Source organism: Rudanella paleaurantiibacter, from assembly GCF_009184635.1.
Taxonomy (GTDB): domain Bacteria; phylum Bacteroidota; class Bacteroidia; order Cytophagales; family Spirosomataceae; genus Rudanella; species Rudanella paleaurantiibacter.
In genome coordinates, this window is the sequence record NZ_WELI01000002.1 from 173,015 (window position 1) to 961,787 (window position 788,773).

Sequence of the window (788,773 nt, forward strand, 5' to 3'; positions counted from 1 at the left end):
CCAGCTGAATGCCCGCCACACTACCCTGCGCGGCCATAAAATCGACAATCCGTTTGAGACCGGCTATGTGATCGTCGGTCCAGAGGCCCATGTCGTGCGGGGTAATCCGCCCTTCGGGCGAGACAGCCGCAGCTTCGGTAATAACCAGCCCGGCCCCGCCCACGGCGCGGCTACCCAGGTGTACCAGATGCCAGTCGTTCACAAAGCCGTCGAGGCTCGAATACTGGCACATGGGCGAAACAACAATGCGGTTTTTCAGGGTCAGGCCCCGGAGTGTAAGCGGAGAAAACAGGAATGACATAAAGCCGGTTGAGTCGTGCGTTTGTAGGTGGCAACACACCCAACCGGCCTCTTTGTTCAACTTTTTCGTAAATGCAGGGTATCGATCACCAGATGATGCTGCGCATCTTGCCGCATAAGTAGGTACACCGAAAATCGTTGACCACCAGTCTGATACACCCCCGTGATGTAGCGCGACCGGGCCGAACCGCCCTGGTACACGTACTGAAAATCTTTAGGTGGGTGTTTTCGAAAAAAGGTAGCCAGAATCAGCTCAGCGTGTTTGGCCCGCAACTCGTGAAAATCAACCGCTTCGGTATCAATCACCAACTCAATCTGCTTGTTGAAATAAAGGGCCAAACTTTGGGCGCTACCCGTCCGAAACGACGACAGAATCGCGTCGCCGGCCGTTGGGGTCAGCGTTTTCAGGTAAGTCGAGGAAATCCGTATTGGCAAGGCACCAATAGGGGTGTCACCGGTAGGGGCCACCCCAACGGGGGCCGCCTGACTAACGGCTAACCAGCAACAACAAAAACTTAACAATATAGCTCGGGTGGCTTTCATGTGGAGAGGACAATTTGCTCAGCCTTGGGCGAAAATTGTGCCAAAAGGCGTGCCATTCCTCTTAAAAAGTAGCGACTTTTGCGTTTTGGCTCAATATTCTCCAGCATGTCATCGCAGCCTATTTTGTCCGCCGAGCAGCTTCGGCAAAAGATTCGGCGGATTGCCTTTCAGATTTACGAAAACAACTTCGACGAACCAGCTGTCGTATTGGCCGGTGTTGCGGGCGAGGGGTACGTGTTTGCCGAGCGGCTTCTGGGCGAATTACGCCAGATAGCCCCGTTCTCGGTTACGCTGCTCAAAGTGAACCTCGACAAATCGCAGACCACCCAACCCGCCATTAGCCTGACCGGGGCGGATGTTGACCTGACCGATAAAGTCGTGATTTTGCTCGACGATGTGCTCTACACGGGCCGCACGCTGGCGTTCTGTTTGCAGCCTTTTTTGAGCGTGCTGGTGCGAAAATTGCAGGTGGCCGTGCTCGTTGACCGCAACCACCCGCGCTACCCTGTAGCCGCCGACTACAAAGGATACGAACTCTCCACCACCCTCACCGAACACGTAGAAGTGGTGCTCAGCCAACCCGACCGCGAAGGCGTGTGGTTGAAATAACTTTTTTATTCCAACAACGCCATTACATCTTCCTTGGTCAGCGACTTCACGAAGCTTTCTTCGGTGGTAATCAGCTCGCTTGCCAGTTTTTGCTTGGAGCGTTGTAGGGCCAGAATCTTCTCCTCGACCGTGTTTTTGGTGATGAACTTGTAGGTAAACACCGTTTTTTGTTGCCCAATCCGGTGCGCCCGGTCTACGGCCTGCGCTTCGCTCGCGGGGTTCCACCAGGGGTCCAGAATAAACACATAGTCGGCCGCGGTCAGGTTATGGCCCTGCCCGCCCGCCTTGAGCGAGATGAGGAAAAGCTTCACCTGATCGTCGGTCTGAAACAAGTGCACCTGCTCCTGCCGGTCAGTTGTCGATCCGTCGAGGTACGCAAACCGAATCTGCTTCTCTTTCAGGTACTGCCGAATCACGCTCAGGTGCTTTATAAACTGGCTGAATACCAAAATCTTGTGTCCCTCAGCCATGGCAATTTCCATGCGCATGAGTACGTCTTCCATCTTGCCGGAGTCGCCCTCGTAGCTCTCGTCAATCATGCGCGGGTGGTTGGCAATCTGCCGGAGTTTGGTCAGACCCTGTAACACCACCATTTGCGAGCGGGCCATGCCATCTTCTTCGATACGCTCCAGAATCAGGTTCCGGTAATACGATTTAGCCTCTTCGTATTGTTGCTCCTGCTCAGTGGTCATATCGCAATAGAGTACACTCTCCACCTTTTCGGGGAGGTCAGTGGCTACCTGCGACTTGTTACGCCGGAGCATAAACGGCTTGATTAACCCGTACAGCCTGTGGGTTTTCTGCTCGTCGTTCCGCTTCTCAATCGGAATCTGAAACTCGTTTCGGAAAAACGTTTGGCTACCCAACAGGCCGGGGTTAATAAACGTCATCTGACTCCACAAATCCATCGTGCTGTTTTCGAGCGGAGTGCCCGTCAGAATCAGCCGGTGGGCCGAACTGAGATTCATCACGGCTTTCGTAATGTGCGACGACGGGTTCTTGATGGCCTGCGATTCGTCGAGGATTACGTAATTGAACCGGTACGTCCGTAGCAAGTCAATGTCGATCCGAACAATGCCGTACGAGGTCAGAATCAGGTCATAATTATTGAACTGAGCCGTATTTTTTTCGCGGTACGTACCCGTGTACAGCATCACGCGTAAGTTGGGCGTAAACTTGCGGGCCTCCAGCTCCCAGTTGTACAGCAGCGAGGTAGGCATTACCAGCAGCGAGGGGCTTGGGGGCTCATCGCGGGCATCTTTGCCGCCGGTCGCCATTTCTTTCTGCGCCTGCAACATAGCTAAGGTCATCACGGTTTTGCCCAGACCCATGTCGTCGGCAAGGCACCCCCCAAACCGAAACTGCCGCAAAAAACTCATCCAATCATAGCCCGCTTTCTGGTAGGGCCGCAATATGCCGTTGAAATGCTGCGGCAAAGGCGAACTCTCAATTCCTTCAAAACTCTGAAGTTCTTCCAGCCGCCGACTGATGACCGTTTCGGCCAGGCTATCCTGATCCAGTTGCTGCACCAGTGCCAAATGGTGCTTTTGCAGAATTAGCCGTTCGGAGCGAGTCAGCGGGTCGATACCGTGCGCGGCTGGTTCTTCCACAAACGAGAGCAGCTCGGAGTAGCGCGTAAACCAGGCTTCGGGAATCACGGCCGTTTCGCCGTTGGGTAGCAAAAACTCCCGCTTGCCCGCCATAATCAGCGACCGGAGCTTGATAAACGGAATCTCATACGGCCCAAATTGCACATTGGCGTGAATATCGAACCAGTCGTTGCTTTCCCGAATGGTAATCTGAATAGACGAACGCCCCAGAAAATACCGCTTTCGGTCGGCTACATCCTGCCGCAACACAAACCCAGCCTCCTGCACGCTTGCACTCTGCTCGGCCAGCCAATCGAAGGCTTCGGCTTTGGGCAACGACAATCGACCCTGCCGCAGATCGAGACCATGCTCACGCAGAAACGTGAATTTCTGCCGCTCAAACCGCAGGTCGCGCCGGATTTTGTGAAAAATATAGTCGTCGTCCTTTTTTTCCAGACTTACGTTCGACTGACTCGAGAAGCTATCGAACCGAAACGTGAACGTGCCGTACTGAAACGACAGGTCGAACGCCAGACGAGTATCTTCATCATCGGCGGCCTCAACGGTAGTTTGGGCTTGATACCGAGCCTGATTCCCCACCACCGACGATACTGGTGAGGGCGTGGTGCGGTGCTCGGCCACGGTCAGGATCGGCTGCGGATCGAGCACCTCGGCCCGAATCTCAAACCCCTTGGCAAACACCTCGTAATTGGCAATCAGGGGCACCACAAACCGCCGGTAGTACTCATCTTCAACCTTGCGGGGCACCACAATATGGTTTTTGTTCAAAAAGGGACGGAGTTTTTTACCGTCCACATTCTGCGCAAAATGGTACAAACACTGCCCCACAAGCATCCAGGCAGGCTCGTCGCAGAGAATCATAGCGTTTTTGAACTGAAAATCGACCCGCTGATGGTTCTGCCGGATAATGGGGAAATAATGCGTTGAATCCTCGTTTCGTACAAAATGAAAATGTACCCGGGCCGGTTCGGTCAGCCACTCAATAGGCATCCAGGCGGGGTTGCCGTCTTTACCCATGATGTAGAAGGGCTTTCCGTGCAAGCGTTCCAGAATCTGCGGCTTTATGTTTTCAAGATAACCAGCAATGGCCTCCTGCAACAGTTTATCCCCTTTCTGGCTATCGTACACTTTCAGGAAAAAGTCGATGGCGGGCAGCTTGCGGCTGTTAAACTTTTTCACCACCATATCCTGCTGAATGGCATCGATCAGGCGGATGAGTTCAAAGTCGCGCTCGTCGAGCCCATCGGCAAACTCACTCGCGTTTTGGGTCGAGAGGGTTTGATTTTGAAGCGTGAGCTCGCCTTTGGCATTGCGTTGCACCACAAAAGCCTCAATCAGATAGCCCAGAAACTCATGCTCCAGTAACGAGTAAACAAGCTGGAATGGCTCGGTTGGCGAGACTTTCATGCGACGGTCAAGAGGATTCTCAAAACGGAGCCCAAGCCGAGGCCGCGCTCCGTTCAGCGATTGAACATAAGCAGGATCGTACGTACGGCGGGGGGTTATCAGGCTGAAGAATAAAGGTAGCCTGTATGGTATTTATGCCGTATTTTCTACGGGTAACGATTCCAAATATACGAATGATAACGCCAATACCAAATGATGGTTTAATTAAGTCTTAATTTTGTCTATTATCTGAATAATAGGCCACCTTTTGGTCAGTAGAATGCTTTTTGACGACACTTTTTTAACGCTTTCCGAACACGCCGAGGGGCAGTTTCGTGACCGGGGTAGCCGCTTTCTGGCCTACGCCTACCCGATCCGGTCGGAAACCGACGCCAAACAACGGCTCGAAGCCCTCCGCCAGCAACACCCCAAGGCGGCTCACCATTGCTATGCCTACCGGCTGGGGTTGGGTAAAGACCACTACCGGGTCAACGACGATGGCGAACCGAGCGGTACCGCCGGACGGCCTATTCTGAACACGATTTACAGCCACGACAAACCGGGCCAACCGTTCACCAATATACTGGTGGTGGTGGTGCGCTATTTTGGCGGCACGCTGCTGGGCGTACCGGGGCTCATCAACGCCTACAAAAGCGCCACAGTCGAGGCCCTCGCCAACGCCCGATTCGAAACCCGGACGGTGGATGAGCAATACCGTATCCGGTTTAGCTTTGAGCAGATGAACAACGTAATGCGGCTCGTGAAAGAGCAACAACTGACGGTGCTGAGCCAGGCCTTCGATACCGAACCCACGCTGGAAGTGTCTATGCGCAAAACGCAGGTCAACAGCGTGCTCGACCGGCTGAGTCAGCTACCCGGCGTGCAGACCGAGTGGGTGCCGAATGGGTAATCGGCTCCGTGCTCGACAAACCATTCCCCCGGCCACGGTGTTGGGCGAGTACCATCTGGTTTTGGATTTGATGAACGCTGTATGCCGCTACAACTGCAACTAAACACCCCCGTTACCGACGACCGGCCGGTTTTTGTATCGGGCAATTTTTGCGGCTGGCACCCCGATCTCGACGTGTTTCGACTGCAACAGTCGGCCCCCGGAACTTACACCCTGACGTTCCCGACTGATCTGCGCCTGCCCGATGTTGTCGAGTACAAGTACACGCGGGGCGGCTGGGATAGCGTGGAACTAACGGGTGCGGGCGAAAGCCGCCCCAATCGGGTTCTGAGTCCAGGCACCGAGTTTCAGCAGGATTTTGCGCCCCACTGGCGCTTGTCGGGGCAAGCGTTCAACCCGGCGCTGGTGCCACATCTGAAGGTGTTGAGTTCCGATTTTTACGCCCCTCAGCTGGGGGCTTCGCGCCGGGTGCGGGTGCTCCTCCCCCACGACTATCATCAGAATCCCAACAAACGATACCCGGTTTTGTACCTCCACGATGGCCAGAACCTGATTGGCGAGGGAGAAGGGTACGGCTCGTGGGGCGTAGAGCAAAAAATGGCGATTCTGGCCGCACGGCGACACCATGAAGTCATTCTGGTGACCATCGACCACGGCTACCAACAGCGCATCGAAGAGTTTACGGTTCACAAAAGCCGGATGGCACAAGGGCGCGGGCGGGCATACCTGGCCTTTATTGCCCAAACGCTTAAACCCGCCATCGACGCCCAATACCGAACCCTCCCCGATGCCCCGAACACCGGCCTCGGCGGCAGCTCGTTGGGTGGGCTCATCAGCATTTACGGGGGGCTACTGCACCCCCATGTGTTTGGCCGGCTCATGGTGTTCTCACCTTCGCTCTGGATCTCGCCCAAAATCTACTTCGACGCCATTCGGTTCCAGACACCCTCGCCCATGCGCATTTACGTGTACGGGGGCGAAACCGAGTCGAAATACATGGTTCCCAACCTGCAACGGTTTCAGGATTCCCTGCTGAAACAGTGCTACAACGGGCAACCCATCGACATTTACCTCTCCGTCGACCCCGACGGGACCCATCAGGAAGTACACTGGGGTCGCGAATTTCCGGCGGCTCTGGAGTGGTTATTTTATGCGCAACCGGCTGTCTGAAGCCCCCGTTTTATCCATCTGTTCTCATGCACCTATCACTTTCGCAGTCGGCCACGTCCGACACCCTTCTTATCCCAGTTATCCAGAACGACCACCTCGTCAATACCTTGTCCAACCTGGCCCCAACCGTAGGTTTACCGGCATCAACCCTCGAAGCCGATTTCAAGGCCGACGCCAAAGAAGTTTTGCCTATTTACCAACCCAACGGCCGCAAAACATACCTGATTGGGTTGGGCAAGACACCGGGCATTAATGAGTGGTTTCGCACCTTCCGCAAGTTTTTTTACGATCAGAAAAACCGTCTCCCGCAGCACGTAGGCGTTGATTTGCGCCTTCATGGGCCCGATGCAATTGAAGGGGTCGTATTGGGGGCGTACGGGGGCGGGTACGACCTCAAACTGTACCAGACCGATAAACCGGAAAGCCCTATTTTTTACAGCGAAAACGGCCAGTTGAGCCTGCTCGTCGACGATCCGACCACCCAGGCCGACGCCCTTCGTCGGGCCGAAGCCATTGCTCTCACCCAGCGGCAAATCATGGACCTGATGAACGCGCCTTCTAACTACAAAACACCCCAAACCCTCGCCGATTGGGCCGTGGCATCGGGCCGGCAGCATGGGTATTCGGTGCGGGTACTGAACAAGGCTCAGATCGAACAGGAGGGGCTACAGGCGCTGTTGGCTGTAAATCGGGGTAGTGATCACGAGCCGGTGTTTATCATTGCCGAATACAAGCCTGAGCACGCGCCAAACGCCAAAAAAGTAGGTCTGGTGGGCAAAGGCATCACGTTCGATACGGGCGGTATCTCAATCAAGCCATCGGCCAACATGCATATGATGAAATCGGACATGGGCGGGGCTGCGGCCGTGTTGGGCACGCTCGAAGTAGCTGCTAAACTCAAACTGCCGGTGCACCTGATCGGGATTGTGCCCTCAACCGAAAACATGGTCGATGGCAGCGCAACCAAGCCGGGCGATGTGATTGGCTCATACCTGGGCAAAACCATTGAGGTGATCGATACCGACGCCGAAGGCCGCATTATTCTGGCCGATGGCCTGGGCTACATGGTACGCAATTACGGCCCCGATGTGCTCATTGACCTGGCCACGCTCACTGGCAGCGTGATTGCTACGCTGGGGTACCATGCCGCCGGGCTGTTTACCAACAACGACGAACTGGCCGAGGCCCTGAGCCGGGCCGCCACCCAAACCGGCGAACGAGTCTGGCGACTGCCGCTCTGGGACGTGTACGCCGAAGACATCCGCTCCGACGTGGCCGACCTCAAAAATTTCAGTGGCAAACCCATGGCCGGGGCCATATCGGCGGGTAAGTTTCTGGAAGTATTCACCGAAAATCACCCCGCCTGGGTCCACCTCGACATTGCCGGCACCGCCTTTGGCGATACCGAGTTTGGCAGTCAGAAAAACGGCACGGGCTTCGGAATTCGGTTGTTGATCGACTGGTTACGAACGCTCTAAAATAAACCTCCGTGTAAGGCCCATTGGCAAATTCAACCGGCATGTTGTAGTTTAGGGTGAACATCGACCTTACATCCTATGCGTCCACTCTCGTTTCTCTGTATTGCTACGTTTTTCAAAGGTGAGGCTTTCATGCGGGCTTGCAAAGAGCTTGGCCACACGGTGTACCTGCTCACGGTTGAAAAGCTGGCCGATAAACCCTGGCCGTTCGAGGCCATCGACGAGGTGTTTTATCTGCCTACCGAAAGCAATGACAGCGAGAATCTGGACCGGATGATCCTGGGCCTATCGCATACGATGCGCTCCCGCCGAATCGACCGGGTGGTAGCGCTGGACGATTTCGATGTGGAAAAAGGGGCGCTTATCCGCGAAACGTTCCGGATCGACGGCATGGGCCAAACCACCGCCCGCTACTTCCGCGACAAACTCGCCATGCGAATGCGGGCGCAGGCAGCGGGTATTCGGGTGCCGGGGTTCAGTCCGCTTTTCCACGACGAAACCATTACGCAGTTTCTGCAAACCACCGAGGGGCCGTGGCTCATCAAACCCCGCGCCGAAGCCTCCACAACCGGCATTCGGCGGGTCGACTCGCTCGATGAAGCCTGGGAGGTTATTCACGGCCTGGGCGATAACCGCCATAACTACCTGATTGAGCAGTTCAAGCCGGGCAAGGTGTTCCACGTTGACTCGTTATCGGTGGATAGCCACCCGGTGTTTACGCGGGCGAGTGGCTACCTTGCTACCCCGATGGAGGTAGCGCACGGGGGTGGGGTGTTTCGCACGGGGATTTTGCCGTTCGACTCACCCGATACGGCCGCTCTGCACAACCTCAACAGTCTGGTGTTGCAGGCTTTCGGGATGCGGTACAGTGCCTCGCATTCGGAATTTATCAAAGGCGATCACGACGGTGAGTTTTACTTTCTCGAAACAGCCTCGCGGGTGGGAGGTGCCCACATTGCCGAACTGGTCGAGGCTTCATCGGGCATTAACCTCTGGGCAGAGTGGGCCCGGCTCGAAACCGCCGTGGCTTTGGGGCAACCATACACGGTTCCGGCCGAGCAACAAAACTACGCGGGTCTGATTGTGTCGCTCGCCCGGCAACAATGGCCCGACCTAGGCATTTTTACGGAACCCGAAATCTGGTGGCGTCTCGACAAGGAGTACCACGTGGGGCTCATTGTTCAGTCCGAAAGCCGGGAGCGGATTCTGGCCCTGCTCGATACGTACATGGCGCGCATCTACGCCGAGTTTCACGCGTCGGCCCCGGTACCCGATAAGCCTACGAGTTAATCGCCAATAAATCGAAGAAGCCAAATCTTACGGGGCCTTATCCTACGTCACAAGCACCCGCTTATTTGCTTGTACACTTCGGAAACCAACCCCCGCCTGTTTTGCGTTGTTGTTTAGAATAAGCCTACCGCTCCGGGGGCATAACACAACGTGACAGACAACAACGTACTAACGGCGCAAACAAGTCCGGTTTCCGGGCCTTCTGGCGCCCTCAACGACATTGCCCTCACGGGGTATGAGCAAATTGAAGTGCTCGGAGCCCGCGAACATAACCTCAAAAATATCGACGTGACCATTCCGCGCAACAAGCTGGTGGTGGTCACGGGGATTAGCGGCAGCGGCAAATCGTCGCTTGCGTTCGATACGATTTATGCCGAGGGGCAGCGCCGGTATATGGAGAGCTTTTCGGCATACGCCCGCTCGTTTATCGGGGATATGGAACGCCCCGATGTCGACAAGATTGATGGGCTGAGTCCGGTTATCTCCATTGAGCAGAAAACCACCTCCAAAAACCCCCGCTCAACCGTAGGCACCACGACCGAGATTTACGACTTCCTGCGGCTCCTGTACGCCCGCGCTGGTGATGCGTACTCGTACGTGACGGGCCGCAAAATGGAGCGACAATCGCAGGATCAGATCATCGACACCATCATTGAGCAGTACGAAGGGCAGAAACTCACCCTCCTGGCACCGGTGGTGCGCGGCCGCAAAGGCCACTACCGCGAGCTGTTTGTGCAGATTGCCAAACTCGGCTACACCAAAGTGCGGGTCGATGGGGTGGTGCAGGAAATTGTGCCGAAAATGCAGCTCGACCGGTACAAAATCCACGATATTGAGATCGTGATTGACCGGCTGGTGCCCAAACGCGACACAGCCGATGAATCGAATACGCGGTTTCGGCTGAGCCAATCGGTTCAAACGGCGCTCAAGCAAGGCAAAGGAGCCATGCAGGTGCTGGTAGGTACCGGCGACGACCGCACCGGCGGACCGACCCAACTGGTGTATTTCTCGCAGAACCTGATGGACCCGGAATCGGGCATCAGCTACGACGAACCTTCGCCCAACTCGTTTTCGTTCAACTCGCCTTATGGCTGGTGCCCTACCTGTCAGGGTATTGGCAATGTGGAAGAAATCACCGAGGAATCAATTATTCCCGATAAAAAGCTGAGCGTGAGCCGTGGGGCTATTGCCCCGCTTGGGGAGTACCGGGAACTCTGGTTTTTCAAAGAGATTGAGGTCATCCTGAAAAAATACAAACTCAGCCTGACCACGCCCCTTGAAAAATACCCCGACGATCTGCTACAGGCATTGCTCTACGGTACGGAGGAGGAGGCAACCATGCCTTCGAAAAAGCTGCCCGGCACCGACTATTATCAGTTTAAGTTTGAGGGCATTATTAAATTCCTGAAACGGCAGCAGGAGAACGGCTCCGAAAAAATTCAGGAGTGGCTTAAAGACTTCATGGTCATTAAGCCTTGCCCCGACTGCAACGGTGCCCGGCTGAAGAAAGAGTCGCTGTATTTCAAGATTGCCGACAAGAATATCTCAGAGCTGGCGCAGATGGACATTTCGGAGCTGTCGGTCTGGATCACCGACCTCGAAAGCCGCCTGAGCGACCGGCAGAACGTAATTGGTAAAGAAGTGCTGAAAGAAATTCGGAAACGGATCGGCTTTCTGCTCGATATTGGCCTTGACTACCTCACCCTCGACCGCCCACTCCGAACCCTGTCGGGGGGCGAAGCCCAACGTATCAGACTGGCCACCCAAATCGGGACACAGCTCGTAGGTGTGTTGTACATCATGGACGAGCCAAGTATCGGCTTGCATCAGCGTGACAACGTCAAGCTCATCGACTCGCTTAAGAACCTGCGCGACCTGGGCAACACGGTGCTCGTTGTTGAACACGACAAAGACATGATGCTCGAGTCGGACTATATTCTCGACATTGGGCCGGGGGCTGGTCGGCACGGAGGGCAGGTGGTAGGCCGGGGTACACCCGATGAGTTTATCCGCAACGGCAGTACCACCGCCGATTACCTGAGTGGCCGACGCGCCATTGAAGTTCCCAAAGAACGACGTAAAGGCAACGGTAAGTTTCTGGTCATCAAGGGCGCTACGGGCCATAATCTCAAAAACGTAACGCTTAAACTGCCGCTGGGCCGAATGATCTCGATCACGGGCGTGTCGGGGTCGGGCAAGTCATCGCTTATTCACGAGACGCTGTTTCCGGTGCTCAACAAGCACTTTTACAAGTCGAAACGGGAGGCTCTGCCGCACAAGTCAGTAGAGGGGCTTGAGCATCTGGACAAGGTTATCGAGGTCGATCAATCGCCCATTGGGCGTACTCCGCGTTCTAACCCGGCTACGTACACCGGTATGTTCTCGGAGATTCGGGCGCTCTTTGCCGAGTTGCCCGAAGCTAAAATACGCGGTTACAAACCGGGTCGTTTCTCGTTCAACGTGAAAGGTGGTCGCTGCGAAGACTGCGAAGGCGCGGGTATGAAGAAAATCGAAATGGAGTTTCTGCCCGACGTGCACGTGATGTGCGAAACCTGCAAGGGCAAGCGCTTCAACCGCGAAACCCTGGAAGTGCGTTTCAAGGGTAAGTCTATTGCCGATGTACTCGACATGACTGTAGAGCAGGCGCTTGAGTTTTTCGAGGCTCAACCCAAAATTCTGCGAAAGGTACAAACCCTCAACGACGTGGGCCTGGGGTACATCACCCTGGGGCAACACGCCACTACCCTCTCAGGGGGCGAAGCACAACGGGTAAAACTGGCCGAGGAGCTTTCCAAAAAAGATACCGGCCAGACCATGTACATCCTTGACGAACCGACCACGGGCCTGCATTTTCAGGACATTGCGCACCTGCTCGATGTGCTGAACAAACTGGCCGATAAAGGCAATACGGTTCTAATTATTGAGCATAATCTGGACGTGATCAAAGTGTCGGATCACATCATCGACCTGGGGCCGGAAGGCGGCAACAAAGGCGGTCAGATCATTGCCGAGGGAGTGCCCGAAAAAGTAGCCAAAGTGCAAGGCAGCTACACCGGTAAGTTTCTGGCGATGGAGTTGAAATAAAGTAGGCAGTGACAGTAAGCAGTGGGCAGTGGCAGTAAGCAGTACTCTTGAGTCAGCTACTGCCTACTGCACACTGCTACTTAATACCGTTCACGCTGCATCTCCCGCGAAACGTCGCGCTCCTTGATGCTATCGCGCTTGTCGTACAGTTTTTTACCCTTTGCCAGTGCAATGTCGATTTTGGCAAAGCCCCGATCAGTGGTGTACATCCGCACGGGCACAATGGTCAGCCCCTGATCCTTCAGCTTCTCGGTCAGCCGCCGAATTTCACGTTTAGTCAGCAGCAGCTTCCGGTCGCGCAGGGGTTCGTGGTTGTTGTAGGTGCCCTCGGTGTACGGCGAGATATTCATGCTGCGGATAAACAGCTCGTTGTTTAGAAACAGACAATACGCATCGGTCAGGTTTACTTTCCCCTGCCGAATGGATTTGATTTCGGTCCCCGTCAGTACAATACCAGCGGAGTATGTTTCCAGAAAATGATATTCGAAGGAGGCACGCCGGTTTCGGACGTCCACCTGCTTTACAATGGATGATGATGCCATTTCAGATTGGGCCTCTGTGCTGCTTCATGGCTTCGAGCCGGTCAATAAACACAGAATTTGGGGCGTGAAGATAGGCAGAATAGATAGTATCCTGAACCTTAGAAAGCTAAACGAAAAACAGACGGGAGTGGTTTCGCCTAAAAATACAATTTAGGCTACAGAAGAGTGACGTATAGACGACATCACCATCTAAATAATACATTCCCTTTTCAGGAAGGGGTCGCCCGGCAGGTCGGTGTCTGTTTCGTGTCACAGCCTCAGGACCCAATTCAGTACACCGACCATGCCAAAGCGATGTTGTTCGCTACACGAAAGTAAGTAGCTTACTGGTACATCAATGTACGAAAATTAGGGCAAAAAAGATGCCTGTTTCGATGAAAATCGAAAAAAAACAGTTGAAAACCTCATTTTTTACCACGGGTTGGGTTAGATGCCGCACAAAAACTAAAATCCGTATATATCTCTCTAATACGTCAAAAATCGAGCCAATAAAAAGGCCCCGTCGCCCAAAACTGACGGGGCCTTTCTATATTTATTAAGCGTGCTTTTATTTCTTTGGAGCCGCTTGTTTTTCCTTGTATTCCTGGTTCAGGCCGTTCAGCACTTTCGATGTCACATCGTTGCTGGTATCGGCAAACAGGATTCCGCCCCCTTTTGTGTAGCCAAGTACAAACTGATACTTATTCTGGGCGTTGTACTTCTTCAGATAATCGTAAATCTTATTGTACAGCTCTTCGTTTTTCGACTGCTCTTCAACGGCCAGGTTTTGGGCAGCCCGCTCCCGGTATTGCAACAGTTCCTGCTGCTCTTTCTGCAACGAAGCCTCGGTAGCCCGGCCCTGCTCCATCGTCATGGTAGCGGCCCGCTGCTGGAAGAAAGCGGCTTTGTTTTGCAGGTTGCGGCTCCGCGAAGCCAGGTCGTTTTCGAGTTGGAAACGCTTACTTTCCAGTACTTTCTGGGTGTCTTTAAAGAAGTCGTACTTTGTCAGCAGTGAGTCAACATTTACGTACACGATTTCTTTGCCTTTGGCGGCCTCAGGAACCTTTACAGCAGATTCGGCAGGCTGGCGGTCTTTAAAGTGCAGGTAGTACAGTACGGCTACAGCAATGGCTAAAACAACGTTCAGCGCTAATGAGGCATTCTTCACGAGTCGGTAATTAAGTGTTTGTTACAGATTTAAAAACAAAGCTAAGGATTTTAAGTCGATAGTTCTTATTCCAACAGATTGACCTTAGCAGACGAATAGACGCCGGGTCGTAGGCTGGCTTTACTACAGAGAGGCAGACCTACAACCGGGCGCGGTGATCTAACGTCGGACCGGTTGCCACAACTGGCGGACATAGAAACCGGCTAAACCCGACAGGCCGCCCACCAGCCCACCAATCAGCGGAGCCAGCGTTACCAGAATAGCGGGTGAGTTGGGGACCTTAAACAGCAGTTCGCCCAGCCGGGAAGCCAATACGCCCCCATTCTGAATATTCAGGAAAACAATGTAGGCTGTCCACACCAGCGTTACACTGGCCGTGCCTTGTAAAAAAGCGTTACCGGCGGTGGTACTTTGCCAGAAACAAACGCCAAAAGCTATTGGCGCAATAATCCACCACGGGAAAATAAGTTGAGCCAGGGCGCTCAGTAAGGCAATAATCAGCGTTGGTGCCATAATTAAAAAGGTAATGCTCAAGACGCCCTTCGGAGGCTATGTCTGAGCCGGAGGTTTACTTAAGCGTCAGGGTTTGTTTTACTTTCGGGTGTTGTTCTGTAGCCGTTTGCAGATAAACCAGTTCATTGAGTTTACCCTCTCGCCAGGTCTCAATCAGGTTCTGATAAGCCGGACTACCGGGGTTCCCCGACTGACCACCCGGATACACCCCGTAGCCTTGTGGCTTAGGCCCGAGGGCCACCACCATGCGCCACGAGGGGCCGGTGCGGGCGGTGGTCGCATTCACTACGGTACCGCCCCCGCCATTAAGCACGTCCATTGCACTGAAGGCATCAACGCCCGGCAGCAGGTGACGGACATCGGTGCTTTTGTGCTTTGCCCAGGCCCAGGCAGGGCTTAGCGGCCCATGCGCCCGCGTGAGCGAATCGCAGGCGGCTTTGAAACTGGCCGTCACGACATCGTTAATGGTTTCGCGGGCAGGCGTAGCCGTGTTATCGAACCAGCGGGCGGTTGGCTCACGCTGTAGCATCAGCAACGTCCGGTCGAAGCTCGGGTAGCGCATTGGCAGGGTATCCCCCCCGTCGAGTTCGTCTTTCCAGATCGTCTCCAGCAGTTTTTCCGTCCAGAGGGTGAAAACCGACGGACCAATTTCGTCCGGGTCGTTCCGGCGCGACCATTTGCTCACCGCATCGTACGCCAGCCGGGCATCGCCCTGTAGTGATTGAGCCTGCACCAGTGGCAGCAGCGTTGGTAGGGCATCGGTAGCGCGGAGGTTGAGGTTATCGTTTTGCAGCATCCGCAGGCTGTCGGCGGTGGCGTTGGTCATAGCCGTCAATCGCTCGTTGATCCGGCGGCCGCGCTCGGCCGAAGCAAACTGCCAGTTCAGGTAATACGGATACGTCCGGTCGGTAGAGAACTGGTTGGCCGAACTCACAAAATTCCGGGGTGGGTTTTTTACCAGCGGATTTTGGTCGGTCGGAATCCAGCCCTGCCAGTCGTGGGCCGGGTTGCTGCCGTCGAGAATGAATTTACCCTGATTTTTCCACTTAAGGGGGTACTTACCATTGGGCGAAATGGCGATGTCTTTGTCGACACTGGCAAACACAAAGTTTTGAGCCGGGGCCGCGTAGTATGTCAGTGCCTTGCGGTAATCATCGTAGTTGTTCGCCCGGTTGAGCAGGTAAAAACAGCGCAGATCGTTGGCGGCTTCGTGGGCAATCCAGCGGGCAGCATGGCCCGTCGGAATGTTCGGCCGGAGGGCTTTCTCGCCCGTAGCATACACCACCGGACCATGATGCGTGTACCGAACGGTATCGAGCACATCGGGCTTACCCTTTACCTTGTACCGCTCAATGCGCATGGTGGTCGGCTTCCATTGGTTATCGTGCCAATACGCCGACTGCGTGGTGTCTTTAAACTTGATGGTGTAAAAGTCGAGAACGTCAGCCCCGACGTTGGTTACGCCCCAGGCCACTTTCTGATTAAAACCGATAATCACGCCCGGCGATCCCGGCAGCGACACCCCGCACACGTTCATCGTGGGCGTTACGAGCTGAACCTGGTACCAGATCGAGGGCAGGCTGAGCGTCAGGTGGGGATCATTGGCCAGAATGGGATAGCCCGTTGCTGACTTTTGTGCACCCACCGCCCAGTTGTTACTCCCAATAGCGGGATTGTTCTGCACCAGCCCGGCTTCAAACGAGCGGGCCGTGAGCGTGAGCAACTGTCGTTGCATAGCCGCGTCGGTTGGGGTGGCAGGTACAGGTAGCGGCTTGAAGTCCCACTTGGTACCTTCGGGTATAATGGGGCTTTCGAGGGTTGGGTAATCGGGGAAGAGGTCGGCCACCACGTCGGGGCCGTACTTGCGCAGTATGTTGGTCATGCGCAGGTCGTCGGCTCCCATAGCCAGGGTACTCGTCATGAGTTTGAGCAGGTAGGCACACTTGATGGGTGTCCAGGGTTCAGGCGCATACCCCAGCATCTTGTATTCGATGGGGTAATTGGCGGGCTTGAGTCCGGCAATGTATACATTGATACCGGCCGTGTAAGCCTCCACCACAGCCCGCGACGTGGGGTCTTCGAGCATCATTTTTACGGCTCGTTCGGCCCCGAAACCCATACCCATACGCCGGTTGAAGCGGTCGAGTTCGAGGGCGCGCTCGCCCACAATCTCGGTCAGCCGCCCGGCAGCCGCGTGGGTCTGAAACTCCATTTGCCAGAGCCGGTCGCGGGCGGTCACAAAGCCCTGCGCGAAGTACGCGTCGGCATCGTTCTGGGCAAAAATGTGCGGTACGCCGTATTCATCGTACCGAACGGTAACGGGCTGGGTGGTTCCTTCCACGTCCACTTCCCGTTCCGACTCAGCCACAGAAGCGGGCTCGGCATTTTGCCAGAAGCCCGTAAATGGGCTCAAAAAAGGGCCAAATGCCGGCGCTGGCCCCCACGGCCGATTCAGCGCCCACACCAGCCCAACCGCCAACAGGCAGGTAAGGATAGCACGAAATACTCGCATTAGATGGGATTAGTACAGTTTCGTCAAAATGGGTGGCAAATTGCCCATTGTCGTTGGATTCAGCAACTATTAAGTAGGCATTTTTTGAGATTTCCTGCCCGACACGTTTACGTTTAAGATAGTAAGTGAGTATCTTTTCACGACTTTCGGATATACAACCTGTAGAGTCCTGTTTTTGTGTATATGCCTTTTTACCTGTTTATCTGTATGCTCGCTGTGCACACACTTGCCGCCCAAACCCCTACTCTCGATGTGCAGGGGCACCGGGGTTGCCGGGGTCTGATGCCCGAAAACACCATCCCGGCGTTTCTGAAGGCACTCGAACTGGGTGTGACCACGCTGGAACTCGACGTGGTCATCAGTGCTGACAATCAGGTGGTGGTATCGCACGAGCCGTATTTCAACGCAGCCATTACCCTCACCCCTGGCGGGCAACCGATTAATAAAAAAGAGCAGAAGCAACTGAACCTGTACCGGATGGCCTACGCCGACATCAAACAGTACGATGTAGGTAGCCTGGGCAACCCCGCCTACCCCGAACAGCAACCTGTTAAAACCCACAAACCCCTGCTCTCCGACGTGATTCGGGAAGCCGAAGCCTACCAGAAAAAACTCGGCCGACCGGCCTGTGCGTACAATATCGAGATCAAGAGCGTGCCCTCCGAATACGGTGTTTATCAGCCCGAACCGGGCCCGTTCTCCGACCTGGTGTATGCTCAGATCATGGAACAACTCCCCCCCGAACGGGTTATTATTCAGAGCTTCGATTTTGCGGTGCTCAGGCACTGGAAAACCCGCATGGCTGAAGGCAAATACCGTCCTGTGCGCCTGGCCGCACTCGTCGAAAACACGCGGAGTATCGAAAAGAACTTGGCGGAGTTGGGATTTTTGCCCGACATTTACAGCCCATATTTTCGCCTATTGAGCGGGCGCAAGATAAATCGACTACACCAACAGGGAATCCGGGTAATTCCCTGGACGGTAAACCGGGCAGAAGACATGAACCGACTGATTGCCTGGGGTGTCGACGGTCTGATAACCGACTACCCGAACCGATATAGCGACATGATGCATGATAAACGATGAGTGCGGAATTCTGGCTGACTGAATAGTTTACTTCATCCATCATCTCCCAACCATTCATCCTTCAAACTATGGCACTGCTCAATACGACCCTGAAATGGCTTTTAAGAAGACGTCTGCCGCGTCTGGAAGCTATGATGGCGCACCCGGGTGCGGTGCAGCAACGTGTATTTACGCAGCTATTGGCGCGGGCCCGCCGAACCGAGTGGGGCAAAACCTACGAGTATAGCAGTATCCGTTCGGTGCGGGAGTTTCAGGAGCGGGTGCCGGTTTCGAGTTACGAAGACCTGTTTCCGTACATTGAACGCATGATGCGGGGCGAAACCAATGTGCTGTGGTCATCGCCCATTCACTGGTTCTCTAAATCGTCGGGGACCACCAACGCCCGGAGCAAGTTTATTCCGGTTTCGCAGGAATCGCTCGACGAGTGCCATTTTCGGGGTGGTAAGGATATGATGGCACTCTACATTGCCAACAACCCCGACAGTCAGACGTTTACCGGCAAGGGGCTTTCCATTGGCGGAAGCCTGCACGAGAACCCATACAGCAAGCAGGGCGCGGCCGGCGATGTGTCGGCGGTGATTATGAAAAACCTCCCAGCCTGGGGTCAGTTTATCCGAACTCCGCCCCTTGAGGTTGCCCTCATGAGCGAGTGGGAAGCCAAAATGGAGCGCATGGCCGAGATTACGTCGCAGGAAAACGTGACGAGTATTCTGGGCGTGCCGACGTGGACCCTCGTGCTGCTCGAAAAAATTCTGGCCCGCACCGGTAAGCAGAACATTCTGGAGGTTTGGCCCAATTTCGAGGTGTTTATTCACGGGGCCGTGGCTTTCCAGCCCTACCGCGAACTGTTTCAGAAACAGGTGTTTCCGTCGTCGAATGTTCGGTATCTGGAGGTGTTCAACGCATCGGAAGGCTTTTTTGCCATTCAGGACGACATCCGGCGTATCGGCGAGATGATGGTGATGCTCGACTACGGCATTTTCTACGAGTTTGTGCCGATGGATGAGGTCGACAGCCCGCACCCCCGCGCCCTGACCATTGAAGAAGTTGAAGTCGATAAAAACTACGCCCTTGTGATCTCGACAAATGGCGGGCTTTGGCGCTACAAAGTAGGCGACACCGTCCGGTTTACGTCGCTGTACCCGCACCGGCTGAAGGTAAGCGGCCGCACCAAGCATTTTATCAACGCGTTTGGTGAGGAGGTCATTGTTGAAAATGCCGAAGCGGCTATCACCAAAGCCTGCGAAGCCACCGGGGCCATTATTGCCGACTACACGGCCGGCCCCGTATACATGGGCGAGGGGCAGCACGGGCGACACGAGTGGGTCATTGAGTTTTCGACGCCCCCCGACAGTCAGGCCCGGTTCAATCAGTTGCTCGACGAAACCCTGCGGCATGTCAACTCCGACTACGACGCCAAGCGGTACAACAACATGGTGCTCATTGAGCCGCTTATTCATGCTGTACCACGCGGTACATTCTACCGCTGGATGACCCAACGCGGCAAAGTAGGCGGGCAACACAAAGTGCCCCGGCTGGCTAATTCACGCGAGTATCTGGACGATATTCTGGGGCGGGAGTTGCTGTCTTATTAGGCAAATACGAAGCCTGAACAAAGTAACCCTGATCAGAAACCACATCGGCGGTCCGACTTACATTCCGCTACAATCAAGTCAGCGAGAAGAGCCTGAAGAACATCAAAAGCCCATTGGACCGGCTATAAGGTTTTTTCGCATTCTATATTATTGCGTAGGAGTGAGAATCATCAACACTACAAAATACACAGTTCGCATTTTGTAGTGTTGATTGCGAATAAAAACCCAAAAAGAAACACATCTTTCTCTTTTTCAAGCATTTATAGATAAGTTTTATAAAGATTGGAATGTTCAAAGCAACTACATAGTTTTATCCCGAATAAGCGGTAGTTGCGTCTGTTTATGAGTTGAGAGCCATGCTAAAAGGAAAAATTTTAAAAAAGGAAAAAGAGCCTCCGTTTGACACTTTGGCGGGCTGACACTTGCTTGCCACAACCGGGGCGGAAGGAATAGAAGATTAGGCTTTAGGAATTTTATTAGGCTTTAGTACCTTGAACAACTTTAGAAATACTATTTCCCCGGCTGCGGCAAGCCAGGCGTTAGCAGCAATAATAGAACGACACATAACAGAAATAAAGAATGGTAAATTTCCTACGACAGCTTGAAAATCCGCAAATGAACTATGAGATGTTCTATGAAGTTTTACGTGACTTTCGAAAGGGCGGCCTAAAACCTGAAATTTATGACGAATTTGTATTAGCTATTAAATCACTACCGCCAATTTCTAAGAGAAAATTATCAGACTATTCTGTTTTTGAAAAATTTGGCTTGACGGACATTTCAGAAGAAGACTTCTCAGCTATAATGAGAGAAGTAATGAAAAGGGGAATTGATAAAAGTAAATTCTGTTGGCATCGAGAAGCAAGCCCGACTAATTGCAATGTTGATAGCAAAGGACGAATAATTATCTCAGCAGCTCATTCAATACAAAACAATGGTGTTCTGAGCAAAATTGTAGAGAATGGACACGTAATGAGTTATGCTTTAGATAAAGGAGAGTTTGACGGTAAAGAACTTGGCAAAAACCACGCATCAATTTTTTGGGGATTTTGTAACAAACACGATGCTATATTTAGACCAATTGAAATTCAACCATACACACAAACACTTGAGCAAAATTTTTTATTTGCCTACAGGGGCTTTGTAGTTTCAAGTCACAAAAAAATAGAAGTTTCAACTTGGATGAATTTTGGAGAGCAATCGGACAACGATATAAAAGAGAACAAACAAATCTTTGATAATGCAATATTAGCAAAGGACTATTCAGTTATAGAAACAGAAGTTTTCGAATTGTCAGCATTTTATCCCATTGCTGTATCATCAGCTTTTTATTTGGACTATGATTTCCAAGGGAATTCGATTCTGCATTCAGACGACAGAATGGAAGATATTTTTGTTACACTTTATCCATCGGAAGATAAGACATACTTCTTGTTAAGCTACTTTACGCAAGACAAACATTTATATGGTAACTTAGGTAATCAACTAAGAGAAAGAAATAACCTAAAATCTGACATAACGATGCTTATTGCTGCTCATGCAGAAAATGTCTATTTTAATCCAGTTTACTATAAGACATTCATTGAAAAATATGAAAAAACGCTTGAACTAATTATGTTTCATACTCAATTTGACCACGCTACAATTGGGGACGACAACGAAATGAAGATCAATTTCTCATTCACGCCAAGCAAATATCTTGACAATCCTTATGACATTAACTTTTTTGGATACTGAAAGAATTACTGCTGCTAACAGGCGTTTGGCAAAAAGCGGGTTCAGTGGTTAATTGAACATTCTACCTCGCATCAGCTTTTGTGGTGTATTGACAGTTTTGTGCTCCGAATCCCGCCCGAACGCAAAGCCCGAAAACGTCAGCAATCAAGCTTTACGAATGGGAGTCATTGAACTCATATTTTTTGTCAGTCATCGAATTTGACTCAGCCTCGCACTAGCTTCTTTTCTTTGATAAACTGGTTGGTCATCACCCGCTTGTCGGGGTTGAGCACCACCTGTTTTTCAACGGCGCACACAAACAGTTCGTGGTCGCCGGCCGGTATCCGGTCAATCACCCGGCACTGGGCATACCCGATAGCTTCGGTCAGGTACGGGCAACCGCGTTCGTCGAGGGCGTAGGGCAGGTTTTTGAACTTGTCTTTATCCCGGCCGCTCTGCTGCCCCAGCTTCCGAATTAGCCCCGTCTGCTCTTCGGCCAGCAGGTTTACGTTCAGAATACCGCTTTCACGGACCAGCTCAATCGTCAGATCGGGTTCGTAGAGGGCCACCACCAAATGCGTGCCCCCCATAGCGGTTTGCATCACCCAGGTGGCAATGTTCGCATTTCGTCGGCTGGGGCGGTCGGGTGTTTCGGGGGTGCAGGTGGTTATCGAATGAACGTCGTAATTCTTGTATTTCAGTAATTTACGGGGCATAGCGCGTTTGGCCTGTTTGGTTTGATGGGTCCCGACAGCGGCAGGCCGCTTTGGGTTTACTATACGAACAAACAACGGGGGCACAACGTTAGCAAAACAGACGCCTGTATCTTTGTGCCTAACTGACGAAACAGAGCCGCCCGCCCGGCATAAGGCTCTCGACTACCGATGAAATCATTCAACATCCCCGATTACTACCGCAGTACCATTATTACCCCCCTGAAAGAGTTTCGGCGGAAGCGCGACAAACTGAAGCGCGATTTTACGCCTACCCTGCTCGATTTTGGGCCGGTACGGTTTTATCTGGCCCGGCATTTCGGATTCTGTTACGGGGTTGAAAACGCAGTCGAAATTGCCTACAAGGCTATTGACGAAAACCCCGGTCGTCGGATTTTTTTGTTGAGTGAAATGATTCACAACCCCGACGTTAATGCCGATTTGCTGAGCCGGGGTGTGCAGTTTCTGATGAGTACGAGCGGAGAGCAACTGATTCCGTTCAGTGAGCTTACCCCGGCCGACGTGGTCATTATCCCGGCCTTTGGTACCACGCTCGAAACCTATCAGCAGTTGGCGGCCATTGGCGTCGACATTGAAAAGTACGATACTACCTGCCCCTTTGTGGAAAAAGTGTGGAATAAGGCTACCCAGATTGGCCAGAAAAACTACACGGTGGTGGTGCATGGCAAACCTTCCCACGAAGAAACCCGCGCTACGTTCTCGCACAGCAAAGAGGCTGCTCCCACGGTGGTAGTCAAAAATATGGCGCAGGCCGAGCGGTTGGCCCGCTACATCACGGGCGAAGCAAATGCGGAGGAATTTTTCACCGAGTTTGCCGGGCAGTATTCGGAGGGCTTCGACCCAACCCGCGATCTGCAACGGATTGGCGTAGTGAACCAGACAACCATGCTCGCGTCGGATACGCAGGGCATTGCCGATTACCTGAAGCGGGTGATGATGACCCACTATAACCTGACCGATGCCGCCGACCGGGTCGAAACGATTGAAGATCGGTTTGCCAATACCCGCGACACGCTCTGCTACGCCACCAACGATAATCAGGACGCTACCTACGCCCTGCTCGACTACCCGGCCGATTTGGCGGTTGTAGCCGGTGGGTACAATTCGTCGAACACCTCGCACATTGTGGATCTGTGCGCCGAAAAACTGCCGACTTACTTCATTGAATCAGATCAGAAAATTCTGTCGCCAGAGCTGATTCGGCATTTCGACCTGAGCAGCAAGCAGGAAATTGTCACCGAAGGCTACCTGCCTCAGCAGCGGCCCGTTACAATTTTGCTTACCTGCGGAGCCTCCTGCCCCGATGCCGTGGTGGAGGGGATTCTGAACCGGCTTGTGGGCTTCTTCCCCGACGCTAAACCCGTCAGCGCCGTCATGGAAGACTTTCAGTAGAAAGCTGCGGACTAAGCATGAGTCATTCCGAATTTTAGGTTAGGGAGAGGTTCCTTACTCGAACGCCCCGTTAGGGGCCCAATATGGGTAGAAAAGACGTTTCCTCGGAACACCAGAGCCCCGAAGGGGCGTAACTTGTTTAGGGTTACGCCCCTTCGGGGCTCTGGTGTTCGGTCTATTTTTCGGGTTAACTACCAATATTAGGCCCCTGACGGGGCAACCAAGGAGGAACTTGGTTTAAAATCAGCAAGAACTCGAAAATTCGGGATGACTCATGTTTGTCTGGTTCAGTCCGTGTTCCGGCTGATCGATTATTTACCTGACCGGGCGGCCTCCTGCGCCACCGGATTTACCAATAAAGCAGCCTCACGGCTCTCGTTGTGCAGTTTATCGAACGCCGTTACCACGTAGGTGTACCGCTTGTTCGGGTTGGCCGTTTTGTCCAGAAAACGCGTGTTGGATTCACCCTGACAGATGGTCAGAATATACTGCGGATTATCGGTACGAAACTGACGCTGACGCCCTTCAAACCGGTACACAACGTAATACCGGGCACGGTCGCCATCGGCAGCCGGGGCGGGTTCGTGCCAGAATAACTCCACGCCCGATGGCGTCGCGGTAGCTTTCAGGTCACGCACCGGTTCGGGCGCGAGGCTATCTTTCCAGGTCATGGGCGGAATCAGAGCCGGGTATTTGTACAGGTTGTTCTGCAACGAATCGCGGATACCGAGCGGGTTGTCGCGTAGCGATTTAGCGCTGAAATACACGCTGCCCAGCGTTGGCTTCATCGACCGGGCGTACCGTACCTGATTAGGCATCTGCGTAGGGTTGTTCCACGAGGGTTCGCGTTGGCCCCCTTTACCTACCCGGTACGCTCCGTGCCCGATGTAGAGGTGCCGCTCGCCAGCGTTGCGCGTCCACCAGTCCACCAGTTCGCGGTAAGGTGCCCGGGGGTGGTCGTGCGTGAAGTAAATCTGCGGCACCATATAATCGACCCAGCCTTCGAGGGCCCATTTGCGCGTGTCGGCGTAGAGGTCGTAGTATGCCTGCCCACCCGACGTTGCTGAGCCCTCGGGGTCCGAAGCCGCATTTTTCCAGATCCCGAACGGACTTACCCCAAATTTAACGTGGGGTTTGACGGCATAAATCGAGTCGCGGATTTCGAGAATGAGCTTGTCGATATTCGACCGACGCCAGTCGTTTTTACTCATCCCGTTGTAGTTGGCCCGGTAGGCTTCGTCGTCGCGCAGGGTTTGCCCGGCCACGGCGTAGGGGTAGAAATAATCGTCGAAATGAATGCCATCGACGTCGTAATTCCGGACAATATTGGCCACGAGCGAAGCCACGTAGGTACGCACCACCGGCATACCGAGGTTAAACAGCTTGCGCTCGCCATAACTCAGAAACCACTCCGGCTTACGGGTGGTGATATGACCGGGCGCAATGGTAGCCCGGCGGCTAAACGTACCCCGATCGAGATTGAGCCACGCGTGAAACTCCATACCCCGGTTGTGCGACTCCTCCAGCATAAACTCCAGCGGGTCGTAAAAAGGCGAGGGGGCCAGCCCCTGCTGCCCGGTCAGCCACTCCGACCAGGGTTCCATGCTTTTCGCATAAAAGGCATCGGCTGCGGCCCGTATTTGCACCACTACGGCGTTGAAACCGGCCTGCCGTTGTCCGTCGAGCAGAGCCCGGTATTCGGCTTGCTGCTGTTCGGCGGGTAAGCCTTTTTTACTGGGCCAGTCGATGTTATCGATCGTAGCAATCCAGACGGCCCGAAACTCGCGTTTGGGCGAAGGGGCCACGCTCTGATCGAGCGGTTCAAACGCAACAGTATCGGCGGGTTTGGGCTTTACAGCCACCGGGGGCGCCTGTTTTTTGGGGGCTGGTTTGGGCACTGGGGCCGGGGGCGTCCGGGTGGGCGCAACAGGGCGTTTGGGACGACAACCCGCCCAAAAACAAACGATCGAAAGTAGAAAAAGATAACGGAATAACCGGGGCATTGCAACGCTGATTTGTTCCAAAGTTAGCACATTTACCCCGACCGGTCTTGCCGGGGAGACATTAGCGTGGTTATTCTTTGGACAAATACACCCCGTGGACGTTTAACCTGAAGCCCAATTTCAACCGGTATAATCTGGATGTTAGACGCTTCCGGTCAGCGGCCTTCCCGTCGGCAACGGTCGCTGCAATACACCACATTGTCCCAGTCGCGCTCCCATTTCTTACGCCATGTAAAAGGACGCCCACAAACCGGGCAGATTTTGGTCGGCAAATCCGACTTTTTCCGCATTTTCATCTGATATGGCCGTGCTTTCGCCCGGTGATTTTTACCGGGATACTTAACTTCCGGGGCCGTAGAATAGTTTATACAAAAAGCGGTGGTCAACTACCAACCGCCCAGATTACCCTATGCTTACCCCCGAAGATATTGATCGTGTTATCGAAATGGCCTGGGAAGACCGTACCCCCTTCGATGCCATTGAAGCCCAGTTTGGTCTTTCCGAACAGGAGGTTATCAAGCTCATGCGGCAGGAAATGAAGCCCTCGTCGTGGCGCATGTGGCGGGCACGGGTGCAGGGCCGCGCCACCAAACACGCTGCTCGTTCGGCGGCTGACGATCATCCGTTTAAGGCCAATCGCCAACGGCAAATTAGTCACAATCGGGTGAGTAAGCGGTAAAGCCTACCGTTTGGTATATGACGATTTAGCTGTAATTTTGTGCGGCAATTTCAGGTTTTGGCTACACTTTGTTTTATCAATTTGTAAGATTTCCGTATTTTTTTAGAATAATTTATGGAAAAGCACGTAGCTTTGCGCCAGCCTGAGCAACAATACTTACTCCTGCAACAGTATGAATATGTCGAGTTCCAAATTAGATCAGATCGACCGCAAAGTCTTAGATATTCTTCAAGATAACGCCAAGATTACCAACGCTCAACTATCCAAAGAGATTGGTCTGTCTCCCGCTCCTACCCTCGAACGAGTCAAGAAACTAGAAACGTCTGGCATCATTCAAAGTTATCACGCCAAACTCGACCCCGAACGGGTGGGGCTGGGCGTTACGACGTTTGTGATGGTTACCCTTGTAGGTCACAAAAAACAAGTGACCGACTCGTTTGTTGCGAAGGTCAATACAATCCCCGAAATCATTGAATGCCACCACATTACGGGTGATGGCGATTTCCTGCTCAAAGTGATTTCGAAAGACATCAACTCGTACCAGAAGCTGATGCTGGAAGTAATCAACGAAATTGAAGAAGTAGCCAACACCAAGACAATGGTGATCCTGAGCACCTTCAAAGAAAGCAAGGCGCTGCCCATTCCGTAATAGAAGACATTTCCCTGAAAAGAGCGATATGTTGGGTAGAACCGCATATCGCTCTTTTTTTATGTATAAACCACCCTTTTCCAACACGATATGCTTCGTCGTTCGTTTCTGCTTCTCTTTGTTATTTCGGGCCGCTTACTGGCCCAATCGCCCAAGGCCGAACTCAGCCGCGAGTTTGTGTACGAACAAGCTCCGTTCCCTTCGTGCCATGCCTCTACTCTGGCCGAAACCCCCAAAGGGCTGGTGGCGGCCTGGTTTGGCGGTACCCACGAAAAACACCCCGACGTGGGTATCTGGGTAAGCCGACGCACCGGGCAAGGCTGGACGCCCCCCGTTGAAGTGGCCAATGGCGTGCAGCCCGATGGCAAACGGCACCCAACCTGGAACCCCGTGCTGTTTCAGTACCCCAAAGGCCCGTTGATGTTGTTTTACAAAGTTGGCCCCAGCCCAAGCACGTGGTGGGGTATGCAAATGCAGTCGAACGACGGAGGCCTTACCTGGTCGAAGCCGGTGCGCCTGCCCGACGACATTCCCGGTCCTATCAAAAACAAGCCGGTGCTGCTGGCTTCGGGTACATTGCTGAGTCCGTCAAGTTCCGAAGACAACGGCTGGCGTTTGCACATGGAAACCACCAGCGACATGGGTAAAACCTGGAAACGGACCCCTGCCCTGAACGATGGCAAAACCGTGGGAGCCATTCAGCCTTCGGTGCTATTCTACCCCAAAGGCAAGCTTCAATTGGTAGCTCGTGGCACCAACGGGTTTGTGCAGTCGGCCTGGTCGGAGGATAACGGCACCACCTGGACACCCCTCGAAAACCTCGATCTACCCAACCCCAACTCAGGCATCGATGCCGTGACACTGAAAGATGGCCGGCAGCTAATGGTGTACAACCACGTACCTACTGAGGCTCAGAAATGGGGCAAGCGGTCGCCCCTTAACATCGCCCTTTCTACCAACGGTAAAGACTGGAAACCCGTGCTGGAACTCGAAAACGAGCGGGGTGAGGAGTTTTCGTACCCGGCCGTTATTCAAACGAGCGATAACAAAGTGCACGTGATGTACACCTGGAAACGCAAGAAAATCCGGCACATCGTTCTGGACCCGGCGAAGTTGTAGCCTCCTACCTTGCTATTTCCATACGAAGAAGGCCCCACGCAGGTGGGGCCTTCTTCGTATAATCACTCCAAGCTGGGTAATGGCGGCATCCGTCAGCTCGGTGGTCAATCGTCCCGACGCTTCCGGCGCTCTTCCCGGCGCGATTTTTTGCTGTCTTTGAGTGCTTTCTCCGCTTCTTTGTACTGGCTCGATTTACGCTCGGCCGCATCGATCACCTGTTTGTAGTAGTTACGGGCCAGGTCGTAGTTTTTCTCCGTGTCGGCAATTTTGCCCATGTTGAGCAACGACGCCCAGTAGTAGCCCGCGTTGGTAGCGTTGGTTTGCTGGGCAAAGTCGATGGCCTTCTGGTAATACGTCTTGGCTTCAGGCAGATTGTGGTAGAAGTTCTGGTTCACATAAGCCAGTATGTACGCAGCCGTGCGCCCGCTGACAGGCTCATACCCGGCTTTTCCCTGCGCTAATTTGTCCAGAATCCGCTTCGATACGGTTTCGGCCTCGTTCAGATACCCCCGCACAAACGCCGACCGGGCGTAATACCGCTCAAAAAACGGATTATCGGGGTACTGCTCATTCATGTACTTGGCCAACTCGTACGCTTTATCGTAACGGTTTTCCATGCTATAAATCTGTAGCAGGAAGTAGCGGGCCTCAGTACGGGTGTAAAACGCGTTGTTGGCATTGCGCTCCAGTTGCTTGATCCCGTTTTCTTTGTTGCCCTTCGGGAAAAAGGCCAGAATCGGTTTCAGCAAAGGGTAATTCTGCGGAATCCACTGCGCATAGTAATTGTACAACCCGTCGCCAAATAGCAGTTCGGGGTTAAAGTCCCCATTGCCTTTGCACTTTTCGAAATACTTCAGCGCGTTCTTTCCCGCAAAGGTCGCCTTGGTCCACTTTTTCCGTTCGGCATAAATACGCCCTTTGAAGGCATAGGCAGCCGCCAGAAAAAACGAGGGCTCAATCTTGTTATCGCTGTCTTCGTAAAGTTGCTCAGCCAGTGTAATGGTCGTGTCCATAAGGGCCAGACAACGGTCGTCGTAGTCGGTTACCTCAATGTCGGGAACCATCTTCCACCACTCAGCCAGGCCCATCAGAAAGTACGGCATCGGATGTTTGGGGTACCGCACCCGCAACCACCGAAACTCCTTATCGGCCTCGTAGAATTTGTAGTTGTACAGCTGGTTAATAGCCTCCGCCGACTCCAGCTGCACCCCAGGGTGCTTGAGCAACCCATCGTACTTTTTATCAAAGGCCGATGGGTCATACAATTGAGCCTTGGCAAAGGTGGCCAGACACAGGCAGAACACGGTCAGCCAGCTAATTTTTCCGTTCACTCGTTCACAGATGGTTTATTCGTACTATCAACGTTTTCGTAGTCGAGTCCGTTTACTTTGGGTCTATTTTTTAGTGCATCCGGTTAGTATGCGGGTGTTTTGAGGTGTTCAGGGGCGGTATGGTAAGAACCGGTCGGTAAGGAGCCGGTACGGGTGTCTTTTACCGCTGTATCTTGTTGCCTGAACCCCATGAACAAACGTACCTTTTTGAAAACCTCATCGACCCTGCTCGCAGGCAGCCTCTTGTCGCCACTTGTTTCCTGCCAAAACCAAACCGGCAACCAACCCCTGACCAATTGGGCCGGTAATCTTACGTACAGCACCGGCAACGTAAACTCGCCAACTACAGCCGCCGAGGTTCAGGAGAGCATCCGAAACACCAAACAGATACGGGCATTGGGTAGCCGACATTCGTTCAACGCCATTGCCGACAGCACTGTGGCGCAGGTATCGCTCAAGGGTATGGGCCGTATTGTGTCACTCGACCGTAGCGCCCAGACCGTCACGGTTGAGAGCGGGGCTACCTACGGGCAACTGTGCGAGTATCTGCACAAAGAAGGCTTTGCCCTGCACAATCTGGCTTCGTTACCGCACATATCGGTAGCGGGTGCCTGCGCCACCGCCACGCATGGTTCGGGCATCAAAAACGGGAACCTCGCAACGGCCGTTACCGCCCTCGAACTGATCGACGCGAACGGCCAAACCGTCACCCTCTCACGGGCGCAGAACCCCGACCTGTTCGATGGAGCCGTGGTGGGCCTTGGCAGCCTTGGTGTGATTACCAAACTCACCCTCGCCCTGCAACCTACGTTTATGATGCAGCAGGCCGTGTACCGTAACCTGCCGATGGCGGTCCTAGAAACCCAGTTCGAAACCATCATGTCGAGCGGATACAGCGTGAGTCTGTTTACCGACTGGCGCAACTCCAACATCAATCAGGTCTGGATTAAGAGCCGGGTAGAGGGTAACAGTCAGGCGCCGGTTTCGCTCGCGCCTGAGTTTTACGGGGCCAAACTGGCTACGCAGAATATGCACCCTCTCGACGACCATTCGGCCGAAAACTGCACCGAGCAGATGGGCGTTCCGGGGCCGTGGTACGAGCGACTGCCGCACTTCCGTATGGGGTTCACGCCCAGCAGTGGCAAGGAGCTACAGTCTGAATATTTCGTACCGATTGAACACGCATACGACGCCATAACGGCCGTAGCCAGTTTAGGGGCAAAAATCAGCACGCACCTGTTTATCACCGAAATTCGGACTATTGCCGCCGATACCCTCTGGCTGAGTCCGCAGTACAACCAGACAACCGTAGCCATTCACTTTACCTGGAAACCTGAGTGGGAGGCTGTGCGGCAGATACTCCCGCTCATCGAAGAAAAACTGGCCCCGTTCAATGGGCGGCCGCATTGGGGTAAGCTGTTTACGATGGCCCCCGCTACCTTGCAGAGCCGAATACCCAAACTGGCCGAGTTTAAAGCGTTGATGCAGCAATACGACCCGAGTGGTAAGTTTCGAAACGCGTTTATCGACACAAACCTGTTCAGTAGCTAAAGTTGGTTGTATCTTTGGCTTTTGCCAGCCAATTCATGTTGACGATTCACGACAAAACGTTTGTCCCGTTTATTGCGGCCAACGACATTCAGCAGCGCATTACCGACCTTGCCGCGCAGATCAATCAGGAGTATCACGACAAAAAACCGCTGATGGTGGTCGTTCTCAATGGAGCGGTGCTCTTTGCCGCCGATTTGTTCCGACAACTGACCATGCCCTGCGAAATCACGTTCATCCGGGTTTCGTCGTACACCCAAACCAGCTCTACGGGCCATCTGAAGCAGATTCTGGGTCTGGGCGAGTCGATTACCGACCGCGACCTAATTGTGGTAGAAGATATTGTCGATACGGGCCTGACCCTCGGCGATGTGTGCGACCAATTGCGCGAACACAAACCGGCTTCGCTGGCGGTAGCCACCCTGCTGTTCAAACCCGAGGCTCTGAAACGTCCCCTGAAGCTCGATTACGTCGGGTTCGAAATCGAAAACCGGTTTGTACTCGGCTATGGCCTCGACTACGACGGACTGGGCCGCAACACAAAGGACATTTTTGTGCTGAGTGAGTAGGCTCCCAACAGCATGAAACAACATATTGCCCACATAGCGCTGGTCGTCGATGATTACGACGAAGCCATCGCGTTCTATACGCAAAAGCTCCATTTCGATTTACTGGAGGATACCGCTCTGAGCGAAACGAAACGGTGGGTTCTGGTAGCGCCCAAAGGGGCAACTGAGTGTCGATTGCTTCTGGCTAAAGCTGCTAACGACGAGCAGCAGAGTCGCGTGGGGAATCAGACCGGAGGGCGCGTTTTTCTGTTTCTGTACACCGACAATTTCGCCCGCGACTACCAGAACCTACTTGATCAGAATATACAGATTGTTCGCCCGCCCGTTGTAGAGCCGTACGGCACAGTCGCTGTTTTCGCCGATTTGTACGGCAACCTGTGGGATTTAATTGAGCCGCGCGGGTAGCCCTCAGAACCTCACTACCCCCCAATTGTCGACATCGACTCGGTGACTGGGGCCCGCTGTTGCTCAGCTTCGAAGCCGTTGGCGGGGCGGTGTGCAAAGGCTTTCAGGAACGCAGCCCGTAACTCGTCGTCAGAGGCACCGGCCCGCAAAAGCGCGCGCACATCGAGCACACCATTGTCGTACAGACAGGTTTTGAGCGTACCCTGCGCCGTCAGTCGAATTCGGTTGCAGGTGCCGCAGAACGTCCGGCTAAAAGCTGCAATCACGCCCAACGTACCGGCATAGCCCGGAATCTGATAGTCGTAGGAGGTTGAGAACGGACCGTCGGGCACTTTTTGGAGGCCGGGGTAGAGCTGCTGTAGCTCGTTCAGAATCCGGCGATAGGTCCAGTTCAGCACGGGGTAGTGCGTTCCCTCACCATTGAACGGCATTTCTTCGATAAACCGCACCGACACGCCCGGCTGCCGCGATAGTTCGGCCAGTGGCCCCAGATCCTGGGTGTTCTGGCCCTCCATCACGACGGCGTTGATTTTTACCTGCACGCCAGCGGCCAGCAGCGCATCGAGCGTGTTGAGCACCGCCGGCAACTCGTCGCGCCGGGTAATCTGCCGGAACCGCTCCCGGTCGAGGGAATCGAGGCTCAGGTTCACCGACCGCACGCCCAGTTCCACCAGCTCGTTTACGTGCGGGGCCGTCAGCACACCGTTGGTGGTCATAGCCAGCTCGTTCAGGCCGGGAATACCGCTCAACGTCCGCATGAAATCCATGAGTCCGTTGCGTACGAAGGGTTCTCCGCCCGTGATTCTGACCTTCGAAACACCCATACCCGCCAGCACACGCACAATCCGCTCCATCTCTTCGTAGGTCAGGAGCTGATGCTTGGGCAGGTACTTGATACCCTCTTCCGGCATGCAGTAAAAGCACCGGAGGTTGCAGCGGTCGGTTACGGCCAGTCGGAGATACTGGATAGGGCGGTTATGATTGTCGTACAGCATGAGAATACGCAAGTTAAGGAACAGACGCTACCTTTGCGACATGATTCAGCTTACTGCGAGTGATGTTGGTAAAAAATATCGGCGTGAATGGGTGTTCCGGCACGTCGACCTTCAGCTGACGAGCCACTCCTCGCCCACCGGCCCGGCCAACAGTTTTACCTTTGTGGGGCCCAACGGCAGCGGCAAATCGACCCTGCTGCAACTGCTATCGGGGGCACTGCCTACCACCGAAGGCCGCCTGACTTACACCTTCCAGGGAACAACAATCCCTACCGATACCTGGTTTCAGCACGTAACCATTGCTGCCCCCTATCTCGAATTAATCGAGGAACTGACCCTGCGCGAAATGATGGCGTTTCACCAGACGTTTAAACCGTTTAAAACGGGGCTGAGCCTCGACGAAGCCGCCGACCGGATGCGTCTGAGCCACGCCATCGACAAGGAAATCAAGTTTTATTCGTCGGGGATGAAACAGCGCGTCAAGCTGGGGCTGGCCTTTTTTTCGCAGGCCCCCGTCGTGATTCTCGACGAGCCCACCAGCAACCTCGACCGGCAGGGAGCCGCCTGGTACCACGAGCAGGTGCAAACCCTCCAGCCCGACCAGCTGCTGCTGATTGGCTCCAACGACCCCGCCGAGTACGAGTTCTGCGCTAATGTGCTGGATGTCATGCAGTGGAAAAAATAGTATATTTGACAGGCTGATGCGAAAGTATAGTTCAATGATCCTGCATCGGCTATTCAATATCCAACGAACAATAGTATGAAATACGCACTCATCTTCGCTTTGTCAGTAGGCCTTACGGTCGGCGCCAACGCACAGAGCTTTCACGGCAAGAAAATTACGGAAGACGGCGCCATCCCGGCCCCCGAACTGGTAGCCAAACTGGGCGACAAGTCGGAGTTTAATACCAAAGTACAGGGTACGGTCGAGTCGGTCTGCAAAATGAAAGGCTGCTGGATGAAGGTAAAAACCGCTGATGGCCAAACCATGCGCGTGACCTTCCGGGATTATGGTTTTTTTGTTCCGAAAGACATTGTGGGGAAGCAGGTTGTTTTTGAAGGCACCGCCCAGCAAACCACAACCTCGGTTGCCGACCTGAAGCACTACGCCGAAGATGCCGGCAAGAGCAAAGCCGAAATCGCCAAGATTACTCAGCCCGAAAAAGCCGTTACGTTCGTTGCCGACGGCGTAATTGTGAAGTAACCATACGCTTACCCTGTCAGCGCGGGCACACCGTACCGCGCTGACAGGTACATTCACACCTGAACCATACCGATTGTACACCATGAAGCGCTATGTCCTGCTACACGGGCCAGCTCGTTTTTGTGCTTTTGCCCTACTGCTGATTTGCATAGGCTACGCCTGCCGATCCCGAAAAGCCGAGGAGATTGCTCCAGTCCTGCCAGCCAGCGAGTATGTGCTGACACCCGGACAACGCATCACGCTCCAAACGGGCTTCACGATTATCCCCGACACAGTCAATATCTTTATCTGCCCACCCGAAGCGGCCTGTTTCGGGCCCGACAATGTATTTGCTTCCCTGCGGGTTACTACGGCCCAGGAGAGCCGCCGGGTCCGGCTGTTTGCACTCATGGGCGATAACCGGGTCAAGGTTCCGTACACCTTCGATTCCACGGGTGTGGTGCATCGTAACCGGACATATTCGCTTGTGCTGCGTGGTCAGTACACCAACAGCAATACAGGCCGACCGGGTGGCCGGGCCATTTTGCGTGTAACCCCGTTGTAGCACTGGGTCAGGTACGCCGGTGATCCTGTTTCGTTCATTGCCCGATTCGCTGTATCTTGCTGACGGCCATAAAACGGACTCTACCGCCTGTTGTGGCCGTAAAACCGTACCTGAATGAAAAAGCACTACTTGTACCTATTGACCGCACTCGCACTGGGCGTGACACCAGCATTGGCCCAACAGCGCACCCTACTCCACTGCGGTAACCTCTTCGACGGGGTACGTAATGATCTTCAGCGTGAAATGACCGTGGTGGTCGAAGGCAACAAAATCACAGCCGTTCAGAAAGGCTACACCGCCGGATCGGGGCAGGACCAGGTAATTGACCTGCGGAGTAAAACCGTACTGCCGGGTCTTATTGATATGCACGTACACCTCGAAAGCGAAACCCGGCGGGGTGGTGCCTACGAGCGGTTTACCCAAAATGTACCCGATATAGCCTATCAGGCGGCTCGCTACGCCAAAGTTACCCTGATGGCGGGTTTTACTACTGTGCGCGATCTGGGCGGTTCGGGCGTCAACATTGCCCTGCGTAATGCAGTAAACCGGGGGCTCGCCGAGGGCCCGCGCATTTTTACCTGTGGCAAAAGTATTGCCACTACCGGCGGCCATGCCGACCCAACCAACGGCTACCGGCGCGAACTGGCGGGTGATCCGGGGCCGCTCGAAGGGGTAATCAACGGGCCCGACGACGCTCGTAAGGCCGTTCGGCAACGGTACAAAGAGGGCTCCGACGTAATCAAGATTACCGCAACAGGTGGGGTGCTGAGCAATGCCAAAGACGGACAGGGGCCGCAGTTTTCCGACGAAGAGCTGAAAGCCATTGTCGAAACGGCCAAAGACTACGGCTTCACGGTAGCTGCCCACGCCCACGGTGCCGAAGGCATGAAACGCGCCATTCGGGCCGGTGTGACCACCATCGAACACGGCACCCTCATGGACGACGAAGCCATTACCCTCTTTAAGCAGTACGGTACGTACTACGTCCCCACGATTATTGCCGGGCGCACGGCTGCCGACTCGGCCCGTATTTTTGGCTATTACCCCGCCCTCGTGACGCCCAAGGCGCTGGCTATCGGCCCCAAAGTGCAATCGACCTTCGCGAAGGCGTACAAGGCGGGCGTTAAAATCGCCTTCGGTACCGATGCCGGTGTTTATCCGCACGGCTACAACGCCAAAGAATTTGAATACATGGTTGAAGGCGGAATGCCCCCGCTCGAAGCCATCCGGTCGGCTACGCTCGTCAATGCCGAACTGCTGGGCATGAAAAACCAGCTGGGCTCGGTCGAAACGGGTAAATTAGCCGATCTGATTGCGGTAGACGGTAATCCACTGCAAGACGTCAAGACGTTACAAACGGTACGGTTTGTGATGAAAGACGGGAAAGTCTACAAACAATAACCAACCGCTACGGCCGGGCGCGCACCAATTTGGCCGTGGCATCGTTCCCTATACACGATTCTTTGTCCGCAATACACGTTACCTAATGAACAACCAAGCTCAGGAAAATACCATCGACGTAGAACTGTCGGATGATATTGCAGAAGGCACGTACGCCAATCTGGCGATGATTGCCCATTCGAACAGCGAGTTTATTCTGGACTTTATCCGGCTGATGCCCGGTGTGCCCAAAGCGAAGGTAAAAGCCCGGATTATTCTGACGCCCGAACACGCCAAGCGGCTACTCTCGGCCCTGAAAGAAAACATTGGCCGCTACGAAGAAAGCTTCGGCAGTATCGATCAGCCCGACGACAATTTCCGGTTTCCATCGGGCTTTGGCGGCCCCGTCGGGATGGCGTAAGATCTCCTCTAAACTGGTCTCCAAACCTGTAAGGTCTCAAAGACCTTGCAGGTTTTTTTAACGCAATCCCCAAACCTGTAAGCCGGGCGGCTGGTGCCGTCTCCAAGACCTTGCAGGTTTTTTCGTCAGAACGGATAACCGATCGCTACGTTCAGAACCAGATTTTGCCGACGCCAGACCGGGTCGCGGAAGTTGATCTCGTTGAATACCCACCGTTGCCCGTCGGGCCGGTCGGGTCGGCGGAAGGGAATCCCCAAATCAAGCCGGAAAAGGAAATACGACAAATCGACCCGCAGACCAATCCCCCCGTTTACGGCGATTTCCTTGTAAAAGTTACGGCCGAAAATGGTGCTTGCGCTATCGTAGAGCACGGCGTTCGATGGATCTTTCAACCACACATTGCCCGCATCAATAAACAAAGCCCCCTGCAGGTACTGGTTGAATTTGGGTCGAAGCTCGGTACTGGCTTCCAGCTTAATATCGCCCCCGCCGTCCTGAAAGATAAAGCCGGTGCCATCGGTTACCCGCGTAAAGGTACCCGGCCCAAGCGTACGGGGCCGAAACCCGCGCAGGCTGTTGCTCCCCCCCGAAAAGTACTGCTTAATGAGCGGCAGCCGACTGCTGTTACCATACGGCAAACCAACCCCCGCCAAAAACCGGCTGGCCCAGGTCATGCCCGACGACAATCGCCAATAATAACGCGTATCCAAATCCAGTTTCAGGTACTGCGCGATAGGTGCGCCCAGGAGCTCATTGCTGCCTTCACTGTTTCGGTTGTTGATCACGAGCGAAGCCAGATTTCCTGCTGGCTCAATACCGAACTGCACCCGGTACGTGCGGGGGGTAGCCGTGCGGGGCGATGAGCTATAACTGACCGTGTAGAGACTGTTCAGGATGATTTGTTCGCCGGTGATGATGTTGTACCAGATGGGCGATGTTTGTGGGTCGAGCGCCAGTGAATCGAGGAACGGCCCTTCGTTGGCCAACTGCACATAGTTGATGCTGAACGGCGTAAAATTCTGCTCAACCCGCTGATTAGTTCGGAACGCATAGCCAAACGACGCATTGAACGAATTGAGCGTGTAATATTTCGACCGGTTGAGGGCCTCAAACCCGGCACTGATGATTGTTTTAGGCAACGACTGCCGCTGATCGTACCGAATTCGGAACGGCACCATCAGGCGCGGCACGTTTAGGCTGGCCGTAACCCCGTACCGATACGTGGTGGTAACGCGGCCCAGCGCGGCTACCGGAATTTCAAAACCACCACTGGCGTTGAGCGTGAGCAGTTCGGCCCGCCGGAGCAGGTTCCGGTTGAGCAAACTGAGGGTCAGCTCCGACCCCACCAGCCCGTTGGAGCGCGACGTACCGGCAATCTCGCCCCGAATGGATTTTTTAGGGTAGGGCGTCAGGTAGTAATGCACATCGAGCAAGGCCGAATCGCCCTGCTGAATTGGCTCGAACCGGTTTCGGACAAACTTAAACGTGCCCACGTTGATAAACCGGCTCAGGGTCAGATCCTGCGCCCGGCTACTGAACCGGCGGCCGGGTTTCAAACTCAGAATATCGTTGAACAACCGGGGTTTGTAGAGCCGTGCCGAATCGACGATAAACACCCGCCTGAGGGTCGTGTCACTTGGGGTGTAGGCTTGCGTCCGGTTGGTGTCGTTGCCGGTTTGGTTGTTAATCGTGTAGTTCGGGTACACGTACACGTTTCGGATAAAGTACGGCTGACCGGCTGCTTCGGGCATTTCGGGCTTAAGGGCCACGTAGAGCCGTACCTTGTGGTTGCCAACGGCACTATCGGCCAGAATAGCCACGTAGTCGGGCAGAAAATAGATAAAGCCGCGGTTTTTGAGCGTGGTACTGATTCGCTCCTGCTCGGCCTTGATCACATCAAACTGGTACGGATCGCCGGGTTTGAGCAGCGTACGGGGCGAAATAGCAAACATGGCATCGTCGGCCCGTCGGATAGTCGGTTGCTGCCGGTCGGCGCGGGGGGTGTCGCGAGCATCGTTTTCGTTGAGCGTATCGGGGCGTTGCGGCAGGTCGGAATTGGTCAGAAACAGCACCGAGTCGATGGTGTACCGGGCCGGTACGCGCACATCGTACACCCCGCGCGCTTTGTAGCCCTGCTCGGTCAGCCGCCCGGTCACGCTCGACCGGAAATAGCCTTCATTTTCCATCAACCCGGCAAAAATGGTGGCATTAGACGAGATAGCCTTGGCGCTTGCCAACACCGGAGCCTCCCCAAATTTACGCCGAAACCACGCCCGAAAGCCCTTCTCCGTTTTGGGCTCGCCAAACAGGTAATACATGGCCACCTTGTACGGATACCCAAGCAGGGTTTTGTTGGGTCGGGGCCGGGCAAGCTCTTTTAGTTGCACCTGCAATTCGTCGCGGGCCTCTTTCGTCACCGTCGAGTCGGCCGACAGGTTCACGTCGGTTCCTACGTACAGGCGCTCATTGGCGGGCAGCCGCTTGGCGAGGTTACACGCTTGCAGGCAAACAGCCAGTAAAATAAAATAGCGAACGTTCATGAACAGAACACGACAGTTTTGGGGAAACTTCACAGCGTTTCCTCCTTTCTCCGTCGCCGTAAATCAGCAAATGTGTTGTAGTCGACCGTAATCACAAAGCCGACGCCCGTCTCAACTACATAGCCCTCCAGTACGGTTTGTTGCTCGTTGCGCCGGTAGCCTCGCACCACATAACGACCGTCAGGGGTCAGATTGTAGTTGATTGAGAAGTTGTCGAAAATTTCGTTTTGATTACGTTCTATAGACTCTCTCGGGCGTTCGAGCACAAAGTTGCGCCCCACAGATACCGAAAGCCGCCCCGACAGAAAGCTTTTCGATAGGCCCACATTAAGGTCGGTTCGGCTGCCGGTGGGGCCTTTGGCGGTGGCTGCCTGATTGGTCGAGTTGAGGTTGAAGTTCACATCAACGCCTTTTATCAGGCTCGAAGCAAACCGCTCTAATTGCTCAGACAGAATCTTGCTCACGCTGTTTCGGGCAATGTTTTCAGCACCCGCGCCCACGCCCCCACCGCTTCCGGTTGAGAAGAAGTCAGCCGTGTTTTCGGAGATAAAATTGCCCAGCACCAGCAAGGCAAACACCTGCTTGTTGATCTGCGACTGATCGCGCCGGAGCAACGCCAGTTTGTTGTCGACGGTCTGCGTAACGCCCCCGGCTACAATGGCGTTGCTGTTGCCGTTGGTGGGCCGCACAATATCGAAGTTCAGGCTTGGCTTAGCCAGATTATTGCCAATCTGAAGTAGTACGTTGAACGGCATTTTGTTCTGGTACAAGGCGTTATTTTGCCCGGCAATCTCGTTGGCCACCAAGTTGGCAGGGGCCGCCCGGGTTTCGTACACGGCCGTAATATCGACCTGGGCACTCAGCGGGTCGCCGGTCCAGGTGATGGAGCTACCTCGCTGAATTTTGAACTGCCGTTTCAGCACCTCGTAGGTAAGCGAGTACTCACCCTCGGTCACCTCGTAGCGGCCCAGAATGCCAATATTGCCCGCCGGATCGATCGTCACGTTCAGGTCGGCATTACCCCGCGCCCGCAGGTAGTCGCCGTTCAGTTCATCGACCACAATCGTAAACTCCGACTTCTCATCGACCTCAATATTGAGCGAAATGGTCGCATTATTCAGTTCCTCAAACGCAATCTTGGTGTTTACGGTATCACGCTTGGGCTTCACCAGATACTTGCTCAGGGCGAGCGTATCGTTATGATTGATAAACGTGACCGTTTGCCGGGCGTCGTTCAATTCGGGCGTATCGTCGGGCAATACAAACGACACCTTGGTATCGTCCTCAACCCGTACTGTACCCACCACCGACGCGTTGGTGCCTGTTCCCCGGATGCGCAGATTGGCCGTTACCGACGCCTGTCCGTACACGTAGTCATTGTCTTTGCGGGCCGCATTGAGGGCCAGAAAATCGTTGGCCCGCACGTTCAGGTTATACCCCACGTCGGGGATGTTGGCCAGTGTCAAGGTGCCCGATGTGTTGAGGGTGCGGCCCAGGGTATCGGTCAGGGTGAAGTTGTTAAGGCTCACGGTTGAACCACTAAACTGAAGCCGTTCCTGATCGATTCGGTAGGTTGCGTTAAGCTGTTTGATGTTAAACGCCACCGAATCGAACCGAACCTCTCCGTTTATTTTGGGATTCGATGTGGTACCGGCCACGGTGAACTGCCCCGTCAGGTCGCCCCGGGCCTGCCGGAGTTCGCCAAAGCTAAAGGCTTCAATAGTTCGGGCGGCCAGTTTTTGCAGATCGACCACCAGATCGAGGCCGGAGTTAGCTCCGTTGTATGTACCGTTGAGGGTGGCCTGATTGTCGGGGCCACTCAGTGCTACGTTGATACCCACTTTTCCGTCAGTGCTGTTGGTAAACCGGCCGGTCATATTACCAATGGGCTTATCCATCACCCGCAGGCTATCCACGTTTACCGAACCCACAAACGACAGATCCGAGTCCTCGCCCAGGTAATCGCGCAGTACCACGGTGCCGTCGAGCTGCCCACTCGCAAGGGTTGTATCCTGATTAGCGATTTTGGCCGCGTCGGTCAGGTTAAAATTCCGAATCGTAACCCGCAGGGGTGCATTGGCGTAGGGCTCCGTACTGGCCAGTTCGATGTACTCATCGCGGTGCCGCAACCGTAGCGTATTGACAAACAAGCCGGCCGGGCCGTACTGCACGTAGCCGGTCGTGTCGGACGACCAATTCTGATAATTGAGCAACAACCCGTTTTGGGCCAGCTGCACCCGGTAGTCTTGCCCCAGCGCAGCCACCTGCCCGCGCAGGCCGTACACATCCCGACGCGACGAGTCTTTGCTCATCACTTCAAAAGTAAGCTTGTTGTTAGCCGCCGTCCCGACTAGGTTAGCCAGGCCAATTTCGAGCCCCGACGCGTTGGCCGAACTGATCTGGCCACGCACAAACAGCTCGCCATTACGGGTTGCTGGCAGCTGCTCCGAAACAGGTGCCAGCAACCGGTTGACCGATGTGTTCAGGCTGTTACGAGCCGCAATTCCAACGGGCAACGGCTGTACATACCCGCTCGCCGTACCCCGCAGCAACAAGTTGGCACTCCGCACCAGACTGGAGTCGTACTCAATGACACCCGTACGGAGCGAGGCCGCAAAGGTGGTGTCGTTGCGGTTGTCCAGATAAGCCGCCAATCGTACCGTATCGAGCCGGGTGAGCTTGGGCACAAACGCTTTCAGCAACGGGTGCTGGTAGGCCTTGGCGTCGATTTTAAAGTCATACGGCGGAGGGGTGTTTCGGTACGTCAGCCCCGGAATAGCAAAATACCGGCTCACTTCCGACACAATGATGTCGTACAGGCGGTCATAGGCAAACTGCCCGTCGAGCTTGAGTTGCGCAAACGGCACCCGGGCGGCAATCTGCTTGCGTCCTCCGTCGGCGGTGGCTTTGAGGAATACCTCATCGAGCGGGTACGACTGTCCCCCGTACCGAATCACGGCCCCATCTGTAGACAGGGTCCCGACGGGTTTGGCGGGGTCCGTCGACGTCATATTCAGAACGAGTTTCCCCCGCAGGTCGAGGGGTTCGCTGTAAAGTTTCAGTCGGTTCAGGTCGAGTTGGGCAATGTCAACCGTGCCGGTAATGCTGGGGTAATCGCTCAAAAGTCCCACGCGGGTATCGAGTTGCAGGCGGGCATTGGGGTCATCGCTCACCCCTTTGATGTTGAGCACACCCCGCGCCAGCTGTCCCGAAGCAGCTACATTTTGGTAACGATACCCATTCAACGTAGCCTCATCAACGGTTACCCGAAACGAGGTATTCATTGATTTTACGTCGAGCCCGGTACCGTTGACCGTGGCAATAGCCGTAACAGGGCCATACTGTTTAGGGTCTTTCAGCCATTTGCCAGCCTGAAAATCAGCCAGGGCCAGTGTACCCGAATAGCCCTGATTACGACCCTCCACAAAGCCCCGGAGTTGCCCGTCGAACGTGGCATTACCCCAACTGGTATTGAGTCGGGTTTGCAGGTCGAGGTCGTTGAGCCGTCCCCGAATGCGGCCAGATAACCGCAACTGGGGCGGAATATCGACCGCGTCAGGTAAGGTGTTTTTAGGAACTACCCGTTGAATATCGGCCAGCCGGGTGGTGGCTTCGGTAATGGTCAGGTCGAGACCCAACCGGTCGGTGTCGGTCAGGTTAGTGAGTCGACCCCGGGCGCGGATGCGCGTTCCCGACAGAGCCGCCAAATCGAGCACGGGCAGGTTGAGCGCAGCCAGCGTACCTGTGGCGCGGGCGTTCATACGAATGGTAGCCGCTTCGTTATTTTTGAACGTGCCTGCCAGTTGCGGAGCCAGTAACAGCACATCCGACAAAGCCATGACGCTCTGCCGCAGGTTTACATCGACCCGCACCCGGTTGGCCTGCCCCGGCCGGGCGAGTTGCCCGATGGAGTCGTACCGCAACACGACCTGATCGCGCAAGAGGGTTTTGGGCGTCTGAATCCAGAGGTTGGTCAGGGCAGTTGTTTTGTCGGTGTAGAGCAAGTCGCCGTCGAGCCGTTGCAACACCAGACCACTTTTGTCGCGCATGCGGCCTTGCCGCAATTGCCCCGAAATCTGCTGGGGATTATACCGCAGCTGTTCGCCCCGGAAGGCCACGTCGCGCAGGTCGAGGTGAGCGTAGTCAACGCCGGTGCGCTGCCGGGGCTGAGTGAGGTCGTCGTAACGGACGTTAGCCCCCGTCAGCACCAGCGACTTTACACCCAACCGTTCGCTGTTGAGAAAGAAATAATCGGTTTCCATCGCCAGCGTCTGCAACTGCCCGGCGGTGGTCAGTTTCTGCTCGACCAGATTTACATCCCAGCGGGCGCGGTTAATCTGCCATTTTCCCAGTGCAATATCCAGTGTATCGGGCGAGGGGGGCGAATCGGGCACGGGTAAGCCTTTGTAGATCCGGGCGCGGGTGTTTAGTCCATCCACGGTGAGGTCTTGCAGGCGGTACACGTTATTGGCTACGTCAGTCCGTTCAAAGTTAGCCCGCAGGGTATCCACGTACGCATCCACATCAGCGCCGGTCACATCGTCGAGGTATTTGACCCGCACATCTTTGAGCGTAACGGCTTTGAGATTAATGTCGAGCGGGGCCGTAGTGGTATCAAGCGGGGTTGGGGCGGGTTGCGGCTTTCCGGGCGTCACAAACGCATCGAGCAGGTAGCCGAAGTTAAACGTCGTATCGGGCAGGGTACGGCTGATGTTCAGGCGCACCTTTTCCAGATCAATCTGATTGATAGCCACCCGGTTGTCGAGCAGGCCCAGCATATCCAGATCCACAAACAACCGTTGTCCAATCAGGAGCGTATCACCTTTGGGAGTTTGGAAGAATACATCATTCAGCTCGATATAGTCGGGAATTTTGTAGCTGATCCGGCCCACCCGAAACGGCGACTTGATTTTCTTGGCTAAATACCGATTCACCTGTGCCGTCACGATACGCTCACCCCAGGAGGTAGTCGCAATCAGGGTCGCAAAGCCGAGCACAAGAAGCACGACCGCCAGCAAGACGAGCAGTATGGTTGAAATGGCTTTTCTCACGGGTATTGAGTACGGAATGGTATCCGGCTATCACTGCCGGGCTTCTCTTTAACTGGTGATTAAACGTAGAGCCCCCAAGTTAGCATACAACACAAAACGCGCGAGTGTGGCATTGTGTTGAGAATACGACTTAGCGGCCCTTTTCTGATGTTGTAAGACGCTTTCGCACCGATAAAGTTTCAGCAGGTGACTCCCGGTGGTTATAAGGCTCGTACAGGCCTACAAATTATCCGAATGAGCCGCGTTGGTCAAGGCTTTCTGTTGTGATTCTAACCTGATTTCCCTATCTTTGCACCTCAATTTTCGCGACGACTGTACAAAAAACATTTTTCAGCGTAATGCCAACCATACAACAATTAGTACGTAAAGGCCGTGAGAAGCTGGTTTTCAAGTCGAAATCACCAGCTTTGGATGCCTGCCCTCAGCGTCGGGGCGTGTGTACGCGTGTGTACACCACGACGCCTAAGAAGCCAAACTCGGCGCTGCGTAAAGTAGCTCGTGTTCGCTTGTCGAACGGCAAAGAAGTCAATGCTTACATTCCGGGCGAAGGCCACAACCTGCAGGAGCACTCAATCGTGCTGATCCGCGGTGGCCGGGTTAAAGACCTTCCGGGTGTTCGTTACCACATTGTTCGGGGTGCTCTGGATACGGCTGGTGTAAACGGCCGTCTGCAAAGCCGCTCGAAATACGGCGCCAAGCGTCCGAAACCAGGTCAGGCTCCAGCCGCTGGCAAAGGTGCGCCCGCTAAAGGCAAGAAGAAATAAAACGAATAATGGGTAATGCATAATGCATAGTGCCTATTCGGGCAACGCTCATTATCCATTCCTCATTATTCATTGTACACTAAAATATGGACTGCCCGTTGATCAGCAGCGGCAGAGTAAGATCCAGAATCTGAAGACACAATGAGAAAGTCGAAACCGCCAAAACGGTACGTGTTACCCGATCCGAAATTTAAGGAAGTACTGGTAACCAAATTTGTTAATAACCTCATGTACGAGGGCAAGAAGAGCATCGCGTACACTATTTTCTACGACGCACTGGAGATTGTTGGTAAGCGTACCAGCGAAAACGGTCTCGACGTATGGAAAAAGGCGTTGAACAACGTAATGCCTTCGGTCGAAGTAAAAAGCCGTCGGGTTGGTGGTGCTACCTTCCAGGTTCCCACCGAAGTACGGGCTGACCGCAAAGTATCGGTAGGCATGAAATGGCTGATTAAATACGCTCGTTCACGTGGCGAAAAAACCATGACCGACCGCCTGGCTGCTGAAATCGTAGCTGCTGCGAAAGGTGAAGGAGCGGCCGTGAAGAAGAAAGACGATACGCACCGCATGGCCGAAGCCAACAAGGCGTTCTCACACTTCCGGTTCTAAAAACAAATTCAGTCGAAGCGAAATTGAAAGGTCCCGCCGTTTGGCGGGACCTTTTTTGTTAGCATACATAAAGGGACTTACGCCGTACCGACTTGGTGCAAACCGCTCCGTAACCGCCCTGAAACTGCCCGGGCCTGCTTCCTGTTATAGCTGTAAGCCGGTGTATATGCACAGGCCATACCCGGAACAACAAAACACAGACCTCAATGAAAACGTCTTTTAGCGAACTGGTCAAAGGCGACACGCCCGTACTGGTTGATTTTTACGCCGACTGGTGCGGCCCCTGCAAACAGCAGGCTCCTACCCTCAAACAACTGGCCGACCGCATGGGCGATAAACTGAAAGTGATCAAAGTAGATATTGACCGGAGCCGGGCCGCGGCTACACAGTATCAGATTCAGAGCGTGCCCACGCTTATTTTGTTTCATAAAGGCAAGATTGTCTGGCGTAAGTCGGGTGTGCAGCCGTTGCATACGCTCGAAAACCTCGTTCGGCAGGTGATGTAATCTTGTTTACCGTTTCATGCAGCCCATTCTCCGATCTGTCCGTTATTTTTTATCGAGCCATTATTTCTCCGATGGGCTGCGGACTACGGTAGCCGTGCTGTTACCGGCGCTGTTCTTTTTTCAGGTTCAGAAACAACCCGACATAGGCTTACTCATTGGCCTAGGAGCGCTCTCGGCCAGTATTACCGACATGCCGGGGCCGCTCGTTCACAAGCGCAACGGGTTGCTGGCCTGCTGCCTGACCATTTTCCTGACGGCTATTCTGACCGGTTTTGCCCGGCTCAACGGCTGGACCCTCGGCCTCGAAATCGGTCTGCTCAGCTTTTTCTTCGCCTTGTTCAATGTGTATGGCAACCGCGCGGCCGCCGTCGGCTCGGCGGGGATGCTTACCCTCATTTTGACCATGGCCCGGGGGGCCAACACCGGAGCCACGGGTAGCCAAACCATTGCTCTTTCTGAGATTCTGACGCAGGCCACCCTTATTTTGCTCGGCGGCTTGTGGTACACCGGCATCAGCCTGGTATTTCGGCAGTTCCGCCCCTATCGGCAGGCGCAACAAGCTCTGGCTGAGTGCATCCATGAAATTGCCCGGTTTCTGCGCATCAAAGCCGATTTTTACGACGGACGCACCGACCTTGACGACGATTACCGCCGACTGGTAGCGCAGCATGTGGTAGTGAGCGAAAAACAGGATGTTGTGCGCGAACTGCTTTTCAAAAGCAGGCAGGTAGTGGCCGAAACCACCTCTACGGGCCGGGTGCTGGTGTTGACCTTTGCCGAAGTGGTCGATTTATACGAGCAGATTTCGGCCATGTACTACGATTACCAATCGTTGCGCGACCGGTTTGGGGCTACGGGCATCCTGAATCTGATTGCCACCCAGATTCACCGGCTTGTCAACGAACTCGACGCCATCGGGCTGGCCATTCTGGAGGGCAGTGCGCACCGGCCGCGCCTGGACATGCACGCGGCTTTAGAACAGATTCAGGCGGCTATCAACGCCCTGCCACCCAACACCGACATGGGCAACCCGCTGGTGCTCCGGCGGGTGCTGGTGAGTATCAGGCAGCTGGCTGAGCGCATCAACGGGTTACTGCAAATTGCCCCCGAAACCGGCACCACCCCCGCCGACCCGTCGACACTCGATTACTCGCGCTTTGTGTCGCACCAACCCATTGACGTGGCCCGTTTGCGCGATAACCTCTCGCTGCGGTCGTCGGTGTTTCGGTATTCGCTCCGAATGGCCATTGCCTGCGTGGTGGGGTATATCGTGGCCACATTCTGGCCCAATGGGCACCACAGCTACTGGATTTTGCTCACCATCACGGTAATTCTTAAGCCGGCTTACTCCCTCACTCGCCAACGCAATAGTGATCGTCTGCTGGGTACCCTGGCGGGCGGGTTGCTGGGAGTAGTTATTCTGGCCTTTGTACCCAATCCGATTGCCCAGTTTGTATTCATGGTGTTGTTTATGCTTGGCACCTACAGTTTCCAACGCCGGAACTACATCACCATGGTCATTTGCGTGACGCCCTTTGTGCTGATCTTGTTCAACTTTATGGGAATCGGGTTCCGTGAAGTGGTAGGCGAACGGATGCTCGACACACTCATTGGCGGGGTTATTGCCGTTATTGCCAGCTATGGGCTGCTGCCGCGCTGGGAGTCGGAACAGGTGCTGCCGGTGCTGCGTGATGTACTCAACGCCGACATCAAATACCTTCAGAAACTGGAAGAAAGCCTGTGCGGCCGGGTGGTTACCGAAACCGACTACAAACTGGCCCGGAAAAGCGTGTATGTACAGTCGGCCAATCTATCGGCGGCTTTTGAACGGATGTTGTCAGAGCCGAAAAGCAAACGGCGGCATCAACAGGATTTGCTTCAGTTTGCGGTACTCAACCATATCTTTTCGTCTAACGTAGCCACTATTGTGCTTACTACCGTCGACCGGGAGCATACCCCTGCGACCGACACCCTGCTGCGGCCCGTGCGTCGGTCGCTCGATCATTTGGCTGAGGCCCTGAACCGGCTCGACCGAACCGATAAAAACCCCGAACTCGTCACCACACCCGCCCTGCCGTCAACAAGCCCAGCCACTGATTCCCCCGACGATCAGCTTCTGGCCGAACAACTGGCTTTTGTGCAAAAACTCACCGCCGACATGGCCAAAGTGGCGGCTACCATTCAGGGTTAACAAAAAACCCCGGCGATAATCATCACCGGGATTTCCTTCGACATATTCTCTCTAAAAAAAGGTCTTTGGTTTATGATTTTGGGTCCATTGTTATTTTGAGGAGATGACTTCGACTCTAAACGTGCCCAACCCAAAAACCATAAACGCTAAACTATTCCCTTAATTCCCCGCCGGGCGGTCCGGGCGAATGCGTGTCACCGTGATCGGAATGCACTTTTGCGGGGGGCAGGTATTAAAACCGAAATCAATCGAAAAGTCATTTTGCCCGTAACTTCCTGTTGTAAAGGAAACTACAGCGTTTCCATTAGCCACAGTGGCGTCGGCATCAATCCAGTCATCGCCCACGATATTCGCTACCGACACCGACCGGCCGGCCAATACCGGAGCCGACAAACCGATCCGAATTTCGTAGGCCGTGTAGAATTGTACCCCACCCGGCACGTTGGTCGGGCCAAAGTAATACTCCCCCTCGGCATCGGTTTGGGTCGAAGCCACCAGAAAGCCATTCTGGTACAAACTCAGGGTAACACTCGCAATTCCGGTTTCGTCGGCATCCTGCCGACCGTTGCCGTTCGTATCGTTCCATACCCTATTACCAATCTGAAGGGGGGCAGCGTTGCAATTCAGTTCAACATCGCCCAGGCCATTGGCTTTCCCGAACGTACTGGCGTTGTCGGAGCGATAGATTTGGGTACCCGTCCGGCGGTACTCCACTGCCCGACGCTGCACACCCGTGACATTATCAAAATACCGAAAACCGGCCGAAATAAGGTCGAGCGGCTCCACCGACACGTTGACCACCTCGCCCCGGCCCGGCAACAAAGCCAGCCCGCCATAGCTGCTTTCGCCGTGGCAGCAGAACACATTATCGTCGTAAAATTCACCCCCACCGGGTCCTTCGCCGTTTGTTCCAGCTGTGGTTGGTGCGGCACCACATACCGAACCGCCACTCTCGAGCACATACGTACCGGCAGGGCCGCAAGGGCCGGCACGGAGCAAGTCGCCCGTAGCGGCACTCGAATACAAAGCAGCATCGGCTGGGTTAGTGCCTAGATTTTGATAGCCCGTCTGGTCGCCAAACCGGTCCCGGATACCCAGAATCAGGGCACCGTCGACGTCAAATTCCAGGTCGGTGAGCCAGGGCTGTGGATAGGCCAGATCATCGGCCGGGCGGCCAGGCACACCCAGGGGTGCGTTGTAGAAATTACTCCCCCAGGCATACCATTGCCGAAGCGACGGGCGACCGTCGACGGTGGCGCCTTTGGGGTAGGTAAGCGGAAAACTGAGCACCTGCGTAGCCGCTGGGTTCAAGGTATTGGTAGCAGGGGCCACATCAAAGGCATACACAAACGCGTTGCCGGGCGCGGGCAGGACATACGGACTTTGCTGGACCGGTAGGTTCTCGTTGCTACATACCATGCCCACGTAGAGTTTGCCCCGCCAGAATTTAAGTGCAAACGGGCGGTACGTGCCATTGCCACAGCCGGGGTCGGGTACGGGTACCGACGTAATGGTGCCGGGCGCGATAAAATCGCGGGGGTCGGCACCGGCGGGTGGGTCGCTCACCAGCGGTATTAGATAAATCCGGCGGTCGAACAGGTTCACGACATAGAGCATCCGGTTATCGTCCGACAGCTCAATATCGCCCAATCCTACTTTGCCTACCGCGTCGAAAGCGCCCTCGTCCCGATTGGCCGCGTTGGGGTCGGTGGGAAGGTTCGTGTGTGGGTCAGGTCCGGCATTGAGCGTGGTAAACAGGCTTGAGGTGTTGGTAATCAGGTTGGTGAGGTAAATACCTCCCGGACCGCCCGGACCAAAACCCACATGCCGTTTGGTGAAAGCCGCCGAAAACAGCTTGTTGGCCGACCGCAGTACCGCGAGTCCGTACACCGACCCGATTTCGGCTCCTTTGGCCACCATCGTTTCGGGCGGGGTCAGGCCAGAGGCACTGTACGGCACCGACACCAGCACGTCGCGCAGGCCCGCAGCCGACACCCCCGACGCACTCACCGGGTTGCCGTTCACGTAACACGGAACCAGCAGAGCCGGGTCGGGCACGCCACAGTAATGCGCCGGGTAGTTCAGGGCCAGATCAACCGGGGCACTCCCCGCCGTCACAAACTGAACATCAGTCCGGTTTTGAGTACCCCGCAGGCTGACATAATCGCCCATTTGGAAGCCCGCAAACATCACCCTGAACCGGCCGGAACCCGTATTGAGCGTGTACGTTCCGGCGGCCGACGTGGTGGTACTGGCCACAACGGCATTGGCCGCATTGAACGCTGTTACCTCAACGCCAGCAATACCCGGCTCCGAATAGCCGCCGGGGCCGTTCTGTGTGCGTTCGCCATTGCTATCAAAATCACGGTAAACGGTCCCGCTTATGCTCTGCGCCCGGCCCGAAAGCCCACTCACTATGCATAGCCCAAAACAGAGCCATACCCAAACAAATAAATACTGTTTCATACAGTAAACTGACTGATTATGAGAGAAAATGCTTTGTAAATATAGTAGGGAATTGGTGCAATGAATGCCGGCCTCTAATCGACGGCCCGTATACTTCTTTTGCGGTAGCAAAGAGGCTGATTTTGCCTTATTTTACAGGTTGCTACTCTTTAGACTTCGAAGCGCCAGCCATGGCACACCTGATGAACCGGGCCTACTACCGAACGCAAGTACATGTTTCCACCCATTCACCTACATAAATCCGGCGTTGACGTACAAAGAACTCGTACTCACCCGAATGGCCTTGTTCGGCGATCTTTTTAGCTACTATTTGAATTCGTATTTTTTTTGTTTGATTTTGAGCCAATGGTCTGTGTCACATCAAAAAAAAACACTTACCTTTCGCTTCATACGTTCCTTTCTCTTATATCAACTTCTTCTTTTTAACCATGAATCCACTCCTACCTCTTTCCAACCACACATCACCCCGAACCAACCAAGTAGCTACAATCCGCGTCAACGACCCTCTGTACGGCTGGCGCACCCGTTCCATCCATGAACTGGTTATGATTCGAGGGGCCAAAGGCTATAGCTGGCTGCACTGGCGCGACGGAAGTCGGCATATTATGGCCTACACCCTCAAACACTACGAACTCCAGCTACCCAACGCAGCCTACATCCGAATTCACCAGAACTGCCTCGTCAATCGGGCCTTTGTTCAGAAAGTACAGCTTACCCACAAAGGGCCAATGCTCCACCTTTCTTCGGGCGAAAAGGTAGCTGTATCGCGCCGTCGGTGGGTATCGGTCAAGCGAGCCCTCAATCCCAACCCCTGGACCGGCGTTGTCGAAGACCACGTGCCGAGTGCCAGCTTTGCCGCATCTGATTTGGATTAGACAGGTACACAACATGGTCGCCCGGCGGCTTTTCTGCATTACCTTTCTCGCGGGGTGTCTGCTCCTGGCAGGCACTCCGTTTTCGTTCGGTCAGGTTCAGACCCTGCCTCAGGCCGACTCACTGCTGATTGAAGCCTGGTATGCCCATTGGCAAGACCTGCGCCCCATTCGGCCCGATTCGTCGCTGGTGTATGCGCAGCGCATTCACGACTGGGGTAAGCAGCACAAACAGCCGGTGGTTTGGGCCCGTGGCCTGGCGTACCTGAGCGCCGAAGCCCGCGACAAAAGCGACTTCAACCGGTCGGTAGCCCTCATGCAACAGGCCCTACCCGTTTTTGAGCGTCATCGTTATCTGCCCGGCATCGCGTTTGTGAATCAAGGTCTGGCGCTCACGTACAAACGCATGGCCGATGCCCAAAAAATGGAGGGGTTTACCCGGCTGGCACTCCAATACGCCAAACAGGCGCTCGTGCTGAACGAGCAACTGGGCTTAGTAACGGCTATTGCGAACACTTACAACACCATCGGCATTATTCAGCGCGACCTGAAAGCCTACGAAGAAGCCCGGCAAGCTTACCGGTCAGGTATTAGTCTGCTCGAAAAAGAAGGTATCAGCAACAACACCCTGGCTATCCTGTACGGCAATATGGGGCAGCTGGCTATCGAACCCGACCGGCAGTTCGAACAGGCAGTCGACTATCTGGAGCGGGCGCTGACCCTTAACGAAGCGGCCCGGCGGCTTACCAACCTGGAACATAACCACCGCAACCTGAGCGACTTGTATCAACGCTTGCAGAAGCGTCAGAAAGCGGTTTTTCACGGCGAACAGTCGGTGCGGCTGGCTAACCGGCTGGGCGACCCGCACCGACTGTTCAACTCGCTGGGTGTCGCTTACAAAGCCCACCGCGATGCGGGTCATTTTGAACAGGCCCTGCGCTACCTCGAACAGGCTAAAGTCATTGAAGATTCGCTCGGGCGGGCCGACAAAACCGCGCAGATTGCCCGCTTACAGGCTGCTTTTGACAACGAGCGGGCCCTGCAACTGGCCGAGGTGGAGGCCGGGAAACAAAAACAGATTGCGAGCCTGAAAACAAACCTGCTGTTACAGCACGACCGATTGGTAACGCAGATACAGGCCGACCGTGACCGCGACCTGCTCCTCATCAAAAAGCGCACCGACCTGGCCGAGGCCCGAAACCTGGCTGAGGTTAACGCCCGCTTTGTTTCGCGGCAGAAAGAGGCCAGTATTCAGCAATTGCAAACTCAGAACGAGTTGCAGCAACGGCAACTGACGTGGTTGGGCTGGGGGGCCGGGTTATTCTTTGTCTTGTCAGGCCTGTTGTTCTGGCAGTATCAGCGTCTGGGGCAAAGTCAGGCGCAAATCAAGCAGCAATCGGCGCAGTTGCGCTTATTAATGCGAGAGCTTCATCACCGGGTCAAAAACAACCTGGCTATTGTATCAGGTTTGCTGGAGTTACAATCGAACCGCTTGGCCGACGAGAACGCCAAGCGGGCTTTTCGGGAAGGGCAACAACGGGTGCAGGCCATGTCGCTCCTTCATCAGCGGCTTTACCAAACCGATTCGCTGACCACCATCGATATGGGCGAGTACGTAGCCAGCCTGATTGAATCACTGATGGGGGCTTATGGGTACACGCATCAGACCGTAGATACCCGCGTGCAGGTGAGCAAGCAGGAGGTCGACGTGGATTTGGCCATTCCAATCGGGCTGATTCTAAACGAAATTCTGACAAACACGTTCAAGTACGCCCTACCCTACACCGCTGCCCCGAGGCTGTCGGTTGATCTGCACCGGCAGGGCGACAGCCTGCTTATGCACGTGGCCGACAATGGCCCCGGCCTCGACCTGTCGCGCTGGCAACGGCCGGGTGGGTCGTTTGGTAAACGGCTGATTGCGGGCCTATCGGATCAGATTGGGGGCACCGTATCGGTCGAAAGTGGCCACGGAACACAGTTTTTTATTCGGGTACCGATCAACGAGCCCTCGCCCATTCGGACCGCCTAATACCCTTTGACGCCTTTATGGACCATTCGATTAACATTCTGATTGTAGAAGATGAGGCTATTCTGGCTATGGCGCTCTGCGACAGCCTCGAAGCTGAAGGATACTGTGTGGTGGGGATGGCGTCGAACGGTGCCAAAGCGGTTGATCTATTTCGGCGAAATCGGGTCGATCTGCTCCTGTGTGACATTAACATCCGGGGCGAACTGGATGGTATCGAAACAGCCCACCAACTGTTGCGCATCCGACCCGTACCGATCATCTACCTGACAGCTTTCTCTGACCCCGACACCGTAGAACGAGCCAAACAAACGGCCCCGGCGGCCTACATGACCAAGCCGCATAACCTACTCAACCTGCGCATCGCCATCGACGTGGCTATTCATAACTTTGCGCGGCAAACCCAGCTCCTGCCGGGATCGGCCTCACCAGAAGCGGCTCTCACGGCCGAAAAGAAACCCGATGCGCCCGAACGCGACCCACCCGGCCGGGATACCATCCTGAAAATAGACGACTACGTGTTTGTGAAACAAGGCTTTCAGTTCGTCAAAATCAGTTTGGCCGATATTCTGGTCCTCGAAGCTGAGGACACATACACCGTATTTGTAACGACCGTCAAAAAATACGCACTCCGCCAGTCATTGTCGGCCGTACTGGAGCGGCTCAATCATCCCCGTTTTGTGCGGGTTCACCGCTCATACGCGATCAATGTCAACCGGGTCGATACGTTCGACGACCACGGCATAACGCTGGGGAGCCAATCGGTTCCGCTGGGCAAAAACTACAAAGACGAGTTTATGCGCCGGTTACAGGTGCGGTAACATACCTTACCAAAAGCCGATGCCGAACCGCCGTTAGCTCCTAGAGCCAGTCGGGGTTCGGCATCGGTAGCGGTGGCATGGGTGGCCCGCATATTACCGGCTTACGATGATTTGCTCCGTAAACTGCTTGAAATCGGGGCCAACCACAAACGTGTACCCGCCAATCGGCAACCGGTTCAGGTCAAACTTAGGCACCTCGCCTTTTTCGTAGGATTGACTGAATACCAGCGCATTGACCTGGTCATAAATGGCCACGTTGACTTTCTCGGAGCCATCTACATTCAATTTGAATTTGTTTTTGCCCACCGTCACAAGCGTTGGCTTCACGAGGCTGCTCTTGTTTTGCGGGTCAATGCTAACCTGATTGTTGTGGATCGTTAGCCCCTGCGACATCCAGAATTCATTGTTCGCAGCCGTCAGAAAATAGTGTCCGTCGGGCAGGTTAGTCAGATTGACCGACGTAGCCTTGCCATCCTTGGTCCGAATTTCGCCTTTGTACAACACCGTTCCGTTATCGTCAACAAGGACCATTTCAACGTTACCCGGCGTTTGCAGTTTCACCTTTTTAGCGTCTGACTTAATCACGTTTACCTGGGCTAACCGGTCGTTTGGCCCGCCAAAAGCCAGGCCTGTGCTGGTTAAACTACCGGCCACGAGCAGGGCCGCTACAGTCATTTTGATACGTTTCATTTTGCGTTTTGATTTTGCGTTGAACTGCGACAAAGGTGAACGACCGACGCCATTCGACGCAACACAAAACCCCTTGGTTAACAATTGCTTAACGAAAGTTCTTATTTCCGTGCAAGCGTTTATCAATATCGTATAGTGAAAATCGGGAAAGTACAACAAGTCCCTCTAAATGAACCAATTGCCCTTTTTTAGCCATCCCGTGAAAGAATTGTATCCCGTTTCGGTCGGGCCATACGTTTTTTCGAGAATAATCCAATTTGCCTATTTTTCACGGTTTGGGCGCTCCCCCCAAACAAGCCCCCAAATAAGCCCCAAATAAGCCCTCAACCAGCTCCCCAACACACCCCACCCAAGCCCTGTTTAGGAACCGACCAGCACACCGGGCTCGCCCGAGGTATCCGGGCAAGTCAGTTAGCCAAGCCGGGGCTGCCGAGTTATTTCGGAGGGTGGGGCATTAATTTGGCCTATTTGTTGTTGATACGTTATTGGCGGTCTGGTTTAGTCAGTTTTATGATTTGCAACCTGCCGCATCCACAGCCCGAACCCGCTTTTATTGTATCGGGGTCGGCTCTTAAAGCGATTGCATGACATTTTCTGATTTGAACCTCATCGAGCCTATTTTGAAGGCGCTCGATGCTGAAGGTTACACCACTCCTACCCCCATCCAGCAACAAGCTATTCCGTATCTGCTCGAAGAGCGGGATCTTTTGGGCATCGCCCAAACGGGGACCGGAAAAACGGCCGCATTTGCCATCCCGATTCTTCAACTTCTCGATCAAAATAAGCTGTCGACCAAAGGCCCCCGCGCTATTCGGGCGTTGATTCTGACCCCAACCCGCGAGCTTGCCATTCAGATCGACGAGAGCATTGCCGCCTATGGCCGGCACATGAACCTGCGCCATACCGTTATTTTTGGTGGGGTTTCGCAACACGCCCAGGTAAACGCCCTGCGCGCGGGCATCGATATTCTGGTGGCCACGCCCGGCCGTTTGCTCGACCTGATGGGTCAGGGTTATATCAACCTCCGCAGCCTCGAACGGTTTGTGCTCGACGAAGCCGACCGGATGCTCGATATGGGCTTTATCCACGATGTGCGTAAGGTAATTGCCCAATTGCCCACCCGCCGGCAGTCGTTGTTTTTCTCGGCGACCATGCCGCCTGAGGTGGCTAAACTGGCGGATACGATTCTGAACAAACCCGCCAAAGTAGAAGTCACCCCGGTATCGACTACCGCCGACACGGTTGATCAGGTGGTGTATTTTGTTGATAAGCCCAACAAGAAAAAGCTGTTGGTCGATGTGCTTCAGGAACGGGCTATCCGCTCGGCGCTGGTGTTTACCCGTACCAAGCACGGGGCCGACCATGTGGTGAAAGACCTCCGCAAAGCCGGTATTGAAGCCGAAGCTATCCACGGCAACAAGTCGCAGAATGCGCGTCAGCGGGCGTTGAGCCGTTTTAAAAGCGGTGAATTACGCGTGCTAATTGCCACCGACATTGCCGCGCGGGGTATCGACGTCGATGAGCTGTCGTGCGTGATCAACTACGAAATTCCGAACATTCCCGAAACGTACGTACACCGCATTGGTCGTACCGGGCGTGCCGGTCATGAGGGCCGTGCCATGTCGTTCTGCGATGAAGAAGAGCAGGCGTACCTGCGCGACATTCAGAAGCTGATCGGGAAGCAGATTCCCGTGGTATCGGATCATGAATACGCGATGGCGGGCGTTAGTGTCCCCCTCACGCGGCCCAACCAGTCCCGGCAACAGGCACCCGCCAACGGAGCCTCGGCTAATGGTCGGCCCAACGGCCCACGCCCCAACGGGCAACCGGGTGGCGGTGGCAACCGGAACCGGAATCGCAACCGTCGATTTGGCCAACCCCGTCGGGAGGAGCCTAAGGTGTAGAACTTAGCCGTTTTACGGTATAATTCACGCGTACGCAATAAGGTCGCGGCTTTCGAAAGCCGCGACCTTATCTTTTTGGGCATGGTTCCAAAAGAGTTTACCAGACACCCTGACGACTTACCGAACGGCCCAAACAATCGCCCACATAGTCTGTTTCTTTAGAAGGTTAACTACTACCAACCCTCATAAATACAAAACGTTATGATTAAGGACGAAGAAATCGTTGAGTCGCTCAACGATCTGGTAAAAATCAACAATGACCGGATTCAGGGATACGAAAAAGCCGTTGAGGACAACGAAGACTCGCAGCTCGACCCGCTGTTTCGGAACATGATTGTGCAAAGTCAGAATTTCCGCAGCCAACTGGCCGATCATATTGTTCGGATTGATGGCACCGCTGTTTCGGACGCTACCTCGACCGACGTGAGCAGCAAAATTCACCGGGCCTGGATCGATATTAAATCAGCCTTGACGGGCAAAGACCGCGACACCGTTCTAAGCTCGGTGGAGTTTGGCGAAAGTGCTGCCGTTGAAGCGTACGAAGACGCCATCGAAGACGACCATCTGCCTGCCTACATCAAGGAGCAGCTTCAAAATCAGCTTACCGAACTACGGGCTGCTTTAGACAAAATCAAAGCCCTGCGGAAGTAAGACCTCAACCATTATAAAGTGGCTCACGCCTTTGAGCGGGGCACTTTGTGTATAGCCCAAAGAAACCAAGGCAACGTCATCGGGTCCGATGGATTGTCAGCGGCATTCAGGGCACGGAACCCCTACAATCATCGAGCACCATAGCGAGTTGGTTGGAGGGTCACCTGACCCCTGAATCCTAACCTTTTGCCCCATACTTTCCCGCAGTGAGTATGGGTATGGCAGGCCACCCCGGGGTGGCCTGTTTTTGTTTGTTACGAACTAAAAAAGGCAACCCAGGTAATGCGGGTTGCCTTTTTTAGGTTTTGATGTTCTCCCTCGATAAGCTCAAACGACCACCGTGCACGCTGGTTCGTATTAGCCTATCTTACCTCAGAGCGGCAGGGGCATATCGTTAAAATCTTCGTCGGTCAGCTTAATTTGGGCAGCGGCCGTGTTCTCTTCGAGGTGCTTTACCGACGAGGTACCGGGAATCAGCAACATCACCGGCGACGCTGCCAGCAACCAGGCCAAAGCAATCTGGTATTCGGTAGCACCATGCCGCTCGGCAACGCGCTTCACGGCGGCTTCGGCACCCAAGTTACCTCCACCCAATGGGTACCACGGAATAAAGGCAATGTTGTTTTCCTCGCAATACTTGAGGGTCGAGTTCCACTTCTGCTGCCCGAAGCTGTACATGTTCTGCACCGAGACAACCTCGAAGTATTGCTGGGCCTCTTTGATCTGCTCGACCGTCACCTCCGAAAGACCAATATGTTTGATTTTCCCCTGCTGCTGAGCTTCTTTCAGAAAACCGAGATACTCTTCCGAGGGCACCTTATCGTCGAAACGGTGCAACTGGTAGAGGTCTATTTGCTCCAGTTTCAGGCGTTTCAGGCTTCCGTTGAGGGCTTCTTCAAGATGTTTGCGGCTCCCGTCTATCGGCCACTGATTGGGGCCGGTCCGCAGCAACGCTCCTTTGGTACCAATCACCAGATCGTCGGCGTAAGGGTGCAGAGCCTCGGCAATGAGTTCTTCTGAAACATACGGGCCGTACGAGTCGGCGGTATCGATGAAGTTGATACCCAGATCCAGGCAGCGTTTCAGCACCCGGATAGCCTCGTCGTGGTCGCGGGGTGGGCCCCAGATACCGTCGCCGGTAATACGCATGGCCCCGTAGCCCATTCGGTTCACGGTAAGGTCGCCACCGAGGGTGATAGTGCCCGAAGCAAGGGCGGTTTTTTCAGTTTGTGGTTGCATTAGATATTGGTTGTTAAAAAACCATGATGTTCCAACCATCGGCCGGACTGTATTCTTTACAATCTGAACCCGCAAACTGTTTCTGTGCAATGCGATATTTTATGCTCAGGCTCCGGGTTTAATCAACGTATTCGAACACCCGAATCGGCGGGGGAGCTATGTATGCAATCTGCTGTATCTTATCGTCCAGAGAACGAACAACGGGCTCTTCCCGAATCAGGCGGCCGCGCCGGTCATACCACATACGGCTCGTGGTATTGGGCGTTTGATTGTCAAATTGCATAGACACTGTTCCCGTTTGCCCCTTGTAGCTATAAAGCGTAGCAAGATTAATGGCATTTTGAGTAAAAAGCCAGTTTTCCCGGATCAGCCGTCCGTCCCTATCATACACATACGTAATGATGCGCTCGGGGTTTACCCGCAGGCTGTCGTCCCGGAACACTCTGGCCTGAACAGGACGGCCACCGGGGCCAAGTGTTATTTCGTTGGCCTCATATAACTGGAGAGCCTTACCCGGCGATTGCAGATAGTACGAAAGCTTAACAACCCGATTAGTCGCCGGATACTGATACTCAATCACAGCGGTCTGGCTAAAATCGTTAGGCCCCGTGCCTTGGTAATACGTGCGGTGATATATAAGCTGCCCCTGTGCATCATAGGTGTACGTTTCGTACCCCGTTCGGGTAGTAGCCTTTTCGGAGGAGAACCAATTGATCTGCTCCAGTTGCCCGGCTGGGTTATACTGATACTTACCCACGCGGGTTACGGTTTTACCATCAAAACTGCTGATTTGTGTTTGCCGGGCTATACGGGCCTGCGTGTCGGGAACAATATCGCCCCCCTGAGGAGTAAGCCAGTCAACTTCACAACTGGTCAACAAAAAAACTATCCAGATAAACGAAAGAAGCTGTTTCATCACGGATTCAAGTTCACAAGTTCAACCCCAAATTAACGCTGTTTGCTTTTCAATGGCATACGCTATGGTAAGGAATCAACGCTCAATCTAAATATTCGTGCACGGTGACCCCGACAAACATACCAAAACACAGCAACGGGTTGGTTCGGACTACTTCTTCCTGCACCAGTCGGCCGCGGGCGTCGTACGTCCGTTTCTGTTCCGAAATACTTTCTTTCGATTGCGGGATAAACTCATCAACACGCGCCGTACGTCCTTTGTAGGTGTACACCATCGACCGAAAAGCGGTACCGGTACCACTGCGGGTTTCTTCTTTTATCAGACGCCCATTCTCGTACTGGTACGTGGTTATCTGGCTCGGCTCGTTGGGTGAGGTACCGTATAAACTAAAAAACGCTGACGTAACGGGCAGGTTATTCTGCCGAACCGTCTCAGTCCGGGCCTGGGGTTTCAGGGCACCCGTCTGGTAATCGGCATAGAGCATCGTTTCTACCGTTTTATCAGGACTGGGGTAGGTGTACTGCCGTGTCGTGTTTGGCTTGAAATCGCCGGTCTGCGACGTGCGGCTATACTCGACCCGGCTCTGTACTTGCCGGTTGTCGGTATAGGTATACATTTCGTAGGCGTACCGGTCCAGGCTTCCGTTTGCATTGCGGCTAAAACGGTCTACACGCTCAAGCAGGCCGTTCGCACCGTACACGTACCGGATTTCCGACAAAACGGTTTTGTTATCGGGGCCACCCAACGAGTAAGTCCGGGCAATTCGCGCCGACCCATCGGGCACCACGGCCGGGCCATTGTCGGAGGTCTGAAGCAAGTTAAGTTCGCAACTGCTGAGCGTCAGCAGCAGGGCGGTCAGAAAAAGTAGCATTTTCATCATTACAAGAGGTTTAAGTAGTCAGACTGAATTGAATGTATAATGAACAGTGTAAAATGTACAATAAAAGGGCTGATTATCAGCAGGTACTACAATTGTTAATTATGCATTTTACATTGTTCATTCACTTAACATACAGAGACTGGACAAATCGGAAGTAGGCTTAACGTGTTGTTTTGTTGGATGGTTAGGTGATTCAATTACCACCCCCTAACCCCCTCCTGAAAGAGCAGGAGGGGGAAGTAAAATTTCCACCTCGCTTAAATCAAGAGACCCCACACCCACATAAGCTTGTCTGGTAAGCCCTCCCCCTCCTTTTTTTAGGAGGGGGCCGGGGGGTGGTCCACACCCCTACCGACTCCGAAACGGGCGAAACGGTTGGAACCGGGCCTATTTTTTTTCAGGCCCCGGCCTTAGGGCAAAAGTTAGGTAGGCTTTTCAGCTTCAGGCTGGTATTTTTGCACGACACTTCACCCGCAAACGGTTTTAATTGCCGGACCACCGGGGTGCCGGACCACCGGACCGCCGGCCTGTAACTGTTTATTGCCTGCTCATGATTATTCCCCTCGCTCACCGCGCTGGTCAGACACAAGAGTACTACTTTTCGGTGAAACTGGCCGAAGTTCGCCAACTGATTGCCGCTGGCCACGACGTCATCAATATGGGTATTGGTAACCCGGACATGATGCCCTCTGCCGAGACCATCGATACACTCGCTCAGGTGGCACAACGCCCCGATGCCCACGGGTATCAGCCCTATAAAGGTACACCCGCATTCCGGCAGGCAGTGGCCGGTTTTTACAAGCATACCTACGGTGTTTCGCTCGACCCCGACACCGAAATTCTGCCCCTGATCGGCTCGAAAGAAGGCATCACGCATATTTCGCTGACGTTTCTGAACGAGGGCGACGGCGTGCTGGTGCCCGAACTGGGTTACCCGGCCTACCGCGCCGTGAGCAAGCTGGTTGGTGCCAATGTACGCGAGTACCCGCTTGGGGAAAACAACGGCTGGCAACCCGACTGGGCAGCGCTGAGCGAGTTGGTACAGCAGGCCCCGGCCAAAATCATGTGGCTCAATTACCCCCACATGCCCACGGGAGCACCGGCAACCAAAGCACTCTTTGAACAGGCCGTGCGGTTTGCCCACGATCACAAGGTGCTGCTTTGCCACGACAACCCCTATAGTCTGGTGCTCAACAAGCAGGCCCCTATCAGTTTGTTATCAATCGACGGAGCGAAAGAGGTAGCCATGGAACTGAACTCCATGAGCAAGTCGCACAACATGGCCGGCTGGCGGGTCGGCTGGCTCTCGGCCGCCAAACCGTATATCGACGCTGTGCTGACGATCAAAAGCAACGTGGATTCGGGTATGTTCCGACCGCTACTCGATGCGGCTACCGTAGCCCTCAACAACCCCGACTCCTGGCATGCCGAACGGAATGCCGTATACGCCGGGCGGCTCTCGGCCGTGTACGCTTTTCTCGACACCCTCGGCTGCACCTACGCCACCAATCAGGAGGGTATGTTTATCTGGGCCAAACTCCCTGATTCGGTGCCCTCGGCCGAAGAACTGGTTAACCGACTCCTAATCGAGAAGCATGTGTTCATCGCCCCCGGCTTTATTTTCGGCCCTAAAGGCCAACGGTACATCCGGGTATCGCTCTGCGTCGACGAAAGCCGGATTCGGGAGGCCGTTGCCCGGTTGAGCCCTACAGAAACCCCAGCCTAACTGCACCTAATCAAATGAATATCACTATAATCGGTATCGGTTTACTGGGCGGCTCAATGGCTCTGGCCGTGAAGGACAAATACCCCAAAGCCCGGTTTTTCGGGGTCGATGCGTCGGTTGTGCACGGGCAATTGGCCGTAGCCAAGGGGCTCGTCGACGAGGTATTGCCCTTTGAGCAGGCCGTACCTCAGTCGGATCTGGTGGTGCTGGCCACACCGGTCAACACCATCATTAACCTGTTGCCTACCGTGCTCGATGCCCTGCCGTGGCATGGCACCGTCGTCGATTTGGGCTCCACCAAAGAGACTATCTGTGCCGTAGCCGACAAGCACCCGCGCCGGGCGCAGTTTGTGGCCGCGCACCCCATGGCCGGTACCGAAAATTCGGGGCCGGGAGCCGCTTTTCGGGAGTTGCTGCCGGGTAAAAACCTTATCATCTGCGACCGCGAAAAAAGTAACCCCGACAGCCTGACACTCGTTGAATCGGTATTTCGCGACATCGGGATGAAGCTGTTTTACATGACCCCCAGCGAGCACGACCTGCACTTGGCCTACGTGTCGCACCTGAGCCACATCAGCAGCTTTGCCCTGGGGCTGACCGTACTGGAAAAAGAAAAAGACGAGCAGGCCATTTTCGATATGGCCAGTACGGGTTTCAGTAGCACCGTGCGACTCGCCAAAAGCTCACCGGCCATGTGGGCTCCTATTTTCGACCAAAACCGGCAAAACGTGTCGCGGGCCCTGGCCGATTATATCCAGTTTTTAGAGCAGTTCAAAGCCGCCATTGATGAGCAGGACCTGGGCCAATCGTACGATTTCATGAATCGCGCCAATGTAATCCGGCGCGTGCTCGACGGCATCGAAAAACGCTAAACGGTGGCCCTGCAAACGGTCTATATACTACACACAACCGACCTGAACCGGTCTACTTTTGATGCCGTCCGGGCTATTGTGGCCAGTCAGTTGCCCGCGTGCCGGTGCGTTGAGCAGCCGGTAGGGGGCAATACACAGGCCGAGTGGGAAGCCGTGTTGCGGCCCCTGATTCGGCCCGGCGAGGGAACGCTGTTGCTCACCCTGAGCGATTGCGGCCCCACCGACCCGGTGCCCGATGCCACCACGGCTTTTTGCACCCGGTTTTTGCCCGGTTTCAGTACATTGTTGCGTACCCACACCCGCGAAGCCCTCCTCTGGCGTAATACCGCCGGGCTTTGCGGGCAAACGTTACTGATTAACCTGCCCACGTCTGCCGAAGCGGTTGAGCAGGGGTTTCCCCGGCTGTTTCCGGCCATTCCGAACGCCATCCTGCTCGCCAGTCGGTAGTTCTGGTGAAGCAACGTGAGCTTACTTCACGGGTGGTACTTTCAACTGCCCCTCAATCCACTCCATGCCACGCTCCATGAGTGCATAGGCGTACCGCACCCGGTTATCGAAGTGCTCGTCGCCCGTCACTTTCTGGGCCACAAACTTGCGGATCAGGGCGGCATTGTCGGCGGCAGTAGGGTTGGGCACATCGGGGTCTTCATCAGTCCGAAACGACGTAAACTCCGGCCGGTCGGCTTCGAAGTTCTGGAAAAACAGGTGGCCCTGCGCTGTCCGAACGGCACACAGCACCCCACTCGCCCGGCTGGTGGCAGGCGCCAGCGTCCCTTCCAGCCCCCGTTTCATCACAATAGCCGCGTCGAAACCGGCCATCAGGGCCAATTCGGCCATTTTCATCTGGTAAGTGATGTGAAATACCGACGTCACCAGAATCCGCGCTCCGCAGGGGTTCAGTACTTTTTCGAGCGTAGCCAGAAACGGGCGCTTAAGCAGCACCTGCCGCCGATCGACCCACCGGTTGAGCGCGGGCGAGAGGGCTTTCTGATCCAGCACCCACCCGTAAGGCATGAGTGGCTCGGTCAGTTCGTGGCGGCTCTGCATGTACTGGCAACCCAGGTGCATGTACAGATCGTGGGCGTTGAGCGTGAGCTTAGGCCCCCCCGACCGGCCCACCATCGACAAGGCACCGTAGCCCCGCCGTTCGAACCAGTTGGCCAGCAAAGGCGTGATCATGTAACTATGCTCCACCCCATCGAATGGCTCGGCGAGCTGCACAAGCGGGCGCTCGCTCACGGTTTGGTTGAGCCGAAAACCGGGCGTAAACGTGCGCTCGGCGGCCCGCATCAGGCCTAAGTACTCGTCGTTGGTTTCGTGCCGCACCCGCATAATACTGGCCGCAAACCCCCGAAAAGCCTCGCAGGGCTCATTCCCAAACAGGTAGTCGCCCAGTTGCTCGGCTTCACTCACCGATAACGTATGCCCCCGCACCAGCCTGACGGCAATAGGCAACAAACCAGCATGGAGGTCGGTACATAATTTCTGGATCAGAAAGGTTGGGTGCCGAAATGCGTCTTTCCCGATGGCCGATTCGAGCGTCAGCTCGGCTTCGGTGGGACCCTTTGCCAGTAACGCCCCAATAAAAGCCCCCCGTTGGAGCGGGTGCGTGTTAGGGTCGGTGAGGGCTTGCCGGCAGGCTTCGAGCAGATCGGCTGGTAAAGGTTTACTACCATGTTTACCAATCCCGATATGTTTGATTGCCTGGCCAAGTACCGTATTGCCGGGTGCCACGTGAGTCGGGTCGAGATTAATCACAGACGCCAATGCTTAATAGGGTGTAACAACAGATTAGCGGTTTTCTGCTTTCGTTTTTGCGTGAATGAAGTGCGAATGGCCGGTAGAATCAGCTAAAAATTACGATCAAAATGCATGCAACAGGCTATTTCGGAGCAACTATTCACGAAAAAACAACTTGGCTCCTGCCCGCATAAAACGATCAGCATTAAAAATGGAATTATTCCGGGAAACTACTTCTATCCCAATACATTCTGACGCAGTGGAACGGCGCAGAGATTGGAGTCAGGTCTACCAATCGGTCAGCACCGTGTTCAGATCCTGCGCTCTCCCGAATAAGGTATTAGCGGCCCAATAACGCCTTATACCGGTATATTGCACGACTGATGCAATAACCAACCCCTCCAACTATGTCACGACAAAACATTCTGACCGGCTCACCCTGGGAAGACAAAATGGGCTACTGCCGGGCCGTTCGGATCGGCAACATCATTGAAGTATCGGGCACGGTGGCTATTGTGGATGGCGAAACCGTTAAAAAAGACGACATCTACGCCCAAACCCACAATATTCTGACGCGCGTAGCCGACGTGCTAACGCAGGCCGGAGCCTCTATGAACGACGTAATTCGGACCCGTATGTTCACCACACAAATTAGCCGTTGGGAAGAAATAGCCCGGGCGCACGGGGCCTTTTTCGGCGAAATAAAACCCACAACGGGCATCTACGAAGTGAGTGCGCTCATCAGCCCCGATTACCTGATTGAGATTGAGTTTACGGCGGTTGTGAGCGAGTAAACCGCCTTTTCGATAGGATGATTTAGACGATTGGTGAATTTTTCGATGCATCTCGCGTTATGTACCTAAGTCTAAATCGTCCTTTTCTCCGTTTCAATGGCTGAACGCATTAGCTACGGCAAAACCTGGTGGGGGCAGCAATGGCTGGGCGCCCTAAGCCAGATTGATGAAGCCAACCGACTGCCCCGTGGCAAAACCTACGCCAACAAGGGAGCTGTGCAGGGTCTGAAAATCGATAACAACCAGATCAGTGCCTCGGTAAAGGGCTCTAAGCCCCGACCTTACAAAATCAAACTGCTGGTTCCTCTGTTTTCGGACGCCGAAAAGAAATCGCTTTTGACCGAGATTGAGGAAAACCCGGTTATTCTGGCGCAACTCCTGAACCGGCAGCTACCACCCGAACTGGTCGAGTTTGCCGAGCAGCGAGCCATTGCTTTATTCCCTCAGTCGTTCGACGACCTGGGCATGGGTTGTTCCTGCCCCGATCATGCCATTCCCTGCAAACACCTCGCGGCTGTGGTTTACGTGATTGCCAACGAAATAGACCGGAATCCGTTTCTGGTGTTTCAGTTGAAGGGGCTGGATATTCTGGAAGAGCTCAAAAACGTTCAGGCCGATGTGGTGAGCGGCACTCTGAACGAGGTACTCTCGCTGCACGACCTGGGCACGGAGGATTTGCCCGACGACGAGGACTGGAAACCCGACGATGAGGCCCGTGCTCAACTCGACTACGCGACCATTCCGCCCCTCGCCGATCAGCTGCTCGACCTGTTGCAACCCACCACTACGTTTACCAAAAGCGATTTTTTAAAATCGCTGGCCCGGTCGTATACCCTGTTCAGCAAGCCCCTCGACGAGCAACCCAAAACCAAAGCCATTCTGGCTAAGCGCCGGGCGAGTGGCCTGTCGAACGACGCGCGCAGTCAGGCCACCGGCACCTCGCCCGACCTGAGCGATAGCATCGAGCTGCAGCTTGATGAGTTCATGGACATCAAAAAAATCGGGGTTTATAGCGAACACGGCGAACCCCGGTCCTTTACCGATTACACCCTCGGCGACCTCACCGGCTGGCTCCAAAGCCTGAACGAGGCCGACTTTGCCGAAATGAGCGATTCGGTGCGGGGTTTGTATTTAGCCACACAGTTTTCGGCAGCGCTGCTTCGGCGCGGAGCCGTGGTGCCGCAACTCCTGCGCGTAGGTCCAACCGAAGAATACTACCGGGTACGCTGGATGCCCGCTACCCTCAACGAGGCCGTGCGGCAGCAAACCGACCTGCTGGCGGCTCAGTTGCCTCCCTTGCTGCTTACGCTTCGCTGGCAGAAAGAGTGGCTGGCTCTACCCGGCCGCGAGCAGGTGCTCACACTTTGCTCGCTGCTAATGCGCCCTGCCATTCACGACACCACCGTGGAACTGTGGGAGCGTTGGCCCCTCGAAGACGCCGACCGGCTCTTTTTCGGGGTTGAAACCATCCGGTTTGAGGGTTTCGGGAAACGCGAAATGCCCCTGGCCATGCAACTGTGGCTCAACGATTTTTTCCTGAGCCACAAACGCTTTGTCCCGGTATTAGCCGTAGAAGACTCCGAAACCGGCGCGTCCACACCGGGCGCATCCACGCCGGGCGAGGAGTTTCGAATCAGCCTGCTCGTACGCGATAGCGAGGCCAGCCCTATAGCCCCGCCCACCCCAGCCAAAACCGGTCGGGGGGCGCGCAAGGCTCCGGCAACTCCGCTAACGGCTCCGCCCATACCCTTGGCCGACATTCTGCGCGAAAAAGCCCACGCGAGTATCCGAATGGCTGTTTTGCAGGATCTGATTGTGCTCTCTCGCCATTTTCCCGACCTCGCTCAGCTCACCCGTACCGACAGCCCCGCCTACCTCTACTACAAATCCGACGATTTTGTGAAGGTACTGCTGGATATTCTGCCCCGGATGCAGCTGCTCGGTATTACGCTGCTCTTGCCCAAATCACTTCGGCATTGGGTACGGCCGTCGGCGGGGGGGCGGCTCCGGGCCAAAAGCAAGAGTGCGGTCGTTGGCGATTCGTTTATGCGGCTCGACGATATGCTGGCCTTCGATTGGCAGGTGGCTATCGGAAACGAGATGGTGAGCGTAAAAGAGTTTCAGCGGCTGGTGAACAACACAACCGGCCTGGTCAAAATCAAGGATCAATACGTGTTGGTCGACCCGTCGGAGTTGAACAAACTGTACAAACAACTCGAAAACCCACCCGAACTAACCGGGGCCGAAATGCTCAGAGCGGCACTCTCGGAGGAGTACAAAGGCGGGCGCGTGGGTCTGACAGACGATGTACGCGCCATTATCCGGCAGTTTACCGATGCTCAGGCGCAACCCCTACCCGATTCGCTACGGGCCAGTTTGCGGCCGTATCAGCACCGGGGCTACGACTGGCTGATCAAAAACACAGCCCTCGGCATGGGTAGTTTACTGGCCGACGATATGGGTCTGGGCAAAACCTTACAGGTGATTGCTTTACTGCTCAAATTCAAGCAGGAAGGTCGGTTCGACAAGCAAAAAGGGCTGGTGGTACTCCCCACAACCCTGCTCACCAACTGGCAGAAAGAGATTACCAAATTTGCCCCCGACCTGAAACCGTACATTTACCACGGCCCCGGCCGCAAACTCCCCACTACCGACACAACCGGCGCGGACACGACCGATACCAAAGCTACCCCGAAGAAAAAGGAAAAAGGCAAGCAGTCGGCCTCGTACGACCTGCTCCTGACCACCTACGGCGTGGTTCGGTCGGATCTGGAGAAGCTGAAGAAAACCACCTGGGCAACGGTCATCATCGACGAAGCGCAGAACATAAAAAACGCCGATACTGAACAAACCAAAGCCGTGAAAGCGCTCAAAGCCCCGATTCGGATTGCCCTGAGCGGTACGCCGGTCGAAAACCGGCTGTCGGAGTTCTGGAGCATTATGGATTTTGTGAATAAAGGGTATCTGGGTGGCATTGGTAAGTTCAACGAGGAGTTTGCCCGGCCTATTCAGCAGGAGCGCGACCACCAGAAACTTGATCAGTTCCGGCGCGTCACGAGCCCTTTCTTGCTCCGGCGCGTAAAAACCGACAAAACCATCATCAGCGACCTGCCCGACAAGATCGAAAATAACCAGTATTGTTCACTCACGCCCGAGCAGGCATCGCTATACGAAAATGTGGTGCAGGAAAGTATCCGGGCAATTGAGGACAAAGACGGTATTGCCCGGCGCGGGTTGGTGCTGAAACTCATGACGGCCCTCAAACAGATTGGCAATCACCCGTACCAATACCTCAAAGAAGGAAACCGCACCGGCGGGCCGGCCGCTCCCAGCCTTTCGGGCAAGGCCACATTATTGCTCAATCTGCTCGAAACCATCTACGCCAACCACGAGAAGGTACTGATTTTTACGCAATACCACGAGATGGGTGTGTTGCTCCAGCAGTTTATCAGCGATCAGTTTGGGCAGGAGCCGCTGTTTTTGCACGGTGGTACGAGCCGCCCCGAACGCGACCGCATGGTGGAGCAGTTTCAGAAGAACCGTTCCGATCACACGTTTATTCTGTCGCTCAAGGCGGGCGGCACCGGCCTAAACCTGACGCAGGCTAACCACGTCATTCACTACGACCTGTGGTGGAATCCGGCCGTGGAAGCACAAGCCACCGACCGGGCGTTTCGGATTGGCCAAACCAAAAATGTGCTGGTGTACCGGCTCATGAATCAGGGCACGCTCGAAGAAAAAATCGACGCGATGATCCGCAGTAAAAAAGAACTGGCCGACCTCAGCGTAAAGACTGGCGAAACCTGGCTCGGCGACCTCAGCGACGAGGATTTGAAGGAACTGGTGAGTTTGGGGTAAAGAATCTCTGTATATTAGTCGCCTATTGCTGTTCTAAATTACACTCATGCCGTATTCAGCCGAAATCAGCCGCGAAGCGCCCAGTTGCTTCGTATTCGTCATCGATCAATCCGGGTCTATGTCCGACAAGTTCGTTAGCATCGGCACACCAATGTCTCAGGCCGTCGCCGATACCGTCAACCGGTTTCTGCAACAGTTAGTCATCATGTGCGCCAAAGCCGACGGTGTCCGGGACTACTACTACATCAGCGTCATCGGTTATGGTGCTGGTGGCGTCCGGCCTGCCTTTACGGGTGGCCTTGCCAATGTAGAGCTGGCCCCGCTTTCACAGATCGCCAACAACCCCGCCCGTATTGAGGAGCGGACCAAAAAAGTATCGGACGGAGCTGGAGGACTTGTCCAAACCACCATCAAATTTCCCATCTGGTTCGACGCCACGGCCGCCGGTGGCACCCCAATGCGTGAAGCTTTCAGCAAAGCCAACCAAATCATTGAGCGCTGGCTAACCGAACACCCAAACTGTTTCCCCCCCGTTGTCATCCACATTACCGACGGTGAGTCCACCGATGGTGACCCCTCGGCAGAGATGCAGCACTTGCAAAGCCAGGCCTCGTCTGATGGCAATATCATCCTGTTCAACGTTCACACGTCAGCCCGCAGCACAAACCCCATTTCGTTCACCGCATCAGCCGCCCAGTTACCCGACCAGTATGCGTTGATGCTATATAATGGCGCATCCGTTTTACCTGATTTTATGCGGAAAACTGCGATGGAAGTGTTAGGTTATGAATTGAATGAGGGGGCCAAGGCATTCGTTTTAAACGGTGATATTGACCTTGTCGTCACCGCCATTGAAATAGGTACTCGTCCTAAACTCCTGCGGTAATGTTACAATGCCATTATTGGGTAGCCACAGTTCCGAAGAAGGGAAGTACTGAAGAAGAGAACGAAGACTTCTATTTCGCTGACCATTCAGCCGAGTCCGAGGGCATACCTTCTGTGAAGTTCGCACTCTCCGATGGCGCGACGGAGAGTGCATTTTCTGGCATCTGGGCTGAATATCTGGTCATAAACTTTGAAAAACACTCGTTTGACAAAACTCTTGAATTAGCTATCGCTGACTGGAATCGCGAAACGCAGAAGCAGGAACTACCTTGGTATTTGCATAACAAAATCTTAGACGGTGCCCATGCTACTTTTTTGGGCGTCGAACTCAACTTAGTAGAACACCAAGCAAACGTAGTAGCCGTTGGTGATACTAACTTTTTTCAAATTAGGGATAACTTTCTCATCAAAGCCTTTCCAGTTGATGAACCATCAGGCTTCAACAACCAGCCAAACTTATTAGCCAGTGTTACAACCCAGCAGACGCCACTGGACGAAATCAAGTACGAATCAAAGAACTTAGCCCTCAATGCTGGCGATACGCTTATTTTAGCGACCGATGCCCTAGCGCACTGGCTTTTAATTCGTTGCACTAAAGACAACAAGCCTTGGTCGACACTGATTGAGATGACGCAGTCCGACGACTTCGAGCAGCAATTCGTTAATTGGTTAATGCAAACGCGTCAGGATAAAGCAATCAAAAATGACGACACGACCCTGATTATAATCAAACTGACCGATGGCCTTTCCAAGGGGTGATGAGTACAACCAAGCAGTACAAAACCCGAACATTAGCTTTACAGACGTTGCCCTTCAGCGTAGTCAGGTCGAAACTCAACTATTCGGCCTGCCTAAACCCTATTCGGGTGGTTTCACTGTCACCTACAAACTACAAAGCCCCAACGGTAATTGGGCAGTGCGCTGCTTTACCCGTCAAGTACGTGACCTTGAAAAACGCTACAAGGCGCTATCTGCACTAGTTCAGTCTAACCCTAGTTTGGCTCCTTATTTTGTTGAGGCAAACTATCTGCCATCCGGTATTCGCATAAATGGACAACTGCATGGGATTATAAAAATGAGATGGGTTGAAGGAGATCCACTCAATCTTTATATCGGAAAAATTTATCAACAAAGTCATGTTGTAGAAGGCATTTTGACAACCTTTGTTGGCCTTGTTCAGAAAATGGAGGCTGCTGGCATTGCGCACGGTGACCTACAACACGGCAACATCATCATTAGTGAAGGCAAGATGTTGCTTATTGATTACGACGATATATACTTACCTGGCATACCAGGCCTTAAAGCTAATAGCGAAGGACAGCCTAACTACCAGCACCCCAAACGAACCCAACAGAATTATGGCAAAACCATCGACCGATTCTCAGCTATAGTTATCTATCTTGGTTTAAAAGCAGTTAAACTCAAGCCAGCTCTATGGGCTAAGTATGACAACGGCGAAAACATCCTGATTAAAAACACCGACATTGCCAATTTGAGTGTGTCCCCGCTTATGCAGGAATTGTCGGCTATTACAGAGTTAAAGCCGTTGGTCGACCGTTTTAAGGGTATATGTTATTTGTCGTTTGACCAAGTTCCTACACTCAATGAGTTTCTAGAAGGTGCTTTTACTTACAGCACAACCAACACTGGCACTATTACCGTCAGAAGTTCGCAGTACGCTGTCCTTGATGGACGAAAAAAAGGCTCAATTCTGGAACACTTTGGTGAACGCGTCGAGGTAATCGGCCGTATTGACGCCCTTCGAGAAAGCAAGACCCGCTACGGTGCCCCCTACGTATTTTTGAACTTTGGCGTTTATCCGAATCAAACATTTACGGTGGTGATTTGGTCTGACGGCTTGGAGCAGCTTTCTGCTAAAGGCCTAAGCATTAACAGTTTCAAAGGCAAGTGGGTTAGCGTAACCGGCGTTGTTGGTAGCTATAAAGAAGTACCTCAGATCGCCGTCGAAACAATCTCCCAAATACAAATACTTGATAATGAAAAGGTAGCTACGGACAAGCTTAACCCTAAGTCAATTCCACAACCTGCTCCACAGCCAGTTCCTCAGCCTAGACCGGTTACTCCGGTAAGCAGCGTTCCCAAGAACCCGCCCGCGCCGAAAGTACCTACACCTAAGCAGGGAGAAGAAGTATTCAACACATTGTATGGTAATCGTCCGGTAACACCAGCACCAACGCTCCAACCATCTCCGCGTCATCCCCCCCAATCCCAACCTATCTCCCCCAAACAAACGCGTCAACCCGTTAAACCCACGGCGCCGACTGTAACCTCAACTCCTCCAAACTCTTCAACCAATAAGCAACCCTCCCCACCCAAAAAAGGCTTTTGGAGAATATTAGCGGACTTCTTCAGCTAACTTCTAACCCAAAAAAGAACTCGCCGACCTCAGCGTAAAGACTGGCGAAACCTGGCTCGGCGACCTCAGCGACGAGGATTTGAAGGAACTGGTCAGTCTGGGGTAAATATGCCCCCCAATAAGCAACAGGCGTCTGCTCTCCAAATTGGGCAGACGCCTGTTGCTTAATCTACTTGAGAGAATATGCCGCGTGTGGCAACTTACCGACTGATAACCAACCGCAATGAGGCCTTGCGGCCATCGGCCGGGTTAACCGAAATAAGATATACCCCATCACTGTACGTTGTAGTGGATAGGGTGTACTGCGTTTCGATCTCCGTCAGAACAGTTTTCTGGTATAAGATTCGGCCGGTCAGATCCGTCAGTCTCAAGTTGGTGGGTTGACCATTGGCCGCTCTGAGGTCAATACTGACGCTATTTTGGGCCGGGTTAGGATACAGTTTAAAGCCCTCATCAGTCGGCTCAGCGAACGAGTCGAATACCGGGATCACCAGTCCGTCCCCCGCCATTCGGGCACCCGCAACCGCGCACTTAACGGTCTGCACAACCCACTGCTGAGCTATAGTCCCATTGACCGTGTATTGAACAATCTCCACGTTTTGAGCCGAACTGGCCCCTCGCTGATCCATGGCGCTGCCGGAGTGTCGGGCTGTCAGCAAATAATACCCCTGCGTATCGCGCGTGATTCGCCATTGCTGACTGTAGCCGGTATTATTGGTCCATTGAATCAGGTTGGTATAATCGGCTGTGGAACCGCCACTCACGTCGATCGATTTACCGCTATTCACGTTCTGTAAACGGTAGTACCCTTCCGGGTTCAGCAGAATTTTCCACTGCTGAGAAGCCCGCCCTGAATAGGCCTGCTGCCGAATAATGGCCCCATCGTCTTTCGATTCGTTGGATACACTAACGGCTTTACCTCCATTGCGGGCCGAAATACGGTAACAACCTGCTGACGAGAAGTTCAGTTGGGTATTGGTGTTGATACAGGTGCGCTGCTCAATGCTCCACTGTTGCGCCTGCGTGCCGTTGGCGGTGAACTGAATAATTTCGCCACCTTCGTCCACATTGCTACCGCGCACATCCAGCCTTTTTCCTGAATGCCGGGCCACGAGTTGGTAATAGCCCTGGGCGTCGTACTGGAGTTTCCATTGCTGGTTATTTCCTCCCCCGTACGTCCATTGCTGGATAGCGGCATAATCAGCCGTCGAACTACCGGCTACATCCAATACTTTACCACTATGATTGGCTACTACCTGATAGTAGCCGTTGGACGTTGCTACAAATTTCCATTGCTGCCAGGCCGCATTAGCGTCGGTTCGCTGCCGGACGGTTGCCCCATCGGCTAACGAGCCATTTTCCACGCCCAGCACCTTACCGCTGACCCGAGCCACCAGCCGATAACAGGCATTGGCCACGGGAGTCAGTGAGACAGAGACAGGAGTTGCCGGGGTGGCGCTCGTTTCGACGCCCCCTGTCCAGGCGGTCCCCCGGCGGGTGTACACCCGGAAAAAGTATTTCTGTCCGGCGGTCAGGTTTGTGACCACCAGGCTGGTTGCCACGCCCTGATAAACCACCTTGCCCCCTTCAAACGCAGCTCCAGTACCGGTAAAGCTGGCATCCTGCGCGTAAACGAGATCAACCGGCCGGGTTGTGAAGCCACTCCCCGCTTTCGCAACTACCAGAACGTTATCATAAGCAACCGAGGGCGGAGTCCAGTTTAGCCGAACCGCGTTGGTTAAAGTAGTTGCCTGCAAATTACTGATTGCCAGGCTGGGTGAATTACAGTCTGGGTAAATCTTCACCGAGTCACGGGCAGTCAGCCCACCCCGGTCGGTAACCGTCAATTGAATGAGATAGTAGTACGTTTCGCCATCGCACCCCACAGGCGAAACATTCACCGTGGGCGAGGCCGTGGTCAGTACCGGTTCGCGGTGTTCATGGTTATTGTGCCGGAGCGTCACCTGCCACGCATACGTCAGGCTCGGAACGTCATCGTCGGTAACGGTTGCGGTAAGGGTGTACTGACTTTCGCGGTCGAGGGGGTACAGGGCGTTATTGACCGGATTGGTGATTTTCGCCGTAGGGGCCGGATTATTGACGGAGACTTGTACGGTTTTTGCGTCGCTCAATCCACGCCCATCGCTCACGGTCAGGCGCACCGTAAAGCCCTGGCTACTGGTACTGGTAAACACCTTAGTGGGGCTGGCGAGCGTTGAGGTGGTACCATCGCCAAAGTCCCAGGCGTAGGTAAGAGGGTCCCCATCGGGGTCGGAAGAGGCATCACCCCGAAAGGCGACCGTCAGCGGAGATGGGCCTGTCAGCGCGGATGCGGTAATGGCGGCCACCGGTGGCTGATTGCCCCCGTAGCTGATTTTCAGAAGCTCACCCGTGTTGATATTGACGTAGTACAGCGCCCCATCGAGCGCGTTATATTCCAGATCAACAATCCCGTTACCTCCGCCGTTGGGCAGAAACTCCCGCACCTGAGTCACGGCCCCGTTGGCGTCGAGCGTGGCCGCCCGAATCCAATTCGCTCCGTAATCGGCAAAGTAGTAGGTATTCCGCCAGTTTGCGGGGAACGCGGTGCCTGCATAATAAGCACCACCTGTTGAGCAGTTGCCCCGGAAAGGTGTGCCGGGTACGCCACTCGCTGTGCCTAAAGTAGAGGTCGTCGCTACCGATCCGTTGAACATTGGTGTACGGGCCACATCGGCCCCGTGTTGCCAGTCGAGGGCGGGCCGGGCATGAATGTACCGACGCTGTAAGCCGGGCAGTGCCTGCCCACTACACGGGTTGTTCACCGCCTGAACGGGATTGGTAGGTTGCTTCAGTAAATCAGCAAACGTCAGATACGGTTTATTACAGGTATTCGTAGGGTTGGGTTCGTCTCTATTCTCAAGAGTTTGGGCGGCTGTGGCGTAGCTACTATGCGTTTCGAGCCCTTCGAAAATAGGCCAGCCCGCGTTTTCGCCCCCTTGCCGAATTACGTGCATATCTTCCCACACGTTCCAGCCAACATCGCCCACCAGCAAGGTGCCCGGGTTGCCATCGGCCGGGTTAGTGCTGCCGGTATTGGGCCAAATCGTCATACGGTAGGGGTTCCGCAAGCCCAATGCCCACACGCGCGATTTAGCCGAGCGGGGGCTGGTTCCATCGTAGAACGGGTTGCTGGGCAAACCATCGCCCGTGTTGGGGTCCATTCGCAAAACTTTACCACAAAACGAGTTCACCATCTGCGACCGGAAAGCGCCCACATTTTCATTGGCCCGCATGATACCGTCGTTGATCGCCTGCTGGAAATACGTTTCTGGGGCACTGCCTTTGTCGGTACTGCTGTAACTGGCATTATCGCCCGTGGTGAGGAGTAAAGTGCCATCCCGCCCAAACAGCAGGGTTCCGCCCGCGTGCGACTCATGGGTCAGTGGCACGCCGGTCGATTTGGTTTCGCCCAGTAACACTTTGCGGCTGCTTACGCTGGCCGCGAGGGTACCGTTGTTAGTAAGCAATTGATAACTGCTCACCCGGCTGATGGTGGCCTGGTAGTACGTGTCTGTGGTAACACTGTAGTTGGTTGTCCCGAAATTCAGCAAGTGGTGCCGGTCCACTACATAAAACAGATAAATTTTGCCGTTGGTGCCGAAGTTAGGGTCGAGGCAAACGCTTAACAGGCCAAAATCACGCCAGTTACCCACCTCCTCACTGATGTCGAGCACCGGCGTAGTTTGCTTCACGTACTGACTGCCGTTCCAGTTCGACACCCAGATTTTACCGCTTTTCTCCCAGACAAACTGTCGTTGCCCGTCGGCGGTAAAAATGACGCCCATCGGGGCTGTATAACCCGTTTGCGTTTTTGATTGAAGGAAGCCGCTGGGGAGCTGAGCGAGAGCCATCGGGCTCGAAAACAGGCCACCCATCAGAAGGGCGACCACGCAGATGAATAGCCGGATGGTAGCCAACCGGCAGGAGCAGATAAACATTGGGGTGATATCGTATGGGTTACGTTAAAAAGGAGTTACCCAAAACCGAGGCTGGAGGCAAGAGCAAACATCTTTTGTATTAAGTATGACTACAAGACGATAGGTAAGTAACACTCTTTCAGCGCAATAGAGTATTCAGGTATTATATGCTTAACCTGTATCAGCGGCTCTGACCTGTAGGTCTGGGAGATGTTGGCAGTATGGTCTCTATCCAGACTTTGTCTGGTGGGGCCGTCAACCAACAGACCATTTGATGTGTACTGACCGAATGGGTTGAGCAATCCAGAAATTGGAGAAGAACGGTTTGGCAGAGCCAAAACCGCCAAAACTTACTTTTACATAAGCGCTTGCAGATTGAAACCCTCACAGGTATCGGAGCGGAGTCGCTTTGCCCGCAACCCGGATCGCCTACCTTTGAAACTCGGCCCCAAAAGTCGTACCTTTGGGTATGGAAAATTTTGTGGTCTCGGCCCGGAAATATCGCCCCGCAACGTTCGACACCGTCGTTGGTCAGGAGCATATAACCACCACCCTGCGTAACGCCATTCGTACCAATCATTTAGCTTCGGCGTTTCTGTTTTGTGGGCCGCGCGGTGTGGGCAAAACCACCTGCGCCCGCATTTTAGCCAAGACAATCAATTGCCAGAACCTCACGGCCGAAACCGAAGCCTGCGACACCTGTGAGTCGTGCGTGAGTTTCCGGCAGAATACCTCGTTCAACGTTCACGAGCTGGATGCGGCTTCAAACAACTCTGTCGATGATATTCGGATGCTCATCGACCAGGTCAGGATTCCGCCCCAGGCCGGTGCCAAATACAAAGTGTACATCATCGACGAAGTGCACATGCTTTCGTCGGCGGCCTTCAACGCGTTTCTGAAAACCCTCGAAGAGCCACCCAGCTACGCTATTTTTATTCTGGCCACCACCGAGAAGCATAAGATTCTGCCCACGATCCTGTCGCGGTGCCAGATTTTCGACTTCAACCGGATTCAGCCGGGTCATATTGCCGCCCATTTGGCCAATATTGCCACCCAGGAGGGCATCACCACCGAGGCCGACGCCCTCGACCTTATCGCACAGAAAGCCGACGGTGGCCTGCGCGATGCCCTGTCGATGTTCGACCTGAACGTGACGTTCTCCACCGACCGAACGCTGCGGTACAAGGAAGTTCTCGACAACCTGCACATTCTCGATTACGATTATTACTTCCGGCTCACCGACCTGCTGCTGAGTGCCAACCTGCCCCAAAGCCTGTTGACGCTCGACGAGATTCTGCGCAAGGGGTTCGATGGACACCAGTTTATTCTGGGCCTGACGCGCCACTTCCGCGACCTGCTCGTAAGCCGCGATGCCGCTACCGTGCAGCTTTTGCAGGTGACCGAAAATGTTCGGACTAAATACCTCGATCAGGCCGCGCGGGCGCCGTTGTCCTTTCTGTTGTCGGCCCTGAGCATTGGCGGGCAGTGCGACCTCAATTTCAAGCAAGCGAAAGATCAGCGCCTGCATCTGGAGTTGTGCCTGATGAAACTAGCCGCGCTCAGGCATACCCTTAACTGGGAAGCCATGCCCGACCTGGCCCCGCCGACCCCGGCTTCGCACCCGACCATCAACGCCAATACAGCCCCGGCCGGTGTAGAAGTATCCACGCCAAGCGTTCCCGTACCGGACGTTCCCACGCCGGGAGCCGAAAAAAAAAACGGCAGTCCGTTAGCCCATAATCCGGCACCGGCGAGTACGCCCGTCCTGACGCACCCGATTACAAGCGAGCCGGTCAATGGTTACCATACGAACGGCAACGGTGCGAGCTATCCAACTCCGAACGGAAATGGTACCCATGGGCAGTCGGCTACAGCAAACCACCCGGCCGAAACCGCTCCGCTGACGCACGCCAACGGTAAGCCGGTGATGTCGGTGCCCAAAATCCCGGCGGGTAGCAAGCTTCGCAGCACCATCAGCCTGCAACCCAAAGCGGCCACCAACACGGACAATGATGCCGATGTAGCCGTTGTCGACAACCGGCCTGACCTGCCTTTTACCGAGGCCGAGCTACAAGCTGCCTGGAACCGGTTTAAGGTCTTACGCAACGCCCAAACCGGCATGGTGAGCGAACAGCTCATACTCGGTCGTGACTTTAAGCTCGACGGAACCACTATTCATCTGGCGCTGGACAACAACCTGATGGCCGGCCTTATGGTCGACCTGAAGCCCGATTTGCTGGGCTACCTGCGCGAGCAACTTCAGAACCGGCAGATTCAGCTGGAGTACCGGGTCGAGGCTGTCGAAACCAAGAAGCTTATCTATTCGCCACAGGACAAATTCAACTTCATGGCCGAGAAAAACCCAGCCCTCCACGAGTTACGCAAGGCGCTGGGTTTGGAAGTTGATTATTGAGAGCGTTGGTGGTGCTGTTGGCTCGATGGTCAGACAGTGCCCCAAACGAGCCATTTACTTGAACGCTTTGGCCTCGCGCTGAAGCGATTTGTATTCGCTAATTCCAAGCGCTTTGCTGTAGTACGTCTTTGCCAGCGACGAATTGTTGGCGCGGGCGGCTATGCGCGCCAGCCCCGCATAGGCCATGGCATGGTACTCTTTGGTGTACGGCATCACAAACGTATGCCGGAGCGCGGCCTGATAATGTGTACCCGCATCCCGGTCGTTTCTGGCCTCTTTTTCGGCCAGTAATCCCTCAAACAACTGGATAGGCACGTTCAGAAAAGCGCGGGGCATGGCCTTGAGCCGGGGCATCAGCCGGGCCGCTTCGTCATACTGCCCGTTGAGCAGCAGACTTTCGGTGTAGCGCATCAGAAACACCGGATTGTCTGGAAAACGCTCCGTGAGTGGTTTCAGCCAGGCACTCGCGCGGGTCGGCGCACTTTCGTGTTGCAGGTAGATATTGGCCAGATAATAGGCCGTCTCGTGCCGGGTAAACGTAGCCCGCCGGGTGGCAGCTTCCATCTGACGCAGCCCCAGTGGCATATTTCCACTCTTGAAAAACCACATCATCGGCTTCACAATCGGGTTCTCCATCGGATAACGCTCCACATAATAATTATACAGACCGGTGGTGAAGTAAAACTCCGGGTTCTTCTCGGTCAGCTCGAAACCCTGCTTCATGTAACTGTAAGCCCGGCGTGCTTCATTAACCGCCTTCATCAACTCATCGTCGTTATGATACTTCAGGGCCAGATACGAGTGGGCCGTCAGCGCAAAAAACACGCCTTCGGGGTCATCGGCATCTTTGTCCAGCCGTTTTTTAGCCAAGGTCAATGCCTGCTCACATGCCTGACCATATTGGGCCGTAGCCACTTTGTTGTCTTTCAACGGAATGTGTTGCCAGTAGAGCTGCATAGCCCGCAACATGGGGCCCGCCGGATGCTGCGGATACCGGCTCCGCAACTGCCGGATATACACGTCGGCTTCGGCAAAATCGCTGTTGTAGATATTGTCGAGGGCTTTCAGGATCGTCTGATGCAGCACAGTATCGGTCAGTACCTGAGCCTGTACCGGGCGGGCGGGCAGGCTCGATACCACACCCGCCAAAAAGGCAAATAAGAAGAGATACGTACGGTATTTGGTTCGTGTCATGGATGGCATTCCCGCTAAGGGGTTCAAAAGAGGGTGGGTTAGGTTTGAACGGAGGTGTGCCGTATTTTTGTGTAAACCGGCCTTCTGCCGATTCTCCGCATGATTCATTACGAACAGTTCACGCTGGACAACGGCCTTCGGGTGTATGTTCACGAAGACGCCAGCACCCCCATTGCCGCCGTCAATATACTCTATAATGTTGGCTCACGCGACGAAGACCCACAACGCACGGGCTTCGCCCACCTGTTTGAACACCTGATGTTTGGGGGCTCCAAACATATTCCGAGCTACGACGAACCGCTGCAACGCGTTGGGGGCGAAAACAACGCCTTCACCAGCCCCGATATTACGAACTATTACATCACTCTGCCCGCGGCCAACATCGAAACGGCATTCTGGCTCGAATCGGACCGGATGCTCAGCCTGTCGTTTGACCCGCAGGTGTTGGAAGTGCAACAAAAGGTGGTGATTGAAGAGTTCAACCAACGCTACCTCAACCAACCCTACGGCGATGCCTGGCTGAAGCTCCGCCCGCTGGCTTACCAGCAACACCCCTACCGCTGGGCTACCATCGGTAAAGACATCAGCCACATTGCCGAAGCTACCCTCGACGATGTAAAAAGCTTCTTTTTTCGCTACTACCTACCCAACAACGCCATTCTGGTGGTGGCTGGCAACGTGACCGTAGAGCAGGTAAAGCAACTCTGTGCGAAGTGGTTTGCCCCGATTCCGGCCGGTAAGCCGTACCTCCGCAGCCTGCCCAAAGAGCCCGTCCAAACCGAAGCCCGACGTCTGGAGACCTCAGCCGCCGTGCCGCTCAACGCGCTCTACAAAGCCTATCACATGCCCGGCCGCTACGAACCCGGTTTTCAGGCCGCCGATTTGCTGAGCGATATGCTCGGCCGGAGCAAATCATCGCGGTTGTACCAGACCCTCGTCCGCGATACTCCGCTGTTCAACAACCTGTCGGCCTATATTACGGCCTCGCTCGACCCTGGCTTGCTGGTGATTCAGGGCACCCTCAACGAAGGTGTCACGCTCGAAGAAGCCAATGCAGCCGTGGAGGCCGTGGTGAACGAACTGATCGACCAACCCGTACCCGACGATGAACTGGCAAAAGTGAAAAATCAGGCTGAGTCGACGCTGGCGTTCTCGGAGGTTGAGCTACTCAACCGGGCCATGAACCTCGCTTTTGCCGCCAACGCGGGCGATGCCGAACTGGTCAATACAGAAGCCGAAAAGATTCAGGCCGTCACGCCCGATACGATTCAGGCGATGGCCCGGCAGGTGCTCCGCCCCGAAAACTGCTCAACCCTGTTTTACCGGGCGGAAACCACCACCGCTTAAGCTCGAAACGAGATTCTAACGACTGACCCCTATTCACTGTGAAAATACGTGTAGGACAAGGCTACGATGTCCATAAACTGGTAGAAGGACACCCGTTCTGGCTGGGTGGCATTCAGATTCCGCATACCCACGGTGCGTTTGGGCACTCCGACGCCGATGTCGTGTGCCATGTACTTTGCGACGCTCTGCTGGGAGCCGCTAACATGCGCAACATTGGCTACCATTTTTCGGATAAAGACCCGCGCTGGAAAGGCGTCGACAGCAAGGTATTGCTGGCCGAAGTGCTACGCATGGTGCGCGCGGCCGGGTACGAAGTCTCGAACGTAGATGTGACCGTTGTGTTGCAGGAGCCTAAGCTGAACCCCCACATTCCGGCCATGAAAACCTGTCTCGCCGGGGTAATGAATATCCCCGAAGACGACATTTCGATAAAAGCCACTACCTCCGAACACCTCGGCTTTGTAGGACGTAAAGAGGGTATCGCGGCCCATTGCGTGGCTTTGATTTATAAACCCTGAACCACGTATCTTGCAGTCTGTTACTGTTTCGACAACCCACCCAAACGGGTAACCGTTGGGCTTTCCGCGTTTCTATGAAAATCTCCCGTTCTGTTCTGTTGCTGCTGCTGTCGGGCACATGTATGGCCCAAAGCCCCAAAACTGCCGATATGCCCCTCGGCTTTGAAGAATACGACCCCGTATCGACCCTGAAAGTGCCGGAGCATAAGCTCACGCGGTCCAAGTTTCCGTTTATTGATGTGCACAACCATCAGTTTCAGATGGATAAGGCCGACTTACGCCCTCTGGTGGCCCAAATGGACAGCCTGAACATGCAGGTGATGATTAACCTGAGCGGACGCGGCTGGGGCAACGTTGACGAGAGCACCCGGTTTTTCAAAGCTGCGGCCGATAATATTCAGAAAACAGACCCCAAACGGCTCATTCTGTTTTCAAACATCAATTTTGAGGGCATCGGCGAACCCGGCTGGACCGACCGGGCCGTGAAACTGCTGGCTGAAGACGTGAAAAACGGGGCCAAGGGGCTAAAAATTTACAAAAGCCTCGGTTTCAGCGTTAAAGACAATACCGGCAAGCGGGTGCAGGTCGATGATTCGCGGCTCGATCCCATCTGGGCCAAATGCGGTGAACTCGGTATTCCGGTTCTGATTCACACCGCCGACCCGAAGTCGTTCTGGGACCCGATGGACCGCTACAATGAGCGTTGGCTCGAACTGAAACTGCACGCGGGCCGCAAGCGCGACGCCAACAATCCCGTGCCTTGGGCCGACCTGCTCAAAGAACAGCACAACGTGTTTCGGAAGCACCCCAAAACCACGTTTATCAACGCGCACATGGGCTGGTATCCCAACGACCTGAACAAGCTCGACAGCCTGATGCAGGTATTCCCGAATACGCTGGTCGAAATTGGGGCTGTTATCGCCGAACTGGGTCGGCAACCAAGAGCCTCGCGCCGATTTTTCGAGAAATACCAGGACCGGATTCTTTTCGGAAAAGATTCGTGGGTACCGAGCGAATACAGCACCTATTTCCGCGTTCTGGAAACAGAAGACGAGTACTTCCCGTACCACAAAAAGTACCACGCATTCTGGCGCATGTATGGGATAGGTCTGCCCGACGACATTCTGAAAAAAGTGTATTACAAAAACGCGCTGCGCATCATTCCCGGTATCGACAAGAGTCAGTTTCCGAACTAGGGATTTGCCAACGCTCAAAACGAAATGAAACAGACAATCGCTCTTATTCTGCTTCTGGTAGCTACCCTGACTACGCAGGCGCAAACGCTGGCCCCCGACGCCTTTGAGCAGCAGCTAAAGCAAACACCGGCGGGTCAGCTGGTCGATGTACGTACCCCCGGCGAGTTTGGCGGAGGGCACCTGGTAGGAGCCAAAAACCTCGACTACCGCAATCCGGCCTTCGCCCAAACGCTCGCCCAGTTAGACAAAGCAAAACCGGTATTTGTGTACTGCCTGTCGGGCGGGCGCTCGTCCGATGCCGCCAAACTCATGCGCGAGCAGGGCTTTAAGAACGTCTACGAGCTGGAAGGCGGTTACCTGAAATGGACCACCAAGATGAAGCCCGTAGAAGGCGTTGTAGCTGACAGTAAAGCCAATAGCATCAGCCAAGAACAACTGACCGCTATTTTGAAAAGCAACGACCTCGTTTTGCTCGACTTCTACGCCCCCTGGTGTGCCCCCTGCGTGAAAATGATGCCCACCATCGATCAGCTGGAGAAAACCTACGGAGCCCGCCTTCAGGTGGTTAAAGTCAATGCGGATGCCAACAAACATCTGCTACAGGCGTATCAGATCGACGAAATTCCGACCCTGCTCCTCATGAAAAAGAGCCAGCCCAAACAGCGGATGATTGGTTTACAAACGGCCGCCGTTCTGAACGAACTAATCGAGCAAAACTTGTCGAAATAAGAGTCATGTCAGTAGACCCAGCGATGACCGCCGGGCGGCCCCGATCTCGTTTTCATCGCTGAAACCGCCCAAGCGGACATTACTCTAAGAGATGACATCTCTGGCAATTGACTTCCCAAAACGGAGACATCTTGCAGAGATGTCATCTCTAAAACACGCCCAAGTAGACATTACTCTGAGCGATGACATCTCTGCCCAAAACAGAGACATCTCTGCAAGATGTCATCGCTATAGCACGAAACGGAGCCATCATTGGCTCCATTCTTTTTTTACCGCATGAAAATCACTGCTATATCCGTATACCGCTTTGATATTCCGCTCAAAGCACCCATTGCTATTTCGCTGGGTACGATCGAACATGCGCGCAACATACTGGTGCAAATCGATACCGATACCGGGCTCACGGGCTGGGGCGAGGGTTCGCCGTTCTGGATGATTGCGGGCGAAACGCAGGCATCGGGGTTGGCGGCTGCCCCCGATATGGCCCGGCTGCTGCTCGGCCGCGAGGCTACCGATGTGGGCGGATGCGTGGACACCCTGGCGCGATACCTGCCCAACCACCCCACTACCCGCTCGGCCTTCGATATGGCCCTGTACGATGTAGCCGCTCAGGGGGCCAACCTGCCCCTGTACGCCTATCTGGGGGGCAGCAAACGCCCGCTCATCACCGACGAAACCATCTACCTCGACACGCCCGAGCGCATGGCTGAGATCGCCCGGACAATGCTGGCTAAAGGCCCCGAAGCCATCAAACTGAAACTGGGTACCGATGCTCCAACCGACATTGCCCGGGTACGGGCCGTGCGGCAGGCTATTGGAGATGCCGTGCCCATTCGGACCGACGCCAATCAGGGGTGGGATGTTCCCACGGCCGTGGCTGTGCTGCGGGCCATTGGCGACCTGAATGTACAGTATTGCGAACAGCCCCTGCGCCGGGCCGACCTGGCCGGACTGCGGCACTTGCGAAGCCTCTCGCCCGTACCGATCATGGCCGACGAAAGCCTTTTCGATGCCGCCGACGCCCTGCGGCTGGCCCGCGAAGAAGCCGTCGATTACTTCAACATCAAGCTCTCCAAAAGCGGAGGTATCTGGGAAGCGCTCAAAATCAACGCCGTTGCCGAGGCAGCTTACACCCGGTGCATGATTGGCTGTATGTCAGAGTCGCGGCTGGGGCTCACGGCCAACGCCCATTTTGCGTCGGCACGACCCAATGTGGCCTTTTGCGACCTCGACGGCTGTTTTGAACATGCCCACGACCCCATTCAGGGTGGCCTTAGCTACCACCCTTACCGCATCGAACTCCCCGACGCACCCGGTATCGGAGCCACGGTTGACCCGGCGTTTCTGGCCGACTGCGAAAAGTGGGTTTTTGACTGAGGGCCGGGCAAGTTTAGGCTTTAAGGGACAAATCGCACAAAAACATGAGTCATCTCGAATTTTCGAATTTTTGATGATTTTAAGCCCAAGTTCCTCCCTGGATGCCCCGTCAGGGGCCTAATATTGGTAGCTAACCGGGAACATAGACCCAATACCAGAGCCCCGAAGGGGCGTAACCCTAAACAAGTTACGCCCCTTCGGGGCTCTGGTATTGGCGGGAGACATCTTTTCTACCAATATTCGGCCCCTAACGGGGCGTCGAGTCGAGGCCACTGCTACCCTAAAATTCGGGATGACTCATTTCTGTTCCGTTCAGGGCCGTACCGTGGGCCGGTCGTTCGGCTTTACCGCAACACCGAATCAATCGGTTGTTCGGCGGGCTGCGATTGGGGTTGGGCTGGCTGGGTCGGATACTGCTGTGGTTGCTGGTAGCCCGGCATTGCCGAACCATCGCCGTACGGGCGTACCGGAGGCCCGATAAACTCCACCGCCGTGATGTAATATTTGGTATCTCCATTCCACGGGAGCCGCAGAATTTTCTCTTCGTAATGCAAGGTTACCCGCTGCCCGGTTTTCACGGCTTCGGTGATTTTGGCACCTACGGCTTCGTCTTTCACCGAAAAATCGAAGTACTGCGGGGTCAGTGAGCCCGTTTCGCCCGAAAAGCCACCCACATTGAGCACCCCCTCGTAGGTTTTGAATACATAACCCCGCCGGCTGAATTTCGAAACGGTACCGGCCCGCTCGCCATCACTGTAACTCCAGCCCGTGAGAATGTACAGAATGCCGAAAACGACCAGTATAAACACTAAAAAATAAAGCAAAGCACGCATAGACAAATGGTTTAAAGGTATGTGACAGCTTCTTGGCTGTTACCTATCTGGCGTTCTGACGATGTACCAGAGCTCAGGTAACGTATATGGACAGAGCGCCAAATTCGTTGGCGGCAGCCGGGAGCACAAATGAACAAAATCCAAACGCATTTCCCCATAAATCGTTTGAAAAAGTGGTTTACTGCCCTATGGCTGAGCCACTTTTTGCACCATTCGGTCGCCAAATTCGGTAAAATAAGCCCCCATTTGTGGGCCAAACCAGTTCATGTCGCGGGTTTCGTACCGGGTTTCGTGGTAGTATGCGTCGGGCGTCACGTAACCAATGTACCCTCCGTTGAAACTGGTCACCATCAGATTCAGGCCCCGGCCCGCCACGGTCTTACCCAGTTGCATGGCCAGTTCGCCCGAAAAGTCGGCGGGCATACCCAGTAGCACGGTATTACCGATACGGAGTGCTTTCATTTCGGCCGGATAATCACCGTAAAGTTTCAGAAAAAGCCACGGCCGTAACCGCCAGCCATCGGACACGCGCACGTGTGCATCGCGCAGGGTGAGCGGGAGGGTGAGCAAAGCCAGCGCCGAATCGGGCCGGGCAGGTGCCTGAGTCAGAGCCGTACTGATTTTGGTCGTCAGGCTGTCGGCAATAAAATGAAGCTGGGCATCTTCGGTTTCGCCTTGCTCGGTAGGCCCCATGCTGCCCACAGCCCCGGCCATGTACATGGCAAAGCCTCCCGTCCGTTTCTCCAGATTATCGACCAGCACGCCCGGCCAATCGCGGCTGAGCCACTGCGGCACATCGGAGTTAATAATGGTAGAATGAGCCGCAAAGCTCGCCAGCGTGGCCGTTTTACCCGCTGCCTGCCGCAGTTGCAGCACCCGCACCCGGTCGTCTTCGGGCCCCTCGTTATGCAATCGGTTATAGACCATTTCGGGCGCGGCCGTCTCGGTGTAGGCTACCGAAACCGGTTGCAGGTCGCCGTTGGCCACCCGAATCGCGTTTAGCACCGAATTGGTTATGAGCGCCACAATACGCTCCTCGTACGAGCCGGCAATGAGCGTCCCGACAAGGCCCGGTGCCCACCCGCCCAGACTATTGTGCGAGTGAATAGCCCCCATATATACCTGCTCCCACGTAAAGCCCACTTCGGGCAACCGACGTTTGAGGGCCTCGACCACGGTAGGCGGCACAATGAGCAGATCAAGGGCCACCAGAGCCACCCGAACGCTACCATTATCAACCACGGTAGCGCGGGCATAAATCGAATCGTGAACGGTACTCCAGTGCTTACCCCGCCGAACGCCATAGCCACCCGTAGGCGTGGTGAAATCGGGCGTCATGTTTACTTTGGCCCAACCCGCCCGCAAGCCCTGTTTGGCTGGTGTGGGAGTGGGCAAACGCGCCAGACGGTCCATCGTTTGGCGGTAAAAATCGGTTTGGGCGTAGGGCGTATCGTCGACCGGAATCAGATTGGCCGCGATAAACAGGGCGAGCAGGCCAACCACGGCCAAAATGACAAACACAAAACGGCGAAGGAGTTTCATACAGCAAAGGTAATTTTTGCCACCAAACTCCCACCGTTTCAACACGACACAGTCGACACTTGCCCACCTTGGCGGCTCTGACTGACAAACCGTACCTTTGCACCATGACGCAACCCATCGGCATTTTTGATTCAGGGTACGGTGGTCTGACCATCATGCGCGAGATTGTCAACGCCCTGCCGCAGTACGATTACGTGTACTTGGGCGACAATGCCCGCACGCCCTACGGCACCCGCTCCTTCGAAACGGTGTATCAATACACGCTTCAGTGTGTTCGGCATTTGTTTGAGCAGGGTTGTCAACTGGTGGTACTGGCTTGCAATACAGCCTCGGCCAAAGCCCTCCGCAATATCCAGCAACTCGACCTGCCTACGCTGGCACCCGGTCCCAACGGCCCTTCACGGCGGGTACTGGGCGTGATTCGTCCCACTACCGAGGTTATTGGCCGTTACTCCCAAACGGGTCAGGTCGGGATTCTGGCTACGCGCGGTACCGTGCTGTCGGAGTCGTACGTAGTAGAGATTGAGAAGTTTTTTCCCGGCATGGGCGTCTTCCAGGAAGCCTGCCCTATGTGGGTGCCTTTGGTCGAGAACGACGAGTTCGACAAACCCGGTGCCGACTACTTCGTGAAACAGCACATCGATCGGCTGCTGGCGCAATCGCCCAATATCGACACCCTCTTGCTGGCCTGTACGCACTACCCACTGCTGTTGCCCAAGATTAAGCAGTACACGCCCCCCCACGTAACTATTTTGAGCCAGGGCGAGATTGTCGCGCGGAGTCTGGCCGACTACCTGAAGCGCCACCCCGACCTGGCCACCCGGTGCAGTCAGTCGGGTGAACGTAGGTTTCTGACTACCGACTCAGCGGCCGATTTTAGCCGGCAGGCTACTATCTTCTGGGGCGATACCGTAACCGCCCGGCAGGTAGTTTTATAACCCCCACCCAACTGGGCAAATCGAGCGTCAACGGTAATCGGTTGCCGCCAAATGGCTATCTTTGCAGCCTCTGGCTGAATGAATAATGGAAAAATGTACAATGAATAATGGGGATTTGGCCCAGTTTCTGTACCAAGGCTTACCATTATTCATTGCGCACTGGTCATTATTCATTACCGTTCATGAATGTCTTAAAGTTTGGCGGCACGTCCGTAGGCTCCGTTGAGAGCATAAAGCAGGTTATCCAGATCATTGAAGATGCATCGCGCGGTACTGAGTCGACCGAAGGCCGCAACATTGCCGTGGTCTTCTCGGCCATGGGGGGCGTCACGAATCAACTGATCGAAATTGGCCGCATGGCCGCCAACGGCAGTCTGGACTACCTCGATCTGGTACGCCGGATCGAAGACCGGCACTTCAACGTCGTCAAAGCGTTTATTCCGGTCAAGGAACAGAGCAAGGTGTTTGCCAACATCCGGGGCGTCATCAACGAGCTGGAAGACCTGCTGCGGGGCGTTTCGCTCATCCGGGAGCTGTCGGCCCGTACGCACGACCTCATCACGAGCTTCGGCGAACGTTTATCCACATTGGTTATGTCGGAGTGCATCCGGTCACGGGGCTTGTCGGCCCGGTTCTGCGATGCCCGCAACCTGATCAAAACCGATGCCCAGTTCGGGCAGGCCGAAGTGAATTACCCTCTTACCAATCGGCTCATCCGCGACTATTTTGCCAATTCCAACAGCATTGAGCTGATTACGGGCTTCATTGGCTCCACCGAAAAAGGCGAAACCACCACCCTCGGGCGCGGTGGCTCCGACTACACGGCCAGCATTATCGGGGCCGCACTCGACGCCGACCTGATCGAAATCTGGACCGACGTCGACGGCATGATGACCGCCGACCCACGCAAGGTATCCAACGCCTTCAACATCCCTACCATCACCTACGCCGAGGCCATGGAGTTGAGCCACTTTGGTGCCAAGGTGATCTATCCGCCCAGCCTGCAACCTGCGTTTGCGCGCAACATCCCGATTCGGGTGCTGAACACGTTCAACCCGGCGCATCCGGGCACGGTGGTCAGCCGCAATGCCGACCGCCGTCAGTACACCATCACGGGTATTTCGAGCATCGACGACGTGGCTCTGGTCAACGTGCAGGGTTCCGGCATGATTGGCGTAGCCGGCGTTTCGGCCAAGCTGTTTGGCGTATTGGCCGAGCACCGCATCAGCGTGATTCTCATTTCGCAGGCCTCATCGGAACATTCCATCTGTTTCGCCATCGACCCGCGCGCAGCCGACCGGGTAAAGACGATTCTGGACGAAGAGTTTGCCGCCGACATCGCCAGCGGGCACGTAGACAACATCACCATCGAGCGCGACCTGTCGATTATTGCCACCGTGGGCGAAGGCATGCGCAAATCGTCGGGTATTGCGGGCAAACTATTTTCGGTACTGGGTAAAAACGGGGTCAATATTGTGGCCGTCGCGCAGGGCTCGTCGGAGATCAATATCTCCATTGTCATTGCCAAGACGAACATTTCGAAGGCGCTCAACGCCCTGCACAACGTCTTTTTCCAGTCCGAAGCCCGGATTCTGAACGTGTTTCTGGTGGGTACGGGTCTTATTGGCCGAACGTTGCTGAGCCAGATTCGGAGTCAGTTCGAGTACCTCCGCAACGAGAAAATGCTCAAGGTGTGCGTGGTGGGTATTTCGAACACTAAAAAGATGCTGCTCGACCCGAAGGGCATCGACCTCGACGATTGGCGCGAGCGGCAACTGACCGAGGGCGTCACTACTTCGTTGCCGGCTTTTGTGGAGAAAATAAAGTCATATAACCTCCCCAACTCGGTTTTTATCGACTGTACGTCGGACAAAGACATTGTGCAGTTTTACGACTCCCTGCTCGACGCCAACGTGTCGGTCGTGACGCCAAATAAAGTAGCCAATTCGGGTTCGTATGCCGAGTACCGCCGGTTGCAGCGCACGGCCCTGAACCGGGGCGTCAAATTCCTGTACGAAACAAACGTGGGAGCAGGTTTGCCCATTATCAACACGATTCAGGGCCTGATGACCGCCGGCGACCGGTTCATCAAAATCGAGGCTATCCTGTCGGGTACGCTGTCGTACATTTTCAACACCTTCCAATCGGGGAAAAAGTTTGTGGACGTGGTGCGCGAGGCTAAAGAGAAAGGCTATACCGAACCCGATCCGCGCGAAGACCTGAGTGGGCAGGATGTAGGCCGTAAGATTCTGATTCTGGCCCGCGAAGCTGGTTTTGCCCTGGAGCCAACCGACGTAACCATCACGAACCTGTTGCCCCAACCTTGCCTCGACGCCCCCACCATCGACGCGTTCTTTGAGCAGCTCGACGCCAACAACGCGTATTTTGAGAGCCTGCTCACCGAGGCCGAGGCCAAGGGCGAAAAGCTGCGGTACGTGGCCACCTTCGAAAACGGTAAGGTAACCATAGAACTACGCTCGGTCGGGGCCGACCATCCGTTTTATACCCTTTCCGGTGCCGATAACATCATCTCGTTTATCACGGAGCGGTACAAAGACCGGCCGCTGGTGATCAAAGGCCCCGGTGCCGGTGCCGAAGTGACGGCCTCAGGTGTATTTGCCGATATGGTGAGTATTGGTAGTTATCTGGGGTAGAAACAATCGGGGTCTTGCCAACTGTTATAGGTAGCAAGACCCCGATTGTTTTTATGTCCCTCACAAAACTGTCCCTCTCGTTTTATCAGGATCATGACACCCTCACGCTGGCGCAGCGGCTGCTGGGCTGCGAACTGGTACATACAACCCCTGAAGGCCGTACAGCAGGTATCATCGTTGAAACAGAAGGGTATATCACCGGCGACCCGGCTTGCCACGCTTACCGGCGCGAAACCAAACGCAATGCCGCCATGTTTGGCCCGGCAGGTACGTTGTATGTGTACCAGATTTACAACCATTATCACTGCATCAATGTGGTAACTGGCCCGGCGGGCGTGGGTGAGGCTGTCCTGATCCGCGCCCTCGAACCCACCGACGGTATTGACCTGATGGCGTACCGACGTAACGAAGCCTTCAAAACGGGATTTGCCCGCTACCGCAACAATACGATCGACGGCACAACACCCGAAGGGTTCCGTAACCTCTGTAATGGGCCGGGCAAGCTCGTGATCGCCCTCGGTATCAGCCGGCCGGAGCACAACTTTAGCTCGCTCGTGACGGGGCCGGTGAGCATTACCCCACCCGTACTGGATACCTTCGACATGGTTACGACCACCCGAATTGGCATCACCCACGGTGCCGATCTCCCCTACCGGTACTACATCAAGGGCAACCGATTTGTAAGCAAGAAGTAGGATAATGAATAATGCGTAATGAATACTGTATGATGGGCTGACACGTCAACCGTCTTCCAGCGTCTATTCATTATTCATTACGCATTATTCATTGTACATTATACATTGTTTACTGTTCACCGTTCCAGTCCCACACTACCACAACCCACTCTTCGGCAGCGGCTGGCTCATGGAACGAATGCACAGCCCGAAATCCAACTCGCTCATGAGCCCGTAGCGAACGCGTGTTTCGCGCCGATATATCGGTGATAAACAACCGAAACCGGTCGCTGTAAACGGCCCGGTGTTTCTGGTACATACGGTCGAACAGACCCTGCCCCCGGTAGTCTTTATCAACACAAACCTGACCAACCAGATAGTAAGGGTACGTACTCAGCATTCGTCCCTCGTAAGGCACCGCATCGAGCAACGCAAACAGACTTTCCAACTCCGGCACGAAGGCCCGCGCACCGGGCATGGCCGTAATGGCATACCCTACCACCCGGTCACCATCTTTAGCAATGACGCTGGGGCCTAACTCATGCATTTGCTGCATCTGGCCGAGGGTATATTGAAGCGTGACAAAGCCCTGTTGCTGCTGTATTTCGAGTGGCAGGTTACGCGATAAATTCTCGGCCTGCAAGGCTAAAATACCCGCCAGATCGGCCTCCGTGCGAGCAGTGTCTATTTGTACCATTTTATTACTTTTTAATCTATACGTATACGTATCAAAACAGGCCAATAACCGTCCTAAACAGGCCAAAAACGGGCTTTTCAGGTAGGGTTGACCCACTGCAAATATCTTCGGAAATCATTTGGTAAACCGAATAAAAAAACGTAATTTTATAAGCTTAATCAAATACAACAAATGGCTAAAACAGACATGGCGCAAGCCACAGCCAGTGCGACAGAGAACAAGCTGAAAGCACTGCAAACAACCATCGAGAAGCTTGACAAAGCCTTTGGCAAAGGAACGGTAATGCGGCTGAGCGAAAGCAAGGTTGTGGATGTTCCGGTTATCTCGACAGGTTCGCTGGGTCTTGATCTGGCGCTCGGAATTGGCGGTATGCCGCGCGGGCGTGTCGTTGAAATTTACGGCCCTGAATCATCGGGTAAAACCACGCTGACGATGCACTGCATCGCTGAGGCTCAGAAAAACGGTGGCCTTGCTGCCTTTATTGATGCCGAACACGCTTTCGACCGCGTGTACGCCGAGAAGCTGGGTATCGACACTAAAAACCTCCTGATTGCTCAGCCCGACAATGGCGAGCAAGCTCTCGAAATTGCCGAGCACCTCATCAGTTCGGGTGCTATTGATATTCTCGTGATCGACTCGGTTGCGGCCCTCGTTCCCAAGGCTGAAATTGAAGGCGAAATGGGCGAGAGCAAGATGGGTCTTCAGGCCCGTTTGATGTCACAAGCCCTGCGGAAACTGACGGGCGTGATCAACAAAACGGGATGCTGCTGCATCTTTATCAACCAGCTGCGCGAAAAAATCGGGGTGATGTTTGGTAACCCAGAAACCACAACCGGTGGTAACGCCCTTAAATTCTACGCATCGGTTCGTCTGGATATCCGCCGGATTGGTCAGATCAAAGAAGGTGCCGACAATGTAGTGGGCAACCGGGCGAAGGTGAAGGTGGTGAAAAACAAACTCGCTGCGCCCTTCAAAGTAGTTGAGTTCGACATTATGTACGGACAGGGTATCTCGAAGGTTGGCGAAGTTCTCGACCTGGCTGTAGAGATGGAAATCGTGAAGAAATCCGGCTCGTGGTTCTCGTACGATGGCAACCGCCTGGCACAAGGCCGCGACGCCGTGAAGGAACTTCTGCTCGATAACCCTGAACTGATGGGTGAAATCGAAGCGAAGATTCGGGCTAAAATCAACGAAGACGAAAACGCCCTTCTCGATCCGATTGGTGGCGCTGAAGACGACGGCGAGGGCGACGAGTAAGCCGAACGCCTATCATAACCAAAAAGGCCGGAAACGAACGTTTCCGGCCTTTTTGGTTATCCGAGTTAGCCTCCATTAGCGATACGTACCGCCCGCCCCTCGTAGTTTCGTTACAAACTCCCCCTGCTCAATTCGAATGCTATCGGGCGAGTGACCCGACAGTCGGCTGTCAACCACCAGAGAAAGCCTAAAACGGCCCTTTATTTCACCCTTGAGTGAATCGTACGAGACGATAGTAAGCCCGTTTCCCCAACGCCCCGGTTTATACGTGCTGCTGAAGCCAACCGACATTTTGGCGGTAAGTGTTGAGCCAACCGTATCGGTCGCACAGAACAAGTTGGCGTAGTCTGTTTTGAACCGACTGAGCGTACAGGCCCGTTTGGGGATGTTAGCGAGCGTAAACGTCAGCAACTCGTCGCCCTGGTCATTGAACTCAGTAATAAACACATCGAAAGCATGGTCGTTGCAGGGGGTTCGGCTGGTGGCCCAAATGCGCGGATTTTGCAGGGCCCGCCCATTACGCATTCCCGATACATTCCCCCAATACTGCGCCGAATACGCCGATGGTGGCCTGGGCTTTACCTGTTTGACCAGACAGCCAGATAAAATAAAAAGGCAAACAAAAGGCAGGGCGCGCACAGAGAATTGCATGAATAATGGGTTGGCGATACGCGTATTGAGACGGCCAATCTGCCCCTGAAGCACATTTTTTTCGATAAACGGTAGCTATAGCGTGTTCAAGCCCTGCAGTCTGGGCAAATCAGAAAGCCGAAAAAATTTTAAACTTTTTCGGCTTTCTGCAATCCATCCCCTCACATACCCCGTATATACCTTCAAGCCTCATTGAAACCGGTTATAAAAAACGCCCAGATCGGCGGTACGAATGTTGGGTTATTTGCTCCCTCTGCAAATCAGTTTCGGTACGTTCTCTGTGAAATATTCAGACTTTATATGACATACAATTTACCTGGCAACAGGCCGAATCAGGGGTGATACAGGCTTGTTGTTAACCAGCAAAAAACCCCGGCACTTTAGCCGGGGTTTTTTCTTATTACTAAAAAGCGACTTCTTACCGCTCGGTGATGGGTACAAACGACCGCAGGGGCGAGCCGGTGTACACCTGACGCGGCCGACCAATTGGGTCTTTAGTCTCCCGCATCTCTTTCCACTGAGCAATCCAGCCCGGCAAACGACCGATAGCGAACATAACCGTAAACATATTGGTCGGGATGCCCAACGCGCGGTAGATGATACCCGAATAAAAGTCAACGTTCGGGTACAGTTTACGCTGAATGAAGTATTCGTCGTTCAGAGCGGCTTCTTCCAGACCTTTGGCAATCTCAAGAACCGGATCGTTTACGCCCAGTTTGTTCAGCACGTCGTCGGCCGCTTTTTTGATGATCTTAGCCCGTGGGTCAAAGTTTTTGTACACCCGGTGACCGAAACCGAACAGACGGAAGCCCGTTTGCTTGGCATTCTTCGCCATCTCGATATACTTGGCTACGTCACCACCATCGTTGCGGATGTCTTCGAGCATTTCGATTACTTCCTGGTTGGCACCACCGTGCAACGGCCCCCATAAGGCATTGATACCCGCCGAAATAGACGAGTACAGGTTTGCCCGCGACGAACCAACCAGACGAACCGTTGAGGTTGAGCAGTTCTGCTCGTGGTCGGCGTGCAGAATCAGCAGAACGTTCAGCGCTTCAGCGACTACCGGGTCAACGGTGTATTCTTCAACTGGCAGCGCAAACATCATGTGCAGGAAGTTTGAGCAGTAGTCGAGCGAATTTTTAGGGTAGTTGACCGGGTGCCCCTGCGACTTTTTGTACGACCAGGTAGCAATGGTTGGCAGTTTGGCCAGCAAACGAACAATGTGCAGATCGGTCTGATCGGGCAGCTTGTCGTTGTACGAATCGGGGTAGAAAGCACTCATAGCACTCACCAGCGACGACAGCACGCCCATAGGGTGCGCGTTGACCGGGAAGCCTTCAAAAATCTTGCGCATATCTTCGTTCACCATCGTGTGGCGACGAATCGACGCTTCAAACTTCGTTAACTGGTCCTGGGTTGGGAGTTCACCGTAGATGAGCAGGTAAGCCACTTCGAGAAAACTTGCCTTCTCCGCTAATTCTTCGATGGCATAGCCCCGGTACCGGAGAATTCCTTCTTCTCCGTCCAGGAACGTGATCCCACTTTGCGTGGCTCCTGTATTTTTATACCCTTTATCTAACGTGATGAAACCCGTTTGGTCACGGAGGTTAGAGATGTCGATTGCTTTTTCGTGCTCGCTTCCCTCCAAAGTGGGAAACTGATACGATTGGCCATCAACGTGTAATTCAGCGACGTTTGCCATAAAATTCAGTTCGGTAAGCTATTCAGGTTTAACGGATTAATGCACTGATCAATGCGAGAGCAGACCTCTGTAGGTCATCCCACAGCTCGACCGGCGAAATTAAGGCAAAAACAAACCCGAAGGCTTTTTGTATCCGTAAAATCTCCGTTTTAGGTCTACTCTATTCTGAAGAAACACAAAAACCGGAGGCTAAGTTTACGGCTTATGGCGTAGTTACGAGCTTACCACCCTTCATTACCAGCTTTACCCGCCGAACGGCCCCCATTTCCTGCACGGGGTTACCAGTCACCGCCACCAGATCGGCCAGCAACCCGGCTTTCACACGGCCCCGGTCGGTAAGGCCAAACACATCCGCATTGACCGACGTAGCCGAACGGAGTACCGCAAGGGGTGCCATGCCGTAATCGACCATCATCTCCAGCTCGCGGGCGTTATCGCCATGGGCAAACACCCCCACATCGCCCCCAAAGCAAATGGTAACGCCGACATCGAGCGCCTGCCGAAACGTGGTGCGTTTGTTACGAATTCGCTCCGGCTCAGGCTCCTGCCCTTTTCGCCAGCCCCGGTACTGACTCACGGCATCGCCAGCGGCCAGGGTGGGGCATAGCGCCACTCCGCGTTCTTTCATTAAGGCAAAAATTTCGGGTGTACCGGCATCGCCATGTTCCAGCGTGCGGCAACCAGCCAGAATAGCCCGGCGCATGCCTTCGGCCGTACCGGCGTGTGCCACCACCGCCCGGCCACTGCTCGCGGCTACTTCGACCATCAGCTTCAGCTCGTCGAGAGTGAACGTAGGGCGGGCGTCGGCCATCAGGCCCCAGCGGTAGTCGGCATAGACTTTCACCACGTCGGCCCCTTTGCCAATCTGCCGCCGAACAGCCTGTATCAACTGATCGTGTCCGTTGGCCTCTTCGGCCCCCTGCGGCACCTCAATATCGGGGCTGAAACTTTTGGGACCGTAACTGCCCGTGGCAATCAGTGCCCGCGTGGCTACCACCATGCGCGGCCCCGGAATAATACCTTTATCGATGGCCTGTTTGAGCCCCACATCGTCGTAATCGGCCCCCTCGGTACCCAGATCCCGAACCGTCGTGAAGCCAGCCAACAGGGTTTTGCGGGCGTGTACGGTGGCCCGGGCAACGCGTTCGCTGCGGGCTTCGCGCAGTACCTGATCGTCCCAGGGCGTTTCGTTGTACGGGTGCAGCAACAGATGCGAGTGTCCTTCAATCAGACCGGGCATGAGCGTCGTGCCACGCAGATCGATCAGTTGGGCACCCTCGGCCCGGATTTCGGCCGCAGGGCCTACGGCTTCAATCCGGTCATTGCTGACCCGTACGGCCCAACCCTCGCGCATTACTTCCCCATCAAATACCCGATCGGGCCGAAGTACGACCGACTGTGCCTTCGCTACCCCAATCAGCAGCGACAACGCCAGTATCAAATAGGATTTCAACGGATTCCGCGGTTTTGGGTGAGGGCGTCGTAAAACGTTTTCCCAAATACAAGCACGACCAGCCCCGGCAGCAACATGGCACCGGCCTTGAAGCCCGCACCTGTCAGCTTATACACACCGGTGGTAAACTGCCCCACGCTCTGCACCAGCCAGATCAGCCCGGCAATGGTCAGCATGGCCAGAATAATGATGGCGATGGGTCGCTTGAAAAACCGACGGGCTGCTCCGCCCAGCAACAGGGCAACGGCCGTCACACCGGCTACCGTACCCAACGCCCGTGGAAACGTGCTGATGTAATCGTATTCAAACAAAAACACGCCTACCCGGCCAATGAGGTTGGGGTTGGCCAGGAGCCAGGCATCCAGCACGACCAGCACCAGAAGCAGCACGTAAAAAAAGGGATTGCGCATGGAGTTTAGCAACGTCGGACACCACCCGACCGTTGAGGGTTTTAGTTTCGGGTAAAGAACTGAATCAACACAATACTAACCGACGTGAGTACGGCGCTGGCTGCCGTACGGATAAGCGTCGGGATGATGAGCGTCAGGCTACTGGCTTCGATGAAAAACAAAGCCGCGTGATGAATGAAGGCCATAGTGAGCACATACCGGAAAAACGTGCCCGTGCCTAACTCTCCCAAACTGAGGCCCAATCGAAACTCCTGCCCCGGCTGATCAATCTGCACCCGCGTCACCAACGGCCGAAAATAGGCCATCAACACAGTGGCAGCCGCGTGCATACCGAGCGTATTGTAAAACGTGTCGATGATGATACCGGTACCAAACGCAATGAGCAGACAAGCGGTCATGCTCAGCTCGTAGGGCAACAGCACAATGGCGGCAATGTAGACAAAACAAAACGCATAGTCGAACAGAACGAGGTTGCGCACAATCAGAATCTGTAGCACTACGTACAGCACAAACAGAAACGTATAATTCAGGATCTCGCGAATGGTCATTTCAGTGGGCAATTAACAACGAACAGTGAACAGCAAATGATACTTAATATCCGTTCGTTGTTCGTTGTTACTTATTTCTCATTTTCAACTTGCTTTTCCAGCTGCTCCTGCTCGTTTTGAAGCCGGTTTTCTACGACATACACAAACGACAGGTTGCTGAAGTTGGTGGCCAGATCAAGCGTAATATCGTGGAAGGTCTGGTTGGGCTGAACGCCCACGCCCCGCACCCGCCCAACCAGAATACCCGGCGGGAATGTGGAGTTAAACTCCGACGATACAACCGAGTCGCCTTTGTTGACGGGCTTGTACCGCGAAATATCCAGCAGTTTCATGCGGTGTGGGTCTACCCCATCCCATTTGGCTGACCCAATTTCGTCGGCCTTCACGAGCTTCGACGAAACCAGAAACTCAGAGTGCAGAATTGATGTCACCACCGAAAAATGGCGGTTACAGAGTTTCACCTTCCCTACAACACCAGTCGGCGAAATAACACCCATACCCGGCCGGATTCCATCGTCGGTGCCTTTGTCGATGGTAATGTAGTTGTTGGCAAACTGCGTGGTGTTGTTGATCACCTTAGCCACCGTGTAGGTAAACCGATTGGCAAAGATCGAATCGGCCTTGTAAGCAGCCGGGGCAGCCGGGGCCCCTTGTTGCAGGCGCGTCAGCTGGGCGTGCAACTGTTCGTTTTCGAGGGCAAGGTCGGCGTTTACGCGGTGCAGTTCGGTGTACTCACGGGCCGCGTTGGACCACGCCAACATGCGGGCGGCATACGCGTTGGAGGTGTTGAAAAAGCTCGCACTCCAGTAATTATTCGTGTTGATGATGAAGTAGAAGCACAAGACTTCGAGCAACACAAACAAGATGAAATTTCGGCTACGGAGAATAAAATATCCTAACTGCTCCATATGGTTCGGGCGGGTAGTCGGTCCGGTTTGGCTTTGCTATGTATGCAAAAATAGGTTTGAGCCGTTGCCCAAACCTATTTTTCTAATGATGAGTGATGAACGATGAGTAATCATGCGTCAGCAAATTCATCACTCATCGTTCATCACTAAGAAATCAGTACCGACTTGTAGAGGTCGAGGTTTTTGATCACCTCGCCTGTTCCTTTCACCACGGCCTTGAGCGGGTCGTCGGCTACATGGATCGGCAGTTTGGTTTTGGCCGCCAAACGCTTGTCGAGGCCATGCAGCAAGGCTCCGCCACCCGTCAGGTGAATACCGTTGGTGTAAATATCGGCCGACAGCTCCGGGGGCGACACCTCCAGGGCTTTCATCACCGCTTCTTCAATCTTCGAGATAGACTTGTCGAGCGCGTAGGCAATTTCGCTATAGGTAACCTTAATTTCTTTCGGGATACCCGTCATCAGGTCACGACCCCGGATTTCGTAATCCGACGGTGGGTTGTCGAGTTCGGGCAGTGCCGACCCCACTTCCATCTTGATTTGCTCGGCCGACCGCTCACCGATGAGCAGGTTGTGCTCCCGGCGCATATAATCGACAATATCACGGGTAAACACGTCGCCCGCAATTCGGATCGACTGTTCGCAGACGATACCCGAGAGGGCAATCACGGCGATTTCGGTGGTTCCCCCGCCGATATCCACAATCATGGTACCGTTGGGCTGCGTAATATCGATACCGATACCAATAGCGGCCGCAATGGGCTCATGCACCATGTACACCTCTTTTGCACCGGCGTGTTCGGCGGAGTCCTTCACGGCCCGCTTCTCTACCTCTGTAATACCCGAGGGAATGCAGATAACCATCCGGTGTGAGGGCGAAAAGAGCTTGCTCCCGGTGTCGATCATCTTGATCAATCCCCGAATCATCAATTCGGCGGCTGTAAAGTCGGCAATTACACCATCTTTCAGCGGCCGGATGGTCTTGATGTTTTCGTTGGTCTTTTCGTGCATCTGCATGGCCTTATGACCAATTGCAAGCACTTTACCACTGGCCTTATCCATTGCGATAATTGAAGGCTCATCCACCACAATCCGATCCTTGTGAATAATCAAGGTATTCGCCGTGCCCAGGTCAATCGCAATGTCGCTGGTTAGAAAATTAAAAAGTCCCATTTCAGGCGTTTTACAAAGGCGCTTTAAGTACGTTCGGTTTTCGTAAGAAAGTGCAAAAGTATAGATAATTCCAGAGAATTCCCGAAGCTTAGTCCAGTCAATTAATGGTTTTTAAATGAAAGCGGTAAATGGCGTTGTATGAGCCCGGTAAGTAGTCCCGGCAAGTAATTTAAATTAAGTATTAAACCGGTCTGCACAATATTTCGTCAACGGGCAGTTGCCAAAAACAGAGAGGGATGTCCAATTCTGGCGGGCAACAAAAAACTCCCGGCTGTGCCCTGTGCACAGCCGGGAGTCGGTTCTTGATATAATCCTTAAAAACGGATTTTATTAAGCAAACACTCTGACATCAATCAGAATTACGACATTCTCTTCCTCAATGTATTTATATACTATTAGGAGAGCCGGAATGTCACTTACTGGTAGCTCCTCTGTACGCCAAATACAATAACCATTTGCGTAATCCTGAAAGGCCTTAGGGTTGCGCTGAAGTGCCCAATCAATTGCATCGTCGAGTTCTCCAACACGACTGTATTCTTTCTCTAGTCGGCGAATCTTTTCAGTGAAAACATTCTCTCTAATTATTTGACATAAGTTCAAATTTAGAGATACTATCTTCTGCCCATCGGATATCATCTTCTGATATGGGTTTTGAAGTTAATAAACATGTGAAGAACGGTAGCTCTTCGTTGATGCGCGCAAATTTCCAAGCAATCAATTGATGTGTCATATTACTGATGTCTGCTGCACTTTTAGTACAAAAACTGTTGATCACTTTGTTTATAAGGACCAGCTCATCACTATCAAATTGACTCAACACAGGTTGACGCATAGGAATATGTCGTGTTTGAGTTTTACCAAATCTTTCAGTAACTCCCTCCGTGATATCCCCAGATCTTACTAAAGCATTCATAAGACAAAGAAACTGTGTAGGTTTAGGTGCTGGCCCAGAAGCCAGCTTAACATAGGTGAAGTTAGTCACCGGTTTACCAGTTCTCAGGTATGATTCACAGTCAATAAAGTAAAGTACTTTATTGAGAACTGTTGCTCCGTAAGTTGGCCTACTATGCAGCTTACTAGCTACATAGATCAGTAGCTCTTTTGTCTTGTGATCGACTAAAGACGGATTCTCGAAGAACGACATGACTCCAGGGTATTATATTTTTTGTCAAATTTTACGCATATCTCCTTACAAACAAAACTTTTAAGTAGCTTTTCGTAACCAACTCAAAATCAGCACTTGACAAAAAAAATGTTACCCTGTTCAGTACTAGACAACAAGAACATTGGAGCTATGGTCAATTAAGCCATAAGACAAAAAATGGTTCGCCTGCTCATCAATGCACCGTTGTATAAATAACTAATACTGAGATTAGCCCAAACCTTTTGCACTATTTCAGTTTATTAGCTCCCGCACATTTCGCAGCCTTCGGGGTCGTCGAGCGAGCACTGCATAGCTGCATAGGCCATATCCGTGTCCGACACCACCGGCACCGGTTGAGCCGCAGCCTGTACTTTGGCGTAGCCAACGTAGTCGAGCGGCTTCTCAACGGGGGCGGTTTCGGCCATAGCAGGCTCAATCTGCACCTCGGCCTGCGGCTGTACCACCGTGAACTTCACGGCATCGGTAGCGGCCTTGGTACGGAGGTAATACATACCTGTTTTCAGACCGGCTTTCCAGGCGTAGAAGTGCATCGACGTCAGTTTACCGAAGTTGGGGTCCTGAATGTGAATATTCAGCGACTGCGACTGACAGATGTACGCGCCCCGGTCGGCAGCCATATCGATGATATGCTTCTGCTTGATCTCCCAAACCGTTTTGTACAGGTCTTTGATGTTCTGCGGAATGCCCGGAATCTGCTGAATTGAGCCGTTGGCCAACACGAGGTTGTTCTTCATGGTCTCGTTCCAGAGGCCCAGCTTCACAAGGTCGCGGAGCAGGTGCTTGTTGACCACGATAAACTCGCCCGACAATACGCGCCGGGTGTAGATGTTGCTCGTGTAGGGTTCGAAGCACTCGTTGTTACCCAGAATCTGACTGGTTGAAGCAGTCGGCATCGGAGCCAGCAGGAGCGAGTTACGCACGCCATGCTCTACAACGTCTTTCCGCAGCGATTCCCAATCCCAACGGCCCGACTTAGGCGATGTGCCCCACATATCGAACTGGAACTGACCTTCCGAAATGGGTGAGCCTTTCCAGGTTTCGTAGGGGCCGTCTACTTTCGCCAGCTCCATCGAAGCCATCATCGACCCGAAGTAGATGGTTTCAAAAATATCTTCGTTCAGTCGGCGGGCTTCATCCGACTCAAACGGCATCCGCAACATAATGAACGCATCGGCCAGTCCCTGCACACCCAACCCGATGGGGCGGTGCCGCATGTTCGACCGGCGGGCCTCCTCTACGGGGTAGTAGTTGAGGTCGATAATCTTGTTGAGGTTGCGGGTTACTACCTTCGTTACCTCATACAGTTTCTGGTGATCGAAGCGCAGGATACCATCTTCGCCCCGGTTGATGAACTTCGGCAGGGCTATCGAGGCCAGGTTACACACCGCCACTTCGTCGGGCGAGGTGTACTCCATAATCTCGGTACACAGGTTCGACGACTTAATCGTACCGAGGTTTTTCTGGTTCGATTTCCGGTTGGCCGAATCCTTAAACAGCATATAGGGCGTGCCGGTCTCGGTCTGCGATTGCAGAATCTCGAACCACAGGTCCTGCGCCTTAATGGTTTTACGGGCCCGGCCTTCGCGCTCGTACCGGGTGTACAGTTCTTCAAACTCCTCGCCGTAGCAGTCGCTCAGGCCGGGGCACTCGTGCGGGCAAAACAGCGACCAAACGTCGTCGTCTTCTACCCGCTTCATAAACAGATCGGGCGTCCAGAGGGCGTAGAACAAGTCGCGGGCGCGGACTTCTTCTTTCCCGTTGTTTTTCTTCAGTTGCAGAAAATCGAAGATGTCGGCATGCCAGGGCTCCAGATACACGGCAAACGAACCTTTGCGCTTACCGCCCCCCTGATCCACGTAACGGGCCGTGTCGTTGAACACGCGCAACATGGGCACAATCCCGTTGGAGGTTCCGTTAGTGCCTTTGATATAGGTACCCGTAGCCCGGACGTTGTGAATGCTTAGACCAATGCCCCCAGCCGACTGCGAGATTTTGGCGGTCTGCTTCAGGGTGTCGTAAATGCCCTCGATGCTGTCGTCTTTCATCGTCAGCAGGAAGCAACTCGACATTTGCGGCTTGGGCGTACCCGCGTTGAACAGAGTCGGGGTAGCGTGGGTAAACCACTTTTCCGACAGCAGGTTGTAGGTCTCAACGGCCGCTTCAATATCGTCCATATGAATACCGACGGCTACGCGCATGAGCATATGCTGCGGGCGCTCAGCGATGCGACCATCCAGTTTGAGCAGGTACGATTTTTCGAGCGTCTTGTAGCCGAAATAATCATAGCCATAGTCCCGGTCGTAGATGATGGTCGAGTCGAGAAAAGCCGCGTGTTTCCGCACCACGTCATACACCTCTTTCGAGATCAGAGCCGCGTTTTCGCCGGTCTTCGGATCTACATATTGGTAGAGTTTTTTGATGGTACCCGAAAACGACTTATTGGTTTCCTTGTGCAGGTTCGAAATGGCGATCCGGGCGGCAAGGATGGCGTAATCGGGGTGCCGGGTGGTCATCGAAGCCGCCGTTTCGGCAGCGAGGTTGTCGAGTTCGGTGGTTTTTACGCCATCGTACAATCCATTGACAACTTTCATGGCGACTTCGACCGGCTGTACGTACGCGGCATCGAGGCCGTAGCACAGCTTTTCAATGCGGGCGGTGATCTTGTCGAACTTCACCGACTCTCGTCGGCCATCGCGTTTAATTACAAACATGAGCGTGGTATTTTGTTCGGTTTATATCAACTTTAATGGTAAAAGCACTTATTTAATGGTAAAAGCACTTAAGACTGCTTTTCCAAAATTGAATTCGTGTTAACGGAATGTTAAAGGTACGCAAAAGCAGAGTGGCAGCTTGGGCCAGACAAGAAGTCCTTTGAAAAGTCAAAGTCTTCTTTGCCCACGAACAAAAGGGTAAGCTCTAACTATTAGTCAGTTACAAAACCCTATCGTGTATTTGGCCTAAAAAAGATACCAGTGCTATGAGATCGAGAGGAAGGTGGTGCCGAGCGAAGAGGCTGCGAGGTCGTTCGGTAGTGGAAAAATAGTGAACAAACCCTAAAAAAGCCAATCGTAACTTGCTCATGTTTAGCGTATGGCTATGTTTTAGAATTATACTTTCAAAAGCTTGGCGATCAAGCCAAAACTCTCTAATTTTGCACTCCTTTTCGGTCGGAAACCGAGAAGCAGCACGAAAAACTGGCATAACAGCATGAAAAAGGGCATTCACCCAGAATACCGCGATGTGGTATTCCACGACCTGTCGAGCGATTACAAATTTATTACCCGCTCAACGGTTCAAACCAAAGACAGCATCGAGTTCGAAGGCGCGACTTACCCGCTCGTGAAAATCGAAGTTAGCTCGCAGTCGCACCCATTCTACACCGGCAAGAACGTACTGCTCGACACGACCGGCCGCGTGGACAAGTTCCGCAAGCGTTACGGTACGAAGTAAGTATTACGCTTTCCGATACAACCGGCCCCCAAACACATCTGATGTATTTGGGGGCCGGTTTGTTTTACAACCAGCCTGTCGAAAGCTCACTTCTCTCGATAAAGCCCTTCAATACCGTATCCAAATAATTCAATAAATACCCGAACTTATCCCTACTTACCTACGAAAAATAGTATTTAGGCCCTGCCGTAGCCGCATCGCAAAATCTTAGCCTTACTTTTGCGTTAAAGTTTTGGGCATGTAATGACCCATGTCGGGTGTACACAGATCAGGTCAATCAGTCTACGTACATCGGGCGTTCGTCATTATACACTAATAGACATGATTCTATCCGCTGGACGTTTCTTCTTTCTTTCGATTAGTTTATTACTGGCAATCCGGGCTGTTGGGCAAGACGGCAAGCCCCTGCAACTGGTGCTGCCCACGTCGGGCAACTGGAACGAGGTGGCTGAAGGCAGCACCCTGCGGTTTACGCTGAAAGCCACCGGTGGCAAAAGCGACAGCCTGTACTATTCGCTCGCGCAGGGTCGGCTGGATGGCATGCAGTTTGACTCAACGGGGCGCTTCGCGTGGAAACCCGATTTCGACCTGGCCGACCGGATTCAGACCACCCGCACCGTACCGCTGTTGTTTGAGGTTCGCAACCGGGCGGGTGAGTCGGCTACGCAAACCGTCGAACTGAAAGTACAGCATGTGAACCGGCCGCCGGTAATTAACGAACTCCGCCCGTTCTATGTGCGCTACCGTACGCAGAACGTGTACAAGCTCGACAGCGAGCAGGTACGCGACGAAGACGGCGACCCACTCGTGTTTATCCCGATTGCCGATCAGATGCCCGAAGGAGCCAAGCTGACGGCACAGGGCGAATGGAGCTGGACCCTCTCGCAGAATCAGTTTAACCGCCTGAAAGAAAAACCGCTGTACATTGAATTCTGGGTGGAAGACCAGCCCGCCAAAAGCCGCACTAAGGGCCGGCTAAAAGTGGAACCTACCCTCATGGATTTGCCGCCCGATATTCAGGTAGTACCGGGCGAAGCCCGCTACCGGCTCCGCGAAAACGCGTCGGTCAACCTCAAGTTTTACCTGTCAGACCCCAACGGCGACGAAGACATTGCCACGTTCGATTTTCTGAGCGACAACCAGTCGATCCCGAAAAGTGCGCTGGTACGGAATACGCCCAATCAGTACGAGTTTATCTGGAAACCCGGCTACGATTTTGTGAAAGACCCGTATGATACGCTGCAAACCACCCTGACGTTTTACGTGCTCGACAAGGCGCAGAACCGCGACGAGCGCCGAATTACGTTTACCGTAGTCAATGCCATCAATGAGGAAGCCAAAGACCGGTACCTGTACGCCCAATACCGGCAACAGATGGTAACGGCCTGGAACCTGATTGAGCAGATGGCCGAGAAGGAGGAAGAACTAAAGCACAGCTACCGCAAGGCCAAAAAAGGCAAGCGTAATCGCTCGGTTGCCAATGCCTCGCTGGGTGCCGTAACCGGTGTGACCCCGGCCATTACGGGCGCCAGTACAAGCCCCAACGCCCAGAAAAACGGACGTTTAGTGTCGGCCGTGGGTGGTACGGCCGTACTTACCATGGGTACGCTCGAAGCAACCGAAGTGGTGGGTAAGTCGATGAAAGACTTGCTCGACCGGTACAACTACGTACTGGGCAAGAAAAGCGAGATTCAGAACAAGGGCGATGTATTTGCGCGGGAGTTTGCGCTCAAATCGTCGCGTCGGACGAATGAGTTTGTCAAGCGTCTCGACGATTTCCGGGCGTCGATGAACATCAGCGGGCTGGTTGCGCTCGAACTTGACGCGGGCTGGCAGAACAAAAAAGAAGCCACCGACCGGGCCATAAAGCGGGTATTCAAGGATTTTGCTCCGCTCGAAGGCGAAGAACAGTAAACCAATGGCCTTGCCCAACCGCACTACCCTTATTGGGTGAGTTGCCGGTCGAGCAAGGCCATCGTTATTTCGTTGGGCGGCCCTTCCTGCCGCCATCGTTCGGTGCCCTGTTGCACCAGCACCAGTGTCGGAAACTGCCGAATATCAAAGCTCTGCACCACCTCGGGGTGATTGGCCTGTTCTACTTTCAGCACCCGCAGCGCCCCGGCCGACCGTTGTTTGATGGCTTCGGCCCAATCGGTCAGGTGCGAACGCTGCCAGTCGGTGCGGTCGGGCGGCATAAAAATCAACAACACGGTCGATTTGGCCGGCACCCGTATGGGTTGTATCTCGCTATTACCGGGATGCATGAATGGTTCCGTCTGACGCCACCGCGTTTTGCGCAGCGCATAATATCCTCAGTACGAAATTACTCACCGGCTTTTGAGCAAACCCTGATCTTTATCAGGCCCGAAACTGATTTTTGTTACCCTGTAGCTCGGTTAGCCAGCGGTCATGCCGCCATCCATCTGAAGGGCCTGCCCGGTACAGAAAGCGTTTTCGTCGGCGCAGAGCCACAAAATAGCCTGAGCAATATCGGTCGGCTCCCCAAACCGCCCCATCGGAATTACCCGGCGCATCCGGTCTTCCATGCCCGGCGCTATATCAATCAGCGACTGCACCATGGCCGAATGCGTGTAGACTGGGCAAATAGCGTTGACCCGAATTTTCTGGCGAGCATACTCCAGCGCGGCCGTCTTCGTGAGCCCAACAACGGCATGTTTGGAGGCACTGTAAGGCGCGCCCATGGGCATACCACGCACCCCGGCAATACTGGCCACGTTGACAATCCGGCCTCCTTCGGGCTGGGTGAGCATCTGCCGAATCTGAGCCTGCATGCCGTAAAACACACTGCCCACGTTGACGGCCATCATCTGATCGAAGTCGGCGGGGGTTTGGTCAAGTAATTTGGCAAAGCGCCCACCAATACCGGCGTTGTTGATCCCAATATCCAGCCGCCCGTAGCGGGCCACGGTTTGGTCGACAAGGGCTTGCACCTGCTCAGGCTGGGCCACGTCGCACCGGATATAAACGACCTCGCCCCCGGCCTGGGTAATCTGCTCGACGGTATCGCGGCCTCCTTCGTCATTAATGTCGGATACCACGACACGGGCACCCGCCTGCGCAAAGGCCAAGGCCGTGGCCCGGCCAATACCCGATCCGGCCCCGGTTACGAGCGCTATTTGATTCGTAAAAGAAGTCATTGGAGCTTAGTTTGTTTAAGCGCAAAGATGTCAAAAGATGGGTTAAATCCGTGTTGCCATTCCCCCGCTTCGGCAATCTTCACCCCAGATTACGCAACACCCGCTCAATACCGCTCAGATAACCCGACCCAAACAGGTTCAGGTGTACCAGCAGCGGGTAGAGGTTGTAAATCGGGACACGCTCGTCGAATCCGTCGCAGAGTGGAAAAGCCTCGTGGTAGGCTTCATAAAACCGGCTCTCGAACCCGCCAAATAAGCGGGTGAAAGCCAGTTCGGCCTCGCGGAAACCGTAATACACCGCCGGGTCGATGAGAGCGGGCGAACCGGCCTCCGTAACCAGCACATTGCCCGACCAAAAATCGCCGTGCAACAGGGCCGGCCGCTCATTGGGCAACAGGTCAGGGAGCCGGTCACGTAGCCGCAATAGCTTATCGTATAGCGTCTTATCTAGTAATCCCCGGTACAAGGCCATACCAGCCTGCGGGAGTAATCGCTGGTCGAAAAAGAACTCGAATCCGTTGACGGTAGGTGTATTGGCCTGTGGCAGACTACCAATGTAGTTATCGAACGACAACCCAAAACGGGCCTGGGTGTGGCTGTGCATCAGCGCCAGCGAGTGGCCGAGTTCATCCCAATAGGGCGTGTCGGGCGGCCCCGTATCGAGGTATTCGAGAATCAGGTACGCTTTGCCCTGTTGCTCCCCGTAGCCCACTACGGCCGGGATGCGGAAGGTTTCGGTATGTCGGAGGATTTCGAGACCGCGAGCTTCGGCTTCGAACAGATCGTGCCGGCCATCGACGTGTTGACTCAGCTCGTTCCACTTCACAAAGAAAACCCCTTCGGACGTAAAGACCTGCGCGGCCGTGTTAATGTCGCCCCCCGACAGAAACTGCGTTTCGATGACCTGTACCTCCTGCCCAAGCGCCAGAAATAGAATAGTTTCGAAAAAGGCGAATTGCTCATCTCCCCAAAAGGTCATGCCGATGTGGTTTGGAGTTTCAGACCGGGCTTCACGGGGCCAACACCTTACCGGAATCAGCACCACTCCGGGGCAATGCCGAAATAGCCCGCCTGAAACGGTTTAGTATCGTATTTTTGCGCTGATGAACCAGCAGATTCAGCAATTATACCAAATTGCCCAGAAACCCGAGCGTCGGATTGTCGGTCTGATGTCGGGCACCTCGCTCGACGGGCTCGATGTGGCCCTGTGTCGGATTGCGGGGAGCGGTCCCGATACGCAGGTGGTGATTGAGCATTTTACCACCATTCCGTATACCGACGACCTGAAAGCACGGATTCGGGCGGTATTCGCTAAAAGACAAATCGATTTCGAGCATCTTTGTTTGTTAAATCCATACCTCGGGCGGCTGCATGGTCAACTGGTGCGCGACTGCCTGCGTAGCTGGGGGGTGCCCCCGACTGAGGTCGATTTGGTCGCCAGTCATGGGCAAACGGTGTTTCACGCCCCCAAAACCCAGCATGGCCACCCCGATTACCCCAACGCAACGTTACAGATTGGCGATGGCGACCACGTAGCCGCCGAAACGGGTATTATCACCCTGAGCGATTTCCGGCAAAAGCACGTAGCGCACGGGGGCGAGGGGGCTCCGCTGGCCGTTTATGGCGACTATTTTGTCTTCTCTCAGCCAGGCGAAAACCGGCTGTTGCTCAACATGGGCGGCATTGCCAATTTTACGTACCTCCCGGCCGATGCCGACCCCAACGTGGTATTTACGACCGATACCGGCCCCGGCAACACCTTACTGGATGCCTACGCCCGGCAGTTTCTGAACCAGCCGTACGATGCCGATGGTCAGTTGGCCACCCAGGGGCAAATAAATCAGGCGTTGTTGAATGCGCTGAAACAAAATCCGTTTTTTGCGGCCCCATTCCCCAAAACCACAGGCCCCGAGGTATTCAACAAAGCCTACGTGGAAGCCGCCCAAACGGGCAGTGGCACGCAAGACCTGCCCCCGGCCGACCTGATGGCTACGCTCACCCGGTTCAGTACCGAAACCATTGCAGAGGCTATCAGTCGTGTACTGCAACCGGGTCAGGCTTACGCCGTATACATGAGCGGGGGCGGTATGCACAACCCGGTACTGACGGCCCACCTGCGCCAACTTCTGCCCCAATCCTGTACATTTGGGCAGACAGACGCACTCGGTATTGCGGGCGATGCCAAAGAGGCTATGTTATTTGCCGTACTGGCCAACGAAGCCGTGGCCGGTGGCCATACCCACTTCGGTAACCGCACAGGCAACCTGCGCTCCGGTATTCCGGGCGTGACAATGGGAAAAGTGTCGTTTCCAACTTAAAAAGTTTTCAGTTTAGTGTTTTCAGTTTAGAGTTAGCTGACGCAAGAACAGCTGTCACAGCCAGCAACCCTGAACTGAAAACCGAAAACCGAAAACTCTAAACTGAAAAAGGTGCAAGACGTACTCATTATCGGTGGCGGCATTGTGGGCTTAGCCACCGCTCTCCGAATTAAACAACAGCGGCCCCACCTGAGCGTGACGGTGCTGGAAAAAGAAAACCGGGTAGCTGCCCACCAAACGGGGCACAACTCAGGCGTGATTCACTCGGGCCTGTACTATAAACCCGGTAGCCTGAAAGCCACCAACTGTATTCGGGGCTACGATATGTTGCTTCAGTTTTGCCGCGAAGAGGGGGTTCCGTTTGACCTCTGTGGCAAAATTGTGGTGGCTACCAAACCCGAAGAACTCCCTCAGCTCGAAACGCTGTACCAACGCGGTTTGCAAAACGGCCTGACGCAGATTTCGAAAATATCGCCCGCCGAGATGCGCGAAATTGAGCCGCATGTCAACGGCGTGGCCGGTATTCGGGTGCCCTACACAGGTATTATCGACTACACGGCCGTGTGCGAAAAATACGCCGAAAAACTCCGGGCTCTGGGGGGCGAAATCCGGCTGGATGAGCGCGTAGAGCAAATTACTCCCGGCACCTCACTCACGGTGGTGGTCACGAACCGGGCCACCTACGAAGCCAAACTCGTGGTCAATTGCGCGGGCCTGTACTCCGACAAAGTGGCGCAGATGACCCAACGCGCTCCTATTGATTTGCGGATTGTGCCGTTTCGGGGCGAGTATTTCAAGTTGAAACCGCACCGGCAGCACCTGGTAAAACACCTGATTTACCCCGTACCCGACCCTAACTTCCCGTTTCTGGGTGTCCACTTCACACGCATGATTGGCGGGGGCGTTGAGGCTGGCCCCAACGCGGTGCTGGCGTTCCGGCGCGAAGGCTACCACAAAACCGATGTGAACCTGACCGAGTTATTCGAAACGCTCAGTTGGCCAGGGTTCCAGAAAGTAGCGGCCAAATACTGGCAAACGGGCCTGGGCGAAATGTACCGTTCGTTCTCAAAATCGGCCTTTACCAAAGCTTTGCAGGAACTGATTCCGGAAATTCGGGAGGAAGACCTCGAAGATGGGGGCGCGGGCGTACGTGCACAGGCCTGCGACCGCACCGGGGGCCTGCTCGACGACTTTGCCATTCTGGAAACCGACCGGGCCATCAATGTCTGCAATGCACCTTCGCCGGCAGCCACCTCGTCGCTCTCTATCGGACAAACGGTATCGGAAAAGGTGCTGGCACGGTTTTGAGGAAAAATAGCTATCTTTAGTTTTAGAGCCAGACAACGCTATGATACTGACCGAATCACCAGTTAAGCCCTTGCCTACCCACCTCAAAACGGTGGCTGAGTTTGAGCAGTGGGAGCGCGAATATGGCCACGATGGTAGCTATGAGTTTGTTCGCGGGCGGATTATTGAAAAAAAAGATGTGAAGCAGAATGAGTTCTTTTTGATTCGCTTTCTGACACGCCTTTTTGCGAAAACAGCCGCTTATGAACGGGGTGATGAGTTGACACCAGAGATGGATTCATACGTTGACAGTGTCCGCAAAAGACGCCCAGACCTTGCTTACTTTACGCTGGAACAGATTGAAGATACCCGAACGGGCAATCGGCAGAAGACCCGATTTGCTATTGAAATTCTTTCGGATTCAGAATCGTACCAGGATGTTCTTGAAAAGGTGCAGGACTATTTCGATGCCGGTGCCGAATTGGTGTGGTACGTTATTCCCGAACACAAAAAGATTACCGTCTATACTTCACCCGATTTTTCACAGGCCTACAAAGGCAGCGAGCTAATTTCGGCCGCCCCTGTTTTGCCTGATTTTCAATTTCGGGTCGATGAATTATTTGCATGAAAGTACGACCATCGGCCCTGATTTGGCGCCACCGTGACACACAGCCCGAAGTTTTATTGATGCACTACCGCTACGGCGAGGTCGATGTGCTGGCCTTACCCGGCGGCAACCCCGACCGGGGCGAAACCCTGCCGCAAACCGTAGCCCGCGAAGTACAGGAGGAACTGGGTCTGACCGTAAGCGTCGGCGAGATGGTTATGGCGGGCGAAATGTTGCTCATGGAACGTGCCGACGATGTGCTCCACATTGTATTTGCTACCCGCGACGTGCAGGGCGAACCCCTGCTAAACCCCGCCGAAACGTCGGCGCTGGCTATCCGTTGGGTGGCTGTTTCGGACTTGCACACCCTGAACCTATATCCTAATGTGGGCGAAGCGGTTCAACGCTGGTTCGCGTCGGGGGGTGATTTAGGGTACATTGGACGCATTGAACAGCGGTATTTTGGGTAATATTTTGTCTTCAGACCAAAGATTTGAAGATGTACGGCTCCTCATAATCTATTCCAAACGCGTCCAGAAAACGACGATATTCTTCCAGAAAGGTACGTTTACGGTGATGCTCTTCCTGATTTTCAATATATCGAATCACGTCAGGTACTTGACTTTTACCATAAGAAAAGGCTCCGTATCCCTCTTGCCAGCTAAAGTGGGAGGTTGTTAGGTTGTTGTCGTTAATCCATTTTGAGGAGTCTTGTTTTAGGTGTTTCATGAGGTCTGATAGAGATTGCGTGGGCCGCATACCAATCAGTACATGAACATGGTCGGGCATCCCATTGATGGACAATAGTTTGTGGTCGTAGTGGCGGATAATACCCGTCATGTATTTGTATAGGTCATCTTTCCATTCAGGGGCGATTTGGGCTTGTCGGTATTTGCGCAAAGAAGAGCTGCAAATGGATTTGGGTGTAGGTGTTGGGCATGGAAAAACGGTTTGCGTTGATTACCAATATTGTGTCCCTACGGGACGTATCGAGGTTACGGGTGTTTCGAGTGCTACCGATGTTGTGTCCCTACGGGACGTTAACGAACCAAATCGCGTCCCGTAGGGACACAACATTGGTAGAGAAGCGGATGCCTTCCCCCACCCCCTCCCGTCCCGTAGGGACACAATATCGGTAGAGAAGCGGATACCTTCTCCCACCCCCTCCCGTCCCGTAGGGACACAACATTGGTAGCCAACAACGGCCAATTTTAGCGTCTAACGTCCCGTAGGGACATAACATTGGTAACCAAACTCCCTACCAGCATGGCGGTTATACTGGCCAGCAAGCCCCAGATCATGGGCGGCAGGGTCTGGGTGTCGAGCAGGAGGCAAACCACCCAAACCAGCAGCCCACCCGCCATACTCGCCAGGCAGCCCATGAGGGTGGCCCGACGCCAGTAAATACCCGCCAACAAGGGTACAAACAACGACACCAGACTGAATGCCGACGACTCGCCGACCAGGTCGAAAATACTGACGTCGCGGGCAAGGCTCATCCAGACGCAGCTGGCCGTAATTACAACCACGGCCAGCCGGATAGTCAACAGCAGGGACTTGTCGCTCAGGTCGGGTTTCAAAAACTTCACTACGTTTTCGCCAAAAACGGCCGCCGGGGCCAGAATTGCTCCGCTGGATACGCTCAAAATGGCCGAGGTAACAGCTCCAAAGAACAGAATCTGAAGCGCCAGATTACCGTGCTGCAACACCATGTTCGGAATCAGCAACTGCCGGTCCTGATCGGTAGCCATCGGTAAGTCGGGGTGCAGAAACTGCGCGGCCAGTCCAATAAACAGCGGAATCATGGCCACCGTGAGGTACAAACCCGACGCAATAAACGACGAGCGTACCGCCACCGACTCCGACTTGGCCGACATCACGCGCTGAAACACATCCTGCTGCGGCATCGAGCCCAGCCCGATGGTTATCCAGGCTGCTACGTATTCAACCACGCCGTGAAACGACCATTCGGGAGCAAAGCGCCAGAATTGGGGTTTACCAGCTGTCCGTTGCTGAATGGCTTCCCAGCCCCCCAACTCCTGCCAGAGTGGTACGGCTACAATCACCAGCGCCACCACAATCACGGCATTGTGCAGAAAATCAGTCACCGAGATCGACCACATACCGCCCAGCAGTGTGTATACCATCACGATAGCCGCGCTGATGATAACACCATAGGCCTGATCGATACCCGTAACTACTTTCAGGACGATTCCGATCGCAATAAACTGCGCGGCTATCCAGCTGAAGTACGACGGAATAACCAACAGAGCCGACAGTAACTCAGCCGACCGGCCAAACCGAATGCGGAAGTAATCCGAAAACGTGGTCAGATTGAGCCGATACAACGGTCGGGCCACCAGCAATCCCACCAGAAACAGGCAAAGCGCGGCCCCAAAGGGCTCTTCGATAACGGCCGGTATTCCGCCCTCCACAAACTTGGCCGGAGCACCCATAATGGTTTCGGAACCAAACCAGGTAGCAAACGTGACGGAGGCCGCCAACGCCAGCGGCAACCGCCGGCCGGCCAGCACAAAATCTTGCGCCGAATGGACGCGCCGGGCCGCCCAGGCCCCTACGGCAATGTTGAGAAGGAGGTAGAGGGAAATGAAAAAGAGGAGCATAGCGGGACGAATATAGACGGCTTTTATTATTCTTCCACTGACGCTGACCGCATTAATAAGTAATGATAAATGGTAGAATAAGTAGGCTTTCTGACTGGTTGGGCTTATTTTTACCGAAACCAAACTTGTACAATCAATCTACATCCTCTTTATGAATGCTAATGTTCGCACGAATCTGGCCTATGTAGTAGCTGCTCTGGCCGGTTTGGCCCTCCTCACTTACTGTTTCTTTTCGCAGGCCAAAAGTCAACACATTGACTCACTCACCACCGCAGTAGGTGGGGGCATGATGGCACTGGTGATTCATTACCGTAACAACCGCAAGCAACGGCAGTCCTGACGGGATGCCTTTTATCAAAATAGCACTACCCCGATTGAAGTCCAGCCGTATAAAATGGCAGCTATTCAATCGGGGTAGTGCTGTTTTGTGTATGCCCGAAGACTACAAGTCAATATTGTAATGTAGCCCCGTGTTTTCGCGCCGGGCCATTGCCATTTTGATCACCAGATAGCTTACCTCAATCATGTTCCGAAGCTCACAAATCGGCACCGATACTTTCGATTGCCGGTAGAGCTCTTCGTGTTCGAGGTAGATCAGTTCCAATCGGTCCATAGCCCGTTTCAAACGACGATTTGAGCGCACAATCCCTACATAGTTGGACATGATCGACTCCAGCTCGCGCTTCATTTCGGTGACAAGTACGAGTTCTTCGGGGTGTGTGGTGCCCGCATCGTTCCAGTCGGGAATGGTATCGGGGATCTCGGCCTGTTCCAGGTGTGCTACCGTGTCCAGATACGCCCGGTGGCCAAACACCACCGCTTCGAGCAGGGAGTTACTGGCCAATCGGTTGGCTCCGTGCAGGCCCGTACACGAGCACTCGCCCACCGCGTACAGAAACTGAATATTGGTACGCCCGTGCTCGTCTACCCGAACTCCTCCGCAGAGATAATGCTGAGCAGGTACTACCGGGATAAAGTCTTTCCGAATGTCGATACCCAGTTTGTCGCGGCAATAGGCCGTGATATTGGGAAAGTGCTCCACAAACTTGTCGTAATCGCAGTGGGTCACGTCGAGATACATGTGTTGTGCACCGGCCTTCTTCATCTCGGAGTCGATAGCACGGGCCACAATATCGCGCGGAGCCAACGACAGGCGCGGGTCATAATGCTCCATGAAGGTCTCGCCTTTCAGGTTCCGCAACACACCCCCGAATCCGCGCACCGCTTCCGAAATGAGGAAGTTGGGTTTCTTGCCCGGTTCGTACAGGGCCGTGGGGTGGAACTGAATAAACTCCATGTCTTTGGCAATCGCTTTGGCGCGGTAGGCCATCGCAATGCCATCACCGGTGGCAATGGTGGGGTTAGTGGTATTCTGGTAAATATTGCCAATACCGCCCGTTGCCAGGAGTGTGGTGCGGGCCAGAAACTTCTCCACCCCGCCTGTCTGCGTGTTCAGCACATACGCCCCGAAGCACCGATTGTCGGTGTCGTACCGATGCACCGTTTCGCCCAGGGAGTGGCGGGTAATGAGTTCGACGGCGTAGTAATGCGTGAAAATCTCAATCGACTTCATCGACTGCGCTTTTTCGAGCAGGGCCCGCTCAATTTCCGCGCCGGTAATGTCTTTGAAATGCAGGATTCGGTGGTCGGAGTGGCCGCCTTCGCGGGCGAGGTCGTAATCGCCGTCGGCTTCCTTGTCGAAGCGGGTACCGTATTCGATTAACTCCTGAATGCGTCCGGGGGCTTCACGAACCACGATTTCCACAATCTTGCGGTCGCTCAGGAAGTCACCCGCAATCATGGTATCCTCGATGTGCTTCTCGAACGAATCGTCTTCATCCCACACGGCCGCAATACCACCTTGGGCATATTTGGTATTGGTTTCGTCGGCCTGCACCTTGGTGATGACCGCGATCCGAACGGGGGTATTTACCTGTTCGAAATGGATAGCGAGTTTGGTGGCGTAACTCAGCCCGGCAATGCCTGAGCCGATTACGAGGAAATCATATTGATGGGGCATTTTGGCTACAAGTTCTTACTCAACTCCAGCATCCGCAATACCGAAGCCTCTGCTTTCACGCGCACGTCCTCGGGCACAATAATCTCCGGCTGCTCGTACAACATGCAGTTATACAGCTTTTCGAGGGTGTTCATCTTCATGTACGGACACTCCGAACACGCACAAGTGTTGTTGGCCGATGCCGGCGCCGGAATAATGTTTTTGTGGGGAGCCGCCTGCCGCATCTTGTGCAGGATACCCGCTTCTGTACCCACAATAAACGTTTGTTCGGGGCTATCGACCACGTATTTAAGCAGGGCCGTGGTGGAGCCAATATAGTCGGCGTGCATCAGGATATGCTCCTGACACTCAGGGTGAGCTACAAACTTGGCATCGGGGTGTTCGGCACGGAGCTTCTGGAGCTTTTCGAGCGAGATGTCGATGTGGACAATGCAGGCACCGTCCCAAAGCACCATGTCGCGACCGGTTTTCTTGGAGATATACCGGCCCAGATTGGCGTCCGGTGCAAAGATAATTTTTTGATCCTGGGGCAGGCTTTCGACAATCTTCAGCGCGTTGGACGAGGTCACGATGATGTCGGACAGCGCCTTGATTTCGGCCGAGCAGTTGATGTACGACAGCACAATGTGATCAGGGTACTGCGCTTTAAAGGCCGCGAACTTATCGGCCGGAGCCGAATCGGCAAGCGAACAACCCGCGTTCAGGTCGGGAATCACCACTTTCTTATGGGGCGAGAGCACCTTAGCGGTTTCGCCCATGAAGTGCACCCCGCAGAACACAATCATGTCGGCGGGCGTAGCAGCCGCCTGCTGACTCAGGCCCAGGCTGTCGCCGATATAGTCGGCCAAATCCTGAATACTGCCATCCACGTAGTAGTGCGCCAGAATCACCGCGTTCTTCTCTTTTTTGAGTCGCTTGATTTCGGCTACCAGATCTATATTATCGGCAACGGGTTTGTTTACGTAACCTACGCGTTGAACTTCTTCGAGTAATGCTTCCACTTTAGTCTACAGTTTGTGGTGTATGATTTTAGGCTAACGGCTCAGTTGGTATAACATAAACGAGCGCAAAATCGTCTATAAAGTAACCCGAAACTATGAATCCGAAACCATAAACAGTCTTTAATACGCTTTCAGACTCAGGTCCAGGCTCCGCACATGGTGGGTCAAAGCCCCCGACGAGATAAAGTTAACGCCTGTTTCGGCATAGGCCCGCAGGTTTGCTTCCGTAATACCGCCCGAGGCTTCGGTGGTGATCCGGTTGTCGATCAGACGAACCAGATCGCGGATTTCGTCAGGCTTGAAGTTATCCAACAGCAATACATCCACCCGAACCTCGCCCGACTCGGTTAGCTTCAGCACTTCCTCCACTTCGGCGCGCGTGCGCATTTCCACTTCAATTTCTAACTGACGGCCAGTTCGTTTGAGGTACTGGTTGGCCTGCGTAATGGCCTGCGTGACCCCCCCCGCATAGTCGATATGATTATCCTTAATCAGAATCATGTCGTACAGCCCGAACCGGTGATTTACCCCACCGCCGATCTTCACGGCCATTTTCTCGCATATACGGAAGTTGGGCGTGGTTTTGCGGGTGTCGAGCAGTTGAGCACGGGTACCCTCGATCAGGTTCACCATCCGGCGCGTTTGGGTGGCAATACCACTCATACGCTGCATACAGTTCAGCACCAACCGCTCGGCAGTAAGGATGTTGCGGGCGTTGCCCGAGACGGTCAGCACAATGTCGCCGGGTTTCATCGAAACGCCATCCTCCATCAATACTTCTACCTCGAAGTTGGGGTCAACTTCGTCAAAAATGGCTAAAGCCACCTCAACCCCCGCCAGAATACCCGTGTCTTTTACCAGCAATCGGGCGCGTCGCTGGGCATTGGCAGGAATAGTCGCCAGCGAGGTATGGTCACCGTCGCCAACGTCTTCGGCCAGGGCCGTTTTGATGAATTCGTGTAAAGTCATAACAAACGTCAAAAGACACCCATCGGGCATCTGAGGGGCAAATTAGAGTAGATAAATCAAAAAACGGTAGGAGTGACGCAATATCGTACTTTGTTGCGGTATGAACATCGCAATCATCGGGCCTGCCAAAGTGGCCCATCTTCACGCCAAAGCCGCCCAGTCGGTTGGTAATCTGGTGGCCGTTTATGGCCGTAATCAGGAACGCGCGCAGGCATTCGCCAATAAGTATGGCATTGCGGCTTATACCGACATTGCCGAGATGGTGACCCGCGAAAAGGTCGACGTTTGTATCGTTTGTACCCCTCACCCAGCCCACCGGGAGGTCGCCATTCCCGCGCTCGAAGCGGGGGCGCACGTACTGGTCGAAAAGCCATTGGCAGCGTCGGTGGAGGACTGCGACGCCATGATTGAGGCTGCCCAAAAGGCGAACCGGTTTCTGGGAACGGTAAGCCAACGCCGGTTCTACGCATCGAGCACCCGCGTGAAGCAGGCCATTCTGGACGGTAAAATTGGGAATCCGGCGCTGGGTGTCGCGCAACTGCTGGGCTGGCGGGGAGAAGCTTACTATGCCAGCGACCCCTGGCGCGGCAAGTGGGCTACCGAAGGCGGTGGCGTGTTGGTGAATCAGGCGCCCCACCAGCTCGATTTACTGCTCTGGTACATGGGCGAGCCCGAATCGGTATTTGGAGCGTGGGCTAATGTCAATCACCCGTACATCGAAGTAGAAGATACGGCTCTGGCCATTGTTCGCTTCAAAAATGGCGGTCTGGGCAATATTATGCTGAGTAATTCGCAGAAGCCGGGCCTGTACGGCAAAGTGCATGTTCACGGCACCAGTGGGGCATCGGTAGGTGTACAAACTGATGGCGGCTCTATGTTCGTAGCTGGCCAGTCGACCATTCAGGAGCCACCTGCCAACGACCTTTGGACGGTTCCGGGCGAGGAACACCTGCTGGCTGAGTGGGTCAAGGCCGATGCCGACCATTTCCACTCGGTCGATAACATGGTCTTTTTCTTTGCGGAGCAGCTCCGCGAATTCTGTGAATCTGTCGCTCAGAACCGCACGCCAGCCGTAACGGGCGAAGATGGCCGCCGGGTAGTGCAACTGTTCCAGGCCATTTATGAGTCGCAGCGAACAGGCGGGGTGGTAAAGTTATAGCTTCGAAACCTTGCCAGTGGGGTGCTAACCCCCTGACAGTGGTTGAGAAAATACCTTACTTTCAATGCTTTGAAAAGGGGGAGCGTTAACCACTGCCAGGGGGCTAGCACCCCACTGGCAGGGTTAACGCTCCCCTTTACGCAACGCATTAACCAGATTGTGCGCCCGGCGAGTAGGCTCAGGAATGCGATAACCACCATTGCAGGCGAGAGTCAGCTCAATAGCAGCGGGCAGATCGATCCGGTGGCCGGGCGATACGTACACCGGATTGACCCGATTTTTGGTACGCAGCGCAGCGCCGACCACCTCGCCGTGATGCCGCATGGGCGACCAGTTACCCCGTTCGGGAGCGGGTTCGTCGTACTTACCCACCAGCACTGACTTACCGCACCCAAACGAAGGCCGGTCGATAAACAGGCCGATATGGGCCGCGATACCGATCCGACGCGGGTGCGCCATGCCATGCCCGTCGAACATGACCGCGTCGGGGGCCGTTTGCAACTTCTCCCAGGCTTCGAGCAGGGCCGGAGCCTCCCGAAACGACAACAAACCCGGCACGTACGGAAACGTAGCCCGACTGATAACACCAACCTCTTCAACCACCGACAAATCGGCCAGATTCAGGACCACAATCCCGGCATACACCGTCTCCTCAAACTTATTGAACGAAATGTCACACCCCGCAATCGTCTGGACAGGCTGCGTCAGCGGCTCAATCCGAATCTGTTGGCGCATTTGTTGTTGCAGCGCAACGGCTTCGGCGGGGGTTACGTCCCAAGGGTGCAAGGGTGTGTAATTCATACGTCAGGCGTTTCGGTCGGAACGTCGGTTGGCTCACCGGTTTCATCGGAGGAAGCAACGGACCGCTCAGCTAACCGAGTGTAAACGGCGGCCGTTACCAGCCCACCCAGCAAATACCAGCCCACGGTCATCGCCTGCGTAGCCGTAGTTCGGTTGGTGGGGGCTTCACCCAAACCCCAAGGTCCGGGCAACACCACGGCACCCAAACCAGCTAGCAAACCGAGTGCTGCCCCCACCGGGTACGCGTGTTCGGGCCGTGCCGTGCCAATGAGGCTGTAATACGCCGTGTTGGACAGCAGATCGGCCACCATCGTCGGGCCGTACAGGTCTTCTTCGTCGGCGGGAGGGGTTTTCCCAACAGCCCGCATGATTTTTTGCAACGAGCGTTCGCCCAAAATATCGGCACGCGGGGCTTCGGGCACCACCCGCCGTACGGTCTCGTGCCACAGGTTGAGGGCAGCCGCTCCGGCCAACCCACTAACCACTGATTTGAGGAAGATATGCATACAAATAGGGTTTGTCTGACGGCGCAGGCCAGTAATCCAACCTAACCACAGCGCACAACAGCCTAACCCCGAGCCGGGGTTTACGGCTTTAAAATCTGCTTTTATGGGTCAACTCAAACAGGCAATGGGTAAAATCTACCCGAATCGCTCTATTGTAGGTTGTACATTACTTACGCACACACAATGTCTCTCCCATCCGTTTCGCGTCGTCAGGCATTAGCTACATTTGGAGCGAGTGCCGGAGCCACCCTCCTACCCGCCCTCAGCACGCCCGCCGAGGCCGCCAAACCAGCCGCTTCGTTTACCCCCTGCCTGAATATGAGCACCATTATGGGCCATAAACTGGGGTTTGCCAAAGAACTTGAAGTAGCCTCGAAAGCCGGGTTTCGGTCGGTAGAAATCTGGATGAACTCGTTGCAGGCCTTTCTGGATCAGGGTGGCACCTTGGCCGAAGCCCGCCAACGGCTCAACGACCTCGGCCTGAAAGCCGAAAATGCCATCGGGTTTGCTACCTGGATCGTCGACGACAACGCCCAACGGGCCAAAGCCCTCGATCAGCTCAAGCGCGAGATGGATCAGTTGGCTGCCGTGGGGTGTACCCGCACAGCCGCCCCCCCGATGGGCGCTACCACGCAGCCCGGCCTCGACCTGAAAAAAGCCGCCGAACGATTCCGCACGATTCTCGAACTCGGCGACCAAACAGGCGTGCACCCGCAGCTTGAGCTCTGGGGCTTTTCGAAAAACCTCAACCGTCTGAGCGACGTGCTATACGTAGCCGCCGAAGCGGGCCACCCCTCGGCACGGGTTCTGCTCGATGTGTACCACCTGTACAAAGGCGGCTCGGCCATTGAAAGTCTGGCGCTGGTAGGTAAACCGGCCGTTGAGATTTTCCATATCAACGACTACCCCAACATTGCCCGCGAGACCATCGTTGATGCCGACCGGGTGTACCCCGGCGACGGCATTGCGCCCATCAAACCGATTTTGTCGGCTATCCGCAACCCCGACCGGCCCATTGTGCTTTCGTTCGAGGTGTTCAACAAAGGCTACTACGCGCAAGACCCTCTCGTGGTGGCTAAAACTGCCCTCCAGAAAATGAACGCCATTCTGAAGAGCCTTTGAGCCACCCGGAAACCGTTGCGTTTTGTATTATTACGTCAAAGAAACCAGTATGTCTATTCCTACAACGCAAGCTCCTCCCCGTTCTAACACGGCCTCGTTATTTAGCCTGCCCGTTATTGTAGCCGCCCTTGGCTACTTTGTCGACATTTACGACCTGCTGCTGTTTGGCATTGTGCGGGTACCCAGTTTGAAAGAAATGGGTCTCAACGCCGAGCAGATCTCGACCGTAGGCACCACCATTCTGAACTGGCAAATGGGTGGCCTGCTACTGGGTGGAATCCTCTGGGGAGTTCTGGGCGACAAGCGCGGCCGACTGTCGGTTCTGTTTGGGAGCATCATCACCTATTCGCTGGCCAACATTGCGTGTGGCTTTGTCGATCAGGTCACGTTCATGGACCCGATCACCTACTACGCCCTCATGCGGTTTGTGGCGGGTATTGGTCTGGCGGGTGAACTGGGCGCAGGTATCACCCTTGTGAGCGAGGTACTGCCCAAAGAATTACGGGCCATTGGTACCTCGCTGGTGGCGGGCGTCGGGCTGTTTGGGGCGGTGGTGGCCTATTTCACCGTGCAGTGGTTTAGCTGGCAAATGGCCTTTTTTGTGGGGGGCGGCATGGGTATTGGCCTGCTGCTGCTGCGCGTAGGGGTTGTAGAATCGGGGATGTTTAAAAACGTAACCGAGCAGGAAGATGTGAAACGGGGCGATTTTCTCTCCTTTTTCACTAACACCGACCGCCTGACCCGCTACCTCAAGTGTATCGGCATTGGCCTGCCCACCTGGTTTGTCATCGGGATTCTGGCTACGCTATCCAACGAGTTTGGGATAGCACTCGGCCTCGACGAAGAAATCAAGCCGGGCCTGGCCATTATGTGGTGCTATGTGGGTCTGGCTACGGGCGACCTCATCAGTGGAGTGCTGAGCCAGTATCTGGAATCACGTAAAAAAGCCGTGGCCTTGCTTATGGGCTTTACGCTGCTCATTACGGGCATTTACCTGTATGGAGGGGTTAAATCGGGCACCACGTTCTACACCCTTTGCGGGCTCATGGGCTTCGGTATTGGGTACTGGGCCATGTTTGTTACTATCGGGGCCGAGCAGTTTGGCACCAACCTCCGGGCTACGGCAGCCACTACGGTACCCAACATGGTGCGCGGGCTCGTGATTCCGATGACCACCTCGTACCAACTTCTCAAACCGAGCGTCGATGTGATTCAGGCCGGGGCCATTGTAGGTCTGGTGGCCTTCGCCATCGGATTCTACTCCATCCTGACCGTCCCCGAAACCCACGGTAAAGACCTGGACTATTTAGAATAAAGGGAAAAAGGAGAAGGGAGAAAGGAAAAGCTGATGCCCAACCCTTTTCTCCCTTCTCCTTTCCTCCCCTTTTTCCCTTACAACTCCAGCTTCTGCCCGTCTTTCAACAGCACAGCGCGGAGTTTTTCGTACGGAAGCCGCTGGGGCGAAACCTTGTTGTCGATAGCCAGAACGGCGGCTGTTGCGGCCGATTGGCCCAGAATCATGAATACGGGCTCCATTCGAATGGAGCCGTAGGCGATGTGCGAAGCCGACACACAAACAGGCACCAGCAGATTGTTACACTCGTTTTCTTTCGGCAGAATAGAGCCATACGCAATCGAGTATGGCTTATCAGGATGCACGCCAATGTCGCCCTCATTCTGCACAAAGCCGTCGGGGCGGCCTTCCGCGGCTTTTACGTATCGTTGCGCGTTGTGCGAATCGAGCGCGTACGAGCCCATACCCACGGGGTTAGGCACGCTCGTTTTGCCGAGGGCGTCGGCCTCTTTCATTACAAACACGCCAATCATCCGGCGGGCTTCGCGAATATAAAGCTGATGCGGCCAACCGCCGTTATCGGTAAACTCATCTTTGGGTAAGCCCCACTGCTGCATTTTTTCGTGCACATCGGCCGGTACGCGCGGGTCATTTTGCAGAAAATACATCAGCCCTTTCTGGTACAATTCGTGGTCTTTGATAATCTCCCGACGGCGTTCGTAGCTGGCTTCGGGGTAATCGTAGTTTTTGCCGATGTAGTCGGTGCTGAACGGGCCGTGATTGTTTGTATCGGTTTTCCGGTTCGGAATGGGGTCGTATTTCTGGAACGTCTCAGTCCACCCATTGGCATACACCCGCGCCAAGAGTTCGTACCGGTTGGGGTCGTAGCCAGCGGGTTTGGCAAACGGAATACGGTTGTCGGGGTGGTTGCTCAGACACATTCGGAAGCAATACGCCTGAATCTTGTTATCGCCCGACCCTTTGGGGGCAATCGGTTCGGCCGATACCTCGGGCAACAAGCCACTTTTGGGGTCGCCCGGCACCACGTAGGGACTTACATTCGTTTTGAAATGATGCCCGTGGTGGAATACCCCCGGCTGTACCCCGTTGAACTGCTCGCCGTACACGCTGTTGGCTTCGCGGCCCACGTGGTATTTTACGCCAGCGGCCGCCATCAGGTCGCCCTCATACGTGGCGTCAATAAACATTTTGCCTTCGTACACGGTGCCGCCCAGCGTTCGGAACGACTGAATGGCCGTGCCTTTTTTCTGAACCCCTTTCGGGCCCCGGTCGAGCCATTCGTCGCGGTAAACCGTGATGTTGTTTTCGCGCACAAAGTCTTCAAACACGTTCTCAGCCGCGTGGGGCTCAAAAATCCACATGGTGCGGGCGGCCCCGTCGATAGCGGGTGTTCCCTGCCCTTTGTTACCGTATTCGCTGCGTTTCTGCCATTTCCAGGCTTCGTCGGTCTGATAATGGTTGTACAGACGCCCGTAAAACTGGCGCGACAGTCCACCAATCACCGATTTGTCACCCGTATCGGTAAAGCCCAGGCCACCCGACGACAAGCCGCCCAGGTGTTTATCGGGCGAAACAACAATGACCGATTTGCCCATTTTTCGGACCTGCACAGCCGCCGTGATTGCGGCCGACGTGCCTCCGTACACAATGACATCGGCACGCCGGACAGCGGCCGGTTTGGCCCCGGTTAGCAAGGCCATCCCTACAAGTAAAAAGGCGAAGGTGGCGGATAGAACTCGAATGCTCATGAAGGTTCTGGTTTACTGTGAATCGCGGATTGCTCCATTCGTTTTTTACTAAAAGCAAACAGGGCTCCAGGTTTAGGGTATTGGGCGGCCGGTTCTTCATTTATAGTTTCGTCAGGCAACGAATCAACCGGTAACCAAGTAAGTGAATGAACGATGTAGAATGGAGAATGTACAATGAATAATGTAAAATGAATGATGAACGATGTAGAATGAACAATTGGCTTATTCGCTAACAATCAGCCGATCCACTATACATTATTCATTATTCATTCCACATTATTCATTACACAGTTCATTCGGCTTACGTACGAACCATAAACCACTCAATACCCTTCGTTCTGCGTTAGCTGGGGATTGGCGTCGCGCTCGGTCTGCGGAATCGGGAACAGGTAATGCCGCTCCTCCACTTTGATCGTTGGGTTTTGCGCCCGCATGGCTGAAATAAGCCGTTTGGTGCGGGCCAAATCGTACCAGCGGTGCCCCTCAAACGCCAGCTCCAGCCGACGTTCCAACAGCAGGCTATCACGGAACTGAGCCTGACTCAGATTGGGCGTCAGGTTCGGGATGCCCGCCCGGTTGCGTACGCGATTGATGGCAGCATAAGCCTCGGCATCGTTCGGGGCCTGTTCGTTGCGCGATTCGGCATACATCAACAGCAAATCAGCATAGCGCAGAATCGGGAAGTTGTTGCCGCCTTCGCCATTGGCCGTGGCCGTAGGGTCGAGGTACTTGGCCACGTATCCCGGAAACAGGACACTCGCGGGGGCTGCGGGCGTGCTGGTGGCTGAGTACAGCCGGATGGTCACGTTGCGCCGACGGTCGTCGGAGCGGTAGGCTCGGTACAGGTTTTCGGTGGCGGGGTCGTCGCCGAAACCAGCTACGCCATTCACCCGGTCGAAGTTGGGCCGCATGTAACCCTGCATCCAGCTCCCTTCGCCAAACCCACCGCCAATAGCCTGAATCTCAAACATCGACTCTTTGCCGTTTTCATTGGCAATCGAGAACACGTCGGCAAAGTTGGCCCACAAGTCGTAGCCCGCGCCCAGGTCCATCACCTCTTTGGCCTTAGCCGACGCTTTGGCCCACTCCTGCCGGGTCAGATACACCTTAGCCAGAAACGCCTTGGCGGCTCCTTTGGTAGCCCGGCCCCGGTCGCCGGCGGTGTAGCTCACAGGCAGAACCGCTTCGGCATCGGTAAAGTCCTGAACGATTTGTTTGTAGACTTCCTCGGCCGGTGCCCGCGCCACATTCAGGTTGTTGAGCGAGGTGGTTTCCTGCAACTGCAAGGGTACGCCCCCAAACAGCCGCACGAGCGTGAAGTAGTAAAACGCCCGCATAAACTTAGCCTCGGCTACGTACCGGTTTTTCAGGTCGTCGGGCATTGGGATAGTGGGTACCCGGCTAATCACGGTGTTCGCCCGGTTGATACCCCGGTACGTGGTTGACCAGATGGACTGGAACGTGGACGTGGCGGGTGTAAAGGTGTACTTGTCCAGGTCGTTTTTGGCCTGATTGGCGGTTGAGCGACCGCCCCCCCACTCGGCATCGTCGGTGGCCTGGTCCTGCAAAATCCACATGACCTGATTGTACATATCGGCCGAATTGAGCGGGTCATACACGGCACTGACGGCCGCGCGGGCATCGTCGGCATTTTTGTAAAAATTCTCCGGGGTAAAGCTCGACTCCGGGGTTTGCTCAAGTACCTCGCAGCCCATCAGGCTACTCAGCACAAACAGAATGGCTATACTCTTTTTCATGTCGATCAGCGAAGACAGAAGGATGAATGTCGTTGGTTAAAAGCCCACGTTCAGGCCGAACAGGATGGTTTTGGCGGCTGGGTAACTCCCGTAATCGAAGCCCTGACTACGGCTATCCTGCCCGAATCGGTTTACCTCCGGGTCGTAACCAGAGTAGCGTGTCCAGGTAGCATAATTCTGGGCAGACACGTAGGCGCGCAGCCCCTGAATCCGAAGTTTAGTCAGCACCGCCGACGGGAAGTTGTAGGCCAGTTGCACGTTTTTGAGCCGCAGGTAGGAGCCATCTTCAATCTGCCGGGTCGAAATCCGGTTGGCCGGGCGCGTAGTCGACGCCCGCGGAATATCGGTGTTCGTGTTGGTGGGCGTCCAGCGGTTCAGCATATCCCGGTTCTGGTTGTTGGTTCCGTTGAGGTATTCCAGCTCGAAGCGGTTGGCGTTCAGGATCTGATTGCCGTACACGCCCTGCATAAACACCGTCAGCTCGAAGCCTTTGTAGCTGAACGTGTTATTGAGGCCACCCAGCAGTTTGGGTTGCGCCCGGCCAATGATGGTTCGGTCGAGGTCATCAATGCGCTTGTCGCCGTTCAGGTCAGCGTATTTCCGGTCACCGGGTCGGCGGGCCTGCGGATCGGCCAGGGCAGCCAGTTCGTCGGTGCTCTGGTAAAGGCCATCTGTGATATAGCCGAAAAACGACCCCAGCGGCTCACCCACCCGAATAATGCCCGAATTGACGTTCTGGGCAATGTTTGCCACCTGACCGGCAAAAAGTTGCGGAGCCCCGCCAATATCGAGTACCCGGTTACGGTTGGCCGCCAGGTTCAGGTCGGTATTCCATTTGAACGCCTTGTCGATATTGCGCGACGACAGACTGAACTCAACGCCCCGGTTTTCGACCCGGCCGAGGTTTTTGATGGCGCTCGTGTAGCCCGACGTACTCGGTATGGTCACGTTCAGGAGCAGATTTTTGGTTCGTTTCAGGTACACATCGGCCGTAAACGTAATCCGGTTATTGAGCAGCCCCACGTCGATACCAAGGTCGGCCTGTGTGGTCGATTCCCACGACAAATCGGGGTTGGCAATCTGCGACGGCCCGATCCCCGTAGCCACTACGCCCCCCAGCACATAGTTCTGCGTGCTCAGAAGTGAGTACGCCGGAAAGTTGCCGATACCATCCTGATTACCGGTTGTACCATACGTGGCCCGCAGTTTCAGGTCGGTGAGCACGGGTACATTTTTGAGGAAGTTTTCTTCCGACACCCGCCACGCTACAGCCGCTGAGGGAAAGTAACCGTACCGCTTGTTGGCCCCGAAGCGCGACGAGCCATCGGCCCGGAACGAGGCCGTAAGCAGGTATTTGTCGCGGTAGCCGTAGTTGATACGCGCCAGGTACGATTGCAGCCCCCAGGCCCCAATACCCGACGAAGGCACGAGCGGCACCGAGCCCGAACCGAGGTTGCCTGAGTTGAGGTTGTCATTGACAAAGTTGCGCGCAGCCGCCGAGCTGTTTTCGGTGCGGTTGGCCTGTTGGGTGTAGCCTACCAGCGCATTTACGTTGTGTACCGACCGAAACGTACGGGTGTACGTGAGCAGGTTTTCGTTCAGCCAGGTCACCGACTGCCCGTTGAAAATAGAAGCAGCTCCCCCCTGCGCCAGACCGCTCGATACGCTTCGGGGCAGGTACGAGTCCTGTTTTTGCAGAATGGCATCTACGCCCAGCAATACGCGCAGATTCAACCCCTCAATAATCTGGTAATCACCAAATACGTTGCCAAACGTGCGGTACGCCGTGTTGCGGTTTTTACTTTCGCGGGCCAGGGCGGCCGGGTTGTCGGCCGTGAAGGTCAGGGCCGGATTAGTCACCAGATACGACCCGTCGGGGTTGAAAACCGGCAGAATAGGCGGGAATTGCAGGGCCGCAATAGTAACCAGACCGGCACTGCCAAGGTCGCCATCTGTCCGCGACTGATTGGTTACGGTCCGGTTGACGGTGAGGCTGTTGCCCACTTTGATTTTGTCGGTCAGTTTCCGGTCGAGGTTCAGGCGGAGCGAGTACCGGTCGAAGTCGGAGTTGGTCACGATACCATCCTGCTTGAAATACCCGCCCGACAGCACGTACTGGGTTTTCTCGTCGCCCCCGCTCATCGACAGCTGGTAGTTCTGGATGGGTGCCGACCGGAAGATTTCGCGTTGCCAGTCGGTGCCCTGCCCAAACGCATCAACCTGAGCCGGGGTGTACACCGGGGCGCGGCCTTCGTTGGTGTTGGCATCGTTGACAAACTGAGCGTACTCGCGGGCGTTGAGCACGGGGTAAAATTTACGTACCTCCTGTACGCCGTAATAACTCTCAAAATTGACCACTGAGCGGCCCGCCTTACCCCGTTTGGTGGTAATAATAACCACGCCATTGGCCCCCCGCGAGCCGTAAATAGCCGTCGATGAGGCATCTTTGAGCACCGTCATGGTTTCAATATCGCTCGGGTTGAGGGTACTGAGCACGTTGAAGCTGGAACCACTGCCGGCCCCGTCGTTTTTAAACGGCACCCCGTCAATCACGTACAAAGGCTCATTATCGCCCTGAATCGAGTTACCACCCCGAATCCGAATGGTGGTGGTACCACCCGGCGAACCTGAGTTTTGGGTGATCTGCACCCCGGCGGCCCGGCCCTGCAGGGCCTGATCGAGCGAGGTAACCGCTACCTTTTTGATTTCCTCCACGGGCACGGTCACTACGGCCCCGGTCAGGTCGCTTTTTCGCACCTGCCCGTAGCCCACTACCACCACCTCGTTGAGCGATTTTTCGTCGGCTTTCAGGCTTACGTTGACCACCGACCGGCCTCCGGTAGCCACCTCCTGCGACCCATACCCCACAAACGAAAACACCAGCACCGCCGAGCGGTCGGGTACATTCAGGCGGTATTTGCCTTCGGCGTTGGTGGTGGTGCCGCGTGTAGTGCCTTTCAACACCACGCTTACGCCCGGTAGCCCTTGCCCGCTCTCGTCCGATACGGTACCCGTGATGGTTTCTTCAAGGGCTTCAGCGGGAGCCAGCTCCGATGTTTTCCGTGGTCCCGCTTCGTCGTTTCCCGAGGGAGCGGTTCGGGTTAGGGCCACCTGATTACCCGTTACCACGTAGCTCACGCGCATGGGCCGGAGCAGGCGTTCGAGCACGGTGCCCAGCCGTTCGTCGCTGGCAACGAGGGTCACGCGCTGATCGGTGCGTACCACCTCGCGGCTGTACACAAACTTGATGCGTGCCGTTTGTTCAATCGAGTTCAGCACCTGGCGCACGGTGCTGTTTTCCTGATGAATTGAGATGCGCTGTTCGAGCAGTTCCTGGGCCCGGGCGGCCAGCACCGAATTCATCAGCAAGGCTGTGAGCAGCAAGTGCAGAAACGAAACCTTCATACAAAAACGCAGGGTTTCCGGGGATAAAAATAGACGCATTGGGTTGGTGAAAAGAAGTGAAGACATTTACAAACAGCCCCGACCGCTGATAACAATCTGCGTATCGACAATCTGGTACGTAGCCCCAATAGAGGCACAGATAAGCCCGAGCTGATCGTGCAGGGACACGCCCGCCAGCGAGGCCGTAAGCGTACAGGGGCGCAACAGGGCGGCATCGTACTGAATGGTGACGCCGTAATTTTTCTGGAGCCGCTCAAACACCACCGACACGGGCGTATCCTGAAAGTCGAAGGTTTCAGGGGGTACATCGGGTCGAATCAGGCTTGGCTTCGGAACAAGTTCTTTCTGGTAGCTAATCCGTTCGGGGTCGTACACCACCTGCTGATTAGCCGTCAGAATCACACCGGGCAGCTGCCGACTCTGCTGTCGGCGCGCACTCGTGAGGTCGCGCTGATCGTAAACCGATACTTTGCCGCTCAGCACACTCACCGTAACCCGGGCCCCGTTGGTCGGCGCGTGTACCCGAAACCGGGTGCCCAGCACGCGCGTCACCAGCGACCCGTTGCGCACCAGAAACGGCCGAGCGGGGTCGTACACAACGGCAAACGTAGCGTCGCCGGTGAGCCACACCTCGCGGTGCGTTTGGCTAAACGCTTTCTGGTACCGGGCCTGACTGTTGGGTTGCAGCACCACCCGGCTTCCATCGGGCAGGGTAAGCGATACAGGCTGCGAGGTGCCGTTGGTTTGGCTTACCCAACCCGCCTGCCCTTTACCGAGCGATGTAGTAGCAATAGGATCGTTTTCCAGAATATGTAAGGCCCGCTGCCACTGCCACCCACTCCAGATACCCAGCCCTACCAGCAGTACCGAAGCGACCAACAGAACCGGATACCGCAGCACCCGCCGGTACAGCGGGTGCCCCAGCCCGGTAGCCTCGGCCCGGTCGGTCAGACGCATAATCTGGCCCACCTCGCGCTGCACCTGTGCATCAGACAGGGGGCGCGGCCGCCGGTACAGGGTTTCGGCAATGTCTTTGGCAAGCAGCAACTCCGACCGGCGGTGTGGGTGCTGCTCCATAAACGAGAGCCAGAACTGCCGGGCCTCGGGCTCATCGGATTTGATCCAGGCCAAAAACAGGTCGTCTGTCAGGAAATCATGGACCGAATAGGTTTCGTAGGGCTTCATGATTGGCGCGAAAAGAGGGCGTTTATACACAGTCCGATCAGAGGTAGCAACGAGGGCCACTCCTCGCGCAGGCGGGTAAGGCCCCGGTGCAGCAGGTTGGCTACCGACTGTTTGTTGACGTTGAGAACATCGGCGATCTGATCGTTGGTGAGCTCGCCGTAAAATTTAAGGTGAATGGCTTCGCGTTGCCGGGCCGACAACCGGCTCAGCAGGGCGTTCAGCCGGGAGGTTTGGTACGAAGCCAGTTCGGTCTGAATCAGTTGCTGCTCGGCCGTGGGGTGATCGTCGTCCAGCTCCAGAAACGGCAGCTCATCGTCGGTCAACTGGGCTCCGCCCCGCTTCAACTCCCGGAATATTTTCCGCCGAAGCGACTTGTACAGGTACGGCCGTATGTATTCAGTATCGACCACCTTACGCCGGTACACCCACAGGTCGACGAACAGATCCTGAAGGCAGTCTTTGAGCAGGTCAGTATCCTGCGTAAAGCGGTACCCGTAGAAGTAGAGGTCCCGGTAAAAAAAGCCGGTAAGCTGTTCGAAAGCCTCACGGCTCCCGGCCCGAAACTGCTGCCAGAGCCAGACTTCGGTTGCATGCAAAGCATACTGATTCTGGGAATTTCGGGCTTCCGGCGGAATCATACACAGCGTAGTTAAACAGGGAAAAAATAGGGGGCGGAGAGCGCGACCCCGACCATCTGACTGCCAATAGAGCGAATAGTGCAAACTATACTCAGGCCAGTACAATTTTTATCCAGAAATCTTTTTTCTGAACCTATTGCCTTGTTTTTCGGGCCGACCACCTTGTTATCGACCCCAAAACCTATCTTTGACCACTCTTCCTATTCTCGTATGCGCTTCCTTTTCGTTTTGTTTTTAAGCGTACTGGTGGGGGCCTGCACCCGGTCGGGGGCGCCCACGGCAGAAGCCAACCGGCTTCGGGTACTCTGCTACAATATCCACCACGCCAACCCACCCAGCCGGGCGGGAGTTATCGACATAGCGGCCATTGCGGCCGTTATCAACGCTCAAAAACCCGACGTGGTGATGGTGCAGGAGGTGGATGTACGTACCGGCCGGTCGGGCAAAGCCCTCGATCAGGCGGCCGAGCTGGGCCGTCAAACGGGACTGAACGCGTACTTTTTCAAAGGAATTGACTACGATGGTGGTGAGTACGGCATTGCCATTCTGTCGAAATACCCACTGACCAACCAGCGCCGGATTCCGCTCCCGCTCGACTCGGCTACCCGGGGTGAGCCACGGGTACTGGGGCTGGCCACCGTGACCTTGCCCGGCAAACGTACCGTGACGCTGGCCAACACCCACCTCGACGCCCAACGCGCCCCTACCAACCGGCAGTTGCAGGCGGCCCGCATTGTCGAGGTACTACGGCAGGAAAAACACCCGGTCATTCTGGCGGGCGATTTCAACGATTCGCCCGATAGCCAAACCCTGCAACTACTTAAGCGGGTGGTAGAGCCAAGCTGCCAGTCGTGCCCGCCCACCATTCCGGTTGAGAACCCAAATCGGGCTATCGACTTCGTGACGTTTACGCCCAAAGACCGGTTTCGGGTAATCGAGCACCGGGTCATTCCCGAACGCGTAGCCTCCGATCACCTGCCGGTGCTGGTCGAGCTGGCGTATTAGCCGCCCCAACGCCCGGCAGCAACCCGGCCCTTGCGTGAAGTTCGCCGGGATCTTCGTATCATTAATCCCTAAATATCCGGCGCATTGGCGTCGGCTTACCCCCTTATGCTCACCGCTACTCGTCCTAAACCCTCGCTACGTCCGTTATTGGCCCTGCCGGTCATCGTATCGGCCCTCGGCTTTTTTGTCGATGTGTACGACATGCTCATCTTCAACATTGTGCGTGTGCCCAGTCTCGAATCTATGGGCCTCACCAAAGAGCAGATCAAGCTCGACGGCACGTTTATTCTGAACTGCCAGCAGGCCGGGCTGTTGCTCGGCGGCATTTTGTGGGGGGTACTCGGCGACCGGCGCGGGCGTATGTCGGTGCTGTTTGGCAGTATTCTGACCTACTCGCTCGCCAACGTAGCCTGCGGGTTTGTGCAAACCGTAGACCAGTATGCCCTGCTGCGGTTCATTGCGGGCGTTGGGCTTTCGGGCGAAATTGGGGCCGCTATGGTGCTCGTAAGCGAAATTCTGCCCAAAGAAATCCGGTCGTATGGCTCGTCGCTGGTGGCGGGTATAGGCTATTTGGGGGCGGGCGTCGCCTACATGACTCAGGCCCTTTTCGACTGGCGCACGGCCTTTTTTGTGGGTGGAGGCATGGGCTTACTGCTGCTGTTACTGCGCGTGAGTGTGCTGGAATCAGGGCTGTATGTGACTATGAAAACGGAGAACCAACACGTAAGCCGGGGTAATTTTCTCCACCTGTTTCGCAGTTGGGCCAGTACCCGCAAATACCTCCGCTGTGTAGCCATTGGTTTGCCAACCTGGTTCATTGTGGGGATTCTGGCCACGTTTGCCAACGAATTTGGCGAAGCCTTAGGCATTGCCGAGCCCGTAAAACCGGGTCAGTGCGTGATGATGATTTACCTCGGTCTGGCTGCGGGCGACCTACTTTCGGGGCCGTTTAGCCACTGGTTACAGTCGCGCCGAAAAGCGGTGATTTATCTGCTCATTAGCAGTATGTTTTTGAGCGGAGTGTACCTGTTTACGGGCATTCAGTCGGCCCAAACGCTGTACGGCATCTGTCTGTTGCTTGGGTTCTGCACGGGCTACATTGCCATGTACCTCACCATGGTGGCCGAACAGTACGGCACCAACCTGCGGGCTACGGCCACCACCTCGGCCCCAAGTATTGTGCGGGGCTTACTGATTCCAATGTCGATTCTGTATCAGGGTGTCCAACGCGAGTTTTCGGTGAGCGCGCTGGTATCAGCCGGTTTGGTAGGGGCGCTGGTGTACGCCCTGGCGTTCTGGTCACTGGCCTATACCGAAGAGACCTTCGCCAAAGACCTCGATTTTGTGGAGGAGTAGGGTGTAGAGATGTCATCTCTGGGAGAACAGGCCGCCTGGGCGAATTTTAGAGATGACATCTCTGCAAAGGTCCTCTGTTTTGGGAAGTCAATTTGCAGAGATGTCATCTCTGGGGTTGGGTGCTCCGCTTGGGTAAGCTTTAGAGATGACATCTCTGGAAAGAGCCTCTGCTTTGGGAAATCAATTGCCAGAGATGTCATCTCTGGGAGAGTAAGCCGCCCGGCGGACATCTCTGAAAAACTCAAATCTGCGAATACGCCACCGGCTCCAGAAACACCCGAATAATGTTCGAGACGGTGTTGGCGTACTGGGGATCTTGCGAAACACGCTTCCAGTCGGCGTTAGCGCTAAACTGCTTCCAGTTAGCGTCGCGCTCGGCCATATCTTTGAACACCAGCATGTACGTAAGCGCAGGCATATGCTCGCCCGCTACGATTTCGCCAAAAAACACCGGGTTCAGCTTAACATTGTAAAAAATGGGCAACTCATCCACGTTGAACATCTTCACCTTCCGCCGAACGGCATCTTCCGAATAGCCCTCGTAAGTACGGAGTTCGAAAATACGGTCGCTTTTGCCGGGTACAATCATCTGCGGCAAGGCATCGAACGCACTCAGAATCGAACTGGAGTACCGCACCACCGGAAACTTGTCGGGTGCCATAGTCTGGTACTCGTTGCTGGCCTGCTGGTAGGCCGTGTCGGCCGCGAGTTTAGCCCCCGACGCCCCGAAGGCTTCGGCCGACGCGTGCGGAATCAGTACGTACACTTTGGGCGGCTCGGTTTTACCCATCTCCCGAAACACCCCTACCGTTTTGACGCCCTGCCGGTTCAGGGCCGGTATCAGGGCCTCACGGAGGTACTTATCAAAAACAGATACGGCCCCGCCACCCCGCAGTTGGTAGGTCCGAAATTCGTACATTTCTTTCTGGGCCGCCGGTTTGGCGGCCTGAGCCTCCGACAGGGCCGGCACTGCCAGCAGCGACGAGGCCACAAATTGTCTGCGTTTCATTAATTTCAATTCGGTTATATGCCTAAAGGGAGGCTTAATCCCTCTTTTTACTCAGCTCAGTTGGGTATTTTGAATCCATCTACCGGCTTTCGTCTTTCGGCGGCTTTGCCCGGTGGCAGGCCCCGGTTCTCAGCTCTTTACTGACACAACGGTTAAGATTGAGAATCGCGAGCCTGTGGCCCAATTTCACAAATTATTCACAACGGGTATTGCACAAAAAGCCGTAAGATTGACTTTCCAATTCCGACCCTATGCATTCCTCTACGCTCAATGCTCCCGCTACCTCGCTCCGGCCGCTATTTACCCTACCCGTTTGGGTGGCAGCCCTGGGCTATTTTGTCGACGTATACGACCTGCTGCTGTTCAATATTGTGCGGGTACCCAGCCTGAAAGACCTCGGCCTCGATGAGCGGGGCGTGTCGCTCATGGGGGGCAGTATCTACAATTATCAACAGGCGGGCTTGCTCATCGGGGGCATTTTGTGGGGCATTCTGGGCGACAAACGCGGCCGGTTGTCGGTACTGTTCGGTAGTATTCTGACGTACTCACTCGCCAATATTGCCTGCGGCTTTGTCGAAGACCCAGGCACCTACGCCTGGTTGCGGTTTGTGGCCGGACTGGGCCTGGCCGGTGAGCTGGGCGCGGGCATCACGCTCGTGAGCGAGATTCTGCCCAAAGAGCTGCGGGGCTACGGCTCGTCGATTGTGGCAAGTGTGGGACTCATGGGGGCCGTAGTCGCTTTTCTGACCGTGCAGTTGTTCGACTGGCGCACCACCTATTTCATCGGGGGCGGGCTGGGTTTAGGCTTGCTACTACTGCGGGTGAGCGTGCTCGAATCGGGCATGTACAAACGAATGGTGGAGGGCGCCACCCGCCGACGGGGCAGCTTCAGCGCGTTTTTTACCGACCGTAATCGGTTTACCCGTTACATGCTGTGCATGGGCATTTCCTTACCAACCTACTTTGTGATTGGGCTGCTGGCTACGTTTGGCAATGAGTTTGGTAAAGCACTGGGTATTACCGACGAAATTGCCCCCGGCCGGTGTGTCATGTACACCTACATCGGTATGGTTGTTGGTGATTTATTCAGCGGGTTTCTAAGTCAATGGCTCCGGTCGCGCAAGAAAGCCGTGGGTCTTATGATGGCCCTAACCCTGCTGTTCTGCCTCGTTTACCTCTACGGTGGCCTTCAGACCGCACAGACCTTCTACCTGGTTTGCCTGGGCATGGGCTTCGGTATTGGCTACATCGCCATGTTTCTGACCATCACGGCCGAGAGTTTCGGCACCAACCTACGGGCGACGGCCACCACCTCGGTTGCCAACAATGTGCGGGCCACTACCCTCTTGAGCATTCCGGCGTTTCAGATGCTTAAACCGCAAATCGGGGTAATCGGAGCCGGGGCCGTAGTGGGTGCCGTGGGTTTTATACTGGCTTTCTGGGCGTTGTCGGCGCTGGAAGAAACCTTCGGCAAAAACCTCGACTATACTGAATAGCCAATGGCTGGATGGTTGAATGGATAATGAAAAATGCATAATGGATAATGAGGTTTTTTGTTGATTCTCAACGCATTCATTATTCATCTACACTGTACATTATTCATTTTTCATTATCCATTCTACAATACACATTATCCATTTCAGTCTAACTCAGGATGCACCAGCATGAGCCACGAGATATTCGACACCTGCACCTTTACCAACGAAGACTTCAGCGGCCGCGCACTCGGCCCGGCAGAGTACATTGAATGCACATTTCGGGGCTGTCAGTTCGTCGAGACGGACCTCCGGCAGGTCGAGTTTGTCGATTGTACGTTTGTGGGCTGTACCTGGTCAGCGGTGAAGCTGAAAGAAGCGGCCCTGAAACCGGTTCGGTTTGAGCAATGCGCCCTTATGGGTGTGCATTTCAGCGAAGCGGGCGACTTTCTGTTTGAGGTGGCCTTTGTGAAATGCACCCTCGACTACTCCATTTTCTGGGGCAAAAAATTAAAGAAAACCGTTTTTACGGGCTGCTCGCTCAAGAACGTCGACTTTGAAGGAACAGACCTGAGCCTTGCTGTTTTTGACGATTGCGACCTGACCAACGCCCATTTTGAACGAACCAACCTCACCAAGGCCGACCTACGCACAGCCCGGCATTACACCATCGACCCGGAAAATAACACCCTGACCAAAGCGCAATTTAACCTGGTGGGCGTACCGGGACTGTTGCGAAAATACGGGATCGTAATTCAGGCCTGAGCGCCTGAGCTAGTCCACTGTATAAAAATAGGGGTAGATACTATATAAATTAGCCTATTTATTCAGAACAAGTTCATATTTTGGAGCGTTTAAGTCTCCCCATGCCCTATGTCGACCGCCAACTTCGTAGATGATGCTCTTTTGTGGCACCGCTTTCAGCGCGGAGACACCACGGCGTTGGGCCAGTTGATGTCGGCGCATTACTCCGCCCTGCTTCACTACGGGAGCCGGTTTACGCGCAACACCGATAACATTCGCGATTGTATTCAGGACACCTTCGTTGAGCTCTGGAACCGGCGCGATACCCTCCGGTCGCTCACGGGCGGGCAGGTGAAGCCCTACCTCATGACCGTGCTGCGTCGGCTTCTGCACCAGACCTACCTGCACGAAAGTCGATTTACGCTCCTGCTTTCTACCGACGAAGCCGCAACCGAGTCTTTTTCGCCCGAAGACCGGCTCATCGAACAGGAAACGGGCCAACTGAGCAACGCCCGCATCCGGCAATTGCTCGACGAATTGCCCCGGCGCTCACGCGAGGCTATCTACCTCCGGTTTTTCGATAATCTGGACCGGGCCGCCATTGCGCAAATCATGGGCATTTCGGAACAGTCAGTATCGAATCTGTTTCAGGAAGCGTTCCGGTTCATCCGGCGGCAGGCTACCTCCGATCAATTCTGGCTATTCTGGCTGCTGCTTCTATGTTATTGAGTGAATGGGCGAATGAGTGATTGAGTGAATGGATCGGGTGGAGCGTTCTTGAAAAACTACGTCCAATAATTTACGTTGTGAGATTCTATGCCAGCAACCTCCGTTGTGGGGTCTGCGACCACTGGCAGGGAATACGCAAACCAAACCCTGCCAGTGGTCGTAGACCCTGGCAGTGGTTAACGGTGACTATGGTTGAAAACCCTACACCGGAGGTCATCAAAACCAATTCTTCCTCCTCTCAAAAAAATTTCTTCAAAAAGGCAGTATCTGCATAGGCGTTTCCCCTAACGGGATATGAACGCCTATCCTATGCCCGATTATTCTACCTTCTCTGTTGATGATTTCACGTTCGACCCGGCTTTCCGGGAGTGGGTTACCGCGCCTACGCCCCGGCAGGACGCGTTCTGGCAGGAATGGCTCGCGGCTCATCCCGACCGGCGAGCCGATGTGCTGCTGGCCCGGCAAATTGTCCTCAGTCTCTCGGAACTACAACCGGCCGTCAGCCAAAGCCAGATCGAGCACGACGTAGCGCAGATGCTGGGGCGGATTGGCGGGCAAGCACAGCCGCAGGAAACTCCGGTTTACCGGTTCCGGCCGGTTCTGGCCTGGGCCAGTGCAGCCGCCGTAGTACTCCTGCTCGGGTTGGGATGGTGGTTTGGGCTGCGCACCCCGCAGCCAACGGCCCACCGGGCCTTACAAACCGGACAGACTGCCGAAGGCGATTCGTTTTTTACCAACAAAACCACCCGTGCCCTGCAAATCATCCTGCCCGACGGCAGCGAGGTGATGTTGTCGCCCCGGTCGACGCTGCGGTACACACCCGCGTTCGACGACACCACCCGCGACGTGACGCTGGAGGGCGAAGCGTTTTTTACGGTGGTCAAGAACCCCAAGCGCCCGTTCCGCGTCTACTCCGACGCCATTGTGACGCGCGTACTTGGCACGAGTTTCCGGGTGTCAGCCTACCCTGGCAAGCGCGACCTGACCGTGACCGTTCGTACCGGTAAAGTGTCGGTGTACACACGGCACGACCTGACATCGGGCAACAACAAGCGCATCGACCGGCGGGTGATTTCGCTGACGCCCAACCAGCAGGCTCAGTTCTCGCGGGAAACCACGTCGTTCCAGAAAAAACTCGCCGATCAGCCCGTGGTGATTGACCGGGAGATGACCGCCGACAATTTCGAGTTCGACGAAACCCCGGTGGAGCAGGTGCTTCAGCGCGTCGAGAAGGCGTACGGCATCGATATCATCTACGATTCGGATGTGTTGCAAAACTGCGCCCTCACAGCCTCACTGGCCGACGAGAGCCTGAATAACAAGCTGACTATCATTTGCAAAGGCATTGAAGCGCGCTACGAAGTGATCGACGGAAAGATCATTATCCAGTCGCGCGGATGCCGATAAAGAGCCTCTCCATCAACGCCCCTTTGATTCAGTACAACCAACCTAAAACGTTCCTTTTTTCCACTCTTTTCCGCGTATGAAACAGGTTTACACCTCCACCCGAATGACAGCCCTACGGGTTTTCATGGCCTTGCTGTTGATGGCCGGGAGTCATTTGGCCAGTAGCGCCGTGCAGGAGCTGCTCGAACAGCGCATCAGCATCAGCCTGGAACAGACCCCCATGAAGCGGGCGTTTGTCGAGATCAGCCAGGCCGCCGGCGTCAAGTTTGTGTTTAACTCGAAGGTGATTCGGGCCGACGAAAAAATTACGCTCGTAGCCCGCAACGAACGTCTGGAAGACGTACTGAACCGGCTGCTCAAACCGCGCAACATCCAGTTTGAGGTATCGGGTCGGCAAATTATTTTCTCCCGGCCGGAGCCCAAACTGCTGCCGAGCCTACCCCCTACCGGTCTCGAACAACCGCTTGCCGCTGCCGACATTACGGTGACCGGCAAGGTGTTCGACGAGAAAGGGGTGGGCCTGCCGGGGGTGAGCGTGGTGGTGAAAGGCACGACGCGTGGCACCAATACCGACGCGACCGGCAGCTACAAAATCGACGTGCCGAACGCCAGTACCATTCTGGTTTTCAGCTTTCTGGGCTACCAGAAACAAGAGGTGACGATTGGCTCGCAATCCAACCTGACCGTAACTCTGCAACCCGACAACCAGACCCTGAACGAAGTGGTGGTGGTTGGTTTTGGTACGCAACGCAAGGCCACCCTGACGGGTTCGCTGGCGACCATCTCGACCCGCGACCTGGAGCAAAGCCCCACGGCCAACCTCACCAATGCGCTGGCCGGGCGTTTGCCGGGCTTGTTTGCCAACCAGTTCAACGGGGGTGAGCCGGGCGTCGACCGGAGCAACGTATATATCCGGGGGTTGGGCACCTACGGCAATCAGGCCCCTATCGTGATTATCGACGGGCTGGAGCGCAGCATGGACTACCTGGCACCGTCGGAAATTGAAACGTTTACGATTCTGAAAGATGCTTCGTCGACGGCTCCGTTTGGAGTGCGGGGGGCCAACGGGGTTATCCTGATTACCACCAAACGCGGTAAAGTACAGGACCGGGCTCTGGTCAACTTCAAGACCTCGATGGGTGTGAACCAACCCGTTAAGTTCCCGAACTACCTCGGCTCGGCCGATTACGCCATGCTCTACAACGAGGCCATCGTGAACAACAATCCGGGTGTGAACCCCGCCACGCTCAACCTCTTTTCCGATCAGGCCATCCAAAAATTTCGGAATGCCGTGGGCGACAACTCCGACGGCAACGGCTACAACTGGGACTATTTCGATTACGCCTTTAAGCCCGGCAAACAGCAGGACCACAGCCTCAACATCAGCGGAGGCTCGGGCAAGGCCCGCTACTTTGTGCTGGCCAACTACTTCCGGCAAGACGGTAACTACCAGCATACCGACCTGAGCAACTACAACACCCAGGCCGTATTTAAGCGGTACAACTTCCGCTCGAATATAGACATTGACATTACAAAGGATTTTTACGCCCGGCTCGACCTCGCGGCCCGCATCACCGACCGCACCGCGCCCGGCACCACGGCCGCTCGTATTGTCGAGATTGCCAACACCCAGCCGCCGTACCTGCCTATTGTGTTGCCCGCCAACGACAACCCCGCCAATGGCCGGTCGGTGGTCAACAACCCGCTTGGGATGCTCTTTGGCGACCAGATTTACCGGTTCAACATGCTCGGCGAGTTGAGCCGCACGGGTTTCCTAAATGAGAAAAACACCTATCTCAACGGGTCGTTTGTGTTGGGTCGGCACCTCGATTTTATCACGCCGGGCCTTAAAGTCGAAGGTCTGTTTGGCTACGATGCCTCTGAAGGTATCTGGGTGTATCGGCAGGTAAACACCTACTCGGAAGGCTACCGCGTGTACCCCGGTTACGCCACGTTACAGCCCGACGCCGGTATTGATGTGTACCGCAACCCGGCCATCTACTCGGGCATTTATAAGCGGGGCAACAAGTACGACTCCGATCAGACGTTGAGCAACACCTCAAGCCGCAACCCAAGCGACGGCCGGTCGTACACGCAGCTCAAGCTGGAGTACCTGCGCAACTTTGGCAATCATAACGTGACAGGTCTGGTGCTGGCCAACCGGTCGAAGCGGGTGATCGACAACCAGGTTCCGTTTGTGTATCAGGGCCTCACGAGCCGGATCACCTACGGCTACGACGACCGGTATCTGTTTGAAATCAACGCGGCCTACAACGGCTCCGAAAACTTCGCCAAGGGCAAGCGGTACGGTTTTTTCCCGGCGGTATCGGCCGGGTGGGTCGTGTCGCGCGAGAAATTCATGAGCAACCTGCCGTGGGTGAACAACTTCAAGATCAGAGCTTCGCACGGGCTCGTGGGTAGCGACCGGATTCCGAACGACGCCCGGTTTGTGTACCTCCAATACTACAGCGGTGGCTCCGACTACAGCTTCGGGACGGACAACTTCGGCTCGGGCGCGGGGGGCGGCCTCCGCGAAGGCAACCTCGCCAATGCCAACCTGAGCTGGGAGAAAGCCCGCAAAACAAACATCGGTATCGATCTGGCCCTGTTCCGCAACCTGACCTTTACGGTCGACCTGTTCAAAGAACACCGCTACGACATCATCACCGACCTGGCCGACAATACTAAGCTGGGCTTCCCGACGATTGTGGGCAAAAGCGCACCGTACATCAACTCCGGAATTGTCGACAACAAAGGCATCGACCTCGAAGTGGGCTGGTCGGGCAATCTGGGCTCCGGGTTCTCGTACTTTATCCGGCCGAACCTGACCTACGCCCGCAACCAGATTGTGTTTATGAACGAGGTGCCCTACGCCATGCCCGACCGGGCCAATACCGGCCGCCGGATTGGGGAGCACTTCAACTACATTGTCGATCATTTTGTGCGCGATGCCGCCGAAGCCGCCGAGCTTAACGGTCGCAACAATGGAGCCGGGTTTCAGCCCTGGGGCAAACTGGTGCCGGGCGATGTGGTGTACAAAGACATCAACGGCGACGGGGTGATCAACGACCTCGGCGACCGCGTTGCCACGGGCAACCCCCGAAACCCCGAACTGATGTTTGGTTTGCCCGTAGGCGCACGCTACAAGGGCTTCGATTTCAGTATGCTTTTCCAGGGGGCTTCCCGCACCTCGGTGCAACTCAGCGGCCCGGCCGTGTACGACTTCCCGCTGTTCTCGCAGGATAAGTACGGCAAGGTAAAACCCATGCACCTCAACCGCTGGACACCCGCCACGGCCGCTACGGCTACCTACCCGGCCCTGCACTTTGGCGAGCATACCAACAACAAGAACCCGTTCAGCAACCTGTTTCTGTACGACGCTCAGTATCTGCGGCTGAAAACGGTTGAGCTGGGGTACAACATTCCTAAGCCGCTGTTGCAGCGCATTCACCTCCAAACGGCCCGCGTGTACGCACAGGGGCTCAACCTGCTTACCTGGGATAAACTGAAAGACGCCGACATCGACCCCGAAGTACGCGAGGGCGATGGCTCCTGGTACCCCGTACAGAAGGTGTTCAACTTTGGTCTCGACATTACTTTTTAATTGCCTCAACTCATGAAGCGTACCCTCGCATTCTCCACCCTTTTCCTGTTTTTCGCGCTGGTACTGGTTTCGTGCCAGGACGATTTCCTCGAACGGCGGCCCGACGATCAGATCGATGCCGAACAGGTGTTTACCCGCTACGTGAAAGCCAATCAGTTGGTGACTGACCTGTACGCCCAGGTAAAAGCCGCTAACCGCCCGCTGGTGTATTTTGTCCACTTCTCCACTGCACCCGCTACCGACGAGTGCGAAGGCTCGACCGTAGAAGGCGGCATTACGAACAAATTCAACTCGGGCGACTGGGGTCCCAACGCCATGCCCGACCGTAGCGACGGTGGCCAGTACTGGAACGGCCTGTACAGCAAAATCCGGCAAACCAACGTGTTTCTGGAAGGCGTTCGTACATACAAAACCCCCGACAACCCCTTGCAGGAAGGCGACCTCGACCGCCGAATTGGTGAGGTGTATTTCATGCGTGCTTACCTGCATTATCTGGCCGCCCGTATGTACGGCGAGATCGTGTACGTAGACCGCGTGGTACAGGCTACCGACCCGATGAACTTCAAGAAAGAGTCGTTTCACGCGATTGTCGGCAAAATTGCCCGCGACTGCGACTCGGCCTACGCCCGTGTGCCGGGTTTGTGGAGCGGTACCGATTTCGGCCGTATCGACAAAGGGGCTTGCTTAGGTTTGAAAGCCATGGCCCGCTGGATGGCAGCCACCCCACTCTGGAATGGCGGTACACTGGCTGGCGATACCCGACAGTTTAAATCGGAATACAGCTACAACCAGACCCGATGGGCGCAGGCCCGTGATGCCGCCAAGGCCGTGCTCGACTTCAAAGCCGACGGAATTCCCCGTTACAGCCTGTACGTAGGCCACGACGCCAGTGACTTTAAAGACGATGCCGGGGTGAACAACAACAACTCGAAGGTGTATGCCCGCCTTTGGGATCTGTACCACAGCATGGATGCCTACCAGAAAGAAGGGGTCTTTTTTGTGACCCGCGACAAAGACAACAACTGGCAGGGCGACGTGTATCCACCCAGTTCGGGCGGCAGTGCGCGCCAGATGCCCGTACAGGAGCAGGTTGATGAGTATGAATACATTGCGCCAAACGGCTACGGCTACCCGGTGTACGACAGCCGCGCCAAGGCCGACGGCTACGACGACGAAAACCCGTACGAGAGCGTGAAGCGCGACCCCCGTTTCTACCGCGACATTGTATACCACGGCTCTACGTTTAAAGGTAAGGTGATCAACACAGCCGAGGGCTCAGACCGCGTAGGCGCCACCAACTCGACCACAACGGGCTACTTCCTGCGGAAAATCCTGCGGGAGTCGTGGAACCGCGACAAGAGCTTTGCCATCAATGGCCCGCCCGTTTGGCGACTGCCCGAGTTCATGTACATCTACTGCGAAGGCGTGAACGAGACCACCGGCCCCAACGCCGAAATCGCCGATCTGCTTAATCAGGTACGTAAGCGGTCGTTTATGGCACCCATTGCGCCCGAGGCTGTTAGCAACAAGAAACTGATGAGTGAGTACATTCAGCGCGAGCGCCGGGTCGAGCTGTTTTACGAAAACAACCGCATCTGGACAACGCGCCTGTATCTGGAGCCCAGCGCCGAAACCGAACTGGCCAAAGAGCAAAACTGGCAGTCGGCCGGGAGTACCAACGATGAGCGTTCGCAAAAGGCGTGGCCTTACCCCAAAACCCAACGGATGGTTAACGGAATGCGGCCTGTCGAAGACCCTAATGGCAAAATTGTGATTGGCACGAAGAAGTATAAGATGCGCCGTTTCTTTATCGAAAACCGGGTGTTTCTGGCCCCGCGCCATTACCTCTTCCCGATTATGCAGAGCGAGCTACAGCGTACGCCTACCCTGCTTCAAAACCCCGGTTGGTAAAGCATTTATAATGAATAGTTTCCATACCTGACTCCGACCTGGCATTTCCTTTAGAGATGCCAGGTTTTGTCATTTTAAGGGGGGCGATGACATCTTGTTTAGAAAGATGTCATCGCTAGGAGCCAAATTTTGGATGATAGATGACGGGAATAGCGTCCCAGAGATGACATCTCTGGCAATTGATTCCCCAGAACAGAGGCCACTTTCAAAGATGTCATCTCTAAGGCTTACCCGAGCAAGCGTCCCAGAGATGACATCTCTGGCAATTGACTTCCCAAAACAGAGACCCCTTCCAGAGATGTCATCTCTATAGCTAAGTTAATCGCTTCATTGAGCGATACTACCTCTCCAGAGCCGCCCAGATTTTGTCGTACACTTCCACGGCCGATACCGGCGCTGTACCCACCGAGTTACCGATTAGCACCGGATGAAACTCGGGAGCCGTACCCACCCGCCCGTGCGAACCCCGGATAATCGTAGCGTCGAGGGGGATCACATCCATCAGGTAACGAAAACCCAGCTTTTTGCGCAGCAGCTTGTAACCCGCCCGGAGTTTGATGAGCGGATTGGCCGGGTCCATAAACATCTCGACCGGATCGTAGCCCGGTTTACGGTGAATATCCACGAGTCGCGCAAAATCAGGGGCTACGCGGTCGTCGAGCCAGTAGTAATAGGTAAACCAACTCTCGGCGTCGGCCATCAGCACAAGGTCACCGGCCCGCTCGTGGTCAATATGGTAAGCTTTCTGTCCTTCCCGGTCGAGCACCAGCTCCACACCGGGCGTTTGCTCGCACAGCGCCCTCACTTTAGGCAGCAGGGCCTGATCGTTGACGTACACGTGTGCCACCTGATGGTCCGACACGGCAAACGCCCGCGACGCACCCGCGTCGAGCAGTTCCAGACCGCGCTCCACGCGCACCTGAATTAAATTGGCCTCTCGCAGCACCCGGTTAATATGTACCGGGCGGCTCACGGGCGTAATGCCGTATTCTGACAACACCATAACCTCGGCACCGGCTTTTTCGTAGTGCGTAATTAGGTCACGGCAAACATCATCAATCTGCTTCAGCTCAGGCGCAATTTTAGCCAAATCCTGCCCACCAAACTTTTGCAGGCAGTAATCCAGATGCGGCAGGTAAATAAGCGTCAGTGTGGGGTTATGCCACTTGTCGACCAGCAGCGAAGCATCGGCAATCCAGCGCGTCGACACGATGTTGGCCCCCGGCCCCCAGAACTGAAACAGAGGAAACGTGCCGAGTTCGGCCTGCAACCGGTCGCGAAGGTCGGCGGGTTGGCTGTAGCAGTCGGGCATTTTGCGGCCATCGGCGAGGTACTGCGGCCGGGGCGTCACGGAGTAATCGGCCGAGCTGTACATGTTGTACCACCAGAACATCTTCGACACCGTGAAATTCGGGTCGACGTTCCGGGCGCGCTCCCAGATTTTCTCGGCCTTCACCAAATGGTTCGACTGCTTCCAGAACTTGATTTCGGCATCGGTATGATCGTACCAGCCGTTGCCCACAATACCGTGTTCGGCGGGCCATTTGCCCGTAATGTACGTGGACTGTACCGAAGTCGTCACGGCGGGCAACATGGGATTTATCGTGGCCCGATTTTTCGTGGCCATCCAGTTTTTGAGGAAGGGCGTGTGCTCGCCAATAAGCGAGTACGACAGACCGACCACATCAATAACAACAGTCTTTTTCATAATGAGTGATTGAGCGAATAAGCGATTGAGTGAATGGCTGATGCGAGAACGACTCCCCGAGCGCCATTCGCTCATTCACTCAATCGCTCCGCTTCGGCGGACCGATTCACTACTTGTCTTACCCAGTTCAGTTCGCGCTCGATAGAGTCAACAAGGTTTAGCTTGAGACCTTCGGGCAGCACCTCCCAGGTATAGGTTTCTACTTCCATCTGATCGGTAAACGGGGTTTCGGCCTGTAGCCGAAGTACCTCCCGAATATCGTCCTGCGTGGATTGGAGCAGGCCGTAATCTTCTACGAAAATAGGCACGTGAAAATGCGACCGCCATTCGGCATGAGCCTCGCTAAACTGAGCCAGCGCATCGGGCAAATCGTTGAACCGAACCAGCTCACCGGCTTGTGTACGGGCCACCACCTGATGCAGGTACGTGGGCTCGTTGAACCCGGCAAAAGCCTGCCGAATAGCCTCCCGCCCTTCGGTCTCGGCAGGGAACGTAGCCTTGAGGGCTGCACTAATCTGAATTTTCCCGACTCGTAAATCGGCCGCCTTAAGCTTGGTCAGCACATCGGCCGGGCGTTCGTAGCCTACGGCAAAATGGCACACATCGTAACACAGCTGCACGTGCCGACGCAGAGCCTCGCCCGCAGCCGCTGCGCTCATGCCAAACTCCCCGGCCAGATGCCGCTCGCCCATAGGCAGGAGGTAGTCGGTAAACCAGCGCACAAACTCATCGGCCGTTTCGAGCAGGCCATCGGGTTCGGGCTCTAAGTCGAGGTGCATAGCCAGTCCCGTTTCGGCTTCCAGCTTTACAAGGTGCGTAACTACCTCCAGCAGGTTCTGCGTGGTTTGGGTAAACACAGCATCGCGAGCGTCGGCATCGCCCCACCGGAACCAATGCCGGTACGACAGGGGGGAGGTTGAAATGCCGGGCTGCGTTGTTAACGGGCCTGTTTGCAGTTGTGCCAGCAGCGTAAACAGACGATTGGTGTAGGCCACACGCTCAGGCGTGGTCCAGTCGGGTTTGTGTACCGCATCTTTGACTCGCACGCCGTGAAAACCACCAAACGGAAACCCGTTCATGGTAAACACATAGCAGCCCGTTTCGGTCAGCCATTGGCGCAATTCAGCTACGCGTGTGCCAGCCGCCAGTTCGGTACTCGCCACGTCGGACAGGCGCAGACCGAGCCCTAGCGGAGCATCGGGTGTCAGGCGGTTCTTGAGGGGAGGAATGGCCCGTTGCAGAGCGGCAAAGTGCTCAACCCAGTGTTCCCCGGCGTGAATGTTGGTACAGTAGCCGAGGTGTCCGAGAGATGTATGCATGATGAAGGTCGTTGGGGTATGGGCGAGAGAGTGTTTATGGTTTTTGGTTTATCGTTTGTAGTGGTCGGGGCTGCGGTTTATAGCAACCGTCAAAAACTACAAACCAAAAACAATAAACCATAAACCACATTTAGTCGAGTGCCAGGGTCGGCTGCCGGTTGGCCAGCAAGTGAATAGCCTGCCGGAGGAGCGTTTCGTCCATTTCGTTGACCTCTTCGCCGTAGCCGATACCCCGCAGCAGCAGAATGGTCAGCCGACCGCCGAGGTGCTCGCGAAACTCGCCCAGGCCACGCAGCACACCCGCGCTGTCGTCCTGATCGAGAGCCGGGTCGTACAAGGCAAAACCGAGCGTTTCGAGAACGGCCAATACCCGGTTCAGGTCTTCATCCGACAGATAGCCGAGCAGGTGAGCGTACTGACAATCGAGGGCCATACCAATGGCTACAGCCTCGCCATGCCGCAACGAAAAACCGGTAAGCTGTTCTAACTTGTGCGCGCTCCAGTGACCAAAGTCGAGCGGACGCGACGAGCCTTGCTCAAACGGGTCGCCCCCGGCAATGTGGTTCATGTGCAGTTCAGCACAGCGGTACACCAGGTACTGCATGGCCGCTTCGTTGCGGTTGGCCAGTGCCAGAGCATTAGCCTCGATCCAGTCGAAGAAGGGCGCGTCTTTGATTAGCGCCACTTTCACGGCCTCAGCCATCCCCGAACGCCAGTCGCGCTCGTCGAGGGTCCGCAGAAACCGGTAATCGTTGAACACCGCAACGGGCGGGGCAAACGTGCCCAGGAAGTTTTTCTTCCCGCGATAGTTCACACCGTTTTTCACCCCGATCCCCGAATCGTTTTGCGAGAGCACCGTGGTCGGAATCCGAATGTGTCGGATGCCCCGGTGCGCAATAGCGGCCGCGTAGCCCACCAGATCGAGCACCGACCCGCCCCCGACACCCACCACGTACGAGTGCCGGTCGATTCCGTAGCGGTCTACCGCATCAATGATCCGCTCAACCAGAGCGGGGTCATTTTTGGCGGGTTCACCACCCGGCACCGTCACCAGATCATCGACCAGTTCGACGTTGGTTTGCCCGGCGAAATAATCCCGGATTTGGTCGCCCAGATCGGGGAAGTGCGCCAGTACGCCCGCATCAATCACAAAGAGCAGCTTTTTGCGTAAGGCTTCGGTGCTTTGCGCGGCCAGAAAATCGGCCAGCAAGGTATTGTGCGAATCAAACAGGCCGTCGGTGAAGCTGATGCTATAGGTAAAGCGGACGCTGAATGACTGATTAAGTTGATTCATGTTAGTTGACGCCAAGGCGCGCCGTGTTCACATCGAACAAGCACGGCCTACTTTTTTAACGGTTGTTGTACGCCTAAACAAGCTGTCTGTGTCTATCGTATTTACCTTAAAGGACCGACACAACCAGCTTCTGAATAACTACCAAAAACGGAAGCAATTCGTTTCTACTCTGAACAAAACGGGCCACCGGGTGACCTGTTTATCTTTCAAAGATACATTGCTACGTAACCGCAAACAACCGCGCCAGCAACCGCGACAACGGCAACAAACACATGACCAGCAGCGCAAACGGAAATGAAGCAAAGGAAGCTACCCAGGCCGCATTCATCACAATCAACGACAAAACCCCTGCTTTTACGGCCATACCGATGTTGCGGCCAACCGGCTCGCGCACGGCCTGCCAGAGCGGCACAAAAATGTAATAGCCGAAAATAACCAGAAAGGGCAGGGCCGTACCCAACTGCCCCCGCGACTGCGCAATGGCGGCAATAATGGCAATGACGGCCCCGTAGAGCAACCCCGCCACCCGTAGCGTGCGCGTGTTGCCCCCGTGTACTTCGCCCTGACTAATGGCCGTGATGGCCCCGATGTACAGCACCGGCACTGCCCCCAGCCAGGCCCACGGCTGCACCTGATCGGGCAACACGCTCACGCCCAGCAGCAGATTGAGCCCCCGGCACAGCCCCATATTGATGGGGCCAATCAGCGCGTGATGCTTACTGAACCGGTTATACACCAAAGCGGCCACGCCGGTAGCCACAGCCAGCCAGCCCGACAGCGGATTTACCATAAATGCGGCCACCACGCCCACCGCCAGCAGTATGGCACCGAGGGTGGTAGCGGCCATCAGGCTCACGCGCCCACTCGGAATGGGCCGTTCGGGGCGCTCCACGGCGTCGAGCTTGGCATCGAACACATCGTTGAACACCACCCCGCCCCCGTACAAGCCCACCGTAGCCAGACAGAGCCAACCCACAGGGGCCGGGGCCGCATCGGGGAGCGTCAGATAACCGGCAATCGCCATACCCGCCAGCACATCAGCTACGGCGGTAATCAAATTCGCCGGGCGAGTCAGGCGGAGAAGGGGAAAAAGCATAAAGAGTGATAAGCGATGAGTGATGAACTATGAATGATAAAAGTTGTTTGTCAGCCAGTTCATCACTCATCGTTCATCACTCATCACTATTTTATGATGGTCGAATCTTTGTCAATGCGGGGAGCCTGCCCACCGCGTAGTACCGACGAACCGTTGAAACGCTGACTTTGGTCGATGGTGAGCGGCTGGTCGAAATCGCTCAGGCTGATTTGGCCGCTGGGGGCAAAGGCGGTCACAGCGTTTTCGAGGGTCACAAGCCGGATAGCCTCGTCCGAAATACCGTTCTGTTTCATCAGCGCTGCCGTTTTCGGTACAGCCAGCGGGTCGCTGATGCCCCAGTCGGCGGCCGAGTTAATCATGATTCGGTCGGGGCCATACTGCCGGACCACCTCCACCATGCGCTCATTACCCATTTTGGTGAACGGATAAATGGTGAAGCCCGCCCAGAAACCCCGGTCGAGCACCTCGCGTACGGTTTCCTCGTTGTTGTGGTCGATGATAACCATGCCGGGGTCAATGCCGTGCTCAATAGCAATGTCCATACTGCGGGTAGTACCCCGTTTTTTGTCGCGGTGGGGCGTGTGTACCTGCACAGGCAGGTTGGCTTCCTTCGCCAGTTCAAGCTGGGCGCGGTAGTATTTTTCTTCGGCGGGGGTCTGGTCGTCGAAACCAATTTCGCCGATACCCACAACGCCCTCTTTGTAAATGAACAGCGGCAGAATCTCCATCACCTGCTCAGCCAAAGCCTCCTGATTGGCTTCTTTAGAGTTGAGGCCCATAGTGCAATAATGCCGGATACCAAACTGCGACGCCCGGAACCGCTCCCAGCCAACCAGACTGGCGTAGTAATCCCGGAACGAATCGACGCCGGTACGGGGCTGCCCCAGCCAGAACGCCGGTTCCAGTACGGCCACAATACCCGCATCGGCCATAGCCTGATAGTCGTCGGTAGTGCGGGAAATCATATGCACGTGCATGTCGAAAAACTTCATGCCCCGTATTGACTCTAAGAAAGAAGACATAAGCAGTCAAGCAGAATTAAATGTATAATGTACAGTGTAAGATGTACAATGAAAAAACTGACTGTCAACAGTTAACCCAATTATTCATTATGCATTGTACATTCACTTAGCTGTATGAATTGTAAAGAGCGATACCATTGAGTGAATGAGTGATTGAGCGGATGAGTGACTGGCTCTGTCTAAAACTTCACTCATTCACTCAATGGTATCGCTCATTAGTTTGGGCAAATGTTCGGGAACCTCGCGTCCGGCGGCCCGGCGCTCGGCGGCAAAATCGTGCAAAATAGCTTGCAAACGGGGGTTATTACGCGCCCACAAGCCCTGAATCTGCGTCACATCCTTGCCAATAAAAAAGGCTTTCATGACCAGTTGATTCCAGGCGGCTTCGTCGAGTTGCTCAGCCGGGTACGGGTTATGCAACATGATAGCCGCCTGCACATCGGCGATGTTGTTACGAACCCCCTCTGTGGCCTGAAAACGCCAGTCTTCGGGGTATTCAAGTACGGGAAGGGCGGAGTACAGCGCCACCAGTTCGTTCATTTCGGCCGCCCGAAACAGTTCGGTGATACCGCGCTGATACACCTCCCGGTCGGCCGATGGGTACTGAAGCAGCCACCACACACGGGCCAGCCGGTCCATAGTCCAGTCGACAAGCACAAAACCGGGCCGAGCCTCGGCCAAGGCCGTAGCCATCTCGTCAGAAACCACCACGGGGGCCTTACCGGTAAACCGGGGCATGGCCGTAAAGACCCGGTAAAATACGGCGTTGGTCGGTTGGTTACGGTATAAATCGAGTTGCTGCCGAAGCCAGGTGAGGGCGCGTTCGGCGTCGGGCTGCTGTTCGAGCAGGGCAAACAAAAGTGAGCTTACAGGTCGCATATCCATTAGACAAAAGTACGATGGGGGGGCTCAATACTCTTTTAAAAATAGCCTGATTTCTGTAGGCCCCCGGACTGATTTCGGTCACGTAGCGCCGGGGGACAAGAGGCCGAAAACCTTTCTTACCCATTTTTCGACCACTCATCCCAAACTCCCGCGCCCCCCTACGCCTATCAGCATCATTGAGGTGAAACAACAAATAAACTACTCCCATGAAACCGTTCGTAGCCTTCTCTGCCGCTCTGCTTTTGGGTGCCTCTGCCCTGTGCACCTCTGCCCTCTCAACGCCAGCCATGGCCCAGTCGAAACCTTCGGCTGAAGCCTACTACGAAGAAAAACCCCGCCTTGAAGCCGTTGTTTTCCCGGCGGCTACCCCGCTCAAACTCTGGATGAACGTGGAAAAGGAAGACCCGCGCGCCCGTATCAAAGTGGAGCTCTTCGACGCCAGCAACCGCTTACTGCACAGCCAGACTTACAATGCCCGGGTAAACCGGTTCAACCAGAAATTTGACCTCAGCAACATGCCCGACGGCCGGTACACGTTCCGCATCTCCGACGGGAATTCGGTCCGCGAACGGACGTTCAAACTGTCGTCGCCGGGATTACAGGAACAGCTACCCAACCGGTTGGTAACCCTGAACTAAACGAGCGGTGGAAAAGGGTTAAAAACCCGTTAAATGCCATCCTGATTTTCGACAGTTCAACGGTTTTTTTAAACCATTCAGCCGTTCCTTTTACCGCTTGACGCATTATCGTTTTTACGAATGGCACTGACTGTCACAACTTTGCAGTGTTCAAAGCGAACAACAACACAACAAAAACTTTTGAACCACTCCACGGAGTACAAATATGAAAACTGTCATTAAATCCATCCTTTTAGGCCTGTCCCTTTTCGTTGCTTTTTGTGCCCTTTTGTTTGTCTCGGCCAGCGCCGTTGAAGCCCGGCCCATCAAGCGCGACAACAACGCCATCACCACCGTACGCCATGCCGCCTTTGCCGTTAGCGCGGGTCGGGTCCTGAACGTAAACGTTGAAAAGCCAGCCGGCGAAGCCCTCCGGGTAGAGTTTACGAATAGCGAAGGCCGCGTAATGGCCGAGCAATTTGTGAGTAAGCAGGCCGGTGCCTACAGCATGAAATTCAACATCGAGCAACTGCCCGACGGTGTGTATCAGGTTCGGATTATGGGTAAAGAAAAAGTAGGTGAATACTCGTTCACGCTGAAGTCGCCCGAGCAGCAACCAACTCGTCAGCTAAGTATTCAATAACGAATTTGTGGAGGCCAGCCGCACCTTGCCTCCCAAACAACAGTGAGGTAAAACAATTAGGTGCCCTATTCCTATATTCCTTTCCTTTTAAACACCCCGGCCCGCCAACGCGAACCGGGGTGTTTTTTCAAGACGGCACCTTCTCAAACCAGGGCTGCGCCTTTTCGAGCTGCCCGGCCAGCCTGAACAGCGTAGCTTCATCGCCGAGCATGGCCGTAAACATGGTCCCGACCGGCAACCCATCCGCCGACCAGTGCAGGGGCACCGACATTGACGGTTGCCCGGTCATGTTGGCAATGCCCGTAAAACTGATGTAGCCAAGCGATTTCTCGGCCAGCTCGTCCATAATCTTGCTGCCTTTGAGCCGCTTGAGGCCGCCCAGGGTATCCACAAGCCGAATCATCCGGTTTTCGGCGGCTGTGTTCTGAAACAAACCAATTTCGATAGGGGGCCGGGGTAGCGTGGGCGTCAGAATAACGTCATATCGGTCGTGCAGCAGGCCCATACTCCGGGTCAGCTCGTTCCAGCGTCGTTTCTGAAAGGCGTAATCGACCGCCGAAAACCCTTCGGCCATGCGGGCAATGGCCCAGGTGTTCAGCTCAACGTCGTCGCGCCGGACCGACCGTCCGAGGTGGTTGGCCAGTTCGCGCAGGGTAGCGCCCGTCTCGCTTACCACCATCGTAAAAAAAGCCTCAGTCAGAATACTTTTGCTGTACGGCAGCTTAATTTCCTCTACCTGATGCCCCAGACTTTCGAGCAGTTTGGCGGCATCCTGAACCGCCCTGACGCATTCGGGGTGGGTGGGCTGCGCTGGAATCAGGGCCTCGGTCGAGAAGCCAATGCGCAGTTGGCCGGGCTCGCGGGTGACTTCCTCGGCAAAGGGGCGGTCGGGGTTGGGCAAAAAATAGGGGTCGCCCGTCATGGGACCGCTCAGGGCATCGAGCAGGGCCGCACTGTCGCGCACCGAACGGGTCACGGCATGGGTCACCACCGCCCCCGACCACATTTCGCCGTTGGCCGGACCGAGGGGTATCCGCCCACGGGAGGGCTTCATGCCAAACAGGCCACAGCTACTCGCCGGAATCCGGATAGAGCCGCCCCCATCGCTCGCCGACGCCATCGGGACAATACCCGCCGAGACTGCCACGGCCGAGCCCCCGCTGCTACCACCCGGCGAGTGGGCCGGGTTCCACGGGTTACGGGCCGGGCCGTAGAGTTTAGACTCGGTGTAGGGCGTAAGCCCAAACTCAGGCGTGTTGGTTTTCCCAAACAGCACCAGGCCGGCCTGCTTCATACGGGTTACGGCTTCGCTATCGGCTTGGGGCACGTAGTTCTGATAACCCACACAGCCCGACTTGAGCGGTACGCCCGCCCATTCGAGTTCGAGGTCTTTGAGCAGAAACGGCACCCCCCGAAACGGGCCAACACCCGGCAGTTGGGTAGTCATTTCGCGGCCCTTGTCGTACAGGGGCGTTACAATGGCATTCAGTTGGGGGTTTACCGCTTCGGCGCGGGCAATGGTCGTTTCGAGAAGTTCGGCCGGGGTTACTTCGTTGCGCCGAACCAGCTCGGCCAGGGCCATAGCATCGTATTGGCGGTATTCATCAAAGGCCATTGCAGGCCGGGCAGGAGCAGTCATGGTACAGTGTAGGTGGTTTTAGGTAGGCACTAAGGCCGCTCGGCCGTTACCGACCGGAGCCTGATTTTGTCGTTGGGGTTTTCCCCACCCGGTGTGGCTTCGAGCTGAATCTGGTAGATGAGCCCATCCCAGCCACTGCGGTTGGTCAGGTCAATTTCGTAGGTACGCATCTGCCCATCGCCGATAATCGGGAAGTCGACCACCCGGTCGGGGGTACCCACAAAATCGCCATCGCCCGGCTTGAGCCAGTTGAAACGAGCCGTGCGGGCAGCCGTTGTGAAGGCCGCCTGAACGTAGATTTTATTGAGGTCGGCGGCACGCCAGAACACGCGCGGGCTTTTCAGGCTAAACGCGCTTTTGTTCAGGTCGGCCCGGTTCCAGCGCACCACCAGCTCATTCTGAATAGGCCAGCCCGCGTCGGTGGTATTGTAGTAATGCCAGCCTTGCCGACTGTTGGTAAAGCGGAAATTCGGTTTGGTTTCGGGCCGGGGCTGCGCGTACACAAACGCCCGAATATCGGCCACGGTACCGATAATCAGGTTGTACTCATACTCGTACACGGTATTATGGTCCATGACCACCAGCGGGGTAGCCGCCTGATAGCTCGTGGGGTCGTCGAACTCAGTGCCGGTACTCGACGAACCCAGAAAGCCCGTTACAAACCGGAACTGATTCGGGACGTGCAAGCCCAAACCACGCCCGTTTTTATCGAGCAGGGCCGTCCAGTTTTCGGTGGCCTGCCGCACCGCCATATCTTTTTCGGCCGAGAGGTTAACGGTAGCCGCGTTGGTGAAGGGCTGCGCCCCCGTGTAGGTCACAATCTGATTGAACGGAGCGTTGAGATACGCACAAGGCACCTCCTGCGCACGGGCTTCGTACTGTGTGGTATCGCGCCGGTTCACCTGGGTACGGCTCCGCACGTTCACCACATTGTCGCGCAGAGTAAGCCAATGCTCCATAACACACTCAGCAGGTTCGTTGAACAGAGGCCATACTAACGGGATGGTCTTCACATAAATCCGGTTACTATCGAGTTGCTGATAGCCAATTACCTGAGCCGGATTGTTGTGCATATCGCCCGTTTGCACGGGGTTCCAGCCGAGGTTTCGCCAGACAAAAGCGGGCTGTTTGCCATTCTGCACGTACGGAATGGGGCCGGAGTACAGACTGGTCTGAAGTTGCCGACCCAGGTCAAAGTTATTGACCATGTTGATGCCGCGCGGGCCATCGGTCAGAAACGTAATGGCGCCCCCGGCCACCAGATCGACCCCTACCCGTACTTTGGCATTACTCAGGATTACCAGACGCGGCACACCCGGAGCCGCGGGCGGGGCGGGCAGGTTGGGATTAAACACCGAAGTCCAGCCGGTGCCTGAGTTGCCCCCTCCCCCACCGGGTACATTGATGGGTGGCTGCCCCGTTTGCGGAGGGGTCGTACCCGTGGAGGTCGAACCGCCACCGGGTTGTGTCACCGAGCCCCCACCGGTAGTACTGCCGGGCGGGGTGGTGCCAATGGGATAAAACGTTTCGACACTGGGCTTGCAGGAAGCCAGCCCGGCCAGTAACAACAACAGGTATGGATAGAAAAGGCGCATAGACAAAGATACAAAAAGGGTAGATTACTGACTCACGCTCCGTAACCGTAGCCGCCCGCTCCGCTCGTTGGCAGATGGCGCTTCGCCCGGCGTCGCTTCGAGCTGAATCTGGTAAATAATACCTTCCCAACCGGGCGCACGGCTCAAATCAATGGTATAGGTACGAAACTGCCCATCGCCAATGATCGGAAAGTCGACTCCACCGCTTCGGAGCACTTCAAATTCCTGATCGCCGGGTTTGCGCCAGTTGAGCCGGGCGGTTTTGGCCGAGGTAGTAAACGCGGCTTCGAGCACAATTCGCCGAACGTCGGCCGCCCGCCAGAATCCCTTGGGCGACTTAATAGCAAAGCTCGGCAGGGTCGGGTCGTTGCGGCCCCACTGTACCGACAGCTCGTTGCGAATAGGCCAGCCACTATCGCGGGTATTGTAGTAATGCCAGCCCTGCCGGTCGGTGGTGAAACGAAAATTAGGACCCGTATCGGGCCGGGGCTGGCTGTACACATACTGCCGAATCCGGTCCACCGAACCCACAATCAGGTCGTATTCAAACTCAAATACGCCGTTATGGTCCATCACCTGAAACGGAATAGCGGTCAGGTAGCCCGTATCGTCATCACGTTCACCCCCAACGCCGGTAGCCCCAAAAAAGCCCGAAATAAACCGGAACTCATTGCGCCGGTAAATGCCTACGCCCCAACCGTTCTTATCGACCAAAGCGGCCCAGTTTTCGGTGGCATACCGCTCAGTAATGGCGTGCGGAGCGTTGAACTCAAAGAGGCCGTCGTTGGTAAAGGGCTTGTCGCCGGTATAGGTGAGAACCCGGTAATAGGGTGCGTTGAGGTGCATACAGGGGGCCTCCTGGGTGCGGGCCTGATACTGCGTGGTGTCGGGGCGGGCGAGTTGAGTGCGGCTACGCACCCGAATCACATTACCCCGGAGTTCGAGCCAGTGTTCCATCACACACTCGGCGGGCCGGTTGCGCAGGGGCCAGATAAGCGGGGCCGTTTTAACGTACAGTCGGTTGGTACTGTCTTTACGGTACGCAAGCACCTGAGAGGGGTTGTTGTACATATCGCCCGTTTGCACGGGGTTCCAGCCGAGGCCAATCCACTGGGGTATAGGACGGTTACCGGTTTCTTCAAAGGGCACCGGGCCGGAGTAAAGGCTCGTTTGAAGCTGTCGGCCCAGATCGTAATTATTGACCATGTTAACGCCCGTGAGCGCATCGGCCAGGTAGGTGATGGCCCCGCCCGCGTTGAGGTCGACACCTACTTTTACCTGACTGTTTTCCAGAAAGATGCGCTGCGGGGCCGGAATAACAGGCGGAGGATTAAACCCACCACCGGGCAGAATGGGAGCCGGAAACACCGTTTCGATATCATCGCCACAACCGCCCAGCCCGAGCAACAAACTCAGCGCCAAACTAACCAGATATCCTTTTCGCGGGTGGATGTGCTGCATGAACAAACTTCGTTTACGACAAAAGTATCCGTTTGTCGAACGTGATGGTTTCTACAAGGTAGGTATTTGCGGGTTTTCTGACTCAGTGCGCTCCTGTCTTCTCCGAAGTAGTCGCACACTATTCACATTCACTTGGCACGCAGACGACACGGATGAAGCGGATGAACGCTGATCCGGGTACTAGCTATTTCCAGAGATACTGACCACTTTGGGACTATCAATCCGCGACGATTCGCCTAATCTGTGCCATCCGCGTGCCAATTCACATTCACCTGCTTTGTGCGCGTCATTCACGTGCTATTGGAATTCATTCCCACCGAGACCAAGCCCAACTATCTAATAAATAGGCGATTACACAGAGTATCCCTTCAAAAAATCATAAACTACAAACTATAAACTACGTAACTGCATTAAGGTATGCGGTTTAACCCCTAATTTTGCGGGATTTTTGGCCTTACGCTTCCCGGAGCCAACGGCCAAAAATATACTTTGCCCAGTTTGCTTTGCACATTCCGGAGCGCCGGATCGCCGGACCGCCGGACCGTTTTATTACCCCGCTCAGAAATGCCCAAAAACGCCAACATCCGCTCGGTACTTATCATCGGCTCTGGCCCCATCATCATCGGTCAGGCCTGTGAGTTTGACTACTCTGGCTCCCAAGCCGCCCGTTCTATCCGCGAGGAAGGCATCGAAGTGGCCCTGATCAACTCCAATCCGGCGACGATCATGACCGACCCGATCAACGCTGACTATGTGTACCTGAAGCCGCTGGAGAAAAAATCGATTGTCGAGATTCTGGAAAAGCACCGGCAGATGGGCAAGCCCATTGATGCGGTACTGCCTACCATGGGTGGCCAAACGGCTCTCAATCTCGCTATCGATTGCGACAAAGCGGGTGTCTGGGAAAAGTACGACGTAAAAATTATCGGGGTCGACATCAAAGCGATTGAGACGACCGAAGACCGCGAGAAATTCCGCCTGCTGATGCTTCAGCTCGACGCGGGCGTTTGCAAAGGCCGCACGGCCCGCTCGTTTCTGGAAGGAAAAGAAATTGCGCAGGAGATTGGCTTCCCGCTCGTAATCCGGCCTTCGTTTACGCTCGGCGGTACCGGCGGGGGCTTTGTTAACACGCCCGAAGAATTCGACAAGGCTCTGACCAACGGCTTGCACGCATCGCCCGTACACGAGGTGCTGGTGGAGCAAAGCGTGATGGGCTGGAAAGAGTACGAGTTAGAGCTGCTGCGCGACGGCAACGGTAACTTTATCATTGTCTGCTCGATCGAGAACTTCGACCCGATGGGCATTCACACCGGCGACTCGATCACGGTGGCCCCGGCCATGACCCTGCCTGATACGCTATACCAGAAAATGCGCGACCTCGCCATCAAGGTGATGAACGGCATTGGTCAGTTTGCGGGGGGCTGTAACATTCAGTTCTCGGTAAACCCCGAAACCGACGACATTATCGTAATCGAGGTGAACCCACGGGTGAGCCGGTCGTCGGCACTGGCCTCAAAAGCCACGGGCTACCCCATTGCCAAGATTGCCGCCAAAATGGCCATTGGCTACAACCTCGACGAGCTGATTAACCCAATTACGGGCACAACGTCGGCGTTTTTTGAGCCCGCTATCGACTACGTGATTGTGAAAGTGCCCCGCTGGAACTTCGACAAGTTTCCGGGCTCCGACCGCTCGCTCGGTCTGCAAATGAAGTCGGTAGGCGAGACAATGGGTATTGGTCGCAACTTCCAGGAAGCCTTGCAGAAAGCGTGTCAGTCGCTCGAAATCCGGCGGAATGGTCTGGGTGCCGATGGCCGCGAACTGACCGACATCAACGCCCTCAAGCAAAGCCTGGCGCACCCCAGCTGGAACCGGTTGTTCCATATCTACGATGCATTTAAGGCTGGGATGTCGTTCCGCACGATTCGGCAACTGACCAAAATTGACCCCTGGTTCCTGCATCAGATTGAAGAACTGATTGAGCTGGAGCGCGAGATTGAGCAGTACGACCTGGACGATGTACCGGCCGAACTTATCCGCACGGCCAAGCAGAAAGGGTACGCCGACCGGCAGCTGGCGCACCTGTTGCAGGTAAAAGAAAGCAAGATTTACCAGTACCGTCAGGACCACAACATCCGCCGGGTGTACAAGTGTGTGGATACCTGCGCGGCTGAGTTTGAGGCCAAAACGCCGTACTACTACTCGACGTTTAACAATCAGTTGCCCATCACGCAGGACCGCCCCGAGCCGGTATCCGACCTGCCCGGTAACGAGTCGGTTCGCTCAGACCGCAAGAAAGTGGTTATTCTGGGCTCAGGCCCCAACCGTATCGGGCAGGGTATTGAGTTCGATTACTCCTGCGTACACGGGGTGTTGGCCGCCAAAGAAGCGGGTTACGAAACGATCATGATCAACTGTAACCCCGAAACCGTTTCGACCGACCCCGACGTAGCCGATAAGCTGTACTTCGAGCCGGTGTTCTGGGAGCACGTACACGCCATCATTATGCACGAGCAGCCCGAGGGCGTTATTGTGCAGCTGGGTGGCCAGACGGCCCTCAAAATGGCCGAAAAACTGACCCGCTACGGCATCAAGATTATCGGTACAAGCTGGGAAGCCCTCGACCTCGCCGAAGACCGGGGCCTGTTCTCCGACATGCTCCGCAAACTCGACATTCCGTACCCTAAATTCGGTACGGTGCGCGAGTCAGAAGCCGCCATCGAGCTCTCGCGTGACCTTGGCTTCCCGTTGCTGGTGCGCCCCAGTTACGTACTCGGCGGGCAGTCGATGAAGATCGTGATTAACGAAACCGAGCTGGAGCAGCACGTGATGAAGATTCTGTCGGACATTCCAGACAACAACATCCTGCTCGACCACTTCCTCGAAAACGCGATTGAGGCCGAAGCCGACGCCATCTGCGACGGGGAGAACGTGTACATCATCGGGATTATGGAGCATATCGAACCGGCGGGTATTCACTCCGGCGACTCGTATGCCCTGCTGCCGCCGTTCGATCTGAGCGAGGCCGTAATAGGCCAAATTGAAGAGTACACCAAGAAAATCGCCGTGGCGCTGAAAACGGTTGGTCTGATCAACATTCAGTTTGCCATCAAAGACGAAAAAGTATACGTTATCGAAGCCAACCCGCGCGCGAGCCGGACGGTGCCGTTTATCTGCAAAGCCTACCAGGAGCCGTATGTGAATTACGCCACCAAGGTGATGCTGGGTGCCAACAAGGTGACTGACTTCACCTTCAAGCCGGTGAAGAAAGGCTACGCGATCAAGATTCCGGTATTCTCGTTCAACAAATTCCCGAACGTAAACAAGGAGCTTGGCCCCGAAATGAAATCGACGGGCGAAGGTATCTATTTCATCGACGACCTGCACGACGATTTCTTCCTGAAAGTGTACTCGGAGCGGAACCTGTACCTGAGCCGGTAAGCGTTACCCGGTAAAAATTACCCAGTAAGGCTTACCGATTACGAACGATTTTGTGCCACAGCCTGCTCAGGCTGTGGCACAACTGTTTTATGGCGTATAACAATGCCCTTAAACCGGTCGTTGTCACTAACACATACCCACCACCCCACTCAACCTGAAACAATTCACCAAAAACGTCTGACGACCTATGAACCGTGTTTTGGCAGTTGCTTCGTTCGCCCTGATTGGCCTTGCCGGCTGCAATGAGCCGACCAATAACGCCACCACAACCACCGCGCCGGTCTCCACCACAGCCACACCCGCTACCTCGGCCGGGGCCCCGAACCTGCAAATGCAGACGATCCTGACGGGCTACCAGATTATCTGGGGGATGGATTTTCTGCCCAACGGCGACCTGCTTTTCACCGAAAAACAAGGGCGTGTCTACCGGTACACCAACAATACCGCCACCGAGCTGACGGGCTTCCCCGCCGACGTGAACGCCCGCGGGCAGGGTGGTCTGCTCGATCTGCGCGTGCATCCCAACTACGCCAGCAATGGCTGGGTGTACGCCGTGTATTCAAGCGCCCCAACGGGCAACGGCCCAACCCAGCTAAACCTCGCCCGGTTCAAAGTGAGCGGAAACCAGATCACCGACCTAAGTACTATTTTCAAAACGTCGGCAACCAACACCTGGCAGGGCCACTACGGCGGTCGTATTGAGTTTGACCGCGACGGGCTGTTGTACCTGAGCGTGGGCGAGGGCGGCTCGGGCACCTACGGCGGCCCCAACGCACCGAACCAGAACGGCCAGAATCTGAACTCCGACTGGGGCAAGATTCACCGCCTAACCGACTCAGGGGGTATTCCGGCCAACAACCCGATTCTGCCGGGGCGAACCACCCCCAGCACGATTTTCTCATACGGCCACCGCAACCCGCAAGGGATGGCCCTGAACCCCACTACGGGCGACATTTGGGCCACCGAGCACGGCCCACGCGGGGGCGATGAGGTGAACATCATCCAGGCGGGCCGCAACTACGGCTGGCCCGTGGTGTCTAACGGCCTCAATTACGACGGCTCGGTGATTTCGAGCAGCCCCACCCGGCAGGGCGTACAAGCTCCCATTTTCACCTGGACCCCGTCGATGGGGCCATCGGGGCTGGCGTTTCTTACGAGTGAAACCTTCAAAGGCTGGAAAGGCGATCTGATGGTTGGCGGATTGGCCCTCACGTACCTGAGCCGTTGCGATGTGCGCGACAATACCATTACGGGAGAAGAAAAGCTTCTCGACCGGCAGGGCCGCGTGCGCTGTGTGCGGCAGGGGCCTGACGGAAACCTGTACATTTCGCTCGAAAACCCCGGCCGGATCATCCGGATTGTGCCGCAGTAAAACGATGTGGCCAGGGCAAGCTGGGTGCCAGCTTGCCCTGTTTCCTGACGACGATAAGTTATTTCACGCGCTCGAAGCGGCTCTCGTACCCATCCATAATGTTGTCGGTGAGAGTCAGATTCTTGCTGTCCAGCACAAGAATATCGTTGGTAAAGCCTATAAAGTAAGGTCCAATACCCCGGCCGGACACCGACGGCTTAACGGTCCGGTCCAGAACCCGTATGGTGGAGGTCTCCTGCCCATTGTACGTGTTCGCCGACTTTTCGATGATGTAACTACCTGACATTGTCAGGGTATCATTCCGAAACGATTCGAACGTACCCTGCCGATTAAATCGAAGTACAAACCGATCAGCAGGGTTAGGTTTCACGCTATGACCAGCAAACCCTCCTCTTGATTCTTTCCACAACCAATTCCCTACAATTAGTGGATCAGGGTCATTTGACTTGCACCCCCACGCGCCAAACAGGAGGGCTATCAGGATCAGCTTTTTCATGTGTAGTTTGGATAGATGATCTAAACTAAGATACGTATACAGCGCAAACAGTTGGAACACGATGTAACTTTTTATAAAACAAACCTTTACGCGGGTGGGGCCGTTTGGATGATAAACTCTCCCCTTTTCATCATGACCATTCAGACGACAACTACCCTCAACAACGGCGTTGAGATGCCGATGCTGGGCCTCGGTGTGTATGCCCCCTCGCAACAAAACGAAGTGCAACAGGCCGTTGAATGGGCGCTGGAGGCCGGTTGTCGGCTCATAGATACAGCCAGCATATACGGTAACGAGCGCGAAGTAGCCGCAGCCATTGCCGCCAGTGGAATTCCCCGCCGGGAGGTGTTTATCACCACCAAAGTCTGGAACACCGACATGGGCTACGAGGCTACGTTTCGGGCTTTCGACCAGAGCCTGGCCAAACTCGGCACCGACTACGCTGACCTGTACCTCATTCACTGGCCCATCCGTGAAAAACGGCTCGACACCTGGCGGGCCCTCGAAAAACTGTACGCCGACGAGCGGGTGCGGGCGATTGGCGTTTCCAATTATTACGTGCCTCATCTGGAGGAGCTGTTTACGGTGGCCAACATCACCCCGGCCGTCAATCAGTTTGAGCTAAGCCCGTATTGCCACCCCGCCGAAACCATGGCCTACTGTCGCCAGAAAGGGATTCAGATTGAAGGCTACGCTCCGCTCGTGCGGGGGCTCAAGGCCGATGACCCACGCTTACAGACCATTGCCCGGCAACACGGCAAAAGTACGTTTCAGGTGCTGGTGCGCTGGTCGTTGCAACACGGAGCCGTCACGATTCCGAAATCGGTGAAACGCGACCGCATCCGGGATAACTTCGACGTGTTTGATTTTGAACTTACCCCCGAAAACATGGCCGAAATGAATACCTGGCACGACAACACCCGCATTGCCGATGATCCGATGACGTTGCTGTAATCCTTCTCAGCGATACCCCTTCAACAAGCCCGAATTGCCTGTTCACAAGCCAGAAAACGGTCTACTATCGGGTTGTCCAACACCTAATTGTACAGGCAGAAGTTCATCGCTTTCTGATACATCTTATCTTCGTGGGTTCCAGACACTCTTGGTAACTCCATGAACAAACTTTTACTATCAGCCACGGCCCTGTTGCTCACCACAGGCGTCTACGCACAGAAGAAAGTCCGCCGGGCGGCACCCATCCCGGCGAGTCAGGCTATAGCGGCCACCCCTGCCGCCGACCGGCTGCGCCCCCGTACCACCACCTCACTCGTGCAGAACCTGCCGTTTAAATCGGTAGGGCCAACGGTCATGAGTGGGCGCGTGGTCGATTTGGCCGTGAACCCCGCCAACCCCAACGAATTTTATGTAGCCTACGCCAGCGGGGGTCTTTGGCATACCATCAATAACGGAATCTCGTTTGAGCCCTTGTTTCAGCACGAGGCCGTGATGACCATCGGGGCATTGGCCGTCGACTGGAAACCGGCCGTACCCACCATTTGGCTCGGCACGGGCGAGGCTAACTCAAGCCGATCGTCGTACTCGGGGGTGGGCTGCTACAAAAGCCTCGACGGGGGCAAAACCTGGCAACTACTGCCGGGCCTCGAAGAGTCGCACCATATCGGCAAAATTGAACTGCACCCCACCGACCCCAACGTAGCGTGGGTGGCCGTGGCAGGGCACCTGTACACCTCCAACAAGGAGCGCGGCCTGTACAAAACCTACGACGGCGGCAAAACCTGGCGGCAAACCCTGTACATTGACGATAAGACCGGGGCCATCGACGTGGACACCGACCCGGCCAATCCGCAGGTGCTGTACGCGGCCATGTGGCACAAAGAACGCCGGGCCTGGAATTTTGTAGAGGGCGGCAAAACATCGGGCCTGTACAAGAGCACCGACGGGGGCGAAACCTGGAAGCTCATCACGGGAGCCGCATCGGGTTTCCCGCAGGACGAGAACACGGGGCGCATTGGCCTGAGCATTTTCCCCAAAAATTCGCAGACCCTGTACGCGATTCTGGACAACCAGAACCCTCGCCCGGCCAAAGAGAAAAAAGCCGAGAGCCAAACCAAAAAGCTCACCAAAGACGCCCTGCGGGTTATCTCGAAAGAAGACTTCCTGAAAGCCGAAGATGCGTTTATTGCCGAATACCTGGAGGAACAAAGCTTTCCAACCCGGTACACGCCAAGCCTGCTCAAAGACCTGGTGCGGACCGACAAAATCAAGCCCATCGCGATTCTGGAATACACCGACGACGCCAACTCACGGCTGATCAATGCCGAGGTGATTGGGGCCGAGGTGTACCGCTCCGACGATGGCGGTGGTAGCTGGCGTAAAGTCAATGCCGACTATCTCGACGGTCTGTACAATACCTACGGCTACTACTTCGGCAACGTCTGGATTGCGCCCGATAATGCCGACAAAATTGTAATTGCCGGGGTACCCGTAATCCGGTCGGAAGATGGCGGCAAAACCTACCGGGGCATGGATCAGGCCAATGTGCACGCCGACCACCACGCGCTCTGGATCAACCCCCGCAACAACAACCACATGATTCTGGGCAACGACGGGGGTATCAACATCACCTACGACAACGGCAAAACCTGGTTTAAGGCCAATACGCCCGCTGTAGGGCAGTTTTACGCCGTGGCCGTTGATATGGCCAAGCCGTACAACATTTACGGGGGCTTACAGGACAACGGCGTCTGGACCGGCCCCAGCACCTACAAAGCCGACTACAACTGGTACGACGGCGGACAGTACCCCTACAAATCACTACTCGGGGGTGATGGTATGCAGGTACAGGTCGACTGGCGCGACAACAGCACCGTGTACACGGGTTTCCAGTTTGGCAACTATTTCCGCATCAACCGCAATACCGGCGAGATGAAGCGGCTCGTGGTACCTACCGAAGTAGGCGAGGCCCGGCTGCGCTGGAACTGGGAAGCCCCCATTCTGATCTCGCGCCATAATCAGGACGTGATCTACTTCGGCTCCAACCGATTCCACCGGAGCCTGAACCGGGGCGACGAGTTCAAAACCCTTTCGGGCGACCTCACCCACGGCCCCAAACCGGGCGATGTAACCTTCGGGACGCTGACGACCATCGACGAGTCGCCCCTGAAATTTGGGTTGCTCTACACCGGCAGCGACGACGGCCGGGTGCACGTTTCGCGCGATGGTGGCTATACCTGGACCGACGTTTCGGCGGGACTACCGCAGGGGCTGTGGGTAAGTCAGGTATCGGCCTCGGCGCATCAGGAAGGCACCGTGTACGTGTCGCTTAATGGCTACCGCGACGATCATTTCCGGCCGTATGTGTTTGTTTCGAAAGACTACGGTCAGACCTGGCAATCGCTTGCCGGCAGCCTGCCACAGGAGCCCGTCAACGTAGTGCGCGAAGACCCCAAAAACCCGAAACTGCTCTACGTTGGCACCGACCACGGGCTGTACATCAGCCTCGATGGGGGGCAGAACTTCGTCCGGGCCAGCTCCGCTACGTTGCCCGCCGTATCGGTTCATGACCTGGTGATTCACCCGCGCGACGGGGAGTTAGTGGTAGGCACCCACGGCCGGTCGATTTATACGGCCAACATCGAACCGCTGCAACAGATGGTCGATTCGTTGGTGACGAAGCCCCTGCACCTGTTTGCCCTGAAACCTATTACGGCTAACCCCGGCTGGGGCCGGATTTTCAACAAGTACGATGAGGCTCCGACCTACGCGTATCCCATGACGTATTACGCCAAACAGGCCGGGCAAACAGTAGTTAAAATTACAACCGACAAAGGGCTGGTGCTGAAAACGCTCACCGACACCACCGAAGCGGGACTTAACTACCTGACATACAATTACACCATTGATGCAGGCGCTCGTGAGGCTTATGAAAAGTACCTCAACGACACCCGCAAGAAAGACGATAAACCCGTGGAGCTGACCCCGGCCGACGACAAAAACCTGTACATCCGCCCCGGCAAGTACAAGTTGAGCCTGACGCAAAACGGCACCACCATAACGCACGATCTGGACATAAAAGCGCCCGAACGCCGGTCGCGCCGACCCGTCACCTTTGCCTCACCCGATGAGTTTGAGGCCTGGCGCGAAGAACAGGAAGAAGGCGGCAAATAAACGCCAACCCGTTACTCTTTGATTAGAAACGCCCCATCAAGGCGTTGCCGGAGCACCAAACCAACTCCGCGCGATGCCCTGACGGGGTTTACATTACCTCACATCATGTCGACACTTGTGCGGGCCACCCCGGCCCACCTCGAGCAACTTATGCCTTTGATCGAAGGCTTCTACACCCATTTTGGCTACCCCTACGAGGCAACTACCCACCGCGCCCTGGTAGAGCTTTTTCTGAACACCCCGCATCTGGGGTCGCTGTGGCTTATTCAGCACGAGGGCCACAACGCGGGGTACCTGGCCCTTACTTACGGGTTTACATTTGAGTTTCTCGGTCGCGACGCCTTTGTTGATGAACTGTACATCACCGAACCATACCGCAGCGGGGGACTGGGTCGGTCGGCACTGGCGCAGATTCAGCACCTGGCTCCCGAACTCGAACTGGTGGCTATTCACCTCCAAACCGAGTCGTACAACGGCCGCGCCAAACGCTTGTACGAGCAGTCGGGTTTTCGCGATCTGGGCCGCTCCACCCTCACCTGGCGGCCGGGTCAGGCGTGACCCGGTCAGGCGTGACCCGGTCAGGCGTGATCCCGATTACCGTTTGTCCGCGTACGGCACCACTCGCCGTTGACCGGGTTGAACACCCCGAAGGCTCGGCGTATCTTCATCCAAACAACTCGTTATGCGCCGTCGTCTGCTTCTTTTCCTTCTGATGTTGCCGGGCCTTTGCACCGCCCAAAACCGGTTTGCCCTCGATTCACTGGCTCAAAAGGCCCGGCTTTACCTCAACGCCCGGCAACCCGATTCGCTGTACGCACTCATGGGCGACGATTTCAGGCGGGAGATCTCACGCGAACAGTTTCGGACCATCTCAATGGGTCTGAGCGCACAACTGGGCGAATGGAAACGGAATACGTTCCGGCAGTTTAAGGGCGACGCCATTCGATACGCGGCCGTGTTTGCCAATGCGCCAATGGATTTTTACCTCAGCCAGGACAAAACGGGGCGTATCCAAACCTTTCTGTTTCGGGCCTACGAACCCGACCCTCCCACGGAGTTGCCGACGGTTACGAACAACAACCCGCTACAGAGCGGGCTCGATATACGCGTCGATTCACTGTGTCGGCTCTTTTTTGCCCAGAACAAAGGCGTGGGTCTGAGTATTGGCCTGCTCCGCAACGACAGCCTGTTTGTGTACGGCTACGGTGAAACCAGCAGGGGCAACCAAACGGTACCGACCGCCAGCCACCTGTTTGAGATTGGGTCGGTTAGCAAAACATTTACGGCTACCCTCCTGGCCGATCTGGTACAACGCGGTAAACTAAAACTCACCGACCCGGTCAACCGATACCTGCCCGACTCGATTCCGGCCTTGCAGAAAGACGGCAAACCCGTAACACTCCTGAGCCTGAGCAACCATACGTCGGGCCTGCCCCGACTACCGGCCAACCTGCTGCTGGCAAACCCTGTCAACCCCTACAAAGCCTACGACCGCCGGGCCTTGTTTGCAGCCCTGAAGCAAATGAGCCTGCTCACCGTTCCCGGCCAAACGCTCGCCTACTCCAATTTGGGCGTCGGGCTGCTGGGCACCCTGCTCGAACGACAAACGGGTCAATCGTACGAGACGCTGGTAAGCGAGCGCATTACCCGCCCGCTGGGCATGACAAGCACTGTACAAACCATTACTGAAACCCAAAAGCCCCTGTTTGTGCAGGGCCACGACCTCCGGCAAAATCCGGTATCGACGTGGGAGTTCGACGCACTGGCTGGGGCCGGGGCCCTCCGTTCCAACGTCACCGATCTGCTCCGCTACGTAAAAGCACAGCTGGGCGACGCACCAAAACCACTCAAGAAGGCTATTTCGCTCACCCACACCCCTACCTACACCGAGCCGAAGCGACGAATCGGCCTCGGCTGGTTCAGCGACCCGGAGGGCTGGTTTTATCACAACGGCGGCACGGGTGGCTTCAGTAGTTTTGTGGGCTTCGACCCGGCCGGTCGCACGGGGGTTGTGGTGTTGTCGAACAGCGCTATTCAGGTCGACCGACTCAGCGCTCAATTGGTCGAACTTATCGGAAAGAAATGAGTTGAACGGCTATACACCGGCTGGGTGAAGGCCCACCGGGTACATCTGACAAACACCACCATGCACCTTCACGTAGGCTGTACGCTTCAGTTCGAAGCGCAGGATAATACACCCGTTATTTTTATGCTCCGCCCCCGCTCGGGCAGTGGGCAGTGGATTATTTCGGAAGAGTACGAAATTATGCCCCATGTGCCCGTTACCGAGTTTACCGACCGGTACGGTAACCTGTGTCAGCGGCTGGTAGCCCCCGCCGGGCCGTTCAGCGTCCGAACAGCCGCTACCGTCCAAACCAACGATACCATCGACGTAGCACACGGGGCTCCGTTTGTCCCGATTGAGGACCTGCCCGACGATGTACTGCATTTTTTGTTGCCCAGCCGCTACTGCCAGTCCGATCAGTTAGGCGAGTTGGCCGCCGACATTACGGCCACCGTCGAAACGCCGGGCTACGATCAGGCCGAGGCTATCCGACGCTGGATTAACCAGAACATCCGCTACGAATACGGCACCAGCGACGCCAGCACCTCGGCTATCGATACGGCCGCGCACCGGGTGGGCGTTTGCCGCGACTTCACCCATTTGGGCATGGCCCTGTGCCGCAGCCTCAATATACCCGCCCGCATGGTTGTCGGGTATCTGCACGAGCTGAAGCCGATGGATCTGCACGCCTGGTTCGAAGCCTATATTGATGGGCGTTGGTACACCTTCGACGCCACCCAAACCGAACCAAAAGGCAACCGCGTAACGGTAGCCTACGGCCGCGATGCCGCCGATGTGGCCTTCACCACGCAGTTCGGCCCGATGCTGCTGAATACGATGGAAGTGTGGGTGAAAGCAGCCGAACAGTAAAAAAGGCATCCGGGTTTCCGGGTGCCTTTCTTAACTATCGAGAAAACAAAAGAGGCCACTAATACCAAATAGATTAAGTATTCACACTTAAACACCTAAGTCCCATTGTAAACAATAATAAAAATTCATTTATATTAAGGGCGAATTTGATCATACGTAGATTATCATTGATGTAAAATGATTTCCCAAACCATAAGTCAGCAACTTTTAGACCATTATAATATTTCAGGTTTCCATGCAAACGTCAAACAGGGAGGACAAAAAACAGTTTTTTTCCCGGTAAGAGACGGTAAAAAACAAGTTTTAAAATTGTTTCAAAATGGATATAATGATCGATTAGATAGAGAGTTAGAAATTTATGATAAGTTTAAGCATCTTGATAGCATACCTCAGATAATATCAGTTGAAAACTTTAACGGATGCTGTTTTATTTTTGAAGAGTTTATAGAAGGGGATACTTTGTGTGATATAGAAAATAGATTTATCGGTCAATCACCACTAATCACGCAGTTGCTCAAAGATATCTTTGAAGTCATGACTCCTATCTGGGAGCAAAAACTTGTTCACAGAGATATAAAGCCAGAAAATATAATAATTAGAGAAAACGGAAAACCTGTAATTATTGATTTTGGAATTGCACGGGATCTAGACGGAGCAACTTTGACAGGAACTGGCTTTCAGCCTATGAGTTGGCGCTTCGCTAGCCCCGAACAATACGCTGGTGATAAGTTTAAGATATCTTACAGAACAGATTTTTTTAGCTTAGGGACACTTGCATACTATTTGTATCATGGTCAACTACCATTTGGAAACTCGCACAATGAAATCAGTACCAAGTTCCAGAATAATGATGAAAGCTTTACATACAATTCCGCTTTTACACTGCATGAGTTTTGTAGGGAAGCAATGAAATTTAGTGTATCTGAGAGGCCGCGAGCAATTAATGACTTGATAAAATTACTTTAGTATGAAGATCCTACATTTACTAGGACATTGTTCCAATTGGAATGTTGATGCTCATTACAAAAATGGCATCGGCGAAGGGTTTGTATTTTGTGCTTACAGTTTTCCGCCAGAATACTTTACTCAAAAGAAGATCCACCATTACAGTACAAGTGAAATTTTAAGTAAGTCATTTATTGATTTACAGTACTTTGGCAAGAAAGAATCAGGGAGCATTGATAGAGGGAAGTTTTCACACTACTCTTTTCACCCTGCGAACAATCTCAATGATGATTCAATCACCAATGTGTACTTAATCGACTCAATTATTCGTGGAATAAATTTCCAGTTAGAATTGGGCTTGACCAATATAATAATACCTAACTATTATGAGAATGACGACATAAATAAATTATTAGTAATAATACGGCAAATAAATAAGTGGGTTGCCCAAAATAAACATGAAGGTATTAGATACTACATGAGTATTCCATTATCAAATCACACAATTATTGATAATGACAAAATAGAGAATATTCTCATTTCTTTGACCGACATAGATATAGCCTTTGATGGGTATTACATTGTATGCGAATCTAAACCAGAGAATAGGAGGAAACTAAGTGTTGATTACAAATATCTCAGGAATCTATCAAGGGTATTTGAAGTTTTGAAAAAACAGAATTTCACAACTATATATGCATATGCAAACTGGGACGCCATTATTTTTTTGGCTTCAACAGATATCGATTACATAACAATCGCATCTTTTGAAAACTTAAGGAACTTCAATATTAGAAGATTTACTCAAAATGAAGATGGAGGTCCATCGAAGGGGTGGTACTTTTCAGAAAAACTCTTGAATGTGGTAAGAGCGCAAGTTATAGACTTAATTAGAGCTCAGAAAGGTCTAGAAATAATAAAAAATGATAAGAATATTTTCTCTGATGCAATTTTGGAGCCTCTTTTTCAATGGAGTAATCAGAAGCCTGATGTACACAAAAATTACATGGTTGCTGTCACAAGGCTCTTACAAAATATATCTTCTATCAGCGATCTCGAAAACAGAAAAAATTATGTATTGTCAATAATTGAATCAGCCATTGCTAACTACGAAGCTCTTGAGGATAAAAAAGTTTTTTTGGAGGATGAAAATAAAAATTATCATTTGAGGACATGGCAATCACACCTCAGAACTAAGTAAGTGTTCTTTGATCTTTTCATTCAATAACATTGCCATTTTGTGATTGATAGGCCTTTCTTCATAAGGCCTGAAATGTGTTATGACCCTTCCACATGTATCTATTTCAGCTAAGCCAATGTTGAACTTTTCAAATTCGCTTATACTTTTGATCGCAGCATTTATATGCAAGCGATCCATCACTACATATGATTCGGATGCAAACCATCTGTAGCGATAAGCTTGTACTAAAGCTCGTCGCCAGTTCTTCAACTTAGCTTCAATTGCAATACTCTTCTTCGTGATTTGATTATAGTCTTTTTTTAAGTAAAAAATATCACCCACTTCGTAGACAATATCGTTTCCAATCAATTTAGTAACGGACTTTTGTAGATTTGATTTACTGATTTGCATGGCATTTTGCAACACATCAAATGATAATCCTTCACTATCTTTAATAGCATAATATAATGCTATATCAGTACTGTTAAGGATAATTCTATTAATATTTGTAGTATCGATTCTTGATATTACCAGATCTGCTACGCCAAATCCTAAATCGACCTCTTCTGATATGTAAGTCTCTGTTTTAGAGATACACCAATCACATATGGCACTACAATTTAGCTTTAGTACTTGAACTAAGTCTTTTTCAGTCTTAAAAAATTCATCGGATGAAAATATACGTTGAATCATCAAGATTATTTTTTATGCAAGAATTAATATTGATCTGGATCGACTTTAATGTTTTCCGATTGAAATAATCGAAAAATGTCATTCTGTCTCCTTCAAGAAAAGAGTAGAATCCATCTGAACACAAAAGAACAAACTGGTTTTCCCTTATAAAATAGTCTTGAGTGAAATCTTTACTGTCTAGATAATTCATCCCCAAGCATTTCATAATTGTATTACTATTGGGATGAATCGTATCATCTTTACTAACTTGATTTATATACTGATTTGTTATTATATACAATCTGGTATCTCCCATTGTAGAAAAGTAGGAATGCCCGCTCCCGTCTTTATAAATCACTGCAATACAGTAAGTAGTGTACACCGAAGGAATATTCGATGCTAACATATACTCGTTACATGAATACATTAATCTACACAAATCCACGGCATCTTCATTGACAAATTTTCTATAGTGAGACGTGATGTATTCCTTTGCTAAATCTGTTCCTTTCTTACTATTAACAGCACTGCTTACCCCATCAAAAACAGCGAATAGGTTGAAGTCGCGTTCCTCAATAATTAGAGAGTTATCTTGGTTCTCAGACTTCCCTACTCCTTTAACAGATTGATATATATATTCCTGGCTCTGCATAACCACCTATTGCCTGAAAATTAAACTACGTGTTCTTAAAATGCATGCATTAAAAGGAAAAGTAGCTCACTGCACATTACAATCTAAATGTGTTACGAAGCGAATTCCTTTTTGAATTTGGACATCATCTTGAGAGGACAACGTCAAAACAAAAACGCCTAACTTTCTTTCTGAAAAGAAGTTAGGCGTCTGCTTAGTAGCGGGAGCTGGACTCGAACCAGCGACCTTTGGGTTATGAGCCCAACGAGCTACCAACTGCTCCATCCCGCGCTGTTGGGAGTACAAAAGTAGTAGGTCTTTCGAGAAAATCAAACTACCTTTGTAAAAAAATAACGAAGCCCCTCCGCATATTGTTCTGCCGGAGGGGACTTTTTTTCTGTAGCCATTGGTTCTCAACACTATATGGGATCACCTAAAAACAAAAAAAATTTGGCGAGCAACGGCTCGCCCGACCCCGCACATGCCGACAATACGCCATCGGGCACGTCGGCCCCCACTTCTGAGTCGCTCGATTCTGCCGCTCCTGACGATACATTGTCTGATGATGCGCTTGCGCCAATCTCCACTACCCCCGCTACCGAGTACCCCGGCCGCGCCGGTTTTGTGAGTATTGTGGGCAAACCCAACGTGGGCAAATCGACGCTCATGAATCAGCTTGTGGGCGAACGGCTCTCGATTATCACCTCGAAAGCCCAAACCACCCGCCACCGGATCATGGGAATTCTGAACGGAACCCACAACGACGAACCGTTTCAGCTGGTGTATTCCGATACGCCCGGCATCATTAAGCCGCTGTATAAACTGCATGAGTCCATGATGGGCTTCGTGCGCGGTTCGCTCGAAGATGCCGATGTGATTTTATTCGTGACGGATATTTTCGAGAAGCACGACGAAGACGACGTACTACGCCGGTTGCAACATGCCGAAGCTCCGGTTATTCTGCTGGTCAACAAAATTGACCTGGCTACCCCTGAGCAGGTCGAAGAAAAACTTGCCTACTGGCAGGAGCATTTTCAGGCAGCCGAGGTGCTACCGATCTCGGCCCTCAACGCCGTCAACATTGATAAACTCTTCGACGGGATCATCAGCCGGTTGCCGCACCACCCGCCCTATTTCCCGCAGGACGAACTAACCGACAAGCCCGAGCGTTTTTTCGCTTCGGAGATCATCCGGGAAAAGATTTTCCTCAATTACAAGAAAGAAGTGCCGTACAGCTCGGAAGTGGTCATTACCGGTTTCAAAGAGCGCGACGACATGATTGTGATTTCTGCCGAAATTCTGGTTGAGCGGCCCACCCAACGGGCTATTCTGCTGGGCGAAGGCGGTAAGATGATCAAGAAAACGGGCATTATGGCCCGCGAAGAACTCGAACAGTTTTTCAACAAAAAGGTATTTCTCGAAACATTCATCAAGGTAGAACCCGACTGGCGCAACAAAGAGCGTATGCTCAAGCGGTTTGGGTATGATGAATAAAAAGGAGAAAGGAGAAAGGCAAAAGGAAGAAAGGTGGTTTAGGCTTCACATTGTTCCTTTTTCCTTTTTCCCTTCTCCCTTCCTTTACTAAAATGGCAAACATTGTTGCAATAGTTGGTCGCCCAAACGTGGGTAAATCAACGTTTTTTAACCGCCTGACCGAGCAGCGGCAGGCTATTATGGACAATCAGCCGGGCGTAACCCGCGACCGGCATTACGGCTACGCCGAGTGGACCGACAAACGGTTTACCGTGATCGATACGGGCGGCTACGTGGTGGGCTCCGAAGATGTGTTCGAAGGTGCAATCCGGGAGCAGGTCGAAATTGCGATTGAAGAGGCTACGGTTGTTCTGTTCATGGTGGATTCGATGACGGGCCTGACCGGGCTCGATCAGGATTTTGCCAACATTCTCCGGCGCTCCAAGAAGCCCGTATTTGTGGTGGCCAACAAGGCTGAAACCGCCGACCGGATGCAGGCTTCGGCCGAGTTTTACGCCCTGGGCCTCGGCGACCCTTACCCGATCTCGTCGCAAACCGGCACCGGTACCGGCGACCTGCTCGACGAGGTGATTAAACATTTCCAGACCGAAGATCCCGAAGATCCCAACGCGGGTGTTCCCCGGATCGCCATCATTGGTCGGCCCAACGTAGGTAAGTCGTCGTTTCTGAATGTACTGCTGGGCAAGGAGCGTAGTATCGTGACTGATATTGCCGGCACCACCCGTGATGCCATCGACACCCGCTACAAAGCCTTCGGCAAAGATTTTATTCTGACCGATACGGCCGGTCTGCGCCGGAAAGCGCGCGTCAACGACAACATCGAGTTTTATTCGATTTTGCGGACGCTCAAAGCCATGGAGGCCTCCGATATCTGTATTGCCATGCTCGACGCTACACGTGGCCTCGAAGCGCAGGACCTGAACATTATTGGGCAGGCCGTGAAAGCCAAAAAAGGCGTGGTGCTGATGGTGAACAAATGGGATGCGGTCGAAAAAGACCACAAAACAGCCGACATCTGGCGTAAGGAGATGGTTCGGCGGCTGGCTCCGATTGACTACCTGCCAATTCTGTTTGCGTCGGTACACGAGAAGCAACGCATTTTTCAGGTCATGGAAAAAGCGATGGAGGTGTACGAAAACAAGCACAAGAAAATCACCACTTCGAAACTGAACGAGGTGATGCAGCCTGAGATTGAAAAGTACCCTCCTCCGGCTACAAAGGGTAAGCACATTAAGATCAAGTACATGATTCAGTTGCCTACCCCTTCGCCTACGTTTGTCTTTTTCTGTAACCTGCCTCAGTACATCAAAGAACCGTACGAACGCTATCTGGAAAACAAACTCCGCGAGCATTTCGGGTTCGATGGGGTCCCGATCACGATTTTCTTCCGGCAGAAGTAAGCCTCAGAAGTTAGTTGAGTTAATCCTTTTAGCCTCTCTCCGCTCTAAGCACGGAGAGGGGCTTTTTTGTGCATATTCAGCCGTAAAACCTTTAGTAGGTGTGATATAATCGGAAAGCCAGTTGGCAACGCCAAAGGTCGCCCGGAGAACTAAGGGACACAATCCCCCGAAAAGGGTATTTTTCATACCTACCCGGCATCTTTTCTTTGCAGAACTTTCTTTTTGCAAAGGCTCATTTCTCACAAACGAGTACGCAACTAATTGGCAATTTTTACGGTCAGCCGGGCGGTTTTATATTTTAGCTACCTATTAACAGATAGCATAGGAACAATTGTTAATATTTTCTATTCCGTTATGTTACTTCGTGAACATATTTCCGTCCAACAAATAACCGGAACAGTTATGGTATCATTACGTGTTCTAAAGCAAAGAGTCTTGGTAAACGGTTTATTTACAAAATTTACAGATGTTACCATTGAGTAACATGCTTAGAATTTTAACTTACCGCAAAATTACTTAGACCAAACAATAAAAATCCTTTATGATCAGTTGCTTATAAGTTGTTTAGTAACTGATCTTTGCTTAATTTTAGTGGCATTAGTGCAGTACTTTTTAATAACCCCATATGATAACCACGAATAACATGGAAGATGAAAAGCGTGTAGAGCGAGCAGCCTACGTGCTGAAGGCGGTCGCGCACCCCTTGCGAATTAAGATCATCCAAATGCTGGATGAGCACCGTGAGTTGAACGTTTCAACTATCTACAAAAACCTGAACGCTGAGCAGTCTCTGATCTCACACCACCTGATCAACATGCGCGACAAAGGAATCCTGGATATCCGGCGCAGTGGCAAAAACATCTACTACTTTCTGGTAGACAACGCCATGTCAGAAGTAATTACCTGCATCTACAAAAGCAAAGTATTGAGCTAATACGTTAGCTACGCAAAAAGCCCTTCCAGAGTCTTCTGGAAGGGCTTTTTCGTTTCAGAAAGTGTCCAGCGGCTTACCCAAATAACTCACCTGTTTTATACGTCGGTACTACCCCAAGGTGGATGTACGCTTTCTCGGTGGCTTCGCGCCCGCGGGAAGTCCGCTTCAGATACCCCTCCTGAATCAGGAATGGCTCGTACACCTCCTCGATCGTTTCTGACTCTTCGCCACAGGCGGTGGCAATCGTGGTGAGCCCAACGGGGCCGCCCTTGAACTTATCGATAATAGTCGACAGAATACGGTTATCCATATCGTCGAGACCGTTGTGGTCCACGTCGAGCGCACTCAGGGCCATCTCGGCAATATCGACCGTAATAGTACCATTGCCTTTCACCTGCGCAAAATCGCGGGTACGACGCAGCAGGTTGTTGGCAATCCGTGGGGTACCCCGGCTCCGGCGGGCAATCTCAAATGCCCCCTGCTCGTTGATGGGCGTCCCTAAAATAGCCGACGAGCGCTGTACAATAGAGGTCAGCAGCTTGGCGTCGTAATACTCCAGGCGGCAGCTAATTCCGAAGCGAGCCCGCAGGGGCGACGTCAGCATACCGGCCCGGGTGGTGGCTCCGATAAGCGTAAACGGGTTGAGCTTGATCTGCACGGTACGGGCATTCGGGCCCGAGTCGAGCATGATGTCAATTTTGTAATCTTCCATCGCCGAGTACAGATACTCTTCCACAATGGGATTGAGTCGGTGAATCTCGTCGATGAAGAGTACGTCGTTGGGCTGTAAATTGGTGAGCAGGCCCGCCAGGTCGCTCGGCTTGTCGAGTACGGGGCCCGACGTCATTTTAATATTGGCCTCCAACTCATTGGCCACAATGTGCGACAGGGTGGTTTTGCCCAAGCCCGGAGGGCCGTGGAGCAGCACATGGTCGAGGGCATCGCCCCGTTGCTTAGCCGCCTGCACAAACACCGAGAGATTGGCCAGCACCTTGGCCTGCCCCGTAAAATCACCAAAAGACAACGGCCGGAGTGCCCGTTCGATCTCTTTATCAGTGGCGGTCATTCCGTCGGTTGTTCCGCTTAAAAAGTCTTTCCGCATAGCAAAAAAAGAAGAGGCAACCGTTGAGGCTACCTCTTCAAATTTACGAAATTTTCGGGAGAAACGGGCGTGTTAATGGCCCGAATACAGCCGACAACAACGGTTTTTTTACCGAATCAGCAGCACGGACCCGCGCCGGACTACACGCGGCAATTGGGGGTCGTACTGGCTGCCGTACGTAATCACATAGGCGTACATCATGGGCGGATACACCTCACCCCGATAGGTACCGTCCCACCTGATTTCAGGATTATCGCTGGCAAAGACTACCTCCCCCCACCGGTTGAATATTTTGATTTCAAACCCGGTGGTGTAGGCACTGTACACGTCAAATTGGTCATTTAAACCGTCGCCATTGGGCGTAAACGCTTCGGGCGTGAAAACCCTAGGCTCACAGTAATCGACGACCTGCGTCGACGCTACGGCCGTACAACCCGATGGATCGGTAGCCTGTACGGTGTACCGGCCTACTGCACTTACGCGCAATAGGCGGCCCGGCCCACCGCCACCGCCCCACACAAACGAAGCACTCGCGGGACCACCGGCCACCAGCGTAGTCGATCCGCCGTCGCCCACACAGAACCGGTACTGCGGAGCCAGCTGAATGGCAGGCGCGGGCCGGTCGGTGATCTGTACACTTGCCGTACCGGTACACCCGTTGGGGTTACTCACCCGGACCGAGTACGTGCCGGGTGCCGTAACGCTGATGGTTGGCGTAGTGAGGCCATTGCTCCACTGATATTGGTTGTTGGCCAGAGTTGCGCTGACGGGTTGCAACAGAGCCAGGTCACCGGCACATTTGTCTTGCGGGGGACCCAGGTCAGCAAAGCCCGTAGGGTCGAGGCCAACCCGCGTGGAGGCTGTAGCACTACACCCGTTTACGTCGCTCACCTGCACCGTGTACGTACCGCTGTTGATACCGGTCAGCACGGAGGCATTGCCCACAATGGCGTTGGCTCCATCGCGCCAAACGTACAAAGCGGGAGTACCGCCCGTTGCATTCAGGCTCACAGTACCACTGCCCGGCCTTGAACAAAGCTGATCGCGCGGAACGGGGGTTATGGCCAGCGTATTAACTGGCGACCGCAACGTGTAATTGGAAAGCGAGGAACATGATAACTGATCGGTAACCCGAACGGTGTACGTACCCTCGCCCAGCGCCGACAATGAGTTGCCGGTGGTTAGCAGCGGCTGGTTGTTCCCTGTCCAGGCATACGTAAACGTACCCGAGCTTTGGGGCGATACCAGAATGCTGCCGTTCAGAATGGTACAGCTGCTGGGGTTAACGGTTGAGGCTGTCAGCCGTGGATTTTGGCGCTCAGTAACCGTCACCGATGCCGTATTGGTACACAAATCAGCCGCATTCGGCAGTGAGTTGGGATTTCGGTAGGTAGCCGTTACCGAGTATACACCGGCCGCATTAACCGTTGCCGCTTTGGTAGTTTGACCATTGCTCCAATTAAACGAATTGTACGAGGGGGCAATAGCGGCAAAGCCTACAGTAGTACTGCTACCCTGACAGAGCACAGGATCAGATGCCAGCGTAAACGGTTCGTTGGGCCGGGTGAAGAGTACATTGGCGTCATCGCGGACAAAGCATTCAGGGTTTTCATTAAACGCAAAAGCTATGTACGTACCGTTTCGGGTGGCTTCAAACGTTTTTCCCCGGCCAATAATCTTATTAGCATACACCCAGGCGTAATTCTGGGCCTGCACATCAATCGACAGGGTTGTCGACATCGGCATCCGACACACAAACTGATCATTCAGGGTAATACTCTGCGGAACAGAGGCAATATTGACCACATCGGTAGCCGTAACTACGGTACAACTGGGACCGAAGGAATTATTGGGACCTTTCTGAAACGTTTCAACGGTTAGCGTGGCCGTGTAACTACCCGGTCGGGTGTAGCGGTGCGAGGCCTGGGTGGCCGTACCGGAGTAAGGTGCCGACCCATCGCCAAAATTAATCGTGTATCGTTCTTTCAGGTCGGGGCAGTATGGCCCAATGGTAAACTGGGTTGTGTCGCCGATACACTCGCCTTCGTGGCTCAGACCTGCCCCGTTCGACGGTGGCTGATTAAAGTTGGCAATCTGGTTGGGAAGCCCCAGCTGACCGGTTTTACTACCCAGCGACTGTCCCCGTGGGTTGAACCGGAGGGTATCGAGCAGGCTGGCGTTGGGGTTTTCGATAACGCCCAACTCCGACTGGCCGGGTATCGACATATAAATCCGACCATCGGGGCCAATCTGTAAGGCCCCAAACTGCTGGGTGGTACTCGTAGCGACTTCGGATCGGGCGGCCGTGAGCTGATCGGGGTCGGTAATGGTCAGATCGTAACGGAGCAGGTACGACGATACCGCTGTGCCACTCGTGGGATCGCCTTTCAGGGTCACGTACAGACTTCTTCCATCGGGCGAAAACTCCACCCCGTACGCACTGGGTGGGGCCGGCCCCAGGTCTATTGTTCGGTCGTATTCGAGCGTACCTGTTTCATCATTGAATTTATACAGCTCCACAATGTTGTTGGCAATGGCCGTGTTGGAGCCGGGTACGCCCGGTACAATCATGGCCACCGGACGCACGACCCCATCGGTCGTATTACTGCCGGGGTTAGTGGCCGTGCCCGACGTCCCCGTGGCCGAGGTTGCCGTGGTGCTCTGCGGAGCCGGGCCTATTTTGATGTAACCTTCGCCCTGAGCAGCCAGTGTCTGCGACCGGCTTTGGGTGATTACCACCGTTTTCTGCTCAGGAACCGCATTCCGGGTGATGTGCGTAATTCGGAACGTATTACCACCAAAATCGCGGGTAATTACCCAATAGGTTGAGTCTTGCTCATTTTTTACCCCAGCCGAGCGTTCGGTACTGAGCGCGGTGGTCGATGAGCCTGCTACGGGCAGATTGGTTTCAACAATGGCCCCTTTGCCATCGTTTTTCCGCATATCGACAATGCTGTACGTAAGCTGCCGGGTACCGTTGATCTCGGCGGTGGTGTACACATAATACTGGTACTCGCAGCCTCGGCACGTACCCTTCGGCACAATCAGAGCCGATTGGGTCGAAATCTGGCTACCACCCAGCGATGCCACCGCGGTGGTGATAACCGGCTTCGAGGTCGTGGGGTCAACCACCAGTTTACCGTTGGCATCGTATTGCACCGCGCCCATCACGTTGCCATCCGCATCATACACTTTCACGCCATCGGTATAGAACAAAACGTTGCCTTTGTCATCTGAAATAGACGAGGCCCCCTCGATGGTACTGAGCTTACCGTCGTCGATGGGTGAAGGCGAGCCGCCCCCGGCAAAATCAAGACCGGCGTTGTTACCAAAATACCACTTGGCACCGGGCGAACCAGCCTGCTCAGGGCAAACCTGCACCTGAATCCGGTTTTCGGTTGTACAACCAAATGCATTGGTTACTTCAACCGAGTAGCAACCAGAGCCCGTCACACTAATGGTTTGGGTAATTTCGCCTTTAGGGGCCCACTCATACGTTACACCCGAAGGGGCTCCGCTGGGGTATGGGTCTAAGGTTAGCACCTGCCCTTTGCAAATGGTCGTATCGGTACGCCAGTTCTGAAATTCACGTGGGGCAGTTCCAACATTAATCTGAAACGTTTCTGTCTGGGCGGGCAGGGCACTGTTCGAAAAGGTACGCGTGACGGTAACCGTTTTTAAGCCTTGCGATGAATACCCGTATTGCACCACACTGTACGACGTAGTCGAGGTCGACGCGCCGGGTGTGGCCGTGCCGCTGATGGGAGCACTATCAAACTCCCATTTCCACGAAGCCACGCCCGGCGTAGCATCCCGAAAGGTGGTAGGTTCGCCCTTGCACTGGCTATCTCCCGACCCAATTTCGGTTTGCACGCACGGACGCCGAATGCTGATGCCCGACGGTAATCCGTTGCCGGTTCCCGTCGACGATGTGGGTGGGGCTATCTGCCCCAACACAGGCCACAAACTGCTCAGTCCCAGCAAACAGAGCAAGACGCCAAAAAACCGAAAATATGTAAACGCGTAGCGCATAAATAACCTGTCATCCTCTAAACCTATACTACCACCTCTCCCATAACTAATGCAGCGGCCGTTCGTTAAATTTAACGAAAACCAGGCCGCAAAATTTTATCTCATCGTTGCCGCCACAGCGCGCCCAAAAAAGGCGTAATTTTATAAACATTCCCAAATTGGTGCGGGCAATTTGCGCTAATTAGTTAGCGTTTAATTGAAACGGCAAGCTTTTTGCGCTGACCATGACCATTATGACCAAACGTTTCCTTTTGTTGGGGTTTATCCTGCTTCTGAGCCAGCTCGGTTCGGCGCAAGATCCCCAATTCACGCAGTTCTACGCGGCCCCGCTGTACTTAAACCCCGCTTTTGCCGGTTCGGCTCTGGCTCCCCGTGTAACGGCTAATTACCGCAATCAGTGGCCATCCGTTGCAAACTACGTAACATCGATGGTTGGCGTTGATCATTACATCGATCGGTTTAACAGCGGTGTGGGGCTAATGCTGATCAGCGATAATCAGGGACAGGGACAGATTCGCTCAACCGAGATTGCCGGGCAATACGCGTATCAGGTTCAAATCAACGAGGTTTCGGCTGTGCGATTGGGCTTACAGGCATCGTACGTCAACCGCAATGTAGGGTATTTTGGTCTTACCTTCGGCGACCAATTCAGTAACCGTGGGTTCATTGATGGCAGTACCAGCGCCGATGCCGGCCTGATTGCTTCGGCCCGGCCCAACAAGTACGTCGATTTCTCGACCGGGGCCTTATACTACTCCGACTGGGTTTGGCTCGGCGTGTCGGCTCACCACATCAACCGCCCGAGTCAGGGATTCTTTGCGGGCGACAATAGCCGTCTCCCCATTAAAGGCAGCATTCATACCGGGTTGCGGATTCCGCTGATGGGCTTCACAGGTCTGGGCGACGAGGCCGAGCGCGAAATCAGCTTCTCACCGGTAGTTCACTATAAGTTTCAGGGTAAGTACGATCAGCTGGATATAGGCGCTTACTTCACCTACTCCCCGCTTACGGTGGGCGCTTACTACCGGGGGTTACCCTTCAAGAAATACGATCAGCGAATTAATAACCACGACGCCATGGCGTTTCTGGTAGGATTCCGACAGGATAAATTCTCGGTGGGGTACAGCTACGATGCTACCATCTCGACCCTCGGTTTTGCGAGTGGCGGCTCCCACGAAATCTCGATCTCCTATCTTTTCGACCCCATTGAGAGCAATCGGAAAGCCCGCAACCGACGCCGAAACCCGCAGTTGGCCTGCCCGAAGTTCTGACACAAAAAAGCCCCTGCCGCGCGGCAGGGGCTTTTTTGTTATTTCACCACCAACTGCACGGTGTAGCGGCTTTTTTGTTCGAGCAACAATTTTTTATCGACCAGCACCCGGTCGATAGTGGCCTGATCGTAATAGCGAATGGTAATCAGTTCCAGGCCTTCGTTGTAGCTAACCCGGAAATTCTGCCGGAGCAGATCGAGCAGGGCCGGTAGCCGGTCGGGGTTTGTATCGACCACGACCGAGAAGCTGATGGCCGTGTTTTGCATCAGGTTTATCTTGATTCCGGCGGCCGCAAACTGCCCAAAAATCTGGCTCAGGTTATCCTCGGCGATAAACGAGAAGTCTTTCGGGTGCAGCGAAATGAGCGTCTGATTCACCTTGAAGATAAACGAGGGGGTAGTCAGTTGCCCTTCCGATGCGTTAATGACGGTGCCGGGCGCTTCGGGTTGCAAAAACGACCGTACGTACAACGGAATCCCCTTGTTCTGCAGCGGCTTAATGGTTTTGGGGTGAATCACCGTAGCGCCATAATACGCCAGTTCAATGGCATCCTGATACGTCAGTTGGGTAAGCAAAACGGTTTGGTCGAAATACTTCGGGTCGGCATTGAGCACGCCCGGTACATCTTTCCAGATCGTAACACTCTCTGCATCGGTGCAATAGGCAAAAATAGCCGCCGTGTAGTCCGACCCCTCACGGCCCAGCGTGGTTGTCAAGCCTGTACCGGCGGCCTGCCCCACAAATCCCTGGGTCACAATCAGGCTTCCGTCACCACAGCTGTTCACAAACCCCCGGATAGCGCGCTGTGTCTGCTCCCAGTCAACTTTACCTTCCCGGAAGGTATCGTCGGTGCAAACCAGTTGGCGAGCATCGGCCCAAATGGCTCCGCAATAAGCCGCCACAATCTGGGTCGAGATGATTTCACCCACCGAAACAATCTGATCATAAATCTGATCGAACGGGCCGGTAGGTTTTTGCCGCAGCACGGTATCAACCCACAAAAAGGTGCCGTAAGCCCCCCGGAATGTCTGTGCCCAGTCGGCACCGGCGAGGTCACGCATAATGGCTTCGTGGTAGCTCTGCACCGTTGCCCAGCGCGCTAGGGCTTCGTCCGTTTTATGATCGGCATAGGCGCGGGTAACTTCTTCGAGCGCGTTGGTGGTTTTACCCATCGCCGAAACCACCACAATAGCCCCCTGTTGGGCCTGAGTACGCAGAATATGGGCCAGATTCCGAACACCGGCCGCGTCTTTAACGGATGCCCCGCCAAACTTAAAAACCTTCATTCGGGTCATAAATGGACAGGATTACAGGATTAAACAGGATTTTCGCGTGAATGGAAATCCTGTTTAATCCTGTAATCCTGTCAAAAGAACTTTTCTAAATGACAATCTTGCTCCCCGCATACAGAAGTTCTTTCACGGCCGAAGCAATGCCTTCGGGATCGAAGCCACACTCGCGGTGCAATTCAATCTGTTCGCCATGCTCGATAATGGCGTCGGGGATACCGAGCCGTTTTACGTGGGCTGAGTACCCGTGCTCGGCCATAAACTCCAGCACCGCCGAGCCGAAGCCGCCCATCAAACAGCCATCTTCAACAGTCAACACCCGGTCGAAACGAGTAAAGATCTGGTGGAGCAAAGCCTCGTCGAGCGGCTTCACATAACGCATATCGAAGTGCGCTGGGTGAATACCTTCTTTCGCCAGGTTAGCAGAAGCCTCTACAGCATAATTGCCAATGTGACCCAACGTCAGGATAGCAACGCCTTCACCGTCCTGAATCAGGCGGCCTTTACCAATTTCCTGCTTTTCGAGTGGAGTACGCCAGGCGGGCATCACACCCTCGCCCCGTGGGTATCGGATCGTAAACGCCCGCTTGCCCTGCTGCACCTCGTCAGAAGTGGCCGTAAACATCATGTTCCGTAGCTCCTGCTCGTTCATCGGGGCTGCCACAATCATGTTGGGTACGCAACGCATGTAGGCAATGTCGTAAGCGCCGTGATGCGTAGGGCCGTCGGCCCCGGCAAAGCCTGCCCGGTCGAGGCAGAAAATAACCGGCAACTCCTGAATACACACATCGTGCACCACCTGATCGTAGGCACGCTGCATAAACGTGGAGTAAATATTACAGAACACCACCTGCCCCCGCGTGGCCATACCAGCCGAGAACGTAACGGCGTGTTGTTCGGCAATGCCCACATCGAAGGCCCGGTCGGGCATGGCCTTCATCATGATATTCATCGATGAACCAGAAGGCATGGCCGGGGTTACACCCACAACTTTGGCGTTCTGCTCGGCCAGTTCAACGAGCGTATGCCCAAACACATCCTGATACTTAGGCGGCTGCGGGCTATCGTACACTTTTTTCTTGATCTCGCCCGTCACCTTGTCGAACAAACCGGGTGCGTGCCACTTGGTCTGATCTTTTTCGGCGGGGCCATACCCTTTGCCTTTTACTGTCAGCACGTGCAACAGCTTGGGGCCGGGAATTTGCTTGAGGTCCTCGAGAACGCTGGTCAGGTGGTCAATGTCGTGTCCATCAATCGGACCGAAATACCGCAGGTTGAGCGACTCAAACAGGTTGCTTTGTTCGAGCAGCGAGCCCTTGATACCCGTCTGAATCTGCGACACCAGTTCCTGAGCCGTTTTGCCCAGCTTGTCCATTTTGCCAAGCAGGTTCCAGATCTCGCCCTTCACCTTGTTGTAGGTCTGCGAGGTGGTAATGTCGGTCAGGTATTCGCGCAGGGCCCCTACATTGGGGTCGATGCTCATGTTGTTGTCGTTCAACACGATGAGCAGGTTGGCATCGGTAGCCCCCGCGTGGTTCATTCCCTCAAAGGCTTCGCCGGCAGTCATCGATCCATCGCCGATTACAGCGATATGCTGCCGCAGGGGATTACCCTCCAGCTTCGACGCGACGGCCATGCCCAAAGCGGCCGAGATCGACGTCGACGAGTGGCCTACGCCAAAGGTGTCGTACTCGCTCTCTTTGCGCTTAGGAAAACCCGAGATGCCTTTGTAGAATCGGTTGGTATGAAAAACATCACGCCGACCGGTCAGAATTTTGTGGCCATACGCCTGATGGCCTACATCCCAAACCAGCTGATCGTCAGGCGTATTGAAGACATAATGCAGTGCTACAGTTAATTCAACCACGCCAAGGCTGGCCCCGAAGTGCCCTCCATAAACCGATACATTATCGATAATAAACTGACGAAGTTGGTCGCAAACCTTAGGAAGTTCTGTCTTATCGAACCGACGGAGATCGGCGGGCGTGTTGATGGTAGCGAGTAAGTTGCCGGGGGTAATCAGCATGGTTGATCGTCAAAATCGTTGTGTTACAACAACAAACGGGCCTGAATAATGTTCACGCCTGTTTGTCCGTAGCGATTAAAACACAATGCGAAGGTAGGACGAAAATAGGACAAAACGAATAGTCGCACCGACACGCGGAGACATACGGGCAATTGAGTTTGTTTGCCTGCGCAACCCAACCGGCCGTCTGATGCGCTAACTCCGCTGACTGGCGCGGAATAGTTTCTGTTTCTCTTCCCGCGACAGGCTTTCGTAGCCCGAACGCGAAATTTTGTCCAGAATCGCGTCAATTTCGTCCTGATCGGGCATCGATACCGACGCGTTTCCGGGGCTTGCCCCAGCCGCAGCGTAGGTATTAGCGTTGGCGTTGGCATTGCTCCGTTGCCGGTACGACACCTTTATGGCAGGCTTGGGGCGGGTCAGCGTCTGCCAGCCATCCATGAGCCAGTAAATTGGACGACCGAGGTCAGTACCGTTCTGAAGCAGTTTGATAAAGAAAAAGCCCATTACAGCTCCGCCAAGGTGCGCCAGTTCACCACCCGAGTTGGGACCGAGTGAGTTGGCCAACGACAGCACAATCAGGAAAAATACAATGTACTTGATCCGAACAGGGCCGAAGAAAAGCAGGTGAAACGAGTAATTAGGCAGCAACGTAGCCGCGCCAACAGCTACCGAGAAAAAGGCCCCCGATGAGCCCAGCATGTACACACCACCTGATCGCTGCACAAAGTAGGGCACCAGATTAAACATGGCCAGGTAGAGTAAACCACCGGCAATACCGCCCAGCACATACAACCCCAGCAACCGGCGCGCCCCCAGATATTCATCCACCAAACGCCCGAACCAGTACAGGCCCAGCATATTGAACAGAATATGAAACGGCTTCTCGTGGGTAAAGAAGTAGGTAATCAGCGTCCAGGGACGGCGTATAAAATCGGCGGCATTGGCCGGAATCGTCAGCTGCTCTACTACTTTGCTGTAGTAAGCAGGCGATTCTGAAACCGTAAACACAAGGTACAGAATCAGCAACGTCAGAAACACCACGACGTTGACCAATATCAGTTGCGCCAACGTATTGTTGGGCTTCGAAAATTCAGACCGGAAATCGTCAAGTAACCCGCTCATCACTCAAAAAAACATTTTTCGTTGAGAACCCCAGTATTTCACCAATATGAACGCAAACAACATGCCGCCGATATGCGCAAAGTGGGCCACGTTGTCGGACTGGGCCTGATACAAACCCGAGTACACCTCATAGGCTCCGTAGAACAGAACGAGATACTTTGCCTTGACCGGTATAGGTGGAAACAACAAAAGCAACTCAGTGTTTGGAAACAACAGGCCAAACGCCATAATGACCCCAAAAATAGCACCCGAAGCCCCCACCATGGGCGAATCAATCAGGCGCTCCCAGCGCCCATTGACAAAGCTAAGACTCTGTCGTTGAAAGGATTGATTATCCGGATTTTTTGTGTACGCATCAATAAATCCTTCCAACTGATCGTAAGCCGCACTGGCCTGACTCTCCACAAATCCCCAGAATGCGTCGGGTGTTGGGTTGGCCCGGTACTCTTCGACCAGCGCATACACCCGGCTCATTTCGTAATAATTAACACCGAGATACAGCAACGCTGCTCCCAGACCGCAGAACATATAAAAAAACAAAAACCGCCGGGAGCCCCAGACGCGCTCCAGCATGGGCCCAAACACAAACAACCCGATCATGTTGCTGAATATGTGCCCGAAGCCCGCGTGCAGAAACATGTGCGTCAGGAATTGCAACGGCTGAAACTTATCCGACAGAAACGAGTGTAGCCCGAATTGTTCAATCACTGGCTGTGAGGTAAACACAAACGCCAATACATTCAGCAGAATAAGGGTACGGACTACCGGTGTCAGCATATCGAAGTATTCAATTTACGGTGTTTAACCCGATTATAGTTTAAAAAGTCCCTGAATTTTATCCAACGTCAACACGGTCGTAATCGGTTCGCCCGTGGGCGTGTAACCGGGCGTACTCGATGCGAATAGTTGATCGATCAGGGCTTTACTTTCCAGATCGCTCAGCCGGTTCTGATGCCGCAACGCCGACCGCCGGGCCAACGACCGCGCCAGAGCTTCCGACCGTTCGAGTTTAAGACGACCGGTATCGGCCCGGAGTTGCGCCAGCAGGTTTGAAAAAAGTTCTTCTTCGTTCTCGCCGGGCGTCAGAGCAGGTATGCCCCGGAGCACGAACGTATTGGCACCCAGCTCATCAAATTGAAATCCCACGCCCGTCAGCTCATCGCGAAGGTCGATAGCCAGTTGGTAATCGACCGCCGAAACGCTCACCGTTTTGGGAAACAGCAATTGCTGCGACGCGCCGTTGCGCTTGGTCAGAGCCGCGTGAAACTGATCGTACAGAATACGCTCATAGGCCCGGCGCTGATCGACCACCAGCACGCCCGATTTCACCGGCGCGAGTAAATACCGACCCTGCACCTGCATGATGTGTCCACCCGCGTTGGGGCTTTCGAGCGTCGGCATGGGCTCAAATGGGATCTGGTTGGCCTTGCTACCCAGCGTGAGGGCATCAATGGCCTCGTGGGTTTCGCCACCCCCACCAGCTGGAGCGGCTACCGCTGGTGGTAGCCACTCGGCTGGCTCGTTCTGGCCTACCGAAGCACTCCCGGCTTCGTCACGATTCAACGCCCGAGCCCGCTCAATAATCAGGTTAGCATTGGCCGAAAGCGGTTTGGCCACGTCGGCCTTAGCCCCACCCGCGGATGGGCCGCCCGTTCGTGGGCCGCCCTCTCGTGGGCCGCCCGCTTCAAACTGACTCGCATTTGGCGGAAACTGATCGAACCGGGGAGCCGACAGGGGCTTCTCAGGGGTGTTGGACTCACGTGCACTCGTATGCCCCAGCCCTCCGCTCGCCCAGGCGGGCATCACAGGACGCGGCAGGTCAGAACCCGGTTTGTCGGTCGCATCGGGACTCCGACGGTCGCGGGCGCTGTTCTGACTGCTCAGGAAATTGACGTTGGAGTCGAAATCGAGCGAGGGCGAGAGGTTGTACACCCCCATTGCCTTCCGAACGGCGGCCATCATAATGGCGTACACCGACCGCTCGTCGTCGAACTTGATCTCAGTTTTGGTGGGGTGGATATTGATGTCGATATGCGAAGGGTCGATATCGATGAATAAGACGTAAAACGGGTGGTAATTGTCGGGCAGGGTGCCTTCATAAGCCCCCAGCACGGCATGGTGCAGGTAATTGTGCTTAATGAACCGGTTGTTTACGAAGAAGTACTGCTCGTTGCGGGTTTTCTTGGCCGATTCGGGCTTGCCAATGTAGCCGCGCACGGTTACGTAGGGGGTTTGCTCTTCGCAATACGCCATTTGGTCGCGGTAGCCCTTGCCAAACATGTCGACAATTCGGCGGCTGAGCTTACCCGAGGGCAGGTTAAACACTTCGCGGTCGTCCTGGAACAGCGAAAAAGCAACCTCCGGGTGGGCCAGCGCCACGCGCTGAAACTCATCCAGAATATGCCGCATCTCCACCGAGTTCGACTTGAGGAAGTTGCGCCGGGCGGGCACGTTGAAAAATAAATTTTTCACCAACAGATTGGTCCCCGGCAAACACGAAATCTGCTCCTGCGCTTTAATCTCCGAGCCTTCAATCCGAACGAGTGTACCCAGTTCTTCGGCGGCCCGGCGGGTGCGCATTTCAACCTGAGCTACGGCCGCAATCGACGCCAGGGCTTCGCCCCGAAACCCCATCGTTTTGATCCGAAACAGATCGTCAGACGAGCGGATCTTCGACGTTGCGTGCCGCTCAAAACTCATGCGCGCGTCGGTCTCGGTCATACCCGCCCCGTCGTCGATCACCTGCACCAGCGTTCGGCCGGCATCCCGCACGACCAGCTGCACTGATTTAGCACCGGCATCTACCGAGTTTTCGAGCAACTCTTTCACCACCGACGCGGGCCGCTGTACCACCTCACCAGCGGCAATCTGGTTGGCAATCGAGTCGGGTAGAAGCTGTATGACGTTATGCATAGTTAGGAATGCGTAATGATGAATGCGTAATGATGAATTTAGTACCGCATTACGCATTCATCATTACACATTAGAATCGCAGTGGCACCACAACCTTAATGCTGGCGTTCCGACCCATGTTGTACACGCCAAGCCGCCCGGTCGCCGGGTTCTCCCCGAAATATTTCAACCGGTTCTGATGGCTTTGGTACGCACGGTCGAGCAGGTTATTGATCGAAACATACACCGAAAATCGGGTTTGGCCATCTTTTCCCACCACATCGGCACCAGCTCCTATATTCCATAACGTAAAAGCAGGCGTTGGCGTTTCGGTTCCGAACGCTAATAATGCCTGATTCTGTGCCTGATTATACTCGACTTCGGTTTGGGCATACGCATTTCGCAAGGCGCGGCCCAGCTCGGTTCGGGTTAGCTTAGCCTGTACAATAGTGCGCGGGGGCGGCAAAAACGGCAGATACCGTGCCGAATCGCCCTGAGCCGACAAATTTCGCGAACGCACCAACGAGTACGTTCCCGACAAATGAAGCCATTTGGCCCCGGCCGGGTTGTACACAAGCTGAGCCTCGGCCCCGTACAAAACGGCATTGCCCTGCACGTAGCGGTAGGTCAGAATCGGCCGGGCCGGGTCTACGATGGAGTCTTGCCCCAACCGGTTCAGGACTTTTTCGGAGTACGTATAATTCTGGATTCCGTTACGGAACAAACTCGCCGTGATCGAAAGCTCCGGCGTTTCGTAAACCACACCCAAATCGCTCTGGAATGAGGTTTCGGACTTCAGATTAGGGTTACCAATTTCGTACCGAAACGTACCGGCATGCTCACCATTGGCCGACAGTTCGGGCGTTGAGGGCGCCCGGAAGCCCCGTGCCAGGTTGGCCTTCACGGTCAGTTTGGGCGTCACAGCGTACGAAGCCCCCAGGCTCGCTGTCGGGTTGGCGTAGGTTTTGTCCAGACCAGCAAACCGCACCGCCCGGTTGGTACCATTGGTCTCGGTAAACGCACCTGACTCATCCACATAGAGCGGGTTTATCTGCATCCGGCGCACATCGACCCGCACTCCGCCATTAACCGTGAGCCGGTCGGTTTTTTTCTGGAAAAATGCCACCGCTCCGTTATCAAGCGACCCATAACCAGGGTACAGGACTTCGAGACCCCAGTTCTGGTTCTTTTGCCACAATCCGCTTGTGCCCACCGTAAACTCCCAGCCATTGCGGGCTTCCATAAAGTACTTCAGATCGTAGTACACGTTTTGCAGGAAGAAATACAGCGCCGGCTGGCCGGGCGTGAGCGTACTGGCAAACTCCTGCCGCCGGTTTTGGCTGTAGCTCACCACCGCCGACAGGTTGCCCCGACCAATACGGGCAAAGGTATTCCACGACAACTTAGTGTGGTTCAGATTCTGGTAATTGGCCGGATTAATGGCGCGGCTCCGCAACTCGGCATCCGACACGGGTGCTACGTCTTCGGTGGTTTCATTGACCCGCACCAGTTTCACAAACCGGCCCGTACGGTCGCGCTCACCCGTTACAATGTTGATGTCCTGATGCCAGTTGGAGAAATTGAGCTGCGAATACCCCCATTTCCGGCTAATGCCAACGGCCCCGTTCACGTCCATCTCGCGGTATGCTGAGCCGTACACCCGCCCGTCGAAGCGGTTGCGGTAGTTGCCCGCACTTTTGCCACTTACGCGCAACCGGGCGTACACCCCTTTCTGACCGGTTGTTTCCATCATGGCCGAGAGTCCCAGCATCCCGTTGTTGCTCTGATAGTTGGTCATAATCTGCCCCTGCGTGACGCCCGGCTGCGGAGGGCGTGCCGAGATCAGGCTCATTACTCCGCCCAGTCCGTCGGAGCCGTACAGCAAGCTACCAGCTCCTTTGATAATCTCGTAACGGTCAATCGAGTACTCGTCAATTTGCAAGGCGTGTTCTTCGCCCCACTGATTATCTTCCTGCCGCACCCCATCGTGCACGGTGATGACCCGGTTAAAACCCAGCCCCCGAATCACGGGTTTCGACAGGCCCACCCCCGTTGAAATCTGCGACATACCGGGCAATTTCACCACCGCATCGACCAGGTTGGTCGAGGCCGTTTGGAGCCACTGCATTTTCGAGTATGTCATGATCGGGATAGGGCTCTCTTTCACGGTAGAGCCCGTTGTCAGGCCCGTAACGACTACTTCGTTCAGTTGGGTGGCCTCCGTAGCCAGCATAAAATCGAACCGAGTGCTATCAGCCGAGAGCTGCACCCGGCGGGTAAGAGTTTTGTAGCCCACCAACCGCACCTCAACCGAGAGCGGGCCCATAGGCAAGCCCGGCAGCCGAAACCGGCCGAGCGTGTCGGTTGCGGCTCCTTTCTGGAGAGATGGTACAAAGATGGTAGCGCCAATGAGTGGCTCGCGGGTTTTCTGATCGGTCACCAGACCGTTCAGCACCGCATTACCGGCTAACGTAGTCGATTGAGCAATAACGTATTGGGGCAAGGTAAGGCCAAGCCAAAGAAGGCCCGCCGTCAGACAAAGCCGAAGAAGTGAATTCATGAAGAGTATGTTGCATGGTAAACAGTAAGAAACAGTTTATGGCATAGGTTCTCTGGCGCGCGACGTGGGAGTGCGCAGCCACAAGCCGTGCACCCATACGGGCCGTATGATCCATTACAATTCCATAAACAGAGGTGTGTACCTACGCAACGGGCGGCCCCCGGAGCAGAAAAACGGCCAGCGTGGCTGGCTTGAACACAGAAGCCCGAAACAGCGGGGGCACGCTCAACAGGCTCAGCACAACCGGCAACAGCAACACAAAAAGTGAAGGTTGCCAGTCGGTGTAAAGCAAATGGCTCAGCGAGTCGAGCCAGATGATTTCCTGCTGGGTGTGATTGTTCGGCTGGTACGGATCGTCGCCAACCGGGATGTAGGGGTGCGCGTGACTAACAACGGTACCGTCGGCCAGCCGGTGCGAGTGCTGGAAAACCACGCCGTTGATCAACATCAACAGGTGGAGCCCCAGCAACAGGCGGGCAATCGTCAGACGATATGGGAAGGCGGATAGCACGTTTGGCTTGTCACAAAAGCTTATTACGCAAATGTAGTTAAGAAGCTGCTTGAATTAATCGCTTTGGTCTGCAAGGGCGTCTTTTGGCCCTTGGCGTCTCCATTTTTTAGGCCGTAGCACTGCTACGACCTAAAAAAGCGGATTGCCAATGACACAAAATCCAATCCTTACAGCCTCAGATCGCTAATTCAAACAACTTCTAATAAACTGCGTTGTGGCCTTGTCGGTTTTGGCTTACCAGCATCACGAATTAAGTGGGCAAAAAAAGATGCCACACTCGATTGAGCGTGGCATCGGCATTTACCTCAAGTATTTTTATCGGCGGCCCCGACCTCCGCGCCGGTTTTCGCCTTTGGGCGCGGCTTTATCGCGGCCCCGCTGCCGGCTAGCTTCGCGCAGGCCGGGCGCTTTGGGCTTCTTATCGGCTTTGTCACCCCGCCGGCCTGAATCCCGACGTGAACTACCTCCCCGGCGCGAGTCGCTCGTGAAGTCGAGGTCAGCGTCGGTGGCTCGTTTGCCGGTATCGCCTACTAAGGCAAAATCCATGCTCCGCCGGGCCAGGTTCGTTTCTTTCACCCGTACCTGAACGGCATCGCCGAAGGTAAACATCTTCTTCGAACGCCGACCAATGATTCGGTAGTTGTCTTTATCAAACTCGAAAAAGTCGCTCGTGAGGTCGCTCATTCTGACCAGTCCTTCGCAGCTATTTTCGGGAATCTCGACAAAAATACCGAACTCAGTAACCCCCGAAATAACCCCGTCGAACACCCGGTTGGGGTCCATGCGGCTCATAAACTCCACCTGCTTGTACTTGATACTCGCCCGCTCGGCTTCGGCAGCCGCCCGTTCGCGCTCCGACGCATGCCGACATTGATCTTCGACCGGTTCGGAATCAACCGAAGCCCCTTTGTCGAGGTAATGCTGCAACAGCCGGTGGGCCATCATGTCGGGGTACCGACGAATAGGCGATGTAAAGTGCGAATACCGCGTGAAACCCAACCCAAAGTGGCCCAGATCCTGGGTGCTGTAACGGGCTTTCGACATGGTCCGAACGGCAAGCTGTTGAAGCATATTCTGCTCCGGCCGCCCTTCAATAGCGTCCATAAACTGGTTCATCGACCGCGACAACTGATCGGGATCATCAACCGTCAGCTTAAAACCAAGCCGTTTGGCAAAATCCGACAGTACGCGCAGCTTCTCTTCGTCGGGGCCTTCGTGCACCCGGTACACCATTGTATTGGGTTTCCCCTTGGTCGACAGGCGATGCACAAACTCGGCTACCCGCTTGTTGGCCAACAGCATAAACTCTTCAATGAGCTTGTGTGCATCTTTGCGAATTTTGGGCCGCACGGCAATCGGAACCCCGTTTTCGTCGAGTTCAAACTTTACCTCAGGCGTTTCGAAGTTGATGGCTCCGTTCCGGAATCGTTCGGCGCGTAGCTTGTGCGCGAGGGTGTTGAGCAACCGCAGTTCTTCCACGTAATCGCCCGCGCCGGTATCCATAATGTCCTGCGCTTCTTCGTAAGCAAATCGGCGGTCGGAGTGAATCACCGTCCGACCAAACCACTCCTTCACGATCTTGGCCTCGGGCGAGAGCTCAAACACCGCCGAAAATGTCAGTTTATCCTCGTTGGGCCGGAGCGAACACAGGCCGTTCGACAGTTTTTCGGGCAGCATGGGTACCACCCGGTCTACCAGATAAACCGATGTGGCCCGATCAAATGCTTCGGCCTCGAGAGCCGTGCCGGGCGTGACGTAGTGCGTAACATCGGCAATGTGAACCCCAATTTCGTAGTTACCATTTTCGAGGTAATTGACCGACAGGGCATCGTCGAAGTCCTTGGCATCGACGGGGTCGATGGTAAAGGTCGTGACGGGGCGAAAATCGCGCCGTTTGGCAATTTCGGCGGCTGTAATCTGGGTCGGGATTTTCTCGGCATCGGCCTCTACCCCATCTGGAAAATCAAGCGGCAACCCAAATTCGGCCAAAATAGCGTGCATTTCGGTGTTGTGCTGACCAGCCGCCCCCAGTACCGTAATCACCTCACCTTCGAGCCGATGGCGTCCGGTGGCATCTTCGGGGTACTTGGTGAGCCGGACAATTACCTTCTCGCCTTGCTTTGCCCCGCCAATTTTGTCGCCTGAAACATACACTTCATCGTACAAACGCCGGTTGTCGGGCTGCACGTAAGCGTATTTGCCCCACACGTCGATGGTGCCAACCAATTCGGTCCGGCCCCGCTCCACGATCTGCACAATACGGCCTTCCTGCCGCCGACCCGACCGCCGGGCTCCGCGCCGACTACCGTCGCTAAACGCCACCACGCGCACTTTGTCGCCATCAATAGCACCGCCCATATCATCGGCCGATACCCAGATGTCGGCGTCACGGTCGCGAGCCCCCGTACCGTTGTCGGTTAGCACCACAAACGCAAACTGTTCGTTCACGTGTTCTACAGTGCCCAGCAAGGTCTTTTGCTCGTCGCTTGCCCGGTACGCGCCTGTTTCGTCGAGGAGCAGCCGCCCCTCATCGATCAGTTCGCCAATAAGACCGTGCACCATCAGCTTCATCTTGCGGTCGCCAATCCCGAAATGATCCAGAACCTGCTGTTGCGAGAATGAAGACTCATTATTTATCTCGAAGAAAGCCGCGATATCAGCTTTTAATTCATCCAGAAACGAGTCGGGGTTGCTCAACCGGGTTGATTTACCCCGTCGGTCGGCACCCTGTTCGCGAGCCCTGCCGCCCGATGCGCGGGCGATACTCGGCCGAACCGACCCATCTGCCTGCCCCGACTGCGGCCGGGCGTATTCATTTTGTTTAGGTTTTTTACTTCTCATTATCTTAAAAAATGTAGCATGAGTATAGCTACGCGCACCTCAGGCGGTTCCGCTACCAGGCGGGTATGCCGACGTGCATTCATGCCTACTCATCGTTTACTCGTGCAGGATTCCCTCAAGCCCACCAAGGGCCGGAACCGGCACCAGATTATCCTCCACAATACTATCAGGAACAAAGATGAATTTTTTATCAAAAATTTGATTATCAATAAAATAACTCACCCAATATTCATTATTCAGATGAAACACATTGGGCATAATGGTTTCAATTAACTGATGTTCGCCCGGCTCAATTTGCGGGAAAAAGTGCCGAAGTGTAGAGGTCTTCAGCTTTTCATCATTTTGTTCGCCGTACCCCTGCGAGGTCACAAACACCGTATGGATGGGCACTTCGTTCTGGTTGATGAGGAAAACCTGCCAATCGTACTCGTTTACCTCATTCAATTTCCGCGCCACAACAACCTGTATCTTCTCAACTGGCAAAAAAGGAATGTCTTTTTTCATGCTACCTCACCCTTCTCTCTCTCCATTGTCGGAAGAAAGATCAGGGAAATTCTGTTTCATTAAACAAGTTCCATCTCAAAGAGGGTGGCCAAATGCCGTTGCAGGGCCCCCGCTACTTGGGCCATATCAACCGGGCGGCCCAACTCAGCCGATAGCGAGGTCACGGCTTTGTCGGTGATACCACAGGGGACAATATGCCCAAAATAGCTCAAATCTGTATTCACATTCAGGGCAAAACCGTGCATCGTTACCCAACGGCTCGCTTTTACACCCATTGCGCAAATCTTGCGGGCGGGCCCCGTGGTGGCCAACCCACCGGCTTGTACACCCTCACCGAGCCACACGCCTGTCAACCGTTCGCTGCCCGTCCCTTCAATACGCCCGGCTACCAGCCCATAATCGGCAAGGGTACGAATAACCGCTTCTTCGAGCAAACGCATGTAGCGGTGAATGTCGGTGAAAAAGTTATCCAAATCCAGAATCGGGTAGCCCACCAACTGACCGGGGCCGTGATAGGTAATATCGCCCCCCCGGTTAATGCGATGATACGTAGCCCCGATGGTTTTCAGAAAGTCGTCATTCGCCAGCAGGTTGGTTTCATGACCACTTTTACCGAGGGTGTACACGTGCGGGTGCTCACAAAAAATCAGATAGTTCGAGGTTGGTAACTGCTCCTCGGCCGAACGGCCCCGGTTGGCTACTTTTTGTGCAAGCGTGTCGGCAAAAATACCCTCCTGCCTATCCCAGGCCTCCTGATAATCAATCAGTCCCCAATGCTGCACCTGTACTTTTTTATTCACGCGGGTAGTGTTTTAACCAGACCTTTACACGCAACATGCAGCGATCAGAGTAGCTTTACCAACCCCCTACCGATACAATTTTCACGATTCAACGTCTTAATACACAACACCAAAACCCCGGCAGACGTTCGGTGCCTCAGCCGGGGCCAACAGCTCACTAACCATTTACCGGCATGGCCGCACACAATGAGTTTGGCAAACAAGGCGAAGAAGAGGCCATTCGGTACCTACAGGCCGCAGGGTATCAGGTACTGGAGTGCAACTATCGCTACCAGCATGCCGAGATTGATTTGATTGCCCAGAAAGGGAAATTGCTCGTTTTTGTGGAGGTGAAAGCCCGCAGCAGCACGGCCTACGGCAACCCCGAAGAGTTTGTGTCGTACACCAAAGTGAGGCTGCTTAAACGGGTGGCCGAGCACTACATTTTTGCCAGCAACTGGCACCATGATGTCCGGTTCGACATTGTGGCTATTGTGCGAACAGGCAACGAAATGAAGATAAAGCACATCGAAGATGCGTTTTATTAAACTGGCTGACGCGTGGGCCTTCGACAGGCTCAGGCTGACCTTAACTTGTGAGTTTCCAGTCAGCCTGAGCCTGTCGAAGGCCCACGCGTCAGCAAAGTGGTCAGGCAACCAACGCTACCTCGGTAATTTCCTGAGGTAGTTTGATCTTCTCCAGCAGCTGATCTTCAAGCAAGTCGGCCCAGGTGGTCATATACAGTACCACATCATTGCGCACATTGTGGCGCAGATGCCTTTGCTCAAGCGGAAACCGGTGCAATACCGCCCGGTCGTCAAGTTTTTCAAGGTGTTTAAGGTCTTCGAGCGTCAGACCTGCATTGAGCATTTCATTGATAACCAGATCAATGGGCATGGCGCTGGTAGGGCAATAATCATCGACCTGTTCGTTCCAGTCGCCGTAGCGCTCCATAGCGTAGCGATGAATCTGATCTTTGCTCAACTTGGTCAACTCCTGAGCCAGATTGCCGCAGTTGCAGCCTCCCATATGGCCCCACTGATAATGCGCTCCCTGCTGTAAGTTACGGGCCGTTCGGCGAAGGGCCTCAATAAGTTCGAGGTTCGGTCGTGCCATTGTTTTGATGGATAATGTACGTGAATGTATAATGACTAATGTATAGTGAACAATGATTTACTCTGTTGTATATCAGTCTATTCACTATTCATTCTACACTAAACACTATACATTTGATTTTGACAGGGTACTATAATGGGTGATAATATACAATGGGTAGCGAGTAATGTAAAACAGCTCTTGCGTGAAAGCCATTTTACATTATCCACTACCCATTATACATTTTGTAGAAGATAAATGTTTTTACCGAACCAGCTCCATCAAATCTTTGTCGTTCACCTCTTTACGAATATCGGCCATATCGAGGAATTGCTTGTAGATGGTATCGAGCGTCGGTTTGTCGTACCGGAAACCCAGCAGCTCGAGCCGGTGCTTGAGCGCGTGCCGCCCTGAGCGGGCCGTCAGTACGATGAGCGATTTATCCACGCCTACATCAAGGGGATTCATGATCTCGTAGTTTTCAGAATGCTTCAGGAAGCCATCCTGATGGATACCCGACGAGTGCGCAAAGGCATTGCGGCCCACAATTGCTTTATTGGCCTGTACCGGCATCCGCATCATCTCGGATACCAGCCGACTTACCGGAAACAGGCGTGTGGTGTCGATGCCCGTTTCAAAACCTAATTCTTTGTGCACTTTGAGCGCCATCACTACCTCTTCGAGTGAGGTGTTACCGGCCCGCTCGCCAATACCGTTCATGGTTACCTCTACCTGCCGGGCGCCGTTGGCAATACCCGCCAGGGTGTTGGCCGTTGCCAGACCCAGGTCATTGTGGCAGTGAATAGAAATGGTAGCCTTATCAACGTTCGGGACGTTGTTGTAGATGTACCGGATTTTGTCGCCGTACTCGTTGGGCAGGCAGTAACCCGTTGTATCGGGGATATTGACCACCGTAGCCCCGGCTGAAATAACAGCCTCGGTCAGGCGGCACAGGAAATCCAGATCGGCCCGGCCGGCATCTTCGGCGTAGAACTCCACATCGTCGACGTACGAACGGGCGTGTTTCACGGCCGATATAGCCTGTTCCAGAATGGCCTCGCGGGTGCTCCCGAACTTATTGCGAATATGGATATCCGAAGCCCCGATACCCGTATGGATACGCCCTTGCCGCGCGTGTTTCAGGGCCTGCCCGGCCGCGTCGATATCGCCTTTAACCGCCCGCGACAAGGCGCAAACCGTTGGGCGGGTTACGGCCTTGGCAATTTCTTCGACCGACCGAAAATCGCCGGGGCTGGAAATCGGGAAACCGGCCTCGATGATGTCAACGCCTAATCGTTCCAGTTCCTTGGCTACCACTACTTTTTCTTCAGTTGTTAACTGACAACCGGGTACCTGCTCGCCGTCGCGAAGAGTTGTGTCGAAGATGAAAATGCGCTGACTCATTACGTTTAGATCTTGTTATCGGATTGATAGCGTAAAAAAGGCCCTTTTCCAGTCGGAGAAGGGCCTTGGCAATATGAACACTGTGTTCCTTCTCAGGCCCTTATCGAGTTGATAGCATTAGCTGAAGGCGAAGAAGAATTCCAGATAAAGTCATTGCGAAATTTCGCTGTTTGCGTAATTACACCACAAAAATAAGGAGTCAGATCAAAGTTCCAAACGTGTTCCTCAATTTTTATCAGGCTAACTGCGCCAGAACCTGCTCGCCCATTTGGTTCGTTCCCAACACCTTATCGGCCGGCGTATCGGCATCGGCAATATCGCGGGTACGATAACCACCTTTTAGTACAGCGTCAACGGCACTAATAACGGCTTCTGCTTCTGCTTTCAGACCAAACGAGATTTCTAGGAGCAACGCAACCGATAATACGGATGCCAGCGGATTGGCTACCCCTTTGCCGGTAATATCGTGTGCCGATCCGTGAATTGGTTCGTACACCCCGGTGCTATCACCCACCGAAGCCGAGGCCAGCATCCCCATTGAGCCCGCAATCTGCGACGCTTCGTCGGTCAGAATGTCGCCGAAGAGGTTGCCCGTCACCACCACATCAAACCGCTTAGGGTCTTTGATTAGCAACATCGCAGCGGCATCGATAAACTGATGTTCTACGGTTACGTCGGGGTATTCGGGCGCAATAGCCTGCACCACTTCACGCCAGAGTCGGCTGCTTTCGAGTACATTCGCCTTATCGACCGAGCAAAGACGCTTACTCCGGGTCCGGGCAGCTTCGAACGCCTTGCGCACAATCCGTTCTACCTCGTACTTGCTGTAAATCATGGTATCGTACGCCGTGTTGCCCTCTTCGAGCCGCTCCCGCTTGCCAAAATACACGTCGCCCGTAAGCTCCCGGAAAAACAGAATGTCGGCCCCCCGCAGAATTTCGGGCTTAATACTCGATGCCTCCAGCAGTTCGTCGAACAACTTAATAGGCCGCAGGTTGGCGTAGAGCCCCAGCTCTTTGCGCATTTGCAACAGTCCCTGCTCCGGGCGCACCTTCGCTGAGGGGTCGTTGTCGTACTTGGGGTGCCCTACGGCTCCGAACAGTACGGCATCGGCCGATTTCATTTTGGTGAGCGTTTCTTCGGGCAGGGGCGAACCGGTTGCCTCAATGGCTACGTGCCCAATCAGGGCTTCGTCGTAGGTAAACTCATGCCCAAATTTCTGAGCAATCACTTCCAGAACCTGCTTGCCAACGGCGGTCACTTCGGCACCGATACCATCACCGGGCACTACGAGGATGTGTTTTTTCATGGGGAAAAAGGAAAAAGGAAAAAAGGAGAAGGGAAAACACCGGATTCAACTTCCTTTTCCGTTCTCCTTTTTCCCTTTTCCGTCTATTCAAGTGTATTTAACATTTTCTGGGTAGCCTTGATGGCCGACACGGTTTGGTCGGAGTCGAGCCCCCGGGTTTTGAATTCGTGGTTTTTAACCTTCCAGGTGATGATTGTCTCACACAAAGCATCGGTACGCCCCCCGGTCGGAATCCGAACGGCGTAATCGGTAAGCATGGGCAAGGTCATCTTTTTACGACTGTACACCTTTTTGAGCGCGTTCATGAAAGCATCGTACTGGCCGTCGCCCTGCGCGTTTTCTTCAAATAACTCCTGGTCGATCCGCACCCGCAGCGTAGCCGAGGGCTTGAGGTCTTTGGAGTGGGTAAGCACGTAATTGAGCACCTCCACCCGCGACGCAATCGCGTTGGTATTCAGTACGTCGGCAATCACGTAGGGCAAGTCTTCGCGGGTAACAACCTCTTTCAGATCACCCAGTTCGATCACGCGCTGGGTGACTTTCTTGAGGTCTTCGTCGGATAATTGGATACCCAGCTCGCGGAGGTTGTTGTCGATATTGGCCTTACCCGACATTTTTCCCAGCGCATAGCTACGTTTCCGACCGAATCGTTCGGGAAGCAACGCGTTGAAATACAAGTTGTTTTTCTTGTCACCATCGGCATGAATACCGGCCGTTTGGGTAAAGACATTGTCGCCCACAACGGGTTTGTTATCGGGAATCCGAAGGCCCGAAAACGTTTCGACAATCTTGCTGACCTGGTACAGCGATTTTTCGACTACGCCCAGTTTGAGCTGGGGCATAAAATCGCGCAAAACGGCAATGGTACTGGCCAACGGGGCATTGCCGGCCCGCTCGCCCAACCCGTTTACGGTCAGGTGAATCCCATGCGCCCCAGCCCGCAGAGCTTCCATCACGTTGGCTACGCCAAGATCATAGTCATTATGGGCGTGAAAATCGAAGTGCATTCCCGGGTACCGCGTCACCAACTGATCGATAAACGTGTAGCTTTCGGCGGGCGTCAGTACCCCAAGTGTATCGGGGAGTAACACCCGACGGATAGGCTGCGTCTGGAGGAAATCCAGGAACTGAAGCACATAGTCGGGCGAATTGCGCATCCCGTTGCTCCAGTCTTCCAGGTACACATTGACCTGAATACCCAGTGTTTGCGCGTCGGCAATGGTCTGGGCAATATCAGCAAAATGTATATCTGGTGTTTTCTTGAGCTGATGCGTCAGGTGGTTGAGCGAGCCCTTGGTGAGCAAGTTCATGACCCGTGCGCCCGAAGCCTGCATCCACTCGAGCGATGCCCCACCATCCACAAAGGTGAGCACCTCCACCCGGTCGAGCAGGCCCACGCCGGCTGCCCAGCGCGTAATCTGCTGCACAGCTTCGAGTTCACCCGCCGACACCCGCGCCGATGCCACCTCCACCCGGTCGACCTTTACCTCGGTCAGCAGCAATTGCGCCAGGGCCAGCTTTTCAGAAGCAGAAAACGACACTCCGCTGGTTTGCTCACCATCGCGGAGGGTCGTGTCCATAATTTCAATGTAACGGTGGTTCATTGGAGAAATGAGTGATTGAGTGATTGAGTGATTGAGCGAATTCGTAAAACCAGAGTTGATTACCTTTTTTATTCGCTCACTCACTCATTCACTCATTCGCCAATTAAAATGGTCTCGTTGCGGCAAACTGCTCAATCTCCCCTTTCATCGACAACAGATAATCGATATCGTCGAAACCGTTGGTGAGGTTGTGCTTCTTGTAACCGTTAATGCCGAAGCTCTCGCTCTCTCCCGTTGCCAGAATCGTAATGGCTTGTTTGGGCAGGTTCACCTCCAGCTCAGTGTTGGGGTCGGCCTCAATGGCGGCAAAGATTTTCTCCAGAAACTCGGGGCTCACCTGCACCGGCAGGATACCAATATTCAGGGCGTTCCCCCGGAAAATGTCGGCAAAAAAGCTCGATACCACGCACCGGAAGCCGTAATCGTAAATAGCCCAGGCAGCGTGCTCGCGGCTCGATCCACTCCCGAAGTTTTTGCCACCAACCAGAATCTTACCCTTGTAGGTCGGGTTGTTCAGCACAAAATCGGCCTTGGGGGTATCGTCGTTGTTGTACCGCCAATCGCGGAAAAGGTTATCGCCAAACCCCTTGCGCTCGGTGGCTTTGAGGAAGCGGGCGGGTATGATTTGGTCTGTATCGACGTTCTCGATGGGCATCGGAACGGCCGTAGACCGGAGAACCGTAAATTTATCGTAAGCCATTTTTGGAGTGATGAGTTATGAGTTATGAACGATGAGTGATAAGTCGTGAAATGGGTCTGTAGCTATCGACCGCTCATAACTCATCACTCATCGTTCATCGCTATATAAATTCCCGTGGGTCAGTAACCTTGCCGGTTACGGCGGCTGCGGCTGCTACGAGGGGACTGGCCAACAGGGTACGGGCACCGGGGCCCTGCCGCCCTTCGAAGTTGCGGTTCGAGGTCGATACCGCGTACTTACCGGCCGGAATTTTGTCTTCGTTCATGGCCAGGCAAGCCGAACAACCGGGCTGACGAAGCTGGAAACCGGCTTCCGACAGAATGTCGAGAATACCTTCTTCTTTGATCTGGGCCTCTACGATGTGCGAACCCGGCACGAGCCAGGCCGTCACGTTGTCGGCTTTCTTACGACCTTTCACAATCGACGCAAACGCCCGGAAGTCTTCGATACGGCCGTTGGTGCAGCTGCCGAGGAATACAAAATCGACGGGTTTACCCAGCATCGAATCGTTTTCGGCAAAACCCATGTATTGCAGTGATTTTTTGTAGCTGGCCGCGCCATCTTTAACGGCTTCGGCCAGCGGAATCTGGCGGGTTACGCCCGTACCGAGGCCGGGGTTGGTGCCATATGTAATCTGGGGCTCAATATCGGCCGCGTCGAACGTGAGGTCCACATCGAATTCGGCCCCTTCGTCGGTTTTAAGCGACTCGAAATACGGAACGAGCTTGTCCCAAGCTTCGCCCTGCGGGGCCAGTTCGCGGCCTTTGAGGTAGTTCAGCGTGGTTTGGTCGGGGGCTACCATGCCGCCCCGCGCGCCCATCTCGATGCTCATATTGCAGACCGTCATACGGCCCTCCATGGTCATGTTACGGAACACATCACCCGCATATTCTACAAAGTACCCCGTAGCGCCACTGGCCGAAATCTGCGAAATAATGTACAGGATAACGTCTTTGGGCAGAACGCCCTTGCCCACCGTACCATTGACCGAAATCCGCATTTTCTTCGGCTTCGGCTGCATGATACACTGCGTAGCCAGTACCATTTCCACCTCCGAGGTGCCGATACCGAACGCAATGGCCCCGAAAGCCCCGTGCGTGCTGGTGTGTGAGTCGCCACAAACGATGGTCATACCGGGTAGGGTAATGCCGTTTTCGGGACCTACTACGTGCACAATTCCGTTTTTCTGGTGGCCCAGACCCCAGTGCGAGATGTTGTATTTTTTAGCGTTACGCTCCAGAGCCGCCAACTGATTGGCCGACAGCGGGTCGGCAACGGGCAGGTGCTGGTTCAGGGTGGGCGTATTGTGGTCGGCCGTGGCAAAGGTGCGGCCCGAAAACAGGACACCCGCGCCCCGTCCTTCGAGGCCCAGGAAAGCAACCGGGCTGGTTACTTCGTGAATAAAATGACGGTCGATGAACAACACATCGGGCCCATCTTCGACATGCCGGATGACGTGGGCATCCCAGACTTTATCGAACAAGGTTTTGGGGGTACTCATAACAGAGAGGACATTAAGTGTTCGTTACGCGATGCGGGCGTACGTCGGCTTTAGCGATCCTGTGTATTCATTGAGCACCCAGGAGCCGACGCCCGCAAACTCTGCAACAAATGTGCAGGTTTCGGTACGATCTGGCATCCCGTTGTTCGTCCAGTAAATAGCGATTTTAGTTCAAACGGTAGTTTTGTGCGTAAAACAACATAAAGGCTAATAAGATATTTGTCAGCCATTTTCCATATCACACCTATTTCTATTTCAACCCTTTACTCAGACGCTCCCACTCAAAAGCGGGGCCAATGTCGAGTTTGTCAGCGCGGAAATTGGCATGGGTCAGAATACCACTGAACCCATTGATGCGGTTCTCGGTAAGCAAATTGTAGCGTTCGGATTCGGGCAACAAAGCCCGTTTGATATTGTACTTGCGCGTCAGGTAGCGCAGTAGCACAATTAAACTATCGTACTGCTTCGAGGTAAACGTAGCAAAGTAACTTTTGCCCCGGAAAGGCGTTTTGAGGGCCTTGAAATGGGCCGTGTCGGTCAGGCTACAGTAGATATCGTCGGAGTTGTTATCGGAGCAGAGGTTGTTGCCAATCTTGTTCAGAAAACCAATGTTCGAGATTTCGATGGCGATTGTCCGCTTACTCATGGCGGTATTACCACCAACCGCCCCCGGCCCGAGGTGATACGCCCATTTTTTCGACGACCAAAGGTTCAGGATACTCCCGTCGCGGGCAACCACAAAGGGCACCGATATTTCCTGCGATGGCGCCGTCAGCGAAGCTACATCACCTTTTAGATAGCCCGCTGTGTAATGCAGCACAATGTGCGTTTTCGCTACTTCCTCATCAAAAAAGAACGATGTATCGCCATTCTCGCGACCGCACCGGATATACGTCAGCTTACCCGACTCGCCCGGAATGGGCACGGTTGTCGGCGTCAGAATATGTTTACGGCCCATGCTGTCGAGGCCGTTATCGAAGAAAGATTGTTCGTAGGTAATGAGGCTTGCGGGTTTCATGCCTGCAAGTTAGGTTGATTCGGTACATTCCGGATGGTGCCCACTTTACAGGCTCACGATGTAATCGAGCAGTTGGTCTATTTCGGTTTGCGGACGGTTTCGGAGCAGGTTTTCGTACATAAGCGACTTGGTTTCGTCGGTTGTTTTAGCAATCTCACTCCGGGGAATTTTGACAATCTGATTACCCACCAGCATGAGCGAAACCTGCTTCTCATCGGCATAAACCACCCGGCCCAACAGCACCTGACCATCTTTTTTGGTGATTCGGGAGCCCGCCATGCCCGGTTTGATTACCCGCGAGGGATTCAGAATTTCACCCAGAATCTCCTCACGCGACAACTGCTTACCGATGCCTTTCAGATTCGGGCCGAGCAATTCGGTCGTACCGTCAACCTGATGACAGGCCAGACAAGCATACTCGGCAAAAAGCTGCCGCCCTGCTTCGCGCGAACTGACCGACGCCAACGGCCGGTTGCCGTTGCGGACTTTAGCCGGTTGGCCCGCCAGGGCCGGGTCGTATTCGAGCTTGTAAAAACTTCCCGATCGGGGCTGGGTTGAGTTGTACCAGTAATCGGCTACGCCATGATTGGCCAGATATAAGGCCCCGTTTTGGCCAAAAGCGAGGGCCGAGAGTTTGGGAACATCGGCAATAGCCTGCTCGCGGAAGCTGTACCGGCCATCGGGTGCGCGGGTAATCGACACCCGGCTCACGGCCCCCCGCGTCCAACGTTCGCCGGGACCGTAGAATGCCACAAACAAATCCCCGGCAGTACCACCAAACGGGTTGTCGGGGCGGTTGAACACAATGCCTGATGGAGCCACTTCGGTTTCGAGCGAATAGGCCGGTTCCTGCACCGTTTCGGCCGTTTTATACTTGGGTTTGTTGTGGCCGTAAAAACCACCTTTCACTAACAGATTCAGCTCTTCGGTGGGGTTGCCACCACCCGCGTTATCGGTAAAAAACAGGTCGCCATGCTCGTTGAACGCCATTCCGTACACCGACCGAATGCCGGTTGCTACTTTAGACACCTGCTTGCCATCGGGCGAAATCCGCAGAATAGCCCCCCGATAGAGGTTAGGGTCGGGGGAGGCTCCCGCATTCCACGAGTCGGTAGTGAGGGCGCAGTATAGCCAGCCATCGGGGCCAATGAGCATACCCGCCGTCCATTCGTACGGGTGCCGACTGTAGGGAATATCCTTGAAAACGGTCCAGTTTTTGTCGGCTTTACCGTCGTTGTTTGTATCCAGAAATGCCCGAATTTCCTGGCTCGTCCCGATAAAAACGGTATCGCCTTTGTGGGTAAACCCTCCCGGCGATTGTAGCCCCAGCGCCGTAACATTGCAGTACAGAGCGGCCTCATCTTCGAGCCCGTCGCCGTCGGAGTCGCGCAGGCGGTACACCTCACCACTTTTGTTAGCCGCAAACAATTGGCCGCGCGGCCCCAGCGCCAACTGGACTGGGTTCAGAATCCGGACGCCCTTCGTGATGGGCAGTTTGGTCAGGCGGTACGGGCCATACACGGCCACGGTTGTGTCGGCAGTTGCGTGGGAGTCGGGCTGGAGACCGGCCCAGCGGTAGGCCGACAGGCCGAAAGCGGTCAGGCACACGCCCAGAACAAGCCATAACGGAGTAATTTTCGTCTTCATAAAAGGTGGTAAAGCGGTCGATTTTTATCAATAGTTCAGGCCAATCAGGTTTCCCACAAAACCCAGAACGCGGACAGCGGCATCGGGCGGGTTGCGGGCAATGATGTCATTTCGATACCGATTCATCAGCACGCCCATGTACAGCATTGTTTTGGGGTTCATCGAAAACTCGGTTTGCCGGTTGTTCGTCACCTTATCCAGAACTTTGCTCACGTCTTCGAAGTACTCTTCCATCCGCAGGGCGGGCTGATGCGCGTTCAGCACGGTCACCGTTTGGTTAGTCGGATTCCGAAACGTGTGGGAAACACCGGCGGGCACCATCAGCTTATCGCCTTCGCGGGCAACGACCCATTTGTCTTTAACAAAAAACTCCATCTCGCCTTTGAGCACCTCGTACGTTTCAATCGCATTGGGGTGAATATGCAGCAGGGGGTCTTTCATGTTGCAACCGGGCAATAGTTCCCAGTGCAGGTCGAGCGACTTTCCGTTGGTATCGGCCCTCGTTTGCAGCACCGTAAATAGCATACCCAGCGGAGTGAGGTCCAGGATTTGGTTGGCCGTTGCCATAGCTTTTACCTGTTACATGTTGGTGATTAGGTTTACGAGAGTCTGCCCGGCCTATACAGATTGTACGGGACAGCATCATGGCAAACAAATTGCAAAAACACACGTAACTATAAAAGAACTATTTATTAATCAGACGCTTACCGAACAATAAATATACACTTAGGTTACTTACTGTTAACAAAAGCGAGGAGGCTACTGCAAGCATAGTATCAACTGGCTCGGCTCGCCAGTACTTCTCGGATAGTTGTCCAGCGAATTCCTGCATACCGATTGTTGTCGAGTGGGTTCAGTTTAGGAAGCCCACTGAACATATCGTGCAAATACTGCATCCCTTGCCAGGGCGGGAATACTTCCTGTTCGCTGGGGGCAATGGTTTTTGTGATACGGATCAACGTCCTGAAAGCCCGCAGACTTCCAATCCGGAATAGTCTAAATGTCTTTCCCGTAACCTGCGTAGCGGCCTGTTTCAAATCCATCACATCAGCAATTTCTCCGGCAATACGCAGGTAGCGGGGTGTCGTATCGCCCAGAGCAGCTAAAGCCGTAAAATGGGTGGTGTTATCAAGCGTCGTGAAGTCGAGCAGTTTGCCAGCATCGCCCCAATAAGCAATCCGCCGGAGGCCGAAAAGAACCACCGGGGCCTGTCCCGTCAGGAGGTCGGTGAACATGCCGTTCAGCACAGACGTAGCCGCAATCGGTGCTTTATCCAGCCGCTGGGCAAACTCCCTGCGTAAATCCAGGTTCCGGTTGGAACCGGGTGGTAACCGGGTGTAGTCGATGCAGTAGTCCGACGGGATAAATCGAGGGACGTGGGCGGCCACGGCAGCCTGAAGCAGGTTCGTTTGGGCGTCTATAATCACCTCGCGCAGCCCCGACAATGCCGAAACCACACAATCGCCGTCGGCACAAGCCTGCGCTAATTGATTTAAGTCTTTGTAATCAACCTCGACAATTTCAACGCCCTGTTGCTTCAGAGCTACCACTGCGTCACCGGCGCTTCCTCGGCGAACCAATGCGCGAACCGTGGCCCCCGACTGAATGAGGTAATGGGCGATTTTAAGGCCAAGTGCGCCTGTGGCACCGGCGAGGATGATCCGTTTTTGTTGCATGGGAGTACTACCATCTGTGCAGCCAAAAGGTTATTGACGCATTACCCTATGTGACCCGCTTCCGTAACCACTCTCCATGCTCACGCCTGATACCTTCCCATAGAGGTTGAAGGCATTCCCATCAGGCTCATCCAATACCATCCCCTACTTCGAGCAAAACAGGCTACTGGTCGACCACGGTCTCAAAACGACCTGGACAATCTACAGCGTGTGAACGGGTAACCGTCAGCTAGTCCACTTTGGGCGACATCCACCTACTGCTTATGCGCCCTTGCAGAATGTAACACGATTTTCAAGTCGATTGACCAACCTGTTTCAACTGCCCACCCCGCCAGCCGGCAGCCGAAATTCCAAACAGCAGCAGGGTATCGTCGCCTTCGCGCGTCAGCTCGGTTTCGAGCGTGAAGCCCAGCCGGTTCAGCAACCCCACCGAAGGCGCATTGGTCGGCAATGTGATTGCCTGTAGTTTGGGAAGCCCCAGCTCAGTAAACCCAACAACAAGAGCTTGTCGGGCTACCTCATAGGCATACCCCTGCCCCACAAAGCCCGGCAACAGAGCATAGCCAATATCGGGGTGTTCGAGGTAATCGCGTTGCATGAAGCCACATAGGCCAATGGGGACGCCGGCTTGTTTGAGCGTAACCCGACCCAGCCCAAAACCGAAGCATTCGTAGTTTTTCAACGGCCCCTGCCGCAGATACTCTTCCGCCTGCTGTTCGGTGTGTACGTTGCAGTCACCGATGTACTGGAGCCAACCGGGCGTATTGAGCAATTCGACAATAAACGGGCTATCGGCGAGGGTCAGCGACTCAAGTCGTAAGCGCTCCGTTTCGAAAACCAGACGATTCATAAGTGAATGAACAATGCAAAATGTATAATGAACAATTATATTACCTTCTGACAATCAGTCATTTCATTCTGCATTTTACATTGTTCATTCTACATTTCATTCTGTCTGACTACTTAGAATCTGGGCGCTATTGCTTTACCCGTACGTATTCTTCCGTGTTCAACCGGTCGATGCCAGCACTTTCGATCTTTTCGACGCCCCGCTGCACCAGCGTATCGTTTTTGATCCGAATAGTGAACGCAAAATCGTGTCCCTCCCAGTTGCGGTCGTTGCAGTACTCCAGATGCTCGGTGTAGAGGCTGTCGCGCAGCTCATAGCGGCCTCCGCCAGCAGCAAACGCAACAGAGGTGTCTTTGTCGCGGCCATGCTGCAAAAAGGCAAAATGCGAGCCGTTGATCACCTTGATAAACGAGGTTTTGCCGGTATAGTCGGTCACGGTGGTGTCGCCTTTTTCAACGAGCGTAGCCCGGTAAAGTTGCCACGTACCTTCGAGCGCCGGGTTGGCGGTCTGGGCTCCATCGGGCTCACGGCCGCAGGATAGCAGCAGAATCGATAAAGAGGCCAGTTGAAACAGTGCTTTCATAATCGGTAGCCGATAGATGGTTTTGGCGGTGCGTTGTTACGACACCACCCGCCCCATAAACCGCCCGGATTAAAGTACTTACTCATCGGGGCCGACGAAACGTGTGGGGGGCTGCGTTTCTTACCCAACATCAATGCACGGGCCCGGCGGCTGACCCAACTTTGCCACCAGCTTTTGTTGTTACTCCAAAACCACCATGCTCCGTATCAGTCCCCGCTCCCTGGCCTTGCTGGCCGGATGGTCTATCGTGCTAATGGCTCTTCTGGCCGGATTTGCCCACGGCTACGTATTCAGTACTCTGTTTGTACCGGACAACGCGCCCGCTACCGTTGAGCAACTACACCTGTCCGAAACGCTATTCCGGGCCGGTATCCTCGCTTTTTGGGTTGTTTTGCTCTGCGATGTGGCCGTATCGGGAGCGCTGTATCTGTTTCTTAAACCGGTCGGTCAGCGGCTTTCGCTATGGAGTGCTGGACTACGGCTGGTGTACACCGCCATGCTGGGGGCCGCGCTCATGCACCTGAACGCCATTGTACCCCTTCTCCATACCCAAACGCCGACGGTTGCCGGGCCGGGTGAGCCCATGCTTCGGTTATTTGAGCAATTCAGCCGAGGCTGGTCGGCCGGGCTGATTGTGTTCGGGGCGCACCTGTTGGCGTTGGGTGTGCTGGTTTACCGGGCTCGGTTTGTGCCACCAGTCTGGGGTTGGTTGCTGGGGCTGGCGGGAATCTGCTACCTTGGCACAAACCTGGCCAATCTGCTTTGGGATGCCTACCCCAGATACAAGCCAACTGTTGAAGGCATTTTGAGCCTCCCCATGATTGTGGGCGAACTGGGCTTTGGTATCTGGTTGCTCGCACGAGGAGGTAAACCAACGCAGGTGTAGCCAACCGATTCGGCCGCTGGCACCTCTACGTTTTGGTCGATAACCGTTTGCGGATTCGGCTCAGCGACTCGGGGGTGACACCCAGATAACTCGCAATCTGATGCTGAGGCACACGCTGCAACAGAACCGGCCGATGGCGTTGCAGATGCTTATACCGTTCTTCGGGTGAGAGGGTCGTAAAGGTGGCAAGCTCATCCTGCATCTGCCCGAGGTTTTGCTCCATCATATCCCGCGTAATGGCCACCAGTTTCGGAAACTGGTGGTACATGGCCTGTTCGTGATTCAAATTACCCTCGATCAGCAGGCAGTCTTCGGTACAAACCATGTAGAACCTCGACGGAACCTGATTGGCGTAACTGTTAAAATCGACAACGGCCTGCTCCTCGGTGAAGAACGCGGTGGTTTTTTCGACACCGTCCAGCAACCGGTACTGCCGAACGCACCCCGTCAGCACAAAGTAGCATGCCTGGGCTATCTCGCCTTCGCGCAGCAGATAAGTTCCTTTTTTGAACAGACGTACGGGTATGTTCCGGGCAATTTCGGTCGCTTCGGCCGGGGTGAGTAGGCCAAACTTTGACACAAAATCCAGCAGTTCAGTTTGCATACGTTTTGCAGTTTGCCCCAACCGTTACCCTACCCGCTTGGGCGTGGCTCCGTACTGTTGCTTGTAGGCTTTGATAAAGTGAGACACGCTTTCGTACCCGATTTCCATACTAACCTCCGACACGTTTTTGGCCGTGTTGCGCAGGAGAAAATGGGCGTGTTCGAGCCGTTTCTGGCGCATCCATTGACCCGGCGATGTGTGAAAATGGCTTTCGAAATCGCGCTTGAATGCCGACAAACTCCGCCCCGACAATCGGGCCAACTCACTCATTGACAATGGCTTGAGCAGGTACGCGTTCATCAGGTAATCGAGGTCGGTTTTCTGGCCCTGATAAATATCGAGCAGGATACCGCGCAGTTGGCCGGTGGTGTCGAGTTCGAGCAGATGAATGAGTAACTCCTGGTATTTGAGCCGCAGCAACTCGTTCAGGTACGGCGTATCGGCCCCGAAATACGGCAACAGCGATTGAATAAACGTGGTAAACGCCGGCGACGACGTGAGCGACAAAATGGCCTCACCCGGCAAGGGGCGCTCGGTCGAGGGCGCAAACGAGGCTTGAAATACCGGGAGGTGCTGACTCACAAACTCCTTGAGCAGCTTCTCGTTGACGAAAAACACCAGGCTTTTGTAGTTGGTGTCGATGGATTCGTTCATGGAGTAGCACCCCCGCTGAAAAAACAGAATCTGCCCTTTGTGTACGTGTAACTCCTGCGTGGGCGAGCTGAATTTTTTTTCGCCCTCCAGCACCACAATCACGGCATGTTCTTCAAAAAAAACTTCATTCCGTTCGGGGTACACGTCGCTCCGGTAGGCCACAAACGTCATCTCGGTGGCATCGGGCCGCCGGATACGCAAGGTCTCAAACTGACTCGGCTGAATGGAAGAGGGAACACGGAGCATATGGTTCGACAGGATTTTACGAGATGGGCAGGATTTTGTCTTGCGTGAAGGTTTCGACAGGATTACAGGATAGACAGGATTTTTTTGCGTGAAGGTTTCGACAGGATTTACAGGATGGACAGGATTTAGTATGCTATGTGGATGAACGGACGCGGTATTTGCGTTTTACGCTTACACTTGACCCGAAATTTATTAGTAGGCCAATGTCAATACCTGTAGCGGTGAGGTAGTTTACGAGTTGGGCTTCGTGTTTTGGATGAATCTGCTCCACAGCTTTCAACTCAATCAGAAGGCAAGATTCAACAAACAGGTCAGCCACAAAATCGCCCACAGGAACGCCCTTATAGGTAACCGGAATAGGCACTTGGGCTTCTACGAACAGTCCGAGTTGTTGCAATTCGACCACTAACGCGTTTTCATACACCTTTTCCAAAAAGCCCGGACCCAATGTATTATGAACGGTGAAAGCAGCCCCTATAACCAATTCAGTAAGCTCTTTATGGACCATGTAGAATAAAATGAAGCAGTAATAGCCCAAAAGTAACCCCTGATATACAAAACAATCCTGTTTATCCTGTAATCCTGTCTAAACCTTCACACAAGACAAATCCTGTCTAAAAATTTAAATCAGAAACTGGAACAGATCGGGCTGATCATTTAGGTATTCAAACACGATGTTCTGCGCCTGCATCCGCTGGAGCAACGGCTCAAAATCATCGCGGTGTTTCAGTTCGATACCCACTACGGCGGGTCCCATTTCGCGGTTGGTCTTTTTGGCGTACTCGAACCGCGAAATATCGTCGGTGGGGCCAAGCACATTCAGAAAATCGCGGAAGGCCCCGGCCCGCTGCGGAAACCGGATAATGAAGTAGTGCTTCAATCCTTCGTATAGAAGTGACCGTTCTTTAATTTCTTCGGTGCGGGTGATGTCGTTGTTGCCGCCCCCCACCAGACACACCACGTTTTTGCCCCGGATTTCGTCTTTCACCAAATCGAGCGCGGCAATAGACAGCGCCCCGGCTGGCTCGGCCACAATGGCTTCTTCGTTGTAGAGTTGCAGAATGGTGGTGCACACTTTGCCCTCGGGCACCAGCACCACCCGGTCGAGATTCTGGCGGCAAATCTGGAACGTAATATCGCCCACACGCTTCACGGCCGCCCCGTCGACAAACTTGTCGATATGGTCGAGGGCGACGACATGGCCCTGCTCCAGCGAGACCTTCATGGAAGGCGACCCCAGCGGCTCCACACCAATGAGCTTGGTTTTGGGGCTCAACTGCCGAAACACCGTCGACACGCCGGCGGCCAACCCGCCCCCGCCAATGGCCATGAGGACGTAATCGATTTTGAAGTTGGCGTCTTTAAAGATTTCGAGCCCCACGGTGCCCTGCCCTTCCATTACGAGCACATCGTCGAACGGGTGCACAAACGTACTATCGTGGGTTTGCACGTACTGGTTAGCGGCCGCGTAGGCATCGTCGTAGGTATCGCCAATCAGCTCCACATCCACAAACTCCTTTCCGAATAGCTTCACCTGTTTTACCTTCTGGTTGGGCGTGGTAGTAGGCATAAAAATAATGCCCTTGACACCCATTTTCCGGCACGCGTACGCCACGCCCTGCGCGTGGTTGCCCGCACTGGCGCACACAACCCCCTTGGCGAGCGACTCTTTAGGGAGGGCCGCCATTTTGTTGTACGCACCCCGGATTTTGTACGACCGAACTACCTGAAGGTCTTCGCGCTTGAGAAAGATATTGGCCCCATACCGGTCCGACAGGTTCAGGTTTTCCTGCAACAGCGTATGGGTAGCCACGCCCCGGAGCCGGTCGGCCGCGAGGTAGATATTGTCCAGATCAGGAAGCGGTTGATTATTGGAATCGATCACAGCGAGAAGTCAGCGCGGAGCCTTCGTTGAATGAAGTGCTAATTTCTCAATTTCTGGTTAGAATATGAATGGGGGGGTAACGTTCAACGGCTTTGCGATGTATCGGGATTTGTAATTCGTCAGCTTAAATTAATTACTAAAGTTCAATAGAATTACTTTGTTCAGCACTTACACGTCAGCCGGTATATTGGCAAACCCCTGTTAACGGTAGGCTTGTTTGTCCAGCCGATATAACACTTGTCTGAAATATTTATTCAAAGCACCAGTCCCATTAAATGTCTCTAAAACTTTTGGTGCTGCGTCAATTTCTGCTTGTCTGTATTGTTGTGGGTCAACATTTGAAATGCTGCCTAAATAAACCAGTCTGTATATAAGATTTTCGGGCTGAAGTTGCTCAGCCTTTAGAAGCATCTGTTTTCCTTCTTTCTCCAAGTCGTCATAGTTTCCATACTCGTAAGGAAATACAGAAACCGTATAACCTGCAATAAAATTGAAATCTGCATTGTCAGCAAAGGTTTTCTTCCCTTCGTCAAACATAATTTGCAGCAAGTCTCGCAGGTTTATTTTGTCGTGAAAACTGCTTGGAGCATCTTCAATTGCTGTCCACAAGAAAAAGTAAAAATGCTTCCAAACCTCATAGTCGATTTTGTTTTGGTTGTAAAGCTCACTGTAAGCTTCAAAAGCTTCCTCAAACTTTTCGTCGTCCTCTAATTTAAAAATGTCTTGGAGTAATTGTGTCATTTTGAAGACTGTGTCAGCTTACCGCTAACTCGTAAATAGACGAATGTTTTACCTATTTGAACAAATGTAGTCAAGGGGTTTTATTCTGCAAGTTCCCACCAAAACCATACTGTAAACTACTAAAAATGAATTTGTTATGAATTTTTAGCAGAATTCCAGCAATACAAAATACGCATCTCCTTTAAAGTCGGGCCAGGGGGCTTTTGATGTTCTTGAGACTCTTCTCGCTCCCCTACATATATCCCATTTTTGATGATGTTACTACCCAGCACCCTAACCGATTAGATTACGCACGAAACCCCTCCCTAAAACACCACACCCAAAAACACAAAAATCGGGTAGCAAACTTACCCGAAGGAAGCTCACTACCCAATCAACGATACGTTATAAACGTCTTAGTTCCGCTCGGGGCGCAGGTTGCGCACGGCGGCACCGGCCTGCCACATTTCAGATTCGCGCAGTTCGGCCAGTTCTACCTCCAGCTTCTCGCGGTAGTCGGGCTGCGAGTTGCGGGTGATGCTGATTTGTGCTTCGTTCTGAGTTTTTACCGAATTGTAGAGTTGCTCAAATACAGGCTTGGTCGCGTCGCGGAATGGCTTCCACCAGTCGAGGGCACCGCGCTGAGCCGTGGTCGAGCAGTTAGCGTACATCCAGTCCATACCGTTTTCAGCCACGAGCGGCATGAGCGACTGCGTCAGCTCTTCCACCGTTTCGTTAAAGGCCTCCGATGGGCTGTGGCCATTGGCCCGCAACACCTCGTACTGAGCAGCAAAAATGCCCTGAATAGCGCCCATCAGGGTGCCCCGCTCGCCGGTCAGGTCCGACGTTACTTCGCGGTAGAAATCCGTTTCGAACAGGTAGCCTGATCCAACGCCGATACCCATAGCGATGCACTTTTCGCGGGCTTTGCCGCTTGCATCCTGGTAGATGGCGAAGCTTGAGTTCAGGCCTTTACCTTCTACAAACAACCGGCGCAGCGACGTACCCGATCCTTTGGGAGCCACGAGGAACACGTCGACATCGGCCGGTGGCACAATGCCCGTTTTCTCTTTGTACGTCACCCCGAATCCGTGCGAGAAGTACAGCGACTTGCCGGGTTTGAGGGCCGCTTTTACCGTAGGCCACAATTCAATCTGAGCGGCATCTGACAGCAGGAAGCAAATGATGGTGCCCCGCTCCAGCGCTTCGTCAATTTCAAACAGCGTTTCGCCCGGTACCCAGCCATCAGCCACGGCTTTGTCGTACGTTTTGCCCTTCCGCTGACCAACGATCACGTTGAAGCCATTGTCGCGCATGTTGAGCGACTGACCGGGACCCTGTACCCCATAACCGATTACGGCAATGGTTTCATCTTTCAGGGTTTCGAGGGCTTTCTCGAGCGGAAATTCTTCACGGGTAACAACGTTCTCAACGACTCCGCCAAAATTAATCTGTGCCATTCTGGTAATTGTATGTAAGTAAAAGGTAAAAAACAGGGGTTATTCGGGGCTTCAGGCCATGTAGTACGCCCACTCAGCCTCGGGCAGGTACTCCACGAGGCCTTTCTCGGTTTTGCCAACGGCCACTCGGCCCGAGCGAACAAATTCCAAAATTTCGTGCTGCTGCCGCAGGTATTCGAAGAAGGCAAAAATCTCCTGCTCGCTACCGGTTTTCTCAATCACCACGTAATCGAGGCCCCAGTACACCACCCACGCTTTGTGCTGCTTATTGACCGTCTCTACATCAAGGGGCTTGGCACCGAGGGGCGTTGCCACCTTAAAGAGGGCAATTTCGTTGTACACGATCTCGTCGTTGAGGTACCCGAACACGGCCAGTACCTCCACAATTTTGCGAATCTGGCGAACCAGCTTCTCGACTTCCTCCCGCGATTCGTGTTTGATCACAATCGTGAACCGCGATACGCCCATCCGCTCGGTTTCCGATACGGTCAGGCTTTCGATATTAATGCGCCGACGGGTGAAGATGATCGTGATGCGGTTCAGCAACCCAATCGTGTTCGACGTGAAGACGCATATGGTGTATGTAGTCATATTTTGTCATTCCGACGAAGGAGGAATCTCTATCAATGGCAATCCGTACGTTCCCTCCTTCGTCGGGATGACAAACAGCGGCTCACCAGTCACCAGGAACTATTCTAACCGGATCTGCGAAACACTGGCACCGGCCGGCACCATCGGAAACACGTTTTCTTCTTTCTCTACGATTACTTCGAGCAGGTACGGCCCCTCGTGCGCGAGCATCTGATCGAGCGAGTCAGACAGCGCAGCCCGGTCCGAACAGGTGTGCCCATCCATACCAAACCCACGGGCAATGGTGATAAAATCGGGATTCTGCAACTCCACAAACGAGTACCGGCGCTGGTGAAACAGCTGTTGCCACTGCCGTACCATTCCGAGGAAGTTGTTGTTCAGAATGATGGCTTTGACCGGCTGTTTGTTCTGCACAATGGTGCCCAACTCCTGGAGAGTCATCTGGAAACAACCATCGCCGATAATGGCCACCACCTGCCGGTCGGGGGCGCCAACCTGCGCGCCAAAAGCTGCGGGCAACGCAAAGCCCATTGTACCCATACCACCCGACGTAACCAGGCTGTTGGGCCGCCGGAACTGGTAGTACCGCGAGGCCATCATCTGGTGCTGCCCCACATCGGTCACGAGTACGGCCTCACCATTAGTTTTCTTCGAGAGCAGATCAATCACCTCGCCCATCTGGATTTTTTCGCTTGCTCCCGACAGGCTGGGTACCGTAATTTTCTCGTTCTCAATCGTATCGTACTTCCGAAACTCATTCCGCCACACGGTATGGTCGTTCGGGTCAACGAGCGGCATCAGGGCGTTCAGAACCTCTTTGGCATCGCCCACAACAGGGGCGTGTGCTTTAATAATCTTGTCGATTTCGGCCGGGTCGATTTCGATGTGTATCACCTTCGCCTGCTTGATAAACTTGCTGGCATCGCCCGTGACCCGGTCGTCGAACCGCATGCCGATGGCGATAATCACATCGGCCTGATCGGTCAGCACGTTGGAGCCGTAGTTACCGTGCATACCGAGCCAGCCCACGTACAGCGGGTGGTCGGTCGAGATGGTCGACTGGCCCAGGAGCGTAGTCGCTACCGGAATACCGGTTTTCTCGGCAAAGGCTTTCAGTTCTTCTTCGGCCTTGGCGAGTTGCACGCCATGCCCTGCCAGAATATACGGGCGTTTGGCCTCGTTGATCAGCTTGGCAGCCGCTTCGACCTGATCGGGCTTGGGCACCAACCGCGGCCGATAGCTGATGATGCTCTGGCAACGCTCGTAGGTAAACGGCCGGGTCATCAGCTCCAACTGAGCACTTTTGGTAATATCAATCAGTACCGGACCGGGCCGCCCCGACTGGGCAATATAAAACGCCTTGGCCATCACCTCAGGCACCTCGTCGGCACTCGTGATCTGGTAGTTCCACTTGGTAATGGGCATGGTCACGCCCATCACGTCGGCTTCCTGAAAGGCATCGGTTCCAAGCAGCTTCTTCCCAACCTGCCCCACAATGCACACCAGCGGGGTTGAGTCGATGAGGGCGTCGGCAATAGCCGTGACGAGGTTGGTAGCCCCCGGCCCCGACGTAACCAGACAAACACCTGCCCGGCCCTGCATACGGGCATAGCCCTGTGCCGCGTGACCAGCGCCCTGCTCGTGCCGGACCAGAATATGGTTGATCTGATCCTGAAAATCATACAGGGCATCGTACACCGGCATAATGGCCCCGCCCGGATACCCGAAAATCGTGTCGACGTTTTCGGCCAGCAAAGCACGCATGAGAGCTTCTGAGCCAGACATCAGTTTCATGGCTACCGGCTCGGTTTCTATTTCAGGTAAGACGCTGACCGTTTCCATAGGGAGGTGCGTTTGTTATGTTCAATTCAGTTTTGTTGTACTCGGGGCCGTTCCTTTTCGGGTCGCCACCAATAGGCCGGTCGACCAGGTTAGTTTTACCGTATGCAGGTCAGGGCGGCTTTCCAGGTCAGCCACCAGCCTGTCTACGTTTTGATCGTGTCCTTCGGGCCAGTTGGGCTGCGGCAACATGTCGTCAATCACATACATGCCCCCCTCAGCTAATAGCCCCAGCGCAGCATCCAGATGACTGTATTTACCGGGCCAGGCATCCGCAAAAATCAAGTCGAATGTCTGGTCTTTATTTGCGTCAAGCCAGTTTCCGGCATCGGCACAGACCAGAGTCAGCCGCGTATCGTTGCCCAGAAATTGCCCCGCAATGGTCTGGTATTCCTGCTCATTATCAATCGAAACCAGAGTCGACTGTGCATCCATACCGGCCAACAGCCAGGCGGTTGCCAGCCCCGTTCCCGTACCGATTTCGAGCACTGCGCCCCCCGGTTTAGCGCCCACCATGGCTTTCAGAAAAGCGCCCGTTTGCAGATCGGACGGCATCGAAAACCCAATGGCATGGCTCGCCTGAGCAATGGGATCAAATCCCGGAGGTATGGCCGTTACAGAGTCGGTGAACATGAGAACCCGTTTTTCTAGTTACGCTTCGTCAGTCACGCAACCTTCACTCGCCGACTTCACATTGCGGATGTACTTGCCCAATGTCCCTTTGGTAAAACGGGGCTGGGGCTGCACCCAATGGCTCCGGCGCTCGGCCAGTTCCTCGTCCGATACGTGCAGGGTTAGCTCGCGGCCAACGGCGTCGAGCGTAATCAGGTCGCCGTCTTTAACCAGAGCAATGGGGCCACCCTCGAATGCTTCGGGAGTTACGTGACCGACCACAAACCCGTGCGTACCACCCGAGAACCGACCGTCGGTAATCAAGGCAACCTTGTCGCCAAGGCCCGCGCCCATGATTGCCGAGGTAGGCTTCAGCATCTCGCTCATGCCGGGGCCACCTTTGGGGCCCGCATTGCGGATCACGAGAACCTGACCCGGCAGAATTTCGCCTTTCGACAGGGCTACGATAATATCACCTTCCTGCTCAAATACTTTGGCGGTTCCCTCAAAACGCTCGCCTTCCTTGCCCGTGATCTTGGCTACTGAGCCGGTTGGGGCAAGGTTACCGCGCAGAATCTGGATATGACCCGTTTTCTTAATGGGCTGACTCAGCGGGAATACAATTTTCTGGGCCTCGAAATCGAGGTCTGGAGCTTCTGCGAGGTTTTCGGCTACGGTTTTACCCGTCACGGTCATACACTCGCCATGAATCATTCCCTGCTGGTACAGATACTTCATGACGGCCGGCACACCCCCAATAGCGAGCATGTCTTCCATATAGTATTTACCGCTGGGCTTCAGGTCGGCCAAAAGTGGGGTCCGGTCGCTGATGGCCTGAATCTCGTCGAGCGAAAGGGTCAGACCGGCCGCCCGGGCAATAGCCAAATAATGGAGTACGGCATTGGTAGAGCCACCGAGTGCCATCACAATGGTGAGCGCGTTTTCAAGCGACTGCTTCGTGATAATGTCGGCCGGGGTAATGTTCAGCTCCAGCAACCGACGCATAGCCGCACCAATTTTCTTACACTCTTCCTGCTTGCCCTCGTGTGTAGCGGGGTAGCTGCTGCTAAAGGGCAAACTCAAACCCATAGCCTCAATGCTGCTGGCCATCGTGTTGGCCGTGTACATACCCCCGCAGGCACCCGCCCCCGGAATGGAGTTTTTAATAACGCCCTCGTAATCTTCGTCGGAGATGTTACCGGCGTACTTTTTACCAAGGGCCTCAAACGCCGATACAATGTCGAGTTTTTGCCCTTTATAATGTCCCGACCGGATGGTGCCACCGTACACCATGATACCGGGGCGGTCGAGCCGGGCCATAGCCATCACGGCACCGGGCATATTTTTATCGCAACCCACTACGGTCACGACGCCATCGTACCACTGAGCCGCTACCACCGATTCGATAGAGTCAGCAATGAGGTCGCGGCTGGGCAGCGAGTAACGCATTCCGTCGTTGCCGTTGGTCATTCCGTCTGATACGCCGATGGTGTTGAAAATCAGTCCCACCAGTCCATTCGCCTGAATCCCCTGCTTCACGTAAACCGACAGACCATTGAGGTGCATATTACAAGTATTGCCCTCGTAGCCGGTACTGGCAATGCCAATCTGGGGCTTCTGCATATCTTCCGACGTCAGGCCAACCCCATACAGCATGGCTTTGGCGGCTGGGTTGTCCATTTGTTGCGTCAGAATGCGACTGAATCGATTAAGTTCGGTTTGTGGCGAGTCAGATGTCATGATATTTAGCGAAATTTCGCTCTTTGCGTAATCACGCTGTAAATTAACACTCTATTTTTTTTCGGCGCAACAACCGGTCCTTTTTATCATGAAATTTCTGTTCTCTCCAAATGGTCGTAAATTTGATACTTGCTACCAGGCATTTGGGTAACCCGTTGACGCATTCACACCCGGCTATTCATGGATCATCTTCCAGACAAGCATTTTGATAACCAATCGATTCAACACCGATTACGGCAAGTATTTGACCAGTTGGGGCTGACGATCTACCAGATTGCCAAAGACACATCGGAGAATCCATCTAAGTTTTACAACATTCTGAACGGTCGGGCCAAGCCCTCGTACGACACGATTCTGAACCTGCTGGTGCAGTACCCGCAAATTCGGGCCGATTATATCTTCCGGGGCGTAGAGCCTGTTCTGGATACAAACGGGCCTCCACCCGTTGTACGGGTGCCGGTGCCGCCCGCCGAACCCGATCAGATCGAGATTCCGTTTGTACCAACCCGATTTTACGCCAGCTTCGTCGAATCCATCAGCGAGGGCATTCGGGAAGCCGATCTGGAAAGCTATCCGGTCAGCGTGGCTATGGCCCGCAAATACCCGCAGGCTATCGTGCTGGAAATTGAAGGCAACAGCATGAGCCCGCAGCTGGTGAGCGGGGCCCGCGTGATGGCTACGCCGGTTGCCGAAGGCGACTGGGTGTATCAGTCGGGCGGAGTGTACGCCGTGATGTACCGCGATTATCTGGTGGTAAAACGGATTCGGGAAAACAACCTGCTCACGCATCAGCAACTCACGCTTTACTCCGACCACCCCAATGGCGGCAGTGTCACCATCAGTGCCGACGACCTGCGGGGCCTCTGGAAAGTTGTACGGATTGTAGAAGCCCCGGTTGAATGAATGGTTTACGGTCTACCGTTTTTAGTTATGACCTACGTACATAAGCCCTACTGTGAGCACTATCCCTGTAAACCGTAACGCATAAACTCTATACGAACTGAGTGAATGAACCATGTAAAATGCATAACGAATAATTGTATTACCTGCTGACAAACAACTATTTAATCATGCATTCTACATTGTTCTTTATACATTTAATTCAGTCTGATTACTTATGTCATTAAGCCCCCGAATTATTGCCTTTCTGCTGGCGGTTCTGATTTCGGGCTTGACCGTTGCATTTCTGAGCGTAGTAGACGGCGTCACCATCAACATGCTTTTTGTGGTGGCCGTATCGTCGTTTATCGTTTCGTTTTTTCTGATTCTGTACGCCGTTGAGCTGCTGGTGTATCGGGAAGTGAACAAAATGTATAAAACGATTCGGCGGCTTAAGCTTCGCGATTTCAACCTCTCCAACAAGACCATCATCAAAAACAATAACCCGTTTAAGAAGCTCAACGATGAGATCTTCGTGTACGTGGCCAAAAAGCAGAAAGAGATTGATGAACTGAAGCGGCTCGAACAGTTTCGGCGGGAGTTTCTGGCTGATGTGTCGCACGAACTGAAAACGCCCATTTTTGCCGCTCAAGGATTTATTCACACCCTGATCGATGGGGCCGTGGACGACGAGTTTGTTCGCGACAAGTTTCTGGCCAAAGCCGCCCGCAGCCTCGACGGCCTCGATGCGCTGGTGAAAGACCTTGTAGCCCTATCGCAGCTCGAAACGGGCGAAATCCGAATGCATCTCGAACGAGTCGATATTTACCAGATCACGCTCGAAATTTTTGAGCAGCTCGAAAATATAGCCGAGGCCAAAGGCATAACTCTCCGCATTAAATCGAGCCTGCAACGCTCTGACGTAATCCGGGCTGACGTGGCGCGGCTTGGCGCGGCCCGGCCGGACGCAGCCCGGACCGATTTACAGGGGCCTGTGTGGGTCATGGCCGACCCCCAACGCATTACTCAGGTGATGACCAACCTGATCGAAAACGGTATCAAGTACGGGAATGATGCCGGTAAGGTGGTAGTGAGTTTTGCCGACGACAAAAAGCACATCTCAATTTCGGTGCGCGACGACGGGCCGGGTATTGCTCCCGAACACCTGAGCCGAATCTTCGAACGTTTCTACCGGGTCGAAAAAAGCCGGTCGAAAGAACGCGGAGGCACTGGTTTGGGTTTAGCCATTGTGAAGCACATTCTGAATGCCCACAAATCCAAGATTACGGTCATGAGCAAACCCGATAAAGGGACCATGTTCCGGTTTAAATTAGAGAAAGCGGTTGAAACTGAACTTTGAATCCCTCATCGTTTTTGAAAACGATGACTACATTCTGATCAATAAACCCCCTCATGTGGCCTCGCTCGACGAACGGACGCAGGACCGGGGTGGGGTTAGTATTTTGCGTCTGGCTAAAGAGTACCATGCCGATGCACAACTGGGCCACCGGCTCGACAAGGAAACGTCGGGGGTTCTGGCCATTGCCAAAAACCCCGAAGCGTACCGGCATCTGGCTATGCAGTTTGAGCACCGCGAAGTGGCCAAGCGGTATCATGCCGTTGTTAATGGTATCCATGATTTCGACGGCGTATCGGTGTACCTGCCCATTGCCCCCATTAAAGATGGTACCGCCGTACGGATTGACCGGGAGAAGGGCAAAATCGCCGAAACCATTTTCAATACGCTGCGGGCGTACAGTCATCATACCCTGGTGGAGTGTATGCCGATTACCGGGCGTATGCACCAGATTCGGGTGCACCTGATGTGCCTCAAAGCCCCCATCGTTAACGACCCAACCTACGGTGGCGACCCGATTTACCTGTCCAAAATCAAGCGGAAGTTTAATCTCAAGAAAGACACTGAAGAGCAACCCCTGATTCAGCGGGTGGCCCTGCACGCCCATTCGCTCACGTTTGATCTGCTCGACGGAGAAACCGCAACCTTTGTGGCCCCATATCCTAAAGACTTCGATACGGTGGTGAAGCAATTGGAGAAAAATGCGTAATTCGGCGGCCGATTGGCTTCCGGGCGGGTGTTTACAAGCTCAGACCCTTGCTTATTGAGTACATTGTTGGTTATAGAATACCCTACTTTTATGTTCGTACACTCTGTTTACTTCTGGCTCCAGAACCCCGAAAATGAGGCTGACCGCGATGCCCTCAACGCCGGTTTGCAAACCCTCAAAACGATTGATGCCGTTTCGACGGTGTATGTTGGTCGGCCGGCCGAAACCCGCCGTCCAGTGATCGATCACAGCTACGATTTCGCCCTGACGCTTGTGTTCACCGACAAAGCCGCTCACGATGTGTATCAGGAGCACCCGACGCATTTGCAGTTTGTGGCCGATTGTAGCCACCTTTGGAGTCGGGTCCAGATTTACGACTCGGTTGAATAACCTAAACGCCCTATGATTGATACACATTTCATAGGGCGTTTTTTATTGTCCACCTGATTGTCATCCAACATCCAGATCAGGGTAGATTTACCCCTTCCTTATTATGCGTATAGTCTCCACGGGCTACGGCTTCTGATACGCACTACCGTCGCCACTTATACATTTTAATACTTTACCTAGCAACTAACTATATAACGTTCTAGTATTTAGCAATCAGTTTATTAATCAGGTAGTCTGCTAAGCTATTGTAGGCAAATGGTAAGCAATTGATTATCATTTCATTCCTAATCGGCTACTTACAAATATACAGACAGCCTGGTGCGTTGTCTTTCTTCGAACAACCGTTCCATTAATTACGGCTTAAAGAATATTACTTATTCAGTAGATGGGCATTAGCGTGCACTTTATGGGAAAATGGCAAAAATTTATATTCTTAATACCATCTCCTATGAAGTTAATGTTTACGCCAGTTAAGACCCACTGGCTTACCTCTGCCTGCCTTTTGGCATTACTGGCAGGTGAGCCTGCCTGGGCTGTTACGGGTACTCCACCCAGAAACCTTACCGAACAAGCCAGCCGCCAGGAGCGGACCGTTTCGGGACGTATCACCTCGGGAGACGACAATCAGGGGTTACCTGGTGTGAACGTAGCCGTGAAAGGAACTACACGCGGTACAACGACCGATGCCGAGGGACGCTACCGTTTGTCGATTCCCAACAATCAGGCCGTACTGGTCTTTTCATCGGTAGGCTTCATTGGTCAGGAATTAGCCGTTGGTAATCAGAGCACCATTGACGTTAAAATGGAGGCCGATGACCGTACGCTCAACGAAGTTGTCGTTGTCGGTTATGGTACGCAGAAAAAGAGCCAATTGACGGGTGCTATTTCGTCAGTAGGCGCGAAGGAAATTCAGGAAATGCCCATCACGAACCTCGGTCAGGCCCTTCAGGGCCGGGTAGCCGGGGTCGATGTAACCCAGACTGGCTCGCGGCCGGGTGCGGCACCCACTATTCGGATTCGGGGTCGCCGGTCGTTCAGTGCCAGTAATGATCCGCTGTACGTAGTCGACGGGATTCCCCTCTCGGCCGGTTATGAGGACATGAACCCGAACGACGTGGCTTCAATGGAAGTCTTGAAAGACGCTACCGCAACAGCCATTTACGGAGCGCGGGGTGCCAACGGGGTCGTTCTGATCACGACGAAGCGAGGTGCCCAAAAAGGGAAAACAACGGTGTCGTACGATGGTTACGCCGGTGTATCAAGACCGTTGGACAAACTTGAACTTTTTAGCGGCTCAGAATTTGCCGAGTTTGTTCGGGAATCTTACCGGGCTACAGGTGGCTACAAAGACGCGAATGGCAATCCCGTTCCGACCGGCGTTGCCGATCCAGTTGCCGATGCCAAAGTAGCGGTATTGGGTGGTGACCCCGCCGTTGCGAAAGGCATTGCCAATGGCACCAATACCGATTGGCAGGACCTGATTCTGCGCAACGGTTCCATGCAAAACCACTCTATTGGTATTCAGGGAGGCAGCGAACGCACTCAGTTCTACGTATCAGCGGGCTATTTTCAGGACAAAGGTGTATCAGCCGGCCTCGACTTTACTCGCTATTCGCTGCGGGCCAACATCGACCATCAGATCAACAAGGTGTTGAAAGTAGGGCTTTCGTCGTACTTCATGTACAGCCAACGGAATGGCGAGGGACTTAACCCGTATCAGTTCACGATTCAGCAAAACCCGCTGGCCGTTCCGTACGACGATAATGGGAACCTCATTTTCTCGCCTACCAACGACGCCCTGCTGACTAATCCGCTGGCTGAGATTATTCCCGGTAACCAAGTTGATGAAACCAAAAAGTACCGGGTATTTAACAGCATTTTTGCGGAAGCCAACATCATAGAAGGCCTGAAGTACCGGGTCAACTTTGGACCTGACTTCACACTGGCACGCCGGGGTGTTTTCATTGGTTCACAAACCAATGCCCGTAAACTGGGGGATGCACAAGCCTGGAACGAAAACCGCTTTGGCTTTAACTACACGCTGGAGAATATCGTGAACTACACGAAATCGTTTGGCGGTAAGCACAACCTGAATGTGACACTGCTCCACTCGATTCAGCGCGACAATTTCGAACGGTACCGCACGGATGTACAGGGGGTTCCGGCCGAAACGCAGCAGTTCTATAATTTGGGAGCCGCCAGCTCGGTGCAGGCAACGGCCAGCGAACTGGTTCAGTGGACGATTAACTCGTACATGGCGCGTGTGAACTACGATTTCAACGATAAGTACCTGCTTACAGCCACGATTCGTAGGGACGGTTCGAGCCGGTTCGGTGAAAACACAAAATATGGTAACTTCCCCGGTATCGCTCTCGGCTGGAATATCAACAATGAGCCCTTCCTAAAATCAGTAGCCTGGATTGACCTGTTGAAATTGCGGGCAGGCTATGGTTCGGTAGGTAACCAGGCCGTGGCGCCTTACCAAACGCAGGGACTTCTGGGACGGACAGCGTATGCCTGGGGATCAACCGCGGCATTTGGTTATCGGCCAAGCACCATTGGCAACCCTGACCTCCGCTGGGAATCGTCGGCAACGGTCAACTTTGGTCTTGACTTCAGCTTATGGCGCGGTCGTCTGCAGGGCTCACTCGAACTTTACCAGACGAACACCACCGCCCTCCTGCTGGCCGACCAGCTTCCAGGTTCAACCGGTTTCAACGCTGTGACACGTAACGTAGGCGAAACCCGCAACCGGGGTATCGAACTCGGCTTCACAACGTACAACATTAACTCGCCTTCAGGCTTTAAGTGGTCGACTGATTTTCAGTTCATGAAAAATACCGAGGCTATTGTATCGCTGTACAATGGCAAAGTCGACGACGTGGGTAACGGCTGGTTTATTGGCCGTCCGCTGAGCACCGTGTTTGATTACAAGAAACTGGGGATTTGGCAGACAAGCGAAGCGGATGTAGCCAAATCATTTGCCAGCGAAGCCGGACAAATCAAAATTCAGGATACGAACGGCGATGGCCGCATCAATGCTGACGACCGGGTGATTATCGGTTCAGACGTACCGAAGTTCAGCGCGGGTATTACTAACCGGCTCTCTTACAAAGGCTTTGACCTCTCGTTCTTCTTCTTTGGTCGATTTGGTAACTTGCTGCGGAGCGATTTCCACCGTAACCGGAACGCTCTGGCTGGCCGGTATCAGCAAATTAAGGTCGACTACTGGACACCTAACAATCCGACTAACGAATTCCCCCGTCCGAAAAGCAACCAGGAGTTTCCGGTGTACAACTCTACCATTTCGTACTTCGACGGAACCTTCGTAAAACTCCGGAATATCAACTTTGGCTACACGTTCAGCCCGACAATTGCCCGGAAACTGAAGATGGAGTCGTTGCGCTTGTACGCGAGCATTCAGCAGCCGTTCATCTGGTCAGAATACCGGAACAAGTATAACGGTATCGATCCCGAAACAACCGGTTTGGCATTGAGCGAAACTGGCGTTGTTCCTGCAACCTCAGTTACGACCTTCGGTCTGAACGTCCGGTTCTAAGAACCTTTAGCTCTAATCAGAAAACGAAGTTGAAAAGACACGTTTTTAAGCGACTAAACAATGAAAATCAAGAATATAAAGAATTCAATCCGCATTACTGGCCTGGCAACACTGCTGCTGTTTAGCCAGTCGTGTAAAGATGTGCTGGACGAGACGGTCATTTCGGGTATTGGAAATGATTATGTCAATACGGCTAAAGGTTTCCAGGATGCTGTAAAGGCGGCTTACTCGACGCTCCGCTACTACTACGGTACGCAACAGGGCCTAACCATGACCGAGTACGGCACCGATATTTATGCGACCGGAGCCGACGGCGGTTATAAAGGCTTCCACTTTTATGATGGTCAGCTCAACCCGACTGTTGATTATCTGGGCAACACGTGGGATGAGCTGTATCGGGGGATTAACACGTGCAACGCCATTATTGAGCGTGCTGCCAACGTAAGTGGTGTACCCGACGCCGTTAAGAAGATGCGGGTGGCTGAAGCCAAGTTTCTGCGTGCCCACTACTACTACATTCTGCTAATGCAATGGGGTAGCGTCGACCTGCGCCTTACCGAAACGTTGGCTCCCACCAAAGAAACGAAGCGGGCCCCAGAGTCGGAGATTTACGCGGCTATCATCAAAGACCTGAATGAGGCTATCGTTGATCTGGAAGCAAAGGCGCAGTCGGCCGAATACGGCCGGGCAACTCGCCCTGCCGCCGAAACCTTACTGGCAAAGGTGTACCTGGCCAAAGGCTATTCGACCTCGAAAGCAGCGGATGATTTTAGCAAAGCAGCGGCTCTCTGCAAAACCGTAACGACGGCTTACGGCTTTAAACTGCTCGATGATTTTGCCAGCGTGTTCGACGAGAACAATCAGGTGAATAGCGAGATCGTTTTTGCCGTTCAGTACACGAGTGACCCGCTTTCCAACCTGACAAATGGCGTTGGTGCTGCCAACGGCGGTAACAACCTGCACCTGTTCTTTGGGATGCAGTACGACGTACAGCCCGGTATGAAGCGCGATGTATTCTACGGTCGTCCGTTTAAGCGGCTCCGCCCAACCTCGTACCTGCTGAACACGGTTTTCGCCGATCGCACCAACGATTCACGGTATAAGAAAACGTTCCGCGATACATGGCTCAGCAACAACCCAGGTAACAACCTGAACGCAGCCTCATTCGACGATTCGAAAACCAAAGTTTCGTTTGCTGCTGGCGACACGGCTATCTTTATTCCGGGTGTTGAGTGGACCAAGGCACAGCGGGCCGCTAAGAAGTATCAGGTTCTGGTACCCAGTGCGTATAACGAAGCGCTCTTCCCAACGCTCCAGAAATTCTTCGATACAAAGCGTCCTGATTTGACTTACGAACCTGGTAGCCGCGATTATTTCGTGTTCCGTTTGGCCGATGTGTATCTGATGTTGGCTGAGGCTTCGCTGCAATCGAATAATATTGCCGATGCCGTAACCGCTATCAATATGGTCCGTACGCGGGCTGCCTGGCCGGGTAAAAAAGACGCCATGACTATTGCCGCTAAAGACATGACCTTTGAATTGGTTATCGAAGAGCGTGCTCGTGAGCTGGCTGGCGAACAAACCCGCTGGATTGACCTCAAGCGTTGGGGCCTTCTGGTCGACCGGGTGAAGAAGTATAACCCACAAGCGGCCGTTAACATCAAAGACTTCCACGTGGTACGCCCGATTCCACAAACGCAGATTGACCGGAGCACTAAAGGAACCGATGGCAAATCGGTGTTTGCCCAAAACACTGGGTACTAAGTTCCGTTTATCTGAGTAAAGCGAAGAGCCGCCGGGAGTTTCCCGGCGGCTCTCGTATTTTGTACCTTACCGCATTTGCTGCCGATACCGAAGGCTCTCTGCCATGGGAGCTCCACGCAGTATAAACCAGGCCAAACGGCCAAACTCTCGGTTGCGGAATACTTTCCGCGCATTCTTGAGCGTATAGAATATTCGCAAGGCCGCCCGTTCAAAGGGGCCGTGATACTTTCGGAAATAGTGAAACAACGAGATGTAAAACTCCCGGCGCACCATCCAACTTTGTGAACCGCTTCCCCCCGCGAAATGAACAAACTGGGCAGCTGGTACAAGGGCTGATTGCCACCCCGCCCGTTTTATCCGTAAGCAGAAATCCTCTTCTTCACAATACAAAAAATGGGTAGTATCTAAACCACCCAACTGCCGTAAAACAGGCCCTCTAATAAACATGGCGCTTCCTGTCACTACAGGTACAGTAATCGGCTCTGTATAGTGTTTTTTCTTATAAGGGTAAGCATCAGGTTCTATAAGCCGCATACATGCACTCCCTAAGACATTGATACCTAAAGAGGGAAAATACGAAAATGAGTGATCCATTGAACCATCCCCTTTGTAAGTTTGTGGTGTGCATACCCCTACCCGTGTGTTTAGCTCCAGGTAAGCGCTGAGAAGTCCACACACATCGTTCCGAAACAACGTGTCGTTATTGAGTAAAAAATAGTACTCCGAATCTGGCCGGGCCTGTTGTACACCCAGCATATTTCCTCCAGCAAAGCCCAGATTTATACGACTGAAGACAAGCTTTACTTTATCAGTCCCTGAAATGGACAACAGTTTGTCCCGATCGGCTGGCCCTGAATTATTATCCACTACAATGATTTCGTATGAGTCAGCCTTTGTCTCTTTCTTAATCGATTGGATACAGTCTATCGTGTAACTGGCTGAGTTATAGTTCACCAGTATAATCGACACAAAGGGGGGGCTCTTCTCTATCATTCAGGTTATTTCTAACAAAAACGCCAGTAACCTACAATCTGGTCACTGGCGTCACAAAAAAATTAAAAAGAGACTTCTCTTGTATGCTGGGTTGGATTAAAAATGGCGATCACCAGCTTCACGTTTACCCAGCATCACGGCCCCTACCATGGCTACCAGAAACAGAACCGATGCCAGTTCAAACGGTAGTAAGTAGTCACCGTAAAGAACCATACCCAGATTTTCGACAAGGCCGGTCTTCGCATCAAAAGCGATCGCGTTGTATGACCCGACCTGAGCGGCTTTGAAAATACCGAGCATAAGCACCATCAGGGTTCCCCCAACAATGACCGCAGCAATTTTGGCCAGGCTTGTTTTCGACTCTTCATCCTCTTTGCGGAGGTTCAGGAACATGATTGTGAAGAGGAAAAGAACCATGATAGCTCCTGCATACACGATAATGTTGACAGCCGCCAGAAACTGAGCATTCAACAATACGTAATGACCCGATAAACAAAAAAACGTGGCAATCAGAGCCAGTACACTATGGATCGGATTTCGCGCGGTAACCACCACAATGGCACTTAGTACGGTAACAAACGCCAGTATCCAGAACAGGTACCCTGTGGGAGTCAGTTGCTTAAAATGCGCTAAAAGTTCGTTCATTTCTAAAAGTTTCAGGTTTGAGGTTTAAGCGGTGACCCAGGGCAAAACCCAGCGACCCATACTTGCACCCCGAAACGATTTTTATCCCACTGATCGCGACAGACTTGGCTCGGTCGGTGTAGCCTGAACATTCGGGTTGTTGCGCACGTACCGATCATCCATTTTTTCCACCAGCTGGTCTTTCCCGTAAACTACGTTATCGCGCTCGGTAAATACCGGTACAAAACGGTCATGCCGGAGATAGATCGCCTGTTTGGGGCAGGCTTCTTCGCATAAGCCACAGAAAATACACCGCAGCATATTGATCTCGTACACAGCCGCGTATTTCTCCTCACGGTACAGACCCTCGTCGCCTTTCCGGCGTTCGGCCGCTACCATGGAGATAGCCTCAGCCGGGCAGGCCACTGCGCACAAACCACAGGCTGTGCACCGCTCGCGGCCCTGCTCATCGCGTTTGAGCACGTGATGCCCCCGGAAAATTGGCCCCAGATAGCGCTTCACCTCGGGGTATTGAATGGTTGGCTTTTTCTGAAAAAAGTGCCGTATCGTGATGCCCAGCCCCTGGAGGATAGCCGGAAGGTACATCTTCTCGGCCAACGTCATCTCCTTGTTGCTGACTTGTTTAGATCGGTTTGTTAACTGCATAGTAAACCCGTTTTATGGTCTGAAATTGCTTGCTCATGGTTTATCGAAGACGGACGCTTCGATCACAAGCACAACAATCAGACTCTTTTACGCTTTCTGCATCGCTACAGCGCCTTTGGGCGCTTTGGCTGCCGACATGACCGCCAATACAACCATCACAGCCACAATAGCCCAGGTCGCGTAGTTAAAATTAAAAAGTAGGCCAGCACCCGTCACAATTACGTTCAGGATCGACAGCGGAATCAGCGACTTCCACCCCAGATTCATCAGCTGATCGTACCGGAACCGAGGCAGGGTCCAGCGTACCCACATGAAGAAGAAAATGAAGAAGAAGATTTTACCAAAGAATAGCACCGTACCAATAGCTGTAGCCACGTTATGGCCCGTATTTGCACCGAGTGCATTGGTCAGGGCCTCGTGTGCCTGAGCCGCAAATGGATAGTGATACCCACCAAAATACAGCGACGCAATGACCGCCGATGACACAAACATGTTGATATACTCGGCAAACAGATAAAAGCCCAGCTTCATGGAGCTGTACTCGGTGTGGTAACCACCAACCAGTTCGGTTTCGCACTCGGGAAGGTCAAACGGGGTCCGGTTACACTCTGCAAACGCACACACCAGGAAAATGACAAAACCCAACGGCTGCGTAAACACCCCCCAGCCAAAGAAACCAACCTCGGCCTGCTGCTCCACAATAGCCCGCACCGACAGCGAGCCGGTCATCATCAGAATAGCGATGATCGACATACCCAGCGCAATTTCGTAGCTAATGTTCTGCGAAGCCGCCCGGATAGCGCCCAACAGGGAGAATTTGTTGTTGGAAGCCCAGCCTCCAACCATAATTCCGTACACCCCGAGCGAAACCACGCCGAAGATGTACAGCATCCCGATGTTAATTTCAATACCCTGCACCGGGATTTCATACTGCCCGAACCGGATGCTATCGCCAAACGGAATAACGGCACTCGACATCAGGGCGGTTAGCATGGCCAGACACGGCCCCAGAATAAAGAGCCATTTGCTTGCCTGCGCCGGAATAAAGTCTTCTTTGAAGAACATCTTTCCTGCATCAGCAATCGGCTGCAGCAGACCCCACGGGCCCGCCCGGTTGGGACCCAGACGATCCTGCAAGAAGCCCGCAACTTTACGCTCGGCGTAGGTTGAGTAGGTAGCAATCAGCAGCGTAATCCCGAAGATTACGAGAATGATAATTGCTTTGGTTATTAGAACGGTTAAATCCATTGTCTTAAGTTTCCATTCTCAGCTTACCATTTCCGGCTATTTGCTACAGCCTGAAACCGAAAAACCGAAAACACTAAACTGTACACTAATTATTCAGTAGCAGATGGCAACGACTTGTTGAACCGCTCGGGGGGTAACTGCTGAATACCCAGCTGACTCGTATCACGGGTATCATCCACAGTTTTGTACTGTGCGGCTGCCAAACGCTGTCCAAAAGCAGGCTTCTGCAAGTCGGCGCGGTACTTGTTAGCCGAAATAACCGAACCACGAGCAATTTTGGTGGGTCCTTCGATCACCCAATCGCTGGTGTTTTTGGTTTCAAAGCGGCAAGTATTGCAAATGAACTCCGTCACCTCATTCCACTCATTCCGGCGGGCCGTCACCCGAATCACCTCTTCACCCCGGTACCACAGTGTTACCTTACCCGAGCAGGTTGGGCAATCGCGGTGTGCATCAACGGGCTTCGTAAACCACACCCGGTTTTTGAAGCGGTAGGTTTTATCGGTCAGAGCACCAACCGGGCAAACGTCGATCACGTTTCCGGAGAAATCATTGTCAATAGCCTTTTCGATGTACGTACCGATCTCAGCCGCATCGCCCCGGTTCAGTACCCCGTGTACGCGCTTATTGGTGATCTGGTCGGCCGTAAACACACACCGATAGCACAGAATGCAACGGGTCATGTGCAGTTGCACATACGGGCCCAGGTCGTGCTTGTCGAACGTCCGGCGTTCTTCCTCGTAGCGTGTATTGGCCGCACCGTGGTCAAACGCGAAGTTTTGCAGATCACACTCACCCGCTTGGTCACAAACCGGGCAGTCGAGTGGGTGGTTAATCAGCAGAAACTCCACCACGCCTTTGCGGGCATCGAGTACCTGCGGATTCGTGGTGTTTTCGACCACCATACCGTCTTGTACGGGCGTGATGCAAGAAGCTACCAGCTTAGGCATCGGACGAGGGTCTTTTGCCGAACCAGCTGCTACGCGCACCAGACAGGCCCGACATTTACCACCGCTTCCTTTAAGGGGCTGGTAGTAACACATGGCCGGAGGGGCTACCTCAGGGCCAATTTTGCGAGCCGCCTGCAATATGGTTGTACCGGGTTCTACTTCGACCTCGATACCATCTACAGTGACTTTAAATAATTGCGGTTTTACGTCTTCCATCTTAATCTGTACAGTGGAGCGGTGCTCCGCTGGGCCGTTAGGCCAATAAGTTGACGGTTATTGGCCTAACGGCCTAGCGGAGCACCGCTCCACTATACTTTATTATACCAGCGCCATATCCCCTTTGAACACGGCACCCGGCTGGGTGGCTTCGTGCGGGTTGGTGATATGCCACTCAAACTCATCCCGGAAATGGCGGATTGCACTGGCAACAGGCCAGGCAGCGGCATCGCCTAATGGGCAAATCGTGTTTCCTTCGATCCGACGAGCTACATCAACCAGCAGGTCAATATCATGCTGGTTGCCATGACCGTATTCAATCCGGTGAAGTACTTTCTCCATCCAGCCGGTTCCTTCACGGCAAGGGCTACACTGCCCGCACGATTCATGGTGGTAGAAGCGGGAGAAATTCCAGGTATTCCGAACGATACAGGCCGTTTCGTCGAATACGATGAAACCACCCGAACCCAGCATGGTGCCGGTCTGGAAACCACCTTCCGACAAAGACTCGTACGACATCAGTCGTTTGTCGCCGTTACCCAGTTTCAGAATCAGGTTAGCGGGCAAAATGGGCACTGAAGAACCACCCGCTACCACCGCCTTAAGCTTATGACCGGGACGGATACCACCGCACCATTCGTCGGCATAAATGAAATCTTCGACCGGTAAGCCCAGCTCAATTTCATAAACGCCCGGCTTATTGATATGCCCCGAGGCCGAAATCAACTTGGTACCCGTTGAGCGGCCAATACCGATAGCGGCATAGGCGTCGCCCCCGTGGTTGACAATCCAGGACGTAGTCGCAATCGACTCTACGTTGTTCACCACCGTTGGGCACTGATATAGGCCCTTCACAGCGGGGAATGGCGGCTTGTTCCGTGGGTTACCGCGCTTGCCTTCGAGCGATTCGAGCAAGGCCGTTTCTTCACCACAGATGTAAGCACCACCTCCGGGCTGCACAACCAGCTCAAGATCGTAACCGCTACCCAGAATATTTTTCCCGAGAAAACCGGCCGCTTTAGCTTCGGCAATGGCTTTTTCGAGAATATGAATTACGTACATCAGCTCACCCCGTACGTAGATAAACGACTTGTTTGCACCCAGCGCAAAGCTCGATACAATCATCCCCTCAATAAGCAGGTGGGGAATCGTTTTCATCAGGTAGTGATCCTTAAACGTTCCTGGCTCCGACTCGTCGGCGTTGCAAACCAAATACCTCGGTACACCCTCGGGTTTGGCCAGAAAACTCCATTTCATACCCATGGGGAAGCCTGCGCCCCCCCGGCCACGCACACCCGACTTCTTCACCTCTTCCACCACCTCGTCGGGAGTCATGGTTTTCAGGGCTTTCTCAACGGCGGTATAGCCACCTTGCTTCCGATATACATCGAATGTCTCGATGCCCGGAACGTTGATATGCTCAGTAAGTACTTTAATAGCCATCGTGTGGGTTATTTCGACAGTTCGTCAATGATCTCGTCAACTCGTTCGTTGGTCAGGTTGGTGTAGTACTTCTCCCGAACCTGAAATACAGGGCCCATCCCACAGGCAGCCAGACATTCCACTTCTTTGATGGTAAACTGACCGTCAACCGTGGTCTGACCGGCTTCGATTCCGAGTCGCTGCCGCAGATGTGCATACACTTCCTCGCCCCCCATCAGGCAGCAAGGGCCCGTTCGGCAGTACTCAATTACGTGCTTACCAACGGGGTTAATGTGAAACATGGTGTAGAACGTAGCTACCTCATATACTTCGATTGGCTCAATCTGAAGCAGGCCGGCCACGTAATCCATGCCTTCGGCAGGTGTCCAGCCTTCTTGCTCCTGCAACAAGTGCAACAGGGGCAACAAAGCCGACTTTTGCCGTCCTTCGGGGTAGCGGGCAATAATTTCTTTTGCCTTTTCCAGCCGGTCCGGCGTAAACTGTATAGTGGGTTTCGTTTCTGTCGTCATTGTTTAAGCATCCAATTCTCCAGCAATCACGTTCAGGCTACTCATAATCACGATGGCATCGGAGAGCGTGGTACCTTTACACATTTCCGGGAAGGCCTGGTAGTAGATAAAGCACGGACGCCGGAAGTGCAGACGATACGGAGCCCGGCCCCCATCGCTAATCAGATAAAAGCCCAATTCGCCATTACCACCCTCAACGGCGTGGTATACCTCGCCAGCCGGCGCATCAATTTCACCCATCACAATCTTGAAGTGATAGATCAGGGCTTCCATATTTTTGTACACCTCCTGCTTGGGCGGCAGGTAGTACTCGGGCGCATCGGCGAAGTAAGGGCCTTCGGGCAGGTTTTCGAGGGCTTGCTCTACAATGCGTAAGCTTTGCCAGATTTCTTCGTTGCGCACCATGAACCGGTCGTACGTATCCCCGCTCTTACCAACCGGAATATCAAACTCGAAGTCTTCGTACGATGAATATGGATTCATTACCCGCACGTCGTAGTCAACACCGGCAGCCCGGAGGTTAGGGCCTGTAAAGCCGTAATTCAGCGCCCGCTCTGCCGAAATGGGCCCTACATCAATCACCCGATCCATAAAGATCCGGTTCCGGTTGAAGAGGTTCTCAAACTCGCGCATGACGGGCGGGAAGTCTTTGATGAACTTCCGAATCTTGCGGATGGCCTCAGGCGATAGGTCGCGCTCCATGCCCCCAATCCGACCCATGTTGGTTGTCAGACGGGCACCGCACACTTCTTCGTAGATTTCGTAAATCTCTTCCCGCTGCTCAAACAGATACAGGAAGCCGGTAAACGCCCCCGTATCTACACCCAGGATACCGTTACAGATGAGGTGGTCGGCAATACGCGCCAGCTCCATCATGATAACCCGAATGTATTGTGCGCGCTTAGGCACCTGTACGCCGAGTAGTTTCTCGACAGTCATGTGCCAGCCAAAGTTGTTGATCGGCGACGAACAGTAGTTCATCCGGTCGGTCAACGTGGTGATCTGGTAGAAAGGCCGCCGTTCGGCTATTTTCTCGAATGCCCGGTGAATGTAACCCACCGTTTGTTCGCCCGACACGATTTTTTCGCCATCCATTTGCAGGATGTTCTGGAAAATTCCGTGGGTAGCCGGGTGCGTCGGGCCAAGGTTCAGCGTTGTCAGTTCATTGACGTACTGAATAGGTCCTTCTGGAGTGGCCGGGGTGTTACGTGCCCCAACGGCATCTATGCTAAGGTCTTCTGTAACCATGTTCAATTAGCGAATGAGTGAATTGGCGAATGAGTGAATGCAGGAAAATTAGCTTCTTTTTTATTCGCTAATTCGCTCATTCACTCATTCACTCATTACCTTCCAAAGAGCGCGTCAATTTTATCCCGACGGGTGCCGTCTTCGAGCGGATACTCTTTGCGCATGGGGTGATAATCCATTTCTTCCATGTTCAGAATCCGCTCCAGTTTGGGGTGCCCATCGAACAGAATACCGAAGTAGTCGAACGTTTCGCGCTCCATCCAGTTAGCCGACTCATACAGCACGGTGGCCGTTGGCACGTGCAGATCCTCGTTAGACAGATACACCTTGAGCCGGATCCGGTAGTTATTAATCAGGCTGTGCGCGTGGTACACCACACAAAACTCCCGACCGGGGCTATCCGGGTAGTGAACCGCCGTAATATCGGTCAGAAAGCTTATCTGAAACGTTTTATGGTCTTTCAGATACTGGAGAAGCGGAATGAGTTGCTCGCGCGTGACTGTCAGCGTAAGCAGATCAAACGGGTCGTCGAAATCTGACACCGCATCGCCAAACTGCTGAATGATGTCCTGAGCAACCGTTTCGTTAGTAAGCATAATGGTGGATTATTGGATGCCGTATGAATTCAGCAACAATTGGTATTCTTCGGTGTTCCGGCGACGCAACGACTCGTTACGGGCCAATTCCTGGATTTGCATAACGCCCTCGATCACCTGCTCGGGACGAGGTGGGCAACCCGGAATATACACATCAACCGGAATGATCCGGTCGATACCCTGCAATACGCTATACGTATCGAAAATACCACCGCTCGACGCGCAGGCGCCCATAGCAATAACCCAGCGGGGTTCGGCCATTTGCAGATAAACCTGCTTTACAATGGGGGCCATCTTTTTGGCGATGGTTCCCATCACCATGAGCATGTCGGCCTGCCGGGGCGAGAAACTCGGACGCTCCGAACCGAACCGGGCGATGTCGTAGTGCGAGCCCATGGTAGCCATAAACTCAATACCACAGCAGGAAGTAGCAAACGGCAATGGCCACAACGAATTAGCGCGGGCCATGCCAATGACTTTATCGAATGAGGTCGCGAAGAACCCGGAGCCTGTATGCCCTTCGGGAGCTTCGACCATTTTGACGCTTGTTGACATCAGTTTACTGGGTATGTCTTTGTTTAAATATAACGATTTTGTGTATCGTTATCGTTTCTTACGATGGGCTTATTCCCACTTCAAAACGCCCTTCCGTATCACGTAATAGAACCCCGACAGCAACAGCCCCATGAACAGAATCATCTCAAGGAAACCCGTTACTCCCAGCTGTTTAAAGTTAACCGCCCAGGGGTACATGAAAATTACTTCTACGTCGAACAGAACGAAGAGGATAGCGATCAGAAAGTACTTGATCGAGATTGGCGTGCGGGCATCACCAACAACCGGGATACCACACTCAAACGGATCATCTTTCTTCTGACTGTTTCGCTTTGGACCCACCATGTGCGTAACAATCATGGTTGTCACGATAAAGCCCAGGGCCAAAATTAATTGAATGAACACCGGCAAATAATCCGATGGTACGTAAGCAGCATTCATACAGAGAGCTCGACAAAATGTGTTGCAAGTTAAGCATAAAATAAACACGGGCGTTTGTGAGGCTGGAACATTGTACCACAACAAACTGCTACACAAACGCGCTGTTGACCTGAATAGTTATCCACAAAAAAGCCCTTGTCGCAACAAGGGCTTTCGAACTGAAAATCGGTGGAATATTAGTCAACCACAAATCGCTTGGAAACGTTGAAGCCCGCCGAGCGTACCCGAACTACGTACTGCCCTTTGGCCAGTGACGACATGGGTAATAACTGCCGCTGATTGAACGAGGCTACCGTAGTGGTGAAAACTAACTGACCCGTAAGCGAGTACACCGAAACCTCGGCATTGGGCAGATCTTCGAGTGTTTCTACATACACCACGCCATCTTTCGATGGGTTGGGGTACACACTCATTCCTTGATCCGCTTCGCTCAGGACGTACTCAAACGGGTTCGAAAAGCTTGAATAGCAGGTAATACTGCTGCCGTTGTTCAGCGTGTAAACCGTTTTGGCCCGCGCCGTGTAGGTTCCACTGCTACCCACCTTGGCTATCGAAGTGCTCTGGTTTTGTAATGTATTAGAGCCCCGACGCCAGTCGAAGAAATCGCCAAAGCCCGATGCAGCCGGAACAGTGGCTTTAAGCGAATACGTACCAGCCTGTGCGATCACCGGCACGACCAATCGGGGCCGGACCACCAGATTAACGGGTGCCGACTGAGCAGAGCGGCAACCGTACAGGTTGGTGGCTTGCACGGTGTATGCACCCGCAGCGCCTACCGTGAGCGTCCGACTAACGGCACCGGTATTCCAGGTGATGCGGTTGTTTGCCGGAGAATTGACCGATAAGGTTAAGACTGAATCCGAACAAACCTGTAGCTCGGTTGCAGCGGGAGAGCCCGGTTGCCGGGCCAATGTGATCGTAGGGGTTGCTGGCTGAATCGGGTCAGCTACTTCAACGGCTGGTGCCAGGAAGGTATTCCCTTTGGCGTCTTTCAGCGTAGCGCGGTACGTACCGGCGGCAGTTACACTCAGTGTTTGGGTCGTTTGGCCCGACTGCCAGCTGTAGCTCGCGGCATTGGGCAACCGAATCGAAACACCGTTGGGCGCACAGCTTACCGTAATAGCGGGTTGTGGTAAAGGCAATAGCGGGAGCGAACTGGTAAAGAAGATAGCATCCATGCTATTGTACCAGGCTTGCGCCAGTTGCCGGAGGCCATCACCCCCGAAGTGAACGTCATCGCCGGGACGAGGGCGCTGAATTGCATCCGTAAATGGCCCCGGCAGTACGTTGTTATTGTACACGTTGATTACGTCTGACTGCGCCTGAATAATGTTCTCACTTACTTTGCCCTGATTGTAGGAAGAACGGGCCAGGATCCAGGCCGGATACCGATCCGTATCTGCCCGGGTTTTGTTCACGAGGTACTGCATCAGCGTAGCGTACTCCTGCCGACCCAGGTTGAGGGGAACGTTATCGGTTTCACCCTGCTGCCAGAGTACGGCCCGCAGCCCAAACAGGGAGCTGTAGTAACGCAGGGCAATAATCAAATTGCCGTAGGGCATACCCACCGGGAAGTTTTCGTCGGGGGTACCCATTCGGAAAATATTCTTGGTGATTTTGCCATCAGCACTCTCAGTCCAGTTGCGGATGGTGGTACCCGCCCAGGCTGTATTGATGAACAAGACCGGGCAGTTGTACTGCTTGGCAATAAGGTCGCCGAGGATACCCCAGCACCATGCACTTTGCCCACGAGGCCCAATCAGTGCCGAGGCACTCAGTTGCTGAAACTTGGGAGCCGGTGGATCGGCCAGGGAGTTTCTGGCAAAATTGTCATAATCAACGCAGTTAACCCGATCATCGGTAGCACCAGCGGCACCGAGATCCTGAAAACCCTGTGCGTTAGACTGACCGGTCACGATGAACACCTCACCGATACCTACTTTCCGTACTACATCTTCGCCAATCACAGTACGACCCGAGAAAGCGCGTACTTCGAGCCGGTACCAGCCGGTGGTTCCCCGCACGGGCCCCTGAAATATGCCACCCTGTGGATTCCGCTGAATGGTTTGCCAGGCTGTAGTTAACCCTTGCCCTACATTTTCAAATACCAGTCGTGCCTGCACGCTATCGACCGGCTGGTAATAGCTACCCGACACAAAAATGGTTGATGTCTGATCGTTATTGCGCTGGAATACGGCCCTGCTCTCGGGATATGTGATTCGTACAACCTGCGCTTCAACCCGCCCCGCACATAGCCCAGCTAAAAGCAAAAATGCGTTTAAAATGCCCCGTATGCTCTGTTTCATAAAGATGTATGACAAGCCTGATTTTACCTACATTCAAAAATCAGCCCAAACTAAATGTGTCACTAAAAGTAAGTCCAAGTGTGCGCCAGCGTCACCCCTTCCAACTTATTATAACTTACCAGTAGCAAATTTAGTATATCCCGGTAAAATACAAATCAATATAGCCACTGGGCAGGTAGTTTATCCGTCTTAAACGACGAATCGCCGGGCAGTTTGACTACCCGACGATTCGTCGTCTGTTTTAGTAAGTATTCGTTTAAAAACCCACCAGAATACGTTTTGACTGATTAAATCCGGGAGCCCGAACCTGCAGAATATACTGACCAGGACTAACGTTTGTCAAACTCAACGTTTTGCGGTCATCGAATAGCGGAACCGGTACCGTCATAATTTCCTGGCCACTGAGCGAGTAAACCGCGATAACTGCATTCTGAATATTTTCCAATGTCTCGACTGTCACTTGGCGGGTCGGGGTCGGGTTTGGATACACGCTCAGACCGTTGAAACTGGCATCGAGTGTGTAGGCAAACGGCTGCGAAAACGGCGAGGCACACGTTAGGTCTGGGCTATACACAATGAAGGAACGTACCTGATACGAGCCCGATTGAGCGGCTTTGAGTGTGCTTGTCCGAACGGCCAACGAATCGGTATTCCGGCGCCAGCTGTACGAGGCCTCGGTAGTTGGTCCAAAAGCCTGCAAGGTAAACGTGCCTACCTGATTGATGGTCGGCGTAGCTGGCAGCGGCCGGGCATTCACGGCAATCGCGTTACTCTGCGGAGAAATACAGCCGTTGTTATCGCGGGTACGGGCCGTGTAGGTTCCTGACCGGCGTACAGTCAGAGCCTGGGTTGAATCGCCCGATGACCAGAACGTACTTATCGAATTGGTAGCGGTCAACGTCACCTGATCGCCCTCGCAAAACGTAGTCCGCCCCGAAGCCGCAATAGTGGGCGCATTTGGCAACGGGTTGACCCGCACATCCAGACGCGACGACTCAGCCGATACACAGTTGAACTGATTCCGTACACGTACCGTATAACTTCCGGCCTGATTGGTAGTGATACTCCGGGTAGTTTGCCCACTACTCCACTGATAGGAGGTATTTTCGGGAGCCGTGAGGGTTATGGACCGGTCAGCGCAGAACGTAGAAGGACCGTTGGTAGCAATGACGGGCGTTGCCGGGTTTGGGTTCACAACCACATTGATGGCATTGGACCGTGGAGATGAACACCCGTTTTGGTCGGTGATGGTTACCTGATACGCACCGCCCCGCCGAACATCAATCACCTGGCTCGTTTCACCCGTGCTCCAGTTATAGCGCACATTATCGGCATTAACACGTAAAATCGTGTTGTCGCCCTCACAAAACGTAGTCGGTCTTTCATTGGCAATTACAGGGGCCGCCGGATTGGGGTTGACTTGCACATTAACTGCCTGCGAGTTGAACTCGCAACCACTCACATCCCGATACCGAACAAAAAAGCTGCCCGACGTATTCGTTGTCAGCACCCGGTTACTGGTCACAACCTGGTTGGTTTGTCCGTTGATGAAGGATATGTTGTTCTCATAATTTGCAGTCAGGTTTACCGAACCACCCTCGCAAAAGGTTGTGGGGCCACTTGGAGCCACAAACGGTGCATCTGCCACACGTACAGCGGCCGTGTAGCTCACATTCCCAAAACCATCTTTAACCTTGGCCCGGTATCGGTTTCCGCCCCCACCACGAATGATGGTTGGCCCGCCGTCGGCGCCAACAACCTGCCCCTGATCATTCAATGTTTCCCAGACAATACTCGAAAACTGCCCGTTGACGGTGTACGATACCTGATTATTGCCAGGACAACCTGCCGAAATGGATGCTAACGAAGCCGGCGCTACGGGTTGCGCGCTGTTGAAAAAGGTTTCGTCGAGCGAACTATTCCACAAAGCAGCGACTTTTTCAAGCCCTGCATTATTAAAGTGCGCATTGTCAGCCCGATCCAGCACAACGTCGGTATTGGGCCCCCCAAATATTCCACCCGATGGGTTGATTGCTACGTTTTGGCCGTTAATCACTTTCGTGTCTATGCCGCCCATATCACTGTCGTACGAGGCACGGGCAATTACCCACGGGATTCGTTTGCCGGTATCCTGCTGCACGCGATTGATGAGCCACAGCAAATCGTTGGTGTACTGAGTAGCAGGGGTATCGCGAAAGTTATCGGCTTCTCCCTGATGCCAGAGTACCGCCCGTAACCCGTACTGGTTAGCATAAAACTGGGCAGCCTGTTTGAGGTTACCATAAGGCATTCCGGCAGGTAGCGGTACTTGTGAATAGACGTTGAATGTTTGACCAACCTCAACACTCTCACGCCAGTTACGCACGGTTGTCGCTCCCCAGCCTGCGTTGAAAAACATAACCGGCACCCCAAGGCGTTGCACCAGAAAGTCGCCAAGCCGACCCCAATAATATGGCCCAAAGCCACGTGGCGCCAACACCATATTGTTGTCTACTTTCGTAAAAGCAGGGTAACTCGGGTCAGCCAACGATTCGTTCTGCTGCCCCACAATGGCGGTATTAACCCGATCGTCGCCCGCAGCTAATCCATCGGGGCGTACGCCCTGGGCATTCGATTGGCCAGCCACAATAAAGACTTCACCAACACCAAACGGCTCAAGTGATGCGTAGCCGACTGTCTGATCATTATTCATCCCCCGGACTTCGAGCCGGTACCAACCTCCCGACACATTCGTCAGTTCACCTGAGAAACTGCCACCCGTGGGGCTATTCTGTAGGGTACGCCAATCAAAACTAGCCCCGCCATTAAGGGCGGTTAACTTCGCTTCGATTCGCGTTACTGAACTGGTGTAGAATCCCGCTACCCGCACAGTAGCCTGATTATTTAGTCCGCGTTGAAAAACTGCTCGGGTTGTGGGAAACGTAATCTGTACCTGGGCTATACTAATGGAAGACAATAGAAGTAAGCCGAAGCAAGCTACATAAAATGTAAAATTTTTCATGACGGGGCTCCCTACAGAAACGACCTCCTCTACCTGTGAGCGTTTCGAGTTTATGATTCGGTGTCGGATAAGGGTTGGGCAGCTGACAATGTTTGCCAGATAGCATCTTTCAACTCGGTCAATCCCTCTTGTTTGACCGCTGATATGAAGACGCACTTGACCCGATCAGGTAACGTTTGTTTAATTCTAGCCAGGTCTTCCTCGGTCGCCAAATCCGTTTTGGTCACCGCCAGTAATCGCTCCTTCTCTACCAACTCGGGGTTATACTGATGCAGTTCGTTGACCAGCGTGTTGTATTCGGCCCGAATATTCTCGGCAGTAACCGGTACGGTAAACAGCAACACAGAGTTGCGTTCAATATGGCGCAAGAACCGCAGACCGAGGCCTTTCCCCTGCGACGCTCCTTCGATAATACCCGGAATATCAGCCATGACAAACGACTTGTAGTCGCGGTAGGCTACCACACCCAGATTAGGTACCAGCGTTGTAAACGGGTAATCGGCAATTTCGGGCTTAGCCGCCGACATCACCGACAATAAGGTCGATTTACCAGCATTGGGGAAGCCCACCAGGCCCACGTCGGCCAGCAGCTTCAATTCCAGAATAATCCAGGCTTCCTGACCGGCCTCGCCTGGCTGGGCATAGTACGGTGTTTGCTGGGTGGCCGATTTGAAATGGTCATTACCTAAGCCACCACGGCCGCCGGGCAACAGAATAACCTCTTCACCATCTGTGGTGATTTCGGCCATTTGCTCACCAGTTTCGGCATGGCGGGCAATGGTACCCAGGGGCACATCAAGAATGATATCTTCGCCCTGATGCCCCGTCCGGCGACCACCTTCGCCTGCTTCCCCCGGCGAAGCTTTGATGTGCTTCCGATACTTCAGGTGCAACAGGGTCCAGTGCTGGGAGTTACCGCGCAGAATGATATGCCCGCCCCGGCCGCCATCGCCCCCATCAGGGCCACCCTTAGCCACATGTTTTTCACGCCGGAAGTGTACAGACCCTGCTCCACCGGCTCCCGAACGACAATTTATTTTTACGTAGTCAATAAAATTTGATGATGCCATGCTCAATTGGTTACCACCGGCCCGTTCTTACCTCGTCCCTTCACCCAGTGGTTCGTACGCATTAGTTGAGTTGGGCCTCAGTGATTTTATGACAGATAGCGTCGAAAATGCTATCAATATCGCCTACTCCATCAATTGCCGCGTACTTACCCTGATTGTCGTAGTACCCGGCAACAGGCGTTGTTTTATCGTTGTATTCCTTAACCCGCCGACGAATCAGTTCTTCGTTCTGATCATCAGGCCGCCCCGATGTTTGCCCCCGTTGTAAAAGCCGACGAGTCAGTTCTTCTTCCTCCACGATCAAAGCAACCATGGTCGTAATCCGCTCATTGTACTGAGCCAGCAACGCGTCGAGCGCTTCGGCTTGTGGCACCGTACGCGGAAATCCGTCGAAAATAAAGCCAGCTGCCGATTGGTTTTCGCGCAGTTTGCTATCAATCATTCCGATCACTACTTCGTCGGGAACCAGCAAGCCCTGATCCATCAACGACTTCGCTTTCAACCCCAGCTCCGTGCCTGCTGCAATCTGTGACCGGAGCAAATCACCCGTTGAAAGGTGCACCAACTGGTACTTGGCAATCAATTTTTCGCTTTGCGTGCCTTTGCCCGCACCCGGAGGGCCAAACAGTACAAGATTAAGCATGGGGTTTATGTAGTGGGCTTTTAAACATTTGTTAATTGCGGCCGCAAAGTTACGACTGACACGATAAAATAATAGGCACTCATCTCCAAAGAGGTTTGTTTTTATCCATTGGAAAAGAAAAGCGACTTCCCCCGTTGAGGAAGTCGCCTAAAAACTGACCTAAATCAGCGTGATTATTTTGCAGAGCCTTTCTTGGCAGGCGTCTTGGGAGCAGGCTTAGCGGCCGGTGCTGCTGGTGCAGCCTGAGCCGGTTTTGGGCCTTCCATAAACTCCTTCGCTTGCTTATCGTTCGGGTCAATGGCCAGAATCTTCGAGGCTAGCTCTTTCGCCTTGGCGTCATCCTTACGCGCTACAGCATCACCGGCAAGCAAACGGTACGACTGTACCAACAACCGGTTGAACTGCTGTGCTTTCGATGCGTCAGCGGCAATGTCCTGTGGCGCCAGCTCCGCGAATTTCTCTAAGTACGGCACAAAAGCCCGGTTCGACAATGCCTCCGCTGATGGGTAAGCATAGTAATTCGACGTACCCCGGTAGTAATAAGCCGGTGAGTAGTTCGGCGTAATTTCGGCCAGCTTTGCGTACGATGAGTCAGCACGCAGGAACCACTGCTTACGGAGCTGACGGGCTGCTGCCGTATCTTCTTTGGCTACATCGCGGCCGATCCGGAAGCCCATGTTGTAGGCAGCAAGGCCCATCAACAGATAGTCGTTGTTCAACGGCTTACCCTGAGCGATCGTTTTTACATAGTAATCATACGCCCGGTCGTACCGCTTGCCATCATTGTATTTCTTAGCAATTTCACGGTACAGGTTCTCGGTTGTATCTTCAGGAGCTGCTTTCTCGAGGTTGATAATCGAGAGTGAGTCTCCTTCGGGAGTACCCAACTGACCATAGGCACGGCCCAGATATTTGTAATCGTCATAAATTACTTTCTGAGGAGCCGTAGCAATAAACTTCTTCAGCGATTCAACCGCCTGATCATTCTTGCCCAGCGCGGTGTAAGCCCAACCGTACATACGGTCCAGAACGGGATCGTTTACTTTACCTTTCAGCTGATCCAGATAAGCAGTTGCTTTCAGGTAATCATTGGCCAGGAAGTAGTACTTGGCAACCGTTGTCAGGTAATCAGGATCGGTCGTACCACTTTTCTGTACATACTTCTCCATGTTAGAGGCAGCCCCTTTGTACGCACGTGAACCAGCCAATGCATCAGCCAACGAGCGGTACGTCAACGCAAACTCAGGGTCCGCTTCAATTGCTTTATTGAAAAACTCCTGCGCTTTCACGTAGTTCTTACCACGCAGATACAAGCGACCGATTTTGTAGTTTGCCTCGGCCAGATTTGGCGATACCGAAAGAGCATCTTCGTAGCGAGAGACAGCCATACCACCATCATTCTTGATGAAGTAGGCATCACCCAGCGCCATCTTGATGTCGGCGTTCGTGTTTTTCTTGTCCAGCTTGGCCGCTGCGTCTAACAGGGCAATTGCCGCTGCCGGATCATTATTTTTTTCGTTGAGCGTGTAGGCTTCACCAGCACGGAACAAAACGTCCATGTTTTTGCTCTTGGTGGCACTTACAGCCTGATCAATCTTTGTTTTGGCGGTAGCCCGATCCCCCTGGGCCAGCGCTACGGCGCCCAAACCAACGCTGTTCAACTGGTTTTTTGGGTCAGCAGCTGCTCCTTTTTCAAAAGCAGCTTTGGCCTTATCAAGTTGGTTGGTGCGGAGGTAATAATACCCCAGATAGAACTGATTGTCGGCCGATGGCGAGCTGCTTGCCAACTGCGTGAACGTTTGTTCAGCTTTTGCAAACCGCTCCGACTCCAGGTCCTTCAACCCCGTTTGAATATCCTGCGCAAACACCGGAGCCGTCAACATGGCACCCAGTGCCAGTGTTGTCATCAGCGATTTTTTCTGAATCTTCATCATGTACTTCAGGTTGGTAAGAAGTTAGTTTCTACTGTCCCAATAAAACAAGCGGCAAAACTAAAAAATTGCACTTAAACAGAAAAATTTACTCACTTCTGAATATAAACTTCTCGATTATATGGTCTTGTTGGCCAAAGACCCAATTTCTCAACAATGAGACTTCCGACATCCCGAGCCAGGTAATTAATGAGTCCACCACCCAGTCCAGAGTGGGCTTCCCGACTAATAATATACAGTGGCCGACGTAGCGGATAGTCCTGTAAACCAAGGCTTCGCTGGAATGGCTGAAAATATTCATCACGGCTAGCGGGGTTCGCTTTAGCTGACACGCCGAGCACCCGCAAATCGCGCGACAATTCAGCGGTCAGCGGCTCATCGCCGTCACTAATCCAGTTCACACCAATAAAACCGAGCGCCCGCGGATTCTGCCGCACGTACTCAATCACCTCCCGGTTCGACTTGGCGGTGAACAAACGTAGCTTCGAGACATCGGTCACTTTGAACGTTCGTAAGACAAAGTCAATATTGCTTCCGTTGCCATTGTCGAAAACGAGCGTAACCGGCCCACTTTGTGTACTGCCTTTTAACTGCCCCCAATCGGTAATCTGGCCACTAAACAGACCCCGCAACTCATCCATCGTGATGAGGCTATCCCGGTTCGCTTTTCCTGTAATCAGGGCGACGCCGTCGGTCGCAATCCGTTCGGTTTTACCTACTATTTTACGCCCATCCAGTACAGCCTGCTCGTTCTTAGTGAGTGGCCGCGTACAGAAAACCATCCGGGCACTATCCCGAAGCATCATGGCAATGGCTTCCTTCTCGGGGCGGAACACCACATTGAATTTGGCGTCCGGATAAATACCTGAGTACGTGCCTGTCAGTTGCTCAACCAAGGGGCGAAACGACTCATCGGACACCACCGTAATCGTACCTCGGGAGGGCGTATCCAGGTCCTGCTGTTTCTGAGACGAGTTACACCCCATCACAGCCACTACCAACGCTAAGGTTAAAAGCAATGATTTCATCGTGTCTAATGGATGCAACGAGTCGAATTATTCCACATCGCTGACAGTGTGATTATTGGATTTAAAAAAAATAGTATGGTTTAACAGGCTGGTGCTCGCTTGAGCCCCAATCCGTTGAACCATACTCACAGGCTCGGCTTAATCCCGATCTCTGTCTTTATACATGTAGTACGCCCGAAAGGCGCGTGAGCCGCCATACCAGATTAGCAAAGCCGCCATACCGTAGCGCAAGGGGCCCGGTGGAGGGAAGATGACAAAAGACTGAGAGGAGGCTATCAGTGCGATGCCTCCTCCCAGATATGCCACCGAAGCAACTGCTGCTAAAACAAGCGTCAGCTGTTCCGATAATCGATTACGCTGCGGCATTACTCCAACTGGAAGTTAATGGGCAGGTTATACTTTACACGTACCGGACGGCCCGACTGCTTACCTGGCTTCCACTTAGGCATGGCTTTAACTACGCGGGTGGCTTCCTCGTCCGTTCCGAAACCAAGGCCCTTCAGAACCTGAACGTCCTGAATACTACCATCGGTGTTTACAACGAAACTAACGAATACACGGCCCGATACGTTGGCCCGCTGAGCAGCAGCTGGGTAACGCAGGTTTTTGCTCAGGTAAGACGAGAGAGCAGCCATACCACCCGTAAATTCGGGTTGCTGTTCTACCACGGTGAAGACTTCATCTTCTTTCGGGGCAGGCGCTTCAACGGCTACTTCGACTTTCGTAGGACCAGCTGTTTCTTCAGGGGCTACAATCACCTCTTCGGCGTTGGGGTCACCTTCCTGCGTCTTTTCAGCGGCTACAGCCTCTTTCAGTTCTTCAACTGCCGGAGGGGGCGTCTCTTCAGGAACCTCTTCGTCCGGCTTAACTTCGGGCGGGAGGAACTTCACCGTGTTCACCTTTGGCAACTCAACCGGTGGTGGTGGCGGTGGCGGTGGTTCGTTCGGATCAATTGGCGGTGGTGGCAATTTCATCAGGTCCACTTCCACCATAGCCTGCTCATCGGCATTGTCAGAAGACAGTGCGTTGATGATTGTCGGCGAAAGGGTGGCCAAGGTGAAAATCACAGCGCCAATCAGAAGAGCCCGGGCTACCGTACGCGGATAGTCCTTCCGCAGCGTATAAGCACCATAGGCTTTGTTCCGGTTCGCAAACACTATATCATCCAGTGTTGCTTTTGCTGTCGTTTCTGCCATTGTGTATTATACGTCTAACTTAAGTTTGTCTTTAATGAGAGCCTTTTCATCGGCTGTCAGTTCGTCAACCAACGCGTATCGTTTGGTTTTCGTAATGGCCATCTCGTCCAGAATGTCTACCATGTTTCGGTAGGTTGATTCTTTGGTTGGCTTAATTACAATTACAAACTTGTCAGCAGGTACTTTACGAGCTTCTTCCTGAATAGCCTTGCGCAGGTCGTAACCGTAACCTACCGTTTTTACTTCCGGATCTTCGTTAGCCGCTTTACCGAAAATGTAGTGCGCCTTATTATCCTTACCCAGGAAGATGGTCATTACGTTTGAAGCCTTGATTGGCTCCGTTTCTTCCGTTTTGGTTTTATCCGGAACGTTAAGCGTCATTGAAGACGGCTTACTGAGGGTAGTAGCCAGGATGAAGAAGGTAATCAGGAGAAATCCCAGGTCAACCATGGGCGTCATGTCAATTCGGGTTGACGCCTTTTTGGACCGTACCTTACCATCGCCTTTACCACCACCCCCACCGGAGGTGTCTATTTCTGACATGGTATTACAGAATGTTTATGGCTTGTTGCCTGTAGTGTATGGGTAAACGTATGCTCAACCATACACTACAAACAACGAACCGTTTTAGTCAGCTGTCCAACCGGCGGGTGGCGCTTCCGTACCCGTGATCAGGTTAAACTTATTGATATTTTGCGCTTGTAATGTAGACAATACATTTTTGAAGTTCGGGAACTTCGCCAGATTGTCACCTTTGAGCGCGATCCGAAGATCGTTGTTTGCCTTGCGGGCATTAAACACCCAATCTTTCAGTTCGTTGGCAGCGCCTGCACCCGTTGAATCGGTTGGGATACCGGGTTGCTTATAGGCATTGCGTTTTTCAGGATCCAGATTCAAAAACGCCTTCAACTGGGTTTTAGGCATTCCGAAGCTCGACAGAAGGCTAAACGCTTTTTTCTCTTTGTCAGTAAACGACAAGCCATTGGCAGCAGCAAAATTGTCGAGCATATCCAGACGCTTCTGCTGATTGTCGATACCGAAATACACGTTCCCTTCCTTACTCAGGCTGATAGTCATGATGTCCTTATCGGGCACCTTGATGCCGGAGATCGACGAGGGGGTCTCGATGGCTGCCGCGTCCTGCGCCCGGAACTGGGCGGTCAGGATGAAGAAGGTTAGTAGCAGAAAGGCTACGTCCACCATCGCGGTCATGTCCATGCTGGCCCCATGTCGTTTGGGTTTTACTCGTGGCATGTGTCGTTCGAATTAAAGTGAAAAGCTGAGAACCGTACTAACTCTGCGCTTCTTAGTAGTGAGCGGCAAAGTTTTGCTGGATGCTCAGACCGATTTCGTCGATGTTGTACGTCAGCGCATCAATCCGGCTGGTGAAGTAAGCGTACATCATCGTTGCAATAGCTGCCGTACCGATACCAACGGCCGTGTTTACAAGGGCCTCAGAGATACCCGTTGACAGAGCGGCCGTGTCAGGCTGACCGGTAGCACCCATCGCCGAGAAGGCACGGATCATACCCAATACCGTTCCGAGGAGGGCGATCAGGGTAGATACAGACGCCAGGGTTGCGATGATAACGAGGTTCTTCTCCAACATCGGCAGTTCGAGCGTTGTCGCTTCTTCAACTTCTTTTGAGAGGGCAGCCAGTTTCTGCTCTTTCGTCAGTTCGTTGTCGGTAGCCAGTTGCTGATACTTCAGCAGGGCGGTCTTCACAACGTTACCGATTGAGCCTTTCTGCTTGTCGCACTCGCGGATGGCTGCTTCTACTTCGTTTTTGTCGAGCAGGCTTTTCACCTTCACAACGAAATCATCTACTGAACCTGAGCCATTAGCACGGCCGATCGTGATAAAACGCTCGATCGAGAACACCAATACGCACAAGAAGCAGGTGAAAAGGATCGGTACGATAAAACCACCTTTGTAGATAATGCCAAAGAAGTCACCAGCTAAAGGCTGCTTCGTGTTGTCGCCATCCTGGAAGTGGCTGCCATCACCGAAGATGAAGTAATAAACCAAGTGACCGATCACCAACAGAATCGGGATAACTAACACCGGATTCAAACCACCAGACTTTTTCTTGGGGGCGGCAACTTTAGCTGGAGCTGGAGCAGGATTCTGTGTTTTCATTGAACTTGTACTGTAGGGTTAAATTGAAAGTTTGATTTTCGCTCGTCAAAAAAAGTCAAAAATTTTACAATGGTTGCTTTTGCTGCAATAAAATTTTGATGAACACCTCTCAAGGCTTAGACAAAAGTAGGGCTTTGCGGGCAATTCGATGCAAGTCACGCAACCAAAAAATTTAACCCAAGTAGTAGTCCGGCTATAGGAATTATAACTTTTTCAGGAAAACCAATCTACGGACTCTATCTAGTTGCCGAACATAATCGCTTGTTAAACAACACATCAGCCTGTGCTCGTCCAAACACGCAAATTGTAATTTAGGAGGGGCCTTGTTCATTGGTCTTTCAATAGGTTTTAGTGTTACTTACTCACAGGCAGTAGGCCGTGATTTGACTGATAGATGCTTTTGGTAGGATCATTCCACAAAGACTATCACAAAATTTTATTTATTAGGAATGAATGAAGTCATAGCTGCAACCTCTCGCAGCTCGCTTTTTTGTCTGCTTTTTCACAAAATCACTCTGTAAATACTCCAGTAAATAACCAATACATTTAAAATACTTCTTGCACATTACCCCACCCCCTAAATCTGCCTCATATTACATGCACTAGTGAACAGGACGAAGCCTGATTACGCTGAGCCATAGACGTTATGGGTAAGATACCCATGTCGGGCAAGTATAACCCGACCTGAGCCGGTTCGCGATTAAGATCACGGCCGTCGTTTTACTTGTATACCAGGCGGCTTCTGCTCCCAGCCTTCCCCTGTCTGCGCCTGATTTATGAGCCAATCCTTTTTTTAAGATGCTCCCGTCACCTGAAAAATCATAAAACCAGATAATTTTACAGTTTGGACCTATACCAGCGCGTCCGAACCGATCTTTTCTTCTTTACAGATGGCCAGATTTTTGCTAATAGGTTCTCTTACACCAGCATTAAGACCTTTTCTTTATTTCGAACAAAACCTATCAGGTTTGAACCAGCACTTCTTGTACGTTCATTATGAAAATTAGATTGCTCTACCAGTATAGTTGGTTGACCGTGTTTGTGTTGTTGATAAGTGGAGTACGTATCATGGCGCAATCCATTACTGCTATCGGTCCACCCAACCCCAATCCCTGCGTTGCTCCGGGCGGTAGCGTCAGTGTTCCGTTCTCTACAACAGGTGTATTCAAAGTTTCCAACACCTTTACGGTTCAGCTCTCCGATAACACGGGCAACTTCCCGGCCAGCCCCGTTGTGCTGGCTACCCAAACCAATGGCCCCAGTACGCCAACTACCATCACCATGGCCGGTGTAATACCAGCCAACACGGTAGCCGGTAGTTACCGGATTCGGGTGGTGTCGAGCGACCCGGCACGGATCAGCTCTCTGATTACCATAAACGTGTCACCGTTAGCCCCCACAGCGGGCGTAGCGAGCCCTGCGGGACAAATTTGCGCGGGTACGCCCGTCTCCCTGACCGCTAGTGGCACCAATCTGAAGTGGTTCAATTCAAGCGGGCAACTAGTTGCTACTGGTAGTCCGTACACATTTAATGCAACGGGGTCTGGTAACCAAACCTTTACGGTTACGCAGTTGGTGGGGCTGTGCGAGAGCCCCGGCCGCGCGGTAACGATTACAGTGGTGGCAAAGTCGCCTAACCCAACTATACCGGCTCAGCCTAGTTATTGTCAGGGTGTTGCGGGGGCTCCACTGAACGCAACCGGCACGAATCTCCTTTGGTACGGCACCAATATTAACAATCCGTCGCCCAGCAGCTCGCCCACGGTACCACCCACCACAACTGCCGGTTCAGTCGGGCCTTTTTACGTCAGCCAGAACACAACAGGTTGTGAGAGTGACCGAGTGCCAATCACAGTCACTATTAATGCCACCCCATCGGCTCCAGCGGTACCATCTCCGCAGGCATTCTGCCAAAGTACGGCCCAGCAAACCTTGAGCCCAAACGGAACCGGTTTCCGCTGGTACACAAGTACAGGCGCCCTACTGCCAAACAACGGAACTGCCCCCACCGTATCGCTCAACACGCCCGGCACAACTACCTACCAGGTGAGTGCGATCAACAATGGTTGTGAAAGTGTGGCCCGAAGCACCGTACAATTTGTGGTAAACGCGTCGCCGGCCGCCATTGCACCGGTTTCGCTGGCGTACTGCGAAGCGGCCCGCCCAGCCTCACTGACAGTAAGCGGCTCAAATGTTCGCTGGTATTCTGATGCCGCTGGTAATAATCAGATTGGCACACCCGCTTCTCCTCAGTTCCCGAACACCTACACGTATTACGTTCGGCAATTCGACGCGAACAACTGCGCTAGTGCACCATCGGCCTATTCAGTTCGGGTGTTTAGCACCCCTAATGCGCCTACAGTTACTACCGATTTGAGCCGCTGTGTGGGCGATGCCCCACGTCCATTGTCGGCTACGGGTACTAACTTAACCTGGTTTGATAACACTGGAGCCCAATTGGGCGGAGCGCCGTCGCCAGCCACCACGGCACCTGCTTCGTTAAGCTACTCAGTGTCTCAAACCAGTAATGATGGGTGCCTAAGCCCACGTGCTACTGCCGTTGTGATTGTCAATGCCATCCCGGCACCGCCAACAGCTACCCCTCCTGCTCCACTTTGTGAAGGCTTCACGCCCCCCACACTTAATGCCAGTGGTCAATCGCTACGGTGGTACGGCCAAAGTGCAACCGGCGGTACGGCATCGGGCAGCCCGTCGGCCATCGACGTGAACCGGATTGGTCTGACCAATTACTATGTCAGCCAGGTTGTGAACGGTTGCGAAAGCCCCCGCGCAGCTATTCCGGTTACCGTTAAAGATACTCCCGACGCGCCGGGTGTCAGCAACTCCGTATTCTGCCAGAATGACCAACCGCCTGTTTTGTCGGCCTCTACAGTTCCTAACGCAACGGCGTTCTGGTATCCTACGGCACAAGATGGGACCGGCTCATCGACAGCACCAAGTGTTCCTAACGGCACGGCGCAGACCCTATTCTACTATGTCAGTCAGCGTCTCGATGGATGTGAAGGGCCTCGGGCGACACTCTCCGTTCGGGTGAAACCCCGGCCCGGTGCGCCTTTTGTAGCCCCTCTGGAGTTTTGCAATAACGCCCCCTCGCAGCCGATTCAGGCACAAGGAGTTAATCTACGCTATTACGATCCATCGGGTAACGTAAGCGGCACCGCGCCCAGCCCACCCACCGGCACGGTAACTACGCTGACGTATCAGATAACCCAGACTCTTGAAGAGTGCGAAGGTCCCCGAGCCACATTGAATGTTCGGATTAAGGCACTGCCTTCGGCGCCGGGTGTCTCCGATATTGCATACTGCCAGGTGCAGCAAGACCAACCCGCCCAATCGGTACCGCCGGTAACGGCCCAAGGCCAGAATTTACGGTGGTACAATACGGATGGTAATCAGTTTCCCAATGCCCCTACTCCCCAGATTGATCAGGTACGAACCTATTCATTTGGCGTTTCGCAAACGGTCGAAAACTGTGAGGGTCCCCGTGCCACTCTGAATGTTCGGATTCAGACAACCCCCGCTCCCGTGGTCAGTGCGACCTCGGTTACGTATTGCCGTAACGATGTGGCCACTCCACTCCGGGCAACGGCCGAGCAGGGCGCGCAGCTTCGCTGGATTGACCCCAATGGCAACCTGACCAACGACGCCCCAACGCCGTTTACCCTGAATCCAACTCCCCCGGGTGGCCGTTCGTTCTTTGTGTACCAGATTGGTTCTAACGGCTGTTACAGCCCCCGCTCAGGCATCCGGTTGTTTGTGAATACCAACCCAACGCTGGCTATTTTAGGAACAACTTCGGTCAATCTCGGCCGAACGGCTCCGCTTCAACTCCGTTTTACGGGTGTTCCTCCGTTCAACTACACCCTCTCTGACGGCACTACCGGAACAGCCACCGATACCCTGGCGACGGTCAACGTGATGCCCTCGCAAACAACCGTATATCAGGTTGCAAGCGTATCCAACGTTTGCGGAACAGGTTTACCCGGCAGCCCAGCCACGGCCACCGTGACGGTTCGTATACCAACCATTACGACCGACCAATTGAGTACATCGGTACTTTGCGCCGGCACCAACCTGACGGTGCCATTTACCACCACAGGCGAGTTCAATACAGGTAACGTATTCCGGGTTGAGGTTTCGACCGATAGCACAGGCCGCGCTTCGACTACGGTAGGGGTGGGCAATGCATCGGTTGGGCCTATTACAGCCACCATCCCAAGCAGTTTGAGCGGAGGGCTCTACTACGTGCGGGTTGTTGCTTCGAACCCCGGCATTGCAGTATTGGGTAGACCTAGTCCGGTGCTCCTGAATGTACGGCCGCTCCCCTCGGCCACTCTGACCGGTACGCAGGATATTTTCGAAGGCACAACGGCAAGATTGAGTATTAGCTTCACAGGCGATGGCCCCTGGACTTTCTCCTATGCCGATAGCCTCCGCAATGCCGAGGTGACCACCAATGCCAACCCGCATCCGCTCGAAGTTCGGCCCCTTAGCAACAACACGTACAGACTCGTGTCGGTGCGTAACAACTGCGGTCCCGGGGCTGTTTCCGGCACGGCAGTGGTTCGGGTACTACCGGTTCTGGGTCTGGAAGATGACCCTCTCGGATCAGCCGTGAAAGCGTACCCCGTTCCGACAACCACCACACTGACGATCGAAATCGACGTGCCGTTACCGCGTCAGGGCGCAACCGTAATTCTTACCGATGGCAATGGTCGGCAGGTACTTCAGCAGCTTACCCGCGACCGGCAGTCTACGCTGGATTTGAGCGATAAGCCCGCTGGCGTCTACCTCCTGAATGTTCGGGTAGGCGATAAACAGACAACTCGCCGGGTACTGAAACAGTAACCGGGTACATTTAGCAGTAGCCAGTCTTTAACAATCCGGACAGAGTTCGGCTCTACCGTTGTTAAAGGCTGGCTATTTGCGTAACCGGGTTTTGCCCAAAACCACACGCCTGTATGGGAAACCTATTTACCGACGAGTACTTTATGGCAATGGCCCTCGAGTTGGCCGAGCAGGCTGCCGAAGCCGGTGAGATTCCGGTGGGAGCCGTTGTCGTAAGCAACAACCGCGTCATTGGGAAGGGCTATAACCAGACCGAGCGGCTCCACGACGTGACGGCCCATGCCGAGATTCTGGCTATTTCAGCGGCATCCAACTACCTTAATGCCAAATACCTCACCAATTGTACCCTGTACGTGACGCTCGAACCGTGCGTGATGTGCGCGGGCGCTTTGTTCTGGAGTCAGATGAGCCGAATCGTGATCGGAGCTGAAGATGAAAAGCGGGGCTACAGTCAGATTCAGGGGAATTTACTTCACCCCAAAACTCGCCTGACTACGGGCGTATTGGCCGACGAAAGCCGTCAGCTACTTAAACAGTTCTTTGGCCGAATGCGGTAGCGCATCCTGTTCTGCACGGAAACGCACGCTTTTGTTCATTCCGTCTTTCACTATTCAGCCGCCGTGAACATAAACCAAAAGCTTCGTGTTAAACCGACGAAGTCTATTTATCATCATAATCCTTTTTGAGCAATGGCATTTGTATTAGATCCTCTGCCTTATCCGAGCGATTCGCTTGAGCCTAACATCGACAAACAGACGATGGAGATTCACCACGGCAAACACCACAACGCCTACGTGACGAACCTTAACAATGCCGTTTCGGGCACCGAAATGGAGAACAAGTCGATCGAGGATCTGCTGGCCAATGTGAGCCAATATCCGGTAGCCGTCCGCAACAATGGCGGTGGCCACTACAACCATACGCTGTTCTGGAACACCCTATCGGGCAACGGTGGTGGTCAGCCCGTGGGCGAACTGGCCGCGGCTATCGATCAGAAATTCGGCTCATTCGACGCCTTCAAAGAAGAATTTGCGAAAGCCGCTACTACCCGCTTTGGTTCAGGCTGGGCCTGGTTGATTGTTACGAGCGATGGACAGCTCGCGGTGACCTCTACGCCTAACCAGGACAACCCGCTGATGGACGTTGCCGAAACGAAAGGTTTCCCGATCATTGGTCTGGACGTGTGGGAGCACGCCTATTACCTGAAATACCAGAACCGTCGGCCCGACTACATCGGTGCCTACTGGAACGTGGTAGACTGGAACGCGGCCGAGAAGCGGTACCAGCAGGGTAAGAAATAACGCGTAATGTGTAATGCGTAATGATGACTGGATTAATCTCAACCCATCTCATTACGCATTACACATTTATTATCACGCCTTGAAAACATGGAAATTGTTAATCGAGTAGCCAATAGCGGACTTGTCACCCTCGACCTTGAGGAGCTTTACCACCCCGGTGAGCGGGTCGTGTATGACCTGAAAGACAACCTCTACATGGGGTTAATTCTGAAAGAGAAAGATTTCCGGGAGTTTCTGAAAACGCACGACTGGAGCCAGTACAACGGGAAAAATGTAGCCGTTACCTGCTCTGAAGACGCAATTGTGCCCACCTGGGCATATATGCTGCTGACCCTGCACTTGCAGCCTCACGCCCACATGGTGGTGTTTGGTAGCCTGCAAGACCTAGAAGAAAAACTTTACTTCGACGCTATCGCCCAAATCAACCCCGACGACTACCGCGACGCCCGGGTAGTGGTTAAAGGGTGTAGCAAAGTCCCTGTACCGACGGCTGCTTATGTAGAAGTAACCCGATTGCTTAAACCGGTAGTGCAATCGCTCATGTTCGGTGAGCCGTGCAGTACGGTGCCTCTGTTCAAGCGGCCCAAAGTAGCCCTGTCAAACTAACCGAAACGACATTCGGTGCCACCGGCAAGGGCCATGTTCCCGGATAGCCGCCCGATGAATGGGCGTTGGGTAACCGGCGTTCTGCCCCCATCCATAGTGAGGGTACTCCTGCCCTAACTGTTCCATCAGCTCATCGCGGTAGCACTTAGCCAGCACCGAGGCAGCCGCTATCGACAGAAATTTAGCATCGCCTTTGACAATACAGGTGTGCGGAATCATGGGGTAAGGCACAAACCTGTTTCCATCGACCAACAGGTGCTCGGGGCGCACCGTCAACGCATCGACGGCGCGGTGCATCGCCAGAAAACTGGCCTTCAGAATATTAATCCGGTCAATATCTTCGTTCGACACCTCGGCTACGGCCCAAGCTACGGCATCGCGCATGATGTCGAGCCGCACCTGTTCGCGTTGCCCCCGCGTAAGTTGCTTGGAGTCGTTCAGAATAGGGTGTCCATACGCCGACGGAAGTATCACAGCAGCAGCCACCACCGGCCCAGCCAGGCATCCCCGGCCTACTTCGTCGAGCCCGGCTTCGGTCAGGGTAGCGTTGTAATGAGATAAAAGCATTTTTCAACCAACAGTGAACAGTTAACAACCAGCAACTAACAGTGGGCAACTAACAGTGGGCGATTGCCGACTGGTAGTTGTTCGTTGTCAGTTATTCACTGTTCGTTGTTCACTGTCTTTAGTCTTCCAGTACATTTCCAAAAATAGTGCTCTTGAGTAGCAAAGCCCCCAGTAAAAACAGAATACCCCAGTTGAGGTAAACCCGGTAATACTCCTGCACATCCTGATAAATCCGAACGCGTACCGGCGCTTTTTCGAGCCGGTCGATGCGGGCAAATACCTGCTTCAGTTGGCGGGCATCGGTAGCCCGGTAATAGCTTCCATCGGCCGTACGGGCAATGGCTTTCAACACCCCCTCGTCAACAGCCGACACCTGCGCCAGTGTATCAACCGCTGAAGCAGCCGCCACCGGCCGCCCAACGGCAATGGTATAGATACGAATCCCGTACGCTTTGGAAAGCTTGGCCGCCAGCATAGGGTCAATGTTGCCCGCTGTATTTTCGCCATCACTGAGCAAAATCACTACCTTACTCCCGGTCGACGCAGTATCGGTTGTTGGAGCATCACGCATTCGATTAATACACCGCCCTAAGGCATCGCCAATGGCCGTTCCCGAAGCCGGAATCAGGCGTTGGTTAAGGTCGGTCAGGTACCGGCGCAGTAGTGTGTAATCGGTGGTGAGTGGGCATAACGAAAAAGCCTCGCCCGCAAAGGCAACCAGACCGATGCGGTCGTTTTTACGACCCTGCACAAAATCTTCGGCAACACGCCGGGCCGCGGCCAGCCGGTTGGGTTTCAGGTCGGTTTCGGCCATCGACGATGATACATCAATGGCCAGCATGATATCAATACCCGGCGATTGTTCTTCCCGGCGCTCCTGAATTACCTGCGGCCGGGCCAATGCGATCAAGATACAGCATACGCCCAGGAAAAATGCCCCTGGTAGCAGGTAGCGGCCCACCTGCCAGAGCGACCGGTTACCTACCCTCGGCCCCGACGAAAGAGCTAATTGCTGACGCGCCCGGCCATTGAGCGCACTTCGTACCAAAAACAGTAAGGCAAACCCCAGAATAGCATAAAGTACCAGCCGATTCTCGAAATGAAATTGCTGCCACTGTTGCGGGCTAAACCACGAAAGCGAATACCAAGGCTGATTCATACCGATTCGGGCAATTGAGGGTCGGGCACTGACGGGCGTGGTTGGGTTCGTACCACCCGCCGACGCTGGTAAGTTCGGATAGCCACCTCGCGTAGCAATTGTAAGGCCTGCCCCGACTCGTCGGTAAACGTACCGCCGTAAATAAGCCGGTCGGTGGTTTTCAGTGCGTTTTCAACCGCAGCCGGCGAAGCCAACTCCGATGTTTCCTGCGCCTGAATCTGACTCACGATTTCGGGGGTTGTCATGGTCAGATATGGCTGTTGCTCCAGCTTTTCTAAGTACCGTTTCCAGCGCACGACGGCCTGATTGGCCAGGTCAGAAGCGGTTTCTGGCTTAATCGCCCCAACCAACTTATCGTACCGGCGCAAGAACCGTAGATGGTTCCGGTGTAATTGCCATAACTTCCATTGCCGATTAAGTGCCTGACCGAACAACGCATAGATCAGGCCAACCACTATGCCGATCACGGTAAGCGTAACAAGCAACACGGGGTAGTTAAGCTCTTGCCGAAGGGGCACCACCTTCAGGCTGGGCCGGAGCTGCAAGGTATCGGGCCGAGCCGACATCAGTTTCGACCGAAAGAAAACGGTATCGACCGATGAATAGACCGTAGTACAGTCGGCCGAACCCACTATGTACAATGGCACACGCAGGATAAGCTGCGGCTCCGTACTGAACGAAACCAGCGTGTACACCGCACTGTCGACACTGATGCCGTCGGCCGTACGGGTGGGCAGCACAACGGTTTCGCGGAGTAAAAACGGGCTAAAATGGGTCGAATCAGGGAAAAGCACATCCTCGGTAACCGCATGCCGGAAACTCAGAGCGAACCGGAACGGCCGGCCAATTTCAAACGAATCGGTGAGAAAGTGGCCCTGCGGTATGGTCACGGGAGGCATGCTCTGGGCCTGTACTTGTGTGTACAGACACAGCCAGAAAATCACTCCCCAAAAGAATGCATACCGATTAATCACCTTTCAATTTCAACCTTCTGGGCTGTCAACACCCAACCTGTTTTGGAACGACAAAGATGGCAGATGTTCAGCAAAAAAAGACCCGCCAGTGGGTACCGGCGGGTCATAAATCGGTTTGGTGCACTTACCGAATAGGCGAAAACTGCACATTGGCCACCTTCCAGCCATTCCCCTGCTTTACGCATACCGCCGTAAAAAGCACGTCCGACTGCAAAGCCTGCCCCTGAAGCGACCCTTTAAACTTGGTTGTGCCGGTCACCACGGCGGCATCGTTGTTGTACGACCGAGCCCGCATCCCTGAGGGCGTTGCCGTATCTACGGTCAGATGCCCGCCACTCAGAGCCTGCACCAACAGATCGCGGTCGGCCGTGTTGCCATCGAAGTTGACAATACTGAAATCATCTGTCGTAATCGACTGCATTTTGTTGCTGTCTTCATCCTGCATGGCCTTGAAAAAAGCACCCGTCAAAGCAGAGGGGTCCTGAGCCGGATCGGCAGGTGCCGACTGCGCGTACGTTGTCAATGAAAAGAGGCCCAAAACGGCCAACACCAATAAGCGTTTCATGATAGATTTAGGGAAATTGATTTCCGAAAAGTGCCACAATTTCCCGGCAAAACAAAGCCACCATCCGGTTTAGACGACAGCTACTCACTTTTCACCGTAATTCGGATATCCGTATGCCGACCCCGGTCGTCGGCACACGATAGTTTGTACAGGCCCGGCCGTGGATTGATAAAAACGGCTTCGGTAGGATCTGCTTTGCGTAACAGTTTATCGTTCAGATACCAGTACACCGCTCGTACATCATTGGCCGCCTGACAGGCCAGCTGGATAGACGTCGGATGCTTGGGATCGATGAAATACTCGCTACCGTGATTGGGCGACGTAATGAGCGGGGCATTGCCTCCCTCATTGTCGAACAAGCGCTCACAGGCCGGGTTATGCGGGGGCGGAGCCTCGTACGGAATCCGCTTGACCACATAGTAAGCAATGAGTTCGGGGACCAGATTCGGGTACGTGCGCTGGATGGTCCCGCGCGGGGGCAAACAATGGGCGCAGTACGACACCCAGCCGGCCGAATCGGTAAAAAATACCTTTTGGTGCGTACATCGCGTACTACCCGAAACCCCCATGATGTAATAATCAACGGCCCGCGCCGTACACGAGTCGTTGGGAACCGCCCCCGATTCAGGGCAAATTTGCCGCAGGGCCAGCCGGGCGTCGGAGCGGGCCGTTGGTGGCCGAAACCACCCTTTGGGCGAGTTGTAGTCCAGCGCGTTAAAAAGTCCAAACAGCAGTGGTGTGGCCGTATTGGCTCCGCTTAGTTCGGGCACACCCACGCCCGAAAAATTCCCAACCCACACCCCGATCGTGTACCGCCGGTTGTAGCCAATACTCCAGGCATCGCGCCGACCATACGAGGTTCCCGTTTTCCAGGCAATTCGGGGCAGGTGGTAGCTGTTGTCGAAGTTATTGGGTAAGTCGGGGCGGGTAATCTGGGTCAGGGTATTCGTTACCAGATAAGCGGCCTCGGGTGAGAGAACCGCTTGCCCGGCCCGTGGCTCCCCTTCCGGTGTTTCGACCAGCCGCAGCGCCTGTACGCGCCCCTCGTTGGCAAACCCGGTAAAGAGCGTCACCAGCTCTTCGAGCGTGACTCCGCAACCGCCCAAGATCATGGAAAGCCCCAGATCGCGGGCCTGCTTGCTTACGGTCGAAAAGCCAGCCTTCTGCATGGCTTTCACAAATGTGGGCGTACCAATGTCCCGGAGTAGTTTCACGGCCGGTACATTGAGCGAGTTGGCCAACGCAAACTCGGCCGTAACCGGGCCGTTGAACCGACGGTCGTAGTTTTCGGGTTCGTAGCCGCCAAAATTGGTTGGCACATCGTTCAGTTTCGACTTGGGTGTAATCAGGCCCGCATCAAATGCCAGCCCGAACAGCAGGGGTTTCAGGGTACTCCCGGGCGAACGAACCGCCCGAACGCCATCTACCTGCCCCCCATCAAATACATTATAAAAATCGGCGGACCCAACATAGGCAACCACTTTTCGGGTCTGGTTATCCACAACCAGCACGGCCGCATTGTGGATATTGTAAGCCCGTACCCGGTTAATGTAGTTTTGTACGAGCCGCTCAACCCCGGACTGCATGGCGGGCCGAATGGCCGTCCGAATAATACCCGTTGGTTCCATACGCTTTTCGCTCAGTAATCGGCGGGCAAAATGGGGCATCTGTTGCGGAGCCGCCCGCCGTTGGGCGGTGAGTGGCTCGCTGAGGGCATCGGCAATGGCGGCTGACGAAAACAAACCCTGCGCACCAAACCGCCGAAGCCAGCGATTACGCTCCTGCCGGACCTGCTCATTACGCACGCCCAAGCGCAGGCTCGATGGCCGGTTGGGAATGATGGTGAGCGTGGTCACCTCGGCCAAACTGAGCAGCTGGGGCGGTTTTCCGAAATATAGCATCGAGGCTGACTTGATGCCCTCAATGTTGCTTCCGTAGGGTAGCAGGTTAAGGTACAATTGCAAAATCTCGGCTTTGGAATAGTGCAGCTCCAGTTGCAATGCCCGCACCAGCTCAATCAACTTGCTCAGGTAAGTACGCTCACGGGGCTCCAACAACCGAACCACCTGCATTGTGATGGTCGACGCCCCCGACGTCCGACGCCCCCGGAGCACGTTCCGGCCCAGCGCCCGCATGAGCGCCAGCGGATTTATACCGGGATGATAATAAAAATACTTGTCTTCTTTGAACAGAATAGCCTCGCGCAGTACGGGCGTAATCTCGGCGGTTTGGGCGTACAACCGCCATTTATCGTCGCGGCTCAAAAACGCGTGCAGCACAGACCCATCAGCCGCTGCCACCACGGGCGAATACGGCACGGCCGTTCGGATCGGGAAGGCCCAGTCGAGTAACAAAGCCATCAGCAACCCGGTTACTATAAGCTGTACCGGCCGCCGACGCCAAACAGGAACTTTAGCCCAGATAGCAACCCATTTTTGTACGCTGAACATAGCCAATCGGCTTTCGTTTTAACCTAATTTGATAATTTGCAAAGCTATCAGGCTCTATTGAACATTCTAAACCCGAATCGGGAAGTACTAACGTTTTTCGCTACAGGTTTGTGGGCGCATGTTGTACCAAATTACCTGTAGCCTACCCAACTTTTGGTCGTCTAACGTCCTAAATCCAAGATCCAGCTTTTCATGAAAATTCAATTTATGGGTGCCGCCCGCACCGTCACCGGCAGTAAACACCTCATCACTACCCAGAAAGGCACTAAAGTTCTTCTCGACTGTGGCCTGTTTCAGGGTATCGACACCGACGACCTGAATCAGAACTTCCATTTCAACCCGGCCGATGTCGACTACTTGTTGCTCTCACACGCACACATCGACCACACGGGTCTCGTCCCCCGGCTAGTACGGCAGGGGTTTACAGGGCCGATTTACTGCACCCACGCAACGGCCGATTTGTGCAATATTATGCTGCTCGACAGCGCCCATATTCAGGAAACGGATTTGAAGCGAGTCAACGAACGGCGTCAACGTCAGGGCCGCCCTTTGCTTGATATGCTGTATGATGTGGGCGACGTGGAGCAGGCCCTGAGTCAGATCCGCACCATACGGTACAACGAGTCATTCTGGCTCAACGAAGACATTCAGGTTCTCTACACCGACGCGGGCCACCTGCTCGGTAGTGCGGCTATCAGCCTCACCATACGAGAAGACGGACATACCAAGCGGCTTTTCTTCAGTGGAGATATCGGTCGGCCTAACGACAAAATTCTCCACAAGCCCGAACCATTTCCGCAGGCCGATTACATAATCTGCGAGTCAACGTACGGGGCTAGTCTGCATGAACCCGAAACCGATATGAAGGCGCATTTGCTGCGTATTGTGGAGCAAACCTGCGTCAAAAACCGGGGTAAACTGATTATACCCGCTTTTGCCGTCGACCGTACGCAGGAGGTTGTCTACGCCCTCGACCAGCTCGCCAGCGAAGGCCTCCTACCCGTGCTGCCCGTGTACGTCGACAGCCCGCTGGCGGTCAAAGCAACGCGGGTGATGCAGGACAACGAGGACTGTTTCAACCCCGAGATTTTGCGGTACATTCACAAAGATGGCGATGCCTTCGATTTCCCCAACCTGCATTATGTATCGGAAGTAGCTGATTCTAAAGCTATCAACGACCGTCCGGGGCCGTGTGTCATTATTTCAGCCTCGGGCATGGCCGAAGCGGGTCGTATCAAACACCACATCAAAAACAATATTGAAGATCCCCGCAACACGATTTTGCTGGTCGGTTACGCATCGCCAAGTAGCTTGGGTGGGGCCCTCAAACGGGGCGACAAGCAGGTGCGAATTTTTGGGGAAACATTTGATGTACGGGCTCGGGTGGCAGTAATGGATGCTCTGAGCGCCCACGCCGATTATGCCGAAATGCTTGACTACTTAAGTTGCCAGAATCCGGCCGAGGTGAAGAAGGTTTTTCTCGTTCACGGCGACTACGACGAACAGCAGATCTGGAAAGAGAAATTACAAGATGCTGGTTTTCAGCACGTCGAAATACCGGATATGTACGAGGCTGTAAATTTGTAAAAAAAATTAGGGCTGAAGGCTTGCAAAAGCTATAATCGAGCCTCTATATTTGCAGTCCCAACACGGGGGAATGTGCTGCCGAAGTGGTGAAATTGGTAGACACGCACGTTTCAGGGGCGTGTGCCTTCACGGGCATGCGAGTTCGAGTCTCGCCTTCGGCACATAGAAGACCGCAGCTAATTTAGCTGCGGTCTTTGTCTTTTCAGGCGGGGAGAAAAGAGGTCATAAATTCAGAGAAAACTATTACATAAAGCCTCTTGGTTGGTTCTCCGGAGTCATTCCGAATTTTGTTGATGCCCCAACTAGTCGTGATAAAGCAGCCTCCTTTCCGAGTCAAACATTATTCTGATTTTCAATAGTTTATATATTATCCAGCTCTTCAAAACCCAGCATAACCCATGTTTGGTATTGTATGTAGAGGAGCAGAATTAAATGTATAATGAACAATGTGAAATGCATAAGGACTGACTGTCAGTAGGCAGCCCAATTATGCATTTTACATTGTTCATTCCCTTATGTTAAACTCATCTGGTTATATCATTGAGTCTTCAGCACCCGCACTACTTGTGATTGGCTGGGAGTAGATACCTGAAGCAGATAGACCCCTGCCGTATGCCCCGACTTTATGCTAAGTCGCTGTGTAGCTAAGGCCTGATCAACACGTTCCTCACTTACCCGGCGCCCCTGTTGGTCTACCAAGGTAACCCACAGGGGCTGGCTACCAGCTCCATTTACCTCGATGTGTATTAGTTCGCTCACTACAGGATTACCCAATACGCTTACTCTCAATTGTCGATCAGGTTCGGCCGCACCAAGTCGTGCCCGGCCACAAGCCGCTTTCAAATCCCAGAGATACGTCACAGTGACTCCACTCTGAGTTGCCTGGAGTAGCAAGGGTTGTACATCGTTAGCCGTTCGTAGCTCGACATCTACAAACGCATTGGGATTGGTAGTCGGACCGGTGATCCCAATAGCAGAGAAGGTGATGGGACTGCCATCACCACCGCTGGTATTGAACCGAAAGGCACCAGTGGTACAATCATACGTAGGGGCTAATAGTGTCAAAGCTCCCCCTGATGGAATGACCGGGCATTGAGCTCGGATATTCCAAACATACGTAACAGTGACTCCACTCTGAGTAGCCCGGAGTAGTAAAGGTTGTGCATCGATCGCCGTACGCAGCTCAGTATCTACAAACGCATTAGGATTGGTAGTTGGCCCCGTGATGCCAATAGCGGAGAAGGTAATGGGGCTACCATCGCCCCCGCACGTATTGAACCGAAAGGCGCCAGTAGCACAGTCATAAGTAGGGGCCAACAGTGTCAGGGATGGTTGTGGAAGCTCCACAGTCACACTACCTGAACAAGTCCCCCCCTTGGCAATCATCACCTTGTATGTCCCGGCAGTCAGAAATACAAAGGTAGGCGTACCTCCAATGAGCGTACCGTTCTCTTGTAAGACTGGACTGCCACTAACATCCTTCACCAGCGTATATTGATAGGGGGCAGTGATGCCACCCACCTGTACATTGAAACTGCCATTATTAGCCCCGCAGGTAGGGGGATTTATGTTAGTCGGTGTCAGCGTCAGGGATGATTGTGGAAGCTCCACGGTCACACTCCCCGAACAAGTACCCCCTTTAGCAATCATCACCTTGTATGTCCCGGCAGTCAGAAATACAAACGTAGGCGTACCTCCAATGAGCGTACCGTTCTCCTGTAAGACTGGACTGCCACTAACGTCCTTCACCAGCGTATATTGATACGGAGCGGTAATGCCACCCACCTGTACATTGAAACTGCCATTGTTACCTCCACAGGTAGCTTGGGTTATGTTTATCGGCGTTAGCGTTAGGGCCGCTTGTGGAAGCTCCACGGTCACACTACCTGAACAAGTCCCCCCCTTGGCAATCATCACCTTGTATGTCCCGGCAGTCAGAAATACAAAGGTGAGCGTACCCGCAAGGAGCGTACCGTTCTCTTGTAAGACTGGACTGCCACTAACGTCCTTCACCAGCGTATATTGATAGGGGGCAGTGATGCCACCGACTTCTACCCTAAAACTGCCGTCTTTGCCCCCACAGGTAGCTTGGGTTATGTTTGTCGGTGTCAGCGTTAGGGCCGTTTGTGGAAGCTCTACGGTAACCTCGCCCGAACAGGTGCCCCCTTTAGCAATCATCACCTTGTATGTCCCGGCAGTCAGAAAATCAAAGGTGAGCGTACCCGCAAGGAGCGTACCGTTCTCCTGTAAAACAAAAGTACCGCCAACACTCTTAGTGAGCGTATACTGATAGGGAGCGGTAATACCGCCGACTTCTACCCTAAAACTACCGTCATTAGCTCCGCAGGTAGGTTGGTCTATGTTAGTCGGCGTCAGGGTTAAGTCACACTGAGCTACAGCATTAGCCAAAGATGCAAAGCAAAACACAACTGTAAACAGTAGAGCAATAAGCTGCCTCTGTTGTAGGCGGCTAAACCTGGAAAGGTCTTCCATGCACGTAGAATCAGCCATGAGATTATAAGTTGAGAGGTGATGATTACGGGATTTCATAGCTCCTTTTATCGGAAGCAGGAGTAAAAGAAATCCGTTGGATATGAAATCAGCGTGCGTAATAAAGGCAGAAAGTAGGTGCCTTGAAGTAAGCAGTCCACCGACACAAAAAGAGCAAGAGCCTTTGGGGAGTATCTATAAATAAATCGATAGACTAAAGTACTTTTTTAAGAATGCATAGTATAACAAACAATATACTTTTTAGTTATCGGTATATAGATAAATCACTAAAATTGAATGTATTATCAGCCTGCCATTAGCTATAAATGCTGTTAAAAGCTGGAAACAAACAAGGAAAGAACCTCCTTTTCAACTTTGGGCATTACTACAATGCTCAGCACAAAAAGGAGGTCGCTTTATTTAATGGTCAAGACTTAAATGAATGAACAATGTAAAATGCATAATGAATAATTCGATTACCTGTTAACGGTCGGCTCTTGCATTGTACATTCTACACTGTTCATTCCCTTATGTGAAGTCTCAACAAAGCCAAGTTTAACCCGTTTGCGTTTCGCTTTCGGTACATAAAAGACCGCAGCTAACCTAGTTGCGGTCTTTTTTTGGGGCAACAAGCAAAATGGGGAATTACAACACCGGGCTGGCTACTCAAATGAAATCTGTGACCAGTCTGTTTGCCGGTACATTCGAAACAAGTACCAAAAAATACCCACCGATACCGGTATAGATACCCCTACCGCGTAAGGCAACTGACTAAGACCATAATGAGCCCCCCCAACGAGCCCCATTACCAGTAAAATCACCAGATTCCGGGCCGTATTGTTCTGTCGAATCACATCCTGCGTGCTCGAAAAGGGTAGTCGGCGCTCATTGAGCATCGCGGCCGACATGATGATGATGAGCGAATTGCTGAAAGCTAGCAGAATATCGTCAAGGGTATGAAAGCCGTATCGCCAAAGGATATACACCGCCACCAGTCCGTAAAAAGGCACCATCAGTTTCGTAATCAGGGCCTTCAGAGCCCCCGACAGAATCTCACCGGGCCGACTGATGGGCGTACTTCCGTACACCCAGGCCGCTTTGTAATCGTCCGATGCGGCCAGTTGGTACTGCGCCGTCATCAAGAATAAACCGGTGTAATACAGGCCAAACAGATAGAAAATATTAGAGCGACCTGAGTAGCTTAGGGTTCCCGTCGACATGACGATGATGTACGCCAACCCAAAGCCCAGCTGTGGATAGGTTTTCAGCTTGAACTTGCGGTCGCGGGCGGTTATGGCCCATATTAGACCAAAAGCGGCTCGTTCGAGTGGTGTTCGGGTCAAGGCGCGGCTCAACCGTTGCATGAGTGCGCCCGGCGGCCGGGCGGCCCCGGTTGCGGTTGTTGGCTGTTGGTCCTGCTCCAAACCCGCCAGCCTGACATTAAACACCGGCCCCAGCACCCGGCTCATAAACCACAAGCCTCCAAACGGCATAACAACAGCCAGCACGGCAAGGAGGGCGTGGTTAGTATCAAAGGCAGGCTGAATGACCATATCGACGGCCCCGGCCATCCACATAGGCGGTACAGCATAAAACCAGGTTTGCCACTCGGCCGCCTGCCGAAACATTTCGGGGTCGATCAGCCGGGGCAGCACCTGATAACTGCCGTAAAACAGAACAGCCATCCCGATCTGAAAATAATTGATCACTTCCCGCAACCGCTCTTCACTCGTAAACTGCATCAGGAGCAGATAAAACACGTTGGTCAGAAACACCATCAACATCGACGCCAGCAAGGCCATCGCCAGAAAAACCAGCCCAGCTACCGGCCCGAACCGGTACATGACTACCACAAGGCTCACCAACGATAAAGCTAGTGTAATAGCAAACAGATAGCCCGCAATGTGTACAATCCGGGCCATCAGAAGCGTTCGTCCGCTCACGGGCCGGGGCAAAATGATCTGGTTGTCGGCAGAATCGAGAATTAACGATGAGAAGTCGGAGAGCAGGGTCATGGCGCAGAACAGCATGATATACCCAAACGAAACCGCCAATGGGATAAACATGGCCGTTTTGGGCGGAACAAGCAGTACAACCCCACCCACAAACAAGCCGAAAAGGGCATAAACACCCAGAATAGCCAAAAACTGATGGTTTTTGTCGCCTGTTTGCCCTTGCCCATACCGGCCCAGCGCTGTGTATGACCGACGGTTATCCATAGTTAGCTTAACCTCCACAATGGCCTGCAAAGCGACCGGATCGGCTCCCAGAATACGCCAAAGTGGAACCAGCGACCTCACCAATCCCATCACAATTGATTTCATGAGCGGCTATTTGTTCAGGGTATTGATAAACTCAGTAGCTACATCCTGTTGGCCTTCGTTGCCCGTCAGCTGTCCAAACAACTGCTCCAGCGAACCACTATGTTGCTGCTGTAACTGGGCAAACGCACCGTCGGCAATGACCTGCCCCTGATTGATGATAATAATCCGGTCCGAAATTTTCTCGACCACATCCATGATGTGCGAGCTGTAGAAGATGGTTTTACCGGCATCGGCCAACTGACGGATGATAGCCTTCACCAACACCACAGCGTTAGCATCGAGGCCCGACAGCGGTTCGTCCAGAAAGATAACTTCGGGGTTATGGAGCATACCCGCAATGAGCAGCACTTTCTGGCGCATCCCTTTCGAAAAGGTGGTCATTCGGGCGTCGGCATACCTACCCAGTTCAAACAGAGAGAGCAAATCATGCGCTTTGTACCGGATGGTATCTTCATCCATGCCATACAATTGCCCGATAAAGGCCAGATACTCCAGCGGGGTGAGAGTATCGTATAGAGCCGCGTTTTCGGGCACGTAGCCAATCCGGCTTTTCACAGCAATAGGGTCTTCTTTGACATCGTACCCCAGCACCGAAACCTGCCCCGAAAAGTTTGCCAGTAAACCAATCAAAATTTTGATGGTGGTCGATTTGCCGGCACCATTCGGGCCGATATACCCGACTACCTGCCCGGCTTCTACCGTCAGGTCTATACCTTTCAGAATATGCGTGGAGCCGTAGTAATTATGTAGCCCCTGAATCTGAATAACCGGATTGCTCATTTTGTGTGAATTAGTCGCGTCTGATTGTTTTAAGCGTTCCTCGCAACAGGTGGGCAGTATCAACCAGCCACTTACGTCACTGTTGTGCACAAAATAGCGAATAAACAGGTACGCTAACGCCCGTGTGGTTCATTGGTGACCATTCTATGGTAGGTGGTCGGTAAAGCGCGTGGCCGGAAACCCGCAGCCCCAACGCAAAAGCCCCGCTTCGGGAAGCGGGGCTTTGCAAAGATGCTCCAGGAACCTGCCATTAAGCAGCGGCTGCCTCGGCCGATACCAAATCGTGCTTCACCAGATACTCGGCAATTTGTACGGCATTGGTGGCCGCACCTTTGCGGAGGTTATCAGCTACACACCAGAAGTTAAGTGTACGGGGCTGGGTTTCGTCGCGCCGAATCCGGCCTACAAACACCTCGTCGCGCCCATGCGCCGTGAGGGGCATCGGGTACACTTTATTAGCGGGGTCGTCCTGAACCACCACCCCTTCGGCATTGCGCAGGAGTTCGGTCACTTCGGCCAGGTCAAATTCTTCTTCAAACTCCACGTTGACTGCTTCCGAGTGGCCACCAATGGTCGGAATCCGAACTGTAGTAGCCGTTACCCGAATCGTATCGTCGCCCATGATTTTTTTCGTCTCGTTCACCATCTTCATTTCCTCTTTGGTGTAGCCATTATCGAGGAACACGTCGATGTGGGGTAGTACATTCAGGTCAATAGGGTGCGGGTACACCTTATCCACGCTGCTGTCGCCTTTACGCTCGGCAAACAACTGATCTACAGCCGCTTTACCCGTACCCGTTACCGACTGATAGGTCGATACAACTACGCGCTTTACTTTATACCGCTCGTGCAGGGGCTTCAGAGCCACCACCATCTGAATGGTCGAGCAGTTGGGGTTGGCAATAATTTTATCGTTGGCGGTCAGCACATTAGCATTTACTTCGGGCACCACCAGCGGTTTGGTGGGGTCCATACGCCAGGCCGATGAGTTGTCGATAACGGTGATACCAGCCTCGGCAAACTTGGGGGCCAACGCCGTAGAGGTGCTCCCTCCCGCTGAGAAAATCGCAATGGCCGGGCGGGCCGCAATCGCATCTTCAAAGCTCACGACCGTGTAGGGTTTACCCTTAAACTCAACCTGTTTACCCACCGAACGCTCAGAAGCTACAGGAATGAGTTCGGTGACGGGGAAGTTACGCTCTTCCAACACCTTCAGGATTTCGCTACCGACCAGGCCGGTAGCCCCAACGACTGCGATTTTCATAAAAATATACTTGATTTTTTGTGAATTTGACCGTTTATGCGGCCAAACGCAAAAATACGCCCGGATTATCGAAGGATTGTTATTGAGGCATTAAAATCGGCGTATTCAGCTTCTAAACCGAGAGTTTAGCGAAACCTATAGAGCCGTTCGGGCGTCAGGCAGGCATGTAAAGGCACATCGGTTGGTTCAATGTGGGTGATTTGGGGCACCGGCTCGAACAGCGACAATCCGACCGTCAGGCAATCGGGGCGGCATTCGGCCAGAAAGCGGTCGTAGTAGCCACCGCCGTACCCAACCCGGTGCCCTCGCCCATCAAACGCCAGCAACGGCACAAAAACAAGGTCGAACAGCTCACTGGGTACGGCTTGTGCGTTACGCACCGGCTCCGGGATTCCCCAACGATTCTCGGTTAAGGGTGTATCGGGCATGAGTGGGTAGTGCGTAAGGGTATGACGTACCGGATCAGTGACAGACACATACACGCGCACCGCCGGGCACTCAGCCCAAATCCAACGAATAATCCACCAGGTGTCAACCTCGTTTTGGCGGACAATTGGCAGAAAGATATGGACGTTCCCCCCAGCGGCTGGTACCAGAGCCGCCTGCACAATTTGCGTACAGATTGTTTTGCTCCGACGCGATACTTCCTCCGCTGACAATGCCCGGCGTAGCCCCAGAAACTGCCTGCGAAGGTCTTGCTTCGTGGCCATCCTCCTTATTGTTCCAGGCAAACCTGCATCCGATAATCAAATGGATCGAAGCTACCCAGCAACTTTTCGATAAAGCCTTTGTCGTTGAGGTAAAACGTCAGGAAATTCTCGACCCGCTCCTGCAAACCGCCCCCCGGAAACAACTCTTGCTTAACCGCTAGCAACTGCCGTACGCCTACCTCCTGATTGCGTTCTTCGGCCCGGCGCATTTTTTTCTGCAACCGCTCCACCGCATTGGCAAACCGCTTGGTTTCGGCCAATACGGCCCGCTCCAGCGTCGGGTCGACCATCATAGCCTTGTGCAGCATGGCATCAAGTGTCTGATGCATAGCCTTATTTTCCTTGTCGAAACGCAAGGCATGCCGGGTGTGATGCTCTACATACCGGTGTTTGAGTTTAGTTTCGTCGAGGAACCACTCTTCCATGTTCATACCCAGTTTGAACAACCGCTTGGCGCTCACACGGGGCACGTAGAGCGCAAAGTTGCGGGGCATCAGCAACGGGAAGGGCGTCTGGTAATGGTCGAATACCCCTTTCAACTGCATCCAGTACGGGACTTCCGACGGGCCGCCGATGTAAGCCAGATTAGGCAGAATAGTCTCCTGATACAAGGGCCGCAGTACCACATTCGGGCTAAACCGTTCAGGGTGCTCAGCCACCTGCTGCAACAGATCAGCCTCCGAGAAGGCCCAGTTTGTGTTCACAACCGTGTATTTACCCGCATCGGCCGAATCGGACGGCGCGCGCTCGATACGCTCACGCAAGCCATCGGTCAAGTAAAACAGGTTAATATCGCGGGGAGTAATCACCGCTTCGTAGCCTTCTGCCACGAGCGATTCGGTAGTCTGTTGTACGAGTCGGGCCGACGTCTGACGGGTCAGTTCGTCGGTAATGACGGGCGCAAACAACTGTTTCAGCTCGGGATCATCGGCGTCGAGGCATACCAGCCCCTCGCTCCCAAACAGTTCGTTCATGTAATACCGAACGGCGTCGGCCAGCGTATCATGATTCAGGTACGCTTGTTCAAACAGGTGTAGCTTTTCGGGAATCTGCGCAAACATGGTTTGTAGCTCGCGAGGGTTCATCCGCCCAACAGCACCCCGTTGCTCGGTTTGCCAGGTGTAGGTACGGCCACAGATGCGGGCGTGGCTGATCTCATCGAAGTCATGGTCTTCCGAAGCCATCCAGTACACCGGCACAAATTTGTAATCGGGGTACGCCTGAGCCAGTCGTTTGGCTAGGTTGATGGTCGTAACCAGCTTGTAAATTACGTACAGCGGACCAGTAAAAATATTGAGCTGATGCCCCGTTGTAACCGTAAACGTGTTGGGGTCGGCCAGTACCGACACATCAGGCTTGTGCGCAAGGGTGGCATACTGCTTATCCAGTACCCGCACGAGCGTTTGCCGGTGTTCGGCCGAGAAGTTCTGCTTCTGTTTAATCTGGGCCCCAAACGCTTCGGGAACCGGGTATTGCCCATAAAAGGGCTGAAGTGGCTCTTTACGAGCTATATAGTCGAGAAAAAATGAAGAAAACTGGCCGGTGGCCGAAAGCGGCAGGTACTGACAGTCCATGCAGGAAGCGGGTTTACCGAGGGCAACAATCGAAAAACCCGCAAGGTTCAGCCAGCGGGATAGGAGAAGACAAACAACCGAATTGAGGAGAAAAGGGACAGTCGAACCTATCCGCTACAGGCACTATAAACGGACAGTGTTAGCCGTAAACCAGGCCCGGCATTCGTCGAGGGTAACTTGACCGGAGGCCAGATTAATGATAAAATTGAAAAGCTCATTGTGCGGTAAGCTAGGGTTTAACCGCATACTATTTAGCTTAAGAAAAGCAAGAGCGGCCTCAAGGCCTGTTCTCTTATTTCCGTCTGAAAAAATATGGTTGCAGATGATACTGTAACAGTAAACTGCAGATTTGTCAGCAACAGTTGGATAGAGCGGCTCGCCAAACATTTCGGCTTGCACAGCTTCGAGTACGTAATCCAGGCTTTCTTCGTGCAAAAAGTTACATGGCGGCATAAAATTACCGCCATGCTCACTAACCGTTCGTTTATTGATGAAAACGATATCTTCTTTATCGAGAAAAATCATGCTAAGGCTTTGAATACGTCACCGTATTCGTCGAAATCCTCCTGAATGATTTTTGCCAGACGCTGCTTCTTTGTCTCTTTCAATAAATCATTAACCTCACTCAACAAAGCACCTACAAAGTCGGGATCAGTGCTCACCAATTGGGTGAGTGATTTGCGAAGCATTTCTTTGTCTATTGTAGCTTCCATATCCGTTTTGTAAAAAGTGAACTCGAATCAACGCATCCTCTGAAGCACCCTTGTTCTAACACAAGTCACACCACTACGCCGTACAAATCAAATTCTTCGGCCCGCTCTATCCGGACGTTCGCAATAGACCTAAAAATCTTCGAGCAAACGAGTCAGACGTACTTTCAAATCAGGCAAATCATGTTGGATAATATCCCAAACCAAAGCGATATCAACGCCGAAATATTCATGTATGAGCAAGTGGCGCAAACCGATAATTTTACGCCATTCAACATCCGGGTATTTGGCTCTTGTCTCCTGCTCAACATGATTGCATGCTTCACCGATAATTTCGAGCTGCTTGATGCAGGCGAACCGCATCATCGAGTTTCCCAAGAACGTCTCAAACGTCACCAAACGCACATACTGCTCTATCTCGTCAATAGCCTCCAACACATGTAAAATGCGCTGCTTATCACCGAATCGGCCTTTCATAAATAAGCTGTTTGTCGGCGTCTATAAAAGGGCGGATATGAGCCGACAAACCGTTTACTGACACCAGGTCAACGGCTCTGTGTAGCCGCGTCTCCAGATCCAGTTTCATGCCGACAAATTGCAGACCAATAGGTTGTGCGTAGTCAAGCTCAACTAACAAATCCAGGTCGCTTTGCTCGGTAGCTTCGCCCCTGGCATAAGACCCAAACACATAGGCTTTTATCACAGGCTTACCCTGCAAATACTGCCGGATGGTTTGTATGTCATTGTTAGTCAGTTTCATTACCCCAATTTACACCACCACGCCGTACAAATCAAATTCCTCGGCCCGCTCTACCCGGACGTTCGCAAAGTCGCCTAATCTGACATACGTATCGGCTGAAACAATCACTTCGTTGTCTACCTCAGGCGAGTCAAACTGCGTACGACCGATAAAATGACCACCTTCTTTCCGGTCGAACAGCACCTTGTACGTTTGCCCGATTCGCTCCTGATTCAGCTCGTACGAAATGCCCTGCTGAAGCTCCATAATGGCGTCGGCACGCTCCTGTTTTACATCGGCTGGCACATCGTCGGGCATTGTAAACGAGTGCGTTTGGTCTTCGTGCGAGTACGTAAACACGCCCAACCGCTCAAAACGCATCCGCTCCACAAAGTCGTAGGTTTCCTCAAACATGGCGTCGGTTTCGCCGGGGTGGCCCACAATCAGGGTAGTACGCAGGGCAATACCCGGCACGCGCTCCCGTATGGTATGCACTAGCTCTTCGGTTTTCTCACGGGTGATACCCCGACGCATAGCCTTCAGCATGGCCGTTGAGCCTGTTTGGAGGGGCATATCAAGGTACTTACACACGTGCGGGTGCTCGCGCATCACGTCGAGCACATCGAGCGGAAAACCCGACGGATAGGCGTATTGCAGCCGTACCCATTCAATGCCCTCCACGTCGGCCAATTGACCAATCAGCTCCGACAGGTTCCGCTTTTTGTAAATATCCAGACCGTAATACGTCAGGTCCTGGGCAATCAGTATCAGCTCTTTAGTACCACGCCGGGCCAACGACCGGGCTTCGGTGAGCAGTTCGTCCATCGGGCGCGACACATGCCCGCCCCGCATGAGCGGAATGGCGCAAAACGAGCAGGGACGATCGCAGCCTTCGGCAATTTTGAGATACGCAAAATGCGCGGGGGTTGTGAGCAACCGCTCGCCTACGAGTTCTTTTTTGTAGTCGGCCCGAAGTGTTTTGAGCAGGCGCGGCATCTCGTTGGTGCCAAACCACGCATCGACGGTCGGAATCTCAACCTCCAGCTCGTCTTTGTAGCGGTGCGATAAACAACCCGTTACGTACACCTTGTCCACCATGCCGGCTTCTTTGGCGTCGGTATAGCGCAAAATGGTGTTAATCGACTCCTCCTTGGCATTATCGATAAAGCCGCAGGTATTGATCACCACAATGTTGGCGTCGTCCTTCTTCGACTCGTGCGTCACCTCCATGCCGTTGCCCTTGAGCTGCGTAAACAGCACCTCCGAATCAACCAGATTCTTGGAACAACCCAGTGTGACAATATTGATTTTATTGGTACGAACTCCTTTAGTTTTCAAGACAATCAGTTGAATTACCGTATGCTAAGCAACGGTTAGGTTTGGGGCAAAGTTCGTTAGGCCTCGGCAGATTCAGAAATCACTTCCCTATCGATCCAGGGAATTCGTTTACCCTCGTACCGAAACGGCACCTGCCCGAAATACACTTCCTGAATATGGGTTAGAAACGAACTGTTGTTATTTAGATAAACGATCAACCCGTCGGTCAGGTGAAACCGCCAGTACGTAAACCCACTGAAAAGCTTAGACCCTTTCGACCCCGTGCCTACCAGTTCAACTCGGGTTGCATCGGCGGCCGTAAATGAAACGGTATAGTCGGGGTATTGAAGGAAGACACGCTTGTCTGCCGGGTCGAGTGTTACCAGGACATCACGAGTTAATTGCCAGTATTGGTTGTTGAGCCGAAACCATATCCAGATATAATACAGAGCCCAGCCGCATACACCAACCAGGCCAATAGCAATCGCATAATGCCAGACTGTTTTAGCAGCTGGCAACCCATATGCAACTACCACATAAGGTAAATAGAGGCAAACAAAGCCCAGAAATACGGTCGAGAGCAGGTCGAACCGGGTGAAGTACTGCCATTCGGTAGTCTGGTAGGTCACCTGTTTTTCCAGGGGCGACCCATCACCGGTTGATTCACGGGAGAAGCGAATCAGCCGATACATAAGCCCTCCAAAAATGAGCAGCAGAATGACCCCTATACCCATACCACTCGTTCGCTGTTAAAGTCCGAATCAGAATGCCGCGCCGTGGGTAATTTCGAGCGTTGTGCGGGTCACTTTGCGGGGAGTTACCGTTTCGGGGTTGATGTGGTTCTGCCCGTCGAACTGATTACCAAACAGGCCCTTCGGCTCCCGAATCAGCACCGAGTATCGACCAGCAGGTAACTTGTAGGCGCAAAACTTACCTTGTTTGTCGGATTTCACCGTCCGCACCGGGGCTATGCCCGGCACCTCCGTAATGAACCCCTCCTCGTCACGGCGCACCTGCTCCAACGTCAGGGCCGGATAGATCACCACCTCCCGAACCACCGGTTTGCCTTTCGGCACGGGTTTATCGGGACCGGGCATAAAGTTACCCTGTTTCTCGACTACCGTTCCGCAAATACCCTGCGCGGGCGTGGGTTTCGGCTTGCGGGGCTTGGCCTGCTGTGCATACACAAGTAAGGAGGAGCAGGTTAATCCTACCAGTAGCCAGAACCGGGTATAACTGAATTTGCTCACAGGCCTAATTCTCGTTTTAGTTCATCAAGCGAGTACCACGAAGTAGTTTCGTTTCTAGTCTTTACCACAACATGTAGTCCACGAGGTCTTCAATCGTACCGCTTACTTCTTAAAAAACGAATCCACAAACTCCATCTTGTTGAACGTCTGCAAATCGTCGATTCGCTCACCCACACCAATATATTTGACCGGAATCTTAAACTGATCCGAAATACCGATTACAACGCCCCCTTTGGCCGTACCGTCGAGTTTGGTAATCGCCAGGGCCGTTACTTCGGTCGCTTTGGTAAATTCGGTAGCCTGAATAAACGCATTTTGCCCGGTTGAGCCATCCAGCACCAGCAAGACTTCATGAGGGGCTTCGGGCAGGAACTTCTGCATTACCCGCTTGATTTTGCTCAGCTCGTTCATCAGGTTCACCTTCGTGTGCAAGCGACCTGCCGTGTCGATAATGACCACATCGGCCTGCATATCCACGGCTTTCTTTACCGCGTCGAAGGCTACGGCCGAGGGGTCGGTATTCATACCGTGCTCAATCACGGGTACGCCCACCCGGCTACCCCACAGCTTGAGCTGATCCACGGCAGCCGCCCGGAAGGTATCGCCCGCGCCAAGTACCACTTTGTAGCCCCGCTTATGAAACTGAGCCGCCAACTTACCAATGGTCGTTGTTTTACCCACCCCGTTGACACCTACTACCATAATCACGTAGGGCCGTTTATCGGCGGGCAATTCAAAATCCTCGGCCGGGGTGTTGCCCCCTGCCTGGGTCTCCGAAAGCAGACCAGCAATTTCTTCGCGCAGAATCCGATCGAGCTCGTCAGTACCGAGGTATTTATCGCGAGCCACCCGCTCTTCAATGCGTCGGATAATCTTAACGGTGGTATCAACCCCCACATCCGACGTAATTAATACTTCCTCCAGATCGTCGAGCACCTCATCGTCGACCTTCGATTTGCCAACGACTGCGCGGCCCAGTTTGGAGAAGAAACTGTCTTTTGTTTTTTCGAGCCCCTTATCGAGCGTTTCTTTTTTTTCCTTCGAGAATAAACCGAATAAGGCCATAGTTTTTGTGCTTAGCGGTCGCCGGCCGGTGCAGGGTTTCGGATTGCCGACGTTTTCTGCCGAACACTCCATTTAACCGATTGAACACGGAACTGCTACTTTTTGAACAAAGCTAAAACAAAAAAAGTCCCTCTGGGGGACTTTCGTGAGTGTATGGATGCCGATGGCTAAAAAGCGACTAAGCTTTCAGCGCATTCTGCACCTCGTCCACCGGGACCATTTCTTCCTTAAAGGTGTAGGCGCCAGTCTTTGGCGACTTAACGGCTTTGATGATTTTGGCGAATGCCTTGCCGTTGTCCTTTGTTTTCAGGGTTGCAACTACCTTCTTTGCCATTTTGGTAAAGTTTATAGTTTACGGTTTGTGGTTTACAGTTTAGATGTCTCAACAGGGAGAGCTACAAACTATAAACTACAAGCCTTAAACACTTATTTAATTTCTTTGTGAAGCGTTACACGCTTCAGGAACGGGTTGTATTTCTTACGCTCGATACGGCTCGGCGTATTCTTGCGGTTTTTCGTAGTAATGTACCGCGACATGCCTGGAACACCAGAGTCTTTTTGCTCGGTGCACTCCAAAATAACCTGAATTCTATTGCCTTTCTTAGCCATCGCTATGATCTATTTTCTCAACAGGAGCGCAAAGGTAAGAAACTTTTAAGATTCAGACAAAGCACAAGCCGAAAATGTGATGACTTTTAATTAGTTATCCACAGTCTCTGAACATTTTACGTTGAAAAAGTCATTTCGCGCGCTATTGACACTGTTTTAGACCAACTCCTGTTACCCTGTTACAATTGACGACCACTACCTTTGTGCTGCCCATGACGACGACACAAACGCTTGATTATACACCCGGTGCAGGCCTGATTAAAACCGAATCGAGCCCATCAGATACCTATCTGCTCGACTCGGAGACCAACTTCTACCGGCCCGAAGACCTGGCCGAAGGACAGATGATTCTGAACATGGGGCCGCAACACCCCTCAACCCACGGGGTATTGCGGCTCGAAGTGGTCACGGATGGCGAAATTATTGTCGACACGGTGCCGCATATGGGCTATCTGCACCGCTGCTTTGAAAAGCATGCCCAGTCGCTCCCGTTTAATCAGACAATTCCGTTTGTTGACCGGCTCGATTACTTAGCTGCCATGAACTCCGAGCATGTGTTTGTGATGGGCGTGGAGAAAATGCTTGGCATTCAGGGCGATATTCCCAAACGAATCGAGTACATCCGTGTGCTGGTTGCCGAGCTAAACCGGATTGCCTCGCACTTTGTCGCTATCGGGACGTATGCTATCGATATAGGGGCTTACACGCCTTTCCTATACTACATGCGCGACCGCGAGCATATTCAGCGCATGCTCGAATGGGTGAGTGGGGCCCGCATGCTCTACAACTATATCTGGATCGGGGGCTTATTTTACGACCTGCCCGTAGGGTTTGAAGAACGCTGCCGTGAGCTGGTTACCTACCTGGCTCCCAAGCTTACCGAACTGGAGCAACTCGTGAGCGACAACGAGATCTTTATGAAGCGTACGGCCGGTGTGGGCGTGCTGCCCCTGGCGGTAGCGATCAACTACGGTTGTACCGGCCCGGTACTACGAGGGTCAGGCCTGCGGTACGACCTCCGCCGGGTTGATGGGTACTCGGTGTATCCTGAACTCGACTTTGAGATTCCGATTGGGACCGGACAAGTGGGCACCGTTGGCGACTGCTGGGACCGCAACTACGTTCGGATTCGGGAGTGCCGCGAGTCGCTCCGCATTATAAGCCAATGCCTCGATCAGCTCACGGGCCCCCACAAACGCACCCGCGATTTTGACCCGCATGCCATACTGCCCAAAAAGATTCGGCCGAAAGCGATGGATGTGTATGTACGGGGCGAAAGCTCAAAAGGTGAATTAGGCTTCTTTTTCCGAACCGACGGCCGCTCTGACATTCCGGTTCGGTGCAAGTGCCGGGCCTGCTCGTTTCACAATCTGTCGGTCCTTTCTGAAATCAGTAAAGGGGCTATGATTGCCGATTTGGTGGCTATTCTGGGGTCAATTGATATTGTGATGGGAGAACTGGACCGATAAGAATGAGTAATGTGTAATGATGAATGCGTAATGCATAAGTATGGTTAGTTTTGGACCTTGCTTATATTCAGCATTACTCATTACGCATTTCTGTATGTCTGACTTCTTCATCTACCTTGGGTTAGGTTTCGATCATATTACTGACCCAAGCGGTTACGATCACATTCTGTTTGTTATTGCCCTCTGCGCTATTTACACCCTGCGCGAATGGCGGCAGGTTCTGATTCTGGTCACGGCGTTCACGCTTGGGCACTCCATTACGCTGGCGTTGGCCACGTTGCGGCTGGTTGAATACCGTACCGATGTCATCGAACTACTTATCCCGATTACCATTCTGATTACGGCGATTGTCAACTTTTTTCAGGAAGATAAAACCAACCGGTTTCGGACCCGGAACCGCGCGAACCGCCCCTGGCCCCGGTACACCCTGGCGGCTATTTTTGGCTTAATTCATGGGCTGGGTTTCTCCAATTATCTCCGCAGCCTGCTCGGCCGGGAGTCCTCAATCTGGCAACCTTTGCTTGCCTTCAACATCGGCCTTGAACTGGGGCAACTTCTGATCGTGCTACTTATTCTGGCCGTTGCCTGGCTTGCTATCGAGCAATTAGGCGCGCGCCGACACTCCTGGACGCTCATTATATCAGGAATTGTAGCCGGAATGGCTCTTTCATTAATTTTGAATAACCCGCTGGTAGCCGGTGAATAGTCACTTTTTCGTATTTTTACGGAATATTCTTTGTTTAATCTTACCTTTCATGAGAAACTACTTCTGGCTATGGCTTTTGGCCGCCAGTATCTCCTTCGTCAACGCTCAAACGCCCCCCTCTACGTACAGCGCGAACACGCGGTTTGAGCAACTGGGGCCCGTGCTCCCAACCCCCAACACGTTCCGAAGCTCATCGGGGGCACCGGGTAAAGATTACTTCCAGAACCGCGCCGATTACGACATCAAGGCTGAACTCGACGACGCTAACCAGCGCATCACCGGCTCGGAAACCATCACTTATTTCAACAACTCACCCGACGCTCTCACCTACCTGTGGGTACAGCTCGACCAGAACCTGTTCCGGCCCGAGGCAATTGGCAACACGGCCCGTACCAACAGTATTAACGCTGAGCGCGGGGCTTCGGCTTCGCAACTTGACCCCAGCGCATCACTGCGCACCAAAAATTACGGGTACAACATCACGTCGGTGCGCGATGCGGCCGGCAAGCCGTTGAAGTACACCATCAACCAGACCATGATGCGCATCGACCTGCCCGCCCCTGTGGCACCCGGTAAATCGGTTCAGTTTGGTATTGACTGGAACTTCAATATTGTCGACGCAAAATCGACCGGCGCCCGGTCGGGTTACGAGTATTTCCCCAAAGACGGCAACTACGTTTATGAAATTGCTCAATGGTTCCCGCGTATGTGTGCCTACGACGACGCGAACGGCTGGCAGAACAAGCAGTTTTTGGGACAGGGCGAGTTTACCCTCATCTTCGGTAACTACAAAGTTGCCCTTACCGTACCCAACGACCACGTTGTAGGCGCTACGGGCGAGCTGCAAAACCCATCGCAAGTGCTCACGCCCACACAGTTGGCCCGCTGGAACAATGCTAAAGGCAAAGGCGATAAACCCGGCGAGAATCCGGTTCTGATCGTAACGCAGGCTGAAGCCGAAGCCGCTGAAAAAGGTAAGCCCACGGGCAAAAAGACCTGGATCTATAAAGCGAACAACGTACGCGATTTTGCCTTTGCCTCGTCGCGCAAGTTTGTTTGGGATGCCCTCAACCCTAACATCGAAGGCAAGCGGGTTTGGGCCATGTCGCTCTACCCAAAAGAAGCCAACCCACTTTGGGGCCAATACTCGACCCGGCTCGTGGCTCACACGCTGCGGTCGTACTCAAAACGTACGTTTGGCTACCCTTACCCAGTAGCGTATTCAGTACACGGCCCAGTGGGTGGTATGGAGTACCCCATGATCTGCTTTAACGGTGCCCGTCCCGAGCCCGATGGTACGTATTCGCAAGGCACCAAAAACTTCCTGATTCTGGTCGTTATCCACGAGGTAGGGCACAACTTCTTCCCGATGATTGTCAACTCCGACGAGCGTCAATGGTCGTGGATGGACGAAGGTTTGAACAGCTTTCTGGAGGGCTTGGCCTGTCTGGAATGGGACCCAGATTTCCCGGCCCACGGCATCGAGCCCCAATACATTACCGATTACATGCGCCTGAACCCGTCGCAGCAGGTGCCCATCATGGCCAGCTCTGACAATATTCCGCCGAATACGTTTGGGCCTAATGCGTACAGCAAACCAGCCACGGGCCTTAACATCCTGCGCGAAACCATCATGGGTCGTGAGCTGTTCGACTATGCGTTTAAAGAGTACTCGCGCCGGTGGATGTTCAAGTCGCCCACGCCCGCCGATTTCTTCCGGACGATGGAAGATGCTTCGGGTGTTGACCTCGACTGGTTCTGGAAAGGCTGGTTCTACAGTGTACAGCCCGTGGATCAGGCTCTGACTAAGGTCGACTGGTTTCAGCCAGCCAGCCAGAACCCGGAGATTACGAAAGGTGAAGCCCGCGCGGCAGCCCAACGGCGTAACAACACTGTCAGCAAGCAACGCGATGCGGCCGATAAAGGAAACACCGTGGTGGCGCAGGACAGCACCATGAAGGACTTCTACAACAGCTACGACCCCTACGCCGTAACCGAGCAGGACAAGAAACGCTACCAGGACTATCTGGCTACCCTCTCACCTGAAGAGCGTAAGCTGGCCGAGGGCAACACCAACTACTACACGCTCTCGCTGCAAAACAAGGGTGGATTACCAATGCCGGTGATTGTTCGGATGGAATTTGAGGACGGCACGGACTCAGTTGCCCGCTTCCCGGCCGAAATCTGGCGCTTCAACGATGTCCAGATCAAGAAGATCATCACTACCAACAAGAAGGTGAAGCAATGGACGCTGGACCCCTTCAGCGAAATTGCCGACATCAACACGGAAGACAACAGTTTTCCACCGGCACCGCAGCAGCCAACCCGGTTCCAACTGTTTAAGCAGCAGCGCGGAGCAGGCGCATCGGCTCCCAACCCGATGCAGCAGCAACGTCAGCAATCAAACCAAGCACCCGCCCCTGCCCGACAGGGAACCGGCCGCAACTAACGCCTGAATTTAACTAACCAACAAACCATGAAGAAAAAGCTTTTAAGTATCTGTCTGATGCTTTGGTCGGGTTCGCTGCTGGCCCAGCAGGCCCCGTCGAGCTTCAGCGCCAACGATCGCTTTGAACAGCTGGGACCCGCACTCCCAACGCCCAACACGTTCCGAACGTCGTCGGGGGCACCGGGGAAAGACTACTTCGAGAACCGCGCTGATTATGATATTAAGGTTACCCTCGACGATGCCAACCAGAAAATTACTGGCTCGGAGACGGTAACGTATTATAACAATTCACCGGATGTATTGACTTACATCTGGCTTCAGCTTGATCAGAACCTGTTTGCCAAGGGCTCTACAGCCAGCCTGACCCGTACGGGCGGCATCAGCGAGCAGGGTATGAGCATCAGCCAGTTGAGCAACCTCAACTCAGTGCGTGAGCGTAGCCAGAATCAGCCTTCTGATAAGTACGGTTATAATATCACGGCAGTGTACGATAAGGCGCACAAGCCCCTGAAGTACACGATCAACCAAACCATGATGCGGATCGAGCTGCCCACGCCTTTGGCACCCGGCAAGTCGGTGCAGTTTGGAGTGGACTGGAATTACTACGTGACGGAGTACTATGGCCGCTCAGGCTACGAGTTTTTCCCGAAAGATGGTAACTACAACTACAACATCGCCCACTGGTTTCCGCGCCTGTGTAAGTACGACGACATAAACGGCTGGCAGAATAAGCAGTTTCTGGGCGGCTCGGAGTTTACCCTCATATTTGGTAACTACAAAGTAGCCATCACCGTACCAGCCGACCATGTTGTGGCTGCTTCAGGCGAATGCCAGAACTACAATCAGGTACTCACGCCCACGCAGATGCAGCGGCTAAACCAGGCCAAAAATGCCAAGACGCCCGTGGTAATTGTGACCCAGGCCGAGGCCGAAGCCGCAGAGAAGAACAAGGCAACGGCAACAAAGACCTGGATCTACAAAGCTGATAACGTTCGCGACTTTGCCTTTGCGTCATCGCGCAAATATATCTGGGACGCTATGCAGACCGATGTATATGGTAACGGTCGTAAGATTTGGAGTATGTCGTACTACCCCAAAGAAGGCAATCCTCTTTGGGAAAAGTATTCGACACGCGCGGTTGAGCACACCCTGCGGTCGTACGGCAAGCGCACGTTTGAGTACCCCTACCCCGTGGCTATTTCGGTACACTCAGTGGCCGGGGGCGGTATGGAATACCCCATGATCTCGTTCAACGGCGGTCGGCCCGAAGCCGATGGTACGTATTCGGAGCAAACCAAATACGGCATGATCGGTGTGATTATCCACGAAGTAGGTCACAACTTTTTCCCCATGATCGTAAACTCCGATGAGCGGCAGTGGACTTGGATGGACGAGGGTCTGAACACGTTCTGCCAGTATCTGGCCGAGAAGGAATGGGACTACAACTGGCCAAGCCGCCGGGGCGAACCACGCGATATTGTCGATTACATGAAGATGGACAAGAACATGCTGGTGCCTATCATGACATCGGGCGAGAACGTGATTCTGCTCGGACCTAACGCGTACGCCAAACCCGCAACAGCGCTCAACATCCTGCGCGAAACGGTAATGGGCCGCGAGTTGTTCGACTATGCTTTCAAAGAGTATGCTAACCGCTGGAAGTTCAAGTCGCCAACCCCAGCCGATTTCTTCCGGACGATGGAAGATGCTTCGGGCGTTGACCTCGACTGGTTCTGGAAAGGCTGGTTCTATGGCGTACAGCCTGTGGATCAGGATTTGGTTGAAGTTGATTGGTTCCAGGCCGACAACCAGAACCCCGAAGTCAACAAGGCACTCGCCCGCGAAGCTGCGCAACGGCGTAACAACACCATCAGCAAGCAACGCGATGCGGCCGATAAAGGAAACACCGTGGTGGCGCAGGACAGCACCATGAAGGATTTCTACAACAGCTATGACCCCTACGCCGTAACCGAGCAGGACAAAAAACGCTATCAGGACTATCTGGCTACCCTCTCGCCCGAAGAGCGCAAAACGGTTGAGAATAGCAGTACGATGAACTACTACACGCTTTCGCTCAAAAATAAAGGTGGATTGCCAATGCCGGTGATTATCCGGATGCAGTTTGAGGACGGCACGGACTCAGTTGCCCGCTTCCCGGCCGAAATCTGGCGCTTCAACGATGTTCAGATCAAGAAAGTGATTGCTACCAACAAGAAAGTGACGCAGTGGACGCTCGACCCGTTCCAGGAGATTGCGGATATCGACGCTGAAAATAACTCGTTCCCACGGGTATCAACGCCTACCCGGTTCCAGTTATTCCGGCAGCGGCAGGGCGGCTTTACCCCGCAGCCTAACCCGATGCAGCAACAGCGTCAGCAATCAAACCAAGCACCGGCCCCAGCCCGACAGGGAACTGGTCGGAATTAAGGAATAATGCCCGATGGATAATGAATAATGTGCATTTGGGACGGTTTTTCGTCATTTACCATTGTACAGTATTCATTATCCATTTATCTTTGCAAAACAATTCGGGATGTAGCGCAGTCCGGTAGCGTGCTTGCATGGGGTGCAAGAGGTCGTGGGTTCGAATCCCGCCTTCCCGACACTGATTATCAGCCACTTACAATATTTGTGAGTGGCTTTATTTATTTTTACTAACACGTTTCCTAACACAGATACGTACTTACCCTGCGTTAACGTTTGGTTGATCACAGAGGTGATTTACTCTGCTATGACAGAAAAGGAATAAAAAAACGTAGTGCAGAGCCCTTATAAATAATACAAGAGTTAAAACGTGGGGTGTAGGTTTTTAATGGAAGTCGTAACATGGTTTACCACCATATAAATAATAAAAAATAAAGTTGTATGCTGATGTGCACCTCTTACACGATTTGTCCATACTAAGTAGTATTCTGAAAAAGTGTCCCGTCCCAGAAATGGGAAGAGGGACAAACCGAACAAGATGGATATTGATAATAGAAAATTCTAGCCCTATTTCGGCAAATATTGGCTATATAATCTTATGCTTAATAAATTGGCGGTAACTTATGGGTTAGATATTCGTGCTTATTAGTAAGTTAGTTATAATCACGCCCAAACAAGCTAGTTCTTGAGTTATGCACTAAACGATAGTTAATTGACCAACAACTAAATATCGCTTAGTGATTTTGCGTCCAATATCTTAGTGGGTGAAGGTTCAAGTAATCTCTGTCAACCGTCGGGCGTTCGGCAGTTGGCTTGGCATCGGTAGCGTTGGGCAGGCGCAGCGCCCTTAATTGTTTCTGACAGGGTGCTTATGCAGTTCAAGGTAAAGAGTGGGCTTGAAGCTGGCCGTAAATTAGTTCAGGGATAGGCAACCCCCTAATACCCAAAGTTCTTGTTTGTTGCAAGGAAAATATTCTTCTGACTCACTCCATTCAACATCTTCTTCCAGAAGGAATAGTTCAGCATAGAGTCCACTGGCGCCCCATCCACAAAAAGCAAAAATCCACGAGGCAACGGCTTTATTCTTAGCAAACCCATCACTTTTGTGGCTGACGGGAAAGCCATCTGCCGATTTTGTCACAATAGTGGTAGTAATCATGTGCGAATAACGTTATCGCACACACAACAAAAATGGCGGAAGGGTAAAACCTTCCGCCTAAAAAAAATTAGCTTAGGTCCTCTATAGGAGCCGTTGGGGCTTCGTTTTTCACTACGCCAATCGCATTTTCTCGATTCACTTTTGTGGTATAACCTTCACTGCTTCGGGCAATCACCTGATAATTGGTGCTTATCATATTGAAACGATAATCCAATGGATTATCAATTCTCAAATAAGCCGAATCATAAGGCGCACGCGATTTTACGGCGGCTATACCATTGTAGCAGTTTTGCTTCGTGGTGTACATCTCGCTGGACAAGATTTGCTCACCATTACTTGCGTTAAAGCGAAAGAAATACTGCTGGTTTACTGTGCTTTTAAACACCTTAAATTTTCCCATTTTGTTATATTTTTTATGGGGTGAAGCAGACCAGCACTTGACTTTTACAATCAAGTAGAGTAAATTTGTTAAGACAATAAGAGGCTGTGATGAGCTAATCAGGCCATCTTATTGGTATTGATCTCCTCCTACAGAAATCAATTTTATGAGGACGGATGCTTGGACTGGTCTGCTAAACCCTCCTTGCATCCGTTTTTTTATTCCTCTATTTCACTCTCGCCTTTCTTTCGCTCAAGCGTACGTCGTTTTAGTTTAAATATCTTTTGCCCGTTAAGCTCTATCTCGACAATGTCATAGATAACCTTAACGTTTTCGTAGTCCTCGCCAAGCAAATCAAATAGACTTCGGGTATTTGCATAAAAGTACGAACCCGACTTCATAACCGCAAATCCATCTACATCGTCCGTCTCAGTCGTAATTAAGAAAAGATTACGATCTTTCTCGTACTCCTTTGTTCGTCCAATCTTAACAGTCTTTACGCTCTCTAAGTTAAGTTTCTTTTCGGCGTTACGATTAAATCCTAGCTTGCCATTCGCATGAATGGTAGCTTTAATATTTCCGTCTAATTCGCTCGCTTTAAAGAACTCAATATCCATTTGTAACCGGCCAAGAACTACAATCGCAAATATAGCATAATTATCGAGTATTTCGCAAGTCAATTTCACGCCTTTATTCTCCCTTGCACTTTCGCAATGAATTTTCCTGTACTCTTGTCATATTCTGCAAAGAGAAAGGGCTACCATATCGGTAGCCAGTAGCCGTATTGCTAATATACAAAGTTTGCCTTATTTATCTAAATGTTAATCCAGCCCCTTTACTTCCTCTCAAAAATCCCTTACCTGTTCCGGATCCGGTAGCCCCGCCATAAAGTTCGCATACAAGTCCAAAAACCGCATGAACGGCCCTCCATCACAAAAGATATGGCTCAGAAAATCAATTCCATTCTGATCGATTTCAACGGTTAATAAGTCCACATCGGAAGTTTGGTATAAAGTAATAGTTTTAGGCTCCGTTTATTAAATTGCTCTTGGCAGTGTAGTTGGTGCAGGGCGTAAGGGGTGCACCCAACGACTCCAGGGGTCGGAAAGGCTCGCTTCGCCATCGACCCCCGGAGTCGTTGGGTGGAATGTCCATGTCGGGCTTCCATTTCCAGCGTCCGGGCGACAAGTTGCACGGCTCCTGAGGGCAGCGTTGGGCTTTCATTTCGGCGTTTCGGTCGACAGGCCAAACGTCCCAAAGGTTAGGATTGTGTTCGTTAGCCAGGTTTCGGTCGACAGCGCAAACGCCCCAGTTTTGATAGTGTATGATTCACGTTTAACCTTTTATATCAATGTTCTGGACGTTTTTAATTGTGGTTGTGGTTTTTGTTTTGTTCCGCTTTTTCATGTCTTTAAATCAAGACAATGAAGATTTGCAAGGTAAAACTCTCGCTGAGAAATTTGATGTGGTTGTCAATATGCTCAATCAAGCCGCATTTAACGGTGCAGGTTCAGTCACAACACTCGACAAGAGAGAATTTAATCTTTACGAAGATGGACAAAATCAAATCATTAAGTTTCACTATAGTAGCGGCCATTTAACACTTACTTGGAGGTACAAATACTTTCAGAAAGAGATTGTTCACGAGAGACAGTTTGACAATGTCAGAAATATAAGTTTGTTCGACCAGCAGAAGATAGGCCAACAGATGATTAACGAAATGGAAGTTGTTGTTCAAAGGCACAAAAATGATGTGCTTGGAGGTATTTAACAGATAATAATCACATGGGATTTTTTGACAAATTGTTCGGTAGTAAAATGACTCAGGAGGAGTTAGAAGCTTTGTCAGCACAACATCAAATGAATGCTATAGCTGTTCTAATGGAAGGAAAACCGAAGGAAGCACTTGTGCATATTGATAAAGCACTTTCGGTAAGCCCTAACAACAAGTCAGCCTTAGACTTTATGAAAAGCCTTTGTGAGCAATGGGGGTTAAAATAAGGACTGAGGCACTTAAAAGTAGTTCTGAATAGTGTCAGTGCCGTCCGCCCGGCGCTGTCACCAGAAGGGTGACAGGCAGCACGCCCCGAAGTGAGGCCGACAGCCCAACGTAGCCAAATGTGTAAAGGTTGCAAGTCCGTGTGTTCAGTCAGGTAGCGTCCTCAACCATCAACACTTGGGCGTTGGGTGTTGCCAAATAGCGAGTGCTCCAAAGTTGCGCTTCTGTGCGACAGTTTACACCCCTGAGTCGTCAAGCTTGAAAAGTTCAAAGGCGGCTCTGTGTGACAAGCTGCACGGTTTAAAAGGCAGATTTTTTGGCTCATTCGGCAGGTTCCGGTTAACACAAGAACCTTTTCGGCTATACCAGCTTTCAAGGCTTGTTGGAGCAAAATTTAATAACTAAGCCGCTCAGAATAAGCTTCAGTCATACTTTTTTTGATTTTTACAGATTGTTATAATTTCCTACGATGACCTTACCAGAAAGCGTAAAAAATTTTGTCAGGCAGGTTTTTAGAGATTGTAACCTGAAGGTTTCAAACAAACTATCTAAACATCCGGCAACTTGGGAGACATCTTTAGATTCAAGCCTTATTGAACATTTATCTAATTACTCTTCTCCTCTGAAGATTGAAAAAAGTTGGCTTGTGCGGTTTGACACCCATTATTTAGGGGGTATGCGTCATTGGAATGGATGGGAGATTGCCGACATAGGAGTACTAATTATTTTCAGAAAAAATGGGGAAACGGTCAAATCCAAAATATGCCTTTTGCAGTCAAAAAGACTTTATTCTAATGAAATAAATCCAGACGAAGATAATCAAATTGACTACATTATAGGTTTTGGGCGTTTACACGAAAGTGACGATTACTACAAGGGTATCGTCGCGCCGAGAACTTTAAGCTTTACTGAATCTTCAAAATACAGTGCAGTAAATGTGAAAGACAGACAATGGAAAGCCATTGGGGAATACATGAACAGAACGACAATACCAGTTCACTATTTGTTTTACAATCCATGCAGAATACCACATTATATTGATATGCCCTTGACGGCAGATATTAACTACACATCTTTCAGCGTTGGTGCGAGAGTTTTACCAGCTAAGGTTTTATTCAAGCGTTTTGAAACAGAAAATAAGGGTTACAAACCGACTTATGGGGAGCTGAAATATACTTTAGAAGCACCTTTCAATGAGCCTTCTAACGAAGGCGGATGGAGGCTTGAGGACTTTGTTGCTGATCAGTTGATTTCTTGTAAAGAAGGCTACGTTGTCAAAGGGCCTGAAGACACCAACTTATTTGAAGTGTTCAATAGACGGAGTGGACCGATAGCGAGCGCATTTTCAATAACCTTTGATTTAACAGAAGGATAGAAGTAGTATTTAAGGTTCTCAAATGGCAAGCTCTCGGGCGACAGGAAGCACGTCTCGTATGCTCCCGGACGCATGACCAAAACGGCCCGCCAGCTTGTGGAAGGGACAGTCAGTATCTCCGAAATCTCCAAGTAGTGAAACGGTGGACTGTAGAACAAGCACTTCTTCTATTTGTGTAGAATATCAGCATAGATTAAGCACCAGTAACAATTTCAAGCAATTGATATTATTTACTTGAAAAATCCTCTGGCTCTGCCGTAGGCTTACGCAAAAGCATTCAGTTGACCTGCCTGAAAGCATCTACAGACCCGATTAATTGTCATAATGAGTCTACTATAAAGAGGTTGTTTTGCATATACAGGCTGGGTGTTACTAGTTGATAATTAATAATTTAAATTTTTCGATGTGCTATTGTAGCAACAGTAGAGGTTTAGAACTCTGTGAGACCGATACACACTAGTTACCTGAATAAACTAAAAGCTACTTTTTGCTTCTAATAAAACCTTCAGCCAGATGAGGTAGATGGTAATATTTAATGTATTGCTCCATGTGGGACTATAGCCCCTCTTCCCCTGATAGCAAAGTGCATTTTTCACATCCCCCCAGTATCTGTTTCCTGAGTTGGTAAAGGAATCCATTATTAGTTAACTTACAGGACAAAGATTTTCGCTTGAAAAAGTAATCTGCGAAGAACTCCCTCAAACAGGTGCTAAACCCGTACTTGACCCAACATTATATAATCTAACTGACAAATCTACTGTCACAAATATTACACATCATGAAGGTTATAGCTGAGAAGAATTTGAACGAATGCTACGAGAGGATGTTGGACACGCGATCTCGGGACTGGGAGGAAAAACCAGAGGAGGAAGCGACCCCAAAGCCAGAGCAGAGCTCCGGGAGCAAATGGAACGGCGTCGGGCTGAACTGGGAGGAAGACTTTTAAGCCCTTCAAAGCTCTAATGATATAATATCAATGGTATGGGTTACTCCTAAGTGACGGTTGCAAACTACTAACTATGCAGGGGTAATCAAGCAATCCCAATGCAAAGTAAGAGCTACTAGATTTTCAGGATTGTGTACGATCAATTGATTTTAGAGCCGTCTCGCTGTGTCGTGGACTATAGCCTGGGGCTGGGCGGTACGAACGGTCTTTTTTTGTGCCCCCCTCCCTCGGTTATTGCCTGTTATGTAAGGAATCCCTTATTAACTCATTACATGCTTACTATTTATATCCTTTTTGCAAAATCGGTTAGTATTAACGGGCTTATACACTTAGACTAAGGCCATCATGTCTACTATTTATTGTCGATTGCAAAAGAGAAATTGACAGCCAAAACGAATAGTAAAGTTAAATTGCAACCCTCCTTTAGTGACACGTTTTACAACAGTATGAACACCACCGAACAACAGTTTTATAACGGCCTCGACAAAAAGCTCTGGAATGCCGCCGATCGGCTGCGGGCATCGATGGATGCCGCCAACTACAAACACATCGTACTGGGCCTGATCTTCCTCAAATACGTGTCTGACGCCTTCGATGAGCGCCAGCAGGAACTACGCGCCCGGTTTAAAAACGACACCGACGACTACTACCTGCCCCGCGAAGACTTCAGCTCCGACGAGGAATACCAACAGGCCATTCTGGACGAACTCGAACAGCGCGACTATTACATCGAAAAAAACGTGTTCTGGGTGCCGATGCAGGCTCGTTGGGACAACCTGAAACAGTGGGCCGTGTTGCCAACCGGTGCCGACCTGCCCTGGAATAAGCCCACCCCCGACGAAAATGGGAAATTTCAGCCCGAGAAAATGCGCTCGGTGAGCTGGCTTATCGATAACGCGCTTGACGCGATCGAATCGGCCAACGCGAAGCTGAAAGGCGTATTGAACCGCATCAGCAGCTATCAGGTAGGCAACGATACCCTCATTGGGCTGATCAACTCGTTCTCGGACACCAGCTTTCATAATCCGATCTACAACGGCGAACAGCTCAACTTGCGGGCCAAAGACATTCTGGGCCACGTGTACGAGTACTTTTTGGGCGAATTTGCGCTGGCCGAGGGCAAAAAAGGCGGGCAGTACTTCACCCCCAAATCCATTGTATCGTTGATTGTGGCCATGCTGGAGCCGTTCCGGGGGCGTATCTACGACCCGGCGATGGGCTCCGGGGGCTTCTTTGTGCAAAGCGAGAAGTTTATCGAAGAACATGGCGGCAAGGTGGGCGACGTGTCCGTATATGGGCAGGAGTACAACCCGACTACCTGGCGACTGGCGGCCATGAACATGGCCATCCGGGGTATCGACTTCGACTTTGGCAAGCGCAACGCCGACAGCTTCCTCGACGATCAGCACCCCGACCTGCGGGCCGACTACGTGATGGCCAACCCGCCTTTCAACATCCGCGAGTGGTGGAGCGCCAAACTCGAAAATGACCCGCGCTGGCAATACGGCACCCCACCCCAAGGCAACGCCAACTTTGGCTGGATGCAGCACATGCTTTACCACCTGGCCCCCACGGGCAGCATGGCCCTGCTGCTGAGCAACGGCTCCATGAGCAGTAGCACCAACAATGAGGGCGACATACGCCGGGCGCTGGTGGATGCCGACCTTGTGGAGTGCATGGTGGCCCTGCCCGGGCAGTTGTTTACCAACACGCAGATACCGGCTTGTATCTGGCTGCTGACCAAAAACAAGCAAGCAAGAGGAAACAAACGTACCCGTACGGGCGAGGTGCTGTTTATCGACGCCCGCCAGCTTGGCTACATGAAAGACCGCGTGCTCCGCGACTTTACCGAGGCCGACACCCAACGCGTAGCCGACACCTTTCATAACTGGCAAAAAGGCATTGACTATGAAGACCAACCCGGTTTTTGCTATAGCGCAACGCTCGCCGACATCCAGAAGCACGACTACGTGCTGACGCCCGGCCGCTACGTGGGTGCGACCGAAGCCGAAGACGACGGCATCCCGTTTGCCACCAAAATGACGGAGCTAACGGCCCAATTGGCCGAACAGTTTCGCCAAAGCGCCGAGTTGGAAATGCAGATTAAAACGAATTTGAAAGGGTTGGGGTATGAATGGTAGTTTTCCTTCACACTGGCAGTTGTTGCTTCTTGAGGAAGCAATGGAGGCTATTATTGACTATAGAGGTAAAACACCGATAAAGTCTGATTCTGGCGTACCCCTTATCACAGCTAAAATTGTCAAAAACGGGCGTATTGAACAGCCTACAGAGTTTATAGCTGATGAGCTTTACGATAGCTGGATGGTGCGTGGCTTACCCAAGCAAGGCGATATTGTAATTACAACTGAAGCTCCTCTTGGCGAAGTTGCTCAAATAGAGGATTCATACGTTGCTTTAGCACAACGAATAGTAACACTACGAGGTAAAAGTGACGTACTGGATAACGACTACTTACTCTTTCTGATGCAGTCTGAGTTTGTACAAAACCAACTTGTTGCAAGGGCATCCGGCTCAACTGTATTAGGGATTAAGCAAAGTGAGCTACGCAAAATATTGTTGGTAGCTCCTCCCATAGATGAGCAAATAAAGATTGGACAAACTTTAAAATCAATCACCACTAAAATCGCCCTGAACCGCCAAATCAACCAGACGTTGGAAGCGATGGCGCAGGCGTTGTTTAAGAGTTGGTTTGTCGATTTTGAGCCGGTGCGGGCCAGGATAGCTGCCCTCGAAACCGGCGAAGACCCCACCCGTGCGGCCATGCGGGCCATTTCCGGCAAAACCGACGCCGAGCTGGGTACGTTGCAAACCACCGATCCCGACGCCTACGCCCAACTCGAAACCACCGCCAGCCTCTTCCCCGACGCCCTCGTAGACTCCGAATTAGGTTTAGTGCCGGAGGGTTGGGAGGTTAGAGAATTGAGTCGAGTAACTACAGAAATACGAAGAGGCATTACTCCAAAATACGCCATTGAGGGAGGAGTATTAGTGATTAATCAGAAGTGCATTAGAAATCATGCCATTAATTTCTCCGAAGCACGTCGTCATGATGACAAAGAAAGAGGCATAATCGGTAGGGAAGTTGCGATTGGTGATGTATTGATAAATTCTACAGGTGTTGGAACATTAGGTCGATTAGCGCCCGTAAAATATTTGCCGGAGAGGACTGTAATTGATACTCATGTTACGGTTGTAAGGGCAAACCATGTGATTAACTATTGCTATTTAGCTTCATTCTTTTTGACAAAGGAATCCCAAATCGAATCTAGCGGAGCAGGCAGTACAGGTCAGACAGAATTAAGGAGGCAAGTTCTAGAAGACTTAAAACTAATTATCCCTTCGAAGGAGCTTTTGGAATTATATGAAACCCAATATAAACCTATTCTAAAGCTGATGGCTAAAAATGAACAAGAGCAAATTATCTCAGCTACGCTACGCGATACGTTATTGCCGAAGTTGTTGTCGGGGGAAATTGATTTATCGAAACTCGAAGGAATTTGCTAGTTAATCGCTATGGATAATCGAGACTTAAAAGGGCTGACTTCTACAGTTTTAAAATTCAAAGTGGCTCTTCTTGAAACCCTTGGAGCAAGTTATGCTGAATTTCAAAATGCAATTAATGGTGAAGAACCCCTAAAGTTCTACGGCTTAAAATCACAGGTAGACGAGCCAAATGAATATTTGATAGACATAAGCGACATCTTATTTTGGCATGATCCAATCGCATATACAGATGAGTTAGAACGGTGGCAGGGATCTATCATCACAGAGCAACATAAAGCAACACTAGAATTTCTAATCGAATCCGATCAAATGTCGGTTTTTGCTGACTTAGTAGAAGCAGTTAAAAAAAAGCGAATCGCCCCATTTGTAGGAGCAGGTTTCTCAAAGCCATGCCATTTCCCACTTTGGGGAGAAGCAATAAGCCAACTTATCAATAGATTAGAAGGGGTCTCTCGTTCAGAAGAACGAGCTTTACAGCCTGCTCTATCATATTTAGATCTGGTAAGAGGCTTCCTTAATAATTGGCAGTATTTAGAAGCCGCTCAACTTATTTATGAAAGAGATCAGACGCAAATTGAGTCGTTTGTGCGAAACAAGTTTCAGTTAACAGACAATATTAAACTAATAGGCCCTGTTACTCTCCTTCCAGAAATAGCAGATGGCTGCATTATTACAACAAATTTCGATTGTGTCATTGAAACTGTGTTTCAGGATAAACTCAAGCCGATTCGAGGTTATATGCATGGTATACAGTCGCAAAATCAGTTTGTACCGAAGCTAATTCAGGGAGAGCGTTGTATACTTAAGTTACATGGAGATGTAAGCGACCCCTCGACTTATATTTTCTCAGAAAATCAATATAAAGATGCTTATGGTGAAGATGGAATTGATTACACTAAGCCACTTTCAAAAGTTTTACGACAAATCTTTATTAGTCATTCTTTACTCTTTCTAGGCTGTAGCCTAAGCCAAGATATGACAATGACTCTATTTAAAGATATTGTAGACAAACGAGAGTTTAACATTCCTGATCATTATGCAATCCTACCAAAACATAAAAATCATGAAACTTTTTTAGCTAAAGAGACACAATTATTAAATACTAAAATTCGGCCTATTTGGTACAGTGTGGGCGAAGATGAAAACCATCAGCTTTTAGAGGCTCTAATGCAATTACTGGTAGATTGTGCGAAGGGGAAAGCAAGACTTCAATTATGATAAACGAAGACCAACTCGAACAGCTATGTCTCAAGTGGTTTACCGAAGCCGGCTGGACAGTGGAACACGGCCCCGACATTGCCCCCGATGGCCCCACGCCCCTGCGAGCCTCGTACAGTGACGTATTGCTGCGCGGCCTGTTGCAAGACGCTCTTGTGCGGCTCAACCCGCACCTCCCCCCCTCGGCCATTGAGCAGGCGATCGGCACCCTGGCCAAACCCGAAAGCCTCGATCTGCGGCAAAACAACCGGACCTTCCACCGGCTGCTGCTCGATGGTGTCCCTGTCGAATACCGCGTGGGCGACGACATCAAGCAGGATCATGCCCTGCTGGCCGATTTTCGCAACCCTGATCGCAACGATTTCCGGGTAGTTAATCAGTTCAGTGTACAGGGGCGACACAACCGGGTACGTCGGCCTGATCTGGTTTGTTTTCTCAACGGCTTGCCCATCGCCTTCATCGAACTAAAAAACCCCACCGACGAGAACACCGACATCTGGGATGCCTACAATCAGGTACAGACTTACAAAAAGGACATACCGGAGTTGTTTGCCTACAACGAAGCGCTGGTGGTGAGTGATGGCTTCAAGGCCCGCATGGGCTCACTGACGGCCAATCAGGAGCGGTTTCTACCCTGGCGAACCATCAAAGACGAAGATGACAAACCGCTGGTTGAGTGGCAACTCGACGTGCTGGTGCGCGGCTTCTTCGCCCCCGTCCGCCTGCTCGAATACCTGCGCTACTTCATTCTGTTTGAGAACAACGAGGGGCAGCTTATCAAGAAAATGGCCGCCTATCATCAGTTCCACGCAGTGCGCGAAGCTGTGCAGGCTACCATTCTGGCTTCCGAGGCTCCAACCCATGCGGGCGTGCAGGAGCGTCGGGCCCCCTACGGCCAACTGGTCGAGCCGGGGAGCCGCAAGGCCGGGGTCGTGTGGCATACACAGGGGTCGGGCAAGAGCATCAGCATGTGCTGCTACGCCGGTATGCTGCTGCAACAGCCCGAAATGAAAAACCCCACGCTGCTAATCGTCACCGACCGCAACGACCTCGACGGGCAGTTGTTCCAGACCTTCAGTGGCGCACAGGAACTACTGAAACAAACACCTGTTCAGGCCGACGACCGCGAGGCCCTGCGGCAGCTTCTGGCCGAGCGCGAAGCCGGTGGCATTCTGTTTACAACCATTCAGAAGTTTTCGCTGCTCGATGGCGAAGAAGGTCACCCGATTCTGAACGACCGCTACAACCTCGTCGTGATTTCCGACGAAGCCCACCGCAGTCAGTATGGCTTCGGTACCCGGCTCGACACCAAAACGGGCCGCTACAAAGTGGGGTACGCCAAGCTGTTGCGCGATGCCCTGCCCAATGCTACATTCATTGGCTTTACGGGTACGCCCATCGAAGCCGGCGACCGAGATACCCGCACCGTGTTCGGCGATTACGTGTCAATCTACGACATTCAGGATGCTGTAGACGACGGGGCTACTGTACCCATTTACTACGAATCGCGACTGGCCAAAATCGACATCAATCAGGCTGACATTGAAGCCCTGAGCGACAAGGTGGAAGAAGTAGTCGAAGATGAGGAGGATGTGGAGGCCCGCGAAAAGACCAGAAGCGAGTGGAGCCAACTGGAAAAGTTGGTAGGTGCAGCTCCCCGCATTGGGGAAGTCGCCAACGATCTGGTGAAGCACTTCGAGGCCCGACTGGCCACGATGGATGGAAAGGGCATGATCGTGTGCATGAGCCGCGAAATCTGCGTCCACATGTACAATGCCCTGATTGCCCTTCGCCCCGACTGGCACGATGACGACCCCGAAAAAGGGCAGCTCAAGATTGTGATGACCGGCTCGGCGGCCGACACAGAACTGTTGCACCCACACATCTATAGCAAGGCGGTGAAAAAGCGGCTCGAAAAACGCTTCAAAGACCCGACCGACCCGCTGCGGCTGGTGATCGTGCGCGATATGTGGCTGACGGGTTTTGATGCCCCCGCCTGCCACACCATGTATATCGACAAGCCCATGAAAGGGCACAACCTGATGCAGGCTATTGCCCGCGTGAACCGGGTGTTCCGCAACAAACCGGGTGGGCTGGTTGTCGACTACATAGGCATTGCCACCGAGCTGAAACAGGCGCTGAAACTCTATACCGATGCCAAAGGCAAGGGTGAACCCGCCCACCTCGCCGACGAAGCCTTGGCCAAACTGCTGGAAACGGTCGACGTGATCCGTGGGCAGTTTGCTACGCCGGTAAATGGTAACCCCTGTGACTTGCGCCACTTGGCCACCAATCCGCTGCCCTTGTTGGCCCCGGCCGCGAACCATATACTGGCGCTGGATAACGGCAAAAAGCGGTTCCTCGATCAGGTCTTAAAGGCAACCAAAGCCTTTGCCCTTTGCGGCACCCTCGATGAAGCCGAAGCCCTACGTACCGAGTTGGCCTTTTATTCGGCCATCAAAGCCATTATCAGCAAGCACACCACCGTCGATCAGAAGCGGACGCAGGCGGAAAAGCACTCGGCGCTGAAACTAATTCTCGACAATGCCATCCGGGCCGAAGGTGTCGACGACATTTTTGCGCTAGCCGGGCTGGAAAAACCCAACATCGGGCTGCTATCCGACGAGTTTCTGGAAGATGTTCGCAAGACGCCTTACCGAAATCTGGCCGTTGAGCTGCTGGAAAAGCTGTTGCAGGACAACATCCGGTCGAAGACGCGCAACAACGTTGTACAGGAACGCAAGTACGGCGAACGTTTGCAGGGTGCCCTACGCCGGTACAACAACCGGGCTATCGAGTCGGCGCAGGTCATTGAAGAGCTGATTCAGATGGCCAAAGACTTTCAGGCAGCTATCGCTCGGGAAGAGGCCCTCGGTCTGAAACCCGACGAAATTGCGTTCTACGATGCTCTGGCCAACGACGAAAGCGCCGTCCGGCAAATGACCGACGACACGCTGAAAGACCTGGCCCGCGAACTGACCGAGAAGTTACGAGCCTCTACCACCGTCGACTGGCAGGTACGGGAAAGCGTCCGGGCACGGCTCCGCATTCTGGTTCGTCGGCTCTTACAGAAGTATAAGTACCCGCCTGAGAAGTCAGATGCGGCCGTGAAGCTGGTGTTGGATCAGGCCGAGGCCCTCAGCGATCGTTGGAGTTCTATTTATTAATGATAAACCTATTCAGCATACATGCTCCCTACCACCCAAGCCTGGATTATTGATTGTAAGCCGGCCGATGATTGGAAAACATTCATCGAGTACTGGAAGGGCATGTATCATTACTCGTCAAAGAGTAAAGCTTATGACGTTTATGTAATTGACCGTAAAATGCCTTTTAAGTTCGACAGCGTCATCCTACGCGGTTTGTTCGAGTGGAAGAATAACACAGAGGATAAGTTATCGGAAAAGAAGGTTAGCAGTGTCAATCAAATTATTGATAAACTTGAGGTTGTTAACCAACTAGCAGATGACTGGGACGCCAAAACCTTTTCGGATTCATTTGGCAAGATTTCGGCTATTTGGCAAGTCTTTCTCATGCATGTCATTCAGCCAAGTCAGTTCCCCATCTTCGATCAGCATGTGTACCGAGCCTCCATCTACCTACAAACGGGAGACATCGGCGAATTAAAAGGTACAACGAAGCAAAAGTTAAACGCTTACAAAGAATATCAGGCCTTTTTTGGTGATGTTCGGCTTGCGTCAGCATGTGATTCGCGGAATATTGACAAAGCATTATGGGCCTTTGGCCGTTTTATAAAGCAGTATCCCAGACTATTTTCTAAGACCTCACTGTAAACGCTACTGGGTCGATCAACTTTAGCATTCATGTCATGGTCAAAAAGGTAGGTCATCGTTCTTCTGGGCTATATATTGGAGAGAAGCTGGGACACCCGGAACAGGTTCAGTAGGAACTGTTGGCAGGCGTCGCACCCCAACCAGCTCAGCCCCAAACGACTTCGCCAGTTGTGCCAGATGTTGGTTCTTACCAAACATATCGATCACTGCCTTCTGTATATCGCCTTGCGTTCTCGATGAGGGACGAACAGGTAAGGGTTCCGGCCTGTTTGTGAGCTTAAGCGGTGGCCTTGTCCAGTCTTTTGACCAGAATGCTTTTTCCATCGCGAACGCTTCAGCCTGTACGTTGGTAGCCCTGCGCCGCGTCCTTTCCGGTTCTTGATAAATTACAGGACTCTCTGGAAATTGTTGCGCTGGTTTCAAACGGTGAGGTGGCGTCGGCGAAATGGGAGCGGCTAACAGGTCTTTCCAGCGAATACCAAGCCGTTCGCAAAAGTGGAAGAAACTACCTAGTGTCGCCTTCGACTTCCCCTTCAGGCAGGCCGAAAACTGTTTGTCGGTCTCGTTTGCACTGTACTTTGGGTAATTCTGGCTGACATGGTGAAAATAGTTTCGCCCACCCTCTCCGTAGCTATTGGCAAAGGCACATCCAACCTCGTACCAGTCTCTGTAAGTTTCAATATACTGCCCACGTCGTAGTATTTCGGCGATACATATCTCGACTCGGTGGCGGTCTTTATCTGCGTCGACCGTGTGGTAAAACTTGCGTCGGGGCGATGGCTTGGGTATGTCAAACAGTTCAAACAGTTGCACCTTCTCCGGGAGGTATGCAGCGGGATCATGCGAATAGCAACGCGCCGAAGCTACATTTCTGGGCCTTGTATCAAGCTTGATCTTATAATGGGCGAACACGCGCACGAGGGCATCGAAGTGCTGAGCATGTCGTTTAGGACTGGCAATTGGAACCAAACCCCAATAGCCTTTGCCGGACGTCGATAGACCACAGTAGGCAACAAAAGGAAGCTTAGCGATCTGATTTTTCAAATCGACGTAGTTTCGTATATGCTTGTTGTCGGTCAGATCAATGTCGAACTGAAGTAGTCCGGTATGTCGGACTAACTTTGACTCCTCCCGGTACGTGAACACTCCGCTCGGGGTGATTATTGGTAACAGTCCCTTTTGCTCGTCACGTTGCTTCTTGTCTTCAATGGTTCTGATCTGTTCTACCCGATCCCGATACTTCACAGACCGGAGCCAAGTGAGTAGACGGATGGGTTTTGGGTTATCTGCCGTGTTGAGGTTTCTGAAGCTGGAAACCTCTGTTTCAAGCAACGATATTGTATGTAGCTGTTGAGGCATAACGGAAGGGTTGGGGGAATAGGGAATAAGTACTTCTTTATTAAGAGGTATATATAGAGATAGAACGAACTCTCACACACACTGTCTGATAAAGGAAACGTTATTCCCTATTCCTGAAGGAGTTAGGAAATTAGCGTAAAGGTTTGATTACGTTTGTCGGCTCCGCGCTCGAATTTCCAGCCGTTGCTTTTGGCGTAGGCTACGATATTGTTGCTGAATCCACGCGTACCATGTCCCGAATCCGTTAGGCCTGCAAACGCCTTATAATCGGCGAACAGCGTGTCCCGGTGATACTCAGTATTAGCTCGTAACCCTGTGTTTTCGTACGTAGTGACCCATTCGTAGAAGTCTTCCCCTGCGGTTTGGCGAAGTCGATTCTTCCCCGCGCTGCGCAGGGAGTAGGCGGTTAATCCATCTTGTAAGAACTGCTGAATACAGCCGATCATGTAGCGGTCGAATCGCTGCCATTCGTCCACGCTCCAATTGTCAGAGAATAGTACCCCGCCATGCTCAGACTCTATTGGCTTCTCGTTGCCTACCCGAATCTGTTTTTTGTAGTGGTCGCTAAATTCAAGAATAAATTGTCGGCGCACATTAGAAGAACCTTCGTTCGACATCACGACGTTAGAGGCTATCAATAATTTTGGTCCCTCTTTTGCCGGTATGCGAAACGTCTTTTCCCGCTTGTTCTCAATAGACCATCCCTCTGTAAGAATACTGAAGAATCTCTCAAGCGAAAATCGTCGCTCGGATTTGGCATGATTTACAACAGGGTCATCAATCCAGACAACCGCCGTACTTTGATCTACGTCTTGAAAACAAAATTTGTCGTTGGGGTCAAACTTCTTTCCGTCGATCAGGGCAAGGGGGCGGATTTGCCGGAGGGCATTCGCAAAAACCCCTTTTCCAGTACCGCCCTCGGGCTTACGAACATCAGTTATCTCCTCATCATATAGAATGACGGCCTGCCCCTCGGTCGGGTTATTGTAATGATGTAGGAGGTAGCCAATGGCAGTTCGGAACGCCATCATTCGGTCATGTTCTTGGCGGGTGACGTTACCGATAAAGCGAGCATACTGGCATTGTTCCCCATCAGCCCTGAGGTTAAACTCTCGCTCTATCACCTGTGATTTCCAGACGCAAGCACCGTCCAGAATGCTGTATGGATGTATCGTAATCTTCTCAGCCGTAATCTGAACAATGCCGTTCTTATAGGGAATATAGCAAATGCCTGGCGCATCCCGGAGCAAGGGACGGTCGTGTGTACGGAGCCCTTCTAAGCTGGTGGAATTGATGATGAGGTGATGCTGACGGTTGTACAACTCTAAACGGCCTTCAAAGGTAGCTGACAGCGGACCTTCTTTAATTAGGTCAGGATTGGCCTCGATATAGGCTTTAACTTCATCGCGCATTACGGTTGCAATTACCGGCTCAATAACGGTGTCCCCTCGCACGAGTATTGTATTTTTTCCATCGGGCCGGTAGCGTTTTGCAAAACCTTGTTCACCCAAAAAACTTAGTACACCGGTGTGATAGAGTCCGGCGATCCGCATTTCTTTCGTTCTCGGGTCTCGTTCCCATCGCCACAGGTCGTAGGCAATTTCCCCGTCTCGTATTTCAAGGACTGGAGATTGTGCTGCTGGCTGATTTTGTTCGAAGTCGTCGGGGTTAAATCCGTTAATCTCAACGTCGAACTGCTCTTCGGTCGGTTTTTTTTCTGCATCCGATACCGGGCTGGACACAAGAGCAGTATGACTTTCTGCCCTACCCCTTTCCGTTGGCACTGGAGCCGTTTGGAGGAGTATCAAGGGCTCAATGTCCACCCCGCCTGCTCCCCGTACTGTATCGAAGAAATCGGACTGTACCTCGGTACAACTACCATCTGGTGTTTCCCTAAACGTTTTGCCGTCCGGGTATTGAAGAATCATAATGTTTCCCAGCTTTCGACGTTTGATTATCAGCGTATTATTGGTAAATTCGGGTGTCATTTCAGGGTATGTTTTGGGCCGGTACCGTTGAGGGGTGCCGGTTCTTTTTTTTGTTCAAAGAATTAGTTGGAGAAGCCAATCGACCAGTAGCCAGACGACTACGAACTGGCGCGGTGTCAAGCGGGTCATGGGAGAATTACATTTGACAGAAAGCTTTGTGTCCACCATTGATAGAATCCCCCGAATGATCGAACAATGACGTAGTAACCGCCAGCACGTTCTACATCAGATTGCACGGCTTTCTGCGCCTGGCTTTGGCGGTCTTTGCCAATTTTCACCTCAACAGAGAGGTGCTTGCCATAGAAGACTGCATGAATATCAGCGGTACCTCGCCGTGTTGATCCGTACGTGAAGGTGCCCTTTTGCCCTCCAGCGCCGGGGCGATATTGCCCTTGGGATTGGATGTGAGTTGCCATCCCTCCACTTAGGTTGATAAAGTCAACGATGCACTTGGTTAGTCCGTTGGCTGTACGGTCATCATACTTGGCCTTTGGAATATAGGCAGGCTTGACATTCGGCCACTTCTCGCGCTTTTGAACATCAGCAAGCCGACAAAGATGTTCGATGGCTGAGTTTGAATTAGGCTGCTGTTGGCTCATGGTTACACGGCGGTTTTAATCCATTGCTCGAACTTATCCAAGTCAAATAGTAGCCGCTTACTACGCCCGCGAATGACTATGCCCGAAGGCATCTGCGCCACCTTTGCGTATATGGTTCCATCAGGCCAGCCCGTCACGGCCTGAATGTCCTTTTTGCTGCCAATTCGTGGCAGATGTGTTGATGATTGAGGGGAGGTTAGGCGGTTAATTAGCAACGCCCGTATTTCTTTTTGTCCGGCTTCAATTGCGGACAACCGCGTAAATAGTTCTTCAAAAGTATGTCCCATTGCGTTTGCGTTTGGTTTACGCTTGCAATGATCGGGCAGTCAAAATCTTCTATTTCTTCTAATTCTAAGTTGGAATATAAACAATAATCTTATTTTATAATCCCCTCAAGTTCAATGGAATACGAGGTTCTCCATTCTGTACTTTTTCCTAAAAAACTTGCTGTTTTGGTGTCAAGAATCAAACCGGGGATATAATCTTCTAAGAGTTTGCAGAACTTTATTTTTGATACGCTCTTAATCTTTCCTCGTTTCCTTATTGTGTCCCACCATGCCGCAATTGCGGCCATACCCCCACGGCTCTCTCCTATCCACGTTCTGGTATCACTTAATACAGGCGAGCTTATCAGTTGCAACGCATCAATACACTTATCAAACTCTTCAGGGTCATTGAATATATCTTTGAGAGTCAAATACTCGGCATCGCGTTTGTTGCGGTTACTAATAGTGCTAACCCGCCCTTGTCCCCCCTTTATTGAAGGAGTATGTAATTTCTGTGCCGGATCGACTTGAACCCTATTTTGTTCCGGCTCGGCTTTTGCTTCTTTTATTTTTTGTAGGTAATGGTTAAATAAAGGCCTGTAGAAATCCACCTGCTTCTTGATGGCAGGGTGGGGAAACGAGCGAGGGGGGGATAGCATTGTGAATAAGCTTTCGGACAGTTCTTGTAACTGCTTTGTTTTAAAAAACTCGACTTCGCAGTTTACAGCCTCCTGAAAGAACTTTGGCAAAGCCTCTGCCCAATTATCAATGAACTCAACATATTGCATGGGGTCCTGCTCCATCAAGCGAATGTTCGTCTGTTTAAGCGATTCCCGTTCGTCGGAGTAGTATTCTGCAAACAGGTCAGGGTTTGAGTAAATGCGCCTTGCAACCTCGTCGGCTGACAGGTCAGGCCAAAGGCTGAATAGACTATCTTCGTCTTCTGTTGCCATATTGCAGCTTTTGTTTTTAACCTGCCTACATGTATTCCAGACCTCGGCGGTTGTTATTTATTCAAACTGAGTAATGATTTAGGATTTAGCGATGGCTTACCAGTGTGCTATATGAGCACATCCAAGGCCGCATCAAGGGTCTGCCGGTCGAACTCATCCAAGTAAACAGCAGTTTGTTTGAAGTCTTGATGGCCCAACAATTGCCCTATCTGATTATCAGCCACGTTCGCTCTACGTAGACTGCTAGCAAAGGAATGTCTAGCCACATAAGTGGTGAGCTTGGTAGCTATACCGAGTTCCTCGCCCAGCCGCTTTAAGTCGCTGTTAACCTGCCCTAATATCTTCGTTAGCCGATATTTAATCTGATTGGGCTTTTGGTGTATATCCTTATCCAGTATCGAAAATATGTAACAATTGTGACTGTGGTGGGTTAGCGCCCGAAATGATTCAATAATAGCAAGGGCGGGAGCCGTTAGCTTCATTGAAAACTTCCCCCCTGTTTTCTGCCGGGTGTAATTGATTCGCTGGTTACCATCAGCATCGGTGACAAGGTCGTGCCAGCGAAGTTGGGCTAAATCCACGAAGTTTATACCACCTACATAGAAAGAGAATAGAAATACATCTTTCGCCCGTTGCATCCGTTCTACTCTATAGTAGTTTTTCAAGTTGGCATACGGTCCAGTAGCCGTGCCAGTGGGCTGGTAGGCTTCGATCCTGCGAACCTCATCGCGGGTAATAGCTCGCTTGCGGGTTTTGGTATCAAACTTGCCCACACTGAATTTATGCTTCTCAGCAACGTTGCGGACAAAAGGATAATTCTCAGCCTTGGCTACCCCTTCTGCAATAGCCCGGTTGTATAAGGTTCGTAGTGTTCGAAAGCGGACGGATAAGCTCGTCTCCGTATTTCCCCGCTCCCTAAAAAACATCTCGAAGCCGTTGCAAAACTTTACAGTGATTTCATCAAAGCGGAAGTCGGTTTTATTGTACTCCGTTTTAACAAACTCAGTAAGCTGGTTTTTGAGGTCTCTGTATACTCCGCAATAACCCACTTTACCAATGCGTTGCATTGTCTCGATCTGTTCGCTGAGGTATTCCAGAACAGTATAACGGCGAGACTGTTTGCGTCCCTCTATGGCCTTACTAGCTACGGCTTTAGCATCGTGCAGTTCATCGGCATCAACCAGGCTTTCGGCGGCTTTCTCGTACTTCTCGCGTATGTCCTGCAATGCCTTCTCTACCTTCTTTAACTTATCAGCGAGTAGCCTTTTCTCAACCGTCGTGCCCTTTACCGGCTTTATTCTTTCTTTATCTCCATCCCAATAATCAGGATGTAAGGTCAAGCCGGTAGCCACGTATTTACGCTTGCGCTGCTTAGTGATACAGACAAAGAAGGGGCAGGTTCCATCTTTCTGAACATCGGATTGTCGGTAAACAATGCGAACGGTAGCACGGGCTTCTTTTGCTTCAGTTGTATGGGCCATTTGGGACAGGTATATAAGTTAGGCAAGAGTTTGCCTTTACTAACACGTTTCCTAACACAAATATACCAGAACAATCAGAAGTACCAAGAACTAACAAGAAGATATTACCTTTATAACTTACTGTATTTCAGATACTATAAAAAATATTGAGAACCATCTAAAAATTACCTATTCTTGCATGGGGTGCAAGAGGTCGTGGGTTCGAATCCCGCCTTCCCGACTTAAAGCCAGTCAACTGACTGGCTTTTTTTATTACACCTACTAGACGGTAGCGTGTCCCGCCATGGCAGAACGTTCGTGGGGGGCGATGTCGCTCGACTCCAATAGCTTTATCTTTTCGCACTTTCCTTATAAGAGCCTACAAACAATAAGCCCCGGCAACAATCTGAACTGTGCCGGGGCTAAGATATATTTTCGTCAGTACCATGCTTATTCTATCGCGCTATAAATTACTTCGTGGATCTTCCGACGCAGTTTGGTCGTATTGATGGACGTATTAGCGGCTGTTGGGTGAATCCGGTTCGATAGAAACACAAAGACCAACTCCTCATTTGGATCAACCCACACCACGTTACCGGTGAATCCCGTGTGCCCAAACGAGCGCTCCGAAGCCTGCTCGGCTACATACACACTGCTGGTTTCTGGATTGGGGCGATCCCAACCAAGCGACCGATGGCTGCGTGGGCTTACTGTTTGCGAGAAGTAAGGGACCGTATTGGGTTGAAGCACCCGATAGCCACCGTACTCGCCCCGCTGCAAATTCATCTGCAACAAAGCAGCCACATCACGAGCATTGCCAAAGAGACCCGCATGTCCCGAAACACCACCCTGTACAGCGGCCATCTGGTCATGTACCGTGCCAATCAGCAAGGTATTGCGGTAATATGTATCGTTTTCGGTGGGCGCGCAACGCGGGTTGGCAAACCGTTGCAGGGGCGTAAAACCAATCGAAACGAGGCCCAATGGTTTGTAAATTTCCTGCTCTACAAACTGATCGAGCGGCAGTTTGGTGATACGCTCCACAATTTTTTGCAACATCAGGAAATTCAAATCACTGTACACATACGCCGGGCGTCCATCGTCAATCTTTTTGGACATAGGCGACTGCACCACCCACTTCCATACCGAATCTTTCAGCGCCGTACGGGCCCAGAGATTGGGCGCTACCTGCAACGTGTACGCACTATCGGGGGTAGCACTGTAGAGAGTAGGTTTCAGGCCCCCACCCGGCAGGCGAGTGCGATCCCAGGTCGTAGGATAATACGACACCATACCCGACTGATGCCAGAGCAGATCCTGAATAACAATGTTTTGCTTGTTGGTGCCCCGTAACTCAGGCAGATACACCGACGCCTTTTGGGTAATATCCAGCTGCTTCCGATCATGCAGGAGCATGGTTGCCTGTAGTGTGCTCAGCACCTTTGTCAGCGAGGCCAAGTCATACAGCGTTTCGCCAGTCACTTTCTCAGTACCCGCGTAAGTCAGCTTTCCAAAATACTTCTCGTACACAATCTTGCCTTTGCGGGCCACAATGACCTGGCTTCCGGGTACTACCTTACCCGCCAGCGCAGTTTGCATCAGCTGATCAATCTGTTTCAGCTTGGTGGCATTCATACCCACACTCTCGGGGGTACCGTACGCCAGCCGGCCAGCCGGAACAACCGTTTTGCCGTATCCTATCTTCCAGTTCCCTGTCGATACGGGCATCACACCCTCAGCACCAAGACCACCAAAAATCACCTGAGCCGTAGCCCGCTGCATTTCGTCAAAATCCTGATAACCACAAATGAGGGCATCGGCAGCCGTGAACTGATTTAGGCTGTAGGCCGACCCGAACGCCGTCACGACCACTTTGGTACCACACTGCTTCAGGCGGTTAATCAAGTCGAGCGAGGCCTTGGTCACACCAAACTTACGGTATGCCGATTCGCTCATGCGGTGAAAGCTCATGATCACCACGTTGGCATCGCCTACCGAAGCCACAATTTCATTAACTTCTGCATCCGTCGACACTTTGTCGGGATACGTAATTTTCTTGATTGGCGCGTACTGAGCCAGCGTTTTCTGGAACGTGTTGTTCCACTCGGCACCAATCGCAATGGAGGCAATGCGAGCTGTATCAAGGCGAGCAATCGGCAACAGATCATTATTGTTTTCCACTACCGTCACCGTTGCGTTGCAAAGCTCCTGTTTCAGAGCCTGAGCCTCGGGCGAGTTGAGGTCCTGCTCCAAATTGACCATCGAAATAGGCTTGTAGTTATTCAAACCAGCCCAATACTTGGCCCGCAGAATCTTACGTACTTTTTCATCGATCAATTCCTGCGAAATCTGCCCGGTTTGAACCGCATTCAGAATAGCTGCCGTTGCTTCCTTGATATTTTCAGGATAGAGCAGAATGTCGTTACCCGCAATCAGGGCTTTCAGGTTCACATCAACCGGACGCCCAGCCCGGCTGATACCGCCCATATTCATGGCGTCGGTGAAAACTAACCCCCGGAAACCCAGTTCTTTTTTGAGCAGTTCGGTCACTACCTTATCCGACAACGTAGCCGCAATGGCAGGCCGATTGTCGACAACCGGAACGTGCAAATGCCCCGTCACAACGCCCATCAAACTATCAGCAATGAGCCGGCGGAACGGGTATAGATCAATATTGTGTAGTTGTTCGGCCGAGCGGCTGATAACCGGCAGGGTATGGTGCGAATCGAGATTCGTATCGCCATGACCGGGGAAATGCTTGGCTGTGGCAATGATTCGGTTGCTTTGCAGCCCCCGCATGTAAGCCGAGGCCTTACGGGCTACGTTCTCTTTCGATTCACCAAACGACCGATTGCCGATGACGGGGTTTGCCGGGTTGCTATTGACGTCGGAAACGGGGGCAAAGTTGATATGAATGCCCAATCGGCGGCATTGGCGGCCAATTTCGTCACCCATCTGGTATACTAACCGATCATCGCGAAGAGCACCCAGCGCCATTTGCTTGGGAAAATCCATAGCACTGTCGAGCCGCATACCCAGCCCCCACTCACCGTCGATACCAACAAGCATCGGGATTTTTGAGAGCGACTGATACCGATTGGTCAGCAACGCCTGCCGGTGCGGGCCACCCTGGAAAAAGATCAGTCCACCGATATGGTAGTTCTGAATCAGGTGTTCAATGTACTGATAATGATTAGCGTGCCGGTTTGAGAACGTGGCTACCATAAAAAACTGCCCAACCTTCTGTTCGGGCGTCATGGTTGTAAACACGCTATCGATCCATTTTTCGGCACTGCTGTCTACAGGAGCCAGCACTTCAACCGGCCGACTCGCCGGAAACGTATGATCCTTAACCTTTGGTTTTAAGACAACGGGTTTCTTAACGACCGCCGAACGCCGTAGGGTTGATACGAGTCGTTTGGCTGGCGTTGTCAAAGCCGCAGCGCTCAGTAAACCAACAAGTAGCAGACAAACTACAGATAATCCAATTCGCACGTTCTTCCCCATCGTTCACTATCAGGTAGTAGGTTCAATCCATCAAAAATGCATTTCTCGTCATACGAATCCATAAAATTAGTCAATGTACCCGTCAGACACTACTGATTACCCGATCAGGGTATGTTTTTAACGTAAATTTTACGGGTTACTGATACCTCGTTCTTACTTTTGTACAAATCACCCCCTCCTAAACGTCTATAACATAAGCATAATCAGGCGGTTCCGATAATCAGGCACGTCGGCCCTGCGTTATACCAACAGTGTAATTAACTCCTTATGAAACTGGGTTTCCTTACGTTTTTATCCTGCTGTCTGTTCTCTTCGGCTATGGCTCAACCTGCCAGTCAGGCGTACCGGGCTTTGCTCCACACGCTGTATGGCAATAGCACCGTACCGACTGTTACCGTGACGGAGTTAAAAACCATGAAAGATGTGGTTTTGCTCGATACCCGCGAAAAAAAGGAGTACGATGTGAGTCATCTCCCCAACGCCCGTTGGGTTGGCTACGATGATTTCAGCTTCGAGCGGCTCAAAGGCATCCCCAAAACGGCCAACATCGTGACGTACTGCTCGGTGGGGTACCGGAGCGACAAAATCGGCGACAAACTAAAAGCCGCTGGCTACGAACGGGTTCATAACCTGTACGGTAGCCTGTTCGAATGGGTGAATCAGGGAAACCCGGTTGTTGACAACACGGGCAAGCCTACCAAGCTCGTCCATGCATTCTCGCGGCCGTGGGGGGTGTGGCTGAAGCGGGGCGAGAAGGTCTATTAAACCAGATACCGGCTATCGGACATTAAAGCCCTCAGGCTTTAATGTCCGATAGCCGGTACTGAATTCCTTAGAATTGCTCCGTGCGAGAGAAAAAGAAGTTACCCTCGATCTGCGCATTTTCGTCCGAGTCAGAGCCGTGAATGGCGTTTGCTTCGATCGACTTAGCGTACAGTTTCCGAATAGTACCTTCTTCGGCATTGGCCGGGTTTGTAGCACCAATCAGTTTCCGAAAGTCAGCTACGGCATTTTCTTTCTCCAGAATCATCGGTACAATTGCCCCTGACGACATGTACTCGCACAGCGACGCGTAGAAAGGCCGCTCACTGTGAACTTCATAGAATTGGCCTGCCCGCTCGCTGCTCATCTTCGTCTTTTTCATAGCGACGATGCGGAAACCGGCTTCTTCAATCATTTTGATGATGGCCCCTGTATGCCCAGCCTCAACGGCGTCGGGCTTAATCATGGTGAATGTACGATTCGTAATCATTGGGAAGTGTACCAAATAAAATTTTGCGCAAAGGTAGCGACGAATTTCCATTTCGGGTGCCAGTTACTCGATATTGCCCCTGAAACAGCGTGCTTTACCTACCTTGAAGGCCAGTGTATAAACACCGCCTGAAACCAATGCACAGTACCAGACCCGGGGCGGCCAATATCCGAAACCGGATGTTCAAATAATTTGTACCTTTGTGGCTTGATTTTTCGGCAAATGCTGCCGACCACTCATGCAAGATCTCGATGCCATTGGCGAGTTGCTTCAGCACCCGCAAACAATTCTGATTACGACGCACCAAAACCCCGACGCAGACGCCATGGGCTCTTCGCTCGGATTAGCGGCTTACCTCAAAAAACGAGGGCACCGCGTTACCGTTGTTACCCCTACCGATTACCCTCAAAGTTTGCATTGGTTAGCCGGCAATAGCGATGTGGTTGTTTTCGAGGAGCGCGTACGCACAGCCGTTACGCAATTGGTCGACGAAGCCGACCTGCTCTTTTGTCTCGACTTTTCCAGCCTCGACCGTATCCGCGAGTTGGGCGCCCTGATCCGTCAAGCCCGCGGTCGCAAAATCCTGATCGACCATCATTTAGAGCCTGAATCATTTGCCGATCTCAGCCTTTGGGACCCTACCGCAGCCGCTACGGCTCAGTTGATTTTCCGACTGATTGTGGGGCTGGGACACAAAGACATGATTGATGTGCCGATGGCTGAGTGCCTATATGCCGGTCTGATGACCGATACCGGCTCGTTTCGGCACGGCAGCACTACCGGCGATGTACACCGCATGGCCGCCGACCTACTCGACCTCCATATTGATGTGAGCAGCATCCACCGGCGTATCTACGACAATACATCGCTCGATAAGCTCCGTATGCTTGGCTACGTGCTCAATGAAAAGCTGGTGGTTGTTCCCGAATACAAGTTTGCCTACATCACCTTGAGTGCCGAGGAACTGAAGCGGTTCCGTTCCAAAACCGGCGACACTGAGGGACTGGTTAATTACGCGCTTTCGGTGGAAGGAGTCGTCATGGCGGCCATTCTGATTGACCGGGGCGAAGAAATTCGAATCTCATTCCGGTCGGTCGGTGAGTTTTCGGTACGCGAACTAGCGAGTGCCCATTTCAACGGGGGTGGTCATCGGAATGCCGCCGGCGGCCGGTCACGGTTGTCGCTGGCCGAAACCGAAGATTGGCTGCTGAGCGTGGTACCACGTTACCAACAGCAACTGGCCGAAACCGTTTAGTACCTCTGTTCTTCATAATCAGTATTCATTTTACATTAATTAACTCCAAAACATGCTTTTTAACCGTCTGGCAACAGCAGCGCTCCTCGTAGCCGCGATGGCCGCTTGCGGACGCAACCGCGTCGAGGTCAGCGAGACTGGCCTGAAATACCAGCTTCACGAAGACAACGAAGAAAGCCGCAAGGCGAAGGTGGGCGATATTATGACCATCCAGCTTCAGCTGAAAAACAGCAAAGACTCCGTTCTGCGCGATACGCACAAAGAACCCGCTCCGCTGAAACTGATGCTGCAAGTACCGCCGTTCAAAGGTTCGTTTGAAGAAGGACTGGCTATGCTCTCGAAAGGCGATAGTGCTACGTTCTACGTGAGTGCCGATTCGCTGTTTGGCCGGGCTATGCAGGCTATGCCTCCGGGCGTAACCAAGGGCTCCGATATTACCTTCAATGTGAAAGTACTGGAAGTACAGAGCGAAGAGGAATACCGCAAAGCCGAGACGACCGCAGCGAGCAAGCAAAAAGGCGTTGACGATAAAATTATTGCCGATTATCTCGCCAAAAACGGTTTAGCTGGTAAAGCCCAGAAAACGGAGCAGGGTGTGTACTACGTGATTACACAACCCGGCAGTGGCCCAGTACCTAACCGGGGCGACCTTATCAAGGTTGATTACACGGGTAAACTACTAGATGGCAAAACCTTCGATTCGTCGGTAGGCAAACAGCCTATCGAACTGCCCATCGGTGTAGGCCAGGTAATTCCGGGCTGGGACGATGCCATGCTCAAACTGCATAAAGGCGAAAAAGCAACCCTCATCATTCCGTCGACGATGGCCTATGGTGCGCAAGGTTCGCCCCCGGTTATTCCGGCCAATGCCGTGCTGGTTTTCGACGTGAACCTGATCGACATTCGCAAGAACACACAGCAACCCTAAATACTTCGTTGGTACAAACAGCACGCCCACAAATAGCTCGGCGTGCTGTTTGTTTCTACAGCCAAGCTATCTATTAAGCTTTTTTAACAGGCATTGGTACGGCCCAAATCGACACCAAAATCCGTTAAAACGCGTTATTCAAAGTGTTCCTGCGCGAACATTTATCCCTTGAAGTAGCATGAATCGAGTATCCTGGAAAAACTGGCTTATTGTCGGCTGCCTTGGCGTCGTAGGTCTGAGTAGTTGCACCGAACCCGGCGAGGCTCTGCGTGATCGGAAACGACGCGAAAACGAAGCAGAAATTGCGCAGTACGTAGCCCAAAACAATCTGACCGGGCAGGCTCGCACGACCGACGCTGGTACCACATACATCCTTACAACGACCAACCCAACCGGGCAAACAGCGGGCGTGGGTGACGAAATTCAGTACCATTACGTTGCCCGCCGATTTGATGGCCTTATTGTCGACAGTAGCGATGTGGCCGCCAATATACCGCGTGTAATAACCCGTGGCTATTTCAATCAGGCGCTCATTTCGGCCGGTTTATACGATGGCATTGTAAACAGCGGGCCTATTGTATCAGGTACCAACCGGTTAGGGTTACGCAAGGGTGAGTCGGCCATGCTGCTCGTTCCATTCAACCTGGACAACGGCCGGCCCAACACGCTGCTATTGCCGCAATATCTGCCCATCCGGTATGATGTGCGCATTGTGAATGTACGGACCGAAGAACAGCAGATTCAGGAGTATCTGACCGCCAACAAACTGACGCCTACATTCTCTGAAACAAACGGGTTACGGGTCGTTGTGACCCAGGCCCGCCCCGACTCGGTGCAGATCACTACGGGTAAAACAGTAGGTGTATCGTACCGGGGTTCTCTGTTGAACGGCGTTGTGTTTGACCCTGCTAACAATCCAACTGGCACAAACACGATTTCGGTACAGATTGGAGCCAATCAGGTAGTGCCGGGCTTCGATCAGGGTCTCGCCAAACTGCGCAAGGGCGAGAAAGCGCGTCTGATCTTCCCATCAGCTCTGGGCTACGGAATTACAGGCTCAGGGGCAACTATACGCCCTTACGCGCCACTCGTATTCGATGTGGAGATTACCAGTGTTCAATAGACTCTCTTAAAAATGGTAACGTATAGCCGTTCGCCTTTCCGTCGAACGGCTTTTTTTGTGCTATGAAATCACTTTGCTTCGCTACCAACAACGCCCATAAAATTGAGGAGGTGGCCCACGCGCTGGGCGGGGCTTTCCAGATTCTGACCCTGGCCGAAATAGGCTGTACCGACGAGCTTCCCGAAACGACGGGTACTATACCGGGTAACTCACGGCAGAAAGCCCGCTACGTAGCCGACCATTTCCAAATCGATTGCTTCGCCGACGATTCGGGCCTTGAAGTTGATGCCCTCAACGGTGAGCCTGGCGTCGATACGGCGTATTACTCCGGTACCCGCGATCACGCCAAAAACAATGCCTTTCTCTTACAGAAAATGGAGGGTATCGCAAACCGCCGAGCTCGCTTCCGGGCGGTAATTACCCTTATCAAAGGTGACAAGGAACACCAGTTTGAGGGCATTGTAGAGGGCCAAATTGCAACCGAGCCCCGCGGCACCGGAGGTTTTGGCTACGACCCCATTTTTATCCCTGAGGGGCATGAGCAAACGTTTGGCGAGTTGGGGCTGGACGTAAAAAATACTCTAAGCCACCGGGCCAAAGCCGTTCAGCAGTTGGTTCAGTTTCTGGGGAATCAGGGCTAAATTAACATGAGTTATGGATAATACGCACTTCGAAGGCCCTTGCGTCAGCCATTATGCATAGTTCGCGTTAAATTATTCCAGACATGACATCTCGTTTGTAGAGATGTCATGTCTAAAGTAGTCCCCCTAAAGCAAACAAAAACGCCCCAACGTCATTGCTGACGAGGGGCGCTTTCGCTTCTTGGTAGTGCGTACTCTTAAAAGAACTTAGCCCGACGGTCTTCTACTTTAGAAGCCTCTTTAATGGCCTCATTGATGTAGAAGCTCGTGCGTGAGGCTGAGTTCTGCTGAATCAGGTTTTTGTACTGTGCGTAGTCGGCAACTGTACCGGCTGGAGTCAACTTCGTGGTTTCCATGATCAGTACACCGGCCTCGCCCGCAAACGGCTTAGAGCGCTTACCCGGCTTAAGGCCAAAAGCTTTGCCCAATGCAACCGGATCAACACCGGCACTGCGGAGGAAACCAGTAGCTAAGTTAACGTCGGTGGCGGTTTCAACCAGCGCACCAGCACCGTACTTCTGAGCAATCGACTCCAGTGAACCGCTGGCGCTGCCCAGTTTCGCAATGATCTGCTCAGCTTTCAGTTCGTTCCGAACTTTGGCCGTCAGTTCCTGCTTGTAATCATCAGCCTTTACGTCGTCTTTCTCCGTTTTGCCGGTCAGCACAGCTACCACATACTGGTCACCTACTTCAAACGGCTCCGATACATCACCAACGTCATTCTTATCGTCGAATGCCCAACGCACCAGCTGACGTGCTTCGGTCAGGGCGTTTACGTTGTTGGCACCTTCTGGAATCCGCTCGGCAGTAGCCACCACCAGCGACTTGTCTTCTTTCACCTTAGCCTCAAACTCTTCGCGAGTGTTAGCTTCTGATGCAAACTGATCGGCTTTGCGCAGCGCTTCGTCGCGGGTGATCTGACTGGCTGTAATTGTTTTGCCAATACCAGCAATGCGGTACAGCAGGTTGGTTTTGGGTTCGGTGATTTTGATGATGTGGTACCCGAAGTCGGTTTTCACAACGCGGGGAATCAAACCTTCGCCGTTGAAGTCGAAAATAGCCTTCTCGAACGGCTTCACCATTTGACCGTTGTTTTTGAAGTAACCCAGGTCACCACCGTTCTGAGCCGAACCATCGGCACTATTGGCTTGCGCCAACGCTTCAAAGCTGGCACCACCCTGAATTTGCTTCAACAGGTCGTTTGCTTTCTGCTCAGCCTGCAGTGAATCGGCACCAGTCCGAATCAGAATGTGGCTGGCACGTACTGTGTAGCTCGTATCACGCTTGGTACCACCAAACTTATAAATGAAGTACGTGTTGCCTTCACGGAAGGGGCCGTAGATTCCACCCGGCGAGAACGTGCTCACCGCTTGCTGCAACTGCTCGGGCATTTCACCCAGCGTCATGTAGAGCGGAACCCGGATATCACTGTTGATCTGCGCAAACGACGAGTCACTTTTGGCTGCGCCCAAACCACGAGCGAGGCTCTTGATTTCGTTGTACAGCGTAGCACTGTCTTCTTTCGACGGAGCTACCGAGAACGTCACATACTGCAACGAACGCGTATCGGCGCCGGGATACTCATCTTTGTGTTTGTTCAGGTAATCGCTCAGTTGCGAGTCCGACACCTTCACAGTAGTATCGTTGATGGCGTAGTAAGGCACGAACAGGAACTTCACGTCGGCCTTGCTGTTTTGCGCCTGATATTCTTTCTGAGCCTCGGCCGTTGTGGCAAACGCCGACAAACGCATCAGGTTCTCGTACTTCTCCCGAAGCCGATCCTGGCTCAGGTTTTTCTCGAAGTTAGCCCAGGCAGCCTGCTGTTGGGGCGGCAGGTTACGCAGACCTTTCAGATAGTTGATAATCTGATTTTTGTCGAAAACACCCGTTTGTGGGTTGGTGAACGCCTGACGTACCTGCGGGCTGATGTTGGTACCCTGTACCATGTCAACAAGTTCTTCGGGCGATACTTTCAGCCCCAGCTTGTCGAATTCTTTCTGGTAAGCGATGTCAAAAATCAGCTGATTCCAGGCTTGCTCCCGAATCTGAGCCATATCGGCTTCGCCGGGTGCGCGGCCAGCCTGCTGCTCAAACTGAGCGCGGAGCTCGTCGACCTTTAAATTAAAATCTTGATAGTCAATATCTTCGCCGGCTATCTCGCCAACTTTCTGATTATTTCCGCCGAAGAGCGTGTTCTGTCCGCCCAGCAAATCTCCCCCCACAATGAACAGCAGCAAGCTGATGGCAATCACACCAACGGCAATTCCAGATCGTTCTCTGATTTTGTTAATTAACGACATGTCCGGTTTACACGAAATTTAGACCCGCAAAATAACAATTTTCCCCACTGGGAAACAAGAGCTTCGCTAAGGTCACTCCCAGACTTGAAATAATTTTTCTTTGATTAAGTCACACCTGAGGCACCTGTACGGTGTCTTTATCGGTCAGAGAAATCACGCATCCGCCTAACGCAAGCTCGCGTCTGTTATTCAAGGCTGGAGGTCAAGGTCGCCGATGCCGGTGGGTTATCCCAACCAACCACCGAGAACCGGGCAAATAGTTCTTCGCTGTACCAACGCCGGTCGCGGGTGCGCCTAACCACTTCCTTGTGGCCGCTTTGCCGGTACGCAAACTGCTCAACAGCCGCCCGGTTACGCCATACGCTGATGGTACATTGTTGCACAACAGGAGTTTCGCCCACGCCAATGGCAAAAAGCAGATTGTCTTTGTGGTCAAGTAGCCGCTGCCGGGCCGCGGGTACATGTCGCCAGAAATCGGGCAGAGCGCCCAGGCGGATAGTGGCCCGGGTCAGCACGGCTACGGGAGCGTCGGGGTTTGGCGGACGAGTAGCCCCCTGGGGCCGACCGTCGCCAAACGGATTGACCCCATCCCACAAGCCGTGTGCGTGATATGGAGCGAGGTAAAGCGTACTGACCGAATCGGTCCCGTCGGAGAGGGCTGCAAAGGACGATGAGTTCAGAAACTGCCCGGCCTGCTGCTCGGTGTCCCAAACTCCCATATATACGTAGGTGGACAGATTAGGAATAAGGCCAAAATTTTGCCCGCTGCCCATGAGTTTCCCGAACCGCAGTCCTTCGGCGGAAAACGGACGCATGAGGGCACGGCCCATATTGGCAAACGCCCGGAACCGGGCAGCCGGGCGATAATGAAGAACGGATACCGTTACGATGGACATAATGCTATAAACACTGACAATATTCAAACCCCCAAAGACTACCCAATTGTTCGAGCCGGGGCCATACAATCTGTGGTACGTATCAATAGGAGCCAACCGCCCGTTGACTATATAGAATGGGCAAAAAAATTTAAGTAAAAATTTTTAGGTGGCCCGTGTTGTTTATCTACGCCAGTTCGAAACGGATCATTAGGTAGGCGATACCTCTACAGGGATGGGGTATTGTTTCTACACCTGCTTGTCACCATCTTTTACAACAATTATTTCAAAGCGATGTGTATTGAGTACTCTGCTTGTCTTACTCTGTGCAATCATTGAATTAAACCTTGGGCAAGGGTTGCAGGTAGAGTTTACGCTTACCACCAGTTCAGAAAGGGTTATACACCAACTTCTTTTTTGGCAGAGAATTAGCCAAAAAAAACACCGGTTCGCATAGCAAACCGGCGTTTCAAAACCACCACTATTAAGGTAATATTAATCGTCTTTTCCGTCGGGGTCGACCTTATCTTCGGCTTTGTCGAACGCATTGCCAATGCTCCGACCTGCCTGCTTAAAGCCAGCCTTAATATCTTTCCAGGCCGCTGCGGTGGCGTTTTGCGCCTTATCGAGGTCAGCAGCCAAATTCTTGCGTTTCTGTTCCAGTTCGGCCAATTCTTCACGGGTTTCAGCTTTTACCTTGTTACCCTGTGCTTTGATGTCAGCCTGCACTTTATCAATGCGGGTATCCAGTTTAGCCTGCTCTTCTTTGATATCAGCAACGGCTTCCCGGCGTTCGCGTTCGAAATCGGCGGCTGCTTCGTCGGCAGTGGCTTCGACCTTATCGCCAGCCTCGTTTATATCCTGACGAGCCTCGGCCGTAGCATCTTTTGCATCGGCTTCCATGGCATCACCAGTGCGTTCCATGGCGTCTTCGGTGCGTGATTCGTTTTTGTTGTCAGAACCACAGGCCTGCAGCAGGGCAAGTGATGAGACCACCATCATGACACCGGCTACGGTTTTGATTTGCTTGATGACAAGAGCAATACGTTTCATGTTGTGTTAGTTGTGTAGTTTGTTACTGAGCAACCTAATGGCAAACGATGTGCCATTAGTTTTTCCACTTCACAGCACAACCAATGGGTCGGGTAGCCGGGGTCGGTACGGGACGGCCCGCTACAAGGCTCACGAGTGCCTCTTCCAAATACCGCTTCTGTACCCCGGCCGCATCCTGCGGATTATCGTCGATGGCCCCAATGTATTGCACCACAAACCCATTAGCCACCCGCTTAAGCAAAAACACCTGCGGGGTACGGGTGGCCCCAAAGCTCCGGGCTACCGATTGGGTCTCGTCCAGCGTGTACACAAACGAAAACGACCGCTCGCGCGCGCGGGTCTGCACCACTTCAAAGGCATCTTCGGGGTAGATGGCCGGGTCCGACGTTTGAATGGCCAACACCGGGTACCCCTGAGCGGCAAAACGCCCGTGGATAGCCATAAGTCGGTCTTCGTACGCTTTTGCAAATGGGCAATGGTTGGCCATAAACACGACCACCACCCCCGCCTGCGACCGGTAGTCGGCCAGGCTGATGAGCTTGTTGTCCATATTACGGACCTGAAAGTCGGTTACGGCATCGCCTACGGCATACCCTTTGCCAACCGAAGTCTGAGCCTGCGCAACCCCCAGGGCTGCTACGATACTCGCCAACAAGACCAGACCAACGATTTTTTTCATGAGTGAAAGCATGTATTTGTCAGTTGGACAACAACAAATCGGGAAAGATTAATTCGTTTCGCTCAGACGGCATAAAAAGCAATTGTACAGGCTTGCGGTCTCAGTTGTTACCTGACCACTACCGGAAGATGTAGTCAGAGGGCATCTACCGTAACCAGGTCATAGCCCTTTTCTTTCCACTGAGTCAGCAGGGCATCGAGGTGCGCATATAGCTTGTCGGAACGGGCGGGAGCAGTACCCACATGCATGAGCAGGATAAACCCGTTCAGGCCCGACCGCTGCCGACGTTCGTAGTCACGAATCGACTGAAGAATGACGTCGCTGCTCCGGTAATTGCGGGCGTCGGGAGTAGTGTAGTCGGCATGGCTGAGGGTGCCGGGGGTGTAGTTGATTAGTTGCCAGCCCTCGGCCCGGCTCCAGGCTGCAATAGTGTCGTTGTACCACTCGAAGGGCGGCATAAACAGGCGTGGTACACGGGGCGGCCAACCGACAGCGGCCAAAGCGGCCTCGTTGGCCCGCAAATCGGCCGCAAATTGCGACCGAGTCACGAGCAGACTGTCCCGGTTCTTCCAGTCGCAATAGAGCAGATGCGCGTCGGAGTGCGGCCCGAGGTAATGTCCCTCGCGCAGAAGCCGCCGAGCGAGGGCCGCAAAGGCCGGGTTGCGCAAAAACCGACCCGTCAGGAAAAAAGAAGCCCGGACGTTATGCTTCTGCAAGGTCCGGGCAATGTGTTCTCCACCGTCGGCGTATTCATCACCGGTAAACACCAGCGCGATACGCCGAGCACTGGTGTCGCCCCTGATTTTCGCCCCTTTGAAATACGTCGACTTGTCGCCCACCCGTTTTCGGGTCGGGCTTACGGTCGGCTTGGCTGCTTTTCGGGTCGAAGCGGGTTTTGCTTTGGCCGGGGGCAACGCCCGGTTTTCGGCTTGTTTGGCCGCCAGCAGGTACACAAGCGAGGCCGTGCCGTCCATAGTTGGCTCGTTGGTACTGTAATCGCCATAATCGTCGTGATACACCGCTACACGGCTCTGGAACGGGGCATATTCGTCGGGCTGATACAAGGTGATACCAATGAGCCGTCCGTAAATACTGCCCCGTACCGGTCCATCTACCAGGCCACCGTCGATAGGGTACTGTTTCAGATGCGTAAACGCCGAGTGCGGATCGGCGGGGGTATCGGCGTTGCCGGGCAGGCCATACACAAAGCTGGTGCCCCACGGATTGCAGCCAAACAGCCAGTCGAAATTGGCCTGTTCGAGGGCTGCGTACTGGGTATCGCCGGTGAGCTGCCGGTACCAGAAACACTGCGTGGCAAAGGAGGTTGTGTAATTATTGCTGCACCAGATAAACGGCACACCCCGATAAAACGCATTTTGCCGGGCGCGTTGCCAGATTATATCAATACCTTGTTTGTAGAATCCGGTTACGGTTTTACGCTCCCGACCGGGCAACCGCTTGGCCAGTTCGGCATGGCCGATATTCACAAACGGGTACCATTGATAGTGCCGGGCGGTATCGTTCAGAATCCAGGGCGTAACGGGCTCCTGCCGGGCAAAGTTGAGCGCGTGTTTTTGCCACTCGGCAGCTTTGGCCCCCGTAGCTTTGCTAGCGTTCCACTGCTCCACAGCCGCCAGCTCCATATCGTCGACGTAGTTATCTTCTTCGTAAAAATAGGGCGCTGTACCGGGGGCTGTCTGGCTGTTACCCGGCTTTTGCAGCCCCAGCCGGTACGCCGACTGCGACCGCTGCCAGAGTCGACCGGCATAATCGGGCTGACGGTCGCGCAGGAGCTGATACCCGAGGGCCAGGGCACTGCTTACCTTACCCGCCGTAGAGGCCACACCTGTTGCCCGATTTTTATACTTAAACATCCCTTGCGGTGTACCCGACGCAAAATACAGCGGCCGCTCAAAGCCTTTTCCGTACAACTTATCTTCTTTCGGAATGCGCATACCGGCATGGTCGCGGTCGTCGCCCAGCTGATTGAACAACCAATCGTCGGTTGGGTGCATTTTCAGCAGCCAGTCGAGACCCCAGCGGGCTTCGTCGAGCACATCGGGATAGCCGTTGGCCCCTTCAAGTCCATTGGCCGCATGCGCATCGCCAAAGGCCCCCGGAAAATCGCGGGCAGCAGCCAGCAAATGGTAAGTGGCATTGGCCGAGGTCGTTACGTACTGCAAATAATCAGACGCATCGTGCCATCCTCCCGACGCGTCGATGTGCGTACTGTCGGGCATGGGTCCATAGAGTGTGTAACCATCGTGCGTGTGGCACGAGTCTTTCAGAAACGGGTTGAAGCCACTGCGCTGCTGACGCATGTAGCGGAGGCAGAAATCGGCCGTCCCGTCGTACACATCTTCGCCAATCCGAAACTCAGGCGACCGGGCCCCGTCATCGGTGCGGAGGTAGTATCGGCCCGGCTTACGTACCGCCGAAAAGTCGAGCCGGTGCGTTTGCGCAAAGGGGCCGTATGCCCCAAAAGCCCGCCCGGCCTGTTGCCCCCAGACCACGCGGTCGGTTTGGGCATCCATCAGCTCAAAGCGGCCAATCGGTTTGTCGGTTAGGCTTGCCCACACAGCTACTTTGACACTGGCAGGCCGGTAGCCTAACAAGTTTATGCGGATTACACCCGGCTCGTCGGATGATTGGACAAAGGCAAACAAGCCAATAGCAAGTATGAATAGTAGTATACGAGTGGTCATGCGTTAAGAATGATGCAAGGGGTGAATAGGTAACTATTTCGCCGAAAACGATTAGCCCACAAATTATGGCTTCACGTGTCACGAAATAAGCCGGGGCTCGTTTTTTTACGAACTTAGAAGCCGGTGGCACCCGTTAATAATTAAAAAAAGCCGTTCAACCCGTTTTCTAATCAAAAAAACGTAAACAGCTATTGTTTACTGAACAGTGTTTAGTACGTTTGTAACACCAAGTTGACCTGATGGGAATTATAGAGCGAAAAGAGCGGGAACGGGAAGAAATGCGCCGGTTGATTGTCGATGGCGCCCGACATCTGTTCGTGCAGAATGGTTACGAAAAAGTAAGCATCCGCAACATTGCCGAAGCCATTGAATACAGTCCGGCTACGATTTATCTGTATTTCAAGGATAAAAACGAGATTCTGTACGCCGTTCATCAGCAGGCTTTTTCAAAGATGATGGAAGAGTTTCGGCCTATTTTCGCCCTCGAAGACCCCTTTGAGCGGCTGGTAGAAATGGGCAGACGGTACATCAACTTCGCTGTTGAAAACCCTGAACTGTTTGACATTATGTTTATCGTGACGGCGCCCATGGAAGCGTTGGAATGCCGCGAGGACATCTGGAGCGAAGGCCGAATTGCCTTCAATATGCTGGTTCAGGTAGTTCAGGATTGCATAAAAGCCGGGGTTTTACACGCCGACGATGCCGAAGTAGCGGCTATGATGATCTGGAGCAATATTCACGGCTATACGGCCCTGTTTCTGCGAAAGCGCCTGATGATGTTCTCGGAGGAACGCCGACAGGTACTCATGCGCGAAGCCTTCGATTTGTTTGTACATACGTTGAAAAAGGGGCTGCAATAAGCCGCTTTTTTTTATCCACACACTAAACACTGTTCAGCAAATAATAGTCGATTATGAAACTACAACTACGTTATCTTCTGGGGTTGGCGGCTCTGTGGCCGGGGCTTCTGATGGCCCAGCCTCAGCCCGCTTCGATTCTCGACGAGTACGTTCAGCTGGGTTTGCAGAACAACCTCGCTCTGCGGCAGGAAACACTCGATGTGAGCCGCGTAACCGAATCGCTCAATCAGGCCCGGGCCCTCTTTTATCCACGCCTGACATTCAACCCGACCTACTCGATGGCTGCGGGTGGGCGTCGGCTTCAGTTCCCAATTGGCGACTTACTCAACCCAATTTACGGTACCCTCAACCACCTGACCGGCTCCGACGCCTTTCCGACCAACCTCCAGAACGTAAACGAGCTGCTGGCCCCCAACAACTTTCACGATACCAAAGTGAGTGTGCAGTTTGCGCTCTACAACACCGATATTCACTACAACTACCTGATTCAGAAAAACCTCCTCAGCGCGCAGGAGGCCCGGCGACAGGTGATCGAAAACGAACTCCGGTACAACATCACAACGGCCTATTACCAATATCTGCAAACGCTGGATGCCATTCGGATTTTTGAGAACTCGCGTACCACTCTACGCGAACTGGTACGGCTCAACCAGAAACTGGTAGCCAACAATGTAGCCACGCGCGACGTGGTGTCGTCGGCCGAGTACGAGGTGAGCAAGCTGGACGGCCAACTGGCTTCGGCTCAGAAAAACCGCGAAACGGCCCGATCTTACCTTAATTTTCTGCTCAATCGGGATTTGCTCACGGCCGTTAACGTGGATAGCTCACTGCTCGACGCCCCACTACCCGCCCCTACCGAATCGGTGGTAAGCCTGGAAGAAACCGCCCTGGCCGGGCGTAAGGAACTCACGCAACTGCAAGGGTCGCTTCGGGCCGCCCAAACAGCCATCCGACTCAATGAGGCCAACGCCAAACTCCCGTCGGTCTACGTAGGTGGCAACGCCGGTTTTCAGGGGTTTGGCTACACATTTCGTAATCAGGCCTATACCGTCGGACAACTGGGCCTGAGCTGGGATCTCTTCAAAGGCTACGAAAAACGCTCAAAAATTCAGCAGGCCCGGATTCGGGCCGAACAGTTACAGACCAAACTAACCGAGGTGCAGCAACAAATCCGGTTGCAGGTGGTGCAGGCTTACTACGAGCTCGAAGCCGCCGAAGAAAACGGACGGGCTACCCGACAGGGCGTTACGGCAGCTAGCCAAACCTTGCGTGTGATTGACAGCAAGTACCGAAACGGGCAGGCCTTACTGATCGAGTTTTTGAAAGCCCAGAACGACTACCTCACGGCTCAGATTGGCGAATCGCTCGCCCGGATGGATGTGCGCGTAAAGCGGGCAGCTCTCGACCGGGTTACGGCAGTGCGGTAGCCCGTAGACAATGTTTGATGAAGAATGGCTAATCATCATTGACCATGCAAATTGCTGCCTTAACGAACACCTTCATTCTCCTGCTCCTTGGCTTTCTCCACGTCTATTGGGCATTTGGAGGCCGATGGGGATGGAACCAGGCCCTCCCCGAACGCAATGGCGTAAAAGTTCTGCAACCTCATGCGTCTGATTGTGCCGTGGTAGCTCTGGGTTTATTCGGAATGGCTGCCTTACACCTGCATCCGTTCGGCTGGATTCCGATAAGCCTGCCCCATTGGCTTACACAGTATGGTCTATGGGTGGTTGGCGGTGTGTTTCTGCTCCGCGCTCTGGGCGACTTCCGCTACGTGGGCCTTTTTAAGCGCGTCCGCAACAGCCAATTCGCGTACCTCGACACCCGATTTTACGTTCCGCTCTGCCTGCTCTTAGCCACAAACGCTTTTCTGACAATTTACTGACTCTGAACCGGTCTGCAACCCGCATACACTCTTTCACTTTTTATGAACTACCTCCTTACACTATCCCTCGCTCTGCTTATTTGGGCTTGTGGCAGCAAAGCCGAAGCTCCTAACCAAACGGCCGCTACCGATAATCTGAACGAAACCGTAGTACCCGTGCGGCTGGCACCTGTGCAGGTTGTGCAACGCGCTGAACCGATTAGGGTTTCAGGATTGCTGTCGTCGGCCGAAGAGGCCCGGCTATCGTTTAAAATTGGCGGAATTATCAACCGCACCTACGTCGAAGAAGGCCAAACCGTTCGTAAAGGGCAGCTGCTGGCTACCCTCGACCTGACCGAGATCAACGCGCAGGTGAATCAGGCCGAACTGGCCGCTGAGAAATCGGAGCGCGATCTGAGCCGGGTAAAAGCCCTCTATGCCGACACGGCCGCAACCCTCGAACAGATGCAGAACGCAACTACGGGCAGCCGACTGGCCCGGCAAAACCTGACCGTAGCGCAGTTTAACCGCTCCTATGCACAGATTCGCTCGTCGGTGGATGGCACCGTAACCCGTAAGCTGATGACCGACGGCGAACTGGCCGCGCCGGGTGCCCCGGTTTTTATGGTGTTGGGGAACCGACCTAATGACTGGGTAGTGCGCGTTGGGGTATCAGACAAGGACTGGGCCCGGCTCCGGCTCGGCAACCGGGCTACTGTAACCCTTGATGCGTATCTGGGGCAGGTGTTTCGGGGCGTAGTGACCGAACTGGCCGGGGCCGCCGACCCTATGAACAAACTGTACGAGGTTGAAATCCGAATTGATCCGGGCAAGGTACGGTTTGCACCGGGCCTGTTTGCCAAAGTGCAGCTCACCCCCGATCAGTCGCGTTCCTACGCATTGGTGCCTGTAGAGGCCATTGTGGAGGGTAACGGGCAGGAAGGCTTCGTGTACGTACTCACGCCCGACCGCCGGGGGGTTCGCAAGCAGCCGATACAAATTGGGTATCTGGATGGGAGTAACGTACTACTCACCAATGGATTAGCTAACACGCGGGAGGTAGTCACGGCAGGCTCCGCTTTCCTGACCGAAGAGTCGAAGGTTAAGGTGATGGGTACGAAGTAATGTATAATGAAAGATGTTAAATGAATAATGACGTATGGAGCCTTTTGACGAACCACATAGTTCATTTTGGGCAGAGGAGTCTGCCAGTGAATACATTAGTAAGCCCAATACCATTCTGGATAAATCCTTTGCTTTTGCCGTCCGAGTCATTAAGCTCTACCGATGGCTCTACAAGCAACATCCTGAGATTGCCCCATTAGCTAAACAAATTCTTCGCAGTGGGACATCTATTGGGGCTAATGCCGAAGAAGCGGACGCAGCTTTCACCAAAAAAGAATTTGCATCGAAGCTGGGTATCTCACTCAAAGAATCGCGTGAGACCAAATACTGGCTAAGGCTCTTTTACGCAACAGAATACATAGACGAGCAAATGTTTGTGTCCATGCGTGGAGACAACGACGAACTCATGCGCTTGCTAACGGCCATTCTGAAAACCACTCGCGAAAACCTAAAAAATGGCTAATGCGCTTTTCATTCTTCATTAGTCACTATCCATTATTCATTAGCCATGCTCTCCGAATTTTCTGTTAAAAACTGGCAGTTTATGCTGGTGTTGTTCGTCGCGGTGGTGGCACTGGGCGTTAACTCCCTGCTGAATATGCCCCGGGGCGAAGACCCTGAGTTTACAGCCCCCAGCTTTGCCGTGATTGTGGTGTACCCCGGTACCGATGCCCTCGACATGGAAAAACTCGTGGCGAACCCGGCCGAAGAACGATTCAACGCGCTGGATAATATCAATACCATTCGGACCAGTATCGACGATGGGTTGGCCGTGATGCGCATTGAATACGACTACAGCAGCGACCCCGACGAAAAATACCAGGAACTGGTTCGGGAAGTAAACGCACTCCGCACTGAGCTGCCAGCCGACATTTTCCGGATTCAGATCAACAAGTTCTCCCCGACCGACGTCAACATTGTACAGGTAGCGCTGCTGTCGGAAGTAGCCTCGACCCGCGAGCTGGGCGAGCAAGCCGACCGCCTGAAAGAGCAGCTCACCAAAGTAAAAAGCCTTAAAAACGCCGAAGACTGGGGCTACCCCGCCACCACCGTCCGAATTTCGCTCAACACTGACCGTATGGCGCAGGAAAACATTCCGGTAAACCGGGTGATTGGCGCGCTTCAGGCCGAAAACCTCAACATCCCGGGCGGCAGTATTCAGGCAGGTACGCGTAAATTCAACGTCAAAACATCGGGCGATTACAGCTCTCTCGATGATATTCGGAATACAATTGTTTCGACAAACCCACCCGGTGTAGCCGCGCAGAAGATCATTTACCTCCGCGACATTGCCGATGTATCGCTCAACTACGAGGACGAAACCCACATCACCCGGCTCAACGGGCACCGGGCGGTACTGGTAACAGCCGGGCAAAAAGTCGGCATGAACATCGACAAGGTAGGGCAACAGGTAAACCCCGTTATCGAGCAATTTGCCAAAACGCTACCCCCACACATCAAGCTGGTCAAAAACTTCGATCAAGCCGCCAGTGTCAGCAAGCGGCTCGGTCGGTTTGCTACAGACTTCCTGATTGCCATTTTGCTGGTATCGCTCACCCTGCTACCGCTCGGTTTCCGGGCTGCCGTGGTAGTTATGATTTCCATACCGCTATCGCTTGCCATTGGGTTGGCTGGACTCAATTTTCTCGGGTTCAGCATCAACCAGCTGAGTATTGTGGGGCTTATTGTGGCCCTCGGCATCTTGGTCGATGACTCGATTGTGGTGGTCGAAAACATTGAGCGGTACATCCGGGAAGGGCACAGCAAACGGGATGCTGCCATCCGGGCCACCAAACAGATTACGCTGGCCGTAATCGGCTGTACTACCACGCTTATTCTGGCGTTTCTGCCGCTGTTGTTTTTACCCGAAGCCTCCGGCGATTTTATCCGGTCGCTGCCGATGGCCGTCATCACCACCGTACTGGCTTCGTTGCTGGTATCGCTCACGATTGTCCCGTTTTTGTCGAGCCGACTGCTCAAGGAGTCGCACAACCAGGAGGGCAACCTGTTTATGCGCGCCCTGAAACGGATCATCAGTGGGTCGTACAGCCGGTTGCTGCATTGGGGGCTTCGGCACCCAGCTCTCACTCTGCTGGCCGCGTTAGCGCTGTTTATGGGCGCCCTGGCCCTGGTGCCCAAAGTAGGCTTTGCGTTGTTTCCGGCCTCCGAAAAACCGCAGTTTTTGATCAATATTGAAACCCCCGAAGGCAGCAGCCTCTCCGAAACCAACTCAGTGGCCCGGTACGTCGAATCGGTGCTCAAGAAAGAACCGGAAGTACAGTACTTTACCACCAACGTGGGCAAAGGCAATCCCCGGATTTACTACAACGTAATTCAGCGCAGCGAAGCCACCAATTTCTCGCAACTATTTGTGCAACTGCACGATATGCCGCCAACTCAGAAACGGGCACTTATCGACAAACTCCGCGAGCGGCTGCTCCTCTACCCCAACGCACGCATCGAAGTGAAAGACTTTGAGCAAGGCCCCGATCAGGAAGCCCCTATCGCGATTCGGGTGTTCGGCGAGAACCTTGACACGCTCCGCACGGTGGCTGCCCGCGTCGAAACGGCGCTCAAACAAACGCCGGGTCTGATCTACATCAACAACCCATTAGCCACCCGAAAAACGGATATCCGGGTTCGGATCAATAAAGAAAAAGCGGGCTTACTGGGCATCTCGATAGCCGACATTAACCGCACCATCCGGCTCGCCATTGCAGGGCTCAATGTAGGTACGTTCAAAGCGGCCAATGGCCCCAACGGCTCCGACGATTACACCATCAACGTGACCGTACCAGCAGGCAACGCGCCCAAAGGAGCCGTAGCCGATCAGCGCGTGTTCGATAACCTATATGTGAATACCCTCACAGGAGGTGCCGTGCCGCTCCGGCAAGTAGCCGACCTTACGTTCGAGACCAGTACGAACCAGATTCGGCATTACGACAAAGACCGTTTCACCACAATTACCGGCTTTGTCAAAACCGGCTATCTGGTCGATAATGTGTACGGAGACCTGTTGCAGAAGATCGACGCGATGAAATTCCCGGCCGGGTTTTCGTACAAGGCCGCCGGGGAGCTTGAAAGCCGCGAGAAATCATTCGGCGGGCTCGGCACCATTATCCTGATTACCATTTTTGGGTTCATTGCCGTGCTCGTGCTGGAGTTTGGCACCCTAAAAAGTACACTCATCGTACTGTCGGTAATCCCATTGGGTATCATCGGGGCCATCGGGGCTATGCTGCTCACAGGCGACCCTTTCTCGTTTGTGGCGGTGATTGGTCTGATTGCCCTGATCGGTATCGAGGTCAAAAACTCAATTTTGCTTGTCGATTTTACAAATCAGCTCCGGGCCGAGGGGGTTCCGCTGCTTGAAGCCATTCAGGAAGCGGGCGAAATTCGATTCGTACCCATCGTGCTTACGTCGCTCACGGCCATTGGCGGGCTTATTCCGCTGGCCATCGAAAATAACCCGCTCTACTCACCCCTGGCGTATGTGCTCATTGGTGGTCTTATTTCGAGCACCTTACTGTCGCGCATCGTGACGCCCGTTTTATACAAGCTGCTCCCCCCGCGTGTCGAGCTTCAGAAACAGCCAGAAGAACTGGAACTAGCCTGATTGGGTACCTATTGCCGTTCGAAAGGGCGTGCCAGCCGTCGGGTTGGTACGCCCTTTTTGGTAAAATTTACCGCACCCAAACCCGTTGCGTCAATCGCCAATCAGCCCCGTCGGCCCGAATCAGGTACACGCCCCCTCCGAATAAACCGGATAGCTCAGTACGGCCATCGGGACCGGAACGAGCCGTAACCGGTACCGGCACCCCCGCAGCAGACCACACCGACCACACAGCCCCGCCCAGATTCCGGCCTTTGAGGGCTATAATGCCCGGCCCGCCTGTATCGAGGACAACGAGCGAGGGCGTGCGGTCGTCGAGCACCACAGCCACTATCTCGGAGAGGTGCGCCGTACCGTTGCGGTCCACTTGCCGGAGCCGGTAGTAGGTCGTGCCCGCATCGGGCCAATCGTCGGTGAAGGTGTAGAATTGCCGGGCGTCGGTAGTGCCTCGTGCGGGCAGTTGCCCGACTGTACCAAACTCGGCCAATGTTCGGCTCCGCTGAATCTCGAATCGGTCGGCGTCGCGTTCCCAGGTGGTAGCCCAGCTAAGTTGCACGCGATTGTCGGGCAGGGCCTGCGCCCGAAAATACAGGAGTGACACCGGCAACGGCGTAACGGTTACAGTGCCCGAAATGGTCAGTTCATCGAGCCGGAGGGTTCCGGACCCCTGCGGTGGGCAACCATAAATCCGAAACGTAACCGGACCGCTCTGATTGGCATATGCTCCGCCCGAGAGCCCAACTACTGCCTGTTGAAACGATTCGGTAGCGGTGCCCGTATAGATGTCGTTCCCAAAATTATCGGCACTCGACCGAACACTTACCGTAACCGGCCCTGCCAACGAGCGCGAAAAGTAAAAAGAGAGTTGATTCAGTGTCATGGTTTGACCCTGGTTGGGCTGTAGCGTTATCGAGACGTACTCCGCCCGGTTGCACATAGATGGCGACCAGTTATCCACGTTGATTGCCTGCCCCGCCACCCCCGGTACATAGGGGCCAAAGTTTGCAGGAGCAACACCAACAAACCCGGCATTGCCCACAGATATGTATGGCGACGAACTACTGCCCGCCGTATTCCCGTCGAACGACCAACGGGCCGTAAAAGGCGTCTGGGCCAGCAGCCGACCCACCGTTAACAAACAGATTATGAGCAGATACAGTCGCATAAGGCGACAAATTACAAAAAAGGTAGACAATTCAATGGAGGGCACAAAAAAAGGCAGTAAGGCCAAACCGGCCCCACTGCCTTTCTACACTCTATGTAGTTTTTTACAAATCAGTACACAAATTCACCGGCCTCACTTCGGATGGTCACCCGCTTACCCGTGTGAGCCTCTACACGCCCAATCACCTGCGCTTCGATCCCAAACGACTGCGCTACGCTTATCACTTGCCCGGCAAACTCCTCGGGTAAGTACACTTCCAGCCTGTGCCCCATGTTGAAAACTTTGTACATCTCCTGCCAGCTGGTACCGCTTTCCTGCTGAATGAGCCGGAACAAAGGCGGCACCGGGAAGAGGTTATCTTTAATCACATGCAGATTATCAATGAAGTGCAGCACCTTGGTTTGTGCCCCACCTGAGCAATGCACCATGCCGTGAATATGGGGCCGCAACTCGTCGAGCAACTGCTTCACTACAGGCGCGTACGTCCGCGTAGGCGACAAAATCAGTTTCCCCACCGGCACCGACTCGTTACCAACCGGCTCTGCCGACTGTAACTCACGGCTACCGCTGTACACCAGACTCCGGTCTACGGCCGGGTCAAAACTTTCCGGGTATCGCTCGGCCAGATAATGCGCCAGTACGTCGTGCCGGGCCGAGGTCAGGCCGTTGCTACCCATGCCACCGTTGTACTCGGTTTCGTAGGTGGCCTGCCCAAACGAGGCCAGCCCCACCACCACGTCGCCGGGCTGAATACGGTCGTTGCTGATAACCTGATCCCGGCGCATCCGGGCAATCACAGTGCTGTCAACAATTACAGTTCGGACCAGATCACCCACATCGGCGGTTTCGCCACCCGTGCTGTAAATTTCAATACCATGCTCTCGTAGCATCGCCAGCACCTCTTCGGTGCCGTTGATGATTTCGGCAATCACCTCACCCGGAATCAGATTCTTATTCCGTCCGATGGTCGAAGAGAGCAGCATGGGGCCGGTAGCGCCCACACAAATGAGGTCGTCGGTATTCATCACAACGGCGTCCTGCGCAATACCGCGCCAAACACTCAGATCACCCGTTTCGCGCCAGTACAGGTACGCCAACGACGATTTGGTACCCGCCCCGTCGGCGTGCATGATAGTGCAATAATCCGGGTCGCCGGCCAGTGTATCGGGTACGATCTTACAAAAGGCCTTGGGAAACAACCCCTTATCGAGCTGGGCAATGGCGCGGTGAACGTCTTCCTTATCGGCAGAAACCCCACGCTGAGCATAACGATCAGTCATGGGGCAAAGATAGGGAGGAAAGGGAAGAAGGAGGAAAGGAGAAGGGAGGAAAGAAAAAGGGAGGAAGGTAAAACCACGCTTGCGTTCCTTTCCTCCTTTCCTCCCCTCCTTTCTTTTCCCTTTTCCCTAATAATTTATCCCGGCTTCGGTACGTACAGCATCAAGCAGGCTAATCAGATCGAGGCTGTTGTCGAGCGACCAGAGGGGGCTTTCGGTTCGGCCTTCGGTGAGGCACTGCATCACGTGCCGGGCCTCGTACTCGTACCCAAAGGTGGTTCGTGAAGCGGTGAATACCTCCGGTTCTTCACCCTCCCGTTCGAGCGATACGGTGGCACTTTCGTGGAAACGCCCCTCGATCCGAATGGTCCCCCGATCGCCGTAAATAATACCGACGGTATCAGTCTTCACCAGAATAGTGCTATCGAGGAGGGCCAGTGCGCCATCGGCATAGGTGAGCGCCATACCACACTGCTCATCCACACCTGTCGAGCCAAACGAAGCGGCTGCCCGGATATGCGCCGGTTTGCCCAGCATCAGGTACGACAAAAACAGGGGATAAATGCCAATGTCGAGCAGCGAGCCGCCCCCCAACGCCTTGTTGAACAACCGCCCTTCGGGGTCTTTGTTGGCCGCAAAACCAAAGTCGGCCCGCACCATACGAACCGGACCAATAGCCCCCGAATCGACCCATTCTTTGGCTTTCAGAATGGTCGGCATAAACCGGCTCCACAGGGCTTCCATCAGAAAAACACCGCGCTCGCGGGCGGTTTGCACCATCTCGGCAACCTGCCCGGCATTCATACCGAACGGTTTTTCGCAGAGCACCGGAATACCGGCGTTCAGCAACATCAGCGTATTGGCATGGTGGTACACATGGCGCGTGGCAATGTACACCACGTCGAGGTCGGGGCAGGAGAGCAACTCCTCGTACGACCCGTAGCAGTGCGTTGCGCCGTACTGAGCCCCGAAAGCCTCGGCCCGGGTCTGGTCAGAAGCAGCCACCGCATGCAGCTCAGCCCCTTCAATGGTCAGTAAGTCCTGTACAAATTTGTGAGCTATGCGGCCCAGCCCTAAAATACCCCAGCGGGTTACGGGTTTAGTGGTGTTCATGGTTTTGGTTGGGGACATCGAAATGCGAATGTAAACAATTCGGGGCGGGCCATGCGTTGACGTAGTAGTTTAGGGCCATTCTGCTCACTTGCTTATCACCCGGTTCATCGTATGTGGTTTCGTTTTCCCGCTATTCTCCTGTGCTTTCTTTTAGTTACCCGGCTGGGGTTTGCCCAAATCACCGAACAACCCGACCCTCTCCGACCCGCCCGGCCTGATACGGCCAAATCAGCCCCGCGCGACTCGGTCGAGGTTGCGGGCGACAGTTTACCGAAGGCTCAACCGGCCATCCCGACGCCCATCAGCCAGTTGCGGTATCGGCTCACAGCCGACGGCACCGCCACACGGGGCAATGTGAACCGGTTTTTGCTGCAACTCACGGCGGCCCTCGACCTGTCGGTGAGCAAGCAGTTTAAATTTTCGAGTAACCCCTCGTTTGTATACGGACGCCAGAATGCCCTGATCAACGAGCGCGAGTGGTTTGCCGACTTCCGAACCACGTACCGGCACGAAAAACAACTGTATTATCTGGCATTTGGCTCGTTGGAGAAAAGCAACCTGCGCAAAATTCAAAACCGGCAGATTGCGGCCGGGGGCGTCGGTCTAAAACTGCTCAACCGGCAGAAAGCCTACCTGTCGCTCACGAACGTGCTGCTTCTGGAACGTACCGATTTTATTGAAGGGCAGGATTTCAGCGTATTACGAAACTCAGCCCGATTGTTTGGTGAGTATCAACTGGGCGAAACAATCCGGTTTAGCCACACAACATTCTGGCAACCGGCACTGAACCAGACAGGGAATATGCGTTGGAACGGCACGGCCACGGTACAGGTCAAGATGACCGATGCCTTGAGCCTCCGTACCACACTCGCCAACTCGTACGAGAGCATTGTGGTGCCGGGGCGGCTCCGCAACGACCTGCGCTGGACCATCGGTCTCGCCTACGAACGCAAATAGCTTACTGTTTTTCGGGGTACGGAATCACGAGTCGTTCGCCCCGGGTGGCCATGTCTTTCGACTTGCCGTTGGCCCGCATGATCGCTTCTTTGCTAACCCCGTATTTTTGGGCCACTACCCGCAATACATCGCCGGGGCCAACCGTGTGTACAGCCATCACTTTCACTCTCAGCTTTGTCACCCCCGACTTTACCTGCTCCTCCGAAACATCCGGGTTCAGTTCTTTGAGGGTACTGATTTTCATGTTGTACCGATTGGCAATCCCGTAAAACGTTTCGCCCGATTGTACCGTGTGTGTCGACGACGACCCGCCCGGTTTCACGGCTACCTTTTCAACGGGCTTGGCCGCTTCGGGTTCAACTTTAGGCGACTCCGTGGCCGGTTCGGCCTTTTTCAGCTCTTCGGCTGATGGCTTCCCTTCGGTTTTTTCGCGGTTGTCGGCGGCTACATCTTCTACAGCGGCCGCATTGGCGGGTTCCTCAACGGGAGTCGGGGCCTGCGACAGGTCGACGGGCGTAGGCGTGGCCGTTGTGTCGGTCAGGGTATCGAGGGGCGTAATAAACTCGGGGTCGCCCTGCCCCGCCAGCGATTGGGTGGTGGTGTCGAGAGCCACATTGGTCAGTTCTTCGGCCCCGCCCGTATTGTCAGCTACATACTCGTAACCCACGTACAGCAAAGCCGCAATCATAGCCACCAGCACTGTCAGTGTGATGGTCGGCAGCGTGGAGCTTCCCTGACCGTTTCGTGTATTGTTAGCTTGCATTTTCTTAAAACGTTTGTGGTATATAGTCAACGAACGGAGTTAGCGAGTCACTCAGGAAATACCGTTGGCCAGCTCGCGGCTCATTTCGTCTACCTTACTCTTCAGTTCGTCCTTGAATTGATCGAGCCGGGTAGCCACGGCCGGATCGGTGAGGCTCACGATCTGAGCCGCCAGAATACCGGCATTGCGCGCCCCGTTGAGGGCTACTGTAGCCACGGGTACGCCCGATGGCATTTGCAGAATCGACAGAACCGAATCCCATCCATCAATCGAATTGCTTGATTTGACCGGCACCCCAATCACGGGCAACGTAGTGAGCGAGGCTACCATTCCTGGCAGGTGAGCCGCTCCGCCCGCACCCGCAATAATCACCTGAATTCCCCGGCTGCGGGCCGATTTACCATACTCGACCATTTTTTCGGGCGTCCGATGCGCCGATACAATGTCCATTTCCCACTGAACCCCGAGCGAATCGAGCGCATCGGCGGCCTCCTGCATCACCTTCCGGTCGGAGATGCTTCCCATTATTATTCCTACCATTCAATCAAGAAAGCCCTTGCATACAGGTACTCTATGCGAAATAACGGAGAATCAGCCAAAACAGGGTAATCATGAACGGTAATTTATCGCCGTACACGACAATTCGAGGGTAGAGGACCGGGGTCAACGCCGGGTCACGGGCCTATTGGGCTAAATCGTAGTCGCAGGCCGGTAGAAGCTACGTATTTTCCGAACCATGTACTGCACATTGTCGATACCCAAAGTCGGGTACAAAGGCAGGCAGAGCCCCCGCTCGAAACCGTAGTCGGCATGAGCGTAGGCTGTAGATGCCCCCGGCCGGGCGGGTAGCGTACGCGAATTTTCGGGCGTAAAACAGGGTTGCCGATGCAGTGGGTAGAAAAACGATCGGGTCTGTACGCCGTGCTCGGCCAGAAACGCCTGTAGTTCATCCGCCCGCTCGGCTATGAGTACGCATCGAAACGGCACGTGCGTACTATGCGGGGCAGCACCCACCACCCGAATCTCGGTTAAATCACTCAGCCCCTCTTCGTAAACACTCCAGAGCAATTGTTTCCAGCCAATAATATCGTCTAATTTCCGCAGCTGACTCACGCCAATAGCCGCCTGCATGTCAGTCATCCGAAAGTTGAAACCAACAGCCGGATGCACAAACGAGCCCCGCTCCATGCGCCCCTGATTGCGCAGCAAACACAACCGCTGATAGAGCGCTTCGTCGCGGCAGGCCACAAAGCCCCCCTCGCCCGTGGTGATGGTTTTGTCGGCAAAAAACGAGAAGCAACCCACGTCGCCAAAGCTGCCTACGTGTTTGCCCCGGTGCCGAACCCCAATGCCCTGAGCCGCATCTTCGATCACAAACAGGCCGTGCTGCCGGGCAAACCGGTCAACGGCCTCCATATCGCAGGCAGTGCCGTACAGGTGAACGGGCATGATGGCGCGGGTACGGGCCGACAACCCCTCGGCTGCCCGGTCCATATCAATTTGAAACGTATCTGGCTCGACCTCCACAAAGACCGGCATGGCCCCCACCATCAGTACCGCTGTGGCGGAGCCGGCAAAGGTGATGTCGGGCACGAGTACCTCATCGCCGGGGCCGATTCCGAGAGCCATCAAGCCCAGACTCAGGGCCATTGTCCCGTTGGGGGCAAGCACCCCGTAAGGAACGTCAATCAACTGCCGGAGTGCATCGACAAACAAAGCCGACTGCGGTCCCTCGGTAATCCAGTTGTTCTGAAGGGTTTGCAACACAGCAGCCGCGTCCTGTTCGTCCAGGTAAGGCACAATCTGAGGTATGGTACGGTGTACAAGTTCGTTGGGCATGGTGGGCGATTCGTAAAGCGTGCGACGTTTTCATTGTCGGCAGAACCACACCAAATAAAGCACCTTTTTTTGTACAAACAACCGCAATGCGCTATTCGGCTACACAATCGGCAGCCGATCAAACCGGCGGCCCAGAATAGCCTCGTCGTCGGCTTTGAGCCAATCGCGGAGTAGGGTTGCGTAGATGCTTCGGAAGTCGACAGTGTACTTCAAATCCCCTTCGTCGAGGTCGGTCAGGTTGGGTGCCGCGTTGATCACCCGCGACCCGGTTGCCGGCCCAGCTCCGTTCCCTCCAAACAACAGCACATTACTCGCCGTGCCGTGATCGGTGCCGTTACTGGCGTTTTGCTTGACCCGACGCCCGAACTCCGAAAACGTCATCAGTAACACGTCCTGCGTGCGCCCGGCCCGCTTCATATCGTCCATAAACGCCCGAACCGCTTCGGCGTACTGGCGTAGCAACCGCTCCTGCTGCCCCGGCTGGTTGATATGCGTATCGAAGCTCCCGATAGAAACGTAGTACACGCTGGTTTCAAGGCCCGACTGAATCAGCTCCGACACGGTTTTTAAACGGCTGCCCAGCTCACTGGCGGGATACAATTTTGGGGTCGACACGGTTTTGGCTTTATCGTACACGTGCTCGGCCGACGACACGGTCTCGGCCAGTGTTTTGTACAGGTACGCTACCTGATCGTGTTCGGGCGTGGAAGCTGGCGTGGCGGCACTCAACCCTTTCACGAGGCCACTCCGGGTTTGGTTGTACAGCTTTTTGGGGTCGAGTACGGCAAGGCCATTCACGGCATCACCCTTCATCGAGAGGCTCAGGGTATCGTCGACCTCCAGGGCCCGGTACGGCACACCAGCCCGGGCCGACGGGGCGCCCTTGCATTGCGCGTCCAGATACCGGCCCACCCAACCTGTGTTTACGTACTGGTTGGAGTCACTCGCAGTATGCCAGATGTCCATTGACCGAAAATGTGAACGGTCGGGGTTGGGATAGCCCACGTTGTTGATAATGGTCATCTGCCCGTCGTCGTACAAAGGCCGAATGGCTTCCAGGGCTGGGTTCAGGCCCAGCTCGTCGGTCAGGGTCAGTACTTTTTCGGGTCGAATGGCAATGGTAGGGCGCTCCCGGTAGTAAATATCGTTTCGGTACGGCACCACGGTGTTCAGACCGTCGTTACCACCCGATAGCTGAACCACCACCACAATTTTTTGACCCGTCGGGGGTAGCCCCATCCGGTCCAGTTCGTAGGCCTTCAGAAAGTTGGGGATCAGCAACGACCCGGCCGTGGTCAGTGCTGATTTTTGCAGAAAGTCGCGACGAGTAGGCATGGGAGAAAAAGATTGGGCGATTGAGCGAATGAGTGATTGGGTGTGGGCTGCGAACAGCAATGAGTGATTGTGTACAGCTCACAAACTCTCAATCCGGCATTATCCATTATTCATTCCACATTATCCATTATTCATTAACTAAGCTGATACTCAGGCAATGCCATAATGGCAGCCGTCAGAGTTTTGAGTTTCTCGGAGGTATCCTGTCCCGGCTTGAGTTGCTTAAGCAACAGATCACGTTGTTCGGGGCGGAGCGGCAGGGGAAGCAGGTAGGTGGCCAGAGCATCGGGCAGGTCAGCCTCGGCCACGCGGGCAAAGGGCTTTTCAAAACCAGCCCAGTCAACTTTGGTAGCAAACTGATTTGCTCCTTTACGGGCCAGTAGCGTTGCGTTCACGTCGGCTTCGTCTTTCGAACGAACATTGACCTCCGCGGCCCGCAACACGTAGTCGGGCAACTTCATGCGGAAAAGCAGGCTCGATGAATCGATCCAATTGCGGCCGCCGGGCCAGCCCGCTACGTTAGGTGGGTAAAAGAGAATCTGACCGAGGGTACGCTGCACAAATACCTGCGGCTGTGGCGCATCGAACGTAACCCCCAGCGTGTGCCGCATACCAGCCAGCAACTCAACCGGCGACTTGATTTGCGCACCCAGATTGGCTTTGTCGTAAAACCAGCTGGCCGAAAAAATCGTCTCCATCAGATTGGCAATCTGGTAGCCGCTGCGGTAGAACTGCTCGGCCAGGTCGGTCACACGCGCCGGGTCGGGGGTTTCATTGACAAAGTACCGGTACAATTTATCGACCACGAACCGGGCCGTTTCGCGTCGTTCGAGCAGCATTCCGATCACATCTTCGCCTTTGAACGCGCCTGTTTTTCCGAAAATAGTCTTCGGGCCGTCGTCGTGTACGCGCTCCCGAAACACAAACTGCCCTTCAAGCGTAAACTGCCAGCCCGTAAACGCCCGGGCAGCCTCTTTAATGTCGTGTTCGGTGTAATTAACCCCCGCCGACGACCCGCGTCCAAGCGTAAACAGCTCCATCAGCTCACGGGCAAAGTTTTCGTTGGGGGCATTTTTTCGGTTCTGCTGATTGTTCAGAAACTGAAGCATGGCGGGCGTTTTGGAAACGGCCATGAGTAGGTCGCCAAACGAACCGAGGGCGTGCTGCCGAATGACGTTGGCGTAATCCTGCATGACGAGCGCGTTGCGCCCCTGCGCCCGCACCGCAAAATGGCCGTGCCAGAACAAGGCCATTTTTTCGCGCAGGGCTCCTTTGTCGGCCACCATCCGGTCGAGCCACTGCACGTTAAGATCGCGCACCAGTTCGGCATTTTCGCGGATACGCGTCCGCAGGGCGTCGCGGTCGAGCATACCGTTACGCAGGAGTCCTTTTAGCTGCTTCTTGGAATCGTATTCTTCACGGGCTACCACCTCCAGAGGCTCCACCTTCTGGCTATCGTCGATGAGCTTTCTGACTACCCGTCGGAGCGGCATACGAGCGGCCGCATCCAGTTCGGCGGGGGTAGCACCAAAAGCAGCCCGGTTAAACAGGTGCCGCATCTGCGCCACGGCCTGGCGTTGGGGTGCGTGAATCTGTTCCATTAAAAAAGGGGGTTTACAGTTCTCTGTTTACAGTTTTCTGTTCGCTATGTAGCTGCATAATCTCCCCAGAATCGTTGAGAGCGACTTCTGCCTGATGCCCCAAAAAATGTAAACGATAAACCGTGTGTTCGGCTTTGATTCGGAAATAAAGTGCAGGTTTAATCGGAGTTATAAAATTTTCTTTCCGAAGCGCTGATCACTAAAAACAATAAACCAAAACCAGAAACCGTAGCGCCGACCGCCATAAACCAGAAACAATAAGCCGATCTACCGAACACCCAGGTCCTGCAAGGCGCTCTTGAGCATTTCGACGCGCTGCCGTTTGTGGAACAGAATCGGTGGTGCCGACCGCTCCTGGCAATCGAGCGCCCGGCACCGCTCGCACGATTCGTTGACCAGACGCCGGTTGATGGCCGGGTCGTTGAGAAAGTTTACCCGTTTCAGGCTGGTTTCGTTGAGCAAAATACCGAGCGAAACGCTGTGGTTGAGCCCCCGGATAGGTGTGAGCGGACGCGCCAGCCCAAACACAAAATAGCTATTGTGCGAATCGATGTAGGTCGAGATTTGCGCCCGCAACAGCGGCTTATCCACAGGGCCCTGCTGCTGGGCATCGGCCAGTTCGGTGAGCATCTTGAGCGAAATCCACCGGCGGCAGTAGTGTTCGCCCGTAATCCCGTGCGGATTGTGCAACCGCGACAGGTGCATTTCTTTGGTCAGGTTGAAGGTTTCGTCGCCCGGCGTTTCGTCGCCCGGCTCATGCTCGAAGCGGAGAAAAAACAACTGATCGATGCCAAAGTAGTGGGGCAGAAAATTACTGATCCGGTGCAGCAGGGTTTCGGGCGTGGCCTGTAGCTGATCGAGCATATGCTCCAACGCCACGGCGGCCTCGGCCCAGGTGGGCAGGCTAAGCCAGTTTTCGAGCAAGGGCAGCACCCGGTCCCGACGCATCAGAATGGCCCCGGCAAAGTACGAAGCCCGGAAGTTAGTCAGCACCTGATCGAACGACTGCACCTCCACCCACGACGAAGTAAGCGGGCGCTCCTTACTCTCGAGCTGCAGAAAGCCCACCTCCCGGCCGAGCGTAAAGGCACGCTGATCGGCCGTCAGAACCTGATTAAGGAGGAGTTTCTTTTCGGCCGGCAGTAGCACCGACCGCAAACTATTCAGGTGCGGGTGGCTCTCCTCGCTGAACAACTCAACGGTGTAGCCGTGGCACTCGTGCAGGTACTGACTCAAAAACGACTCGTTGAGCACAAAAGCCGGATCGGGGCTCACCTGCGCCAGAAACGCATCGGCCGCCTGCTCAATGTCGGCAAAATAGTTCTCGTGCATTTCAATGTACGTCCGAACGACGGCGAAGTAAAACTCCTCGACGCTCAGGTTGTACTGCCGCCCGATTTCCATGATCGTGCTGATAAACGCACTCAGTTTGGTTGGCGCGTTGGCCAGCAGTTCGAGCAGGTCGGCGGGTTCAATGCCGAACATGCTCAAGGGCAGGTCGCGTAGTACGTTGGAGCGCAGCAGATTGTAGATCGGCTCCATCCGCTTACTCAACTGCACCGACACAAGGGCATCGTACGTAACGCCCATAGCCCCCGCCAGAGCAATAATCTTGTCGGTTTTGGGGTACTTCTTGCCTTTTTCGATCTCGTTGATGTACGACACCGACACGCCCGACAAATCGGCCAGGTCGTACTGCGTTAAGCCTTTGTCGAGCCGGAGCTGCCGGAGCTTTAAACCAAAGAGGATACGAATACTATCCGAACTAAAATCCATACTGCATAGAGAAGACCCAAGGCCAAACTTACTATAATCCACGCGGTTTGCCCATTTTCAGTACATAATCTGGAGAATTTTTGGCCGTTTGCGAATATTCGCTTTTCTATTCAAAATTCGCTTTGTAAACTTGCTGGCACAATGACATCGCACGAATTTCAACTCATTACGGCTATGACACCAACCTCTTTTTCAACAGAACGGATTATGACGACCTATACGGATGTTGTGACCGAAAGCAGTCTGCGCGCTTTTATCGGGGCGGGGCTTCGGCAAGTGGCGAAGGCCATTGAACAAGGTCAGGAGAGTTTGTTGGCGCACGGACAAATTCCGGCGGGGTCGGCCTGTGAGCGCGTGGGCAACTGGCTTAAAAACCAGACCCCTACGTACGATGGTCGGGTGATCGAATTGTCGTGGTTCCGGCACCTGCTGGTTGAGGAAATGGACAATGTCCGGTACACGCTCGGTGAGCAGGCCTACTGGTCGGGTAACTACCCGGAAGCAGGTCGGCTGTTCAACGAGTTGGCCGCTTCCTGTGTCGACTAACCAAAGCAGGGGCACCATTAGGTAGCCCAGCTTACAGAACCAAGCTTACTTTATCAGCAAATTTGCACGAGCGGCCCCAATGGTCGCTCGTTTTACTTTCGGACAAGCTGGTAGTTTTTCTGAAAACACCGGAGACCCTTGTAGACCGTCACATTGAGGGTGTACGGGTTAGTGAGCTGAATCGCCACATCGTACTGGGTGCCGCTCGATGGGTGAATCAGCTTGCCGCCATTCCATTCTTTCCCATTGAAGGTGAGGTTGGTAAACAACAGCCGATTACCGGATAGCTTGTGCTGGTACGCGGCTCCTACCTCCACAAGACGGCCGAAATACTGGCCATTTTCCCGGTACACCTCAATAGTCGACTGGCGAGCCGGGAACAGCCAACTCCCCAGAATCAGGTCGGCATTACGACTCGATGTCCAGCCTCCGAGCAAAAGCAGAATGGCAATGCCGTGTACGATTCGGCGGGCGAAATAGGGCGCTTGTATCTTCATGGCACGTCAACGGTTGAGTAAGTAAAACGAAAATAGCCAACGTATCGGACTATACTAAACCGAACGACCTAAATACTTCTAAATTATTTCTTTATGTCTTTGCGGGAAATATTCGGTCGCTGCAACCCTACCTATTATTTAATCGTACAGGCGTATTATATTGGCTAGCTTTTTTTAAACGCATCCTACCCTATGAAGGGATGCCTTACTTAAACCGATGACGTACCGCTACTTTTGGATTGCCACAACTGCGCTGTTAGCTGTGGTCATTCGGCCTTCCTGGGCCCAACCGCTTCCCCAATATACGGCTTCACAACTCCGCCAGCAGACGGCCACCCAGCAGGCGGTTCGGGAGTTTCGGCAAACAAACTACAATCAGGCTGTCGAAAAGGCCCAGCTATTGGGGCGTCCGGTTCGAGTAACCCAACCCGACGGTACGGTCCAACAACTGTGGGGCCTCGATGAACGGGGCAACCTGCTCTACGAACACACGTACAACAACATCCGGGCGGCCAGTACCACACGCACCTCCGACCTGTACACGGGCGGGGGACTGGGCCTGTCACTCTCGGGCAGCAGCCCCAACGTGCGTGATCGACTGGCCATCTGGGACGGCGGCCGGGTTCGAAATTCACACCTTGAATTTGGGGGGCGCGTTACCCAAATGGATAACCCGGCCGGTACCGATAACCATGCCACGCACGTAGCCGGTACGCTGGTGGCTCAGGGCCGCAACCCGCTGGTGCGCGGTATGGCCTTCGGGGCAAACCTGAAAGCGTACGATTTTTCGAGTGGCGACACCGAAATTGCCGAAGCCGCCGGTACATACCTCGTCTCGAACCACTCGTATGGGTTTACGGGGGGCTGGTTTTTCAACAGCAGTCGCTCGGGGTCAATTAAATGGGAATGGTATGGTGATACCACCATCAGCGAGCGCGAAGACTACAAGTTTGGTTTTTACGACTCCAACACCCGCAACTGGGACCGTATCGCTTACAACGCGCCGTACTACCTGCTCGTGAAATCGGCCGGTAACAGCCACAGCAGCAATGGCCCCGGTGATGGGCAACCGTACGTTCTGATTAACCACCGCAACGCCACCAGCACTAAGCCTCGCAATGACCAAAACGGGTACGACCAGATTTCGACCAATAGCACGGCCAAGAATATCCTGACCGTAGCGGCCGTTTCGAATATTCTGGGTGATTACAACATTCCGTCAGACGTGCAGATTGCGAGTTTCAGCAGTTGGGGACCCACCGACGACGGGCGCATCAAACCCGACATTGCGGCCGTAGGGGTCGATATTCTGTCGAACAGTTCCCGTAACGACAGCGCCTATGCCGTACTGAGCGGCACCTCCATGTCGGCCCCCAATGCCACCGGGTCGCTGTTGCTGTTGCAGGAGTTATACGCCAGCCGCAACAAAGGAGAGTTTATGCGGGCCTCGACCCTCAAAGGACTGGTGCTGCATACCGCCAGCGAAGCGGGCGATGCCCCCGGCCCCGACTACCGCTTCGGCTGGGGGTTACTCAACACGGCGCGGGCCGCGCAGGTGCTACTCAATACCGACCAGAATCACCTGCTGAGCGAGCAAAGCCTGTTGCCCAACCAAACCTACAGCTTACCGGTGGTAGCCTCTGGGCGCGGGCCGCTCACAGTGACCATTGTCTGGCACGACCCCGAAGCGACGGCTACCACCCTCACGGCCGCTAATGTCAACAGCCGGACGCCCAAGCTCGTTAACGACCTCGATTTACGCATCACCACCGCCGACGGTCGGCAAACGTCGTTGCCGTGGGTGCTCAACCCCGACAGCCCGGCGCAAGCCGCCACCACGGGTGATAATATCCGCGATAATGTGGAGCAGGTGGTGGTGCAAAATACCGTGCCGGGGCAGTCGTACACCATCACGGTAACGCACAAAAGCTCGCTCGTCAATGGTAAGCAAGATTACGCCCTGCTGGCATCGGGCGTAGGCGGAACCGCCTACTGCGCATCGGGTTCAACTGACAACGGACTTCAGATTAAGGGCATTCAGCTAGGCACACTCAGCCGAACCGCATCGGGAAGCTGCGTGTCGTATTCGGATTTTACCCAAACCAGCCTCCCCGTTCAAGTAGGGCAAACGCTGCCGTTTTCAGTAACGGCTGGGACCTGCAATGGCACCGTTGCCCGCGTGGCAGCCGTACGGGTTTTTGCCGACTGGAATAACAACGGCCTGTTTACCGACCCCGGCGATACACTGACTACATCAGACATATTCAGCAACACGGGTACGTTTGCCACTACGCTACAAGTGCCTCCATCGGTCAGTCTCGACCAACTGGTACGGGTACGCGTTGTTATGAGTGAAATCGGCTCCTTCGGCACTATTGCTCCCTGCGGCAGCTACAGCCGGGGCGAAACGCAGGATTATCTGCTTCGGATTATTCGCTCGGTCAATGATGTAGGCGTGGCAGGTATTGTCACACCCGACGCCAGCTACTGCCCTTCTAATAGTACCCCATCGGTTACGGTACGGGTGCGCAACTTCGGGTCGCAAACCCAACGAAACGTACCTGTCGACGTCACCGTGACCGACCCGGCTACCGGCAGCAGCGTTACGGCACAGGCCACCTTACCCGTACTGTCCGGTTTCCGTGAGAGTCTGCTCAACATACCATTCCGGTCTTTTCCGGGCACAGGCAACTCGGCAAGCTACCGGATCACGGCTACCACCTCGCTCACTGTCGACCAGAATCCGATCAACAACCTCGTGACCGAAACTCGCACCATAACCACCGGTGCCCCCCTCTCGGTATCGGCGTTTACGGCTTCGGTCTGCGGCACCGATACCACCGTGGCCCTGCGTAACAACAGCGCGGGTACGGCATTCTGGTACAGTGCCCCAACGGGCGGTAACCTGTTAGCAGTAAACAACATTGCCCAGACCCGCCAGCGCCAAAATGTGTACTATGTGGATGTCAACAGCCTAAACGCACAACTTGGCCCGGTTGCCAAAACAGCCTTCAACGGGGGTAGCTACAGCGGTAACTTTGGCCCGGCACCCCTCATCAGTACCCGCGTACCTGTTCTGCTCGAAAGCGCCCGGATTTACACGGCGGCTCCTGGTCGGCTGACGTTTACCGTTCGGCGACTGTCCGACGATGTAGCCGTGTCGACTGTATCGCTCGACGTCACGGCTACCCGCAACCCGAGCCTAACCGCCCTCAACGCCAGCGGCCAATTGGTCGACGACCCAAACGATACCGGTGCCGAGTACCCGCTCAACCTGCGGATTCCGCAGGCAGGCGACTACCGAATCACAATTGGGTACGAAGGCGGGGTGTCCATATTTCGGAGTAATGTGGGCGTTGCGGGCTTCCCGTACCAGATTCGGACGGCCTCGGGCGAGCCCATCGTCAGCATCCGGGGGTCGTTGTTCGACAATGCCTCTACGGGCCAAACCGATACGCTCACCAATGCCTGGTATTACCTGTACAACCTCCGGGTGCGCTCGCTCGACTGCCCGGCCCCGGCGCGGGTAGCCGTGACCACGTCAACGGGGCAACTCCCCGTTGTGAACCTCACCGCCGATGGCTCCACCACTATTTGCCGGGGTGCCGGGGTTACGTTGCAGGCTACTGCAACCGGTGTGCTGACGTACCAGTGGCTGGTCAACGGACAACCCGTTAATGGAGCTACGAGCGCCACCTTCCGGGCCACGGGCGAGGGCGCTTACTCGGTGCGGGTAGCCAACAATTGCGTACCCACCAGTTCGAGCAGTATTCAGGTGAACCTCCGGGAGTCGCAGGCACCCACCGTTCAGCTCGACGGGCTTGTGCTCCGTTCCGACGCCACCATCAGCAACCAGTGGCTCCTCAACGGTATTCCGATTACAGGGGCTACCAGCCAAACGCTAACGGCTACCCAAACGGGCCGGTACGCGGTTCGGGGCAATGTGAACGGCTGTGGAGAGGTAGTTTCCAACGAGGTGCTCGTTACAATTCTGGCCACGGATGACCCGCTCGCTACGGGCATCGAAGCCTTCCCCAACCCCACTACGCAGCGGGTCACGGTTCGGCTTCCCATTCAGCCCCGGCAGCAGCTACCCACAGCCCGGCTCGTAACGGCTACCGGCCAGACAGTAGCCGAAAAAGTAATGCAACGAGAGGCCAATTTTTTTGCGGCCGATCTGGATTTAGGCAATCAGGCGGGCGGTACATTTTTTGTGGTGATATTGGGTAGCGACGGCGGAAAAACAGCCGTTGTCCGTATCACTAAACTGTGACCCCCAACCCATCTGATACAAAACTACGTCGCTCTACATACCGGCTTCCAGTGGCTAACCAACACACAATCAGTCTGTATGTGTGTTGGTTAGCCACTGGCTGGTGGGTATTGCTGAGCCTATGGGGGCAGGCTCAAGCGCCCTCTCCAACTGCCCCTGCAGTATCGCTCAACGAGCTATCGGAGCGGTACGCCCAACGCACCCAACGAGCGCATCGGCTGGCCCGGCAGTTGGGTTGGCCTATCCACAAAAATTATTCCAACGGACAGCGGTTTAGCCTACAGGACGTTGATTCTCTGGGGCATCCGATCTACTACCGAACCCACAACACCCACGCCAGCCTGCTCACCCAAACGGCAACTCTCTACAGCAAGGGGACCGCCGGGCTCGCTCTATCGGGAAGTAGCCCGCTGTTGACCGGCCGGATGGGTATGTGGGATGGCGGTCGGGCTCTTGCCCAGCACCGCGAATTTGGCGGCAACAACTCCCGGATTCAGTACATGAATCAGCAGGGCGAATTGAGCGACCATACCACCCATTTAGCGGGTACGCTCATTGCGCAGGGAATTAACCCAGCAGCCAAAGGCATGGCCTTCGGTGCTTCGCTCAAAATCTGGGATTACGACGACGATATCATCGAGATGGCTTCGGCCGCCAAAGACCTGTTGCTCTCCAACCACGCCTACGGCCCGGTTGTAGGCTGGGTGTACAACCCCGACCGACCCGGTAACGACGCTAGCCTCAAGTGGGAATGGTGGGGCAATACGGCCATGAGCGCGACCGAGGAGTATCTGTTTGGCTTCTACAACGCCAAAGCAGTCGATATTGACCGCATTGCGTACAGCAACCCTTATTATCTGGTGGTGCGGTCGGCCGACAACAAACGGGCCGAAACCGGTCCACCGGCCAATACCCCCTATTTCCTGCGCAATACCGACGAAAAAAGTACCCTACCTCGCCTGCGCAACGATAGCTACGACGTGATTGCGGCCGAAGCTACTGCAAAAAACGTCCTGACAGTAGGTGCGGCCGATGTTAGCGCCGACTTGAGTCGTATTACGGTTTCGTCGTACAGCGGCTGGGGGCCTACCGACGATGGCCGCATCAAACCCGATTTACTGGGTGTTGGCACACCCATTCTGTCCACCCTATCGTCGGGAACAGCTAGTTATGGAAGCCTGCTGGGTACCTCGATGGCCTCGGCCAACGTAACGGGGTCTTTGCTGTTGTTGCAGGAGTTATACTCCCAACTAAGACCCGGTCAGTTTATGCGGTCGGCCACGCTGCGCGCCCTCGCCCTGCACACAGCCACCCGCCCGAAGCCAAACGGCCAAACGGCCCTACCCCCACCCGACTACCGACAAGGCTGGGGATTGCTCAATGTGTACGAAGCGGCTCAGGTCATTCTGAACAACAACGGAGCCCATCAGCTACAGGAGGCCTCGCTCCGGCAGGGAACCACTTACCTACAATCAGTAGTGGCCCAGGGCAACGAACCGCTGGTGGTGACCATTGCCTGGACCGATCCCGAAAGCACCCCCACGCCGTTAAATCCGCGCTACGTAAACAGCCGGGTACCCAAGCTAATTAACGATCTGGATGCGCGTATTACCGACGACAAGGGCCTTATAGCCAACCCCTGGACACTGAACCCAAACCGCCCCGAGCAGGTAGCCGTGCCGGGCGACAATATTCGGGATAATGTGGAACAGGTGGTGATTCAGGACCCTGTGCCGGGCCGTACGTACACCATTCGGGTAAGCCACAAAGGCGAGCTCCGGTATGGGGCGCAACCTTTTTCGGTAGTTGTGAGCGGCCTCCGCCGACTTGAATGCCCGCTTCAGGTGTCGATGTCTCCCAACGCCGACACCACTCTTTGCCCCGGTCGACCACTGCTGCTTTCAGTTGGGCAGGCTCAGTTTGTCAATTCGAAAACCCTCGCTACAGCAACCCGCTACGAATGGCTCCGCAATGGCATCCCCGTGGCCGACGCTAACAGTGCATCGTATGTGGTAGCGACCCCCGGCTCGTACGCCGTTCGGGTTACGGATCATAACGGGTGTAGCGGTACCAGCCGCCCTATTCTGGTGCAGGCTCTGGCCGACCGAACCTTGCTCACGCCAACGTCCAGTCAACTCCTTTGCACAGCCCGCCCGAGTGTTCAGCTGACAGCCACAGGTGAGCCGGGGGCCACCTACGAGTGGTTCCGCGATGGCCAGATGATTAGCCGGGGAACAGCGATGCGCTATCAGGCAAGCGTACCGGGTAGCTACGCCGTAAAGATGAGCCTGAACGGCTGTTCGGTACAAAGCCCGGCCACGGTTGTTGAGTCGACCGCGAAACCGCAGACCGAAATACTGCCCACCGACAGCGACATTACTCTGCCCAGTGGGTCGTCGGTGCGGTTACAGGTCCCCGCTAATTCAGATTATACGTACCAATGGTTCCGCGACGATGTTCCCATTGCGCAGGCAACCGGCTCGTCGTGGCTGGTAAACCAGCCGGGACTGTATCGTCTGCGCATCAGCCAGCAAAATTGCACGGCCTTGCTCAACCCGCGTAAGGTACGGTCGTCGATGGCACAAGCTGATTCCCTGTTTAGTACGGTCCCCGCCGACAGCATGTTGCTGGTGATGCCCAACCCGGCATCGGAGCAGGTCACAGTGCAATACAACCGTAAAACGTCGGAGCGCCCCATTGCGTTGGTCTACAGCCTGAACGGCCTTTTGCTGCTGCCCGAAACACCGCTTACCTTCCGCGACGGGCTTTACGAAGCGACCATTCCGGTGCGGAACTTTCCGCCGGGGCATTACATGATTCAGGTTATCGACGGCCCACGGGTACGGGCCACCCGATTTGTGAAACGTTGAGGAATAAAAAAACGGTTAGATTCGGACGAAGAGCTTACGCCGGTAGAGCCAAACCATCAGATACCAGGCCGCCCAGAAAGCCAGGCCACCCACAATGGCATGTTGTACGCCCGCCGAAAGACCACCGATAACCGGGCCAACGTGCGTCCGGACGTTGTCGACCATCCAGCCGTGAATTGTCCAATGGGTCAGGTAGGCAGCCATCGAGTTGGCTCCGACCACCACAAACCAGAAATTGCCTTTTTTCCACTGTCGGCTTTCAATCAGCCACACAAAAAAGGCTAGCATGAGCAACACCAGCCCACCGCTGAACAGGGTCCAGGTGGGAGTCCAGATGCGCTTAACAATCGGGCAGACTGATGCGTAGTGCAACACCAATCCCAGCACCACAGCGCCCACGCCCCAGATCAGCAACGTCCGAATTTTGGTGTTTAAGTCCCGATTACTCTGAAGCAACTGCCCCGCCCGCAAGCCCATCAGCATCGTAGCCAGCGACGGAATAAAACTCAGGGTATGGTAACCACCCCGGTTGATGATAAACGGCTTGGCACGGGGAAAGAGGTTCAAAAACCACTGATCGAAATAATTGGCCGGGTTCACATGGATATTCCAGTGGGCCATAAAACCGGTCAGCGGCTCGTATTTGCTGCCCTCCACCACGCCGTATTCGGTCAGCAACTGGGCATTAGCCAGCGGATAGAAAGCAAATAAGGCCCAGTAGCCAACCAGAATCACGGTCAGGGCTACCCACTGCACCCGCTCCGACTGTAACGCGAGCCAGAACAGCAGCGGGTATCCGAGCCCAATCTGGGTAATGACATCTTCGAAGGTGAAATACGTCTGATCGCGGCCCATCGACCGCAGAAAAATTCCAAGCAGAATCAGAATGGCGGTACGTCGCCAGGTATGCGCCCACAGTTCGCTCATTGGAGCGCCTTTGGCCAACCGGGAGGCAATCGAAAACGGAACGGCTACACCCACCATAAACATAAACGAGGGCTGAATGAGGTCCCAGGCCCGGCACCCGATCCAGAGTTCGTGCGAGGTCTGGTAGCCGATAAATTGCCAGAACGCGCTATCGGGGTAAAATTGGGCCAGTTTGGGCAATTCGAGGGTGGCCTCGGTCATCAGAAACACCATCACCACGCCCCGAAATACATCCAGCGAGAGGAAGCGTTCGGTTTGCTTGACAGCAGGAGCAGCTTGTGCAATCATAGGGTACGGCAGATCAGGGGGTTTAGGAAGTTCGAATCTGAAGAATTTTCGGCTGACAGTCAAGCTAACGCCTTGCAGTCCAGAGCATCTTCAGGCTTACTGCTTGTAAAGGAGCATTTCGGATAGAGTTAATGCTTATTTTGTGCACAAACCCCCTAAATAGGTCGACCGCATGAAAAACAACCTTTGGCTAGCCGGACTAGCCGTGGCCACGTCTTTGTCAGGACACGCACAAACCGATAAAATTGATCAGGCCGCCATCCAGAAAATCCGGGACGAAGGCTTGCAGCGCTCGCAGGTGATGGAAACGGCCTTTTACCTGACCGACGTCAACGGCCCCCGCTTACAAGGCCCCGGTTTCATGAAAGCCGCCAACTGGACCAAAGACAAGCTGACCGGGTGGGGCCTCAAAAATGCCCGGCTCGAACCCTGGGGCGACTGGGGTAAAGGTTGGGGCGTAGAGCGGTGCTACCTGGCCATGACCGCTCCCTACTACAAGTCGATTATTGCGGTACCTCGTGCCTGGAGCGGTAGTACAGCCAAGCTACAAACCGCCGAAATCCTGTTTATCAGCGACTCCGACACCACCGCTCTGGAGAGTTACCGTAGTAAGCTCCGTAACAAGGTTATCCTGATCGACCAATCGTACAAAGTGACGCCATCGTTCCGACCCGACGCCGACCGGTTTACCGATGAGGCCCTGGCCAAAATGGCCGCCGAAAGCAGCCCGGCCCGCCAGCGTTCGGGGCAAGATTCGTCGTACCGCAGCCTGATTCAGAGCATGCGTACCCGCAACGCATTCAACCAGAAAATGCGCAAACTGGCCAAGCAGGAAGGAGCCGTCGGAATTCTGAACACTACCCAGACCAGCAAAGATGGAACCCTGTTTGTGAGTGGCGACTACGCCAACGCGGCCCTTGGCTCTACCCCCGACGACCTCGCCGATCTGTCTATTTCGGTGGAAGACTACCTGATGCTTTGTCGGCTCATGAAAGCCAACGTGCCGGTCAAACTTGAACTCGACGTAAAAACGAAGTTTTACACCGACGATATCAAGGGCTATAACGTACTGGCCGAAATCCCCGGCACTGACCCCAAACTAAAAGATGAAGTTGTGATGCTGGGTGCCCACCTCGACTCCTGGCATGCCGCCACCGGCGCTACCGACAATGCAGCAGGCAGCGCCGTGATGATGGAAGCCGTTCGGATTCTGAACACGGCCGGCCTAAAACCCCGCCGGACTATTCGGATTGCCCTCTGGAGTGGCGAAGAACAAGGGTTGCACGGCTCCAAAAACTACGTGACCAACAAACTGGTCAGCTCGGGAACGAACAAACTCACCCGCGAGGGCGAAAACCTGGTTGCGTACTACAACGTAGACAACGGTACCGGAAAAATCCGTGGCATTTACCTACAGGGTAACGACGCGGCCGGGCCTATCTTCGCCGAGTGGCTCAAGCCTTTTCATGATTTGGGCGCTACTACCGTTGCTCCCCGCAGCAGTGGCGGTACCGATCACGTTTCGTTTGATCGGGCCGGCCTGAACGGGTTCGGCTTTATTCAGGACCGGATTGAGTACGACACCCGCACGCACCACACCAACATGGATACGTACGACCACCTCCAGCCCGACGACCTGAAACAGGCCGCTACCGTAGTAGCCGCTTTTGTGTACAATACCGCCATGCGCGACGCCCGAATCCCGGCCAAAGCCCCGGCTATGCAGTCGGCGCGGTAACGGATATATACACAGGAGGGGGCCGCTGAAATACCAGTAGCCCCCTCCTGTTTTGGTTATGTGGCAACTCATTCGGCTCAGGCAAGTCTTGCCTGAGGTTTCTATTCACACCAGGTTTACCTCGGGGTTGATGGTTATGCCAAATTTTTCACCTACCGAACGCTGCACCTCATGCGCCAGGGCCAGAATTTCGTGGCCGGTGGCTTTGCCGTAGTTAACCAGCACCAGCGCCTGCCGCGCATGTACGCCCGCGTCGCCAGTGCGGTGCCCTTTCCAGCCGCACCGCTCAATAAGCCAGCCAGCGGGCACCTTTACCCGATTGGTATCGGCCAGAGGATAGCCCGGCATATCCGGCCACTCCACGCGCAATGCTTCAAACTGTTCTTTCGGGATTTCGGGATTTTTGAAAAAGCTGCCCGCATTGCCAATTTCGGCCGGGTCGGGCAGTTTGCTTCGCCGAATCCGAATTACCGCGTCAGACACCGCCTTGATTGACAGTGTCTCATCGGTAACGCCCATCTCGGCCAGCGTTTCGGCAATGGCACCGTAGGAGGTATGAAACGTGGGCGTTTTATCAAGCTGAAACGTAACGCTCGTAATAATGTATTGATCTTTCAAGTCGTGCTTGAACACGCTCTCACGATAACCAAACTGGCACTCGGCATGGGTAAACGTGCGGATCTCGCCCGTTTGCCGGTTCAGCGCTTCCAACGACTCAAACACCTGCTCAATCTCAACGCCATAGGCCCCAATATTTTGCATGGGTGCGGCTCCCACCGTGCCCGGAATCAACGACAGATTTTCGAGCCCCGCGTACCCGCGCTTCACGCAGTACATCACAAACTCGTGCCAGTTGACCCCCGCCCCGGCTTTGACCCAGTAGTGGCGCTCATCCTGACGCACCAGTTCAATGCCCTGAATATTCATCCGAATGACCATGCCCTCAAAGTCGCCCGTCAGCAGCAGGTTGCTCCCTCCGCCCAAAATCAACTTCGGCACGGCGACGTACTCGTTTAGGTGCAGCAGCGTTTGAAAATCGGCCGGGTCCTGAATTTCGGCCCAGTAACGGGCATTGGCATGAATACCAAATGTATTGTAGGGTTTCAGAGAAACGTTACTTTGAACGTTCAGCATACGCAATCAGTCGATACGATAGGTCGCAAAAGTAACGAAAAAGCGGATGGCTTGACCGTTTGGGCGGTTTCGGAGGCCGACAATCCTGACCATCAAAATATTCTGTAAGTTTGCAATCTGCTTAAAACACACACATGAAATCGTTTTCAGCCCTTTTGGTCAGCCTGATGGTGTTTTTGTTCACGGCCTGTGCTCCCAAAACGCTGCCCTCTTCGAACCGTACCGGCGATTATAACGCCTACAACGAAGATTTATCGGAGGCTCGGCCCGTGTACAACAACATGGGCACCCGGCCGGGGGCGACCACCAAAACCGGCTCGGCCAGCAGTACAGGGTCGGCATCAGCCGAATCCCGGAAAATTACTAATGTTGGTTCGGCGGAGGCTTTACACATCAATCGTAAAGTCGACGAGCAATTGACATCGATTGCGGATAAAAACCGTTCGTTACGCTACGCATCGGGCTACCGAATTCAAGTGTATGTAGGTAATGAGCGTCAACAGGCCGAGGCCGCCAAACTTCAGGTTTATCAGAGCTTTCCCGAGCTTACGGCCTACTTAAGTTACAATCAACCAACGTATAAACTTAAAATTGGTGACTTTATCCGACGGATGGATGCCGAACGGTATTTTGGCCAAATCAAACAGATGATGCCCTCGGCTATGCTTCAACCCGACAAAATTGATGTCCGACGAAGCCTATCGATAAAATAAATGTTAGAAATTTCATTTTTTAGCCTTACTTTCGTCCCGGCAATCTTGAATTAGTACCAAAAAGGATTTCAGCGTCCTATACACGTATGAAGAAAGCGTTAATTACAGGTATCACAGGGCAAGACGGCGCCTATCTGGCCGAACTGCTGCTGGAAAAAGGTTACGAAGTGCACGGTATTAAGCGCCGGAGCTCGATGTTCAATACGCAACGTATTGATCACATTTACGAAGACCCCCACGAGACCAACGTTCGGTTCCACCTGCATTACGGTGACCTGGCCGACTCTACGAATATCATCCGGATTATTCAGGAAGTACAACCCGACGAGATCTACAACCTCGGTGCCATGTCGCACGTGCGCGTGAGCTTCGACGAGCCCGAGTACACGGCTCAGGTCGACGGTATCGGTACGCTGCGGATTCTGGAGGCCGTTCGGCTGTTGGGTATGACGGACAAAACGCGCATTTATCAGGCTTCAACGTCGGAGCTGTATGGTGGGGTGCAGGGCCACGCTCAGTCGGAGCTGACGCCGTTCTACCCACGCTCGCCGTATGCCGTTGCCAAGCTGTATGGCTACTGGATCACGGTTAACTACCGCGAAGCGTACAACATGTACGCCTGCAACGGGATTCTGTTCAACCACGAGTCGCCACTGCGGGGTGAAACGTTTGTAACCCGGAAGATCACGCGCGCTGTAGCCCGTATCGGTCTGGGCCTGCAAGACAAGGTATTCCTTGGTAACCTCGACGCACAACGCGACTGGGGCCATGCCAAAGATTATGTAGAGGCTATGTGGCTTATTCTGCAACAGGAGAAGCCCGAAGATTTTGTGATTGCCACCGGCCAAACTACCCACATCCGCGATTTCGTGAAGATGGCGTTTGCCGAAATTGGCGTTGAGGTTGCATTTGAAGGCGAAGGCGTGAACGAGCGTGGTGTAGTAGTTAGCTCCAGCAACCCCGACTTCCCGGTAGCGGTAGGTCAGGAGGTTGTTGCTATCGACGAGCGCTATTTCCGCCCGACGGAAGTAGACCTGCTCCTGGGCGATCCCACCAAGGCGATGACCAAACTGAACTGGAAGCCTAAGTACGACCTGAAGGCGCTGGTACAGGACATGGTTCACGCTGACGTGGCCCTGTTCCGCAAAGATCAGCTGCTTGAGAAGAGCGGCCACCGCGTACTGAACTACTTCGAATAACAAACGGGTGAGCCTGTTGCTCACTCAGATGTTCTATAAAAAACGGTTGCTGCGTCGGGCAAAGCCCGATGCAGCAACCGTTTTTAGGTTTATGGCGGCCGGCGCTCCGGTTTTTGGTTGGGCCAGCATCAGACGCTACCTATCTCTATTTCAACGTGAATTATGAAAAGCAATCACGCTAATCTGTATTTTAAAGATGGTCGCTGACGCATGGGCCTTCGACAAGCTCAACCGCACGCGGTCCGGGCTGACTCTAAACTTGAGAGCCGCCAGTCAGCCTGAGCCTGTCGAAGGCCTATGCGTCAGCTATTATTCAAATGCACGTTACACTAAAAACTGGAGCGCCGGCCGCCATAAACGCTAAACCATAAAATCCCTCCGTGCAAGGCGGTCGGCTTCGGCGGCTACGATGAGCGAGTCGAGGCCGTTTTCGTTCGTGATTTTGCGGTGCGTATCGGGAAAGTAGACCGCGCTCACCTGATCGCGGAACATGAGCCGGAGCAATTCGCTGTACAGGTGCAGTTTATCATCGCCGAAACCATAGCGGAGTTCAATCTGCTGGTAGGCTTCAAATTCTTTGTGTCGCCCGCGCAATACCCGGTCTTTTCCGCCGAAGTTGGCCGTTACATTCAACTGTGCCCCCGGAAACAAGGTCATGAGCTCACGGGTCGTTTCTTCATCGACCACCGCCCGCAACACCAGCCGGGTTGGCACCCACTCATACAGCGTAATGTCGCCCCGTTCGAATAAAATACGCATTTCCTGCCGGTCCATGCGGCCGGTTTGGGTGAAGCCGTGGTAAAAATTGACCGTTTTCAACCCGGTCTGCTCGTCGCCATAAGCAACCGTACAACTCACCTGATCTTCAATATCTGCGCTATTCGGCCGTTTGGTCACCTGCGCTGATAGCACGTTGCCCTGGCCGAGCCACCCGCTGAACATATCGAAAAAGTGGACACCATGCTCCACGAAAATACCCCCACTTTTGCTGCGGTCCCAGAACCAGTGTTCGGGCGAGAGGCCTTCGTCGCCCGCGTAATTTTCGAAGTAACCATGCAGCACCTCGCCCAACAGATTCAGGTCAATCAGCCGTTTCACCCGTTCGAACATAGGGTTGTAACGCTGCATCAGGTTTGTTACCATCAGCAACCCTTTCTGAGCCGCTTTCTCGAGCATAAGCCGCCCTTGCTCCGGGTTCATGGCGAGGGGTTTCTCGCAAATGACGTGCTTACCCGCATCGAGTGCGCGCATAGCCTGCTCGAAATGCAGAAACGGGGGCGTAGCAATATAGATTAGGTTAATGTCGGGATGGCTGAGCAGCTCATCCAGCGAGTCGAGGTGTTCGGCCCCAAAGCGACGGGCTGCGGCTTTGGCTTCCTCGCGCTTGGAGCCCGCAATGGCCACCAGTTTAACGTTTGGGGTTTGCATAAACTGCTGGACGGCAAACAACCCGAAGCCCCCCATGCCAATAACACCCAGCCCAATATCGGGTAAAAGCTCTCCGGCGGGCGATAGCCCGGCTGTCGGATTTGTTTCCATAACGTGACGGTTGATTCAGCCATACAACTCGTCGGGCTGGGCAACTGTTGCCAAGGGCTTTTTGCCGGGTCAGAGCAGGGTAGCCGGACGCGGAATCAGGCTGTGCCGGTCGTTGGCCATGAGCCGTTCAAAAAGCTGCACGGTCGCGGCCGCATCGCCGTGAGCGCGGTGCCGGTTGTCGAGCGGAATTTCGAGTGAATTACACAGCTTGCCCAGGCTGTACGAAGGCAGGCCGGGGAATATTTTCCGACTGGTGCGAACGGTGCAGAGTGTCCGGCGGAAAAACGGGTGATCTAACCACTCCAGCTCTTTCTTGACAAAGTTGAAATCGAACGCGACGTTATGTGCCACAAAAATGGCCCCTTGCGACATCCGAATCACCTCGTGGGCCACCTCCTCGAAGCGCGGAGCCTCGGCAACCATCTGATGGTTTATACCCGTGAGGTGTTGAATAAACGGCGGAATGGGGCAGTCGGGGTTCAGTAAGGTATGAAAGGCATCAACAACCTCATGGCCGTTGTGGCGAAACATGGCGATTTCAGTAATCCGACTGGGCCCCTTCACGCCCCCGGTCGTTTCAACGTCTACGATACAATACACAGGATAAAAGTACGCAATCAACGCGAAGCTTGCAACGGCCGCACCACCATCGGCTTACGGGCCACAAAACCACGGCGAATCAATTCAAGCGTTTTGGTAAGCGTGTAATCGCGGTTATCCAGCAGGTCGTCGTAGGTGCGGCCAACCGTATAATCGGGTTCTACGGTAAAGCCGTTGGCCCGCTCCAGGTCGACGGCATGGGTCAGTTTCTTGAGCGGAATGCGCACCTGAATGCGCGAGTTGGGCAGGGTTACGGTTTTGAAATGACCCGCAAAATCGCCCCAGTACGCGCCCCCGCACGCTTCACCCACAAACGTGCCCACACCCGCATCCAACGACTTTGCTAACACCGACGTAGCTGCCGAAAACGAGGCCCCGTTCATCAGAAAATACAGATTGCCTTTGTAAGCCAGCGTGCGCCGGGGACGGAATTGCCGCTTGTGCGAACGGCTCGAAAAGCCCCCCCGCCCGTCGGATTTGTACTGCATCGAAAACTGGAGCGCCGAAAACGGATTCCAGCGAGTCACCAACTCGGCCCGGGCCGCTTTTTTAAGTTGCTCACGCTGCATGATCGTAAACTTTTCGGGCATCCAATATTGCAGCAACCGCGCCGAGTTGAGCACCATACCCCCACCATTATGCTGTAAGTCGACCACGAGGTTTTCTATATTCTGGTCCTGAATCTGACGGAATGCCTTTTTCAACCGACGTTTGTAAGCCAGCTGAAAGGGGTCGTGCCGTTTCGAGCCCATAAACGTAGAAACCCGCAGAACGGCCGTTCGCGACAAGGTGTCTACCACCCGCACCGACAGATTGCTATGATACTCGGTTTCGTGGCTGTACCGCTTCTGCATGGTAGCCCGAAATTGCTGAAGCGTCACGCACGGAATCCGGGTCTGCCGAATGAGCCTTAGTGGATCGTTGGCCAACCGATAGGTAATAGTGAGCGAATCGACGGCCGGAAACCAGGCCGCGTAGTAATCGGCAAACTGGTGCAAACTCCACTGCCGCCGACCGGTGAGATTATCGCCATCGGAACCAGACCGGTCGTTTTCCATCAATTCCTGGTGAATACTCGCCACCGTGCGTCCGTCAATAGTGAGCAGTTCGGTGCCGCGTCGGAGGGTCGTATCGGCCGAGACATTGTGGGTTACGAAATACCCAGCACCGGCATCGCGGATAAAAAACGGAAAATAGCGGGTATGTTTGTCGATATACGACCGTCGGTGATTCAGGTTGGTATGGCCGTCTTTGAGCGCACTCACAAGCGGGCTCACATGCCGAAAAAAGCGGAGGTAGTCGACCGACGTATTTAGCCCATTGTAGAGCGAGTCGTACAGGCGTTCGTAGCGGGCGCGGGGCGTATAGTGCCCTATAGCCGGATGCAGCTGATCGAGCCGACGCTTCAGAAACTCAATATCTTCCCGTGCTTCGGAGGGAGTGAGGGCCTGCCCCGACACTACCCCGGCTAACTGAACAAATAAAGTAATCAGGCAAACGGCAATAACCTGCTTCATGGAGTACGTTACGGTTACTAACCTATGTCGGTCGGGTTAGCATAAAATATTCTGTGAATATAAAAGCAGGCCCATTAATTACCAATCTACTTGCTTGATGGTATAGATAAAATTTGGTTAAAAAATTTTGGAACAAATAACTAAATAATTAGTTTTAAAACTAAGAACTACGTTATATATTCGTAACTCATTGACAATCGGCATGGAAGTACGTGAACTCACCAAAGCGGAAGAGGAGATTATGCGGGTGCTCTGGCAGCTGGACCGCGCGTTTGTAAAGGATGTGCTGGCGCAACTCCCCGAGCCCAAGCCTGCCTACAACACGGTTTCGACGATTATTCGGATTCTGGAAAAGAAAGGGCTAGTGGGCTACACTGCATACGGCAAAACGCACGAATACTACGCCCTCATCACCGAAGAGCAGTATCGGCGTTTCCAGACCGAACAGCTCATGAGCAACTACTTCGACAACTCGCTCAAAAAGCTGGTATCGTTTTTTGTGAAAGAGAAAAACCTGAGCCTGAACGAAGCCGATGAAATCATCCGGCTCCTAAACCAAAACAAAAACACACCATGACCCTCCTCGATTACCTCCTGCGGGCCAATCTGTACCTGTTCTTGCTGTACGGGTGCTACTACCTGCTTCTCCGGCGGCACACGTTCTTCGGTCTCAACCGGGCTTATCTGCTGGTTTCGGCCGGGCTTTCGCTCATTTTGCCGTTAGTAGAGCTACCCACCGAGACCGTGGCGGCACTGCCAGCTACACCAGTTCAACTACCCACCCTGACGCTCGTTCAGGCTGAGGCAACCTCCTCCGGTCCCGATTGGGCCCTACTGGGCTGGGGGGCTTACGGGCTGATAGCACTGGGGTTATTGATCCGGCTCATTTGGCGTACAACGCGGTTACTCGGCTACATCCGTCAGCAGCCGCAGCAGCCACTACATGGCTTTACGCTGGTGCATCCAGCAGATCCGCAAACACCTACGTTCTCGTTTTTCGGGTACATGATACTCAGTCCCGCCGACCGGCAGGCAGAGGCCGTTCGGACCCACGAACTGGTGCATATTCGGCAATGGCATAGTGTCGACGTGCTCTTTTTCGAGTTCCTGCAGGCCTTGTTCTGGTATAACCCGGTGTTGCTGGCGTATCGGGCGTCTATCCGGCAGGTACACGAGTTTTTGGCCGACGCGGGCGCTTCAGCTACTCACCGGGCCGATTATGCGCGGTATCTGGTAACCTACGCCCTCGGCGATGGCCCCGAAGTGCTTGCTAACTCGTTCTTCAAACCCTCATTGCTGGTACCCAGACTTCGGATGCTCCAACGACGGGCCACCAACCGCTGGGCGTTGGGCAAGTATGCGCTCGTACTGCCGGTTACATTGGTTACGCTGGCGCTGACAGCCGCTCGGCCAGAAGTGGAACACTTGATCGTGGAGCCATTTCAGACGCAAAAGCCGGCTCCGATAAAAGGGCGCGTGGTGGGGCCGGATAACAAACCGCTACCTGGTGCCAACGTAATTGTGCGCAATGCCACACACGGCACCACTACAGACCGGAGTGGTCAGTTTACACTTGATGTGAAGCCGGGCACCCGATTGGTGGTCAGTTTTGCTGGGTTCGCAACACAGGAAGTAGTGGCGCAAGCCGGGAGAGAGCTATTGATACGATTAGCTCCACAGAGTGGGCGGTCGGCCTCGCAAAAGTCAGCTTTGGCTCCAGGCAAAAAACAGCCGGTGTCTCGGCAAACTACGGACCAAATTTCTACACAGGGGCAGGCAGAAGATATTATTGCTGTTCAGGAGCATATGGTTGTGGGGCAACGTAGAATGGCAGTCGGTGATACCAACAATCGCCCTGTCCAGATTCGGATTCGTGGCAATTCGGCCGGGCTTGGCACGCCACCTCCCCTGTTTATTGTGGATGGCGTAGACCAAAAGTCGGAGGTAGGGCTGAGTGAGCTCAACCCCAAAGATATCGAGTCAATTAATGTATTGAAAGGTTCTTCGGCGTACGCCATATATGGCGAGAAAGGCACCCACGGCGTTGTCATTGTCACCACAAAAACCGGCAAGAAACATGAAACCAAACCAGCCGAACCGGGCAAGCACTAACGTACCCGGTTACGAACTCACCAACTCATTTTTTCATCTCTCCGAACTCAAACAACGCGTACAGATGCTCACCAAACCAAACTCCTCGCCCCACGCCCTCTGGCGTTACCCGTTTGTGGTGGTACTGGCCGGGCTACTGCTCATGTGTACGCAGGTCGAGAAAGAAATTGATCAGGCGGTTAACAATCGGGAGAAGGTGGACCAATCCCTGAAACTGACTCAGATAAAAGGCGAGATTTTCACGGTTGTCGAGCAACAGCCTGAATTCCCCGGCGGAGTAGATGGCCTCAACAAGTATATCCAGGAGAACCTGCGCTACCCGGCGGCAGCCCAACGAGCTAATGTTCAGGGCCGGGTGTTTATGAGCTTTGTGGTTACGCAAGACGGTGGCATTGCCGACGCGCAGGTTATCAAGGGAATCGGCTTTGGGTGCGATGAGGAAGCTATTCGTGTTACCAGCCGGATGCCCAAATGGAAACCGGGCAGTCAGGACGGTAAGCCGCTCAATGTGCGTTATGTTCTCCCGATTGCGTTTGAGCTGGAACCGGGGGCATTAAAGCAACAAGCGAAGTAATCTCGTTTTGGGAGTCATCGGCGCGATCTAAACCCCGCTGCGCCCACACTATTGGCCAAAAACACCGGGAGCGACACCCATGTAGTGCCGCCCCCGGTTTCGTTATTCCTTTACCAGCTTTCGACTCACAACGCCTTTCGCCGTTTCGAGAGTCAACAGGTAAACGCCTTTGGGCAAATGCGCCACCAAAAGCGTAGCCCGATGACTCCGCACGGGCTGCTCCATCAGTTGCGCACCGGTGAGGCTGCTGAGCGTGATCCGGTCGATGATTACGGTCGGGGGAGCCTCCACCATTACCTGCGCCGGGGCGGGGTTGGGGTACAGTTTTAGGGCAGTGGCCCAATCGGGTTCGAGACCGAGCACGGCCAGCACCGTAAACGTGCGGTCGACGGGGGTAGCGGCATAAAACTGATTGTTGCCGTCCTGATACGCCCGAATCACCACGGTGCCAGGTCCCGTAACGCGCACTTTGTTGCCATTGAGCTCGGCCGGCCCCGACCGCACCGAGTATTGCACTGCCAACCCAGCCGACGAGGTAGCCGCCAGCGTAAACTCAGGCTCACTGACATACCGGTCGGGCAAGCTGTTGAACGAGATCGTTTGGGCCGTTTTGGTCGGGATGGTACGCGTCGCCTGCGTGTACCAAACCGGCCATTTAGCCCGGTTGACTAGGGTCTGCACCGAACCCGAAGGGGTAATTTTATCAGCAGCCAGATTAATACCCGCTATATTTTCGACACCCGCGCTTGTTTCAACGGTAAATACCAGCCGGTTATCGAGCCGCGAGTAGCTCGGGAAGCCAAGGGTATTGTTTTCGTAAACGGCTTCGAGCTCGCCCTTATCTACGTCGGCGGCCACAATGTAGTACTCGTCATCGTCTTCATAGAAGTAATCGAAAGCAACGATGTTGGAAGAGTTTTTGGCGTACGACGGATTACCGATACTTTCTCCGTCTTCCAGGCTAGAAAACAGCTTTTCGATCTCGCCCGACGCAAAGTTTTTCGTCTTGTTATCCCAGACATTGATGAACCCGACATCCCAGTAACTGATATCGTCACCATCGGCGTTGGTCAGCTCGTTGTAGGCATCATAAATAAGGTTTTCGCCCGTCAGGTCCCACTCAAACGAGTCGGCATACTGCACGTCGCCGTTGGTGATGCCTTCGCTGTAGGTGGGGTTATACAGGGTGAATGTTTTCCAGGCCTTCCGGTCGAAACTATACACGTAGACCTTGGGTTCGGCCTCGGCCGAGAGGGCCGCCAGTTTGGTGCCATCCTTCGAAATAGCGACGTTATCCCAGCGAGTCTCGTTCGAAATAACCGCTTCGGTCGGCGTGCCAGTCAGGTTAACGGCCCGGATGCGTTTATCGGGCGATACAAAGTAGGCATACTTACCATCGTCGGTCACGCTGGGGCGATGCGTCATGCCCAGGCTACTTTTCAGATCAAACTTACCCGAACCCACCACCGTCGAGTATAGTTTTTGGTCGGTGCCGTAGAGCAGCATCAGATCCTGCCCTTGCGCCACGGGAATATCGGTTTTGGGGTCAGGGGTGGTTTGGGTGCTCTCCACAATTCCTACCCTATCGAACGCGGATTTGGCCGCGGCCACCTCGGCACTGTTGGCCCCGTGCAGGTCGGAGGCCGCTTTGATGACCGCCAAGCGCAGATCAAGGAACTTCGACGTGCGGGTAAGGTAGTTGGTCAGGGCGCGGTAATACACCTTTTCGGCCTTCTCTTTGCTCACGCTGGTTGCAAACAGGTAAAACGCGTAGTTAGGAATACCACTGTTGACGTGCACACCCCCGTTATCATCGTCGGCGGCCATATTCTGGTACTCGGCCATAGTTTTAGGCTGCCAGCCGTAGTCATTTTTGCCACCCTGATTGGGGTTGGCCAGGCTCCGCAGCGCACCCTGCGTGTACCGGGTCGATTTGATAATCTCCTCGCCTAAGGTCCAGTCGTCACGGTCGATCATCACGCCAAACACGTCGGCCATAGACTCGTTGATAGCGCCCGACTGGTTTTTATAAACCAGATTAGCCGAGTTTTCGATTACGCCATGTGTCATTTCATGCCCCGCGACATCAAGGCTTCCACCCAGCGGTTTAAAGAATGTTTTGCCGTTACCGTACGCAATAAACTCACCGTTCCAGTAGGCATTATCCATAGCCGTGCCGTCGTCTTCGTCAGCTACGTTGACCACCGAAATCATGGTCCCGCCCTTGCCATTGAGCGAATTGCGGGCGTGCGTATTGCGGAAGTAATCGTAGGCTAATCCCGCATTGTAGTGGGCCGACACCGCCGTGGGTGTCCAGTCGGTGTTGTTCGATGAGCTGATGTGCCAGAACGTTTGCTTGTCGCCATAGGTATTGCGCGAATCGACCGTGACCAGACCACCCACCGTTTTATCGGGAATGGTCGATGCCGAATTGTTAAACATCGGGCGCGACGCATCGATCAGGAAATGCTGATTAGCCGTTTTCTGGTACGTTGAGAACGTACGCGACATCCCATTGAGGTCGCGGGCGGTGGCTTTGATAGGTCCGGCAAAACTACAGGTGGTGTTGGCCTTGTCGAGTACCTCGCCTGTTTCGGCATCTACCCAGTACGCCCACCGCTGCACCATACTTGGTCGGATGGTCAGCTCGTAGGCCAGGCGGTGCGTAGCCCCAACCGGGTACAGGCAGAGATCGCCTTTAGCCTGCTCCAGATTTAGCAGGTTGCTGCCAAACGTACGAACCACACCCGTTTTACCCACATCCGTCAGCGCCCGCGCTACAGCCTGTTTCATAGAGAGTTTGGGGGTGGTATTGATGCCGTCGGCCACAGTTTGGTACTGCCCGTTGAGTAGCCCCACCACACCCTCGGTCAGGTGAGCTACCAGCTCAGCTCCAAATACCGGCACACCCTTATACGTCTGCGTCAGCCGAACGTGGGTTTGGCCCAGAGCATCGGTTTCGGTCTGCCGAATTTCAAACGACGACGCGGGTTTATCGATGTTGAGCAGTCCCCGCACCTGATCCAGAAACTGATACGTAACAGCTACCGCACTCGTACGGGCCTGCGCCCCCGACAACGGCGCGCCCACGCCGGGTTTGCGGGGTGTCAGCTTAGCTACAGCGCGGTTTTCAATGTAGATAGGCAAGCCCGTTGTCTCATCGCGAACTACCCGCAACCGGAGGGGTTGCAGGCCTTTCTGTGCCGCCAGATTACTCATCAATGCTTGCTTTCGGCCCCGCGATGCAGGGATCGGCACTTCGTCGGCCCCAATCCGCCGGGACAGGTTATCGACCGGGCGCTCGGTCTTGTACTTCATTCGGAACCCTCCGGTTGGCGGCTGTGCCGAGGGGGGTTGTGCCAGCACCGCGGTACCGGCAAGGCATAAAAAAGAGAGGTAAACAGGTTTCATAAAAGTTGGTGGTAGTGACGGGGTGGGTACTCAGGGGAATTCGCACCCGAAGCCGATGCCGGAACCGGGTGTACTCATTTACTTTTTCAGGCGCATATTGGCCGGAATCGTCGCCATGAACGCACTGTAGAATTTCTCGTAGCTGTCGGGCACACTGTCTTTGGGGCTACCCCAGGTTACGGTGTATTCTTCTTTGCCTTTTCGCCAACTCACAGCTTTGTACATATTACCGGGGTTATCAAACTGAGTGGTTTTGATTTTACACCGGTCTTCGAGCGACCAAAATACCCGCCGGGTATTCGGGGCCGATTGCTTGCCGAGTAACGCATACCCAGCGTCGGTGCTGCGCTTGCCGTAGAGCCGGCCATCGTCCTGCAAACTATACGATGTTGACCGACCGGTGAAGCCTCCTCCGCTGGTTACGGTAATCACCCGACCTTTGTAGGTGAGCGGAGAAGAGGCCGTTTTCGGTGTGCGTTTGACGGTGGCTTTTTGCCCAAAGCCAGCCAGACTGCTGCCTACCAGGCAGAGCCCTAAAAAACCTATTCGAAGCATAGTCAAGGGGTTATGAATTTGGTTACGGGGTTATTTTCTGTTCGTAAAGATGCGCCCGTTGCCCGAAAGGTGTACGACGCATCCGGATGAACAGGAGGTTTTGGTAGTCGGTGTGTTCGATTTTCTGGATAGACGGGGTAGTGCCCAGCCCACGGGCGATTTCCAGAATGGTATTGCTATGACCCACTACGAGCGCATTTTTACCCCGTAGCTGACGTAACCGACCGGTAATGGCCGTTACGGGCGAGGCCGGATAGCGGGTAAGAGAGAGGCCCAGTTGAGTGGCCAATGGTGCCGCCGTTTGCTCGGTACGGAGGTAGGGCGTGATGTAGATACTATCGATTTGCGTATTGGCCAGCAAACCGGCCAATGCCCGCGCCCGTTGCAGACCGGCGGCCGAGAGACTCGTGGTGTCGGAGTCGTTGAGCCGTTCAGCATGACGCACCACGTAAATAGAACTGGTTGAGCAGGCAGCACTCAGCAGTGTAACGACAAAAGCGATAACGAACGATAGCCTGTGGGGTATCTTCATGATACGGGAGTTTTTGATGACGAAAAGCGAAAGTATTATTTCCTACCCAGCTTTCATGCCCCTCCGCCCCTCTTTCGCTCGTTATCGCTTTCGGTAGGTCTGATTATTCGTTGCCCAGCTCCTCAACAGCCAGCCACGCCATGAGGCCGGGGCCAACTGTAAGAGCCGACTCGTCGATGTCGAACGTAGGCGTGTGTACACCCGACACAATTCCGCGCGACTCGTTGCGGGTACCCAGCCGGTAAAAGCACGAATCGACCACCTGTGAGTAAAACGCAAAGTCTTCGCCCGCCATCCAGAGGTCGAGGTCGACCACGTTTTCGGCACCCATGTACGCCACGGCCGACGCCCGCGTCCGGCGGGTTAGTTCGGGGTGATTCTGGAGAAACGGGTACCCTTTCACGCGGGTAAACTCGCAGGAGCCGCCCATAGCCTCGGCCATGCCCTCGGCCAGTTTCTGCATCCGGCGCAGGCCCTCTTCGCGCCATTCTTCGTTCATACAGCGGAAGGTCCCTTCAATTTTTACCTCATTGGGAATCACGTTGGTGACACCATCGGCAATGAATCGCCCAAACGACAGTACCGACGGGCTCGCCGGGGGCCGGTTGCGGCTGATAATCTGTTGCAACGCCACAATAATATGCGACGCGATCAGAACCGGATCAATCAGTTGGTCGGGCATGGCACCGTGTCCGCCTTTGCCCCGCACGGTCAGGTATAGCTCATCGGTACTGGCCATGTACATTCCCTCGCGGAACCCAATTTTACCCACCGGAATATTGGGGGCCACGTGTTGACCGAGCATACCAACCGGAGCCGGATTCTGGAGCACACCGTCGGCAATCATGAGCGACGCGCCACCGGGTGCTTTCTCTTCGGCAGGCTGAAACACCAGCTTCACCGTCCCCGAAAACTCATCGCGCAGGGTATTCAGAATCCGGGCCGTGGTAAGCAAACTGGCCGTATGCACATCGTGCCCACAGGCGTGCATGACACCCTCTACGGTCGATTTGTACGGCACATTGTTCGCTTCGTGAATCGGCAGGGCGTCCATATCGGCCCGGAGCCCCACCACCCGGTGACTGTTTGGTCCCGGCTTGCGGCCTTCAATCAGAGCCACCACGCCCGTATTGGCAACGCCCTCCTGCGGAGTCAGACCAATAGCCTTGAGTTGATCGGCTACATAGCGGGCTGTTTGGTACTCATGAAACGATAGTTCGGGGTGGGCGTGCAGGTGTCGACGGGTAGCCACGGCATCGTCGGTAAACTGCTGGGAGAGTGATTTTATGCTGTCTATCATAGCTAAATGTCTACTACGTAACAAAACATTTCAGTACTGGACATTCGAACTTCAGACATTAGACTTACCACCTTTCTGCATGGAGGTCTAACGTCCAGTGTCTGACATCTAATGTCCGGTACTAAGTATGCATTGTACATGCACGTACTTGATTCAGTATTGTACTCCGCGCGTGGTCATAAACTGATGGTCGGCCACAACGGTCTGCAAAAATAACTCGGCCGGCATTGGCGACGAAACGCCGGTCACGGATTTAACCCGGGCGGCCGCCCGCTCCAGCAGCACCGGGTGGCCTGTCCGAAGGGTGTCGCGGACAATATTCAGATCCCGGTCGGTCAGGATAATACTATCGGGAAACTGCACGTGGTAATCGTCGGGCAGCAGTGTATGGAGCACATCGTCGAACGTGATAGGCGGCTTAATTTTGACCACCGTCGTGCCAGCGGCCACATCGCCCAGCCGCTGCCCCCGGTCGTTGGCGGCTACGGCTACCATAGCCACCACGCCATTGAGTGCGCGTGTGTCCACCAGCCGGAATAGCCAACGGAGCAGGTAATCGCCCAGACCCGGCCGTGACCCATCCAGTTTTACTACCCGGATGTTCATGGCCAGTTTGCCCAGGCTCTGCCCGTTGAGCAGCCATTCGGTCAGCAGGTCATAGAACAGCATCGGAGCCAGCACCACAAAAAACCAATAGTAGTTACCCAGCATCCGACCGCCCTGCGAGGCTATGTAGGCCGTCAGAATCACCCAACCCAGAAAAATAAGGTAATCGATCAGGGTAGCCACAAACCGCTCACCAAGACTGGCGGGCTCGTACTCAAGCACAACGTTCTGGGAAGTTCGGATCGTGACGGGCATACGGGTGCTGTTTACCTCACGCAGCAGGGTGAGGTACAAACATAAAAAAAAGCCGCGAGCCAGGGGCGTTTCGCGGCTTTTTCGTTCTCACTGAAAAATGGAGACCGATATAACTAACGACGAACGGGCTATTGAACCGGTGCCTCGTCAGCCTCATTTGTTTCGGCGGCCGACTCGTCGGCTTGGGCCTCAAACACTTCGGGGGCATGCTGGCGTAAAATGCCGTACCAGCTGACCAATTTCTTAATATCAGAGGTCCGAACGCGCTCCCGGTCGTATTCGGGGAGTACCTCGCCCATAAAGTTGGCGAGTTCGGCATCACTGCTTTTGGGCGTTACGGGTACACTGTCGCCAAACTTATCGGCTACGGCCCGCAGCACCTCGCCGAGCGCCACCGACTGATCGGGGGTATCGACGTACATTGAAATATCATTCAGAACCGAGACACGGGCGGTTGGCCCCATCATGGTTTTCTCTTTCTTCTCATCGAGCGATTCGACAATGACGCCCGAACGGCTGGGTTTAAGAATGCGATAGAGTCCGCTGAATCCGCTGATATTGGCAATCTGACGTAATGCTTCCATATTCAACTAAACCGATAACGTCGGTGGAGCTAGGTGTATTGTCTCTGAATTGTTAAAATAAGTCGCGAAGATACGAAGCCGGGCGGAGTTTTTGGCGAAACCGAATCGGTTCCAGCCCGGAATCATTTGCGCCCCGCTCTGGGCGGCTGGCAGCTCACAAGCCCAGCTCTTTTTCGTCGAGCCCAGCCTCGCGGGCCGAGAACTTCATGATCTGAAGCACCTCGTGGTAGCTGAACAACCGCCCGCTGAGGTAGTCCTGCTCCTGCGGGTCGGCGTACACTTTCTTACCCTGTAAGTCGCGGATGTTTTCGTGCATCGAGATGAGCACATCGTGGAAAAACTCGGTGAGCTGGTCGGCGGTCATAGAAATACAGGGTTTGGTGCTCGTTTACCAGGGTTTTTTCTCGGCCGGAATCACAAAGTCGCGGTTGAGAGGCTCAATAAAATCGAGCAGTTCTTTTTGGCCAGCCCGGTTCACAGCCGATGTCAGAAACATTTGGGGTATTTCTTCCCAACCAATCTCCTGCAAAGCCGCTTTGTACCGGTCCTGCACGTTTTGCAACCCGCCCGACTTCAGTTTTTCGGTTTTGGTAAACACAATCACAAACGGAATACCCTGTTCGCCCAGCCGGGTCATGAAATCAAGGTCAATTTTCTGCGGGGCAATGCGCGAATCGACCAGCACAAAGGTGCAAATCAGGTTGGCGCGGGTAGTCAGGTACGTATCAATCATACGCACAAACCCCGCCCGGGTACCTTTGCCGACCTGCGCGAAGCCATAACCCGGCAAATCGACCAGATACCACTCTTTGTTGATAATAAAATGATTGATAAGTTGCGTTTTCCCCGGCGTTTGCGACGTTTTGGCCAGCCCGTGCCGGCTGACGAGCATATTGATCAACGACGACTTCCCCACGTTGGACCGCCCAATAAACGCGTACTCTGGTTTGTCGGGGTTAGGGCACTTGGCCGGGTCTGTATTGCTGATGAGGAATTCCGCGGATTTGACTTGCATGGCACTTTCAGAGTTGAATTGGCCACAAAGTTAGTCTAATCCCTTTTCCGAAAGGTAGTTCCGGGTAGGTTCGAGGTGGTGAAGTATGTGATAAGCCGTGAAATACAGCATCTCCCGGAGGGTCAACAACCCCATAGCCGGATGGGGAACCTGGTAGCTTTCCAGATCGTCGTCGGTCCAGTTTGCCAACACATCCACCACACGCTGATGAGCTGCCGCAAAATTATTTTCGACAGTCGCTCGCTCAGCGAGGTCTTCGGCCCGGGCGCTCATGCTGGCAGGGGCTTTAATGCCGTTGTCAACGAGGGCTTGCCGGTAGTCGGCCACGAGTTGCGCATACGGGCGCGAGGGGCCAACGGGCTTGCCAAATGAATGAAGTCCATCCCGGGGGCCAGCCAACAACCGAGCTACGGGCCGGGCACTGAGGTACAGATGCTGCAAGGTTTCAGCAACCGACCATTTGCCCTCGGCAGTCGGCGCATAAAACTGGGCATCGGTCAGCGGGGCGGTCAGGGACAAAAAAGCCCGGTAGCGATCGGTCAGGGTTTGTTGGATTTCGGGAATGGTCATGGGGTTGTGCTTCGATGGCTGCAACGAGAGCGGTCAAAAGTAGTAACTTTGCCCAAAACTAAATGAGTGAATGAGTGAGTTAGCGAATGGATGAATACGATCTGGACATTTAGATTCCGTGGTTCAAAATCATTCGCTAGTTCACTCATTCGCTAATTCACTCATTACATTATGTCACTGAAACAACAGATCGACGCCGACATCAAGCAGGCCATGCTGGCCAAAGAAGCCGATAAACTGCGGGCTCTCCGCGCTATTAAATCGCTTATTCTGCTCGAAGAAACCAAAGAAGGTGCGGGCGACGGCCTGAAGCCCGAAGACGAGCTGAAGTTGCTGACCAAAGCTGTGAAGCAGCGTAAAGACTCGGCAGACATTTTTCGGCAACAAGGCCGCGAGGATCTGCTCGCCACCGAAGAAGCCGAAATCGCGGTGATCGAAAAGTACCTGCCCAAGCAACTGACCGAAGACGAACTCCGGGCCAAGCTCCAGGACATCATCGGTCGCGTGGGGGCCTCGGCTCCCTCCGACATGGGTAAGGTGATGGGCGTAGCCACTAAAGAACTGGCAGGCGTGGCCGAAGGAAAGGCCATCTCGGCTATGGTGAAAGCACTGTTACAGTAAACAACGAACAGCCAACAACGAACAATGAACAACTGACCGCCCTTATGCTCTGTTCGTTGTTCGTTGTTCATTGCTATGAAGACCCTCGACATTCTGATTCTGATTCCGCTGATTTGGGGTGCCTGGAACGGGTACCGCAAGGGGCTACTGGTCGAGGTGGTGGCCGTTCTGGCTTTTGTGGTAGCGATGGTGGTCGGGCTTAAGTTTCTGAGCTTCGGTATCGACCTGCTGTCACCATACATCAGCCGCGAATTGGCCCGTAAATTTCTGCCGTGGCTCGGCTTCTCTATTATCTTTTTTCCGGTTGTTTTTATGGTCAACCGGATGGGATATTCCCTGCGTCAGTCGCTCCGGCAAACGCTGCTCGGTAGCTTCGACCGGTTGGCCGGGGCCGCTGTTGGCATCTTTACGTGGGTGTTTGGAATTAGTGTGATGCTCTGGTTGTTCAGTTATATGGGCGTGCAAATGCCTCCCCAACAAACCAAAGACACCTATTTGTACCCCCTTATTCGGCCGGTAGCCCCCAAAGTAATGGATGTGGCCGCCGTATGGGTTCCCAAAGGCCTCGAAGCAGGGAAAAAACTGAGAGACCCGTAGAGACCGGTCCGCCGGCGCGGCAAGATATTGCGTCTCCCCGCCGTCAGCAGCAAATAAACGCAATGTGGTGTTCGATAATGAGACGCAAGATGTTGCGTCTCTACACAAGCAATGAAACAAGACATCCGCAAACTCACCCCTACGCAGATCAAAGACTGGTTTGTGCAAAACGGCGAGCAGGGCTTTCGGGCCAAACAAGTGCACGAATGGCTCTGGAAAAAGTCGGCGCACTCGTTTGGGCAGATGAGCAACCTGTCGGTGCCTTTGCGCGAAAAACTCGAAACGGCGTTTGAGATTCGGCCACTGTCAATTGCCACCGAGCAACGGAGTAACGACGGCACCATCAAATCGTCGTTCCGGTTGTTCGACGGCAATCTGGTAGAAGGGGTGCTGATTCCGGCTTTGCGAACCGACGACAGTCTTCAGGACCGGGATAATACCAGCGGACCGCGCATGACTGCCTGTGTATCGAGTCAGGTAGGGTGCTCGCTCACGTGCAAGTTTTGCGCAACGGGCTACATGGACCGTAAACGAAACCTCGACGCGGCCGAGATTTACGATCAGGTGGTGGCCATTGACCGGCAGGCTAAGGCCAATTACGAGGCTCCGCTTACCAACATTGTGTACATGGGTATGGGTGAGCCCTTGCTGAACTACAAAAACGTGCTCGAATCGGTCGACCGGATCACCTCACCCGACGGACTGGGCATGTCGGCCAAGCGAATTACTGTGTCGACGGCCGGTATTGCGAAGATGATCAAACAACTGGGCGACGATGGGGTGAAGTTCAACCTGGCTCTGTCGTTGCACGCAGCCAACGACGTGAAGCGGAATCAGATTATGCCTATCAACGAGAGCAACTCGCTCAAGAACCTGGCCGAATCGCTCAATTACTTCTACCGCAAAACGGGTACGCGCGTTACGTTTGAGTACATCGTTTTTTACAACTTCAACGATACTCTGCAAGACGCCAAAGAGTTGTGGGAGTTTACGAAGCGGGTACCGGCCAAGATCAACATCATTGAATACAACCCGATTTCGGAAGCCAACTTCACCAATACCGACCCGCAAACGCTTGATAAATTTGCCGGTTTTCTCGACGCCAAAGGCGTAACGGTCAACATTCGCCGAAGCCGGGGTAAGGACATTGATGCCGCCTGCGGGCAGCTGGCGGGGAAGGAGAAGTAAAACCAACTCATTCGCGAGGGGCCACCCAATCGGGTACGTCCTGCTCGATAGCCGCCCGCACTTTAGCCACAATCTCATCCACTGAGTCGTTGGGGTCAATCTGAAGCGGGGGTTTGATCCGTACCGTCAGGAGGGTATTTCGCTTCTTGAACCGAAGTCCCTTTTTATCGAACGCCCGCCGGAACCCATTAATCACGATAGGCACTACAATGGGCTGGTTCTGCATAATCATGTGGGCCGTACCCTTGCGCACAGGGGCATACGGGCTGGTGGTCCCTTGCGGGAAACTTACCACCCAGCCATGAGCAAGCGCCTTGCCCACCTTCTCACCGGCTGAGGTATCTACTTCCCGTTTTACATCGCGCCCATCGGCCCGCCACGACCGCTCCACCGTGATAGCCCCGCCCATGCTGAACAGCCGGGCCAGAATCCCCTTTTTCATGGTTTCTGAAGCAGCCACGTAGTAGTTGCGGGCACGCGGCCCGAACAAATACATGGGCGGAAGCAGGGTGTTCTTAAAGCCCCATTTCACCGAACAGAAAATGTGGAAGAAAGCAATAACATCGGCAAAGTAAGTCTGGTGATTCGCCAGAAACAGCACGTTATTGATGGGTAAGTTCTCAATATTTTCCGTCCCCTCAATCTCAATTCGGTTCACCACCGTGTAGCGCGCGTAGGTAAACCAACCAATGGTTCCGATCAGGATTCGTTTCACCAACAACGAATTGCCAAACGGGTCGCACTCAAACAGGCCCAGCACATCGAGCAGGGCAAGCGGCTTGGGCAAATAACTGAATTTGGTTGGCTTAACGTATTTCATCATCAATGGGCTGTCGCGTAAAGTGTAAATATACAAGCCCTATACATTGTTTGTGAACGGGCTTGTATCGCACAAAGACAGAAAAAAAATTTCCTACCCGGTTAATCCTTTTCGCCTGGTGCTCGTCAAAGAACCAGAAACAGCCAGAAACACCCCATAAAACGGATTTCGCCTAACGGGGCTGGCACTAAAGAATCTGCTTCCCATGAAACGAATCGTACTCGCCTTTGCTGCGGCAATCGGCCTCTTCACCACCACTTCAACCTTTGCACAAGTACAGTTTGGCGTCCGGGGGGGCGCCCATTGGGGAACCGTCTCAAAACCCGCTCTTCTCGACAATTATTCGCCCAGCTTCCAGCTGTCGCCCGGCCCGCAGGGAGCCTTGTTTCTCGACATTCCGGTGAGCGAGCGCGTATCGTTCCGACCCGAACTGGGTTACTCACAAAAAGGATTGGTACTCCGCGAAAGCTTCTCGTTTGATGTATTAGGCGTACCTGTACCGCTGGGTGCCCGTATTGCCCTCCAAACCCGCAACATTGACCTGCCCCTGCTGGCCAAGATCAATCTGGCCAGTGCCGAAAGTTCGGTACAGCCGTATCTGATTGCTGGCCCAGCCGTGAGCTATGCCGCCGACAGCCGGGTGCGCGCCCGGGCTGAGGGTCTGTTCCGCACCCAACCGTTTGATTTGAATGTACCGCTCGGCGGGGTTATGAATCGCTGGGACGTAAGTGGCGTTGGTGGCCTGGGCCTGGCCTTTAATGCCGGTGCCGGACAATTTGTCCTCGAAGGTCGCTACGTGCATGGCCTCACCCGCCAGATCGAGGTACCTGTAGTGCAGCTGCCCGTTCGCAACCGCGGGGTTAGTGTATCACTCGGCTACTCGTTCCCGATTGGGCAGTAACCGCAAGTCTGAAATACAGCGTCGAAGTACGCTCTAAAGATTGTTTTTGTTGAACCTACGAACTGAATCAAAGAAGCCGGGCCACTTGGACCCGGCTTTCTTTTTTACCGAAATAGCTGTCTGATAAGTTACCCCTTTTCCGCAAACTTCGCTTTGCCCGCATCGAGGAACTTCGCGAAGTTATCCGCATTCAGATCGTAATTCTTCGGCCGAACCAGCAGGTTACCTTCGTGATCGACAAGGCAGTAGTGCGGCTGGGCGTTGTTGTTGTATTTCACAATCTGCAGATCGGCGTTTTGGGCACCAATTGTCTTTTTCTCTTTCTGATCGTAGGTTGAGGTGTACCACTCCGACGGTGGTAACTCGGTTTTATCGTCAACATACAGCGCTACCACCACGTAGTCGTTCTGAAGCCTCGACAGCACCGGGGCCTCTGACCATACGCGGGCTTCCATTTCTCGGCAATTAACACAGCCGTGCCCGGTGAAGTCGATAAATACCGGTTTGTTTACCGTTTTGGCGTAGGCCAAGGCTTCTTTATAATCGAAGAAACCATTCAGCCCGTGGGGTAGGCTAAATAATTGCCCATGCCGACGCGACGCACTCTGATTAGCCCCCAACTGCCCACTGCTACTGCCCGCTGCCCCTATTTTAAAGTCTTGGGAGGTTTCGGGGGGCAGGTAGCCCGCTAATGCTTTGAGCGGGGCGCCCCACAAACCCGGCACCATGTACACCACAAAGGCAAAGGTCAGAATAGCCAGCAATAGCCGGGGAACGCTTACCATCTTGGTTTCGCTGTCGTGCGGCAACCGAATTTTCCCGAGCAGGTAAAAGCCAATCAAGGCAAAAATCACGACCCAGAACGCCAGAAATACCTCCCGGTCGAGCAGGCCCCAGTGGTACACCTGATCGGCAATACTCAGGAATTTGAGGGCCAGGGCCAGCTCCAGAAAGCCCAGCACCACCTTAACCGAATTGAGCCAGCCACCCGATTTAGGCAGGCTCTTGAGCCACTGCGGAAACAAGGCGAACAGCGTGAACGGAATAGCAAACGCCGACGAGAAAGCTGCCATACCCACAATGGGTTTGATTACCTCGCCCCCCGCCGAAGCCACCAGCAGGCTACCCACAATAGGCCCCGTGCACGAAAACGAAACCAGCACCAGCGTGAAGGCCATAAACAGAATGCCCACTACCCCACCACGCTCAGCCTGTGCATCGGCCTTGTTGACCAGCGAACTGGGCAGCACAATCTCAAACAACCCCAGAAACGACAGACCGAACACAAAGAAGACGGCAAAAAACAAAACGTTGGGCAACCAGTGCGTACTCACAAAATTGGCAAAAGCCGGGCCGTTGATCCGCGACACGATGGTGCCAATGAGCACGTAAATGCCAATAATCGACAAACCATACAGCAGGGCTTTCCAGGCTCCCCCTTTCTGGTTGGTGAAAAAACTAACCGTCATCGGGATGATCGGGAATACGCAGGGGGTCAGCAAAGCTACCAAACCCGACAGGAAGGCCGTAAGCACAAACGCCCAGAGCGAGCCATCGGCGGCATCGGTTTCGGTGCCTTCTACCGCCGTAAGCGACTCAGTGGGGTCGGCCACAACAGGGGCCGCCGAGGGCCCCTCGGCATTGGGCACTGTAGCCGCCGTATCGGTTTCGGCTGAGGTAGGGGCTACGGCCGTAGCTGTTGTGATAGAAGCACTCAGTGGCTTGGTCGCCGTAGCACTGGCTGGGGCCGTAGCCGCTCCGGCCTGAACCGTCAGTTCGAACGGAGCATCGGCGGGGGGCAGGCAGGTTCCGTCTTTGGTTGAGCAGGTCGAGAAATTAATATTCCCGGCAATCACAGTTCCGGCCTTCTTGATCTTTACTTTTTGCAGAAACAGAGCCTCTTTGGTAAAGTATCGCACATTACCGGGCCATATTTCTTCGTATTTTTCTTTGGCACCTACGGGTGTAGCCTTACCCACTGCTTCACAATCGGCACTCGGGTTAATGGTAACAACGGCAATATTTGGCCCCAGATTTGGGTCAAAATCATTGGAGTACACGTACCAGCCATCGTCAATAACAGCTTTTATACGCACTGTCACAATGTCTCCCGCATTGGCGGTCGGCTTGTCGAGGCTAAACGACCAGGTGGCCGGATTTTTCTGAATTTGACCCAGCGATAAAAGAGGCAGTATCAAAAGCGCCCAGAGGGCTGGCAATGTCTTCATGGTTGGTGATTTGTAGGAGGTACAAGCCATACGCATTTCATAACACGTTCAATGCAAAATTATTTCCATTGAACGTGTAGCAAAAGTAAGACCATTGGGCACAGGTCCGGTTTTATCATAAAAAACACCGCCCGGAAAGCATTCCGGGCGGTGTATGCATTACCAACCTATGAAGTAACTGTTAATAGCTAAATAATACGGGATTCAGATAACTACTCGGTTTGCTACCTACCGGCGCGTTGTCGAGCCAGGCCGCCAAATCGGCCACTTGATAGCTGTTTCGAGGCTGCATAACCACCTGATCCTGATCCATGTAAATCATGGTCATTACTTTCCGGGGCCGGTCGGAGGTGTTAGGCCCCGCCCGGTGGAACGTCCAACCGGCATGATAGCTCACCTCGCCCAAGTCAAAGGGGGTGTCGTTCATCGGAAAATTTTGCCGTTGCAATTCGTCCGATAAAATCCGCTCGCTATCGTCACTGATTTCAATATCCCGCCCAATTTCAACATGCTGACTCCCTTCGGCAAAAGCCAAGGGTCCCATCTGCATGGGCGTTTCCTGCAACGGAATCCAGACCGTAATGGTCTTGGGCGAAGCCAAAGGCCAGTAAAACTGGTCGGCATGCCAGGGCGTAATCCCACCCGACGGCTCTTTGTACAAAGCCTGATCGTGGTAGAGCCGCACGCCGTTCACTTCCATCAGATCCGTAGCGATTTGGGCCAACCGGCGTGAAAACACAAACTCCTTTACCTCGTCGTCTTCGCGCCAGAGGTTCATGATCTGCAAAAAAGCCCGCTCATACGTAGTACGCTCCTCCATGGGCTTAGTGAGCGTATTGAGCCGAACAACCTGCTCACTGATAATAGACCCATAATACTCCAGCACGGCCGGACTCAACACCTGCTTGAGCTTTACATACCCTTTGGCACGATACGTCTCGATGGCTTCGGCTGGTACCGGATAGGGGGTGTTCAACTCCTCCAAAAGTGTCTGCTTATCAGTTTGAACAATCATACGTGTTTATTAGCCCGTCAAATTATACATTCTTCATTGATACGACAAATTTATTTGAACAATTCTAAGAAAATATTCCACCTATTTGCGCATTTATGTACGATCTTGACAAGCCCAAAAAAATATCCCTCTTTTGTACGTCAAAATGCTACAATCCATACCAGTTGGCTTCTGTGTGGCCATTCTGGTTGTTCCAACCCTGCCATGAAAGCACTTTTTGAAAAGGTTACGATTGGCGAGCAGAGCTCTCTGCTGGTAAAGCAGGTGCGCATGCCGCAGTTTGATGCACCCTGGCACTACCATCCGGAATACGAGCTGACCTGTATTATCCGAAGCAGCGGCAAACGGTTTGTGGGCGACCATATCGGGGCTTTTGATGCCGACGATCTGGTGCTGGTGGGGCCTAATTTGCCGCATTTCTGGCGCAACGATGACATGCTTCCGGCCGAGGCTCCGGCCGAAGCCGTTGTTGTTCAGTTTCCGGCTACGTTTGAAGATACCATCCTGAAACTATTGCCCGAGGCCGAAGCAATCTGCCAGATGCTCAAACGGGCACAGTACGGGCTGCGCTTTTCGGCGATAACGTCGGGGCGAGTCCGCCCACAGATGGAGCAGTTGCTTCACCGGCAGGGCATGGACCGGCTACTGGCTTTTCTGACGTTGCTCAACGAACTTAGCCGCGATACCGATTTTATGTTGCTGGCGAGCGATGGGTACCAACTCTCAGTCAGCGAGGCCGAAACCGAACGTATGAAACGGGTGCTCGACTATATGCTGAGTCATTTTAAGGGCGAAATCAGCATTGACCAGATTGCCTCGGTAGCAGGTATGGCACCTGCCGCCTTCTGCCGGTATTTCCGTCGGCGTACCAGCAAATCCTTTGTCGAATACCTCAACGAGCTCCGAATCAGCCACGCCCGCAAGCTACTGGCGCAGGCCGACCTGAGCGTGGGGCAGGTAGCCCTCGAATGCGGCTTCAACAATATTTCGCATTTCCACCGGCAGTTTCGGCTACATACCAATACCACCCCGCTCAAGTACCAGATTGCCGCCCGCAACCGGCTTCCCCGCCGTCAGCAGCCCGACAAGTGGCCAACATTGTGAGGTATTAGCCGGGTACCCAAACCAGACAGACCAAATTAACCATTAAATCTCCGGCCGATCTCGGATGCATCGTTCGCATACCTGCCCGAAAACCTTTATTTTTGTGGGCGATAGCCAGTTAATCGAGCAGACGTTTGGCTGCTCCTGCATCTTTTTCGCGTCCAACTATGATCACTGCAACGACCGCTAGCACCCGCGATGCGCAGGTATTTGACCTCATTGCCAAAGAACAGCACCGGCAAGAATCGGGTATTGAGCTGATTGCTTCCGAAAACTTCGTTTCGCCCGCCGTCATGGAAGCCGCCGGGAGCGTGCTTACCAACAAATACGCCGAGGGTTTGCCGGGCAAACGCTACTACGGTGGCTGTGAGGTAGTTGACCAGATCGAGCAACTGGCCATCGACCGGGTAAAAGAACTCTTCGGCGCTACCTGGGCCAACGTTCAACCCCACTCAGGTGCCAACGCCAACACGGCCGTTTTTCTGGCCTGCCTGCAACCGGGCGACACCATCCTGGGTTTCGACCTCTCGCACGGTGGTCACCTCACGCACGGCTCGCCCGTTAATATTTCGGGTAAGTATTTCCGGCCGACGTTCTACGGCGTGGAGCGTGAAACCGGCGTTATCAACTACGATAAAGTAGAAGAAACCGCCATGCGCGAGCGCCCCAAACTGATGATCTGTGGGGCCTCGGCCTACAGCCGCGATTGGGATTACGCCCGGCTCCGGGCTATTGCCGATCAGATTGGCGCCCTCCTGCTGGCGGATATCTCGCACCCATCGGGCCTGATTGCCAAGAAACTCCTCAATGACCCGTTTGATCATTGCCACATTGTTACCACCACCACGCACAAAACCCTCCGGGGGCCACGCGGTGGTCTGATCATGATGCGTAATGACTTCGAAAACCCGTTTGGCATCAAAACCCCCAAAGGCGAGCTGCGTCTGATGTCGTCGCTGCTCGATTCGGGTGTGTTCCCCGGTACGCAGGGCGGCCCGCTGGAGCACATCATTGCGGCCAAAGCCGTTGCGTTTGGCGAAGCGCTGAGCGACGAGTATGCTGAATACACCCAACAGGTGAAGGCCAACGCACAGGCCATGGCGCGGGCATTTGTAGACCGGGGTTACTCGATTATTTCAGGCGGTACCGATAACCACCTGATGCTCATCGACCTGCGCACGAAAGGAGGCAACGCCACCAACCTGACCGGGAAACTGGCCGAAAATACCCTGATTAAAGCCGATATCACGATCAATAAAAACATGGTTCCGTTCGACGACAAGTCGCCGATGGTTACCTCAGGGATGCGCGTTGGTACGGCCGCCATGACCACTCGGGGCATGAAAGAATCGGATATGGAGCAGATCGTCGTATATATCGACGAGGTGCTGATGAACCATGACAACGACAGCCGCCTTTCGTCCATTAAAGAGGAAATCAACGAATGGATGAAGGCCTTTCCGTTGTACCAAGGTTAATTAGCGAATGAGTGATTGAGTGAATGAGCGGGTTGGCGCACCAGCGAATGGCCCCCGAAGCCACTAATTTTCATTCACTCAATCACTCAATCACTCAATCACTCATTGTTAGATGCCACTCGACCAAGATTTCAACGAGTACCCGTACGACGAACCAACCCAGGAACCTCAGGAGGAGCCCCATGATGATGGGACCGAAATGTCGTTTCTGGAGCATCTGGAAGAACTCCGCTGGCACATAATTCGCGCACTGGCGGCCATTCTGGTATTCGGCCTGGTTGCGTTTATTTTTATCAAAGACATTTACCGGGTCGTGATTTTAGGACCCAGCCGACCCAACTTCTGGACATACCAGCAGATGTGTAAGCTGGCCGATTTTACGGGCTATGCCGACCTGTGCGTCAAGAAGCTGGATTTTAAATTGCAGGCCCTCGGCATGGCCGATCAGTTTACCATGAGCATCACCTCAGCGGTAATCATCGGGTTGTGCTTTGCCTTTCCGTACGCGTTCTGGGAGTTGTGGCGGTTTATTAAACCGGGCCTACGCTCCAGCGAACGGCGAGCCGCCCGGGGCGCTACGTTTTACGTGTCGATGCTGTTTTTGATGGGCCTTTTCTTCGGGTACTACATTGTATCGCCCCTGGCTATCAACTTTCTGGCCAATTACCAGCTCGACGAATCCATTCAGAACCAGTACGATATTACTTCGTACATCGGTACCCTGATTACGCTTTGCGTAGGTTGCGCCATTATGTTTCAAATGCCGGTGGTGGCCTTCGTACTCTCGAAAGTAGGCGTACTTACCCCATCGTTCATGCGGGCGTACCGGAAACACGCGTTCATCGTGATCCTGATTATTTCGGGTCTGATTACCCCTTCACCGGATATTTACAGTCAGGTGCTGGTTTCGTTGCCCTTAGCTATTTTGTATGAGGTAAGCATCTGGGTATCGGGTTCTATTGAGCGGGCTCGCTTGAAAGAGCTTGCCGAGAATACAAAGAACGACGTGCAGGATTCTGACTTTTCGTAGTATGTCAACATTCAATTTTCGCCAATACCATTACCGTTCCATCAACGCGGCTACCGACGAAGAACGGGCCGCTATTAATCAGGAACTGAAAGATTTGTACGCGTCACTGCCCGACGATCAGAAGGATGTTTTCAACACCGAGCTACAAAGCTTTCTGGCCAAGGAGATGGGGCGCCTGAAATCGAGTTACGAATCCATCAAAGGAACCGATACCGACAACTAGCCGGTTGGGGTTCGTCTTGTACGCCAACAAAAAACTCGAACGAGGTCTCGTTCGAGTTTTTTGTTTTTAATCACAGCAGAGTGCCTACCCTACTCATTACCCTCTTGCGTATTCTGGATGAGCGTTACGTAAAACCTGACCATATCGGCATAGTCTTTAACCGAAACCCGTTCGTTGGTACCGTGGGGTAGTTTCAGGGTCTCATCGGTCATCCGAATGGGCATAAACCGATACACATTAGGGCAAATACGCCGGTAAAAACGAGCATCGGTAGCGCCCAGCATCAGGTACGGAGCCACTACGGCTTCGGGAAACACCGCCCGGATGCTCCGGTGCAGCTGCCCAAACGCGGGGGCATCGGGGGCCGACAAGGGCGACGGGTTGTTAGGTTTTCCCAGCACCGTTACCGACACCCGCTCGTCGTCGATTACTTGTTTGACCCGCTCTGTAACAGTCTGCGCCGTTTCGCCGGGTAAAATCCGAAAATTGACGGTTACGGTAGCGTCAATCGGCAATACATTATCTTTTTGCCCGGCTCGCATAATGGTAGCCGCCGTTGTGGTGCGTTGGGTAGCATCGCCCGCGGTGGAGCCGCTCAAAATCTGTTTCACCACGGGCGCAAACAACCACACATTAGCAAACACCAGCCGGTTACCAAAACCCATTTCGGGGCCTACGTAACCAAAGAGTTGCTCAATACCAGCGTCGAGCCGGGCCGGAAACGGGTTTTGCTCCAGCTTAGCCACCGCAGCCGCTACAACCCCAATACTGGTTTGGCGGGGCGGCATCGACGAGTGCCCTCCCTCGCCCGTGGCGGTTAGCTCCAGACTGACGTAGCCTTTCTCGCCAATGCCCACCAAAGCCACGGGTTTTTCGAAGCCCGGAATCCCGTCCATTTTTACAGTGCCGCCTTCGTCAATGACCATAGCGGGCCGCACGCCCTGTTTTTCCAGCAAAGCCGCTATTGACTGGGCTCCGCGTTGCCCCAGCGTTTCTTCATCCTGCCCAAAGGCGAGCATCACGGTTCGGTCGGGTTGGTAGTTGATACCCAGCAGGTATTCCACCGCTTCGAGCAGGCCCATCACCGTTGTTTTATCATCAACCGTGCCGCGCCCGTACACGTAACCGCCCTCAATCTGCCCCGCAAAAGGCGGGCGTTTCCAGAGCCGTTCGGTACCCTGAATCACCGGCACCACATCGTAATGACCCAGTAGCAACACCGGAGGCAAGGCCGGGTTCTTGCCCGTCCAGGTGTAGAGCAACCCGTATTGATTGACCGTCTGGAGCGTGAGTCGGCTGTGGAGCCGGGGAAACTGCCGCCGAATAAGGGCAATAAACTTGTCGAACTGCGTGGTGTCGGTGAGCGAATAGTCGGTGTATGATACCGTGCGGTACCGGATAGCCTCGGCCAGCCGCGCAGCCGCCGAATCGGGCGAGAAACGGGTTAGCGCGGGGGCGGGGGGCACGTCGGTCAGTTGTTTCGACCCAAACCGGAACGTATTGACCAGCAACAGGGCCACCAGCACCAACAAGGCACCCGCCAGAATAGCGACTATTTTTTTCATGCATTCAGGGGTTTCAGCATCACGTAATCCTGCATCAGAAACCCGTTGCCAATGTCAATGTCCTCGGTTTTAGCGATGCCAAAGCCCAGACGTTCGTAAAATTGCACAGCCCGGTTCTGCCGATTCACGTTCAACACGAGGGCCGTATTACCCGCGGCCTGTGCCCGGCGGCCAACCTCCTCAATCAGCAACCGGCCAAGGCCCTGCCCCTGTGTTTGGGGCAGTAAATAGAGCTTATGAATCTTGGTGACTTTGGGCGAGAGGGCTGGCGTGGCCGTCTCCCCGAACGCATCGGCATGGCCGTAATCCAGCTCGTACGAAACGTAGCCCACCGGCTCGTCCGTGTCGGTTTCGGCGATTAGAAACACGTGGCCTTTCTGATTAACCTGCTCGGTTAGCGATGCCTGACTGTACATCCAGCCAAGCATGTATTCTATTTGATCGGCCGACAGAATCTCACCGAATGTGACGGGCCAGGTTTGGCGGGCAATATGTTCGATGGTCGGAAAATCGGAAGGTGTTGCAGCACGAATATGCGTCATTCTTCAAAAAGTTAGGAAACAACAAGGGGGTCAAATCATCCCCCGGGCTTTTAGTTCGAGGTACTTATTAACGGTGTTGGCGGTCAGGTTCTGCGGAGCCGTCAGGATGGTTTGAATGCCGTATTGCTGCAATTGCCGCACAATCTGCCGCTTTTCAAAGCTAAACTTCTCGCCAATGGTTTTCATGTACACCTCCTCGGTGGTCAGGGCGGGTTTGTCGAGCAGGCTCCGTAGTTCAGTATTCTCAAAAAAGACAACCAGCAGCAGGTGATCTTTGGCCATCCGGCGCAGATACGGCAACTGCCGGTTGAGGGCATTGGCGGTGTCGAAGTTAGTAAACAGCAGCAACAGGCTCCGTTGCCGAATGGTATGGCGCACCTTGAGGGTCAGCGATTCGTAATCGGTTTCCAGAAAGCCCGTTCGTTGCCGGTAGAGCAGTTCCAGAATTTTCTGAAGCTGCCCCGGCTTGCGTTCGGCGGGCAATACCTGATTCACCTCGTTGGCGAAGGTCAGAATACCGGCTCGGTCCTGTTTGAGCAGGGCAATGTTGCTCAACACCAAAGCCGCGTTGATGGCGTAGTCGAGCAGGGTGAGGCCCTCAAACGGAGCACGCATCACGCGGCCCTTGTCAATGAGGCAATACACCGGCTGTGAGCGTTCGTCCTGATAGGCATTCACCATCAGTTCGATACCGGCCGGGTTGGTTCGGCGGGCCGTAGCCCGGTGATTAACCGTTCGAATATCGTCGCCGGGTGTGTAGGGCCGCACCTGCTCAAACTCCATGCTGTGCCCAATTCGGCGGATTCGTTTGATGCCTACTTCGTTCAGGCGGTTGGTAGCGGCCAATAACTCGTACTGGCGCATCTGTAAAAACGATGGGTACACGGGCACCATCCGGTCGGCATCGAACCGAAACCGACGTTTGAGCAGTTGCAGGGGCGTCATTACAAACACGTTGAGCGCCCCAAACCGATACTCGCCCCGGCGGGTAGGCCGCAACTGATACCGAATCAATTGCGACTCTCGGGGACTCAGCGTAGCCCGAAACAAGACATCGCGCCGTTGGAACTGCACGGGTATTTCGTCGATTACCTCAACCGGTGTCCTGAACGGGTAGCGGCTTTCCAGAAAAATCGTCACCGGGTTCTCGTCGCCATTACTGAATCGGTCGGGGGCTTCGCGCCGGGCAAACAAAGCCTTTGCCGGGGTCGGCCGAAACAGCAGCAAAGCCTCAACAATCACCAACAACCCAAACACCACCAGGGCCACCTGCACTAACGGAAGCAACACGGGAAACGCATACGCCAACACAAACGCCACGGCAAACCCCAGCCAGGTAAGCCAGAACCGAATAGAGACGTACAAGGCACGGATAAAGGTCATAGAGCGGGCGGTAGCAGGTTTCGGGGCAGTAATCAGTTATTTAATTCGGCTTCAATATCTTCTTCCGTGACGGGGTTATTGGTGTCTTCGGGCTGGGTGATCCCTTTGACGCGGTTAGCCTGCCAGAAAAACTGCGCATCCTGTAAGGCCCGTCGGGCATCGGTCGGGCGACCCATCTGCCGGTACGCCCGAGCCTGATAAAAAAGCACCAATGGGCTTTCGGAGGTGGCGTTTTTGGCCGCCTGCTCCAAATCAGTCAACGCCTTATCGGGTTGTTGCAGAGCCAAATACGCAATGGCCCGGCTCACATACTGTTTGTAATTGACCCACTCGGCCCCGTGCTTTTTGGCGAGCGAGTCAATACCAATGCTGAACTCCCGGACCGCTTCGGCATGGTGCCCCAGGTTACGCTGGGCAAGACCTTTATGATAACTTACCGGATAAATACCGTCGGTATCGTCGAAGTCGGGCGTGAGCGCATCAAACGCATTGAGGTACCGGAGGGCCCGGTCGTAATCGTGGAGGGTGTAAAGGTACACACTGCCTGCGTTGCGGTACTGTTTCGGGTCGATTTGGGTACTTTTTTCGAGCAGTGCTACCCCGGTTTCGTAGTCGCCCTGGGCCACATACGCCATGGCTTTCCGGCTCAGGGTTTCGCCGGTAACGGCAGTTGTTGTATCGAGTCGGGCGAGCATTTTTTTAGGGCCAAATCCCCAATAAACGGCCTGCGTATTTCGGTTGAGGGTCAAAAGCAAGGCCAGTTCCACCGTCGAGTCACCCGGCCGAATCAGACCGGGTCGGCCACGCTGCGCGTATGCCAGTCCGGGCAAACACCCCAGCAAGACGAGTAGTATGGTTTTCATCAGAAGACGTCCGTAATCTGACCATTCGAAAGCCGAATGGTCAATGAAACATCGATATCGTATTGCCGATCGGGATCGCTAAACAGGCTACCCGGCAACTGACTATTGATCAGCGTTCGTAGCTGATCGGTTATTCGTTTATCAAACAGGCGCCGTTTGTAGTCGGCACTGTATTCCTGAAATTGCAATGGACCACGCTCGCCCTGGCAGTTTTGCACAAACGACACCCGAATCAGGCCCGTAGCATCGGGCGCATCGACAGGTTTGTACTGCTGCCGCAGCAGGGCGGTTGTTTTCCGCAGGGTTGCCGGTTTTACCGAAAACAAACCAAAGTTGGCCCGCATACAGTTGGCACAGGTCTGAAACCCCGTCGGGCCAAGGGGTTCGCCCGACCCTAAGGCCCGCACCCAACGGAGGGTTTCGTGGCAACTGTCGGGCCCCGAGCTGCCAACCAGCCGGATGGTACCCACCTCATTGCTCACCACCTGCCAGCACTCGCGCACATCGCCAGATTGCTGCCCAGCACTACCCCGAATGAGCAAAAACACCGACCCATCCAGTTCGAGCAACTGGGCATAATGAGCGGTTTGGGTCCGGGCTTGCCGATTCCGAAGGCCCACCCGCCCGTCGGCCGCAAACAGATACTCTACCCGGTCCGACTGCCATACCTGCCCTGCCAGCCGTTGCCACACCACCTGTTTATCCATTGGCACAGCCCGAAACCGCCGGAACGTTAGGGGTATCACCTGCCCAATACGTAGCTGATTACCCTGTAGTGTAACCAGCCCCGGTGCGTAGTGTGTGGTATCGAGCCGCAACACAGCCCCACTCAGCGACCACGTACCCGTTCGGGGTTCGTCGGCGTTATCAAGCCGACCTAGTTGCCAGGTGCTGTCGGCGCGCAGGTCCATATAGGCTACAAGCGGGCAAACACGATCCAGGTCGTACTCGATAGCCACCCCGATCCAGCGTCCGGTAAGAGCCTCACGCGTGAGGGGCTGGGCGGGCGCCAAAAAAGCCATCAACAGGCACCAGATAGCCCCCAAAACCGGTATTGGTTTTCTCCAGCTCGTCCGTAGCTCATCCGATTGTACCGTTTTCATTTGGTGTCACTGGGTATGCGTTCTCTTACCGGGGCACTTCAATACGCTCCACAATCTGCCCGATTACCTCGTCGGCGGTGCCGCCTTCCATCTCGCGTTCGGGCGTAAGCAGCACCCGGTGCCGGAGTACCGGGTAAGCTAGCTCCTGCACATCTTCGGGCGTCACAAAATCGCGGCCCCGCAGCGTTGCCAGGGCTTTGGCACTGTTGAGCAACGCCACCGACGCCCGGGGCGAGGCCCCCAGATATAACGATTTATTGGCTCGTGTGTCACGTACAATCTGCGCGATGTAGTGGAACAGATTGTCTTCCACGTGCACCCGTTGCACGCTGTCGCGCAACTGGGTCAATTGGTCGGCGGTGAGCACGGCCTGAACGGCAGCAATGGCATCGGTCAGGTGTCGGCGCTGATGGTGCCCGCGCAGAATAGCCACCTCATCGTCGGCTTCGGGGTAGTCGACCACGATTTTAAACAGAAATCGGTCGAGCTGAGCCTCGGGAAGCCGGTAAGTGCCCTCCTGCTCTACCGGGTTTTGGGTAGCCAGCACCATAAAAGGCGGGTCGAGCTGGTAGGTAGTGCCATCGTTGGTTACCTGCCGTTCTTCCATCACTTCAAACAGGGCGGCCTGCGTTTTGGCCGGGGCGCGGTTTATTTCGTCGATGAGTACGATGTTGGCGAACACGGGCCCCGGCCGAAACAGAAACTCCCCGGTTTTGGGCTGAAACACCGACGTGCCCAGCACATCGGAAGGCATCAGGTCGGGGGTGAACTGAATCCGGCTGAATTGCACCGAAATGGTTTTGGCCAGCAACTTGGCCGTGAGGGTTTTGGCCACACCGGGCACCCCTTCCAGCAGCACATGCCCATCGGCAAGGAGGGCCGTCAGGAGCAGGTCGAGCGTGTGCGATTGCCCAACGAGCACGTTGCCCACCTCGGCGCGGATGGTAGCGACCGTATCGGTCAGGCTTTGTAAATCAATGCGGGATTCGAACATATACGTAGTTAGTCGGAAGTCCAGACAAAAGGCAAGCAGAAAGGGCCATTAACCGGCTACCGCCTGCCGAAAGTTCTCAATTTTTCCGTTCAGAATCAGCACATCTTCTTCCGAAAGGGTTACGGTGCGCCGGGCCGCCTGCAACGCCTGTACAAGGTCTTGCGCGTCGGATACTTCAACGCCGGTCCGGCGGCTGAGGGCTTCGGCAAATTCAGCATCGAGCGTGGTAGTCACCAGCCCGTAGCGTTCGCGCAGATGAGCCAAAAAAAACTGAATCATCTTCTGCCCCAGGTGGTTATGGTCGCCCTGTTGGTAGTACACCCGCCCCACAGTCTGCACAAATTCAAGCGAGGTGTTGCGGGGCGGCTCCACCACCGGAATCACACGTTGGGTGCGCTTGCCCGCCAGCAAGGCGTACAGAATCAGCCCCACTACCAGCAGGTAATACGCCCACGTCAGGGCCGGCTGACTCAGTACATACCGGAAAACCGACTGCTCATCGTCGTCGAAGCGGCCCTGTTTCTGGTACTCGTCCCAATACGTCGGGCGGGCGGGCAGGTACGACAGCGCCTTGAACGCATAGTCGCTTGTTTTACGGTCCAGCACAAAGAAATTGGTCAGGGCCAACGGCAGGTTATGAATGTAAAAGAACCCTTTACCGTAGCGAATTCGGAGGTAGGTAGGCTCGTTGCGGCTGTTTCGGGCAAGCACTACTGTATTACGAGCATCTTTGGTAACGAGGTAGTTCCGCCCGTCGTCGTGAAAAAAATTGTACCCTCCGCGTTTTTGCAGGGCCGGATTGGTAAACTGATTGGTCAGCAGGGTGTCTTTGAGCCGGGGCGGCTTCACCAGAGCCCGGAAACCCAGTACCCGACCGAGGGTATCGGGGAAATAATAGGCCGACAAAAAGACCCCATTGCCCCGCGCCACATACCGGAGCAACTGCCGCACATCATTATCATCAAACCGGAGCGAGCGAGCCACAAATACGTAATTGCTGGGCGTTACCGGCTTCGACTCGGTCAGAAAATTGTACACGGGCAACCGCACGTTTTTTACTGAAGCCTGCCCCATGACCGAAGGCAGTAACTCGTACAAAGCCCGCGTACCGAACGGAATTTTGTCGGTGTTGCGGTACGAAGCCGACCAGTCGATGGGTTTAGGCCGGTAAAACTCAAACAGCCCGTAAGCCAGTACAAACGCCAGCAGAATAAAAAAGTAGCGGTTGAGTTTCATGAGCGGGCCGGATTTAAGGTGGGCAACTGGCGACCAAACAGGCCAAACTGCGCCTGAATCTGAGTAAACTGCTCGGTATCGACCGGGAAGTTGCCGTACCAGACGTACTCAAAATCGCGGGTGAGGTCGTTGAACGTAGGCGCAAACGGTTGCCCGGCCAGTTCATAAACGTACTGCTGATTGGTTTTGTCGGGCTTCCAGTCAATGAGTCGGCGGTCGGCCAGTTGTTTCAGGGCTTGCAGGTACAGCAGCCGTACGGCCAGCCGGTAGTTGCCTTTCTCGGTGGCAACTTCCAGCTCCTTCGCAAAGTCGATGCGGTGAATATCTTCGGTCAGGGTTTCGTAATCGAGCGTTGTTCCGCTGCCCCGGCCAGTCGACAAGAACCCCAAAAATTCGGCCTTCACGCCAAGGTACACCACCAGAGCCGCCACGGCCAGCAGAATAACATACCGCCAGAAATTCTGGTACGACGGACTGGCGAAAAACTCGCGCAGATTCCGGAAAAACCAGTTCAGCAGTTTACCGATGAAGCTTTCGGGCGGGGGTATATCCTCACCGTACTGGTAATCGCGGGCTTGCCGATATTCGTTGAGTTGCCCTTCGGTGGGATACCGTACGGCCGGAGCCGAGCGGTCGTCGGGGGCTTTTACCACTACCGTATCCGACGGGTTTTCGGGCACGCCATCCACAAAATACTCGTCCAGCTCGTCGGTTTCGGTGTCGCGTCGGCTGGTATCGGCTACCACCGTCGAGTCGGTCTCGGCCCGCTGCTGGGCAAACACAGGGTTACCCAGGCCCAACGCCAGGAGCGCACCATACAACACGAGTTTACGCATACCATTCATCGTCTGTGGGTGATGGAGCCGTTTCGGGCGCGGCCGTGCCGATGGTGTCAATGCGGGAAATGAGGCCGATGTGCTCCCGCTTTTCGACCAGATTCAGGTACTGAAAGCCTACTGCCAGCACTACCACCACCGAAAACAACAGCAGGGCCAGCACCAGCAAAGCCGCCAGAAATGCAAGAGCCAGCGGAGGCAGGGAGGGCAGTTGGAATACGCTGCGTACAATTTCCCAAAGGAAAGTGGGTACCACAATCAGGCTCAACAGAGACACGTACACCAGCCCCATCACCATCAGCAGCCCCAGCGTAGACCACCAGTTGTCCTGAATAAGCGTCATGCTCCGGCCCAGCGCATCGACCGCCCCCCGGTTTTCCAGAAACACAATGGGCAGCATGAGCGAGAGCGTAACGCCGAAATACACGCCCGGCACGAAGAAAAACACCGAGCCCAGCCCGTAAGCCAGTCCGTAGAGAGCAATGGCCACTACAGCCCGCCCAAATCCCCGGCGGACTTCGTACCAGACCGCCCCCACCCGCACCGGTGCCTCGCCCCGCCCGTACACGTTCATGTGCCCGTACGTGACCATCGGCACCAGCCAAAACGCCAGCAGGTAAGCCCCGAAACTGAGTAACGACGCCCGGTTGAATATCCCAAACAGACTGCCCCGCACCGATGATTCGCTCAGCCCATCCGCAATGCCTGCTACCAGCACCACCGGCCCGGCAATGTACAACAAGGCCAGCCCCAGACTGCGAAAATGCTGCACGAGGTAGCGAAATGTAGCGTTGATTTTCGCGCCAAAATCGCGCTGCTGATAAAGCTGCATCATAACAGTGAACAGTGGCAGTAAGCAGTGGCAGTGGGCAGTTTGGCTTGCGTCAGCCCCACTGCTTACTGCTCACTACCACTATTTAGTTTTATAGGGTACCAGACAAAATACCAGCCAATAAACCCGGCTGATACCGCGATGATGGCCGCACTGACTACCGGTGGCAGCGTGAGCCGGGTCACGTAGCTCTCGAGGAAACCCGCCACCACAAAAATCGGGATCAGGCCGATGGCGATTTTCAGGCCCTGTTTGGCCCCCCGTTTGAACGATTCGAGTCGGGAGTACGTCCCCGGAAACAGAATACTGTTGCCCACGGTCAGACCCGCGCACCCGGCAATGACAATGGCCGAAATTTCGAGGGTGCCGTGAATCCAGATTTTCAGTACCGACTCCAGCAAGAGGCCACGCTCGTAAAAGAAATACTGAAAAGCGCCCAGCATCACGCCGTTGTAAAACAGAATAACGATGGTACCGAACGACGCCATTACCCCTGCTACAAACGTTCGGAGCGATACCCCAATATTATTTGCCGTAATGGCCAGAAACATGGTGGCCCCGTCTTCGCGGCCGTACACACCCAGAGGATCGCCTTTTTTGATATTTTCGAGGGTCATGTTTACGTAGCCGTCGCCCAGAATAAGGCGTACAAACGTATTGTCATTGGCCGCCGACAGCCAGCCTACCGCACAAGCGAGCCCAAAAAACACCGCCGACACCAGCAGCAACCGGTGCGACTGCCGGAACAGCATAGGTAACTCACGCGTCCAGAACAGCACAAACCGGTTCTGATCTTCGCGTTTGTTCTGCATCAGGCCCCGGTGCATGCGGCCGGCTACACTGTTAAGGTACTTGGTGATGTTAGAATCGGGGTAGAACGTCCGCGCGTACGAAAGGTCGTCGGTCAGTTCAATGTACCGGTCGGTGAGTTCGTCGGGGTCGGTGGTTGGATTTTCTTCGTACGAGCGCCACTTTTCGGTGTTGCGCCGTATAAAAGCTGCTTCGCGCATGAGGCCACAGTTAAGCAGTCAAGATACAAAAAAACCTGCAAGCTCTTACGAACTGGCAGGTTTTGTATTCGGCTGAAAACCGTTAGTCAACTACGCTCAGCTTCACCGTATTGGTTTTGCTACGCTTAGCCAACGGCATACTCAGGGTATTGATAAAAATATCGCCGGTTTCGAGGGCTCCCTGCTCCATCAGCACATCCTTAATCTTATCCACGGTCTGATCAATCGTGCTGTCGGTGTCAGGTGCATACGGCAGTACCTGAACCCCCCAGTACAACCCAAGCTGATTCCGCAGACGCGCATCAGGCGAGAAAATGTACAGGTCGGCCTTGGGGCGGTGGTGCGACAACCGGTAGGCCGTGTACCCCGAGGTGGTAATCCCGATTACGGCTTTGGCTTTGGTATCGCGGGCCAGTCGGCAAGCGCTCATCACCACGTTGTCGTTCAGGAGATTTTCAGTCGGCTCCTCGTTGACGTGGGCGTGGTACCGGAAATAGATTTTGTCGGTCGATGCCTCTACCTGACGAATGGTGTTGGCCATGCTCTCAACGGCCAGAATCGGGTACTTGCCCGATGCTGTTTCGGCGCTGAGCATCACGGCATCGGCTCCGTCGAGTACCGAGTTGGCAATGTCATTGATTTCGGCGCGGGTGGGGCGGGGCGCATCAATCATGCTTTCGAGCATCTGCGTGGCCACAATCACCGGCTTAGCCGCCCGGTTACACTTTTCTACCAGCATTTTCTGGATCATAGGCACCTCTTCGGCCGGGAGTTCTACACCCAGGTCACCACGGGCTACCATCAGGCCGTCGGTAGCGGCTACAATCTCATCAATGTTGGCAATGGCTTCGGGCTTCTCGATTTTGGCAATCACGCGCGACTTTTTGCCTTTCGACCGAATGTATTCTTTGATTTCGAGAATCTCGGAGGCCTCGCGCACAAACGAGAGGGCAATCCACTCCACGTCGTTTTCGAGACCAAACTCCAGGTCGGCCCAGTCTTTTTCGGTCACCGCCGGCATCGACACCTTCGTGTTGGGCAGGTTTACGCCTTTCTTCGACTTCATGGGGCCTCCGTAAACCACCTCTGTGATCACGTCGGTACCCTGTGTTTCGATTACGCGCACTTCCAGCTTGCCGTCGTCCATCAGGATTCGCTCGCCGGGGTGAACGTCTTTGTACATATCCTTGTAGGGTGTACTCACGCGTTCGGTATTCCCGATAATATCATCGTTGGTAAACGTCAGCCGGCTTCCCGGCAGCAACATCACGCCATCTTTATTCTCGACGTTACCGATCCGGATTTTGGGTCCCTGCAAATCCTGCAAAATGCACAGGTTCAGGTTGTACTCCTCATTCAGTTCGCGAATACGTTTAACGCGTTCTAAGTGATCTTCGTGGGTTCCGTGGGAAAAATTCAGACGAAAAACATTTACTCCGGCTTTTGCCAGCGCCAGCAACTGATCTTTCGCTTCGGAAGCCGGGCCAACAGTGGCAACAATCTTGGTTTTCTTGGACATGAGGACGCTATGCTTGGGTCGATTTCACCAACAACGGGGACAAAAATAACCGTATAGCCGTAAATGAACGCGAAAATTTTGCAAAGAGCCGATTATAACGAAGCCCGAACGAGTTTAGCGCCCGCTACCATGTTGGTTAATTTCTGCTTTGCGGCCCAGCGCGCCGTCTGACTAAGGCCGCAATCGGGCGCTACAGCCAACTTATCGGCAGGTACGTACCGGAGGCACTGCCGGATACGCCCAGCCACATCGTCGGGGGTTTCGATGTAATAACTTTTTACGTCGATGACCCCCACGGCCACGTCGAACCGTTCGGCAAACCGCTCCAGCAGGTGTATTTCCGAGAAGTTCAGAATGGTCATCTCCGAGTGCAACTCATCGACGGTCATATCCAGAAAATCGGGCAGCATGGGCGCGATGGTCTTTTTCCCCACCGACCGGCCTTTGTAATTGCCAAAGCAGAGGTGCATAGACAGGCGGGTTTTGCCCACACCCGGCGCCACCGTCCGGTTGAAAATATCGACAAACCGTTTGGTGTCTTCGCGGTAAGCGTAACACGACATCGACGGCTCATCGACGCAGATTTCGGGAACACCCAGCGCCACAAGGTCTTCAATTTCTTTGCGTACCAGCGGCAGCAGAGCCTCGGTTACGTCCCAGCGGTCTTTATAATGATGCCCCGGCAGCAGCCGACCGCTGAGCGTGTATGGCCCCGGAATAGACACCTTAACGCCCTGCCCGGCAGGCGCGAGTCGTTTCAGGCGCTCATATTCTTCTACTACACCCAACCCGCGCGGGGCCGTAAGCGGCTCCACAATATTGTGCTTACCGCGCTGATCGTGGGCGGGCGGGCCAAACCGGCGCAACTCGGTATCGTTGTTCTGAATGCCCCGGATATAGCCGTAAAACGACAGGTTAAAGTCGAACCGGGTTTGTTCGCCATCCGTAATGACATCGAGTCCGGCCGATACCTGATCGTGAATCGACGCAATCACGGCATCTTCAATCATCTCCTGAATGTCGGCCGGGCCGAAGGCGTTCAGATTCTGACTCGCAAACTCGAGCCAGCCAGGAAACGGCATGGAGCCTACTACGGTTGTTTTGATGGGTACAAGTTGCAAGGTGTTTGGGGTTTAGGGATTGAAAACCATTTCAACTCGTCAAGCTCGTCAATGGCTTTGGTTAACGGATTACCCTGTTGATTATACACAAGAGCCCATTTGCTACCCAGATGCGTAAACAACAGCGTCAACGCATCGAAGGCTCTAAAGTGATTGTCAAGATTCAGTACTGGACATTAGATGTTGGACATTAGACGTTAGACTTATTACCATTCTGTAGGGAGGTCTAACGTCTAATGTCCAACATCTAATGTCCAGTACTGAGTTGTCAAGATACCATTTTGGTACAAAGACCACAAGGTCAACGTTGTTGGGATGCTCCGTTTTTGTTGCAAAGCTCCCACCAGAGTAGCTCCTCCGTTTTCTCTACAAACCGAAAACCGGCCTTCTGCAACACCCGTTGCGACGCCAGGTTGTCGGCATCGGTATCGGCCATCACGCGCAACACACGCGGTTGGGCAAATGCCCACTCCAGGAGGCCACGCACCATCTCGGTCATATAGCCCTGTCCCTGAAAAGCCGGGTACGTGCCATAGCCAATTTCGACGGTGCCGGTTTCGTCGGGCTCACCTTTAAATTTGGCATCGGCCACAATCTGCTGGCGGTCGCGGTCAACCGCAATCCAGATGGTGTGGAAAAGCGGATCGAGGGCGGGGTCTTTCAGGCGGGGCACCGTAAAATGCGTGATTACGGACAGCAGTGGCTCGGTCACTTCGCGGTGGCCGGGTTGCAATCCGAGCGACGCTTCGAGCCGGGTACTATCGGCTACGTGTAGTTGAAGCTGCTGGAGAGTGAGCGGCCGAATGGTCAGTCGTGGGGTTTGGATCATACTCAGTACACGAACCACACCCGCCGGATCAGTCCGTTTTTCACTTCGTAAATAGCCGTTGCCCGTACCTCGCGGTCGCCCCGGCCGGTCACTTTTTCCTGATCAATCACGGTATTCCCCTGCACAATCCGGCCCAATAAAGCCGCGTAATTATTCGGGTTGTTTTTGAACAGTTCGCCGTACGACTTTTCGAGGGCGGCCTTACCCTGCATCTGTAACTTGTTGGGGAATCGGTAAATCTCGATGCTATCGGCATAGGTAGCCACAAAAGCCGCCAGATTCTGCGCGTTATACGCTTCGAGCTGCCGTTGCACCACTTTTTCGGGAGCCTCCTGCTGAGCGTGGAGGGCAGGTGTCTGCCCCAGTAGGCAGACAATAAAGAATACGTATTTCATGGAGTAAAATTAAGAACCACTCACATAACTCGGCACACCCACCTGCGCGTAGAGTTTGGCCAGCCGGTGAGCATGTTCGTCGTAAGCGGCTTCGAACAGTTCAACGGCCCGGTCGGCCCCAACCACGGCACCGGCCGTAAGCACACGGGGCGGGTGCCCGGCTTCCGTAAGCAAACGGGCCACTTCGGCCTTAATGGCATTCACAATCACGGCACCACCTACCGTACTACCGGGCGCCACGGGGGTGTCGAGACCGGGCACCTGCACCATGGCATCGCCCACGGGCGCGCCCGTGTCGAGAATCAGGTCGGCAAAGTCGCTTAGTTTCTTCCCATCGGCCCGCTTGCTGGTACTTTGGGCAGCATGGTCTTTGGTGATGAGGGCCACTACTTTCACCCCCCGCTGCTGGAATAACTCGGCCATCTCAATGGGCACCACATTGCAGCCCGACGATGAAATAACCAGCGCGGTGTCTCTTTCCGAGAGGTCGAAGTTGCGCAGGATGCGGTCAGCGAGGCCGGGTACATTTTCGAGAAACATCGCCTGCCGTTGCCCGTTGGCCCCTACCACGAGGTTGTGAAACGTGAGCGACAACTCCACAATGGGGTTGAACCCCGGAAACGAGCCATACCGAGGCCACATTTCCTCGACCATAATCCGGCTGTGCCCCGACCCAAACACGTGTACCATGCGGCCGGCAAGTATGGTATCGGCAAAGAGCCGGGCAGCCTGCTCGATCTGGGATTGTTGAGCCTCAACGGTGTCGAGAATGGCTCTGCATTTTTGTAGATAACTGGTAATCATGGCGTTTAAAGGAAACACGAATTGAACGGATTGCACCGATCTAAACGGATTTGTTCAGAGAGATTGGTATCGATTTTCAAAAAGTTTGCGACGGATTTGGGGCTTCCTGCCGAAATTAAGCCGTGGTCTTATTACGAGATCAGCGAAATAAGAACCTACTCGTTCTGTTTTATAGAACACATTGATCGCCGGCTGGGTCTCACCTGTACAGTATGGAGTGTCAATTCGTTTGAATTAGCCAATAGAACGCGGATGACGCCGATCAGACAAATGTCCGCAGATCACGTTTATCAATCCGCGAAAATGAGCTTAATCCGTGTCATCCGCGTGCCAACCCCCTCGCTCTTCAAAACTCCATACCCTGAATAGCGAAGCTGGCGGCACCGATAGCCCCGGCCATATCGCCAAACTGCGCCAGCCGGATAGGCGTTGTGTGGCCACCCGGCCGCCATTCGTACTGCTCCATGAACGTGGCCAACGGAAGCAACAGGTTATCTTCGGCCTGCGTGATGCCTCCGCCCAACACCACCATATCGGGCGAGAAACAGTTAATAAGCGAACTCAGCCCAATAGCCAGTTTACGCACCGAACTGAGCCAAACCCACTGCGCCAGGTAATCGCCCTGTTTGTAGGCTTCGAGCAGCTGGTACGTACTATTGAACCGGCCCAACGACCGCAGTTCGACCGTGGCGTTGCCGATGGCATCTTCGAGGCTGCCGGGCACCCCCGTAATATCGCGCTCACCATCAGCGTCGACCGTAATGTGCCCCAAATGGCCCGCTTTCTGAAAATTACCCTGATACAATTTTCCATCGATCAGAATGCCCCCGCCTACCCCCGTACCGAGCGTGAGCATAATCACATTGGGCAACCCCTTGGCTACCCCAAAGCGACTTTCGGCCAGCAAAGCCGCGTGGGCATCGTTGACCACCCGCACCGACGTGTTCAGAAAATGACCCCAATGAAAGTTTTCGAGGCCCTGCAACCGGCCCGGCATGCAGGCAATGGCATCGTTGGTCGCGTTGGGTAGCCCCGGTGCCGATAAGCCAACGGCCCGCACCTGCGCGTGGGCGTGCAGTGCCGTAGCCTCCTGCCGCAACGCCCCCACCGAGTCGCGAACCGAGTCTTTCCAGTCTTTTTCACCGGTGGTAGGCTGGTAAAGCTGTTTCAGGATTTCGCCCGTTTCGAGGTTCATCAGCACACCTTTAATCCAGGTGCCACCCAAATCGATACCAATTGCTGTTTGCATGGGGGAGGTTTGTGGTTTTTCCGTGTAGGGTTCAATGGTTGGTAAGCACTTTCATTTGGGTACATACCCATCATTTAGGGCAATTGGGGCAAGTATCGGGGCTTTGGCCCACCCGGATTGTGTTTCGCTTCGGAAATTTTTAGCGCCGGTTTGGGGTTGTTACAAGACGGCAGAAGCCCAACGGGTAACGAATATTTCCCGAACCCGGCACGGTCGACCTGATTCTACAGAATGGAAGATTACGAACTACACACGCTGCCCAACGGCATCCGTATTGTCCATAAACAAATACTCCACACCCAGATTGCTCACTGCGGTATCATGCTCGACATTGGTAGCCGCGACGAAACGCCCGAACAGCAGGGATTGGCGCATTTTTGGGAACACATGGCGTTTAAGGGCACCGAAAAACGGCGGTCGCACCACATCATTAACCGGCTCGAAAACGTGGGTGGGGAACTGAATGCCTACACCACCAAGGAGAAAGTCTGTTTTCACGCGTCGGTGCTGGGGCTGCACTTCGAAAAAGCTACTGAACTGCTGGCCGATATTGCTTTCCACTCGGTATTTCCCGAAAAACAGATTGAGCGCGAGCGGGGTGTCATTCTGGAAGAGATGGCGATGTATTACGACTCGCCCGAAGACGCCCTGCAAGACGATTTTGACCAGCTTGTGTTCCAGAATCATGCCCTCGGCAGCAATATTCTGGGCACCCCCGACACCGTAAACTCCTTCACGCGCGATGCCCTGCAAGGGTTCATTGCCGATAATTTCGATACCGAACGGATTGTGTTTGCCTCGGTCAGCAACGACCCCTTCACGAAGGTGGTGCGGATGGCCAGCAAATACCTGGCCGATGTGCCCCACCGCAAAACCACCCGGCAACGGCAACCGCCCGGTAGCTACACGCCCCAACGGCAAACCGTGGAGCGGCCCATTACGCAGGCCCAGTGCGCCCTCGGCCGACCGGCTTTTTCGCTCTCCGACCCTAAGCGGCTCCCGTTTTTTATGCTCGTTAACCTGCTGGGTGGGCCGGGCATGAACTCGCGACTGAATATGAACCTGCGCGAAAAATTTGGGCTTGTGTACAGTATCGACGCCAGCTTTACGCCCTACATTGACACCGGTTTTCTGGGCATCTATTTCGGCACCGACCCGAAAAAAGTAGACCGGGCCCACGCGCTCATCCTGAAAGAGATGCAGCAACTGCGCGACAAACCCCTCACCACACTCCAGCTACACCAGACCAAAGAGCAGCTGATGGGTCAGTTGGCGATGGCCGAAGAGAGCAACCAGAGCTTTATGCTCATGATGGCCAAGAGTATTCTGGATATCGGCCGGGTGGAGTCGCTACCCGATATTTTTGCGGAAATCAAAGCCGTTACGGCCGATGAGTTGCAGGCCATTGCGCAGGAGACCCTCCTCCCTGAGCAAATGAGCTACCTCACGTTCATGCCCGAAAAATAGGTCATCTGACCGCTATTGACCGGGTCGGTATCCGACTTCGGTGCAGGACAAGTTTATTTTTTAGACCGCCCGGCGGCCCGGAGGATTACAGGATATATAGGATTTTCTTCTATAAAAATAATCCTGTATATCCTGTAATCCTGTCGAAGAAAGCTTTCATCGGGCTTATCACAAAGAACTTGTCCTACACCTGACCCGGTTTGTGTTTTTATCCTTTTCGGCTTTTATGCGTAATATGGGAGGCAATTTTGCTTTTGACTAAAATTTGGCCCAACCTACGTTCTACATGAGTCAACTGATTACGCTCGATTACGTCATTTTCCTGCTCTACTTCGTCGGGGTGTCTGCCTACGGATACTGGATCTACCGGCAGAAAGAACAAAAGAAAACCGACACCAAAGACTTCTTTCTGGCCGAGGGTGCCCTCACCTGGTGGGCCATCGGTGCATCGCTGATCGCGTCCAACATTTCAGCCGAACAGTTTATCGGTATGTCGGGCGATGGCTTCCGGTTTGGCGTTGCCATTGCTGTGTACGAATGGCTGGCTGCCATCAGCCTGATTATTGTGGCCGTGTGGTTTATTCCGATCTACCTGAAGAATAAAATCTACACCATGCCGCAGTTCCTGAGCACGCGCTACAATGAGACGGTGAGTCTGATTATGGCCGTTTTCTGGCTGTTTCTGTACGTTTTTGTGAACCTCACCTCTATTCTGTTTCTGGGGGCGCTGGCAATCAGTAACCTCGTCGGGGGCGACAGCTTCCATGTGATTGTGATTGGGTTGAGCCTGTTTGCCATCTTCATCACGCTGGGGGGTATGAAGGTGATTGGCTACACCGACGTGGTGCAGGTACTGGTACTAATCATAGGCGGCCTGGTAACAACCTATCTGGCTCTGACCAAAGTAAGCGAGACCTTCGGGCTGGGCAGCAGCGCCATTGCGGGGCTGGGAGCCATGATTAAGGATGCCGACGACCATTTCCACATGATTTTTGAGAAGCCCGGCCCCGGTGCGTCGCAGGCCGAGGTAAACCGCTACCTTACTCTGCCCGGCATTGCTATGTATCTGGGCGGGCAGTGGGTGGTAAACCTCAACTATTGGGGCTGTAACCAGTACATCACGCAGCGGGCTCTCGGGGCCGATTTGCAGACCGCCCGCACCGGGATTCTGTTTGCCGCCATTCTGAAAATTTTCATGCCGATTATTGTGATGTTACCGGGTATTGCGGCTTACGTAATTTACAAAAACGGCGGTTTGCAGACCGAAATGATGCGCGACGGTGTGGTGGTTGGCGACAATGCCTACTCGGCCGTGCTGACCTTCCTGCCCAGTGGTCTCAAAGGTATGTCGGTGGCAGCCCTGACGGCGGCTATCGTGGCCTCACTGGCGGGTAAAGCCAACTCCATCTCGACCATTTTCACGCTCGACATTTACCACAAGTACATCAATAAGGAGGCAAGCGAAGCCCGGCTGCTCTGGATTGGCCGCGCTACCATTCTGGTGGCCATGCTGGTGTCGATCGCCTTTGCCTGGAGCGATGCACTCGGTATTGGGGGCGAAGGTGGCTTCACCTACATTCAGAAATACACCGGCTATATCAGCCCCGGTATTTTTGCGGTCTTTATTCTGGGCTTCTTCTGGAAACGGACCACCGGCGCGGCTGCCATTGCGGGCGTGTTGGGTGGCTTTGCCCTTGTGGTGTTCTTTAACCACTTCGCTACCGACATTTTCGGCCCCGAAACCCTGCTTTACTCGGCCTTCCCCGATGGTCAGGGTGGGTATGTTATTCCGTTCCTCGTGGCTATGGGCCTGTCGTTTTTCATGACCGTAGCCCTGATGGTACTCATCAGCCTCGCCGGCCCGAAAGTGAACCCAAAAGGTCTGGAAATCGACGCGCAGATGTTCAAGCTCTCGCCCACGAGCCTGACGATGATCGTGATTATTCTGATGCTATTCTCGATGCTGTACGTCCGGTTCTGGTAATTCAAACCCGACTACACAAGCGCCCAAAACAGTGTTTGAATAAAGATTCCAAAAGTAGCTATGCCGTTGACCGTCAATCGTACAACAAGTTGCTTACTTTTGATACAGTCCAGTGTGCTATAGGCAAGTTACAGTTGAGATGAGCACGTCTCCGCAAGTCAATTATGGTAGCAACAGAAAGATTCGCTTTGATAGTGCCAATACATTTACTAGTAATTTTGTTTATAACTTTCTACTAGTTTTCGTAAGAGGGTGAGCATAGATTTTTGTAAATTGAGAATAGCTGTCAAGTAGAGCAAAATACCATTTTGGGCTGTTAGACATGCTGGAAATACACTAAAATTTTTGCTCACCCCTTTAAACCCCTCTAAAATAGACACCTTTTAGTATGAAGTCTTTATTTATTATTCTGTTTACTTTTTTGGTAACTCACTCATCAGCACAAGACTGGATATACGTAAGTACGGGCGTCAATCATGATAAATTCTATATTAAACTTGGAGGAGTTACTGAAAATGGGTATCTTAAAGTTTGGACTAAAACATTAAAAAAAAGCCTTAAATATACTAAAAGAGGAAAGAATTATAGTATACCGAATGGTTTCGTTATTGATCTCAATGAATGTGATTGCAAAAATAGACGGAGTAGATTTTTAAGCGGTGTCTACTATAGTTCAAAAAATATCGTCGTGCATTCGGAAGATGTTGATGAATATGATTTAAAATGGTTTTATGTCTCTCCTGATAGTATCGGGGAAAAAATTTTAGATATCGTTTGTCAAAATGATAGTGAGTTTAACTCTAGGTAGTTTTTTTATTAGGTTATGCAGCAAATGTAATTGATATTAAAATGGGTCTAGCATATAAGAATCCTTACCTGATAAACAATCGTTTAGCAGATGTCATTGCTGCTATCCAAGTCATGGGTACTTACAAGTTTTATAAATTACCCTTTGATAAATGGGCAGATAGAATTTCCGGGACTACTGACTCAGGTATATATTGGAAAGAGGTATTTGAAGAGCACCCTGAATTCTTTCGGCTTGACGGAAATCGAGAAAAAGCATCGCTCGTTTGGCGAAGGCAATATCCCAAAAGATATCATGTTGACCAAGAGAAAAAACTTTCTCAATCAGAATATGAAAAACTTTCTGAAAAGGATAAGCAGGAACGAATTTCTAGAGTACCGTTAACATCAGAGGATATTAAAGCACTTGTTTCAACCGCTATTAGCTTACATTCAAGAGCTTTAGAAGAAGAAAAAGAAAGCCGTTGGTGGATACCTTTGTTAGTTAGTGGAGGGGGCGGTTTGCTCGGTGCTTTACTCGGTGCTTTCTTTCGTAAATAGAACAAGAATACACTCCACACTACAATATCCTCAGCGACACGAAGTAGACCACCAGGTCAACCATAGCATTCCAACGGGCAGGCAACCCAATTACTCATTATGCATTTTACATTATTCATTCACGTATGCATGTCGCTCAGGCGTGCTCGCGCTCCCGAACTACTGTAGCTTGCTGCCGTCCAAGGCGACTAAAAATGGTCAGCAGAAGGAGCAGCAACCCAATTGGCACCAACGAGAAGTAAAACGCCGTTTGTCCGCCGTACGCATCAAACACCCGACCCGTGATAATTGAACCCGTGGTGCCGCCCAAAGCTGAGAACACCACAATCAGACCCGCCATAGGCCCGTGCTGGTGCAGAGGCAAACTACTCAGAATAGCCGAGTTGATGGCCGGGTAAATAGGGGCAATAAACAAGCCAATGAGCGGGAAGACAAAGGCCGCCAACGGGGCATCGGCCCAGCCCGTTACGACCTGGCCACCCGCCGAACTCGCCAGGGGCAAGGCCAGCAGCACCAGCCCGGCCGATACCACCAGACAAATCATCAGCAACCAATACCACGATACCTTGCGCAGAATGAACCCCGCCAGAAACCGCCCAATGGCCGTTGAGGCCGCCAGAATACTCGCCATCTGAATACTGAGCGAGGTGGGCAGGTTTAGAATTTTGCTGTTGAACGTGGGCAACCAGCTCATAATGCCCTGCTCCATGAGCACATACACAAACGCACAGGCCACAAACACGAGTACCACAGGCCGGGCTACCAGCCGGAGCATATCGCCCAGGTCGTCGGTTAGCGGGCGGGCCGCGCCCGAAGCCACCTTCGACTCATCGAGCGGGGTAGCCAGCAACAGCACAAACGCCAGCGCCGATACCCCCGCCAGCACATAATAGACCGAGAGCCAGGCCGTCGATTGCAGGTTCTGATCATCGACAAAGGCACTGAACAGAAAATACCCCGACAGCACCCCGATCATAAAAAACGACTCCAGAAAATTCATAAAACTCGCGTGTTCGTCGGTGGAGGGGCTGATCAGGCCAATGGTCGCAAACACCGATACCTTGATCAGCGCAAAACTGGCCCCGACGGCCGCAAACAGCAGTTTGGTGGTCCAGAACGCCGGTAACAACGGCATCAGCAAACAGGCCACCGTCACAATGCCCAGTGCTGTGAGCATGGCCCGCCGGTAGCCGATCCGAACACTGTACGAAGCCACCCCAAACGACACCACTGCAATGCTCAGGTCTTTGAAGGCTTCGAGCACACTGGCCGACGTGGCCGATACACCGTAATTGTTCTGAACCTGGAGAATCACCGTGCCAACGCTATTGAGCAGGATGGCAAACACGAAGTAATTGAGAATGAGCGAAAGTTTAACACGCCAGATAGCCATGAAGTAAGTGGGTAAAGTAACGGTACGTGGGTACTTCTACGGGCCTGTTTGGCCCTTCTTTAACCTGCGAATTAGCGAATAAATCTAAAATTGTGCGTTGTTTGTACCCGTAGAACCCGTTAAACTTGGATTAACCCATCCGAACGCTACAGCCACAGCGTTTTGTAGCTGTGACCCCACTTCTATTGTACCCATGATGCAAGTGCTTGCCCTCTCGCCCGATCAGTTGCTTGGCCGTCTTTTTGTGGATGTGCAGCTGGGTCGGGTCTTCTCCGATTCCAAAACATTTGTCGATTGTACGCCCAAACTCGACCCTGCCGAGATTGTAGCCCGGTACGAAGCCCAGAAAGATGCACCCGGCTTCGACCTGCACGCTTTCGTATTCGAGCATTTTAATACGCCCAAACCGGTAGCCGCCGATTTTATCAGCGACACGTCGCTGACAACCACCGAGCATATTAACCGGCTTTGGGACCGCCTGACACGCCCCGCCGACACGCCCGTGCCCCACAGTTCGCGGGTGCCCCTGCCCCACCCATATGTGGTGCCCGGTGGGCGATTTCGGGAGATTTTTTACTGGGATAGCTACTTTACCATGCTGGGGCTCCGCGAGGCCGGCCGCACCGACCTCATCCGCAGTATGGTCGACAACTTTGCCTACCTCATCGACCAGTTCGGCTTTATTCCGAACGGCAACCGGACCTACTTCCTCAGCCGGTCGCAGCCGCCCTATTTTGCCCTGATGGTGGGTCTGCTGGCCGACATGGAAGGAACGGATGCTCTGCTCCGCTACCTACCCCAGTTACAGAAAGAATACGATTTCTGGACCAAGGGCGAAGATGACCTCTCAGACGCTCATCCGCGCGCCCGGCGGGTGGTGCAACTCCCCGATGGCCTGCCCCTCAACCGATATTGGGATAACACACCCACGCCCCGGCCTGAGGCTTACCGACAGGAGATTGAACTCAACGAACAGGCCGAACAGACGGGCGTTGCATCGACAGTACTGTACAATCACATCCGGGCTGCTTGTGAGTCGGGCTGGGATTTCAGCAGCCGCTGGTGTACCGACGCGCATACTCTGGCTACCATCCACACCGCCGATCTGATTCCTGTAGACCTTAACTGCCTGCTTTATTCGCTGGAAGCCATCTTGTCGGAAGCCTACGCCCACAACGGCGACCATGCCCACGCGGCCCTGTTTGAGCAGTTAGCTGCCGACCGCCATGCCTTAATTGAGCGTACGTTCTGGAACGCCGAAACCGGTTTCTTCCACGATTACGATGCGGTGCAGGCCACCCAAACCCCCGCCCTGACGCTGGCGGGCGTGTTTCCGCTTTTCTTTAACCTGGCCACGCCCGAACAGGCCGCCCACGTGCATGACCGCCTGAAAGAAGATTTTTTGCAGACGGGTGGCTGGGTAACTACCCTTAACCACTCAGGGCAACAGTGGGACTGGCCCAACGGCTGGGCTCCGCTGCAGTGGATTGTGTATAAAGGCCTGATGAACTACGGCTTTACCGAAACCGCGCAGCTTGGCCGCAACCGCTGGCTGGCCCTCAACGATAAAGTGTTTAAGGCGACCGGCAAGATGATGGAAAAATACAATGTGGTTGATGCCGCCCTGACCACGGGCGGGGGCGAGTACCCCAATCAGGACGGCTTCGGGTGGACCAACGGCGTGTACCTGGCCATGGATGCCGAGCGCCGGACCGAACTACCTGAATCTTAGGCCGTCAGCTCAACCCAGACCTCACTGCCCAGCCGGGGTTTTACCGACAACAAACAGGGCTCCAGACGTACCGCACCAAAATTCGGCTCGAATAAGGTGCGGTACTCCGCCACCGAACCACCAAAGGGTGGCCCTTCAAACGGAAACGTGGTGGCAAACAGAACACCCGCTACCCGCCCACCCGGTTTCAACAAGGTACGCATGTGCTGGGCATAGGCTTCCCGCAAGGTTGGGTCGAGAGCGCAGAAAAACGTTTGCTCCAGAATGAGGTCATACTGCCCCTGATGGTCGAAAAAGTTACCAACAAGGGTCGTCAGGCCGGGGGCTGTACCCACGCGCTCACGCAGGCGGTCGATAGCGAGCGGGGCCAGATCAATCACGGTCACATCGGTAAAGCCCTGTTGCAGCAAGTAGTCGACCTCATACCCTGAGCCCGCCCCCGGAATCAGGATAGCCGCCTGCTTGTCGGTCACGGCATCGATAATGACTTTGAGTGGGGGCGAAAGCTGCCCCAGGTCCCAGCCCGTCCGGCCGTCGGCATACCGGGTATTCCAATACGTAGCATCCATTCGTTTACCCAAAAAAGCCGCACCGAGCCGCACAAAGGGTAGTCCTCAGCGCGGCTCGGTGCGTTATTGAATTAAGCTCGTCTATTTATTACACATCAAGCAGCAGGCGGGTCGGATCTTCGAGCAGTTGCTTGATCCGTACCAGGAAGCTCACCGACTCTTTTCCGTCGATAATGCGGTGATCGTAGCTTAGGGCCACATACATGATTGGCCGCACCACAATTTCGCCGTTCTGCACTACCGGGCGCTCCACAATGTTGTGCATACCCAAAATAGCCGACTGGGGCGCGTTGATAATCGGCGTCGACAGCATCGACCCGAAGATACCCCCGTTTGTGATCGTAAACGTACCACCCTGCATCTGCTCGATGGTCAGTTTGTTGTCGCGGGCCAGACCGGCTAACCGCACAATCTCTTTCTCGATCTCATGGAACGTCATTTGTTCAGCGTTCCGAATCACCGGAACCACCAAACCCCGCTCCGACGATACCGCGATTGAAATGTCGCAGAAGTCGTTGAACACAATCTGATCGCCGTCGATCATGGCGTTCACAGCCGGGAACTCTTTCAGGGCTACACAGACTGCTTTCGTGAAGAACGACATGAAGCCAAGGCCCACCCCGTGTTTCTCCTTGAACTTGTCTTTGTACTTGCCGCGCATGTCCATGATCGGCTTCATGTCAACCTCGTTGAAGGTTGTCAGCATAGCCGTTTCATTTTTCACGGCCACCAACCGGCGGGCAATGGTCCGGCGCAGCGACGTCATTTTTTCGCGACGCTGGTTGCGGCTACCCGGTGCAGCAACCGGTGCCGGTGCCGGGGCACTCGCGGCTGGCTTGGGCGCGGGAGCAGCTGGGGCTGGTTGAGCGGCAGGCTGAGCCTTTTGGGCGTTCATGGCGTCTTCTTTAGTAATACGGCCACCCACACCAGTACCGGTCACGGCGGTCGCTTCTACGCCTTTTTCAGCCAGAATTTTGGCCGCAGCCGGTGAGGCATGATGCGCGGCATATCCCGTTTGGCCGTTGGCGTCGGCGGGGGTAGCTGCGGGCTGAGCCGCGGGGGCCGGGGCACTAGGTGCCGGAGCCGCCGAAGCCGCAGCCGTACCGGTTTCGATCCGGGCAATGAGGCCACCAATGGGCAGTGTCTCGCCAGCCTGTGCCACAATCCGAAGGGTTCCGGCCGCTTCGGCGGGCAGTTCAAACGTAGCTTTGTCGGATTCGAGTTCGCAGAGCACCTCATCGAGCGCTACCACATCGCCGTCTTTCTTCGACCATGACGCAATGGTTACCTCCGTAATCGACTCACCTACGGCCGGTACTTTCATTTCAATCACCTGGCTACCGCTTGCCGCTGGTGCAGGTGCTTCAGGAGCCGGTGCAGCAGTAGGCTGCGGGGCAGGAGCCTGGGCCTTGGGGGCTTCAGGAGCCGGTGCAGGGGCCGGGGCCGATGCACCAACAGGCTCAATGGTACAGATAACAGCACCAATCGGCAGGGTGTCGCCAGCTTGGGCCAGAATATGGAGTACGCCTTCGGTTTCGGCCGGTAGTTCAAACGACGCTTTGTCTGAATCGAGCGTACAGAGCACGTCGTCCACCTTTACGGTATCGCCTTCTTTTTTCAACCATTCGCCCACCGTTACTTCGGTGATCGACTCGCCTACTGCGGGTACTTTTATTTCAACAGCCATTTTTGTGAGTTTTCAGTTTAGAGTTTTCAGTTTTCAGTTCAGAGCTGGAGCGAGTCAGATAAACGCACTCCCATCACCGTAAACTGAAAACTGAAAACTGAAAACTTTTTAAATTATTCAAATGCTTTTGCTACGATCGCAGCTTGTTCCTGCGTATGGTTTTTGGCGAAGCCGGTAGCGGGCGATGCAGCCGCCGGGCGCGACACGGGGCGTAACCGCACCTCGGGCATTTCGCGCAGCAGGTACGTATAGTAACCCATGTTGAGGGGTTCTTCCTGTACCCACACCAGATCCGCTTTCTTGTACTGTGCCAACACCGCGTCGATCTGCTTTTGTGGCAGCGGGTGCAGCTGCTCCAGCCGCACAATGGCGACGTCGGTACGGCCTTCGGCCTGCTGCTTCTCCAGCAGTTCGTAGTAAATCTTGCCGGTGCAAAGCAGCACGCGCTTCACCTTTTTCGGGTCAGCGTATGGGTCGCCCAGCACCTCCTGGAACCGACCTTTGGTCAGGTCTTCGAGGGGCGAGATTACCTGCGGATGGCGTAGCAATGACTTCGGCGACATCACCACCAGTGGCTTACGGAACGGCCATGCCAACTGACGACGCAGCATGTGGAACAGGTTGGCGGGCGTAGTTACGTTACAAACCACCATGTTGTACTGTGCCGAAAGTTGAAGGTAACGCTCAGGCCGGGCGTTTGAGTGCTCGGGGCCCTGACCTTCGTAGCCGTGCGGCAACAGCATCACCACGCCGTTCTGAATGCCCCACTTCGACTCACCAGCTGCAATAAACTGGTCGATCATGGTTTGGGCACCGTTGGCAAAATCGCCAAACTGAGCCTCCCAGATCACCAGCGCGTGCGGGGTGGCCATGGCGTATCCGTACTCAAAACCCAGTACGCCGTATTCCGACAGGAGCGAGTTGTAAATCTGCATTTTGGCCGTACCCTCGCCCGCAATATGGTCGAGTGAGTAGTACAGACCGTTGTTTTCCGAATCGTGCAGCACAGCATGACGGTGCGAGAACGTGCCCCGCTGTACATCCTGCCCACTCAAACGAACCACTTTGCCTTCGCTCAGGATAGAGCCATAAGCGAGCAATTCGGCCGTACCCCAGTTTACCTGCTTCGACTCGGTCAGCATCTGCTTGCGGTCGCGCAGGAGTTTGTCAATTTGCTTCAGCGGCTTGAAGTTGTCGGGCACCGTGTACAGAGCCTGACCCACACGTTCGAGCGTTTCGAGCGATACACCTGTTTCCGGCGACTGATCGAAATCTTCGGGCTGTGAAGTCCGCAGTTCGGCCCATTGCTGATCGAGCCGGAGGGGCTTGTATGGAATTTCGGCTTTCTGCTTCACGCGGTCGAGCCGTTCCTGCAACAGTTTCTTGAACTCGGCGTCCATGTTAGCCGCCAGCTGCGCATCTACCTCGCTCCGCTCTACCAACTGCTTGTTGTAGATGTCGCGGGGGTTGGCGTGCTTGTCGATTACGGCATACATGGTCGGCTGCGTAAACTTCGGCTCGTCCGACTCGTTGTGGCCGTAACGCCGGTAGCACACCATGTCGATAAACACGTCGCGCTTAAACATTTCGCGGAACTCAACGGCCAGTTTGGCGCAGAAGAACACCGCTTCGGGATCGTCGCCGTTCACGTGGAAGATCGGGGCGTCGATGATTTTGGCCACGTCGGAGCAATAGATCGACGAGCGGGCGTCGTCGAAGTCGGTGGTAAAGCCCACCTGGTTATTGATCACAAAATGCACCGTACCGCCGGTTTGGTAGCCGGGCAGTTTGGCCATTTGCGTCACCTCATACACAATACCCTGACCCGCTACGGCAGCATCGCCGTGAATCAGGATTGGCATGATCTTCGTAAAATCGCCTTTGTACTCTTCGTCGGCCTGCGCGCGGGTGAACCCCTCTACTACCGGGTTTACGGCTTCGAGGTGCGACGGGTTAGGAGCTAGTTTCACGTTGATGCGCTTACCCGCGGGCGTCTCGGTCAGGCTGGCATAGCCGAGGTGATACTTCACGTCTCCATCGCCATGAATACCGCTGGGCACGTTTCCTTCGAATCCGTCGAAAATACTTTCGTACGATTTACCCAGGATGTTAGCCAGCACATTGAGTCGGCCCCGGTGTGCCATCCCGATCATTACCTCCTCAACGCCCATGTCGGCCGCCTTGTTGATAATGGCATCGAGGGCCGGAATGGTGGTTTCCCCTCCTTCGAGCGAGAACCGCTTCTGACCCAAAAACTTGGTATGCAGGAAGTTTTCGAAAACGGTGGCTTCGTTGAGCTTTTCCAGAATCCGAGTTTTCTCCTGAATCGTCGGATCAAACACCAGCGCTTCTTTCTCAATCTTGTTGCGCAGCCAGTTTTTCACATCGATCTCGCGGATGTACATGTACTCGAAACCGATCCGGCCCGCGTAGATTTTCTCCAGCGAAGCCATAATGTCGCGCAGGGTAGCGGGGCCAATGCCCAGCAGGTTACCTGCTTCGAATACCGTATCGAGATCGGCGTCTGAGAGCGCGTAGTCCGAGAGTTCGAGCCGGGGGTTGCGGTCTTTGCGCGACCGGATGGGGTTGGTCTGTGCCAGCAGGTGCCCCCGTGAGCGGTAGGCTTTGATCAGGCTGGCAACCGATACTTCTTTTTCACTGTGCCGGGCATCAACGGGGGTCTTGGTCTGACCGTTGGTAGCTACCGGCGTAGTTTCCTTGTTTCCATTGGCGGCTTTTCCGCCATTTTCGCCATAGGTGAGCGAAAAATCAAAGCCTTCAAAGAACTTCTGCCAGCTTGCGTCAACCGAATTAGGATCTTGTTTGTACGCCTGGTACAACTGGTCAACGTAGGCTGCGTCTGAGTTGGCTATATACGAATAGTTATCCATGAATGCGACGCTTCTGTATTTAAGGGGCAAAGGTACAGCTTACGCCCGAAAGTAAGCCGCAAAATTTGGATTTTATAGATTTCTTCACTAAGCAAGCTAACGGGTCTATCTGGCCAACAAAAACAGTTTACAATTGGTTACTGTATCTACTCTTTCTTAAATACGTGACAATTAAGCCTTTTTTAATTAAATTCATAGCCCACGTACGCACCATGCAGTGGTTGCAAACGTTTTTTATGCAGGCACATCAACCGTGAATCTCACGAGCTTTATCAACGTACTTCTCTCGTATGACATTTAAACCAATGCGCTGGCGTCCGGCCCTGCTGTCGGTAGCCCTCGGGGCGACTCTGCTGAGCGCCTGTAAAGATCCGCAGGTAGATCCTACCACGCCGACAACCACGACCACCCCAACCAGCACCACGGGCGCCTTGACCGACCGGGAGGTGAACAACTGGGTGCTCGATTCGATGCGGATCTATTATTACTGGAACAACCGGATTCCGGCCACTCCGAATTTGAATCAGGCACCGGGTGACTTCTTCCAATCCATTCTCTACAGTTGGGACCGTACTCTCCGGCCCGATGGCGATCGGTTCTCGTGGATTCAGCAAAGTGTTGATGAGTTGAAGAACTCGTTGCAGGGTATCGAAAAAACCACCGGCATGGAGTTCCGACTTTACCGCTGGCCCTCGGGGACTAACAATGTGATTGGGCAAGTAATTTTTGTCCAACTCAACTCACCGGCAGCCCGGGCGGGTGTAAAGCGTGGGGATATTTTCTCGGGCATTAACGGGCAGGCATTGACAATAAGCAACTATCAGACACTGCTGTACACGGATGCCGCGAGCCAGGCATTTACGTTTGTGACCATTACGGGCAACACCACCACAGCCAACCCACAAACACGGATGCTCGATCGGGTACAGCTTGCAGCAGACCCCGTTCATAAAGATAGCATACTTACTATTGGCACACGGAAAATTGGCTACCTCGTTTACAACCAGTTTGTGACCGGCCCCAACGGTCCCTCCGACGCCACGTACGACAACAAAGTCGACAATGTGTTTGCCAAATTCAAAGCGCAGGGCGTCAACGAGTTGGTGCTCGACTTACGGTACAATCCGGGTGGTTATACCTCTTCGGCCCGCAACCTGGCGTCGTTGATTGGTAAAGGCATCAATACCAATGAGGTGTTTTACCGGCAGGAATACAATGCTGAACTGACGCGCGCTTTCGGAAGCACGCAGGTACGCTTCCTGAACAAACCACAGAACATTGGGGCCAACCTGACGCGTGTGTTTGTGTTGACAAGCGACCGCACAGCTTCAGCCAGCGAACTGATCATTAATGGCCTGAAGCCGTTTATGACCGTGCAGGTAGTGGGCGATACGACGTACGGGAAAAACGTGGCTTCTATTACGATTGAAGACCAACGCAAACCCCGCCGAATCAACTGGGGTATGCAGCCGATCATTGCCAAGTCGTATAACAAACTGGGGCAATCCGATTATACGGCTGGTTTCGTACCCGATCAGGTGGCGTTTGAGCCTTTGGTACTGGCTCAATTTGGCGACATCAACAACGACCCGCTGCTGCGGGCAGCCATAGCCCGGATTACCGGCAGCAACCCAGGTGGCCGTGTAGCCTCGCCGGTTCAGACCCTGTTCAGTATTGGCTCGTCGATTGACCGGAAAGCAGGCGGCAGCAATATGTTTATTGATAAACTACCCAGCCGCTTACAGTAAGTACGGGTTTATCGTTTTGGGTTTTGAGTTTTCGGTAACAATAAACCAAAAACGATAAACCAGAAACTCAAACCAGAAAAGGCAACTCCACGAACGGAGTTGCCTTTTCTGGTTTTGAAAAAGCCGTTGCTACAAGTTTCGCCAGTCGCCCGAGTGAATCGGCACCAGTTTTGCCGTTGATTCGTTGTATGTGTACATCCAGCAGGTCAGCCGTTGCTCGCCCACCCAAACGGACTGTTGCTGCCGAATATACAGACCGGTGCCGTCGGGGGCTACGTCTTCGTATTCGTCCAGAAACGAAAGGGTGTCGGTCGGGTTATGTAATTGGTACACCTCGCCCCAGATAGAGGTCGGAGCTGCCGGATCGGGCACTGCGCCTGGAAACCACGACACCCGAAACAGCCAACCGGGCAAACAACCTCGGCCCACCAGCTGACTCTGTGCGTGCAACCGCCGGGCGTAGGCATTATCGAAGCCCTGCATCAGTGTCCCGTACACAAATACGTACTCGGGAGTAGGCGGCTGATGCGGGTTTTGCATAAGGGTCTTAGTTTTGTGAGTAAATTTAAGCATCAACAACCTGACGGTATGTACGAGAAAAATATAGGAACCAAACAAAAGGCATTACGAATCAATCTTGATCGTAAGATATACGGCTCTTTCGCGGAGATCGGTGCAGGCCAGGAAACAGCGGCCATATTTTTCAAAGCGGGAGGGGCGTCGGGCACGATAGCCAAAACCATCTCGGCGTACGATATGACATTTAGCGACGCCATTTACGGCCCCGAAGCCAGTGGACGCTACGTGTGTGAGTCACGGTTGCTGAAAATGCTCAACCGCGAGTATAACCTGCTCAACGTACGCCTGGCCGATAAGCGGGGCTCCGACACCACCTTTTTCGCGTTTGCCAATACCGTGGTGGCCCTCAACTATCAGAAAACCAACGAAAGCCACGGTTGGCTGGGCTGCCGGTTTCAGGTGAACCCACAAGCGGCTTACAACGACGTGATTGTGCACGTACGGATGTTCGACAACGAAAACGTGTTGCAGCAGCAGGCCCTCGGTATTATTGGCACCAACCTGATTTACGGCTGTTTTTACTACCAGAAATCGCCAGAAACGCTGTTGCAGTCGCTTATGGACGACCTGACCCCCGAACGGATTCAGATCGATATGGTGCGGTTTGATGGGCCCGACTTTGCCGATGTGGACAACCGACTGATGAGCCTGCGGCTGGTTCGGAACGGATTTACAGACGCGGCCCTCTTCGGCCCCGACGGGCGGGTGCTGCAACCTTCCGAAGCGTTGTACAAGAAGAATATTCTGGTGATGCGCGGCCGTTTGCGCCCCGTTACCAACGTACACGTCGACATGATCGAAAACGGCCTGAAGCAATTCAAGGAAGAGCAGGACGTAGACCCCGGCAAAGTGGTGATGCTCTCGGAGCTGACCCTACAAAACCTGAAAGCGAGCGACGCGGGCATAGACGAGAAAGACTTTCTGGACCGGGTCGATATTTTGTGTTCGCTGGGGCAAACGGTAATGATCTCGAATTACCACGAGTACTACCGGCTGGTGGCGTATCTGGCCCGGCTTACCCGGCTCAAGATTGGCCTGATTATGGGTATCCCGAACCTCGAATACATTTTCGACGAGGCCCACTACGAATTTTTGCCGGGCGGTATTCTGGAGTCGTTTGCCAACCTGTTCAGCCGGAAAGTGAAGCTCTTTATTTACCCCACCCTCCGGCCCGACGGCAGCATATACGATTGCGAGGATTTCCACGTATCCGACCATTTGGCCCCGCTTTTCATGTACCTGACGCAAAACGACAAGATCGAGAGCATCACAGACTACAACGAAGAGAACCTGCACATCTCCACCGACCGGGTGCTTGAGCTGATTCAGAACGGCGAAGAAGGCTGGGAAGGATTCGTGCCTGAGAGCGTAGCTAAACGCATCAAGGAAAAGCATCTGTTTGGCTACCCCAGTGAGGTGCAGTATGTACCTATCGGCGAGCAGGTACGCCAGCAAGCTGTGCAGGCGTAGGGGTCACAGTTCGCCCCGAAACCAAAAACTATACACTAAAAGCCCCCAAACACCCCTCAGTACCGTTCGGCCTGCGCTTTAAGTTGGAACGACAGGGCTACGATAAGCGCGCCCAGAATAATCGGAAAAATGCCGACCATACCCAGTGAGTCGTCGAACCCACGCGGCCGCATCAGAATAGTAAAGGCAAGCCCACCCGATACCAGTACGTTGGCGAAGTGAATATATTTGGCCGGATAGTTGGTAACGGTAGCGCCCCGAGCCGACATGAATACGTACATAGCCTGCACCGACTGCAGAAAGGCGTACATCATGGCCCAAAAGCCCAGTACATCCACAAACCCTTTGATGGTGCCGCTGGAATACACAAATAGGGCAATGCCAAAGCCGATATCGGCTACCCCGTGCATAATGCCCCAGATGTTGTTACGGTCGGAGCGCTCGTTGGTGAAGGCAAAAATGAAACCCAGAATACCTGCTACGACGGCCAAAACCCCGATAATTGAGGCCGACTGTGCCGAGTAGTTGGCCGAAAACACAAACATGAATACACCAATCAGCACATAAATAACGCCCCGCGCTGATAAGAGCCACCAACGTTGAGCTGAGCGTGTCGTTTCCATAGTCGTTGAGTTTTATCTAAAAAGTCTACCTAACCTCTACTGAAAATAACCTTATTTTGTTTGCATAGCCAACGGTTAAGTTAGGGAGGTAACTAACCCGGCTCCGCTTCGTTTTTAGGTATGTGTGCGTAGGTCATTGCGATGATAGCATGCTGTACCGGAAACAAAAAACCCGAAACAATACGCCGAAACGAGGCCCTTATTAATCAACGAACTACTGTCAAACTGTATGAAATTCGGAACCAAAGCCATACACGCGGGGGTACAACCCGACCCCACCACGGGCGCCATCATGACGCCTATTTACCAGACATCGACCTACGTACAGGAGTCGCCCGGTAAGCACAAGGGGTACGAGTATGCCCGTACCCAAAACCCTACCCGCGACGCCCTTCAGGCCAACTTGGCCGCCCTCGAAAACGGGCAGCATGGCCTCTGCTTCGCGTCGGGCCTGGGTGCTACCGATGCCATTCTGAAACTCTTTAAGCCCGGCGACGAAATCATTGCCAGCAGCGACCTCTACGGCGGTACGTACCGGATCATGGTTCGGGTATTCAGCGAGTTTGGGTTGACATTCCGGTTTGTGTCGCTCGACGACCCGGCGAACCTTAAAGCGGCCCTGACCGACAAAACCCGCATGGTTTGGATCGAGACGCCCACCAACCCCCTGCTGCGCATTGTTGATATAGCGGCCATTGCTCAGATCACTAAAACCCGGAACATCCAGTTGGTGGTCGACAATACCTTTGCCTCGCCTTACCTGCAAAATCCGCTCGACCTTGGGGCCGATATTGTGGTACATTCCGTCACCAAATACATTGGAGGGCACTCCGACACGGTGATGGGCGCTATTATCACCAACGACGATGAAACGACCAACCGGCTTCGGTTTATTCAGAATGCCTGCGGGGCGGTTCCGGGGCCTCAGGATTGTTTTTTGGCCTTACGAGGTATCAAAACACTGCACGTTCGGATGGACCGGCACTGCCAGAATGCCCAACGCGTAGCTGAGTATTTGCAAAAGCATCCCAAAGTGAGCCAGGTATACTACCCCGGCCTGCCCAACCACCCCGGTCATGAACTGGCAAAAAAGCAAATGCGGGGCTTTGGCGGGATGGTCTCGTTTGAACTCGTGGGCGACTCACTGCCGGAAGCTGTGCGGGTAATGGAGAGTTTCGAGGTGTTTTCGTTGGGTGAGTCGTTGGGTGGGGTTGAGTCGTTGTGTACGCACCCGGCCAGCATGACCCACGCGAGCATTCCGAAAGCCGAGCGGGAGGCCAATGGCCTGAAAGATACCCTGATTCGACTCAGTGTGGGCATTGAAGACGCCGACGACCTGATTGCCGACCTGGAACGGGCTATTGGTTAATCAAAAAGAGACTCTAACGAAAGTGGGGTGGAGCTATGCTGAATTGTTAATATTCGGATTCTATCCCGACTAACAAGTTGGTATACGATTCGGTATTGTTTAAATAATAGCTCCCTCACTTTTGTACTGCCAATTTCGGGCACCATTCGGCCCATTTCAGGGAAGTTTTTGAGCAGCTCGACCTTCTCAAAAACCTTTTCTACAAAAGCATTAGCCAAAGGTTTTGAGTACTGAGCCAAATATTCGGCAATAGTATCAATGTCCTCAAAAACCTGATTCGACCAGTCTATTGCAACCATTTCGCCAATTTCCCTTTTAGCTCATCGGTTGTGTACGTTTCGCCATGTTCCCCTTGTTTGATACCGTTTTCTATTTTCTGAACAAACAACAACCGCTCAACGAGTTCATCGATAGAGAACTCGGTCGGAAAGTCCTTGATGCTATCTAACAATTTGTCTTTCGTCAGCATAATCCGAATCGTTTTTAGTAAAGATAACCATTATCACCGCCCAACGTCAAAAAACCGGACGTCGGCCCGAACGGATTCGAGCAACTGCCGGGTTCGTTCGGGCCGGGCATCGGTGATAAACAACTGCCCAAACGTATCGTGCTCCATCAAGTCAATTAGTTTGCCAATGCGCCGGTCGTCGAGCTTATCGAAAATATCATCAAGCAACAAAATCGGCTTGACGCCTTTCTCGGCCAGCAACTGATCAAACTGCGCCATTTTCAGCGCAATCACAAAGGTTTTCTGCTGCCCCTGCGACCCAAACTTTTTTAAGGGTACGGCCATCCGGGGTACGGCTCCCGGTTCGGCCTCAGCCTCTCCGCTCCCAATCGTGAACAGGTAATCATCTTTGTGGACGCCCATCGTGGTGCGTTGCAGCACCATGTCGCGCCGACGACTCAGCCGAAACTCATCCACAAAATCGGGTTTCCCGACCTCCGACTCGTACACGATCCCGACGGTTTCGCGATCGTCGCTCAGAAAAGCGTAGTGCTGGCAGAACGACGGCAGAAACTCCTCCACAAATCGCCGACGCCGGTCGTGAATACGGCCTGCCAACTGGAGCAGGGGCTCATCGTAGGTATCCAGCAAATCGTTATCCACCTGATTACGCTCGGCCAGAATTTTCAGCAGGCTATTTCGCTGCTTGAGCACCTGCTGGTACGCTAGATAGTCGCGGAGGTAGTCGGCATCGAGCTGCGACAGCACACCGTCGAAAAAGTGCCGCCGGTCTTCCGAATGCTCCCGCACCAGATCGGTATCATTAGGGGCCATGAGCACCACTGGAAACCGGCCAATGTGCTCGCTGACGCGTTCATAGGCTTTTTTGTCGGCCATGACCACCTTACGCTGGCCTTTTTGTAAGCTAATGGTAATCTGCGTATGCCGGGCCAATTGGGGTTCAGGATGAGAATCGGTCAACTCACCCGAAACGAACGTCCCGTCGATAATGAAAAAGTCGGCGTCGTGGTTAATATTTAGAATATCCTGACTGTGAAACGCGCTCTTGGTGAGTGACAGGAAGTAAACCGCATCGAGCAGGTTGGTTTTGCCACTGCCATTGGGCCCCACAATCACATTGACCTGTTGCCCAAACTGGAACCGAATATCTTCGTAGCTTTTAAATTGGGTCAGGCTGAGTTTTTCTAAATACATCAAATGGGCTGATACGAACGTAAGTAAAGCGGAAAGACGCCGACAACAGGACAATTTTAGAACAAATAGCGGCCTCGTACCAATGACAATTCTGAATGACGAACGACTAAATCGTTTTATGCGTAATTTCGCGCCACTGTCCGGCTACCGTTCCCTGCTCTAAGGAAACAAAGTTACCGGAAGCACTGTTCCGCATTGACTGTGTCACGAACGGTGTTTCTGGCAGCAATTCTTCAAAGCAGTACGGTTCAACTCTGGCCCGACTGACCTACGAAATAACCACTATGGCAAGCGTCAAAGAAAAGAAGCAGGCTCCCGCCAAAACGCAGCACCCGAAGGAGCGCTACATGTATTGGTACGAGTCGATGCAGTTGCAGCGGAAATTTGAGGAGAAGGCCGGCCAACTCTACGGCCAGCAAAAAATCCGGGGCTTTTGCCACCTATATATCGGACAGGAAGCGTGTTCGTCGGGGGCTTACTCAGCCCTTACTAAAGACGACAAGTGGATCACGGCTTACCGTGACCACGGCATTCCACTCGCTCTTGGTTCCGATCCCAAGGCCGTCATGGCCGAGCTGTTTGCCAAGCAAACCGGCTCCTCGAAGGGAAAAGGTGGCTCTATGCACATCTTCGACAAATCGGTCAACTTTATGGGTGGCCACGGCATTGTAGGGGCGCAGATTCCGCTCGGCGCGGGTATCGCCTTTGCCGAGAAGTACAATAAAACGCAGAATCTCTGCATCTGTTTCTTCGGCGACGGAGCTACCCGGCAGGGTGCCCTGCACGAGGCCTTCAACATGGCCATGACCTGGAAACTGCCCGTGATTTTTGTAGTCGAGAACAACGGCTACGCTATGGGTACTTCAGTAGCCCGGACCTCAAACGTAACTGAGTTGTACACCCTCGGCGAAGCCTACGACATGCCGTCGGAGCCCGTAGATGCAATGGACGTTGAGGCCGTTCACGAAGCAGTAAGCCGGGCCGCCGACCGTGCCCGCACTGGCGAAGGCCCCACGTTCCTGGAATTCCGTACGTACCGGTACCGCGGCCACTCTATGTCGGACCCGCAGAAATACCGGACCAAAGAAGAAGTAGAGCAATACAAGCAGCGCGACCCGATTGAGCAGGTGAAAGCCCGGATTCTGGAGCTGGGCCTGGCTACCGAAGCTGACCTTGAGGCTATCGACAAGAAAATCAAAGTGCAGGTGGATGAGTCGGTGAAGTTTGCCGAAGAATCGCCCTACCCACCGGCCGAAGAAGCGTTCAAAGACGTGTACATGCAGAAAGATTACCCCTACCTGGTGGAGTAATCCGGGCTTGAAACGTACCCCTGCAGAGGGTAGTGCAACAGGAAGAAACGGGTTCTGATAGGCCTGCTCTTCCGGTAGCATTACCCTTTGTTTGTTTAGATGCGTTACATTTTCTGCTAAAGATTTGACGCTATGCTTTTTCACATTGTCAAATCTTCCTAATTTTGCGATTCAAATTGCAAAAATATGAGCAAGAAGAACACGGCATTGGAGTTTCTGGAAGACCCGGACGCACTGGCGGGTCAGTTGGAGAGAGCCGAAGATTTCTTTGAAAAGAACCGTAACATCCTTTTTGGTGTCGTGGGTGGCATCGTACTGTTGATCGCTGGGTACTTCGGGTATCAATACTACCAGAGTACGCAGGACGAAACCGCACAGAACGAACTGTTCCCCGCCGTTTACAAGCTGGAGGCCGACTCACTCAAGCAAGCCCTCAACGGCACGGGTGCTAACCCCGGTCTGCTTTCAGTTGCCGACAACTACGGTTCGACCAATGCCGGTAATCTGGCTGATTTTTACGCGGGCCTGGCTCTGCTGAAGCAAGGCAAAAATGACGAAGCCATCGAGCACCTGAAGAGCTTTAGCTCGTCGGATCTGCTGGTGCAGGCACGGGCCTATGCGCTCATCGGCGACGCGTACATGGAGAAGAAGAGCTTCGACGAAGCGGCCGACTACTACCAGAAGGCTGCCGACTACAAGCCGAATAAGTTTTTCTCACCTGCTTATCTGACTAAGCTGGCGGTTGCTTACGAGCAGGCCAAGCAAAACGATAAGGCAATTGCTACGTATAACTCAATCATTGAGAAGTACCCGGAATCGGTTGATGCGATCAACGCGAAGAAATATAAATCCATGCTCGAAGCGATGACCGGTGAGTCGTAAGCGTAGGTGAAGCATGTACAACACCCTACAAAAGGACGAAGCCGGTCAGCGGGTTCGTCCTTTTTTCTTGTTTTTGCCATTCCGACGTCAGGAGAAATCTAACTCTCCTAACAGGCCAATACAAGATTTCTCCTGACGTCGAAATGACAAAAGATGTCTTCTGCCAATAAAAACCTGAGTGTTTTCTCCACCGATAACCTCCCTGACATCAGCACGCGTCGGTTTGCCCTGGTGGTAGCCGAGTGGAACGAGGAGGTTACCGAAGCCCTGTTTGAGGGGGCGTACCAAACCCTGCTCAACCACGGTGCCCAGCCCGACCATATCATCCGGGCCAACGTACCGGGTAGTTATGAGCTGACCACAGCCGCCAATTGGCTCGCTCAACGCGCCGACATCGACGCAGTGATTGCCATTGGCTGCGTGATTCAGGGCGAAACCAAGCACAACGACTACATCAACCACGCCGTAGCTCAGGGGCTCACCAACGTGTCTCTGAAAACAAACAAGCCGGTTATTTTCGGCGTGCTGACACCCAATACCCAGCAGCAGGCCCTTGACCGGGCGGGCGGCATTCACGGGAACAAAGGCGACGAAGCAGCCATTACAGCAATCAAAATGTTAAAATTGAGCGAATTAGTAAATGAGTGAATGAGCAAATAGGTTTCGGCCTACTGCGCAGTATTCACTCTTTCACTCTTTCACTCATTCACCAATTAACTCATGCACGTCTGGAAATTTGGCGGAACCTCGGTCGGTAAGCCCGAGCGGATGCACTCAATTCGGAATCTGGTCACTGGCGACCCCAACCGTAAAATCATTGTGCTGTCGGCCCTGTCGGGTACGACCAATGCCCTGTTGTCTATCGCTGAATCGCTCAAGAGCAATCAGGAAGAAGAAGCCATTGAAAAGGCCGAACACCTGAAAGCCCATTACGACTCGTTTGTGCGGGAACTGTACAAAACGAGCGAGGGCCTGGCCAAAGGGCAGCAGATTATTGAGAACGAATTTTCCATGATTCGGTCGCTCATCCGAATCCGGCCGTTTACGCTGAAGCAGGAAAAAGAACTTGTTGCCGAAGGTGAACTGCTCAGTACCCAGATGTTTGCGGCTTATCTCGATGAGCAGGGCGAAAGCGCCGTACTCTTGCCCGCTCTGGAATTTATGCGCATCGATGCCGACGGCGAACCCGAACTGGACGTGATCGAGCAAAAGCTACGCGATATTCTGAAGTCACACCAGGACAAGCAACTAATTGTTACGCAGGGCTTTATATGCCGTAACCCACGCGGAGAAGTCGACAACCTGAAGCGGGGTGGCTCGGACTACACGGCCTCGCTCATTGGCGGTGCTGTACGGGCCGACGAGATTCAGATCTGGACCGATATTGACGGTATGCACAATAACGATCCCCGGATCGTGAAAAACACATTCCCGATTCGGGAGCTGACCTTCGACGAAGCCGCTGAGCTGGCTTACTTTGGGGCCAAAATTCTGCACCCGTCGACGATCACACCGGCCAAAATGCGCGGTGTACCCGTTCGACTGAAAAACACAATGGACCCTGAGGCTCCCGGTACCCTTATTGCCGACAAAACCTCCAGCGATTCGGGTGTGGTTTTCAAAGCGATTGCCGCCAAAGACAATATCACGGCCCTGTACATTCACTCGACCCGGATGCTCAACGCGTACGGCTTCCTGCGTCGGATTTTCGACATTTTCGAGAAGTACAAGACCCCGGTCGATATGATTACCACCTCGGAAGTGTCGGTGTCGGTCACGATTGATAACACGGAGAACCTGGCCGCCATTCAGGCTGAGTTGAGCCAATTCTGCGAGCTGGAAGAACCCGACTACGATCAGACCATTATCTGTATTGTGGGCAATTTCTCGGCCGATAACTCAGGTATTGCTCTCCAGGTGCTTAAAGCAATGGAAGGCATCCCGATCCGCATGATTTCGTACGGCGGTACTGAGCACAATATTTCACTCTTGCTGCACGGCAAGCACAAGGCCGAAGCGCTGAATGCGCTGAACAACGGCCTGTTTAGCGTGTAGTTTTTCACTCATCGGAAGTCAGGAGAATGTTACAAATACCATTTATCCGCGAAAATAAAGAGGCTACTCTGGCCGCATTGCGCAAAAAACACGTTGCCAATGCCGAAGCTACGGTAGAGCAGTTGCTGAACCTCGACAGCCAACGCCGGGATACCCAAAAAGAACTCGACGACACCCTGGCCCGCTCCAACGCCATGGCGAAGGAGATTGGCGGCCTAATGAAGGCAGGCAAGAAAGAAGAGGCCGAAGCCGCTAAAGCCGAAACCGCCAACCTGAAAGTGCGGACCAAAGAGTTGGGCGATGCCCTCACTTCGCTCGAAGAACAGGTGTACACGTTGCTGGTCACCCTACCCAACCTGCCCCACAGCAGCGTGCCGGAAGGTCGCACCGCCGACGATAACGAAGTTGTGCTCGAACATGGCGACAAGCCCCAGCTGCCCGAAGGCGCCAAGCCCCACTGGGAACTAATTGGGCAGTTTGGCCCCAACGGTTCGGCCATTATTGACTTTGAACTGGGCAACAAAATCACGGGCGCGGGCTTTCCGGTGTACCGGGGAAAAGGTGCCCGGATACAGCGCGCCCTGATCAATTTCTTTCTCCAGCAGGCTTCTGAGGCCGGTTATCTGGAGATTCAGCCCCCAATCGTGATCAACGAAGCGTCGGGGTTTGGTACGGGTCAGCTCCCCGACAAAGAAGGGCAGATGTACTTCGCAACCGAAGACAAGCTGTACCTGATTCCGACGGCCGAGGTACCCATCACAAACCTGTACCGCGACGTGATTGTGGCCGAAACCGACCTGCCGATCAAGAATGCGGGCTACACTCCCTGTTTCCGGCGCGAAGCGGGGTCGTGGGGGGCGCACGTGCGCGGCCTCAACCGGCTCCACCAGTTTGATAAGGTAGAGATTGTGCGGGTTGAGAAGCCCGAAAACTCCTACGCGGCTCTCGAAGAAATGAGTCAGTATGTGCAGGGCTTGTTGCAGGCGCTCGAACTGCCGTACCGGGTATTGCGGCTCTGCGGGGGCGACATGGGCTTTGCCTCGGCCCTGACCTACGATATGGAAGTATGGTCGGCGGGGCAGGGACGCTGGCTCGAGGTGAGTTCGGTTTCCAATTTTGAAACCTTCCAGGCCAACCGCCTGAAGCTTCGTTACAAAGAAGACCGGGCCGGTAAAACCCAGTTATTGCATACCCTTAACGGCTCAGCACTGGCCCTGCCGCGTATTTTGGCGGCAATTCTGGAAAACAACCAGTTTATCACCGACGAGGGTAAGCTGGCCATCCGTATTCCGAACGTTCTGGTGCCTTACTGCGGCTTCGAGATTCTGGAATAACGCTTATTTCTACACACAAAGAGGTCGGGTAAATAGCCTAAAACGCTATTTACCCGACCTCTTGCTTTATTGATACTGGGGTTCTTCGCCAAAGAGATTACTCCATTAACAGTCGCAGGAGTAGCTTTCGTAGCCCGGAAATTTGGGAGAAATTACCCCCGCAATCCGCACAATTCGGTCAATAGGCACCGTATCGCCCGTGCCCAGTTCAATTGTATCAGAATTTACTTTTTTGACCAGCGCGTCGGTTTTTATAAACTCGCTCAGGTCGGTCATGTACTCGATCCGAACGAATTTGCCGGGTACAATGCCCGCCCGAAACGCTTCAAACTGGCTGTCGGTGGAGGGTTGCCTGGTGTTCATAGTCGCTTTCTGCCTTTTTTCTACCTAACAAAAAAACAGGCCATTGTATTCGTTTTGTTTCTGAATGGCCCGCCTGAGCCAGCGCATCCAGAAACAACGGGCCACATTGACCATGCCATTGACGGAAGGTCTGGTTCCGGCCAAAATCGTGATGGGGCAGGTAGTCAATCAGCGCCGAGAAATCGAGAGACGTAGCCGCTACCCCAACACCGGCCCGCTGCCCATCGAGCGCGTTGCAATGCTGTTCGTAGTGGTTCGGCTGAGGCATCATCAGCACGGGCTTGTTCAGATAAAACGCTTCGCAAACCGACTCAAACCCCGCCGTTGTAACCACCGCCCGGCACTGCCGCATGGCCTCGATAAAACGGGGGCCATCAATCCGGTAGCAGGTCAGTGTCTCGTCGATGATCTGGTCAGGCTCGGTAGTGGCCGGGTTAAAAAACCGCAGTGGTACCTCGGGGTGTTGCCGGTGTGCTTCGTACAGCCGGGTAGCCAGCCCCGGTTGGGTGAGGTAAGCCAGCCAATAGTTATTCAGGCCCGGTTCCTGATGAGTTACCTCCCGGCGCAGCAAAGGCGGCACTACACGCAACCGCCGGGCCGGCACGTGCGGCAACGCATCGAACGAAAGCGCCAGCCGGGTCACCGCTCCAATCGATGTGAGCCAAGAATTGAACAGGAAGGCTAACCGGGCGGGCCATTTACCCACCGGAAACACAAACTGCGGATGAAACGCCAGATACTGATGCGCCACACAAACCATAGGCACCTCGGGCCAGTAGCGGGCATACGTGAGCCCACCCAGGGGCTCGTAAAAATTAACGACCAGATCGGGTTTATAACGCTCAATGGCGTCGCGAATCTGCCGGGTACTTTGCCGCAACAACCGCAGTTGCCCCACAGTGGCAAGCATCGTTTTGAGCATGAGCAGTTCGTTAGTCCGGGGGCTATATACCAGCGCCGGGCTGGCTACAGATTCAATGGATGTCCCGAATGATTCAGCAAAAAAAGGCGGAACCGGCCGCCCCTCGGCCACGCCCACCAGGGCCGCCACTACCGTGTGCCCGGCCTCCTGCACAATCTGCGCCAGAGCAATTGCCTGTGTCAGGTGCCCACGCCCCTCGCCCTGAACCAAAAATAGCAGACGCATACCTTAGCGGGTTGGTTGGGTTATCGAATCAGGTGTCTGCCCAGTGGTTGCCGGGACCGGAGCAGGTGTGGCTCTTTTGGCGAAAACCGGCTCATCCTCATCATCACCTTCGAGGTCGGCAGTGTAATACAGTAGACTCCAGTGGCCATCGTAATCCTCAACCAGCGCACTCATCGACTCCACCCAATCGCCGGAGTTCATATACAGGATACCATCGTAATCACGAATGGCCGGATGGTGGATATGCCCGCAGATGATGCCATCACAATTACGGGCTCGGGCCAGCTCGGTTAGTTTGACTTCAAAATCAGAAATGTAGTTCACGGCCTGTTTGATGTGCCGCTTCACCTGTTGCGAGAGCGAATAGTAAGGCAACCCACGCCAGGCCCGATACTGGTTATACAGCTTATTACACCATAACAGAAAGGTGTAGCCGAGGTCGCCGAGGTAAGCCAGCCACTTCATCTGCGACGTAATCGAATCGAACACATCACCGTGGGTCACGTATAGTTTCCGGGTACCCGACTCCAGCACGTAATCGCGCCGGATCGAGAAGTTTTTGCCTACTTTCAGCGGCATAATCTGATCCAGAAAATCGTCGTGGTTGCCCCGCAGATAAACTACCTTTGTGTCGTGCCGGATAATGAGTTTCATCACCGTCCGGAAAAAAGCGGTGTGTTTCTTTTTCCAGGCCCCGTACTGCCTGAGTTGCCAGCCGTCGATAATATCGCCGTTGAGAATTAATTTCTGGCAGGAGTAGTTTTTCAAGAACTCGGTCGCTTCGCGGGCTTTGGAGCCAGCCGTACCCAAATGAATGTCGGACAAGACAATTGTACGGAAGTGCCGCTTCGTTTTCATGCACGAAACTATCGTTCACCCATGACGTAATGTTTACGAAGCCATTACGAAACCATTACTATTCAAGACCCTCATTTACAATTTATTAATCCACATACCCGCTTGCTCTCCGGCCCGGAGGGCCGCAAACCAGAGCGGGTCGTTTTGGCGTTATTACCTCTATGGAAAACCCAGTTCTTATTTTCGGGGCCGGTAGCCTCGGCCAAAGTGCCCTCGATATTTTTCAGCGCAACGGCGTTGTTGTGTACGGCCTTTTAGACGATAACAAAGACCTGCACGGGAAAGAATTCGGCGAAATATCGGTGTTGGGCGAAACCGACGATGACGGCTTTCTGAAACTCATTGGTCAGAAATGCGAGGCCTGTGTGGCTATTGCCGATGCCCGCGTGCGGAAACGGCTCGTCAAGATGCTCAACGAACGCCGGAAAGTACAGCCCGTTAATGCCGTTCATGATACCGCCATCATTGCTCAATCGGCGGGCATTGGGCACGGCAACCTCATTGGGGCCAGGGTCGTGGTTAACCCGGCCGCTGAAGTGGGGCAACATTGCGTGATTCAGTCGGGAGCGATTATCGATACGGGAGCCAAAGTTGGCGACTTTGTCCATATCGGTCCGGGGGCCATCATCAACAGCAACGTCACGATTGAGGCCGAAGCGTTCATCGGTACGGGCGTGACCATAGTGGCCGGTATCACCGTTGGGAAAGGGGCCCGCATTGGGGCCGGATCAGTGGTGGTAGAAAACGTAGCGGCTGGCGTTACGGTGTTTGGCAACCCCGCCAAAGCTCTGTAGCATCTCCTTTTACGTAATTAAGCAAAGTCTAAACTAGTTCTACCTGGCTACTTAAGTAGTTGAGCATAAATAGCTTAGACTTTGCTTTGCTTTGCCCCGATGGGGCAACTTATTTTGCCCCATCGGGGCTACCTGTTAGTAGCTCAGTGCATGCGTAACGGACCCGGCTTGACCCCGTAGGGGTTTTCCGACCACAGACGCTTTTGCCATTCCGACGAAGGAGGAATCTTTCTAACCCGTTGATTGTAAGATTCCTCCTTCGTCGGAATGACAAAAGCGTCTGTTTCAAATACTTCCCATTACTGCGTCGCTACTCAACGTATAATTCTTCGTTGGCCAGAAAATCCTGGTACGTCACTTCGAGGCCCTGACGCAAGTCGGTGGTGTGTTTCCAGCCGAGAGCGTGCAGCCGCGATACGTCCATTAATTTACGGGGTGTACCGTCGGGTTTGTCGGTATTCCAGCGGAGTTCCCCTTCGTACCCCACTACCTCCTGCACCAGTTCGGCCAGTTCGCGGATGGTGACGTCTTCGCCCGTACCGATGTTCACAAACAGCTCCTCGTTGTAGTTGTTCATCAGAAACACACAGGCATCGGCCAGGTCGTCGGCGTGCAGGAACTCCCGACGGGGCGATCCGGTTCCCCATACCTCAACGGTAGGTAGGTTGTTGATCTTGGCATCATGAAACTTACGGATCAGAGCTGGCAATACGTGCGAGCCCTGAAGGTCGTAGTTATCGTTAGGACCGTACAGGTTGGTGGGCATAGCCGAAATGAAATTGGCCCCGTACTGACTCCGATACGCTTCGCACAGTTTGATACCCGCAATTTTGGCAATGGCATACGGCTCATTGGTGGGTTCCAGCAAACCCGTCAGCAACGACTCCTCGCGCAGGGGTTGCGGAGCCATTTTAGGGTAAATGCACGACGAACCCAAAAACAGCAGCTTGGTTACCTTATTCTGATACGCGCTGTGAATGATGTTCGACTCGATCATCAAGTTGTCGTACAGGAATTCGGCACGGTATGTGTTGTTTGCCAGAATACCGCCCACCTTGGCCGCAGCCAGAAACACGTACGCCGGTTTTTCGGTCGCAAAAAAGTGGGCTACGGCCGCCTGATTACGCAGATCAAGCTCCGATGAGGTGCGGGTAATGATATTTTCGTAGCCCTTGGCCTGAAGATTCCGAACAATGGCCGACCCCACCATCCCCCGGTGACCGGCTACGTAAATCGTTGCTTGCTGCTCCATGTTTTGGAGTGATGAGTGATAAGCGATGAACGATGAGCACCTTCCATGAGTATCAGCTACTCATCGTTCATCGCTTATCACTCATCACTGTTTTGTATCTTTGAAATAAAACGTGTTTGAATCACGTTGCAAAGTTAAGAAAGTTCTGGCCTTTACCTGCTCTATCAGGTAGCTTGTCATATGTTTACTGTTCGATTTTTAGCTGTACTGATTACCGTTTGTTTAATGGGCCTCTCGCATACCGGTACGTTTGCTCAAAGCCGCACATCGACCCCCTCGGCCCTGACCACGGCGGGAGGTCCGCCTGTGAAGGCCAAAAAGCGAAGCTCGGTACTGTCGAAGGTGCCGTTGCCCACAGCGGCCTCGTCGGTGAGTTCGCTGGTTACCGACTCTACGGGCAAGCTCGCGGCTCCTTCCATGAACGAGCTCACGTCAGAAACCATGCCCGACCTCGGCCTGAAGGTTAAGCAACTCAAAAAACGGAAAGACGAATTTAAGGAAGCCCTGCGCGAGGCCAAAAAGAAGCGCATGGCCCGCACCGAATACGAAGGAATTCCGATTGTACGGATCACCAACAAGTTCGGTTCCGGCGATCGTACCGTGGTCGAAGAATTCTACGTCCTCAAACAGTACCAGAAACCAGCCGCCTACCTACGCGATTTTTACTGGTTCGACCAGAAAGGCAACCGGGTTACCAACGCCGTCCCGCGCGACCGCGAGCAGGCCGAAATCCAGATTATGCACGGCCCCTATAAACGGTTCGACAACGGCAACCTCACCGACGAAGGCTATTATTATGTGGGTGCCAAAGATGGCCGCTGGGAAAAATACGACCGCAACTTTATGCTGGTCGATAAGGTGCGCTGGCACCGGGGTTTTCCGGCCGAAGCCCGAATTACGTATTACGACTCGGCCCATACGCGGGTGAAAGAAGTGATACCGGTCGAGTTTGGTAAGATAAAAGGCACGTACATGGCCTTCCACGAAAATGGCCGCCTGGCCGAAGAGGGCCGCTACGACAATGGCGTGAAAGTAGGCCGCTGGACCGAATACTACCCCAATACAACCCGGCAGTTTCGGCGCAAACTGACCCAGCACGCCCGCGATCAGTGGGATACGGGTTTTGAACCCTACGTGATTAGTGAATGGGACGAAAAAGGCAAGATGACCTACGAACGACCGAAAGAGAACACCGTAGTCGAAGAGGCAGACGATAACTAACCGGGCACGGCCCATACTTCAATCCCAACAGTCGGCGGGTGCATCGAAGCGGTGCGCTCGCCGACTGTTGGATTTTACGGGTAAACCTTTCGGACAAAACACAGTTGTAAATACTGTGTAGCCTTTGGTAGATACCTATCGAACAAAGGCTATCTTATCTCAACGAACGTTATGGAAAACAGAGAAAAAGGTGTCGATCACGACAGCACGCAGATCAACGGGCGTACCGAAGGGCCGCAAGGCACCGACGGCATGGATGTAGATCAGGCGGTGCAGGACAACAAACGAACCGATTTGGTCGACGATTCGGCCAATGGTCTCGATAGCGTACAGGTCCGGGGCGGTCAGGACGGCCGCAACATCCGGGGCTTCGGTGGCATCGATATGGACGGCAAAAACGGGGTCATTCGTAAAGGTGACACCGACAACAGCACCATGGAGGTAACCGAAGAGGGCGCCAAAAACGCAGCAGCCAGTGTAGCCCAAACCAATACATCGACCGTTGATGTGACCTCGGCCGGCCCCGACGATTATGCATCGGCCGATACGGTTGGTGTACCCAACGCGCAGGAGGAGGCCCGCAAAGCTGTCGACTCGGCAGAAGATAACGATAGCGACGCGGACGTTTCTCAGGAGAAAGAGAACGACGACATTGCCCAAACTGGCACCTCAACAGATCATCAGCCAACGTATTGATTCTCAGTTTACGGTTTTCAGTTGGCTGGCGCGTCTGCTCCGGCGGGAAACCGTACACTGAAAACGCTAAACTATAGACTGCAAACTGTAAACTCTAAAACTCAACGATTATGAGCGTTTCAAGCAATTCACGAAAAGAAAGCACCGATTCGTACGCGTCGCAACAGATGCAAAACGGGGGCGATTTACCCGGCACGGATCAGCTCCACCGCTTCAACCAACCCGACAACCGGCAGGTGACAACGGAGCGTATTCAAAGCGATGACACCGACTTTTCGGATGATTTCGCCGAAATCGATGACTCAGTAACGGATGATGAAAGTAGCGTTCGGACACAAACTGACAGCTCAGTAACGGGCTATCAGACGGGTGCAACCTCGATGGGGGGCGATGGCTACAGCCAAACCCAACCAGCCGGTACGCACGTAGAAGATGCCGATACGCACGTAGAAGATGCCGACTGGAATACCACAACCGAAGACGACGGTATGGCTCCAACCCGCACAGACGAACCAGACCGTACCTACGGAAACAGCTAAGCTACGCCTGAGGTAGAGACGCAACATATTGCGTCTCAATCATGCGCCAGCAACCTGCTACGCTGAGACACATGATATTGCTGAGACTGAGACGCAATATCTTGCGTCTCTACTCCGGCACAAAATGCCGGAGCCATTTTATTTCCTGAGCAACCTTTCCACAGCTTGCACAGGTAACAACTCGCCCGTTTTTACAGCCGCTTCGGCTTGTTGTAATTGTTCGGCCATGCCGGGTTGCGCAAAGAAATGGTGCTCCAGCCGCTGACGCAGGTACGTTCTAAACCACGTAATCTGCTGCTCTTGACGCCGTTGCGCCCGGAACCCTTGCTGTTCGCCTTTCTGCTGGTGCGACTGAATCATGGTCCATACTTCGCCAATACCCTCGCCCGTAAGGGCCGAGCATGTCAGCACCGGCGGAAACCAGCCCGTACCTGTAGGCGGAAACAAGTGTAGGGCGTTTTGATACTCTGCCTGAGCCCGATTGGCAGCCTGCCGATTGTCGGCATCGGCTTTGGTAATGGCTAAGGCGTCGGCCAGTTCCATAATCCCCCGTTTCATGCCCTGTAGTTCATCACCCGCGCCGGCCAACATGAGCAGCAGAAAAAAATCGACCATGCCGTGCACGAGCGTTTCGGACTGCCCTACCCCGACGGTCTCGATCAGAATGACATCGAACCCGGCCGCTTCGCACAAAAGCATGGTTTCGCGGGTGCGGTGTGCCACTCCACCGAGCGAGTCGCCAGCCGGCGTTGGCCGGATGTACGCCTGCGGGTTCATGGAGAGTTGCTCCATCCGGGTTTTATCGCCCAGCAAACTCCCCCCCGACCGTTGGCTCGTGGGGTCAACGGCCAAAACCGCCAACCGGTGCCCCTCGCCAATCAGATGCAGCCCAAATGATTCGATGAAGGTGCTTTTACCCACGCCCGGTACACCCGTAATCCCCACCCGTACCGAACGACCTGTATGCGGAGCTACGGCCGCCAGCACATCCTGCGCCAGCACCTGATCGGTAGCCAACCGACTCTCGATGAGGGTAATGGCCCGGCTCAATAGCAGGCGATCACCCGACAAAACGCCATCGATGTACTGCTGAGAGGAAAAACGTGGGCGCATGGTTTCAGACGAACTTTCGGCAAAAGTAAGCGTTACGGCTTATGCCACGAATTTTGCCCCTTTGTGGTTATTCGTAAACATGAGCCCATTACTGACTTCTGCTTACTCGCCCGACACGTTTCGCCAGCAAGGCCACGCCCTTGTCGATTTACTGGCCGATTTTTTGAACAATGCCCAGTCGGGCGAACAGCCACCTCTGCACTACCGCGAACCCGACGATGAGCTGGCGTTCTGGCAACACGATTTTGAGCAACCTGCCAACCCCGACCCAACGGCGGTCTGGAAAAACCTACTCACGCATTCTATTCAGCTGCATAACCCCCGGTTTATGGGGCATCAGGTATCGGCCCCGCTCCCAGTGTCGGCGCTGACAAGTGCGCTTACCAGCCTACTCAACAACGGACAGGCGGTGTACGAAATGGGCATGGCCGGCAACGCGCTCGAACGTGTGCTCACCCGGTGGCTCAGCGAACGGCTTGGCCTCGGCCCTGAAGCAGGCGGACTCATGACATCGGGCGGTACCCTGGCTAACCTGACGGCTCTGCTCACAGCCCGCGCCCTGAAAGCCCCAACCGACGTTTGGGCCGAGGGCAGTACCGACCGACTCGCCATTATGGTGTCGGAAGAAGCCCACTATTGCGTCGACCGGGCGGCCCGGATTATGGGCCTTGGCTCGGCCGGCATTATTAAGGTTCCGACAAACGAACGCTTTCAGCTCCGCACCAATTTACTGGAACCGTACCTGAAACAGGCACAAGCAGACGGCCTGACCGTTTTTGCAGTAATTGGCTCGGCCTGCTCCACCTCGACGGGCTCATACGATAACCTCACCGCCATTGCCGATTTTTGTGAGCAACACAACCTCTGGTTCCATGCCGACGGTGCTCACGGCGGTGTGGCAGCCCTCTCCGATACCTACCGACCGCTGGTACGGGGAATAGAGCGGGCCGACTCGGTGGTGGTCGATTTTCACAAAATGATGATGATGCCCGCCTTAGTGACAGCGGTGCTTTACCGGCGCGATGCCGATGCGTTCCGCACGTTTCAGCAAAAAGCGCAGTACCTCTGGGCCGACGCCAATAGCCCCGACTGGTTCAATTCGGGCAAGCGGGCGTTTGAGTGTACCAAACTCATGATGAGCGCTAAAGTGTACACAGCCCTGAAAACCTATGGCGAAGCCCTTTTTACCGAACACGTAGAAGCACAGTACGGGTTGGCGCGTGCGTTTGCTGGCCATATTACCGAGCAACCTGATTTCGAGGTGGCAGTGTCGCCCGAGAGCAACATCGTCTGTTTTCGGTACATCGGGGCAGGCATTGCCGCTGACCGTGTCAGTGCGCTCAACAGTGCTATTCGGCAGGCTATGCTCACCGGCGGGCCATTCTACCTTGTCCAAACCAACTTGCGCGGGCAAACCTGGCTGCGGGTGTCCATCATGAACCCGCTCACCACGCTCGACCACCTTAAGGAGTTGCTCGATGCAGTACGGAAGTTGGGCCAATTCATTCAACCCATTTAAACTCAAGTCGCGCGTACCCGTCAACCACTATCTTTGCGCGGTCGAAATCTACTTGTATGCCCCGTATCTTCATCGACGCCGAACGTCTGCGCGACCCCTACAGTGGTCTGGGTCAATTTTGCCTGCATCTCGGCCACGAACTTACTCTTCAGAACCCTGACCCCCAGCAGTTTCAGCTCACCTTTGGCGTACCTAAAGCCGAAGTTGGTGTGTTTGGCGATACTGTCCGGTACCACCCGGTGTCGTGGCACGACCGGATCTGGCGTTCGGGTGAGTACGACCTCTGGCATAGCCTGCACCAGGACGTTTCGATGCTACCGGCCTCCGGTAAACGGCTCATTCTGACGATTCACGACCTCAACTTTCTGGAACGAACCGATTACTCGATTCAGAAAAAGGCGGGCAAGCTGATGGCCCTCCAACGGAAAATTGACCGGGCTACCGCCCTCACCACCATATCAGAGTACACAGCCTCCGTTGTGCGCGAGCATCTGAATGTACCCGACTCGAAACCGCTACGGGTCATCTACAACGGCGCAGCCGTGAACCCCGATGGAGCGGCTACCAAACCCGCTTTTTTACCAGCCGAGGTTCCGCCTTATTTCCTCTTTCTGGGCGTAATTCACCCGAAGAAAAACGTGCATGTGCTTCTACCCTTGTTGCAGGCCTTCCCGGACTACCGGCTTATTCTGGCCGGCGACAACACGCATGACTATGCCCTACACATTCGGCAGCAAGCCATAAAGCTGGGTGTTTCGGAGCAGCTACTCATGCCGGGACCAGTGAGCCAGGAAGAAAAAGCGTGGCTCTACAGTCATTGCGAAGCCTTTTTGTTTCCGTCGCTGGCCGAAGGCTTTGGCCTGCCCGCCGTAGAAGCGATGGCCTATGGCAAACCCGTTTTTCTGTCGAAGCTCACGAGCCTGCCCGAAATTGGAGGAATGGACGCGTTCTATTTTGAGTCGTTTGAGCCCGACGACCTGGTAAACACCTTCCGTGAGGGCATGATGCAGTATCACGAAGACCCCCTCCGCGCCGACCGCATACGCTGGCACGCCCGCCGGTTCAGCTGGAAAAAAGCAGCCAAGGCGTATTGGGAAGTGTATCAGGGGTTGTAGGGTTTAGCGATGTCATCTCTCCAAACGAGATGACATCGCTGAAAACAGAAGTGATTTTACACCAATCAATGACCTTCTACCGGAAATAAAATCCGCTGGGGGCAATCTCGACCCGTACTGAGTCGATCAGGCGGGCTGTGGTTGGGTTAAACCGCAACACAAACCCAGACTGCTTGTACGAAGGGGTGACACCGGCGTAGATGGTACCATCGCGGGGGTCAACGCCCAGACCCGAGAATAGCCGGTTGATGTACGGGGTAGTGGCCGGAATAGACGTATCGTTGATCGAGAAGCTGTACGTTTCGCCTTTTTGCTTGTATCCATCGGCCGCGTCGTAGAACGAGTACACAAACAGGATATTTTGTCGATTAGGGCCAAACGTGATGTGACTGGGGCTTTTGGCGGTGCTATTCCCAACGCGCATCCGGTTAACAACCGTCTTATTCTGGGCATTCATCCGAATCATCTCATTGGCCGAATACACCCAAAGCTGCCCGTTGGCATCGAGCCCGATAGGCCGCGGATTGTTACCTAGGGTGATTTTCTGCTTCACCTCGTCGGTGGTCACGTCAACCACGTACAGGTCTTTCTCGCCCCCGTCGGAGCCAACCAACACCTCAGAACCGTTGGCCACCAGCCGCTCGGCCCCTTTCGAAACCGTAATTTTCTTCACCACTTTCCGGCTCGCCAGATCGACAACGGCAATGTAGCCGGGGTTCGGGTAAAAGTTAGAGAAATCGCCGGTAGCACCCCAGCACGAGATGTACGCCTTGTTAGGAGCCACCTGCACCACATGACGTGGATTTTCAATGTCGGGAGCTGCCAGCGTTGCCAGCGACTTAAACGTACCTACCTCTACAATTTCAACTTTATCCTGCCCGGCCGTACTGTTATCGACCAGAATAACCCCCTTCCCGTCGATCTCGGTATAGCCCTGCATACCGCCAATGAGCGAGCGGTTGTTGGCTTGCTGAAAAATATTGGTACTGGCCGTAACGCTGTTGCGCGGCACAAACGACAGGGTGCCGTTATTGTCGGTGAAGTTGCCGGAGTTGAGCACGATAACCCCCTGCTCGTACGGCGACGGCTCCGGGTCGGTGGTTTGGCAGGCAGTTACGAAAAGAGCCGACGCCAGCGCCATAGCTACCGGGAAAGCAGCCGTACGTACTGGGCTGATCGGGCGAGAATTCCTGTTGAGGAAAGACTGATTCATGATTGTATTCGGATAAGTAAACTCGTTTAAAACGCTATTCATGGGGTAGTCAGGATCACATTCAGGGCGTAGTTACGGCCGGGCATGGCGTTCTGCTTCACGTTCAGGATCAAGGCATCGAACAGATTATTCACTTGCCCCTGCACCTGCAATCGAAGCCCACCCAGCCGCACCGGTGCCGACGCCATCAGGTCGGTCAGCACAATACCCGGCAGATACTGCGTGTTATCGAACGTACTGTACCGGCGCGATTGCAGTTGGGTCAGCAACGTGACCCGCCACTGACGGTACTGCGTGTAGGCCATAGCCGAGGTAGTATGCACCGGCACATAAGGCAGTTGTTTGCCCACAATATTCTGAGCGTACACGTCGTATGCCCGCAACTGCGACGACCGGGTGAGGCCGTAACTGAGCCGCCCACCCACACGCCAGTGTTTTTGGGTGTACGTGGCCGTTGTAGCCAGTTCTAACCCACGTGCCAAGACCTGTTGCAGGTTTTCGACCCGGTAGCCCCGGTCGGGGTTCCAGTACGTCCAGTCGTCGATTCGATTGCGGTAAGCCGTACCATCAACGGTCACGAGCCAGGATGCCGTTGGCTGTATGCGGGCCGACAGCCCCACTTCGGCGTTCAGTCCGTGTTCGGGCCGAAGGTCGGGGTTACCGAGGTTTTTCCAGTATCGTTCGTTGAGCGTTGGCACCCGGTAGCTCCGCCCTACCGACGCCCGGGCATTCAGACGGCTCCGGTCGCGCTGCACCAGTGTGTAGTCGATACCCAGCGAAGGGGTCGGGGGCGGGTTAAAGCCCATTACAAACCCTTGCCGGAAGTTGGCCGAAGCCGTTAGCCGTCCGGTTTGGTACCGCGCCAACGCGTACACATCGGCCCGGTTTTCGGTAATCAACTGGCCTCCGTAGCCATCCACGCGGGTCCGGTAATGTACCACCTCGGCTCCAACGCGCACCTGCCAGAGCGACTCCCCGCCCCAACTCCCGACCAACTCGCGTTCGAGCCGGGTGAGCAGACGGTCGGTGAGTGAGTGGCTCGGTTTTGAGAAATCGGCCTTAGCGTAGTCGAGCACATCGCGCAGCCAACCCGCACGCACCGTCCAGCGGTCGGCCTCGTACGACGCCAGGAGCCGGTAGCCCTGCGTGCGGGTTCGTTCGCGGCCGAGGGTGTCCGCTGGGGCAACGGTTACGGCATAGTCGGTGAGCCAGGCATTGAGCGACCACTGCCCATTCCGGCGGTTACGCCAGAAGAAATCCTGCATCAGTCCGCGTTGCCAGGCGTTGGAAGGCTCCATGAAATAGTAGCCCCGCTCCCGATACGGATACCGATTGTTAAACTGATGGTTGTACAAGGTGGTTTTTCCGGCCAGTTGCCCAGCCGGAGTCGGCCGACCGGCAAACTGTACCGAAGCCTGCATCTGCCTATTTTGAAAACTGGCCTCTCCATACCCTACCGACGCCCGCACTCCCTGCTGGGCATATGTTGGGAGCGAACGCAACAATAGGCTCCCCCCCACGGCATCGGAACCGACCGCACTGCCCCCCGATCCGTACTGCACCGACACCTGATCGAAGCCCAAAGCGGGTAAGCCCGAAAAGTCGGTTTGGCCGGTCATCGGCTGGTTTACGTTGACACCATTCCAGAGAACCGCTGTGTGGTTGGGCGACGTACCCCGAAACGAAACCGTCGAGATTTGGCCCCCGCCGTAGTTTTTGAAAACCAGCGGAGTCTGAAACGCCAGCAAATCGCTCAGGTTCTGAAACCGGAACTGCTGCAAAGCTGCCGAGTCGACCCGTTCGAGTTTCTGACCCGCCAGGAATCGTTCGGGCGCAGAAGCCCGCACGGTCACCATCGACAGCGATACGGGTTCCTGTTGGCCGAAAACCGACACCGAACCAAACACCAGATGGGCAAGCCAAAGCCTGCCTACACATTGCTTTTGCACAAGATTGTTTTTCCAAACCCTGGCCTAAGTCAGACCCGGCTTACCCCGCAGGTAGCCATACATCACTCAGAACAGGATCATGTACGAACGGCCGCGCACCCGCATACGGGTTTACAGCCAAACCGGCATCTTTCCTCCGAAAATGCGGCCAATAGTCGGCTTGCGGCAGGTCTCCTGGCTTGTTTCCAGATGGTTCGGGCCTTCCCATGCCGCCGAAGCGGCACAGTGGCAAAGCAGGTTAGAACCATCTGCTTCATGAAACTTACAGTTGCGGGGACAGCTCCGGCTCCTCACCGGTATTCCCTATTAAGCCTTGAAAGCCACCGTGAAATGGCATCAGGCACCGTAAACTGGGGGCAAAGATAGAAAAAGGATTCTGGTTTGGTGCCCCCCAACGTCTAAATCAAGCGAGCGGTCAACGCCCCATTTGTGAAGGGGGTACGCACCACATACCCGGCAAATGATGCGGGTGCAGGACAAGTTTATTTTTTTCGACAGGATTACAGGATATACAGGATTTTCTTCCATAAAAATAATCCTGTATATCCTGTAATCCTCCGGGCCGCCGGGCGGTCGAAGAAAGCTTTCATCGGGCTTATCACAAAGAACTTGTCCTACACCCAATGATGCACAAGCCCTATTTTTGACCCTAAAATCGCTATAACATGAACGCACTCTCCACCTTGTGGACACTTCAGCATACGCACGCCTTAGTGACGGGCGGCACCAAGGGCATTGGCGAGGCTGTGGTCCGGCAACTCCTTGACCTCGGCGCGGCCGTTTTCATTGTCGCCCGCGACGCCGACCGGCTGGCCGAAGGGCTAACTGAATACCGGCAGCAAGGCTATACGGTAGACGGGCTGGCGGCCGATGTGAGCGAGCCGGGTGTGGCCCAGACCGTGCTCGAAGCCGTTACCCAACGCTGGGGCAAGCTCGACATATTGGTCAACAATGCCGGTACCAACATCCGAAAAGCCACCGCCGAATACACCCCGACCGAATACGATCAGGTGATGAACACCAACCTCCGGTCGGCCTACGAAATGTGTCAGGCGGCTTACCCGCTGCTGAAAGCCTCGGGGCGCGGGGCCATTGTGAACATCTCGTCGGTATCAGGGCTTACCCACACGAGCAGCGGGTCGTTATACGGCATGAGCAAAGGCGCTATGAATCAACTCACGCGTAACCTCGCCGTAGAATGGGCACCCGACGGCATTCGGGTCAATGCCGTAGCGCCCTGGTACATTCGGACTCCACTGGCCGGACCTGTGCTGGACAACCCCGAAAAGCTGGGTCGGATTCTGCAACGCACGCCCATGAACCGGGTTGGCGAGCCACACGAAATAGCCTCAGCCGTGGCCTTCCTGTCTATGCCTGCCTCCAGCTACGTAACCGGGCAAACACTGGCCGTGGACGGGGGAATTTTGGCCTGGGGATTCTAACCGTTTCGGCAAACGGCAGGCTCTAAGTGAGATTCGCGCCGTAACGGCCTTACTAAAGGCATCACCCCACCTGAAGTTTACGTATGGAAACACCCTCGGTTTGCATCATCGGCGCTGGGTCATCAGGCATTGTAGCCGCTAAAACGCTCCATGAGCACGGCATTCGTTTCGATTGTTTCGAGAAGGGGTCGGCTGTTGGGGGCAACTGGCGGTACAATAACGACAACGGCATGTCGTCGGCGTACCGGTCACTGCATATCAATACGAACCGCGACATCATGGCCTACTCCGACTACCCGATGCCGCGCGATTACCCCATGTTTCCGCACCATAGCCAGATTATCCGGTACTTCGACAGCTACGTCGATCATTTCGGAATCCGGCCCTTTATCCAGTTTAAGACCTCGGTAGAGCGGGTATGGCCGGCCGACGGGGGCTATTGGGTACAAACCGAATCGGGTGGGGCTCGGCAAACCCGCTGGTACCCACACGTGATTGTGGCCAACGGGCACCACTGGCATCCGCGCTACCCAACCCCACCGTTTCCGGGTACGTTTACGGGCGAAACCCTGCACTCGCACGATTACAAAACACCGGATCAGATAGCGGGCCGTAAGCTGCTGATTGTGGGCATTGGGAATTCGGCGGTCGATATTGCCTGCGAAGCCGCCCGGCAATACAACGAACCCGTGACCATCTCGACCCGCAGCGGGGCCTACATTCTGCCCAACTGGCTGCTGGGCCGACCGTTCGACTCGCTGGCGAACCCGCTCACGTCGCGGTTGCCGCTGAGCCTGCAACGGTTACTGCTCCGGGCATCGTTGCTACTGGCACGGGGCCGTCAGTCGGCCTACGGAGTACCAGTACCCAATCGCCCGCTCCTGAGCGAGCACCCTACCATTTCGCAAGACTTACTGAACGTAAGTGGCCGGGGCCTTGTTCGATTTAAACCCGACATTCGGGCGTTTTCGGGGCATGAGGTAACCTTTACCGATGGCTCCCGCGACACCTTCGACATGCTCATTTACGCCACTGGGTATCAGGTTTCGTTTCCGTTTTTCGACTCGGACTTTATATCCGCCGGAGACACCAACAATTTGCAGCTTTACCACCGGGTTATTCACCCCGACCACCCCGGTCTGTATTTTCTGGGCCTGATTCAACCCTTAGGAGCTATCATGCCACTGGCCGAATTACAGGCCCAATGGATTGCCCGTTTGCTAACCGGCCACTGTAGTCTACCCAACCGGGCCGAGATGCTTCGTTCTATTCAGGAACAGGCTAACCGGAATAGCCGCCGGTACAAGCCGTCGGCACGGCACACGTTACAGGTTGACTTTTATCCGTACAAACGGCTACTTGAGCGCGCCATGCAAACCCGCTGAGCGCAGTCAGTGCACATCGGCCTGCATTAAAATATAGTAAAAGCAGGTTACTAAAACCCGTTTAAACGGAAAACAAAAGCGTGGTAACGAAAAACTTGGCCCGAATAGTATATGAAAAGTTGCCATAAACTAAACCACACGCTAACTTGCCCGATTGAAACGGTAAGTCAAGTTCAGTAATAGTTGCCGCTCAACTATAACTCTTAATCCACAAGTACCGTAACGCAATGATTTCTAAAAAAGCTAAGTATGCCATAAAGGCCTTGAAGGTCTTGACGGAGGAATACGGGAAAGGCCCCGTACTCATTTCTTACATCTCAGCCAAAGAGAATATTCCGAAGAAATTTCTGGAGGCCATTCTGCTCGAACTCCGTAACCACGGGATTCTTCAAAGCCAGAAAGGTAAAGGCGGAGGGTATCTGCTTCGGGTTGATCCCGCTCGCGTAAATCTGGCACAGGTACTACGCGTGATTGATGGCCCCATTGCCCCAACTCCCTGCGTATCGCTGAATTTCTATGTGAAGTGCGACGACTGCGAAGATGAAGTAACGTGTGCGCTCAAACCCATTATGGAGCGCGTTCGGGATGCTAATCTCGGCGTGTACGAAAACACAACGCTGCTCTCGTTCCAAAATCCGTCGATGCTCGAAACCAAGGAGATTCCTATCGGGGGAGCTGCCAACGACCTGACCAGTGAGGGTGAAGGAGCCGGCCGACTAACTGCTTAAACAGGCAGACAGTCTATACTGAACATTGACAACCGCCCTTTAGAAAGGCATCATTTCATATAAAAAAACCACGGTCTCGAGACCGTGGTTTTTTGTTTTACTCACCGTAGGGGGCTTACTGATGCTCTTCCCGCAGTAAATCGTTTACCGTTTTTACAGGATTGAACGTAATGAGCGGCACTTCCACGAAAATGGTGTTCCAGTCGGCCATAGCCCCATTCCAGAGGCCGGGCAACTCCTGCGCTTTAAGGTCTTTACCATCTTTCGACTTCTGCGTGATAAACCCGGTTTTCATGTCGCGGTAGCGCGGTAAATCATACTGTTTGCCGTGCCGGTTTTTCAGGCCGCATACCAGATCAACGGGGTTAAAGTGGGTAGCCGTGTCGAAAATGGCTTTCTGATCGGCATTGTCCATATCGAACTGCGCCGACTCGACAATCTGCAACGACGACGAACCGTCGGGGTTCATGGCCCAGAATGGCCCACCACCCGGCTCGCCCACGTTTTTCACCATGCCACACACCCGGATAGGCCGGTCGAGCTTGCCTTTCAGGTAGGCAATTTTCTCTTCTTTAGTGTACGTATCGTAGGCCTCGGGATGATTGGTAAACAGGGTCATTTGCAAAAACTCGTCGGCCTCGGCCACGTAGCCATCGCTCACCTCGTCGGCTTCGAGCAGTTCCTGCAGGCGGAACAGCTGCTGCTGCGCATCGATCAGAATCATAGCCAGCACCTTCTTGTAGGTAACGGTATCTTCCTTGATATCGTCGGGGACTACGTTATCAATGTTTTTGATGAACACAATCTCCGAGTCGATGTCGTTGAGATTTTCGATCAGGGCACCATGACCTGCCGGGCGGAACAGCAGCGAGCCGGGGTCGCCATCGGCATTGCGGAAAGGCTCGTTGTTCAGATCAACCGAGATGGTATCCGTCGATTTTTTCTGCTCCGAGAAGGTCACATCATAGGCAACCCCCAACCAGGCTTCGAAATCTGGCTTTTCTTCAATAATCAGCTGCTCAAACCGGTCGCGGTGCTCCGGCGACACCGTAAAGTGCAACCGTACCAGGCCGTTTGAGTTGGCATAAGCCGCGCCCTCTACCAGGTGCTCTTCAACCGGCGTGCGGGGGCCGTCGGGGTACTGATGGAATTTGAGCAGGCCTTTGGGCAGGTTGCCATAATTGAGCCCTTCTTCGGTGAGCAGGAAACGCAGAACGGTAGTCGGCTCGGCGGTTTCAATATCCTGATCCTTGGCAGCCATTGCAGCTTTGAGGTCGTCGTAGAAAGCAAAGTCTTTGATACGGGCAAAAAACTGCTCGACTGATTTGTCGGTCTTTCCGTCGAGAGCTGCAAAAAGCGACTTGAACATGCGGGTGGCGGCCCCCGAAGCCGGTACAAACTTCATGAGGGTATAGTCCCCGGCTACTTCATCGTACCGACGCGTGTAGGTTGGCAGTTGCTCTTCGTCAACCCGAACAATGCCGTCGCCGATGGTAGCGGCCCGGATTACATTCAGGAAGGGAAACCCATCAATAAAATGCTGTATCTGCTGCTTAATTTTTTCTTCACTAATGCCCTGACTGGCAATTTGTACCTTGTCTTGTTCGGTAAACATGGTTTTATAGTATGGTTTCAGGCTTTGCGGGTCTAAACTAAGCCATTTAGACGACTACACGCAAAAAAAAGAGCACAGGGCCCTCAATTACGGCAGTGTCTGACAGGAGGGGCAGTACAGGGTAGTGCGCCCACCCACCACCGAACGCTCGATCCGGGTCCGGCAACGCGGGCAAAACTTGTGCGCATCCGGGTCATCGTGGGGCGGGCGGTCGTCCCACTCGCGGGCATGAATCAGAAACGAACCGGGGAAGTGCCGGTACGTAGCCTCGTGCCGAATGGCGGTTTCGAGCACCAGCCGGATAGCCTCATGCAGCGCATCAACCTCAGTATCGGTCAGGGTATGGGTGGGTTTTTCGGGATGCAGCCGGGCCTGATACAGCACCTCGTCGACAATCCAGTTGCCCAACCCGGCCGTGGTGGCCTGATCCATCAGCACCGGCTTGAGCGGAGCCTTGCGCCGACGCACGCGCCCGCCAAGTTCTTCGGGTGTAATGTCGAGCCCATCGGGCCCAATTTTCTTTTCGCGCAGAAAGGCATCGACATCCGTAACCAGTCCCACCCGTTCGAACTTACGGGGGCACAAAAAACCCAGATTAAAGCCATTTTCGAACCCAAACACGATGCGCGCAAAGCGGGGCCGGTCGAGTGAGGAGTGGTAATACGCCAGGTCGCCGGTCATACCGAAGTGCATCCGTACAATAATTTCGGGGTCGTCGGTAAACACAAACAGGTTTTTACCGACCCGGCGGGTGCCAACAAACGAGCGGCCCATGAGCCCCTCGGTGAGGGTTCCGTAATCGGTAGTCAGGAGTTTTTTATCCTCAACATCGAAAGAAGCAATAGGCTGATGGAGCGACGATGCTTCCAGGTATTGTCGTCTAATTTCTACTTCGGGCAGTTCAGGCATATTGTTCGAAAGATTATCCCCTTCTATACAACAATAGTCCTGGGGGTTCGTTCTGAATAGGTCAATCCGACAGGCATAAATTAGCTCTTTGGGAACTAATGTTTACATATAACCCGTTAGCTAACAATACATTACTGATAGCCCGAAAAACGCGTTATCTTTCGTGATCTTATTAATCCACTTAACCCCTTTGAATGATACAGTATTTACAAGTATCCTGTTTAACTGTTAAATTCAACTGATTATGGAGAATAATCCTCAGCAAAAATCGCGGACAAACGGAGCCCTTTTGGCTGCTCTGATTCTGATGACTGGCCTGGCCGGTGTTTCCAGCTACCTCTACTTCAACACGAAAGAGAAATCGGACAATCAGGAAGTAACTATTGCAGAGCGCGTCGAAGAGTTGTCGAATACTCGTGTAAAACTGGACTCTATTTCAACGGCCCTCGACGCCAAGATTGCCGAAGTTCAGAAACTGGGTGGTAACGTAGAAGAACTGCTGAAAGTGAAAGCCGACCTTGAGCGCGACAAAGACGCTCTTCGCCGAGGCTACGCGTCCTCATCGCGGTCGTTGATTGCTAAATACGATGTTAAGATTAGGGAGTACGAAGCGTATCTGGTCGAGAAAGATACCCTGATTGCCAACCTCCAGCGCGAGAACGGCATTCTGGTGACCTCAAACCAGACTCTGGCGACCGAAAATACGCAGGTCAAAACGGAACGTCAGTTGGCCCGTGATTCGGTAGTGGCATTTGCTGCTCAAAATCAGGAACTGTCGACCAAAGTGACGCGTGCGGCTGCCCTGAAAGCACAAAACGTGAAAGTGTACGCCGTATCGTCGAAAGGCAAAGTGCGTGACGATGATGCCTACAAAGCCAAGCGGTTAGACAAAATCAAACTGGTTTACACCCTGCTCGACAACCCACTGACGCGTGAGGAGCCCAAAGACGTGTATGTACGCGTGCTTGATCCCGACGGCGCTATTGTGTCAGACATGGCCAATGGATCCGGCACGTTTACAGTAGATGGTAACGAGACGGTTTACACCACCAAGCAGACGGTAAACTACGATAGCAAAGGCCAAACGGTTGAGCTGTTGTACACCCGTGGTACCGCTTATAAGCCAGGCAAATACACCGTTGAGCTGTATTCAGAAGGCTTTAAGATCGGTGCGGGCGAGTTTGCTGTTCGTTAAGCATTCCTATTTGTATCAACAAAAAGCCCTGAGCCAATGGCTCAGGGCTTTTTGTTTTTGCCGTCTTTGAACACGGGCGGAACCGGAATTACTCTTCCTCCAGGTCATCGGCGCCAAACTGAGCAAACAACGTTCGCCAGTAGCGGGTCACGGTTGGGTTATTGACCCGGCGCGAGGCCGTGGGCTCAAAGGGCAGCACAATACGGACGCTTGGCGAACCTAAGGCAAGATCACCTAGCTGTTTAGCATCGGCTTTGGCCCATTCGTCGGCCTGTCCGTCATTAGCGGGTGGGGTTTTATGAAAGTCACGGGCAGTGGCCGAGCCTGCGCGTGTGGGCATGCTTTCGACCATATCGCTGAAATAGTACACGCTCAGCAGTTGGCCGTCGGCTGCGGCATCGGCAATTACCGACAAGCTCGCCAGAATATCGGTTCGCTGATTCGATACCGCTTCGTTGGTTTGGGCCAGTTTGTTGCCCAGTTGTTTCCGAAACCGAGCCTTCTCGCGTTGCAACGCCAAATCAAATGCGGCCTGAGCAGCCTCAACGTCGGTGGGGCTGGCATTGGTCACATCGTCCATCTCGGTCCGCACTGTGAGCGATAGGGCACGCGCTTTGGCCGTGTTTTCGTGAATGTAATAAACCGTAATCTGATCGCCGGTTGTCCGAACGTTGTTCTTTACAATATCATCGAGCAGCTGACCGTATTTCTGCGCAGCATATGCCTGATTCGTGTTCAGACTCAGGCTTTTGTCCATAAAAATGAGCGTGTGCATGGGCTCATCGGCCTTCGGTTTGTCGTTCTCCGACGAACAGGCGCTCAGCACACCCGCCAGCCCCCCGAAGAGCCAAAGCCCATGCCCCAACAACCAGCGTTTGGCGTAGGTAGGGACGGAAAAAAGAGAAGCGTTCATAACGTCAGTTCCTTGCGCAGCACGCTATCGGCGGGCGCATTGTGGTTCCAGTAATCCGACAGGATCGTTTTCTGTAAAACCGCCCGAGAAGTCAGGAGTTTATCTTTTGATTTGTAGGTTTCCTCCCAACCCACAATCCGGTGCGGAAAGGCGTCTTCAAACACAATTGTCAGTTTGCGGCCGTCGGCGGCATAGTCAACCGTATACGCTTTGAGCGAATCACCCGAGAAGGTGCTTCCAGTATAGGCTTCGAGCTGCGCTTTGGCGGCCAATGGGTCGAGTCGTTTGTGCCGCAACCGCCCCTGCACCGTGCCCGGAATGAGCGTCACATCACCGATAGGCAACTGACCCGGATTCAGGCGGATACGGTTCCAGAGTTCATCTTCGAGCAGCTGTTTCTTCACCGTGTACTCCTCGTTGGCTTCCTGCTCGAAATACGACCGGCCGTTTACCCGATACCCGTCGTTTTTCAGGTTCAGCTGCACGTAACTATGCCCGCACCACTCCTGCCCCGACGTGCTCACTTTCAGCGTATTCGGAAACTTGGGGTTTGATATTGGCGTGAATACCGACGTAAACAGCGAATAATCGTAAATGCCCGTTGTGAACTTACGAACAAGGTTAGTTTTGAGTACCGGAATAGCCCGGTCCTTGCTGGCGTCGGTCTCCGACTTTACCTGCGTATCGGTCCGAAAATCTTCGGTAACAAAAATCAAAACCGCCGTGCCCCGGTTAAGCTCTCCGTACTGAGCCTGCTCCAGCCGGTAGCTGTTCAGTTCGGCCTTGCCTGCAAACCAGTATTCGGAGAAACGGGTATCGACAGCCGCGGCTGGTTTGGCCGGAGGGGTTTGCTGAAAAATAGTGGCTTTCATGGCTACGGCCACCAGCACGGCCAGCCCAATGGTGATGAGCAGAAAATTATTGATAATACGCTGTCGCATAGCTACCCGGTTGGATCGATCTTTTGCCAAAAGTACCAACAATACCTAAATTGCCCAATGTAGGGGCCAGAACCCCCGCCCTCAAACTCCAACGTACTCACCCACGACACCTATGCGTTTTCTTTACTGCTGCATTACCCTCATCGGGCTGCTAATCACCTGTGTACTACCTGTGCAGGGGCAGGTTGAAAAAGCCCCTGCCCGTAAAACCGGCGAGGGCGATGGCCCGTACGACCGGCTCATTATCCGGGGCGTTACGCTCATCAACAGCACCGGGGCACCGCCCATGGGGCCGGTCGATATTGTAGTCGAAAAGAACCGGATTGCCCAGATTCGGCCGGTTGGCTACCCCGGCGTACCTATCGACCCGGCAAGCCGCCCATCTGCCAAACCCGGCGACAAAGAGTTGAACTGCGACGGGATGTACCTGATGCCGGGCTTCATTGACATGCACGGGCACATTGGCGGACAGGCGCAGGGAGCCAACGCCGAGTATGTGTTTAAACTTTGGCTGGGGCACGGTATCACCACCATCCGCGACCCATCGGCCGGCAACGGTCTCGACTGGGTACTCGAACACCGCGCCAAAAGCAACCGAAACGAGATTGTCGCTCCGCGGATTCTGGCCTATACCGTATTTGGGCAGGGGGCCAAAGAGCCCATCATCACCCCCGAACAGGCCCGCGCCTGGGTGCAACAAAACGCCAAACGAGGTGCCGACGGCATCAAGTTCTTCGGGGCCGAACCGGCTGTTTTTCGGGCCGCTCTCGACGAAAACCGGAAGTTAGGCCTTCGCTCAGCCTGCCATCATGCCCAGCTCGAAGTGGCCCGGATGAACGTACTGGCTACCGCCAAAGCGGGCCTGACCACCATGGAACACTGGTATGGACTGCCCGAAGCCCTCTTTGCCGACCGGACCGTGCAGGACTACCCGGCCGACTACAACTACAACAACGAACAACACCGGTTTGAGCAGGCCGGCCGCCTGTGGGAGCAAGCCGCCAAGCCTGGCACAGCCCGGTGGAATGCCGTGATGGACTCGCTTATCCGGCTCGACTTTACCCTCGACCCGACCTTCAACATCTACGAAGCCAACCGAGACCTGATGCTGGCCCGCCGGGCCGAATGGCACGATGAATACACGATGCCGAGTTTATGGCGCTTTTACGGCCCCAGCCGCATTTCGCACGGGTCGTACTGGCACAACTGGGGCACGGAACAGGAGGTAGCCTGGAAACGTAATTATCAGCTCTGGATGCAGTTCATCAATGAGTACAAGAACCGGGGTGGCCGGGTCACTACGGGCTCCGACTCCGGGTTCATTTATCAGCTATACGGGTTCGCCTATATCCGGGAGCTGGAACTGCTGCGGGAGGCAGGCTTTCATCCACTTGAGGTGATTCGGGCGGCTACCATTAAGGGCGCTGAAGCCCTGGGCATGGCCGGGCAAATTGGCTCGGTAGAGGTAGGTAAGCTGGCCGATTTCGTGATTGTTAAAGAAAATCCGTTGGCCAACCTCAAAACCTTATACGGCACCGGGGCCATTCACCTGAACGACAAAAACGAAGTGGAGCGCGTAGGTGGCGTAACCTACACGGTAAAAGATGGCGTGGTGTACGACGCCAAAAAGCTATTGGCTGATGTGCGGGCTATGGTAGCCGACGCCAAGAAGAAGGAGAATTTCGAGATCCGGCAACCGGGGAAATAAGGAGACAGGGAAGAAAGAGAGAAGGGAAGGCGCGCTTGCGTTCCTTTCTCCTTTTCTCCCTTCTCCTTTCTCCTTATTTCTATTGCTTATTACTATCGACTTTCAGGCGCTCTTCGCGATTGGCGACCTCCCAGGCGGTGTAGAATACCAGACGGGCGGTTTTTTCGGCCAGGTTAAAGTCCATTTTCTCGATATCGTCGGTTGGCCGGTGGTAGTCGGCGTGCAACCCGTTGAAATAGAAAATGATGGGTATTTTGTGCTTGGCGAAGTTATAGTGGTCAGAACGGTAATAGATGCGCTCCGGGTCTTTCGGATCGTTGTACTTATAGTCCAGCTCCATTTGGGTGTACTGACTATTGGCGTTCTCGCTGATCCGGTGCAGATCCGACGACAGTTTGTCGGACCCAATCACGTAAATGTAATTGTCTTTGGGCGACTTGTTTTCGTGCAGATTATCGACCCGACCCACCATATCGATGTTTAGATCGCAGACAGTGTTAGCCAGCGGCAACACGGGGCTGAAATCTGTATAGTACTCTGAACCCAGCAGGCCTTTCTCTTCGCCCACCACCGTCAGGAAGAGCATCGACCGGCGGGGGCCGTTGCCTTCTGCTTTGGCTTTGGCAAACGCCTGCGCCAGCTCAAGCACCGATACCGTACCCGACCCGTCGTCGTTAGCACCGTTGTTGATTTGCCCATCGGGGCTAATACCGATATGGTCGTAATGGCTCGACACGATGACCACCTCATCTTTCTTGTCAGTACCCTCTACAAAACCCATTACGTTTTCGGTCTGCACATTCTCGTCTTTACGCTCGGCCTTCACAGCTACGGTACCTGCCAGTTTACCAACGGTGCTCATGCCTTTGCTCTTGATTTGCTCAATCGCTTTGGTGAGCTGTGCCGCTTTCTTGCCCAGCAGGGCCGCTGCCATTTCGGTCGAAATCATGAAGGTTCCTACCGTGCCGACGTTTTCTTGCCCCGCTTTCAGGCTCAACCGGTTAAAACGCTGCTGTAAGGCCGCCCGTTCTGTGAGTAGCCGCTTAAACTCATCGGCATTGGCCGCCGAGATGATAAACACCTGAGCTGCGCCTTTATCTTTGGCCACCTGCGCGCGGTACCGCCAGCTGTCGGGCTTGCCCCAGCGCGAGGGCTCAGCTGAGTTGGTCACAGCCGAGGTACCGTCGGCATTTTTGGGTTCGCCATCGAGCATGACCACGGCTTTACCTTTTACGTCGAGGTTGACATAGTCGTTGAACTTATCGTCGACAATACCATAATTGACAAACACGGTTTCGTAATTTGTTTCCTGCGGCAGGGCAATCAGGCCATTGGTCAGAAAATCTTTGAGGTAAGTAAACTGCTTACCACCCGATTTGACGTAGAAATCGCCCCAGGTCTTTTTGTAGAGCGTAAACGGCTGCATATAGCTCGTTTTGCCATCGGCACCGGGAACAACGGCCTTGAGGCCAAGCGCTGAAAACTGCCCGGCAATGTACTCAGCCGCTTTTTTCTGGCCCCGCGTACCGGTTTCGCGGCCCTCCATATCGTCGGCGGCCAGAATAGTCAGGTGTTTGCGGAGGTCATCGGCCGTAACGGTTTGGGCGTATGTCTCTGGTTTGGCAGAGGGGGGTTGGGCAGCGGGCGTTTGCGCGAGAAGGGGAACAACCGAACTCGCAGTCAGGCAAATGGCTGTTTTAAAAAGCCAATGTTTCATGTATTTAGTTGATGGTTTAATTGATTTAAAAACGTTATAGAACAGAGGATATTGGCCTTACTCCAAACCCCTTTTACTCAGGTACGGTCATTTTTTCACGTTTCGCCTGGGCAATGAGAACAGGGACAATCAAAAAGCTCAAGCTGTTCAGAACCAGGTTGATAGCCAACCCCATGGTATGTAAAAAAGTAGCAACAACTGTTCCCTGTGCCGTACTCAACCCATATAGTACCAATATGCGGCCCACAAAAAAATGGAAAGTACCTACCCCGCCCTGCGTCGGAACGGCCAATCCACCGATGGACGCAACTGCCAGAACGGTAAGGGCCGCTGTTGGAGGCAGATCGCGGGTACTTTCTACAGACAGCATCAGCAAATAAAGGTGTAGCCACGACAACACCTGGGTCAGAATAGTCAGAGCAACAAAGAGCCACGGATTGGGGAGCTGCCGGATTGCGGCAAACCCACTCCAAAGGCCTTTAGCAAATCCCTCCAATTTAACAGAGAAAGGGTGCTTTCGGACAAAAGGACTGCGCCAAAGCCAGATCAGGCCAACTGATGTAACCAGAGAAAGGCCTAATAAAAGAAACAATTTAGATCCGGAAACAGACCAGGTCATACCGGAAAAGTAACGGATCATCCGGGCCGACTCCAGTACAAACGTCAGCAGCAGCACCAGTAAAAGCATCAGAAAATCCAACACCCGTTCGGCTACCACAGACCCAAGCCCGTGCGACACCGGCACCTGATCGGTTCGCTGTAGTGTAATACACCGGGTAAGCTCCCCCGAACCAACCACAAGCATACTAATGAAGGCACCCGTCTGATAGGCCACCATTGCCCTAAATACTGTAGGATGGTGATGTAGGGCCAGTAATGATTGTTGCCAGCGCATAGCGCGTACCCAGTAGATCAGTACAACTACCAAACCAGACGCAACCACCCAGCCATAGTGAGCCTGCCGGAACTGCCCAACAATTTCAGAAAACGAAATATCCTTCAGTGCGTAAACCAGCAAGGCAAGAGCAACTCCGATAAACAGCCCTCGAGTTAGCATCTGCTTCATTTATTCTTTGAAATGACTGTAAAGTACCGAAATTTTAACGTCCTAATCACTTTCATCTACTTTGATCAACCAGTAAGGGATACTAATTTTGACTTTATGCGATTTAGGCATATTTATTGCCTATGTTGTTCTAATTCGTAATCAGCCCCGACCAATTACTCATGTCTAAATCGTCGAAAAAACGATCTCAATCTGGAAAACCAACCGAAAACGAGACATCACCAACCCGGCAGGCAGCCTCAGCAGTACCGGTTCAACCAGTAAGCCCCGTTGTTGACCGTAGCCAGGTTTCACCTGCTACCTCTACTCAAGTTGCTGACTCGTCGGTGTTGATTCGGTTTGACAAGCGGGTCAAAATAACCTTAGGGGCGTTTATAGGCATTTTTCTTCTGTTTGTTCTTTTCAAGTGGCACTATGTGTCGCTTCCTATCTGGAACACCCTACTGCCCGACGGGAGTGCCCCCAACCGTGGGTTGGTTGCAGGCACACCCAAGCAGATTCGGATGGACGACTATGCGGTGGGGGCTCCCTGGATTCTGTCTAATGTCAGTAATGAATTTGGCCATGAGAACGAGGGTATTGGTGGCCTGAAAGCCGCTTTGCTCGTTTCACCCACTAACCACATTGTGACCGTATTCAAGTTTATGCACTGGGGCTTTATGCTTCTCGACGCCGAACGGGGATACTCGTGGATGTATAACAGCAACCCTTTTCTGGTGTTGATCGGGTCTTTTTTATTTTTCCTGCTTGTATGCCGTAACCATTACCTTTTGTCTTTGACCGGAGCCCTTACCCTTTTCCTGTCTTCAGGTACAGTCCGCTGGTCGTTCATACCGGCTCCCATGATAGGCTACTGCGGTCTGGCTTTTGTGGCCGCTATCTATGTTCTGAAAGCCCAGAAGCCCACTCACATTGCTCTGTGGGCTCTGCTGCTGATCTGGAGCGTTATTAGCTATGCTCTTTACCTGTATCCGCCGTATCAATTACCAATGGTTTACTTGTTTGCCTTTGTGCTGGTGGGATACCTAATCAATGAGCGTAAAAACCTTTTCCCAATCAACCGAGTGCCGATCCGATTGGGTGCCCTGGGCGGCATTGCCCTTATAGCTGGCTTTGTGTTATATGTGTTTTACAACGATGTGCAGGAAACCCTGAAGGCTCTCTCGAGTACGGTTTACCCGGGTCAGCGTAGCGAAACAGGCGGCACCGGGTTCATTGCCAACGCTTTCTCTGAGTACTACAGCTGGTTTTTCGATGATCAAAAATTCCCCAAAAGCTGGTTGAACATCTGCGAGCTTTCACACTATCTCAACTTTGCCCCAATCATCATTCCCTTGTCGGTTCTGCTTTTCGTCAAAACACGTCGGATCGATTGGATGATTGTTGGCGGTAGTGTTTTTGTCCTGCTCATGTGGATCTGGATGGAAGTAGGCTTTCCCAAAAGTTTGGCTAAACTATCGTTGATGAGCATGGTACCAACCCGCCGGGGTCAGGTACCTATGGGCATCGGCGCAGTTGTGCTTCTGTTTCTATACCTGGGCGCCCTTAGTACGGCCAATACCGCAAAAAATGAGGTTAAGCTTCCGGTTTGGACCAACGCTGTGGCTATAATCGGTATTGCTGCCTTCATGATTTACACAGCCTATGTGAACATCAATGATTCAGAGGGGCTGGTCAAGCCTTTTCAGACGTTTATCCCGGTTGTGTTTTTTACGATGATGGGGGTACTACTGGTGTCATCAATCGCCATCCCCTACCGCCTGACTATTTTCTGTACAGGGCTGATTCTGTTTCTACTACCCAACCTTAAAGCTAATCCATTATCAAAAGGCCTCAGCCCCATAACGGAGAATGCTTTTTTCAGAACCGTCAAATCACTGGTCGAACAGGACCCTAACGCCCGGTGGATTGTCAATGGGAATCAGTTTATTACGTACATGGTCACGGCAACGGGTGCCAAGCAGATTACGGGGGTTAAATACATTCCGAATCGGAAGACAATCATGAGTGTACTCGACCCCAAAATGAAGCGCGATTCGGCGTACAATCGGTACGCTCACGTTACCAACCAATCGTACATTGATGGTAAAGATTCCGTTGTGCTGGTCAATCAGTTTGAAGATGGCTACATTATCGTCATGGACCCCTGCTCGCCCAGGATGAAGCAACTGAACGTGAAGTATCAGGTATTCGATCATGCACCACAACCGGTTGAAGTGCGGTGCATGAAGCAGGTGGCTACATTGGGGTCGCTGACAATTTACCAGACCAATTTCTAACGCTTTCCGGGCATGATAGCTGCTGTCGATTCGCACATACTGATCATTGTGCCTTGTTATAATGAGCAGGACACCATTGAGTCAGTAGTGGCGGGAATCTATCAAACCCGCGATAAGCACCGGTTAAACCTCGACGTACTGGTTGTCAATGACTGTTCGACCGACCGCTCTGTTGAAGCCATTCGCCGGACTGGTTGCTTGTACCTCAATCTACCCACTAATCTTGGAATTGGCGGAGCAATGCATGCCGGCTATAAGTTTGCCTGGCGTAATGGGTACGATATTGCCGTTCAGATGGATGGCGATGGGCAACACCCCACCCATGAGCTGCCCAAGTTGCTGCAACCATTGTTCGACAATCAGGCAGATGTGGTTATTGGCTCAAGGTTCATTACACGCGAGGGCTTTCAGTCATCAGCAACCCGTCGTATGGGTATTGCCTATTTCCGATGGCTTAACCAGTTTCTGATCGGTCAGACTATCCATGACAGTACCTCTGGCTTCCGGGCATTCAACCGAAAAACACTCGCTCTGGTTGAGCGATATTACCCGGATGAATACCCGGAGCCAGAAGCTATCGTTCAATTTGGTCTTAACAAGCTTCGAATGCTTGAAGTACCCGTTGTGATGAGCGAACGACAGGGGGGAGTGTCGTCCATCAACACTAGCCGGGCCGTTTACTATATGATTAAGGTAACTCTGGGAATTTTATTCATCTTTTTGCGGCTCCGTAACCGCCCAGTTCTAACTCTCTGACGTATGGAATCGCTTCCGATAACCATTCAGTTCATCAGCATCGTGGGGGCGCTGATGTTCATGATTATGATTTTTCGGCTCATTATCAAAGGGCACCTCCGTGAGGAATATTCAGTTGTCTGGATTGTTTGCACCGGCTTCCTGCTGGTTTTCTCGTTTTGGCGTTCCGGGCTGGAGAAAATCTCCCTCCTGCTGGGTGTGTATTACCCACCTTCGCTTATTTTTCTGGTAGGTATTCTGGCAATTATCGTTTTTTTGGTCCACCTATCAGTGGTCATTTCGAGGCAACAGAACCAGATAAAGAACCTTACTCATGAGCTGGCCTACCTTCGTCAGGAGTTAGATCAGCGTCAGTCGGTCAACCTGAGCAAGCCCGAGCCTACCCAGCCAATGACTACCGTTAGCCCAATACCACCATCCTTATGAAGCCCCATACCGGGCCGACACTAACGATCCTGATCGTTTCTTACAAAAGCATCGACGACCTGAAGCGCTGCTTACCGAGTATCTACCGTCAGCCTAATAGCGCCAAATTTGAGGTACTGATTGTTGACAATTACCCATTTGATGGTGTAAAGAGCTGGCTAGCCCATACGTATCCTGATGCCCGGTATATTCCTAATCCGACCAATTCGGGCTACGCAGGCGGCAACAATCTGGGGCTCCAACAAGCTGCGGGCGAGTGGGTACTTTTTCTAAATCCGGATACTGAGTTGGGGCCAAACGCTATATCATGCCTGCTCGAAACCGCTCGTTTGTACCCCAAAGCCTTTTTAAACCCCAAACTTCTTAATCCCGACGGAACCATCAATGCCTGTGGCAATCAGATGCATTACACCGGTATTACCACGTGTCGGGCTATCAATGAGCCCGGCTCTACACACAACACTCTTGAGGAGGTTCCTTTACTTTCAGGAGCTGCCTTAATGGCTCCAACCGAAGCTGTAAGAGAATTGGGCGGCTTCAACGAAGCCCATTTTATGTACTTTGAAGATGCCGACTTATCGCTACGGGCTCGACTGGCTGGCTACGCTTTGCTGTGCGATGGACGATCTGTAATCACCCACTACTACCGTTTAGGGATGACACCAACCAAGTTTTACTACCTGGAGCGAAACCGTGTTTTAACCCTTCTTCGCACTCTATCGGCCACTACCCGGCAACGTATGCTGCCCGCGTTACTCTTAACCGAGTTACTGACCTGGCTATTTGCGTTCAGGGGAATTGCTTACCTTAAAAGCCGAGCACGTGCCTACCGCTGGTTATGGTCAAATCGTGAATGGATAGGAAAGCAAAACCGGCAAATTCAGGCCACCCGCCAAATTTCGGATGCAGATTTGCTGGCGAGTGCTTCAACCCGGTTGCCGGTCGACCAATTGGCTTCGGGAGCTGTTAGCAAACTGGCTAACCAGTTGCTAACAGCCATTTATAGTTGGCTAAGACCAACTCAGTTAACCACAAAGCCTTGATCTAAAGGCTTGTAAGCATGGATTCGGCCATCGGTCAGATGCAACCATAAGGTGTACTGGCCTTTTTTCAGGGCTGCCTTTGGCAATACCGATGAGAAACCTGCTTCTGCAAATTGCATCGACTGCATTTGGCTGGCGACATCGTAGCGCATATGCTTTCCGGTATCAAAGGCATAGGCCTGCCCCGGTGCCTGAGCAATAATCTCTGTACGGCCGGCATGGGCATCCATACCATCAGCCACTGCCCACGTATTCCAGAATACAATATGGTCTTTGGTCTCAAACGGCCGGGCCTCGGCCGTAATGGTGCCTTGCGGAATTACCTCGGCTGCATCCAGCTGACGGGGAGTACTGGCTAAATCGGCCAGCGTGACCTTCGGAATTTGGTACGTTTTTCGGCGAAAGGCTTCATTGAGAATACGCTGCCCTTCCTGCTGGGAGGTTCCCCAATAAACCAGTAAGTTCTGAGGGTTATCGTTGTAAAACGCTGCACACAGTTGCAGAAGGCGGGTTCTGTCAGCTACCTTAACTTCATTGAGCCCTTGTGTGGTAAAGAAAAGATACACCGCCACCGCAGCAAAACCAAGCCCCACCGAAAGGCGGGCCCATTGGTGTTTCATGGCTTCGACTAACAGCACGCCTATCCCCGCCACTAACACCACTGAAAGAATACCATATCGCGGGCTAGTGGCCTGTATAACGCCAAAGCCAGAGCGGGTGGCCGTCAACAACAGGCAGGTGACATACACAAAGGTTACCATGCCCAGCATAGGCAGGTAATCCGTCAATCGACGGGCACGAATCAGGTAGACCAGTAAGCCCAAATACAGTGCCAACAGGACTTTTCCGGCTCGCGAGGGCGCTTCGGGACTTGTGGCAAATACCGACCCTGTCAGGGTAAAGAAATAGTCGATAGCCCGTCCCGTATTTCCAATCAGTGAATCATAAACACTGGGCAGGTTCTCCGAACGCTCAAACCCCCAGAAATACAAAATAGCTGTAAGCACAGCTACCCCACCCCATATGGCGGCATACCGGCGCTGGCCCAATAGCCAAAGCATCAGTGCGCCAACCGGAAAGGCAAACAGACCATTTCCGCTTGTAAACGTAGCCAGTATCGCGAAGGCACAAGCCCCCCAGAACGCTCGCGGGCGGCTGGGCGTGCTATTGATCAGGTAAAAGCTCGCCATCACAAACACCAACACATACAGGTTCTGTAGGGAAGCCATGCCCCATACTGTTAGCTCCCAAAAATGCAGTGTAAACAACACGTATGCTACAGGAACAAAGTAAAGCAGACGAGCTGGCAACGATAGAGAGCGAAGCGAAGCAAAGTAAAATAACCCTGTAAGAAACAGAAGGGAGCTATTACCAATCAGAATGAGTGTTCGGATATTAACCTGACCGCCAGCATAGTATTGGAGCAGAAAGACAAGCCGGTCAAAAACAATACGATGTTCATTGTGCTGGGCTACCAGCAGACTCAATTTCTGCCCCGCTGTTGTCTCTGCTTTTGTAAACCCATTAATAAATCGGAGCAGGGAGTCAAAATCGTCTTCAAAGGGGTAGTTGAAGGCACTTCCCCAAACAGTTTGATAGTATGACAAGGCCGGAAAAACCAATAACAGGAGGCCAACTCCAATTAAAAGATACCGTAAACTGGGCGATAGCATACGCGATCCATCGGCCGTAGCTGATTGAGCAGAAAGCACCGGATTAGGCTCCGCAACCGGTGAGGGGGATTTGGAAGACACTACTGGTTTGGAGACAGAACGAGAACGGGCAGATTTAGCCATAAACGAAGCGGGAAATTTTACCAATAAAGCTACGGTCAGGATACGAACTGACCAACAAATCGTTATGTGACTTTTTCGGGAAGCTCATCAGCTTCTATATATCACAGTGATCGAACAGAATTACAGTATATTTCGAGCGCAATTGTACACGAATGAACCTTAAAACACTTATTCGGCAGCTCAAAACTTCGCCCTGGCTCGCGCCGTTTCTGGCTGCCATCGACACTGTGCTTTGGCTCTCCGATTGGGTTGCGACCCTGAGCACTCCTCACCGACCACGCCCAGAAACGTTGCTCATAATCAGGCTCGATGTTTTTGGCGATTACCTGATGTTTCGGGGGTTTCTGGAGCAAATACGCCAGTCGCCCACGTACAGAGGCCACCGAATTATTTATTGCGGTAACGCAGCTGTTCGGTCGGTTGCCGAAACGTTCGATTCGGCTTTTGTTGACGAGTTTATCTGGACCGATATCTATGCCCTCAGCACCAATCTGCAGTACCGGTTCCGGTTTGTGCAGCAGCTCCGTCGGCTAGGAGTCCAAACGGTCTTTTGCCCTACCTACAGCCGGGTATTGGTGCTCGATGACTTTCTGGCCTGGGCCAGCGGAGCGACACAACGCATTGGCTGCCGTACCGATTATGTCAATATCAAACGCTGGGAGGCTGCCCTTGGCGACCGGCTTTATACCCGCCTGATCGACTCAGGCCCCGGACTCCTGTTTGAGCACGAACGTAACCGGCGTATCGTGGAAGAGTTTCTGCAAAAACCCGTTCGTCAGTACGCCATTCAGCTCAATTCGGTTTTAGCGGCCGAAGTGCCCCTACCACAGCCTTACATTGTATTGTCCCTTGGAGCGGGCCAGGAATTTAGAGTTTGGTCAGCCGAACGATTTGCCAGCGTGGCCTATCAGCTTCAGCGCGAGTATCCAAACCATGCCGTTGTCCTGACAGGTTCACCCAGTGAGCAGGTTTACGCCGACCAGTTCAAACGAACTAACCCTCTACCCGAACCAACCATCGACCTGACCGGCCAATTATCGATTCCGCAGCTAGCCTATGTACTCAGCCGGGCCAGTTTACTCATCAGCAATGAAACCGGCACAGTGCATTTAGCTGCCGCCACCCAAACGCCCACGGTCGTCGTTTCGCAGGGAAAATCGCTTATCCGGTGGCACCCGTACCCACCCGAACTAGCTACTCATATAGTGCATGTGTACCCCCCTGAGGTAGAAACTAATCGGCATCGGTTAGCAGAAATAGCCCCAGACCTGAACCCAGAGTCACCGTATCAGATCGCGACCATCAGCACCGACCGCGTTTACCAGTCAGCCGCCAACATGCTACAGGCAACAGGGGTACGCTGACTACTGCACCAGATGTTCGGCTACCAGCCAGCCATGTTGCAGACTATGGGCAATAACCCGGAAATCGGGGCGGGTTTGTACATCAGCCAGGGACCTAAAATGTTTCAGGTGGTGAATATCGTCCAGAATAAGCCAGTATGGTCGATTACCCAGCGTATCCCGAACAGTCTGATACTCAAGCCAGCCGATACCACCGGCCGAGTCGAGCAAAACCAGAGGCCGATCATCCCGATGGCGCAAAACCAGCTGATGCAACAGATCCTGTGGCCGGTTGAGAAACGAATTGCCAAACCAGTCGACAGCCGAAATGATCAGATTCTTACCCAGCTTACCCTCTACTTCATTCGTGTAAAACTGAACAGGATTGTCGAGCGTATCTATAAACACATCGGGGTACTTTTCGTGATTCTTCAGTACCTCATCTTGCCGGATAAAGGCCAGGGCCTTGTCTTTCGCAACTGTATCTCCCCAGAGTGGCTTTACAAACGACCACTTCCGCAGGTTAAACCGCGCAATTGTATGGAATGTCAGATTCCCCTCAATGGTGTAATAGGCTTTGGGCGGTCGATTGGCCGGGAAAGCAGTTGCCAACGTTTGCGTAGAACCTGTGCCAAGCCAGGTCCCAGTTTCAATAACGTAGTCGATTGGGTTATTGGCAAATAAGTCCACCAATGTCTGCCGAAACAAGGTATCTTTCGACATTGACACGGATTGATGAGGATAATCCTGATAACTTTTCATAAATATTTAACGGTCAAGGAATTAAGGCGCCTTCCTTCGTACGGGTTTCCAGCAGGGCAGCATCAGAGAGAATTCGACTTTTCATCAGTAATCCAATCAGATGGCCCAACCCAAACCGGCCAGCCAACACTAAAAACGAGAAGGAGAAGGAGGGTATCTGCTTGCGAGTAAACAGGTGGTAATTGCGGACGTTATAATAATTCAGCCCAAACTGTTGGCCTAGAATCTTCAAGGTTCGGGGCCGATACAAAGCCACATGTTGACCGTGATGAGGAGCATAGTACCACCACTTATCAACAGCAGGTGCCGGATCAGGGCAAGGCTGAGTAGTAAAGAAAATCGTATCTGAATACGCCAATATCTTGGTCAGCTCCTCGGCAGGATTGACAAAATGCTCAAAGCATTCAAAGGCAGTAGCCATTTCGTATCGACCCGGTGCAGCATCAAAACCACGGGCAATGATATTTTGGGCGTACAGATCTGTGCTATAAAAGTCGAATCCGACATCGCGCATGTAGCGGGTCAGTGTACCGTACCCACCCGCATAATCAACAAACCGACCCGATCGATTACATAAAAAATAGGCAATGGCCGCTGCCGACCTACCCATAATCAGGCTCCTTTGCAGTGTACCTGTATCAGTAGTAGTGAATGCGCTACTGTATGCTTCGTCGAGCCAGTAAGGAGTTTCGGTTTGTACAAATCCGCACATAGCGCACTCTTCATACTGTATATCGTACTTCCCCAGCACTTTGGCAGAAAAGAGTGGGCGGGTTTGACTTCCACATACCCGGCAGGATGAACGGATTGACGACACGATCAAGATTGGGAAAAGTTAACAGCACATAGACCCATCTACTTCTGCACAGAGCCTCTTGTGTACTATGTAAAAGTAGTAAGTTCTATACTAACCAGCCATTCTATCAACAACTTTTATGCCGAAAGTTGAAATGGAGGAACACGATCTGTCTCCCTTTTACTGCCCCAACACATTTCACGCCCAACCAGCCCCGTTTTTATACCACCTTCGCACGTTTCTCCGTAATTTTGGGTTTGGTTTCTAAAGCATTGCGCTCATCTGCTAACTATGTCTCTTAATATCCGGTACCAGGAGTCATTCGAAGATCGCCATAACGGCGTACAGGATCAGGAATTTCGGCAAATGCTCGATACGGTGGGCGTTTCGTCTATCAGCGAACTGATCGATCAAACCGTGCCCGCCAGTATTCGACTGCCCCGGCCGCTCAATCTGCCCGAGCCTCAGTCGGAAGCCCAGTTCCTGGCAAATTTCAAGAAGATGGCCGGTCAGAACAAGGTGTTTACCTCGTACATCGGTCAGGGCTATTACGATACCATCACGCCAAACGTTATTCTACGGAATATCCTCGAAAATCCGGCCTGGTACACGGCTTACACGCCTTATCAGGCCGAAATTGCACAGGGGCGTCTCGAAGCACTGCTCAACTTCCAGACTATGGTCACGGAACTGACCGGGATGGAAATCGCTAACGCGTCGTTGCTCGACGAAGGCACGGCTGCGGCCGAGGCCATGAGCCTGCTGTACGCTACCCGCCCGGCAAGCCGCAAGACAGCCGAAACCCTGTTTGTGTCGGAGCTTTGCCACCCGCAAACCATTGATGTGATTCGGACGCGGGCCACGCCGGTTGGTATTGAGGTGCTGGTTGGTGACCACCGCACCGTTGACCTCACCCAGGGAAATATCTTCGGAATGCTGCTCCAGTACCCCGCTACCGACGGTGAGGTATTCGACTATACCGACCTCATTGCCGCAGCGCACGAACTGGGCATTACGGTAGCTGTTGCCGCCGACCTGCTGTCGCTTACCCTGCTTACCCCTCCGGGCGAAATGGGTGCCGACGTGGTGGTTGGGTCAGCACAACGGTTTGGTGTACCAATGGGCTACGGCGGCCCCCACGCCGGGTTCTTCGCCACGCGCGATGCGTTTAAGCGGCAAATTCCGGGCCGTATCATCGGTGTGTCGATTGATGCACAGGGCAAGCCTGCCCTCCGGATGGCCCTCCAGACTCGTGAGCAACACATCCGTCGCGAAAAAGCCACCTCGAACATCTGTACGGCTCAGGTGCTGCTCTCAGTAATGGCGAGTAGCTACGCCGTATATCACGGTCCTAATCGGCTCCGCCAGATTGCCGAACGCACCCACGGCCTGACCAAACTGTTTGCAACCGCCCTGAAGCGGTGCGGCCACACGGTGGTAACCGAAAACTATTTCGATACCGTGACCGTACGAGTAAGCGATGTTGATTCGCTGAAGAAATCGGCACGGGCGGCTCAGATTAACCTGCGCTACCACGCCGATGAACAGCACGTAGGTGTGTCGTTCGATGAAGTGAAGACTTACGACGACGTGGTGAGCCTGCTCAACGTGTTTGGTGTTGATACCGACCTCGAAGCCATTGCTCAGGAACTCCAGATTAGCTGGCCCGAGCGGCTCGTTCGGACGTCGGACTACCTGACCCACCCGGTCTTTAACACGCACCACACGGAGCACGAAATGCTCCGTTACCTGCGGTCGCTGGAAGAGAAAGACCTGTCGCTGGTGCACTCGATGATTTCGCTGGGAAGCTGCACCATGAAGCTCAACTCAACGGCCGAGATGATTCCCGTTACCTGGCCTGAGTTTGGCAAGATGCATCCCTTTGCCCCGAAAGACCAGGCAGCCGGCTACCAACAGTTGTTTACTGACCTCAATAACTGGCTGTGCGAGATTACGGGTTTTGCGGCTATGTCGCTGCAACCCAATTCAGGTGCACAGGGCGAGTACGCAGGTCTGATGGTGATTCGGGCGTACCACCAGAGCCGGGGCGATCATCACCGCAACGTGGCTCTCATTCCGCAGTCGGCGCACGGCACCAACCCCGCCAGTGCTGTAATGGCCGGCATGAAAGTGGTCATTGTGAAGTGCGACGAGCGCGGCAACATTGATGTTGAAGACCTCCGTGCCAAAGCCATTCAGCACAGCAATGAGCTGTCGTCGCTGATGGTTACTTACCCCTCTACCCACGGGGTATTTGAAGAGAGTATCAAGGAAATCTGCGCTATTGTGCACGAGCACGGTGGGCAGGTATACATGGATGGTGCCAACATGAACGCGCAGGTGGGCCTGACCTCACCCGCTACCATTGGTGCCGACGTTTGCCACCTGAACCTGCACAAAACGTTCTGCATTCCGCACGGTGGTGGCGGCCCCGGCATGGGCCCCATCGGCGTAGCGGCTCACCTCGTACCGTTCCTGCCGGGTCACGTTGCCGTTGCCAATGGCTCAGGCGCGGTGTCGGCAGCTCCGTATGGTTCGGCCAGCATCCTGACCATTTCGTACGCATACATTGCCATGATGGGCGGTGAAGGACTCACCCGCGCTACCGAACGGGCCATTCTGAACGCCAACTATATCAAAACACGGCTCGAAGGCCACTACTCGGTACTCTACACGGGTACGAGCGGCCGGGCGGCTCACGAGATGATTATCGACTGCCGTCCGTTTAAAACAGCGGCCGGTGTAGAAGTAGAAGACATGGCCAAGCGCCTGATGGACTACGGTTTCCACGCACCAACGGTGTCGTTCCCGGTAGCGGGCACGATGATGATCGAACCGACCGAGTCAGAGTCAAAAGGCGAACTGGACCGGTTCTGCGACGCCATGATTGCAATTCGGAACGAGATTCGTGAAATCGAAAACGGCCAGGTCGACAAGGGCGATAACGTGCTGAAACACGCTCCGCACACAGCTTCGGTTGTACTGGCCGACGACTGGAGCCGCCCGTACAGCCGTGAGAAAGCCGCCTTCCCGCTGCCTTATGTGCGTTCGCGCAAGTTCTGGCCAACGGTGAGCCGCATCGACAGTGCCTATGGCGACCGGAACCTCGTGTGCTCGTGCGTACCTACCGATGCCTATGCCGAGGAGGTAGACGAAGCAGTAGCTTAGACGTTGGGTACTCCAACCAAAAACCCTATATGCAAAACGCCCCGACCAGATTGGTCGGGGCGTTTTACTTGTTGAGCAAATCAGAAAGACTACTGCTTGTCCCACCAAACGCGTGAGTACTGCGTATCGGCTCCCTGACGGGCCACTACGTCCGCGTAGTTCTTCGCGTTGAGCGTAGTTTCGGTAACCGGATACGCCAGCCGCCGGGGAATATCCGTACCGCCGTTGAGCGTTGTCGGAGCTGGTTTCAGCACGGGGAAACCCGTCCGGCGCCATTCGTTCCAGGCTTCAGTACCCTGGAAAAACAGGGCAATCCAACGCTGGGTCGCAATACGCTCAATAGCGTTGGCTTCCGAGTAAGCCACGTTGGGCTGAGCAATGTACGCTGTGTAGGCCGCTTCAGTATAGGCTGCACCCATCCACTGTTGTAACGAAGCTTTCACCGCCGACTCGTACAGCGTTTTGGCGTTGCCCGTAGTCCAACCGAGCTTAGCTGCTTCGGCCTGAGCAAACAATACCTGCGCGTAAGTCATCACGTTAACGGGTGAGTCTTGCCGAGCCAGCGTACTACCTGCCAGTGAGAAATTCTGAGCCGGACCCGGCGACGGGAACACGCCATACGGCACCCCAACATACTCACCCCGCTGATTGGGGGCCGCCATAAACGGCAAACGCGGATCACTGACCTGCTTGAGGTAATTCACAAACGTGTTGCTCACCGCAAAGTCTTTCCGGTTAGTTGTCTGGTAATTGTTGTAGAGCGGATTCTCGTTGTTGGCATCAGTCAGATACTTGTACTGAACGTTGTCAGCGTTAGAGGTCAGCACGCCATCGGCCAGAGCAGCCATAAACTCAGCTTTTCCCTTGGCCGGGTCTACTTTCGACAGGCGCAGGGCCGCAATCAGGCGCAACGAGTTGGCAAACTTCTTCCAGCGGGCCGTGTCACCACCAAGCAGAATATCACCCTGCACGGTTGCTCCATCGTCGAACTGAGCCACAGCCTCTTTCCACTCCTTAAACAGGTCATTGTAAATATCCTGCTGCTTATCGAATGCGGGCGAGAAATTCTCGCTGCCTTTCAGCGCCTGCGTGTAGGGTACATCGCCCCAACGATCAGTGATGAACTGGAAGAAATATGCCTTCAGAATCCGGGCAATCGCAATCTGGTTGTTGTTCGAACCATAAGCGGCTACGGCAGCTTTGGTGGTCGGGTCGGTGTTCAGGTTGATTACCTGCTGTAGATTCACCAACGGCCCCGAGTACAACCCATTATAGCTGAAATTGACTGTTTTATAGCGCGAGTCTTCGATATACGTAACATCGCCAAACTGCTGCACATACAGCGCCGGTACAATATTGAACGAACCCGGCCCTACCTGCGCATTCACCGTACCAACGTTACGCACAGCGCCCGTCAGCAAGCTACCCGTGTTAGCCGTCAGCGGGCTATTGGGGTTGACGTTGATCTCGTCAAATTTGTTGCAGGCTGTGGTCGTTGCCAACAAGCCCGCCAAGAGTATGAATTTGTGCCCTTTCATGGGAGTTTCGACAGAATTAAAATTATAGACCTAACCGAACATTAACCCCGAACGAACGTACCGGTGGCAGCTGCCCACCTTCGTACCAGATGGTTTCTGACTCCGAAATGTCGATACCACCGCCAATAGCGCTGTAAATCAGCAGCGGGTTCCGGGCAATAAGCGATACGTTGGCCGACTTGATAAACCGACCCAGCACGCGGGTTGGCAGGTTGTAGCCAATCGACACCTCGCGGAGTTTCACGTAGGATTTGTCGTAAATCCAGCGCTCGTTGAGGGCAAACAGCCAGTTTTCGTACAGGTTTTGTGCTTCTACACGGGTTGTATTGGGGCGGCCCTCTTCGGTCACGCCTTCGAGCAGAATACCACCACCATCGGCCACAGGGTCACGCTTGGGGTTGCCCAACTCGTTCAGGCCAGCTGTTTCGGCCGCCAGACCCGAGTACGCGTTAAACATTTTTGTGGTCGAGAAGAATTTGCCACCCACCACAAAGTCGGTGTTCACGCGCATGGTTACGCCTTTGTACGCGAAGGTGTTCAACCAGCCGCCTTTAAACTTGGGCAGTACCGAACCGAGATATACGTTGTCTTCTTTCACGTACAAGCCCGCGTTGCTGCCCGAGCCGTAAACCACGGGTTGTCCGTTGGCGTCTTTCTTGATCCCCTGACCATACAGAGCGCCCCAGTCCTGCCCCACACGGGCATTCAGGGTCAGCGTACGCCACTGCGGGCCATCTACCTGATAGTTGGTCAGCCCTTCGGCCAGCTCTACAACTTTAGAACGGTTGCGGTCGAAGTTCAGGTCAAAGTCCCAGTTGAAGCCATTTGCCGAACGAATCGGGCTGGCAAACAGGTGCAGCTCCAGACCCGACGTTTGAATCAGACCGGCGTTGATAATCGCGTTGGTGTAACCGCTCGTGGGGGCCACCGGCAACGGGATAATCTGGTTCCGGTTGTTGTTCTGATAGGCCGTAAACTCCAGCCCGAACCGGTTGTTAAGGAAGCGCAAGTCGATACCCCCTTCGTACGACGACGACAGACCCGGCAACAGGCCCGCGTTGGGCAGCGTACCCGGCAGGAAGAACGTAGAGTTGTTGCCATACGATGTACCCACCGAATAGGCCAGCGCCGTTTGGTAAGGACCTACGTCGGTACCCACCTGCGCGTAACCCGCCCGGATTTTACCGTACGACAGCACGTTGTTGCGTGGAATCAGCTCGGTAAACACCAGACCCGCCGATACCGAGGGGTACAGGTACGAGTTGTTGCCAGCCGGCAGAGTCGACGACCAGTCGTTGCGCAACGAAGCTTCCACGAATACAAAATCGCGGAAACCAATGCTCACGTTACCAAATAAGCTATTTACCTGACGTTCAAACAGGTAATTGTTGGCCACAGGGCGGCTGATCGAACCAGCTATGTTGTAAAAGCCCGGTGCAGACAAGCCACCAACCGTGGCCTGAAACAAGCCGTCTGTCCGGTTATAGCGGATGTTACCGCCCGCATTGGCCACAATCGAGAGATCTTTGAAATCCTGGGCGTAGTTCACCAGCAATTCGTAGTTGTTCTCCCGCGAGCTCGAAGCCAGCGTTGAGAAACCACCCCGGCCCCCCTCGTTGAGCGTGCCGGTAGCAATACGGCCCTCCTGGTAATAGTTGTTCTGATCCCGGCGCACCGTGGCCGAAGCTTTCAGGTTTGGCGTGAACTGATACGTCAGGCCAAAGTCACCAAACAACCGGTCGCCCCGGTTCACGTTGGTGTTTTCGTAGGCCTGCGTAAAGGGGCTGTCCCAATACTTGGGCCGGGGGTCGGTTGGTCCGCCAATGTTCCAGCTCCGGAACGTTCCGTCGGGGTTTTTGTAGTTGCGGAGATCGTCCATACGCAACTGCCGCTGAAACCACTGGTTAAACGAGCCGATGGTTTGGTTGTAGCCGTTCAGAATGGCATTTGATACGCCAATGGGGCTACCACCGGGCGTAGTCCCTCCCGACGAGCCGTACCGGTCAGCGGGTTGGTTCACCGTACGCGTTGAGGTGTAGTTCAGGTTCAGGTTGGCCGTCAGGTTCTTACCAAACACAATCGAGTTTTTGGCACTGATGAAATCCCGCGACTGCGCTGAGTTGGGAATGATACCGTTGTTGGTGATGTGTGAGTACGAAATCCGGCTCTGAAACGCTTCGGTGCCGCGCGAAAATGCAATATTGGTGTTGTTGCTGATGGGCTTCTCGAAGAAGTCGCGTACGTTGTTGGGTTGCGGAGAGAACGGGGTCAACTGCCCGAACTCAGGCCCCTGCTGCCACGAGAACGCCGAGCGGTGAGGGCTTCCATCCAGGCGAGGGCCCCAGCTTTCGTCGGCTGAGTAGTCCAGAATTTTCTGCCCATTGAACGAGGCCCAGTTGGCCGGGTGAATTTTGGGGTCAAACTCAAACGTTTCCCAATCCTGCGAGTAACCACCGCCGTACTCGTTCTGGTACTTAGGCAACATGGCCACCATATCGAGCGTGGTGCTGTGGTTAATATCAAGCCGGGTTTCGCCAGCCTTAGCGCGCTTGGTCGTGATGACAATAACCCCGGCCGAGGCCCGGTTACCGTACAGAGCCGTTGCCGAAGGCCCTTTCAGTACCGACAGGTTTTCGACATCGTCCATGTTCACCTGGCTCACGTCGGTTGGTGTTCCGTCAACTACGTAGAGCGGGTCGTTACCGGTGAGCGAGTTCACCCCCCGAATCCGAATGGAGGGCGTACCAAACTTAGCTCCCGACTGCCCAAGCACCTGCACCCCGGCAATTTTACCGGCGAGGGCGTTGGCCACGTTCTGCTCGCGGGCAATGTTCAGTTTCTCCTGCTTGATTTCCTGAACCGCATAGTTGAGCGCTTTTTTATCGCGGGCAATGCCGAGCGCCGTTACCACTACTTCCTGCAACTGCGACGCGTCGGTAGCCAACGCGAGGTCAATTGTCGAACGGCTTCCTACTGCTACTTCCTGCCGGGCAAATCCGATAAAACTAAAAACAAGGGTTGCGCCTTCGGGTACGTTGAGTCGATACTGGCCATCTACGTCTGTACTGGTTCCCCGTGAGGTTCCTTTAACCGTAACGTTTACACCAGGTAGCGTGGAGCCATCCTCTGCTGATGTCACTTTGCCCGTCACCACCCGATCCTGGGCCAGCAAGGGCAAACTGAACATGCACAGCAAAAGCTGTACAATTAAAAGTTTACGCATGTTTGTTAAGATGATTGACTTTAGTTAGGAGACAAATATCTTAAAATTTGTTAACAGTTAAAGATTCTGTCAAATACCTACTTTGCAGAACATCATTACGATTATCAATAAAATAACGGTTAAAAATGATAAAAATATTATTTTTCCTACCTCATAAGTCTATTAAACCAAACCACCTGATGTTACGCAGATATTAAGTAATTTACTTATCACTTTTTTAAGATAACACCTGTTTACTAAGCGGAATAAAAGACTCATTTATAGGCCCCATTTAACGCTACGTTAATCTATATACGATGCTACTTAAACTTGTCTGCATACTAATTAGCAAAGCAACTAAAAACGGGCACTTGTAGTAATACTACTTAAGTATACGAATAGAACCATTATGAAAATAACGAGTGTAGGCCCGCTAAAGAAGGCACGCAGGCTTTAATCCTATTTTAATACTCTCCCGATTTAGTGGCCTTCACCCTGTATCTAACCTTCTGCTTAGGCTACCGCATCCGCTTGGCCCGCAGAAACCGTTTCCACTCGTATTCGTTGAAATGGGGCGCTTTGGGGTCGAGGCTGGCGACCCGAATATGACCCGACGCGTGAATAAACTCGCCGTTACCCAGCCACATACCTACGTGCACCACTCGCTCGGGCTTGTCGGGGGTAGCGGGCGTTCCGAAAAACAACAGATCGCCCGGCCGAAGCTGGGAGAAATCATGGTCGGGTGTGGGTACCAGAGTCCCCTGATGCACCTGCTGCGAGGCATCACGGGCGAGCATAGTCCCGTTGAGCGCGTACACCGTTTTGGTAAAACCGCTGCAATCCATCCCCTTAGTCGAGGTACCGCCCCAGAGGTACGGAATCCCCATCAGTCGGCGGGCGGCTTGGGTCAACGATGCTTCGGTAGCTGCGGCACTGGCCTTCCAGTCGGTGTACGGCTGGGCTTCTGCTCGCCCCACAAACCCCGTGCGGCCGTCGGGGTAGCGTACTTCGTAAAACTTTTTTGTGGTGCCTACCAGCGTCAGCAGGTTTCCGGCCACCAGATCCGAAACCGTTTGCGATTCCCGGTCGGGCTTGCTGTAGCAAAACCCAAACGGTTGGGTATATATAAGCTTGGACGTTTGCTCCCAGGCCTCAAACTGCGTTTTATTCATCCGCTCGAAACCGCCAAAATCGACCCAGGCAATGTACCCGTCGGGCGTTTGTACCTGATACCAGCCGCGGTCTTTGTCCCAAACCCGCAGGGGTGTACCCAGCAGAGCCTGTGTAGCCAGTTCGGCCGCGTCGCGGGGGTTTGAGCGCAGGTTAGCCACCGATACCGTCACGACGGCATAGGTTTTATCTTCGAGCGAGGGGGCAGGCAACACCTGAATCGCTTCCCGGACCGGCATCCTTCGGGCATTCAGCCGCGCGAGCAACGCTTGTTTGGCTTCGGGCAGGTTGGTTTTGCCGGTCAGCGTGCCGGCCGAATCGAGGGTTACCTGAAACAAAGCCACCCGGCCGTCGGGCGCGTACTGCTGCCGAACCGAGTCGATAACCGACGTGATCGATTGAGCCAGACCAACCGAATAAGCCAATACGGCAATACCTACCGAAAGAAGAAAGCGCATCATGGTACAAAATAAGCAAAAAGAGGCCAGCAACGGCCAAAACCGCTACCGACCCCGTAAACCGTTGGCTATGTTATTGCCGTTTGGCTTCGACCACTAACCGCTCGCCGTTTTCGGTAAAATCAAGTTTGATGGTGTTGCCATCGGTCGTACCGTAGGTAGCCCCGTTGAAATTCAGGTTCAGCGTTCGGCCGCTCTCGGCCAGGTCAAAATCCTGCAAATCAAGGTTCCGATCTTGCTCCCCCGTCGTTTTTATGGTAATCACAATGGTTACGGCATCATCGCGGTTATCGAATCGCTGCGCCACCAGTGTTCCCGACTGCGACACCCCATTGACCGACCGGGGCAGGGTCACATCGTAATCGTCGACCGTACCGGGCGCGTCGTAGGCAATCCGGCTCACTACGTATGTACCCGCTACACGCGCACTCGCTACGGGCATTGGTTCATCTTCTTTTTTGCAGGATGCAAAGGCCAGTAGGCCCACCAGCAATAGCAATAAGTGTTTCATGGCGTTTTTTCTACATGATACCGTATTGCCGAACCCTCAAACCAACATACTGAGTAAACGGGAATTATCTGTTTCAACGGCCGCCAAACGCTTGTACTACCTCGCCTAATCGCTCAATGTCGGCGGGTTCGTGAAACGCACTGATGACAATACGGGTATTGGCCTTATCGCGCGGGGTTGGGTAAGCAAAGGAGTAGATAAACAGGTCGTGCCGGAGCGCGTGGGCGTACAGCTCGTCGTGTTCGGTATAAAAAACGGGGTAATGCGGTGCCTGCCTGAACAAACCTGTTGGCAGCAACACCTCCTCAGCCAGCGTTACCAGCCGGGCCAGCCGGACCTGAGCCTCGGCATACAGTTCCTCAGCCCCGGCAAATGCGGCCAACGGAGCCGGTGCCATAGGCGACGCCCCTCCGAAAAATGAAGTGTGCCGGATGCCCTCTACCGTAACCGAATCGGCCAGCACCAGCCCGCCCGGCAAGCCCATGGCCTTAGCCAGCGAGGCTGTTACCACCAACCGAACCGAGGCCGGTAGTTGCGCGGACAACTCAGCCCAGATACCCCGGTTCCGTACCCCAATTCCGTGCGAATCGTCGACAACGAGCGTCAGGGCCGGGTGGTGGGGCAATTGTCGCACCCAATCGAAGGAGTATGCAACCGACCGCACGGCGTCGAGGGAGTTCATGGCCAATACCAGCGGGCGGGCCCTCTGCTGCTGTACCTGCGCGGGCAGGTCGGCCACCCAACTGTCGAACGATTGCTGAGGCAGCGGCACGGCCGTGCGGTGCCACAAGGCCGGGTGAGTGTGCGGACCGTACATAAACACCGTGTCGGGGTTGGTGGCCAGATACTGCATCACCACCTGCCCGGCCATCATGCCCGACGATACCGTGAGGGCCGCCGGGGCCGAAGTCCAGAGGGCCAGAGCCTGTTCGGCTTCTTCGTACACCCGAAGCCGCAAATTGCCGTTGCGCGAACTGCCAAATACAGTGCCGTATTGACTCATAGCCTGAATAACCCGTGCCTGAAATGCCGGATTCTGGCTCAGGCCGAGGTACGAAGTGCCCGAAAAAAACAGGCATTGCCGGCGGGCATAGGTTACGTACCGGCCGGGTAACTGATCGATGGTTAAGTGGGTGTCAGGGTTCAACGGGGCAGCATTTGGGCGTTTTGGGACAGCACAAAGGGTAAATCAGGCAGGCAGCATGGCACCGGTTCCATTTTCGGGGGCGTAAATCACCCGGCCGTAATCGAGCGTAACGCCCGAAGCCGGATCGTTGGTGATGAGCAAGGTGCCGTCCATATCGACGTAATCGAGCAGGGGCAACAACTGCGCAATGGCCGAAATTCCGACGCTACTTTCGGTCATACACCCCACCATGACCGACATACCCGCGCTTTTCGCCCGGTCGATCATGCGCCGGGCGGGGGTCAGGCCTCCGCACTTGGTCAGCTTGATATTGACACCGTGAAACCGGTTTATACACTTATCCACATCGTTTTCCACAATGCAGCTTTCATCGGCCAATATGGGCAGGGCACTTTCGGCAAACACCCGCGCCTGTCCAGTGTAGTCATCGGCTGGGAGGGGCTGCTCAATAAATTCCACGTTAAGGGCTTTCAGTTCGGGGGCAAACTGAATCGTTTGCCCGGCCGTCCAGCCACAGTTCGCGTCAACCCGAAACCGGGCGTCGGTATGTTTGCGCAGTTCGCGCACAATAGCCATATCGTCGGGCGTACCCAGCTTGATCTTGTACAGGGGCCACGGTAGCTCCTGCATCTTAGCCACCATTTTCTCCACGGTATCGATCCCGATGGTGTAGTTGGTAATGGGGTTGCGGGCCGGGTCGAGGTGCCAGTATTGGTACAGGGGCACGCCCGCCCGTTTGGCCACCAGATCGTGCATGGCTTCGTCGAGGGCACACTGAGCAAACGGATTATCGCGCAGGTAGGGATGCACAAGCGCCCAGAAGCTCTCGGCTGAGTGGGTCTCGGCTTCACGCTCAATCACGTCCCGAATGGCTTCCAGATCGGCCACCATCCGGTCGATGGTGATCCCGTAATATTTATTGGCTGTAGCTTCGCCGAAGCCGCGTCGGCCGTTGGCGTCGCGGAGTTCAATCACCAGCGTCTGTTGCACATCGCGCGAGTCGTGGGCAATGGTAAACGTATGTTTCAGGCGCAGGTCGAACCGGTGGAAAAAGAGTTTCATAGCCCGTAAAACTACAGAGATATGCGGTTGAATACCCGCCCAGGAAGCAACAATGTTAGGTAGACGAGCCAGACGGGCAATTTTTCTGAGCGGGTTTCTGCTTTGCGCCGGAAGCCGGATATTTGCAGTATGACAACGAATCTGATTCTATTCGATGATCCTGCCATCCGGGTGCATCTGTTGCCGTTTACGTTTACGCGCCCCGTGGCCGAACTTCGGGTAGGTATTCTGACCATTGCCGAAAAATGGGCTACCTGGCTTCAAACGAAGCCTTCGTATCTGACCCAACCGTATTTGCAAGCTAAGTTTCCGCATCAGACCAACGCACCTGAGCACCTGTACATCAACGGCAGCTTGTGCCCCACGGCCGCTTTGGTCGAGGCCGTACAGACGCTGACGGTGGGCGAATCGCTGGTAGCGCCCGACGGGCAACTGTTGGCCGTTCGGAGCCGCGACCCTCTGCGCCAGCCGCCCCAAACCGACGCGTGGGTGGCCCGCCCGTTTGCCGAGCCAATCACGCTTATCAGCCGAATCTGGCATATGCTGGCCGAGAACGGGGCGCAAATCCGGGTCGATTTGGCCAAAATCACCGAGGGGCGCACCTCACAACCTATCACCGACCCATTTACGCACTGCTACGCGCCCGAAAATATTTTTCTGGAACCCGGCGCGCAGGTGCGGGCGTCGGTTCTGAACGCCGAAAATGGCCCCATTTATCTCGGCAAAAACGCTGTGGTAAGCGAGGGTTCCGTAGTCATTGGACCATTTGCTTTGGGCGAAGACTCCACCGTGCAGTGGGGTAGTCGTATGCGGATGAACACCACCATTGGCCCTTTCAGCAAAGTGGGGGGCGAGGTAGGCAACTCCATTCTGATTGGCTATGGTGCCAAGCAGCACGACGGGTATCTGGGCAATTCGGTGATTGGCGAATGGTGCAACCTTGGGGCCAACACTAACAATTCGAACCTCAAAAACGACTACACCAACGTCAAGCTGCATAGCTACGCCACCGATCAGCTCGAAGATTCGGGGCAGATGTTTGCCGGGCTGTTTATGGGCGATTTCACGCGGGCGGGCATCAGCACCATGTTCAACACGGGTACGGTAGTGGGCGTTAACGTAAACGTGTACGGCGGTGGCTTTCAGCCCAAATACATTCCGTCGTTTTCGTGGGGTGGGGCCGATACGGGCTTTGCCACATACCGTTTCGAAAAGGCGTTGCAGGTGGCTCGTGAGGCCTACGTTCGGCGCGGCCGGGAGTTCGATGCCGTGGAGGAGGCTATTCTGCGCACTATTTTCGAGCAGGAAACCCGCCGGTACGAATCACCCGAAGCGCAGTAATCCCGGCCCTACCGACGTTTTTCGCCAGTCGATATTCTTCCCCCGTAACCCATGCTCTTCCGCGATATTATTGGTCACGACGACCTCAAGCAACACCTGGTTCGGGCGGTGCAGCAGAACCACCTCGCCCACGCCCAACTGTTCGACGGGCCTACCGGGAGTGCCAACCTCGCCCTCGCGCTGGCATTGGCCACGTACGTCAACTGCGAAGACCCGCAAGGCACGGGTACGCCCGAAGCCGATGCCTGCGGCCGGTGCGCGTCGTGCATCAAAATGAACAAACTGGTCCACCCCGACCTGCATCTGGTGTTTCCAGTGGCCAATATGGGCAGCAAGGCCAAAACGAGCGAGGCTTTTCTGGCCGACTGGCGGCAGATGGTGCTTCAGTCCCCCTACCGCACCCTGCCCGAGTGGCTCGAACAAACCGGAGCCGATAACAAGCAGGGTAACATTTCGGCCGAGGAAGCCCGCAGCATTATCCAGAAACTGGCTCTCAAAGCGTACGAAGGCCGGTACAAGATCATGTTGATCTGGCTACCCGAACTGATGAATGTGGCCTCGGCCAACGCCCTACTCAAAGTACTCGAAGAACCACCCGAGCGCACCTTGTTTCTGCTGGTGACCAATCAGCCCGACAAACTGCTGATTACCATTCTGTCGCGGACGCAGCGGGTAGCGGTTCGGGCCTTTACCGACGACGAGGTGGCTCTGTACTTACGGCAGGCGCATAACCTCGACGAAACCCGGGCCCGGCAGGCGGCTTTTCTGGCCAATGGCGATATGGCTGCGGCCCTGCAGCTGCTCCGTACTGAACCTGAGAGCGGCCCCGACCGGCACAGTTGGTTTGCCGACTGGATGAGGGCCTGCTACCGGCAGGATCTGATGGCCCTGGTAAAGCAGGCCGACCAGTTCGATGGGTTCAGCAAGGAAAAACAAAAGGGGCTTATGGAGTACAGCCTGCGGTTGTGCCGCGACCTGTTTTTGTGGCAGCAAGGGGCCCAATCGCTGCTCCGGTTGCCCGAGGATGAACTCACGTTTGTGAAAAACTTTGCGAAGGTGCTACAACCCGTACATATTGAACGGATTATCACCGACATTAACGAGGCCGCCTACCACATCGAACGAAATGCCCGCGCCAAAATGGTTTTGCTGGATCTGTCGCTGACGTTTAGCCGGTTGATACGATAAAAAGGAAAGGAGGAAGGAAAAAGGTTGCCCACGCTTGCGTTCCCTTCCTCCCCTCTTTTACTCAAACTCCTTTGGCAACCCAAGTTGCCGGGCGTAGTGGGCCGAACAGAAAGTATGCACACGCTGGAGGAGGCTATTCATGTCGTCGGCAAATTCTACAAAATAATCGGGGTCAAGTTTAAGCAGCTTTTTCAGGAGTTGATCGGTCCGCTTGGCAATGTACAACGCACATTTGTCCGTGCGACTATTATAAGTACGTAGCTGATCGGGGCGCTCTTCGAAAAACGAATTGAGCATGTAAATACCCAATTCGACCTCCCCGTACTTGTCTTTGGTTACCTTACCATGCCGGGTTATGTAGCCGCTGATGGTACGCATATCCATCATGATCCACCCGGCCGAATCCTGCTTGAGCCGCACCGTGCGGTCGATAAACTCACGAATCACCATCCGGCGCTCATCAACCGTTTGTCCGTGCTCAATCAGCTCAAACTGAAGCCGTTCGAGCAGTAACGCATCTTTGGTAATAAGCCGCAGTAGCAGTTTATCTTTTTCGTTTTCGGGAAGCCGAACAATGGCACGTTTGAGATCGGGATCGATGGCGGGCATAGGCACAGTGAACAGGTAACAGCGAACAGAGAGCAACAAACAGTTCTTCGCTGCAAAGAAACAGATAATTGGTATTAACCGTTACTTCATAGCTGACCAAACCATTTACGCCAGGTGGTGTTGGTTGTTCACTGTTGGCTGTTCACTGCATTATGACTATTCTGATTACGGGCGGTACCGGAAGTATTGGCCGCCGACTCACCCAACTTTTACAACAGCAAGGCCACACGGTTGCCTGGCTAAGCCGCTCTGAGCAATCTGTCCCGAATGTGCAGGTGTACCACTGGGATGTCCGAAAGAGCCAGATCGATGCGCAGGCCGTTGCCAACGCCGACGCCATTATTCACCTGGCCGGGGCTGGTATTGCCGATGAGCGCTGGAGCGACGCCCGCAAGCGCGAGATTCTGGAAAGCCGCACTCAATCGACGGCGTTGCTGGCCCAGGCGCTGCGCAACACACCCAACCGGGTACGAGTGTTTGTCTCGTCGTCGGCTATTGGCTACTACGGTGGCGATACCGGCGACCGCCCCATGAACGAGACCAGCCCAGCCGGCAACGATTTTCTGGCGCAGGTAACCCGTGCCTGGGAGCGGTCGGTTGACGATATAGACGCTATCCGAACCCCCGAGGGGCAGCCCATTCGCACGGTACGCATCCGTACGGGTGTCGTGCTCACCATGGCGGGCGGAGCCTTGCCAAAACTGGTACAACCCATTCGGCTGGGGGCCGGTGCCGCTATCGGATCGGGACAGCAGTATATTTCGTGGATTCACGTCGACGATATATGTCAGCTATTTATTCAGGCTGTCGAAACAGAGTCGTGGAAAGGCGCTTACAATGGCGTAGCCCCTGAGCCGGTCACTAACGAAGTTCTCACCCGCGAGATCGCCAGTGTACTCAAGCGACCACTTATTCTGCCCAAAGTACCGGCTTTTGCCATCAAGCTCGCTTTTGGCGAACTGGCCGTAACTGTGCTGGGCAGCAGTTTGGTACTCAACAAACGGATTGCCCACGAAACCACGTTTGCGTACAAATTCCCCAGATTGCGCGACGCCCTTGAGGATTTGCTGAAGTAGCGGATTAGCTACTCCTACATAAACGCACTTTTCGACCTGCCATATACCATTTGGTATTGTGTAAGGTACCCCTTCGGACAAAGATGGTATGCGTGCATACAAATCTGTATCTTTGGCCAAAGACTACAAACTAAAAACCTTACGCCCAATGGCAGACGCTTTCATCTACGACGCCGTGCGCACCCCTCGCGGACGGGGCAAGAGCGATGGGTCGCTCCACGATATTCAGCCCATTCAGTTATTAACCAGTGTACTGACCAACCTACGCGACCGCAATGGACTGGATACCAGCCTGATCGACGACGTGATTATGGGCTGCGTAACGCCCGTAGGCGAGCAGGGCGCCGATATTGCCCGTACGGCCGTGCTCGAAGCAGGCTATGCCGAATCGGTAGCCGGGGTGCAACTCAACCGGTTTTGCTCATCGGGGCTGGAGGCCATCAATATGGCTGCAGCCTACGTGATGTCGGGGCAGGTAGACGCCATTGTAGCCGGTGGTGTGGAGTCTATGTCAAGGGTACCAATGGGAACCGACGGGGGTGCTCTGTTTATGAATCCGCAGATTGTAGCCCGGCACAACATTGTTCCGCAGGGTATTTCGGCCGATCTGATCGCCACTAAATACGGCTACACGCGTGCGGCCGCTGATGCCTTCGCGGCCGAATCGTACCGCCGGGCTGAGGCCGCCCAGGCCGACAACCGGTTTGCCCGGACGCTCGTACCTCTCCGCGACGAAATTGGGCAGGTAGTGCTGGACCGCGACGAGGGCGTCCGCCCCGGCACAACGGCCGAGAGCTTAGGTAAGCTGAAACCGGCGTTTGAGATGATGGGACAAATGGGCCTCGACGCGCTGGCTCTGCTCAAATACGCCGAGTATAACAAGATCAACCACGTACACCATGCTGGTAACTCGTCGCAGATTGTCGACGGATCGGCGGGGGTGTTGATCGGGAGCAAAGAGTTCGGTGAGAAAGCCGGCCTCAAGCCCCGCGCCCGCATCAAGGCCTTTGCTATTGTTGGGTCGGAGCCCACCATTATGCTTACCGGCCCTATTCCGGCCACGCGGAAGGTGCTTAAAAAAGCTGGTATGGCTATCAGCGACATCGACCTGTTCGAGGTCAACGAGGCTTTTGCGGCCGTACCCATGCTGTTTATGGACGAGCTGGGCGTTGACCACAGCCAGCTCAATGTCAACGGGGGTTCTATTGCGCTGGGGCACCCACTGGGGGCCACCGGGGCCATCATCTCTGCCACCCTCATCGACGAGTTGGAGCGTTCCGACAAACAAATCGGCCTGTCGACCCTTTGTATCGGCGGGGGCATGGGCATTGCCACCATTTTTGAGCGAGTAAATTAAAAAGAGGGAGAAGAGAAGAAAGGAGAAAGGGAAGACTACGCTTGCGTTCCTTTTCTCCCTTCTCCTTTCTCCCCCCTTTTCTCTTATTTCCGACTACCGTTGCGTGAGCCGCTATGGCCCGAATGGCCATGCCCACCCCGCTCATCGGCCAATTGCTCTTTCGATTTGGCTTCGTGGTGATCCTCCTCGGGTTCCTGCTTCGATTTATGTTCATTGCCCATCACCTGTTCCATGTTCGGGCGTCGTCCGGTAGTATCGTAGCCGTGCTGATGATTGGGCTCCGAGCCGGGTTGCTGGGTTGTTTTGTTGTTAGCCATAACAATTGAGTGTTTGTTTAGGCTAATAACCTACCGAAAATATAGATTGTTATATGGCAGGGAAAGGAACAGAGGTAAGGAAGAAGGGAAAAGAGGGATACTGATAAGCAGGTCGGTCTTTTTCGATCATTTAAAAAGCAAAACGGCGACTCAGTTGTGAGCCGCCGTTTTTGGGGTTGCAAAACGTGTTTGCAAATTACTTAGCTGAATCAGCAGGCATAGCAGCGGCTGAAGAATCCGTAGCCATCGTGCTGTCAGTTGCTACAGTAGCTGATGAATCCATCGTCATTGACGTAGAGTCAGCAGTCGTAGTAGTTTCAGTGCTTTCAGCTTTCTTCTGGCAAGAAGTAGCCAGAGCGATCATTGCCAGGAAGAAGAATGAAGATTTTACAAGAGCTTTCATGATATTGGGGTAGTTTAACGTTAACGATTAATACCAACCTTAATACCCGACCGAGAAATAGGTAACCCACGTTTTTGAGAAAATTTTAAAACTTTTTTTTGGGTTACTATTTTGGTGAAACTGTATTAACTAATGAGCGCGATTAATGAGGGAGACGATTCGTTTGCACTGGACTGACGAAGCCCTGCTGGATGGCCTGGCGAGCGGATCGGATGCGGCTCTGAATCAGTTGTATCAACGGTACTTCCCGATGACACTGCACCTGATTCTGAGTAATAACGGAAGTGAAGACGACGCGAAGGACATCTTTCAGGAAGCGTTGGTTGTTTTGTACGAACGCGCTCAGGACGAGACGTTTGCACTAAGCGCCCAACTCAAAACGTACCTGTATTCGGTTTGCCGACGCCTTTGGCTCAAGCAGCTGTCCCGACGGGGGCGTTTCGGAAGCCTCGCGGCCGACGAGCTCAACGAGTCGGATGAACTTCTGTCTACCGACGAAGACCTCACCGAACACGAGCGCCGGAATGAGCAGTTCGATCTGATGGCAGCCTCGCTGGCGAAACTGGGCGAGCCCTGCCGTACGTTACTTGAAGATTTTTATATCCGTCAGTTGTCTATGCAGGACATCACGGAAAAGTTTGGGTACACCAATACCGACAATGCGAAGACGCAGAAGTACAAGTGCCTCATGCGATTGAAGCGATTGTTTTTTTCGGATTACCAAGAATAGTACATGTATGATGGCTAATGAATAATGTATAATGAATTAAGACGGGTTTGTTCGTAACGTCTAATCATTCATTCCACATTATCCATTTTACATTCCATAAAAGGATGAACGAGGAAAAGCAAATTACCGACGCCCTTGAGCAGTATGGTCGCCGGTTGGTTTTTAAGGAACGTTTGGCAAGGGCTCAGGCAAGCATCGATATGGATTCGATGCGGCAACGAGCCCAGATGCTGGCTACCGACGCCGAGCCACCCGTAAAACGGATTGGCCGCGTGCGCGAGCTGTGGCAAACCTACCGCTCTACCTTTGCGGTGGCCGCGGCTGTAGCCATCGTGACTACCTTCTCGACCCTGTTTCTGGTTCGTTATTACCGCAATACTACTCAGCAGCAGGAGCAGTACAGCATGTTGCGTCGGGATGTACAGGCTATTAAGCAATCGCAGAACCGGATTCTCGATGGCCTCAGCGTCCGCCGGAAATCGCTAATTACGGTAAACCCCGGTCAAATTGCCGGTACCAGCTTTCTGCTCAATTCCGACGGCTATCTGGTCACCAACAACCATATTGTACAGGGAGCCGACTCGGTATATGTACAGAGTCAGTCGGGCGATGTGTATAAGGCCCGGGTTGTGTACGCCGACAAAGGCTATGATTTGGCTATTTTGAGTGTGCGCGACGACAGTACGTTCCGGCCCGGTCAGGTGGTGCCCTACGGATTTGACCCGCGCCCGTCTGATTTGGGCGAGCGAGTGTTTACCCTCGGTTTTCCCCGCGACGAGATTGTGTACGGCGAAGGCTACGTAAGCAGTGGTACCGGCTACCGCAACGATTCATCGGCGTATCAGGTAGCCATCAGTGTAAACCCCGGCAACTCGGGTGGCCCGCTGCTCGACGGCAGTGGCAACGTGATCGGAATTATCAGCGGTAAGCAAGTTTCGAGCGAAGGCGCTTCGTTTGCGATCAAAACCGACTTTCTTTATCGCGCTATTAGTGCCATTCCGAATGATTCGCTCAAGGGACAACCCCTGAAGTTAAGCCGCCGGAGCGCCCTAAGCCGCCTACCTCGCACTCAGCAGATTAAGCGAGTACAGCAGAACGTGTATATGGTGAAGGTGTTCAAGCACAAGGAATAGTGAAGAGCACGGTTCCAAAAGAGCTTCATTTCATTCATAAAAAAAGCCCGCTTCAAGTTGAGCGGGCTTTTTGGTATCAGGTTGTTTAACAATTGAGTAAATCAGAAGCGCCATTCGCTAAAACCGGTGCGAAACCGTCAACATTCCACGAGCACCGGGGGCTTTGATGTAGTCGGCATCGCGGGCGGCCCATTGCGAAATAGCCGGGTAATAATCCGCATTGAGCAGATTTTCGATACCCAGCGTCAGGGTTGTTTTGGACGTCAGATTCAATGAACCATTCACGTTTACCAGCGTATAAGGGGTTACCGGCCCCTGCCCGTAGGTGTACAGGCCGCGCGCATTGGGAGCAAACCGGTTGCGCTCACCCGACCGCAGCGCGTTGACCGTCAGGCTCCAGCGTTGGCTTGGGGTCAGGCGTACATAGGCTGTTGTTTTGGGCGCCATAATCCGGTCGCTACCGAGGTAAGCCTCGTAGGTACCATCGTTGTTGGCATCGGTTTTTCCTTCCACGTAGGCATATCCGCCCCCAACGGCCAGAAAGCGCGTCGGGCGCAGCTCAACGGCCAGTTCGTAACCCCACACGTTCTCAGGCGAGCGCACAATCTCGAACACCCCCGAAGCACTTTGCCGAAACGATGCCCCCAGTGCCGACCGGCTACGGAATAAGGCCAGATCGTAATGGAGCAAGCGGCCTACGTCGCCCGCTACCCCGGCCTCGTAGTTATTCACAATAATGGGTTCGGTGGGCAGTTGCGACACAATGCTCCGTTGCGAGGTACGCAGAATCCGGCCCAGTTCGTTAATCGAGAACGCCTGCGAATAGCTCACAAAAGGCTGGAAGAACCGCAGCCCGGCATAGCGGAGGCCCACATTACCCACGAAAGCCTCGTACCGCAGGTTGCCCCCTTGCACGGCCACACCCCCGTCGTATTTCTGGGTGCTGGCGTTATAGGTTTTGAGCGTGGTGAAGTCAGATACCCGCACACGAATATTCTCGAAGCGGGCACCCGCTTTCAAAATCAGGTTATTCAGAATATCGAGTTTGAGTTGCGCGTATGGAGCCAGGTTTTGCATGGCCATGTCAGGCGTCCAGAAGCGACCATCCTCCAGTTTCTGGGCCGTATTATCGCCCAGCAGATCAAGGCCGTACAGGAGTTCGCCATCCAGTGCTTTACCCAGTCGGAACGGCGTGTTCAGGTTCAGGCGAACGCCCTGCTTGTTCGAGACGACATTGGATTGTCCCCCGTTTTCAAAAAACTGAGCCTCGTAGCCATATACCGTACGAAAACGTTGGCCATACAACACCACTTCGAGCCCGGTGCCACCCACCAGTCGGTCGTAGGTGTAGCGTAATGTGAGGTTATGGTTATACGGCGTTCCTTGCGGAGTACCAAGCATTTCGTTGGAGGTAGGCACGCCAATGGTAGGCGTCTTGCCATAGGTCCCAAGCTTTTCCACATAGCCCAGTTTCGACTGACTGGCGTAGTAGTTATACATCAACTCAACCCGCTGCCGGTCGGTAAGGGTGTGCCCTACTTTGGCCAGCAGGTTGTAATTGTTCATCTGGCCCGTGTTGTAAAACGGTGAGATAACAGCCCCGTTGGCATCTTTAAGCAGCCCCGACCGCTCGTAGGTGCCGTTCAATACGTAATCGGTCCGGCCGGTTTTGCCGGTAAACTGCTGACTGAGCCGGAACCCCTGCGTACCCGAACCATGACTCAGGCCACTGGTCAGCCCAGCCCAGGTTTGGCTCGAAAACGGCTTACCCGTTTCGGGGCGCTTGGTGATGTAGTTGATAATGCCCCCATCGGCCCCATTGCCGTAAATTGAGGTAGCCCCTTTGATAACTTCGATGCGTTCGAGGGCCGAGGGGTCGATAATGCGTAAATCGCGGCCACCATTGCGAAGTGGGGTCGACTGCGGCACCCCATCGACCAGTACCAGCACCTGCCGACCGCGCAGCGTTTGCCCGGTGTTGCTGGTACGACCGGTAGCTACAGCCAAGGCCGGTACCGTGTACTGCAACAGGTTGGTTACGTCGGCATTGATGGCGGTTTGTTCGGCAATCTGACGCTTACCCACAATGGTCACAGCCGAGGGCACCTCGTTGATGGTTTCGGCCCGGCGGCTCGCTGTTACTACCACCTCATCAAGGGCCGACTCGCGCTCCTGCGTGGTCAGGTTGAGCGTAGTGATGTCGGTATCGTTCACGTTGAGCGATTGGCGGACCGACTCGTAACCAATCATTGTGGCCGTCAGTGTGTACTGACCAGCAGGTACCGTGAGTGTAAACCGGCCTTGTTCATCGGTTTGGGTACCGTAACGCGTACCCGGCAAACTTACCGTAGCCGACGGAACCGGCTTACCCTGCCCGTCGAGCAGTACACCCGTCACCGTTTTTAAAGCCGACTGAGCAAAACTAAGTATGGAAAAACATAGGCTAAGCCCGATAATCAAGAAATAGTTTTTCATTCGTTTGAGCCATTCAGGCATACAATTCTGGGGCAAAGGTAGGCCCAGTTTAGAATCGTTCAAAATAAATAGTCTGATAATTTGGATTAAATCTAAAGAACAGGGAACTTTGAGGTACGACAACCAGACAAACGCCAGATCGTGAAGGGAAAGGGCTTTATCAAACCCGCATTAGGGAAACTGCATTTGTGGCTGGGTATGGCTACGGGGTTTATTGTGCTGATCGTAAGCCTGACGGGCTGTTTGTTTGTGTTTGAACAGGAGCTGCAACGGCTCATTTACCACGATCAACTGACCGTACCAGCGCAAAAAAGCCAACTGCTTACGCCGGGTACCATTGCCGAGCGGGTATCTGCGACCTTCCCGAAAACAGCTATTCAACGAATTTACCGCCGATTAGCCTCTACTGACCCTGCCCTCACCGATACGTATCAGGTAATCCTGAAAGATAAACGGCTGGTTTCCATCGATCCTTACCAGGGTCAGGTGCTGGGCATTCGGAATCTGAAAACCGACTTTTTTGCGATTGTCCGCGAGATTCATACCACCCTAATGATGGGCAAAACCGGGAGCCACGTTATCGGCTGGTCAGTGATTGTGTATTTGTTTCTGCTCATTTCGGGGCTAGTGCTGTGGTGGCCCCGGTACAAGGCAGCCATGAGCAAGGCGGCTCTGAAACAGAAGTTCACCATTCGCTGGTCGGCCCGGTGGCGCCGAGTCAACTACGACTGGCATAGCGTGGGTGGGTTTTACGCCCTCTGGCTTCTGGTGGTCATTGCCTGTACGGGCTTGATCTGGTCATTCGAATGGTGGGAAAATGGTCTTTACAAACTCACCGGCTCGCCCCCCCGCGACCGTGCCAAGGCCGTTTCGACCCTCCCGGCCACGCGACAAACGGCCCCAACCGGGCGCTCTACCCAAATCGACGCCATAGTAGCCCGCACCAACGCCCTCGAAACCGGTGCAACCGAGTTGTACGTTATTTTTCCGGCCGATTCGGTGGGGGCTTACCGGGTGCAGTTTCGCTACGACGAGGGCTCATTTTACCGGAAATACACGATTCAGTACTACGATCAATATTCGGGACAGCTTGTATCTGGCAAACGGCACAGCGACTTCTCAGCGGGCGACAAAGCGCGCGGAGCCGCCTACGACCTGCACACAGGCGGCTGGCTGGGATTGCCCGGCAAGATTCTGGCGTTTTTAGCCAGTTTGTTTTCGGCTTCGTTACCCGTTAGTGGATTTCTGGTTTGGTGGGGCCGCCGACGCAAAGCCTGTCAGGTGGTCGATGCCCCGGTGAAAACAGCAGCAGTTCGCCGGAAGCGCCACGCTGAACCGGTGGCCAATACTTAAAGGGGTAACCTGTAAGGTCTCAAAGACCTTACAGGTTTGGTAGCAACCGAGATTATTACCCCCCTTTACAAGCAAAAACCTGCAAGGTCTCAAAGACCTTACAGGTTTAGTAACAACCGAGATTATTGCGCCCCTCTGCAAACAAAAACCTGCAAGGTCTCAAAGACCTTACAGGTTTAGTAACAACCGAGATTATTGTGCCCCTCTGCAAACAAAAACCTGCAAGGTCTCAAAGACCTTACAGGTTTAGTAGCAACCGAGATTATTGCGCCCGACGGGCAAAGTAATAGTTGATACCTACTTTGGCCCGACCACCGCGGTTCCGACCAGCAAGTGGGTTACTACGGTCGTAGTAGTTGGTTTCGAGCGAGGCTTCGACGCCCAGATTCCGCCGTACGTAGAACATGGTGCCCACTTCAAGCGTGATGCTGTTGAAACGTGCCTTCTCATTATCGCCAATGTTGCTGGCCCGCTCACGCCCAAAGTTGTACCCTGCCCCTACGAAACCGCTGATGCGGGTGCGTATCGGGTAATACCGGGCAAACACACCTACCTCCTGCGACCGGAAACTGGTTGATAACCGACGGTCGTAACTCAGGCGAATACCGCCCATAAAACCGGGCTGAAAAAAGTAGCCGAGACGGGGGTTGAGCACCATATATGAGCCACTACTTTTCCCCAGACCCAGACCTACCGAGGCTCCCAGCATCACACTCCCTTTTTCGAACCAGGGCAAGCCATAACGGTCGTTCCGGTAGCGCGTGTTTTCTACCTGCTCGCGCACTTCTTCTTTGATCTCCTGACCTGCCTGTTGGGCCTCCTGCTTTATTTCCTGGCGGGTTTCGCGCGTGTTTTGTTCCAGCTCGCGGGCCCCTTCGCGGATGTCTTCCTTAACTTCCTGCGCTTTCTCGCGCACCTCCTGTTTTTGTTCCTCATTAATCAGCGGCCGGTTTTCCCGGTTCTGATTGGTTTCGGACTGGGCGAAAGTTGCCGCGGCCAAAGCCAGCAACAGGCCCATCGTTGTAAGAATCGTTTTCATCGTCGTTGAGTATGTAAAAATGCTATTGATTAAACTTGGTTGGCCGGAAAAGGTTTTTTCAGACCCAACCCCCACCTACAAAAGAGCCAATAAAAAAAGCCCCTGAACGACGCTCAGGGGCTTTTGTCTGTGTATTATGCTATTTCTGCATGACTTTAATTAGCTCACTCACCTGTTCTACCGACACCGCCGGAAAGTTGGCAATACGGATCTGGGTTTCTTTCAGCTTACCGTACCCACTGCCAATAATCATACCCTGTTGCTTGGCTGCTTCCATCACCCCTTTGGCGGGGCCGTCGGTGTTCAGTACCACAACGGTTTGTGAACGATGGCGCTCCTGCTGCACAAAGGGCGTGTAGCGGTCACTGCCTTCGGCAAACCGGTACAGCATCCGGGCTTTCTCCTCGGTTTCTTTACGCACTGTTTCAATCCCGATGCGGTTGAGGTCTTCCGCAATTTTGCCCAGCAGGTAAATGCCCAGCACGTTGGGTGTAGCGGGCGTTTCGAAGGTCTGGTAGTTTTTCCAGAGCGTCGGCAAATTGTGGTGCGCCCCAATCGTGAGCGAATCGTACCGCTGAAGCCGCTCGGCTTTTTCGAGACACGCCTGATTCGCAATCCAGACGCCCAAACCGGCGGGCATCCCGAAGGCTTTCTGCACCGAGAAATACGCCGAATCGATCAGGCTAAAATCCAGGTCCGGGTACGGAGCCGACGAGACCATATCGACACAAAACAGCTTTTGGGCGTACTTCCGCTTTAGCTTGTGCATATCGGTGGGGCGCATCTGCACACCCGCCGATGTTTCATTATGCGTCAGGCAAACCAGCTCGGCATATTCGGGGATTTCCACCTCGGCCGCATCGAACCCTTCGCCCAGGGGTTTTTCGTGCAGGTGGGCAAACTTATGCAGCGCCTGCGCGTAGTCGTAACACTTCCGCGAAAACGACCCGTTAACCAGGTGAAAACTCTCGTGCTCTACGCAGTTGAGCAACAGCCGCTCCCACACCTCCGAGGCCGAACCCGTGAAGAAAATACCGTGCGTAGCCGGAATGTTCATCAACGCCCGCAGTTGCTCATCGGTATGCCGGTAGATATCCCGGAACCGGGCGCTCCGGTGCGAAATAGAGCCTAACTGCTCATCCATTGCCGTTTGCAAATGAGCCGCAAACGTGGGGTATAGTTCGGCTGGGCCGGGAGTGAAGTAGGTGTATTTCATATCATTTTTGTAGAGCCGCAATATCTTGCGGCTCTCATGCGTCAGCGATTTTCCATCCGGCAGTGAGCCGCAACATATTGCGGCTCTCAGGCATCAGCGATTTCCCATCCGGCAGTGAGCCGCAATATCTTGCGGCTCTACACACGGCTAATATAATAGCCTAAACTTAATCGTGTTTTCCACATTCCGCAGTTCAGCTACCACATCCTCGTCGTACTCCTTGGCAATGTCGGTAATCACATAGCCAATGTGTTCGTCGGTTTTGAGGTACTGCCCTTTGATATTAATGTGGTGCTTAGCAAAAATCTGGTTCAGTTGCGACAGAATCCCCGGCACGTTACGGTGAATGTGCAGCAACCGGTGCGACTCTTTCAGGAGGGGTAGCTGGAGTTCGGGAAAGTTGACGCTCCCGTAGGTGCTGCCATTGTTGATGTACTCCAGCAATTTGCCCGGCACAAACGTGCCGATGTTCTCCTGGGCCTCCTCGGTGCTACCACCAATGTGCGGGGTCAGAATCACATTGGGCAGGCCCCGCAGCTCATTGATAAACTCTTCGCTGTTGGTCTTCGGCTCGTACGGGAACACGTCGATGCCGGCCCCCGCTACTTTGCCCGACTTGATGGCTTCGACCAGCGCCGGAATATCGACAATATGGCCGCGCGACAGATTCAGGAAAATAACGCCCTCTTTCATGAGCCCAAATTCGCGGGCACCAATCAGGTTTTTATTGTCTTTCCGACCATCGGTATGCAGGCTCACAATGTCCGACACGGCCAGCAGGTCCTCCAGCGTGCGGCACTTACGGGCATTGCCCAGGGCCAGTTTATCCACTACGTCGTAGAAGTAAACTTCCATACCGAGGGCCTCCGCCACAACCGACAGCTGCGTGCCGATGTTGCCGTAGCCAATCAGGCCGAGTTTTTTACCCCGCACCTCAAAGCTGTTGTTGGCCGACTTATCCCAGACGCCCTCGTGCATTTTGTTGCTCTTGCTCACCACGTTGCGAATCAACATGATGATCTCGCCAATGGCCAGCTCAACCACCGACCGGGTGTTGCTGTAGGGGGCGTTGAACACAGCAATTCCCCGCTCCGAACAGGCGGTCAGGTCAATCTGGTTGGTACCGATACAAAACGCCCCGATTGTAATAAGCCGGTCGGCGTGTTCGAGTACCCGCTGGGTGACGTTGGTTTTCGACCGGATGCCCAGAATATGAACCCCCCGAATGGCTTCGATCAGTTCGTCTTCGTCAAGGGCTCCTTTCCGGATTTCTACGCTAAAGCCTTCCTGCTCAAACAGGTGAACGGCTACCGGGTGTACGTTTTCCAGCAGCAGTACCTTAATCCGGCTTTTGGGGTACGAATGGCTGCGGCTCAATTTATTATCGAACAAAAAATCGTCGAGTGAAGGTGAAACATAATCGGCTTTCTCAACCACACTGGGCCGAAGCACGTTTTCGGTAAAGGCATAGAACCGATTGGCCAGACCCGACTCCCGGATTTCGTAATCCGTGTAGCCGTCGCCAATCACGTACACATCGCCATCGAGTTGCAGGCTACGCATGAGCTTCACCTTACCCCCGTCGGTAGCGAGCGGGTTTTCGCAGTCGCAACCCACAATATTGCCTTTTTCGTCGTATTCAAACGTATTGGCAAACACATGGTCTTCTTTGACACCCAGAGCCGTCACAATCGGCACAATAAACTCCTTGAAACCGCTTGAAACGATATAAATCTGATCGGCATGTTCGCTCAGGAACGAGCGGTTACGCTGAAACGAGTCCGACACTTTGGTCATAAGCGTCTCGATCAGCGCGGGCAGGTGATCGCGGTGGGCATTGAGTAAGCGGAGCCGCTGCTCCAGCGACTGAGCCAGCGACAGCTCGCCCGCCATACCCCGGTCGGTGATGGTCCGAATCTGGTCCAGCACATCGTCGCGGTCGGGCCGACCGATCAATGAAATTTCGCCCAGCACGTCGAGGGCCTCTACTTTGGTAAACGTACTATCAAAGTCGATAATGAAGTACGTTTGTTCAAGCGGTTTTGTTAGCATGAGAACAAGGTTCTGTTGTCACAGGTTGGTCGCAACGCCTGGCTGGTTGCGAAGTGTTCTTTAGCTTGTTGACGTACCACAAAGGTAGGCATTCCGTTGGGGTATCGGAAAGCAACAGCGGGGCCATTGGCGCTTCCTTGCTCAAAAAAGGCCGAAACGGGGCAAATTAGTTCAACCGAAGGGGCTTGCGGGCAAAAGATCGGTACTGCCGCACCACCGAAGCCACCCCCAAATGCCCCACAATGCTAGCGTACATGGCCGCGTCGGCCACGAAACCCTCTACGGGGCCACGTTTCTGAGTTTTGTAGGTGTTTTTGGCCGACCAGGGCACCCAGCAAACCCGCTTCTGGTGCTGCTGCATGTACTCGTTGATGGCTACTTCGAGTTGAAACCGCTCCACGGGACCACTTAACACGGCTTCCAGATCGGCCCGGCGGATAATTCGCTCCCCCGAAAGCAACACATCGGCCCGGCTCATGCGCACAAACCAGTCGGCCCGGAGCCGACGAAGAATGAGCATATCGGCCGGGCATCCTTGCCGCACCTGCCGCACAATTCGGCTCAGTTCAGCCCGGTTCATTTGCTGTAAATCGGCATCCATCAGCAACACATAATCGGCCCGAATCTGGCTCAGCCCATGCCGAATGGCGGCCGTTTTGCCTTTGTTCTCCGGCAGTTGAAGCAGTAGGATTTTGGGCCAACGCTGCCGGATGGTCTGAGCCAACGATGGGTCATTGGAGCCATCATCAACGCACACAATCTGCTCCAGCCCCGGTACGCGCGTCACCACATCGAGTACCGCCAACAAACGGTCGCCCTCGTTGTAAAACGGAATCAGGCAAGCTATGGAACAGGGTGTGTGCATACCATGAGCGACGGCGGTTAATCCGCATCCCTCTAAAAACAAACCCTGTAGATATAATAGTTTTATTTATTACCTACTGGCCACCCGCTACCTGCTCAATCCGCTCCGACGAAAACGCCAGGGGCTTATCGGCAAAGAGTTTTTTGGTAGCCGCCCAGGTAGACCGGAAAAGGTCGCTCTGTCGGTAAGCGTCGAGGGCTGCGGCCGACACCCAGTAACTGTACGTGATCCGAACGGCCGGATTATCGAGGTCGCGCAATAATTCGAGGTGCTGGCAACCCGGAAAAGCGCGAATCCGGTGTTTCGATAGGTCGAAAATTTGCTCAAACGCTTCCAGCTGGTCTTCCTGAAAGGTCATCCGAACGATACGAATCAGCATAATGGTCTTTTTGCCAAAATTGCCGAAAAATGGTGGATCGACTTCGGTTTCTGGGCAGGCTTTTCTGCGTATCTGCAAAAAGCGGCCCTGTAGGCAGTAGGCCCACCCGACCTAATTGGTTATAGAGAAATAAAGGGCAAATGGGTTTGCCCGTGCATCTTTGTGACTTCGTTTTATCGATTATCCTTATGCAATACAGAACCTTCGGCCGCACAGGCTGGCAAGTATCCGACATTGGCTACGGCATGTGGGGCCTCGCGGGCTGGACAGGCTCCGAGCGCGAAACCGTCGACCGGGCTCTCGACCGTTCCGTTGAACTGGGCTGCAACTTTTTCGACACTGCCTGGGGCTACGGTGAGGGCCTGAGCGAAACTATTCTGGGCGACCTCATGAAGCGGTATTCCGACAAAACCTTGTTTGCCGCAACCAAAATTCCGCCCAAAAACCGTAAATGGCCTTCAAAATCGCACTTCTCCATCGACGATGTGTTTCCGGCTGACTACATTGTGGAGTACACCGAAAAGAGCCTCAAAAATCTGGGCGTCGACACCATCGACCTGCAACAGTTTCACGTTTGGGAAGATGCCTGGGCCGACCGCGACGAGTGGAAGGAGGCCATCCAGAAACTCACGCAGGCCGGTAAGGTGCGGGCCTGGGGCATTTCGGTAAATCGCTGGGAGCCCGACAACGTGCTCAACACACTTCGCACGGGCCTAATTGATGGCGTGCAGGTGATTTACAATATTTTTGACCAGGCTCCCGAAGATAATCTCTTCCCGCTCTGCCGTGAGTTGGGCGTGGGCGTGATTGCCCGCGTACCGTTTGACGAAGGCACGCTGACGGGTACGTTTACCAAAGAAACCACGTTCCCGGCCGAAGACTGGCGCTCGACTTACTTCGTGCCCGAAAACCTGAACGCCAGCGTCGACCATGCCGATGCCCTCAAGCCGCTCATTCCGGCCGGTATGACCATGCCCGAAATGGCTCTGCGGTTTATTCTGAGCAACCCCGACGTAGCCACCACAATTCCGGGTATGCGGCAACTCCGCAACGTAGAGGCCAATTGCGCCACCAGCGATGCTGGCGCACTCTCCCCCCAACTACTGGCCGAATTGAAAGGCCACCGCTGGGACCGCACACCTACCGAGTGGAGTCAGTAGGCGTGGATCGTGGATATTGAATAATGTGTAATGAATAATGGATAATGGGCTGACGCGAAAGCAGTTTTCTGGCGTCAGCCCATTATCCATTATTCATTACACATTATTCATCATACATTATCCCTTAAAACTGGCTATATAATCCGGCACAGCAATGTCTTTTGATTGAATCGGGTCCTGAATCGGCTGGCCGTACTGTAGGCTGACCGGTACAACACCCGCCCAATGCGGTAAGTCGAGGTCTTCAGGGTCATCGTTGACGTTGCCCGTTCGGACCTTTGCCGAGGCTTCTTCAATTTCAATGGCCAGCACCATTGTCTTCTTCATCTCGCTTGCACTGGGTGGTCGGGTATCGGCCCAACGGCCGGGCATCAGATGCTCGGTAATGCGCTCCAGTGCCGCCCAGGCTTCGTCAGGGTCATCAACCAACCGGGTTTGCCCAAACAGAACCACCGACCGGTAATTGACCGAGTGACTGAACGCCGACCGGGCCAGCACCAACCCATCCACGTGCGTGACCGCCACACAAACCGGCACCCCTTGCGCCAGCTGGCGAAAAAAATGACTACCCACCGACCCGTGAATGTACACGGTGTTGTCGATGCGGCCGTAGGCGGTTGGAATCAGAAACGGTTGCCCGTCGAGTTGGTAACTCACATGGCAGACCAGCCCCGCATCGAGAATGGGGTAAATAGTGGCCGTATCGTGATGGCCACGCTTGGGCAGCCGCGAGAGTTTGGTTCGGTTAGTTGGCGTCATATGCGTACAGATAAGCGGTATGCCGACCCAAAACATAGCCTGTTCCGGGTCGAACAACAGCCCAAAGCTATACAGACGCCGGACCATACCACCCGTCCAGTTTTTCGAAGTAAACTGGTCCGGTTGACTTTCTAATACTCCTGCGACAGCGGGTGGATCATGAACTCATCGACGACAACGTGGGCCGGCCGACTGATGATAAACAGCATCGACTCGGCCATGTCCTCGTTTTTGAGCCAGTTCTTCGACGTTTCGTGACCGTGTCCTTTGGCGTGAAAATGCGAATCGACCAGACCTGAGTACACACCCGTTACTTTGATACCAAACGACCGCACCTCTTTCCGAAGGGCACCCATAAAGGCCTCCTGCGCGTACTTGCTCGCCGTGTACAGCGAGCCGCCCGCAAAGGTGCGCTTGGCTACGTCGGAGGCTACCACCACCACATGGCCCGAACCCTGCGCTTTTAAGGTGGGCAAAGCGGCTTTGGTGAGCACAAACGTGCCTTTCACGTTAGTTGCCATCAGCTCGTCCCACTCGGTCACGGTCAGTTCATCCACATTCTTGAAAACTCCGTAGCCCGCGTTGTTAATGACTACATCAATCTTACCAAAGCGGTCGAGGGCTGTTTGGACAACCGTTGCCATGTCGGCCTCGCTGGCAACATCGCCGGGTACGGCCACAATGCCGGGGTGCTCCAATTCGAGCGATTTCAGGTCTTCGGCGTTGCGGGCGGTAGCTACTACATTGGCCCCGTTCTGAGCCAAAAGCAGGGCCGTAGCGCGCCCGATGCCCCGGGAAGCTCCCGAAATTAGTACGACTTTGTCTCTTACGTTCATAAAACAAAAATACGCCTAACCCGCACAAAAAAACCCAGCTCAAGCGAGCCGGGCTTTTCCCTGTGGATTTGATTATCTATTCTAACAAGCCTACCATCAAACACCTATGGTTTCTTACTTAGGCATCAGCACGGTATCGATCGTGTGAATCACGCCGTTTGACTGATACACATCGGCGATGTCGACCATGGCTGAACCACCTTTTTCGTCAACAATTTCAATGCCTTTACCCTTCATTTTGGCCGTCAGGGTGCCACCAGCTACCGTTTTCAGCGTAGCCGAGCCGTTACCGTCCTTAATTTGCTTGGCCAGCGCCTTGCTGTCTACCTTACCAGCTACCACGTGGTAAGTCAGAATACCGGTCAGGGTGCCTTTATTCTCAGGCTTTACCAGTGTTTCAACGGTACCGGCGGGCAGTTTACCGAACGCCTTGTCGGTCGGAGCAAATACCGTGAACGGACCAGCGCCTTGCAGGGTCTCTACCAGACCGGCGGCCTTCACAGCGGCCACCAGAGTGGTGTGATCTTTTGAATTGACGGCGTTCTCAATGATGTTCTTCGTTGGGTACATCGGGGCACCGCCTACTGTTTTTGGAGCCTGTGCCTGAACTGAAGTTGAAACGGCCAGGAGAGTCAATGCGGCAAAAACTGATTTTATGATCGCTTTCATGTGTGTTGCGAAATGAGGTTTTTTGTGAAACGTATCGTGGTTGCAACCGATTACTGTCATACCTACGCACCTGTTGGACACACGGATTGAATGATGCATAAAATTTTGTCAAAAAGGGCCAACAGGTCTCTGAATATCAATCTATTATTTGACTTAAGACTTCCCTGTCGGCACCCCTCAAAGCACTGTCTGTAAGCTCGTAAGCACCCAACAGGCACCTTTTTCTTTCGCAAACCGCCCGTACCTTTGCGAGTATGATCTACCTCGTTGCCAGCATTATTCTTTCCGTACTGCTGCTGCTCAACTTCCGGCTCTTTCCGCGGTTTGGGGTCAATACCACCCAGGCTATTGTGTTTAATTACCCCGTTTGTTTCCTGACGGGCCTACTGCTGATGCCCGCGGGGCAATCTTTCTCAATCGACTTCACACAAACCTGGACCTGGCTGGCTCTAATCCTGGGTGTCGGATTCATTGTCACGTTCCTATTGTCGGGGGCGAGCACACAACGCAGCGGTATCACGGCCACTTCGCTGGCCAATAATTTATCGCTGGTAATTCCGGTAACGTTCAGTCTGCTGGTGCTCGGGGGCGGCAAAGTGTTCGATGCGCTCAATTATCTGGGGCTGGCGCTCGCTCTGGTAGCCGTTGGGTTGAGCACGTACAAAAAATCGGAATCAGGTACGAATACAGGCAGTAACCTCTGGCTACCGGTGGCCGTATTTCTGATGTACGGGTTTACCAACACCACCATCAATTACATGAACGTGCGGTACATCACAGCAGCCGACCAAACCGTGGCCGTAACCCTCACTATGGTGCTGGGTGCCATTGTGGCCGGGGCTGTTTTGCTCGCCATTCGGCTCGTGCGCGGGCAGGAACGCATCGAAGCCCGCAGCTTTGTGGCCGCCGTCACATTAGGAGTGCCCAATTACCTGAGCTTTTACACCCTGATTCTGGCCCTGTCGGCCTATAGTGGCAACGGCGCTTTTGTGTATCCGGTGTATAATATCGGCGTGATTCTGCTGGCAGCCGGCACAGCGGCTCTTTTCTTCCGCGAGCAGTTGTCGGGCCTCAACAAGGTTGGGCTGGCTTTAGCCGTGCTGGCCATTGCGCTTATTTCGTGGCAGGAGCTTAGCGCCCTGCTGGCCTGACGGGTTTCTCCATTTTATTTATCCTCACGTTTCCTCACCGGACCTACTTCGCCGAGAGTCCCCTTACAGTTCGATTCAGAACCGCTCATCACAAAGTGGGGTTTGGGGCGATTTATTTTCTGCCTGCCACGGTTTTCTTGTCAATCTTTCTCCCGCCAGCCTGCCAAACCCACGGCGGCTTGCCACATTCTGTCTACCGTTATGTTCGACCTGTTGAAATCCCAACTGGGGCGTCTTCGTATTCTGGCCTTCCTCGAAGGCGTTTCGTTTCTGTTGCTGATCGGTATCGGTATGCCGCTCAAATATGCCTACGCCATGCCCATGCCCAACCGCATTATTGGTATGGCACACGGGCTACTCTTTGTTCTGTACGTATTGCTCGTGATTCAGTGCGGCATTGAGTATCGCTGGGGCTGGCGAAAAACCGGCCTGGCCCTATTGGCTTCGATTATTCCGCTGGGTACGTTCTGGGCCGATGCCCGGCTGTTTCGCCATCCAAACCAAACCCTCTGACGTGTATGGACGTGTTAGTTTTTAAAACCGATTTGACGCAACAACACTTGCCCTTGCTCACCCATACACTGGCCCCATTGGGTGGACTTCTGCGCTGGTCGGTGGACTGGGAAGACTGCGATCGGGTGCTGCGGGTTGAGAGCAATGACCTTCCCTCGCAGGTGGTAATTCGGGAGCTTGAACAGCTAAAAATCAGTTGTGAGGAGCTTACTTAACTATTTTGAAAAATAATACCACTATTTTTCAACCTTGAAACATTTCGATACGCCCCGCCGTTTACTATACAACTGCGTCGCGAAGCTCGCCTGATACTCTCGGGCGAGCTTTTTTATTGTCCGACAAATTCCTTCGGTGAGGTGCCGGTAAACTTCCGAAAGGCCCGGTTAAACGTAGCCTTCGAATTGAATCCGCAGTTGAGCGCCAGTCCCAGAAAACTCAAATGCGTGTTGGCCGGATTGAGCAGTTGCCGCTTGAACTCTTCAACCCGGTACTCGTTCACAAAATCATTGAAGTTCTTCCCCACACCCGTATTGATTACCTGCGATAGCACAACCGGATTGGTGTGCATACGCCGGGCCAGATCGGTCAGCGACAGGTCGGGCTCGAGATAGGGCTTTTCAGCAGCCATGTATTGGAGCAATGTGTCGCGCAAAGGCACCAACCCATCGGGAACCGGGGGCGTGCCAATGGGTTGATGTGCCCCCCGACCAACCGGGGTCAAGGCTTCTCGGCCGGGGACCGACTCTGCCAGGAGTACCGGCTCAGGCACCGATTCAGCCTGAAATGCCAGCCGACGGCCGGGCTGAACCTGCGCATAGCCGTTGATACTGATGTAATAAATCAGCACCACTTTGGCCAATTCGTCCCACCAGTTCTGCCAGAAATTCAGGCTGAGAGCCACACTCAAGCCATCCATCAGAAAACCAAAAAGCGTGGCCAGCGTGAGCGCAATAAGAAAGTTGCGGAACCACCTGAAACTGATCGAGTCCGTTTCGGAAAACTGATTGGTGATCCAGGCGCGGTATTGCCGATAAAGCCGCAACGACAGGAAAAGGTAATACAGATCAATGACTACCCCGAACCAAAATTCCAGATCATCGAGGTGATATGGTCCATTCACCTGCGTTTTCCAGTACCGCACAAAGTTGGGCCCCTGCGCAAACACAACGAGGTGATACGTCACCTGAATCAGAAACGGAACGGCGTGCCAGCCATCGCGCCGGGAAAACCGAAAATCGGTGTTAACCTGCGTGCGGAGATAGAAATAGCACAAAACCGGCAACAGGTAGCCGAGGGTTCGGGGAAAAAACTCCAGTTGGTTCCAAAGGATTTCAATACCGCCAAAACCCAGCATATACTCCCAGATATTGAACGCCATACCCACCAGCACCCAACCCAGCAGGATGTCGGACAGCCGTTCTTCTCGACGACCACGAAGCCAAAGTAACAAGGCATACCCCCAGGCCTGAACAAACCCGAAAAGCAGCGGACTGGAGTAGGCCGAAAAATAGAACGACATCGCGACAGACAATTGAACGGTAAGCAATATACGACCGTGACTATTTCACATCAAATACCTGGCCGGCGTCTTCTTTTTCCACCGTCAGAAACGGCTTACCCGCGTCGATTCGCTTACCGCTCATAACGGTATTAACCTGCTCACTATCGGCCAGATACAAACGGGTACCCACCGGAAAGCTAAATGATTTGAAACCAATTAACGGGGGTAGTGTAAAAATTGTAGTACCGTTGCCAGTAGCCCCCGGCTCGTAGCTAATCAGGGCGATTTTGCGGGGTATTACGCTCGGGTTATGCAGCCGAAACGTAACGCGGTCTGCGTTCACCACCGACGGCCTGGGTTCGGTAGATCGACGCGATGTGGATGCCACATCGGTAAAGAGAGTTTTACCTTCGTCGGTCCGGGTCACTGTCAGAATCAGGTCCTGCTTTGCTTCGCCATCCTGACTAAAATACAGCCTGGAGCCAACCGGCCAATTACAGGGAATGGTCTCACGCCGACTCATGGTAAAGCCGTATTTAATCCCCGGCCCTTCCACCAGAAACATGCGGTGATAGCCCAGCGTGTTTTTAAGTAGGAAGGTGATGCGGGCGGGAGTGCCACTAGTACCCGATTGCGCTTTTGCCTCGGCACATAGCAGCAGGAAAACAAGGAGGTAAATTTTCATAGCAGATGTTACTTATAAATTTCCTTTGACTTTAATCCGGCCAGAGTCGGCACCCGTTTCGCGCTGACGGGCCGCTTTGATCTCGTTACGCCCGAACCGGTAGCTGAAGCGGATATTGACCCGGCGACTTTCCCACTTGCGGTCGATGTTAAACTGCGGACCGTACATTAACCCGGCCTGCCCCTCACCCGACTGCTGTGTGCCCGACCAACGCCAGCGCATCGTGTTCAGCGCGTCGTCGAGGCCGAAGGTTAGCTTACCCCGGTTACCCAGCACTTTTGTCTGCACACTCAGGTTGAGTGCCCCCAGGCCCCCAATCTGATAGACCGCCTGCCGGGTAGGCGCATTCCAGAAACCCGAAACCTGCATCGACCACTTGCTTGAGAGCGTAAACGACTGCTGCATATAGCCTTCAAAAGCAAACGCCCGCTCGTTGAAGGGTTCAGTGGGTGATAACTGGCCAACAAACCGGTTCCAGGTAGCCCCGGCGTAGCCATACATATTCCACCACGTTGTAAACTGGTAGGGTGTACTAACCGACACATTTAGCGCGTCAACATGGCCTACATTGGCCACCGTCTGATACGCAACAACGCCCTGCTGCTGAATCACATCCGTCGAGAAATCAGCCGTACGACTGTAGGCCAACTTAATGGTTGTGGCCCATTTGTATGTGTAGCTCAGTTCCACGTTATGCGTGTAATTGGGCCGCAGGTACGGGTTTCCACGCCCACTCGTGTACGGATCAACCGGGTACACAAATGGGTTCAGGTCCTGATAGTTGGGCCGCCCAATGCGCCGTCCGTACTTCATCGAAAGCTGACTATTGGGAGTGGCTGTATACTGCACAAAAGCCGTTGGAAACAGATTGAGATAAGCTGTATCAGGGCGGTCTATGCGCCGGTTTAGCAAATCAGTAGAGCGACCAATGGCGGTGGTGTGTTCGGCCCGGAGCCCACCCTGCACCGACCATTTCCCGACCGACCGACTGAGCGACGCATACCCCGCGCGCACAACCTCCCGGTATGTAAAGCGATTGGTACGGCTGGGGTCGGGTTGTTCGGCCGATGCGGCTCCGGTAAAGGCCAGGAGTTCATTGTTAGTAGCGACATCGGTATGTTTCAGGCCGGTTTCCAGTTTCACAGACGCACCAGCCGGACGGCGGCTCTTCCATTCTTTCACCAGATCGGCTTTCAACGCTACAACCGTAATATCGGTATGAGCATCGAAGCGGTTGCGCCGGGTGAACAACACCGGACGGTAGTCGGCTCCGGCGATAAAGTTGCTCGTCAGGGTATTGGGCGAGGTATTGGCAAAACGGGTCAGGTCGGCGTCCAGATTCAACTCCAGCCCGGTCGTGTCGGCGTAGCGGTAATTCAGAGCAGCCTGTATTCGGTTATTCTGTGCCGGGTTATCTACCCGGTTTACCACACTCGTATCTACCCGGTTAGCGGAAGGGTTGCCTATACCTGTGGCGGTGTACGTTCCGAACTGATTACTAATCGTATTTCCTGATACCAGCAGACCGAGTGTTTGGCGCGAATTCAGGAAATAATCGACGCCTGTTTTGTAGACCAGTCCGCGCGTCCCGTCCGAATCGTACCCCCGTTGCCGAAAGAGATTCCCTCCCGCCATTCGGTCGATACCCACATTCGTAATCTGGTAGTTGTCGCTCCCCGAGGCATTGCCAAACAGATTGATGCGTTTAGCGCGGTAGTTTAGGTCGAGGGACGCGTTGGCGCGATGATGATCGCTTTGCCCATACCCGCCCGACACGCTCCCGTTAAGGCCCATACTTTTGTCGCGCCGAAAGCGGATATTGATGATTACTGCCCCACCCTGCGCGTCGTACCGGGCCGAAGGGTTCGTCATTAACTCGACTTTGTCAATGGTAGCGGCCGACGTAGCCCGGAGCAAACTGGCCAGATCAGCCGCCGAGAGGTTGGTCGGTTTTCCGTCTATCAACACCAGAACTCCCTGCTTACTCGCCATGCGGATATTATCATTCGGGTCAATAGCCACGCCGGGAGCTTGTTGCAGCAACTCGTACGCAGTTTTGCCCTGCGCTACCGCATCAGCCGCCACGTTCAATACGGTTTTATCAACCAGCTGCTCAACGGGCAGTTGCCGCACCCGTACCTCAACTCCAGTCAGGGTTTGTACAGCTTCGCCCAGTTGAATTGGGCTTACTAACACCAGTTGGTTACCGGCTACCTGCACCACCGCACTCAGGGCGCTTTTCATTCCCACAAGCGAAGCCTGCACGTAGTACCGGCCAGCCGGTACGTTGGCAAACGTGTAGCCCCCGTTCTGATCAGCAATGTTTCCCCGCACGAGTGTTGAGTCGGTCAGGCGCAGTAGCTTGACCACCGCGTACGGGGCGGGCCGATTGGCTACATCGCGCACAGAGCCACGCAGCGTTTGGGCCTGAGCCAGTACAGTTAGGATAAGAAAAACGAGGATAAGCAGGAAACGAGCCATACATCAAGTGCCAGTGCCGGCGTTTTTGATTGATGGCTCAAAGGTGGCCGGTTAGCCCCCTTCCGTTCGACTCAGTAATAATTTGAGACGGCTCAGGTTATGATTTGAGCCGTTTAAATGGGGGCTTACTGTTAACGTACACTATTTTCCCGAATCTTTTGCCAGAGTGCTTGTAGCTCTGCATTGGGTATCACACGGGTTCGGGCCTTTTGAGCCAATGCCCGCGTGGCCGCTACCCGCTCGGCATTGTGTGGGTGCGAGCGTAACAACGTCGGAATTACCTCGCCCTCGGTAGGCAGTGCTTCCATGAGCCAAACGGCCCCCATCGGGTCGATTCCCTGCCGCGCCAGTTGCTCTACCGCAAAGGCATCGGCTTCAGCTTCGTGCTGACGCGAGTACGAGAGCGACACCAGATTGTCGGCATTATCGACAAGTACTGCCGTTATACCACTCACATCGCCAAACATGACCGATATAATGCTGTAGGCCGCTATACTGCGGATTAGCTGTTGCAACGAGTGGCGTTTTTCGACATGGGCGGCCTCGTGGGCAAGCAAAGCCGCCAACTGTTCGGGCCGGTTAAATTTTTTCAGAATCCCCGTAAACACCACCACATGCCCGCCGGGCACAGCAAAGGCATTAACCTCTTTGCTCTCGACAACGGCAACGCGGATTGGCAAGCGGGTTTTCACGCCCATTTCGCGCCAGAACCGTTCAACCTGCGCCGTTTTCGTTTTGTCGACCGAGAGCCCACCTGAGTTTTCAAGTTGCCGGTACAGCATATCGCCCAGAGCGACCTCCTGCTCGGCAGGTACCTGACGGGCCACCTGCAACGACAGGGCCGGAATCCCGTAGGCATACAGGAGCCACAGGAAAGCCACCGCTACTACGCCCACCAGCACCACACCCCGGAACCCCTTGCTCAGAACAAACTCGTACAAGCCCGGCCGCGCCGACTTGAGTAGCTGACGGGCAGGTATAAACCGGGCCTCATAATCGGCCGTTTCCACATCCAGATACTGATGCGGAAACGGCCCAAATTGCAGTCGCGTCTTTCCCGACGGGTTCCAGGTTGCCAGCCGGGCTTCCTGCAATGGCCACTCCGCCACCCGCTCCTGCCCGTCGGCATCGGTATAGCGAATCTCAATGGTGTAAGCCGAGAGGGTGTACTGAGCCGGATGTGGTCGGGAGACTTTCCCGTCGAAAAAAGTAGCGTTCACTAGTGTGTTTAGATTAAGCCAATGTCCATCATGTCGGCCAGGTCCTCGCCGGTTGCATCGCGGTATTCGAGTTCGGTCTGCACCAGCGAACCCGTATCCAGCCGTTCGTCGAGCAGGGTGTTGTCGAGTATTATTTGCAACGTACGCGCCGTAGCCCAGGCTGCCCCAAGCCCCAACGTCAACACAATCAACAGAATATTACCGATTACCAGACCGGCATACGAACCCACCGTCAGCGACGATTGAAATTGGTACGTTTTGCCTTCGTTTTCAATGGCGAGATTGTCGACAAAGTAAGCAAACAGATCACGGCCCCACCAGAACCCATAGATGCCGAGCGTCAGAATTGTCAGGAAATACCCTTTCAGGCAAAGCCAGAAATAATCGGCCCCATCGCCGGTGTAGTGCATCCGGGCCGAGCCAAACCGAATATGTCCAATGGTGTACCGGTTGATATTCTGCGTCATCCAGAAGCTATAAATGCCAAACGTGACCACCGTCAGCAGCCCTTGCAGAACATACATTTTGATTAGTTCGTTGCGGTCGCCCCGGTAGCCAAAGTGAATCCCCCGCCACGAACTACGCGACATCCGGTAGCGTAACGCCCCGTGTACGGCAATAGGCACCAGCGCCAGCACAAAGGCATAGATGATCACAAAACCCAGCACCTTGAGGCCCAGCGACGAAGCAAACGTGAGGGCAATGGCAGCCGTGTATACCACCACAATGACGGCTACCGCTTTCAGGAAACCCACGAAAATTTCTTTGCCCGTACCATGAAACTGAAACGGGCTGTTGTCTAACTGGGTATTGGCGTAGGTGTATCGGAGCACAGCCGCTTTGGCCCAGGGATAATACAGCCCGAGTGTGACCATACTCAGCAGCATGTTGAGGAGATAAATGCCGAACAAATCGGACCCGGTGCCTACAAAACGCAGGCGATTACGCAAGGCGTAAGACTCCATGATGATTTAAGGATTTAGGTTAAGAATACGTTAGGCCAGTAATCTAAGCAATAGATGGATATAAAAACAAGTATACTTTCTGTGACACACAAATAGGGCCTATGTATTGATTAAACGTATCGGTTTCAGGCGGTTTGTTTGGTCAGCGGGGCTGCTGGATATCCCAACAAAAAACCCGAACTGTACTTTACTACAGTTCGGGCTGGAATAGGTAACCGGGCCGGAGGTTACACGGCGTCGGACAAGCTGGAGAACGTAAATTCCCGAATTTTCATGGGCGGAATCAGATAATTTCCGTCCGACTCGGTGCTCACAACCCGTTCGGGCCGGCCGAGGGTTTCGAGGTTGTTGAGCATGATAACGGGGCTCTCGTTGAAGCGGAAGTTTTTCACGGCATGTTTGATTTTGCCGTTTTCGATGTAGAACGTTCCGTCGCGGGTGAGGCCCGTGTACAACAGCGTTTGGGGGTCAACTTCCCGGATGTACCACAGTTTAGTGACCAGAATACCGCGCTGTGTGCTCTTAATCATGTCTTCGAGTGAGGCCGTTCCACCCGCCATCATCACATTGTTTGGAAACGGCACCGGCTTTTTACCCTGTTTCTGTGCCCAGTAGCGCGAGTAGGCCATGTTTTTCACAATGCCTTTCTCAATCCAGTTGATGCGTTGCTGCGGCTGCCCGTCGCCCGCCCACGGAGAGGCTGGCAGTTCGGGATTAGTGGGGTCGGAATAAATGGTAACGCGCGGGTCAACGATTTTCTCGCCCAGCTTGGTTTTACCGCCGGGTTTGCTCAGAAAGCTACGCCCTTCGTCGGCCGAGCGGGCATCCATCGAGAAGAACAGCTGTTCCATGAGCACAGCGCCGGCCGTTGGTTCCAGAATCACGGTGTACTTACCCGGTTCGAGGGCCTGCGCACTGGCCGAAGCAGCCGCTTTCTGGGCCGCAATGCGAGTGGCAGCGGCTGTATCGAGCTTACTGGCGTCGGAGAAACCCTTGGCTACATAGCCCGAGCCTTTACCGTCGTCTGTGCGTACAGTGAGCGAAAAATTGATGTTGGTGCTGGGGTAGTACGCAAACAGGCCCTTCGAATTCATCATGGCCTGATAGCCGTTGACATCTTCCAGAAAACCGGCTGCGGTCAGGTTCTGTGTGCGTGTCAGCTCCAGGCTTTTAGCCACAGCTTCGGCCCGGTCTTCGGCGGTAAGCTTGGCCGTCGATTCAAAGTAGCCGTTGCTTTTGAGGTAGGTTTGCGGCCCCAGAATACCCACCCACTCGGGGTTTTCGGGCGCCAGCCGGGCCAGTTCCTCAGCCCGACGAACTACTTTTTCGAGCGAGGCATCATCAAACTCGTCGATGGTGGCGGTACCCACTTTTTTGCCAAACGCCGACTGCACCACCAGATTCTGGTTGGCTCGGGAGCCACTGGTCGACACGGCATTGCGGGCATAGCGAATGTTGCCCCGAATGTCGCCCGACAGGTTTACCTCACACTCATCAGCCTTCGAGTAGCTGAGTACTTTGGTCAGCAGAGCTTTGGCCTCCGCTTCGGTCAGTATGGTTGCCATATTTCTTGCGTTTTCAGGGTTCGGTTTACGGTTTTCAGGGAATCGGCTTAAGGATAAGCGCCTTGTTGCAATCTTGACAACGGGAAAAAACCAGACAGTTGATTTTCAGCCCAATACCTGTACGGTTCCTTCCGTCGTCAGTATGCCTGAAGCGAGCTTGCACTAGCCAACTGTAAACCAAAAACTGTAAACTCATTTAAATTTTCCGGGCCGTATTGATCACATTAACACCGTTGAACCGCGTTGTAGCGGACCCGTGCGACACCGCGCTGCTCTGGCTTGGTTGCCCCTTGCCGTCGAAGAAGCTACCCCCGAGCCGGTAATCGCGCTGATCGCAGATGGCGGCACACGAGTTCCAGAACTCCTGCGTGTTCGACTGGTAGGCCACGTCTTTGAGCATACCGGCAATCTGTCCGTCTTTGATTTCGTAGTACAGCTGCCCGCCAAACTGGAAGTTGTAGCGTTGCTGATCGATAGAGAACGAGCCGTCGCCGATGATGTAGATGCCTTTTTTGACATCCTTGATCATGTCCTGCACCGAAAGCGGTGTCTTGCCCGCTTCGAGCGACACGTTGGGCATCCGCTGAAACTGCACCGTACCCCACGAGTCGGCATAGCAGCAACCATGCGATTCTTTCTCGCCGATGATAGCCGCCTGATCCCGAATAGCCTGGTAGTTCACCAGTACGCCATCGCGAACGAGGTCCCACTTCTTGGTTTTCACGCCTTCATCGTCGTACCCGACGGCCCCAAGCGAACCCACCTGCTGCTTATCAGCCACGAAGTTGACCATCTTACTGCCGTACTGGAAGTTTTTCGACTGCCACTTATCGAGCGTTGCAAAGCTGGTACCGGCAAAGTTGGCTTCGTAGCCGAGTACGCGGTCGAGTTCGAGGGGGTGCCCCACCGACTCGTGAATGGTGAGCCACAGGTGGCTGGGGTCGAGTACGAGGTCGTACTTGCCCGCTTCTACCGACTTGGCAGTCAGTTTTTGCCGGGCCTGCTGAGCAGCCGCCGTTACGTCTTCGAGCATATCGTACCCTTTGTTGTAGCGGGTCGTGATGCCAGTTACTTTGTCGGCCGGGTTTGTTTGCAGGTACTCATAGCCCATGCCCACCGGGGCGCTCAGGGCGTTGCGGGTTTCAAACTTACCCGACTTGGCATCGATGCAGGTGACGTTGAAAATTGGCCAAATCCGGTGAATGTCCTGATCGGCGTAGGTACCGTCGGTGGTAGCAATGTATTTCTGCTCGTTCACCATAAACAGCACCGAGTTTACGTAGTTGGCCCCGTTTTTCATGGCTGCGGCATTAACGCCCAGCAGCAGGTCTACTTTTTCTTTGACCGGAACCTCAAACGCGTTTTTCTGGATGGGAGCCTTCCACGACACCTCACCGTAGCCGGGCTGTGGAGCCAGTTGTACGGGCTCCTTCAGCAACCGGGCGTTGGCCTTGGCAATGGCTACAGCCTGCTCGGCAGCGCGGGCCATATCGGCTTCGTTTTTGGCGTCGGCCGCAGCCGCAAACCCCCAGCACCCGTTGGCAATTACCCGAACCCCAACGCCGTAGCTTTCGGTGTTGACAATGTTCTGCACTTTGTCTTCGCGGGTAATCACAAACTGATTGAGGTAACGCCCGATGCGCACATCGGCATAGGTGGCCCCCTTCGACTTGGCCGCGTTGAGGGCCGCATCGGCCAGCCGCTTTTTGAGGGCTACATCGAGGCCCGGCTCCAGCAAGGCTTCCGGGGCTACGGATCGCCCCAGAGAGGGTAGGCTGGGCAGTACCAGACCGGCAGTGCCCATGCCGAGGAGTTGATTAAAGTGTCGGCGGTTCATAAAATGAGCGGGCCGGAGCCCTTATTTAGGTTGTTATGCAGAGATTCACGTTTAGGTTGTTATGCAGAGATTCACGTTTAGGTTGTTACGCAGAGATTCACGGAGTAATTAAGAGATTCGCAGAGGGGTGTGGGCGAAACGGCGGATACCTTCTTTTAGCATCTTCACGTGAAAATTAATAAGAAGACCCAGGGGGAATTCGCCCAGACGCAAATAGGTCAGAATTTGAGCCGTATGAACGTCAGTCAGGAATTCAACAGTCTTCAATTCAACCACGAGTTGCTTCTCAATCAGAAGATCCAGACGGTAGCCATGTTCTAATTTCACGTCTTTGTAAACAATTGGCAGGGCTTTTTCGCGCTCAACATACAATCCTGCCTGTTTCAACTCATAAGCCAGACATTCCTGATAAGCCGATTCTAACAAACCCGGCCCCAAAGCCCGATGAACTTCAATTGCCCTTCCAATCACTATGGATGACAATTCACCCTCTGCGAATCTCTTGTTTTCTCTGTGCATCTCTGCGTAATAACTTTTAGTAGCACTGCATATAGCTTTCTACTGCGCAACAGTCTCTATTAGCACCTCATTACACAGCGTCAGACAAGCTGGAGAACGTGAAGTCGCGGATTTTGAGCGGTGGAACCAGATTCCCCCCAATCCGTACCGGCCGGCCAATAGCTTCGAGGTTGTTGAGCATGATAACGGGGCTCTCGTTGAAGCGGAAGTTTTTCACCGGAAACTTAATCTGCCCGTTTTCAATATAGAACGTTCCGTCGCGGGTGAGACCCGTGTACAGCAGCGTTTGCGGATCAACCGGCCGGATGTACCACAGACGCGTGACCAGAATCCCCTTCTCAGTGCTCTTAATCATGTCAGCCAGCGATTGGGTGCCGCCTTCCATAATGAAGTTGCCGCCCGGCGGAATAGCCGCCACACCTTTTTTCTCGGCCCAATACCGCGAATACGACATATTTTTGACCACCCCTTTTTCAATCCAGGTGACGCGCTCCAGCGGACGACCATCACCCGAAAAAGCCGATGTAGGCACTTCGGAATTCATAGGGTCCGAGTAAATCGTGACGCGCTCATCAAAAAGCTTTTCGCCCAGACGAGTGCCGCCCCCTTTTTTGCTCAGGAACGAACGCCCCTCGTCGGCCGAACGGGCATCCATTGAGCGAACCAGCGCGGCCATCAGCGAAGCATCGGTGTTCGACACCAGGGCCGCCGGTTCCATAATCACGGTGTACTTGCCCGGCTCCAGCGCCCGCGCACTCACCGAGGCCATGGCTTTCTGCATGGCAATTTCGGTAGCCTCGCGGGTGCTCAGTTTTGAAACATCGGTCACGTCGCGGGTGGCGTAACCTGAGCCCAGACCATCGGCCGTGCGGACGGTAATCGAAAACTCGGCCGATGTCTGCTGATTATACGCCCACAAACCTTTGCTGTTGGCAAGGGCAAAAAACCCGGTCGAATCTTCGAGGTAACCGGCTGCGGTCAGGTTTTTCTTGCGGCAGGGGTCCAGGCTATCGAAAGCTGCCTGCGCCCGGTAAGCCGGATCAATCTTGGCAGTCGTTTCGGCGTAGGGCTTCGTGTTCAAATACTTCTGAGGGCCCAGCATTGGCACGTACTCCGGGTTTTCGGGCGCCAGCCGGGCAATCTCTTCGGCCCGCCGAACCGTACGGGCAAGCGAGTCGTCGTCTAATTCGTTGATGGTTGCCGTACCGCTGCGTTTTCCGAAAACGGAGGTAACCGCTAGCGACAGGTTATTGCTTTCGCCACTCGTTGATACCGAGTTGCGGGCGTAGCGGATGTTGCCCGTGCGCCCACCCGAGATGGTGACGCTTGTTTCGTCGGCCTTGGCAAAGCTCAACACTTTATCGGCAATCCGCTTGGCTTCTTCTTTACTTAAAATAGCCATGTTTATGTACAGGTTTTTCGGTGTTTGGCCAACAGGGCATGTGCAACCGGGAGCTACGTTCCTTCGGCAGGAAGAGCCGGTCGGTCTGAGGCCCTGCGCCCCAAAACACGTTAGATTTTCCGTCTGGTATTAATCACATTGACCCCATTGAAGCGCGTGGTTGGGCTACCGTGCGATACGGCGCTCACCTGCGAGGGCTGACCTTTGCCATCGAAAAACGACCCAAACGTGCGGTAGTCGTCTTTGTCGCAAAGTTGGGCGCACGAGTTCCAGAACTCCAGGGTGTTGGCCTGATACGCCACGTCGTCGAGCATACCCACGATCTGACCGTTTTTGATCTCGTAAAACAGCTGCCCGCCAAACTGGAAGTTGTAGCGTTGCTGATCGATGGAAAACGAGCCCCGGCCAATGATGTAAATTCCCTTGTCAACGCCCTTGATCATGTCCTGTACCGAACGCTTTTCGGCGCTGGGCTTGAGCGATACGTTGGGCATCCGCTGGAATTGTACCGAATCCCAGTTGTCGGCGTAGCAGCAACCGTGCGATTCTTTCTCGCCAATGATAGCTACCTGATCCCGAATAGCCTGGTAGTTGACCAGAATACCGTCTTTGATCAGATTCCACTCTTTGGCCGGCACACCCTCGTCGTCGTATCCAACGGCTCCGAGCGAACCCACCTGGGTTTTGTCGGCCACGATATTAACAATGGGGCTACCGTATTTGAAGTTTTTCGATTGCCACTTATCGAGTGTGGCAAAGCTGGTACCGGCATAGTTGGCTTCGTAGCCGAGCACGCGGTCGAGCTCAAGGGGGTGCCCCACCGACTCGTGAATGGTCAGGCCAAGGTGGTTGGGGTCGAGTACGAGGTCGTACTTACCCGCTTCTACCGACTTGGCGGTCATCTTCTCCTTCGCCTGCTTGGCTGCCAGGGTAGCGTCTTCGACCATGTCGTATGAGTTCCGGTAGCCAACCAGCCCGTTGGGGCCGGGGATTTTTTCGGAAGCCAGCCCGTCGAGGTACTCGTAGCCCATGCCCATAGGTGAGCTGAGGGCATCGCGGGTTTTGAACTTACCAGCCGCCCGGTCAACGGCCGTTACGGTAAACGTAGGCCAGATTCGGTGTACGTCCTGATCGATGTACGAGCCATCGGTGGAGGCAAAGTACTTCTGCTCGTTGATGAAGAATAGGTTGGAGGTCACAAAAGCCGCGCCGTTGTCGAGGGCCGCATTGTTGACTTTCATCAGGAGGTCAACCTTTTGCTGCACCGGAATCTCAAACGCGTTTTTGGTCAGGGGCGTTTTCCAGGTCACCTCGCCTACCCCTTTTTGCGGGGCCAGTTGCACCGGCTCATTCTGAATTTTTGAGTTGGCCTTGGCAATGGCTACGGCGGTTTCGGCGCACTTGGCAATACCGTCGGGGGTGACGTCGGAGGTGGCCGAGAATCCCCAGGTTCCGTTGGCAATTACTCGAATACCTACGCCATAGCTCTCTGCATTAGTGATGGTCTGCACCTGCTTTTCGCGGGTAAACAGAAACTGCTGGAGATAACGCCCGATGCGCACATCGGTGTACGTAGCGCCCCGGCTCCGGGCTGCGTTGAGGGCAATATCGGCCATGCGTTTTTTGATGGCCACATCGACTCCGGGTTCGAGCAAGCGTTCGAGGGGTACGGCATTTCCGACAATCGGAACGGACGCGCCCATGAGTGCTCCTACGCCCAGCCCCGCCTGTTGAATGAAGTTTCTTCGATTCATGCAGTCAGTAAAAATAGTTGCATTAATGGTTGAAGTACTGACTGGCAATATCGCGAAAAACAGAACGCAAAGGGGCCAATAATGATGAACGGCAAATTTTATATGGCTATACCGCACAAAAAAGCCGAACCCTAAGGCTCGGCTTCTCTCGGAAACAGGCGCTTACTCAGGCCATAAGGTTCCAGTTGAGGCTGTGATGTAGCAGCAGAAACAAAAACAGCGCTACCCACAGGATATCCACAAAGTGCCAGTACAACGAAATGAGCTTGAGCTTAAGCTGATTAGGTGGGTTTACGCTGTACACAAACGAGTCGACGTATTGCCGACGACGCATGGCTTCGAGCAACGCAATCACCAGAAAAATAAGGCCGATCAGAATGTGAAGCAGGTGCAGGCCCGACAAGATATACACGAAGCCCCCGGCCGGATTGCCCTCCAGCCCGACGCCCGCTACCACCATTTGCCGCCAGCCCCAACCCTGCAACAGTATAAACAGCGTACCCAGCACCAGGGTCATACCCATATTGGTCCGGTACAGGGCAAATCGCTCGGTCTGAAACGCCCGATTGGCGTTGTGCAGGGTGAAACTGCTGAGCAGAATCACCACAGTGCTAATCAGGAATACATTGGGTAACCGAACCTCAGCCCAACCGGGCCCGGTGCTTCGGATGATGTAGGTGGCCAGCAGAATAGTGAAGAGCAACACGCTACCCCCAATGCCGAGCCAAACCATGAAACGGAACGGCTCCCGCCGTTTGGTAAAGACATTACTCATGTAAACTTAGAGTTTCCCCTGCCAGGTTGTATAACGTTCAAATACGGCCAGGCCGTTCGGCTCGGCCCCAAAAATCCCGTAAACTGTAGAGCCTGAGCCCGTCATAGCGGCATACACAGCCCCTAACTCGTACATCTGGGCTTTGAGCTCACCCAAAACAGGATACCGGGGGAACAGGCTATCTTCAAAATCGTTGTGGACCGTGTGCCGCCACTCGCTCAGGGGCGCTTCGAGCCGGGTACGCAGGGGCACATCGGGCTGCTGAGGGCGCACACCCGCGTAGGCTTCGGCCGTTGAAATAGCCAGATTCGGATACACCAGCACAATGTGATACCCCGTCAGGTCAACGGCAAGCGACTCAAACACATCCCCTTTCTCGACGCAGTACATGGGTCGGTTCTGGATAAAAAACGCGCAGTCGGCACCGAGCGGGCGGGCGTATTCCTCCAGCTGCGCCAGGCTCAGCCCCAGCCTAAACATACCATTAAGGTGCTTGAGGGTAAGGGCAGCATCGGCCGAACCACCACCGAGCCCGGCCCCAATGGGCACAATTTTGTGCAGGTGCATTTTCACAGGCGGCAGGTCAAAATCGGCCCGGAGGGCTTCGTAGGCCCGCACACAAAGGTTATTAGAAGCCGAGGGATTACCCGGAATCGGTATACCGGTAGCGGTGAATTGAACCGGCGCAGGAGCCTCCCCGGCTGATAAGGGAATGATTTCCAGCACGTCGGACCAAGCCACCGGGTAGAAACAGGATTGGAGATTATGGTAGCCGTCGGGTCGGCGTTGGGTAATCTGAAGACCGATATTGATTTTGCAGTTGGGAAAACCGAGCATGATGCAAAAATAAAGCACCGGACGTTAGCAGCTGACCTTTAGGCACTACTCATTTCAGAGTGCCCGGCCTGAAACATCATCGGGTACTTTATGTAATACGGTTAAACCCGTTTATGGTTTTTCGTTTTTGGTTTTTCGTTATGTCAACCTTTCGCAATCCACTCATTGCGATGAAGGGCAGACACGTTCAAGTGAATGAACAATATGTGAATGAGCAATGTAAAACGTATTTCAGTACTGGACAAAATGTACAATCGAGCGGTGCTCGATTGGGCCGATAGGCCAATTTTAGCCTTACGGCTGGGCGAAGCATCGCTTCACTGTACAAATGTCCAGTACTGAGAAAATGCATAATGAATAATCGCGTTACCTGCTGCAATCAGCCATTTAATTATTCATTCTACATTATTCACTATACATTCATTTCTACTTGATTGCCAACACCTTAAACTCGGTCCGGCGATTACGCTGATGTTCATCATCGGTACAGATAACACCGTCCGTACAGTTGTTCAGCAGCATCGACTCGCCGTAGCCACGCGCCGTAATGCGTTTGCGGCTAATGCCCTTGGAAACCAAATAATCGGCCACCGAACGCGCCCGGCGTGTGGATAGCTCCCGGTTGTAGCCCGCATCGCCCTTGCTGTCGGTATGCGAACGAACTTCAATCACGAGCGACGGGTACCGGCGCATAGTCGACACCAGCTTATCGAGTTCGCGGGCCGCATCCGAACGAATCGTCGACTTGTCCAGATCGTAGTAAATATTGTCGAGCGTGACCACATCGCCCACGCTGAACATACGCACATCGGCCTCAACCTGTTTCGGTTTCGACTTCTTGGGTAGCTTCTTGATTTTCTTCGTGCTGGTGCCGTAGGTTGGCTTGCGGGTAACAAGGGTATAATCGCAGCCTTCGGTCAGGTCGAAAACATACACCCCATCGGGGCCCGTCACAACCGACTGTACACTTTTGTCACACTCGTTTCGGAGGGTTACCGTTACACCTTCGATAGGTCGCTGATCGCGCTCAGTAGCCACTATGCCCCGAATGCGCGAGCGGGTCAGGTTAGCCATGTCAGCAGCCGAGCCCGGTACCGCCGTGTACACCGTGTCGATCATGAGGGTGGGTTTACTCAGGCCGATTTCCAATCGGCTTGGCTGGTCATCGGTGAGGCCTTGTGTTGAGAAACCCACGGTACTGCTCACATACCCATCGCGCGACGATACAAACCGAAACTCGCTATCGCCCTGCAGACAAAGCCGGACGAGCCCGTTTTTGTCAGTGATCAGCTGCTGGTCTTCGCCCCCTTCGGTGCGGCCCACCACATCGACCTGCACACTGTCGAGCGGCTGATCGGTGTCGGCATCGTAAAGCCGGATGGTGAGGTCGCGGCAGGCGTAGAGCGAGCTTTGCCGCACAAACCGCATAATATCGTCGCTACCGTTACGCCGGTTGGTACTGAAATAGCCCGACTGCCGGTTGGCGTCGGTAATGAGACCAAAATCGTCCTGTGGTGAGTTGATAGGCGCGTCGAGATGTTCAACAGTTTGGGGAGCCGTGCCAGCCATCGTAGCCATGAAAATATCGAGCCCTCCCAGTCCGCGTTTACCGTCAGATGCGAAGTAAAGATTACCAGCCTCATCAACAAACGGAAACAGCTCATTTCCTTTTGAATTAACCGTAGTCCCCAGGTTTACGGGTTTCGACCAACGTCCGTTCTGGTACTGGGTGACGTAAATATCGCTACCGCCTTGGCCACCGGGCATGTCGGAGGCAAAATAAAGCGTGCGGCCATCACGGGTGAGCGTAGGGTGTCCTACCGAATACTCGTCGCTATTAAACGGCATTTCTTCGACGTTGACCCAAGCTCCGTTTTGCTGTTCGGCCGTGTAGAGCTTCAGTTTATTTACACCCTCTGCACTTTTGCGGGCCTTCCCGTCATTGTAGTTGTTGCGGGTAAAAATAATCCGCGAGCCATCGGCGTAAAATGTAGCCGGCCCCTCATGGTAGCGCGTATTGAGCGATTTGCTGAACTGCTGAGCCGCACTGACCGGGCGGGCGTCGTAACCCAGCCCTTCCGACGCCCGAATACCCCCCGAAAAGCTTGGCACCGTTTTCGAATCGTTGGAGGTTGGCCGGGTGTAGGCATCTTCACCCACCCGATTCCGACGCCGATTACGCGGATTATCGGCCTTAACCTCCGAGCCATCAGGGCCGATGATGGTCGACGCCAGAATATCATTCCGATTCGGAATATATAGGAGGTCGAGATAGCCCGAACCGCCCCCGCTCCCGGCTGTTTCGATAGCCGAGCCGCCTTTGCTACCAGCCACGTACACCAGCCCGTTGCGGTAATACATCGGGCTAAATTCTTCGTTTTTGGTGTTTAGTTCGAGACTTTCGAGCCGATATTGCACCGGCTGACTACTCCGCGAGCGTTGCCCGGCCTCAGTAGTCACTTCGGCCGCCCGGCGCGCTTTCTGCGCATCAAGCAACTGGTTGTATTCCTCGTAAAACCCTTCTGCTTCTTTAAACTTACCATTGGCGGCCAGCGTCTGCGCCAACTGCAACACCGGCTGCGGCCGACGTTCGGTAGCGGGTACTCTGGCGAGCCAGTCGCGGTAGTATTTTTCGGCCTTCGTGTTATCGCCTACCAACCGGTACGCATTGGCGAGGCCAACCGTAGCGGCCGTACGCTGAGGTGCGTTCAAGGGGCCCTCCGTATCGGCCAGCAACTGCGTGTAGATGTCGATGGCCCGGCCATACGCCTTCCAGCTAACCATGCGGTCGGCCTGCCGCAACAGTGAATCGGGCGTTACAAGAGGCACTTTGGGGGGCACTGCTTTGGGGGCAGTAGCCGTCACGGGCGGACGACGCCCGGCGTTCTTTTTTGTGCGCGGACCGTTGGTCGGGGTTTCGGCCCACACCATCGCCACCCACAAAAAGGTTGCCAGCACGCTCAGAAATGTCCTATAGCGAGTCATTGGTTCGCTTGGGTTAACGTTATTGAGCCAGAGGCTCGATTTCAATACGCAAAAGAACTACCTAAAGTATTCTATTTCGATAGGGTTATCTCCTTATTATCAAAAAATGACCTACCGACTCAGCGTGAGGAAGCGGGTGTACTCCCGGCCATCGCTCAACCGAATGGTGTAGAAGTAAGTCCCCTCGGGCAAACCTTGCCCTTTGGCACCTATTCCTCCCTGATTCGAGGTGCCGGTCCAGTCGTTGCGGTAGTTATCACTCGCATATACCAGACTCCCCCAACGATTATACACTTTCAGCTGAACCGTTGTATTAGTTGGGACTCGACTAACCACAAACTGGTCATTGATACCATCGCCATTCGGCGAAAAACCTTCGGGGATAAACACCGTTCCCTCTGGCGACAATGACTGGAGGGTAATCACCGTCGGCTCGTCGTTATCGGCCGGGTTACCGTTGCTGTCGGGGTCAGGGTTATCACCGTTGGTTGATAGGTCGCGGCACACCATTCCGTTTTTGTCAACGGCCTGTACCTGTGCCTGATTACTGAAGGTGAGCGTACGGGCCTCGCCTACGTTGAGCCGCACGCGTAACCGCACACCCAGCACCCCGCCTGTCGGCAAGGTTTGACCACGAGCCAGTAAGTTGGTGTAAGGCGCAACACCGGTGTATGCCGGATCGACCCTAAATCCGTTAAACTCGTTGACCACAACGGCCTTAATCTTAGCCCCCGACGCCGTAAACGCTTCGGCCAGATCGTCGGTCACCTGAAGGTTGCTCAGGTCGTGTTGCCCCCCGTTTTTTACCGTCATGTGGTACGTCAGTTCCACTTCGCCATTTTCGAGCCAAACCGGTTCAAACACCTTTTTGCTCAGGCCCACCACTTCGCGCAGCGCATTGTCGATGCGCGGCACGGCAACGGTCAGGCTGGCCACCGCACCCACACACGGACCGCTCCCATCGGGGTCGGGCGTGGTGAGGGCAAACACAACCGACCCGCGCTGCCGGTCGGCTTCGGAAAACAGATAGCGGCTCGGTACCCGTTTGGGGTCGGTCAGCAGACCCGTTCCGGTGGTGCTCCAGGTTAGTTCGTCAACATCGCCCCCGATTCGGGCCTGCAACACAACCGATTGGCGCTCGGCATTGAGCGAATCGGTCCAGGCCACTACGCGGGGCGGATTGCTGATACAGGGCGCAATACCATCCTGACAGGGGGTTCGTTCGGCCTGAATCAGCACGGCTCCACTCAAACAGCCGTCGTTTGTTTTTAAATACAGGAAGTACGACCCCGGCCCGGCTGCCATCGGCGATTTCACATCAGGGCCATTGGGGTCCTGCGTGTACCGGAATAGCCATTGCCCAGCTGGGTTAGCCAGAGGGTCGGCCGGAATGGCCTGCGTCAGGTCGATGGTTTGAAACGGGCACCGGTTCGTAAAGGTCTGCTGTTTCATAACCGGTGTAAACTGAGCCGGCAACACCCGAACCGTTACGGCTTCGGAGCTATCGCTACGCGCACTTCCGACCTGACAAACAGCCCGGTATGTTTGGGTGGTATTCAGATTACTGGCAATGGTAGCTCCCGACATGCCGTTCGACCAGCGTACTACCCCCAGGCAGTTACTGGCCGTAAGCGTGGTAGTAGTGCCAAAGCAAACAGCCGATTTAGCCGCTGTCACAACCGGCCTGGTAGGCGTAGCCACCAGCAACTGAACCGGTACAGAACCCACACTGGGGCAACCATTCACAGTACAGATAGCCCCGCTAAACGTAGTCGTTTCGTCGACCCGGAGGGTCGTGGTAAGCCCGGTAGTACCATTAGGCCAGCTCACGGTGCCGGAGCAGCCGCTCGCGGTCAGCGTGACCTGATCGCCCGCCGATACAGGTGAGGCCGAGGGCGTTACCACCGGCGGACGGGGTGTATTAACCCGAATCGTGACCACATCGGCAAAACAGCTCAGGCAACCCTGCGCCGACCGGCAAAGTGCCGTGTAACGGGTATTCTGTACGGGCTGAACCGTAATCTGCGCGCCCGTTTCACCGGTACTCCAGATGGTAGTACCGGTGCAGCCTGTAGCCGAAAGTACGGCCGACTCACCCCGGCAAATATCCATTCGGTCGCTTTTCAGAACGGGGGCTGCCGGTGTTATACAGGCATCTGCCGTTTGGCCGATGGCACTTGTGGCCAACCGCCCAATCAGGAACGCTGTAAACAACCAGCCTGTCGTGTGTTGACGTAAAGTTGATACCATGCAACGCGGATAATTTTTTCGTCTGCTGTTTTTACTCAAAAACAGCGTTATCCACCTGCATTCAGTCGAATATCATGCCAAGGCCTTTATGGGCCTATTTGCGCTTATTCTGGCTTATTTTTTTACAGTGTGGCCTATCTGTTTATGCTCCCTGCAAAACCGCCGGGGCTGAACATAAATCATGCCACATTTAATTAACATTATTTCATCTATAAGCTCCTTTGTTACTTAATCGCATTTAAATATCATGACTGTCATCTTCGCCCAACTGAGGGGCAGGCCATGCGGGCCGGGCCGGGGTCCCCGAAAACTTAAGCGGTACTCCAATTGACGGTACAGAGCCCGCTACAGGGTGGTGTTCGGTCAGAATCATGTTCCGGGCCGTCAGGTGTGGGTCGGCCGACAGATCGGCGAGGTCGTGCACCGGGGTAATGAGCAGGTCATGTTCGGTTCCAAACTGAACCCACTCGGCCTGGGTCCGCTCCAGAAACAGGCTTTGAAGCTGGGTTTTATAGGCCGCCAGTTCATCGGGAGTTTGCGGGAGCATAAAACCCATCCAGTCGGGCTTACCGATCAGGTTGCAGAACTTGAGCCAGAATTTAGGCTCCAAAGCCCCCAACACCACATAGCGGGCCCGGCCGTCGGGTTCGGGCTTTGTCGGGTACACACCGTAATTGGGCAAACCGCCCGACAGGGGCATCTGACCACGCTGCGGGTTCATGCCACCCGCAAACAGACTATACGCTACCGACAAGAGCGGCATGACGGCATCAGTCATCGAGACATCAACGTGCTGCCCCTCGCCGGTACGCTCGCGGGCGTACACGGCCGCCAGCGTACCCATCACACAACCGTACGAGCCCCCGGCAATATCGGCCAGTTGCACACCCGGCAGGGCGGGCGCGTCGGCAGGGTTGCCGGTGAGCCCCAGTACCCCCGATATTCCGAGGTAGTTAAGGTCGTGTCCGGCCAAATGCGCATAGGGCCCTGTTTGGCCATACCCCGTAACCGATACGTAGATGATCCGGGGATTGCGGGCGCGGGCCGTTTCGTACCCCAACCCCAGCCTATCGAGGTAGCCAGGCCGAAACTGCTCGACCACCACATCGGCCGTTGCCACCAGGTCCATAAACGCAGCCTGACCGTCGGGAGTCTGGTAATCAATCAGTACACTTTTTTTGGAACGGTTGTACATCAGGTAGTTGACCGATTCGCCCTCGATATGGGGCGGAAACATCCGTACGTAATCAGGGCTGTTGGGGTTCTCCACCCGAATCACCTCGGCTCCCATATCGGCCATGAGCATAGTACCCAGCGGGCCAGGCAGCAAGCGGGTGAGATCGAGAATACGGAGGCCCATGAGCGGGCCAGTGGTGGGTTTACGATCGGTCATGCGATTGAAAATTGGGTACGGCGTAGCCTATTCACAAAGATGACAAAAGTTTATCGGCTCTGGTCGTGCAGACAAGCCAAATCGGGTGCAGTCCCGTTGAGTCGATCAACCGGGCAGTGTGGAATTTGGCAGTTGTGTGCATCTACTGGTTGAGTGCGTACATTTACCCCGCATCCGGTTGTGCTGTAAACCTGTCTGCTGATGTTTCTGAAGCGGTTCCGCCCTTTTCGTTCGCTGTCTTCGCGTCCACAAACGGATGCTGAATATGTTGCGGCCTACCGCGAATCGGGGGATCTGGAGCTGCTCGGCGAGTTATATGAGCGACACATGGATCTGGTGTATGCGGTTTGTTTCAAATACCTGCGCGACGAGGAAGAAAGCCGCGACGCCGTGATGCAGTTGTTTGAGCAACTGATACACGACCTGCGTCGGCATGAGGTAAGCAATTTCAAAAGCTGGCTGCACAGCGTGGCCCGCAACCACTGCCTCATGATTCTGCGGAGCCGCAAAACCGCCGTGGTAGAACCGGCCGACGGCCTGCCCCCTACCGACGATGACGAGCGGACGGTGCAACGGGAACCCATCCAACCGAGCGACGATGACGATGCGTTTTATCTGGAAGAGAACCTGACCCGCATGAATGAATGCCTGCAAACGTTGCCTTTACAACAGCGGCAGTGCATTGAACTGTTTTATTTACAAGAGAAATCATACGTCGAAGTGGCCGAGCTGACCGGCTTCGACCTGAAACAGGTGAAGAGCTTCCTGCAAAACGGCCGCCGAAACCTGAAAAACTGCATGAGCCAGTGAATAATCAATTAACCATCGACGAACTGCGCGCCTACCAGGCTGGCCAACTCGACGGCCCGGCCCGGCACCGCGTGGAGCGTTTGCTGCTCGAAGACCCTTTCTATGCCGATGCACTCGAAGGGCTCGAAGCCTTGCAGCGCACCGGTGCCTCGCTGCCCCGCCAAACGGCCCAACTGCGGCAGGCCCTGCACCAGCGGATCGAGGAGTCGGCTTCTGAAAAGCGGCTGTTCCCGCTTTGGGTGACAACCATGGCCGCGTCGATTCTGCTGATGATGGGGGTGGCCCTGTATTTTATTTTCAACACGAAACCGGCCCGAAACACCACCCCACAACCACCCCGGCCTGCCGAAGCCGTCGGGGGATTCCCCGTTGAAATTGGCCCGAGCGACTCGGCCGTGCAAAAAACCGTCGAGACCGTTGCGGCCCTGGAAGAGCACACCAACCGCCATGCCGACCGGTTTGCCTATTTTTTTGCCACGAACCTGAGCGAGCCCGAAAAAGAAACGTTTACCGCGTTCCTGCGGGCTCAGGCATCGGCCGATTTTGGGGGGCCAATTTCGGTACGCGTACGTACAAGAGCCGACGGCTCAGTACAACGGGTTGAGGTTGAAGATGGGATTCTGATTGCCGAAAAAGGCCAAAAACCCCGGCGCGACTTCCGGCCCAGCCCGGCCGTAAAAGCCGAAGCCGAGCAACTGGTGCGGCAGTACCCCAACTGGCCCCGTAAACGGCAACTTATTCTTTGGGGACTGGGATGGCCCCAACCCGAAAAACCCTGAATGGACCTACCCCGGCTCTCTACGTACCTGGACTGAGTAAAATGAACAATGGAAAATGTACAATGGAATGGCTGACTATCAGCAGACAACCCGATTGTCCATTAGGCATTTTACATTGTTCATTCACTTAGTTAGTCTTGCGCCGAATCACCCGTTGCAGGCTGTCGGGACCCAGAGCTTCGATCTCGGGTACACCCGCTTTGTACGACCGGTATGAGGTATTGTCAATTCGGGTTGGGTAAGGCTTAAACGTGATGTACCGAAGCGGCTGTTTCCGAATCCAAAACGCCCCTTCGAGCAAGGCCACAAACAACCGGGGCGGTTGGCTGTAACCAAAAGCCTGCCGCAATTTTTCGTTGATGAGCGCGGCAAAGGTGGGCTGCACAAGCGGCCGCAGCGGGGCCGGAAACCAGTTCTGGACAATCCGGACGGTGGCATCGGCAATACGCCGGTTCGACTCGGTGTACCGAAAATGAGCGGCCTCGTAGGCGTCGGTAAAGACCCGTAACTCCTCAATTCTGTCGGGTATGTTCTCAATATGCATCCGGCGGCCCGCTTCCATCCAGAACCGGAACAGGGCCAGTTCTTCGCGGGGGGTGAGCGCGCGCCAGCCGTACTTGGCCAGCCAATCGATAGGATAAAACACAAACGTGGAAAGTACGAGCAGATAATCGTCGTTGGCGATGGGGTATGCCCCGTGAATCCGGTTCATGTGGTCGATAGCCCGGCGGCCGAGCTCACTATCGAGCCCCTCCTGCATGAACCACGAAATGAGCAGGCTCGTGTCGTCGTAACGCTTTTGTCCACGTCGCTCAAACTCACCGGTACGTGCCAGTAGGCCCGAAATACTGGGGCTCGCGTAGGTATGAAACAGGGCCAGTTCGAGCGCCCGCGTGATGTCGAACGGAAATTCGTACCCCACCAGTAGTTGCACCATCCGTTCGTAGTCGTGTTCGGGGTTCAGTTGTTCCAGCTCCCGCCGAACCGCCGGGTTACGAAACAATCCCCATTTCTTGGCGTACTCCATACGTCGTTCTTAGTTTTTGGAAAGAGAAAAGCATTTTCAGGCTTTGTACACCCGTTTGTAGCCCACGGCATCAATCACAATTTTGGCGATGATTTCGCGCATGATTTCCGACGAACCACCGGCAATAGTTCCCACGCGGGCGTCTCGGTAAGCCCGACTGATGGGATAATCGTCCATGTAGCCATAGCCGCCAAAAAACTGGAGGCAGGTATCCACTACCCGTTTCTGCATTTCGGAGGTGTAGAGCTTCGCCATCGAGCACTCTTTCACCACCACTTCGCCCTGTGTGTAAAGCCAGCAGGTGTGGTACACAAACTGCCGGGCCATTTCGATTTCGGTAGCCACATCGGCTATTTTGTGCCGGATAGCCTGAAACGCCCCAATGGGTTTCCCGAAAGCCTCCCGCTCCTGCAAGTACTGTAGCGTCCACGACAGGGCCAGGCCGGCACCCGACACGGCCATAATAGCCGCCACGAGCCGCTCCAGTTGCAGGCTTTCCATGAGGTAATAAAAACCCATATTTTCCTGCCCGATGAGGTTACTGGCGGGCACGCGCACCTCATCGAAACGGATTTCGGCCGTGTCTGACGAGTGCCAGCCCATTTTGTTCAGCTTGGTGCGGGTAATACCGGGACTATCCAGATCGACCACAATCAGGCTTAGCCCGTTCTGGGCAGTCCCTTCGGTATTGGTGCGGGCCGTGAGCGTAACAAAGTCACCATAGGTACCGTTGCTGATAAACGTTTTGGCACCACTGATAATGTACTCCTCGGCCCCGGTTTCGGCGTTGACCTGCCGACGAGCCACCGTCCGAATGGCCGACACATCGGAGCCGGCATCGGGTTCGGTGATGGCGAGGGCGGCTACTTTCTGCCCCGCAATGGCCGGCACCAGGTATTTTTCTTTCAGAGCCGGGCTACCGGCTTTGGCCAGATGATTCACGGCCATGTACTCATGTACACTCACGGCCGTTGTAAACCCACCCATGCCACAACGGGCCAGCTCTTCTAGAAAAACAACCGAGTACCAGAAGTCGGCGTTGGAGCCTCCGTAAGCTTCGGAGTAAGGCAAGCCCAGATACCCCAGTTGGCCCATTCGCTCGAAAATGGCGGGCGGAATACGCCGGGCCGTCTCCCAGGCCTCCGTATTAGGCACCACTTCGGTCTGAATAAACTGCCGGATGCTCTGCCGAAACAGGTCGTGATCGTCGGAAAAATAAAGGGAGGGCCGCTTCATAGTCTGTTAATGCAATTTCTTCGTAGTGTTGTACTACAACCAAAAGTACAACCCCCGGACCGTTCAAGAAAGTGAAGGGCCAAAATCAAACATTCACCTTGTGGGCTCGTTTACCCCGCAGTAACACATTCAAATTCACTATGCAAAAGATTGTTTTTTTTCAACGCACATTACTCACGTTATCGCTCATAATCATTGCCTTAGCTACTGCCAATGCCCAAACGCGTCAGCGGTGGAGCTTCGGGCCGCGGCTGGGTCTCAACCTATCGAAATTTAGTGGCGACGTGATCATTCCGAACAATCAGGTTTCGGACACTAAATTCCTGCCCGGATTCTCGGCCGGTTTGGGTGCCATGTACAGCGACATCAGCCACTTTGGTTTTGCGATCGACGCCCTGTATTCACAACGCGGTGCACGCTACACCAATGGGAACTCACGCCAGCGAATCAACTATATCGAGATCACGCCTACGGCCCGCTATTTCCTGAACGATGGCGGTAATTTCCGGCCTAATATTCTGCTCGGTCCATCCGTTAATTTCCGGACAGGCGCCAATTTCGACCCAACCCAGGGTTCTCCAGCCGACAAGTTCGACAACATTAACTCGACTCGGCCCTATGATATTGGTATTACAGCGGGCTTACAACTCAACTTCCGGGTTCGGAACCGCGAGCGGTTTATCATCGACACTCGCTTTACGCAGGGCCTGACCGACGTGATGACCACGCCCGGCGTTACGCGCAACCAGACGATCACCATCGGGTTGGGCTACAACTTTGGCGTAGGCCGCAACTACAACCCCGGTGATCAGAAACTTCCTTTGCGCCGGTAAGCGTTTTATTCCTTTCGATTTCTGTAAAAACATGAGTCATCCCGAATTTTCAAGGTTTTGACTATGTTGATCCAAGCTCCTCCTTGGATGCCCCGTTAGGGGCCTAATGTTGGTAGCTAACCCGGTAAATAGATCGAATAGCAGAGCCCCGAAGGGGCGTAACTTGTTTAGGGTTACGCCCCTTCGGGGCTCTGCTAGTGGCGGGAGACGTCTTTTCTACCAATATTGGGCCCCTGACGGGGCGTTCGAGAAAGGAATCTCACCCTAACCTAAAATTCGGGATGACTCATGTTTAGGTTATTTACAGTACCAACTTCGTCAGAATAGCCGGGGGTCGGGGTGACTGAACGAGTACCCTGTTTGAGCAATCAGTTTGCCCGCCGAAACGATCTTGAACGGCAACGGCGACTCAGGCTCTACCAGTTGAGGCAAGGCATAACCGTGGTTTCGGCAACTGGCCGCGTACACCTCGGCGCGGGTCGGGTGCTGCGGAGCCACCACATTGTACACGCCCGTAAGACCTTGCTCAAGCACGGCTACCAGCAGACCCACGGCATCGTCGCGGTGTACGTAGTTGACCGGCACCGCCCCGCTATTTACCGTGCGACCGGCTACGTATTTGCCCGCCTGCCGCTCGTAACCCATCAGACCCCCGCACCGCAAGATCGTAACCTTGACCGAATCGGTCTGGAGCGATTGCCATATCTGCTCGGCCTGCACCAGCGCCGGAGCTGCCGACTCATCAGGGGTTTGTACATCAGTTTCGGTCACTTCCCGATTCAGCTCAGGGTACACCGAGGTTGAACTAACATAAACCACCCACTTTACAGATGAGGCCGCAACGGCATCGGCTAAATGTCGCATCTGTTCCGGGTGGAATGCGTCGCCCATTTTACCCGCTTTGGGTGGTACATTCACCACCAGCACGTCGGCTTCCAGCAAGTACGGCAAATTACCTTTGGGGTCGGGGTTGAGCGTCATAACCACCGCATCGTAACCGCTACGTTGTAATGAGGCCTCTTTTTCAGAAGTACTGGTACTGCCTTTTACAACGTAGCCTTTTTGTTGCAGAGCCTGCGCCAATGGCAAGCCCAGCCACCCTAAGCCAATAATACTGATTCGCGGTGTGTTCGTCATGTTTAGCTGTTTAATTAGAGGGGCACGTTTGGTTTTGCTTTCAGAACGACATACAAAAGTCCTCTTCTGTCCTAAACAAACAAAGCCGTACCGGAAAACTCCCGGTACGGCTTTGTGCTATCCGAACGACGGTCCGCTCGGTTTAGGCTTCTCTTAGCGAGGATGCGAGAACGTCAGCGTCTCTTTCCAGGTAGTCCGAACGTTGGGCGCAGCCGCTACTACACTCGGCTGAACCATGAAGTAGTTCAGGCTGATGGTTTTGGCCGCTGGGTCATATTTGTTGGCACCCGATGGGTCCAGACGAGCCGAACGAGTGTTGCCCGCAGGCTGACCATAGAAATTGGTAACCGCAACGATCTTATCCGTAGCCGGGTCGAATTCAACCACCCCGCCGAAGCTGCCGTAGTAGCTGATACCGGTACCTGTCCAGAATACGTGTGCCGGAGCACCGATGCCATACTCCCGGTCAACGATGGCACACTTGGTGGCCGAGATCGTTTCGAGCGAGTACTCCAGCGGCTGACCTACTTCGGTCAGGTGCTTGAAGGCGGCATTGGTTACGTCGACCATCGTTCCTTTCACCGTATAAACGCCGTCGTACTTGTTCTTGGCGTTTACACTCAGCAGAATAGTACCGAAGTTACCACTCACTGTGCCCGTTGACGCCGATTTGATCTGAAGCGGCAGCACGTAGTTTTTGCTGAAATCGAAGTTGTTGCTCTTAAACTTCAGCACCACATCGGCCGTACGCTCTCCTTTCCGAATCGTTGCCGACGTTGGGAGGGTGTACAACGAAGCCGGAATCAGTTCATACGCCGTGCTTTGCTCGGTGTTGTACTGCTTGATGGCTGGCTCGTCGATACCCAGTGTAACGGCGATATCTTCGGGAGCCACCTGCGCGCCCGAATAGCTTACCGTAACGGTGTAGCTGTTTTCGGGGGCCAGATCAAACGCTTTGGTGTACAGAGCATACTTGCTGCCGTACGGCGACACAAAACTCGACGGGTTCTTGAACTCAATCACGTTGGTCGACTTGTCGGGGTCCAGCGTAATCGTGTCCTTCAAACATGACGTCAGGACCAGCCCCAACGCAAAAACTAAAAGTATATTGAAATATTTTTTCATGAGTCAGATCAATTGGGGTCCCAGAAAATCAGATCGCCAAATACGTTGATTGCCTTGTAGTTAGCCGAGTTGTACGACTGTTCCGACGATGGGTACAGTACGCGGGTAGGCAGCTTATCGGGCCGTGATGAGTTCGACTTGTTCGAAGCAATGTTGGTGTAACCGTTACCAGCCGGGTTGGTTTTTGGGTAGCCCGTCCGACGGTACTCGTTCCAGCCTTCTTCTGAGTTAATCATCGCCACAGCAATGTACTTCTGGGTGATGATAGCCTCCAGTTTCTGGTCATTGGTGGTTGCCAGGCTAAAGTTAACCAGGTAGCTGGCCGCGTTGTCGGTCTTGTACTTGGCTACGTCGGTGGCTACGTTTTTGTTCGATGCTACCGCGTTGGTTACGTCTTTGTACAGGTACGTGTACGAATCCGTGATACCCTGATTGAAGCTTACCGCCGGATCGCCCGCCAGCAGACCTTTCAACCGACCTTCGGCCTGCAAAAAGCTCGACTCAGCGGCCAGCATCAGAACCTGTCCCTGCGAGGGGCCTTTCAACACGCCCAGTGCGTTGCTGATGCTCGATGCGCTGCTAAACGTACCTGTGTACCAGGTTGAATAGTTGGTAATAACTGTTGGCGCGTTCGACTCGTTGCCCAACTGGTTGATCGGCGTAGCCGGGTTGCTCACCCCAAAGTTTTTGAACAGTACGCTACCCCGACCTGGGTCGGTCAGTTTCTGACCATTGTAGAATCCGTACACATACTGGGTCGAAATCCGCGACGAGTTAGCCAGCGTACCGGTTGTCGAGTAGCCAAACGTGTTCCAAGATGGGTTTGGCTTGTCTTTCACATAACCGGGGTTCACAATAGCATCAGCTGTCAGGAAACCCAGGTTCTTATCCAGCGCAGCGGCCTTTGAGGTCACAAACGACGACAAGGCAGCAACACCCGACATCCGAATCAAAATCCGCAGCTTGATGGTATTGGCAAACTGCTTCCAGCGAGTCATGTCGCCACCAAAAAGTGGGTCTGACGATGAGTTGAGGCTCAGCGGGAATTTCGCATTGTTGATCGTTGCAATAGCCTGATCGAGTTGGTTGATCAGGTCCTGATACACGGCCGAACCTGAATCATACTTCGGCGCCAGGTTACCATTGCCTTTCAGAGCCTCGCTGTACGGAACATCGTTGAAAGCATCAACCAGACGCTGGTAGCTCAGAGCCGTCATGATACGGGCAGCAGCGTTGTAATACGCCTGATCGTCTTTACCATCGGTTTGCTCCAGTACATACTTGTAATCCTGGAGGTTGTCGTAGGTATTGGTCCACAAGAAGTTATAATCTCCCGGTACGAGGTTGTAGTTCAATAGGTTACCAAAGCCAGAGAAACCACCGGCATTGGCAATGTAGCCACCGAAGTGAGCCCCGTAGTTGAAGTTGAACTGCGACGTAATAGCGGCCGAACCAACAATGGCCTGCGGCAACACGAGTTGTGCCGAAGCGCTGGTAGCCTGGTTGGGGTTGGTGTTAACGTCCAGATACTTTTCGCAGGAAGTTGCGAGAAAGGTGGTGAGCGTCAACAACAAATAGATATGTATTTTTTTCATTGGTCGTCAATTAGAACGTGAAGGATACCGTACCACCCATGTAACGGGCTGGAGGAGTCTGACCCAGGTTGGTTACCCCAACGGCGTTGCTGTCAGCACCATTGGCACTGTACTCTGGATCGGTGTAAAGGTTCGACTTGGGAACCCAGATAAACAGGTTACGGCCCTGAGCGCTGATCGTTGCTCCCTTCACGAAGCGTGATTTAGCCAGCAGCGTAGCCGGAACATCGTACGAAAGGGCTACTTCGCGCAGTTTCCAGAAACCAGCCGAGTTGGTGTAGTTCTCACCGATACCCGTGTTGCGGGTTCCGTCGGTCCAGAAGTCAGCACCACCGCTGCGTACAGCAATGTTGGTGTTAGCTACGTACGAACCGTCGGCCTGCTTGATCGACGAGTTCGGGATTACGAAACGGTCACGGTTGAACCAGGCAGTGCGGACACCAGCCCCTGAGAAATCATAGCCAGTAGCAACAGCGTTGTAGATGTAGTGACCGTTGCGGTATTCGAACAGAGTTGTGAAACGGAAGCTCTTGTATTTCACCAGTGAGTTCAGACCCACAATGTGCGGAGGAGTCGTGATACCTACGTTGGTGAATGAACCGTCGCTGGCTGGGTAGCCCGTGATCGGGTCAACAATGATCCGGCCCTGTGGATCACGGTTGTAGCGGGTTACCTGGAGCAGCGGGAACGGCTCACCTACTTTCGCCAAAACGCGTGAAGCTGTACCTACTGTCGACAGAATCAGCTGATCTGACTGGTCTGACAACGAAATTACTTTGTTGCGGTTTAGGGTGTAGTTACCACCAAGCGTTACTTCCAGACCGCTTGAGGTACGGATTGGCGTGATGCTCAGGGTTGACTCAAGGCCCCGGTTTTCTACTTCACCCACGTTGGTCAGCAAGTTGCTGAAACCACTGGCAGTTGAAACCAATACCGAAATCGTCTGATCGACCGTGCTGGTTTTGTACGCCGTGATGCTACCCGTTACGCGGTATTTACGCAGTTCGAAATCCAAACCACCTTCGATACCCGTCGTGATTTCGGGGTTGATGTTCGGTGATACCAGACGGTTGCCTACCGAGAAACCAGCACCGCTGGCATAAGGATAGCCATAAGCCTGACCAAATGTGGTGTTCAGCGAGTAAGCACCGCCAGGGTTACCACCGATGTTTACCTGACCTACCTGTGAGTAACCACCGCGAATTTTGAGGCTTTGCAGCCAATCATTGGCTTGAAGCGCCGGGAACGCGTCGGTTACAATAAACGAGAAGTTAGCTGAGGGGTAGAAGAACGATTGGTTACCCTTCGCCAGTACCGAACGCCAGTCGTTCCGGCCTGTTACGTTAATGTACAGGTAATCGCGGAAGCCCAGCTGAGCCGAACCGTACACACCGGCTTGCCGGGTTTCGTAGTTAGCCTCGCTTGCACCGGGGTTGTTCAAGCTGTTACCAACGTTGTAAAGGCCATCAATTACGAGGCCGTTGGCGCTCACCGATACATCTTTATTTGTGTTGTCGCGCAGCGATGCACCACCTACCAGATCAAGCGAGAAGTTCTGGTTGAGCTTCGTCTTGTAATTGGCAATCAGGTCATTAACCAGCTGGGTCGAGAAACCGCTGTAGTCTGAAACGCCACCGGCAATATCGGTCTTCGAGCTACCCGAGATGCTCTTGGTATAGTCTGTATAGACAAACTTACCCGTTGAGCCTTTCGATGAGTTATTACGGGTGCTGATACCGACCCGGTACGTCAGGGCCAGATTCTTGATCGGCGTAAACCGCAGTTCGAGGTTACCCTGGAAATAGTCGTTACGCGTCAGGCTCCGGTTGTTTGCCAGCGTGAAGTACGGGTTGGGGTAGTATTCGTTGAAGTAGCCGTTCGGGTTAGCAAACGGGTCGGTCCGCCAGTTTTCGTACTTCGTCACGTCCACTTGTGCAGGCGACATGAGCAGGTGCTCGTAAGCCGCGCCCGTTGCGCTGCTGATGTCGTACCGGTTGGCAATAAAGTTCGTATTGAAAATAGCCGTCAGGTTTTTGTGGATCTGACGCGTGCTGTTGGCCCGCACACTGTACCGCTGATACTTGTCGTAGGGTACCGTCGACTGCTGGGTAAAGTACTGACCTGACACAAAATACGTCGACTTATCGTCGCCCGATGAAATGCTGAAATCGGTTTGGTTCTGCACCCCGGTTTTCCAGAATTTCTCCCGCGAGTACTTAGGGTCGTACGTTGTTTCCTGGATAGAACCGTCTTGCAGGGGCTTACCAATCTGAACCATGCTGCCGTTGAAAGCCGGACCATACTGCTGGTTTTCGTACGGCGTATAGGTAGGCACATCGTCGGGGGTAGTACCCGAACCAAACTGCGTTTGCAGCTGTGGGAGGTAGCTTACCCGCTCAAACGTAGTGGTGTTCGACAGTTTCACCTGCGTTACGCCAGCCTTTCCTTTTTTGGTTGTTACAATCAAGGCACCGTTCGACGCATCCGAGCCGTAAAGAGCAGCTGCACCAGCACCGTTGAGTACCTGAATGTCTTCAATATCTTCGGGATTGAGGTTGCCCAGAATGCTGTTTGGTGAGATAATGTTGTCGATGATGATAAGCGCCTGGTTGTTACCAGTCAATGAGCGGTTACCCCGCAAAACCAGACGGTAGTTGGGGTTAACCCCGCTGCTTACCGCTGTAATAACCAGACCGGGCACTTTACCCGACAAACCAGCCGCAATGTTCGACGATTTACCCTGGGTAATTTCCTGCGACTTGATCGTAGTGGCCTGGTTACCCAACTCCCGGCGCTGTGCGGTCAAACCACCGGCCGTAACAACCACCTCGTTCAGCTGGCGCGAATCCGTTGCCAACACGACGTTGATGACGCCGGAAGCCGGAATGTCGAGCCGCTTGCTGAGGAAACCTACAAACGAGAAATTGAGGGTACGCGTACCTGCCGGTACATTCAACGAGAAAGCTCCCTGAGCATCAGTCAGCGTTCCTACGTTGGCCATCCCCGGAATGCTAACGGTCACACCGGGCAATGCAGAGCCATCTTCTTCAGACGTTACCTTACCGGTAACGCGTCGGTCTTGTGCCCACGACGGCCCACTCAGCACGCCCATAAGCAACAGACAAAGCAGTAGAATTTTTTGCATGTTGATAGATTAAGAAACGAAAAAATAATTTGTGTACTACCGACAAATGTATGCATACATTCTGCTAATTCAAACAATTGGCAATTGTAACTTACCGGTAACAAAGGCCATAAACCGTCCATAAAAAAGCTTTTTTATTGAATTTTCCTAAGAAAAACGTATATGAGACCGTGCAGAAAACCAATTTTTTTAGGCATTTTTTGAAAATTTAATTTTTAGGAAATACACAAAAAAAGCGGACCGAAGTCCGCTTTTTTCAAAACATTCACTAAGGTAAGTTAGTTACCAAACCTTTATCCGCTGATCAGCCGGCTTAAACATTTTGTCACCCGGCTGTACGTTAAATGCTTTATACCACGCATCAATGTTAGCAACCGGCCCGTTGCAACGGTATTGCCCCGGTGAGTGCGGATCGGTCAGGATGAGTTGTGCCTGCGTCTCGGGCAACACGTTGGCCCGCCAGATTTGCGCCCACGACAGGAAGAAACGCTGATCGGGTGTGAAACCGTCAATCAGGGCTTTGCTCTTTCCCTGTTTTGTTTTCTTGAACGCATCGTAGGCAATGGCCAGTCCACCCAGATCGGCGAGGTTTTCGCCCAGCGTCAGTTGCCCGTTTACCTTGAGTGAGTCGAGAACCTTGAAACCGAAGAACTGCTCCTTTACCTGATCGGCCCGCTGCTTGAAGTTGGCCGCGTCTTCTTTCGTCCACCAGTCGCGCAGCATCCCGTCGGCATCGTACTGCCGGCCCGAGTCATCGAAACCGTGGGTCATTTCGTGCCCGATTACGGCTCCGATGCCACCGTAGTTGATGGCGTCGTCGGCTTCAAAGTCAAAGAAGGGGAATTGCAGAATAGCCGCCGGGAACGCGATCTCGTTGTTCACGGGGTTGTAGTAGGCATTCACGGTTGGCGGTGTCATGCCCCACTCTGTTTTATCAATAGGCTTACCCAACCGGTTAATCATGTAGTTGTACGACCACTTGCTCGCCGATTTTACGTTGCCGTAGAAATCGTCGCGCCGAACAGTTACACCATCGTAATTTTTCCACTTATCGGGGTAGCCAATCTTGCGTTTAAACGAGGTCAGCTTATTCAGCGCCCGCTTTTTGGTATCGGCGCTCATCCACTCCAATCCGTTGATGTGCTCTTTGTACGAAGCCTCCAGGTTATCAACCAGCACAAGCATACGCTGCTTGGCTTCGGGCTTAAAGTACTGCTGTACGTATAACTGACCCAGCAAGTCACCCAGCGTACCGTCGATCAGGCTGCTCATCCGCTGCCAGCGTGGGGTTTGCTCTTTCTGGCCGGTAAGCACCCGGCTAAAGGCGAAGTTCTGCTTCACAAACGGCTCACTCAGATAGGGTGCCGAGCTTTTCAGCAGATTCCAGCGCATGTACGTCTTAATGTCTTCAACGGGCGTTGCCGTGAGGAGACTGTCCGCCGACCGTAAAAACGACGGATTCTGTACCAGTACAGTGTCCTGATTCCGTACACCCATTTTCTCCATCAGGCTCGCCCACGGCATACCGGGCGTTTGCTTGGTGAGGTCGGTAACGGTCAGTTTATTGTAGGTCTTGTACGGGTCGCGCATCTCAACCCGCGACATTTGCGCCCGCGCCAGTGCGGTTTCGAGCCGCATGACCAGATCAGCGTTTTGCGAGGCCCGGCTAGGTTCTTCGCCAATCAGACCAAACATTTTGGTCAGGTGATCGCGGTAGGCTTCGCGTATTTTCTGGCTACGTGGGTCGTTTTTGAGGTAGTAGTCGCGGTCGGGCAAGGTGGTTCCGCCCTGCGAGAGTTGGGGCAGATACTTGCTCACGTTTTTCCGGTCCTGCGCCACAAAAAAGCCGTGCAGCATACCGTTGCCCTGCGTCCGCTGATACGCCATTTCGTTCAGCACATCCGCCTTGTTCTTTACCTGCTCAATGCGAGCGAGGTCGGGCTTGATGGGATCAAAACCTTTCTTGTCGATGGAAACGCTATCCATCCCGCTCGAATAAAAATCACCCACCATTTGGTACAGGCGGCCCCGATTGGTGCTCTTGGTAGCATCATCGAGCAGGGTTTTCATGGCCTGCAAGCTTTTTTCGCGCAGTTCGTCGAAGCTACCCCAGCGGGTTTTCGAAGCAGGGATCGTGTTTTTCTTCAACCACTCGCCATTGGCATAGCGGTAAAAATCGTCGCCGGGTTTCACGGCCAGATCCATGTTCTGGCGGTCAATAAAAGGGCCCTTTGCCGTGGTAGGCTTGGGGGCTTTCGCCTTTGCAGGCTTGTTCGTGGGGGGTGTTGCTGCTATCAGGCCGGCCGAGAGGGCCACTGCTGATAGTAAAGCAATTCGTTTGTTCATGAGATAATTGGGAATTGGACTATTAAGGAGACAAATTTAACGCATTAGTAGCTCAATTCCAGCGTACCATGCGTCAACCCGGCCTCTTATTGCCGCAACCCTCTCCAGGCACAAAACAACCCGGTTAGCCCTCACGAAATCTCCATATACCGCTGTCGAAGATTATGCAAAAACCATGACCCGACAGCCACACCCACGCAGCTGACACCCACCAACCACAGGAGGCCCAGCGGACTCAGGTACGAAAACGACCGCTGATTAAACGCAGCTACCCAAACCACCAGCATCAGAAACGCTCCAATACCGAGTAGTAGGGCATTCAGCAACGACAAGCGGTAGCTCTGCCGGAGGTCGTACGCACCGTAATACTTGTTACGGAACTCAAACACGATGTCATCGAGGGTAGCCCCCCGCATGGCATCGGCGTCCATAGCCGTTTGGTACGTTTGGTTGAGGTAATGCACGGCCGTATGGCTGGCTTCGAGCAGCACTTTGTCAAGAGCGGCCTCGAAGGGCAACCCAATCCACATATAGTGTTCTACTTCACAAATAAGGTGATCGAGCAGTTCGTACAGCAGGGCGTCGGAAGCCCCTTGCCGGATTAGGTGGTCGTGCAATTGTTTGATCTGGGCAGTCGAGAGCTTTTGCATACTATACAGGATTGAAGTGGATTACATGCCGGGTGCTAACGAAGGGGGAGGCAACAGCAATATGCGCATAGCCTCCATAAATTGTTCGAAATCAGATACTTTTTGCACAGCCACCTGGCTGCCACCGGGCGTAAGCGAGTAGTACTTGCGCAACCGCCCCTCAACTTCCTGCGACTCCGTAACGAGCAGCCCCTCCTGTTCGAGTTTGTGCAAAACAGGGTACAGGGCCCCAAACGTGAGGGTGATTTGCCCCCGGGTACGCTCCTTCACGGCCTGCGTAATCTCGTAGCCGTACATTCTCCCCTGCTCGGCCAATAATTTCAGGACAATCGTTTTGAGCGTTCCCCGCAAAAATTCATTGGCTGATGGTTCCATAGTGCTTAATTCTTGTATCAAATATATATAAGAAAACTATATATCCGACTAAAAACAAAAAAATCCGCTCCAGATGTTGGAGCGGATGGTGTACAATAGCCCTAAATAACTATCGATCAAACGAATATCTACCTACTGCCCTGCCGACGGGTTGGGCAGTTTAGCCTGAAACTCTTTCACGTAGGTACCCACTTTATACTGATCGAACGACTCTTTGGTGTGGAAATTACCAGCAAAGTAGGTCGTGATCTGATGAAACATACGGGGCTCCAGATAGCCTGGCACCGGCTGAATCAGTTCCATTTTTTCGTTCAGATACACGGTAGTCGGGTAGCTCATTTTACCCTGCAACATAGCCGCAGCCAACTCGTGCACATTCCCCAGCGACTTGTACGTACGGCCCCCGAGCGTAATATCTTCTTTGCCTTCGGCATCGAGCTTTACAGAGTAGTAATTCTCGTTCATGAAGTCGACGATATACGGATTAGTAAACGTATTCCGGTCCATCACCTTACACCAGCCGCACCAATCGGTGTACACGTCCACAAATATTTTCTTCGGCTTCTTCTGCGTAGCGGCAAAAGCCTCCTGAATGGTCATCCACTTAATTTTTTTATCACCGGGTTTAGGTTCCTTGATCGCCGTGGTAAAGCCAACACCGGCAATGCCGATGCATACGGTTAACAGGAATGTAAGAAGCGTTTTCATACTTTAGTCGCGTTAGCTAACTCGTTCGTTCACAACAAATATAACAGACTGACGAGGGCAAAACGTATGCCAGCCGTGTTCTTTTTAGGGGTACACCTGCCCAAAAAGGCCTCTATTTACCCCGAACCCAGCCGTTCAATTACCGACCCATTCGCCAAAATGCGTAGTTTAGCCTGCCGGGGGCTCCTCCTCTACCCACAACAATCTTGCCCAACCCAAATCCTTATTCCATGAAACGTCTGATTCTGATTCACGGCTACCTCGAAGATCCGGGTATTTTTGATCACCTGGCTCCCCTGCTCATGCCCGCCTACTTTGTACCCGTCGACCTAAAAGACGAGTTTGCCCGCTGGCAACCTAAGGGGCCGATCAACGCCCGGCAACTGGCGCAGTACCTCACCGACTACTACGAGATTACGGCCGACGATGTGCTGATTGGCCACTCGATGGGCGGCTGGATTGCTGTCAATATTAAGCAACTGACCGGAGCCACAACGGTGCAGCTTGGCTCCTGGACGAATCAGAAAAAGATCAATTTTCCGGTTACGAACCTCCGGCTGCTACGCCTGATGCTCTTCGGGGGCATTACACAAAGCAGCTGGCTGATGGCGTTCTTCAAGAAGCAGTACCCGTTTGCCGAGTCCAGAGCCCTGTATAACCAACTCGTTGATGGGGGTCGGCTCCAGGAACGGACTTATGTGTACCAGCAGCAGATGACTCTGTTCGGCACGGTGCCGCCACTTACGGTACAGCCTGACCTCCGCATTCATGCCCGCCCCGACAGTATCGTGTTCCCGCCCGACGAGCCCTTTGCTGAGGTACCCGGCGACCATTTCAGCCTGTATTTTCACCCAGAGCACGTTGCCCAGCCGATTCTGGAGTTGTTATCTCAAAAAGCCTCTCCCGTAAACACATAAAACCCTGGCCCCTCGCGGGTGAAACCCACGTCGAAGCGCAGGAAGATGTCTTTTTTCGGGAACAGGAAGTAACGTAACCCGGCCCCGCCAGCAGGCAACAGCTTTCGTACATCCAATTGCGCGGGTGTGGGTGCTACGGTGCCCACGCTCGCAAAAACCGCTCCCCCCAGCCGCTTGCTGAACGGAAACGGCAAGAACCGGTATTCCAGCTGGGTAGCCACATGCGCCCGGTCGCGGAAACGGCCGGGGTAGTATCCCCGCATAATGGTTTCGCTCCCAAGCAGGGCCAGCTGATTGAACGGCACTGTACCCGACATAAACTGCCCAAACCCCTGCCAGGCCAAGACCTGCGTTTTGTTAATAGTCCGGTAGTAACGCAGGTCGAAGTTGGTATTCTGAAACCGGAAGGTGCTCCCCCAGGCCGGGTTGTAATCGAGGAAGGCCAGTTCGCCGAAGAAACCCCGGCGGGCGTTGAGCGCATTTTGGCGACTATCGTACACTACGCCCGCCCCCAAACCGAGGTTGGCCGAGCCCCTGGCACCCGTAGGCAACGGAAACGGGTTTCTGTCGGGCTGGTCGAACGACACCCGGCTCAGGGCCTGATAATCGACCTGTAGGCCCGTAAACAGGTTTTTACCAATCCCTTTGAGGGCCCGCTGCCGAATCTGAATCGAGAGCGCATCGACCGTAGCCGGTGCTGCCGGATAAGCGTCTTTGCCAATGCCATAATACAGCAGCGGAAACCGTTGCAGGCGCGTACGGCCAATAAATAGCCAGCGGTCACGGTGGCCGTACAGGGCATTGTCGATATTGAACCCGTACTGACCGCGCAAGGTCACAAACGTAAAGGCGTTTATCTCGCTCAGTCGGTTGGTTTTATAGTCGCCCCGGGCGTGGTACAGGTACAGGGTTGATATACCCAATTCAAGGCTGGTTTCGGGTGCGTAGGTAGCCGTTGGGTACACCAGAAACCGGGGCTTTTCGGGCGCGGTGGTATCGTTGGTAAATTTGCCCAGATACCGGCCCAGCAGCGTATGTGGTTTCACAACCTGAGCATTCGCCTGAGAACCAACCACAGTAAGCCAGAACAGAAACAAAAAAATTCGGGAAGAACAGCGTAGATGTTGTGGTATCATTTCATTTGTTCTAACGCCCAAATAGCCGCTCTGGTTATATACTCACCTTAACCAAAGTGCCATTCGCCAACAAAAATGCGCCATTGTGCCGGGAAGAATCAAAATCTGAACGAAATTCGCCCCGCGAACGCTTTATAAATGAATGGTTTCCCACTTACGGAGAGGCCATCGAACATACGACTATTACCCTATGCAAGAATACGACGTTATCTTTATCGGCGCCGGACCGGGTGGTTACACGGGCGCTATTCGTTGTGCTCAATTGGGCCTCAAAACGGCCATTATTGAAAAATACAACACCCTCGGCGGCACCTGCCTCAACGTTGGCTGTATTCCATCGAAGGCCCTGCTCGACTCATCGGAGCACTACTACAACGCCAGCCATACCTTTGCCGAACACGGTATTAAGCTCGATAACCTGGCCGTTGACCTGGGGCAGATGATCAAGCGCAAGCAGGAGGTTGTTGATCAGACCACGAAGGGTATCGTTTTTCTGATGAAGAAAAACAAGATCGACACGTACTTCGGCCTGGGCTCATTTGTTGACGCTAACACCGTTAAAATTGCCAAGAACGAAGGGGGCGAAGAAACCATCAAAGGCAAGAACATCGTCGTCTCGACCGGTTCAAAGCCTATGGCATTCCCCTCGATGCCCCTCGACAAAGAGCGGGTTATCACCTCAACCGAAGCCCTCAAACTGAGCGAGGTTCCCAAGCACCTGATCATTATCGGGGCAGGTGTAATCGGGGCCGAGCTGGGTTCGGTGTACGCCCGTTTGGGCGCGAAAGTGTCGTTTGTCGAGTTTGCTGATTCCATGATCCCGACAATGGACAAAACCATGGGTAAGGAACTGCAAAAGGCCGTTAAAAAACTGGGCGCCGATTTCTATTTCAACCACAAGGTAACGTCGGTAGTCCGCAACGGCGATGAAGTAACGGTAAATATTGACACGCCAAAGGGTGAGCAAATGACGCTTACGGGCGACTATTGCCTTGTTTCGGTAGGCCGGAAGCCCTACACTGAGGGTCTGAACCTGGAAGCAGCTGGTCTGAAAACCGATAACCGGGGCAAGATTGACGTCGACGATAACCTCCGCACGGCGGTTCCGCACATCTTCGCTCTGGGCGACGTGATTCGGGGTGCCATGCTGGCCCACAAAGCGGAAGAAGAAGGCGTGTTTATTGCCGAAACCATTGCTGGCCAGAAACCCCACATTCACTACCGGCTCATCCCGAACGTGGTGTACACCTGGCCTGAGGTGGCCGCTGTGGGCTACACCGAAGAAGAACTGAAGGAGTTGGGCAAATCGTACAAGACCGGTTCGTTTCCGTTCAAAGCGTTGGGCCGCGCCCGCGCCAGTATGGACATCGATGGATTGGTAAAAGTGCTGGCCGACAAAGAAACCGACGAGATTCTGGGCGTTCATATCATCGGGCCCCGTGCCGCCGACATGATTGCCGAAGCCGTAGTGGCTCTCGAATACCGGGCCTCAGCCGAAGACATCTCGCGCATGTCGCACGCCCACCCGACCTACACAGAAGCGTTCAAAGAGGCTTGTTTGGCCGCTACCGGCAACCGGGCTATTAATATGTAAAGAGGAGGAAAAGCAGAAGGGAGGAAGGGAGAAGGTTCGCAAGCGTGCCTTTCTCCTTTCCTCCCTTCTGCTTTTTTCCTGCCTCCCTTTTTCTTTCCTCCCCCCTTCTCTACACACTTCCGAAACGGGCGTACGCCTGTCGTTCGAGTTCTTCGCGATGGTCAGGGTGGGCAATCTGAATGAGCGCCCGCGCCCGTTGCCGCAGGTTTTGCCCATACAGATTGGCAATACCGTACTCGGTCACAATGTAGTGTACGTGTGCGCGGGTGGTGGTCACGCCCGCCCCTTCTTTCAAAAATGGCACAATCTTACTGAGTCCTTTACTCGTGACTGAGGGCAGGGCAATAATAGGTTTGCCCCCTTCCGACAGCGACGCCCCCCGTACAAAATCCATCTGCCCGCCCACGCCTGAGTATTGCATGGTTCCGATGGTATCGGCACACACCTGACCGGTCAGGTCCACTTCAATGGCACTGTTGATGGCGGTCATTTTGGGGTTACGCCGGATATTGACCGTATCGTTGGTGTAATTAGCCTGTTTCATCACCACAGCCGGGTTATCATTGATAAAATCGTACACCCGCTGCGTTCCCATCACAAAGCTCGATACAATCCGGTGCGGCAATACTGCTTTGTGTTCGCCCGTAATAACGCCCCGCTCAACCAGGTCAATAACCCCGTCGGAGAACATTTCGGTATGGATACCCAACCCTTTGTGGTAAATCAGCTCGGCTAAGGTTGCGTTCGGAATACCCCCGATACCGAGTTGCAGCGTAGCGCCGTCTTCCACCAAACTGGCTACATGCCGCCCAATTTTGTGGTCGGTTTGGTCAATCGTGCCGGGGTGAACTTCATAGATTGGCTCATCGACCTCAATGGCAGCATGAATCATCGACGCCGGAATCATCCCATCGCCGTGGGTGCGGGGTACGCGGGGGTTCACCTGCGCAATGACATACTTGGCCGCCCGAATAGCCGACAGCGACACATCTACCGAGGGGCCGAGCGAACAGTACCCGTGCTGATCGGGGGGTGAAACCTGAATCAAGGCGACATCGACCGGCAGAATCCGACGCGAAAACAACAGCGGCACCTCGCTCAGAAACACCGGCACATAATCGCCAATTCCCTGTGCCAGTTGCTTGCGCATATTGGCCCCAATAAAAAAGGAATTGGGCTTAAAGCTTTGTTGCAGGTTAGCGTCGAGGTAAGGCAGAGGGCCTTCGGTATGGATATGGCAAATTTCGACATCGCGCAGCCGGTCGGCCTGCGCCACCATTGCATTGATCAGAGCATGAGGGGTTTGCGCAACACTGTGTACAAATACCCGGTTGCCGGATTGAATAACCGACACGGCCTGTTCGGCCGGAACAATTGTGAGTAAGGAGGCCAAGGTAGAGTTGGTTTTGTGGACTACGACTTATGCGTTTATAATGGGTGAGGGAACGGTTTGTTCGGCTTTTGGCTCAAACAAACCGTTCCCTCATTTGGGAAAGATGGTTGTGGGTCTGTTAAGTTCCGGCAAACTCCAGATCACCAATTCTGTATCCGCAAACAATGGCATGTCACTAGTTGTTTATTTGTCTATTTCGCTATGTGCTAATAGTATCCATTTCCAGGTCTTGATATCCAACCATTACATGAAATACCGACTACCTGTTCTGGCTCAGCAGTTCAAACCAGTATTAGCCATTTACCTAAGAATGAGGGTGCCGCACAAACTCATTACGATAATCACGCTAATGGTTTTATGCGCTCAATTACCACATCTATCTGTTGGTCAATACGTACCAAGACAACAGCTGGCATTAGGTATTTATCCACTTCATCTTGAGTTGGAAGGCCGTAACCCCTTCTACATGGCCAGTTTGGCTTATGACTATCGTCTGAAAAATAGTGAGCGAGGTTTTACAATTGGGGCCTTTACTACCTACGTCCGCCGGGGCGTTCCAACCATTACTGAATCGGTAATTGGGCCACGTGTAGGTTACTGTTATCAACAAAACAGGACCACTGTACTGCTGGGTAGCGGCCTTGGCTACGGCTGGCGCACAGGCCCGCCAGGAGCCGAATCCTCCAACCTTCGCGTCAAATACAACGTAGCTTTTTCGTACAGGCTTTTGGGGACTACCGGCTTGCACCTCGAAATATCAAACTACCGCAATCATACCCCAACCCGCTTCGGATTCTGGCCCATGATCGGTATAAACACTCAGTTTTAGCCGTTATTGTAGCTTCGGGTTCTCCTTGTGCCGGGTGGCGTCGCGGATATTTTTCTTTTCCATATTCTTGTGAAGTGCTTCGGTCAGGTCTACACCGGTTTGGTTGGCCAAACACATCAGCACCCAAAGAACATCAGCCATTTCGTCGCCAAGGTCGCGGTTTTTATCCGACTCTTTCTCGGACTGCTCACCGTAGCGCCGGGCTATAATACGGGCCAATTCGCCGACCTCTTCGGTCAGAATGGCCATGTTAGTCAGCTCGCCAAAGTAGCGAACCCCCACCGTTTTGATCCAGTGATCGACCGTATCTTGTGCTTCGCGGAGCGTCATACTGTATGAAGGCGGTAAACGTACGAAGCGAGGACGGGGCCACCCCGTCCTCGCTTCGTACGTTTACCTACTATTTATTAATATTCAATTGTTTCCAACCGCTTGTTGAACTCTCGTAGAATGAGTTCTTTCATAGCGATCTTCCGCTTTTGGGTGTTAATCTTATTTAGAATCTGCTTGTCTTCGGGGTTGTCGGGGTTGAGGCTATCGGCATCCTGCAAGGCAATCTGCAGATCGCTTTTTTCGCGACGAACCAAGTATTCCATCTCCCGGATTTTAGTACGCAGCTGTTCCGATTCGCTCTTCATTTCAAAGGCCGGATACTTCCGCGTCAGCACACGCCCGAGGTAGCTTAATTCAAAAATTTTGTCGCAGGCCGCCCGGAAACGCTCGTTGATCGACTTGTCCTGCAACTTAAACGGAACCTTGATTTCTTTCCAGCTATTAAGCAGCACCTTAGCACGCTCGGCAGCCGCAAAAATGTCAGACTGTTTCGAGAGCCGCTCGGCCTCCTCAGTCATCTTCATCTGCGCTTCAACACGTGGGTCTATCTTCGGAACCACAACGATACCTTTGGCTTCGTTGTACTTCGTATAAATAATTGTGGTGGCCTTCTTGAATTGCTTGTAGAGTTTACCGCTTTTCTTGATGGGCACCTCACCAACGGCTTTCCAAGCATTGTTGAGCCGACGTACTTCACCGTAGGCTTCTTCGATGTTGTGGCTACGCGAGAGTTTGAAAGCTTCCCGGATCAGGGCATCGTACTGATCCAGACGCTCCTGAATAACCTTGTTCTGCTCATTGAAGAAATCCCGACGACGCTGAAAGAAGCTATCCAGCAAGCCCGTAAAGGTGCCCTCTATTTCTTCATCGAGCAACTTGTCTACCGGCCCCGTTTTGATCCACTTCATTTTGATCTCCTGCAGGGCGTCGGCCGTAGTTTTCCAGTCGTCGCTACCCACAATGGCTTCAGCCTCAGCAATAAGCGCCCGCTTAATTTCGAGGTTTTTAAGCTGATTGTGTTTAATCAGATCGGTCAGTACCAACTCCTGCGCATCGAGCCGGTCGAGCAGCGGGATAAAATCACCGATGGCATCAAAGGTGGTCAACTTTTTACGCAGCTGCACCAGTTTAGTCAGATACGACCCTTTGTTCTGAGCCTCTTCGATTTCTTGTTCGAGCTGAGCAACTTTGTTTTGGGCAATAACGAAGCGGTTCTTAAAGTAGTCGAGTGCTTCCTGCTCGGTTCTTTTTACTTCGCCAATTTGGCGATCCGGGTAGTGGAGGTAGCCTTTCAAAAATACCTTTCCGTCTGCGACGTAACCGTATTCATCTACCAGTGAAGCGTTTTCCATTTTTCCAGCAAATTAAAGCTGCGCTTAGGGTTAATTGTTTGATATTTGCCAACCACAAATCAGACCGCCGAAACGGCAGTACATATAATGAGTCAGGAAACCATTATCTTCTCGATGGCGGGCGTGAGTAAAATTATTCCGCCTAACCGACAAATCCTAAAAAACATATACCTTTCCTTCTTTTACGGCGCGAAAATCGGCGTTTTGGGACTCAACGGATCGGGTAAATCTACCTTGTTGCGCATCATTGCCGGCATCGACAAGAACTACAATGGCGAAGTCGTTTTTTCGCCCGGTTATTCGGTCGGAATGCTCGAGCAAGAGCCACAACTCGACCCAAACAAAACCGTGAAAGAAGTTGTGGAAGAGGGCGTTCAGCCCATTGTCGACCTGCTGAAAGAGTTTGATCAGATCAACGAAGCCTTCGGGGACCCCGACGCTGATTTCGACAAACTCATTGCCCGTCAGGGCGAGGTGCAGGAGAAGCTCGACCACTACAACGCCTGGGAACTTGACGCCCGGCTCGAACGCGCCATGGATGCCCTCCGAACGCCCCCTTCCGACGCACTTATCAGCACCCTTTCGGGGGGCGAAAAGCGCCGGGTGGCCCTCTGCCGCCTGCTGTTGCAGGAGCCCGACGTGTTGCTCCTCGACGAACCCACCAACCACCTCGATGCCGAGTCGGTATTGTGGCTGGAAGAACACCTGCGGCAGTACAAGGGTACGGTGATTGCCGTAACCCACGACCGCTACTTCCTCGATAACGTGGCCGGCTGGATTCTCGAACTCGACCGGGGCGAGGGTATTCCCTGGAAAGGCAATTATTCGTCGTGGCTGGAACAGAAAGAGCAACGACTGGCCAAAGAAGAAAAAACCGAATCGAAACGTCAAAAGACGCTTCAGCGCGAATTGGAATGGGTTCGAATGGCCCCCAAGGCGCGGCAGGCCAAGTCGAAAGCACGTTTGGGTGCGTACGAAAAACTCCTCAGCGAAGACGCCCAACAACGCGAACAGAAGCTCGAAATTTTTATTCCACCCGGACCCCGGCTCGGTGCCAAGGTTATTGAAGCACATGGTGTGGCCAAGGCGTTTGGCGACAAGCTGTTGTACGAAAACCTCGACTTTACGTTGCCGCAAGCGGGTATTGTGGGCATCATTGGGCCCAACGGTGCGGGTAAGACTACGTTGTTCAAGCTGATTACAGGTCAGCTCAAACCCGATGCGGGTACGTTTGAGGTGGGCGAGACCGTAAAACTAGCTTACGTAGATCAGGAGCACGACGGCCTTGACCCCGACAAAACCGTGTTCCAGACGATTTCGGAAGGCAACGAGTGGATTATGCTCGGCGGGAAACAGTCCAACGCCCGGGCATATTGCAGCCGGTTCAACTTTGCCGGTTCGGATCAGGAGAAAAAAGTGGGTACGCTTTCGGGCGGTGAGCGCAACCGCGTACACCTCGCTATTGCTCTCAAAGAAGGTGGTAACCTGCTGCTGCTCGACGAACCGACCAACGACCTGGACGTGAACACCCTCCGGGCGTTGGAAGAAGGTCTGGAAAACTTCGCAGGTTGCGCGGTAGTCATCAGCCACGACCGCTGGTTCCTCGACCGGGTAGCTACGCACATTCTGGCGTTTGAGGGCGATTCGCAGGTCTACTGGTTTGAGGGTAACTTCTCCGAATACGAAGAAAACCGGCGCAAGCGGCTCGGCACCGATGCCACCCCGAAGCGCATCAAATACAAGAAGTTGTCTTAGAAAAGCGTTTATCGTTTTCGGTATGCACTACGGATATCTGAACGGCACCGTCCGACCTGTCGATGAACTGAACATCGGAATCACCGATCTGAGTTTATTGCGCGGCTACGGCCTGTTCGACTATTTCCTGACTTACAACGGTCGACCTTTCCAGTGGGACTGGTACTGGGAGCGGTTTCAGAATTCGGCTGCGGGTCTGCGTCTGCCTCTACCCATGAGCAAAGACGAGACGTACGCTGTGGTGATGGACCTCATTGGTCGGGCCGGTGGGGCCGATGTGGCTTTTCGGTTTGTGCTGACGGGTGGCTACTCGGCCGACAGCATCAGTATCGGGCAACCCAACCTGCTCATCATGACCGAGGATATTCACCCGGTGCCGGGCGTGCAATACGAAGCGGGCATCCGGGTGATGCTCGACGAATACGTGCGGGATATGGCCGAGATTAAAAGCACCGATTACAAACGAGTCATCCTGAAAGCCCTGGATATTCGGGCGGCCGGAGCGTCGGACTTGCTCTACCACAAAGACGGTGAAATCAGCGAGTTGAGCCGGAGCAACTTTTTTCTGGTGAAAGGCAACACACTTGTTACACCCAATCGGCACATTCTGCGGGGTATCACCCGCCGAACTGTAATCGAACTGGCTAAACCCGACTTTGTTGTGCACGAACGACCGGTATTGCTTTCGGAGTTGCAGGATGCCGACGAGGCCTTCACTACCAGCTCAACCAAACGGGTGCTGCCTATTGTACAGGTCGGCGACCTCACCATTGGTGACGGGCAGGTAGGCCCCAAATCGCGGTTTTTGTTGCAACGGTTCGATGAGTTGGTGGCAAAATGGTAGCCATCTTGTATCTTTGTACCATGTTCAGCACAAAGACAGTACATCACCACCATCATTCGATTTGCCCCTAAGGCAGAACGATGCGGTTTGTTTTGTGCTTTTGCAAGAAATTGGCAACACACACAATACACAAGAGCCCGGTTCTGCACCCAGAGCCGGGCTTTTTGATTGGTACAATATGAAAACCGTCATTATCAAATACAATGCAGGCAACGTTCAGTCGGTGATGTACGCCCTCGACCGAATCGGTGCGAGCTACCTCCTGACCGACGACGAAGCCGAAATCCGGTCGGCCGACAAGGTTATTTTTCCCGGCGTGGGCGAAGCCAGTACCGCTATGGCGTACCTGCGCGAACGCGGCCTCGACCGCCTGATTCCGTCGCTGAAACAACCTGTGCTGGGCACGTGTATCGGCATGCAGCTAATGTGTCGGCATTCTGAAGAGAACAACACGACCTGCATGGGCATTTTCGATATTGATGTACGCCGACTGCCCGCGGCCGATGGCCTCAAAGTGCCGCACATGGGCTGGAACAACATCAACCAATTGCGCGGGCCACTCACCAACGGCCTGCCCGATAACGCCTACATGTATTTCGTACACAGCTACGCGGCCGACGTGTGCCCCGAAACTGTGGCCGTGTGCGAATACGGGCGGCCGTTCAGCGCCATGCTACAGAAAGACAACTTTTACGCGGCCCAGTTTCACGCCGAAATCAGTGGGAACGTGGGGCAGCGCGTGCTCGAAAACTTTTTGAATCGTTCGCTTTAACCGGGTAGGCGGCTCCGTTGTGGCAACGGAGCCGCCTACCCAATACCGTTTATGCACATTATTCCCGCAATTGACCTGATCGACGGCAAGGCCGTTCGGCTTACGCAGGGCGACTACAACCAGAAAAAAGAATACAACGCCCGCCCGCTTGAGGTAGCCCAGCAGTTTGAAGACGCGGGCCTGACCCGGCTGCATCTGGTAGACCTGGACGGGGCCAAACAAAAGCGCGTTATCAACTGGAAAGTACTCGAACTGATTGCGACCAAAACCCGACTTCATATCGACTTTGGGGGCGGGGTGCAGTCAGACGACGACCTGCGGACGGTGTTTGAATCGGGCGCGAAGCAGGTTACCGGAGGCAGTATAGCGGTCAAAAATCCCGACTTGTTTGAGCGTTGGCTTACTCAATACGGCCCCGAGGCCATTATCCTGGGTGCCGACGCCAAAAACGAGAAAATCGCCGTGAGTGGTTGGGAAGAAGGCACCGATGTATGGGTGTACGACTTCGTGGAGAAGTACCTCGAAAAAGGCATCCGGTACGTAATCAGCACCGATGTGGCCAAAGACGGGCTGTTGCAGGGTCCCTCGTTCGATTTGTACCGTAACCTACAGGAGCGGTCGGCCGATTTGCAGATTATTGCCAGCGGGGGCGTTGCCAACATGGGCGATATTGAAAAACTGGCCGAAATGAACCTCTTCGGGGTGATTGTAGGCAAGGCCATTTACGAAGGTCGCGTGACCTTGAAAGAGTTGATGGCACTGAATAGTTAGCTTTGCCGTATGAGCCGCATCGTGCTACTCCTTTTCTGGTTGGTTTACTGGCCCGCCTGTGCTGCCCCGGAAGACTCCACGCAGGTACAGGCTCGGTTTGATGCGTTGGCCCAAAAAGCCGGTGTAAAAACTCTGGTGCTGAAACCGGGCAACTATCAGGTGCTCATCTGGACTAAAGTAAGCCTGGCCTACGGCGACGCCCAGAAGCTTTACGTGCTCGACCGAACCGATGCAGGCTTATTTCTGTCCGATTATTCGCTGAATTGGGCACAAAATCGTTTCAAAAGTTCTGAGCGTTTAAAACACAGAAAAAGAATAGACCAGGCTATCTGGAATCAGTTAGTGTCTGACGGGCTGCTGACTTTACCCGATCAGTCGGCGCTTCGAGGCCAGATTTTTCCTCCATCCAAACCAGCTTCGACCACCACAACTGTGCATGTCGACAAGGAAGGCGAGGTAACAATAAAAGCCCCAAAGAGCACAGAGAATTACGTAATCATTGGCGACGGAGTCAGCTACCGTTTCGACATTTTCTCGGCCGAGGGCCATCGAACGTACAAATACCATTGCCCGGCCGGGTACGGAAGAGTCCGAACTAAAGTAATTGAGCTTCAGCAGGTAGTGTCGATATTGAAGCAGGTATTTTCTCTCGTTAAAAACCCACCAGAAATCTGCCGACGCATCAATCAGCCTAAACCCGTTTATACCACATGACCGAAAACTACACCATCAGCACCGACAAATCCCGGCTCGACCTGAACGTGATTCACGGGTTTTTGAGTCGAGAATCGTACTGGGCGCAGAATATCCCACTCGAAAAAGTGGAAAAAGCGATGGCACACTCGCTTTGTTTTGGGGTCTACGCACCCGATGGACAGCAGGTTGGGTTCGCCCGCGTCGTAACCGACTACACCACGGTAGCGTACCTGTCCGACGTATTTGTGGTGGAGAGCCACCGGGGCCGGGGCCTTTCGAAAAAACTGGTTCAGTACATCACCGAATACCCCGAATTACAGGGGCTACGTCGGTGGATTCTGGTCACACAGGACGCACAAGGCCTTTACCGTCAGTTTGGCTTCGTCAATCCCGAAGAACCCCACTGGTACATGCACCGTAAATTATTTACCAGCTACTAATGCTAACGAAACGTATTATTCCCTGTCTTGATATCAAAGACGGGCGTACCGTAAAAGGCACCAATTTCGTAAACCTGCGCGATGCCGGTGATCCCGTAGAGTTGGGGGCTATCTACGCCCGTCAAGGGGCCGACGAACTTGTTTTTCTGGACATCACGGCCACTGTCGACGAGCGCAAAACCCTGATTGAGCTTGTCCGGCGGGTAGCCCATGCCGTCAATATCCCGTTTACGGTGGGCGGAGGTATTTCGTCGGTGGCCGATGTATCGGCGCTGCTCAACGCCGGTGCCGATAAGGTTTCAATCAACTCCTCGGCCGTGCGCAACCCCGCCCTGATCGATCAGCTGGCCCTTGAATTTGGCAGTCAGTGTATTGTGGTGGCTATCGACACGCGCTGGATTCCTGCCAGCGATGATACCGCTTCAAACGAGATGTCATCGCCAAGACAACACATCGTACATACGCACGGGGGCCGCAAACCCACCCACCTGCGCACGCTCGAATGGGCTAAAGAAGTGGAGAACCGGGGCGCTGGCGAAATTTTGCTCACCTCGATGGATACCGACGGTACCAAAGCGGGCTTTGCCCTCGAACTGACGGCGGCCGTATCGGGGGCGGCCCACATTCCGGTTATTGCGTCGGGAGGGGCGGGCACTATGGACCATTTTGTAGATGTTTTTACCACCGGCAAAGCCGATGCCGGGCTGGCAGCCAGTATTTTTCACTTCAAAGAGATCGATATTCCCGAACTCAAGCAGTACTTAGCCCAACAGGGTATTCCGATGCGCCTGACGAATTAGGCGTCTTTCAAGCAAACGAATTGTATGACAACGATTGATTTCAGCAAATCGCCCGACGGCCTCGTCCCCGCCGTTGTGCAGGACGAACAAACCGGCAAAGTGCTCATGGTGGGCTACATGAATGAGGAAGCCTACCACAAAACACAGGCCGAGGGCGTGGTTACGTTTTTCAGCCGGAGCAAAGGTCGGCTCTGGACCAAGGGTGAAACGTCTAACAACTTTCTGCACGTTCGGCAGATCCTGATCGACTGCGACGGTGACACCTTGCTCATTAAGGCATCGCCTGCGGGCCCAACCTGCCATACCGGCGCCGATACCTGTTTCGATGAAGTAAACGGAGGAAAAGGGCAGTTTCTGAACTACCTGCAAGGCATTATTCACGACCGACGCGTAAACCCTACCGAAAAATCGTACACCACATCGCTGTTCAACCGGGGGGTCAATAAAATTGCGCAAAAGGTTGGCGAAGAAGCCGTTGAACTGGTGATCGAAGCCAAAGACAATAACGACGACCTGTTTCGGGGCGAAGCCGCCGATTTGCTGTTCCACTTTCTGGTGTTGCTCGAACAGAAAAACATCGACCTCGACGAGGTTATCACGATTTTACAGGGCCGTCACGCCGGAAAATAGGTTTCAAATCCTATCTTTCGCGCTCGGGTTGTTATCATTCGTAAGGGGGCGACTCTCCGAACGGCTGGCTGCGACCTGAAAAATACAAACTGTAAAACTGAAAAATGGGACTCATCATTCGCATTCTGATCAGCGCTGTGGCGGTGTATATCGCCAGTCAGTTCATTCCGGGCATCACGGTCAATGGTTTCGGGGCCGCCATCATCGTGGCTATCGTACTGGGCTTGCTCAACGCGTTTCTGAAACCGATTCTGGTACTACTCACCATCCCCATCACCATTCTGACGCTGGGTTTGTTCTACCTCGTCATCAACGTTATTATGGTGTATCTGGCCGACTCGTTAGTGGCCGGCTTCGACGTCAGCGGCTTCTTTGCCGCTTTGTTGTTTAGCATTGTGGTGTCGATTGTCACCTGGATTATTGACGCTGTTGTAAACTAATCGTTAGGCCGGTTTTAGCATCGAGGGCTTTGTGAAGTGTGTAGAGATGTCATCTTTTCAAACAAGATGACATCTCTACACACTTCACAAAGCCCTTTCTTTATTTAAAGACCTATCTTACAAGCCCTAAACCACCCAAATCAATGCCTACCGAAACCCAATCCAACTACGACGTCCTGATCGTAGGGGCTGGCTATGCTGGCCTGACAGCCGCCCGTAACCTGCACCGGGCGGGCAAAACCGTGTTGGTTCTCGAAGCCCGCGACCGAATCGGTGGCCGGGTCTGGACGCGCCATTTCGACGACGGGTCGTACGTTGATCTGGGAGCGGCCTGGGTTGGGCCTACGCAGGATCGGATGTACGCCCTGGCGCGGGAGTACGGCGTTGAAACCTACCAGACATATAACGAAGGCAAAAGCACACAACTGTTTCGGGGTAAGGTGAAGCGTTATAAAGGTCTTATTCCGCCCCTACCCCTGCTGTCGCTACTGAGTCTCGACTGGCACATCAAAAAGCTGAATAAACTGGCGCAAACCATCGACCTGGAACGCCCCTGGGCCTCGCCCAACGCGCAACAGCTCGACGCCATCACGCTGGCCGACTGGATGCAACAACACGTAGGGTACCGAACTGCCCGGCAGTTCCTGAAAATTGCCGCTGAGGCTATCTGGGCCGCCGACCCAACCGATATTTCCATGTTGCACACCTTGTTCTATATCAAATCGGGCCGCGATCTGGACACGCTAATGAACGTAAAAAACGGGGCGCAGGAAGAACGGTTTGTGGGTGGCTCCCAACGCATAGCCGATCAAATGGCCGCCGAACTACACGGGCACATCCGTCTGAACGCGCCCGTACAGCAAATCGACCAAACCGAACTGGGCGTTCGGGTAAGCGGTCCCGGCGTCGAACATACAGCCCGGCGCGTTATTGTGGCGATTCCGCCTGTATTGGCGGGCGAAATCCGGTTTACACCCGCCTTACCCCCTAAGCGGGTACAACTCCAGCAAAACGTACCGATGGGCGTTGTCTGGAAATGCTACGCCTTCTACCAACGGCCCTTCTGGCGCGAACAGGGGCTAAATGGTCTGGCCGCTACACCCGAAGGGCATATTACCGTCACATTCGACAATTCACCAGCCGACGGTAACCGGGGTATTCTGATGGGATTTGTGCTCGGGAATCAGGCGCGGGCGTTTGGGCAACTAAGCGAGGCCGAGCGGCAGGCGTCGGCATTGGCGTCGTTTACTACTCTGTTTGGGGCCGAAGCCGCCAAACCCGAACGTTACCTCGACCACAGCTTTGTGAATGAAGAATGGAGCCGGGGCTGTTATGCCGGTTTGTTTGGGCCAAGGGTCTGGACTCAATACGGCCCGGCTCTACGCGAGCCCGTCGGTCGGGTTCACTGGGCTGGTACCGAAACCGCCGACATCTGGAATGGCTATATGGACGGGGCCGTCCGCTCCGGCGAGCGAGCCGCGCAGGAGGTACTACTGGCGGAGTAATCCCAAAAAGAAAGAGGTTTTGCGCTGACCAGTACCGGTTTTTACCGGTTCCAGTCAACACAAACCCCACAAGGCAAAAGCTACTAATTGAGCGAAAACAATGGAATCCGGGCTGCCACCATGTTATGAAACATCAGTTCGCTGATGGTTGGGTCCATGTAGCTGATGAGCGGAAACTGGGCAATTACCTCCATAACTTCCAACTCCGAATCTACCTTTAAAATGCACCACAGCTTTTGGCGGTCGGCCGAGAGCGAATACGAAAGCATTTTGCCGCTTTCCATCAGTTCGTTGACCTTCAACCGCTGGGCCGGTATTTTCTGAACAAATTCTTCGTCCATTTCGGCCGGAAGCGCAAATTCAACCATGTACTGGCTCATATCATAGGGATTTATCAACGCCCACGCAGCAACAAGTTAATGGTTTTCAGTTCATCCTCATTAATTGTGTGGGCGAAATTCGGGTACAAGGTAGTAGTTACCTCGGCGCCCATCCGGCTCAGTACGGCTTCGGTTTCCAGAACCCGCTCCTTCGGAATGTGCGAATCGGTATCGCTACACCCTAAAAACACCGGTGTCCCGTCGAGCGTTCCCGCATAGTCACGCGGAGCCCCCTCAGGGCCAATCAGCCCGCCACTCAGGCCAAACACGCCCCCGTACACCTGCGGGTTGCGGGCCACAAACTCAAGCGTCAGGCAGGCACCCTGCGAAAACCCAAGCCAGTAAATCTGCGAAGGTTTCAGGTTAAAATCAGACTGCAACCGCGCCCTGACCATTTCGAGCGTCGTCAACGCCGACGACAGATACGGCTCATTGCGCTCCGTAGGTTGTAGAAACGAGTACGGATACCAACTGTTCTGATGGGCTTCGGGCGCGATGAACGCAAACTCATCCTGCGCATCTATGTACTGACTCAACGACAGGACGTCGCGTGCTGAACCGCCCCGGCCGTGCACCATCACCATCACTTTACCCGCTTTTTCGAGGGGTACGCCAGCCGTAACAATATTATTCGGATTGTGAATCATGGTAAGTGTCTCCATGTCGGGAGAGCGTTTTTTACTTAACCGAAATCGGGGGTAAGCCAGCCTCAATTTGAGCCCGGCGCGGCTCGTACCACTCCGGTAATTTTAGCTCGCGGCCCAGTGAGGCTACGGGTTCGTCGATGGCAAACCCCGGCGGGTTAGTCGCGATTTCAAACAGCACCCCACCCGGCTCGCGGTAGTAGATACTTTTGAAATAATTCCGGTCCAGAATCTCCGTTGGCATAAATCCGTTGTCGATGAGCCGTTCCCGAATAGCTACCTGCGTCTGGTGATTGTCGGTGGCAAAGGCCACGTGGTGCACCGACCCGGCCCCCTGTGCTCCGCGCAACTCGCCAGCCGCGTGCTGCACATCAACAAAGCTACCCGACCCGCTGCCCGCTGCCACACTTGGCCCAGCCACGAACCGGAATCGCCCGGCCTCCTCGGCTACCAGCCGGTGGTCCATGCTTTCAGTCAGCAGCTTGATGGTCGCATCGGGGTTGGCTTCGTTCAGCGTAACGGTATGAAACCCCCGAATAGCAAACTGAGCCGGTACGGGGCCGGTAGCCCAACCCGTGCGGAGATCATCGTCGTTGGCAACCAGCTCAATACCCATGCCGTCGAAATCATCGAACCGGATGTAGGTTTCATTGAACCGTTTGTACGGGCCAGCAAAGGCAATCGAGTAGGTGTTCAGCCGGTCGATCCAGTAGCTCAACGAAGCCGTCGGTACCGAAAAGGCGGTGTACGTCAACTGACCAGCCCCCTTCCGCCCGCGCGGGATACGCCCGTATGGAAAAAAGGTCAGAATGGTGCCGGGCGAGCCGGTTTCGTCGCCGTAGTACAAGTGGTACACGTCGGGGGCATCGAAGTTGATCGTTTTCTTGACCAGCCGAAGCCCAAGAATATCAGTGTAAAAATCGACGTTACGCTGGGCATCGCCCGCAATAGTCGTTACGTGGTGGAGGCCGTTGATTAAGGTGCTCATAGTGCTTAAACGTTTGAAGGCGAATGGATTGTTTTAAATGTCATTACATTTAATGTATATACATTTAAATTTCGAGTAAAGTTCATGCTCTTTGAAAGAAGTTTTGGGAGTCTGGCCAGGAAGAGCGGGGCGATAAACTATTGAAAACAAAAAAGGCGCTGATACAGACGGGCCATTGGTCAAAAAGCGTTTGGGGAAGAAAAGGGCCGGGCTTCACAATGCAAACAAAATTTATAACTAAATTGAGGCCCACCCCAACGAACCTACGTAATAATGGCCTACCTATGGCCCTCTATTGCGCCTAACGCTTGCGTTATCCCATTATGAAACGCGTTCAGACCTCTCCTCTTGATATTTCGCGGCATTTACAAACCCGTCGGCTGGAACAGGAAGTCGAAAACAGAACGTCGTACACGCTCGATTCGGCGGAGCTGAATATCTACGAGACGCACCATGTTGCCGAAAAAGTTGAGCTGACATTCAGCAGTCCGGTACTGGCCAGCATGATTCGGGGTAAAAAGGTAATGCACCTTCCAGAAACACCCTCCTTTGAATTCCTGCCGGGCGAGTCGGTCATTGTGCCGGGTAACGAAACCATGTGCATCGACTTTCCCGAGGCCCAGATGCACAACCCCACCCAATGCCTTGCGCTCGCCATCGCCCCCGATACCGTGCAGCAGGTAACCGACCTACTCAACGACCGGGCCCCGCTCGTCGATAATTCGCACGGCTGGCAATTTGGCCAAACGAACTTCTTTCTGACCAACGACGAGCCCATTCATCAGCTCATTGCCCGACTGATTTACATTTTCACGGAAAACAACCGGGCCAAAGACGTTTTTGCCAATCTGGTTTTGCAGGAGCTGGTGGTCCGGCTCATGCAAACGCAGGCCCGCACCCTTCTTCTCAACCCTAAAACCACCTTTGCCAACGTGAATCGCCTGGCCCATGTCGCGCAGTATATCAACAAGCACCTCCACCGCAGTCTGCACATTCGGGAGTTAGCCGATCAGGCGTGTATGAGCGAACCCAACTTTTACCGGACGTTCAAACAAACGTTTGGTATGACCCCCGTCGACTACATCAACAGCCAACGCATTGCCCTGGCCTCAAAACTGCTCCGCACCACCAATCGCTGCCTTGCCGACATCAGTATCGATTGTGGTTTTAACAACTTGACTTACTTCATGAAACTCTTCCGGCGCGAGGTAGGCATGTCGCCAGCGCAGTATCGGAAACAAATTATTCCGCTCTAAACCGCCTACTAAAGCGTCCTCCTTCGTAATTTTGCCCCGCTAATCTTATCAGGGGTGCCCCAAAACAACGGGCTGAGATTATACCCATAGAACCTGATGCGGGTAATGCCGTCGAAGGGAACAGGAGCAGCGAACGGGTGTTCGGCTGCAGCAATTATCGTTTTACATACATTCACCACGGTAGGTAACAGCCCCTTTACCTGTACGTCCATTTTTCGTCGTCGATGAAAAAAAAGACAACCTATCGACTTGCCCACGGCTTTGTGCTGTGGTTGTTTAGTTTGGCCGCTATGGCCCAAACGGCTGTGCTGTCGGGCCAAATCCGCGATTCGGAAAGCCCGCTGCCCGGCGCAGCCATCATGCTCGAAGGCTCCTTCCGGGGCACCACCGCCGATGCCGACGGCCGCTACCGGCTCACCAACCTGGCCGCCGGTTCGTACACCATCCGAATTTCACTGCTGGGCTACGAGCCACAAACCCGCACGGTAACAGTTGGCGGCAACACCCAACTCGACGTTACGCTCGTCAGAACCGAGGTAGTGGTCGACGAGGTGGTGGTGAGTGCCACCCGCGCCAACGACAAATCGGCCATTGCGTACTCGACTGTTACGGCACCTGAGTTACGCAAGCTAAACCTCGGGCAGGATTTGCCCATTCTGCTCAACTTCACACCCTCGGTGGTCACGACCTCCGATGCCGGGGCCGGTGTGGGCTACACGGGCATTCGGATTCGCGGGTCGGATGCAACCCGCGTCAACGTGACTCTCAACGGGATTCCGTACAACGATGCCGAGTCGCAGGGGACGTTTTGGGTCAATATGCCCGATTTTGCCTCGTCGGTGAGCAGCGTACAGATTCAGCGCGGGGTGGGCACGAGCACCAACGGGGCCGGGGCTTTCGGGGCCACGCTCAACGTGCAAACCAACGCTCTGCAACGTGACCCCTACGGTGAGGTGAACCTGTCGGGCGGGTCGTTCAACACCCGCAAAGCCACGGTGATGGCCGGTACAGGGCTACTCAACAATCACTGGGTGGTCGACGCCCGGCTGTCGACAATCAAATCCGACGGGTTTATCGACCGGGCCTTCTCCGACCTCAAATCGTTTTATGTATCGGGGGGGTATTACGGCAAGAAAAGCTACGTGCGGCTCAACGTATTTTCGGGTCGCGAGCAAACCTATCAGGCCTGGAATGGGGTTCCTGAAAACCTGCTCGCCACCAATCGGACGTTTAACTCACTTACGTACGACAACGAGACCGACAACTATCAGCAGGATCAGTACCAGTTGATCTCGTCGCACGAGCTGAGCCGAAACTGGCGGCTCAATGCCTCGGCATTTTACACCAAAGGACGGGGGTATTATGAGCAGTTCCGTGAAAACGACCGCCTGAGCCGGTACGGTATTCCGAACGTAACCATCCGCGACTCGGTCATCAGCCGTTCGGACCTAATCCGGCGCCGGTGGCTCGACAACGATTTTTACGGCGGTATTTTCTCCCTCGATTATACGGGATTCGGACGGCTGACGGCCAACATCGGTGGGGGCTGGAACCAATACAAAGGCAAGCACTTTGGCGAGGTGATCTGGGCCCGGTTTGCGGGTACGAGCAACATTCGCCAGCGGTATTACGACAACGACGCGACCAAAAACGATTTCAACCTCTACGCCAAGGCGTTTTATCGGGTATCAACTCAGTTAACTACGTTTGCGGATTTGCAGGTACGTACCGTCGATTACACCTTTCTGGGTTTCGATAACAACCTGAAGAACGTGCAACAAACCGCGCAACTTTCGTTTTTCAACCCCAAAGCCGGCCTGACTTACGAACTGAACGACCGCAGCACCCTGTATGCGTCGTTTGCGGTGGGTAACAAAGAGCCCAATCGCGACGATTACACCCAATCGTCGCCCACGAGCCGCCCCCGGCCCGAACGGCTCTACGACTGGGAAGCTGGCTACAAGTTGCGGCAAAACCGGTTCGCCTTCACCGCCAACGCGTATTACATGAACTACCGCGATCAGCTGGTACTTTCGGGCCGCATCAACGACGTAGGCGCTTACAACCGCGTCAATGTCGACCGCAGCTACCGGGCCGGTATCGAGCTGGAAGCCGGTATGCGCCTGGCCAAAGCCCTGCAATGGAACGTCAATGCTACGTTCAGCCGGAACAAGATTCGGGAGTTTACTGAGTATCTCGACAACTTTGATACCGGCAAGCAGGATGTGCGTCAGTACAGCCAAACAGACATCTCGTTCTCGCCCAACGTAATTGCGGGCTCCCAACTGACGTACACGCTCCTGAAAGGGCTCGACGTGTCGCTGTTGTCGAAATATGTTGGTAAACAGTACCTCGACAACACCTCCAACGAAGCCCGTCGGCTGAATCCGTATTTTGTAAATGATATCCGGCTGGCTTACGTCTGGAAGCCTCGTTTTGCTGAAGAGGTAAGCCTTACGTTGCTACTCAACAACGTGTTTAACGAGTTGTACGAGTCGAACGGCTACACGTATGCATACGTGGCTGAAGGACGGGTGCAGGCCGATAATGCCTACTTCCCACAAGCGGGCCGGAACGCACTGGTAGGGTTGCGCGTTCGGTTTTAAGCCAAACCAAATAGCCTAAACGAAACAGGAGAAAGCCGTACGGCTTTCTCCTGTTTCGTTTAGGCTATACCTTGCTTATCTCGACTGACGGAGCTTGGCTTCGATTGTCTGCTGCGTGTGGGGCACAGCCCGCAAACGCTCTTTCGGAATCAGCTTACCCGTGTCTTTGCAAATGCCGTAGGTTCCGTTTTTGATTCGAACCATAGCGGCCTCTAATTGCTGAATAAACTTTTGTAGACGCCCCGCTAACTGACTCAGGTTTTCGCGCTCGCTTGTATCGGCGCCGTCTTCCAGTAACTTCGAGTTGCCCGATGTATTGTCGGTACCACTATCGTTCCGTTTACTGAGCGTTTCTTTAATGTAGTTAAGCTCACCTCGGGTAGCCTCAAGCTTTTGGCCAATCAGAACCTCAAACTCTTTCAGTTCCTCATCCGAATAGCGCTTCTTTTCTTCCTGAACCATAGGGGTCTCGATGGGTTGTGTGTTGATTTTGCCGGTGCAAAGTTACGCAGGAACCCTCGGCTTTTCAATCACAAGTACACAAACACTAACTTTTTTGAAAAATTTACCGAATTGTAGAAACCCATATTTTCCAATGAATATTTCGACTTGCCAGCGGATGCCCTAATACCGTTTTGGCCTCTTCTGGTTCCGGGCAACTATTCTATTTAGCTATAATTTTAGGACTTGTTTAAGAAAAAATATCCTTTAGGCATTATCGTTTTTGTTTTGGTATGTTTGCAACATACACTTCATCAACTTTTTTGTTTTAAGAAGGAATAAGCGTCATGGTTATGGGATACATTGAACCAGCCCCGATAAAAGATAAAGAGAATCCGCTTGAGTCGATGATGTCACGTTTTGATGCTGCTGCCCAGATTGTAGGCATTAGCGATGAGATGTACGACATCCTGAAAGTACCCGCCCGCCAGGTAATTGTTGGCTTGCCCGTCACGATGGACAACGGCAGCATTAAGGTGTTTGAAGGGTACCGTGTTATTCACTCCAACATCCTCGGCCCAGCCAAGGGTGGTATCCGGCTCGATCCGGGCGTACACCTCGACGAGGTGCGCGCTTTGGCTGCCTGGATGACCTGGAAGTGCGCCGTAGTCGATATTCCATACGGAGGTGCCAAGGGCGGTATTGCCTGCAACCCCCGCGAGATGTCGGCCGGCGAAATCGAACGACTGATCCGGGCGTACACCGTACAAATGCTCGACGTATTCGGTCCTGACCGCGACATTCCGGCCCCCGACATGGGCACCGGCCCGCGCGAGATGGCCTGGATCGTCGACGAATACTCGAAGGCCCGCGGCATGACCGTCAACGGCGTCGTAACCGGTAAACCGCTCGTATTGGGTGGTTCGCTCGGCCGTACCGAAGCCACAGGCCGGGGTGTAACCGTGGCTGCTTTGGCCGCTATGGATAAAATCCGGCTCAACCCCTACCGGGCTACGGCCGCTATTCAGGGCTTTGGCAACGTGGGCTCGTTTGCGGCCGAGCTGCTGCATGAGCGGGGCGTAACCGTGGTGGCAGTAAGCGACATTTCGGGCGGCTATTACAACGAGAAAGGGATCGACATTACGGCCGCCATGAACTACCGCAACGCCAACAAAGGCACGCTGGAAGGATTTACGGGCGCCGAGAAAATCTCAAACGAAGAACTGCTGACCCTGCCCGTTGACCTGCTGGTGCCAGCGGCCAAAGAAGACGTTATCACCGACGAAAATGCGGGGCAGATTCAGGCCAAAATGATTGTGGAAGGCGCCAACGGCCCAACCTCTGCCAGCGCCGACGAAATTATCAATAACAAAGGCATTCTGGTAGTCCCCGATATTCTGGCCAACGCCGGCGGGGTTACGGTATCGTATTTCGAATGGGTACAGAACCGGATTGGCTACAAGTGGACGCTCGACCGAATCAACCGCCGGGCCGACCGCGCCATGAAGGACGCCTTCGACCGGGTGTTCGATGTATCGCAGAAACACAAAATCCCGCTCCGTTTGGCGGCCTATGTAGTAGCTATTGAGAAAGTTGCCAGCACCTACAAATTCCGGGGCGGCTACTAATTCATAGGTTGGGGGGCTTCGTTTTTGGCTTAAGGTTCGGGTACTTACGGCTTATTGCCTTACGTAAACTGACTCGTCTTTTTAGCGAACCACAGGCGATAAACCCAAAACCAAAACCACTTCTGATGGATAATGTATATTTTTGCCCAACGACTTTGTTGGCAAACACTATACATTATCCATTTTTATTTACCCGTCATTATGCGTCTGCACCGCGAAGGCAACACGATCATGCTCACCACCGCACTGGCTTTACTGGTGATCAATGGTCTTGCTTATTATTTTTTGTTCGCTGGTAACACCACGGCTATTGTTCTTGTGGCCGTTGTAAGCCTCGTTTTGTTTGCCCTGGTGGTTCAGTTTTTCCGGGTGCCTAACCGGGCGCTTACCATTCACGACCGGCAGGTAGTAGCCCCCGCCGATGGCACCGTGGTTGTGATTGAAGAAACCGAAGAAGCCGAATACTTTAAGGAACGGCGTCGGCAGATTTCCATTTTTATGTCGCCCCTCAACGTGCACGTCAACCGCAATCCGGTTACAGGCATTGTGAAGTACTTCCGGTATTATCCCGGCAAGTACCTGGTGGCCTGGCATCCCAAGTCGAGTACCGAAAACGAACGGACTACGGTTGTTCTGGAAACCAAAAACGGCATTCAGGTGCTGTTCCGGCAGATTGCGGGTGCTATGGCCCGCCGAATTGTGTGGTACGTGAAAGAAGGCGAGCCTGTAGAGCAGGGTAGCGAAATGGGCTTTATCAAGTTTGGCTCACGCGTAGACGTGTATGTACCCCTCAATGCCGAAGTAAAGGTTAAACTGGGCGACAAGATGCAGGGGGGCGTATCGGTTCTGGCCGAACTACCCGAGTAAACGTTGGCACGAAAAATGTCTTTTATTTCGTTTTTAGAGATGTCATCTTGTTTCAGGGATGACATCTTTAGTTTTAGCGTAGTCAATTAAAGCTCTGCCTTTCTGGATTCAATGAATACCACTCGTATCCTGCTGACCGGTCTCCTGCTCACGGTAGCGTTGCCTAATCTTTGGGCTCAATACAAAGCAGAGAATCTGGGGAATCAGGTCAACTCGGATTTTAATGAGATCAATCCGGTTATCTCGCCGGACGGGAAAACCCTGTATTTCGCGCGAATCAGCCATCCGCAAAACACCCACGGCGACAAAGGCAGTCAGGATATCTGGTATTCTGAACAAGATATTAGCGGAAAGTGGGGGCCAGCGCGCCGGATGGCCGCCCCGCTCAACAAAGAAGAATACAACTGCCTGTACAGCATTACGCCCGACGGCAGCACCATGCTGGTAAAAGGTGCCTACCTGAACGGCAACTACGAAACGCGGGGGTTTTCGCTCAGTAAGCGCACTGCCAATGGCTGGGGAGTACCCCAAAAAATAAACCTCCCCGGCTACGAAGGCATGAGCAAAGGGCAGTTTGACTGCGGCTTTCTGTCGGCCGATGGCAAAACCCTGTTGATGGCCTTTAGCGAGAAGAAAGGCAGCAAAGAAGACGACCTCTACGTGAGTTTTCGGCAAAAAGACGGCTCGTGGAGCAAACCCATGAGCCTCGGGGCCGACGTAAACACCAAATTCACCGAGACAACGCCCTTTCTGGCTCCCGACGGGGCCACCCTATACTTCTCTAGTGACCGCGAAGGCGGCCTGGGCAGCAACGACATTTACGTGTCCAAACGCATCGACAAGACCTGGAAACGCTGGTCGAAACCGGTGAATATCGGTCCCAAGTTCAACACCGAAGGCTACGATGCGTACTACACCCTGTCGGCCGCGGGCGACTATGCCTACCTGACCACGTTTAAAGCCACTCTGGGCAAAGGCGATGTGGTGCGCGTGAAACTGATTGACGACACACCCGACCCCACTCTGGCAGGCAACCAGCCGGCACAGGTAGGGGGTAGCAATCAGCCCTCCGCCGACATAGCCCGCCCCGACCCTGTAGCCCTGCTGACAGGCAAAGTGATTGACCAACGGACGGGCAAGCCTGTGCAGGCCCGGATTGTGTACCAAACCCTACCCGATGGCGAAGAAGTAGGCGAGGCTACCTCTGACCCACTTACGGGCGAATACAAGATTGTGCTGCCTTACGGCAAAAAATACAGTATGCGGGCTATTTCGCCCAATTTCATTGCCGAAGGCGACAACGTAGACCTTACATCGGCCCCCAAAGGGTTTCAGGAAATCAAAGGTAAGGAGCTGAAACTCGTCCCGATTGAGGTGGGCCGGTCGGTGCGGCTTAACAATATTTTCTTCGACACGGGTAAGTCGGAGCTACGGCCAGAATCAGGCCCTGAGCTCGACCGGATGGTCACGACCATGAACGAGAACCCCAAACTCGCTATTGAGCTGGCGGGCCATACCGATAACGTAGGCTCGAACGAAACAAACCTAAAACTTTCGCAGGACCGGGCCGATGCCGTCCGTGAGTACTTTATCGGCAAAGGCATAGAACCCGACCGGGTAGGTAGCAAAGGCTATGGTGAATCGAAGCCCGTTGCCCCCAACGATACCGATGAGGGACGGCAACAAAACCGACGGGTAGAATTTGTGATTGTAAAAAAATAACCGGCCTTCGCCGGTTATTTTTTTACAAGGTATCATCCATCCAGGCCGGGCCGCTGAAACGCACGGGCCGCTGGAAAAAGAGTCTCCATTTCCCGGCGCAGGCGGGTAAGCAGGGCCAGCGCGTCGAGGGCTTCATCCATTTTGTCGGGATAACTGGCCAGCACCGTTTCCCAGGCCGTCAGCGATTGGTCGATGCACACGAGCACCAGCTTGGCCTTGCCCAGATAATAACTCATCAGCATGGTATCGGTCGTCGGCTCGGTCAGAATCCGCAGGGCCGACATCGTCTTGACCGGAATAAGCGTCCGGTACCATTTTATCTTTTCCCAGGCGTCTTTAAGGCCGTTGAGCAAGGTCATGGCGTCGTCCTGACTTCCAATGCCCAATTCAACGTGGGTCAATTGTTGTTGGCCGGTTTCTTCGAGCAATTGGGCTTCGCTGGCAAGCCACACTCCTGATTCGCGCATGTACTGATGGCTCAATTGGGCAGCCGGGTGGTTTTTCGCCTGCTGACGCCGGAAAGCAGCCCGCTCCTCCAGCTTCTTTTTTTCGTCTTCGGTAGGACCTTCGGTGTCTGTGTTTCCCGTTTGTGCCCGCAGTTTATCCAGATACTGCCGGGTCATGTTCAAAGCCTCGGTCAACTGCTGCACCAGTACCTCCCCCTTGTTAGCCGGCGAAGTGACCGGGGTCACCGGTTCCTGCCGTTGGAGCTGAAAACTTTGGCAACGGGCGGTAAACGGGCATCGCTCGCACCAAGTGTCGCAATAATTATAAATACCCGGAATGAATTGGGAGTTTTCCATTTTGCGTTTTTCTCTCAAGGCAGTATTTGGTACTGCGAATATAAGATTAGACAAAATGGCAAAGGATTAAAGTAAAGTGAAAAATTAATAGACAAAAAAGGAGGCTTTGCCTCCTTTTTTGTCTATTAACAAGAACAATATCGTTTACACATTCATCAGCGACTCACGACGACGCATTTTGCCCGCTGGGATACCAAACATCATCTTGAACCGGCGGCAGAAGTAGGCCGTGTCTTTGTAGCCCACTTCGGCACCAATGGCCCGAATGCTTTTCTTCGACGTACGGAGCAAGCCAACAGCGGCTTCCATGCGCTGATATTCGATGTAGTCCTGCGGGTTGATGCCCGTAAGCATCTTGAAATACTGCCCGACATAATCTTCCGATACGTTCGCCACGTTGGCCAATACCTTGTTCGACAGGTCGCCCCCGAGGTTATCTTTGATGTAGGCAAAGATGTCGATCAGGCGCGGGTCTTTGAAGTACGTGCTGTTGGTTACCAACTGCTCCACAAAGAGTCGGTTTTTCAGGATGTACCGAATAATCTCGATAACGATTTCTTCGGTTTTGATCTTGATTACCCGGCCCTTACCCGCAATATCGCTCATATCTTCGGCCAGAATCATATTGATGGTCTGGGCCAGATGCGTATCGGCTTTGATAATGAACGGCGGTACGTCGAGTGAGTTAAAGAAGTTGACCGAGTCGAAGACCTTAGCCTCAAACGAAATATAGCCAAACGAGTTAGGCAGCGTCCCGATTTTATCGGGATTGCGGTTGGCTTCGAAATAGCTTTCGCGTTGTGTCAGAAACTCTTCATTGCTGACCGTTTTGCTGGGGCCATCGCCGTAGGTTACGGTCAGGTGTTTACCACCGGGAATGAACAACATATCCCCTACCTCTACCCGCTGAGCCTCTTCGCCGAACGTCACTTGTCCATCGTACAGAATCGTAATCGAGTTCTCGACGTCGTAGAAGTTCTTAATCGTGATGGGTTGCAAGATGCGAATGTTGCGCGCCTTGATGAACTTCACCCCCAGCGATTCAATGATTTTATTATAATCTTCCATAGCCCGAAAGAGTAGATACCAGGATTGGTGCGTGTAAAGTTGCACAAAACTAATAAATTGTACAAATCCAATACAAGCGGAAAAGTTTCCAAATAATAAAAAAAAAAGTACGTATTCGCTATGAACACGCACTTCCGTCTTAGAAAAATTTAGTTTTTGGTTCGCTATCTCTACCGAATTAGCTCGCGAGCAATTACTAATTTTTGTATTTCAGATGTCCCTTCATATATCTGGGTAATCTTGGCATCGCGCATGAGTCGCTCCACGTGATACTCCTTCACGTACCCGTAACCGCCATGAATCTGCACGGCCTCGGTGGTGGCCCACATGGCTACTTCCGACGCAAACAACTTAGCCATTGCGGCAGCCTGCACATAATCTTTGTGCTCATCTTTCAGGCGGGCAGCTTTGTACACCAGCAGGCGGGCGGCTTCAATCTTGGTGGCCATTTCGGCCAGTTTGAACTGAATAGCCTGATGGTCGAAAATCTGCCGGCCAAACGCCTTCCGCTCCTGGCTGTATTTCAACGATAATTCGTAAGCGCCGGCGGCAATGCCCAGCGCCTGCGCGGCAATCCCGATCCGGCCCCCGTTAAGGGTCGACATGGCGAACTTGAACCCGAAGCCATCGTCGCCAATGCGGTTTTCTTTAGGCACTTTCACGTCGGTAAACAGCAGCGAGTGCGTGTCTGACGCCCGAATCCCCATTTTGTCTTCTTTCTTACCAACGGTGAAGCCCGGTGTGCCTTTCTCCACAATCAGGGCGTTGATACCCCGGTGTTTTTTGTCGCGGTCGGTTTGGGCAATCACCAGAGCTACGCTCGACGAGTTGCCGTTCGTAATCCAGTTTTTGGTGCCGTTGACGAGATAATAATCGCCTTTATCTTCGGCGGTAGTGGCTTGTGAGGTAGCATCCGAGCCAGCTTCGGGCTCCGACAGGCAGAAGGCTCCAATGATTTGCCCGCTTGCCAGGGGAGTCAGGTATTTGTGCTTCTGCTCTTCGGTGCCGTACGCTTCCAGACCCCAGCACACGAGCGAGTTGTTGACGGACATAATCACCGAGGCCGACGGGTCGACTTTGGAGATTTCTTCCATCGCCAGTACGTACGAGACGGTGTCCATACCGCTGCCGCCATATTCGGGCGACACCATCATGCCCATGAAGCCGAGTTCGCCCATTTTCCGAACCTGCTCGGCCGGGAATTTAGCTTCATTGTCGCGCTCGACAATGCCGGGGAGCAATTCGTTCTGGGCAAAGTCGCGGGCGGCCTCCTGTACCGAAAGTTGTTCTTCGGAGAGGTTAAAATTCATTCCCTGTAATTCCAGCGTTGCTGATGCCATAGGGGGTAACGTTTGGTTTTAGTTAGTGTTTGAGAAGTGGTATAAAGGTACGAATTAATTGTATGCAAGCATACTAATTATCAACTTGCCTGACCGCCGTTGACCCCCAGAACCTGCCCGTTAACAAACGAAGCCTCGTCGGAAGCGAGGTACAGGTAGGCATAGGCAATATCTTCGGGCTCGCCCATGCGCTTCACCGGAATGGTTTGGATGGTGGCCTGCCGGGCTTCTTCGGGCATGGCATCGGTCATGTCGGTGCGGATAAAACCGGGGGCTACCGCATTGGCCGTAATTCCCTTGCTGCCCAGTTCTTTGGCCCAGGTGCGGCACATGGCTACTACGCCCGCTTTGGTAGCGGCATAATTGGTTTGCCCAAAATTGCCGTGTACTCCTACCACCGACGAGGTGCAGATAATCCGGCCGTAGCCTTTCTCGACCATGTAGGGCACTACGGCTTTGGTGCAGTTGAACACGCCTGTCAGGTTCACATCAATCACCTGTTGCCACTCGGTATGGCTCATTTTAAGGAGGGTCCGGTCGCGGGTAATGCCCGCATTGTTGACCAGAATGTCGATTCGGCCGTATTTTTCTACAACCCCTCGAACGGCCTCTTCCACAGCGGGCACATCGGTCACGCTGATCTTCATGTACTCGGCCTGTGCGCCCGTGGCCCGGATAGCCTCAGCGGTTTGAACGCCCTCATCGAGCATATCCCAAATGATAACGGTGGCTCCCTCACGGGCAAAAATCTGAGCGGCCGACCGACCAATGCCCCGGGCCGCGCCGGTGATAATGGCGACTTTGTTCTGTAAACGCATTTTGCTTTTTAATGGATGAAGTAAAATGGATAATGAATAATGGGTAACGCATAATGGACAGCCCGTTACGTGGAACTAAACCACCGCCTGCCAATGAATATGCATTGTTCATTGTTCATTGTTCATTGTTCATTGTTCATTGTTCATTGTTCATTGTTCATACAATAAACTAATCAATTCGGCTACACAGGCTGGTTTCTGCTGTCCTTCGACCTCAAACACGCACTCAACTACGGCCCGAACACCCGTAGCACCCTCGTTGGCGTTGGTAGGCTCCGCGTGGTGCAGCCATGCTTTCATCCGAACGCGGCTCCCGACGGGCACCGCACCTGTAAAGCGGATTTTATTGGCCCCGTAGTTAATACCCATTTTAACCGACTCGACCCGGTAGATCTCGGCCATGAGTTTGGGGGCCAGCGAGAGCGTCAGAAACCCGTGGGCAATGGTGGTGCCGTAGGGCGAAAACTGCCGGGCTTTTTCCTCATCGAGGTGAATCCACTGATGGTCGCCGGTAGCATCGGCGAATTTCTGGACCATCTCAGGTGTTACGGTCATGTACGCCGATTCGCCGAGCGACTGTCCGGCATGGGCCGAGAAGTCGGCTAATGTTGCGAAGGTTTGCATAGGGTGTGTTTGTTTATTGTTTTTCGCGGCCACGGTACCACTTGAACTTAGATTATTCTTTATCAATGCCCTCCGTTTTTGCATTCGACGCTCTTTACCTACATTACCACCAATGGGGGCATGGCTCAAGGGTGCTCCTCTGTTTTCATGGCATTGGGCAAGATGGCCGGGTGTTTGCGCCCTTTGGCGATTCGCTGGCCTCTTTCTTTACCATCTACAGCTTCGATTTGTTTTACCACGGTCAAAGTTCGGGAATCAACGGTAGCGTATATGCAGACCACGAAGCCCTTACACCCGACCGCTGGGCTCAACTACTCGACGCGTTTCTGACCGAACACCAGATAGACCAGGTTTCGGTGGCGGGTTTCAGCATGGGCGGGGTGTTTGCCCTGGCTACGGCCGAGCGTTTTGCCCACCGGATGGAGCGGCTTTGGTTGCTGGCCCCCGACGGTATCTCGACCAACGGCTGGTATGCCTTTGCAACCGGCTCAGGGTTGGGTCGCATGTTGTTTCGTTATTTTCTGAATCACCTACATCTACTACGAAGCCTGAGCGATACGCTCGTGCGGCTCGGATGGCTCGACCGTAGTCTGGTGCGGTTTGCCCAGAGTACACTGGCTACACCCGCCCAACGCGAGCGCGTGTACCGGTCGTGGATTGGTTTCCGGCCGCTGCGGCCCCACCTCGACACCTTGGCCGGGGTGCTCAATCAGTCGGCTATGCGAGTCACCATGTATCTGGGTGAATACGACCGGGTACTGCCCAAAACAGCCGTGGAGCCCTTGCTCAGGCGAGTGCCTGCGGCCGAGGTAATAGTGCTGCCGGTGGGGCACAACCGGCTGCTCGAAGCCATTGCCAAACGTATCGACGAGCGGTTAGGCTGACCTTTACTTACCCTTCAACACCCGCCACAACCCCACTACCGATACCAGCAGCAACGCGGCCACAATACCCTGTGTCCAGCCCAGGTTAGCCATGCCGCCCGATTGGGTGAGTAAGGCCCGCAGCTCACGCGCCTGACTCCCGGCCCAAACGGCCAGCGCCGTGCGGGGCACCATACCCAAAAAACCGCCCAGCAACACATTGTACAGCCGTGCCCCCGACAAGGCAAACACTAAGTTGGTCACGGCAAAGGGTAACACGGGCGAAAGTTTGGCGAAAAAGATAAACCGGAGTTCGCGCTGCCCGATGCGGTCGAGAATTTGACCTACCTTCGGGTTTTGTTCGAGATGATGCCGAAGGCGGTCGCCATCGAGCCAGTGAACAGCCGTGTTCACAAACAGAATGGCGACCATGTTTAGGGCAAACAAGGGAATGAGGGCGTTCCAACCCAAAAAGTAGCCAAATACTAAAGCCAGAAAAGTGGGCGGCATGAGCGCCAGCGCCGACGCCAACGCGCACACAACCGTCACCCCGACCCACTGCCCGGCCGTAAGGGCCGCCAGCACCGGCTCATTGACCAGCACCTGATACGTGATAAACGAACTGGTGAGCAAAGGAGCCACCGTCATCAGCGCACTGACCACCGCTGGCAGCGTAAGTTTGTTAGAAATCATAGACGAGCGGCCCGAATCGGCACCATTATTCGGCCAGTAGCTTCGTAATCAAGCCATTGAACTCGTCGACAAACTGATCGTAATAAACCCCGGTGCCCGGCCCGCTGAAACCGGTGTGAATGTGGCGTACCTGCCCTTTTTTGTCCAGAATAATGGTTGTCGGGAAAGCGACTACCCGATTCAGAGCTGGCAGGGCCTTGGCAGCTTCGGCCTTATCGTTGGTACCGGCCAGCAACACCGGATACTCGATACCAAACCGTTCTTTCATCCGCTGAATGCGCGGCCCCGACTCCGCCATGACGGCCGATTTCTCAAAAGCCAGACCCACCACCTCGACGCCCCGGCTCCGGTTTTTCTTGTACCACGGGCTCAGGAAGTTGGTTTCGTCCATGCAATTAGGGCACCACGAACCCAGAATCTGCACCACGGTCACTTTACCCTTGAACCGGTCGTCGGAAAGCGAAACCAGTTTGTTGGTGGGTTCTGGAAACGAAAACGAAAATTTCTGACCGGGTTTGATAAACGTCAGTTTCGCCGGGTCGGGCAGCGACGCGTTGGGGTCGAAACGGGCCGTCCAGGTTTCGGCATAGGTAGGCCCCGAATTAAACGTACCGGTCAAGGTTCGGCCGGCCGGGCCCGCTTTGGCTTTGGCTTTGAACAGAAACAGGTGCGAGCCATCGAAGCACGACAGCAGCAGGCTATCGCCGACTACATTCCCGGCCAGATACCGGTAGTCGCCGGTGGGCGTCAGAAACGTGCCCGCAATGGTGTTACCCTCCTGCTCAAACACGCCCACAGCAGCCGTCGTATCGGTTCCATCAGTGCTACGGAATGTAGTCGCCCATTTACCGGTCAGGTTGACCGAGGCCGCACGACCGTCGGGCGTGAAGCGGTAATTCAGGCCGTGTTGGGCTTCAAACGGAATGCTCTGGTACTCGTTGCCCGTCCGGCGCCGACGCCAGATACCCCGCATGGTTTTACCTTCCACCCGGGCCACAATCTCCGACTCAAACAGCGACATCGGAATCCGCAGTGTGTCGTTGCGGTACGTAGCCGCATCCATCGGCAGCCGTTCCTTACCATTTACGGCGTGCACGGTAAAGGTTTGTTTATCCGCCCCCGGCTGAATGTCGAGACCAAAGGGTAGCTCGCCCCCGGCGGTTTTAACGGTAGCGCGCCATACACCCGCCGTCAGCGGTTTTTCAGGTTGGGCCGTGCAGGCTGTAGAAAACGTTGCCAGTGAGAGCAGAAGCAGCAATTTGTTCATACCGCGAAAGAAACCAAAAATGAATATCTGAGCCGCCTGATTCACTTCCGGGGCGGTTTCGTTAAGTTTGTAACGGCCGACCGTTTCGATTTGGTTCCGCCCTATTTTGCATGACAACAAGTTACCATGAACCCGTAATGCTCACCGAGTGCCTCGATGGGCTGGCTATTAAGCCGGGCGGTATTTACGTAGACGTCACCTTCGGTGGAGGGGGACACAGCCGGGCTATTCTGGAACGAATGGACCCGAACAGTCGGCTTATTGCCTTTGACCAGGACGCCGACGCCCGCGCCAATGCCGAGGCTATCCACGACCCCCGCCTGACGTTTGTACCGGCCAACTTCCGCAACCTCAAACGGTTCTTGCGGCTGTACGGCATTAAGCAGGTGGATGGCATTCTGGCCGATTTGGGCATCTCGTCGCACCAGATTGACACGCCTGAACGGGGCTTTGCCACCCGGTTCGATGCCGACCTCGACATGCGCATGAATCAGCAGGCCGAGCGTTCGGCTAAGGCGGTGGTAAATACCGCTACCGAAGCCGAATTACACAAGATTCTGGGCATGTACGGCGAAATCACGAACGCCCGCACAGCCGCTACGGCCATTGTGGCCGCCCGCGCCAACCGCCCGCTGCAAACCGTCAACGACCTGAAAGCCGCCCTGCAACGACTGGCCCCACGGGGTAAGGAAAACAAGTTTTTTGCGCAGGTTTTTCAGGCCATCCGAATCGAAGTAAACGAAGAACTGAGCGTACTGGAGGAGTTTTTGGAACAGGTACCCGACACCCTCACGCCCGGCGGGCGGCTGGTGGTGATGAGCTACCACTCGCTCGAAGACCGGCTGGTCAAGAATTTCATTAACAAGGGTAAGTTTCACGGTGAGGTCGAAAAAGACCTCTATGGCAACGAGCTGAAACCGTTGCAAGCCGTCAACCGCAAGCCTATCGAAGCCTCCGCCGAGGAAATTAGCCGCAACCCCCGAGCACGTAGCGCCAAATTGAGAATTGCAGAAAAATGGCTCAAAACACCTTTCGCACCCCCAAAACCATTGCCCGGCAAAAACGCAAAAGCCGCCTGACCAACTGGGTCAACGATGTCATTGGTCTGGACCGGCTTTTCGGCGAGAATAACTCCTGGCCCATCCGCAACATCGACCGCATTTTGTGGATCACAATGTTGCTCATCATTTACATTGGGCTCACACACAATGCCGAGCGACTCGTGCGCCGGATTCAGCGGGCCAAAATTGAGCTCGATGAGCTGCGCGCGCAGTACACAACCCTACAGGCCGATTTCATGAAGAGCGGCAAACAGTCGGAGCTGAGCAAGCGCGTAGCGCCCCTTGGCCTGACCGATAGTCAAACTCCACCCCGTAAACTTGTTGTGAAGCCAGATGAGTATTAAGCAGGACTTCCTGAAGCGGGCCACCTACCTCTACCTGGGGCTGGTTGTGGTGGCCGTGGCCATTATAGCCAAACTGGTGTATGTACAGTATTTTCAGGTCTACGATGGTAAGCACTGGATTGAACGGCTCGAAGGCGTTAAGATTCGGCGCGATACGCTACGGGCCATGCGCGGCAACATTTATGCTGTCGACGGGAGCCTGATGGCAACCTCTATTCCAACCTATGAGGTAGGCCTTGACCCGACCATTGCCGACTCAGCGTATTTTGCCCAGAAGGTGGATTCCCTCGGCAGGTTGCTGTCCAAAATCTTTGGTGACCACTCGCCCGCCGAGTATGCCGATATGGCTCGCGACGCTCGCGAACACGGCAGGCAGTTTTTGCCTCTGTACAGCCGCCGGGTTACGTATGCCGAGCGGCAGTACATGCGCCAATGGCCGTTTTTCCGCCGTTCGGCTAAAATCAGTGCCCGCGGAGGGGTCTTCAGGCCGTACTACGAGCGGTATCATCCCTTCGGAGAAATGGCCAAACGAACCCTGGGCGACCTCGACGCGAAAACCGGTAAGGGGCTGATGGGCCTCGAAGCCAGTTTTCAGAAAAACCTGGCCGGGAAAAATGCCGTTGGGCTCGTGGAGGTTCTGAGCAATGGGGTAAAGAAACCGGTTGACGATGGCCCCGATATGCGCCCCGAAACGGGCATGGATTTGTACACCACGCTCGACGTGAACTACCAGGACATGGCTGAGTCGTCGTTGCGACAGTACATGGAGAAGTTTCAGGCCGACAAGGGAACGGTGATTGTGATGGAGGTACAAACGGGCGAGATCCGGGCAATGGCCAACCTCACCCGCTACCCGCGTTCCGACGGATCGGGCCAATACCTCGAAACGTTCAACCACGCCCTGGCTGGCCGTACCGACCCTGGCTCTACCTTCAAGCTGGTGAGCATGATGGCCTTGCTCGAAGAAAAAGCCATTACACCCAACAAAATTGTGCATACCGGCAACGGACGGCTGCGGTACCGAACCATCGACATTATTGACCCCAAACGGGGTGGGTACGGCACCCTGACCGCCCAGCAAGTGTTCGAAAAATCATCGAACATCGGTGTGCACCTGCTCATGCAGAGCTATTTTTACAAGCGCCCCGACCTGTACTGTCAATACCTGCGCCGGTTTCACCTGACTCAGCCCACGGGTATTCACATGAAAGGCGAAGGGGTTCCGTTTATTCGCAACCCAGACTCCAAGGGCTGGAGCAAGACCTCGCTCACGTTTATGTCGTACGGGTACGAGATGCTCATTACGCCTTTACAAATGCTCACTTTCTACAACGCCGTAGCCAACGACGGCCGTTGGGTGCGGCCCATGATTGTGAAAGAAATTCGGCAGGCCGGCGACCTCGTCGAGGCATTTGAGCCCTATGTGGCCCCCGAACCTATTGCGTCAAAAAAGACGATTCAACTGGCCAAACGAATGCTCGAAGGCGTGGTGGAGCGTGGTACCGCCCGCTCCATTATGAGCCCGTACTATAAAATTGCCGGCAAAACAGGTACCGCCCAGAAATACATGGGGGGCACCTTCCGCGAGGGTTTCTATTACTCGTCGTTTATCGGTTATTTCCCGGCCGACAAACCCAAGTACACCATTCTGGCCGCCATTGATAACCCCCGGTTCAGTAACATCGACTCGCTGTACGGCGGCAAAGTAGCCGCACCGGTCTTCCGCGCCGTAGCCGACCGGATTCATGCGTACGATATTCGGATGCACCCGCCCTTGCGTAAAAACAAAGCGCAGGCAGCTCCCCTACCCAAAGCAGGCTATGCCGAAGACCTCCACCTGATTAGTCAGGAGCTGGAACTGGGCAAAGAGCCATCGGTAGAAGGCTGGGTACGCACCACCGAAAATGGCAACTGGCAATCATTGCCCACCCGCGAGGGTAAAATGCCCGATGTACGCGGCCTGCCCCTGCGCGACGCCCTACCCCTGCTCGAAAACCGAGGGGTTCGGGTGGCTATTCGGGGGAGCCGACGCGGGCGCATTTCGGCCCAATCTGTAGAACCCGGCAGCGACCTCAAAAGTAACCGGGGTATCGTCTTGACATTAGAGTGAGTACCTTTGCCCTATGCAATTATCCTCTCTGCTATACAAAGTCCCGCTGCAAGCTACAGCGGGCAGCATGGATACCGACGTCACGCACCTGACCATGGACTCGCGCCGGGTGGCACCGGGGAGCCTGTTTATTGCCGTGCGGGGTACCGTTACCGACGGTCATGCGTATATCGATAAAGCCATTGAGCTGGGCGCATCGGCCATTTTGTGCGAGGCCCTGCCCGACCAAACCCCCGAGCACGTAACGTTTGTACAAGTTGCCGACTCGGCCCGGACAATGGGGCTAGTAGCCGCGAACTTTTACGGGCATCCGTCCAAGAAAATTCGGTTGGTCGGCGTGACCGGCACCAATGGCAAAACCTCGGTGGCCACGTTGCTTTTCCGGTTGTTCCGCTCACTCGGATACCGCTGCGGTCTCCTCTCGACGGTGCAAAACCAGATTGACGATACCGTAATCCCGGCCACGCACACAACGCCCGACGCCATCACGACCCACGAACTGCTCGTCAGGATGCTGGAGCACGGCTGTACGCACGTGTTTATGGAGGTAAGCTCGCACGCGGTAGTACAGGAGCGCATTGCGGGGCTGCATTTCGCGGGGGGTATTTTTACCAACATCACCCACGACCACCTCGACTTCCACAAAACCTTCGACAACTACATCAAGGCCAAAAAAGGCTTTTTCGACCAGCTGCCCCGTGCGGCTTTTGCCCTCACCAATGCCGACGATAAGCGGGGCGCTGTGATGCTCCAGAACACCCTGGCCCGCAAAGAGAGTTACTCGCTGCAAACGCTGGGCACGTTCAAAGGCAAGATTCTGGCCGACGGCCTGTTTGGGCTCGAAATGGACATCGACAACCGGCAGGTGTGGTTCAAACTCATCGGGCGGTTCAATGCGTACAACCTGCTGGCGGTGTATGGCGCGGCCGTGCTGCTGGGCGAAGACCCCGACGACGTGCTGACCCAGCTTTCGGGCCTGATGCCTCCGCCGGGCCGGTTCGAGCAGGTGATTTCGGACGATCGGATTGTGGGTATTGTCGATTACGCCCACACGCCCGACGCCCTGCAAAACGTACTCGAAACCATTGCCGAGTTTAGTCAGGAAAGCGAAACAGGCCGATTACCGCAAGTCATTACGGTGGTGGGCTGCGGGGGCAACCGCGACGCGGCCAAGCGCCCGCTTATGGCCGAGATTGCGTGCAAATTCAGCCAACGCGTGATTCTGACATCGGACAACCCCCGCCATGAGGAGCCGATGGCCATTCTGGAACAAATGCAGGCTGGCGTGCCCCCCATCGATTTCAAAAAAACCATCACGATAGAAGACCGGCGCGAGGCCATTGAGCGCGCCGTGGCCCTGGCCCAACCGCACGATATTATTCTGGTAGCGGGCAAAGGCCACGAAACGTATCAGGAAATCAAAGGCGTGAAATACGACTTCGACGACCGGCTCGTACTCCGCGAAGCTTTTGCAAACCGCGGAAAAGCGTAACTTTGTTTAATTAGTGAATGAGCGAATTAGTGAATGAGCGAATGAAGTCTTAAGCACACCCGCTTGCCTGTTATCATTCACTAATTCGCTCATTCACTCATTCACTCAATACAATGCTCTATTACCTCTTCTCGTACCTCGACCGGCAGTTCGATTTTCCCGGTGCACAGGTATTTCAGTACCTCTCGTTCCGGGCGTTGGGCGCCGTAGTTACCTCGTTGATTATCGGGGCGGTATTTGGCCGACGAATCATCGACTATCTCCGCAAACTGCAAATTGGCGAGTCGATTCGGGACCTGGGCCTCGAAGGGCAGATGCAGAAACGCGGCACGCCTACCATGGGGGGCTTCATTATTCTGGCCGCTCTGCTGATTCCGGTGCTGCTGTTTGCCAAACTCTCCAATGTGTACATTGTTCTGTTGCTGGTTTCGGCCGTCTGGACGGGCCTGATCGGGTTTCTGGACGACTACATCAAGGTATTCAAGAAAAACAAAGAGGGGCTACACGGTCGGTTCAAGATTGTAGGTCAGGTAGGATTGGGCCTGATTGTGGGCCTTACGCTGTCGTTTAACCGGTACGTAAAAATCCGGATTTACGACAAGCCCGTGGTGAGCACCAATATTGGCTCGGTATCGGTTTATGAAGACATCAAATCGACGCTGACCACGGTTCCGTTCCTGAAAAACAATGAGTTCGATTACAGCTCGCTTCTGTTTGGTGTACTTCCCGACGAGTACACCTGGATTATCTACACGGCGGTCTGTATTTTCATTATCACCGCCGTATCGAACGGGGCCAACATCACCGACGGTATCGACGGGCTGGCGGCTGGTTCGTCGGTTATTATTGCGCTTACGCTGGGGGTACTGGCGTACCTGTCGGGTAACGCCCGCTTTTCGGAATACCTCAACATCATGTACATCCCGAACTCGGGCGAGCTGGTTATTTTCTGCGCGGCCTTTGTTGGAGCCTGCGTGGGTTTTCTCTGGTACAACTCGTACCCGGCGCAGGTTTTCATGGGCGATACGGGTAGTCTTATGCTGGGGGGCGTGATTGCGGTAGTGGCATTGGCCATTCGGAAGGAGCTGCTGATTCCGCTCATGTGTGGTATTTTCCTCGTCGAGCTGCTGTCAGTCATGATTCAGGTGAGCTATTTCCGGTACACCAAGAAAAAGTACGGCGAAGGTCGGCGCATTTTCCTGATGTCGCCCTTACACCACCATTTTCAGAAAAAAGGCTACCACGAAGCCAAAATCGTGACGCGCTTCTGGATTGTGGGCATCATTCTGGCGGCCCTCACGCTGGCAACGCTAAAGCTGCGTTAGTGTAAACTTTTGAACGCCCAAAACGCGTTGATTCCATAATGACATCCAAACAGTGGCTCCCGGTCTGGCTCGTTCTTATTGGCCTTGCCGGCTGCAAACCAAGCTATCATCTAGGTCAGCAAAGCGCGACCCGACTAACGGTCGACTCGGTAACGGCCCAAACCGACCCCGGTATGGCGGCTTTTCTGCAACCCTATCGTCAGAAACTCGATCAGACCATGAACGAGGTCCTGACCCGGTCCACGGGCCGCATTGAGAAAGGGCAACCCGACGCTCCGCTCAACGATCTGCTCACCGACGCCCTGCTGAAACAGGCTACCCAGCGGTACGGTAAACCCATCGATTGCTCGCACCTGAACCTGGGGGGCATCCGAACCAATCTGCCCGCGGGCAACATCACCATCGGCTCTATTTACGAGGTGATGCCGTTTGATAATCAGTTGGTAGTAATGACCCTCAAAGGGGATATGCTTCAGCAGTTTCTGAATCACTTTGCGTCTTCTAACGCTTTGGTTATTGGCGGCTTACGTACCAAAATCAAGGATGGCAAAGTGCAGTCGGTACAGTTTACCAACGGCCGAACGCTACAGCCCAACGAGACGTACACCGTTGCCATGAGCGATTACATTGCCGACGGAGGTGAAAACGTAGGCTACATCAAAGGGGCTATTCGTCGCGAGAACCTGAACTACCTCATCCGCGATGCCTTCATCGATTATTTTCGTCAACAGGGTAAAACTGGTACCCCTTTAACCCCCGTATCGGATGGACGCGTTACTGTCGAATAGACGTCAGTTTCTGAAACTGCTGGGCTCGGCCGCGGTTGTTGGGGCTACTGCACCCGAGGTTTTGGCTAAGGCCAAAGCAACCCAAATCACCATTCTGCACACCAACGATGTGCACAGTCGGCTCGACCCGTTTCCGTTCGATGGCGGACGCAACGCGGGTAAAGGGGGCGTGGCCCGACGCCTGACGCTCATCCAGCAGATTCGGAAGGAGAAACCTCACGTACTGCTGTTCGATGCGGGTGATATTTTTCAAGGTACCCCCTATTTCAACCTGTACCTCGGTGAGCCCGAAATTCTGGCTATGAACCGGCTTGGCTACGATGCAGGCACCATTGGCAACCACGATTTCGACGGAGGTATCGACAATATGCGTACCCAGTTTGCCAAAGCCGACTTTCCGTTTCTGATTGCCAACTACGATTTCCGAAATACCGTGATGGACGGCCGTACCAAACCCTACCAGGTATTTGTGCGTGGTGGTGTTCGGATTGGTGTATTTGGTCTCGGTATTGAGCCGAAGGGTCTGATTCCGACGGATGCCTACCGCGAAACCAAGTACCTCGACCCGATTGAGATCGGCAACGATATGGCCCGGCGGCTGCGTCAGGACGAGAAATGCAGCTACGTGATTTGCCTCTCGCATCTGGGGTTCAAATACAACGATGCTACGGTTTCAGACAACGTACTGGCGGCCAAAACCCGCCACATTGATCTGATTATCGGGGGGCACACGCACACGTTTCTGAACGCCCCGGTATCGGTCAATAATCTCGATGGTAAACCCACACTCATCAATCAGGTAGGCTTTGCCGGTATTCATCTGGGGCAGCTCGACCTGACGTTTGAGCGGGGCAAGGCGACCTTAAATGACGGTAAACCAGTAGCGGTGCACGGTTAATTCGTATCTTTGCAACCAAGAGAGAAAAGAGTAAACGAGTGGTTAAGCCGCTGTGATCTGGATGTTATTCTTTCTCCCTTTCACTATTTCGCTTTTCAGTTATGAAATTTGGCGTTGTCGTATTCCCCGGCTCAAACTGCGATCAGGATGCAGTAGATGCCCTGACCCTGATGGGCCAGCCTGTTGTGAAACTCTGGCACAAAGACCACGACCTGCAAGGTTGTGACTTTATCCTGTTGCCCGGCGGTTTTGCCCACGGCGATTATCTGCGGACGGGGGCCATTGCCCGGTTCTCGCCCATTATGAACGAGGTAATTGCGCACGCCAACCGGGGTGGCTACCTGATGGGAATCTGCAACGGTTTTCAGGTGTTGGCCGAGGCCCGTCTGGTACCGGGCGTACTGCTGCGTAACCTCAGCCAGAAGTACACCTGCAAAAACATTTATCTGAAGCCACAGTCGTCGAGCGTACTGGTTTCGGCGGGGCTCGACAAAGAGCAACCGCTGAAAATCCCGATTGCCCACGGCGATGGCCGGTACTACGCCGACGCTGATACGCTGAAACAACTAAACGACAACGATCAGGTGATTTTCCGCTACTGCGACGAAACCGGTGCCATTACCGACGCGGCTAACCCCAATGGTAGCCTCGAAAATATCGCCGGCGTGGCCAACGAGCGCAAGAATGTATTTGGTATGATGCCCCACCCCGAGCGTGCCGCCGACCCCCTGCTGGGCAATACCGACGGCCGTCTGATTCTGGAGCAACTCGTTACGAGTGTGCTGGCGTAAAATGATTCTGTTTGTGGGACTCACTTTCTCAGATCCCATCAATAGACTGGCTCTCGTTCGAAACAATACAACCAAAAAGCCCCGCTGAGAAATCAGCGGGGCTTTTTGGTTGCAAGCATTATTACGGGTTGAAGACATCCCAGTTCACTTCGGCAACGGGGCGCTCCAGCCGCTCCAGCACTTTCATACCGGCTACAGGCAGTACAATCTCACCCAGCTTGTTGTACCGGCGCATATCGACCCACCGGTGCCCTTCGTAGAACAGCGAGTACAGACGCTCTTTCAGAATGGCGTTGATCAACGCATCGCGTGTGGTGGCACCGGCGTACGCAGGCAGACCTGCTGCCGTCCGTACGATGTTGAGGTGGCGGGTGGCCTCGGCCGCGTTACCTTGCTGAGCCGCAATTTCGGCCGCAATCAAAATCAGCTCTTCATTACGAATAATCGGTACAGGATCGTTGGCACTTGCGTACATATTAGTCAGGTACGGCGTACTGTACGTAACGCCCGACGTGTACGTAAGTGGCGTAGCCAACCGACGTACCTTTCCTACGCGCTTGTCGTTGGCTTCGGCGGCATCGAATACCTGCTGAACACCCACAATCTGACTCGATGCCGTGTTGAGCAGCGGATTAGCCCGGTCGGGGGGGGTGGCATTGAACGTATGCCGTGGCCCAGCGTTCAGGTCGCCCGTTGCACTGTAAAATGTTTGCGGAAGTAAGGTAGCCGCCTTGGCCCAATCGGCCTGATAAATAGCGACCCGCAACGCAATAGCCCGGTTGAACCGCTTAAAGGCCGCTGGGGTATCGAAACCCGCATACCCGGACGGCAACGTGTACGGGAACGCAGTGCCAGCCTGATCGAGCTGGGCAGCACCGTCGTCCAGAATTTTCGCGATACCCGTCAGCGACTCAGCATAACTGGCAGGCTTACTCGGCTTGAAGGGGTCTTCTACATTCAAACGAACGCCGTTGGAACCCTGCGCATTAAGCATATACAGATAGGCCAACCCCTTAAATGTATTAGCAATACCCCGATAGCCGTTTTTCTCACGATCGGTTACCGAGTTGGTGTTGTTCACAGCCGCCAGTGTAATGTTGGCCTGACGTACCGGTAAACCAAACGCCGTAGTTGCCCCGTTGTAAAAGGCCGAGTTATCGATGGGACGCAACCCGTTGAGCTCGGTAAGCCAGCGTGACTCGGTTCCGTTGAAGTTGAACAGCTCTTTGCCCAACGTACCCACTACCCAGAGGTAGGTCTGGATGCCGTCACGGGCAATAGAAACCTGCCCAATTGAAAGCCCATCAAGTTGAGCTTTGGTAGCATTGTTGGTAACAGCCCCTACACTGGGGTAGTTTGGGTCAATCACCTCTTCGGTCTGCAACGGGTTACAGGCCGTAAAACCGCCTACCAGCAGCGTGGTAAGCAGCATTTGTGTATGTTTTTTCATAGTGAATCTCTTCTTTGAATGTCTCGGTCCGACAAAAACCCTTAAAAATCAACAGCAATGTGGAACATCATCCGGCGCACTGCGGGCGACGAACCCAGGTCGACCCCGCCACCCAGCGCGAGCGAACCAAAGTTTGAGTTTTCAGGGTCGTAGCCAGCCGTGTAGTTGGTCCAGCGGAGCAAATGGTTGCCCGAAACCCCAAACCGAACATTGCTTACCGTATTACCAAACACACTCTTGAGCGTTGCTGTCGGCACGCGGTAGTACAAAGCCACTTCACGCAGCTTCAGGAAGCTGTACACGTCGGGGTTGTAGCCCGGCTTCGGGTCGCCATTGTCACCGAGACCGTTTACGTTCTGACGATATATACCGTTGGGCGTTTTACCGTCATTGCCAATGTCGTCGGTTTCGTTCCAGTCATAGGTGTTGCCGCCTTCATCCCAAAGCACGCGCGACAGCGACACCACCGTAAACCGGTGCCGATAGTTAAGCAGGGCTGAGAATTCGAAGTTTTTGAGGAACGTAATCCGGTTCATCAATGACAGTTCGTACTTCGGTTGCTGATCGCCATATACGGTCCACGAACGCGGGTCGTTCGGGTCGGTGCGGGGCTGGCCCACAATCTGCGTGGGCGAGAAACCCTCTTTCACGCGCCATTGGCCAAACGTAGCACCGAAGCCTCCGGTCAGGCGTTCGGGAATGGCAAGCCGGGTAATTTTTGAGCGGTTATACCAGAAAATAGGCTGTACAAACCAGCTGAAGTTAGAGCTGCGTACCACATCGGCACCAAGCGTCAGCTCAAGACCCCGGTTGGTCAGGTCGGCCGCGTTGATCTGTGTGGAGGTAACCCCGGTAGTGGGGGCCGTGGTCAGGGGCTGAATCAGGTCAAATACCTTCTTGTTATACAGGGTCAGCTCACCCGTTACGCGGCCGTTGAACAGACCGAAATCCAGACCATATTCCAGCTCAGTAGCCCGCTCAGGCTTGATGCTTGCGTTACCCAAAATTGTCGACGGTACCAGGCCGCCCAGACCACCTACCCCGCTTACCGTAAGCTGTGAGTACGTTGTGCCGAACGTTGGCAGACCGGCCGTAGCCCCGTAAGCAACGCGGAACTTCATTTGGCTCACAGCACTGCCGGCCCAGTCGCCAAAGCGAGCTGCATTGACCGCCAGCGAGGCCCGCGGGAAGGCATAGAATTTATCGAAGTCGGCATTGAGCGTCGATTTATCGAAACGAATACCGACCGAACCAATCACTTTGTCTTCAAAGTTGGCATCTTGCTGAGCAAACAAACCAACGTCTGTATTACGCTGATAATCAACGAATCCGTCGATTACTTTTCCGCGTGAGGGGTTCGAAACACCTGCTGGCAGGCCCGTACCGCGTACAAAATTAGAGCGTAAGTATTTCGTGAGCCGAACCGCCCCCGCTGAGCTCGTCAGGTTCAAACGACCGTCCATGAGCGATTGCGTGTAGATAGCCGACAACTGCACATTGGAGTTGAACACTTCGGTGCGCGTGTCCTGCGCGAAGCCGGGGTTAGCCTCGGCCCGCTGCGATTGCAGATCGGACGGCAACCAGATCAGGGCATACCCGTTCTGATAATCCAAACCACCATTGACCCGGAACGTCAGCGACGACCGCTCGTTGTTGATCGCCCGGGCGTTTACCGTGAAGCCTTGCAGCACGCGGTTGTTCTTCTGGTTATTGATAGCCCGGTCGCGTACAGCCAATGGGTTTTCACCCACGCCCGAACCATTGTCTGGATAACGGCCGTTAGCATCCGGGTAAAGATTAATGTAGGGCTTGGTGTAGGGCAACGAGTAACCGTAGTTAATGTAGGAGTTGTCGTTACCGGTCCAACCACGGTCGTTGTCGCTCACGATATAGTTGGAATTTACCCCAAAGTCGAGCCAGCTCGATAATTTATGGTCAATATTAGCCCGGATTGAGTAGCGCTTGAAACCGGTATTCTTGATAATACCTTTTTCGTTCTGCATACTTCCGTTCACGTAGAACTTCGTGCGCTCGTTCCCACCCGTAATACCCAACCGTGTATTAGTGATTTGTCCGGTACCGCCAAACACTACCCGCTCCCAATCGGTATAGGTACCGTTGGCTTTAGCCTCCCGCAAGAGCGGAATCTCTGACTTATCGAAATAGTTGGTCAGTTTCTCCTCCGTCCAGTCGGCACCACCATAAAAACTCATGGCTTTACTGATGCCCACGTCCTGCCCAAACGAAACCGTCGTTTTGCCGCCTTTGCCCCGCTTTGTGGTGATAATTACTACCCCGGCATTGGCGCGGGTACCATAAATAGCAGCCGCCGACGAGCCTTTCAACACCTCTACCGTCTCAATATCGTCGGGGTTTAGGTCGGCCAGGCGGTTGGCGTTGTTATCCTGCGTACTCGCGGCTGAGCCGGCTGCCGCTTTGTTAGCAGCCGAACGCCCGTTGGAATACTGCCCATTGTCAATGTACACACCATCGACAATAAATAGCGGCTGCGATGCCGAGGCACCGAGCGTAGATACCCCCCGGAATTGCAGGTTGAAACCACCACCCGGCACCGATGAGTTGGCCACAATGTTGGCCCCGGCAATTTTTCCCTGAAACGCACCGTCGGTGGTTGTGGGCGTTGTGGTTCCAGTCAGAGCCTTACTATCCAGCAGGGTTACGGCATTGGCCAGGTTTGAGCGCTTTACATTGGTAGCCAAACCCGACACCACTACCTCTTCCAAGTTGGCGACATCTTCCGCCAAACTTACATCCAAAGACGTTTGCCCATTGCCCAAGTCCTGCTCTTTTGACAAAAAGCCGATGCTTGAAATCTGAACCCGGCCTGTAGCGGGGACGTCGGACAAGGTGTATCGCCCCTGTGCATCGGTAGTGGCCCCACGATTTGTACCACGGATCACAATGTTAGCCCCCGGTATTGGCTGACCATTGGCGTCTCGGACTACGCCCGATAAGGTTCGAGACTGCGCCCAGGCCGTTGCCATCGTTATTCCCGATAGCAGAATTAGATTTAATAGATGTTTCCTCATAATTATGATTCACAATATTTTAGGTAAAGAATTGGGTGTAATGTACAAATATTATTTTCTCTTCTAGTATATTACCCCTATAAACCTCTTTTTGTAAGTCGATTTTAAATATAATTTTTCGTATTTTTTTATGTCAACTACTTATAAATGAGCATAAAAAAAGAGAACCTCTGTAGGGGTTCTCCTTTATACAATTTTGTAAGTGGTATCTTATCTTAACGTAAGTCAACTACCTCAACGCCGGGATATTTCGCTTTATCGAATACAAAATAGGCGTCGGTGATAGCCACATTGGGCGTGAATTTGCTGATCGAATACGTCGTTTTCTTGCCAGCCTTATCAGTAATTTGCCAGCTCCGAATCGACTTATCGGCCTTATCAACGCTGATTTGTACTTTCGAAACCTGCGTATTTTTCTTCTCGGGCGTCAGTTCAACAACTTCAACTGGTTTTCCGGCCAGTTTCTGATCACCCACAAAGCGGTAGTTGAAGCCTTTTTTATAAATCGAATAGATCCGACTCGGGTTAAAATCATTGTTGGCGCTGCCGTCATAGTCCTGCACGTTCACCTCGTTTGATTCCTTGATGTACGTCGACATAGTTTTGCCGTCGTTGAAAACTTCCTGCCCGCCAAGCTTAAGCCGAAACTTCTGATCTTTCACCGTCAGATCGCCTTTGAGGGGAGCCGCCCCGTCGCCGGTGAAGGAAAAAGAGGCCTGATACGTTTTGTACGTTTTGTATTTTTTACTCATCGCATCCAGGATGTCTCCGGCACGCTTATCTTTCTGGGCTAAGGCTGGCAACGTCAGCATAACCGCCACCAACGCCATGAGTGCTTTTCTCATTCTTATCGTTTCGGATTAATAAAATTGCCCGCAAAATTGGCAATCTGTTTTCAGTTAGACAGACTTACCTTCCAAAAAGTTTAACGCACCGTATAATTCTGTCTGGCCAAGCCCGGTTTTTGGGGGAGACCGGTGGTTGGCTAGAGCACCGTGCCACACTCGGTCATAAAGCCAGAAAGTCGTGCTTGAGCCCAATATAAGTTTTCGTAGATTCGTGCAAAGTCACTTTCCCTTACAAGCAGGTTAAATTTGGCCTAATGAAAGCGTTACTTCTGTTTTGTACATGTATTACTTGTCGACAGTAAATACGCAATTGGATATTTATGCACGCAGCTTCATTCTTACTTTTTGTCTCAAAAAAAAGAAGCTCTACTTGCAAACTGAGGGCCTTTCCTCTTACATTCGTCCGATTTACGCGCTGACATCCCAGCCGCAGTTGACTAAGTTATTCCGCTACTATGGCTAAAATCATCATCATTGATGACGAGAAGAGCATCCGTGCAGCCTTGCGCGATATTCTTGAATACGAAGGGTACGATGTAGAAGAAGCCAAAGACGGCGAGGAAGGCCTGGACATGATTCTGAGGTCGAATTATGACGTAGCGCTCTGCGATATTAAGATGCCCAAGATTGACGGTCTGGAGCTGCTTCTGAAAGTAGGTGAAGCCGGCAAAGGCACGCAATTCGTCATGGTATCGGCCTTTGGCAACGTCGAAAATGCCGTAGAAGCTACCAAACGGGGCGCCTTCGATTTTATCACTAAACCACCCGATCTGAACCGGCTGCTCGTTACGGTGCGCAACGCCCTGGAGCGGTCGAAGATGGCGCAGGAAACCAAAACCCTCCGCAAACGAATCTACAAACTGAACGAGATTGTTGGAGATTCGGCCCCGATCAGGAAGGTTAAAGAGACCATCAACCGCGTGGCCGCTACCGAAGCGCGTGTGCTCGTAACGGGCCCCAACGGCTCCGGTAAAGAGATGGTAGCCAAGCAAATTCATGAGAAAGGCAACCGCGCCAATATGCCACTCGTGGAGGTAAACTGTGCCGCTATTCCAAGCGAACTCATTGAGAGCGAATTGTTTGGCCATGAAAAAGGAGCCTTTACGGGGGCTATGGCCAAGCGCGTTGGTAAGTTTGAACAGGCCGACGGCGGCACGCTATTCCTCGACGAAATTGGCGACATGAGCCTGTCGGCTCAGGCCAAGGTGCTGCGGGCTCTTCAGGAAAATAAAATTACCCGTGTGGGTGGCGACAAAGAAATCCGGGTCAATGTTCGGGTGATTGCCGCTACGAACAAAGACCTCCGCCGGGAAATTGCCGAAGGGAACTTCCGGGAAGACTTATTCCACCGCCTAAGCGTTATTGTGATTCATGTGCCCGCCCTGGCCGAGCGCAAAGAAGACATTGGCCTCCTGGCCGATAAATTCTTGCAGGATATTGCTTCGGAGTACGGCGCGCCCGTTAAAGAACTCAGCCCCGATGCGATCCGGCAGCTGGAGTCGCTCCCGTGGACGGGTAACGTGCGCGAGCTACGCAACGTGATTGAGCGCCTGGTGATCATGTGCGGAGACACCATCACCGGCGAAGATGTAGCGTTGTATGCATAAGAAGGAGAAGGGAGGAAAGGGAGAAGGCAAACCGTGCGTCAGCCCCTTCTCCCTTTCCTCATTTAGCCCTTTATTCCTTTCTATACCATCAAATTACACCCCCGCACGTCGGAATTATCAAAACGGCCCATCACCCGGAACGTACCCGGTTCTGGGCCGTTTTGGCCTAAGTCCTGGGTCTCGATAAAGCTACAGGAGTCCAGATTAGCCAAATCAATGACGTTGATGCCGCCCGTACGGGTATAACTGGCCGGGAAAATGGTAAACGGATCGTTGATGTCGCGCAACCGAATCTGCATGGTCGCACCCGGCCTGAATACGCCCTCACCCGTCGAATAGCCTTGCGACAGCAACTCGGTCATGCCGTACTCTGAGTGAATGTGGGGCGTTTGCAGTCGGTCGGTCAGAATTTCGTGCACTTCCTCCCGTAGCATTTCGCGCCGACGCCCTTTCATGCCCCCGGTTTCCATGACCCACACGCGCTTACTTTCGCCAATAAATGCTAAGTTCGTTGCCGACTCCACCCAGTCGAGTAAGGCAAAGGTTACGCCCATCAGGAGAATGGTCCGGGAAGAGGTATCGAGCAGATGCTCAATCCGGCGGGTTAGCCCGTCGGTGTCGTGCAGATAAAAACCCGAATCAACCGACCCGGTTTGCTCGATAAACTGTCGAACCATATACACCAGCGACGAGTTATTTCGTTCAAGGTAAGACGGTAACAGTGCCAGAATATGGACGTTAGTCAGCGGGCCGTACGTAGCTTCAAAGATCTGCCGACTTACCTGATCGTACAAAGGCTCATCGAAGAGGTAATGGTGGCTGGTGTTGGCCCCGGTGGTTCCGCTACTGGCAAAGCACACGGCCGATTCAAGGTTCGCCTGCGTAAGCCCCTCCGCCGAAACGATGGCGTGGTGTTTGAAAAAACCGATGGGCATAAACGGCACCTGAGTCAACTGCCGAACCCCATCGACCTCGACATGGAGGGCGTTCAGAAACGCCCGGTACGTTGGATTGAGGGCCGCCTGATACCGAAAAACGTCGAGCGCCAGCGACTCAAACGAGTGGGCATCAACGGTTAAAATACGCTGTCTGAGACTCGCCCGTATGCGAGCCCACTCTGGCGGGAGACATTGAAGTAAATTTTGCAAGCGAAAAACTATATTAGCTTCTGTTACGATTTTACAACACCATGCAACGGCAACTAATTCACGGCGCTATCCTGCTCTTCGGGCTCTCCTTCATTCTGGCCTCATGCTGGAACGAACCTGATTTCGACGAAACGCCCAAAATTGAATATTTCGGTATGTCTCCCTTTCGCCGGTTGCCTGCCCGCCCCGTTGTAGGGGGTGGTGAGCGCGACTCGGTCATCATCTCGGTGAAATTTACGGATGGCGACGGTGACCTGGGCGAGAATACCCCGCGCAACAAAGCCGACTCAGCCGTGGTGGCCGAGCGTTACAAAGACGGCTGGGGTAATTACGAAATCAAGACCTTCCGGTTTGTAAATGGCCGATTTGAAGCGTTTGACCTTCCCGAAAACCGGTTTTTACTCTTTCCGCGTCTGACCCGCGAAGGACAGCGGGGCGCTATTGAGGGCACCCTTGATTTACGGCAGGTTTTCTTCTACACCCGTAACGCACAGATATTGCCGGTGAAGTTCCAGATTCGGATTCGCGACCGGGCCCTGCGCGTGAGCAACACCATCGAAACCGATACCATTCGGGTACCTATTTTGGCCCGATAAGGGAGAAGGCAGGAAAGGAGAAAGTGCCAGCCTAATGGTTTCCTTTCTCCTTTCCTGCCTTCTCCTTTCCTGCCTTCTCCTTTCCTACCTTATTTCATGTCTCCTTGTTCAGCACAATCCTGAACGTAGTGCCTTTACCAACTTCGGAGCTTTTGACAAAAAGGCGACCATTGTGGTATTCTTCGACAATGCGCTTAGCCAGGGTTAGCCCCAGCCCCCATCCCCGCTTTTTAGTGCTGTAGCCGGGAGCAAACACCTTCTGAAGGTTCGCTTTTGAAATGCCCTTGCCCGTATCGCTGATGTCAATCGCGACTTCGTCGTTATGGAGTGGAATCATTCGGAGACGTAACTCACCCACCCCCGCCATAGCATCAACCGCATTTTTGCAGATATTTTCAATTACCCACTCAAACAGCAAACGGTTTATTCGCACCACCTGTGTAGGGGGCAAATTGCTTTCGACGGTCATTTTTACCTTGGTCGATATTCGACGGGCGAGGTAATCGGTGAAGTGCGTTACCACCTCGTTCAGATTCTCCTCTTTTAGCGTCGGAATAGAGCCAATGCTGGAGAAACGAGCCGTAATTGTGTTCAAACGCTGTACATCTTTCTCAATCTCATCTGTCACCGACTCCTCATAATGCTCAGGGTCTGAGCGCATGTACTCTACCCAGGCCATCAACGACGACAGAGGGGTACCTAATTGGTGGGCCGTTTCTTTAGCAAGCCCCACCCAAACCCGATTCTGCTCGGCCCGGCGCGACGAGCTGAACGACAGGTACGCTAACAGGCCGAGCGCCGTCAGAATAGCAATCAGGGCGTACGGGAAATAGCGGAGTTGCCGAATTAAGGTCGAGTTGTTGTAATACACCAGGCCAAAGTCGCCGTCTCGCAAATCCACCCGAATCGGCGAGTGGTTCTTTCGCATCTCAAGGATTTGTTGCCGCAAAAATTGCTTTGTCTCATCGGCAGAGAGGTCTTGTGGAATGTCGATATTCAACTTATAAGCCGGCTCATTCTGCTCGTTGACATAGATAGCCGGTATTGTTTTATTGGCCACCAAGACTTCCTGCACAATAAAGTTTACGTCTGTATTGACATCGGCGGTTTGCACGTAGCCAAGCGCCCGGGCGTACAGTTGCACATACTGCTCCTCCCGATCTTCCAGCTTGTTGATAATTCGGTTGATGAAAATCAAAGCCCCCGATCCCACCAACAGTAGGTTAAGCGCCACAATGATCTTCAGTATATTATTCTGGCTGTAAATATCGAATGACTTCAGCATGGATCTGTTTAAACACTTCAACAAGCAATAGTAACGACTGGGCCGGGCATTTTAGCACCTTTACCCGAAAATCAAGGGCTTGGCGCAACCTCCTGCGTATGTTTGAAAAGGCTATTCCGGTAAACCACATTAGATTCTGGTAAAAAACGAACGTGGGCCCCCGATCAATTGTTCTGGTTGAAAATAGGATATTAGCCAGATACTGGCAGCTTGTTTAAATAGATTCTAAATAACAAGCATAGAGTCCCGACGTGTTTATCGTCCCATAATCATGGTGTAATTTTGTGTGGTGAAGTGATTCTGAGGTATGTTCGATAATTTTAAATCAATTAGCCTGTCCCACAAAACCGCTCCTTTGTCGGTACGCGAGCTAATTGCACTCAACGAAGAAGAGGCCAAGCGGCTGATGTTCCGCCTGCGCGACTTTTTTGGTCTAACGGAGCTTCTGGTGGTTTCGACCTGCAACCGGACGGAGGTGTATTATACCTTCGGGCAGGACCTGAACCGTGAAATTGCCCAACTGGTCCTGATTGAGAAAGGACTGACCGATACCGAGGCATACCTGCCTTATTTCCAGTTTTTTGACGATCATTTGACGGCCGTTCGCCACCTTTTCGAAGTCTGCGTTGGTTTACACTCGCAGGTAGTGGGCGACATGCAGATCCCGAATCAGGTAAAGCAGGCGTACCAATGGTCGGCCGATATGGATATGGCCGGGCCATTTCTGCACCGGCTCATGCACACGGTTTTCTTTACCAACAAGCGGGTTGCGCAGGAGACCTCATTCCGCGACGGAGCCGCGTCGGTTTCGTATGCCGCCGTCGATCTGATCGACGAGTTGGTGGGGCATCAGGCCCAACCCCGCATTCTGGTAGTTGGCTTGGGCGAGATTGGTACCGATGTTTGTAAGAACCTCGCCGATCGCGATCTCAAGAACATTACCCTCTGCAACCGTACCCGGTCGAAGGCCGAAGCCCTGGCCACGCAGTACGGTTTCCAACTGGCCGATTTTGATCAGCTCACCGCCGAACTCGAACGGGCAGATGTGATCATTTCATCGGTGCAGCGCGACGAGCCCCTATTCACGCCTGAGCTGCTGAAAGGAATCTCGGTACTGACCTACAAATATTTTATTGACCTCTCGGTGCCACGTAGCGTAGATGCCGGCATTGAGCAGATTCCGGGTGTACTGCTGTACAACATCGACCATATTCGGAACCGGGCCGACGAAGCCCTGAACCGCCGGGTGGCCTCTATCCCACAGGTTGAAGCCATTGTGGCGCAGGCTGTGGTTGAGTTTGGCGACTGGTCGAAGGAGATGATGGTATCGCCCACGATTAACAAGCTGAAAAATGCTCTGGAGCAGATTCGGCGCGAAGAAGTAGGTCGGTATCTGAAAAACATGACCCCCGAAGAGTCGGACAAAGTAGACAAGATTACGCGGGGCATTATGCAGAAAATCATTAAACTGCCGGTATTGCAACTCAAAGCTGCCTGCAAGCGGGGCGAAGCCGAAACGCTGATTGATGTGCTCAACGATTTGTTTAATCTGGAGCAGCAACCCGCCGACGCCCCTCGCAATTAATCCTGAACAAAAGTTGTTTGTTATACAGAACCCGATCCGTTACCGGTTCGGGTTTTTTATTGACCACCAATTTTATGCTCTACCGTCCATTCGCCCGCTTTTTGGTTGTTGCTCTGCTGGTTATCGGGGTACTCACGCTTTGGGAGTTTTTGCGGCCATTGCCTCTTTTCGCGCGATTTGCCCGAGGCAATCAGAACCTCGGCGGAGTAGTGCTGAAAGAGGTTACTGCACTAGGCAAACTGGAACTGGTTCGTTATACCTTTAAAGACATTGTGGAGCACAGCCAACCCCGGACCATGCTGCCCAATGCCCGTGCCGTACTGATTGTGCAGGGAGAAGCCACCGGTTGCCTCGACCTCACCCGGTTGACAGCTGCCGATATTGAAACCGGTGACACGGTGGTCGTGCATTTACCGCAACCCGAACTGTGCAACTGGAAAATCAACCACGATCAATCGAAAGTGTACGATACAGAGTACGGGTTTCTGGATGAATCGGCACTGGTAGATGGAGCCTACCAAAAGGCAGAAGCTCAAATCCGGCAGGCGGCCCTCAACAGCGGTATTCTGGCACAAACCCGACAGAACGCCGACAAAATTCTCCGGCCGATGCTCGAAAAAGTAGCGGGCAAGCCGGTTGTTCTGCGGTATACAAATACGCTCACTCGGTAAATTTTCGTTGGTGATTCAAACCCCATGACCGGCTTTTCTGTACATTACTCATTGAACCGTCCAAGCCATGAAAAAGATATCAACTGTCACCAATGGTAGCCTGCTGATTGCCGAGCCCTTTCTGGGCGACTCCAACTTCGAGCGGAGCGTGGTACTGGTATGCGAGCATAGCGATGAAGGTACATTTGGTCTGGTGCTGAACCAGACAACCAACCTGAATCTGAGCGACGTAATCGACGATGTGTACGCCGAATATCCCCTTTTTCTGGGCGGGCCGGTTCAGCAAAACACCTTACATTACCTGCATCGCCGACCCGATCTGATCGACGGTTCTATTCGGGTGGGTGAAGGACTGTTTTGGAGTGGTGATTTTGAGCAGGTAAAACAAGCCATCAACATTGGCACCCTGCCCGAGACCGATATTCGCTTTTTTGTGGGGTATTCGGGCTGGGGCGAAGGACAGTTGGAAAGCGAACTGGCCGAGAAGGCCTGGATCATTGCCCGCAGCGAAGCCCCCTTCCTCTTCGACACCCCGGCCGACCAGTTTTGGCGCGGAATCCTGAAAAGCATGGGGGGTGAGTTTAAAGCAATGGCCAACTACCCGGTTGATCCGCGTTTGAATTAACTTTTTTTAACCAATTTTGCGCCTATCAACTCGTTACAGAAAGGTCAATGACTTTTCAACTCCGTTTTCATGCGCATTTTTCGACTCCTCATTCTTTTCTTTCTGACTTGTCCTTTTCTGGCAGTAGCCCAGGAATCTAACATTTCGGGCCATTTCGGTATCAAAGCCGGTCCTTCTGTAACGACTTTGCGGGTTTCGGGGATTACCCCCAACAGCCCCCGCCGGAAGTTCGACTACCACCTGGGCGGCATGTACCGGCTACGGCTCAATCAGTTTGTGATTCAGCCCGAAGTGCTAATTAGTCTGAAAGGAGGCACGTTTGTGACTGAGCGGGTAGGTGGCCGCCAAACTACCCGCAATAACTTCAATTACCTGAGCGTGCCGGTCATGTTCGGCTATATCCCGACCGAGGGCATCACGCTACAAGTCGGCCCCGAGTTTAGCTACGCCTTCGATACACCCAATGGCCCCGGCCGCAAGCAGGACATTGGCCTTGCCGTAGGGGCTCATTACGATTTTCTGGATATGCTCGACAAGTTTAGTCTCCAGCTCCGGTACGTTTACGGTCTGAAAAACGTAGCGCCCCCCTCCGACCCGGCCCTCAACGTCGACTACCGCAACCGCGTGTTGCAATTGTCGATCGTGTACAACTTCTACAAGAAGAAATAACCTCGTTACCGCTTATGCTCTCCGATTTCGGCGTAATCTTCCTGTTTATCGTGGCCGCGTTCGCGTTCATTGGCGGGGTGTTGTTTCTGGCCAGTTTTCTACGGCCCGATCGTCCAAATCCAGAGAAATTAAGCACCTACGAATCGGGCGAAGAACCCATCGGCAACGCCAGTGTTCAGTTCAACGCCCGGTTCTACGTGGTGGCCCTTATTTTTGTCCTGTTCGATGTCGAGCTGGTTTTTCTGTTTCCGTGGGCCACGGTATTCGGGCAGCGTAACCTCATCGCCCAAACCGATGGTCTGTGGGGCTGGTTTGCCCTGACCGAAGCCTTTCTATTCGTAGGACTATTGGCCCTGGGGCTAGCCTACGCCTGGGCCAAGGGTTACCTCGACTGGGTGAAACCACAACCTCAGCTTCCAACTACCGATTCTAAGGTACCTCCCTCGTTGTATGGGCAGGTCAATGAGAAGTACAGTAGCAGCCGCCCAAAATCATGATTCGGCTCATCGGCTCAGTTTTGGTTTCCGTGTCGCTATCGTCATTCGCCCTGGCACAACGGACTTCAACACCTACCTATCAGGCGATTGTGTACCTGGCCGATGGCGGTCGGGTTCGGGGCACACCCGATGAGGTAATCAACGGTTCGCTCACGTTTGTTCTTTCTGACCCACTCTATTTTCGGGGAACACGCCTGAACTCCTACATCGTACCGCTCGATCAGGTGCAGCGGGTGGTCATCCGGCGGATCGATAAACGTCGGTCTATCCGGGCGGGGGCACTCATCGGCACCGCTCTGGGAGGGTATCTGGCGTACCAGAGTAGTCAGAAAAGTGCGTTCCGTTCGCCGGTTATGGGTGGGCTTTCCATTGCACTGTCGGCAGCCACGCTCGGAGCATCAGGGGCTTTCCTGGGCTCGGTACTGGGCGGAGCCACCCGGCAGCAGATTCGCCCGCCCGACACCGACGACCGCGTACTCAGCCTGGAACGGCAATTACGCCCCTTCACGCGGGCGTATGCCGAAGACCCGCCGTTTCGGGAGCAATAATTCTCGCGGCCCAAACAGAACGTTTTGCCTTTCGGCTGGCGTTATTTTTCAAAACAACGAGCTCATGACCTCCTCTGCGCCAAACCAGAAAACTGCCGATCCCGGTGTTATGCTGATGCACTCCGAAGACCTCCTCAACTGGTCGCGGGCGTCGTCGTTATGGCCGTTGACGTTTGGGCTGGCCTGCTGCGCCATTGAGATGATGCAGTCGATGGCGTCGAGTTACGACCTGGAACGTTTCGGAATTTTCCCCCGTCCTTCGCCCCGGCAGGCTGATATTATGATTATTTCGGGCACGGTGACCTACAAAATGGCCGACCGGATTCGGCGGCTGTATGAGCAAATGGCCGAACCCCGGTATGTGATCTCGATGGGGTCGTGCAGCAACTGCGGAGGTCCTTACTGGCAACACGGTTACCATGTGGTAAAGGGTGTGGATAAAATTATCCCGGTAGATGTGTATGTGCCGGGCTGTCCCCCGCGCCCCGAAGCGCTGATTGACGGTTTTCTGAAGTTACAGGAAAAGATAAAACAGGAGAAGCCACTCACGGGTGCCCCATCGGCCCCGCAAGCTGCCTCAACGCCCGATCAACCCACGGAAGAGACATTGTCGGCCGAACCGCAACCCGTCCCCGACGCACCAGCCCCCACGGCCAGCTGATTCGACTGCACTTTACCCGTTCAAACCCCATGACGTTTCCCGAACTTGTCGATCTGATTCAGCCCCGTTTTCCGGTTACGGTCAACAGCACGAATGCGCAACCTTACCTGAATGTTGAGCCCAATCAGTTAATCGGGTTGTGTACGTTTCTGCGCGACGACGAGAACCTATTTTTCGACCAACTGGCCTGCCTTACTGCCATTGACAACGGCCCCCAGGCCGACACGATGGAGGTTTTTTACAACTTCACGTCGATTCCGTACGAGCACACGCTCATGGTTCGAGTGCAGTTACCCCGCCATACCACAACCGGGCAGTTACCCGAACTTCCTACACTGAGCCACCTTTGGCGCACTGCCGACTGGCACGAGCGCGAAGCCTTCGATCTGGTTGGTATCCGGTTCACCAACCACCCCGACCTGCGCCGAATTTTGCTCCCCACAGACTGGGAGGGGCATCCGCTCCGTACCGATTATGTCGAGCCGGATTTTTATCACGGCATCTCGAATAAATAAGTTTACCTCTATAACTAAATAGGCTGACCGATGCATCGGTCAGCCTATTTAGTTATTTACGCGAGTCATGGACGATATGCATTACAAATATCTGTACCATAAATAGTTGCTGACGCATGGGCCTTCGACGGGCTCAGGCTGACCTGCGACTCTTGAGCTCATAGTCAGCTTGAGCCTGTCGAAAGCCCACGCGTCAGCTATCTTCCTTCACGTTCGTTTAGCCCCAATTATTTCCCTTTACTCTCCTGTTGCTTCAGAGCCGCCCGTTGATCGTCGCGCAGGGTTGGGTACTGAATACCCAGTTGTTCCAGATAGGTTTTGTACTTCGAGGGGTCGTAGTAAAACGGTTTTAGTTTCGGCTTAAACTCAGCCATGATTTTCTGGTTGAGATACGTTGCCGGGAACTCCTTGGGAGAAATCAGGGGTGTGTATTTCTGCTCTTTCGTTTGCTCATCCTTATAATAAGCCCAAGCATTTTGGATAATCTCGGGCTTCAGCAACAAATCAATCAGAGTCATAGCCTCTACTTTGGCCCCCGCCACAATGCCCTTGTGTGCAATGGGTGTCGCCATTGAAATGGCATTGCTCCAGTGATGACCCGGCAGATCGGGAATGTTGCTTGGGTAGCGGAGTACCACCGTTGGTAGCGACCACGAAATATCGGCAATATCATCGGAGCCGGCGTTTGAATTGAGCGTAGCGCCCCCCATCATACGAGTCGGCGGAGCCAATTCGGCCGGTAAGCCAATGGTATCAAGCTTGGTGGCCAGTCCTTTTATGTTGAGGGCCTGTAGCTCCATCTGACTCGCTTTAGCCAGCAACTGATCTTCCTCCGACCAACTTGGTAACCCCACCTGCCGAATATTCTTATACATCGCTTCGGCAATGGGTCGGTTAAAATGCCCCGGCCAGGCCGACCCCAAAATCTCGTAGGTAAACTTAGTATCGGTCATTAAAGCAGCCCCTTCGGCCATCTTGACGCCTGTTTCGAAAAGCTTCTTGATTTTGGGGTAGCTCCGCTCCCGGAAGTAGTACCATACGGCCGCTTTAGACGGAACCACGTTTGGCTGATCGCCCCCGTCGGCAATGACATAGTGTGAACGTTGGCTCAACTCCAGATGCTCACGCCGGAAATTCCAGCCGATATTCATCAGTTCGACGGCATCGAGCGCACTTTTACCCCGCCAGGGCGCTCCGGCCGCGTGAGCCGCCGACCCTTCAAACGTAAACTTGACCGACACCAGCCCGTTGTTGCCCGCATCGCCCCACGACACGTTCAGGTTGTTGCCCACATGGGTGAAAATGCAGGCATCCACGTTTTTGAAATAGCCATCGCGCACATAAAATGCCTTCGCCCCCACAAGTTCTTCGGCTACGCCCGGCCAAATCATGAGCGTCCCCGGAATCTTATCGCGCTCCATGAGTTGTTTCACGGCCAACGCGGCTACAATGTTGAGGGCCTGCCCCGAATTATGTCCTTCACCATGACCGGGTGCCCCTTCCACAATCGGGTCTTTGTAGGCAACGCCCGGTTTCTGGCTCGCTTTCGGGATACAGTCAACGTCGGAGCCGATAGCAATCACGGGCTTTCCGCTGCCCCAGGTAGCAATCCAGGCAGTAGGCATCCCCGAAACGCCTTTCTGAACGGTGAACCCTTCTTTTTCGAGAAGGCTGGTCAGATACGTAAAGGTTTCTTCTTCCTGAAATCCCAATTCCGAAAAACTAAACAGCTGATCGTTTATTTGCTGCGCTTGTACTTTCCGGGCTTCAACAGCCGCAACGGCTTCCAGCTTCAGTTTTTCGACCGGATCTTTTGAAGAGATCACCTTCTTTTTCTGCCCGACTGATACGCCAGGTAACAACACCATAACGCACAACAAAGGCCAATATAGCTTTTTCATTGCTTCCAAATTTTATAGGGTTTTCAATCTTTTTGATACTACGTTATTCGAGTAAAAATAGGTTTTCCAACACAAAACCTACCCTTTTATCCGATTTATCACGCCAGCCATCTTAATCCTTATGGGTTCTCCCAACGATTTATTAATAATTTGTCTAAATAAATATTGATTACCAACTCCACCTATCTACCTTTGTTCTGTTTATAACAATTCTAAACAATGCGGGCTATATATACTTTTACCTTCCTCTTTGTATCCCTATTTTGGCTAAGCGTCTCTCCGGCTTCTTCGCAGGTAGCAGGTGCCATTCGAGGTGTCGTAACCAGCAGCGATGGCAAACCGGCCGCGTTTGTCAACGTAGAGCTAAAGGAGATACAGAAGGGCGCCACTACGGCAGAAGACGGTTCTTTTTTACTCAGAAATATTGCCCCAGGGTCCTACACACTGCGCACAAGCTACGTGGGTCTGCAACCGCAGGAGGTTACCATCACCGTAACGGCCGGTCAGGCGACGCCGATTACACTTGCCCTGACCGAAAGCACTGCCCAATTGCGCGAAGTGGTCGTGACGGGATACAACAAAACCGTTTCGGTTGGGAAAGCCGGGACTACCCCGCTCGACATGCCGCAGATGAGCGGGATTGTCAATCGGGTGGTCCTCGAAAATCAACAGATTTCACGGCTGGGCGATGCCATCAAAAACGTTAGTGGAGTGTCGCTGACGCAACAGCGGGGTGGGGTTGCCGAAACGTTTTCGGCGCGCGGATACAGCATTGGTATTGCCGGAGCCGCCGGCAGCATCTTCAAAAACGGTACGATTACCAACTCGGCGGGTTTCCCCGAAGCCAGTACCCTCGAATCGGTGGAGGTGCTTAAGGGAAGCGCAGCCCTGCTCTACGGCAATGTTTCGGGAGGCTTAATTATCAACATGGTTACCAAAAAGCCGAAATTCACATCCGGGGGCGAGGTATCGATGCGGTACGGGAGCTACAACCTCTACAAACCCATTGTTGATGTATATGGACCCATCAGCAAGAATCTGGCGTATCGGGTAGTGGGTACGTACGAGAAGGCCGATAGCTACCGGGATGTGGTAAAAACCGAGCGGCTGTACGTAAACCCTTCGCTGCTGTACAAGCTGGGCCAGAAAACAACGATACTCCTACAGGGCGACTACCTCAAATCGAACCTGACGCCCGACAACGGTGTGGGTGCCCTCAACGCCAACCAGGACGCCGTTATTCCGACCAATATCCCCCGGTCGCGGTTTATCAACACCCGCTGGGCGTACAACAACCTGGAGCAAACGAGCGGCTCGGTCAATGTAGACCACAGCTTCAGCGACCGTTGGAAACTGAACCTCATCACATCGGCGCAAAGCACGCTGGTGAGTGCCTACGGGGCCGGGGTTCCCAACAACAACGTGTTGCCGAACGGTGACTGGAGCCGCCAACTGAGCCGCACCAAAACCGAAGAATACAATTACACGGGCCAACTGAACCTGAATGGACGGTTCAGCACGGGCGGCATTGGGCATCAGGTGCTGGTAGGAACTGACTTGATCCAGATCAGCAGCGTAAGCAACTCGTTTACTATAACCAGCAACGGGGTGGGCGTAACCACCTACGACAAAATCAATATCCTTGACCCGGCCAAGTACGAAGCCCGGACTGATATTCCTACGGCTACCGCCATCAGCCAAACTACGGCCCCCTCGTTCCGGTTTGGCGCGTACGTACAGGATTTAATCAGCCTCAGCACAAAGTTTAAGGTACTGGCGGGCTTACGGTGGTCGTACCAGAAAACCGGACAAACGTCTATTCTGAACCTCCGTAACCAGACTACAACCCCTGGCCCGGCAGCCACTCGCTACGACCGGGCCTTCTCGCCAAAGGTTGCCGTGCTTTACCAACCCACCACCAGCAATACGGTCTTTGCGAGCTACGCCAATAACTTCCTTATCAATACGGGAGTCGATGTGTACGGGCAGGCCCTGGCGCCGTCGATCGTCGATCAGTTTGAAGCCGGGATAAAAAATGAGCTGTTCAACGGGCGGTTTACGGCCAACTTGGGCGTGTACAGGATCATCAACAGCAACTTTGCGCAGATAGCCCCGTTCAAACTCGATGGTACGCCCAATACCGATACCAACGTGCGCGAATTGACCGGCCAAACCACAAGCGACGGTTTGGAGATCGATTTCACGGGCAACCTCTCGAAAAACTTTTTCTTTATCACCGGCTACGGCTACAACTACATGCGGTACACCCGCAGTGCCAACGTGAAAGGGGCACCCGTTCTGGGCGAGCGGCTCACCAACAACCCCGCCCACACAGCCAACGCTACGGTGTTCTACACGCTTGACCGCACGGTGCTACGGGGGCTGAAACTTGGTGCATCGGCTTTTTACACGGGCGCGCGGTTCGGCGGCAACAACAATACAGTGGGCCAAACGCCCGCATTCAGCCGACTGATACCTCTGAACGGCTTTACCACCTTCGACCTCACGGCCGGGTACACCTACCAGCACGTGTCGCTGCTGGTAAAGGTTTCGAACCTGACCAATACCCTGAACTACCTCATTCACGACCGGTACAGCATCATGCCCATTCCGCCCCGGCAGTTGCTCACCACGCTGACCTACAAATTTTAACCACACTACCTTAACCCGTTTGCAGCAGGCTCCGACTCCGGTCAGGGGCCTGTTGTCATTTAGTGCCGACTTTAGCCGGAGGTTGGCGGGTCTGCCTTTGATTCACTACTTTTGCACCGCACAGGCAACCCCTGCCTGACGATTTTTTGCTTCGTTCCCAATTCTTTATAAACAATTCGCATGGAAAAAATTAAGGTGGCGAATCCGGTTGTCGAACTGGATGGCGACGAAATGACCCGCATCATCTGGAAGTTCATTAAGGACAAGCTGATTCTGCCTTATGTTGACGTTGATATTAAATACTACGACCTGGGTATTGAATACCGCGACGAAACGAACGATCAGGTAACGATCGATGCGGCCAACGCGATCAAAGAATACGGCGTAGGTATCAAGTGTGCGACCATCACCCCCGACGAAGCCCGCGTAAAGGAGTTCGGTCTGAAGCAGATGTGGAAGTCGCCCAACGGCACAATCCGCAACATTCTGGACGGTACCGTATTCCGCGAGCCTATCGTTATGAACAACGTACCCCGCCTGGTAACCAACTGGACGGCCCCCATCATCGTTGGTCGTCACGCATTTGGTGATCAGTACCGCGCTACCGATTTTCTGGTACCAGGCGCTGGTAAGCTGACCATGAAGTTCGAAGGCGAAGACGGCACCGTGCAGGAATATGAAGTGTTCAACTTCAAAGGGGCTGGTGTGGCTATGGGTATGTACAACGTCGACGAGTCGATTCGTGGATTTGCCAAAGCCTGTTTCAACATGGGTCTGCAAAAAGGCTGGCCGGTGTACCTCTCAACGAAGAACACCATCCTGAAAAAATACGACGGCCGTTTCAAAGACATCTTCCAGGAGGTTTACGACGCCGAGTTTAAAGACAAAGGTGTTCAGTACGAGCACCGTCTGATCGACGACATGGTGGCCTCGGCCCTGAAGTGGGAAGGTAACTTTGTGTGGGCTTGTAAGAACTACGACGGCGACGTACAGTCGGATACCGTAGCGCAGGGCTTTGGCTCACTCGGCCTGATGACGTCGGTACTGGTTACGCCCGATGGCAACACTATGGAAGCCGAAGCCGCCCACGGTACCGTAACCCGGCACTACCGCGAGTACCAGAAAGGCAACAAAACCTCAACCAACCCGATTGCTTCTATCTACGCCTGGACCCGCGGTCTGGCGTTCCGGGGCAAGCTGGACAACAATCAGCCCCTGATCGACTTCGCCGATGCACTGGAGCAAGTGTGCGTAGAGGTTGTGGAAAGCGGCAAGATGACCAAAGACCTGGCCCTGTCGGCATTCCCGGCGGGTACCAAGCTGGTTGCTGGTGAGCACTACCTGTATACCGAAGACTTCCTCGAAGCCCTCGACGCAGCGTTGCAAGCCAAACTGTCGGCATAAGCCACCCGGTTTTATCCGAAAAAAGGCAGCTCCCGACCGGGAGCTGCCTTTTTTATGGACAGACAAAATCGGATTGCCTATTAGCGTACAAACTGCAGCGCAATAGCCAGCACCTGATCTTTGGTCAGTGGCTCATCAAAAGCCTCCGTAACACCCATAGCCGATACACCCGAGATACCGGGCACATCTACTTCGCGCTCACGAGTGGCCTGCTCACCGGCATATACCGCACCGGGGAAACCTTCCATACCCGAGATCCAGCCCTTCATACCCCGCAGCACACGAACACGGGCCGCATGGCGTGCCTCTACCGAGTGAATCCGGAGGGCGGTTTCGAGTACAGGGTCCTGGCCAATGTTAGCGACCTGACCTTTGTAGGCCCGAACACCCGTATCTTCAAACGCCTGGGCCAGAGCCGTAAACGTCTGATAGTTGGAGAATACCGTTGGGAAAGCTCCTTTAGCCGTAAAGTCAAAGTTGGGCTTCGGGTCGGCAGCAGCACCAAGGGCAGTACGCAGCAGCGCTACGTGCGAAGCCTCATGTTTGCTGATCTGCGCGAAAATGGGCCGATCCTGAGCCGGAATCAGACCCGGTGTGTTCAGGCCAAGCCGGTAAAACTCGTCTTCCAGGTATTCCAGCACCAGAGCGAACTTGAGTACCTCGACCGTACGGTCGGGCATCGACTGCCCGTAGGCTTTGTTGATGGATGAAGCAACGGCCAGCGGAGCAGCTACCAGAGCCGCTTTTTTTCCGAAGCTAAACAACTGACGGCGTGAAACGTGCTTCACGCGATCGTAGATCTCAGGATCTACGTTTTCTAAAGCATTGAATAAGTTTTGCAGATTCATGTCTGTCCGGGATTACATGGTTGGGAGATTGTTGGCCGTAATAGTCTGTACGACAAATGGCTGTGCAGCCGCCAGAACGGTACCTGGCATGTTGACTACGTCGAGGCCCGTATCGCTTGTTACCACATCATCACCGGCAAACGACGTTGTAAATGGAGCCAGCAATTCGCGAATGATGGCTGCATGACGCGCTTCTACCGAAACAATTTTACCCGCCGTCGACAGGTTCAGGGGGCTGCTCAGCAGCTTACCCGCCCCGTTGTAGGCCGACACTCCGAGGTCTTCAAACGTGCGGGCAGTGCTCAGTACACTAGCCCGGTCATTAAAGTTGATGGCACCAAAATTGGCGGATAAAGCCGGAATAGCTGCAGCACCCAAAGCCGCCCGGAAAAAATCGCGGTGTGCTTTTTCGTGGTCCCGAATATCGGTCAGAATCATGCGCTCCATGTTGCTCATTCCCGCAAAGGGCGTAGCAATCACCTGCGCATAAAAAGCGTACTCCAACTGTTCGAGGGCATAGGCGTAGTTGAGGATACCCACATCGCCCGACCCCAGGTCGATAGATCCGTCGGCAGCAACCCGGGCGCCCGTTCCTTCGCCCAGTGTAGAGGGCTCCATCGCTGCATTCTCGCAGGCGGCCAGAATAGTGGTTGCTGTAGCCGCCGAGAAGCCCGCATAGCGTAAAAACCGACGACGGCTATCCGAATCCACCGTCTTGGACCGGATAAGTAGATTGGTTTTGTTTTCCATAAACGAAAAGATGATAAGTAAGGCCAACCGTGTATCAGCTAGCTGCCCATACCAACGGAATAGTTTCGCACATGGATTTTTTTAACTTACGAAAAAGCCGATTTCGTGATCTTTCCTGATTGAACGGCCCAAACGTGAACACATAAAACAAAAAAAGGAGACTAATGCCTCCTTTTTTCATATTTCAATAACAGGAAGTACAATTACCCACTACTATGTAATGTGTAACCGTATAACTACTTAGTCCCCAGAACGCTTATGTCAAAGCGGAGCGGACTGTAGGGAAGAACAACGAATTGACCACTCGCGTTGCGGGACCCCTGCGTTCCGTATCCGAGCGTAGACGGGAAGATAATCGTTGCTTTTTCGCCAACCCGCATCTGAAGTACACCTTCTGTAAAGCCAGTAATGAACGGATCGCGGCCGACCACAAACGAGAATGAGCCATCCGTTACTTTGTCGAAGGGCGTCAGTGAGCGCAGGCCCAATCCCGAATAGTTAAGCGTAACCGACTGTCCGGCCGTGATCGAAGCTCCCGTCGGATTGGTTACGGTTTTAATAATACGCAACCCAGTGGGCGTTTGCACTGCTGTGGGAGGAGCCGTCAGTGAGAGCGAACTTGTCAGCGCCGTAGAGCTCAAATAATTCGTGATCTGCTGATCCTCAGTAAGGGAACTTACGAGCTTCACGTCCATCCGAATCGGGGTGTTACCTGCCACCGGGGGCGAGGTTTGCCCCTGGCTTCCGTACGCCAGATGCGACGGAATAAGCAACCGGGCCGTTTCGCCCACACGCATGTACGAAAGACCCTCCTGCAGGCCCGGCAGCAACACGTTCAACCCAAACGTAAACGAAGGCAGCTGACTTGCTTTGGAGCTATCGAGAGCCTGATCTGCCAGGTTATAAAGCACGTACGAAAACGTCACCTCTTCGCCAACCGACGGCAGTTTCGAAGTCGGTGTTGGGTTCAGAATGACATAATGAAGCCCCGACGCCGACATACTGTAGCTGGTCGCGTTGGACTGCTTGGTAATGTACTGACGGATGCTGGCGTCATTGTCGGCTGCCACCTGATTGGAGTCCACAAAATCGTTGGACATGCAGGAAATCAGGCCGATCGAACACAGCAACGCAACCAGCGGAAATACAAAAAAACGATTCATTGATTAAACGTTATGATTTAGCAGACAGACCCCAACAAAGGCCCTCTGCAACTAAATACGTATTCAGGACCCGTTTTAATGCAAAAGGGTTGGCATCCGGGGAAAACTTTTGTCAATTAGTCGACAGTCAGACCTTCTCCATTTCGCAACACCCGAAACTTGGCCGGGTCAATCTGATGCTGGCGCAGTGCCTTCTGGAGTTGTTCAACGGGCTCCTCCTCACCATCGTCAGCCAACGGAAACGTACCAAAATGGATAGCCACACTTTGCTCCGATCGGACATCTTTATGGAGCTGCACGGCCTGCTCGGGCGACACGTGAATGGGGGCCATAAACCACTCCGGCTTAAAGGCGCCGATGGGCACCAACGCCAGTCGAAACGGACCAAACTGCTCACCAGTCGTTTTCAGGAACGGCCCGTATCCAGTATCGCCCACAAAGTAGAGCTTACCGGCCACTTTACTATCAATCACAAAGCCCGCCCACAGGCTCGCGTTCCGGTCGAACAGGCCCCGGCCTGAGAAATGCTGGGCCGGTACGCAGTGAATCGTGGTATTGGCATCGAACATATACGCCTGTCGCCAGTCGAGTTCGGTTACTTTTTCGTAGCCTTTTTGTTCCAGAAACGCTTTCACGCCCAACGGACAAACGAGCCGGGGCTGGTCGCGGGCCCAGATTTTCTCCACCGTCCCAATGTCCAGATGGTCCCAGTGATTATGACTCAGCAGAATCAGGTCGATTTTGGGCAGATCCTCGAACCGGATTCCGGGCGGACGGTTCCGCTTGGGGCCCGCAAACTGAAACGGACTCACCCGTTCGTACCAAACCGGGTCGGTAAGCACATTCAGACCATCAAACTGTAGCAGTACAGTGGAGTGGTTCACAAACGTAACCCGCACCGAATCGCCCCCCACGCGTGGCGCGGGCGCCGGGGCGGGTGGGTCGTTATGATACGCGGGCCAGGGCTCCGTACGCTCCCGTGTGAAGAGCCAGCTAATCACCTCCCGGAACCCCTTAGCCTCAACCGGTTTGCCGTCTGCATCGGGTAGGTTACGGAACTCACGTCCGTCGAAATGATCGGTTATTGGCCCACTGTACCGGGGTCCCGATACCCAAAAGCCCATTCCTACCGCTCCCAGAGCGATGATGATAACAACTCCCAGTAATGTCAACATGCTATTGCGGAAGGTCATGGGCGAAGCACCTGACTAACCACATGGATGAGTCCGTTGTTGGTGATGATATCGGCCCGTTTAATGGTTGCCGGGCTCGTATTCTGGTTTCCCTTCACGGTGGGGACATTGTTGGTGATGGCAATGGTGAGCCGTGCCGAAGCCGGATTGAGGGTACTAAGCTGCCCGGCCGCCAGTTGATCAGAAAACAGCAGCCCGTTGGTAGCATGGTAGCTGAGCAGGCTCGTCAGCGCCGTCAGCGTAGCTCCGTTGATAGCCGCCAGCGACGTGTACGGCGAACCAGCAGCCGTGAAGGCCGCATTGTCGGGCACGAAGAGCGTAACCGGCCCGTTGGGCGAGTTGGTCGCACTCAGGAGAGCGGTTAACTGCGGAATCCGGTTAATGGCCGCCACCACAAGCGAAAAGTTGGCCGGATCGGCCTGCAACGCGCTCAGAATGTTGTTGGCGGGCGGCAGCAACACCCGGTCGATGGTGTGCACAATGCCGTTGGCTACTTCCTGATCGGCCTTAACCACCCGCGCTCCGTTGATAGTGACGCCCGTGGCGCTTCCGCTGCTGATGCGCGAAATGTAGGCCGTGCTACCTTCTACCGACTGTACCGGCGTGTTAGCCCCCAGTTGCGGGGCATCGGACTTCACAATACCGTTGAACAGATGGTATTTCACAATTCGCTCCAGCTGGGCTACGGGGGCATTGTTAACGGCCGCAATGTCGGCAAAGCCAGCCGCTTTGAAAGCGTCATCGTTCGGGGCAAATACCGTCAGGTTGGTGGCTTTGAGTGCGTCCGATAAGTTGGCCCGTTGCACGGCGGCACGCAGCAGGCTAAACGAGGCATCTTGCCCGATCAGTTCACTAACCGACTTAGGGGTAGCCTCTTCGGTGCTTTTATCGCAGCCGATCAAACAGCCAAGCACCAGTAACAGGCTCAGCACAGAACTCCAGACGCGCAGGGTAGAACGCATAATTGTTAGGTTGTTTTCGGTTATAAGCCACTTCTAACAAAAAAGATGCTAAGAGGGCCCAAATTTGTGTAACCCGCTAAAAAAAGGCCAAAGAAACGAATTCTCTATTTATTCAGTAGTGAAATCTCCTGTTTCAATTGGTCGTACATTTGTGTACTTTTGCCCTTTCATTTTCAGCGCCTAATAAACGGCGTAACAGCTTGTTAAATTATCTTAAAAGTAGGGTTTCTGCATGGAGGAACACATTGATCCCAGCAATCTGCCACAGCACATAGCCGTTATCATGGATGGAAACGGACGCTGGGCCAAGAAGCAGGGAGCTGCCCGGGTATTTGGCCATCGTAACGCCATACAGGCAGTACGGGAGGTAACAGAAGGATGCGCTGAGTTGGGTGTTAAATACCTGACTCTGTACGCCTTTTCGACCGAAAACTGGAACCGCCCCAAGTTAGAGGTTGACGCCCTCATGCAGTTGCTGGTTCATACGATTCGGGGAGAAATGAAAACCCTGATGAAAAATAACGTTCGGCTCAGTACCATCGGGAATACGGAAAGCCTGCCCAAAGACTGCCAGCGAGAGCTACAGGAAGCCATGCAGGCAACCGAAGCCAATACCGGCCTGACGTTGGTGTTGGCCCTGAGCTACAGCGGACGTTGGGAGATTCTGGAAGCCGTACGGCAAATTGCGACCGAAGCCCAGCAGGGAACGCTCTCGCCCGATAGTATCACGGAAGAGACGTTTGGAAACTACCTGACTACCCGCAACATGCCCGACCCGGAACTGATGATCCGGACGAGTGGCGAAATGCGGATCAGTAACTTCCTGCTCTGGCAATTGGCGTATTCGGAATTGTACATGCCGGATGTGCTTTGGCCCGATTTCCGAAAGAACCATTTGTACGAAGCTATTCTGAGTTACCAGCGCCGGGAGCGCCGTTTTGGCAAAACCAGCGAACAACTTGTAAAATGAGTTTTCAGTTTTCAGTTTGTCGTTTTCAGTGCTCCTGCTTCGAGAGCCCTGCTGATGCACATGCTGAGCCTGTAAACAGCAAACTATAAACATTCAGTAAGTGAAACACAGTCTAAGTACCGCTTTGGGGGCCATCGCTCTGATGGTCGGGTTGTTTCCCGCTTCGGTTTCGGCGCAGGTGCGCATCGGTGCAGGTATACCCACCGCTCCTCCGGCTACTCCGGTCTCTGACCTGAACAACTACGCCGACCCGAAGGAGTACGAGATTGGCGGGCTCACCGTAACCGGTACCCGCTACCTGGACCCCAACTCGCTGGTATCGCTTACCGGTTTGAAGATTGGTGATAAGGTTCGAATTCCCGGCGAAGCGCTTGGCTCCTCCATTCGGAAGCTGATGGAATCGGGCCTGCTCGACGATGTGGAGCTATTTGCCACCAACGTGACTGACTCTAAAATCTTTCTGTCGTTTCAGGTAAAAGACCGCCCCCGTCTGATGAAAGTCAACTTTGCGGGTGTCCGCAAAGGCGAGCAGGAGTCGCTTAAAGACAAAGTGAAGCTGAACCTCGGCCGGGTTATTACTCCCACAGTGACCAAAAACACCCAACTGGCTGTTCGGAAGTTTTTTGTTGATAAGGGCTACCTAAATACCAAGGTTAAAACGACCGTGATCCCCGACAGCGCGCGCAACAACGCGACCATGCGGGTGACCGTCGACAAGGGTGAGAAAGTAAAAATCCGGCACATTGCCCTCAACGGCCGCAAGGAAGTTGAAGAGAGCAAAGTGCGGCTGAAAATGAAGGGGACTAAAGAAATGCGCTTTGGCCGGTTGTTTACCCCCTCGAAGTTTGTGCCCAAAAAGTACGAAGAAGACAAGCAAAAGCTCATTGAATACTACAATAAGCTTGGCTACCGGGATGCAGCTGTTGAGTCGGACTCAATTATCAATAATGGGGGTAACACCATTGATCTGGTTCTGAACCTCAACGAAGGACAACGGTACTACGTGCGCAACGTTTCGTTTGAAGGCAACTACCTGTACACGGCCGATCGGCTCCGCGAGGTACTCGGCGTGAACAAAGGAGATATTTACAATACCGAAGACCTTGAGAAAAAGCTCAACGGCACTCCGGGACAGGACCTGAGCTCGCTGTACATGGACGATGGCTACCTGTACTTCAGCGCAACACCGGTTGAAAAAGCTATTGAGGGGGATTCGATTGATCTGGAAATCCGGGTATTTGAAGGCAAGCAAGCCACCATCAACCGGGTAATTCTGAACGGAAATACCAAAACGAGCGACCACGTAGTGATGCGGCAGATTCGGACACTGCCCGGCCAGAAGTTCTCAAAAACGCAGCTGATCCGTACGCAGCGCGAACTGGCTACGCTCGGCTACTTCGATCCCGAGAAAATCGGCATTAACCCACAACCGCAAAACGACGGTACGGTTGATATTGAGTACACCGTTGAAGAAAAGCCCTCGGACCAGATCGAACTATCGGGTGGCTGGGGTGGCTTTATCGGCTTCGTAGGTACGCTGGGTCTGACGTTCAACAACTTCTCGGCCCGCAACATCACGAACATGAACGCCTGGCGGCCTCTGCCCGCGGGCGACGGTCAGCGGCTTTCGATTCGTTTCCAAGCCAATGGTCGGCAGTTTCAGACCTACTCGCTCTCGTTTGTAGAACCCTGGCTGGGTGGCCGCAAGCCCAACGCCCTGTCGGTGAGCATTAGCAGTACGGTATTCCGTCAGTTTAATCAGGTGGACCTGTTTTCACGCGGCACCCGCAACGCTACCGCCATCGGCGATTACAAAAACGTGGCCGTAACGGTGGGTCTGGGTCGGCAATTAAAGCGGCCTGATGACTTTTTCTCGCTGAGCCACTCGCTTACCTATCAGCGCTACGACCTGAATAACATTGCCCTGTTTGGCAACGGCTATAACAACGGTCTGTCGAACAACTTTACGTTCAACACAACCCTATCGCGCAACAGCATCGACAACCCACAGTTTCCCCGGTCGGGTTCGTCGTTCTCACTGAGCGGTTCGTTTACCCCGCCTTACTCGGTTTTCCGTCCGAAAGATTACAAACCACCGGTTGAAGACCGGTTCAAGTGGGTAGAGTACCACAAATGGATGTTCGATGCCACCTGGTATCAGACCGTGGTTGGTAAGCTGGTGTTGAGCGCCCGCGCGCACATGGGCTTCCTGGGCAGGTATAACAGCCGTACCGAAATCGGGCCGTTCGAGCGGTTCGTATTGGGTGGCTCAGGTCTGGCAGGTCAGGGCGTATTTGCACTGGCACAAGACATCGTTGGTCTGCGGGGTTACCCCGACCGGCAGGTGTACACGGCCGACAACAACCGGATTGCCGGTACCGGCGTGACAAGTCAGGGCGGGGTTGTGTACAACAAGTTTGTGAGCGAACTCCGGTACCCCGTTTCACTGAACCCCTCGGCCACCATTTTTGTACTGGGCTTCCTGGAGGGCGGCAACAACTGGGGCAGCTACAAGCAGTTCAACCCATTCGATCTGAAGCGTTCGGCGGGGGTTGGTGCCCGTATCTTTATGCCGGCTTTTGGTTTGATTGGTATTGACTACGGCTGGGGCTTCGACCCGATCCCGGGCGTTCAGAAAGCCAACACCGGTCAGTTTCACTTTACCATCGGTCAGCAGTTCCGTTAATTCAGCGGGTCATGTGCAGGAAGCAAGCGTATAGCCGGGCGTTAGCCGGTATTATTTACCCCCTTCCTGTACATGATTCACGCCGTTCGAACGTTTTATACGAGAATGGTCGGCGAGCCGGATGGACATGGTTTTGTGGTTGAAATTAAACCATCCGGCCGCCCGACTGTCCAACCCGGCAAACAGGTAGCCCTCTACCCAACTCGCTCAACACCCACTCAACGAAGCGCTCTGACTCGCTATCTTTCAAACTGAAAATCAACTTGTTAAATAGACCAACACCGTTAAAAACCGATAAATAGCGCATGAGAAAAGGACTCTTTTTGTTATTATTGTGTTCTCTTTTCGGTGCTTCGACGGCTTCGGCTCAGAAATTTGGCTACGTAGATACGGAGTTTATCTTCAGCAAGATGCCCGAATACCAGAAAGCCCTGACCGAAATTGACAAGTTTGCCGATAAGTGGTCGAAGGAAATTCTGGACAAGAACGCTGAGATTGAGAAGCTACAGCGCGCTTATCAGGCCGAAGAGATTCTGCTCACCGACGACATGAAGCGCGAACGGCAGCGTGTCATCAGCGACAAAGAACGGGAAGCCCGTGATTACAACAACAAGATTTTCGGGCACGAAGGCCTGTTGTTTCAGAAGAAAAAGGAGCTGATCAAGGTTCCGATGGAACGGGTTAATCGCGCTCTGGAGAAGGTAGCTATTCAGAAAAAACTTGACTTCCTGTTCGACAAAGCGAGTGACTTTGTCATGTTGTACACGAACCCCAAACACGACTACACCGATTACGTGATGGAAGAAATGGGGCTCGATACCGATAGTAAACCTAAAAACAATACAGCCGCCCCAAACCCGGCTGTTCCCGCAACGCAATCAACCGCAAAACCTAAATAAATTACAAACAAACAGTCCAATGAAGAAAAACATTGTCATGGCGTTCGTAGCCGCTCTCTTGTTTGGTGGTATCAGCGCTCAGGCACAAGCCCAGGCCTCTACGCCGGTAACTACAGCCACTGCTGCAGGCCCGTTGAAGCTGGGGTATACAAGCATGGATTACCTTTTGTCGCAGGTACCTGAAGCAAAAGACATCCAGAACCAGTTGACCATCCAGCGTACGCAACTCGAAAACGAAGCCAAGCGGCTCGAGAAGGAGTTTCAGGACAAACTGCAGGCTTACGAAAAAGGAGCCGCTCAGATGTCGGAAGTAATCCGGGCCGACCGTGAGAAAGAGTTGCAGGGTCTGCAAACCCGCTACCAGGAGTTTCAGCGCAACGCTGAGTCGCAGTTGCAGAACAAGTATCAGCAACTGGTGAACCCCGTACTCCAGAAGATCCAGAAGAACGTAGACGCCGTAGCGAAAGAGAATGGCTACAGCTATGTTTTCAACCTCGATGCGGGTGCAGGTACGGCGGTTATTTTGCTGGTAGCGCCTGAAGAGCACAACATCACCGACATCGTGCTGAAGAAAATGGGCGTAACGCCGGCTCCGGCAACCCCGGCTAAAGCAGGTACAGGTGCGGCTACTCCTCCGGCTAACACCCCGGCTCCAAAGAAGAACTAAGTTAAGTAGATACGTACACGAAGCCCCGACCAGATGCTGGTCGGGGCTTCGTGCGTTTAGGCGGTTGGTTATACGTCGCGCTCTACAATTTTACCGCTCGCTTTCTCTTTCAAGATTACCTTGTGCCGCCCGTCGTGGGTCACTTCTTCTTTAATCAGATAATGGTCGGCATCGTATTCAGTCAGGGTTTGCTGCTGGGTGAGGCCCTCTTTGCCACGCCATACAGGTAGTTGCACCTGCTCCCACTGCTTGGTTTCGGCCGAGCGATAGGCCGCGTCCAGAATAGCGTTGACCACATAGCCATCGTAAAACGTTTCGGCTGGCTCGCGGCCCGCTTCTACCGCCCCGAACATATCGGCAAACATGTGATTGTACCCCAGGTCATTCACTTCGTCGCCGACCGGAAACAGCCACCCTGCGGTCGACTCGGCTTTTTCGGCCACGTAATCTGAGGCTTTACCGGTGGTAAACATTTCGAAGCCCGTTCGTAGAAAATTATTGATCCAGATGGTGCCCTCGGTACCCATCACCTCATCACGCAGGTCCATACCGCCCCTGAACGTCCAGCTCACTTCAAACTGCCCGATAGCCCCGTTTTCATATTTCACCAGCGCAATGGCGTGATCTTCGGCATCAATCGGTTTTACCTGCGTAGCGGCCCAGCACATTACCTCAACGGGGCGCACATCTTTGCCAATGAAGTTGCGGGCAATCTCAACGCAATGGCAACCAAGGTCGAGCATACAACCCCCACCGGCCTGCTCTTTATCCCAGAACCAGTCGGAGTGCGGGCCGGGGTGAGTCTCGCGCGACTTAGCCCACAGGATACGGCCCAAGGATCCATTTTTGACGGTTTCGAGGGCTTTCAGAAACTTGGGCGAGTAACACAAATCTTCGAGGTACCCCCCGAAAATACCGGCCTCCTCTACTAGCTGCATCATGTGCAGCGCTTCGGCGGCCGTGCGGCCGAGGGGCTTGGTACAGATTACGTTTTTCTTGTGTTTGGCGCACAACTCAACAGCGGGCGCGTGCAGATTATTGGGGAGGGCAATGCACACCATGTTCACATCGGGGTGGGCAATCACTTCCTCCATGTTCGTCGACCAAAACGAACAGCCATAATCATCGGCAAATTTGCGGGCCGTTTCTTCCCGACGGGCGTAGATAGCCACCACCTGATCGCGGCTGCGTTGGCCGTGCAGTGAGTCGGCGTAGAAGCGGCCTATAAAGCCGCCCCCCAACATGGCAATTTTTTGCATCATGGTTTATGTAATTTGCACCCATAAAAGGCTTACCTCCGTCTGGTTCTTACGTTTCATGCCCAATATTTTCGACATCAGCAGTATTTTCTTCACCATTTGGGGGTATCCAATGAGCTACCTCGAATTTTTTGGGGTTGTAACCGGAGGGGTTGCCGTTTGGCTATCGACCCAGGGAAACGTCTGGAGCTGGCCCGTTGGAGCGGTGAGCGTAGTGCTGTTTTTCTTTCTTTTTTACCAGATTCAGCTTTACCCCGACATGTTTTTGCAGGTGTTTTTCCTGGTGACCAACTTACAAGGTTGGTGGCGCTGGACCCACCCTAAACCCGACGAAGCGATTCAGGAAGGAACAAAACACGTTGGCGAGCTCAAAATAAGCCGCACACCCACCCGGCAACTGGTCATCTGGTCGTCGGCGGGGTTACTGGCCACGGGCCTACTGGGCACGTTTGCCAACAACCTGCACACCTTATTCCCCGTACTCTTCAGCCAACCGAGTGCCTTTCCGTATATCGACTCGTTTACGACCACCATGAGCGTTGTAGCTACTTTTCTGATGATTCAGAAACGGGTGGAGTGTTGGTACGTATGGCTCGTGGTCGACATTGTACTCACGTATATCTACTACGTGAAAGATGTAAAACTGGTAGCGGCCGAGTATCTGGTTTTTTGCTTCGTGGCCTTACAGGGTGCCTGGCTCTGGACCCGTGAGTACCAGTCTTACAGGCAGTTAGAAAACAGCCCGCGTGGAGCATGAGATAAGGATACCAGTTTGATAGAATTTATAAATTAACAAAAAACTATTTGTATAATTAAAAGAATATATGTCTCTAACGAGCTAATAATTAGGTTATTAGTTTAGGAGGTATATAATTTTGCGCCGAACCAAACAACCGATTCGTATGGCATTGGCCAAACAATTTCTCAAGAGTAAGCCTGTAGCTAAAGTAACGTTTGAACTGCCCGCGGAGGCTGTCAACGGCGCTAAAGTTGTGTCTCTGGTGGGTGATTTCAATGACTGGGACGTAGCTGCCCAACCTCTCAAGAAGCAGAAGGATGGTTCTTACAAAACAACCGTTGAATTGCCCGTAGGAAAAGAGTACCAGTATCGTTTTGTGATTGATGGCGAAAAGTGGGAGAACGACTGGGCCGCCGATAAGTATGTGGCAAGCGGTGTTTCGACCGATGATAACTCTGTGGTAGTTCTGTAAAAAGACAAGAAAAAGGAAAAGGGAGAAAGGAGAAGGCACCCAGCCTGTTTCCTTTCTCCCTTTTCCTTTCTCCCGGTTCCCGTTATACCGTAAAACTATCCGATTCAATGTAGGCCTGAATCAGGGCTTGTTCTCCTTCTTTGCCGGGCCGGGCGTTGCCGTGTTCCATACCCCAGATAAACTCCTTGTTTTCGGCTTTGGCTTTCTGGTACACGTGCTTGAAAATATTCTTGTAATTAATCTCGCCCGTGGTTGGCTCCTTGCGGCCGGGGTTGTCGCCAATCTGGAAATACGCAATCTCGTTCCAGGCCCAGTTGATGTGCGGAATAATGTGCCCTTCGTTTTTCTGCATGTGGTACACATCAAACAGAATTTTGCAGGCCGAGCTATTGACGCCCCGGCAGATCTCGTACGTCTGATCGGAGGTACGCAGAAATAAGTTGGGCGTATCGCTCAGGGGCTCCAATACCATCACAAGTCCGTGCGGCTCCAGGATTTCGGCACCCCGACGCAGGGCATCAATTACGTTGCCCGTCTGAATACCAATCGGCAGATTGCGCTCAAAATCGCCCGGCACTACGGTCATGTACTTGGCGTTGCACCGCTTGGCAACCTCTACGGCCCGGCGGCAGCCGTTCAGGAAAATATCGATGTACTCTTTTTTACCAGCCGCCAGCGAGTTTTGCGAGTTACCGCCCTTATCGACCACAAACACGCCCATTTTCATACCCAGGCGGTTTAGCTCGTTGCCGATTTTCTCCTGTAGCTCCACGGGGCGGCCCATCATGCCGTTGTCTTCCAACGCCGTAAAACCCTGATCGGCCATGAATTTAAGCTGATCAATGGGGTCTTTGCCCGCGCTGTTCTCAAACATCCCGAAGTGCGGGGCGTAGTGAAGTTTGAATTTATTCTTGGTTGGATTGGCGGCCATTGCAGCTCCCGACAGCGTAGCGCCTGTGGCGGCCGAAGCCGTGGCCAGAGCAGCCGATTTGATAAAATTGCGACGAATCATTCAGGTAAGGGTTTATTTCTTTTTCAAACTCGCCAGGTACTCGACCAAGTCGACGAGCTCCTGTGTACTCATGTTATCCTGTAATCCCGACGGCATCATCGACGAATCCATTTTCTTCATCGACGTCACGTCGGCCATTTTGTAGTTCTGCACCACTCCACCGGGGAATTTCAGTTGCAGGTCGGTTTCGGTTTTGCTCGATACTACCCCCGAAGCCGTGCTGCCGTCTTTAAACTTCACCTCGTACCCTTCGTAACCGAAGCTGATGCCCGCGTCGGGGTGTAGAATAGCCAGGTACTGCCCTTCTTTCGGCAGTTTGCTACCAATTTCAGAAAGTTTAGGGCCAAAGTCCATACCCTCGCCATTGACCTGATGGCAAATAGAACAGTTAGTCTTGAACACCGTCAGGCCATTGGCCGAATTTCCTTTCATGGCCAGCAACTCAGGCATAGGCGGCAGTTTTTTGGTTGCGGCTGCTGTGCCACCGTCCAGATAGCTGGCGGCTTCCTGCCGAATGCTCTTGCGCCACGCTCCCGACACACCCTGCACGGCCGCAGCTTTCAGGTCGCCTTTCAGCTCACCCGATTTCAGCATCGCCACTACCATCTCCTCGCCATCCCAGCTCCCGCCAATGGCACGGGTAGCATCGCGCCGGAGACCCATAGGCCGCTTTTCGTCGAGGGCAACTGTTTTCAAAATGGCCAGTGAAGGTTTGCTGCCCACCCAACGCAGAGCTGTCAGCATCCGCGATGCCGACTCGGTATCTGCCCCGTCGATGGTTTCCCAAACCATCGGCTCACCGCCCTGCTTCATCAGCTGACGGGTGGCATCGCGGGCAATAGCATCAGTGTATTTATCAAGAATAAGCTTACGCAGACGGGTATTTTCTGACTTGGGCTCGTACCGTTGCACCAGCTCCATGTACTCCTTGCTGCCGTACGTTTCGTCCATCAGCTTTTGTAGAGCCGCTAGGGCCGGTTGGCTCGATTGCACAAAGGCAGGGTCAAGGTGGCGCAGGGCCAACTTGGTGATGTCGGCCGAGTTGGCATTGGTTTGCAGAATCCCGAGCAGGGCCGTCGATTTTTCGGTAGCACCGGGGTTGAAATCAAACGCCCGGAAATAGCGGAGCCGTTGTTTCAGATCAACACTATTGTCGCCAGCGAGCTTAGCCAGCAAGGGCACGGCCTCTTTCGTACGCGACCGCCACACAATGTCGCGGCCACCCGCATTAGCGAGCGGGTCGTTGTTCATTTGCTTGACGTACGCGGCATAAAACGAATCCCATTGGCCGTGTGCGCCAATGCCCAGAGCCTCCAGATACCAGCGGTCGTTACCATCGTGCCGACTCGCCAGTTTCGCCCACAAGCCCGGTGCCTCAGGCGACTTATTCAGGTGCAACGCCAGTGCGCACTCCCGGCGTACCTGCGGGTCGGCATCGTTGACCAACTGCCGGACAGCGGCAATAGCCTGATCGGCACCGAGTTGCCGGGCGGCACGCAGAGCCGTCATGCGGAAGTTCGCATCGGGGCTCTTCAGACCTTCGTTCACGTATTTTACCCCTTTGCCATCCGGCAGTTTGGTGAGCAGCCAAAGGGCGCGGGCTTTCATCCGTGGGTCAGGGGCCGACTTGTAAAAGGCCGCCAGGGCTTTTTCGGCTTTGGTACCTTCGCTATGAAGTTTGTTCCAGGCCTGATACCGGATGTTCATGTTCGGGTTCTGCAAAGCCTCCAACGCACCCGTTGTAGTGCTTAAATCAACTTTGGGTAGTTTGTAGGGCGTTTGGGGCGGAGCTACCCGGTAAATGCGGCCCCGCTGCTGATCGCCTGCCTGATGCCCACCCACGCCGGGGTCGTACCAATCGGCAATAATGAGTGAGCCATCGGGGGCCACACACACATCGGCCGGCCGGAACCACTGATCGCGGGCCCCTTCGAGCAGGTTCAGGATTGAGGCTTTGTATCCTGCTCCGTTGTTCTGCACAGGGTAAGCCCGGACCACATTGGGGCCAGCATCGCAGTGAATCACCTGATTACGGAACGGTTCGGGCAGCAACTTGCCTTCGTACACGATAATACCCGTGGGTGAGCCGGCCCCTGTTTGCAGGAGGTTCGGGATGGAGCCGGGGTCGTTCTGATGCCAGTGGCGGATCGGAATTTCGGGCTCAATGTTGGTTCGGTTGGCCTGCCAGCCGGCACCGGTCAGCTCATCGGTATAGCCGTAATTGCCGTATTCCATCACGTAATTGATCCGAACGCCCTTATTGCCATCGTCGTCGTTATCCGATTGCCAAAGCGTACCGTACGAGTCGGGAGCGATTTCGTAGTTATTGCGGAAATTATGCCCAAGCACCTCCACATTTTTGCCGTTGGGGTCGCAGCGGAACGCCATACCCTGCCGGAAATTGGAATGATGAATGGGTAAGCCGGTCACTTTATCGATTACGGGCTTCCCGTCTTTATCGAGCAGTTTGCTACCCGAGTTTCCGAAGTTGAAATACCACTTTCCGTCGGGGCCAAACACAAACGTGTGCATACCGTGGTCGTGTTGCTCGCCCTCGATACCCTGAAACAGAATCTCTTTTTTATCGGCTTTATCGTCGCCGTTTTCGTCGGTCAGAACCCAGACGTACGGACTTTGTGACACAATCACCTTGTTACCCTGCGCCCAGATACCGAGCGGAGCATTGAGCGAGGGGTCCTGATAAAACACCTTGCTGACATCGGCTTTTCCATCGCCGTTCTGATCTTCCAGAATCACAATCCGGTCGCCCTCGGTATGAGTTGGGTTGCCGTTGATACCGGGCCGATAGTTGTACGCTTCGCACACCCACACCCGCCCTTTGGCATCCACGTCGATATTGGTCGGATTAGTGAGCATAGGCTCGGCCGCAAACAGCGTAGCTTCCAGCCCCGGTGCGATGTTCAGGCTACCAACGGCGTACTTGGGGTCGTGTTTGTCGTCGTCAGACAGGGAAGCAAACAGATTGGTCAGGTACGGTCGGGAGGCCTGCCCCAGATTGGTGTTTTGGTAAGCACCGACCAAGGCTCCGGTAGCGAGCAAACCTGCCGCCGAAAACGCGAGTGCGCGGTAGCGAAGAGAGATGAAACGATTCATGAGCAGTCGAATCAGGGATACGTGAAGAGTAGTGCCAGGCCCTAAAGCCCCTTTTCGGGCCCCGGTTGTTCTACCGCTATAGAAACGATTTAGAGCCCCGGCTCTACCTACCGTTTAGAGTAAGAATTTCATCATCTGCCGTTTAAGGCAACTTTAACAGGCGAATGACGCCGGTCTCTTCCAAACAAACGCGTGGGAAAACTTTCTTTTCCACCGGCTCGTAGGGGTACCGACCCGGTGAGTTGTCATGGATTCGATTGCTATAAACACAAAGACAATGAAACGCCTTTTTCTGTATGTACTTGCTCTGGGGCTTTTTGCACCCCTATTTACCAGTTGTATTATCGACCTCGGCCCCAATGGTGCGCTGGGTGACTACGACGAAGAAACCACCTCATTTACCCTGAGCGACTTCGACCGGCTGAATATGGGTAGTGCGTTTATCATCAATGTAACGCAGGGCTCCACATTCTCGATTACGGCCCGTGGCGACGATGACGACCTCGACGACCTGGAGGTTTATACCCGTAGTGGCACCCTGTATGCCCGTTACCGGAACAATCGGCTCCGGCGTCACCAAACCCGCTTTACCATCACGATGCCCACCTTGCGCGAGGTGGTATTTATGGGAGCCAGCAAATCAGACGTATCGGGCTTCCGGGGGCTGAATACCCTTGACATCGATCTGTCGGGGGCATCGAAAGGAAATTTTAGTGTCCAGGCCGACCGGCTCAATGTGAACCTCTCGGGTGCATCGAAAGCCCAGTTTTCGGGGAATGGCAACAGCCTGCGGGCCGATGTGTCGGGCGCGTCGGAGCTGGAATCGTTCAATTACTCGTTTGCTAATGCCGTGCTCGACGTATCGGGGGCGAGTCATGTTTACGTCACAGCAACCAACTCGCTCGACGTAACAGCCAGCGGAGCCAGCAAAGTACGTTACCGGGGCAACCCAACGCTTCAGCAGCGGGTAACGGGTGCCAGTAAAGTAGAGCGCGACTAATAAAAAAGGGGTACATCATAGCGTTGATGTACCCCTTTTTTATTAGTCGCGCTCTACTTAAAACACAATCTCGTAGCTCACACCCCCCTTTACAGGCAACCGGAGTTCCTGCTTGCCATTGATTGTGCTTAGCTGGGGCTTAAGTTTGGGGTCAATACGAATATAGTAAGCCCGGTCATTTACGGCGTAGAGGCCTTTTTCCACTTCCTCGATTCGGCTACCAGACGCCAGGCGGCACACAACCGGGTTTTGGGCTGCCCCCGACAGGGTAAGCGTGCGAGTGAGGCCGTCGGCACTGGGGCGCACGGCATCGGTCACGGTAGCTCCGCCCAAACCGTACTCAATGGTGGGCATTCCCTGTTTGTCGATCACCGTGCCCCGGTACTGCAAAATGGTTTCGCTCACGCTATCAGGCCAGGCTGCCTGCGAGTCGCTCAGGGGCATAAGAGCCGTTTGAGGGGCCAACAGCACGTTGACGCCCATCGGCTTGAGCAGTTGGGGTTCCCCACGCTCGTACCACATCTCGGTCACATCGGCAAACGGGCCTTTCCAGACCTGTAACAGAGCCATCTGGTTCAGGTCGAGCGTAAAATGCTTACCCGCCGGGGTTCCGACCGACAGGCTGTGGGTACGCTTGATTTTTTCGCCGGGCAACTGCACAAATGACCGAATTAGCTCCGGGCGGCCGTTGGGCTGTATGGCGATAGTGCCGATCGGATCAGGCTCAGGCAACGATACAAGCGTGTGCAGTGCCTGCGGACGGGTATCGGGCAGTGAGATAAACAAACCCAAACCGGGGCGCTGCCAGGCGCGGGCGTACAGCACCTCGATTTCGTGCGTACCAGCCGAGAGCGGCACTTGGGCCGTTACGTAAGCGCCTAAGTCTTTGTAGTCGGCTTTAGCCACTTCCTTTCCATCAATGCGTAGGTCGGCACGACCGCCATAATCCAGATCAAATTGGTACGTAGCCGCTTCGGGTATGTTTAGCTTACCCTGAAACAACATGGTAAACCCGCGCGGCTTGGTGCCATACGACGATTCGTAGCTGATAGCCGAAGTCGTATCTTTTTTCAACACCTTGAGTTTTTGCAGATTGACCCGATCAATGGTTTCGCCATCGTACACGGCGTAGGTAAGTGGCCCCGCCCATTGGGCTATTTTCCGGTTGGCCAAAGCTCTGTAGCCAATGTTACGCAGAGCCACGGTTCCGTTGGTTACGGTAAGCAACAGCGGCCCTTTTGTGTTAGAGCGGGCCAGGGTCTGCCCCTCCCGAACGGTAACGCCATTGATAGCCAGCAGGTCGATAGCGGCCGGACGGGTATTGGTTGCCGCCCGATAACGAAGGCTCATCGTTTGCCACAAACCCGGCATCTTGCTCAGTTGGGGCTCTACCAGCGGTATAGTCTGCCCCGAAGGCAGGGTGAGTTGCGCGGTCGCGCCAGCCGACAAGAGTAATTCGGTTTGCAGGGCAAAATCAGTCGGGTTGGCTACCAAGGTCAGCGCATCACCCGCTTTACCAACCAGCAAGGTTGTCCCCGCACTGGTTTTTATAGTTGTTTCACTCGGTGAAGCCATGACTCCCCCCGCTCGCTGCCAATTAGCAGGCAGAGCCAGTTTGTCGGTAGGAAGACCGGGCAGGCCACCCGAAGCCGTTTGTGCACGCCCGGTCGACGAGAGGAGGAGACCGGTTAGCAGAACGGGTAACCCGCAGCGAAATACCGGATGAGTCTTAGTCAGCATATCAGGATAAACGAGAATCCGTATTTTGTTTGGATAAAAGTACGGGTTTGTCTTTTTCTCACGGTATCGCTCCGATATTTCCGCTTATCTCCGACAGTATTAACCCGGGTGGTATTGGCCTCGGATGGGCTGTTTTGTCAGCCATATATGGTCAAAAGTAGATGTAGTTGCATAGAAACTTGTTTGAGATGATGTATCTTTGATACACTCGACGGCAACCTCTTTCCTTGTTCGAAACAAGTTTTTATCGACACTTCCTCACATGCTGTTCAACAGCTTTCCTTTTGTACTATTGGTATTGGTCACATTTGGCCTTTACTACACCCCGGCTCTCCGGCGCTGGCAGGTACCGCTGCTCAGCATTGCCAGTTTGGTCTTTTACGCGTATAATCAGCTTAACCTTCTGTGGTTGTTGCTCTTATCGGTCAGCATCAACATCGTGGCCAGTTATCTGGTCGTTTACGGAAATCCAAAAAACAGAAAATTCCATGCCACCTGGGGCGTAGTGGCCAACCTGCTTATCCTGTGTTTTTTCAAGTATGGCCCTCTTCTGGGGCGCACGTTTCTGCCGGCCGATGGGTCGGTGGGGGCCTGGCTGGTGAGCCTGCCGCTTCCTATTGGTATCTCGTTTTTTACGTTTCAGGGCATTAGTCTGGTAGTCGATACGTACCGGAACCGCGACGTTCAGGCCTACCGTTCGCTAATTGCCCGAAACCTGGCCAAGCACACCCAAACGGTGTTTTTCTTCAAGGCTTTCTTCCCCCAACTGGTGTCGGGCCCGATTGTGAAGGCCCACGATTTTCTGCCGCAGATTTCGGCCAAGTTTTACCGCGACATTCGGTGGGAATATTGCTTCCGAACGCTAGTGCTGGGGTACTTCCTGAAAATGGTCGTGGCCGACAACCTAAAGGACCACACCCTGATGATTACCTACCCGTACTTCGAAAACCTGTCGTCGTTTACCCTACTGGTCTTGCTGTTTGGGTACTCTATGCAAATTTTCGCTGACTTTGCCGGGTATTCGCTCATTGCGCTTGGGTTGGCGGCTTTGTTTGGTTACCAGTTTCCAATCAACTTCAACTTCCCGTACATCGCCAGCTCGTTTTCCGACTTCTGGCGTCGCTGGCACATTTCGCTGTCGAGCTTTTTGCGGGAGTATCTCTACATTCCGCTGGGTGGCAACCGCAAAGGGCCGTTCCGTACGTACGTCAACCTGATGCTCACCATGATTTTGGGTGGGCTTTGGCACGGGGCGGCCTGGAGTTACGCCGTTTGGGGCTTTGCCCACGGGCTGGCCCTGGCCGTGGAGCGGCTTCTGAGCGATTACGGCCTGTTGCGGGTCAAATCGTCGGCGGGTGTTTTGCTCAAATCTATCCTGGTATTTACGTACGTTACGGCCGCCTGGCTGCTGTTCAAGCTACCGGAGTTTCACCATGCCCTCGCCTACGTAAAAGCCATAGCTACTAATCTGAACAAACCCCACGATTCGCTGTCGATCAGCTTTATTGCCCTGTACTCGGTGCCGGTGGTAGGGTATCATTTGTTTGAGCTGGCCCGGCAACTACGCACGCCGGAACTGGGGCCAACAGCCCCCTTGTTGCCCCGGTTGCATACGGCTTTGTACAGCCTGATGCTGTTTCTGATTATTACCAATAGCGGTTCTGGCGGAGAGTTTATTTATTTTCAGTTCTGATGATTAAGCGCGTTTTATTGAGCACGCTGGCGTTGCTGCTGGTCTATAGCTGGTTTATCCGCCAATACGGGGCCGACATCAGCCGTACGGGCCAAACCACCGAACAACGTAACATGGTGAAGGCCGAGGAGTTTCTGTTTGAAGCCAGTGCCCGCTACGACACCCTCATCGTGGGGTCGTCGATGAGCGACCGGCTCAATACGGATAGCCTGTCGGCAGATTACTATAACCTCTCGCTGGCAGGTATGTCGGCGCAAGACGGCCTGCAATTGATCGAAATGAGTGGTCGCCTGCCGCACGTGCTGTTTGTTGAAACCAATACCCTCACCCGCAACGAGCCATCTCCGCTCATGGAGTCACTCAGCGACCCTACCTGGCTTTGGTTAAAGCGGCACCTGCCTTTCACACGGCAGAAATTCCAACCCGCCGGGGTATTCAAAGCCATGCTGCGCGACTGGTCGCACGGGAAAGGGCAACCTGTGGTCCCCGAAACGGCTATGTACGTCGACACAAATTTTCTAAACAAGGCCGTGGCCGACCGAATTCAGGCCGTTATTCCGCCCCCCGACTCGGTACTGCATACCTCGCTCGGCAAGGTCCGCAACCGGCTGGAGCAATGGCGCCGGCAAGGCGTTCGGGTTGTCTTTTTTGAAATACCAATGGACCCTCGCCTGCAAGCCATGCCGATTCAGGGCAAGGTGCGGCAGCTGGTTCGGCAGTACTTCCCAAGCCCCGATTATGCGCATCTGGCGCTGCCAATGGATGTGTACCAAACCACCGATGGGGTTCACCTCACGTATGGCGAAGCCAATCGGTTTACGGGGCATGTTCGGCAACAGATTCAGGACTACATAGGCGGCCCCTATCTGGTCAAAAAAGAATAGCCAACAACCGGCTTTATCTGTTTATCCACCATGCCCCCTCATTCGCTTTTTGCTTCAGAACACAGTTCCATCCGGTCGGTGGCTGGCATAGGGGCCTCCTCTCCCGAAAAAGGAGTTACCTACCTCGATGACCGGCTGTTTACCGCCCTGAAACAACTGGTGGGGCTACCCGAAGCCGAGGGGGTACTGTCGTTTTTTTACCAGAAAGGGCTCGAAACCATCCGAACCGGTTCGTATGCGGGCCTGATTGGACTACCGGGTGGGGCGGCCCTCGAAATACTGCCCCGTTTCAGCACCATTGATCCGGCCAGCTCCGACCCGGCCCCGGCGCGTCAAGCCCTCCTGCGTATGCTTCGGCATTTGCCCGGCAGTCCCTTCCGTACCCTCACCGAGGCCCATTTGGGAGCTACCCAAATGCCGATCTGGAACGTGTTTGTGCAGGCCTTTCTGGACGCCCTCTCGGCGGTCAGTCGGCAGGGTCTGCAAACGGCCTATCAGAGCGTTGAAGCCAATCAATCTGTCATGCGGGGGCAATTTCAGCCCGCCCGCAACCTGCGCCAGAACCTGGCCCATGCCGAACGGCTGGCCATCCGGTACGACACGCTTTCGCTCGATATTCCGCCCAATCGGATTTTGAAAACCGCGTTGGTACACGTGCTGCCCCGCGTTGGGGCGGGGGTTCTCGAAACCCGCCTGTATCAGATGCTGGCCGTGTTGCACGATGTTCCCCCCTCGGCCAACCTGAACACCGACCTCCGGGCGGTTCGGTCGCTCAACCGGCTATTTGACCGATACGCCCTCGCCTTGCAATGGGCCGAGTTACTGCTCACGGGCCGGGCCTTTGGGCCACGGTCGGGTCAGGTATCGGCTTTGTCATTGCTGTTTCCAATGCAGCGTGTGTTTGAAGAATACGTAGCGCACGGGTTCCGGGCGTTCTGGCCTGCAGGCGAGGTAAGTACGCAGGAATCGTCGGCGCATCTGGTTGAAGAACATGGCGGCACCCCAAAATTCCGGTTACGGCCCGACGTACTTATCCGCCAACCCGGCCGGACACTGGTGTTCGATACAAAGTGGAAGCGCATTGACGGTCAGAACCGGCAGGGTCAATACGGCATTGATTCGGGCGATTTGTACCAGCTTTTCGCATACGGCAAAAAGTACGAAGCCAACGACGTATTCCTCATTTACCCGGCCACGCCCACATTTACGACCCCGCTCGACGTGTTTGGGTACGACCCTGCCATGCGCCTGCACGTGTTGCCGTTCGACGTGAGCCAACCCCTGCGGCAGGAAGTAGAAAAACTGTACAACTACGTTTCCCCGTAGAGACCTGTTTTGCTAGTACGCTATTCCGAACCCCCAACCACCCACTATGCCCCTGATTCTGACCCTGCTCGGTATTTTAGGCCTGATTGTGCTCATTGCCTTCGTCAAGCTCGATGCGTTTATCTCGTTTGTGCTGATTTCGTTGGCCATCGGGCTGGCTTCCGGGATGGAGGTGGTGGCCGTGGGCAAGTCGATTCAAACGGGTATTGGCGGCACCCTGGGCGATTTGGTGCTTATTATAGGCTTCGGGGCCATGCTGGGTCGGCTGGTGGCCGAGAGCGGAGCCGCCCGGCAAATCACCAATGTACTGATTGGCTGGTTTGGGGTTAAGAACATCCGCTGGGGGCTGGCGTTGGCCGGTTTTATTATCGGTATTCCGTTGTTTTATAATGCCGGGTTCATCATTGTGGCCCCGCTTATTTTCACCATTACTCTGTCGTCGGGGTTACCGTTGCTGACCCTGGCTATCCCGATGTTATCGGCCCTGTCGGTAGCACACGGGTATCTGCCCCCGCACCCATCGCCGGCCGCCATTGCCGGTCAGCTGAACGCCAACATTGGCCTGACGTTGTTTTACGGGATTCTGGTTTCAATTCCGGCTATTATCATTGCTGGTCCCATTTTTGGCAAAACGCTGGGACGGTTCCGGCCCAAAATCGACCGGGAGCTGTTCAATATCAAAGATGTACCCACCACCGACCTGCCGAGTGTAGGCATCAGTTTTTTTGTGGCCCTGTTGCCGGTCGTACTGCTCACCTTGTTTGGTCCGCTGAAGGCGTATCTGCTCACAGCTCCAACCGGCCAAATTCCCTTGCTCGATAAGACCTCTGTAGCGGGCAAACTCATCACGCTCATTGCCGAACCTTACATGGGAATGCTGCTGTCGGTGCTGGTGGCTGTCTGGACACTCGGTTTACGGCGCCGTGCCGACGGCACACGCCCCACCATGAAGTCGGTGATGAAAGAGCTGGAGGAGTCAATTAAAGCGGCCTCGCCTATTTTGCTGGTGATCGCGGGGGCCGGCGCCCTGAAACAGGTGTTTGCCGATAGCGGCACAAGCACCTATCTGGGCAGCCTGCTCACCGGTGTGTCGTTGCCTCCGCTCATTCTGGCGTGGGGGATTGCCGGGTTTATCCGAATCTGCGTGGGGTCGGCTACCATCGCCGGACTCACCACAGTGGGTATTATTTTGCCGGTTATTCAGGCGCAGCACGTAAGTCCGGAGTTGATGGTGCTCGCTATTGGAGCCGGGAGCCTGATGTGCTCACACATCAACGATGCGGGTTTCTGGCTCTTCAAAGAGTATTTCAACCTCACCATCCCCGAAACCCTCAAAACCTGGACCGTTATGGAAACGCTCGTTTCGGTGATTGGCTTGGCCGGGGTGCTGGTGCTCGACGCTATTTTGTAACGCAAGCGGTCACAGTAAATTCTTCAATGCTTCGAGGTTAGCCGCTTTGTCGAAAACGGCGCGCACCGGAATGGTGAACTGAGCCACCGAACCTCAAACTTCACTTCCCGGTCGGTCTTCTCCGTGCTTTTCGACAGCACCTCAACCACTAAATCGGGTGCGGGATAATACAACTGATCCGGTTGGATGGTAGCCGCTTTGGCTGTGCCCCAAAAGCAAACATCGGGTTCGTAACTATTCCGAGTAAGCTCAACCAGGGCCTTCTCCATCCGCACAAGCCCAAGCTCACGTGCATCAGCGTATATACTTAGTAAGCGATGCAAATGCCCAACCGCTTCGGTATGCCGGTCGAGGGCTGGCGAATGAACAACAACCTCGCCGTTGATAAACTCGGCTTTCATTTCATCGTCGAGCCACTCGTAAAACGCCTGTCGTTTTTGCAATTCGTTATTGAGTATAGCCACGGCTTGCTGAATAATGAGCGGAGCGCGGGGGGTATCAAGCAATTGATAAAGTAGTTCAGACCTGGTGTTGCGTTTATCTACAATCAAATATAACCAATTGGGGTCTGTTTTCCAGACAGGCCCAGTATTCGCTAACACCCCTTTTTATCGGCATGTTTGTTCGTCTTTCGTTTGTAGCCGCGCTCCTGATTGGGCTGGCTTTCGCCCCGGCTAAACCCCGGCGGGTTATTTTCTTCGGTGACTCCATCACGCAGGCCGGCGTGAAACCCGGTGGGTACATCAGTCGCCTGACCGAGATGCTCGGCAAACAAAACAAAGGTGCAGATTACGAGCTAATTGGCGCCGGCATTGGGGGCAACAAGGTGTACGACCTGTTCCTGCGGATGGACGACGACGTGCTGGCCAAGAAGCCCGACCTGGTCTTTGTCTATATCGGCGTCAATGATGTGTGGCACAAACGCACCCACGGCACCGGCACTGACCCCGATAAGTTTCTGAAATTCTACGAGGCCATTATCCGCAAGCTTCAGGCCGCCAATGCGAAGGTGGTGCTGTGTACCCCCGCTGTGATTGGCGAAAAAACAGACTTCTCCAACGAGCAGGATGGCGACCTCAATCAGTATAGCACCATGATTCGGGAATTGGCCAAGCGGCAAAACCTGCCCCTCTGCGACCTGCGCCAGGCATTTCTGGATTATAACCTCAAAAACAACCCCGAAAACAAGGCGTCGGGCATTCTAACCACCGACCGGGTACACCTCAATGATACCGGCAATCAGTTTGTGGCCGACCTGATGATGAAGTATCTGTAAACCAACCACATATTGAAGCCGGTCGGGCAACAGTGAATGTTATTTCCTGTTGCCCGACCGGCTTCGTTTTTTACAGAATTTCATCAATTACGAACCCTGACGGTCGGGGAATTTCTCGACAATTCGGCGGACCTCACGCGCCAGTCGTTCGTTGATTCGGGCGGGGTTGTTAATGGCGTCCTGCACCGAACCACGCCATACCAGCCGTTTCGTACGGAAATCAACCATATCAACGACCACCGTACCGGCCTGATACTCCTCTTGCATGTACTGCGGTCCAAACGAGTTCCAACCCCACCAACCGGGGCCCCAACCGGCATACCCCCAACGGCCCCAGCCGTAAAACGGCCCGTACAAACTGCCGTACGGTCCATTGTTGGTGGCCACACGCCGGGTCTTCTCCTCTACAAAAAAGTGGTATCCGATGAGTAAATCGGGCCGACGGCCGCGCGCGGCTTTTTGCAACCCTTTCTGTGCCAACTCTTTCTCAATCGTAGCCTCCACATTTTTAGAAGCTATATCGTTGTAGTAAAGCGGATTTTGCCCGGCCTTTACATCGGAGTCCATCCAGGCAAAGGTGCGGTACTTACTAAAATTCACGTTTTGGGCCGTATCAACAGCCACCCTGGGACTACAGCCCACAAAGGCCAGCAATAAACCGGTCATCAGCATTATGTTCTTCATGTCTATTGAGTAAATGTATTTATTGAAAAACAGATCTGTACGCGAAAAAGTTGGCTTTTTTAGCTGTATTTGCCCTACTTGAACTCTTGTCTTATAGACCGACTGGCCCTTATCCACAGACGTAAAGGCCGTAACCGCCCCTCTGCTCTCGGCACCGAATTACCCCGATTAGTGGCCGAAATTCGTTCTGAATAGGGTCAGGCTGAGCCATTGGCAAGGCTTACAAGCCCCGGTACTAAACCTTAGGCATAAAAAGAGGTCAAACGCGTGGAATTTGGCCTTTGACAGCATCTCATTCACACACGCACTACCATGCAAAAATTTCGTATATTGATAGGAGTCGTTAGCCTGTTGCTCACGGTTTCCTTTATCCTCGCCAAACAACCTAAGCCCATTCCATTGCCTAAGACCTACGAGGCTGCCTGGAAACAAGTGGATTCACTTACCCAAAAGGGATTATTCCAGACGGCCCTTACCCAAACCAACGCCCTCCATGACCGGGCCCGCGCCGACCGCAACTATCCGCAATTGACCAAAGCAAGCGTGGTGCGGGGCAACCTGCTCGCGCGGCTCGACCGGGCGCTGTGGCCCACGCATATTCAGGCCCTCGAAGCCGACATCCGGCAAACGCCCGAACCGGCCCGCTCGGTGCTGCAATCGTTGCGGGGTGAGGCCTACGCGACGTTCTACCAGCTAAACCGCTACCGGATTTACAACCGCACCCAAACAGCTGCCCCTAACCCATCGGCCGACAGTACCGACATCAGCACTTGGGACGGGCCCCGGCTCGCGCGGGCCGCTCAGGAGGCTTACCGGGCGTCGCTGACGGCCGAACGCGAACTGCAGCAAACGCCAATAACCGAGTACAAGGTTGTGATTCGGCCGGGCACCCGCGAGGGCGAACGCCTGCGTCCTACCCTGTTCGACCTACTGGCGCATCGGGCCATTGACTTTTTTGAAAACACCGAGTTTGAGACCCAGAACAACGTTTTTCGTTTTGAACTCGATCAACCCAGCTACTTTGCCGCTCCCGAAACATTTGCGGCTCTTACGCTGACGCCCCCGGCCAACGCGGGCGAAACCGGCCGGATGTATGCCTTGCAGACTTACCAGCGTTTGCTACGGTTTCACGGGAAACAAACCGACAAAACGCCCGAAGCCTTAGCCGATGCCGACCTCGAACGGCTCCGGTTTGTACGCCAGTACAGCACCCTGGCCCATAAAGACTCCCTGTTTGCCAAGAGCCTGGAGCAACAGCGGGCCCGCTGGAAAGGTAAACCCGTAGAGGCTGAATACACCCTGACCCTGGGCCTGTTACGAAAAGAGCAGAGCGCTCGCTACGAGCCCCTTGCCGACACCACTACGCAGCGGGCAGCCAAACAGGCGGCCGACCTTTTCAAAGAGATTATCAGCCGATACCCCACTTCGCGGACGGCCAAGCAGGCAACCCTCGAACTGAACGAGCTGACCCAACCCAGCCTTCAGGTAGAAACAGCGGCTGTTAACGAACCCAATAAGCCGTTTCTGGGCCGGGTGAAATACCGTAACGTGCCCATGCTGTATTACCGGCTTTATCAGATTCGGCCCAACGAGTTTTTCACGTTTGAGAACTTTAGTACTGACAGCGACAGGCGCAACCGGCGGCTGACTACGCTCCTGACCCGGCCCCTCGCGGCCCAGGGCGACTTCCGCCTGCCCGACAATGGTGATTTAAACGAACATGCCGTTGAGATTCCGATTAAGGCCGTTGCAACCGGTCAGTATGTGTTACTGGTATCCACAACGCCCACTATTTCGACCCAAACCCCGTACCTCTCGGCGGCCCTCCTGACCGTTTCGCAACTCGGCTTTGTCCTTGAATCGGCATACACCCGTCCCGACGCGCAATCGGTATTTGTGACAGACCGCACAACGGGCGAACCACTGAGTGGGGTGAATGTGCAGTTGGTTATTAGCCCAGAGCCGTTTGGTGATACAACCCGGCAAACGTTCGGCGAAACCCGGCAAACCGACGCCAATGGGCGTGTGATCTGGCCCAAAACAAGCCAGCCCAACAACCGTCAAACCCGGTTTCGGATTACGCGGGGAAATGATGTTCTGTACACGGGTACTCAGTACACCTACGCGTACGAACAACCCCAACCGCAGTCTGCCACCAAACAGACGGTACTCTTCACCGACCGGGCCATTTACCGGCCGGGTCAGCCCATTTACGTGAAAGGTCTGGTGTATGCAGGGCAAGACAATCAGTTTGCAGTCAGCGCCAACGAGCCAATCGAACTATCGCTCATGGATAATCAGGGCGAGACGCTTACCCGCTTATCCTTGACTACCAACGCATATGGCTCGTTTACGGGCAGCTTTACCGCTCCGGTGGGTCGGCTTTCGGGCCAAATGACGGTTGTAAGTCCTTACGGTCAAACTCAAATTCAGGTAGAGGAGTACAAACGCCCCACGTTTGCCGTCGTAGCCGATTCGGTACGGCAAGCTATTAAGCTGGGGCAAACCGTGCGCGTTTCGGCCAAAGCCCAGACGTTTACCGGGGCGGCTGTAGATGGAGCAACCGTGCGGTACCGGGTCACCCGATCGCGGCAGTGGTGGCCGTGGGATGGGGGTTTCTGGGGCCGGAGTATCTGGCCACCCCGACCGGCTCAACCCACCGAAATTGCGCAAGGCGAAGCCAAAACAGACGCCAACGGGGTCGTCAGTCTTCGGTTTGTGGCCGCCCCCGACCGAACTATTCCGCGTAGCGACAACCCCACGTTTCACTACGAAATTACGTTTGACGTAACCGACCGCACGGGCGAAACCCGGAGCACTACCCAGACCCTCGACATTGGCTATACCGCCCTGCGGGCTACCCTGTCGATTCCCGAACAGGTGTCGAAAGGCGAGGCCCAAACATTTGCCGTAAAAGCCACCAATCAGGCTGGTCTTACGGTAGCCATCGGGCAGGGTGAAGTGATTATTTCCCGGCTAACCCCACCGGCCCGGCCGCTACGCCCACGCCTGTGGGAGCGCCCCGACCGTCGACTACTAACCGAGGCCGAGTTTAAGGCTCAGTTCCCGAACGATGTGTATGCCGATGAAGACAACCCGACCAAATGGGCGCGGCAACGCGTAAAAACAGCCCAACCGGGCGCCGTTTCGGTGCGCGACCTGCCCCCCGGCGAGTACGTAGCCGAAGTTTCCGTTGCGGATGCCTCCGGCGAGCGGGCTACGCAGCAACAGTATTTCAGTGTAGTGGATGAGCAGACATCCTCAGCCCGGCCCGACGCGTGGGCCCGGTTGGCTCAATCCGAAGTACTGCCCGGTCAGGAAGCGGTTTTTTATGTGGGGAATGCCCAACCCGGCTGGGTATTGATGGCCATTGACGAAAAGGGAAGCCCGGTACGGTACGAGTGGATTCGGACCGACGGAACGCCCAAACGCCTGACACTACCCGTGACGGAGCGGCAGCGGGGTGGTTTTGTGGTTACGTTTACTATGGTGCAGCAAGGGCGTATTTACGCCGAGAATCTGCCGGTTCAGGTGCCGTTTACCAACAAGCAGCTCACCATCGAAACGCTCACATTTCGCGATAAACTGAAGCCCAGCGCCCCCGAAGAGTGGACGCTTCGGATAGGCGGGCCGGGGCAGGACAAAGTAGCCGCCGAACTCGTAGCCGCGTTGTACGATGCCTCGCTCGATGAATTTGTGCAGCATACCTGGAACCCCCAGTTTTACCAGCCTTACAACGGTAACGGGGCCGACTGGATGCTCAACGGATTTGGCACGTTACAGGCCAACCCAATTTTTGTGTCTACGCGCACGCCCAACTACCTGGCCCCCATTGAATACCCGACTCTCCTCAGCCAGGAAGGTCGCGCGTATGCGTCTGGTCGGGGTATGCGCCTGGCCAGAGGAACCGTTGAGATAGCCAACTCGATGAACGCGCCCGTAGCGATGGCTGCCGATATGGCCCAGAGCAAAATGGCCAAAACGAGCCCCCAGCCACCCCAAACGGCCGAACCAGCCAACCCGAAAACCCCTACCGGACCACCACCTGTTATCCGTAAAAACTTCAACGAAACGGCGTTTTTCTTCCCGCAAGTGCAGACCGACGCCGACGGACGTATCCGGCTCACGTTTACCATGCCCGACGCTCTCACGCGCTGGAAACTACTGGCCTTTGCCCACACGAAAGACCTAAAAACAGGCCTGCTGACGCGCGAAGTCGTGACGCAGAAAGAGTTGATGGTATCGCTCAATACGCCCCGGTTCCTGCGCGAAGGCGATAAAATGACGTTGTCGGCCCGTATCAATAATTTAACCAACAAGCCCCTCAACGGCACCGCCCGGCTCGAAGCCTTCGATGCCCTCACCGATGCCCCGTTGAGCCAATCGGTAGCACTTACAACCGCGTCGGTCTCGTTTTCGGCGGGCCCCAACGGCAGCACGGTTGCTACCTGGAGCATTAGTGTACCGACGGGATTGCCAACGGTAGCTTTCAGGGTGTCGGCCACGGCCGGGTCGTTTACCGATGTCGAAGAGCGCAGCGTGCCTGTGTTGGCCAATCAGATGCTCGTAACCGATGCCCTGCCGTTTTGGGTGAACGGTCAGGAAAACCGGAGCTTCAGCCTGTCGGCACTGACGGGCCTGACGCCCAATAGCCCCGTTCGGCACGAGCGACTCACGGTCGAAGTGACGGGCAACCCCATCTGGACGGCCCTGCAAAGCCTGCCCTACCTGATGGAAAGCCCCTACGAAAACGCCGAGCAACTGTCGAGTCGTTGGTACGCCAACTTTCTGGCGGCACACCTCATAGGCAGCCGACCGGAATTTCGGCGGGTGGTTGACCAATGGGCAGCCAACCCGCCCAAGAGCCCGCTCATGGCTAATCCTGAGCTTAAATCGGTAACCCTCGAAAACAGCCCGTGGCTGGCCAATGCCCGCTCTGAAACCGAACGCACGGCCCAACTGGGCGAGTTGTTCAATCAGAACCGGCTCGCCACCGAGCAACGGCAGGCACTCGCAAAACTGCAACAGCTTCAGCACGAAAATGGTGGCTTTGCGTGGTTCAGCGGTATGCGGCCAAGCCCGGTAATGACTCTGCACGTGCTAACCAACTTGGGCCGTATGCAGCGTCTGAGCGAATCAGGCACCGTAAAACCCGACCCCGACCTGCAGAGTATGCAATTAAAAGCCGTTCGGTTTGCAGATACCGAGATAAAACGCTGGATAACCGAGCGCCAGAAAGAAAAGAAACCCAGTCAATGGGTGTATCCTGCCATTCATTATCTGTACGCCCGTAGTTTGGCGTCCAATGCCCTCCCGCTCGATGAGGCCACGCGCTCGTATCTGGTTGAGCAAATAGACCGGCACTGGCTCACCGAGAGTTTGCAGGGGCAGGCCATGGCCGTAGTGGCTCTGCACCAGCTGAGCAACGGGCAGGTCGGCGATACCAAAACGGCCAAAACAGCCCGTACCATTTTGGCTTCGCTGAAAGACCGGGCGAGGGTGTCGGAGGAGTTGGGTATGTTCTGGCCCGAAAACCAGCAGGGCTTTGCCTGGTATCAGGCTCCAATTGAGACACAGGCGTACTTAATCGAAGCGTTTGCCACGGTGGGCGACGATAAAACGGCCGTGCAAAACATGCTGAAGTGGTTGCTCCGACAAAAACAAACCCAGGCGTGGCCCTCCACCAAAGCCACCACCGAAGCCGTCAACGCGCTGTTACAAAACCGGGTCGGCGGTGTATCGATGCCGCTCGATATGGGGGCTACCACTACCGTGCTCGTAGGCGGGCAACCCCTGAACAGCATGGCTCAATCGACGGCCACCTCAGTACTGGGCTACCAGAAAACCACCTACAGCCCGGCCGAGATAAAGCCGGAGATGGGCACAGTAGCCATCAGTAAGAAAACCGACGGACCGGCCTGGGGCGCCTTGTACTGGCAGCATTTTGAGCCTCTCGACAATGTCAAAAGTGGCACAACCTCGGTATCGGTACAAAAAACGCTTTACCGGCAACGCAACACCGCCAATGGCCCTGTGATTGAGCCCGTCACCGAAAAAACGGTGCTTCAGCCCGGCGACGAGATAAAGGTTCGGCTGGTGGTTAAAAATGACCGGCTGATGGAGTATGTACACCTGAAAGACAGCCGGGCGTCGGGCTTTGAGCCGGTGGCGGCCTTGTCGGGGTACAAATACCAGAACGGCCTTGGCTACTACGAAGCCCCGCGCGATGCCAGCACCGATTTCTTTCTGGATGCGCTCCCCGTGGGTACGCACGTGTTTGAGTACGGCTTGCGCGTGGTGCAACCGGGCAACTTCACGGCGGGCGTCGCCACCATTCAGTGTTTCTACGCACCTGAGTTCACGGCCCACTCGGCCGGGGGCCGCGTAAACGTTCGATAAGTACAGGGTTAGGGGATTGGAGTCGATTTGGTAATTTTAGGCTTCATCCCCTAAACCTGTAGTATCTCCGTGTTGACCTTTACGGCCTTGCTCGAAAAATTCGGGGCGAAAGGCGAAAAAACTGGCTGGACCTATTTCTCTATTCCCCTCGACGTTTCCGAAGCGCTTCGGCCGGGCCAGAAAACCTCATTTCGGGTGAAAGGGCAGCTCGACGCGCTGCCTCTGAAAGCGGTAGCACTCATACCGATGGGCGATGGTACGTTTATTCTGCCCGTCAATACCAACATGCGCCGACAGATTCGGAAAGAAGCCGGGGCTTCGGTACAGGTGCAACTGGCGTTCGACGACGACCCGCAGCTCGAATCGGCCGATTTGCTGGCCTGCCTTGAAGACGACCCGCAGGCACTCGCCTTTTTCCAGACCCTGCCGCGCGGCCATCAGAACTACTTTTCGCGCTGGATCGAAAGTGCCAAAACCCCCGAAACGAAAGCGACCCGCATTGCCCGAACCATTCATGGCCTGTCGATGCGCATGGGGTACAACGAGATGGTACGGTACTACAAAAGTCGGGAGTAGCCACCAGACAGAGTCCCAAAACCGGGCAGTGCCCTTACCCGGCAAGGCCCACGGCACCACCGAATTTTTTCGGGCTGTCGTTTGTCTTACTTACAGCTACGTTCCCCGTTTATGTCGCGCTCCGAAAAACTCCTGCTTCTGGTTCTGGCCTGCCTCAATTTCACGCACATCATGGATTTCATGATTATGATGCCGATGGGGCCGCAACTCATGCGTTATTTCCACCTCAGTCCGCAGCAGTTCAGTTTTATCGTGTCGGCTTACAGCCTGAGTGCGGGTATTTCGGGGTTTGCCTTTTCGTTTTTTGCCGACCGTTTTCCGCGCAAATACATTTTACTCATCGCCTACAGCGGGTTTGTGATTGGCACCCTCGGTTGCGGGTTGGCCCCTACGTACAACCTGCTGGTGGTGGCCCGCACGGCAGCGGGTATGTTTGGCGGCATTATTGGCGCACAGGTGCTGTCCATTGTGAGCGACACGTTTCCGTACGAGCGCCGGGCACAGGCCATGTCGATTGTGATGACGGCCTTTTCGGTAGCGTCGGTGTTGGGCGTGCCGGTCGGGCTTTATCTGGCCACCGAATTTAGCTGGCACGCACCGTTTCTGGCCGTGGGGGCTATGGGCGTGCTTGTAATCGGGCTGGTTTGGGCTTACGTACCCCTCCTCGACGGGCACCTACTGCGGGGCGAGCAACGGCCCAATGCGTTTTCGGTAATTACCAACATCTGGCATAACCCCAATCAGCTGCGGGCACTCTGGCTCACGGGTACCATCATGCTGGGTCACTTTAGCATTATTCCGTTTATCTCGCCGTATCTGGTAGCCAACGTGGGTTTCAGTGAGAATAACCTCTACCTGATTTATGCCGTGGGGGGTGCTCTTACTATTTTCTCGGCTCCGGTGGTGGGCAAAATCGCTGACAAGCGCGGTAAGCTGCCCGTGTTCACGGTGTTTGCTGTACTCTCACTGCTGCCCATTTACCTGATCACCAGTATGCCACCGGCTTCGCTGACCTACGTTTTGTTTGTGTCGGGGCTGTTTTTCATCTTCTCCAACGGCCGCCTGATTCCGACGCAGGCCATGACTGCTTCGGTGGTTACGCCACAGCAACGGGGCGGCTTTATGAGCATCAACCAGTCGTTACAGCTACTCATGCAGTCGGTGGCTACGTACGGAGCAGGGCTCATTATTCAGAAAAGCCCCAATGGGCAACTGCAAAACTATTGGCTGGTTGGGCTTTTGGCAATGGTTGCCATTTTCGCCAGCATTTTCATTGCCCGGACCGTGCAGCCCATCGACGCCCCCATCTCCGCAACCGCCGAAGTCTAATAGTGTACAGTGGAGCGATGCTCTGCTGGGGTGCCAAGCCCAAAATACCGGCTATGATCATTGGCCGGGCGGGCATCGCTCCACCATGCAGGAAAATTATTATGCTTGCATACTATCTCACTTTATTCGTAGTTTTGTACAATCACCGCGACACGATACAGACGAGCATGAAAAAGGAGAAAACGGTTGATTTTCACATCAAATGGAGCTGGCATACCATCTCCAGGATGTACAATGCCTACGCAGCCCGGTACGACATGACCATGGCCATTGGCTATGTATTGTTGAATATTGATACCGAACACGGCACCCCAGCCACTAAAATTGGGCCCACGCTGGGGATGGAACCGCGTAGCTTAGTCCGTATGCTCAAAAGTCTGGAAGAGCGGGGCTGGGTGCGCCGGGAAATTGATGATAACGACAAGCGATTTGTTCGGATTGTGCTGACCGAAGAAGGGCGCCGTCGGCGGGAAATGGCTCGCGAAGGCGTTATTCAGTTCAACCAGATGATTCGCGAACGGATACCGCTCGACAAGCTGGTGGTGTTTTTCGACGTAATCAAAGACATTAACCGCATCGTAGAAGAGGAAAACCAGAAGCTCAAGGCTAACGAAACCGAGGAACTAACGCTGGAGTAAATGATAACGCTGGACAATCATAACGCCACGAGTAACCTGACCCAATTTGTCGGGCTTATGGAAGTTGTGAACAGCCTGTACCGTGCAAATCCGCTAAACCCTCCGCGCCCCATGGATATTAGTCGCGACGATGTAAAAGGGCTCTTTGAAAGCCTGAGTCGCTATCAGGTTCGATACTTACTGGTAGGAGGGCTGGCCGGTGTTGTTCATGGTCACATTCGGGCCACGCAGGACCTTGACCTTTGGATTCAGACTGGCGATGACAATAAGGATCGGTTAATTATGGCCCTACGCGAAAATGAAGTGGCCGGGGCCGAGTTATTGAAAAATACGCCATTGCTCTTCGGCTGGACGAGCGTTGTTACGGGCAAACATGGGCTGACGCTCGATATGGGCCATGCGCTCAAAGCCTTTGGTGAACTCGATTTTGATGCCTGTTACGAACGGGCGGTTAATGCCTCATTCGATGGTGTCCCCTTCCGGGTCATTCACCTGAATGATTTAATTAAAGAAAAGCAGACAACCGGCCGGTTAAAGGACCTGGCTGATGTAGAAGAACTTAAGAGAATAAACAACGAGAGAAACACCGATTGAACCACTCCGTGTCCCCATCCTAATCAGCAACTATGGAAGCAACCCTGCAAAAACCAATCACTCAAACCAAAAACCGGACCATCCGGCGCGTAGCCGTGCTGGGTTCGGGCATTATGGGCTCGCGCATTGCCGCACACTTCGCCAATATCGGCCTCGATGTGCTGCTGCTCGATATTGTACCCAACGCGCTGAATGCAGCCGAAGAAGCCAAAGGCCTGACGCTCGAAAACCCGGCCGTTCGGAACCGAATCGTGAATGATGCCTTCCAGGCTATGCTTAAAGCATCGCCTGCGGCTTTGTACAGCCCCAAATTTGCGGGCCGTATCAAGCTCGGCAACTTCGACGATAACCTGAAAGAACTCGGCCAGCAAGACTGGATTATCGAAGCCGTAGTAGAACGGCTCGACATCAAGCGGTCGCTGTACGAGCGCGTAGAGGCCGTGCGCAAACCCGGCACACTGATTACCTCCAACACGTCGGGGATTCCGATGCACCTGCTGGCCGAAGGACGTTCGGAGGATTTCAGGCGGCATTTCTGCGGTACGCACTTCTTCAACCCTCCGCGCTACCTGCGCCTGCTCGAAATTATTCCCGGCCCCGATACCGACCCCGCCATCATCGATTTTCTGATGAGCTACGGCGACCTGTATCTGGGCAAAACGACGGTACTTTGCAAAGACACACCCGGTTTTATTGCCAACCGGCTGGGTATTCAGTCGCTGGTACAGACCATCCGCGTAGCCGAAGAGCTTGGCCTGACCGTAGAGGAAGTCGATAAACTGACCGGCCCGGTAGTTGGGCGGCCCAAGTCGGGCACGTTCCGGCTGTCGGACGTAGTAGGTCTGGACACGACGGTTAACGTGGCCAACAACCTCGTTAAGATGGAGCACGACGAGTCGCGGGAGTCGTTTCAGCTGACGCCGTCGATGCAGAAATTGATGGAGAACAAGTGGCTGGGCGACAAAACCGGTCAGGGTTATTACAAAAAGACGAAAGACGCGAACGGCAAAACGGCCATTCTGGCACTCGATCTGAAAACGTTCGAGTACAAGCCTTCGCAGAAAGTAAAATTCGCCACACTCGAAAGCACCAAAGCCATCGACAACCTCCGCAAGCGGTTCTCAGTGTTGCTGGCGGGCAAAGACAACGCGGGCGAGTTCTACCGCCGGACATTTGCCGACGGATTTTCGTATGCCACGCACCGCATTCCCGAAATTTCGGACGAGTTGTACCGCATCGACGCGGCTATTACGACCGGCTTTGGCTGGCAGTTGGGCCTGTTCGAGACCTGGGACGCTATTGGCGTTCAGAAGGGCGTTGAACTAATTGAAGCGCAGGGTAAGAAACCCGCCCAGTGGGTATACGACATGCTGGCGGCTGGTTTTACGAGCTTCTACAAGTCGGAAGGCGGCAAGAAAAAATACTACGACATCCCGACGAAGAGCTACAAGGTGATTCCCGGAACGGAGTCGTTCACGATTCTGGAAAACCTTTCGGACAATATTATCTGGAAAAACGCCGGAGCCGCCCTGTACGACATCGGCGACGGGATTCTGAATCTTGAGTTCCGGTCGAAAATGAACACCTTCGGAGCCGAAGTGATTGAGGGTCTGCAAAAGGCCATCAGCACGGCGGAGAAGGATTTCCGGGGTCTGGTAATCGGTAACGAATCAACGGAAGCGTTCTCGGCGGGTGCCAACCTGGCCACCTTGTTCATGTTCGCCATTGAGCAGGAGTTCGACGAAATCAACCTCATGATTGCACAGTTCCAGCAAACCATGATGCGGGCGCGGTACTCGTCGATCCCGGTGGTGGGTGCTCCGCACACGCTGGCACTGGGGGGCGGCTGCGAGCTGAACCTGCACGCCGACCGCGTGGTGGCTCATGCCGAAACCTACATGGGTCTGGTGGAAGTGGGCGTGGGTCTGATTCCGGCCGGTGGGGGCACCAAAGAAATGGCCGCCCGCGCCAGCGACCTCTACCAAACCGGCGACCCGGAACTGAACATTCTCCAGAACATCTTCATGAACATTGCTACGGCCAAAGTATCGGCCTCTGCGCAGGAAGCGAAGGAGATGAACTACATCCGGCCCACCGATCAGATTGTGCTGAACCGCAGCCGCCTGATTGCCGAGGCCAAGCAAGCCGCCATCGAACTGGCTGAAAACGGTTACGTACAACCCAAACCCCGCACCGACATCAAGGTGCAGGGCAAAACGGGCATTGCCTTGTTCAAGGCAGGTATTACCGCCATGCGGATGGGCAATTACATTTCAGACCATGATCTGAAAATTGCCGAGAAACTGGCTTACGTAATCTGTGGTGGTGATTTGAGTGCTCCGCAAACCGTAACCGAGCAGTACCTGCTCGATCTGGAGCGCGAGGCCTTCCTGTCGCTCTCAGGTGAGAAGAAAACGCTGGAGCGGATTCAGAGCCTGTTGCAGGGCGGCAAGCCACTGCGGAATTAAGGGTCAACTAAAGATTGAAAGATTGGAATCAGAAAGACGGTTGTACATACGGCCGTCTTTTTTGTTGTTACAGGGTTCGAAGGCGATACACGAATCTGCCTATTCCGGATAACTTCTCAGGCCCAAACAAGCTTAGCCCTTATTTTTGCCCCATGATTCAGCTTCTTCGCCACAACCGGTCTTACTTTGTCAGCTACGCCGTTTTGTTTCTGGCCGTTGGTATTCTTCAGCTCCTTTACACACAGGAACAGCTTATTCGGTGGGTCAACGCTCGTAACACCCCCGAGGCCGATTTTCTGTTTCAGAACTTTACTTACCTCGGCGATGGCGTTTTCTTCGTGGTAATGGCCCTGCTGCTGTTTATCCGCTCAAAACGGCACGGACTACTGGCTTTGGGCAGCTTTGCGGTCTCGTCGCTCACGTCCATCTTTCTGAAACAAGTGGTATTTCATGGTCGCCCGCGTCCGGCGCTCTTTTTTGCCGATTCGGGCTGGGAGTACCACGTCATCAAAGGGCTGAATATGGCCACTATCAACAGCTTTCCCTCAGGACATACCATTTCAGCGTTCGCGGTTTTTACCTTGCTTGCCCTATTCGATGAACGCAAAGCCCGAGGCTGGGCACTGCTCATTCCGGGCATACTGGTGGCCTATTCACGCGTGTATCTCTTTCAGCACTTCACGGTCGATGTATTTGCGGGTTCGCTGATTGGGGTGCTTTCGTCGGTGCTGGTGTACTGGGGTTGGGAAAAACAAAAACAGCGCCGAAACCAGACGGCGGCCTAATCTGGCCTGCCCCCTAATCTCGACGCTGCGGATGCGTTGGAACCTGTGACTACCGGAAACGCTCCGATTCACGCACTTTACGCTCATCGCGACGGATAGCCCGGTTCGCGAGTGTATTCATCACCAAAGCCGCAATAATGGCGTAAAACCCGAACAGGAAGTTACCCTGGTCGGCCGGGTTGCCAAACTCTTTGCCCTTATACAAGGTCGTGTACAGCACCACGCCCATCACGCCCGTCATGAGCAGGGCATTTACGGCGCAAATCATCGACTGACGGAGCCGGTTGCGGTACTGAGTAATGGCAAAAATAGACAGGACAACCACCCCCAGAATGAGCAGCCCCAGGTACCAAACCGGCGACACATTGGTGGTAACTCCTATCTTTTCTGAATATTCGAGAGCCGTCAACCGGGCCATGTCGGAGGGGTTAGCCCCTGCTTTTTCCCAGATCGGGTTAGCCAACGCAATCCCCATAGCTAAGGCTAACAGAAACAAAAAGACGGTTTGAATTCGTTGAAGCATGAACGTAATAAATGATTGTTAATGGGCCCAGTCCGGGCTTAGTGAATACCTGACAGCAACGACGCCAATGGTCGGTGCTTATCTCCCGTTTTATCGTAACAAAAGTACCCTAAAACCGACGATTATGGAAACAACAAGCCGGTTAGTACTCACTGCCGATGGCTCACACTCGGTGTACAACGCGCAGATTGACCAATACTACCACTCGGTACACGGTGCCCGGCAGGAGTCGGAACGAGTGTACATCGAACTGGGCTTACTGGCGGCTTTCGAGCGGTTTTCGGACCAGCCGCTTCGGGTGTTTGAAATGGGGTTCGGCACGGGTCTGAATGCTTTACTAACGGTAAAGACCGCCGGGCAACTGGGCCGCCCCGTCGATTACGAAGCCGTTGAACTCTATCCGCTCTCGACCACCGACGCGAGCGCCCTCAATTTTGATCAACTACTGGGCACCCATTCTTTGGCTCACCTGCACGAGGCTCCCTCGGCCAAAAGGACGCTCATCACCCCTTTTTTCAGCCTTACCAAACACTTCATACGGCTGGAGGACTTTCGGGCCACGCAGGCGTTTCACGTCATTTTTTTCGATGCTTTTTCGACCAGATGCCAGCCTGAATTATGGACGCCCGAGGTATTCAGCCATATGGCGTCTTTGCTGGTTCCCGGCGGCTTACTGACCACCTACTGCGCCAAGGGATACGTGCAGCGTAACCTCCGCTCGGCCGGTTTTGAGGTCGAAAAGCACCCCGGCCCGGCCCACAAACGCGCGGTACTCCGTGCGGTGTTGCCCGCCTAACACGAAATGCGTTATTTCGCAGAATAAATACTGCCAGCAATCGGTTGCATCTGGTACACTATCCGCTGTTTGGGTAGTTATACCAAACAGCCTCCCGCGTTGGGGCACTGGCGTTTCCCCAATTAAACCCCTCCTCCAAATGTATCTTCTCGGATTTGACCTGGGTAGTTCGTCCGTCAAAGCATGTCTGATCGATGCCGAAACCGGTGGCGTAGTGGCGTCGGCTTTTTATCCCGAAACCGAAATGGCAATTGAAGCCCCCGAGCCGGGCTTTGCCGAACAAGACCCTAATCGCTGGTGGGAGAATGCCTGCCTGGCCTCGCGCAAGGTCATGCAACAGGCCAACATTCGGCCCGAAGCCGTGAAGGCAATCGGTATTTCGTATCAAATGCACGGCCTCGTCGTAGTCGATACGAATTTTCAGGTGCTGCGTCCGTCGATCATCTGGTGCGACAGCCGGGCTGTGCCCTACGGCAAAGCTGCTTTTGATGCGCTGGGTGCCGACCGTACTATGCACCACCTGCTCAACTCACCGGGCAACTTTACGGCCGCCAAACTGGCCTGGGTAAAGGCTAACGAACCGGCAGTTTACGCGCAGATCGATAAGTTTATGCTGCCGGGCGATTATCTGGCCGCCCGCATGACCGGCGAGATTGTGACCACAGCTTCGGGGCTGTCAGAAGGCACCCTGTGGGATTTCCAGAACGGCCAACCGGCCGATATGCTCATGAACTATTTTGGGTTCGACGCGTCGCTGATGGCTCCGCTCCGGCCCACCTTTGCCCCGCAAGGCGAGCTAACAGCCGCTGCCGCAGCCGAGCTGGGGCTGGCAGCTGGCACACCCGTTACCTACCGCGCGGGCGATCAGCCCAACAATGCCCTGTCGCTCAATGTGGTAGAGCCGGGGCAGATTGCCGCTACGGCCGGCACATCGGGGGTAGTGTACGGTGTGAGCGATACGGCTCAGTACGACCCGCAGTCGCGCGTGAACACCTTCCTGCACGTGAGCCATACACCCGAAGCCCCGCGGTATGGCGTGCTGTTGTGCGTGAATGGAACGGGGATTCTCAACAGTTGGCTCCGCAACACGCTGCTGCAAAAAAGCATCAGCTACAACCAGATGAACGAGCTGGCTCAGCAAGCGCCCGTAGGCGCCGACGGCTTGAGCTGCCTGCCCTTCGGTAACGGTGCCGAGCGCGTACTGGCGAATCAGGACCTGGGCGCGTCGTTTCACGGACTACAACTAAACCGGCACGGCCTGTCGCACTTACTCCGGGCCGCTCAGGAGGGCATTGTGTTTGCGCTCTACTACGGCATGGAAGTGATGCAGCAGGTAGGCGTAGGGCTACGCACGATTCGGGCGGGCGAAGCCAACATGATGCTGAGCCCCCTTTTCCGTGACACGCTGGCTAACCTAAGCGGCTGTACCATTGAGCTGTACAACACCGACGGAGCGCAGGGAGCCGCCCGTGGGGCTGGCATTGGCGCTGGCCTCTACAAAGACTACGCCGAAGCCTTTGCGGGGCTACACGTAACCCGAACCATTGAGCCCGATGCCCGTGCACACGCAGCGTACCGCGAAGCGTACGAACGTTGGTTAGGGGCATTGCCCACTCAGGCATAAACCGACTAGCCCTTTAGCACTGATGCCCGATGCCGTCTGTCTGTATCGGGCATCAGCCGTTTATCACATAGCCAATACCTCTCGTCCTCAATACGCCGATAGTTGTTTACAAATCGTGTATATTTAGCGAGTAATCACTGCCCGTTCAGACCCGAACGTATCCCTTTGCCGATGAGCTATTTATCCTACGAAATTAGCTTTCTCTGAGGGGCCTGACACTAAACTCTTATTACACCTTTTAAACACAAACAACATGGTTTTTCTGGGAGGTATTGGAAGTAGTGAAATCGCCATAATAGCTCTGGTGGTTGGTACCGTTCTGCTTTTCCCCATTTTTGTTTTGGTGAATGCGCTTCAGGCTACGTTTCAGGACTCGACCACCAAACTGATATGGGTACTGGTTATTCTGTTTCTGCCCTTTTTCGGGCCCTTACTTTATCTGATTATCGGGCGCAACCAGCGCATCGCATGAAACATCTTTTTACACTCTTTTTGGGGTTGGCCGCAGCCCCTGCCTTTGCTCAGTCGGCCGCCGATGAAACGGCCGTCCGAGGTGCCATCACGCAGTTTTTTGATGCCATGCGCAAAGCCGACTCGACCGCGTTGAAGGACGCCGTTTTGCCCGGTGCCCGGCTACAAACCGTACTGAACCGACAAGGGCAGGTATCGGTAAAAGACGATGATTTCAGCAAGTTTGTAAGCTCGGTCGGAAAGGCCAAGCCGGGCGCACTCGATGAGCGCCTGGGCACCTACGATGTCAAACTTGACGGTGATCTGGCCACGGCCTTCACGCCGTACTCGTTTTATTACAACGGTCAGCAAAGCCACTGCGGCTCCAATGCCTTTACGCTCGTTCGTATCAACGGAGCCTGGAAAGTGCAGGCAATCATCGACACCCGCCGGAAATGTAATTAAAAGGAGGAAGGGAGAAGGGAGGAAGGGAGGAAAGAACAAGCCATTCCCTCTCCCTTCCTCCTTTTTCTTATTCCCACCTCGGCACGCGCTTTTCCAAAAAAGCGGCCATTCCTTCTTTCGCGTCGGGGGTTTGCTGAATAAGCCTAAACTGTTCGTGCAGAAACGCCTGCCAATCGGTGCGGGGCAAGCCTTTGAGCTGTTGGTAGGCCCGTAATCCAAACTGCATGGCCGTGGGCGAAAATGCCTTTAACTCGGCCACCAGCCCCTGCACGGCCACCGACAACTGCCCGGCCGCAACCACCTCTGTCACCAGCCCTTGCCGATGAGCCTCCTCTGCCGATACCACTCGGGCCCGCAGGCACCAGTCAATTACCGTGCGCGGAGGCAGAATTTCGAGTAGGCTGGCCATAACCTGAAACGGGTACAGCCCCCGCTTCACCTCGGGTAAACTAAACGTGACCTCCTCGGCTGCTACTACGTGCGTACAACCCGCCACCAGCAATAAACCACCCGCCAGCACCGGCCCCTGCACCTGCCCAATACACGGCTTGTGTAAGCCCGCCATCAGTTCGCCGAGCCGCACCGGCCCCGACGGCTCGGGTACCGTGGATTCCTCCTGTACCCCTTCCGACAAGCTTTTCAGGTCCATACCGGCGCAGAAAACAGTACCCTCAGCCGCCAGCACAACCAGCCACACATTGAGCGTGTGGTGGGCATACGCGAGTGCAAAGGCCAATTCGTTGAGGAGTAGCGGGCTCAGGGCGTTCTTTTTTTCGGGTCTATTGAGCCGGATGGTCAGCACATGATCATCGACCGAAGTTAGCAGGTAACGGAAGCGGATTTCGTTAAAATGGGCAACCTGCCCGGCGGTATAAAGCATGGTGTTTAGCGATTAACAAACAAATGAAGTGTCACTATACGAAAGATATAGGTTAGGCAGTTAGTAACATAACGTTTCCTTCCCAATCCCTATCACATCATGAAAACGATTACCACATGGGCTTTGTGTTGCGCATTGACCCTGCCAACGTATGCCTCGCATTTGCTCGGCGGGCAGATTCAGGCCCGAAACACCACGGGCAACACCTACGAGATCACCGTTGTTTTACTTCTGGACAGAACTAACGCACAGGGCACCGCCGAGACCAGCACCATCCCCCTCTGCCTCGGCGATGGCAGCACTATCACCCTCGCGCGAGCCACTCAGCGTTTGATAGACCCAGCCGTCTCCGAAAACGTGTACCGGGCCTCCTACACCTATGCCGGGCCGGGCGTGTACCGACTAACCACCCAGCTACTCAACCGCACGACCACCGTCAATGCCAATCCGCCCGCAGAGGCCCCCTTTGTGTTATCTACGACCATTCAGGCCACGGGAAACTTTCGCAATGCAAGCCCTGCTTTTGAACCTACGGCCGATTTCTGGCAAGTAAGCACCAACCAGCGCGCCAGCCTGCGGTTTCGCTTTGTGGATGCAGATAACGACAGCCTGTCGTACGCCATTGTGCGCCCACTCAGTGCGGCTACTGGCAACGGCTGCTCCGCTCCTACGGGGCTCAATGCCTACCAGTTTCCGAACGATGTGGCCCGCGCTGGCACCTACAAACTCGACAGCCGCACAGGCGGGCTAATTTGGGATGCCCCCACCCGCGCCGGGCAATACAGCGTTGCCGTGGTGATTCGGGAGTGGCGCAATGGAATACAGATTGGTGAAACCTATGCCGAAACGGTGATACGGGTGCAGGACAAAGGGGGTGCCTCAACCACGCTCCCTCCTTACGAACCGGCCACGGAGAATAGCTTAGTTACGGGCACGAGTCCCGAATCGGAGGTGGTATTCTGGGCGTCGCCAAACCCGATGCAGCACCGGCTCACGGTACAACTTCGACTCAACGCAGCCCGAACCGCTTCGGTACACCTTTACAGCCTCGCGGGCCATCCGGTAGCTTCGGCCGAACTTACCACCCCGCAACGCGACCATACACACACGTTTGAGGTTGGGAACTTGCCCGCAGGCCTGTATATTCTGAAAGCAAATGTAGATGGGCGCGTTATTAGCCGGACGGTCTTGAAACAGTAATCAGAGCAACGACTTCCAGGTGCCTTTAATCCGGTTGTACTTCAGCGTACTCGGCAGGGCTTTCCACCAGTATTTGGAGATTTCAACGGCAAACGACGGCTGCATATAGCAATTGATGGCGCAACCCTCGCATTGGGGTAGCCGGCCTTCCAGCGCTACCAACTGCTGCACCTCAGCCGACCGATACAGGTCGTACAGCTTACCCTCAATTGGAAACTCCTGCAAACCCAAGTGGTAACAGGGTAGCACCAGCTTGTTTTCAGGCGAAATCACCAGCGTGGTACTGGCAGCCCGGCATACCGGCTTATCAATATGGTTGCCGCCATCGCGCCGGAGCTGCACAAAGCCATCGTTGAGATACACATTCTTTCGGCGGCCCCACTCGGTTAGCTTGCGCAGGCTTTCGGCAGAAAACTGCCCGCCGGTAGCCACCTCGTTGTACTCAAAAACCGGGTTCAGAATCAACACGAGGTTATTGGGCTTGCAGATGGTTTCGTAAACCGCGCCAATCTGGTCGATGTTGTGCTCGAACACCGTAAACAGAATATCGGGGCGCTCGCCCAATGAACGGGCCACCGCAATCGACTCCATGACCTTGTCGAAGCATTTCACACCCCGCAGCCGGTCGTGTTCTTCGGCAATGGGCGAGTCGAGCGAAAAGTGCAGCATATCGACCAATCCCCGCAGCCGCTCAGCCTGCTTTGGGTACAATAACCCATTAGTCGTGACGGTGGTGATAAACCCTTGCTGTTTGGCTTCGGCCAGCAGACCGTCAAGCTGCCGGTGCAACAGTGGTTCGCCCCCTGTGAAGTCTATAACCCGCACGCCCAGCCGACGCAGGTCGCGGAGATTTTCGGCCACATTTTCGGGGGTCACATAGGGCGAGGGCCGCTCCCAGATGTCGCAAAAACCACAGGTCGCATTGCAGCGATACGTAACGTAGTAATTGCACAAAACAGGATGACGGACCAGACGCATAAACGGAGAGAAAGGAAAGGGAGAAGGCATCAGCGCAAACGGACATGACTCCTTTTGCTATGTTACCTTCTCCCTTCCGGCTGTTATTTCAGCATCTGCAACAGGCTCGATAGCTTGTCTTTCAGGTCTTTCCGATCAACAATAAAGTCGAGGAAGCCGTGATCGAGCACAAACTCGGCACTCTGGAACCCTTTGGGCAGGTCTTTACCGATCGTTTCGCGGATAACACGTGGGCCAGCGAAACCGATCAGGGCGCCGGGCTCGGCAATGTTAAAATCGCCCAACATCGCAAAGGAGGCCGTTACGCCCCCCGTGGTGGGGTCGGTCAGCAGCGAGATATACGGGATTTTTGCTTCAGCGAGGAGCGCCAGCTTGGCCGATGTTTTAGCCATCTGCATGAGTGAGAAGCCGGCCTCCATCATCCGGGCTCCACCCGAACGCGAAATCATCAGAAATGGCGTGTTCGTTTTGAGCGAATGATCAATGGCCCGGGCAATTTTCTCACCCACCACGGAGCCCATTGAGCCGCCGATAAACCCAAAGTCCATGCAGGCAATGGTAATCTGCTCTTCGTTCATGGGCCCGTAAGCCGTCCGAACGGCATCGCGCAGACCGGTTTTGCTAATTGTGCTTTTGACCCGGTCCGGGTACGCCTTTGTATCGACAAAGTTGAGCGGATCGGCCGAGATCATGGTTGCATCCAGCTCGGTGAACTGATTGTCGTCGAACAGGATAGAAAAGTAGGCGTCCGAGCCGATTTTTTCGTGGTAATTGCAGTGTACACAGGTGTATGCGTTGAGCTTGTGCTCGCGGGTGTGCATCACTTTTTTGCAATTCGGGCACTGGTACCACAACCCATCGGGGGCTTCCCGCTTCATTTCGGTCGGGGTCTGGATACCCTTATCTTTGCGTATAAACCAAGACATTGATTTCGGTAGTTGAATCGTTCCGGGGCGACAAAGATACGCTTTTCTTAAGAGCGAAGGAGCGAATCGCGGAAAGAGTGATTGTATAGACTACATGGTCCTCCCTCCTGATGCCGATTGGCTATCTTTCAAAGAGTCAGATAATACCGTCGGCGGTCTGGCTCAAACCGCTCAATGGCGTAGCGCAGACTGGTACGGGGCAGTTGCCGGATATGATCGTGCAGGAACTCTTCAAGGGCGTCGGAGTTACGTTTACCGGCTTCGCGCAGCATCCAGCCAATCGCTTTGTGGATCAGATCATGGCGGTGCCCAGTGAGTCGTTCGGCCAGAGCGAAGGTGTCGGCGAGTTGCCCTTTTCGGATAAACGCCAGCGTCGACACCATCGCTATCCGTTGGCTCCAGAGGTGCCTGGTATCAGCAAGTTCATACAGTAGAGATCGGTCTTCGTGCAGCAAGGCCTCACCCACAATAGCCGGACAGCTCGAATCGACCAAATCCCAGTTGTTCACCCATTCCACGCTCGCCAGATACCGTTCCAGAATTTCCTTTTGCACTATCGGCCCTCCTTTCCGGCTTTGTTGAACCCAGATCAGCAAGCCTACCATCCGGCACTCGTGGTAACTATCGCGCACCAGTTGTTCTGTGTGCTCCACAGGCAACTGCCGAAATTGACGCGCTATGGTATGTTGTTGCGGCATGGATAACCCCAGAAACTGGTCGCCCTCGGCGTATTGCCCCGGCCCAGTCTGGAAATACCGAGCCACAAACGACGCTCGTTCGGGTTGTTGCAGGGCCATTAGTTGTCTCTTTACCTCGGCGGCATCCATTTACGTAGCTTCTGTTTTTAAGTGACTTTCCTGATTGTCGAGACTGGCCTTGCCCCATTCTGAATGGATGATTCATTTACACGCAAAAAGCCCGCCCGAAGAACATCGGGCGGGCTTTTGTAGTCTGATATTCGGCTTAGTCACCTAACCGGTACCGCACCAGCTCCCCTTCCGGAATCAGCTGCATATCGTACAAGGCAATTTTGTGGCGCAGGTAAGCCGGGGTTTCGAGATCGCGCTCGGGAATCCGGTTATTATAAAAATCGTCGATCATCCGCTGAATGTGCTCATGGTCGCCAGCGTTATGCACTTCGATCAGCACTTCAGGCGTAATCTTGTGGGTCTGCGGCATTCGGTCGCCCCGGCCGGGCACCACAATCACATCAGCACCCACATTCACCGAGCGGGTTGGAATCTGGTCTTCAAACACACCGGGGAGCGCTTTTTCATTCGCTTCCTCTTCAATAGCGGCCAATACCAGTTTCTCCGACTCAGCGCCACCCAGTTCGATTGGGGCCTCTGCCACGGGCTCTTCATCGCGGGTTGCTACTGTCGTCTTTTCATCTCGGGCATCTGTTTTTTTGTCGTCTACGTTCTCGCTGGGGGTTATGCCATTGGGCGTCAAAATCTGCCCAATGTCATTAATTGGCTCAAAGCCAGCGGCAATAATTGTGACCCGCAACTTAGAGCCAAGGGTTTTATCCACAATGGCACCGACTTTAACCATCTTGGCCTCGGCCTGAATTTTCTCAGCCACGTACTTCGAGATGATGGTCATCTCGTTCATTTTCATGGCGTGCTCTTTGCTCGACGCAATCGTCAGCAGGACTTTTTTGGCCCCGCGAATATCACGGTCGTTCAGCAAAGGCGAATTGAGTGCGGCTTCAATGGCCGACAGCGCCCGATTTTCGCCGTCTGCCTCGGCCGACCCCATCACCGACTGACCGGCATTGCTCAACACCTTCTTCACGTCGGCAAAGTCGGCGTTGATATCCCCCTGCGTGGTGATAATCTCCGCAATACTTTTTACCGCGTTCGCCAGTACGTTGTCGGCATGACCATAAGCTTCGGTCCAGTCGAGGTCGCCGTAGAGTTCAGCCAGTTTATCATTCAGTACCACCAGCACCGTATCGCAACTTTCTTTGAGCCGCTCGATGCCTTTCATGGCCTGTTCTTTCTTTTCAGTGCCCTCGTACCAATACGGTGCTGTTACAACGGCTACGGTCAGCAGCTTCAGCTCACGCGCCACTTCGGCCACAACCGGTGCAGCCCCCGTACCCGTACCACCGCCCATACCGGCTGTGATAAAGACCATTTTGGTTGGTGCAGCCAGCAGGTTACGAATCTCGTCGATTCCGTCGCGGGCGGCTTTCTCACCGGCTTCGGCTTCTGTACCGGCCCCCAGTCCGTCGCCCAACTGAAGCTTGGTCGGAACGGGAGAGGCCATCAGTGCCTGCCGGTCGGTATTACAAACGGCAAAACTGACGTCTTTAACGCCCATTTTCCACATGTGCTTAACGGCATTGCCGCCCGCACCACCCACACCAATGACCTTGATGATCGGGCCGTTTTCGTCCGGAATTTCGTAAGCGTATCCGTGATCAAGCATCGTGTTCATAGGGTGTCAGTCGTTCTGATATGAGGTACAAGTTAATAGGTGTCCTTCTTTTCAATGAAATCATCACTTGAAAAGATCCGTTTAAGTTTGGCGAACCAGCCTTCTTTGGGGGCCTCTTCAGGCTCCGCAGCAGGCCGGTACGGTTGTTTTGCCGTCGGTGGCGTACTGGTTTTGGGGGCTTCAGAGGTCCGGGCGGGGTCGCTGATAAAGCTTACTCGCTCATCGACCTGCCGGAAACCGGCCCAAACCAAGCCCAACGCCGTTGCGTAGGCCGGATCGCTCACCAGATCGGCCCGGCCGTTGTGCTCCAGCCACTCGGGGTAACCCACGCGTACGTCCATCCCCGTGACCCGCTTAAAAATGGCCTCGATGTTGGGCGTCGATGCGGTTCCTCCCGTCAGAACAATACCCGCCAGCAGTTTATGTTCAAAACCTGAGCGTAAGATTTCGGCCTGTACCAATGCCGCAATCTCCTTCAGCCGGTCTTCCATGATAAGCGACACATTCCGCAGTAGCACATCCTTGTGTTTGCGATTGACCAAACCCGGCACCGAAACCACCTCATTCAGGCGACTATCGGTCGGGTTAGCATTCCCAAACTGTACTTTGATCTGCTCGGCATGGTTGCTCAATACCTTGCACCCTTGTTCAATATCGTTCGTCAGGCTGTTGCCTGCCCACGGCAAAATCGAAATATACCGCAACACATTGCGGTGGTAAATGGCAATGTCGGTAGTACCACCACCGATATCAACCAGCGCCACACCCGCCTGCTTTTCGTCTTCGGTCAGCACAGCCATCCCCGACGCCAGCACCGACAACACGAGCTGATCGCGTTTGAGGGAGCTATTAGCGGCTCGCTCAATGCACTTTTTGGTGTTCAGTGCGGCATTGGCCGGAGCCATAATAATCTGAAAATCAGCCCCCAGCTTAACACCATTACGCCCTACGGGATCTTCAATACCCGGTTCGCTATCGACTGTGAAGTCCATGGGCAGTACATGCACGATTTCGTTACCCGGCGGAATTACCGTCTTGTACATATCGCGCAGCAAATGATCGATGTCAGTCGGTGTTACTTCGTCGCCGGGCGAACTCCGGGTGATACTGCCAATCTGACGACGAGCACTAATGGTGTTGCTGCTAAACCCAACGTTGACAATACCAATATCAATATCAGCCTGATTACCAGCCTCTTCGATAGCCTGGTTAATGGCTGACACCGTTTTGTTTATATTGACCACGGAACCCCGCGTTACACCGCCCGATTCTACACGTCCGACACCCAGAACCTCCAACGTGGGGAAGTCCTTATTACGGATCAGCCGACCCGCAACCGCACACACTTTGGTGCTGCCAATGTCAAGTCCAACAACTATTTTATCATTCATCGACGCTGTCATTCGCACACGATTTGATTTCGGTACTGCACGTTCACCCGACTGTATCGATCCCATCCCCGCGAGGAAAGAATTGATTTATAGAACAATTTCAACTTCTTAAACTTCAATTCCAAATTAATGGGCAGGCCCATTTCAATCCGATGCTTGCCATACGTGGGCCACATCGTGACGGCTCCCTGCGCATTCACGTCAATGTCGGTAACCTGAGCCTGCCAGAAGGCATCGTTCCGAATCATGGTCAGCAACTCGATCAACCCACGACTACTGGAATCGGTCAGGCTGGTATGTTTGGCAAAGTACGCACCCGACAGTAGGGGTACCCGTACGGTATGGTTCATCGAGATCGGAAAGAACCGTCCCTCTTCGCTTACATACTGCCCTTCCAGGTAGCCCAGGCTGTTATCAGACGATATCAACCGGGCCAACGGCTGGGGCTGCTGGATGCTGACGATCAAGTTACCCTTCAGGTCACGCGAGACCTGACAATTTTTCACCAACCCATGCCGCTTGAGCCGCTGCTCTAATTGCCGAAAGTCGATCTGATCAAACGACTCACCGATTACCGGATCACTGCCCTCGTTGGTCAGGTAGCCCGTTACATCCCGGCGGGTCAGAAACTGATGCCCATCTACTTTATCGAGCTTCACCACCACCTCGCGGCAATGCTTTTGCTCCTGTCGGGCCTCTGTAAACGCAATGATAGCGAACAAAGACAGACCGCCCCCCAGCGTCCAAAGCCACTTTCTTTTATGGTTAAAAGTAGAAAACATCTGGGTTTAAGGTCGACAAAACTGGTAATATATTTATTTACTGGCTAAAAGGCTATCCTTGAGCACCGGGAGCATCTGATCAATGTCGCCAGCACCAATCGTAACCACTACAGCCGGGGACTTTGTTTCCCGCACAACGCCGGCCAGTTCGGCTTTGGTGCACAAATTTGCGGTTTTTGACTGTACGTTCCGCAGGATGAGCTCCGAGGTAACCCCCTCGATGGGTAACTCACGGGCCGGATAGATGTCAAGCAAGTGTACATGGTCGGCCAATGAGAGACTCTCGGCAAATTCATCGGCAAAGTCGCGCGTCCGGGTAAACAGGTGGGGCTGAAAGATCGCCGTAATCTCCCGGTCGGGGTACAATGCCTTCACCGACGACAGAAACGCCTTCACTTCTTCGGGGTGGTGGGCGTAGTCGTCGATCAGGATAGCCTCTTCAGTGTCCAGAATATACTCGAATCGGCGCTTAACCCCCCGATAGGTGCTCAAGCCGTCGCGGATAGCTTCGGGAGACAACCCCAGTGTGAGGGCTACGGCTCCGGCAGCAATTGCATTTTCGATGTTGTGAAAACCCGGTACCATCATTCTGATGTCGGGAACTACCCCGCCGGGATACACCAAATCAAACACAAACCGGGCCTTTTCGATACGCAGGTTCTCGCTGTGATAAAGCCCTCCGTGTAATGAATACCCCCGAACTTCCGCTTTGGTCTGCCCAGCCAGAGAAAGACCCTCCTTCTGGAAAAAGACCCCACCCGCATCGATCTGACTTACGAAAGCGCCAAACGAGTGCAGCACAGCATCTTTGTCGCCATAAATATCGAGGTGATCCGCATCGGTCGACGTCACGATGGCCAGTTGCGGGTAAAGCGTCAGAAATGACCGATCGAATTCATCGGCCTCTACGACGCAGACAACCTTGCTCAGATCCTCGGCAGGTTCGTTGAGCAGGAAGTTGGTTCCGTAATTCTGCGTGATACCCCCCAGAAAAGCCGCACAGTTTACACCCGCGTTGCGGAGTATGTGGGCCACCATGGATGAGGTCGTTGTTTTGCCGTGAGTACCAGCTACGGCTACGGTTTTCATTCGCCCCGCCAATAACCCCAACACCTGCGACCGTTTCTGAATCGTGAAGTTGTTTTCAGTCAGGTACACATACTCTGCATGGTGTTTAGGTACGGCAGGTGTGTACACAACGAGTGTTTGGGCCGGGTGCGCGCGGAAATGCGCAGGTATCTGGTCTACATCTTCCGTGAAGTGTACAGCCATACCTTCGGCCTGTAACACATCGGTTAAAGCCGTTGGCGTTTTGTCGTAGCCAGCCACTTCATAGCCATTGACCCGAAACCATCGAGCCAATGCGCTCATGCCAATTCCTCCGATACCGAGGAAATAAACGTACTTGAATTGATCCATACCTAAAGCAGAAAGGAGGTGGGCCCTTATCGCTTACGCAAAAGTAACCACAGAATAACATTCTCCTTTCGTATCTATTTTAATTTCATGATTTCCTGCGCAATATCCCGGCCAGCATCGGGCCGGGCAAGCAATTTGATCTGGCGGGTCAGAATAGCCCGCTGATCGGCATTCCCGAGCAAGCTCAACGCTTCGGCCACCAGGGTGGTGCGGGCCTGATTATCCTTAACCAGCAATGCCGCATTCCGGTCTACGAGGCTCATGGCGTTTTTGGTCTGATGGTCTTCAGAAGCCGCCGGGAATGGCACCAGAATAGCTGGCCGACCCACAATACAAAGCTCTGAAACCGACAAAGCCCCCGCCCGCGACACAACGGCGTCGGCTACGGCATACGCCTGATCCATCGGATAGATAAAATCATACGGCTTAATCAGGTCGGAACCGGTTGCCTGTACAGCCGCCCGCGCCCGCTCAATAAACGCCGGCCCCGTTTGCCATACCACCTGCACGCCTGCCGCGATAAATTGCGACAGCCCCTGCTCGATACTTTCGTTGATGGTTCGTGCCCCCTGACTGCCGCCAATAATGAGCAGCGTAGGTTTGCTGGCATCTAACCCAAACGCTTGCCGACCAGTCTCAACCTGCGTGTCGGCGTGCTGAATATCCTTCCGAACCGGGTTACCGGTCAGAATAATTTTTTCGGCAGGAAAGAAAGCTTCCATACCCGGATACGCCACGCAAATGCGTTTGGCCCAGCGTGCCAGCACCTTGTTGGTCAGGCCAGCGTAGGAATTTTGCTCCTGAATAAGCACCGGAACCCCGGCCATACTGGCAGCCAGCAAAGTAGGCCCGCTGGCGTACCCGCCCACACCCACCGCTACGTCGGGGCGAAACTGCCGTACAAGCTGACGAGCCCGCCAGAGGCTACGCCCCAGCTTGAGCGGAAAGGCCAGATTGTCGAGTGTCAGTTCCCGCTTGATACCTACCACCGGTAACCCCTCAATCCGATAGCCCGCCCGGGGTACCTTCTCCATTTCCATCTTACCCTCTGCCCCCACAAACAGAATGTCGGCGCCAGGGTCAATAGCTTTTAACTCGTTGGCGATAGCAATAGCCGGGTAAATATGCCCACCCGTGCCTCCACCGCTGATGATGATTCTCATCGGAAAAAAGTTTACCGTTTACAGTCCTCTATTTTCTGTTCACAGTGTATTACTTTCTAACTCACTTCACACAACTGTTTACTGGAAACCGAACCCTATAAACGTTTTATAATTTGCTTTCGTCGGCTTCATCCCGACTCACACTCAATACAATCCCGATTGCGGTTCCGGTGAATAGCAAGGAGGTTCCACCCATACTCAGGAGTGGCAACGGCAGCCCGGTCACGGGGGCCAACCCCACAGCCACGGCCATGTTGATAATGGCCTGTAGCACGATACTAAATGTGAGTCCGGCTGATAGGAGCCCTCCAAATGGCCGGGTACTTTTTCGAATAGCCCGAAGTCCCCGCGCCAATAACCACAGGTAAGCCGCTACCACGGCCATACCACCAATAAGACCGTACTCTTCTACGATAATGGCGAAAATAAAATCGGAGTAGGGGTGCGGCAGGAAGTTCCGCTGGTGACTCTGCCCCGGTCCCTGTCCTGTAATGCCACCATTAGCCATAGCGATATAGCCTTGATGCTGCTGAAATACGGTGGGGTCGTCGACATCCTTTCGCTTTTCGTTATTGGCCGAGCCCTGCAACTGTCCCACAAACGTTTTGATTCGGTTCGTGGCAGTACCCAATCGCTGCCCCAGCACCAAACCGATGCCTCCTGACACAACGCAAACCACCACCATACCCGCCAGGTAGCGCGTCGGCACCCGCCCGATGTACATGAGCAGAAAGCAGGTAAGACCCAACAGGAGTGCCGTAGAGGTATTAGAAAGAATAATAAGCGCGCAGATAGCCCCAATCCAGACAATCATATTCACCAGTACGCGGGGCTCGTACACCACGCGTTGACGCTTGGCCAGCATAGCCGCCAGATTAGAGATTAAAGCCAGTTTGGCTAAGTCGGACGGCTGGAATGTCTGGTTGATAAGCGGAATGGTTACCCAGCGTGAAGCGTCGTTGAGGTTGGTTCCTTTAAAAAAAGCCCAAAGTAGCAGCGGCACGGAAAGCCACATCCCAAACCTCGACAAGCGGGCGTAATACACGTAGTTGATGCGATGCGCGAAGTACATACACACCAGCCCCAGCAAAACCAGTGAGCCGTGCTTGAGCAGATACGACTCCGTATTGCCCTGCATTTTCTGGTAAGCCATGGTGCCGGTAGCACTATACACCACCAGCACGCTCATAATGGACAAAAACAAAACCACCCACCAAATCTGGCGGTCACCTTTGAGGTTGTCCCGTATCCAATCGCGAAGCGAGAAGGTCATAATTTGTGGGTAAAGACGCCTACTTGCGTCTCATTAGCGTCAGCAAAAATTGGAACAAAAGCCATCTGGCCGGGAGACGCAAATATGCGTCTCTACAGGGCCTTTACTGCTTGTTTGAATTGTTCACCACGGTCTTCATAATTACGGAAAAGGTCGAAACTGGCACAGGCTGGCGACAACAGCACCACCTCGCCGGGGGACGCCCATTCGAGCCCTTTCTGTACAGCTTCGGTCACACTTTGCGTTTCAAAAATCTGCGGTACGCGTCCCGTAAAATGAGCGACTAACTTCTGGTTATCCACGCCCAGACAGATCAGGCCTTTCACACGCTCGCTCACCAATTCATCAATCTGGCTGTAATCGTTGCCTTTGTCCTGCCCACCAGCAATCCAGACGGTAGGCGTGGTCATACTGGCGAGGGCATAAAATACGGAATCGACGTTGGTTGCCTTAGAATCGTTGATGAACGACACCCCGTTTATTTGACCCGCCGGTTCGAGCCGGTGCGACGCGTTCTGGAACGTATGAAGCCCCTGAGCGATAGCCTCGGCTGAAACGCCAACCGACTGAGCCGCGAGTATGGCCGACAACATGTTGATGGCATTATGCGGCCCTTTCAACGGCAAATCGACAACCGGGAGGGTAAACGCATGATCGCCATTGTGCGCAACCAATTCGCCATTCTGAAAGTAACCGCCGGGGCTCAGTGCTCGCTCCAGCGAAATAGGCAAATGGCGGGCCGGTATCGACCGTTTGGCCAACTCACGTTTAATCGGTTCGTTTCCGTCGAAATAGATGAAGTCATCATCAGACTGCATGTTCTGCACAATCCGAAACTTCGAGTCGACGTAATTCTGAAATTCGTAGTTGTAGCGATCCAGATGATCGGGAGTAATGTTCAGCAACACCGCTACATTGAGCCGGGTATCGAACATATCGTCGAGCTGGAAACTGCTGATTTCCAAGACAAACCAATCGAATGTATCGTTGATTACCTGCTTGGCGAAACTGTCGCCAATATTACCCGCGAGCCCAACATTCAGGCCGGCTGTTTTCAGCAAGTGATAAATGAGGAGCGTGGTCGTGGTTTTACCGTTGCTTCCGGTAATACCAACCAGCCGGGCGCGGGTGTACCGGGCGGCAAACTCAATCTCCGAAATAACGGGCGTTTCCTGAGCTTTCAGCTTCTGCACCAAAGGCACCGTACCAGGAATACCGGGGCTTTTCACCACCAACGTAGCCTGCAATACGCGCTCTTCGGTGTGCGTACCTTCTTCAAAATCGATCTGGTTTGCCTCCAGTTCGGCGCGGTACTGCTCTTTGAGACCTCCCCGGTCAGAGAGAAATACATCGTATCCTTTGGCCTTACCCAGCAGAGCGGCTCCAACACCACTTTCTCCGCCACCCAGAATTACTAATTTCTGCCTATCCATACGGGCAAAAATACGCAAAACAAAAAGCCCCGACCGCGATGGCCGGGGCTTTTGATAGTATTTCGGACGAATTACGCTTTTGAGTCGGGGCTATCCGACGCCCGCAAGCGGTTAGCCACTTTCACAACCATGAAAATAACCCAGGCTATAACCAGAAACTGAATGACTACATTCACGAAGTTTCCATACCGGATAGCCACTTCGGGTGTTGTGCCAACGGCTTCTTTCAACACAAGTTTCAACTGGCTGAAATCGATACCACCAATGGCAAGGCCCAGAATTGGGTTGATAATATCTTCGACAAGCGAGGTGGTAATTTTACCAAAGGCAGCCCCAATCACAACCCCTACGGCCAAATCCAGAACATTACCCTGAGCGATAAACGTGCGAAATTCTTTTAACATACCAGGTAGCTTTTTAGATGATTAACAGGACTTTGAGACGGCGAAATATATGAATAGTCTACAAGCTTGCCGACATTTTAACAGTTATTTCATCACCCTCTCTCCCAAAGCCCATCTAAATCACTTCTTCTTACGAAACGTGGTGACGTTGTAGGATAGACCAATCGCAAGCGTTTGCTGCAACTGCCAGTTCTCTGAGAAATCTTTGTCGAAAAGCGCAATCACTCCCAGCGTAGTGCTGAGGTACTTATTTATTTTAGCCGCTACAGTGAGGTCGAGCCGGTGATCAATCGCATCGAGCGTCTGATAGTTAGCGTAGGTCTGATAGCGAGCGTTGATATTAATATTGTCCGTAATGTTCTTGTTTAACGCGGCCTGAAGCTGCAACGCCAACCACTCCGTCCGGACAGATTTGCCAGCCTCAACGCCAAAAGCCGTAGCGGTTGGGTCAGGCCGTACAATCCCGTCGGCCCCAGCTCGTACCCGTACGGCATCGTCGGCCACGAAGGTAAACCGGGGCGCAAAGGGGCTCAGCCGGAGCGAGAACCAGTCATTTGGCCGGTACGCTACCCCCCAGGCAAAGGTCAGCTGAGCTGGCGCGAAAAAGCCGGATATCTGCTGTCGGGTACGATTGGCAGGTAGTTTGTCGTACTGGTAGCCGGGGGCAAAAAACGTATTGAAGGTGCCCGATGCGAACATATCCCATTTGGGAGCAATCTTATGACCCAGCACGGAGTTGAGAAACAGCTGATCGGCAGCTTTGCGACTTAGGCCCCGCTGATTCACGTAGCCCAGCTGAAAATCACCCGTGTTGTCCCACGACGTTCTCCCTTTTTCGTACAACGCGCGGGTACTGATTACCAGCCCCAAGGCTACGGAGTTGATACCGCCCCCCGTCCAGTTGCTGAACGAAGCCTGATTAAAATTGGCGCCCCCACTGAACGACCGCTGCCAATACGTGGTGTCTTTTTTTACCTTGAGGGTATCGCCAAAATTTTGAGTGACCACAGGCGTCTCCTGCGCCTGCGCCGTTCCGAGGGCCAGCAAAGCCAGTCCAGCCAGTATACTCTTTTTCATACGATTATGGTGGTTACTCTTTTACAAAAGACCCCGCCAGCGGGCGGGGTCGTACTCAAAACACTTGCACTTTTTGCGATTGTAGCGCCTGTAGCGGAATAATCGTGGTGGTTTCGCCTGTTTGCAGCGTCAGCGAGGTATTATCAATACTGATGATGGTACCTTTTACTTCCTCAATCTGAATAATCTGACCTTCTTTGAAGCGGTTTTTCGAATAGAACGAGGACAGAATATTGGCCATCACATCGCGGGAAGCAATCCCGTAACCTACTGCAAACGCAAAAATGATTCCCCCAACCAGCAGATTAAAGCTCGATTCAAGCAATTCGGTGTTGATACCAGCCTGCCCCAGAGCGCTGATGATGGTGATAATCAGGAAGAAGAAGAACACGATCATGCCGAGCAACTTCCCAGAGGCAACCTTAAACGTCTGACAAATAGAGATAACTGCTTTTTTCAACGCATCGGCCAGCAGTACGCCAATTTGTAGCATAATAGCGGCCGCTACCAGCTTTGGAATAAAGTTTACCAGCGACAGCACCATGTTGGTGATGGCGGCAATACCCAACGTCTCGGTGGCTGCGGTAATAAATACCAGCAGAATAAAGTAGTAAAGCACCTTGGCAACGATCTCGCTGAGCTTAATCTCAGTTTGCAACTGCCGGATCACATCAATATCGTTGAGCTTATCGCCGATTCGGTCGAAGCCCACCTGTTTGAGTACCCGGCTTACAATAGCCGCCACCGATTTGGCCACCAACACGCCAATGGCCATAATAACAATGGCCCCGATCAGCTTGGGCACAAAGTCAACAAATTGATTGATCAGGGTCTGAAACGTGTTAATCAGGATTTCGGTAATGTTCGGCAAATTATTCATCGACGGTGGTTGGTGATACAGGAGAAGAAAACATCTGTGAAATAACGTTCAGGAAGTCGCCCACGTAGAGCTCTGTTACCCGCAAGCTGTTTCGAATCAAATCGATCTCCGAAATCAGCTCATCTTTCAGATTTGGCGGGCAAACATCTTCGGGTTCGAGCTCTTTAAAGTTCTGCATGGGTGCACACGGTTAAAAGCGTAGGGGCCATTTCGTAGTTATATATTTCAGGGCCAGCAGAAGCCACATCACAATTCCCTCCAGATAGTGTTTGCGCAGTTTATCTTTCGCTCTTTTTAAGCGCATTTTAACTGCACTCTCGGTGATGTTCGACATGTCGGCGATGTCGCGGATACTGAAATCGTCCTGATACTTCATCATCAGCAGACTCCGCTCATCGGCATTCAGCCGGTCCATTGCTTTCCGTAAACCAGCTGCTTCCATCTCGGCTACTTCGGCCTCATCACTATCTCCGTAATCGGGCAAAAGCTCCATATTGTCAGCCAGTACCTCGCCCCCCCGGCGCACCCGAGTGTGGTCGGTGCAGTAGTTGTAGGTCACTGAGAAAAGCCAGGTCGAAAACTTCGCCTGTTCCTTGAAACCGCCTAATTTGGTAATCAGCTTCAAAAAAATGTCGTGCGTAAAGTCCTCTGCTTTCGCAGGGTCTTTCGTAAATGACAGGCATTTACGATACACTTTATCGCAGTAACGGACGTACAACGCTTCGAAGTACTGGTTCCGTTGCGTCTCGACATAAAGACGTACCAGCTCTTCGTCTGACAACTGTTTCATCGGTGGAGATTGCCCTATAAGACCGGGATAAGACTAAAAAGTAACGCGGTTCTATGTAGAAGGTTGGGCGAGGGGGGACTCAAATATACTAACCTATCTGTATACAAACAAAGGAGCCCAACCGGTATCGGTTGGGCTCCTTTATATTCAATTAACTATGTTTTAGCCGATGGCTACCCGCTTGAACGAGGTGATCGTCAAGCCTTTCGATGTTTTATCGAGCAGTTGTGCAATCGTCAGGGAGCTGTCTTTTACAAACTCCTGGTTCAGCAGAGTGTTGTCTTTGTAGAACTTGTTCAGTTTGCCAAGAGCAATCTTCTCCAACATAGCTTCAGGCTTACCTTCGGCACGAGCCTGCTCTTTACCGATCTCGATTTCGCGCTCAACAACCGTGGCATCAACGCCATCTTTGTCGAGGGCCAGTGGCTTCATAGCGGCTACCTGCATGGCTACGTCGCGGCCTACTTCGGCAACATCTGCACCGTTGGTGTTCGTCATAGCGACCAACACACCCAACTTACCGTTTGAGTGGATGTACGATACAACCTTCTCAGCTGACACGTTTTCATAAGCGACAACGTCGATTTTCTCACCGATTTTGCCCATCAGATCCGTGATGTGCTCCTGCAGGGTACGGCCATCGGCCTGTGCAGTAGCCAACAGAGCTTCTTTGCTGTCTGCATTGGTCGAAACAGCGGATTCGATTACTGCATTGGCCAGGTTCTGGAAGTCAGCGACCTTCGAAACAGGCTCTGTCTCACAAGCCAGGGCGATAATTTTACCGTTGTTCCCTTCGGCGTTCACCTGAGCCAGTACGATTCCTTCCGCGGTCGTGTTATAGGCCCGCTTGTCAGCGATTTTCTGACCCTGCTTCCGCAGAATCTCTTTCGCTTTTTCGAAATCGCCATCAGCCTCAGTCAGGGCTTTTTTGCAGTCCATCATACCGGCTCCGGTCTCTTGCCGAAGTTTGTTTACGTCTGCTGCCGTAATTGCCATAAGAATTGTATGTGTATTAAACGATTGTCAAAAGAAACCGCATCCGCCAATCGGATGCTAATTATAATGAAGTAGCCCATAGCGGCTGACTACGGGCTACTTTTTTAGTTCACAGTTTTCGGTTTACGGTTTTCAGTTGGCTTACGCCTGATCATGACGCTTTGCGTTAACTGAAAACTGAAGACTCTAAACTGAAAACTTTATTATTCTGGCTGCTCGTCGGCAGCTTCGGCTACAGGAGCTGTAGCTTCGGCGGCCGGAGCCTCATCGGCACCTTCGGCAGCGGCCTGGCGCGAATCGCTGGCACGCTTTGCCTCTTCTTCTTCCTGCAGACGCTGATCGTCTTTGTCCTGCTTCCGCTCCATCAGACCTTCTTCGATGGCCTTACCGATGGCAAGCGTAATCAGAGCAATCGACTTGTACGCGTCGTCGTTTGCAGGAATCGGGAAATCAACCTCATCAGGATTCGAGTTCGTATCGCACATAGCAAACACGGGGATACCCAGCCGCTTGGCTTCGGCAACCGCGATGTGCTCGCGCTTTACGTCTACGATAAACAGGGCGGCTGGCAGACGGGTCAGGTCTACGATACCACCTAATACACGATCTAATTTTTCTTTGTCACGCGACATCGTCAGCCGCTCCCGCTTGGCAATGTTGCTGGCCGTTGTTTCGTCCTTCAACATTTTGTCCAGTGTCTGGAGCTTCTTCATCGACTTACGCACGGTGGCGAAGTTTGTGAGCATACCACCCAACCAACGGTCGGTTACGTACGGCATTTTCAGACGACGCGCTTCTTCCGTTACGATCTCCTGAGCCTGCTTCTTGGTAGCTACAAACATCACCTTCCGGCCCGAGCGAACAATACCTTTGATGGCATTGCAAGCGTCGTCGAGGCTGGCGAGTGTTTTGTTTAAGTCAATAATGTGGATGCCGTTCTTCTCCATGAAGATGTACGGAGCCATCCGGGGGTCCCACTTGCGCGTCAGGTGGCCAAAGTGCACACCAGCGTCTAAGAGGTCTTTATATTCAACTTGTGCCATTTTCGTTTTGAAAATATGGTTTTGATAATGTGTACGCAGCACCGTTCGTCGGCATCATCTAAGAACGGTCTGGACGAATTTTTTGACGTTTTCAGTTTGCTGTTTCCGGTTTACAGTTGCGCAAAGCGGTTTGTAGGCGCAAGCCAACTGTAAACTGTAGACAGAAAACTGTAAACTCTATTAACGCTTGCTGAACTGGAACCGCCGACGAGCCTTGGCACGTCCGTATTTCTTCCGTTCAACCATGCGCGAGTCACGCGTCAGGAAGCCCTCTTTCTTCAGAGTAGGGCGGAACTCAGCGTTCAGTTCAACCAGTGCCCGTGAAATAGCCATACGCGTAGCTTCGGCCTGACCGGTGATTCCACCGCCCCGAACGTTTACTTTTACGTCGTATGCACCTATTCCGTTAACACTTGTAAACGGCTGGTTCAAAATGATTTGCAGAATTTCAGATGGGAAGTACTGCTTGTACTCCTTTCCATTCACCTGAATGTTTCCGTTACCGGCCGACAGATACACGCGCGATACGGCGGTTTTCCGGCGACCAATGGCATTGATACGGTCCATTTTTTAGATGTTAGACGCTCAGACCTGACCCCTACGCACTTCACAGCGTGTAGCTATATGGCCCGAGACCGCTATTTAGAGTTGAATTTCTTTGGGTTGCTGAGCAGCGTGCGGGTGCTGTTCGCCAGCATAAACGTGCAGGTTGCCGTACATTTTCCGACCGAGTCGGTTTTTGGGCAGCATACCTTTAACGGCCATTTCAACAAGGCGCTCGGGGCGCTTCTCGAGCAACAACCGGGGCGTAGCGAAACGCTGACCACCGGGGTAGCCGGTGTGGCGTACGTAAACCTTGTCGGTTAGTTTCTTACCCGTCAGGCGCACCTTATCGGCGTTGATGACGATTACATTGTCGCCACAGTCAACGTGGGGCGTGAAGTTGGTTTTGTGTTTGCCGCGGATTACAGAGGCAATTTTGCTGGCCAGCCGACCCAACACTTGTCCCTGAGCGTCAATCACAACCCAGTCCTTCTGCACCGTATCGCTATTGGCGGAGATGGTCTTATAACTGAGTGTATTCACTGTTTGTATTGATAATTGGTTGATTGCTAAGAATTTGCGCCAAAAAAGACGCACCCCGCCTAAAAACGGGAGTGCAAATATAGATGATAGTAGACTGAAAAACAAGCAGAAAGCAGAAGGAATGAAGGGAAGGTAGGAGTAAGAAGTGAGGAGGTAGGAGTTGCTGGCGCGTAAGCAGTACTCGTGCGCCAGCAACTCCTCACCGCCGGGCGGCCCCGTCCTATCTCCTCACTCCTCACTTCTACTATCTTTGTTTTATTCTTTCTTCAAAAACTAAAACCACATGCCCGAAATTCAATACACCGTCGACCGGGACGTCGCTTTGATTACCTGGAACATGAGTTCGTCGCCCATGAACGTACTCAACGACCTGTCGATCCCCCAATTTGAAGAGGCCCTACAACAGGCCTATGCCGACGAGACCGTTAAAGGAATTATTGTCACTTCGGCCAAGCCCGAATTTGTGGCCGGGGCCGACCTGAAAATGATTCTTCGGAATAATGATAAAGAACCCGCCGAAATGCTGAAGGTATCGGCCGAACTGAACCGGATCTTCCGGCAGATGGAAGTGTGCGGGAAGCCCGTAGTGGCGGCTATTAACGGCACAGCCTTAGGGGGTGGGTATGAAATCTGTCTGGCTACACACTATCGTGTGGCTCTGGACAATCCGAAGACTCAAATCGGCTTAGTGGAGGTAACCATTGGCTTGCTACCGGGGGCGGGTGGTACGCAACGGCTCCCGCGTATGATCGGAATGCAGGCAGCCCTTATGCTCATCACCGAGGGCAAGAAACTGGGCGTCCAGGAAGCCAAAGCCCAGGGCTTGATCGACGATATTGCGCCTACACCGGAAGCCATGATGGAGATGGCCCGTGCGTACATTGCCGCCAACCCAACCCCCGTGAAGCCCTGGGATCAAATCGACAAAAAGACCGGTAAAATTGTAGCCCGCGACAATTTCAAAGTTCCAGGTGGCAATGTGCAAAGTCCCGTAGGTGCCCAGATTTTTACGGCGGGCACGGCCATGCTCATGGACAAAACCCGTGGCAACTACCCCGCTCCGCTCGAAATCATGGCCTGCGTGTACGAGGGACTTCAGGTAAACATCGACCGGGCACTGGTGATCGAAGCGCGGCATTTTGTGAAAGTAGCCACTTCTAAGGTTGCCAAGAACCTGATCGGAACCATGTTCTTAGGCATGAACGAGGCCAACAAGGGCGCTAGCCGACCCAAAAATATCCCGAAAACTGACGTTCGGAAAGTGGGGATTCTGGGCGCAGGGATGATGGGCGCGGGCATCGCTTACGTATCGGCACAGGCTGGCATTGAGGTCGTATTGAAAGATGTATCGCTCGAAGCCGCCGAAAAAGGTAAAGAGTACTCGCGGGGAATTCTCAAAAAAGGAGTGGAACGCGGCAAGGTTGATCCCCTGCAAGTAGACAGTATTCTGGACCGAATTAAGCCCACGGCCGATTACGCCGATATGCAGGGGTGCGACCTGATTATTGAAGCGGTTTTTGAAAATCGTGAACTCAAAGCGCAGGTGACCCGCGAGGCCGAACCTATGCTGGCACAGGATAACCCCACCGGACCGGGCGTATTTGGCTCAAACACCTCTACCCTACCCATTTCGGGACTGGCCGAAGCGGCTGCCAAACCGGAGAATTTCATCGGTATTCACTTCTTCTCGCCCGTTGATAAGATGATGCTGGTCGAGATTATTATGGGTAAACAAACATCGGACTATGCCTTGGCCGTAGCGATTGACTACACGCGCAAAATCCGCAAAACACCCATTGTGGTGAACGACAGCCGGGGTTTCTACACGTCGCGTTGCTTCGGCACGTACTCTGCCGAAGGTATGGAACTGCTAAAAGACGGCGTCTCGCCCATTCTGATTGAGAACGGCGGTAAAGATGCCGGAATGCCCGTTGGGCCGTTGGCCGTGACCGACGAGGTAGCCCTTGACCTGGTCTACAAAATTTCGGGGCAAAGCATTAAAGACGGCGCTTTGAGCGAAACCGATACGAGCTATCAGGTGGCCAGACAGTTTGTGGAACTGGGCCGACTGGGCAAAAAAGCGAAAGCCGGTTTCTACGACTACCCGGAAGGAGCCGCAAAGATACTCTGGCCCGGCCTGGCCCAGATTTTCCCCGTTTCAGAGGCACAACCAACCATCGACGAGGTAAAAACCCGCCTGTTGTACCGGCAGGCTATCGAAGCCGTTCGGTGTTTTGAAGAGGGCGTGGTTCGGACCAAGCTCGATGCCGACCTGGGTTCTATTCTGGCGTGGGGCTTTCCGGCTTACACGGGCGGAGCTCTGTCGTTCGTCGATTTTGTGGGTATAGAAACGTTCGTCGAAACGGCCGACCGGCTGGCCGATACCTACGGCGAGCGATTCCGGCCTACCGATACGCTGCGGGCTATGGCCACCCGTGGCGAAGGGTTCGCGAAAATGGCCAAGCCGGCCCCAGCAGTTGGTTAGACAGGGGGTACCTCGTACACCCACACCTGCCAATAGCTATCCGAATCGTTGAATATACCGACTTGCCGCCAGCCTAAACTGGCGGCATTTTTTATGGCTACGGCCGAAAACACGAACCGACCGCCCATCGCTCGAAAAGCCTTATTATTGAATGCCAAATTATTGACCACCCGTTTGTCGGTTTTGCCAACGAGTGCGTTCATGCGGAGCTCGGCCGGAAACACGTAACAGCGATTTCCGTAGGCATTGAAATACGGTCGGATAGGCCAGGCTGTCGGCTTGGCCCATTCATAGGCCATCAACTGCCGAAACTGATGCTTGTAGGGTAAAGGGTAATTATTCTGATAACTGTCGAGCGTGTAAAAACCATTCGACTGCGCAACAATCGGGTGCATCCCGACGCTTACAACCCGGTAGCTGGCAGTGGGTTGCGGCAGCGACTGCCGGATGCGCCTGAATAAATCGGGAGCGTAAAAAGCCCGAAACGAAGGCGAACGAGCCGGTTGGGGCATTCCCACCAGCATGCGGGCATTGGTAAGCCACTCCGTGTTGTGGGTCAGTGTCAGGTAAAGCTGCCCTCCCAACAGCAAAAGCAGCAAACTACGGCTCCATCCCTCCAACAACTGCGCCCACTCGGCCAGGAGTAAGCCCAGCAACAACGTCCACAAAAAAGGGAGCAGGAAATAAAACCGGTCGAGCTGGAAGATAGTCAGAATCCGTTTATTGGCCCCTGCCTGACTCAGAAGCCACGGGTATAGGCCATGCAGCAGACAAATAGACCCAATAATCGCCATGAGCCATAACGGCAGCCCGCGCCAACGCCCTGTTACAAACCGGGTCAGCCACAAATACGCAATAGGCCAGGTGGTAAATGTACCGGCATGATACTGCCCGTACTGAAACATCAGCCGGGCATGGCTCAGGCCATTATCTAACTTTGCCGACACCAGAGCCGCCTGATTGTACTCGCTACGGTGCGACACAAACTGCCCGGTCAGGTATGCTCGAATCATGGGAAAATCGACCAACCCGTAGAGGGCCGCTAACAGAACCAGCCCCAGCCAGTACGGGCCATTGAATTGGCGGCTCCGTATCCCCTGAACAAAGCCGAGCAACGCCAGCCCAATCAGCATGTATAGCCCCGACCGGACCAGAAACGAATAGAACGGAAAGCCCAAAATAATAAGCCAGGCCGCAACGCTTAGTCGGCGGTACAAAAGTTGAAGAAACGCCAGCAGCAATAATGGCTGCCCCATTACAGACAATCCATAGTTAGTATATGCCGGAATCAGGGCAAATATCAGGGCCACGCCTACCGCCAGCCACTGCTCGCCGGGGCGGTTCAGGATGTATTGCCGCTGAAGCACATACATACTTACCAGCCCGACCAGATGCACCACCAGAAAGTTGACCAGAATAGCCCAGAACGGCGGTAACAGGGCAAAGAACCAAACCGACACGTACAGCCCCGAATGCATCGCTGAGCGGGGTAGCCCGTTCATGATGGTTGGCACAACGGCATCGGCCCCAAACCGAAACGCCTGTCCCGATTGCACCAGTGGCCCAAACTGGTATGAGCTATCGTCCAGAAAATCATGAATAGTGAAATAGGCTTCCTGCACAAGCCACCCGTACGGAACGTACAAAGCCAGCAATAGCAGGATACCCACCAGCACCGGCCAACGTTCCTGATGCCAGCGAAACGGTTGATAGCCAAACATGCCGCAAAGTTGGCAAAACTCTACCGAGAAGAGATGTCATCTTGTTTAGGAAAGATGACATCTCTTTACACGCCATCTTCTACCCAGACGACATCTTTCCCAACAAGATGTCATCTGGGGTTATCTTTGCCCTCATGAACAACGTTGCCATTATCACGGCCCGGGGCGGCAGCAAACGGATTCCGCGCAAAAACATCCGACCGTTTTTGGGCAAGCCCATCATCGCCTACGTTATCGAAGCAGCCCTGCAATCGGGGTTGTTCAACGAGGTGATGGTGTCGACCGACGATGCCGAAATTGCCGATGTAGCCCGGCAGTATGGGGCCGCCGTGCCGTTTATGCGTAGCGCCGAAAACGCCGACGACTACGCTACCACTGTCGACGTGATTCTGGAAGTGCTGGATGCGTACCGGGCGCAGGGACGGGAATTTAAACACGTTTGCTGTTTGTATCCGACATCGCCCTTTGTCACAATTGATATTTTACAGCGAACTCACGATGCGCTCATCGAAAAAGGTGTTGCTATTATCTACCCACTTCAGCGATTTCACTTCCCGATACAACGTGCTTTTTTCTTGAATGATAAGGGGCTAATCGATTGGGCGGATCCGGCAGCGTTTTTGAAACGTTCTCAAGATCTCAAGGTGGCTTACCATGATGCAGGGCAGTTCTATTGGTTTGATACAACACCACTCTTAGCGCATCGACAACTAACTGGCTTACCAGCAGGAGGGGTTGAAATCAGTGAAATGCAGGCCCACGACATCGACTCGGAGGAGGATTGGAAGATTGCCGAATTTAAATACTTACTACTAAAACAGCAGCAATCTAACATTTAAGAGTAATGCGCTCTATTCTTTTTCGTGCCGACGGAAACACCCAAATTGGTATGGGGCACCTCATGCGCAGTTTGGCATTGGCAACTATGCTTGGCGATTCGTTTAAGCGTCGGTTTGCAATCTACCAGCCCACACCGTCAGTAAAAGCATTACTATCAGAACATGGCTTTCCTGTAATTTCTTTAGGTACTCAACATATCGACGAGTTAATACAGCATAGCCAGGCTGAGGATATTGTGGTGCTGGATGGTTATCATTTTGATGAAGCCTTTCAAAAAGTATTAAGAAGTAAGATTCACAAACTTGTTTTTATTGACGACCTAATATTCGGGCATCAGGTTGCAGACGTGATTTTGAATCATACCGCGGGAATTCCTGCTACTGAGTATGAAGCAGAGCCATACACCCAGTTTTTGCTTGGTCCTCGATATGCATTAGTGAATCCACTCTTCAGAGCCGCTCAACTTCATACATCAGCAAAAGATATATTGATAAATCTGGGCGGGGCTGACATCCAAAACATATCCCACGATCTCACCAATTGGCTGCTCAGGCATTACCCTGAGTGCTCTTTACGAGTAGTATTAGGAAGCGCCAACCCACATGTAGCAACGTTCTCACACTTTCCGCAGGATCAGGTCACGCTATTGCAGAGCCTGTCTGTCATACAAATGGCTCATGAAATAGCCCATTGTCGGTTAGCCATCGTCTCCTGTAGTACGATTGCATACGAGGTAGCTTCTATTGGTCGCCCGTTCATCGGTATTTTAACCGCAGACAACCAAAAACGCTTAGCACATTTTTTTGTTCAGGAGGGGTTAGCTTTGGGCGTTCTGAAATTACCCTTGAATCCATCAATGCTACCTTCTCTTTTAAACCTCAACGGTTTTAGCGATAGTATCAAACGACAACGGCATTACCTCGACGGATTGTCTGGTCAGCGACTCAGAGAGTTTTTTCAAACATTATAAATTGATATTCAAATGGACATCCAATTGACCCCGCTTCAGTACGAAGACATCGAATTGGTACGAACCTGGCGTAATTCGGAAGAGGTTGCCCAATACATGTACACTGATGATTTGATTACGACCGAACAGCAGGAAGCATGGTTCGCCAAAATCAGCAAGGACCCTTCAAGCCAGTATTGGGTAATACAATACAATGATCAGAAAATTGGACTTGCTTCACTTACTGGAATTAGTCAAACCCTCAGCAGTTGCTACTGGGCTTTTTATCTGGGGGACACGTCGATTCGAGGGGCGGGCATTGGTTCTAAAGTGGAATTCAATGTCTTGAGCTACGTTTTTGAACAACTCAAGTTAAATAAACTCCGTTGCGAGGTATTTACCTTTAATGATAAGGTGATTTCAATGCATGAAAAATTTGGATTCAGAAGGGAAGCTTACTACCGCCAACATGCCCGGAAAAATGGCAGATGGCAAGACGTAGTTGGTTTAGCTATGCTACGAGAAGAGTGGGAAACCTATCGTGAAATTATGAGGGCAAAAATTTACAGATAGTAACTCATTGGGTAGTTTTTTATCAAAAAAAGGTAATATTGGGCAATCATCATTTACACCACCAATTTCACAAAATATGAAATACATATTACTGCTATGCTTTGCCCTCACCCTTGAAAATGCCTTCGCCCAAGACCCTTCTACCGATCGTTGGTACGATTCAGGAGAAGCAACGGTCATAGAGCCCCCCGCAACGATTTCTGGCTCGGTAATCATTAAAAAAGGCAACATTTTTTCAAGTACTTTTAACGAGCTCCTGCGTATCCAGACTACCGATAGCCCGAGTGATTTCATGAGTTTCCGGAACGCGACGACCCGCTACGGGAGTATGGTACCGGCCATTTTCTCATACAATGAGACGGGCAGTGGCTCATCATTGATGCTTATAGGCGTTACTAATTACAGCAACGATTATGGCGAGTCGGCCATCATGCGATTTGATGCACGGAAGTATTTCAATAATTCACTATCTGGTGGTGATGGTGCTATAACTGGAAGGCCCCTATTCTCGTGGGCAAATTTCACCACAATTCACATGCAAATGCTGGCTAACGGTAACCTTGGCCTCGGAACTATATCACCACAAGCCCAGCTTCATACTACCGGAACCGTTCGGTTAGGCGGCTTACCATCTGGGGCAAGCTCGTTTGCAGTCATGTCTGACAACAACGGGAACCTCACTCGCTATCAGCTACCCACCAACACCACTCTGGCAACCTTCAACGGGTTATCTGTAGGCACAAACACGATCCCGAAATTCAACGCAGCCGGCACTCTGCTGAACAGTCAGCTTACCGACGATGGTGACGGATTGGGCATTGGCGGCTCTCCGGTAAGTGGCGCCAAACTGGCTCTGTACGGAACCCTGCGGATGATGTCGGACGAACGTACTAAGACGAATATCGTACGGATGACCAATGCCCTTCAGAAGGTGGAGGTTCTAAATGGCTATTACTACGACTGGAAAACGGGCGGAGCGGCCCGAGAAACGGGCTTTTTGGCGCAAGAGGTGGAGAGCGTATTACCCGAAGCGGTATCGCAAAATGCCGAAGGAACTAAATTCCTGAATTACAACGGCGTTATCCCACTTCTTACCGAAGCAATCAAAGAGCAACAGCAACTTATTTTGGAGCAAAGCGCGTTAATTAAGCAACTTCGCAGAGAAGTTGACGCGTTGAAAGCCAAATAACGAGATTGCCTATTATGTTTCAACCCATTCAGGTTGCCCAATATACCATTAGCCCGGACCACCGGCCGTTTGTGATTGCCGAGATGTCGGGAAACCATAATCAGTCGCTGGAACGGGCCCTCGAAATTGTCGATGCCGTGGCCGATACGGGCGCGCAGGCTCTTAAACTACAGACCTATACCCCCGACACGATTACCTTCAACGGGTCGTCAGAAGAGTTTTATATCCGCGACAACCAATCGCTCTGGGCCGACAAAAATCTGTACAAACTCTACAAAGAGGCCTATACCCCCTGGGAGTGGCACAAACCTATTTTTGAACACGCCCGCAAGCGGGGCATGATTGCGTTCAGCTCGCCGTTTGATACGACAGCCGTCGATTTTCTGGAGTCGCTGGATGTGCCCCTGTACAAAATTGCGTCGTTCGAAAACACCGACCATATTTTGCTCAAAAAGGTTGCCCAAACCGGCAAACCCGTGATTATGAGTACGGGCGTAGCCTCCGTGGCTGATCTGGAAGAGTCGGTGCGGGTACTACGCCAAAACGGGTGCCGCGATCTGGTTTTGCTCAAGTGCACGAGTACCTATCCGGCCTCGCCCGAAAGCACCAACCTACTCACCATTCCGCACCTGCGCGATTTGTTCGACGTGCCGGTGGGCCTTTCCGACCATACTATGGGCATCGGAGCGGCCGTTGCCGCCGTAGCGCTGGGGGCAGTTGTTCTCGAAAAACACGTAACCCTACGCCGGGCCGACGGGGGCGTGGATTCGGCGTTTTCGCTCGAACCCGACGAGCTGAAGAGCCTCGTTGTAGAAACCGAGCGGGCGTTTCTGGCCATGGGCCGGGTCAATTATACCCTCAGCCCAAAAGAGCAAAATAGCCTTCAGTTCAAGCGTTCGCTGTACGTAGTGCAGGATATGAAAGCCGGTGAGCCCTTTACGCCCGCCAATGTGCGGAGCATTCGGCCCGCCAACGGCCTGCACACCCGCTACTACGAGCAAGTGCTGGGGCAAACCGCCAGTAGAGATATTCAGGCCGGTACGGCTTTGAGTTGGAACTTAATTAATTGAGCGAATGAGTGACTGAGTGATTGAGTGAACGTTTCTCTGTACAGAGCTTTCACTCAATCGCTCAGTCACTCATTCGCTCATTTCATACATGGGCATTATCAAACGCCAGACCATTCTAAGCTCTGTTTTCGCCTATGCCGGTACGGGCGTAGGGTTTATCACGCAGGGCCTACTGTTCCCCAAATTACTTACCAAAGATCAGGTTGGTCTGATTGCGGTATTGCTATCGTGGTCGGTCTTGCTGGCGCAGTTTTCAAACCTGGGTCTGAATGGAGCCGGAGGGCGTTTTTTTCCGTATTTCCGAGACCATGAACGGCAGCATAACGGCTACCTACTGCTTAGTATGCTCACTACAGCTACGGGGGTACTCCTGTGCTCTGTGGTGCTGGTGGCCTTTCGGGATGAAATTCTGAATTGGAGTAGCGATAAATCGGCCCTGTTTACCCATTACTACTTCTGGCTCATTCCGCTGATCTCGTTTTTGGTAGCCTTTACGGTGTTCGATAACTACGCCAAACTCCTTTACGACACCGTACCGGGGACCATCTTCCAGCAATTTATCAACCGGCTACTAATGCTGGCCGCCATTGGGGCCTACGGCCTGAAATGGCTGACGTTTAGAGACTTTATGTATGCCTGGATGACATCCTGGCTGATTCCGGCGCTGCTCATGCTGGGCCGCGTAGTTCAGAAACATGGGTTCGGCGTCAGTCCACGCTTTTTTTCTGTCAGCCCCGACCTACGAAAACAACTGTTTCAATATTCGGCCTTGTCGCTGCTCACAGCCTTGTCGTCCAATATTATCCTGACCATTGGCAACATCATGATCAATGCTGACTCAGGCCTGAGCAACGCTGGGATCTACAACACAGCCTCGTATTTCGGGTCGGTTATTGCGTTGCCGGCCGCTTCGCTCTACAAAGTGGCGGGTACCATTATTGCCGATGCCTGGAAACGCAACGACCCCGCTCATATTGCCGATGTCTACGAGCGCAGTTGCCTCAATCAGCTCATTATCGGTTGTCTGGTCTTTGTGGGCATCGCGGCTAACCTGCCCAACGTATTTCAGTGGCTCCCGGCGGGCTACGAAGCCGGGTATTACGTGGTGCTCTGGATCGGGCTGGGCAAACTCATCGATATGGCTACGGGCCTGAACGGCACCATTCTGGCCACCTCCCGTTACTATGCCTACGACTCGGCTTTTTTCATCGGGCTTATTTTTATCACCATTGGGGTTAATGCGTGGCTTATTCCGAGGTACGGTATCAACGGAGCCGCCATGGGTGCCGCTTTTGTAACAGCCTTGTTTAATTTTGTACGGACGGTGTTCGTCTGGGTGAAGTTCGGTATGCAGCCCTTCAGTTGGCGCAACGGGGCCGTGTTAGGGGTGGGCGCGCTGGTCTGGTGGCTGGCCGTTCAGTACCCCTACGGTACGGGCACCGTGCGGGTAATAACCGACGTAGCCCTGCGGTCGGCCCTAATCACGGGTGTGTTTGGGAGCCTCATACTCGTTCTGAAACTCTCACCCGACCTTAATCAGACCGTTGCCGGGCTGCGGAAACGAATAAACGGGTGAACTCCGCCGAGCGGCCACCCCTAACCTTGCATCATGCGACTGCTTCGATTTTTATTTAAAGACCTTTTCCGGTCACTGCAAACGGCGGGCGGGCGGCAATTTCTGTGGCTTCTGCTCCGCTACGCCGACCGGCCACGCAACAAGCCGTTTCGGGCGCAGGTGGGTCCGTTTCGGTTTCGGGTAGTCGACGGATTGTCGTTTGCATGGCAGTACAAAGAGATTTTCACCGACGAATTTTATCGGTTCACGACCAACGAGGAGATCCCGGTGATTTACGACTGCGGAGCCAACATCGGTATGAGTCTGGCTTATTTTCGGCAACAATACCCGGCCGCCCGCATTGTCGCGTTTGAGGCCGACCCGGCCATTGGGCAGGTATTGGCCGACAACCTGACAGTCAACGGAATCCAAAACGTTGAACTTATCAACAAAGCCGTGTGGATAAACGATGCCGGTGTGGATTTCAGCTCGGCCGAAGCCGATGCCGGGTCAATTTACAGCACCGGGCAACAGCAACGGGTGCCCTCGGTGCGGCTCCGGGACTATTTGCTCCGCGAACCCCGAATCGATATGCTCAAGATGGACATTGAAGGTGCCGAAGCCGATGTGCTGGCCGACTGCCGCGACGCGCTCGGTAACGTTCGGAATATGTTTATCGAGTACCACTCATACGTGGGTCACCCGCAGGCACTCGGCGGCATTTTACAGATGCTCGAAACGGCCGGCTTCCGGTACTACGTCGACACCAATCAGCACCGGGTTCGGCCATTTCTGAACCGGCGTTACAACGGCAACGACGTGATGGATTTACAACTCAACGTATTCGCTTACCGCGAGTAAATGTCAACTATCTCATTAGCCTTGCACCGGGCCGCTCCCGAATCAATCACAAAAGCATAACCGTTAGCTCTTTGAAGGTCACTCTCCTCAGTACGTATCACCTCAACGGCGGAGCGGGCGTAGCCGCTACCCGCCTTCACCGGGCTTTACGAAAAGCAGGGACACCGAGCACCTTGCTCGTTGAGCAGGAGAGTACGCCCGAGCCGGGTGTGATTGGGCTGGCCAACGGTACGCTGGGCAGGCAATGGGCAACCGCCCGCTTCGCCCTCGACCGGCTATCGTTTGTGCCGTACGAGAAAGACAAGTCAGTTCGGTTTCATTTTTCGCCCGCTATCGTCGGGGTCAACCTAAGTGGGCACCCGGCTGTAGATCAGGCCGATGTACTACACCTACACTGGACTAATTTCGGCTTTTTGTCGCTGTCGGGTCTGCAAAAACTGGTTCGCTCTGGCAAACCGATAGTCTGGACCCTGCACGATATGTGGGCCTTTACGGGCGGATGTCATTATGCGCGGGGCTGCATGCACTTCCGCCATGAGTGCGGTCAGTGCCCCTACCTACGCCGGCCCGGCCCCCACGATCTTTCTAACCGCGTGTTCGGGCAGAAACTAGACATTCTGCACCGGGCCGATCGGCTCCATATCGTTACACCAAGCCGGTGGCTGGCGCAGGAGGCTCTCAGTAGTAGGCTTCTGGGCCGTTTCCCGGTCACCACCATACCCAATACACTCGATCAGGGCGTGTTCCGGCCAATCGGCAAAGCAGAAGCTCAACGCCGACTCGGCTTGCCCGATACCGGACGGCCCCGACTGCTGTTTGGGAGTTTCAATACAACCGACCCACGCAAGGGCTTTCGGTACTTTGCCGATGCCCTGCACCGGCTGCATACCCGTCAGCCAACGCTACAGCCCGAAATTCTGGTCTTTGGCAAAGGCGCAGCTCAAGATGCAGCAGCCCTGCCCTACCCGACCCGGCAGTTGGGCGTCCTGACCGACGATGCCGACATTGTGGCGGCCTACAACGCGGCAGATGCCCTCGTGGTGCCCTCGCTCGAAGATAACCTGCCCAATACCATTGTAGAGTCGCTGGCGTGCGGCACCCCGGTGGTGGGTTTCCGAACAGGCGGCATTCCCGAACTGATTGGGCATACCCAAACCGGCTACCTGAGCGCCATCGGCTCAGCCGACGAACTGGCCGATGGGCTGGCCTTTGTCCTGAATCACCCTACCCCGTCCGAGCTTCGGCAACAGGCCCGGCAGTTTGCCCAACACCACTTAGCCGAGGATGTAGTGGCGCAGGCGCATCTTCGCTTGTACCAAACCCTCCTCCATTCCTGACCTACCCCGCATTTGTTTCCGTATGCCGCTTACCATTATCAACCGCCATTATCCGCCCAACCCCGGCATCACCGGCGAATCGGCCTGGGATTTAGCCCGTTACCTGATCGACCAACACGGCATCGAGGTAGTGGTGGTGCATATCGACCGTACGTACGACGGTGGAGGGGCCATTCGGCAACCGGTAGGCGAAACTCATGCCGTACCCACCATTTATCAGGGCAAAAACGGGCTTCTTCGGTTGCTGGCGGGTTTTCTCGACGGTTACTTCCTGATCCGTAAAGCCCTGCAGGTAGGCCGTGGCCCACTCCTCGTGATGACCAGCCCACCCATGTTGCCTTTCTGGGCATCGTTGCTGCTGCGCAAAACATCCTACTGGCTCTGGTCGATGGACTTGTTTCCCGAAGGCTTTGCGGCCGAGGGCAAAGTAAGTCCCACCAATGCTTTGTACCGCTGGGTGATTCGCCAAACGTACCGGCGTGCCCCGCAACGGCTTATTGCGTTAGGGCCCCGGCAGGCAGCTCATGTGCTCGCCAAATACGGACAGGCTATTCCGACCATTCAGCTACCCTGCGGGGTACTCATGCATCAGGAACGCGACCCAGTATCACCAGCCTGGCGTGCGCCAAACGATGGGCTCATCTACCTTGGTTACGCGGGCAACGTGGGGCAGGCGCACTCGGCCGCTTTTTTGCAGAGTGTCATTCGGCACCTCGACCCCGCCCGTTTCCGACTGGTACTGGCCCTGTACGGCACTAAAGCCGAGCAGGTCGGGGCGGTGGCTGAAGGGCGCGAGGGAATAATTCGAATGCCCAATATTCCCCGCAGTCAGCTCCATTTTCTGGATGTGCAGCTGGTAAGTCTGTTGCCCGAATGGACGCACATTGCCGTACCCTCCAAAGCCGTCAGCGCCATTGGTTCAGGCTCACCCATTTTGTTCTGTGGCGACCCAGATAGCGATAGTTATGTACTTTTGCAGGAGGCAACGTTTTTGATTGATACCCGGCAGGACATTGATCAGGGCGTAAAAGCCTTTCTGTCAGAAGTTACCGCAGATCAGATCAGCAAGCGAAAACAGGCCGCCGAACAGGTAGCCCTTCGTTTGCAGCAAATGGTGCGCGATGCGTACGCTACGATAGCCTCCCTGGCTGGCTGAAATGTGAAGGAGCAGTTATTTTTTGTCCCAAAGCGGGGTGATATGTCTGCTTTTCGTGCTTTTTACAGAAGAATGCCCATAAATTTGGCGTTGAATCCGTAATGTTGTTGGCTAAATGTTCCTTTTCTGTTAAAAAATTAGCTTGACCTATGAAACGAATCGCTGTATTTACCTCGGGTGGTGACGCTCCGGGTATGAACGCCTGTATCCGAGCCGTAGTTCGGGGGGCGGTGTACCACGGAGTCGAGGTGTTTGGTGTCCGCCGAGGGTACAACGGCATGATAAATGGCGATATATTTCAGATGACATCCCACTCGGTGAGCAATATTGTGCAACGTGGGGGAACCATCCTGAAGTCGGCCCGGAGTAAGGAGTTTATGACGCCCGAAGGCCGTAAAAAAGCGTACGATCAACTCCAGAAGTTTGGCATTGAGGGTTTGGTGGCCATTGGCGGAAACGGTACGTTTACCGGAGCCACTATCTTCTACGACGAATACGGTATCCCGACGGTGGGCGCTCCCGGAACGATTGATAACGACCTGTACGGTACCGATCATACTATCGGTTTCGATACGGCGGTCAATACGGCCCTTGAAGCGATTGACAAGATCCGCGACACCGCCGACTCGCACGACCGCATCTTTTTTATCGAAGTAATGGGCCGCGACTCAGGCTACATTGCCATTCAGTCGGGCATTGCAGGCGGTGCCGAAATGGTTATGGTCCCCGAAGTACTGACCCCAATCCCGGAAGTTGTAGAGGTGTTGAAGCAGGGTTGGAGTCGGCAAAAATCGTCGTCGATCATTGTTGTCGCCGAAGGTGAAGAAGAAGGCAACGCCGTGGAGGTAGCCGAGAAGATCCGAAAGCAGGTCGAAACGGATATCGATATGCGCGTAACCACGCTCGGGCACATTCAGCGGGGAGGCATTCCAACGGCTTACGACCGCATTCTGGCTAGCCGTCTGGGTCTTGGTGCGCTGGAGGGCCTCATAAACGGCCAGAAAAACGTAATGGCCGGCATTATCAACAACGAACTGGTGTACACGCCGTTCCGCGATACGATCCGGTTGCCGAAGCCCATCAGCGAAGACCTTCTTCGGATGGTTAAGATTCTGTCGGTATAAGAAAACGAAGTGTAGCAGAAAGAGGAATACAGACGAGCCGGTGCTGCCGTGCTCGCCCCTCTTTGCTGCACGTACCGATCGCTACAAATACCCCGTTACCCGGTACATCAGGTAGCCAACCAGCTCGCGGGTAAGCAACTGCATTTCATAAAACGCCTTTTCGGCCGGGAGCAGGTACGCACCCCATGCCCGCGACGGGCGCTCGGTCAGCTGACCCGCCGACCAGGAAGTAACCCGTAGCCCCTGTTTCTGAAAACAACCTACCGCCCGGCGCATGTGCCAGGCCGAGGTAACCACCACACAGTCGGTTGTACCGAAACGCTCCCGCAGCAGCCGCGCCGAGTACAAGGCATTTTCATACGTATTTCTCGATTGGTTTTCCAGCAGGATATGGGCCTGGGGTACACCCGCCCGTTGCAGAAACAGACGCACCATCTCGCCTTCGTCAACAGCGCCCGGTGTTGTGAATGGGAGCGTACCAATCCCCCCGCTGATGATGATAGCCTGCACCCGTCCGGTCTGATACAGCCAAAGGGCCTGTTGGGCGCGGTCGGCCTCGTGCGAGAATACCGGCCGGAGCGGTTGAGGCTCGTAAAGAGTGTTAATCATGCCCCCGGTGAGCAAAACCGCTACCCTCGGGGGCGCACCGGCAGCCTTTGGCATTAATTTGGCTGGAGGAACTTCCCAGATGCGAAGGCCTTCGTTGACCAGCTGACTATTGCCAAACAACCAGAATAAAACGAGGGCCGCCAGGGCAAACCGGCGCTTTACGCGCGGTTGGCGTATGAGCACCGTGCCCAAAAGCGCCAGAAACACCCAACCCGCGGGCGTCAGCAAATAGAACAGGGTTTTCGACAAAAAATAGAACATGAGTACCAGTTCCCGGGCCCTGAACGTTAACCCAGTAGTAAAATTTATCCGCTAAATTTGTAGTTAACCGACCCCGTCAGCGGGCCGACGTAATCGTAAGCGTTTTCTGTATGAAAAAACTGTTCTGCATGGCCTTGCTGGGCATTCTGTCTGCAACCGCCCTGCTGGCTCAAACCACCAACAAACCGTACCGGATTAGCGGGCAGATCAAAGGCCTGCGCGACACTTCGGTTGTACTGGCCCATTGGTACCGTTCGGGCACGCAATATATCCCGAAAGATACCGCCAAAATAAACGCTCAGGGCCAATTCGTTTTCGAAGGCGACAAGGCCTTGCCGCAGGGGTTGTACCTGGTATTGACGCCCAAACAGCGGTACATGGAGTTTATTCTCGACGATCAGCAGACATTTTCGTTTGTGACCGATACCACCAACTTCATCCGGTCGATGAAAGTGACCGGCTCCCGCGAAAACGAAAAGTTTTACGAGTACCAACAGTCCCTGGCTACCTTGTACGAGGAGGTGCAGGCGATTGAGGTGCAGAAAAAAATGCGGAACGATGCTGTATCGGCCGCGCTGTTTCAGAAACAACAGAATGAACTGGCCCAAAAAGCCAATCAGATTCGGCTCGATTTTGTGCAGAACAACAAAGGCCTGTTTGCCACCAAACTGCTCGAAGCATCGGCCGAACCGAATGTACCCGCGCCCCCCAAAGCCGCCAACGGCCGCCCCGACTCGCTCTGGACATTCAACTATTACAAGGCGCACTACTGGGATGGGTTCGACCTCGCCGACGACCGGTTTTTGCTCACGCCCGTTTATCAGCGTAAGCTCGAACGGTACATGAAGGAACTGACGGTACAGCAAACCGACTCGATCACGAAAGAGGCCGATTTCCTGATTCGGAAAACCAAGCCCGGCAGTGATATGCATCTGTACACCATTTACTGGATCACGAGTCAGTATGAGCGACCCACCGTGCTGGGTACCGATGGCGTGTTTATCCACATGGCCGAAAAATACTACCTCTCGGGTGTCATGCCGATGTCGGACTCGACTGCCCTGGCCAACGTACGCGAAAAAATAAACACGCTGAAGCCGCTGCTGATTGGCAAACCGTTTCCGGCCCTGTCGGTGAGCGACACGCTTCGGCGCCCCATCAACTTTGCGTCCCTGAAGAGCGATTACCTGATTGTGTTTTTCTACGATCCCGAGTGCGGTCACTGTCGCACGGCGGCTCCCCTACTGAAAAAATACACCGACGCCAACAAAGGCAAAGGCATTGATGTACTGGCGGTACCCGTAAGCAACAGCCCCGAGAGCTGGAAGAAGTTTATCAACGAGTTTAAGCTCCAAAACTGGATTCACGGCTACGACTTCACGTTCCGCACCGACTTCCGGCACCGGTACGACGTGTTCACTACGCCACAGGTTTACGTGCTCGACAAAAGCCGTACAATTATCGGGCGGGGCATCCCCGCTGAGCAGGCCGGCGACTTCCTTGATTTCTACAAGCGCCAGTTGGCTGCCAAAGCCGCACCGGCTACCGTAAAGAAAGAAGCGAAGCCAGCTGCGAAAGGGAAATAGGTAATAGAGGAGAAAAGGAGAAGGGAGGAAAGGAGAAAGGGAACCATGCGGCAGCTCCCTTCTTCTTTTCCTCCCTTCTCCTTTTTCCCTCTATTATTTCATCTTCGTCCGTTTCACCAGGTACGAACTCAGAATCTGATCGAAGCCCCGGGCGATGTCGGCTTCGATAAAGTCAATTTTGTACTGCCCACAACGCAGCTTTAGCTCCTGAAAGTACGCGCGTACAGCCTCCTGATACGAATCGCGGATCTGACCGGGTTGCAGTTTTACCCGATCACCCGTTTCAAGGTCAATAAACTCGTAGGGGCGCTCATCAAAGGCAAAATCCTCTTCGGTTTTCTTGTCGGTCACGTGGAAAAGCAGCACCTCGTGCAGGTTATGCCGCAAATGCTGAAGGGCCGAGAACAGGGCATCGGCTTTATCGGCATTTTCGAACATATCACTGAAAATAACCACCAGCGAGCGCTTGTTGATTTTCTCGGCAATCTGATGGATCACTTCAGCAGCCGACGTTTTCCGGGTGATTTTGGGCTGCTGCATCAGGTCGCTCAAGTGCCCGAACAGCTTGTGCACGTGCGAGGGCGTCGATTTGACCGGCGTCTGTACATCAATTGCATCGGCAAAGGTGGTCAGGCTCACGGCGTCTTTCTGGCGTTGGAGCAGGTAGGCCAAACACCCGGCGGCCATCACGCTAAAGGTGAGTTTGCCGAAGTTTTTTTCGGGGTAATACATCGACGACGACGTATCGATCAGCAAGTGGCACCGCAGGTTGGTTTCCTCCTCGTACCGCTTCACAAACAGCTTCTCGGTTTTGCCGTACACTTTCCAGTCGATATGCCGGGTGGTTTCGCCGGTGTTATAGAGCCGATGTTCGGCAAACTCGACCGAAAAGCCGTGAAAAGGCGATTTGTGCAACCCCGTGATGAAGCCTTCGACCATCTGGCGGGCCAAAAATTCGACGTTACCGTATTCCCGGATCTGGGCTAAGTTGAGTTGCTGCTTCATGATGGTAATATAACGCAAAAAACCGTTCGGCTCACGCACCCACCGGAATTGCACAAACGGTTTTGGGATGCCACAGGAGCCGAACGGTTCAGTAAATATGTGTAGCGGGAAGCAGATTCCCCTCCGGATCGCGCATCGAAAAAGCGAGCCCCCGAAATACTACACGGCGGGCTTCCACCCACCTGATTGATTAGAAGCGGTTAACGGGTTCTGTAATCGACAGAAGTTGAGCCGTTGGTTCCGCTGAAACCGGGCCGAGAGCAACCACACCATTGGTGCCTACAACCCGAAGCTTGACATTGGTTACCCCTCTTTGGATAAAACCAAGTGCTTTGGCGGCCGCGTGGGTCATATCCACGATGCGACCTTTTGAAAATGGACCCCGGTCATTGATCCGAACAATTACCGACCGGTTGTTAGCGAGATTGGTAATCTCGACCATGGTGTTGAATGGTAGCGTCCGGTGGGCGGCTGCGTAGACCTTCGAGTCTACCCGTTCTCCGCTTGACGTCTTACGTCCATTGAATTTTGAAGCGTAAAAAGAAGCCTTACCCTTCTGTATGAAGCCCGAATGGGCCTCTGTCGGTTTGATAGTGCTGAACAGCATCATCAGGGACATTATCACACTCATACAGCGTACGGTTTGGTGAACAAATAAGAGCGTGCTTTGTAGAATGTACGCTACACGTCTCTTCCCCAAAATGTGCAATTCCGACCCCACAAAGATACGTACAAACCGTATGCCAGCCAAGCTTTGGTCTCATTCAGAACCAATTGACCCTATTTCGTGAGCCAGTGGCCCTGTTTTCAGCTGGGTTAATTGATGAATATTTCGTCGACCAAAAGCAGGGCCTGATTGCCTTTGTTGGGATGCCAGGCGGGTATTTGTTTGAGCGGATGGGCCACAATTTTCAGCCACGAAACCGCCTGCGGACCAAACGAGCACGTGACCGTTTGCAGAGTGTGTGGCTCTTTACCGCCCGGCTGCCGGGGCTTCACTGTAGCGAGTCGCTTCAGCTCGTTTGGGCTGGGGCCGCCCCATATTTCCACCTCTCCGGGCGGGAAAATACTCGTCTCCTCCTCAACCATAATGCGCAGGGCTACTGAGCTGATGGTGACCGGTTTGGCAAACCTCGACAGCAGGGCCATTTCGTTTTTGCGGAAGCCCAGCCAGTTGTTGGCCCAGGCGGGGCTGTTGGCGTTGAATGTTCCCAGGATTCCGTCGAAAAAGCTTTGGGGGCCATTGGCCTGATGCACCGGGTTGAATGGCAACAGCAGCCGCAGGCTGTCGGGCTTGTACGTACGGCGGTAATAATCGAACGTAGCCGTACTGCTACCGTACCAACCGGCCTTAAATGCCCGCGCCTTAATCTGGGTCGGTTGCGAGATAGTTGTTTGGGCGGTCAGGATAGGCGAGCGTAGGCTATCGGGCTCCGAGCCGTCGGTAGTGTACCGAATCTGTACCCCCCGAACCGGATGCCGAATATCGACCTGGGTTGAGCCGGTGAAAATAGGCGACGCGTTTTTGAGCTGGGGCGGATTGAGCCGGATTGGTTCGGCGGCCGCCCCGTTAAAACCCGCAATAAACCGCACGTTTCCGTAGCTTTTTTGTAGCTGCGCAATCTGAGCGGATGTCAGGCGGGTGTTCCAGAGGGCCACCGTTTGCAAGTTTTTAAAGGCTTTGAGCGGAGCCACGAGGTCTTCGTAACGCACAGATGTACCAGCCAATGCCAGCGTTTTGAGCTGTTTTAGCGGGGTGAGCTGCTCCAGTGCTTTGCCCGTAATATCGGTAAAATTCAGGTCGAGCTTTTGCAGGTTCTCAAACTGACTCAGCTCTTTTAGGTCGGCATCTTTTACAGGCAATTTGTTCAGGCTCAGCGAAACCACCTGCTCCCGAACAGGACTCAGGTCGGTCAGTTGGTCGGGGGCGTAATTGGCTCTGTTGTACAGGTTGACGGCCAGCGCCGGTGAGCCATTGGCCAACCGGGCTACGGTGCGGTAGTCGGTGTTGAGCTGCCGAACCATATCCTCGTCGGGCTCGTCGAAGTCAAACGACTCAACTGATACCGACGGAGCCAGAAAACCGGCCGCTATAATCCGTAACGAATCGGTAGCGGGTAAGTCGGCCACACGCCCATTGGTCTGAGCACGCCCTTTAATCCACAACGCCAGCAGTTTAGCCTCCTGCGGGGTCAGCTGACTTTTGCCAATGGGCGGCATGTGTTTTTTCTCCTCAAGCGGCAAATGAATCCGTTGCAGCAACAAACTGATGTCGGGCCGCCCCGATACGTACAACTTGCCCGATTTGCCGCCCTTCTGAACGGCTGCCAGGTGGGTCAGGTTCAACCCGCCTTTGAGTTTGCCGGGATTATGGCAACTGACGCATTTCTGCTCAAAAATGGGTTGCACCAGGTGATCGTACACCAATGCCTGCTCCAGCGGTACGCGCTCAGGCTCGGCCTGTCGGCTGAGGGGTTCAAACAGGAAATTGTCGCCGTGGGTCAGGGTAGCGCCATAATGCCCGGCCCCGACCAGACACACTATCCCTACTAACCCACCCACACGCGCCAGAGGGGCGTTGTACCAGCGTTTTTGGCGGGCCCAGTAGATAAAAGCCGCTACCAAAAACACCCCCACCCCCGACCATTTGTGCCATTGCAATGTAGTGCCGCTGTAATCGTCTTCGGTAGCCAGAAAGAGGCCCATCACCACCGTCAGACCCGCCGACAAGGTGCCCACCAGAAGCAGGGCATCCAGAAACTGACGGTACGCACTGACAGTCTCGGCCGTTTGGCCCGCCCGAACCGGCCGGAACCGAAACACCTCCATCACCAGCGTAAGCAGCAAAATCACAATGGGAAAGTGCAGAAAAAGGGGGTGCATCCTGCCGATTGGCTGTAACCATACCGGCACGGCAAGGCGGTCGGCAAAAGCGAGCAGAATCAAGACAAAAACGACCGTTGCAAAGAGCGCTTGCTCGGCAATACCAAGGAGCCTTTTGTTCATAAAGGGAGCGATGCAGCTATCGGTTAGGCAATAATATCGTGCACAACGTTTCCTGAAACATCGGTCAGGCGATACCGTCGGCCCAGATGTTTGAAGATTAGCTTTTCGTGGTTGAGACCAAGCTGATGGAGTACCGTAGCCTGAAAATCGTGGACGTGAACCGGGTTTTGAATGATATTGTAGCCCACGTCGTCGGTTTCGCCGTAGACCATACCCGGTTTGATCCCCCCGCCCGCCATCCAGATGGTAAAGCAACGCGGATGATGGTCGCGGCCGTAGTTGTCTTTGGTCAGTTTGCCCTGGGTGTAGCTGGTTCGGCCAAACTCCCCTCCCCAGATCACGAGCGTTTCGTCGAGCAAGCCGCGCTGTTTGAGGTCGGTGACCAGAGCCGCCGATGCCTGGTCAACGTCTTTGGCCTGTTTGGCAATCTCAAACGGTAGATTGCCGTGCTGATCCCACCCCTGATGGTAGAGCTGCACAAACCGAACCCCGTTTTCCGACAGCTTGCGGGCCAGCAAACAGTTGGCGGCAAACGTACCCGGCACCAGGCAATCGGGGCCGTAGAGTTTAATGATATCGTCCGACTCCTTCGACAAATCCATCACTTCGGGCACGGCCGTTTGCATCCGGTACGCCATTTCGTACTGCTTCACTTTGGCCATGATTTCGGGGTCGCCAAACGACTGATACGAGAGATCGTTGAGTTGGGCCAGATTGTCGAGCATGGCCCGGCGTTCCTCGCGCGACATACCGTCGGGGTCGCGGAGGTAGAGCACCGGGTCTTCGCCTTTGCTGAACTGCACGCCCTGATGAATAGAGTCCAGAAAACCGTTGGACCAGAGTTTGGAGTAAACCCCCTGCCCGTTGCCAATGCCCCGCGAAAGCAGAACGGTGAAGTTAGGCAGGTTTTTGTTTTCATTGCCCAGCCCGTAACTCAGCCACGAGCCCATGCTGGGGCGGTTGCCCTGCTGCGAGCCCGTCTGCAAAAACGTGAGGGCCGGGTCGTGGTTGATGGCCTCCGTGTACATCGACTTGATGATGCACAGATCGTCGACAATTTTGGCCGTGTACGGAAACAGGTCGCTCACCCACGCCCGCGATTGACCGTACTGGTTGAAATCGACAAACGAGCCTACCATCGGAAACTCTTTCTGATTGGCGGTCATGCCCGTGAGCCGCTGCTTGCCCCGCACCGAGGGCGGTAACTCCTGCCCGGTCATTTCGCGGAGTTTGGGCTTGTAGTCGAAGAGTTCCTGTTGCGAAGGCGCTCCGTTCTGAAACAGGTAAATGACCCGTTTGGCCTTGGGCGCAAAATGAGGAACACCCACGGGCAGGGTTTCGTCGTCGGTGCCAGAGCCCCCAAACAGATCCGGGATGAGCAATGACCCCAAGGCGGCACTCCCCAACCCCAGGCTAAGCCGCGACAAAAAGCGACGCCGGTTGAAGTTAAAGCCGTGTTCGAGAATTTCGTTTTCCATAGCCGTCAGGACTTGGTAATGGTTTCCTCCAGGTTGTAAATCGTCGTGACTACGCGCATCAGAGCCGCCAGCTGCGTGCGGTCGAGGCCCGCCGGGATTGGGTGTTCTCCCACAGCCAACGCCTTATCGACACCCGTTTTGGTGAGTTTCTTCCGGGCGTTTTCGTAGTAATTGTGCAAAATGCCGAGTTCCTGCTCGGTTGGTTTACGGCTTACAATGAGCCGAAACGCCTTCCCGATTTTACCCGGCATATCGCCCCGTTCTTGCAGGAGCCGGGCCGCCAGCACCCGCGAGGCTTCGAGTACGGCCGGGTCGTTCATCATCACCAGCGCCTGCAAGGGGGTGTTGGTTTTAAGCCGTTTGGTTTCGCACAAATCCCGGTTGCTGGCGTCGAAAATAGCCATAGCGGGTGGGGGCACCGTGCGCTTTATGAGCGTGTACATACCCCGGCGGTACAAGCTCGGACCGTGATCCTGCACGTACATCGACAGCAGGCCCCGCCCCGAGGTTGCGCCCTCCCAAAGGCCCGCAGGCTGGTAAGGTTTTACACTTGGCCCGCCAACCGTGGGGTTGAGCAAACCGCTACTACTAAGCACCAGGTCGCGCACAAACTCGGCATGAATCCGGTAGCGTGGACCACGGGCCAGCAGGCTATTGTCGGGGTCGGTAGCCAGTTTTTCGGGCGTCACCACCGCCGACTGCCGGTACGTTGCCGAGGTCACCATTTGCCGCACCAGCCGCTTTATGTCCCAGCCGTGCTCCATAAAATCAACGGCCAGCCAGTCGAGCAGTTGGGGGTGCGAGGGTAGTTCGCCCTGCATCCCGAAGTCGCCGGAGGTTTTTACGAGGCCTTTCCCGAAAAACTCCTGCCACAATAAATTGACGTACACCCGCGCGGTGAGCGGATTCCGGCTGTCGAACAGCCATTTGGCGAGGCCCAGCCGATTTTTAGGGTAGCTGGGGTCGAAGGGCAAAATGGCGGAGGGCGTACCGGGTTGTACCTCCTCGCCGGGGTCGTCGTAAGCACCGCGCTTGAGCACATGCGTCTTGCGGGTGGTGTCGAGGTCGCCCATGACTGAGACAATGAGCCGGTTGGTGTCGCGCTTGTTCACAAACGACAGGATGTTCTTCACATCGTCGTTACTGATTTCCATCAGAGGCTTTTTAGCGTAGGTATCCGGCCCGCCAATCACCGACTCAATGCCCACCTCGTTTACGTTATTGAAAAACGCGAAGAGCTGGTAATACTCTTTCTGGGAGAACGGGTCGTATTTATGGTCATGGCAGTGGGCGCATTCGAGCGTAACACCCAGCAGGCCCTTACCAAACAAATCGTTACGGTCGGTAACGTACATAATCCGGTATTCTTCGGGAATCACGCCCCCCTCTTCGGTGATTTTGTGGTTGCGGTTGAACCCCGTGGCCAGCAGTTGCTCTTTGGTGCTACCGGGCAGCAAATCGCCCGCCAGTTGCCACGTCACAAAATCGTTGTACCGCATATTTTTGTTGAAGGCGTGAATCACCCAATCACGCCAGGGCCACTGCGTCCGGTAGCCATCGTCCTGATACCCGTGCGAGTCAGCATAGCGGGCCAGGTCGAGCCAGTGCAGGGCCATTTTTTCGCCATAGGCCGGGCTTTTGAGCAACTGGTCTACCATGTTTTCGTAGGCTCGGGGCGAGGCATCGGCCAGAAACCGGTCCATCTGTTCCAGTGTGGGTGGCAGGCCCGTCAGGTCGAGGCTCAATCGGCGAAGCAAGTGCTCTTTGTCGGCATCCTCGTTTGGTTTCAGACCTTTTTGCTCCTGCTTTTGCAAAATGAAGTAGTCGATTTCGTTGCGGGGCCAGTTCGTTTGGCTCACCATCGGGCGGGCGGGCTTGCGCGGGGCTACAAACGACCAGTGTTTTTCGTAGGGGGCGCCCTGCTTAATCCAGGCCTCAATGAGCCGGACTTCGCGTTGTGTCAGTTTCAGGTTCGACGAAGGCGGGGGCATCACCGTGGCCGTATCGTCGGACGTGATGCGCAAATACACCTCCGACAACTCCGGTCGGCCGGGCACAAGAGCGTGAGCCGCCGGGTTCTCTTTCAGGGCCGCATACGCATTCTCGGCAATGTCGAGCCGAAGGCCAGCCTCCCGTTTGTTGGCATCGGGCCCGTGGCAGGCCAGGCATTTATCCGACAAAATCGGCCGAATATCGAAGTTGTAACTGATGCGCTCCGGAATATGGTCGGGGTTGCTGCTCCCCGCCGAACTATTGGTACACGCCTGATTGTACCAGGCCAACCCGGCCAGTAAAACAACGCTCAGTCCGAAAAAAAAGCCCTTTTGCATAGGTCAGAGGTTAGGCAAGCAAATCGAGCACGGGTTTACCCAATCCGTCGGGTGTGGTGTAAAACGGTCGTTTCTCCACGTCGTAATGGGTATCGGGCGCAATACCGAGCGCGTGGTAAATGGTCTGGTGAATACCGTCGATACGAACCGGGTTTTCGATCGTCTTGCACGGGCGTTCGTCGGCGGTTTTGCCGTACACAAACCCTTTTTTAATACCGCCCCCAAACATCAGAATGGAGCAGCCGTCGGTAAAATGCCGGTGCATCCCGTAAAACTTCAGGTCCGACAGAATATCGGGCTGCGGCACCTGCTCCTGCACCTTGGCATCAGGCCGACCTTCAACCATCATGTCGCGGCTAAACTCACTCGCCAGAACGATGAGCGTCCGGTCGAGGTGGCCAGTTTTGTCGAGGTCTTTGATAAGTTGAGCAATGGGCGCGTCGATCTGCCGCTTCATTTCTTCGAGCCGCGTATGACCGTTTTCGTGCGTATCCCAGCCCATAAAGGGCTCGTACTCTGTGGTCACACTGATAAACCGGGCACCCTGCTCGGTTAGTCGGCGGGCGAGCAGGCACCCCAGCCCAAACTTACCCGTGTTGTACGTATCGTAACTGGCTTTGGGCTCCTGACTCAGGTCGAACGCCTTGGCTTCGGGCGAGTTGAGGAGTTGGTACGCCTGTTCCATCGACCGGCGCAACGATTCTTTCTGGTAATCGCTGCCAAACTCGCCCATCGGGCCTTTGCTGATCAGCTCGTTGTAGAGTTGATTCCGTCGCTCAAATCGTTTGGCATCCATCCCGACGGGTGGCCGCACGCTTTCGAGGCCCTGCGTGGGGTCAGGAATAAAAAACGGCCCGAACTCATTGCCCAGAAAACCGGCGGTATGAAACGCCTTCAGTTCTTCGGCCTCGCCCACGGTAAACCGCTGACCAATATCAATAAAGGCTGGAATCACCGGGTTTTTAGGACCCAGTTCTTTAGCAATCCAAGACCCGATATGCGGGGCCGCCACGGTTTGGGGCGGCTCGTAGCAGGTATGCCAGTGGTACTGATGGCGCGAGTGCAGAATATGGCCCAGATCGGCCGCTACGTACGAGCGGATGAGCGTACCCTTATCCATCACCTTCCCTATTTGCTGTAGCCCTTCAGAAAAGTGAATACCGTCGAGCACGGTCGGGACCGACTTAAAGGTGCTCAAGACACTGTTCCCTTCCATTCCTTTCGAAAAAGGCGTGTACCGTTTGGGGTCGAAGGTTTCGGTATGGGCCATGCCGCCGGCCATCCAGAGCAGAATCACGGTGTCGGCAGTGCCATTGGTTTCGCCGGGTTTGCGGCTACGGCCACACCCCGACAGCAAGCTTGAAACGGGTGCACCGGCCGCCATAGCGGCTAAGGTAGCCGCGCTTGTTTTTTGCAGAAACTCCCGTCTGTTCCAGGTATTTTTCATGGTTGTATGGAGGTAAGGCAGGCACACAGATACGATGTCCTTTATCCGTGTGCCCGTCTGTCAGTAAATCAATTGAAATTCGGGGTGCAGACTAATGGCCCAGACCAGATCCTGAATACCATCGGTGGTGGGCGTTTTGCCCAGCATTTTTTGGGCCACGGCCAACTCCTGCGGTTTGGGCTCGCGGCCGAGCGCCTTCCAATACAGGTTTCGCACGAGTGCGTCAGACGTGGGGTACAAGGCCCGCCACTGCAAGGCTCCCCGCTTGAGGGCCTCGTTGAACTTCTCGCCGTTAGTCAGCTCAAGGGCCTGCAAGAGATTGGCCTGCGAAGCCCGGCTCGTGCTGACGGTTTCGCGGTTGGGCCGACCTAGCGCGGTTAAGAAAGGGTCGTTTTTCACCAGCGACGCCCTCGGAAACGGCATTTCGGCTTTTAGTTTCTTCGGAAACTGTTCTTCCACAATCGACGTGTCGGCGTAAATCGGGCTGAAAGCCAGACTCACGGCATCGGCAAACTGTTCGGCCGACATCCGCCGACGCACCATCCCCTCAAACACGAATTTAGGCGAGACAATCTGGTCGGCTTCTTTCAGACCTACCGACGGAAGCTGGTACGCCCGTGAGGTCAGAATCTGCCCCAGCAACCGTTTCAGGTCGTAGCCGTTGGCCGCAAAGTCGGCCGCCAGCCAGTCGAGCAGGTCTTCGCTCCAGGGTACATTGTCCATCATATCGACGGGCTCGATAATACCCCGGCCCATTACCTGCGCCCACACCCGATTCACGACGGTCCGGTAGAGCCGCCCGTTTTTGGGTTGTACCATAAACTCGGCCAGTTCACGGAGCCGCTCTTTGGTAGGTGCCTTACCATTGATAGAGCCCAGTTCCTCGAAAATAATTTTGGTACTCGCTAGCTGCCCGGTGGGTTTGTCGCAACGGTGAATCTCGAGGGTGGTATCGGCAAAAATGTTGGCGAAGGCGTAGGCATCGGCCAGCTTCCAGTCGCTGATAAAACTGTCGTGGCACGATGCACACTTCAGGTTCAGACCCAGCAACACCTGCGACACATTCTGCGCGGCCTGCATTTCGGTGCTTTGGCTCGAATTGATGGTGCCCCGCCATTTGATCCCCTTAATAAACCCTTCCGACTCTTTGCCCGGATTAATCAGCTCACGTACAAACTGATTGTACGGCTTATTGGTCTTCAGCGAGGAATAGAGCCAGGTTGTAATATCAAAACGGCCTTTGGTGATGTAGCCAGTGCCGGTGTAATCATTGCGGAGGGCATCGTTCCAGAACGTGAGCCAGTGCTGCGCATAATCGACGTTTCGGGCCAGCAGTTTTTGCACCAGCACCGCCCGCTTGTTGGCAGCGGTATCGGCCACAAACGCTTTGAGCTGATCGGGCGTTGGCAACAAGCCCACCACGTCGAGGTACACCCGGCGCATGTACGTCCGATCGTCGACTACGGGCTTCCAGCTAAGTTTGTTTTTCGCGAAATACACGTTCACAAACCGGTCGATGGGGTTTTCGAGGCCCGGAGCGGCCGGTGGCAGAGCGGGCATCCGGGGGGCCAGCTGAGCTACACGATACAGGCTTTTTTCGGGGCCGCTTGGCCAGGGCGCACCCTGTTTGATCCAGAACTCAAGCACGGCAATATCCTGTTCGGTCAGTCGCTTGCCCTTGGTGGGCATAGCGTCGTCGTGACCGGCGGGCAGTTTCACCCGGCGGATGATGTCGCTGTCTTCGGGGTGGCCGGGTACCAGAATCGGGCCACTTTCGCCCCCTTTCATGATAAACTCCTTTTTGTCAAGGCGAAGCTCGCCTTTCACTTTCGAGGAGCCGTGACAGCTGTAGCAATTATGTGCCAGAATGGAGCGCACTTCGAGGTTAAGCTCGCTCACCTGCTTATCGTCGAGCGGGGTAGTCGAGCTGGTGTTGAGCGCAAACCGCGACCCACCCTCGGCCACGGGAGCCATTTCGCGGGTTTCGGGCAATACACTCGTCAGAAAATCATCACCGTGGGTGAGCATTGCTCCGTAATGGCCCGCCACCGTAACCCCCACCACGCTTGCCGTGAGCAACCCCCGAAACAGATCGGTGCGCTGAGCACGGAGGGCCAGCAGGGCGAATACCGCCAAAGCCATAGTGGCCAGGCCCGACCATTGGTGGACAACCACGGTGTCGCCACCGTAGTCGTCCTGATTAATCAATACAAGCCCCAGCACGGCAGCCACCACCGAACTAATCGCCCCGATCCAGACCAGCGCCTTCACGCCCGACTGCCACTCGGCCGATTTACGATACCAGCCGACGCCTTCGAGCAGCCAGGCGATCAAAAGCAGGCTTACCGGAAAATGAACGATTAGCGGGTGCAAACGACCCAAAAACTGCCAGAGCCAAAACGATTCGGTTAATACTGTCATTACAATCCGTTGAAATAACGTGGATAGAAGGGGCAACTCTGCCCTTTCTAATAACCCGCGTTTTGAGTTAATTTACTGTTAATCAGAATTTGGGGGGCCGGAATAGGCAGGAAATATTCGAAATCGCTGTACACGTAATCGAGCGCGTTGAAAGCAATACCGCCCCGCCCTACCGTGGGGTTTGCTTTTTCTTTGGCCCCGTAGGTATTCAGGAAAGCGGCCAGTTCGGCCGGAGTTTTGGTTCGCTGAAGATCGAACCAACGGTGATTCTCAAAAGCCAGCTCAACCCGACGTTCTTTCAGCACGGCCTCGCGAAACGCATCTTTGCTCAGAGTACCCAACTCCTTCAGACCGGCCCGCTTCCGCACCTGATTGACAAAATCGGCGGCCTCAGCCGTCGGGCCCGCTTGCTCGTTGATGGCTTCGGCCAGCATCAGCAACACATCGGCATAGCGAAGTACGGGCCAGTTGTTATCCGTTCGGCCGGTGATGGTATGCGGGTGCCGGTACTTGTTGATAAACGGAATAGCGACAAACGTACCATTGAGCGTATAACCGGGCTGGAACGATACATCCTTGCGGAGGTCGCCCGGTTCAAAGGCGGCCATAATGTCGTTGGTCGGAATATTGCGCCCACCCGGTGGCGTGTTGGCAAATCCCGTAACGGCCCCCTGCGAAAGCCTGGGCGCAAACACATACATAAAGTTGCTCTGCTCGCCCAAGTCGTTGCCGCCCTGATACTGCACCTCAAAAATCGACTCCGGGCCGTTTTTCTTGGCCGGATCGAAAATGTCGGCGTACTTGGGTAGCAGCGAGTACCCCAGTGGTACCACCTGCTTGAGCGTACTGACGGCTTCAGCGTACTGCTTTTTGGTCAGGTAAAGTTTCCCGAGCAAGGTTAGGGCCGCCCCTTTGTTGGCCCAGCCCACTTTTTTGGTACGCGAAGCTGGCAACAAAGCGGCAGCTTCCTTCAGATCGTTTTCAACCTGCGTGTACACCGCAGCCTGGGGCGACCGGACCAGATCGAAGGCCTGATCGGGGTTCTTGAGCGTGGAAGTTACGAGTACAACATCCCCGAAATAGCGGGCCAGATTGAAGTAATGGTATCCACGCAAAAACTTCAACTGGCCTTCGATTTCCTTTTTCGCATTGGCATCAATGGTGCTCGGAGCCAGTTTTTCGAGCGCGTAATTGATGTTGTAGAGTGTTGAATAATGCTGGTTCCAGAGGTTGGCGATTTCGCCATTACCGGGGTTTACCGTCGAAAACTCAAAAGCCTCCCAACCAGCCGCGCCCCCACGGTCGAGAGGGTTAAAGTCGAGCGTGGTGTTATCGGTATTGAATTCCGTGAACAGGTAAGCCGTATTAGTAATAGTTTGCAACTGCCCATACACGCCGTTCACGGCCTGTTCGAACTGCGTCTGATTCTGATAGAACAAGTCGGCCCCGATGCGCGTCGGATCGGTCGTGACCAGATAATCATCTTTGCACGACACCCCGGCCAGGCAAAGAAGAAGCAAGCTGAATAAGGTTAGTTTTTTCATGGCCGAGGAAGATTAGAAGTTGAACTTAGCGCCTACTGCGAACGTACGCGGAACCGGATACGACTCATCATCATTGTTCAGCTCGGTGCCACCCCGCACGCCCGCATCGGGGTTATTGCCGGGGTATTTGGTGAACAGAAACAGGTTGTTGGCCGATACAAAAATCCGGGCGTCGCTCAGCACCGACCGGAGCCGGGGAAGCGTGTAGCCAATCGTAACCGTTTTAAGCCAGATGTAGCTGCCGTCGTATACGTACCGCTCGCTACTCTCGCGCGACCATTTGAAGTAGTTGGTCCCCCCCTGCGAGTTTTTGGCCGTAGGGTTTGAACCGGGGTTTTCGGGCGAGCGCCACCGGTCTTTGGCTTTATCGAGCACGTTAAAAACCCCGTCCATATTCATCGTTGAGGCTTCGATATTGCGGTAGATATCGAAGTCGTGCGCCCCCAAAAACAACAGATTCAGATCGAACTTACGGTAGTCGGCCGCTACGGTCCAGCCCCAGGTAAAGGCCGGGTTGGGGTTACCAATCTCCACCATGTCCTGGGTATCGTACGTAATCACGCCATCGCCATTGGTGTCGGCAAACTTCATCCCGCCCGGAATCACACCGTCCTGCTTGGGCGATGCATCAATTTCGGCCTGCGTATTAAAAATGCCCAGCTTTCGGTATCCGTAGATCATACCAATGGGGCGGCCCACTTTCTGCACGTTATAACCCCCGTAGAAACTACCGTACCAGAGCATATCGTTAGCTCCTTTGATGGCCAGAATCTTGCTGCGGTTGAACGCAATATTGGCATTGGTTCGAAAATTGATAGCCCCTATGTTGGTGCGGTAATCGGCCCCCAACTCAATACCTCTGTTTTGTACTTTCCCGATATTGGCCAGACTCGTTGTAAAACCCGACACCGCTGGTATCGAGATCGGCAGCAGCATGTCGTTGGTAATTTTCTTGTAATACTCGAAGGTGAAGCTGAGCTTATTGTTGAACAGCGACAAGTCCATACCGATGTCCAGCTGATTCGATTTCTCCCACTTCAGCTCCGAATTTGCAAACGAGCTAACTACTTTACCCGGCGCAAAAGTATTGTCGAGAATGTAGTTGTTGGCCCCCACGAAAGCGAGGCTTGGGTAGTTACCAATGTTGTTGTTACCGGTTACGCCCCAGCTTGCCCGTAGCTTGAGGTCGTTCAGCCAGGCGTACTTGGGCATAAAAGGCTCTTCAGAAATACGCCAGCCCACCGAGGCCGCCGGGAAATCGCCGTATTTGTTCTGTGTACCAAACCGTGAGCTACCCTCCCGGCGGAACGAAGCCGACGCCAGATACCGGTCTTTGAACGAGTAATTGACCCGTGCCAGATACGCCAGCAGCGTAAATCCGAATTCATACGAGTTTGACGACCGGATAGAGCCTGCCCCCAGAAACGGCACTAAATCGTCGGGGAACGTATTAGCCGAACCCGACAAACCCCGCACGGTCTCCTGCTGGGCCGTAAAGCCAACCAGTGCATTCAGGTTGTGATCCGTACCAATAGTAGGCGAGTAGGTGAGCAGCTGATCGAGTGAATAGTTGGTGAGCTGCTCGGTGGTTTCGCCAGCCGTCGCGATACGGGGTGGAGCCCCGGCCGTTCCCGAAGCCACCGACAACCCAATGGTCGACGGGACAAACTCGCGGTAAGTATTGTAGTTGATCTTGGCGTTGACCGACGAGCGGAACTGAAGATTTTTCAGAATTGACACCTCCGCGAAGGCGTTGGCCAGCAGATCAAAAATGTTTCGTTTGCGCGAGACATTGTTCAGTACAAACACAGGGTTCGGAAACCCAAACACCCCATCGACCCCGCCAATGTAAGGACGCAACGACCCATCGGGATTGCGTACCGGCTCGCGGGGGTCCATGAGCAACGCCCCACCCACAAGCGCACTACGGCCGTCGGTATTGGCCACATTCTGCCGGGTGTACGAGCCATTTATGTTCAGGCCAACGTTCAGAAACTTGTTCACCTGCCCCGTCATGTTGCTACGGACAGAGAAACGGTCGTAATTGGTCTTGATAATAGAGCCCTGCTCTTTGTAGTAGCCCACCGACAGCAACGAACGAATGGGGCCTTTGCCCGACGAGATCGTCAGGTTCATATCACTGTACGGCGCGTTATTATTCAGAATTTCGCCAAACCAGTCGGTCGAGTATTTAGTCTGTTCGGGGTAGCGGAATCCGATCGGCACCTCCTCAATGGCCGGTTCGCGCTTCTGGAAGTAGCGTATTCCGTCCATGAATACATCTTTTTTGAATTGGGCAAACTCAACCCCATTCAGCATTTTCACCCGGCGCGAGCTCGGCACATTCTGAACGCCGTAATCGAGCGACAGATTGATGCCCACTTTGCCTTCTTTGGCACTTTTGGTCGTAATCAGCACTACCCCGTTGGAGCCCCGCGCCCCGTAAATAGCCGTTGAGGCCGCATCTTTCAGAATCGTGATGCTCTCCACGTCGTTCGGGTTCAGGTTTTGCCCTACTGAGGTGCCCACGGCAAACCCGTCAATAACATAGAGCGGGTCGCTACCTGCGCCAAGCGAGCCGATACCCCGCACACGTACTTCAAACGCTCCACCGGGTGTACCGCTTTTCTGCTTCACCACAACGCCCGGTGCACGCCCCTGTAAAGCCTGATTGAGGTTGTTGGCGGGTTGTTCGCCAATATCTTTCATCCCGATGACCGACACGGCCGAGGTAATATCCTGCCGACGTTGGGAGCCGTAACCCACTACAACCACCTCGCTCAGGGTCTGATCGTCGGGTGTCAGCGTAATGGTGATTGAGGTTTGCGTGCCAACCAAAATCTCCTGCTTGAGGTAACCGACAAAGCTGAACACAAGCTGCGATTGGGCATTCGGCACAGATAGCCGGTATCCCCCTTCGGCGTCGGTGGTGGTGCCTTGTGTGGAACCTTTCACCACTACGCTCACACCCGGCAGTCCCGCCCCTTTTTCATCGATTACCCGACCAGATACAACGATGTCGGCTACCGAACGTGCGGGGGACTCCGATGCTATGTTAGTCCTGTGGAGAGCTAAGAGCGGAGATAGACCCTCGCTTTTCGAGGGCATCGTGGTAATTAGCCGCTCCTGTGCAAAGCCAGGTAGACTGTAGGCGAGCAAGCCTATGGCTACAGTTTGGGAAAGAAATTTCATGAAGGTAAGGGAATAGGTGAACGAGCATGGTGACTAAAAAACAGAATACTTATTGACCAAATATTACCAATATGACATCTGGTACTTTCCCTTACTTACCCTTTTTTTATGCCTTTCTACTATTAAATTATCTTTTTCCGAGCCTGAATGATAGAAATTTCACCCTCTATGAAAATATATTTGATAAGTTTCTTTCGTTCCTAATACTATTGCAGTTAATTTGGCGTTTACCGCGACTGCATAAACCTCACTGATTGTGGACGAACGAGAGAAGGAGAAAATCTATTCGAAACGAGTGCGAGCTGGTAAACGTACCTACTTTTTTGACGTAAAATCAACGCGCAGCAACGATTATTACCTAACGATCACCGAAAGCCGTCGGCACCCACAGGGGGATGGCTTTACGTATGAGAAACACAAAATGTTTCTCTACAAAGAAGACTTCGACAAGTTCGTAGAGGCACTTCAGGAAACTATCGAGTTTGTGAAAACCGACCTGATGCCCGACGTTGATTTTACCCAGTTTGCCCACCGCGACGAGATTGACGAGTTCGGCACTGAACTCAAATGGGACTAGCTTTCCAATCTGACCATTCCTACAAACCCGGAGCCTCAGCCATTGGTCTGAGGCTTTTTTGTGGCCTGCTACGGTGATGGTCCGCTACGGTCGTTGTAATTTTGCAAAAAAACCGCGCGCTGCCCGTGGTTGATAAGCAGTTGGTTGGCTAAGCATATGCCCCCGGCCCGCCCTTATCCCGTAGCCGCACTTCCTTCAATATGGGTTTACAATGTGGAATCGTGGGCTTACCCAACGTTGGTAAGTCGACCTTATTTAATGCCATTTCGAGCGGCAAGGCCGAAGCCGCCAACTATCCGTTTTGTACCATCGAGCCCAACGTGGGTGTAGTAACGGTACCCGACGAGCGCTTGAACACGCTCGAAGAACTGGTAAAACCGCAAAAAGTGGTCCCTACCATCATCGAGTTTGTCGACATTGCCGGCCTCGTGAAAGGCGCCAGTCAGGGCGCTGGTCTGGGCAATAAATTCCTGGCCAACATCCGGGAAGTCGACGCTATTGTGCATGTTATCCGGTGCTTCGAAGACGAAAACATCGTGCACGTAGAGGGACGCGTAGACCCTGTATTCGACAAGGAAATTATCGATGCCGAGCTGCAACTGAAAGACCTCGAGTCCGTCGAGAAAAAGATGCAACGTATCGACAAAGCAGCCCGTGTGGGCGACGCCAAGGCTAAAGCCGAACTCGAACTGTTGAAACAGTACAAAGCGGCCCTCGAAGCCGGCAAAAGCGCCCGTACCGTGCAGGCCTCGCCCGAAGAGCGCGAAGCCGCCATCGGCGATTTGGCCCTGCTGACCGTAAAACCGGTTATTTACGTGGCCAACGTTGATGAAGCATCACTGCCCGACGGCAATCAGTACTCCGAAAAACTGAAAGCGGCCGTAGCCGACGAAGGGGCCGAAGTGATTGTAATTTCGGCGGGAATTGAGTCGCAGATTTCTGAAATGGAAGACCCCGAAGAGCGGGAGCTGTTTCTGGGTGAGTATGGCCTTACGGAGTCGGGGCTGAGCAAACTCATCAAGGCCTCGTACCGGTTGCTGGGTCTGATTACGTATTTCACCGCCGGTGTGAAAGAAGTACGGGCCTGGACCATTCATCGGGGATGGAAAGCTCCGCAAGCTGCGGGTGTTATTCACTCCGATTTTGAGAAGAAGTTTATCCGTGCGCAGGTGATGAAACTCCCTGATTTTGCACAGTACAAAACCGAAGCGGGCGTCCGCGAGGCCGGTAAGCTCTCGGTCGAGGGGAAAGAATACATCGTTCAGGATGGCGACATTATGGAGTTCCTGCACGGTGCGTAAACGCGCCCGTTCATACTCTGCATACATTAAAAAAGGCTCTGGAACCGTTCCAGAGCCTTTTTTAATGTATCCACCTAACTGGTCTTACTTTTCCATAGGGTGTTCTTTGAGCAGCTGCTCGGGCGAGTAGAAGTCTGTCTTCGACGCCGTTGCTCCACGCACCCGCTTCACCTGATCCGCCGTGATCGCTCCTGCCCGGTTTCCAAACGAGTTCCGCACGTAGGTCAGCACGGCCGCCAGCTCATCGTCTTTCAACAAGCCCCCGAACGGCGTCATCGGCACCTGACCCGGATATGTTTTGCCGCCCACCTCTATCGGGCCCAACAGGCCTTTCAAGGCCAGCTTGATGAGTCGCTCTTCGTTACCCACCACCCAGTTGGTGCCCGTCAGGGGCGGGAAACCCGAAGCCGCCAATCCCCGACCATCGGCCTGATGGCAGGTGCCGCAGTAACCCTCCTTGCCGTAGATCGCCTTGCCCCGGTTGTAGAGGGCCAGCTCAGCCCCTTTCAGGTTATTGGCCGCTACCGTCTCTTTGGCCTGGGCCTCTTTTACGTTCATGCCCTGCAGGTGCGCCACCGCCGTCCGGTGCGCATGCACCATCCAGTCGTCGAGCGGCTTGCTGCCCGCCCGCGCCAGAATCGGCAGGCCCTGAGCCGGTTTGAGCCACGAAGCCGCCACAATCGCCATCAACCGTACCCGGCTGTTAGGGTCGTCGGCCGCAGAGGCCAGCAGGGCTGCCTGATCGGGCACCTGATGGCCCGTGTAACGCAGTACCTGTACGGCCGCAGCCCGTACCCGGTAGTCTTTTGCCTTCAGCAGTCGACGCAGCAAGGCGGCATCCACCCGGTTAGCGCCCCAGGTCACCCAAAGTCCTTCGAGCAGATGATGCTCATGGCGGGCATCGGCCGGTTTCAACGTAGCCACCCACTTCTTCACCCCGGCTACCACTTGAGCCGCCGGACGGCCGCGTAGCTCCCGGCGTGTGCGGTAGCGGCTGCGGTACTCGGGCAAGGTCAGGTTGGCCAGCAGTGTGTCTATCGGTGCTCCCGCAATCCGGGCCGGCCGTACCAACGGACGCCCCGGGTAAGTGATCCGGTACACCCGACCGTGCACGTGGTCGCGCAGGGGGTCGCGGGCGTTGTGCTGCATGTGCCCAATCAAAATGTTGTGCCAGTCAATCACGTACAGCGATCCGTCGGGCGCAAACTCCATGTCGACCGGCCGGAAGTTGCGGTCATCGCTCACCAGCAGGTCTTGCCGGTGGCGGGTCTTGTAGCCCGTTCCGTCGTCTTCGATCCGGTGCTGCTTGGTGCCCAGAAAGCCAATCGTGTTGTTGATTAGAAAGTCGCCCTGCACCTCATCGGGGAAGTGGCGGCTCGACACAAACTCCAGACCCGAAGTGGGCCGCACCCGGTGGGCCTCCTCAATCAGCTGCACCGATTTGTGGGTGGCCTGTCCGTAACGGGGCAGCACCGTACCCGGCAGCATCCAGCGCACGTCGGGGCTGGAGGTCTCGGCAAAGAATGGCTGCCCCCAGTCGTCGAAGGCAATACCCCAGGGGTTGGGAATCGAGAGTTGGGCCGTCCGTTCGAGCTTTTTGAGCTGGGGAGCGTAGCGATAGAAGCCCCCGTTGGTTGCCCGCACCGGCCCGTAGGGTGTCTCGACGTTGGTGTGTAGAAACACCCCCTCGCCAGAGTAGATGGCCCCCGAAGGATCTACCGTGAAGGCGTGGCTGTTGTGGTGGGTGTCGTGGTCATCGAAACCGCTGAGCAGAATTTCCTGCCCGTCGGCCCGGTCGTCGCCATTCGTGTCGGTCAGCAGCACCAGGTTAGGCCCCTGCGAAACGTACACGCCCTCAGCCGCCAGCTCAAAGCCCAGCGGCAGGTGCAGCCCCCGGGCGAAGATCGTCTGCTTGTCGGCCTTGCCGTCGTTATTTGTATCTTCCAGAATGAGAATCTTGTCGTCGGGCTTGGCGTCGCCGGGCTTGTAATGGGGGTAACTGGGCATCACCGCCACCCATAAGCGGCCCTTGTTGTCGAAGGTCATCTGCACGGGCTTGGCCAGATCAGGAAATTCCTGCTCGGAGGCAAACAGCTCGATGCGGTAGCCGGGGGACACTTTGAGCTTAGCCAGGGCGTCGGCCCCGTAGAGGTAATTTAGACTACCATTGCGCTCCGGGTTGAAGTTGGTCTTCACCGTGGGCAGGGCCCGTGTGCGGGTATCGGCCGCGGCCAGGTCGAAGGGCTGACCCTGCACCGTACGCCAGATAGCCGTATCGCGGATGGCCGTCAACTGGCGGATCTTCTCGATCTCGGCGGGGTAGTTATCAGGACCAAAGGGGTTGTAGCGCCGGCCATAGACGTGCACCCCATTGGGGATCTTCACGTCGTTGTGCCACATCCAGTTTTTTTCCAGCACGGCCTCGTTTACCGCAGCCCGGCGGGTCTGGTTCGGGCTCGCTTTACCGAAGGCCTCGTCGGCCAGCAGGGTAGCCAGTTTGGCGTAGCCTGCCGCGTTGAGCTGGCAGCCGTCGATAGTCAGAGGCTCTTTAGACTGTGCATACCACTGCTGTGAGGGACCAAACGCATCAATACAGCGAATACCGTTCTGACGGGCCACCTGCTGCATAGCCTGGGTGTAGCGGAGGAGGTTGGCGTTTTGGGTTTGCCCGTTGGGCAGATCGAAGCGGTCGGAGAGATCTTCGAAGGCGATGGGCGAAACGAGCACCAACTGAGGGGGCGTTTTGCCGTTGTATCGCTGGGCAAGCGTGTGCTTCACAAAAGCGTCGAGCTCGGCCTGAAAATTAGGCAAACCAGCAGGCCCGTTAAACGACTCGTTGTAGCCAAAGAAAGCCAGAATAACATCGGCTCCGGCGCGGGTGATCCAGGCATCGTGCGATTCGAGGTGGCCCTCGCTGGCGGAGGGGTTAGCCAGTTCGGTCTGGAATTTTTCGGCACCGGGAAAGGCCCAGGGGTTGGGACGGCTGGGGCTGGGGCGGAAGCCGGGGGTGTCGCCGGCATCGCACATGTTGCGAATGGTGAGGTTGTGCTGGGGGAATCGGAGGTAGAGCTCGGTCTCGAAGTGAGGGAAGTGGAACATACGGGAGCCGAGGTTGTTGCCCAGCAACACAATACGGCTACCGGGTTGCAGGGTCAGAGCCTCGGGGGCTCCCGACTGGAACGCACTGAACCCGATCAGAGCCAGGCCAACGCCCAGCACTAACGTTAATACATTTCTTTTCAGCGGCTTGCTCATCGGAAATTAGGCGGAGAAACAGTTTACAAAGGGCTGTTGACCACACTACGCAGAAGCGTACTACAGCTCAACAGGTTACCTTAGTAAGGAATCTGACCCGATAATATACCGCGACGTTAGCCCGAAAAATTGTGCAATCGATTCCAGCCAATGTTATACCCTAACCGGTAGATGGCCCCTCTATCCCGAGCACCAGATACAACGTCTCCTATCGACGCTTGCCAAACCCTACTTTACGGTATGCAACCAGCTGATCGGCGCGACCTGCCGGGGGGCGATGGTACACAAAAACTTCGTAATCGTTTTCGGTCTGGGAGAAATTGCCCTCCAGCAATGACTCATCTACGAGCGGCTGCGGACTGGTGCGGGCCACCGCGTACACGTAGTTGTACACGCCCTGCTTGAGTAGGATGGCCGCCCGGTAACTGCCCGAAGCGGGGTCGTAGGTCATGCGGTTTCGGTCGTTTTGCCGCCAATTGTTGAAGGCTCCATTTACGTACACCTCACCATCGGGCAGTTCGGCTGTTTTGAGCGTAAATACGGTCTCGATATAGTCGGCGCTCACACTGCCGTTTTGGGTTTCGCGATGATCGATCACGTACCGGCCGTTGAAATCATCGAACTGAATGTAGCCACCTATACTTCGGGGCTGATCAATCATGACATACGCCGTGGTTTTATCTTCCCGAGGCACAATTCGATCCACGAAGTTACTCCGGGAAAGTACCGTTCGGGTATCGAAAAACCGGTATTCATTACTGCCGGGTATGGTGTTGGTCAGATCGAACAGGCGATACTCAAGCACCTGATCGAACACCCGCACATTGGTGGGTTTGAGGCCCGTGATGGTCCGGTCGTCACGGTAATTCTGGCGAATGATAATCTTAAAATCGTCCTGGGGCGAAATCACCTGATACCCTTTGTAGTTGAGCGTCAGATCAATTTGCTGATCGCGAAACTGCCGCTGTGGACTACTCGAGAACTGAACCGCAGCGCCTACCGAAACCCGGTTCTGATACGTACTGAACCGACGCGACAAAATCAGTTGCCGGGGGTTACGCTCGTTGACCACCACCAGTATATAATTGCCCGGCAGCTTCACCTTAGGCACCTGAAACCGGTAGTGATAGTATTGCACCTTGGTCCCCATTGAAACCTGATACTCCGTAATGGGGTAGTCGTTGAACTCGTACGTAAATTCAATGTCGTTCAATACCGACTTCTGCCAGTCGGCGTTACAGTGCACGAGCCGGGCCCGAAACGGTCGGTAATCGCCCGAAAGGTCATCAAACTCGAGCACGAGTGGGCTGTCGGTGTTCAACTCGGTTACGGGCGGGTTGAGGGTGCGGCCGGGGCTGGTTACATCGCCCCCGATGGCGGGGTACAGCAACACCGTCTGGATTTGGGTATCGTAATTAACATCAGCCGTTTCGAGTGGCTGGGCAAAAAGTGAACCAAACACGGCCGCCCAGAGCCAGCTAGTCAGGAATAATACGTAACGGTTGGGTGCAGTCATGCCGACGGAACAGGGGTTGCTGGTTATGGTTGACTAACGATTCGTTTGTTGAATATCTTGCATTTTTTCGGATTCTGCCCTCTTCGCGTCGTATTTCTGCCCTATGCTGTTGTTTGTGCTCTCGCTTACCTCTCTGGCTATTCTGGTCCGAATTGTCGCGAATCCGCTGGCCAATGTGTTTCAGAAACAGCTCACCGAACGCTCGGCCGAACCGCTCTTTGTTACGGCCGCCACCTACGGGTTTCTGTCTCTGGTGTGCCTGGCGGTGGTGACATTGGAGCGGCTTGTTGGTTTATCAACGGCTTTCTGGACAAACATGACCGCCTGCGCCGTACTGTCGGTGCTGGGGAATGTGTTTCTGGTGCGTGCTATGCGCATCGGCGACCTGTCGGTGCTGGGGCCTATCAATGCGTACAAGGCGGTGGTCAGTATGCTTGTGGGGCTGGTTCTGCTGGATGAGCAACCTACGCTGGCGGGCCTGACCGGTATTGGCCTGATTGTAGCCGGTAGTTACGTGGTGCTCCGCCAACCGGGTGCGTCCTCGCCCCTATCAATGGCTGTTTTCGGGCGAGCCGACGTACGACTACGTGTGCTGGCGTTACTCTGCTCGGCCGTAGATGGTGTATTTCTCAAAAAAGCCATCGTGGTGAGTTCACCCCTGACGGCCTTTTCGTACTGGTGTCTGCTGGGATTTGGCCTCTCAATGGGCTGGATTCTGTTGGCACAACGGGCCCACTGCGCCAGTCAACTACGGGTGTTGTGGACACAGCGGGCTACGTATTTGCTCTTGTTTCTGTCCATTGGGCTCATGCAGGTTTCCACCAACATTGCTTTTGAGGGTACCTCTGTTGGGTACGCACTCGCCCTGTTTCAGACCTCGGCTCTGCTAAGTGTCTTGTTCGGCTACCAGTTTTTTGGCGAGCAAAACATCATGCGCAAACTGCTTGGTGCAGGCGTCATGGTCATTGGCGCAAGCCTGATTATTGTGCTGGGATAGTGATGAGTGATGAATTGTAAAAAACAATTTTGCATCAACAAAGCCAGCATTACACATTATCCATTACTCATTATCCACTATCCATTACTCATCATACATTATCCGTTACGTCAATACGCCAGATAGCGGTCAGTGTCGTCGTTTTCGCGCTCGTTGCGAAGCTCGTTGGGGTCGGCGTCTACGTCAGTATCGTTCAACCGATCCATTTCTTCATCGAGTAGTAACTCGTCTTCCTTCAGGTCGCCATCGAGGTCGCTCGATACGTTCTCGGTAGCGTTGCGGGCAGTCATGTTGTCGGTATACAGAATGGTGTCGGAGGCCTCTTCATCACCCGGATTCATATTGTCGGGTACGCCATCGAGACCGAGTTCGGCATAAACGGCCGGGTCTTCGTTAACGTCATTATCGGGCATATTGGTAAACTGGGGCGACATGCCTTCCAGGGGGCCGCCCGTGTTCTGATCGACCTGCCGAGGGCCAGCCGGTACGCCCGACTGCGAGTTGGTGCTGCTTTCCATTGTCGTTGAAATAAGGAGATTATGTTTAATGACAGCATAACTCCCCATCTGGGCCGATGTTCGGAGGTCTTAGGCAACGCTCAGGCCACAGCTCCGCAGCAACCGCGCCCGTATCAACGCCAGATGACCACTTTCTCCACACGGGCCGGTTTATTGGGGGCCAATAGCCGGACCAGATAGGTGCCTTCGGGCAAATCGCCGAGGTCGATGGTCGTTTCGTTATACGCCCGCACGGGGGTACCCGCCCGCACCACCTGCCCCGCCAGATTAATTACCTCCGCCATACCGTCGTGCGGGGGGCGCACGGTCACGTAGCGGTCCGTTGGGTTGGGATACGCCCACGGGGTTGTATCGTCGGTGGTGGGTTCGGTGGCCGTGATAATCACTTTTTCGGAGTCATTTTTGATAAACCGTAACCCGCCCGCTATCGACCCAAGCACAAGATCGGGGAGCTTATCACCGTCCAGGTCGGCTGCGGCCAGGGTCAGGTCGGTACCGGCAAACGAGAGATTGTTGAGCGAATCGAGCAATACGGCCGGTTGGGTCGGGCTATCGGGGAAACGGTACAATCGTAGTTGCCCGTTGTACGAGCCCGTGACCAGTTCGGGCCGATTATCGCCGTTCAGGTCGGCCACCACGAGCGAGCGTGTACCCGTGGTGATGTCGCCCGCGAGGTTGGCAAATGTCTGACTTTGGGGCGTGTACACCGGAGCCCCGTTGCTGCCGGTATTTCGGTAGTACTCAACCGTCCCGATTTGCTTGCCCACCAGCAAGTCGACCAGCCCATCCCGGTCGACATCGGCAAACGTAAGCAGTTCGCGTAGCCCAATTGTAGCGGGCACGGGCCATGTACGGGCCTCGGCCGCCACGTACCGGGCTGCCGTACCGCGCGGGGCCGTGTTCAGAAACACCCGAACCTGCACCACCCGGCCCGCCCGGCTTGTGAGTACCAGATCGGGCGTTTGGTTACCGTCCATGTCAATCAGTTGCGGCACCGTATAAGTCACGTTGAGCGACTGCGCCAGTCCCAGATAATCGGTCGTAACGAGTTCAAAGGCCGGATCGTTGGTTGTACCCTTGTTTTCAAAATACCAAAGGCCCGCCCGCGTGCCCGCACTCGTGATGGTGCCCGCATGGCCCACGAGCAAGTCAGCATCTCCATCCCCGTCCAGGTCGGCCAGGGCCGGGGCCGAATTTTCGCCCAGATCAATCATGCCATCCTGCAAAAAATTCTTCTGCACGAGCTCATAGGCTGGCTTGGTCCGAGTGCCTGTGTTACGATAAAACCAGTTGGAAGTCCGGTAGTCGGTCAGGCCACCGTCATTGCCTGAGTTGTTGGGCGAAACAAGCAGGTCAGCGTCGCCGTCGGCATCCACATCTTCCAGGAACGTAGCCAGAAACGACGGAAAATCAACGGGTGCGTTGGCCGGGAATTTCGTTTCGGCCGACACAAAATTGGCCTTCGCGTCGTTGGATGTCGCGTTCCGAATCTGATTGACGTTGAAACAACCCACATGCCCCAGCAGAATATCTTTCCGGTTGTCGCCGTCGGTATCGGCAATCGTCAGGGTAATGCCCGAGTGAGCCGGGCGAGCCCCTGAAGTTGGCGTGGCAATACGCCCTCCGCCCTGACAGTTGACGCCAAACGCGAAAGCCTCACAATCGTTGATGATAAAATTGCCCCAACAATCGCCATTTCGTTTAAAATCGAGCCCCGGCAACGCTTTTGGGCCGGGTGTGCGATTCCGGCTGAGGTTTTCGTAATACACCACGTAGCTTCCCCCGACCTGAGCCGCCAGCACGTCGATGTCGCCATCGTCGTCTAAGTCGGTAATAGCCGGAATATCCACCGGCGAGCCGTAAATAGGCAACAAGCCGCTAAACCCTTCGACCATGAGCGGGTCAGCTACGAGCTGAAACCGGACCTGCCCGGCAGTCGAGATATTCCGAAACAACCGGATGCCTGCTGTGGTGTAGGTAAACAGGTCACGTCGGCCATCGGCATCGTAATCAACCAGCAGCATCCAGTTGAGCATCGCCGGGAACGCCGACTCGTACCGGGGGTCGTACCGAAAGCTCCCGTCGGCCTGCGCCAGAAACGTACTGACCTTGGAAGCCGTGCGGTCAAACACCACCAAATCGTCGCGGGTATCGCTGTCGAGTTTCATCATCGAAAACTGACAGGCGTTGAGCCCTCCCGCAAAGGCATTGGGCAAGGTTTTTCCAGAAACAACGGCCGAGGGTCGCTGCTCATACCGAAACGAATATCTTTGCGCCATCGAAACTAACGGCAGCAGAACCAAAAACAGAGAAAGTCTAACGGTGAGGCACACGGTGCAGGAGTTAATTAGTGTATTGTTGGGGTATTTTGAACGTTCAGAGCCATTATCGCTAATTGATTCGTACCGAGGTCGTTCATCACCCGATACCGGAGCGCCGGCCGTTACAAACGAAAACCAAAAACCCGTTCAAACGTCTCTTTCCTAACGAAGAATTTCCTCAGACTAATCTACGGCTATGACATCAACAACCGACTTGTACGCAAAATACCTCCAATGTTCGGGCGTCTCAACCGACACCCGGCAGATTACCCCCGGCTGTTTGTTTGTGGCTCTCAAAGGTCCACTGTTCGACGCCAATACCTTTGCGGCCGAAGCCCTCAGCAAAGGTGCCCGTTACGTGGTTGTCGACGACCCGGCGGTAGTACAACCCGGCGGCCAATATTTACTAGTAGCCGATGGCCTCACCGCCCTTCAGGACCTGGCCCGGCACCACCGCCAAACCCTCCGAATCCCGGTGGTTGGGCTCACGGGCTCGAACGGTAAAACGACCACCAAAGAACTGATTGCGAGCGTCCTGAGCCAGCGGTATGTCACCTACGCCACGCGTGGCAATTTCAATAATCACATTGGTGTACCTCTTACCGTACTGGCCATTACCGAACAGTACGAAATGGCGGTGGTTGAGATGGGAGCCAACCATCAGCGCGAAATTGCCCTGTTGTCGAGCATTTGCCAGCCCACGCACGGCCTCATCACGAATGTTGGCAAGGCCCACCTCGAAGGATTTGGCGGTATTGAGGGGGTGCGGAAGGGTAAAGGGGAGTTGTACGATTTTCTGGCGCAGTCGGGTGGCACCCTTTTTGTGAACGCCAGTGACCCCACCCTGATGGACATGCAGCAGGAACGGCAGGGCTTTGGGGCAATGGTGCCCTACCTCGACCCCTCCGACCCCACGCAACCCCAGCTGCTGGAGGAATCGCCAGTGGCCGTTTACCAAACCCCCGAAGGCCAAACCATTCGGACGCATATGCCGGGCCGCTACAACTTCATGAACATGGCAGCCGCGCTGGCTATCGGGCAGTATTTCGGCGTAACGGCCGAGGAAGCCAACCATGCTGTAGCGGGATATAACCCCACCAACAACCGCTCGCAGGTAGTGGCACGGGGTACCAACACGGTTTTGCTCGATGCGTACAACGCCAATCCCAGTTCTATGGCCGCGGCTATCACCCAATTTATGCAGCAGCCTGCCGAGCGTAAAATGGTGATTCTGGGCGATATGTACGAGCTGGGCGAAGAGTCGGCCGCTGAACACGCGGCTCTGGGCAAGCTTATCGCCAGCGGTAACTTCGACACCGTTATTCTGGCCGGACAAGACATGAAATATGCCTTAGAGTATCTGCCCAAGGCCTACTACTTTCCCGATAAGTTCTCCCTTCACAACTGGATTGCCGACCACCCTATGCAAAACACCTACATCCTGATTAAAGGGTCGCGCGGGATGGGCCTCGAATCTGTTGTACCGTTTATCTAAAAACCACTCTATGCGTACCAACCAAAACCCCATTGCCCGCTTTGGCCGGCTTATCGCCCTGCTGTGGCTGGCCTATTTCCCCGCCGGTGTACTGGCCCAGGCAAACAAGTTTGAGGCCGAGATTGCCAAATTTGAGGAAGCTGACCGGAAAACGCCCCCGCCCACCAAAGCGGTTGTGTTTACGGGTAGCTCGTCTATCCGGCTTTGGGAAAACCTGTCGGATGCTTTCCCGGGGCACACGCTCCTGCAACGGGGTTTTGGTGGGTCTGAGCTGAGCGATGTCCGGCACTTTGCCGACCGGCTTATTATCCGGTACAAGCCCAAACAGGTAGTTGTGTACGCGGGCGAGAACGACATTGCCGCCGGGGCCACCGCCGAGCAGACCTACAATCGGCTGGTCGATTTGTTCCAGTATGTACGGAAAGCGTTGCCGCGTGCTCAGTTTACATTTATCTCGATTAAGCCCAGCCCGTCGCGTCGGCAGTACCGCCCGGTAGTAGATGCCACCAACGAACGGATTCGGCTGTTTCTGAGGCAGCAACGACGCGCCGACTTTGTAGACATTGTGCCGGTCATGATTCAGGCCAACGGTGAGCCAAAGGGAGAATTATTCAAATCGGACAGCCTGCACATGAATGCCAACGGGTATACATTGTGGGGGCAGGTACTGCGGCCCTTTGTGCAGTAACTTGGCATATTCAGTATAGCCCTTTTAGGGTTTCTGCCAAGCCTTACCTAATTTTGCACTTTATTTAGAAACCGCGCCGGTTGGGTACTGATTACCAACTGGAAAAACAAACAAGTTCGGAGAATGTCAACGCAAACATCCGCTTACGTTCCTTACAAAGTAAAGGACATCGCGCTGGCCGAGTGGGGCCGCAAAGAAATCAAACTGGCTGAAGCTGAAATGCCCGGCCTGATGGCGCTTCGGCAGGAGTTTGGCCCAACCAAGCCATTGGCCGGTGCCCGTATTGCGGGTTGCCTCCACATGACTATCCAAACCGCCGTGCTGATCGAAACACTCGTTGAACTCGGGGCCGACGTAACCTGGTCGTCATGTAATATTTTCTCTACGCAGGACCACGCTGCGGCTGCTATTGCGGCTGCGGGTATTCCGGTGTACGCCTGGAAAGGCATGAACGAAGAAGAATTCAACTGGTGCATTGAGCAAACGCTGTTCTTCGGCGAAGAGCGCAAGCCCCTCAATATGATTCTGGACGACGGTGGCGACCTCACCAACATGGTGTTCGACGTGTACCCTGAGCTGATTTCGGGCATCAAGGGTCTGTCGGAAGAAACCACTACGGGGGTTCACCGCCTGTACGAGCGGATGAAAAACGGTACGCTGCACCTGCCTGCTATCAACGTAAACGACTCAGTAACGAAGTCGAAGTTTGATAACAAGTACGGCTGCCGCGAGTCGCTCGTCGACGCGATCCGCCGGGCTACCGACCTTATGCTGGCTGGTAAAGTAGCCGTTGTAGCGGGCTACGGCGACGTAGGTAAAGGCTCGGCTGAGTCGCTGCGTGGGGCCGGTTGCCGGGTTCTGGTGACCGAAATTGACCCCATCTGCGCCCTGCAGGCCGCTATGGATGGCTACGAAGTGGTTCCGATGGATGAGGCCGTAACCCGCGCCAACATCTTCGTAACGGCTACGGGCAACGTTCGGATCATCAAAGACCGTCACTTCCGGGCCATGCGCGACAAGTCAATCGTTTGTAACATCGGCCACTTCGACAACGAAATCGACATGGCCTGGTTGAACGACAACTACGGTCACACGAAGAGCCAAATCAAGCCGCAGGTGGATATGTACGAAATCGACGGCAAGGAGATTATCGTACTGGCCGAAGGCCGTCTGGTAAACCTGGGTTGCGCTATGGGCCACCCCTCGTTTGTGATGTCATGCTCGTTCTCGAACCAAACACTGGCGCAGCTCGAACTGTGGGCTAACTCAGACAAGTACGAGAACAAGGTGTACGTTCTTCCGAAGAAACTCGACGAGAAAGTAGCTGCTTTGCACCTCGCGCACGTAGGCGCCCGCCTGGAGCCGCTGGAGCAAGAGCAAGCCGACTACATCGGTGTTCAGGTTGAAGGCCCCTTCAAGGCTGAAATGTACCGGTATTAATATCGGTAGAGACGCAACATGTTGCGCTCACATGCGTCAGCCATTCTTTGGCCATGTTTGAAAAAACTGACGGATGTAACCTACCGGATGTGAGAGGCAATATTTTGCGTCTATACCAAAAAGCGCGACCCCGGTTCTGGGGTCGCGCTTTTCGTTTCATAAAACCCGCCCTGCTAATCGTATCTTTGCACCGGATTTCACCACCCCGTGCTATGTTCTTCGTTGCCCCTAACCTACCCTTTGCCCAGCTCCGCCAATCATTTGAAGGTGATTTGTACTTCGATGCCTCACCCGAACACACCGCGCAGCGCAAGCTTTACGCCACCGATGCCTCGGTTTATCAGGAAACGCCCATAGCCGTAGCACTGCCCAAATCAGCAGAGGATTTGAAGCAGCTGGTTCGGTTTGCGCGTCAACATAGCCAACCGGGCGCACCGGTCGGGCTTATTCCACGGGCAGCCGGCACGTCGCTGGCGGGGCAGGTAGTGGGTAGCGGCATTGTGGTCGACATCTCGAAATACTTTGGGCAGATTCTGGAACTGAACACCGCTGAGCGTTGGGTACGAGTACAGCCGGGCGTTATTCGCGACGATCTGAACAAATTTCTGAAGCCGCACGGGCTTTTGTTTGGCCCCGAAACCTCTACAGCCAGCCGGGCGATGGTTGGCGGCATGATTGGCAACAACTCCTGCGGCCTGCACTCCATTATCTGGGGCACCACCCGCGACCATCTGCTTGAGGTGCGAGCTATCCTGAGCGACGGTACCGAGGTGGTCTTTGGTACGCTCACCCGCGATCAGTACGAGGCCAAGTGCCGGGGCGAAAACGTAGCCAGCCCACTCGAACAGCAACTGTATCAGCAGTTTAAGACCTGGCTGTCGGACCCAACTACGATTCAGAATATCAAAGATGGCTACCCCAAACCAACCGTAAAACGCCGGAATACGGGCTATGCGGTTGATGAACTGGTGCCCTTTTTCGAGCCATCAGCCCCGGCAACGGCAACGTTCAATTTTGCCAGCCTCATTGCCGGGTCGGAGGGAACGTTGTGTCTCATTACCGAAGCCCGATTGAACCTGCTACCGGTGCCGCCGAGCGACGTGGCCTTGGTGTGCGGGCATTTCACCACGTTACGTCAGTCGCTGGAGGCCAATTTGGTAGCCCTTGAACACCGCTGTGCGGCCTCGGAGCTGGTCGACGACTATATTCTGCAACTGACCAAAACCAACATTGAGCAAACCAAAAACCGCGCATTTGTGGAACGCCACCCGGTAGAAGGCGACCCAAAAGCGGTATTGATGGTTGAGTTTTTTGCCGATGGTTCGCAGAGCGCCCGCAGCCGGGCCGAAGCCTTCGTGGCCGACCTCCGCGCCCGAAATATGGGCTACGCCTACCCGATTCTGGAAGGCGACGAGACTCTGAAACCTTGGGCATTACGCAAGGCGGGGCTGAGCATCATGTACAATATTCCGGGCGACGACAAACCCGCGAATGTAATTGAAGACTGCGCCGTTGACCCCGTTGACCTGCCCGATTACATTGACGAGCTGGACCGCATGGCCCTCGACAAACACGGCCTCACCCTCGAATACTCGGCTCACGCGGGAGCGGGCGAGCTGCACGTTTTGCCCCTGATTAACCTCAAATCGAGCGAAGGTCAGGCCAAATTCCGGGCATTGTTGGCCGATACGGCCGCGTTGGTCAAAAAGTACGGCGGGGCGCTGTCGGGCGAGCACGGCGATGGTCGGTTGCGGGGCGAGTTTATCCCGTTTATGCTCGGCGAGGCCAATTACGAACTGTGCCGCGCCCTCAAAAACCTGTGGGACCCGGCCGGTATTTTCAACCCCGGCAAGGTGGTCGACACACCCCCGATGAACGCTTTTTTACGGTACGAAGCCGACCGGGTTGTGCCGCAGCCCGCTACGGTGTTCGACTTTTCGGGCGATGGTGGTCTGCTCGAACTGGCCGAAAAATGCTCTGGCTCTGGCGATTGCCGTAAAACCCATCTTTCGGGCGGAACCATGTGTCCCAGCTATATGGCTACCCGGCGCGAACGCGACACCACGCGGGCCCGCGCCAATATGTTGCGGCATTTTTATACCGACACCCAGCAACCGTCGGCGCACGATTTTGAGGAGGTTAAAGAAGTACTCGACCTCTGCCTGTCGTGCAAAGCCTGTAAAGCCGAATGCCCCAGCAGCGTAGATATGGCCCGGATGAAGGCCGAGTTTACCCAGCAGCACTACCACCAGAAAGGGGTGCCGCTGCGCGCCCGATTGGTGGGTAACTTCACCCGCCTGATGTCACTGGCGAGCCTGGCCCCCTGGGCGTACAATGCCATTTATGATAGCCCCGCCCTCCGCCGACTGGCAAACCGGCTCGTGGGCTTCCACCCCGACCGTACCATGCCCCGGCTGGCGAGCCAAACGGTAAAGAAGTGGAGCCGAAGCCTGGGCGCGAACCGACCGAGCAATAACACCCCCTCACTCCTGCTCTATATCGACGAGTTTACCGATTTTAACGATGTAGAAGTTGGGCAGAAAGCCGTGAAGCTGCTCGAACGACTGGGTTATACCGTGCAGATACCCAAAACAGCCGAAAGCGGCCGAACGTATCTGTCCAAAGGTTTGGTTGACGATGCCCGTAAACTCGCCATTCGGAACGTGACGTTGCTGCGCGATTCGGTATCGGAGCAAACACCCCTGGTAGGTCTCGAACCGTCGGCGATTCTGACCTTCCGCGACGAATACCCCGATCTGGTGCCACCCGAACTGAAAGCCGATGCCCAGCGCATTGCCCAACACACGTATCTGTTTGAGGAGTGGCTGGCCCGCGAAGCCGACGCCAAACGGGTACGCCCTGAACAATTCCGAGCCGATACCCGAACGGTAAAAATTCACGGTCACTGCCACCAAAAGGCCCTATCGAGCCTGGTACCGGTCCGTAAAATTCTATCGTTGCCCAAGAACTACAGTACCCAGCTAATTCCGTCGGGTTGTTGCGGCATGGCGGGTTCGTTTGGCTATGAAGCCGAGCATTTTGAGCTATCCATGCAAATTGGTGAGCTGGTACTTTTTCCGGCGGTGCGAGCCTCGGCCGACGATGTGCTGATTGCCGCGCCCGGCACATCCTGCCGCCATCAGATCAAAGACGGAACCGGCCGCAAGGCACAACACCCCGCCGAGATTCTGTACGACGCCCTGGCCTAAACCGCCTACTGACAGCCATACGCAAAGGTCAGCTTGTTGCGTCGCGTGAAGGTTTGGCCACTGCCCGTGGTGCTCACCGTGTTTTGCTCCTGACCAACCAGGCGGTTATCGCCGTCGAGGGAGGGCGTAAATGTGGCTGTTTCGCGCACGGTACTCCGCACACCGTTGCGGGCATTGTACGTCTTGTACTCTTTCAGAATCCGCTGCTGCCAGAACTGCGCGGGCATGGTTTCGACATATTGGCTCAACGCAGCCACTGTAAGCAACACCGGCTGGGCAAAATTGGCCATAGGACCCATACCGGTGCCGTAGGTAAAATCGGTTTCCTGCTCCACAGTGGTTCGGTCGTTCAGCGTCGATTTAAGCTTTTCGGTGAGCAGATTCCCGTTATCGTCGTAGGTAAACAAGTACTCTCGCGAGCGCACGAGTGAGTTGGAGGCCAGCACCTGCCGGTTTTCAAACACCCGCGCCAGTTTGTTGTTGGCCGAGTAGGCCAAATCGTAAACCGCCAGAGGATTTCCCCCCTGAATCGACGTAGCACGGCTGGGCAACGTCTGCCCCGGTGTATAGTCGAACGAAAGGGCAAACCTACCCGTCGATGCCCGCAGCAACTGTCCGTTTGTACTGTATTCAACCGTCAGGGCCAGTTGCCGGTCGGTGTTGCGTTCGGCGAGTTGGGTAAGCTGCCCCGCCGTGTAGGTAAACGACCGCAGCATCTGATCGGTCAGGCGGCCACCCGCATCGAGCTGGTCGGTCACACTCACCACGGCACACCGCACTGGCTCCGGGTTGGGTTTGTCTTTACATCCAACCCACAGCAAAAGGCAAAAAATAGTCAGTAGAGAAAGGCGGCAGGTCATCACAACGAGCAGTTCGGGTAGTTGGCCGACCTGAGCAGAAAAGCCCTTAAACAAGGAGCTGACCGACAAACCGGCGTTGGTTTTATCAGCCTAAATCTACAGCCTTCGGCGGGTGCAATCAATAGATTCCGGCGAAAAAGTCGTATTTTAGCCATCCTGAGTCTACTCCTTGCATGATTGCCGAAGACCACCAGCAACTTCTGACCGACCGCATGCGGGCCATTGGGCAACCCGAAGCTATCCGACGGTTTTTCGGCCTGTTGAAAGAGCTAATCGATGTGGTCAACCTGCCCAATGGCGATGCCCGGCTCGCGTTTGTGGTAGGCCGCGACAATGACCTCACGGCCAACATCAATTTTTTTCCGGCTCTGCGCCTGCTGCGCGCCCGCAACAGCGAGGCTGAGTTTCGGCTGCTTATCAAACGTGAATGTCAGGACCGGATCGAAGCCGAAGAGGTTTCGTTTCTCCCGCTTTCCGACAATTCGCCGTATGCCTATGCCGTGCTAGGTGAATCGGACGGGCATCTCCTACAAAATATTGCCCTGCAACGTTGCTGGCAGGACTGCCTCCTCGAACTAACCGAAACGGCCCGCCGGGGGCCACACAAGGCCCTGCACAACCCGGCCCTGTACGACATGGCCGAGGACGATGCCGTTCGGGAAAGCCTGCTGAATCAAACGTTTCAGTACGGACAAAACGCCGGGCCGTCCCGCTATTGGGTGTTTCATGCGTACCCCAAATACTACGATATGCTGGGGGAGATAGCGGGCGAGCTGGGCGGCACCTTTCGGGTGAGTCAGATCAACAAAACCGTGATGCGCTCCGGCGACCGGTTTGCGGTGCTGGTATCGGGCGCACAGGGCGGTATCTACGCGTTCGGCACCGTTACGTCTGACCCAACGGTTCGGGCGGTCGAGTCGCCCTCGGCGTACGTACGCTCGCCCGACCGGTTTACAGGCGACCGGCTGGCCGTTGAGTATCTGTTTGACGAAAAACTGCTCGACAACCCCATTGGCCGGGCACAATTACGCGAACATCCGGTGCTGGCTCCGTTGCGGATTTTTGAAAACCCACAGGGCATGACCAATTGGGAGCTGACGTCCGAACAGTTCAACGCAATCCGACAATTAGCCGGCCTGCCCGAACTCGACAATCGGGTTGAAGAAGCCCCCGCCGGCTACGGAACCGAGGCCCCCGCCGAGCCGGTTCGAACCCTCAATCAGCCGCGTAACCTCATTTTGTACGGCCCGCCGGGTACCGGAAAAACCTTTTCGTTACAGCACAATTGGCTACACACTGACAGCCCCGCCCAACACCGGGCCGATTTTGTCACGTTCCATGCCTCGTACAGCTACGAAGAGTTTGTGGAGGGCATCCGGCCCGAAACGCTTCAGGGGCAAGTAACATACCGGGTGCGCAAAGGTATTTTTCACCGGGCCTGCCTCACCGCCCTGCAACTGGCAGGCTACGCCACCATGGCCGACTGCCTGAACGACACACCCGCCAACCGGCAACGGCGGTTCCGGCAGGCTCCTCCGCATGTGTTGCTCATCGACGAAATAAACCGGGCCAATATTGCCGGGGTGCTGGGCGAGCTGATTACGCTGCTGGAAGAGGGCAAGCGGCTTGGGCACGAACAGGAACTCTGGCTTACGCTGCCCTACTCGCAGGAACGCTTTGGTGTGCCTGCCAACCTGTACATTGTGGGGTCGATGAACACCGCCGACCGCTCCATTGCCCTGCTCGACCTGGCTCTGCGCCGACGGTTCAGCTTTCGGGAGGTATTGCCCAACCCTGCCCTGCTGGGTATGGTCGATGGAGTTGATTTGGCGGCTCTGCTGCGCACCCTGAACGAACGCATTGAGTACCTCTACGACCGCGACCATCAGATTGGTCATGCATACCTCATGGGGGTCGATTCGCTCGATGCCCTGGCGGTTGTGTTCCGCGATACCATTATCCCGCTACTACAGGAGTATTTCTACGGCGACTGGCATAAAATTCAGCTCGTGCTGGGCGACCACAAGGCGTGGAGTAAAACGCCTGAACAACGACTTATATGGGTAAAAAAACAGTACACGCCGGCCCTATCGCGTGAGTTGTTTGGCGAAAACCCCAACGAGATGGATGAAGTAGTGACCTACGAAATAAACCCACACCTGACCGTCGGTGAGTTTGGGCAAATCCCGAAAGAAGCATTCATTTTTATATACCAGAAACCAATGAGCGAAAGAGCAAAAGAGTGAAACGCTCTGCCCCTATTCACTCATTCACTCAATCGCTCATTCAAAATCATGAAAGCACTCGTCCTAAACCAATACAAGCAACTCGATTTTCAGGAAATGCCCGTGCCTAAACCCGGACCGGGCGAGGTATTGATTCGGGTGCAGGCCGTGGGTATCTGCGGCTCCGATGTTCACGGTATGGATGGCAGCAGCGGCCGACGCATTCCCCCGATTATTATGGGTCACGAGGCTTCGGGCATTATTGCCGAACTGGGCCCTGATGTTAACGAATGGGCCGTGGGCGACCGAGTTACGTTCGATTCGACGGTGTACAAACTCGATGACTGGTACAGCCGCCGGGGCATGTACAACCTCAGCGACGACCGCGAAGTGGTGGGCGTATCAACGCCGAACTTCCGGCGTCATGGAGCCTTCGCCGAGTTCGTGACAGTGCCCCAGCATATTATGTACCGAATCCCCGACAACGTCACGTTCACACAGGCGGCTATGGTGGAGCCGGTGGCCGTAGCCCTGCACGCCCTTAGCCTTACTCCGCTTCAACTGAACGACTCCGCCGTGGTAGTGGGCGCAGGTATGATTGGCTTATTTGTAATTCAGGCCCTCAAACTGGCCGGGGCTGCGCCCATCATCGCTATCGACCTCGACGACGACCGGCTGGCGCTGGCGCTCAAACTTGGGGCTACTCATACGTTTAACGCACGCACCGAACCCGAACTGGCCGCCAGGGTAAAACAACTCACACACGGGCGCGGAGCCGACGTAGCCTTTGAGGTGGTCGGGGCCAATGCCACCATCAACACCGCCATTGCCTGCGTTCGGAAGGGGGCCACTATTACGCTGGTGGGCAACCTGACCCCAACGGTTGAGATTCCGATGCAGAAAATTGTAACCGAGCAACTGCGCTTGCAGGGTTCGTGCGCCATCAATGGAGAGTACGAAGCCTCGCTGGCCCTTATCTCATCGGGAAAGATTGATGTAGGCGCCATTCTGAGCGCCGAGGTTCCCCTCAGCGAAGGCGCGGCCTGGTTCGACCGGCTCTACAGCCACGAGAAAGGACTGATGAAAGTTGTGCTTAAGCCTTAATTGGTCCCCAGAGATGTTATCTCATTTTGAGAGATGACATCTCTCAAACGTAGCACTGGACAGTAGAGAGTCTCTCCAAAATGATCTAACCAGAGATGTCATCTCTCGAAACGAGATGACATCTCATATACCCTTTTCATGGCCAAACGAACTTCGCTTCTTAAACTGCTTGGGGTTGGCTTCGGCATTGCCGTGACCATTGGCGGCACCATTGGCACCGGTATTTTGCGCAAACCCGGCCCCATTGCGCAGCAACTGGGCGACCCAACGCTCATTATTGCCGTTTGGCTGCTGGTAGGTGTGTACGCGCTGGTAGGGTCGCTGTCGGTTATTGAGCTGGGTACTATGCTGCCCAAAGCGGGGGCCTGGTACGTGTATGCACGCCGGGCATTTGGCGATTATGTTGGGTTTGTGATTGGCATTAGCAGTTGGCTGGGAAGCATTTCGGCCATGGCGTTTGGGGCCTCGGTCATGAGCGAGTACATCGGTCTGTTGGTGCCGAGCCTGGCCGGTTCGCTCAAGCCGGTAGCCATCGGGATTCTCGCCCTGTTTGTCGGCTTCCACTGGATTGGGGTGGGCGTGGCCAGCCGGGCGCAGGAAATTATGAGCTTTTTTAAGGCGGTTGGTCTGCTTTTATTCGTGATTGCCTGTTTTGTCTTCACACCGGAAAGCGCCAACGTTGCCGGGCCGGTATCTGTACAACCTCTGGCGCAGCAAGGCGTTTGGGTAGGGTTACTGGCGGCTTTACAGGCCGTTTTTTATACCTACGACGGTTGGCACACGGCCGCGTATTTCGCCGAAGAAGACGTCAATCCCAACAAAAACCTACCCCGGTCTATGATTAGCGGGGTGTTGCTCATCATCGGAATCTATCTGCTGGTCAATCTGGCCCTGCTGTACGTGCTTCCGATAGAACAATTGGCCAGCTCAAAACTCCCCGCGGCCGACGCCATTCAGCTCTTGTTCGGGCCAGGCAGCGCGCAGGTTGTGACGTTTTTGCTGATGATTTCGATTATGGGGATTATCAACGCCCAGATCATGTTTAACCCACGGGTCATTTTTGCAATGGCGCGCGATGGTCTGTTCTTCAGGGCTATTGCATCGGTCAATGCGGGTGGCACGCCGGGTTTGGCGATGATTCTGACGGCCGCTATGTCGGTGCTGATGATTCTGACCAACACCTACGCCAAGCTGTCGGACATTGCCACGTTTTTCTTTGTGACGTGTTATGCGGCCGGGTTTGCGTCGCTCATTCGGTTGCGGAAAACCGAGCCCGACCTACCCCGTCCGGTCAAAGCGTGGGGCTACCCTTTCAGTACCTGGACCCTGCTTGTGGTTTCGATTCTGTTTCTGGTAGGTGCCGTCTTCGGCGACCCAACTGGCAGCATGTACGCCCTGCTTTTTGTAGCACTCAGCTACCCGGTTTATCGGCTTATCCGGCAGTGAGGAGGGAGGTTTTTAGTTTTTGGTTTTGAGTTTATTGCGGCCGACGTTCCGGTTTGTTGTTCTGGTTGCAGGCTGAACCAAAAACCGAAACGTCGGCTACTAAAAACCGGAACGCCGGCCGCAATAAACCAAAAACTCTATTTCAGGCTCTTCACAACGGGCAATGCCAGTTCGGCCCACCCTTTCATGTGCTTGCCGGAGTAGTGCAGGCCATCGTCGGCAAACTGACTCGCGTCGCCCTCGGCCGCGCGCGAAACAGGCGTAATGTCGACAAAAACGACACCCACTTTGCCGCACTCGTCTTTGGCCACTGCGTTGAACGCGTCGATTTCGCGGGCGATTTGCTCCCGGTCGCGGCCCCGCGCAAAGGCCGAACGGCCCCAGTCGGGTATCGACAAAACAAACACACGCCCAGTATTCCCTTTGGCAAACGTTATGGCGGTTTGAAGCAGCTGCCGGAACTCCGTCCGGTATTTTTCGAGGCTCTGCCCCCGGTACTGGTTGTTTACACCGATTAGTAATGAGACGTAATCGTAGGTTTTGGTGTTACCCGACGCCCGAATGGCCGCCTGAAGCTCATCGGTTGTCCAGCCCGTACGGGCAATAATATCAGGGTCGGCCACGTCGATTCCCCCATTGCGCAGCATGCCGGCCAACTGCACGCTCCAGCGGTCTTTGGGGTCAACACTCTCGCCAATGGTGTATGAGTCGCCGAGCGACAGCATCGAGAAGGTATGAGGAGCCGAAGGTTCCATAGTAGTACACGAAAAGAGAAACCATACGGCGCAAAGCCGCCGTATGGTCGAAAGGCCACGGGCCGAAACGCCGAGGCCGGTACGAATTGATTTTGCTATTGTTTGGCTACGCATAGTTTGTCTTCGACGGATGGGCCGGGCTTTTGGGCAACCATTCAGCCTGGCCTTTTGTGTTATCCACGCGCAGTACTGGACAAGATGTACAAGTAAGCGATTGACTTAGCCAATGAATACAAATTAAACGCGGATGACGCGGATCGGGTAGCTATACACCGATTCTCTTTGCCAATCCGCGAAGATCAGCTTAATCCGTGCTATCCGCGCGCTAATTCCTTAGTACTGGACATTTTGTTCAGTACTGAATTATCTACGTACAGATTAGCCACACAGATTTTAGGCTGCTGGGTCTTGCCCAAAACCAGAATACCGGCCGCCCGCGTTAAGCACCCATGAACGACCGGGCCTTGCGAACGTGTTCGTTGGCGCGGTCACTTTCGACCAGACCATCACGGAGCCGCACAATCCGGTGGGCGTATTCAGCAATATCTTCTTCGTGCGTTACCATGATTACGGTATTGCCCTTACTGTGAATCTGATCGAACAGGTCCATGATTTCGTACGACGTTTTGGTATCGAGGTTACCCGTCGGTTCGTCGGCCAGCAAAATACTGGGGTCGTTGACAAGCGCCCGCGCTACGGCCACCCGTTGCCGCTGACCACCCGAGAGCTCATTGGGCCGGTGCCCCGCCCGGTTTTCGAGCCCTACGTTTTTCAGAGCCAGCATCGCCTTTTCGATTCGCTGCGATTTAGTGTAACCCGCGTAAATAAGCGGCAGGGCCACGTTTTCGAGCGACGTTTGGCGGGGTAGCAGGTTGAACGTCTGGAACACAAACCCGATTTCCTGATTCCGCACCTCCGCCAGCTCATTCTCGGTCATATTGCTCACATCTTTGCCGTTGAGCACATACGAGCCTGAGGTTGGGGTATCCAAACAACCCACAATGTTCATCAGGGTCGATTTGCCGGAGCCCGACGGTCCCATGAAGGCGACATACTCACCTTTTTTTACATCAATCGTGACCGATTTGAGGGCTTCGATGACCTCTGAGCCCATTACGTAACGCTTGGCAATATTGCGGGTTTCGATGATATTCATTCGGAATGCGGTCGGGGATTAAGACGCCGTTTTTGTGTACAGATGGCCGGGTAGCCAACCGGCAAACGGTGGCTTGCGGTCGGTACGGTTTGCGTGACCAAAACTACATTTTTCTTAAAACGTCTGACGCTGCTTTTCGATTGACGTCAGTTTTTGCTGATAGTCTGCCAGAAAAGCCTGATAATCGGCAGGAGAGGTTGCGCTTTGCAGCTGCGGCAGGGCATCTTCGGCGTAGTCGGTCAGGCGCTGTTCGAGGCACAGACTGATGTACGTTTTCCAGAGTTCGGGCTCGCGGGCGTTGTAATCCAGCACACCAACCACCGCCCGGTACGCCCGGTCGGTTTGCTTCTGTTGTTGCCAGAAACGGGCCGCTCCCGTCGCAATTTGGGCATCGAGCGGAGCCAGCCGGAGAGCCTCGGCAAAGGCCCGGTCGGCTTCGGGCATTTTTTTGTTACGGGCCAGCACTGTACCGAGCAAAAACTGCCGCTCGGCCCGGTGGGGCAGGGCAAAAAAGCCACGGCTCATCGAGTCGGCAGCGGGTAGTTTGTTCCGAAACACCGTGATGCGCAAGGCACTCAGGTTTTCGAGCGAGAGCGCAAACGGGCTCAGTTGCGCAGGTTTGCCCATCTGACTCAGAATCATCTGGGCGTAGAATGGCTGACGCGTCGCCAGATACTCCTCGATCAGGGTAGCTCCCGATACCGTTTTGAGGTCGGCATCCCGAATGGTTTCCCAATAACGGCCCCGGTTGGGGTCGTCGGTGCGGTAGCTGACGTAAAATGCTTTTTCGAGGTCCGATACGGGTGGCCGCTCCTGATACAAGATTTGCTTCAGCCCGGCAACCCCGGCATCATTACGACCGGCGGTTTCCCAAAGCGATTGGGCGGCTACCAAATCGCCCATTTTGGTGAGGGTCAGGGCTCGGTAGTACATCGAAAGGGTATCGGTATTCAACTCCAGCATCTGGTTTGCTTTGGGGTACAAGCCGCTGTCCATCAGCAACAGCCCCAATGCCGTGCGGTAACTTTCGGCCGTGCGGGGGCTACCATCGGCCAGCTGACTTAACAGTGTAAAGGTATCGGCGGGCCGCCCGCTTCGGTAAGCTACCATCGCCTGCGCCAGCAGCAGATCGTCGGCAAAGTCCTGGTTGGATACCTGACGGCCACGTTGTTGCAGGGTCTTGAGCAGAAGGGAGTCGGGGCGGGGCGATACCAGCGCGTAGTTGTACAAACTGGCAAATCGGCCTACGCTAAGCCCGGCGGGGCCTTCGGTCAGCAACAGGCTATCGGCTACGGGCGGCTCGGCGGCCAACCAGGTTGGCGGGGCCAGACCGGCTGTATCAGGGCGAGCCACCAACCTGATAGCCAACGCATTGGCCTGGTATGATTCGTACTCGTAACGGTCAGTTTGTCGGGCCAGCGTGGAGTCGGTAGCCAGTACCTGCGGGTTACGGGCGTACAGGCCCAGCAGGTTAGCCTCAGGCACTTCGGTACGGCTGGTATTGGCTACCGCCGTCTGAAAATAATAATAGGCCGAATCGGCAATGCTGGTGCGGCTGTAAAGGTACCCCAGATTGTTTTGCAGCTCCCCACTTTTCGGAAACTGACTCAGCCCCCGTTGCAAGGCTTTGATCGCTTCAAAAAACAGGTTTGTTTGCTGATAGGTGCTGCTCAGAGCGGCAAACGCCTGCGGGCTAGGCTGTTTGAGCAACGCCTGATTGAAAAAATACGCGGCTTTGCCCGGTTCGTTGTTGCGCAGGGCCAGCGAAGCCAGGGCATAGTTCGATTTATGGTTCTGAAACTCCTGCTCAGCCCCCAACTGGTAAAACGCTTGTGCCGAGGTCAACTGCCCCGAAGCCATGTATAAATCGCCCAGCCCGTTGTAGTAGCCCGTAATCGCCTGCCGAACCGGAAACAGATTGGCCCCGCCCAGCAAAGCCCCAAACACCACCAGCCCACCCAGCCTAAACACGGTCAGGCCGGCTTGTTTGGGCTTGTACAACACCCGGTGCACGGCCAGCCCTTTGGCAAACAACTGTCTGAAGTTATACAGCACATATAGTACAAACGCCGTTCCCATAGCCAGATGACTGTACACGATGGCGTCTTCGAACATTTCAACAATGGGGTCGTTGGCCGTGGCAAAGGCGTAGGTCATCGTGGCCGTTGTAACAAGGCCTAGCCCGACGTATAAAAACGCACCCGACTCGGCAAAAGGCACGGCTTCCTGCTGCTCAACCTGCCGCCGGTAGCCCCATATACCCAGTAGCAACGACGTCAGGTAAATTAGAAACGGGCTCACCGTAAGCCAATCCAACTCCAGTGTTTTGGTGTTTTGAAGCCACACCAGCATCAGATTGACCAGATACAGGCTCGTGAGCAGGACAAAATTCCGCAGGCCAAACGTCCGGCGGGTTGCCGAGCCACCGCTTTGGCCGACGGTGGGCGCCAAGTTAGCCGACGTTATCCAGACCAATCCGGCAATAATTTCGAAGGCGATAAACAGAATAAACCCAACGCTCACGAGCATGAAGGCGGGCATGCCGTAGCTGACCACCGTGAGAGCCGGATGAGGTACGGGCGAAAGGGCACCCAACCCCAACGTCAGGCCGATGAGCAACAGGCCAAACACCCCAAACCGGGCAGGCATCGGAATATCCGCTCGGAACGCGTGGAAGTAGTACGCCACCGAGCCCAGCACAAACGCCAGAATACCAAATACATATTGGCCGTCAAGCCCCGGAATTTCGAGCGTCTCGAACCGGCACACAGCCAGCACCAGAATAAAGGCCGTCATCATTCCCAGAAACGGAATGCGGCTCAGGCGGGTAGCGGCACTAAGCACCCCGGCAAAACCAATCAGCAAGGCTCCCAGCAGCACAGTAGCCATCCAGGGGTGTACCTGCATGACCGAGGCCACAAACTGTTCCGACACGGCATAGGCTTTGCCCGGTACGTTGTAATCGAACAGGCCATCGGTCAGGGTACGGATGGTGGTGGGCAGGTCGATGAGTTCGCTCAGGACATCCCACTGCACCACGTTGGCAACGCCCCGGTACCAGGCGGCACCGAATAAAAGGAGACTAAGCGAGAGAAAAAATAAGCTATTGAGATACGGAAGCCGGTAGGTTTGGCTCCACTCTTTCCAGAAAAACAGAGAACGCATGCAGAGGAAACGTAACAGTGAGCGGGTTAGTGCGTTTACTCAACCTCACCGAATAAATCGCTCTAATCTAACTTGTAAAAAGTCTTTGTGCGGTCTGTATTGACGAGGCAGGGTGATCTCTTTTCCCTCGTACCGGCCAAAAATATCCCCGTAATAGTTTTTAGAGGTGTGCTCTTTCAACTGTCTTGAAAGAAGTAGTTTGTAATCCGTATCAATACAGATCAATTCCTTTTCGTAGGCACGGTCATACAGGCTCGACAAACAGATTCCATTTTCGGGATTTAGGCGGTTACGCTCGTCATCGGCCCAGGGCACAATATGCCCCGCCACCAGCAATTCAGGCAAATCAATTCCCGATATAGCGCAACGGCTCTGATAGGTTTTTAGAATCATCTGCCGAAAAACGCTCTGATTGACGCGTGTCTTCACCAGTCGTGTTTTGGTCTCGCCTTTGAGGCCTTTCAGATCAAACGTGATCTCAGGGTGTGTTTCTTCAATCGTTTTTCCTCGAAAATGGGCCAGAATTCGCTCGCTTTCAAAAACCAGTTCTTCCTGATTATGGATAAACTCATCCCAGATAGGCTTCACCTGATTGTAGCCGCCACTCATGCCTTTGACCCCACGTTGCTGATGATACGGGTCGACGCTGGCAAAATTGGTCAATCGCATGGCAACGGAGTCTGGTGTACGTCGGCCGAGCAGGTGTGCCAATTCAATAACCTGCCGATTGCCTTTGTGCATCTGCCCAAACGGGAGTTTCAAATACAGATTGAAGGCTAAAATAAGTTCTTCGCGGGTCCAGTTAGGAGATTTTGCCATACACGAAGGTACCGTTTTTGATTTGGAGACATATTCTTGAAATGACCTTTTAAAAATCAATCAAACACCAAAACACGATTCGCGCAAACGTTCACCGACAATTACCCCGGCACTACCACCACCGTTATATCGCCCGCCAATCTTGACCAGATTCTGCTAACGTAGCGTATCTACACCTGACGGTCAGCCCTACCAACCAGGCACAAAGCCCCCGAACCGTTTGTCCAACTACCCATACGGGGTTGTTTATCAATTACGTACCTTGTCTGCTGTAACGCTTAACCAACTCTGCTATGACTTTTTTCTTTATCCTTCTGTTTTTACTCCTGATACTTGGCTTTTTCTCGATAGCTATTGTGCGGCAGGGCACCGTGGCCGTCATCACCATTTTTGGCAAATACGCCCGGGTGATGGCACCAGGTCTAAATTTCAAGATTCCATTCATTGAAGTCATTTACCGACGCATATCGATCCAGAACCGGTCGGCCGAACTGACGTTTCAGGCTATCACGGCCGATCAGGCCAATGTCAATTTCAAGGCCATGCTGGTGTACTCAGTACTCAATCAGGAAGAGGAAACCATCAAAAATGTCGCCTTTAAATTTATCGACGAAGCCTCGTTTATGCAGGCTCTGACCCGTACCATCGAAGGCTCAATTCGTAGTTTCGTGGCCACCAAACGGCAGTCCGAAATTCTGGCGTTGCGGTCGGAAATTATCGAGCACGTAAAATCACAGATTGACACGCTGCTCGAGAGCTGGGGCTATCACCTAATCGACCTCCAATTGAACGACATTGCCTTCGACGAGGTCATCATGCGCTCAATGGCACAGGTAGTAGCATCGTCGAATTTAAAAGCGGCCGCCGAAAACGAAGGGCAGGCCTTGCTCATTACCAAGACCAAAGCCGCCGAGGCCGAGGGTAACGCCATCAAAATTTCGGCCGAAGCCGAGAAAACAGCCGCTCAACTACGGGGGCAAGGGGTCGCCTTGTTCCGCGAAGAAGTAGCCAAGGGTATGGCCGAGTCGGCTAAGGTGATGACAGCCGCCGAGCTCGATGCGTCGCTCATTCTGTTTTCAATCTGGACCGAAGCCATCAAACATTTTGCTGAAAACGGGAAGGGTAACGTCATTTTCCTCGACGGCTCAACCGAAGGCATGGAAAAAACCATGAAGCAGTTGCTGGCCGTTGAGCAAATGAAAATTGCCCCCAAATGACCAGGCAGTGACCCTACACGGATTTAAAAAAGGCGAATGCCAGAGCTGTAAACCTCTGGCATTCGCCTTTTTTAAATCCGTCCGGCCATTTGGGTCAGCTTCAGAAGGCCCTCGGCCACGTTGTCAGTGAGTTGATCCGGCGTGTATCGCCACGACCAGTTCCCACTGCCGGAGTCGGGCGTCGCTTCGCCGGGCGTAGCGACGCCCGGCGTATTCATGCGGTGCGACTCGTCCAGATTCAGGGCATCCTGCAAGGGCAAAATGACCAGACGCGCCACCGACAACATCGCCAGACGGTTCAGATGGATCGTAACCGTTTCGGCCGTTGGCCTGATACCCAGATACGCTTTTACATTGGCCCGAATCTCAGGGGAAGCCTTTACCCACCAGCCCGACGTAGTAGGGTTATCGTGCGTGCCCGTGTACGCGACCGTATTGATTACGTGGTTGTGCGGAGCGTGCGTCGACGTAGCTACGTCGGCCCCGAACCCAAACTGCAATACACGCATACCGGGAATCTGAAAATGACGCAGGTGTGGCTGTACATCGGGGGCACGCTCACCCAGGTCTTCGGCAATGACGGGCAAATGCCCAAACTGCCGGTACATAGTATCCATGAAGGCGTCGATAGGAGCCTTTATCCACTCTCCGATACGGGCCGAAGGTTGCGAAGCCGGAATTTCCCAATACACCGCAAAGCCCAGAAAATGGTCGAGCCGGGTCAGACTGTACAGTTTCATTTGATGCCGTAACCGCCGAATCCACCACTGAAACCCACTTTCTTCGTGCTTCGGCCAATCGTAAACCGGGTTACCCCAGCGCTGGCCCTCTTCACTAAACATATCGGGTGGAGCCCCGGCCACAAACGTGGGCATTCCTTCATCGTCAAGTTTAAACAGGTCCTGAAACGCCCAAACATCGGGGCTGTTGTGCTGCACGTAGATCGGGATATCGCCAATGATATGAATCCGATGGGCAAAACAATAGTCTTTCAGCGCGTTCCACTGCCTGAAAAACAGAAACTGAAGCACTTTAATCTCCTCGATTGGTTCGCGTAACCGGTCGAGTTCGCGGGCGAGGGCTTCGGGTTCGCGCCGAACCAGTTCGGGCGCCCAACGCACCCACCAGTACTCACCGGTATCCTGTTGCAGAGCCGTAAACAGGGCATAATCAGTAAGCCAATGAGCCTCCTGTTGGCAAAAAAGCTCATAGTCGATTAGTTGCGTATTGTTGGCCGTTCGCCGAAACGCATCGGCGGCCCGCCGAAGTAGGGGCATTTTACGCTCCGATACCCGCCAAAGGTTAGCCCGGTTGCTAACGGGCAGCTCCGCCGACCGGGTTTCTTCGGCCGTCAGCAAACCCTCCTCAACCAGCTTGTCGAGGCTAATCATGAGCACATTACCGGCAAACGCGGAGGGGCTGCTGTAGGGCGAAAAACCGGCACCGGGATCAACCGGGGTAGTGGGCAGAATTTGCCAGTACGTTTGTCCGGCAGCCGATAAAAAATCGACGAAGCGATAAGCCTCGGTACCCAGATCGCCCAAACCGTGCGGAGAGGGCAATGAGGTAATGTGCAGCAGCAGGCCGCTTGAGCGTTGTTGGAGCATAACGTTGAGTCGTGAGCGATGCGTGATGAGCGTGAAGCGATAAAAACAGGCGGGAGCCCGTTCATCATGCTTCGTTCAGCACCCATCGCTTTTGTGCAAACTTTCTTTTGTACAAAATCGCTCGGGGCCTGATTTGTTCGTATAAATCGCCAAAATCCTAATTCTCAACCCCCATCCTCTACTTTCTTCTGAGAATAAGTTAAGGTTGCATCTTTACTTTACGCGGTTTTTCTCCTAATTTTGCAGTCCCAAATACCGGGTTCACTCTTTTAGACATACATCATATCCAAATGATTACGGAAACGGCAGTTAATACGGGCAAAGTCACTCAGGTGATTGGTCCGGTCGTGGACGTGAGCTTTGAGGGCGAAGGTTCTCGGCTCCCGGCTATCCTTGATGCCCTCGAAGTAACGAAAGCCAACGGCCAAAAGGTTATTCTTGAATGCCAGCAACACCTCGGCGAAGACCGTGTGCGTACCATCGCCATGGACTCAACCGAAGGTCTTCAGCGTGGCATGGCTGTTGTTGACCTCGGCGGTCAGATTACCATGCCTACCGGCGATGGTATCAAAGGCCGGTTGTTCAACGTAGTAGGTCAGGCCATCGATGGTATCCCGCAGCCAGCCAGCACGGGTGGTCTCTCGATTCACCGCGCAGCTCCAAAGTTTGAGGATCTGGCAACGTCAACGGAAGTTCTCTTTACAGGTATCAAAGTAATTGACCTGCTGGAGCCTTACGCAAAGGGTGGTAAAATTGGTCTGTTCGGTGGTGCCGGTGTAGGCAAAACCGTATTGATTCAGGAATTGATCAACAACATTGCCAAGGCCTACTCAGGTCTGTCGGTATTTGCTGGTGTAGGTGAGCGTACCCGTGAAGGAAACGACCTCCTACGCGAAATGATCGAAGCCGGTATCATCAAGTACGGCGAAAATTTCAAGCACTCCATGGAAAATGGCGGCTGGGATCTGAGCAAAGTAGATCTGGAAGAAATGAAGGAAAGCCAGGCTACCTTTATCTTCGGTCAGATGAACGAGCCTCCCGGAGCCCGCGCCCGTGTAGCCTTGTCGGGTCTGACCATTGCTGAGCACTTCCGCGATGGCGACGGCACCGGCCAGGGTCGTGACATCCTGTTCTTTATCGACAACATCTTCCGCTTCACCCAGGCTGGTTCGGAAGTATCCGCTCTGTTGGGCCGGATGCCTTCGGCCGTAGGTTACCAGCCTACGCTGGCTACCGAAATGGGTGCCATGCAGGAGCGTATTACGTCGACTAAGCGTGGTTCGATTACCTCGGTACAGGCCGTTTACGTACCTGCCGATGACTTGACTGACCCCGCGCCAGCAACTACGTTTGCTCACTTGGACGCTACGACCGTATTGAGCCGGAAAATCTCCGAGCTGGGTATCTACCCGGCCGTTGACCCGCTCGACTCTACGTCGCGGATTCTGACCGCCGAAATCCTCGGCGACGAGCACTACAACACGGCTCAGCGCGTGAAGCAGATTCTGCAGCGTTACAAAGAATTGCAGGACATCATCGCCATCCTGGGTCTGGAAGAACTTTCAGAAGAAGACAAGCTGGTAGTAAGCCGTGCCCGCCGGGTGCAGCGCTTCCTGTCGCAGCCGTTCTTTGTGGCTGAGCAGTTTACCGGTCTGAAAGGTGTACTCGTGCCTATCGAAGATACGATCAAAGGGTTCAACGCCATCATTGATGGTCAGTACGACCACCTGCCCGAGGCTGCTTTCAACCTCGTAGGTACCATTGAAGATGCCGTTGCCAAAGGCGAGCGTCTGTTGAAAGAAGCTGCTTAATAAAAATAGTTGTCAGTTTACAGTTTACGGTTTACAGTTGCGGTTCCCCGTGGGGACCTATGCGATTAAAACCGCTCCGCGCAACTACAAACCGCAAACTGTAAACTGTAAACTTTTCAGATATGACTCTCGACATCATTACCCCCGACCGTAAGGTTTTCTCCGGCGAGGCTTCGGCCGTAACGTTTCCGGGTATTGAGGGGCAGTTTCAGGTACTGAACGACCACGCTCCCTTAGTTAGCACACTGGCAAAGGGGCCTGTAACGATTCAGACAGCATCGGGCCAGCAAACGTTTATCGTAGACGGTGGCGTAGTTGAGGTACTCCGCAACCGCGTGCTGGTACTGGCCGAAGCCGTTGTCGCTTAAGCTTGCTTCGCTAATAAATTTTAGAGTATATCCGAAACCCGAACAGCGCGCTGTTCGGGTTTTCTGTTTGTATAAGCTTAACGTGAACTATGCATAATAGCTGACGCCAGGGCCTTCGACAGGCTCAACCGCACGCGGTCTGGGCTGACCGCAAATTTGTGAGCTGCCCGTCAGCCTGAGCCTGTCGAAGGCCCTTGCGTCAGCAACTACTTGTAGGACAGGGATTTTGCCGTGCGTATTATCCATAACTCACATTAAGCTTAACTATCAAGCCCTAAGCGACCACCATAGTCTCTTTGGCAACAAACTTCTTTTTGTAATGGGCCACTGTTCGGCCAATCAGCATTCCGCCAACCAGCGAAGGAACAATCCAACCCGCTAAGTGCGCCCAGTCGGGTGCGTTGGCAGGGAGCATTCGCGCGTTGTTGTTGACGATGAACGCCGTAAGGGCTGCAACATACGAGCCGCCCATGCGGGTGAAATGTCCGAAAAACCAGTGCATTTTTTCGGTAGGCTTGCCAAACTGGCGTAAGTCCTGTAAAGCAAACACCAGCGTAAACACGCCAAAGAACGTGAACAGAATAGGCATAAACGAGCCCGCGCCGGAAGTAATCAGAAACACCCCGAAGCAAATCATGCTTATACTTACCAGCAACGTGAGGTAGGTCAGCCAACGGTCGAAGGTGGGTGGCTCGGCCAGGCTTAGCCCGGCCCGTTTCAGCACAACGGCCCGGTATCCGGTGGTGCTCAGGTAAAAACTAAAAACAGCTACCCCGGTCAGGAACAACCGAAATATCGTGAAGGGCTGCACCACAAAAAGCAAAACGGCCGACAGAGCTACGTAGGTCATACACCAGACGTAGACCCGTCCGGCCCGGTTGTGCAGGCGGCTGCCCTTTTGCGCAAGCATGGCCACAAGGCCCAGCAACAGGGCGAGGCTTCCGGCAATAATATGGGTGATGAGCAGAATAGAAACGAGCGTTTTCATGACAACTTTGGTTGGCGATTAGTTGTCACAAAGGTGCAGGGAGCTTTCCGATAGGGCCAGAAAATAGGGCCTAATGGCAGTTTTTGGGCTATTTGTCAAACGTAGGGGCATTTGACAAAGCCAGCAGGGACGTTTGTCAATCGCCCTTTAGCCCGGCCACCAGCGTCTCGTTATAGCGCCGGGCTACGGGCACCTCCAATTCGCCCCCATACAGGTGCAGCTTGTAGCCTTGCGCATTGCCCGTGACGCGCTCAACGCGGTCCAGATTGACCACATACGAACGATGGCAACGCACCAGCCTCGAAAACGGCTTTAGCTGGCTTTCCAGCCGACTCAGACTACTTCGGAGCAGAACTTTTTGCACCCGCCCGTCTTTCAGAAAATAAACCGTGCAATAGTTGTCACTCGACTCGATCAGGAGCAGGTCGATGGGGGAGAGGGTCAGCGAATCCTTGTCATTTTCGGCGATGAGGGTTGCTGACGCAAAACCTTGTTCGGCAATCGTTTGGATCGGGGATGTTTGAGGGGCGGACGTTTCCTCTTTGGGCAATACACCCACCGGATGTAATTGAGCCGCCAGGTTCTGGTACGCTCGTAACCGACGGATATACCCACCCACAATAACACCCGTAACCGGAAAAACACCTACTCCGAGCGTCGCCAAAACACCCCAAATCAGGTTATCCAACGTAAAAGGTAATTTCGCGAAGAGGTTCAGATAGAAAAAATTTCCGAACGTTACCTGTAACAGATTCAGCAACACAAAGCCGATGGCCCGGCCAACGGTCCAGTGTTGCTCGGCAAAAAAACGCGGGAACAACGTAGGCCAAAGCGTGAAGTGAACGGCCGTAAGCACAAACGAAACCAGGCCAAAGCCACTAATCTTGAGCCACTTCGCGGAGGTTTGCCACTCGGCCAACCCGAATGGCTGGAAGACTACCAGAAATAGCCCCACAAACAGCCCGATCAGGCCGGCCACACGAACCTGAACCGCCGGGGGCTCAAGTACGGTGTAGGGCTGACGCAGAAGGGACCACATACGCGTTTAGAAAAGCCGCCAACTGGCGATCTGCTCGAAAAACGAAGGCAACACGCCTGGAAACGTGGCAATCATAAACACAATACCGAACAGCGCTCCGTAGATGTGGGCATCGTGGTTCACGTTACCGTATCCCCGGCGCGATTCGTAGAATGAATAGGCCAGATAGAAAATCCCGAAGATAAAGCCCGGTACCGGAATCGGTATAAACATCAGATACAGCGGGGTAAGGGGCCGGAATAGAATCGACGCGAAAATAATGGCCGACACCCCGCCCGAAGCACCCAACGAGTTATACCCCGGGTTGTGCCGGTGCTTGAAAAACGTGGGCAGGTCAGACACGATAATGGCAACCAGATAAAACCCGATGAGCCAGATAGCCGACGATGCACCGAACATGAACGCAAACAACTGCTCAATGTAGCTTCCGAAAAAATAGAAACTGAGCATGTTGAAAATCAGGTGTCCCCAGTCGGCGTGAAGAAACCCAGACGTGAGCAACCGATAGTACTGACCGCGCCGGGCTACCTGGTAGGGGTTCATGATCCAGCGGTTCATCAGGTCATGGTTATTCCAGGCCCATACGCTGATGGCAATCGTAACAACAATGATTAGTAGGGTGATACTCACAGGGCTTTTGTTCGTTTGTGTAGACGGTTCGCTTATTTGTCGGTTTATAGTGGTTAGTTTCCCCTGTTCGCTACGGGGCGAAAGCGTACCAAACAAACAAATAAACGAACCAGGAAAACCTTAACTCTCGCGCTCCACCAACTGATGGGCAAACTGAAGCAGTAACTCCTTCCGGGCGGGCTCGGCCGAAACCTGCTCGAAGTTAGCAAACCCCTGAGCGAAATAGCTACTGATGCGGGCCTCGGCAATCTGCCGAATACCCAGCTGATCGTAAATTTCCGTAACAGCCTTTACTTTCTCGGCCTTATCGAACTGGGTACGGTTCAGCCAGCTGTGCAGTTCGGTTTTGAGCGCCCCCTCTGCTTTTTCGAGGGCTTCGATCAGCATAAAGGTTTTCTTGTTGGCAATAATGTCGCCCCCTACCTGCTTACCAAATTTGGCCGGGTCGCCATACACATCGAGGAGGTCATCTTTCAATTGAAACCCAATCCCGATATTGATGCCCCCCTCGCGCAGATGCTCCACGCTGGCATCGTCGGCACGGGCAATCAGACCACCCAGCTCCAAAGCAAAACCGAGCAGTACCGACGTTTTGAGCTTAATCATCTCAATGTACTCGGCCTCGGTTACGTCGGTGCGCGTTTCAAAGTTCATGTCGAGTTGTTGCCCTTCGCACACCTCAGCGGCCGTCCGGTTAAAGCGGCTCATAACCCGTTTCAGGATGGGCGTTTCCACATCGAGCAACAGCTCGTAGGCGTTCACCAGCATGACATCGCCCGACAGAATGGCGATGTTATTATTCCACTTTTCGTGCACTGTAGGCTGCCCCCGACGCAACGGAGCCTGATCCATGATGTCGTCGTGCATGAGCGTGAAGTTGTGAAATACCTCCACGGCCAGGGCGGGCTTTACGGCTTTCTGCCAATCGTCGGTAAACAGATAAGCGCCCAACAGGGTCATGAGGGGCCGCAGGCGTTTACCGCCCAGGTTCATGATGTAACGAATGGGGTCGTATAACTCGGCGGGCTGATCGCCGTACTGAGTATTCTGGAGTTGGTTGAGAAGTGCCTCTGAGAAAACGGCTGGATTGATTGACGGAGACGGCATAACACGGTGTTAAGGCTCAAAAATACACAAAACTGCCTTCTTCTCTGTTATTCCGCGAAGCCGAACCTCTGTACTACCAGCCAATTACCCGCTTGTAACGACTGTCGGCTTCGGTTTTCATCAGGCGGGTCAGCCGGAGCGAAAGCGAAAAATACCCGTCGCGCTTAATGCTATTACCCCGCTGATTGCCAGGCTCATTGGGCGGCAAACCAATTGAAACCCGCCGGTCGGAGAGGGCTTGCCCCATGGGCGCAAGCGCACTAAAATCTGGATATACCGTGCTCACGTCGTCGAGATAATCGCTAAAAACAACGGTGTAGCCAAACTCCAGCGCCAGCCGGTAGCGGAGCCACACACGTACCGGATACCCGATCTGAAGCTTCAGTACGGGGGGGATGCGGCTGTAAGATACGCCCTCGGTACGCAGGGGCGGCAAACTAACGAGTTTACCCAGATAGCCCGTCATGGTATTCAGATACGTAAGCCCTAGACCCGCATATAGGTAGGGGTTGAAAGGGCGTTCGCGTGGGTCGGGTGGAAAGAGGTCGGCCTGAATACCCGCCGAGATTTCGGGATTCAGGCACACAAACGACAGGTTGTTGTACCAAACCCGCGTACCCTCCTGGCGTCCCTGCAAAAAATAAAGGCGACCATCGGCCCGTGCCGACAGCCGATCGGCAAACCGATACAGCGCCGAAGCCGAAGCCTCAGCCCCAAGCCGGGGTCGGCGTAGTACGTCTTTTTCCTCACTCATATCGCCTGCATACCGGGTAGCGCCCGCCTGTATCGCAACCGACCAGGCGCCGGGTGTATCTTGCCAATATTTCCAGGGACGGTACTGAGCCAAAGCCGCCGGGCTTACCAACGGGAAGAGGAAAAGGAGGAGATATTTTTTCAAAACAAGTCAGCAGAAACGGTTGGACGCGCAAATTAGTCAGATCGAGCCTATTATAGAACGAACGACCCCACCAATGGTCACTCACCTATTTGGCCTCTGCCCGTTGACGTCAGGTTTACTCGGCTCTGAGTGTCAGGTTGCCACCGGCATTGTACTGCAACACCTCTTCGGCCAGCATTTGCTGCACCGCCTGAGCCAGCACATCGGCATTGGTCTGGGCAAAATAGTCGGCTAACTGGCGGGGCGATACCCCAGCCCCGTCGGCCTGATGAACGTATTGCCACACCTGCTCCCGCACGGCCTGTGTAGGTTCGGGCCGGGGCTTTTTCTTCACACAATTGTCGCAGATACCGCAGGCTTCGCCCGGCTCTTCGCCAAAATACGCTTGCAGCAGGCGGGTTCGGCACTGGGTATCGTTTTGCACGTAGCGCACCATAGCCCGCACCTTAGTCATGGCCCGCTGTTTGCGCTCGTCGAGGAGTTGAGTATCAATCGGCAGTCGGCTTGTATCGAACCGGGGCGTCAGAAACGTCAGTTGGGGCTTGTCTTTCTGTTTTTCGTAGATCAGCACGTTGCGCTCGTGGAGCTGTTGCAACATAGCCTCAATCTCTTTCTGGTCGATCAGGAACGCGCGGGCGAGGGCCGTTTCCGAAATGGTCATAAAATCGGTAAACAGTTCACCGCCGTACATCCGCAACACCAGCTTAATAAAGGGCTCATAACGCGGATTCCGTAGCTGAAATTCGTACAGCTCCCGATTGTTTACGCTCATCATCAGCCGCGAAGGCCGAAAATAACTCTCAGTCAGGCCAATGAACCCTTCGTGCTCCAGTTGCTTCAAAGCAAAGTGGGTGTCCTGCGGGGGCAGCTGAAAAGTGGTCACGAAGGTGTGCATATCGAAGTCGTAACTGGCAAACTGACCGGCCCCAGTGGGTACAGCGGTGTAGTTGGCCAGCGCCTGATACGTGCGCCGAATCAACTCGACCGACGGGTACTGCTGCTCGGTACGGGCCTCTACGGTGCTTAGATCAGCGGGCGTGTACAAGAGCACAGCATAGGCTTTTTTACCGTCGCGCCCCGCCCGGCCGGCCTCCTGATAATAGGCTTCGGGCGTATCGGGCACGTCGAGGTGCACCACCACCCGCACATCGGGCTTGTCGATACCCATGCCAAACGCATTGGTTGCCACAATCACCCGAATCTGATTATTGATCCAGGCACTCTGTTTGGCGTCGCGTTGCTGGGTAGTAAGGCCAGCATGGTAAAAATCGGCCGACACCCCGTTCCGATACAGAAATTCGGCCACCTGCTGCGTTTGTCGGCGGCTACGCACGTACACCACCGCGCTGCCGGGCACATTGCCCAATATTCGAAGCAGCCGCGATTCCTTTTCGGCTTCGGGCAGAGCCGAGTAGGAGAGGTTGGGCCGCGCAAACGTCTGCCGAAACACGTGGGGGTTTTGCATCGCCAGCCGGGCCTGAATATCGGCCTGTACTTCGGGTGTAGCCGAGGCCGTGAGGGCAATGAGCGACACGGGCTTGGGCAACAAGGCGCGGAAATCGGCAATTTTGAGGTAAGGCGGCCGAAAATCGTAGCCCCAGGCCGAAATGCAGTGCGCTTCGTCGACGGCGATGAGACAAATGTTCATCTTCCGGGCGCGCTCAATCACAATTTCGGTTTGCAGACGCTCCGGCGAAACATACAAAAACTTGGTATTGCCGTAGATACAGTTGTCGAGGGTAGCGTCGATCTCGCGCCAGTGCATACCCGAAAAAATAGCCGCGGCTGGTATGTTCCGGCGTTTGAGTTGCTCCACCTGATCTTTCATGAGGGCAATAAGGGGCGTTACTACGATGCAAACACCCTCCATGACCAGTGTAGGTACCTGATAGCAAAGCGATTTTCCCCCGCCGGTAGGCATAAGCACCAGCGTGTCGTGCCCGGCCAGCACCGTATTGACGATGTCTTCCTGCAACGGCCGGAAGGCTGAGTAACCCCAATATTGCCGTAAAATGTCGTGTGGCGTCATGCAGTAGCAGCCTCTTACGGTACAAATTTACGCCAGAAGCAGACAATTGAGCCCATGAATTGTTTTTCTATCAATAACCGCAACGCTCACCGGCTGGCCCACGTACAGGCAGAGAGCGTGCTTAACGAGTCTTACACATGATTGAGAAAGTAATCAAGTCCGACGAAGAGTGGCGCGCCCAGCTGACGCCCGAACAGTACCGGGTAGCCCGCCAGAAAGGTACCGAACGACCGTTTACGGGCGCTTATTGCGAGAGCAAGGACCCCGGCACCTACGCCTGCGTGTGCTGCGGCACGGAGCTCTTCGAATCGACGCACAAGTTTGACTCAGGCACGGGCTGGCCCAGCTTTACCGAACCCCTCGCAGCCGACCGAATCCGGTTCGAAAAGGACTACAGCTACGGCATGTATCGGGTAGAGGTGCTGTGTAATGTGTGCGATGCCCATCTGGGTCACGTATTCGATGATGGCCCGCCACCAACCGGCTTGCGATACTGCCTCAATTCGGTATCTTTGGTATTGAAGGGCTCCTGACCCCACCGGGTGGCCTGCTGCATACCACAAACCCGGTTTTGTCGTTACCTTACCAAATCACTCTGTCTGTATTTGCTTTCACTCTTTACGGTATCTTCACATGCGATTTCTGTTTGCCGCCCGGCTGCTGACCGTTCTGGGTCTGTGGCTCGTGATGAGTTCGGCCTGGGGCCAAAAAACAGCCCCCCGTTCGGCTTATCAGCAATTTGCGATGCAGACGCGCCTGGACAAACCAGTCAGCACCACCTGTTTCGCCCGATTAGATAACACCAATTTCTATTCACTCCCCGCCCCCGAGGCTTTTCTGAAGGCCCGCAACGCCCGCACAGCAGCTCCCCAGTCGTCGACATTTATTGTAACCTACAACGGTTTCCCCGACAATGCCCGGGCCGCCTTTCAGTTGGCGGTCGATATCTGGCAGTCGGTCATTAAATCACCCATCCCGATTCGGATGACGGCCAACTGGACCAACCTGGGTTCACCCAGCCGCAACCGCGTGACGTTGGGGCAGGCCAGCCCAAGCGATTATTACCGACTGTACGGCCCCACCCAGAAAACCGACGCATTTTACCCCATTGCACTGGCGGAGAAAATTGCCCGGCGTGAATTGAACGGTACCGCTCCTGATATTGGGGCCAGTTTCAATAGTCAGGTTAACTGGTATCTGGGCACCGACGGCAAACCCGGCCCTACGCAGCTCGACTTTGTAACGGTGGTGCTGCACGAGATTGGTCACGGACTTGGGTTTGTGAGCGGCCGCAGCGTGGGTAACAACAACACGGCCAGCATTTTCACGTTCGTGTTTGATGCATTCGTGGAAAATGGTCAGGGCCAAAAGCTAATTAACGAGACAATCTTCCCGGATAACTCGGCCGCGCTGTACAACCAGTTTGTGGGCGATAACCTGTTTTTCAACGGTCCCATTCTGCAACAGAAAACCGGTCAGAAAGCCCGCCTGTACGCGCCCTCAACCTTCCAGCCCGGTTCGAGCACCTCGCACCTCGACGAGCGCACTTACCCCGACGGGAGCATCAACGAGCTTATGACGCCCGAAGCCAGCAACGGTGTGGCCAACTTCAACCCCGGCCCGCTTACCCTGGCTATGTTTGAAGATATGGAGTGGAAAACCACCTCCATTATTCACGAAACGCCCCTGCGCGACAGTGAAGAGGTAACAGATCGTACGCTAACCTTCGATGTTTTCAGCGACACTACGCTGGTTGCCAACTCAGTACGGCTTTTTATTGGGCGCGGAGCCGCAACCGCCAACGTAGCGAGCTACTCAGCCGTAACGCCCACCCTGATACCAGGCACAACCAATCGGTACAGCTTCACGATTCCGGCCAGTCAGGCTACGGGTCGGATTGGCTACTATTTTCAGGTGCAGGATGCATCGGGCCGCACATTCACCAGCCCCGGCAAACTGTCGTCAACAGGTCAGCAGTTTATTTACGGAGCTACCCTCGGCCCCGATAATGTACCGCCAACCATTGCCCAGCTGGGTCTGCGCACCAATGGCCTGTTTACATCGCCTACGGCCACTACCGTAGCCGGCACCAACAATTACTACGTGTTTACGAGTACTGACACGCTGAACGTGAGCGCCATTATCCGCGATGATCGGCTTACCGGCGTCGATACGGCTTATGTCGAGTACCAGATTAACGGGGTAAACCAGACGCCAGCCCCCATGCGGTACACCGAACAAATTCGGGAGCTTACCGATGGTCAGGCGCTGGTCGATAGTGTGTACATGGCCCGGCTTCGGTTCCCGGCGGGTTCGCTCACAGCCGGTAGCCGCATTCAGTACCGGGTAGTGGCTATCGACAGCGCCCGCGCCCGAAACCGGGTGGTATTTCCGGCACAGGGTTTCTACGATATTGCTGTAGTAGCCCCGCAAGCAACCGCCCGAACCAGTTACAGCACCTCATTTGCTGACCCGGTTGCCTCGGCCGCCGATTTTGTCACCAATGGCTTTACGGTTGGGCAGCCGTCGGGTTTCCAGAGCCCGATGCTGCAATCGGAACACCCGTACCGCAACGGTAATACCTACGATTTTGAAAACAATACCTCGGCCGTACTGCTGGCCCCCATTCGGCTCAAAGCAAACCCTGACAGTGCCACCATCCGGTTCAGCGAAATTGCTCTGATTGAACCCGGCGAGACAGGTACTCGCTACGGCGATCCGGGCTTTTTCGACTATGTGATTGTAGAAGGCTCGAAAGATGGCGGGCGCACCTGGCAACCTATGATTGAAGGTTACGACGCCCGCGACAATAACGACTGGAACCGGACCTGGAATAATAGCCTGAGTGGCGTAAGCCCCGATATTAACTCCAGCGCTCCGGGTACACCCACGTTGTTCAAGCAGCGTGAAATCCGAATGCTCGAAACGGGCCTGTTCCGGCCAAATGATGTGGTCCTGATTCGGTTCCGACTCTACGCCGATCAGCTTTCGTATGGCTGGGGCTGGGCCATTGATAACCTTCAGATTCAGGTACCGCCCCCACCGCCCATTTTGGCTACCGAACCCACCAGGTCGGTGCAGTTTACGGTGTACCCCAACCCATCGAGCAACGGCTCTATTCGGGTAGAGGCCAAACTCGCCAGGGCAGCCACCGAAGCCGGCCTTACCGTAACCAGCCCGATGGGCCAAACCCTGCGGACAATCGCGTTGCCCGTGCGGGGCACCACCATCAATGAGCCCATCGACCTGACGCAGTTGCCCACGGGTCTCTACCTGTTGCAACTCAAAGTTGGCGATACTACCGAAACCAAAAAGATCATGATTACCCGGTAAATGGGGTAGCAAGGTCTTTCTTTTGTCTCGAAAGGGTGTCTTTTCAGGCCGTTGGCTGTACGTTTGCAGAACGTCAGCCAACGGCTTTTTTTATGCGCTTCGTCTTTCTGTTTCTGTCGGTTTGTCTGCTCCTGACCGGTTGCTCGCCGACCCGCCAACTGACCCGCGACCTCCGCACCAACGGGCAGTTTACCGATCATTTTACCGGCTTTGCTCTGTATGACCCCGCTGGGCAAAAAACACTCGTAGCGCACAATGCCGACAAGCCCTTTGTACCGGCCTCGAACACCAAACTGGTGAGTTTCTATGCTGGACTACTTCACCTGCCCGATTCGCTACCCGCCCTGCGGTACGTGATTCGGGGCGACTCGCTTATTTTCTGGGGAACCGGCAACCCCTTGCTCCTCCATCCCGACCTGCCCGACTCGGCGGCTATCCGGTTTCTGAGAAGTCGGCCGGAGCGATTGTTTTTTTCGGCGGCCAATTACACCGGACCCCGGTTTGGCGCGGGCTGGGCCTGGGACGACTACAACGATGATTATTCGTGCGAACTGGCTCCACTGCCACTATACGGCAATTTTGCCCGGTTCAGCTTTCCCGACCGACGGCCCGACTTTACGGTTCAACCCGCTTTGTTTGCTGATAGCACCGTGCTGGCTCCGCCAACACCGCCACTACGCGGGGCCCGGCGCGACGAAATCCGCAACCAATTTGTGCGGCCCCCGGTTGGTAAACTATCTCGTCAGGACGTACCCTTTCGGTGGTCGCCCGAATTGGCGGCCCAGCTCCTGAGCCAACAGCTAAACCGGCCGGTTGGGGTGGTCAAGACAGCCCAGCCCCGATCAGCTCTGCTGTTGAGCGGCAGTACCCCGACCGATTCGTTGTACAAACGGATGTTGCAAATCAGCGATAATACCCTGGCTGAACAAATTTTACTCATGGCCTCAGCCCAACTGGGCGACACCCTGCTCACCCCCCGCCGGATTATCGCCCTGACCGACTCAGTCGCTTTTGGCAAACGCAGCGACATTCGTTGGGTCGATGGGTCGGGGCTCTCGCGCTACAATCTGTTTAGCCCCAATAGTCTCATTGGGTTGCTCCGGCAGCTTCAGGCCACCGTTCCCCAGGCGCGTTTGTTTGCCTTGCTGCCCGCAGCCGGTCAGTCGGGTACATTACGAGGTCTTTACAAAACCGATAAGCCGTTCATCTTCGCCAAATCGGGCTCTATGAGTGGGGTTTACAACCTTAGCGGCTATCTTGTCACCCGAAAAGGCCGGGTACTTTTGTTCAGCATGATGCACAACAACTTCACAGGGTCAGTGTCGGAAATGCGGCAACGGACAGCCCGGTTTCTTGAGCAAATTCATCGTAAATTTTAAACCCCGGATGACATCTGGTTTCGAGAGGTGTCGTCTTTTCTTGTTTCCCAAAGATGTCGGCTTGCCAAACAAGATGACGTCTTTACCAAACTCCCTTCATCGCTATGCGCTTTAGATTTCTCTTCTTGCTTTTGTTTCCTGCGGTTGTTTTTGCCCAGAAGCAGAAAATTGTCGCTACCGACCTGACCCGTATCAAACAGGTTGGTGGCATTACGCTTTCGCCCGACGGCAACCGGGCGATTTACACACTCACTACTATCGAGCCAACCGCCGAGCAGGCAGCCGATGCCCGCACGGGTGATTACGAGTACCGAACCCACATTTACCTGACAAACTTGAAAGCAGGCGATGCCAAAGCGCTCACGCGCGGCACCGAAAGCGCCCGGCAGCCGAGTTGGTCGCCCGATGGTAGCCGACTGGCCTTTGTACGGACGGTGAAGGGTAAATCGCAGGTGTTTGTGATGCCCCTCGACGGCGGTGAAGCCTATCAGCTCACCGATAGTAAGTACGGTGCCAACAACCCAAGCTGGTCGCCCAATGGCAAGCAAATTCTGTTTGAAGCCGGGGTATCATTTGCCGAAATGCTCAACGATACCCTACTCAACCCCGGCCTGCGCACCCCGTCGTGGTCGCTGGAGAAGCCCGGCTTTGCCAACAACGACTTTGTGAAGCCCAACAAAACCATTAAGGCAAACCCCGATGGTTCGCTGGCTGAAATTCGGGCGTATCTGCAAAAAGATGTCGACGACAAAAAAGCCAAGGTAATTACGCGGCTCAACTTTCAGGGGGAGGCAACCACCGAGCCCGACATGAGCTTTACACACCTGTACCTTGTGGATGTACGCGAAGGTGCCCCGGCCGAACGGACACCGGCCCGGCCTATTACCCGTGGCTTTTATTCGTTCAACTCAGCGGGTTGGTTTCCCAATGGGCAGCAGATTGTGGCCGTTACGAAGCGCGACACCCTCAAGCATCCCGACCGCGAGCAGGCCAACGCCATTGTGGTAATTGCTGCCGACGGCAAAAGTCGGCCCACGGTGTTGATGGGGCAGGAGGGACGCAGCTATTTTTCGCCCGAACTCTCGCCCGATGGCACACAGATGGCTTTTTTAAGCAGCCCCACCGAGGGGGTCAACGTGGGGCAGATGGGCCTTGCCACGCTCAACGGCACAACGGTGTCGGGTACTCAGCTGATTCCGTTCGACCGCTCGGCGGGTAACTTTAGCTGGGCAACTCTTCCCGTAGTAACACGGGGTCGCCGGGCTACCACAACGGCAACGGCCCTGTATTTTACAGCTCCGTCGAACGGTGGTTTTCCGTTGTATCGGCTCAACCCCACCACCAAAGAGATTACGCAACTCACCCCATTTGAGAAAGGGGTAAGCAGTTTCGATGCCGCGCCGGGCCGGGTGGTGATGGCTCTGACCGAGGTAGCCAACCCCTCGGAGCTGGTAATGGCTGATGCCGATGCTAAAAACCCGGTTGTTCTGACAGGTCACAACGCCTGGGTGGAGCAAAAGGCGCTCAGTTTCCCCGAAAAGCGGGTATACACCAACTCAAAAGGGCAGGCCGTCGACTACTGGATTATGAAGCCTACCGCCATCGCGAGTGGCTCAACCGGCGACACCAAAAAGTACCCACTCCTGCTAAACATGCACGGCGGCCCCTCGGCCATGTGGGGGCCGGGCGAAGGATCGATGTGGCACGAGTTTCAGTACATGTGTGCGCAGGGCTACGGGGTTGTGTACGCCAACCCACGCGGGTCGGGCGGATATGGTGAGGCCTTTTTGCGGGGTAATGTGAAAGACTGGGGCACTGGCCCGGCTGAGGACGTACTGGCCGCAGCCACCGCTGCCGCCAAAGAGCCCTGGGTCGATACGGAGCGGCAGGTAATTACCGGCGGCTCGTACGCGGGCTACCTGACGGCCTGGATTGTGGCTCATGACAACCGGTTCAAAGCGGCCTTTGCCCAACGGGGTGTGTACGACCTTACCACGTTTATGGGCGAGGGCAACGCCTGGCGGCTGGTACCCAATTACTTCGGTGGCTACCCCTGGCAACCCGAAACCCAGAAAATACTTGACGCCAACTCACCGTATTCGTTTGTCGAGAATATTCGTACCCCGCTGCTCATCAAACATGGCGAAAATGATCTCCGAACAGGCGTTATTCAGAGCGAGATGATGATGAAGAGCCTCAAGGTGCTGGGTCGGCCGGTTGAGTATGTACGGATGCCCGGCGGCACACACGAGCTGAGCCGGTCGGGTAATGTGCGGCAGCGTATCGACCGGATTCTGCGGATTTATGAGTTTTTTGAACGCTACGTTGGCGAGCCCACTGGCACTGTAAAATAAGTTCTGTTCACTAGAAAGCACGAAGGCCACGCAGGATTCCCGATTTTGTGTGTTCTTCGTGCTTCATTGTTTACTGATTGCCTGAACGTGAATGTATCCCGTAAACTGAACAACTGATTTACTTTCTGATAATCAGCACCTTCACTATACATTTTACATTACTCAATATACATTCAATTCAGCCAACATATTAAAAGCCCAAATCATGGAAAAACTGGAAGATGCCCCCAAGTTTCGGTTCTGGAAAAGTCAACTAATTGCCAACGGGCTTACGGTCAACGGTGTTAAAGACCACTTCATCCGTCGGCGGCATAATGGCGAAGTGTTGTTTGCCATGCTCGAACTGGATGCCGATACCCCCGAGGGCGACAAGATTCCACCGGTCTGTTTTCTGAAAGGCCACGCGGCCTCGGTGCTGGTGTGCCTGATTGACGAGCAGACCGAAGAAAAATTTGTAGTGCTGGTACGGCAACGGCGTATCTCGGATGGTTCGCAGACGTACGAACACCCGGCCGGCATGGTCGATGCCGACGATAACCCAACCGATGTGGCCGCCCGCGAAGTAGGGGAGGAGATTGGTCTGAGCATCGCCCCGAACGAGCTAACCAAGCTGAATCCGCGTCTTTGGTACCCAAGTACCGGCACAAGCGACGAAGCCATGCATTACTTTTTCGTCGAAAAACGCATGTCGCGCGAGCAAATCATGGGGTTTCACCATCAGCGCATGACCAACGATTCGGAGTTTGAACGCATCACAACCGTAGTAACTACCCTCCCCGAAGCGCATCAGTTGATCAATAACGTAAACGGGTTGCTCATTCATTTTCTGTACCTCAAACACGTTGGTGATTTCGAAACGATGAAGTTGCTCTAAATGAGCCGACTATCTCTAGGCTGCGTTACTTAGCTCGTCTGGCTACCCCATTTCGAGAAGATTTTGCACACAGAAATGCGTTTAACCATTGCTCAGTATTCATTATTCATTATTTTTGCATCCCGAAACAGCCCATAAAGCTGTTCGGATAGGCTCCCGTAGTTCAATGGATAGAATTATGGTTTCCGGTACCATCGATAGGGGTTCGAATCCCTTCGGGAGCACCACCACAAAAGCCCGACAGAGCGCATGCTCTGCCGGGCTTTTTCTTTGCCCCAAACAAATCGGTTTCGTGAGGGCTTTATAGGGGTACTTGTTGCTTATTTCTTATTTTTGCTTTAAAACGTACAACCAATCGTTACATGGAATCACAAACACCCACCCAAACCCGGCCCTGGTTAGCCCATTATCCACCGGGTGTACCTCACGATATTAATCCAGACTCATACACATCAATTGCCGCTTTAATTGAGGAAGGAGTAAAGAAGTTTAGTTCAGCACCTGCTTATGCCTGCATGGGCAAACAAATCACGTTCAGTGAGTTGGATACGCTCTCGCAGCAGTTTGCTTCGTTCCTTCAGAACGACCTGAAACTGCAAAAAGGCGACCGCATTGCCATTCAGATGCCCAACTTGCTGCAATACCCTATTGCCATGTTTGGCGCACTGCGGGCGGGACTCACGGTTGTCAATACCAACCCGCTGTACACCCCCCGCGAAATGCAGCATCAGTTCAACGACTCAGGGGCCAAAGCCATCGTGATTCTGGCCAACTTCGCCACTAACCTGGAGAAGATCCTGTCGCAAACAGCTATTGAACACGTTATTGTTACCCAAATAGGTGACCTGCTTGGCTTCCCCAAAAAGCTCATTGTCAATGCTGTTGTCAAATACGTCAAGAAGATGGTACCGGCTTACAACCTGCCGGGTGCTATTTCGTTTGGCGACGCCCTGAGCCGCGGCAGCCGTCAGCCACTCAAGCCGGTTGCAATTAAGAATACAGACCTGGCTTTTGTGCAGTACACGGGCGGAACCACGGGGGTATCGAAAGGAGCCGCCCTGACGCACCGAAACATCATTTCTAACGTGATTTGTCAGGACGAGTGGATGAAGCCCGCCGGTGTTCCCGACGGTAAGGGCATCATTGTGGCTGCCCTGCCACTGTATCACGTGTATGCGTTAACGACAAACGCGCTGGCTTCGTTGAAAAGTGGCTCCATGAACCTGCTTATCACGAACCCACGCGACCTCAACGCCTTTATCGACGACCTGAAGAAATACAAGATTACGGCGTTTACAGGCCTCAACACGCTCTACAATGGTCTGTTGAATCACCCCCGCATCAACGAAGTCGACTTTAGCGAACTGCGCATCACGTCGGCCGGAGGGATGGCCCTGCAAACGTCGGTAGCCGACCGCTGGCAGAAACTGACCGGCAACAAACCCGCCGAAGGGTACGGTCTGTCGGAAACCTCGCCGGTGCTATGCTCCAATACGGTTACGGAAGAAGGAAACCGGGTAGGCACTATCGGCATCCCCTGGCCAAGTACATACATGAAGTGTGTGAAAGAAGACGGCACTGAGGCTGCTCTGGGCGAACCCGGCGAAATATGGGCAAAAGGCCCGCAGGTTTTCGGGGGCTACTACAACCGGCCCGACGAATCGGCCAAAGTACTGGAGGATGGCTGGTTCAAGACCGGCGACATTGGTGTAATGAGTGCCGATGGGTATTTCAAAATCGTGGACCGGAAGAAAGATATGATTCTGGTGTCGGGCTTCAACGTGTACCCCAACGAGATTGAAGAAGTGGTCAGCCAATGCCCCGGTGTGCTGGAGGTAGCCTGTGTGGGAGTTCCCAACGAAAAATCGGGCGAGACGGTTAAGATTTTCGTCGTTAAAAAAGACGAAGCCCTGACCGAAAACTCGATCATCAGCTATTGCCGCGAGAACCTTACCGCTTACAAAGTGCCCAAGCAGATTGAGTTCCGAACCGAACTGCCCAAGTCGAATGTGGGTAAAATTCTGCGTCGGCCCCTGCGAGAAGAGGAACTGGCGAAGTTGAAGAAATAAGCTCTTTGCTGAATGATAAGCCCGGTGGTGAAGGGTTCATAACCGGGCTCCTTAAACATGTGGCTTGCTGATTCGGATACCGACGACGTTGTATAAACGCCGATGTCTCCGAATCAGCAAGCCACATTGGTTTAGGCCACCGCTATATTCCGTAACAGGTTCATTTCCTGCTGGAACGTCTCGACCTGCTGGTAAAATTGGGCCGCTTTCCGGCGTGAGACTTCCACGTAGTCACCGTTTGAGAGACCCACCATGTACGGATGACGCTTCGGCCGAATCTCCCTTAGATACAGCAGATTAATGAGATTTTTCTTGTGCGAGCGCGCAAATACGTTGGCAGGCAAACGGCTTTCGATTCGTTTGAGCGTCAACGAAACGATGAGTTTAGTGCCATCGTTGAAGTAAAAGTGCGTGTAATTTCCTTCGCCTTCTAACCGAACAATGCGATGGATGGGCATGGGCTTGCGATAGCCCCAAAATGGCAAGGTAAGTTCGGCCATTTGGAGTTGACGTGCAACGGCTTCCAGCTCGTTGAATGCCAACGGGAGTGTGGTAAATTGGGAGTTCATTAAATGAGATGGATATAGTCTTGACCGGCAAGGTAACTTTTCGGCGACATGGTAAATATCATAATTTTCGTTCTATATACCTACACGTGGCTTTATTTCACGTAGAAATACGTAGTCAAATCGGGTTTATCCCCACTGTAGACAATGGTTTCACGGGTTTTGAGAACTAATTGACCTTCCACAACCTTTGATAAAAAAGTTCAACTTGATACACATGGCCTCTCTACTTGATCTTGTCGGTAACACTCCTCTTGTCGAACTCAACCGCTTAACCGCCACGCCCGCCCGCCCACACCGCCACGTTCGGTTACTGGGCAAACTGGAAGGGCATAACCCCGGCGGCAGCGTTAAAGACCGGGCAGCCTACAGCATGATCAAGGGAGCCATTGACCGGGGCGAACTGAAACCGGGAACCCGACTCATTGAGGCCACAAGCGGTAATACGGGCATTGCTCTGGCCATGATTGCCCGGCTGTTTGACGTCGAGATCGAACTGGCCATGCCCAAAAACTCGACCCGTGAGCGCGTGCTGACGATGGAAGCCTTTGGGGCCACCGTAACCCTGACCGAAACCATCGAGAGTGCCCGCGACTACGCCGAAGAGCAGGTACAGAAAGGTGGTTTTCTGATGCTCAATCAGTTTGCCAACCCCGACAATTATCTGGCACACTACCGCACTACCGGACCCGAAATCTGGCGCGATACCAACGGGGAGGTGACCCACTTTGTATCATCAATGGGCACGACGGGTACCATCATGGGTACTTCACGCTATCTCAAAGAACAAAACCCGGCTATTCAGATTGTGGGTTGCCAACCGACCGATGGCTCGTCGATTCCGGGGATTCGGAAATGGCCGGTTGAGTACCTGCCGCAGATTTTCGAACCGCAGCGCGTCGATCGAATCATTGAAGTCTCCGAGGCCGACGCCGTAGCTACCACCCGTCGGTTGGCGCAGGAAGAAGGCGTTTTTGCAGGTATGAGCAGCGGAGGAGCCGTTTGGGCCGCCTTGCAGCTCCTGGAGGAACTGGACCATGGCACGGTTGTGTGCATCATTTGCGACCGGGGCGACCGCTACCTATCGTCGGGTTTGTTCGGGTAGGCCGTAACACCGGTTGTGTGCACACTGTTGTGCAATTTACCCGGCTTAGCCTCTCTGCTGTTTCTACGGTCTGGCATTTAGCCCGTACCTTTGCGGCATGTACAAGCGTTTGGTTCTGCCCCTTCTGTTTCGCTTCGATGCCGAGGCTGTTCATCATTTTGCCACCTCTGCCCTCAAACTCATTCTGTCCATACCGGGTATGCGCGGTTTGGCCCGCTCGCTGTACACGGTGAATGACCCGCGTTTACGGCGCACCGTGTTTGGTATCGATTTTCCGAATCCGGTGGGTATGGCAGCCGGTTTCGACAAAAACGCCGAACTGGTACCCGAGCTGAACGCCCTTGGCTTCGGCTTTATCGAAATCGGAACGGTTACGCCCCGCCCGCAACCGGGCAACCCACAGCCCCGGCTCTTTCGGCTCAAAGCCGATGGTGGGCTCATAAACCGGATGGGTTTTAACAACAAGGGAGCAGGACCGGCAGCGGGTCGGCTCCGCAACCGGCCGGCGGGCCTCATTGTGGGTGGTAACATTGGCAAAAACAAGGATACCCCGAACGAGAGCGCCCTGGACGATTATCTCATCAGTTTCCGTGAGCTATTCGACGTGGTCGATTATTTCGTAGTCAACGTGAGTTCGCCCAATACGCCCGGCCTGCGTGACTTGCAGGAGCGTGAACCGCTGACTCGCCTGCTTCAGGCCCTACAGCAGGAAAACGAGACCATAGCTACCCGCAGCAGCGTAACCCCGAAACCTATTCTGCTCAAAATTGCCCCGGACCTTACAGACTCTCAGCTCGACGATATTGTGGCTATCGTAACCGAAACCCAGATCGCCGGGGTTATTGCCACTAATACTACTATTAGCCGCGAGGGGCTACGTACGCCTGCCAACACGGTTGCCGAGATGGGAGCTGGCGGGGTAAGTGGGCGGCCCGTACGCGAACGCGCCACCGAGGTAATCCGCTATCTGCATCAGAAATCGGGCGGGGCTTTCCCGATAATTGGGGTGGGCGGCATTTTTACCGCTCAGGACGCCCTCGAAAAATTGCGGGCAGGTGCTACGCTCGTACAGGTATACACCGGATTCATTTACGAAGGGCCGGGAATGGCCAAACGAATTTGCGAGGGATTACTCCGCGATGAATCGTTTCGGGGCTGACCATGAAGCGATTTGCGGCAATCATTCGGGATTTTTTGCGTTAGCCATTCGGCATCTCCGTAAAAACGCGGAAATTTACTTCTGAAGCCACCTTTCTAACCCATCATGGCCCAGTCTACTGCCTCTCCCCGACAGCCTGCCAACCGCCGACGGTCTCAGACAGCCACCGCCAGCGAACCCTCGTTCGACTGGGCCGCTGCGCTCGACCGATGGCTCACCGACCAACGTTCAACGCTCACCTTAGGCGTTTTTATGATGCTGGTTGCGGTGGGTTTGTTGGTTGCCTTTGTATCGTACCTGTTCAACGGCACCGACGATCAGAGCGTGGTTGATGCCGCTCTCGATGTCTCGGTGCGTACCAACGGGCAGGAAGCCAAAAACTGGCTGGGGCTTCTGGGCGCTCATATCGGCCACGTTTTTATTTTTCGCTGGTTTGGGATTGGGGCCCTTGGCTTACCGGTAATTGTTTTTCTGTCGGGCTATAAACTGGCGTTTAATGCCGAGCCACTGCCGCTGGCCCGCACCACCAAAGCCACCTTATTTGGGATGCTGTGGGTTAGCCTGTTTAGCGGGTATTTTGTGTTGGCCACCGACTCAGTTGCCGAGGGTAGCGTTTGGTGCGGGGGTATTGGCTACGAGCTGAATGCCCTCTTGCAGAGCCTCCTTGGCTGGGGTAGCCTGGCCATCATTGTCTTCCTGCTTTTTCTGTTTATTGTCTTTTTCTTCAACGTCACATCGTTGCCGTGGCTGCGTACCCTAGGGCAAGGTTCACCATCGCCTGAATCGGGCACCGATGGTACGTTGGACGAATACGATGAGGATGAAAACGACGAAGACGAGGAACCGGCCCGGCCCACCACGACCAATGTTCCCCGTGCGAGTGCCCCGGTTGTACCCGACGAAACTCCGGCTGGGCCAATCCGCCCCGAACCGGTTCAGCCCGCGTACACAGAGCCTGAACCCGAACCAGAATCACTCCGTACCCAGCCCGAACCGGTAACGTCGGCTGTAGCTTCGGTAGGCACTACCCTGATTGTGAAAAACAATACCGAAACCGGTGAGGAACCTCCTGCCACGGCCCCGGTATTTGATGTCGATGTAGCCGAGGAAGAGATCGATCTGGTGGCTACTCATGGTCTCTATGACCCTACGCTCGATCTGCCCAGTTACCAATACCCAACGGCCGAGCTACTGACCGATTACCCCAACAAGGGCAAGGCGCAGGTATCGGAAGTGGAGCTGGAAGAAAACAAAAACAAGATTGAGGATACGCTCCTTAAGTTTGGCATCGGCATCAAGAAAATCTTTGCCGAAGTAGGGCCTACGGTCACGCTGTACGAGATTATTCCGGCCGATGGGGTGCGAATTTCCAAGATTAAGAACCTCGAAGACGACATTGCCCTGAGCCTGGCCGCGCTGGGGATTCGGATTATTGCCCCTATGCCTGGCAAAGGCACCATCGGGATTGAGGTGCCGAATAAGAACCGGGAGATGGTCTCGATCCGGTCGGTGCTCACGAGCGAGAAGTTTACCAAGGCCAATATGGACCTGCCCATTGTGCTGGGCAAAACGATTTCGAACGAGATTTACCTCGCCGATCTGGCCAAAATGCCCCACCTGCTCATGGCCGGGGCAACGGGTCAGGGAAAGTCGGTAGGTTTAAACGTGCTGCTGACCTCGCTGATTTACAAGAAGCACCCGGCTCAGCTCAAGTTTGTTCTGGTGGACCCGAAGAAGGTGGAACTCACCTTGTTTAACCGAATCGAGCGGCATTTTCTGGCCAAACTACCCGATACCGACGAGGCTATCATCACCGATACCAAAAAGGTGGTGAATACGCTCAACTCGCTTTGTATCGAGATGGATAACCGGTACAACCTGCTCAAAGATGCCAACTGCCGGAACCTGAAAGAGTACAACGTCAAGTTTGTCAACCGTCGGCTCAATCCCGAAAAGGGGCATCGGTTCCTGCCGTACATCGTCCTGGTGATCGATGAGTTGGCCGACCTGATGATGACGGCCGGCAAAGAAGTGGAGCAACCCATTGCCCGGCTTGCCCAGTTGGCGCGGGCCATTGGTATTCACCTGGTGGTGGCTACTCAGCGGCCTTCGGTCAACGTGATTACGGGTTTGATCAAAGCCAACTTCCCGGCCCGGTTGTCGTTTAAAGTGACCTCCAAAATTGATTCGCGCACGATTCTGGACGCCGGGGGTGCCGAACAACTGGTAGGCATGGGCGACATGTTGCTGTCGTCAAACTCCGATATTATCCGGTTGCAGTGTCCGTTTGTTGACACCAACGAGATCGAAGAGGTCTGCGACTTTGTCGGTAATCAGCGTGGTTACGACGATGCCTATTTCCTGCCTGAATTTGTGGGCGACGACGGGGGGAGTTCCGACGATGAACGCGAAGTGGACCTCGAAAACCGCGACCCGATGTTTGAAGAAGCCGCCCGCATGGTTGTGCTTCATCAGCAGGGTAGCACCTCACTTATTCAGCGCCGACTCAAGCTGGGCTACAACCGGGCCGGGCGCATTGTCGATCAGCTCGAAGCCGCCGGTATTGTGGGGCCATTTACGGGCAGCAAAGCCCGCGACGTACTTTTCCACGACGTGCAGCAGCTGGAAGAGCATCTGAAGCGGCTGAGTAATTAGGCATTGCGTAACGCGTAGTCTTTCCGAAAAACACCATCGTCTGGCCGAGGGCGTATCAGCTCTCGGCCAGATATTTATGCACGAAGCTTACCGCCATAGCGCCCTCGCCTACGGCCGAAGCAACCCGATTCATGGCCCCCGCCCGCACATCGCCAGCCGCAAAAATGCCGGGGCTACAGGTTTCGAGCGAATACGGCTCACGCGTTTGTTTCCAAACCGTCCGGTATTCAGCAAAGCGCCCAAGGTCACGGCCGGTGGCAATAAATCCTTTTTCGTCTTTCAGAATATCCAGCTCAATCCAGTCGGTGAGGGGTTTGGCCCCGATGAAGATAAACAGGGCGGCCGCCGGTACCGTCTGACGGTTTTGGGTCTGAATATTTTCCAGAATCAGGCATTCCAGTTTTTCATCGCCTACGCCCTCAACCACTTCCGTAAACGGCAAAACTGTGATGTTGGGTGTATTGTCAATCTGCTCGATGAGGTATTGTGACATGGTGTCGGTCAGGTCGGGCCGCCGAACGCAGATAAACACTTCAGAGGCCATCCGCGACAGGTACATGGCTCCCTGCCCAGCCGAGTTGCCCCCGCCCACCACATACACCGGCTGCCCTTTAAACGCGTAGGCTTCGGTGGTAGCGGCTCCGTAATAAACCCCAGCTCCGCTAAACTTGTCGAGGCTTTCGTTTTCCAGCTTTCGGTACGATACGCCGGTACTCAGCAGTATCGACCGGGCCACTACCTCGCTCTCATCGGCCATGTGAATCCGCTTGTATTGCCCCTCCGACTTTATCGAGACCACCTCCTGCGGAGCCAGAAACTCCACCCCAAACCGTTGGGCTTGTGATATGGCCCGTCGGGTGAGCTCGGCCCCGCTGAGTCCGTTCGGAAACCCCAGATAGTTTTCAATCCGCGAACTGGTACCCGCCTGTCCACCGGGCGCCCGCTTGTCGATCAGAATGGTTTTTAGCCCTTCCGAACCGCCGTACACAGCCGCAGCCAGCCCGGCGGGGCCTGCCCCGATAATGGCCAAATCGTATAACGCCCGCGACGCCTTCGGGTTGAGCCCAATTTTTTCGCCCAGTTCAACCAACGTGGGTCGTTTGAGAACGTGTTGCTCATCAACAAGCACCACGGGCAAATCGGCAGGCGTCAGGGCATGTACCTGAAGCAGTTTCTGGGCGTCGGGGTTAGTCTCCACATCGAGCCATTGGTACGGAAACAGGTTGCCCGCCAGAAAATCCTTTAGCTCATGCGACAACGGCGAAAACTGGTACCCAATCAGCCGGAGCCCTTCAAACGGAGGTCGGTAGTTGGAGCGCCAGTCGGTGAGCAATTCATCGAGAATTGGAAATAGTTTTTCTTCGGGTGGGTCCCAGGGCTTGGTAATGTAGTAATCGAGCTGAACCTCGTTGATAGCCCGGATAGCGGCTTCAGTATCAGAATAAGCCGTTATAAGCACCCGCCTGGCATTGGGAAATAGGGTCCGTGCCTGTTTCAGAAAATCAACACCTGCCATTTCGGGCATTCGCTGATCCGACAAAAATAAGGCCACCTCGTCGCCCTTACGCTGTAAACCCGGCAACGAGTCGAGAGCCTCCTGCGCCGACGTGGTTGCCATAATTCGGTACTGCTGCCGGTATTGCTGCCGCAGATCACGCCGAACGGCTTCGAGCACTTGCTCATCGTCGTCGATGGCCAAAATAATAGGGAGTCGCATAGAAACCTACAGAGTGAAAGCGTGAGAGAGCGAAAGGGTGTGAGCCGTGAAGAAGTCATCAGCTGGGCGGTCGTTCACTCTCTAAATTGGTAAACAAACAATAAACTCGGTTCGGCCCGGTTCCGACTCCACCCTGATGCTTCCCCGATGGTGCCGCACAATACCGCGTACAATATCGAGCCCCAGACCGCTGCCTTGCCCGATGGCTTTGGTAGTGAAAAAAGGGTCAAAAATTTTCGGTTGAATCTCGTCGGGAATGCCCGCGCCGGTGTCGGTGACGTGAGTGTACACAAAAGCGGAGCCATCGGCGCGGGTATCGAGTTCGGCGCTGATTTGCAGCTGCCCGCCCTCGGGCATGGCGTCAATGGCGTTGTCGATGAGGTTAGTCCAGACCTGATTCAGCTCGCCCGGCCAACCGCAGATCGTCGGCAAATCGTCGGGGATGGCGAGCGTAACGGCAATTTGCTTCGCTCTGAGCTTGTGATTGAGCAGCGTCAGTGTGTTCCCGATTCCCTCCTCCAGCCGGACTTCTTCGCGGCCCTCGCCCCGGTCCATGTGGGTGTACGACTTAATGCTTTTCACCAGCGTGGCAATCCGTCGGGAAGCCTCGCCGATGTTGCGCACCAGCTTTTCGGTTTCGAGCGTATTGACCACCCAACCAAGCACCGCCGACAGGCTTTCGGGCGGAATCTGACGGCCAATTTCGTCCAGATCGGTCGTGTTAAAGCCAAACTGAACAAGCGAGTCAATCAAATCACCGGCGTTGGTCACGTTGCGGTCGTCGAGCCAATCGGTCAGCTCGTCTTCCAGTGCATTGCGCTCCAGCATAGTCAGGGTAGGAGGTTTCTGCTGCAGCCGCTGGAATATAATCTGAACCACACTTTCAATCTGATCGGCAGGCAATTGAATAGCCATCAGTGATTTGAACCGCTCAGGGGTTGCCTTCATTTGCTCACTGAGTGTGTCGGCAGCACGCACCACGGCCGAAACCGGATTATTCAGTTCATGAGCCAATCCCGCCGACAGCCGGCCCAACGAAGCCATTTTCTCTTCCTGCTGAATCTGCCGGGTAAAGTCGCGCACACGGTCGGTCATTTGGCGCACCATCACCTCGGTCAGCTCGTAACACTGTCCGGTCATAGCGCGCAGGTGGTCGCGGTGAAGATGCAGGGCCTCAGCCCCCGGATCGGCAATGACCGGGAAGGTTACCTGCCGTAACCGCGAGTAAGGGAGTACGCCCAAAATTCCGGGGGCGTCGTAAATAACCAGTTCGTCGGCCCCGCCATCGATCCAGATTCGCCCCTTCAGCACCACGGTCAGAAAATCCACATCGCCCCCAGCGGGCTGCAACGTGGTTTGTTCAGGGTACGCCCGAAACTCGGCCCGCTCGACAAACCACATTAACTGCTCATCGGGGACATCGGCAAATTGAGGAAACTGGCGGAGGGTAGCCAACTGATTCATAGGGTTTTTCATAACGGGCGTACCTTATCATAACCGGAATAATACCGCCGTAGTTAGGGCCGTACAATCGGCTTCCCGTTTCAGGTGCTTCGAAACGAGGAATAATCCGAGTAAAACCCTTCAAATCCTGCAAACAGAACCCCTGATTTTTATACATTTGTACTCCCCGAATCCGTTTATCAGCTAACGGTTAATATTTAACTAATCATGAACAGAAGAGACGCCATTCTTCGTGTAGCCACCTTCGTCGGAGCCTCTATGTCGCTTCCGACAATGGCCGACACGCTCGAACGTTCGGCAAGCCTCCGTGCCAGCACGGGCAAACCCCTGCTTTTCTCAGCCGATCAGGACGCTATGGTCGCCGAACTCGCCGAAACGATCATCCCGACCACCAAAACGCCGGGAGCCAAAGCAGCCAAGGTAAACGAGATCATCGACATTGTTCTGAAAGATTGCTACCGTGAACCCGATCAGAAAGTGTTTATGGAAGGCCTGGCGCGTACGAACAAGTTAGCGCAGGATGCCTACGGGAAAGCATTTGTAAGTCTCGACTCGAACCAGCGGATCGAAATCGTAAAGAAACTGGAGGCCGAAGCCAAAGAACTGAAAGCGCAGCAGGCCAAGGCCGTACAGGGTGGCAACAATCAGCAGGACGTTCAGATGCCGAAAGAGCAGCGCAAAGTGACGCCGTTCTTCACGATGCTGAAAGATTTGACCCTGATGGGTTATTTCACGTCGGAAATTGGCTGTACACAGGCGCTGGAATACGTGCCGGTACCAGGCCGTTACGAAGGTTGCATTACGCTCAAACCCGGCCAGAAAGCCTGGGCAATTTAACAAGTTTTCAGTGTACAGTTTTCGGTTTACAAGTGGTCTGCCAATAGCACTTTATCAAGAGAACTGAAAACAGTAAACCGAAAACTGAAAACTTCTCCCAACGATGAACTTAAACATAGATGCAGTGAAAGATATGACCTACGACGCCATTGTGGTAGGTTCAGGTATCTCGGGCGGCTGGGCAGCGAAAGAGCTGACTCAGAAAGGTTTGAAAGTATTAATGCTGGAGCGTGGCCGCGACATTAAACACGTGGAGGGCTACAAAACAGCCACGAATAACCCCTGGGATTTTCCGCACCGGGGTCGGATTACGACGCAGGCAGCCGAAGAGTACTGGGCCAACATGCGTACGGGTTACACCGCCAATGAAGAGTGGCGTCACCACTTCGAAAACGATAAGGAGAACCCCTACATCGAGAAGCGGCCCATGGACTGGATTCGGGGTTATCACGTGGGTGGACGGTCGCTTATGTGGGGTCGTCAGAGCTACCGCTGGAACGAAGAGGATTTCATGGCCAATGCTAAAGAAGGCGTAGGTGTCGATTGGCCGATTCGGTACAAGGACCTGGCTCCGTGGTATGATTATGTCGAGCGGTTCATTGGTGTTTCGGGCAATAAAGATGGCTTGTCGGTACTGCCCGACGGTCAGTTTTTGGCCCCGATGGAACTGAACTGCGTAGAGAAAGAAGTGAAAAAGCGGGTTGAGAAGGCGTTTGCCGGTCGTACCATCACGATTGGCCGGACCGCTCACCTTACCTCACCTCAGGCGCATCATTACGCCCTAGGTCGGGCAGCCTGCCAGTACCGGAATCAGTGTATGCGCGGTTGCCCATACGGTGCGTATTTTAGTACGCAGGCGGCTACGCTTCCTGCAGCTGTAGCAACGGGCCGCTTAACGCTCCGCCCCGATTCAATCGTTTCGGAGGTACTTTACGATGAGAAAAAGGGCCTGGCCACCGGCGTTCGAGTTATCGATCAGAACACCAAAGAAGTGCGTGAGTACTTCGCCCGGGTTATTTTCCTCAACGCATCGGCCTTTGCCAGCACCTCAATCCTGATGAACTCCAAGTCGAGCCGGTTCCCCAACGGAATGGGCAACGATTCGGATCAGCTGGGCCGCAACATCATGGACCACCACCTCGCCGTTGGCGCTGCTGGTACGTTTGAGGGCATGGAAGACAAATACTACTACGGTCGTCGGGCCAATGGTGTGTATGTACCTCGCTACCGCAACTGGGGCAACGACAAACGTGATTACCTGCGTGGCTTCGGCTATCAGGGCGGTGCCGGCCGGGCAGGATGGAACCGGGGCAACGGTACGGAAGGCTTCGGTGCTGAATTCAAAGAGTCACTGACTCAGCCGGGTCTGTGGTCGATGAGCCTCGGCGGTTTTGGCGAAGTACTGCCCGACCCGAACAACCGGATGACGCTTTCGCCCGATCAGAAAGACAAGTGGGGCCTCCCCTTGATCGTATTCGATGCCGCCTACGGCGAAAACGAGCGCAAAATGCGTATCGACATGATGAACGATGCCGCCGAAATGCTGGAGTCGGCCGGTCTGAAAAACATCACGCCTTACAACGATAACTCGAAACACCTCGGTATCGGTATCCACGAAATGGGTACCGCCCGTATGGGTCGTGACCCCAAAACGTCGGTCCTGAACGCACACAACCAGTTGCACTCGGTGAAGAACGTGTTCAACACCGATGGCGCGGCTATGACTTCAGCATCTTGTGTAAACCCATCGCTGACGTACATGGCCCTGACGGCCCGTGCGGCTGCCTTTGCGGTACAGGAGATGAAAAAGAAGTCGTTCTAATAAAATTGACTTACCCATTTCAAAGAGGAGAGATCAACCGATCTTTCCTCTTTTTGTGTTTGGTAGCTTCTTAAACCGCTCCGGGCTAATGAAATCTGTCTCTTCTCTGTTCGCCGTTGTTATCCTTTTTATTTCCCTGGTGGGTTTAACCTATCAGTCGGCCGACACCGATTGGCCTGAGTACCTCGGCGGCCCCGACCGAAATCATTACTCGCCCCTAAACCAGATCAATACGGCTAATGTGAGCCAACTCACACAAGCCTGGGCGTACAGTGCCCCCGATAGCGGACAGATGCAGGTGAGCCCCATTGTGGTGAGGGGCGTTCTGTACGGCGTAACAGCCGCTGTGCAGGCCTTCGCGCTTGATGCAGCTACCGGGCGCGAACTGTGGCGTTTTGGCGACCCGCTCAAAGCCTGGCACAGCACAAGCCGGGGGGTTGCTTACTGGACCGACGGCAAAAGCGACGAGCGCATCCTGTACACGGTTGGGCCCTGGCTTTATGCCCTAGACGCCCGCACTGGCAAACCCATTACCGCCTTTGGTGAAGCCGGGCGGGTAAGCCTTCGGGCCGGTTTGGGTGCGCAAGCCGCCGAAAAATCAGTAATCTCGAACACACCGGGCACCATTTTCGAAAACCTGATTGTGATGCCCATGCGGCTCTCGGAGGGGTCTGATGCCGCACCGGGCCATATTCAGGCGTTCGACGTTCGGACGGGTAAACTGGCCTGGGTTTTTCACACGATTCCCCATCCAGGCGAATACGGCTACGAAACCTGGCCGAAAGATGCCTGGAAAAATACCGACGTGGGGGGAGCCAACAACTGGGCCGGTATGGCTATCGACCGCAAGCGTGGTATTCTGTTTGTACCGACCGGATCGGCAGCATTTGATTTTTACGGTGGTAACCGGAAAGGCCAGAACCTATTTGCCAACTGCCTGCTGGCGCTTAACGCACGCACCGGCAAACGACTCTGGCACTACCAAATGGTGCATCACGACGTGTGGGATCGCGATTTTCCGGCTCCGCCAAACCTGGTTACCCTCCGGCAAACCGGCACCGATGGCCGCCCTCGTACCATTGATGCGGTAGCCCAGCCTACCAAGTCGGGGCATGTGCTGGTTTTTGACCGGGTAACGGGGAAACCCTTGTTTCCTATTCCAGAAGTTGCCGTTGAGCAAAGTGATTTACCCGGCGAGTCGACCTGGCCTACGCAGCCCCAACCCCTCAAGCCAGCTCCGTTTGCCCGACAAACCCTCACCGAAGCCGACCTGAATCCGTACACAACCGACCGAGACTCCTTACTAACCGTATTCCGGCGGATCAAAAAAGGTTATATGGCACCACCCAGCAAACAAGGCACCCTTATTTTCCCTGGCTTCGACGGAGGAGCCGAGTGGGGTGGGGCCGCCGTTGACCCGGAGGGAATCATGTACGTCAATGCCAACGAAATGGCCTGGGTTCTCACCATGGTCGATGCGCCCAAACAGGATGCCTTAGCGCACCTTAGTACGGGCGCCCGCCTATATACACTTCAATGCGCCAGCTGCCACGGCCCCGAACGTAAGGGCAACCCTAAAAGCGGCTTTCCGTCGCTGGTTGATATTAACCAGCGACGCGACCGCGCCTACGTTACCCAGATTGTTAGTCAGGGCAAGGGTATGATGCCGGGCTTCACCACCCTGAAACCTGAAGAGAAACAGGCGTTGGTGGCCTTCCTGTTTGGCGACGAAAAGCAGGAAATGGCGGGTGTGGCCAAACCGAAAGGCGCTCAACCTCCGCAACTGCCCTACAAAACAACAGGCTACAACAAGTTTCTGGATAGTAAAGGATACCCGGCTATTGCACCCCCGTGGGGTACGCTCAACGCCATAAATCTGAACACGGGCGAACTGGTCTGGAAGAATACATTGGGTGAATTTAAAGAGCTGACAGCCAAAGGCATACCGCCAACCGGAACCGAAAACTACGGGGGACCTGTAGTCACGGCGGGCGGGGTGCTGTTCATTGCCGCCACCAAAGACGAGATGTTCCGGGCATATGACAAACAAACGGGGAAACTTCTCTGGGAAACCAAACTCCCGGCCGCGGGCTATGCCACGCCCTGCACCTACGCCGTTGGCGGAAAGCAGTACGTAGTCATTGCCTGCGGAGGGGGTAAACTGGGGACCAAAAAGGGAAATCAGTTTATTGCATTTGCGCTGCCCTAAGGCACAATTAGCACCTTACCCATCACCCGTCGACCAAGCATCTCGTTGAGGGCATCGGCTGCCTTTTCGAGGGGGTAGGTGGCCTGAATGTGGGGTTTCAGTTCCCCGCTTTTCCAGAATCCCAGCAACTCAGTCACATTTTTGAAATTGTCTTTGGGCTGCCGCTCTGCAAAGGCTCCCCAAAACACGCCTACCACCGAGCACCCTTTGAGCAACGGTAAGTTGAAGGGTAAACTGGGTATGGCTCCGGCGGCAAACCCAACTACCAGATAGCGCCCCTGCCAATTCATGGACCGTAAGGCGGGTTCGGCCAAATCGCCCCCGACGGGGTCGTACACCACGTCGACGCCTTTGCCACCCGTAATCTCCTTGATTCGCTCCCGAAGGTCTTCGGTTTTGTAATTGATCGTTTCGGATGCGCCATATTCCCGGCACAAAGCCAGTTTCTCATCAGTCGATGCGGCAGCAATCACCCGAGCCCCCATAATGTTGCCCAGCGCTACGGCCGCAAGCCCGACACCACCCGCAGCTCCCAATACCAACAGGGTTTCCGGTTCGTTGCCCCGGTCTGGTTGCAGGTTTGCCCGGTCTTTCAGGGCATGATACGAGGTTCCGTAGGTGTACATGAGCGAAGCCGCCGTTTGAAAATCCATCCCCTCCGGCATCGGAAACGTGCGGTACCCATCGGCCACTACGCCTTCGGCAAAGCCACCCCAGCCCGTCAGCGCAAACACCGAATCGCCGGGTTTCACGTGCGAAACGCCCTCGCCTACCTCCCGCACAATACCCGCTACCTCGCCCCCCGGCGAAAACGGAAAAGGTGGCTTAAACTGATACTTTCCCTCAATAATGAGTGTATCCGGGAAATTGACACCACAGGCTTTTACCTCGATCACAAGTTTCCCTTTCGGAGCCGATGGCCAGCTAATATCTTCAACAACAAGGCTTTCGGGTGGCCCGTACTGATGGCATAAAACAGCTTTCATTTGTCTAAAAATCTAATTTCATCACAATAAAATAATTTAACTGTATGCTTGCATACTATTTTTAGAGGTATTTTATTTGCACTATAATTAGTATGCAAGCATAACATTTAACGACATGATTGCAACGGAGAACAAAGCGTCGATCAAAGGCGGAGAATTTCTGATTAAAGAGACAAGCGCCGACCAGGTATTCATTCCCGAAGAATTTACGGAAGAGCAGCAGATGATTGCGGCTACCTGCCGTGAGTTTCTGGAACGTGAAATCTGGCCACGCCTTAACGAGATAGATTCAGCCAAGTCGCCCGAGCTTATTTCATCCCTGATGGACAAAGCCGGCGAATTAGGCCTGTTGGGTACGGGTGTACCCGAAGAATACGGCGGTTTTGGTATGAGCTTCAACACCTCTATGCTGGTAGCCGAGACAACCGGTGCCGGACACTCGTTTTCGGTAGCGCTGTCGGCCCATACGGGTATTGGTACGTTGCCCATTGTTTATTACGGCAACGACGAGCAGAAAGCTAAATACCTGCCTAAACTGGCAACTGGTGAGTGGAAAGCCGCTTACTGCCTCACCGAGCCCGATTCGGGATCGGATGCCAACTCAGGCAAGACGAAAGCGAAACTGAGCGAAGACGGTAAACACTACATTCTGAATGGTCAGAAAATGTGGATTACCAACGGTGGTTTTGCCGATGTGTACATTGTTTTTGCTAAAATCGAGGAAGGCGGTCAAACGGACAAGAACCTGTCGGCATTTATCGTAGAGCGTTCGCACGAGGGTATCACGATGAACGAGCCCGAACACAAAATGGGCATCAAGGGGTCTGATACGCGGCAGATTTTCTTCAACGACTGCAAAGTACCCGTTGAGAATCTGCTTTCAGAGCGCGGTAACGGCTTCAAAATCGCGGTTAATATCCTGAACATCGGCCGAATTAAGCTTGGTGCCGCTACAGTAGGTGGCTCGAAAGAGGTCATCAACAACGCGGTTCGGTACGCCAACGAGCGTAAGCAATTCAATACGCCCATTGCTCAGTTTGGGGCTATTAAGCACAAACTGGCCGAGATGGCCATTAAGGTGTACACCTCCGAAACGGCTTCATACCGCGCTGGTCAGAACATCGACGACATGATCGAAGATCTGAAAGAGCAGGGTATGAACGATGCACAGGCCAAACTGAAAGCCTTGGAGCAGTTTGCCATCGAGTGTGCCATCATGAAAGTACATGGTTCAGAAGCGCTCGACTACGTAGTTGACGAGGGGGTACAGGTGTATGGCGGTATGGGCTACTCGGCCGATGCACCCATGGATCGAGCCTACCGGGATGCGCGTATCAACCGGATTTTTGAAGGTACCAACGAGATCAACCGGATGCTCGTAGTTGATATGATTTTGAAGCGGGCTATGAAAGGCGAACTCGACCTGATGGGTCCTGCCATGGCCGTTGGCAAAGAAATCATGTCGATTCCTGATTTCAGCAGCGACGAAGAAGAGGGCCTGTTCATAGCCGAGAAAAAGGTGCTGCGCAACCTCAAAAAATCGGTGCTGATGGTAGCCGGTGCTGCTGTTCAGAAATTCATGACCAAGCTTTCGGAAGAGCAGGAAATTCTGATGAGTCTGGCCGATATGGTTATCGAAATCTACGCGGCAGAATCAGTTCTGCTGCGTGTTGAGAAACTGATTGGCATCAAAGGCGAAGAGGCCGTTTCGTTACAAAAAGAAATGGCTCTGGTGTACCTCCACGAGGCCGTTGAGAAAATCAACAACGCCGGCCGGGCAGCTATCACCTCGTTTGCTGAGGGCGACGAGCTGCGTGTGATGCTGATGGGCCTGAAGCGATTCACGAAAATAGAGCCGATGAACCTCAAAAACGCCCGTCGGCGGATTGCTGAGGCCATGCTCGCCGAGAACAAGTATATTTTCTAAGATGACGGGCGTTGCGACGCCCATTACCTGACGACTTTACATTCAACCAACAACTAAAAATCAATAAAGCCGACTCCTGATGGGAGTCGGCTTTTTCGTTTTCCAAGCCGGATTGGCAGAGTCTTATTTATTCGGGCAACGAACGATTCACATAGGTCATGAATCTTTCCAACAGGCTAAATTTTACCTCTTTCGGGTACCTACGTAACGAACATTACCACCGAGAACGCTGTTACTTTCTCGGTGCCGCCGAAGTCGTTTTGGCGGCTTTTCGTATTACCAAACACCCGCAACAGCGGGCCGTCTTTTTGAACGCACAGGAACTGATCGGTTTATACACCGACGATAGTTTTATTAAGCTTTTGGCCGAGCCCCTGACCCGGAAATCGGCCGAACCGCAACGGCTTCAGATCAAAGGTCTTTCGGGTAGTCTGGATGCCCTCTTAGCCACGGCTATTTTCCGCATGAACGGTGGTAATCACTTATTCGTGATGACCGACCGCGACGAAGCCGCTTACTTTTTCAACGACCTGCAAAATCTGGTTGGGCAAGAGGTACTACTCTTCCCGATGTCGTACAAGAAACCCTATCAGTACGAAGAGGTCGAAAACGCCAACGTACTCATGCGGGCCGAGGTGCTGAACAAGCTCAACCCGGCACCAAAAGGCGGATTACTGATGGTGACGTACCCCGAAGCCCTATCGGAGCGGGTAATTAACAAGCGTACCTTGCAGGCCAACACGCTCACTGTTCGGGTTGGCGACAAACTCGATACCAACTTCGTGTCAGAAATGCTCCAGAATTATGAATTTGAGCTGACTGATTTTGTGTACGAAGCGGGTCAGTTTTCTATTCGGGGAGGTATTATCGACGTGTTTTCGTTTGCCAGCGAGTTTCCGTATCGGATTGATTTGTTTGGCGATGAAGTGGAAAGTATTCGGACATTTAGCCCTGAATCACAGTTATCCACAGGCGATGTGCCGTTTATTAACATTATCCCCAATATTCAGACAAAACTGATTGAGGAAACCCGCGAGCCTTTTCTGGACTACCTGCCCCAAAACACGGTAGTATGGGCCAAAGATGTGGATTTCACCCTCGAAGTTGTGGATAAGTGCTTCGAAAAAGCGGAACAGAGCTTTGCGTCGATTGTAGCGAGTGGGGGAGGAGTACAGGTTGTGCTAGACCCTACTGATCTGTTCGAAACACGACGGTCGTTACTGAACCATCTGAAACGGTTCACAACGGTTGAGTTTGGGCGCAAATTTTACTTCAAAACCGAAGCCCGGCAGCAGTATCAGTCGAAGCCACAACCGTCGTTCAACAAAGATTTCAAGCGGCTTCTGGACAACCTGGCCGAGAATCAATCGAAAGGATACACCAATGTGATTGCGGCCGAGTCGTTCAAACAGCTTGAACGGCTTCGCACCATTTTTGAAGAACTTGACCCATTCGTCAAGTTTTTGCCTCTAAACATCGGTCTGCGCGAAGGCTTCACCGACGAAGCCCTGAAGATTGCCCTTTTCACCGACCACCAAATCTTCGACCGATATTTCAAATACCGCGTTCAGGATAAGTTTTCGAAGTCAAAGGCGCTAACCCTGCGCGAGCTGAAGACGTTACAACCTGGTGACTATGTAACCCACGTAGACCACGGGATTGGACGTTTTGCCGGCCTTGAAAAGGTAGATATGGGTGGCCGCGAACAGGAAGCTATCCGGCTTATCTACCGCGACAACGATATTCTGCTCGTTAGTATCTACAGCCTGCACAAAATTGCCAAGTATAGCGGTAAAGAGGGTGGCCCGCCAACCATGAACAAGCTGGGGTCGCAGGAATGGGAGCTGAAAAAGTCGCGGGTTAAGAAGCAGGTTAAAGACATTGCCAAGGAGCTGATTTCGCTCTACGCGAAGCGTCGGCAGGCACCGGGTTATGCCTTTAGCCGTGATACATTTTTACAAGCCGAACTCGAATCCTCATTTATCTACGAAGACACCCCCGATCAGGCAAAGGCAACCAACGACGTAAAAAACGACATGGAGCAGCCCCACCCGATGGACCGGCTCGTGTGTGGCGATGTAGGCTTTGGCAAAACTGAGGTGGCTATACGGGCGGCTTTCAAGGCCGTTTCGGACAATAAGCAGGTGGCGGTACTCGTACCAACCACTATTCTGGCCATGCAGCACTACAAAACCTTTATGGACCGCATGGCCGATTTACCGGTGAAAGTCGATTACATCAACCGGTTTCGTTCGGCAGCCCAAATTAAGGAGACGCTCAAAGGCGTTGCTTCGGGCGAAATCAATATCCTGATTGGCACCCACCGGATTGTCAATAAAGACATCAAATTCAAGGATTTAGGCTTGCTGATTATCGATGAGGAGCAGAAGTTTGGCGTGAAAACCAAAGATCGTCTTAAAGAAATGCGGGTCGATGTTGATGTGTTGACGCTCACAGCCACGCCGATTCCCCGAACGCTCCATTTTTCACTTATGGGGGCCCGGGATCTGTCGGTAATTGCCACCCCTCCACCCAACCGCCAGCCAGTAACCACCGAGGTGCACGCGTTCAACGAGGCCACCGTTCGCGACGCCATCAGCTACGAATTACGCCGGGGTGGGCAGGTATTTTTCGTGCATAACCGGGTCGGTGATATTGAGTCGATCGGAAATTTGATTTTACGGTTGGTTCCCGAGGCCCGTGTCTCGGTAGCCCACGGACAAATGGAGGGCGAGAAGCTGGAGAAAATCATGACCCGGTTTATCGAAGGTGATTCCGACGTGCTTGTTTCCACCAATATTATCGAGTCGGGCCTGGATATTCCGAACGCCAACACCATTCTGATTAACTCAGCGCACATGTTTGGTTTGTCGGACCTGCATCAGATGCGGGGTCGGGTAGGACGCTCTAACCGCAAGGCATTCTGTTACTTACTGACGCCCCCGGCTTCGGTTCTGACCTCCGACGCCCGCAAACGGCTGCAAACCCTGGAAGATTTTTCTGATCTGGGCGAGGGCTTTAAAATCGCCATGCGTGACCTCGACATTCGGGGCGCGGGTAATTTGCTGGGTGCCGAGCAAAGCGGTTTTATCAATGATCTGGGCTACGAGATGTACCACAAGATACTCGATGAGGCCGTTCAGGAACTTCGGGAAACAGAGTTTAAAGACCTGTTCAGCCCGAACACCGACGTATTAAAGCCATCGTTACCCGATACAGTCATCGAAACCGATTTGCAGGTTGTGATTCCAGACAAATATGTATCTAATATTTCGGAACGTTTGGCGTTATACACTCGCCTGGATAATATTCAGACAAACGATGAGCTTCAGGCCTTCCGGCAAGAGGTAATTGACCGGTTTGGCCCCATGCCCAACGATGTGGAAAACCTGATTAAGATGGTGAATGTCCGGTGGAAAGCTGAAAAACTGCATCTGGAAAAACTGACGTTGAAAAATAATATCCTGAAGGGATACTTCGTTTCTTCCGAGGGTGGTAACCAGGCAACTGACAGCTTTTTTAACTCCGATGGGTTTGGCAAGGTTATTGACTATTTACGCGCAAACCCAAACCGTTTTTCGCTCAAAGAATCGAAAGGACGGCCTGTATTTACCCATTCAGATATCACCTCGGTGGAACAAATGGATCAGGTCCTTGGCGCTTTGACTAATTAATGCGATTTATTGCCCAATTTTGCAACCTCGATTGACTCAGATACAGCAATGATTAAGAAGTATCACCTTACGCGAGCTATGCTCCAACGTGCAGCGTACGTGTTGTTGGCAACGGCGGCCCTGGCCTCGTGTAAGCCAAAACACCCGACTAGTGTAAAACCCGGTAAGAAGAGTACGGCCACCGGAATTGCCTACAATCAGAAGGATGGTTTTCAGGTAAAGTCATTTAAGGCACCTAATGGCGGTCCTAACCTCATCTTTATTGAAGGAGGTCGGTTTACGATGGGTGCCCTTGAAGAGGATGTGGTGAACTCGCGCGACAACCGCGAGCGGACGGTGAGTATTCAATCGTTTTACATGGACGAAACCGAAATGGCGAACGTCCACTACCTTGAATACCTAAATGCTATTCAGCGCGACTCGTCGGAAGAAGTCTACCGGGCGGCCCTGCCTGATACGACGGTTTGGGCAGGTCAGCTTTCGTTCAACGATACTTACGTTACGCAATACCTCCGTTATCCGGGCTATCGCTACTACCCAGTTGTTGGGGTTTCGTGGGTTCAGGCCAGTGATTATGCAGCCTGGCGTACCGAAGCTGTGAACAATGAACTGGCAAAAGGTGGTCAGAAAACGAAGAAAAAAGGCGGTGGCTTCTCCTTGAAGCGGAAATCAAAATCTGCTGAGCCTGCACTCGCGGAAGCATCGGCATCACCGAGTGCACCGGCTCGTATGAGCATTGAGAGCGGTTTGGTACTGCCTGAGTACCGCCTGCCAACAGAGGCAGAGTGGGAGTATGCAGCGAAAGCCATGATCGGCACGCAGTATCTGGATGAGAATCAGGCCAATCAGCGGATTTACCCCTGGGATGGTTCCTCTGTTCGGAACCCCAAGAAGGGTAAGAAGCAGGGACAAATGCTGGCCAACTTCAAACGCGGCCGGGGTGACTACGCCGGTATTGCGGGCCGTTCGAACGACCAGGCTATCATTACGGCGGAGATCTACAAATTTGCACCTAACGATTTCGGTCTGTACAATATGGCTGGTAACGTAAATGAGTGGGTATATGACGTTTACCGTCCACTTTCGTACCAGGACGTGAGCGACCTGAACCCAATTCGGCGGAATGGTTACCTCGACGATTCTAAAAACTACGATCGTAAGAATAACAACTCAGCTATCGACGACAAGGTCCGTGTGTACAAAGGTGGCTCTTGGAACGATGTAGCCTACTGGCTCTCGCCCGGCACACGCCGGTACCTTGATCAGGACTCAGCAACTGCTACTATTGGTTTTCGTTGCGCCATGATCGGTTTGGGTCGGAATCGGTAGAATTTTTTCGAATACATATAAAAAGCTCCTGGGTTTGCTCAGGAGCTTTTTTGTTTATCGGGCCGAGGCTATGGTAATGACACTAACTGCCTTACAACCAGCCCTGTGCAGCTCAATCGCGCAGGCTTCGATGGTGGCTCCCGTGGTTAGTACATCATCAACGATGGCCACATGTTTGCCGATTATGGCTTCGGGCTTGCTCACCCGAAATACGGTCTTCACATTTAACCACCGCTGCAACCGATTTTTCCGGGTTTGTGACTCTCTGAAGGCAGTACGCACCATTACATCGGTCCGCATTGGTTTTGACGTTGCTTTGCTTAATCCCTCGGCAATACAGTCTGCCTGGTTATAACCGCGCTTCCTCAATCGTTTTTTATGGAGAGGTACTCCAACAAATAAGTCAATCTCATCCACCCATGGGCACTCTGTCTGCAATCGATGACCGTACCATTGACCCACTGTAACGGCAGCTTCGGTGCGGTCTTTGTATTTAATTTGGTGGATTAACTTTTGCACCACACTACCTTTTGAAAATTGGTAAAACGAAGTTGCATGGGCGACCCGGACCTTGCCCGCGAATTTGGTGAGCAAATGAGACTCCATTTCGAGATGATAACTTGTTTCTGGAAGCCCCATCCGACAGGGTACACAAAGCAACATTTCGTGCTGATCCAGCATCTTTTGGCAACCCAGACAGGGAGTAGGGTAGAGTAGATGAAAAAAGTCGGTAAAGGCAGCGGAAATAAACCGAAACATAGTCTATGTACGTTAATGGCTTATAAGTTGTATTTTAGTGAAGAATATGGACAATCCTAATAATGTGTCAGTTGCAGACGTCGAGCCTACGTGGAATTTACTTCTCGACCAACTCGAAAAGATGGTCGGGAAGCGCCCTGCGGATCTCAACGCTGTGTTGTTTTTAATCGGTATTCAGGAGCTGGGCACTGGTCCGCGTCGCTTCTCGAAAGAACAAAAACAGGATTTACTACACATCGCTACATGTCGGGTCTTGAGTCTATCAGGCTATTACGCCCTCGATGGGTTTGATAAGGATGGTTGGCCCAGCTGGACATTAATTAAGCCGATTCCACAAACTAATCTTGCCGCTCAGGAGTATTTTATTCAACAGCATGTAATTCAATACTTTGAGCAAGTAGTGCCTATACTATGACCTTTACGATTTAACAGCACGCGCTATGCAGTCATACGATACCTTACTCCAACGTATTGAGGAGTACAAGAAACGTTATTTTCTGAATCAACTCGTTAAAGGTGCCTTGTTTTTTACGGCTTTAGCGGGCTCTCTGTTCTTGCTGATCAACACGGCGGAGTTTATTGGTCGCTTCGGATCGACGGGGCGGGCTGTTATGTTTTTCGGCTTTTTGCTTACACTTCTGATTACGCTCTACCTTTTTATTCTCAAACCTCTGCTGGGTTTATACAACTTACGCAAAGCGTTGAGCGATGACGAAGCAGCTCGTCAGATCGGTACCTTTTTTCCGGAGGTTGGTGATAAGCTCCTAAACACACTTCAACTTCAGCGCATTAGCAGCGCTCAAAGTGATTTGATGCAGGCGAGTTTGCAACAACGCTCACAACAACTTCTGATTACCCGTTTTGCCAACGCTATTCAGATTGAGCGGAACCGACGTTTTCTGAAGCTGGCACTCCCTCCGGTTGTGCTCATTTTGGGGATTTTACTTGTCAACCCTACCTTTTTCAGTACTTCATCGACCCGGATCGTTAACTACAACCGTGAGTTTGCTGAGGAGGCTCCGTTTCAGTTTGTACTGCAAAACACGTCACTCAACGCGTTTCGGAACGAAGATTTTCCGGTTACTGTCCGGCTGAAAGGAAACGCTATTCCGCAGGATGTCTATTTGGTGACCAATGGTACCCGCTTTAAGCTGGAGTCGAACAATTCGCTATTTACCTACACATTCGACAATGTGCAGCGGGATTTGGATTTTCATCTGGAAGCATCAGGATTTCGGTCAGATGAGTATCAACTTAAGCTGATTGACCGGCCTGCCGTTTTGAACTTCAACGTCAAGCTGGAATATCCAGCTTATCTGAACAAACCCGCTGAACAATTGGCGAATGTGGGTAACCTGTTGATTCCACAGGGTACGGTTGTGACCTGGAATTTTGTGGCCGACCATACTGACTCGCTCTCTTTGCAGTTTGGACAAGGCACAAAGCCCGTGTTAGCTCAGGAGAATGAGGAGAATGGATTTACGGCTACACGTCGGATGATGCAGAATACGGCATTGACCGTAATGCTCAAAAATGCACAGGTACCGAATCCATCCTCAATCAGCTACGGCATACAGGTAATCCCCGATCGGTTTCCAACCATTTCGGTGGATAAAATTCAGGATACTGTTTCATACAATGCCATCGCCCTCAATGGGCTTATTTCCGACGACTATGGTTTCTCGCGCCTACGCCTGACCTATAAGATTATTCGAAAAGGGAAGGAGTCGCCATTTTACAATAAAGATATTCCGATCAATCGTTCTTCAACCTCACAGAATTTCGCTTACAACTGGTCATTAGACAGCTTGAAGCTCGATAAAGAAGACCGTATCGACTACTTCGTTCAGGTTTGGGATAACGATGGAGCCAATGGCCCAAAATCCGCCAAGTCGAGCGCAATGAATTTTGCGATTCCCTCGAACCAGGAAATTCAGCAGCAAATTGATCAGGCAGCGGAGAAAACTGAACAGCAGATTGATCAGGCTCTGAGCAAAACGCAGGAAATTAAGAAAGAGCTCAATCAGATGGAGGAGCGCCTTCGGACAAAAAAAGCGACCGACTTCCAGGATAAAAAGCAGCTCGAAGATATTTTGAAGAAGCGCGAAGAGCTTATCGAACAGATAAAACAGCTTCAACAACAGTTTGACAAAACGAATCAGACTCAAGAGCGTTTTGCCCAGAACGATCCTCAAATGCAGCAAAAGTTAGAGCAGCTTGAGAAGATGTTTAAAGATTTGATGGACCCCGAATCGAAAAAGCTCTACGAAGAACTCAAGCAACTTCTGGAACGGAAGCAGGACGATAAGGCAAGCGAAATGCTGGATCGGTTGAACCGGAAGGAGCGAAATACGCAACGTGAGCTGGAGCGTGCCATGAAGATGTTTAAGCAAATGCAGCTGGAGCAAAAGATGGACAACATCATGAATGATCTGGAAAAACAAGCTCAGCAGCAAGAGAAAGAAGCGGAAGAAAACGAAAAGGCCAATGCAGATCCTGAGAAGCAAGCGAAAGAGCAGGAGAAAGCAATGGAGGATTTTAAGAAGACGCAGGAGCAGTTGAAAGACCTGGAAAAGCAGGCTCAGAAAGATCAACTACGCTCGCCTGATCAACAAGAGGATTCGCAAAAGGAGATTGAACAGCAAATGCAGCAATCGAAACAGCAACTCGATCAGAAGCAAAGCAAAAAGGCATCGTCCTCACAGAGTAAAACGGCAAAATCGATGCGTAGCATGATGAAAGCTATGCAGATGTCGATGGCATCAATGGAGGCTCAGGAGTTGCAGGAGAACATGGATGATCTGCGTAATTTACTTGAGAACCTGATTACCCTTTCGTTCAGTCAGGAGCGTCTGATGAAAGAGTTTAGAGGTATCAATCTGCAGGACCCACGTGTTGCACGGCTCTCACAAGAGCAACTCAAACTCCAGGATGATGCCCGAATTGTAGAAGATAGTCTGAATGCGCTGGCTTCGCGGGTGAATCAAATTCAGTCCTTTGTAACCCGCGAAATGTCCAATATGAAATACTATATGGATCAGAGTGTTCAGCAACTGAAAGAGCGGAAGCTATCGCAGGCTTCGTCTCGTCAACAGTTTGCTATGACTTCCATGAATAATCTGGCGCTTTTGCTTAGCGATGTATTGAAAAATATGCAGCAGCAAATGAACGCCATGGGTGCTCCGGGCTCTGGGTCCAGCAAGGGGAAAAGCAACAATCCTTCCGGCGAAATGGGGGAAATGCAGAAACAGCTGAATGCTAAAATGCGCCAGATGTCGCAAGGAGGAACTACGGGTCGAGCACTCTCGGAGCAACTTGCGCAAATGGCTGCCGAACAAGCCATGATTCGAAACTTGCTCAAGAAGTTACAAGAAAATGCAAAAGGCACGGAGGCTGGTAAGCAAATGGATAAACAAGTCAACGATCTGATGGAAAAGATGGATCAGACGGAAACGGACTTGGTGAATAAGCGGGTAAATCAAAATACGATAAACAGGCAAAATGAAATACTTACCCGTCTTCTCGAATCCGAAAAAGCGCTGAAGCAGCAGGAAGAAGACCCTAAGCGTCAATCGCAAACGGCCAAGGCGCCCAAAGTTAGTTCGCCCTCATTCTTCGACTCCATTAACAATAGACCGCAGATGAAACAAGTTGAAGTACTCAGGTCTGTAGTCCCCACGTACAATCCTTATTACAAAAAGCAGGCTAACGAGTATCTTCAGAAAGTAGCCAAATGATTTAAAACCAGAAGCGGAGAACTTTTTTAAAGTTTTCCGCTTTTTTCTTAAAAGTTTCCACGTGAAACATTTTAAGTTTTTCGCAAAAAATGCACGAAACATACGACGTCATAGTAGTTGGAGCTGGTCATGCTGGTTGTGAGGCTGCGCATGCGGCAGCCACCATGGGTTCCAAGGTTCTGCTCATCACCATGAATATGCAGACTATAGCCCAGATGTCATGCAACCCGGCTATGGGCGGTGTGGCAAAGGGGCAAATAGTCCGTGAAGTCGACGCCTTGGGCGGAATGTCAGGAATCATTAGTGACAAGAGTATGATTCAGTTCCGAATGCTCAACCGCTCAAAAGGACCCGCCATGTGGAGCCCACGCTGTCAGAGCGATCGGAATATGTTCGCCAACGAGTGGAGACTTGCACTGGAACACAACGCTAATGTCGACTTTTGGCAGGATACCGTGAGTCAGCTTCTGGTAAAGCATAATCGAGTTCACGGCGTGCGCACAGACATGGGCCTGGAGTTTAAGGCAAAGGCTGTGGTACTCACCAATGGAACGTTTCTTAATGGTCGAATCTTTATCGGCGAAAAGATATTCGGTGGTGGGCGAACCGCTGAGCGGGCTACAACAGGGTTGACCGAACAATTGGTCGAGATAGGTTTTGAAGCGGGCCGGATGAAAACCGGTACTCCACCGCGAATTGATGGACGCTCTCTTGACTACAGCCGCATGGAGGAACAACCCGGTGATGAGAACCCCGGCAAGTTTTCTTACAGCACCACGAAGCCTCTGTCCACTCAACGGAGCTGCTGGATTACCTATACCAACAGTGATGTGCACGAAACCCTAAAGGAAGGATTCGAAAAATCACCCATGTTTACTGGGCGAATCAAAGGGTTGGGCCCGCGGTATTGCCCATCTATTGAAGATAAAATCAACCGATTTGCTGATAAAGACCGGCATCAAATCTTTGTTGAGCCGGAAGGGTGGGAGACTGTCGAAGTCTATGTAAATGGCTTCTCCACGTCTTTGCCTGAAGATGTTCAGCTAAGAGCTTTACGTAAAATTCAGGGGTTTGAACAAGCAAAGATGTTTAGACCGGGCTATGCGGTCGAGTACGACTTTTTCCCGCCAACCCAGCTGAAGCATACACTGGAAACACATTTGGTTGAAAACCTATTTTTTGCAGGCCAGATCAACGGAACTACGGGTTATGAAGAGGCTGCCTGTCAAGGGCTCATTGCGGGTATAAATGCACACCAAAATGCGCACGAAAAAGACTCCTTTACCATCAGTCGGTCCGAAGGATACATCGGGGTTTTGATTGATGATCTAATCACAAAGGGTACAGAAGAGCCCTACCGAATGTTTACCTCTAGAGCAGAGTATAGAACATTGCTCCGGCAGGATAACGCCGATTTGCGGCTCACTGAACGGGGGCACACGATTGGACTTGCCTCCGACAGCCGCCTTCAGGACGTCCAGAAAAAGAAGCAAACGATTGCGGACTTAATGGATAACATACGGGTCACAAAGGTCAAACCTGAAGAAATAAATAGCTGGTTGGGCGATCTGAATAGTGCTCAGCTTCGTGAGAAGAGCAGTTTGTACGGCCTGATTAAACGCCCGGAGATAGGGCTGACAGAGGTCGACTATTTACTACAATTCTTACCGGAATACGAGCCTGAGGTGAACACGGAAACAATCGAGCAGGCAGTCATCGAAATCAAATACGAAGACTATCTGAACCGTGAGCGTACAAACGCTGAAAAAATCAGCAAATGGGAGAACTTAGAAATTACGGCTGATTTTGATTACGACAGATTGAAAGCTTTATCGTTTGAAGGACGAGATAAATTAAAAAAACAAAGGCCAGCCACTATTGGACAAGCCTCTCGGATAAGCGGAGTCAGCCCCTCGGATATTTCAATACTCTTAGTTTATTTAGGTCGTTAGACATCTATCTTTGATCCCGCTTAAACAAGCGGGATTATTTTTTTAAGTCGCTATTGCTATGAATCAGGAAACGTTGACAAACTGTCCTATTTGCTCTTCCACCCAATTTTCAACGCACTTAGTTTGTAAAGACTATCTGATAAGCCAAAGCGATTTTACCATACAATCGTGCAATCAGTGTGGTTTTCGCTTTACAAATCCGCGGCCTGATTCATCATCGATAGGCGCTTATTACCAATCCGCTGATTATGTTTCGCACAACGACAGCGGGGGCGGCCTTATCAATAAATTATATCGTTTGGTTCGTCAGTACACCTTACAGCAAAAGCTTAAGCTTATTAACTCAACACAGGCCAAACCAGGCAAGGTCTTAGACGTAGGATGTGGAACGGGACTTTTTTTAGAGACGTGCCATAAAGGTGGCTGGCAAATCAACGGTGTTGAACCTGACGCTAACGCACGTACAGTAGCCACTAATCGTTTACAGATTCAGGTCAAGGCTGATATTGATCAGATTACCGATAACGAGTTTGACCTACTCACAATGTGGCACGTTCTGGAGCATGTGCCAGACCTGCCCCAAACTTTGGTCAAATTACGAAACCGCATCCGGGTAGGGGGGACGCTGCTGATTGCGGTACCAAATTCAGATTCGTTAGACGCTCAACATTTCCGGAATCATTGGGCAGCATACGATGTACCACGGCATCTGTCACATTTTACCCCGCCCACGTTAAAGAAGCTGGTAAATGAAAGCGGCTTCGCATTTCAGGAAATGCACCCCATGTACTTCGATGCCTTTTATATCGGTATGCTCAGTACGAAGTATCGAGATGGTCGTACAAATTGGTTAGAAAGCATCTACCAGGGATTACGGTCAAATATGTACGGCAGCCGAACCGGTAATTACTCCAGCCTTATTTACGTATTCCGAAAGCTGTAACCTGAAGCCCATTCTGCATCCCAAATACTGACGAGCCCTGAAGCCATGCTTTAGGGCTTTTTCATGACTATTTCACGAATCCAGAAAAGGTCAATCTAAAATTAAAAATGTGAAAATTTTGGGTGGATAACCATGTTGATAACTCACACATAGAAGTGTATAAATGTTAGATTGATTGAATCCAAAATGTGTACAAGCTGAGGGTTATCCTGAACCGAGATTATCCACAACGATTGTGTAGAATAACTGTCCCGAAATCAACGAGCCAATGACATGTTTTCGTCAAGAGCAAATTGTGCAAAAATGAGGTTGGTTAATAAGTGTAAAAGTGAACACCAGAATTGTGCATAACTTGTTAATTTGCTGATTAACAACACATTCAAAGTGGATAATAAAATAACATTGTGGGATAACTATGTTGAGAAATTAGCCGTTATTGTTAAGTAGCTGTGGACAGTTTATCTTTCCACATATCCACAGCCTTAATGGTTTATAATAGTTAAAGAAATTAATTAAATTAGAAAATGAAAAATAGGTTTGTGTATATCCTGTTGCTGGGTGTGCTGCTGGTCGGACAAGCCCACTGGTGTCTCGGTCAATCGCCAGCCGACCTGGCCGACGAGTATTATAAAAAAGAAGAATTCGAAAAGGCGGCCAATGAATACGCAAAGCTGTTGAAAAACCAGATCAACTGGCCGACGGCCTTTCGGTATGTGAATAGCCTATTGCGGGCAAACAAAAATGAAGAAGCCGATAAGTATTTGAAAAGACAGGTACGGTCGGAAAATGAGAATAAATATCTGTTCGAAATCTTGACGGGTTTCGTAGCTAGCCGGGGGAGTGATACCCTGGAAGTGAACAAGCGGTTCAACGCGGCCTTGAAAGAAGCACAAAAGTCTGTTGCCAGAGCAGAACAGTCGGCCATTGCCTTTTCAGATATCAACGAATCAAAGTGGGCTATCAAAGCGCTGCTAACAGCACGCGAGTTGAGTAAAGACAATTCAGCCTATAGCGAAGAGTTAGCCGGCCTATACCGCGCTACGAGTCAAAATGAAAAATGGCTGAGTGAGTTATTTACCTTGAACCGGTTTCCCGAAAAGCGTGAGAAGGTGATGGCAGCTTTACAGGGAGTTATCAACACCAAAGACGAGGAAATGTTGGAAAAGGCATTGTATGCCCGTGTACAGCAAGAACCGAATGAATTAAGTTATACCGATCTGCTTACCTGGTTTTTTGTGCAGAAGCAGAAATTCAGCCGAGCCCTGCTGCAGGAGAAGGCAACAGATCGTCGGCTCAAGTTAAACGGCAGTCGTGTGTATGACCTTGGCAATATTGCTTTGAACAATAAGGAATACAAAGTTGCCGCAGATGCCTTTGATTACGTTGCCACGACCTATCCACAAGGCCAGCTGTACCCATTCGCCCGCCGATTGACAATAAACGCCCGGGAGGAGCAAATCAAAAACACCTATCCCGTTGATCCATCCGAAATCCGAAAGCTGATAAATAGCTACCAGAGTATGCTTCAGGAAATTGGTACAAATGCCAAGACTTTAGATGCGCTGCGTAGTACAGCAAATTTGTACGCCAATTACTTAGATCAAAAAGACACGGCACTGACGGTACTAGATTTAGCCATCGAAATGGGGAAAACTGACCGGAATTTTGTGGATAAGTGCAAAATTGACAAAGGAGATATCTATCTGCTTAAGAATGAGCCCTGGGAATCCACATTGTTGTATTCGCAAGTGGAAAAGTCTCAGAAAGAGGAGCAATTAGGACATGAAGCCAAGCTGAAAAACGCCAAACTGCACTATTACAGTGGCAACTTCATACTGGCCAAGGAAATACTGGATATTTTGAAACTTGCTACTTCCAGGGAAATTGCCAATGATGCCGAACAATTAGGGTTGCTCATTCAGGACAACACTGGGATGGATAGTACAGGGGCTGCAATGCGCGATTACGCGGCCGTAGAGCTCATGCTTTTTCAAAATAAGCTGGAGGGTGCAGTTGAGTCTTTAAATGCAATGCAGACGAAATATAGCTCACACATGCTGGCTGATGAAATCCTGTGGTTGCGGGCAAATACATATCTGAAGCAGGGGAAGACCGACAAAGCGATGGAAGACCTCAAGCAAATTACAGCTTCACATGGCCAGGATATTCTGGCTGATGATGCCTTGTTTCTTCAAGGGAAAATCTACGAGGAGCGGCTCAAGGATAAAAATGAGGCTATGGCAATTTATCAGAAGCTACTTACCGATCACTCAGGGAGTATTTATGTTGCCGAAGCCAGAAAACGTTTTCGAAGTCTCCGCGGTGATGTTGTGAATTAAATCAATAGGGCCAATCTGATTCAGATTGGCCCTATTGATTTAGATCGTTTGTAATAGCGCTTCTTTGAAATCCAGATAACGAGGTCGAATCTGAATCGACCTCTTTTCGCGACTAGCCAACACGGCAAGTCGTTCGGGTACATCAACAGATACCGATAAGACTTTCTCAACCAAAGGCTTAAACTTTGACGGATGAGCTGTGGCTAACGCGATACCACAAACATCAGCATTGTTAAGAGCTAAATACTGCTGCATTCCCATGATACCAATAGCGGTATGCGGACAACTTACGTACCCATAAGCTTCGTAAATAGCCTGCATACCAGCTCGCGTTTGCTCATCGTCGAAATAGCAACCTGATACTTGGCTTGTTACAGCATCGAACGAATCGCCGTACAGGTGTTTTAACCGTACAAAATTGCTGGGAGCACCAACATCCATTGCGTTTGAAATGGTAGCAACCGAATCTTTTGGCGTGTAGTCTCCAGACAGGAGGTAGTCTGGCACAACATGATTAAGGTTTGTGGCGGCAATAAAGTGGTGAACCGGAAGCCCCATTTTCTGAACAAGAACCCCTGCGCTCAGATTACCAAAGTTGCCACTTGGCGTACAGAAGACAACTGGTTTTTGGTGACTGGCGACCTGACCATACGCGCTTACATAATAGAAGCCCTGTGGAATCAACCGGAAAATGTTAATCGAATTAGCCGATGAAAGAGCAATCTGGTCAGTCAGTTCCGAATCAAGGAAAGCCTGCTTTACTAAAGCCTGACAATCATCAAACGACCCTTCAACCTCAAAAGCCTGAATATTTCCACCGAGTGTGGTCAATTGCTTTTCCTGCAAATCGCTAACCCGTCCTTTCGGATACAGAATAGAAACGCGAACACCGGGTACATTATGAAACCCCATGGCAACCGCTCCGCCTGTATCACCGGATGTTGCAACCAGAATGTGCACTTCCGAGTCACGTTGCTTGGAGAAATACGACATGAGGCCCGCCATGTAACGAGCGCCTACATCTTTGAATGCGAGCGATGGCCCATGAAACAGCTCCAAAACAGCAAGTTTTTCGGCTTCAAGCGGAACAACCGGCGTTTCAAACGGAAAGGCACGGTGTGTCAGCTCTTGGAGGTCAGCATCAGAAATCTCGTTACCGAATAAAGCTTTACTGAGCTGATAACCAATGTCAGCTAAAGTTCCAGATGCAATTTGGTTGAAGAAGGCCGGCCCAAGATCTGGCAAATGGTCTGGCATGTATAGCCCTTTGTCGGCTGGTAAGCTAGTAAAAAGGGCATCTTGAATGGAAACGGTTTTCTCCGGGCTGTTCGTACTGTAAAAGCGCATGATACTCAGGGATAAGGGGCGCAATTTACAAGGTTATCCACATTGGATTGGTTAAAATGTCGATGTTAAGACCTAAATGGGTAAAGAGCGTTGCGCGCATGGATAGCATTCCCACTAAATTGTGTTATTACTTTTTAGTGAGGGTAAGAAAGTATATTTGCCCCAAAACACTTCAACTATGTCATTCGGAACGTTTCAAATTCCCACTCCACAAAACGAGCCCGTAAAAGAATACCGCCCTGGCTCACCCGAACGCAAAGCAATTCAGCAGGCATTAGCCGAGGCACGGAATCAGGAAGTGAACATTCCGATGTACATCGGGGCCGAAGAGGTTTATACCGATAACCGTATTCGAATGGCCCCTCCGCACGATCATCAGCATACGCTTGGTCATTTTTCAGAAGGAGATGCCTCACATGTTCAGCAAGCGATTGATGCCGCATTAGCTGCAAAAGAGAATTGGGCTAGTTTGCCCTGGGAGCACCGGGCGGGTATTTTCCTTAAAGCCGCTGAGTTGATAGCTGGTCCGTACCGGGCAACCATCAATGCTGCCACAATGCTGGGGCAATCTAAAAACGTATTCCAGGCCGAAATCGATTCGGCCTGCGAGTTGATTGACTTTCTACGATTCAACGTACAGTACGCTGCCGAAATTTATAGCCAACAGCCTAAGTCAAGTCCTGGTGTTTGGAATCGGTTAGAGTACCGCCCCCTCGAAGGGTTTGTCTTCGCGCTTACTCCGTTCAACTTTACTGCTATAGCAGGTAACCTCCCCACATCAGCTGCCCTGCTGGGAAATACCGTCGTCTGGAAGCCAGCCTACACACAAGTGTATTCAGCCCACGTGATTATGAAAGTGCTAAAAGAAGCTGGCTTGCCTGACGGTGTAATCAACTTGATATACGTGGATGGCCCAGTTGCGGGAGAGATTATCTTCAACCATCCTGACTTTGCGGGCATTCACTTTACGGGCAGTACCAAAGTGTTTCAGGAAATCTGGAAAACAATCGGGCAGAACATTCATAAATACAAGACCTACCCACGGATAGTGGGCGAAACAGGCGGGAAAGACTTTGTGTTGGCTCACGGTTCGGCCAATGCAGAAGAAGTGGCCACAGCTTTAGTGCGCGGTGCGTTTGAGTACCAGGGACAGAAGTGCTCAGCAGCCTCACGGGCATATATACCGGCATCACTTTGGCCCGAAGTAGAACAGGTACTTCAAAAGCAGCTAAAGAGCATCAAAATGGGCGGGACGGAAGACCTGACCAACTTTGTAAATGCCGTAATTGACGAACGGGCATTTGATAAAATTGCCCAATACATCGGACGAGCTAAACAGGACCCGGGCGTCAGTGTCATTGCTGGGGGCAACTGTGATAAGTCAAAAGGGTACTTTGTTGAACCAACGGTATTACGCGTGGATGATCCGAAGTATCAAACCATGTGTGAAGAAATCTTTGGGCCAGTACTTTCAGTCTATGTCTTCGAAGACGATCGGTTTGAAGAAGTAGTGCAGTTAGTCAATACCACGTCGCCGTATGCGCTCACGGGGTCTATCTTTTCAAAAGATCGCTACGTGATTGATCAGGTGGATAAGCTACTGAAAAATGCAGCTGGCAACTTCTACATCAACGATAAGCCAACGGGGGCCGTGGTCGGACAACAACCGTTTGGTGGAGCCCGGGCTTCTGGAACAAACGATAAGGCGGGCTCTTATCTGAACCTTTTACGCTGGGTATCAGCACGAACGATCAAAGAAACCTTTGTTTCACCTCGTACTTACGAATACCCTTTCCTCGAAGCTGAATAAAAAATTTAAACTTTTTTTGAGGAAGGGCTTGACAAAAGGGTTTTTTGTGGCGTACCTTTGCAGTCCCAAATGAGGGGAACAGGCCGACAACGGTTGGCCTCCATCTCGAAAGAGAGAACGTTCTTTGAAATATTGGCATCACAAATAAGTGATAGACAAAGGCAAAAAGCACAGTCAAGTCGAAAGACTTGACAAACAATATTTACGATGGAGAGTTTGATCCTGGCTCAGGATGAACGCTAGCGGCAGGCCTAATACATGCAAGTCGAACGGCCAGCAATGGCAGTGGCGAACGGGTGCGTAACGCGTAAGGAACCTGCCCTTCACTGGGGGATAGCTTTGCGAAAGCGAAGGTAAACCCGCATGGTTCTGTAGGATCGCATGGTTTTACAGATAAATATTTATAGGTGAAGGAGGGTCTTGCGTCGGATTAGTTAGTTGGCAGGGTAACGGCCTACCAAGACGATGATCCGTAGGGGCTCTGAGAGGAGCGG

639 protein-coding genes, 4 tRNA genes, 1 rRNA gene, 1 pseudogene and 2 riboswitches (1 of these 647 only partly in view) are annotated in these 788,773 nt (G+C 53.8%); of the genes and pseudogenes, 292 read left to right on the forward strand and 353 right to left on the reverse strand.

Annotated features, from left to right (window positions below; genetic code table 11):
* A protein-coding gene (locus F5984_RS05525) for an NADH:flavin oxidoreductase/NADH oxidase (RefSeq protein ID WP_152123285.1) crosses the window boundary here: on the reverse strand, positions 1-301 show its 5' end (the start). It extends 767 nt beyond the left edge of the window; only the first 301 of its 1,068 coding nucleotides appear in the window; its start codon is at positions 299-301; the stop codon falls past the left edge of the window.
* A 56-nt stretch (positions 302-357) separates the two neighbouring features.
* A complete protein-coding gene (locus F5984_RS05530; RefSeq protein ID WP_246168843.1) occupies positions 358-843 on the reverse strand; it encodes a DUF4783 domain-containing protein in 486 nt (161 codons plus the stop codon).
* A gap of 105 nt (positions 844-948) precedes the next feature.
* Between F5984_RS05530 and F5984_RS05535 the strand changes: the two genes are divergently transcribed.
* Positions 949-1,452 (forward strand): phosphoribosyltransferase family protein, encoded by a 504-nt coding sequence (locus F5984_RS05535; protein ID WP_152123286.1) that lies wholly within the window; start codon positions 949-951, stop codon positions 1,450-1,452.
* A 5-nt stretch (positions 1,453-1,457) separates the two neighbouring features.
* Here the strand turns inward: F5984_RS05535 and F5984_RS05540 are convergent, their stop codons facing one another.
* On the reverse strand, positions 1,458-4,469 hold the full coding sequence (locus tag F5984_RS05540) for a DEAD/DEAH box helicase (protein WP_152123287.1): 3,012 nt from the start codon (positions 4,467-4,469) through the stop codon (positions 1,458-1,460).
* Positions 4,470-4,728: 259 nt separating this feature from the next.
* Between F5984_RS05540 and F5984_RS05545 the strand changes: the two genes are divergently transcribed.
* From F5984_RS05545 to uvrA, 5 genes are all read left to right on the forward strand, one after another.
* Positions 4,729-5,358, forward strand: coding sequence for an IMPACT family protein (locus tag F5984_RS05545; protein ID WP_152123288.1), 630 nt, complete (start codon positions 4,729-4,731; stop codon positions 5,356-5,358).
* 81 nt (positions 5,359-5,439) lie between these two features.
* On the forward strand, positions 5,440-6,528 hold the full coding sequence (locus F5984_RS05550; protein ID WP_152123289.1) for an alpha/beta hydrolase: 1,089 nt from the start codon (positions 5,440-5,442) through the stop codon (positions 6,526-6,528).
* A 26-nt stretch (positions 6,529-6,554) separates the two neighbouring features.
* Positions 6,555-8,006, forward strand: a complete 1,452-nt coding sequence (locus tag F5984_RS05555) for a leucyl aminopeptidase family protein (RefSeq protein ID WP_152123290.1) — start codon at positions 6,555-6,557, stop codon at positions 8,004-8,006.
* Positions 8,007-8,084: 78 nt separating this feature from the next.
* Entirely contained in the window at positions 8,085-9,296 is a 1,212-nt protein-coding gene (locus tag F5984_RS05560; protein WP_152123291.1) for an ATP-grasp domain-containing protein, read from the forward strand.
* A gap of 150 nt (positions 9,297-9,446) precedes the next feature.
* Positions 9,447-12,380, forward strand: coding sequence for an excinuclease ABC subunit UvrA (gene uvrA, locus F5984_RS05565; protein WP_185155431.1), 2,934 nt, complete (start codon positions 9,447-9,449; stop codon positions 12,378-12,380).
* Positions 12,381-12,460: 80 nt separating this feature from the next.
* Here the strand turns inward: uvrA and smpB are convergent, their stop codons facing one another.
* From smpB to F5984_RS05585, 4 genes are all read right to left on the reverse strand, one after another.
* On the reverse strand, positions 12,461-12,922 hold the full coding sequence (smpB, locus tag F5984_RS05570) for an SsrA-binding protein SmpB (protein WP_152123292.1): 462 nt from the start codon (positions 12,920-12,922) through the stop codon (positions 12,461-12,463).
* Between the two features lie 547 nt (positions 12,923-13,469).
* Positions 13,470-14,069, reverse strand: coding sequence for an OmpH family outer membrane protein (locus F5984_RS05575; RefSeq protein ID WP_019989531.1), 600 nt, complete (start codon positions 14,067-14,069; stop codon positions 13,470-13,472).
* A gap of 159 nt (positions 14,070-14,228) precedes the next feature.
* Positions 14,229-14,582, reverse strand: a complete 354-nt coding sequence (locus F5984_RS05580) for a hypothetical protein (protein WP_152123293.1) — start codon at positions 14,580-14,582, stop codon at positions 14,229-14,231.
* 55 nt (positions 14,583-14,637) lie between these two features.
* Positions 14,638-17,094, reverse strand: coding sequence for a penicillin acylase family protein (locus F5984_RS05585; RefSeq protein WP_152123294.1), 2,457 nt, complete (start codon positions 17,092-17,094; stop codon positions 14,638-14,640).
* 207 nt (positions 17,095-17,301) lie between these two features.
* On the opposite strand from F5984_RS05585, the gene F5984_RS05590 reads away from it, so the two are divergent.
* The 3 genes from F5984_RS05590 (at position 17,302) to F5984_RS05600 (ending at position 21,512) form a co-directional block, all read left to right on the forward strand.
* A complete protein-coding gene (locus F5984_RS05590) occupies positions 17,302-18,180 on the forward strand; it encodes a glycerophosphodiester phosphodiesterase family protein (protein ID WP_152123295.1) in 879 nt (292 codons plus the stop codon).
* 68 nt (positions 18,181-18,248) lie between these two features.
* Complete coding sequence (locus tag F5984_RS05595) at positions 18,249-19,775, forward strand: GH3 auxin-responsive promoter family protein (RefSeq protein ID WP_152123296.1); 1,527 nt, start codon at positions 18,249-18,251, stop codon at positions 19,773-19,775.
* A 579-nt stretch (positions 19,776-20,354) separates the two neighbouring features.
* Complete coding sequence (locus F5984_RS05600; RefSeq protein ID WP_152123297.1) at positions 20,355-21,512, forward strand: hypothetical protein; 1,158 nt, start codon at positions 20,355-20,357, stop codon at positions 21,510-21,512.
* 203 nt (positions 21,513-21,715) lie between these two features.
* On the opposite strand, the gene F5984_RS05605 is transcribed toward F5984_RS05600, so the two are convergent.
* Positions 21,716-22,207, reverse strand: a complete 492-nt coding sequence (locus F5984_RS05605) for a flavin reductase family protein (protein WP_152123298.1) — start codon at positions 22,205-22,207, stop codon at positions 21,716-21,718.
* A 168-nt stretch (positions 22,208-22,375) separates the two neighbouring features.
* Here F5984_RS05605 and F5984_RS05610 point away from each other — a divergent pair, with 168 nt between their 5' ends.
* Positions 22,376-23,617 (forward strand): 4-hydroxy-3-methylbut-2-enyl diphosphate reductase, encoded by a 1,242-nt coding sequence (locus F5984_RS05610; protein WP_152123299.1) that lies wholly within the window; start codon positions 22,376-22,378, stop codon positions 23,615-23,617.
* Positions 23,618-23,928: 311 nt separating this feature from the next.
* Here F5984_RS05610 and F5984_RS05615 read toward each other — a convergent pair whose 3' ends face one another.
* Both F5984_RS05615 and F5984_RS05620 read right to left on the reverse strand, forming a co-directional pair.
* Positions 23,929-25,515: a glycoside hydrolase family 10 protein gene (locus F5984_RS05615; RefSeq protein WP_317163083.1), complete on the reverse strand. Its 1,587-nt coding sequence runs from the start codon at positions 25,513-25,515 to the stop codon at positions 23,929-23,931.
* Positions 25,516-25,775: 260 nt separating this feature from the next.
* The gene (locus F5984_RS05620; protein WP_152123301.1) at positions 25,776-25,916 is read right to left on the reverse strand and encodes a DUF2256 domain-containing protein; all 141 of its coding nucleotides are present in this window, start codon (positions 25,914-25,916) and stop codon (positions 25,776-25,778) included.
* 113 nt (positions 25,917-26,029) lie between these two features.
* Between F5984_RS05620 and F5984_RS05625 the strand changes: the two genes are divergently transcribed.
* From F5984_RS05625 to F5984_RS05635, 3 genes are all read left to right on the forward strand, one after another.
* The gene (locus F5984_RS05625; RefSeq protein WP_152123302.1) at positions 26,030-26,299 is read left to right on the forward strand and encodes a TIGR03643 family protein; all 270 of its coding nucleotides are present in this window, start codon (positions 26,030-26,032) and stop codon (positions 26,297-26,299) included.
* Between the two features lie 178 nt (positions 26,300-26,477).
* Positions 26,478-26,948: an Lrp/AsnC family transcriptional regulator gene (locus F5984_RS05630; RefSeq protein ID WP_027303136.1), complete on the forward strand. Its 471-nt coding sequence runs from the start codon at positions 26,478-26,480 to the stop codon at positions 26,946-26,948.
* Positions 26,949-27,038: 90 nt separating this feature from the next.
* Positions 27,039-28,067: a sialidase family protein gene (locus F5984_RS05635; RefSeq protein ID WP_152123303.1), complete on the forward strand. Its 1,029-nt coding sequence runs from the start codon at positions 27,039-27,041 to the stop codon at positions 28,065-28,067.
* Positions 28,068-28,171: 104 nt separating this feature from the next.
* Here the strand turns inward: F5984_RS05635 and F5984_RS05640 are convergent, their stop codons facing one another.
* Complete coding sequence (locus F5984_RS05640) at positions 28,172-29,398, reverse strand: tetratricopeptide repeat protein (RefSeq protein WP_152123304.1); 1,227 nt, start codon at positions 29,396-29,398, stop codon at positions 28,172-28,174.
* Positions 29,399-29,587: 189 nt separating this feature from the next.
* Between F5984_RS05640 and F5984_RS05645 the strand changes: the two genes are divergently transcribed.
* Genes F5984_RS05645 through F5984_RS05655 form a run of 3 tightly spaced genes read left to right on the forward strand, consistent with a single transcriptional unit; the run spans position 29,588 to position 31,920 of the window.
* Positions 29,588-30,949, forward strand: a complete 1,362-nt coding sequence (locus tag F5984_RS05645) for a D-arabinono-1,4-lactone oxidase (RefSeq protein WP_152123305.1) — start codon at positions 29,588-29,590, stop codon at positions 30,947-30,949.
* Between the two features lie 35 nt (positions 30,950-30,984).
* Positions 30,985-31,515, forward strand: a complete 531-nt coding sequence (gene hpt, locus F5984_RS05650; protein WP_152123306.1) for a hypoxanthine phosphoribosyltransferase — start codon at positions 30,985-30,987, stop codon at positions 31,513-31,515.
* A gap of 12 nt (positions 31,516-31,527) precedes the next feature.
* The gene (locus tag F5984_RS05655) at positions 31,528-31,920 is read left to right on the forward strand and encodes a VOC family protein (protein WP_152123307.1); all 393 of its coding nucleotides are present in this window, start codon (positions 31,528-31,530) and stop codon (positions 31,918-31,920) included.
* 14 nt (positions 31,921-31,934) lie between these two features.
* Here F5984_RS05655 and moaA read toward each other — a convergent pair whose 3' ends face one another.
* Positions 31,935-32,915, reverse strand: a complete 981-nt coding sequence (moaA, locus tag F5984_RS05660; protein WP_152123308.1) for a GTP 3',8-cyclase MoaA — start codon at positions 32,913-32,915, stop codon at positions 31,935-31,937.
* A 40-nt stretch (positions 32,916-32,955) separates the two neighbouring features.
* Here moaA and F5984_RS05665 point away from each other — a divergent pair, with 40 nt between their 5' ends.
* From F5984_RS05665 to F5984_RS05685, 5 genes are all read left to right on the forward strand, one after another.
* Positions 32,956-33,600, forward strand: coding sequence for an ABC transporter ATP-binding protein (locus F5984_RS05665; RefSeq protein ID WP_152123309.1), 645 nt, complete (start codon positions 32,956-32,958; stop codon positions 33,598-33,600).
* 75 nt (positions 33,601-33,675) lie between these two features.
* Positions 33,676-34,119 carry a DUF4920 domain-containing protein gene (locus F5984_RS05670; protein WP_152123310.1) on the forward strand — a complete coding sequence of 148 codons (444 nt, stop codon included), beginning with the start codon at positions 33,676-33,678 and terminating at the stop codon, positions 34,117-34,119.
* A gap of 82 nt (positions 34,120-34,201) precedes the next feature.
* Entirely contained in the window at positions 34,202-34,663 is a 462-nt protein-coding gene (locus tag F5984_RS05675) for a hypothetical protein (RefSeq protein WP_152123311.1), read from the forward strand.
* 114 nt (positions 34,664-34,777) lie between these two features.
* Complete coding sequence (locus tag F5984_RS05680) at positions 34,778-36,064, forward strand: metal-dependent hydrolase family protein (protein WP_152123312.1); 1,287 nt, start codon at positions 34,778-34,780, stop codon at positions 36,062-36,064.
* An 85-nt stretch (positions 36,065-36,149) separates the two neighbouring features.
* Positions 36,150-36,464 carry a DUF3467 domain-containing protein gene (locus tag F5984_RS05685; protein WP_152123313.1) on the forward strand — a complete coding sequence of 105 codons (315 nt, stop codon included), beginning with the start codon at positions 36,150-36,152 and terminating at the stop codon, positions 36,462-36,464.
* A 125-nt stretch (positions 36,465-36,589) separates the two neighbouring features.
* On the opposite strand, the gene tamL is transcribed toward F5984_RS05685, so the two are convergent.
* Entirely contained in the window at positions 36,590-39,004 is a 2,415-nt protein-coding gene (gene tamL / locus F5984_RS05690; RefSeq protein ID WP_152123314.1) for a translocation and assembly module lipoprotein TamL, read from the reverse strand.
* 29 nt (positions 39,005-39,033) lie between these two features.
* Positions 39,034-44,055 carry a translocation/assembly module TamB domain-containing protein gene (locus F5984_RS05695; RefSeq protein ID WP_246168844.1) on the reverse strand — a complete coding sequence of 1,674 codons (5,022 nt, stop codon included), beginning with the start codon at positions 44,053-44,055 and terminating at the stop codon, positions 39,034-39,036.
* A 338-nt stretch (positions 44,056-44,393) separates the two neighbouring features.
* Between F5984_RS05695 and rpsL the strand changes: the two genes are divergently transcribed.
* From rpsL to F5984_RS05715, 4 genes are all read left to right on the forward strand, one after another.
* A complete protein-coding gene (gene rpsL / locus F5984_RS05700; protein WP_027303134.1) occupies positions 44,394-44,819 on the forward strand; it encodes a 30S ribosomal protein S12 in 426 nt (141 codons plus the stop codon).
* A 141-nt stretch (positions 44,820-44,960) separates the two neighbouring features.
* The gene (gene rpsG, locus F5984_RS05705) at positions 44,961-45,428 is read left to right on the forward strand and encodes a 30S ribosomal protein S7 (RefSeq protein ID WP_019989505.1); all 468 of its coding nucleotides are present in this window, start codon (positions 44,961-44,963) and stop codon (positions 45,426-45,428) included.
* A 206-nt stretch (positions 45,429-45,634) separates the two neighbouring features.
* Positions 45,635-45,934 (forward strand): thioredoxin, encoded by a 300-nt coding sequence (gene trxA, locus F5984_RS05710; protein WP_152123315.1) that lies wholly within the window; start codon positions 45,635-45,637, stop codon positions 45,932-45,934.
* Between the two features lie 16 nt (positions 45,935-45,950).
* On the forward strand, positions 45,951-48,125 hold the full coding sequence (locus tag F5984_RS05715) for an FUSC family protein (protein ID WP_152123316.1): 2,175 nt from the start codon (positions 45,951-45,953) through the stop codon (positions 48,123-48,125).
* Between the two features lie 159 nt (positions 48,126-48,284).
* Here the strand turns inward: F5984_RS05715 and F5984_RS05720 are convergent, their stop codons facing one another.
* Complete coding sequence (locus F5984_RS05720) at positions 48,285-50,591, reverse strand: SdrD B-like domain-containing protein (protein ID WP_152123317.1); 2,307 nt, start codon at positions 50,589-50,591, stop codon at positions 48,285-48,287.
* A gap of 428 nt (positions 50,592-51,019) precedes the next feature.
* On the opposite strand from F5984_RS05720, the gene F5984_RS05725 reads away from it, so the two are divergent.
* From F5984_RS05725 to F5984_RS05735, 3 genes are read left to right on the forward strand one after another with little or no spacing between them, the layout of a single operon-like run.
* Positions 51,020-51,466: a LytR/AlgR family response regulator transcription factor gene (locus tag F5984_RS05725; protein WP_152123318.1), complete on the forward strand. Its 447-nt coding sequence runs from the start codon at positions 51,020-51,022 to the stop codon at positions 51,464-51,466.
* The gene (locus F5984_RS05730) at positions 51,444-53,492 is read left to right on the forward strand and encodes a histidine kinase dimerization/phosphoacceptor domain -containing protein (RefSeq protein ID WP_152123319.1); all 2,049 of its coding nucleotides are present in this window, start codon (positions 51,444-51,446) and stop codon (positions 53,490-53,492) included. The genes F5984_RS05725 and F5984_RS05730 overlap by 23 nt, the downstream gene beginning before the upstream one ends.
* 17 nt (positions 53,493-53,509) lie before the next feature.
* Entirely contained in the window at positions 53,510-54,310 is an 801-nt protein-coding gene (locus tag F5984_RS05735) for a response regulator (protein ID WP_152123320.1), read from the forward strand.
* A gap of 93 nt (positions 54,311-54,403) precedes the next feature.
* Here F5984_RS05735 and F5984_RS05740 read toward each other — a convergent pair whose 3' ends face one another.
* Positions 54,404-55,000, reverse strand: coding sequence for a T9SS C-terminal target domain-containing protein (locus tag F5984_RS05740; protein WP_152123321.1), 597 nt, complete (start codon positions 54,998-55,000; stop codon positions 54,404-54,406).
* A gap of 584 nt (positions 55,001-55,584) precedes the next feature.
* Between F5984_RS05740 and F5984_RS05745 the strand changes: the two genes are divergently transcribed.
* A complete protein-coding gene (locus tag F5984_RS05745; protein WP_152123322.1) occupies positions 55,585-56,904 on the forward strand; it encodes a DEAD/DEAH box helicase in 1,320 nt (439 codons plus the stop codon).
* A gap of 201 nt (positions 56,905-57,105) precedes the next feature.
* Complete coding sequence (locus F5984_RS05750) at positions 57,106-57,555, forward strand: ferritin-like domain-containing protein (protein ID WP_152123323.1); 450 nt, start codon at positions 57,106-57,108, stop codon at positions 57,553-57,555.
* 372 nt (positions 57,556-57,927) lie between these two features.
* On the opposite strand, the gene F5984_RS05755 is transcribed toward F5984_RS05750, so the two are convergent.
* The 3 genes from F5984_RS05755 to F5984_RS05765 all read right to left on the reverse strand — a co-directional run bounded on the left by F5984_RS05755 (position 57,928) and on the right by F5984_RS05765 (position 60,587).
* The gene (locus tag F5984_RS05755) at positions 57,928-58,794 is read right to left on the reverse strand and encodes an aldo/keto reductase (RefSeq protein ID WP_152123324.1); all 867 of its coding nucleotides are present in this window, start codon (positions 58,792-58,794) and stop codon (positions 57,928-57,930) included.
* Positions 58,795-58,912: 118 nt separating this feature from the next.
* A complete protein-coding gene (locus tag F5984_RS05760; RefSeq protein ID WP_152123325.1) occupies positions 58,913-59,710 on the reverse strand; it encodes a hypothetical protein in 798 nt (265 codons plus the stop codon).
* 82 nt (positions 59,711-59,792) lie between these two features.
* On the reverse strand, positions 59,793-60,587 hold the full coding sequence (locus F5984_RS05765) for a hypothetical protein (RefSeq protein ID WP_152123326.1): 795 nt from the start codon (positions 60,585-60,587) through the stop codon (positions 59,793-59,795).
* Positions 60,588-61,140: 553 nt separating this feature from the next.
* Between F5984_RS05765 and F5984_RS05770 the strand changes: the two genes are divergently transcribed.
* Genes F5984_RS05770 through F5984_RS05780 form a run of 3 tightly spaced genes read left to right on the forward strand, consistent with a single transcriptional unit; the run spans position 61,141 to position 63,635 of the window.
* The gene (locus tag F5984_RS05770; RefSeq protein ID WP_152123327.1) at positions 61,141-62,316 is read left to right on the forward strand and encodes a pyridoxal phosphate-dependent aminotransferase; all 1,176 of its coding nucleotides are present in this window, start codon (positions 61,141-61,143) and stop codon (positions 62,314-62,316) included.
* 14 nt (positions 62,317-62,330) lie between these two features.
* Positions 62,331-63,188, forward strand: coding sequence for a prephenate dehydrogenase (locus tag F5984_RS05775; RefSeq protein ID WP_152123328.1), 858 nt, complete (start codon positions 62,331-62,333; stop codon positions 63,186-63,188).
* A 3-nt stretch (positions 63,189-63,191) separates the two neighbouring features.
* Complete coding sequence (locus tag F5984_RS05780; RefSeq protein WP_152123329.1) at positions 63,192-63,635, forward strand: molybdopterin-binding domain-containing protein; 444 nt, start codon at positions 63,192-63,194, stop codon at positions 63,633-63,635.
* 21 nt (positions 63,636-63,656) lie between these two features.
* Here F5984_RS05780 and F5984_RS05785 read toward each other — a convergent pair whose 3' ends face one another.
* Positions 63,657-64,955, reverse strand: coding sequence for an anthranilate phosphoribosyltransferase (locus tag F5984_RS05785; protein WP_185155432.1), 1,299 nt, complete (start codon positions 64,953-64,955; stop codon positions 63,657-63,659).
* A gap of 380 nt (positions 64,956-65,335) precedes the next feature.
* Between F5984_RS05785 and F5984_RS05790 the strand changes: the two genes are divergently transcribed.
* The 5 genes from F5984_RS05790 to F5984_RS05810 all read left to right on the forward strand — a co-directional run bounded on the left by F5984_RS05790 (position 65,336) and on the right by F5984_RS05810 (position 72,842).
* Positions 65,336-65,722, forward strand: a complete 387-nt coding sequence (locus tag F5984_RS05790; RefSeq protein ID WP_152123330.1) for a RidA family protein — start codon at positions 65,336-65,338, stop codon at positions 65,720-65,722.
* Between the two features lie 96 nt (positions 65,723-65,818).
* Entirely contained in the window at positions 65,819-69,580 is a 3,762-nt protein-coding gene (locus F5984_RS05795; protein WP_152123331.1) for an SNF2-related protein, read from the forward strand.
* 151 nt (positions 69,581-69,731) lie between these two features.
* On the forward strand, positions 69,732-70,466 hold the full coding sequence (locus F5984_RS05800) for a vWA domain-containing protein (RefSeq protein WP_221412955.1): 735 nt from the start codon (positions 69,732-69,734) through the stop codon (positions 70,464-70,466).
* On the forward strand, positions 70,466-71,224 hold the full coding sequence (locus tag F5984_RS05805) for a SpoIIE family protein phosphatase (protein WP_152123333.1): 759 nt from the start codon (positions 70,466-70,468) through the stop codon (positions 71,222-71,224). Before F5984_RS05800 ends, F5984_RS05805 begins: the two co-directional genes overlap by 1 nt.
* Entirely contained in the window at positions 71,205-72,842 is a 1,638-nt protein-coding gene (locus F5984_RS05810; protein ID WP_152123334.1) for a protein kinase family protein, read from the forward strand. Before F5984_RS05805 ends, F5984_RS05810 begins: the two co-directional genes overlap by 20 nt.
* 200 nt (positions 72,843-73,042) lie before the next feature.
* Here the strand turns inward: F5984_RS05810 and F5984_RS05815 are convergent, their stop codons facing one another.
* Entirely contained in the window at positions 73,043-76,822 is a 3,780-nt protein-coding gene (locus tag F5984_RS05815) for an RICIN domain-containing protein (RefSeq protein WP_152123335.1), read from the reverse strand.
* A 448-nt stretch (positions 76,823-77,270) separates the two neighbouring features.
* Here F5984_RS05815 and F5984_RS05820 point away from each other — a divergent pair, with 448 nt between their 5' ends.
* Complete coding sequence (locus F5984_RS05820; protein ID WP_152123336.1) at positions 77,271-79,214, forward strand: DNA polymerase III subunit gamma/tau; 1,944 nt, start codon at positions 77,271-77,273, stop codon at positions 79,212-79,214.
* 54 nt (positions 79,215-79,268) lie between these two features.
* Here F5984_RS05820 and F5984_RS05825 read toward each other — a convergent pair whose 3' ends face one another.
* Positions 79,269-80,408, reverse strand: coding sequence for a tetratricopeptide repeat protein (locus F5984_RS05825; RefSeq protein ID WP_152123337.1), 1,140 nt, complete (start codon positions 80,406-80,408; stop codon positions 79,269-79,271).
* A 99-nt stretch (positions 80,409-80,507) separates the two neighbouring features.
* On the opposite strand from F5984_RS05825, the gene F5984_RS05830 reads away from it, so the two are divergent.
* The 5 genes from F5984_RS05830 to F5984_RS05850 all read left to right on the forward strand — a co-directional run bounded on the left by F5984_RS05830 (position 80,508) and on the right by F5984_RS05850 (position 85,575).
* Positions 80,508-81,755, forward strand: coding sequence for a M16 family metallopeptidase (locus tag F5984_RS05830; protein WP_152123338.1), 1,248 nt, complete (start codon positions 80,508-80,510; stop codon positions 81,753-81,755).
* A 38-nt stretch (positions 81,756-81,793) separates the two neighbouring features.
* Positions 81,794-82,273, forward strand: a complete 480-nt coding sequence (gene ispF / locus F5984_RS05835) for a 2-C-methyl-D-erythritol 2,4-cyclodiphosphate synthase (RefSeq protein ID WP_152123339.1) — start codon at positions 81,794-81,796, stop codon at positions 82,271-82,273.
* A 74-nt stretch (positions 82,274-82,347) separates the two neighbouring features.
* Positions 82,348-83,469, forward strand: a complete 1,122-nt coding sequence (locus tag F5984_RS05840) for an amidohydrolase family protein (RefSeq protein WP_152123340.1) — start codon at positions 82,348-82,350, stop codon at positions 83,467-83,469.
* Positions 83,470-83,493: 24 nt separating this feature from the next.
* Positions 83,494-84,198 carry a thioredoxin domain-containing protein gene (locus F5984_RS05845; RefSeq protein WP_152123341.1) on the forward strand — a complete coding sequence of 235 codons (705 nt, stop codon included), beginning with the start codon at positions 83,494-83,496 and terminating at the stop codon, positions 84,196-84,198.
* A 276-nt stretch (positions 84,199-84,474) separates the two neighbouring features.
* Positions 84,475-85,575 carry a mandelate racemase/muconate lactonizing enzyme family protein gene (locus tag F5984_RS05850; RefSeq protein ID WP_152123342.1) on the forward strand — a complete coding sequence of 367 codons (1,101 nt, stop codon included), beginning with the start codon at positions 84,475-84,477 and terminating at the stop codon, positions 85,573-85,575.
* 344 nt (positions 85,576-85,919) lie between these two features.
* Here the strand turns inward: F5984_RS05850 and F5984_RS05855 are convergent, their stop codons facing one another.
* Positions 85,920-86,408 (reverse strand): hypothetical protein, encoded by a 489-nt coding sequence (locus tag F5984_RS05855; RefSeq protein ID WP_152123343.1) that lies wholly within the window; start codon positions 86,406-86,408, stop codon positions 85,920-85,922.
* 186 nt (positions 86,409-86,594) lie between these two features.
* Positions 86,595-87,950, reverse strand: a complete 1,356-nt coding sequence (locus tag F5984_RS05860) for a neutral/alkaline non-lysosomal ceramidase N-terminal domain-containing protein (RefSeq protein WP_152123344.1) — start codon at positions 87,948-87,950, stop codon at positions 86,595-86,597.
* Positions 87,951-88,054: 104 nt separating this feature from the next.
* Here F5984_RS05860 and murI point away from each other — a divergent pair, with 104 nt between their 5' ends.
* The 3 genes from murI to F5984_RS05875 all read left to right on the forward strand — a co-directional run bounded on the left by murI (position 88,055) and on the right by F5984_RS05875 (position 92,237).
* A complete protein-coding gene (gene murI, locus F5984_RS05865) occupies positions 88,055-88,888 on the forward strand; it encodes a glutamate racemase (protein WP_152123345.1) in 834 nt (277 codons plus the stop codon).
* Between the two features lie 182 nt (positions 88,889-89,070).
* The gene (gene thrA, locus F5984_RS05870) at positions 89,071-91,542 is read left to right on the forward strand and encodes a bifunctional aspartate kinase/homoserine dehydrogenase I (RefSeq protein ID WP_152123346.1); all 2,472 of its coding nucleotides are present in this window, start codon (positions 89,071-89,073) and stop codon (positions 91,540-91,542) included.
* Between the two features lie 53 nt (positions 91,543-91,595).
* Positions 91,596-92,237 carry a DNA-3-methyladenine glycosylase gene (locus F5984_RS05875; protein ID WP_152123347.1) on the forward strand — a complete coding sequence of 214 codons (642 nt, stop codon included), beginning with the start codon at positions 91,596-91,598 and terminating at the stop codon, positions 92,235-92,237.
* 109 nt (positions 92,238-92,346) lie between these two features.
* Here F5984_RS05875 and F5984_RS05880 read toward each other — a convergent pair whose 3' ends face one another.
* A complete protein-coding gene (locus F5984_RS05880; protein WP_152123348.1) occupies positions 92,347-92,913 on the reverse strand; it encodes a GNAT family N-acetyltransferase in 567 nt (188 codons plus the stop codon).
* A gap of 171 nt (positions 92,914-93,084) precedes the next feature.
* Here F5984_RS05880 and recA point away from each other — a divergent pair, with 171 nt between their 5' ends.
* Complete coding sequence (recA, locus tag F5984_RS05885) at positions 93,085-94,170, forward strand: recombinase RecA (protein ID WP_152123349.1); 1,086 nt, start codon at positions 93,085-93,087, stop codon at positions 94,168-94,170.
* Positions 94,171-94,245: 75 nt separating this feature from the next.
* On the opposite strand, the gene F5984_RS05890 is transcribed toward recA, so the two are convergent.
* The 9 genes from F5984_RS05890 to F5984_RS05930 all read right to left on the reverse strand — a co-directional run bounded on the left by F5984_RS05890 (position 94,246) and on the right by F5984_RS05930 (position 104,893).
* Entirely contained in the window at positions 94,246-94,821 is a 576-nt protein-coding gene (locus F5984_RS05890; RefSeq protein WP_152123350.1) for a hypothetical protein, read from the reverse strand.
* A 418-nt stretch (positions 94,822-95,239) separates the two neighbouring features.
* Positions 95,240-96,526, reverse strand: coding sequence for a citrate synthase (locus tag F5984_RS05895; RefSeq protein ID WP_152123351.1), 1,287 nt, complete (start codon positions 96,524-96,526; stop codon positions 95,240-95,242).
* Positions 96,527-96,728: 202 nt separating this feature from the next.
* Complete coding sequence (locus tag F5984_RS05900; protein ID WP_152123352.1) at positions 96,729-97,979, reverse strand: metal-dependent hydrolase family protein; 1,251 nt, start codon at positions 97,977-97,979, stop codon at positions 96,729-96,731.
* Complete coding sequence (locus tag F5984_RS05905; protein ID WP_152123353.1) at positions 97,976-98,389, reverse strand: hypothetical protein; 414 nt, start codon at positions 98,387-98,389, stop codon at positions 97,976-97,978. Before F5984_RS05905 ends, F5984_RS05900 begins: the two co-directional genes overlap by 4 nt.
* Before the next feature lie 41 nt (positions 98,390-98,430).
* Positions 98,431-98,937 (reverse strand): hypothetical protein, encoded by a 507-nt coding sequence (locus F5984_RS05910; RefSeq protein ID WP_152123354.1) that lies wholly within the window; start codon positions 98,935-98,937, stop codon positions 98,431-98,433.
* 71 nt (positions 98,938-99,008) lie between these two features.
* Entirely contained in the window at positions 99,009-99,845 is an 837-nt protein-coding gene (mreC, locus tag F5984_RS05915; RefSeq protein ID WP_152123355.1) for a rod shape-determining protein MreC, read from the reverse strand.
* Between the two features lie 146 nt (positions 99,846-99,991).
* Entirely contained in the window at positions 99,992-101,017 is a 1,026-nt protein-coding gene (locus F5984_RS05920; protein ID WP_019989459.1) for a rod shape-determining protein, read from the reverse strand.
* Positions 101,018-101,594: 577 nt separating this feature from the next.
* A complete protein-coding gene (locus F5984_RS05925; protein WP_152123356.1) occupies positions 101,595-102,161 on the reverse strand; it encodes a type II toxin-antitoxin system antitoxin SocA domain-containing protein in 567 nt (188 codons plus the stop codon).
* 260 nt (positions 102,162-102,421) lie between these two features.
* Positions 102,422-104,893, reverse strand: a complete 2,472-nt coding sequence (locus F5984_RS05930; protein ID WP_152123357.1) for a ribonucleoside-diphosphate reductase subunit alpha — start codon at positions 104,891-104,893, stop codon at positions 102,422-102,424.
* A gap of 496 nt (positions 104,894-105,389) precedes the next feature.
* On the opposite strand from F5984_RS05930, the gene F5984_RS05935 reads away from it, so the two are divergent.
* Positions 105,390-105,632, forward strand: coding sequence for a type B 50S ribosomal protein L31 (locus F5984_RS05935; protein ID WP_019989457.1), 243 nt, complete (start codon positions 105,390-105,392; stop codon positions 105,630-105,632).
* Between the two features lie 321 nt (positions 105,633-105,953).
* Positions 105,954-107,546 carry a hypothetical protein gene (locus tag F5984_RS05940; protein WP_185155433.1) on the forward strand — a complete coding sequence of 531 codons (1,593 nt, stop codon included), beginning with the start codon at positions 105,954-105,956 and terminating at the stop codon, positions 107,544-107,546.
* A 29-nt stretch (positions 107,547-107,575) separates the two neighbouring features.
* Here the strand turns inward: F5984_RS05940 and F5984_RS05945 are convergent, their stop codons facing one another.
* The 3 genes from F5984_RS05945 to F5984_RS05955 form a co-directional block, all read right to left on the reverse strand.
* Entirely contained in the window at positions 107,576-107,896 is a 321-nt protein-coding gene (locus F5984_RS05945) for a thioredoxin domain-containing protein (RefSeq protein WP_152123358.1), read from the reverse strand.
* A 132-nt stretch (positions 107,897-108,028) separates the two neighbouring features.
* Complete coding sequence (locus tag F5984_RS05950) at positions 108,029-108,790, reverse strand: SDR family NAD(P)-dependent oxidoreductase (RefSeq protein WP_152123359.1); 762 nt, start codon at positions 108,788-108,790, stop codon at positions 108,029-108,031.
* A 79-nt stretch (positions 108,791-108,869) separates the two neighbouring features.
* Positions 108,870-109,769 (reverse strand): fructosamine kinase family protein, encoded by a 900-nt coding sequence (locus tag F5984_RS05955; RefSeq protein WP_152123360.1) that lies wholly within the window; start codon positions 109,767-109,769, stop codon positions 108,870-108,872.
* A gap of 124 nt (positions 109,770-109,893) precedes the next feature.
* Here F5984_RS05955 and F5984_RS05960 point away from each other — a divergent pair, with 124 nt between their 5' ends.
* The 4 genes from F5984_RS05960 (at position 109,894) to F5984_RS05975 (ending at position 113,472) form a co-directional block, all read left to right on the forward strand.
* Entirely contained in the window at positions 109,894-111,108 is a 1,215-nt protein-coding gene (locus F5984_RS05960; protein ID WP_152123361.1) for an anhydro-N-acetylmuramic acid kinase, read from the forward strand.
* Positions 111,109-111,219: 111 nt separating this feature from the next.
* Complete coding sequence (lhgO, locus tag F5984_RS05965; RefSeq protein WP_152123362.1) at positions 111,220-112,416, forward strand: L-2-hydroxyglutarate oxidase; 1,197 nt, start codon at positions 111,220-111,222, stop codon at positions 112,414-112,416.
* A 91-nt stretch (positions 112,417-112,507) separates the two neighbouring features.
* On the forward strand, positions 112,508-113,023 hold the full coding sequence (locus tag F5984_RS05970) for a Uma2 family endonuclease (protein ID WP_317163084.1): 516 nt from the start codon (positions 112,508-112,510) through the stop codon (positions 113,021-113,023).
* Positions 113,020-113,472, forward strand: coding sequence for an NUDIX hydrolase (locus F5984_RS05975; protein WP_152123364.1), 453 nt, complete (start codon positions 113,020-113,022; stop codon positions 113,470-113,472). The genes F5984_RS05970 and F5984_RS05975 overlap by 4 nt, the downstream gene beginning before the upstream one ends.
* 10 nt (positions 113,473-113,482) lie before the next feature.
* Here F5984_RS05975 and tnpA read toward each other — a convergent pair.
* Positions 113,483-113,942: pseudogene (gene tnpA, locus F5984_RS05980) on the reverse strand (IS200/IS605 family transposase).
* Between the two features lie 271 nt (positions 113,943-114,213).
* Positions 114,214-115,626: a sodium:solute symporter family protein gene (locus tag F5984_RS05985; protein ID WP_152123365.1), complete on the reverse strand. Its 1,413-nt coding sequence runs from the start codon at positions 115,624-115,626 to the stop codon at positions 114,214-114,216.
* Between the two features lie 151 nt (positions 115,627-115,777).
* On the opposite strand from F5984_RS05985, the gene F5984_RS05990 reads away from it, so the two are divergent.
* The gene (locus F5984_RS05990) at positions 115,778-115,966 is read left to right on the forward strand and encodes a hypothetical protein (RefSeq protein ID WP_152123366.1); all 189 of its coding nucleotides are present in this window, start codon (positions 115,778-115,780) and stop codon (positions 115,964-115,966) included.
* A 102-nt stretch (positions 115,967-116,068) separates the two neighbouring features.
* On the opposite strand, the gene nadB is transcribed toward F5984_RS05990, so the two are convergent.
* The 3 genes from nadB to nadC all read right to left on the reverse strand — a co-directional run bounded on the left by nadB (position 116,069) and on the right by nadC (position 119,616).
* Positions 116,069-117,646, reverse strand: coding sequence for an L-aspartate oxidase (nadB, locus tag F5984_RS05995; protein ID WP_152123367.1), 1,578 nt, complete (start codon positions 117,644-117,646; stop codon positions 116,069-116,071).
* Between the two features lie 5 nt (positions 117,647-117,651).
* Positions 117,652-118,647, reverse strand: a complete 996-nt coding sequence (gene nadA / locus F5984_RS06000) for a quinolinate synthase NadA (protein ID WP_152123368.1) — start codon at positions 118,645-118,647, stop codon at positions 117,652-117,654.
* A 120-nt stretch (positions 118,648-118,767) separates the two neighbouring features.
* Positions 118,768-119,616 carry a carboxylating nicotinate-nucleotide diphosphorylase gene (gene nadC, locus F5984_RS06005; RefSeq protein ID WP_152123369.1) on the reverse strand — a complete coding sequence of 283 codons (849 nt, stop codon included), beginning with the start codon at positions 119,614-119,616 and terminating at the stop codon, positions 118,768-118,770.
* Between the two features lie 100 nt (positions 119,617-119,716).
* Between nadC and F5984_RS06010 the strand changes: the two genes are divergently transcribed.
* On the forward strand, positions 119,717-120,775 hold the full coding sequence (locus F5984_RS06010) for a Gfo/Idh/MocA family protein (RefSeq protein WP_152123370.1): 1,059 nt from the start codon (positions 119,717-119,719) through the stop codon (positions 120,773-120,775).
* A 123-nt stretch (positions 120,776-120,898) separates the two neighbouring features.
* On the opposite strand, the gene nfi is transcribed toward F5984_RS06010, so the two are convergent.
* Both nfi and F5984_RS06020 read right to left on the reverse strand, forming a co-directional pair.
* Positions 120,899-121,576: a deoxyribonuclease V gene (gene nfi, locus F5984_RS06015; protein ID WP_152123371.1), complete on the reverse strand. Its 678-nt coding sequence runs from the start codon at positions 121,574-121,576 to the stop codon at positions 120,899-120,901.
* Positions 121,573-122,082: a hypothetical protein gene (locus tag F5984_RS06020; RefSeq protein WP_152123372.1), complete on the reverse strand. Its 510-nt coding sequence runs from the start codon at positions 122,080-122,082 to the stop codon at positions 121,573-121,575. Before F5984_RS06020 ends, nfi begins: the two co-directional genes overlap by 4 nt.
* Positions 122,083-122,265: 183 nt before the next feature.
* Here F5984_RS06020 and F5984_RS06025 point away from each other — a divergent pair, with 183 nt between their 5' ends.
* A complete protein-coding gene (locus tag F5984_RS06025; RefSeq protein ID WP_185155434.1) occupies positions 122,266-123,204 on the forward strand; it encodes a sugar phosphate isomerase/epimerase family protein in 939 nt (312 codons plus the stop codon).
* A gap of 49 nt (positions 123,205-123,253) precedes the next feature.
* Positions 123,254-124,519, forward strand: a complete 1,266-nt coding sequence (locus F5984_RS06030) for an MFS transporter (protein WP_152123373.1) — start codon at positions 123,254-123,256, stop codon at positions 124,517-124,519.
* A 77-nt stretch (positions 124,520-124,596) separates the two neighbouring features.
* Here the strand turns inward: F5984_RS06030 and F5984_RS06035 are convergent, their stop codons facing one another.
* From F5984_RS06035 to F5984_RS06055, 5 genes are all read right to left on the reverse strand, one after another.
* Positions 124,597-126,219, reverse strand: a complete 1,623-nt coding sequence (locus F5984_RS06035) for an FAD-dependent oxidoreductase (RefSeq protein WP_246168876.1) — start codon at positions 126,217-126,219, stop codon at positions 124,597-124,599.
* Between the two features lie 371 nt (positions 126,220-126,590).
* Positions 126,591-128,024, reverse strand: coding sequence for a RagB/SusD family nutrient uptake outer membrane protein (locus tag F5984_RS06040; protein WP_152123375.1), 1,434 nt, complete (start codon positions 128,022-128,024; stop codon positions 126,591-126,593).
* Positions 128,025-128,060: 36 nt separating this feature from the next.
* Positions 128,061-131,429: a TonB-dependent receptor gene (locus F5984_RS06045; protein ID WP_152123376.1), complete on the reverse strand. Its 3,369-nt coding sequence runs from the start codon at positions 131,427-131,429 to the stop codon at positions 128,061-128,063.
* A 66-nt stretch (positions 131,430-131,495) separates the two neighbouring features.
* Positions 131,496-132,614 (reverse strand): FecR family protein, encoded by a 1,119-nt coding sequence (locus F5984_RS06050; protein WP_152123377.1) that lies wholly within the window; start codon positions 132,612-132,614, stop codon positions 131,496-131,498.
* A complete protein-coding gene (locus F5984_RS06055) occupies positions 132,611-133,252 on the reverse strand; it encodes an RNA polymerase sigma factor (protein ID WP_152123378.1) in 642 nt (213 codons plus the stop codon). The genes F5984_RS06050 and F5984_RS06055 overlap by 4 nt, the downstream gene beginning before the upstream one ends.
* Positions 133,253-133,462: 210 nt before the next feature.
* On the opposite strand from F5984_RS06055, the gene F5984_RS06060 reads away from it, so the two are divergent.
* Positions 133,463-134,257 carry an endonuclease/exonuclease/phosphatase family protein gene (locus F5984_RS06060; RefSeq protein ID WP_152123379.1) on the forward strand — a complete coding sequence of 265 codons (795 nt, stop codon included), beginning with the start codon at positions 133,463-133,465 and terminating at the stop codon, positions 134,255-134,257.
* 105 nt (positions 134,258-134,362) lie between these two features.
* Positions 134,363-135,613 (forward strand): MFS transporter, encoded by a 1,251-nt coding sequence (locus F5984_RS06065; protein ID WP_152123380.1) that lies wholly within the window; start codon positions 134,363-134,365, stop codon positions 135,611-135,613.
* A 241-nt stretch (positions 135,614-135,854) separates the two neighbouring features.
* Here the strand turns inward: F5984_RS06065 and F5984_RS06070 are convergent, their stop codons facing one another.
* The gene (locus F5984_RS06070) at positions 135,855-136,622 is read right to left on the reverse strand and encodes an NIPSNAP family protein (protein WP_152123381.1); all 768 of its coding nucleotides are present in this window, start codon (positions 136,620-136,622) and stop codon (positions 135,855-135,857) included.
* Positions 136,623-136,873: 251 nt separating this feature from the next.
* On the opposite strand from F5984_RS06070, the gene F5984_RS06075 reads away from it, so the two are divergent.
* The 6 genes from F5984_RS06075 to F5984_RS06100 all read left to right on the forward strand — a co-directional run bounded on the left by F5984_RS06075 (position 136,874) and on the right by F5984_RS06100 (position 146,492).
* On the forward strand, positions 136,874-138,118 hold the full coding sequence (locus F5984_RS06075) for an MFS transporter (RefSeq protein WP_152123382.1): 1,245 nt from the start codon (positions 136,874-136,876) through the stop codon (positions 138,116-138,118).
* Positions 138,119-138,286: 168 nt separating this feature from the next.
* Positions 138,287-138,862, forward strand: a complete 576-nt coding sequence (locus tag F5984_RS06080; RefSeq protein WP_152123383.1) for a pentapeptide repeat-containing protein — start codon at positions 138,287-138,289, stop codon at positions 138,860-138,862.
* A gap of 108 nt (positions 138,863-138,970) precedes the next feature.
* A complete protein-coding gene (locus F5984_RS06085) occupies positions 138,971-139,570 on the forward strand; it encodes an RNA polymerase sigma factor (RefSeq protein WP_152123384.1) in 600 nt (199 codons plus the stop codon).
* Positions 139,571-139,864: 294 nt separating this feature from the next.
* Positions 139,865-140,977, forward strand: a complete 1,113-nt coding sequence (locus F5984_RS06090) for a FecR family protein (RefSeq protein WP_152123385.1) — start codon at positions 139,865-139,867, stop codon at positions 140,975-140,977.
* A gap of 76 nt (positions 140,978-141,053) precedes the next feature.
* Positions 141,054-144,581 (forward strand): TonB-dependent receptor, encoded by a 3,528-nt coding sequence (locus tag F5984_RS06095; RefSeq protein ID WP_152123386.1) that lies wholly within the window; start codon positions 141,054-141,056, stop codon positions 144,579-144,581.
* A gap of 12 nt (positions 144,582-144,593) precedes the next feature.
* Positions 144,594-146,492 carry a RagB/SusD family nutrient uptake outer membrane protein gene (locus tag F5984_RS06100; RefSeq protein ID WP_152123387.1) on the forward strand — a complete coding sequence of 633 codons (1,899 nt, stop codon included), beginning with the start codon at positions 144,594-144,596 and terminating at the stop codon, positions 146,490-146,492.
* Positions 146,493-146,832: 340 nt separating this feature from the next.
* Here the strand turns inward: F5984_RS06100 and F5984_RS06105 are convergent, their stop codons facing one another.
* From F5984_RS06105 to F5984_RS06130, 6 genes are all read right to left on the reverse strand, one after another.
* The gene (locus tag F5984_RS06105) at positions 146,833-148,200 is read right to left on the reverse strand and encodes an alkaline phosphatase family protein (protein ID WP_152123388.1); all 1,368 of its coding nucleotides are present in this window, start codon (positions 148,198-148,200) and stop codon (positions 146,833-146,835) included.
* Between the two features lie 71 nt (positions 148,201-148,271).
* Positions 148,272-149,519, reverse strand: coding sequence for a metabolite traffic protein EboE (eboE, locus tag F5984_RS06110; RefSeq protein WP_152123389.1), 1,248 nt, complete (start codon positions 149,517-149,519; stop codon positions 148,272-148,274).
* Positions 149,520-149,649: 130 nt separating this feature from the next.
* Positions 149,650-150,813, reverse strand: coding sequence for a 3-dehydroquinate synthase (locus F5984_RS06115; protein ID WP_152123390.1), 1,164 nt, complete (start codon positions 150,811-150,813; stop codon positions 149,650-149,652).
* 220 nt (positions 150,814-151,033) lie between these two features.
* The gene (eboC, locus tag F5984_RS06120; RefSeq protein WP_152123391.1) at positions 151,034-151,909 is read right to left on the reverse strand and encodes a UbiA-like protein EboC; all 876 of its coding nucleotides are present in this window, start codon (positions 151,907-151,909) and stop codon (positions 151,034-151,036) included.
* An 86-nt stretch (positions 151,910-151,995) separates the two neighbouring features.
* A complete protein-coding gene (locus F5984_RS06125) occupies positions 151,996-152,931 on the reverse strand; it encodes a TatD family hydrolase (protein ID WP_152123392.1) in 936 nt (311 codons plus the stop codon).
* 195 nt (positions 152,932-153,126) lie between these two features.
* On the reverse strand, positions 153,127-153,816 hold the full coding sequence (locus F5984_RS06130; RefSeq protein ID WP_152123393.1) for an EboA domain-containing protein: 690 nt from the start codon (positions 153,814-153,816) through the stop codon (positions 153,127-153,129).
* 206 nt (positions 153,817-154,022) lie between these two features.
* Between F5984_RS06130 and F5984_RS06135 the strand changes: the two genes are divergently transcribed.
* Positions 154,023-154,454 carry a T9SS type A sorting domain-containing protein gene (locus F5984_RS06135; RefSeq protein ID WP_152123394.1) on the forward strand — a complete coding sequence of 144 codons (432 nt, stop codon included), beginning with the start codon at positions 154,023-154,025 and terminating at the stop codon, positions 154,452-154,454.
* A gap of 205 nt (positions 154,455-154,659) precedes the next feature.
* Entirely contained in the window at positions 154,660-155,076 is a 417-nt protein-coding gene (locus F5984_RS06140) for a DUF3244 domain-containing protein (RefSeq protein WP_152123395.1), read from the forward strand.
* A gap of 127 nt (positions 155,077-155,203) precedes the next feature.
* Here F5984_RS06140 and F5984_RS06145 read toward each other — a convergent pair whose 3' ends face one another.
* The 3 genes from F5984_RS06145 to F5984_RS06155 are packed head-to-tail and all read right to left on the reverse strand — an operon-like array spanning position 155,204 to position 159,771.
* Positions 155,204-156,715 (reverse strand): amidase, encoded by a 1,512-nt coding sequence (locus F5984_RS06145; RefSeq protein ID WP_152123396.1) that lies wholly within the window; start codon positions 156,713-156,715, stop codon positions 155,204-155,206.
* Between the two features lie 29 nt (positions 156,716-156,744).
* A complete protein-coding gene (locus F5984_RS06150) occupies positions 156,745-158,310 on the reverse strand; it encodes a hypothetical protein (protein WP_152123397.1) in 1,566 nt (521 codons plus the stop codon).
* Positions 158,311-158,334: 24 nt separating this feature from the next.
* Positions 158,335-159,771, reverse strand: coding sequence for a hypothetical protein (locus F5984_RS06155; RefSeq protein WP_152123398.1), 1,437 nt, complete (start codon positions 159,769-159,771; stop codon positions 158,335-158,337).
* Between the two features lie 564 nt (positions 159,772-160,335).
* Here F5984_RS06155 and carB point away from each other — a divergent pair.
* Positions 160,336-163,212, forward strand: a complete 2,877-nt coding sequence (carB, locus tag F5984_RS06160; protein ID WP_152123399.1) for a carbamoyl-phosphate synthase large subunit — start codon at positions 160,336-160,338, stop codon at positions 163,210-163,212.
* Between the two features lie 187 nt (positions 163,213-163,399).
* Positions 163,400-164,584, forward strand: a complete 1,185-nt coding sequence (locus F5984_RS06165; protein WP_152123400.1) for a PQQ-dependent sugar dehydrogenase — start codon at positions 163,400-163,402, stop codon at positions 164,582-164,584.
* A gap of 58 nt (positions 164,585-164,642) precedes the next feature.
* On the opposite strand, the gene F5984_RS06170 is transcribed toward F5984_RS06165, so the two are convergent.
* Entirely contained in the window at positions 164,643-165,080 is a 438-nt protein-coding gene (locus F5984_RS06170; protein WP_152123401.1) for a hypothetical protein, read from the reverse strand.
* 132 nt (positions 165,081-165,212) lie between these two features.
* On the opposite strand from F5984_RS06170, the gene F5984_RS06175 reads away from it, so the two are divergent.
* The 7 genes from F5984_RS06175 to F5984_RS06205 all read left to right on the forward strand — a co-directional run bounded on the left by F5984_RS06175 (position 165,213) and on the right by F5984_RS06205 (position 174,289).
* Positions 165,213-166,034: an aldo/keto reductase gene (locus F5984_RS06175; RefSeq protein ID WP_152123402.1), complete on the forward strand. Its 822-nt coding sequence runs from the start codon at positions 165,213-165,215 to the stop codon at positions 166,032-166,034.
* A gap of 159 nt (positions 166,035-166,193) precedes the next feature.
* Positions 166,194-169,208, forward strand: a complete 3,015-nt coding sequence (locus tag F5984_RS06180; RefSeq protein ID WP_152123403.1) for a WD40/YVTN/BNR-like repeat-containing protein — start codon at positions 166,194-166,196, stop codon at positions 169,206-169,208.
* 105 nt (positions 169,209-169,313) lie between these two features.
* The gene (locus F5984_RS06185) at positions 169,314-169,766 is read left to right on the forward strand and encodes a GNAT family N-acetyltransferase (RefSeq protein ID WP_152123404.1); all 453 of its coding nucleotides are present in this window, start codon (positions 169,314-169,316) and stop codon (positions 169,764-169,766) included.
* A gap of 124 nt (positions 169,767-169,890) precedes the next feature.
* Positions 169,891-171,294, forward strand: coding sequence for a serine hydrolase domain-containing protein (locus F5984_RS06190; protein ID WP_152123405.1), 1,404 nt, complete (start codon positions 169,891-169,893; stop codon positions 171,292-171,294).
* Between the two features lie 60 nt (positions 171,295-171,354).
* Positions 171,355-172,143 (forward strand): transglutaminase-like domain-containing protein, encoded by a 789-nt coding sequence (locus tag F5984_RS06195; RefSeq protein WP_152123406.1) that lies wholly within the window; start codon positions 171,355-171,357, stop codon positions 172,141-172,143.
* 177 nt (positions 172,144-172,320) lie between these two features.
* Entirely contained in the window at positions 172,321-173,109 is a 789-nt protein-coding gene (locus F5984_RS06200; protein ID WP_152123407.1) for a serine/threonine protein kinase, read from the forward strand.
* A 1-nt stretch (position 173,110) separates the two neighbouring features.
* On the forward strand, positions 173,111-174,289 hold the full coding sequence (locus F5984_RS06205) for a hypothetical protein (protein WP_152123408.1): 1,179 nt from the start codon (positions 173,111-173,113) through the stop codon (positions 174,287-174,289).
* Here the strand turns inward: F5984_RS06205 and F5984_RS06210 are convergent.
* From F5984_RS06210 to F5984_RS06220, 3 genes are all read right to left on the reverse strand, one after another.
* Positions 174,269-174,961 carry a hypothetical protein gene (locus F5984_RS06210; protein WP_152123409.1) on the reverse strand — a complete coding sequence of 231 codons (693 nt, stop codon included), beginning with the start codon at positions 174,959-174,961 and terminating at the stop codon, positions 174,269-174,271. The genes F5984_RS06205 and F5984_RS06210 overlap by 21 nt on opposite strands.
* Positions 174,933-175,592, reverse strand: coding sequence for a PP2C family protein-serine/threonine phosphatase (locus tag F5984_RS27005; protein WP_152123410.1), 660 nt, complete (start codon positions 175,590-175,592; stop codon positions 174,933-174,935). The genes F5984_RS06210 and F5984_RS27005 overlap by 29 nt, the downstream gene beginning before the upstream one ends.
* Before the next feature lie 197 nt (positions 175,593-175,789).
* Positions 175,790-175,862 (reverse strand) — tRNA-Met (locus F5984_RS06220).
* 132 nt (positions 175,863-175,994) lie between these two features.
* On the opposite strand from F5984_RS06220, the gene era reads away from it, so the two are divergent.
* From era to F5984_RS06235, 3 genes are all read left to right on the forward strand, one after another.
* Positions 175,995-177,065 carry a GTPase Era gene (era, locus tag F5984_RS06225; RefSeq protein WP_246168845.1) on the forward strand — a complete coding sequence of 357 codons (1,071 nt, stop codon included), beginning with the start codon at positions 175,995-175,997 and terminating at the stop codon, positions 177,063-177,065.
* Between the two features lie 92 nt (positions 177,066-177,157).
* Positions 177,158-178,465 (forward strand): ribosome biogenesis GTPase Der, encoded by a 1,308-nt coding sequence (gene der / locus F5984_RS06230; RefSeq protein ID WP_152123411.1) that lies wholly within the window; start codon positions 177,158-177,160, stop codon positions 178,463-178,465.
* A 625-nt stretch (positions 178,466-179,090) separates the two neighbouring features.
* On the forward strand, positions 179,091-179,399 hold the full coding sequence (locus F5984_RS06235) for an ArsR/SmtB family transcription factor (RefSeq protein ID WP_019989397.1): 309 nt from the start codon (positions 179,091-179,093) through the stop codon (positions 179,397-179,399).
* Between the two features lie 73 nt (positions 179,400-179,472).
* Here the strand turns inward: F5984_RS06235 and ruvB are convergent, their stop codons facing one another.
* Together ruvB and F5984_RS06245 are read right to left on the reverse strand one after the other, a co-directional pair.
* Complete coding sequence (ruvB, locus tag F5984_RS06240; RefSeq protein ID WP_152123412.1) at positions 179,473-180,501, reverse strand: Holliday junction branch migration DNA helicase RuvB; 1,029 nt, start codon at positions 180,499-180,501, stop codon at positions 179,473-179,475.
* A 108-nt stretch (positions 180,502-180,609) separates the two neighbouring features.
* The gene (locus F5984_RS06245) at positions 180,610-184,533 is read right to left on the reverse strand and encodes a T9SS type B sorting domain-containing protein (protein WP_152123413.1); all 3,924 of its coding nucleotides are present in this window, start codon (positions 184,531-184,533) and stop codon (positions 180,610-180,612) included.
* Between the two features lie 233 nt (positions 184,534-184,766).
* Here F5984_RS06245 and F5984_RS06250 point away from each other — a divergent pair, with 233 nt between their 5' ends.
* Positions 184,767-185,804, forward strand: coding sequence for a PorP/SprF family type IX secretion system membrane protein (locus tag F5984_RS06250; protein WP_152123414.1), 1,038 nt, complete (start codon positions 184,767-184,769; stop codon positions 185,802-185,804).
* A gap of 38 nt (positions 185,805-185,842) precedes the next feature.
* Here F5984_RS06250 and F5984_RS06255 read toward each other — a convergent pair whose 3' ends face one another.
* From F5984_RS06255 to lipB, 10 genes are all read right to left on the reverse strand, one after another.
* Positions 185,843-187,090 (reverse strand): aspartate kinase, encoded by a 1,248-nt coding sequence (locus F5984_RS06255; RefSeq protein WP_152123866.1) that lies wholly within the window; start codon positions 187,088-187,090, stop codon positions 185,843-185,845.
* Positions 187,091-187,184: 94 nt separating this feature from the next.
* Positions 187,185-189,119: a 1-deoxy-D-xylulose-5-phosphate synthase gene (gene dxs / locus F5984_RS06260; RefSeq protein ID WP_152123415.1), complete on the reverse strand. Its 1,935-nt coding sequence runs from the start codon at positions 189,117-189,119 to the stop codon at positions 187,185-187,187.
* Between the two features lie 195 nt (positions 189,120-189,314).
* Entirely contained in the window at positions 189,315-190,244 is a 930-nt protein-coding gene (locus F5984_RS06265; protein ID WP_152123416.1) for a rhomboid family protein, read from the reverse strand.
* 3 nt (positions 190,245-190,247) lie between these two features.
* Positions 190,248-191,021, reverse strand: a complete 774-nt coding sequence (locus tag F5984_RS06270; protein WP_019989389.1) for a rhomboid family intramembrane serine protease — start codon at positions 191,019-191,021, stop codon at positions 190,248-190,250.
* 33 nt (positions 191,022-191,054) lie between these two features.
* Positions 191,055-193,157, reverse strand: a complete 2,103-nt coding sequence (gene mutL, locus F5984_RS06275) for a DNA mismatch repair endonuclease MutL (protein WP_152123417.1) — start codon at positions 193,155-193,157, stop codon at positions 191,055-191,057.
* Positions 193,158-193,227: 70 nt separating this feature from the next.
* Entirely contained in the window at positions 193,228-195,696 is a 2,469-nt protein-coding gene (locus F5984_RS06280; protein ID WP_152123418.1) for a TonB-dependent receptor, read from the reverse strand.
* A 142-nt stretch (positions 195,697-195,838) separates the two neighbouring features.
* Positions 195,839-196,207, reverse strand: coding sequence for a hypothetical protein (locus F5984_RS06285; protein ID WP_152123419.1), 369 nt, complete (start codon positions 196,205-196,207; stop codon positions 195,839-195,841).
* Positions 196,208-196,522: 315 nt separating this feature from the next.
* Positions 196,523-199,048 carry a ribonuclease R gene (rnr, locus tag F5984_RS06290; protein ID WP_152123420.1) on the reverse strand — a complete coding sequence of 842 codons (2,526 nt, stop codon included), beginning with the start codon at positions 199,046-199,048 and terminating at the stop codon, positions 196,523-196,525.
* A 96-nt stretch (positions 199,049-199,144) separates the two neighbouring features.
* Entirely contained in the window at positions 199,145-199,552 is a 408-nt protein-coding gene (locus F5984_RS06295) for a hypothetical protein (protein WP_152123421.1), read from the reverse strand.
* A 59-nt stretch (positions 199,553-199,611) separates the two neighbouring features.
* A complete protein-coding gene (gene lipB / locus F5984_RS06300; protein ID WP_152123422.1) occupies positions 199,612-200,352 on the reverse strand; it encodes a lipoyl(octanoyl) transferase LipB in 741 nt (246 codons plus the stop codon).
* Between the two features lie 173 nt (positions 200,353-200,525).
* On the opposite strand from lipB, the gene F5984_RS06305 reads away from it, so the two are divergent.
* Positions 200,526-200,879: a YraN family protein gene (locus tag F5984_RS06305; RefSeq protein ID WP_152123423.1), complete on the forward strand. Its 354-nt coding sequence runs from the start codon at positions 200,526-200,528 to the stop codon at positions 200,877-200,879.
* A gap of 100 nt (positions 200,880-200,979) precedes the next feature.
* Here the strand turns inward: F5984_RS06305 and F5984_RS06310 are convergent, their stop codons facing one another.
* The 12 genes from F5984_RS06310 to F5984_RS06365 form a co-directional block, all read right to left on the reverse strand.
* Entirely contained in the window at positions 200,980-201,447 is a 468-nt protein-coding gene (locus F5984_RS06310; RefSeq protein ID WP_152123424.1) for a hypothetical protein, read from the reverse strand.
* A 243-nt stretch (positions 201,448-201,690) separates the two neighbouring features.
* Entirely contained in the window at positions 201,691-202,830 is a 1,140-nt protein-coding gene (locus tag F5984_RS06315) for a 2-isopropylmalate synthase (RefSeq protein ID WP_152123425.1), read from the reverse strand.
* 235 nt (positions 202,831-203,065) lie between these two features.
* Positions 203,066-204,139: a 3-isopropylmalate dehydrogenase gene (leuB, locus tag F5984_RS06320; RefSeq protein ID WP_152123426.1), complete on the reverse strand. Its 1,074-nt coding sequence runs from the start codon at positions 204,137-204,139 to the stop codon at positions 203,066-203,068.
* A gap of 83 nt (positions 204,140-204,222) precedes the next feature.
* A complete protein-coding gene (locus F5984_RS06325; RefSeq protein ID WP_152123427.1) occupies positions 204,223-205,743 on the reverse strand; it encodes an alpha-isopropylmalate synthase regulatory domain-containing protein in 1,521 nt (506 codons plus the stop codon).
* Between the two features lie 103 nt (positions 205,744-205,846).
* Positions 205,847-206,443, reverse strand: a complete 597-nt coding sequence (gene leuD / locus F5984_RS06330) for a 3-isopropylmalate dehydratase small subunit (protein ID WP_152123428.1) — start codon at positions 206,441-206,443, stop codon at positions 205,847-205,849.
* Positions 206,444-206,543: 100 nt separating this feature from the next.
* Positions 206,544-207,944, reverse strand: a complete 1,401-nt coding sequence (leuC, locus tag F5984_RS06335) for a 3-isopropylmalate dehydratase large subunit (RefSeq protein WP_152123429.1) — start codon at positions 207,942-207,944, stop codon at positions 206,544-206,546.
* 250 nt (positions 207,945-208,194) lie between these two features.
* On the reverse strand, positions 208,195-208,962 hold the full coding sequence (locus F5984_RS06340; RefSeq protein ID WP_152123430.1) for an N-acetylmuramoyl-L-alanine amidase: 768 nt from the start codon (positions 208,960-208,962) through the stop codon (positions 208,195-208,197).
* A gap of 45 nt (positions 208,963-209,007) precedes the next feature.
* A complete protein-coding gene (locus F5984_RS06345; protein WP_152123431.1) occupies positions 209,008-210,609 on the reverse strand; it encodes a DUF7133 domain-containing protein in 1,602 nt (533 codons plus the stop codon).
* Positions 210,610-210,636: 27 nt separating this feature from the next.
* Complete coding sequence (locus F5984_RS06350; protein WP_152123432.1) at positions 210,637-211,176, reverse strand: cupin domain-containing protein; 540 nt, start codon at positions 211,174-211,176, stop codon at positions 210,637-210,639.
* A 209-nt stretch (positions 211,177-211,385) separates the two neighbouring features.
* On the reverse strand, positions 211,386-212,285 hold the full coding sequence (locus tag F5984_RS06355) for an NmrA family NAD(P)-binding protein (protein ID WP_152123433.1): 900 nt from the start codon (positions 212,283-212,285) through the stop codon (positions 211,386-211,388).
* A 292-nt stretch (positions 212,286-212,577) separates the two neighbouring features.
* Entirely contained in the window at positions 212,578-213,135 is a 558-nt protein-coding gene (locus F5984_RS06360) for a GNAT family N-acetyltransferase (protein WP_152123434.1), read from the reverse strand.
* A gap of 127 nt (positions 213,136-213,262) precedes the next feature.
* Positions 213,263-213,718 carry a lipocalin-like domain-containing protein gene (locus F5984_RS06365; RefSeq protein ID WP_152123435.1) on the reverse strand — a complete coding sequence of 152 codons (456 nt, stop codon included), beginning with the start codon at positions 213,716-213,718 and terminating at the stop codon, positions 213,263-213,265.
* 196 nt (positions 213,719-213,914) lie between these two features.
* On the opposite strand from F5984_RS06365, the gene F5984_RS06370 reads away from it, so the two are divergent.
* Complete coding sequence (locus tag F5984_RS06370) at positions 213,915-214,604, forward strand: DUF4386 domain-containing protein (protein ID WP_152123436.1); 690 nt, start codon at positions 213,915-213,917, stop codon at positions 214,602-214,604.
* A 25-nt stretch (positions 214,605-214,629) separates the two neighbouring features.
* On the opposite strand, the gene F5984_RS06375 is transcribed toward F5984_RS06370, so the two are convergent.
* From F5984_RS06375 to ilvD, 10 genes are all read right to left on the reverse strand, one after another.
* Positions 214,630-215,208, reverse strand: a complete 579-nt coding sequence (locus tag F5984_RS06375) for a Crp/Fnr family transcriptional regulator (RefSeq protein WP_152123437.1) — start codon at positions 215,206-215,208, stop codon at positions 214,630-214,632.
* Positions 215,209-215,232: 24 nt separating this feature from the next.
* Complete coding sequence (locus F5984_RS06380) at positions 215,233-216,108, reverse strand: helix-turn-helix transcriptional regulator (RefSeq protein ID WP_152123438.1); 876 nt, start codon at positions 216,106-216,108, stop codon at positions 215,233-215,235.
* Positions 216,109-216,241: 133 nt separating this feature from the next.
* Positions 216,242-216,616: a GxxExxY protein gene (locus tag F5984_RS06385; RefSeq protein ID WP_152123439.1), complete on the reverse strand. Its 375-nt coding sequence runs from the start codon at positions 216,614-216,616 to the stop codon at positions 216,242-216,244.
* A 114-nt stretch (positions 216,617-216,730) separates the two neighbouring features.
* On the reverse strand, positions 216,731-217,993 hold the full coding sequence (gene ilvA / locus F5984_RS06390; RefSeq protein ID WP_152123440.1) for a threonine ammonia-lyase: 1,263 nt from the start codon (positions 217,991-217,993) through the stop codon (positions 216,731-216,733).
* 201 nt (positions 217,994-218,194) lie between these two features.
* Positions 218,195-218,734, reverse strand: a complete 540-nt coding sequence (locus tag F5984_RS06395; RefSeq protein WP_152123441.1) for a hypothetical protein — start codon at positions 218,732-218,734, stop codon at positions 218,195-218,197.
* Positions 218,735-219,129: 395 nt separating this feature from the next.
* Positions 219,130-220,173 (reverse strand): ketol-acid reductoisomerase, encoded by a 1,044-nt coding sequence (gene ilvC / locus F5984_RS06400; protein WP_152123442.1) that lies wholly within the window; start codon positions 220,171-220,173, stop codon positions 219,130-219,132.
* Positions 220,174-220,224: 51 nt separating this feature from the next.
* The gene (ilvN, locus tag F5984_RS06405; protein WP_152123443.1) at positions 220,225-220,764 is read right to left on the reverse strand and encodes an acetolactate synthase small subunit; all 540 of its coding nucleotides are present in this window, start codon (positions 220,762-220,764) and stop codon (positions 220,225-220,227) included.
* A 99-nt stretch (positions 220,765-220,863) separates the two neighbouring features.
* On the reverse strand, positions 220,864-222,606 hold the full coding sequence (gene ilvB / locus F5984_RS06410; protein ID WP_152123444.1) for a biosynthetic-type acetolactate synthase large subunit: 1,743 nt from the start codon (positions 222,604-222,606) through the stop codon (positions 220,864-220,866).
* Positions 222,607-222,627: 21 nt separating this feature from the next.
* The gene (locus F5984_RS06415; protein WP_152123445.1) at positions 222,628-223,236 is read right to left on the reverse strand and encodes an O-methyltransferase; all 609 of its coding nucleotides are present in this window, start codon (positions 223,234-223,236) and stop codon (positions 222,628-222,630) included.
* A gap of 18 nt (positions 223,237-223,254) precedes the next feature.
* A complete protein-coding gene (gene ilvD, locus F5984_RS06420; protein WP_152123446.1) occupies positions 223,255-224,955 on the reverse strand; it encodes a dihydroxy-acid dehydratase in 1,701 nt (566 codons plus the stop codon).
* 180 nt (positions 224,956-225,135) lie between these two features.
* Between ilvD and F5984_RS06425 the strand changes: the two genes are divergently transcribed.
* The 6 genes from F5984_RS06425 (at position 225,136) to F5984_RS06450 (ending at position 233,613) form a co-directional block, all read left to right on the forward strand.
* The gene (locus tag F5984_RS06425) at positions 225,136-225,858 is read left to right on the forward strand and encodes a S24 family peptidase (protein ID WP_152123447.1); all 723 of its coding nucleotides are present in this window, start codon (positions 225,136-225,138) and stop codon (positions 225,856-225,858) included.
* A gap of 214 nt (positions 225,859-226,072) precedes the next feature.
* A complete protein-coding gene (locus tag F5984_RS06430) occupies positions 226,073-227,194 on the forward strand; it encodes a sensor histidine kinase (RefSeq protein ID WP_152123448.1) in 1,122 nt (373 codons plus the stop codon).
* Positions 227,178-227,900, forward strand: a complete 723-nt coding sequence (locus F5984_RS06435; protein ID WP_152123449.1) for an RluA family pseudouridine synthase — start codon at positions 227,178-227,180, stop codon at positions 227,898-227,900. Before F5984_RS06430 ends, F5984_RS06435 begins: the two co-directional genes overlap by 17 nt.
* 90 nt (positions 227,901-227,990) lie before the next feature.
* Entirely contained in the window at positions 227,991-228,290 is a 300-nt protein-coding gene (locus tag F5984_RS06440; RefSeq protein ID WP_152123450.1) for a Dabb family protein, read from the forward strand.
* Between the two features lie 457 nt (positions 228,291-228,747).
* Complete coding sequence (locus tag F5984_RS06445) at positions 228,748-231,849, forward strand: SusC/RagA family TonB-linked outer membrane protein (RefSeq protein WP_152123867.1); 3,102 nt, start codon at positions 228,748-228,750, stop codon at positions 231,847-231,849.
* A gap of 60 nt (positions 231,850-231,909) precedes the next feature.
* Entirely contained in the window at positions 231,910-233,613 is a 1,704-nt protein-coding gene (locus tag F5984_RS06450) for a RagB/SusD family nutrient uptake outer membrane protein (protein ID WP_185155435.1), read from the forward strand.
* Positions 233,614-233,679: 66 nt separating this feature from the next.
* Here F5984_RS06450 and F5984_RS06455 read toward each other — a convergent pair whose 3' ends face one another.
* From F5984_RS06455 to F5984_RS06560, 21 genes are all read right to left on the reverse strand, one after another.
* Entirely contained in the window at positions 233,680-234,606 is a 927-nt protein-coding gene (locus F5984_RS06455; protein ID WP_152123451.1) for a glycosyltransferase family 2 protein, read from the reverse strand.
* 96 nt (positions 234,607-234,702) lie between these two features.
* Entirely contained in the window at positions 234,703-235,251 is a 549-nt protein-coding gene (locus F5984_RS06460; RefSeq protein ID WP_019989347.1) for an NADH-quinone oxidoreductase subunit J family protein, read from the reverse strand.
* Positions 235,252-235,332: 81 nt separating this feature from the next.
* Positions 235,333-235,896 carry a NuoI/complex I 23 kDa subunit family protein gene (locus F5984_RS06465; RefSeq protein WP_027303107.1) on the reverse strand — a complete coding sequence of 188 codons (564 nt, stop codon included), beginning with the start codon at positions 235,894-235,896 and terminating at the stop codon, positions 235,333-235,335.
* Between the two features lie 87 nt (positions 235,897-235,983).
* On the reverse strand, positions 235,984-237,144 hold the full coding sequence (gene nuoH, locus F5984_RS06470; protein WP_019989345.1) for an NADH-quinone oxidoreductase subunit NuoH: 1,161 nt from the start codon (positions 237,142-237,144) through the stop codon (positions 235,984-235,986).
* An 89-nt stretch (positions 237,145-237,233) separates the two neighbouring features.
* Positions 237,234-238,310, reverse strand: coding sequence for a 2Fe-2S iron-sulfur cluster-binding protein (locus tag F5984_RS06475; RefSeq protein WP_019989344.1), 1,077 nt, complete (start codon positions 238,308-238,310; stop codon positions 237,234-237,236).
* Positions 238,311-238,412: 102 nt separating this feature from the next.
* Positions 238,413-239,753: an NADH-quinone oxidoreductase subunit NuoF gene (gene nuoF / locus F5984_RS06480; RefSeq protein ID WP_152123452.1), complete on the reverse strand. Its 1,341-nt coding sequence runs from the start codon at positions 239,751-239,753 to the stop codon at positions 238,413-238,415.
* A gap of 8 nt (positions 239,754-239,761) precedes the next feature.
* Positions 239,762-240,262 carry an NADH-quinone oxidoreductase subunit NuoE gene (gene nuoE / locus F5984_RS06485; RefSeq protein ID WP_152123453.1) on the reverse strand — a complete coding sequence of 167 codons (501 nt, stop codon included), beginning with the start codon at positions 240,260-240,262 and terminating at the stop codon, positions 239,762-239,764.
* A 3-nt stretch (positions 240,263-240,265) separates the two neighbouring features.
* A complete protein-coding gene (locus F5984_RS06490) occupies positions 240,266-241,510 on the reverse strand; it encodes an NADH-quinone oxidoreductase subunit D (RefSeq protein ID WP_152123454.1) in 1,245 nt (414 codons plus the stop codon).
* Between the two features lie 95 nt (positions 241,511-241,605).
* On the reverse strand, positions 241,606-242,106 hold the full coding sequence (locus F5984_RS06495; RefSeq protein WP_019989340.1) for an NADH-quinone oxidoreductase subunit C: 501 nt from the start codon (positions 242,104-242,106) through the stop codon (positions 241,606-241,608).
* 9 nt (positions 242,107-242,115) lie between these two features.
* Positions 242,116-242,661 carry an NADH-quinone oxidoreductase subunit B gene (locus F5984_RS06500; protein ID WP_152123455.1) on the reverse strand — a complete coding sequence of 182 codons (546 nt, stop codon included), beginning with the start codon at positions 242,659-242,661 and terminating at the stop codon, positions 242,116-242,118.
* Between the two features lie 69 nt (positions 242,662-242,730).
* Positions 242,731-243,102, reverse strand: coding sequence for an NADH-quinone oxidoreductase subunit A (locus F5984_RS06505; protein WP_019989338.1), 372 nt, complete (start codon positions 243,100-243,102; stop codon positions 242,731-242,733).
* A 176-nt stretch (positions 243,103-243,278) separates the two neighbouring features.
* On the reverse strand, positions 243,279-245,408 hold the full coding sequence (locus F5984_RS06510) for a T9SS type A sorting domain-containing protein (RefSeq protein WP_152123456.1): 2,130 nt from the start codon (positions 245,406-245,408) through the stop codon (positions 243,279-243,281).
* A 256-nt stretch (positions 245,409-245,664) separates the two neighbouring features.
* Positions 245,665-248,364 carry a sialate O-acetylesterase gene (locus tag F5984_RS06515; RefSeq protein ID WP_246168846.1) on the reverse strand — a complete coding sequence of 900 codons (2,700 nt, stop codon included), beginning with the start codon at positions 248,362-248,364 and terminating at the stop codon, positions 245,665-245,667.
* A gap of 95 nt (positions 248,365-248,459) precedes the next feature.
* Positions 248,460-249,479 (reverse strand): GTPase ObgE, encoded by a 1,020-nt coding sequence (gene obgE / locus F5984_RS06520; RefSeq protein ID WP_152123458.1) that lies wholly within the window; start codon positions 249,477-249,479, stop codon positions 248,460-248,462.
* A 61-nt stretch (positions 249,480-249,540) separates the two neighbouring features.
* Positions 249,541-250,122, reverse strand: a complete 582-nt coding sequence (locus F5984_RS06525) for an adenylate kinase (RefSeq protein WP_152123459.1) — start codon at positions 250,120-250,122, stop codon at positions 249,541-249,543.
* A 173-nt stretch (positions 250,123-250,295) separates the two neighbouring features.
* Entirely contained in the window at positions 250,296-252,056 is a 1,761-nt protein-coding gene (locus F5984_RS06530) for a tetratricopeptide repeat protein (protein ID WP_317163086.1), read from the reverse strand.
* A gap of 89 nt (positions 252,057-252,145) precedes the next feature.
* Positions 252,146-253,081 (reverse strand): PstS family phosphate ABC transporter substrate-binding protein, encoded by a 936-nt coding sequence (locus F5984_RS06535; protein ID WP_152123460.1) that lies wholly within the window; start codon positions 253,079-253,081, stop codon positions 252,146-252,148.
* Positions 253,082-253,446: 365 nt separating this feature from the next.
* The gene (locus tag F5984_RS06545) at positions 253,447-254,277 is read right to left on the reverse strand and encodes an energy transducer TonB (protein WP_152123461.1); all 831 of its coding nucleotides are present in this window, start codon (positions 254,275-254,277) and stop codon (positions 253,447-253,449) included.
* A 6-nt stretch (positions 254,278-254,283) separates the two neighbouring features.
* Complete coding sequence (locus tag F5984_RS06550; RefSeq protein WP_152123462.1) at positions 254,284-254,820, reverse strand: ExbD/TolR family protein; 537 nt, start codon at positions 254,818-254,820, stop codon at positions 254,284-254,286.
* An 84-nt stretch (positions 254,821-254,904) separates the two neighbouring features.
* Positions 254,905-255,531 (reverse strand): ExbD/TolR family protein, encoded by a 627-nt coding sequence (locus F5984_RS06555; RefSeq protein ID WP_152123463.1) that lies wholly within the window; start codon positions 255,529-255,531, stop codon positions 254,905-254,907.
* A 52-nt stretch (positions 255,532-255,583) separates the two neighbouring features.
* The gene (locus F5984_RS06560; protein WP_019989328.1) at positions 255,584-256,417 is read right to left on the reverse strand and encodes a MotA/TolQ/ExbB proton channel family protein; all 834 of its coding nucleotides are present in this window, start codon (positions 256,415-256,417) and stop codon (positions 255,584-255,586) included.
* A gap of 996 nt (positions 256,418-257,413) precedes the next feature.
* Here F5984_RS06560 and F5984_RS06565 point away from each other — a divergent pair.
* From F5984_RS06565 to F5984_RS06580, 4 genes are all read left to right on the forward strand, one after another.
* Positions 257,414-261,286 carry an Ig-like domain-containing protein gene (locus F5984_RS06565; protein WP_152123464.1) on the forward strand — a complete coding sequence of 1,291 codons (3,873 nt, stop codon included), beginning with the start codon at positions 257,414-257,416 and terminating at the stop codon, positions 261,284-261,286.
* A 113-nt stretch (positions 261,287-261,399) separates the two neighbouring features.
* Positions 261,400-261,843 (forward strand): nucleoside deaminase, encoded by a 444-nt coding sequence (locus F5984_RS06570; protein ID WP_152123465.1) that lies wholly within the window; start codon positions 261,400-261,402, stop codon positions 261,841-261,843.
* Positions 261,844-261,975: 132 nt separating this feature from the next.
* A complete protein-coding gene (locus tag F5984_RS06575; protein ID WP_152123466.1) occupies positions 261,976-262,587 on the forward strand; it encodes a superoxide dismutase in 612 nt (203 codons plus the stop codon).
* Between the two features lie 87 nt (positions 262,588-262,674).
* Positions 262,675-263,193 (forward strand): DUF2480 family protein, encoded by a 519-nt coding sequence (locus F5984_RS06580; RefSeq protein WP_152123467.1) that lies wholly within the window; start codon positions 262,675-262,677, stop codon positions 263,191-263,193.
* Here F5984_RS06580 and F5984_RS06585 read toward each other — a convergent pair.
* The 5 genes from F5984_RS06585 to pbpC form a co-directional block, all read right to left on the reverse strand.
* Positions 263,185-263,760, reverse strand: coding sequence for a ribonuclease HII (locus tag F5984_RS06585; protein WP_152123468.1), 576 nt, complete (start codon positions 263,758-263,760; stop codon positions 263,185-263,187). The two genes, F5984_RS06580 and F5984_RS06585, sit on opposite strands and share 9 nt — an antisense overlap.
* A 118-nt stretch (positions 263,761-263,878) precedes the next feature.
* Positions 263,879-264,919, reverse strand: a complete 1,041-nt coding sequence (locus F5984_RS06590) for a VWA domain-containing protein (protein ID WP_152123469.1) — start codon at positions 264,917-264,919, stop codon at positions 263,879-263,881.
* Positions 264,916-265,818 (reverse strand): hypothetical protein, encoded by a 903-nt coding sequence (locus F5984_RS06595; protein WP_152123470.1) that lies wholly within the window; start codon positions 265,816-265,818, stop codon positions 264,916-264,918. The genes F5984_RS06590 and F5984_RS06595 overlap by 4 nt, the downstream gene beginning before the upstream one ends.
* A 199-nt stretch (positions 265,819-266,017) precedes the next feature.
* Positions 266,018-266,458, reverse strand: coding sequence for a nuclear transport factor 2 family protein (locus F5984_RS06600; protein ID WP_152123471.1), 441 nt, complete (start codon positions 266,456-266,458; stop codon positions 266,018-266,020).
* An 80-nt stretch (positions 266,459-266,538) separates the two neighbouring features.
* Positions 266,539-268,908: a penicillin-binding protein 1C gene (pbpC, locus tag F5984_RS06605; RefSeq protein ID WP_152123472.1), complete on the reverse strand. Its 2,370-nt coding sequence runs from the start codon at positions 268,906-268,908 to the stop codon at positions 266,539-266,541.
* Between the two features lie 192 nt (positions 268,909-269,100).
* Here pbpC and F5984_RS06610 point away from each other — a divergent pair, with 192 nt between their 5' ends.
* Together F5984_RS06610 and F5984_RS06615 are read left to right on the forward strand one after the other, a co-directional pair.
* A complete protein-coding gene (locus tag F5984_RS06610; protein ID WP_152123473.1) occupies positions 269,101-270,495 on the forward strand; it encodes an MBL fold metallo-hydrolase RNA specificity domain-containing protein in 1,395 nt (464 codons plus the stop codon).
* A 77-nt stretch (positions 270,496-270,572) separates the two neighbouring features.
* Positions 270,573-270,656, forward strand: a tRNA-Leu gene (locus tag F5984_RS06615).
* Between the two features lie 376 nt (positions 270,657-271,032).
* Here F5984_RS06615 and F5984_RS06620 read toward each other — a convergent pair.
* The 16 genes from F5984_RS06620 to rpmG form a co-directional block, all read right to left on the reverse strand.
* Positions 271,033-272,904 (reverse strand): T9SS type A sorting domain-containing protein, encoded by a 1,872-nt coding sequence (locus F5984_RS06620; RefSeq protein ID WP_221412956.1) that lies wholly within the window; start codon positions 272,902-272,904, stop codon positions 271,033-271,035.
* A 743-nt stretch (positions 272,905-273,647) separates the two neighbouring features.
* A complete protein-coding gene (locus tag F5984_RS06625; protein ID WP_152123475.1) occupies positions 273,648-275,309 on the reverse strand; it encodes a hypothetical protein in 1,662 nt (553 codons plus the stop codon).
* 6 nt (positions 275,310-275,315) lie between these two features.
* Entirely contained in the window at positions 275,316-276,089 is a 774-nt protein-coding gene (locus F5984_RS06630) for an ABC transporter ATP-binding protein (protein ID WP_152123476.1), read from the reverse strand.
* 250 nt (positions 276,090-276,339) lie between these two features.
* Positions 276,340-277,353: an aspartate-semialdehyde dehydrogenase gene (locus tag F5984_RS06635; RefSeq protein ID WP_152123477.1), complete on the reverse strand. Its 1,014-nt coding sequence runs from the start codon at positions 277,351-277,353 to the stop codon at positions 276,340-276,342.
* Between the two features lie 125 nt (positions 277,354-277,478).
* On the reverse strand, positions 277,479-278,063 hold the full coding sequence (locus F5984_RS06640) for a 5-formyltetrahydrofolate cyclo-ligase (RefSeq protein ID WP_152123478.1): 585 nt from the start codon (positions 278,061-278,063) through the stop codon (positions 277,479-277,481).
* Positions 278,064-278,068: 5 nt separating this feature from the next.
* Complete coding sequence (bshC, locus tag F5984_RS06645) at positions 278,069-279,637, reverse strand: bacillithiol biosynthesis cysteine-adding enzyme BshC (protein WP_152123479.1); 1,569 nt, start codon at positions 279,635-279,637, stop codon at positions 278,069-278,071.
* A 123-nt stretch (positions 279,638-279,760) separates the two neighbouring features.
* Complete coding sequence (locus F5984_RS06650; protein WP_152123480.1) at positions 279,761-280,162, reverse strand: type II toxin-antitoxin system death-on-curing family toxin; 402 nt, start codon at positions 280,160-280,162, stop codon at positions 279,761-279,763.
* Positions 280,159-280,350, reverse strand: coding sequence for a hypothetical protein (locus F5984_RS06655; protein ID WP_019989309.1), 192 nt, complete (start codon positions 280,348-280,350; stop codon positions 280,159-280,161). The genes F5984_RS06650 and F5984_RS06655 overlap by 4 nt, the downstream gene beginning before the upstream one ends.
* Before the next feature lie 129 nt (positions 280,351-280,479).
* Entirely contained in the window at positions 280,480-280,824 is a 345-nt protein-coding gene (locus F5984_RS06660) for a HepT-like ribonuclease domain-containing protein (RefSeq protein WP_152123481.1), read from the reverse strand.
* The gene (locus tag F5984_RS06665) at positions 280,805-281,107 is read right to left on the reverse strand and encodes a nucleotidyltransferase family protein (protein WP_152123482.1); all 303 of its coding nucleotides are present in this window, start codon (positions 281,105-281,107) and stop codon (positions 280,805-280,807) included. The genes F5984_RS06660 and F5984_RS06665 overlap by 20 nt, the downstream gene beginning before the upstream one ends.
* Positions 281,108-281,116: 9 nt before the next feature.
* A complete protein-coding gene (gene rimO / locus F5984_RS06670; RefSeq protein ID WP_152123483.1) occupies positions 281,117-282,424 on the reverse strand; it encodes a 30S ribosomal protein S12 methylthiotransferase RimO in 1,308 nt (435 codons plus the stop codon).
* A gap of 56 nt (positions 282,425-282,480) precedes the next feature.
* Positions 282,481-283,137, reverse strand: coding sequence for a hypothetical protein (locus F5984_RS06675; protein WP_152123484.1), 657 nt, complete (start codon positions 283,135-283,137; stop codon positions 282,481-282,483).
* A gap of 27 nt (positions 283,138-283,164) precedes the next feature.
* The gene (locus tag F5984_RS06680) at positions 283,165-283,653 is read right to left on the reverse strand and encodes a carboxypeptidase regulatory-like domain-containing protein (protein ID WP_246168847.1); all 489 of its coding nucleotides are present in this window, start codon (positions 283,651-283,653) and stop codon (positions 283,165-283,167) included.
* 102 nt (positions 283,654-283,755) lie between these two features.
* Positions 283,756-284,718 carry a signal recognition particle-docking protein FtsY gene (gene ftsY / locus F5984_RS06685; protein WP_152123485.1) on the reverse strand — a complete coding sequence of 321 codons (963 nt, stop codon included), beginning with the start codon at positions 284,716-284,718 and terminating at the stop codon, positions 283,756-283,758.
* A gap of 178 nt (positions 284,719-284,896) precedes the next feature.
* Positions 284,897-285,052: a DUF4295 domain-containing protein gene (locus tag F5984_RS06690; protein WP_019989302.1), complete on the reverse strand. Its 156-nt coding sequence runs from the start codon at positions 285,050-285,052 to the stop codon at positions 284,897-284,899.
* Between the two features lie 92 nt (positions 285,053-285,144).
* A complete protein-coding gene (rpmG, locus tag F5984_RS06695; RefSeq protein WP_044129502.1) occupies positions 285,145-285,327 on the reverse strand; it encodes a 50S ribosomal protein L33 in 183 nt (60 codons plus the stop codon).
* A 212-nt stretch (positions 285,328-285,539) separates the two neighbouring features.
* Here rpmG and F5984_RS06700 point away from each other — a divergent pair, with 212 nt between their 5' ends.
* The 5 genes from F5984_RS06700 (at position 285,540) to F5984_RS06720 (ending at position 292,554) form a co-directional block, all read left to right on the forward strand.
* Positions 285,540-286,796 (forward strand): NADH-quinone oxidoreductase subunit D, encoded by a 1,257-nt coding sequence (locus F5984_RS06700; protein ID WP_152123486.1) that lies wholly within the window; start codon positions 285,540-285,542, stop codon positions 286,794-286,796.
* A gap of 94 nt (positions 286,797-286,890) precedes the next feature.
* Positions 286,891-287,502, forward strand: coding sequence for a HupE/UreJ family protein (locus F5984_RS06705; RefSeq protein ID WP_152123487.1), 612 nt, complete (start codon positions 286,891-286,893; stop codon positions 287,500-287,502).
* Between the two features lie 49 nt (positions 287,503-287,551).
* Positions 287,552-289,951 (forward strand): M1 family metallopeptidase, encoded by a 2,400-nt coding sequence (locus F5984_RS06710; protein WP_152123488.1) that lies wholly within the window; start codon positions 287,552-287,554, stop codon positions 289,949-289,951.
* Positions 289,952-289,978: 27 nt separating this feature from the next.
* Complete coding sequence (locus F5984_RS06715; RefSeq protein WP_152123489.1) at positions 289,979-292,378, forward strand: M1 family metallopeptidase; 2,400 nt, start codon at positions 289,979-289,981, stop codon at positions 292,376-292,378.
* 102 nt (positions 292,379-292,480) lie between these two features.
* A tRNA-Pro gene (locus tag F5984_RS06720) sits at positions 292,481-292,554 on the forward strand.
* 734 nt (positions 292,555-293,288) lie between these two features.
* Here F5984_RS06720 and F5984_RS06725 read toward each other — a convergent pair.
* From F5984_RS06725 to F5984_RS06740, 4 genes are all read right to left on the reverse strand, one after another.
* Complete coding sequence (locus F5984_RS06725; RefSeq protein ID WP_152123490.1) at positions 293,289-293,534, reverse strand: hypothetical protein; 246 nt, start codon at positions 293,532-293,534, stop codon at positions 293,289-293,291.
* Between the two features lie 67 nt (positions 293,535-293,601).
* A complete protein-coding gene (locus tag F5984_RS06730) occupies positions 293,602-293,988 on the reverse strand; it encodes a YegP family protein (protein ID WP_246168848.1) in 387 nt (128 codons plus the stop codon).
* Between the two features lie 143 nt (positions 293,989-294,131).
* The gene (locus F5984_RS06735; RefSeq protein WP_152123491.1) at positions 294,132-294,599 is read right to left on the reverse strand and encodes a hypothetical protein; all 468 of its coding nucleotides are present in this window, start codon (positions 294,597-294,599) and stop codon (positions 294,132-294,134) included.
* Positions 294,600-294,936: 337 nt separating this feature from the next.
* Entirely contained in the window at positions 294,937-295,137 is a 201-nt protein-coding gene (locus tag F5984_RS06740; RefSeq protein WP_152123492.1) for a hypothetical protein, read from the reverse strand.
* Positions 295,138-295,264: 127 nt separating this feature from the next.
* Here F5984_RS06740 and F5984_RS06745 point away from each other — a divergent pair, with 127 nt between their 5' ends.
* The 8 genes from F5984_RS06745 (at position 295,265) to F5984_RS06780 (ending at position 306,770) form a co-directional block, all read left to right on the forward strand.
* Positions 295,265-295,684, forward strand: coding sequence for a hypothetical protein (locus tag F5984_RS06745; protein ID WP_152123493.1), 420 nt, complete (start codon positions 295,265-295,267; stop codon positions 295,682-295,684).
* Between the two features lie 14 nt (positions 295,685-295,698).
* Positions 295,699-295,914 (forward strand): hypothetical protein, encoded by a 216-nt coding sequence (locus F5984_RS06750; protein ID WP_152123494.1) that lies wholly within the window; start codon positions 295,699-295,701, stop codon positions 295,912-295,914.
* 467 nt (positions 295,915-296,381) lie between these two features.
* Positions 296,382-297,287 carry a hypothetical protein gene (locus F5984_RS06755; protein ID WP_152123495.1) on the forward strand — a complete coding sequence of 302 codons (906 nt, stop codon included), beginning with the start codon at positions 296,382-296,384 and terminating at the stop codon, positions 297,285-297,287.
* Positions 297,288-298,679: 1,392 nt separating this feature from the next.
* Positions 298,680-300,374 carry a class I SAM-dependent DNA methyltransferase gene (locus tag F5984_RS06760; RefSeq protein WP_152123496.1) on the forward strand — a complete coding sequence of 565 codons (1,695 nt, stop codon included), beginning with the start codon at positions 298,680-298,682 and terminating at the stop codon, positions 300,372-300,374.
* Positions 300,364-301,758, forward strand: coding sequence for a restriction endonuclease subunit S (locus F5984_RS06765; protein ID WP_152123497.1), 1,395 nt, complete (start codon positions 300,364-300,366; stop codon positions 301,756-301,758). The genes F5984_RS06760 and F5984_RS06765 overlap by 11 nt, the downstream gene beginning before the upstream one ends.
* A gap of 9 nt (positions 301,759-301,767) precedes the next feature.
* Positions 301,768-302,976 (forward strand): SIR2 family protein, encoded by a 1,209-nt coding sequence (locus F5984_RS06770; RefSeq protein ID WP_152123498.1) that lies wholly within the window; start codon positions 301,768-301,770, stop codon positions 302,974-302,976.
* Entirely contained in the window at positions 302,973-306,143 is a 3,171-nt protein-coding gene (locus F5984_RS06775) for a type I restriction endonuclease subunit R (RefSeq protein WP_221412957.1), read from the forward strand. Before F5984_RS06770 ends, F5984_RS06775 begins: the two co-directional genes overlap by 4 nt.
* A 21-nt stretch (positions 306,144-306,164) precedes the next feature.
* Positions 306,165-306,770, forward strand: a complete 606-nt coding sequence (locus F5984_RS06780; RefSeq protein WP_152123499.1) for a hypothetical protein — start codon at positions 306,165-306,167, stop codon at positions 306,768-306,770.
* Positions 306,771-306,809: 39 nt separating this feature from the next.
* Here the strand turns inward: F5984_RS06780 and F5984_RS06785 are convergent, their stop codons facing one another.
* The 7 genes from F5984_RS06785 to F5984_RS06815 all read right to left on the reverse strand — a co-directional run bounded on the left by F5984_RS06785 (position 306,810) and on the right by F5984_RS06815 (position 316,902).
* Complete coding sequence (locus tag F5984_RS06785; protein WP_152123500.1) at positions 306,810-308,129, reverse strand: PriCT-2 domain-containing protein; 1,320 nt, start codon at positions 308,127-308,129, stop codon at positions 306,810-306,812.
* A 122-nt stretch (positions 308,130-308,251) separates the two neighbouring features.
* Positions 308,252-310,117, reverse strand: coding sequence for a primase-helicase family protein (locus tag F5984_RS06790; protein WP_152123501.1), 1,866 nt, complete (start codon positions 310,115-310,117; stop codon positions 308,252-308,254).
* A gap of 125 nt (positions 310,118-310,242) precedes the next feature.
* A complete protein-coding gene (locus tag F5984_RS06795; RefSeq protein ID WP_152123502.1) occupies positions 310,243-310,716 on the reverse strand; it encodes a VRR-NUC domain-containing protein in 474 nt (157 codons plus the stop codon).
* A gap of 2 nt (positions 310,717-310,718) precedes the next feature.
* The gene (locus F5984_RS06800) at positions 310,719-311,003 is read right to left on the reverse strand and encodes a hypothetical protein (RefSeq protein WP_152123503.1); all 285 of its coding nucleotides are present in this window, start codon (positions 311,001-311,003) and stop codon (positions 310,719-310,721) included.
* Positions 311,004-311,092: 89 nt separating this feature from the next.
* On the reverse strand, positions 311,093-311,935 hold the full coding sequence (locus F5984_RS06805) for a hypothetical protein (RefSeq protein WP_152123504.1): 843 nt from the start codon (positions 311,933-311,935) through the stop codon (positions 311,093-311,095).
* 107 nt (positions 311,936-312,042) lie between these two features.
* Positions 312,043-313,416: a site-specific integrase gene (locus F5984_RS06810; RefSeq protein ID WP_152123505.1), complete on the reverse strand. Its 1,374-nt coding sequence runs from the start codon at positions 313,414-313,416 to the stop codon at positions 312,043-312,045.
* 429 nt (positions 313,417-313,845) lie between these two features.
* Positions 313,846-316,902 carry a glycoside hydrolase family 3 N-terminal domain-containing protein gene (locus F5984_RS06815; RefSeq protein ID WP_185155436.1) on the reverse strand — a complete coding sequence of 1,019 codons (3,057 nt, stop codon included), beginning with the start codon at positions 316,900-316,902 and terminating at the stop codon, positions 313,846-313,848.
* A 318-nt stretch (positions 316,903-317,220) separates the two neighbouring features.
* Here F5984_RS06815 and F5984_RS06820 point away from each other — a divergent pair, with 318 nt between their 5' ends.
* Positions 317,221-317,667: a rhodanese-like domain-containing protein gene (locus F5984_RS06820; RefSeq protein WP_394367387.1), complete on the forward strand. Its 447-nt coding sequence runs from the start codon at positions 317,221-317,223 to the stop codon at positions 317,665-317,667.
* A gap of 67 nt (positions 317,668-317,734) precedes the next feature.
* Here the strand turns inward: F5984_RS06820 and F5984_RS06825 are convergent, their stop codons facing one another.
* Positions 317,735-318,154, reverse strand: a complete 420-nt coding sequence (locus F5984_RS06825; RefSeq protein ID WP_019989293.1) for a nucleoside-diphosphate kinase — start codon at positions 318,152-318,154, stop codon at positions 317,735-317,737.
* 238 nt (positions 318,155-318,392) lie between these two features.
* On the opposite strand from F5984_RS06825, the gene F5984_RS06830 reads away from it, so the two are divergent.
* The 4 genes from F5984_RS06830 to rdgB all read left to right on the forward strand — a co-directional run bounded on the left by F5984_RS06830 (position 318,393) and on the right by rdgB (position 322,101).
* Entirely contained in the window at positions 318,393-319,409 is a 1,017-nt protein-coding gene (locus tag F5984_RS06830; RefSeq protein ID WP_152123507.1) for a DHH family phosphoesterase, read from the forward strand.
* A gap of 52 nt (positions 319,410-319,461) precedes the next feature.
* A complete protein-coding gene (locus tag F5984_RS06835) occupies positions 319,462-320,337 on the forward strand; it encodes an FKBP-type peptidyl-prolyl cis-trans isomerase (protein WP_152123508.1) in 876 nt (291 codons plus the stop codon).
* 178 nt (positions 320,338-320,515) lie between these two features.
* Positions 320,516-321,460 carry an FKBP-type peptidyl-prolyl cis-trans isomerase gene (locus tag F5984_RS06840; RefSeq protein WP_152123509.1) on the forward strand — a complete coding sequence of 315 codons (945 nt, stop codon included), beginning with the start codon at positions 320,516-320,518 and terminating at the stop codon, positions 321,458-321,460.
* Between the two features lie 62 nt (positions 321,461-321,522).
* A complete protein-coding gene (rdgB, locus tag F5984_RS06845) occupies positions 321,523-322,101 on the forward strand; it encodes an RdgB/HAM1 family non-canonical purine NTP pyrophosphatase (protein WP_152123510.1) in 579 nt (192 codons plus the stop codon).
* 197 nt (positions 322,102-322,298) lie between these two features.
* Here the strand turns inward: rdgB and F5984_RS06850 are convergent, their stop codons facing one another.
* From F5984_RS06850 to F5984_RS06870, 5 genes are all read right to left on the reverse strand, one after another.
* Positions 322,299-324,401: a SurA N-terminal domain-containing protein gene (locus F5984_RS06850; RefSeq protein ID WP_152123511.1), complete on the reverse strand. Its 2,103-nt coding sequence runs from the start codon at positions 324,399-324,401 to the stop codon at positions 322,299-322,301.
* Positions 324,402-324,586: 185 nt separating this feature from the next.
* Positions 324,587-325,297, reverse strand: coding sequence for a DUF3291 domain-containing protein (locus F5984_RS06855; protein ID WP_246168849.1), 711 nt, complete (start codon positions 325,295-325,297; stop codon positions 324,587-324,589).
* A 474-nt stretch (positions 325,298-325,771) separates the two neighbouring features.
* The gene (locus F5984_RS06860; protein ID WP_152123512.1) at positions 325,772-326,329 is read right to left on the reverse strand and encodes a sll1863 family stress response protein; all 558 of its coding nucleotides are present in this window, start codon (positions 326,327-326,329) and stop codon (positions 325,772-325,774) included.
* A 55-nt stretch (positions 326,330-326,384) separates the two neighbouring features.
* Entirely contained in the window at positions 326,385-327,008 is a 624-nt protein-coding gene (locus F5984_RS06865; protein WP_152123513.1) for a thioredoxin family protein, read from the reverse strand.
* A gap of 134 nt (positions 327,009-327,142) precedes the next feature.
* On the reverse strand, positions 327,143-329,713 hold the full coding sequence (locus F5984_RS06870) for a glycoside hydrolase family 9 protein (protein WP_152123514.1): 2,571 nt from the start codon (positions 329,711-329,713) through the stop codon (positions 327,143-327,145).
* Between the two features lie 239 nt (positions 329,714-329,952).
* On the opposite strand from F5984_RS06870, the gene F5984_RS06875 reads away from it, so the two are divergent.
* Genes F5984_RS06875 through F5984_RS06900 form a run of 6 tightly spaced genes read left to right on the forward strand, consistent with a single transcriptional unit; the run spans position 329,953 to position 337,178 of the window.
* Positions 329,953-330,573 (forward strand): TetR/AcrR family transcriptional regulator, encoded by a 621-nt coding sequence (locus F5984_RS06875; protein WP_185155437.1) that lies wholly within the window; start codon positions 329,953-329,955, stop codon positions 330,571-330,573.
* 53 nt (positions 330,574-330,626) lie between these two features.
* Entirely contained in the window at positions 330,627-332,000 is a 1,374-nt protein-coding gene (locus F5984_RS06880) for a TolC family protein (protein WP_152123515.1), read from the forward strand.
* 44 nt (positions 332,001-332,044) lie between these two features.
* On the forward strand, positions 332,045-332,458 hold the full coding sequence (locus tag F5984_RS06885; protein WP_152123516.1) for a DUF3995 domain-containing protein: 414 nt from the start codon (positions 332,045-332,047) through the stop codon (positions 332,456-332,458).
* 42 nt (positions 332,459-332,500) lie between these two features.
* The gene (locus F5984_RS06890) at positions 332,501-333,562 is read left to right on the forward strand and encodes an efflux RND transporter periplasmic adaptor subunit (RefSeq protein ID WP_152123517.1); all 1,062 of its coding nucleotides are present in this window, start codon (positions 332,501-332,503) and stop codon (positions 333,560-333,562) included.
* Positions 333,563-333,596: 34 nt separating this feature from the next.
* Entirely contained in the window at positions 333,597-334,025 is a 429-nt protein-coding gene (locus F5984_RS06895; protein ID WP_152123518.1) for a four helix bundle protein, read from the forward strand.
* A 45-nt stretch (positions 334,026-334,070) separates the two neighbouring features.
* Entirely contained in the window at positions 334,071-337,178 is a 3,108-nt protein-coding gene (locus tag F5984_RS06900) for an efflux RND transporter permease subunit (RefSeq protein ID WP_152123519.1), read from the forward strand.
* Between the two features lie 67 nt (positions 337,179-337,245).
* Here the strand turns inward: F5984_RS06900 and F5984_RS06905 are convergent, their stop codons facing one another.
* The 3 genes from F5984_RS06905 to F5984_RS06915 all read right to left on the reverse strand — a co-directional run bounded on the left by F5984_RS06905 (position 337,246) and on the right by F5984_RS06915 (position 340,730).
* Entirely contained in the window at positions 337,246-338,340 is a 1,095-nt protein-coding gene (locus tag F5984_RS06905; protein WP_152123520.1) for a hypothetical protein, read from the reverse strand.
* Between the two features lie 110 nt (positions 338,341-338,450).
* The gene (locus F5984_RS06910; protein WP_152123521.1) at positions 338,451-339,620 is read right to left on the reverse strand and encodes an AIR synthase-related protein; all 1,170 of its coding nucleotides are present in this window, start codon (positions 339,618-339,620) and stop codon (positions 338,451-338,453) included.
* Between the two features lie 126 nt (positions 339,621-339,746).
* Positions 339,747-340,730 carry a Gfo/Idh/MocA family protein gene (locus tag F5984_RS06915; RefSeq protein ID WP_152123522.1) on the reverse strand — a complete coding sequence of 328 codons (984 nt, stop codon included), beginning with the start codon at positions 340,728-340,730 and terminating at the stop codon, positions 339,747-339,749.
* Positions 340,731-340,841: 111 nt separating this feature from the next.
* On the opposite strand from F5984_RS06915, the gene F5984_RS06920 reads away from it, so the two are divergent.
* Positions 340,842-341,687: a DUF481 domain-containing protein gene (locus tag F5984_RS06920; RefSeq protein ID WP_152123523.1), complete on the forward strand. Its 846-nt coding sequence runs from the start codon at positions 340,842-340,844 to the stop codon at positions 341,685-341,687.
* Position 341,688: 1 nt separating this feature from the next.
* Here F5984_RS06920 and F5984_RS06925 read toward each other — a convergent pair whose 3' ends face one another.
* The 6 genes from F5984_RS06925 to F5984_RS06950 all read right to left on the reverse strand — a co-directional run bounded on the left by F5984_RS06925 (position 341,689) and on the right by F5984_RS06950 (position 349,001).
* The gene (locus F5984_RS06925) at positions 341,689-342,450 is read right to left on the reverse strand and encodes a LysM peptidoglycan-binding domain-containing protein (RefSeq protein ID WP_152123524.1); all 762 of its coding nucleotides are present in this window, start codon (positions 342,448-342,450) and stop codon (positions 341,689-341,691) included.
* Between the two features lie 51 nt (positions 342,451-342,501).
* Positions 342,502-342,990: a 5-(carboxyamino)imidazole ribonucleotide mutase gene (gene purE / locus F5984_RS06930; protein WP_152123525.1), complete on the reverse strand. Its 489-nt coding sequence runs from the start codon at positions 342,988-342,990 to the stop codon at positions 342,502-342,504.
* 150 nt (positions 342,991-343,140) lie between these two features.
* Complete coding sequence (locus F5984_RS06935) at positions 343,141-344,289, reverse strand: DegT/DnrJ/EryC1/StrS family aminotransferase (RefSeq protein WP_152123526.1); 1,149 nt, start codon at positions 344,287-344,289, stop codon at positions 343,141-343,143.
* A 99-nt stretch (positions 344,290-344,388) separates the two neighbouring features.
* Positions 344,389-345,624, reverse strand: coding sequence for a DUF1501 domain-containing protein (locus tag F5984_RS06940; protein WP_152123527.1), 1,236 nt, complete (start codon positions 345,622-345,624; stop codon positions 344,389-344,391).
* A gap of 134 nt (positions 345,625-345,758) precedes the next feature.
* The gene (locus tag F5984_RS06945) at positions 345,759-347,225 is read right to left on the reverse strand and encodes a DUF1800 domain-containing protein (RefSeq protein WP_152123528.1); all 1,467 of its coding nucleotides are present in this window, start codon (positions 347,223-347,225) and stop codon (positions 345,759-345,761) included.
* Between the two features lie 267 nt (positions 347,226-347,492).
* A complete protein-coding gene (locus tag F5984_RS06950) occupies positions 347,493-349,001 on the reverse strand; it encodes a helix-turn-helix domain-containing protein (protein WP_152123529.1) in 1,509 nt (502 codons plus the stop codon).
* Between the two features lie 207 nt (positions 349,002-349,208).
* Between F5984_RS06950 and F5984_RS06955 the strand changes: the two genes are divergently transcribed.
* Complete coding sequence (locus tag F5984_RS06955) at positions 349,209-349,547, forward strand: hypothetical protein (protein ID WP_152123530.1); 339 nt, start codon at positions 349,209-349,211, stop codon at positions 349,545-349,547.
* A gap of 92 nt (positions 349,548-349,639) precedes the next feature.
* On the opposite strand, the gene F5984_RS06960 is transcribed toward F5984_RS06955, so the two are convergent.
* Complete coding sequence (locus F5984_RS06960; RefSeq protein WP_152123531.1) at positions 349,640-350,044, reverse strand: DUF2147 domain-containing protein; 405 nt, start codon at positions 350,042-350,044, stop codon at positions 349,640-349,642.
* Positions 350,045-350,261: 217 nt separating this feature from the next.
* Between F5984_RS06960 and F5984_RS06965 the strand changes: the two genes are divergently transcribed.
* Together F5984_RS06965 and F5984_RS06970 are read left to right on the forward strand one after the other, a co-directional pair.
* Positions 350,262-354,317 (forward strand): S8 family serine peptidase, encoded by a 4,056-nt coding sequence (locus F5984_RS06965; RefSeq protein ID WP_152123532.1) that lies wholly within the window; start codon positions 350,262-350,264, stop codon positions 354,315-354,317.
* A gap of 50 nt (positions 354,318-354,367) precedes the next feature.
* Positions 354,368-357,187, forward strand: coding sequence for a S8 family peptidase (locus F5984_RS06970; RefSeq protein ID WP_152123533.1), 2,820 nt, complete (start codon positions 354,368-354,370; stop codon positions 357,185-357,187).
* A 15-nt stretch (positions 357,188-357,202) separates the two neighbouring features.
* On the opposite strand, the gene F5984_RS06975 is transcribed toward F5984_RS06970, so the two are convergent.
* Positions 357,203-358,402, reverse strand: coding sequence for an acyltransferase family protein (locus tag F5984_RS06975; protein ID WP_152123534.1), 1,200 nt, complete (start codon positions 358,400-358,402; stop codon positions 357,203-357,205).
* 172 nt (positions 358,403-358,574) lie between these two features.
* On the opposite strand from F5984_RS06975, the gene F5984_RS06980 reads away from it, so the two are divergent.
* Positions 358,575-360,140: a M20/M25/M40 family metallo-hydrolase gene (locus tag F5984_RS06980; protein WP_152123535.1), complete on the forward strand. Its 1,566-nt coding sequence runs from the start codon at positions 358,575-358,577 to the stop codon at positions 360,138-360,140.
* A gap of 105 nt (positions 360,141-360,245) precedes the next feature.
* Here the strand turns inward: F5984_RS06980 and murB are convergent, their stop codons facing one another.
* A complete protein-coding gene (murB, locus tag F5984_RS06985; protein ID WP_152123536.1) occupies positions 360,246-361,274 on the reverse strand; it encodes a UDP-N-acetylmuramate dehydrogenase in 1,029 nt (342 codons plus the stop codon).
* Positions 361,275-361,408: 134 nt separating this feature from the next.
* Here murB and F5984_RS26510 point away from each other — a divergent pair, with 134 nt between their 5' ends.
* Positions 361,409-361,987 (forward strand): SPOR domain-containing protein, encoded by a 579-nt coding sequence (locus F5984_RS26510; RefSeq protein ID WP_185155438.1) that lies wholly within the window; start codon positions 361,409-361,411, stop codon positions 361,985-361,987.
* Between the two features lie 86 nt (positions 361,988-362,073).
* Complete coding sequence (gene gmd, locus F5984_RS06995) at positions 362,074-363,186, forward strand: GDP-mannose 4,6-dehydratase (protein ID WP_152123537.1); 1,113 nt, start codon at positions 362,074-362,076, stop codon at positions 363,184-363,186.
* Positions 363,187-363,546: 360 nt separating this feature from the next.
* Here gmd and F5984_RS07000 read toward each other — a convergent pair whose 3' ends face one another.
* From F5984_RS07000 to F5984_RS07010, 3 genes are all read right to left on the reverse strand, one after another.
* Complete coding sequence (locus F5984_RS07000) at positions 363,547-364,725, reverse strand: Gfo/Idh/MocA family protein (protein ID WP_152123538.1); 1,179 nt, start codon at positions 364,723-364,725, stop codon at positions 363,547-363,549.
* A gap of 69 nt (positions 364,726-364,794) precedes the next feature.
* On the reverse strand, positions 364,795-365,325 hold the full coding sequence (locus tag F5984_RS07005; protein ID WP_152123539.1) for a 3'-5' exonuclease: 531 nt from the start codon (positions 365,323-365,325) through the stop codon (positions 364,795-364,797).
* A gap of 17 nt (positions 365,326-365,342) precedes the next feature.
* Positions 365,343-366,842 carry a S41 family peptidase gene (locus tag F5984_RS07010; protein WP_152123540.1) on the reverse strand — a complete coding sequence of 500 codons (1,500 nt, stop codon included), beginning with the start codon at positions 366,840-366,842 and terminating at the stop codon, positions 365,343-365,345.
* A gap of 202 nt (positions 366,843-367,044) precedes the next feature.
* Here F5984_RS07010 and F5984_RS07015 point away from each other — a divergent pair, with 202 nt between their 5' ends.
* The 3 genes from F5984_RS07015 to F5984_RS07025 are packed head-to-tail and all read left to right on the forward strand — an operon-like array spanning position 367,045 to position 369,528.
* Positions 367,045-367,419 carry a BlaI/MecI/CopY family transcriptional regulator gene (locus F5984_RS07015; RefSeq protein ID WP_152123541.1) on the forward strand — a complete coding sequence of 125 codons (375 nt, stop codon included), beginning with the start codon at positions 367,045-367,047 and terminating at the stop codon, positions 367,417-367,419.
* Entirely contained in the window at positions 367,416-368,954 is a 1,539-nt protein-coding gene (locus F5984_RS07020; RefSeq protein WP_152123542.1) for a M56 family metallopeptidase, read from the forward strand. Before F5984_RS07015 ends, F5984_RS07020 begins: the two co-directional genes overlap by 4 nt.
* On the forward strand, positions 368,920-369,528 hold the full coding sequence (locus F5984_RS07025; protein WP_246168850.1) for an energy transducer TonB: 609 nt from the start codon (positions 368,920-368,922) through the stop codon (positions 369,526-369,528). Before F5984_RS07020 ends, F5984_RS07025 begins: the two co-directional genes overlap by 35 nt.
* Positions 369,529-369,630: 102 nt before the next feature.
* On the opposite strand, the gene F5984_RS07030 is transcribed toward F5984_RS07025, so the two are convergent.
* The 9 genes from F5984_RS07030 to F5984_RS07070 all read right to left on the reverse strand — a co-directional run bounded on the left by F5984_RS07030 (position 369,631) and on the right by F5984_RS07070 (position 378,356).
* The gene (locus tag F5984_RS07030) at positions 369,631-372,939 is read right to left on the reverse strand and encodes a M4 family metallopeptidase (protein WP_152123544.1); all 3,309 of its coding nucleotides are present in this window, start codon (positions 372,937-372,939) and stop codon (positions 369,631-369,633) included.
* A gap of 78 nt (positions 372,940-373,017) precedes the next feature.
* Positions 373,018-373,494: an FAD-binding oxidoreductase gene (locus F5984_RS07035; RefSeq protein ID WP_152123545.1), complete on the reverse strand. Its 477-nt coding sequence runs from the start codon at positions 373,492-373,494 to the stop codon at positions 373,018-373,020.
* Positions 373,495-373,516: 22 nt separating this feature from the next.
* On the reverse strand, positions 373,517-374,026 hold the full coding sequence (locus F5984_RS07040) for a SixA phosphatase family protein (RefSeq protein ID WP_152123546.1): 510 nt from the start codon (positions 374,024-374,026) through the stop codon (positions 373,517-373,519).
* Between the two features lie 103 nt (positions 374,027-374,129).
* Positions 374,130-375,326 (reverse strand): M20 metallopeptidase family protein, encoded by a 1,197-nt coding sequence (locus F5984_RS07045; protein ID WP_152123547.1) that lies wholly within the window; start codon positions 375,324-375,326, stop codon positions 374,130-374,132.
* 153 nt (positions 375,327-375,479) lie between these two features.
* On the reverse strand, positions 375,480-376,187 hold the full coding sequence (locus F5984_RS07050) for an RDD family protein (RefSeq protein ID WP_152123548.1): 708 nt from the start codon (positions 376,185-376,187) through the stop codon (positions 375,480-375,482).
* Positions 376,188-376,315: 128 nt separating this feature from the next.
* Positions 376,316-376,771 (reverse strand): DUF5606 family protein, encoded by a 456-nt coding sequence (locus tag F5984_RS07055; protein ID WP_152123549.1) that lies wholly within the window; start codon positions 376,769-376,771, stop codon positions 376,316-376,318.
* Positions 376,772-376,925: 154 nt separating this feature from the next.
* The gene (locus F5984_RS07060; protein WP_019989246.1) at positions 376,926-377,135 is read right to left on the reverse strand and encodes a hypothetical protein; all 210 of its coding nucleotides are present in this window, start codon (positions 377,133-377,135) and stop codon (positions 376,926-376,928) included.
* Positions 377,136-377,159: 24 nt separating this feature from the next.
* A complete protein-coding gene (yihA, locus tag F5984_RS07065) occupies positions 377,160-377,786 on the reverse strand; it encodes a ribosome biogenesis GTP-binding protein YihA/YsxC (protein WP_152123550.1) in 627 nt (208 codons plus the stop codon).
* Positions 377,787-377,816: 30 nt separating this feature from the next.
* On the reverse strand, positions 377,817-378,356 hold the full coding sequence (locus F5984_RS07070) for a DinB family protein (protein WP_152123551.1): 540 nt from the start codon (positions 378,354-378,356) through the stop codon (positions 377,817-377,819).
* Between the two features lie 171 nt (positions 378,357-378,527).
* Here F5984_RS07070 and F5984_RS07075 point away from each other — a divergent pair, with 171 nt between their 5' ends.
* The 3 genes from F5984_RS07075 (at position 378,528) to rlmN (ending at position 380,762) form a co-directional block, all read left to right on the forward strand.
* A complete protein-coding gene (locus tag F5984_RS07075; protein ID WP_152123552.1) occupies positions 378,528-378,977 on the forward strand; it encodes a GatB/YqeY domain-containing protein in 450 nt (149 codons plus the stop codon).
* A 75-nt stretch (positions 378,978-379,052) separates the two neighbouring features.
* On the forward strand, positions 379,053-379,574 hold the full coding sequence (locus F5984_RS07080) for a CvpA family protein (RefSeq protein ID WP_185155439.1): 522 nt from the start codon (positions 379,053-379,055) through the stop codon (positions 379,572-379,574).
* A 111-nt stretch (positions 379,575-379,685) separates the two neighbouring features.
* A complete protein-coding gene (rlmN, locus tag F5984_RS07085) occupies positions 379,686-380,762 on the forward strand; it encodes a 23S rRNA (adenine(2503)-C(2))-methyltransferase RlmN (RefSeq protein WP_152123553.1) in 1,077 nt (358 codons plus the stop codon).
* 7 nt (positions 380,763-380,769) lie between these two features.
* Here rlmN and F5984_RS07090 read toward each other — a convergent pair whose 3' ends face one another.
* Positions 380,770-381,582: a lysophospholipid acyltransferase family protein gene (locus F5984_RS07090; RefSeq protein WP_152123878.1), complete on the reverse strand. Its 813-nt coding sequence runs from the start codon at positions 381,580-381,582 to the stop codon at positions 380,770-380,772.
* 205 nt (positions 381,583-381,787) lie between these two features.
* Between F5984_RS07090 and F5984_RS07095 the strand changes: the two genes are divergently transcribed.
* Positions 381,788-382,483, forward strand: a complete 696-nt coding sequence (locus F5984_RS07095; protein WP_152123554.1) for a porin family protein — start codon at positions 381,788-381,790, stop codon at positions 382,481-382,483.
* A gap of 128 nt (positions 382,484-382,611) precedes the next feature.
* Here F5984_RS07095 and F5984_RS07100 read toward each other — a convergent pair whose 3' ends face one another.
* Both F5984_RS07100 and F5984_RS07105 read right to left on the reverse strand, forming a co-directional pair.
* Entirely contained in the window at positions 382,612-384,711 is a 2,100-nt protein-coding gene (locus F5984_RS07100) for a protein-disulfide reductase DsbD family protein (protein ID WP_152123555.1), read from the reverse strand.
* Between the two features lie 181 nt (positions 384,712-384,892).
* On the reverse strand, positions 384,893-385,726 hold the full coding sequence (locus F5984_RS07105; RefSeq protein ID WP_152123556.1) for a phytanoyl-CoA dioxygenase family protein: 834 nt from the start codon (positions 385,724-385,726) through the stop codon (positions 384,893-384,895).
* Positions 385,727-385,930: 204 nt separating this feature from the next.
* Between F5984_RS07105 and F5984_RS07110 the strand changes: the two genes are divergently transcribed.
* The 4 genes from F5984_RS07110 to F5984_RS07125 all read left to right on the forward strand — a co-directional run bounded on the left by F5984_RS07110 (position 385,931) and on the right by F5984_RS07125 (position 389,561).
* The gene (locus F5984_RS07110) at positions 385,931-386,830 is read left to right on the forward strand and encodes a helix-turn-helix domain-containing protein (RefSeq protein ID WP_152123557.1); all 900 of its coding nucleotides are present in this window, start codon (positions 385,931-385,933) and stop codon (positions 386,828-386,830) included.
* Positions 386,831-386,997: 167 nt separating this feature from the next.
* Entirely contained in the window at positions 386,998-388,308 is a 1,311-nt protein-coding gene (locus F5984_RS07115) for a serine hydroxymethyltransferase (RefSeq protein WP_185155440.1), read from the forward strand.
* A gap of 112 nt (positions 388,309-388,420) precedes the next feature.
* Positions 388,421-389,338, forward strand: a complete 918-nt coding sequence (gene tatC, locus F5984_RS07120; protein WP_152123558.1) for a twin-arginine translocase subunit TatC — start codon at positions 388,421-388,423, stop codon at positions 389,336-389,338.
* A 1-nt stretch (position 389,339) separates the two neighbouring features.
* Positions 389,340-389,561 carry a hypothetical protein gene (locus F5984_RS07125; protein WP_185155441.1) on the forward strand — a complete coding sequence of 74 codons (222 nt, stop codon included), beginning with the start codon at positions 389,340-389,342 and terminating at the stop codon, positions 389,559-389,561.
* 89 nt (positions 389,562-389,650) lie between these two features.
* On the opposite strand, the gene F5984_RS07130 is transcribed toward F5984_RS07125, so the two are convergent.
* The 16 genes from F5984_RS07130 to F5984_RS07210 form a co-directional block, all read right to left on the reverse strand.
* On the reverse strand, positions 389,651-391,126 hold the full coding sequence (locus F5984_RS07130; RefSeq protein ID WP_152123559.1) for a M20 family peptidase: 1,476 nt from the start codon (positions 391,124-391,126) through the stop codon (positions 389,651-389,653).
* Entirely contained in the window at positions 391,123-391,668 is a 546-nt protein-coding gene (locus F5984_RS07135; RefSeq protein WP_152123560.1) for a GNAT family N-acetyltransferase, read from the reverse strand. The genes F5984_RS07130 and F5984_RS07135 overlap by 4 nt, the downstream gene beginning before the upstream one ends.
* Before the next feature lie 30 nt (positions 391,669-391,698).
* On the reverse strand, positions 391,699-393,051 hold the full coding sequence (locus F5984_RS07140; protein ID WP_152123561.1) for a DUF58 domain-containing protein: 1,353 nt from the start codon (positions 393,049-393,051) through the stop codon (positions 391,699-391,701).
* A gap of 32 nt (positions 393,052-393,083) precedes the next feature.
* Positions 393,084-393,914: a tetratricopeptide repeat protein gene (locus tag F5984_RS07145; RefSeq protein WP_152123562.1), complete on the reverse strand. Its 831-nt coding sequence runs from the start codon at positions 393,912-393,914 to the stop codon at positions 393,084-393,086.
* Complete coding sequence (locus F5984_RS07150; protein ID WP_152123563.1) at positions 393,914-395,017, reverse strand: hypothetical protein; 1,104 nt, start codon at positions 395,015-395,017, stop codon at positions 393,914-393,916. Before F5984_RS07150 ends, F5984_RS07145 begins: the two co-directional genes overlap by 1 nt.
* Positions 395,018-395,042: 25 nt before the next feature.
* Positions 395,043-396,011 carry an AAA family ATPase gene (locus F5984_RS07155; RefSeq protein ID WP_152123564.1) on the reverse strand — a complete coding sequence of 323 codons (969 nt, stop codon included), beginning with the start codon at positions 396,009-396,011 and terminating at the stop codon, positions 395,043-395,045.
* A gap of 48 nt (positions 396,012-396,059) precedes the next feature.
* Positions 396,060-397,247 carry a DUF4350 domain-containing protein gene (locus tag F5984_RS07160; protein WP_152123565.1) on the reverse strand — a complete coding sequence of 396 codons (1,188 nt, stop codon included), beginning with the start codon at positions 397,245-397,247 and terminating at the stop codon, positions 396,060-396,062.
* Positions 397,244-398,092 (reverse strand): DUF4129 domain-containing protein, encoded by an 849-nt coding sequence (locus tag F5984_RS07165; protein ID WP_152123566.1) that lies wholly within the window; start codon positions 398,090-398,092, stop codon positions 397,244-397,246. The genes F5984_RS07160 and F5984_RS07165 overlap by 4 nt, the downstream gene beginning before the upstream one ends.
* Positions 398,076-398,918: a hypothetical protein gene (locus tag F5984_RS07170; protein WP_152123567.1), complete on the reverse strand. Its 843-nt coding sequence runs from the start codon at positions 398,916-398,918 to the stop codon at positions 398,076-398,078. The genes F5984_RS07165 and F5984_RS07170 overlap by 17 nt, the downstream gene beginning before the upstream one ends.
* A 62-nt stretch (positions 398,919-398,980) precedes the next feature.
* Positions 398,981-399,925, reverse strand: a complete 945-nt coding sequence (locus F5984_RS07175; RefSeq protein ID WP_152123568.1) for a stage II sporulation protein M — start codon at positions 399,923-399,925, stop codon at positions 398,981-398,983.
* 82 nt (positions 399,926-400,007) lie between these two features.
* Positions 400,008-401,444: a pyruvate kinase gene (gene pyk, locus F5984_RS07180; protein WP_152123569.1), complete on the reverse strand. Its 1,437-nt coding sequence runs from the start codon at positions 401,442-401,444 to the stop codon at positions 400,008-400,010.
* Positions 401,445-401,536: 92 nt separating this feature from the next.
* Positions 401,537-402,565: a methionine synthase gene (locus F5984_RS07185; RefSeq protein ID WP_152123570.1), complete on the reverse strand. Its 1,029-nt coding sequence runs from the start codon at positions 402,563-402,565 to the stop codon at positions 401,537-401,539.
* Positions 402,566-402,866: 301 nt separating this feature from the next.
* Positions 402,867-403,394 carry a GNAT family N-acetyltransferase gene (locus F5984_RS07190; protein WP_152123571.1) on the reverse strand — a complete coding sequence of 176 codons (528 nt, stop codon included), beginning with the start codon at positions 403,392-403,394 and terminating at the stop codon, positions 402,867-402,869.
* Between the two features lie 2 nt (positions 403,395-403,396).
* Positions 403,397-403,789, reverse strand: coding sequence for a nuclear transport factor 2 family protein (locus F5984_RS07195; protein ID WP_152123572.1), 393 nt, complete (start codon positions 403,787-403,789; stop codon positions 403,397-403,399).
* 9 nt (positions 403,790-403,798) lie between these two features.
* A complete protein-coding gene (locus F5984_RS07200; protein ID WP_152123573.1) occupies positions 403,799-404,593 on the reverse strand; it encodes a sugar isomerase domain-containing protein in 795 nt (264 codons plus the stop codon).
* A 346-nt stretch (positions 404,594-404,939) separates the two neighbouring features.
* Positions 404,940-405,842, reverse strand: coding sequence for an ROK family protein (locus F5984_RS07210; RefSeq protein ID WP_152123574.1), 903 nt, complete (start codon positions 405,840-405,842; stop codon positions 404,940-404,942).
* A 231-nt stretch (positions 405,843-406,073) separates the two neighbouring features.
* Here F5984_RS07210 and F5984_RS07215 point away from each other — a divergent pair, with 231 nt between their 5' ends.
* The 4 genes from F5984_RS07215 (at position 406,074) to F5984_RS07230 (ending at position 410,640) form a co-directional block, all read left to right on the forward strand.
* Positions 406,074-407,309, forward strand: coding sequence for a M16 family metallopeptidase (locus tag F5984_RS07215; protein WP_152123575.1), 1,236 nt, complete (start codon positions 406,074-406,076; stop codon positions 407,307-407,309).
* A 286-nt stretch (positions 407,310-407,595) separates the two neighbouring features.
* Positions 407,596-409,293 carry a sodium:solute symporter family transporter gene (locus tag F5984_RS07220; protein WP_019989213.1) on the forward strand — a complete coding sequence of 566 codons (1,698 nt, stop codon included), beginning with the start codon at positions 407,596-407,598 and terminating at the stop codon, positions 409,291-409,293.
* A gap of 388 nt (positions 409,294-409,681) precedes the next feature.
* Positions 409,682-410,101, forward strand: a complete 420-nt coding sequence (locus tag F5984_RS07225; protein ID WP_152123576.1) for a surface-adhesin E family protein — start codon at positions 409,682-409,684, stop codon at positions 410,099-410,101.
* A 41-nt stretch (positions 410,102-410,142) separates the two neighbouring features.
* Complete coding sequence (locus F5984_RS07230) at positions 410,143-410,640, forward strand: N-carbamoyl-L-amino acid amidohydrolase (protein WP_152123577.1); 498 nt, start codon at positions 410,143-410,145, stop codon at positions 410,638-410,640.
* A 136-nt stretch (positions 410,641-410,776) separates the two neighbouring features.
* Here F5984_RS07230 and F5984_RS07235 read toward each other — a convergent pair whose 3' ends face one another.
* Positions 410,777-412,033, reverse strand: coding sequence for an MFS transporter (locus F5984_RS07235; RefSeq protein ID WP_152123578.1), 1,257 nt, complete (start codon positions 412,031-412,033; stop codon positions 410,777-410,779).
* 184 nt (positions 412,034-412,217) lie between these two features.
* On the opposite strand from F5984_RS07235, the gene treF reads away from it, so the two are divergent.
* Positions 412,218-413,765: an alpha,alpha-trehalase TreF gene (gene treF, locus F5984_RS07240; protein WP_262884508.1), complete on the forward strand. Its 1,548-nt coding sequence runs from the start codon at positions 412,218-412,220 to the stop codon at positions 413,763-413,765.
* Here treF and F5984_RS07245 read toward each other — a convergent pair.
* The 3 genes from F5984_RS07245 to F5984_RS07255 form a co-directional block, all read right to left on the reverse strand.
* On the reverse strand, positions 413,762-414,334 hold the full coding sequence (locus tag F5984_RS07245) for a methyltransferase (RefSeq protein WP_152123580.1): 573 nt from the start codon (positions 414,332-414,334) through the stop codon (positions 413,762-413,764). The two genes, treF and F5984_RS07245, sit on opposite strands and share 4 nt — an antisense overlap.
* A gap of 88 nt (positions 414,335-414,422) precedes the next feature.
* Complete coding sequence (gene odhB / locus F5984_RS07250; protein WP_152123581.1) at positions 414,423-416,021, reverse strand: 2-oxoglutarate dehydrogenase complex dihydrolipoyllysine-residue succinyltransferase; 1,599 nt, start codon at positions 416,019-416,021, stop codon at positions 414,423-414,425.
* Between the two features lie 113 nt (positions 416,022-416,134).
* A complete protein-coding gene (locus tag F5984_RS07255) occupies positions 416,135-418,912 on the reverse strand; it encodes a 2-oxoglutarate dehydrogenase E1 component (protein ID WP_152123582.1) in 2,778 nt (925 codons plus the stop codon).
* A 290-nt stretch (positions 418,913-419,202) separates the two neighbouring features.
* Between F5984_RS07255 and F5984_RS07260 the strand changes: the two genes are divergently transcribed.
* Positions 419,203-420,660: a S41 family peptidase gene (locus F5984_RS07260; protein WP_246168852.1), complete on the forward strand. Its 1,458-nt coding sequence runs from the start codon at positions 419,203-419,205 to the stop codon at positions 420,658-420,660.
* Between the two features lie 129 nt (positions 420,661-420,789).
* Here the strand turns inward: F5984_RS07260 and F5984_RS07265 are convergent, their stop codons facing one another.
* Positions 420,790-421,200 (reverse strand): gamma-glutamylcyclotransferase family protein, encoded by a 411-nt coding sequence (locus F5984_RS07265; RefSeq protein WP_152123583.1) that lies wholly within the window; start codon positions 421,198-421,200, stop codon positions 420,790-420,792.
* Between the two features lie 48 nt (positions 421,201-421,248).
* Here F5984_RS07265 and F5984_RS07270 point away from each other — a divergent pair, with 48 nt between their 5' ends.
* Positions 421,249-422,709 (forward strand): TonB-dependent receptor, encoded by a 1,461-nt coding sequence (locus tag F5984_RS07270; protein WP_152123584.1) that lies wholly within the window; start codon positions 421,249-421,251, stop codon positions 422,707-422,709.
* Positions 422,710-422,765: 56 nt separating this feature from the next.
* Here the strand turns inward: F5984_RS07270 and F5984_RS07275 are convergent, their stop codons facing one another.
* A complete protein-coding gene (locus tag F5984_RS07275; RefSeq protein ID WP_152123585.1) occupies positions 422,766-423,332 on the reverse strand; it encodes an HdeD family acid-resistance protein in 567 nt (188 codons plus the stop codon).
* A gap of 229 nt (positions 423,333-423,561) precedes the next feature.
* Between F5984_RS07275 and F5984_RS07280 the strand changes: the two genes are divergently transcribed.
* Positions 423,562-424,701 (forward strand): cystathionine gamma-synthase, encoded by a 1,140-nt coding sequence (locus tag F5984_RS07280; protein WP_152123586.1) that lies wholly within the window; start codon positions 423,562-423,564, stop codon positions 424,699-424,701.
* Here the strand turns inward: F5984_RS07280 and F5984_RS07285 are convergent.
* From F5984_RS07285 to recF, 3 genes are read right to left on the reverse strand one after another with little or no spacing between them, the layout of a single operon-like run.
* Entirely contained in the window at positions 424,698-425,000 is a 303-nt protein-coding gene (locus F5984_RS07285; RefSeq protein WP_152123587.1) for a type II toxin-antitoxin system RelE/ParE family toxin, read from the reverse strand. The genes F5984_RS07280 and F5984_RS07285 overlap by 4 nt on opposite strands.
* Positions 424,988-425,170: a hypothetical protein gene (locus tag F5984_RS07290; protein WP_152123588.1), complete on the reverse strand. Its 183-nt coding sequence runs from the start codon at positions 425,168-425,170 to the stop codon at positions 424,988-424,990. The genes F5984_RS07285 and F5984_RS07290 overlap by 13 nt, the downstream gene beginning before the upstream one ends.
* 33 nt (positions 425,171-425,203) lie before the next feature.
* Positions 425,204-426,364 (reverse strand): DNA replication/repair protein RecF, encoded by a 1,161-nt coding sequence (gene recF / locus F5984_RS07295; RefSeq protein WP_152123589.1) that lies wholly within the window; start codon positions 426,362-426,364, stop codon positions 425,204-425,206.
* Between the two features lie 284 nt (positions 426,365-426,648).
* Between recF and pdhA the strand changes: the two genes are divergently transcribed.
* The 5 genes from pdhA (at position 426,649) to serS (ending at position 431,945) form a co-directional block, all read left to right on the forward strand.
* Positions 426,649-427,674: a pyruvate dehydrogenase (acetyl-transferring) E1 component subunit alpha gene (gene pdhA, locus F5984_RS07300; RefSeq protein WP_152123590.1), complete on the forward strand. Its 1,026-nt coding sequence runs from the start codon at positions 426,649-426,651 to the stop codon at positions 427,672-427,674.
* A gap of 186 nt (positions 427,675-427,860) precedes the next feature.
* A complete protein-coding gene (locus tag F5984_RS07305; protein WP_152123591.1) occupies positions 427,861-428,556 on the forward strand; it encodes a tetratricopeptide repeat protein in 696 nt (231 codons plus the stop codon).
* A 153-nt stretch (positions 428,557-428,709) separates the two neighbouring features.
* A complete protein-coding gene (gene ribH / locus F5984_RS07310) occupies positions 428,710-429,204 on the forward strand; it encodes a 6,7-dimethyl-8-ribityllumazine synthase (protein WP_152123592.1) in 495 nt (164 codons plus the stop codon).
* 72 nt (positions 429,205-429,276) lie between these two features.
* Positions 429,277-430,611, forward strand: a complete 1,335-nt coding sequence (locus F5984_RS07315) for an aspartate kinase (RefSeq protein ID WP_152123593.1) — start codon at positions 429,277-429,279, stop codon at positions 430,609-430,611.
* Positions 430,612-430,637: 26 nt separating this feature from the next.
* Entirely contained in the window at positions 430,638-431,945 is a 1,308-nt protein-coding gene (gene serS, locus F5984_RS07320) for a serine--tRNA ligase (protein ID WP_152123594.1), read from the forward strand.
* 105 nt (positions 431,946-432,050) lie between these two features.
* Here serS and F5984_RS07325 read toward each other — a convergent pair whose 3' ends face one another.
* From F5984_RS07325 to F5984_RS07335, 3 genes are read right to left on the reverse strand one after another with little or no spacing between them, the layout of a single operon-like run.
* Positions 432,051-432,308, reverse strand: coding sequence for a hypothetical protein (locus tag F5984_RS07325; RefSeq protein ID WP_152123595.1), 258 nt, complete (start codon positions 432,306-432,308; stop codon positions 432,051-432,053).
* Positions 432,271-433,455, reverse strand: a complete 1,185-nt coding sequence (locus F5984_RS07330; protein WP_152123596.1) for a glycosyltransferase family protein — start codon at positions 433,453-433,455, stop codon at positions 432,271-432,273. The genes F5984_RS07325 and F5984_RS07330 overlap by 38 nt, the downstream gene beginning before the upstream one ends.
* A 3-nt stretch (positions 433,456-433,458) precedes the next feature.
* Positions 433,459-434,313: a UDP-2,3-diacylglucosamine diphosphatase gene (locus tag F5984_RS07335; RefSeq protein ID WP_152123597.1), complete on the reverse strand. Its 855-nt coding sequence runs from the start codon at positions 434,311-434,313 to the stop codon at positions 433,459-433,461.
* 161 nt (positions 434,314-434,474) lie between these two features.
* Here F5984_RS07335 and F5984_RS07340 point away from each other — a divergent pair, with 161 nt between their 5' ends.
* A complete protein-coding gene (locus tag F5984_RS07340) occupies positions 434,475-435,107 on the forward strand; it encodes an acetyltransferase (RefSeq protein ID WP_152123598.1) in 633 nt (210 codons plus the stop codon).
* Positions 435,108-435,417: 310 nt separating this feature from the next.
* Here the strand turns inward: F5984_RS07340 and fcl are convergent, their stop codons facing one another.
* Positions 435,418-436,359: a GDP-L-fucose synthase gene (gene fcl, locus F5984_RS07345; protein ID WP_152123599.1), complete on the reverse strand. Its 942-nt coding sequence runs from the start codon at positions 436,357-436,359 to the stop codon at positions 435,418-435,420.
* 225 nt (positions 436,360-436,584) lie between these two features.
* On the opposite strand from fcl, the gene F5984_RS07350 reads away from it, so the two are divergent.
* The 3 genes from F5984_RS07350 (at position 436,585) to F5984_RS07360 (ending at position 438,815) form a co-directional block, all read left to right on the forward strand.
* Complete coding sequence (locus F5984_RS07350) at positions 436,585-437,580, forward strand: toxin-antitoxin system YwqK family antitoxin (protein ID WP_246168853.1); 996 nt, start codon at positions 436,585-436,587, stop codon at positions 437,578-437,580.
* 171 nt (positions 437,581-437,751) lie between these two features.
* Entirely contained in the window at positions 437,752-438,276 is a 525-nt protein-coding gene (locus F5984_RS07355) for a hypothetical protein (protein ID WP_152123600.1), read from the forward strand.
* A 110-nt stretch (positions 438,277-438,386) separates the two neighbouring features.
* Positions 438,387-438,815, forward strand: a complete 429-nt coding sequence (locus F5984_RS07360; RefSeq protein WP_152123601.1) for a hypothetical protein — start codon at positions 438,387-438,389, stop codon at positions 438,813-438,815.
* 138 nt (positions 438,816-438,953) lie between these two features.
* On the opposite strand, the gene meaB is transcribed toward F5984_RS07360, so the two are convergent.
* On the reverse strand, positions 438,954-439,928 hold the full coding sequence (gene meaB, locus F5984_RS07365; RefSeq protein WP_152123602.1) for a methylmalonyl Co-A mutase-associated GTPase MeaB: 975 nt from the start codon (positions 439,926-439,928) through the stop codon (positions 438,954-438,956).
* On the opposite strand from meaB, the gene F5984_RS07370 reads away from it, so the two are divergent.
* Together F5984_RS07370 and F5984_RS07375 are read left to right on the forward strand one after the other, a co-directional pair.
* Positions 439,927-441,447: a pyridoxal phosphate-dependent decarboxylase family protein gene (locus F5984_RS07370; protein WP_152123603.1), complete on the forward strand. Its 1,521-nt coding sequence runs from the start codon at positions 439,927-439,929 to the stop codon at positions 441,445-441,447. The two genes, meaB and F5984_RS07370, sit on opposite strands and share 2 nt — an antisense overlap.
* 56 nt (positions 441,448-441,503) lie before the next feature.
* Complete coding sequence (locus tag F5984_RS07375; protein ID WP_152123604.1) at positions 441,504-442,562, forward strand: glycosyltransferase family 4 protein; 1,059 nt, start codon at positions 441,504-441,506, stop codon at positions 442,560-442,562.
* A gap of 76 nt (positions 442,563-442,638) precedes the next feature.
* Here F5984_RS07375 and F5984_RS07380 read toward each other — a convergent pair whose 3' ends face one another.
* Together F5984_RS07380 and F5984_RS07385 are read right to left on the reverse strand one after the other, a co-directional pair.
* On the reverse strand, positions 442,639-443,775 hold the full coding sequence (locus tag F5984_RS07380; protein ID WP_246168854.1) for a YncE family protein: 1,137 nt from the start codon (positions 443,773-443,775) through the stop codon (positions 442,639-442,641).
* 38 nt (positions 443,776-443,813) lie between these two features.
* Positions 443,814-445,724, reverse strand: coding sequence for a TonB-dependent receptor (locus F5984_RS07385; RefSeq protein ID WP_152123605.1), 1,911 nt, complete (start codon positions 445,722-445,724; stop codon positions 443,814-443,816).
* 147 nt (positions 445,725-445,871) lie between these two features.
* Positions 445,872-446,087, reverse strand: a riboswitch (cobalamin riboswitch).
* Positions 446,088-446,389: 302 nt separating this feature from the next.
* Between F5984_RS07385 and F5984_RS07390 the strand changes: the two genes are divergently transcribed.
* From F5984_RS07390 to F5984_RS07400, 3 genes are all read left to right on the forward strand, one after another.
* Positions 446,390-447,166 carry an SDR family oxidoreductase gene (locus tag F5984_RS07390; RefSeq protein ID WP_152123606.1) on the forward strand — a complete coding sequence of 259 codons (777 nt, stop codon included), beginning with the start codon at positions 446,390-446,392 and terminating at the stop codon, positions 447,164-447,166.
* A gap of 83 nt (positions 447,167-447,249) precedes the next feature.
* A complete protein-coding gene (locus tag F5984_RS07395; protein WP_152123607.1) occupies positions 447,250-448,551 on the forward strand; it encodes a flavin-containing monooxygenase in 1,302 nt (433 codons plus the stop codon).
* A gap of 227 nt (positions 448,552-448,778) precedes the next feature.
* Positions 448,779-449,279, forward strand: a complete 501-nt coding sequence (locus tag F5984_RS07400; protein WP_152123608.1) for an RrF2 family transcriptional regulator — start codon at positions 448,779-448,781, stop codon at positions 449,277-449,279.
* A 115-nt stretch (positions 449,280-449,394) separates the two neighbouring features.
* On the opposite strand, the gene F5984_RS07405 is transcribed toward F5984_RS07400, so the two are convergent.
* Together F5984_RS07405 and F5984_RS07410 are read right to left on the reverse strand one after the other, a co-directional pair.
* Entirely contained in the window at positions 449,395-450,894 is a 1,500-nt protein-coding gene (locus F5984_RS07405) for a DUF4301 family protein (protein WP_152123609.1), read from the reverse strand.
* Positions 450,895-450,981: 87 nt separating this feature from the next.
* Positions 450,982-451,803, reverse strand: a complete 822-nt coding sequence (locus F5984_RS07410; protein WP_152123610.1) for an Fpg/Nei family DNA glycosylase — start codon at positions 451,801-451,803, stop codon at positions 450,982-450,984.
* Between the two features lie 244 nt (positions 451,804-452,047).
* On the opposite strand from F5984_RS07410, the gene F5984_RS26730 reads away from it, so the two are divergent.
* A complete protein-coding gene (locus tag F5984_RS26730; protein ID WP_246168855.1) occupies positions 452,048-452,998 on the forward strand; it encodes a hypothetical protein in 951 nt (316 codons plus the stop codon).
* An 88-nt stretch (positions 452,999-453,086) separates the two neighbouring features.
* Here F5984_RS26730 and F5984_RS07420 read toward each other — a convergent pair whose 3' ends face one another.
* Together F5984_RS07420 and F5984_RS07425 are read right to left on the reverse strand one after the other, a co-directional pair.
* Entirely contained in the window at positions 453,087-453,911 is an 825-nt protein-coding gene (locus F5984_RS07420; RefSeq protein WP_152123611.1) for a hypothetical protein, read from the reverse strand.
* On the reverse strand, positions 453,908-454,852 hold the full coding sequence (locus tag F5984_RS07425) for a hypothetical protein (RefSeq protein WP_152123612.1): 945 nt from the start codon (positions 454,850-454,852) through the stop codon (positions 453,908-453,910). Before F5984_RS07425 ends, F5984_RS07420 begins: the two co-directional genes overlap by 4 nt.
* 112 nt (positions 454,853-454,964) lie before the next feature.
* Between F5984_RS07425 and F5984_RS07430 the strand changes: the two genes are divergently transcribed.
* The gene (locus F5984_RS07430) at positions 454,965-456,560 is read left to right on the forward strand and encodes an amidohydrolase family protein (protein WP_152123613.1); all 1,596 of its coding nucleotides are present in this window, start codon (positions 454,965-454,967) and stop codon (positions 456,558-456,560) included.
* A gap of 79 nt (positions 456,561-456,639) precedes the next feature.
* Here the strand turns inward: F5984_RS07430 and F5984_RS07435 are convergent, their stop codons facing one another.
* Positions 456,640-458,277 (reverse strand): M28 family peptidase, encoded by a 1,638-nt coding sequence (locus tag F5984_RS07435; protein ID WP_152123614.1) that lies wholly within the window; start codon positions 458,275-458,277, stop codon positions 456,640-456,642.
* Positions 458,278-458,350: 73 nt separating this feature from the next.
* Positions 458,351-459,334, reverse strand: a complete 984-nt coding sequence (locus F5984_RS07440) for a lysylphosphatidylglycerol synthase transmembrane domain-containing protein (protein WP_246168856.1) — start codon at positions 459,332-459,334, stop codon at positions 458,351-458,353.
* 170 nt (positions 459,335-459,504) lie between these two features.
* Here F5984_RS07440 and F5984_RS07445 point away from each other — a divergent pair, with 170 nt between their 5' ends.
* The 4 genes from F5984_RS07445 to F5984_RS07460 are packed head-to-tail and all read left to right on the forward strand — an operon-like array spanning position 459,505 to position 463,847.
* Positions 459,505-461,622: a DUF7657 domain-containing protein gene (locus F5984_RS07445; RefSeq protein WP_246168857.1), complete on the forward strand. Its 2,118-nt coding sequence runs from the start codon at positions 459,505-459,507 to the stop codon at positions 461,620-461,622.
* A gap of 12 nt (positions 461,623-461,634) precedes the next feature.
* Positions 461,635-462,378, forward strand: coding sequence for a glycosyltransferase family 2 protein (locus F5984_RS07450; protein WP_152123616.1), 744 nt, complete (start codon positions 461,635-461,637; stop codon positions 462,376-462,378).
* 3 nt (positions 462,379-462,381) lie between these two features.
* Positions 462,382-462,804: a DUF2304 domain-containing protein gene (locus tag F5984_RS07455; RefSeq protein ID WP_152123617.1), complete on the forward strand. Its 423-nt coding sequence runs from the start codon at positions 462,382-462,384 to the stop codon at positions 462,802-462,804.
* Positions 462,801-463,847: a glycosyltransferase family 2 protein gene (locus F5984_RS07460; protein ID WP_152123618.1), complete on the forward strand. Its 1,047-nt coding sequence runs from the start codon at positions 462,801-462,803 to the stop codon at positions 463,845-463,847. Before F5984_RS07455 ends, F5984_RS07460 begins: the two co-directional genes overlap by 4 nt.
* Here F5984_RS07460 and F5984_RS07465 read toward each other — a convergent pair.
* A complete protein-coding gene (locus F5984_RS07465; protein WP_152123619.1) occupies positions 463,826-465,076 on the reverse strand; it encodes a hypothetical protein in 1,251 nt (416 codons plus the stop codon). The two genes, F5984_RS07460 and F5984_RS07465, sit on opposite strands and share 22 nt — an antisense overlap.
* Positions 465,077-465,795: 719 nt before the next feature.
* Between F5984_RS07465 and F5984_RS07470 the strand changes: the two genes are divergently transcribed.
* A complete protein-coding gene (locus tag F5984_RS07470; protein ID WP_152123620.1) occupies positions 465,796-467,007 on the forward strand; it encodes a glycosyltransferase family 9 protein in 1,212 nt (403 codons plus the stop codon).
* On the opposite strand, the gene F5984_RS07475 is transcribed toward F5984_RS07470, so the two are convergent.
* Together F5984_RS07475 and F5984_RS07480 are read right to left on the reverse strand one after the other, a co-directional pair.
* Positions 467,008-467,709 (reverse strand): hypothetical protein, encoded by a 702-nt coding sequence (locus F5984_RS07475; protein WP_152123621.1) that lies wholly within the window; start codon positions 467,707-467,709, stop codon positions 467,008-467,010. It lies immediately after the preceding gene.
* 52 nt (positions 467,710-467,761) lie between these two features.
* On the reverse strand, positions 467,762-468,565 hold the full coding sequence (locus F5984_RS07480; RefSeq protein WP_152123622.1) for a class I SAM-dependent methyltransferase: 804 nt from the start codon (positions 468,563-468,565) through the stop codon (positions 467,762-467,764).
* Positions 468,566-468,835: 270 nt separating this feature from the next.
* On the opposite strand from F5984_RS07480, the gene gcvP reads away from it, so the two are divergent.
* Positions 468,836-471,712 (forward strand): aminomethyl-transferring glycine dehydrogenase, encoded by a 2,877-nt coding sequence (gene gcvP / locus F5984_RS07485; protein WP_152123623.1) that lies wholly within the window; start codon positions 468,836-468,838, stop codon positions 471,710-471,712.
* Between the two features lie 89 nt (positions 471,713-471,801).
* Here the strand turns inward: gcvP and F5984_RS07490 are convergent, their stop codons facing one another.
* From F5984_RS07490 to F5984_RS07515, 6 genes are all read right to left on the reverse strand, one after another.
* Positions 471,802-473,250, reverse strand: coding sequence for a SusD/RagB family nutrient-binding outer membrane lipoprotein (locus F5984_RS07490; protein WP_152123624.1), 1,449 nt, complete (start codon positions 473,248-473,250; stop codon positions 471,802-471,804).
* Positions 473,251-473,272: 22 nt separating this feature from the next.
* A complete protein-coding gene (locus F5984_RS07495; RefSeq protein ID WP_152123625.1) occupies positions 473,273-476,473 on the reverse strand; it encodes a SusC/RagA family TonB-linked outer membrane protein in 3,201 nt (1,066 codons plus the stop codon).
* Between the two features lie 497 nt (positions 476,474-476,970).
* Positions 476,971-478,083: a C40 family peptidase gene (locus tag F5984_RS07500; protein WP_246168858.1), complete on the reverse strand. Its 1,113-nt coding sequence runs from the start codon at positions 478,081-478,083 to the stop codon at positions 476,971-476,973.
* 70 nt (positions 478,084-478,153) lie between these two features.
* Positions 478,154-478,591, reverse strand: a complete 438-nt coding sequence (locus F5984_RS07505; RefSeq protein ID WP_152123627.1) for a hypothetical protein — start codon at positions 478,589-478,591, stop codon at positions 478,154-478,156.
* A 73-nt stretch (positions 478,592-478,664) separates the two neighbouring features.
* Positions 478,665-479,738, reverse strand: a complete 1,074-nt coding sequence (locus F5984_RS07510) for an aminotransferase class I/II-fold pyridoxal phosphate-dependent enzyme (protein WP_152123628.1) — start codon at positions 479,736-479,738, stop codon at positions 478,665-478,667.
* Positions 479,739-479,780: 42 nt separating this feature from the next.
* A complete protein-coding gene (locus F5984_RS07515; protein ID WP_152123629.1) occupies positions 479,781-480,800 on the reverse strand; it encodes a dipeptide epimerase in 1,020 nt (339 codons plus the stop codon).
* 129 nt (positions 480,801-480,929) lie between these two features.
* On the opposite strand from F5984_RS07515, the gene F5984_RS07520 reads away from it, so the two are divergent.
* Positions 480,930-482,141 carry a putative sugar nucleotidyl transferase gene (locus F5984_RS07520; RefSeq protein WP_152123630.1) on the forward strand — a complete coding sequence of 404 codons (1,212 nt, stop codon included), beginning with the start codon at positions 480,930-480,932 and terminating at the stop codon, positions 482,139-482,141.
* 51 nt (positions 482,142-482,192) lie between these two features.
* Positions 482,193-483,329, forward strand: a complete 1,137-nt coding sequence (locus tag F5984_RS07525; protein ID WP_152123631.1) for a DNA polymerase III subunit — start codon at positions 482,193-482,195, stop codon at positions 483,327-483,329.
* A gap of 57 nt (positions 483,330-483,386) precedes the next feature.
* Here the strand turns inward: F5984_RS07525 and F5984_RS07530 are convergent, their stop codons facing one another.
* The gene (locus F5984_RS07530) at positions 483,387-483,938 is read right to left on the reverse strand and encodes a hypothetical protein (protein ID WP_152123632.1); all 552 of its coding nucleotides are present in this window, start codon (positions 483,936-483,938) and stop codon (positions 483,387-483,389) included.
* Positions 483,939-484,090: 152 nt separating this feature from the next.
* On the opposite strand from F5984_RS07530, the gene F5984_RS07535 reads away from it, so the two are divergent.
* Both F5984_RS07535 and F5984_RS07540 read left to right on the forward strand, forming a co-directional pair.
* Positions 484,091-485,014 carry a TIGR01777 family oxidoreductase gene (locus F5984_RS07535; protein WP_152123633.1) on the forward strand — a complete coding sequence of 308 codons (924 nt, stop codon included), beginning with the start codon at positions 484,091-484,093 and terminating at the stop codon, positions 485,012-485,014.
* Between the two features lie 148 nt (positions 485,015-485,162).
* Positions 485,163-486,371 (forward strand): acetyl-CoA C-acetyltransferase, encoded by a 1,209-nt coding sequence (locus F5984_RS07540; RefSeq protein ID WP_152123634.1) that lies wholly within the window; start codon positions 485,163-485,165, stop codon positions 486,369-486,371.
* A gap of 83 nt (positions 486,372-486,454) precedes the next feature.
* Here F5984_RS07540 and F5984_RS07545 read toward each other — a convergent pair whose 3' ends face one another.
* Both F5984_RS07545 and F5984_RS26515 read right to left on the reverse strand, forming a co-directional pair.
* Complete coding sequence (locus F5984_RS07545; protein ID WP_152123635.1) at positions 486,455-486,688, reverse strand: hypothetical protein; 234 nt, start codon at positions 486,686-486,688, stop codon at positions 486,455-486,457.
* 196 nt (positions 486,689-486,884) lie between these two features.
* The gene (locus F5984_RS26515; protein ID WP_157580210.1) at positions 486,885-487,091 is read right to left on the reverse strand and encodes a hypothetical protein; all 207 of its coding nucleotides are present in this window, start codon (positions 487,089-487,091) and stop codon (positions 486,885-486,887) included.
* Positions 487,092-487,236: 145 nt separating this feature from the next.
* On the opposite strand from F5984_RS26515, the gene F5984_RS07555 reads away from it, so the two are divergent.
* Entirely contained in the window at positions 487,237-487,821 is a 585-nt protein-coding gene (locus F5984_RS07555; protein ID WP_152123636.1) for an RNA polymerase sigma factor, read from the forward strand.
* A 104-nt stretch (positions 487,822-487,925) separates the two neighbouring features.
* On the forward strand, positions 487,926-488,954 hold the full coding sequence (locus F5984_RS07560) for a S1C family serine protease (RefSeq protein ID WP_152123637.1): 1,029 nt from the start codon (positions 487,926-487,928) through the stop codon (positions 488,952-488,954).
* 117 nt (positions 488,955-489,071) lie between these two features.
* Here F5984_RS07560 and F5984_RS07565 read toward each other — a convergent pair whose 3' ends face one another.
* Positions 489,072-491,429, reverse strand: a complete 2,358-nt coding sequence (locus tag F5984_RS07565) for a TonB-dependent receptor (RefSeq protein WP_152123638.1) — start codon at positions 491,427-491,429, stop codon at positions 489,072-489,074.
* A gap of 141 nt (positions 491,430-491,570) precedes the next feature.
* On the opposite strand from F5984_RS07565, the gene F5984_RS07570 reads away from it, so the two are divergent.
* Complete coding sequence (locus F5984_RS07570) at positions 491,571-492,782, forward strand: PepSY-associated TM helix domain-containing protein (RefSeq protein WP_246168859.1); 1,212 nt, start codon at positions 491,571-491,573, stop codon at positions 492,780-492,782.
* 262 nt (positions 492,783-493,044) lie between these two features.
* On the opposite strand, the gene F5984_RS07575 is transcribed toward F5984_RS07570, so the two are convergent.
* The 5 genes from F5984_RS07575 to F5984_RS07595 form a co-directional block, all read right to left on the reverse strand.
* On the reverse strand, positions 493,045-493,821 hold the full coding sequence (locus tag F5984_RS07575) for an outer membrane beta-barrel protein (RefSeq protein ID WP_152123639.1): 777 nt from the start codon (positions 493,819-493,821) through the stop codon (positions 493,045-493,047).
* 139 nt (positions 493,822-493,960) lie between these two features.
* Complete coding sequence (locus F5984_RS07580; RefSeq protein WP_152123640.1) at positions 493,961-495,037, reverse strand: aminotransferase class V-fold PLP-dependent enzyme; 1,077 nt, start codon at positions 495,035-495,037, stop codon at positions 493,961-493,963.
* 147 nt (positions 495,038-495,184) lie between these two features.
* Positions 495,185-497,089, reverse strand: coding sequence for a phosphoglycerate dehydrogenase (gene serA / locus F5984_RS07585; protein ID WP_152123641.1), 1,905 nt, complete (start codon positions 497,087-497,089; stop codon positions 495,185-495,187).
* Between the two features lie 166 nt (positions 497,090-497,255).
* A complete protein-coding gene (locus tag F5984_RS07590) occupies positions 497,256-497,954 on the reverse strand; it encodes a glycosyltransferase family 2 protein (protein WP_152123642.1) in 699 nt (232 codons plus the stop codon).
* A 73-nt stretch (positions 497,955-498,027) separates the two neighbouring features.
* The gene (locus F5984_RS07595; protein WP_152123643.1) at positions 498,028-498,333 is read right to left on the reverse strand and encodes a putative quinol monooxygenase; all 306 of its coding nucleotides are present in this window, start codon (positions 498,331-498,333) and stop codon (positions 498,028-498,030) included.
* A 188-nt stretch (positions 498,334-498,521) separates the two neighbouring features.
* Here F5984_RS07595 and F5984_RS07600 point away from each other — a divergent pair, with 188 nt between their 5' ends.
* The gene (locus F5984_RS07600) at positions 498,522-499,493 is read left to right on the forward strand and encodes an aldo/keto reductase (protein WP_152123644.1); all 972 of its coding nucleotides are present in this window, start codon (positions 498,522-498,524) and stop codon (positions 499,491-499,493) included.
* Positions 499,494-499,610: 117 nt separating this feature from the next.
* On the opposite strand, the gene F5984_RS07605 is transcribed toward F5984_RS07600, so the two are convergent.
* From F5984_RS07605 to F5984_RS07615, 3 genes are all read right to left on the reverse strand, one after another.
* Positions 499,611-500,252: a pyridoxamine 5'-phosphate oxidase family protein gene (locus F5984_RS07605; RefSeq protein WP_152123645.1), complete on the reverse strand. Its 642-nt coding sequence runs from the start codon at positions 500,250-500,252 to the stop codon at positions 499,611-499,613.
* 131 nt (positions 500,253-500,383) lie between these two features.
* On the reverse strand, positions 500,384-501,088 hold the full coding sequence (locus F5984_RS07610) for an SDR family oxidoreductase (RefSeq protein ID WP_152123646.1): 705 nt from the start codon (positions 501,086-501,088) through the stop codon (positions 500,384-500,386).
* Between the two features lie 114 nt (positions 501,089-501,202).
* Positions 501,203-501,757, reverse strand: a complete 555-nt coding sequence (locus F5984_RS07615; RefSeq protein WP_027303073.1) for a fasciclin domain-containing protein — start codon at positions 501,755-501,757, stop codon at positions 501,203-501,205.
* 254 nt (positions 501,758-502,011) lie between these two features.
* Between F5984_RS07615 and F5984_RS07620 the strand changes: the two genes are divergently transcribed.
* The 3 genes from F5984_RS07620 to F5984_RS07630 all read left to right on the forward strand — a co-directional run bounded on the left by F5984_RS07620 (position 502,012) and on the right by F5984_RS07630 (position 503,636).
* Positions 502,012-502,908: an EamA/RhaT family transporter gene (locus F5984_RS07620; RefSeq protein WP_152123647.1), complete on the forward strand. Its 897-nt coding sequence runs from the start codon at positions 502,012-502,014 to the stop codon at positions 502,906-502,908.
* A 201-nt stretch (positions 502,909-503,109) separates the two neighbouring features.
* Positions 503,110-503,421: a DUF3817 domain-containing protein gene (locus tag F5984_RS07625; RefSeq protein WP_152123648.1), complete on the forward strand. Its 312-nt coding sequence runs from the start codon at positions 503,110-503,112 to the stop codon at positions 503,419-503,421.
* A 5-nt stretch (positions 503,422-503,426) separates the two neighbouring features.
* Positions 503,427-503,636 (forward strand): hypothetical protein, encoded by a 210-nt coding sequence (locus tag F5984_RS07630; protein WP_152123649.1) that lies wholly within the window; start codon positions 503,427-503,429, stop codon positions 503,634-503,636.
* Between the two features lie 113 nt (positions 503,637-503,749).
* Here F5984_RS07630 and F5984_RS07635 read toward each other — a convergent pair whose 3' ends face one another.
* The 15 genes from F5984_RS07635 to F5984_RS07705 all read right to left on the reverse strand — a co-directional run bounded on the left by F5984_RS07635 (position 503,750) and on the right by F5984_RS07705 (position 525,590).
* On the reverse strand, positions 503,750-504,940 hold the full coding sequence (locus F5984_RS07635) for a helix-turn-helix domain-containing protein (RefSeq protein ID WP_152123650.1): 1,191 nt from the start codon (positions 504,938-504,940) through the stop codon (positions 503,750-503,752).
* A gap of 40 nt (positions 504,941-504,980) precedes the next feature.
* Positions 504,981-505,607, reverse strand: a complete 627-nt coding sequence (locus F5984_RS07640; protein ID WP_152123651.1) for a hypothetical protein — start codon at positions 505,605-505,607, stop codon at positions 504,981-504,983.
* A gap of 12 nt (positions 505,608-505,619) precedes the next feature.
* The gene (locus tag F5984_RS07645) at positions 505,620-508,088 is read right to left on the reverse strand and encodes a TonB-dependent receptor domain-containing protein (RefSeq protein ID WP_152123652.1); all 2,469 of its coding nucleotides are present in this window, start codon (positions 508,086-508,088) and stop codon (positions 505,620-505,622) included.
* Positions 508,089-508,219: 131 nt separating this feature from the next.
* Positions 508,220-509,308, reverse strand: a complete 1,089-nt coding sequence (locus tag F5984_RS07650) for a M48 family metallopeptidase (protein ID WP_246168860.1) — start codon at positions 509,306-509,308, stop codon at positions 508,220-508,222.
* Between the two features lie 8 nt (positions 509,309-509,316).
* Positions 509,317-510,273: a YjgN family protein gene (locus F5984_RS07655; RefSeq protein ID WP_152123653.1), complete on the reverse strand. Its 957-nt coding sequence runs from the start codon at positions 510,271-510,273 to the stop codon at positions 509,317-509,319.
* 227 nt (positions 510,274-510,500) lie between these two features.
* Entirely contained in the window at positions 510,501-511,838 is a 1,338-nt protein-coding gene (locus F5984_RS07660; protein WP_152123654.1) for a TldD/PmbA family protein, read from the reverse strand.
* Between the two features lie 196 nt (positions 511,839-512,034).
* A complete protein-coding gene (locus tag F5984_RS07665) occupies positions 512,035-513,675 on the reverse strand; it encodes a TldD/PmbA family protein (protein ID WP_152123655.1) in 1,641 nt (546 codons plus the stop codon).
* 108 nt (positions 513,676-513,783) lie between these two features.
* On the reverse strand, positions 513,784-514,194 hold the full coding sequence (locus F5984_RS07670) for a GxxExxY protein (RefSeq protein ID WP_152123656.1): 411 nt from the start codon (positions 514,192-514,194) through the stop codon (positions 513,784-513,786).
* 70 nt (positions 514,195-514,264) lie between these two features.
* Entirely contained in the window at positions 514,265-515,596 is a 1,332-nt protein-coding gene (locus tag F5984_RS07675; protein WP_152123657.1) for a TldD/PmbA family protein, read from the reverse strand.
* Positions 515,597-515,706: 110 nt separating this feature from the next.
* A complete protein-coding gene (locus tag F5984_RS07680; RefSeq protein ID WP_152123658.1) occupies positions 515,707-517,350 on the reverse strand; it encodes a TldD/PmbA family protein in 1,644 nt (547 codons plus the stop codon).
* Between the two features lie 166 nt (positions 517,351-517,516).
* On the reverse strand, positions 517,517-518,125 hold the full coding sequence (locus F5984_RS07685; RefSeq protein WP_152123659.1) for a cytochrome c oxidase subunit 3: 609 nt from the start codon (positions 518,123-518,125) through the stop codon (positions 517,517-517,519).
* Positions 518,126-518,131: 6 nt separating this feature from the next.
* Positions 518,132-518,962: a 4-(cytidine 5'-diphospho)-2-C-methyl-D-erythritol kinase gene (ispE, locus tag F5984_RS07690; RefSeq protein ID WP_152123660.1), complete on the reverse strand. Its 831-nt coding sequence runs from the start codon at positions 518,960-518,962 to the stop codon at positions 518,132-518,134.
* A gap of 426 nt (positions 518,963-519,388) precedes the next feature.
* A complete protein-coding gene (locus F5984_RS26970) occupies positions 519,389-521,947 on the reverse strand; it encodes an OmpA family protein (RefSeq protein WP_152123661.1) in 2,559 nt (852 codons plus the stop codon).
* Between the two features lie 111 nt (positions 521,948-522,058).
* Positions 522,059-524,197 carry a gliding motility-associated C-terminal domain-containing protein gene (locus F5984_RS07700; protein ID WP_152123662.1) on the reverse strand — a complete coding sequence of 713 codons (2,139 nt, stop codon included), beginning with the start codon at positions 524,195-524,197 and terminating at the stop codon, positions 522,059-522,061.
* Positions 524,198-524,435: 238 nt separating this feature from the next.
* Entirely contained in the window at positions 524,436-525,590 is a 1,155-nt protein-coding gene (locus tag F5984_RS07705; protein WP_152123663.1) for a CaiB/BaiF CoA transferase family protein, read from the reverse strand.
* A gap of 201 nt (positions 525,591-525,791) precedes the next feature.
* Between F5984_RS07705 and F5984_RS07710 the strand changes: the two genes are divergently transcribed.
* Positions 525,792-526,400 carry an RNA polymerase sigma factor gene (locus tag F5984_RS07710; RefSeq protein WP_152123664.1) on the forward strand — a complete coding sequence of 203 codons (609 nt, stop codon included), beginning with the start codon at positions 525,792-525,794 and terminating at the stop codon, positions 526,398-526,400.
* Positions 526,397-527,179 (forward strand): anti-sigma factor, encoded by a 783-nt coding sequence (locus F5984_RS26520; RefSeq protein WP_185155442.1) that lies wholly within the window; start codon positions 526,397-526,399, stop codon positions 527,177-527,179. The genes F5984_RS07710 and F5984_RS26520 overlap by 4 nt, the downstream gene beginning before the upstream one ends.
* A gap of 127 nt (positions 527,180-527,306) precedes the next feature.
* Here the strand turns inward: F5984_RS26520 and F5984_RS07720 are convergent, their stop codons facing one another.
* Entirely contained in the window at positions 527,307-528,206 is a 900-nt protein-coding gene (locus F5984_RS07720) for an oxygenase MpaB family protein (RefSeq protein ID WP_152123665.1), read from the reverse strand.
* A gap of 36 nt (positions 528,207-528,242) precedes the next feature.
* A complete protein-coding gene (locus tag F5984_RS07725; RefSeq protein WP_152123666.1) occupies positions 528,243-529,442 on the reverse strand; it encodes an acyl-CoA dehydrogenase family protein in 1,200 nt (399 codons plus the stop codon).
* Between the two features lie 140 nt (positions 529,443-529,582).
* Here F5984_RS07725 and F5984_RS07730 point away from each other — a divergent pair, with 140 nt between their 5' ends.
* Entirely contained in the window at positions 529,583-530,275 is a 693-nt protein-coding gene (locus tag F5984_RS07730; RefSeq protein WP_152123667.1) for a porin family protein, read from the forward strand.
* A 318-nt stretch (positions 530,276-530,593) separates the two neighbouring features.
* Here F5984_RS07730 and F5984_RS07735 read toward each other — a convergent pair whose 3' ends face one another.
* From F5984_RS07735 to F5984_RS07770, 8 genes are all read right to left on the reverse strand, one after another.
* On the reverse strand, positions 530,594-531,412 hold the full coding sequence (locus F5984_RS07735) for an NAD(P)H-binding protein (protein WP_152123668.1): 819 nt from the start codon (positions 531,410-531,412) through the stop codon (positions 530,594-530,596).
* Between the two features lie 153 nt (positions 531,413-531,565).
* Positions 531,566-532,477 (reverse strand): DUF1735 domain-containing protein, encoded by a 912-nt coding sequence (locus F5984_RS07740; protein WP_185155443.1) that lies wholly within the window; start codon positions 532,475-532,477, stop codon positions 531,566-531,568.
* A gap of 68 nt (positions 532,478-532,545) precedes the next feature.
* Positions 532,546-534,132 (reverse strand): SusD/RagB family nutrient-binding outer membrane lipoprotein, encoded by a 1,587-nt coding sequence (locus F5984_RS07745; RefSeq protein WP_152123670.1) that lies wholly within the window; start codon positions 534,130-534,132, stop codon positions 532,546-532,548.
* 10 nt (positions 534,133-534,142) lie between these two features.
* The gene (locus F5984_RS07750) at positions 534,143-537,277 is read right to left on the reverse strand and encodes a SusC/RagA family TonB-linked outer membrane protein (protein ID WP_246168861.1); all 3,135 of its coding nucleotides are present in this window, start codon (positions 537,275-537,277) and stop codon (positions 534,143-534,145) included.
* A 282-nt stretch (positions 537,278-537,559) separates the two neighbouring features.
* Entirely contained in the window at positions 537,560-539,623 is a 2,064-nt protein-coding gene (locus tag F5984_RS07755; RefSeq protein ID WP_152123671.1) for a M13 family metallopeptidase, read from the reverse strand.
* A 131-nt stretch (positions 539,624-539,754) separates the two neighbouring features.
* Positions 539,755-540,273, reverse strand: coding sequence for a hypothetical protein (locus F5984_RS07760; protein ID WP_152123672.1), 519 nt, complete (start codon positions 540,271-540,273; stop codon positions 539,755-539,757).
* 21 nt (positions 540,274-540,294) lie between these two features.
* The gene (locus F5984_RS07765; protein WP_019989095.1) at positions 540,295-540,648 is read right to left on the reverse strand and encodes a PadR family transcriptional regulator; all 354 of its coding nucleotides are present in this window, start codon (positions 540,646-540,648) and stop codon (positions 540,295-540,297) included.
* 132 nt (positions 540,649-540,780) lie between these two features.
* Positions 540,781-541,356: a thioredoxin family protein gene (locus tag F5984_RS07770; RefSeq protein ID WP_152123673.1), complete on the reverse strand. Its 576-nt coding sequence runs from the start codon at positions 541,354-541,356 to the stop codon at positions 540,781-540,783.
* Positions 541,357-541,586: 230 nt separating this feature from the next.
* On the opposite strand from F5984_RS07770, the gene F5984_RS07775 reads away from it, so the two are divergent.
* Positions 541,587-542,273: an alpha/beta fold hydrolase gene (locus F5984_RS07775; RefSeq protein ID WP_152123674.1), complete on the forward strand. Its 687-nt coding sequence runs from the start codon at positions 541,587-541,589 to the stop codon at positions 542,271-542,273.
* On the opposite strand, the gene F5984_RS07780 is transcribed toward F5984_RS07775, so the two are convergent.
* A complete protein-coding gene (locus F5984_RS07780; protein ID WP_246168862.1) occupies positions 542,246-543,319 on the reverse strand; it encodes a BamA/TamA family outer membrane protein in 1,074 nt (357 codons plus the stop codon). The two genes, F5984_RS07775 and F5984_RS07780, sit on opposite strands and share 28 nt — an antisense overlap.
* A gap of 280 nt (positions 543,320-543,599) precedes the next feature.
* Here F5984_RS07780 and lpdA point away from each other — a divergent pair, with 280 nt between their 5' ends.
* Positions 543,600-545,003 carry a dihydrolipoyl dehydrogenase gene (gene lpdA, locus F5984_RS07785; RefSeq protein WP_152123676.1) on the forward strand — a complete coding sequence of 468 codons (1,404 nt, stop codon included), beginning with the start codon at positions 543,600-543,602 and terminating at the stop codon, positions 545,001-545,003.
* A gap of 109 nt (positions 545,004-545,112) precedes the next feature.
* Here lpdA and F5984_RS07790 read toward each other — a convergent pair whose 3' ends face one another.
* On the reverse strand, positions 545,113-546,396 hold the full coding sequence (locus tag F5984_RS07790; protein ID WP_152123677.1) for an acetyl-CoA hydrolase/transferase family protein: 1,284 nt from the start codon (positions 546,394-546,396) through the stop codon (positions 545,113-545,115).
* Positions 546,397-546,643: 247 nt separating this feature from the next.
* On the opposite strand from F5984_RS07790, the gene F5984_RS07795 reads away from it, so the two are divergent.
* Positions 546,644-547,225 (forward strand): hypothetical protein, encoded by a 582-nt coding sequence (locus tag F5984_RS07795; protein WP_152123678.1) that lies wholly within the window; start codon positions 546,644-546,646, stop codon positions 547,223-547,225.
* A 3-nt stretch (positions 547,226-547,228) separates the two neighbouring features.
* Here F5984_RS07795 and F5984_RS07800 read toward each other — a convergent pair whose 3' ends face one another.
* Positions 547,229-547,555 carry a nucleotide pyrophosphohydrolase gene (locus F5984_RS07800; RefSeq protein ID WP_152123679.1) on the reverse strand — a complete coding sequence of 109 codons (327 nt, stop codon included), beginning with the start codon at positions 547,553-547,555 and terminating at the stop codon, positions 547,229-547,231.
* Between the two features lie 77 nt (positions 547,556-547,632).
* Entirely contained in the window at positions 547,633-548,910 is a 1,278-nt protein-coding gene (locus tag F5984_RS07805; RefSeq protein ID WP_152123680.1) for a DUF349 domain-containing protein, read from the reverse strand.
* A gap of 87 nt (positions 548,911-548,997) precedes the next feature.
* Between F5984_RS07805 and ettA the strand changes: the two genes are divergently transcribed.
* The 10 genes from ettA to F5984_RS07855 all read left to right on the forward strand — a co-directional run bounded on the left by ettA (position 548,998) and on the right by F5984_RS07855 (position 557,563).
* Positions 548,998-550,665, forward strand: a complete 1,668-nt coding sequence (ettA, locus tag F5984_RS07810; RefSeq protein ID WP_152123681.1) for an energy-dependent translational throttle protein EttA — start codon at positions 548,998-549,000, stop codon at positions 550,663-550,665.
* Positions 550,666-550,687: 22 nt separating this feature from the next.
* A complete protein-coding gene (locus tag F5984_RS07815) occupies positions 550,688-551,509 on the forward strand; it encodes an aminotransferase class IV (protein WP_152123682.1) in 822 nt (273 codons plus the stop codon).
* 178 nt (positions 551,510-551,687) lie between these two features.
* Positions 551,688-552,281, forward strand: a complete 594-nt coding sequence (gene hisH / locus F5984_RS07820; RefSeq protein ID WP_152123683.1) for an imidazole glycerol phosphate synthase subunit HisH — start codon at positions 551,688-551,690, stop codon at positions 552,279-552,281.
* A gap of 51 nt (positions 552,282-552,332) precedes the next feature.
* Positions 552,333-553,052 (forward strand): 1-(5-phosphoribosyl)-5-[(5-phosphoribosylamino)methylideneamino]imidazole-4-carboxamide isomerase, encoded by a 720-nt coding sequence (gene hisA / locus F5984_RS07825; protein WP_152123684.1) that lies wholly within the window; start codon positions 552,333-552,335, stop codon positions 553,050-553,052.
* 9 nt (positions 553,053-553,061) lie between these two features.
* Positions 553,062-553,766: a hypothetical protein gene (locus F5984_RS07830; protein ID WP_152123685.1), complete on the forward strand. Its 705-nt coding sequence runs from the start codon at positions 553,062-553,064 to the stop codon at positions 553,764-553,766.
* Positions 553,763-554,188 carry a GNAT family N-acetyltransferase gene (locus F5984_RS07835; RefSeq protein WP_152123686.1) on the forward strand — a complete coding sequence of 142 codons (426 nt, stop codon included), beginning with the start codon at positions 553,763-553,765 and terminating at the stop codon, positions 554,186-554,188. Before F5984_RS07830 ends, F5984_RS07835 begins: the two co-directional genes overlap by 4 nt.
* Positions 554,188-554,988: an imidazole glycerol phosphate synthase subunit HisF gene (gene hisF, locus F5984_RS07840; RefSeq protein WP_152123687.1), complete on the forward strand. Its 801-nt coding sequence runs from the start codon at positions 554,188-554,190 to the stop codon at positions 554,986-554,988. The genes F5984_RS07835 and hisF overlap by 1 nt, the downstream gene beginning before the upstream one ends.
* 24 nt (positions 554,989-555,012) lie before the next feature.
* Positions 555,013-555,618 (forward strand): bifunctional phosphoribosyl-AMP cyclohydrolase/phosphoribosyl-ATP diphosphatase HisIE, encoded by a 606-nt coding sequence (gene hisIE, locus F5984_RS07845; protein WP_152123688.1) that lies wholly within the window; start codon positions 555,013-555,015, stop codon positions 555,616-555,618.
* Positions 555,619-555,722: 104 nt separating this feature from the next.
* Positions 555,723-556,058 (forward strand): phage holin family protein, encoded by a 336-nt coding sequence (locus F5984_RS07850; protein WP_152123689.1) that lies wholly within the window; start codon positions 555,723-555,725, stop codon positions 556,056-556,058.
* Between the two features lie 143 nt (positions 556,059-556,201).
* Positions 556,202-557,563 carry a flavin monoamine oxidase family protein gene (locus F5984_RS07855; protein ID WP_152123690.1) on the forward strand — a complete coding sequence of 454 codons (1,362 nt, stop codon included), beginning with the start codon at positions 556,202-556,204 and terminating at the stop codon, positions 557,561-557,563.
* Positions 557,564-557,646: 83 nt separating this feature from the next.
* On the opposite strand, the gene F5984_RS07860 is transcribed toward F5984_RS07855, so the two are convergent.
* The 3 genes from F5984_RS07860 to F5984_RS07870 are packed head-to-tail and all read right to left on the reverse strand — an operon-like array spanning position 557,647 to position 559,575.
* The gene (locus F5984_RS07860; protein WP_152123691.1) at positions 557,647-557,943 is read right to left on the reverse strand and encodes a muconolactone Delta-isomerase family protein; all 297 of its coding nucleotides are present in this window, start codon (positions 557,941-557,943) and stop codon (positions 557,647-557,649) included.
* Between the two features lie 14 nt (positions 557,944-557,957).
* On the reverse strand, positions 557,958-558,590 hold the full coding sequence (locus F5984_RS07865; protein ID WP_152123888.1) for an alpha/beta hydrolase: 633 nt from the start codon (positions 558,588-558,590) through the stop codon (positions 557,958-557,960).
* A gap of 31 nt (positions 558,591-558,621) precedes the next feature.
* Entirely contained in the window at positions 558,622-559,575 is a 954-nt protein-coding gene (locus tag F5984_RS07870) for a ring-cleaving dioxygenase (protein WP_152123692.1), read from the reverse strand.
* Between the two features lie 323 nt (positions 559,576-559,898).
* Between F5984_RS07870 and F5984_RS07875 the strand changes: the two genes are divergently transcribed.
* Positions 559,899-560,831 (forward strand): AraC family transcriptional regulator, encoded by a 933-nt coding sequence (locus F5984_RS07875; RefSeq protein WP_152123693.1) that lies wholly within the window; start codon positions 559,899-559,901, stop codon positions 560,829-560,831.
* Between the two features lie 40 nt (positions 560,832-560,871).
* A riboswitch (TPP riboswitch) is annotated at positions 560,872-560,969 on the forward strand.
* Positions 560,970-561,055: 86 nt separating this feature from the next.
* The gene (locus tag F5984_RS07880; protein WP_152123694.1) at positions 561,056-563,437 is read left to right on the forward strand and encodes a TonB-dependent receptor; all 2,382 of its coding nucleotides are present in this window, start codon (positions 561,056-561,058) and stop codon (positions 563,435-563,437) included.
* Between the two features lie 75 nt (positions 563,438-563,512).
* On the opposite strand, the gene F5984_RS07885 is transcribed toward F5984_RS07880, so the two are convergent.
* Entirely contained in the window at positions 563,513-563,899 is a 387-nt protein-coding gene (locus tag F5984_RS07885; protein ID WP_152123695.1) for a TraR/DksA family transcriptional regulator, read from the reverse strand.
* A gap of 332 nt (positions 563,900-564,231) precedes the next feature.
* Here F5984_RS07885 and F5984_RS07890 point away from each other — a divergent pair, with 332 nt between their 5' ends.
* The 3 genes from F5984_RS07890 to F5984_RS07900 all read left to right on the forward strand — a co-directional run bounded on the left by F5984_RS07890 (position 564,232) and on the right by F5984_RS07900 (position 568,095).
* On the forward strand, positions 564,232-565,506 hold the full coding sequence (locus F5984_RS07890) for a Glu/Leu/Phe/Val family dehydrogenase (protein WP_027303066.1): 1,275 nt from the start codon (positions 564,232-564,234) through the stop codon (positions 565,504-565,506).
* A 201-nt stretch (positions 565,507-565,707) separates the two neighbouring features.
* Positions 565,708-566,373, forward strand: a complete 666-nt coding sequence (locus tag F5984_RS07895) for a phosphatidylserine decarboxylase family protein (protein WP_152123696.1) — start codon at positions 565,708-565,710, stop codon at positions 566,371-566,373.
* Positions 566,374-566,484: 111 nt separating this feature from the next.
* Positions 566,485-568,095 carry an OmpA family protein gene (locus F5984_RS07900; RefSeq protein ID WP_152123697.1) on the forward strand — a complete coding sequence of 537 codons (1,611 nt, stop codon included), beginning with the start codon at positions 566,485-566,487 and terminating at the stop codon, positions 568,093-568,095.
* Between the two features lie 32 nt (positions 568,096-568,127).
* Here the strand turns inward: F5984_RS07900 and F5984_RS07905 are convergent, their stop codons facing one another.
* The 5 genes from F5984_RS07905 to F5984_RS07925 all read right to left on the reverse strand — a co-directional run bounded on the left by F5984_RS07905 (position 568,128) and on the right by F5984_RS07925 (position 572,748).
* A complete protein-coding gene (locus F5984_RS07905) occupies positions 568,128-568,898 on the reverse strand; it encodes a hypothetical protein (RefSeq protein WP_152123698.1) in 771 nt (256 codons plus the stop codon).
* Positions 568,899-569,042: 144 nt separating this feature from the next.
* Positions 569,043-569,966 (reverse strand): helix-turn-helix domain-containing protein, encoded by a 924-nt coding sequence (locus tag F5984_RS07910; protein ID WP_019989066.1) that lies wholly within the window; start codon positions 569,964-569,966, stop codon positions 569,043-569,045.
* A gap of 170 nt (positions 569,967-570,136) precedes the next feature.
* Positions 570,137-571,276, reverse strand: a complete 1,140-nt coding sequence (locus F5984_RS07915; RefSeq protein ID WP_185155455.1) for an acyl-CoA dehydrogenase — start codon at positions 571,274-571,276, stop codon at positions 570,137-570,139.
* 110 nt (positions 571,277-571,386) lie between these two features.
* The gene (gene fabG, locus F5984_RS07920) at positions 571,387-572,124 is read right to left on the reverse strand and encodes a 3-oxoacyl-[acyl-carrier-protein] reductase (RefSeq protein WP_152123700.1); all 738 of its coding nucleotides are present in this window, start codon (positions 572,122-572,124) and stop codon (positions 571,387-571,389) included.
* Between the two features lie 150 nt (positions 572,125-572,274).
* Positions 572,275-572,748, reverse strand: a complete 474-nt coding sequence (locus tag F5984_RS07925; RefSeq protein ID WP_152123701.1) for a MaoC family dehydratase — start codon at positions 572,746-572,748, stop codon at positions 572,275-572,277.
* 65 nt (positions 572,749-572,813) lie between these two features.
* Between F5984_RS07925 and F5984_RS07930 the strand changes: the two genes are divergently transcribed.
* Positions 572,814-573,632, forward strand: coding sequence for an alpha/beta fold hydrolase (locus F5984_RS07930; RefSeq protein WP_152123702.1), 819 nt, complete (start codon positions 572,814-572,816; stop codon positions 573,630-573,632).
* A 3-nt stretch (positions 573,633-573,635) separates the two neighbouring features.
* On the opposite strand, the gene F5984_RS07935 is transcribed toward F5984_RS07930, so the two are convergent.
* A complete protein-coding gene (locus F5984_RS07935) occupies positions 573,636-574,304 on the reverse strand; it encodes a TVP38/TMEM64 family protein (RefSeq protein WP_185155444.1) in 669 nt (222 codons plus the stop codon).
* 25 nt (positions 574,305-574,329) lie between these two features.
* Positions 574,330-575,571 carry a peroxiredoxin family protein gene (locus tag F5984_RS07940; protein ID WP_246168863.1) on the reverse strand — a complete coding sequence of 414 codons (1,242 nt, stop codon included), beginning with the start codon at positions 575,569-575,571 and terminating at the stop codon, positions 574,330-574,332.
* Between the two features lie 110 nt (positions 575,572-575,681).
* On the opposite strand from F5984_RS07940, the gene rsmH reads away from it, so the two are divergent.
* From rsmH to purQ, 8 genes are all read left to right on the forward strand, one after another.
* Positions 575,682-576,650: a 16S rRNA (cytosine(1402)-N(4))-methyltransferase RsmH gene (gene rsmH, locus F5984_RS07945; RefSeq protein ID WP_152123703.1), complete on the forward strand. Its 969-nt coding sequence runs from the start codon at positions 575,682-575,684 to the stop codon at positions 576,648-576,650.
* Positions 576,587-576,976 (forward strand): FtsL-like putative cell division protein, encoded by a 390-nt coding sequence (locus F5984_RS07950; protein ID WP_152123704.1) that lies wholly within the window; start codon positions 576,587-576,589, stop codon positions 576,974-576,976. The genes rsmH and F5984_RS07950 overlap by 64 nt, the downstream gene beginning before the upstream one ends.
* Positions 576,966-579,086 (forward strand): penicillin-binding protein, encoded by a 2,121-nt coding sequence (locus F5984_RS07955; protein ID WP_152123705.1) that lies wholly within the window; start codon positions 576,966-576,968, stop codon positions 579,084-579,086. Before F5984_RS07950 ends, F5984_RS07955 begins: the two co-directional genes overlap by 11 nt.
* Positions 579,087-579,099: 13 nt before the next feature.
* Entirely contained in the window at positions 579,100-580,578 is a 1,479-nt protein-coding gene (locus F5984_RS07960; protein WP_152123706.1) for a UDP-N-acetylmuramoyl-L-alanyl-D-glutamate--2,6-diaminopimelate ligase, read from the forward strand.
* Positions 580,579-580,691: 113 nt separating this feature from the next.
* On the forward strand, positions 580,692-581,903 hold the full coding sequence (mraY, locus tag F5984_RS07965) for a phospho-N-acetylmuramoyl-pentapeptide-transferase (RefSeq protein ID WP_152123707.1): 1,212 nt from the start codon (positions 580,692-580,694) through the stop codon (positions 581,901-581,903).
* A gap of 38 nt (positions 581,904-581,941) precedes the next feature.
* Entirely contained in the window at positions 581,942-582,691 is a 750-nt protein-coding gene (locus F5984_RS07970) for a 5'-nucleotidase C-terminal domain-containing protein (RefSeq protein WP_152123708.1), read from the forward strand.
* Complete coding sequence (locus F5984_RS07975; RefSeq protein ID WP_152123709.1) at positions 582,669-583,589, forward strand: bifunctional metallophosphatase/5'-nucleotidase; 921 nt, start codon at positions 582,669-582,671, stop codon at positions 583,587-583,589. The genes F5984_RS07970 and F5984_RS07975 overlap by 23 nt, the downstream gene beginning before the upstream one ends.
* Before the next feature lie 101 nt (positions 583,590-583,690).
* Positions 583,691-584,380, forward strand: a complete 690-nt coding sequence (gene purQ / locus F5984_RS07980; protein ID WP_152123710.1) for a phosphoribosylformylglycinamidine synthase subunit PurQ — start codon at positions 583,691-583,693, stop codon at positions 584,378-584,380.
* 121 nt (positions 584,381-584,501) lie between these two features.
* On the opposite strand, the gene F5984_RS07985 is transcribed toward purQ, so the two are convergent.
* From F5984_RS07985 to F5984_RS07995, 3 genes are all read right to left on the reverse strand, one after another.
* The gene (locus F5984_RS07985) at positions 584,502-585,830 is read right to left on the reverse strand and encodes a RagB/SusD family nutrient uptake outer membrane protein (protein ID WP_152123711.1); all 1,329 of its coding nucleotides are present in this window, start codon (positions 585,828-585,830) and stop codon (positions 584,502-584,504) included.
* A 41-nt stretch (positions 585,831-585,871) separates the two neighbouring features.
* Positions 585,872-588,835 carry a SusC/RagA family TonB-linked outer membrane protein gene (locus tag F5984_RS07990; RefSeq protein WP_152123712.1) on the reverse strand — a complete coding sequence of 988 codons (2,964 nt, stop codon included), beginning with the start codon at positions 588,833-588,835 and terminating at the stop codon, positions 585,872-585,874.
* 260 nt (positions 588,836-589,095) lie between these two features.
* Positions 589,096-589,725, reverse strand: coding sequence for a LolA family protein (locus tag F5984_RS07995; RefSeq protein ID WP_185155445.1), 630 nt, complete (start codon positions 589,723-589,725; stop codon positions 589,096-589,098).
* A 458-nt stretch (positions 589,726-590,183) separates the two neighbouring features.
* Between F5984_RS07995 and F5984_RS08000 the strand changes: the two genes are divergently transcribed.
* A complete protein-coding gene (locus F5984_RS08000; RefSeq protein ID WP_152123713.1) occupies positions 590,184-591,335 on the forward strand; it encodes a sigma-54-dependent transcriptional regulator in 1,152 nt (383 codons plus the stop codon).
* A gap of 80 nt (positions 591,336-591,415) precedes the next feature.
* Here F5984_RS08000 and F5984_RS08005 read toward each other — a convergent pair whose 3' ends face one another.
* Positions 591,416-592,483 (reverse strand): acyl transferase, encoded by a 1,068-nt coding sequence (locus F5984_RS08005; RefSeq protein WP_152123714.1) that lies wholly within the window; start codon positions 592,481-592,483, stop codon positions 591,416-591,418.
* Between the two features lie 41 nt (positions 592,484-592,524).
* Here F5984_RS08005 and F5984_RS08010 point away from each other — a divergent pair, with 41 nt between their 5' ends.
* Complete coding sequence (locus F5984_RS08010) at positions 592,525-593,079, forward strand: hypothetical protein (protein ID WP_152123715.1); 555 nt, start codon at positions 592,525-592,527, stop codon at positions 593,077-593,079.
* Positions 593,080-593,173: 94 nt separating this feature from the next.
* On the opposite strand, the gene F5984_RS08015 is transcribed toward F5984_RS08010, so the two are convergent.
* Positions 593,174-594,364 carry a sensor histidine kinase gene (locus tag F5984_RS08015; RefSeq protein WP_152123716.1) on the reverse strand — a complete coding sequence of 397 codons (1,191 nt, stop codon included), beginning with the start codon at positions 594,362-594,364 and terminating at the stop codon, positions 593,174-593,176.
* A 307-nt stretch (positions 594,365-594,671) separates the two neighbouring features.
* Here F5984_RS08015 and hemA point away from each other — a divergent pair, with 307 nt between their 5' ends.
* From hemA to F5984_RS08055, 8 genes are all read left to right on the forward strand, one after another.
* Positions 594,672-595,949 carry a glutamyl-tRNA reductase gene (hemA, locus tag F5984_RS08020; RefSeq protein ID WP_027303060.1) on the forward strand — a complete coding sequence of 426 codons (1,278 nt, stop codon included), beginning with the start codon at positions 594,672-594,674 and terminating at the stop codon, positions 595,947-595,949.
* Positions 595,950-596,023: 74 nt separating this feature from the next.
* The gene (locus F5984_RS08025) at positions 596,024-596,620 is read left to right on the forward strand and encodes a DUF4230 domain-containing protein (protein ID WP_152123717.1); all 597 of its coding nucleotides are present in this window, start codon (positions 596,024-596,026) and stop codon (positions 596,618-596,620) included.
* Between the two features lie 67 nt (positions 596,621-596,687).
* Positions 596,688-597,245 (forward strand): YqgE/AlgH family protein, encoded by a 558-nt coding sequence (locus F5984_RS08030; RefSeq protein WP_152123718.1) that lies wholly within the window; start codon positions 596,688-596,690, stop codon positions 597,243-597,245.
* A 69-nt stretch (positions 597,246-597,314) separates the two neighbouring features.
* Positions 597,315-597,914 (forward strand): porin family protein, encoded by a 600-nt coding sequence (locus F5984_RS08035; RefSeq protein ID WP_152123719.1) that lies wholly within the window; start codon positions 597,315-597,317, stop codon positions 597,912-597,914.
* Positions 597,915-597,928: 14 nt separating this feature from the next.
* Positions 597,929-598,411 (forward strand): NADH-quinone oxidoreductase subunit A, encoded by a 483-nt coding sequence (locus tag F5984_RS08040; RefSeq protein ID WP_152123720.1) that lies wholly within the window; start codon positions 597,929-597,931, stop codon positions 598,409-598,411.
* Positions 598,408-598,959, forward strand: coding sequence for a hypothetical protein (locus F5984_RS08045; RefSeq protein WP_152123721.1), 552 nt, complete (start codon positions 598,408-598,410; stop codon positions 598,957-598,959). The genes F5984_RS08040 and F5984_RS08045 overlap by 4 nt, the downstream gene beginning before the upstream one ends.
* 64 nt (positions 598,960-599,023) lie before the next feature.
* The gene (locus F5984_RS08050; RefSeq protein WP_221412958.1) at positions 599,024-599,620 is read left to right on the forward strand and encodes an NADH-quinone oxidoreductase subunit B; all 597 of its coding nucleotides are present in this window, start codon (positions 599,024-599,026) and stop codon (positions 599,618-599,620) included.
* A gap of 29 nt (positions 599,621-599,649) precedes the next feature.
* A complete protein-coding gene (locus F5984_RS08055; protein ID WP_152123722.1) occupies positions 599,650-600,135 on the forward strand; it encodes an NADH-quinone oxidoreductase subunit C in 486 nt (161 codons plus the stop codon).
* Between the two features lie 227 nt (positions 600,136-600,362).
* On the opposite strand, the gene F5984_RS08060 is transcribed toward F5984_RS08055, so the two are convergent.
* A complete protein-coding gene (locus F5984_RS08060) occupies positions 600,363-602,036 on the reverse strand; it encodes an amidohydrolase (protein ID WP_152123723.1) in 1,674 nt (557 codons plus the stop codon).
* A gap of 219 nt (positions 602,037-602,255) precedes the next feature.
* Between F5984_RS08060 and F5984_RS08065 the strand changes: the two genes are divergently transcribed.
* Positions 602,256-604,688, forward strand: a complete 2,433-nt coding sequence (locus F5984_RS08065; protein ID WP_152123724.1) for a TonB-dependent receptor — start codon at positions 602,256-602,258, stop codon at positions 604,686-604,688.
* A gap of 180 nt (positions 604,689-604,868) precedes the next feature.
* Positions 604,869-606,092 carry an NADP-dependent isocitrate dehydrogenase gene (locus F5984_RS08070; RefSeq protein WP_152123725.1) on the forward strand — a complete coding sequence of 408 codons (1,224 nt, stop codon included), beginning with the start codon at positions 604,869-604,871 and terminating at the stop codon, positions 606,090-606,092.
* An 80-nt stretch (positions 606,093-606,172) separates the two neighbouring features.
* On the opposite strand, the gene F5984_RS08075 is transcribed toward F5984_RS08070, so the two are convergent.
* The 5 genes from F5984_RS08075 to F5984_RS08095 all read right to left on the reverse strand — a co-directional run bounded on the left by F5984_RS08075 (position 606,173) and on the right by F5984_RS08095 (position 611,008).
* Positions 606,173-606,940 carry a ferritin-like domain-containing protein gene (locus tag F5984_RS08075; RefSeq protein ID WP_152123726.1) on the reverse strand — a complete coding sequence of 256 codons (768 nt, stop codon included), beginning with the start codon at positions 606,938-606,940 and terminating at the stop codon, positions 606,173-606,175.
* 12 nt (positions 606,941-606,952) lie between these two features.
* Positions 606,953-607,690: a ferritin-like domain-containing protein gene (locus F5984_RS08080; protein WP_152123727.1), complete on the reverse strand. Its 738-nt coding sequence runs from the start codon at positions 607,688-607,690 to the stop codon at positions 606,953-606,955.
* A gap of 236 nt (positions 607,691-607,926) precedes the next feature.
* Entirely contained in the window at positions 607,927-608,853 is a 927-nt protein-coding gene (locus F5984_RS08085; protein WP_152123728.1) for an FKBP-type peptidyl-prolyl cis-trans isomerase, read from the reverse strand.
* Between the two features lie 116 nt (positions 608,854-608,969).
* Positions 608,970-610,028 carry an MBL fold metallo-hydrolase gene (locus tag F5984_RS08090; protein WP_246168864.1) on the reverse strand — a complete coding sequence of 353 codons (1,059 nt, stop codon included), beginning with the start codon at positions 610,026-610,028 and terminating at the stop codon, positions 608,970-608,972.
* A 14-nt stretch (positions 610,029-610,042) separates the two neighbouring features.
* Positions 610,043-611,008 (reverse strand): fasciclin domain-containing protein, encoded by a 966-nt coding sequence (locus F5984_RS08095; RefSeq protein ID WP_152123730.1) that lies wholly within the window; start codon positions 611,006-611,008, stop codon positions 610,043-610,045.
* 232 nt (positions 611,009-611,240) lie between these two features.
* Here F5984_RS08095 and F5984_RS08100 point away from each other — a divergent pair, with 232 nt between their 5' ends.
* From F5984_RS08100 to F5984_RS08115, 4 genes are all read left to right on the forward strand, one after another.
* The gene (locus F5984_RS08100; protein WP_019989025.1) at positions 611,241-611,978 is read left to right on the forward strand and encodes an isoprenyl transferase; all 738 of its coding nucleotides are present in this window, start codon (positions 611,241-611,243) and stop codon (positions 611,976-611,978) included.
* A gap of 142 nt (positions 611,979-612,120) precedes the next feature.
* Entirely contained in the window at positions 612,121-614,664 is a 2,544-nt protein-coding gene (bamA, locus tag F5984_RS08105) for an outer membrane protein assembly factor BamA (RefSeq protein ID WP_246168880.1), read from the forward strand.
* 305 nt (positions 614,665-614,969) lie between these two features.
* Positions 614,970-615,563, forward strand: coding sequence for an OmpH family outer membrane protein (locus F5984_RS08110; protein WP_152123732.1), 594 nt, complete (start codon positions 614,970-614,972; stop codon positions 615,561-615,563).
* 19 nt (positions 615,564-615,582) lie between these two features.
* Entirely contained in the window at positions 615,583-616,230 is a 648-nt protein-coding gene (locus tag F5984_RS08115) for an OmpH family outer membrane protein (protein ID WP_152123733.1), read from the forward strand.
* A 68-nt stretch (positions 616,231-616,298) separates the two neighbouring features.
* Here F5984_RS08115 and F5984_RS08120 read toward each other — a convergent pair whose 3' ends face one another.
* Positions 616,299-617,489 carry a Gfo/Idh/MocA family protein gene (locus F5984_RS08120; protein ID WP_152123892.1) on the reverse strand — a complete coding sequence of 397 codons (1,191 nt, stop codon included), beginning with the start codon at positions 617,487-617,489 and terminating at the stop codon, positions 616,299-616,301.
* A gap of 58 nt (positions 617,490-617,547) precedes the next feature.
* Here F5984_RS08120 and pnuC point away from each other — a divergent pair, with 58 nt between their 5' ends.
* Both pnuC and F5984_RS08130 read left to right on the forward strand, forming a co-directional pair.
* Positions 617,548-618,246, forward strand: coding sequence for a nicotinamide riboside transporter PnuC (gene pnuC, locus F5984_RS08125; protein WP_152123734.1), 699 nt, complete (start codon positions 617,548-617,550; stop codon positions 618,244-618,246).
* A 145-nt stretch (positions 618,247-618,391) separates the two neighbouring features.
* Entirely contained in the window at positions 618,392-618,700 is a 309-nt protein-coding gene (locus F5984_RS08130; RefSeq protein ID WP_019989019.1) for an isoamylase early set domain-containing protein, read from the forward strand.
* Positions 618,701-618,782: 82 nt separating this feature from the next.
* Here F5984_RS08130 and F5984_RS08135 read toward each other — a convergent pair whose 3' ends face one another.
* On the reverse strand, positions 618,783-619,712 hold the full coding sequence (locus F5984_RS08135; RefSeq protein WP_152123735.1) for a hydroxypyruvate isomerase family protein: 930 nt from the start codon (positions 619,710-619,712) through the stop codon (positions 618,783-618,785).
* Positions 619,713-619,724: 12 nt separating this feature from the next.
* Positions 619,725-622,826 carry a PVC-type heme-binding CxxCH protein gene (locus F5984_RS08140; RefSeq protein WP_152123736.1) on the reverse strand — a complete coding sequence of 1,034 codons (3,102 nt, stop codon included), beginning with the start codon at positions 622,824-622,826 and terminating at the stop codon, positions 619,725-619,727.
* Positions 622,827-623,103: 277 nt separating this feature from the next.
* Here F5984_RS08140 and F5984_RS08145 point away from each other — a divergent pair, with 277 nt between their 5' ends.
* Positions 623,104-623,826: a head GIN domain-containing protein gene (locus F5984_RS08145; protein ID WP_152123737.1), complete on the forward strand. Its 723-nt coding sequence runs from the start codon at positions 623,104-623,106 to the stop codon at positions 623,824-623,826.
* A 57-nt stretch (positions 623,827-623,883) separates the two neighbouring features.
* Here F5984_RS08145 and F5984_RS08150 read toward each other — a convergent pair whose 3' ends face one another.
* Positions 623,884-625,566: a hypothetical protein gene (locus tag F5984_RS08150; RefSeq protein ID WP_152123738.1), complete on the reverse strand. Its 1,683-nt coding sequence runs from the start codon at positions 625,564-625,566 to the stop codon at positions 623,884-623,886.
* 262 nt (positions 625,567-625,828) lie between these two features.
* Between F5984_RS08150 and F5984_RS08155 the strand changes: the two genes are divergently transcribed.
* The 4 genes from F5984_RS08155 to F5984_RS08170 are packed head-to-tail and all read left to right on the forward strand — an operon-like array spanning position 625,829 to position 630,880.
* Entirely contained in the window at positions 625,829-627,259 is a 1,431-nt protein-coding gene (locus F5984_RS08155; protein WP_152123739.1) for an MBOAT family O-acyltransferase, read from the forward strand.
* A complete protein-coding gene (locus F5984_RS08160; protein WP_152123740.1) occupies positions 627,259-628,143 on the forward strand; it encodes a hypothetical protein in 885 nt (294 codons plus the stop codon). Before F5984_RS08155 ends, F5984_RS08160 begins: the two co-directional genes overlap by 1 nt.
* A gap of 30 nt (positions 628,144-628,173) precedes the next feature.
* Positions 628,174-629,469, forward strand: a complete 1,296-nt coding sequence (locus F5984_RS08165) for an McrC family protein (protein WP_152123741.1) — start codon at positions 628,174-628,176, stop codon at positions 629,467-629,469.
* Positions 629,470-629,515: 46 nt separating this feature from the next.
* Entirely contained in the window at positions 629,516-630,880 is a 1,365-nt protein-coding gene (locus F5984_RS08170; protein ID WP_152123742.1) for a gluconate:H+ symporter, read from the forward strand.
* Between the two features lie 23 nt (positions 630,881-630,903).
* On the opposite strand, the gene F5984_RS08175 is transcribed toward F5984_RS08170, so the two are convergent.
* A complete protein-coding gene (locus F5984_RS08175) occupies positions 630,904-631,386 on the reverse strand; it encodes a Uma2 family endonuclease (protein WP_246168865.1) in 483 nt (160 codons plus the stop codon).
* 110 nt (positions 631,387-631,496) lie between these two features.
* Here F5984_RS08175 and F5984_RS08180 point away from each other — a divergent pair, with 110 nt between their 5' ends.
* The gene (locus F5984_RS08180) at positions 631,497-632,156 is read left to right on the forward strand and encodes an SGNH/GDSL hydrolase family protein (RefSeq protein WP_152123743.1); all 660 of its coding nucleotides are present in this window, start codon (positions 631,497-631,499) and stop codon (positions 632,154-632,156) included.
* Between the two features lie 87 nt (positions 632,157-632,243).
* On the opposite strand, the gene F5984_RS08185 is transcribed toward F5984_RS08180, so the two are convergent.
* Positions 632,244-632,840 carry a DUF4136 domain-containing protein gene (locus tag F5984_RS08185; RefSeq protein WP_185155446.1) on the reverse strand — a complete coding sequence of 199 codons (597 nt, stop codon included), beginning with the start codon at positions 632,838-632,840 and terminating at the stop codon, positions 632,244-632,246.
* 312 nt (positions 632,841-633,152) lie between these two features.
* Between F5984_RS08185 and F5984_RS08190 the strand changes: the two genes are divergently transcribed.
* The 7 genes from F5984_RS08190 (at position 633,153) to F5984_RS08220 (ending at position 645,629) form a co-directional block, all read left to right on the forward strand.
* Positions 633,153-639,239 carry an alpha-2-macroglobulin family protein gene (locus tag F5984_RS08190; RefSeq protein WP_246168866.1) on the forward strand — a complete coding sequence of 2,029 codons (6,087 nt, stop codon included), beginning with the start codon at positions 633,153-633,155 and terminating at the stop codon, positions 639,237-639,239.
* 69 nt (positions 639,240-639,308) lie between these two features.
* The gene (locus tag F5984_RS08195; RefSeq protein WP_185155447.1) at positions 639,309-639,815 is read left to right on the forward strand and encodes a YdeI/OmpD-associated family protein; all 507 of its coding nucleotides are present in this window, start codon (positions 639,309-639,311) and stop codon (positions 639,813-639,815) included.
* A gap of 111 nt (positions 639,816-639,926) precedes the next feature.
* Positions 639,927-641,144 (forward strand): MFS transporter, encoded by a 1,218-nt coding sequence (locus F5984_RS08200; RefSeq protein ID WP_152123744.1) that lies wholly within the window; start codon positions 639,927-639,929, stop codon positions 641,142-641,144.
* A gap of 167 nt (positions 641,145-641,311) precedes the next feature.
* Entirely contained in the window at positions 641,312-641,782 is a 471-nt protein-coding gene (locus tag F5984_RS08205; RefSeq protein ID WP_019989002.1) for a MarR family winged helix-turn-helix transcriptional regulator, read from the forward strand.
* Complete coding sequence (locus F5984_RS08210) at positions 641,783-642,376, forward strand: DUF6036 family nucleotidyltransferase (RefSeq protein ID WP_152123745.1); 594 nt, start codon at positions 641,783-641,785, stop codon at positions 642,374-642,376.
* Between the two features lie 32 nt (positions 642,377-642,408).
* Positions 642,409-644,844: a 3-hydroxyacyl-CoA dehydrogenase/enoyl-CoA hydratase family protein gene (locus F5984_RS08215; protein ID WP_152123746.1), complete on the forward strand. Its 2,436-nt coding sequence runs from the start codon at positions 642,409-642,411 to the stop codon at positions 644,842-644,844.
* A 152-nt stretch (positions 644,845-644,996) separates the two neighbouring features.
* Positions 644,997-645,629 (forward strand): phosphatase PAP2 family protein, encoded by a 633-nt coding sequence (locus F5984_RS08220; protein ID WP_152123747.1) that lies wholly within the window; start codon positions 644,997-644,999, stop codon positions 645,627-645,629.
* Between the two features lie 49 nt (positions 645,630-645,678).
* Here the strand turns inward: F5984_RS08220 and F5984_RS08225 are convergent, their stop codons facing one another.
* Positions 645,679-646,152 (reverse strand): DUF4293 domain-containing protein, encoded by a 474-nt coding sequence (locus tag F5984_RS08225; RefSeq protein ID WP_152123748.1) that lies wholly within the window; start codon positions 646,150-646,152, stop codon positions 645,679-645,681.
* A gap of 124 nt (positions 646,153-646,276) precedes the next feature.
* Here F5984_RS08225 and mnmD point away from each other — a divergent pair, with 124 nt between their 5' ends.
* The 4 genes from mnmD (at position 646,277) to F5984_RS08245 (ending at position 649,487) form a co-directional block, all read left to right on the forward strand.
* On the forward strand, positions 646,277-646,948 hold the full coding sequence (gene mnmD, locus F5984_RS08230) for a tRNA (5-methylaminomethyl-2-thiouridine)(34)-methyltransferase MnmD (RefSeq protein WP_152123749.1): 672 nt from the start codon (positions 646,277-646,279) through the stop codon (positions 646,946-646,948).
* A gap of 139 nt (positions 646,949-647,087) precedes the next feature.
* A complete protein-coding gene (locus tag F5984_RS08235; RefSeq protein ID WP_152123750.1) occupies positions 647,088-648,572 on the forward strand; it encodes a xylulokinase in 1,485 nt (494 codons plus the stop codon).
* Positions 648,573-648,825: 253 nt separating this feature from the next.
* On the forward strand, positions 648,826-649,044 hold the full coding sequence (locus F5984_RS08240) for a PLDc N-terminal domain-containing protein (protein WP_152123751.1): 219 nt from the start codon (positions 648,826-648,828) through the stop codon (positions 649,042-649,044).
* Positions 649,041-649,487: a nuclear transport factor 2 family protein gene (locus F5984_RS08245; RefSeq protein ID WP_152123752.1), complete on the forward strand. Its 447-nt coding sequence runs from the start codon at positions 649,041-649,043 to the stop codon at positions 649,485-649,487. Before F5984_RS08240 ends, F5984_RS08245 begins: the two co-directional genes overlap by 4 nt.
* Positions 649,488-649,554: 67 nt before the next feature.
* Here F5984_RS08245 and F5984_RS08250 read toward each other — a convergent pair whose 3' ends face one another.
* Entirely contained in the window at positions 649,555-650,367 is an 813-nt protein-coding gene (locus tag F5984_RS08250) for an enoyl-CoA hydratase/isomerase family protein (RefSeq protein WP_152123753.1), read from the reverse strand.
* Positions 650,368-650,466: 99 nt separating this feature from the next.
* Between F5984_RS08250 and F5984_RS08255 the strand changes: the two genes are divergently transcribed.
* Entirely contained in the window at positions 650,467-651,567 is a 1,101-nt protein-coding gene (locus tag F5984_RS08255; RefSeq protein WP_152123754.1) for a T9SS type A sorting domain-containing protein, read from the forward strand.
* Here the strand turns inward: F5984_RS08255 and F5984_RS08260 are convergent, their stop codons facing one another.
* From F5984_RS08260 to rplM, 19 genes are all read right to left on the reverse strand, one after another.
* The gene (locus F5984_RS08260; protein ID WP_152123755.1) at positions 651,568-652,545 is read right to left on the reverse strand and encodes a radical SAM protein; all 978 of its coding nucleotides are present in this window, start codon (positions 652,543-652,545) and stop codon (positions 651,568-651,570) included.
* An 83-nt stretch (positions 652,546-652,628) separates the two neighbouring features.
* On the reverse strand, positions 652,629-653,471 hold the full coding sequence (accD, locus tag F5984_RS08265) for an acetyl-CoA carboxylase, carboxyltransferase subunit beta (RefSeq protein ID WP_152123756.1): 843 nt from the start codon (positions 653,469-653,471) through the stop codon (positions 652,629-652,631).
* Between the two features lie 128 nt (positions 653,472-653,599).
* Complete coding sequence (locus F5984_RS08270; protein WP_152123757.1) at positions 653,600-654,298, reverse strand: DNA alkylation repair protein; 699 nt, start codon at positions 654,296-654,298, stop codon at positions 653,600-653,602.
* 136 nt (positions 654,299-654,434) lie between these two features.
* Entirely contained in the window at positions 654,435-655,916 is a 1,482-nt protein-coding gene (gene ftsZ, locus F5984_RS08275; RefSeq protein WP_152123758.1) for a cell division protein FtsZ, read from the reverse strand.
* Between the two features lie 32 nt (positions 655,917-655,948).
* Complete coding sequence (gene ftsA / locus F5984_RS08280; protein WP_152123759.1) at positions 655,949-657,307, reverse strand: cell division protein FtsA; 1,359 nt, start codon at positions 657,305-657,307, stop codon at positions 655,949-655,951.
* A gap of 8 nt (positions 657,308-657,315) precedes the next feature.
* A complete protein-coding gene (locus tag F5984_RS08285) occupies positions 657,316-658,089 on the reverse strand; it encodes a cell division protein FtsQ/DivIB (protein ID WP_152123760.1) in 774 nt (257 codons plus the stop codon).
* A gap of 33 nt (positions 658,090-658,122) precedes the next feature.
* Entirely contained in the window at positions 658,123-659,508 is a 1,386-nt protein-coding gene (murC, locus tag F5984_RS08290) for a UDP-N-acetylmuramate--L-alanine ligase (RefSeq protein ID WP_152123761.1), read from the reverse strand.
* A gap of 74 nt (positions 659,509-659,582) precedes the next feature.
* Positions 659,583-660,671 (reverse strand): undecaprenyldiphospho-muramoylpentapeptide beta-N-acetylglucosaminyltransferase, encoded by a 1,089-nt coding sequence (gene murG / locus F5984_RS08295; RefSeq protein WP_152123762.1) that lies wholly within the window; start codon positions 660,669-660,671, stop codon positions 659,583-659,585.
* Positions 660,672-660,777: 106 nt separating this feature from the next.
* A complete protein-coding gene (locus F5984_RS08300; protein WP_152123763.1) occupies positions 660,778-661,944 on the reverse strand; it encodes an FtsW/RodA/SpoVE family cell cycle protein in 1,167 nt (388 codons plus the stop codon).
* Between the two features lie 92 nt (positions 661,945-662,036).
* Positions 662,037-663,377, reverse strand: a complete 1,341-nt coding sequence (murD, locus tag F5984_RS08305) for a UDP-N-acetylmuramoyl-L-alanine--D-glutamate ligase (protein ID WP_152123764.1) — start codon at positions 663,375-663,377, stop codon at positions 662,037-662,039.
* A gap of 71 nt (positions 663,378-663,448) precedes the next feature.
* The gene (gene mscL / locus F5984_RS08310) at positions 663,449-663,781 is read right to left on the reverse strand and encodes a large-conductance mechanosensitive channel protein MscL (RefSeq protein WP_152123765.1); all 333 of its coding nucleotides are present in this window, start codon (positions 663,779-663,781) and stop codon (positions 663,449-663,451) included.
* A gap of 120 nt (positions 663,782-663,901) precedes the next feature.
* Entirely contained in the window at positions 663,902-664,858 is a 957-nt protein-coding gene (locus tag F5984_RS08315) for a DUF3078 domain-containing protein (protein ID WP_152123766.1), read from the reverse strand.
* A gap of 55 nt (positions 664,859-664,913) precedes the next feature.
* Positions 664,914-665,738: a mechanosensitive ion channel family protein gene (locus tag F5984_RS08320; protein ID WP_152123767.1), complete on the reverse strand. Its 825-nt coding sequence runs from the start codon at positions 665,736-665,738 to the stop codon at positions 664,914-664,916.
* The gene (locus F5984_RS08325) at positions 665,731-665,916 is read right to left on the reverse strand and encodes a hypothetical protein (protein WP_152123768.1); all 186 of its coding nucleotides are present in this window, start codon (positions 665,914-665,916) and stop codon (positions 665,731-665,733) included. The genes F5984_RS08320 and F5984_RS08325 overlap by 8 nt, the downstream gene beginning before the upstream one ends.
* 12 nt (positions 665,917-665,928) lie before the next feature.
* Complete coding sequence (locus F5984_RS08330) at positions 665,929-666,528, reverse strand: RNA polymerase sigma factor (RefSeq protein ID WP_152123769.1); 600 nt, start codon at positions 666,526-666,528, stop codon at positions 665,929-665,931.
* A 162-nt stretch (positions 666,529-666,690) separates the two neighbouring features.
* Positions 666,691-667,524, reverse strand: coding sequence for a translation elongation factor Ts (gene tsf / locus F5984_RS08335; protein ID WP_152123770.1), 834 nt, complete (start codon positions 667,522-667,524; stop codon positions 666,691-666,693).
* Positions 667,525-667,727: 203 nt separating this feature from the next.
* Positions 667,728-668,567, reverse strand: coding sequence for a 30S ribosomal protein S2 (gene rpsB / locus F5984_RS08340; RefSeq protein ID WP_019988975.1), 840 nt, complete (start codon positions 668,565-668,567; stop codon positions 667,728-667,730).
* A gap of 180 nt (positions 668,568-668,747) precedes the next feature.
* On the reverse strand, positions 668,748-669,134 hold the full coding sequence (rpsI, locus tag F5984_RS08345; RefSeq protein WP_152123771.1) for a 30S ribosomal protein S9: 387 nt from the start codon (positions 669,132-669,134) through the stop codon (positions 668,748-668,750).
* 75 nt (positions 669,135-669,209) lie between these two features.
* The gene (gene rplM / locus F5984_RS08350; protein WP_019988973.1) at positions 669,210-669,653 is read right to left on the reverse strand and encodes a 50S ribosomal protein L13; all 444 of its coding nucleotides are present in this window, start codon (positions 669,651-669,653) and stop codon (positions 669,210-669,212) included.
* 283 nt (positions 669,654-669,936) lie between these two features.
* On the opposite strand from rplM, the gene F5984_RS08355 reads away from it, so the two are divergent.
* Entirely contained in the window at positions 669,937-672,138 is a 2,202-nt protein-coding gene (locus F5984_RS08355; protein WP_152123772.1) for a 3-hydroxyacyl-CoA dehydrogenase NAD-binding domain-containing protein, read from the forward strand.
* On the opposite strand, the gene F5984_RS08360 is transcribed toward F5984_RS08355, so the two are convergent.
* Positions 672,135-673,859 carry a DUF6044 family protein gene (locus F5984_RS08360; RefSeq protein WP_152123773.1) on the reverse strand — a complete coding sequence of 575 codons (1,725 nt, stop codon included), beginning with the start codon at positions 673,857-673,859 and terminating at the stop codon, positions 672,135-672,137. The two genes, F5984_RS08355 and F5984_RS08360, sit on opposite strands and share 4 nt — an antisense overlap.
* Positions 673,860-673,993: 134 nt before the next feature.
* On the opposite strand from F5984_RS08360, the gene pseF reads away from it, so the two are divergent.
* The 10 genes from pseF to pfkA all read left to right on the forward strand — a co-directional run bounded on the left by pseF (position 673,994) and on the right by pfkA (position 684,513).
* Complete coding sequence (pseF, locus tag F5984_RS08365; RefSeq protein WP_152123774.1) at positions 673,994-674,698, forward strand: pseudaminic acid cytidylyltransferase; 705 nt, start codon at positions 673,994-673,996, stop codon at positions 674,696-674,698.
* Between the two features lie 5 nt (positions 674,699-674,703).
* On the forward strand, positions 674,704-675,669 hold the full coding sequence (pseG, locus tag F5984_RS08370) for a UDP-2,4-diacetamido-2,4,6-trideoxy-beta-L-altropyranose hydrolase (protein ID WP_152123775.1): 966 nt from the start codon (positions 674,704-674,706) through the stop codon (positions 675,667-675,669).
* A 12-nt stretch (positions 675,670-675,681) separates the two neighbouring features.
* A complete protein-coding gene (pseH, locus tag F5984_RS08375) occupies positions 675,682-676,221 on the forward strand; it encodes a UDP-4-amino-4,6-dideoxy-N-acetyl-beta-L-altrosamine N-acetyltransferase (protein WP_152123776.1) in 540 nt (179 codons plus the stop codon).
* A gap of 76 nt (positions 676,222-676,297) precedes the next feature.
* On the forward strand, positions 676,298-677,410 hold the full coding sequence (locus tag F5984_RS08380; RefSeq protein ID WP_152123777.1) for a tail fiber domain-containing protein: 1,113 nt from the start codon (positions 676,298-676,300) through the stop codon (positions 677,408-677,410).
* Positions 677,411-677,424: 14 nt separating this feature from the next.
* Complete coding sequence (gene pseI, locus F5984_RS08385; protein WP_152123778.1) at positions 677,425-678,480, forward strand: pseudaminic acid synthase; 1,056 nt, start codon at positions 677,425-677,427, stop codon at positions 678,478-678,480.
* Between the two features lie 88 nt (positions 678,481-678,568).
* Positions 678,569-680,056 carry a lipopolysaccharide biosynthesis protein gene (locus F5984_RS08390; RefSeq protein WP_152123779.1) on the forward strand — a complete coding sequence of 496 codons (1,488 nt, stop codon included), beginning with the start codon at positions 678,569-678,571 and terminating at the stop codon, positions 680,054-680,056.
* 33 nt (positions 680,057-680,089) lie between these two features.
* The gene (locus F5984_RS08395) at positions 680,090-680,896 is read left to right on the forward strand and encodes an FkbM family methyltransferase (RefSeq protein ID WP_152123780.1); all 807 of its coding nucleotides are present in this window, start codon (positions 680,090-680,092) and stop codon (positions 680,894-680,896) included.
* Positions 680,897-680,967: 71 nt separating this feature from the next.
* On the forward strand, positions 680,968-682,233 hold the full coding sequence (locus F5984_RS08400) for a glycosyltransferase family 4 protein (RefSeq protein WP_152123781.1): 1,266 nt from the start codon (positions 680,968-680,970) through the stop codon (positions 682,231-682,233).
* A 22-nt stretch (positions 682,234-682,255) separates the two neighbouring features.
* Positions 682,256-683,389 (forward strand): glycosyltransferase, encoded by a 1,134-nt coding sequence (locus F5984_RS08405; protein WP_152123782.1) that lies wholly within the window; start codon positions 682,256-682,258, stop codon positions 683,387-683,389.
* 149 nt (positions 683,390-683,538) lie between these two features.
* Positions 683,539-684,513 (forward strand): 6-phosphofructokinase, encoded by a 975-nt coding sequence (gene pfkA, locus F5984_RS08410; RefSeq protein ID WP_152123783.1) that lies wholly within the window; start codon positions 683,539-683,541, stop codon positions 684,511-684,513.
* 81 nt (positions 684,514-684,594) lie between these two features.
* On the opposite strand, the gene F5984_RS08415 is transcribed toward pfkA, so the two are convergent.
* Positions 684,595-685,383 carry a YdcF family protein gene (locus F5984_RS08415; RefSeq protein WP_152123784.1) on the reverse strand — a complete coding sequence of 263 codons (789 nt, stop codon included), beginning with the start codon at positions 685,381-685,383 and terminating at the stop codon, positions 684,595-684,597.
* A 110-nt stretch (positions 685,384-685,493) separates the two neighbouring features.
* On the opposite strand from F5984_RS08415, the gene F5984_RS08420 reads away from it, so the two are divergent.
* Positions 685,494-686,969, forward strand: coding sequence for a DUF4369 domain-containing protein (locus F5984_RS08420; protein WP_152123785.1), 1,476 nt, complete (start codon positions 685,494-685,496; stop codon positions 686,967-686,969).
* Positions 686,970-687,062: 93 nt separating this feature from the next.
* On the opposite strand, the gene F5984_RS08425 is transcribed toward F5984_RS08420, so the two are convergent.
* The 9 genes from F5984_RS08425 to F5984_RS08465 all read right to left on the reverse strand — a co-directional run bounded on the left by F5984_RS08425 (position 687,063) and on the right by F5984_RS08465 (position 703,392).
* Complete coding sequence (locus tag F5984_RS08425) at positions 687,063-687,974, reverse strand: DUF58 domain-containing protein (RefSeq protein ID WP_152123786.1); 912 nt, start codon at positions 687,972-687,974, stop codon at positions 687,063-687,065.
* 190 nt (positions 687,975-688,164) lie between these two features.
* A complete protein-coding gene (locus tag F5984_RS08430; protein WP_246168868.1) occupies positions 688,165-688,605 on the reverse strand; it encodes a septal ring lytic transglycosylase RlpA family protein in 441 nt (146 codons plus the stop codon).
* Between the two features lie 185 nt (positions 688,606-688,790).
* Positions 688,791-690,980, reverse strand: coding sequence for a c-type cytochrome domain-containing protein (locus F5984_RS08435; RefSeq protein WP_152123787.1), 2,190 nt, complete (start codon positions 690,978-690,980; stop codon positions 688,791-688,793).
* Between the two features lie 23 nt (positions 690,981-691,003).
* Positions 691,004-692,458 (reverse strand): DUF1501 domain-containing protein, encoded by a 1,455-nt coding sequence (locus F5984_RS08440; RefSeq protein WP_152123788.1) that lies wholly within the window; start codon positions 692,456-692,458, stop codon positions 691,004-691,006.
* A gap of 5 nt (positions 692,459-692,463) precedes the next feature.
* Positions 692,464-694,788 (reverse strand): PSD1 and planctomycete cytochrome C domain-containing protein, encoded by a 2,325-nt coding sequence (locus tag F5984_RS08445; protein WP_152123789.1) that lies wholly within the window; start codon positions 694,786-694,788, stop codon positions 692,464-692,466.
* A gap of 10 nt (positions 694,789-694,798) precedes the next feature.
* Positions 694,799-696,235 carry a DUF1501 domain-containing protein gene (locus F5984_RS08450; protein WP_152123790.1) on the reverse strand — a complete coding sequence of 479 codons (1,437 nt, stop codon included), beginning with the start codon at positions 696,233-696,235 and terminating at the stop codon, positions 694,799-694,801.
* Between the two features lie 60 nt (positions 696,236-696,295).
* Entirely contained in the window at positions 696,296-698,656 is a 2,361-nt protein-coding gene (locus F5984_RS08455) for a DUF1549 domain-containing protein (RefSeq protein ID WP_185155449.1), read from the reverse strand.
* Between the two features lie 47 nt (positions 698,657-698,703).
* Entirely contained in the window at positions 698,704-700,200 is a 1,497-nt protein-coding gene (locus F5984_RS08460; protein ID WP_152123791.1) for a RagB/SusD family nutrient uptake outer membrane protein, read from the reverse strand.
* Positions 700,201-700,212: 12 nt separating this feature from the next.
* A complete protein-coding gene (locus F5984_RS08465; protein WP_185155450.1) occupies positions 700,213-703,392 on the reverse strand; it encodes a SusC/RagA family TonB-linked outer membrane protein in 3,180 nt (1,059 codons plus the stop codon).
* A gap of 256 nt (positions 703,393-703,648) precedes the next feature.
* Here F5984_RS08465 and F5984_RS08470 point away from each other — a divergent pair, with 256 nt between their 5' ends.
* Complete coding sequence (locus F5984_RS08470; RefSeq protein ID WP_152123792.1) at positions 703,649-703,969, forward strand: DUF3276 family protein; 321 nt, start codon at positions 703,649-703,651, stop codon at positions 703,967-703,969.
* 200 nt (positions 703,970-704,169) lie between these two features.
* Entirely contained in the window at positions 704,170-705,270 is a 1,101-nt protein-coding gene (gene ychF / locus F5984_RS08475) for a redox-regulated ATPase YchF (RefSeq protein WP_152123793.1), read from the forward strand.
* Between the two features lie 84 nt (positions 705,271-705,354).
* Here the strand turns inward: ychF and F5984_RS08480 are convergent, their stop codons facing one another.
* Both F5984_RS08480 and F5984_RS08485 read right to left on the reverse strand, forming a co-directional pair.
* Positions 705,355-708,525: a PVC-type heme-binding CxxCH protein gene (locus tag F5984_RS08480; RefSeq protein ID WP_152123794.1), complete on the reverse strand. Its 3,171-nt coding sequence runs from the start codon at positions 708,523-708,525 to the stop codon at positions 705,355-705,357.
* A gap of 208 nt (positions 708,526-708,733) precedes the next feature.
* On the reverse strand, positions 708,734-710,041 hold the full coding sequence (locus F5984_RS08485) for a type IX secretion system plug protein (protein WP_152123795.1): 1,308 nt from the start codon (positions 710,039-710,041) through the stop codon (positions 708,734-708,736).
* Positions 710,042-710,144: 103 nt separating this feature from the next.
* On the opposite strand from F5984_RS08485, the gene F5984_RS08490 reads away from it, so the two are divergent.
* Entirely contained in the window at positions 710,145-711,038 is an 894-nt protein-coding gene (locus F5984_RS08490; RefSeq protein WP_152123796.1) for an EamA family transporter, read from the forward strand.
* A 110-nt stretch (positions 711,039-711,148) separates the two neighbouring features.
* Here F5984_RS08490 and F5984_RS08495 read toward each other — a convergent pair whose 3' ends face one another.
* Positions 711,149-711,556, reverse strand: coding sequence for a hypothetical protein (locus F5984_RS08495; protein WP_152123797.1), 408 nt, complete (start codon positions 711,554-711,556; stop codon positions 711,149-711,151).
* A 113-nt stretch (positions 711,557-711,669) separates the two neighbouring features.
* Entirely contained in the window at positions 711,670-713,835 is a 2,166-nt protein-coding gene (locus F5984_RS08500; RefSeq protein ID WP_246168870.1) for a T9SS type A sorting domain-containing protein, read from the reverse strand.
* 238 nt (positions 713,836-714,073) lie between these two features.
* Between F5984_RS08500 and F5984_RS08505 the strand changes: the two genes are divergently transcribed.
* The 4 genes from F5984_RS08505 to F5984_RS08520 all read left to right on the forward strand — a co-directional run bounded on the left by F5984_RS08505 (position 714,074) and on the right by F5984_RS08520 (position 720,709).
* The gene (locus F5984_RS08505) at positions 714,074-715,372 is read left to right on the forward strand and encodes a UDP-N-acetylmuramoyl-tripeptide--D-alanyl-D-alanine ligase (RefSeq protein ID WP_152123798.1); all 1,299 of its coding nucleotides are present in this window, start codon (positions 714,074-714,076) and stop codon (positions 715,370-715,372) included.
* Between the two features lie 10 nt (positions 715,373-715,382).
* Positions 715,383-716,060 carry a GDSL-type esterase/lipase family protein gene (locus F5984_RS08510; protein WP_152123799.1) on the forward strand — a complete coding sequence of 226 codons (678 nt, stop codon included), beginning with the start codon at positions 715,383-715,385 and terminating at the stop codon, positions 716,058-716,060.
* 123 nt (positions 716,061-716,183) lie between these two features.
* A complete protein-coding gene (ahcY, locus tag F5984_RS08515) occupies positions 716,184-717,500 on the forward strand; it encodes an adenosylhomocysteinase (protein WP_019988939.1) in 1,317 nt (438 codons plus the stop codon).
* Positions 717,501-717,712: 212 nt separating this feature from the next.
* Positions 717,713-720,709 (forward strand): FAD-binding and (Fe-S)-binding domain-containing protein, encoded by a 2,997-nt coding sequence (locus F5984_RS08520; protein ID WP_152123800.1) that lies wholly within the window; start codon positions 717,713-717,715, stop codon positions 720,707-720,709.
* 5 nt (positions 720,710-720,714) lie between these two features.
* Here F5984_RS08520 and F5984_RS08525 read toward each other — a convergent pair whose 3' ends face one another.
* Positions 720,715-721,638 carry a hypothetical protein gene (locus F5984_RS08525; protein ID WP_185155451.1) on the reverse strand — a complete coding sequence of 308 codons (924 nt, stop codon included), beginning with the start codon at positions 721,636-721,638 and terminating at the stop codon, positions 720,715-720,717.
* A 104-nt stretch (positions 721,639-721,742) separates the two neighbouring features.
* Between F5984_RS08525 and F5984_RS08530 the strand changes: the two genes are divergently transcribed.
* The 3 genes from F5984_RS08530 to F5984_RS08540 all read left to right on the forward strand — a co-directional run bounded on the left by F5984_RS08530 (position 721,743) and on the right by F5984_RS08540 (position 726,344).
* Entirely contained in the window at positions 721,743-723,815 is a 2,073-nt protein-coding gene (locus F5984_RS08530) for an McrB family protein (RefSeq protein WP_152123803.1), read from the forward strand.
* Between the two features lie 48 nt (positions 723,816-723,863).
* Positions 723,864-724,898, forward strand: coding sequence for a galactitol-1-phosphate 5-dehydrogenase (locus F5984_RS08535; RefSeq protein WP_152123804.1), 1,035 nt, complete (start codon positions 723,864-723,866; stop codon positions 724,896-724,898).
* Positions 724,899-725,036: 138 nt separating this feature from the next.
* On the forward strand, positions 725,037-726,344 hold the full coding sequence (locus F5984_RS08540; protein ID WP_152123805.1) for an APC family permease: 1,308 nt from the start codon (positions 725,037-725,039) through the stop codon (positions 726,342-726,344).
* A gap of 137 nt (positions 726,345-726,481) precedes the next feature.
* On the opposite strand, the gene F5984_RS08545 is transcribed toward F5984_RS08540, so the two are convergent.
* The 4 genes from F5984_RS08545 to F5984_RS08560 all read right to left on the reverse strand — a co-directional run bounded on the left by F5984_RS08545 (position 726,482) and on the right by F5984_RS08560 (position 732,239).
* On the reverse strand, positions 726,482-727,099 hold the full coding sequence (locus F5984_RS08545) for an SGNH/GDSL hydrolase family protein (protein ID WP_246168871.1): 618 nt from the start codon (positions 727,097-727,099) through the stop codon (positions 726,482-726,484).
* A gap of 439 nt (positions 727,100-727,538) precedes the next feature.
* Positions 727,539-728,255, reverse strand: a complete 717-nt coding sequence (locus tag F5984_RS08550) for an ABC transporter ATP-binding protein (RefSeq protein ID WP_152123809.1) — start codon at positions 728,253-728,255, stop codon at positions 727,539-727,541.
* A gap of 114 nt (positions 728,256-728,369) precedes the next feature.
* Positions 728,370-731,420, reverse strand: a complete 3,051-nt coding sequence (locus F5984_RS08555) for a tetratricopeptide repeat protein (protein ID WP_152123810.1) — start codon at positions 731,418-731,420, stop codon at positions 728,370-728,372.
* 45 nt (positions 731,421-731,465) lie between these two features.
* Positions 731,466-732,239 carry an HNH endonuclease gene (locus tag F5984_RS08560; RefSeq protein ID WP_152123811.1) on the reverse strand — a complete coding sequence of 258 codons (774 nt, stop codon included), beginning with the start codon at positions 732,237-732,239 and terminating at the stop codon, positions 731,466-731,468.
* A gap of 293 nt (positions 732,240-732,532) precedes the next feature.
* Here F5984_RS08560 and F5984_RS08565 point away from each other — a divergent pair, with 293 nt between their 5' ends.
* Complete coding sequence (locus tag F5984_RS08565) at positions 732,533-733,456, forward strand: SPFH domain-containing protein (protein ID WP_152123812.1); 924 nt, start codon at positions 732,533-732,535, stop codon at positions 733,454-733,456.
* A 71-nt stretch (positions 733,457-733,527) separates the two neighbouring features.
* On the opposite strand, the gene malQ is transcribed toward F5984_RS08565, so the two are convergent.
* Positions 733,528-735,063, reverse strand: coding sequence for a 4-alpha-glucanotransferase (gene malQ, locus F5984_RS08570; protein WP_152123813.1), 1,536 nt, complete (start codon positions 735,061-735,063; stop codon positions 733,528-733,530).
* 290 nt (positions 735,064-735,353) lie between these two features.
* On the opposite strand from malQ, the gene atpD reads away from it, so the two are divergent.
* Both atpD and atpC read left to right on the forward strand, forming a co-directional pair.
* Entirely contained in the window at positions 735,354-736,874 is a 1,521-nt protein-coding gene (gene atpD / locus F5984_RS08575; RefSeq protein WP_152123814.1) for a F0F1 ATP synthase subunit beta, read from the forward strand.
* 122 nt (positions 736,875-736,996) lie between these two features.
* A complete protein-coding gene (gene atpC, locus F5984_RS08580) occupies positions 736,997-737,242 on the forward strand; it encodes an ATP synthase F1 subunit epsilon (RefSeq protein WP_019988925.1) in 246 nt (81 codons plus the stop codon).
* A gap of 274 nt (positions 737,243-737,516) precedes the next feature.
* On the opposite strand, the gene F5984_RS08585 is transcribed toward atpC, so the two are convergent.
* From F5984_RS08585 to F5984_RS08610, 6 genes are all read right to left on the reverse strand, one after another.
* Positions 737,517-738,230 (reverse strand): DUF2306 domain-containing protein, encoded by a 714-nt coding sequence (locus F5984_RS08585; protein WP_152123815.1) that lies wholly within the window; start codon positions 738,228-738,230, stop codon positions 737,517-737,519.
* A 136-nt stretch (positions 738,231-738,366) separates the two neighbouring features.
* On the reverse strand, positions 738,367-739,269 hold the full coding sequence (locus tag F5984_RS08590) for a LytR/AlgR family response regulator transcription factor (protein WP_152123816.1): 903 nt from the start codon (positions 739,267-739,269) through the stop codon (positions 738,367-738,369).
* Between the two features lie 6 nt (positions 739,270-739,275).
* Positions 739,276-739,899, reverse strand: a complete 624-nt coding sequence (locus F5984_RS08595; RefSeq protein ID WP_152123818.1) for a rhomboid family intramembrane serine protease — start codon at positions 739,897-739,899, stop codon at positions 739,276-739,278.
* Positions 739,900-740,019: 120 nt separating this feature from the next.
* Positions 740,020-741,006, reverse strand: coding sequence for a polyprenyl synthetase family protein (locus tag F5984_RS08600; RefSeq protein WP_394367393.1), 987 nt, complete (start codon positions 741,004-741,006; stop codon positions 740,020-740,022).
* Positions 741,007-741,079: 73 nt separating this feature from the next.
* Positions 741,080-741,904 carry a hypothetical protein gene (locus F5984_RS08605; RefSeq protein ID WP_152123819.1) on the reverse strand — a complete coding sequence of 275 codons (825 nt, stop codon included), beginning with the start codon at positions 741,902-741,904 and terminating at the stop codon, positions 741,080-741,082.
* 115 nt (positions 741,905-742,019) lie between these two features.
* Complete coding sequence (locus F5984_RS08610) at positions 742,020-743,933, reverse strand: RecQ family ATP-dependent DNA helicase (protein WP_152123820.1); 1,914 nt, start codon at positions 743,931-743,933, stop codon at positions 742,020-742,022.
* A 137-nt stretch (positions 743,934-744,070) separates the two neighbouring features.
* On the opposite strand from F5984_RS08610, the gene msrB reads away from it, so the two are divergent.
* The 7 genes from msrB (at position 744,071) to F5984_RS08645 (ending at position 753,942) form a co-directional block, all read left to right on the forward strand.
* A complete protein-coding gene (gene msrB / locus F5984_RS08615) occupies positions 744,071-744,466 on the forward strand; it encodes a peptide-methionine (R)-S-oxide reductase MsrB (RefSeq protein ID WP_152123821.1) in 396 nt (131 codons plus the stop codon).
* 100 nt (positions 744,467-744,566) lie between these two features.
* On the forward strand, positions 744,567-747,266 hold the full coding sequence (locus F5984_RS08620) for a T9SS type A sorting domain-containing protein (RefSeq protein ID WP_152123822.1): 2,700 nt from the start codon (positions 744,567-744,569) through the stop codon (positions 747,264-747,266).
* 92 nt (positions 747,267-747,358) lie between these two features.
* On the forward strand, positions 747,359-748,645 hold the full coding sequence (locus F5984_RS08625) for a D-alanyl-D-alanine carboxypeptidase/D-alanyl-D-alanine-endopeptidase (RefSeq protein ID WP_152123823.1): 1,287 nt from the start codon (positions 747,359-747,361) through the stop codon (positions 748,643-748,645).
* 104 nt (positions 748,646-748,749) lie between these two features.
* Positions 748,750-750,999 (forward strand): S9 family peptidase, encoded by a 2,250-nt coding sequence (locus F5984_RS08630; RefSeq protein ID WP_152123824.1) that lies wholly within the window; start codon positions 748,750-748,752, stop codon positions 750,997-750,999.
* A gap of 205 nt (positions 751,000-751,204) precedes the next feature.
* A complete protein-coding gene (locus F5984_RS08635; RefSeq protein ID WP_152123825.1) occupies positions 751,205-751,873 on the forward strand; it encodes an NUDIX hydrolase in 669 nt (222 codons plus the stop codon).
* Positions 751,874-752,025: 152 nt separating this feature from the next.
* Positions 752,026-752,100: transfer RNA gene (locus tag F5984_RS08640), tRNA-Arg, on the forward strand.
* A gap of 135 nt (positions 752,101-752,235) precedes the next feature.
* Complete coding sequence (locus F5984_RS08645) at positions 752,236-753,942, forward strand: AMP-binding protein (protein WP_152123826.1); 1,707 nt, start codon at positions 752,236-752,238, stop codon at positions 753,940-753,942.
* A gap of 131 nt (positions 753,943-754,073) precedes the next feature.
* Here F5984_RS08645 and F5984_RS08650 read toward each other — a convergent pair whose 3' ends face one another.
* Positions 754,074-754,511 carry a LytR/AlgR family response regulator transcription factor gene (locus F5984_RS08650; RefSeq protein ID WP_246168873.1) on the reverse strand — a complete coding sequence of 146 codons (438 nt, stop codon included), beginning with the start codon at positions 754,509-754,511 and terminating at the stop codon, positions 754,074-754,076.
* A gap of 214 nt (positions 754,512-754,725) precedes the next feature.
* Here F5984_RS08650 and cysM point away from each other — a divergent pair, with 214 nt between their 5' ends.
* From cysM to F5984_RS08665, 3 genes are all read left to right on the forward strand, one after another.
* Positions 754,726-755,613 (forward strand): cysteine synthase CysM, encoded by an 888-nt coding sequence (gene cysM / locus F5984_RS08655; RefSeq protein ID WP_152123827.1) that lies wholly within the window; start codon positions 754,726-754,728, stop codon positions 755,611-755,613.
* Between the two features lie 97 nt (positions 755,614-755,710).
* Positions 755,711-756,772 (forward strand): quinone-dependent dihydroorotate dehydrogenase, encoded by a 1,062-nt coding sequence (locus F5984_RS08660; RefSeq protein WP_152123828.1) that lies wholly within the window; start codon positions 755,711-755,713, stop codon positions 756,770-756,772.
* Between the two features lie 105 nt (positions 756,773-756,877).
* A complete protein-coding gene (locus F5984_RS08665; RefSeq protein ID WP_152123829.1) occupies positions 756,878-759,427 on the forward strand; it encodes an FtsK/SpoIIIE family DNA translocase in 2,550 nt (849 codons plus the stop codon).
* 55 nt (positions 759,428-759,482) lie between these two features.
* On the opposite strand, the gene F5984_RS08670 is transcribed toward F5984_RS08665, so the two are convergent.
* Positions 759,483-761,144, reverse strand: coding sequence for an FAD-dependent oxidoreductase (locus F5984_RS08670; RefSeq protein WP_152123830.1), 1,662 nt, complete (start codon positions 761,142-761,144; stop codon positions 759,483-759,485).
* An 81-nt stretch (positions 761,145-761,225) separates the two neighbouring features.
* On the reverse strand, positions 761,226-762,620 hold the full coding sequence (locus F5984_RS08675) for a sensor histidine kinase (protein ID WP_317163094.1): 1,395 nt from the start codon (positions 762,618-762,620) through the stop codon (positions 761,226-761,228).
* A gap of 195 nt (positions 762,621-762,815) precedes the next feature.
* Here F5984_RS08675 and F5984_RS08680 point away from each other — a divergent pair, with 195 nt between their 5' ends.
* The 3 genes from F5984_RS08680 (at position 762,816) to F5984_RS08690 (ending at position 767,476) form a co-directional block, all read left to right on the forward strand.
* The gene (locus tag F5984_RS08680) at positions 762,816-763,445 is read left to right on the forward strand and encodes a gluconate 2-dehydrogenase subunit 3 family protein (protein ID WP_152123831.1); all 630 of its coding nucleotides are present in this window, start codon (positions 762,816-762,818) and stop codon (positions 763,443-763,445) included.
* A 103-nt stretch (positions 763,446-763,548) separates the two neighbouring features.
* Positions 763,549-765,267, forward strand: coding sequence for a GMC oxidoreductase (locus F5984_RS08685; protein WP_152123832.1), 1,719 nt, complete (start codon positions 763,549-763,551; stop codon positions 765,265-765,267).
* Between the two features lie 88 nt (positions 765,268-765,355).
* Positions 765,356-767,476 carry an outer membrane protein assembly factor BamB family protein gene (locus F5984_RS08690; protein WP_152123833.1) on the forward strand — a complete coding sequence of 707 codons (2,121 nt, stop codon included), beginning with the start codon at positions 765,356-765,358 and terminating at the stop codon, positions 767,474-767,476.
* Here the strand turns inward: F5984_RS08690 and F5984_RS08695 are convergent.
* Entirely contained in the window at positions 767,473-768,462 is a 990-nt protein-coding gene (locus F5984_RS08695) for an NADPH:quinone oxidoreductase family protein (protein ID WP_152123834.1), read from the reverse strand. The two genes, F5984_RS08690 and F5984_RS08695, sit on opposite strands and share 4 nt — an antisense overlap.
* 115 nt (positions 768,463-768,577) lie before the next feature.
* On the opposite strand from F5984_RS08695, the gene F5984_RS08700 reads away from it, so the two are divergent.
* From F5984_RS08700 to F5984_RS08710, 3 genes are all read left to right on the forward strand, one after another.
* Positions 768,578-770,389 (forward strand): acyl-CoA dehydrogenase family protein, encoded by a 1,812-nt coding sequence (locus F5984_RS08700; RefSeq protein ID WP_152123835.1) that lies wholly within the window; start codon positions 768,578-768,580, stop codon positions 770,387-770,389.
* Positions 770,390-770,697: 308 nt separating this feature from the next.
* Entirely contained in the window at positions 770,698-774,063 is a 3,366-nt protein-coding gene (gene mfd, locus F5984_RS08705; protein WP_152123836.1) for a transcription-repair coupling factor, read from the forward strand.
* Between the two features lie 48 nt (positions 774,064-774,111).
* On the forward strand, positions 774,112-775,392 hold the full coding sequence (locus F5984_RS08710; protein ID WP_152123837.1) for an SUMF1/EgtB/PvdO family nonheme iron enzyme: 1,281 nt from the start codon (positions 774,112-774,114) through the stop codon (positions 775,390-775,392).
* Positions 775,393-775,446: 54 nt separating this feature from the next.
* On the opposite strand, the gene F5984_RS08715 is transcribed toward F5984_RS08710, so the two are convergent.
* Entirely contained in the window at positions 775,447-776,151 is a 705-nt protein-coding gene (locus tag F5984_RS08715) for a ComF family protein (protein WP_246168874.1), read from the reverse strand.
* A 46-nt stretch (positions 776,152-776,197) separates the two neighbouring features.
* Between F5984_RS08715 and F5984_RS08720 the strand changes: the two genes are divergently transcribed.
* The 5 genes from F5984_RS08720 (at position 776,198) to F5984_RS08740 (ending at position 785,122) form a co-directional block, all read left to right on the forward strand.
* The gene (locus F5984_RS08720) at positions 776,198-776,566 is read left to right on the forward strand and encodes a hypothetical protein (protein WP_152123838.1); all 369 of its coding nucleotides are present in this window, start codon (positions 776,198-776,200) and stop codon (positions 776,564-776,566) included.
* 25 nt (positions 776,567-776,591) lie between these two features.
* Positions 776,592-779,888 carry a DUF4175 family protein gene (locus F5984_RS08725; protein ID WP_152123839.1) on the forward strand — a complete coding sequence of 1,099 codons (3,297 nt, stop codon included), beginning with the start codon at positions 776,592-776,594 and terminating at the stop codon, positions 779,886-779,888.
* An 89-nt stretch (positions 779,889-779,977) separates the two neighbouring features.
* Positions 779,978-781,840 (forward strand): tRNA uridine-5-carboxymethylaminomethyl(34) synthesis enzyme MnmG, encoded by a 1,863-nt coding sequence (mnmG, locus tag F5984_RS08730; protein WP_152123840.1) that lies wholly within the window; start codon positions 779,978-779,980, stop codon positions 781,838-781,840.
* A 58-nt stretch (positions 781,841-781,898) separates the two neighbouring features.
* Positions 781,899-782,783, forward strand: a complete 885-nt coding sequence (locus F5984_RS08735; RefSeq protein ID WP_246168875.1) for a class I SAM-dependent methyltransferase — start codon at positions 781,899-781,901, stop codon at positions 782,781-782,783.
* A 524-nt stretch (positions 782,784-783,307) separates the two neighbouring features.
* Entirely contained in the window at positions 783,308-785,122 is a 1,815-nt protein-coding gene (locus F5984_RS08740; protein ID WP_152123841.1) for a tetratricopeptide repeat protein, read from the forward strand.
* A gap of 39 nt (positions 785,123-785,161) precedes the next feature.
* On the opposite strand, the gene thrC is transcribed toward F5984_RS08740, so the two are convergent.
* Complete coding sequence (gene thrC, locus F5984_RS08745; RefSeq protein WP_152123842.1) at positions 785,162-786,469, reverse strand: threonine synthase; 1,308 nt, start codon at positions 786,467-786,469, stop codon at positions 785,162-785,164.
* Positions 786,470-786,647: 178 nt separating this feature from the next.
* Between thrC and pruA the strand changes: the two genes are divergently transcribed.
* Together pruA and F5984_RS08755 are read left to right on the forward strand one after the other, a co-directional pair.
* Positions 786,648-788,279 carry an L-glutamate gamma-semialdehyde dehydrogenase gene (gene pruA / locus F5984_RS08750; RefSeq protein WP_152123843.1) on the forward strand — a complete coding sequence of 544 codons (1,632 nt, stop codon included), beginning with the start codon at positions 786,648-786,650 and terminating at the stop codon, positions 788,277-788,279.
* Between the two features lie 204 nt (positions 788,280-788,483).
* A 16S ribosomal RNA gene (locus tag F5984_RS08755) occupies positions 788,484-788,773 on the forward strand; the annotation flags it as partial.

What these genes read in the sequence shown, in the direction of transcription:
- F5984_RS08610 (WP_152123820.1), bottom strand. Translation starts at nt 743,933, where the DNA reads ATGACGCCACACGACATTTTACGGCAATATTGGGGTTACTCAGCCTTC.
- F5984_RS07155 (WP_152123564.1), bottom strand. Translation starts at nt 396,011, where the DNA reads ATGTTCGAATCCCGCATTGATTTACAAAGCCTGACCGATACGGTCGCT.
- F5984_RS07340 (WP_152123598.1), top strand. Translation starts at nt 434,475, where the DNA reads ATGGAAAACCCAGTTCTTATTTTCGGGGCCGGTAGCCTCGGCCAAAGT.
- hisF (WP_152123687.1), top strand. Translation starts at nt 554,188, where the DNA reads ATGCTAACGAAACGTATTATTCCCTGTCTTGATATCAAAGACGGGCGT.
- F5984_RS06465 (WP_027303107.1), bottom strand. Translation starts at nt 235,896, where the DNA reads ATGCAGTTAACAAACCGATCTAAACAAGTCAGCAACAAGGAGATGACG.
- F5984_RS07955 (WP_152123705.1), top strand. Translation starts at nt 576,966, where the DNA reads ATGAGTATTAAGCAGGACTTCCTGAAGCGGGCCACCTACCTCTACCTG.
- F5984_RS07870 (WP_152123692.1), bottom strand. Translation starts at nt 559,575, where the DNA reads ATGAGCACCTTAATCAACGGCCTCCACCACGTAACGACTATTGCGGGC.
- F5984_RS05850 (WP_152123342.1), top strand. Translation starts at nt 84,475, where the DNA reads ATGAAAATCACTGCTATATCCGTATACCGCTTTGATATTCCGCTCAAA.
- bamA (WP_246168880.1), top strand. Translation starts at nt 612,121, where the DNA reads ATGGTCGGGTTGTTTCCCGCTTCGGTTTCGGCGCAGGTGCGCATCGGT.
- der (WP_152123411.1), top strand. Translation starts at nt 177,158, where the DNA reads ATGGCAAACATTGTTGCAATAGTTGGTCGCCCAAACGTGGGTAAATCA.
- F5984_RS06795 (WP_152123502.1), bottom strand. Translation starts at nt 310,716, where the DNA reads ATGAGCCAACAGCAGCCTAATTCAAACTCAGCCATCGAACATCTTTGT.
- F5984_RS06750 (WP_152123494.1), top strand. Translation starts at nt 295,699, where the DNA reads ATGGGATTTTTTGACAAATTGTTCGGTAGTAAAATGACTCAGGAGGAG.
- F5984_RS08250 (WP_152123753.1), bottom strand. Translation starts at nt 650,367, where the DNA reads ATGCTTTATACCGCCGGGCAGGTTGCCCATTTTAACGAAATCCGCTTC.
- F5984_RS08070 (WP_152123725.1), top strand. Translation starts at nt 604,869, where the DNA reads ATGGAAAAAATTAAGGTGGCGAATCCGGTTGTCGAACTGGATGGCGAC.
- F5984_RS08550 (WP_152123809.1), bottom strand. Translation starts at nt 728,255, where the DNA reads ATGAATATCATCGAAACCCGCAATATTGCCAAGCGTTACGTAATGGGC.
- F5984_RS07050 (WP_152123548.1), bottom strand. Translation starts at nt 376,187, where the DNA reads ATGCCCGTCACGATCCGAACTTCCCAGAACGTTGTGCTTGAGTACGAG.
- F5984_RS07280 (WP_152123586.1), top strand. Translation starts at nt 423,562, where the DNA reads ATGAAATTCGGAACCAAAGCCATACACGCGGGGGTACAACCCGACCCC.
- F5984_RS07770 (WP_152123673.1), bottom strand. Translation starts at nt 541,356, where the DNA reads ATGAAAACGCTTCTTACATTCCTGTTAACCGTATGCATCGGCATTGCC.
- F5984_RS08510 (WP_152123799.1), top strand. Translation starts at nt 715,383, where the DNA reads ATGCGTACCAACCAAAACCCCATTGCCCGCTTTGGCCGGCTTATCGCC.
- F5984_RS07245 (WP_152123580.1), bottom strand. Translation starts at nt 414,334, where the DNA reads ATGGATGCTACGTATTGGAATACCCGGTATGCCGACGGCCGGACGGGC.
- thrC (WP_152123842.1), bottom strand. Translation starts at nt 786,469, where the DNA reads ATGCGCTTTTACAGTACGAACAGCCCGGAGAAAACCGTTTCCATTCAA.
- pruA (WP_152123843.1), top strand. Translation starts at nt 786,648, where the DNA reads ATGTCATTCGGAACGTTTCAAATTCCCACTCCACAAAACGAGCCCGTA.
- F5984_RS07325 (WP_152123595.1), bottom strand. Translation starts at nt 432,308, where the DNA reads ATGAACACCAGGCAACCCTCCACCGACAGCCAGTTTGAAGCGTTTCGG.
- F5984_RS06805 (WP_152123504.1), bottom strand. Translation starts at nt 311,935, where the DNA reads ATGGCAACAGAAGACGAAGATAGTCTATTCAGCCTTTGGCCTGACCTG.
- malQ (WP_152123813.1), bottom strand. Translation starts at nt 735,063, where the DNA reads ATGCTCCAACAACGCTCAAGCGGCCTGCTGCTGCACATTACCTCATTG.
- ruvB (WP_152123412.1), bottom strand. Translation starts at nt 180,501, where the DNA reads ATGCGGAAAGACTTTTTAAGCGGAACAACCGACGGAATGACCGCCACT.
- F5984_RS06170 (WP_152123401.1), bottom strand. Translation starts at nt 165,080, where the DNA reads ATGAAAAAGCTGATCCTGATAGCCCTCCTGTTTGGCGCGTGGGGGTGC.
- F5984_RS07315 (WP_152123593.1), top strand. Translation starts at nt 429,277, where the DNA reads ATGCACGTCTGGAAATTTGGCGGAACCTCGGTCGGTAAGCCCGAGCGG.
- F5984_RS06770 (WP_152123498.1), top strand. Translation starts at nt 301,768, where the DNA reads ATGGATAATCGAGACTTAAAAGGGCTGACTTCTACAGTTTTAAAATTC.
- pseG (WP_152123775.1), top strand. Translation starts at nt 674,704, where the DNA reads ATGCGCTCTATTCTTTTTCGTGCCGACGGAAACACCCAAATTGGTATG.
- F5984_RS06885 (WP_152123516.1), top strand. Translation starts at nt 332,045, where the DNA reads ATGCAAATTGCTGCCTTAACGAACACCTTCATTCTCCTGCTCCTTGGC.
- F5984_RS07880 (WP_152123694.1), top strand. Translation starts at nt 561,056, where the DNA reads ATGAAAAAAAAGACAACCTATCGACTTGCCCACGGCTTTGTGCTGTGG.
- F5984_RS05590 (WP_152123295.1), top strand. Translation starts at nt 17,302, where the DNA reads ATGCTCGCTGTGCACACACTTGCCGCCCAAACCCCTACTCTCGATGTG.
- F5984_RS08440 (WP_152123788.1), bottom strand. Translation starts at nt 692,458, where the DNA reads ATGGAAAACGAAATTCTCGAACACGGCTTTAACTTCAACCGGCGTCGC.
- F5984_RS06090 (WP_152123385.1), top strand. Translation starts at nt 139,865, where the DNA reads ATGAACGCCTATCCTATGCCCGATTATTCTACCTTCTCTGTTGATGAT.
- meaB (WP_152123602.1), bottom strand. Translation starts at nt 439,928, where the DNA reads ATGCGCCCACGTTTTTCCTCTCAGCAGTACATCGATGGCGTTTTGTCG.
- F5984_RS07390 (WP_152123606.1), top strand. Translation starts at nt 446,390, where the DNA reads ATGAACGCACTCTCCACCTTGTGGACACTTCAGCATACGCACGCCTTA.
- F5984_RS07215 (WP_152123575.1), top strand. Translation starts at nt 406,074, where the DNA reads ATGGAAGATTACGAACTACACACGCTGCCCAACGGCATCCGTATTGTC.
- mreC (WP_152123355.1), bottom strand. Translation starts at nt 99,845, where the DNA reads ATGGAGCAGTTAGGATATTTTATTCTCCGTAGCCGAAATTTCATCTTG.
- F5984_RS07970 (WP_152123708.1), top strand. Translation starts at nt 581,942, where the DNA reads ATGACATCCAAACAGTGGCTCCCGGTCTGGCTCGTTCTTATTGGCCTT.
- serA (WP_152123641.1), bottom strand. Translation starts at nt 497,089, where the DNA reads ATGCTAACAAAACCGCTTGAACAAACGTACTTCATTATCGACTTTGAT.
- F5984_RS06395 (WP_152123441.1), bottom strand. Translation starts at nt 218,734, where the DNA reads ATGACACAATTACTCCAAGACATTTTTAAATTAGAGGACGACGAAAAG.
- murD (WP_152123764.1), bottom strand. Translation starts at nt 663,377, where the DNA reads ATGGATAGGCAGAAATTAGTAATTCTGGGTGGCGGAGAAAGTGGTGTT.
- F5984_RS08205 (WP_019989002.1), top strand. Translation starts at nt 641,312, where the DNA reads ATGAAAAAGGAGAAAACGGTTGATTTTCACATCAAATGGAGCTGGCAT.
- F5984_RS08485 (WP_152123795.1), bottom strand. Translation starts at nt 710,041, where the DNA reads ATGACTGCACCCAACCGTTACGTATTATTCCTGACTAGCTGGCTCTGG.
- mutL (WP_152123417.1), bottom strand. Translation starts at nt 193,157, where the DNA reads ATGCATAACGTCATACAGCTTCTACCCGACTCGATTGCCAACCAGATT.
- F5984_RS05790 (WP_152123330.1), top strand. Translation starts at nt 65,336, where the DNA reads ATGTCACGACAAAACATTCTGACCGGCTCACCCTGGGAAGACAAAATG.
- F5984_RS08015 (WP_152123716.1), bottom strand. Translation starts at nt 594,364, where the DNA reads ATGCTGAAGTCATTCGATATTTACAGCCAGAATAATATACTGAAGATC.
- F5984_RS07255 (WP_152123582.1), bottom strand. Translation starts at nt 418,912, where the DNA reads ATGGATAACTATTCGTATATAGCCAACTCAGACGCAGCCTACGTTGAC.
- cysM (WP_152123827.1), top strand. Translation starts at nt 754,726, where the DNA reads ATGGCCTCTCTACTTGATCTTGTCGGTAACACTCCTCTTGTCGAACTC.
- F5984_RS07730 (WP_152123667.1), top strand. Translation starts at nt 529,583, where the DNA reads ATGCAAAAGATTGTTTTTTTTCAACGCACATTACTCACGTTATCGCTC.
- F5984_RS07135 (WP_152123560.1), bottom strand. Translation starts at nt 391,668, where the DNA reads ATGACGCATATTCGTGCTGCAACACCTTCCGATTTTCCGACCATCGAA.
- smpB (WP_152123292.1), bottom strand. Translation starts at nt 12,922, where the DNA reads ATGGCATCATCATCCATTGTAAAGCAGGTGGACGTCCGAAACCGGCGT.
- F5984_RS06085 (WP_152123384.1), top strand. Translation starts at nt 138,971, where the DNA reads ATGTCGACCGCCAACTTCGTAGATGATGCTCTTTTGTGGCACCGCTTT.
- F5984_RS06545 (WP_152123461.1), bottom strand. Translation starts at nt 254,277, where the DNA reads ATGGCAGAAACGACAGCAAAAGCAACACTGGATGATATAGTGTTTGCG.
- F5984_RS07165 (WP_152123566.1), bottom strand. Translation starts at nt 398,092, where the DNA reads ATGAATGGTATGCGTAAACTCGTGTTGTATGGTGCGCTCCTGGCGTTG.
- F5984_RS07285 (WP_152123587.1), bottom strand. Translation starts at nt 425,000, where the DNA reads ATGGTTGCAATAGACTGGTCGAATCAGGTTTTTGAGGACATTGATACT.
- F5984_RS08050 (WP_221412958.1), top strand. Translation starts at nt 599,024, where the DNA reads ATGACCTCCTCTGCGCCAAACCAGAAAACTGCCGATCCCGGTGTTATG.
- F5984_RS07710 (WP_152123664.1), top strand. Translation starts at nt 525,792, where the DNA reads ATGTTTCTGAAGCGGTTCCGCCCTTTTCGTTCGCTGTCTTCGCGTCCA.
- F5984_RS07370 (WP_152123603.1), top strand. Translation starts at nt 439,927, where the DNA reads ATGGTTTCAGACGAACTTTCGGCAAAAGTAAGCGTTACGGCTTATGCC.
- F5984_RS05635 (WP_152123303.1), top strand. Translation starts at nt 27,039, where the DNA reads ATGCTTCGTCGTTCGTTTCTGCTTCTCTTTGTTATTTCGGGCCGCTTA.
- F5984_RS06035 (WP_246168876.1), bottom strand. Translation starts at nt 126,219, where the DNA reads ATGGCCTTGCTAACCGGGGCCAAACCGGCCGCTGTCCGGCGTGCCGAT.
- ftsZ (WP_152123758.1), bottom strand. Translation starts at nt 655,916, where the DNA reads ATGAACACGATGCTTGATCACGGATACGCTTACGAAATTCCGGACGAA.
- F5984_RS06755 (WP_152123495.1), top strand. Translation starts at nt 296,382, where the DNA reads ATGACCTTACCAGAAAGCGTAAAAAATTTTGTCAGGCAGGTTTTTAGA.
- F5984_RS06700 (WP_152123486.1), top strand. Translation starts at nt 285,540, where the DNA reads ATGACGACGACACAAACGCTTGATTATACACCCGGTGCAGGCCTGATT.
- F5984_RS06070 (WP_152123381.1), bottom strand. Translation starts at nt 136,622, where the DNA reads ATGAAACGCAGACAATTTGTGGCCTCGTCGCTGCTGGCAGTGCCGGCC.
- F5984_RS08130 (WP_019989019.1), top strand. Translation starts at nt 618,392, where the DNA reads ATGGCATTGGCCAAACAATTTCTCAAGAGTAAGCCTGTAGCTAAAGTA.
- F5984_RS05560 (WP_152123291.1), top strand. Translation starts at nt 8,085, where the DNA reads ATGCGTCCACTCTCGTTTCTCTGTATTGCTACGTTTTTCAAAGGTGAG.
- rpsB (WP_019988975.1), bottom strand. Translation starts at nt 668,567, where the DNA reads ATGGCACAAGTTGAATATAAAGACCTCTTAGACGCTGGTGTGCACTTT.
- F5984_RS06650 (WP_152123480.1), bottom strand. Translation starts at nt 280,162, where the DNA reads ATGATTTTTCTCGATAAAGAAGATATCGTTTTCATCAATAAACGAACG.
- F5984_RS06500 (WP_152123455.1), bottom strand. Translation starts at nt 242,661, where the DNA reads ATGTCAACAAGCGTCAAAATGGTCGAAGCTCCCGAAGGGCATACAGGC.
- F5984_RS07520 (WP_152123630.1), top strand. Translation starts at nt 480,930, where the DNA reads ATGACAACGAATCTGATTCTATTCGATGATCCTGCCATCCGGGTGCAT.
- F5984_RS27005 (WP_152123410.1), bottom strand. Translation starts at nt 175,592, where the DNA reads ATGCAGAGCCAGGAATATATATATCAATCTGTTAAAGGAGTAGGGAAG.
- F5984_RS08710 (WP_152123837.1), top strand. Translation starts at nt 774,112, where the DNA reads ATGATTAAGAAGTATCACCTTACGCGAGCTATGCTCCAACGTGCAGCG.
- F5984_RS07935 (WP_185155444.1), bottom strand. Translation starts at nt 574,304, where the DNA reads ATGATTTCTAACAAACTTACGCTGCCAGCGGTGGTCAGTGCGCTGATG.
- F5984_RS08565 (WP_152123812.1), top strand. Translation starts at nt 732,533, where the DNA reads ATGACTTTTTTCTTTATCCTTCTGTTTTTACTCCTGATACTTGGCTTT.
- F5984_RS06710 (WP_152123488.1), top strand. Translation starts at nt 287,552, where the DNA reads ATGAGAAACTACTTCTGGCTATGGCTTTTGGCCGCCAGTATCTCCTTC.
- F5984_RS07595 (WP_152123643.1), bottom strand. Translation starts at nt 498,333, where the DNA reads ATGCTGATTCGTATCGTTCGGATGACCTTTCAGGAAGACCAGCTGGAA.
- F5984_RS07495 (WP_152123625.1), bottom strand. Translation starts at nt 476,473, where the DNA reads ATGCGTAAACTTTTAATTGTACAGCTTTTGCTGTGCATGTTCAGTTTG.
- F5984_RS07110 (WP_152123557.1), top strand. Translation starts at nt 385,931, where the DNA reads ATGAAAGCACTTTTTGAAAAGGTTACGATTGGCGAGCAGAGCTCTCTG.
- F5984_RS05675 (WP_152123311.1), top strand. Translation starts at nt 34,202, where the DNA reads ATGAAGCGCTATGTCCTGCTACACGGGCCAGCTCGTTTTTGTGCTTTT.
- F5984_RS07060 (WP_019989246.1), bottom strand. Translation starts at nt 377,135, where the DNA reads ATGACCGCCGACCAGCTCACCGAGTTTTTCCACGATGTGCTCATCTCG.
- F5984_RS05605 (WP_152123298.1), bottom strand. Translation starts at nt 22,207, where the DNA reads ATGCCCCGTAAATTACTGAAATACAAGAATTACGACGTTCATTCGATA.
- F5984_RS07515 (WP_152123629.1), bottom strand. Translation starts at nt 480,800, where the DNA reads ATGAAACTCTTTTTCCACCGGTTCGACCTGCGCCTGAAACATACGTTT.
- F5984_RS07685 (WP_152123659.1), bottom strand. Translation starts at nt 518,125, where the DNA reads ATGAGTAATGTCTTTACCAAACGGCGGGAGCCGTTCCGTTTCATGGTT.
- F5984_RS06940 (WP_152123527.1), bottom strand. Translation starts at nt 345,624, where the DNA reads ATGCCTACTCGTCGCGACTTTCTGCAAAAATCAGCACTGACCACGGCC.
- F5984_RS07290 (WP_152123588.1), bottom strand. Translation starts at nt 425,170, where the DNA reads ATGCTGACGAAAGACAAATTGTTAGATAGCATCAAGGACTTTCCGACC.
- F5984_RS08460 (WP_152123791.1), bottom strand. Translation starts at nt 700,200, where the DNA reads ATGAAAAAACTAACCTTATTCAGCTTGCTTCTTCTTTGCCTGGCCGGG.
- F5984_RS06315 (WP_152123425.1), bottom strand. Translation starts at nt 202,830, where the DNA reads ATGAGTCAGCGCATTTTCATCTTCGACACAACTCTTCGCGACGGCGAG.
- F5984_RS08150 (WP_152123738.1), bottom strand. Translation starts at nt 625,566, where the DNA reads ATGCTGACTAAGACTCATCCGGTATTTCGCTGCGGGTTACCCGTTCTG.
- F5984_RS05765 (WP_152123326.1), bottom strand. Translation starts at nt 60,587, where the DNA reads ATGAAAATGCTACTTTTTCTGACCGCCCTGCTGCTGACGCTCAGCAGT.
- F5984_RS07405 (WP_152123609.1), bottom strand. Translation starts at nt 450,894, where the DNA reads ATGTTTACCGAACAAGACAAGGTACAAATTGCCAGTCAGGGCATTAGT.
- leuD (WP_152123428.1), bottom strand. Translation starts at nt 206,443, where the DNA reads ATGGCTTACGATAAATTTACGGTTCTCCGGTCTACGGCCGTTCCGATG.
- F5984_RS05680 (WP_152123312.1), top strand. Translation starts at nt 34,778, where the DNA reads ATGAAAAAGCACTACTTGTACCTATTGACCGCACTCGCACTGGGCGTG.
- F5984_RS08165 (WP_152123741.1), top strand. Translation starts at nt 628,174, where the DNA reads ATGCCCCCTCATTCGCTTTTTGCTTCAGAACACAGTTCCATCCGGTCG.
- rpmG (WP_044129502.1), bottom strand. Translation starts at nt 285,327, where the DNA reads ATGGCTAAGAAAGGCAATAGAATTCAGGTTATTTTGGAGTGCACCGAG.
- F5984_RS06125 (WP_152123392.1), bottom strand. Translation starts at nt 152,931, where the DNA reads ATGTCTTCTTTCTTAGAGTCAATACGGGGCATGAAGTTTTTCGACATG.
- F5984_RS06165 (WP_152123400.1), top strand. Translation starts at nt 163,400, where the DNA reads ATGAACCGTGTTTTGGCAGTTGCTTCGTTCGCCCTGATTGGCCTTGCC.
- F5984_RS06490 (WP_152123454.1), bottom strand. Translation starts at nt 241,510, where the DNA reads ATGGTTACAGAAGACCTTAGCATAGATGCCGTTGGGGCACGTAACACC.
- F5984_RS08535 (WP_152123804.1), top strand. Translation starts at nt 723,864, where the DNA reads ATGAAAGCACTCGTCCTAAACCAATACAAGCAACTCGATTTTCAGGAA.
- F5984_RS07070 (WP_152123551.1), bottom strand. Translation starts at nt 378,356, where the DNA reads ATGACCATTCCCGAAATCCAACAAACCCTGACCGATCGCTACCGGGCT.
- F5984_RS05740 (WP_152123321.1), bottom strand. Translation starts at nt 55,000, where the DNA reads ATGAAACGTATCAAAATGACTGTAGCGGCCCTGCTCGTGGCCGGTAGT.
- F5984_RS05670 (WP_152123310.1), top strand. Translation starts at nt 33,676, where the DNA reads ATGAAATACGCACTCATCTTCGCTTTGTCAGTAGGCCTTACGGTCGGC.
- F5984_RS08635 (WP_152123825.1), top strand. Translation starts at nt 751,205, where the DNA reads ATGGAAAAACTGGAAGATGCCCCCAAGTTTCGGTTCTGGAAAAGTCAA.
- F5984_RS06200 (WP_152123407.1), top strand. Translation starts at nt 172,321, where the DNA reads ATGATTTCCCAAACCATAAGTCAGCAACTTTTAGACCATTATAATATT.
- F5984_RS06460 (WP_019989347.1), bottom strand. Translation starts at nt 235,251, where the DNA reads ATGAACGAACTTTTAGCGCATTTTAAGCAACTGACTCCCACAGGGTAC.
- F5984_RS06425 (WP_152123447.1), top strand. Translation starts at nt 225,136, where the DNA reads ATGGATCATCTTCCAGACAAGCATTTTGATAACCAATCGATTCAACAC.
- F5984_RS06505 (WP_019989338.1), bottom strand. Translation starts at nt 243,102, where the DNA reads ATGAATGCTGCTTACGTACCATCGGATTATTTGCCGGTGTTCATTCAA.
- F5984_RS06040 (WP_152123375.1), bottom strand. Translation starts at nt 128,024, where the DNA reads ATGAAAAAGAGTATAGCCATTCTGTTTGTGCTGAGTAGCCTGATGGGC.
- atpC (WP_019988925.1), top strand. Translation starts at nt 736,997, where the DNA reads ATGACTCTCGACATCATTACCCCCGACCGTAAGGTTTTCTCCGGCGAG.
- F5984_RS08690 (WP_152123833.1), top strand. Translation starts at nt 765,356, where the DNA reads ATGAAATCTGTCTCTTCTCTGTTCGCCGTTGTTATCCTTTTTATTTCC.
- F5984_RS06365 (WP_152123435.1), bottom strand. Translation starts at nt 213,718, where the DNA reads ATGAAAGCACTGTTTCAACTGGCCTCTTTATCGATTCTGCTGCTATCC.
- F5984_RS08360 (WP_152123773.1), bottom strand. Translation starts at nt 673,859, where the DNA reads ATGTTTGGCTATCAACCGTTTCGCTGGCATCAGGAACGTTGGCCGGTG.
- obgE (WP_152123458.1), bottom strand. Translation starts at nt 249,479, where the DNA reads ATGGCATCATCAAATTTTATTGACTACGTAAAAATAAATTGTCGTTCG.
- F5984_RS08095 (WP_152123730.1), bottom strand. Translation starts at nt 611,008, where the DNA reads ATGCGTTCTACCCTGCGCGTCTGGAGTTCTGTGCTGAGCCTGTTACTG.
- F5984_RS08355 (WP_152123772.1), top strand. Translation starts at nt 669,937, where the DNA reads ATGCCCGAAATTCAATACACCGTCGACCGGGACGTCGCTTTGATTACC.
- F5984_RS06045 (WP_152123376.1), bottom strand. Translation starts at nt 131,429, where the DNA reads ATGAAGGTTTCGTTTCTGCACTTGCTGCTCACAGCCTTGCTGATGAAT.
- F5984_RS07680 (WP_152123658.1), bottom strand. Translation starts at nt 517,350, where the DNA reads ATGAATCGAAGAAACTTCATTCAACAGGCGGGGCTGGGCGTAGGAGCA.
- F5984_RS06030 (WP_152123373.1), top strand. Translation starts at nt 123,254, where the DNA reads ATGTCTATTCCTACAACGCAAGCTCCTCCCCGTTCTAACACGGCCTCG.
- yihA (WP_152123550.1), bottom strand. Translation starts at nt 377,786, where the DNA reads ATGCAAGTCAAATCCGCGGAATTCCTCATCAGCAATACAGACCCGGCC.
- rsmH (WP_152123703.1), top strand. Translation starts at nt 575,682, where the DNA reads ATGACAACAAGTTACCATGAACCCGTAATGCTCACCGAGTGCCTCGAT.
- F5984_RS06195 (WP_152123406.1), top strand. Translation starts at nt 171,355, where the DNA reads ATGCACCTTCACGTAGGCTGTACGCTTCAGTTCGAAGCGCAGGATAAT.
- F5984_RS08495 (WP_152123797.1), bottom strand. Translation starts at nt 711,556, where the DNA reads ATGGAAAGCAGCACCAACTCGCAGTCGGGCGTACCGGCTGGCCCTCGG.
- F5984_RS07915 (WP_185155455.1), bottom strand. Translation starts at nt 571,276, where the DNA reads ATGAATTTTAACCTCTCCGAAGAACAACTTTCGGTACAGGAGGCCGCC.
- F5984_RS06745 (WP_152123493.1), top strand. Translation starts at nt 295,265, where the DNA reads ATGTTCTGGACGTTTTTAATTGTGGTTGTGGTTTTTGTTTTGTTCCGC.
- pdhA (WP_152123590.1), top strand. Translation starts at nt 426,649, where the DNA reads ATGGCAAGCGTCAAAGAAAAGAAGCAGGCTCCCGCCAAAACGCAGCAC.
- F5984_RS06210 (WP_152123409.1), bottom strand. Translation starts at nt 174,961, where the DNA reads ATGATTCAACGTATATTTTCATCCGATGAATTTTTTAAGACTGAAAAA.
- F5984_RS07330 (WP_152123596.1), bottom strand. Translation starts at nt 433,455, where the DNA reads ATGCGTCTGCTATTTTTGGTTCAGGGCGAGGGGCGTGGGCACCTGACA.
- rpsL (WP_027303134.1), top strand. Translation starts at nt 44,394, where the DNA reads ATGCCAACCATACAACAATTAGTACGTAAAGGCCGTGAGAAGCTGGTT.
- F5984_RS06135 (WP_152123394.1), top strand. Translation starts at nt 154,023, where the DNA reads ATGAAACCGTTCGTAGCCTTCTCTGCCGCTCTGCTTTTGGGTGCCTCT.
- pyk (WP_152123569.1), bottom strand. Translation starts at nt 401,444, where the DNA reads ATGTCCAAGAAAACCAAGATTGTTGCCACTGTTGGCCCGGCTTCCGAA.
- F5984_RS07410 (WP_152123610.1), bottom strand. Translation starts at nt 451,803, where the DNA reads ATGCCTGAACTGCCCGAAGTAGAAATTAGACGACAATACCTGGAAGCA.
- F5984_RS06115 (WP_152123390.1), bottom strand. Translation starts at nt 150,813, where the DNA reads ATGAATCAACTTAATCAGTCATTCAGCGTCCGCTTTACCTATAGCATC.
- F5984_RS07560 (WP_152123637.1), top strand. Translation starts at nt 487,926, where the DNA reads ATGAACGAGGAAAAGCAAATTACCGACGCCCTTGAGCAGTATGGTCGC.
- F5984_RS08045 (WP_152123721.1), top strand. Translation starts at nt 598,408, where the DNA reads ATGATTCGGCTCATCGGCTCAGTTTTGGTTTCCGTGTCGCTATCGTCA.
- F5984_RS06905 (WP_152123520.1), bottom strand. Translation starts at nt 338,340, where the DNA reads ATGCGACTGTATCTGCTCATAATCTGTTTGTTAACGGTGGGTCGGCTG.
- F5984_RS07615 (WP_027303073.1), bottom strand. Translation starts at nt 501,757, where the DNA reads ATGAAAGCGATCATAAAATCAGTTTTTGCCGCATTGACTCTCCTGGCC.
- F5984_RS08260 (WP_152123755.1), bottom strand. Translation starts at nt 652,545, where the DNA reads ATGCGTCTGGTCCGTCATCCTGTTTTGTGCAATTACTACGTTACGTAT.
- F5984_RS07030 (WP_152123544.1), bottom strand. Translation starts at nt 372,939, where the DNA reads ATGAAACCTGTTTACCTCTCTTTTTTATGCCTTGCCGGTACCGCGGTG.
- F5984_RS07555 (WP_152123636.1), top strand. Translation starts at nt 487,237, where the DNA reads ATGAGGGAGACGATTCGTTTGCACTGGACTGACGAAGCCCTGCTGGAT.
- nadC (WP_152123369.1), bottom strand. Translation starts at nt 119,616, where the DNA reads ATGACTTTACACGAATTCATCAAAACGGCCCTGGCCGAAGACGTTGGC.
- F5984_RS06625 (WP_152123475.1), bottom strand. Translation starts at nt 275,309, where the DNA reads ATGAAATCAATTGTGATGGGATTGGTGAGGTCGCTGGTTCCACTTTGG.
- F5984_RS05805 (WP_152123333.1), top strand. Translation starts at nt 70,466, where the DNA reads ATGTTACAATGCCATTATTGGGTAGCCACAGTTCCGAAGAAGGGAAGT.
- F5984_RS05890 (WP_152123350.1), bottom strand. Translation starts at nt 94,821, where the DNA reads ATGCAATTCTCTGTGCGCGCCCTGCCTTTTGTTTGCCTTTTTATTTTA.
- F5984_RS05755 (WP_152123324.1), bottom strand. Translation starts at nt 58,794, where the DNA reads ATGCAACCACAAACTGAAAAAACCGCCCTTGCTTCGGGCACTATCACC.
- F5984_RS06075 (WP_152123382.1), top strand. Translation starts at nt 136,874, where the DNA reads ATGCATTCCTCTACGCTCAATGCTCCCGCTACCTCGCTCCGGCCGCTA.
- hisA (WP_152123684.1), top strand. Translation starts at nt 552,333, where the DNA reads ATGCACATTATTCCCGCAATTGACCTGATCGACGGCAAGGCCGTTCGG.
- F5984_RS06830 (WP_152123507.1), top strand. Translation starts at nt 318,393, where the DNA reads ATGCAAGATCTCGATGCCATTGGCGAGTTGCTTCAGCACCCGCAAACA.
- F5984_RS07985 (WP_152123711.1), bottom strand. Translation starts at nt 585,830, where the DNA reads ATGAAAAAACATACACAAATGCTGCTTACCACGCTGCTGGTAGGCGGT.
- F5984_RS07350 (WP_246168853.1), top strand. Translation starts at nt 436,585, where the DNA reads ATGGGCCTCTCGCATACCGGTACGTTTGCTCAAAGCCGCACATCGACC.
- F5984_RS08450 (WP_152123790.1), bottom strand. Translation starts at nt 696,235, where the DNA reads ATGAAAAATACCTGGAACAGACGGGAGTTTCTGCAAAAAACAAGCGCG.
- F5984_RS07675 (WP_152123657.1), bottom strand. Translation starts at nt 515,596, where the DNA reads ATGGCTATTTTAAGTAAAGAAGAAGCCAAGCGGATTGCCGATAAAGTG.
- F5984_RS08490 (WP_152123796.1), top strand. Translation starts at nt 710,145, where the DNA reads ATGCTGTTGTTTGTGCTCTCGCTTACCTCTCTGGCTATTCTGGTCCGA.
- F5984_RS07750 (WP_246168861.1), bottom strand. Translation starts at nt 537,277, where the DNA reads ATGCAAAAAATTCTACTGCTTTGTCTGTTGCTTATGGGCGTGCTGAGT.
- pnuC (WP_152123734.1), top strand. Translation starts at nt 617,548, where the DNA reads ATGCCCAATATTTTCGACATCAGCAGTATTTTCTTCACCATTTGGGGG.
- trxA (WP_152123315.1), top strand. Translation starts at nt 45,635, where the DNA reads ATGAAAACGTCTTTTAGCGAACTGGTCAAAGGCGACACGCCCGTACTG.
- F5984_RS08665 (WP_152123829.1), top strand. Translation starts at nt 756,878, where the DNA reads ATGGCCCAGTCTACTGCCTCTCCCCGACAGCCTGCCAACCGCCGACGG.
- atpD (WP_152123814.1), top strand. Translation starts at nt 735,354, where the DNA reads ATGATTACGGAAACGGCAGTTAATACGGGCAAAGTCACTCAGGTGATT.
- F5984_RS08320 (WP_152123767.1), bottom strand. Translation starts at nt 665,738, where the DNA reads ATGAATAATTTGCCGAACATTACCGAAATCCTGATTAACACGTTTCAG.
- F5984_RS08110 (WP_152123732.1), top strand. Translation starts at nt 614,970, where the DNA reads ATGAGAAAAGGACTCTTTTTGTTATTATTGTGTTCTCTTTTCGGTGCT.
- F5984_RS08220 (WP_152123747.1), top strand. Translation starts at nt 644,997, where the DNA reads ATGATTCAGCTTCTTCGCCACAACCGGTCTTACTTTGTCAGCTACGCC.
- F5984_RS05715 (WP_152123316.1), top strand. Translation starts at nt 45,951, where the DNA reads ATGCAGCCCATTCTCCGATCTGTCCGTTATTTTTTATCGAGCCATTAT.
- F5984_RS06760 (WP_152123496.1), top strand. Translation starts at nt 298,680, where the DNA reads ATGAACACCACCGAACAACAGTTTTATAACGGCCTCGACAAAAAGCTC.
- F5984_RS08115 (WP_152123733.1), top strand. Translation starts at nt 615,583, where the DNA reads ATGAAGAAAAACATTGTCATGGCGTTCGTAGCCGCTCTCTTGTTTGGT.
- F5984_RS07960 (WP_152123706.1), top strand. Translation starts at nt 579,100, where the DNA reads ATGCAATTATCCTCTCTGCTATACAAAGTCCCGCTGCAAGCTACAGCG.
- F5984_RS07000 (WP_152123538.1), bottom strand. Translation starts at nt 364,725, where the DNA reads ATGGAAACAAATCCGACAGCCGGGCTATCGCCCGCCGGAGAGCTTTTA.
- F5984_RS06325 (WP_152123427.1), bottom strand. Translation starts at nt 205,743, where the DNA reads ATGAACCACCGTTACATTGAAATTATGGACACGACCCTCCGCGATGGT.
- odhB (WP_152123581.1), bottom strand. Translation starts at nt 416,021, where the DNA reads ATGGCTGTTGAAATAAAAGTACCCGCAGTAGGCGAGTCGATCACCGAA.
- F5984_RS07620 (WP_152123647.1), top strand. Translation starts at nt 502,012, where the DNA reads ATGATCTACCTCGTTGCCAGCATTATTCTTTCCGTACTGCTGCTGCTC.
- F5984_RS05645 (WP_152123305.1), top strand. Translation starts at nt 29,588, where the DNA reads ATGAACAAACGTACCTTTTTGAAAACCTCATCGACCCTGCTCGCAGGC.
- F5984_RS07200 (WP_152123573.1), bottom strand. Translation starts at nt 404,593, where the DNA reads ATGATTACCAGTTATCTACAAAAATGCAGAGCCATTCTCGACACCGTT.
- mnmG (WP_152123840.1), top strand. Translation starts at nt 779,978, where the DNA reads ATGCACGAAACATACGACGTCATAGTAGTTGGAGCTGGTCATGCTGGT.
- F5984_RS05540 (WP_152123287.1), bottom strand. Translation starts at nt 4,469, where the DNA reads ATGAAAGTCTCGCCAACCGAGCCATTCCAGCTTGTTTACTCGTTACTG.
- F5984_RS07735 (WP_152123668.1), bottom strand. Translation starts at nt 531,412, where the DNA reads ATGACGAACACACCGCGAATCAGTATTATTGGCTTAGGGTGGCTGGGC.
- F5984_RS05895 (WP_152123351.1), bottom strand. Translation starts at nt 96,526, where the DNA reads ATGGCAAACGTCGCTGAATTACACGTTGATGGCCAATCGTATCAGTTT.
- F5984_RS06965 (WP_152123532.1), top strand. Translation starts at nt 350,262, where the DNA reads ATGACGTACCGCTACTTTTGGATTGCCACAACTGCGCTGTTAGCTGTG.
- F5984_RS05620 (WP_152123301.1), bottom strand. Translation starts at nt 25,916, where the DNA reads ATGAAAATGCGGAAAAAGTCGGATTTGCCGACCAAAATCTGCCCGGTT.
- F5984_RS08055 (WP_152123722.1), top strand. Translation starts at nt 599,650, where the DNA reads ATGACGTTTCCCGAACTTGTCGATCTGATTCAGCCCCGTTTTCCGGTT.
- F5984_RS08620 (WP_152123822.1), top strand. Translation starts at nt 744,567, where the DNA reads ATGCGATTTCTGTTTGCCGCCCGGCTGCTGACCGTTCTGGGTCTGTGG.
- F5984_RS05925 (WP_152123356.1), bottom strand. Translation starts at nt 102,161, where the DNA reads ATGTCGTTCTTCGAGAATCCGTCTTTAGTCGATCACAAGACAAAAGAG.
- rnr (WP_152123420.1), bottom strand. Translation starts at nt 199,048, where the DNA reads ATGAGAAGTAAAAAACCTAAACAAAATGAATACGCCCGGCCGCAGTCG.
- F5984_RS05930 (WP_152123357.1), bottom strand. Translation starts at nt 104,893, where the DNA reads ATGTTTGTAATTAAACGCGATGGCCGACGAGAGTCGGTGAAGTTCGAC.
- pfkA (WP_152123783.1), top strand. Translation starts at nt 683,539, where the DNA reads ATGAAACGAATCGCTGTATTTACCTCGGGTGGTGACGCTCCGGGTATG.
- F5984_RS06765 (WP_152123497.1), top strand. Translation starts at nt 300,364, where the DNA reads ATGAATGGTAGTTTTCCTTCACACTGGCAGTTGTTGCTTCTTGAGGAA.
- F5984_RS08085 (WP_152123728.1), bottom strand. Translation starts at nt 608,853, where the DNA reads ATGAATCGTTTTTTTGTATTTCCGCTGGTTGCGTTGCTGTGTTCGATC.
- F5984_RS07850 (WP_152123689.1), top strand. Translation starts at nt 555,723, where the DNA reads ATGGGACTCATCATTCGCATTCTGATCAGCGCTGTGGCGGTGTATATC.
- F5984_RS07775 (WP_152123674.1), top strand. Translation starts at nt 541,587, where the DNA reads ATGAAACGTCTGATTCTGATTCACGGCTACCTCGAAGATCCGGGTATT.
- F5984_RS08000 (WP_152123713.1), top strand. Translation starts at nt 590,184, where the DNA reads ATGGCTAAAATCATCATCATTGATGACGAGAAGAGCATCCGTGCAGCC.
- F5984_RS06190 (WP_152123405.1), top strand. Translation starts at nt 169,891, where the DNA reads ATGCGCCGTCGTCTGCTTCTTTTCCTTCTGATGTTGCCGGGCCTTTGC.
- gmd (WP_152123537.1), top strand. Translation starts at nt 362,074, where the DNA reads ATGAAGAAAGCGTTAATTACAGGTATCACAGGGCAAGACGGCGCCTAT.
- F5984_RS05595 (WP_152123296.1), top strand. Translation starts at nt 18,249, where the DNA reads ATGGCACTGCTCAATACGACCCTGAAATGGCTTTTAAGAAGACGTCTG.
- F5984_RS08555 (WP_152123810.1), bottom strand. Translation starts at nt 731,420, where the DNA reads ATGCGTTCTCTGTTTTTCTGGAAAGAGTGGAGCCAAACCTACCGGCTT.
- F5984_RS05535 (WP_152123286.1), top strand. Translation starts at nt 949, where the DNA reads ATGTCATCGCAGCCTATTTTGTCCGCCGAGCAGCTTCGGCAAAAGATT.
- F5984_RS08120 (WP_152123892.1), bottom strand. Translation starts at nt 617,489, where the DNA reads ATGCAAAAAATTGCCATGTTGGGGGGCGGCTTTATAGGCCGCTTCTAC.
- F5984_RS08590 (WP_152123816.1), bottom strand. Translation starts at nt 739,269, where the DNA reads ATGTGGTCCCTTCTGCGTCAGCCCTACACCGTACTTGAGCCCCCGGCG.
- F5984_RS05795 (WP_152123331.1), top strand. Translation starts at nt 65,819, where the DNA reads ATGGCTGAACGCATTAGCTACGGCAAAACCTGGTGGGGGCAGCAATGG.
- F5984_RS06590 (WP_152123469.1), bottom strand. Translation starts at nt 264,919, where the DNA reads ATGAATCAGCCTTGGTATTCGCTTTCGTGGTTTAGCCCGCAACAGTGG.
- F5984_RS07505 (WP_152123627.1), bottom strand. Translation starts at nt 478,591, where the DNA reads ATGAAACACTTATTGCTATTGCTGGTGGGCCTACTGGCCTTTGCATCC.
- nuoE (WP_152123453.1), bottom strand. Translation starts at nt 240,262, where the DNA reads ATGACGACAGAAACGAAACCCACTATACAGTTTACGCCGGACCGGCTG.
- F5984_RS08685 (WP_152123832.1), top strand. Translation starts at nt 763,549, where the DNA reads ATGAACTTAAACATAGATGCAGTGAAAGATATGACCTACGACGCCATT.
- F5984_RS07095 (WP_152123554.1), top strand. Translation starts at nt 381,788, where the DNA reads ATGAAACGAATCGTACTCGCCTTTGCTGCGGCAATCGGCCTCTTCACC.
- F5984_RS07490 (WP_152123624.1), bottom strand. Translation starts at nt 473,250, where the DNA reads ATGAAAGGGCACAAATTCATACTCTTGGCGGGCTTGTTGGCAACGACC.
- F5984_RS08430 (WP_246168868.1), bottom strand. Translation starts at nt 688,605, where the DNA reads ATGAGTGTGATAATGTCCCTGATGATGCTGTTCAGCACTATCAAACCG.
- F5984_RS08465 (WP_185155450.1), bottom strand. Translation starts at nt 703,392, where the DNA reads ATGAAATTTCTTTCCCAAACTGTAGCCATAGGCTTGCTCGCCTACAGT.
- rpsI (WP_152123771.1), bottom strand. Translation starts at nt 669,134, where the DNA reads ATGGACCGTATCAATGCCATTGGTCGCCGGAAAACCGCCGTATCGCGC.
- ftsY (WP_152123485.1), bottom strand. Translation starts at nt 284,718, where the DNA reads ATGGCCTTATTCGGTTTATTCTCGAAGGAAAAAAAAGAAACGCTCGAT.
- F5984_RS07925 (WP_152123701.1), bottom strand. Translation starts at nt 572,748, where the DNA reads ATGCAAACCTTCGCAACATTAGCCGACTTCTCGGCCCATGCCGGACAG.
- F5984_RS08170 (WP_152123742.1), top strand. Translation starts at nt 629,516, where the DNA reads ATGCCCCTGATTCTGACCCTGCTCGGTATTTTAGGCCTGATTGTGCTC.
- F5984_RS07660 (WP_152123654.1), bottom strand. Translation starts at nt 511,838, where the DNA reads ATGGCAACCATACTGACCGAAGCGGAGGCCAAAGCTCTGCTGACCAAA.
- F5984_RS06560 (WP_019989328.1), bottom strand. Translation starts at nt 256,417, where the DNA reads ATGAAAACACAGAATCCTGCTCCAGCTCCAGCTAAAGTTGCCGCCCCC.
- mraY (WP_152123707.1), top strand. Translation starts at nt 580,692, where the DNA reads ATGCTCTATTACCTCTTCTCGTACCTCGACCGGCAGTTCGATTTTCCC.
- F5984_RS05580 (WP_152123293.1), bottom strand. Translation starts at nt 14,582, where the DNA reads ATGGCACCAACGCTGATTATTGCCTTACTGAGCGCCCTGGCTCAACTT.
- ilvN (WP_152123443.1), bottom strand. Translation starts at nt 220,764, where the DNA reads ATGACTACATACACCATATGCGTCTTCACGTCGAACACGATTGGGTTG.
- F5984_RS07105 (WP_152123556.1), bottom strand. Translation starts at nt 385,726, where the DNA reads ATGATTGTTCAAACTGATAAGCAGACACTTTTGGAGGAGTTGAACACC.
- F5984_RS06350 (WP_152123432.1), bottom strand. Translation starts at nt 211,176, where the DNA reads ATGGCAACGGCCAACCAAATCCTGGACCTCACTCCGCTGGGTATGCTA.
- pseF (WP_152123774.1), top strand. Translation starts at nt 673,994, where the DNA reads ATGAACAACGTTGCCATTATCACGGCCCGGGGCGGCAGCAAACGGATT.
- F5984_RS26510 (WP_185155438.1), top strand. Translation starts at nt 361,409, where the DNA reads ATGAAATCGTTTTCAGCCCTTTTGGTCAGCCTGATGGTGTTTTTGTTC.
- F5984_RS07640 (WP_152123651.1), bottom strand. Translation starts at nt 505,607, where the DNA reads ATGAAAATTTACCTCCTTGTTTTCCTGCTGCTATGTGCCGAGGCAAAA.
- F5984_RS07080 (WP_185155439.1), top strand. Translation starts at nt 379,053, where the DNA reads ATGAAGACCCTCGACATTCTGATTCTGATTCCGCTGATTTGGGGTGCC.
- F5984_RS06440 (WP_152123450.1), top strand. Translation starts at nt 227,991, where the DNA reads ATGTTCGTACACTCTGTTTACTTCTGGCTCCAGAACCCCGAAAATGAG.
- F5984_RS05945 (WP_152123358.1), bottom strand. Translation starts at nt 107,896, where the DNA reads ATGCATCCCGGTAATAGCGAGATACAACCCATACGGGTGCCGGCCAAA.
- F5984_RS07635 (WP_152123650.1), bottom strand. Translation starts at nt 504,940, where the DNA reads ATGTCGTTCTATTTTTCGGCCTACTCCAGTCCGCTGCTTTTCGGGTTT.
- F5984_RS06655 (WP_019989309.1), bottom strand. Translation starts at nt 280,350, where the DNA reads ATGGAAGCTACAATAGACAAAGAAATGCTTCGCAAATCACTCACCCAA.
- F5984_RS07305 (WP_152123591.1), top strand. Translation starts at nt 427,861, where the DNA reads ATGAGCAAGAAGAACACGGCATTGGAGTTTCTGGAAGACCCGGACGCA.
- F5984_RS06095 (WP_152123386.1), top strand. Translation starts at nt 141,054, where the DNA reads ATGAAACAGGTTTACACCTCCACCCGAATGACAGCCCTACGGGTTTTC.
- F5984_RS08225 (WP_152123748.1), bottom strand. Translation starts at nt 646,152, where the DNA reads ATGCTTCAACGAATTCAAACCGTCTTTTTGTTTCTGTTAGCCTTAGCT.
- F5984_RS07090 (WP_152123878.1), bottom strand. Translation starts at nt 381,582, where the DNA reads ATGAAATACGTTAAGCCAACCAAATTCAGTTATTTGCCCAAGCCGCTT.
- F5984_RS05745 (WP_152123322.1), top strand. Translation starts at nt 55,585, where the DNA reads ATGACATTTTCTGATTTGAACCTCATCGAGCCTATTTTGAAGGCGCTC.
- F5984_RS08160 (WP_152123740.1), top strand. Translation starts at nt 627,259, where the DNA reads ATGATTAAGCGCGTTTTATTGAGCACGCTGGCGTTGCTGCTGGTCTAT.
- F5984_RS05830 (WP_152123338.1), top strand. Translation starts at nt 80,508, where the DNA reads ATGATTCATTACGAACAGTTCACGCTGGACAACGGCCTTCGGGTGTAT.
- F5984_RS05935 (WP_019989457.1), top strand. Translation starts at nt 105,390, where the DNA reads ATGAAAAAGGGCATTCACCCAGAATACCGCGATGTGGTATTCCACGAC.
- F5984_RS07625 (WP_152123648.1), top strand. Translation starts at nt 503,110, where the DNA reads ATGTTCGACCTGTTGAAATCCCAACTGGGGCGTCTTCGTATTCTGGCC.
- F5984_RS06960 (WP_152123531.1), bottom strand. Translation starts at nt 350,044, where the DNA reads ATGAAGATACAAGCGCCCTATTTCGCCCGCCGAATCGTACACGGCATT.
- F5984_RS06255 (WP_152123866.1), bottom strand. Translation starts at nt 187,090, where the DNA reads ATGAAGGTTTTTAAGTTTGGCGGGGCATCCGTTAAAGACGCGGCCGGT.
- F5984_RS08380 (WP_152123777.1), top strand. Translation starts at nt 676,298, where the DNA reads ATGAAATACATATTACTGCTATGCTTTGCCCTCACCCTTGAAAATGCC.
- F5984_RS07855 (WP_152123690.1), top strand. Translation starts at nt 556,202, where the DNA reads ATGCCTACCGAAACCCAATCCAACTACGACGTCCTGATCGTAGGGGCT.
- F5984_RS06910 (WP_152123521.1), bottom strand. Translation starts at nt 339,620, where the DNA reads ATGACTGATCGTTATGCTCAGCGTGGGGTTTCTGCCGATAAGGAAGAC.
- F5984_RS08210 (WP_152123745.1), top strand. Translation starts at nt 641,783, where the DNA reads ATGATAACGCTGGACAATCATAACGCCACGAGTAACCTGACCCAATTT.
- F5984_RS07500 (WP_246168858.1), bottom strand. Translation starts at nt 478,083, where the DNA reads ATGATGCGCTTTCTTCTTTCGGTAGGTATTGCCGTATTGGCTTATTCG.
- F5984_RS07655 (WP_152123653.1), bottom strand. Translation starts at nt 510,273, where the DNA reads ATGGAGTCTTACGCCTTGCGTAATCGCCTGCGTTTTGTAGGCACCGGG.
- F5984_RS08185 (WP_185155446.1), bottom strand. Translation starts at nt 632,840, where the DNA reads ATGAAGAACATAATGCTGATGACCGGTTTATTGCTGGCCTTTGTGGGC.
- F5984_RS07190 (WP_152123571.1), bottom strand. Translation starts at nt 403,394, where the DNA reads ATGATCCAAACCCCACGACTGACCATTCGGCCGCTCACTCTCCAGCAG.
- F5984_RS08680 (WP_152123831.1), top strand. Translation starts at nt 762,816, where the DNA reads ATGAACAGAAGAGACGCCATTCTTCGTGTAGCCACCTTCGTCGGAGCC.
- ychF (WP_152123793.1), top strand. Translation starts at nt 704,170, where the DNA reads ATGGGTTTACAATGTGGAATCGTGGGCTTACCCAACGTTGGTAAGTCG.
- F5984_RS07335 (WP_152123597.1), bottom strand. Translation starts at nt 434,313, where the DNA reads ATGAAAACGAAGCGGCACTTCCGTACAATTGTCTTGTCCGACATTCAT.
- F5984_RS05880 (WP_152123348.1), bottom strand. Translation starts at nt 92,913, where the DNA reads ATGGTACAAATAGACACTGCTCGCACGGAGGCCGATCTGGCGGGTATT.
- F5984_RS07130 (WP_152123559.1), bottom strand. Translation starts at nt 391,126, where the DNA reads ATGAAAAAAATAGTCGCTATTCTGGCGGGTGCCTTGTTGGTGCTGGTG.
- F5984_RS06920 (WP_152123523.1), top strand. Translation starts at nt 340,842, where the DNA reads ATGTGGTTTCGTTTTCCCGCTATTCTCCTGTGCTTTCTTTTAGTTACC.
- purQ (WP_152123710.1), top strand. Translation starts at nt 583,691, where the DNA reads ATGAAATTTGGCGTTGTCGTATTCCCCGGCTCAAACTGCGATCAGGAT.
- F5984_RS08415 (WP_152123784.1), bottom strand. Translation starts at nt 685,383, where the DNA reads ATGTTCTATTTTTTGTCGAAAACCCTGTTCTATTTGCTGACGCCCGCG.
- F5984_RS08735 (WP_246168875.1), top strand. Translation starts at nt 781,899, where the DNA reads ATGAATCAGGAAACGTTGACAAACTGTCCTATTTGCTCTTCCACCCAA.
- F5984_RS06880 (WP_152123515.1), top strand. Translation starts at nt 330,627, where the DNA reads ATGAAACTACAACTACGTTATCTTCTGGGGTTGGCGGCTCTGTGGCCG.
- F5984_RS08035 (WP_152123719.1), top strand. Translation starts at nt 597,315, where the DNA reads ATGCGCATTTTTCGACTCCTCATTCTTTTCTTTCTGACTTGTCCTTTT.
- F5984_RS07440 (WP_246168856.1), bottom strand. Translation starts at nt 459,334, where the DNA reads ATGCTAACTCGAGGGCTGTTTATCGGAGTTGCTCTTGCCTTGCTGGTT.
- recA (WP_152123349.1), top strand. Translation starts at nt 93,085, where the DNA reads ATGGCTAAAACAGACATGGCGCAAGCCACAGCCAGTGCGACAGAGAAC.
- F5984_RS05975 (WP_152123364.1), top strand. Translation starts at nt 113,020, where the DNA reads ATGAAAGTACGACCATCGGCCCTGATTTGGCGCCACCGTGACACACAG.
- F5984_RS07830 (WP_152123685.1), top strand. Translation starts at nt 553,062, where the DNA reads ATGAGCCGCATCGTGCTACTCCTTTTCTGGTTGGTTTACTGGCCCGCC.
- F5984_RS07420 (WP_152123611.1), bottom strand. Translation starts at nt 453,911, where the DNA reads ATGAACGCTTCTCTTTTTTCCGTCCCTACCTACGCCAAACGCTGGTTG.
- murC (WP_152123761.1), bottom strand. Translation starts at nt 659,508, where the DNA reads ATGGATCAATTCAAGTACGTTTATTTCCTCGGTATCGGAGGAATTGGC.
- F5984_RS07765 (WP_019989095.1), bottom strand. Translation starts at nt 540,648, where the DNA reads ATGGAACCATCAGCCAATGAATTTTTGCGGGGAACGCTCAAAACGATT.
- F5984_RS05750 (WP_152123323.1), top strand. Translation starts at nt 57,106, where the DNA reads ATGATTAAGGACGAAGAAATCGTTGAGTCGCTCAACGATCTGGTAAAA.
- F5984_RS05910 (WP_152123354.1), bottom strand. Translation starts at nt 98,937, where the DNA reads ATGACCATTCGCGAGATCCTGAATTATACGTTTCTGTTTGTGCTGTAC.
- F5984_RS08720 (WP_152123838.1), top strand. Translation starts at nt 776,198, where the DNA reads ATGGACAATCCTAATAATGTGTCAGTTGCAGACGTCGAGCCTACGTGG.
- F5984_RS07725 (WP_152123666.1), bottom strand. Translation starts at nt 529,442, where the DNA reads ATGAAGCGGCCCTCCCTTTATTTTTCCGACGATCACGACCTGTTTCGG.
- nuoH (WP_019989345.1), bottom strand. Translation starts at nt 237,144, where the DNA reads ATGGATTTAACCGTTCTAATAACCAAAGCAATTATCATTCTCGTAATC.
- F5984_RS06145 (WP_152123396.1), bottom strand. Translation starts at nt 156,715, where the DNA reads ATGACTGCTCCTGCCCGGCCTGCAATGGCCTTTGATGAATACCGCCAA.
- F5984_RS07900 (WP_152123697.1), top strand. Translation starts at nt 566,485, where the DNA reads ATGAATACCACTCGTATCCTGCTGACCGGTCTCCTGCTCACGGTAGCG.
- F5984_RS08630 (WP_152123824.1), top strand. Translation starts at nt 748,750, where the DNA reads ATGCGCTTTAGATTTCTCTTCTTGCTTTTGTTTCCTGCGGTTGTTTTT.
- F5984_RS07450 (WP_152123616.1), top strand. Translation starts at nt 461,635, where the DNA reads ATGATAGCTGCTGTCGATTCGCACATACTGATCATTGTGCCTTGTTAT.
- F5984_RS08270 (WP_152123757.1), bottom strand. Translation starts at nt 654,298, where the DNA reads ATGGATGCCGCCGAGGTAAAGAGACAACTAATGGCCCTGCAACAACCC.
- F5984_RS06375 (WP_152123437.1), bottom strand. Translation starts at nt 215,208, where the DNA reads ATGCAAACTGAACTGCTGGATTTTGTGTCAAAGTTTGGCCTACTCACC.
- F5984_RS07225 (WP_152123576.1), top strand. Translation starts at nt 409,682, where the DNA reads ATGAAGTCTTTATTTATTATTCTGTTTACTTTTTTGGTAACTCACTCA.
- F5984_RS07535 (WP_152123633.1), top strand. Translation starts at nt 484,091, where the DNA reads ATGACTATTCTGATTACGGGCGGTACCGGAAGTATTGGCCGCCGACTC.
- F5984_RS07875 (WP_152123693.1), top strand. Translation starts at nt 559,899, where the DNA reads ATGAAACGCGTTCAGACCTCTCCTCTTGATATTTCGCGGCATTTACAA.
- F5984_RS07265 (WP_152123583.1), bottom strand. Translation starts at nt 421,200, where the DNA reads ATGCAAAACCCGCATCAGCCGCCTACTCCCGAGTACGTATTTGTGTAC.
- thrA (WP_152123346.1), top strand. Translation starts at nt 89,071, where the DNA reads ATGAATGTCTTAAAGTTTGGCGGCACGTCCGTAGGCTCCGTTGAGAGC.
- F5984_RS06825 (WP_019989293.1), bottom strand. Translation starts at nt 318,154, where the DNA reads ATGATTACGAATCGTACATTCACCATGATTAAGCCCGACGCCGTTGAG.
- F5984_RS06955 (WP_152123530.1), top strand. Translation starts at nt 349,209, where the DNA reads ATGACGACCTATACGGATGTTGTGACCGAAAGCAGTCTGCGCGCTTTT.
- F5984_RS07835 (WP_152123686.1), top strand. Translation starts at nt 553,763, where the DNA reads ATGACCGAAAACTACACCATCAGCACCGACAAATCCCGGCTCGACCTG.
- F5984_RS06850 (WP_152123511.1), bottom strand. Translation starts at nt 324,401, where the DNA reads ATGTCGTTAATTAACAAAATCAGAGAACGATCTGGAATTGCCGTTGGT.
- F5984_RS06105 (WP_152123388.1), bottom strand. Translation starts at nt 148,200, where the DNA reads ATGAAAAAGACTGTTGTTATTGATGTGGTCGGTCTGTCGTACTCGCTT.
- F5984_RS06385 (WP_152123439.1), bottom strand. Translation starts at nt 216,616, where the DNA reads ATGGTCCATAAAGAGCTTACTGAATTGGTTATAGGGGCTGCTTTCACC.
- recF (WP_152123589.1), bottom strand. Translation starts at nt 426,364, where the DNA reads ATGTATTTAGAAAAACTCAGCCTGACCCAATTTAAAAGCTACGAAGAT.
- F5984_RS07530 (WP_152123632.1), bottom strand. Translation starts at nt 483,938, where the DNA reads ATGCCCGCCATCGATCCCGATCTCAAACGTGCCATTGTTCGGCTTCCC.
- F5984_RS06445 (WP_152123867.1), top strand. Translation starts at nt 228,748, where the DNA reads ATGTTTACGCCAGTTAAGACCCACTGGCTTACCTCTGCCTGCCTTTTG.
- F5984_RS07700 (WP_152123662.1), bottom strand. Translation starts at nt 524,197, where the DNA reads ATGGTATCAACTTTACGTCAACACACGACAGGCTGGTTGTTTACAGCG.
- F5984_RS06305 (WP_152123423.1), top strand. Translation starts at nt 200,526, where the DNA reads ATGGCCGCACACAATGAGTTTGGCAAACAAGGCGAAGAAGAGGCCATT.
- F5984_RS08650 (WP_246168873.1), bottom strand. Translation starts at nt 754,511, where the DNA reads ATGAACTCCCAATTTACCACACTCCCGTTGGCATTCAACGAGCTGGAA.
- F5984_RS08545 (WP_246168871.1), bottom strand. Translation starts at nt 727,099, where the DNA reads ATGGAACCTTCGGCTCCTCATACCTTCTCGATGCTGTCGCTCGGCGAC.
- F5984_RS05725 (WP_152123318.1), top strand. Translation starts at nt 51,020, where the DNA reads ATGAATCCACTCCTACCTCTTTCCAACCACACATCACCCCGAACCAAC.
- F5984_RS07860 (WP_152123691.1), bottom strand. Translation starts at nt 557,943, where the DNA reads ATGAGCCAGTACATGGTTGAATTTGCGCTTCCGGCCGAAATGGACGAA.
- F5984_RS05630 (WP_027303136.1), top strand. Translation starts at nt 26,478, where the DNA reads ATGTCGAGTTCCAAATTAGATCAGATCGACCGCAAAGTCTTAGATATT.
- F5984_RS06430 (WP_152123448.1), top strand. Translation starts at nt 226,073, where the DNA reads ATGTCATTAAGCCCCCGAATTATTGCCTTTCTGCTGGCGGTTCTGATT.
- F5984_RS06495 (WP_019989340.1), bottom strand. Translation starts at nt 242,106, where the DNA reads ATGCTTACTAACGAAACGGTTGCTCAGGACATCATTCAGCAGTTTGGC.
- F5984_RS06840 (WP_152123509.1), top strand. Translation starts at nt 320,516, where the DNA reads ATGAATCGAGTATCCTGGAAAAACTGGCTTATTGTCGGCTGCCTTGGC.
- F5984_RS06800 (WP_152123503.1), bottom strand. Translation starts at nt 311,003, where the DNA reads ATGGGACATACTTTTGAAGAACTATTTACGCGGTTGTCCGCAATTGAA.
- F5984_RS06570 (WP_152123465.1), top strand. Translation starts at nt 261,400, where the DNA reads ATGGGAAACCTATTTACCGACGAGTACTTTATGGCAATGGCCCTCGAG.
- F5984_RS07210 (WP_152123574.1), bottom strand. Translation starts at nt 405,842, where the DNA reads ATGCAAACAGCAATTGGTATCGATTTGGGTGGCACCTGGATTAAAGGT.
- ftsA (WP_152123759.1), bottom strand. Translation starts at nt 657,307, where the DNA reads ATGAATGATAAAATAGTTGTTGGACTTGACATTGGCAGCACCAAAGTG.
- dxs (WP_152123415.1), bottom strand. Translation starts at nt 189,119, where the DNA reads ATGCTGATTACCCCCGGCAACTTACTCGCTACCATCAACACGCCCGCC.
- F5984_RS06060 (WP_152123379.1), top strand. Translation starts at nt 133,463, where the DNA reads ATGCGCTTCCTTTTCGTTTTGTTTTTAAGCGTACTGGTGGGGGCCTGC.
- F5984_RS06340 (WP_152123430.1), bottom strand. Translation starts at nt 208,962, where the DNA reads ATGAAACCCGCAAGCCTCATTACCTACGAACAATCTTTCTTCGATAAC.
- hisIE (WP_152123688.1), top strand. Translation starts at nt 555,013, where the DNA reads ATGACAACGATTGATTTCAGCAAATCGCCCGACGGCCTCGTCCCCGCC.
- F5984_RS08725 (WP_152123839.1), top strand. Translation starts at nt 776,592, where the DNA reads ATGCAGTCATACGATACCTTACTCCAACGTATTGAGGAGTACAAGAAA.
- ispE (WP_152123660.1), bottom strand. Translation starts at nt 518,962, where the DNA reads ATGCTCGGTTTTCCCAACTGCAAAATCAATATCGGTCTTCAGATTACC.
- eboC (WP_152123391.1), bottom strand. Translation starts at nt 151,909, where the DNA reads ATGCTTTTTCCCCTTCTCCGCCTGACTCGCCCGGCGAATTTGATTACC.
- F5984_RS06890 (WP_152123517.1), top strand. Translation starts at nt 332,501, where the DNA reads ATGAACTACCTCCTTACACTATCCCTCGCTCTGCTTATTTGGGCTTGT.
- F5984_RS05985 (WP_152123365.1), bottom strand. Translation starts at nt 115,626, where the DNA reads ATGCTCCTCTTTTTCATTTCCCTCTACCTCCTTCTCAACATTGCCGTA.
- F5984_RS06785 (WP_152123500.1), bottom strand. Translation starts at nt 308,129, where the DNA reads ATGCCTCAACAGCTACATACAATATCGTTGCTTGAAACAGAGGTTTCC.
- F5984_RS06600 (WP_152123471.1), bottom strand. Translation starts at nt 266,458, where the DNA reads ATGAAACGCTTATTGGTGTTGGCCGTTTTGGGCCTCTTTTCATTGACA.
- F5984_RS05940 (WP_185155433.1), top strand. Translation starts at nt 105,954, where the DNA reads ATGATTCTATCCGCTGGACGTTTCTTCTTTCTTTCGATTAGTTTATTA.
- F5984_RS08740 (WP_152123841.1), top strand. Translation starts at nt 783,308, where the DNA reads ATGAAAAATAGGTTTGTGTATATCCTGTTGCTGGGTGTGCTGCTGGTC.
- F5984_RS07905 (WP_152123698.1), bottom strand. Translation starts at nt 568,898, where the DNA reads ATGGAAAACTCCCAATTCATTCCGGGTATTTATAATTATTGCGACACT.
- F5984_RS07470 (WP_152123620.1), top strand. Translation starts at nt 465,796, where the DNA reads ATGAACCTTAAAACACTTATTCGGCAGCTCAAAACTTCGCCCTGGCTC.
- F5984_RS05555 (WP_152123290.1), top strand. Translation starts at nt 6,555, where the DNA reads ATGCACCTATCACTTTCGCAGTCGGCCACGTCCGACACCCTTCTTATC.
- F5984_RS08455 (WP_185155449.1), bottom strand. Translation starts at nt 698,656, where the DNA reads ATGACAGTATTAACCGAATCGTTTTGGCTCTGGCAGTTTTTGGGTCGT.
- F5984_RS06180 (WP_152123403.1), top strand. Translation starts at nt 166,194, where the DNA reads ATGAACAAACTTTTACTATCAGCCACGGCCCTGTTGCTCACCACAGGC.
- F5984_RS07540 (WP_152123634.1), top strand. Translation starts at nt 485,163, where the DNA reads ATGGCAGACGCTTTCATCTACGACGCCGTGCGCACCCCTCGCGGACGG.
- F5984_RS06900 (WP_152123519.1), top strand. Translation starts at nt 334,071, where the DNA reads ATGCTCTCCGAATTTTCTGTTAAAAACTGGCAGTTTATGCTGGTGTTG.
- ribH (WP_152123592.1), top strand. Translation starts at nt 428,710, where the DNA reads ATGTCTTCTGCCAATAAAAACCTGAGTGTTTTCTCCACCGATAACCTC.
- F5984_RS07160 (WP_152123565.1), bottom strand. Translation starts at nt 397,247, where the DNA reads ATGAAACTCAACCGCTACTTTTTTATTCTGCTGGCGTTTGTACTGGCT.
- F5984_RS07045 (WP_152123547.1), bottom strand. Translation starts at nt 375,326, where the DNA reads ATGATAGACAGCATAAAATCACTCTCCCAGCAGTTTACCGACGATGCC.
- bshC (WP_152123479.1), bottom strand. Translation starts at nt 279,637, where the DNA reads ATGGACTGTCAGTACCTGCCGCTTTCGGCCACCGGCCAGTTTTCTTCA.
- F5984_RS07220 (WP_019989213.1), top strand. Translation starts at nt 407,596, where the DNA reads ATGAGTCAACTGATTACGCTCGATTACGTCATTTTCCTGCTCTACTTC.
- F5984_RS08325 (WP_152123768.1), bottom strand. Translation starts at nt 665,916, where the DNA reads ATGCAGAACTTTAAAGAGCTCGAACCCGAAGATGTTTGCCCGCCAAAT.
- F5984_RS06510 (WP_152123456.1), bottom strand. Translation starts at nt 245,408, where the DNA reads ATGAAACAGAGCATACGGGGCATTTTAAACGCATTTTTGCTTTTAGCT.
- F5984_RS06870 (WP_152123514.1), bottom strand. Translation starts at nt 329,713, where the DNA reads ATGACCACTCGTATACTACTATTCATACTTGCTATTGGCTTGTTTGCC.
- F5984_RS05955 (WP_152123360.1), bottom strand. Translation starts at nt 109,769, where the DNA reads ATGACCTTTTGGGGAGATGAGCAATTCGCCTTTTTCGAAACTATTCTA.
- F5984_RS07455 (WP_152123617.1), top strand. Translation starts at nt 462,382, where the DNA reads ATGGAATCGCTTCCGATAACCATTCAGTTCATCAGCATCGTGGGGGCG.
- F5984_RS07745 (WP_152123670.1), bottom strand. Translation starts at nt 534,132, where the DNA reads ATGAAAAAAATACATATCTATTTGTTGTTGACGCTCACCACCTTTCTC.
- F5984_RS07940 (WP_246168863.1), bottom strand. Translation starts at nt 575,571, where the DNA reads ATGAACAAATTGCTGCTTCTGCTCTCACTGGCAACGTTTTCTACAGCC.
- F5984_RS07115 (WP_185155440.1), top strand. Translation starts at nt 386,998, where the DNA reads ATGATCACTGCAACGACCGCTAGCACCCGCGATGCGCAGGTATTTGAC.
- F5984_RS08030 (WP_152123718.1), top strand. Translation starts at nt 596,688, where the DNA reads ATGAAAAAGATATCAACTGTCACCAATGGTAGCCTGCTGATTGCCGAG.
- F5984_RS06055 (WP_152123378.1), bottom strand. Translation starts at nt 133,252, where the DNA reads ATGATTCCGCCGGAAGCCCGAAATTCCCAGAATCAGTATGCTTTGCAT.
- F5984_RS06715 (WP_152123489.1), top strand. Translation starts at nt 289,979, where the DNA reads ATGAAGAAAAAGCTTTTAAGTATCTGTCTGATGCTTTGGTCGGGTTCG.
- F5984_RS06360 (WP_152123434.1), bottom strand. Translation starts at nt 213,135, where the DNA reads ATGAATCGTCTGGTTTTCGAAACGGAGCGCTTACGACTTGAGTCGCTG.
- F5984_RS07580 (WP_152123640.1), bottom strand. Translation starts at nt 495,037, where the DNA reads ATGAAATACACCTACTTCACTCCCGGCCCAGCCGAACTATACCCCACG.
- F5984_RS05990 (WP_152123366.1), top strand. Translation starts at nt 115,778, where the DNA reads ATGAATGCTAATGTTCGCACGAATCTGGCCTATGTAGTAGCTGCTCTG.
- F5984_RS07270 (WP_152123584.1), top strand. Translation starts at nt 421,249, where the DNA reads ATGTACGAGAAAAATATAGGAACCAAACAAAAGGCATTACGAATCAAT.
- F5984_RS07355 (WP_152123600.1), top strand. Translation starts at nt 437,752, where the DNA reads ATGGAAAACAGAGAAAAAGGTGTCGATCACGACAGCACGCAGATCAAC.
- murB (WP_152123536.1), bottom strand. Translation starts at nt 361,274, where the DNA reads ATGCTGAACGTTCAAAGTAACGTTTCTCTGAAACCCTACAATACATTT.
- F5984_RS07275 (WP_152123585.1), bottom strand. Translation starts at nt 423,332, where the DNA reads ATGGAAACGACACGCTCAGCTCAACGTTGGTGGCTCTTATCAGCGCGG.
- F5984_RS06705 (WP_152123487.1), top strand. Translation starts at nt 286,891, where the DNA reads ATGTCTGACTTCTTCATCTACCTTGGGTTAGGTTTCGATCATATTACT.
- F5984_RS06660 (WP_152123481.1), bottom strand. Translation starts at nt 280,824, where the DNA reads ATGAAAGGCCGATTCGGTGATAAGCAGCGCATTTTACATGTGTTGGAG.
- F5984_RS08145 (WP_152123737.1), top strand. Translation starts at nt 623,104, where the DNA reads ATGAAACGCCTTTTTCTGTATGTACTTGCTCTGGGGCTTTTTGCACCC.
- pseI (WP_152123778.1), top strand. Translation starts at nt 677,425, where the DNA reads ATGTTTCAACCCATTCAGGTTGCCCAATATACCATTAGCCCGGACCAC.
- F5984_RS08040 (WP_152123720.1), top strand. Translation starts at nt 597,929, where the DNA reads ATGCTCTCCGATTTCGGCGTAATCTTCCTGTTTATCGTGGCCGCGTTC.
- F5984_RS08560 (WP_152123811.1), bottom strand. Translation starts at nt 732,239, where the DNA reads ATGGCAAAATCTCCTAACTGGACCCGCGAAGAACTTATTTTAGCCTTC.
- F5984_RS06380 (WP_152123438.1), bottom strand. Translation starts at nt 216,108, where the DNA reads ATGCTCCGTGTTCCCTCTTCCATTCAGCCGAGTCAGTTTGAGACCTTG.
- F5984_RS07705 (WP_152123663.1), bottom strand. Translation starts at nt 525,590, where the DNA reads ATGACCGATCGTAAACCCACCACTGGCCCGCTCATGGGCCTCCGTATT.
- F5984_RS08285 (WP_152123760.1), bottom strand. Translation starts at nt 658,089, where the DNA reads ATGTTTTCTACTTTTAACCATAAAAGAAAGTGGCTTTGGACGCTGGGG.
- ahcY (WP_019988939.1), top strand. Translation starts at nt 716,184, where the DNA reads ATGTCAACGCAAACATCCGCTTACGTTCCTTACAAAGTAAAGGACATC.
- F5984_RS07175 (WP_152123568.1), bottom strand. Translation starts at nt 399,925, where the DNA reads ATGCGCGAAGCAGCTTTTATACGGCGCAACACCGAAAAGTGGCGCTCG.
- F5984_RS07375 (WP_152123604.1), top strand. Translation starts at nt 441,504, where the DNA reads ATGCCCCGTATCTTCATCGACGCCGAACGTCTGCGCGACCCCTACAGT.
- F5984_RS08695 (WP_152123834.1), bottom strand. Translation starts at nt 768,462, where the DNA reads ATGAAAGCTGTTTTATGCCATCAGTACGGGCCACCCGAAAGCCTTGTT.
- F5984_RS08100 (WP_019989025.1), top strand. Translation starts at nt 611,241, where the DNA reads ATGGAGGAACACATTGATCCCAGCAATCTGCCACAGCACATAGCCGTT.
- F5984_RS06835 (WP_152123508.1), top strand. Translation starts at nt 319,462, where the DNA reads ATGCTTTTTAACCGTCTGGCAACAGCAGCGCTCCTCGTAGCCGCGATG.
- F5984_RS08395 (WP_152123780.1), top strand. Translation starts at nt 680,090, where the DNA reads ATGCGACTGCTTCGATTTTTATTTAAAGACCTTTTCCGGTCACTGCAA.
- F5984_RS05810 (WP_152123334.1), top strand. Translation starts at nt 71,205, where the DNA reads ATGGCCTTTCCAAGGGGTGATGAGTACAACCAAGCAGTACAAAACCCG.
- F5984_RS05530 (WP_246168843.1), bottom strand. Translation starts at nt 843, where the DNA reads ATGAAAGCCACCCGAGCTATATTGTTAAGTTTTTGTTGTTGCTGGTTA.
- F5984_RS05545 (WP_152123288.1), top strand. Translation starts at nt 4,729, where the DNA reads ATGCTTTTTGACGACACTTTTTTAACGCTTTCCGAACACGCCGAGGGG.
- F5984_RS05860 (WP_152123344.1), bottom strand. Translation starts at nt 87,950, where the DNA reads ATGAAACTCCTTCGCCGTTTTGTGTTTGTCATTTTGGCCGTGGTTGGC.
- F5984_RS06150 (WP_152123397.1), bottom strand. Translation starts at nt 158,310, where the DNA reads ATGCGCCTTTTCTATCCATACCTGTTGTTGTTACTGGCCGGGCTGGCT.
- F5984_RS08675 (WP_317163094.1), bottom strand. Translation starts at nt 762,620, where the DNA reads ATGAAAAACCCTATGAATCAGTTGGCTACCCTCCGCCAGTTTCCTCAA.
- F5984_RS06950 (WP_152123529.1), bottom strand. Translation starts at nt 349,001, where the DNA reads ATGGATTTTAGTTCGGATAGTATTCGTATCCTCTTTGGTTTAAAGCTC.
- F5984_RS06820 (WP_394367387.1), top strand. Translation starts at nt 317,221, where the DNA reads ATGGCTCAACCTGCCAGTCAGGCGTACCGGGCTTTGCTCCACACGCTG.
- F5984_RS07150 (WP_152123563.1), bottom strand. Translation starts at nt 395,017, where the DNA reads ATGAAAACGGTACAATCGGATGAGCTACGGACGAGCTGGAGAAAACCA.
- F5984_RS07010 (WP_152123540.1), bottom strand. Translation starts at nt 366,842, where the DNA reads ATGAAGCAGGTTATTGCCGTTTGCCTGATTACTTTATTTGTTCAGTTA.
- F5984_RS08135 (WP_152123735.1), bottom strand. Translation starts at nt 619,712, where the DNA reads ATGATTCGTCGCAATTTTATCAAATCGGCTGCTCTGGCCACGGCTTCG.
- F5984_RS08480 (WP_152123794.1), bottom strand. Translation starts at nt 708,525, where the DNA reads ATGAGCAAGCCGCTGAAAAGAAATGTATTAACGTTAGTGCTGGGCGTT.
- nadB (WP_152123367.1), bottom strand. Translation starts at nt 117,646, where the DNA reads ATGCCCCATCAATATGATTTCCTCGTAATCGGCTCAGGCATTGCCGGG.
- F5984_RS06935 (WP_152123526.1), bottom strand. Translation starts at nt 344,289, where the DNA reads ATGCCCAACGAACTTGTACACCGTACCATACCTCAGATTGTGCCTTAC.
- F5984_RS07400 (WP_152123608.1), top strand. Translation starts at nt 448,779, where the DNA reads ATGATTTCTAAAAAAGCTAAGTATGCCATAAAGGCCTTGAAGGTCTTG.
- F5984_RS06530 (WP_317163086.1), bottom strand. Translation starts at nt 252,056, where the DNA reads ATGATGAAGATTCAGAAAAAATCGCTGATGACAACACTGGCACTGGGT.
- F5984_RS08065 (WP_152123724.1), top strand. Translation starts at nt 602,256, where the DNA reads ATGCGGGCTATATATACTTTTACCTTCCTCTTTGTATCCCTATTTTGG.
- F5984_RS05685 (WP_152123313.1), top strand. Translation starts at nt 36,150, where the DNA reads ATGAACAACCAAGCTCAGGAAAATACCATCGACGTAGAACTGTCGGAT.
- F5984_RS05770 (WP_152123327.1), top strand. Translation starts at nt 61,141, where the DNA reads ATGATTATTCCCCTCGCTCACCGCGCTGGTCAGACACAAGAGTACTAC.
- F5984_RS06050 (WP_152123377.1), bottom strand. Translation starts at nt 132,614, where the DNA reads ATGAAGCCCTACGAAACCTATTCGGTCCATGATTTCCTGACAGACGAC.
- F5984_RS07055 (WP_152123549.1), bottom strand. Translation starts at nt 376,771, where the DNA reads ATGGAAGCATTACGTCAGATTGCCAATATCAGCGGATTCAGCGGACTC.
- F5984_RS07590 (WP_152123642.1), bottom strand. Translation starts at nt 497,954, where the DNA reads ATGCACACACCCTGTTCCATAGCTTGCCTGATTCCGTTTTACAACGAG.
- F5984_RS06640 (WP_152123478.1), bottom strand. Translation starts at nt 278,063, where the DNA reads ATGGCCACGAAGCAAGACCTTCGCAGGCAGTTTCTGGGGCTACGCCGG.
- F5984_RS08330 (WP_152123769.1), bottom strand. Translation starts at nt 666,528, where the DNA reads ATGAAACAGTTGTCAGACGAAGAGCTGGTACGTCTTTATGTCGAGACG.
- F5984_RS08390 (WP_152123779.1), top strand. Translation starts at nt 678,569, where the DNA reads ATGGGCATTATCAAACGCCAGACCATTCTAAGCTCTGTTTTCGCCTAT.
- F5984_RS06370 (WP_152123436.1), top strand. Translation starts at nt 213,915, where the DNA reads ATGCTCCGTATCAGTCCCCGCTCCCTGGCCTTGCTGGCCGGATGGTCT.
- leuB (WP_152123426.1), bottom strand. Translation starts at nt 204,139, where the DNA reads ATGAAAAAACACATCCTCGTAGTGCCCGGTGATGGTATCGGTGCCGAA.
- ilvB (WP_152123444.1), bottom strand. Translation starts at nt 222,606, where the DNA reads ATGGAAACGGTCAGCGTCTTACCTGAAATAGAAACCGAGCCGGTAGCC.
- F5984_RS08425 (WP_152123786.1), bottom strand. Translation starts at nt 687,974, where the DNA reads ATGAAGCAGCAACTCAACTTAGCCCAGATCCGGGAATACGGTAACGTC.
- mscL (WP_152123765.1), bottom strand. Translation starts at nt 663,781, where the DNA reads ATGTTAAAAGAATTTCGCACGTTTATCGCTCAGGGTAATGTTCTGGAT.
- F5984_RS07950 (WP_152123704.1), top strand. Translation starts at nt 576,587, where the DNA reads ATGGCTCAAAACACCTTTCGCACCCCCAAAACCATTGCCCGGCAAAAA.
- F5984_RS08155 (WP_152123739.1), top strand. Translation starts at nt 625,829, where the DNA reads ATGCTGTTCAACAGCTTTCCTTTTGTACTATTGGTATTGGTCACATTT.
- F5984_RS06250 (WP_152123414.1), top strand. Translation starts at nt 184,767, where the DNA reads ATGACCAAACGTTTCCTTTTGTTGGGGTTTATCCTGCTTCTGAGCCAG.
- F5984_RS06595 (WP_152123470.1), bottom strand. Translation starts at nt 265,818, where the DNA reads ATGCCTCCCGTGACCATACCGCAGGGCCACTTTCTCACCGATTCGTTT.
- gcvP (WP_152123623.1), top strand. Translation starts at nt 468,836, where the DNA reads ATGTCTCTTAATATCCGGTACCAGGAGTCATTCGAAGATCGCCATAAC.
- carB (WP_152123399.1), top strand. Translation starts at nt 160,336, where the DNA reads ATGCCCAAAAACGCCAACATCCGCTCGGTACTTATCATCGGCTCTGGC.
- F5984_RS07565 (WP_152123638.1), bottom strand. Translation starts at nt 491,429, where the DNA reads ATGAAAAACTATTTCTTGATTATCGGGCTTAGCCTATGTTTTTCCATA.
- fabG (WP_152123700.1), bottom strand. Translation starts at nt 572,124, where the DNA reads ATGCGTTTACAGAACAAAGTCGCCATTATCACCGGCGCGGCCCGGGGC.
- F5984_RS06665 (WP_152123482.1), bottom strand. Translation starts at nt 281,107, where the DNA reads ATGAAACTGACTAACAATGACATACAAACCATCCGGCAGTATTTGCAG.
- mnmD (WP_152123749.1), top strand. Translation starts at nt 646,277, where the DNA reads ATGGAAACAACAAGCCGGTTAGTACTCACTGCCGATGGCTCACACTCG.
- F5984_RS08445 (WP_152123789.1), bottom strand. Translation starts at nt 694,788, where the DNA reads ATGCAAAAGGGCTTTTTTTTCGGACTGAGCGTTGTTTTACTGGCCGGG.
- F5984_RS06575 (WP_152123466.1), top strand. Translation starts at nt 261,976, where the DNA reads ATGGCATTTGTATTAGATCCTCTGCCTTATCCGAGCGATTCGCTTGAG.
- F5984_RS06980 (WP_152123535.1), top strand. Translation starts at nt 358,575, where the DNA reads ATGAAAAACAACCTTTGGCTAGCCGGACTAGCCGTGGCCACGTCTTTG.
- F5984_RS05600 (WP_152123297.1), top strand. Translation starts at nt 20,355, where the DNA reads ATGGTAAATTTCCTACGACAGCTTGAAAATCCGCAAATGAACTATGAG.
- F5984_RS08075 (WP_152123726.1), bottom strand. Translation starts at nt 606,940, where the DNA reads ATGAATCTGCAAAACTTATTCAATGCTTTAGAAAACGTAGATCCTGAG.
- F5984_RS07230 (WP_152123577.1), top strand. Translation starts at nt 410,143, where the DNA reads ATGGGTCTAGCATATAAGAATCCTTACCTGATAAACAATCGTTTAGCA.
- F5984_RS06810 (WP_152123505.1), bottom strand. Translation starts at nt 313,416, where the DNA reads ATGGCCCATACAACTGAAGCAAAAGAAGCCCGTGCTACCGTTCGCATT.
- F5984_RS08670 (WP_152123830.1), bottom strand. Translation starts at nt 761,144, where the DNA reads ATGCGACTCCCTATTATTTTGGCCATCGACGACGATGAGCAAGTGCTC.
- F5984_RS07015 (WP_152123541.1), top strand. Translation starts at nt 367,045, where the DNA reads ATGGAAGTACGTGAACTCACCAAAGCGGAAGAGGAGATTATGCGGGTG.
- F5984_RS07895 (WP_152123696.1), top strand. Translation starts at nt 565,708, where the DNA reads ATGCGTCTGCACCGCGAAGGCAACACGATCATGCTCACCACCGCACTG.
- F5984_RS07460 (WP_152123618.1), top strand. Translation starts at nt 462,801, where the DNA reads ATGAAGCCCCATACCGGGCCGACACTAACGATCCTGATCGTTTCTTAC.
- F5984_RS08505 (WP_152123798.1), top strand. Translation starts at nt 714,074, where the DNA reads ATGACATCAACAACCGACTTGTACGCAAAATACCTCCAATGTTCGGGC.
- F5984_RS05720 (WP_152123317.1), bottom strand. Translation starts at nt 50,591, where the DNA reads ATGAAACAGTATTTATTTGTTTGGGTATGGCTCTGTTTTGGGCTATGC.
- hisH (WP_152123683.1), top strand. Translation starts at nt 551,688, where the DNA reads ATGAAAACCGTCATTATCAAATACAATGCAGGCAACGTTCAGTCGGTG.
- F5984_RS06855 (WP_246168849.1), bottom strand. Translation starts at nt 325,297, where the DNA reads ATGTCCATCGTAACGGTATCCGTTCTTCATTATCGCCCGGCTGCCCGG.
- F5984_RS06565 (WP_152123464.1), top strand. Translation starts at nt 257,414, where the DNA reads ATGAAAATTAGATTGCTCTACCAGTATAGTTGGTTGACCGTGTTTGTG.
- eboE (WP_152123389.1), bottom strand. Translation starts at nt 149,519, where the DNA reads ATGCATACATCTCTCGGACACCTCGGCTACTGTACCAACATTCACGCC.
- F5984_RS07805 (WP_152123680.1), bottom strand. Translation starts at nt 548,910, where the DNA reads ATGGAAAACGCTTCACTGGTAGATGAATACGGTTACGTCGCAGACGGA.
- F5984_RS08180 (WP_152123743.1), top strand. Translation starts at nt 631,497, where the DNA reads ATGTTTGTTCGTCTTTCGTTTGTAGCCGCGCTCCTGATTGGGCTGGCT.
- F5984_RS07910 (WP_019989066.1), bottom strand. Translation starts at nt 569,966, where the DNA reads ATGGAAGATTATAATAAAATCATTGAATCGCTGGGGGTGAAGTTCATC.
- F5984_RS07425 (WP_152123612.1), bottom strand. Translation starts at nt 454,852, where the DNA reads ATGCGACAGCGTATTATCAATAATTTTCTGCTCATCACCATTGGGCTG.
- F5984_RS08540 (WP_152123805.1), top strand. Translation starts at nt 725,037, where the DNA reads ATGGCCAAACGAACTTCGCTTCTTAAACTGCTTGGGGTTGGCTTCGGC.
- F5984_RS08405 (WP_152123782.1), top strand. Translation starts at nt 682,256, where the DNA reads ATGCCGCTTACCATTATCAACCGCCATTATCCGCCCAACCCCGGCATC.
- F5984_RS05760 (WP_152123325.1), bottom strand. Translation starts at nt 59,710, where the DNA reads ATGAAACAGCTTCTTTCGTTTATCTGGATAGTTTTTTTGTTGACCAGT.
- F5984_RS05800 (WP_221412955.1), top strand. Translation starts at nt 69,732, where the DNA reads ATGTCTCAGGCCGTCGCCGATACCGTCAACCGGTTTCTGCAACAGTTA.
- murG (WP_152123762.1), bottom strand. Translation starts at nt 660,671, where the DNA reads ATGAGAATCATCATCAGCGGTGGAGGCACGGGTGGGCATATTTACCCG.
- F5984_RS06610 (WP_152123473.1), top strand. Translation starts at nt 269,101, where the DNA reads ATGAAAATTCAATTTATGGGTGCCGCCCGCACCGTCACCGGCAGTAAA.
- F5984_RS06555 (WP_152123463.1), bottom strand. Translation starts at nt 255,531, where the DNA reads ATGCCACGAGTAAAACCCAAACGACATGGGGCCAGCATGGACATGACC.
- F5984_RS05610 (WP_152123299.1), top strand. Translation starts at nt 22,376, where the DNA reads ATGAAATCATTCAACATCCCCGATTACTACCGCAGTACCATTATTACC.
- rlmN (WP_152123553.1), top strand. Translation starts at nt 379,686, where the DNA reads ATGAAACAAGACATCCGCAAACTCACCCCTACGCAGATCAAAGACTGG.
- F5984_RS07475 (WP_152123621.1), bottom strand. Translation starts at nt 467,709, where the DNA reads ATGTCGAAAGATACCTTGTTTCGGCAGACATTGGTGGACTTATTTGCC.
- F5984_RS06475 (WP_019989344.1), bottom strand. Translation starts at nt 238,310, where the DNA reads ATGGAAGACGTAAAACCGCAATTATTTAAAGTCACTGTAGATGGTATC.
- F5984_RS05585 (WP_152123294.1), bottom strand. Translation starts at nt 17,094, where the DNA reads ATGCGAGTATTTCGTGCTATCCTTACCTGCCTGTTGGCGGTTGGGCTG.
- F5984_RS07990 (WP_152123712.1), bottom strand. Translation starts at nt 588,835, where the DNA reads ATGGCAACGGCCTGGGCGCAGTCTCGAACCTTATCGGGCGTAGTCCGA.
- F5984_RS08235 (WP_152123750.1), top strand. Translation starts at nt 647,088, where the DNA reads ATGTATCTTCTCGGATTTGACCTGGGTAGTTCGTCCGTCAAAGCATGT.
- F5984_RS08200 (WP_152123744.1), top strand. Translation starts at nt 639,927, where the DNA reads ATGTCGCGCTCCGAAAAACTCCTGCTTCTGGTTCTGGCCTGCCTCAAT.
- F5984_RS07025 (WP_246168850.1), top strand. Translation starts at nt 368,920, where the DNA reads ATGAAACCAAACCAGCCGAACCGGGCAAGCACTAACGTACCCGGTTAC.
- F5984_RS06740 (WP_152123492.1), bottom strand. Translation starts at nt 295,137, where the DNA reads ATGAAAGCCCAACGCTGCCCTCAGGAGCCGTGCAACTTGTCGCCCGGA.
- F5984_RS05825 (WP_152123337.1), bottom strand. Translation starts at nt 80,408, where the DNA reads ATGACACGAACCAAATACCGTACGTATCTCTTCTTATTTGCCTTTTTG.
- pseH (WP_152123776.1), top strand. Translation starts at nt 675,682, where the DNA reads ATGGACATCCAATTGACCCCGCTTCAGTACGAAGACATCGAATTGGTA.
- F5984_RS08420 (WP_152123785.1), top strand. Translation starts at nt 685,494, where the DNA reads ATGAAAAAACTGTTCTGCATGGCCTTGCTGGGCATTCTGTCTGCAACC.
- F5984_RS05905 (WP_152123353.1), bottom strand. Translation starts at nt 98,389, where the DNA reads ATGCGCAATCCCTTTTTTTACGTGCTGCTTCTGGTGCTGGTCGTGCTG.
- F5984_RS06130 (WP_152123393.1), bottom strand. Translation starts at nt 153,816, where the DNA reads ATGGATATGCGACCTGTAAGCTCACTTTTGTTTGCCCTGCTCGAACAG.
- F5984_RS06790 (WP_152123501.1), bottom strand. Translation starts at nt 310,117, where the DNA reads ATGACACCCGAATTTACCAATAATACGCTGATAATCAAACGTCGAAAG.
- hpt (WP_152123306.1), top strand. Translation starts at nt 30,985, where the DNA reads ATGTTGACGATTCACGACAAAACGTTTGTCCCGTTTATTGCGGCCAAC.
- moaA (WP_152123308.1), bottom strand. Translation starts at nt 32,915, where the DNA reads ATGCTGTACGACAATCATAACCGCCCTATCCAGTATCTCCGACTGGCC.
- F5984_RS08215 (WP_152123746.1), top strand. Translation starts at nt 642,409, where the DNA reads ATGGAAGCAACCCTGCAAAAACCAATCACTCAAACCAAAAACCGGACC.
- F5984_RS08090 (WP_246168864.1), bottom strand. Translation starts at nt 610,028, where the DNA reads ATGTTGACATTACTGGGAGTTGTTATCATCATCGCTCTGGGAGCGGTA.
- F5984_RS26730 (WP_246168855.1), top strand. Translation starts at nt 452,048, where the DNA reads ATGGAGAATAATCCTCAGCAAAAATCGCGGACAAACGGAGCCCTTTTG.
- F5984_RS07435 (WP_152123614.1), bottom strand. Translation starts at nt 458,277, where the DNA reads ATGAAACATTGGCTTTTTAAAACAGCCATTTGCCTGACTGCGAGTTCG.
- hemA (WP_027303060.1), top strand. Translation starts at nt 594,672, where the DNA reads ATGTTCGATAATTTTAAATCAATTAGCCTGTCCCACAAAACCGCTCCT.
- era (WP_246168845.1), top strand. Translation starts at nt 175,995, where the DNA reads ATGGGATCACCTAAAAACAAAAAAAATTTGGCGAGCAACGGCTCGCCC.
- fcl (WP_152123599.1), bottom strand. Translation starts at nt 436,359, where the DNA reads ATGGAGCAGCAAGCAACGATTTACGTAGCCGGTCACCGGGGGATGGTG.
- F5984_RS06415 (WP_152123445.1), bottom strand. Translation starts at nt 223,236, where the DNA reads ATGTTCACCGACTCTGTAACGGCCATACCTCCGGGATTTGATCCCATT.
- F5984_RS07140 (WP_152123561.1), bottom strand. Translation starts at nt 393,051, where the DNA reads ATGACCTTTATCCGTGCCTTGTACGTCTCTATTCGGTTCTGGCTTACC.
- tatC (WP_152123558.1), top strand. Translation starts at nt 388,421, where the DNA reads ATGCCACTCGACCAAGATTTCAACGAGTACCCGTACGACGAACCAACC.
- F5984_RS05655 (WP_152123307.1), top strand. Translation starts at nt 31,528, where the DNA reads ATGAAACAACATATTGCCCACATAGCGCTGGTCGTCGATGATTACGAC.
- F5984_RS06140 (WP_152123395.1), top strand. Translation starts at nt 154,660, where the DNA reads ATGAAAACTGTCATTAAATCCATCCTTTTAGGCCTGTCCCTTTTCGTT.
- F5984_RS07430 (WP_152123613.1), top strand. Translation starts at nt 454,965, where the DNA reads ATGCGTTTTCTTTACTGCTGCATTACCCTCATCGGGCTGCTAATCACC.
- F5984_RS05775 (WP_152123328.1), top strand. Translation starts at nt 62,331, where the DNA reads ATGAATATCACTATAATCGGTATCGGTTTACTGGGCGGCTCAATGGCT.
- F5984_RS06635 (WP_152123477.1), bottom strand. Translation starts at nt 277,353, where the DNA reads ATGAAAATCGCAGTCGTTGGGGCTACCGGCCTGGTCGGTAGCGAAATC.
- F5984_RS06155 (WP_152123398.1), bottom strand. Translation starts at nt 159,771, where the DNA reads ATGCAGCACATCCACCCGCGAAAAGGATATCTGGTTAGTTTGGCGCTG.
- F5984_RS05960 (WP_152123361.1), top strand. Translation starts at nt 109,894, where the DNA reads ATGAACCAGCAGATTCAGCAATTATACCAAATTGCCCAGAAACCCGAG.
- F5984_RS08660 (WP_152123828.1), top strand. Translation starts at nt 755,711, where the DNA reads ATGTACAAGCGTTTGGTTCTGCCCCTTCTGTTTCGCTTCGATGCCGAG.
- F5984_RS06235 (WP_019989397.1), top strand. Translation starts at nt 179,091, where the DNA reads ATGATAACCACGAATAACATGGAAGATGAAAAGCGTGTAGAGCGAGCA.
- tsf (WP_152123770.1), bottom strand. Translation starts at nt 667,524, where the DNA reads ATGGCAATTACGGCAGCAGACGTAAACAAACTTCGGCAAGAGACCGGA.
- F5984_RS06280 (WP_152123418.1), bottom strand. Translation starts at nt 195,696, where the DNA reads ATGAATTCACTTCTTCGGCTTTGTCTGACGGCGGGCCTTCTTTGGCTT.
- lpdA (WP_152123676.1), top strand. Translation starts at nt 543,600, where the DNA reads ATGCAAGAATACGACGTTATCTTTATCGGCGCCGGACCGGGTGGTTAC.
- F5984_RS07035 (WP_152123545.1), bottom strand. Translation starts at nt 373,494, where the DNA reads ATGCTTCGAATAGGTTTTTTAGGGCTCTGCCTGGTAGGCAGCAGTCTG.
- F5984_RS06355 (WP_152123433.1), bottom strand. Translation starts at nt 212,285, where the DNA reads ATGCAACAAAAACGGATCATCCTCGCCGGTGCCACAGGCGCACTTGGC.
- F5984_RS06455 (WP_152123451.1), bottom strand. Translation starts at nt 234,606, where the DNA reads ATGATAGAGAAGAGCCCCCCCTTTGTGTCGATTATACTGGTGAACTAT.
- F5984_RS05920 (WP_019989459.1), bottom strand. Translation starts at nt 101,017, where the DNA reads ATGGGACTTTTTAATTTTCTAACCAGCGACATTGCGATTGACCTGGGC.
- F5984_RS07260 (WP_246168852.1), top strand. Translation starts at nt 419,203, where the DNA reads ATGACATTTAAACCAATGCGCTGGCGTCCGGCCCTGCTGTCGGTAGCC.
- F5984_RS07720 (WP_152123665.1), bottom strand. Translation starts at nt 528,206, where the DNA reads ATGGAGTACGCCAAGAAATGGGGATTGTTTCGTAACCCGGCGGTTCGG.
- F5984_RS08500 (WP_246168870.1), bottom strand. Translation starts at nt 713,835, where the DNA reads ATGGCGCAAAGATATTCGTTTCGGTATGAGCAGCGACCCTCGGCCGTT.
- F5984_RS06895 (WP_152123518.1), top strand. Translation starts at nt 333,597, where the DNA reads ATGGAGCCTTTTGACGAACCACATAGTTCATTTTGGGCAGAGGAGTCT.
- F5984_RS06185 (WP_152123404.1), top strand. Translation starts at nt 169,314, where the DNA reads ATGTCGACACTTGTGCGGGCCACCCCGGCCCACCTCGAGCAACTTATG.
- F5984_RS07195 (WP_152123572.1), bottom strand. Translation starts at nt 403,789, where the DNA reads ATGAAATACGTATTCTTTATTGTCTGCCTACTGGGGCAGACACCTGCC.
- F5984_RS06690 (WP_019989302.1), bottom strand. Translation starts at nt 285,052, where the DNA reads ATGGCAAAGAAGGTAGTTGCAACCCTGAAAACAAAGGACAACGGCAAG.
- F5984_RS06975 (WP_152123534.1), bottom strand. Translation starts at nt 358,402, where the DNA reads ATGATTGCACAAGCTGCTCCTGCTGTCAAGCAAACCGAACGCTTCCTC.
- F5984_RS26970 (WP_152123661.1), bottom strand. Translation starts at nt 521,947, where the DNA reads ATGACTCGCTATAGGACATTTCTGAGCGTGCTGGCAACCTTTTTGTGG.
- F5984_RS26515 (WP_157580210.1), bottom strand. Translation starts at nt 487,091, where the DNA reads ATGAAAGCTCTTGTAAAATCTTCATTCTTCTTCCTGGCAATGATCGCT.
- F5984_RS07630 (WP_152123649.1), top strand. Translation starts at nt 503,427, where the DNA reads ATGGACGTGTTAGTTTTTAAAACCGATTTGACGCAACAACACTTGCCC.
- F5984_RS07815 (WP_152123682.1), top strand. Translation starts at nt 550,688, where the DNA reads ATGCACTACGGATATCTGAACGGCACCGTCCGACCTGTCGATGAACTG.
- F5984_RS07865 (WP_152123888.1), bottom strand. Translation starts at nt 558,590, where the DNA reads ATGATTCACAATCCGAATAATATTGTTACGGCTGGCGTACCCCTCGAA.
- ilvD (WP_152123446.1), bottom strand. Translation starts at nt 224,955, where the DNA reads ATGACATCTGACTCGCCACAAACCGAACTTAATCGATTCAGTCGCATT.
- F5984_RS05665 (WP_152123309.1), top strand. Translation starts at nt 32,956, where the DNA reads ATGATTCAGCTTACTGCGAGTGATGTTGGTAAAAAATATCGGCGTGAA.
- F5984_RS06080 (WP_152123383.1), top strand. Translation starts at nt 138,287, where the DNA reads ATGAGCCACGAGATATTCGACACCTGCACCTTTACCAACGAAGACTTC.
- ilvC (WP_152123442.1), bottom strand. Translation starts at nt 220,173, where the DNA reads ATGGCACAGATTAATTTTGGCGGAGTCGTTGAGAACGTTGTTACCCGT.
- F5984_RS06265 (WP_152123416.1), bottom strand. Translation starts at nt 190,244, where the DNA reads ATGAGCGGGTTACTTGACGATTTCCGGTCTGAATTTTCGAAGCCCAAC.
- F5984_RS07575 (WP_152123639.1), bottom strand. Translation starts at nt 493,821, where the DNA reads ATGAAAACGATTCTTACAACGATGGGCCTGTTGCTGGCTTTGGCCGCG.
- F5984_RS06025 (WP_185155434.1), top strand. Translation starts at nt 122,266, where the DNA reads ATGTCTCTCCCATCCGTTTCGCGTCGTCAGGCATTAGCTACATTTGGA.
- F5984_RS06815 (WP_185155436.1), bottom strand. Translation starts at nt 316,902, where the DNA reads ATGGGGAAGAACGTGCGAATTGGATTATCTGTAGTTTGTCTGCTACTT.
- F5984_RS07755 (WP_152123671.1), bottom strand. Translation starts at nt 539,623, where the DNA reads ATGAACAAACGAATTGCTTTACTATCAGCAGTGGCCCTCTCGGCCGGC.
- F5984_RS05820 (WP_152123336.1), top strand. Translation starts at nt 77,271, where the DNA reads ATGGAAAATTTTGTGGTCTCGGCCCGGAAATATCGCCCCGCAACGTTC.
- F5984_RS05735 (WP_152123320.1), top strand. Translation starts at nt 53,510, where the DNA reads ATGGACCATTCGATTAACATTCTGATTGTAGAAGATGAGGCTATTCTG.
- F5984_RS07235 (WP_152123578.1), bottom strand. Translation starts at nt 412,033, where the DNA reads ATGGCTATCTGGCGTGTTAAACTTTCGCTCATTCTCAATTACTTCGTG.
- F5984_RS06550 (WP_152123462.1), bottom strand. Translation starts at nt 254,820, where the DNA reads ATGTCAGAAATAGACACCTCCGGTGGGGGTGGTGGTAAAGGCGATGGT.
- F5984_RS06450 (WP_185155435.1), top strand. Translation starts at nt 231,910, where the DNA reads ATGAAAATCAAGAATATAAAGAATTCAATCCGCATTACTGGCCTGGCA.
- F5984_RS05625 (WP_152123302.1), top strand. Translation starts at nt 26,030, where the DNA reads ATGCTTACCCCCGAAGATATTGATCGTGTTATCGAAATGGCCTGGGAA.
- accD (WP_152123756.1), bottom strand. Translation starts at nt 653,471, where the DNA reads ATGTCTTGGTTTATACGCAAAGATAAGGGTATCCAGACCCCGACCGAA.
- murI (WP_152123345.1), top strand. Translation starts at nt 88,055, where the DNA reads ATGACGCAACCCATCGGCATTTTTGATTCAGGGTACGGTGGTCTGACC.
- F5984_RS06585 (WP_152123468.1), bottom strand. Translation starts at nt 263,760, where the DNA reads ATGCTTTTATCTCATTACAACGCTACCCTGACCGAAGCCGGGCTCGAC.
- serS (WP_152123594.1), top strand. Translation starts at nt 430,638, where the DNA reads ATGTTACAAATACCATTTATCCGCGAAAATAAAGAGGCTACTCTGGCC.
- F5984_RS07930 (WP_152123702.1), top strand. Translation starts at nt 572,814, where the DNA reads ATGCCCTCCGTTTTTGCATTCGACGCTCTTTACCTACATTACCACCAA.
- F5984_RS07040 (WP_152123546.1), bottom strand. Translation starts at nt 374,026, where the DNA reads ATGAAGATACCCCACAGGCTATCGTTCGTTATCGCTTTTGTCGTTACA.
- F5984_RS06245 (WP_152123413.1), bottom strand. Translation starts at nt 184,533, where the DNA reads ATGCGCTACGCGTTTACATATTTTCGGTTTTTTGGCGTCTTGCTCTGT.
- nuoF (WP_152123452.1), bottom strand. Translation starts at nt 239,753, where the DNA reads ATGGCTATTAAAGTACTTACTGAGCATATCAACGTTCCGGGCATCGAG.
- F5984_RS05845 (WP_152123341.1), top strand. Translation starts at nt 83,494, where the DNA reads ATGAAACAGACAATCGCTCTTATTCTGCTTCTGGTAGCTACCCTGACT.
- F5984_RS08010 (WP_152123715.1), top strand. Translation starts at nt 592,525, where the DNA reads ATGCAACGGCAACTAATTCACGGCGCTATCCTGCTCTTCGGGCTCTCC.
- F5984_RS05840 (WP_152123340.1), top strand. Translation starts at nt 82,348, where the DNA reads ATGAAAATCTCCCGTTCTGTTCTGTTGCTGCTGCTGTCGGGCACATGT.
- F5984_RS07795 (WP_152123678.1), top strand. Translation starts at nt 546,644, where the DNA reads ATGAAATACCGACTACCTGTTCTGGCTCAGCAGTTCAAACCAGTATTA.
- F5984_RS08140 (WP_152123736.1), bottom strand. Translation starts at nt 622,826, where the DNA reads ATGAATCGTTTCATCTCTCTTCGCTACCGCGCACTCGCGTTTTCGGCG.
- leuC (WP_152123429.1), bottom strand. Translation starts at nt 207,944, where the DNA reads ATGAGTACCCCCAAAACCTTGTTCGATAAAGTCTGGGATGCCCACGTC.
- F5984_RS06295 (WP_152123421.1), bottom strand. Translation starts at nt 199,552, where the DNA reads ATGAAAAAAGACATTCCTTTTTTGCCAGTTGAGAAGATACAGGTTGTT.
- F5984_RS07610 (WP_152123646.1), bottom strand. Translation starts at nt 501,088, where the DNA reads ATGAACGTAAGAGACAAAGTCGTACTAATTTCGGGAGCTTCCCGGGGC.
- F5984_RS06875 (WP_185155437.1), top strand. Translation starts at nt 329,953, where the DNA reads ATGGGAATTATAGAGCGAAAAGAGCGGGAACGGGAAGAAATGCGCCGG.
- F5984_RS08530 (WP_152123803.1), top strand. Translation starts at nt 721,743, where the DNA reads ATGATTGCCGAAGACCACCAGCAACTTCTGACCGACCGCATGCGGGCC.
- F5984_RS06915 (WP_152123522.1), bottom strand. Translation starts at nt 340,730, where the DNA reads ATGAACACCACTAAACCCGTAACCCGCTGGGGTATTTTAGGGCTGGGC.
- F5984_RS07525 (WP_152123631.1), top strand. Translation starts at nt 482,193, where the DNA reads ATGCTCTTCCGCGATATTATTGGTCACGACGACCTCAAGCAACACCTG.
- F5984_RS06945 (WP_152123528.1), bottom strand. Translation starts at nt 347,225, where the DNA reads ATGGAACAGATTCACGCACCCCAACGCCAGGCCGTGGCGCAGATGCGG.
- F5984_RS07075 (WP_152123552.1), top strand. Translation starts at nt 378,528, where the DNA reads ATGTCACTGAAACAACAGATCGACGCCGACATCAAGCAGGCCATGCTG.
- F5984_RS05855 (WP_152123343.1), bottom strand. Translation starts at nt 86,408, where the DNA reads ATGCGTGCTTTGCTTTATTTTTTAGTGTTTATACTGGTCGTTTTCGGC.
- F5984_RS07100 (WP_152123555.1), bottom strand. Translation starts at nt 384,711, where the DNA reads ATGAAGACATTGCCAGCCCTCTGGGCGCTTTTGATACTGCCTCTTTTA.
- F5984_RS08060 (WP_152123723.1), bottom strand. Translation starts at nt 602,036, where the DNA reads ATGAAAAAGCTATATTGGCCTTTGTTGTGCGTTATGGTGTTGTTACCT.
- F5984_RS07645 (WP_152123652.1), bottom strand. Translation starts at nt 508,088, where the DNA reads ATGGCTCGTTTCCTGCTTATCCTCGTTTTTCTTATCCTAACTGTACTG.
- F5984_RS08625 (WP_152123823.1), top strand. Translation starts at nt 747,359, where the DNA reads ATGCGCTTCGTCTTTCTGTTTCTGTCGGTTTGTCTGCTCCTGACCGGT.
- tamL (WP_152123314.1), bottom strand. Translation starts at nt 39,004, where the DNA reads ATGAACGTTCGCTATTTTATTTTACTGGCTGTTTGCCTGCAAGCGTGT.
- F5984_RS08255 (WP_152123754.1), top strand. Translation starts at nt 650,467, where the DNA reads ATGAAAACGATTACCACATGGGCTTTGTGTTGCGCATTGACCCTGCCA.
- F5984_RS08645 (WP_152123826.1), top strand. Translation starts at nt 752,236, where the DNA reads ATGGAATCACAAACACCCACCCAAACCCGGCCCTGGTTAGCCCATTAT.
- F5984_RS07800 (WP_152123679.1), bottom strand. Translation starts at nt 547,555, where the DNA reads ATGACGCTCCGCGAAGCACAAGATACGGTCGATCACTGGATCAAAACG.
- F5984_RS07600 (WP_152123644.1), top strand. Translation starts at nt 498,522, where the DNA reads ATGCAATACAGAACCTTCGGCCGCACAGGCTGGCAAGTATCCGACATT.
- F5984_RS06865 (WP_152123513.1), bottom strand. Translation starts at nt 327,008, where the DNA reads ATGAAAAAAATCGTTGGTCTGGTCTTGTTGGCGAGTATCGTAGCAGCC.
- F5984_RS08520 (WP_152123800.1), top strand. Translation starts at nt 717,713, where the DNA reads ATGTTCTTCGTTGCCCCTAACCTACCCTTTGCCCAGCTCCGCCAATCA.
- F5984_RS06535 (WP_152123460.1), bottom strand. Translation starts at nt 253,081, where the DNA reads ATGAAATCATTGCTTTTAACCTTAGCGTTGGTAGTGGCTGTGATGGGG.
- F5984_RS07395 (WP_152123607.1), top strand. Translation starts at nt 447,250, where the DNA reads ATGGAAACACCCTCGGTTTGCATCATCGGCGCTGGGTCATCAGGCATT.
- F5984_RS08245 (WP_152123752.1), top strand. Translation starts at nt 649,041, where the DNA reads ATGAAACATCTTTTTACACTCTTTTTGGGGTTGGCCGCAGCCCCTGCC.
- F5984_RS05815 (WP_152123335.1), bottom strand. Translation starts at nt 76,822, where the DNA reads ATGTTTATCTGCTCCTGCCGGTTGGCTACCATCCGGCTATTCATCTGC.
- F5984_RS08435 (WP_152123787.1), bottom strand. Translation starts at nt 690,980, where the DNA reads ATGAACAAAAGGCTCCTTGGTATTGCCGAGCAAGCGCTCTTTGCAACG.
- F5984_RS06860 (WP_152123512.1), bottom strand. Translation starts at nt 326,329, where the DNA reads ATGAAACGTATTGCTCTTGTCATCAAGCAAATCAAAACCGTAGCCGGT.
- ettA (WP_152123681.1), top strand. Translation starts at nt 548,998, where the DNA reads ATGAGTCAGGAAACCATTATCTTCTCGATGGCGGGCGTGAGTAAAATT.
- F5984_RS06630 (WP_152123476.1), bottom strand. Translation starts at nt 276,089, where the DNA reads ATGAGCAATCCGGTTATTCAGATTCAGGGGCTACATAATTACTACGGC.
- F5984_RS06100 (WP_152123387.1), top strand. Translation starts at nt 144,594, where the DNA reads ATGAAGCGTACCCTCGCATTCTCCACCCTTTTCCTGTTTTTCGCGCTG.
- F5984_RS05875 (WP_152123347.1), top strand. Translation starts at nt 91,596, where the DNA reads ATGTCCCTCACAAAACTGTCCCTCTCGTTTTATCAGGATCATGACACC.
- F5984_RS07975 (WP_152123709.1), top strand. Translation starts at nt 582,669, where the DNA reads ATGGACGCGTTACTGTCGAATAGACGTCAGTTTCTGAAACTGCTGGGC.
- F5984_RS07665 (WP_152123655.1), bottom strand. Translation starts at nt 513,675, where the DNA reads ATGAACCGCCGACACTTTAATCAACTCCTCGGCATGGGCACTGCCGGT.
- F5984_RS06580 (WP_152123467.1), top strand. Translation starts at nt 262,675, where the DNA reads ATGGAAATTGTTAATCGAGTAGCCAATAGCGGACTTGTCACCCTCGAC.
- F5984_RS07890 (WP_027303066.1), top strand. Translation starts at nt 564,232, where the DNA reads ATGGGATACATTGAACCAGCCCCGATAAAAGATAAAGAGAATCCGCTT.
- purE (WP_152123525.1), bottom strand. Translation starts at nt 342,990, where the DNA reads ATGGTAGGAATAATAATGGGAAGCATCTCCGACCGGAAGGTGATGCAG.
- F5984_RS06925 (WP_152123524.1), bottom strand. Translation starts at nt 342,450, where the DNA reads ATGCAAGCTAACAATACACGAAACGGTCAGGGAAGCTCCACGCTGCCG.
- F5984_RS07445 (WP_246168857.1), top strand. Translation starts at nt 459,505, where the DNA reads ATGTCTAAATCGTCGAAAAAACGATCTCAATCTGGAAAACCAACCGAA.
- F5984_RS07380 (WP_246168854.1), bottom strand. Translation starts at nt 443,775, where the DNA reads ATGAATCAGTCTTTCCTCAACAGGAATTCTCGCCCGATCAGCCCAGTA.
- F5984_RS08700 (WP_152123835.1), top strand. Translation starts at nt 768,578, where the DNA reads ATGATTGCAACGGAGAACAAAGCGTCGATCAAAGGCGGAGAATTTCTG.
- F5984_RS07020 (WP_152123542.1), top strand. Translation starts at nt 367,416, where the DNA reads ATGACCCTCCTCGATTACCTCCTGCGGGCCAATCTGTACCTGTTCTTG.
- F5984_RS06780 (WP_152123499.1), top strand. Translation starts at nt 306,165, where the DNA reads ATGCTCCCTACCACCCAAGCCTGGATTATTGATTGTAAGCCGGCCGAT.
- F5984_RS08715 (WP_246168874.1), bottom strand. Translation starts at nt 776,151, where the DNA reads ATGTTTCGGTTTATTTCCGCTGCCTTTACCGACTTTTTTCATCTACTC.
- F5984_RS06345 (WP_152123431.1), bottom strand. Translation starts at nt 210,609, where the DNA reads ATGAAGACGAAAATTACTCCGTTATGGCTTGTTCTGGGCGTGTGCCTG.
- F5984_RS08080 (WP_152123727.1), bottom strand. Translation starts at nt 607,690, where the DNA reads ATGGAAAACAAAACCAATCTACTTATCCGGTCCAAGACGGTGGATTCG.
- F5984_RS06675 (WP_152123484.1), bottom strand. Translation starts at nt 283,137, where the DNA reads ATGGGTATAGGGGTCATTCTGCTGCTCATTTTTGGAGGGCTTATGTAT.
- F5984_RS07995 (WP_185155445.1), bottom strand. Translation starts at nt 589,725, where the DNA reads ATGAGAAAAGCACTCATGGCGTTGGTGGCGGTTATGCTGACGTTGCCA.
- F5984_RS07125 (WP_185155441.1), top strand. Translation starts at nt 389,340, where the DNA reads ATGTCAACATTCAATTTTCGCCAATACCATTACCGTTCCATCAACGCG.
- rpsG (WP_019989505.1), top strand. Translation starts at nt 44,961, where the DNA reads ATGAGAAAGTCGAAACCGCCAAAACGGTACGTGTTACCCGATCCGAAA.
- F5984_RS06775 (WP_221412957.1), top strand. Translation starts at nt 302,973, where the DNA reads ATGATAAACGAAGACCAACTCGAACAGCTATGTCTCAAGTGGTTTACC.
- F5984_RS07545 (WP_152123635.1), bottom strand. Translation starts at nt 486,688, where the DNA reads ATGGCTAACAACAAAACAACCCAGCAACCCGGCTCGGAGCCCAATCAT.
- F5984_RS08240 (WP_152123751.1), top strand. Translation starts at nt 648,826, where the DNA reads ATGGTTTTTCTGGGAGGTATTGGAAGTAGTGAAATCGCCATAATAGCT.
- F5984_RS06205 (WP_152123408.1), top strand. Translation starts at nt 173,111, where the DNA reads ATGAAGATCCTACATTTACTAGGACATTGTTCCAATTGGAATGTTGAT.
- F5984_RS06725 (WP_152123490.1), bottom strand. Translation starts at nt 293,534, where the DNA reads ATGATTACTACCACTATTGTGACAAAATCGGCAGATGGCTTTCCCGTC.
- F5984_RS08585 (WP_152123815.1), bottom strand. Translation starts at nt 738,230, where the DNA reads ATGAAAACGCTCGTTTCTATTCTGCTCATCACCCATATTATTGCCGGA.
- F5984_RS08315 (WP_152123766.1), bottom strand. Translation starts at nt 664,858, where the DNA reads ATGAAAAAGAGTATACTGGCTGGACTGGCTTTGCTGGCCCTCGGAACG.
- F5984_RS07605 (WP_152123645.1), bottom strand. Translation starts at nt 500,252, where the DNA reads ATGACGCCAACTAACCGAACCAAACTCTCGCGGCTGCCCAAGCGTGGC.
- F5984_RS05550 (WP_152123289.1), top strand. Translation starts at nt 5,440, where the DNA reads ATGCCGCTACAACTGCAACTAAACACCCCCGTTACCGACGACCGGCCG.
- F5984_RS07360 (WP_152123601.1), top strand. Translation starts at nt 438,387, where the DNA reads ATGAGCGTTTCAAGCAATTCACGAAAAGAAAGCACCGATTCGTACGCG.
- F5984_RS08300 (WP_152123763.1), bottom strand. Translation starts at nt 661,944, where the DNA reads ATGACCTTCTCGCTTCGCGATTGGATACGGGACAACCTCAAAGGTGAC.
- pbpC (WP_152123472.1), bottom strand. Translation starts at nt 268,908, where the DNA reads ATGTTCAGCGTACAAAAATGGGTTGCTATCTGGGCTAAAGTTCCTGTT.
- F5984_RS07760 (WP_152123672.1), bottom strand. Translation starts at nt 540,273, where the DNA reads ATGCAAAAGCTCTCGACTGCCCAGATCAAACAATTGCACGACCACCTA.
- nfi (WP_152123371.1), bottom strand. Translation starts at nt 121,576, where the DNA reads ATGAATTACACACCCTTGCACCCTTGGGACGTAACCCCCGCCGAAGCC.
- F5984_RS06310 (WP_152123424.1), bottom strand. Translation starts at nt 201,447, where the DNA reads ATGGCACGACCGAACCTCGAACTTATTGAGGCCCTTCGCCGAACGGCC.
- F5984_RS06270 (WP_019989389.1), bottom strand. Translation starts at nt 191,021, where the DNA reads ATGCTGACACCGGTAGTCCGTACCCTTATTCTGCTGAATGTATTGGCG.
- F5984_RS08600 (WP_394367393.1), bottom strand. Translation starts at nt 741,006, where the DNA reads ATGCCGTCTCCGTCAATCAATCCAGCCGTTTTCTCAGAGGCACTTCTC.
- msrB (WP_152123821.1), top strand. Translation starts at nt 744,071, where the DNA reads ATGATTGAGAAAGTAATCAAGTCCGACGAAGAGTGGCGCGCCCAGCTG.
- F5984_RS07145 (WP_152123562.1), bottom strand. Translation starts at nt 393,914, where the DNA reads ATGAAAACCATACTACTCGTCTTGCTGGGGTGTTTGCCCGGACTGGCA.
- F5984_RS06020 (WP_152123372.1), bottom strand. Translation starts at nt 122,082, where the DNA reads ATGCATATCTTCCTCAAATCAGTGGTTAGTGGGTTGGCCGGAGCGGCT.
- F5984_RS06525 (WP_152123459.1), bottom strand. Translation starts at nt 250,122, where the DNA reads ATGCTTAATCTTGTACTGTTTGGCCCTCCGGGTGCGGGCAAAGGCACG.
- F5984_RS07170 (WP_152123567.1), bottom strand. Translation starts at nt 398,918, where the DNA reads ATGATGCAGCTTTATCAGCAGCGCGATTTTGGCGCGAAAATCAACGCT.
- F5984_RS08025 (WP_152123717.1), top strand. Translation starts at nt 596,024, where the DNA reads ATGCTCTACCGTCCATTCGCCCGCTTTTTGGTTGTTGCTCTGCTGGTT.
- rdgB (WP_152123510.1), top strand. Translation starts at nt 321,523, where the DNA reads ATGAAATCACTTTGCTTCGCTACCAACAACGCCCATAAAATTGAGGAG.
- F5984_RS08190 (WP_246168866.1), top strand. Translation starts at nt 633,153, where the DNA reads ATGCAAAAATTTCGTATATTGATAGGAGTCGTTAGCCTGTTGCTCACG.
- F5984_RS06065 (WP_152123380.1), top strand. Translation starts at nt 134,363, where the DNA reads ATGCTCACCGCTACTCGTCCTAAACCCTCGCTACGTCCGTTATTGGCC.
- F5984_RS07885 (WP_152123695.1), bottom strand. Translation starts at nt 563,899, where the DNA reads ATGGTTCAGGAAGAAAAGAAGCGCTATTCGGATGAGGAACTGAAAGAG.
- F5984_RS06175 (WP_152123402.1), top strand. Translation starts at nt 165,213, where the DNA reads ATGACCATTCAGACGACAACTACCCTCAACAACGGCGTTGAGATGCCG.
- F5984_RS06010 (WP_152123370.1), top strand. Translation starts at nt 119,717, where the DNA reads ATGAACATCGCAATCATCGGGCCTGCCAAAGTGGCCCATCTTCACGCC.
- F5984_RS05950 (WP_152123359.1), bottom strand. Translation starts at nt 108,790, where the DNA reads ATGACTTCTTTTACGAATCAAATAGCGCTCGTAACCGGGGCCGGATCG.
- F5984_RS07465 (WP_152123619.1), bottom strand. Translation starts at nt 465,076, where the DNA reads ATGGCTTCCCTACAGAACCTGTATGTGTTGGTGTTTGTGATGGCGAGC.
- F5984_RS07670 (WP_152123656.1), bottom strand. Translation starts at nt 514,194, where the DNA reads ATGCACAGAGAAAACAAGAGATTCGCAGAGGGTGAATTGTCATCCATA.